Annotated in this window: 810 protein-coding genes, 13 tRNA genes, 34 pseudogenes and 5 riboswitches (1 of these 862 running past the window's edge); of the genes and pseudogenes, 472 read left to right on the top strand and 385 right to left on the bottom strand. The window is 66.5% G+C overall.

The annotated features are described in order from the left end of the window. Window positions 1–2: 2 nt before the first annotated feature. Window positions 3–761 (top strand): annotated as a pseudogene (gene add, locus I3K84_RS00005) (adenosine deaminase); the annotation flags it as partial. A gap of 123 nt (window positions 762–884) precedes the next feature. Further along, complete coding sequence (locus I3K84_RS00010) at window positions 885–3,329, top strand: penicillin acylase family protein (RefSeq protein WP_196995266.1); 2,445 nt, start codon at window positions 885–887, stop codon at window positions 3,327–3,329. A 98-nt stretch (window positions 3,330–3,427) separates the two neighbouring features. Here I3K84_RS00010 and kynA read toward each other — a convergent pair whose 3' ends face one another. The 3 genes from kynA to kynB all read right to left on the bottom strand — a co-directional run bounded on the left by kynA (window position 3,428) and on the right by kynB (window position 6,358). Continuing rightward, entirely contained in the window at window positions 3,428–4,297 is an 870-nt protein-coding gene (gene kynA, locus I3K84_RS00015) for a tryptophan 2,3-dioxygenase (protein WP_196995267.1), read from the bottom strand. Between the two features lie 2 nt (window positions 4,298–4,299). After that, complete coding sequence (gene kynU, locus I3K84_RS00020; RefSeq protein WP_196995268.1) at window positions 4,300–5,613, bottom strand: kynureninase; 1,314 nt, start codon at window positions 5,611–5,613, stop codon at window positions 4,300–4,302. Between the two features lie 73 nt (window positions 5,614–5,686). After that, window positions 5,687–6,358 (bottom strand): arylformamidase, encoded by a 672-nt coding sequence (gene kynB / locus I3K84_RS00025; protein WP_370567760.1) that lies wholly within the window; start codon window positions 6,356–6,358, stop codon window positions 5,687–5,689. Window positions 6,359–6,452: 94 nt separating this feature from the next. Between kynB and I3K84_RS00030 the strand changes: the two genes are divergently transcribed. Continuing rightward, the gene (locus tag I3K84_RS00030; RefSeq protein WP_015913819.1) at window positions 6,453–6,920 is read left to right on the top strand and encodes an Lrp/AsnC family transcriptional regulator; all 468 of its coding nucleotides are present in this window, start codon (window positions 6,453–6,455) and stop codon (window positions 6,918–6,920) included. Window positions 6,921–6,938: 18 nt separating this feature from the next. Here the strand turns inward: I3K84_RS00030 and I3K84_RS00035 are convergent, their stop codons facing one another. Further along, window positions 6,939–7,265 carry a YkgJ family cysteine cluster protein gene (locus tag I3K84_RS00035; RefSeq protein ID WP_123675997.1) on the bottom strand — a complete coding sequence of 109 codons (327 nt, stop codon included), beginning with the start codon at window positions 7,263–7,265 and terminating at the stop codon, window positions 6,939–6,941. Between the two features lie 117 nt (window positions 7,266–7,382). On the opposite strand from I3K84_RS00035, the gene I3K84_RS00040 reads away from it, so the two are divergent. From I3K84_RS00040 to I3K84_RS00050, 3 genes are read left to right on the top strand one after another with little or no spacing between them, the layout of a single operon-like run. Beyond that, window positions 7,383–7,676 (top strand): FeoA family protein, encoded by a 294-nt coding sequence (locus tag I3K84_RS00040; RefSeq protein WP_015913817.1) that lies wholly within the window; start codon window positions 7,383–7,385, stop codon window positions 7,674–7,676. After that, a complete protein-coding gene (locus I3K84_RS00045; protein WP_196995269.1) occupies window positions 7,673–9,574 on the top strand; it encodes a ferrous iron transporter B in 1,902 nt (633 codons plus the stop codon). The genes I3K84_RS00040 and I3K84_RS00045 overlap by 4 nt, the downstream gene beginning before the upstream one ends. Window positions 9,575–9,598: 24 nt before the next feature. Then, window positions 9,599–9,796 (top strand): hypothetical protein, encoded by a 198-nt coding sequence (locus tag I3K84_RS00050; RefSeq protein ID WP_011806146.1) that lies wholly within the window; start codon window positions 9,599–9,601, stop codon window positions 9,794–9,796. Between the two features lie 130 nt (window positions 9,797–9,926). Here the strand turns inward: I3K84_RS00050 and I3K84_RS00055 are convergent, their stop codons facing one another. From I3K84_RS00055 to I3K84_RS00070, 4 genes are all read right to left on the bottom strand, one after another. Then, complete coding sequence (locus I3K84_RS00055) at window positions 9,927–10,271, bottom strand: YkgJ family cysteine cluster protein (protein WP_011806145.1); 345 nt, start codon at window positions 10,269–10,271, stop codon at window positions 9,927–9,929. Window positions 10,272–10,414: 143 nt separating this feature from the next. Next, window positions 10,415–10,588, bottom strand: coding sequence for a hypothetical protein (locus I3K84_RS00060; RefSeq protein ID WP_172734563.1), 174 nt, complete (start codon window positions 10,586–10,588; stop codon window positions 10,415–10,417). A 20-nt stretch (window positions 10,589–10,608) separates the two neighbouring features. Beyond that, the gene (gene argF, locus I3K84_RS00065; protein WP_011806144.1) at window positions 10,609–11,526 is read right to left on the bottom strand and encodes an ornithine carbamoyltransferase; all 918 of its coding nucleotides are present in this window, start codon (window positions 11,524–11,526) and stop codon (window positions 10,609–10,611) included. Window positions 11,527–11,542: 16 nt separating this feature from the next. Further along, on the bottom strand, window positions 11,543–12,739 hold the full coding sequence (locus I3K84_RS00070) for an aspartate aminotransferase family protein (RefSeq protein ID WP_011806143.1): 1,197 nt from the start codon (window positions 12,737–12,739) through the stop codon (window positions 11,543–11,545). 234 nt (window positions 12,740–12,973) lie between these two features. Here I3K84_RS00070 and I3K84_RS00075 point away from each other — a divergent pair, with 234 nt between their 5' ends. Continuing rightward, a complete protein-coding gene (locus I3K84_RS00075) occupies window positions 12,974–13,288 on the top strand; it encodes a DUF3579 domain-containing protein (protein ID WP_011806142.1) in 315 nt (104 codons plus the stop codon). A gap of 179 nt (window positions 13,289–13,467) precedes the next feature. Here the strand turns inward: I3K84_RS00075 and rpsT are convergent, their stop codons facing one another. Then, complete coding sequence (gene rpsT / locus I3K84_RS00080; protein WP_011806141.1) at window positions 13,468–13,770, bottom strand: 30S ribosomal protein S20; 303 nt, start codon at window positions 13,768–13,770, stop codon at window positions 13,468–13,470. A 104-nt stretch (window positions 13,771–13,874) separates the two neighbouring features. Here rpsT and murJ point away from each other — a divergent pair, with 104 nt between their 5' ends. From murJ to ppk2, 3 genes are all read left to right on the top strand, one after another. Then, complete coding sequence (gene murJ, locus I3K84_RS00085) at window positions 13,875–15,440, top strand: murein biosynthesis integral membrane protein MurJ (RefSeq protein WP_047350742.1); 1,566 nt, start codon at window positions 13,875–13,877, stop codon at window positions 15,438–15,440. A gap of 13 nt (window positions 15,441–15,453) precedes the next feature. Then, complete coding sequence (locus tag I3K84_RS00090; RefSeq protein WP_196995270.1) at window positions 15,454–16,302, top strand: SirB1 family protein; 849 nt, start codon at window positions 15,454–15,456, stop codon at window positions 16,300–16,302. Window positions 16,303–16,409: 107 nt separating this feature from the next. Next, a complete protein-coding gene (gene ppk2 / locus I3K84_RS00095) occupies window positions 16,410–17,324 on the top strand; it encodes a polyphosphate kinase 2 (RefSeq protein WP_011806138.1) in 915 nt (304 codons plus the stop codon). Between the two features lie 88 nt (window positions 17,325–17,412). Here the strand turns inward: ppk2 and I3K84_RS00100 are convergent, their stop codons facing one another. The 3 genes from I3K84_RS00100 to purM form a co-directional block, all read right to left on the bottom strand. Further along, complete coding sequence (locus I3K84_RS00100) at window positions 17,413–17,805, bottom strand: universal stress protein (protein ID WP_011806137.1); 393 nt, start codon at window positions 17,803–17,805, stop codon at window positions 17,413–17,415. A 223-nt stretch (window positions 17,806–18,028) separates the two neighbouring features. Next, window positions 18,029–19,108: an AI-2E family transporter gene (locus I3K84_RS00105; RefSeq protein ID WP_011806136.1), complete on the bottom strand. Its 1,080-nt coding sequence runs from the start codon at window positions 19,106–19,108 to the stop codon at window positions 18,029–18,031. 18 nt (window positions 19,109–19,126) lie between these two features. Beyond that, window positions 19,127–20,176 carry a phosphoribosylformylglycinamidine cyclo-ligase gene (gene purM, locus I3K84_RS00110; RefSeq protein WP_196995271.1) on the bottom strand — a complete coding sequence of 350 codons (1,050 nt, stop codon included), beginning with the start codon at window positions 20,174–20,176 and terminating at the stop codon, window positions 19,127–19,129. A 336-nt stretch (window positions 20,177–20,512) separates the two neighbouring features. Between purM and hda the strand changes: the two genes are divergently transcribed. From hda to folK, 4 genes are read left to right on the top strand one after another with little or no spacing between them, the layout of a single operon-like run. After that, window positions 20,513–21,205, top strand: coding sequence for a DnaA regulatory inactivator Hda (gene hda / locus I3K84_RS00115; RefSeq protein ID WP_011806134.1), 693 nt, complete (start codon window positions 20,513–20,515; stop codon window positions 21,203–21,205). A 50-nt stretch (window positions 21,206–21,255) separates the two neighbouring features. Further along, window positions 21,256–21,957, top strand: coding sequence for an HAD family phosphatase (locus I3K84_RS00120; protein WP_196995272.1), 702 nt, complete (start codon window positions 21,256–21,258; stop codon window positions 21,955–21,957). Continuing rightward, on the top strand, window positions 21,954–23,549 hold the full coding sequence (gene pcnB / locus I3K84_RS00125) for a polynucleotide adenylyltransferase PcnB (protein WP_103738815.1): 1,596 nt from the start codon (window positions 21,954–21,956) through the stop codon (window positions 23,547–23,549). The genes I3K84_RS00120 and pcnB overlap by 4 nt, the downstream gene beginning before the upstream one ends. After that, the gene (gene folK, locus I3K84_RS00130) at window positions 23,546–24,064 is read left to right on the top strand and encodes a 2-amino-4-hydroxy-6-hydroxymethyldihydropteridine diphosphokinase (RefSeq protein WP_047350729.1); all 519 of its coding nucleotides are present in this window, start codon (window positions 23,546–23,548) and stop codon (window positions 24,062–24,064) included. The genes pcnB and folK overlap by 4 nt, the downstream gene beginning before the upstream one ends. A gap of 264 nt (window positions 24,065–24,328) precedes the next feature. On the opposite strand, the gene I3K84_RS00135 is transcribed toward folK, so the two are convergent. Next, the gene (locus tag I3K84_RS00135; protein ID WP_196995273.1) at window positions 24,329–25,300 is read right to left on the bottom strand and encodes a tripartite tricarboxylate transporter substrate binding protein; all 972 of its coding nucleotides are present in this window, start codon (window positions 25,298–25,300) and stop codon (window positions 24,329–24,331) included. 132 nt (window positions 25,301–25,432) lie between these two features. On the opposite strand from I3K84_RS00135, the gene I3K84_RS00140 reads away from it, so the two are divergent. Beyond that, window positions 25,433–25,783 carry a four-helix bundle copper-binding protein gene (locus I3K84_RS00140; RefSeq protein ID WP_103738818.1) on the top strand — a complete coding sequence of 117 codons (351 nt, stop codon included), beginning with the start codon at window positions 25,433–25,435 and terminating at the stop codon, window positions 25,781–25,783. A gap of 186 nt (window positions 25,784–25,969) precedes the next feature. Here the strand turns inward: I3K84_RS00140 and I3K84_RS00145 are convergent, their stop codons facing one another. Beyond that, window positions 25,970–27,022, bottom strand: a complete 1,053-nt coding sequence (locus tag I3K84_RS00145) for a CDP-6-deoxy-delta-3,4-glucoseen reductase (protein WP_196995274.1) — start codon at window positions 27,020–27,022, stop codon at window positions 25,970–25,972. A gap of 45 nt (window positions 27,023–27,067) precedes the next feature. Here I3K84_RS00145 and I3K84_RS00150 point away from each other — a divergent pair, with 45 nt between their 5' ends. Continuing rightward, entirely contained in the window at window positions 27,068–28,024 is a 957-nt protein-coding gene (locus I3K84_RS00150; RefSeq protein ID WP_011806127.1) for an SDR family oxidoreductase, read from the top strand. Here I3K84_RS00150 and I3K84_RS00155 read toward each other — a convergent pair. The 6 genes and pseudogenes from I3K84_RS00155 to I3K84_RS00180 form a co-directional block, all read right to left on the bottom strand. Further along, a complete protein-coding gene (locus I3K84_RS00155; protein WP_196995275.1) occupies window positions 28,021–28,668 on the bottom strand; it encodes a DUF4124 domain-containing protein in 648 nt (215 codons plus the stop codon). The genes I3K84_RS00150 and I3K84_RS00155 overlap by 4 nt on opposite strands. A 9-nt stretch (window positions 28,669–28,677) precedes the next feature. Further along, window positions 28,678–29,277: a hypothetical protein gene (locus I3K84_RS00160; RefSeq protein WP_196995276.1), complete on the bottom strand. Its 600-nt coding sequence runs from the start codon at window positions 29,275–29,277 to the stop codon at window positions 28,678–28,680. 118 nt (window positions 29,278–29,395) lie between these two features. Next, window positions 29,396–30,178: pseudogene (locus I3K84_RS00165) on the bottom strand (methyl-accepting chemotaxis protein); the annotation flags it as partial. 1 nt (window position 30,179) lies between these two features. Further along, complete coding sequence (locus tag I3K84_RS00170) at window positions 30,180–31,148, bottom strand: tripartite tricarboxylate transporter substrate binding protein BugE (RefSeq protein WP_015913802.1); 969 nt, start codon at window positions 31,146–31,148, stop codon at window positions 30,180–30,182. Window positions 31,149–31,238: 90 nt separating this feature from the next. Next, a complete protein-coding gene (locus tag I3K84_RS00175) occupies window positions 31,239–32,495 on the bottom strand; it encodes a CaiB/BaiF CoA-transferase family protein (RefSeq protein WP_011806123.1) in 1,257 nt (418 codons plus the stop codon). A gap of 152 nt (window positions 32,496–32,647) precedes the next feature. Further along, complete coding sequence (locus I3K84_RS00180; RefSeq protein WP_047350724.1) at window positions 32,648–33,844, bottom strand: acyl-CoA dehydrogenase; 1,197 nt, start codon at window positions 33,842–33,844, stop codon at window positions 32,648–32,650. Between the two features lie 164 nt (window positions 33,845–34,008). Between I3K84_RS00180 and I3K84_RS00185 the strand changes: the two genes are divergently transcribed. After that, the gene (locus I3K84_RS00185; protein WP_196995277.1) at window positions 34,009–34,962 is read left to right on the top strand and encodes a LysR substrate-binding domain-containing protein; all 954 of its coding nucleotides are present in this window, start codon (window positions 34,009–34,011) and stop codon (window positions 34,960–34,962) included. A 21-nt stretch (window positions 34,963–34,983) separates the two neighbouring features. Here the strand turns inward: I3K84_RS00185 and I3K84_RS00190 are convergent, their stop codons facing one another. Together I3K84_RS00190 and I3K84_RS00195 are read right to left on the bottom strand one after the other, a co-directional pair. Further along, window positions 34,984–35,709: an LrgB family protein gene (locus tag I3K84_RS00190; RefSeq protein ID WP_123676006.1), complete on the bottom strand. Its 726-nt coding sequence runs from the start codon at window positions 35,707–35,709 to the stop codon at window positions 34,984–34,986. Continuing rightward, a complete protein-coding gene (locus I3K84_RS00195) occupies window positions 35,706–36,080 on the bottom strand; it encodes a CidA/LrgA family protein (protein ID WP_011806119.1) in 375 nt (124 codons plus the stop codon). Before I3K84_RS00195 ends, I3K84_RS00190 begins: the two co-directional genes overlap by 4 nt. A gap of 225 nt (window positions 36,081–36,305) precedes the next feature. Between I3K84_RS00195 and I3K84_RS00200 the strand changes: the two genes are divergently transcribed. Then, the gene (locus I3K84_RS00200; protein WP_015913796.1) at window positions 36,306–36,533 is read left to right on the top strand and encodes a hypothetical protein; all 228 of its coding nucleotides are present in this window, start codon (window positions 36,306–36,308) and stop codon (window positions 36,531–36,533) included. A 991-nt stretch (window positions 36,534–37,524) separates the two neighbouring features. On the opposite strand, the gene I3K84_RS00205 is transcribed toward I3K84_RS00200, so the two are convergent. Together I3K84_RS00205 and I3K84_RS00210 are read right to left on the bottom strand one after the other, a co-directional pair. Continuing rightward, window positions 37,525–38,133 (bottom strand): lipocalin family protein, encoded by a 609-nt coding sequence (locus I3K84_RS00205; protein WP_196995278.1) that lies wholly within the window; start codon window positions 38,131–38,133, stop codon window positions 37,525–37,527. A 25-nt stretch (window positions 38,134–38,158) separates the two neighbouring features. Then, on the bottom strand, window positions 38,159–39,109 hold the full coding sequence (locus I3K84_RS00210; RefSeq protein ID WP_196995279.1) for a cobalamin-dependent protein: 951 nt from the start codon (window positions 39,107–39,109) through the stop codon (window positions 38,159–38,161). 127 nt (window positions 39,110–39,236) lie between these two features. On the opposite strand from I3K84_RS00210, the pseudogene I3K84_RS00215 reads away from it, so the two are divergent. The 4 genes and pseudogenes from I3K84_RS00215 to I3K84_RS00230 all read left to right on the top strand — a co-directional run. Then, window positions 39,237–40,190 (top strand): annotated as a pseudogene (locus I3K84_RS00215) (MFS transporter); the annotation flags it as partial. Continuing rightward, a complete protein-coding gene (locus tag I3K84_RS00220) occupies window positions 40,187–40,723 on the top strand; it encodes a DUF3833 domain-containing protein (RefSeq protein WP_196995280.1) in 537 nt (178 codons plus the stop codon). The pseudogene I3K84_RS00215 and the gene I3K84_RS00220, both read left to right, overlap by 4 nt. Before the next feature lie 11 nt (window positions 40,724–40,734). Continuing rightward, complete coding sequence (locus I3K84_RS00225) at window positions 40,735–41,517, top strand: SDR family NAD(P)-dependent oxidoreductase (protein WP_196995281.1); 783 nt, start codon at window positions 40,735–40,737, stop codon at window positions 41,515–41,517. A 3-nt stretch (window positions 41,518–41,520) separates the two neighbouring features. Continuing rightward, window positions 41,521–42,011: pseudogene (locus tag I3K84_RS00230) on the top strand (nuclear transport factor 2 family protein). Window positions 42,012–42,258: 247 nt separating this feature from the next. On the opposite strand, the gene I3K84_RS00235 reads toward I3K84_RS00230, so the two are convergent. The 3 genes from I3K84_RS00235 to I3K84_RS00245 all read right to left on the bottom strand — a co-directional run bounded on the left by I3K84_RS00235 (window position 42,259) and on the right by I3K84_RS00245 (window position 43,143). Then, window positions 42,259–42,567: an RNA-binding protein gene (locus tag I3K84_RS00235; RefSeq protein WP_196995282.1), complete on the bottom strand. Its 309-nt coding sequence runs from the start codon at window positions 42,565–42,567 to the stop codon at window positions 42,259–42,261. A 76-nt stretch (window positions 42,568–42,643) separates the two neighbouring features. Continuing rightward, window positions 42,644–42,904 (bottom strand): translation initiation factor IF-1, encoded by a 261-nt coding sequence (infA, locus tag I3K84_RS00240; RefSeq protein WP_011806104.1) that lies wholly within the window; start codon window positions 42,902–42,904, stop codon window positions 42,644–42,646. 23 nt (window positions 42,905–42,927) lie between these two features. After that, the gene (locus I3K84_RS00245; RefSeq protein ID WP_047350547.1) at window positions 42,928–43,143 is read right to left on the bottom strand and encodes a hypothetical protein; all 216 of its coding nucleotides are present in this window, start codon (window positions 43,141–43,143) and stop codon (window positions 42,928–42,930) included. Between the two features lie 659 nt (window positions 43,144–43,802). On the opposite strand from I3K84_RS00245, the gene I3K84_RS00250 reads away from it, so the two are divergent. The 3 genes from I3K84_RS00250 to I3K84_RS00260 all read left to right on the top strand — a co-directional run bounded on the left by I3K84_RS00250 (window position 43,803) and on the right by I3K84_RS00260 (window position 45,916). Then, the gene (locus tag I3K84_RS00250) at window positions 43,803–45,167 is read left to right on the top strand and encodes a site-specific integrase (RefSeq protein ID WP_013517173.1); all 1,365 of its coding nucleotides are present in this window, start codon (window positions 43,803–43,805) and stop codon (window positions 45,165–45,167) included. 105 nt (window positions 45,168–45,272) lie between these two features. Continuing rightward, entirely contained in the window at window positions 45,273–45,602 is a 330-nt protein-coding gene (locus I3K84_RS00255) for a type II toxin-antitoxin system RelE/ParE family toxin (protein ID WP_013517172.1), read from the top strand. After that, window positions 45,599–45,916 (top strand): DNA-binding protein, encoded by a 318-nt coding sequence (locus I3K84_RS00260; RefSeq protein ID WP_013517171.1) that lies wholly within the window; start codon window positions 45,599–45,601, stop codon window positions 45,914–45,916. Before I3K84_RS00255 ends, I3K84_RS00260 begins: the two co-directional genes overlap by 4 nt. 171 nt (window positions 45,917–46,087) lie before the next feature. Here the strand turns inward: I3K84_RS00260 and I3K84_RS00265 are convergent, their stop codons facing one another. The 3 genes from I3K84_RS00265 to I3K84_RS00275 are packed head-to-tail and all read right to left on the bottom strand — an operon-like array spanning window position 46,088 to window position 47,670. Further along, window positions 46,088–47,116, bottom strand: coding sequence for a reverse transcriptase family protein (locus tag I3K84_RS00265; RefSeq protein ID WP_013517170.1), 1,029 nt, complete (start codon window positions 47,114–47,116; stop codon window positions 46,088–46,090). Then, window positions 47,079–47,387 (bottom strand): helix-turn-helix domain-containing protein, encoded by a 309-nt coding sequence (locus tag I3K84_RS00270; RefSeq protein ID WP_013517169.1) that lies wholly within the window; start codon window positions 47,385–47,387, stop codon window positions 47,079–47,081. Before I3K84_RS00270 ends, I3K84_RS00265 begins: the two co-directional genes overlap by 38 nt. Window positions 47,388–47,436: 49 nt before the next feature. Beyond that, window positions 47,437–47,670, bottom strand: a complete 234-nt coding sequence (locus I3K84_RS00275) for a hypothetical protein (protein ID WP_013517168.1) — start codon at window positions 47,668–47,670, stop codon at window positions 47,437–47,439. Between the two features lie 1,020 nt (window positions 47,671–48,690). On the opposite strand from I3K84_RS00275, the gene I3K84_RS00280 reads away from it, so the two are divergent. From I3K84_RS00280 to I3K84_RS00290, 3 genes are all read left to right on the top strand, one after another. After that, window positions 48,691–49,521 (top strand): DUF932 domain-containing protein, encoded by an 831-nt coding sequence (locus I3K84_RS00280; protein ID WP_187576135.1) that lies wholly within the window; start codon window positions 48,691–48,693, stop codon window positions 49,519–49,521. A gap of 65 nt (window positions 49,522–49,586) precedes the next feature. Beyond that, window positions 49,587–51,473: a ParB/RepB/Spo0J family partition protein gene (locus I3K84_RS00285; RefSeq protein ID WP_231403376.1), complete on the top strand. Its 1,887-nt coding sequence runs from the start codon at window positions 49,587–49,589 to the stop codon at window positions 51,471–51,473. Between the two features lie 92 nt (window positions 51,474–51,565). After that, window positions 51,566–52,258, top strand: coding sequence for a UPF0149 family protein (locus tag I3K84_RS00290; protein ID WP_196995283.1), 693 nt, complete (start codon window positions 51,566–51,568; stop codon window positions 52,256–52,258). A gap of 33 nt (window positions 52,259–52,291) precedes the next feature. On the opposite strand, the gene I3K84_RS00295 is transcribed toward I3K84_RS00290, so the two are convergent. The 3 genes from I3K84_RS00295 to I3K84_RS00305 all read right to left on the bottom strand — a co-directional run bounded on the left by I3K84_RS00295 (window position 52,292) and on the right by I3K84_RS00305 (window position 54,758). Further along, entirely contained in the window at window positions 52,292–53,887 is a 1,596-nt protein-coding gene (locus tag I3K84_RS00295; protein WP_082437602.1) for an IS66 family transposase, read from the bottom strand. 101 nt (window positions 53,888–53,988) lie between these two features. Then, the gene (gene tnpB / locus I3K84_RS00300; protein ID WP_008903079.1) at window positions 53,989–54,339 is read right to left on the bottom strand and encodes an IS66 family insertion sequence element accessory protein TnpB; all 351 of its coding nucleotides are present in this window, start codon (window positions 54,337–54,339) and stop codon (window positions 53,989–53,991) included. Continuing rightward, window positions 54,315–54,758, bottom strand: coding sequence for a transposase (locus I3K84_RS00305; protein ID WP_008903080.1), 444 nt, complete (start codon window positions 54,756–54,758; stop codon window positions 54,315–54,317). Before I3K84_RS00305 ends, tnpB (I3K84_RS00300) begins: the two co-directional genes overlap by 25 nt. Window positions 54,759–54,832: 74 nt before the next feature. Here I3K84_RS00305 and I3K84_RS00310 point away from each other — a divergent pair. Both I3K84_RS00310 and I3K84_RS00315 read left to right on the top strand, forming a co-directional pair. Next, a pseudogene (locus I3K84_RS00310) lies at window positions 54,833–55,078 on the top strand (chromosome partitioning protein ParB); the annotation flags it as partial. 62 nt (window positions 55,079–55,140) lie between these two features. Next, a complete protein-coding gene (locus I3K84_RS00315) occupies window positions 55,141–55,350 on the top strand; it encodes a hypothetical protein (protein ID WP_013517165.1) in 210 nt (69 codons plus the stop codon). A gap of 133 nt (window positions 55,351–55,483) precedes the next feature. Here I3K84_RS00315 and I3K84_RS00320 read toward each other — a convergent pair whose 3' ends face one another. Both I3K84_RS00320 and I3K84_RS00325 read right to left on the bottom strand, forming a co-directional pair. Next, a complete protein-coding gene (locus tag I3K84_RS00320; RefSeq protein WP_041715874.1) occupies window positions 55,484–56,470 on the bottom strand; it encodes a GTP pyrophosphokinase family protein in 987 nt (328 codons plus the stop codon). After that, window positions 56,467–57,564 (bottom strand): nucleoid-associated protein, encoded by a 1,098-nt coding sequence (locus I3K84_RS00325; RefSeq protein ID WP_041715873.1) that lies wholly within the window; start codon window positions 57,562–57,564, stop codon window positions 56,467–56,469. The genes I3K84_RS00320 and I3K84_RS00325 overlap by 4 nt, the downstream gene beginning before the upstream one ends. Window positions 57,565–58,451: 887 nt before the next feature. On the opposite strand from I3K84_RS00325, the gene I3K84_RS00330 reads away from it, so the two are divergent. Then, complete coding sequence (locus I3K84_RS00330; protein ID WP_013517162.1) at window positions 58,452–58,766, top strand: DUF736 domain-containing protein; 315 nt, start codon at window positions 58,452–58,454, stop codon at window positions 58,764–58,766. Between the two features lie 384 nt (window positions 58,767–59,150). Here I3K84_RS00330 and I3K84_RS00335 read toward each other — a convergent pair whose 3' ends face one another. Then, window positions 59,151–59,444 carry a helix-turn-helix domain-containing protein gene (locus I3K84_RS00335; protein WP_013517161.1) on the bottom strand — a complete coding sequence of 98 codons (294 nt, stop codon included), beginning with the start codon at window positions 59,442–59,444 and terminating at the stop codon, window positions 59,151–59,153. A 258-nt stretch (window positions 59,445–59,702) separates the two neighbouring features. On the opposite strand from I3K84_RS00335, the gene I3K84_RS00340 reads away from it, so the two are divergent. The 9 genes from I3K84_RS00340 (at window position 59,703) to I3K84_RS00380 (ending at window position 67,122) form a co-directional block, all read left to right on the top strand. Beyond that, complete coding sequence (locus I3K84_RS00340) at window positions 59,703–60,053, top strand: DUF2958 domain-containing protein (RefSeq protein ID WP_013517160.1); 351 nt, start codon at window positions 59,703–59,705, stop codon at window positions 60,051–60,053. A 328-nt stretch (window positions 60,054–60,381) separates the two neighbouring features. Next, on the top strand, window positions 60,382–61,155 hold the full coding sequence (locus I3K84_RS00345) for a DUF2285 domain-containing protein (RefSeq protein WP_013517159.1): 774 nt from the start codon (window positions 60,382–60,384) through the stop codon (window positions 61,153–61,155). 83 nt (window positions 61,156–61,238) lie between these two features. Next, a complete protein-coding gene (locus I3K84_RS00350) occupies window positions 61,239–61,520 on the top strand; it encodes an AlpA family transcriptional regulator (protein ID WP_003107109.1) in 282 nt (93 codons plus the stop codon). 26 nt (window positions 61,521–61,546) lie between these two features. Beyond that, window positions 61,547–62,380, top strand: a complete 834-nt coding sequence (locus I3K84_RS00355) for a replication initiator protein A (protein ID WP_013517158.1) — start codon at window positions 61,547–61,549, stop codon at window positions 62,378–62,380. A 253-nt stretch (window positions 62,381–62,633) separates the two neighbouring features. After that, the gene (gene parA / locus I3K84_RS00360) at window positions 62,634–63,272 is read left to right on the top strand and encodes a ParA family partition ATPase (RefSeq protein WP_013517157.1); all 639 of its coding nucleotides are present in this window, start codon (window positions 62,634–62,636) and stop codon (window positions 63,270–63,272) included. After that, entirely contained in the window at window positions 63,269–63,553 is a 285-nt protein-coding gene (locus I3K84_RS00365) for a hypothetical protein (RefSeq protein WP_013517156.1), read from the top strand. Before parA (I3K84_RS00360) ends, I3K84_RS00365 begins: the two co-directional genes overlap by 4 nt. Then, complete coding sequence (locus I3K84_RS00370) at window positions 63,550–64,095, top strand: DUF2840 domain-containing protein (RefSeq protein ID WP_013517155.1); 546 nt, start codon at window positions 63,550–63,552, stop codon at window positions 64,093–64,095. Before I3K84_RS00365 ends, I3K84_RS00370 begins: the two co-directional genes overlap by 4 nt. Next, window positions 64,092–64,691, top strand: a complete 600-nt coding sequence (locus tag I3K84_RS00375; protein ID WP_013517154.1) for a S26 family signal peptidase — start codon at window positions 64,092–64,094, stop codon at window positions 64,689–64,691. Before I3K84_RS00370 ends, I3K84_RS00375 begins: the two co-directional genes overlap by 4 nt. Before the next feature lie 448 nt (window positions 64,692–65,139). Continuing rightward, window positions 65,140–67,122: a relaxase/mobilization nuclease and DUF3363 domain-containing protein gene (locus tag I3K84_RS00380; RefSeq protein ID WP_013517152.1), complete on the top strand. Its 1,983-nt coding sequence runs from the start codon at window positions 65,140–65,142 to the stop codon at window positions 67,120–67,122. Here the strand turns inward: I3K84_RS00380 and cadR are convergent, their stop codons facing one another. Continuing rightward, window positions 67,123–67,578 (bottom strand): Cd(II)/Pb(II)-responsive transcriptional regulator, encoded by a 456-nt coding sequence (cadR, locus tag I3K84_RS00385; protein ID WP_013517151.1) that lies wholly within the window; start codon window positions 67,576–67,578, stop codon window positions 67,123–67,125. 103 nt (window positions 67,579–67,681) lie between these two features. Here cadR and I3K84_RS00390 point away from each other — a divergent pair, with 103 nt between their 5' ends. From I3K84_RS00390 to I3K84_RS00400, 3 genes are read left to right on the top strand one after another with little or no spacing between them, the layout of a single operon-like run. After that, window positions 67,682–70,126: a heavy metal translocating P-type ATPase gene (locus I3K84_RS00390; RefSeq protein ID WP_041715872.1), complete on the top strand. Its 2,445-nt coding sequence runs from the start codon at window positions 67,682–67,684 to the stop codon at window positions 70,124–70,126. 22 nt (window positions 70,127–70,148) lie between these two features. Continuing rightward, window positions 70,149–70,439: a zinc ribbon domain-containing protein gene (locus I3K84_RS00395; protein WP_196995284.1), complete on the top strand. Its 291-nt coding sequence runs from the start codon at window positions 70,149–70,151 to the stop codon at window positions 70,437–70,439. Between the two features lie 9 nt (window positions 70,440–70,448). Beyond that, entirely contained in the window at window positions 70,449–71,135 is a 687-nt protein-coding gene (locus I3K84_RS00400; RefSeq protein ID WP_196996045.1) for a transporter, read from the top strand. A gap of 35 nt (window positions 71,136–71,170) precedes the next feature. Here the strand turns inward: I3K84_RS00400 and I3K84_RS00405 are convergent, their stop codons facing one another. Next, window positions 71,171–72,361, bottom strand: a complete 1,191-nt coding sequence (locus I3K84_RS00405) for a heavy metal sensor histidine kinase (RefSeq protein ID WP_196996046.1) — start codon at window positions 72,359–72,361, stop codon at window positions 71,171–71,173. Between the two features lie 128 nt (window positions 72,362–72,489). Continuing rightward, window positions 72,490–73,176: a heavy metal response regulator transcription factor gene (locus tag I3K84_RS00410; protein ID WP_196995285.1), complete on the bottom strand. Its 687-nt coding sequence runs from the start codon at window positions 73,174–73,176 to the stop codon at window positions 72,490–72,492. A 144-nt stretch (window positions 73,177–73,320) separates the two neighbouring features. Here I3K84_RS00410 and I3K84_RS00415 point away from each other — a divergent pair, with 144 nt between their 5' ends. From I3K84_RS00415 to I3K84_RS00520, 22 genes and pseudogenes are all read left to right on the top strand, one after another. Beyond that, window positions 73,321–73,656 carry a DUF4148 domain-containing protein gene (locus tag I3K84_RS00415; RefSeq protein ID WP_059401157.1) on the top strand — a complete coding sequence of 112 codons (336 nt, stop codon included), beginning with the start codon at window positions 73,321–73,323 and terminating at the stop codon, window positions 73,654–73,656. Window positions 73,657–73,860: 204 nt separating this feature from the next. Next, window positions 73,861–74,214, top strand: a complete 354-nt coding sequence (locus tag I3K84_RS00420) for a hypothetical protein (protein WP_059401156.1) — start codon at window positions 73,861–73,863, stop codon at window positions 74,212–74,214. Window positions 74,215–74,380: 166 nt separating this feature from the next. Continuing rightward, the gene (locus I3K84_RS00425) at window positions 74,381–75,697 is read left to right on the top strand and encodes a TolC family protein (RefSeq protein ID WP_196995286.1); all 1,317 of its coding nucleotides are present in this window, start codon (window positions 74,381–74,383) and stop codon (window positions 75,695–75,697) included. Between the two features lie 2 nt (window positions 75,698–75,699). Then, the gene (locus I3K84_RS00430; RefSeq protein WP_304511170.1) at window positions 75,700–77,292 is read left to right on the top strand and encodes an efflux RND transporter periplasmic adaptor subunit; all 1,593 of its coding nucleotides are present in this window, start codon (window positions 75,700–75,702) and stop codon (window positions 77,290–77,292) included. Window positions 77,293–77,308: 16 nt separating this feature from the next. Further along, complete coding sequence (locus I3K84_RS00435) at window positions 77,309–80,497, top strand: CusA/CzcA family heavy metal efflux RND transporter (RefSeq protein ID WP_196995287.1); 3,189 nt, start codon at window positions 77,309–77,311, stop codon at window positions 80,495–80,497. Window positions 80,498–80,566: 69 nt separating this feature from the next. Then, window positions 80,567–81,460: a LysR substrate-binding domain-containing protein gene (locus tag I3K84_RS00440; protein ID WP_013517141.1), complete on the top strand. Its 894-nt coding sequence runs from the start codon at window positions 80,567–80,569 to the stop codon at window positions 81,458–81,460. 35 nt (window positions 81,461–81,495) lie between these two features. After that, complete coding sequence (locus I3K84_RS00445) at window positions 81,496–81,768, top strand: EexN family lipoprotein (RefSeq protein ID WP_009523287.1); 273 nt, start codon at window positions 81,496–81,498, stop codon at window positions 81,766–81,768. Between the two features lie 218 nt (window positions 81,769–81,986). Further along, window positions 81,987–83,987 carry a conjugal transfer protein TraG gene (locus tag I3K84_RS00450; protein WP_041715981.1) on the top strand — a complete coding sequence of 667 codons (2,001 nt, stop codon included), beginning with the start codon at window positions 81,987–81,989 and terminating at the stop codon, window positions 83,985–83,987. Then, a complete protein-coding gene (locus I3K84_RS00455; protein WP_013517139.1) occupies window positions 83,984–84,430 on the top strand; it encodes a CopG family transcriptional regulator in 447 nt (148 codons plus the stop codon). The genes I3K84_RS00450 and I3K84_RS00455 overlap by 4 nt, the downstream gene beginning before the upstream one ends. Further along, window positions 84,427–85,461 (top strand): P-type conjugative transfer ATPase TrbB, encoded by a 1,035-nt coding sequence (trbB, locus tag I3K84_RS00460; protein WP_013517138.1) that lies wholly within the window; start codon window positions 84,427–84,429, stop codon window positions 85,459–85,461. The genes I3K84_RS00455 and trbB (I3K84_RS00460) overlap by 4 nt, the downstream gene beginning before the upstream one ends. After that, window positions 85,458–85,835: a TrbC/VirB2 family protein gene (locus I3K84_RS00465; RefSeq protein WP_013517137.1), complete on the top strand. Its 378-nt coding sequence runs from the start codon at window positions 85,458–85,460 to the stop codon at window positions 85,833–85,835. Before trbB (I3K84_RS00460) ends, I3K84_RS00465 begins: the two co-directional genes overlap by 4 nt. Continuing rightward, window positions 85,832–86,104, top strand: coding sequence for a VirB3 family type IV secretion system protein (locus I3K84_RS00470; protein WP_013517136.1), 273 nt, complete (start codon window positions 85,832–85,834; stop codon window positions 86,102–86,104). The genes I3K84_RS00465 and I3K84_RS00470 overlap by 4 nt, the downstream gene beginning before the upstream one ends. Window positions 86,105–86,113: 9 nt before the next feature. Next, on the top strand, window positions 86,114–88,549 hold the full coding sequence (gene trbE, locus I3K84_RS00475) for a conjugal transfer protein TrbE (RefSeq protein ID WP_059894160.1): 2,436 nt from the start codon (window positions 86,114–86,116) through the stop codon (window positions 88,547–88,549). Next, window positions 88,546–89,271, top strand: coding sequence for a P-type conjugative transfer protein TrbJ (gene trbJ / locus I3K84_RS00480; RefSeq protein WP_013517134.1), 726 nt, complete (start codon window positions 88,546–88,548; stop codon window positions 89,269–89,271). The genes trbE (I3K84_RS00475) and trbJ (I3K84_RS00480) overlap by 4 nt, the downstream gene beginning before the upstream one ends. Window positions 89,272–89,283: 12 nt before the next feature. Further along, the gene (gene trbL / locus I3K84_RS00485) at window positions 89,284–90,618 is read left to right on the top strand and encodes a P-type conjugative transfer protein TrbL (protein ID WP_013517133.1); all 1,335 of its coding nucleotides are present in this window, start codon (window positions 89,284–89,286) and stop codon (window positions 90,616–90,618) included. 18 nt (window positions 90,619–90,636) lie between these two features. Next, on the top strand, window positions 90,637–91,341 hold the full coding sequence (gene trbF / locus I3K84_RS00490) for a conjugal transfer protein TrbF (protein WP_013517132.1): 705 nt from the start codon (window positions 90,637–90,639) through the stop codon (window positions 91,339–91,341). Beyond that, window positions 91,338–92,318 carry a P-type conjugative transfer protein TrbG gene (trbG, locus tag I3K84_RS00495; RefSeq protein ID WP_013517131.1) on the top strand — a complete coding sequence of 327 codons (981 nt, stop codon included), beginning with the start codon at window positions 91,338–91,340 and terminating at the stop codon, window positions 92,316–92,318. Before trbF (I3K84_RS00490) ends, trbG (I3K84_RS00495) begins: the two co-directional genes overlap by 4 nt. Before the next feature lies 1 nt (window position 92,319). Beyond that, a complete protein-coding gene (locus tag I3K84_RS00500) occupies window positions 92,320–93,582 on the top strand; it encodes a TrbI/VirB10 family protein (RefSeq protein WP_013517130.1) in 1,263 nt (420 codons plus the stop codon). Continuing rightward, window positions 93,579–93,822 (top strand): annotated as a pseudogene (locus I3K84_RS00505) (DUF2274 domain-containing protein). The gene I3K84_RS00500 and the pseudogene I3K84_RS00505 overlap by 4 nt, the downstream one beginning before the upstream one ends. Window positions 93,823–94,433: 611 nt before the next feature. Beyond that, window positions 94,434–95,339: a cysteine synthase CysM gene (cysM, locus tag I3K84_RS00510; RefSeq protein WP_047350540.1), complete on the top strand. Its 906-nt coding sequence runs from the start codon at window positions 94,434–94,436 to the stop codon at window positions 95,337–95,339. A 115-nt stretch (window positions 95,340–95,454) separates the two neighbouring features. After that, on the top strand, window positions 95,455–96,018 hold the full coding sequence (locus I3K84_RS00515; protein ID WP_011806051.1) for an NUDIX domain-containing protein: 564 nt from the start codon (window positions 95,455–95,457) through the stop codon (window positions 96,016–96,018). A 5-nt stretch (window positions 96,019–96,023) separates the two neighbouring features. Next, window positions 96,024–96,251 carry a sulfurtransferase TusA family protein gene (locus I3K84_RS00520; RefSeq protein WP_011806050.1) on the top strand — a complete coding sequence of 76 codons (228 nt, stop codon included), beginning with the start codon at window positions 96,024–96,026 and terminating at the stop codon, window positions 96,249–96,251. A gap of 110 nt (window positions 96,252–96,361) precedes the next feature. On the opposite strand, the gene galU is transcribed toward I3K84_RS00520, so the two are convergent. The 7 genes from galU to hemC form a co-directional block, all read right to left on the bottom strand. Beyond that, window positions 96,362–97,249: a UTP--glucose-1-phosphate uridylyltransferase GalU gene (gene galU, locus I3K84_RS00525; protein ID WP_011806049.1), complete on the bottom strand. Its 888-nt coding sequence runs from the start codon at window positions 97,247–97,249 to the stop codon at window positions 96,362–96,364. 78 nt (window positions 97,250–97,327) lie between these two features. Beyond that, window positions 97,328–100,195, bottom strand: a complete 2,868-nt coding sequence (locus tag I3K84_RS00530) for a valine--tRNA ligase (RefSeq protein WP_196995288.1) — start codon at window positions 100,193–100,195, stop codon at window positions 97,328–97,330. A gap of 135 nt (window positions 100,196–100,330) precedes the next feature. Then, window positions 100,331–100,951 carry a VOC family protein gene (locus I3K84_RS00535; RefSeq protein ID WP_011806047.1) on the bottom strand — a complete coding sequence of 207 codons (621 nt, stop codon included), beginning with the start codon at window positions 100,949–100,951 and terminating at the stop codon, window positions 100,331–100,333. A 178-nt stretch (window positions 100,952–101,129) separates the two neighbouring features. Further along, window positions 101,130–102,413, bottom strand: a complete 1,284-nt coding sequence (locus tag I3K84_RS00540) for a heme biosynthesis HemY N-terminal domain-containing protein (protein WP_047350532.1) — start codon at window positions 102,411–102,413, stop codon at window positions 101,130–101,132. Between the two features lie 23 nt (window positions 102,414–102,436). Next, on the bottom strand, window positions 102,437–103,513 hold the full coding sequence (locus I3K84_RS00545; RefSeq protein ID WP_172207465.1) for a uroporphyrinogen-III C-methyltransferase: 1,077 nt from the start codon (window positions 103,511–103,513) through the stop codon (window positions 102,437–102,439). Continuing rightward, window positions 103,503–104,321, bottom strand: coding sequence for a uroporphyrinogen-III synthase (locus tag I3K84_RS00550; protein ID WP_196995289.1), 819 nt, complete (start codon window positions 104,319–104,321; stop codon window positions 103,503–103,505). Before I3K84_RS00550 ends, I3K84_RS00545 begins: the two co-directional genes overlap by 11 nt. Before the next feature lie 2 nt (window positions 104,322–104,323). After that, on the bottom strand, window positions 104,324–105,256 hold the full coding sequence (gene hemC, locus I3K84_RS00555) for a hydroxymethylbilane synthase (RefSeq protein WP_196995290.1): 933 nt from the start codon (window positions 105,254–105,256) through the stop codon (window positions 104,324–104,326). A 124-nt stretch (window positions 105,257–105,380) separates the two neighbouring features. Between hemC and ppc the strand changes: the two genes are divergently transcribed. The 4 genes from ppc (at window position 105,381) to I3K84_RS00575 (ending at window position 111,704) form a co-directional block, all read left to right on the top strand. Further along, window positions 105,381–108,230, top strand: coding sequence for a phosphoenolpyruvate carboxylase (ppc, locus tag I3K84_RS00560; protein ID WP_196995291.1), 2,850 nt, complete (start codon window positions 105,381–105,383; stop codon window positions 108,228–108,230). Between the two features lie 9 nt (window positions 108,231–108,239). Then, entirely contained in the window at window positions 108,240–110,423 is a 2,184-nt protein-coding gene (gene yccS, locus I3K84_RS00565) for a YccS family putative transporter (protein WP_196995292.1), read from the top strand. Window positions 110,424–110,535: 112 nt separating this feature from the next. Beyond that, window positions 110,536–111,135: a hypothetical protein gene (locus I3K84_RS00570; protein ID WP_231403378.1), complete on the top strand. Its 600-nt coding sequence runs from the start codon at window positions 110,536–110,538 to the stop codon at window positions 111,133–111,135. 14 nt (window positions 111,136–111,149) lie between these two features. Beyond that, complete coding sequence (locus I3K84_RS00575; protein WP_231403379.1) at window positions 111,150–111,704, top strand: FlgO family outer membrane protein; 555 nt, start codon at window positions 111,150–111,152, stop codon at window positions 111,702–111,704. A gap of 81 nt (window positions 111,705–111,785) precedes the next feature. On the opposite strand, the gene flhC is transcribed toward I3K84_RS00575, so the two are convergent. From flhC to bfr, 3 genes are all read right to left on the bottom strand, one after another. Beyond that, on the bottom strand, window positions 111,786–112,325 hold the full coding sequence (flhC, locus tag I3K84_RS00580) for a flagellar transcriptional regulator FlhC (protein ID WP_011806038.1): 540 nt from the start codon (window positions 112,323–112,325) through the stop codon (window positions 111,786–111,788). Between the two features lie 41 nt (window positions 112,326–112,366). Beyond that, the gene (gene flhD / locus I3K84_RS00585; protein ID WP_011806037.1) at window positions 112,367–112,696 is read right to left on the bottom strand and encodes a flagellar transcriptional regulator FlhD; all 330 of its coding nucleotides are present in this window, start codon (window positions 112,694–112,696) and stop codon (window positions 112,367–112,369) included. Window positions 112,697–113,000: 304 nt separating this feature from the next. Continuing rightward, window positions 113,001–113,477, bottom strand: coding sequence for a bacterioferritin (bfr, locus tag I3K84_RS00590; RefSeq protein WP_011806036.1), 477 nt, complete (start codon window positions 113,475–113,477; stop codon window positions 113,001–113,003). A gap of 237 nt (window positions 113,478–113,714) precedes the next feature. On the opposite strand from bfr, the gene ahpC reads away from it, so the two are divergent. Together ahpC and ahpF are read left to right on the top strand one after the other, a co-directional pair. Beyond that, entirely contained in the window at window positions 113,715–114,278 is a 564-nt protein-coding gene (ahpC, locus tag I3K84_RS00595) for an alkyl hydroperoxide reductase subunit C (protein WP_047350525.1), read from the top strand. Between the two features lie 105 nt (window positions 114,279–114,383). After that, entirely contained in the window at window positions 114,384–115,940 is a 1,557-nt protein-coding gene (gene ahpF, locus I3K84_RS00600) for an alkyl hydroperoxide reductase subunit F (protein ID WP_103738042.1), read from the top strand. A 100-nt stretch (window positions 115,941–116,040) separates the two neighbouring features. Here the strand turns inward: ahpF and I3K84_RS00605 are convergent, their stop codons facing one another. Continuing rightward, window positions 116,041–116,871, bottom strand: coding sequence for a pyruvate, water dikinase regulatory protein (locus I3K84_RS00605; RefSeq protein WP_011806033.1), 831 nt, complete (start codon window positions 116,869–116,871; stop codon window positions 116,041–116,043). A gap of 223 nt (window positions 116,872–117,094) precedes the next feature. On the opposite strand from I3K84_RS00605, the gene ppsA reads away from it, so the two are divergent. The 4 genes from ppsA to I3K84_RS00625 all read left to right on the top strand — a co-directional run bounded on the left by ppsA (window position 117,095) and on the right by I3K84_RS00625 (window position 122,509). Beyond that, window positions 117,095–119,485, top strand: coding sequence for a phosphoenolpyruvate synthase (ppsA, locus tag I3K84_RS00610; protein ID WP_172207431.1), 2,391 nt, complete (start codon window positions 117,095–117,097; stop codon window positions 119,483–119,485). Window positions 119,486–119,505: 20 nt separating this feature from the next. Continuing rightward, entirely contained in the window at window positions 119,506–119,823 is a 318-nt protein-coding gene (locus tag I3K84_RS00615; RefSeq protein WP_172207429.1) for a DUF4212 domain-containing protein, read from the top strand. Continuing rightward, the gene (locus I3K84_RS00620) at window positions 119,816–121,903 is read left to right on the top strand and encodes a VC_2705 family sodium/solute symporter (RefSeq protein WP_196995294.1); all 2,088 of its coding nucleotides are present in this window, start codon (window positions 119,816–119,818) and stop codon (window positions 121,901–121,903) included. The genes I3K84_RS00615 and I3K84_RS00620 overlap by 8 nt, the downstream gene beginning before the upstream one ends. Before the next feature lie 138 nt (window positions 121,904–122,041). After that, a complete protein-coding gene (locus tag I3K84_RS00625; protein ID WP_041836050.1) occupies window positions 122,042–122,509 on the top strand; it encodes a hypothetical protein in 468 nt (155 codons plus the stop codon). A gap of 114 nt (window positions 122,510–122,623) precedes the next feature. Here the strand turns inward: I3K84_RS00625 and efp are convergent, their stop codons facing one another. The 3 genes from efp to I3K84_RS00640 all read right to left on the bottom strand — a co-directional run bounded on the left by efp (window position 122,624) and on the right by I3K84_RS00640 (window position 125,353). Next, the gene (efp, locus tag I3K84_RS00630) at window positions 122,624–123,178 is read right to left on the bottom strand and encodes an elongation factor P (protein ID WP_011806028.1); all 555 of its coding nucleotides are present in this window, start codon (window positions 123,176–123,178) and stop codon (window positions 122,624–122,626) included. 166 nt (window positions 123,179–123,344) lie between these two features. Then, entirely contained in the window at window positions 123,345–124,457 is a 1,113-nt protein-coding gene (gene earP / locus I3K84_RS00635) for an elongation factor P maturation arginine rhamnosyltransferase EarP (protein WP_196995295.1), read from the bottom strand. After that, window positions 124,454–125,353 (bottom strand): LysR family transcriptional regulator, encoded by a 900-nt coding sequence (locus tag I3K84_RS00640; RefSeq protein WP_196995296.1) that lies wholly within the window; start codon window positions 125,351–125,353, stop codon window positions 124,454–124,456. The genes earP and I3K84_RS00640 overlap by 4 nt, the downstream gene beginning before the upstream one ends. Window positions 125,354–125,473: 120 nt before the next feature. Between I3K84_RS00640 and I3K84_RS00645 the strand changes: the two genes are divergently transcribed. The 5 genes from I3K84_RS00645 (at window position 125,474) to I3K84_RS00665 (ending at window position 130,323) form a co-directional block, all read left to right on the top strand. After that, on the top strand, window positions 125,474–126,694 hold the full coding sequence (locus I3K84_RS00645; protein WP_196995297.1) for a CaiB/BaiF CoA-transferase family protein: 1,221 nt from the start codon (window positions 125,474–125,476) through the stop codon (window positions 126,692–126,694). Next, window positions 126,691–127,665 carry a hydroxymethylglutaryl-CoA lyase gene (locus I3K84_RS00650; RefSeq protein ID WP_047350517.1) on the top strand — a complete coding sequence of 325 codons (975 nt, stop codon included), beginning with the start codon at window positions 126,691–126,693 and terminating at the stop codon, window positions 127,663–127,665. Before I3K84_RS00645 ends, I3K84_RS00650 begins: the two co-directional genes overlap by 4 nt. Before the next feature lie 37 nt (window positions 127,666–127,702). Further along, window positions 127,703–128,704, top strand: a complete 1,002-nt coding sequence (locus I3K84_RS00655) for a tripartite tricarboxylate transporter substrate binding protein (protein ID WP_196995298.1) — start codon at window positions 127,703–127,705, stop codon at window positions 128,702–128,704. Window positions 128,705–128,754: 50 nt separating this feature from the next. Continuing rightward, on the top strand, window positions 128,755–129,741 hold the full coding sequence (locus tag I3K84_RS00660) for a tripartite tricarboxylate transporter substrate binding protein (protein ID WP_041836343.1): 987 nt from the start codon (window positions 128,755–128,757) through the stop codon (window positions 129,739–129,741). 66 nt (window positions 129,742–129,807) lie between these two features. After that, window positions 129,808–130,323, top strand: a complete 516-nt coding sequence (locus tag I3K84_RS00665; RefSeq protein ID WP_047350544.1) for a M48 family metallopeptidase — start codon at window positions 129,808–129,810, stop codon at window positions 130,321–130,323. Between the two features lie 67 nt (window positions 130,324–130,390). On the opposite strand, the gene murI is transcribed toward I3K84_RS00665, so the two are convergent. The 10 genes from murI to I3K84_RS00715 form a co-directional block, all read right to left on the bottom strand. Continuing rightward, complete coding sequence (gene murI / locus I3K84_RS00670; RefSeq protein ID WP_196995299.1) at window positions 130,391–131,266, bottom strand: glutamate racemase; 876 nt, start codon at window positions 131,264–131,266, stop codon at window positions 130,391–130,393. A 371-nt stretch (window positions 131,267–131,637) separates the two neighbouring features. After that, window positions 131,638–132,069, bottom strand: a complete 432-nt coding sequence (locus I3K84_RS00675; protein WP_196995300.1) for a GFA family protein — start codon at window positions 132,067–132,069, stop codon at window positions 131,638–131,640. Between the two features lie 25 nt (window positions 132,070–132,094). Next, window positions 132,095–132,739: a DUF938 domain-containing protein gene (locus I3K84_RS00680; protein ID WP_196995301.1), complete on the bottom strand. Its 645-nt coding sequence runs from the start codon at window positions 132,737–132,739 to the stop codon at window positions 132,095–132,097. Window positions 132,740–132,750: 11 nt separating this feature from the next. Next, window positions 132,751–133,734, bottom strand: coding sequence for a CDF family Co(II)/Ni(II) efflux transporter DmeF (gene dmeF, locus I3K84_RS00685; protein ID WP_196995302.1), 984 nt, complete (start codon window positions 133,732–133,734; stop codon window positions 132,751–132,753). Then, on the bottom strand, window positions 133,731–134,003 hold the full coding sequence (locus I3K84_RS00690) for a metal/formaldehyde-sensitive transcriptional repressor (protein WP_015913751.1): 273 nt from the start codon (window positions 134,001–134,003) through the stop codon (window positions 133,731–133,733). The genes dmeF and I3K84_RS00690 overlap by 4 nt, the downstream gene beginning before the upstream one ends. Before the next feature lie 202 nt (window positions 134,004–134,205). Further along, a complete protein-coding gene (locus I3K84_RS00695; RefSeq protein ID WP_196995303.1) occupies window positions 134,206–135,300 on the bottom strand; it encodes a tartrate dehydrogenase in 1,095 nt (364 codons plus the stop codon). 337 nt (window positions 135,301–135,637) lie between these two features. Further along, the gene (locus tag I3K84_RS00700; protein ID WP_103738030.1) at window positions 135,638–136,099 is read right to left on the bottom strand and encodes a GatB/YqeY domain-containing protein; all 462 of its coding nucleotides are present in this window, start codon (window positions 136,097–136,099) and stop codon (window positions 135,638–135,640) included. A 97-nt stretch (window positions 136,100–136,196) separates the two neighbouring features. Continuing rightward, on the bottom strand, window positions 136,197–136,409 hold the full coding sequence (gene rpsU / locus I3K84_RS00705; RefSeq protein ID WP_007833691.1) for a 30S ribosomal protein S21: 213 nt from the start codon (window positions 136,407–136,409) through the stop codon (window positions 136,197–136,199). Window positions 136,410–136,538: 129 nt separating this feature from the next. Further along, window positions 136,539–136,943 (bottom strand): antibiotic biosynthesis monooxygenase, encoded by a 405-nt coding sequence (locus I3K84_RS00710; RefSeq protein WP_196995304.1) that lies wholly within the window; start codon window positions 136,941–136,943, stop codon window positions 136,539–136,541. Continuing rightward, window positions 136,940–137,293: an NIPSNAP family protein gene (locus tag I3K84_RS00715; RefSeq protein ID WP_196995305.1), complete on the bottom strand. Its 354-nt coding sequence runs from the start codon at window positions 137,291–137,293 to the stop codon at window positions 136,940–136,942. The genes I3K84_RS00710 and I3K84_RS00715 overlap by 4 nt, the downstream gene beginning before the upstream one ends. A gap of 108 nt (window positions 137,294–137,401) precedes the next feature. On the opposite strand from I3K84_RS00715, the gene I3K84_RS00720 reads away from it, so the two are divergent. The 7 genes from I3K84_RS00720 (at window position 137,402) to sufT (ending at window position 144,164) form a co-directional block, all read left to right on the top strand. After that, window positions 137,402–138,121, top strand: a complete 720-nt coding sequence (locus tag I3K84_RS00720; protein ID WP_196995306.1) for a helix-turn-helix transcriptional regulator — start codon at window positions 137,402–137,404, stop codon at window positions 138,119–138,121. A gap of 152 nt (window positions 138,122–138,273) precedes the next feature. Beyond that, entirely contained in the window at window positions 138,274–139,767 is a 1,494-nt protein-coding gene (sufB, locus tag I3K84_RS00725) for a Fe-S cluster assembly protein SufB (protein WP_231403380.1), read from the top strand. Between the two features lie 80 nt (window positions 139,768–139,847). Continuing rightward, window positions 139,848–140,618 (top strand): Fe-S cluster assembly ATPase SufC, encoded by a 771-nt coding sequence (sufC, locus tag I3K84_RS00730; RefSeq protein WP_196995307.1) that lies wholly within the window; start codon window positions 139,848–139,850, stop codon window positions 140,616–140,618. 4 nt (window positions 140,619–140,622) lie between these two features. Next, window positions 140,623–141,870 (top strand): SufD family Fe-S cluster assembly protein, encoded by a 1,248-nt coding sequence (locus I3K84_RS00735; RefSeq protein WP_196995308.1) that lies wholly within the window; start codon window positions 140,623–140,625, stop codon window positions 141,868–141,870. Next, window positions 141,863–143,128, top strand: a complete 1,266-nt coding sequence (locus I3K84_RS00740) for an aminotransferase class V-fold PLP-dependent enzyme (protein WP_196995309.1) — start codon at window positions 141,863–141,865, stop codon at window positions 143,126–143,128. The genes I3K84_RS00735 and I3K84_RS00740 overlap by 8 nt, the downstream gene beginning before the upstream one ends. Beyond that, window positions 143,125–143,610 carry a Fe-S cluster assembly sulfur transfer protein SufU gene (sufU, locus tag I3K84_RS00745; RefSeq protein WP_172207386.1) on the top strand — a complete coding sequence of 162 codons (486 nt, stop codon included), beginning with the start codon at window positions 143,125–143,127 and terminating at the stop codon, window positions 143,608–143,610. The genes I3K84_RS00740 and sufU overlap by 4 nt, the downstream gene beginning before the upstream one ends. Further along, on the top strand, window positions 143,607–144,164 hold the full coding sequence (gene sufT, locus I3K84_RS00750; RefSeq protein WP_015913741.1) for a putative Fe-S cluster assembly protein SufT: 558 nt from the start codon (window positions 143,607–143,609) through the stop codon (window positions 144,162–144,164). The genes sufU and sufT overlap by 4 nt, the downstream gene beginning before the upstream one ends. Window positions 144,165–144,231: 67 nt before the next feature. Here sufT and I3K84_RS00755 read toward each other — a convergent pair whose 3' ends face one another. Further along, window positions 144,232–144,531, bottom strand: coding sequence for a DUF2249 domain-containing protein (locus I3K84_RS00755; protein ID WP_011806004.1), 300 nt, complete (start codon window positions 144,529–144,531; stop codon window positions 144,232–144,234). A 69-nt stretch (window positions 144,532–144,600) separates the two neighbouring features. Beyond that, window positions 144,601–145,806 carry an NnrS family protein gene (locus I3K84_RS00760; protein WP_123676044.1) on the bottom strand — a complete coding sequence of 402 codons (1,206 nt, stop codon included), beginning with the start codon at window positions 145,804–145,806 and terminating at the stop codon, window positions 144,601–144,603. A 171-nt stretch (window positions 145,807–145,977) separates the two neighbouring features. On the opposite strand from I3K84_RS00760, the gene I3K84_RS00765 reads away from it, so the two are divergent. After that, window positions 145,978–147,066 (top strand): IS5-like element ISDisp1 family transposase, encoded by a 1,089-nt coding sequence (locus I3K84_RS00765; protein ID WP_011803559.1) that lies wholly within the window; start codon window positions 145,978–145,980, stop codon window positions 147,064–147,066. A gap of 150 nt (window positions 147,067–147,216) precedes the next feature. Here I3K84_RS00765 and I3K84_RS00770 read toward each other — a convergent pair whose 3' ends face one another. From I3K84_RS00770 to lptF, 5 genes are all read right to left on the bottom strand, one after another. Continuing rightward, on the bottom strand, window positions 147,217–148,368 hold the full coding sequence (locus I3K84_RS00770) for a pyridoxal phosphate-dependent aminotransferase (protein ID WP_196995310.1): 1,152 nt from the start codon (window positions 148,366–148,368) through the stop codon (window positions 147,217–147,219). Window positions 148,369–148,508: 140 nt separating this feature from the next. Continuing rightward, on the bottom strand, window positions 148,509–149,450 hold the full coding sequence (locus I3K84_RS00775; RefSeq protein ID WP_047351197.1) for a CysB family HTH-type transcriptional regulator: 942 nt from the start codon (window positions 149,448–149,450) through the stop codon (window positions 148,509–148,511). 74 nt (window positions 149,451–149,524) lie between these two features. Next, on the bottom strand, window positions 149,525–149,908 hold the full coding sequence (locus tag I3K84_RS00780) for a sirohydrochlorin chelatase (protein WP_011805168.1): 384 nt from the start codon (window positions 149,906–149,908) through the stop codon (window positions 149,525–149,527). Between the two features lie 18 nt (window positions 149,909–149,926). Next, entirely contained in the window at window positions 149,927–151,036 is a 1,110-nt protein-coding gene (gene lptG, locus I3K84_RS00785) for an LPS export ABC transporter permease LptG (RefSeq protein WP_015913265.1), read from the bottom strand. Continuing rightward, the gene (gene lptF / locus I3K84_RS00790; RefSeq protein WP_015913266.1) at window positions 151,033–152,124 is read right to left on the bottom strand and encodes an LPS export ABC transporter permease LptF; all 1,092 of its coding nucleotides are present in this window, start codon (window positions 152,122–152,124) and stop codon (window positions 151,033–151,035) included. The genes lptG and lptF overlap by 4 nt, the downstream gene beginning before the upstream one ends. 23 nt (window positions 152,125–152,147) lie before the next feature. Here lptF and I3K84_RS00795 point away from each other — a divergent pair, with 23 nt between their 5' ends. From I3K84_RS00795 to I3K84_RS00805, 3 genes are read left to right on the top strand one after another with little or no spacing between them, the layout of a single operon-like run. Next, a complete protein-coding gene (locus I3K84_RS00795) occupies window positions 152,148–153,638 on the top strand; it encodes a leucyl aminopeptidase (protein ID WP_103738274.1) in 1,491 nt (496 codons plus the stop codon). 25 nt (window positions 153,639–153,663) lie between these two features. Further along, a complete protein-coding gene (locus I3K84_RS00800; protein WP_196995311.1) occupies window positions 153,664–154,104 on the top strand; it encodes a DNA polymerase III subunit chi in 441 nt (146 codons plus the stop codon). Beyond that, complete coding sequence (locus I3K84_RS00805) at window positions 154,101–154,529, top strand: hypothetical protein (RefSeq protein ID WP_135148542.1); 429 nt, start codon at window positions 154,101–154,103, stop codon at window positions 154,527–154,529. Before I3K84_RS00800 ends, I3K84_RS00805 begins: the two co-directional genes overlap by 4 nt. A gap of 78 nt (window positions 154,530–154,607) precedes the next feature. Here I3K84_RS00805 and I3K84_RS00810 read toward each other — a convergent pair whose 3' ends face one another. After that, window positions 154,608–155,687, bottom strand: coding sequence for an IS630 family transposase (locus tag I3K84_RS00810; protein WP_005801445.1), 1,080 nt, complete (start codon window positions 155,685–155,687; stop codon window positions 154,608–154,610). Between the two features lie 163 nt (window positions 155,688–155,850). On the opposite strand from I3K84_RS00810, the gene I3K84_RS00815 reads away from it, so the two are divergent. After that, entirely contained in the window at window positions 155,851–156,978 is a 1,128-nt protein-coding gene (locus I3K84_RS00815; protein WP_015913269.1) for a branched-chain amino acid ABC transporter substrate-binding protein, read from the top strand. 84 nt (window positions 156,979–157,062) lie between these two features. On the opposite strand, the gene I3K84_RS00820 is transcribed toward I3K84_RS00815, so the two are convergent. Continuing rightward, entirely contained in the window at window positions 157,063–158,070 is a 1,008-nt protein-coding gene (locus I3K84_RS00820) for a D-2-hydroxyacid dehydrogenase family protein (protein ID WP_196995312.1), read from the bottom strand. A 262-nt stretch (window positions 158,071–158,332) separates the two neighbouring features. Here I3K84_RS00820 and I3K84_RS00825 point away from each other — a divergent pair, with 262 nt between their 5' ends. From I3K84_RS00825 to I3K84_RS00835, 3 genes are all read left to right on the top strand, one after another. Then, window positions 158,333–158,845 carry a hypothetical protein gene (locus I3K84_RS00825; RefSeq protein ID WP_049756523.1) on the top strand — a complete coding sequence of 171 codons (513 nt, stop codon included), beginning with the start codon at window positions 158,333–158,335 and terminating at the stop codon, window positions 158,843–158,845. 135 nt (window positions 158,846–158,980) lie between these two features. Then, on the top strand, window positions 158,981–159,733 hold the full coding sequence (locus I3K84_RS00830) for a 2OG-Fe dioxygenase family protein (RefSeq protein ID WP_196995313.1): 753 nt from the start codon (window positions 158,981–158,983) through the stop codon (window positions 159,731–159,733). A 94-nt stretch (window positions 159,734–159,827) separates the two neighbouring features. Beyond that, window positions 159,828–160,268, top strand: coding sequence for a universal stress protein (locus I3K84_RS00835; RefSeq protein WP_011805178.1), 441 nt, complete (start codon window positions 159,828–159,830; stop codon window positions 160,266–160,268). Between the two features lie 95 nt (window positions 160,269–160,363). Here the strand turns inward: I3K84_RS00835 and I3K84_RS00840 are convergent, their stop codons facing one another. From I3K84_RS00840 to I3K84_RS00890, 11 genes and pseudogenes are all read right to left on the bottom strand, one after another. Next, window positions 160,364–161,347: a tripartite tricarboxylate transporter substrate binding protein gene (locus tag I3K84_RS00840; RefSeq protein ID WP_196995314.1), complete on the bottom strand. Its 984-nt coding sequence runs from the start codon at window positions 161,345–161,347 to the stop codon at window positions 160,364–160,366. Between the two features lie 90 nt (window positions 161,348–161,437). Beyond that, a complete protein-coding gene (bktB, locus tag I3K84_RS00845; protein WP_196995315.1) occupies window positions 161,438–162,622 on the bottom strand; it encodes a beta-ketothiolase BktB in 1,185 nt (394 codons plus the stop codon). A gap of 107 nt (window positions 162,623–162,729) precedes the next feature. Continuing rightward, a complete protein-coding gene (locus I3K84_RS00850; RefSeq protein ID WP_196995316.1) occupies window positions 162,730–163,512 on the bottom strand; it encodes an SDR family NAD(P)-dependent oxidoreductase in 783 nt (260 codons plus the stop codon). Window positions 163,513–163,555: 43 nt separating this feature from the next. Further along, entirely contained in the window at window positions 163,556–164,272 is a 717-nt protein-coding gene (locus I3K84_RS00855) for an RluA family pseudouridine synthase (RefSeq protein ID WP_196995317.1), read from the bottom strand. 1 nt (window position 164,273) lies between these two features. Next, a complete protein-coding gene (locus tag I3K84_RS00860; RefSeq protein ID WP_196995318.1) occupies window positions 164,274–166,505 on the bottom strand; it encodes a PAS domain-containing sensor histidine kinase in 2,232 nt (743 codons plus the stop codon). 42 nt (window positions 166,506–166,547) lie between these two features. Next, window positions 166,548–166,946 (bottom strand): FKBP-type peptidyl-prolyl cis-trans isomerase, encoded by a 399-nt coding sequence (locus I3K84_RS00865; RefSeq protein ID WP_196995319.1) that lies wholly within the window; start codon window positions 166,944–166,946, stop codon window positions 166,548–166,550. Window positions 166,947–167,092: 146 nt separating this feature from the next. Continuing rightward, window positions 167,093–167,389 (bottom strand): addiction module antidote protein, encoded by a 297-nt coding sequence (locus I3K84_RS00870; RefSeq protein WP_196995320.1) that lies wholly within the window; start codon window positions 167,387–167,389, stop codon window positions 167,093–167,095. A 92-nt stretch (window positions 167,390–167,481) separates the two neighbouring features. Continuing rightward, window positions 167,482–170,379: an aminomethyl-transferring glycine dehydrogenase gene (gene gcvP, locus I3K84_RS00875; protein WP_196995321.1), complete on the bottom strand. Its 2,898-nt coding sequence runs from the start codon at window positions 170,377–170,379 to the stop codon at window positions 167,482–167,484. Between the two features lie 68 nt (window positions 170,380–170,447). Next, window positions 170,448–170,822, bottom strand: a complete 375-nt coding sequence (gcvH, locus tag I3K84_RS00880; RefSeq protein WP_011805186.1) for a glycine cleavage system protein GcvH — start codon at window positions 170,820–170,822, stop codon at window positions 170,448–170,450. Between the two features lie 103 nt (window positions 170,823–170,925). Continuing rightward, window positions 170,926–172,056, bottom strand: a complete 1,131-nt coding sequence (gene gcvT, locus I3K84_RS00885; protein ID WP_011805187.1) for a glycine cleavage system aminomethyltransferase GcvT — start codon at window positions 172,054–172,056, stop codon at window positions 170,926–170,928. 44 nt (window positions 172,057–172,100) lie between these two features. Beyond that, window positions 172,101–172,215, bottom strand: a riboswitch (glycine riboswitch). 19 nt (window positions 172,216–172,234) lie between these two features. Then, window positions 172,235–172,327, bottom strand: a riboswitch (glycine riboswitch). A 6-nt stretch (window positions 172,328–172,333) separates the two neighbouring features. Then, window positions 172,334–173,233: pseudogene (locus I3K84_RS00890) on the bottom strand (TRAP transporter large permease); the annotation flags it as partial. Window positions 173,234–173,267: 34 nt separating this feature from the next. Between I3K84_RS00890 and I3K84_RS00895 the strand changes: the two are divergent. Then, entirely contained in the window at window positions 173,268–174,386 is a 1,119-nt protein-coding gene (locus I3K84_RS00895; RefSeq protein WP_231403305.1) for an IS630 family transposase, read from the top strand. Here the strand turns inward: I3K84_RS00895 and I3K84_RS00900 are convergent. The 3 genes and pseudogenes from I3K84_RS00900 to I3K84_RS00910 all read right to left on the bottom strand — a co-directional run. Beyond that, a pseudogene (locus tag I3K84_RS00900) lies at window positions 174,382–174,777 on the bottom strand (TRAP transporter large permease subunit); the annotation flags it as partial. The gene I3K84_RS00895 and the pseudogene I3K84_RS00900 sit on opposite strands and share 5 nt — an antisense overlap. A gap of 82 nt (window positions 174,778–174,859) precedes the next feature. Then, window positions 174,860–175,354: a TRAP transporter small permease gene (locus tag I3K84_RS00905; protein ID WP_196995322.1), complete on the bottom strand. Its 495-nt coding sequence runs from the start codon at window positions 175,352–175,354 to the stop codon at window positions 174,860–174,862. A 77-nt stretch (window positions 175,355–175,431) separates the two neighbouring features. Further along, window positions 175,432–176,403, bottom strand: coding sequence for a TRAP transporter substrate-binding protein (locus tag I3K84_RS00910; protein WP_123675804.1), 972 nt, complete (start codon window positions 176,401–176,403; stop codon window positions 175,432–175,434). Between the two features lie 292 nt (window positions 176,404–176,695). Here I3K84_RS00910 and I3K84_RS00915 point away from each other — a divergent pair, with 292 nt between their 5' ends. Continuing rightward, window positions 176,696–177,154: an Lrp/AsnC family transcriptional regulator gene (locus I3K84_RS00915; protein ID WP_041836275.1), complete on the top strand. Its 459-nt coding sequence runs from the start codon at window positions 176,696–176,698 to the stop codon at window positions 177,152–177,154. Between the two features lie 22 nt (window positions 177,155–177,176). Here I3K84_RS00915 and I3K84_RS00920 read toward each other — a convergent pair whose 3' ends face one another. The 3 genes from I3K84_RS00920 to I3K84_RS00930 form a co-directional block, all read right to left on the bottom strand. Beyond that, entirely contained in the window at window positions 177,177–177,740 is a 564-nt protein-coding gene (locus I3K84_RS00920; protein WP_196995323.1) for a TonB-dependent receptor, read from the bottom strand. 161 nt (window positions 177,741–177,901) lie between these two features. Then, a complete protein-coding gene (locus I3K84_RS00925) occupies window positions 177,902–178,990 on the bottom strand; it encodes an IS5-like element ISDisp1 family transposase (protein ID WP_011803559.1) in 1,089 nt (362 codons plus the stop codon). Window positions 178,991–179,020: 30 nt separating this feature from the next. Next, window positions 179,021–180,508, bottom strand: coding sequence for a TonB-dependent receptor domain-containing protein (locus I3K84_RS00930; protein WP_196995324.1), 1,488 nt, complete (start codon window positions 180,506–180,508; stop codon window positions 179,021–179,023). A gap of 23 nt (window positions 180,509–180,531) precedes the next feature. Here I3K84_RS00930 and I3K84_RS00935 point away from each other — a divergent pair, with 23 nt between their 5' ends. Beyond that, window positions 180,532–181,635, top strand: coding sequence for an AraC family transcriptional regulator (locus I3K84_RS00935; RefSeq protein WP_231403381.1), 1,104 nt, complete (start codon window positions 180,532–180,534; stop codon window positions 181,633–181,635). Window positions 181,636–181,725: 90 nt separating this feature from the next. Here the strand turns inward: I3K84_RS00935 and I3K84_RS00940 are convergent, their stop codons facing one another. The 4 genes from I3K84_RS00940 to I3K84_RS00955 all read right to left on the bottom strand — a co-directional run bounded on the left by I3K84_RS00940 (window position 181,726) and on the right by I3K84_RS00955 (window position 186,422). Continuing rightward, window positions 181,726–182,520: an ABC transporter ATP-binding protein gene (locus I3K84_RS00940; protein ID WP_011805195.1), complete on the bottom strand. Its 795-nt coding sequence runs from the start codon at window positions 182,518–182,520 to the stop codon at window positions 181,726–181,728. Between the two features lie 16 nt (window positions 182,521–182,536). Continuing rightward, on the bottom strand, window positions 182,537–183,466 hold the full coding sequence (locus tag I3K84_RS00945) for an ABC transporter permease (RefSeq protein WP_196995325.1): 930 nt from the start codon (window positions 183,464–183,466) through the stop codon (window positions 182,537–182,539). Between the two features lie 62 nt (window positions 183,467–183,528). Next, a complete protein-coding gene (locus tag I3K84_RS00950) occupies window positions 183,529–184,497 on the bottom strand; it encodes an ABC transporter substrate-binding protein (RefSeq protein WP_088886817.1) in 969 nt (322 codons plus the stop codon). A 218-nt stretch (window positions 184,498–184,715) separates the two neighbouring features. Further along, a complete protein-coding gene (locus tag I3K84_RS00955; protein WP_196995326.1) occupies window positions 184,716–186,422 on the bottom strand; it encodes an electron transfer flavoprotein-ubiquinone oxidoreductase in 1,707 nt (568 codons plus the stop codon). Between the two features lie 520 nt (window positions 186,423–186,942). Here I3K84_RS00955 and I3K84_RS22505 point away from each other — a divergent pair. Together I3K84_RS22505 and I3K84_RS22510 are read left to right on the top strand one after the other, a co-directional pair. Next, window positions 186,943–187,707 (top strand): annotated as a pseudogene (locus I3K84_RS22505) (MCP four helix bundle domain-containing protein); the annotation flags it as partial. Next, complete coding sequence (locus I3K84_RS22510; protein WP_370567819.1) at window positions 187,699–188,514, top strand: methyl-accepting chemotaxis protein; 816 nt, start codon at window positions 187,699–187,701, stop codon at window positions 188,512–188,514. The pseudogene I3K84_RS22505 and the gene I3K84_RS22510, both read left to right, overlap by 9 nt. Window positions 188,515–188,582: 68 nt before the next feature. Here the strand turns inward: I3K84_RS22510 and I3K84_RS00965 are convergent, their stop codons facing one another. Both I3K84_RS00965 and I3K84_RS00970 read right to left on the bottom strand, forming a co-directional pair. Continuing rightward, window positions 188,583–189,941, bottom strand: coding sequence for a HAMP domain-containing sensor histidine kinase (locus I3K84_RS00965; RefSeq protein ID WP_196995328.1), 1,359 nt, complete (start codon window positions 189,939–189,941; stop codon window positions 188,583–188,585). Further along, window positions 189,938–190,618, bottom strand: coding sequence for a response regulator transcription factor (locus I3K84_RS00970; protein WP_135149063.1), 681 nt, complete (start codon window positions 190,616–190,618; stop codon window positions 189,938–189,940). Before I3K84_RS00970 ends, I3K84_RS00965 begins: the two co-directional genes overlap by 4 nt. 176 nt (window positions 190,619–190,794) lie before the next feature. Between I3K84_RS00970 and I3K84_RS00975 the strand changes: the two genes are divergently transcribed. Beyond that, window positions 190,795–191,463 carry a phosphatase PAP2 family protein gene (locus I3K84_RS00975; RefSeq protein WP_231403382.1) on the top strand — a complete coding sequence of 223 codons (669 nt, stop codon included), beginning with the start codon at window positions 190,795–190,797 and terminating at the stop codon, window positions 191,461–191,463. A gap of 163 nt (window positions 191,464–191,626) precedes the next feature. Beyond that, complete coding sequence (locus tag I3K84_RS00980; protein WP_196996049.1) at window positions 191,627–193,279, top strand: phosphoethanolamine transferase; 1,653 nt, start codon at window positions 191,627–191,629, stop codon at window positions 193,277–193,279. 63 nt (window positions 193,280–193,342) lie between these two features. Here I3K84_RS00980 and I3K84_RS00985 read toward each other — a convergent pair whose 3' ends face one another. From I3K84_RS00985 to I3K84_RS00995, 3 genes are all read right to left on the bottom strand, one after another. Beyond that, a complete protein-coding gene (locus I3K84_RS00985) occupies window positions 193,343–193,924 on the bottom strand; it encodes a peroxidase-related enzyme (protein ID WP_015913292.1) in 582 nt (193 codons plus the stop codon). Window positions 193,925–193,941: 17 nt separating this feature from the next. Beyond that, complete coding sequence (locus I3K84_RS00990) at window positions 193,942–194,625, bottom strand: tRNA-uridine aminocarboxypropyltransferase (RefSeq protein WP_196995330.1); 684 nt, start codon at window positions 194,623–194,625, stop codon at window positions 193,942–193,944. Window positions 194,626–194,731: 106 nt separating this feature from the next. Next, window positions 194,732–196,183: a catalase gene (locus tag I3K84_RS00995; protein ID WP_015913294.1), complete on the bottom strand. Its 1,452-nt coding sequence runs from the start codon at window positions 196,181–196,183 to the stop codon at window positions 194,732–194,734. Window positions 196,184–196,358: 175 nt separating this feature from the next. On the opposite strand from I3K84_RS00995, the gene I3K84_RS01000 reads away from it, so the two are divergent. Next, window positions 196,359–197,639: an NAD(P)/FAD-dependent oxidoreductase gene (locus I3K84_RS01000; protein WP_015913295.1), complete on the top strand. Its 1,281-nt coding sequence runs from the start codon at window positions 196,359–196,361 to the stop codon at window positions 197,637–197,639. A gap of 119 nt (window positions 197,640–197,758) precedes the next feature. Here I3K84_RS01000 and I3K84_RS01005 read toward each other — a convergent pair whose 3' ends face one another. Continuing rightward, complete coding sequence (locus tag I3K84_RS01005; protein WP_088886809.1) at window positions 197,759–198,304, bottom strand: PAS and helix-turn-helix domain-containing protein; 546 nt, start codon at window positions 198,302–198,304, stop codon at window positions 197,759–197,761. A gap of 82 nt (window positions 198,305–198,386) precedes the next feature. Between I3K84_RS01005 and I3K84_RS01010 the strand changes: the two genes are divergently transcribed. The 3 genes from I3K84_RS01010 (at window position 198,387) to I3K84_RS01020 (ending at window position 201,202) form a co-directional block, all read left to right on the top strand. Beyond that, window positions 198,387–199,094: a CoA transferase subunit A gene (locus I3K84_RS01010; protein WP_011805209.1), complete on the top strand. Its 708-nt coding sequence runs from the start codon at window positions 198,387–198,389 to the stop codon at window positions 199,092–199,094. 3 nt (window positions 199,095–199,097) lie between these two features. Next, the gene (locus I3K84_RS01015) at window positions 199,098–199,736 is read left to right on the top strand and encodes a 3-oxoacid CoA-transferase subunit B (RefSeq protein WP_011805210.1); all 639 of its coding nucleotides are present in this window, start codon (window positions 199,098–199,100) and stop codon (window positions 199,734–199,736) included. Between the two features lie 152 nt (window positions 199,737–199,888). Next, complete coding sequence (locus I3K84_RS01020; RefSeq protein ID WP_196995331.1) at window positions 199,889–201,202, top strand: HD-GYP domain-containing protein; 1,314 nt, start codon at window positions 199,889–199,891, stop codon at window positions 201,200–201,202. Between the two features lie 138 nt (window positions 201,203–201,340). Here I3K84_RS01020 and I3K84_RS01025 read toward each other — a convergent pair whose 3' ends face one another. Then, complete coding sequence (locus I3K84_RS01025; RefSeq protein WP_011805635.1) at window positions 201,341–202,342, bottom strand: IS1595-like element ISCsp2 family transposase; 1,002 nt, start codon at window positions 202,340–202,342, stop codon at window positions 201,341–201,343. A gap of 71 nt (window positions 202,343–202,413) precedes the next feature. Here I3K84_RS01025 and imuA point away from each other — a divergent pair, with 71 nt between their 5' ends. The 3 genes from imuA to I3K84_RS01040 are packed head-to-tail and all read left to right on the top strand — an operon-like array spanning window position 202,414 to window position 207,747. Further along, complete coding sequence (gene imuA, locus I3K84_RS01030) at window positions 202,414–203,181, top strand: translesion DNA synthesis-associated protein ImuA (RefSeq protein ID WP_196995332.1); 768 nt, start codon at window positions 202,414–202,416, stop codon at window positions 203,179–203,181. Beyond that, the gene (locus tag I3K84_RS01035; RefSeq protein ID WP_196995333.1) at window positions 203,147–204,556 is read left to right on the top strand and encodes a DNA polymerase Y family protein; all 1,410 of its coding nucleotides are present in this window, start codon (window positions 203,147–203,149) and stop codon (window positions 204,554–204,556) included. Before imuA ends, I3K84_RS01035 begins: the two co-directional genes overlap by 35 nt. Further along, window positions 204,553–207,747: an error-prone DNA polymerase gene (locus I3K84_RS01040; protein ID WP_196995334.1), complete on the top strand. Its 3,195-nt coding sequence runs from the start codon at window positions 204,553–204,555 to the stop codon at window positions 207,745–207,747. Before I3K84_RS01035 ends, I3K84_RS01040 begins: the two co-directional genes overlap by 4 nt. A gap of 63 nt (window positions 207,748–207,810) precedes the next feature. Here I3K84_RS01040 and I3K84_RS01045 read toward each other — a convergent pair whose 3' ends face one another. The 4 genes from I3K84_RS01045 to I3K84_RS01060 all read right to left on the bottom strand — a co-directional run bounded on the left by I3K84_RS01045 (window position 207,811) and on the right by I3K84_RS01060 (window position 212,016). Continuing rightward, entirely contained in the window at window positions 207,811–209,064 is a 1,254-nt protein-coding gene (locus I3K84_RS01045; RefSeq protein ID WP_196995335.1) for an SEL1-like repeat protein, read from the bottom strand. A gap of 35 nt (window positions 209,065–209,099) precedes the next feature. Beyond that, a complete protein-coding gene (locus I3K84_RS01050) occupies window positions 209,100–210,845 on the bottom strand; it encodes a DUF4384 domain-containing protein (protein ID WP_103738925.1) in 1,746 nt (581 codons plus the stop codon). Between the two features lie 94 nt (window positions 210,846–210,939). After that, window positions 210,940–211,359 carry a hypothetical protein gene (locus I3K84_RS01055; RefSeq protein WP_011805218.1) on the bottom strand — a complete coding sequence of 140 codons (420 nt, stop codon included), beginning with the start codon at window positions 211,357–211,359 and terminating at the stop codon, window positions 210,940–210,942. 66 nt (window positions 211,360–211,425) lie between these two features. Next, window positions 211,426–212,016 (bottom strand): hypothetical protein, encoded by a 591-nt coding sequence (locus I3K84_RS01060; protein ID WP_196995336.1) that lies wholly within the window; start codon window positions 212,014–212,016, stop codon window positions 211,426–211,428. 713 nt (window positions 212,017–212,729) lie between these two features. Between I3K84_RS01060 and I3K84_RS01065 the strand changes: the two genes are divergently transcribed. From I3K84_RS01065 to I3K84_RS01070, 3 genes are all read left to right on the top strand, one after another. Then, entirely contained in the window at window positions 212,730–213,443 is a 714-nt protein-coding gene (locus I3K84_RS01065) for a response regulator transcription factor (RefSeq protein ID WP_162844542.1), read from the top strand. A 63-nt stretch (window positions 213,444–213,506) separates the two neighbouring features. Then, complete coding sequence (locus I3K84_RS22160; RefSeq protein WP_231403383.1) at window positions 213,507–213,659, top strand: hypothetical protein; 153 nt, start codon at window positions 213,507–213,509, stop codon at window positions 213,657–213,659. Next, the gene (locus I3K84_RS01070) at window positions 213,659–214,339 is read left to right on the top strand and encodes a sensor histidine kinase (protein ID WP_231403384.1); all 681 of its coding nucleotides are present in this window, start codon (window positions 213,659–213,661) and stop codon (window positions 214,337–214,339) included. Before I3K84_RS22160 ends, I3K84_RS01070 begins: the two co-directional genes overlap by 1 nt. Window positions 214,340–214,431: 92 nt before the next feature. Here the strand turns inward: I3K84_RS01070 and I3K84_RS01075 are convergent, their stop codons facing one another. Then, a complete protein-coding gene (locus I3K84_RS01075; RefSeq protein ID WP_196995337.1) occupies window positions 214,432–216,717 on the bottom strand; it encodes an AsmA family protein in 2,286 nt (761 codons plus the stop codon). Between the two features lie 241 nt (window positions 216,718–216,958). On the opposite strand from I3K84_RS01075, the gene I3K84_RS01080 reads away from it, so the two are divergent. The 10 genes and pseudogenes from I3K84_RS01080 to I3K84_RS01125 all read left to right on the top strand — a co-directional run bounded on the left by I3K84_RS01080 (window position 216,959) and on the right by I3K84_RS01125 (window position 227,463). Next, a complete protein-coding gene (locus I3K84_RS01080) occupies window positions 216,959–217,189 on the top strand; it encodes a hypothetical protein (RefSeq protein ID WP_041839010.1) in 231 nt (76 codons plus the stop codon). 17 nt (window positions 217,190–217,206) lie between these two features. Then, the gene (locus I3K84_RS01085; RefSeq protein ID WP_015913306.1) at window positions 217,207–217,470 is read left to right on the top strand and encodes a hypothetical protein; all 264 of its coding nucleotides are present in this window, start codon (window positions 217,207–217,209) and stop codon (window positions 217,468–217,470) included. Window positions 217,471–217,592: 122 nt separating this feature from the next. Continuing rightward, window positions 217,593–218,507 carry a pseudouridine synthase gene (locus I3K84_RS01090; protein ID WP_196995338.1) on the top strand — a complete coding sequence of 305 codons (915 nt, stop codon included), beginning with the start codon at window positions 217,593–217,595 and terminating at the stop codon, window positions 218,505–218,507. Window positions 218,508–218,815: 308 nt separating this feature from the next. Then, a complete protein-coding gene (locus I3K84_RS01095) occupies window positions 218,816–219,427 on the top strand; it encodes a type IV toxin-antitoxin system AbiEi family antitoxin domain-containing protein (protein ID WP_034038001.1) in 612 nt (203 codons plus the stop codon). 96 nt (window positions 219,428–219,523) lie between these two features. After that, window positions 219,524–219,871: pseudogene (locus I3K84_RS01100) on the top strand (DUF3375 family protein); the annotation flags it as partial. A gap of 74 nt (window positions 219,872–219,945) precedes the next feature. Beyond that, entirely contained in the window at window positions 219,946–221,025 is a 1,080-nt protein-coding gene (locus tag I3K84_RS01105) for an IS630 family transposase (protein ID WP_005801445.1), read from the top strand. Window positions 221,026–221,047: 22 nt separating this feature from the next. Further along, window positions 221,048–222,181: pseudogene (locus tag I3K84_RS01110) on the top strand (DUF3375 domain-containing protein); the annotation flags it as partial. A 31-nt stretch (window positions 222,182–222,212) separates the two neighbouring features. Then, window positions 222,213–222,887 carry a DUF4194 domain-containing protein gene (locus tag I3K84_RS01115; RefSeq protein WP_034038005.1) on the top strand — a complete coding sequence of 225 codons (675 nt, stop codon included), beginning with the start codon at window positions 222,213–222,215 and terminating at the stop codon, window positions 222,885–222,887. Continuing rightward, entirely contained in the window at window positions 222,884–226,261 is a 3,378-nt protein-coding gene (locus I3K84_RS01120) for an ATP-binding protein (RefSeq protein ID WP_196995339.1), read from the top strand. Before I3K84_RS01115 ends, I3K84_RS01120 begins: the two co-directional genes overlap by 4 nt. Beyond that, on the top strand, window positions 226,258–227,463 hold the full coding sequence (locus I3K84_RS01125; protein WP_034038009.1) for a DUF3322 domain-containing protein: 1,206 nt from the start codon (window positions 226,258–226,260) through the stop codon (window positions 227,461–227,463). Before I3K84_RS01120 ends, I3K84_RS01125 begins: the two co-directional genes overlap by 4 nt. Window positions 227,464–227,484: 21 nt before the next feature. Here the strand turns inward: I3K84_RS01125 and I3K84_RS01130 are convergent, their stop codons facing one another. Together I3K84_RS01130 and I3K84_RS01135 are read right to left on the bottom strand one after the other, a co-directional pair. Then, complete coding sequence (locus tag I3K84_RS01130; protein ID WP_196995340.1) at window positions 227,485–228,729, bottom strand: type II toxin-antitoxin system HipA family toxin; 1,245 nt, start codon at window positions 228,727–228,729, stop codon at window positions 227,485–227,487. Then, window positions 228,729–229,139 carry a helix-turn-helix domain-containing protein gene (locus I3K84_RS01135; RefSeq protein ID WP_196995341.1) on the bottom strand — a complete coding sequence of 137 codons (411 nt, stop codon included), beginning with the start codon at window positions 229,137–229,139 and terminating at the stop codon, window positions 228,729–228,731. The genes I3K84_RS01130 and I3K84_RS01135 overlap by 1 nt, the downstream gene beginning before the upstream one ends. Window positions 229,140–229,846: 707 nt before the next feature. On the opposite strand from I3K84_RS01135, the gene I3K84_RS01140 reads away from it, so the two are divergent. The 12 genes from I3K84_RS01140 to I3K84_RS01195 all read left to right on the top strand — a co-directional run bounded on the left by I3K84_RS01140 (window position 229,847) and on the right by I3K84_RS01195 (window position 240,742). Next, a complete protein-coding gene (locus I3K84_RS01140) occupies window positions 229,847–230,608 on the top strand; it encodes a hypothetical protein (RefSeq protein WP_041104368.1) in 762 nt (253 codons plus the stop codon). 110 nt (window positions 230,609–230,718) lie between these two features. Beyond that, window positions 230,719–230,937 (top strand): AlpA family transcriptional regulator, encoded by a 219-nt coding sequence (locus I3K84_RS01145; RefSeq protein ID WP_041104370.1) that lies wholly within the window; start codon window positions 230,719–230,721, stop codon window positions 230,935–230,937. 41 nt (window positions 230,938–230,978) lie between these two features. Continuing rightward, the gene (locus I3K84_RS01150; RefSeq protein WP_103739045.1) at window positions 230,979–231,845 is read left to right on the top strand and encodes a ParA family protein; all 867 of its coding nucleotides are present in this window, start codon (window positions 230,979–230,981) and stop codon (window positions 231,843–231,845) included. After that, entirely contained in the window at window positions 231,829–232,077 is a 249-nt protein-coding gene (locus I3K84_RS01155; protein ID WP_009618214.1) for a hypothetical protein, read from the top strand. Before I3K84_RS01150 ends, I3K84_RS01155 begins: the two co-directional genes overlap by 17 nt. Then, entirely contained in the window at window positions 232,070–233,713 is a 1,644-nt protein-coding gene (locus I3K84_RS01160; protein ID WP_103739046.1) for a ParB family protein, read from the top strand. The genes I3K84_RS01155 and I3K84_RS01160 overlap by 8 nt, the downstream gene beginning before the upstream one ends. Window positions 233,714–233,732: 19 nt before the next feature. Next, window positions 233,733–234,293 (top strand): DUF2857 domain-containing protein, encoded by a 561-nt coding sequence (locus tag I3K84_RS01165; protein WP_010792177.1) that lies wholly within the window; start codon window positions 233,733–233,735, stop codon window positions 234,291–234,293. A 3-nt stretch (window positions 234,294–234,296) separates the two neighbouring features. After that, the gene (locus I3K84_RS01170; protein WP_034038045.1) at window positions 234,297–235,490 is read left to right on the top strand and encodes an STY4528 family pathogenicity island replication protein; all 1,194 of its coding nucleotides are present in this window, start codon (window positions 234,297–234,299) and stop codon (window positions 235,488–235,490) included. A 238-nt stretch (window positions 235,491–235,728) separates the two neighbouring features. Beyond that, on the top strand, window positions 235,729–236,481 hold the full coding sequence (locus I3K84_RS01175; protein ID WP_161971366.1) for an OST-HTH/LOTUS domain-containing protein: 753 nt from the start codon (window positions 235,729–235,731) through the stop codon (window positions 236,479–236,481). Window positions 236,482–236,670: 189 nt separating this feature from the next. Then, window positions 236,671–237,450, top strand: a complete 780-nt coding sequence (locus I3K84_RS01180) for a PFL_4669 family integrating conjugative element protein (RefSeq protein WP_103739048.1) — start codon at window positions 236,671–236,673, stop codon at window positions 237,448–237,450. Further along, window positions 237,447–237,998 (top strand): DUF3158 family protein, encoded by a 552-nt coding sequence (locus I3K84_RS01185; RefSeq protein WP_009461164.1) that lies wholly within the window; start codon window positions 237,447–237,449, stop codon window positions 237,996–237,998. Before I3K84_RS01180 ends, I3K84_RS01185 begins: the two co-directional genes overlap by 4 nt. Continuing rightward, complete coding sequence (locus tag I3K84_RS01190) at window positions 237,995–238,444, top strand: single-stranded DNA-binding protein (protein ID WP_196995342.1); 450 nt, start codon at window positions 237,995–237,997, stop codon at window positions 238,442–238,444. Before I3K84_RS01185 ends, I3K84_RS01190 begins: the two co-directional genes overlap by 4 nt. A 279-nt stretch (window positions 238,445–238,723) precedes the next feature. Next, window positions 238,724–240,742 (top strand): DNA topoisomerase III, encoded by a 2,019-nt coding sequence (locus I3K84_RS01195; protein ID WP_196995343.1) that lies wholly within the window; start codon window positions 238,724–238,726, stop codon window positions 240,740–240,742. Between the two features lie 494 nt (window positions 240,743–241,236). Here the strand turns inward: I3K84_RS01195 and I3K84_RS01200 are convergent, their stop codons facing one another. Beyond that, window positions 241,237–243,123, bottom strand: coding sequence for a DUF262 domain-containing protein (locus I3K84_RS01200; protein WP_034037947.1), 1,887 nt, complete (start codon window positions 243,121–243,123; stop codon window positions 241,237–241,239). 83 nt (window positions 243,124–243,206) lie between these two features. Continuing rightward, complete coding sequence (locus tag I3K84_RS01205; protein ID WP_034037948.1) at window positions 243,207–243,512, bottom strand: hypothetical protein; 306 nt, start codon at window positions 243,510–243,512, stop codon at window positions 243,207–243,209. Between I3K84_RS01205 and I3K84_RS01210 the strand changes: the two genes are divergently transcribed. Next, window positions 243,511–243,762 carry a hypothetical protein gene (locus I3K84_RS01210; RefSeq protein WP_021205485.1) on the top strand — a complete coding sequence of 84 codons (252 nt, stop codon included), beginning with the start codon at window positions 243,511–243,513 and terminating at the stop codon, window positions 243,760–243,762. The genes I3K84_RS01205 and I3K84_RS01210 overlap by 2 nt on opposite strands. Before the next feature lie 26 nt (window positions 243,763–243,788). After that, on the top strand, window positions 243,789–244,181 hold the full coding sequence (locus I3K84_RS01215; protein ID WP_034037950.1) for a hypothetical protein: 393 nt from the start codon (window positions 243,789–243,791) through the stop codon (window positions 244,179–244,181). Between the two features lie 148 nt (window positions 244,182–244,329). Here the strand turns inward: I3K84_RS01215 and I3K84_RS01220 are convergent, their stop codons facing one another. Beyond that, the gene (locus tag I3K84_RS01220) at window positions 244,330–247,239 is read right to left on the bottom strand and encodes a hypothetical protein (RefSeq protein ID WP_196995344.1); all 2,910 of its coding nucleotides are present in this window, start codon (window positions 247,237–247,239) and stop codon (window positions 244,330–244,332) included. A gap of 185 nt (window positions 247,240–247,424) precedes the next feature. Between I3K84_RS01220 and I3K84_RS01225 the strand changes: the two genes are divergently transcribed. Both I3K84_RS01225 and I3K84_RS01230 read left to right on the top strand, forming a co-directional pair. Then, window positions 247,425–247,820: a transposase gene (locus I3K84_RS01225; protein ID WP_158636385.1), complete on the top strand. Its 396-nt coding sequence runs from the start codon at window positions 247,425–247,427 to the stop codon at window positions 247,818–247,820. Between the two features lie 5 nt (window positions 247,821–247,825). Beyond that, the gene (locus tag I3K84_RS01230) at window positions 247,826–248,878 is read left to right on the top strand and encodes an IS3 family transposase (protein ID WP_231403458.1); all 1,053 of its coding nucleotides are present in this window, start codon (window positions 247,826–247,828) and stop codon (window positions 248,876–248,878) included. A 793-nt stretch (window positions 248,879–249,671) separates the two neighbouring features. On the opposite strand, the gene I3K84_RS01235 is transcribed toward I3K84_RS01230, so the two are convergent. Beyond that, window positions 249,672–250,760, bottom strand: a complete 1,089-nt coding sequence (locus I3K84_RS01235) for an IS5-like element ISDisp1 family transposase (RefSeq protein ID WP_011803559.1) — start codon at window positions 250,758–250,760, stop codon at window positions 249,672–249,674. Between the two features lie 401 nt (window positions 250,761–251,161). Here I3K84_RS01235 and I3K84_RS01240 point away from each other — a divergent pair, with 401 nt between their 5' ends. The 14 genes from I3K84_RS01240 (at window position 251,162) to I3K84_RS01305 (ending at window position 263,694) form a co-directional block, all read left to right on the top strand. Beyond that, a complete protein-coding gene (locus tag I3K84_RS01240; RefSeq protein ID WP_033990362.1) occupies window positions 251,162–251,713 on the top strand; it encodes an STY4534 family ICE replication protein in 552 nt (183 codons plus the stop codon). A 55-nt stretch (window positions 251,714–251,768) separates the two neighbouring features. Next, window positions 251,769–252,380 (top strand): DUF3275 family protein, encoded by a 612-nt coding sequence (locus I3K84_RS01245; protein WP_196996050.1) that lies wholly within the window; start codon window positions 251,769–251,771, stop codon window positions 252,378–252,380. A gap of 89 nt (window positions 252,381–252,469) precedes the next feature. Further along, window positions 252,470–252,835 (top strand): hypothetical protein, encoded by a 366-nt coding sequence (locus I3K84_RS01250; RefSeq protein ID WP_018076219.1) that lies wholly within the window; start codon window positions 252,470–252,472, stop codon window positions 252,833–252,835. 84 nt (window positions 252,836–252,919) lie between these two features. Next, on the top strand, window positions 252,920–253,570 hold the full coding sequence (locus tag I3K84_RS01255; protein WP_196995345.1) for a hypothetical protein: 651 nt from the start codon (window positions 252,920–252,922) through the stop codon (window positions 253,568–253,570). A gap of 65 nt (window positions 253,571–253,635) precedes the next feature. Beyond that, the gene (locus I3K84_RS01260; protein ID WP_196995346.1) at window positions 253,636–254,745 is read left to right on the top strand and encodes a DUF6094 domain-containing protein; all 1,110 of its coding nucleotides are present in this window, start codon (window positions 253,636–253,638) and stop codon (window positions 254,743–254,745) included. 102 nt (window positions 254,746–254,847) lie between these two features. Then, window positions 254,848–255,153: a hypothetical protein gene (locus tag I3K84_RS01265; RefSeq protein WP_034037958.1), complete on the top strand. Its 306-nt coding sequence runs from the start codon at window positions 254,848–254,850 to the stop codon at window positions 255,151–255,153. A gap of 111 nt (window positions 255,154–255,264) precedes the next feature. After that, on the top strand, window positions 255,265–257,538 hold the full coding sequence (locus tag I3K84_RS01270; protein WP_196995347.1) for a helicase-related protein: 2,274 nt from the start codon (window positions 255,265–255,267) through the stop codon (window positions 257,536–257,538). 139 nt (window positions 257,539–257,677) lie between these two features. Then, window positions 257,678–258,262 carry a PilL N-terminal domain-containing protein gene (locus I3K84_RS01275; RefSeq protein WP_196995348.1) on the top strand — a complete coding sequence of 195 codons (585 nt, stop codon included), beginning with the start codon at window positions 257,678–257,680 and terminating at the stop codon, window positions 258,260–258,262. Further along, window positions 258,259–258,906, top strand: a complete 648-nt coding sequence (locus I3K84_RS01280) for a hypothetical protein (protein WP_196995349.1) — start codon at window positions 258,259–258,261, stop codon at window positions 258,904–258,906. Before I3K84_RS01275 ends, I3K84_RS01280 begins: the two co-directional genes overlap by 4 nt. A 71-nt stretch (window positions 258,907–258,977) precedes the next feature. After that, the gene (locus I3K84_RS01285) at window positions 258,978–259,667 is read left to right on the top strand and encodes a TIGR03759 family integrating conjugative element protein (protein ID WP_370567820.1); all 690 of its coding nucleotides are present in this window, start codon (window positions 258,978–258,980) and stop codon (window positions 259,665–259,667) included. Beyond that, a complete protein-coding gene (locus I3K84_RS01290; protein WP_021205469.1) occupies window positions 259,652–260,230 on the top strand; it encodes a transglycosylase SLT domain-containing protein in 579 nt (192 codons plus the stop codon). Before I3K84_RS01285 ends, I3K84_RS01290 begins: the two co-directional genes overlap by 16 nt. After that, window positions 260,227–260,778, top strand: a complete 552-nt coding sequence (locus I3K84_RS01295) for an integrating conjugative element protein (RefSeq protein WP_021205468.1) — start codon at window positions 260,227–260,229, stop codon at window positions 260,776–260,778. Before I3K84_RS01290 ends, I3K84_RS01295 begins: the two co-directional genes overlap by 4 nt. A gap of 10 nt (window positions 260,779–260,788) precedes the next feature. Next, window positions 260,789–262,948, top strand: a complete 2,160-nt coding sequence (gene traD, locus I3K84_RS01300) for a type IV conjugative transfer system coupling protein TraD (protein ID WP_196995350.1) — start codon at window positions 260,789–260,791, stop codon at window positions 262,946–262,948. Then, window positions 262,945–263,694: a TIGR03747 family integrating conjugative element membrane protein gene (locus I3K84_RS01305; RefSeq protein ID WP_196995351.1), complete on the top strand. Its 750-nt coding sequence runs from the start codon at window positions 262,945–262,947 to the stop codon at window positions 263,692–263,694. Before traD ends, I3K84_RS01305 begins: the two co-directional genes overlap by 4 nt. 54 nt (window positions 263,695–263,748) lie before the next feature. On the opposite strand, the gene I3K84_RS01310 is transcribed toward I3K84_RS01305, so the two are convergent. From I3K84_RS01310 to I3K84_RS22400, 4 genes are read right to left on the bottom strand one after another with little or no spacing between them, the layout of a single operon-like run. Next, on the bottom strand, window positions 263,749–265,512 hold the full coding sequence (locus I3K84_RS01310) for an ATP-binding protein (protein ID WP_021205465.1): 1,764 nt from the start codon (window positions 265,510–265,512) through the stop codon (window positions 263,749–263,751). Window positions 265,513–265,547: 35 nt separating this feature from the next. Then, window positions 265,548–268,283, bottom strand: coding sequence for a DEAD/DEAH box helicase (locus tag I3K84_RS01315; RefSeq protein ID WP_196995352.1), 2,736 nt, complete (start codon window positions 268,281–268,283; stop codon window positions 265,548–265,550). Beyond that, the gene (locus I3K84_RS01320; protein WP_164133161.1) at window positions 268,283–270,085 is read right to left on the bottom strand and encodes a site-specific DNA-methyltransferase; all 1,803 of its coding nucleotides are present in this window, start codon (window positions 270,083–270,085) and stop codon (window positions 268,283–268,285) included. The genes I3K84_RS01315 and I3K84_RS01320 overlap by 1 nt, the downstream gene beginning before the upstream one ends. Window positions 270,086–270,095: 10 nt before the next feature. Then, window positions 270,096–270,224 carry a hypothetical protein gene (locus I3K84_RS22400; protein ID WP_255519451.1) on the bottom strand — a complete coding sequence of 43 codons (129 nt, stop codon included), beginning with the start codon at window positions 270,222–270,224 and terminating at the stop codon, window positions 270,096–270,098. A gap of 59 nt (window positions 270,225–270,283) precedes the next feature. Between I3K84_RS22400 and I3K84_RS01325 the strand changes: the two genes are divergently transcribed. Then, entirely contained in the window at window positions 270,284–271,402 is a 1,119-nt protein-coding gene (locus I3K84_RS01325) for an IS630 family transposase (RefSeq protein ID WP_231403305.1), read from the top strand. Here the strand turns inward: I3K84_RS01325 and I3K84_RS01330 are convergent. Further along, window positions 271,394–273,052, bottom strand: coding sequence for an AIPR family protein (locus I3K84_RS01330; protein ID WP_370567764.1), 1,659 nt, complete (start codon window positions 273,050–273,052; stop codon window positions 271,394–271,396). The genes I3K84_RS01325 and I3K84_RS01330 overlap by 9 nt on opposite strands. Before the next feature lies 1 nt (window position 273,053). Next, a complete protein-coding gene (locus I3K84_RS01335) occupies window positions 273,054–275,267 on the bottom strand; it encodes a TrlF family AAA-like ATPase (RefSeq protein ID WP_231403386.1) in 2,214 nt (737 codons plus the stop codon). A gap of 24 nt (window positions 275,268–275,291) precedes the next feature. On the opposite strand from I3K84_RS01335, the gene I3K84_RS01340 reads away from it, so the two are divergent. Beyond that, on the top strand, window positions 275,292–276,380 hold the full coding sequence (locus tag I3K84_RS01340; protein ID WP_011803559.1) for an IS5-like element ISDisp1 family transposase: 1,089 nt from the start codon (window positions 275,292–275,294) through the stop codon (window positions 276,378–276,380). Window positions 276,381–276,547: 167 nt separating this feature from the next. On the opposite strand, the gene I3K84_RS01345 is transcribed toward I3K84_RS01340, so the two are convergent. Continuing rightward, entirely contained in the window at window positions 276,548–277,789 is a 1,242-nt protein-coding gene (locus I3K84_RS01345; RefSeq protein WP_196995353.1) for an NAD(P)/FAD-dependent oxidoreductase, read from the bottom strand. A 70-nt stretch (window positions 277,790–277,859) separates the two neighbouring features. Then, window positions 277,860–279,026: an ABC transporter substrate-binding protein gene (locus tag I3K84_RS01350; RefSeq protein WP_172207382.1), complete on the bottom strand. Its 1,167-nt coding sequence runs from the start codon at window positions 279,024–279,026 to the stop codon at window positions 277,860–277,862. Between the two features lie 194 nt (window positions 279,027–279,220). Here I3K84_RS01350 and I3K84_RS01355 point away from each other — a divergent pair, with 194 nt between their 5' ends. After that, window positions 279,221–279,721 carry an acyl-CoA thioesterase gene (locus I3K84_RS01355; RefSeq protein WP_011806000.1) on the top strand — a complete coding sequence of 167 codons (501 nt, stop codon included), beginning with the start codon at window positions 279,221–279,223 and terminating at the stop codon, window positions 279,719–279,721. A gap of 4 nt (window positions 279,722–279,725) precedes the next feature. Here I3K84_RS01355 and cobA read toward each other — a convergent pair whose 3' ends face one another. The 3 genes from cobA to I3K84_RS01370 form a co-directional block, all read right to left on the bottom strand. Continuing rightward, entirely contained in the window at window positions 279,726–280,535 is an 810-nt protein-coding gene (cobA, locus tag I3K84_RS01360; protein WP_011805999.1) for a uroporphyrinogen-III C-methyltransferase, read from the bottom strand. Beyond that, window positions 280,532–281,461, bottom strand: coding sequence for a DNA-binding protein YbiB (gene ybiB / locus I3K84_RS01365; RefSeq protein ID WP_196995354.1), 930 nt, complete (start codon window positions 281,459–281,461; stop codon window positions 280,532–280,534). Before ybiB ends, cobA begins: the two co-directional genes overlap by 4 nt. Window positions 281,462–281,554: 93 nt before the next feature. Next, on the bottom strand, window positions 281,555–284,419 hold the full coding sequence (locus I3K84_RS01370; protein ID WP_196995355.1) for a nitrate reductase: 2,865 nt from the start codon (window positions 284,417–284,419) through the stop codon (window positions 281,555–281,557). Between the two features lie 333 nt (window positions 284,420–284,752). Here I3K84_RS01370 and I3K84_RS01375 point away from each other — a divergent pair, with 333 nt between their 5' ends. Together I3K84_RS01375 and I3K84_RS01380 are read left to right on the top strand one after the other, a co-directional pair. Beyond that, window positions 284,753–285,841 (top strand): IS5-like element ISDisp1 family transposase, encoded by a 1,089-nt coding sequence (locus I3K84_RS01375; RefSeq protein WP_011803559.1) that lies wholly within the window; start codon window positions 284,753–284,755, stop codon window positions 285,839–285,841. 346 nt (window positions 285,842–286,187) lie between these two features. After that, the gene (locus I3K84_RS01380) at window positions 286,188–287,150 is read left to right on the top strand and encodes an IS110 family transposase (RefSeq protein ID WP_011804582.1); all 963 of its coding nucleotides are present in this window, start codon (window positions 286,188–286,190) and stop codon (window positions 287,148–287,150) included. Between the two features lie 154 nt (window positions 287,151–287,304). Here the strand turns inward: I3K84_RS01380 and nirD are convergent, their stop codons facing one another. The 5 genes from nirD to I3K84_RS01405 all read right to left on the bottom strand — a co-directional run bounded on the left by nirD (window position 287,305) and on the right by I3K84_RS01405 (window position 296,834). Further along, window positions 287,305–287,694: a nitrite reductase small subunit NirD gene (gene nirD, locus I3K84_RS01385; protein ID WP_088886406.1), complete on the bottom strand. Its 390-nt coding sequence runs from the start codon at window positions 287,692–287,694 to the stop codon at window positions 287,305–287,307. A gap of 76 nt (window positions 287,695–287,770) precedes the next feature. Beyond that, a complete protein-coding gene (gene nirB / locus I3K84_RS01390) occupies window positions 287,771–290,236 on the bottom strand; it encodes a nitrite reductase large subunit NirB (protein ID WP_011805995.1) in 2,466 nt (821 codons plus the stop codon). A gap of 488 nt (window positions 290,237–290,724) precedes the next feature. Next, window positions 290,725–292,311, bottom strand: coding sequence for an efflux transporter outer membrane subunit (locus tag I3K84_RS01395; RefSeq protein ID WP_172207355.1), 1,587 nt, complete (start codon window positions 292,309–292,311; stop codon window positions 290,725–290,727). After that, complete coding sequence (locus tag I3K84_RS01400; protein ID WP_196995356.1) at window positions 292,308–295,475, bottom strand: efflux RND transporter permease subunit; 3,168 nt, start codon at window positions 295,473–295,475, stop codon at window positions 292,308–292,310. Before I3K84_RS01400 ends, I3K84_RS01395 begins: the two co-directional genes overlap by 4 nt. A gap of 18 nt (window positions 295,476–295,493) precedes the next feature. Beyond that, a complete protein-coding gene (locus I3K84_RS01405; RefSeq protein ID WP_231403387.1) occupies window positions 295,494–296,834 on the bottom strand; it encodes an efflux RND transporter periplasmic adaptor subunit in 1,341 nt (446 codons plus the stop codon). A 376-nt stretch (window positions 296,835–297,210) separates the two neighbouring features. Here I3K84_RS01405 and I3K84_RS01410 point away from each other — a divergent pair, with 376 nt between their 5' ends. Together I3K84_RS01410 and I3K84_RS01415 are read left to right on the top strand one after the other, a co-directional pair. Next, window positions 297,211–297,879 carry a DUF937 domain-containing protein gene (locus I3K84_RS01410; protein WP_011805991.1) on the top strand — a complete coding sequence of 223 codons (669 nt, stop codon included), beginning with the start codon at window positions 297,211–297,213 and terminating at the stop codon, window positions 297,877–297,879. Window positions 297,880–298,058: 179 nt separating this feature from the next. Then, window positions 298,059–298,496 carry a CBS domain-containing protein gene (locus I3K84_RS01415; RefSeq protein ID WP_011805990.1) on the top strand — a complete coding sequence of 146 codons (438 nt, stop codon included), beginning with the start codon at window positions 298,059–298,061 and terminating at the stop codon, window positions 298,494–298,496. Between the two features lie 176 nt (window positions 298,497–298,672). On the opposite strand, the gene I3K84_RS01420 is transcribed toward I3K84_RS01415, so the two are convergent. The 4 genes from I3K84_RS01420 to I3K84_RS01435 all read right to left on the bottom strand — a co-directional run bounded on the left by I3K84_RS01420 (window position 298,673) and on the right by I3K84_RS01435 (window position 302,645). After that, the gene (locus I3K84_RS01420; protein ID WP_047350493.1) at window positions 298,673–299,476 is read right to left on the bottom strand and encodes an ABC transporter ATP-binding protein; all 804 of its coding nucleotides are present in this window, start codon (window positions 299,474–299,476) and stop codon (window positions 298,673–298,675) included. Continuing rightward, window positions 299,473–300,414 carry a nitrate ABC transporter permease gene (ntrB, locus tag I3K84_RS01425; protein WP_088886412.1) on the bottom strand — a complete coding sequence of 314 codons (942 nt, stop codon included), beginning with the start codon at window positions 300,412–300,414 and terminating at the stop codon, window positions 299,473–299,475. The genes I3K84_RS01420 and ntrB overlap by 4 nt, the downstream gene beginning before the upstream one ends. Window positions 300,415–300,448: 34 nt before the next feature. Then, on the bottom strand, window positions 300,449–301,693 hold the full coding sequence (locus I3K84_RS01430; RefSeq protein ID WP_047350492.1) for a CmpA/NrtA family ABC transporter substrate-binding protein: 1,245 nt from the start codon (window positions 301,691–301,693) through the stop codon (window positions 300,449–300,451). Window positions 301,694–302,024: 331 nt separating this feature from the next. After that, on the bottom strand, window positions 302,025–302,645 hold the full coding sequence (locus I3K84_RS01435; protein ID WP_011805986.1) for an ANTAR domain-containing response regulator: 621 nt from the start codon (window positions 302,643–302,645) through the stop codon (window positions 302,025–302,027). A gap of 142 nt (window positions 302,646–302,787) precedes the next feature. Here I3K84_RS01435 and I3K84_RS01440 point away from each other — a divergent pair. Beyond that, a pseudogene (locus I3K84_RS01440) lies at window positions 302,788–303,966 on the top strand (branched-chain amino acid ABC transporter substrate-binding protein). Between the two features lie 77 nt (window positions 303,967–304,043). Beyond that, on the top strand, window positions 304,044–305,093 hold the full coding sequence (tsaD, locus tag I3K84_RS01445) for a tRNA (adenosine(37)-N6)-threonylcarbamoyltransferase complex transferase subunit TsaD (RefSeq protein WP_103738014.1): 1,050 nt from the start codon (window positions 304,044–304,046) through the stop codon (window positions 305,091–305,093). Window positions 305,094–305,161: 68 nt separating this feature from the next. On the opposite strand, the gene I3K84_RS01450 is transcribed toward tsaD, so the two are convergent. Beyond that, window positions 305,162–306,613, bottom strand: a complete 1,452-nt coding sequence (locus I3K84_RS01450) for an aldehyde dehydrogenase (protein ID WP_196995357.1) — start codon at window positions 306,611–306,613, stop codon at window positions 305,162–305,164. A gap of 158 nt (window positions 306,614–306,771) precedes the next feature. Here I3K84_RS01450 and I3K84_RS01455 point away from each other — a divergent pair, with 158 nt between their 5' ends. The 4 genes from I3K84_RS01455 (at window position 306,772) to I3K84_RS01470 (ending at window position 311,642) form a co-directional block, all read left to right on the top strand. Continuing rightward, entirely contained in the window at window positions 306,772–308,199 is a 1,428-nt protein-coding gene (locus I3K84_RS01455; protein WP_103738012.1) for an efflux transporter outer membrane subunit, read from the top strand. Between the two features lie 70 nt (window positions 308,200–308,269). Further along, complete coding sequence (locus I3K84_RS01460; protein WP_196995358.1) at window positions 308,270–309,670, top strand: efflux RND transporter periplasmic adaptor subunit; 1,401 nt, start codon at window positions 308,270–308,272, stop codon at window positions 309,668–309,670. Continuing rightward, on the top strand, window positions 309,667–310,437 hold the full coding sequence (locus I3K84_RS01465; protein WP_172207317.1) for an ABC transporter ATP-binding protein: 771 nt from the start codon (window positions 309,667–309,669) through the stop codon (window positions 310,435–310,437). Before I3K84_RS01460 ends, I3K84_RS01465 begins: the two co-directional genes overlap by 4 nt. Continuing rightward, on the top strand, window positions 310,437–311,642 hold the full coding sequence (locus I3K84_RS01470; protein ID WP_172209299.1) for an ABC transporter permease: 1,206 nt from the start codon (window positions 310,437–310,439) through the stop codon (window positions 311,640–311,642). Before I3K84_RS01465 ends, I3K84_RS01470 begins: the two co-directional genes overlap by 1 nt. Before the next feature lie 252 nt (window positions 311,643–311,894). On the opposite strand, the gene I3K84_RS01475 is transcribed toward I3K84_RS01470, so the two are convergent. Continuing rightward, window positions 311,895–312,293 (bottom strand): Hsp20/alpha crystallin family protein, encoded by a 399-nt coding sequence (locus tag I3K84_RS01475; protein ID WP_172207315.1) that lies wholly within the window; start codon window positions 312,291–312,293, stop codon window positions 311,895–311,897. A 298-nt stretch (window positions 312,294–312,591) separates the two neighbouring features. Between I3K84_RS01475 and I3K84_RS01480 the strand changes: the two genes are divergently transcribed. Then, window positions 312,592–313,368, top strand: a complete 777-nt coding sequence (locus I3K84_RS01480; protein WP_231403388.1) for a DUF2242 domain-containing protein — start codon at window positions 312,592–312,594, stop codon at window positions 313,366–313,368. A gap of 64 nt (window positions 313,369–313,432) precedes the next feature. Further along, window positions 313,433–314,734, top strand: coding sequence for a branched-chain amino acid ABC transporter substrate-binding protein (locus tag I3K84_RS01485; RefSeq protein WP_196995359.1), 1,302 nt, complete (start codon window positions 313,433–313,435; stop codon window positions 314,732–314,734). Here the strand turns inward: I3K84_RS01485 and I3K84_RS01490 are convergent, their stop codons facing one another. After that, window positions 314,735–315,817, bottom strand: coding sequence for a YeiH family protein (locus I3K84_RS01490; RefSeq protein WP_011805975.1), 1,083 nt, complete (start codon window positions 315,815–315,817; stop codon window positions 314,735–314,737). Between the two features lie 113 nt (window positions 315,818–315,930). Here I3K84_RS01490 and I3K84_RS01495 point away from each other — a divergent pair, with 113 nt between their 5' ends. Next, on the top strand, window positions 315,931–316,845 hold the full coding sequence (locus tag I3K84_RS01495; RefSeq protein WP_011805974.1) for a LysR family transcriptional regulator: 915 nt from the start codon (window positions 315,931–315,933) through the stop codon (window positions 316,843–316,845). 13 nt (window positions 316,846–316,858) lie between these two features. Here the strand turns inward: I3K84_RS01495 and mltB are convergent, their stop codons facing one another. The 4 genes from mltB to I3K84_RS01515 all read right to left on the bottom strand — a co-directional run bounded on the left by mltB (window position 316,859) and on the right by I3K84_RS01515 (window position 322,045). Then, window positions 316,859–317,932, bottom strand: a complete 1,074-nt coding sequence (gene mltB / locus I3K84_RS01500) for a lytic murein transglycosylase B (RefSeq protein WP_011805973.1) — start codon at window positions 317,930–317,932, stop codon at window positions 316,859–316,861. Then, window positions 317,929–319,995, bottom strand: coding sequence for a DUF3488 and transglutaminase-like domain-containing protein (locus I3K84_RS01505; RefSeq protein WP_196995360.1), 2,067 nt, complete (start codon window positions 319,993–319,995; stop codon window positions 317,929–317,931). The genes mltB and I3K84_RS01505 overlap by 4 nt, the downstream gene beginning before the upstream one ends. Window positions 319,996–320,094: 99 nt before the next feature. Further along, window positions 320,095–321,120: a DUF58 domain-containing protein gene (locus tag I3K84_RS01510; RefSeq protein WP_196995361.1), complete on the bottom strand. Its 1,026-nt coding sequence runs from the start codon at window positions 321,118–321,120 to the stop codon at window positions 320,095–320,097. A 4-nt stretch (window positions 321,121–321,124) separates the two neighbouring features. Beyond that, on the bottom strand, window positions 321,125–322,045 hold the full coding sequence (locus tag I3K84_RS01515) for a MoxR family ATPase (protein WP_011805970.1): 921 nt from the start codon (window positions 322,043–322,045) through the stop codon (window positions 321,125–321,127). A gap of 38 nt (window positions 322,046–322,083) precedes the next feature. Between I3K84_RS01515 and I3K84_RS01520 the strand changes: the two genes are divergently transcribed. The 8 genes from I3K84_RS01520 to I3K84_RS01555 all read left to right on the top strand — a co-directional run bounded on the left by I3K84_RS01520 (window position 322,084) and on the right by I3K84_RS01555 (window position 331,334). Continuing rightward, window positions 322,084–323,043: a histone deacetylase family protein gene (locus I3K84_RS01520; protein ID WP_011805969.1), complete on the top strand. Its 960-nt coding sequence runs from the start codon at window positions 322,084–322,086 to the stop codon at window positions 323,041–323,043. 48 nt (window positions 323,044–323,091) lie between these two features. After that, complete coding sequence (locus tag I3K84_RS01525; RefSeq protein ID WP_047350479.1) at window positions 323,092–323,910, top strand: enoyl-CoA hydratase; 819 nt, start codon at window positions 323,092–323,094, stop codon at window positions 323,908–323,910. Between the two features lie 19 nt (window positions 323,911–323,929). Continuing rightward, complete coding sequence (locus I3K84_RS01530; RefSeq protein ID WP_011805967.1) at window positions 323,930–325,213, top strand: mechanosensitive ion channel family protein; 1,284 nt, start codon at window positions 323,930–323,932, stop codon at window positions 325,211–325,213. Between the two features lie 161 nt (window positions 325,214–325,374). Then, entirely contained in the window at window positions 325,375–326,124 is a 750-nt protein-coding gene (locus tag I3K84_RS01535; protein ID WP_011805966.1) for an electron transfer flavoprotein subunit beta/FixA family protein, read from the top strand. Between the two features lie 21 nt (window positions 326,125–326,145). Next, window positions 326,146–327,078: an electron transfer flavoprotein subunit alpha/FixB family protein gene (locus tag I3K84_RS01540; protein WP_015913713.1), complete on the top strand. Its 933-nt coding sequence runs from the start codon at window positions 326,146–326,148 to the stop codon at window positions 327,076–327,078. A gap of 80 nt (window positions 327,079–327,158) precedes the next feature. Next, complete coding sequence (locus tag I3K84_RS01545) at window positions 327,159–328,949, top strand: acyl-CoA dehydrogenase (RefSeq protein ID WP_011805964.1); 1,791 nt, start codon at window positions 327,159–327,161, stop codon at window positions 328,947–328,949. A 78-nt stretch (window positions 328,950–329,027) separates the two neighbouring features. Beyond that, window positions 329,028–329,984, top strand: a complete 957-nt coding sequence (locus I3K84_RS01550; protein WP_011805963.1) for a nitronate monooxygenase family protein — start codon at window positions 329,028–329,030, stop codon at window positions 329,982–329,984. Between the two features lie 186 nt (window positions 329,985–330,170). Continuing rightward, window positions 330,171–331,334, top strand: a complete 1,164-nt coding sequence (locus I3K84_RS01555; RefSeq protein WP_196995362.1) for an acyltransferase — start codon at window positions 330,171–330,173, stop codon at window positions 331,332–331,334. Window positions 331,335–331,390: 56 nt separating this feature from the next. Here the strand turns inward: I3K84_RS01555 and rnk are convergent, their stop codons facing one another. Further along, on the bottom strand, window positions 331,391–331,798 hold the full coding sequence (gene rnk / locus I3K84_RS01560; RefSeq protein WP_015913710.1) for a nucleoside diphosphate kinase regulator: 408 nt from the start codon (window positions 331,796–331,798) through the stop codon (window positions 331,391–331,393). A 307-nt stretch (window positions 331,799–332,105) separates the two neighbouring features. Between rnk and I3K84_RS01565 the strand changes: the two genes are divergently transcribed. The 3 genes from I3K84_RS01565 (at window position 332,106) to I3K84_RS01575 (ending at window position 334,684) form a co-directional block, all read left to right on the top strand. Next, window positions 332,106–333,107 carry an IS1595-like element ISCsp2 family transposase gene (locus I3K84_RS01565; protein ID WP_011805635.1) on the top strand — a complete coding sequence of 334 codons (1,002 nt, stop codon included), beginning with the start codon at window positions 332,106–332,108 and terminating at the stop codon, window positions 333,105–333,107. Between the two features lie 64 nt (window positions 333,108–333,171). Continuing rightward, window positions 333,172–334,329 carry a PA0069 family radical SAM protein gene (locus tag I3K84_RS01570; protein WP_196995363.1) on the top strand — a complete coding sequence of 386 codons (1,158 nt, stop codon included), beginning with the start codon at window positions 333,172–333,174 and terminating at the stop codon, window positions 334,327–334,329. 55 nt (window positions 334,330–334,384) lie between these two features. Beyond that, a complete protein-coding gene (locus I3K84_RS01575) occupies window positions 334,385–334,684 on the top strand; it encodes a putative quinol monooxygenase (RefSeq protein ID WP_196995364.1) in 300 nt (99 codons plus the stop codon). 190 nt (window positions 334,685–334,874) lie between these two features. On the opposite strand, the gene fghA is transcribed toward I3K84_RS01575, so the two are convergent. The 10 genes from fghA to I3K84_RS01625 all read right to left on the bottom strand — a co-directional run bounded on the left by fghA (window position 334,875) and on the right by I3K84_RS01625 (window position 343,563). Further along, window positions 334,875–335,759: an S-formylglutathione hydrolase gene (gene fghA / locus I3K84_RS01580; protein WP_196995365.1), complete on the bottom strand. Its 885-nt coding sequence runs from the start codon at window positions 335,757–335,759 to the stop codon at window positions 334,875–334,877. A 106-nt stretch (window positions 335,760–335,865) separates the two neighbouring features. Beyond that, entirely contained in the window at window positions 335,866–336,981 is a 1,116-nt protein-coding gene (locus I3K84_RS01585; RefSeq protein ID WP_196995366.1) for an S-(hydroxymethyl)glutathione dehydrogenase/class III alcohol dehydrogenase, read from the bottom strand. Window positions 336,982–337,016: 35 nt separating this feature from the next. After that, window positions 337,017–337,283, bottom strand: coding sequence for a metal/formaldehyde-sensitive transcriptional repressor (locus I3K84_RS01590; RefSeq protein WP_015913705.1), 267 nt, complete (start codon window positions 337,281–337,283; stop codon window positions 337,017–337,019). A 314-nt stretch (window positions 337,284–337,597) separates the two neighbouring features. Next, window positions 337,598–338,908, bottom strand: a complete 1,311-nt coding sequence (locus tag I3K84_RS01595; protein ID WP_011805954.1) for a citrate synthase — start codon at window positions 338,906–338,908, stop codon at window positions 337,598–337,600. A gap of 42 nt (window positions 338,909–338,950) precedes the next feature. Then, a complete protein-coding gene (locus I3K84_RS01600; protein WP_011805953.1) occupies window positions 338,951–339,223 on the bottom strand; it encodes a succinate dehydrogenase assembly factor 2 in 273 nt (90 codons plus the stop codon). A 5-nt stretch (window positions 339,224–339,228) separates the two neighbouring features. Beyond that, window positions 339,229–339,933, bottom strand: a complete 705-nt coding sequence (locus I3K84_RS01605; protein ID WP_011805952.1) for a succinate dehydrogenase iron-sulfur subunit — start codon at window positions 339,931–339,933, stop codon at window positions 339,229–339,231. Window positions 339,934–339,963: 30 nt separating this feature from the next. Next, entirely contained in the window at window positions 339,964–341,769 is a 1,806-nt protein-coding gene (gene sdhA / locus I3K84_RS01610) for a succinate dehydrogenase flavoprotein subunit (RefSeq protein WP_011805951.1), read from the bottom strand. A gap of 22 nt (window positions 341,770–341,791) precedes the next feature. Beyond that, window positions 341,792–342,157, bottom strand: a complete 366-nt coding sequence (gene sdhD / locus I3K84_RS01615) for a succinate dehydrogenase, hydrophobic membrane anchor protein (RefSeq protein ID WP_011805950.1) — start codon at window positions 342,155–342,157, stop codon at window positions 341,792–341,794. 43 nt (window positions 342,158–342,200) lie between these two features. Further along, on the bottom strand, window positions 342,201–342,635 hold the full coding sequence (gene sdhC / locus I3K84_RS01620) for a succinate dehydrogenase, cytochrome b556 subunit (protein ID WP_011805949.1): 435 nt from the start codon (window positions 342,633–342,635) through the stop codon (window positions 342,201–342,203). 139 nt (window positions 342,636–342,774) lie between these two features. Beyond that, a complete protein-coding gene (locus I3K84_RS01625) occupies window positions 342,775–343,563 on the bottom strand; it encodes a GntR family transcriptional regulator (protein WP_041836340.1) in 789 nt (262 codons plus the stop codon). Between the two features lie 201 nt (window positions 343,564–343,764). On the opposite strand from I3K84_RS01625, the gene I3K84_RS01630 reads away from it, so the two are divergent. From I3K84_RS01630 to acnB, 5 genes are all read left to right on the top strand, one after another. Then, the gene (locus I3K84_RS01630) at window positions 343,765–344,751 is read left to right on the top strand and encodes a malate dehydrogenase (RefSeq protein WP_041836045.1); all 987 of its coding nucleotides are present in this window, start codon (window positions 343,765–343,767) and stop codon (window positions 344,749–344,751) included. A gap of 12 nt (window positions 344,752–344,763) precedes the next feature. Further along, entirely contained in the window at window positions 344,764–345,540 is a 777-nt protein-coding gene (gene tam / locus I3K84_RS01635) for a trans-aconitate 2-methyltransferase (RefSeq protein ID WP_196995367.1), read from the top strand. Beyond that, window positions 345,537–346,547 (top strand): CoA ester lyase, encoded by a 1,011-nt coding sequence (locus I3K84_RS01640; protein WP_196995368.1) that lies wholly within the window; start codon window positions 345,537–345,539, stop codon window positions 346,545–346,547. The genes tam and I3K84_RS01640 overlap by 4 nt, the downstream gene beginning before the upstream one ends. Before the next feature lie 59 nt (window positions 346,548–346,606). After that, complete coding sequence (locus tag I3K84_RS01645; RefSeq protein WP_011805944.1) at window positions 346,607–347,227, top strand: hypothetical protein; 621 nt, start codon at window positions 346,607–346,609, stop codon at window positions 347,225–347,227. A gap of 114 nt (window positions 347,228–347,341) precedes the next feature. Further along, the gene (gene acnB / locus I3K84_RS01650) at window positions 347,342–349,933 is read left to right on the top strand and encodes a bifunctional aconitate hydratase 2/2-methylisocitrate dehydratase (RefSeq protein ID WP_196995369.1); all 2,592 of its coding nucleotides are present in this window, start codon (window positions 347,342–347,344) and stop codon (window positions 349,931–349,933) included. Between the two features lie 219 nt (window positions 349,934–350,152). On the opposite strand, the pseudogene I3K84_RS01655 reads toward acnB, so the two are convergent. Further along, window positions 350,153–350,972: pseudogene (locus I3K84_RS01655) on the bottom strand (helix-turn-helix domain-containing protein). A 105-nt stretch (window positions 350,973–351,077) separates the two neighbouring features. On the opposite strand from I3K84_RS01655, the gene I3K84_RS01660 reads away from it, so the two are divergent. Further along, window positions 351,078–351,509, top strand: a complete 432-nt coding sequence (locus tag I3K84_RS01660; protein WP_011805941.1) for a hypothetical protein — start codon at window positions 351,078–351,080, stop codon at window positions 351,507–351,509. Window positions 351,510–351,516: 7 nt separating this feature from the next. Here I3K84_RS01660 and I3K84_RS01665 read toward each other — a convergent pair whose 3' ends face one another. The 11 genes from I3K84_RS01665 to cyoA all read right to left on the bottom strand — a co-directional run bounded on the left by I3K84_RS01665 (window position 351,517) and on the right by cyoA (window position 361,857). Then, window positions 351,517–352,401, bottom strand: a complete 885-nt coding sequence (locus I3K84_RS01665) for a plasmid replication/partition related protein (RefSeq protein ID WP_196995370.1) — start codon at window positions 352,399–352,401, stop codon at window positions 351,517–351,519. A 148-nt stretch (window positions 352,402–352,549) separates the two neighbouring features. Beyond that, entirely contained in the window at window positions 352,550–353,926 is a 1,377-nt protein-coding gene (gene yegQ, locus I3K84_RS01670) for a tRNA 5-hydroxyuridine modification protein YegQ (protein ID WP_011805939.1), read from the bottom strand. Window positions 353,927–354,252: 326 nt separating this feature from the next. After that, the gene (locus tag I3K84_RS22515; RefSeq protein WP_370567821.1) at window positions 354,253–354,513 is read right to left on the bottom strand and encodes a glutathione S-transferase C-terminal domain-containing protein; all 261 of its coding nucleotides are present in this window, start codon (window positions 354,511–354,513) and stop codon (window positions 354,253–354,255) included. Next, window positions 354,468–354,896: a glutathione S-transferase family protein gene (locus tag I3K84_RS01675; protein ID WP_231403390.1), complete on the bottom strand. Its 429-nt coding sequence runs from the start codon at window positions 354,894–354,896 to the stop codon at window positions 354,468–354,470. Before I3K84_RS01675 ends, I3K84_RS22515 begins: the two co-directional genes overlap by 46 nt. 111 nt (window positions 354,897–355,007) lie before the next feature. Further along, complete coding sequence (locus tag I3K84_RS01680; RefSeq protein ID WP_011805937.1) at window positions 355,008–355,541, bottom strand: response regulator transcription factor; 534 nt, start codon at window positions 355,539–355,541, stop codon at window positions 355,008–355,010. Next, complete coding sequence (locus I3K84_RS01685; protein WP_196995371.1) at window positions 355,531–356,874, bottom strand: ATP-binding protein; 1,344 nt, start codon at window positions 356,872–356,874, stop codon at window positions 355,531–355,533. The genes I3K84_RS01680 and I3K84_RS01685 overlap by 11 nt, the downstream gene beginning before the upstream one ends. Next, window positions 356,871–357,680 (bottom strand): SURF1 family protein, encoded by an 810-nt coding sequence (locus tag I3K84_RS01690; protein ID WP_196996053.1) that lies wholly within the window; start codon window positions 357,678–357,680, stop codon window positions 356,871–356,873. The genes I3K84_RS01685 and I3K84_RS01690 overlap by 4 nt, the downstream gene beginning before the upstream one ends. 11 nt (window positions 357,681–357,691) lie before the next feature. After that, a complete protein-coding gene (gene cyoD, locus I3K84_RS01695; protein ID WP_103738440.1) occupies window positions 357,692–358,111 on the bottom strand; it encodes a cytochrome o ubiquinol oxidase subunit IV in 420 nt (139 codons plus the stop codon). After that, entirely contained in the window at window positions 358,112–358,747 is a 636-nt protein-coding gene (gene cyoC, locus I3K84_RS01700; protein WP_196995372.1) for a cytochrome o ubiquinol oxidase subunit III, read from the bottom strand. After that, window positions 358,740–360,746 (bottom strand): cytochrome o ubiquinol oxidase subunit I, encoded by a 2,007-nt coding sequence (gene cyoB, locus I3K84_RS01705; protein WP_370567767.1) that lies wholly within the window; start codon window positions 360,744–360,746, stop codon window positions 358,740–358,742. Before cyoB ends, cyoC begins: the two co-directional genes overlap by 8 nt. 61 nt (window positions 360,747–360,807) lie before the next feature. Beyond that, a complete protein-coding gene (gene cyoA, locus I3K84_RS01710) occupies window positions 360,808–361,857 on the bottom strand; it encodes a ubiquinol oxidase subunit II (protein WP_196995373.1) in 1,050 nt (349 codons plus the stop codon). Between the two features lie 311 nt (window positions 361,858–362,168). Between cyoA and I3K84_RS01715 the strand changes: the two genes are divergently transcribed. Further along, window positions 362,169–363,500: an MFS transporter gene (locus I3K84_RS01715; protein WP_196995374.1), complete on the top strand. Its 1,332-nt coding sequence runs from the start codon at window positions 362,169–362,171 to the stop codon at window positions 363,498–363,500. Between the two features lie 122 nt (window positions 363,501–363,622). Here the strand turns inward: I3K84_RS01715 and tolA are convergent, their stop codons facing one another. The 11 genes from tolA to I3K84_RS01770 form a co-directional block, all read right to left on the bottom strand. After that, window positions 363,623–364,591, bottom strand: a complete 969-nt coding sequence (gene tolA / locus I3K84_RS01720; protein WP_196995375.1) for a cell envelope integrity protein TolA — start codon at window positions 364,589–364,591, stop codon at window positions 363,623–363,625. 21 nt (window positions 364,592–364,612) lie between these two features. Continuing rightward, entirely contained in the window at window positions 364,613–365,038 is a 426-nt protein-coding gene (locus I3K84_RS01725) for a biopolymer transporter ExbD (RefSeq protein WP_011805928.1), read from the bottom strand. A 179-nt stretch (window positions 365,039–365,217) separates the two neighbouring features. Then, window positions 365,218–365,919: a protein TolQ gene (gene tolQ / locus I3K84_RS01730; RefSeq protein WP_011805927.1), complete on the bottom strand. Its 702-nt coding sequence runs from the start codon at window positions 365,917–365,919 to the stop codon at window positions 365,218–365,220. Then, complete coding sequence (locus I3K84_RS01735) at window positions 365,916–366,341, bottom strand: YbgC/FadM family acyl-CoA thioesterase (RefSeq protein WP_011805926.1); 426 nt, start codon at window positions 366,339–366,341, stop codon at window positions 365,916–365,918. Before I3K84_RS01735 ends, tolQ begins: the two co-directional genes overlap by 4 nt. Window positions 366,342–366,360: 19 nt before the next feature. Beyond that, window positions 366,361–367,545, bottom strand: a complete 1,185-nt coding sequence (locus I3K84_RS01740; RefSeq protein WP_015913683.1) for a pyridoxal phosphate-dependent aminotransferase — start codon at window positions 367,543–367,545, stop codon at window positions 366,361–366,363. A 93-nt stretch (window positions 367,546–367,638) separates the two neighbouring features. Then, complete coding sequence (nusB, locus tag I3K84_RS01745; RefSeq protein WP_196995376.1) at window positions 367,639–368,172, bottom strand: transcription antitermination factor NusB; 534 nt, start codon at window positions 368,170–368,172, stop codon at window positions 367,639–367,641. Further along, window positions 368,169–368,633, bottom strand: a complete 465-nt coding sequence (gene ribH / locus I3K84_RS01750; RefSeq protein WP_172207267.1) for a 6,7-dimethyl-8-ribityllumazine synthase — start codon at window positions 368,631–368,633, stop codon at window positions 368,169–368,171. Before ribH ends, nusB begins: the two co-directional genes overlap by 4 nt. A 3-nt stretch (window positions 368,634–368,636) precedes the next feature. Continuing rightward, complete coding sequence (ribBA, locus tag I3K84_RS01755) at window positions 368,637–369,758, bottom strand: bifunctional 3,4-dihydroxy-2-butanone-4-phosphate synthase/GTP cyclohydrolase II (protein ID WP_196995377.1); 1,122 nt, start codon at window positions 369,756–369,758, stop codon at window positions 368,637–368,639. A 259-nt stretch (window positions 369,759–370,017) separates the two neighbouring features. Continuing rightward, the gene (locus tag I3K84_RS01760; protein WP_011805921.1) at window positions 370,018–370,311 is read right to left on the bottom strand and encodes a 2Fe-2S iron-sulfur cluster binding domain-containing protein; all 294 of its coding nucleotides are present in this window, start codon (window positions 370,309–370,311) and stop codon (window positions 370,018–370,020) included. A gap of 81 nt (window positions 370,312–370,392) precedes the next feature. After that, entirely contained in the window at window positions 370,393–371,307 is a 915-nt protein-coding gene (locus tag I3K84_RS01765; RefSeq protein ID WP_011805920.1) for an SPFH domain-containing protein, read from the bottom strand. A 78-nt stretch (window positions 371,308–371,385) separates the two neighbouring features. Beyond that, the gene (locus tag I3K84_RS01770; RefSeq protein WP_011805919.1) at window positions 371,386–371,817 is read right to left on the bottom strand and encodes an NfeD family protein; all 432 of its coding nucleotides are present in this window, start codon (window positions 371,815–371,817) and stop codon (window positions 371,386–371,388) included. A gap of 168 nt (window positions 371,818–371,985) precedes the next feature. Here I3K84_RS01770 and I3K84_RS01775 point away from each other — a divergent pair, with 168 nt between their 5' ends. Further along, window positions 371,986–374,355, top strand: a complete 2,370-nt coding sequence (locus I3K84_RS01775) for an arginine/lysine/ornithine decarboxylase (protein ID WP_196995378.1) — start codon at window positions 371,986–371,988, stop codon at window positions 374,353–374,355. A 111-nt stretch (window positions 374,356–374,466) separates the two neighbouring features. On the opposite strand, the gene I3K84_RS01780 is transcribed toward I3K84_RS01775, so the two are convergent. Further along, entirely contained in the window at window positions 374,467–375,447 is a 981-nt protein-coding gene (locus tag I3K84_RS01780; protein ID WP_196995379.1) for a DNA ligase, read from the bottom strand. A gap of 514 nt (window positions 375,448–375,961) precedes the next feature. Here I3K84_RS01780 and I3K84_RS22520 point away from each other — a divergent pair. From I3K84_RS22520 to I3K84_RS01805, 6 genes and pseudogenes are all read left to right on the top strand, one after another. Continuing rightward, window positions 375,962–376,021: pseudogene (locus I3K84_RS22520) on the top strand (hypothetical protein); the annotation flags it as partial. Window positions 376,022–376,156: 135 nt separating this feature from the next. Then, window positions 376,157–376,822: a hypothetical protein gene (locus I3K84_RS01785; RefSeq protein ID WP_196995380.1), complete on the top strand. Its 666-nt coding sequence runs from the start codon at window positions 376,157–376,159 to the stop codon at window positions 376,820–376,822. A 358-nt stretch (window positions 376,823–377,180) separates the two neighbouring features. Further along, window positions 377,181–378,633, top strand: a pseudogene (locus I3K84_RS01790) (IS5 family transposase). 412 nt (window positions 378,634–379,045) lie between these two features. Next, window positions 379,046–379,576: a hypothetical protein gene (locus tag I3K84_RS01795; RefSeq protein WP_196995381.1), complete on the top strand. Its 531-nt coding sequence runs from the start codon at window positions 379,046–379,048 to the stop codon at window positions 379,574–379,576. Window positions 379,577–379,599: 23 nt separating this feature from the next. Continuing rightward, a complete protein-coding gene (locus I3K84_RS01800; RefSeq protein ID WP_196995382.1) occupies window positions 379,600–380,178 on the top strand; it encodes an AAA family ATPase in 579 nt (192 codons plus the stop codon). Window positions 380,179–380,224: 46 nt separating this feature from the next. Continuing rightward, entirely contained in the window at window positions 380,225–381,340 is a 1,116-nt protein-coding gene (locus I3K84_RS01805) for a phage/plasmid replication protein, II/X family (RefSeq protein WP_196995383.1), read from the top strand. 239 nt (window positions 381,341–381,579) lie between these two features. Here the strand turns inward: I3K84_RS01805 and I3K84_RS01810 are convergent, their stop codons facing one another. Further along, on the bottom strand, window positions 381,580–382,560 hold the full coding sequence (locus I3K84_RS01810; RefSeq protein ID WP_196995384.1) for a dienelactone hydrolase family protein: 981 nt from the start codon (window positions 382,558–382,560) through the stop codon (window positions 381,580–381,582). Between the two features lie 62 nt (window positions 382,561–382,622). Then, window positions 382,623–383,459: a dienelactone hydrolase family protein gene (locus I3K84_RS01815; RefSeq protein WP_231403391.1), complete on the bottom strand. Its 837-nt coding sequence runs from the start codon at window positions 383,457–383,459 to the stop codon at window positions 382,623–382,625. 100 nt (window positions 383,460–383,559) lie between these two features. Here I3K84_RS01815 and I3K84_RS01820 point away from each other — a divergent pair, with 100 nt between their 5' ends. The 4 genes from I3K84_RS01820 to I3K84_RS01835 all read left to right on the top strand — a co-directional run bounded on the left by I3K84_RS01820 (window position 383,560) and on the right by I3K84_RS01835 (window position 386,472). Further along, complete coding sequence (locus I3K84_RS01820; RefSeq protein WP_196994976.1) at window positions 383,560–383,958, top strand: hypothetical protein; 399 nt, start codon at window positions 383,560–383,562, stop codon at window positions 383,956–383,958. After that, a complete protein-coding gene (gene tnpB / locus I3K84_RS01825; protein WP_196994975.1) occupies window positions 383,955–384,302 on the top strand; it encodes an IS66 family insertion sequence element accessory protein TnpB in 348 nt (115 codons plus the stop codon). The genes I3K84_RS01820 and tnpB (I3K84_RS01825) overlap by 4 nt, the downstream gene beginning before the upstream one ends. Before the next feature lie 80 nt (window positions 384,303–384,382). Continuing rightward, the gene (locus I3K84_RS01830; protein ID WP_196994974.1) at window positions 384,383–385,948 is read left to right on the top strand and encodes an IS66 family transposase; all 1,566 of its coding nucleotides are present in this window, start codon (window positions 384,383–384,385) and stop codon (window positions 385,946–385,948) included. Beyond that, the gene (locus I3K84_RS01835; RefSeq protein WP_196994973.1) at window positions 385,945–386,472 is read left to right on the top strand and encodes a hypothetical protein; all 528 of its coding nucleotides are present in this window, start codon (window positions 385,945–385,947) and stop codon (window positions 386,470–386,472) included. Before I3K84_RS01830 ends, I3K84_RS01835 begins: the two co-directional genes overlap by 4 nt. Before the next feature lie 126 nt (window positions 386,473–386,598). Here the strand turns inward: I3K84_RS01835 and I3K84_RS01840 are convergent, their stop codons facing one another. Continuing rightward, window positions 386,599–386,811 (bottom strand): hypothetical protein, encoded by a 213-nt coding sequence (locus I3K84_RS01840; protein ID WP_231403392.1) that lies wholly within the window; start codon window positions 386,809–386,811, stop codon window positions 386,599–386,601. A gap of 89 nt (window positions 386,812–386,900) precedes the next feature. On the opposite strand from I3K84_RS01840, the gene I3K84_RS01845 reads away from it, so the two are divergent. Continuing rightward, the gene (locus I3K84_RS01845; protein WP_196995385.1) at window positions 386,901–387,275 is read left to right on the top strand and encodes a helix-turn-helix domain-containing protein; all 375 of its coding nucleotides are present in this window, start codon (window positions 386,901–386,903) and stop codon (window positions 387,273–387,275) included. Window positions 387,276–387,306: 31 nt separating this feature from the next. Here the strand turns inward: I3K84_RS01845 and I3K84_RS22405 are convergent, their stop codons facing one another. From I3K84_RS22405 to I3K84_RS01855, 4 genes are all read right to left on the bottom strand, one after another. Beyond that, the gene (locus tag I3K84_RS22405) at window positions 387,307–387,435 is read right to left on the bottom strand and encodes a hypothetical protein (RefSeq protein WP_255352815.1); all 129 of its coding nucleotides are present in this window, start codon (window positions 387,433–387,435) and stop codon (window positions 387,307–387,309) included. After that, window positions 387,432–388,394, bottom strand: a complete 963-nt coding sequence (locus tag I3K84_RS01850) for an IS5 family transposase (RefSeq protein WP_196995386.1) — start codon at window positions 388,392–388,394, stop codon at window positions 387,432–387,434. The genes I3K84_RS22405 and I3K84_RS01850 overlap by 4 nt, the downstream gene beginning before the upstream one ends. A gap of 143 nt (window positions 388,395–388,537) precedes the next feature. After that, entirely contained in the window at window positions 388,538–388,666 is a 129-nt protein-coding gene (locus I3K84_RS22410) for a hypothetical protein (protein WP_255352815.1), read from the bottom strand. Next, entirely contained in the window at window positions 388,663–389,625 is a 963-nt protein-coding gene (locus I3K84_RS01855) for an IS5 family transposase (RefSeq protein ID WP_196995044.1), read from the bottom strand. Before I3K84_RS01855 ends, I3K84_RS22410 begins: the two co-directional genes overlap by 4 nt. Window positions 389,626–389,849: 224 nt before the next feature. Here I3K84_RS01855 and I3K84_RS01860 point away from each other — a divergent pair, with 224 nt between their 5' ends. Continuing rightward, window positions 389,850–390,998 carry a hypothetical protein gene (locus I3K84_RS01860; protein ID WP_196995387.1) on the top strand — a complete coding sequence of 383 codons (1,149 nt, stop codon included), beginning with the start codon at window positions 389,850–389,852 and terminating at the stop codon, window positions 390,996–390,998. Window positions 390,999–391,283: 285 nt separating this feature from the next. Beyond that, the gene (locus I3K84_RS01865) at window positions 391,284–392,285 is read left to right on the top strand and encodes an IS1595-like element ISCsp2 family transposase (RefSeq protein WP_011805635.1); all 1,002 of its coding nucleotides are present in this window, start codon (window positions 391,284–391,286) and stop codon (window positions 392,283–392,285) included. Between the two features lie 651 nt (window positions 392,286–392,936). Here I3K84_RS01865 and I3K84_RS01870 read toward each other — a convergent pair. From I3K84_RS01870 to I3K84_RS01910, 9 genes are all read right to left on the bottom strand, one after another. After that, a complete protein-coding gene (locus tag I3K84_RS01870; RefSeq protein ID WP_196995388.1) occupies window positions 392,937–393,359 on the bottom strand; it encodes a PIN domain-containing protein in 423 nt (140 codons plus the stop codon). Beyond that, window positions 393,356–393,628 (bottom strand): type II toxin-antitoxin system Phd/YefM family antitoxin, encoded by a 273-nt coding sequence (locus tag I3K84_RS01875; protein ID WP_196995389.1) that lies wholly within the window; start codon window positions 393,626–393,628, stop codon window positions 393,356–393,358. The genes I3K84_RS01870 and I3K84_RS01875 overlap by 4 nt, the downstream gene beginning before the upstream one ends. Window positions 393,629–393,722: 94 nt before the next feature. Next, window positions 393,723–394,856, bottom strand: a complete 1,134-nt coding sequence (locus I3K84_RS01880) for a site-specific integrase (protein WP_196995390.1) — start codon at window positions 394,854–394,856, stop codon at window positions 393,723–393,725. Window positions 394,857–395,017: 161 nt separating this feature from the next. Next, window positions 395,018–395,093, bottom strand: a tRNA-Thr gene (locus tag I3K84_RS01885). An 11-nt stretch (window positions 395,094–395,104) separates the two neighbouring features. After that, complete coding sequence (locus I3K84_RS01890; protein WP_011805916.1) at window positions 395,105–396,124, bottom strand: class 1 fructose-bisphosphatase; 1,020 nt, start codon at window positions 396,122–396,124, stop codon at window positions 395,105–395,107. Window positions 396,125–396,135: 11 nt separating this feature from the next. Next, entirely contained in the window at window positions 396,136–398,844 is a 2,709-nt protein-coding gene (gene pepN / locus I3K84_RS01895) for an aminopeptidase N (protein WP_196996055.1), read from the bottom strand. 48 nt (window positions 398,845–398,892) lie between these two features. Then, window positions 398,893–399,997, bottom strand: a protein-coding gene (gene prfB, locus I3K84_RS01900; RefSeq protein WP_011805914.1) for a peptide chain release factor 2 whose coding sequence is annotated in 2 segments (ribosomal slippage) — window positions 398,893–399,915 and window positions 399,917–399,997 — 1,104 coding nt in all. Because the reading frame shifts where the segments join, the coding sequence is not laid out codon by codon here. A gap of 186 nt (window positions 399,998–400,183) precedes the next feature. Beyond that, window positions 400,184–401,191 (bottom strand): diaminopimelate dehydrogenase, encoded by a 1,008-nt coding sequence (locus I3K84_RS01905; protein WP_196995391.1) that lies wholly within the window; start codon window positions 401,189–401,191, stop codon window positions 400,184–400,186. 208 nt (window positions 401,192–401,399) lie between these two features. Next, window positions 401,400–402,335: an alpha/beta fold hydrolase gene (locus I3K84_RS01910; RefSeq protein WP_196995392.1), complete on the bottom strand. Its 936-nt coding sequence runs from the start codon at window positions 402,333–402,335 to the stop codon at window positions 401,400–401,402. Window positions 402,336–402,463: 128 nt separating this feature from the next. On the opposite strand from I3K84_RS01910, the gene I3K84_RS01915 reads away from it, so the two are divergent. From I3K84_RS01915 to plsY, 3 genes are all read left to right on the top strand, one after another. Beyond that, entirely contained in the window at window positions 402,464–403,525 is a 1,062-nt protein-coding gene (locus I3K84_RS01915) for an aldo/keto reductase (RefSeq protein ID WP_196995393.1), read from the top strand. 65 nt (window positions 403,526–403,590) lie between these two features. Next, entirely contained in the window at window positions 403,591–404,091 is a 501-nt protein-coding gene (gene ybaK, locus I3K84_RS01920) for a Cys-tRNA(Pro) deacylase (RefSeq protein WP_047350456.1), read from the top strand. Window positions 404,092–404,136: 45 nt separating this feature from the next. Continuing rightward, the gene (gene plsY / locus I3K84_RS01925; RefSeq protein WP_041836041.1) at window positions 404,137–404,772 is read left to right on the top strand and encodes a glycerol-3-phosphate 1-O-acyltransferase PlsY; all 636 of its coding nucleotides are present in this window, start codon (window positions 404,137–404,139) and stop codon (window positions 404,770–404,772) included. Window positions 404,773–404,850: 78 nt separating this feature from the next. Here plsY and I3K84_RS01930 read toward each other — a convergent pair whose 3' ends face one another. The 3 genes from I3K84_RS01930 to I3K84_RS01940 are packed head-to-tail and all read right to left on the bottom strand — an operon-like array spanning window position 404,851 to window position 407,021. Further along, the gene (locus I3K84_RS01930) at window positions 404,851–405,852 is read right to left on the bottom strand and encodes an HD-GYP domain-containing protein (RefSeq protein WP_196995394.1); all 1,002 of its coding nucleotides are present in this window, start codon (window positions 405,850–405,852) and stop codon (window positions 404,851–404,853) included. 22 nt (window positions 405,853–405,874) lie between these two features. After that, entirely contained in the window at window positions 405,875–406,519 is a 645-nt protein-coding gene (locus tag I3K84_RS01935) for a TIGR02281 family clan AA aspartic protease (RefSeq protein ID WP_011805907.1), read from the bottom strand. A gap of 16 nt (window positions 406,520–406,535) precedes the next feature. Next, on the bottom strand, window positions 406,536–407,021 hold the full coding sequence (locus I3K84_RS01940) for a YajQ family cyclic di-GMP-binding protein (RefSeq protein WP_047350459.1): 486 nt from the start codon (window positions 407,019–407,021) through the stop codon (window positions 406,536–406,538). Window positions 407,022–407,088: 67 nt separating this feature from the next. Here I3K84_RS01940 and murB point away from each other — a divergent pair, with 67 nt between their 5' ends. Next, complete coding sequence (murB, locus tag I3K84_RS01945) at window positions 407,089–408,165, top strand: UDP-N-acetylmuramate dehydrogenase (protein WP_196995395.1); 1,077 nt, start codon at window positions 407,089–407,091, stop codon at window positions 408,163–408,165. 105 nt (window positions 408,166–408,270) lie between these two features. Here murB and I3K84_RS01950 read toward each other — a convergent pair whose 3' ends face one another. The 3 genes from I3K84_RS01950 to sigJ all read right to left on the bottom strand — a co-directional run bounded on the left by I3K84_RS01950 (window position 408,271) and on the right by sigJ (window position 411,398). Beyond that, window positions 408,271–409,686 (bottom strand): DASS family sodium-coupled anion symporter, encoded by a 1,416-nt coding sequence (locus tag I3K84_RS01950; RefSeq protein ID WP_231403393.1) that lies wholly within the window; start codon window positions 409,684–409,686, stop codon window positions 408,271–408,273. A gap of 310 nt (window positions 409,687–409,996) precedes the next feature. Next, on the bottom strand, window positions 409,997–410,452 hold the full coding sequence (locus I3K84_RS01955; RefSeq protein WP_196995396.1) for a carboxymuconolactone decarboxylase family protein: 456 nt from the start codon (window positions 410,450–410,452) through the stop codon (window positions 409,997–409,999). Window positions 410,453–410,534: 82 nt separating this feature from the next. Further along, entirely contained in the window at window positions 410,535–411,398 is an 864-nt protein-coding gene (sigJ, locus tag I3K84_RS01960) for an RNA polymerase sigma factor SigJ (protein ID WP_196995397.1), read from the bottom strand. Window positions 411,399–411,744: 346 nt separating this feature from the next. Here sigJ and I3K84_RS01965 point away from each other — a divergent pair, with 346 nt between their 5' ends. Both I3K84_RS01965 and queC read left to right on the top strand, forming a co-directional pair. Beyond that, on the top strand, window positions 411,745–412,413 hold the full coding sequence (locus I3K84_RS01965) for a 7-cyano-7-deazaguanine/7-aminomethyl-7-deazaguanine transporter (protein ID WP_015913664.1): 669 nt from the start codon (window positions 411,745–411,747) through the stop codon (window positions 412,411–412,413). Continuing rightward, the gene (queC, locus tag I3K84_RS01970; protein ID WP_088886460.1) at window positions 412,410–413,129 is read left to right on the top strand and encodes a 7-cyano-7-deazaguanine synthase QueC; all 720 of its coding nucleotides are present in this window, start codon (window positions 412,410–412,412) and stop codon (window positions 413,127–413,129) included. The genes I3K84_RS01965 and queC overlap by 4 nt, the downstream gene beginning before the upstream one ends. 89 nt (window positions 413,130–413,218) lie before the next feature. On the opposite strand, the gene argG is transcribed toward queC, so the two are convergent. The 4 genes from argG to I3K84_RS01990 all read right to left on the bottom strand — a co-directional run bounded on the left by argG (window position 413,219) and on the right by I3K84_RS01990 (window position 416,299). After that, window positions 413,219–414,565: an argininosuccinate synthase gene (gene argG, locus I3K84_RS01975; protein WP_196995398.1), complete on the bottom strand. Its 1,347-nt coding sequence runs from the start codon at window positions 414,563–414,565 to the stop codon at window positions 413,219–413,221. A gap of 66 nt (window positions 414,566–414,631) precedes the next feature. Continuing rightward, window positions 414,632–414,949: a pyrimidine/purine nucleoside phosphorylase gene (locus tag I3K84_RS01980; protein WP_011805898.1), complete on the bottom strand. Its 318-nt coding sequence runs from the start codon at window positions 414,947–414,949 to the stop codon at window positions 414,632–414,634. Window positions 414,950–415,118: 169 nt separating this feature from the next. Beyond that, window positions 415,119–415,799 carry a glycine zipper 2TM domain-containing protein gene (locus I3K84_RS01985; protein WP_172207217.1) on the bottom strand — a complete coding sequence of 227 codons (681 nt, stop codon included), beginning with the start codon at window positions 415,797–415,799 and terminating at the stop codon, window positions 415,119–415,121. Window positions 415,800–415,912: 113 nt separating this feature from the next. Then, window positions 415,913–416,299 (bottom strand): ArsC family reductase, encoded by a 387-nt coding sequence (locus tag I3K84_RS01990; RefSeq protein WP_015913663.1) that lies wholly within the window; start codon window positions 416,297–416,299, stop codon window positions 415,913–415,915. Window positions 416,300–416,346: 47 nt separating this feature from the next. Between I3K84_RS01990 and folC the strand changes: the two genes are divergently transcribed. The 13 genes from folC to I3K84_RS02055 all read left to right on the top strand — a co-directional run bounded on the left by folC (window position 416,347) and on the right by I3K84_RS02055 (window position 424,564). After that, a complete protein-coding gene (folC, locus tag I3K84_RS01995) occupies window positions 416,347–417,672 on the top strand; it encodes a bifunctional tetrahydrofolate synthase/dihydrofolate synthase (RefSeq protein WP_172207215.1) in 1,326 nt (441 codons plus the stop codon). Between the two features lie 14 nt (window positions 417,673–417,686). After that, on the top strand, window positions 417,687–418,529 hold the full coding sequence (locus I3K84_RS02000; RefSeq protein ID WP_196995399.1) for an SPOR domain-containing protein: 843 nt from the start codon (window positions 417,687–417,689) through the stop codon (window positions 418,527–418,529). Window positions 418,530–418,569: 40 nt separating this feature from the next. Continuing rightward, entirely contained in the window at window positions 418,570–419,058 is a 489-nt protein-coding gene (locus I3K84_RS02005; protein ID WP_011805893.1) for a CvpA family protein, read from the top strand. Window positions 419,059–419,135: 77 nt separating this feature from the next. Beyond that, on the top strand, window positions 419,136–420,644 hold the full coding sequence (gene purF, locus I3K84_RS02010) for an amidophosphoribosyltransferase (protein WP_011805892.1): 1,509 nt from the start codon (window positions 419,136–419,138) through the stop codon (window positions 420,642–420,644). A 130-nt stretch (window positions 420,645–420,774) separates the two neighbouring features. Further along, window positions 420,775–421,989: an O-succinylhomoserine sulfhydrylase gene (locus tag I3K84_RS02015; protein ID WP_196995400.1), complete on the top strand. Its 1,215-nt coding sequence runs from the start codon at window positions 420,775–420,777 to the stop codon at window positions 421,987–421,989. Next, window positions 421,986–423,395 carry a glutamate--tRNA ligase gene (gltX, locus tag I3K84_RS02020; RefSeq protein WP_047350469.1) on the top strand — a complete coding sequence of 470 codons (1,410 nt, stop codon included), beginning with the start codon at window positions 421,986–421,988 and terminating at the stop codon, window positions 423,393–423,395. The genes I3K84_RS02015 and gltX overlap by 4 nt, the downstream gene beginning before the upstream one ends. Window positions 423,396–423,460: 65 nt before the next feature. Next, window positions 423,461–423,536: transfer RNA gene (locus I3K84_RS02025), tRNA-Ala, on the top strand. Window positions 423,537–423,568: 32 nt separating this feature from the next. Next, window positions 423,569–423,644: transfer RNA gene (locus tag I3K84_RS02030), tRNA-Glu, on the top strand. 46 nt (window positions 423,645–423,690) lie between these two features. Further along, a tRNA-Asp gene (locus I3K84_RS02035) sits at window positions 423,691–423,767 on the top strand. Window positions 423,768–423,771: 4 nt separating this feature from the next. Further along, window positions 423,772–423,847 (top strand) — tRNA-Ala (locus I3K84_RS02040). Window positions 423,848–423,878: 31 nt separating this feature from the next. Then, window positions 423,879–423,954 (top strand) — tRNA-Glu (locus I3K84_RS02045). 57 nt (window positions 423,955–424,011) lie between these two features. Next, window positions 424,012–424,088: transfer RNA gene (locus I3K84_RS02050), tRNA-Asp, on the top strand. Between the two features lie 269 nt (window positions 424,089–424,357). After that, the gene (locus I3K84_RS02055) at window positions 424,358–424,564 is read left to right on the top strand and encodes a hypothetical protein (RefSeq protein WP_172207210.1); all 207 of its coding nucleotides are present in this window, start codon (window positions 424,358–424,360) and stop codon (window positions 424,562–424,564) included. A 101-nt stretch (window positions 424,565–424,665) separates the two neighbouring features. Here the strand turns inward: I3K84_RS02055 and I3K84_RS02060 are convergent, their stop codons facing one another. The 3 genes from I3K84_RS02060 to I3K84_RS02070 form a co-directional block, all read right to left on the bottom strand. Next, window positions 424,666–425,424 carry a 3-hydroxyacyl-CoA dehydrogenase gene (locus I3K84_RS02060; protein WP_015913585.1) on the bottom strand — a complete coding sequence of 253 codons (759 nt, stop codon included), beginning with the start codon at window positions 425,422–425,424 and terminating at the stop codon, window positions 424,666–424,668. A gap of 112 nt (window positions 425,425–425,536) precedes the next feature. Next, on the bottom strand, window positions 425,537–426,586 hold the full coding sequence (locus I3K84_RS02065) for an extracellular solute-binding protein (RefSeq protein ID WP_172207208.1): 1,050 nt from the start codon (window positions 426,584–426,586) through the stop codon (window positions 425,537–425,539). 183 nt (window positions 426,587–426,769) lie between these two features. Further along, complete coding sequence (locus I3K84_RS02070) at window positions 426,770–428,611, bottom strand: glutamine--tRNA ligase/YqeY domain fusion protein (protein WP_011804881.1); 1,842 nt, start codon at window positions 428,609–428,611, stop codon at window positions 426,770–426,772. A gap of 212 nt (window positions 428,612–428,823) precedes the next feature. On the opposite strand from I3K84_RS02070, the gene I3K84_RS02075 reads away from it, so the two are divergent. The 7 genes and pseudogenes from I3K84_RS02075 to I3K84_RS02105 all read left to right on the top strand — a co-directional run bounded on the left by I3K84_RS02075 (window position 428,824) and on the right by I3K84_RS02105 (window position 433,749). Beyond that, entirely contained in the window at window positions 428,824–429,177 is a 354-nt protein-coding gene (locus tag I3K84_RS02075; RefSeq protein WP_011804882.1) for a hypothetical protein, read from the top strand. Between the two features lie 83 nt (window positions 429,178–429,260). Continuing rightward, complete coding sequence (gene aroQ, locus I3K84_RS02080) at window positions 429,261–429,707, top strand: type II 3-dehydroquinate dehydratase (RefSeq protein ID WP_011804883.1); 447 nt, start codon at window positions 429,261–429,263, stop codon at window positions 429,705–429,707. Next, a complete protein-coding gene (locus I3K84_RS02085) occupies window positions 429,701–430,591 on the top strand; it encodes an alpha/beta fold hydrolase (RefSeq protein ID WP_196995401.1) in 891 nt (296 codons plus the stop codon). The genes aroQ and I3K84_RS02085 overlap by 7 nt, the downstream gene beginning before the upstream one ends. A 9-nt stretch (window positions 430,592–430,600) precedes the next feature. After that, a complete protein-coding gene (arfB, locus tag I3K84_RS02090; protein ID WP_011804885.1) occupies window positions 430,601–431,026 on the top strand; it encodes an alternative ribosome rescue aminoacyl-tRNA hydrolase ArfB in 426 nt (141 codons plus the stop codon). A gap of 113 nt (window positions 431,027–431,139) precedes the next feature. Beyond that, window positions 431,140–431,976, top strand: coding sequence for a class III extradiol ring-cleavage dioxygenase (locus I3K84_RS02095; RefSeq protein ID WP_047351431.1), 837 nt, complete (start codon window positions 431,140–431,142; stop codon window positions 431,974–431,976). Window positions 431,977–432,001: 25 nt separating this feature from the next. Next, on the top strand, window positions 432,002–432,667 hold the full coding sequence (locus I3K84_RS02100; protein WP_047351430.1) for an alpha/beta hydrolase: 666 nt from the start codon (window positions 432,002–432,004) through the stop codon (window positions 432,665–432,667). Window positions 432,668–432,821: 154 nt separating this feature from the next. Then, window positions 432,822–433,749 (top strand): annotated as a pseudogene (locus I3K84_RS02105) (DUF3014 domain-containing protein). A gap of 3 nt (window positions 433,750–433,752) precedes the next feature. Here I3K84_RS02105 and I3K84_RS02110 read toward each other — a convergent pair. Continuing rightward, on the bottom strand, window positions 433,753–434,220 hold the full coding sequence (locus tag I3K84_RS02110) for an Lrp/AsnC family transcriptional regulator (RefSeq protein WP_015913577.1): 468 nt from the start codon (window positions 434,218–434,220) through the stop codon (window positions 433,753–433,755). A 101-nt stretch (window positions 434,221–434,321) separates the two neighbouring features. On the opposite strand from I3K84_RS02110, the gene mdeB reads away from it, so the two are divergent. After that, complete coding sequence (gene mdeB / locus I3K84_RS02115; RefSeq protein ID WP_196995402.1) at window positions 434,322–436,994, top strand: alpha-ketoglutarate dehydrogenase; 2,673 nt, start codon at window positions 434,322–434,324, stop codon at window positions 436,992–436,994. 30 nt (window positions 436,995–437,024) lie between these two features. Here mdeB and I3K84_RS02120 read toward each other — a convergent pair whose 3' ends face one another. The 5 genes from I3K84_RS02120 to I3K84_RS02140 all read right to left on the bottom strand — a co-directional run bounded on the left by I3K84_RS02120 (window position 437,025) and on the right by I3K84_RS02140 (window position 440,466). Further along, a complete protein-coding gene (locus tag I3K84_RS02120; protein ID WP_196995403.1) occupies window positions 437,025–437,882 on the bottom strand; it encodes a zinc-dependent peptidase in 858 nt (285 codons plus the stop codon). Between the two features lie 4 nt (window positions 437,883–437,886). Next, window positions 437,887–438,669, bottom strand: a complete 783-nt coding sequence (locus tag I3K84_RS02125) for a UDP-2,3-diacylglucosamine diphosphatase (RefSeq protein WP_172207197.1) — start codon at window positions 438,667–438,669, stop codon at window positions 437,887–437,889. 8 nt (window positions 438,670–438,677) lie between these two features. Then, a complete protein-coding gene (locus I3K84_RS02130) occupies window positions 438,678–439,205 on the bottom strand; it encodes a peptidylprolyl isomerase (protein WP_015913573.1) in 528 nt (175 codons plus the stop codon). An 18-nt stretch (window positions 439,206–439,223) separates the two neighbouring features. After that, on the bottom strand, window positions 439,224–439,811 hold the full coding sequence (locus I3K84_RS02135; RefSeq protein ID WP_103737986.1) for a peptidylprolyl isomerase: 588 nt from the start codon (window positions 439,809–439,811) through the stop codon (window positions 439,224–439,226). 82 nt (window positions 439,812–439,893) lie between these two features. Then, window positions 439,894–440,466 carry a tetratricopeptide repeat protein gene (locus tag I3K84_RS02140; protein WP_196995404.1) on the bottom strand — a complete coding sequence of 191 codons (573 nt, stop codon included), beginning with the start codon at window positions 440,464–440,466 and terminating at the stop codon, window positions 439,894–439,896. 253 nt (window positions 440,467–440,719) lie between these two features. Between I3K84_RS02140 and cysS the strand changes: the two genes are divergently transcribed. The 7 genes and pseudogenes from cysS (at window position 440,720) to I3K84_RS02175 (ending at window position 446,833) form a co-directional block, all read left to right on the top strand. After that, window positions 440,720–442,096: a cysteine--tRNA ligase gene (gene cysS, locus I3K84_RS02145; RefSeq protein WP_047351423.1), complete on the top strand. Its 1,377-nt coding sequence runs from the start codon at window positions 440,720–440,722 to the stop codon at window positions 442,094–442,096. Window positions 442,097–442,141: 45 nt separating this feature from the next. Then, window positions 442,142–442,801 (top strand): DNA-3-methyladenine glycosylase, encoded by a 660-nt coding sequence (locus tag I3K84_RS02150; protein ID WP_103737984.1) that lies wholly within the window; start codon window positions 442,142–442,144, stop codon window positions 442,799–442,801. A 48-nt stretch (window positions 442,802–442,849) separates the two neighbouring features. Beyond that, entirely contained in the window at window positions 442,850–443,827 is a 978-nt protein-coding gene (locus I3K84_RS02155) for an acetyl-CoA carboxylase carboxyltransferase subunit alpha (protein WP_011804898.1), read from the top strand. Window positions 443,828–443,989: 162 nt separating this feature from the next. Further along, a pseudogene (locus I3K84_RS02160) lies at window positions 443,990–444,289 on the top strand (chemotaxis protein); the annotation flags it as partial. 92 nt (window positions 444,290–444,381) lie between these two features. Beyond that, on the top strand, window positions 444,382–445,389 hold the full coding sequence (gene tilS, locus I3K84_RS02165) for a tRNA lysidine(34) synthetase TilS (RefSeq protein WP_123675647.1): 1,008 nt from the start codon (window positions 444,382–444,384) through the stop codon (window positions 445,387–445,389). A gap of 37 nt (window positions 445,390–445,426) precedes the next feature. Then, window positions 445,427–446,695 (top strand): aspartate kinase, encoded by a 1,269-nt coding sequence (locus I3K84_RS02170; protein WP_011804900.1) that lies wholly within the window; start codon window positions 445,427–445,429, stop codon window positions 446,693–446,695. A 45-nt stretch (window positions 446,696–446,740) separates the two neighbouring features. Beyond that, window positions 446,741–446,833: transfer RNA gene (locus tag I3K84_RS02175), tRNA-Ser, on the top strand. Between the two features lie 65 nt (window positions 446,834–446,898). Here I3K84_RS02175 and I3K84_RS02180 read toward each other — a convergent pair. After that, window positions 446,899–447,357, bottom strand: coding sequence for a CopD family protein (locus I3K84_RS02180; protein WP_172207153.1), 459 nt, complete (start codon window positions 447,355–447,357; stop codon window positions 446,899–446,901). A gap of 76 nt (window positions 447,358–447,433) precedes the next feature. Beyond that, the gene (gene metE / locus I3K84_RS02185) at window positions 447,434–449,803 is read right to left on the bottom strand and encodes a 5-methyltetrahydropteroyltriglutamate--homocysteine S-methyltransferase (RefSeq protein ID WP_196995405.1); all 2,370 of its coding nucleotides are present in this window, start codon (window positions 449,801–449,803) and stop codon (window positions 447,434–447,436) included. Window positions 449,804–449,900: 97 nt separating this feature from the next. On the opposite strand from metE, the gene I3K84_RS02190 reads away from it, so the two are divergent. After that, entirely contained in the window at window positions 449,901–450,830 is a 930-nt protein-coding gene (locus I3K84_RS02190; protein WP_196995406.1) for a LysR family transcriptional regulator, read from the top strand. A gap of 46 nt (window positions 450,831–450,876) precedes the next feature. On the opposite strand, the gene I3K84_RS02195 is transcribed toward I3K84_RS02190, so the two are convergent. The 5 genes from I3K84_RS02195 to I3K84_RS02215 all read right to left on the bottom strand — a co-directional run bounded on the left by I3K84_RS02195 (window position 450,877) and on the right by I3K84_RS02215 (window position 457,489). Further along, the gene (locus tag I3K84_RS02195) at window positions 450,877–451,737 is read right to left on the bottom strand and encodes an oxaloacetate decarboxylase (RefSeq protein ID WP_196995407.1); all 861 of its coding nucleotides are present in this window, start codon (window positions 451,735–451,737) and stop codon (window positions 450,877–450,879) included. A gap of 183 nt (window positions 451,738–451,920) precedes the next feature. Then, entirely contained in the window at window positions 451,921–453,123 is a 1,203-nt protein-coding gene (gene prpF, locus I3K84_RS02200; RefSeq protein WP_196995408.1) for a 2-methylaconitate cis-trans isomerase PrpF, read from the bottom strand. A gap of 13 nt (window positions 453,124–453,136) precedes the next feature. After that, window positions 453,137–455,809, bottom strand: a complete 2,673-nt coding sequence (gene acnD, locus I3K84_RS02205; RefSeq protein ID WP_196995409.1) for a Fe/S-dependent 2-methylisocitrate dehydratase AcnD — start codon at window positions 455,807–455,809, stop codon at window positions 453,137–453,139. Window positions 455,810–455,915: 106 nt separating this feature from the next. Then, a complete protein-coding gene (gene prpC / locus I3K84_RS02210) occupies window positions 455,916–457,076 on the bottom strand; it encodes a 2-methylcitrate synthase (protein ID WP_196995410.1) in 1,161 nt (386 codons plus the stop codon). Continuing rightward, complete coding sequence (locus I3K84_RS02215) at window positions 457,073–457,489, bottom strand: acyl-CoA thioesterase (protein ID WP_196995411.1); 417 nt, start codon at window positions 457,487–457,489, stop codon at window positions 457,073–457,075. Before I3K84_RS02215 ends, prpC begins: the two co-directional genes overlap by 4 nt. A gap of 101 nt (window positions 457,490–457,590) precedes the next feature. On the opposite strand from I3K84_RS02215, the gene I3K84_RS02220 reads away from it, so the two are divergent. After that, window positions 457,591–459,063 carry a short-chain fatty acyl-CoA regulator family protein gene (locus I3K84_RS02220; RefSeq protein ID WP_196995412.1) on the top strand — a complete coding sequence of 491 codons (1,473 nt, stop codon included), beginning with the start codon at window positions 457,591–457,593 and terminating at the stop codon, window positions 459,061–459,063. 136 nt (window positions 459,064–459,199) lie between these two features. Further along, entirely contained in the window at window positions 459,200–459,502 is a 303-nt protein-coding gene (locus I3K84_RS02225) for a hypothetical protein (protein ID WP_011804910.1), read from the top strand. 126 nt (window positions 459,503–459,628) lie between these two features. Here I3K84_RS02225 and I3K84_RS02230 read toward each other — a convergent pair whose 3' ends face one another. The 3 genes from I3K84_RS02230 to I3K84_RS02240 form a co-directional block, all read right to left on the bottom strand. Further along, window positions 459,629–460,054, bottom strand: a complete 426-nt coding sequence (locus I3K84_RS02230) for an RNA-binding S4 domain-containing protein (RefSeq protein ID WP_047351412.1) — start codon at window positions 460,052–460,054, stop codon at window positions 459,629–459,631. 40 nt (window positions 460,055–460,094) lie between these two features. Then, complete coding sequence (locus I3K84_RS02235) at window positions 460,095–461,498, bottom strand: sensor histidine kinase (protein ID WP_196995413.1); 1,404 nt, start codon at window positions 461,496–461,498, stop codon at window positions 460,095–460,097. A 172-nt stretch (window positions 461,499–461,670) separates the two neighbouring features. Beyond that, the gene (locus I3K84_RS02240) at window positions 461,671–462,357 is read right to left on the bottom strand and encodes a response regulator (protein WP_196995414.1); all 687 of its coding nucleotides are present in this window, start codon (window positions 462,355–462,357) and stop codon (window positions 461,671–461,673) included. 147 nt (window positions 462,358–462,504) lie between these two features. Between I3K84_RS02240 and I3K84_RS02245 the strand changes: the two genes are divergently transcribed. The 6 genes and pseudogenes from I3K84_RS02245 to I3K84_RS02270 all read left to right on the top strand — a co-directional run bounded on the left by I3K84_RS02245 (window position 462,505) and on the right by I3K84_RS02270 (window position 468,295). After that, a complete protein-coding gene (locus I3K84_RS02245; RefSeq protein ID WP_011804914.1) occupies window positions 462,505–463,464 on the top strand; it encodes a tripartite tricarboxylate transporter substrate binding protein in 960 nt (319 codons plus the stop codon). Window positions 463,465–463,597: 133 nt separating this feature from the next. Then, complete coding sequence (locus I3K84_RS02250; protein ID WP_015913554.1) at window positions 463,598–464,149, top strand: tripartite tricarboxylate transporter TctB family protein; 552 nt, start codon at window positions 463,598–463,600, stop codon at window positions 464,147–464,149. A gap of 90 nt (window positions 464,150–464,239) precedes the next feature. Next, a complete protein-coding gene (locus I3K84_RS02255; RefSeq protein WP_196995415.1) occupies window positions 464,240–465,769 on the top strand; it encodes a tripartite tricarboxylate transporter permease in 1,530 nt (509 codons plus the stop codon). A 227-nt stretch (window positions 465,770–465,996) separates the two neighbouring features. Next, a pseudogene (locus I3K84_RS02260) lies at window positions 465,997–466,251 on the top strand (PAS domain-containing protein); the annotation flags it as partial. Window positions 466,252–466,294: 43 nt separating this feature from the next. Beyond that, complete coding sequence (locus I3K84_RS02265) at window positions 466,295–467,173, top strand: alpha/beta fold hydrolase (protein ID WP_196995416.1); 879 nt, start codon at window positions 466,295–466,297, stop codon at window positions 467,171–467,173. A gap of 162 nt (window positions 467,174–467,335) precedes the next feature. Next, window positions 467,336–468,295, top strand: a complete 960-nt coding sequence (locus I3K84_RS02270) for a rhodanese-like domain-containing protein (protein WP_011804919.1) — start codon at window positions 467,336–467,338, stop codon at window positions 468,293–468,295. 70 nt (window positions 468,296–468,365) lie between these two features. Here the strand turns inward: I3K84_RS02270 and I3K84_RS02275 are convergent, their stop codons facing one another. The 5 genes from I3K84_RS02275 to hemH form a co-directional block, all read right to left on the bottom strand. After that, window positions 468,366–468,533: a hypothetical protein gene (locus I3K84_RS02275; RefSeq protein ID WP_011804920.1), complete on the bottom strand. Its 168-nt coding sequence runs from the start codon at window positions 468,531–468,533 to the stop codon at window positions 468,366–468,368. Window positions 468,534–468,552: 19 nt separating this feature from the next. Next, window positions 468,553–469,650, bottom strand: coding sequence for a YeeE/YedE thiosulfate transporter family protein (locus I3K84_RS02280; protein ID WP_011804921.1), 1,098 nt, complete (start codon window positions 469,648–469,650; stop codon window positions 468,553–468,555). A gap of 107 nt (window positions 469,651–469,757) precedes the next feature. Then, on the bottom strand, window positions 469,758–470,711 hold the full coding sequence (locus I3K84_RS02285) for a sulfurtransferase (protein ID WP_103737973.1): 954 nt from the start codon (window positions 470,709–470,711) through the stop codon (window positions 469,758–469,760). A gap of 136 nt (window positions 470,712–470,847) precedes the next feature. Further along, window positions 470,848–473,301 carry a Lon protease family protein gene (locus I3K84_RS02290; protein WP_196995417.1) on the bottom strand — a complete coding sequence of 818 codons (2,454 nt, stop codon included), beginning with the start codon at window positions 473,299–473,301 and terminating at the stop codon, window positions 470,848–470,850. Then, window positions 473,298–474,356 (bottom strand): ferrochelatase, encoded by a 1,059-nt coding sequence (gene hemH, locus I3K84_RS02295; protein WP_231403394.1) that lies wholly within the window; start codon window positions 474,354–474,356, stop codon window positions 473,298–473,300. The genes I3K84_RS02290 and hemH overlap by 4 nt, the downstream gene beginning before the upstream one ends. 39 nt (window positions 474,357–474,395) lie before the next feature. Between hemH and I3K84_RS02300 the strand changes: the two genes are divergently transcribed. Continuing rightward, complete coding sequence (locus I3K84_RS02300) at window positions 474,396–475,088, top strand: HAD family hydrolase (RefSeq protein ID WP_196995418.1); 693 nt, start codon at window positions 474,396–474,398, stop codon at window positions 475,086–475,088. Window positions 475,089–475,100: 12 nt separating this feature from the next. On the opposite strand, the gene I3K84_RS02305 is transcribed toward I3K84_RS02300, so the two are convergent. The 3 genes from I3K84_RS02305 to I3K84_RS02315 all read right to left on the bottom strand — a co-directional run bounded on the left by I3K84_RS02305 (window position 475,101) and on the right by I3K84_RS02315 (window position 480,321). Continuing rightward, window positions 475,101–477,839, bottom strand: coding sequence for a cation-transporting P-type ATPase (locus tag I3K84_RS02305; RefSeq protein ID WP_196995419.1), 2,739 nt, complete (start codon window positions 477,837–477,839; stop codon window positions 475,101–475,103). Window positions 477,840–478,186: 347 nt separating this feature from the next. Beyond that, window positions 478,187–479,008, bottom strand: a complete 822-nt coding sequence (locus tag I3K84_RS02310; protein WP_196995420.1) for an alpha/beta fold hydrolase — start codon at window positions 479,006–479,008, stop codon at window positions 478,187–478,189. After that, window positions 479,008–480,321 carry an O-acetylhomoserine aminocarboxypropyltransferase gene (locus I3K84_RS02315; protein ID WP_196995421.1) on the bottom strand — a complete coding sequence of 438 codons (1,314 nt, stop codon included), beginning with the start codon at window positions 480,319–480,321 and terminating at the stop codon, window positions 479,008–479,010. Before I3K84_RS02315 ends, I3K84_RS02310 begins: the two co-directional genes overlap by 1 nt. A gap of 98 nt (window positions 480,322–480,419) precedes the next feature. Between I3K84_RS02315 and I3K84_RS02320 the strand changes: the two genes are divergently transcribed. Beyond that, on the top strand, window positions 480,420–480,875 hold the full coding sequence (locus tag I3K84_RS02320; RefSeq protein ID WP_047351400.1) for a CBS domain-containing protein: 456 nt from the start codon (window positions 480,420–480,422) through the stop codon (window positions 480,873–480,875). A 93-nt stretch (window positions 480,876–480,968) separates the two neighbouring features. Further along, a complete protein-coding gene (gene aroC, locus I3K84_RS02325; protein WP_047351399.1) occupies window positions 480,969–482,069 on the top strand; it encodes a chorismate synthase in 1,101 nt (366 codons plus the stop codon). Between the two features lie 76 nt (window positions 482,070–482,145). Here the strand turns inward: aroC and nrdR are convergent, their stop codons facing one another. The 3 genes from nrdR to I3K84_RS02340 all read right to left on the bottom strand — a co-directional run bounded on the left by nrdR (window position 482,146) and on the right by I3K84_RS02340 (window position 484,929). Next, window positions 482,146–482,595 carry a transcriptional regulator NrdR gene (gene nrdR, locus I3K84_RS02330; protein WP_011804930.1) on the bottom strand — a complete coding sequence of 150 codons (450 nt, stop codon included), beginning with the start codon at window positions 482,593–482,595 and terminating at the stop codon, window positions 482,146–482,148. A gap of 12 nt (window positions 482,596–482,607) precedes the next feature. Further along, a complete protein-coding gene (gene glyA / locus I3K84_RS02335) occupies window positions 482,608–483,852 on the bottom strand; it encodes a serine hydroxymethyltransferase (RefSeq protein WP_196995422.1) in 1,245 nt (414 codons plus the stop codon). A 34-nt stretch (window positions 483,853–483,886) separates the two neighbouring features. Next, a riboswitch (ZMP/ZTP riboswitch) is annotated at window positions 483,887–484,046 on the bottom strand. Window positions 484,047–484,089: 43 nt separating this feature from the next. Then, a complete protein-coding gene (locus I3K84_RS02340; RefSeq protein ID WP_011804932.1) occupies window positions 484,090–484,929 on the bottom strand; it encodes a lytic transglycosylase domain-containing protein in 840 nt (279 codons plus the stop codon). Between the two features lie 531 nt (window positions 484,930–485,460). On the opposite strand from I3K84_RS02340, the gene I3K84_RS02345 reads away from it, so the two are divergent. Both I3K84_RS02345 and I3K84_RS02350 read left to right on the top strand, forming a co-directional pair. After that, the gene (locus tag I3K84_RS02345) at window positions 485,461–489,363 is read left to right on the top strand and encodes a DUF748 domain-containing protein (protein ID WP_231403395.1); all 3,903 of its coding nucleotides are present in this window, start codon (window positions 485,461–485,463) and stop codon (window positions 489,361–489,363) included. A gap of 264 nt (window positions 489,364–489,627) precedes the next feature. After that, a complete protein-coding gene (locus tag I3K84_RS02350; RefSeq protein ID WP_231403396.1) occupies window positions 489,628–492,267 on the top strand; it encodes a DUF349 domain-containing protein in 2,640 nt (879 codons plus the stop codon). Window positions 492,268–492,336: 69 nt separating this feature from the next. Here the strand turns inward: I3K84_RS02350 and I3K84_RS02355 are convergent, their stop codons facing one another. Next, window positions 492,337–492,900 carry an Rrf2 family transcriptional regulator gene (locus I3K84_RS02355; RefSeq protein WP_011804935.1) on the bottom strand — a complete coding sequence of 188 codons (564 nt, stop codon included), beginning with the start codon at window positions 492,898–492,900 and terminating at the stop codon, window positions 492,337–492,339. A 722-nt stretch (window positions 492,901–493,622) separates the two neighbouring features. On the opposite strand from I3K84_RS02355, the gene hutG reads away from it, so the two are divergent. Then, window positions 493,623–494,447 (top strand): N-formylglutamate deformylase, encoded by an 825-nt coding sequence (hutG, locus tag I3K84_RS02360; protein ID WP_196996058.1) that lies wholly within the window; start codon window positions 493,623–493,625, stop codon window positions 494,445–494,447. Between the two features lie 308 nt (window positions 494,448–494,755). Here hutG and asd read toward each other — a convergent pair whose 3' ends face one another. Continuing rightward, window positions 494,756–495,607: an archaetidylserine decarboxylase gene (gene asd, locus I3K84_RS02365; protein WP_196995424.1), complete on the bottom strand. Its 852-nt coding sequence runs from the start codon at window positions 495,605–495,607 to the stop codon at window positions 494,756–494,758. Between the two features lie 209 nt (window positions 495,608–495,816). On the opposite strand from asd, the gene I3K84_RS02370 reads away from it, so the two are divergent. The 5 genes from I3K84_RS02370 to I3K84_RS02390 all read left to right on the top strand — a co-directional run bounded on the left by I3K84_RS02370 (window position 495,817) and on the right by I3K84_RS02390 (window position 499,024). Next, window positions 495,817–496,986, top strand: coding sequence for an HPP family protein (locus I3K84_RS02370; protein WP_196995425.1), 1,170 nt, complete (start codon window positions 495,817–495,819; stop codon window positions 496,984–496,986). Window positions 496,987–497,222: 236 nt separating this feature from the next. Next, window positions 497,223–497,489: a translation initiation factor IF-1 gene (gene infA, locus I3K84_RS02375; RefSeq protein ID WP_011804941.1), complete on the top strand. Its 267-nt coding sequence runs from the start codon at window positions 497,223–497,225 to the stop codon at window positions 497,487–497,489. A 63-nt stretch (window positions 497,490–497,552) separates the two neighbouring features. Continuing rightward, window positions 497,553–497,629: transfer RNA gene (locus I3K84_RS02380), tRNA-Pro, on the top strand. Window positions 497,630–497,804: 175 nt separating this feature from the next. After that, complete coding sequence (locus I3K84_RS02385; protein WP_196995426.1) at window positions 497,805–498,107, top strand: hypothetical protein; 303 nt, start codon at window positions 497,805–497,807, stop codon at window positions 498,105–498,107. A gap of 146 nt (window positions 498,108–498,253) precedes the next feature. Further along, on the top strand, window positions 498,254–499,024 hold the full coding sequence (locus I3K84_RS02390) for a heparan-alpha-glucosaminide N-acetyltransferase (protein ID WP_196995427.1): 771 nt from the start codon (window positions 498,254–498,256) through the stop codon (window positions 499,022–499,024). Window positions 499,025–499,073: 49 nt separating this feature from the next. Here the strand turns inward: I3K84_RS02390 and I3K84_RS02395 are convergent, their stop codons facing one another. From I3K84_RS02395 to I3K84_RS02415, 5 genes are all read right to left on the bottom strand, one after another. Next, on the bottom strand, window positions 499,074–499,859 hold the full coding sequence (locus I3K84_RS02395; protein WP_015913520.1) for a peptidylprolyl isomerase: 786 nt from the start codon (window positions 499,857–499,859) through the stop codon (window positions 499,074–499,076). A 67-nt stretch (window positions 499,860–499,926) separates the two neighbouring features. Beyond that, a complete protein-coding gene (locus tag I3K84_RS02400) occupies window positions 499,927–500,205 on the bottom strand; it encodes a BolA family transcriptional regulator (protein ID WP_011804945.1) in 279 nt (92 codons plus the stop codon). Next, the gene (locus I3K84_RS02405; protein WP_011804946.1) at window positions 500,202–500,762 is read right to left on the bottom strand and encodes a septation protein A; all 561 of its coding nucleotides are present in this window, start codon (window positions 500,760–500,762) and stop codon (window positions 500,202–500,204) included. The genes I3K84_RS02400 and I3K84_RS02405 overlap by 4 nt, the downstream gene beginning before the upstream one ends. Continuing rightward, a complete protein-coding gene (gene msrB / locus I3K84_RS02410) occupies window positions 500,759–501,172 on the bottom strand; it encodes a peptide-methionine (R)-S-oxide reductase MsrB (RefSeq protein ID WP_011804947.1) in 414 nt (137 codons plus the stop codon). Before msrB ends, I3K84_RS02405 begins: the two co-directional genes overlap by 4 nt. Next, a complete protein-coding gene (locus I3K84_RS02415) occupies window positions 501,169–502,656 on the bottom strand; it encodes a YdiU family protein (RefSeq protein ID WP_196995428.1) in 1,488 nt (495 codons plus the stop codon). The genes msrB and I3K84_RS02415 overlap by 4 nt, the downstream gene beginning before the upstream one ends. Window positions 502,657–502,828: 172 nt before the next feature. Here I3K84_RS02415 and I3K84_RS02420 point away from each other — a divergent pair. The 11 genes and pseudogenes from I3K84_RS02420 (at window position 502,829) to I3K84_RS02470 (ending at window position 517,292) form a co-directional block, all read left to right on the top strand. Continuing rightward, window positions 502,829–504,465: pseudogene (locus tag I3K84_RS02420) on the top strand (3-(methylthio)propionyl-CoA ligase). A 139-nt stretch (window positions 504,466–504,604) separates the two neighbouring features. Further along, entirely contained in the window at window positions 504,605–505,840 is a 1,236-nt protein-coding gene (locus tag I3K84_RS02425) for a branched-chain amino acid ABC transporter substrate-binding protein (protein WP_088886536.1), read from the top strand. A 75-nt stretch (window positions 505,841–505,915) separates the two neighbouring features. Further along, window positions 505,916–506,869, top strand: a complete 954-nt coding sequence (locus I3K84_RS02430; RefSeq protein ID WP_011804951.1) for a branched-chain amino acid ABC transporter permease — start codon at window positions 505,916–505,918, stop codon at window positions 506,867–506,869. A gap of 6 nt (window positions 506,870–506,875) precedes the next feature. Continuing rightward, a complete protein-coding gene (locus tag I3K84_RS02435) occupies window positions 506,876–508,213 on the top strand; it encodes a branched-chain amino acid ABC transporter permease (protein WP_011804952.1) in 1,338 nt (445 codons plus the stop codon). Then, the gene (locus I3K84_RS02440) at window positions 508,213–508,995 is read left to right on the top strand and encodes an ABC transporter ATP-binding protein (RefSeq protein ID WP_011804953.1); all 783 of its coding nucleotides are present in this window, start codon (window positions 508,213–508,215) and stop codon (window positions 508,993–508,995) included. The genes I3K84_RS02435 and I3K84_RS02440 overlap by 1 nt, the downstream gene beginning before the upstream one ends. A gap of 3 nt (window positions 508,996–508,998) precedes the next feature. Then, window positions 508,999–509,694, top strand: coding sequence for an ABC transporter ATP-binding protein (locus I3K84_RS02445; RefSeq protein WP_015913514.1), 696 nt, complete (start codon window positions 508,999–509,001; stop codon window positions 509,692–509,694). A gap of 192 nt (window positions 509,695–509,886) precedes the next feature. After that, on the top strand, window positions 509,887–511,986 hold the full coding sequence (locus I3K84_RS02450) for a 3-hydroxyacyl-CoA dehydrogenase NAD-binding domain-containing protein (protein ID WP_196995429.1): 2,100 nt from the start codon (window positions 509,887–509,889) through the stop codon (window positions 511,984–511,986). A gap of 45 nt (window positions 511,987–512,031) precedes the next feature. Further along, window positions 512,032–513,207, top strand: coding sequence for an acetyl-CoA C-acyltransferase (locus I3K84_RS02455; protein WP_196995430.1), 1,176 nt, complete (start codon window positions 512,032–512,034; stop codon window positions 513,205–513,207). Between the two features lie 341 nt (window positions 513,208–513,548). After that, window positions 513,549–514,733 carry a GGDEF domain-containing protein gene (locus tag I3K84_RS02460; RefSeq protein WP_196995431.1) on the top strand — a complete coding sequence of 395 codons (1,185 nt, stop codon included), beginning with the start codon at window positions 513,549–513,551 and terminating at the stop codon, window positions 514,731–514,733. A 138-nt stretch (window positions 514,734–514,871) separates the two neighbouring features. Continuing rightward, complete coding sequence (locus I3K84_RS02465; RefSeq protein ID WP_196995432.1) at window positions 514,872–516,731, top strand: acyl-CoA dehydrogenase; 1,860 nt, start codon at window positions 514,872–514,874, stop codon at window positions 516,729–516,731. 60 nt (window positions 516,732–516,791) lie between these two features. Beyond that, the gene (locus I3K84_RS02470) at window positions 516,792–517,292 is read left to right on the top strand and encodes a flavodoxin family protein (protein WP_196995433.1); all 501 of its coding nucleotides are present in this window, start codon (window positions 516,792–516,794) and stop codon (window positions 517,290–517,292) included. Window positions 517,293–517,719: 427 nt separating this feature from the next. On the opposite strand, the gene I3K84_RS02475 is transcribed toward I3K84_RS02470, so the two are convergent. The 7 genes from I3K84_RS02475 to I3K84_RS02505 all read right to left on the bottom strand — a co-directional run bounded on the left by I3K84_RS02475 (window position 517,720) and on the right by I3K84_RS02505 (window position 524,864). After that, a complete protein-coding gene (locus tag I3K84_RS02475; RefSeq protein ID WP_196995434.1) occupies window positions 517,720–519,291 on the bottom strand; it encodes an ABC transporter permease in 1,572 nt (523 codons plus the stop codon). Next, complete coding sequence (locus I3K84_RS02480; protein ID WP_196995435.1) at window positions 519,282–520,115, bottom strand: phosphonate ABC transporter ATP-binding protein; 834 nt, start codon at window positions 520,113–520,115, stop codon at window positions 519,282–519,284. The genes I3K84_RS02475 and I3K84_RS02480 overlap by 10 nt, the downstream gene beginning before the upstream one ends. 121 nt (window positions 520,116–520,236) lie before the next feature. Then, a complete protein-coding gene (locus I3K84_RS02485) occupies window positions 520,237–521,127 on the bottom strand; it encodes a putative selenate ABC transporter substrate-binding protein (protein WP_196995436.1) in 891 nt (296 codons plus the stop codon). Window positions 521,128–521,252: 125 nt separating this feature from the next. Next, the gene (locus tag I3K84_RS02490) at window positions 521,253–522,521 is read right to left on the bottom strand and encodes an MFS transporter (RefSeq protein WP_196995437.1); all 1,269 of its coding nucleotides are present in this window, start codon (window positions 522,519–522,521) and stop codon (window positions 521,253–521,255) included. A 174-nt stretch (window positions 522,522–522,695) separates the two neighbouring features. Beyond that, entirely contained in the window at window positions 522,696–523,829 is a 1,134-nt protein-coding gene (locus tag I3K84_RS02495; RefSeq protein WP_172207097.1) for an ABC transporter substrate-binding protein, read from the bottom strand. Window positions 523,830–524,014: 185 nt separating this feature from the next. Beyond that, complete coding sequence (locus I3K84_RS02500) at window positions 524,015–524,209, bottom strand: hypothetical protein (RefSeq protein ID WP_196995438.1); 195 nt, start codon at window positions 524,207–524,209, stop codon at window positions 524,015–524,017. A gap of 187 nt (window positions 524,210–524,396) precedes the next feature. Continuing rightward, complete coding sequence (locus tag I3K84_RS02505; protein WP_015913504.1) at window positions 524,397–524,864, bottom strand: nucleoside deaminase; 468 nt, start codon at window positions 524,862–524,864, stop codon at window positions 524,397–524,399. A 215-nt stretch (window positions 524,865–525,079) separates the two neighbouring features. On the opposite strand from I3K84_RS02505, the gene I3K84_RS02510 reads away from it, so the two are divergent. The 6 genes from I3K84_RS02510 to I3K84_RS02535 all read left to right on the top strand — a co-directional run bounded on the left by I3K84_RS02510 (window position 525,080) and on the right by I3K84_RS02535 (window position 529,831). After that, on the top strand, window positions 525,080–525,871 hold the full coding sequence (locus tag I3K84_RS02510) for an SDR family oxidoreductase (protein ID WP_011804965.1): 792 nt from the start codon (window positions 525,080–525,082) through the stop codon (window positions 525,869–525,871). Window positions 525,872–525,943: 72 nt separating this feature from the next. After that, window positions 525,944–526,351, top strand: coding sequence for a PaaI family thioesterase (locus tag I3K84_RS02515; RefSeq protein ID WP_015913503.1), 408 nt, complete (start codon window positions 525,944–525,946; stop codon window positions 526,349–526,351). An 87-nt stretch (window positions 526,352–526,438) separates the two neighbouring features. Then, window positions 526,439–527,455: an NADP-dependent oxidoreductase gene (locus I3K84_RS02520; RefSeq protein ID WP_196995439.1), complete on the top strand. Its 1,017-nt coding sequence runs from the start codon at window positions 526,439–526,441 to the stop codon at window positions 527,453–527,455. Next, window positions 527,452–527,916, top strand: coding sequence for a GNAT family N-acetyltransferase (locus tag I3K84_RS02525; RefSeq protein WP_196995440.1), 465 nt, complete (start codon window positions 527,452–527,454; stop codon window positions 527,914–527,916). Before I3K84_RS02520 ends, I3K84_RS02525 begins: the two co-directional genes overlap by 4 nt. Before the next feature lie 48 nt (window positions 527,917–527,964). Further along, window positions 527,965–528,891 carry a glutathione S-transferase family protein gene (locus I3K84_RS02530; RefSeq protein WP_196995441.1) on the top strand — a complete coding sequence of 309 codons (927 nt, stop codon included), beginning with the start codon at window positions 527,965–527,967 and terminating at the stop codon, window positions 528,889–528,891. 34 nt (window positions 528,892–528,925) lie between these two features. Next, on the top strand, window positions 528,926–529,831 hold the full coding sequence (locus tag I3K84_RS02535) for an SDR family oxidoreductase (protein ID WP_088886548.1): 906 nt from the start codon (window positions 528,926–528,928) through the stop codon (window positions 529,829–529,831). Window positions 529,832–529,941: 110 nt separating this feature from the next. On the opposite strand, the gene I3K84_RS02540 is transcribed toward I3K84_RS02535, so the two are convergent. After that, window positions 529,942–530,580 carry a DUF1566 domain-containing protein gene (locus I3K84_RS02540; RefSeq protein WP_047351373.1) on the bottom strand — a complete coding sequence of 213 codons (639 nt, stop codon included), beginning with the start codon at window positions 530,578–530,580 and terminating at the stop codon, window positions 529,942–529,944. 231 nt (window positions 530,581–530,811) lie between these two features. Between I3K84_RS02540 and I3K84_RS02545 the strand changes: the two genes are divergently transcribed. Both I3K84_RS02545 and I3K84_RS02550 read left to right on the top strand, forming a co-directional pair. Beyond that, window positions 530,812–532,050: a multidrug effflux MFS transporter gene (locus I3K84_RS02545; protein WP_196995442.1), complete on the top strand. Its 1,239-nt coding sequence runs from the start codon at window positions 530,812–530,814 to the stop codon at window positions 532,048–532,050. After that, a pseudogene (locus I3K84_RS02550) lies at window positions 532,047–533,458 on the top strand (MFS transporter). The gene I3K84_RS02545 and the pseudogene I3K84_RS02550 overlap by 4 nt, the downstream one beginning before the upstream one ends. 145 nt (window positions 533,459–533,603) lie before the next feature. Here the strand turns inward: I3K84_RS02550 and I3K84_RS02555 are convergent. From I3K84_RS02555 to I3K84_RS02565, 3 genes are read right to left on the bottom strand one after another with little or no spacing between them, the layout of a single operon-like run. Then, entirely contained in the window at window positions 533,604–534,701 is a 1,098-nt protein-coding gene (locus I3K84_RS02555) for a DUF72 domain-containing protein (protein WP_196995443.1), read from the bottom strand. A 3-nt stretch (window positions 534,702–534,704) separates the two neighbouring features. Continuing rightward, complete coding sequence (locus I3K84_RS02560) at window positions 534,705–535,112, bottom strand: hypothetical protein (RefSeq protein ID WP_196995444.1); 408 nt, start codon at window positions 535,110–535,112, stop codon at window positions 534,705–534,707. Beyond that, complete coding sequence (locus tag I3K84_RS02565; RefSeq protein ID WP_231403397.1) at window positions 535,109–536,593, bottom strand: NYN domain-containing protein; 1,485 nt, start codon at window positions 536,591–536,593, stop codon at window positions 535,109–535,111. Before I3K84_RS02565 ends, I3K84_RS02560 begins: the two co-directional genes overlap by 4 nt. Before the next feature lie 90 nt (window positions 536,594–536,683). On the opposite strand from I3K84_RS02565, the gene I3K84_RS02570 reads away from it, so the two are divergent. From I3K84_RS02570 to I3K84_RS02580, 3 genes are all read left to right on the top strand, one after another. After that, on the top strand, window positions 536,684–539,080 hold the full coding sequence (locus I3K84_RS02570; protein WP_196995446.1) for a Tex family protein: 2,397 nt from the start codon (window positions 536,684–536,686) through the stop codon (window positions 539,078–539,080). A gap of 72 nt (window positions 539,081–539,152) precedes the next feature. Next, on the top strand, window positions 539,153–539,977 hold the full coding sequence (locus tag I3K84_RS02575; protein WP_172207080.1) for an HDOD domain-containing protein: 825 nt from the start codon (window positions 539,153–539,155) through the stop codon (window positions 539,975–539,977). A 28-nt stretch (window positions 539,978–540,005) separates the two neighbouring features. Then, window positions 540,006–541,151: a phospholipase gene (locus tag I3K84_RS02580; RefSeq protein WP_196995447.1), complete on the top strand. Its 1,146-nt coding sequence runs from the start codon at window positions 540,006–540,008 to the stop codon at window positions 541,149–541,151. A gap of 30 nt (window positions 541,152–541,181) precedes the next feature. On the opposite strand, the gene I3K84_RS02585 is transcribed toward I3K84_RS02580, so the two are convergent. Both I3K84_RS02585 and I3K84_RS02590 read right to left on the bottom strand, forming a co-directional pair. Beyond that, on the bottom strand, window positions 541,182–542,633 hold the full coding sequence (locus I3K84_RS02585) for a PAS domain-containing protein (protein ID WP_196995448.1): 1,452 nt from the start codon (window positions 542,631–542,633) through the stop codon (window positions 541,182–541,184). A gap of 104 nt (window positions 542,634–542,737) precedes the next feature. Beyond that, entirely contained in the window at window positions 542,738–543,874 is a 1,137-nt protein-coding gene (locus tag I3K84_RS02590; protein ID WP_196995449.1) for an iron-containing alcohol dehydrogenase, read from the bottom strand. A 62-nt stretch (window positions 543,875–543,936) separates the two neighbouring features. Between I3K84_RS02590 and I3K84_RS02595 the strand changes: the two genes are divergently transcribed. The 3 genes from I3K84_RS02595 to I3K84_RS02605 all read left to right on the top strand — a co-directional run bounded on the left by I3K84_RS02595 (window position 543,937) and on the right by I3K84_RS02605 (window position 546,703). Further along, the gene (locus tag I3K84_RS02595; RefSeq protein ID WP_103737939.1) at window positions 543,937–544,812 is read left to right on the top strand and encodes a 2-keto-4-pentenoate hydratase; all 876 of its coding nucleotides are present in this window, start codon (window positions 543,937–543,939) and stop codon (window positions 544,810–544,812) included. A gap of 79 nt (window positions 544,813–544,891) precedes the next feature. Then, the gene (locus I3K84_RS02600; RefSeq protein ID WP_172209278.1) at window positions 544,892–545,818 is read left to right on the top strand and encodes an alpha/beta hydrolase; all 927 of its coding nucleotides are present in this window, start codon (window positions 544,892–544,894) and stop codon (window positions 545,816–545,818) included. A 21-nt stretch (window positions 545,819–545,839) separates the two neighbouring features. Then, window positions 545,840–546,703 (top strand): YbgC/FadM family acyl-CoA thioesterase, encoded by an 864-nt coding sequence (locus I3K84_RS02605; RefSeq protein ID WP_103737937.1) that lies wholly within the window; start codon window positions 545,840–545,842, stop codon window positions 546,701–546,703. Window positions 546,704–546,762: 59 nt separating this feature from the next. Here the strand turns inward: I3K84_RS02605 and I3K84_RS02610 are convergent, their stop codons facing one another. Then, complete coding sequence (locus I3K84_RS02610) at window positions 546,763–547,698, bottom strand: folate-binding protein YgfZ (protein ID WP_172207072.1); 936 nt, start codon at window positions 547,696–547,698, stop codon at window positions 546,763–546,765. Window positions 547,699–547,743: 45 nt separating this feature from the next. On the opposite strand from I3K84_RS02610, the gene mltG reads away from it, so the two are divergent. The 6 genes from mltG (at window position 547,744) to I3K84_RS02640 (ending at window position 552,329) form a co-directional block, all read left to right on the top strand. Beyond that, on the top strand, window positions 547,744–548,745 hold the full coding sequence (gene mltG / locus I3K84_RS02615) for an endolytic transglycosylase MltG (protein WP_231403398.1): 1,002 nt from the start codon (window positions 547,744–547,746) through the stop codon (window positions 548,743–548,745). Then, the gene (gene tmk, locus I3K84_RS02620) at window positions 548,742–549,395 is read left to right on the top strand and encodes a dTMP kinase (protein WP_011804987.1); all 654 of its coding nucleotides are present in this window, start codon (window positions 548,742–548,744) and stop codon (window positions 549,393–549,395) included. Before mltG ends, tmk begins: the two co-directional genes overlap by 4 nt. After that, on the top strand, window positions 549,392–550,387 hold the full coding sequence (locus tag I3K84_RS02625) for a DNA polymerase III subunit delta' (protein ID WP_088886563.1): 996 nt from the start codon (window positions 549,392–549,394) through the stop codon (window positions 550,385–550,387). The genes tmk and I3K84_RS02625 overlap by 4 nt, the downstream gene beginning before the upstream one ends. Window positions 550,388–550,403: 16 nt before the next feature. Next, window positions 550,404–550,763, top strand: a complete 360-nt coding sequence (locus I3K84_RS02630; protein WP_196995451.1) for a PilZ domain-containing protein — start codon at window positions 550,404–550,406, stop codon at window positions 550,761–550,763. Window positions 550,764–550,836: 73 nt separating this feature from the next. Beyond that, window positions 550,837–551,646 carry a TatD family hydrolase gene (locus tag I3K84_RS02635; RefSeq protein WP_135149037.1) on the top strand — a complete coding sequence of 270 codons (810 nt, stop codon included), beginning with the start codon at window positions 550,837–550,839 and terminating at the stop codon, window positions 551,644–551,646. Further along, a complete protein-coding gene (locus tag I3K84_RS02640; RefSeq protein ID WP_196995452.1) occupies window positions 551,643–552,329 on the top strand; it encodes an ankyrin repeat domain-containing protein in 687 nt (228 codons plus the stop codon). The genes I3K84_RS02635 and I3K84_RS02640 overlap by 4 nt, the downstream gene beginning before the upstream one ends. Before the next feature lie 123 nt (window positions 552,330–552,452). Here the strand turns inward: I3K84_RS02640 and msbA are convergent, their stop codons facing one another. Continuing rightward, window positions 552,453–554,237, bottom strand: a complete 1,785-nt coding sequence (gene msbA, locus I3K84_RS02645; RefSeq protein ID WP_196995453.1) for a lipid A export permease/ATP-binding protein MsbA — start codon at window positions 554,235–554,237, stop codon at window positions 552,453–552,455. A 121-nt stretch (window positions 554,238–554,358) separates the two neighbouring features. Between msbA and tolB the strand changes: the two genes are divergently transcribed. The 6 genes and pseudogenes from tolB to I3K84_RS02675 all read left to right on the top strand — a co-directional run. After that, entirely contained in the window at window positions 554,359–555,681 is a 1,323-nt protein-coding gene (gene tolB / locus I3K84_RS02650; protein WP_196995454.1) for a Tol-Pal system beta propeller repeat protein TolB, read from the top strand. Window positions 555,682–555,720: 39 nt separating this feature from the next. Then, window positions 555,721–556,263 (top strand): peptidoglycan-associated lipoprotein Pal, encoded by a 543-nt coding sequence (gene pal, locus I3K84_RS02655; RefSeq protein ID WP_047351353.1) that lies wholly within the window; start codon window positions 555,721–555,723, stop codon window positions 556,261–556,263. Continuing rightward, window positions 556,263–557,048 (top strand): tol-pal system protein YbgF, encoded by a 786-nt coding sequence (gene ybgF, locus I3K84_RS02660; RefSeq protein WP_196996059.1) that lies wholly within the window; start codon window positions 556,263–556,265, stop codon window positions 557,046–557,048. Before pal ends, ybgF begins: the two co-directional genes overlap by 1 nt. Next, window positions 557,045–557,827 carry a ThiF family adenylyltransferase gene (locus I3K84_RS02665; protein WP_172207053.1) on the top strand — a complete coding sequence of 261 codons (783 nt, stop codon included), beginning with the start codon at window positions 557,045–557,047 and terminating at the stop codon, window positions 557,825–557,827. The genes ybgF and I3K84_RS02665 overlap by 4 nt, the downstream gene beginning before the upstream one ends. 48 nt (window positions 557,828–557,875) lie before the next feature. Next, window positions 557,876–557,951: transfer RNA gene (locus tag I3K84_RS02670), tRNA-Lys, on the top strand. A 225-nt stretch (window positions 557,952–558,176) separates the two neighbouring features. Next, window positions 558,177–558,326 (top strand): annotated as a pseudogene (locus I3K84_RS02675) (IS256 family transposase); the annotation flags it as partial. An 18-nt stretch (window positions 558,327–558,344) separates the two neighbouring features. Here I3K84_RS02675 and I3K84_RS02680 read toward each other — a convergent pair. After that, window positions 558,345–559,307, bottom strand: a complete 963-nt coding sequence (locus tag I3K84_RS02680; RefSeq protein WP_011804582.1) for an IS110 family transposase — start codon at window positions 559,305–559,307, stop codon at window positions 558,345–558,347. A gap of 205 nt (window positions 559,308–559,512) precedes the next feature. Between I3K84_RS02680 and I3K84_RS02685 the strand changes: the two are divergent. Both I3K84_RS02685 and I3K84_RS02690 read left to right on the top strand, forming a co-directional pair. Then, window positions 559,513–560,586 (top strand): annotated as a pseudogene (locus I3K84_RS02685) (IS256 family transposase); the annotation flags it as partial. Between the two features lie 979 nt (window positions 560,587–561,565). Then, on the top strand, window positions 561,566–561,718 hold the full coding sequence (locus I3K84_RS02690) for a DUF3096 domain-containing protein (RefSeq protein ID WP_011805007.1): 153 nt from the start codon (window positions 561,566–561,568) through the stop codon (window positions 561,716–561,718). 6 nt (window positions 561,719–561,724) lie between these two features. On the opposite strand, the gene I3K84_RS02695 is transcribed toward I3K84_RS02690, so the two are convergent. Together I3K84_RS02695 and gloB are read right to left on the bottom strand one after the other, a co-directional pair. Next, window positions 561,725–563,239, bottom strand: coding sequence for a transglycosylase SLT domain-containing protein (locus tag I3K84_RS02695; RefSeq protein WP_196995455.1), 1,515 nt, complete (start codon window positions 563,237–563,239; stop codon window positions 561,725–561,727). Next, the gene (gene gloB / locus I3K84_RS02700) at window positions 563,236–564,015 is read right to left on the bottom strand and encodes a hydroxyacylglutathione hydrolase (RefSeq protein ID WP_015913475.1); all 780 of its coding nucleotides are present in this window, start codon (window positions 564,013–564,015) and stop codon (window positions 563,236–563,238) included. Before gloB ends, I3K84_RS02695 begins: the two co-directional genes overlap by 4 nt. Here gloB and I3K84_RS02705 point away from each other — a divergent pair. After that, the gene (locus I3K84_RS02705; protein ID WP_196995456.1) at window positions 564,014–564,793 is read left to right on the top strand and encodes a class I SAM-dependent methyltransferase; all 780 of its coding nucleotides are present in this window, start codon (window positions 564,014–564,016) and stop codon (window positions 564,791–564,793) included. The two genes, gloB and I3K84_RS02705, sit on opposite strands and share 2 nt — an antisense overlap. 38 nt (window positions 564,794–564,831) lie before the next feature. After that, window positions 564,832–565,278: a ribonuclease HI gene (rnhA, locus tag I3K84_RS02710; RefSeq protein ID WP_015913473.1), complete on the top strand. Its 447-nt coding sequence runs from the start codon at window positions 564,832–564,834 to the stop codon at window positions 565,276–565,278. A gap of 26 nt (window positions 565,279–565,304) precedes the next feature. Here the strand turns inward: rnhA and I3K84_RS02715 are convergent, their stop codons facing one another. The 4 genes from I3K84_RS02715 to moaA all read right to left on the bottom strand — a co-directional run bounded on the left by I3K84_RS02715 (window position 565,305) and on the right by moaA (window position 568,939). Continuing rightward, entirely contained in the window at window positions 565,305–565,640 is a 336-nt protein-coding gene (locus tag I3K84_RS02715; protein WP_011805012.1) for a thioredoxin family protein, read from the bottom strand. 82 nt (window positions 565,641–565,722) lie between these two features. After that, a complete protein-coding gene (gene glp / locus I3K84_RS02720) occupies window positions 565,723–567,081 on the bottom strand; it encodes a gephyrin-like molybdotransferase Glp (protein WP_196995457.1) in 1,359 nt (452 codons plus the stop codon). Between the two features lie 26 nt (window positions 567,082–567,107). Further along, a complete protein-coding gene (gene mobA, locus I3K84_RS02725; protein WP_196995458.1) occupies window positions 567,108–567,743 on the bottom strand; it encodes a molybdenum cofactor guanylyltransferase MobA in 636 nt (211 codons plus the stop codon). A gap of 59 nt (window positions 567,744–567,802) precedes the next feature. Then, complete coding sequence (moaA, locus tag I3K84_RS02730) at window positions 567,803–568,939, bottom strand: GTP 3',8-cyclase MoaA (protein ID WP_196995459.1); 1,137 nt, start codon at window positions 568,937–568,939, stop codon at window positions 567,803–567,805. A gap of 199 nt (window positions 568,940–569,138) precedes the next feature. On the opposite strand from moaA, the gene I3K84_RS02735 reads away from it, so the two are divergent. After that, entirely contained in the window at window positions 569,139–569,912 is a 774-nt protein-coding gene (locus I3K84_RS02735) for a type IV pili methyl-accepting chemotaxis transducer N-terminal domain-containing protein (protein WP_231403399.1), read from the top strand. 410 nt (window positions 569,913–570,322) lie between these two features. Here the strand turns inward: I3K84_RS02735 and I3K84_RS02740 are convergent, their stop codons facing one another. From I3K84_RS02740 to I3K84_RS02750, 3 genes are all read right to left on the bottom strand, one after another. Next, complete coding sequence (locus tag I3K84_RS02740) at window positions 570,323–570,883, bottom strand: DUF2889 domain-containing protein (protein WP_196995460.1); 561 nt, start codon at window positions 570,881–570,883, stop codon at window positions 570,323–570,325. A 75-nt stretch (window positions 570,884–570,958) separates the two neighbouring features. Further along, on the bottom strand, window positions 570,959–572,392 hold the full coding sequence (locus I3K84_RS02745) for an aldehyde dehydrogenase family protein (protein WP_015913467.1): 1,434 nt from the start codon (window positions 572,390–572,392) through the stop codon (window positions 570,959–570,961). Window positions 572,393–572,499: 107 nt separating this feature from the next. Further along, a complete protein-coding gene (locus I3K84_RS02750; RefSeq protein ID WP_011805021.1) occupies window positions 572,500–574,584 on the bottom strand; it encodes a sodium-translocating pyrophosphatase in 2,085 nt (694 codons plus the stop codon). A 240-nt stretch (window positions 574,585–574,824) separates the two neighbouring features. Between I3K84_RS02750 and ppa the strand changes: the two genes are divergently transcribed. Together ppa and I3K84_RS02760 are read left to right on the top strand one after the other, a co-directional pair. After that, a complete protein-coding gene (gene ppa, locus I3K84_RS02755; protein ID WP_015913465.1) occupies window positions 574,825–575,355 on the top strand; it encodes an inorganic diphosphatase in 531 nt (176 codons plus the stop codon). A 214-nt stretch (window positions 575,356–575,569) separates the two neighbouring features. Continuing rightward, window positions 575,570–576,076: a chemotaxis protein CheW gene (locus I3K84_RS02760; protein WP_047351342.1), complete on the top strand. Its 507-nt coding sequence runs from the start codon at window positions 575,570–575,572 to the stop codon at window positions 576,074–576,076. A gap of 68 nt (window positions 576,077–576,144) precedes the next feature. Here I3K84_RS02760 and I3K84_RS02765 read toward each other — a convergent pair whose 3' ends face one another. Further along, window positions 576,145–577,365 (bottom strand): GNAT family N-acetyltransferase, encoded by a 1,221-nt coding sequence (locus I3K84_RS02765; RefSeq protein ID WP_196995461.1) that lies wholly within the window; start codon window positions 577,363–577,365, stop codon window positions 576,145–576,147. Between the two features lie 305 nt (window positions 577,366–577,670). On the opposite strand from I3K84_RS02765, the gene I3K84_RS02770 reads away from it, so the two are divergent. Beyond that, window positions 577,671–579,335, top strand: a complete 1,665-nt coding sequence (locus tag I3K84_RS02770; RefSeq protein WP_172207028.1) for an NAD+ synthase — start codon at window positions 577,671–577,673, stop codon at window positions 579,333–579,335. 68 nt (window positions 579,336–579,403) lie between these two features. Continuing rightward, a complete protein-coding gene (locus I3K84_RS02775) occupies window positions 579,404–579,742 on the top strand; it encodes a P-II family nitrogen regulator (RefSeq protein ID WP_196995462.1) in 339 nt (112 codons plus the stop codon). 50 nt (window positions 579,743–579,792) lie between these two features. Here the strand turns inward: I3K84_RS02775 and I3K84_RS02780 are convergent, their stop codons facing one another. The 6 genes from I3K84_RS02780 to I3K84_RS02805 all read right to left on the bottom strand — a co-directional run bounded on the left by I3K84_RS02780 (window position 579,793) and on the right by I3K84_RS02805 (window position 583,333). After that, a complete protein-coding gene (locus tag I3K84_RS02780) occupies window positions 579,793–580,386 on the bottom strand; it encodes a TIGR00730 family Rossman fold protein (RefSeq protein ID WP_047351339.1) in 594 nt (197 codons plus the stop codon). Then, window positions 580,379–580,780, bottom strand: a complete 402-nt coding sequence (locus I3K84_RS02785; RefSeq protein ID WP_011805028.1) for a diacylglycerol kinase — start codon at window positions 580,778–580,780, stop codon at window positions 580,379–580,381. The genes I3K84_RS02780 and I3K84_RS02785 overlap by 8 nt, the downstream gene beginning before the upstream one ends. Window positions 580,781–580,876: 96 nt before the next feature. Further along, window positions 580,877–581,437, bottom strand: coding sequence for an RDD family protein (locus tag I3K84_RS02790; protein WP_172207026.1), 561 nt, complete (start codon window positions 581,435–581,437; stop codon window positions 580,877–580,879). A gap of 30 nt (window positions 581,438–581,467) precedes the next feature. Beyond that, on the bottom strand, window positions 581,468–582,295 hold the full coding sequence (locus I3K84_RS02795) for a DUF3106 domain-containing protein (protein WP_103737732.1): 828 nt from the start codon (window positions 582,293–582,295) through the stop codon (window positions 581,468–581,470). A gap of 13 nt (window positions 582,296–582,308) precedes the next feature. Next, window positions 582,309–582,770 carry a DUF3619 family protein gene (locus I3K84_RS02800; RefSeq protein WP_011805031.1) on the bottom strand — a complete coding sequence of 154 codons (462 nt, stop codon included), beginning with the start codon at window positions 582,768–582,770 and terminating at the stop codon, window positions 582,309–582,311. Then, complete coding sequence (locus I3K84_RS02805) at window positions 582,767–583,333, bottom strand: RNA polymerase sigma factor (RefSeq protein ID WP_011805032.1); 567 nt, start codon at window positions 583,331–583,333, stop codon at window positions 582,767–582,769. The genes I3K84_RS02800 and I3K84_RS02805 overlap by 4 nt, the downstream gene beginning before the upstream one ends. Window positions 583,334–583,607: 274 nt before the next feature. Here I3K84_RS02805 and I3K84_RS02810 point away from each other — a divergent pair, with 274 nt between their 5' ends. The 7 genes from I3K84_RS02810 to I3K84_RS02840 all read left to right on the top strand — a co-directional run bounded on the left by I3K84_RS02810 (window position 583,608) and on the right by I3K84_RS02840 (window position 592,786). Next, window positions 583,608–585,404, top strand: a complete 1,797-nt coding sequence (locus tag I3K84_RS02810) for an acetolactate synthase 3 catalytic subunit (protein WP_015913459.1) — start codon at window positions 583,608–583,610, stop codon at window positions 585,402–585,404. Between the two features lie 140 nt (window positions 585,405–585,544). Next, window positions 585,545–586,036, top strand: a complete 492-nt coding sequence (gene ilvN, locus I3K84_RS02815; protein WP_011805034.1) for an acetolactate synthase small subunit — start codon at window positions 585,545–585,547, stop codon at window positions 586,034–586,036. A gap of 57 nt (window positions 586,037–586,093) precedes the next feature. Beyond that, a complete protein-coding gene (gene ilvC, locus I3K84_RS02820) occupies window positions 586,094–587,110 on the top strand; it encodes a ketol-acid reductoisomerase (protein ID WP_011805035.1) in 1,017 nt (338 codons plus the stop codon). 175 nt (window positions 587,111–587,285) lie between these two features. Then, window positions 587,286–588,119 (top strand): CDP-diacylglycerol--serine O-phosphatidyltransferase, encoded by an 834-nt coding sequence (pssA, locus tag I3K84_RS02825; protein WP_011805036.1) that lies wholly within the window; start codon window positions 587,286–587,288, stop codon window positions 588,117–588,119. Between the two features lie 222 nt (window positions 588,120–588,341). Further along, complete coding sequence (gene leuA / locus I3K84_RS02830) at window positions 588,342–590,015, top strand: 2-isopropylmalate synthase (protein ID WP_196995463.1); 1,674 nt, start codon at window positions 588,342–588,344, stop codon at window positions 590,013–590,015. A gap of 35 nt (window positions 590,016–590,050) precedes the next feature. Further along, window positions 590,051–591,589, top strand: coding sequence for a 2-isopropylmalate synthase (locus I3K84_RS02835; RefSeq protein ID WP_135147787.1), 1,539 nt, complete (start codon window positions 590,051–590,053; stop codon window positions 591,587–591,589). A gap of 114 nt (window positions 591,590–591,703) precedes the next feature. Then, the gene (locus I3K84_RS02840) at window positions 591,704–592,786 is read left to right on the top strand and encodes a serine hydrolase (protein WP_196995464.1); all 1,083 of its coding nucleotides are present in this window, start codon (window positions 591,704–591,706) and stop codon (window positions 592,784–592,786) included. A gap of 71 nt (window positions 592,787–592,857) precedes the next feature. Here I3K84_RS02840 and I3K84_RS02845 read toward each other — a convergent pair whose 3' ends face one another. The 6 genes from I3K84_RS02845 to I3K84_RS02870 all read right to left on the bottom strand — a co-directional run bounded on the left by I3K84_RS02845 (window position 592,858) and on the right by I3K84_RS02870 (window position 599,650). Beyond that, entirely contained in the window at window positions 592,858–593,670 is an 813-nt protein-coding gene (locus I3K84_RS02845; protein ID WP_011805040.1) for an IclR family transcriptional regulator, read from the bottom strand. A gap of 231 nt (window positions 593,671–593,901) precedes the next feature. Then, the gene (locus I3K84_RS02850) at window positions 593,902–595,176 is read right to left on the bottom strand and encodes an acyl-CoA dehydrogenase family protein (protein WP_103737727.1); all 1,275 of its coding nucleotides are present in this window, start codon (window positions 595,174–595,176) and stop codon (window positions 593,902–593,904) included. A gap of 31 nt (window positions 595,177–595,207) precedes the next feature. Then, a complete protein-coding gene (locus tag I3K84_RS02855; RefSeq protein ID WP_088886589.1) occupies window positions 595,208–596,293 on the bottom strand; it encodes a phosphotransferase in 1,086 nt (361 codons plus the stop codon). A 124-nt stretch (window positions 596,294–596,417) separates the two neighbouring features. Next, window positions 596,418–597,137 carry a Crp/Fnr family transcriptional regulator gene (locus I3K84_RS02860; protein WP_047351330.1) on the bottom strand — a complete coding sequence of 240 codons (720 nt, stop codon included), beginning with the start codon at window positions 597,135–597,137 and terminating at the stop codon, window positions 596,418–596,420. 202 nt (window positions 597,138–597,339) lie between these two features. After that, window positions 597,340–598,107: an oxepin-CoA hydrolase, alternative type gene (locus I3K84_RS02865; protein WP_103737725.1), complete on the bottom strand. Its 768-nt coding sequence runs from the start codon at window positions 598,105–598,107 to the stop codon at window positions 597,340–597,342. Between the two features lie 22 nt (window positions 598,108–598,129). After that, window positions 598,130–599,650, bottom strand: a complete 1,521-nt coding sequence (locus tag I3K84_RS02870) for a 3-hydroxyacyl-CoA dehydrogenase (protein ID WP_196995465.1) — start codon at window positions 599,648–599,650, stop codon at window positions 598,130–598,132. 283 nt (window positions 599,651–599,933) lie between these two features. On the opposite strand from I3K84_RS02870, the gene I3K84_RS02875 reads away from it, so the two are divergent. Further along, window positions 599,934–601,778 carry a FimV family protein gene (locus I3K84_RS02875; RefSeq protein ID WP_231403400.1) on the top strand — a complete coding sequence of 615 codons (1,845 nt, stop codon included), beginning with the start codon at window positions 599,934–599,936 and terminating at the stop codon, window positions 601,776–601,778. A 30-nt stretch (window positions 601,779–601,808) separates the two neighbouring features. Here I3K84_RS02875 and I3K84_RS02880 read toward each other — a convergent pair whose 3' ends face one another. From I3K84_RS02880 to I3K84_RS02895, 4 genes are read right to left on the bottom strand one after another with little or no spacing between them, the layout of a single operon-like run. Continuing rightward, entirely contained in the window at window positions 601,809–602,738 is a 930-nt protein-coding gene (locus tag I3K84_RS02880; protein ID WP_196995467.1) for a thiamine phosphate synthase, read from the bottom strand. Between the two features lie 2 nt (window positions 602,739–602,740). Next, window positions 602,741–603,553, bottom strand: coding sequence for a thiazole synthase (locus tag I3K84_RS02885; RefSeq protein ID WP_196995468.1), 813 nt, complete (start codon window positions 603,551–603,553; stop codon window positions 602,741–602,743). A 14-nt stretch (window positions 603,554–603,567) separates the two neighbouring features. Then, on the bottom strand, window positions 603,568–603,765 hold the full coding sequence (gene thiS / locus I3K84_RS02890) for a sulfur carrier protein ThiS (RefSeq protein ID WP_011805049.1): 198 nt from the start codon (window positions 603,763–603,765) through the stop codon (window positions 603,568–603,570). Beyond that, window positions 603,762–604,886 (bottom strand): FAD-dependent oxidoreductase, encoded by a 1,125-nt coding sequence (locus tag I3K84_RS02895; protein ID WP_196995469.1) that lies wholly within the window; start codon window positions 604,884–604,886, stop codon window positions 603,762–603,764. The genes thiS and I3K84_RS02895 overlap by 4 nt, the downstream gene beginning before the upstream one ends. 60 nt (window positions 604,887–604,946) lie before the next feature. Continuing rightward, window positions 604,947–605,069, bottom strand: a riboswitch (TPP riboswitch). Window positions 605,070–605,178: 109 nt separating this feature from the next. Here I3K84_RS02895 and thiD point away from each other — a divergent pair. Beyond that, window positions 605,179–606,030: a bifunctional hydroxymethylpyrimidine kinase/phosphomethylpyrimidine kinase gene (gene thiD, locus I3K84_RS02900; RefSeq protein WP_047351324.1), complete on the top strand. Its 852-nt coding sequence runs from the start codon at window positions 605,179–605,181 to the stop codon at window positions 606,028–606,030. Window positions 606,031–606,096: 66 nt separating this feature from the next. On the opposite strand, the gene I3K84_RS02905 is transcribed toward thiD, so the two are convergent. From I3K84_RS02905 to I3K84_RS02955, 11 genes are all read right to left on the bottom strand, one after another. Beyond that, window positions 606,097–606,495 (bottom strand): SH3 domain-containing protein, encoded by a 399-nt coding sequence (locus I3K84_RS02905; RefSeq protein WP_253940149.1) that lies wholly within the window; start codon window positions 606,493–606,495, stop codon window positions 606,097–606,099. Between the two features lie 336 nt (window positions 606,496–606,831). Further along, the gene (locus I3K84_RS02910) at window positions 606,832–607,896 is read right to left on the bottom strand and encodes an NAD(P)/FAD-dependent oxidoreductase (RefSeq protein ID WP_172207002.1); all 1,065 of its coding nucleotides are present in this window, start codon (window positions 607,894–607,896) and stop codon (window positions 606,832–606,834) included. Window positions 607,897–607,921: 25 nt separating this feature from the next. Further along, window positions 607,922–608,245, bottom strand: a complete 324-nt coding sequence (fdxA, locus tag I3K84_RS02915; RefSeq protein ID WP_011805054.1) for a ferredoxin FdxA — start codon at window positions 608,243–608,245, stop codon at window positions 607,922–607,924. 102 nt (window positions 608,246–608,347) lie between these two features. Then, entirely contained in the window at window positions 608,348–609,736 is a 1,389-nt protein-coding gene (locus tag I3K84_RS02920) for a sulfate adenylyltransferase subunit 1 (protein WP_196995470.1), read from the bottom strand. Then, complete coding sequence (cysD, locus tag I3K84_RS02925) at window positions 609,736–610,668, bottom strand: sulfate adenylyltransferase subunit CysD (RefSeq protein WP_123675757.1); 933 nt, start codon at window positions 610,666–610,668, stop codon at window positions 609,736–609,738. The genes I3K84_RS02920 and cysD overlap by 1 nt, the downstream gene beginning before the upstream one ends. 61 nt (window positions 610,669–610,729) lie before the next feature. Continuing rightward, window positions 610,730–611,371, bottom strand: coding sequence for a phosphoadenosine phosphosulfate reductase family protein (locus tag I3K84_RS02930; RefSeq protein WP_015913441.1), 642 nt, complete (start codon window positions 611,369–611,371; stop codon window positions 610,730–610,732). Further along, on the bottom strand, window positions 611,368–611,763 hold the full coding sequence (locus I3K84_RS02935; protein WP_011805058.1) for a DUF934 domain-containing protein: 396 nt from the start codon (window positions 611,761–611,763) through the stop codon (window positions 611,368–611,370). The genes I3K84_RS02930 and I3K84_RS02935 overlap by 4 nt, the downstream gene beginning before the upstream one ends. 25 nt (window positions 611,764–611,788) lie before the next feature. Further along, window positions 611,789–613,576 carry a nitrite/sulfite reductase gene (locus I3K84_RS02940; RefSeq protein ID WP_172206998.1) on the bottom strand — a complete coding sequence of 596 codons (1,788 nt, stop codon included), beginning with the start codon at window positions 613,574–613,576 and terminating at the stop codon, window positions 611,789–611,791. A gap of 153 nt (window positions 613,577–613,729) precedes the next feature. After that, window positions 613,730–615,649, bottom strand: a complete 1,920-nt coding sequence (gene mnmC, locus I3K84_RS02945) for an FAD-dependent 5-carboxymethylaminomethyl-2-thiouridine(34) oxidoreductase MnmC (RefSeq protein ID WP_196995471.1) — start codon at window positions 615,647–615,649, stop codon at window positions 613,730–613,732. A 36-nt stretch (window positions 615,650–615,685) separates the two neighbouring features. Beyond that, a complete protein-coding gene (locus I3K84_RS02950; RefSeq protein WP_011805061.1) occupies window positions 615,686–616,351 on the bottom strand; it encodes a trimeric intracellular cation channel family protein in 666 nt (221 codons plus the stop codon). 219 nt (window positions 616,352–616,570) lie between these two features. Beyond that, window positions 616,571–616,843: an oxidative damage protection protein gene (locus tag I3K84_RS02955; protein ID WP_011805062.1), complete on the bottom strand. Its 273-nt coding sequence runs from the start codon at window positions 616,841–616,843 to the stop codon at window positions 616,571–616,573. A 138-nt stretch (window positions 616,844–616,981) separates the two neighbouring features. Here I3K84_RS02955 and I3K84_RS02960 point away from each other — a divergent pair, with 138 nt between their 5' ends. The 5 genes and pseudogenes from I3K84_RS02960 to I3K84_RS02980 form a co-directional block, all read left to right on the top strand. Beyond that, window positions 616,982–618,001 (top strand): sulfate ABC transporter substrate-binding protein, encoded by a 1,020-nt coding sequence (locus I3K84_RS02960; RefSeq protein ID WP_041835972.1) that lies wholly within the window; start codon window positions 616,982–616,984, stop codon window positions 617,999–618,001. A 210-nt stretch (window positions 618,002–618,211) separates the two neighbouring features. Beyond that, window positions 618,212–618,901, top strand: coding sequence for a glutathione S-transferase family protein (locus tag I3K84_RS02965; protein ID WP_196995472.1), 690 nt, complete (start codon window positions 618,212–618,214; stop codon window positions 618,899–618,901). 43 nt (window positions 618,902–618,944) lie between these two features. Continuing rightward, window positions 618,945–620,411: a deoxyribodipyrimidine photo-lyase gene (locus tag I3K84_RS02970; protein ID WP_196995473.1), complete on the top strand. Its 1,467-nt coding sequence runs from the start codon at window positions 618,945–618,947 to the stop codon at window positions 620,409–620,411. A 113-nt stretch (window positions 620,412–620,524) separates the two neighbouring features. Continuing rightward, window positions 620,525–620,614, top strand: a tRNA-Ser gene (locus I3K84_RS02975). Window positions 620,615–620,740: 126 nt separating this feature from the next. Next, window positions 620,741–621,128 (top strand): annotated as a pseudogene (locus I3K84_RS02980) (TonB-dependent receptor domain-containing protein); the annotation flags it as partial. 181 nt (window positions 621,129–621,309) lie between these two features. Here I3K84_RS02980 and fabI read toward each other — a convergent pair. Continuing rightward, window positions 621,310–622,110, bottom strand: a complete 801-nt coding sequence (fabI, locus tag I3K84_RS02985; protein WP_047351315.1) for an enoyl-ACP reductase FabI — start codon at window positions 622,108–622,110, stop codon at window positions 621,310–621,312. 89 nt (window positions 622,111–622,199) lie between these two features. Between fabI and I3K84_RS02990 the strand changes: the two genes are divergently transcribed. The 6 genes from I3K84_RS02990 to otnI all read left to right on the top strand — a co-directional run bounded on the left by I3K84_RS02990 (window position 622,200) and on the right by otnI (window position 630,279). Further along, a complete protein-coding gene (locus I3K84_RS02990; protein ID WP_196995474.1) occupies window positions 622,200–624,074 on the top strand; it encodes an extracellular solute-binding protein in 1,875 nt (624 codons plus the stop codon). A 7-nt stretch (window positions 624,075–624,081) separates the two neighbouring features. Further along, window positions 624,082–625,119, top strand: a complete 1,038-nt coding sequence (locus I3K84_RS02995; protein ID WP_196995475.1) for a microcin C ABC transporter permease YejB — start codon at window positions 624,082–624,084, stop codon at window positions 625,117–625,119. 3 nt (window positions 625,120–625,122) lie between these two features. Next, the gene (locus I3K84_RS03000) at window positions 625,123–626,220 is read left to right on the top strand and encodes an ABC transporter permease (protein WP_011805075.1); all 1,098 of its coding nucleotides are present in this window, start codon (window positions 625,123–625,125) and stop codon (window positions 626,218–626,220) included. A gap of 21 nt (window positions 626,221–626,241) precedes the next feature. Beyond that, the gene (locus I3K84_RS03005; protein ID WP_196995476.1) at window positions 626,242–627,879 is read left to right on the top strand and encodes an ABC transporter ATP-binding protein; all 1,638 of its coding nucleotides are present in this window, start codon (window positions 626,242–626,244) and stop codon (window positions 627,877–627,879) included. Window positions 627,880–628,206: 327 nt separating this feature from the next. Beyond that, window positions 628,207–629,373 (top strand): DUF4382 domain-containing protein, encoded by a 1,167-nt coding sequence (locus I3K84_RS03010; protein ID WP_196995477.1) that lies wholly within the window; start codon window positions 628,207–628,209, stop codon window positions 629,371–629,373. A gap of 78 nt (window positions 629,374–629,451) precedes the next feature. Then, on the top strand, window positions 629,452–630,279 hold the full coding sequence (otnI, locus tag I3K84_RS03015; protein ID WP_196995478.1) for a 2-oxo-tetronate isomerase: 828 nt from the start codon (window positions 629,452–629,454) through the stop codon (window positions 630,277–630,279). Window positions 630,280–630,396: 117 nt separating this feature from the next. On the opposite strand, the gene I3K84_RS03020 is transcribed toward otnI, so the two are convergent. Further along, on the bottom strand, window positions 630,397–631,263 hold the full coding sequence (locus I3K84_RS03020) for a universal stress protein (protein WP_196995479.1): 867 nt from the start codon (window positions 631,261–631,263) through the stop codon (window positions 630,397–630,399). A 148-nt stretch (window positions 631,264–631,411) separates the two neighbouring features. Continuing rightward, window positions 631,412–632,344: a LysR family transcriptional regulator gene (locus I3K84_RS03025; protein WP_196995480.1), complete on the bottom strand. Its 933-nt coding sequence runs from the start codon at window positions 632,342–632,344 to the stop codon at window positions 631,412–631,414. A gap of 95 nt (window positions 632,345–632,439) precedes the next feature. On the opposite strand from I3K84_RS03025, the gene I3K84_RS03030 reads away from it, so the two are divergent. Genes I3K84_RS03030 through I3K84_RS03040 form a run of 3 tightly spaced genes read left to right on the top strand, consistent with a single transcriptional unit; the run spans window position 632,440 to window position 635,195 of the window. Continuing rightward, window positions 632,440–633,792 carry an acyclic terpene utilization AtuA family protein gene (locus tag I3K84_RS03030; RefSeq protein WP_196995481.1) on the top strand — a complete coding sequence of 451 codons (1,353 nt, stop codon included), beginning with the start codon at window positions 632,440–632,442 and terminating at the stop codon, window positions 633,790–633,792. A 9-nt stretch (window positions 633,793–633,801) separates the two neighbouring features. Continuing rightward, on the top strand, window positions 633,802–634,164 hold the full coding sequence (locus tag I3K84_RS03035) for a hypothetical protein (protein ID WP_011805082.1): 363 nt from the start codon (window positions 633,802–633,804) through the stop codon (window positions 634,162–634,164). 44 nt (window positions 634,165–634,208) lie between these two features. Continuing rightward, the gene (locus tag I3K84_RS03040; protein WP_196995482.1) at window positions 634,209–635,195 is read left to right on the top strand and encodes a tripartite tricarboxylate transporter substrate binding protein; all 987 of its coding nucleotides are present in this window, start codon (window positions 634,209–634,211) and stop codon (window positions 635,193–635,195) included. Between the two features lie 68 nt (window positions 635,196–635,263). Here I3K84_RS03040 and I3K84_RS03045 read toward each other — a convergent pair whose 3' ends face one another. Beyond that, a complete protein-coding gene (locus I3K84_RS03045; RefSeq protein ID WP_041835977.1) occupies window positions 635,264–636,322 on the bottom strand; it encodes an AI-2E family transporter in 1,059 nt (352 codons plus the stop codon). A gap of 216 nt (window positions 636,323–636,538) precedes the next feature. Here I3K84_RS03045 and I3K84_RS03050 point away from each other — a divergent pair, with 216 nt between their 5' ends. The 5 genes from I3K84_RS03050 (at window position 636,539) to I3K84_RS03070 (ending at window position 644,104) form a co-directional block, all read left to right on the top strand. Then, window positions 636,539–639,415 carry a 2-oxoglutarate dehydrogenase E1 component gene (locus I3K84_RS03050; protein WP_196995483.1) on the top strand — a complete coding sequence of 959 codons (2,877 nt, stop codon included), beginning with the start codon at window positions 636,539–636,541 and terminating at the stop codon, window positions 639,413–639,415. A 60-nt stretch (window positions 639,416–639,475) separates the two neighbouring features. Beyond that, window positions 639,476–640,720: a 2-oxoglutarate dehydrogenase complex dihydrolipoyllysine-residue succinyltransferase gene (odhB, locus tag I3K84_RS03055; RefSeq protein ID WP_196995484.1), complete on the top strand. Its 1,245-nt coding sequence runs from the start codon at window positions 639,476–639,478 to the stop codon at window positions 640,718–640,720. An 89-nt stretch (window positions 640,721–640,809) separates the two neighbouring features. After that, on the top strand, window positions 640,810–642,237 hold the full coding sequence (gene lpdA / locus I3K84_RS03060; protein ID WP_047351225.1) for a dihydrolipoyl dehydrogenase: 1,428 nt from the start codon (window positions 640,810–640,812) through the stop codon (window positions 642,235–642,237). An 83-nt stretch (window positions 642,238–642,320) separates the two neighbouring features. After that, entirely contained in the window at window positions 642,321–643,418 is a 1,098-nt protein-coding gene (zapE, locus tag I3K84_RS03065; RefSeq protein WP_041836257.1) for a cell division protein ZapE, read from the top strand. Next, the gene (locus I3K84_RS03070; protein ID WP_196995485.1) at window positions 643,418–644,104 is read left to right on the top strand and encodes a hypothetical protein; all 687 of its coding nucleotides are present in this window, start codon (window positions 643,418–643,420) and stop codon (window positions 644,102–644,104) included. Before zapE ends, I3K84_RS03070 begins: the two co-directional genes overlap by 1 nt. A 161-nt stretch (window positions 644,105–644,265) precedes the next feature. Here the strand turns inward: I3K84_RS03070 and I3K84_RS03075 are convergent, their stop codons facing one another. Both I3K84_RS03075 and I3K84_RS03080 read right to left on the bottom strand, forming a co-directional pair. Continuing rightward, complete coding sequence (locus I3K84_RS03075) at window positions 644,266–645,354, bottom strand: IS5-like element ISDisp1 family transposase (RefSeq protein WP_011803559.1); 1,089 nt, start codon at window positions 645,352–645,354, stop codon at window positions 644,266–644,268. A 324-nt stretch (window positions 645,355–645,678) separates the two neighbouring features. Next, the gene (locus I3K84_RS03080) at window positions 645,679–647,682 is read right to left on the bottom strand and encodes a U32 family peptidase (protein ID WP_196995486.1); all 2,004 of its coding nucleotides are present in this window, start codon (window positions 647,680–647,682) and stop codon (window positions 645,679–645,681) included. 205 nt (window positions 647,683–647,887) lie between these two features. On the opposite strand from I3K84_RS03080, the gene gltS reads away from it, so the two are divergent. The 7 genes from gltS to I3K84_RS03115 all read left to right on the top strand — a co-directional run bounded on the left by gltS (window position 647,888) and on the right by I3K84_RS03115 (window position 655,753). After that, complete coding sequence (gene gltS / locus I3K84_RS03085) at window positions 647,888–649,102, top strand: sodium/glutamate symporter (protein ID WP_011805491.1); 1,215 nt, start codon at window positions 647,888–647,890, stop codon at window positions 649,100–649,102. A gap of 28 nt (window positions 649,103–649,130) precedes the next feature. Continuing rightward, complete coding sequence (locus tag I3K84_RS03090) at window positions 649,131–649,367, top strand: hypothetical protein (protein WP_011805490.1); 237 nt, start codon at window positions 649,131–649,133, stop codon at window positions 649,365–649,367. A gap of 53 nt (window positions 649,368–649,420) precedes the next feature. After that, window positions 649,421–650,506 carry a tRNA adenosine(34) deaminase TadA gene (gene tadA / locus I3K84_RS03095; RefSeq protein WP_196995487.1) on the top strand — a complete coding sequence of 362 codons (1,086 nt, stop codon included), beginning with the start codon at window positions 649,421–649,423 and terminating at the stop codon, window positions 650,504–650,506. Beyond that, the gene (locus tag I3K84_RS03100; RefSeq protein WP_196995488.1) at window positions 650,499–651,485 is read left to right on the top strand and encodes an LD-carboxypeptidase; all 987 of its coding nucleotides are present in this window, start codon (window positions 650,499–650,501) and stop codon (window positions 651,483–651,485) included. Before tadA ends, I3K84_RS03100 begins: the two co-directional genes overlap by 8 nt. 89 nt (window positions 651,486–651,574) lie before the next feature. Then, a complete protein-coding gene (locus I3K84_RS03105) occupies window positions 651,575–654,085 on the top strand; it encodes a penicillin acylase family protein (protein WP_196995489.1) in 2,511 nt (836 codons plus the stop codon). 361 nt (window positions 654,086–654,446) lie between these two features. Beyond that, window positions 654,447–654,851: an OsmC family protein gene (locus I3K84_RS03110; protein ID WP_196995490.1), complete on the top strand. Its 405-nt coding sequence runs from the start codon at window positions 654,447–654,449 to the stop codon at window positions 654,849–654,851. Further along, window positions 654,848–655,753, top strand: a complete 906-nt coding sequence (locus tag I3K84_RS03115; protein ID WP_196995491.1) for a pirin family protein — start codon at window positions 654,848–654,850, stop codon at window positions 655,751–655,753. Before I3K84_RS03110 ends, I3K84_RS03115 begins: the two co-directional genes overlap by 4 nt. Before the next feature lie 58 nt (window positions 655,754–655,811). Here I3K84_RS03115 and I3K84_RS03120 read toward each other — a convergent pair whose 3' ends face one another. The 3 genes from I3K84_RS03120 to I3K84_RS03130 are packed head-to-tail and all read right to left on the bottom strand — an operon-like array spanning window position 655,812 to window position 659,263. Beyond that, window positions 655,812–656,699 carry a MinD/ParA family protein gene (locus tag I3K84_RS03120; RefSeq protein WP_047350309.1) on the bottom strand — a complete coding sequence of 296 codons (888 nt, stop codon included), beginning with the start codon at window positions 656,697–656,699 and terminating at the stop codon, window positions 655,812–655,814. Between the two features lie 13 nt (window positions 656,700–656,712). Next, window positions 656,713–657,486, bottom strand: a complete 774-nt coding sequence (locus tag I3K84_RS03125) for a GGDEF domain-containing protein (protein ID WP_172206754.1) — start codon at window positions 657,484–657,486, stop codon at window positions 656,713–656,715. Between the two features lie 34 nt (window positions 657,487–657,520). Further along, window positions 657,521–659,263 carry a SulP family inorganic anion transporter gene (locus I3K84_RS03130; RefSeq protein WP_196995492.1) on the bottom strand — a complete coding sequence of 581 codons (1,743 nt, stop codon included), beginning with the start codon at window positions 659,261–659,263 and terminating at the stop codon, window positions 657,521–657,523. 153 nt (window positions 659,264–659,416) lie between these two features. Here I3K84_RS03130 and I3K84_RS03135 point away from each other — a divergent pair, with 153 nt between their 5' ends. The 3 genes from I3K84_RS03135 (at window position 659,417) to I3K84_RS03145 (ending at window position 662,081) form a co-directional block, all read left to right on the top strand. Further along, window positions 659,417–659,869, top strand: a complete 453-nt coding sequence (locus I3K84_RS03135) for a BON domain-containing protein (RefSeq protein ID WP_135147869.1) — start codon at window positions 659,417–659,419, stop codon at window positions 659,867–659,869. 33 nt (window positions 659,870–659,902) lie between these two features. Next, entirely contained in the window at window positions 659,903–661,150 is a 1,248-nt protein-coding gene (locus I3K84_RS03140; RefSeq protein WP_196995493.1) for a PLP-dependent transferase, read from the top strand. Window positions 661,151–661,244: 94 nt separating this feature from the next. After that, window positions 661,245–662,081 carry a DUF2189 domain-containing protein gene (locus tag I3K84_RS03145; RefSeq protein ID WP_196995494.1) on the top strand — a complete coding sequence of 279 codons (837 nt, stop codon included), beginning with the start codon at window positions 661,245–661,247 and terminating at the stop codon, window positions 662,079–662,081. A gap of 15 nt (window positions 662,082–662,096) precedes the next feature. On the opposite strand, the gene I3K84_RS03150 is transcribed toward I3K84_RS03145, so the two are convergent. Continuing rightward, the gene (locus tag I3K84_RS03150; protein WP_011805479.1) at window positions 662,097–662,744 is read right to left on the bottom strand and encodes an arylesterase; all 648 of its coding nucleotides are present in this window, start codon (window positions 662,742–662,744) and stop codon (window positions 662,097–662,099) included. A 24-nt stretch (window positions 662,745–662,768) separates the two neighbouring features. Here I3K84_RS03150 and I3K84_RS03155 point away from each other — a divergent pair, with 24 nt between their 5' ends. Further along, window positions 662,769–663,497, top strand: coding sequence for an ABC transporter ATP-binding protein (locus I3K84_RS03155; protein ID WP_049756481.1), 729 nt, complete (start codon window positions 662,769–662,771; stop codon window positions 663,495–663,497). Window positions 663,498–663,607: 110 nt separating this feature from the next. Here the strand turns inward: I3K84_RS03155 and sstT are convergent, their stop codons facing one another. Continuing rightward, window positions 663,608–664,828, bottom strand: a complete 1,221-nt coding sequence (sstT, locus tag I3K84_RS03160) for a serine/threonine transporter SstT (RefSeq protein WP_196995495.1) — start codon at window positions 664,826–664,828, stop codon at window positions 663,608–663,610. 228 nt (window positions 664,829–665,056) lie between these two features. Between sstT and rlmB the strand changes: the two genes are divergently transcribed. Then, window positions 665,057–665,803: a 23S rRNA (guanosine(2251)-2'-O)-methyltransferase RlmB gene (rlmB, locus tag I3K84_RS03165; protein WP_015913162.1), complete on the top strand. Its 747-nt coding sequence runs from the start codon at window positions 665,057–665,059 to the stop codon at window positions 665,801–665,803. Between the two features lie 20 nt (window positions 665,804–665,823). On the opposite strand, the gene I3K84_RS03170 is transcribed toward rlmB, so the two are convergent. The 4 genes from I3K84_RS03170 to I3K84_RS03185 are packed head-to-tail and all read right to left on the bottom strand — an operon-like array spanning window position 665,824 to window position 667,674. Continuing rightward, on the bottom strand, window positions 665,824–666,309 hold the full coding sequence (locus I3K84_RS03170) for a VOC family protein (RefSeq protein WP_196995496.1): 486 nt from the start codon (window positions 666,307–666,309) through the stop codon (window positions 665,824–665,826). 34 nt (window positions 666,310–666,343) lie between these two features. Next, the gene (locus I3K84_RS03175; RefSeq protein WP_196995497.1) at window positions 666,344–666,790 is read right to left on the bottom strand and encodes an SRPBCC family protein; all 447 of its coding nucleotides are present in this window, start codon (window positions 666,788–666,790) and stop codon (window positions 666,344–666,346) included. A gap of 23 nt (window positions 666,791–666,813) precedes the next feature. Then, window positions 666,814–667,266, bottom strand: coding sequence for a VOC family protein (locus I3K84_RS03180; protein WP_196995498.1), 453 nt, complete (start codon window positions 667,264–667,266; stop codon window positions 666,814–666,816). A 54-nt stretch (window positions 667,267–667,320) separates the two neighbouring features. Continuing rightward, a complete protein-coding gene (locus I3K84_RS03185; protein ID WP_047350318.1) occupies window positions 667,321–667,674 on the bottom strand; it encodes a DUF1428 domain-containing protein in 354 nt (117 codons plus the stop codon). A gap of 88 nt (window positions 667,675–667,762) precedes the next feature. Between I3K84_RS03185 and I3K84_RS03190 the strand changes: the two genes are divergently transcribed. The 3 genes from I3K84_RS03190 (at window position 667,763) to ribB (ending at window position 670,203) form a co-directional block, all read left to right on the top strand. Then, a complete protein-coding gene (locus tag I3K84_RS03190; RefSeq protein WP_088886909.1) occupies window positions 667,763–668,431 on the top strand; it encodes a TetR/AcrR family transcriptional regulator in 669 nt (222 codons plus the stop codon). Beyond that, entirely contained in the window at window positions 668,428–669,210 is a 783-nt protein-coding gene (locus I3K84_RS03195; protein ID WP_231403402.1) for an NAD-dependent protein deacylase, read from the top strand. The genes I3K84_RS03190 and I3K84_RS03195 overlap by 4 nt, the downstream gene beginning before the upstream one ends. Before the next feature lie 3 nt (window positions 669,211–669,213). Beyond that, a riboswitch (FMN riboswitch) is annotated at window positions 669,214–669,403 on the top strand. 128 nt (window positions 669,404–669,531) lie between these two features. Further along, window positions 669,532–670,203 (top strand): 3,4-dihydroxy-2-butanone-4-phosphate synthase, encoded by a 672-nt coding sequence (gene ribB / locus I3K84_RS03200; RefSeq protein ID WP_196995499.1) that lies wholly within the window; start codon window positions 669,532–669,534, stop codon window positions 670,201–670,203. A gap of 7 nt (window positions 670,204–670,210) precedes the next feature. Here ribB and I3K84_RS03205 read toward each other — a convergent pair whose 3' ends face one another. Together I3K84_RS03205 and I3K84_RS03210 are read right to left on the bottom strand one after the other, a co-directional pair. Continuing rightward, the gene (locus I3K84_RS03205; RefSeq protein WP_011805468.1) at window positions 670,211–670,813 is read right to left on the bottom strand and encodes a chromate transporter; all 603 of its coding nucleotides are present in this window, start codon (window positions 670,811–670,813) and stop codon (window positions 670,211–670,213) included. 7 nt (window positions 670,814–670,820) lie between these two features. Continuing rightward, window positions 670,821–671,429: a chromate transporter gene (locus I3K84_RS03210; RefSeq protein ID WP_196996062.1), complete on the bottom strand. Its 609-nt coding sequence runs from the start codon at window positions 671,427–671,429 to the stop codon at window positions 670,821–670,823. 151 nt (window positions 671,430–671,580) lie between these two features. On the opposite strand from I3K84_RS03210, the gene I3K84_RS03215 reads away from it, so the two are divergent. The 3 genes from I3K84_RS03215 to I3K84_RS03225 all read left to right on the top strand — a co-directional run bounded on the left by I3K84_RS03215 (window position 671,581) and on the right by I3K84_RS03225 (window position 673,499). Next, window positions 671,581–672,426, top strand: coding sequence for a fumarylacetoacetate hydrolase family protein (locus tag I3K84_RS03215; RefSeq protein WP_196995500.1), 846 nt, complete (start codon window positions 671,581–671,583; stop codon window positions 672,424–672,426). Between the two features lie 106 nt (window positions 672,427–672,532). Further along, window positions 672,533–672,865, top strand: coding sequence for an SMR family transporter (locus tag I3K84_RS03220; RefSeq protein ID WP_172206760.1), 333 nt, complete (start codon window positions 672,533–672,535; stop codon window positions 672,863–672,865). 70 nt (window positions 672,866–672,935) lie between these two features. Further along, window positions 672,936–673,499 (top strand): ankyrin repeat domain-containing protein, encoded by a 564-nt coding sequence (locus I3K84_RS03225; RefSeq protein ID WP_196995501.1) that lies wholly within the window; start codon window positions 672,936–672,938, stop codon window positions 673,497–673,499. Window positions 673,500–673,619: 120 nt separating this feature from the next. On the opposite strand, the gene I3K84_RS03230 is transcribed toward I3K84_RS03225, so the two are convergent. Continuing rightward, window positions 673,620–674,687, bottom strand: coding sequence for a sodium-dependent bicarbonate transport family permease (locus I3K84_RS03230; RefSeq protein ID WP_196995502.1), 1,068 nt, complete (start codon window positions 674,685–674,687; stop codon window positions 673,620–673,622). A gap of 95 nt (window positions 674,688–674,782) precedes the next feature. Here I3K84_RS03230 and I3K84_RS03235 point away from each other — a divergent pair, with 95 nt between their 5' ends. Next, the gene (locus I3K84_RS03235) at window positions 674,783–675,682 is read left to right on the top strand and encodes a LysR family transcriptional regulator (RefSeq protein ID WP_015913175.1); all 900 of its coding nucleotides are present in this window, start codon (window positions 674,783–674,785) and stop codon (window positions 675,680–675,682) included. A 232-nt stretch (window positions 675,683–675,914) separates the two neighbouring features. On the opposite strand, the gene I3K84_RS03240 is transcribed toward I3K84_RS03235, so the two are convergent. The 3 genes from I3K84_RS03240 to I3K84_RS03250 are packed head-to-tail and all read right to left on the bottom strand — an operon-like array spanning window position 675,915 to window position 678,548. Next, a complete protein-coding gene (locus I3K84_RS03240; RefSeq protein ID WP_196995503.1) occupies window positions 675,915–677,228 on the bottom strand; it encodes a type II toxin-antitoxin system HipA family toxin in 1,314 nt (437 codons plus the stop codon). Window positions 677,229–677,240: 12 nt separating this feature from the next. Further along, the gene (locus tag I3K84_RS03245; RefSeq protein WP_088886901.1) at window positions 677,241–677,543 is read right to left on the bottom strand and encodes a helix-turn-helix transcriptional regulator; all 303 of its coding nucleotides are present in this window, start codon (window positions 677,541–677,543) and stop codon (window positions 677,241–677,243) included. Between the two features lie 48 nt (window positions 677,544–677,591). Continuing rightward, window positions 677,592–678,548, bottom strand: a complete 957-nt coding sequence (locus I3K84_RS03250) for a LysR family transcriptional regulator (protein WP_196995504.1) — start codon at window positions 678,546–678,548, stop codon at window positions 677,592–677,594. Window positions 678,549–678,645: 97 nt separating this feature from the next. On the opposite strand from I3K84_RS03250, the gene I3K84_RS03255 reads away from it, so the two are divergent. The 4 genes from I3K84_RS03255 to I3K84_RS03270 all read left to right on the top strand — a co-directional run bounded on the left by I3K84_RS03255 (window position 678,646) and on the right by I3K84_RS03270 (window position 683,792). After that, window positions 678,646–680,001: a D-serine ammonia-lyase gene (locus I3K84_RS03255; RefSeq protein ID WP_196995505.1), complete on the top strand. Its 1,356-nt coding sequence runs from the start codon at window positions 678,646–678,648 to the stop codon at window positions 679,999–680,001. Window positions 680,002–680,071: 70 nt separating this feature from the next. Beyond that, complete coding sequence (locus I3K84_RS03260) at window positions 680,072–681,049, top strand: tripartite tricarboxylate transporter substrate binding protein (RefSeq protein WP_015913179.1); 978 nt, start codon at window positions 680,072–680,074, stop codon at window positions 681,047–681,049. A 43-nt stretch (window positions 681,050–681,092) separates the two neighbouring features. Next, entirely contained in the window at window positions 681,093–682,643 is a 1,551-nt protein-coding gene (locus tag I3K84_RS03265) for an amidase (RefSeq protein WP_196995506.1), read from the top strand. 21 nt (window positions 682,644–682,664) lie between these two features. After that, window positions 682,665–683,792 (top strand): FAD-binding oxidoreductase, encoded by a 1,128-nt coding sequence (locus I3K84_RS03270; protein WP_172206766.1) that lies wholly within the window; start codon window positions 682,665–682,667, stop codon window positions 683,790–683,792. Between the two features lie 59 nt (window positions 683,793–683,851). Here the strand turns inward: I3K84_RS03270 and I3K84_RS03275 are convergent, their stop codons facing one another. The 3 genes from I3K84_RS03275 to I3K84_RS03285 all read right to left on the bottom strand — a co-directional run bounded on the left by I3K84_RS03275 (window position 683,852) and on the right by I3K84_RS03285 (window position 686,328). Beyond that, window positions 683,852–684,055 carry a YjfB family protein gene (locus I3K84_RS03275; protein WP_047350331.1) on the bottom strand — a complete coding sequence of 68 codons (204 nt, stop codon included), beginning with the start codon at window positions 684,053–684,055 and terminating at the stop codon, window positions 683,852–683,854. A 156-nt stretch (window positions 684,056–684,211) separates the two neighbouring features. Beyond that, a complete protein-coding gene (locus I3K84_RS03280; RefSeq protein ID WP_196995507.1) occupies window positions 684,212–685,624 on the bottom strand; it encodes a dihydrolipoyl dehydrogenase in 1,413 nt (470 codons plus the stop codon). A gap of 110 nt (window positions 685,625–685,734) precedes the next feature. Continuing rightward, entirely contained in the window at window positions 685,735–686,328 is a 594-nt protein-coding gene (locus tag I3K84_RS03285) for a YigZ family protein (RefSeq protein WP_196995508.1), read from the bottom strand. A 114-nt stretch (window positions 686,329–686,442) separates the two neighbouring features. On the opposite strand from I3K84_RS03285, the gene I3K84_RS03290 reads away from it, so the two are divergent. Continuing rightward, window positions 686,443–688,983, top strand: coding sequence for a YgiQ family radical SAM protein (locus tag I3K84_RS03290; protein ID WP_196995509.1), 2,541 nt, complete (start codon window positions 686,443–686,445; stop codon window positions 688,981–688,983). An 18-nt stretch (window positions 688,984–689,001) separates the two neighbouring features. On the opposite strand, the gene I3K84_RS03295 is transcribed toward I3K84_RS03290, so the two are convergent. From I3K84_RS03295 to I3K84_RS03315, 5 genes are all read right to left on the bottom strand, one after another. Further along, window positions 689,002–689,424, bottom strand: coding sequence for a hypothetical protein (locus tag I3K84_RS03295; protein ID WP_088888527.1), 423 nt, complete (start codon window positions 689,422–689,424; stop codon window positions 689,002–689,004). 162 nt (window positions 689,425–689,586) lie between these two features. Next, window positions 689,587–689,943, bottom strand: a complete 357-nt coding sequence (locus I3K84_RS03300; RefSeq protein WP_231403404.1) for a DUF1294 domain-containing protein — start codon at window positions 689,941–689,943, stop codon at window positions 689,587–689,589. A gap of 118 nt (window positions 689,944–690,061) precedes the next feature. Continuing rightward, the gene (locus tag I3K84_RS03305; protein ID WP_047350336.1) at window positions 690,062–690,940 is read right to left on the bottom strand and encodes a CaiB/BaiF CoA-transferase family protein; all 879 of its coding nucleotides are present in this window, start codon (window positions 690,938–690,940) and stop codon (window positions 690,062–690,064) included. A 2-nt stretch (window positions 690,941–690,942) separates the two neighbouring features. Next, on the bottom strand, window positions 690,943–692,712 hold the full coding sequence (locus I3K84_RS03310; protein WP_196995510.1) for a methyl-accepting chemotaxis protein: 1,770 nt from the start codon (window positions 692,710–692,712) through the stop codon (window positions 690,943–690,945). A gap of 155 nt (window positions 692,713–692,867) precedes the next feature. Then, window positions 692,868–694,064, bottom strand: a complete 1,197-nt coding sequence (locus I3K84_RS03315) for an amino acid aminotransferase (protein ID WP_011805379.1) — start codon at window positions 694,062–694,064, stop codon at window positions 692,868–692,870. Between the two features lie 108 nt (window positions 694,065–694,172). Here I3K84_RS03315 and uvrB point away from each other — a divergent pair, with 108 nt between their 5' ends. The 15 genes from uvrB to I3K84_RS03390 all read left to right on the top strand — a co-directional run bounded on the left by uvrB (window position 694,173) and on the right by I3K84_RS03390 (window position 706,366). Next, complete coding sequence (gene uvrB, locus I3K84_RS03320) at window positions 694,173–696,269, top strand: excinuclease ABC subunit UvrB (RefSeq protein ID WP_015913189.1); 2,097 nt, start codon at window positions 694,173–694,175, stop codon at window positions 696,267–696,269. Window positions 696,270–696,504: 235 nt separating this feature from the next. Continuing rightward, a complete protein-coding gene (gene iscR, locus I3K84_RS03325) occupies window positions 696,505–697,041 on the top strand; it encodes a Fe-S cluster assembly transcriptional regulator IscR (protein ID WP_011805376.1) in 537 nt (178 codons plus the stop codon). A gap of 104 nt (window positions 697,042–697,145) precedes the next feature. Further along, on the top strand, window positions 697,146–698,366 hold the full coding sequence (locus I3K84_RS03330) for an IscS subfamily cysteine desulfurase (protein WP_015913190.1): 1,221 nt from the start codon (window positions 697,146–697,148) through the stop codon (window positions 698,364–698,366). 37 nt (window positions 698,367–698,403) lie between these two features. Further along, on the top strand, window positions 698,404–698,805 hold the full coding sequence (iscU, locus tag I3K84_RS03335; protein ID WP_011805374.1) for a Fe-S cluster assembly scaffold IscU: 402 nt from the start codon (window positions 698,404–698,406) through the stop codon (window positions 698,803–698,805). Between the two features lie 5 nt (window positions 698,806–698,810). Further along, complete coding sequence (gene iscA / locus I3K84_RS03340; RefSeq protein WP_011805373.1) at window positions 698,811–699,134, top strand: iron-sulfur cluster assembly protein IscA; 324 nt, start codon at window positions 698,811–698,813, stop codon at window positions 699,132–699,134. Window positions 699,135–699,202: 68 nt separating this feature from the next. Continuing rightward, on the top strand, window positions 699,203–699,721 hold the full coding sequence (hscB, locus tag I3K84_RS03345) for a Fe-S protein assembly co-chaperone HscB (RefSeq protein ID WP_047350340.1): 519 nt from the start codon (window positions 699,203–699,205) through the stop codon (window positions 699,719–699,721). 66 nt (window positions 699,722–699,787) lie between these two features. Continuing rightward, window positions 699,788–701,656, top strand: coding sequence for a Fe-S protein assembly chaperone HscA (gene hscA, locus I3K84_RS03350; RefSeq protein ID WP_196995511.1), 1,869 nt, complete (start codon window positions 699,788–699,790; stop codon window positions 701,654–701,656). 33 nt (window positions 701,657–701,689) lie between these two features. Continuing rightward, complete coding sequence (gene fdx / locus I3K84_RS03355; protein WP_196995512.1) at window positions 701,690–702,028, top strand: ISC system 2Fe-2S type ferredoxin; 339 nt, start codon at window positions 701,690–701,692, stop codon at window positions 702,026–702,028. Further along, window positions 702,028–702,741 (top strand): DNA polymerase III subunit epsilon, encoded by a 714-nt coding sequence (gene dnaQ / locus I3K84_RS03360; protein WP_011805369.1) that lies wholly within the window; start codon window positions 702,028–702,030, stop codon window positions 702,739–702,741. Before fdx ends, dnaQ begins: the two co-directional genes overlap by 1 nt. Window positions 702,742–702,782: 41 nt before the next feature. Further along, window positions 702,783–702,857: transfer RNA gene (locus I3K84_RS03365), tRNA-Val, on the top strand. A gap of 116 nt (window positions 702,858–702,973) precedes the next feature. Beyond that, on the top strand, window positions 702,974–704,011 hold the full coding sequence (locus I3K84_RS03370) for a histone deacetylase family protein (RefSeq protein WP_196995513.1): 1,038 nt from the start codon (window positions 702,974–702,976) through the stop codon (window positions 704,009–704,011). A 17-nt stretch (window positions 704,012–704,028) separates the two neighbouring features. Then, complete coding sequence (locus I3K84_RS03375) at window positions 704,029–705,144, top strand: NAD(P)/FAD-dependent oxidoreductase (RefSeq protein ID WP_196995514.1); 1,116 nt, start codon at window positions 704,029–704,031, stop codon at window positions 705,142–705,144. A gap of 130 nt (window positions 705,145–705,274) precedes the next feature. Continuing rightward, window positions 705,275–705,583, top strand: a complete 309-nt coding sequence (locus I3K84_RS03380) for a DUF883 domain-containing protein (protein WP_015913196.1) — start codon at window positions 705,275–705,277, stop codon at window positions 705,581–705,583. Window positions 705,584–705,650: 67 nt separating this feature from the next. After that, window positions 705,651–706,046, top strand: a complete 396-nt coding sequence (locus I3K84_RS03385) for a phage holin family protein (RefSeq protein ID WP_015913197.1) — start codon at window positions 705,651–705,653, stop codon at window positions 706,044–706,046. After that, window positions 706,043–706,366, top strand: coding sequence for a hypothetical protein (locus tag I3K84_RS03390; RefSeq protein ID WP_196995515.1), 324 nt, complete (start codon window positions 706,043–706,045; stop codon window positions 706,364–706,366). The genes I3K84_RS03385 and I3K84_RS03390 overlap by 4 nt, the downstream gene beginning before the upstream one ends. Window positions 706,367–706,423: 57 nt before the next feature. Here I3K84_RS03390 and I3K84_RS03395 read toward each other — a convergent pair whose 3' ends face one another. Beyond that, window positions 706,424–707,479: a quinone-dependent dihydroorotate dehydrogenase gene (locus I3K84_RS03395; RefSeq protein WP_103738707.1), complete on the bottom strand. Its 1,056-nt coding sequence runs from the start codon at window positions 707,477–707,479 to the stop codon at window positions 706,424–706,426. 35 nt (window positions 707,480–707,514) lie between these two features. On the opposite strand from I3K84_RS03395, the gene rpiA reads away from it, so the two are divergent. After that, on the top strand, window positions 707,515–708,204 hold the full coding sequence (gene rpiA / locus I3K84_RS03400; RefSeq protein ID WP_172206776.1) for a ribose-5-phosphate isomerase RpiA: 690 nt from the start codon (window positions 707,515–707,517) through the stop codon (window positions 708,202–708,204). Between the two features lie 51 nt (window positions 708,205–708,255). Here rpiA and I3K84_RS03405 read toward each other — a convergent pair whose 3' ends face one another. The 5 genes from I3K84_RS03405 to I3K84_RS03425 form a co-directional block, all read right to left on the bottom strand. Next, window positions 708,256–708,912: a glutaredoxin family protein gene (locus I3K84_RS03405; protein WP_196995516.1), complete on the bottom strand. Its 657-nt coding sequence runs from the start codon at window positions 708,910–708,912 to the stop codon at window positions 708,256–708,258. 114 nt (window positions 708,913–709,026) lie between these two features. Continuing rightward, a complete protein-coding gene (locus I3K84_RS03410) occupies window positions 709,027–711,060 on the bottom strand; it encodes a M3 family metallopeptidase (protein ID WP_047350347.1) in 2,034 nt (677 codons plus the stop codon). A gap of 87 nt (window positions 711,061–711,147) precedes the next feature. Continuing rightward, window positions 711,148–711,996 carry a bifunctional methylenetetrahydrofolate dehydrogenase/methenyltetrahydrofolate cyclohydrolase FolD gene (gene folD, locus I3K84_RS03415; RefSeq protein ID WP_172206778.1) on the bottom strand — a complete coding sequence of 283 codons (849 nt, stop codon included), beginning with the start codon at window positions 711,994–711,996 and terminating at the stop codon, window positions 711,148–711,150. Between the two features lie 78 nt (window positions 711,997–712,074). Continuing rightward, window positions 712,075–712,701 carry a response regulator transcription factor gene (locus tag I3K84_RS03420; protein ID WP_011805358.1) on the bottom strand — a complete coding sequence of 209 codons (627 nt, stop codon included), beginning with the start codon at window positions 712,699–712,701 and terminating at the stop codon, window positions 712,075–712,077. Then, window positions 712,698–715,244, bottom strand: a complete 2,547-nt coding sequence (locus tag I3K84_RS03425) for a PAS domain S-box protein (protein WP_015913204.1) — start codon at window positions 715,242–715,244, stop codon at window positions 712,698–712,700. The genes I3K84_RS03420 and I3K84_RS03425 overlap by 4 nt, the downstream gene beginning before the upstream one ends. A gap of 169 nt (window positions 715,245–715,413) precedes the next feature. On the opposite strand from I3K84_RS03425, the gene aceE reads away from it, so the two are divergent. The 3 genes from aceE to lpdA (I3K84_RS03440) are packed head-to-tail and all read left to right on the top strand — an operon-like array spanning window position 715,414 to window position 721,667. Continuing rightward, window positions 715,414–718,110 carry a pyruvate dehydrogenase (acetyl-transferring), homodimeric type gene (gene aceE / locus I3K84_RS03430; RefSeq protein WP_196995517.1) on the top strand — a complete coding sequence of 899 codons (2,697 nt, stop codon included), beginning with the start codon at window positions 715,414–715,416 and terminating at the stop codon, window positions 718,108–718,110. Window positions 718,111–718,129: 19 nt separating this feature from the next. Continuing rightward, a complete protein-coding gene (aceF, locus tag I3K84_RS03435; RefSeq protein ID WP_196995518.1) occupies window positions 718,130–719,791 on the top strand; it encodes a dihydrolipoyllysine-residue acetyltransferase in 1,662 nt (553 codons plus the stop codon). A gap of 16 nt (window positions 719,792–719,807) precedes the next feature. Beyond that, window positions 719,808–721,667 (top strand): dihydrolipoyl dehydrogenase, encoded by a 1,860-nt coding sequence (gene lpdA / locus I3K84_RS03440; RefSeq protein WP_196995519.1) that lies wholly within the window; start codon window positions 719,808–719,810, stop codon window positions 721,665–721,667. A 133-nt stretch (window positions 721,668–721,800) separates the two neighbouring features. Here the strand turns inward: lpdA (I3K84_RS03440) and I3K84_RS03445 are convergent, their stop codons facing one another. Then, a complete protein-coding gene (locus I3K84_RS03445) occupies window positions 721,801–722,115 on the bottom strand; it encodes a DUF2322 family protein (RefSeq protein WP_172206795.1) in 315 nt (104 codons plus the stop codon). A 125-nt stretch (window positions 722,116–722,240) separates the two neighbouring features. On the opposite strand from I3K84_RS03445, the gene I3K84_RS03450 reads away from it, so the two are divergent. Continuing rightward, window positions 722,241–723,200, top strand: coding sequence for a class I SAM-dependent methyltransferase (locus I3K84_RS03450; RefSeq protein WP_196995520.1), 960 nt, complete (start codon window positions 722,241–722,243; stop codon window positions 723,198–723,200). Between the two features lie 63 nt (window positions 723,201–723,263). After that, the gene (locus I3K84_RS03455) at window positions 723,264–724,151 is read left to right on the top strand and encodes an NAD(P)-dependent oxidoreductase (protein WP_088886873.1); all 888 of its coding nucleotides are present in this window, start codon (window positions 723,264–723,266) and stop codon (window positions 724,149–724,151) included. Window positions 724,152–724,239: 88 nt separating this feature from the next. Here I3K84_RS03455 and I3K84_RS03460 read toward each other — a convergent pair whose 3' ends face one another. Further along, window positions 724,240–724,719 (bottom strand): EVE domain-containing protein, encoded by a 480-nt coding sequence (locus I3K84_RS03460; RefSeq protein WP_196995521.1) that lies wholly within the window; start codon window positions 724,717–724,719, stop codon window positions 724,240–724,242. Window positions 724,720–724,852: 133 nt separating this feature from the next. Further along, entirely contained in the window at window positions 724,853–725,434 is a 582-nt protein-coding gene (locus I3K84_RS03465; RefSeq protein ID WP_196995522.1) for a C40 family peptidase, read from the bottom strand. Window positions 725,435–725,737: 303 nt separating this feature from the next. Here I3K84_RS03465 and mdtD point away from each other — a divergent pair, with 303 nt between their 5' ends. Beyond that, window positions 725,738–727,174: a multidrug transporter subunit MdtD gene (mdtD, locus tag I3K84_RS03470; RefSeq protein WP_196995523.1), complete on the top strand. Its 1,437-nt coding sequence runs from the start codon at window positions 725,738–725,740 to the stop codon at window positions 727,172–727,174. Window positions 727,175–727,294: 120 nt separating this feature from the next. On the opposite strand, the gene I3K84_RS03475 is transcribed toward mdtD, so the two are convergent. Further along, on the bottom strand, window positions 727,295–729,163 hold the full coding sequence (locus I3K84_RS03475) for an ABC transporter ATP-binding protein (RefSeq protein ID WP_304511173.1): 1,869 nt from the start codon (window positions 729,161–729,163) through the stop codon (window positions 727,295–727,297). A 172-nt stretch (window positions 729,164–729,335) separates the two neighbouring features. Here I3K84_RS03475 and I3K84_RS03480 point away from each other — a divergent pair. From I3K84_RS03480 to I3K84_RS03520, 9 genes and pseudogenes are all read left to right on the top strand, one after another. Further along, window positions 729,336–732,478, top strand: a pseudogene (locus I3K84_RS03480) (EAL domain-containing protein). A 35-nt stretch (window positions 732,479–732,513) separates the two neighbouring features. Beyond that, the gene (locus I3K84_RS03485) at window positions 732,514–732,846 is read left to right on the top strand and encodes a YnfA family protein (protein WP_123676303.1); all 333 of its coding nucleotides are present in this window, start codon (window positions 732,514–732,516) and stop codon (window positions 732,844–732,846) included. Between the two features lie 174 nt (window positions 732,847–733,020). Continuing rightward, window positions 733,021–736,545, top strand: a complete 3,525-nt coding sequence (gene smc / locus I3K84_RS03490) for a chromosome segregation protein SMC (RefSeq protein ID WP_196995524.1) — start codon at window positions 733,021–733,023, stop codon at window positions 736,543–736,545. Between the two features lie 13 nt (window positions 736,546–736,558). Beyond that, entirely contained in the window at window positions 736,559–737,716 is a 1,158-nt protein-coding gene (locus I3K84_RS03495) for a cell division protein FtsZ (protein ID WP_196995525.1), read from the top strand. Window positions 737,717–737,724: 8 nt separating this feature from the next. Continuing rightward, window positions 737,725–738,099, top strand: coding sequence for a hypothetical protein (locus tag I3K84_RS03500; RefSeq protein WP_196995526.1), 375 nt, complete (start codon window positions 737,725–737,727; stop codon window positions 738,097–738,099). An 11-nt stretch (window positions 738,100–738,110) separates the two neighbouring features. Continuing rightward, window positions 738,111–740,306, top strand: a complete 2,196-nt coding sequence (ligA, locus tag I3K84_RS03505) for an NAD-dependent DNA ligase LigA (RefSeq protein WP_196995527.1) — start codon at window positions 738,111–738,113, stop codon at window positions 740,304–740,306. Next, window positions 740,307–741,257, top strand: a complete 951-nt coding sequence (locus I3K84_RS03510; RefSeq protein ID WP_172206804.1) for a patatin-like phospholipase family protein — start codon at window positions 740,307–740,309, stop codon at window positions 741,255–741,257. Window positions 741,258–741,495: 238 nt separating this feature from the next. Then, a complete protein-coding gene (locus tag I3K84_RS03515) occupies window positions 741,496–744,036 on the top strand; it encodes a penicillin-binding protein 1A (RefSeq protein WP_196995528.1) in 2,541 nt (846 codons plus the stop codon). Window positions 744,037–744,051: 15 nt separating this feature from the next. Then, window positions 744,052–745,254 carry an MFS transporter gene (locus I3K84_RS03520; protein ID WP_196995529.1) on the top strand — a complete coding sequence of 401 codons (1,203 nt, stop codon included), beginning with the start codon at window positions 744,052–744,054 and terminating at the stop codon, window positions 745,252–745,254. Here the strand turns inward: I3K84_RS03520 and I3K84_RS03525 are convergent. After that, entirely contained in the window at window positions 745,247–745,795 is a 549-nt protein-coding gene (locus I3K84_RS03525; protein WP_011805322.1) for an NUDIX hydrolase, read from the bottom strand. The genes I3K84_RS03520 and I3K84_RS03525 overlap by 8 nt on opposite strands. A 70-nt stretch (window positions 745,796–745,865) precedes the next feature. After that, window positions 745,866–746,561 (bottom strand): fumarylacetoacetate hydrolase family protein, encoded by a 696-nt coding sequence (locus tag I3K84_RS03530; protein WP_103738249.1) that lies wholly within the window; start codon window positions 746,559–746,561, stop codon window positions 745,866–745,868. Window positions 746,562–746,679: 118 nt separating this feature from the next. Between I3K84_RS03530 and maiA the strand changes: the two are divergent. Both maiA and pgeF read left to right on the top strand, forming a co-directional pair. Beyond that, window positions 746,680–747,346: pseudogene (maiA, locus tag I3K84_RS03535) on the top strand (maleylacetoacetate isomerase). A 5-nt stretch (window positions 747,347–747,351) separates the two neighbouring features. Next, on the top strand, window positions 747,352–748,203 hold the full coding sequence (gene pgeF / locus I3K84_RS03540) for a peptidoglycan editing factor PgeF (RefSeq protein WP_231403405.1): 852 nt from the start codon (window positions 747,352–747,354) through the stop codon (window positions 748,201–748,203). On the opposite strand, the gene I3K84_RS03545 is transcribed toward pgeF, so the two are convergent. Then, window positions 748,120–748,410: a hypothetical protein gene (locus I3K84_RS03545; RefSeq protein WP_011805318.1), complete on the bottom strand. Its 291-nt coding sequence runs from the start codon at window positions 748,408–748,410 to the stop codon at window positions 748,120–748,122. The genes pgeF and I3K84_RS03545 overlap by 84 nt on opposite strands. 152 nt (window positions 748,411–748,562) lie before the next feature. Here I3K84_RS03545 and I3K84_RS03550 point away from each other — a divergent pair, with 152 nt between their 5' ends. The 3 genes from I3K84_RS03550 (at window position 748,563) to phbB (ending at window position 752,584) form a co-directional block, all read left to right on the top strand. Then, a complete protein-coding gene (locus I3K84_RS03550) occupies window positions 748,563–750,281 on the top strand; it encodes an alpha/beta hydrolase (protein WP_196995530.1) in 1,719 nt (572 codons plus the stop codon). 141 nt (window positions 750,282–750,422) lie between these two features. Continuing rightward, complete coding sequence (locus I3K84_RS03555) at window positions 750,423–751,601, top strand: acetyl-CoA C-acetyltransferase (RefSeq protein WP_196995531.1); 1,179 nt, start codon at window positions 750,423–750,425, stop codon at window positions 751,599–751,601. Window positions 751,602–751,846: 245 nt separating this feature from the next. Then, complete coding sequence (gene phbB, locus I3K84_RS03560) at window positions 751,847–752,584, top strand: acetoacetyl-CoA reductase (RefSeq protein ID WP_015913416.1); 738 nt, start codon at window positions 751,847–751,849, stop codon at window positions 752,582–752,584. Window positions 752,585–753,032: 448 nt separating this feature from the next. Here phbB and I3K84_RS03565 read toward each other — a convergent pair whose 3' ends face one another. Genes I3K84_RS03565 through dapC form a run of 6 tightly spaced genes read right to left on the bottom strand, consistent with a single transcriptional unit; the run spans window position 753,033 to window position 760,450 of the window. After that, window positions 753,033–755,003 (bottom strand): ABC-F family ATP-binding cassette domain-containing protein, encoded by a 1,971-nt coding sequence (locus I3K84_RS03565; RefSeq protein ID WP_135148951.1) that lies wholly within the window; start codon window positions 755,001–755,003, stop codon window positions 753,033–753,035. Between the two features lie 46 nt (window positions 755,004–755,049). Continuing rightward, complete coding sequence (prmB, locus tag I3K84_RS03570; protein WP_196995532.1) at window positions 755,050–755,979, bottom strand: 50S ribosomal protein L3 N(5)-glutamine methyltransferase; 930 nt, start codon at window positions 755,977–755,979, stop codon at window positions 755,050–755,052. Further along, the gene (gene dapE / locus I3K84_RS03575) at window positions 755,976–757,151 is read right to left on the bottom strand and encodes a succinyl-diaminopimelate desuccinylase (RefSeq protein ID WP_011805312.1); all 1,176 of its coding nucleotides are present in this window, start codon (window positions 757,149–757,151) and stop codon (window positions 755,976–755,978) included. The genes prmB and dapE overlap by 4 nt, the downstream gene beginning before the upstream one ends. A 43-nt stretch (window positions 757,152–757,194) precedes the next feature. Continuing rightward, a complete protein-coding gene (locus I3K84_RS03580; RefSeq protein WP_011805311.1) occupies window positions 757,195–758,358 on the bottom strand; it encodes a PilT/PilU family type 4a pilus ATPase in 1,164 nt (387 codons plus the stop codon). A gap of 56 nt (window positions 758,359–758,414) precedes the next feature. Then, window positions 758,415–759,239 carry a 2,3,4,5-tetrahydropyridine-2,6-dicarboxylate N-succinyltransferase gene (gene dapD / locus I3K84_RS03585; RefSeq protein WP_015913412.1) on the bottom strand — a complete coding sequence of 275 codons (825 nt, stop codon included), beginning with the start codon at window positions 759,237–759,239 and terminating at the stop codon, window positions 758,415–758,417. Window positions 759,240–759,247: 8 nt separating this feature from the next. After that, on the bottom strand, window positions 759,248–760,450 hold the full coding sequence (gene dapC / locus I3K84_RS03590; RefSeq protein ID WP_047351478.1) for a succinyldiaminopimelate transaminase: 1,203 nt from the start codon (window positions 760,448–760,450) through the stop codon (window positions 759,248–759,250). 220 nt (window positions 760,451–760,670) lie between these two features. Between dapC and I3K84_RS03595 the strand changes: the two genes are divergently transcribed. Next, window positions 760,671–762,134, top strand: coding sequence for a methyl-accepting chemotaxis protein (locus I3K84_RS03595; protein WP_196995533.1), 1,464 nt, complete (start codon window positions 760,671–760,673; stop codon window positions 762,132–762,134). Window positions 762,135–762,216: 82 nt separating this feature from the next. Here the strand turns inward: I3K84_RS03595 and I3K84_RS03600 are convergent, their stop codons facing one another. The 3 genes from I3K84_RS03600 to I3K84_RS03610 all read right to left on the bottom strand — a co-directional run bounded on the left by I3K84_RS03600 (window position 762,217) and on the right by I3K84_RS03610 (window position 765,411). After that, window positions 762,217–762,855 (bottom strand): RnfABCDGE type electron transport complex subunit B, encoded by a 639-nt coding sequence (locus I3K84_RS03600; protein ID WP_196995534.1) that lies wholly within the window; start codon window positions 762,853–762,855, stop codon window positions 762,217–762,219. An 8-nt stretch (window positions 762,856–762,863) separates the two neighbouring features. Continuing rightward, complete coding sequence (locus tag I3K84_RS03605) at window positions 762,864–764,171, bottom strand: polyhydroxyalkanoate depolymerase (protein WP_196995535.1); 1,308 nt, start codon at window positions 764,169–764,171, stop codon at window positions 762,864–762,866. A gap of 169 nt (window positions 764,172–764,340) precedes the next feature. Then, window positions 764,341–765,411 carry a GTP pyrophosphokinase family protein gene (locus I3K84_RS03610; RefSeq protein WP_172206814.1) on the bottom strand — a complete coding sequence of 357 codons (1,071 nt, stop codon included), beginning with the start codon at window positions 765,409–765,411 and terminating at the stop codon, window positions 764,341–764,343. Between the two features lie 234 nt (window positions 765,412–765,645). On the opposite strand from I3K84_RS03610, the gene I3K84_RS03615 reads away from it, so the two are divergent. Next, a complete protein-coding gene (locus tag I3K84_RS03615; RefSeq protein WP_231403406.1) occupies window positions 765,646–768,066 on the top strand; it encodes an EAL domain-containing protein in 2,421 nt (806 codons plus the stop codon). Here I3K84_RS03615 and I3K84_RS03620 read toward each other — a convergent pair. Further along, a complete protein-coding gene (locus I3K84_RS03620) occupies window positions 768,014–769,132 on the bottom strand; it encodes an IS630 family transposase (RefSeq protein WP_231403305.1) in 1,119 nt (372 codons plus the stop codon). The two genes, I3K84_RS03615 and I3K84_RS03620, sit on opposite strands and share 53 nt — an antisense overlap. A 43-nt stretch (window positions 769,133–769,175) precedes the next feature. Between I3K84_RS03620 and I3K84_RS03625 the strand changes: the two are divergent. Further along, window positions 769,176–769,451, top strand: a pseudogene (locus I3K84_RS03625) (EAL domain-containing protein); the annotation flags it as partial. Here I3K84_RS03625 and dusA read toward each other — a convergent pair. Beyond that, complete coding sequence (dusA, locus tag I3K84_RS03630) at window positions 769,441–770,496, bottom strand: tRNA dihydrouridine(20/20a) synthase DusA (protein WP_196995536.1); 1,056 nt, start codon at window positions 770,494–770,496, stop codon at window positions 769,441–769,443. The pseudogene I3K84_RS03625 and the gene dusA sit on opposite strands and share 11 nt — an antisense overlap. Before the next feature lie 234 nt (window positions 770,497–770,730). Between dusA and I3K84_RS03635 the strand changes: the two genes are divergently transcribed. Then, the gene (locus tag I3K84_RS03635; RefSeq protein WP_041838844.1) at window positions 770,731–771,684 is read left to right on the top strand and encodes an AEC family transporter; all 954 of its coding nucleotides are present in this window, start codon (window positions 770,731–770,733) and stop codon (window positions 771,682–771,684) included. 44 nt (window positions 771,685–771,728) lie between these two features. On the opposite strand, the gene pdxH is transcribed toward I3K84_RS03635, so the two are convergent. The 3 genes from pdxH to I3K84_RS03650 are packed head-to-tail and all read right to left on the bottom strand — an operon-like array spanning window position 771,729 to window position 773,575. Then, entirely contained in the window at window positions 771,729–772,382 is a 654-nt protein-coding gene (gene pdxH, locus I3K84_RS03640; RefSeq protein ID WP_196995537.1) for a pyridoxamine 5'-phosphate oxidase, read from the bottom strand. A 38-nt stretch (window positions 772,383–772,420) separates the two neighbouring features. Further along, entirely contained in the window at window positions 772,421–772,948 is a 528-nt protein-coding gene (locus I3K84_RS03645; RefSeq protein WP_103737688.1) for a superoxide dismutase family protein, read from the bottom strand. 33 nt (window positions 772,949–772,981) lie between these two features. Next, window positions 772,982–773,575 carry a gamma-glutamylcyclotransferase gene (locus I3K84_RS03650; RefSeq protein ID WP_196995538.1) on the bottom strand — a complete coding sequence of 198 codons (594 nt, stop codon included), beginning with the start codon at window positions 773,573–773,575 and terminating at the stop codon, window positions 772,982–772,984. A 62-nt stretch (window positions 773,576–773,637) separates the two neighbouring features. On the opposite strand from I3K84_RS03650, the gene I3K84_RS03655 reads away from it, so the two are divergent. Next, window positions 773,638–774,177: an OmpA family protein gene (locus I3K84_RS03655; RefSeq protein WP_011805298.1), complete on the top strand. Its 540-nt coding sequence runs from the start codon at window positions 773,638–773,640 to the stop codon at window positions 774,175–774,177. Window positions 774,178–774,360: 183 nt separating this feature from the next. Here I3K84_RS03655 and I3K84_RS03660 read toward each other — a convergent pair whose 3' ends face one another. After that, window positions 774,361–775,386 (bottom strand): LacI family DNA-binding transcriptional regulator, encoded by a 1,026-nt coding sequence (locus I3K84_RS03660; RefSeq protein ID WP_196995539.1) that lies wholly within the window; start codon window positions 775,384–775,386, stop codon window positions 774,361–774,363. Window positions 775,387–775,630: 244 nt separating this feature from the next. Here I3K84_RS03660 and I3K84_RS03665 point away from each other — a divergent pair, with 244 nt between their 5' ends. From I3K84_RS03665 to eda, 6 genes are all read left to right on the top strand, one after another. Then, window positions 775,631–776,149 carry a gluconokinase gene (locus I3K84_RS03665; RefSeq protein WP_047351512.1) on the top strand — a complete coding sequence of 173 codons (519 nt, stop codon included), beginning with the start codon at window positions 775,631–775,633 and terminating at the stop codon, window positions 776,147–776,149. After that, on the top strand, window positions 776,146–776,667 hold the full coding sequence (locus I3K84_RS03670; protein WP_123676600.1) for a TRAP transporter small permease: 522 nt from the start codon (window positions 776,146–776,148) through the stop codon (window positions 776,665–776,667). Before I3K84_RS03665 ends, I3K84_RS03670 begins: the two co-directional genes overlap by 4 nt. Before the next feature lie 8 nt (window positions 776,668–776,675). Then, window positions 776,676–777,956, top strand: coding sequence for a TRAP transporter large permease (locus I3K84_RS03675; RefSeq protein ID WP_135149235.1), 1,281 nt, complete (start codon window positions 776,676–776,678; stop codon window positions 777,954–777,956). Window positions 777,957–778,000: 44 nt separating this feature from the next. Further along, window positions 778,001–779,011, top strand: coding sequence for a TRAP transporter substrate-binding protein (locus I3K84_RS03680; protein ID WP_047351486.1), 1,011 nt, complete (start codon window positions 778,001–778,003; stop codon window positions 779,009–779,011). A gap of 156 nt (window positions 779,012–779,167) precedes the next feature. Next, complete coding sequence (gene edd / locus I3K84_RS03685; RefSeq protein ID WP_196995540.1) at window positions 779,168–780,985, top strand: phosphogluconate dehydratase; 1,818 nt, start codon at window positions 779,168–779,170, stop codon at window positions 780,983–780,985. Further along, window positions 780,976–781,623 carry a bifunctional 4-hydroxy-2-oxoglutarate aldolase/2-dehydro-3-deoxy-phosphogluconate aldolase gene (gene eda / locus I3K84_RS03690; RefSeq protein WP_172206819.1) on the top strand — a complete coding sequence of 216 codons (648 nt, stop codon included), beginning with the start codon at window positions 780,976–780,978 and terminating at the stop codon, window positions 781,621–781,623. The genes edd and eda overlap by 10 nt, the downstream gene beginning before the upstream one ends. A gap of 69 nt (window positions 781,624–781,692) precedes the next feature. Here the strand turns inward: eda and gloA are convergent, their stop codons facing one another. The 8 genes from gloA to scpA form a co-directional block, all read right to left on the bottom strand. After that, on the bottom strand, window positions 781,693–782,109 hold the full coding sequence (gene gloA, locus I3K84_RS03695; protein WP_011805290.1) for a lactoylglutathione lyase: 417 nt from the start codon (window positions 782,107–782,109) through the stop codon (window positions 781,693–781,695). A 62-nt stretch (window positions 782,110–782,171) separates the two neighbouring features. Continuing rightward, a complete protein-coding gene (locus I3K84_RS03700) occupies window positions 782,172–782,963 on the bottom strand; it encodes an SDR family NAD(P)-dependent oxidoreductase (protein WP_196995541.1) in 792 nt (263 codons plus the stop codon). Between the two features lie 265 nt (window positions 782,964–783,228). Further along, a complete protein-coding gene (gene bioB / locus I3K84_RS03705) occupies window positions 783,229–784,281 on the bottom strand; it encodes a biotin synthase BioB (RefSeq protein WP_196995542.1) in 1,053 nt (350 codons plus the stop codon). A 365-nt stretch (window positions 784,282–784,646) separates the two neighbouring features. Further along, window positions 784,647–785,108, bottom strand: coding sequence for a VOC family protein (locus tag I3K84_RS03710; RefSeq protein WP_015913377.1), 462 nt, complete (start codon window positions 785,106–785,108; stop codon window positions 784,647–784,649). Between the two features lie 59 nt (window positions 785,109–785,167). Continuing rightward, the gene (locus I3K84_RS03715; RefSeq protein ID WP_196995543.1) at window positions 785,168–787,216 is read right to left on the bottom strand and encodes an acetyl/propionyl/methylcrotonyl-CoA carboxylase subunit alpha; all 2,049 of its coding nucleotides are present in this window, start codon (window positions 787,214–787,216) and stop codon (window positions 785,168–785,170) included. A gap of 241 nt (window positions 787,217–787,457) precedes the next feature. Then, a complete protein-coding gene (locus I3K84_RS03720; protein WP_015913374.1) occupies window positions 787,458–788,990 on the bottom strand; it encodes an acyl-CoA carboxylase subunit beta in 1,533 nt (510 codons plus the stop codon). Between the two features lie 25 nt (window positions 788,991–789,015). Beyond that, window positions 789,016–790,044 (bottom strand): methylmalonyl Co-A mutase-associated GTPase MeaB, encoded by a 1,029-nt coding sequence (gene meaB, locus I3K84_RS03725; protein ID WP_196995544.1) that lies wholly within the window; start codon window positions 790,042–790,044, stop codon window positions 789,016–789,018. Continuing rightward, on the bottom strand, window positions 790,041–792,203 hold the full coding sequence (scpA, locus tag I3K84_RS03730) for a methylmalonyl-CoA mutase (RefSeq protein ID WP_103737675.1): 2,163 nt from the start codon (window positions 792,201–792,203) through the stop codon (window positions 790,041–790,043). Before scpA ends, meaB begins: the two co-directional genes overlap by 4 nt. A 124-nt stretch (window positions 792,204–792,327) precedes the next feature. On the opposite strand from scpA, the gene I3K84_RS03735 reads away from it, so the two are divergent. Beyond that, on the top strand, window positions 792,328–792,963 hold the full coding sequence (locus I3K84_RS03735; protein ID WP_196995545.1) for a GntR family transcriptional regulator: 636 nt from the start codon (window positions 792,328–792,330) through the stop codon (window positions 792,961–792,963). Between the two features lie 168 nt (window positions 792,964–793,131). After that, window positions 793,132–794,961: a long-chain fatty acid--CoA ligase gene (locus I3K84_RS03740; RefSeq protein ID WP_196995546.1), complete on the top strand. Its 1,830-nt coding sequence runs from the start codon at window positions 793,132–793,134 to the stop codon at window positions 794,959–794,961. Here I3K84_RS03740 and I3K84_RS03745 read toward each other — a convergent pair whose 3' ends face one another. Beyond that, on the bottom strand, window positions 794,962–796,131 hold the full coding sequence (locus I3K84_RS03745; protein ID WP_196995547.1) for a saccharopine dehydrogenase NADP-binding domain-containing protein: 1,170 nt from the start codon (window positions 796,129–796,131) through the stop codon (window positions 794,962–794,964). 137 nt (window positions 796,132–796,268) lie between these two features. Between I3K84_RS03745 and I3K84_RS03750 the strand changes: the two genes are divergently transcribed. Beyond that, complete coding sequence (locus I3K84_RS03750; RefSeq protein WP_047351494.1) at window positions 796,269–796,721, top strand: Lrp/AsnC family transcriptional regulator; 453 nt, start codon at window positions 796,269–796,271, stop codon at window positions 796,719–796,721. Window positions 796,722–796,785: 64 nt separating this feature from the next. On the opposite strand, the gene chrA is transcribed toward I3K84_RS03750, so the two are convergent. The 6 genes from chrA to msrA all read right to left on the bottom strand — a co-directional run bounded on the left by chrA (window position 796,786) and on the right by msrA (window position 803,059). Then, entirely contained in the window at window positions 796,786–798,009 is a 1,224-nt protein-coding gene (gene chrA, locus I3K84_RS03755; protein ID WP_172206827.1) for a chromate efflux transporter, read from the bottom strand. Between the two features lie 136 nt (window positions 798,010–798,145). After that, window positions 798,146–799,018 carry a hypothetical protein gene (locus I3K84_RS03760; RefSeq protein ID WP_196995548.1) on the bottom strand — a complete coding sequence of 291 codons (873 nt, stop codon included), beginning with the start codon at window positions 799,016–799,018 and terminating at the stop codon, window positions 798,146–798,148. A 413-nt stretch (window positions 799,019–799,431) separates the two neighbouring features. Next, window positions 799,432–801,513, bottom strand: coding sequence for a TonB-dependent receptor domain-containing protein (locus I3K84_RS03765; RefSeq protein ID WP_196995549.1), 2,082 nt, complete (start codon window positions 801,511–801,513; stop codon window positions 799,432–799,434). 177 nt (window positions 801,514–801,690) lie between these two features. Further along, on the bottom strand, window positions 801,691–802,095 hold the full coding sequence (locus I3K84_RS03770; RefSeq protein WP_196995550.1) for a hypothetical protein: 405 nt from the start codon (window positions 802,093–802,095) through the stop codon (window positions 801,691–801,693). Window positions 802,096–802,120: 25 nt separating this feature from the next. After that, window positions 802,121–802,360 carry a hypothetical protein gene (locus tag I3K84_RS03775; RefSeq protein WP_135147687.1) on the bottom strand — a complete coding sequence of 80 codons (240 nt, stop codon included), beginning with the start codon at window positions 802,358–802,360 and terminating at the stop codon, window positions 802,121–802,123. A 153-nt stretch (window positions 802,361–802,513) separates the two neighbouring features. After that, on the bottom strand, window positions 802,514–803,059 hold the full coding sequence (gene msrA / locus I3K84_RS03780; RefSeq protein ID WP_011805273.1) for a peptide-methionine (S)-S-oxide reductase MsrA: 546 nt from the start codon (window positions 803,057–803,059) through the stop codon (window positions 802,514–802,516). A 129-nt stretch (window positions 803,060–803,188) separates the two neighbouring features. On the opposite strand from msrA, the gene I3K84_RS03785 reads away from it, so the two are divergent. The 4 genes and pseudogenes from I3K84_RS03785 to I3K84_RS03800 all read left to right on the top strand — a co-directional run bounded on the left by I3K84_RS03785 (window position 803,189) and on the right by I3K84_RS03800 (window position 806,390). Then, on the top strand, window positions 803,189–803,851 hold the full coding sequence (locus I3K84_RS03785) for a TetR/AcrR family transcriptional regulator (RefSeq protein ID WP_047351499.1): 663 nt from the start codon (window positions 803,189–803,191) through the stop codon (window positions 803,849–803,851). Window positions 803,852–803,898: 47 nt separating this feature from the next. Then, complete coding sequence (locus I3K84_RS03790) at window positions 803,899–804,609, top strand: protein-L-isoaspartate O-methyltransferase (protein ID WP_196995551.1); 711 nt, start codon at window positions 803,899–803,901, stop codon at window positions 804,607–804,609. 31 nt (window positions 804,610–804,640) lie between these two features. Beyond that, window positions 804,641–804,987: pseudogene (locus tag I3K84_RS03795) on the top strand (rhodanese-like domain-containing protein). Window positions 804,988–805,057: 70 nt separating this feature from the next. Next, window positions 805,058–806,390 (top strand): annotated as a pseudogene (locus I3K84_RS03800) (TolC family outer membrane protein). Window positions 806,391–806,473: 83 nt separating this feature from the next. On the opposite strand, the gene I3K84_RS03805 reads toward I3K84_RS03800, so the two are convergent. The 5 genes from I3K84_RS03805 to I3K84_RS03825 all read right to left on the bottom strand — a co-directional run bounded on the left by I3K84_RS03805 (window position 806,474) and on the right by I3K84_RS03825 (window position 813,061). Then, window positions 806,474–807,055: a dihydrofolate reductase family protein gene (locus I3K84_RS03805; protein WP_196995554.1), complete on the bottom strand. Its 582-nt coding sequence runs from the start codon at window positions 807,053–807,055 to the stop codon at window positions 806,474–806,476. 44 nt (window positions 807,056–807,099) lie between these two features. Beyond that, on the bottom strand, window positions 807,100–807,453 hold the full coding sequence (locus tag I3K84_RS03810; protein ID WP_015913358.1) for a DUF3147 family protein: 354 nt from the start codon (window positions 807,451–807,453) through the stop codon (window positions 807,100–807,102). Between the two features lie 6 nt (window positions 807,454–807,459). Further along, window positions 807,460–810,165 (bottom strand): bifunctional acetate--CoA ligase family protein/GNAT family N-acetyltransferase, encoded by a 2,706-nt coding sequence (locus I3K84_RS03815; RefSeq protein WP_015913357.1) that lies wholly within the window; start codon window positions 810,163–810,165, stop codon window positions 807,460–807,462. Window positions 810,166–810,290: 125 nt separating this feature from the next. Then, window positions 810,291–811,652 carry a 3-deoxy-D-manno-octulosonic acid transferase gene (locus I3K84_RS03820; protein WP_196995555.1) on the bottom strand — a complete coding sequence of 454 codons (1,362 nt, stop codon included), beginning with the start codon at window positions 811,650–811,652 and terminating at the stop codon, window positions 810,291–810,293. Between the two features lie 20 nt (window positions 811,653–811,672). Continuing rightward, window positions 811,673–813,061, bottom strand: a complete 1,389-nt coding sequence (locus I3K84_RS03825) for a phosphomannomutase/phosphoglucomutase (protein WP_196995556.1) — start codon at window positions 813,059–813,061, stop codon at window positions 811,673–811,675. A 196-nt stretch (window positions 813,062–813,257) separates the two neighbouring features. Between I3K84_RS03825 and I3K84_RS03830 the strand changes: the two genes are divergently transcribed. From I3K84_RS03830 to I3K84_RS03855, 6 genes are all read left to right on the top strand, one after another. Then, window positions 813,258–814,811, top strand: coding sequence for a DNA-3-methyladenine glycosylase 2 family protein (locus tag I3K84_RS03830; protein WP_196995557.1), 1,554 nt, complete (start codon window positions 813,258–813,260; stop codon window positions 814,809–814,811). A gap of 60 nt (window positions 814,812–814,871) precedes the next feature. Continuing rightward, window positions 814,872–815,420 (top strand): methylated-DNA--[protein]-cysteine S-methyltransferase, encoded by a 549-nt coding sequence (locus tag I3K84_RS03835; RefSeq protein ID WP_196995558.1) that lies wholly within the window; start codon window positions 814,872–814,874, stop codon window positions 815,418–815,420. Continuing rightward, complete coding sequence (locus tag I3K84_RS03840) at window positions 815,417–816,355, top strand: DMT family transporter (RefSeq protein WP_196995559.1); 939 nt, start codon at window positions 815,417–815,419, stop codon at window positions 816,353–816,355. The genes I3K84_RS03835 and I3K84_RS03840 overlap by 4 nt, the downstream gene beginning before the upstream one ends. Before the next feature lie 225 nt (window positions 816,356–816,580). Continuing rightward, window positions 816,581–816,871, top strand: a complete 291-nt coding sequence (locus tag I3K84_RS03845; RefSeq protein WP_196995560.1) for a hypothetical protein — start codon at window positions 816,581–816,583, stop codon at window positions 816,869–816,871. A 102-nt stretch (window positions 816,872–816,973) separates the two neighbouring features. After that, window positions 816,974–818,092, top strand: coding sequence for an IS630 family transposase (locus I3K84_RS03850; RefSeq protein ID WP_231403305.1), 1,119 nt, complete (start codon window positions 816,974–816,976; stop codon window positions 818,090–818,092). Window positions 818,093–818,194: 102 nt separating this feature from the next. Beyond that, window positions 818,195–821,899, top strand: coding sequence for an EAL domain-containing protein (locus I3K84_RS03855; RefSeq protein WP_231403407.1), 3,705 nt, complete (start codon window positions 818,195–818,197; stop codon window positions 821,897–821,899). 88 nt (window positions 821,900–821,987) lie between these two features. Here the strand turns inward: I3K84_RS03855 and I3K84_RS03860 are convergent, their stop codons facing one another. From I3K84_RS03860 to I3K84_RS03870, 3 genes are all read right to left on the bottom strand, one after another. Beyond that, entirely contained in the window at window positions 821,988–823,883 is a 1,896-nt protein-coding gene (locus tag I3K84_RS03860) for a propionate--CoA ligase (RefSeq protein ID WP_011805259.1), read from the bottom strand. Window positions 823,884–824,116: 233 nt separating this feature from the next. Then, window positions 824,117–824,722, bottom strand: coding sequence for an isochorismatase family protein (locus I3K84_RS03865; RefSeq protein ID WP_196995561.1), 606 nt, complete (start codon window positions 824,720–824,722; stop codon window positions 824,117–824,119). Between the two features lie 164 nt (window positions 824,723–824,886). Continuing rightward, window positions 824,887–826,077, bottom strand: a complete 1,191-nt coding sequence (locus I3K84_RS03870; RefSeq protein WP_370567775.1) for a PQQ-dependent sugar dehydrogenase — start codon at window positions 826,075–826,077, stop codon at window positions 824,887–824,889. A gap of 354 nt (window positions 826,078–826,431) precedes the next feature. Between I3K84_RS03870 and I3K84_RS03875 the strand changes: the two genes are divergently transcribed. After that, a complete protein-coding gene (locus I3K84_RS03875; protein ID WP_011805256.1) occupies window positions 826,432–826,590 on the top strand; it encodes a DUF3309 family protein in 159 nt (52 codons plus the stop codon). A gap of 237 nt (window positions 826,591–826,827) precedes the next feature. Here the strand turns inward: I3K84_RS03875 and I3K84_RS22180 are convergent. Beyond that, window positions 826,828–827,124 (bottom strand): annotated as a pseudogene (locus I3K84_RS22180) (CBS domain-containing protein); the annotation flags it as partial. Window positions 827,125–827,183: 59 nt separating this feature from the next. Here I3K84_RS22180 and I3K84_RS03885 point away from each other — a divergent pair. Next, the gene (locus I3K84_RS03885) at window positions 827,184–827,540 is read left to right on the top strand and encodes a hypothetical protein (protein ID WP_196995562.1); all 357 of its coding nucleotides are present in this window, start codon (window positions 827,184–827,186) and stop codon (window positions 827,538–827,540) included. Between the two features lie 59 nt (window positions 827,541–827,599). On the opposite strand, the gene I3K84_RS03890 is transcribed toward I3K84_RS03885, so the two are convergent. Beyond that, window positions 827,600–828,511: a LysR family transcriptional regulator gene (locus I3K84_RS03890; protein WP_103737656.1), complete on the bottom strand. Its 912-nt coding sequence runs from the start codon at window positions 828,509–828,511 to the stop codon at window positions 827,600–827,602. 156 nt (window positions 828,512–828,667) lie between these two features. Here I3K84_RS03890 and I3K84_RS03895 point away from each other — a divergent pair, with 156 nt between their 5' ends. The 9 genes and pseudogenes from I3K84_RS03895 to I3K84_RS03935 form a co-directional block, all read left to right on the top strand. Further along, window positions 828,668–830,191, top strand: coding sequence for a CoA-acylating methylmalonate-semialdehyde dehydrogenase (locus tag I3K84_RS03895; RefSeq protein WP_196995563.1), 1,524 nt, complete (start codon window positions 828,668–828,670; stop codon window positions 830,189–830,191). 38 nt (window positions 830,192–830,229) lie between these two features. Then, a complete protein-coding gene (locus I3K84_RS03900; protein WP_196995564.1) occupies window positions 830,230–830,658 on the top strand; it encodes a lysozyme inhibitor LprI family protein in 429 nt (142 codons plus the stop codon). A gap of 27 nt (window positions 830,659–830,685) precedes the next feature. Then, the gene (locus tag I3K84_RS03905; RefSeq protein WP_011805250.1) at window positions 830,686–831,852 is read left to right on the top strand and encodes an acyl-CoA dehydrogenase family protein; all 1,167 of its coding nucleotides are present in this window, start codon (window positions 830,686–830,688) and stop codon (window positions 831,850–831,852) included. 69 nt (window positions 831,853–831,921) lie between these two features. Then, window positions 831,922–832,326, top strand: coding sequence for a TfoX/Sxy family protein (locus tag I3K84_RS03910; RefSeq protein WP_196995565.1), 405 nt, complete (start codon window positions 831,922–831,924; stop codon window positions 832,324–832,326). 12 nt (window positions 832,327–832,338) lie between these two features. Further along, window positions 832,339–833,307 (top strand): 3-hydroxyisobutyrate dehydrogenase, encoded by a 969-nt coding sequence (gene mmsB, locus I3K84_RS03915; protein ID WP_255519470.1) that lies wholly within the window; start codon window positions 832,339–832,341, stop codon window positions 833,305–833,307. Window positions 833,308–833,548: 241 nt separating this feature from the next. Continuing rightward, window positions 833,549–834,748 carry a site-specific integrase gene (locus I3K84_RS03920; protein WP_038843585.1) on the top strand — a complete coding sequence of 400 codons (1,200 nt, stop codon included), beginning with the start codon at window positions 833,549–833,551 and terminating at the stop codon, window positions 834,746–834,748. Further along, a pseudogene (locus I3K84_RS03925) lies at window positions 834,745–835,080 on the top strand (DUF1016 N-terminal domain-containing protein); the annotation flags it as partial. The gene I3K84_RS03920 and the pseudogene I3K84_RS03925, both read left to right, overlap by 4 nt. A 49-nt stretch (window positions 835,081–835,129) precedes the next feature. Next, window positions 835,130–836,248, top strand: a complete 1,119-nt coding sequence (locus I3K84_RS03930; protein WP_231403305.1) for an IS630 family transposase — start codon at window positions 835,130–835,132, stop codon at window positions 836,246–836,248. 40 nt (window positions 836,249–836,288) lie between these two features. Continuing rightward, window positions 836,289–837,056 (top strand): annotated as a pseudogene (locus I3K84_RS03935) (YhcG family protein); the annotation flags it as partial. A gap of 70 nt (window positions 837,057–837,126) precedes the next feature. On the opposite strand, the gene I3K84_RS03940 reads toward I3K84_RS03935, so the two are convergent. The 3 genes from I3K84_RS03940 to I3K84_RS03950 all read right to left on the bottom strand — a co-directional run bounded on the left by I3K84_RS03940 (window position 837,127) and on the right by I3K84_RS03950 (window position 840,514). Beyond that, window positions 837,127–837,945, bottom strand: a complete 819-nt coding sequence (locus I3K84_RS03940; protein WP_038843582.1) for a hypothetical protein — start codon at window positions 837,943–837,945, stop codon at window positions 837,127–837,129. A gap of 82 nt (window positions 837,946–838,027) precedes the next feature. Then, complete coding sequence (locus I3K84_RS03945; RefSeq protein ID WP_038843580.1) at window positions 838,028–839,518, bottom strand: hypothetical protein; 1,491 nt, start codon at window positions 839,516–839,518, stop codon at window positions 838,028–838,030. A gap of 300 nt (window positions 839,519–839,818) precedes the next feature. Next, window positions 839,819–840,514, bottom strand: coding sequence for a helix-turn-helix domain-containing protein (locus tag I3K84_RS03950; protein WP_038847181.1), 696 nt, complete (start codon window positions 840,512–840,514; stop codon window positions 839,819–839,821). A gap of 464 nt (window positions 840,515–840,978) precedes the next feature. Between I3K84_RS03950 and I3K84_RS03955 the strand changes: the two genes are divergently transcribed. The 5 genes from I3K84_RS03955 (at window position 840,979) to I3K84_RS03975 (ending at window position 846,243) form a co-directional block, all read left to right on the top strand. Next, complete coding sequence (locus tag I3K84_RS03955; protein WP_038842609.1) at window positions 840,979–841,374, top strand: hypothetical protein; 396 nt, start codon at window positions 840,979–840,981, stop codon at window positions 841,372–841,374. 568 nt (window positions 841,375–841,942) lie between these two features. Further along, window positions 841,943–842,770 carry a DUF932 domain-containing protein gene (locus I3K84_RS03960; RefSeq protein WP_038842604.1) on the top strand — a complete coding sequence of 276 codons (828 nt, stop codon included), beginning with the start codon at window positions 841,943–841,945 and terminating at the stop codon, window positions 842,768–842,770. Window positions 842,771–842,848: 78 nt separating this feature from the next. Continuing rightward, window positions 842,849–844,897, top strand: coding sequence for a ParB/RepB/Spo0J family partition protein (locus I3K84_RS03965; RefSeq protein ID WP_038842600.1), 2,049 nt, complete (start codon window positions 842,849–842,851; stop codon window positions 844,895–844,897). Between the two features lie 62 nt (window positions 844,898–844,959). After that, entirely contained in the window at window positions 844,960–845,169 is a 210-nt protein-coding gene (locus tag I3K84_RS03970; RefSeq protein WP_037039073.1) for a hypothetical protein, read from the top strand. 759 nt (window positions 845,170–845,928) lie between these two features. Next, window positions 845,929–846,243 carry a DUF736 domain-containing protein gene (locus I3K84_RS03975; RefSeq protein ID WP_038842597.1) on the top strand — a complete coding sequence of 105 codons (315 nt, stop codon included), beginning with the start codon at window positions 845,929–845,931 and terminating at the stop codon, window positions 846,241–846,243. 70 nt (window positions 846,244–846,313) lie between these two features. Here the strand turns inward: I3K84_RS03975 and I3K84_RS03980 are convergent, their stop codons facing one another. Then, window positions 846,314–846,607, bottom strand: a complete 294-nt coding sequence (locus I3K84_RS03980; protein ID WP_071542596.1) for a helix-turn-helix domain-containing protein — start codon at window positions 846,605–846,607, stop codon at window positions 846,314–846,316. A 318-nt stretch (window positions 846,608–846,925) separates the two neighbouring features. Here I3K84_RS03980 and I3K84_RS03985 point away from each other — a divergent pair, with 318 nt between their 5' ends. The 4 genes from I3K84_RS03985 to I3K84_RS04000 all read left to right on the top strand — a co-directional run bounded on the left by I3K84_RS03985 (window position 846,926) and on the right by I3K84_RS04000 (window position 849,616). Beyond that, window positions 846,926–847,276: a DUF2958 domain-containing protein gene (locus I3K84_RS03985; RefSeq protein WP_038842591.1), complete on the top strand. Its 351-nt coding sequence runs from the start codon at window positions 846,926–846,928 to the stop codon at window positions 847,274–847,276. Between the two features lie 314 nt (window positions 847,277–847,590). Further along, a complete protein-coding gene (locus I3K84_RS03990) occupies window positions 847,591–848,349 on the top strand; it encodes a DUF2285 domain-containing protein (RefSeq protein ID WP_038842589.1) in 759 nt (252 codons plus the stop codon). Between the two features lie 125 nt (window positions 848,350–848,474). Further along, on the top strand, window positions 848,475–848,756 hold the full coding sequence (locus I3K84_RS03995) for an AlpA family transcriptional regulator (RefSeq protein WP_023087367.1): 282 nt from the start codon (window positions 848,475–848,477) through the stop codon (window positions 848,754–848,756). A gap of 26 nt (window positions 848,757–848,782) precedes the next feature. After that, entirely contained in the window at window positions 848,783–849,616 is an 834-nt protein-coding gene (locus I3K84_RS04000; RefSeq protein ID WP_172901757.1) for a replication initiator protein A, read from the top strand. 332 nt (window positions 849,617–849,948) lie between these two features. Here I3K84_RS04000 and I3K84_RS04005 read toward each other — a convergent pair whose 3' ends face one another. Continuing rightward, window positions 849,949–851,517: an IS1182 family transposase gene (locus tag I3K84_RS04005; RefSeq protein WP_196995261.1), complete on the bottom strand. Its 1,569-nt coding sequence runs from the start codon at window positions 851,515–851,517 to the stop codon at window positions 849,949–849,951. Window positions 851,518–851,684: 167 nt separating this feature from the next. Here I3K84_RS04005 and parA (I3K84_RS04010) point away from each other — a divergent pair, with 167 nt between their 5' ends. From parA (I3K84_RS04010) to I3K84_RS04030, 5 genes are all read left to right on the top strand, one after another. Further along, window positions 851,685–852,323 (top strand): ParA family partition ATPase, encoded by a 639-nt coding sequence (gene parA, locus I3K84_RS04010; protein ID WP_038842583.1) that lies wholly within the window; start codon window positions 851,685–851,687, stop codon window positions 852,321–852,323. Next, a complete protein-coding gene (locus I3K84_RS04015; RefSeq protein WP_071542603.1) occupies window positions 852,320–852,583 on the top strand; it encodes a chromosome partitioning protein ParB in 264 nt (87 codons plus the stop codon). Before parA (I3K84_RS04010) ends, I3K84_RS04015 begins: the two co-directional genes overlap by 4 nt. Next, complete coding sequence (locus I3K84_RS04020) at window positions 852,580–853,110, top strand: DUF2840 domain-containing protein (protein ID WP_038842578.1); 531 nt, start codon at window positions 852,580–852,582, stop codon at window positions 853,108–853,110. The genes I3K84_RS04015 and I3K84_RS04020 overlap by 4 nt, the downstream gene beginning before the upstream one ends. After that, entirely contained in the window at window positions 853,107–853,706 is a 600-nt protein-coding gene (locus I3K84_RS04025) for a S26 family signal peptidase (RefSeq protein ID WP_038842575.1), read from the top strand. The genes I3K84_RS04020 and I3K84_RS04025 overlap by 4 nt, the downstream gene beginning before the upstream one ends. A gap of 448 nt (window positions 853,707–854,154) precedes the next feature. Then, window positions 854,155–856,116 carry a relaxase/mobilization nuclease and DUF3363 domain-containing protein gene (locus tag I3K84_RS04030; protein WP_023124807.1) on the top strand — a complete coding sequence of 654 codons (1,962 nt, stop codon included), beginning with the start codon at window positions 854,155–854,157 and terminating at the stop codon, window positions 856,114–856,116. 50 nt (window positions 856,117–856,166) lie between these two features. Here the strand turns inward: I3K84_RS04030 and I3K84_RS04035 are convergent, their stop codons facing one another. Next, on the bottom strand, window positions 856,167–856,844 hold the full coding sequence (locus tag I3K84_RS04035; RefSeq protein WP_078463495.1) for a TetR/AcrR family transcriptional regulator: 678 nt from the start codon (window positions 856,842–856,844) through the stop codon (window positions 856,167–856,169). Between the two features lie 189 nt (window positions 856,845–857,033). Here I3K84_RS04035 and I3K84_RS04040 point away from each other — a divergent pair, with 189 nt between their 5' ends. From I3K84_RS04040 to I3K84_RS04050, 3 genes are read left to right on the top strand one after another with little or no spacing between them, the layout of a single operon-like run. Then, window positions 857,034–858,521, top strand: a complete 1,488-nt coding sequence (locus I3K84_RS04040) for an efflux transporter outer membrane subunit (protein WP_079752873.1) — start codon at window positions 857,034–857,036, stop codon at window positions 858,519–858,521. An 8-nt stretch (window positions 858,522–858,529) separates the two neighbouring features. After that, on the top strand, window positions 858,530–859,696 hold the full coding sequence (locus I3K84_RS04045) for an HlyD family efflux transporter periplasmic adaptor subunit (protein WP_172901769.1): 1,167 nt from the start codon (window positions 858,530–858,532) through the stop codon (window positions 859,694–859,696). Between the two features lie 4 nt (window positions 859,697–859,700). Next, window positions 859,701–861,233, top strand: a complete 1,533-nt coding sequence (locus I3K84_RS04050; protein ID WP_058173807.1) for a DHA2 family efflux MFS transporter permease subunit — start codon at window positions 859,701–859,703, stop codon at window positions 861,231–861,233. 155 nt (window positions 861,234–861,388) lie between these two features. Here the strand turns inward: I3K84_RS04050 and I3K84_RS04055 are convergent, their stop codons facing one another. Then, window positions 861,389–862,477 carry an IS5-like element ISDisp1 family transposase gene (locus I3K84_RS04055; RefSeq protein WP_011803559.1) on the bottom strand — a complete coding sequence of 363 codons (1,089 nt, stop codon included), beginning with the start codon at window positions 862,475–862,477 and terminating at the stop codon, window positions 861,389–861,391. 116 nt (window positions 862,478–862,593) lie between these two features. Between I3K84_RS04055 and I3K84_RS04060 the strand changes: the two genes are divergently transcribed. From I3K84_RS04060 to I3K84_RS22415, 19 genes are all read left to right on the top strand, one after another. Then, the gene (locus I3K84_RS04060; RefSeq protein WP_049876657.1) at window positions 862,594–863,094 is read left to right on the top strand and encodes a MarR family winged helix-turn-helix transcriptional regulator; all 501 of its coding nucleotides are present in this window, start codon (window positions 862,594–862,596) and stop codon (window positions 863,092–863,094) included. 99 nt (window positions 863,095–863,193) lie between these two features. Beyond that, the gene (locus I3K84_RS04065) at window positions 863,194–864,138 is read left to right on the top strand and encodes a LysR family transcriptional regulator (protein ID WP_023124811.1); all 945 of its coding nucleotides are present in this window, start codon (window positions 863,194–863,196) and stop codon (window positions 864,136–864,138) included. Continuing rightward, window positions 864,135–864,383 carry an EexN family lipoprotein gene (locus tag I3K84_RS04070; protein ID WP_023124812.1) on the top strand — a complete coding sequence of 83 codons (249 nt, stop codon included), beginning with the start codon at window positions 864,135–864,137 and terminating at the stop codon, window positions 864,381–864,383. Before I3K84_RS04065 ends, I3K84_RS04070 begins: the two co-directional genes overlap by 4 nt. A gap of 38 nt (window positions 864,384–864,421) precedes the next feature. After that, the gene (locus tag I3K84_RS04075) at window positions 864,422–865,624 is read left to right on the top strand and encodes a patatin-like phospholipase family protein (RefSeq protein WP_023124813.1); all 1,203 of its coding nucleotides are present in this window, start codon (window positions 864,422–864,424) and stop codon (window positions 865,622–865,624) included. 249 nt (window positions 865,625–865,873) lie between these two features. After that, window positions 865,874–867,877: a conjugal transfer protein TraG gene (locus I3K84_RS04080; RefSeq protein WP_023124814.1), complete on the top strand. Its 2,004-nt coding sequence runs from the start codon at window positions 865,874–865,876 to the stop codon at window positions 867,875–867,877. Further along, window positions 867,874–868,338, top strand: a complete 465-nt coding sequence (locus I3K84_RS04085) for a hypothetical protein (RefSeq protein ID WP_023124815.1) — start codon at window positions 867,874–867,876, stop codon at window positions 868,336–868,338. Before I3K84_RS04080 ends, I3K84_RS04085 begins: the two co-directional genes overlap by 4 nt. Further along, the gene (gene trbB / locus I3K84_RS04090) at window positions 868,335–869,360 is read left to right on the top strand and encodes a P-type conjugative transfer ATPase TrbB (protein ID WP_023124816.1); all 1,026 of its coding nucleotides are present in this window, start codon (window positions 868,335–868,337) and stop codon (window positions 869,358–869,360) included. Before I3K84_RS04085 ends, trbB (I3K84_RS04090) begins: the two co-directional genes overlap by 4 nt. After that, complete coding sequence (locus I3K84_RS04095; protein WP_023124817.1) at window positions 869,357–869,740, top strand: TrbC/VirB2 family protein; 384 nt, start codon at window positions 869,357–869,359, stop codon at window positions 869,738–869,740. Before trbB (I3K84_RS04090) ends, I3K84_RS04095 begins: the two co-directional genes overlap by 4 nt. Further along, window positions 869,737–870,006: a VirB3 family type IV secretion system protein gene (locus I3K84_RS04100; RefSeq protein ID WP_023087386.1), complete on the top strand. Its 270-nt coding sequence runs from the start codon at window positions 869,737–869,739 to the stop codon at window positions 870,004–870,006. The genes I3K84_RS04095 and I3K84_RS04100 overlap by 4 nt, the downstream gene beginning before the upstream one ends. A gap of 15 nt (window positions 870,007–870,021) precedes the next feature. After that, the gene (gene trbE / locus I3K84_RS04105; protein ID WP_023124818.1) at window positions 870,022–872,472 is read left to right on the top strand and encodes a conjugal transfer protein TrbE; all 2,451 of its coding nucleotides are present in this window, start codon (window positions 870,022–870,024) and stop codon (window positions 872,470–872,472) included. Continuing rightward, the gene (gene trbJ, locus I3K84_RS04110; protein ID WP_023087388.1) at window positions 872,469–873,197 is read left to right on the top strand and encodes a P-type conjugative transfer protein TrbJ; all 729 of its coding nucleotides are present in this window, start codon (window positions 872,469–872,471) and stop codon (window positions 873,195–873,197) included. Before trbE (I3K84_RS04105) ends, trbJ (I3K84_RS04110) begins: the two co-directional genes overlap by 4 nt. A gap of 11 nt (window positions 873,198–873,208) precedes the next feature. Next, window positions 873,209–873,502 (top strand): hypothetical protein, encoded by a 294-nt coding sequence (locus I3K84_RS04115; protein ID WP_023124819.1) that lies wholly within the window; start codon window positions 873,209–873,211, stop codon window positions 873,500–873,502. Then, window positions 873,499–874,866, top strand: coding sequence for a P-type conjugative transfer protein TrbL (gene trbL, locus I3K84_RS04120; RefSeq protein ID WP_023124820.1), 1,368 nt, complete (start codon window positions 873,499–873,501; stop codon window positions 874,864–874,866). The genes I3K84_RS04115 and trbL (I3K84_RS04120) overlap by 4 nt, the downstream gene beginning before the upstream one ends. A 12-nt stretch (window positions 874,867–874,878) precedes the next feature. After that, a complete protein-coding gene (gene trbF / locus I3K84_RS04125) occupies window positions 874,879–875,583 on the top strand; it encodes a conjugal transfer protein TrbF (protein ID WP_023087391.1) in 705 nt (234 codons plus the stop codon). Window positions 875,584–875,699: 116 nt separating this feature from the next. After that, a complete protein-coding gene (trbG, locus tag I3K84_RS04130; protein ID WP_087920863.1) occupies window positions 875,700–876,728 on the top strand; it encodes a P-type conjugative transfer protein TrbG in 1,029 nt (342 codons plus the stop codon). A 2-nt stretch (window positions 876,729–876,730) separates the two neighbouring features. Further along, complete coding sequence (locus tag I3K84_RS04135; protein ID WP_038842564.1) at window positions 876,731–878,011, top strand: TrbI/VirB10 family protein; 1,281 nt, start codon at window positions 876,731–876,733, stop codon at window positions 878,009–878,011. Continuing rightward, complete coding sequence (locus I3K84_RS04140) at window positions 878,008–878,256, top strand: DUF2274 domain-containing protein (RefSeq protein ID WP_003160610.1); 249 nt, start codon at window positions 878,008–878,010, stop codon at window positions 878,254–878,256. The genes I3K84_RS04135 and I3K84_RS04140 overlap by 4 nt, the downstream gene beginning before the upstream one ends. 904 nt (window positions 878,257–879,160) lie before the next feature. After that, window positions 879,161–880,123: an IS5 family transposase gene (locus tag I3K84_RS04145; RefSeq protein WP_011806097.1), complete on the top strand. Its 963-nt coding sequence runs from the start codon at window positions 879,161–879,163 to the stop codon at window positions 880,121–880,123. After that, entirely contained in the window at window positions 880,120–880,248 is a 129-nt protein-coding gene (locus I3K84_RS22415; protein WP_255352815.1) for a hypothetical protein, read from the top strand. Before I3K84_RS04145 ends, I3K84_RS22415 begins: the two co-directional genes overlap by 4 nt. 157 nt (window positions 880,249–880,405) lie before the next feature. On the opposite strand, the pseudogene I3K84_RS04150 reads toward I3K84_RS22415, so the two are convergent. Both I3K84_RS04150 and I3K84_RS04155 read right to left on the bottom strand, forming a co-directional pair. Then, window positions 880,406–881,858: pseudogene (locus tag I3K84_RS04150) on the bottom strand (IS5 family transposase). 129 nt (window positions 881,859–881,987) lie between these two features. Continuing rightward, window positions 881,988–882,374, bottom strand: a complete 387-nt coding sequence (locus I3K84_RS04155; protein WP_196995567.1) for a hypothetical protein — start codon at window positions 882,372–882,374, stop codon at window positions 881,988–881,990. Window positions 882,375–882,589: 215 nt separating this feature from the next. Here I3K84_RS04155 and trpB point away from each other — a divergent pair, with 215 nt between their 5' ends. After that, window positions 882,590–883,798 carry a tryptophan synthase subunit beta gene (trpB, locus tag I3K84_RS04160; protein WP_015913327.1) on the top strand — a complete coding sequence of 403 codons (1,209 nt, stop codon included), beginning with the start codon at window positions 882,590–882,592 and terminating at the stop codon, window positions 883,796–883,798. A gap of 67 nt (window positions 883,799–883,865) precedes the next feature. After that, a complete protein-coding gene (locus I3K84_RS04165; RefSeq protein WP_011805244.1) occupies window positions 883,866–884,204 on the top strand; it encodes a YggL family protein in 339 nt (112 codons plus the stop codon). Window positions 884,205–884,489: 285 nt separating this feature from the next. On the opposite strand, the gene I3K84_RS04170 is transcribed toward I3K84_RS04165, so the two are convergent. Both I3K84_RS04170 and I3K84_RS04175 read right to left on the bottom strand, forming a co-directional pair. After that, on the bottom strand, window positions 884,490–885,548 hold the full coding sequence (locus I3K84_RS04170; protein WP_196995568.1) for an SMP-30/gluconolactonase/LRE family protein: 1,059 nt from the start codon (window positions 885,546–885,548) through the stop codon (window positions 884,490–884,492). Window positions 885,549–885,597: 49 nt separating this feature from the next. Continuing rightward, complete coding sequence (locus I3K84_RS04175) at window positions 885,598–886,644, bottom strand: UxaA family hydrolase (protein ID WP_370567825.1); 1,047 nt, start codon at window positions 886,642–886,644, stop codon at window positions 885,598–885,600. Between I3K84_RS04175 and I3K84_RS04180 the strand changes: the two are divergent. The 3 genes and pseudogenes from I3K84_RS04180 to I3K84_RS04190 all read left to right on the top strand — a co-directional run. Beyond that, a pseudogene (locus I3K84_RS04180) lies at window positions 886,525–886,881 on the top strand (VOC family protein); the annotation flags it as partial. The gene I3K84_RS04175 and the pseudogene I3K84_RS04180 overlap by 120 nt on opposite strands. Window positions 886,882–886,931: 50 nt before the next feature. Further along, the gene (aat, locus tag I3K84_RS04185; protein WP_041835987.1) at window positions 886,932–887,684 is read left to right on the top strand and encodes a leucyl/phenylalanyl-tRNA--protein transferase; all 753 of its coding nucleotides are present in this window, start codon (window positions 886,932–886,934) and stop codon (window positions 887,682–887,684) included. Then, a complete protein-coding gene (locus tag I3K84_RS04190) occupies window positions 887,681–888,421 on the top strand; it encodes an arginyltransferase (RefSeq protein WP_196995569.1) in 741 nt (246 codons plus the stop codon). Before aat ends, I3K84_RS04190 begins: the two co-directional genes overlap by 4 nt. Window positions 888,422–888,492: 71 nt before the next feature. Here the strand turns inward: I3K84_RS04190 and I3K84_RS04195 are convergent, their stop codons facing one another. Continuing rightward, window positions 888,493–888,906, bottom strand: a complete 414-nt coding sequence (locus I3K84_RS04195) for a DoxX family protein (RefSeq protein ID WP_088886790.1) — start codon at window positions 888,904–888,906, stop codon at window positions 888,493–888,495. Window positions 888,907–888,942: 36 nt separating this feature from the next. Continuing rightward, window positions 888,943–889,644, bottom strand: a complete 702-nt coding sequence (locus tag I3K84_RS04200) for a pirin family protein (RefSeq protein ID WP_196995570.1) — start codon at window positions 889,642–889,644, stop codon at window positions 888,943–888,945. Window positions 889,645–889,761: 117 nt separating this feature from the next. Here I3K84_RS04200 and I3K84_RS04205 point away from each other — a divergent pair, with 117 nt between their 5' ends. The 6 genes and pseudogenes from I3K84_RS04205 to I3K84_RS04230 all read left to right on the top strand — a co-directional run. Beyond that, on the top strand, window positions 889,762–890,700 hold the full coding sequence (locus I3K84_RS04205) for a LysR family transcriptional regulator (RefSeq protein WP_196995571.1): 939 nt from the start codon (window positions 889,762–889,764) through the stop codon (window positions 890,698–890,700). Window positions 890,701–890,796: 96 nt separating this feature from the next. Next, on the top strand, window positions 890,797–891,900 hold the full coding sequence (locus I3K84_RS04210; protein WP_011805227.1) for an NAD(P)/FAD-dependent oxidoreductase: 1,104 nt from the start codon (window positions 890,797–890,799) through the stop codon (window positions 891,898–891,900). Then, window positions 891,897–892,868, top strand: a complete 972-nt coding sequence (gluQRS, locus tag I3K84_RS04215) for a tRNA glutamyl-Q(34) synthetase GluQRS (protein WP_196995572.1) — start codon at window positions 891,897–891,899, stop codon at window positions 892,866–892,868. The genes I3K84_RS04210 and gluQRS overlap by 4 nt, the downstream gene beginning before the upstream one ends. After that, window positions 892,838–893,620 carry a tRNA (guanosine(46)-N7)-methyltransferase TrmB gene (gene trmB, locus I3K84_RS04220; protein ID WP_196995573.1) on the top strand — a complete coding sequence of 261 codons (783 nt, stop codon included), beginning with the start codon at window positions 892,838–892,840 and terminating at the stop codon, window positions 893,618–893,620. Before gluQRS ends, trmB begins: the two co-directional genes overlap by 31 nt. Before the next feature lie 20 nt (window positions 893,621–893,640). Next, window positions 893,641–893,949: a hypothetical protein gene (locus I3K84_RS22525; protein WP_370567779.1), complete on the top strand. Its 309-nt coding sequence runs from the start codon at window positions 893,641–893,643 to the stop codon at window positions 893,947–893,949. Between the two features lie 142 nt (window positions 893,950–894,091). Next, a pseudogene (locus I3K84_RS04230) lies at window positions 894,092–894,913 on the top strand (GGDEF domain-containing protein); the annotation flags it as partial. Window positions 894,914–895,060: 147 nt separating this feature from the next. Here I3K84_RS04230 and alaS read toward each other — a convergent pair. Then, window positions 895,061–897,685: an alanine--tRNA ligase gene (gene alaS / locus I3K84_RS04235; protein ID WP_196995574.1), complete on the bottom strand. Its 2,625-nt coding sequence runs from the start codon at window positions 897,683–897,685 to the stop codon at window positions 895,061–895,063. Window positions 897,686–897,829: 144 nt separating this feature from the next. Between alaS and I3K84_RS04240 the strand changes: the two genes are divergently transcribed. Together I3K84_RS04240 and I3K84_RS04245 are read left to right on the top strand one after the other, a co-directional pair. Further along, window positions 897,830–899,320, top strand: coding sequence for an NAD-dependent succinate-semialdehyde dehydrogenase (locus tag I3K84_RS04240; RefSeq protein ID WP_196995575.1), 1,491 nt, complete (start codon window positions 897,830–897,832; stop codon window positions 899,318–899,320). A gap of 168 nt (window positions 899,321–899,488) precedes the next feature. Continuing rightward, window positions 899,489–899,561, top strand: a tRNA-Gly gene (locus tag I3K84_RS04245) (it continues 1 nt past the right edge of the window).

Raw genomic sequence — 899,561 nt, forward strand, 5'->3', positions numbered from 1 at the left:
TGGATAACGTAGCGCATGCGGAAATCTTCTTCGACCCGCAGACGCACACCGCGCGGGGCGTGCACATCGAGACCGTGATCAACGGTCTGCACCGTGCCTGCGCGGACGCGCGCAGCAGCCACGGCCTGTCTGCGTCGCTCATCCTGTGCTTTCTGCGGCACCTGAGCGAGGAGGATGCCCTCGCCACGCTGGAGCAGGCCCTGCCGCTGCTGGACCGCATCGTCGGCGTGGGGCTGGACAGTAGCGAGCGAGGCCACCCGCCCGAGAAGTTCGCCCGCGTGTTCGAGCGCTGCCGCGCCCTGGGCCTGCACGTGGTGGCCCATGCGGGTGAAGAGGGTCCGCCGGCCTATATCTGGAGCGCGCTGGACGTGCTGCAGGCCGAGCGCATCGACCACGGCGTGCAGGCCGTTCACGACCCGGCGCTGATGCGCCGACTGGCCGATGAGCGCATACCGCTCACCGTGTGCCCCTTGTCCAACCTGAAGCTGTGCGTGTTCCCGCGCCTGGCCGATCACAACCTGCTGCAGTTGCTGGAGGCGGGGCTGGCGGTGACCGTGAACTCCGACGATCCCGCGTACTTCGGCGGTTACGTCAACGACAACTTCACGCAGCTCTTCGCGGCGGTGCCGGCGCTCACGGCGCGCCATGCCTACCAGTTGGCCTGGAACAGCTTCGAGGCCAGCTTTGCCGCCGAAGCCGACAAGCGCGCATGGCACCACCGGCTCAAGGAGTGCTTCGAGCAGTTCACGGAGAACGACTGAGGTACCGCAGGGCGTGTCGCTCGCGCGCAGCCGGGTGCTAGGCATTCCGCTGCGTTGCGTCTATCCTGCGTTGGCCCGGGCCGGGGGACCGGCAGGGGTGCACCACAACAAAGGAGACAACGCATGCAAGAGAGAGTGACTCGTGCTGCGGCGCCACGCGCGCTGTTGGCGACGGCGGTCCTGGCCCTGCTGGCCGGCTGCGGGGGCAACGACGAAGCGGACGACGCGCCGCTGGCGTACCAGGCGGAGATCCGCCGCACCGCGATGGGCGTGCCGCACATCAAGGCCTCCAACTGGGCCGGCGGGGGCTTCGGTATGGGGTATGTCCAGGCGCAGGACAACCTGTGCACGCTGGCGGATGCGTTCCTCACCTACCGGGGCGAGCGCTCGCGCTACTTTGGCGGCAGCGCACAGCTGGTCTACAACAGCACCATCGGACGCCCGCGCAACATCGACTCGGACTTCTTCCACCGCCATGTGATCTCCGCCGACGTGGTGCAGAAGATGGCCGCGGCGCAGCCCGAGAATCTGCGGCAGATGGTCGAGGGCTTCGTGGCCGGCTACAACCAGTACGTGGACGTTGCCAAGAAAGGGACGGCCCACGCCGCCTGCCGCAGCGAGGCATGGGTGCAGCCCATCACGCAGGAGGACGTCTGGCGCCGCATGTACGCTGCCAACCTGGCGGGGGGGTACAGCAATTTCGTGGAGGCCATCGCCAATGCCGTCGCCCCTGCCGCAGCCAAGGCCGGCGCGGCGCAAGACGCGCAGACCGCCCCGTCCCTGGACCAGCGCCTGACCACACCTCCCGCCCTGCAGGTGGGCGGTGACGCGGGCATCGGCAGCAACATGTATGGCTTTGCGCCGGCGGCCACGGGCGAGTCCAGCGGCGTGATGTTCGGCAACCCCCACTGGTACTGGAAGGGGCCGGACCGGTTCTACCAGGCCCAGGTCACGATCGACAATCAGGTGAACGTCAGCGGCGTCGGATTCCTGGGCGTACCGCTGGTGCTGATCGGCTTCAACGACAACGTCGCCTGGAGCCACACGGTCTCCACGGCGCGGCGCTTTGGCTTCTTCCAGCTGCAGCTGCAGTCGGGCGACCCCACCACCTACCTGCGTGACGGCCAGCCGGTCAAGATGGCGCCGCGCAGCATCACCGTGTCCAGCCGCAATGCCGACGGCACGCTGAACGATGTGACGCGCACGCTGTACACCTCCGAGTACGGGCCGTTGGTCAACCTGGCGGGGCTCAACCCCGCTCTGGCCTGGAGCCAGAGTACGGCCTTCGCCATCCGTGACATCAACGGTGAGAACTTCCGCACCTTCCGCAACTGGATGCGCTGGAACCAGGCGCGTTCGCTGGAAGAGTTCATGGCCATCCAGAAGGAAGAGTCCGCGATTCCATGGGTCAACACGGTGGCCGTGGGGCGTGGCAGCGCGCGGGTCTGGTACGCGGACATCGGCGCGGTGCCCAACGTGTCGCCCGAGCAGGTGGCCGCGTGCACCACGCCGTTCGGCGCGGCCGTGGGTGCGGCGCTGCCCAACGTGCCGTTCTTCGACGGCTCGCGCAGCGCCTGCGACTGGCAGACCGATGCGGACTCCAAGCAAAAGGGCGCCATCGGCCCGTCGCGCATGCCCAGCCTGTTGCGCGAGGACTATGTGGGCAACATGAACGACAGCTACTGGCTGTCCAACGCGAATGCGCCGCTCACGGGATACCCGGCCATCTTCGGTCCCGCGGGCACGGCGGCGTTGACGTTGCGCACGCGCCTGGGCCACACCATGGCCCTGGAGCGGCTGGCCGGCACCGACGGCTACACCGGCAACAAGGCCAGCGCCGCCATCGTGCGCGACATGGTGCTGAACAGCCGCGTGTTCTCGGCCGAGCGGTTCAAGGACGAGATCCTGACGCTGATCTGCACGCCCTCGCAATGGATGGTGAACGGTGCCACGGTGGACGCCACGCAGGCCTGCGCCACGCTGCGTGCGTGGGACAACCGCGGGAACAAGGAGTCCCGGGGCTCCCATTTGTGGGACGAGTTCTGGACCCGCGTGCCCACCACCGGGCTGTACTCGGTGCCCTTTGACGCGGCCGACCCGCTGAATACCCCGCGCGGGATCAATGTGGCGGCCGTGACCGCGCTGCGCCAGGCCATGGCCACGGCCATCAGCCGCGTGGGGCAGAGCGGGTTCGCGCTGGATGCACCGCGCGGCGAAGTGCTGTTTGCCACCAAGGGCGGTGCCAAATTGCCGCTGTACGGCGGCTGTGGCGGCGTGGGCTACTTCACCATCACCTGTTCCGAGAACGACATCACGGCGGGCGGCTACCGCATGGACGGGCAGCCCCATGGCAACTCATACATGCAGGTGGTGAGCTTCCCGTCCAGCGGCGTGCAGGCCCACACCTTCCTGACGTTCTCGCTGTCCGACGACCCGGCATCGCCGCATTTTGGCGACTACACCAAGGCCTACAGCGCCAAGCAGTGGGTGCGCATGCCGTTCTCGGAGTCCGAGATCACGGGCCACCCGGACTACCGGACGACCACCGTCTCCGCCAGCGCCAAGTAACGGCGCGCCGGTGCCATGCGCACCGGCCGGGACGACCCTCCGTGCAAAGGCCCCGCCATGCGGGGCCTTTGTTCATGGAGCGGTGGGGAGGCGGTAGTTCACAGCGCGGTGCGCAGCCGCCAGATCTCGGGGAACAGCACCACGTCCAGCATCTTGCGCAGGTAGCTCACGCCGCCGGTGCCGCCGGTGCCGCGCTTGAAGCCGATTACGCGTTCCACCGTGGTCACGTGGCGAAAGCGCCAGAGGCGGAAGGCATCTTCCAGGTCGGTGAGCTCCTCGCCCAGCTGGTACAGGTCCCAATACCTTTGTGGATCGCGGTACACGGTCAACCAGGCCTGCTCCACGGCTTCGCTGGCCTCGTAGGGCTGGCGCCAGTCGCGCTCGGTATGGCTGGCCGGCACGGGCAGGGCGCGGCGCGCCAGCAGGCGCAGTGCTTCGTCGTAGAGCGAGGGCGCCTCGTAGGCCGCCTGCACCTGGGCCAGGCGCTCGGGGTGGTGGGCATGGGGCTGCAGCATGGCGCGGTTCTTGTTGCCCATGGCGAACTCGATGCACCGGTACTGGTAGCTCTGGAAACCGCTGGACTGGCCCAGGTACGGGCGCATGGCGGTGTACTCGGGCGGCGTCATGGTGGCCAGCACGTCCCAGGCGTGCACCAGCTGCTCGAGGATCTTGGACACGCGCGCCAGCATCTTGAAAGCGGGTGGCAACTCGTCACGCGCGATATGGGCGATGGCCGCGTGCAGCTCATGCAGCATGAGCTTCATCCACAGCTCGCTGGTCTGGTGCTGCACGATGAACAGCATCTCGTCGTGCGCGGGCGACAGGGGCTTTTGCGCGCCCAGCACGCTGTCCAGCTGCAGGTAGTCGCCATAGCTCATGCTGTGGCTGAAGTCGAGCTGTGCGCCCTCCTGGCGCACGATGGCTTCGGTGGCGCCGGAGGATGCGCTGGGGTGGTGGGGGCAGGTCATGGTCAGGTCACGGCGTTGAGGTGGTTGAACTCGGGCTTGCGCCATTCGCCGGATTCCAGCACCTGGCGCAGGTGCTGCACGGCATTCCACACGTCTTCAAATCCGACATGCAGCGGCGTGAAGCCAAAGCGCAGGATGTCCAGGTGCTTGCCGCCGTCACCCTTGCGGAAGTCGCCGACCACGCCGCGCGCGATCAGGGCCTGCACGATGGCGTAGGCCCCGCTGCCGACGCCCTGAACGCCCAGGCCCTCGCCACGTGTCAGGCACACCTGCGAACCGCGCGCCGCATGATCGCGCGGCGTCGCCAGTCCCAGGCCGTGGCCGGCGCAGTGCTCCTCGACCAGCGCGATGAATAGATCGGTCAGTGCGAGCGACTTGGCGCGCAGCGCCGCCATGCCGCCCAGAGGCTCGGCGGCGGTAAAGATGTCCAGCCCGCACTGCAGGGCCGACAGGCTCACGATGGGCTGCGTGCCGCAGAGGTAGCGTGCGATACCCGGTGCGGGCTGGTAGTCGGGCGTGAAGGCGAAGGGCGCGGCATGGCCGAACCAGCCCGACAGCGGCTGCGCAAATGTCGCATCCGGGCGGTCCGCCAGGCGCGGGTGCACCCACACGAAGGCGGGCGCGCCAGGGCCGCCGTTGAGGTACTTGTAGCTGCAGCCCACCGCATAGTCGGCGTTCGCGTCCAGCAGGTGCACGGGCACGGCGCCCGCGCTGTGGCACAGGTCCCAGACGCACAGAATGCCGTGGGCGTGCGCCTGCGCGGTCACGGCGGCCATGTCGTGCATGGCGCCGGTGCGGTAGTTCACGTGGGTGAGCAGCAGGACGGCGACCTGGGGCGTCAGCCGCGTGGCGATTTCCTCGGGCTCCACCAGCACCAACTCCAGTCCGTACTCCTGGCACACGGACTGGGCGATGTACAGGTCGGTGGGGAAGTTGCTGCGCTCGCTGACGAGCTGGGTGCGACCGGGATGGTCCGCGCGGGCCACGCGCGCGGCAGCCGACAGCACCTTGTACAGGTTGACCGAGGTGGTGTCGGTGAACACCACCTGGTCCGGCCCCGCGCCGATCCAGGGAGCGAACTGGTTGCCCAGGCGCTGCGGCAGGCTGACCCAGCCGGCCTTGTTCCACGAGGTGATGAGGTCCTGTCCCCATTCCTGCTGCACTACTTGGGCCACGCGCGCCGGCGTGGCGCGGGGCAGGGCGCCCAGGGAATTGCCGTCCAGGTAGATCACGCCCTCGGGCAGGCTGAAATGGTCGCGCAGGCTGCGCAGCGGGTCCTGCGCATCGCGTGTGCGGCACTCTTGCAAGGTAGTCATGTGGTTTGTGCTATTAATAAAGTAGCTGTTAGCGCTTACTGCATGAGCGTTAGAGGCCAAAACGGCTTAATGTTCATGCGCGCGGCGGCAGCGCACGCAGCACGGCGCGCACGGGCGATGCGTCGGCCGTGGTGAGCTTGAGCGGCAGCGCGATGAGTTCGTAGTCGCCCTCGGGCACATCGTCCAGCACCAGGTTCTCCAGCACGCGCAGGCCGCGCCGGCGGATCACCTGGTGGCTGGGCAGCGGCTTGCTGTCGGCGGGGTCGATGCTGGCGGTGTCGATGCCCACGAGCACTACGCCGGCGTCGGCCAGGCGCTCGATGGTGTCGGGCGCGTAGGCCGTGAGGCCCGCGTCCCAGCGGTCCACGGGCATGCGGGCGTAGGTGCGCACCAGCACCCGCGGCGGCAAAGTGCCCGTCATCGCATGGGCAATGTGGGTCCATTCGATGAGCGGCCCGCAGTCCAGCGCATGCACCACGCGGCAGGGGCCGATGAAGGCTTCCAGCGGCAGGGCGCCGATGGCTGCGCCGTCCGCTGCGTAGTGCAGGGGCGCGTCAGCGTGCGTGCCCACGTGGGGCGAGAGCGTGAGTGCACTCACGTTCACCGGGCAGCCGGGGCCCAGTGTGGCGCTCCACTGCTGCTGGTAGGGTGTATCGCCCGGGAACACCGGGCTACCCGCATGCACGGGGGCAGAGATGTCCCACAGCGCGGGCGATGGCGTGGAGGTGGCGGTCATGCCGCGCATGCTATGCGCGGCGGAGGGGCGGGTAAATGGTTTATCCCTGATGGGTGATTCATTTGGATAATCCATTCTCGCAGAGACATTTTTGGGTTAAATCATGCAAGCCGAGATCGACCGTACCGACCGCCAGCTGCTGCGCGCGCTGCAGGACAACGCCCGCCTGACCTCCGGCGAACTGGCCGAAATGGCGCACCTGTCGCAGTCGCCCTGCTGGCGGCGCGTGAAGCGGCTGGAGGACGCCGGGGTAGTGCGCGGCTACCACGCGCAGCTGGACCGGCGTGCGGTGGGGCTGGGTGTGATGGCTTTCGTGATGGTGGGCATCGACCACCAGACGGAGGCGCTGTCCGTGGCGTTCGAGGAGGCGGTGTGCGCCATTCCCGAAGTGGTGCTGTTCCACGGCATCTCGGGCCCCGCGGACTTCCTGCTGGTGGTCGTGACGACCGACCTGGACGCGTATTCCGAACTGCTGCAGCGGCGCCTGCACCGCCTGCCGGGCGTGCGCCAGGTACAGACCTATTTTTCGCTGCAGGAATTCAAGGGGCGCATCGGCGGGTTGCCCGTGTGAAAGCGGGTCCTGCGGCGTTCAGAGCACCAGCCCGTCCAGTGCCGGCAGATGGTGGCGCTGGCGGGCGCGATTGCAGGCAGCGCTGCCGGCTTCGAATTCGCGGCAGGGCGAGGGGCGCCACTCGTAGATGCCGCAGGCCGCGCGCAGGCCCACTTGGCCCGTGAGGGCCGAGCAGCGCGGCTGCGCATGGTCCGTGCCCCGCATGCGTGCAGTGTGGTCCGTGACCGGCACCACCAGCCCATCGGGAACGCAGCCGCCCAGCTCCTCCGTCTCATGTACCGAGAAGTCCACGCGAAAGCTGGCGCAGCAGGCGCCACAGGTCAGGCAGGGGTGAAGAGTGGTCATGGCGTACGTCGCAGGGGGTGTCATTGTGACGCGCCACAGGTCCTGATGTGCATCAATCCAGCAGCGTGCAGTTCCATTAGAATGAGAATTACTTTTATTCATTGACTGCAATACAACATGCTTCACACGGGGAATGACGCCGCGCAGCCGCGGGGGCTGGACACCTTGCCGCATGGCGTGCCGGCCACGGTTGCCGGGCTGCTGCCGGCGCAGGATGGCCGGTCGCAGGCCATGGTGCTGCGCCTGATGGAGATTGGTTTCCTGCCGGGCGAGCCGGTGCGCGTGATTGCCCGGGGCTTTCCCGCGGCCGACCCCCTGGCCGTTCGCGTGGGCCAGGCCACTTTTGCCCTGCGCCGCCATGAGGCGGCCCTGGTGCAGGTGCGCGTGGATGCGCTGGAGGCCGCGGCATGAGCACGGCGGCATCTCCCCTGCACATCGCGCTGCTGGGCAACCCCAACTGCGGCAAGACGGCGCTGTTCAATGTGCTGACCGGCGCACGCCAGAAGGTGGCCAACTACGCGGGCGTCACCGTGGAGCGCAAGGAAGGCCTGTTCACCACCGCCAGCGGCCGGCGCGTGCGCGTGTTGGACCTGCCCGGCGCCTACAGCCTGCACGCGCAGAGCCTGGACGAGGCCGTCACCCGCGATGTGGTCACCGGCCGCCGCCCAGGAGAGGCCATGCCCGAGCTGCTGGTCTGCGTGACCGATGCCACGCACCTGCGCCTGAACCTGCGCCTGGTGTTGGAGGCGCGCGACCTGGGCCTGCCCATGGTGCTGGTGCTGAACATGAGTGATATGGCGCAGCAGCAGGGCATCCAGATCGACCGCGAAGTCCTGGCGCGCGAACTGGGCCTGCCCGTGGTGACCACCGTGGGCGTGCGCGCCGACGGGGCGCGCGAGCTGCTGCAGTGGCTGGACACGGCCACCCCGCAGGCCGCCCGCGGCGCCGCCGTGGGCACACAGGCGCCACCGCCCGTCAATGCGCTGGAGGAAGACCGCCCGCAGCGCGTGCAGCAATTGCACCAGGAAGTGCGCCGCATCATGGGGCTGGCCGTGCGTGAGCCCGCGCTGCGCCTGCAGCGCGACGACCGTATCGACGCCGTGGTACTGCACCCGCTGTGGGGCACGCTGCTGCTGGCGGTGACGCTGTTCCTGATGTTCCAGGCCGTGTTCAGCTGGGCAGAGGTGCCCATGGGCTGGATCGAAGGCGCCACGGCCGCCGTGGCCGAATGGCTGAACGCCCACATGGCCGAGGGGCCGCTGCGCAGCCTGCTGGCCGACGGCGTGATCGCCGGCGCAGGCGGGGTGCTGGTGTTCCTGCCGCAGATCCTGATCCTGTTCTTCTTCATCCTGGCGCTGGAGGAATCCGGCTACCTGCCGCGCGCGGCCTTCCTGCTGGACCGCGTAATGGGCACCGTCGGCCTGTCGGGACGCTCGTTCATCCCGCTGCTGTCCAGCTTCGCTTGCGCGGTGCCGGGCATCATGGCCACGCGCTCCATTCCGGACTGGCGCGACCGGCTCGTCACCATCCTCATCGCGCCGCTGATGACCTGTTCGGCCCGCCTGCCGGTGTACGCGCTGCTCATCGCGGCCTTCATCCCCGATCGCACGGTGGCGGGGCTGTTCAACCTGCAGGGGCTGGTGCTGTTCGCGCTGTACCTGGGCGGCATCGTGAGCGCCATGGCCGTGGCGGCCGTTGCGCGGCTGGCGCGGCGCGGCGACGGCGCCACGCCGCTGCTGATGGAGCTGCCCGCCTACCGCTGGCCCAGCGTGCGCAACCTGGCGCTGGGGCTGTGGGAGCGCGCGGGCATCTTCCTGCGCCGCGTGGGCGGCATCATCCTGCTGGTCACCATCCTGCTGTGGTTCCTGTCGTCGTACCCCGCGCCGCCGGCGGACGCCACGGGGCCGGCCATCGAATACAGCTTCGCCGGGCGCATCGGCGCCGCGCTGGAGGTGATCTTCGCGCCCATCGGCTTCAATTGGCAGATCAGCATCGCCCTGGTGCCCGGCATGGCCGCGCGCGAGGTGGCGGTGAGCGCCCTGGGCACGGTGTACGCGATTGCCGCTTCGGCCGACGACACGGCCGCGCAGCTCGCGCCCATGCTGGCGGCGCAATGGTCGCTGGCCACGGCGCTGTCGCTGCTGGTGTGGTTCATCTTCGCGCCGCAGTGCGTCTCCACCATCGCCGCCGTGCGCCGCGAGACCAACGGCTGGCGCTGGCCGCTTGTCATGACGGGCTATCTCTTCGCACTGGCCTATGCGGCCAGCTTCATCACCTACCGCGTGGCCCTGGCGCTGGGCGGTGGTTGAAAACCGTCACCAAGGAGCAGAACCATGTGGCAAGACATTCTCACCGCCGTGATCGTGGCCGTGGCCGCCCTGGCGCTGCTGTGGCGCTGGCTGCCACAGCGCTGGCGCGCCCGCGCCGCGCGCGTGCATCCGGCACTGGCGCCCATGGCCAAGACCGGCAGCAGTTGCGGGGGCTGCAATGCCTGCGCCGGAGACCGCTGCGCGCCGGCACGCAAGCCCTGAAGCCGGGATAGCCCCGCCGCGGGCCTAAAAGCATAGCTGCCGGCGCTTTCCAGGCAAAGGTTTCAGTATCGAAACTATCTGAAATCATTGCCTGGCAAGCGCCAGCAGCTCTTCTTTTTGAAGAACCAATTCAAGCGGCCTGCGGCCACTCCTGCGTGTCGCCCAACGGCGGCAGGCCCAGCTTGGCGCGCGTGTCGTGGCAACCGTAGGAGGCGAACGGAAAGTCGCGGCACGGCTGGGGACGTTGGTCGTAGATGCCGCAGCCGATGCAGCCGTTGCCCAGGTCGGCCAGTGCCACGCAGCGCACGGGGTGGCGCTCGGTGCCGTTCATGCGGTAGCGGTTGCCTCCGGCCTCATGGGCCAGGGCGTCGGGCACGCGCCCGCCCATGGACTGCAGTTCATAGACGGAGAACTCCACGCGGTAGTTCTGGCAGCATGCACCGCAGTGCAGGCAGGGGTGGACGGGGACGGACATGCAGGTTCCTCGGGTTCTGGTGCATCGGCAAGGGGCCCCATCCCAGGTGCGACGCGCAGTCGGCACCGGGGATCGCGGGCGATCAGGGGGAGCGATGGGAGGGCGGGCATGCGCTGGGGCGCCTGCCGCGCAGAACCGGGCCGCTAGGTGTGGCCCTGGAGGAACTTCAGGTAGAAGGTATGAATGCGCACCTGCAGCGCATGCACGCGTGCCGCCATGCGCCGGGCGGCCGCGTGCAGTTCAGGCGCCAGCGGGCGCTGGCGGGCGGGGCAGGGTGGATGGCCCGGGCGCGTGGGGTGGAGTTGCGCCAGGGCCATGGGTGGGATGCGGGATGGGTTTAGACGCGGCCGAGCAGCAGGTACTCCATGAGTGCCTTCTGCACGTGCATCCTGTTTTCCGCCTCGTCCCAGACGACGGACTGGGGGCCGTCGATCACGTCGGCCATGACCTCCTCGCCGCGGTGCGCGGGCAGGCAGTGCATGAACAGCGCGTCGGGCTTGGCCACGGCCATCATCTCGGCGTCCACGCACCAGTCGGCAAAGGCCTTGCGGCGCGCTTCGTTCTCGGCCTCGTAGCCCATGCTGGTCCACACGTCGGTGGTCACCAGGTCGGCGCCGCGGCAGGCATCCATGGGATCGGCAAAGACCTTGTAGCAGCCCGCGCGGTGGGGCTTGCCGCCGAAGGCGAGCTTCTCGTCCACCTCGTAGCCGCCGGGGGTGCTCACGTGCACGGTGAAGCCCAGCAGATCGGCCGCCTGCAGCCAGGTGTTGGCCATGTTGTTGCCGTCGCCCACCCAGGCGACGACCTTGCCCGCGATCGAGCCGCGGTGCTCGATGTAGGTGAACAGGTCCGCCATGATCTGGCAAGGATGGAACTCGTTGGTCAGGCCGTTGATGACGGGCACGCGCGAGTATTCTGCGAAGCGCTCGATCTTGTCGTGGCCGAAGGTGCGGATCATCACCAGGTCGGTCATGCGGCTGATGACGCGCGCGCTGTCCTCGATGGGCTCGGCGCGGCCCAACTGGCTGTCGCCCGTGGTCAGGTGCACCACGCTGCCGCCCAGCTGGTACATGCCGGCCTCGAAGCTCACACGCGTGCGGGTGCTGGCCTTCTCGAAGATCATGGCCAGGGTGCGGTCGGCTAGCGGGTGGTACTTCTCGTAGCTCTTGAACTTGCCCTTGATGATGGCGGCGCGCGAGAACAGGTAGTTGTATTCGTCGGCGGTGAAGTCGGTGAATTGCAGGTAGTGCTTCATACGCGGTCGATCTTCTTCATTCAGACAGGAAGGTCTGCACCAGGGGTGTGAGCAGGGCGACGATCTCGTCGGCCTCTGCGCGCGTGAGTGTGAGCGCGGGCACCAGGCGGATCACGCGTTCGGCGGTCACCGACAGCAGCAGGCCGGCCTCGGCCGCGCGATCGATCAGCACGCCGCAGGGGCGGTCCAGCTCCATGCCGATGATCAGGCCCTGGCCGCGGACTTCGTTCACGCCAGCGGTCTCACCCAGTGCGCGCTGCAACTCGGCCTTCAGGTGGGCGCCCACGTCCGCGGCGTTCTGCAGCAGGCCGTCTTCTTCCATGATGCGGATGGTCTCCACACCCGCGCGCATGGCGAGCGGGTTGCCGCCGAAGGTGGAGCCGTGGTTGCCCGGCTTGAGCACCTGCGCGGCGGCGCCGTGCGCCAGCACTGCGCCCACGGGAACGCCCGAGCCCAGGCCCTTGGCCAGCGTCATCACATCCGGGACAATGCCGGCCCACTGGTGGGCAAACCACTTGCCGGTGCGGCCCATGCCGGCCTGCACCTCGTCAAGCATCAGCAGCCAGCCGTTGGCGTCGCACAGTGCGCGCACCTGCTGCAGGTAGTCCGTGCGCATGGGATGCAGGCCACCTTCGCCCTGGATGGGCTCCATCATCACGGCGACGATGTTGGCGTTGCCTTCGGTGGCCTCCTGCAGCGCCTCGATGTCATTCGGCGCCACGCGCAGGAAGCCCTCCAGCAGCGGGCCGAAGCCGTTGCGCACCTTGGGGTTGCCAGTGGCGGTCATGGTGGCGATGGAGCGGCCGTGGAAGGCATGGTCGTAGACCACGATCACGGGTTTTTCGATGCCCTTGTCCACGCCGTACTTGCGCGCGATCTTGATGGCAGCCTCGTTGGCCTCCAGGCCGGTGCTGCAGAAGAATACGTTGGTCATGTGCGCGCGCTCGGTCAGCAGCTGGGCCAGCTTTTCCTGTCCCGGCACATGGTAGTAGTTGGAGGTGTGGATCAGCTTGGCGATCTGGTCCTGCAGCGCCGGCACCAGCTTGGGATGGTTGTGGCCCAGCGTATTCACGGCAATGCCGCCCAGTCCGTCGAGGTACTGCTTGCCGTTCACGTCCCACACACGCACGCCCTGGCCTCGCTCCAGCGCGATGGGTACGCGGCCATAGGTGTTCATCACGTGGGGCGAGGCAGCCTCGACAAATGCGGTCATGCGGACATCTCCTGACAAGAGAGGGAAACGGGGAACAGCCCCAAAAAGGGAAATGCGATTCTAGGGGCTGCCCCCGCGCGCACCATTGAAGATTGCGCATCACAGTCATGCGCTGCGCTTGCGTTCAATGCTGGCAGGCGGTGCTGGGGCATTGGAGGGTAGCTCTTATATAAGAGTTAGAATCCGTGCCACGCCGACGCACAAGGTCGGCGCCCCTTACACGACCCGAACCCGATGGTTGCTCCCTCCTCCAAAGAAGTCTTCATCCAAGGCATTACCCTCGAAGGGAGGACCTTTCGGCCCAGCGACTGGGCCGAGCGCCTGGCGGGGGTCATGAGCCAGTTCCGCCCCGGCGGTGCCGTGCCTGGCAGCCACCTGAACTACTCCCCCTGGTGCATTCCTACCAGCATGAACGGAGTGAAGTGCGTGGTGGTCCACCGCGACCTGCAGGCGCACGAGCCCATGGCGTGGGACTTCGTGCTCAACTTTGCCAGAGACAACAACTTGCAGGTCGTCGAAGCCTGCCTGCTCCCCGATCCCAAGGCCTGACAACACAGGCCTTTTCTTTTGGGTGGGCGTGTGTGCCCCCGAGGTGCTGTGCCGAGCAGCGCCGGGCACAAAAAAAACCGCCTGGAGGCGGTTTCTCTGCTTTGCTGACAGCGCACCCGTTACAAACGGCGGGTGGCGAGCCACCCGGGCTGTTGGCCTGCGCGGGGCAGGCGGTGAATTTAGGCGGCTGCCAGAGCCAAGGCTTTCACCTTGGCGGACAGGCGGCTCTTGTCGCGAGCTGCCTTGTTCTTGTGGAAGATGCCCTTGTCGGCGATGGTGTCCAGCACGGACTGGGCCTTGGCGAACAACTCGGTTGCCTTGGTCTTGTCACCGGCCAGAACAGCCTTCTCGACGTTCTTGACGGCGGTGCGGTACTTGGAGCGCAGCGAGGTGTTGGCTGCGTTCAGCTTGAGGCCTTGGCGGGCGCGCTTGCGGCCCGATGCCAGGCGGGGGTTCTTTTTCTTTGGCTTTCCAGATGCCATGGTATGTGTTCCTTGTGTCTGAGGATGTTGTCAGCAAAGCCGGCCATTATAGCGCAGCCGCCATTTCGGGCGTGGCGCGACGCCAAACGCATACACTTGCGCCGGTGTCCCTGTTCAAAGCCGCTTCCACCGTATCGCTGTTGACCCTGGCCTCCCGCGTGACGGGCCTGGTGCGTGATCTGCTCATGGCCTCGATGTTCGGGGCCAACGTTCTGACAGACGCTTTCAACGTCGCTTTTCGCATTCCCAACCTGTTTCGCCGCTTGTTCGCGGAAGGGGCGTTCAGCCAGGCCTTCGTGCCCGTGCTGGCCGCGCACAAGGCGCAGCATGGCGATGAGGACACCCATGCACTCGTGAACGCCGTGGCCACGGCGCTGTTCTGGGCGCTGCTACTGACCTGCGTGTTGGGGGTGGTAGGAGCGCCGTTGCTCGTGTGGGCGCTGGCCAGCGGGTTGCGCCAGAGTCCGGAGGGGTTCGACGCCGCCGTGTTCATGACGCGCTGGATGTTCCCCTACATTGGATTCATGTCGCTGGTGGCCCTTTCGGCGGGCGTGCTCAACACCTGGAAGCGCTTTGGCGTGCCGGCCGCCACACCCGTGCTGCTGAACCTGTGCATGATCGCGGCCGCTTGGCTGGGCGCGCCACAACTGGCGGCGCGGGGCATAGAGCCCATCTACGCCATGGTGGGCGGGGTGATGGGCGGCGGGGTGCTGCAACTGGCGGTGCAACTGCCCGCATTGCGCCGCCTGGGGCTGCTGCCCCGCATCGGCATGACCTGGGGCAGGGTACGCAGTGCCTGGCAGGACCCAGGCGTGCGCCGCATTCTTACCCTGATGGCGCCGGCGTTGCTGGGCGTGGGGGTGGCGCAGATCTCGCTGATGATCAACACGCAGATCGCGTCCTATCTCACACCGGGCAGCGTGACATGGCTGTTTTATGCCGACCGCCTCATGGAATTTCCCACGGCCCTGCTGGGCGTGGCGCTGGGCGTGGTGCTCACGCCGCAGTTGTCGGCCGCCAAGGCTGCGGGGGATGGTGAACGCTACTCGGCCATGTTGGACTGGGGGCTGCGCATCGTGGTGCTGCTGGCCGTACCCTGCGCCGTGGGACTGCTGACCTTCGCAACGCCGCTGGTGGCCACGCTGTTCCACCATGGTGCGCTGAATGACGGCGACGTGCGGCAGATCTCCGTGGCGCTGGCAGGCTATGGAGCGGGGTTGCTGGGCCTGGTGGCCATCAAGGTGCTGGCGCCGGGTTACTACGCCAGCCAGGACATCCGCACGCCCGTACGCATCGCCATCGTGGTGCTGGTGGCCACGCAGATCATGAATGCCGCGCTGGTGCCCCTGCTGGCGCACGCGGGGCTGGCGCTGTCGATTGGCCTGGGTGCGCTCATCAACGCCCTGTGGCTGCTCACGGGGCTGCTGCGGCGGGGAAGCTTTCGCCCGCGCGAAGGCTGGGGCCGGTTTGCGCTGCAGGTGATTGCCGCCAGTGCGCTGCTGGCCGTGTTCCTGCTCTGGGCCTCCCACCACTTCGACTGGCTGGCGCTGCGGGCGCACAGCCTGCAGCGTGCGGGACTGCTGGCGCTGCTGCTCGCTGCATCGGCCGCGCTGTACTTTGGCGCGCTGTGGGCCTGCGGGCTCAAGCTGCGCCAGCTGTTGCGCCGCTGAAGGGAGAGGGCGCATGGCGTTGAGCTATTCCGTTCCCACGCCGCTGGAGTATTTCGCGTCGCTGGTCCAGGTGCCGCAGGACGGCACCATCGCGTTGCTGGAGTCGGCCGCCTGCATCGCGCAGGACGAATATCCGCGCCTGGATGTGCAGCAGTTCCTGGACGAGATGGACCGCCTGCAGGCGCGGCTGCAGAGGCGCATTGCGCAGGATGCCGAACCGCTGCTGCGGCTCAATCTGCTCAACCAGTTCTTCTTTGGCGAACTAGGCTTTGCGGGCAATCTCAACGACTACTACGCGCCGGGCAACAGCTATTTGCACATCGTGCTGGAGAAGCGGCGCGGCATTCCCATCTCGCTGGCGGTGCTGTGGCTGGAGCTGGCGCAGGGCGTGGGCCTGCGTGCGCACGGGGTGGCCTTTCCCGGGCATTTCCTGGTCAAGGTGCTCATGCCCACGGGCCAGGTCGTGATGGACCCGATGACGGGGCTTTCCCTCTCGCGCGAAGCGCTGGGGGAGCGGCTGGAGCCTTTTCGCCGCGGACACGGACCGCTGGAGGACGAAGCTCCGCTGGGCCTGTATCTGCAGGCCGCCACGGAGCGGGACATTCTTGCGCGCATGCTGCGCAATCTGAAGGAAATCCACCGCGCGCGCCAGGACTGGAGTCGCCTGGTGGCGGTGCAGGACCGGCTCATCGTGTTGCTGCCCGATGCCTGGAGCGAGTGGCGCGACCGCGGCCTGGCGTATGCGGAGAGCGGCGCATCCCTGCAAGCGCTGGAGAACCTGGAGACCTATCTGGCCCATGCTGAGGGTGCCGAAGATGCCCCTGCGATCGCACAGCGCGTGAAAGAACTGCGCCGTTTCTGATCCAGGCCAAGCGTGCCATGTGACAAAAACATGGCAAAAGCGCACCATGTCATGTGCTGGACACGAAGAGTTGTCACCATCTTCTGCCTGCTGAGAAGGTACCAGTCATGCCGCATATATCCGAGATCAATTCCCACGAACTCATGGAACGCATCGCCGACGATCTGGCCGACGGCTATGACGAGGAGTTGGAGCTGGAGATCGAGGACCGCGCCTTCGATGAGCACGGCCTGCAGGCGCCCGTGGACCGGCTGGCACGCCAGCAATATTTCCGGGAGCTGTTCCGCCTGCAGGGCGAGCTGGTCAAGCTGCAGGACTGGGTGCAGCACTCAAGGCAGAAGGTGGTGGTGATCTTCGAGGGGCGCGATGCCGCCGGCAAGGGCGGGGTGATCAAGCGCATTACGCAGCGGTTGAACCCGCGCGTGGTGCGCGTGGCTGCGCTACCTGCGCCCAATGACCGCGAGCGCACGCAGTGGTACTTCCAGCGCTATGTGGCGCACCTGCCCGCGGCAGGCGAGATCGTGCTCTTTGACCGCAGTTGGTACAACCGCGCGGGCGTCGAGAAAGTGATGGGCTTTTGCACGGAGGAGGAGTACGAGGAGTTCTTCCGCAGCGTGCCGGAGTTCGAGAAGATGCTCGTGCGCTCAGGCATCCGGCTCATCAAGTACTGGTTCTCGATCTCCGACGAGGAGCAGCACCTGCGGTTCCTGGGGCGCATCCACGACCCGCTCAAGCAGTGGAAACTGAGCCCCATGGACCTGGAGAGCCGCGTGCGCTGGGAGGAATACACCAAGGCCAAGGAGGCGATGCTGGAGCGCACCCACATCCCCGAGGCCCCCTGGTGGGTGGTGCAGGCGGTGGACAAGAAGAAAGCGCGCCTCAACTGCATCGCCCACTTGCTGGAGCAGCTGCCGTATGCCGATGTGCCGCATACCGAGGTGGTGCTGCCCGACCGCGTGCGCCACCCGGACTACCTGCGCCAGCCCACACCCGGCAGCATGATCGTGCCCGAGCGGTACTGACGATTGACGACTGGGCGGGTGATCCTGTCCACGCCAAGGCAAGCGGAGGCCGGGGGAGCCGAGCACCTTGGGGCGCTCGGACGTGCCTTTAAGCGGCCTTGACGGCCAATACCGGGCAATCGACGTTGAGCAGGATCTCCTGCGCCATGCTGCCCAGCAGCAGCTTGCCGACGGGCGAGCGTTTGCGCAGGCCGATCACCAGCACGGATACCTGCAGCGCCGCGACCATTTCCTCGATCTCCTCGATGGTGCTCTTGCCGCGCACGAACTGCTTGAACTCGGCCTCGATCGGCAGCGTGGCCAGGCGCTCCTCCACACGTTCGGCCTCGTAGCCGTTGACGATGCTGGGGTCTTCCTGGCGCCCGCCGGGGCCGGCGTTGACGACGACCAGGCGTTCATTGCGACGGGTGGCGATTTCGATGCCCTTGTCCAGCGCGGCCCGGCCTTCGGGGCGTGGAACGTAGGCGACGAGAATGGTCATGCAAAGTCTCCCTTATGGCTGTGATGACGATGTGTCTGGCGCACTGCGCGCCAGCCGCCAGAATAGCCCAACATCGCCGGCGTTGGCGAGTGTCAACCCGGGTGCGGGGCGCGCGATGGGGGCCAGGCGCCGCGGCGGACGCGGGAAGAGGTTTTGGGGGTGAAAAAGCCCTGCAGCGCTTGCTGGATAAGCGCTGGCAGCTATGGTTTTTGCGGAGCGGCGGTTATACCAGCCGCGCGGCTTCCAGTTCTTTCTTCAGGTAGGCGTAGAACAGCGGTGCCGCCACCAGCCCCGCAGGGCCGAAGACGGCTTCGGCCACGAACATCACCGACAGCAGCTCCCACACGCCCATGTGGGTGCGCCGCCCGACGACCTTGGCATTGATCACGTACTCGGCCTTGTGGATCAGGATCAGGAAGGCCAGGCAGGCCACGGCCGCAACGGGCGATACCGACAGTCCCACCAGCGTGATGACCGCGTTGCACAGCAGGTTGCCCACGATGGGCACCAGGCCGGCCACGAAGGTCAGGGTGATCAGCGCGGGGGTGTAGGGCAGGTCCAAGTCCCACAGGGGCAGCACCAGCAACAGGAACAGTGCGGTGAGCAGCGTGTTGAAGGCGGCAATCCAGAACTGCGCCGCGACGATCTGACGGAAGGCCTCTCCCATACGCGCGATGCGCAGCACCAGCTCTTGTGCCAAGGGGCCGCGTGAAGCGCCCACGCTGCGTACGGCGGCCAGTGCCCCGATCAGCAGGCCCACATAGGCATACAGCAGGCCCGTGAGCCAGGCGCGCCCCGCCATGGCCAGGGCGCCGGCCTTGGCGGCCAGATAGGCGGCGATGGTGCGCTGGATTTCGGCGGCGCCTTCGGGCAACTGGGCCGCAATGTCGGTGGGCAGCTTCAGCCGCAGTTCCAGCACGGTGCGGGCCAGGAAGTCCAGCAGTTCGCGGTATTGCTGGGGGGCGTCGACGATATAGGTGCGCGAATGCGACAGCGCCAGCGCCAGCAGCAGCAAGGGAGACAGCATGACCAGCGTGGCGGCTGCCGTCTGGCCGCGGGTTGCCATGCTGTTCGCCGTGCGCGACGGGAACCACGCCAAGCGTGGCGCCAGCCAACGCGTGAGCAGAAAACCCAGGCACACGCACAGCAGCCCGGGCAGCAGCCCGCGCAGCATCACCAGCAGCAGCGCGGCGCCCATCAGCACGTAGCTGGCGATCACCACGCCCCGCGTGGCGGGCGCGAATGGCGGCCTCAGGGCGGCAGGCGTGGCGGCGGAGCCTTGCGGCGGCTGACCCGAAGGCATCGTGCCAATCGCGCTGGATCAGCCCACGACGACGGCGGCGCCGTCGCCACGCTCGGCAATGGCACCGATGGCGTACACCGCCTCGCCCAGCGCGCGCAGCGTGGCGGCCGTGGCATCGGCGGCCTCCGCCGGCACGACCACCACCATCCCGATGCCGTTGTTGAACGTGCGGTTCATCTCGATGTCGTCGATGCCGGCGGTCTTTTGCAGCCAGGCGAACAGTTCGGTCTGCGGCCAGCTGCCGGCCTTCAGGTGGGCGGCCGTGCCTTCGGGCAATACCCGCGGAATGTTCTCCAGCAGGCCACCACCGGTGATGTGGGCCAGGGCCTTGATCGGATGCTGTGCCAGCGCGGCCAGCACGTTCTTCACGTACAGGCGCGTGGGCTCCATGACGGCGGCCTTGAAGGATTTCCCGTCCAGCGTGTCGGGCAGCGTGCCGGCGGCCGCAGCGCGCTCGATGCACTTGCGCACCAGCGAAAAACCGTTGGAATGCACGCCGCTGGAGGCCAGGCCCAGCACCACGTCGCCGGGTTTCACCGTCTGGCCGGTGAGGATCTTCGACTTCTCGACCGCGCCCACGGCAAAGCCGGCCAGGTCGTATTCACCGTCGGGGTACATGCCGGGCATCTCGGCCGTCTCGCCGCCGATCAGTGCGCAGCCGCTCAGCTCACAGCCACGGGCGATGCCCCCCACCACTGCGGCGGCGGTGTCCACGTCCAGCTTGCCGCAGGCGAAGTAGTCCAGGAAGAACAGGGGCTCGGCGCCCTGTACCAGCACGTCGTTGACGCTCATGGCCACCAGGTCGATGCCCACGGTGTCGTGCATGTTCCACTCGAACGCCAGCTTGAGCTTGGTGCCCACGCCGTCGGTGCCCGAGACCAGCACCGGCTCCTGGTAGCGCTTGGGCACCTCAAACAGCGCGCCGAAGCCGCCGATGCCCGCCATCACCCCCTCGCGCAGGGTCTTCTTGGCCAGCGGCTTGATGCGCTCGACCAGCGCGTCGCCTGCGTCGATGTCGACGCCGGCGTCTTTGTAGGAGATGGGAGTGGAGGGGGCAGAGGAACTCATGGGATGTGCGTCAGTGCTGAGGGCCGCGGTCGGCGGGCCGGAAAGCGGGGATTTTAAGGGTCCGCCCGGGCGTGCCGCGAATGCCCCCGCGCGGCGGGCTGCGCCGCACGCGGCCCGGGCTCGGGTCGTCTGGGCCATCGACGCACTAAAATCGCGGGTTGCACGCCCTGCGTGCCGCCCGCTTCCCGGGTGCCTCCGTGGTTTCGCGGCGGTGAACCGCGGCGCGTCCCCTACCTTGCCTCCCATGCCATCCACTCCATCCCGTTACGGCCCGGCCACGCTCCGCATTGCGCGCGGAGGCCGGGGCGCGCCGCATTTGCGCGGGTGGCGCTCGCCATGAAGCAGCTGGCCCTGGACATTGGCCTGGTGACCGGCCCCACGCTCGACAACTTCCATGCCGGGCCCAACGCGCAGGCACTGCAGCACCTGCGACTGGCGGTGGCCGGTGGCGCCGCGCCGCGCTCGCCCGTGCCCACCTACCTGTGGGGCGAAACGGGCACCGGCAAGTCGCACCTGCTGCGGGCCACGTACGAGGCGCTGCGCGGGCAGGGCGCCAGCGTGGGCTGGCTCGACGCTTCCGTGGCGCTGCCCTCGGCCTTCGACGAGCGCTGGAGCGCGGTGTTGCTCGACGAGGTACACCTGTACACCACGGCGCAGCAGGCGGCGGCTTTCAACTGGTTCGTCAACGCCATCAACCCCACCGAAGGAGCGCCCCGCTGGGTACTGGCCGCGGGCGACCTGCCGCCGGCCGACCTGCCGCTGCGCGACGACCTGCGCACACGGCTGGGCTGGGGCCACGTGTTCCAGCTCCAGCTGCTGGATGAGCAGGAGCGCCGCGCCGTGCTGCGCCAGCAGGCCGACGCGCGCGGCATCTTCCTGGCCGATGAGGTCATGAACTACATGCTGGGCCGCTTTTCGCGCGACCTGGGCAGCCTCATGCAGCTGCTGGACCGGCTCGACAGCTTTGCGCTGCGCACGCAGCGCGCCGTCACCGTCCCGCTGCTCAAGACCATGCTGGAGACCGAGTAGCGCGCGGCCATCGGTGCAGGGCGCTTTCATCCACCCATTGCAATCAACGCATGACCTTTGATACGCAGGTACAACGCCGCCGACTGGCCCTGTTCGACCTGGACCACACCCTGCTGCCCCTGGATTCCGACTACGAGTGGGGCGAATTCACCATCCGCATCGGCTGGGCCGACCGCGAAGAGTTCGGCCGGCGCAACAAGGCGTTCTACGACGACTACGTCGCCGGGCGGCTGGACGTGCACGACTACGTGCGCTTCGCGACCGACGCCATTCGCCAGCGCGGCGCCGAGGCGGCGGCCCTGGCGCACGCTCAGTTCATGCGCGAGGTGATCCAGCCCGCGCTGCGCGAGGAAGCGCGCGCGCTGGTGCAGCGCCACCGCGACGCGGGCGACGAGGTGCTCATCATCACCGCCACCAACGAGTTCGTCACCCGCCCCATCGCCCTGGCGTTGGGCGTGGATCAGCTGGTCGCCGTGGAGCTGGAGCGCGGCGACGACGGCTGGATCACCGGCGGCATTCGCGGCGTGCCCTCCATGCGCGAGGGCAAGGTGCAGCGCATGGAGCAATGGCTGGCCGAGCGCGGCCTGCGCTGGACGGACGTGGACAGCACGTTCTACAGTGACTCCATGAACGACGTGCCGCTGCTGGAAAAGGTGGATCATCCCGTCGCCACCAACCCCGATCCACGCCTGCGCGCACTGGCTTCCCAGCGCGGCTGGCGCATTCTGGACCTGTTTTCCCCACACCCATGATCAAGACCTTCATCGACAAACTGCTGGGCAAGGGCGCCGCCGGCGCGGGCCGTGGCACACGCGGCCGCTTTGGCAAGCGTGCGGAAGTGCCCGCCGCGGTGCACGGCATCAACCCCGAACTGGTGGACCGCCGCGCCAGCGACGTGGTGCGCACACTCAAGCAGGCGGGCTACGAGGCCTACATCGTCGGCGGCGCGGTGCGCGACCTGCTGCTGGGCCTCAAGCCCAAGGACTTCGACGTGGCCACCAACGCCACGCCCGAGCAGGTCAAGGGCCTGTTCCGGCGCGCCTTCATCATCGGTAAGCGCTTTCGCATCGTGCACGTGGTGCACGGCCGCGGGCGCGAGCATGAGGTGATCGAGGTCTCCACTTTCCGCGCCTACATGGACAACGCGGCAGCCGAGCAGGTGGGGGGCAACGAAAAGACCAGCAAGGCCCAGCTGGCCGGCATGCACCATGCCGTGGACGCCAGCGGCCGCGTGCTGCGCGACAACGTCTGGGGCCCGCAGGACGAGGACGCCACGCGGCGCGACTTCACCGTCAACGCCATGTACTACGACCCAGAGACTGAGGTCGTGGTGGACTTCCACAAGGGCATCGAGGACGCCAAGAAACGCGTGCTGCGCATGATCGGCGACCCGGCCACGCGCTACCGCGAGGACCCCGTGCGCATCATCCGCGCCGTGCGCTTTGCGGCCAAGCTCAGCCCGCTGGGCTTTGCCCTGGAGCCCAAGACCGCCAAGCCCCTGGTGGAGTGCGAGCCGCTGCTGCGGGAGGTGCCGCAAAGCCGCCTGTTCGACGAGATGCTGAAGCTGCTGCAGACCGGCCACGCGCTGGCCTCGATCGCGCAGCTCAAGTCCCTGGGGCTGGCCACGGGCATCTACCCGCTGCTGGACGTGGTGGTGGACCGTTCCAGCCACCCGTTTGTGCAGGCCGCGCTGGCCGACACCGACCGCCGCGTGGGCGAGGGCAAGCCCGTTGCGCCCAGCTTCCTGCTGGCCTGTGTGCTGTGGCAGGACGTGAAGGCCGGCTGGGAGCAGCGCCTGGGGCGCCAGCAGCCCTTCCCGGCGCTGCAGGATGCGATCGACGATGTGTTCGACAAGCGCATCGGCGATGTCTCCGGCCGCGGCAAGCTGGCGGCGGACATGCGCGAGATCTGGGTCATGCAGCCGCGCTTCGAGAAACGCTCGGGCAGCACGCCCTTCGGCATGGTGGCGCACCTGCGTTTTCGCGCGGGCTTCGACTTCCTGCGCCTGCGCGCGGACGTGGGCGAGGTGGAGGAGGCGCTGGCCGAGTGGTGGCAGGAGTTCTCGCTGGCCGACGATGCGCGCCGTGAGGACATGATCGAGCAGGCGCGCGAGGAGCAGCGCGCGCGCCAGCGCAAGGCCCAACCCACGGTACGGCGCGTACCCAAGGCCGCGCCAGTCGCCACGGACGACGCCGAGCCCCCGCGCAGGGCCAGCGATGCCGGTGATTCCCTGGCCGAGCCAGCGGCAGAGGACGCTGCTGCGCCCAAGAAGCGCCGCCGCCGTCGCCGCAAGCCCACGGGCAGCGGTGCATCCGAGGGTGGCGCGCCCGCGGGCGAGGCGTGACCCGGCCTTCCGTGGCGGCCAGCGCCTGGGTGGGCCTGGGAGCTAATCTGGGGGATGCGCGCGGCGCGCTGCGCGACGCGGTGCGGGCGATGGGCGCGTTGCCCGGCACCCAGGTGCGGCAGGTCTCGTCGCTGTACCGCAGCGCGCCGGTGGATGCCGGCGGGCCCGACTATCTCAATGCCGTGGCGCAGTTGCAGACCACCTTGGCGCCACTGGCGCTGCTGCATGCCCTGCAGGCCATCGAGCAGGCCGCGGGGCGCGAGCGCCCCTACCGCAACGCGCCACGCACGCTGGACCTGGATCTGCTGTTGTACGGGGAGGAGCGCCTGGACGGCGCCGAACTCACGCTGCCCCACCCGCGCATGGGCGAGCGGGCCTTCGTGCTCCTTCCTTTGGCGGAACTGGCGCCCGGCCTGGCCCAGACGTGTGGCACAGCCGCCCAGCGCGCCCTGGCCAGCGGCCAGCGCATCGAGCGCCTGGCCGAAGCCACCGAATGGCTGGGCGCAAACTCCTGAATTAATAGCTGCTTGCGCTGGTCGTGCGGACGTTTGAAGGTGAAACCACCTGCAAACCGCCATATGGCAAGCGTGAGGCGCTCTTATTTTTGATGTGAGCGCGCCGCCGGTTGCGAGGCGTCACCGCCGTGGCGGCGGGTGCGGCAGCGCAACAGGGGGGCGCCGTTGGGGCGGCTTGGCCCCAGGCTGACGACGACACGCCCGGACAGTCGCGCCGTGCGCCGCCCGCGGCACTCCGGTGGCACCCGGAATGCCGCGTTCCGGTCAGTCGACCTTGGCGCCGGAGGCCTTCACCACCTGCTGGTACTTGGCGCGCTCGGCGGCCATGAAGGCGTCGAACTGCTCGGGCGTGGTGGCCACGGGCTCGGCCATCAGCGCGGAAAAGCGCGTCTTGGTTTCCGGTGCCTTGAGTGCCTCTGTGAAGGCCTTGTTGAGCTTGGCGATCACGGGCTTGGGCGTGCCGGCCGGTGCCACCAGACCCCACCAGGTGTCGATGGCAAAGCCCTTGAAGGTCTGCGACAGCGGGGGCACGCCGGGCAGCATGGGGCTGGCTTCCAGCGAGGTGACGGCCAGGGCCTTGAGCTTGCCCGACTTGATGTTGGGCGCGGCGGCGGCCAGGTTGTCGATGTTGAAATCCACCTCGCCGGCCAGCAGGGCCAGCTGCGCGGGGCTGGCGCCGCGGTAGGGGATGTGCAGCGCGAAGATGCCGGCCTTCTGCTTGAACATCTCGCCCGCCAGGTGGCCGGCGCTGCCGTTGCCGCCGCTGCCGTAGTTGAGCTTGGCGGGGTTGGCCTTGGCGTAGGCGATCAGGTCCTGCAGGGTGTTGATCTTGAGCTGCTCGGCCCGCGCGGCGTTGACCACCAGCACGTTGGGCACGCGCACCATCTGCGTGATGCCGGCGAAGTCCTTGGCCGCGTCATAGGGCATGCGGTTGTACAGCCAGGGGTTCACGGCGTGCGTGGCCGTGGCGGCGATGCCGATGGTGTGCCCGTCGGGCGCGGACTTGGCGATCAGATCGGCGCCGATGTTGCCGCCCGCACCCGCCTTGTTGTCGACGACCACCACGCCGAGCGTGTCGCGCACGCGCTCGGCCAGCACACGCGCCGTCACGTCCAGCGGGCCGCCGGGCGCGTAGGGCACGACCAGGCGGATCGGCGCGTCCTGCGCGTGGCTCAGGGGGGCTGCGAGTGCCGCGCCAATGGCAGCGGCCGAAAGAAGAAGGTGTCTGCGGTTCATAGGCCTCCATTGTGCAAAAAATGGAAGACGCTTCCGTGGCGCCGCAATGCTGCCCTGTCCTACGAAAAGGCGCGGCGCATCTTTCTACGATGGGCCCGGGCCTTGCCTGCCCCCACCCATGAAAGGACTGACATGCTGGACGCCCCCACCATCCTGGACGAATCACGCTACTCCCACTGCATCGCGGCCTGCAACGCATGCGCTGCCACCTGCGATTTCTGCGCCGCGGCGTGCCTGCGCGAGCCCGACCCGCGCCACATGGCCAAGTGCATCGCGCTGGACATGGACTGCGCCGACATCTGTCGCCTGGCCGCTGCCACTATGGCCCGCGAGAGCCCCCACGTGAACTATGTCTGCGAGCTGTGCGCGCGCATCTGCGAAAGCTGCGCACAGGAATGCATGAGCCACGCGGCGGACCATTGCCAGGACTGCGCGGAAGCCTGCAAGCGCTGCGCCAGCCTGTGCCGCGACATGATCGCTTGAGCGAAGCACGCTCCCTGAGCGGCGGCGCTTACCGCGGCCCTGTCGCCGCCTTCGGAGTGCCGTGCGGCGCGGATGGAGCACGGCTCCCGTGGTCTAGCAGATCCCGTTCGACGACACCTGCTGGCTGGGCACAGCGCCCGTTGCGTGGCGCAGGGTCGTGCGCGGTGCGCCGCGGGGAAGCGCCCGTCAGCCGCCGTGCTTGTCGGCCTCGGACGTGAATGCGTCGGCGTAGAACTCGTCGGGCGGCAGGCCTCGCTCCGCGCTGTAGGCGGCGCGGGCCGAGCCCACCACGATGGGCGCGCCGCAGGCATAGACCTGATAGCCCGAGAGGTCGGCAATGTCCTCCATGACCGCCTGGTGCACGAAGCCCGTGCGGCCAGCCCAGCCGTCCTCGGGCAGGGCGTCGGAGACCACGGGTACGTAGCGCAGGTTTGGCAGCGCGGCCAGGCGCTCGCGGATCCAGCCGTCCATGTACAGGTCCGCCGGGCGGCGCCCGCCCCAGTAGAGCGTTGCCGGGCGCGTGATGCCCTTGTGCTGCATGTGTTCGATCAGCGCCTTGATGGGCGCGAAGCCCGTGCCCGAAGCCAGAAACACCATGGGCTTGTCGGAATCCTCGCGCAGGAAGAAGCTGCCGAAAGGGCCCTCCACGCGCAGGATTTCCTTCTCCTTCATGGCGTTGAACACATGGTCGGTGAAGCGCCCGCCGGGCATGTGGCGGATGTGCAGCTCCACGCCTGGCGCGCCTTCCTGCGTGTGGGGTGCGTTGGCCATGGAGTACGCGCGGCGCGCGCCGTCACGCAGGATGAATTCGATGTACTGGCCCGCGTGGTAGCGGAAAGTGTCGGCCGCGGGCAGTTGCAGGCGCACCTGCATCACATCGTGCGATGCGCGCGTGAGCGCCGCCACGCGCACCGGTAGCTTCTTGATGGGATAGGCGCTCTCGTCGGTCACCTGGCGCGATTCCAGCACCACGTCGGTCAGCGGCTGGGCACAGCAGGTGAGCACGAAGCCGGCTTCTTCCTCCTCGGTGCTCAGCGCCTTCTGTTGGTGCTCGCCGTGCACCACCGAGCCGCTGAGCTTCTTGCACTTGCACGAGCCGCAGGCACCGTCCTTGCAACCGTAGGGCATGCCCACGCCGCCGCGGATGGCCGCGGACAGGATGGTTTCGCCAGCCTGCGCCTCGAAGGCACGGCCACTGGGCTGCACGGTGATCTGGAATGCGGTCTCTGCGCTGGTCATGACAGTGGGTATCCTTGGAGTTGTCTTCAAGCAAACCGACCGATTTTGCCCTCAATCCAAAACCCTCTCGGCGCCCTGCCGGCGCGCTTTCGCCGCCAGCGCGTGCTCATCATTGGCTGCGGCGACGTGGGGCTGCGCGTGGTGCGCAGCCTGAACGGACCCCAGGGCGGGAGTGGCCGCCCGCGCGTGCTTGCGCTCACGTCCTCGCCCACGCGCGTGCCGCAGCTGCGTGGGGCGGGCGTCACGCCGCTGCTGGGCAATCTGGACGATGCGGCCACGCTGGCGCGCCTGGCGGGCGTGGCCACGCGGGTGCTGCATCTGGCGCCGCCACCTGGCGAGCGCGAGGTTGGTCCGCGCTGGTGGCTGGACCCCCGTAGCACGGCGCTGGCGCGTGCGCTGCGCCGGCGCACGCTGCCGCAATCCCTGGTGTATGCCTCCACCAGTGGCGTGTATGGCGACTGCGCGGGGGCATGGGTGCCCGAGTCGCGGCCCGTGGCGCCCGCCACGCCGCGCGCGCAGCGCCGCGTGAATGCCGAGCGCGCCATGCGTCACCTGGGTCGTGCGGGCGTGCCCGTGAGCATTCTGCGCGTGCCCGGCATCTACGCCCCTGACCGTGAGGGCGGCACGCCCGAAGCGCGCCTGCGCCGCGGCACGCCCGTGCTGGCCGAGCCTGACGACGTCTATACCAACCACATCCATGCGGATGACCTGGCGCGGGCCTGCATGCTGGCGCTGTGGCGCGCTCGTGCGCAACGTATCTACAACGTGGCAGACGACAGCCAGCTCAAGATGGGAGACTACTTCGACTTCGCGGCCGACCTCTATGGCTTGCCGCGTCCGCCGCGCGTGCAGCGCAGTACCGCGCAGGAGCAGCTACCGCTGTCGCTGCTGAGTTTCATGGGCGAATCGCGGCGGTTGACCACTACGCGCATGGCGCGCGAACTGCGCCTGCGTTTGCGCTATCCGACCGTGCGCGAAGGGCTGCAGGCACCGCACCCTTAGCGGGGGTAGGTGTTGCCCTGCTTGTCGTAGCAGCGAAACACGTTGCAGTGCGTGATCTCGCGCCGCGGCGGCGGCGCGGGCCGTGGTGGCACCACCACCACCGGTGGGGCGTAGTAGGGCGAGGGATAGACAGTGCGGCTGGAGCGCGCACTTTCCGCGCGTGCGTAGTCCGCCGGACTCAGGCACGCGAGGTCGGCCTGGCGCTGCGCCGCATCCAGCCGCGCCTGCTCGTCGTACATGCCGCGGCCCATGGTGGAGAGCACCTCCTGCAGGTTGCGCCGTGCGCGCTGGCAGTCTACGGATTGCGATGGATCGGCCGGGGTGGCGCGAGGGCGCGCTGCGCGCGTCGCGGGCTCGTCGTCGCGCTGTTGCTGGCGCTCCCATTGCTGTCGCTCCTGCTTGCGCTCCAGGGCTTCGGCGGCTTGCTCGCGCTCCTGCTGGATTTCCTGGGGGGTCTTGCGGGCTTCGACTTCGCGTGCGGACTGGCCGCGGCCGCAGTCGCCATCGGTGTAAGTCACCTTGCCCGTGGCCGGGTCGGTGCAGCGCACCACCTGGGCCATTGACGGCAGGGGCAGACAGGTAACCAGCGTCAGCGCCAGCGCGGCACTGACGGTGCCAAGGGAGCCAGGCAGGGCTCGGGTCATGGGCGGCCTTCAGCGCCAGTCGGGGCGCGGGTTGGGGCGGTCGCCGGGCTGGGGCTGGAATGCCTGGTTGCGTCGCTCCCGCTCGGCTTCGCGCTCCGCGCGGCGGTCACGTTCGAACTGCAGCTGCCGTTCGCGTGCCACGTCGGGGTTGGGGTGGCGCAGCAGTTGGTCTTCCTTACGGCGCTGGTCCCAGTCGCGGCGGCGTTCGGCCTCCCAACGTTCGGCGTCGCGGCGGCGTTCTGCTTCGCGCCGGTCGGCTTCACGGCGGTCCGCATCGCGGCGGCGGTCGGCTTCGCGACGACGGTCCGCCTCACGGCGTTCGCGCTCCTGGGCCTCGCGCCATTGGCGCTCACGCGCTTCCCGCCACTGGCGCTCGCGCCAGGCGTCTTCACGCCAGCCGGAAGGCGGCGGGGGGTAGTCGCGCCAGCCTAACGGCGGGGCGGTATAGATCACGCCGGGCTGCTCGTACACCGTCATGGACGATGGCGCGGGATAGTAGCCGCCCCCATCGTAGTAGGGGTCACCCGGCACAGCGGCGCAGCCGACAGCCAGCGAGGCGAGCACGCCGGCGGTGAGGATGCGCACACAAGTCCAACGCGAACGAGGCATGGAGAGGTCTCCCGGGTAAGCACGCCGGGCGGTCCGGGCCGGCGCTGTGGTGGTAAAGGCGGTGGTCTCGCTGCCACCTCTTGTGTGTCAGACGCGCGTCGGACCATTTTGGTTGACCCTACCGGACCGGCTTTGTCAGGCTTTGCCGCCTCTTCACCATTGTGACCGGGTGTTTCGCCGCCAGCGCAGGGCTTGGCGGCCGCGCGGCGCGCGATGATTCCGCCTGGCGCAAGGGTGCCGACGCTGCCGACCCGTGCTGTTGCGCTGCGGGCACGGAGCCGTCGGCGCGCAGGCGGAACAGGGCCACGGACTGCACCAGTTGCTCGGCCTGCAGCTTCAGGCTGTCGGCGGCGGCTGCGCTTTCCTCCACCAGTGCGGCGTTCTGCTGCGTGGCCTGGTCCATCTGCGCCACGGCATCGCTCACCTGGTGCACCCCGGCGCTTTGCTCCTGGCTGGCGGTGCTGATCTCGGCCACGATGCCGCTCACCCGCTGGATGGCCGTCACCACCTCCGTCATGGTGGCGCCGGCTTGGCCGACCAGTGCGGACCCTTGCTCCGCCCGCTCCACGCTGGTGTGGATCAGTTGCTTGATCTCCTTGGCCGCGGCGGCCGAGCGCTGGGCCAGCGCGCGCACCTCGCCGGCCACCACGGCGAATCCGCGGCCCTGCTCGCCGGCGCGTGCGGCCTCCACCGCGGCGTTCAGCGCCAGGATGTTGGTCTGGAAGGCGATGCCGTCGATGACGCCGATGATGTCCGCGATGCGGTGGCTGCTTTCGTTGATGCCCTGCATGGTGGTGACGACCTGGGTCACCACTTCGCCGCCCTGGCTGGCGACCTGCGAGGCGTTGGCGGCCAGTTGGTTGGCCTGGCGCGCGTTGTCGGCGTTCTGGCGCACGGTGGACTCAGTCCATGGTGAGCTTCTGCTTGTCCACCACGTTTTTGTAAGCCGTGTACTCCGCCTTGATTTCCTGGGCGAACTTCGCCGGCGTGTCGGCCACGATCAGCGAGCCCGTGTCCTCAATGCGCTTGCGCACCGCAGGGTCCTTCAGCACCTTGTGCACTGCGGCGTTGACCTTGTCCACGATGTCCTTGGGCAGACCCTTGGGTCCGATGATGCCGTAATAGGCCATGCGGTTCACGTTGGGCAGGCCCACTTCGGCCAGTGTGGGCACGTCGGGCAGCACGGCCAGGCGCTGCGGGGCGGCCACCACCAGAGCGGTCAGGCGCTTGTCCTTGATGAAGGGCAGGGCGGACGGAAGGTTGTCGAAGATCAGCGGGATCTGGCCGGCGACGGCGTCGTTCAGTGCCGGGCCCGAGCCGCGGTAGGGCACGTGCACCAGCTGGGTGCCGGTCTCCAGCATGAACATTTCCATCATCAGGTGGCCGATGCTGCCGGTGCCGGGCGAGCCGAACGAGTACTTGCCTGGAGTCTTCTTGACTTCGGCCAGGAAGCTCTTGTATTCCTTGCCGACGAACTGCGGGTTGGCCGCAATCACGTTGGGCGTGGCGGCGATGTTCACGACCGGGGTGAAGTCGGTGAACACGTTGTAGGGGATCTTGGGGTTGATGGCCGGGTTGGTGGCCGTGGTGGACACGGTGGCCACGCCCAGGTTGTAGCCGTCCGGCGTGGCGCGCGCGGTTTCGGCGGCACCGATGGCGCCGCCGCCGCCGCCCTTGTTCTCTACCACCACGGGCTGGCCCAGCTCGCGGCCCAGGGGCTCGGCCACCACGCGGGCGATCAGGTCGGTGGTGCCGCCCGCGGCGAAGGGCACCAGCAGGCGGATGGGCTTGTTGGGGTAGCCGGACTGGGCCTGGGCGGCCGTGCCGAGCAGGGCCAGCAGGCCCAGGGTGAGTGCGCTGCGACGAATCATGCTTTTATCTCCTGTTATCGATGTGGTGAAGCAATGGCGTGCCAGTGATGGCGGGAAGGAAGCACCGACGGGGCCGGTGCGGGAAAAGGGTCAGATGGCACCCCCCGCTTTGAGCGCTGCGATGGCCGAAGCATCCAGGCCCAGCTCGCGCAGCACCTCGTCGGTGTGCTGGCCGAGCGCGGGTGGCGCGCGATGGTAGCTGACGGGCGTGCCCGACAGCCGCATGGGGTTGGCCACCGTGGCCATGGGGGCGATGCCGTCGCCGGCGTCGCGGGGCAGCTCCCTGCGGATGCCGCGCGCGCGCACCTGTGGGTCGTCGAAGGCCTGGGCGATGGTGTTGATGGGGCCGCAGGGTACGGCCTTGTCCTCCAGCAGGGCGATCCACTCGGCGGTGCTGCGGGTCTGCAGGACGGGCTCCATCAGCGCCAGCAGCGCAGCGCGGTGCTGCACGCGTGCGGTATTGGTGGCAAAGCGTGCGTCCTGTGCCCATTCGGGGTGGCCGCACGCCTGGCAAAAGCGCGCGAACTGTCCGTCGTTGCCGATGGCCAGCAGCACGTTGCCGTCGCGGCTGCGAAAGTCCTGGTAGGGCGCCAGGCTGGGGTGGATGTTGCCGGCGCGTCCGGGCGCCTGCCCGGTGGCCAGGTAGCCCGCCGCTTGGTTGGCCAGCACGGCCATGCCCACGTCGAGCAAAGCCATGTCGATGTGCTGCCCTTCGCCGGTGCCGTTGCGGGCGTTGTCGCGCGCGTTCAGCGCGGCCAGGATGGCGTTGCTGGCGTACAGGCCGGTGAACACGTCCACCACGGCCACGCCGACCTTCAGAGGCCCGCCGCCGGGCTGCCCGTCGGCATGGCCGGTGATGCTCATCAGGCCGCACATGGCCTGCACCATCAGGTCATAGCCGGCGCGTTCGGCATACGGCCCGTCCTGGCCGAAGCCGGTGATGGAGCAGTAGACCAGGCGCGGGTTCAGCGCCTTCAGGCTGGCGTAGTCCAGCCCGTATTGCGCCAGACCGCCGACCTTGAAATTCTCGACCACCACGTCGGCCTCGGCGGCCATGCGGCGCAGCAGCGCCTGGCCCTCGGGATGGGCCATGTCCACGGTGATGCTGCGCTTGTTGCGGTTGCAGGCGGTGAAGTAGCTGGCCTCGCGCGTGTCGCGGCCAGCGTCGTCCTTCAGGAAGGGTGGCCCCCAGTGGCGCGTGTCGTCACCGGCCTGGGGGCGCTCGACCTTGACCACGTCGGCGCCCAGATCGGCCAGCATCTGGGTGCACCAGGGACCGGCAAGCACGCGCGAAAGATCCAGTACCTTGATACCGTCCAAGGCGCCGCGGGGGGTGGAAGCACTCATGAAATCGCTATTGAAAACGTAGCTGCTTGCGCTTGTTGTGCCAACAATTCAATGATAAAAACCATTGAACTGATTGCAGGGTAAGCGCGAGAAGCTCCTATTTTGAGAGCGCGCGTGACGGGCCTTTGATGCGGCCCGCGCGCCGCGCCGGGTCAGTTGGCGAACGCGGCGATGCCCGTCTGCGCGCGGCCCAGGATGAGCGCGTGCACGTCGTGCGTGCCCTCGTAGGTGTTGACCACCTCCAGGTTCACCAGGTGGCGTGCCACGCCGAACTCGTCGCTGATGCCGTTGCCGCCCATCATGTCGCGCGCCAGGCGGGCGATGTCCAGGGCCTTGCCGCAGTTGTTGCGCTTGATCAGCGAGGTGATCTCGACCACGTTCTGGTGCTCGTCCTTCATGCGGCCCACGCGCAGCGCGGCCTGCAGGCCCAGCGTGATCTCGGTCTGCATGTCGGCCAGCTTTTTCTGCACGAGCTGGTTGGCGGCCAGCGGGCGGCCGAACTGCTTGCGGTCCAGCGTGTACTGGCGCGCGGTGTGCCAGCAGAACTCGGCCGCGCCCATGGCGCCCCAGGCGATGCCGAAGCGTGCGCTGTTCAGGCAGGTGAACGGGCCCTTCAACCCGCGCACTTCGGGGAAGGCGTTCTCCTCGGGCACGAACACGTCGTCCATCACGATCTCACCGGTGATGGAGGCGCGCAGGCCGACCTTGCCGTGGATGGCGGGGGCGGACAGGCCCTTCATGCCCTTGTCCAGGATGAAGCCGCGGATCTGGCCCACGGTGCCGGATGCCTCCACTTCCTTGGCCCAGACGACGAACACGTCGGCCACGGGGCTGTTGGTGATCCACATCTTGTTGCCCTTGAGGCGATAGCCGCCGTCCACCTTGTAGGCGCGCGTGGCCATGCTGCCGGGGTCGGAGCCGTGGTCGGGCTCGGTCAGGCCGAAGCAGCCGATGAACTCGCCGGAGGCCAGCTTGGGCAGGTACTTCTGCTTCTGCGCCTCGGAACCGAACTCGTTGATCGGCACCATCACCAGCGACGACTGCACCGACGCCATGGAGCGATAGCCCGAGTCCACGCGCTCGATCTCGCGCGCCACCAAGCCGTAGCTCACGTAGTTCAGGCCGGCGCCGCCGTATTCGGTGGGGATGGTGGGGCCCAGCAGGCCCAGCTCGCCCATCTCGCGGAAGATGGTCACGTCGGTCTTCTCGTGGCGGAACATGTCCAGCACGCGGGGTGCCAGCTTGTCCTGGCAGTAGGCGCGCGCGGCGTCACGGACGGCGCGCTCGTCTTCGGTGAGCTGCTGGTCGAGTTGGAAGGGGTCGTCCCATTGGAAGGCGGTGCGGGTCATGGTGTCTCCAGTGCTGGAATGCGGGGTGGGTGGTAGGACCCAAGCATGCACAAGGTGCATTGCTTGGTTAACGAAGGTGATCGTATGGCGTCTGAGTAAGTGACGGCAAGCGAGTTATTCGCATCCAGATATTTGATTTAAGAATATCTGGCTAAGATGCTGCAATGCGACGACACCTGCCATCCACCCAGGCGCTGGCCTGCTTCGAAGCCGCTGCGCGGCACGAGAGCTATACCCGGGCCGCGCAGGAGCTGGCGCTGACGCAAAGCGCGGTGTCGCGCCAAATCCTGGCGCTGGAGGAGCAACTGGGCGTGCAACTCTTTCGCCGCACGCGCCACGGGGTGGTGCTCACCCCCGCGGGGCGGCATTACGGGCAGCAGGTGGCGCGCTGGCTGCAGGGGCTGGAGCGCGACACGCTCGACGTCATGGCCCACCAGGGGCATGGCGGCGCCATTTCGCTCGCGGCCGTGGCCACCTTTGCCACGCGCTGGCTGATCCCGCGCCTGCCGCTGCTGGCCGCGCGCCACCCCGAGATCGTGGTGCACATCGAGACGCAGACCCGGCCCTTCTTGTTCACCGATACGGCCTTCGACGCGGCGCTGTACGCGGGCACGCCCGAGCAGGTCGCCAACTGGCCCGGCGTGCAGGCGCAGCTGCTGATGCAGGAAGACGTGGTGCCCGTGTGCAGCCCGCGCCTTCTGGAGACGGCGGCTCAGCAACTGGGCATGCCGCGCGGCACGGGCCGTGCACACCAGGGCCTGCCCCCACCGGCGCTGGCGCGGCTGCCGCTACTGCAGCAAAGCACCCGGCCCTATGGCTGGCGACAGTGGTTCGATGCCATGGGAGTGTCGGATGCGCCGCGCGCGCTGGAAGGGCCGCGCTATGAACTGTTCTCCATGACGGCCGCCGCGGCGGCCCACGGCCTGGGGATTGCGCTGATGCCGCCCATGTTGATCGAGGCCGAGATCGCCCGGGGCGAGCTGGTGGTGGCCTGCCCGCGTCCGTTGCGTGGCGAGCGGGGTTACTACCTCGTGAGCCCCGCGCAGCCCCAGCCGCCGGTGCTGGCCGCGTTCGCTGGCTGGCTGCAGGACATGGCGGTGGCCGGGCCGCTGGCGTAGCCGCTCTTCAGCATCTGTCGATCAGCGTCCACCCATCAACGCGACGCATACCGGCACCAGCACGGCAGTGGCCACACCGTTCAGGCCCATCGCCAGCGCGGCGAAGGCACCGGCCGTGGGATGCACCTGCAGTTCGCGCGCCGTGCCGATGGCATGGGCCGTGAGTCCGATGGCAAAGCCGCGCACGGCCGGGTCGTGCACGCGCAGCAGGCGCAGCAGCGGCCCCGCCAGCACCGCCCCCGCAATGCCCGTGATGGCCACGGCCACCGCTGCCAGCGATGGCGCGCCGCCGATACGCTCCGCCACGGGCAGCGCGATCGGCATGGTGGCGGATTTGGGTGCGAGCGCCATCAGCGTCTCATACGATGCGCCCAGCGCCCAGGCCAGCAGCAGGGCGGAGACGATCGCCACCGTGCAGCCCACGAGCAGCGCCACGCTGATCGGGCGCCAGAGCTGGCGAATGCGCTCGCGCTGCGCGAACAGCGGCACGGCCAACGCCACCGTGGCGGGGCCGATGAGAAAGCTCAGCAGTTGCGTGCCCTCGCGGTAGGTGGCGTAGGGCGTGCCCGTGAGCAACAGCACCGCCACGACGAGCGCCGTCGCCGTCAGTGGTGGGATCAGCAGCGGGTGTGCGCCGCTGCGCCGATACAGCGCCAGCGTCAGCGTGTAGGCCGCCAGCGTCAGCGCCAGCCAGGGCAGGGGCGACGCCGTGAGCCATGCGGCCAGCCCGGGGAGAGACGCGCTCACGGGGCCTGCTCCTGCTCGCGCGGGCGTGCGTCGGCGCTGTCGCGCAGCAGCCAGCGCAGCGTCCAGGCCGTCACCACCAGCGTGATGGCCGCCCCCACGATGCCGGCCACAAGGAACGGCAGCCATTCGCGCGCGATGCGGTCAAAGTGCAGCATGACCCCGGCGATCGCGGGTATGAACAGCAGCATCATGTTCTGCAGCAGGCTGCCCGCGGTGCTCTCCAGCGCCTGCGGGACGCGCCCGTATGCCAGCAGCGCCGCCAGCAGCAGCAACATGCCTGCGAGAGCGCCAGGCAGGGGCAGGCCCAGGAGCTGGACCAGAAGTTCTCCCAGCAACTGGAGGATGAAGAGGGCGGTCAGGGCGTAGAGCATTGAAGGCGGGCAGGGCGGCGCGCAGGCGCAAAAACCATGATCATCCCTGATACCCACCGGCCCGCGCTGGCGCTGGGGTGATGCCGCCTCTTTGCGGGAGGTCGGGGGCTCCGCCGGTTGCGCGCAACGGCCATCCGCAATACCCTGGTGTGCAGCGGTCGCCCGGCGAAGCACCCTCCGGTGCAACGCAACGGTCGCCGCACCATTGCACCAGGAGGACTTGCCATGGCTACCGCCCAGCCCCTGTACCACGCACCCACGTTTGAACCTACCGTGGATGAGATCGCCACGCTGAAGCAGCTCGAAATGGGCCAGGCCCTCAGCGTGCCCGACGCGCTCAAGCACCATCTGTCCGGGCGCCTGCTGGATTGGGCCTATATCGGCAAGACGCCCGGGGGCGAGTTCCACATCACCGACCTGGGCCGCCAGCTCATCAAGCGCCAAAACAACTGAGCCGGGGTCACCGCTGCGGGGCGGATTCGCCTCCGTCCTACACGGCGCCCCGCGCGGGCGAAGGTAACTTACGGCCACCGCGGCAAACACCCGACGGGTGCGCATCGCAGCTTCGCTGCCATGCCCAGGCGGCGCGGGCCGGGCTTCTCGGCTCCCATTGCGGGAGCCCTGGCGCCAGGTCTGGGCCGAACGCTGTGGCCGCATGCATGGCAAGGGTGGCGTTCTCTTATCGCCGCCCGGCGGCATGTGGCTAACACCCGTAAGCTTTGCCCTTTGGCAGCGTCCCGTGCTGGCCAGTCCTCACGGGGCCCCGCGTACTCGATTGCCGAGGCGCGGGCGGCAGGCACATCGTCCTGCCGCTGCCTCTGGCGCGGTATGCCACCGACCCGGAGATGGCTGACATGATTCACCGCACCGCTCTCGCCCACCGCCAACCGGCCGATCCCCCCGTGGAGCCGGATGTGCCCGCACCACCCCCGGAGCCCGCTGACACGCCTCCGCGTCTGGGCTGAATGGCGGTACGTACGGGCGGTACGCGCACTTGCGCGGGTGGCTGTCTTACAAGGCAGGCCCCGCCAGGCGCTTATGGTGGACCGCAACTACCGGAGCGTGACATGCCACCCAAACCCGCCTCAGGCGAAGTACCCCATTCAGCCGTTGTCGTATTCAACTTGCGCGCTCCAAAGGATCGCTTGAGCGCGCCTGGCGAAGGGGCTCCCGCAGCCACCCAAGGTGCCCCCGGAATGGCCGGGCCGTCGGTGGATGCCCCCCAGCCCTCAGCCCCCAGCGCGGCGACACGCCTACCACCCCGGGTCGCGAAGGCATGGGCGCACCTGCCGGGGGCGCGCCCGCGGCGCAGTAGACGATGCGGGCACGCGCATTGCCGCACGACTGACCGGCTACGAACGTGGGTCAAAGAAAGGCGCACGCCACTGAGCGCGTTTTTGATCCCACGTAGGCTTCTTTTCCCGCTGCTCGCTGGTACATGCAGTCAATGGGGCGGGTGCGCAGGATCCTGGCGCTTGTGCGTGACCCAGATGAGAGCGTGCGTATCCACCCCCAGCGCCTGGGCGCGAGCCACGATGGCATCGCGCTGCGCAGCGTCCAGTTGTTTGTCGCGCGCCAGAATCCAGCAGTAGCTGGTATCAGGCCCCAACACCAGCGCCCAGCGGTAGTCAGGGTCAAGCGCCGCGACGTGGTAGCCGCCGTAGAACGGGCCGAAGAAGGACACCTTGAGCGATCCGGTGGTGGGGGCACCCGTGAATAGCGCCTTGCCAACGGCTTCGCGCCATTGGCCCGGTGCGGCGGCAAACCCGCGGTTGACCACGCGCACGCTGCCATCCGCCTGGGGGGTGTAGGTGGCGGACACATCCGTCATGCCGCGCTCGAATGAGTGGTCGAGGCGGGCCAGCTCATGCCAGCGCCCCTGATAGCGCTGTAGATCGAATGGAGTGACCGCTTCTACGCCCGGCGGGGGGCTGGTGTTTGCACAGCCGGCCATTACGGCGACGCCCGCCATCCACAGGGCCCACAGGCCTGCGCGGCAGGACGGGATGAGTGCGCGCCGCACAGAAAATAGAAAAGCCGAGAGCAGGTACATGTGATGTCCTTGACCAAGTGGTGGATCAGTGTGTGTGGCGCCATTGCGCCACCAAGGGTTGAAGCCCCGTCAGGTGCTGGACGGGAGTGATCCCTTCCAGGGGCTTTTGGTACAGAGCCGTGCACGAGCCGCCGACCCACAACGCGGTGGTGGGAGACAACTGGGCCCGCAACTCACGCAGGCTGGCGTGAACGACTGTCCCGTTATGCACATTGCTAAAGCTCAAAGCCACCACATCCGCCCGATGGGCCACGGCGGCTTGGGCCACGTCGCCCACGGGTGTTTGCGTACCCAGCGAAACGCAGGTACAGCCCTCCAGTGCCAGCAGTGCTTCAACCATGAGCAACCCCAGGCTATGCAATTCCTGGGGTAGCGTGGTGAGCAGGACCTTGGGACCTTGCGGTATGGGCAGCGGTGCCAGGGAAGCAATGGCGTTGCGCAAAACCCCGGTGATGACCTCGGTGAAGAGGTGTTCCTCGAAGACCTCGAAGCGCCCTTGCACCCAGGCCTCGCCCACGGCCGTGGTCAGGGGAGCCACCAGGTCGGTGACGAACGGAGCGAACCCCATGCGCAGCTGTGCGTGACTCAGGGCATGCCGCAGGGCTTGCGGATCGTGCGCTCCGATGGCGTCAAGAAGCGGAGTCAGGGTCGCAGGTGAGGAGAACGCCTGAAGATTTGTCTTGGACAAAGATGAACTGGGGGATGAAGGTCTCTGGTTCAGCAAGGACAGCAGTTCTGCACTGTCCAACCCCACCACCTTGCCGGGCCTGGCCCCTGTGTCGAGCAGGCGGCGAATCAGTTTCAGCCGTTGCACCTGCTCGCTCGGATACAGGCGGTCCCCCGCCCCGTCGCGCAAGGGTTGCGGGAAGCCATAGCGTTTTTCCCATACGCGCAAGGTGTCCTTGGCTACGCCGGTTTCGCGCTCCACGGCCGCGATGGGCAAACCTGCGCTCTCGGGATGGTCTGGCGTGCTCATGCGCCAACCTTTATGCGGCGTACAGGCCTCAGGAGGGTATTGAAAGTCATGGACAAACTGTGGGGATTGGTGAAATTGTCTAGGACAAAATTTGTTTTGTCCACTGCATTACGCCCATTGTCTGCGCACAGGGTTGTTGGTGACCTGCCTGGCGCACAGCCAGTTGGTGATTGCGCACCAGGCCTGGGGCGTGCGTCTGGGCGGCGACGCGCTGCAGCGCAGCCGTGTGGTGGCCTGGCGCGAAGGTCCGGGGCTGATCGGCGTGGTCACGGCCAGTGCGTTGTCGGTGGCCTGGGGCGCCGGGCCCATGCTGGTGGTGTTCGCGCTGAGCTTGCTGGCCGGGTGGCTGGCCCTGTGGTGGGCGCCGCGCCCTGCAGCACCTGCGCAACGGGATTTGTCTGCCGCTTTTGCCTGGGCCACGGTCTGACAACCCTTGCGCCAGCCAGCCTTTCGCCGCTTGTTGGCGGTGTTTTTGTGCAACGGCATTGCCAGCGCAGTTCCGGCGGCGTTGATGCTGTTTTTTGCCCGGGACCGGCTGCAGGCCACACAGGCGCAGATTGCCTTGTTTCTGGTGCTGTACTTTGTCAGCGGGGCGCTGTCCATGCCAGGGTGGTTGCGCGCGGTGCGCCGCTGGGCGCTGGAGCGCGCCTGGCTGGGCGGCATGCTGCTGGCGGTGGCCTGTTTTGGCTGGACGACGCTTCTGGGCAGCGGGCAGATTGCGGCCTTTGCGTGGATCTGTGCGTTGTCCGGTATCGCCTTGGGGGCGGATCTGGCCTTGCCCGGGGCTTTGCTGGCGCGCTTGGTGGAACGCCAGGGGGCTCAGGGGCGCAGCGAAGGGGCGTACCTGGGGTGGTGGAACCTGGCCACCAAACTGAATCTGGCCCTGGCCGCAGGCGCGGCGCTGCCGTTGGTGCAGTGGCTCGGCTACAGCCCCGGCATCCAGGACGCCCACGCGCTGCAGCGCCTCGCTTGGGCTTACGCGCTGCTGCCTTGCGCCCTCAAGCTTCTGGCGGCAGGTTTGTTGTACCGCCTGCTGATCCACCCCTCCCCGCCGTTGCATGACCAAGGAGTTTCCCCATGAACACCCGCCGCCACGCCTTGCTGGCCCTGCTCGCGGGCACTGCCGTGTTGACCGGCTGTGCCAGCCCCCAGGTGACCGACTATGCCCAGGAGCGTCCACAGCTGGAGCTGGACCGCTACTTCAACGGCCGCATCCTGGCCCACGGTATTTTTCAGCAGCGAGGCGGCGAGGTGGTACGCCGCTTCACCGTGGTGATGGACTGCCACTGGGAGGGCCATCAAGGCGTGCTGGACGAGGCTTTCACCTATTCGGACGGCAGCACCCAGCGCCGCATCTGGCGCCTGACCAAACATGCCGATGGGCGCTACACCGGGACCGCTGACGATGTGGTAGGTGAGGCCCAGGGCCAGACCGCGGGCAATGCCTTCCGCTGGAACTACACGCTGCGCCTGCCGGTGGACGGCAAGGAGTATGAAGTGCAGTTCGATGACTGGATGTTCCTGGTCGATGACCGAGTCATGCTCAATCGGGCCACGATGCGCAAGTTCGGCCTCACCCTGGGCGAGGTACTGCTGTCGTTCACCAAGACATAAGGAGCCGCACTGTGCCTTTGAATCCTGCCATCACTGACTGGCGCGGCAAGCGCGTGTGGCTGGTGGGCGCCTCCAGCGGTATTGGCCGGGCCGTCGCAGCGCAATTGCACGCACAGGGCGCGCAGGTGATCGTGTCGGCACGCCAGCAGGCGCTGCTGGCGGCGTTTGCGCACGAACACCCTGGCAGCCAAGCAGTGGTGCTGGATGTGACCGATGCCCAGGCGGTCCTGGACGTTGCCGCGCGCCTGCAGACCGAGTCACCACTGGACCTGGTGTGCTACTGCGCCGGCCACTACACCCCCATGCGAGCCGACGCGCTGGCGCTGCCCGAGCTGCTGCGCCACCAGCAGGTCAACCTGACGGGCGCGCTGCATGTGCTCGCCGCCGTGGTGCCAGGCCTGTTGGCTTCGGCCCAGGCCGGGCGTGCGCCCCACCTGAGCCTGGTCGCCAGCGTAGCCGGCTGGCGCGGCCTGCCGCAGAGCCTGGCCTACGGACCGACCAAGGCGGCCCTCATCAACCTGGCCGAGACGCTGTTCCTTGATCTGCGCCCGCAGGGCGTGGGCGGGAGTGTGGTGAACCCCGGCTTTGTCGATACGCCCCTGACGCGCCAGAACGACTTCACCATGCCCGCGCTGCTCACGCCGGAGCAGGCGGCCCAGGCCATGTTGCGTGGTTGGGGGAGGGGCGCGTTTGAACTGCATTTTCCACGCCGCTTCACGCTGTGGCTCAAGCTGCTGCGCGTGCTGCCGTACCGCTGGTACTTTCCGCTGGTCCACCGTATGACCGGGCTGTGACGTATGCACCCACCTATAGACACCCACGCTTGCGTCGCCCGGCTGGTCCAGCTGTACGAGCAGCTAACCCCAGCGCAGTTGCCCCTACTGGAGGACTACTACGCGCTTGACGCACGGTTCAAGGACCCCTTCAATGTGATGTGCACGGCGTGCCCGCCATCCGTGCCATCTTTGCCCACATGTTCGAGAGCCTGGAGCAGCCGCGCTTTATTGTCACCCAGCGGCTGGTGCAGGACGACCGGGCCTTTTTGCAATGGGAGTTCCACTTCCGCCTGAAGCGCTGGCGGGCACAGGTGCCTCAGTGCATCCACGGCGCGACCCTGGTGCATTTTGATGCCCAAGGCCGCGTGACGCTGCACCGCGATTACTGGGACCCGGCTGAAGAGCTGTATGAAAAACTGCCTGTTTTGGGGGCTCTGATGCGCTGGCTGCGCAAGGCTGGCGCGGCACCCCTGCCGCATCCTCATCGCTGTTCACCCCCTAGCGACCGTTAAGGTGGAAAAGGGGAGAGGTTCATGCCGATGAACGTCCATGAAGCCACGATGCTCCCCACCACAAAGACGAACACCCCGACGACTTTCGTCATCGGGGTGTTCGAGGCCAAGAAGGAGATGGGGCGACCATCTCGTCAACGGCATAAGACGCGGCGGAGGGCTCTGCGGGAGGTGGTCAGCGTCCAAAACACGGACTCACACGGGTGGGTCCGGAGCACTCTAAGGCAATTGCCGCGGCAAGGCCCTATCAGTAGCGGCCACCGCGGTAGCCACCACGGTCTGTGCCGCCGCCAAAACTTGGGCGAGCTTCCATGGGACGCGCGACGTTGACCGTCAGTGCACGTCCATCGACAGAACGGCCGTTCAGACCGTTAATGGCATCCTGAGCCTCAGAATCGCTGCCCATTTCTACAAAGCCGAAGCCCTTGGATCGGCCTGTATCGCGCTCCATCATCACCTTGGCGGAGGTGACGGAACCAAATTGGGAAAACTGCTGGTGCAGCGATTCATCACGCACGGAATAGGCCAAGTTGCCCACGTACAGTCGGTTGTTCATGTCAGTGTCTTTCTTTCGGGAAATGAAGGGACGGCTTGTAAGCGCATCCCAGAGGAAATGAGTGGGGGAACCAAAATCAATGGCGCCGGCGCGCTGGAGGGGTGGTGCGCGTGCGGTTCTCGATATGCCGAAATGTCACTCGCCCCTTGTTGAGGTCGTACGGAGACATCTCCAGGGTCACCAGGTCACCGGCCAGAATGCGGATGCGGAACTTACGCATCTTGCCTCCGGTATACGCGATGAGCTGATGCCCGTTGTCAAGCGTGACGCGGTAACGGGCGTCAGGCAGAACTTCATCGACCTTGCCCTGCATTTCAATCAACTCTTCTTTGGCCACGGGTACCTCCGTCAATAGCAGGATCAGCCCAGTTGGTTGTGTAGCACCATGCGACGTCCTTGCGCCATGGCGTACTGGACTGCTTGTGCATCGCAGGGGAAGCTTGGGAGAAAGCGGAAGATGCGGTCGTACATTCCCCGGCGTATGGAAACCGAAGCAGTAACACCGACATTGGTGGTTTTGGTCAGCGGCGTGACAACGTAGTTGCCCACGCGCTCGGCGTTTTGTTTTTCAAGCATTGCAAACAGACAGGATGTAATCGCGAAGGCGACCATCCAGGAGAGAAAAGAGGGGAAAAGACCTGCCGCGCGTCGGCGCAGGAAAGGCGGGGCAGACCCTGTAAGAGGTTGAAGGTCTGCGATGAGCTTGCTGCTTTGAAGAGTGACGGCCGACACTTTTTACAAGAAGTGCGGGCGGAAGGCGCATCAGCCAGGATGCTGTCAGGCAGGCGCTATCGAAGCAAGCAGTGGGTAGCGCGTTGGTGGATTATTACTCACCGAAATGAAAAAAGCAAACTTAATTCTTGAGGATGTGCCCGATACCGACCAGCAGGCGCCTTAGGGCCCCGGATTGCTGCACAGTCCCCCGCACCTTTGCGCACGACGCTATCGAGGGTTTCGGAGGAAAAAGAAAGGCCGCACGTTCTGGGAACTGTGCGGCCTTGTATGTGGTGCCCGGGGCCGGAATCGAACCGGCACGCCTTGCGGCGGGGGATTTTGAGATTGAGTCCCGAGACTAGCATGGAACCACGCTGGAACCCGCAGAGCCTTGCTGCGCTTGGTTTTCCAAGAGGCTAGTCCCGTTTAGCCTTACGCCTAGACCAGACCGATTGCGGCAGACATTCCGATGCCGTGGCTCCTGGCTGGTTCCTGCGTTCGATCCCGAACTAGGAGGCGTCATGGCCAAGATCAAACTCACCAAATCCGCTGTCGATACGGCAGAAGTCACCGGCAAGGACTACGAACTGCGGGACACCATTGTCCCCGGCTTTCTCTGCAAAGTCACCGCCCACGGCCGCAAGGTCTTCATGCTCCAGTACCGCACGAACTGGGGCGAGCGCCGCAAGCCGAAGATCGGCCAGTTCGGCGAACTGACCGTCGAGCAGGCGCGGTCGATCGCACAGGACTGGCTGGCCGACGTGCGCAAGGGCGACGACCCCAGCGCTGCCAAGCTGGCCGCGCGCATGGCCCCTACGGTCAAGGAGTTGTGCGAACAGTTCATCGAGGAATACTCCAGGCCGCGCAACAAGCCCCGGACGGTCGATTCCTACCAGGGCTACATCGACCGCCACATCCTGCCTGCCCTGGGCAAGCTCAAGGTGCCGGACGTAACGCGGGCGCACATCACCACGCTGATGAAGGACAAGGCGAGGATCGGCGTCACGGCCAATCGGGTTCTGGCCTGTCTGCGCAAGATGTTCAACATGGCCGAGGTGTGGGGCTACCGGCCTGACGGCTCCAATCCGTGCCGTCACGTCCCCAAGTACCGCGAGGACGGCGAGACGCGGTACATCAACAACGAGGAACTGGCGCGACTCTATGCGTACCTCGACCGTGCGGATGCCCAGGGGCTGGAGCATCCGACCGTGACACTGGCGGTTCGCCTGCAATTCGAGTTTTCCGCGCGGATGACCGAAATCCGCACGCTCGAATGGGCTTGGGTTGATTTCGAGAATCGCCGAGTCGTCTGGCCTGACAGCAAGACGGGCGATATGTCCAAGCCGATGAGCGAGGCGGCGTACCAGTTGCTGCGCAATGCGCCTCGCATCGACGACTCGCCTTACGTGTGTCCGGCCATCTTCGATGCCAAGAAGCCATTGCCCGACAGCACGTACTACAACGGCTGGAAGCGCATCCTGGGCCGCGCAGAGGTAGCGCATGTCGGGACGCACGGCATCCGCCATCGCGCGGCGACCGACATTGCCAACTCCGGTATTCCCATCAAGGTCGGCATGGCGCTGACTGCGCACAAGACCGTCACGCAGTTCATGGCGTATGTCCATGCAGAGGATGACCCGGTGCGGGCCGCTGCCGAGAAGGTGGCCACCCTGCGCCGGGGCGCCATCGACGGCCAGGCCCAGGCTGCGCCGACACCAACGGCGCCCGCCTCGGTTCTGGCGGTCGCGGATGGCGAAAAGACCCGTACGAGCCAGGGCAACTATCGCCCGTATCGCCATCGCAAGAGTCCAACGCGCGCTGTGCCGCCCGGCACGAAGCGGGCCGGATCGCCGTCAACGAAGGCGCCGGAAACGGCCATCGCGTGAGCTGCGGGGCGTCCAGCCTGTCGCCGCGCTGTTGCGACAGGCCGGGCATCCCGCCCCGCAGTTCCTTTGTCCCTTGACTTGAATTCGTCAATAAACGAAAATACCATGTACCGCATCGAGCACTACCTGACGGTCGACGAGCAGAAGGATGTCTACGACGATTGGCTGCGGCGCTTGCGCGATGCGCAGGCCAAGGTGGCGGTCATCCGGCGCGTGACCCGCGTCGAGCAAGGCAACTTCGGTGATCACAAGTTTTGCCGTGATGGTGTGTGGGAGTTGCGCATCGACGCCGGGCCGGGCTACCGGGTGTACTACGGGCTGGCTGGCCATCGGCTGGTGTTGCTGCTGTGCGGTGGCGACAAGCGCACACAGGATGCGGACATAGCCCGGGCAGTGGCGTATTGGCAGGACTGGCAACAAAGAGGCGACGAATGAGAAGCAGACCCCATGACGATGCGATGGCCGAGTTGTTCCGGGATGACCCGGCGCTCGCACTCGAAGTCATCAACGGCATCCTGGCCGATGGCGACCAGGCCGAGCTGATGGCCGTGCTGCGCCAACTCGCGCAGGCCGTGGGCGGCGTGCAGGCGGTGGCCGAGCAGGCGCACCTGAATCCGACTCAGCTTTACCGCACGCTGTCGCCCAAGGGCAATCCTGCACTCAGCAGCCTGTCGGCCATCCTCAAGGCGATGGGCCTGCGCTTGGCGGTGCAGCCCCTGGCCTTGCCGCCGTCCGCGCACGCGGCTTGATTCCCTGGGGGGGGAGCGCCCGCCGATTCTCGTATGACGGGCTTCCATCGCTGACGCCTTCGGCTTAGCTCGTTGAACTGATCGACTGCGTGTGTTTCTGCGCGGCGTCTTGCTGGGGCAGCGCATTTCCTCTATTGCGACCGCTGCGAAAAATTCGCGCGGCAACCGCCGCTATTCCCAGGGCCGGGCATCCGTGACGAGAGGAACTGTGTCAAGCCTGACCTTCGCAGGTGCCGTTGTGACGGACAAAGCCTCTGGCGACAAATTGTCCCGAACAACTGCAATACGACTCTTGAGCTTTGCTGCTGGCGTCTTGTGAAAGCGCCCAAGTTGACCCACCTGTTGGGCGGCCTTGTTCGCAAGCTCCCGGAGTTCATCCGTGCTCGCGCCGCTCGTGGCGGCGATCTCCAATTGCCGAACTCGCGTCCGAACTTTGGACTGTTTTTTGGGACTCAATGACGGTTTGCGGTTCACAGTCAGCTTCGTCGCGATCATCGGCTGCGAAGCCGAGAAAACCTCATGTTTCTTACGGCTCGCCTTCAAGCCGTGCTGAGCAAGCATTCCATAGACTTGGGCAATGATCCAAGTCTGAGTTTCCTTATCCAAATGTGTCGCTGATGACATTGCCATGTCATCCACATAACGGGAATAGGTGATGCCTCGCTGAGCGAACTTTGCATGTAGCCAGGGCTCGTACCGCCACATCACGAGATTCGCTAAAAATGAACTCGTAATGGCCCCTTGGGGAAGATAGCCATCCTTTGTGGTGAGCCTCGTTAGAAGCTTGGCAACGTCAGGAGAGAATCTGAAGAAGCCACACCACACGTCCTCAACAAAAGCCGCGCTCACAGAAGGGAAGAATCCCTTCACGTCTTCGCAGATCAGTATCTGCTTGCCCTTGTGAATAGATGCGTTTGTGACATAGTCACGTCCCTTCAAGCTACCTTGCAAGTATTCTGGAAAATCCACCTTGGAGAAGACATTGAGCTTTAAACGCTGATGGATCTCTTTGAGCTGCCCCATCGCGTCAAATGTCTGCCTGGTAGATCCCGGCTTTGGCTTCACGGTGCGCCACATGCCATTGGCTCGATCAGCCAGTTCCACCAGTGATTGCGCATCCCAGCGTAGGCCGCGAGCCAGTGCAGCAATGCTCTTGACGGGATTAGACCGATACCTCGGCTTGATCGGGTAGAGGTCCATTCAGAAGCTCCAATGCGGTGATTGCCAGTTGACCAGCAAGGTCTCTATTCAAGTGTCCGAGTTCCCCTTCTTCCGCGCCCAAGAAGAAAAGAATCTCTACCGGCATAACGAGCGCAGCGGCAATCCGTTGCAGAGTGGACAAAGGCGGGTCGCGTCGGCCACGCTCAAGTAGCGAGAGATAGGACACTGAGATACCAGCCCGCTTCGCCAGCGCAGCTTGGGAGAGCTTGCGCTTGGACCGAGCGAGTTGAATAGCCTGTCCGATGTTCATATGTGAATCTCACAAAACTAAGAATGGGCTTGGGGTGCCCATGACGGCCTCACAGCCAGTCTCGGATATTCGTCGCGATACTGACGAATGCCGCGATGACCTGGAGGGTGCGCACCTTCAGCGTTTCCGCATCCGTTGCGCTCTGGAGTTGGTCACAAAGCTGTTCTAGCTTCGAGACTTCACGATCCAGTTCCTTCATAGCACCAGTGTCGAGTTGGCTTCTGCATGCATCGCAAGCCTTCTTCAGGCTATTGATGTGGTTTTCCAAGATTTGCTTGTCCATTTAGGACCTCCTTTACACAAGGCACCATTGCCCTGCTTCCCCCGTTTCAAGGCAGCGCCGTAAAGGAGCCAACTCGACACCAACCAAGCCCACCACAGTTGCACGCTGCTGGCTCAACCTTCCCCCTCGCTGAGCAAGAAGCCGTATGGTCTTCGCACTCTGAGAGTTCTGATCGTCCTGCTGGTCACAGTAAGCTGAGCCAACAGTGCCGCGTTACAAGCCACGCACACTGTCTGCGTAGCGGACTTCATCAACTGAAGCCCTGATCACTGAGCCTTTGCCTTTTCGGGTCGGGAACAACAAATCTTCTGAACCGCAGCAGCACGATCACGTGCCGCCGTTTCGCATTGTACGCACAATTCAGACTGAATTTTGACTGTCAGTACGTCTTATTTGTAACGTTTTGCGTCTTCGCCGTTCCTTGGGGCAAAGAGCTGGGATCGCCAGCATGGACTCCCCGCTCGGGGTAAGGGGGCTGTCTCCCAAGGGGGCGGTGCATGTCGAACACCGAAGTCCGGGCGTCCCCGGCCACCTGGGAGATGGCCGGTCGCGCTGTCGTGCTGCGCATCGAGCCGCCTGCGGCGTCTCGCCCCTGACGGGCTTCCATCGTTCCCTCGCTCCGCTCGGCTGACGCCTCCGGCCCGGCTTCCAGCTTCAGGCCTGCGCGCTTCGCTTGCCGTGCGGTCGGCGTGTGGGGAGGGCCGTTGCCATGTCCAGCCGTCTTCCCTGACTCCATCACCTTGTCCGCGACTGTAGCCCGCGCACGTGTGCCGTCAAGGCGCGCAGGGCCGTGTCCTCGGCTGCGCCTGCGGGCCGCACCAACCCTGCGCTTTTCTCCTTGACGGCCCCCGTCCGCGCGCTCCTGACCGTCGCGGGCGATGAACTCAGGAAAGACGGTGGCAACAGGGCCAACCGGGTTCCTCGTGCCGACCGCACCGAACAGCCGAAAGGCTGGGCTCCGAATCTAGGAATCCGGTGTGCGGTGTGAACAGCAAACCTCTTTTTGTCAGGAGAAAGACCATGCAACTCGCATCCCGTTTCGCTTCCCGCTCCCCCTCGCTGCGCAGCGACTACCCGCTGTCCGATGACCAGATTCACCGTGTAGCGCCGTCCATCTTCGCGGGTGCCCCGCATGAGAGCCGTTCGCAGCGATACGCCTATATCCCCACGGCGGCGGTGCTGACCGAACTTCGCAAGGAGGGGTTTCAGCCCTTCATGGTGACGCAAACCCGCGTGCGCGATGAAGGCAAGCGCGAGCACACGAAACACATGCTGCGCCTGCGCCATGCCAGCCAGATCAACGGCTCGGAAGCCAATGAAATCATCCTGCTGAACTCGCACGATGGCACGAGCAGCTATCAGATGCTGGCGGGCCAGTTCCGCTTTGTTTGCAGCAATGGCCTTGTCTGCGGTGACACCGTGGCCGATGTGCGCGTACCCCATAAGGGCGACGTGGCGGGCCAAGTCATCGAAGGCGCGTTCGAGGTGCTGCGCGGTTTCGAGCGTGTGAAGGAATCCCGCGACCTGATGCGCGGCATCACCTTGGACGATGGCGAGGCCGAAGTCTTCGCACGCGCCGCGCTGGCCCTCAAGTACGACCCCACCGACAACAAGCCCGCGCCCATCACCGAATCGCAAATCCTGATGCCGCGCCGGTTTGAAGACCGCCGCCCTGACCTGTGGAGCGTGTTCAACCGCACGCAGGAGAACTTGACCAAGGGCGGACTGTCCGGGCGCAGCGCCAACGGACGCCGCCAGCAGACCCGCCCTGTGCAGGGCATTGATTCCGATGTGCGCCTCAATCGCGCCCTCTGGATGCTGGCCGATGGCCTGCGCCAGTTGAAAGCCTGAACCGTTCCCCCGCCGGAGGGGCGGTTCCCCTCCATTCCCTTGTTTCACTCGATTGGAGATTCACCATGAACGCCACTACGCAAACCGAAGCCCGCGCCGTCAATGCCGCCGCCGCTGTCCCGCTGGAAGCCGCCGACCCGACCAAGAACCTGATTCTGGTTCCGCTGTCGCGGCTGGTGCTGCGCCCCACGGGCCGCAACGTGCGCAAGACCCCGCGCATGTCCATCCCCGAACTGGCCGCGAGCATCCAGCGCGTGGGCCTGCTGCAAAACCTGATCGTGATCGCATCCGCCGATGGCGAGCATTACGAGGTGGTCGCGGGTGGCCGTCGCCTCGCCGCGTTGAAGCTGCTGGCGAAGAAACACCGTATCGGCAAGGAATGGGAAGTGCCTTGCCTGCTGGTAGCCGATGGCACCGCCCGTACCGCCAGCCTCACCGAGAACGTGCAGCGCGAAGCCATGCACGCGGCAGACCAGTTCGAGGCGTTCGCCGCGCTGGTGGCCGAAGGTCGGCCCATCGAGGACATTGCGGCGGATTTCAGCGTGACGCCGCTGGTGGTGCAGCGCCGCTTGAAGCTGGCGAACGTCTCGCCGCGCCTGATGGCCGACTATCGCGCCGATGCCGTCACACTCGATCAATTGATGGCCCTTGCCATCACCGACGACCACGCCGCGCAGGAAAGCGCGTTCTACGATGCGCCGACTTGGCAGCGGCACCCGTCCAACTTGCGCGAACGCCTCACCGAGCGCGAGATTGACGCGAACCGGCACCCGCTGGTGCGATTCGTGGGACTGGATACCTACGAAGCCGCAGGCGGTGGCGTGCGCCGTGACCTGTTCGCGGAAGGTGACGCGGGCGTGTATCTGATCGATTCCGCGCTGCTGGACAAGCTGGCACAAGACCGGCTGGCGGGCATTGCCGCCGAGGTGAAGGCCGAGGGCTGGGCCTGGGTGGATGCCACGCCGGGCGTGACCCATGCCGACCTGCACGTCTTCCAGCGCGCACCGAGGGAACGGCGCGAGCCGTCCAAGCGCGAGGCGCAGCGCATCGAGCGGCTGCAGGAGAAGATGCGGGCCATCGGTGAAGCCGTGGATGCGGCGATGGATGCCGACGACGAGGATAAGGCCGACGCCTTGCAGGAGGAAGGCGAAGCCCTGGGCGAGCAGTTGCAGGCGCTGGAAGATAGTTTGCAAGGCTACGGCTCGAACGTGAAGGCTGCAGCCGGTGCCATCGTCACCATCGACCGTAATGGCGAGGCCGTCATTCATCGCGGCCTGATGCGCGAGGCTGAGGCCAAGGCATTGCGCACGCTGGAACGGCTGCGGCAAGGTTCCGGCGGCGAGGATGCCGATAACGATGACGAAGGCGAGGACGGAGACGACGACAGTCAGCCCAAGACCGCAGCCATGTCCGACCGGCTGGCGCAACGGTTGAGCGCCCATCGCACCGCCGCGCTGCAAATCGAAGTGGCCCGGCATCCGCAAGCGGCGCTGGCTGCCGTGGTGCATGGCATGGTGCAGACTGTCTTGCAGGGGAGCCATTACGGCCACAATCTGCCGCTGGGCGTGCGCCTCACGGTGCAAGACCGACTGGAAGGCATGGCCCCGGACTGGCCGCAATCGCTTGCCGCCGTGGCGCTGCGCGAACTGCAACAGGTGGCCGGTGAAGGCTTGCCGGAGGACAGCGCCGAACTGTTCGCCGTGCTGCTGGCGAAGCCGCAAGACGAACTGGTGCGGCTGCTGGCCGTGTGCGTGGCTTCCACGGTGGACGTGGTGACGCCACGTGCCACGCCGCACCAGCCCGGCGCAGAACTGGCGCAGGCCGTGGGCCTCGACATGGCCGCATGGTGGCAGCCGACCGCAGAAGGCTACTTCAAGCACGTTTCCAAGGCCGTGATTCGTAAGCGCTCTATTGACCACGCCCTTGCACTCGGGTGCCCGTTGAGGCAATGAATGTTCTCTCGGCGTGGTGCGGTCTGCGACGCGCGAGAATCTGGGTCAACGCCGCATTTCACATTCAGTTGATGACAGACCCATTTGCTCCCTTGTCCGAGGAAGAGTTCGAAGAACTCGACCACTTTCTGCTGTTCGGCGTTGACACGGAAGAAGGCATGACCATGGACATGGTCGATGGGTTCTTGCACGCCATTGCGGTCGGGCCGACGACCGTACATCCCAAGCAATGGCTGCCCAAGATCTGGGGTACCAAGGAGATGATGCCTCCGATGGGTTCCGTCGAAGAGCTGAACCACATGCTGGGCTTGGTCATGCGCCACTTCAACACCATCATTGCCGGCCTGGGGGATGACCCCCGGGAGATCAGCCCGTGCTGGTCAACGATGGCCTACGACGGTGACGAGCGTGAATACGACGACGCAGAATCGTGGGCGTACGGCTTTGTCCAGGGGATGAGGCTTTGCTGGAAGGACTGGCAACCGTTGCTGTCCACTCCCCAAGGGCAAGTTTGGTTCAGACCCATTGCCCTGCTGGGCGAAGACGACTATTGCGTGGATCAGGACGAACTCACCCGAACACCGGCCATGCGATCGGAGCTGGCTCAACAAATCCCGCCGGCTGTTCTGGACATGCACGCTCACTGGCTGCCACTTCGGCTCGCTGTCTATCAGCGGGAGGTGGCCAAGTCGATGCAGCCCAAGGTGGGGCGCAATGATCCGTGCCCTTGTGGGAGCGGGGCGAAGTTCAAGAAGTGCTGTGGTGCTGCGGCCGATTTGCACTGAGCCATCTCGCGCCTCGAACTGTCAGGCGGTGGATCACCGCGCCAGTCGCCAGGGCAGCAAGGCCTCGTAGTCATCGACGGTCCTGGCCCGTGGAAGTGCCACTAGCAGCGAGCGCAGGTACTGGTACCCATCAACGCCGTTGACCTTGCAGGTCTCCAGCAACGAGTACAGGTTGGCGCTCGCGTTGGCGCCGGCCACGGTGTCGGCGAAGAGCCAGTTGCGTCTTCCGATGACAAACGGGCGGATCGAATTCTCGCAGCCGTTGTTGTCTATCGGGTAGTTGCCGCTGGTGACGAAGCGCTCCAGCTTGGCCCACTGCGAGGACAGGTAGTGCAGCGCCTTGCCCAGCAAACTGCCTGGCAGCACCGCATGAACGTTGGCCAGCAGCAAGGCCTGGATCTCTTGCAGCACGGGCACACTGTTGGCTTGGCGGCTATGCAGCAGCGCATTCGCATCCAGCCCTTGCTCTTTGGCCAGGGCCTCCACGCGGTAGAGCTTGCCGATCAGCGCGATGAACCTGGCCGCCAATTGCTCAGCCCCCCGGTTGGCTTTGGGCAAGGCCTGCAGCGCGTCATTGAAGTAACGCCGGCAATGTGCCCAACACCCGATTTGCACGAGCTTGTTCGCCAAGGCGATCTTGTTGTAGACCTCGTAGCCGTCGGTCATCAGCACGCCGCCCTCGCGCGCACCGACGTACAGAAGCTGCGCCGCCTCTGTGCTGCGTGAGGGTGAGTAGGCGAACAGGCGTATGGGCGGACCTGTGCCGCTGGCGCCTGAACCATCGGTCATCTGCGCCCACATGTAGCTCTTGGACTGGGCGCTGCGACCGGCCTCCTTGAGCACCTGAATCTCGGTCTCGTCACCGAAGATCAGCGGGGCGTCCAGCACCCGGTCGCGCAGCAGGTTGATGACGGGCTGCACCGCCTGGCCCACCCGCACCACGCTGGCGGCCATGGTGTTGCGCGAGAGGTCGCGGCCTCCGAAGCGCCCCAGCAAGGCCGCCTGGCGGTACAGCGGCAGGCCGTCCACATACTTGGAAGTGATCACCCAGGCCAGCAGGCCTTCGCTGAACAGCCCCTTGGGGATGACTTGCTCGGGCTTGGCCGCCAGGCGCAGCGTGCCATCGCAGCACGGGCAGGCGTACTTGACCCGCTCGTGGCGGATCACGCGCACTTGTTGCGGAATGATGTCGAGCTGCTCGCTGGCCTCCACGCCAATCTCCCGCAGCACGGCACCGTCGTGAGGACAGACACGCTCGGATTCGGGCAGTTCGTGGCGCACCACCTCGCGCGGCAGGGCTGGGTCCAGCGGCTTGCGCCCGCGCTTGGTCCGTTTGTGAGCGGGAACCTCGACAGTGTTGTCGTCGGCCTCGGTTTCTTCCTGGGCCGGCTGGGTTGCCGAGCCGAGCGCCTCGGCCTCGTTGAAGAACATGTCCTTCTGGTGGCCTGCGCTGGCCTCGCTCTTGGCGGCGAACAACTGGCGCTTGAATTTGTTGAGCTGCTCCTTGAGCAGGTCGCGCTCGGCGCGCGTGATGCGCAGCTCACCAGCGAGTGATTCGCTGGTCTGGGTGGCCTGGGCCAGCGCCTTTTGCAAGGCTGCAAATTCTTCGGCGGTGGGCATGTGAACCATCGCCTGCTTCGATCTGCTTGTCGCTCAGGCGGTTCCTTGTGCTGGGGATTTTGCGGCAAATATTCTCAGCAGTGGCATTGCTCATTTCGGCAGCACCAGCCTCACGCAACGCGCTCGTAGAACCGCTGTGGGTGTCGCTGTGTGACCGCCAGATCAATGCCATCAAGCAACCAGTGCAGTTGTTCCACCGTCAGCGTCGGCACCACCGCCTCGTCCGGCCAGATGAAGCGGTCTTGCTCCAGGCGCTTCATCAACAACCAGAAGCCGTTGCGCTCCCAGACCAGGATCTTCACCCGGTTGCGCTGGCGGTTGCTGAACACATACACCGCCGCCGCGAACGGGTTCATGCCCAGGGCTTGCTCCACCAGGATGGCCAAACCGTTGATGCCCATTCGGAAGTCGATGGCCGGGCGGTGCAGGTACACCGTCAGCGTGTCGTCGAGCCGGAACATGGCAGGCGCCCCAGAAGTTCAAGGACGGGCAGCAACCCACCCGGGTCTGCATCGCTGAGGTCGATCTCCACCCCATTGGGCAGTCGGGCGTGCAGGCGTGTCTTGACCTCAGCGGCGGTGACGGGAGATGCCTCGGGGGCCGCCAGCCGCAACGGCACAAAAGCACTGGTGCTGGCCATGGCCACGGTCGGCAGGTTGGCACGACTTGCCTTCAGGTCCGAGCCCATGCTCTGGGTGATCCAGCGGCGCAGCAAGTTGGCGTTGATGCCGCATTGCAGCGCCATGCGCGCCACCGACACATCCGGCTGCAGGCACGCCCGCACCACCTCGGCCTTGGCCTGCGGGTCGTACACGGCACGTCCATCGTTCTTGCGCCCCGTGACCAGGCGCCTCACCACCTCTGCATCGATCTCTGACATACGTGTCCACCTTGTTCTACATGGACACGTAGCTTCCCCTCTCAGACGCTCTGTGGGAAGACGTAGTTGGCGGATCGCTTACCGTGATTCTGGATGCCGTGGGCGCGTTTGCACCGGAATCCGTCACCCGGCTGGCGAAGCTCAAGAAGGCCGACATTGCCAGCGAAGCCGAGCGACTGGCCGATGGCAAGGGCTGGATGCCTGCGATCTTCAAGGCCACAGGCCCGCAGGATGTGGCGCAGGAAGCAGGCCCGGAGCAGGACGCCCCGGAGGATGCCGAAGCAATGGCGGATGAACCCGCCGAGGCGCTAGCCGCTTGACCCGCGCCGAAGGCGAGCGCCCCGGCCTCGACCGGGGCGCTTCGCTGCAAGGAGAAGCCCCCATGACCCGCATCACCACCAGCCGCCCACGCATGGCGGCGATCTACGCGCCCGGCACGGTACGCGCCCGCCGCTGGCACGGCGCAGGCGACGTGCGCGGCTACCGCCCGCCCTCGGGCTGGTCGGCCCGCGCCGACCTCACCGACATTCACCCCATCACGGGCCGCGCCTTGCCGCGCGCCGTGTGGTGGCTCATCGAGACGAAGGAATAACCGCGATCAGCACCGCGCCCAGGCCGTTCCGCCCTGGGCGTGGTGAAATGCAAAATCCAGGCGCGGCGGTGGCCGCGCCCGGTGTTGAAGGCCAACCTCCGAATCAGAATTGAGCACTGCAACCGTGCGCCCCTTAAAATGCGGCGCCCAAATCACTGAATATTTTGGCCAGATCATCCGAGTCTATAGGCCAATTCTCTCGGGTCTGGGCAGGCATTTTCTCGACGAGGAAGTACGCCAGGAGTACAGCAGGTTGATTGAAGAAATGTCGCTGGCCGTTTTGCTCTTTGATCTTTTCAAAAATGTAGTTCTTGGCCGTCAAGAATTCCTCGATACGAGCACTGGTTTCCTGCGGCAGAAACTCCATGAAGGCATCGACCACAAGCTGATTGGATCGCTCCTGGCCAGGCTCTAGGCCGGTGCCCTTCCTGTAGGTCGTACTTAGGTAGTCCAAGAGTTGCCGCTGTGGCTCGCTGGCGCTGGCGAGATCCTTCATGGCTTGCTCGAAGAATTCGTCTGTAGCTTCGATCAATGCCATGCTCTTGGCAACAGTGCGCTTGATGGAGGGTTTTGCAGTGGTCTTGGGCTTGTAGAGCGTGTCGTGGGTTAGTTCGCTATGAGCATGCTGCAAGAGCGTGCGGATTTGCACTTCACACGCAAGGCCCTCGGGGAGATTCACCCCATCGACGGACAGCTCCGCCTTGGAGCGCAGTACGTAGTGAACCGATTGATAGGAGAACTCCAAGGGCTTGGCCAACCGCTCCTCTTCGTAGTCCTTGTCCTTGGACCATGACCAGAATGCTTCGCACTCACGGCTTTCGATGATCGAGCAGAACGTATTGATGTGCGTGGTCAACAGTACCACGTACCGCATGCCCACCTTGTCAGTAATGTCCTCATACGGATTCTTATAGGGCTTGCTGCGGTACAGGGCCTTGTCAATCAAGCTGGTGTCGCCTTTGAGGCGAGGCACCATGGGAACCTTCAAGAAGTAGTCCAGCGGCGTTGGGGCAATGGCGGATACAAGGCGCCTTTCGATTTCCTGGTCGATGAGCTTGGCCCAAGCTCTGTATAAGGGCTTGTCAGCTTCCCATCGCGCAAGGATTTCTTGTTCGTTCACTCTTGGTCTCGGATGTGGTCGCGCACCGTGATCTTGGTCCACTTGGGCACGTTGCCGTGCTCATCGGCATCACCGTCGATGGACTCGATTCGCACGTAGTTCTCGAATTGATCTGCGGGAGCGGTGAGCTTGATGTCATGCCCGAATGTGAGTTTCCGCAGCCGCAATTGGCTTTGAACCTCAGAGAGATCCTTATGGATGGCCGTATTGGGAAAACTCTTTTGCCCCATATAGGCCGTGTATGCATCTTGCAGAGCTGCGTCTCCCAGATAATTTTGGGAGAACACGTCCACCTGAATCGTGGCGGCCTGATCCGTCTTCAAGTAGGTGGTTAGAGCATTCAAGAGGTCGATTTTTTTCTCCGAATCGACATTGGCATTGCGGATGAAATCTTTGGTCAGTGCGTGGAACTGTTTGGTCTGAAATGCACTGTTGGATGGAAATTCCAACCCCAGAAAAGACTCATAAAAATACTGCGCAGCAGCGAGCTTGTTGCCCTGAGTAATCAGGTCATCAAACAGAAAGGCTCTCCAGCCGGTAGTGGGCTCCTGGGGTGTGGCTGCTGCGGGATCTTGTCGCAGGAAGGCTCCAATCTTGTAGAGCTTGGCCTGGGGTGTGAGGATGAGTTCCTTGATGTATTCCAAGGTCAAATGCCCGCCCGCTTGCCGCTTGGTGAAGCCCCCATGGGGCTCGGCTTTGATGACGCACATGAAGGACTTGGCGGGGTTGCCGCAAGTTCCTTCGATCACCACGACGATGCCGCCAGGGATGGTGCGATTGGCCTGGGCAACCGCCAACTTGCTGGCAATGTTTTGGGAGATGTTTACGAATTGGGCATCGTTGCCCTGCGCCTCGACGATTTCTTTAGCTCTGTGCCAAGTGCTGTCGGCCCCGGACTCTCGGATCGTCATTTCGACACCGTGAGATGATTTCCCGAGAGCATTCGTGATGCGGGCTTGCAAGGCATCCCTCGCGTCTTGAGGGAGCACCAAGAGCTGGTTCCCGTAAGTCGGCTGAACCAAGGCCCTGTCCGCGCCTCGTGCAAAGACTTCGTGGATGATCAGACGGCCAATCGAGAGATTTTCAAAGGACATGAGAGCTGGCTGAAAGTATCTTGATGCAACGAAATTTGCATTAAGGATACAACGATGAACCTATGCAGCGAACTTCTGGGCACTCGGTTCGCTGCACGTTTTCACTGATGTGAGCGTGTCGGCGCGCAGCGCCGCCGGGCTTTCGGGCTGCGCCCCGTGCCGCCTTCGCCGTCACGGCCATTCGGCTTCAATCCCTCACGCCTTCGCGCCTGTGGCGCTGCGCGCTTCGCTTGCCTCCAGAGGAAAGCCCTGCGGGCTATCCCCGCCGCGCGATGCTTGGCGCCCCCCGATGCCGCCGAACCGGCTGCGCCGGATCGGCCCGGCCAGTGCCCCGCCGCGATGGGCGGGGCTTGTGGGGCTACGCCCCGGCTTGCTGCGGCGGGTTGTGCAAAAGCGTGCCGTCCTCGACGCTGGTGATTCGTTGCCTGTACGTCATGAAGGACGGTTCACCGACACACCTCCCGGCCTCGCCTGATGGAGCTTCCACACCACGCCTCAAGCATGTGCCGCGAGCTGCGGCTGGGGCGCTCTGGCCTTGTCGTCGGGGCATTGACCTGGCCCGCGTCAGGGCGCAAGCCAGTGAAGCCGTCACGCGGGGATGCCGAGTCGGCCACGTCTCCATTCGGGAGCGGGCGGCCTGTGCGTCCTTGTCTTGTTGTGAATCCTGGCGGTGGCGCGGCTGCGCCTTGGGCTTCATGGCCGCAACCTTCCAGCGAAAACAATTTCCCCGCCGCTACGCGGCTTCCTCGCGGGACAAATTCTTTTCGCTTCCAGGTTCTCCACTGCGTTCCGACCGCTGCGCGGTGCGGCCAGCCCATCCCCCGCCGGACGGATCACAACAAGGACGCACTGGCGCGACCTTGTTCAACCCGAAAGGAGAAATCATCATGGCCAACATCGGCACCTTCACCGCAGACAAAGACGGCTTCAACGGCCAGCTCCGCACCCTGACGCTCAACGTCAAGGTCAAGCTGGTTCCCAACGACAAGGGCAACAACGAGAGCGCCCCCGACTTCCGCCTGCAAGCGGCTGGCCACGACATCGGCGCGGCGTGGAAGAAAACCAGCGAGGCCGGACGCCCCTACGTGTCCGTGACCCTGGACGATCCTTCATTCCCGGCAACGGTCTATGCCCGCCTGATCGAGAACGAGGACGGCACGCACGACCTGATCTGGTCGCGCAACAAGCCCAAGGCGGCCTGACGGCCGCCCACCGCGCCCCGCCCATTGCGGCGGGGCGCGGTGCTGCTCATCGCAGCACCGCACGCACGAGGTTCGGCAACGGGTGTCTCTTGGCATGTTCGCCAGGGCCGGTATTCATCGGTCGATGGATGGCTCGCAACCCGTGGCGTAGCAAGCACAGGATGGCGTGTCGGCGCTGCAAGCGCCGCCGGGCTTTCGGGCTGCGCCCCGTGCCGTCAAGCCGTCACGGCCATTCGGCTTCAATCCCTCACGCCTTCGCGCCTGCGGCGCTGCGCGCTGGCGCTTGCACTCCAGGGGAAAGCCCTGCGGGCTATCCCCGCCGCGCGATGCTTGGCGCCCCTCGATGCCGCCGAACCGGCTGCGCCGGATCGGCTCGGCCAGCGCCTACGGCTGGGCCGCTGCTGCGAGCTGGCTTTCAGCCTCGCTCATCAGCACCGCCGTGCTGCATTCGAGCGCGCCGGCGATCTTGAAGATGATCGCCAGCGTGGGCATGTGCTCGCCGCGCTCGACCTTGCCCATGTGCGAACGCTCAATGCCGGCGAGGTGTGCCAGCGACTCCTGCGCGATGCCGCGCTCCGTCCGCAGCGCACGCACCGCCGCGCCGAAGGCTTGCGCCAGCTCGGCATCGTAGGTGGTGGCGCCGGTCGGCCGGCCGCGCTGGATGGATCGCTTCTGCATGGACAGAAGCGTCGATTCGCAGCACAATTAAAACCACGTTATCTTTAACTCATACATGCCTTTGGCCCTTATTCGTGCTTTTACGGAAATCCGCTTCTACGGTTTCCGACAGAGCCGGAAAGCCGCCAACGTGTCTTTGCGGATTTCTACAATGCCGCTTTTGCGCTTTCGTGTTTCAACGGCTTCCGTGGAAATCACATCCGCGCTTCGGCGTGGAAGCGCAAAACCGGCATTCCATGTTGGAACAGGAGCACCACGATGAACGCTCCCCTCGTCACCGATGCGCAGCGCGCCGCGCTGCTGGCGAACGGGCGGCGGGTTGCCGCCGCTGAACCGCACGACCCGTTGCCGGTCGTGCGGCTGTTCACTCCCGACGCGCACGCCATCTGGCTGCTGGCCTCGCTAGATCCTGCCGATGGCGATACGGCGTTCGGCGTCATGGACGTGGGCATCGGTATGCCCGAGCTGGGCCATATCAAGCTGTCCGACCTGACCTCCATCGTCGGCCCGAACAAACAGCCCGTGATGCGGGATTTGTATTTCCAGGCGGTGCACCCGCTGTCGGAATATCTGCGGCTGGCGCAGGAAAACGGTTCTATCGTCGATTGAACGTTCGCGCTCCGACCAAGCCGGGCGCATTCAGACTATTTCGGTCTTATTCCTGGCCCGCAGAGTCTGAATTCGCACTCTTGCATCAAACCGAATATCTGTGACTGAAACAGTCACGATCATTCACGCGGCTTGCGGCACGGTGTTTTGTGCCGCGTGACGTTTGTGGATCAGGCGGCCGTCGCATTCAGACGGATTTCGCAACACGCCGGAGCCTATCGGTCTTGACACCAGCAGTTACAGCTTAACCGGATTTCTACCTGGATTTGATGCTCCCGCATGTTTGACGCCGTGGCGACGTTCCTGCTGTTCGACAGGAGCTTTCGTCATGGTCAGCCCCCACCATTTCGCGCACTGGTATCCCACCGCCGCGTACCTCTACGTCCTGTGGCTGGATACGCTCGCACTGGCCTGGGAATACCTGCGCCGTCATCCTGATTACCGGCTCGACTGGCTGCGCCGCGCGCGACGCCCCGATGCTGCGCATCGTTGGGGCTTGCGCCTGCTGGAAGACCCGGCGCTGGATGCGCGTGACGCGCATCCGGCCTGGCAGCCCGGCCACGCTGCCGTGGTGCAGCTCCACCCCGATGCTGATCCGCCCGTGGATGCCGAATCCTTCGCGTTCTGGCGCATCCCCGGCCATAAGCAACTGCTCCATGACGGCAAACGGCTGGCGCTGATCGCGCACAGCCCAGGCCATTGCCTGCGCTTCGCGCTGGCGCCTGGCCTGGAAGACGGCATGGCTGTCGCCTATGCCGTGCGAACCGACGCCACGGCATCGCCGCGCTATCGCGCTTGCGGCACCACACTGGCGACTCCCGCAGCCGTTGCGTTGCCCAGGCCAGCACCGGTGGCGCTACTGGAACTGCACACCTTGCAGGCGCTCGACGCGACCCTGGCGGGCGCGTCCTTGCGCGAGGTCGGCGAAGGCTTGTTCGGCGTGGATGCCGTGGCCGACTGGTACGCCGACGGCGGCTTGCGCTCCAAGGTGCGCCGCCTGGTGCGGCGTGGCGATGCGCTGATGCGCGGCGGCTATCGCCGCCTAGCACAGCTTCCACCACTTGAGAAGGGTCGTTTTGATGCGGACGCGAAACGACCCTGAGCACGCGGGCCGCGTTTTCTGAGACTGCCTCCATCCGGTTGCGCTGTGTGGCCGGAGCTTTGAAAGCTATGGAGGTTCACACCATGCGTCCCGCTCCCTTGCGGCCTGCCGCCACTGTCTCGACCGCTGCCGCGCAGCCCCAACGCTATCTCACCAACGACGAAGCCGCCGAGTACCTGCGCCTGTCGCCGCGCACGCTGGAAAAGCAGCGCGTGATCGGCGGTGGCCCGCGCTTTCGCAAGTTCGGCCGCCGCGTCATGTACGCCGTGGCTGACCTCGATGCCTGGGCCGCCGACCGCAGCTTCGAGACGACTTCCGATCCCGAATACGCCGAGCACCACTCGGCCGACAGTCGTGCGCGCTGATCGGCGGCGCGTGGGCGGCCTTCGCCATGTCCAAACCCTTGCAGGAACGCGAACAGCTCGACCTGTTCCGCGCGCTGCCGGGCGACATGGCGCCACGCGACAGCCAGGATTTGATGGCCTTTCCGTTCTTCTCGCTGGCGAAGTCGCGGCGCACGGCGCCGATCGACTTCCGCGCGAGCAACGTGACCATCCGCGTGGAAGGCACAGCCGAGCACGGCATCGCCACGATCTGGGATGCCGACATCCTGATCTGGGCCGCCAGCCAGATCGTGGAAGCGCGCGACGCGGGCCTGCGGCCCTCGCGCTTGATGCAGGTACGCCCCTACGAGGTGCTGCGCTTCATCGGGCGCGGTACGTCGCTGCGCGACTACCAGCGCCTCAAGGCCGCGCTCGACCGGCTGCAATCGACCACGGTAGCCACGTCCATCCGCGAGACGACCGGCCGGCGCCTGCACCGCTTCTCGTGGATCAACGAATGGAAGGAACTGGCCGATGCCAGCGGCACGCCGCTGGGCCTCGAATTGATCCTGCCGGACTGGTTCTATGCGGGCGTGCTGGATGCCGCCCTGGTGCTGACCATCGACCCGGCGTATTTCCGGCTGACCGGCGGCATCGAGCGGTGGCTGTACCGCTTGGTGCGCAAGCACGGCGGCCGACAGCCGGGCGGCTGGCAATTCGACTTCCAGCACCTGTACCGCAAATCGGGCAGCGTGGCGCGCTACTACGACTTCGCCGCCGACCTGCGGGCGCTGGTGGCGCGGCAAGCCTTGCCGGGCTACCTGTTGGGCATCGAGCACGTATCCGGGATTTCCTCGCCGCTGCTGACGTTCCGGCCCGTGCCGCAGACGGCACGGGGATAACTTCGGGAGAGTCTGTGGATGGACTCGTGCTATCAGGCAACAGAGGTATCGTGCTATCAGGCAACGAATCCTCGTGCTATCAGGCAACAAAATCGTCCGCAAACCCGCGCCAGCATTGGGTTTGCGCGCCCTCTAACTTCCCTAACTTAAATTCTCTAACTTTTAGTAGAAGCGCCGCGCCACAGTGGACAACCGCCACGCGGCACGAAAAGCAGCAGCAACAGCCCGGCTTTCCAACACGGAGGGCCGCGCCATGATCGTCGCTCTGCTCAACCAGAAAGGCGGCGTGGGCAAGACCACGCTCGCCACCCACATCGCCGGCGAGCTGGCGATGCGCGGGCAGCACGTCGTACTGCTGGACGCCGATCCACAAGGCTCATCGCTGGACTGGACGCAGCGCAGAAGCCAGCAAGGCTTGCCACGGCTGTTCAGCGCCGTAGGCCTCGCACGCGAAACACTGCATCAGGAAGCGCCAGAACTCGCCAGGCGGGCCGATCACGTCGTCATCGACGGCCCGCCGCGCATCGCCGCCTTGGCGCGCTCCGCGCTGCTGGCGGCCGAGCGCGTGTTGATCCCCGTGCAGCCCAGCCCCTACGACCTGTGGGCCAGCGCCGAGATGGTGGCGCTGATCCGTGAGGCGCAGGTGTTCCGGCCTGCGCTGCGCGCGGCCTTCGTCATCAACCGGCGCGTCAGCACCACCGTGATCGGGCGCGAAGCGCGCCAGGCGCTAGCCGACCAACCGCTTCCTGCGCTGCGTGCGGAAGTGCATCAGCGCATCGTGTTCGCCGACAGCGTGGCCGCTGGCCGGCTTGCACGCGAGACGGCGCCGGACAGCGCCGCCGCCCGCGAAATCACCGCACTGGTGGACGAACTGCTGCGGTGGACGCCATGACCGCGAAGCCGCCACCGAACGGCAAGCGCACGGCAAAGCGCGTCAGCATCGGCGCGCGTCCACCCGCGAATCCGCACGCCGAGGCGTGGATTCGCCAGGGCGATGCCGATGCGCTGGGCAAGGGCGACCTCTACACGGCTCGCTTGACCCTCGACATCACGCCCGCGATGCGGGCGCGCATCAAGGTTTCGGCCTTCACGCAAGGCGTGACCGTCGCCGACCTGCTGCGCGGCCTGCTGGAGCGGGAGTTTCCAGAGCACCGCAGGGAGAACACCCCATGACTGCATCCGTTTCGTCTGCCGCCGCGCCTGTTGCCTGCGCGGCCACGGCTGCGCTCGCAGCACCTTCCGGCCAGCCCGCCAGCGCGCCGCTGACGCGCGTGGCGCTGGCCTACATCGAACCGCGCTTCAAGCTCTACCTGCGCTTCGGCGAACCTGCGCGCACGCTCCAGCTCGACCGCTGGCGGCGCTGCGCGGTGTTCCTGCCGGGCGCCATGCTCTGCCGCATCCGCTGGCAGGCCAACGACTACGGCACGATCCGCTGGCAGCTCATGGTGATGCAGGCTTGCACGCCGCTCGATGCGGCGCAGCGCATCCCCGGCGTGCAGCCGGGCGCGCGCCTGCTGCTACACGCCGAGGGCGAGAACCAGGTGCGCGCCGTGCTGGAGCGCATCGACGCCATCGAGGCGCTGGGCATCGCGCCTAACGGCGCCTCGCCCGCGTACTGGCGCACGCTCGCCAACCGGCTCGCTGCGCGCCTGCCGCTGCCCGAATACACCGCCGAGCGACATGCTGCCTGGCTCACCGGGAGGGCGCTGTCATGACGTTTCCATCCGCCGTTGCCGGTGCAGCGGGCATTCCGCCGCGTCCTCGCTCGCGCCTGCGCGCTCGTATCGTGCTGGCGGGCCTGTCCGCCTGCGGCCTCGCTGCGCTGGCCTGGGCGTCCTTCGTGCAGCCGATGCCGCGCCTGATCTACAACCCGTCCGACAGTGTGGCGGTCGGCTGGTATCGCGTCGATCCGCTGGGCCACGATACCGGCTCGCTGCCACGTCCTCTGTCCGTGGGCAGCATCGTCCTGACCACGCTGCCGCCAGACGCCGCCGCGCTGGCCGCGCAGCGTGGCTACCTACCGGCGCGCGTGCCGCTGCTCAAGCGCGTGGGCGCCGTCGCGCCGCAGGAGGTGTGCATCACTGGCCGCGTCGTCCGCATCGACGGCGTGCCTTCGGCCGCCGTGCTGCCTGCCGACCGCTGGGGCCGGCCGCTGCCATCTTGGCAGCAGTGCCGTCACCTAGAACCCGGCGAACTGTTCCTGCTCAGTGTGACCAACCCGGCGTCGTTCGACAGCCGGTATTTCGGGCCGGTCAGCACATCCGCCGTGATCGGCGTCGCGCATCCGGTCTGGCTGGAGTCCCGCCCATGATGGCCGCCGACTCGCTGCACGTCGCCGTGCATCTTGTCGTGCCATCGGGCGTGTCGTGCTGCTGGCCGTCGCCGTGTCGTAGCGCGTGCAGTGCGAGCGCATCCGCGCCGCACTTCGCGCTGCCTTCGGCGCAGCCATCCAACGTGCAGGCGTCTTGCCTCGAACGCGCCCGGTCTGTGGCCGTGTTCGCGTTCGCCGGCGCGCTGGCTGCTCGCGCAGCAGCGCCGCCGGGCCGCCGCTGCCCGGAGCGCCAGCGAGGGGCAAAGGCGGAAGGCAAGACAAAAGGGTGCGGCACCTGTCGGCCCGCAAAGCCAGTCTGCACGTGGGGGTGGCGCGGCACGGAGCGGCTTCGCCGCCGTGCCGCGTGGGGCGCGAAGCCCGCGCCAATGCAGGCATGTCCGCGTGCTTCGCACGACCGGACACGCCAGAGCTTGCAGGGAGCGCAGCCATGACCGACCGCCGCGACGATGATTTCCGCATCCGCCCCAGTGCCCCGAAGAACCGGGGCCAGGGCTTCGTCTCCAAGGTGCTCAAGCAGGCAGGCAAGGCCAGCAGCGGCAAGTCCTCGGTGCGCCGTCCTGGCGCCAGCGGCAGCGGACAGCGCGCCGGCCAGCGGCCCGGCTCGCGCCTGGGACGCGGCCACACGGCAGCGCGCTTCGCGGGGGCGAAGCTCACGCCCATGTCGCGGCGCGTGGCCATCAAGACGCTGCTGGTCAATCAGCAGCGGGCCAGCCCGCAGTCGCTCGCCAAGCACCTGCGCTACATCGAGCGCGACGGCGTGGGCCGCGATGGCGAGCCGGGCCAAGCCTACGGGCCGCAGACCGATACCGCCGACCTCGACGCCTTCAAGGAACGCTGCGCCGATGACCGGCATCATTTCCGCTTCATCCTCTCGCCCGAGGATGGCGCCGAGCTGGAAGACCTGCGCACCTACACGCGGCACCTGATGGGCCGCATGGAAGCTGACTTGGGTACGCGGCTGGAATGGGTGGCGGTCGATCACTGGAACACCGACAACCCACACACGCACATCGTCGTGCGCGGGCGCGACGACACCGGCAAAGACCTCATCATCGCCGGCGACTACATCGCCGACGGCTTCCGCCATCGCGCCGCCGAACTGGCGACCGAATGGCTGGGGCCGCGCACCGAGCTGGAGATCCAGCAGACCTTGCGGCGCGAGGTGGATCAGGAGCGGTGGACGAACCTGGATCGCACGCTCAAGCGCGAGCTGGGCGACGATGGCCTGGTGCATGTCGAACGGCTCAACGAGTCGAGGTTGCAACGCCAGTGCCTGCTGCTGATCGGCCGCCTGCAACGCTTGCAGCGCCTGGGCCTGGCCGACGAGACGCAGCCCGGAACCTGGGCCATTCATGCCGATGCCGAAAAGACCCTGCGCGCCCTGGGCGAGCGCGGCGACATCATCCGCACCATGCAGCGGGCCATGCGGGGCGAGCCGCGCGAGCTGGCGGTATTCGAGCCTGGCGACGATGGTCGCACCATTGTCGGCCGCGTGGCCGCGAAGGGGCTGGCCGACGAGCTGCGCGACCGGGGCTATCTGGTCATCGACGGCGTGGACGGCAAGGCCCACTACGTCGCGCTCAACGCCCGCGACGAGCTGGCGAACTATCCGGCCGGCGCCGTGGTGGAGGTGAAGGGATCGGCCGACGTGCGCGCGGCCGACAAGAACATCGCCGCACTGGCGAGCGATGGCCTGTACCGCACCGACCACCACCTTGCCATCGCGCAGGGTCAGGCCGCGCCGGGCCGTGATCCACAGGAAGTCGTCGCGGCCCACGTCCGCCGGCTCGAAGCTCTGCGCCGGACTGGCATCGTGGAGCGCGTGGCCGAGGGGCTATGGAAGGTGCCGGACGACCTGCCCGAGCAGGGCCGCCAGTACGACGCGCAGCGCCTGGGCGGCGTAGCCGTGGAGCTGAAATCGCACCTGCCCATCGAGCGGCAGGCGCGCGTGATCGGGGTCACCTGGCTCGACCAGCAACTGATCGGCGGCGGCTCGGGCCTGGGCGACCTGGGCTTTGGCGGCGAGGCCAAGCAGGCAATGCAGCAGCGCGCCGACTTCCTGGCGGAACAGGGACTGGCCGAGCGGCGCGGGCAGCGCGTGATCCTCGCGCGCAACCTACTGGGCACACTACGCGATCGGGAACTGGCACAGGCCGCCAAAGACATTGCGGCCGACACCGGCCTGGAGCATCGCCCGGTGGCCGACGGGCAGCGCGTGGCCGGTATCTACCGGCGCAGCGTCATGCTCGCCAGCGGTCGGTACGCGATGCTGGACGACGGCATGGGCTTCAGCTTGGTGCCGTGGAAGCCAGTGATCGAGCAGCGACTGGGGCAGCAGCTTGCGGCGACGGTGCGTGGCGGAGCGGCCTCATGGGAAATCGGGCGTCGGCTTGGAGTTTCTTTGAGCTAGTCACTTGAGGCTATGTGCCCCATGAACATGACCCCTGCGCGTTGCTGGCTCGTGCACCTGGCGCGATGCTGAGGACAGTTCGGTCAAGATGCCGCACTGGCTGGCCTGCTGGGATTCCCGGCAGCTTTCCCGCAAGGTCTTGAGCTGTCGTTCCAACGCTTTCAATTCCTTGATGCGGGTAGCCACATGGTCGATGTGCTCGTCGAGCAGGTCATTCACCTGGGCGCAGTTCTCGTGCGGAGCATCCTTGAAGCGCAATAGAACCCGGATTTCATCCAGTGTCATGTCCAAACCCCGGCAGTGCCGGATGAAGGACAGTCGGTCAACGTGTTCTTCTGCGTACATGCGGTAGTTGCCATCTGTACGGGCCGTTTCTGGTAGCAAGCCTTCACGCTCGTAGTACCGGATCGTCTCTACCTGGGTATGTGCGGCCTTAGCCAGTTCGCCGATTTTCATAGCTTCATCTTGAGCGGTCGCGAGTTTTTCTCCAAGGCTCATTGTAGGCGCTTGACTCTGTAGTGGGTATAGGGTTTCCAATTTGCCTGAAAAGGAGAATTTCATGAACCCTGCCCACCAACGCCAACACGCCGACGCTGCTTGCTGCGGGAGTAGCTGTGCAACAGTGCCTGCGGTGCCCGAGCCAACACCGTCTGATCCAACGACTGTCGAGCCGCAGCGCTTTCGCATAGCAAACATGGACTGCGCCTCGGAGGAGTCGGAAATCCGCCGGGCGCTGGAAGGCATGGCGGGGATTCGCGGCCTGCGATTCAACCTAGGGGATCGAGAGCTTGCCATTGCCGCCGATGACCACGCGCTGCCCCAAGCCCTGGAAGCGATCCGCAAAGCGGGTTTCAAGCCAGAACCCCTCGGCGCGAAGAATGCCCAGCGCTTCCGCATTGCAAACATGGACTGTGCCTCGGAGGAGTCGGAAATCCGCCGGGCGTTGGACGGCATGGCGGGAATTCGTAGCCTGCAATTCAATCTGGGCGACCGCGAGCTGGCCATTGCCGCCGATGATCCTGTCTTGCAGCAGGCGGTGGACGCGATCCGCAAGGCAGGCTTCAAGCCGGAACCTCTTGGCGATACCGGGTCGTCGGCTGCTGCCGCTGCGGTTGCCTCGCCAACGGGCTTCTGGACGACCTGGGGCAAGTCGCTGGGCGCCTTGGGGCTCGCCGTGGCGGCCGAAGGCTTGGCATTCGCCTTCCCAGACAGCGTGCCAGTCAAGGCGCTGGGAATGGCACTGGCTGCGGCGGCCATCGCGCTGTCGGGTTTCTCGGTTTACGGCAAGGGACTGGCCGCGCTGCGACAGGGCCGCTTGAACATCAATGCCCTGATGACCGTGGCCGTGACCGGCGCTTTTCTGATCGGCCAGTGGCCCGAAGCGGCGATGGTGATGGCCTTGTATGCCATTGCGGAAGCCATCGAGGCGCGCGCCGTGGATCGGGCGCGCGGTGCCATCAAGAGCTTGCTGGCGCTCGCGCCGGAGCAGGCCGAAGTGCGTCAAGACGACGGCAGTTGGGCACGCATCGGCGTCAAGGAAGTCACTGTGGGCGCGACGGTGCGTATTCGCCCCGGCGAGCGCCTTCCTCTGGATGGCATCGTGACCTTGGGCCAGAGCGCCATTGACCAATCCCCCGTGACCGGCGAAAGCCTGCCGGTGGACAAGAGCCCTGGCGATGAAGTCTTCGCCGGCACCATCAATCAGGCTGCGGCGCTGGAAATCCGTGTTACGGCGCCTGCTTCCGACAGCACGCTGGCGCGCATCATCCACGCCGTTGAGCAGGCCCAGTCCTCCCGCGCCCCCACCCAGCGTTTCGTGGATCGCTTTGCCGCCATCTACACGCCTGCGGTGTTTGTCCTGGCCGTTGCCGTTGCGCTGTTGGCTCCGTGGCTCATGGGGCTGACCTGGATGCAGGCCGCCTATAAGGCTCTGGTGCTGCTGGTCATTGCCTGCCCCTGCGCCTTGGTGATTTCCACGCCCGTCACCGTCGTCAGCGGTTTGGCCGCCGGGGCGCGGCGGGGCATCCTGATCAAAGGCGGTGTGTACCTGGAAGAGGCGCGCAAGATCAAGGCCGTGGCGCTGGACAAGACCGGCACCATCACCGAAGGCAAGCCCAAGCTGGTGGCCTTCGAGCCCGTGGACGCAGGACTCGGTCAGCAAGTCCTGGAGGGGCTGGCCAAGAGCCTCGCGGCGCGGTCGGATCACCCGGTGTCCAAAGCCATCGCGGACGGCGTGTCATCCGCCGCGCAAGAGGTGGACGAATTTCAGGCCGTTGCCGGGCGCGGCGTGCAGGGGGTGATCGACGGCCATACCTATGTGCTGGCCAACCACCGCTGGATCGAAGAGCGCGGGCAATGCTCGGCTGAACTCGAAGCCCGCCTCGCAGTGCATGAACAAGCGGGCCGTACCGTCACGCTGCTGGCCAGCAGCGAACGGGTCATGGCCATCTGCGCGGTGGCTGACACGATCAAACCCTCGTCGGCGCAGGCCGTGGCCGACCTGAAGGCGCTGGGTGTGACGCCGGTGATGCTGACGGGGGACAACCTAGCGACGGCGCAAACCGTCGGCGCCCAGGCGGGCATCGCCGAGGTGCGCGGCAACCTGCTGCCCGAAGACAAGCTGCGCGCCATCGGCGAGCTTCAGCAGCGCCTGGGCGTCACGGCGATGACCGGCGACGGCATCAACGATGCCCCCGCGCTGGCGAAGGCTGACATCGGCTTCGCTATGGGCGGCGCGGGCACCCACACGGCGATGGAAGCCGCCGACGTGGTGGTCATGAACGACGACCTGCGCCGCCTGCCCGAAACGATCCGGCTATCCAAGCGCACCCACGCCGTGCTGTGGCAGAACATCGCGCTCGCGCTGGGCATCAAGTTGGTGTTCTTGCTGCTGGCCATCTTCGACGATGCCTCCATGTGGATGGCCGTGTTCGCCGACATGGGGGCGAGCCTGCTGGTGGTCTTCAACGGGCTGAGGCTGCTCAGGCAGCGGGCGGGTCAGTAAAACTGAATATGGAGTGTTGAAAATGGGAATTCTGGATCGAATTTTTGGCGGGCATGGCGGGGGGCATGGCAGTTCCCACGGGCATGGCAATAGCCGCGGCCACGGTAGCCCCAGCAGCCACGACTGGGGGCACAATCCAGCGCCTTCGGTCAGTGGCATCACCTGCCCGCAATGCAAAGCGATCAATCCGAACGGCGCTCGCTTTTGCGGCCAGTGCGGGACATCGCTGGTGCCAGCTTCATGTGCGAAGTGCAGTAGCGTCATTCCGACCGGCGCGAAATTCTGTGCTCAGTGTGGCAACGCGGTGATCTGAGTCATGGCGATCTCGGCCTGGATGTACACCTTGATCCCGGCAGCGGCCGCCATCATCGGCGCCGCAGTCGCGGTGAGCGCGCGCCCTGGGCCAACGCTGGTCAGCGCAATTCAGCACTTCGCCGCTGGGGTCGTGTTCGCAGCGGCGGCCGGCGAAATCCTGCCCGACATCATGCACAGGGGATCGCCTTGGGCAACGCTGATCGGCGGCGGAATCGGTGTCGCCACCATGCTGCTGGTGAAGCATTTGGAGGCGTTGGCGAAAGGGCCAGCCGGTCTCCTGACCGTGATCGGCATCGACATCCTGATTGATGGCTTGGTGCTTGGTATCGGGTTTGCGGCTGGCCCAAAGGTCGGCTTGCTTCTGACCATCGCCCTGACCATCGAGGTTCTGTTCCTGGGATTGACGGTGGCGACGGAACTCGGCGAGAGCGTTCGTTCTCGTGCCAAGGTCATTTCGATCACGTCCGCGCTCGTGCTCCTGCTGCCGATCGGAGCCTTGCTCGGAGCGCCGGTGGCGCTGCTGCCCAGCCCTCTTCTGACCGGCTTCTTCGCGTTTGGTCTGATTGCGTTGCTCTACCTCGTGACCGAAGAACTGCTGATCGAAGCACACGAAACGCCAGATCGCCCCTGGGTGACGGCGATGTTCTTTGTCGGCTTTCTGGCGCTTCTCCTGCTGGAAGAAGTAATTGGCTAGTGGAGCCAGTCTGTTGGTGGTGCCCGATCCGTTGACTATTGCGCGCGCGGGGTGGGCACCATGAGCCCGATAGACGTGATGCCGTCGCTCGAATCGACCATCGTCCGCCCTCCGTGCATGCGGGCGATGGCAGCCACGATGGCCAAGCCCAGTCCATGATTACGGGCGGCATCCGACCGCGCTGCATCTGCCCGGTAGAAGCGGTTGAACAGATTGGGCAAATGCTCGGCTGAAATCGTCTGCCCCTCGTTCACCACCCGCAGGGCGATCTCGCCGTCCAGCCGGTCGATTTGCACGACAACGGTGCTGTGCGGATGCGCGTGCCGGGTTGCGTTGCCGATCAGGTTGGACAATGCGCGCTGCAATAGGCGCACGTCGGCCAAGCCAGTGGCATCACCATTGATACGAACTTTCAGCCCGGCTTCCTCAATGGCTGCCTCGTGCAATTCCACCACCGCGCGCGCAACGCCTGCCATGCTGGCGACGTGCTCGCGGCGGGCCTCAGCCCCCCGGTCGGCTTGCGACAGAAAGAGCATGTCCTGCACGATCATCGACATGCGCTGGAGATCTTCGAGGTGCGAGCCCAACACATCTCGCAACGTGTCGGCATCGCGTGCTTTGCGCAAAGCAACTTCAGTGCCCCCCATCAACGTCGCCAACGGCGTGAACAGTTCATGCGCAACGTCAGCGTTGAAGGCATCCAGTTGTTCGTAGGCTTTGTGCAGACGCTTCAGCAACTCGTTGACGTGGGCCACCAGCGGAGCCAGTTCGTCGGGTTGAGCGGAGCCATCCAGAAGCCGGTGCAGAGTATCGGCCTCCAGTGCCTGGATCTGAGCCGAGAGGTCGCGCACGGGACGCAGCCCGATTTGCACCAGCGTAAATCCGCCAGCAGCAATCACCACTGCGCCAGCGAGTGCGGCGGCGACGAGCGTGCGGGCTAGGCGTTCTAGCACACGATCGTCCTCGCTGACATCAAGACTCAGCACCGCCTGGATGGGGGGGATGCCGGTCGTAGCCTCGAATCGCATGTCGATCACGCGGTGATGCACTGGAATGCCGGCGCTGGCATAGATGACGCTGCCGTCGGCACGGGTCAGGATCAATTTCATGTCCTGTCGGCCGACCATGCCATCGTCGAGCTTGTGTGCGAGCGTGCCGCTGTCTAACTCTGCTGCCTCGGCAATAAGATGGTTCACCTGGGTCTGCTGTTGCCGCAGCGTGTCCATCTGCCGCTCCTTGAAGCTCAGCGCGGTGACGGTGTAAATGCCCAGGCAGGTTAAGGCCAGCCCGACCAGGGTGAGAAGTGCGAGCCAACGGGCAAGCCGCCGTCCCAGCGATCCGGCACGCCTGGGTCTCACGACTGCCGATCTTCGAGTACGTAGCCCATGCCACGGACGGTGTGCAGCAGTGGGCGCTCGAAGGGCAGGTCGAGCTTGCTCCGAAGGCGACGCACAGCGACGTCGATCACGTTGGTACCGTGATCGAAGTTCACGTCCCATACTTGCTCCGCGATTTCGGTACGTGACAGAACCTCGCCCTTGCGGCGCAAGAGCAGCGTCAGCAGTTGGAACTCCTTTGCGGACAGATCGATGCGCTGGCCGGCCCGAGTAGCGCGCCGCCTCGCCAGGTCCATATGCAAGTCCCCCAGGCACAGCACCAGCGCATCAGGCGCGGGCGCAGTACCGGCGGTGCGGCGCAGCAGCACCTCGATGCGTGCCACCAGTTCGGAAAAGGCGAACGGCTTAACGAGGTAGTCGTCCGCTCCTGCCTTCAGCCCGCGTACGCGATCCTCGATGCGATGGCGGGCCGTCAACATGATCACCGGCGTCTGCTTGCTCTGCCGCAGTGCAGCCAGCAAGCCGAAGCCATCGATGCCCGGCAGCATGGTGTCGAGAACGATCAGGTCGTAGTGGCCGTCAGAGGCCATGTGGAGGCCATCGATGCCGTTGGCAGCCACATCGATCACATAGCCTTCTTCAGAGAGTCCCTTGCGAAGATAGTCCGCGAGCTTGGCTTCGTCTTCCACGATCAGCAGCTTCATGCGCAGCGTTCCTGCTGCGGTCTCTCGCAACCTGTCCAAATTGTCATCTGCACGTTTTACTCCCGTTCGGTGCCGGTTCTTACATTGTGCTCATGCCTTCGGGCATATCGATTTTCTGCAAATCACACTGGAAAGGACCATGCAATGAAACTGACCCATCTTGTCGCCATGAAAGCCATTATCCTGGCCACGGCACTGCCCATGGCGGCCCAGGCCGATTCGCTCTGGCACCCCGCGTCCAATGAGCAGGGCTTCACGTATCACCCCGATCATTTCAAGAGTACCAAGACCCGTGCCCAGGTGCTGGCCGAGGTCGAGGCAGCCCGCAAGGACGGTACGCTCACGCTGATGCAACGTGGACTGCCGGTGCCCATCAAGAGTTCCGCAGCACCGAAGACGCGCCAACAGGTTGTCGATGAGATGCGCAGCGAATCACCAGAAGCGCGGCGTGCGCGGCTCGAAATGTATTCCGGCGGTTGACACTGCTGCCAATACCCTGCGCTGCCGTGCCCCTCGTGTCGCTTCGTTGCGTCAAGCGACCACAGCTATTCGAATATAGAAGCGGTCCTTATTTCATTCTGGATGAACCCGCGAGGAGGCACGCTACGCGCAGAGGACTCTGAAACAAACCCAAGCAGCGAGGAATGGCGGATTGAAGCCTGTAGCTGCTACACTGCTACACCTATGCGCAAATGGCTGGCTATCGTCTTGCTGGTGTTCTTGCCGCTCCAATTCAGTTGGGCGGCTGTGGCCAGTTATTGCCAGCATGAAACCGGGGCTGCGGCCAAGCACTTCGGCCACCATGCGCACCAGCACAAGGCGGCCGACGGCAAGGACGCCAGCCCTGATCCGGCCAAGACCCTGGGCGGCGATCCTGATTGCCCGTCCTGTCATGCCGGGTGCTTCTCGGTCTTGTCAGGGGATGTCAAGCTGGCGTCGTCGATCAGCCCGTCCCTGGATACGGCGTACCACCCGGAGAGCCTTGCCGCGCCTCCACCCGAACGTTTAGAGCGCCCTCGGTGGCGTGCCCTCGCCTGATCGGCGGGGAGCGCGTTCCTTTCTCTTCGTCCTCACCCCTGCCGTCGCGCATGGCGCGCTACGGTATCCAGCCGGCTTCGTGCGGCTGATGTGACGACGTTGCTGGCGATCATCTGGATCGCCCCCCGCCGATTCCCTCGTGTATTTCAAGTCACTGGAGAATCGGATGTTGAAGGGTATTCACAATCACAACGCAAGGGCAACGGCGGCAGGCTTGCTCCTTGCGTTCACGGCAGGGCTGGCTTTCGCCCAGCCGCTGCCAGCGCTGCCGGGCAATGCCCAAAGCGGGGCGCAGACTGAAGCAACGGCTCCACTGAGCCTGCAAAAAGCCATCGCGCTGGCTTTGGAAGCCAATCTTGACCTGACCGTCGCTCAGCGGGAAGTCGAGGCCGTGCAAGGCCAGGTGCTTCAGGCGCAAGCGCGCCGCAACCCCGAACTGGCGTATGCGCTTGAAGACCAGCGCACGCAAACCCGCACCCAAAGCGCTCAGATCAACCTGCCCATCGAATTGGGCGGCAAGCGCGCTGCCCGCATCACGGCGGCAGAGCGTGGGCGTGACGTTGCGGTCGAGGAGTTGAACGCGCGTCGCGTCGAAATTCGCGCCGCCGTGGTCGCCGCCTTCTTCGATGCGCTGGCAGCCCAGGATCGCACGGCCTTGGCCCAGGACAGCGTTGACTTGGCCAGGAAAGCGACGGACGCCGTTGCCAAGCGCGTGATGGCGGGCAAGGTCTCTCCGGTCGAGGAAACCAAGGCCCGGGTGGCCGAGGCCGGCGTGCGGGTTGAACTGGCGCAGGCCCAAAGCGAACAGCGCAGCGCCCGCGCACGGCTGGCCAGCTTGCTGGGGGCCAGCCCGCCACAGTTCACCCAGGTGTCGGGCAGTGTGGATGATCTCCCGGTCGTCCCTTCGCTGGATGACATCCAGCAGCGCCTGTCGGCCTCGTCGGCATTGCGCCGGGCGCAGTTGGAAGTTGAACGCCGCAGGTCATTGGCTGACGTGGAGCGGAGCAAGCAAACGCCAGATGTCACGGTCAGCCTGGGCGTGAAGCGCCCGAACGAGCTTGCGCGCAATCAGTTGATGCTCGGCGTTTCCGTGCCGCTGCCTTTGTTTGACCGCAATCAGGGCAACTTGCTGGAAGCGTTGAAGCGTGAAGACAAGGCGCGGGACGAACTCCAGGCGTTGAACCTGCGCCTGAGCACGGAAGTGCTGCAAGCCCGCGAACGGCTGACGTTGGTTCGCGGCGAGATCGACGTGTTGCAGCGCGAGGTACTGCCTGGGGCCAAGAGCGCCTATGACGCGGCCACCGTGGGTTTTGGCTACGGAAAGTTCAATTTCCTGGAAGTGCTGGACGCACAGCGCACCTACTTCGCCGCCCAATCCCAATACCTCAAGGCACTGGCCGAAGCGCATCGCGCGGCGGCGGACATGGATCGCGTGATCGGCGCATCCGAACCCACGACCACCCCGCCCGCGAACAAGGAATGAACATGAAATTCGACACGAACAAACTGAACGTCGGCAAGAAGCAATGGATTGCCATCGCCGTGATCGCCGTTGTGGGCGTTGGACTGGGCGGCGCCATCCTCGGCGGCAAGACGGGCAAGAGCGCCGAAGGCGAGGGCCACAGCAGCCACGTTGAAGCCAAGGCCCACAGCGATGGTGAGCATCATGGCAAGACAAGCGATGCGCAGCACGAGGACGACAAGGGCCATGCGGATGGCGAGCACCATGAAGGGCCGGGCAAGGGGCCGCATGGCGGCAAGCTGTTCAATGAAGGGGATTTCGGATTGGAGGCATTGCTCGCCGAAGACGGCGGCGAGCCGCGCCTACGCATCTGGCTGTACGACAAGGGCAAGGCGCTGGCCGCCAGCGCCGCCAAGGTCAGCGCCACCGTTTCGCGTTTGACCGGCGAGAAGCAGGCGCTCAATTTCGCGCCCGACAAAGACAGTCTGCTGAGTCGCGAGACCGTGCCGGAGCCCCATGCGTTCGAGATCAACATCGTGGCACAAACGGCCAATGCGCCTTTCAGGTTCAGCTTCAGCCAGGAAGAGGGGAAAGTCGAACTCAGCGATGCGCAAATCAAGGCGGCATCCATCGGCATCGACACCGCAGGGGCTGCAAGCATCAAGTCTGCCCTGCAATTGCCGGGCGAGATCCGCCTGAACGAAGACCGCACCTCGCATGTCGTCCCGCGCATGGCGGGCGTGGTCGAGAGCGTGCAGGCCAGCTTGGGACAAACGGTCAAGAAGGGACAGGTGCTGGCGGTCATAACCAGCCCGACCGCCTCCGAGCAGCGCAGCGAATTGCAGACGGCGCAAAAGCGGCTGGCTTTGGCCAAGACCACCTTCGAGCGCGAGAAGCGGCTGTGGGAACAGAAGATTTCCGCCGAGCAGGATTACCTGCAAGCCGGGCAGGCATTGAACGAGGCGCAGGTCGCCGTGGCCAACGCGCAGCAGAAGCTGTCTGCCGTGGGCCTGGCCCCAGGGTCTTCGGGCGGGCTGAACCGCCTGGAGTTGCGCGCACCCTTCGATGGCGTGGTGATTGAAAAGCACCTCAGCCAGGGCGAAGCCGTCAAGGAAGACGCTGCCGTGTTCACTGTGTCTGACCTGGGCCAGGTCTGGGCGGAAATCAACGTGCCTGCCAAGGATTTGCCGCTCGTCCGAGTGGGCGAAAAAGTCAACATCAAGGCCACGGCCTTCGATGCCAGCGCGCAAGGCACCATCACTTTCGTGGGCGCGTTGATCGGCGAGCAGACCCGCACGGCCAAGGCCCGCGTGGTCTTGGCCAATCCGCAGGGCGCGTGGCGTCCCGGCCTGTTCGTCAATGTGGAAGTGACCGCATCCGAGGCCAACGTGCCCGTCACTGTGGCCAGCGATGCGATACAGAGCGTGGGCGACAAGCCCGTCGTCTTCGTCAAGGTGAATGACGGCTTCGTGGCCCAGCCCGTGCAGTTGGGCCGCAGCGACGGCAAGCGCGTCGAGGTGCTGCAAGGGCTCCAAGCCGGGGCAGCGTATGCGGCGGCAGGCAGTTTCGTCGTGAAGTCCGAACTCGGCAAAGCCTCTGCCGAACACACCCATTGATGCCGGAGCCACGTCCATGTTTGAAAAACTTATTCGCGCGGCCATCGAGCACCGATGGCTGGTGCTGCTGGCCGCCATCGGCATGGCCGCCATTGGCGTATTCAGCTATCAGAAGCTGCCCATCGACGCCGTTCCGGACATCACCAACGTCCAGGTGCAGATCAATACGCAGGCGCCGGGCTATTCGCCGCTGGAGGTCGAGCAACGGGTGACGTACCCGATTGAAACGGTGATGGCGGGCCTGCCCAACCTGGAGCAGACCCGCTCCCTGTCGCGCTATGGTCTGTCGCAAGTGACGGTGATCTTCAAGGACGGCACCGACATCTACTTCGCGCGCCAGTTGGTCAATGAGCGCATCCAGGAGGCACGCGACAAACTGCCCGCCGGCATCACGCCTGCACTGGGGCCGATTTCCACCGGCCTGGGCGAAATTTACCTGTGGACGGTCGAGGCCAAGGACGGTGCGAAGAAGCCCAACGGCACACCCTACACGGCCACCGACCTGCGCGAGATCCAGGACTGGATCATCAAGCCGCAGTTGCGCAACGTGCCCGGCGTGACGGAAATCAACTCGATCGGCGGCTATGCCAAGGAATACCAGATCGCGCCTATCCCCGCGCGTCTGGCTTCGTTGGGCGTCACCCTGCAAGACATCGTGACGGCGCTGGACCGCAACAACGGCAACGTGGGCGCGGGCTACATCGAAAAGCGCGGCGAGCAGTATCTGATCCGGGCGCCTGGGCAGGTCAAGACGCTGGAGGACATCGGCAACGTCATCCTCAGCAGCGCGGGCGGGGTGCCCATCCGCGTGCGCGACGTGGCGGACGTTGGGATGGGGCGCGAACTGCGCACCGGTGCCGCCACGGACAACGGCCGTGAAGTGGTGCTGGGCACGGTCTTCATGCTCATCGGCCAGAACAGTCGCACGGTGTCGCAGGCCGTGGACAAGAAAATGGTGGAGATCAACCGCAGCCTGCCCGAGGGCGTGCACGCGGTGACGGTCTACGACCGCACCGTGCTGGTGGACAAGGCCATCGCCACGGTGAAGAAGAACCTGCTGGAAGGCGCGATCCTGGTGATCGTCATCCTGTTTCTGTTCCTGGGCAACATCCGTGCGGCCATCATCACGGCGACGGTGATTCCCTTGTCGATGCTGTTCACCTTCACGGGCATGGTGCATTACAAGGTGAGCGCCAACCTGATGAGCCTGGGGGCGCTGGATTTCGGCATCATCATCGACGGGGCGGTGGTGATCGTCGAGAACTGCGTGCGCCGTCTGGCCCATGCGCAGGCGCACTTTGGCAGGCCCTTGACGCGGGCGGAACGCTTTCACGAGGTGTTCCTGGCATCCAAGGAATCGCGCCGCGCGCTGCTGTTCGGGCAGCTCATCATCATGGTGGTGTACCTGCCCATCTTTGCCCTGACGGGTGTGGAAGGGAAGATGTTCCACCCGATGGCGTTCACCGTGGTGGCCGCGCTGGTGGGGGCCATGATCCTGTCGGTGACTTTCATTCCGGCGGCGGTCGCCCTGTTCATCGGCCATCGGGTCAGCGAGACGGAAAACTTCTTGGTGGTGCAAGCCAAGCGCTGGTACGGCCCGTTGCTGGATCGCGTGATGGCGGCCAAGGCCGTGGTGTTGGCGGCAGCCGCCGTGGCGATTGTGCTGTGCGGCCTGATTGCCACCCGCATGGGCAGCGAGTTCGTGCCCAGCCTGAACGAGGGCGACTTCGCCATCCAGGCCCTGCGCATTCCGGGTACCAGCCTGACGCAATCGGTGGCGATGCAGCAGCAACTGGAAGCGACGCTGAAGGCCAAATTCCCTGAGATCGACCGCGTTTTTGCGCGCACCGGCACGGCGGAAATCGCCTCCGACCCGATGCCGCCGAACATTTCCGACGGCTACATCATGCTCAAGCCCCTGTCCGAGTGGCCCGAGCCGCGCAAGTCACGCGACGAATTGCTGGCGGCCATTCAGGAGACCGTGGGCAAGGTGCCGGGGAACAACTATGAGTTCTCGCAGCCGATCCAGTTGCGCTTCAACGAACTCATCTCGGGAGTGCGCAGTGATGTGGCAGTGAAGATTTTTGGCGACGACATGGATGTCTTGAACAAGACGGGTGAGGAAGTCTCATCCATGTTGCAGAAGATTCCTGGCGCGTCCGAGGTCAAGGTGGAGCAGACCACCGGCTTGCCGATGCTGACCGTGAACATCGACCGCCAGAAAGCCGCACGCTACGGGCTGAACGTAGCCGACATCCAGGACGTGGTGGCCACGGCCATCGGCGGGCGCGAGGCCGGCACCTTGTTTGAAGGCGACCGCCGTTTCGACATCCTGGTTCGCCTGCCGGAATCGTTGCGCAACGACCTGGAAAGCATGAAGCGCCTGCCGATTCCGCTGCCGCGCGCAACGGGTGGCACCGGCAGTGCCGAAGGACGGACGAACTTCATCCAACTGGCCGAGGTGGCGAGCTTTGAACTGGCACCCGGCCCCAACCAGGTCAGCCGGGAAAACGGCAAGCGCCGCATCGTGGTCAGCGCCAACGTGCGCGGTCGTGACGTGGGCTCCTTCGTGGCCGACGCCGAGGCCGCGCTGGCGCAGGTCAAGATTCCCACGGGCTATTGGACGAGTTGGGGTGGCACGTTCGAGAACCTGCAATCAGCCACGCAGCGCTTGCAAATCGTCGTGCCGGTGTCGCTGCTGCTGGTCTTCGTGCTGCTGTTCGCCATGTTCGGCAACGTCAAGGACGGCTTGCTGGTCTTCACCGGCATTCCGTTCGCGCTGACCGGCGGCATCCTGGCGCTGTGGCTGCGCGACATTCCCCTGTCGATCTCCGCCGCCGTCGGCTTCATCGCGCTGTCGGGCGTCGCCGTGCTCAATGGCCTGGTGATGATTTCCTACATCCGCAGCCTGCGTGAGGCTGGAACGCCGCTGGACGAAGCCATCCGCGAGGGCGCGCTGACGCGCTTGCGGCCGGTGCTGATGACGGCCCTGGTGGCATCGCTGGGTTTTATCCCGATGGCCATTGCTACGGGCACCGGCGCGGAAGTACAGCGGCCGTTGGCCACCGTGGTGATTGGCGGCATCTTGTCTTCCACCATGCTGACGCTGCTGGTGTTGCCGATCCTGTACCGGCTGGCCCATCGCCCGGATGAGCAGGAAGAGGATGTCACGGCAGAGCCAGCACATGAGGGCGTAACCGCTTGAAAGGACAAACGATGAACGCCGTTACGGCACCACGACAGACTCCTTCAAGCTTTACAGGGACATCGACTCATGGAATTGCGTCACCTCCGGTACTTTCTGGCCGTTGCCGAAGAGCTTCACTTCGCCCGCGCTGCGGAGCGGTTGCATATCGAACAGTCACCACTGTCGCGCGCCATCAGGGAATTGGAAGAGGAATTGGGCGCGCAACTGTTCGTGCGTACCAGCCGCAGCACGCGCCTGACGCTGGCGGGCAAGCTGCTGATGGAGAACGCGCCTCGCGTGCTGCTGGCGCTGGACCAGGCGCGTGAGAGCGTGAAGGCGGCAGCCAATGGCTTTCACGGCCGGTTGCGCGTGGCGCTGTCCGACGGCATCACCCCCTCGCGCCTGCCGGCGCTGCTGGCGCGCTGCCGCGAGGAAGACCCGGAGATCGAGATCCGCCTGTTCGAGGTGCCGCTGGCCCAGCAACTCAGCGGCCTGCGTGACGATCTATACGACGCGGGCTTCTCGATGGCCGACGAGGTGGGCGACGGCATCATCATCGAACCCGCCTGGGAGGACGAGCTGATGGTGGCCATGCCCGCGCGCCATGAACTACTGGCCCACAGGCGGGTGCCGCTGGATGAAGTGCTGCAACATCCCCTGGTGTTGGGCGACCCGGCAGTTTGCGAAGGCCATGCCAAGCAGATCGACCGCATCCTGCGCAAGCAGGACCGAGAGCCCTTGATCGAACAGTACGTCGCCACGTTCGACGTGATGATGACTTTCGTGTCGGCCGGCCTGGCGCTGGGGCTCGCAGGCGCCGCGCACATCGCTTCCAGCCGCGAGCCGGGCGTGGTAGGCCGACCGCTCGCGGGAAAGTCGCCCATGCTCACTACCTATCTGCTGCGCCGCGACGCCGAGCCGTCGCAGGCGCTGGCCCGCTTTATCGAGCGGGTCGAAGCCCTGGGACCGGGAGACGCTTAGCCATTGGCCCCGTTTCACTTCGGAGGATTCAAGCCATGAACCTATCCAAGATCATCGCTATGTCGTCGCTAGCAGTTCTGCTGGTCGCCTGCGGCAAGTCTGAGCCGTCCAAGCCCGCCGCCGTGCCCAGCGTGGAGGAACTGGCTGCTGACCCCGTGCGTTTGCGAGAACTGCGCCAGCAGTGCAAGACGGATCGTCCGACGATGGGCGACGTGCTGTGCAACCGAGTGGCCGAGGCGACGAACCGGCGTTTCCTGGGTGACGGCAAGGTGCCTTATACGCCGCCGAAGGAACCGCCGAAGTTCTGATGGTCGGTTTGCCGCAACGCACCTGCGCGTGCCTGCGCCTTTTTGCGCGCTGCGCAGCAGCGCGCCCGTTGTGGCGGTCTTTCGCCCCAGTTCTTCCCTGCCGGAAACCATGCTTTTTGCGGCATCAACCTGCCGATAACGGTCTTTGACCGGCACGCCCAGCGGCACTGATCCTCACGAGGGCGGCACATGCCTGTGCCGCGATCGGAGGCTGGATGATGCAGGGAACGAACGTGCTGTTCGGTCAGATTGCCGTGGTGTTCGGCATCGTGATCGCTGGGGTGTGGAGCGCCACGCAATGGACAGCCGCCGCCCTGGGCTATCAGCTACGCCTTGGCTCGCCCTGGTTCGATTTCTTCGGTACGCCGGTCTATCACCCGTGGCGGCTGTTCGAGTGGTGGTTCGTCTTCGATGCCTATGCGCCGCGCGTGTTCGACACCGGCGGCGCCATCGCAGGCGGCAGCGGATTGCTGGCGGTGGTGGTCGCCATCGGCATGTCGATCTGGCGCTCGCGGCAATCGCGCCTGGTCACGACCTACGGCTCGGCCCGCTGGGCGAACGCGGATGACATTCGCAAGGCCGGCCTCACGCAGCCGACCGGCGTGTTCCTCGGCCAGCACGACCACCAGTACCTGCGCCATGAAGGCCCGGAACACATCCTGACCTTCGCGCCCACGCGCTCGGGCAAGGGCGTGGGCCTCGTGGTGCCGACGCTGCTTTCCTGGCCAGCTTCGGCCGTCATCCACGACATCAAAGGCGAGAACTGGCAGATCACCGCCGGTTGGCGCTCGCGCTTTTCGCATTGCTTGCTGTTCAACCCGACGGATAGCCAGTCAGCGGCCTACAACCCGCTGCTGGAAGTGCGGCGCGGCGTGCATGAAGTCCGCGACGTGCAGAACATCGCCGACATTCTGGTCGATCCCGAAGGGGCGTTAGAGAAACGCAATCATTGGGAGAAGACCAGCCATGCGCTGCTGGTCGGCGCGATTCTGCACGTGCTCTATGCCGGCGAGGACAAGACGCTGTGCGGCGTCGCCAACTTCCTGTCTGACCCGGCTTGCCCGTTCGAGCTGACGCTGCACCGGATGATGACGACCCTGCACCTGGGCGATCGCTCGCACCCGGTGGTGGCGTCGGCCGCGCGCGAAGTGCTCAACAAATCGGACAACGAGCGTTCCGGCGTGTTGAGCACCGCCATGTCGTTCCTCGGCCTGTACCGTGACCCCACGGTGGCCGAAGTCACATCGCGCTGCGACTGGCGCATCGCCGACCTGATCGCGGCCGAGCATCCGGTGTCGCTGTACCTGGTGGTGCCGCCTTCGGACATTTCGCGCACGAAGCCGCTCATTCGCCTGATCCTCAACCAGATCGGCCGGCGCCTCACCGAATCGCTCGATGGCTCCGATGGCATCGAGCGCCGTCACAAGCTGCTGCTGATGCTCGATGAGTTTCCGGCGCTGGGGCGCCTGGACTTCTTCGAGACGGCGCTGGCCTTCATGGCGGGCTACGGCATCCGCAGCTTTCTCATCGCGCAGTCGCTCAACCAGATCGACAAGGCGTATGGGCAGAACCATTCCATCCTCGACAACTGCCATGTGCGCGTGACGTTCGCCACGAACGACGAGCGCACCGCCAAGCGGATCTCCGAGACGCTGGGTACGGCCACCGAGCTGCGCGCCCAGCGCAACTACGCGGGCCACCGGCTTGCGCCGTGGCTGGGCCACCTGATGGTGTCGCGCCAGGAAACCGCGCGTCCGCTGCTGACGCCGGGTGAAGTCATGCAGCTTCCGCCCGACGAGGCCGTGGTGATGGTGTCCAGCGTGGCACCGATCAAGGCGAAGAAGCTGCGCTACTACGCGGACGCCAATTTCAAGCGCCGCGTGCTGCCGCCGCCTGTGCTTGCAGGCGGTCAGTACGCCGACGCGCCGCCGCTACGCCCGGACGACTGGAGCGGGCTGGCGATCCCCGCCGTGCCCGCCGCACCGGCCACGGCATCCGCCGATGGCCTGGGTTCCACGGATGAAGGCGGCCCGCGCCGTCAGCCTGAACTCTCCGAAACCGTCGCCTACGACCCCGAGCTGGCCGCGCCCGCAGCCGACCTCGGGTTGCTCGATGACGACGACGACTTGCCGCTTCCCCTTCCGCGCCAGCTTGATCCGGCCATGCAGCGCACGGCCCGGCTGGCTTCCCTCGACCCTGACGACGGAATCGACCTATGACCCAACACCGCCTCAACGTGTTCATCCAGCCTGAGCATGGCAAGCGGCTCGACGAACTGGCCGCCAAGAAAGGCGTATCCAAGTCCAGCATCGTCGCTGCCGCCTTGGCATCGTGGCTGTCGCCCGATGCCGCCGACCAGCGCGAAGCAGCAATTGCCAAGCGCCTGGATCGCTTGTCACGGCACGCCGAGCGCATGGAGCGCGACCTGAACATCCAGATCGAGACGCTGGCACTGTTCATCCGCTACTTCCTCACGGTGAGCACGCCCGTGCCCGAAGCGCATCAGGACGCAGCGCGCGCCCAGGGCAAGGCGCGCTTCGAGCAGTTCGTCGAACAACTCGGGCGGCATTTGCTGCGCGGTCGCAGTCTGGTGCGGGACGTGGTGGAAGAACTGCATCCAGACCCGGCACGCATGGACGACGCGCAGGAGCGCGCGTCATGAGCGCCGTTCCTTCCTTCACCGCCGTTTCCCTGGATCGCCGCATCCAGATGCTGCGCACGGCAATGGGGCCGCTGATCGCCGCCGCGCTGGAAGACCCCGACGTAGTGGAAGTCATGCTGAACCCGGATCGAACCTTGTGGATCGACCGGCTTTCGTCGGGTCGCGCACCGATGGGTGTGGAGCTGTCCGAGGCGGACGGTGAACGCATCATCCGCCTCGTCGCGGCCCACGTCGGCGCCGAGGTGCATCGCGGTCAGCCGCTCCTGACGGCGGAGCTGCCCGAGACGGGCGAGCGCTTCGAGGGCATCTTGCCGCCCGCCGCACCGGGGCCGGCCTTCGCCTTGCGCAAGCGCGCCTTTGGCGTGATCCCGCTGTCGCGCTACATCGAGGACGGAATGATGACCGCCGCGCAGGCGGGTCTGCTGGTGCGCGCCGTGCGCGAGCGCCAAAACATCCTGATCGCAGGTGGGACGAGCACCGGCAAGACCACCTTGGCCAATGCGCTACTGGCGGAGATCGCCGCCACGGGCGACCGCGTGCTGGTGCTCGAAGACACTGTGGAGCTGCAATGCGCGGCCCGCGACCATGTGCCGCTGCGCACACGCCAGGGCGTCGTGTCCATGACCGAGTTGGTGCGTTCGTCCATGCGCCTGCGCCCGGATCGCGTGGTCGTCGGCGAGGTACGCGGCGCCGAAGCGCTGGATCTCATCAAGGTGTGGGGTACAGGCCATCCGGGCGGCATTGCCACGATCCATGCCGGCTCCGCGCTGGGCGCGCTGCTGCGTTTGGAGCAACTGATCCTCGAAGTGGCGGTGAACCCGCCCCGTGCGTTGATCGCGGAAGCGGTCAATGTGGTCATCCACATCGCTGGGCGCGGGCGCAAGCGCCGCATCGAGAGCATCGCCCGCGTCATCGGCTTCGATGGCGTGGGCTACCACCTGGCGGATGCGCTTGAGGCTCCATTCCCGGAGCTGCTGCCGCAGTCCGACCTTTCCTCCCCGTCCCCTGACCACTCTGGAGAACTTCCATGACGCACGTTGATGCTTTCCGTATTTCCGCAAATCCGCTTCCTCGGCCCGCACGGCTGCATGGCTTGGCTCGCCCGGCCATTCAGGGCTTGATGCTCGCTGCCTTCATGCTGCTGCTCGCAGGTACTGCGCAGGCCGCCGGTTCTTCGATGCCCTGGGAAGGACCGCTGCAATCTATCCTCGAATCCATCCAGGGGCCGGTGGCGCGCATCGTCGCAGTCATCATCATCATCGCCACGGGCTTGGCGCTGGCCTTCGGCGATACCTCGGGCGGCTTCCGCAAGCTGATCCAGATCGTGTTTGGCCTGTCCATCGCGTTCGCCGCTTCGAGCTTCTTCCTGTCGTTCTTCAGCTTCTCCGGTGGGGCCGTCGTATGAACGGCCCGCACGATGGAATGCCCGGCTTCGAGGTGCCGCTACATCGGTCTCTGACCGAGCCGATCCTGATGGGCGGCGCTCCGCGCACCGTGGCCATCACCAACGGCACGCTGGCCGCCGCCGTGGGCCTGGGCCTGCAACTGTGGATTCCCGGCGTGGTGCTGTGGATCGCCGGCCATTCGCTGGCGGTGTGGGGTGCCCGAGTCGATCCGCAGTTCATGGCCGTGTTCGCGCGGCACATCAAGCACCGGCCGCTGCTGGACGTGTGAGGGAATGCCATGCTGAACCTTGCCGAATACCGCCAGCGGCCCGCGCTGCTGGCCGACTGGCTGCCTTGGGCTGGACTGGTTGCGCCGGGCGTCGTCCTGAACAAGGACGGCAGTTTCCAGCGCACGGCGCGCTTTCGTGGCCCCGACCTCGATAGCGCAACGCAGGGCGAGCTGATCGCCACGGCTGCGCGGTTGAACAACGCGCTGCGCCGGCTCGGTTCGGGCTGGGCGCTGTTCATCGAGGCCGAGCGCCGCGCCGCCGCCGACTATCCGCACTCGGAGTTTCCCGAGCCGCTTTCGTGGCTGGTGGACGAGGAACGCCGCGCTACGTTCGAGGACTCGGGCAACCACTTCGAGAGCGGCTACCACCTGACGCTGGTGTACCTGCCGCCCGAGGAATCGCGCGCCCGCGCGGCGGGGATGCTGTACGAGAACCGGCCCACCGAAGGCGTGGACTGGCGCGAGCGCCTGACGGCCTTCGTGGCGGAAACCGATCGCGTCTTCGACCTGCTCGATGGCGTGATGCCGGAAATCGCCTGGCTCGATGACGGCCAGACGCTGACCTATCTGCACTCGACCATCTCCACGCGGCGCTACCGCGTCAGCGTGCCCGAAGTGCCATTCCACATCGACGCGCTGCTGACGGATTCCGCACTGGTTGGCGGCCTGGCGCCCATGCTGGGCGACCAGCACCTGCGCGTGGTGTCGGTGCGGGGCTTCCCGACCTCGACCTGGCCGGGGATTCTGGACGACCTCACCCGCCTCGGCTTTGGCTATCGCTGGTCAACCCGGTTCCTCTGCATGGACAAAGCCGATGCGGAAAAGGAACTTTCCCGCCTGCGCCGCCAATGGTTCGCCAAGCGCAAGAACGTCATCGCGCTGCTGCGCGAAACCATCTTCCAGCAGGAAACCCCGCTGGTTGATACCGACGCCAGCAACAAATCGGCCGATGCAGACGCAGCGTTGCAGGAGCTGGGCAGCGACCAGGTGGCCTTCGGGTATGTCACCACCACGGTGACGGTGCTCGACGCCGACCCGGCAAAGGCCGACGAGAAGCTGCGCATGGTGGAACGGGTGATTCAAGGGCGTGGGTTCGTGACGATCCCCGAGACCTTGAACGCGGTGGAGGCGTGGCTGTCGTCGATTCCCGGCCACGCCTACGCGAACGTCCGCCAGCCCATCGTCTCCACGCTGAACTTGGCGCACCTGATGCCGGTGTCCGCCGTATGGGCCGGGCCGGAGAAAAACTCCCACCTCGACGGCCCGCCGCTGATCGTGACCCGCACCGAAGGCGCGACGCCATTCCGGCTGGTCACGCACATCGGCGACGTGGGCCACACGCTGGTGGCCGGGCCGACCGGCATGGGCAAGTCCGTCCTGCTCGCTACGCTGGCGATGCAGTTTCGGCGTTATCGCGGCTCACGCATCTTCGCCTTCGACATGGGGCGCTCGATGCGCGCCACGATCCTGGGCCTGGCCGGCGAGCACTACGACCTCGGGATGGATGGCGAGATTGCTTTCCAGCCGCTGGCCCGCATCGACCGTGAGGGCTACCGCACCTGGGCGGCCGAATGGATCGAAGGGCGCTTGCGGCACGAAGGTGTCGCGGTCGGCCCCGACGAGAAGGTTGCCATCTGGTCGGCGCTCGGCAGTCTCGCTGGTGCGCCCGTGGAGCAGCGCACGATGACGGGTCTGTCGGTGCTGCTGCAATCGAACTCGCTGCGGCAGGCGCTCGCGCCCTATGTGTTGGGTGGCGCGCACGGCAAGCTGCTGGACGCCGACCATGATCGGCTGGGCATGGCCGACGTGCAGTGCTTCGAGATGGAGGAGCTGATGCACAGCAAGGCCGCCGTCATGGCCGTGCTGCATTACCTCTTTGCGCGCTTCGATGAACGCTTTGACGGTGCGCCCACGCTGCTGATCCTCGATGAAGCGTGGCTGTTCCTCGATGACCCGGTGTTTGCGGCGCGCATTCGCCAGTGGCTCAAGACGCTGCGCAAGAAGAACGTCAGCGTCATCTTCGCCACGCAGAGCCTGGCCGACATCAAGGATTCGAGCATCGCGCCCGCGATCATCGAAAGCTGCGCGAGCCGCATCTTTCTGCCGAACCCGCAGGCGACCGAGCCGCAAATCCGAGCTATCTACGAAGGCTTCGGCCTCAACAGCCGCCAGATCGAGATCGTCGCTACCGGGCAGCCCAAGCGCGACTACTACTACCAATCCCGCCTCGGAAACCGCCTGTTCGACCTCGACTTGGGGCCGGCGGCGCTCGCCTTCGCGGGTGCGTCCACACCGCAAGACCAGCGCGACATCGACGCGGTGCTCGCCGCTTCATCCGCTGTCACCCCGTTTGCAGCCGCGTGGCTGCGCCATCGCGGCCTGCATTGGGCCGCCGACCTGCTTTCCACGTTCCCGTCCACCCACCTCCAGGAGAACCCATCATGAAAAGGCGTCTACTCGCCGCCGCCGTCGCGGCCATGCTTTGCACCGCCACTGCCCATGCGCAATGGGTCGTGATCGACCCTACGAACCTGATCCAGAACACGCTGACGGCCATCCAGACGCTGGAGCAGATCTACAACCAGATCAAGCAGCTTGAGAACGAGGCGCAGATGCTGCGTAACCAGGCGCGCAACCTGGCCAGCCTGCCGTCCAGCGTGGTCGGCCAGTTACGCGCCAACCTGGCGACCACCCAGCGGCTGATCGCCCAGGCCCGAGGCCTGGCTTATGACGTGACGAATCTGGATCGGGAGTTCCAGCGCCTGTATCCAGAGCAATACGCCGCCACGGTGAGCGGCAACCAGATGTACCGCGACGCGCAGGAACGCTGGAAGAACACGCTCAATGGCTTGCAGACCACCATGCAGATGCAGGCCCAGGCATCGCAGAACCTGAGCGATGACGAAAGCGTGCTGGCCGACCTCGTGGGCAAGAGCCAATCGGCCGTGGGTGCTTTGCAGGCCATGCAAGCCACCAACCAGCTTCTGGCCTTGCAGGCCAAGCAGTCCATCCAGACACAGCGCCTGAACATCACTCAGGATCGTGCCGCTTCGCTAGAGCTGGCGCGGCAGGCCGCCGCTGTGGAGCGGGGCCGCGAGGTGAACCGGCGCTTCTTGGGTGGAGGCACGCCGTACACGCCTCAGACCGTCGATTTTTATAGCCGCTGACGGGGTCGGGCCATGAACGACGTTTCGGTCATCGACCGTTTCCTCGATGTTTTCTCGCGCTACATCGACTCGGGGTTTGGGCTGTTGCACGGCGAGGTGGCGTTCCTCACGGCCACGCTGATCGTCATCGACATGACGCTCGCCGGGCTGTTCTGGGCAATGGGCCATGCCTCCGGCCAGGGCGAGGACGTGATCTCCAAATTGCTCCGCAAGGTGCTTTATGTCGGTGCCTTCGCCTACATCATCGGCAACTTCAACATGCTCGCCAGCGCGGTGTTCCGCTCGTTCGCGGGCCTGGGCCTGACGGCCAGCGGCTCGACCTTGAGCTTGGGCAACTTCTTGCAGCCGGGACGGCTCGCCAAGGTGGGCATCGACGCCGGGGCGCCCATTCTTGAGCAGATCAAGGAGATGGCGGGCTTCCCCGAGGTGTTCATCCACATCATGCCCATCGTCGTGCTGTTCTTCGCATGGATGGTGGTCATCGTCAGCTTCTTCGTGCTGGCGGTGCAGCTCTTCGTCACGCTGATCGAGTTCAAGCTGACCACGCTCGCGGGCTTCGTGCTGGTGCCGTTCGCCCTCTGGAACAAGACAGCGTTCCTGGCCGAGAAGGTCTTGGGCAACGTGGTGTCGTCGGGCATCAAGGTGCTGGTGCTTGCCGTGATCGTGGGCATCGGCTCAGGGCTGTTCTCCGAGTTCAACATACCGGCCGGCTCGGAGCCGTCGATCGACCGGGCATTGGTCATCATGCTGGCCTCGCTCGCGATGCTGGCCCTGGGCATCTTTGGGCCGGGCATCGCGACGGGCTTGGTATCGGGTGGGCCGCAGCTTGGCGCAGGCGCGATGGCTGGTGCCGCCATCGGCGCAGCCGGAACCGCTGTGGCGGTCGGTGCCGCGGCTGCGGGCGTCGGTAGTGCCGTGACGGCCGGAGCGCGCATGGCCCCCGCAGCCGCCCGCTCGATGACATCAACCGCCAGCATTGCCAGGTCGGCATATCAGGCGGGCTCCGCTTCGGCCGGTGGCGGCCTCAAGGGTGCCGCCGCTGGCGTAGGCAATGTCGCCAAGACTGGCGCGCGGGCGGCCGGGCAGAAGGTTGCCGACGGGGCGCGCTCGATGAAAGAGCGCATGGCGGCGGCTTTTGGGCCTGACGACGCGCAGGCATCCAGCGCTGCATCCGCCGGGCCTGACGCTGCTGGTTCATCTCCGCCCGTCGAGCAACCCGCCTGGGCCAAGCGCCTGCATCGCAGGCAGCAACTCACCCACGCCGCGACGACAGCCGCCCACACGCTGCGCGGGGGCGACGGCGGCAGCTCCAGCCAGGGGCCGAGCCTGCGCGATTCCGATTCCTGATCCTCAAGGAGAACACCCATGCAATTCAAACGACCGCAGGTGCGCTACGCCGACACGCCGCAGCCTGCCACCCCGTACCAGTCCGCCGCACAGGTGTGGGACGAGCGCATCGGCTCGACCCGCGTGCAGGCGAAGAACTGGCGTTTCATGGCCTTCGGCTGCCTCACCTTGGCCGTGCTGATGGCGGGCGGGCTGGTTTGGCGTTCCGCGCAGTCCATCGTGACGCCCTACGTCATCGAGGTGGACAACGCGGGCCAGGTGCGCGCCGTGGGCGAAGCCGCCGCGCCCTACAAGCCCAGTGATGCCCAGGTGGCCTATCACCTGGGCCGCTTCATCGGCCTGGTGCGCTCGCTGTCCATCGACCCCATCGTGGTGCGGCAGAACTGGCTGGATGCCTATGACTACACCACCGACAAAGGCGCCGTGGTGCTCAACGAGTACGCCCGCGTGAACGATCCGTTCGCGCGCATCGGCAAGGAGTCGGTGACGGTGCAGATCACCAGCGTGACCCGCGCCAGCGACACGTCTTTCAACGTGCGCTGGACGGAGACGCGCTTCGTGAACGGTGCGCTGGATCGCACTGAACGCTGGAACGCGGTGGTTTCCATCGTGCAGCAGACGCCGCGCACCGAGCAGCGTGTGCGCAAGAACCCCCTGGGCATCTACGTCAACGGGCTGTCGTGGAGCCGCGAACTGGAAGGAAACGAAGGAGCAAAACCATGAATGATCTTTTCCGTAAATCCGTCTTGCCGGTGATCCTGCTTGCCCTGTCGGCCTGCGCCACGCAGGGCAAGCCGCCGCCGTCCATCTCGCTCGATGAGCCGGTGCAGGCGCAGCCGCTACCGGAGCCGCCTGCGCCGGTGGAGGTGGTGGCCATGCCGCAAGTGCTGCCGATGCCGGCTCAGATGAAGCCTGTGCCGGATGCCAAGCCCGCCGCAGAACCCGCCGATGAAACCGTGCGCGTGTCCCGCGCCAATGCCGAAGCGCGCATTGCGCCGACGCGCGAGGGCTACGTCAACGCAATCCAGGTGTGGCCCTTCACGGACGGCGCGCTATATCAGGTCTATGCGGCCGTGGGCCGCGTGACGGTGATCGCGCTCCAGCCGGGCGAGGAACTGGTGACTGTCGCTGCTGGCGACACGGTGCGCTGGATCGTGGGCGACACGTCCAGCGGCAGCGGCGACGCCTTGCGCGTCAATGTGATGGTCAAGCCGATCCGCTCGGGCCTCAAGACCAATCTGGTCATCACGACCAGCCGGCGCACGTACCTGATTGAGCTGACTTCGACCGAGAAGACGTGGATGGCGTCGGTGTCCTGGGAGTATCCGAAAGACAAGATGCTGGCCTTGCAGCGCCAGGCGCAGGCGGCCAGCGCCGCCGCGCCGGTCGATAGCGGGCTATCGCTGGAGAAGATCCGTTTCCGCTACGCGGTCAGTGGCAGCAACCCGCCGTGGAAACCGCTGCGCGCCTTCGATGATGGCGAGAAGGTCTATATCCAGTTCCCGCCGGGCATCGCCCAGGGCGAGTTGCCACCGCTGTTCGTCATCGGCGCGCAAGGTGACGGGCAACTGGTGAACTACCGTTTCCGCTCGCCGTACTACATCGTGGATCGCCTGTTCGGCGCGGCCGAACTGCGCCTGGGCGGGGACAAGGGCGACGTGGTGCGGATTGAGCGCACGGACGGCACAAGGAGGAATTGACATGAGCCAGGACGATTCCCCTGACCTTGCACCGCAGGCGGGCAAGGTCGTGCCCGAGGCGGTGGCGCTGCGCGCCCAGCCGCGCCCGGTCACACGCCTGAACCGGCGCACGCTAGTCATGCTCACCGGCGGCCTGTCGGTCGCCGTGCTCGGGGCTACGATCTGGTCATTGCAGCCGCACCGGCGCGCGGGTGAGCAGACCGAGCTGTACAACGTCGATCGCGTGTCGAAGTCCGAAGGGCTGGATGGCTTGCCTTCGGATTACTCCAAGCTGCCGAAGGTGCCGGAACTGGGGCCGCCGCTGCCGGGCGACCTTGGCCCGGCCATCGTGAAGTCGCAGCAGCCCGTGGCGCCCACCTACGCGCCGCCGGGCCACGACCCGGAGGATGCACGGCGCAAGGAAGCTGAAGCGGCAGCAGCTTCCTCGGTGTTCTTCCGCTCGGGCACGCCTGGCAAGACCGCCGCGCCAGCGACTGCGCAAGTCGCTGCGGCTGGCCAAGCATCGGCCTTGGCGGGCTTCGACCCGCTGGCCGCCGGGCCAGCCTCGACGGCGGCTCAGCCTGCCGACCCGACCGCTGTGCAAAACCGGCAAGACCAAAAAGAGGCGTTCCTGAAGGGCGGCTCTACGGAGACCCGCAATTCCGGGAATCTGAAAATGCCGTCCTCGCCGTATCAGGTGATGGCCGGGACGGTGATCGCCGGCGCGCTGGTGACGGGCATCAAGTCGGACTTGCCGGGCGACGTGATCGCCACGGTGACGGAGCCGGTCTACGACACGGCCACGGGCAAGTTCCTTTTGATCCCGCAGGGGTCGCGCATCCTGGGCAAGTACAACAGCCAGGTCAGCTATGGGCAGAGCCGGGTTCAGGTGGTGTGGAACCGGATCATCCTGCCGGACACGTCCTCGCTGACGCTGGACAACCTCGTGGGTACCGATCCGGCCGGCTATTCCGGCCTGGAAGACGGTGTGGACTACCACTGGAGCCGCATCGTCGCCGGTGCTGCGCTGACGACGATGCTGGGCGTGGGCGCCGAGCTGGCCGCGCCGGAGAACCGGCAGGATGGCAATCGCATCGTAATCGCCGGGCGCGACAGCGCGCAGGACAGCATCAACCAGGTTGGCCAGGAAATGACCCGACGCAACATGAACATCCAGCCAACGCTGACTGAACGGCCCGGCCTGCCGGTGCGGATCATCGCTAACCGCGATCTGGTGTTGCGTCCGTACCAGCCGATGTTCTTCCAGCGTGGAGCCATTCGATGAGCACGACCAAGAAGCTGCGGCTCGGGCCGCTGCCCAAGACCGAGAGCGTCAAGCTGACCTTTGCGTGCCCGGTTAGCCTGAAAGCTGACCTACGACCGCTACGCCGCGCTGCACGCGCAGGCGTATGGCGAGACGGTCGATGTTATGACGCTGATCCCGCACATGCTGGAAGCCTTCATGGCGGGGGATAGGGCGTTCAGGCGCAGGCAGGCCAAGAACGAAAAAGCCGCCCCTGCGTGAACAGGGGCGGCTTTCGAATTGGTGCCCGAGGCCGGAATCGAACCGGCACGCCTTGCGGCGGGGGATTTTCTTCCCACTTCGGCTTTCGCCGCCGCCGTCTCCGAAGAAACGACGTTCGTGGGCTGGAGCACGCCTTCACCATAGCCTTTCGGCTTTAGGTGCCCGCCGTCTGCTCTCTACACCTTCCGAGGAACCTTTCGGCTCCAGGGCTTGGCTCGGTATTAGCTCGGACTGATCGTCCAGGGCCTTCGCCGAGTTTGACGGGCTTCACCTCGGGGGTTTCCCTCCGAGGGCTCAAATTTGGTCTGAGTCCCCTGCGTCTACCAATTTCACCACTCGGGCATGACGCACGATGCTACTTCAACTATCTACTCCTCACTGGGAGCCAGCTTGCATCGTCCTGGCTCCTAGCTGACTCCTGGCTCGAAATGCAGGCATCTCGATCAAGAGGCGATTTATCACTCAATCCCTTGTCCCATGCGGCTTGGCAGGCAGTGGCCTCAAGCAAGAACTACGTAGAAGTCCCTATTTTTGAGTCCCCTGCGTCTACCAATTTCACCACCCGGGCAGGCGCGAAAGCGAAGTCGCAAATTATGGCACAGTAACGCGGTATGAAGACCTACCCCACCATTGAAGACGCGATCGGACACACGCCGCTGGTCGCACTGCAGCGCATCGGTGCACAGGACAACGCGGCACGCGGCAATGTCATTCTGGGCAAGCTGGAAGGCAATAACCCGGCGGGTTCGGTGAAGGATAGGCCGGCACTGTCGATGATCCGCCGGGCCGAAGAGCGCGGCGAGATCAAACCCGGCGATACGCTGATCGAGGCGACGTCGGGCAACACCGGCATTGCCCTGGCGATGGCTGCGGCCATCAAGGGCTACCGCATGGTGCTGATCATGCCGGAGGATCTGTCCGTGGAGCGCGCGCAGACCATGAAGGCCTTCGGCGCGGAACTGGTTCTCACGCCCAAAAGCGGGGGGATGGAATACGCGCGGGATCTGGCCGACCAGATGGTGGCGCAGGGCAAGGGCGTGGTGCTGGACCAGTTTGCCAACCCGGACAACCCCCGCATCCACTACGAGACCACCGGCCCCGAACTGTGGGAGCAGACCGAGGGGCGCATTACCCATTTCGTGAGCGCCATGGGCACCACGGGCACCATCACCGGCGTCGCGCGCTTTCTGCGCGAGAAGAACCCCGCGGTGCGCATCGTGGGTGCGCAGCCGCAGGAAGGCTCGCGTATCCCGGGCATTCGCAAGTGGCCCGAGGAATACCTGCCCAAGATCTACGAGCCCCAGTTGGTGGACGAATTGGTGCTGGTGAGCCAGGACGATGCCGAGGACATGGCACGGCGCCTGGCGCGCGAAGAGGGCATCTTTGCCGGCATCTCCGCAGCCGGCGCCTGCTGGGTGGCGCAGCAGATCGCGCAGCGCGAGGAAAACGCCACCATCGTTTTCGTGGTGTGCGACCGGGGCGACCGCTACCTCTCCACCGGCGTCTTCCCGGCGTGAACGTGAAGATCACAGTGGGCATCAATAAGGCCGCTGGCGCCCGGTAGTCAAGCGCGAGCAGCTATCAATTACGGAGCGCTGTGACGGCCATGGCGCATGCTGGAGGAGCATCGCTATGTCGTACGAAACCCGCTATTGCACCCACTGCGCCACGGCGCTGGCGCCCATCGTGGTCATTGAGGACAGCGGCGAGAAGGAACGCCTGCGCTGCCCCGCCTGCGGCTGGACGCACTGGAACAACCCGACGCCCGTGCTGGCGGCCATCGTGGAGGTGGACGGCCGCGTGCTGCTGGCGCGCAATGCACTGTGGCCACCCAAGATGTTCGCGCTGATCACGGGTTTCATGGAGGCTGGCGAGACGCCCGAGGACGGCATTGCCCGCGAAGTCAAGGAAGAAACCAACCTGGACGCGCGCAGTGTGCAGCTGGTGGGCGTGTATGAGTTCATGCGCATGAACCAGGTCATCATCGCCTACCATGTACGGGCCGAAGGCGAGGTGCGCCTGTCGCCGGAGCTGCTGGAGCACCGCTTTTATGAGCCAGACCAGCTCAAGTGCTGGCCCGCGGGCACAGGCTATGCGCTGGCCGACTGGCTGCGCTCGCGCGGCCACGAGCCGGTGTTCTTCACCGCCGAGGAAAATGCAGAGCGCCGCCGCGGACTGGACGCGCCGAAGGACTGAGAAAAATGGACATCCACAAGGAAATCGACACCCGGGGCCTGAACTGCCCCCTGCCCATCCTCAAGGCCAAGAAGGCCTTGGCCGACATGGCGAGCGGCCAGCTGCTCAAGGTGGTGGCGACCGACAGCGGCTCGCTGCGCGACTTCCAGGCGTTTGCCCGGCAGACCGGCAACGAGCTGGTCGAACAACAGACCGTGGGCGAAGAATTCATCCACGTGCTGCGCCGTCGCTGAGTGATTAATGGCTAAATAGCCGTCCAGCGCTTGTTGGGTAAGCGCTGGTAGCTATCAAAACAGGAATCCCATGCCCGGGCGGCGGGCAGGGGCACCGTCCCGGCGGTGCGTTACAGCGCCAGGGATTGGAGGTATTCGCGGAACTGTGGGCCCACCTGCGGGTGCTGCAGTGCCAGTTCGACCGTGGCCTCCAAAAAACCTTCCTTGCTGCCGCAGTCGTACCGTTTGCCGGCGTACTGGTAGGCATACACCGTCTCGTGCTGCATCAGGCGCGCGATCGCATCGGTGAGCTGGATCTCGCCGCCCACGCCCTGCGGCTGGTTGCGGATCTCTTCGAAGATGCGCGGCGTGAGCACATAGCGGCCGGCCACGCCCATGCGCGACGGTGCCTTTTCGGGTGCGGGCTTCTCCACGATCTCGTCGACGCGGATCAGCGCGCCGCCGGCGCTCTCGCCCTTGACGATGCCGTAGCGCTTGGTGTGCTCCAGCGGGACTTCCTGCACGGCCAGCAGCGAGCGCCCCTGCTTGGCGAAAGCGGCCGTCATCTGCGCCATCACGCCGGGGCCGCCGGGCTCGCCGGTCATCAGGTCGTCGGCCAGGATGACGGCAAAGGGCTCGTTGCCCACCAGGGGCTCGGCGCACAGCACGGCATGGCCCAGGCCCAGCGAGCGTGGCTGGCGCACAAACAGGCAGTTCATGTCGTCGGGCGCGATGCTGCGCACCAGCGCGAGCATCTCGCGCTTGCCGGCGTTCTCCAGCTCGTTCTCCAGTTCGTACGCGGTATCGAAATGGTCCTCGATCGCGCGCTTGCTGCGGCCGGTGACGAACACCATGTCGCGGATGCCGGCCTCGTAGGCCTCCTCGACCGCGTACTGGATCAGGGGCTTGTCCACCACCGGCAGCATCTCCTTGGGCGATGCCTTGGTGGCGGGCAGGAAGCGGGTGCCGAGCCCCGCGACGGGAAAGACGGCCTTGCGGACACGGGTGGGTGCGTTCAAGTCGGGTGCCTCACGAAAAAGGGTGCCGGGTAAAAACAAGGGCGCCTGCAGCGCCCTTGTCCGGTGATCGGGCTGATCTTAGCCCAGGCGCGCGAGCTGCTCCTGGATGCGCGCCAGCGTGGCCCCGAAGTCGGCCACGCGCTTCTTTTCCTGCTCGATCACGGCCGGCGGGGCCTTGGCCACGAAAGCCTCGTTGCCCAGTTTGCCGTTGGCCTTGGCGATTTCGCCGGACAGGCGCGCGGCCTCCTTGGACAGGCGGGCCTTTTCAGCAGCGATGTCGATCTCCACGAACAGCGCCAGGCGGGCGTCGCCCACCACGGCCACGGGCGCGCTTTGCGCGGCCTGGGCCCAGGCGGCCTCGTCGTCGAACACCTTCACCTCGCTGAGCTTGGCCAGGTTCTGCAGCACCGGGGCGATGTCGCGCATGAAGTCCGCGTCGCCCGCCACCAGCAGCGGCAGGCGCTGTGCGGGCGACACGCCCATCTCGCCGCGCAGCGTGCGGCAGGCGTCCACCACCTGCTTGATGCGCGCCACGTAGGCGATGGAGCCCTCGTCGATTTTCTCGGGCTGGGACTGCGGATAGGCGGCGATGGCAATGGAGTCGCCCTTCAGGCCCGCCAGCGGGGCCACTACCTGCCACAGCGCTTCGGTGACAAAGGGGATGACGGGGTGCGCCAGGCGCAGGATGGCCTCCAGCACGCGGATCAGCGTGCGGCGCGTGGCGCGCTGCTGCGCCTCGTTGCCAGTCTGGATCTGCACTTTGGCGATTTCCAGGTACCAGTCGCAGAACTCGTTCCAGACGAAGTCGTAGAGGGTGTTGGCCACGTTGTCCAAGCGGAACTCGGCGAAGCCCTTGGCCACTTCGGCCTCGACCTGTTGCAGCTGCGAGACGATCCAGCGGTCGGCCTGGCTGAAGCGCAGGTAGCTTTCAGTGCAGCCCTGCGCGGTGTCCATGCCGCAGTCGTAGCCCTCGCAGTTCATCAGCACGAAGCGGCTGGCGTTCCACAGCTTGTTGCAGAAGTTGCGGTAGCCCTCGCAGCGCTTGCTGTCGAAGTTGATGCTGCGGCCCAGCGACGCCAGCGCGGCGAAGGTGAAGCGCAGCGCGTCGGCGCCATAGGCGGGAATGCCCTCGGGGAATTCCTTTTGTGTGTTCTGGCGCACCTTGGGCGCGGTCTCGGGGCGGCGCAGGCCCTGGGTGCGTTTGTCCAGCAGCGGCTCCAGCGCAATGCCGTCGATCAGGTCCACCGGGTCGAGCACGTTGCCCTCGGACTTGCTCATCTTCTTGCCCTGTGCGTCCAGCACCAGGCCGTGGATGTAGACATGCTTGAACGGCACGCGCCCGGTGAAGTGCGTGGTCATCATGATCATCCGGGCGACCCAGAAGAAGATGATGTCGTAGCCCGTGACCAGCACGCTGCTGGGCAGGTACAGGTTGTAGTCGTCGGTGGCAGCGTCGGTCTGGTTTGGCCAGCCCATGGTGCTGAAGGGCACCAGGGCGCTGGAGTACCAGGTGTCGAGCACGTCGGCATCGCGGGTCAGCGTCTTGCCGGGGGCCTGGGCCTGGGCCTCTTGCTCGTTGCGGGCCACGTACACATTGCCGTCCTCGTCGTACCAGGCGGGGATCTGGTGGCCCCACCACAGCTGGCGGCTGATGCACCAGTCCTGGATGTTGTTCATCCACTGGTTGTAGGTGTTGACCCAGTTCTCGGGCACGAACTGCACCTGGCCGCTGGCCACGGCGTCGATGGCCTTTTGCGCGATGCTCTTGCCGGTGGCGTCGCCCGTGCCTTCTTGGGCCACCTTGTTCATGGCCACGAACCACTGGTCGGTCAGCATGGGCTCGATCACCTGGCCGGTGCGGGTGCAAATGGGCACCATCAGCTTGTGCTTCTTGGTCTCGACCAGCAGGCCCTGGGCCTCCAGGTCGGCCACGATGGCCTTGCGCGCCACGAAGCGGTCCATGCCCTGGTACTTGGCGGGGGCGTTCTCGTTCACCGTGGCCTGCAGGGTGAGCACGCAAATCATGGGCAGCTTGTGGCGCTGGCCCACCTGGTAGTCGTTGTTGTCGTGCGCGGGCGTGACCTTGACCACGCCGGTGCCGAACTCCTTGTCCACGTAGGCGTCGGCAATCACCGGGATCTCGCGGTCGCACAGCGGCAGCTTGACCATCTTGCCGATCAGGTGCGCGTAGCGCTCATCCTCGGGGTGGACCATCACGGCCACGTCGCCCAGCATGGTCTCGGGGCGGGTGGTGGCCACCACCAGCTGGCCGCTGCCGTCGGCCAGGGGGTAGGCGATGTGCCACAGCGAGCCGTCTTTTTCCTCGTTCTCCACTTCCAGGTCCGACACGGCGGACTGCAGTTTGGGGTCCCAGTTCACCAGGCGCTTGCCGCGGTAGATCAGGCCCTGCTGGTAGAGCTTCACGAAGGTGTCGGTCACCACCTTGGAGAGCTTTTCGTCCATGGTGAAGTACTCGCGGCTCCAGTCCACGCTGTCGCCCAGGCGGCGCATCTGGGTGGTGATGGTGTTGCCGCTCTTTTCCTTCCACTCCCACACCTTCTTCACGAAGTCGGGGCGGCCCAGGTCATGGCGGCTCACGCCTTGCTCTTGCAGCTGGCGCTCGACGACGATTTGTGTGGCAATGCCCGCGTGGTCGGTGCCCGGCACCCAGACGGTGTTGTGCCCCAACATGCGGTGGTAGCGCGTCAGGCTGTCCATGATGGTCTGGTTGAACGCATGGCCCATGTGCAGCGTGCCCGTCACGTTGGGCGGAGGCAGCTGGATGGCGAACGCCGGCTGCCCGGCCTGCGCCGCGCCCGTGCCGCGGTAGCCTGCCACGCCGTAGCCGCGCTTTTCCCATTCGGGGCCCCAGTGGGCCTCCAGGGCGGCGGGCTCAAAGGACTTGGAGAGGCTGTTCAGGCCGGGTTGTTCGATCGTGTCGCTCATGGCAATGAAAAACGGCATCCCGTGGGATGCCGCCTGGGCAGTGGTTCGGAGGATGGGGGCATTTTATTCGGTTACCGCCATGCTTCCATACTGATAGCTGCTTGCGCTTGCTGGATAAGCGCTGGAGGCGCTTTTTTACTCAGACCCTGTGGTGGGCACGAATTCGGGGCGGTCGTTGGTCTGGGGTTTGAGCGGCGCGCTGGCATGGCCGCCGGCGCGTTCCTTGCGCCATTGCTCTTTGCGCGCCGTCCACTCGGCCAGCCGGGCGTGGGCGGTGGTGCTTTCGCGTTGCATCTGCGCGGTGTCGGCCAGTTGGGCCGACAGTTCCAGCCGGATGCCGTTGGGGTCGAAGAAGTAGATGCTCTTGAAGATGTGGTGGTCGGTCACTCCGAGCACCTGCACACCGTGTGCCTGCAGACGGGTTTTGGTGTCCTCCAGCTCTTGCACGGTGTTCACGCGGAAGGCGATGTGGTTGACCCACGGGGGGGTGTTGGGCGAGGGCTCGGGCTTCACGTCGTCGCCCAGGTCGAAGAACGCGATGAACGAGCCGTCCTGCAGCCGGAAGAAGAAGTGGGTGTAGGGGCAGTACTCGCCCGTGCTGGGCACGTAGTCGCTCTGGATGATGTGGTACAGCGGCAGGCCCAGGATGTCCTCGTAGAAGTGGCGCGTCTCCTCCGCGTCGCGCGCCTTGTAGGCGTAGTGGTGCAGCTGCTGGATGGCGGCGGGGGGCGGGAGGGTGTCGTGGGGAGCAGTCATGGCGTTGTCTCCGGGATAGGGCGCCAGGGCGCATGCTGATATGAAGAAGTGCGTGAAATTCTACTGTTCGTAATTGATTTGCGTTAAGTGAATCTGAAAAACCGCTGTCCAGCAGGCATGGCGCAGCCGCCGCGGCAAAGGCGGCCGGTGGCTTCAAACGGGAAAGGGGGAGTGGTGCTCAGGCGTTCGCCTGGGCGGCTTTCTTCCAGGCATCCGCGGCGGCCTCTGCGTCGCCGCGCTGCTCGGCCAGCTCGGCAAGATGGCGCCAAGCGCTGGCGCGCAGCGACGCATCGGGAAGCTGCTGAGCGGCCTGGGTGAAGAGTTGCTGGGCCTTGCCCCACAGGTTGCGCTGCAGGCAGGCCTTGGCCGACAGGTATTGCAGACGCGCGTTGCGCGGAGCCGCCTGCTGGGCGGACTCGATGCGCGCCAGCCAGTTGGCATCCAGCGCCTGCAGGCTGCCCTCGAGCGCGCGCACCAGCTTGAGCACCTGGGCATCGGGCAGCGGGGGCTGAGCGGGGTCCGTCATGCGTTCCCACACCGGCAGAAGCCATGCGCGCACCTGCATCGCATCGCCGCCCAACTGGCCCAGGCGCTGCGCCGCATGCACGGCAATCTCGGGCATGGCGCGCTCATGGGGCTCCAGCCCCAGCCAGATGCGCTGCAACTGGGCCGGGTCGTAGGCGCCGTTGATCAGTTCCATTGCCAGGCCGCGCACGATGCTCTCGGCGGCGGCCGGCGAAAAGGCGTGGTGCTTGCCCAGCAGACGGGCGGTTTCCAGCGCCTGCTCGGTCTGGTGCGACAGGCGCGATGCCTTGAGTTTGGCGCGCAGTGCCAGCGTGCGGCGCGCCGTGCCGGCCGGCAGGACGGAAAGGCGCTCCAGCGCGGTGGTGGCGTCGCGCTCGTCCAGCGACCAGCGTGCAGCGCGCAGCTGCGCGCCCTCGCGCAATTCCTGCTCGATGGCGACCGCACGATCGGGAATGTTGTCCAGCGCCTGCTGCAAGTGTGCTTCCCGCGTGGCACGGTCCTGCAGCGCATGCGAGCTTTCCGCGGCCACCATGTGGGCCAGCGTGCGCAGCCGACGGCCATGGGGCAGGGCTTCCTTGGCGTCTTCGAGGGCGCGCTCCTGCGCGATCGCGGATTCCGCGGATTTGCGGGCGCGCAGGAAGCGCCCTCCCAGCATCTGCGACAGCGCATCCAGCAGCGCACCGTGCATGGCACGCTCCTTTTGCAGCAGGCGCCAGCGGCGCGCCTGCATGGGTAGCTCCAGCAGCGCCGCCAGGGCACGCAGCGCCGCGTACAGCAGCGTGAAGCCGCCGAACAGCAGCATCAGCACCATGTTGAGGGACAGGTCGATGCGGTAGGGCGGCCAGAACAGCGTGACCGTGCCCTGGTTGTTGCCCGCAAACAGGGCGACGGCAACGGCCACACCGAACAGGGCCAGGAACCAGAGTGCTGCGCGCATGGGCAGAGTGTCCTAGGGGCGGGTCAACGGCCGGCCGCGGCCGTGGCCAGCGCGGCGAAGGTGTCCTCCAGCGCGGGCATTTCGACGGTCTTCATGTGCGCCTGCAGCTGCTGCAGGGCCGCGGTGGCGTTCTGCGTGCGGCGCGAGGCAGGATCGAAGTACTTGCCCAGCGCGCTGTAGGCGCCGGCCAGGTCGGCGCGCGCCGAATCCATGCGACGCGCCAGCAGGCCCAGCCGTGCATTGAGCAGCTTGAGCTTGAGGTTCTCGCGCAGGAAGAAGGCCTGGTCGGGGGCGAGCAGGATTGCGTCGGGATGGTCGATGCGGCTCACGCGCACCAGGCCGCGCACCTCGTCGCGCACGCCTTCCCAGGTGCGGTGCAGCGTGGCTTGCCAGCGCGGCTGGCTGGCGGTGCTCGCGGCGGGGGCGGGCGCCGTCGCCTCGCCCGCCGGGCGGCGCATGCTGGCTGCCTGGGCCACGCTGCCCAGCAGGGGCAGCTCGTCCACCTGGAGCACCAGGTCGTCCAGGCGGCCGAGCAGACCCGCAGTGTCGATGACGTTGGCGCGCTCCAGGCGCTCCAGGTCATGGCCCATGGCGCGCAGCACGGGCGCCAGGCGCGGCTGCGATGCGCGCTCCACGCGCTGGCTCGCGCTCTTGAGCGCGGCCACCAGGGGCTGCAGGCTGCCCGTGAGTTGGGCCTGCTGCTGCGCCAGGCGGATGGCGGCTTCCACGTCCACCACCAGGTTCTCGTCGCGCGTGCGCGAGAGGCTTTGCATGAGTTCTTCCAGCTGGCTGCGCTGCAGCGCGACTTCGCTCACGCGGGCTTCTGCCACGGCCAGGCGCGTGGAGGTCTCGCGCGCCAGCTCCTGCGCTTGCTGGGCCATGGTGCGCGCCTCGATGGCCTGGGCGCCGGAGTCGGCCGACTGGCGTGCCAACTGCTCCTGGATGGACGACAGCCGCTGCCACAGCATCACCGAACTGGCCAGCGCGGCAATGGCGATGGCGCTCAGCGCGAACAGGGTCGCGCGGCCGCCGTGGGCCGCGGCGGGCCGGGGAGCGGCGGGCGCCGGTGCGGGCAGCCCGGATGAGGACTCATTGCTCATAAAGCGATTCTATCGAGGCTGCCACTTCATCGAACGCCGGACGGCATTCGTGCACGCTGCCAAAGCCGGCCGCACGTGCGGCCTGCGCGATACGCGGGTGGGTGGTCAGGGCGCGGGCCATGCCCCAGTGTTGCGCGGGCAACACAGCACGCAGGTTGGCGATGGCCTCGGAACTGCTCAGCAGCCAGACCGAGCCGTCGCTGGCGGCTGCTTGCGCCAGCACCAGTTGCTGGGCGTCGAGGCAGGGTGCGCCGCGCTCGTACGCGGCGACGAAGTCCACCGCGCCACCCGCAGCGGCGATCTGCCGGGCCAGCCATTCGCGCCCGTTGCCGCCCTCGGCCGTGGGGGCGTTGGCTCCACGCACGATGAGCACGCGGTCGCCCGGGCCGATCTGCGGCGCGACCACCTGCCACAGGGCTTCGGAGTCAAACTGCGCGGCGTCGGCGCCGGGAGCGTCAATGCGCTCGGGCGCAACCCCGGCCTGCACGAGTGCCGCCACGGTACCGGGGCCGGGAGCCCATACTCTCGTTTTGGTAGCTGCTAACGCTTGTCCAGAAAGCGCTAGAGGCATATTTGATTCAAGGAAATACTGCGCCGCGTTGCCGCTCACGAACATCACCGCGCAGTAGCGGTCCACGCATGCGCGGGCCTGTTGCAGTTCCTCGCGCAGAGCCGGGTTGGTCACCGGGCCGATGGCGATGAGTGGCAGCGCCAGCGCGGCGATGCCGCGCGCCTGCAGATCGGCGGCCCACTGCGTGGCCTCGCGCGCGGGGCGCGTGACGATGGCCCGGGGCGGCGGCACGGGCAAGGTCAGAGCGCTCCCACCGCGCCCGCAGTGCGCAGCTGTGCGGCGACGGCCAGTCCCAGCGCGTCGGCCTGCTCCAGCGTATGCACGGGGGCCACGCCCTCGGCGCGTACCAGCGGCACCCGGGCCGCGACGTCGCCCCAGGCGGCGCGCAGCGAGAGCGTGTCGCCGTCCCACTGGCCATGCGCGGCCAGCGGCATGGAGCAGCTCCCCCCCATGGCGCGGCTTACGGCACGCTCGGCCGTCACCGTGAGCCAGGTGCGCTCATGGGCCAGCGGCGCCAGCGCCTCACGCAGGTCGTGGCGGTCGCCGCGGATCTCGATGCCCAACGCGCCCTGGCCAGCGGCGGGCAGCATCTGCTCGGGCGTGAACACGGCGCGGATGCGTTCGTGCAGGCCCAAGCGCTTCAGGCCTGCGGCCGCGAGCACGATGGCCGCGTACTGGCCCTCGTCCAGCTTGCGCAAGCGCGTCTGCACGTTGCCGCGCAGCGGCTCGATCTGCAGGTCGGGGCGCAGCGCTTGCAGCAGCACCTGGCGGCGCAGGCTGGACGTGCCCACCACCGCCCCGTGGGGCAGCTCGTCCAGCGATGCGTAGCCGGGCGACACGAAGGCGTCGCGCGGGTCCTCGCGCTCCATCACACAGGCCAGGGCGAAGCCCTGGGGCAGCTCCATGGGAACGTCCTTGAGCGAATGCACCGCGATGTCGGCGCGGCCTTCCTCCAGCGCCACTTCCAGCTCCTTAACGAACAGGCCCTTGCCGCCCACCTTGGACAGCGTGCGGTCCAGGATCTGGTCGCCGCGCGTGGTCATGCCCAGCAGCGCCACGGCGTGGCCGCGCGCGCGCAGCAAGGACTGCACATGCTCGGCCTGCCAGAGCGCGAGTTGGCTTTCGCGCGTGGCGATCACGATGGAAGGAAGCGAGGGGGAGGGAGTGGTCATTGCGGCGTCTGTCTCGGCCCCCGCAGGCACGGCGGCGGGGCAGCGGGGAATGCTAGCATGCTGCGCTGCAACAGCCGCGCCATTCCATCAACCATCCCATCGGCGCGCCAGGAGACCTTTGCGCATGACCGCCCCCGCCCGCAAGACCGACGCCGCCGCGGCGCCGGCGCCCGCCCGCAAGACCGACAAGGACCTGCCGCTGATCCAGGACATCCGCCTGCTGGGGCGCATCCTGGGCGACGTGATCCGCGAGCAGGAGGGCGTGGCCGCCTATGACCTGGTGGAGCAGGTCCGCAAACTGTCAGTGGCCTTCCGGCGCGACGCGGATCACGAGGCCGACAAGGCGCTGAAGAAGCTGCTCAAGGGCCTGACGGGCGACCAGACGGTGAGCGTGATCCGCGCCTTCACGTACTTCAGCCATCTGGCCAACCTGGCCGAGGACCGCCACCACATCCGCCGCCGCGCCGTGCACGAGCGCGCGGGCAGCGCGCAGGAGGGCAGCATCGAGGTGGCGCTGGCGCGCCTGCGCTGGGCCGGCATCGCGCCGCGCACCGTGGCGCAGACGCTGGCCACCAGCTATGTGGCGCCGGTGCTCACGGCCCACCCGACCGAGGTGCAGCGCAAGAGCATCCTGGACGCGGAGCGGGAGATCGCCCTGCTGCTCTCCCAGCGCGACGATATCCAGGCGCGCGCCCAGCTCTACAACAGCGCGAAGGACACGCTCACCCCGCGCGAGCTGGCCGCCAACGAGGCGCAGCTGCGCGCGCGCGTGGCCCAGCTGTGGCAGACGCGGCTGCTGCGCTACTCCAAGCTCACCGTGGCCGACGAGATCGAGAACGCCCTTTCGTACTACGAATACACCTTCCTGCACGAGATCCCCAAGATCTATGCCGAGCTGGAGCGCGAGCTGGGCGGCAGCCACCCCGTGGCGAGCTTCCTGCGCATGGGCCAGTGGATCGGCGGCGACCGCGACGGCAACCCCAACGTGAGCGCCGACACGCTGGCCCTGGCCCTGCGCCGCCAGGCCGAGGTGGCACTGCGCCACTACCTGACCGAGGTGCATCACCTGGGGCGCGAGCTGTCGCTCTCCAGCAACCTGGTGCAGGTCTCGGCCGAGATGCTGCAGCTCGCCGCACGCTCGCCCGACACCAGCGAGCACCGCCGCGACGAACCCTACCGCCGCGCACTCACGGGCGTGTACGCGCGCCTGGCCGCCACGCTCAGGGATTTGACGGGCGGCGAGGCTGCACGCCATGCCGTAGCCCCACAGAATGCGTACGCCAGCGCGGGCGACTTCCTGGCCGATCTGCGCGTGATCGAGGCTTCGCTGCGCTCGCACCGCGGTGTGGCCCTGGTGGGCGAACGCCTGCGCCCGCTGATGCGCGCAGTGGAAGTGTTCGGTTTCCACCTGGCCACGGTGGATCTGCGCCAAAGCTCCGACCAGCACGAGCGCGTGGTGGCCGAACTGCTGGCCACCGCCCGGGTGGAGTCCGACTACGAGGCCCTGCCCGAGCCCGCGCGCCGCGCGCTGCTGCTGCGCCTGCTGTGTGACGCACGGCCCCTGCGCGTGGTGGGGGCGCCGTATTCCGAGCACACGACGGGCGAGGTCGCCATCTTCGAGACCGCGCGCCAGATGCGCGAGCGCTATGGCGACGACGCCATCCGCCACTACATCATCAGCCACACCGAGACGGTGAGCGACCTGCTGGAGGTGCTGCTGCTGCAAAAGGAGGTGGGCCTGCTGCAAGGCACGCTGGACACGGGCGCCAGGGCGGACCTGATCGTGGTGCCGCTGTTCGAGACGATCGAGGACCTGCGCAATGCCGCGCCCATCATGCGCGAGTTCTACGCGATCCCTGGCATCGCGCAGTTGGTGCGCGCCAGCGGGGCCGAGCAGGACATCATGCTCGGCTACAGCGACAGCAACAAGGACGGCGGCATTTTCACCAGCAACTGGGAGCTGTACCGCGCCGAGATCGCGCTGGTGGCGCTGTTCGACGAGATGAACGCCGCCCAGGCGGGCGCGCCCATCCAGCTGCGCATGTTCCACGGTCGTGGCGGCACGGTGGGGCGTGGCGGCGGGCCCAGCTACCAGGCCATCCTGGCGCAGCCGCCCGGCACCGTGCGCGGGCAGATCCGCCTGACCGAGCAGGGCGAGGTGATCGCCTCCAAGTACGCCAACCCCGAGATCGGCCGGCGCAATCTGGAGACCCTGGTGGCCGCCACGCTGGAAGCCACGCTGCTGCAACCCACCAAGTCCGCCACCAAGGCTTTCCTGGAAGCGGCCGAGCAGCTCTCGCAGGCCAGCATGGAGGCTTACCGCGCGCTGGTGTACGAGACACCGGGCTTCACCGATTACTTCTTCAATTCCACGCCGATCCGCGAGATTGCCGAGCTCAACATCGGCTCGCGCCCGGCCAGCCGCAAGGCCAGCCAGCAGATCGAGGATCTGCGCGCCATTCCTTGGGGCTTCAGCTGGGGCCAGTGCCGCCTCACGCTGCCGGGATGGTTTGGCTTCGGCGCGGCGGTGGATGCCTTCACGCATGCACCGGGCAAGGACCCCAAGGCCCAGCTGGCGCTGTTGCAGAAGATGTACCGGCAGTGGCCGTTTTTTCGCACGCTGCTGTCCAACATGGACATGGTGCTGGCCAAGAGCGACCTGGCGCTGGCCTCGCGCTACAGCGAGCTGGTGGCCGATGCGCGCCTGCGCAAGAAGGTGTTCGGTGTGATCGAGGCCGAATGGCAGCGCACGGCCGACGCGCTCACGCGCATCACGGGGGAAAAGCAGCGCCTGGCGGCCAACACGGCGCTGGCGCGCTCCATACGGCACCGCTTCCCCTACATCGACCCGCTGCACCACCTGCAGGTGGAGCTGGTGCGCCGCTGGCGCGCGGGTCAGGGCGACGAGCGCGTGCAGACCGGCATTCACATCTCCATCAACGGCATTGCCGCGGGGCTGCGCAACACGGGCTGAGGTACGGGCGTGGTAGACGGCATCACGGCGCAGTGGCTGCAACGCCTGGGCGCGCAGGTCGCCTGGGCTTACGGCCTGCGCGTGCTGCTCGCGCTGGGCGGCGCCATGGCCTGGAGCTGGGGCACGCACCAGGTGGACCTGGTGGTGCCGCTGTTCCTGGGCGTGCTCGCGTCTGCGCTGGCCGAGACGGATGACAGCTGGCGCGGCCGCCTGAAGGCGCTGGTGGTCACACTGGCGTGCTTCGCGCTGGTGGCCTTCCCGGTGGCGGCGCTCGTGGACCAGCCGCTGTGGTTCCTGGTGGTGCTGCTGGCGTGCAGCTTCGTCTTCACATTGCTGGGCGCGGTCGGCGGGCGCTACCGCGCGATCGCTTCGGCCACGGTGATCCTGGCGCTGTATGCGGCCCTCAGCGTGCCCCAGGGTGCGGGCGACACGCAGCCCTGGTGGCGCATGCCTGCGCTGCTGCTGGCGGGCGCGGGGTGGTACGGACTGTTGTCGCTGGCGTGGTGTGTGCTCACGCCGTTGTTGCCCCTGCGGCATGGCATGGCTGCGCTGTACGAGGAGCTGGGCGCCTACCTGCGGCTCAAGGCCAGCGTCTTCGAGCCTGTGCGCGGCGTGGATGTGCAGCAAAGGCGGCTGGCGCTGGCACAGACCAATGCGCGCGTGGTGGCGGCGCTCAACAGCGCCAAGGAAAGCCTGTTCAGCCGCATGGACGCGCATCCGCCCCAGGGCCGGCTGCTGCAACTGCTCAACCTGTATTTCATCGCCCAGGATATTCACGAGCGCGCGAGCTCCTCACACTACCACTACAACGAATGGGCGGACGTGCTCTTTCACAGCGATGTGCTGTACCGCTGCCAGCGCGTCCTCACGCTGCAGGGCATGGCCTGCACGCAACTGGGTGAAGCACTGCGCCGGCGCCGCCCGCTGGTACGCGATGCGGGGCATGCGCAGGCACTGGCAGACCTGCATGATTCCATCACTTACCTGGAGCGCCAGGGCCAGAGCGCCTGGCAGCGCCCGCTGCGCTCGCTGCGCGCGCTGGCGCGCAACCTCAGCACGCTGGACGCGCAACTCACCACTGCCACGCTGCCCATGCAAAACGCGGTGCTGGGGGACATCGCATTGTTCGACCGCACGCCGCGCTCGCTGGCCGATGCGTGGGGCCGCGTGCGTGCGCAGCTGCATGCGCGCTCGGTGCTGTTTCGGCATGCGGTGCGCCTCACGCTGGCGTTGGCCGCGGGGTATGCCGCCATGCAGCTCACGGACCCGCGGCATGGCTACTGGATCCTGCTGACCACGCTGTTCGTCTGCCAGCCGACCTATGGGGCCACCGTGTCCCGCGTGGCGCGGCGCGTGCTGGGCACCGCGCTGGGGCTGGTGGCGGGCTGGGCGTTGCTGGAGCTGTTCCCCAGCCCGACCCTGCAGGCGCTCTTGGCCGTGGCGGCGGGGGTGCTGTTCTTCCTTACGCGCACCCAGCGCTACCTGCTGGCCACGGCGGCCATCACGCTGATGGTGCTGCTGTGCTTCAACCAGACCACGGGCGAAGGCTACACGCTCATCCTGCCGCGCCTGCTGGATACGGTGATCGGCAGTCTCATCGCGGCGGCCGCCATGTTTCTGGTATTGCCTGACTGGCAGGGCAAGCGCCTGGGTGCCGTTGCGGCCGAGGCGCTGGAGGCCCATGCGCTGTACCTGCGCGAGATCATGTCGCAGTACGCCACGGGCAAGGACGACGACCTGGACTACCGCCTGGCGCGCCGCGTGGCGCACAACGCCGATGCGGCCCTGTCCGCCGCCCTGTCGCACATGCTGCTGGAGCCGCGCTGGGTGCGCCGCCACGCGCGCGTGGGACTGCAGTTGCTGGTGCTCTCGCATACGCTGTTGAGCTATCTGTCGGCCTTGGGTGCGCACCGCGGTCTGCCGGCCGACGTGGCGGCCGATTCGTTGGCAGAGCGCGCCGCCCGTGAGGCCGCGAACCAGATCGAGCAGATGGCCCAGGCGCTGCGCGGGCGGCATGCGCTGGCGCAGGAGGATGGCGCTGCCGAGGGGTTGGCGCTGGCGCTGGAGCAGGCGGCCGATGCCTCCGGCGACGGCCTGTCGCTCGTGCAGGCCCAGTTGGCGCTGGTGTGCCGGCAGGTGGCGCCGCTGCGGGCCGCGGTGCGCTCGCTTGCCGGGCAGGGCGCGGCGGCCTGAGGCTGATCTGGCCCGCAAAGCCCGTCTTGTTCCACCCTTGGCGCGCAGGCGCACCGGCTAGCATGGCCGATCGTCACGCAATACATATTCTTCGATCATGAGAAACCGGGTTTTGGCCTTCTGCGTCCTGGCCGGGCTGGCGGCCGGCTGCGCGCCCCTGCCAACGGCGCTGCACGGCGCGACGCCGGAGGGGGCGCACGCGCCCACGGAGCAACAGGCGGTGAACGCAGTCCGCCAATGGGACGTGCTGGCTGCCGACGTGGCGGCGCGTGTGGCCGACCGGCTGCGTGCGTGGCCCGCAGGGCAGCACCCGATCCATGTGGAGATGGCCCCCCAGGCCTCCGACTTTCAGCGCGGCTTTCGCGAGTTGCTGGTCACGCATTTGGTGGAGCGGGGCATCGCCGTAACCACCGAACCCGCAGCCCTGCGGTTGTGGGCCAGCACCCAGCTGGTGCAGCACCACGCGGGTGCGGCGTCCGCGGCGCCGTTGCAGCGCCTGGCCGAAGGTGTGTACGTGCGGCGCAATGCAACGCATGCGGACGCGAGTGTGCCGATGCGCACCGAGGTGCTGGTCGTCACGTCGCTGGAAAGCGAGGGCCGGGTGCTGGTGCGCACATCTGACGTGTACACGATCGCGCAGCCGGACGCACCGCTGTACCAGCGCCCCGCTGCGGCGCCGGGGCCCCTCACGACCTGGCGGGTCGTGCCATGAAGGAGGGAGACCGCATGACGCAACGCATTGGAATACAGCGGCGCGTGCTGCTGGCAGCGGTGCTGACCGCCAGCGCATTGGCCCTGCCGGGCTGCGCACGCTACTACTACGGCGCTGCGGCCAGCAGCGACCCCGTGGACCTGATGGCCAGCAACCACGGCGCCGCGGATGCGCTGTTGCTGCAAGTGCCGCTGGACCCCGGCACCCCTGTGCTGGTGGGAACGGTGGTGCAGTTGGACCGGTTGGATGAATCTTCGCGCCTGGGGCGCTTGGTGACCGAGCAACTGGCGGGCCGGCTGGCCCAGCGCGGCTTGCGCGTGACCGAGTTGCGCATGCGCGAGACCCTGGCGATGCGTCCCGGACAGGGCGAGCTGCTGCTGTCGCGGAACGCACAGGAGGTGGCGCGCGCCCAGGCGGCCCAGGCCGTGCTGGTGGGCACCTACGCGGTGGCGTCGCAGGCGGTTTACGTGAGCCTGAAGCTGGTGGGCGCGGGCAACGCGGTGCTGGCGGCGCACGACTATGCACTGCCCATGGATGCCAACGTGCGCGGTCTGCTGGCGGGCCGGTAGCCCATTGCCGCGCCGTTATGCTATTTATTTAATAGCTGTTAGCGCCTGATGGGTAAGCGCTAGAAGCCATTTTGACTTGAATTAGTGCAGCGTGAGTGCGCCGGCGCTCTTGCTCTTGCCGGCACGTGCGGGCGGGTTGCACAGGCCGCAGGTGTAGTGGCGGTTCTCGTACAGCTCGGTGACGAATTGGCCGCCGCACTGCGAGCACTTGGTGCGCGTGAGCATGCCGGCATCCACGAACTTCACCAGCCGCCAGGCGCGCGTGAAGGACAGCAGCGGGTCGATCTGCGCCGCGGCCACCTGCTCGTTGTAGAGGCGATAGGCCTTGGTGAGCAGCTCCACCGCGTCCAGGCTCACGCCCTTGGACAGGTATTCGTAGATGTTCAGGAACAGCGAGCTGTGGATGTTCTCCTGCCAGGTGAGGAACCAATCCGTGGAGAAGGGCAGCTGTCCCTTGGACGGCGACTTGCCCGCGATCTCCTTGTACAGGCGGATCAGGCGTTCGTACGACAGCGTGGTCTCGGACTCCAGCACCTGCATGCGGGCTCCCATCTCGATCAGCATGGCGGCGCGTTCGATTTGCTTGGATTCGTTGAGAACGCTCTTGGCGGGTGCGGACATGGCAGGCTTTCGGAGGAAGAGGAGAACGCTGGCGTGGGACTTCAGAGCACTTCGGAGACGCGGCTGGCCATCAGGATGTTGGCGTGCAGCGTGTTGGTGGCTTCGCTGGCGGCTTTGCGCGGCGTGTTGTGGCTGGTCAGCAGGCTCCACACCAGTTCGTCGTCCACGCGGAAGCTGCACAGCAGCGTGTTGCGCGAGGCCAGCTTGAGCACCTGTGCGGCGGACAGCGATGCCAGAATGTCGGCCGCTTCTTCGTTCAGCCCCAGACGGAAAACGGCTTCGGCCTTGTCTTGGCGGATCAGGGTCTGCGCCAGCATCAGGTAAGTGAGGTTGGCTTCGCGGATTTCGGCGAGCAGTTGTTCGGAGGTCATGGGGCAATCCTTTCCAAGAGGGGATCACTGCGTTGCATAACGTTGCATGTGTTGCGTGATCCGATGAAATGGATTGTGAAACCGGGGCAAAAAGAAATTAAGTCGGGGTTCGGCGCTGCGTGGCGTCTGGCGGATGAGCAGCCTTTGTAGGAATTTGCCTTACAGCGGCGTCGGCGTGTGGCGCGTGTTTGCGGTGGTGGTTTCGCCGATACAGGCATGAAAAAACGGGCCGCAGCCCGTTGGATGGAGTGCACGCGGTCGTGCGCAGGGTGGAAGGCACCGTGTCAGGCGCCTGGCGCCTGGCTCAGTCGGCGTCGCCCATCTGGGACTGCAGGTAGTTCTGCAGCCCGACCTTGGCGACCAGTTCGATCTGGGTTTCCAGAAAATCGATGTGCTCTTCGGTGTCTTCGAGGATGTCTTCCAGCAGTTCGCGCGAGACATAGTCGCGTACGGACTCGCAGTAGGCAATGCCTTCCTTGATGGTGGCCTGCGCTCCGCGCTCGGCGCGCAAATCGCATTCCAGGATCTCGGGTACGTCTTCGCCCACCTGCAGCTTGGCCAGGTCCTGCAGGTTGGGCAGGCCGTCCAGCATGAAGATGCGGTCCATCAGCCGGTCGGCGTGCTTCATCTCGCCGATGGACTCGTCGTATTCCTTCTTGGCCAGCTTGTCGAAGCCCCAGTGCTTGAGCATGCGGTAGTGCAGGAAGTACTGGTTGATGGCCGTGAGCTCATTCTTCAGCTGGGCCTGCAGGTGTGCGATGACTTGCGCGTCGCCTTTCATGGGGCTTCTCCTTTCAGTCAGAAAGGGGCATTGTCATGACCCTGGCACCAGGGGGCAAGACAATGCCCCTGCATGCAGGCTTTGCCTGCGTGTGATGCTGAGTCGTGTTCTCGAATGGAATGAGCCGATAGTCAATATCAATTCAATTGATGTGTTCAATTTATTGGATTTATCATTCGATCCGGCCTAGACTTCAGTCTTGTTCTAGCCCATCAACCTAAGTAAGAGGAAACAGCAATGTCCGTGCTTAACACCACTATCAAGCCTTTCAAGGCGCAAGCCTTCAAGAACGGCAAGTTTATCGAAGTGACCGAGAAGGACGTCCTGGGCAAGTGGGCCGTGTTCTTCTTCTACCCGGCCGACTTCACCTTCGTGTGTCCCACCGAGCTGGGCGACGTGGCCGACCACTACGACGAGCTGCAGAAGCTGGGTGTTGAGGTGTACTCCGTGTCCACCGACACGCACTTCGTGCACAAGGCATGGCATGACGCCTCCGACACGATCCGCAAGATCAAGTACACCATGCTGGGCGACCCCACCTGGCAGATCAGCCAGAACTTCGACTGCCTGCGCGAAGGCCAGGGCCTGGCAGACCGCGCCACGTTCATCGTGGACCCCCAGGGCGTGATCCAGGCGATGGAAATCACCGCCGAAGGCATCGGCCGCAACGCCGCCGATCTGCTGCGCAAGGTCAAGGCTGCCCAATACGTGGCCAGCCACCCCGGTGAAGTGTGCCCCGCCAAGTGGGAAGAGGGCGCCAAGACGCTGGCTCCTTCGCTGGACCTGGTCGGCAAGATCTAAGCTGGCACCAGCCGCGTTCAGCCGCCGCGGCGGCTGACCAAGACGCCCGGGTGCCAGGCGCCCGGGTTTTTTTTGCCCATAACTAGATTGATTAGGAGTAACCCTATGCTCGACGCCAACCTCCAAGCCCAATTGAAAGCCTATCTGGAGCGCCTGCAGCGCCCGGTGGAGCTGGTCGCCACGCTGGACGATGGCGCCACTTCCCAAGAGCTGCGGGAGCTGCTCCAGGAGATCCGCTCCCTCTCCGACAAGATCACCGTGGTCGAGAAGAACGACGCGCCCGTGCGCAAGCCGTCCTTCCTGATCACCAACCCCGGCGTGGACACCGGCGTGCGTTTCGCGGGCGTCCCCCTGGGCCATGAGTTCACCTCGCTGGTGCTGGCGCTGCTGCAGGTGGGCGGCCATCCCTCCAAGGAATCAGCGGACCTGCTGGAGCAGGTGAAGAACCTGGACGGCGATTTCCATTTCGAGACCTACTACTCGCTGTCCTGCCACAACTGCCCCGACGTGGTCCAGGCCCTGAACCTGATGAGCGTGCTCAACCCGCGCATCACGCACACGGCCATCGACGGCGCCGTGTTCCAGGACGAGATCAAGGAACGCCAAATCATGGGCGTGCCCACGGTGTTCCTGAACGGCAAGAATTTCGGCCAGGGCCGCATGGAGCTGGCGGAGATCGTCGCCAAGATCGACAGCGGCGCCCATGCCCGCGTGGCCGCCAAGCTCAATGCCATGGAGCCGTTCGACGTGCTGGTGGTCGGCGGTGGTCCCGCCGGTGCCGCGGCCGCCGTGTATGCGGCGCGCAAGGGCATTCGTACCGGCGTGGTGGCCGAGCGTTTCGGCGGCCAGGTGCTGGATACGGTGGACATCGAGAACTACATCTCGGTGAGCAAGACCGAGGGCCCGAAGTTCGCCATCGCGCTGGAGCAGCACGTGAACGACTACGACGTCGAGGTGATGAACCTGCAGCGCGCCAAGGCCCTCAAGCCCGCCGCAACCGAAGGCGGCCTGGTGGAAATCGAACTCGAAAACGGCGCAACGCTCAAGAGCAAGACCGTGATCCTGTCGACCGGCGCGCGTTGGCGCAACATGAACGTGCCGGGCGAGGAGCAGTACCGCACCAAGGGCGTGACGTACTGCCCGCACTGCGACGGCCCGCTGTTCAAGGGCAAGGACGTGGCGGTCATCGGCGGCGGCAACTCGGGCGTGGAGGCCGCGATCGACCTGGCCGGCATCGTCAAGAGCGTGACGGTGCTGGAGTTCGCCAGCGATTTGAAGGCCGATGGCGTGCTGCAGAAAAAGCTGCGCAGCCTGCCCAACGTGACGGTCATCCTGAACGCCCAGACCACGGAAGTGAATGGCGACGGCAGCAAGGTCACCGGCCTGACCTACAAGGACCGCACGACGGACGAGGCCAAGACCGTGGCGGTCGAGGGCATCTTCGTGCAGATCGGTCTGTTGCCCAACACCGACTGGCTCAAGGGCACGGTGGACCTGACGCGCTTTGGCGAGATCATCATCGACGCCCGGGGCCACACCAACGTGCCGGGCGTGTTCGCCGCGGGAGACTGCACCAACGTGCCGTACAAGCAGATCATCATCGCCGCAGGGGCGGGCGCGACGGCGGCCTTGTCGGCCTTCGACCACCTGATTCGCCACTGATATCTAAGCCAAATTGGCCTTTAGCGCTTACCGGTCAAGCGCTGATAGCTATCAAAAACAAAGCGCCTTTCGGGGCGTTTTTGTTTTGATGCAGGGGCGGTCAGTACTGCAGCCGTTCCGGCCGCACCTCCTGCAGGATGGTGGTCGCGATCTCCTCGATGCTCTTGGTGGTGGTGGACAGCCAGCGAATGCCCGAGCGGCGCATCATCGCCTCGGCCTCGGCCACCTCGTTGCGGCAGTTCACCAGATCGGCGTACCGGGAGCCGGGGCGCCGCTCATTGCGGATCTGCGACAGCCGTTGCGGGTCGATCGTCAGGCCGAAGATCTTCTTGCGGTGCGGCACCAGTGCGGGCGGCAGTTGGCGGCGCTCGAAGTCCTCGGGGATCAGTGGATAGTTGGCCACTTTCAGGCCGCACTGCATGGCCAGGTACAGGCTCGTGGGCGTCTTGCCGCTGCGCGACACGCCGATCAGGATCACGTCCGCACCCGACAGGTCGCGGTGGCTTTGGCCGTCGTCGTGGTCCAGGCTGAAGTTGATGGCTTCGATGCGGTCGCTGTATTCCTTGGACACGCTGATGTCCGAGAAACGCCCCACGCGGTGGTGTGACTTCACGCCCAGCTCGGACTCCAGCGGGCGGATGAAGGTGCCGAACATGTCCAGCAGCATGCCCCTGCAGCCGTCCTCGATGATCTTGAGCACGCTCATGTTCACCAGCGTGGTGAACACGATGGGCTTCTTGCCCTCCAGCTCGGCCGTGTGGTTGATCTGGCGCACCACCTGGTGCGCCTTGTCCTCGGTATCGATGAAGGGCAGGCGCACGTGGCGCGGGCGGATGTCGAACTGCGCCAGGATGGCATTGCCGAAGGTCTCGGCCGTGATGCCGGTGCCGTCGGAGATATAGAACACGGTGCGCGTGTGCGTGGCAAGCATGGGAAAGGAAGAGCGGGAAGGAGAGCGTGGTGATGCGATGGCGCGTGCGCTGCGGCGGGCAGCCCGCCTACAATGGCGCCCATTATTCCCAATTTCTCCCCATGCACCGCGCCGGCCCACAACCACAACAGCAAAGCCGTGGCCGCTGCATGAGCGACGACTGCCCGCCTTCCCTTGACGCGACGGTGGGCGCAGACCGGTTTTTAAACTCTGGAGCTTTCCCATGTCTGCACGTTTCGAGGCGACCGCCCTGGTCGTACCGTTTGAGAACCTGAGAATGAGCGACGTCGAGGTCGTTGGCGGCAAGAACGCCTCCCTCGGCGAGATGATCTCCCAACTGCCCCAGGGGGTGCGCGTGCCCACGGGCTTCGCCACCACCGCGCATGCGTTCCGCGAGTTCCTCAAGTACGAAGGCCTGCACGACCGCATCAGCCAGCGCCTGGCCGCGCTGGACGTGGACGACGTGCGCGCGCTGGCCGAGGCCGGCGCCGAGATTCGCGGCTGGGTGGAAAGCCAGCCGTTCCCCGCCGACCTGGAAAAGGCCGTGCGCGAGGCATTTGCCGCGCTGTCGGCGGGTAACGACCAGGCCAGCTTCGCCGTGCGCTCCTCCGCCACGGCCGAGGACTTGCCCGATGCCTCCTTTGCCGGTCAGCAGGAGACCTTCCTGAACGTGGTGGGCATCGAAGCCGTGCTGCACAAGATGAAGGAAGTGTTCGCGTCGCTGTACAACGACCGCGCCATCTCCTACCGCGTGCACAAGGGTTTTGCCCATGACGTGGTGGCCCTGTCGGCGGGCGTGCAGCGCATGGTGCGCTCCGACCTGGGCGCGGCCGGGGTGATGTTCACCATCGACACGGAAAGCGGCTTCGAGGACGTGGTGTTCATTACCTCCAGCTACGGCCTGGGCGAAACCGTGGTGCAGGGCGCCGTGAACCCCGACGAGTTCTACGTGCACAAGCCCATGCTCCAGGCCGGCAAGCAGGCCGTGATCCGCCGCAACCTGGGCTCCAAGCTGATCCAGATGGTGTTCTCCACGGCGCAGGAAAAGGCCGCCAGCGGCAAGCTGGTGAAGACCACCGAGGTGGCAACCGAGCTGCGCAATCGCTACTCGCTGACCGACGACGAGATCGAGCAACTGGCCCACTACGCGCTGGTGATCGAGCAGCACTACGGCCGCCCCATGGACATCGAGTGGGGCAAGGACGGCACTGATGGCCAGCTCTACATCCTCCAGGCGCGCCCTGAGACGGTGAAGAGCCAGGCCAAGGGCCAGGCCGAGCAGCGCTTCAAGCTCAAGGGCCACGGCCCGGTGCTGGCCGAAGGCCGCGCCATCGGCCAGAAGATCGGCACCGGCCCGGTGCGACTGGTCAACGACATCGCCGAGATGGACAAGGTGCAGCCCGGCGACGTGCTGGTCACCGACATGACCGACCCCAACTGGGAGCCGGTGATGAAGCGCGCCAGCGCCATCGTGACCAACCGGGGCGGGCGCACCTGCCACGCGGCCATCATTGCGCGCGAGCTGGGCATTCCGGCCGTGGTGGGCTGCGGCCACGCCACCGACGTGCTCAAGGACGGCACGCTGGTCACCGTGAGCTGCGCTGAGGGCGACACCGGCCGTATCTACGACGGCCTGCTCGAGACCGAGGTGACCGAGGTGCAGCGCGGCGAGATGCCGCCCATCTCCACCAAGATCATGATGAACGTGGGCAATCCGCAGCTGGCCTTCGACTTCGCCCAATTGCCCAACGAAGGCGTGGGCTTGGCGCGCCTGGAGTTCATCATCAACAACAACATTGGCGTGCACCCGAAGGCCATCCTGGACTACCCCGCCGTGGATGCCGACCTGAAGAAGGCCGTGGAGAGCGTGGCGCGCGGCCATGCCAGCCCGCGCGCGTTCTACGTGGACAAGGTGGCCGAGGGCGTGGCGACCATCGCCGCCGCGTTCTGGCCCAAGCCCGTCATCGTGCGCCTGTCGGATTTCAAGTCCAACGAGTACCGCAAGCTCATCGGCGGCAGCCGCTACGAACCCGAGGAAGAGAACCCCATGCTGGGCTTCCGTGGCGCAGCGCGCTACGTGAGCCAGGACTTCGGCGAGGCCTTCGCCATGGAGTGCGAGGCCATCAAGCGCGTGCGCAACGACATGGGCCTGACCAACGTGCAGGTCATGGTGCCCTTCGTGCGTACGCTGGGCCAGGCCGAGCGCGTCACCAAGCTGTTGGCACAGCACGGCCTGCAGCGCGGCGAGAACGAGCTCAAGCTCATCATGATGTGCGAGATCCCGAGCAACGCGATATTGGCCGAGCGCTTCCTGGAGTACTTCGACGGCTTCTCCATCGGCTCCAACGACCTGACCCAGCTCACCCTGGGCCTGGACCGCGACTCGGGCCTGGAACTGCTGGCCGCCGACTTTGACGAGCGTGACCCGGCCGTGGAAGCGCTGATCCACCTGGCCATCAAGGCGTGCCGCGCGCAGGGCAAGTACATCGGTATCTGCGGGCAGGGCCCCAGCGACCATCCCGACTTTGCCCAGTGGCTGGCGCGCGAGGGCATCACGTCGATCTCGCTGAACCCTGACAGCGTGATCGATACCTGGCAGCAACTGGCGCGCTGACCGCGCCGCAGCCGCAGGCCATGCCCCACCGCCGGTCGCTCACGCAGGAAGAGATCGAGGGGGCGCCCTTTGCCCCCGACCTGCACGATGCACGCCACCTGTGGCTAAAGGCGGGCCTGCTGCTCATGTGGGTGCTGGTGTCGTTCGGCACCGGCTACTTCGCGCGCGACCTGCAATTCCTGGTGGGTCCATGGCCGTTGAGCTACTGGATTGCCTCCCAGGGGGCAGTCCTGATGTTCATTGGCATCGTCTGCGTTTACTGTGCCGCCATGAGCTACTTCGAACGGCAGGACATGGCGGCGCAGCGCGACGCTGCCACAGCCCCACCCCATGATTGAACGCGGCGGCGAGGGGCGCAGCTACATGGCGCGCCTGAACCGCATCGTGGCGCTGTACATCGCGGGGCTGCTGGGGTTCGTGGCCCTGATGGCCTGGGCCGAGCAGCGCGGGCTGTCGCGCCAGTGGATTGGCCCCATCTTCCTGTTTCTCACCGTGATGGCCTACGCCGCCATCGGCGTGTACGGCCGCACCACGGATGCGGACGAATACTACGTGGCGGGCCGCCGCATTCCGCCGTTCTACAACGGCATGGCCGCCGCCGCGGACTGGATGAGCGCGGCCTCGTTCATCAGCCTGTCGGGCGCGCTGTATCTGCAGGGCTTCTCGGGCACGCCGGAGCAGCCGGGCGGGCTGGCCTATCTGTTGGGCTGGACGGGCGGCTTCGTGCTCGTGGCCATGCTCATCGCGCCGCACCTGCGGGCGATGAACCTCTACACCGTTCCGGACTTCTTCCAGGTGCGTTTTGGCGGGCGCTGGCCACGCATCATCGCGGCCCTGTCGGCCGTGCTGTGCTCTTTCACCTACGTGGTGGCGCAGATCTACGGCGTGGGGCTGATCGCCTCGCGCCTGACCGGGGTGCAGTTCGAGATCGGCATCATGCTCGGCCTGGGCGGCGTGCTGCTGTGCTCGTTCCTGGGAGGGATGCGCGCCATCACCTGGACGCAGGTGGCGCAGTACATCGTCATCCTGCTGGCGTTCCTGATCCCGGTGTCGTGGCTGGCGTACAAGCAGCTCGGCAACCCCGTTGCACCTGTGGTGGCGGGAGCACAGATCGGCAAGATCGCCACGCTGGAGGGCGGGCTGCTGGCTTCCGAGGTCGAGCAAGACGTGGTCGCGGCCTACCTGCAGCGCGCCGAGGATTACAAGGCGCGGCTGGCCGACGTGCCCGCCGCACTCGCGCGGGAGCGCGAAGCGGCGCGCGAGCGCATCCAGCGCCTGCGCGCCCAGAACGCCGACGTGGGGCTGATCGTGGCCGCCAGCCGGGATTTGGCCTCCATGCCGCGCGACGAGGCTGCCGCGCGCGATCGCTGGACGCGCGAGATGCGCGACAACTATGAGCGTGCCCGCGCCATGGGCGGCCTGCCGCGCCACAGCCAGGCGTTTGCGGGCGATCCGCAGGGCACCCCGCAGGAGCGCCAGACCTTCGACGATGCGCGCCGCAACTTCCTGGCGCTGATGTTCTGCCTGATGGTGGGAACGGCCGGCCTGCCGCACCTGCTGACGCGCTACTACACGGTGCCCTCGGTGGCGGGCGCGCGCGCGTCGGTCGCGTGGTCGCTGTTCTTCATCGCACTGCTGTACCTGAGTGCGCCGGCGCTCGCCGTGCTGGTGAAGTTCGAGGTCATGAACAACCTTGTGGGCAGCAGCTTCGACCAACTGCCCAACTGGATGGCGCAATGGGCGCGTGTGGACGCCTCGCTGCTGTCCGTGGAGGACGTGAACGGCGACGGCATCGTGCAGTTCGGCGAAATCCGCTTCGGGGCCGACCTCATCATGCTGGCCACGCCCGAGATCGGCGGGCTCCCCTACGTGATCTCCGGCCTGGTGGCCGCGGGCGGGCTGGCCGCTGCGCTGTCCACTGCCGATGGCCTGCTGCTCACCATCAGCAACGCGCTGGTGCGCGACCTGTACCACCAGGAAACGCGCCGCAAGGCGTCGCCCGAGCAGCGGGTGATCCTGACCAAGTTCACGCTGCTCTCCGTGGGGCTGTCTGCGGCGTTCGTGGCTGCGCTCAAGCCGTCGGAAATCCTGCCCATGGTGTCGGCGTCGTTTTCCATCGCTGCATCGGCCTTCGTGCCCGCGATGGTGCTGGGCATCTTCTGGCGCGGTACTACGCGCCAGGGCGCGGTGGCCGGCATGCTCGCCGGCCTGTCCGTCACGGTGTATTACCTGTTGGCGCAGGTGGACAGCGTGCGCGAATGGGTGCCTTCCGCGCTGCTCGTCGATGGCCTGTGGTTCGGCATCCATCCGATTTCGGCCGGGGTCTTCGGCGTGCCGGTGGGCCTGGCTGTGGCGTGGAGCGTCAGCCTGGCCACGCGGCCGGGCCACGTGCGGCCGGTGCCCGCGGACGGGCTGTAGCGCGCCGCGCCCCGCGGCTGAGCGCCCACGGGCGACCTGCGGTTTGACCTCATTCACAAATGGTCACATTCGTGCGACGCTGGGCTCGTGCGGCGTTCCATGCCGCTTTTCCATCACGTACCAAGCGAAGAGGTGGGCATGATTCTCGTGAAGACACCGGCTGGGCAACTGGCGCTGAAGGATCGCCAGGGTGCGCTGTCGCCGCGCCAGCGCTCAGCCTTCATCCTGTTCGACGGCAAGCGCACCCTGGACCAGGTGCTGACGGCCACGGCGGCCATGGGCATCTCGCGCGAGGACGTGCAGCTCATGATCGACCAGGGGTTGCTGGAGAGCGGACCGGGAGCGCCGGCACCCGCGGCCACAGCGCCGGCGGACGGCGCCGAGGTGCAGGTCGATGGCACGGGGCGCACGCAGCGCGAGCGCTATCAGGCCGCCTACCCGATCGCCACCGAACTTACCGCCAGCCTTGGGCTGAAGGGCTTCCGCCTGAATCTGGCGGTCGAGGGGGCTGCAGGGTATGAGGATCTGGCGGCGCTGGCTCCCAAGATCCGCGAGGCCGTGGGAGACGCCAAGTACACCAGGCTGGAGAGGGCGTTGTTCGCGTGAATGCGGCGCTGGGCGTGGCCCCTGCCGGACCCACCCAGTCCTCAATAAAAAAGGGAGCGTGCATGACACGCTCCCCTTGCATGAACAGCGTCCGCAGCCGGACGCAAGGTGTTCTTAGACGCGCTTGCGGTATTCGCCCGTGCGCGTGTCGATCTCGATCTTGTCGCCCTGGTCCACGAACAGCGGCACGGCCACTTCGAAGCCGGTGGCGATCTTCGCGGGCTTGAGCACCTTGCCGGACGTATCGCCCTTCACGGCGGGTTCGGTCCAGGTGATCTCGCGCTCCACGCTGGTGGGCAGTTCCACGGAGATGGCCTTGCCGTCGTAGAACACCACTTCGGCGGCCATGCCGTCTTCGAGGTAGCTGATGGCATCGCCCATGTTGGAGGCTTCCACTTCGTACTGGTTGTACTCGGCGTCCATCCACACGTACATCGGGTCGGCGAAGTAGGAGTAGGTGCACTCCTTCTTGTCCAGGATCACGTTGTCGATCTTGTCGTCGGCCTTGAAGACGACTTCGGTGCCCATGTTGGACAGGAGCGCCTTCAGCTTCATGCGCACGGTAGCGGCGCCGCGGCCGCCGCGGGCGTATTCGGTCTTCAGCACGATCATGGGGTCTTTGCCCTGCATGATCACGTTGCCGGCGCGGATTTCTTGAGCGATTTTCATGGCTTGCTTGGGAAGGAAAGGTTGACCGCTCCACAAGTCGGGGCGGGCGGGCGTGGCCCAGGCGTTTGCGTGAACTGGGCCGCCTTCCACCCCGGCGCATGTTCCGCGGCGGGGGCGCCGGCTGGGCACGCGAGTGCCGCCTTCGAATGGCGCAAAACCAGGGATTCTAGCTTTTCTCCGCCACAAACCCTAGTAGTAAGGTCAATAAATCCTGCTGTGCCAGCAGCCGCGCACGCGCGGACTGTATACATGCGCGCCATTCGCCCAGGGTGGCCGCGTCCAGCGGCGGCAACTCGCTGCGGGTCTCCAGACCGTTCCAGAGGGCCGACCAGCGCCGCAGCGACGCTGGTGCGTGCAGCCAGTCCAGGAAGGCCAGTAGCTTGGCGTGGTGCGCATCGTCGTGCTGCGGATAGATCTGCCACACGAACGGCTGGCCCGCCCACAGGGCGCGCACCAGCGAGTCCTCGCCGCGCACGAAGTTCAGGTCGCAGGCCCAGAGCATTTCGTCAAAGGCCGGCTGAGGGCAGGGTGGCAGATATGAAATTGATAGCTGCTCGCGCTTGCTGTATGAGCCTTGGAGGCTTTTTTGACTCTCAAACTGCTGCAGCCATTGGCGCACGGCCGCCGTGGCACGTCCGGGCGTGACCAGCAGCCGCACGTCGCTGCGCGGCTGCCATTGCGCCAGCAGCTGGGGCAGGGCGGGTGGTTCGTAGCAGAACAGCGAGATGGCGACTTCATCTGCCCCGATGCCGTGGCCGGCGCGCCAGGCGGTGCGGTCGAACGCGGCCTGGCGCGCCAGCAGGTCTGGCTCACGCAGCAGGCCGCCCGTGCGCTCGGTGAAGCCGGGGTAGTAGAACCAGCGTGTCAGGCCTGCCCCCGGGCCGCTCATGAGCGGAGACGGCAGCCGGTGGCAGCGTTCCACATAGGCCTCGGCCGACAGGTACTCCAGGTTGATCCATAAGGGTTTTGGGCCTGTAGCGTTTGTGTGGTGAGCGATGGCAGCTATGAATTGCGGAGCAATCTCGCAGCCGAAGGCCTCCACCACCACGTCGCCAGGCCCGTCTGCGGGCGCCTGCGTGGGCCAGGGCAGCACCTGTACGCCAGGTGCGCCCTGCGGCGCCATCCAGGCCAGAGCGCTGGCGTCATCCACCCACAGGCGAACGCGGTGGCCGCGGCTGCCCAGATCGGCCGCCAGGCGCCAGCACACGCCGATGTCGCCAAAGTTGTCGATCACCTGGCAAAAGATGTCCCAGCGCAGGTGGGCGGAGGCCTTCATCATGGCGCCTCCTGGGCGCCGGCGCGCAGGTGGTCCACCAGCAAGCGTGCGACGCTGGACAGCGACTCCTCCGAGCGCACGCACAGCGACAGCCGCCGCCGTGCCCAGGGCTCATCCAGCGTGATGGCGCGCAGGGCCAGTGTGCCGCGGTAGATCTGGGCGCTGCCGCGCGGCAGCACGGCCACGCCCAGGCCGGCGGACACCATCAGGCACAGGGCGTCGTAGCTCGTGACCTGAATGCGCAGCTTGAGCGGCATCTCCTGCTCGGCCGCGGCGCGTGTGAGCAGGTTGTTGATGGCGCTGCCCGGATGCATACCCACGAAGTCGCAGGCCAGGGCGTCTGCCAGGCGCACGCTGCGGCGGCGCGCCAGCGCATGGCCTGCGGGGACGATGAGGATCAGCTCGTCCTCGCGGTAGGGCAGCAGGCTCACGCGCTCGCCATAACTGCCGTGGTTGAGGATGCCCACGTCGGCTGCGTTCTCGGCCACCGATTGCGCCACGGCGGTGCTGATCTGCTCCTGCAGCCGCACATCGACCTGCGGGTGCGCGGCCATGAAGCGCTGCAGTTCGCCCGGCAGGAACTGCGTGATGGCCGAGATGTTGGCCACTACGCGCACGTGGCCGCGCACGCCGGCGCGAAAGTCCTGCATCTGCGTGGCGATGCCGTCCAGGTCGTTGAGCACGCCGCGCGCCAGGTGCAGCAGGGCGTAGGCCGCGGCCGTGGGCTCGGTGCCGCGGTTGCTGCGGGTGAACAGCTCCACGCGCAGCGCGTCCTCCAGCTCGGCCAGGCGGCGGCTGGCGGCGGAGGGTGCGATGTGTTCGCGTGCGGCGGCGCGGGCGATGGCGTTTTCCTCCATCACCGCGACGAACAGGCGCAGGGAGACCGGGTCGAGCTTCATGGGCGGCGATGGTACTGCGGCGGCGGCGGGCCATGCCGGTTTGCGATGGCAGCTTCGCGCTTGAGCGTTTTGCGGCCCGGCCGGGGCGCCGCATCATGCCGCCTGGATTGCAGGAGACATATGACCCCCAAGTACAACACCGCTGCCCCCACGCCCGCGGCACTGGCCGGCGTGCGCGTGATCGAAATGGGCCAGCTCATCGCCGGGCCGTTCTGCGGCAAGACATTGGGCGAGTTCGGCGCCGATGTGGTGAAGATCGAGGCCGTGGGCGCGGGCGACCCCCTGCGCAACTGGCGCCTCATCAAGGAGGGAACCTCCGTGTGGTGGCAGGTGCAGTCGCGCAACAAGAAGTCGGTGGCGTTGGACCTGCGCCAGGCCGAGGCGCAGGACATTGCGCGCCGCCTGATTGCCGAAGCCGACGTGCTCATCGAGAACTTCCGTCCCGGCACGCTGGAGGGCTGGGGCCTGTCGCCCGAGGCGCTGCACGCCCTCAACCCGGGCCTGGTCATCCTGCGCATCTCGGGCTACGGGCAGACCGGCCCCTATCGCGACCTGCCGGGCTTCGGCGTGATCGGCGAGGCCATGGGCGGCCTGCGCCACCTCACGGCCGAGCCGGGCCGCGTGCCGGTGCGCGTGGGCGTGTCGATCGGCGACACGCTGGCCGCGCTGCACGGCGCCATCGGCGTGATGATGGCGCTGTACCACCGCAAGGTGAACGGCGGCGCAGGCCAGGTGATCGACGTGGCGCTGCATGAGGCGGTGTTCAACTGCATGGAAAGCCTGATCCCCGAGTACAGCGCCTTTGGCGCCGTGCGCGAGGCCGCGGGCAGCGCACTGCCGGGCATCGCGCCGAGCAACGCCTACCCCTGCCAGGACGGCTGGGTGCTGGTGGCCGGCAATGGCGACAGCATCTTCAAGCGCCTGATGGCCACCATCGGCCGCCAGGATCTGGCCGATGACCCGCAGCTGGCCGACAACGCCGGCCGCGTGGCGCGCGTGGCCGAGATCGACGCGGCCATTGGCCGCTGGACCACCGAGCGCACCGTGGCGCAGGTGATGGAGCTGCTGGCCGCGGCGCGCGTGCCCGCGGGCAAGGTCTATACCGCCAAGGACATCGCCGAGGACCCGCACTACCAGGCGCGCGACATGCTGCTCACGCAGCGCACGCGCGACGGCTACGAGCTGCAGGTGCCGGGCATCGTGCCCAAGCTCTCGGCCACGCCGGGCACCATCCGTACCAGCGCGCCGCGCCTGGGGGACGACACCGATGCCGTGCTGGCCGAGGCGGGGCTGACGGCCGAGCAGATCGCGCTGCTGCGCAGCAAGGGAGTGATCCAATGACGACCAGCGTGTGGAACGGCGCCGGGCGGCGCATCGAGCTGTGTGACGTGGGCCTGCGCGACGGCCTGCAGATGGAGGCGCAGTTCGTGCCGACCGAGGACAAGATCGCGCTCGTGAATGCACTGTCCCACGCGGGCCTGTCCAAGATCGAGGTGACCTCGTTCACCTCGCCCACGGCCATCCCCGCGCTGCGCGACGCCGAGGTGGTGATGCGCGAGATCGAGCGCCGCCCCGGCGTGACCTACACCGCGCTCGTGCCCAACGCGCGCGGCGCGGAACGCGCCATCGAGTCGCGCACCGACGAGCTGAACCTGGTCATGTCCGTCAGCGAGACGCACAACCTCGCCAACCTGCGCATGACGCGCGCGCAGTCGTTCGCGGCACTGGCACAGGTGATCACCATGGCGCAGGCGGCGCAGGTGCCGGTGAACGTGTCGCTGTCGTGCGTGTTCGGTTGCCCCATGGAGGGCGACGTGGCGCTGGACGCCGTATGGGACCATGTGCAGCGCTTCGCCGACCTGGGCGTTGCGGGCATCACGCTGTGCGACACCACGGGCATGGCCTTTCCCACGCAGGTGGGGCAGGTGGTGGCCGCTGCGCGCGCGCGCTGGCCGGGCATGGCCTTCACGCTGCACTTCCACAACACGCGCGGCATGGGCCTGGCCAATGTGCTGGCGGCCATCGATGCGGGGGCGCAGCGCTTTGACGCATCGCTGGGCGGCCTGGGCGGCTGTCCCTATGCGCCGGGTGCCACGGGCAATGTATGCACCGAAGAAGTGGTGCATGCGCTGCAGCTCATGGGTTACGACACGGGCATTGATCTGCCGGCGCTGATTGCCACTGCGGCCCGCCTGCCCGCGCTGATCGGCCACGAGGTGCCCAGCCAGATCGTGAAGGCGGGGTGCCGGCTGGACCTGCATCCGGTGCCGGCCGGCTTCGACGCAATCCGCGAGCGCGCGCTGGCGCGGTAGCTTTCACCGCACATCCATAACGACAGGAGACAACCCCATGCCTTTGACCACTGCATCCCACGGCCGCAGGGCCGCGCTGGCCTTTGGGGCCGCTGTGGGCGCACTGCTGTGCACCGCGCCCCTGGGCGCCGCCGCGCAGGACAAGTACCCCTCCAAGCCCATCACCCTGGTGGTGCCGCAGGCCGCGGGCGGCGCCAACGACGCGATTGCGCGCGTGCTGGCGCAGCGCCTGGGCGAGCAGATGGGCCAGAGCGTGGTGGTGGACAACCGCCCCGGCGCGGGCGGCACGCTGGCCACGGCGGCCCTGGCGCGCTCCAAGCACGATGGCTACACGCTGCTGGTCACGGCCGACAGCGCGCACGTGATCGGCCCGGCGCTCTACAAGAACCCGGGGTTCGACGCCGTCAAGGATTTTGAGCCCGTGGCGCCCGTCGCCACCGCCGGCTATGTGCTGGTGGCGCATCCTTCGTTTCCGGGCAACAACGTGGCGGACCTGATCCGGCTGGCCAAGGCCAGCCCCGGCAAGTACGCCATCGCCTCGGCTGGCAACGGCACGCTCAACCACCTGATCGGTGAGCTGCTGCAAAAGGCCGCGGGCATCCAGCTGCAGCACATTCCCTACAAGGGCTCGGCGGCGGCCGCCACCGACGTGGCGGGCGGGCAGGTGCCGCTGTCCGTGCAGAGCCTGCCCTCGTCGATCGCCTTCATCAAGGCGGGCAAGCTCAAGGTGTTGGGCGTGGTGAACGAAAAGCGCGTCGCCGCGCTGCCCGACGTGCCCACCATCGGCGAGACGCTCAAGGGCTTCGCCCAGGCACCGTGGTACGCCATGTTCGCCCCGGCGGGCACGCCCGCGCCCATCGTCGAGCGGCTGCAGGCCGAAGTGGCACGCGCGCTGGACCACAAGGATGTGGTGGACAAGCTCGCCGTCGTGGGCTGCGAGCCGTTCAAGGGCACGTCTGCCCAGCTAGGTGCGCTGGTGCAGTCCGACCTGCCCAAGTGGGCGCGCGTGGTCAAGGACACCGGCGCCACCGTGGACTGATTCTTCCATCCCGATTTCGCACAACTTTCAACAAGGAGACACGACCCATGATGACCACGCGCATCACACGCAAACATTTCGGCGCACTGGCGCTGGCCGCTTTGGCGCCGCTGGCGCTGTCCACGGCCTGGGCGCAGGGCGGCTACCCGTCGCGCACGGTGACCTTCGTCGTGCCGGCCGCCGCCGGCGGCACCACCGACATCTCGGCCCGCATGGCCGCGCAGGCGCTGGCGCCGGTGCTGGGCCAGTCGGTGGTGGTGGACAACAAGGGTGGCGGCAACGGCGCCATCGCGGCCAACATCGTCAAGCGCGCCGAGCCCGATGGCTACACGCTGCTCATGCAGTACTCGGGCTACCACGTGATCTCGCCCCATCTCACCAAGGCACCGCAGTGGGATCAGAAGGATTTTCAGCCCATCGCCAACGTGATCTCGGCGCCGCAGATCATCGTGGTGCGCGACGGCCTGCCGGTGAAGACCCTGGCCGAGCTGGTGGCCTACGCCAAGGCCAACCCCGGCAAGCTCAACTACGCCTCGTCGGGCAACGGCTCGCTGCAGCACGTGACCGGCGCCATGCTGGAGCAGCAGGGCGGCATCAAGATGGTGCACGTGCCCTACAAGGGCACGGGCCCCGCGCTGCAGGACCTGCTGGGCGGCCAGGTGGACTTGACCTTCGGCACCGCTCCGCCGTTCATGCCCCACATCCAGTCCGGCAAGCTGCGCGTGCTGGCCGTCACGGGTAAGGAGCGCCTGGCCAGCCTGCCCGACGCCCCCACCACGGCCGAGGCCGGCTACCCGGGCGTGAACGCCACCTCGTGGTTCGCGCTATTTGCGCCCGCAGGCGTGCCCAAGCCGGTCATCGACAAGCTGGCCGCCGACATGAAGAAGGTGGTGGAAGACCCGGCCTTCCGCAAGAAGGCGCAGGAACAGGGTGCCGCGGCCGACTACCAGGGCCCGCAGCAGCTGGGCGAGCGCGTGAAGAGCGACTTCGCCAACTGGGCGGGCGTGATCAAGAGCTCCAAGATCGAGGCGGAATAAATCCGCCCTACACTGGGCGCCCTTTGGAATGCGGCGGCACGCCCGGTGCCGCTGCCCGGCGCCCTGATGACAGCCCCTCTCGATCTGCCCTACCTGCGGGCCTACGCGCCCGCGCTGCAGGCCCAGGCCCATGCGCTGCTGGCGCAGGGCCAGCTGGGCGCGCTGCTGCAGCGCAAGTACCCCGAGGGGCACGCGGTGCGCAGCGACAAGGCGCTGTACGACTACGCCCAGGAATTCAAGGCGCGCCACCTGCGCAACGCGGGCACGGTGAACAAGGTGCTGTTCGACAGCAAGATCCACGTGGTGCGCCATGCGCTGGGGCTGCACACCCACCGCACGCGGGTGCAGGGCGGGCGGCTGGCGGCGCGGCATGAGATCCGCGTGGCCGCGCTGTTCAAGCAAACGCCCGACGAGTTCCTGCGCATGATCGTCGTGCACGAGCTGGCCCACCTGCGCGAGAAAGACCATGGCAAGGCCTTCTACCAGCTGTGCACCCACATGGAGCCGCAGTACCACCAGTTCGAGTTCGACCTGCGCCTGTACCTCACGCACCTGGACGCGGGCGGTGAGCTGCTGTGGTGAAATGCTATTGAAAAAATAGCTGCCAGCGCTTGATAGATAAGCGGTGCAGCCCGTTTTGGCTTAAATCTCAGTCGATCTGCAGCGCCGTGCAGTACTGCGCGGGCAACTGTAGCCAGCGTTCGGCTGCCGACTGCAGCGCGGCCAACTGGCCGGTGGTGTAGAGCTGGATATGCCCCGGCGCGGCGGGCGCGCCATCCACCGCGTGCTCGGGTGCGAGGGCGTGGGTCTGGTCGAGGATGCGCCGGGTCTGGCGCGCCACGGGCGCACCTGTGTCAATGATCTGCACATCCGGCCCCACCAGGGCGCGCAGCATGTCCTTGGCGAACACGTAGTGGGTGCAGCCCAGCACCAGCGTGTCGATCTCGCCCGTTTTCAAGCCAAACGTGCCCAGCGCACCCGTGTACTGGACGCAAAGCGCTTCTATTTTTGCCATGGGTGCGGCGGCGGGCAGCGGCTCCTCGGTGCTTTGCTCGATGGCGCGCGCCAGGCCGTCGCAAGGCTGCACCGAAAAGCGCGTGCCGGCCGAATGCCCATCGCGCAGGCGCTGAAAGCGCGCGCTGCCCACCGTGCCGCGCGTGGCCAGCACGCCCACGTGGTGCGTCTGGCTGCTGGCGGCGGCGGGCTTGAGCGCCGGCTCCACCCCGATGGCGGGCAGGTCGGGCAGGGCGGCGCGCAGTTGTTCCACCGCGGCGGCGGTGGCCGTGTTGCAGGCCACCACCAGCGCCTTGATGCCGTGGTGTTCGCGCAGCCAGCGGGCGATGGCCAGCGTGCGCTGCTGCACGAAGGCGTCGCCCTTGGCGTCCCCATAGGGAGCGTTGCCGCTGTCGGCCAGGTAGACGAAATGCTCGTGCGGCAGTTCGTGGCGCAGCGCCTGCAGCACGCTCAGGCCGCCAATGCCGCTGTCGAACACACCAATGGGACGGGCGGCAAGGGGCGATGTCATGGAAGGCGTGGCAAGAAATCGGGGGAAGGGCACCGCCAGGAGGGGCCGGCGCCGCACGGGCCTCCAGTATGCCCGTGCGGCGGCCGGGCTGCAGGGGTGCGCTCTAGGGCCTGTTCACACTATTTTTGCCAGTGCGAATGGCGTGAAAACCGCGCCAACCTAGGCGCGTGACGACGCCAAGGCCGGGGCCTTGGCTAGGAGGGCAACGACGCGTGGCGCGGTTCTCACTCCGTTCCCTCCGGGTTGCGATCAAAAAGGGCCATTCGCGGCGTTGCCAAGCCTCGCTGGGGTAGCACCCCAGCTTCGTTTGGCGCCTTGCGCCTGGCTCTTTTTGATCGCAACGCATCTGGCAAAAATAGTGTGAACAGGCCCTAGGCCGCGCCGGGCAGTACGTACCCCTGCGGGTGCTGGGGTAGATCGTCCTGGAGGGGCCACCAGCTGCAGCGCGAGGCCACATGCATGTGGAATGCCGGCGCCGCGGCCACGGGCTCGTCCAGCAGGCCTGCGCGGATGCGCACCACGCCGGGCAGACTGTCGCGCTCGCTGAATACCGGCGAGCCGCAGATGCCGCAGAACACGCGCCGCTTGCCGGGGGAGGACTCGAAGCGCCGCAGCAGGTCCTGGCCGGCCTGGAACTGCAGCCGATCCACGTTCACCGGCAGGTTGGCAGCAAACGCGCTGCCCTGCGCGCGGCGGCACTGCGCGCAGTGGCAGATCTGGATCGGGGCCAGCGGCCCGCGGATCGTGAAGCGCACGCCCTGGCAGAGGCAGGCGCCGTGGTGCAGCGGCTCGGATGGGTTCATGGCAGACGGCGAGGGGATGTTGGCGTCACTCTACGGCAGGCTCCGCCGGGGCGGCCGTGCGGTGAAACACCAGCAGCCGGTTGTTCGCAGGCATGGCGTGGTCGTGCGCGAGCGCGAGGCCGTGCTGTGCCGCTAGCGCCACGATGTCCTCGAAGTGGCGGATGCCGCTGTGCGGGTCGCGCTGGTGCAGCCAGGCATCAAAGGCGCGGTTGCTGTCACTGGTGTAGGTTCCGCCGTAGTTGAAGGGGCCGTACAGCGCCAGCACGCCGCCGCCAGGCAGGTGGGCACCGGCCAGCGCGAACAGCCGCTGCACCAGCGGCCAGGCCACGATGTGCGCGGTGTTGCTGCTGAATACCGCGTCGAACGGCCCGCTGTCAGGCTCGCCCTGCGGCCAATCGCTGTGCGCCAGGTCCAGCAGCAGCGGCGGGCGCAGGTTGGGGGCCGGGTGCTGCGCATGCCAGGCGCGTATGCCCGCGTGGTTGTCCGCCAGGTCGCTGGTCTGCCACACCAAGTGGGGCAGGCGCGGCGCGAAATACACGCTGTGCTGGCCCGTGCCCGAACCCACCTCCAGCACATGGCGCCGGTCGGCAAAGGCTTGCTGCAGCACGGCGAAGATGGGCGCCTGGTTGTTTTCGCAGGCCTGGGAAAACGGCAGGGGAGGGTGACTCATGGCATGTGTGCTCAAAGCGCCTGTACTTCCACGGTGACGTGCGACAGCTCGTGCACCGGCAGCAGCAGGGCCTTGTAGTGTTGCGCGGGCTGCGGCGTGGCCGAGGCGACGGAGATGATGGCAGCAAAATGGCCCGGGCCGACCTGCCAGACGTGCAGGTCTTTCAGCGTGTCGCCCGTGGCGGCGAGGATGTCCTCGATCTCCTGGCGGACCTGCGGCCCTTCCGCCGGCGCATCCAGCAGCACGCTGCCGGCGTCACGGATCAACCCCCAGGACCAGCGGGCGATCACCAGCGCGCCCACCACGCCCATGGCCGGGTCGGCCCAGAGCCAGCCGTAGCTGCGCCCCACGAGCAGCGCCGCGATGGCCAGCACGGAGGTCAGCGCGTCGGCCAGCACATGCAGGTACGCCGCGCGCAGGTTGTTGTCGTGGCCATGGTGGCCGTGATCGTGGTCGTGGTCGGCGTGGTGATGGTCGTGCCCGTGATCGTGGCCATGGTGGTGGTGCCCATGTCCGCCATGCAGCAGCCGGGCGGACACCAGGTTCACCACCAGGCCGATCACCGCCACGGCGATCGCCTGCTCGAAGCGGATGGGCACGGGGTCGGTCAGCCGCAGGAAGCTCTCCCACGCGATGAGCAGCGCCACGATGGCTAGCACCACGGCGCTGGCGAAGCCGGCCAGGTCGCCCATCTTGCCGGTGCCGAACGAGAAGCGTGGGTTGGCCGCATGGCGGCGTGCATACCCATAGGCCAGCGCCGTGATCAGCATGGCACCGGCGTGCGTGGACATGTGCCACCCGTCGGCCACCAGGGCCATCGAACCGTACAGCTTGCCCGCCAGGATCTCGGCGACCATCATGCTGGCCGTCAGCGCGATCACGAGCCACACGCGCCGCTCGTTGCGCTGGTGCTCTGCGCCCAGGAAGACGTGGTGATGGTCGGCGGGGAAGGGTGCGGGCGCCGCGCCCGCGGTGTGCAGGGTGGAGGAAGTCATTTCAGGTACGAGCGCAGGATGTCCATCATTTCTTCGCCGCCGGTGCGGCGCTCGGCATCGGTGCCGGCGTCCACCACATGAGCCTGCAGGTGGCCCAGCATGACTTCGGTGGTCAGACCATTCATGGCGCCGCGTGCCGAAGCGAGCTGCCGCAGCACTTCCGCGCACGCGGCGTCACCCTCCAGGGCGCGCTCGATGCCCTCCATCTGGCCCTTGATGCGCCGCACGCGTGCGATCAGCTTGTCTTTTTGCCCGTGGGTGTGGGACATGGAATGACTCGAAAATATAGTGTGGGGGGCTATACTAACCCGGCCGTGCGGACCGCGGCGGGAATGCGGCCATCGCGCGCAGCGGGCGCTTGCGCAATATGTTGCAGAAATTGGCTACAGCGCTTGATGGACAAGCGCTGCATGCTATTTAATCAATAGCGTAAGTCCGTTGACGGAAACATGCTGCGCCCTGCGGGCGGGGTTACCCGTGCGCGATGCGCGCGGCGATGGCCTCGCCCACTTGCGTGGTGCTTGCCGCACCGCCCAGGTCTGGCGTGCGCGGGCCGCTTTTGATGATCTCTTCGATGGCCGCAACGATGGCATCGTGGGCCTGCCGCCCCGCGCCTTGGCCGTGGGTCAGGAAGTCCAGCATCAGCGCACCGGACCAGATCATGGCGATCGGGTTGGCGATGTTCTGGCCGTAGATGTCGGGCGCCGAGCCGTGCACGGGCTCGAACAGGCTGGGGAACGTGCGGTCGGGGTTCAGGTTGGCCGATGGCGCCAGGCCGATGGTGCCGGTGGTGGCGGGCCCCAGGTCGGAGAGGATGTCGCCGAACAGGTTGGTGGCGGCCACCACGTCGAAGCGCCCCGGCTGCAGCACGAAGCGCGCGGTGAGGATGTCGATGTGCTGCTTGTCCAGCGTGACTTCGGGGTAGCCCTTGGCGACATCGTCGGCGCGCTGGTCCCACCAGGGCATGCTGATGGCGATGCCGTTGCTTTTGGTGGCCAGCGTCACGTGCTTGCGCGGGCGGCTTTGCGCCAGGTCGAAGGCGAACTTCAGCAGGCGGTTGGCGCCGTGGCGCGAGTAGACCGACTCCTGGATCACGATCTCGCGGTCCGTTCCCTCGTACATGATGCCGCCCAGCGACGTGTATTCGCCCTCGGTGTTCTCGCGCACCACGAGGTAGTCGATATCGCCGGGCTTGCGGCCGGCCAGCGGGCAGGGCACGCCCTCGAACAGGCGCACGGGGCGCAGGTTGATGTACTGGTCGAACTCGCGGCGGAACTTCAGCAGCGAACCCCACAGCGAGATGTGATCGGGTACGGTCGCCGGCCAGCCTACGGCGCCGAAGAAGATGGCGTCCATGCCCGACAGCTGCGACTTCCAGTCGTCGGGCATCATCTGGCCGTGCCGGGCGTAATACTCGCAATGCGCCCAGTCGAAGGTGTGCAGTTCCAGGTTCAGACCGAAGCGCCGGGCGGCGGCCTGCACGGCGCGCAGGCCTTCGGGCATGACTTCCTTGCCGATGCCGTCTCCGGCGATCACGGCGATCTTGTGGGTGCGTTGCTGCTGCATGGGTGGCTTTTCAAACGATGTAAGCCCGCCATTGTTCACCGAGGAGAGTGTCCGTTCAATGTGCGCGCCCGTGTCTGCGTCTTTCGTGACGTTGGCAGGACGTTTGCCGCTGCGCACGGAATGGCGGGGGGACGCCCAGTACGGGGGCCGCGCCCCGCGCAGCCCAGCGGTCTGCCAGCAGCCAGGTCTGTGGGTGTCCGAGCGGCTGTTGAGCGGGGCGTGTGCGGCGCAGCAAAAACGATAGCTACCAGCGCTTGCCAGCGAATGAACTCAATGCCAAATGGGTCTGTGATCGAGACACATCAAGCGCGAGCAGCTATGAATAGCATAGTGGCAATTAACTGCTCAGCGCGGCCTTCACGGCGGCCGACACCTGGCCCATGTCGGCCTTGCCGGCCAGGCGGGTCTTGACCACCCCCATCACCTTGCCCATGTCGCCGGGGCCCACCGTCTTGCCCAGTTCTGCGCCGACTTCGGCCACGATGGCCTTCACTGCGGTAGCCACTTCGTCGGCCGACATGCGTTCGGGCAGGTAGGCCTGCAGCACGGCCATTTCGGCCTTTTCCTTGTCGGCCAGGTCCTGGCGGCCCGCGCCCTCGAAGGCGGTGATGCTGTCCTTGCGCTGCTTGATCAGCTTGTCCACGATGGCCACGATGGCCGCGTCATCCAGCGTGATGCGCTCGTCCACTTCCTTTTGCTTCATGGCGGCCTGCAGCAGGCGGATGGTGCCCAGGCGCTCGCTGTCCTTGGCGCGCATGGCGGTTTTCATGTCTTCGGTGATCTGGTCCTTGAGGCTCATGGTGTTTCTCCAGTCAAACGGTGTAGAAAACAAAAAACCCGCGCTTGGCGTCCCTAGCGCGGGTTTTGTGGCGTCTGGTATCAACGCCGGGCTGTGCTTAGTACAGCTTCTTGGGCAGCTGCATGCTGCGCACGCGCTTGTAGTGGCGCTTCACGGCGGCAGCCTTCTTGCGCTTGCGCTCGGCGGTGGGCTTCTCGTAGAACTCACGGGCGCGCAGGTCGGTCAGCAGACCCAGCTTTTCGATGGTGCGCTTGAAGCGGCGCAGGGCCACGTCAAAGGGTTCGTTTTCTTTTACACGAATGGTCGTCATTAGCTAATGTTTTCCAATAGGTGCCGCTAGCGGGTTTTCGGGAAGATCGGGCCCAAAAGCCATATACGGCGGTTTTCCCCGTCTGTAACTAGTATCCGGCCGACGGGGTCATGCCAGCAGAGCCGAGCATTATAACGGCTCTGCGCTGCCGGGCAAGCGGCTGTCCGGCGCGGGGTTGGGCACAGTCCGCGGCGCATGGCAGGCACGTGAGTCGGCGGGTGCCTGGTCACGTGCATGCAGGCCGTAGTCGCGCTGCACGGTGGCCACGCGCAGCCGGTAGTCGGCAAACACGCCTGCGCGGCCCGTCGCCTGGGCCTGGCGGTGCTGCGGCAACGCGCGCCAGCGGGCCACGGCCTCTTCGTCGCGCCAGAAGCTCAGCGACAGCAGCTTGCCGGGCGTGGACAGGCTCTCGAAGCGCTCCACGGAAATGAAGCCGTCGATGGCCTGCAGCGCGGCGCGCAGGTCCGCCGCCAGGTCCAGGTAGGCCTGGCGGCCGTTGCTGCTCGGCTGCACTTCAAAGATGACGGCGATCATGGCTGGGCCTGCGTGGTGGTGGGCAATGCGGGGCGCGCGAGGGTGCCCGCCACCGCCTCGGTGAAGCTGCGTTCCTCGCGCAGGATGAAGCGCTGGCGCTGCGCCATCTCGAAGTTGGCGCGGCCCTCGGGGTCGGCCTTGAGCCGGGCGCGGTAGGCCTCGTAGTCGGCCAGGCTGGCGAAGGCGATCAGGCCCCAGGCCTCGTAATTGGTGCCCTCGCTGGGCAGAAAGTAGCCCAGCAGGTGGCCGCCGCAGCGCGGGATGATGCGCCCCCAGGCTTCGGCATAGGCGCGGAAGGCCTCGCGCTGGAAAGGGTCGATCTCGTAGCGGATGAAACAGGTGATGGGCATGGCGTGCTCCTGTGGTGGGTGGATGCGTCCATGGTGCCGGCCGTCGCACGGCCGATGTTTCGTCCTGGAGCGAAGCGTGCGCCGGGCTGGCTGCGGCACACTGCGCGCATGAACACCAACCAGATTGCGCATGTCGCGGCCCTGGTGGGCGAGCCGGCACGCACCGCCATGCTGGTCGCGCTGATGGACGGTCGCGCCCTCACGGCACGTGAATTGGCCGAGGCTGGGCGCGTGTCTGCCGCCACGGCCAGCCGCCACCTGAGCCTGTTGGTGGAGGCCGGGCTGCTGGTGCTGGAACGCCAGGGGCGCCATCGGTACCACCGCCTGGCTTCGCCCGAGGTGGCGCATTTGCTGGAAGGGCTGATGCAGCTGGCCGTGCGGCAGGCGACGGTGTCGCGGCCCGTGGTCGTGGGCCCGCGCGACGCGGCGCTGCGCCAGGCGCGTACCTGCTATGACCATATTGCCGGCCGCCTGGGCGTGGCCATCGCCGCGCACCTGTTGGAGGAGGGCGCCATCGTCTTCGATGACGATGCGGGTGGGCGGGTGACCGGCCGGGCGCAGGCTGTGCTGGCACCGCTGGGGCTGGCCGCGCAGGACGCACTGGCCGCAGGCGCCGCGCGGCGACCGCCATGCCGGCCCTGTCTGGACTGGAGCGAGCGCCGTCCCCACATGGCCGGGCGTCTGGGTGCGCTGCTGTGCGTGCATTGCCTGGAGCGCGGCTGGTTGCGGCGCGCGCAGGCATCGCGCGCGCTGGAGATCACGCCGCCCGGCGTGGTGGCGCTGCGCAACTGGCTGGGCGTGGTGCGCTGGGGCGAGGTGACCGGCTGACTCGGGTGATGCGCTGGCCTGACGGCAAGCCGCTGCCCGCCCGAAGCGGCGAGCCGGTAAACCCCTGATGCGGGTGCAGGGACCGCATGCGGGTTTGGCGGATTTTTAAAAGATTCATAACATATGAATATTAAAAACTCCGCCCCACGGTCATGTCCTCACAACCCGCCATCCTCGACGCGCCCGTCGCCGGTCGCGAGGCGTCGCAGGCGCCCGCACTGGAGCAGGCGCTGCAGCGTCCGTACCAGCATGGTTTCGTCACCGACGTCGAGTCCGATTCCCTGCCGCCGGGCCTGGACGAGGACACCATCCGCGCCATCTCGCGCAAGAAGCGCGAGCCGCAGTTTTTGCTGGACTGGCGGCTGGCGGCGTTTGAGCGCTGGCGTGCGATGGAGCTGCCCGACTGGGCGCACCTGAAGATCGAGCCCATCGATTTTCAGGCGCTGAGCTACTACTCGGCACCCAAGTCGCTCAAGAACGCACCCAAGAGCCTGGACGAGGTGGACCCGAAACTGCTGGAGACCTACGAGAAGCTCAACGTGCCGCTGCACGAGCGCGCCCGCCTGGCCGGCGTGGCGGTGGATGCGGTGTTCGACTCGGTCTCGGTGGGCACCACCTTCCGCGAGCAGTTGGCCGAAGTGGGTGTGATCTTCTGCTCGTTCTCGCATGCGGTGCAGAACCATCCGGATCTGGTCGAGAAATACCTGGGGACCGTGGTGCCGCAGGGCGACAACTTCTACGCCGCGCTGAACTCGGCGGTGTTTTCCGATGGCTCCTTTGTCTACATTCCCAAGGGTGTGAAGTGCCCCATGGAGCTGTCGTCCTACTTCCGCATCAACGCGCAGAACACGGGGCAGTTCGAGCGCACGCTGATCATTGCCGAGGAGGGTAGTTCGGTCAGCTATCTGGAGGGCTGCACCGCCCCGCAGCGCGACGAGAACCAGTTGCACGCCGCCGTGGTGGAGTTGATCGCGCACGACGACGCGTTCATCAAATACTCCACGGTGCAGAACTGGTACCCCGGCGACGAGAACGGCGTGGGCGGCATCTACAACTTCGTGACCAAGCGCGGCCTGGCGGCCGGCAGGCGCTCGCGCATCGCCTGGACGCAGATCGAGACCGGCTCGGCCATCACCTGGAAGTACCCCAGCGTGGTGCTGCGCGGCGACGAATCGAACGGCGAGTTCCACTCCATCGCCGTGTCCAACCACTTCCAGCAGGCGGATACCGGCACCAAGATGATCCACCTGGGCAAGAACACCACCAGCCGCATCGTCTCCAAGGGCATCAGCGCGGGCCACGCGCACAACAGCTACCGCGGCCTGGTGCGCGTGAACCCCGGCGCCGCCGGCGCGCGCAACCACACGCAGTGCGACTCGCTGCTCATCGGGCCCGACTGCGGCGCCCACACCTTCCCTTACGTGGACACCGCGCGCAGCGATGCCGTGCTGGAGCACGAGGCCACCACCACGCGCATTTCGGAGGAGCGCCTGTTCTATTGCCAGCAGCGCGGCATCGACCCGCAGGAGGCCACGGCCCTCATCGTCGGCGGCTTTTGCCAGGCGGTGCTGGAAGAGTTGCCCATGGAATTCGCGCTGGAAGCCAAGGCGCTGCTTGCCGTGTCGCTGGAAGGCGCGGTGGGCTGAGATCACAAGATTTGAATAAAAACGGCATCCAGCCCTTATCCATCCAGCGCGAATAGCTATCAAATTAATAGGAAACCCCCATGACCTCCACCACTCCTTTGCTGCAAGTGCGCGACCTGCGTGTGCGCGTTGGCGAGCGCACCGTGCTGCAATCGGTCTCGCTGGACGTACCCGCCGGCGCGCTCGTCGTGCTGATGGGCGCCAACGGCAGCGGCAAGAGCACGCTGGGCATGGCGCTGGCCGGCCACCCGAGTTACCAGGTGCAGGACGGCCAGGCGCTGCTGGACGGGCAGGACCTGCTGCAGCTGCCGGCGCATGAGCGCGCCCGCGCGGGGCTGTTCGTGTCCTTCCAGTCGCCGCCCGATGTGCCCGGCGTGAAGAACAATCTGTTCATCCGCACAGCGCTGAATGCCGTGCACGAGGCGCGCGGCCAGCAGCCGCTGGACGCGTTCGACTTCCTGGCCAGCGCCAAGCAGACCGCCCAGGAACTGGGGTTGCCACAGGCCATGCTGGGCCGCCCGGTGAACGAAGGTTTTTCCGGCGGCGAGCGCAAGCGCAACGAACTGCTGCAACTGGCGCTGCTGCAACCGCGCCTGGCGCTGCTGGACGAAATCGACTCGGGCATGGACGTGGACGGCGTGCGCGCCGTGGTCGCGTTGGTGCAGAAACTGCGCGAACAGGGCACGGCCTTCATCGTCGTATCGCACTACCTGCACCTGATCGAGCAGCTGCAGCCCGACACCGTGCTGCGCCTGGACCAGGGCCGTATCGCCGAGACGGGCGACGTGGAACTGGCGCGGCGCATCGCCCGTACGGGCTTTGCGCACCAACCGGCCACGGCGGAGGCATGACACCATGAACAGCGCACAAGCCGACATGCACGCCGCGCGCGAGCGCCTGCAGACGCAGGGCTGGATTGCCCGGCGCAGCGAAGCCTTTCACCACCTGCCCCCGCCCGCGCTGCAGGACTGGCTGGGAACGCAGGCCGGGGTCGTCGATGAGGCCTCGTTGCCCGCGGGTGCGGGCTGGACGCTGCGCCTGCCCCACGCACAGGCGGCCACCAGCGTCCAGGCGCGTTGGCTGGATGCCCTGGACCCGGCGCAGCGCGCCGAGTTGATGGCAGGGCTGCCGTCGCCAGAGTCCGGCAGTGGGGATGGGGCTGCTGCCCCCTTCACCTGGGCGCACCGCGCCCTGTGCCGCCGGGGCCTGCGCCTGCGCGTGGCCGCCACGCCGGGCCGTGAGCGCGAGCCCGTGCGCCTGGAGCTGCACCACCAGCCCGGCGCCGCGGCCGAGGCGCCCTTGCTGGTGCTGGACGTGGAAGCCGGCGTGCAGTGCGTTCTGATCGAAACCCATGAGCGGCCTGCCGCAGACGGTCTGTCGGCCGTGGCGCAAAACCTGCACGCCCACATCCGTCTGGCGCAGGGGGCACGGCTACAGCACCTGCGCGTCGCTGCGCCGTTGGCCGACGACCGCGTGGCGCACCACCTGCAGGTCCATGTGGCGTCAGGTGCCGCTTATGCCCAGGCGCTGGTTGCCACGGGCGCCAGCTACCACCTGCAACGCAGCCACATCACGCTGCAGGGCGCGGGCGCCAGCGCGCGGCAGGCCGCGTTGCTGCTGTTGGCGGACGGCAAGCTGGACCAGCAGACGTACACCGACCTGCAAGCTGCACAGGCCGTGAGCCAGGTCGAGACCCTGGCCCTGGCCCAGGGCCGCGCCCACGCGGTGGCGAATGCCTATACGCGCATCGCGCCCGGCAGCGACGGGGCCGATGTGCGCCAGCGCCTGGCCGGCGTGCCGCTGGCGGGCCAGCCACGTTTGATCCTGCGCCCGCACCTGGAGATCCTGCACGACAACGTGCAGGCCGCGCACGGCGCTACCTGGGGCGCGTTGCCCGAGGATGCGCTGTTCTACGCCCGCCAGCGCGGGTTGGATGACGCGGCTGCGCGCGCGCTCATCATCGAAGGCATGGCCCAAGCGTTGCTTGATCGATGCCTGGGGGCCGAGGGGGACGGCATGCTGGCGCAGTGGCTGCAGAGCGGCTGGCTGGCCGGTGCGATCGCCCGGCTGCAGCCCACAGCCGAGGAGGCACACCATGGGTAAACCACATCCTTTGTTGCACACCGGTGGCCTGCCGGTGCAGGCACTGCGCGCGCAGTTTCCGGTGCTGGCGCAGCGCATCCACGGCCAGCCGCTGGCCTATCTGGACAACGCCGCCACCACGCAGATGCCGCTGGCGGTGCAGGAAGCCATGCAGCGCTTCGAACGCCATGACCGCGCCAACATTCACCGCGGCGTGCACACGCTGAGCCAGCGCGCCACCGACGCCTTTGAAGAGGCGCGTGCCACGCTCAAGCGCTTCATCGGCGCGGGCACGCAGCATGAACTGGTCTTCACCAGCGGCACGACCGAGGCGCTGAACCTCGTGGCCCAAGGGTTGTGGGCCGCCGGGCCGGGCAAGGCCTGGCTGCGCCCCGGCGACCGCATCATCGTGAGCGGGCTGGAGCACCATGCCAACCTGGTGCCCTGGCAGCAGGCCGCGCGCATGAGCGGGGCGGAACTGGTCGTTCTCAAACCCGACGCGCAGGGGCGCGTGCATGAGGCCGATCTGACGCCATTGCTCACACCCAACACCCGCGTGCTGGCACTCACGGCGTGCGCCAATGCCACGGGCGAGCGTCCTCCGTATGAGGCACTGCTGGCCATGGCACGCGCGGCCGGCGCCCTCACGGTGCTGGATGCCGCGCAGGCGGTGGGCCATGCCATGCCCGCTCTGGCGGAGCTGGAGGCGGACTTCATGGCCTTCTCCGGCCACAAGATGTACGGGCCCATGGGCACCGGCGCACTGGCCGGCCGGCGCGACGCGCTGGAGCGGTTGTACCCGCTGCGCCTGGGTGGCGACATGGTGGAGTGGGTGAGCTACACCGCTGCGGGCTATGCGGCGCTGCCCGCGCGGCTGGAAGGCGGCACGCCCAACGTGGCCGGGGCCGTGGGCCTGGCGGCGGCGGCGCGCTTCATCGATGGTATTGGCCGAGAGGCCATTGACCTGCACGTGCAGGCCCTGCGCGCGCAGGCGCTGGCGGGCTTGTCGGCACTGGAGGGGGTGACGGTGCTCGCCCCGCATGCCACGCAGGCGTCGCTGGTGTCGTTCGTGGCGCGCGACGTGCACCCGCACGACATCGGCACGCTGCTGGACGAGCGCGGCATCGCCGTGCGCACGGGCCACCACTGCGCACAGCCGCTGCAGGAGCACCTGGGGATGGGGCCGACCACGCGCGCATCGTTCGCGCTGTACAACAGCCATGAGGAGGTCGAGCGCTTGATCGCCGGCGTGGCACAGGCGCTGGAGGTCATGCGATGACTGGATTCACCGGCAACGCCGAGAACGAGCTGTACCAGGAAGTGGTGTTGGAGCACAAGCGCGCACCGCGCAACTTCGGCCATCTGCCGCAGCCTACGCACCAGGCGCAGGGCACCAACCCGTCGTGTGGCGACCGCATTGCCGTGGAACTGCAGCTGCAGGAAGGGCGCGTGCAGGACATCCGCTTCACCGGCCAGGGCTGCGCGATCTGCATGGCCTCCACCTCGATGATGACCGAGGCCGTGAAGGGCAAGGAGGTTGCCGCCGCGCAGGCGCTGCAGCAGCACTTTCGTGCGGTGCTGACGGGGGAAGAAGCCCCTGAGGATGCCCCGCTGGGCAAGCTGGTCAGCCTGGCCGGCGTGCGCCAGTACCCCAGCCGCATCAAGTGCGCCCTGCTGGGCTGGCATGCGCTGATGCATGCGATTGCCGACAACGGCAACGGCAACGGCCAGAGCGTAAGTACTGAGGAGGAGCCCGCATGACCTACCGCCGCCATCGCGAGGATGTGCTGGTGCGCCGCAACGTGACCGTGGAGGCGATTCCCAGCGGCGAGCCGATCGAACTGGAGGCCGGGCAACTGGCGCAGATCACGCAGGCGCTGGGTTCTTCCTTCACGCTGCTGGTCGAAGGCCAGCTCATGCGGCTGAAGGGTGTGGATGCCGACGCCATCGGCAAGACGCCGCCCGAGACTATCACTGCGCCCGCGGACCTGCCCATCGAGGAACTGGAGCCGCTGGTGTGGGAGACGCTGCGCACCTGCTACGACCCGGAGATCCCGGTGAACATCGTGGACCTGGGCCTGGTGTACCGGCTGGCTTTCGAGCCCTTGCCCGACGATGCCCACAAGGTGCGCGCGCTGGTGGACATGACGCTCACCGCCCCCGGCTGCGGCATGGGCGAAGCGATTGCCGACGAGGTGTGCGACAAGCTGCTGGCCCTGCCGCGCGTGGGCGAGATCACGGTGAATCTGGTGTTTGACCCGCCCTGGGACCGCTCCATGATGAGCGAGGAGGCGCAGCTGGCGCTGGGGCTGTGAAGCAGGGACGATCAAAAAGGGGCAGGTGATACCTGCCCCTTTTGCTTTGGTTGAGTGGCTTCGCCGATCAGCCGCAGCAGGCACCGCCCGAGCAGCAGGAGTCTTCAGCCTCTGCGGCAGCCTGGGTCTTGGATGCCAGCTTGGTGATTTCGATCTGCCACTGTCGGGGGCCTGCCTCCAGGTACGCCCACTGGAACTGGCCGGGTGCGCGGCCTTCCAGTTGCATGCGCAGCGGCACGGGGTCGTGGTCGTTCACGATCTGCAGCGACTCGCCCGCGCCCAGCGCGTCCAGGCGGCCAAAGATTTGCGCATGGCGCTCATAAGGAGCGATGGTGCGTACGTCGATCACGGAAACGGTGTTGCTCATGGTTCAACCTTTCGGGTGTGTGTAAAAAAAGGGGGGAGGGAGCTTGCAGTTGTGAGGCATGGGCCGGCATCAGCCGTCCTTGCCGTCCAGACGGGTGCGCATCAGCCAGGGTGTGTAGATCACGAGGTAGATCGCGAAGGCGATGGCCCACAGGCAGGCGGCGCCTTCCAGCGCATAGGCGTACCACGCGGGTTGCACGGCGGGCACCAGCACGCGCAGCACGGCGGCCAGCATCACCAGGGCATAGGCCACCACTTCGCCGCGCGAGGGCTGCAGCGGCCGGCCCGTATGGCCGCGCGCGGTGCGCGTGACCATGCCGATGATCAGCCCGCCGATCACGCCCACGGCAAAGGCATGCACGGCCAGCGACGGCACGACCCAGCCCAGTTGCGCCAGCGCCAGCAGCACGAAGCCCAGGGGCAGCCATGCGTACGAAGCGTGCAGGATCCAGAGGATGGGGCGCTTGAACGTGACCTGCGGATGCCACTTCCACAGCCGCACCGCATGCATCACACCCGCCGCGAGGCTGGCCACCAGCACCACCGGCGCGGGCGCTGCGAACACCCACAGCGCCAGCGCCACGGCCGTGACGGCCAGCAGCGACAGCTCGAACTTGCGCGGCATGTTGATGACCAGGCCGGGCGTCACGTTGCGCGTGAACATGGGCACCACGCGGCCGGTGATCACGCTCACCACCATGAGGATCAGCGCCAGCTCGGCATACAGCGCGCTCACGGCCGGCACCGCCACGATGCCCAGCACCGAAAGATGGAACACCAGGTTGGCCGCAGCCATCAGCAGCAGCAGGCAGATCAGCGGAATGTTGCGCTTGTTGCCGGCCTTGATCAGCACGCGCAGCAGCACGGCGGCCACGGCCGGCAGCAGCAGCATGTCCAGCGTGGCATAGACGGCGTAGGGCGCCACCAGCGAAGCCAGCCGCGCGGCCAGCCACAGCAGGGCCAGCGCGCCCAGCAGCGGACCGCGGGCCGTCTCCAGGCCGGTCCAGGCCTTGACGGCGGTGAGCAGAAAGCCCACCACCACGCCTGCGGCGAAGCCGAACAGCATCTCGTGCGCGTGCCACAGCAAAGGTGACATCGGCAACGGCACCTGGATGCGGCCCAGAAAGATCGCTATCCACAGCGGCACCGCCAGACAGGCCAGCAGGGCCGTGCCCAGGTAGAAGGGCCGAAACCCCAGTCGCAGCAAAGGCCAGCCGTGCAGCGGAGCGGCGGACTGGGCCGGGCGGGAGGCGGAGACGAGCGGGGGCAGGGACATGGCGGGCCTTTGGCAGGGCGGTTTTCTTAAGATTCATTTTACATGAATATTAAAAATCGGCCAGAAATTCGCGCGCAGACGGCCCCTAGCAGGCCGTTGAAAAATCCCCCGCCGACGCCCGCGTTGGCCGCTACGATCTGAAGCCATCGGTGAACGACCCAGACGAGGACGATGAGAGGCAGTCAAGATTTCCAGGGGGCGATGTTCAGCTACATCAGCCTTGAAGAGCGCGTGCCGCAGGCACACCCGCTGCGCAAGTTGCGCGCGGTGGTTGATGCGCTGCTGGCAACCATGAACCGCGAGTTCGAAGCGGTGTACGCCCGCCGTGGCCGCCCATCGGTGCCACCGGAGATGCTGCTCAAGGCCTTGCTGCTGCAGATCCTGTTCTCCATCCGCAGCGAGCGCCAGTTGGTCGAAGCGATCAACTACAACCTGCTGTACCGCTGGTTCGTGGGCCTGAACATCGAAGACAAGGTCTGGGACCACTCCACTTTCAGCGCCAACCGCGAACGTCTGTTCAACGAAGACCTCGCCCGCGCCTTCTTCGAGCGCGTCAAGCTCAGTGCCCAGTGGGGCAAGCTCGCCAGCGACGAGCACTTCAGCGTGGACGGCACGCTCATTGACGCCTGGGCCTCGCACAAGAGCTTCAAGCGCAAAGACGACGACAGCGGCACGCCGCCTGGGCGCAACCCCGAGGTGGACTTCAAGGGGCAGGAGCGCTGCAACGACACCCACGAGAGCACCACGGACGCCGATGCCCGGCTGTTCAAGAAGAGCCAGGGCGACAAATCCCGCCTGTGCCACATGGGGCACATCCTCATGGAGAACCGCAACGGGCTGATCGTGGATGTCGAGATCACCCACGCCAGCGGCACGGCCGAGCGCGAGGCGGCGCTGGCCATGTTGGAGCGTCGGGGCAACAGGAACAAACGGGCCACGGTCGGTGCCGACAAGGGCTACGACAGCAAGGCCTTCATCAAAGGCTGCAGAAAGCTCAAAGTCACGCCCCACGTGGCGGCCAAGGACAAACACTCGGCGGTGGATGCGCGAGTGACACGGCACGAGGGCTACAAGACCAGCCTGAAGGTGCGCAAGCGCATCGAAGAGGCCTTTGGCTGGATCAAGACCGTCGGTGGTCTGGCAAAGACCAAGCTGATCGGTCAGGCCAAGCTCACGGGCCAGGCGCTGCTGTGCTTTGCCACCTACAACCTTGTGCGAATGGGCAGCATCGGCGGCTGGTGGGACGCGCATCATGCGTGAGCCCAGGGATACGTGCGCCCGAAATGGGCGGGAGGGCCTGCAAACCGGCCAGATGGGCCGTTGCAATCGCTGCGCAGACGCGTCTGGGCAGCTCGTGTCTTCGCACTCAGCGTCCCTGATGCGTTCGAAAAGCACTTTTTCAACGGCCTGTTAAAGCGTGCGCAGGCGTTCGATGGCCGCACGCAGCGTTTCGTCCTTCTTGGCGAAGCAAAAGCGCACCACGCGCTGGTCGAAGCCGTCGCCATAGAAAGCCGACAGGGGAATGGCGGCCACGCCGATCTCGCGCGTGAGCCACTGGCAGAAGTCCGCTTCGTTCAGGTCGCTCACGGCCGAGATGTCCACGCACTGGAAGTAGCTGCCGGTGCTGGGCAGCAGCTTGAGTCGCGAGCCCTCCAGCCCCTGGCGGAACAGGTCGCGCTTGGCCTGGTAGAAGGCCGGCAGCTGCAGGTAAGGCGCGGGGTTCTGCAAATAGTCCGCGAGGCCGTACTGCATGGGTGTGTTCACGGTGAACACATTGAACTGGTGCACCTTGCGGAACTCCGCCGTCATGGCGGCGGGGGCAGCCACCGTGCCCACCTTCCAACCCGTGACGTGGAAGGTCTTGCCGAAGCTGGAGACGATGAAGGCGCGTTCCGCGAGGCCCGCGAAGCGCGCGGCGCTCTGGTGCTCGGCGCCGTCGAAGACCATGTGCTCGTACACCTCGTCGCTGATCAGGAGCACGTCCGTGGGGGCCAGCAGTTCCTCCAGCGTGCGCATGTCGTCGGCCGTCCACACGGTGGCGCTGGGGTTGTGTGGCGTGTTGATGATCAAGAGGCGCGTGCGCGGCGTGATGGCCGCCGCGATCTTGGCAAAGTCAGGGCGGAAGCTGCCCGGCGTGAGCGGCACCCGGACCACGACGCCGCCGGCCAGCGCGATGTTGGGCACGTAGCTGTCGTAGCAGGGCTCCAGCACGATCACCTCGTCGCCTGGCTGCACGCAGGCGAGGATGGCGGTGAGAATGGCTTGGGTCGCCCCGGCCGTGATGGTGATTTCGGCGTTGGGGCAATACGGGCGAGCGTGAAGCGCTTCAATTTTTGAAGCAACGGCCTGTCGCAGCGCGGGCACGCCGGCCATGGGAGGGTACTGGTTGTGGCCGGCCTGCATGGCGCGCGTGACGGCGTCGACCAGCTGCGGGTCGCAGTGGAAGTCAGGAAAGCCCTGGCCGAGGTTCACGGCCTGGTGTTCGGCCGCCAGCGCGGACATCACGGTGAAGATGGTGGTGCCCACGTTGGGCAGGCGGCTGGGAAAGTGGGGCGTGGTCATTGGGTGTCACTCATTCAAAACTGGCGCAACGCGTGGCGTTCCGACGGCCGCATGCTTTGCAAACACGGGTCTTGGGGCGGGCTTGCCCAGGCCGCTGGCGTCGTCCCCATGCGGGAAGCCTCAAAGCGGCTCAGGGCGCATCACAACTCATAGTCGTTGACGTGCCCGGTCATGGCGCGGGCAATCAGGTCGCGGCTCAGGCGGTCGCTCAGCAGCTCGGCGAACTTGTAGACGAAGTTGCGCAGGTAGGCGCCGCGCTTGAAAGCCACGCGCGCCACGCTCTGACCGAACAGATGGCCGACGGGGCGCACGACGAGGTCGCCCAGTGGGTCGTCGCGCATGGCCATCTCCGCCACGATGCCGATGCCCAGCCCCAGGCGCACATAGGTCTTGATCACGTCGGAGTCGATGGCCTCCAGCACGATGCGCGGCTGCAGCTTGCGGGTGGCGAAGGCCTGGTCGATCTTGCCGCGCCCGGTGAATGAGGGGTGGTAGGTGATGAGCGACTCGTGCGCGATGTCCTCCAGTCCCACGCGCTCCTTTTGCGCCAGCGGATGGCTGGGGGGCAGCACCAGGACGTGCTGCCACTCGTAGCAGGGCAGGGTGACGAGGTCGGGATACTCCGCCAGCGACTCCGTGGCCATGCCGATCTCGGCCACTTCGTCGATCACCATGCGCGCCACCTCGTGAGGCGTGGCCTGGTGCAGGCTGATGTTGACCTTGGGATACGCCTCGCGCAGCTTGGCCACCGGTACGGGCAGCACATAACGCGCCTGGGTGTGGGTGGTGGCAATGGCGAGGGTGCCGCTGTCCTGGGCGCTGTACTGCTCGCCGATGCGTTTGAGGTTGCCCACCTCGCGCATGATGAGTTCGATGCTCTTGAGCACGTGCTGGCCGGGCTCGGTCACGCGCTTGAGCCGCTTGCCGTGGCGCGCGAAGATGTCCACGCCCAACTCGTCCTCCAGCTCAATGATCGCCTTGGATACCCCCGGCTGCGAGGTGTGCAGTGCCTTGGCGGCCTCGGTGAGGTTGAGGTTGCGGCGCGCCGCCTCTTGAACGAAGCGAAACTGGTGCAGATTCATATTGAAATGCGGCTAAGAAGTCGCATCATTATGCTGCATCAATCTAACGGCGGGCGCGAAAGGTGCAGATATCGTTACGGCACCAATACTTCGGCGGCAATGCGCGCCATCAGGGCCGTCATGCGTTCGTCCTCGCCGATGGGAGGGCTGAGGTGCAGGCGCATCTGTGGAAACGCCTGGGACAGCTCCTCGACCATGCGGGGGAGATCTTCGCGCGCATGCCGCCCGGTGCCGAGAAACATGGGCACGATGCCCACCTGGGTGATGCCCTGCGCCGCCATCGCGGCAACCGTTGAAGGCAGGTCGGGCGCGCACAGCTCCAGGTAGGCGCAGCGCACTTCCAGCGCGGGCTGCTCGGCGCGCATGCGCGCGAGCACCGCCTCCATGGGCAGGCGCCACAGGGGGTCGCGGGAGCCGTGTGCGAACAGCACGATGCCGTTGGTACTAGGGTTCGTCATGGGTCTACTGCGGTGGGTCTAGCGCCTCAATACCAGCCATCCAAACGCTGCCAGTGAAAGCACGGAATAGATCAGGCCCGGCGCGGCCGCGGTCAGCCAAGGCGACCAGTTCTGCAGATTGCCCGCGAAGCCGAACACATTGTTCAGCAGGAAGAAGCTGATGCCCGCCATCACCCCGCCGAACACATAGCCCGCAATGCCCCCCGAGCGGAAATGCAGGTAGGCGAAGGGCAGGGAGAGCACTACCATCACCAGGCAGCTCAAGGGGTAGAAGACCTTGCGCCAGAACTCGATCTCGTAGCGCTGTGCCGACTGGCCGTTGGCCTCCAGGTGGCGTACGAAGCGGAACAGTTCGATCGTCGCCATCTTGTCCGGCTTGAGCAGCGACGCGGCCACCATGTCGGGGCTGATGCGTGTGGGCCAACGCAACGTGGGCTCTTGCAGGCGCGACACGCGCATGCCGCCATCGGCCTCGGCCTCAAAAAGGGTGCGCTCGACCTGCTGCAGATTCCACGCATCGCGGGCGTCGTCGAAGGTGGCCTGTTCCGCCTGGATGGTAGCGGCGACGCGTCCGCGCGCATCGAACTCGAACACCCGCACGCCGCGCATGGCGCCATTGGGGTCCACGGCACGCACATTCACAGCGATCGAATGGTCGCCCTGGCGCTCCTTCAGCCATGCGCCCGTGGCGCCAGTGCTGATCTGGCCCAGCCGGCGGGCTTTCACGAGAGAGGCCGCTTTTTCGCTCGCCGGGGCAATGTAGTCCCCGACGATGACTGTGACCATGACGAACGCGCAGCCGAGCATCAGCAGCGTGCTCAGCGCCCGCCAGGGACCCAGCCCACTGGTGCGCATGATGGTGAACTCCGAACTCTGCGCCAGCCGTGCCATCACGAAGATGGTGCCGATCAGCACGGTGATGGGCAGCAGTTCGTAGAGGTGCTGCGGCAGGCTCAGCGCCACGAACAGCAGCGCGTGCGAGAGCTGGTAGCCATTGGCGCCCGCGCGGCCCACCCAGCGTAGCTCGTCCACCATGTCGAAGAAGAAGAACAGCGCGAGGAAGGCGAGGGTGACGAAGGCCACACCCACGACGACTTCGCGGTAGATGAAGCGGCGGATGGTTTTCATGCCGTCCTCCTGCCCAGGAGGCTGCGCAGCGACCAGTGGTTGTGGCGCGCGGCCAGCAGCAGCAGGCCCAGGGCCAGGGTACCGCCGTGCAGCATCAGCATGAACGGTAGCAAGCCCAGCCGACCCACGCCGATCCATGTCTGTCCAACGGTCATGAGGTTGTAGTACACGACAAAGGCGAACAGTGCGAACACCAGGCTGGTGCTGCGCCCCGCCCGCGGGTTGACGACGGCCACCGCCAGGCCCAGGACGACGAAGTTCAACGCGGCCAGCGCCATGCCGATGCGCCAGCCCAGTTCCGCCTGGTGGCGCGGCTGCGGGTCGCTAACCAGCTCCCAGGTGTCGCGGGTCTTGATGGAGGCCGCCTCGGGGTCGTTCTGCGATCCGCCACCCACAAGCGTGCCGTACTCGGCAAATTCACTGACGCGCAGGCCCGGCTTGTCCCGCAGCGTCTCCAGCCGCTGCCCGTTGCTCAACAGCGCCATGCGTTCGCCGTTGCGGATCTCCAGGCGAGCGCTTTGCGCGGAGGTGACGGTTTCGCGGTTGGGTTCGTTGGTGGCAATGAAAACGTTGCTGGCCGAGTTGGCATCCGGTGCGTCCTTGTCAATGAAGAACACGCGTGAGCCATTGGAGGATTCCTGGAATTCCCCGGGCGCGATACGGTCCACGTCGCTGCGCTGCTCGTATTGCGTCTTGAGCTCCTGGATCTGCCGGTTGGCCCAGGGCCAGACCACGAGCGACAGCGCGGCGATGGTCAGCATGACGGGCCAAGAAAACCGGAACAGCGGTGCCAGCAGGCTCATCAGTCCGCGCCCTGCCGAAAACCAGATGACCATCTCGCTGTCGCGGTACATGCGCGACAGCGCCCCCACCACCGTGACGAACAGGCTCAGGCTGAGGATGGTGGGCAGTTGTCCCAGCACCGTGAAACCCATGACCAGCATCACGTCGGAAGGGTTCACGCTGCCCCGGGATGCCTGGCCCAGCGTACGGATCAGCATCATGGTCATCACGACGGTGACCAGAACCACCAGGGTCGCGCCGAAGGTGCGGGCCAGCTCCTTGCGAATGGATGAATCGAATAACATTGGCTCGAAGGAAAACGCTGATTATGAACTTCGAACTGAAGACGCTTTCGCTGGCTGCCTCTGCTGCGCACAAATGCGACCTGCTGGTGGTGTTGGTGCCTGAAGGCTTCCTGCCGGGCAGCGACGTTCTGTCGACCATGGTTGCGCATGCGCTCAAGCAAGGCGATCTGGAGGTGAAGCCGGGCAAGCTCCTGCAGTGCTACGCCCCCGCCGGTGTTGCGGCGCGTCGGGTTGTGCTGCTGGGGTGCGGTGCGGCCGATGCACATGCGGTGCGCCAGGCCATGCAAGCCTTATCCCCCTCGTTCAAGTTGCCGTCGGTCAAGCGCGTGGCGCTGGTGTTTGGAACCTCGGCCCAGCGGGGCGTCATCGGCGCTGCGGTGCGTGCGGTGGCCGATGGGAGCTATGTCTATACGGCCACCAAAACCAAGGCTGAGCCGCGTGCCTTGCTGCGTGTCACCCTGGGCGTGCCCGATGCGGGTGCAGCGCAGCCGGAATTCGCCACGGCCACGGCCGTGGCGGCCGGTGTAGAGTTTGCGCGCGAATGGGCCAACCGCCCTGCCAACCATGCGACCCCTACGCTGGTGGCCAATGCCGCCAAGACGCTTGCGAAATACCCCAGCGTCCAGTGCCAGGTGCTGGGCCCTGCCGAGGTGGCCAAGCTGGGCATGGGGGCGTTTCTGGCGGTGGCTCAAGGATCCGATCAGCCGCTTCGCCTGGTGGAATTGCGCTACAACGGCGCGGCCCGCACGCAGGCTCCCGTGGTGCTGGTGGGCAAGGGTATTACGTTCGACACCGGGGGAATCTCGCTGAAGCCCGCGGCGGAGATGGACGAGATGAAGTTCGATATGGGCGGGGCGGCGAGCGTCCTGGGCGTGTTCCGGGCGCTGGCGGAACTCCGGCCGGCGATCAACGTGGTGGGGCTCATTCCCGCGTGCGAAAACATGCCCGATGGTAAAGCGGTCAAGCCGGGCGATGTCGTGACGAGCATGAGCGGCCAGACCATCGAAATCCTCAACACAGACGCAGAAGGGCGTTTGGTCCTGTGCGACGCGCTGACCTACGCGGCACGCTTCAAGCCAGCCGCCGTGGTGGACATTGCCACATTGACAGGCGCTTGTGTGGTGGCGCTTGGTGGCCTGCGCAGCGGACTGTTTGCCTCCGATGACCTGTTGGCGGCACAGCTCCTATCGGCAGGCGATGCCGCGCTCGACCCCTGCTGGCGTATGCCCTTGGATGACGAGTACGCAGAAGGGCTCAAGAGCAATTTTGCCGACATGGCCAATGTGGCAGGCCGGGCCGGTGGTTCGATCACCGCCGCGAAGTTCCTGCAGCGCTTCGTCGGGGACACGCCGTGGGCACACCTGGACATTGCAGGGACGGCTTGGAAGGGCGGCGCCGCCAAGGGCGCCACCGGCCGGCCTGTGGGACTGCTGGTGCACTATCTGCTGGAGCGGGCGACAGTGAGTACCGTGAAACCCAAGCAAAAGACGCGCAGTCGCAAGTCGGTGGCTTGAGGGCCATGTCATTGAAGGTGCCCGCATGACACAGGTGGCATTCCACTTCAATGCACCCGACAAACTGGCGTATGTCTGTCGCCTGGTGCGAAAAGCCACCCGGCAGGATGCGCGGGTGACGGTCACGGGTGATGCAGACACCTTGCTGCGGCTGGATCGCCAGCTCTGGGCGTTGGCGCCTTCGGATTTCGTCGGCCATTGCCTGGGAGACGCCGACGAGGAAATTCTGCGTGCCTCTCCCACCGTGTTGGTGCAAGACCCTCGTACCAGTCCGAATCGGGACGTGCTGGTCAACCTGGGAAATGTCTTGCCCGACGGATTTGCGCAGTACGCTCGGGTCGTGGAGGTGGTCAGCCAGGCGGATGAGGATGATCGTAAGCGCGCGCGGGAGCGCTGGCGCGGCTATGCCGCGCTGGGGTATGACATCGTTCGCCACGATCTGGTACTCAAGGAAAGCGCGGGATGACAACACCCACCAAGAAACCTCCCAGATTCGTGCCCACGCTCACCGACGTGGTGCAGATGCCCGAAGCCGAAGGGAGCTCGGCGCGTCCGTCGCCTCCGGTGACACGACCTGCGACCACCGCTGCGTCGCTCTCTGTGCCTTTGCCAGCGGCTCCGCATTCACCACCGCCCCTCGCAGCTCCCGCGCCGGTTGCGCCGCTGCCTGCAGGGCTGCCCTACGGGTTTGAGGAGTACGTGGTGCATCGCGTGATGCAGCGCGTGGACGTCGTGCTGGACCAACGTTTGCGCGAGGCGATCGCAGTGGTGGTACAGGAGCAGACACGGTCCATGGTGCCTCGTCTGCGAGAGGAAGTGGAATCGGTAGTGCGGCAGGCCGTCTACGAAGCCGTGGCCGAGGAACTGGCAGGCGAGCGCAGCGGCCATTGATGCTGCGTCAGGGTATTTCCCTGTGTCGTTTCGCAGAACCTCCTTGTGTTCCCTAGTGTGGTGTCTCAAAAGTAATCATCAAATAATGGTACTCGCTGCCCGCGCCACAGATGCCAAGATGGTGTCCGCACTTTTATGCCACACGAACGGCTTGGGATCCTCGTTGTGACGATCAATGTATTCCCGTATGGATTGCTCCAGCTGAGCAACGCTGGTGTGGGCGCTGCGCTTGATCCACTGCTCGCTGATCTGGCTAAAGAAACGCTCGACCAGATTGAGCCAGGACGCTGAGGTGGGCGTGAAGTGAACGTGGTAGCGAGGATGGGCTGCTAGCCAGGCCCGCACTGCCTGCGTCTTGTGCGTGCCGTAGTTGTCCATGATCAGGTGGATGTCTTGTTCGCCAGGCACCGCTGCATCGATGGCTTTGAGGAACTGCAGGAATTCCACACTGCGGTGACGGCGCTTGAGCTGTCCTATGACTTTGCCAGTGGCCACATCCAGCGCTGCAAACAGCGACGTTGTGCCATGGCGCTTGTAATCGTGCGTGCGCGTGCTGGGTTTGCCAAACGTCAGTGGTAACCCTGGTTGGGTGCGATCCAGAGCCTGGATCTGGCTCTTCTCGTCCACGCACAGCACCAAGGCGCGATCGGGTGGTGCCATATACAGCCCCACCACATCCCGTACCTTGTCCACGAAATGGGGATCCGTCGATAGCTTGAAGGTTTCTTGCAGGTGCGGCTTCAGCCCAAAGGCATGCCAGATGCGCTGCACCGTCGCGGGCGATACGCCAGCGTGCCGACTCATCTGGCGCACGCTCCAGTGCGTGGCGTTGTCAGGCTTGCTCTGGCGAACCTTGTCCACAATGAGCTGAACCTGCTCGTCGCCCACACTGCGCGGGCGGCCAGCGCGCGGGGCATCGGTCAAACCCGCCAGACGATACGCCCGGTAGCGCCGCCGCCACTTGGAGACAGTTTGCACCGTCGTGCCCAAGCGTTGGGCAATCATGGTGCCCGACTCCCCATCTGCGCAGCCCAGCACGATTCGCATGCGCAGCTTCTCGTCCTCGGGCGCTTTGCGTACGCGCAGTCGCGCATGCAGCTCTGCGCGCTCGGCATCGGTGATCTGCAGCTTCGTGGCGGGGCGTCCAGGGTGGGCCATCAGCGTAGTCTCCTATAAGGAAGCTGATTCGACCAACACCGGTCAAAATAGTTCTATCTATTTTTGAGACACCACACTAGTGATATGGAACATAAATTGCGATATGTTTCTCCGCGTTGGTTCACAACAATATTTCCAGCGCTTTTCTTAATTGGAGATCCATATGCAACTGAAGTTGAAAATGACCGTGGCTGCTGCGATCGCAGCGGTTGCCGGTGTGGCCGCTGCTCAAGAGGTGGTGAAGATTGGTCACGTGGCACCGGTCTCCGGCGCCCAGGCGCACTACGGCAAGGACAACGAAAACGGCGCTCGCATGGCCATTGAAGAGCTGAACGCCCAGGGCGTCACGATCGGTGGCAAGAAGGTGAAGCTGGAATTGGTGGCGGAGGACGATGCCGCTGATCCCAAGCAAGGCACGGCGGCCGCACAGAAGTTGTGCGATGCGAAGGTCGCGGGGGTGGTCGGGCACCTGAACTCGGGCACGACGATCCCTGCCTCCAAGGTCTACAACGACTGCGGGATCCCCCACGTCACTGGCGCCGCAACCAACCCCAACCTGACGCGCCCCGGCTACAAAACCACCTTCCGCATCATTGCGAACGACAACGCTCTGGGTGCTGGACTGGCAGCTTACGCGGCGGAAACCCTGAAGCTGAAGACCGTGGCCATCGTGGATGACCGCACCGCTTATGGCCAGGGCGTTGCCAACGTGTTTAAGCGCGTGGCAGCCGAGAAAGGCATGAAGGTTGTGGACGAACAGTTCACCACGGACAAGGCGACGGACTTCATGGCCATTCTGACGGCCATCAAGGCCAAGAACCCCGATGCGATCTTCTTCGGCGGCATGGATCCTCAGGCGGGTCCCATGTTGCGCCAGATGGAGCAACTGGGTTTGGCCAACACGAAGTATTTCGGTGGGGATGGCGTATGCACCACGGAAATTGCCAAGCTGGCGGCAGGCGCCAAGACGCTGGCTAACGTGATTTGCGCAGAGGGTGGCGCATCCCTGGCCAAGATGCCTGGCGGCACGGCCTGGAAGGCCAAATACGACGCCAAGTACCCCAACCAGTTCCAGGTCTACAGCCCGTACACCTATGACGCGACCATGCTGCTGGTGGACGCTATGAAGCGCGCCGGCTCCTGGGACCCGAAGGTGTATATCCCCGAGTTGCTCAAGTCCAACTACAAGGGCGTGACCGCGAACATTGCGTTTGAACCCAATGGCGAAATGAAGAACCCGGCCATTACGCTGTACACCTACAAGGAAGGCAAGAAGACGCCGTTGAACTGATCGACCTGTTCCGCCTCGCCTTGAGTGCGGATCTCGTAAAAAAGGGCTCCTTGGGGAGCCCTTTCTCTTGATATCAGCAACCGTTCAGCGTCGGACCTGCAGCGCGCCGGGGTTGACGATATTCGAGGGCGTGCCTTTGATGTAGTTCACCACATTGTCAAAGGCGGCTCCGAAATAGAGCTCGTAACTGTCTTGTTCGACGTAGCCGATGTGCGGTGTACAAATACAGTTCTCAAGCCGCAACAGTGCGTGGCCTTGCAAAATGGGCTCGCTTTCAAATACATCCACAGCAGCCATGCCCGGGCGGCCTCTGTTCAATGCTGCGATCAGGGCGTCAGGCTCGATGAGCTCGGCACGTGACGTATTGACGAGAAGGGACGTCGGCCGCATGCACGACAGGTCCTCTAGTGTGATCATGCCCTGCGTTTCCTCGGTCAAACGCACATGCAGTGAAACCACATCGCATTGGGAGAAAAACTCTGCCCGTGTGGCCGCTACCTGCAGGCCGTCGCTCAGTGCCTGGACCCGTGAGGCTTCCCGCCCCCACACGCGCACGTTCATCCCAAAAGCGCGCCCATAACCTGCCACGATCTGCCCGATCCTGCCGTAGCCCCAGATGCCCAGCGTCTTGCCACGCAGGACATTGCCCAACCCGAAGTTAGGCGGCATGGATGCGGCACGCAGGCCCGACTGTTGCCATGCGCCGTGCTTGAGGTTGGCGATGTACTGGGGAAGACGGCGCATGGCGGCCATGATGAGAGCCCATGTGAGTTCCGCTGGCGCAACGGGGGAACTCACGCCTTCAGCGACGGCGATTCCCCGCTCGGTGCAGGCAGCAAGGTCAATGTGCGCGCCCACGCGGCCGGTCTGGGCAATCAGCTTCAGGCGCGGCAGCTTGTCCACCAGTTGGCGCGTGATCTGCGTGCGATCGCGGATCAGCACGATGATATCTGCGTCCCGCAAGCGCACCGATAGCTGCCCCAACCCCTTGACGGTGTTCGTGTAGACCTTTGCGGAGTAGGGGTCCAACCGTGCCGCGCAATGCAGCTTGCGCACGGCGTCCTGGTAATCGTCGAGTATTACGATGTTCATCTTGTCCACTTACTGCGCACACAGTGGCGCAGCTTTGTTTCTCTGCAATGGTTCCAACGGAGCGCATTGCCGGTCTCAATGGATCATTGTCGCTGATAAGAAAACCTGTGCAGCGTAGTTCCACCGACAAGCACCAGGCGCATTACCGTGGCGAATACGCTATTGCTTACATTTTTCAGAGAGTATCTGCGCCTTTTTCCCATTTGTGCAGTTACAAATAGCCGTGCATTCCACCAGTTTGTTTTCGGCATCAGCAATCACCATGAAAAACCGCGAGCCTCACTCCCTCTCCTCAACCCTCCAACTGGCCCGCGGTTTGGCTATGGCCTTGGCCGTGGCAGCCTCCGCCGGTGGCGTGGCAGCCCAGACCTACATCAACGCCACGGTGGGCGGGCAAATCGCTCCCGGCGTCTACGGCCGCGTGGATATCGGCAACAGCGCGCCTGCGCTGCTGTACCCGCAGCCGGTGGTGATCGCACCTCCCGCGGTGTATGTTCCCCGTTCGCCCATCTATATGTATGTGCCGCCGGGCCATGCCAAGAACTGGTCCAAGCACTGCGCGCGCTACTCTGCTTGCGGTCAACCCGTGTATTTCGTGAAGGAACCCCCGCGCCGGCCCGGCAAATTCCGCGATGACCGCGACCGGTTCGATGGCCGTTCGTTTGACGATGGCCGCGGCCACTGGAACGGCCGCGACCGGGACGATGACCATCGCGGCCGTGGGAATGGAAAAGGCAACGGCAACGGCCGAGGCCACGGGCGCGGTGATCGCTGAGGCAGGCCTGAAGCCTGGCATCTGATGGCCGCAGCACGATGAGGGTTCAGGCTTTTCAAGGGAGGCATTTCCCACCCGAAGTTTTCGCGCCAACACTGCGTGTGCTCGGCGGTGTTGCCTTAAGCTTGTGTGCCTATGGCACATGTGACGTTCTCCCCTCCCTATACACCGCCCTCACAGGTCGTCGCGCAGTTGCGTGACCGGGGTTATGCGGTGCTGCAACCCCGGGACACAGCGACATGGGTGGGATGTGCCTTGAACGATTTGCAGGCCCTGGCGGCCGACTGGTCGGATCTGCCCCCGGATGACTACCTCAAGGACGGAGGCCGGTACCGCAGGCGGCGCCACTCCTGCTTCATTGTCGAGGGACCCGCCGTGAACCAGGCACCGCACCGCGCGCACTGGCAGCCGGTGGAGTACAACGCGCTGCACGGAGGGCTGCAGCGCTGGTTTGCGCCCATGCGTGACGAAACGGTGGCTCGACCGGTGTGGCGGCAACTCATGCAGGCGGCTGCGGGCCTCTCGCAAGCGATGTGCGGGCAACCGTCTCAACCCTGCTACATCGAAGCACATCAGTTCCGCATTGACACCGAGGGCGGCATCGGCCGTCCGACACCCGAAGGCGCGCACCGCGACGGCGTGGACCTGGTGGCGGTGTTCCTGGTAAGCCGCCAGGGCATCAAGGGTGGAGAGACCCGCATCTTCGAAGCCACGGGCCCGAATGGACAGCGGTTTACCTTGAGCGAGCCCTGGTCCGTCATGCTGCTGGACGATGCGCGCATGATCCATGAAACCACACCCATCCAGCCCACCGAAGATGGCGGCTGGCGCGATACCCTGGTGGTTACCTGCCGGGGCGGTGGCTTTCAAGGGGATGCGTCCCAATAATTGATGCGAATCAAGCCTTGAAGGCCGCGTACGCATCACACTCGTTGTTGTTGCGGGCCTTCCAGGCCTGCCACCCTAACCAAAAGGAGGTTCCATGTTCAAGCACATTCTGATTCCCGTCGATGGCTCTGAGACGTCCATGAAGGCCGTGGCCAAGGCGGCAGCGCTGGCCAAGACCTTCGGCAGCGCCGTGACGGCGCTGTACGTGATCGACCCTTATCCCTTCACGGGGGTGGGCGCCGATTTCGCCTACGGCCAGGCCCAATACCTCAGTGCCGCGACGGCCGAGGCAAACACGGCCCTGGACGCCGCCAAGGCCGCTGTCACCCAGGCAGGGGTCGCCAACGTCAACACCATGGTAGGCGAGGGGCATGCGATCCACGACGGCATCCAGCGCGCCGTCGAGAGCACGGGCGCGGACCTCATCGTGATGGGATCGCACGGTCGCCGCGGGCTGGAAAAATTGGTGTTGGGCAGCGTCACACAGCGCGTGCTGGGCGTGGCCCACGTGCCGGTGCTGGTCGTGCGGGATTGATCCGGGGCGTACGTCGCCACACATGAAAACGGCTCGCAACGCGAGCCGTTGTCTTTTCGCGCCCCGGTCACGGAACGGGACGCCGCGAGCACGGGTTACTCAATCCGTGCACCCGAGGCTTCCACGATACCCTTCCACTGCCCGTATTCGTTTTTGAGCAGGGTCGAGAACTGTTCCGGCGACATGGCCTGCGGCTCTGCGCCTTGCGCTTGGATGGCAGCCTTCATGTCCGCGGTGGCGAGCAGTTTGTTGACTTCCGCGTTGAGCGTGTTCACCACGGCTGGCGGCGTGCCTGCCGGCGCCAGCACGCCGTACCAGGTGCTCACGTCAAAGCCCTTGAAGCCGGACTCGGCCACCGTGGGCACGTCGGGCAGCGACGAACTGCGCTTGGCGGACGTAACCGCCAGCGGGCGCAGCTTGCCGGCCTTGATCTGCCCCATGGCCGAGGGCAGTGACGACACCAGCAGATCCACATTGCCGGCCAGCGCGTCCATCAGCGCCGGGTTGGAGCCCTTGTAGGGCACATGGCTGAGCTTGATGCCGGCGGCTTTTTCGAACAGGTCGGCGGCCAGGTGGATGGATGTGCCGTTGCCTGGCGAGCCATAGGTGATGGTGCCGGGCGCGGCCTTGGCTGCGGTCACCACATCGTCCAGCGACTTGAAGCGCGAGTTGGCGCTGGTGGCGATCAGCACGGGCGTGTAGGCCACATGGGCCACGGCCACCAGGTCTTTGGTGGGGTTCCAGGTCAGGTTTTTGTAGAGCCAGGGGCCGATGACCAGGTTGTCTTTCTGGCCCATGACGATGTCATAGCCTGTGGGCGCTGCCTTCACGGCCTCGGTGATGCCGATGGTGCCGCCGGCACCGGGCTTGTTGTCGGCCACCACGGTCCACTGCTTGGTTTCGGTGAGTTTGTTGGCAACCAGGCGCGCCAGGATGTCGGTGCCGCCACCCGGCGGGAAGGGCACGATCATGCGGATGGGCTTGCTGGGGTAGTTTGCTGCGCTGCCTTGGGCCAGCGCAGAGGCGGCGCCCAGCGCGCAGGCGAGAGCGGCAAAAGAGAGGATGTGTCGGCGAAGCATGGTGGGTGTCAGTCAGAAAAACCGGGACGATGAAGAAAAGCAGTAGCCGCTGCGCCTTTGCTGTTGGCAACGGCGCAGCGGCGTTGCCAATTACATGCGCTCAAAAATGGCGGCAATGCCCTGGCCGCCGCCAATGCACATGGTCACCAGCGCGTAGCGGCCCTGGATGCGCTGCAATTCGTGCAGCGCCTTCACGGTAATGACGGCGCCAGTGGCGCCAATCGGGTGGCCCAGCGAGATGCCCGAGCCATTGGGGTTGACCTTGGCCGGGTCCAGGCCCAGGTCATGCGAGACGGCGCAGGCCTGCGCGGCAAAGGCCTCATTGGCCTCGATCACGTCCAGGTCGTTCACCGTCAGGCCGGCCTTTTTCAGGGCCAGCTGCGTGGCGGGCACGGGGCCGATGCCCATGTACTTGGGGTCCACGCCAGCATGGGCGTAGGCCACCAGGCGTGCCAGGGGCTTGGCACCGCGGGCCTGGGCGGTGGCGGCATCCATCAGCACCACGGCGGCGGCAGCGTCGTTGATGCCCGAGGCATTGCCCGCGGTGACCGTGCCGTTTTCCTTGACGAAAACAGGCTTGAGCTTGGTCATGTCCTCCAGCGTGCAGCCTGCGCGGAAGTGCTCGTCGGTGACGTACTGCACTTCGCCCTTCTTGCTCTTGAGGGTGACCGGCACGATCTGGTCCTTGAAGTAACCGGCGGCCGTGGCGCGCTCGGCGCGGTTGTGGCTTTCAACGGCCAGCTTGTCCTGGACTTCACGGGTGATGCCCCATTTGGCGGCGATGTTCTCGGCCGTTACGCCCATGTGGATGGTCTGGAAGGGGTCGTGCAGGGCGCCGACCATCATGTCGATCATCTTGAAGTCGCCCATGCGCGCGCCCCAGCGGCTGGCCAGGCTGGCATAGGGGGCGCGGCTCATGTTCTCGGCACCGGCACCGATGGCGATGTCGGCATCGCCCAGCTGGATGGTCTGCGCGGCCGACACGATGGCCTGCAGGCCCGAGCCGCACAGGCGGTTGACGTTGAACGCGGGCGTGCCTTCGGCGCAGCCGCCGTTGATGGCCGCCACGCGCGACAGGTACATGTCCTTGGGCTCGGTGTTGACCACATGGCCGAACACCACATGACCCACGTCCTTGCCCTCCACGCTGGCACGGGCCAGCGACTCGCGCACCACCGTGGCGCCCAGCTCGGTGGGGGGCACATCCTTGAGGCTGCCGCCAAAGGTGCCAATGGCGGTGCGCACGGCGCTCACTACAACGACTTCACGGGTCATGGATATCTCCTGCTCTGGTTGATTAAGAGTCAAATAAGGCTCTGGCCCGCTATGAGTAAGCGCTGCCAGCTATTAAATACATAGTGATTCAGGCCACGTATGGCGTGTCAGGCATCGCGCACATCGGCCACGGGGTTGGTGCCAAAGTCTGCGCGTTGCAGCCATGCCAGCACGCGGGCGGCCGCGGCGGCAGGCGAGGTGAGCATGCCGCCCGTCTTGAGTGCGGCAAAGTTCTGCACATCCGGAAAGTCGGCAGGGTTGGCGCCGCGCAACTGGACTTGCATGTCGGTGTCGATCACACCGGGAGCCAGCGAGCATACCTTGGCGCCGTGGGGTTTGGCGGCCTCGTCCAGCGCCACGCAACGGGTGAAGTGGTCCATGCCGGCCTTGGCCGCGCAGTAGCCAGCCTGCGAAGCCAGGGCGCGCCGGCCCAATCCCGAAGAAATGTTGAGCACTTTGCGTGCCACCGGGCGGACGGATGTGCTCCAGCCTTCGGTGGCGCCCAGAAAGGCGGCCGTCAGCAGCATGGGCGCCTCCAGCCCCACGCGCAGGGCGTTGGCCAGGTCGGTCATGTCCTCGGCGCTGGTGCAGGCCGATAGCGGCGCGATGCGCGGGATCACCCCGGCGTTGTTGATCAGCGTGGCGCTGGCGTAGCGCCTCGCAGGCTGTGTGGCCAGCCACTGTTGCAGTTGCTGCGCCGCCTGCGCTGCGTTGGACAAATCCACCGTCCACTGCTCCAGCATGGCGCCGGTGGGTACGGCGTCGGCCAGTTGCGGCTGGGCATGGCGCGCCAGGCAGATCAGGGTGTTGCCGGGCTGCAGCAACTGCTGGGCCATGGCCAGGCCCATGCCGCGCGATGCGCCGGTGAGGATGAAGAGGTGCTGCGTCATGCGGGCGATGGTAACGGCCAGTGGCTCGTACCGGTTCACGCGCTTAAAACGGCGGCTCGGACGTGTAGGCGCACCAGCCGCCATGCAGCGGATGCGCAAACGCCAGCGCGCAGGCGTGCAGCAGCAGGCGCGGCGCGCGGGCCTGGGTGGCGGCGTCGGCGTACAGCCTGTCGCCCAAAATGGGATGGCCCAGCGCTGCCAGGTGCACGCGCAGCTGGTGGGTGCGGCCGGTGACGGGCTCCAGCTCCAGGCGCGTGGTGCCCTGCAGGGTGTCGTGCGTCAGCACGCGCCAGCGCGTGAGGCTGGGCTTGCCGCTGCCGGCATCCACCACGCGCAGCGGGCGGCGCTCCCAGTCGGCGGCGATGGGCAAGGCGATTTCGCCCCAGACGCCATCCCCTGCCAGTGCCTCACCACCGGCGGGCGGTGGCAACAGGCCCGCCACCACGGCCTGGTAGCGCTTGTGCACCTGCCGCTGCGCAAAGGCATGGCTGAGTGCGCGCTGCGCCGGCGCGCCCCGGGCCATCAGCACCAGGCCTGATGTGGGCTGGTCCAGCCGGTGCACGATCAGCGCATCAGCCCACAGCGCCTGGGCCCGTGTGCTTAAAGAATCTTGCTTGTCGGGGCCACGGCCCGGCACGCACAGCAGGCCCGCGGGTTTGTCCAGCACCAGCACCGTGTCGTCGGCGTGCACGCAAGGCACGGCGCCCGGCGCCAGTGGCGGGGCAGCGGGCGTTTGTTCAACAGGTGGTGCTGCAGGCATGTCAGCCTTCATTGGCCAGCCGGTCCACGGTGGCGCACAGCTCCTCCACATCGTTGGGTTTGTGGATCAGCGCGCGGGCGCCTTCGGCCAGCGCAGCCTGCTCGATCTCTGCGGTGATGTAGCCCGATGCCAGCGCCACCGGCAGGTCGTGCCGAATGGCGCGCGCGGCGCGCACCAGGTCCAGGCCCGAATAGCCGGGCATGTTGTAGTCGGTCACCAGCAGGTCGTAGCTGCCGGGGTCGGCGCGCAGCGCATCGGTGGCCTTGTGCGGGTCGGTAAAGCCGCTGACCTGGTAGCCCCTGCGCCGTAGCAGGCGCTGCACCAGAAACACCAGGGCCTCGTCGTCATCGACATACATCACATGGCGCTGACGGCCGCCCGCTGGTGCGCCGGCAGAAGGGGCAGCGGCCTGGGCAGTCGGCACGCCCACGGCGGGTGCCGCAGCCGCCTTGGTCTCGGCGCCGTGTTGCGCCTTTGGTGTGGCGGGCGCGGCTGCGGCGTCGGGCGCGGCGGGGAAGTACAGCGTGAACTCGCTGCCTTGCCCCGGCGTGCTGCGCACGTCGATACCGCCGCCATGCGTGCGCATCACGCCATGCACCACCGCCAGGCCCAGGCCCGTGCCCTGGCCCACGGGCTTGGTGGTGAAAAACGGCTCGAAGATGCGCGGCAGTGTGGCCGGGTCCATACCGGGCCCGTTGTCGCTGACGCGCAGTGCCACATAGTCGCCAGCCGTCAGGCCCAGGCTTTCGCGCAGGTGCTGGTCGGGCTGCACCAGCCGGGCCTCCACGCGGATCTGGCCGCGCCGCTCGCCAATCGCGTGCACCGCGTTGGTGCACAGGTTGAGCAGCGCTTGCTCTACCTGGGTGGCATTGGCCAGCACCGGGGGCAGGCCGGGGGGCAGGTGCACCGATAGTTCGATCTCTGGCGGCAGCGTGACGCGCAGCAGCCGCTCGGTGTCGTGCACCACCTCAGCCAGAGTGACGGCGGTGCGGTTGGGCGCCTCGTTACGGCTGAAGGTCAGAATCTGGCGCACCGGATCGCGTGCGCGGCGCCCGGCCTTGTCGATCTCCACCAGGCTTTCGTGCACCGGCGAGCCGGGCGGGCAGTCGGCCTTTGCCAGCTCGACATTGCCCAGGATGGCATGCAGGATGTTGTTGAAGTCGTGCGCAATGCCGCCGGCCATGGTGCCCACGGCCTGCATCTTGTGCGACTCGCGCAGCTGCCCCTCCAGCACGCTGCGGCGGGCTTCTTCGCGCTTGCGGGCCGTGAGGTCGCGGGCAAAGACGGTGGTGGTCTCACCGTCGGCATGGCGCTCAAAAGACACGCTGATTTCTACCGCCAGCTCGCGGCCGGAAGCGGTGCGCGCCGTCATCTCGCCCAGCGCGGCCTGGGTGGTGAGCTGCGCAAAGGCCATGACCTGCTGCGCAGTCGGCAAAAAACGGCTCAGGGGACTGCCCAGCGCATCCCGGGTGGCGCACTGGAACAGCATGGCCGCCGTGGGGTTGAAGACGGTGATGCGCTCGTGCTGATCCACGCAGATGATGGCGTCCAGCGACGAGTTGATCACCGCCTCCAGCCGCAGCTCGCTGGCGTGCAGCTGCGCGTTGCGCTCTTGCAGCTCTTGGGCGCTGCGCTGCAGGGCCAGGCGCTCGGCCAGCAGCGGGCCCTGGTCGATCACCGCGCACAAAAACTGCGTGACCGGCGCAGCGCCATCGGCGTGCGACTCGATGCGCGCAATGTGCAGGTCACCATGGATGAGCCGCTGCGCGTCAACGCAAAACACCACCTCGGTGGCCTCGGCCGTGCCTTGCTGCCGTGCGGCGTCAAACGCGGCGCGCACGCGGTCCACATGGGCGGGGCTGATGAAGGGCGTCAAAGAGGTCAGCGGCCGGTCATCCTCGTGGGGCTGAAAAGAGCGGTGCGCCATCGAGTTGGCCTGCACCACCATGTCGTGCTCATCCAGCACCATCAGCGCCAGCGGCACATTGGAAAACAGCGCCTCAAAGCGCTCGGAAGCGCTTTCGGCCGCCGCCTGGCTGTAGCGCAGCACCTTGTTTTGCGCCTCCAGCTCGGCCTGCGACGCGCGCAGCTCGGCAATCAGCGTGGCCACATCGCCGCTGGCGCGCTCGGCGCTGCGGCGCTCTGGCAGCCCGGGTGGCGGCAACGGCGGCTGAGGCGTGTCGGGCGCTGCCGCCTCGCTGCGCATCAGAAAAGACAGGTCGGGGTGGCTCATTGCGGCGGATGCGGCTGGGGCAGCGCAGACAACTTGGCTGGGTTAGCGCACCGACAGCAGCTCGATCTCGAAGCTCAACGTCGCGTTGGGCGGAATCACACCGCCCGCACCACGCACGCCGTAGGCAATCGCAGGCGGGCAGGTCAGCCTGGCCTTACCGCCCGGCTTCATGCGCTGCACGCCTTCGGTCCAGCAGGGGATGACACGGTTGAGCGGAAACTCGGTGGCCTCGCCGCGCTTGTAGGAGCTGTCGAACTCCTTGCCATCCAAAAAGGTGCCGCGGTAGTGCACCTTGACGGTGTCGGTGGCTTTGGGAGAGGCGCCAGTGCCTTCCTTGAGCGATTCATAGACCAGGCCGCTGGCGGTGGTGATGGCCGCGGTCTGGGCCAGGGCAACGGGAGCGAGGGCGAGCGAGGCAAGCAGGGAGAAAAGAAGGCGCATGGGGTGGGTAGGCAGAAACAACAAAGGCCCGATGGTAGGGCCTTTGGGGTGGGGATTGGTAGGCCTAACAGGCTGCTGAAATATCGGTTTGCCCATCGACTTGCCGGGCCTTTGGGTTGATGAATTGCGGGGTTGGAAACGCACCGTTACCGGGTCAGTGGTTGCGGCACCAGTTTCAAACCCAGCGCCTGCATTACCTTGACGATGGTGGCATAACTCGGGTTGCCAGTGGCGCAAAGGGAGCGGTAGAGCGCCTCGCGCGCCAGGCCGGTATCGCGTGCCAGTTGCGTCATGCCACGGGCGCGGGCCACGTCGCCCAAGGCCGCTGCCAGCAGCGTGGGGTCGTTGTCTTCCAACACCACGGCCAGGTATTCGGCAATTTTTTCTTCGCTGTCGAGGTAATCAGCAACGTCGAAAGTTTTCAGGTCGGCAATTTTGGTCATGGGTCAAAAGCAAATTTAGAGCAAAAAAGGCCCATCATCGGGCCTTATGTTTGCACAGGGCAGCGCCTTTCAGGCGCTGCATCATGCGCTCGTTACGCCTCCCAGTCCCCCACCGGAATACAACTGCAAAACAGGTTGCGGTCGCCATACACGTTGTCCACGCGGCCCACGGGGCTCCAGTATTTGTTTTGGCGCAGAGCGGGCAGCGGGTAGGCGGCTACTTCGCGCGGGTAGGGGCGGGTCCATTCATTGCCCAACAGGCACTTGGCCGTGTGCGGCGCGTTCTTCAGCGGGTTGTTGTCCTGCGGCCAGGTGCCGTTTTCGATCTGGCGGATTTCCTCGCGGATGGCGATCATCGCGTCGATGAAGCGGTCGATCTCGAACAGCGTTTCGCTTTCGGAGGGCTCCACCATCAGGGTGTTGGGCACGGGGAAGCTCAGCGTGGGCGCGTGGAAGCCGTAGTCGATCAGGCGCTTGGCCACGTCTTCGGCCATCACGCCGCTGGTGTCTTTCAGCTGGCGCAGATCCAGGATGCATTCGTGCGCGACATGGCCGTTGGCGGAGGCGTACAGCGTGGGGTAGTGGTCTTTCAGGCGGGCGCTGATGTAGTTGGCGCTCAGGATGGCGGCCTCGGTGGCAGCTTGCAGGCCCTGGGCGCCCATCATGCGGATGTACATCCAGCTGATGGGCAAAACGGCTGCATTGCCCAGCGGGGCTGCGCTGACTGCTCCTGTTTTAGAAGCGTTTCCGCCCGTGGCATGGCCGGGCAGGTAGGGCACCAAGTCTTGCACCACGCACACGGGGCCCACGCCGGGGCCGCCGCCGCCGTGCGGGATGCAGAAGGTTTTGTGCAGGTTCAGGTGGCTTACGTCGCCGCCAAACTCGCCCGGTGCGGCCACGCCGACCAGGGCGTTCATGTTGGCGCCGTCCACATAGACGCGGCCGCCGTGGCGGTGCACCAGCTCGCACAGCTCTTTGATCTGGGTCTCGAACACGCCGTGCGTGCTGGGGTAGGTAATCATCACGCAGGCCAGGTTGGCGCTGTGCTGCTCGCACTTGGCCTGCAGGTCGGCCATGTCCACGTTGCCGTTGTCGTCGCATTGGGTGACGACCACCTGCATGCCCACCATTTGCGCGCTGGCGGGGTTGGTGCCGTGGGCGCTGCTGGGGATCAGGCAGATGGTGCGGTGGGCGTTGCCTTGGGCGGCGTGGTAGGCCTTGATGGCCAGCAGGCCCGCGTATTCGCCCTGGCTGCCCGCGTTGGGCTGCAGGCTGACGCCCGCATAGCCCGTGGCCTGGCACAGCCAGGCGCGCAGTTGTTCGTCCAGCAGGCGATAGCCCTGCAACTGGTCAGCGGGGGCAAAGGGGTGCACCTGCGCAAACTCGGGCCAGGTGATGGGGATCATCTCGCTGGTGGCGTTGAGCTTCATGGTGCAGCTGCCCAGCGGGATCATGGTGCGGTCCAGCGCCAGGTCTTTGTCGGACAGCTGGCGGATGTAGCGCAGCATGCCGGTCTCGGAGTGGTGGGTGTTGAACACAGGGTGTGTCAAAAAGGCGCTGGTGCGCGCCAGTGCATCAGGGAACAAAGCCGGCGCGCCGGCGGCGTCCATGGCCTCGATGGTGGGCAGCGGCTGGCCGTCTTGCGCAAAGATCTTCCACAGCAGCTCGATGTCGGCGCGGGTGGTGGTCTCGTCCAGCGAGATGCACAGGTAGTCATTCCAGGCTTTTCGCAGGTTTGCGCCCATCTGGACTGCGCGAGCAGCTATTGAATCCGTAGCATCCTTGGTGTGCAGGCTGAGTGTGTCGAAGGCCGAGCCATGGTGGCGGCTGGTGAACCCCAGCTGCGCCAGGCCGCGGCTCAGGATGGCGGTGAAGCGCGCCACGCGGCGGGCGATGCGCGTGAGGCCCTCGGGGCCGTGGTACACGGCGTACATGCTGGCGATCACGGCCGGCAGCACCTGGGCCGTGCAGATGTTGCTCGTGGCCTTCTCGCGGCGGATGTGCTGCTCGCGCGTTTGCAGCGCCAGGCGGTAGGCGGGCTTGCCGTGCACGTCCACGCTCACGCCCACCAGGCGGCCGGGCAGGCTGCGCTTGAATTCGTCGCGGCAGGCCATGAAGGCGGCGTGCGGTCCGCCGGCGCCCATGGGCATGCCAAAGCGCTGGGTGGAGCCCACCACGATGTCGGCGTCCCACTCGCCGGGGGCCTTGAGCAGCGTGAGCGCCAGCAGGTCGGTAACGAAGATGGCGGCGGCCTGTTTGGCGTGGATGGCGTCCACGTCGGCCTGCCAGTCCTGCACCCAGCCGCTGCTGGCAGGGTACTGGATGAGGGCGGCGAAGAAGTCGCCGGCCAGGGCCGCCTGCCATTCCTCCTGGGAATTGGCCACCACCACGGTGATGCCGATGGGGGCGGCGCGGGTCTGGATGACTTCGATGGTCTGCGGGTGCGCATCGCCTGCCACGATGAAGACGTCGCTCTTGGACTTGACCGAGCGCTTGGCCAGCGTCATGGCCTCGGCGGCAGCGGTGGCCTCGTCTAGCATGGAGGCGTTGGCGATGGGCATGGCCGTGAGGTCGCACACCATGGTCTGGAAGTTGAGCAGCGCCTCCATGCGGCCCTGGGAGATCTCGGCCTGGTAGGGCGTGTAGGCCGTGTACCAGGCAGGGTTTTCCAGCACGTTGCGCAGGATGACGCCCGGCGTGTGCGTGCCGTAGTAGCCCTGGCCGATGAAGCTCTTGAGAATGCGGTTCTTCGACGCAATGGCCTGGAGTTCAGCCAGCGCTGCGGCCTCGGTGGCCGGCGCGGGCAGGTCCATGGGGCGCTGGCGCGCGATGGAGCGCGGCACGATGGAATCAATGAGCGCGCGGCGCGAAGCCTCGCCGATCACCGACAGCATGTGTGCTTCGTCGGCGGCGTCGATGCCAATGTGGCGGGGCAGGAATTCAGCGGCGTTTTCAAGCGCCGCCAGGGGCAGGGGGGAGGGCATCTGCATGGCGAGGGACCAGTCTCAAGAGCGATGGGGCGGTGCGGCGGCGCCGTGTGCACGGCGCCGCGGGTGCATCAGGCGTTCTGGGCGAAGGCGGTATAGGCCGTTTCGTCCATCAGGCCGGCGAGCTGGCCGGCGTCGCTGAGCTTGACCTTGAAGAACCAGCCGGCGCCCAGCGGGTCGGAGTTGGCCAGGGACGGGTCGGCGCGCAAGGCCTCGTTGACCTCGACGATTTCGCCGGACACGGGCATGTAGACATCGGCAGCGGCCTTGACGGACTCGACCACACCGGCCACGTCGCCCTGGGCAAAGGTGGTGCCCACCGCGGGCAGGTCCACGAACACCACATCGCCCAACGCATCCTGCGCGTGGACGGTGATGCCGACGACGGCCGCGGCCGGGTCGGCTGCGTTGATCCATTCATGGTCTTTGGAAAACTGAATGCTCATGGGGGGCTCCGGGAAGAAGAAGTGGAAGGAAAAGGTTTGAGAGTGGTCAGCCCGCACTGTAGCCGGGCTGACCTGGGCGCGGTGGCAGTTCGCCGTGGTGAATTCAGCCGCGGTAGTAGCGTGTGGGAACAAAGGGCGTGGCAGCCACTTCCATGGGCACGGCCTTGCCGCGCACCATGGCGTTCACACGGGTGCCGGGGGCGGCATGGGCGGGCATTACGTAGGCCAGGGCGATGGGCTTGTCGGCAGTGGGGGCCAGCAGGCCGCTGGTGACTTCGCCGATGCGCTCGCCCGACTCGTTTTGCAACTCGGTGTGCTCACGCACGGGCACGCGCTCCAGCGCCACCAGGGCCACGCGCTTGCGCGTGAGGGTGGCCGGGCTGTCGATCTGGGCCAGCACCTTGTCGGCACCGGGAAAACCGCCAGCGCGCGCGCCGCCTGTACGGCGCACCTTCTGGATGGCCCAGTTCAGGCCGGCTTCGGGCGGGGTGGTGGTGGTGTCGATGTCGTTGCCATACAGGCACAAGCCGGCTTCCAAACGCAGCGAGTTGCGTGCGCCCAGGCCGATGGGCTTGACCTCGGGCTGGGCCAGCAGCGTGCGCGCCAGGGCCTCGGCCTGCGTGGCGGGCACCGAGATCTCGAAGCCGTCCTCGCCGGTGTAGCCGCTGCGCGTCACGAAGCACTGCGCCCCGGCGATGTCGAAATGCCCGCCGGTCATGAACACCAGTTTGTCCACGCCTGGTGCCAGACGCGCGAGCACCGCAGCCGCCTGTGGGCCCTGCAGCGCGAGCAGGGCCTGGTCGGGCATGGGAATCACCTGGCAGCGTTGGCCGATGCGCGCCTGGATGTGGGCAATGTCGCCCACCTTGCAGGCGCCGTTGACGATCACGAAGAGCTCGTCCTGCGCCATGCGGAAGAACATGAGGTCGTCGATGATGCCGCCCTCGTCATTGAGGAGCAGGCCGTAGCGCTGCTTGCCCACGGGCAGGTCGACCACGTCCACGGGCATCAGCGTCTCGAACGCGGCAGCGGCGTCAGGGCCGACCAGCTTGAGCTGCCCCATGTGCGACACGTCAAACAGGCCGGCCGCCGTGCGCGTGTGGTGGTGCTCGGCCATCAGGCCCATGGGGTATTGCACGGGCATGGAGTAGCCGGCGAAGGGCACCATGCGGGCGCCCAGTTCGATGTGCAGGGCGTTGAGGGGAGTGGTGAGCAGGTCGGACATGGCGGACATGGCAATGGGCGAAGGCAAATGGTGGAGCGATCTCTCGATCGCCGATTTGCCCCGCTGTCCGCTTTACCTGAGAGATTCACCCCGCCTGCATGGCATGTCACGGGGCTTGCTCCTTCGGTGGGCCGCATGCTGCTGCGGCCTCTCTCCAGCAAGGGAAACACCCGCATCCCTGCGGGCGTGTCGCCAGTCCTTTTGCCTGAGCGTTCGGCTGCTGCCTGCGCCTTCGGCGGCCCGGCCCTGAGGGGCGCGGACTCTCTCCTGACGGGACGGATTCTATCTATTTTGCGTACACGAGATCACGCAGGGCCAATGAAAGCGATGGCACGTAGGTGATGACCAGGAGGCACAGCAGGACCACGCCCACGAACGGCAGCAGGTGGGCGACGATGCGATCCAGAGAGATGCGCGCCACCGTGCACGCCGCGAACAGGTTCACGCCGAAGGGTGGCGTGATCATGCCGAGCGCCAGGTTCACCACCATGATCAGCCCGAAGTGCACCGGGTCCACGCCGAAGTGCTGGGCCACCGGCGCCAGGATCGGCGCCAGCACGATGATGGCGGCGCTGGTCTCGATGAACATGCCGATCACGAACAGCGCGGCATTCACGCCCAGCAGGAACAGCGCGGGCGACTGCAGCACCTCCTGCAGCCAGCGGCCGATGGCGTCCGGCACGCCAGCGCGCGTGATGAGGAAGGCAAACAGGCCCGCATTGGCAATGATGAACATGATCACCGCCGACGAGATGGCCGACTTGCGCAGGATGGCGAACAGGTCCGCGACGCGGATCTCGCGGTAGATCAGCATGCCCACCACCAGCGCGTAGAACACGGCCACGGCAGAGGCCTCGGTGGGCGTGAACACGCCGCCGTAGATGCCGCCCAGGATGATGACTGGCATCAGCAGTGCCCAGCCCGCCTGCATCAGCGCGCGGCCGAAGGGCATGCGCCCGTCGCCGTCATGCTTGCCCCAGCCCTTGTACTTGCAATACACCCAGACGAACAGCATCAGCGCACCGCTGATCAGGATGCCGGGGCCGAAGCCGGCAATGAACAGCTCGCCAATCGACACCTCGGCCGCCACACCGTACAGGATCATGGGGATGGACGGCGGGATGATCACACCCAGCTCGGCACTGGTGGCTTGCAGCGCGGCCGCGTAGCTAGTGTAGTGTTTGATTCTTAATGAAACTTAATTGAGCAACCACGCTCCAATGCTCTACTACGGTTTGCATTGGAGTGAAAAATTGCGAGTTGCCCCGACGATTGTGTTGACGGATGAAGAGGAAAGCGAGCTGAGCCGGCTGGCGCGCTCCAAGCGCACCAGCGTCAGATTGGCCCAGCGCGCCCAGATCGTGCTGCTGGCCGCGCAGGGGCTGCAAAACAAGGATATTGCCGAGCAGCTTGGCATTGGGCGCGTGCAGGTGGCGCGCTGGCGTGAACGCTACCTGCAATTGGGGCTGCAAGGTATCGAGCGCGACTTGCCGCGCGGCGCACCGCCGGTGAAGGTGGATGTGGCCAAGCTTGTGAAGCTAACCACACAGACCAAGCCCGAGGCGGCCACGCACTGGAGCACGCGCACGATGGCCGCTGAGTTGGGCGTCAGCGCCAGCACCGTGATGCGCCATTGGCAGGCCCACGGTCTCAAGCCTCACATCGTGCGCGGCTTCAAGGTCTCGCGCGATCCGCAGTTCGTGCAAAAGCTCGAAGACATCGTGGGGCTTTACATGTCGCCGCCCGAGCATGCGCTGGTGCTGTGCTGCGACGAAAAGAGCCAGGTGCAGGCGCTGGACCGAACGCAGCCCGGGCTGCCGCTCAAGAAGGGGCGCGCGGCCACCATGACGCACGACTACAAGCGCAACGGCACAACCACCTTGTTCGCTGCGCTCAACGTGCTCAACGGTCAGGTCATCGGCCAGTGCCAGCAGCGCCACACCCACATCGAGTGGCTGAAGTTCCTGCGTCAAATCAATCGGGAGACGCCCAAGGACAAGACGCTGCATCTGATCGCCGACAACTACGCCACGCACAAGCATCCAGCTGTGCAGGAGTGGCTGGCCAAGCACCCCAGATTCAACATGCACTTCACGCCGACCTCGGCATCGTGGCTGAACATGGTCGAGCGCTTCTTTCGCGACATCTCCGAGAACCGGCTACGCCGCGGGGTGTTCACCAGCGTGCCCGAACTCGTCTCGGCCATCGATGAGTACATCGCGCATCACAACACCAACCCCAAGCCGTTCATCTGGACCAAGAACGCTCGCGACATCCTGCAAAAGGTCATCCGCGCCAATAGCCGATTAAGTTCCAAACAGAATGCAACACTACACTAGTGGGGTAGCCATGCTTGATGAGCGCAGGAATCAGGATGGCGCCGATGGCGAACGTGGTCGCCACCGATGACCCTGAGACGGCCGCGAAGATCATGCAGGTGAGCACGCAGGTCATGGGCAGGCCGCCCTGCACGCCGCCCACGATGCTCTTGGCAAACTCCACGAGCCGTCGCGAGATGCCGCCGGTCTCCATGAGGTTGCCCGCCAGGATGAAGAACGGAATGGCTGCGAGCGGAAACTTGTTGATGGAGGCGAACATCTCCTTCACGGAGATCAGCATGTTGGCGTTCGCCACCTGGATGCCCAGGATGGAGGCCAGCCCGATGGAGACGGCCACGGAGATGGTGAGCGCGAAGCACAGCACCATGGTGGAGATCATGACAGTGGTCATAGGGCCCCCACGCGCGTCATTTCATGTACCCGCGGCCCCCCGAGGGGGTCGCTCGCTTGCTTGAGGCGGCTCTGCGCGGCGCTCATTGGGCAGTCTCCAGTTCATGGCGCTGCGGGTCGATCAGATTGCCCACGATGCCGAGGATGCTGAACAGCCCACCCACGGGCATGGCCAGATAGGCCCAGAACATCGAAACCGACTCCAGCCCTGCCATCGACTGCACGCCGCCGCGGCGCGCGTAGTCCCACCCCCACCAGATGATCACGGCCATGAGCGCCAGCGCTGCCAGGCACACCACCCAGTCCAGCACACGGCGCAGCGGGCGCGGGCTCCAGCGGTAGAGCACGTCGACGCTGACCATGGCGCCCTGCCGGAATGCCATGGGAATCGCCAGAAACACCATCCAGATCAGGCTGAAGCGGATCAGCACCTCGGTCCACTCGGCCGGCTCTTCGAAAACGAAACGCATCAGGATCTGGAACACGCCGAGCGCCGAGGCCAGCGCCAGCATGGCGCAGGCGCCCCACATGGCGACGGCGGTGCTCCAGCGCTCGCAGGAGAGGAAGAAGGTTTTCATGCGCACTCACGAAAATATGAATAAAAACGCCCGTGGCGCATGATCCACGGGCGGTAGCAGCTACTGAAAAGTGAGCGTCACTTGTAGTTGCGGATCTTGTCGAGGTTGGCCTTGCCGAACTCTTTCTCGAACTGCGCGTTCACGGGCGCGAGCGCGGCGACAAACTTGGACTTGTCCAGATCGTCGATCACCGTCATGCCCTTGGCGCGCAGGTCGGCCACGCCCTTGGCGTCGTCCTCGTCCACGCGGGCGCGGTTGGCCTTGGTGCCCTCCTTGGCGGCGTCGATGAAGGCCTGCTTGTCCGCAGGGGAGAGCTTGTCGAACACCGCCTTGTTCATCACGAAGAGGCAGGGCGAGTACACGTGACCCGTCAGCGAGAGGTGCTTTTGTACCTGGTCGAACTTGGCCGAGATGATGACGGGCAGGGGGTTTTCCTGGCCGTCCACCGTGCCTTGTTGCAGGGCAGTGAACACTTCGGGGAAGGCCATGGGCGTGGTGATGATGCCGAAACCCTTGTATGCGGCGATGTGCACCGGGTTCTCCATGGTGCGCATCTTCAGGCCCTTCAAGTCCTCGGGCGTCTTCACGTCGCGCTTGCTGTTGGTCATGTGGCGAAAGCCATTCTCCGCCCAGGCCAGCGCCTTGAAGCCCTTGGCATCGAACTTGGTCAGCAGGTCCTGGCCGATCGGGCCGTCGAGCACGGCGCGGGCGTGGGCCTTGTCACGGAACAGGAAGGGCACGTCCAGGATCTTGGTCTCGGGCACGAAGTTGGGCACCGGACCGGTGGAGCTGAAGGCCAACTCCTGCGTGCCCAACTGCACCGCCTCGATGGATTCGCGCTCGCCGCCCAGCGCGCCGTTGTAGAAGGTCTGCACCTTGTAGCGCCCGCCGGTACGCTTTTCGACCTCCTTGGCAAACGTGTCGATGGCGACGCCCTGGTGGGAGTTCTGTGCCGTCGAGATGCTGATGCGCATTGTGGTTTGTGCCAAGGCCGTTGCGGCCATGCCCAGTGCCAAGCCCAGGCCCAGCGCAAGTTTGGTCAGCTGCATGTTGTCTCCTGTGAATCTGCGGGTGCTGCCGAAAATTATGGCAATGCAACATGACGCAGGTCATAGGGGTTTGCGCGGGGACTTGAGAAGGCCGCCTTGGCCCGTCTTGCCAAGTCCCCGCCCAGCGGTAACCGGGCGGGGTCTCGTCAATGTCGTGCGCTCCGGTAAGAGCGCCTTGATGGAGAAGAAGTATGCGCCGCGGGTTGTGGATGAATTTGCTGAATTTCTCTATAAAAACCTACATTGAAGAAAAATTTTCTGCAGTATCTAGGTTTAACGAATAATGCAGCACATGGATCGCCTAGACAGAAAAATTCTCTCCGTCCTGCAAGGCAATGCACGCGCCAGCCTGCAAGAGATCGGCGCCGCCGTCGGCCTGAGCCCCTCGCCGTGCTGGGGCCGCATCAAGAAGATGGAGGAGGCCGGCGTGATCGAAGGCTATACCGTGCGCCTGAACCCGCTGGCGCTGGACCTGGGCGACACGGTGCTGGTGCAGGTGACGCTGGACAGCCATTCGGACAACACGCTGGAAAAGTTCGGCGAGATGCTTGCCAGTATCCCGGAAGTGGTGGAGGCGCACCTGGTCTCTGGCGACTACGATTACCTGCTGCGCGTGGTGGTCAAAGACACGCGCGACTACGAGCGCCTGCTGCGCGAGAAGCTTTACAGGATCAAGGGTATACGCCACAGCCGCTCGAGCTTCGTGTTGCGCACGCTCAAGAAGGCGGACCTGCCCCTGTTCCCGGGTTAACACTTCTCGCGGCGATTGGCCGTCAGAACTTCCACGTCACGTCCAGGCGTACGTTGCGGCCCGGCTCGGCGAAGCCCCGGCCACTGATGGCGCCAGCGGTACTCACGTAGTAGGCGTAGCTACCCTGGTCGTAGTAGAACTTGTTGAGCAGGTTGCGCGCGCCGAAGGTCACGCGCACGCGGTCGTTGCCGTAGGGCTGCCAGTTGACGTAGATGTCGTGCACGCCGAAGCCGGGCTTGCGCTTGGTGGCGGTGCGGCCTTCGGAGATCAGGTATTCGGTGGAGGTCTTGGACTCCACGAAGCGCCCGAACCATTCCAGGTCCAGGTTCCACGCGGGGATGCGGTAGCCCAGGTTCAGGTTCCAGCTGCGGCCCGTGGACACGCCCAGCCCGTAGGCTTCATCGCCCAGGTCGTAGCCATTGAGCTGGGGCTTGGCGCTGGCCACAGCAAGACCGCTGCGCCACACGCTGCGATTCCATGCCACACCGACCTCGTAGCCTGAGGACTTCATCGTACCTACGTTGGCCACGGCCCAGGTTGCGCCGGTGGTGGTGGAGATGAAGTTGCGGATCTGCTGGCGGAACACGGTGGCTTTAGCAGGCCGTTGAAAAAGTGCTTTTCGAACGCATCAGGGACGCTGAGTGCGAAGACACGAGCTGCCCAGACGCGTCTGCGCAGCGATTGCAACGGCCCATCTGGCCGGTTTGCAGGCCCTCCCGCCCATTTCGGGCGCACGTATCCCTGGGCTCACGCATGATGCGCGTCCCACCAGCCGCCGATGCTGCCCATTCGCACAAGGTTGTAGGTGGCAAAGCACAGCAGCGCCTGGCCCGTGAGCTTGGCCTGACCGATCAGCTTGGTCTTTGCCAGACCACCGACGGTCTTGATCCAGCCAAAGGCCTCTTCGATGCGCTTGCGCACCTTCAGGCTGGTCTTGTAGCCCTCGTGCCGTGTCACTCGCGCATCCACCGCCGAGTGTTTGTCCTTGGCCGCCACGTGGGGCGTGACTTTGAGCTTTCTGCAGCCTTTGATGAAGGCCTTGCTGTCGTAGCCCTTGTCGGCACCGACCGTGGCCCGTTTGTTCCTGTTGCCCCGACGCTCCAACATGGCCAGCGCCGCCTCGCGCTCGGCCGTGCCGCTGGCGTGGGTGATCTCGACATCCACGATCAGCCCGTTGCGGTTCTCCATGAGGATGTGCCCCATGTGGCACAGGCGGGATTTGTCGCCCTGGCTCTTCTTGAACAGCCGGGCATCGGCGTCCGTGGTGCTCTCGTGGGTGTCGTTGCAGCGCTCCTGCCCCTTGAAGTCCACCTCGGGGTTGCGCCCAGGCGGCGTGCCGCTGTCGTCGTCTTTGCGCTTGAAGCTCTTGTGCGAGGCCCAGGCGTCAATGAGCGTGCCGTCCACGCTGAAGTGCTCGTCGCTGGCGAGCTTGCCCCACTGGGCACTGAGCTTGACGCGCTCGAAGAAGGCGCGGGCGAGGTCTTCGTTGAACAGACGTTCGCGGTTGGCGCTGAAAGTGGAGTGGTCCCAGACCTTGTCTTCGATGTTCAGGCCCACGAACCAGCGGTACAGCAGGTTGTAGTTGATCGCTTCGACCAACTGGCGCTCGCTGCGGATGGAGAACAGGATCTGCAGCAGCAAGGCCTTGAGCAGCATCTCCGGTGGCACCGATGGGCGGCCACGGCGGGCGTACACCGCTTCGAACTCGCGGTTCATGGTTGCCAGCAGCGCATCAACCACCGCGCGCAACTTGCGCAGCGGGTGTGCCTGCGGCACGCGCTCTTCAAGGCTGATGTAGCTGAACATCGCCCCCTGGAAATCTTGACTGCCTCTCATCGTCCTCGTCTGGGTCGTTCACCGATGGCTTCAGATCGTAGCGGCCAACGCGGGCGTCGGCGGGGGATTTTTCAACGGCCTGTTAGCGCTCCACGGGCCCTCGTTGTAGTTCACGCCCAGCTCGACGTTGCGGGCCTTTTCTGGCTGCAGTCCGGGGTCGTTCCGCCAGCGGGTGTTGTCCACATAGAACGCCTCCTTGAGTCCCGCGCCGCGCAGGGCGGTGCCTGCGGACGCGCGCACGCTCAGCGCGTCGGTCGCCATCCAGGTCAGAGACATGTTGGGGCTCAAGCCGCGGCTGGAGATACGCTGCGCGTGGTTGTCGGTGTAGCCGTACCAGTCGTAGCGCGCGCCCGCCCCCAGGAGGAACTGGTCGCCCAGTGGGACGCTGCCTTCGGCGAACAGTCCCTTCACGCTGCTTTCTTCGCGCCCGTTGCTGGTGGATGCGGCGGGCGGGCGGGCATGGACGGCGTTCATCTCGAAGCGATGGATGTTCAGTCCGTAGCGCACGGTGGCGTCCGCCACGCGGGTGGCGGCTTTCAGGTTCAGCCCGCTGGAGGCGATCTCTTCGCCGAACTGATGACCCAGCGGCTTGTTGAACTGCGGCTGCGCGGCCGTCGTGATGCGCGTGACCTTCATCGTGTCGGAGAACAGTCCTAACTCCATGGCCGGAAGGGTGCGCGTGCCGTCATAGCGGTAGGTGACGGTGAGCGTGTCACGCGTGGTCTTCTGGGGCATGAGCGAATTTCCCTGGCCCTGCCAGAAGTTGGGGCGCAGGTAGCGCGAACCCTCGTCCTGCACGGCCTGATAGCCCAGCGTGAGGCGGTGGCCGGCGGCGATGCGCCAGTTGAGCTTGCCCAGCCCGCTGCTTTGCTTGGAGCCGCTGTGCGTCTGCCGGATGCCGTCGCCCGCCTGGTAATCATCGTTGTCGTCACGGTTGGCGGACACCAGAAAGTCCACGCTCTCGCCCGCCAGGCCGTACAGCGCCGCGCCCCAGCGGTGCCCGTCGTTGGATGCCACGCCGCCGCGCACGCTGGCGCCAAAGGTCTGGCCGTCGCGCAGAAGCTGCCGGCCATCCTTGGTGGTCATGCGGATGGAGCCTGCCAGGGCCCCCGGCCCGGCACTCGCGGGTGTGGCTCCGCGGTCAATCTCCACGCTGTGGATGAGTTCCGGGTCGATCAGCAGGCGGGACTGGTGGTGGAACGCCCGGCCGCTCTGCGCCGCGCCGTCCAGCGTGGTGTTGAGCATGGAATCCTCCACGCCCCGGATGTAGAGTTTTTGTGCGATGGCCGCACCGCCACCCACCGACACGGCGGGCTCGTCGCGCAGCATCTCACCCAGGCTGCGCGCCGCGTGGGTCTGCACAGCTTCGCTGGTGACGGTGGTGGTCACGTCGGACACGAGTTTTTCCTGCACGCTGACAGTGGCGAGTGTGGGCTCCTGCGCCAGCGCGAGAGAGGCCGAGAACAGGCCGGGCAGGGCTAGAAGCAAGGGGTGGGGGCAAGGGTGTTTCACGAACATGGAAGAGGGAGCGCCTGGTAGGTATGGCGAGACCGCTGAAATTGAGAATGGTTATCAACTGGCGTGTAGTATCGGGACAGCTCCGTTCTTCTTCTTTTGCGCTGACAGGGAATATGTTTGCCGCGACAAAAACCTTTGCCTCGATCGTGAATCGCCGGCAGGCCGAGCCCCAGGCGGGGGAAATGACGGCCCTGCTGCTGGACCGTCTGGCGCACGGTGGGGCTTTGAGCGGGCCCGAGCAGGCCGTCGGCGGTTCCGTGTTCAACGGCACGCTGTCCCTGGCCGAACTGCGCGACGGGTTCTTCCTGCACCGCACGGACATCGCGTACCTGCGTGGCTTGACCAGCCGCTTCCCGCTGACCAAGAGCGGGATCAAGATCGTGCTCAAGCTGCAGGGCGGCGGCAGGCTGCGCATCGGCCCCCTGGTCCTGCCGGTGGAGGTGCCCCCAGGCGGGGGTGCCCGGGCGGCGGTGGTGGCACTGCGCGGGCCGGCGCCGTACGAGCACCGCTGCCGCGCGCCGTCGCGCGAGCGCATGCTGGTTCTCACGCTGGCGCCGCACTGGCTGGACAAGGCGGGGCTGGGCCACCTGAATGCGCTGCCCCACCTGACCATGACGGCGTGGGCGCCTTCGCCCAGGGCGGTGTGCGTTGCCGAGCAGTTGTTGGCAGAGGGCCAGGTGCAGTACGGGCCGCTCAGGGGGCTGCAGCAGGAGTGCCTTACGCTCGAACTGGTCATCGAGGCGCTGGCGCAGTGGGTCGCGCCCGCCAATTCCGCCGCCGCATGCGAGGCAGCCGGATTGCGGCCAACCGCGTACCAGAGGGCATGCCATCTGCGCGACTGGCTCGACAGCGGCGCCGCTGACTCCCTCACCATGGGCGCAATCGCGCGGCACATGGGCTGCAACGCCAGCACCCTGCAAACGCAGTTCCGCCAGGCATTCGGCAAGCCCATCTTCGAACACTTGCGCGAAGGCCGCTTGCGCAGGGCGGCCGATGCCATCACGGCACAGGGCATCACCGTGGCGCAGGCGGCGGACTTGGCGGGCTATCGCAGCCCTGCGAATTTCTCCACCGCCTTTCGCAGGCTCTACGGCTTTTCGCCCAAAAATCTCCGCGCGAAGCGCTGACTACCGCGCGGCGCACGCTTCCCGTATTTGAAGCGAAATTGCCCTCTAGCGCTTTCCTGAAAAGCGCTAGCAGCTATTAATAGAGAAGCATCAGCCGAGCAGCAGCGCGTCGTCGGCCAGCTTCTCGCCGCGCACCTTCTCGAACATCTGCAGCAGGTCGGGCACGTCCATACGCGCGCGTTCGTCGCCCGAGACGTCCAGCACCACCTGCCCCTGGTGCAGCATGACGGTGCGCTGGCCTACGTCCAGCGCCTGGCGCATGCTGTGCGTGACCATCATGGTGGTGAGCTGGTTCTCGGCCACGATGCGGGCCGTGAGCTGCAGCACGAAATCGGCCGTGCGTGGGTCCAGCGCGGCGGTGTGCTCGTCCAGCAGCAGGATGCGCGAGGGCTGCAACGCCGCCATGAGCAGGCTCACGGCCTGGCGCTGGCCGCCCGACAGCAGACCGATGCGGTCGGTGAGGCGGTTCTCCAGGCCCAGGCCCAGCGTGGCCAGGCGTTCGCGGAACATGGCGCGTTCAGACTGCTTGACGGCGCCGCGCAGGCCGCGACGCGTGCCGCGCTGCTGGGCCAGGGCCATGTTCTCCTCGATGGTGAGGTCTTCGCAGGTGCCGGCCATAGGGTCCTGGAACACGCGCGCCACGCGGCGGGCGCGCTCCCACACGGGCTGGCGCGTCACGTCCTGGTTGTCGATGGCGATACGGCCGGTGTCCACCGACAGGTCGCCCGAGATGGCATTCAGGAAGGTAGATTTGCCTGCCCCGTTGGAGCCGATGACGGTGACGAACTGGCCCGCCGGGATGTCCAGCGACATGCCGCGCAGCGCGCGCGTTTCGATGGGCGTGCCGGGGTTGAAGGTGATGAAGAGGTCTTGTGCGCTCAGCATGGGGAGAGCCTTCCTTTCAGCGGCCGCGTGCGGCCAGCTTGCGCTTGAGCTGCGGGATGACGAGCGCAATGGTCACGAGCACGGCGGTCACCAGGTTGAGGTCCTGGGCCTTCAGGCCGATGAAGTCGCTGTTGAGCGCCAGCGCGATAAAAAAGCGGTACACGATGGCGCCGATGATCACGGCCAGCGTGGCCAGCACCAGGCGGCGCGAGGGCAGGATGCTCTCGCCCACGATCACGGCGGCCAGGCCGATGACGATGGTGCCGATGCCCATGGAAATGTCCGAGCCGCCCTGCGTCTGCGCGAACAGCGCGCCCGCCAGTGCCACCAGCGCGTTGGATACGGCCATGCCCAGCAGCACCATGGCGCCGGTGTTGATGCCCTGCGCGCGGGCCATGCGCGCGTTGGAGCCGGTGGCTCGGATGGCCAGGCCGCGCTCGGTGGCGAAGAACCAGTCCATGAACAGCTTGGCCGCGATCACGATCACCAGCAGGATCATCGGGCGCGACCAATAGTCGTCCAGGCCCGGCGGCTGGAGCAAGGTGAACAGCGTCTCGTCGTTGATCAGCGGCACGTTGGGGCCGCCCATGATGCGCAGGTTGATGGAGTACAGCGCGATCATCATCAGAATGGACGCCAGCAGGTCCATGATCTTCAGGCGCACGTTCAGCCAGCCCGTGACCAGGCCGGCAACAGCCCCTGCAGCGGTGGCGGCCACCGTGGCCACGTAGGGGTTATGGCCGGTGGAAATGAGGATGGCGCAGACCGCGCCGCCCAGCGGGAAGCTGCCGTCCACCGTCAGGTCGGGAAAGCGCAGCAGCCGGAACGAGATGAAGACGCCCAGCGCGACCAGGCTGAAGATCAGGCCGATCTCGACGGCACCCAGCAGGGAAAGAGTGACATGGACAGTGGCGGATAGAAAACAAAGCAGGAGCCATGGCGCCATGGCTCCTGCGTGGGGTGCCAGTGGCCCGGGCTGCCGCGGCGGCCCGGCCTTGGCGCGAAGGTTTATTGGACCACTTGCGTGGCGGATTTCACCAGCGCGTCGGAGAGCTTCACGCCCTGCTTCTCGGCGGCGCCGGGGTTCACGAACAGTTCCATCTTGGTGCTGACTTCGGGCTTGATGTCGCCCGGCTTTTCGCCCTTGAGCAGGCGCACCACCATGCGGCCGGTCTGTTCGCCCAGGTCGCGGTAGTTGATGCCCAGGGCGGCGATGGCGCCGCGCTTGACGCTGTCGGTGTCGGATGCCACCAGCGGCACCTTGGCCTCCTGGCCGACCTTCACCAGCGACTCGTAGGCCGAGACGACGTTGTTGTCGGTGTTGGTGTAGATCACGTCCACCTTGCCCACCAGGCTGCGCGCGGCGCTGCTCACATCCACCGAGCGCGGGGCAGAAGCCTCCACCAGCGTCATGCCCATCTTGGGCAACAGTTGCTTGAGTTCCTTGACCACGACGACGGAGTTGGCCTCGCCCGGGTTGTAGACCATGCCCACGCGCTTGGCGCCGGGCACGACCTGCTTGACCAGGTCCATCTGCTTGTCCAGCGCCAGCATGTCGGATACGCCGGTCACGTTGGTCTTGGAGGGTTCCCAGTTCTTCACCAGCTTGGCGGCCACGGGATCCGTCACGGCAGAGAACACCACAGGCACGGTCTTGGTGGCAGCCACTACGGCCTGGGCAGAGGGCGTGGCGATGGCGACGATGGCGTCAGGCTTGTCACCCACGAACTTGCGCGCGATCTGCGCGGCGGTGCCCGTGTTGCCCTGGGCGCTCTGGTATTGCCACTTGAGGTTTTTGCCCTCTTCAAAGCCGGCAGCCTGCAACTGGGCCTTCACGCCGTCGCGGATCGAGTCCAGGGCGGGGTGCTCCACGATGGCGGTCACGGCAACGGACTTTTGCTGCGCATGCGCCACGGGCGCGAGGGCGGCTGCGGCCAGGGCGATAGCGCCCAGGGGCGCCCAAGACAAACTCTTCATAACGGTTCACTCTCCAATTGAACGTGCGGTGTTTTCCTGTGTTTGTAGTACCAGGCCGGCGCAGGAACCACGCGCGGCCTTGTGGGGAGTCTACCGTTTGCCTGCCGTCCGTGGACGGAACGGGCGCTGCAGCATTTTGGGGTCAAAAGTGCCTCTACGGCTTTTCAGTCAAGCGCTAACAGCTATTAAAAATATAGCATTGCGCAGCAGCCCCTTGGTTACATGCCCGAATAGTTCGGACCACCGCCGCCTTCCGGCGTGACCCAGACGATGTTCTGCGTCGGGTCCTTGATGTCGCAGGTCTTGCAGTGCACGCAGTTCTGGGCGTTGATCTGCAGGCGTTGTGCGCTGCCGCCCTTGGCTTCGTCCGGCACGAACTCATACACGCCGGCCGGGCAGTAGCGCGCCTCGGGGCCGGCGTACTTGGCCAGGTTCACATTCACCGGCACGCTGGCGTCCTTGAGCGTCAGATGCGCGGGCTGGTCCTCGGCGTGGTTGGTGTTGCTGATGAACACGCTGGACAGGCGGTCGAAGGTCAGCTTGCCGTCCGGCTTGGGATACACGATGGGCTTGCACTCGGCCGCGGGCTTCAGGTAAGCGTGGTCAGGCTTGTCGCGGTGCAGCGTCCATGGAATGTGGCCCTTGAGCACGAACTGCTCGATGCCGTTCATCACCGTGGCCGTGACCAGGCCCTTCTTGAACCAGGCCTTGAAGTTGCGTGCCTTGTTCAGTTCGGTGTAGAGCCAGCTGCCCTCGAAGGCCTTGGGATAGGCAGAGAGCTCATCGTGCTGGCGACCGCTTTGAATGGCGTCATATGCCGCCTCTGCGGCCAGCATGCCGGTCTTGATGGCGGCATGGCTGCCCTTGATGCGACTCACGTTCAGGAAGCCCGCCTCGCAGCCCACCAGCGCGCCGCCCGGGAAGACGAACTTGGGCAGGCTCATCAGGCCGCCGGCCGTGATGGCGCGTGCGCCGTAGCCCAGGCGCTTGGCGGGCTTGATGCCCCTGGCCTCGTCGCCCTCCAGGTACCAGCGGATGTTGGGGTGGGTCTTCCAGCGCTGGAATTCCTCGAACGGGCTCAGGTAGGGGTTGCTGTAGTCCAGGCCGGTGATGAAGCCCAGCGTGACCTTGTTGTCCTCCAGGTGGTAGAGGAAGGCGCCACCGTAGGTGCTGTTGTCCATGGGCCAGCCGGCGGTGTGCAGCACGAAGCCGGGCTGGTGGCGCTGGGGGTCGATCTCCCACAACTCCTTGATGCCGATGCCGTAGGTCTGGGGGTCGCTCTCCGCATCCAGCTTGTAGCGGGCGATGATCTGCTTGCCCAGGTGACCACGCGCACCCTCGGCAAAGATGGTGTACTTGGCATGCAATTCCATGCCCAGCTGGAATTCGCTCGTGGGCTTGCCGTCCTTGCCCACCCCCATGTTGCCAGTGGCCACGCCCTTGACGGAGCCGTCTTCGTTGTAGAGCACTTCAGCGGCGGCAAAGCCGGGGAAAATCTCCACGCCCAGTCCTTCCGCCTGTTCGGCCAGCCAGCGCACCACGTTGCCCAGGCTGACGATGTAATTGCCGTGGTTCTGAAAGCACTGAGGCAGCAGGAAATTGGGCGTGCGCAGGGAGGACTTCTCGCCCAGGAACACCATGGCGTCGTCGGTCACGGGCTGGTTCAGCGGCGCGCCCTTGGCCTTCCAGTCGGGGATCAGTTCGGTCAATGCCTTCGGGTCCATGATGGCGCCGGACAGGATGTGCGCGCCCGGCTCGGAGCCTTTTTCGAGCACGACGACAGAAACGTCCTGGCCCTTCTCGGCCGCCAGTTGCTTCAGGCGGATGGCGGTGGCAAGCCCGCCGGGGCCGCAGCCGACGATCACCACGTCATATTCCATGGCTTCCCGGGGACCGTAGGTGCTCAGAATTTCGTCGTTCGTCATGGGTGTCTCTTCTGCTTCGATAGTGGAAAAAGGCAGGGTGCCGGCCTGGGGAGCGATGGCCCTGTGTGGTGACCGATTGTATTCAGGCCGTCGCACAGGAATCGCACGGTCGTTCACTTCTCGCGATGCCGTCCAGACACTTCATTTTGTGCAGTGCACAAGCGCAAACGGGGCGTTCGCGTACCTTCGCTTTCTGGGGGAGCGAACTGAAAAACGGCAAGCGATGCCCGCTTTTTCGAATCCCGCATTCCGTAATTTGGCAGCACTTTCGTTATGTGAAAGTGAAGGCCACGGCAAAACCCGAGTCTGGGACCGCGACGGCCAGCGCTGTGGTGTGGCAACCTGGCGAAAATTGGACTGGACACTAGGGTAAACACTTAGCTCGAGCAGGGGCATTCTGCGGGAGATGCTTGTTACCAGCCACTTCCAAATAAAGTCACACTTATTTACATTTGGCGGTTTTTCCTTCTCGTGCTTGCTTCACGGACGGTAAGTCAGCCGTTCACGTTCCGAGGTACACATGGAAAACTTTCGTGTCGGCACCCGCCTGACGGCTGGGTTTGGCCTGCTCATCCTGTTTGCGGTGCTCATGCTCACAGTGGGGGTGTGGCAGTTGCAGGGAGTGGCCGGGAGCACGCGGCAAATCCTCTCCGTGCCGCTCCAGAAGGAACGGCTGGTGACCGACTGGTACGGAGTGATTCGCGCCAGCATCCAGCGTGCCACTGCTGTCGCGCGCAGCAGCGACGACTCGCTGACGGAGTTGTTCGCTGCAGAAAACGCCGCGTCGAGCAAGGAAACCAACGAACGGCAGGCCCAGTTCGTCAAGCTCATTTCCGGCAGCGAAGAGCAAGCCCTCTTTGACACTCTCAGCGGACACCGTCAGGCATACATCCAGGCCCGTGACGCCATCATCGCCGCCAAGAAGGGCGGGCAGGCAGAGCAGGTGACCACCTTGTTCGAGCGCCAGTTCGTTCCTGCCTCCCGTGGCTATCTGGAAAGCCTGGCGGCGCTGCGCGACTTCCAGCGGGCCAGTATCGATCGCACCGGGCAAGACATCGACAGCAGCGCTACCGCAAGCTCCTGGCTGATGGGCGGCATCGGGCTGGTGGTCCTGGTGGCGGGCATCGGTGTGGCCTGGATTCTTACCCACAGCATCACCGCGCCGTTGGCCCGCGCTGTCCAAGCAACGCAGGTGGTCGCCGCAGGAGACCTCACGCATGCCGTGCACTCCAGCGGCCGGGACGAAGGTGCCCAGCTGTTGCAAGCGCTGCAAGCCATGACCGACCGTTTGCGTACCATCGTGGGCGAAGTGCGCCAGGGCGCCGACAGCATCGCGGGCGCGTCGGCAGAGATTGCCGCAGGCAACCTGGACCTGTCCCGGCGCACGGAACAGCAAGCCAGTTCGCTGGAGGAAACGGCAGCTTCCCTGGAAGAGCTGACGTCGACGGTGCGTCAGAACGCCGACAACGCCCATCAAGCCAACCAACTGGCGCGCACGGCGGCAGAGCAGGCCCAGCAGGGCGGCCAGGTGATGGACGATGTGATGCAGACCATGCGCGCCATCGACGCGTCGTCGCGCAAGATCGTGGACATCATTGGCGTGATCGACTCCATTGCCTTCCAGACCAACATCCTTGCGCTCAACGCGGCGGTCGAAGCGGCACGGGCCGGCGAGCAAGGGCGGGGGTTTGCCGTGGTGGCCTCCGAGGTGCGCTCGTTGGCCGGCCGTTCGTCCGAAGCGGCGAAGGAGATCAAGGACTTGATCGGGCGTTCGGTCGATACCGTCGAGGCGGGTAACCAACTCGTGGCGAAGGCCGGCACATCCATCCAGGACATCATTCGCAGCGTTGACCAGGTGAGCGCGCTGGTGGGCGAAATCAGTGCGGCAAGCCGTGAACAGAGCTCGGGCATCGAGCAGGTGAATATCGCGGTGGCGCACATGGACCAGGCGACGCAGCAGAATGCCGCGCTCGTCGAAGAGGCCACCGCTGCGACGCAATCGCTGCAGGGCCAGGCGGCGCAAGTGGCCCAGGCCGTAGGGGTCTTTCGCGTTGATTCCTCGGCAGTCGCGTTGCCGGCACCGCAGGCCTGATCCTGGATACCACCGCACACCCCGCCGGGCCCCCGGGGCCTGGCGCTGGCGTAAGGGCAACGGCTGGCTTACCTGGGCGTCAGCAACAGCCGCGCCTCGAACCCGCCAGCCTCGCCAGCCAGGGGTGACGTGAGTTGTAGCTGGGCATCGTGCTTGGCCGCAATGGTCGCGACGATGGACAGACCCAGTCCATACCCCGTGCGGTCCGCGCTCTGGCGCACATGGCGCTGCTGCAGGGTCTGCAGGCGGTCGCTGCTCACACCCGGGCCGTGGTCGCGCACGGCGATGGCGCAGCCAGGGCCCACGATGAGTTCCACCGCGCTGTCACCGGCATAGCTCAGTGCGTTCTCCAGCAGGTTGCGCAGGGCAATGGCCAGGGCGTCGAAGTCGCCCCGCGCCACGGGCGCAGGCCCTTCGTAGGCGGTCACCAGGTCCAGCCGGTCGGCGGCGCGATCATCCTGCCAAAACTCCTGCGCCACCGTGGTGGCCAGTTGGGCCAGGTCCACGGGCTCCCGGGTATAGGGAGCACTGGACTCGGCGCGCGACAGCTGCAGCAGCTTTTCGGTGCGGCGGCTCAGCGTTTGCAGCGCGGCGATGGCGGCCTGCACATCGTCACGGTGCAGGCCATGTTCCAGCGCGGTCTGTAACCGCAGACGGGCCGCGGTGAGCGGCGTGCGCAGTTCGTGCGCGGCGTTGGCGGCCAGGGCGCGCTCCACGTCCAACGCGCGGGACAGGCGGTCCAGCAACCGGTTTACATGGTCTTCCACGCTGCGCAGTTCACGCGGCAGGCCGGGCAGGGCGATCGGGGTGAGCTGCTGCCCGTCGCGCAGGCTGATCTCGTGCGTGAGAGCGTCCAGCACCTGCAATTCGCGCCGTGCGATGCGCCGCAGCAGCAGCGCCAGCAGGGGCAGCATGGCCACCATGACGATGCCCAGGCCGACCAGGGTGCGGTTCACCGCCTCGCGCCGCTCGTGCAGCGGGTCGGCCACCTGCATGAAGAGGGGGCGAGTGGGGTGCGACAGGGTGTAGACACGCCATCCGTGCGTGTTCGCGAAGCCCGGCGCCAGCGGTACGTCGAACTGCTCGGGCTGGGCCTCGGCCGACCGCGCCAGCACGCGCGTGTCGGGCGCGACGATCTGGTAGAGCAGGTCGGCATCGGCAAACGATCCCGGAGAGGGCAGGACCAGCGGCCCCTCGGTCGCGTCGCGCGGGCCGGCCGCGTCCAGGTGGTCCAGGGCAATATCGAAGAAACGGTGTGAGACCTCGACCAATTCGCTGTCGAAGTTGTAACTGATTTCGCGGTCCGTGTACCACACCACGCCCAGCACGCACAGCAGCCACACGCCGCCCACCCAGAGGATCAGGCTGCGCGTCAGTCGCCCCGCAAGGGTCTGCGTGCGCAATGGTCCGCGCAGGTGCGCCCTCATGCCGTTGCGCCTTCGTCAGGACGGTGCACGAGGCGGTAGCCCAACCCGCGCAGGGTCTCGATGTGTTCGCGCCCCAGCTTGCGCCGCAGCCGGCTGATGAACACCTCCAGCGTGTTGCTGTCGGCCTCGTCGTCAAAGCCATACAGCGCGTCCTGCAGGCTTTCGCGCGTGTGGATGCGCTCGGGGCGGGTTGCCATCACGCGCAGCAGCGCCCATTCCTTCTGCGTGAGCGCGATCGGCACCCCGGCGCGGCGCACCTGCTCACGCGACAGGTCGATCTGCAGGTCGCCCAGCGCCAATACCGGTACATAGGCGGCGTTGCGGCGGCGTTCCACCGCGCGCAGGCGGGCCAGCAGTTCACCGGGGTCGTAGGGCTTGACGAGGTAGTCGTCCGCTCCCGCGTCCAGGCCGGCGATGCGGTCGCTGACCTGGTCGCGCGCCGTCAGCACGATGACGATGGGCCGGTCCTTGAGGGCACGGATCTGCGGCAGCAGGCTCAGGCCATCCCCGTCGGCCAGGTGCAGGTCCAGCAGTACCGCGGCGTACTGGGCCGCGCGCAGGGCGGTGCCGGCCTGCGCCAGGCTGGGAACGGCATCGACCACGAAGGCCTTGGCGCGCAGATAGCCGCACACGGCCTCGGACAGGGCTTCGTCGTCTTCTACCAGCAGCACGCGCATGCAAATTTCTCTAAGGTGGGTGAGGCCGAAAGTGTAGGGCGCTGTGCGGGCGGTCTGGTGTTCATGGTGCATTCAGGCCGCGGGCGTAGCCTGACGGGGTGCCGTTTTCTGCCCATGGCGGTGTTGTGCCGCCATTCCTTGCCATGCCCTTCTGGAATTTGCGCCGCCTTTATGCGGTGACGTTGTTGCTTTTCCTGTTGCTCGTCTTGTGGGACGCTTCGGGCCTGGATCTGCCATTGGCCCGCCTGTTTGGGGGGGCGCAGGGCTTTGCCTGGCGTGACCACCACACCTTTGCCCTGCTGACGCATGAGGGTCCGCGCTATGCCAGCGGTGCGCTGCTGGCCGCACTGGCGGTGGGGGTGTGGCGGCCCTGGGGATTCCTGCGCGTCATGGCGCCGGCGCAGCGCGCGCAACTGGTGCTGTCCGTCATCGGTGCAATGCTGGCGGTTTCGGTGTTCAAGCGCCTGAACACCACCAGCTGTCCCTGGGATCTGGCCGAGTTCGGCGGGGTGGCGCAGTACATCTCGCACTGGGTGTGGGGCGTGCGCGACCTGGGGCCGGGGCACTGCTTCCCTGCAGGGCATGCCTCGGCCGCGTTTGGTTTTGTAGCGGGCTGGTTCGTACTGCGCCGCGCGGCGCCGAACGTGGCGCGCCTCTGGCTGCCCGGCGCTCTGATGGCTGGGCTGGCACTGGGCTGGGCCCAGCAGATGCGCGGTGCACATTTCATGAGCCACACTCTGTGGTCCGCCTGGTCCTGCTGGACCGTGGGCCTTGCGTGGGAAAGTCTGGCGCAGCTGCACGTGCGCCTGGGAGTAGCGGCAGATACAAAGCTGAACGAAGCCTGAGCGGCGTCTTCAGCTTGGCTTCAGTGGCAGGTTCCACGATGGCGGCATGTCTTCGCGCGCCTCCATTGCCTCTGCCTCCTCGGCCTCCGTGCCGCTTGTGTCATCTTCCAGCCCTGCCGACGAAGGCCTCTTGCGTGGTGCGTTGCGCCGGCTGGATGGCTGGATGACCACCCCGCTGTCGGCGCAGCAGGTGGTGGTGCGCCTGTCGCTGTACCTGGTACTGGCGGCCAACTGGCCGCTGTGGCTGCAGATCACGCGCATTGGCGGCGCGCCCAGCCTGTACCTGCGTTCAGCGGCTGCCTTGGCCGTGCTGACGGCGTGCGGCACGGTGGCCATCCTGGCATTCACCGCCTGGACGCGCGGCATGAAGCTGCTGTGGTGGCTGGTGGTCATGGTGGCCGCGCTGTCGCAGTACTACATGCTGACCTACAGCGTGGTCATGGACCCCAGCATGGCCGCCAACGTGCTGCAGACGGATGCGCGCGAGGTGGCCGATCTGCTGAGCCTGCGCATGCTGGCTGCGGTGCTGGCCGTCGCGGCGCTTCCCTCCTGGTGGTTGCTGCGTGTGCGTATTCCCGCCATGCGGCCGCTGCGCCAGGTGGGCCGCAACCTGGCGCTGCTGGTGCTGGCGCTGGGCCTGGCCGCCGGCACGGTGGCGGCCATGTCGCGGGACCTAGCGCCGCTGATGCGCAACCACCCGCACCTGCGCTACCTGATGAACCCCTTGGCCAGCCTGTACTCCACCTCCGTGTCGGCACTGCGACCGGTGTTCGCGCGCAGCCGCACGCTGGTGCCGATGACCCAGGGCGCCGCGCTGGGCGCCAGCTATGCGGCCGGGGCGCGGCCCACGCTGTTCGTGCTGGTGGTGGGCGAGACGGCGCGCGCGGACCATTTCGGCATCAACGGCTATGGCCGCGACACCACGCCGGAACTGACCAAACGCAACGTGATGAGCTGGCGCGAGGTGCGCTCGTGCGGCACCAGCACGCTGGCGTCGCTGCCTTGCATGTTCTCGCCACTGGGCAAGAGTGCATTCGAGTCGCGTGACAACGACTACGAGAACCTGCTGGACGTGGCGCAGGCCGCGGGTATGGGCGTGCTGTGGCTGGACAACCAGTCCGGCTGCAAGGGCGTGTGCGACCGCGTGCCGCACGCATCGGCCGCCGAAGGCCTGGATGCCGAGGCGCGCAAGCAGTTGTGCGATGGCGGAGAATGCCGCGACGAGGCCATGCTGCACAACCTGGATGCGCGCCTGGCCGCCTTGCCTGCGGCGCAGCGCGAGCGCGGCGTGCTGCTGGTGCTGCACCAGATGGGCAGCCATGGGCCGGCCTACTACAAGCGCTCGGCCGATGCAGGCAAGCGCTTCATGCCCGAATGCCGCACGGAAGTGCTGGCCGACTGCACCCACGGCGAACTGGTGAACGCCTACGACAACTCCATCGCCGCAACGGACGCCTTCCTGGGCAAGACCATCGACTGGCTGCGTGGCCAGAGCGCCAAGTACGACACGGCTCTGCTGTACCTGAGCGACCATGGCGAGTCGCTGGGCGAGTACGGGTTGTTCCTGCACGGCATGCCCTACGGCGTGGCGCCCGACATGCAAAAGCACGTGCCCATGGTGGCGTGGATGGACACCTCCTTCCTGCGCCGTGGCGGGCTGTCGGCCGACTGCCTGCGTGCCAGCGGCGATGCGCCGTTGACGCACGACAACCTCTACCACACCGTGCTGGGCCTGCTGGACGTGCAGTCGCCTTCCTACCAGCGCCCGCTGGATGCCTTCAGCGGCTGCCGGAGCACCGTATTGGCATCCAAATAAAAACAGCAGCCAGCGCTTATCTATAAAGCGCGAGCAGCTATTGTTTTAAGAGCATCTTGGCGCTCAGGCCTTCTTCTCGCGCGGCAGGCGGCCCATCAGGTAGAACTCGGGATTGGGCTGCATGCCGGCAAAGCTGGCCATGCGGTTGGACAGGCCGAAGAACGCGGTGATGGCGGCGATGTCCCAGATGTCCTCATCGTCAAAGCCGTGGGGGTACAGCGCCTCGAAGTCGGCGTCCTCGATCTCGTGCGCGCGCTGGCAGACCTTCATGGCGAAGTCGAGCATGGCCTTCTGGCGCGGCGGAATGTCGGCCTTGCGGTGGTTCACCGCTACCTGGTCGGCCACCAGCGGCTTCTTCTCGTAGATGCGCAGGATGGCCCCGTGTGCCACCACGCAGTACAGGCACTGGTTGGCGGCGCTGGTGGTGGTGACGATCATCTCGCGCTCGCCCTTGGTGAGGCTGCCTTCTTCCTTCAGCATCAGCGCATCGTGGTAGGCGAAGAACGCGCGCCATTCGGCCGGGCGGCGGGCGAACGCCAGGAACACGTTGGGGATGAACCCGGCCTTTTCCTGCACCTCCAGGATGCGGGCGCGGATGTCCTCGGGCAATGTGTTCAGGTCGGGGAAGGGATAGCGCTCGGCCATGGGTGTCTCCTGATTTTTTATGAAAGGTCTGGTCCGAGCATAGCCGAGCGTGCTGCACCTTCGCGCGAGCACAGCAGCGCCATCAATGCGTCCATGGCCTGACCCAGTGCGGCGATGTGCGGGTTGGCGGGTTCCAGTTGCTGCAGTGCGCACTGCGCGGCCTCCAGCGTGCTGAGCTGGTGCGGCGCGTGCGCCTTGCGCACGGCGTAACGCGTGGGCGGTACCTGCTGCAGGGCCAGGCGCGGCAGGGCCTGCAACGCAGGGTTGGCCCACAGCATCCTGCGGCTCTTGCGCCAGGTACCGTCCAGCACCACCAGGCGCAGCCGTTCGGGCGCTGCCAGCCAGTCGGTCGACAGCGGCGGTGCGGGCAGCATGGGGTGCTGCGGGTCGGGCGGCGTGGGCGGGTACAACAGCACTGCGCGGCGCGGTGCCTGCCGGTCGCCATCAACCCAGGGGGCGTTGATTTCCTGCGCCAAGGCAGCGTCGCCGAACGTTTCGCCCACCACGATGCGGCTGCCCGTCAGGCACAGGTGCAGCAGCCGTGCCGTGCCCTTGGCCTGGTGCTGCTCCAGCGGGTGCATGAGGATCAGTACTTGCACTTGGTGCGCCACGGGCCGCACGGCGGCGCAGATGCAGGCTGCGGCGGGGCGCTGGCAGCGGGGGCATACGGGCCGGCGGGGCAGGTGGGTGCAGGAGGGCATCGGGGTTGTCAAAAACAGAAGCGCCCAGCGCTTGTCGGGTAAGGGCTGGGCGGTATTTTGATGCCAGGCCCGGGTGCGGGCCTGGGCAGGGCGGCGGCGGTGCTTATTACAGCGTGCCGGCGCGCACGGCTTCCAGGGCAGCCTTCACGCCGGCGCCGTAGGCCGGGTCGGCCTGGGTGCAGTGCGCGATGTGGCGGTCAATGATGTGCTGCGACACGCCGTTGATGTTGCGCGCGGTGTTCTCGCACAGCAGGCGCTGCTTCTCCGGCGTCATCAGGCGGAACAGGTCGCCGGGCTGGGTGAAGTAGTCATCGTCGTCCTCGCGGTAGTTCCAGCGGCTGGCGTCGCCGTAGAGCTTTTCCACCGGTTCGGCGTACGCGGGCTGCTCCTGCCACGCACCCTGGGTGTTGGGTTCGTACGCAATGGTGCGGCCGGCATTGCCGTCCACACGCATGGCGCCGTCGCGGTGGTAGATGTTGACCGGGCAGCGCGCGGCGTTCACCGGGATCTGGTGGTGGTTCACACCCAGGCGGTAGCGCGCGGCGTCGGCGTACGAGAACAGGCGCGACTGCAGCATGCGGTCGGGCGACGGGCCGATGCCGGGCACCAGGTTGCTGGGCGCGAACGAGGCCTGCTCCACGTCGGCGTAGTAGTTGTCGGGGTTGCGGTTCAGCTCCATCACGCCGACTTCGATCAGCGGGAAGTCCTTCTTGCTCCACACCTTGGTCAGGTCGAAGGGGTGGAAGCGGTAGGTCTGCGCCTCTTCCTCGGTCATGATCTGCACGCACAGCTTCCACTTCGGAAAGTCGCCGCGGTCGATGGCTTGCAGCAGGTCGCGCTGGCTGCTTTCGCGGTCATGGGCGACCACGGCGGCGGCTTCCTGGTCGGACAGGTTCTCGATGCCCTGCTGGCAGACCCAGTGGAACTTCACGTAGTGGCGCTCGCCCGCGTGGTTAATGAGGCTGTAGGTGTGCGAGCCGAAGCCGTGCATGTGGCGGTAGCCGCGCGGAATGCCGCGGTCGCTCATCACGATGGTGATCTGGTGCAGCGCCTCAGGCAGGCCGGTCCAGAAGTCCCAGTTGCTCTCGGCGCTGCGCATGTTGGTGTAGGGGTCGCGCTTGACGGCCTTGTTCAGGTCGGGGAACTTGAGAGGGTCGCGGAAGAAGAAGACCGGCGTGTTGTTGCCCACCAGATCCCAGTTGCCTTCCTCGGTGTACATCTTCACGGCGAAGCCGCGGATGTCACGCTCGGCGTCGGCCGCGCCGCGCTCACCGGCCACGGTGGAAAAGCGCGCGAACAACTCGGTCTGCTTGCCGATCGCCGAGAACACCTTGGCGCGGGTGTAGCGGGTGATGTCGCCCGTCACGGTGAAGGTGCCGAAGGCGCCCGAGCCCTTGGCGTGCATGCGCCGCTCGGGGATCACCTCGCGGTGGAAGTGGGCGAGCTTTTCCAGGTGCCACAGGTCTTGCAGGAGCATGGGGCCGCGCGGGCCGGCGGTCAGGGAATCCTGGTTATTGGCCACGGGTGCGCCGGCGGCGGTAGTGAGGCGATGGGTCATGGGAGAGCTCCTTTCTGGACTGCTACAGGGTTAAATAGATACGAACTATTTGTTTTGAAGAATTATTGTTCTAATCTATTTAAAGGGCAAGCCAAAACCCATTGAATTTCCGCAACGCGGCAATAGGCGCAGGCTTGCCTACACTGTAGAGCGGTAACCTGGAAGAAGGTTTGACATGCATTACGACATCGTGATCGTGGGGGGTGGGGCCGGCGGCCTGGAACTGGCTGCGCGCCTGGGCCGCGCGCTGGGGCCGCGCCAAGGGCGTGAGCGGGTGCTGCTGGTGGACCGCTTTGCGTTCCACATCTGGAAGCCCACGCTGCACGAAGTCGCGGCCGGGACGCTAGACGCCCATCAGGAGGGTCTGTCGTACCCCGTGCTCGCACGGCGCAACCATTTCAGCTTCACCATGGGCGAACTGGCCGGGCTGGACGCCGCGCGCAAGACCATCGCCCTGGCCCCTCAGCGCAATGCACATGGCGAGGAGGTGGTGCCCGCGCGCACGCTGAGCTTCACGCGTTTGGTGCTGGCGCTGGGCAGCGGCTCCAACGCCTTTGGCACGCCGGGCATCGAACACGCCTATCTGCTGGAAAACGTGCGCGATGCGCAGCGCTTTCATGCCGACTGGCTGAGCGCCTGCGCGCGGGCATCGTTCACGGACAAGCGCGCCCTGTCCATCGCCATCGTGGGCGCGGGCGCCACGGGGGTGGAGCTGTCCGCCGAGCTGCTGGAAGCCCATGCCGAACTGCTGGAGAGCCTGGGCAGCAGCCAGCGTTTTCGGCTGGACGTGACGCTGGTGGAGGCGGGCGACCGCATTCTGGGCGGCCTGCCCGAGCGCATCTCTGCCCAGGCCGCCGTGGCCCTGCGCCGCAAGCAGGTGCGGGTGATGACGGGCACACGTGTGCTGGAGCTGCGCCCGGGCGTGCTGGTCACCTCGGCCGGAGAGATCGCGGCCGAGATGATGGTCTGGGCCGCGGGCATCAAGGCCGCGGACGCCAACGCCGCGCTGGGCCTGGAAGTGAACCGGCTCAACCAGTTCGTGGTGGACGAGCGGCTGCGCACCTCGGCCCCTGACGTGCTGGCCCTGGGCGACTGCGCGGCCTGCGTGTGGGAGGGCGGGCGCATGGTGCCGGCACGCGCGCAGGCCGCGCACCAGCAGGCCGACTACCTGGCGCGCGTGCTGCTGGCGCTGCTGCGCGAGCGCGAGGTGACGCAGCCCTTCGTCTACCGCGACTTCGGCTCACTCGTGTCGCTGGGCGAGAACAAGGGCGTGGGCAACCTGATGGGCGGCCTGGCGGGGCGCAACTTCTTCGTGGAAGGGCTGATCGCCAAGTGGATGTACATGTCGCTGCACCTGATGCACCACCGCGCCATCCTGGGCCTGGGCAAGACGGCGGTGCTGGCGCTGGCGCGGCTGCTGCAGCAACGCGTGTCGGGGCGGCTCAAACTGCACTGACCGGCGCGACGGCGGCTTCAAAAACCATAGCTGGCAGCGCTTGCTGCGATTGGATTTCAGGCAATAAACGCCTTGAACTGCTTGATTAGCAAGCGCCAACAGCTCACTTTTTTGATGACTTATCCCGCCAACAGCTTCTGCACCAGGTCCGCGGCCGTGGACGCGCCGTACTTGCGCATGAGCCGCGCGCGGTAGATCTCCACCGTGCGGTGGCTGATGTCCAGCGCGCGGCCGATCTCCTTGGAGGTCATGCCGTCCAGCAGCCGCGCGGCCACCTCGCGTTCGCGCGCCGTCAGCTCGGCGCGCACGGGGCGCTGCGCGCTCAGGTCCTCGAAGCTCCAGATGCCCGAGGCGTGCGGATCGTTGCGATCCAGCGCGCGACCGGACACGTGGCACCAGAAGGTTTCGCCGTTGGCGCGCTTCATGATGCGGTTGTCGGCATAGTGGCCGCGTGCGTTCAGGATGGGCGCCATGCGTGCGCCCAGCCGCTCATATTCGTCCGGGCTGGGGTAGAGGATCTGGAACGACTGGCCGATGAGCAGTTCGCGCGAGGCGCCGAACATCTCGCACACATGTCGGTTGCAATCCACCATGGTGCGGTTGCGCGAAATCACCAGGCCCACGGGTGCCATCTCGAAGGCCAAGCGGTAGTCGGCAACATTCATAGTGGTGCAAGTCTTTAGGGAAAACTACTTAAAAAACTACGTAGTATCGTAGCGTATCCACCCAGCAAACCAGGAGACTGTAGTGAACAAGCTTTACCCCTCGGCGGCCGAAGCGCTCAAGGGCGTCGTGGCCGATGGCCAGCTGATGGCCGTTGGCGGTTTCGGCCTGTGCGGCATTCCAGAGGCCTTGATCGATGCGCTGCAGGCCAGCGGCGTGAAGGACCTCACGGTGATTTCCAACAACGCGGGCGTTGACGGCTTCGGCCTGGGCAAGCTGCTGGAGACGCGCCAGATCAAGAAGATGATCAGCTCCTACGTGGGCGAGAACAAGGAATTCGAGCGCCAGTACCTCGCGGGCGAGCTGGAGCTGGAGTTCACCCCGCAGGGCACGCTGGCCGAGAAGCTGCGCGCCGGCGGCGCGGGCATCCCGGCCTTCTTCACCAAAACCGGCGTGGGCACCATCGTGGCCGAGGGCAAGGAGCTGCGCGAGTTCGACGGCGAGACCTACGTGATGGAGCGCTCGCTGGTGCCGCAGGTTTCGCTGGTCAAGGCGCAGCGGGCCGACAAGTCGGGCAATCTGCAGTTCCGCCTGACGGCACGCAACTTCAACCCGGCCGCCGCCATGGCGGGCAAGCTGTGCATCGTCGAGGTGGAGGAGGTGGTGGAGACGGGCGCCCTGGACCCCGACCAGATCCACCTGCCCGGCATCTACGTGCACCGCATCGTGCACAACCCGAACCCCGAGAAGCGCATCGAGAAGCGCACCATCACCGAGAAAGCAGGAGCCTGAACCATGCCGTGGACCCAAGACCAGATGGCGGCCCGCGCCGCGCAAGAACTCGAAGACGGCTTCTACGTCAACTTAGGGATAGGCATTCCCACGCTGGTGGCCAACTTCACCGGCGATAAAGAGGTGTGGCTGCAGTCGGAGAACGGCATGCTGGGCATCGGTGCCTTTCCCACCGAGGACAAGGTGGATGCCGACCTCATCAACGCCGGCAAGCAGACCGTCACCACCATCCCCGGTTCGTCCATCTTCAGTTCGGACCAGTCGTTCGCGATGATCCGCGGCGGCAAGATCAACCTGTCCATCCTGGGCGCCATGCAGGTCAGCGAGAAGGGCGACCTGGCCAACTGGATGATCCCCGGCAAGATGGTCAAGGGCATGGGCGGCGCCATGGACCTGGTGGCCGGTGTCAAGCGCGTGATCGTGCTCATGGAGCATGTGGCGCGCAAGAAGGACGGCACCACCGACCTGAAGATCCTGCCGGCCTGCACGCTGCCGCTGACGGGCGTGGGCGTGGTGGACCGCATCATCACCGACCTGGGCGTGATGGACGTCACCCCCGAAGGCCTGAAGCTGGTGGAGTTGGCGCCGGGCGTGAGCTTCGAGGACATCCAGTCCAAGACCGGCGTGCCGCTGCTGCGCTGAAGGCAGGCACCCGCCAGGCCGCCATGCGCATGCACGGCGGGGGCGCGGGGCCAAAACTACGGGCCGGGTGGGATCACCCGGCTTTTTTGTCTTTTTGCGCAAGGCAAAGCGCCGTATAGTGCGCGTGACATTTTTTAACATTTCGTCTGCGCATGAACGCACCCGACCTCAGCCCCGCGGCTTTTGCCGACGGAGACAGCCATTACCTGCGTGCCATCACCGACATGGCCGATCGCCGCACCGTGGTCACGCAGGAAGCGCTCTACACCGATCGGGGCATCAAGCTGGTGGACAAGGGCGCGCGCGTGGACAGCCGGCTCTACGACCGCTTGGTCAAGCACAAGCTGCGCGGCAGCATCGACGAGCATCTGGCCATGGACGACATGGTCAGCGTGCAGTCCATCGTGCAGCTGGCCGCGTCGCAGTGCGAGCACGACACGCTGGCCTATCTGCTGGTGCACACGCTGGAGGGCATGACCGCCGAGAAGCTGCTCGCGCCCGTGCGCGCCTTGCTGCTGCCGCCGTCGCTGGCCTTCAAGCTCACCGTCATGCGCGAGCAGCATCCAGCGCTGTTCGAGCACAGCGTGCGCATGATGCTGGCGGCCGTGTACCTGGGCATCAAGAGCGGCTGGAGCGACCGCGAATGCGTGCCTCTGGCGACGGCGGCGCTGCTGCACGACATCGGCGTGCTGCACATGGACCCCGTCTGGCACGACCCGGCCAACAAGATGACGGCCGTCGGGCGCCAGCAGCTCATGGCGCACCCCATCACGGCCATGTTGATCATCCGGGGGCAGAACATGTTCCCGCGCGTGGTGGAGCAGGCCGTGCTGGAACACCATGAATGCATGGATGGCAGCGGTTATCCGCGCGGCCTGCAGGGGGACCAGATCTCGCTCATGGGGCAGATCCTGATGGTGGCCGAGGTGGTGGCCGCCTTCTTCGAGAAATACGCCAACGAGGCTGCGGCCCAGCGCCTGTCGCTCACGCTGCGCCTGAACCACCGCAAGTTCCCCGCAGCGCTCATCGCCTGTCTGCTGCCCGTGCTGCAGATCCGCGCCGTGCAAACCGATGTACAGGTCACGCCGGCAGATGTGGAGCGGCTGATTGAGCAGTTGTCCACGGCCTTCGGCGACTGGGACACCCGCCGTGCCGGGCTGCCGCCAGAGGCTGCGGAATCCGAGGCCTGCGCCTTCGTGGAGCAGCGGCTTTCCGCGCTGCAAAAAACCCTGTTCGAGGCCGGCTCCCATCCCCAGCAGCAGGCCGAGGCCCTGCAGTACCTGCAGGGCGATGAACAAGGCCTGGCCGAACTGGCCCTGCTGGGGCGGGAAGCCCTGTGGCAGCTGCAGGGCATCGTGGATGCCACCCACAGCCGCTGGCTCACGCTGGAGCACAGCCCGCAGGCGGGCGACCAGGCGGTCGTGCAGTGGCGCGATGCCTGCGCGGTGCGCTTGGCGCAGCGCTGAGATTCGCTCCCTGACGCACCGCCGGATCAGACGCTAGGCCCTGACGCCGGCCGGGTTGGAGCCGCCAATCGCCGATGATTACTGTATATTTAAAAGGGGTATCTATTTAGCTCCAGCAGCCCCATTGATACTGTGATTTCATCCAGCAATGGTATCCGATTGGCTCTCCCCGGTGTTCTTGCTCACGACATCCCCATACGTCACTGGCGGCGTAACCACCGCTTGCTGCAGCAAGCGGTAAAACAGCATCCCGCGTGAGCTGGATGTGCGCCGGTTGAAACGGAACACGAATTCATCGAGATAGGCGTCCAGGTGGTCTGGCTGTACAGAGCCATGATGTGTTCCCAGCACCCAGCGCTGTACCAGTGAGGCGACCCGGTGCACTCCCGCCATGGAGACATGGGCAGGTACGCCTGAGCCGAGCATGACGGTGCGCTGGTGGGTGTAACCCAGTTCTCCCAGAGCGCGGTATGCCGCCGAACCATCCGTGCGTACCTGGGCTCCAGGCTCGACCACCTCCTGCACAAAGGGGATTACGTGGGTGGCGGCGTCTCGGTCAATGCGGCGTAACCGGATGCGCCCAAACCCCTTGGGCTCCACGATCTCCACCGCCATGACCATCAACACTTTGGTGGTGCTGCTCTTGCGCCCTGCAGGGGTGGCGGGATTCTTGCGATCCGTGATGGACAGGTACGTTTCATCCACCTCCACAAGCCCCTTGAGCTTGTCCCGGCCCGGGCGGACCATGGCACGTCGAAACCGGTGCAGCATGGTCCAGGCGGTCTGGTAGCTCCCCAAACCCAATACGCGCTGCAGCCCCAGGGCGCTCACGCCTTGTTTCTGATTGGTCAGGTACCAAGCTGCAGCCAGCCAGACACGCAGCGGTGTGCGCGTCTTGTCAAAGATGGTTCCAGATGTCACTGTGCCTTGGTACTGGCATGAGCGGCACATCAGGCGGGTGCGGCTGGCGCGGTACACATCGCCAGCGTTGCCGCAACGCGGGCAGACGAAGCCTTGGGGCCACCGAAGCTTCTCCAGGAACGCCTGGCAAGCCTCTTCGGTGGCAAACCAGTCAAGAAATTCGTTCCAGGTGCGGGGGTAGTCCCCTCCAGGAGTTGGCGTTAGCATCTGGGTTTCCATCCAGCTATTCTCACGTCACTGGAGCTAAATAGATACCCCTTATATTTGAACAGTATTCATCGGCGGTTCGCATGGCGGCTTTTCTTTCCTCTTCCCTGAACGCGCTGCCCGGCGTCTGGCAGGGCGATGCCTGGGCGCACGCGTCGCAGCCGGCGCTGGCCACGGGTCATGCGCCGCTGGATGCGCAACTGCCCGGTGGGGGGTGGCCGTTGGGGTGCATGAGCGAGTTGCTGCTGCCTCCCCAGGCCCATCCCGAGTGGGCCCTGGTGATGCCGGCCCTGGCCGCGCACCTGGCGCAAGGCCCGGGACGCGCGGTACTGGTCACGCCGCCGCTGGAGCCCTTCCTGCCGGCGCTGCAACCCCTGGGGCTTGCCGCCGACCGGCTGTGCTGCATTCACCCGCCCAGCCCGCGTGCGGACATGGCCGCGGCATGGGCCTGCGAACAGGCGCTGCGTTGCCGCGACGTGCGCGCCGTGCTGGCCTGGCTGCCGCAGGTGCCTGCCGCCGTGCTGCGGCGGCTGCAGCTGGCGGCTGCGCAGCACCGACAGCTGCTGTGGGTGATGCGTCCCGAGCGCTCGCGCGCGCAGGCATCGCCCGCGCCGCTGCGCCTGTGGCTGCAACCGCAGGGCGAGGAGCTGCACGTCCATGTCGTCAAGCGGCGCGGCCCGCCGCTGGCGCAGCCCGTGGCACTGCCCGCACGCCCGCCGGTACTGGCCGCGGCGCTGCAGGCACAGGCCCAATGGCGCCGCCAGGTGCAGGCGGCCGCCTGGGGCATGGGGGGCCGCACACCGCAGGAGGTGGAGGATGCATTGGCTTGCCTGGCACTTGCCACCCATTGAGGCCACGACCGGGCCCGCCACCGGGTCCGTGATCGGCCTGCCGCCTGCCGCGCAGGGCTGGTGGGCGCTGCGCTTCACGCCGCGCGTGGCCCTTGTGGACGAGGCGCTGCTGCTGGAGGTGAGCGGTACCGAACGCCTGTGGGGCGGGCGCGCCGCTCTGCAAAGCCTGCTGCGTGACCACGCGCCCCCCGGGCCCGAAACCCTGGAGGGCGGACCTCTCTGGGCCAGTGCGCCCACGGCGCTGCAGGCCCTGGCCCTGCTGCGCCTGCAGCGCCAGGGCCGGCCCGTGCCGCGGCGGCTGCCGCACGATCTGCCGGTTGCCACCCTCTCGGCGCTGCGCCCGCATGCCCAGGCGCTGCAGCAGCTGGGCTGCCGCACCTGGGGCGCCGTGCGTGCGCTGCCGCGCGCCGGGGTGGCGCGGCGCTTCGGCGCCGAACCCCTGGCGGCGCTGGACCGTGCCTGGGGCGACGCACCGCATGGCCTGGACTGGATCACGCTGCCCGAGCAGTTCGCGCTGGAGCTGGAACTGCCCGCGCTGGCCGAATCGGCCCCCGCGCTGCTGTGGGCCGGCCAGCGCCTGCTGGATGCACTGCAGGGCTGGCTGCGCGCGCGCCACCAGGGCGTGCAGGCGCTGGAGCTGGCCTGGCGCCATGACCTGCGCCGTATCGACGGCGTGGACCTGCCCCCCTGGCAGAGCCTCACGCTGCGCACGGCCGAACCGCTGCAGGGCATGGCGCACCTGCGCCGCCTGCTGGCCGAGCGCCTGGCGCACCAGCGCCTGGCCGCGCCCGTGAGCCGGCTGGCGCTGCGCAGCCTGCAAACCGCGCCCATGCCACAGGCCAGCGCGGACCTGCTGCCGCCCCAGCCAGGCGACGCGGGGGCGGGGCAGGGCGAGCCCTGGCACCAGTTCGTCGAGCGCCTCTCGGCCCGCCTGGGCGCGGACAGCCTGCGGGTGCCGCGGTCCCAGGCAGACCACCGTCCCGAATGCATGCAACAGTGGCAACCGGCCTTGGCGGCCCGCGCCGCGCCGCCGGCGCCCGCACAGGACTGCACCCTTGCGCCCTTGCTTCCGCCCTGGCTCGTGAGGCCTCCGCGGCCGCTGGCCCTGCGCGGCAGCCGGCCTTGCCTGCACGGCCAGCCGCTGCGCTTGCTGGACGGACCGCAGCGCGTGGAAACCGGCTGGTGGGAGGCCGCAGCGGACCTGAACGACGACGAGAGCGATGTGCAAGGCAATGCACACAATGGCGCGCAGGACGGTGGCTCGGCCCTGGTGCGGCGCGACTATTTCGTTGCCCACAACCCGGCGGCGGGCACCGTCTGGATCTTCCGCGACCGGGCGACGGGCGGCTGGTTCTTGCAGGGGGTGTACGGATGATGCTGCCCGCCTACGCAGAGCTGCACGCGCTGAGCAACTTCAGCTTTCAGCGCGGCGCCTCGCACCCGCAGGAACTGGTGCAGCGCGCGCACAAACTGGGCTACAGCGCCCTGGCGCTGACCGACGAATGCTCCGTCGCCGGCGTGGTGCGCGCCCATGGCGCGGCGCAGGCGCTGGGCCTGCCGCTCATCGTGGGCAGCGAGTTCTGCTGGGGCGACGTGCGCATCGTGGCGCTGGCGCGCGACGTGCAAGGCTGGGGCGACCTGTGCGAATTCATTACCGCCGCGCGCCAGCGTGCCGGCAAGGGCGGCTACCGCGTGGATGCTCAGTCGCCCTGGGCGCTGCTGCAGGGCTGCGAGGTGCTGCTGGCGCTCCGTCGTGAGGCGTTTGTGGATGCTTCTGATTTAATAGCTGTCAGCGCTTGTCTAGAAAGCGTTAGAGGCCTATTTGGCTCTAACTGCTGGCTGGCGGTAGAGCTGCACACCGCACCGGACGACGGTCTGTGGCTGCGCACGCTCACGCAGGCCGGCGCGCAGCTGGGCCTGCCGTTGGTGGCCGCGGGTGACGTGCACATGCACTCGCGCGCGGCCAAGCCGCTGCAGGACGTACTGACCGCCGTGCGCCTGGGCCGCAGCGTGGCCGCGTGCGGCTTCGCGCTGCAGCCGCATGCCGAAAAGCGCCTGCGCCCACGCAGCCGACTGGCGGGCCTGTACCCACCCGCGCTGCTGGCGGCCACGCTGCAGGTGGCGGCGCGCTGCACCTTCAGCCTGAACGAGATCAAGTACCGCTACCCGCTGGAGACCGTGCAGCCCGGCATGACGGCAAGCCAGACGCTGGCCTGCCTCACCTGGGAGGGCGCGCGTGTCCGTTACCCCGATGGCGTGCCAGAAGCGGTGGCGACGCAGGTCGAGAAGGAGTTGGCGCTGATCGCCGAGTGCGGGTACGAGATGTACTTCCTCACGGTGCACGACATCGTGCGCTATGCGCGCAGCCAGGACATCCTGTGCCAGGGGCGGGGCTCGGCGGCCAACTCGGCGGTGTGTTATTGCCTGGGCATCACGGCGGTGGACCCGCAGAAGACGCGCCTGCTGTTCGAGCGTTTCATCAGCCGCGAACGCAGCGAGCCGCCCGACATCGACGTGGACTTCGAGCACGACCGGCGCGAGACCGTCATCCAGTACATCTACGACAAGTACGGGCGCGATCGCTCCGCGATCGCCGCGGTGGTCATCAGCTACCGCACGCGCAGCGCCCTGCGCGACGTGGGCAAGGCCCTGGGCGTGGCGCCGGCGCTGGTGGATGCGTTCGCCAAGGAACACCACTGGTTCGACGACGTGCTGGCCACGGAGCACCTGCTGGCGCTGGCCGAGCGCCTGGGCGAGCCGCTGGGCGCGCACACGGCCGCGCTGTGGCTGCAGCTGGCGCGCCAGTTGCGCGGCTTTCCGCGCCACCTGAGCCAGCACGTGGGCGGCTTCGTGCTCACCGAGGGCAAGCTCACGCGCCTGGTGCCCGTGGAGCCGGCCGCCATGGACGGGCGCTCCATCATCCAGTGGGACAAGGACGATCTGGACGCCATGGGCCTCTTGAAGGTGGACGTGCTGGCGCTGGGCATGCTCAGCGCGCTGCGCCGCTGCCTGGAAATGCGTGCCGCGCTGCGGGGCGAATCATGGGACCTGGCCGACATCCCGCCCGAAGACCCGGCCACCTACGACATGGTCTGCCGCGCTGACACCGTGGGCGTGTTCCAGATCGAGAGCCGCGCGCAGATGAGCATGCTGCCGCGCCTGCAGCCGCGCGAGTTCTACGACCTGGTGGTGCAGGTGGCGATCGTGCGGCCCGGGCCCATCCAGGGCGGCATGGTGCACCCCTACCTGCAGGCGCGCGAGCGCCGGCGCCAGTGGCAGCGCAGGCAGCGCACGAAGCGCGAGGAGCCGTTCCCCATTGAATACCCGAGGCTCGGCAACGCCCTGCGGCGCACGCTGGGCGTGCCCATCTTCCAGGAACAGGTGATGCAGATCGCCATCGACGGCGCGGGCTTCAGCGCGGGCCAGGCCGACGAGCTGCGCCGCTCCATGGCCGCCTGGCGGCGCAAGGGCGAGGTGCACCGCTTCGAGAAGCCCTTCAAGGACGGTCTGTTGGCGAACGGCTACCCGCCGGAATTTGCCGACCGGCTGTTCCAGCAGATCCTGGGCTTTGGCGAATACGGCTTTCCCGAAAGCCATGCCTACAGCTTTGCGCTGCTGGCCTACGCCAGCAGCTGGCTCAAGCGGCACGAGCCTGCGTGCTTCCTGGCCGCGCTGCTCAATGCGCAGCCGCTGGGCTTTTACACACCGGCGCAACTGGTGCAGGACGCGCGCCGCCATGGCGTGCGCGTGCTGCCCATCGACGTGGCGACGAGCGACGTGGACTGCACACTGGAGGAGCCCCTGGCACCCGTTGCCGGCGTGTCCTTGGCGCAGCCGGCCGTGCGCCTGGGCCTGCGGCTGGTGGCGGGGCTGGGCGCGGCGGCGGCCGAGCGGCTGGTGCAGGCGCGCGGCAGCGGCCCCTTTGTCAACAGCGAAGACCTGGCCCTGCGCGCGCGGCTGGACCGGCAGGATCTGCAGGCCCTGGCCGCGGCTGATGCGCTGCGCGCGCTGGCGGGCCACCGGCGCCAGCAGATGTGGGACGCCGCGGCCCAGCTGCGCGCTCCGCCGCTGCTGCAGGACGCGCCCGTGCATGAGGCCGCCCTGCAGTTGCCCGCCGCACCAGAGGGCGAAGACATCTTGTGGGACTACGCCGCCACGGGCCTGACGCTGCGGCGCCACCCCCTGGCGCTGCTGCGCGAGAAGCTGCAGCGCTGGCGGCTGGCCACGGCGCAGCAGTTGCAATCGGCGCCCCATGGGCGGCGCGTGCGTGCCTGCGGCATCGTCACCGTGCGCCAGCGGCCGGGCTCAGCCAACGGCACGATGTTCGTCACGCTGGAGGACGAGACCGGCTCGGTCAATGTGATCGTGTGGCCCGCGCGGCTGGAGCGCTGGCGCAGCGCGCTGCTGCGCTCGCGCCTGCTGGCGGTGGAGGGCGTGTGGCAGTGTGCCCGCGCACCGGGCGCGGACACGGCCGTGCGCCACCTGGTGGGCGAGCGGTTCAAGGACCTCACGCCGCTGCTGGGCCGCCTGGCGCAGGCGCTGGACGGCAGCCGCGACTTCCATTGAGTTTCAAGAGAAATAAGGCTCTGGCGCTTATGTGACAAGCGCTGACAGCTATCAAAACGATAGTCAGCATGGCCCCACGGGCCGGCCCGAGCGCCATTCCTGTGGAATCAGCGCGTACAGCGGCGTGGGGTCGCGCACGAACAGCTGCGGTGTGGGCGGCGGCTGCAGGGTGAGCACCGAACCCTCGGGCGACAGCTCCATGGTGGAGAGCTGGCGCATCCAGGCCACATCGATCGTGCCGTCGGGCGCGGGGCGCGAGTAGATCAGCTCCAGCATGCGCTTGGCGGGTCGGCTGCCGCTGGCGGCGGCGATCTGGTACAGGCGGATGGCTTCGGTGTAATTGGACGGCACGCCGTCGCCGCGGTGGTAGCGGCGCGCCTGCGCCAGCCATTCGTCGGCCGTGTGCGGGGCGGGCTGTGCGCTGATGGTCTGCTCCATGCGGCTGGCCAGCAGCCGGGCATTGGAGGCTGCCGCGGGCGAGCGCGGCGCCGCCGCGCGGAACTGTGCCAGCGCATCGGGCAAGCGCGCCGCGGCGATCTGGCGCAGGCCCAGTTCGTTGAGCGCCTGGGCACTGCCGGCCTGGGCGGCGCGCTGCAGCAGGGCTGCGTGTCCGTTCTCCTGCGGGGGCGCATCCGGCGCGCGCGGTGCGGCGGCGGGAGGCGGCAGCGGGGCCAGGCGCTCCTGCGCCCACCATTCCAGCAGCAGCGCCAGCGGCGCGTCCACCGCACGCAACTGGGCGATCCACGGGCGCGCGGCCGCAGGTTGCGGCGGGCCCACGCAGCCATCGATCTCGCACCAGGCCAGGCCGGCGCTGGCGTAGGGCTCACCCAGCGCGCGGGCGCGCTCGAACCAGTACCGCGCCTGCGTGCGGTCCAGGGGCACGCGCTCGCCGTGCAGGTACAGCAGGCCCAGGACCCAGGCGCTGCGCGCGGCGGCCTTTTCCGCTGCGCTGCCCTTGCGCGCTGGCGCCAGCGCCGTGGCGCGCAACCGGCGCAACTGCGCCAGGGTGGCCTCGTCCTCGGGCTGGGGCAGGCGCAGCGGTTCGGCCTGGGGTTGGCCGGAGGGCTGGATGCGCGGCACGCTGGAGGAGCCGGATGGCTCGATCAGCGGGGCCGCGGGCTGCACCGCCGGCGGCGTGAAGTCGCCGCCGCCCTGGCTGGGCTGGATGGCGGGCTGCGGCAGCGCTTCGATGCGCGCTTGGGCCGGAGCCAGCAGCGTGCACGCCAGGAGCAGCACGACCGGCAGGGCCAGTCGTCTGCCGCCGGGCGGCAGGGCGGCACCGGCCCGGGGCGCGAAAGGGCGGAGCAGGGGCGTCATGGCGGCGTCCTGGCGAGGTGGGGCGGGCCGCGCCCTCAGCGCTTGGCGGGCTGCGGGGCGGCAGGTGCGGCCGCCGCGGGCTGGGTTTTCTTGGGCTGGGTCTTCCAGTACACCTCGGACTTCACGTAGCCACTGGTGCCCACGCCCTGCTGGAAGGCCTTGTCGATGTCCTCGATGGTGCGGTAGCCGGGAATGTTGACCAGCCCTGCGCCTTGCAGTGGCGCGGGCAGCCGGGGCAGCACGTCGGTTTCGGCGGCAAAGCAGGCCACGCGCTCGGTGCCAGGGCGGCTCGCGTCCATGATGAAGGCCGGGTTGGGCACCAGCCAGTCGGGCAGTCGCAGCGCCTGGTTCGCCGCCACCAGCGAATGCGGCGTGACCTGGTTGGGCGTGAGTCGCATGACGTTGCCCGAGGGGTCGGCAAAGTAGCAGTACATGTGTGAGGTGCGCGACACGGTGGCCGACACGAACACCTGCTCGCCGACTTCGAAAGTGGGTTCCATGCCCGGAGGCAGCGCATTCTCGATCTGCATGTCGATGCGCCGTGGCGGGGGCGTGGTGGAGGTGAGCACGAGGCCCGAGGTGCGCACGGGCGTGGAATCCCCTTTGTTCTCGGCCATGCTGCCGGTGGGGCCCGACGGGCCCCAGCCCACCCGTTGCAGGGAGCCATCGGGTGCCAACGTCACGAAGTGGCGCATCGCGCGCTCGTAGGTGGAGAAGTCCAGCACGCCGGTGGGCACCAGCAGGCTGTCGATCTGGAACTGCGTGAGCGCGGTGCGCAGCGCGGGCGAGTCCAGCGCCAGCAGGTCGGTGCCCGCCTGCAGGTAGCCCTGGGCGATCAGCGAGTTCTGCACCAGCGTGGCCTGGCCTACGCCGCCGCTTTCGTCGAACCAGTCGCGCATCTGGCGCTGAAAGTCGGGATGCGTTTGTTCCAGCGTCAGGCACTGCCAGTAGGGCACGCGTGCCCACTTGCCCACCAGCTCGATGGTGGCCAGGTCAATCAGCGTGCGCATGGCGCCGCCGGCGCCCAGCGCGTAGTCGCGCCCCACGTTGAAGTTGACGCCGTAGCTGCCGATGCGCCCGGCCACGTCCAGGCCCTGGCTGCCGCTGCCGATGACCACCTCATTGGCCGAGTCCAGTCCGGGAATCAGCGTGCGCGTGCGAAAGTCCCCCAGGTGCATCTCCAGGCCGATCACGGTGGCCGAGCGGTTGCGGCTGTAGCCTGTGTCCAGGCGGCTGGCGGAGGTGCCGGCGTCGAAGCGGTTGGTGGCCACGTTCTGGTCCACGAACGCAATGGCACCCGACACGTACAGCGCGGGGCGCTGCAGTTGCATGAGGTTGTTGTTGAGCAAGATGGTGGTGAGGTTCTGCACCGTATCCTGGCGCACGATGTCCACCTCATAGTCCACGTAGCGGAAGGCGTTGGACAGCCGCGACATCTGCGACAGAGAGGTGATGATCATGTCCTTGGCAGCAACGGGCACGCGGCTGGAATAATCGATGACCTGCTTGCTGGTGATGAGCGTGGTGGGCACCTGCGCGGCGCGCAGCATGTGGTCCATGCACATCAGCGAATCCGAGAAGCTGGAGACCGAGCGCGTCGGGCGCACGACGGGGCGGTCCGTCGTATAAGCCGCCTGCTGCAGCGATGCGTCCTTGCGGGGGTCCAGCGGCGTTGTGCAGGCACTGAGCAGTAGAGCGCCCGCCAGCATCAGCCAGGCAGCGCCACGGCGTGGGGCGCCGTTGCGGCCAGGACCGCGGGGAAGTGTGGTTGCGGTGTTCATGGCAAAGCCCTCTCGTCTTCGCGTTATCCAACCCTCTGGCGCGGCCGAGCAGGCGCGCGGCGCATGCCCGGCCGCGCCCGCACGCTGGTGGCCGTCACCAGCAGATATTGACCAGATCCCCTCGCAGCACCACCACCTGGTCGGCGCCGGGCTTGCCGGTGCCACCCGAGGCCGCGGTGCCGAAGTTGCTGCCCACGGATTGCGAGCACACGACCTTGGAGCCTTGCGTGTTCACCGCGTTGACGACGTCCTTTTCGGTCACGATGCCCGTGGTGTCGCCAGAGAACGCCTTGGCCACGTAACGGGTCAGGCGCGCCTGCTGCCAGGCGGGCAGGCCGGTGTCGTGGTTGATGTAGCCGGAGCGCGGCGCAGAAGGCAACGGCTGCATCTGCACATTGACCTTCTTGTCCAGCACCACCGGGTCTTCTCCCGGCGCGGCCCAGGCGGGTGCCGCGGCGCAGAGGGCCAGGGCTGCCGTGGCGGGCGCCAGGAAGCGTGTTGCGCGACTGAGCATGGCGAATCTCCTCAAGCAACCTGCACAAAAAGCGCCAGGCCTACAGTAGGCCCGGCGCTCGCGGACTCACCAGTTGGGGCGATAGCAGTTGCCGCCGGGGCAGGGATCCTCGGCGCAAGCGTCATTGGAGGAGATGTTCTGCACCGCGAACGAGTGCGAGCCCTTGGCCTGGTTGACTGCGCTGCCACCGATGAAATTGGCCGTCTGGGTAGAAGCTGCCGCTACCACCACATGCCCGTAGTTGGAGGCGACGTTCTGGGTGGCATGCGCATCGCTGCCATCGGCCAGGTTGCTCAGCACGGCACCCAGGCTGTTCACCGTCTGGGTGGAGGCAGCGCGGATTTCCACCTTGCCGTTGTTGCTGGCGAGGTTCTGGCGGGCAAGGGCGTCTTCACCCTTGGCTTCGTTGGTCACGGCACCCAGGCCCAAATTGGCGGTCTGTGTAGACGAGCCCCCAGCAAAGACCTGCACGGGGCCGGCGTTGGAGGCAATGTTTTGCAATGCCTCGTTGCGTGCGCCGGACGTATTGGAGATGGCGGTGCCAACCGAGTTGGTCATTTGCACGGACGGCCCATTCAGGGTGATGGTGCTGGGCGGTTGCACTGCCATGGCAGCAGTCGCGACGGCACTCAACGCAAAAAATGCAAGAACTTTCATGACTGTCTCTCCTATAACGTGTCAAAAAGACCGCGCCCTCCGGTGGCTTGGGTTATGACCGGTGTCACGGCTACATCGACAAGAAGAAAGACCGCACCCGACCCGAGGAGGAATGCCGGAGGCCGCCCGTCTTTTTGTCTGGCTCCAGTTTCCGCAGGGGGGCCTCCGGCATCCATCTCCCATCGCGGGTAGCCGAAGAAGGGGGCGTCTCTGACAGCACTGGAAATGCGTGCGTCAGAGAGGAAAGAGGGCCAAGAGAGGCGCTGAAAAGGTCCGGCGCGGCGGTGTTTCCCAGGTAGTGTCATTCGGTAACAACCGAATCGCTGCGGATGGGATGTGTTTATTGCCAGTGGAGGTCAGACCGGGCGGGACTGCAAAAACGGCTGGCAAAGCCTGCATATTCTTTCGAAGGGAAAATTTCCCATTAATGCGTTTGAATGAGATTTATCCCTTATCTGTGTTAGTTTCAAAATGTGAGTCAGGTAACTCACGAAGAAATTACGAATATCTCCGGATGTTTCGGTGTAATTTGTTTTCCTGTGAGGAAAGCACCCAAAGCGTTGGGATGATCTTTCCGTGGTTACGGTGTGCAAACGCTGAGGGGCCGCCAACAGGCGCCCCCGTCTGGAGACTTCTTTATGCTGCCCGTCAACGATCCTCCTGGTGCAATGGCCGCTCCGCGGGGGACGTCTGTCACCCCAGGCCAATTCGCCATGCACCAGAATCCGCCCTCCATCTGGCCGGACTTTCTGGCGGGGCAACTGGAAAAGCCCGTGCGCGTTTTGCTGGTGGATGACGATGCGCACATGCGGCGCGTCATCGCGCAAGAGCTGATGAGCGACCAGCGTACGCTGCTGGTAGCGCAGGCCACCAGCGTGCGCGAGGGCCGCAAGGCCATCAAGCAGCATGAGTTCGATGTGATGCTCGTGGACCTGAACCTCGGTGATGGCGAGGGCTTCATGCTGATCGACTACATGAAGTCGGTGCGCCCCACGGCCGAGGCCATCGTCATCTCCATCATGCAGAACGATGAGCAGGTGCTGCACGCCTTTGAACTGGGTGCCACGGGCTATCTCGTCAAGAACTCATGGTTCGGCAGCTATCCCCAGGCGGTACTGCAGGTAGCCAACGGCGGTGCTTCCATCACCCCCAACCTTGCGCGTCGCCTGCTGCAGCGGTTTGACCCGAGCGGCGCCGCGGCCCCGCACGCCCAGCGGCGCGTGGAGCAGGAAACCGAGCGCCTGTCCCAGCGCGAGAAAGAAGTGCTGCGCATGGTGGCCAGCGGTTACACCAGCGCCGAGATCGGCAACCGGCTGTTCATCAGCAGCCTGACCGTGAACACGCACATCAAGAACATCTACCGCAAGCTGCAGGTGCGCACGCGGGCGCAGGCCGTGCGCTTCGCGTCACTGCGCGGGCTGTTCTGAAAGAAGAGCCGCCTGGGCGCACAAACGTCCGTCGCACCTGCCGCAGGGATGAGGGAGATTTCCATGTTTCGCACCCGTCCGCCGGCCTTTGCAATCGCCTGCGTTGCTGTCTGGTTGCTTGCCATGTCCGTCGATACCCTGCTGCTGGTCTCTGCGGAGCAACTGAGTCTGCAGGCGCAGTTGCGCTGGAAGCTGCTGGGCCTGGGGCCCTGGTAGTGCTGGGCATCTTGCTGATCGTGCAGTTGCCGCGCGCACTGCAGTGGCGCCCACGGCGCAGCATCCGGCCCAGCCCTGATGTGAAGCGCGAGCGCGAACGCATTGCACGCAACCTGCACGACCAGGTGGGGTCCCAGCTCGTCAACGCCATCGCCCTGGTGGACGAGCGGGACCCCGAACACGGGACGCTGATGCAGTCGCTGGAGTTGTGCCTGCTCGACCTGCGCCTCTTGGTGGATTCGATGGACGGCGAGGACGATTCCCTGGCGGACCGGCTCGCGCGGCTGCGCCACCGCATCCAGCCTGCGCTGGACCGGCGCGGCATCGCGCTGCACTGGGAGATTGCGCCACACGATGAACTGGCCCTGCCAGAAGGCAAGGTGGCGCGGGAGATAGCCGCCATCGTCCAGGAAGCCGTGAGCAATGTGCTGCAGCATGCGGACGCCACGGCGCTCGTGATCCGCCTGCACTCCGTGCAAACGCTGCAGGGCAGGGCGTGGCAGTTGCAGGTGGCGGACAACGGCGCAGGGCTGCCGAGCGGCGAGCCCGCGTGCCACAGTCTGGGACGCGGCATTGACAGCATGCGCTCGCGTGCGGCGGCGGTGGCGGGCTGGCTGGAGCTGCTGCCGCAAGAAGGCCGTGGTCTGTGTGTGCAACTCACGGTTCCGGCCGTGCAGTGAACACGACCAGTGCGTGCCACCCAGGCCGCACACCAAGAAAACTATTAAAACAATAGCTGCTAGCGCTTTATTGGAGCGCCTTGCAGGCTGCTTTAACGTTGAGCGCGCGAGGCGGGCTTGGCCGGCGCAGATGCCGGTGCCGCGCCGGCCTTGGCCAAAAGTGCAGCGCAGTGCGCGTCGTCCTCGGCGGCGGGCACGGTAATCGGCAGCAGTGCCAGCGCCGCGGGCGCCGTAAGGGCGGCGGCCACCGCCGCCCCCGCGCGCAGCAGCAGCGGCCCGGGTTCTACCCCCACCTGCGGATCAGCGAAGGTGCCGCGCACATACAACGGCGTGCGCAGTGAGAAGAATTTCCACTTCAGCGAATCGGGCGTGATGCGCAGGTTGAGCAGTTCGTCGCCGAGGTCCACCGTGCCCTTGGCTTCGACGATGGCCTCCTCGGTGTTGAGCTTGACGGTGCGCGTGCTGGCCACGCCACCTTGTACGTCCAGGTTGGCCACGGCGCAGCGCAGCTTGACCTCCTTGTCGTCGCCGAACAGTTTGGAGACGATGACGCTTCCCAGGTTGAGCGCCGCCAGATCCAGCAATTCCTTGCTCAGCGTGCCGTCGCGGATGTACAGCCGCACTTCGCCCCCGCTGGTGGCCAGCATGCGCGCCACCGACTGCCCCTGGCCGGTCAGCGCCAGAGCGCCGTCCAGCCGCCCCAGGCTCTTTTGCATGCGCTCCACCTTGGGAAAGAGGGCCGACAGCTGCAGGCCCTGGACCGAGCCCTGCAACTGCACCTGCAGCGGATCGGTGCGGCTGTCCAGCAGCACGTTGGAGTCGATGCGGCCGTGGGCCACGCCAAAGCGCAGCGGTGTCAGGCGCAGCTGGCGGTCTTCCAGCACCGCGCGCACGCTCAGGTTGTCCAGTGGCAGGCTGTCGGGGCGCACCACCTTCTGCCCGGCAAATGCCAGGTCCAGGTCCATGGCGCCCCAGCGGTCGGTGGCGAAGCGGGCATCGGGCAGCACCTTGCCGGGGCGGCGCGAGGTGCCTTTCTCCTGTGCGCGCACGCCGCTGGGCGCGCCCAGGACCGGGCCCAGATCCGCCAGGCGCAGTTGCTTGGACGTCATATGGCCCTGCAGCTTGGGACGGGGCTCGCCGCCTGTGTAGGTCAGGCTGCCGTGCAGGTCGCTGCTGCCCACGGTGCCGTTGAAGTCGCGGTATTCCCACACCGCTTTGGCCGGTGCCAGGTTGCCGAGCAGGCGCCCCTCGACCTGGAACGGCGGCGTGTTGGGCAGCACCAGGCCGGTCAGTTCATACAGGTCCGCCATGCTGGGCGCCTTCACGAACACCTGCAGATCCATGCCCGAAAGCGCGGCGGGATTGTTGAGCACGCCTTCCACCCGTGTCTGCACGCTGCCCGAGCGCGCGGAAAAGCGCAGCGGATACCGCGCGGCCTGCTGGCGCAGCGACAGCACCGGTCCTGCCAGTCCTTCTCCGGTGATGCGCGCCTTGCGGTAGGTGCCCTGCAGCGCGATCTTCATGCCGTACTTGCCTTCGGCCTGCGGTGCACCAGTGGGCAGGGTGTCGATGCGGGCGCGCAGCGCCAAATCCTTCAGGCCGTCGGCATAGCCCAACCAGCCGTCGCGCACGACGAGCTGGTTCAAGCGCAGATCCCAAGGGTTGTCCTCGGCAGTGCTCTCTCGGGCATGGGAGCGTGTGAAGGTCCAGTTGTTGCGCCCGTCCTGCCGGCGCGCCAGCACGATGTCGGGCGCAGTCAGTACGACCGTGTCGAGCAGCAGCGTGCGGGACAGCAGCGGCAGCAGGCGCAATGTGGCGCTGGCGCTGGCGATGGTGCCCATGCCCGTGAGTGGGCGTGCCGGAGCATTCGCTTGGGTATCCCCCACCTTCAGCGCGACGGCGCGCGCGGCGTCGGCCGCCGCCGAACCCACGGACGCGGGCGCTGCCGCAGCCGTGGGTGCGTCGGCATCACCTGCGGGCGCAGCTGGCTCGGGGCGCGGGGGAAGGGCGGGCAGTTGGTCCGTGCCTTTGCCCGGTGCTTCCGGCACCTCAAAGCCCTCCGGATTGCTCAGGGAGAGCTGCTGGGCACGCACGGTCACACCGGGTACCCAACGGCGCCAGCCTTCTTCCAGCGGTTGGGGCCAGTGCCACTCCGCCGACAGATCGCCATCAATGGAGAAGGTGCGCCCCGTGGCCTCGCTCACCTTGTCGTTCACCCAGGGTTTGGCGCGGTTCCAGTCCCAATTCACCAGCACCACGATGAACAGCGCCAGGCCCGCCACCACTGCGCCTAACGTGCCCAGCGTCCAGCGCAGCACGCGCTGGCGCGTGGAACGGCGGGGGAGGGAGGCGGCGGTGGGCGTGTTCTCAGGGGGCATGGCAAAGGCGCCGCAAGCTGGCCAAACGGGTGTGCCTTGCCTCAGGGCGCGGAGTGGTGTTTGAAGCCATGCTAGTGCGAACATCCTCGCGCTGGGCCGTGCGTACGGCGATTGCCGGGCTTGTCCTACAGCCCACCCATAGGACGCCGCCGGGGCGTGCATGCGCCTTTGGCCTACGTTGAACCACAGCTGTTGCTTCAAGAATGGTGCCATTGCATTCACTTACACCAAGGCGCCCCTCATGCAAACGACCGACGCACTCACCCAGGAAACGATCTTCGGCGTGGCCGACAGCGTGACCTATTCCGGCATGCTGTGCCTGGCGCCGGATGGCCGCCGCTACTTTTACGCCCATGCCCAGGTGGATGGACGCACGCTGCCCCTACCGCATGACCACTGGACCTCGCGCGATGCCGCGGTGCGCGGCCTGGCGGCCATCGCATCGGGCGAGAGCAAGCCCGCGGTCGCATGACACCGGAGCCCACCGCGATGGATGCAACGCCTGCGCTGCCCCAGGTCCTGGAAGAGGGTTATCGCGGCTTCCTGATCCGCATTCCTATTCCTGAGGCCACGCCTGCCGCTGCCGGCACGCCGGTCCAGGTCAGCGTGGCGGCCATCTCGCAACACGCGATAGCCCATATGGACGCCATACGGTGGGCGCCCGTGGAAGGATCGGAGGGAGACCTGCACACACTCGCACGGATCAAGCAAGCCATCGACGAGGCGTTGGACGGCGTGGATCGCGCGTCGTGATCGTCGGTTTGCAACCCAAGACAAAATAGCCTCTAGCGCTTTACCATCAAGCGCTAATAGCTATCAAAACAATAGTATTGTTGCATGGAGCGGGAGCCTGGGGCCCCTACAATCGCGGCCCCATGCACAACAGCCACGATCCCCGGGTCCTGCCCATGCGCGACGGCGTCAACCCCAGTTGCGTGGTTCTGCCCTCGGCGGGGCAGGGGCTTCTGGTGGACTTCCTCGCACAGCGCCTGCCCGCCGTGTCGCGCGAGGACTGGCTGCGCCGCCTGCGCGCGAACGAAGTGGTGGACGAGTTCGGCACGGCCGCCACGGAGTGCAGCCCGTTCACGCCGGGCGTACGCTACTACTACTACCGCGAACTGCCGCCCGAGCCCGAGTTGCCGTTCTACGAAACCGTGCTCTACCAGGATGCGCACATCCTTGTGGCCGACAAACCCCACTTCCTGCCCGTGGTGCCCGCGGGCCGCTATCTTCAGCAAACCCTGCTGGTGCGCTTGAAGCGCCGGCTGGGCCTGAGCGAGTTGTCCCCCGTGCACCGCATCGACCGCGACACGGCGGGCCTGGTGCTGTTTTCCGTGCAGCGGGCAACGCGCGGCACCTACCAGGCCCTCTTTCGCGACAGACGGGTGCACAAGGTCTATGAGGCCGTTGCACCGTGGCGTGCCGACCTGCCGCTGCCGTGCATCCATGAAAGCCGGCTGGAGGAAAGCGGCCATTTTTTTCGCATGCACGAGGTGCCCGGCACGCCCAACGCGCGCACGCACATCGACGTGTTGGAGGTTGCGTCACCCTGGGCGCGCTACCGCCTGGAGCCCATCACCGGAAAGCGCCACCAGTTGCGCGTGCACATGGCCGCGCTGGGCCTGCCGCTGCGCGGCGATGCGTTCTACCCGGAGGTGAACGACCCGCCGGAAGGGGACTATTCCAACCCGCTGCAACTGCTGGCGCGCACGCTTGCCTTTACCGATCCCCTCAGCGGAGAGGCGCGGCGGTTTGACAGTCGGCTGAAACTGCGCCCGCTGACGGATTAGTGTGTGGAAAAGTGGGGGAGGGGAGAGCAGCCGGAAGGCCGCGTTGCAGCACGCCTTGCCGGAATGCTGGAGCGGGTGATGGGAACATCACGCCGCACTCAAATCATTGATTGATAACGGGTTTATTCCGTTGGCGCTACGGAATCAGGCCAGATTATGTACCGGACGTACCGCGTCGGCAACCAGATCCTATCCGCATTTGTCTGCTGACATTCACGGTCAGTCATCAACGCGCGCTCCATGCAGACGTGTTTCATTCTATCGTTTGATGTATAAGATCAACGAAATCAAGGAACATCTTTGGGGCAATGGAAAGATCCTCACATGCCCAGCGCGCTCTTGCCCTGCTCCACAAGCAGGGCTTCCTGCGCACCCGCGACTTGGACACCATCGGCGCGCCGCGGGTGGTGCTGACACGTCTGTCCACTTCCGGGCAGTTGGAGCGTGTCGGGCGCGGCCTCTACCGTTTGCCAGGCAACCCCATCTCCGAGAAGGAGGACCTCGCCTCGATTGCAGTCAAGGTTCCCAAAGCCGTGTTCTGCTTGCTGACGGCACTCCAGTTCCACGAACTGACCACGCAACTGCCTCGCCAGGTTTGGATTGCCATGCCTCGTGGCAGCCACACCCCACGTATCGAGCACCCACCGATCAAGATGGTGCAGATGGCGGGTGATGCCTATGCCTTGGGCATTGATGAGCACGAACGCGATGGCGCCAGACTGCGGATCTACAGTGCCGCAAAAACCGTGGCGGACTGCTTCAAGCACCGCAACCAGATCGGCCTGGACGTGGCCATTGAGGCGCTGAAGGCTGCCTGGAAGACACGCAAGGCTTCAGCCGATGACCTATGGCGCCATGCCAAGGTCTGCCGGGTCGCAAATGTAATGCGTCCCTACCTGGAGGCGGTTTCGCATGAGTGACCACGCCGCCTTGATTCGCGCTTTCCGGGCAAGCCGATCCGTGCATTCGGATCGAGACGTCGTTGTCAGCGAACGGCTCGAATAAGGCAGCCCATCATGGCACTCGACCACCTCACACTCACCACATACCGCGATCGGCATCCTGCATGGCGATTGCTGGCCTCGCCACATGCGCCATTGGTAGCAAGCTTCCTGTACCGGGTGTTCGTTGCACCGAACGTGCGGCTGACGAGCGAAGCGGATCTGGCCGAAATGCTGGAAGACGAGCTGTTTGCGCTGCGCGAACAACTCGGTGTCGAGGTGTATCCGAAAACCGCAACCGAATATCTGAATGACTGGTGCGCGCCGGACAAGGGCTGGCTGCGCAAGTTCTACAAACCCGGCACCGACGAGGCCCAGTTCGATCTCACCCCTGCCACGGAAAAGGCCATCGCCTGGCTAGTGTGGTGTCTCAAAAATAGATAGAACTATTTTGACCGGTGTTGGTCGAATCAGCTTCCTTATAGGAGACTACGCTGATGGCCCACCCTGGACGCCCCGCCACGAAGCTGCAGATCACCGATGCCGAGCGCGCAGAGCTGCATGCGCGACTGCGCGTACGCAAAGCGCCCGAGGACGAGAAGCTGCGCATGCGAATCGTGCTGGGCTGCGCAGATGGGGAGTCGGGCACCATGATTGCCCAACGCTTGGGCACGACGGTGCAAACTGTCTCCAAGTGGCGGCGGCGCTACCGGGCGTATCGTCTGGCGGGTTTGACCGATGCCCCGCGCGCTGGCCGCCCGCGCAGTGTGGGCGACGAGCAGGTTCAGCTCATTGTGGACAAGGTTCGCCAGAGCAAGCCTGACAACGCCACGCACTGGAGCGTGCGCCAGATGAGTCGGCACGCTGGCGTATCGCCCGCGACGGTGCAGCGCATCTGGCATGCCTTTGGGCTGAAGCCGCACCTGCAAGAAACCTTCAAGCTATCGACGGATCCCCATTTCGTGGACAAGGTACGGGATGTGGTGGGGCTGTATATGGCACCACCCGATCGCGCCTTGGTGCTGTGCGTGGACGAGAAGAGCCAGATCCAGGCTCTGGATCGCACCCAACCAGGGTTACCACTGACGTTTGGCAAACCCAGCACGCGCACGCACGATTACAAGCGCCATGGCACAACGTCGCTGTTTGCAGCGCTGGATGTGGCCACTGGCAAAGTCATAGGACAGCTCAAGCGCCGTCACCGCAGTGTGGAATTCCTGCAGTTCCTCAAAGCCATCGATGCAGCGGTGCCTGGCGAACAAGACATCCACCTGATCATGGACAACTACGGCACGCACAAGACGCAGGCAGTGCGGGCCTGGCTAGCAGCCCATCCTCGCTACCACGTTCACTTCACGCCCACCTCAGCGTCCTGGCTCAATCTGGTCGAGCGTTTCTTTAGCCAGATCAGCGAGCAGTGGATCAAGCGCAGCGCCCACACCAGCGTTGCTCAGCTGGAGCAATCCATACGGGAATACATTGATCGTCACAACGAGGATCCCAAGCCGTTCGTGTGGCATAAAAGTGCGGACACCATCTTGGCATCTGTGGCGCGGGCAGCGAGTACCATTATTTGATGATTACTTTTGAGACACCACACTAGTGTCGCTGACCGAACGGCCTTTCGTCGGTACCGAATCGCGCCTGCTGACCTTGTTTGCGCTGCTGGAGCAGATCAGCACCGGAAGCGAGGCTGATCCAGCCAGGCGCCTGGAGGAACTGCGTCGCAAGCGGAACGAGATCGATGCCGAGATCGGCCGCGTCCTGTCCGGTGATGTACCGCTCATGGATGACACGGGCATCAAGGATCGTTTTCTGCAGTTCCAGCAGTTGGCGCGCGAGCTATTGAGCGATTTCCGCCAGGTGGAACACAACTTCCGCCAGCTCGACCGCAGCGTCCGCGAGAAGATCGCGTTGTGGGACGGCAGCAAGGGGGCTTTACTCGACGAAGTCATGGGCGAGCGCGACGCCATCGGGGATTCCGACCAGGGGCGCAGCTTCCGTGCATTCTGGGATTTCCTGATGTCCAGCCGTCGCCAGGAAGAACTGTCCACACGGCTCGACCAGATCCTCGACCTGCCCGCCGTGGCTGCGCTCAAGCCGGAGCCGCGCACCCGCCGGGTGCACCACGATTGGCTGGAAGCGGGCGAACATACCCAACGCATGGTGGCGCAGTTGTCGCAACAACTGCGCCGCTTCCTGGATGACCGGGCCTTCCAGGAAAACCGTCGCATCCTCGAACTGTTGCGCAACATCGAGACCAAGGCGCTGGCCTTGCGCGACATGCCACCGACCGGCGAAGTGATGCTCCTCGACGAGATGGGCGCGGACATCGCCTTGCCGCAGGAACGCCCCCTGTTTGCGCTCCATGCCAAGCCACGCCTAGCGGAACTGATACTTGAATCCGGCGAAGACGACGACATCGACACCACACGCCTGTTCGACCAGCACGTGGTGGACAAGACCCGCCTGCGTGAGGCCCTGCGGCAGGCATTGCGCCAGCAGTCGCAGATCAGCTTGCGCGCGCTGCTGGAGACGCAGCCGCTGCAACAGGGATTGGCCGAACTGGTCACCTGGCTGGAACTGGCCCACGCAGGCAGCCGCGGGCTGGATGGCCTCAGAGCCACGGTGGATGACGATGTGCAGGAGATCATCGAATGGGCCGTGCAGGACGCGCCTGGCTCAACGGTACGACGGCGGGCGCGAATGCCCCGCGTGATTTTTACGCGTTGAATGCAAGCTGCGACGGATAGAGCGGAGACCCATGAACGATATGCACCAGGATGATCCAGAAGGCGGCATTGAGTCGCGCCCGCCCGTTGTAGCGGAACTCTCGCAACTGATGGTGCATTTGCTCAAGGGCGTGTTGTACCGTCAGGACGACGAGCGCCTATGGGCCAGCCTGTTGAGCCTGCAAGCGCGGGTGCGGGAGCAGGCGGCGGTGTTGTTGCTGGATCTGGTACTGGACGAAGCCGAGGGGTACGCCTTCTTCAAAAGCCAGCCGGAGCCGGAGCATGCTGACGCCACACCTCGTCCGCCACGCCTGATCGCGCGACGGCCGCTGTCCTACCCGGTCAGCCTGATGCTGGCCTTGCTGCGCAAGCGCATGGCCGAAGCCGACGCCAGCGGCGGCGATACCCGGCTGGTGCTGTCACGCGAGGAGATCGCCGAATTGATGCGCGTATTCCTGCCGGACGGCACCAACGAGGCGCGCCTTATCGACCAAGTGGATTCGACCATCACCAAGGTGGTGGAACTGGGTTATCTGCGCAAGCTCAAGCCCGCTGCCGGCGCAGCTCAGCAGGCACCTCGCTACGAGGTGGGGCGCATCCTCAAGGCGTTCGTCGATGCACAGTGGCTGGCCGACTTCGATGCGCGCCTGGAGGGCTATCGCACCGCATTGTCACGTACCGATCGCGACAAGGATGCCGGCCGATGAACAATTTTTCGCCACAGGAGCTCGATTTCGTGGCCGACGACAGCCGCGTCGGCTTTCGCCTGCAGCGGCTGGAAGTTCTGAACTGGGGCACATTCGACCGGCGCGTCTGGCGCTATGAACTCGATGGGCGTAACGGCCTGCTCACTGGCGACATCGGTTCGGGCAAATCCACCCTGGTCGATGCCGTCACCACGCTGCTGGTGCCAGCGCAACGCATCGCCTACAACAAGGCCGCGGGCGCCGAGACGCGTGAGCGATCACTGCGGTCCTACGTGCTGGGCCATTACAAGAGCGAGCGCGTTGAGACCACCGGCAGCGCCCGCCCGGTGGCGTTACGCGACACCACCAGCTACAGCGTGATTCTGGGTGTCTTCCGTAACGAAGGCTACGGCCAGGCGATCACACTGGCGCAAGTATTCTGGTTTCGCGAACCACAGGGCCAGCCCGCGCGCTTGTTCGTGACTGTAGAGCGGGAACTGTCCATCACCGAGCACTTTTCCGGATTCGGCAGCGACATCAACGGCCTGCGCAAGAAGTTACGCGCGATGGGCTGCGAACTGAACGACAGCTTCCCGCCCTACGGCGCCTGGTTCCGCCGCCGCTTCGGCATCGAGCACGAGCAGGCGCTGGAACTGTTCCATCAGACGGTTTCCATGAAATCGGTTGGCAATCTGACCGATTTCGTGCGCAGCCACATGCTCGAACCGTTCGACGTGGGGGGGCGCATCGAGGCACTGCTCGGCCACTTCGATGACCTCGACCGCGCCCACCAGTCGGTACTCAAGGCAAAGCGCCAGATCGAGTTGTTGACTCCGCTGGTGGAGGATGGCCGTCGCCACGGGCAAATAGCCGCCGAGATCCAGGCATTGCGCGAAGGACGCGATGCACTACGCCCGTACTTCGCCGGCTTGAAGGCAGCACTGCTGGAGAGGCGCCTGGAATTGTTGACCCAGGATGCGACCCGCTGGGATGCCCGCATCAAGCAACTGGGAGAGCAACGAGACAACGCCCGAATCGAGCAGGGGAAGCTCGAAGGCGCACTGCGCGAGAACGGCGGCGACCGACTGCAACAACTCGCTGTCGCCATTCAGCAGCAGGAGGCAGAGAAACAGCAACGGCAGGAGAAAGCGGACGCCTACACCACGCTATTGACGCGCATTGGAGAAGCAGCGCCGGGAGACGAAGCTGCTTTCATGACACAAAGATCCACCATCGGAGAACACGCCGAAGCGCTGCGCACAAGCATTGCGGACCACGATACGCAGATCAATGAAGACGGATATGCGCTGCGGCGGGGTCAGGAAGAACACAAAGCGCTCAGCGACGAGATCGACAGCCTTGCGCGTCGAAAAAGCAATATCGATGCGGCCCAGGTACGCATCCGCGCCGCATTGTGCGCCGCCTTGTCCATCGCCGAGGAAGACCTGCCCTTTGCCGGTGAACTGATCCAGGTGCGTGAGGACGAGCGCGACTGGGAGGGCGCGGCCGAACGCCTGCTGCATGGCTTCGGCCTGTCCCTGCTGGTGCCGGATGCGCACTACAAGGACGTGGCCGATTGGGTGGAACGCCAGCACCTGGGCACGCGGCTGGTGTACTTCCACGTTCGTGCGCGCAAGCCCACCCAGGCCATCAGCCTGCATCCCCAATCGCTGGTGCGCAAGCTGCTCATCAAGCCCGACACGCCGCACTACGACTGGCTGGAACGCGAACTGCACCACCGCTTCGACCTGGCCTGTTGCGACAGCACGGAGCAGTTCCGCCGCGAGACCCGCGCCATCACGCGCGCTGGACAGATCAAGGACCCGAGCGGACGCCACGAAAAGGACGACCGCCGCCGCATCGACGACCGCAGTCGCTACGTGCTGGGCTGGAGCAACGCCGACAAGCTGCGCACCTTGCGTGACGAACGCGAGGGCCTGGAGCAGCGACTGGGCGACATTGGTCTGCGCATTGCCAACACACAGCGATTGCGCGGGCAATGCCAGGCGCAACTGGAGGCCTTGGCCAAACTCGAAGTCTTCACCCGCTACAGCGAGATCGACTGGCAGGCACCGGCGCGCGAGATTGCCCGGCTGACCGATGAACGCGACCGCCTCAAGGAGGCCTCCGATACCCTGCGGGAACTGGAAAGCCAATTGGCGCAGGTCGTTGAGCGCCTGAAGGAGATCGAAGGCGATCTTGGCGAGGCACAAGGCAAACGCGGAGAAACCCGCAGCAAGCACGAAACTGCCCAGGCACAGTATGCGCAGGCTCTCGAAATCCAAGCGCAAGCCGCACTCGACGATGTGTTGCTGCAATCTCTAGAAGGCTGGCGCGCCGAAGTCCTGGGCGACCACCAGCTCTCGGTGGAATCCTGCGACAACCGCGAACAGGACGTGCGCAACGGCTTGCAGGCGCGCATCGATGCCGAAGACAAGCGTCTCTCGCGCCTGACCGAACGCATCATCAACGCCATGCGCGGTTTCAAGGAGGCCTTCAAGGCAGAGACCGCCGAGATCGACATAAGCCTGGCCGCGCTGCCCGAGTTCGAGCGATTGATGAAGGATTTGCAGCACGACGACCTGCCGCGCTTCGAAGCGCGTTTCAAGGAGTTGCTCAACGTCAATACCATCAACGAGATCGCCAATTTCAACGCCCAGCTCGCGCGCGAGCGGGAAACGATCAAGGAGCGGGTCGATGTCATCAACCAATCCTTGCAGGTGATCGACTACAACCCCGGGCGCTACATCCGGCTGCTGGCGCAGCCCAGCCCCGATGCGGAGATCCGCGACTTCCTGCAGGATCTACGTGCCTGCACCGAAGGCGCGCTGAGCGGCTCGGAAGACGAACAGTATTCGGAGACCAAGTTCCTGCAGGTCAAGGCCATCATCGACCGCTTCCGGGGGCGTGAGGGCCTGGCCGAGATCGACCGGCGCTGGATGCAGAAGGTGACCGACGTGCGCAACGGCTTCCTGTTTTCCGCCAGCGAGCGCTGGCGCGAAGACGATGCCGAACATGAGCACTACTCCGACTCCGGCGGCAAATCCGGCGGGCAGAAGGAAAAGCTGGCCTATACCGTGCTGGCCGCCAGCCTGGCCTACCAGTTCGGCCTGGAATGGGGTGCGGTGCGCTCGCGCTCATTCCGTTTTGTCGTGATCGACGAAGCCTTCGGGCGCGGCTCGGACGAATCGGCCCAGTATGGGCTGGAACTGTTCCGCCAGCTCAACCTGCAACTGCTGATCATTACGCCGCTGCAAAAGATCCACATCATTGAGCCCTACGTGTCCAGCGTCGGCTTCGTGCACAACGAGGGCGGCCGTGAGTCGCGGCTGCGCAACCTGAGCATCGAAGAGTACCGGGCACAGAAGGCTGCTGCCACGGGAGGCGCTGTATGACATGGAGCCAGCCCGCCGACCTTCGTGCGCAGGTCGAGCGGCTGTGGCGGCGCGGCGAGTTGCTGCGTGCCGTGGTCGGCGACGGCACGCTGGGCTGGCCGTTGCGGCTGTCGCTAAAGTCGCCGTCCACCGCCGACCTCAGCAACCGTTTCGATGCCGTGCGCGGCTGGGTGCGCGACATCAGCGCCACGCCATGCGTGCGCATTGAATGGCGCGAGTGGACGCACCGGGTGCAGGGCCGGCAGCGCCTGCCGGACACGCTCTGGATCGATACGCTGGAAGACGCGCTGGCGATGATCGGCAAGACAGGCGATGCCCACCGGTTCCAGGCGCTCTGGCAGCACACTGCCGAAGCGCAACCCGCCCTGCTGCCGTGGCTGCACAGATCGCCGCTGCAGACCTTGGCGCTGGCCGAACACTGGCCACGCCTGCTGGCCGTGGTGGCCTGGGTGCAAGCCCATCCGCGCCCCGGCGTCTATCTTCGGCAGGTCGACGCGCCGGGCGTGGACAGCAAGTTTATCGAAGCCCATCGCGGTACGCTGGCTCAGTGGCTGGATCTGGCTTTGCCGCCGGAAGCCATCGACCACGCTGCGGCCGGGATGGCGGGGTTTGCCCGTCGCTACGGCTTTCTCGGCAAGCCCGTCCGCATCCGCCTGCGCTTGCTCGATCCGCAACTGCCCCAGCTTCCCGGCTGCACGGGACTGACCGACATCACCCTGGATGAGGACAGCTTCGCCACGCTCACCTTGCCTGCGCAGCGTGTTTTCATCACCGAAAACGAGGTGAACTTCCTGGCATTCCCACCGGTCTCCAGTGCCATCGTCGTGTTCGGTGCCGGCTATGGCTGGGGAGCGCTCGCCCGAGCCAACTGGCTGCATCGCGCCTCTCTGCACTATTGGGGAGACATCGATACCCATGGCTTTGCCATTCTGGACAGCCTGCGAAAGTATTTCCCGCTAGCCGCTTCGTTCCTCATGGACCGCTCTACCCTGATGGCCCACGCACCTCAATGGGGTGAGGAGCCCCTCGACAAACGCCATACGCTGCCCTTGTCCCGACTGATCGATGAGGAAGCCGCTCTCTACGACGACTTGCGTAATGACCGAATCCGGCCACAGCTGCGGCTGGAACAGGAACGCATCGGCTATCGCTCGCTATGCGCGGCGTTGGCGACAACAGTTCAAGATGATTCTCGGCCGTAGCGGTATGTCCTGCCGATGTCGTCAGGGCGTGGTCGATTCGACGAACGCCGGCTCGAAATCCAGCAGGTCGGTGCCGCGCATGCCCAATCCCCGGGCCAATGCACGCCAGCCCGCCACGGCCTGGGCCACTTCGCTCCAGATCGCCTGCGCTTGCGCAGCATCCAGCCGGAAATACGACGCGGCGGCCATCAGCATGTCATGGCTGTCGATGACGCCAGTATCCTCGGTCAACCACGTCTTGCTCTCCCGGCGGTCGCCCGGCATCGGGTTCAGGTCGAAGGCCGGCGACAGGCGCCAGCCGCGCTGGCGTGCGTCGTACAGGAATCCTGTGTTGCGCAGGTGGTCGTCGGTGTTGCAGATCAGGAAGTTGAAGACCAGCCGCCGCCACAGCTCATGGATGTCGGCGATCGGATCGGCGCCCGACTGGAGCAGCACATCCACCAGTTCGGTGTAGGCATGCGTCGCATCGCGGCCATCGGACTGGAGCATCGTCGCAGCCGACACGTAAGGGATGCGGCCTCCATCGTCGGTGCGATCGAAACGCCGGATGATGGCGACCGCCTTGCCGCCGATCATTTCCACGCGGGCCGGCGCCGCGCGAATGCCGGCCCTGGCCGCCAGTTGCATGGCCAGCACTTCGCCGCGGATCACGTCGCGCCGGTCCGCCTGACTGGGAAACTTGCCCACCGCCAGCCGGCCGTCGTTATCCCGCACCGTGGATTTGGGCCTGGCGCCGCCCAGCGACGTGCCTTGCCCGAGCAGGTAACGCAGGTCCTGCGCGCTCTCCGTGCCGTCCTCCAGGGCGCGCGTCGCCTGCAGCACCTTGTCCAGTTCCACCAGTGGCGGCACATGCCGGTGGGGTCCGCCGGCGCGCAGGTAGACGCCGGCCTGCGGATCGAACAAACGCAGCGCGCCGACACGCGCCTCGTCGTCCACCCACATCACGAAGTCCACGGGGTCCAATGCGGGCGTATCGCGGTCTTCCTGCCGCAGCCTGGCATGGGCGCGCCGGATCACGCGCTCGCCCCAGGCGTCGGGCGCGGTGTCCTCCAGCGCGAGGAAGAACACCTGCCGGGGATGCTGCACGCCGGCCACCGGCTGGAGATCGGGCGACAGCGTGAAGAAACGGGCATCCCGCAGCCAGCCTTCGTCGTAGCTGAACGCGCTGCGCCGGCCGCTGCCAAGATGCAGGCGCCCCACGACCAAGCCACTCGCCCCCAGGTGGACTTCGAGATCCGAACGTCGCGTGGGCCGAGGCGTTGCCATCAGAAGCCCTCCAGGTCATCGGCAGGCGCGGGCGCATCGCCTTTGTCGACGACGGGCGCTGCCTGCCGCTTCCTGCCGGCAGAGGTGCGTACCCGCTGCGGCAGTTGCTCCCGCACCAGTTCCATGCCGAGCGCATCGTTCTCCAGGGTCATCGCCTGGGCCAGGTCATCGAGCCGGCCCAGCACATGCAGCGCGCGGAGGAAGGTGTGCAGCGCGGTGCCGGGATAGCCATCTTCCATGCGCCTGACGGTGCTCAGGGACGTGCCGATGCGCTGAGCAAGGTCTTCCTGGCTCAGGCGGCGCATGCGCCGCGCCGCCGAGATGTCCTGCCCCAGGCGGCGCAGCGCACGCGCGACGGGCTGCGGCATCGCCACCAGCGCACCAGAGCGCTTTTGCTCGGAAGAAGACATCTCTAGGGCCTCAAATATGAGTTTATTTTCCAAGTAAACGTTCATATTTGAATGCAAAAATGGAAGGCAGTCAACCCAACAATGCCTGCCCCTTGCAGTTCTGGTGACCGCGCCGCGCCATTGCTAGCGGTCCTGTTCGTGAGAGGTATCACCGGGCTACCAACTCCCGATGAAATCCGGCAGGTGATCTCACCTCGTCACCGCTCGATTGTTCGCAGGAGCCACCAAACGGCTCCTGCGCACGAGTGAGAGAAGCGGGGCGTCATGCTTTGTCGATCTGGAGGCAGACCTCTCGCGTCTTGCCCGAAACCTCGCCGCACCCCGTTGAGGCGGCATCGCCACACCTGTTTCCGCCCGCACTGCGTCTGCTGATAGACCGTCGCTGTCTTGCACGCCGGTAACGCCCAGGCTCGAATGCAAGAAGACCGAATCCGTCTTTCGCCACGATGGCGTCTGTAGCAAAACCTCGTTATCGAGCCATCCTGCCATGGGCAGTCAACCCATTGAAGCATACCGCCACGCAGAGGCTCGGTACTGGTGGACAAGCGCCATATCGACAGGCGGCTGCTCTGGTGAACATCCGTCATTCCGGCCTTTCCCACAAGCCAAGCCGCCACCGTCTCGCGCCGTGAAGGCGCGTCCCGGCAGCGATTCCAATCAACGAGGGAAACAGATGTCCTGAATCCGGGTACCAGCAGGGAGCAGCCATGCGAAAGCCACCTTCATCCGGCCCCCAAGCCAAGGTCTTCTACCGTCCGATCGAGGCGGCCATCCAGTGGGCGGGGCTGTCGCGTTTCGAGCGCCGCATCCTCGATGTCGCCAAGGGGATGAACCGCTTGCCGGAGCACCCCGAACTGGCGCGCTGGCCACAGCTTCGCCTGAACGCGGAACGGATCTACGACGCACTGTTGCATCTCGACCTTCCCTACGGCAAGGATGGCATCACGAGCAACGACCCCGCCTTGCTCGATGACCCCGGCCTCACGATCCGCCACGTCGATCTGAAGGCCTGGATGATCCGCTTCTATCCCGACCAGCGACCGGCCTTCCTGTTCGATGCCTTCGAGCGTCACCTGCATCCGGCCGTCAGTGTCGAAGCCGTGCAGGCACTGGTCATGGATCGCGAGGCGCTCAAGCTCCAGCTTGCCGACAGGGTGCAAGCCTGGGATGCGCTCTATGCCCAGTTCCAGACGCTCAGCCAGGAGCACCAGGCGCGCACGGAGCGCGAGAAGCGGTCCGGGATGCCGGGCGCCCGCAGTGAGTCCACCTACCTGAACATCGTTGGCGGTCTTCTGACCCTGCTGCTGGGCAAGTCGCCCAATGGCGTTCCCTATTCGTCCTTCGAGACGCTGGAATCGGTCATCAGTGCGCTGGTTGCCCACTACGGCGACAAGTCTGGGATCAGCGAGCGAACGCTGTGGGCGAAGTTCTCGGCAGCCAAGCGTCATCTCGCCACCCAGGACCGCTGACTGCAAGTGCAGACGGCGCGCCTGCACTTGCGGTGACTGCGCGGGAACCGCGCTATTGAATACGAGGCACTTCCATCACCGCCGCTACACAGCGCCAAGGAGTGTCCCTCGTGACTGCCCAGACCATCGCCACCGCGACGCCGAACGAACACCGCATCCTGCGCCGCGCGGAAGTCGAGGCCAAGACCGGCTTCAAACGCGCCCACATCTACAACCTGATCAAGGTGGGCAAGTTTCCCAAGCCCCTGCGCCTCGGGGTACGCGCCATCGGCTGGGATTCGGTGGAGATCGATCAGTGGATCACCGATCGACTCAGGGAACGGGCGTGAGCCCGCGCTGCGCCGGAATCCCTTCCACGAGGAGTCGCGCCATGCAGGTGGTATCCATCATTTCGACCAAGGGTGGCGTCGGCAAGACGACCACCGCGGCGAACCTGGGCGGCTTCATCGCCGATGCGGGACTGCGCGTGCTGCTGCTGGACCTGGACGTACAACCCACCTTGTCGAGCTACTTCACGCTCGGCACGCATGCGCCTGCCGGCATCTACGAGATGCTGGCCTTCAACGAGCAGCGTATCGAGCAATTGGCTTCGCAGACCGCTGTGGCGGGTCTCGACCTGGTGGTGTCGAATGACCACCGCGGCGAACTGAACACACTGCTGCTGCACGCACCCGACGGTCGGCTACGCCTGCGTCACCTGCTTCCCGCGCTGGCGTCGCACTATGACCTGCTGCTGATCGATACCCAGGGAGCGCGCAGTGTGCTGCTGGAGATGGCGGTACTGGCCTCCAGCCTGGCGCTGTCACCGGTGACGCCGGAAATCCTGGCGGCGCGCGAGCTGAGGCGCGGCACGCTGCAACTGATCGAGGACATCGCTCCGTATCGGCACTTCGGCATCGAGCCACCGCCACTGCGCTTGCTCATCAACCGTGTGCATCCGGTTTCGTCGAACGCCCGACTGATCCAGCAGGCCCTGCGACAAGTGTTCCAGGCGCACGCTGGCATACAGGTCCTGAACACCGACGTCCCGGCCATCGAAGCCTACCCACGTGCCGCAACACGGGGACTGCCAGTGCATCGCGTCGAGTACCGGCAGCCGGTGGGCCGCACTGCACCTGCGGCGTTGGAGACGATGCGTGCGCTGGCTGGCGAGCTGTTCCCGGCATGGCGGGAGCGCTTTGCGTGCGTTACCGGCAGAGGCCGCGCAGGGGGAGCCAGTCATGGCGAACGCGCATGAACTGGCCCGCGGCCATGCGCGACTGCGTGCGCTGATCGAGTTCGCGCTGGGCGAAGGTTGGCACGTGAAACGCACGCGCGGCGGGCACCTGATGTTCACCAAGCCCGGCTGCGCCGCGATCTATACCAGCTCGACTGCGAGCGATCACCGCGCTAGTCGAAACGCACGCGCGCAGCTTCGCCGCGCCGATCGACAGGCACTGACGGCATCTCGGGAGAGCAGCGATGGCTGATCCGACGCCGCAGGACATGGCCGCCAAGCTGCTGGCCAAGGGCTTCGAACGCAACGGTCCTTCGGCCGCGGCGTTGACCGACCCCATCGCCGACACACCGATGGTGGTGACGCTGGACGAGCTGCGTCCCTATGAACATGACCCACGCGTGACGCGCAACCCGGCCTATGAGGAAATCAAAACCTCTATCCGCGAGCGCGGGCTGGACGCACCGCCCGCGATCACGCGCCGGCCGGGCGAGGCGCACTACATCATCAGGAACGGTGGTAATACGCGGCTCGCCATCCTGCGCGAATTGTGGAGCGAGACCAAGGAGGAACGCTTCTTCCGCATTGCGTGCCTGTTCCGCCCGTGGCCGGCGCGCGGCGAAATCGTGGCGCTGACCGGGCATCTGGCCGAGAACGAGCTGCGCGGCGGGCTGACCTTCATCGAGCGGGCCTTGGGCATCGAGAAGGCGCGCGAGTTCTACGAGCAGGAAAGCGGCCAGGCGCTGTCGCAGAGCGAACTCGCGCGGCGGCTGACTGCCGACGGCTATCCGGTGCCGCAGTCACACATCAGCCGCATGAACGATGCGGTGCGCTATCTGCTGCCGGCGATCCCGACGCTGTTGTACGGCGGATTGGGCCGGCATCAGGTGGACCGGCTCGCAGTGCTGCGCAAGGCGTGCGAGCGCACCTGGGAGCGGCGTGCGCTGGGCCGGCCGCTGACCGTGGACTTCGCTTCGCTGTTTCAGGATGTGCTGTCGCAGTTCGACACGCGGCCGGAGGGCTTCTCGCCCCAGCGCGTGCAGGACGAACTGGTGGGTCAGATGGCCGAGCTGCTGGAAGCGGACTACGACACGCTGGCATTGGAGGTCGATGACAGCGAAAGCCGTCAGCGAGCATTGACCAGCGAGCCGGCCGCGCCGAACCCGGCAACGCCTGTCGCACCTGCGGCGCCAGCCATCACGCCGCAACTGCCGCCCGCGGCGCCAACGCCACGGGACACCTCGCCCGTCGCGCCACCGGCAGAGACACCCTCGGCACCACCTGCCGCTGCACCAAACGCCCGGGACGGGCAGCGCGACGAGCGCCTGCAGGGGCACATCGTGACGCCGGCCCCGACCACCGAGCGCCTGCAGTCCATCCAGCGGATGGTCGCGGATCAGCTCGGCGACAAGCTACCCGACTTTGAGGCAGATGCGCTGCGTGCGATCCCGGTGCAGGTTGGCGGGCTCTTTCCCATCTCGGATGTCTGGTACATCGAGCCGGGCCTGGACGTGCCGGATCGCCTGCGCGTGCATATCGCGCAGTTCGCTCGCGAGATCGCGGGGGAAGCGGCGGTGGCCGACCACATCGAAGCCAGCGATGGCGGCATCGGCTTCGTCTGCGTGACGCCGGCCGTGGGCCAGGCGAAGGCGCTGCCGGCGTTCGCGCGTGCGATGCTGACCCTGCTGCACGCGCTGAGCACCGCGCCGGCACCCGCGACCGGGCTGGACAGCGCGCGGCTGGCCGATGACCTTGGGCCGCTGCTGCATGGTCACGGCGGCTTGGTCACGCGCCTGAGCGATGCCGGGCTGGTGAAGCTGTTCCGTCTGCTGCGCCTGGCGCGCCGGTTGCTGGACCTGCAAGCCGGCGAAGCGGGCCAGGCATCCTGAGCGCGCAGGAGGCTCCCGCATGTCGGCACCGCACCCGCTCAACCAGGCCGTGATCGCCCAGGCGCTGCATGACCTGCGCAACGGGCAGTTGCGCCGCTGCAAGGCGATGGGCTTCGGCGAGGAGGAGCTGGATGCGCTAAAGCACCCCGAACTCGTGAGCATGCTGGTGAATGCCACGGTGTCGTGGTGCTCGGTGTCGGTGAACCGGGAAGTGTTGAAGCGGCTGCTGAGCCAGGTGCACGACGTGGAGCGGGAGATCGCCACGGTGGACCGCATGCTGCGCCTGGGAGCGAGCACGGAGATGGTCAGCAAGTTCTACGGCCTCACGCATCAAGAAGTGGCGCTGCGCCGCGACATCCTCGGACTGCCCAAGCGCAAGGGCCGGCATCCGGTGCTCGACGAGGCGCAGGACGTGGCCCTGTGGGAACGCTGGAAGGCCGGCATCACGGAGCGGCACATCGCACTGAACGACGACATGGCGATGCTGGCGCTGACCATGGACCTGGCCGAGGCCATGACCCTGCCCATGTCGGTGATCTGGTCGGCGATACGGAACTGGGTCGACCAGGGGCTGGTGTAGGTCATGATGACGGGCGACGCTCCAAGGCGTGATGGCCCGGTTGCGCTGTCGGCGTTGTTCGACGAGGCACTGCGGCACCTTGAGCCGAAGGAACCGGCGCAGGGCATGGCGGCGAGCCAGGACGGCTTTCTCTACAGCGGCAACCGGCACGAGAGCGTGCCGCGCGCGCTGTTCCTCGACCGGCGCCTGACGCCGCTGGAGCGCAATGCCTGGCAGGTGTTCCGCCTGCAGCTCAACGACGACGGCGTGACCGCCTTTCCCACCTACGACCAACTCCGCCCCTATCTGGCGTCCATGCCCTGTGCGGCGCAAGCCTCGCACGAGACCGTGGCGCGCGCCTTGACGCTGCTGCGGCTGACGCGCTGGCTCAGCCTGGTGCGGCGGCGGCGCGATCCCAAGACCGGCCGCATCCAGGGGAACCTCTACGTGCTGCACGACGAACCGCTGTCGCCCTTCGAGGCGATGCAGCTCGACCCCGACTATCTGGGCCTGGTGAGCCAAGCGCTCGCGCACGCGGCGAAGGCGGTGCAGGTCGTGGGCATGAACACGCTGCGGGAGATCGCTGAAGACCCGCTGCTCAGCGGGCGCACACTGCCGACCCGCTTGCAGGTGCTCGCGCAGCGCATGGTGCGGCATGGCTGGACGACGCCAGGTTATCCACAGGAGGGTGCGGACCACGAATCCGAAGAAGGCCAGGAAGCCCTGCTTCGGAATGGCGCACGCCCGTCTTCGGAATCCGAAGCAGGGCCGAAACCCGCGCCGGACGGCTCTCTTCGGATTCCGAAGGAGGACCGTACAGTACGTAATGATCGTACAAATGAAGTACGTACAGTACCGCGCGCGAGGGCCTTGCAGAACCTGCGGCTGCCGGAGCGTTTCCTGCGCTTGAAGGACGAACAGCAGGCCGGCGCGCTGGTGGCGCTGCAGCAGGTGGACGAAGCGCAGCGGCAGGCCGTGCTCGACGAGTGGGAGGCACGCTGCCGCAACAGCGCTGTGCGCAATCCGGCCGGATATCTGTTCGGCATCATCCAGAAAGCACTGCGCGGGGAGTTCAAGGCCTGGGCCGGAGAAAGTGCATCGGCACCGCCAGCGCCCCCGCCACCTGCGCCATCGTCACCGCCGGCATCCCGTGCGGCCGACCCCGAGGTGGCACGTGCCTACCTGGCGCAGCTCCGAGAAGCCTTGCGTGATCGCTGATGTTGACTATCCCCAGGGGATAGCTGGAACAGACATCTTTCCGCAGCGCGCGATTGTCGCCCGCCGAATGACAGGCGAAACTGTCGCCTTTGAATCAGACGCGGACTGCCACGCACGAGCCCGGCCGACGACGGACATGACGACTTCCCCAGCCACAAACGCACTGCAACCACTACAGCGAGACGTTCAGCGCTTGCTGGGCAGATGCCTGTTGCGCCTTCAACAATACGAGCGCCTCATGAAAGCCATCGTGGCCCACCACGAGATTTCAGGCCCGGCGCATTCGCTGGAGGCCATTCGCGCAGCGCGGATTGAAGATGCGGCGACCAAGACCCTGGGCACGTTGGTCGGACAACTGTTTGGTTCGTATGTCGTCACCGATAGAAATAGCGGCGAGGAGCGCGACGACGATCTTCCCGGCGACGTGATTTCCTTTCGCACGCGCGTGCAACTGAGCCTGTCTGCGCAGGACTACGCGAAAACCCAGGCCGACCTCAAAGACCTGGTATCGCTGCGCAACACCCTGGTGCACCACTTCATCGACCAGCACGATCTATGGACCGTGGACGGGTGTCGCGCTGCACAGGACGAACTCGGTTCCGCCTACACGCGCATCGATCAACACTTTGAGCAGCTGCGCGGCTGGGCCGAGCACATGGATCAGGCGCGGCGCCTGGCAGCGGAGTTCGTCCAGTCGGATGTGTTCCACGACCTGGTGGTCAATGGCATCGCGCCGGACGGCACGGTGGACTGGCCGGCCGCCGGCATCGTTCGCGCGCTGCGCGAGGCCGCCGCGCAGTTGGCCGTCGAGGGCTGGACACCGATTGCCGCCGCTGGCCGGTGGATCGCGGACCAGCATCCCGAGCAGCTTCCAGCCAAGTACGGCTGCAGCAGTTGGCGGCAGGTGGTGCACGAGTGCCGCCTGTTCGAGCTTCGCTACCGTGAGGTGGAGGGGCAACGGGCCGCCTGGTACAGACCTCGCGAGGCATAGGCCCACAACGCGGCCCCAAGTTCGCGCGAGTCGCGAACAAGTCCGCCGCGCTATCCCCAGGGGATAGGCAGCACCCACAGCCTTCCGCGCGGAACAAACCGGGCGCGCATGGGCTGCGGTTTGTTGACTGACGGTCTTCCGGCTGGTGCCGATGCTGGCGACTCGTTCCCTTACCGCGAGTCGTCACTCATGGCCAATGAACCCCTGCAATTGAATCTCGGGGCGCTGCGTAGCGCGATGTCGCTGACGCTGCACACGCACCACGCCTCCCGCATCTGGCATGGCCGCGCACCGTCAGAAGGACGCGCCGGCATCATCGGCCTCAACGGCTTCATCAGCGTGATGAACAAGATGAAGCGCGGCGCCGAGCAAGACGACCCGTACTCGGACTGGTGGATGCTTCGGGTCGAAGACAAGCTCGCCGACACCAAGACCCGCCTGCAGACCCTGCGCGAACAGGTGGTCCAGGCCCTCGCCGATGTACCTGCGGCGTTGTCGCTGGGCGAGAACATGAACGTGCAGCCGGTCAAGCTGCCGCTGTTCGTCAATGCGCAGCTCGGTTTCATGGCGGTGTACCTGCTGGCCGATTACGACGACCTGGCGCGAAAGCTGATCCTCGCCCACCACACCGCGCTGATCGACCGCAGCACCTTGGAGCGCTGGCTCAACGATGGCGCGCACGCGCTGCGCAGCCTGTTCTCGCTGGCCCAACAGTATCGCTACTCGGGCACGACGCGCGACGACTTCGCGGCAAAGAATGCCGCGGCGCATGCGGCGCTGGAAAAGTTTGGCGAGCTGCCGCAGGACGTGCTGGAAGGCACGCGCCGTTCGCGCTTTGCACCACCCATCGCGCGCCGCACAGGCAAGCCAGGCACACCGGCTGCTGCACCGGCCGCTGATGCTGCTGCTCCGGCCACCAAGGATCGCGCAGCCGATGCCGCGTTGGATGATGAGGATGCCAGCACATGACGGCATCGACCCCGGCCAGCCGACCAGTACGCTTCACGTCGCTGGAACAGGCGGACTTCCAACGTCTGGAACACGCCGGCTACCTAAAAGGCCTTTTACAGCCCTTTAAAGGTAAGGGAAGTCTGGAGACTTGGGCCAACCAGTGCATGGCGCTGCGCGACGACTTGATCGCCCTGGCGCAGCGGCGCGTGCTGCAACAGGCACGGGCCTATCCCTTCTCGCTGCTCGATGTCCAGTTGGCCCAGCAGACCACTGGCGCAGGCACGACTTTCCTGCGTTGGCGCAACCACGATCGTTCCTTGATGGGCGTGGCGCTGTGGGAGTCGCTGCTCGACCGCCCGGCGACGCCGGCCTCGCTGATCGACGACCTGTACGCGATGGAACTGCAACGCATCGCGCTGAACATGCAGATCAGCCTCCTTCACACGCTGGGCCGCCAAGCCCAGGAGTGCGCCAGCAAGGCCGCGCAGGCCGAAGCGGCTTACCTGCGGCGTGCCCACGGGCACGCCGCGTCCGTTCCATCCACCACCCCCAAGGAATCACCATGAGCACGCACTTCGTCGGCGAGGGCAACATCGGTTCTGCGCCGGCCTACCGCGAATTCGCCAACGGCAACGACGATCCGCGCCGGCTGCTGCGCCTGAACGTCTATTTCGACAACCCGATCCCGAAGAAGGACGGCGAGTTCGAGGACCGCGGCGGCTTCTGGGCGCCCGTGGAACTGTGGCACCGCGACGCCGGCCACTGGAAAGACCTGTACCAGAAGGGCATGCGCGTTCTGGTGGAAGGCCGCACGGTGAAGGACGAATGGGAGGACGCTGACGACAATGAGCGCACGACCTTCAAGATCGAGGCCCGCCGCATTGGCATCTTGCCGTACCGCATCCAGGCCGTGACCCTCAGCGCCAGGACGCTGGAACCCGAGGCCGCAGTACCGCCGGCGAAGGAAACCAAGGGGACGAAGGCGCCGAAGGAAACCAAGGCCAAGGGCTGATTCCCCGCAGGGGGCGGCTGTAGCAAACGTCAGACGCCCGCCATGCACCAGCTATCCCCAGGGGATAGCGCCAGGGTGGTCCACCGGGTTCCAGCCGTCCTTCCGAAACGACGCCCCCGTTGCGCCAGCCGTTGCGGTTGCGCGCATGCTGCTGCGGCAACGCATCGCCTGCCGATCACAAAGCGGTGTCCGCGCCAATCGGCTTCCTTGCTGCCGGCATCCGCTGGCCCGGCCAAGCTGGGGCCATCCGATGAACCGTACACTTTTCGAGGAGGCTTCATGCGCGTGTTCCTGTGCGAGAAGCCGTCCCAGGGCAAGGACATCGCTCGTGTGCTGGGCGCCGGCCAACGCGGCAACGGCTGCTACAACGGTGCGGGTGTCGTCGTGACCTGGTGCATCGGTCATCTGGTCGAGGCAGTTCCGCCCGAAGGCTACGGCGAGCAGTACAAGCGCTGGGCCATCGAGCAACTGCCCATTCTTCCCGAGCGCTGGCGTGTCGAGCCCAAGGCGGCGACCGCGGCGCAGTTCAACGTCGTGCAGCAGCTCGTCGCCAAGGCGGGCGAGCTGGTGATCGCGACCGACGCCGACCGCGAAGGCGAAATGATCGCCCGCGAAATCATCGATCTGTGTGGTTACCGCGGACCGATCCAGCGGCTGTGGCTTTCGGCGCTCAACGATGCATCGATCCGCAAGGCCCTGAGCACGCTCAAGCCGTCCGCCGAGACGATGCCGCTGTACTTCTCCGCGCTCGCCCGATCGCGTGCCGACTGGCTGATCGGGATGAACTTGAGCCGCCTGTTCACGTTGCTCGGGCGCCAGGCCGGCTACAACGGCGTGCTATCGGTCGGGCGCGTGCAGACGCCGACGCTCAAGCTGGTCGTGGACCGTGATCGCGAGATCGCGCGCTTCGTCTCGGTGCCGTTCTGGGCCATCGAGGTCGCACTGTCGCATGCAGGCCAGACCTTTGTCGCAAGCTGGACACCGCCGCAGGGTAGCACCGACGAAGCCGGCCGTTGCCTGCAGCAGCCTCTGGCGCAGCAGGCGGCGGAACGCCTGCGCGCGGCCGGCACCGCCCAGGTGCTGTCGGTGGAGACCGAGCGCGTGCGCGAAGGCCCGCCGCTGCCGTTCGACCTCGGCACCTTGCAGGAAGTGTGTTCCAAGCAGTTGGGCCTCGACGTGCAGGAGACGCTGGACATTGCCCAGGCGCTGTACGAGACGCACAAGGCGACGACGTATCCGCGCTCGGATTCGGGCTACCTGCCCGAGAGCATGCTGGCCGAGGTGCCGGCCGTGCTCGACAGCCTGGTCAAGACCGATTCCAGCCTGCGGCCGTTGATCGACCGCCTGGACCGCCAGCAGCGTTCGCGAGCGTGGAACGACGGCAAGGTCACGGCGCATCACGGCATCATCCCCACGCTGGAGCCAGCCAACCTCTCGGCGATGACCGACAAGGAGTTGGCCGTCTACCGGCTGATCCGCGCCCACTACCTCGCGCAGTTCCTGCCGCATCACGAGTTTGACCGGACGGTGGCGCAGCTCACGTTCGGCGGGCAGTCGCTGGTGGCGGTCGGCAAGCAGATCGCGACGGCCGGATGGCGCCAGGTGCTGGCGGCGCCGGCCCTTGACGACACGGACGGAGAGGATGCACGGCGCGGCCAAGTATTGCCAGCGTTGAAGGCTGGCGATGCCTGTCAGGTCGGCGAGGTCGAGCTGAAGGCATTGAAGACGCTGCCGCCCAAGCCCTACACGCAGGGCGAGCTGGTCAAGGCCATGAAGGGCGTCGCCAAGCTCGTGACTGACCCGCGCCTGAAGCAGAAGCTGAAGGACACCACGGGCATCGGCACCGAGGCCACGCGCGCCAACATCATCAGCGGGCTGCTGGCCCGCGGCTGTCTCTTGAAGAAAGGCCGCGCCATCCGCGCATCGGATGCGGCCTTCACGTTGATCGACGCCGTGCCGGCGGCCATCGCCGACCCGGGGACCACGGCGGTGTGGGAGCAGGCACTGGACATGATCGAGGCCGGCCAGATGACGTTGGACACCTTCATCGCCAAGCAATCGAGCTGGGTCGCCCAGCTCGTGCAGCAGTACCGCAGCGCCACGCTCGCCATCAAGCTGCCGCCCGCGCCGAACTGCCCGCAATGCGGCGCCCCGATGCGCCAGCGTAGCGGCAAGAGCGGCGCGTTCTGGTCGTGCAGCCGCTACCCGGACTGCAAGGGCACGCAGCCGGTCGAAGGTGCCGCGGCAGGCAAGCGCGGCGCATCCAGCCCGCGGCGTCGGCGCCCCAAGGCGAACTGACGCCCAAGTCTCCCTCTGCCACGCTGGCTGCTGCCGACGGCGGGGCAAACCTCCCGCGCCCCGCGGGACTCCCCAGCGCGCGTTCCCTTCTGCAACGGTGTGCGCGTCCTGCTCAGGCCAATCATGGCTTGCAGGGCGAGAAGGTCATTGCTCCATCGAATCGCGCTCGCCGCGATTCCGCTGATCGAAGTGCTTCCGTCCATCCGCGAGCGGTCTCCTGACGCCTTGGCCCGCAAGGCTGCGAGGTGCCAGGAGACCGCTTGCGGTCGACGGTATTCGGTGCCGGTGCCCGCCGGCGGAACAACGGGTTCCCTTTGTGTGTGGATACACGCCAGAGGATGCCGGCCCCAGCCACGAAACGGGCCGGGTGAGATTGCTGACGCAGCGAATGGCTTTGACGACGGCCTAAGGTGCTCAAGCAAGCCACGGGTGGTGCGTTTGTCTTTGGCTGGAGACCAGCTGTCCCCAGCCTTCCTTATTGTCTTTTGCTTGGTTTATGAATCGGGGCCGGCCCACAAAGTTCGAGCAACTTCAAACAGCATTTCACCCCGCTTGAGAATTGCATCCTCATCCCATTGATCTCGTTGCATCAACTCGCGATTGAGCTGCAGGTTTGAGTGGTTGAACAAAGCTTGGCGCTTTTGCGCATACGCATGGTTCTGAAGCGCACGATTCACGCCATAGTGGACGAGCGTAAGATTTCCCAAGCGCGGTACCGCGGACTCTCGCGCAAGAATCAATTTCGATCGCTCATCAAGGTTATCCGGGGCATATTGAAGGATACGAGCCTGGGATACATCGTTGGCCGTCGCATGTGTATCGTCTGGAAGCTGCCAGTACGTATGCCATGTCTGGGGCAAGATGTGGTCAATATCCAGCGTATCCAAAGCCAACGGGACACGCTCCTCGCTCTTTTCAGAGCGCATGGCCGTTTCCAGACGGTGGAAGATTGCTCGCAACTTTCCCGCATCGAGCCTTCCCGGGTAGACATCACCATTCAGCCAATGGCGACGGAATTCTTCATCGCGTGGCCAGCGGGATATTTCCCCCGTCCCCTCCGCCAATGTGGCACGGAATGCAGTTGCACTTAGTTCGCCTGATTGGAGTTTCTTTAATTGCTGAGCGAAGACCTTGTTGTAGTTCTTGCGAGTGAGCCCACATATAGCCCGGCGCACCAGGTAGGACTCGACGCAATCGAATATCTCGCACTGCTCGTCCACGGACAGAGAGGACGCGGCCACTCTCAGGGCTAGAGCATGCACAGGTGATGCATCCCACACGCCGATGCGACGACCAAATACACCGATAGGTAAATCGCCGGTACCTGTGACCAAGGCACGGTAATGTTCGGCGTGCCTGTTGAGCATGCCTAACTGTGCATCCGCATCACGCAATGTCGCTGAGTTGTCAACGAAGCGCCGATATCCAGCATATAGGCGGCCAATATCTATCTCGTCACCGGTTTCCGCCTGAACGGCGGTCTGCACGAACCACTCCAATCTCGGGCGGCTTAGACGTCCCCTCGACTGCGACTCAGACCATAGCGGAGACTCAAATTGGCACCACAGATTGGCGTAGAGATCATCTGCGTTGGTACCGGCACGCATGAAGATGAAATTGCGAATCAGATCGGTGGCATGCAACTCGGCGCCATGCCCGTTGAGGGTCTCGAAAATGACCTGGGCGTCGTCCTCTTCGCCGAGGGAGATGCACACGATGGAAAGATCGGTCAGAGTGGCTGTTGCCAGTGCCATCGCGATTGCTTCGATCGCTTGATCTTTATGCTCATTTGCCCATTCAACCATCGCTCCGCGAAAGAAAACGATTGCCTCTAAGGCGGGCGGATGATCAACACCGATTTTTCGAAGGTTTCCGGTCTGCGTGAAGCTCGCTGGAAAACGCTCACGAAGTTCCTCCAGCGAAGTGGCAGTCATCGCCCGAACATATGGCTCCCGATCTCGAAAAGTCGGCCACAACTTGAAGGCTTCGACCTCGCGGTCCTCCATCGTCTCCGGGTTTCCGTTGCGCAAGCACGCTTCTATGATCGGCTGGAACGTCGGTTGCCCCCACTCTCGTAGAGCGAGGGTTAGTGCAGTCAGCACATACTGCATCGTCGTCAGTCGCTGCTGACCGTCGATGATGTGGTGACGTTCCACGCCTAACAATCCGGTTTTTTTCTGCGGCTCCAGCACGACGGCACCCATGAAATGAGGTACGGCCTTGTCGCCTAACAAGCGCGCTTCTGCTTTGTCTCGAATATCTTCCCAGAGTCGTCCCCATTGGTCATCCCGATTCCACACGTAGGGCCGTTGGTAAAAAGGCACTCGATACTGGCGTCGATCCTGGTAGATCTGCTGAATGGTGAATGTGCGTGAATCCACGGGGCAATCCCTCCTACCTATCCGATAACACGCTCGCGCACCTCTCTCCACCGTCGAAAGTACTGCAAGCACAACTATCTAGCTTAGCCCGTTTCTTCGTACTGAAGAACCTGGGCGAAGCACAGTACGGATTTCAGCGCGACGTCACCAGACTGATTCTTGATGCTGTGTTCATGCGTCGCTGATTTTTTCAGCACCATGCCCTGGCAGCCCCGGTCTTCAAGGCTGCAACGCACCTCGACGCGTTGACCGATCCAGTCCGCCTCGCACCGACCACCGCGGACGCGCGTCGCCACGACGCCGGTGTTTTCGATGTTCAACCCTTCGGGACGCATCCGCTCCCGACAGGGCGTGGTGCTCCCGGTCTTCAACCACCAGGAGAAACCCATGTCCCTTTCGTTCGCATCGGCACCTTTGAGTGCTGAACATGCCCGCGCCGAATCCATCGGCTACCAGGCCCTGGCCTACGTCGGCAAGCGCCTGCCCCTGCAGGTGCTGTGCAGCGCGGCCGGCCATTACATCGGCACCGCCGATGCGGACGGTCCCGTCTCGCGCGAGTCGGTCAGCTACTTCCGCTCGCACCACGCCGCCGAGCACGCCCTGCAAACGGGCCGCTGGCAGCAGCGCCTCAACCCGTGATGTCCAACCACCAGGAACCCCCCGTCATGAACCGTGCTCTGCCTCAAGAGGTACTTGATCAGATCGAGCTGGAACACCAGCACTTCGCCGCCGCACCCCAAGCCTTCTTCGAGGCGTGGAAGCGCGGCGTCAACATCGCCGGTGCCGAATGGTTCGGCGACGGCACACGCGAAGGCCTGCAGCGTGCCACCACCAAATGGGATCTGCGTCCGAACCTGCTGATGCTCAACGACGCCCTCGGCGTCCTGAGCAGCGGCCAGCGGATGTTCCTGTCCGCGATGGTCAGCTTCTACAACGCCCGCGAGGGCGGCGCGATGCTCAAGCGTTGCGGCTTCGAGGGGCTGTCCGACCTCGGCGGTCTCGACCTAGAGCGGCGCAAGGTCATCGCCGACCTGATGCTGCACTACAGCGGCTGGTGAGCCGGGCCTGGCAAGCCACCGCCCGTTCCTCCCATCCCATGAGGGACATGCGTCACCACTCGGGGCCATGTCCCTCCTTCTTTTCGCTGGAGCGGCCATGACCGGAATCTTCCAAGCCACTGACCTTCACCGGCGCCGGCTCACGTCATCACTGATCGGCGTTCACGATCAATGCTGGCGCCCCCACCGCCGCACGCTGGCCTTCCTGCCGCATGTCGATCACAAAGAAAATGACTGTGACATCGTCTCCATTCCTGCGATAACTTCCCCTGACAGCACCGGGCATTTCCCCTTTGGCGGGTATCGCCGATTGGCATTGATACGTTGTGCCCGGAGGTGGCCGCTTTGCCACCTCCTCGACTGCAGCACGCATCTCAGAGACATCCTTGTGGTCGCTGTAGGTGACATGGAAGAGAACGTCAGCTGAAGAGTACGCGAACAATTTATGAAAATGCCTTGCAATCTCCACGTTTGTTGGTGATGACGCTTTCAGCGCTTCGAAAACAGTGAGATCAGCGCCGTTCCGGCGTATCACCAAGTCGCGCTCACCGGCATTTCCTTTCGTCGTTTTTCCGCCAGGGGCCTGTTCGTGTGCCTGCCAGCCCAAGCTCCCTTCGAGCCGCGCCTCGACGAGTGCTGCGATGATCCCGTTGAAGTCGTCTTCATGAAATTTGTTCCTGTCGAGTTTCAGGAAAGACAACATTCGTTGAAATGCAGCCAACGCATCCTGAAAGGCCGCTATCAGCAGCCTCTCCAGCGCCCTGTGAGGCCCCAAAAGCACCTCTGCCTGCTCCGAAGCGGGGAGTTTCAGGAACCTAAACAGGGTCGCCTGCATCTCGACCGTCGCTTCCTGCTTGAAAATAACGAGGGGAGGCGCGCCGAAACCAGCCGAATGATCGATATGGTTCTTGGCAGCGACGAGCAATGGCGCATCACGATAGCGTTCCTCGACTGACTGAATCAACGCACGGGCACGATCCGACTCGCCAAGCCTCGCGCTGGCCACCGCCTCGAATGCCGTGCTCTCGGCGGTGCGCTCCGCAGACGCAAGTTCCTTGAGGCGATTCATGGCCTCCCTGGGGCGCCCAACGGCCAGCAGCATGGCTGCGCAATTTGGCACATGGATGGCGCGGGACATGTCGCTGAGTCCCTTGATAGAAGGAATGGCCCGGTCAGCCTCATCGATTGCGAGGCGGGCCATCTCAGCATCCTCCCCGACCACGACACGAAACAGGTTCTCCCCGAGGAGCTTGACCACACGTGCGGCGAGCAGGTTGATCGCGTATGCAGGCAACGGGTGCTGCCGATACAGGCTGTGAAAAATCCCTGCAGCTTTCAAGGCTTCGGGTGGCTCGTTCTTGAGGCACACCAGCGCGCGGAAGAAATCCAGTGTTCTCTGCGCCTCGGCCTGGTGTTCCGGCCGCAGACCGTCTGGAATCTTGGCTGATGCAACCGCATCAAACGTGCCGCTCAGGTAGTGAATCTGCAATTGCTGATTCAGGGTCTGCACGGCCAACGCGGGAAGATTTCTTCCACGTTGCGCTTCTTGGGCCTCTCGCAGATATGCACTGGCAAGCTCAGGAAGCCCTGCATCCAGAAGCGCTTGCCCGCGCTCCGACGCTTGTGTGACGAACGCTGCACGGCTAGCTTCGTCGGGTGTCAATACCCGCAACCGGGCAACAATGCGCTCTCGGTACACCGCCGGCACACGGGGCAACAACATGGCCAGTATCAGAGGATCCTCGACCAGCAGGAGCGCCTGTACGAGGCGCTCTTGTTGAGCAGGGACCTCCAGCCTGTTCACGGCCTCGATCAAATCTGACTCCAGGCGCGGCCCTTGCCGACCTCGGACCTGGTTGTCCATCTGGAATGTGAAGGCGTCGACCCGGCCCCTGTCCGGGCGATTACTCGCCCCAGCCTGGATCGCCAAAGCCAATGCTTCGACGAGGTCGCCAGGTACACTTTCGGGGTAGCCCACCACCGCACGGCTCAGCATTCGTATCTGCTCACGCATGGACAAACCCAGACCCACGACATCGTCCGGTCGACGAGCCAGTTCGACCTGCAAGTCGAGGGGATAGAAGATCCTGGGTTGGAGGTGGCCGTGATCCATTGCCAGTCGGGCCAGCGCGGCCGCGCCCGTAACGTCTACCCATCGTGTATCGGCCCGTTCCTTTGCATGGAATGCCTTTCGATAAGCAGAAGCCACGGTCTCCGCTTCTGCAGGAGGCAACGACTCACCCACCACGGCAACGGCCTTCAGCATGACCGCAAACTCCAGGGAGGTGGCATGGGCGCTTGCCATTTCTATAAGTGACTGGCGAACTTGCCGCTTGATATCCACGGGCAGTCCACGCAGGTGGTCTAGGCCAATGGGTAGCAAAGGCACGCCATCACTCCCCCCGCAATCGTGCTCCTGCATCACGATCAGCAAGCGTGCGGATTCAGCCGGAGCTGCGTCGCCCTGAACAAAGTGATACCGGAGAACCTCCAGGCAGTCCGCCAACAATGACGCTTGCACCGAGTCGGCAGCCTCATTGCGATAGTCCCGGTCGATCTGGAACTGCACATGCCATGTAGCGACCAGGTGGCAGACCAGACCCGCTGCAGGCGGACAGAAAATGAGGTCGGCAAGGACCTGCGGCGCTTGTAGGCAGCAGTTAATCAGCACGTCGCAAAGTTCAGGATGGCACATCGCCAGCGCGACCAGTTCCTGCGTCATCTTGGAAGGGACCGGTCCAGCCTCGACATGCGCCAGCTCAAGCACCAGTACTCTCATGAGTGCGCAGAGCGCATGCGCCTCATAGAGGTCGGTCCCGTAGTGAGAGCGCGTACGAGCGAGGACGCGTCCCAGCAGATCAGGCTTCACTTCGATAGGTACCAGCTCTTGCATGTCCCCGGAGGCCCGCAGGCTTTCGGCAACGGACACGTGGTCCCATGTGGGGAGATTGGCATTGCGTAGGGCTTGAAGTGAAGCCTCCCTGAACCGCTGTGCATCCTGCTCAGACCAAACGGCATAAGGAATCAGGGGGACCAAATCGAGCACTTCCCAGCGCATGGCCCACGTTGCGAGATCGACTGGTGGCTGGTCATCCCAAAGTCGCGCCGCAATCCAGGTCGGCGTCTGGACGGGCGGCTTGTGCCCCGATTCGGCTCCAGCGACCCCTACGTGTCAACATGCGACCCAACAGCTACCCTCGTTTTTTATCTATAACAAATGGGCTCCGCTGCTGGAGTACACCGATGTCCCCTGATTCACCCACCACGGCCGAGATTGCTCCCGATCCGCAACTGGAAAAGCGGACACGGCGCCGCTTCAGTGCGCCTGAGAAGTTGCGCCTTCTGGCCCAAGCCGACGCCCTTGCTCACGGCGAGCAGGGGGCCTGGCTGCGCCGCAATGGCCTCTATGCCGCCCAGCTTTCTGCTTGGCGCAAGCAGCAGACCGAGCATGGTTTGGAGGGTTTGCAGTCGCAAGCACCCGGGCGCAAGGCGGCCGATCCGCGTGAGCGCCGGATCGAGCAGCTGCAGCGCGAGAACAGCCGCCTGCAGCGGCGGGCCGAGGTGGCTGAACAGCTGGTTGAACTCCAAAAAAAAGTCTTCCAACTGGTCGAGAAGGCCCAGCAGGAGAACCGCTCTTGAGCGTGATGGCAGCAGCTCCCGCGGGACTGAGCAAGGGGCGTATCTGTCAGGCGCTGGGCCAGCCGCGACATCGCTGCTATCCCGATCGCCGACGACGCAAGGCCACGGCACCGGCGCGTGCACCGGCACGCCGACTGACCGCCGAACAGGACCAGGCGGTTCTCGCCGCCCTGCATGACGAACGCTTCATCGACGCCAGCCCGCGCCAGGTCCATGCGCAGTTGCTCAGCGACGGCATCGTGCTGGCCTCGGTGTCGACCTTCTATCGCCGCCTGCGTGCGCTGGGCCAAAGCACGGCGCGGCGCCTGCAGCGTCCACCCCAGCGCCACGCCCGGCCCCAGCTGACCGCCACCGCACCGCAACAGGTGTGGACCTGGGACATCACCAAGCTGCCGACCTTCTCGCGGGGCGTCTATCTCAACCTCTACCTCATCCTGGACCTGTACAGCCGCTACGTGGTGGGCTGGATGATCAGCACCAAGGAAAACGCCGGTCTGGCCAAGCACCTGTTCACACGCACACTGACCGCCCACGCCATCGCGCGTGAGTCACTCGTCGTGCACCAGGATCGCGGCTCACCGATGACCGCCCACAGCTTCACCGAGCTGCTCGGCGCGATGGGCGTGGCGCGTAGCTACTCGCGCCCGCGCGTGAGCAACGACAACCCCTTCAGCGAAAGCCACTTCAAGACCCTCAAGTACACCGCCGACTACCCCGGTCGTTTCGAGGACGCCGAGCAGGCGCGCCAGTGGGTACGCCGGTTCGTCACTCACTATAACGATCGTCCGCACGAAGGGTTGGCGCTGTTCACACCTGCCGACCTCTTCCATGACCGCGTGCCCACCGTTGCCGCCGTCCGCCAGCAGGCGCTCACCGAGCACTACACACGCCACCCCGAGCGCTACGTCAAAGGCGCGCCCACCGTCGCCCTGCCGCCCGCCGCCGTGCACATCAACCCCGACCTCGCCATGCATGCCTCGCAACTGCTGGCTACCTCCGGCGCACTGACCATCGTCCCCACCCCGGTCGACACCGGGCTACCCGAAGTTGTTACATAGAAATCTCGCAACGAGTGTTGGGAAAGTGTTGACACGTTCCGGACGAGGTAGTCTTCAAAGGTACTTGCACTGACATGTGCGCCTGGCTGCGCGATTTGATATTTCACGTCGCTAAGCCAGTAGACAAAAGACCGTAGCGCCTCTGCATACGGCACATCGCGCCGAAGGTAATAGTCTCTCAACGCAACGGCAGGAACTACCCGTCCCTGGATGAGCCGAAACCATCCCCTCGCCAGCGCTTGGTCGAAGTCCGGCAGCTCAGCTCCCACCTCCAAGCGAATGCGCATGTACTCCTGCCGTGCCGTCGCTTCATCATCGTTTCTGCTCGAAGTCGTATCCAGCAAAAGCTTGAGCAGATCCACGTCGCCAGGCGCTTCCTGTTCGTCGGACATCAAGCCCATATGAGGACGGCGCATCGAAGGCAATGCAGCGAGTCTTGCGCGTAGCACAGCTCGTGCATGGAAGGATGAGTAGCGCAGGCTTGGAATTCGATTCATTGCTCACGGGTTCTTTGGGCTCTTACCTGTCGGTCGGGAAGGGGCAAAGTACGACTGCATGAATTTGACCACGGCCACCAAGCCTGAGCCAATGTGATTCTCGGTAGCGCACTTAAGGACGATTCCTCGACCGTGCAAGCCTTTACCAGGCCGTTGAAAAAGTGCTTTTCGAACGCATCAGGGACGCTGAGTGCGAAGACACGAGCTGCCCAGACGCGTCTGCGCAGCGATTGCAACGGCCCATCTGGCCGGTTTGCAGGCCCTCCCGCCCATTTCGGGCGCACGTATCCCTGGGCTCACGCATGATGCGCGTCCCACCAGCCGCCGATGCTGCCCATTCGCACAAGGTTGTAGGTGGCAAAGCACAGCAGCGCCTGGCCCGTGAGCTTGGCCTGACCGATCAGCTTGGTCTTTGCCAGACCACCGACGGTCTTGATCCAGCCAAAGGCCTCTTCGATGCGCTTGCGCACCTTCAGGCTGGTCTTGTAGCCCTCGTGCCGTGTCACTCGCGCATCCACCGCCGAGTGTTTGTCCTTGGCCGCCACGTGGGGCGTGACTTTGAGCTTTCTGCAGCCTTTGATGAAGGCCTTGCTGTCGTAGCCCTTGTCGGCACCGACCGTGGCCCGTTTGTTCCTGTTGCCCCGACGCTCCAACATGGCCAGCGCCGCCTCGCGCTCGGCCGTGCCGCTGGCGTGGGTGATCTCGACATCCACGATCAGCCCGTTGCGGTTCTCCATGAGGATGTGCCCCATGTGGCACAGGCGGGATTTGTCGCCCTGGCTCTTCTTGAACAGCCGGGCATCGGCGTCCGTGGTGCTCTCGTGGGTGTCGTTGCAGCGCTCCTGCCCCTTGAAGTCCACCTCGGGGTTGCGCCCAGGCGGCGTGCCGCTGTCGTCGTCTTTGCGCTTGAAGCTCTTGTGCGAGGCCCAGGCGTCAATGAGCGTGCCGTCCACGCTGAAGTGCTCGTCGCTGGCGAGCTTGCCCCACTGGGCACTGAGCTTGACGCGCTCGAAGAAGGCGCGGGCGAGGTCTTCGTTGAACAGACGTTCGCGGTTGGCGCTGAAAGTGGAGTGGTCCCAGACCTTGTCTTCGATGTTCAGGCCCACGAACCAGCGGTACAGCAGGTTGTAGTTGATCGCTTCGACCAACTGGCGCTCGCTGCGGATGGAGAACAGGATCTGCAGCAGCAAGGCCTTGAGCAGCATCTCCGGTGGCACCGATGGGCGGCCACGGCGGGCGTACACCGCTTCGAACTCGCGGTTCATGGTTGCCAGCAGCGCATCAACCACCGCGCGCAACTTGCGCAGCGGGTGTGCCTGCGGCACGCGCTCTTCAAGGCTGATGTAGCTGAACATCGCCCCCTGGAAATCTTGACTGCCTCTCATCGTCCTCGTCTGGGTCGTTCACCGATGGCTTCAGATCGTAGCGGCCAACGCGGGCGTCGGCGGGGGATTTTTCAACGGCCTGTTACAGGGGCCTTCTTTGAGAATGCGGGCAGTTAGGGGTACCAATTTTCGCTAACGCTTGCGCCGCCCCGGCGCCACGCTTCCGGCCATGTTCCGCTGACGTCCGTCAGCGACATGCCCAGGCAGCCACGATCTTCAAGGCTGCGACGCGGTTCCGACCGCGTTGATCACCCCAGTTCGCACCGGCATCCATGCGCGAACGGCCATCGGTTCTCGATGGCGATGCCACCAAGCTGTTCCATCAACCCACGCGGGGGTTCCACACCTTCCCCGCCTTGGGTCGGGTGTGTCTCCGCCTCATTGTTCCCAGGAGATTCACCATGACCACTTCCAACGAAAAGTCCTACTTCGATCTGCACATCACCGGCCTCGGGTATCTCAATCGCATCCGCGAAGTGAAGCCCAAGAAAGGCGATGCGTTCCTGGCCTGCGACATCGCGGCTCTGAACGGTCCCAGCGATGACGTTTCGTATGTGCGTTTCGACACGCGCGTATCGGGATCGGAAGCGCAGCACCTGGTGCGCCGCTGCATTCAGGCGGTCGACGCCGAGAAGAAGGTGATGATCGGCTTCCGCATGGGCGACCTGTGGACCGACACCTTCACCTACTCCAAGGGCAAGCGTGCCGGCGAGCAGGGTGTGAGCCTCAAGGCCCGCCTGCTGTTCGTCAGTTGGATCAAGGTCGACGGCAAGCTCGTCTACAAGGCCGAACCCAAGCCGACCGAGACCGACGAGCGCGAGCCGGAAGTCCCTGTGACGTCCGACGCGCCCGCTGCGCAGCAAGCCTCGGCACCGGAGCCTTCCAAGCCCGTCGCCGATGCTGCCGACGACGCTGCCGATGCCCCCGCATTGGCCGTTGCCGAGTCGTTCTGATCCGCAAGGCCTCATCCCCGGGGCCTTGTCTTCTCTTCGTCAGCAGGAGACCTTCATGATCACCATCCCCGGCCAACTGGCCATCAAGACCATCCACGGCCGCAACGGCGATTTCAACGTCGGCCGCCTGGCGACCTCCATCGGCGAGTTCGTCGTGAAGAACGCCGAACTCGATCAGTACCGCGAGGGCAAGTACGACGGTGATTTCGTCATCGTCGAGATTCGCCCCTCCACGTACAACGCCAACGGCCGCATGGTCATCGAGATCCGCGCCCATCTGGGCGGGATGACGCTGTCCAACATCGACGCCCTGAGCCGCGACGAGGCCCGCCGGCTGAGTCCGCAGGAAGTCGATCCGATCGACGAGGAGGCGCAGACGCCCGCGCCGGCATTGCCCCCGGCCAAGCCGAAGGCGAAGCCGCGCAGTCCGCGCGATCCCCTGGTCGATACCACGCCGTTCGGCAGCGAACCGGCTCCCGTGTCCGCTGCGGCCTCGGCCGAGGCAGACGACGCGGCGCTGTTCGGTGCCTTGTGGCCCCTGGGCGAGACCGTGAAGCTCGATGCGACCGTGGATCGTCGTGTGCTGCGTCAGCAGCGCGACCGTCTCGACAAGCTGGGCTACGAGTTCGCTCCGTTGTCCCAGGACTGGCACCTCAAGACTGCCTGATCCATCCGCCGCCTTGCGCGGCATTCCGCCACCCGCCGGGGTTCTCCCCCGACGGGGAGGGCTCCGGCCATTTCTTCAAGGAGACCTTCATGGGCTGGACCTTCGTTCGTCAGACGCGCGATCAGTTGATCCGCGAGCTGATCGCTCCGCAGGCGTCCGAACGCGCTTGCTGCGAAGTCATCGACCACACGCTGGACGGCGACGTTCTGTGGACCGTGGTTCGCGTCACCGCCAGGCAGGCGGGCGTCATGGGCCTCGCGGCCGGTGAGTCCGTCTGCTACATCGGCTGCCATCTGCTGGAAAGTTCGGGCGGCGATTGGGGCTACAAGTCCCTCGATGAGTCCGTGCATCCGTACTACTACTCGTGCCCGCTGCGCTATCTCGACATGGCGCCGGTGCAAAGCCCCGAGTGGCGCGAGCGGGTTCACCGCTTCCACGCGGGACGCGCTGTCTAGGGGCACGCATCTTCCTTCACCCAACCGGGGCGAGCACGGCCCCGCGGGCTGTGGTTGCTCCTTCTTTTCCAAGAGGACATCACCATGCCTGCACCTTCTTCCGCGAAACCGCTGTACCGCATCGACGAATGCCCCGACCTCATGGCCGACGCTTGCGTCGGTGACGAGCAGGGCAATCTCGTCTTTCTCTCGATCTGGGCGCGCGACACCGCCGTTCAGGAGTTCCTCGCCCGCCTGACCCTCGGCCGGGATGAACAGGGGCTGGACCAGTTCCACGTCATCACCGAGCAGGGCGCATCCATCCCGGTCTTCGTCGGCAACGTCGAGAACCTGGAAAAGCGCATCACCCGTGCCTATCGGCGAACGCTGTTCGGTTCGCTGACGAATGTGTGGCTGTTCGATCGTCGCTGCGTGAAGCCAGACAAGGCCAACGCCAGCGCGCTGGCGCTTCTGCCCAGGGATTCCGCTCACCGGCTCGACCGGCTGTGGACGCTGGTGCAGGACACCTGCCCGCTGCCACTGCTCGACCACTGGCGCGACACCGTGCTGGCGCTGTTGCAGACACGGCGGATGCTGACCGGTCTTCCCTTGGCCCTCGGGCCGCTGGAAGGCCATCGGCTGGCCCTCGATGTCCCGGCGCTGACGAAGGCATTGGGCGAGCTGATCCGCAACGGCACCCTCGGCGCCACGCAGTACGAACTGGCCACGAACGCACCGCTTCGGCGTGTGGCGTGAGCCATCCCCACGGGCATGCGCGCCGCGCCTGCCCGCCTTCCCTCATCCATCACCAGGAGAAATCCATGGCACTCATGTTTCCGCGCCTGGCGCGCAATTTCATCCGTAACGGCTACTTCCCCACCGACGAGCCGACGCTGGAGCGGGCCTTGTCCGCACTGGCGCCGTCTCCCGGCGCCATGTCCATCCTCGATCCCTGCGCCGGCGAAGGCGTGGCGATCGCCGAAGCCGCCCACGCCCTCGGGCGCGAGCAGGTCAAGGCCTTCGCCGTCGAGTACGACGCCGAGCGTGCCCGCCACGCACGGCAACTGGTCGATCACTGCATCCACGGTGACCTGATGGACACGCTGATCTCGCGCCAGTCCTTCGGGCTGCTGTGGCTGAACCCGCCGTATGGCGACCTGAGCAAGGACGTGAACGGCAACATCGGCTATCAGGGCCAGGGCCGTGCACGGCTGGAAAAGCTGTTCTATCAGCGGGCGCTGCCGCTGCTGCAGTACGGCGGCGTGCTGATCTTCATCGTGCCGTCCTACGTGCTCGACGCCGAACTGGTCGGATGGCTGACGCGCCACTTCGCCGACCTGCGCATCTACCGTGCGGTGGAAACGCAGTTCAAGCAGGTGGTGATCTTCGGTCGCAAGATTCGTCAACGCGACCAGGCGTCGGAGTCGGTCAAAGCCGTGCGCGGTCTGCTGCTGCAGATCGGACAGGGTGACGCCGAAGCCGAGGAACTGCCGCTCGAATGGCCGTTCCTGCCGTACACCGTCCCTGCCAGCCCGGCCGAGCCGGAGCACTTCTATCGCGTGACGATGGAGCCCGAGCAGTTCGCCGATGAAGTCGGCCGGCTGCAAGGACTCTGGCCGGCGCTCGATACCCACCTGGGCGCCGCGCAGCAATCGCTGCGTCCGCCCGCGCGGGCCTTGTCGCACTGGCATCTCGCCCTGGCCTTGGCCGCAGGCGCGATCTCCGGCGTGGTGACGTCCAAGAGCGGGCGCGTGCTCGTCGTCAAAGGTGATACCCACAAGGAGAAGACGCTCCAGACGGAATACACCGAGCGCGACGACGGCTCCGTGGCCGAGACGCGCATCCTCACCGACAAGTTCGTGCCGGTCATTCGTGCATGGGACTTGACGCTGGGCTCGCCCACGTGGGGCGAAGTGCTGACCATCCGCTGATCGCTGTTCCCTGACGCTTCGCCGTCGCTTTCATCCACCCACCGGGGTCACGTTGCCCCGATGGGGGTGCCGTGGCCCCTTCTTCCATAAGGAGAAACCACCATGGCACTCGCAATCCTCAACCTCGCGTCACAAGCACGCTTTTCGCCCGGGCAGGTGGTCATGACCGCCGGCGTCGATGAGCTGGTCCGACAGGGCCGGCTCGACCCCACGCCGTACCTGCGCCGCCATCTTCATGGCGATTGGGGCGACCTGGACGACAGCGATCGACGGCAGAACGATGCCGCGCTGAAGTCCGGCGAGGATCGCCTGTTCTCGTCCTACCAGGTCACGCGCGACCTGAAGCTCTGGATCATCACAGAGTGGGATCGCAGCGTCACCACGCTGCTGCTGCCCAGCGAATACTGATCCGCATCCAGCGGCACCTACGGTCTTCTTTGCCGCGTCTTTTTTCCCACCCAGGGGCATGTCACCGCCCCGTGGGGGAGGTCCATGCCCCATCTTCTTTGGAGCATCACCATGTCCCTCGATCTCGAAACCGTTCCCGAAACCGCTGTGCAGGGCGACCTGCTCGAAGCGGCCGCTTCACCCCTCACGCTCAGCCTGCAGGACTTCGTGTCCGAGTTCGGCGACGAGCTGCTCGACTCGCTCAACCGCGCCAATCCTCCGGTCTACACCGGCCAGGTGCGGGTGCATCGGCAACTGATCCTCGCCGCGCTCAAGCGCAAGCTGTTCCCGGCGCAAGCCGATGTGGTCCACGCCGTCACCGAGCTGTTGGTCGATCGCGGCGAACGCGCCGCGATCGTCAATGGCGAGATGGGTTGCGGCAAGACGACCGTTGGCATCGCCACGGCCGCCGTGCTCAACGCCGAAGGCTACCGCCGCACCCTGGTGCTCTCGCCACCCCATCTGGTCTACAAGTGGCGGCGCGAGATCCAGGAGACGGTGGCCGGTGCCAAGGTCTGGGTGCTCAACGGCCCGGACACGCTGGTCAAGCTGCTGAAACTGCGCGAGCAGTTGGGCGTGCCGGCGCAGGGCCAGGAGTTCTTCGTCTTGGGCCGCGTACGGATGCGGATGGGGTTTCACTGGAAGCCTGTCATCGTTAGGCGGCGCACCCCTCACGGCGACGTCGGGGCCTGCCCGGATTGCGGGCATGTGATCACCGACCTCGACGGCGAGCCGATCAACCCGGTCGAGCTGGAAGCCGAGGAGTATCGCCGCAAGTGCAGTCACTGCCGTGCACCGCTGTGGACGCTGATCCGACCGAGAGGCCTGTCCGCCAGCGACCAGTCCTCGACCGTGCTCAAGGCACTGAAGCGTATTCCAACCATCGGGGACGTCACCGCGCAGAAGCTGATGCAGAAGTTCGGCGACGCCTTCCTCGCGTCGATGCTCGGGGACAACATCCACGAGTTCATCAACCTGATGGACGACCGCGGCGAGCTGGTCTTCTCGGACCGGCAAGCCCATCGCATGGAACGCGCGATGGCCAACATGGAGTTCGGCTTCGGCGAGGGCGGCTACCAGCCGTCCGAGTTCATCAAGAGGCAGCTTCCCCAAGGCACGTTCGACCTGCTCATCGCCGACGAGGCGCACGAGTACAAGAACGGCGGCTCCGCTCAGGGCCAGGCCATGGGCGTGTTGGCGGCCAAGGCGCGCAAGACGCTGCTGCTCACCGGCACGCTGATGGGCGGCTACGGCGACGACCTGTTCCACCTGCTGTTCCGAGCCCTGCCGGGGCGGATGATCGAAGACGGCTACCGGCCGACGAAGAGCGGCAGCATGACCTCGGCCGCGATGGCGTTCATGCGCGATCACGGTGTCTTGAAGGACATCTACTCCGAGAGCACCGGCACGGCGCACAAGACGGCCAAGGGCACCAAGGTATCGGTGCGCACGGTCAAGGCGCCGGGCTTCGGTCCGAAGGGCGTGCTGCGTTGCGTCCTGCCGTTCACCGTCTTCCTCAAGTTGAAGGACATCGGTGGCAACGTGCTGCCGCCCTACGACGAGGAGTTCCGCGAAGTCGCCATGGACACGGCGCAAGCCGCGGCCTACCGCGATCTGGCGGGGCGGCTGACCCAGGAGCTGAAGCAGGCCCTGGCGAAGCGCGACACGACGCTGCTCGGTGTGGTCCTCAACGTGCTGCTGGCCTGGCCGGACTGCTGCTTCCGGTCGGAAACGGTGGTGCATCCGCGCACGCGCAACACCTTGGCGTTCGTACCGGCTCAGTTCAACGAACTGGAGGTGATGCCCAAGGAACGCGAGCTGATCGAGATCTGCCGGCAGGAGAAGGCGGAAGGTCGCAAGACCCTGGTCTATTCGGTCTACACCGGCACGCGCGACACCACGTCGCGCCTGAAGGTGCTGCTGGAGCAGGAAGGCTTCAAGGTGGCGGTACTGCGCGCGAGCGTGGATGCCTCCCGCCGCGAGGACTGGATCGCCGAGCAGTTGGACCGTGGCATCGACGTGCTCATCACCAATCCCGAGCTGGTGAAAACCGGCCTGGACCTGCTGGAGTTCCCGACCATCGTGTTCCTCCAGAGCGGGTACAACGTGTATTCGCTGCAGCAGGCCGCCCGGCGCTCCTGGCGCATCGGCCAGAAGCAGCCGGTGCGCGTGATCTACCTCGGCTACGCCAACTCCTCGCAGATGACCTGCCTGGGGTTGATGGCCCGGAAGATCATGGTGTCGCAAAGCACGTCGGGCGACGTGCCGGAGTCCGGGCTCGATGTCCTGAACCAAGACGGTGATTCCGTCGAGGTGGCATTGGCACGACAACTCGTGGCGGCATGATCCATGCGTTGCATGCCGGCGGCCCTATGGTCGCCGGCATTTTTCCTGGCAAATCGGGAGCCGACGGATTCGCTTTGTTTGCTGTGACAAAGGGCCGGCGCGGCGATGGTGATGGCTCGTTGTTTCAGGACACCGATCCATGCGCCCATCCCGCCAGCCCTTCCGTATTGCCGGACGCAGCCATCTGATCCGTTTGCCCGGCTTGCTCCTGGCCGCCATGGCCAGCGGCTGCGCGATGACGAACGCCGTGCCACCGACGCCCGTATCCAAAGTCACCGACATCGCGCCCGAAGCCGTGATGGAGTTCGTGCCGGTGACGCGGTATGGCCGCTACACCCTGGTCGAACTCGCGCCCACAGCGGCCCAGCACGACCTGTTGCTGCAGGTGGTGGATGTGGAGATCCCCGGCACGCTGGGCGCCACCGTCGGGGATGCCCTCCGGCACCTCGTTCTGCGTTCCGGCTACCGGCTGTGCGATGAGCAGTCCGCCGATCTGTTGGCCTTGCCGCTGCCGGCGGCTCACTACCGGCTCGGCCCGGTCCTGCTGCGCGATGCGCTCTTGACCCTGGCCGGCCCCGTCTGGGATCTGCAGGTCGACGACGGTGAGCGGAAGGTGTGCTTCATCCGCAGCCTCAGGGAGGCTCATACGCCGCACGAGCCCAAGCCACCGGAAATCAACCGTTCGGCGGAGAGCCCTCCGCTGATCCGGGAGGTTTCGCCATGACCATCCGGGACTCGGCGACGGGCCAGCGCACGACGCTGCTGCGGGTCGCGGCCGCAACCTGGTTGTTGCTCGTCAGCGCGGTGGTGCTGGTGGATCACATGGCCTTGTCCGGGCTGGCGGAACAGACCCAGGCCTTCGCGCCCACCGCGCAGGTGTCCCTGCTCGAATCCCGACTGGACGGCCTCTCGCATCGGATCGAACAACGCCACACTCAGCCCGCCGCCTTGCCGCAGGCGCGCTACGAGCAGGACACCGCGGCGTTGGACCAACGGCTGGCGGCGATCGAGCTGGCGCAGGCCCATCACGCCGCGACCGATGCGCTGCACGCATTGGAAACCCGCGTCACGCGACTGGAAGCCCGCCCGGTCTCGCGCCAGCCCAAGCTGCCCGCACCACGGCCATCCCAACCTGTGGCGGCCCAACCCAAGCCTGTTGAGCCTTCATTCCGCCTGATCGGAGTGGAACTGCGTGCGGGAGAACACTTCGTGTCGGTGATGCCTGCCGATGGCACCGGGCTGGCCGATGTCCGCCTGCTGCGCGCCGGAGAGTCGGAGGGTGGCTGGCGACTGGACGGGATCGAGCGCGATGGCGCCGTCTTCCGGCAGGGAGACGAGATCCGCAGGCTGCCCATCCCGCCCCGATAAGGAGGCCCACACCGATGGTCCCGCGCCACTTGACCCCGCCATTGCTGGTTGCATTGCTGGCCGCCTCCGCCATGCAGGCGGCGCTCGCGCAGCCCACCGGCGCAACCACCGCGGCCAGGACGGCGCCGAGCCGTGAAGTGCCTGCGGCCATCGCTCGCAGTGACGAACAGCGGGCGAAGGACTGGGGGCTGAGCACGGATGAATGGACGCGCTATCGCGAGTTGATGCAGGGGCCGCTGGGCGTCTACTCGCCCAGCCTCGACCCGCTCACCGCCCTCGGCATCGAAGCACGTTCCGACGAGGAGCGCCGCCGCTACGCGGAATTGCAGGTTCGGGCCGAAGCCCGGCGGGTCGAGAAGACGCTGGCCTACCAGCGTGCCTACGACGCCGCCTGGCAACGGATCGCGCCGGGCATGGCGAGGGTCAACCTACCCGGGGCCAAGCCGACCGGCGCGAGCACCGCCATCGCATCAGGCACCGACCGAACCGCCATCTTCGTGAAGGACGGCTGTACCGCCTGCGACCAGGCCGTGCAGCGGCTGCAGACGTCGGGCGTCGAGTTCGATGTCTATGTCGTCGGCAGTCGCGCCGACGACGCGCGCATCCGTGAATGGGCACGCCGGGCCCGTATCGACCCGGCGAAGGTGCGCGCCCGGCACATCACCCTCAACCACGACGGTGGCCGCTGGCTGTCCCTCGGCCTGCAGGGCGAACTGCCCGCCGTCGTACGCCAGGTCGGCGGCCAATGGCAGCGACAGTAGGCCTCGCGCGTCTCGCGCTCCTGCTGCTGGCTTGCTGGGCGCTCGGCCAGGCGAAGGCCGAGGAGGTCCCGCCGCCGGCCTACCAGTTCGCGGCACAGCGCGCGGGCATCCCGGCAGCGGTGCTATACGCCGTGGCCTTGCAGGAGAGTGGCGCCCGGTACCACGGCCGCCTCGTGCCCTGGCCCTGGACGCTCAACGTGGCCGGGGCATCGCGTCGATTCGCCACCCGCACCGAGGCCTGCGCCGGCCTGCACCAGGCATTGCGCGACGTGCCGCGCACCCGCATCGACGCCGGCCTGGGCCAGATCAACCTGGGCTACCAGCGCCACCGCTACGACCACCCCTGCGAACTGCTCGATCCCTATCAGAACCTGGCGCTGGCCGCGCAGATCCTGCGCGAGCAGCACGCGCCGGGCCAGGACTGGCTGATCACGATCGGCCGCTACCACCGTCCCGCTGGTGGCGCACCCGCTGCGCGCTACCGACAGAGTGTTGGCCGCCACTTGGCCCGCGTACTGGGCGAGCCAGCGCGGGGCGCGGATACCCGGAGAACCCTGCCATGAAGCCTCGAATCTTCCGTCCGGCTACGCGGTGGCTGATCGGCTTGCTGCCGCTCGTGTCCGTGCCAGCCGCTTTCGCACAATCGCCGCCCTTGATCGTCGTCGAGGATCACGGCGGTGCCTCCGCGCTGCCTTACTACCAAGCCCTGGACCTGCAACCGCGCACCGGAAGCAGGCCATCACCCAGGATCGAGATGCCACGCCTGCCCGAAGGGCCTTCTGGCGAGGCGGCCATGCTGCCAGTGCGTTCGGCCCATTTGGCCCCTGGCGATGTGGCTCCCCGGGCGATCCAGGCGCCGGGGCTCACGCCGATGTTCCTGGTTGGTGATGACCAGCGCTCCCATGCCTGGCTGCGCCAGCGTGCCCCGGCGCTGCGCGAGCTCGGGGCCGTGGGGTTGGTGGTCCAGGTCGAGTCACCGCAGGCACTTGCGGCACTGCGTGCCCTGGCGCCCGGGCTGATGCTGGCGCCGGCGTCCGGGGACGAACTGGCCGGGCGCCTGGGGCTGCGCCACTACCCGGTGCTGGTGACCGCCACCGGCATCGAACAGTGAGGAAGGCCCGATGGCCCAGCCGCACGCCGTCGAAGTCCTGCTGCGGCCAGCGGTGGAGCTATACACCGTTGCCGTATGCGCAGGCGCCGCGGTGGTGTGCGTGGTGGCACCGTGGTCGCTCGCGCTGAATCCGGTACTCGGCCTCGGCAGCGGGCTGGCCTTCCTGGCCTTCGGCGCGGTCCGCCTGCGCGACGCCTGGGCCATCCTGCGCTACCGCCGCCACATCCGTCGTCTGCCACGCTACGTGATGACGAGCCGTGACGTGCCGGTGAGCCAGTACCGCCTGTTCGTTGGGCGTGGCTTCCGCTGGGAGCAACGACACACCCATCGGCTGACGCAGACCTACAAGCCCGAGTTCCAGCGCTACGCCGAACCGACGACGTTCTACCGCCTGGCGCGCCGCCTGGAGGAGCGGCTGGAGTTCGCGCCGCCGCCGCTGCCTAGGCTGGCGCGGGCATTGGCCTGGGACAGCCCGCTCAACCCCGTCCGGCCGTTGCCGCCAGTGGGTGGCATGCCGCGCCTGCATGGCATAGAGCCGCACGAAACCGACGTCACCCTGCCGCTGGGCGAGCGTGTGGGCCACACCCTGGTGCTCGGTACCACGCGCGTGGGCAAGACGCGCCTGGCCGAACTGTTCATCACCCAGGACATCCGTCGCAAGATCCAGGGCGAGCATGAGGTGGTGATCGTCTTCGATCCCAAGGGCGATGCCGACCTGCTCAAGCGCATGTATGTCGAGGCCAGGCGCGCCGGACGCGAGGGTGAGATGTACGTCTTCCACCTGGGCTGGCCCGACATCTCGGCACGCTACAACGCCGTGGGCCGGTTCGGGCGCATCTCGGAAGTCGCCACCCGCATCGCGGGGCAGCTTTCCGGCGAAGGCAACAGCGCCGCGTTCCGAGAGTTCGCCTGGCGCTTCGTCAACATCATCGCGCGCGCCCTGGTGGAACTGGGGCAGCGCCCGGACTACCTGCTGATCCAGCGCCACGTCGTCAACATCGACGCGCTGTTCATCGAGTACGCCCAGCACTTCTTTGCCCGAACCGAGCCCAAGGCCTGGGAGGTGATCGTCCAGCTCGAAGGACGCCTCAACGACAAGACCATCCCGCGCCATATGGTCGGGCGAGAGAAGCGGGTGGTGGCACTGGAGCAGTACCTGTCGCAGACGCGAACCTATGACGCGGTGCTCGACGGCCTGCGCTCTGCGGTGCGCTACGACCGCACTTACTTCGACAAGATCGTCGCTTCGCTGTTACCGCTGCTGGAGAAGCTCACCACCGGCAAGATTGCGCAACTGCTCGCCCCGAACTATTCCGACCTGTCCGACCCGCGCCCGATCTTCGACTGGATGCAGATCATCAGGAAGCGGGCCGTGGTCTATGTGGGTCTGGATGCGCTGTCCGACGCCGAAGTGGCGGCGGCCGTCGGCAACAGCATGTTCAGCGATCTGGTGTCGGTGGCGGGGCACATCTACAAGCACGGCATCGACGACGGCTTGCCGGGGGCATCGGCCAATGCCAAGGTCGCCATCAACGTTCATGCGGATGAGTTCAACGAACTGATGGGCGATGAGTTCATTCCGCTCATCAACAAGGGTGGCGGTGCAGGCATGCAGGTCACGGCCTATACGCAGACGCTCTCGGACATCGAGGCGCGCATCGGCAATCGCGCCAAGGCCGGCCAGGTCATCGGCAACTTCAACAACCTGTTCATGCTGCGGGTGCGCGAGACCGCCACCGCCGAACTGCTGACACGGCAACTGCCGAAGGTGGAGGTCTACACCACCACCCTGGTCAGCGGCGCCACCGACAGTTCCGACATCCACGGCCCGACCGACTTCACCAGCAACGCGCAGGACCGCATCAGCACGTCGAGCGTGCCGCTCATCGAGCCTGCGCACGTGGTCGGCCTGCCCAAGGGGCAGTGCTTCGCCCTCATCGAAGGCGGTAACCTGTGGAAGGTCCGCATGCCGTTGCCAGCGCCCGATCCGGACGAAGCCATGCCCCGGGACCTGCAACAACTGGCCGGCTACATGCGCCAGCACTACGCCGAGGCGGGCGAATGGTGGGAGGGCAACGGGCTGCTCCGGTTGCACGACGACGACGCGTTGCCAGCGGATCTGGCCGAGGAAGTGAAAGAAGGCACGCCGGATGAAGAGGCGCCATCGTGAAAGAGCCCGCCGCGACCGCCGAGCGACAGCAGGCACGCCAACGCGGATTGGTCGCCAGCGTGGTCACGCTGCCATGGCGCCTGTTCGGCGTGCTGGTCGCCTCGCTGCTGCTGTCCATCGTCATCGAATGCGTTGGTATGCACCTGTTCTGGCCAGACCAGGGCTGGCGCCACGCGCAGGGCATGCTCGACTACGAGCTGAACCAGCTCTCCACCCATTTCACCCGGAGCGCCGTCGTGCAGGAGCCGGGACGCACCGCGCGCTGGCTGGTGGAGGGCACCTACGAGTGGGTTTTCGTGAAGACGGGCTTGCTGGACTGGACGCGCGACGCCTCGGCGCAGGCCAGCGCACCCAGCCGAGGCGCGCACCGAGACTTCCGCCATTACCTGGCCCAGGTCTATGTCTGGACCAAGGGCTATCTGATTGCTGCCGGCTTCACCGTTCTGACGTTCATCGTCCGCCTGCTGGTCTTGGTGCTGACACTGCCCCTGTTCCTGCTCGCGGCCTTCGTCGGCCTGGTCGACGGACTCGTTCGCCGCGACATCCGCAAGTTCGGCGCCGGGCGGGAATCGGGCTTCGTCTACCACCGGGCGAAGGCGGCCTTGATGCCGCTGGCGGTGCTGCCGTGGGTGACCTACTTGGCGTTGCCGGTGTCATTGCACCCGTTGGTGATCCTGCTGCCGAGCGCGGCGATGCTCGGGGTTGCAACCAATATTGCGGCCAGTAGTTTCAAGAAGTACCTGTGATCTGTGCGCCGCTACGATGGAATATGCTTCGTCGAGTTCATCGAGACATGGGGATCAGTTTGAACATGTCTCCGCTGTACGTAGCAGCCACTCAATCTGCCGCCGAGCGGTGGAGATGACCTGACTAAAAATCCGAGCCTCGACATTTGGCTCACGATTGTCCGTCGGAAAATCCGAAGAGCGACTGCCGCCGACGAGCAGAACCTGAATCGGAGAACCCAGATACTTCGCCAGCTCGTGCCGGTAACCAATCGCCTGCACATAATCTTCGTGCTTCAGCGCGTGGCTCGGCCGCTTAAACTCGATCAGCAGGTACTGTCCACCGAGGTTCTCGTTGAGAAGCAGGTCGGGGCGTTTGTCGGCCTTGTCACCTGTGTAGGTCTTGCCGAGGACATCTTCCACTTGTCGCCGCAACGTACTGTTTGAGCTGAATAGCGAGTATTCGGCGCCAAATACCCACAAGTTTCGCTCCAGTGCCTTGTGCAAGACGGCTTCCGTCGTGGCGGCATCACGGGCAAGGCCGTCCAGTTGATCAAGGAAAACCTGACGAGCCGTCGCTTGCTGTACGAGGAATGCCATCTCCGCCAAGCCAAATTCATCCAGGCGCTCAGCTACCCCTGCGACATCGCCCGGCGTTGCCTCCGCGATATGCTCCAGAAGAATACGGTAGTCGGAACGCTCCATCGCTTCCAACAGCACGTTTACCACCGGTTCGACTTTGCTCTCCGGCTCACCGTAATACTTGTCGAGAATCTTCTTGATCGCACGATCGGCAAATGCACGTTTGTGCTCTGGCAGAGCCGACAAGCGCGTGAGGATCGCTCTCTGCAGGCGAGCCTGCGCCAACTGAATTTCGCGCCGGTACTGCTGCTCATAGGCTTCTCGCAAGATAGGCTGGACGTAGCCTTCAACTTCTTTCAGAAGCTCGCTGTTCTCGACCGCCGCATCCCAGCCCGCCGTGATGTGGTCGCGCAGTCCATCTGCTTCGATCTCGCCGTAGAGCTTTCGCAGCAGCTTGGATGGAAAGTCATCTCGTTGATCCAGGCCGAAGAACCCAGGCCGTCCAACGGCCTTGCCATCCACACGCAAAGTGATACCTGGCTGACGCAACCCGGACTTGCCGTCGCTGATAGAGAAACGCAGCTTTACCTTGCCGGCACCTGGGAGTTCCTCTTCCTGCTCCGAGTAGCTACCGGATACATCATCGACGTCGAGCCGCTTGCCGTCGATCGTGATGGCAAAGTCATCCTGTCGCCCGTAGTCCTGCAAAAGGATCTGGCGCAGCCGATTGGCATCCGGATAAGCCAGGCCCTGATGCAGATCGCTCAGCGTAATGGTCGTGCCATGCAGTTCCGGCCCACAAGGATCGCTCTGCAGGCCAATATTCAACTGTTCAATGTCTTCGACTTGGGATAGATCATCCAGCCGCAAGGTGATACGGCACAACCGACCACGGGCCCGGGTTTCAAGCGTCATCACCGCTGCGGCCATGAGCCCGGCGAACTTGCCGATGCCCTTACGCCCCTTGACCAAACGGTTCTTTCCGGCCGTACGCTCCCCGCGTCGGGAGCGCCGATCAGATGCGATCGACAGATAGTGGCGGCGCAGCTCTTCCTCGGTCATGCCAGTGCCGTCATCCTGGATGACGAGAGGGTCTCCACTCAGAGGTTTCGGGAGGAGGATCGTTACCTGCTCTGCGTCGGCATCCCATGCGTTGTCCACGAGTTCCTTCAACGCTCGCTCGGACGAGGGATATTCCTGACTCAACAATGTGGCGAGGCGGGAATCTACCTGGAAGCGCAGATGAGCACGACTCATATCGGAATCTCCGTGGGTGAGCGACGGTAGCTGGACTACGCATTGACCTCGTAGCGTAGGTAATCCGCGAGCCGTTTCGACTCGTTGATATCGTCGTGGGGCACCAGCAGGTACTTCCAGGGTTTGGTGCCTACGCTCGCCGCGTGATCGGACGCGTGCTTGCACCAGCGCATGGCGGCAGTGGCCTTGGCCTGAACCTCCTGGGTGTTGATGTCGGCGCGTGCCTTGGTCTCCACCATGAAGATGGTCGCGTCCGTCTCGGCCACGAAGTCGGGGATGTACTCCGGCTGCTCGGTGCCAAGCTTGTAGTAGATCTGGAACTGCCCCTTCGCAGGCTTGAACCACTTCGTCGCGTCGCGCTCCAGGATGATGGCGAAGCGCCGTTCGGTATCCGAGTCGAACTTCTGCAGCGGGTACAGGCAACGCGCGAAGCCGCCGAATAGCATCTGCTTGATGCGACTGGTCTCAGTCACGGTCTCCCGGAAGTGGTGAGCCGTTTGGCCCGCCGTGGCAGTGTAGTTGCACGGCTTGAGTTCGGTGAAGCCGCGACTGACCTGCACCTCGTACTCCGTCGCCTCTTCCCAGAAGTGGGCCATCATCTGCGCGTGGATTTCCCGCGCGATGAGGCGGCGGTCACGATCGAGGACATTGATGGCTTCATCCTCGGACAGATAGCCGCGCAGGTGCTGCACCATCTGGCCTGCGAGGTCGTAGAGCAGATCGGCGTGGGTGAAGTAGTCGATGTCGTCGAAGTCCACCAGCGCGTGGACGATGTAGTCCTCTGGGCGCTGCTCCTTGAGCCCGACCTCGGCGGCAAGGGTGAACTGCTCGTTGGTGCGCAGCATCTGCCCGACGATCTCGCGCTCACCCGGCTGGAGATGGAGCTGGCTCACATCCAGCTTGAAGGCGTGGAAGCCCGTTGTGACTTCGCCAGTCGGCACCACCGCGATGCGCGGGATGTCGATGGTCTGCTGCACCACGATCTCGGTGGTCTTTGCCACCACGGCGGACAAATCAAGAGCGGAGGCCGATGCATCCACGCCCGCCAGCAATTCGCCTTGCAGGGGCTTCAACCGTTCCGCCACCTCTGCGAGGATTTCCTTCTGCACTTCGGGTTTCAGCAGCGCGCTGCTGGTGGGCACCAGATCGCGCTTGACCTCGTACTTGCCGATGACGTCCATGACCACGCGCGCGGCCTGCTTCTCCGCCTCCGTGCTGAACACCGGTTGGGGCACGGAGACTTTCGCTCCACTGTCAGTGGCTGAAGCCCCCGTGACCACGACCGGGGCTTCCGTCAGACCGAGGCGCGCCGCTGCCCCGGACTGGACCTGCACGCTGACCTTCTTATCGTCGGTGCTCGGCGCATCGAGGATGACCTGCCTCAGGCGAATCGGCGAGTCGCCGCGGTTGGCTTCGTCAATGATCTCCTGGAACTTGTCGTGTGCGACGATGTTCAAGCGATCCACCGCCGCGACGCCCGTGCGCTTGCCGTAGGGCAGACGCAGGCCACGTCCGATGGATTGTTCGATCAACGTGCGGGCATTGGCGGCGCGCAGCGGCACGATGGTGTAGAGGTTGGTCACGTCCCAACCCTCTTTGAGCATGTTGACGTGAATCACGATCTCGGTCGGTTCGTCCACGCTCTCCACGGCCAACAGGCGGGTGATCATCTCTTCTTCTTCCGCGCCGGTACGGCTGGAATCGACCTGAATCACCTTGCCCTGATAGCGCCCCTCATAGAAGGCTTCCGACTCCAGCAGCGCCAAGAGTTGCCCCGCGTGCGTGGTATCGCGAGCGATGACGAGCATGAAGGGCTTGACCGGCTTGACGCCGTTCTCGCGGGCATAGGTGAGCAGCTCGACCTTGGTCGTCTCGTGCAGGCGCACACCGTCTTCCAGCTTGGTCTTCTCGATCTCCTCGGGCGTGTGCGCCTTGGCGTCGAAGTTGCGCTGGGTGACCACGGCAGGCTCTTTGACGAAGCCGTCCTCCATCGCCCGCGCCAGCGGATAGTCCATCACCACGTTCTTGAATGGTACCGGCCCCTTAGTAGATTCGACGAATGGCGTCGCAGTCACCTCCAGGCCAAACAGCGGCCTCAGTTCATTGATGGAACGCACACCCGCGCTGGCGCGGTAACGATGCGATTCGTCCATCAGCAGCACGAGGTCGGGCAGGTTGGCGAGATGGTTGAAGTAGCTGTCGCCCAGCACTTCCTTCATCCGCTTAATGCGCGGCTCCTTGCCGCCGCGCACCTCGGAGTTGATTTTGGAGATGTTGAAGATGTTGATGCGCACGTCGTGGGCGAAGCCCTGTGGCTGATCATCCACCGCCGCGCCGGTCTGGTCGTAGTTGTCGCCGGTGATGATCAGCGGCGGTTGCTGCGCGAACTCGGCAATCCCCTTGAACACGTACTTCGGCGTGTTGCGCGTGAAGTCCGTGATGAGTTTGTTGTAGATCGTCAGGTTGGGCGCGAGCACAAAGAAGTTGTTGATGCCGTGGGCCAGATGCAGGTAGGCGATGAAGGCTCCCATGAGGCGCGTCTTGCCCACGCCTGTTGCCAGCGCAAAGCACAGTGACGGAAATTCGCGCTCGAAGTCCTCCAGCGTGCAGAACTCGGCCTTCAACGTGGAAAGAATCGCCGAGACATCCCGCTCGTGGCCCAAAAGTTCGGGCGCTGCGTCGAGCGCGCTAACCAGCTTGACGAGAGATTCTGCCTGGGGCGGACGAAGAGACAGACGACCGGTGACGGCGTGCAGGACGCGGGCGTTCATTATTCGTTCTCCCCAAATAGGCCGCCTTGTCCCGCGTTGGCGAGGGCGGCTTTTCTGCTCTTGGTGTTCTTGGCGGTATTACCAGGGGCCACAGACTCGGCTTTCTCCATCTCCGCCATCGGCAAGTTACTCACATTCAGGCTGTAGTCATCGCGGCCCCAATGGCAGCGGGCCAGCACCATCTTCGGGATCTTCTTCAGCGTCAGGTTCGGCCAGCGCTCCGCCGCACTGGCCGCCGTGACGCCGTGGAAAGCGGCGCAGCACACCAGCAGGCTTTGCTCCGCGCCGACTTCATCAGACAGCGCCTGCAACTGCTCCGCAGACAGGTTCTGCGTAGTGACATAAATGAAATCGCGCTCGCTGGAATGGCCGTGCTGCCACCAGCGCGTCTCCGAGGGCGCGTAGGTGAAGCCTTCCAGCTTGGCCAACGCTTCGGCCAACTGCGCAGCGTTGTATTCGGGATTGATCACCAGGTTGCCCCAGCGATCGTTGACGATCAGACTGGGCGCGAGGCGGTAGTAGCGGAAGCCGCCGCCGCCTTGCCAACCAACTGCCTTTGATATTCCCGACTGATCTTCACCATCAATGACAGCTTTGAGTCGAGGAATGATATGAGTGTGGCAATGCTCCCCAAGCTCAACCATGATCCAGCGGCGACCCATCTTGTGTGCAACAGCTCCGGTAGTTCCGGAGCCGGCAAATGAGTCAAGAACAATGTCCCCAATGGTCGTGGAGAGTTCAAGACATCTCTTGATTAGCGCCTCGGGTTTCTTTCCATTCGGGAACGAAACACCACCCTCGTTATGCAAGTTGTTCGATAGCAAGTCATCCCAAAGATTCGTTAGAGGTGAGGCGGTCGTTGATTTACCGTCAATGACGCGAGTCTTAGCTTTGTAGAAGACTAGCTGCTCGCCCCCGAGGAAGTAGTAGTCATCCTTGTCCTCTCGCACAGATCGGTACACCTTGGTGCGGTCAGCGGTTGAACGAGCAAGGGCATCTCTCGCCGACTCATTGACATCCTTGGGAGCAACCCGTGCGGTACGAACAACTCGATGGGCGTTGGTCACGACAAAATCGGACAACTTGGCTTCTAGCTTATCTGCGAATTTCGCCTTGGCGTCATCCCACGATTGAAGTTTGTTGCTTCGAAGGAATGCCTCACGAAGCCCGATAAGGCACCAGTCTTGGAAATCGTCCTCATAGTTCTCGATGAACTTGGAGTACCTGTCATCGCGAGGCCCGGGAACATAGACTCTGTTCGGAGACCAGACATCCTTATTCTTCGCGTAGTACAGAATGTAGTTATTTGTCGTGACAAGCCCTGGATTGACGGCTTTCGGCCCTGAGGCCGAACTCTGCTTGAAGGTCACTACCCCGATGCGATTACGCCGACCGAAAACTTCGTCAAGCAATGCGATCAGGTAGCCAAGCTCGTTGTCGTCGATGTGCACGAACAGCGTTCCGTCATCGGACAGTAATCGCCGAAGCGACTCAGCGCGATCACGAATGAGCCCAAGCCAAATGGAGTGCTCGTATCCATCATCGTAGTGCTCAAACGCCTGTTGCGTATTAAAGGGCGGGTCGATGTAGATGCACTTCACCTTGCCGGAGAACTCCTGCTCCAGCGCCTTGAGCGCCAGCAGGTTGTCACCGAAGATCAGCCGGCTGTCGAAGATGTCGTTGTCGGAAACACGATGTTTGGCGTGATAGGACTTTTCAGGATCTTCAAGCAGGATGCGCGGCTCCAGTTTGGGCCGCTTCTCCTTACCGATCCAGGTGAGTTCTAGTTTTTGCTTGCTCATGGCACTGCTCTCAGAGTTGTGGCGCGCGGCTCGACAAGTAGTCGATCAGGCGCTTGCGGGGATACGCGTCCGCTGCATTTTGAATATGGCGTAGTGGTGCTATGGCCGGATCGGCGGCCAGCGCGAAATGTGTTTCCATCAGGTCGGCTAGTGTAGTGTTTGATTCTTAATGAAACTTAATTGAGCAACCACGCTCCAATGCTCTACTACGGTTTGCATTGGAGTGAAAAATTGCGAGTTGCCCCGACGATTGTGTTGACGGATGAAGAGGAAAGCGAGCTGAGCCGGCTGGCGCGCTCCAAGCGCACCAGCGTCAGATTGGCCCAGCGCGCCCAGATCGTGCTGCTGGCCGCGCAGGGGCTGCAAAACAAGGATATTGCCGAGCAGCTTGGCATTGGGCGCGTGCAGGTGGCGCGCTGGCGTGAACGCTACCTGCAATTGGGGCTGCAAGGTATCGAGCGCGACTTGCCGCGCGGCGCACCGCCGGTGAAGGTGGATGTGGCCAAGCTTGTGAAGCTAACCACACAGACCAAGCCCGAGGCGGCCACGCACTGGAGCACGCGCACGATGGCCGCTGAGTTGGGCGTCAGCGCCAGCACCGTGATGCGCCATTGGCAGGCCCACGGTCTCAAGCCTCACATCGTGCGCGGCTTCAAGGTCTCGCGCGATCCGCAGTTCGTGCAAAAGCTCGAAGACATCGTGGGGCTTTACATGTCGCCGCCCGAGCATGCGCTGGTGCTGTGCTGCGACGAAAAGAGCCAGGTGCAGGCGCTGGACCGAACGCAGCCCGGGCTGCCGCTCAAGAAGGGGCGCGCGGCCACCATGACGCACGACTACAAGCGCAACGGCACAACCACCTTGTTCGCTGCGCTCAACGTGCTCAACGGTCAGGTCATCGGCCAGTGCCAGCAGCGCCACACCCACATCGAGTGGCTGAAGTTCCTGCGTCAAATCAATCGGGAGACGCCCAAGGACAAGACGCTGCATCTGATCGCCGACAACTACGCCACGCACAAGCATCCAGCTGTGCAGGAGTGGCTGGCCAAGCACCCCAGATTCAACATGCACTTCACGCCGACCTCGGCATCGTGGCTGAACATGGTCGAGCGCTTCTTTCGCGACATCTCCGAGAACCGGCTACGCCGCGGGGTGTTCACCAGCGTGCCCGAACTCGTCTCGGCCATCGATGAGTACATCGCGCATCACAACACCAACCCCAAGCCGTTCATCTGGACCAAGAACGCTCGCGACATCCTGCAAAAGGTCATCCGCGCCAATAGCCGATTAAGTTCCAAACAGAATGCAACACTACACTAGGAAGGCTGTGACGTTGCCCTGATTGCGGAAGTAAGCCAACGGCCCCTCAAGAATGAGCCGTTGCTCGCCGAGATCGAAAGTCTGCTGTCGGAGTTGATCGAGCGGCTGGCTGATCAACGCGGGAATCGTCGCGGGGTCAATGACGGCTGCTGCGCGAATGCGGTTGCGCAGGCGCTTCATCATGACTGTCGTGATCAAGTGAATGCCATGTCGATAGATCAGGCGTTCTTGACTGCGCGCAGGGGCGTTCCGTTCGTAATCCACCACGAGGGTGCGAATCGCGCGGTGGTACAGGACGGCGTTGACCAACAACGCCCCCGATAGGCCGGCGGTGAACAGCCCTTGGTATTCGACGGAGTCGGGATTTGCGAGTCGCGCCGGTTCGGTCTTGAGCCAAACAGCGTAGCGTGGGTCGTTCTGTTGCAAGGCTAGCGCCCGCAGCGCCTCGTCGAGCGTGATGGCCCCAGCACCGGTTGCGAGGGCCTCGGGGCGATAGTGGTAATCGAAGCCCAGGTGGCCAATCTCCTGCCGCAGCCGCTCCTGGTTCTCGTCAAGCGACGCGAAGTTCGCGGCTTGAACCGGGTTCTGGTGGTTGCGAGCCTTGGTCACGCTCTTCCCAAACTGGCCGTCTGCCGATGCCTTGATCAACGTGAGCATCACCTTGGCGTCATCGATGCTCCTGCCCGGATGCTGCCTCACGAACTCAGCAGCCGACGCCACGGTCTGCGCGCCGTTGATGATGGACAGGCCCCGCACCTTGAACTTCTTGATGCCGTTCTTGTTGGCCTTGGGTTCGATCAGGTCGCAGACGGCAGTGACGCCGTTATTCAAATAGAAGAAGTCTGCGGGACAGTCATGCAAGGTCGTCTTGATGGCCTTGTTGACATCGGATTTGCTGCTGCCTAGGAAGTAACGGATGTTGCGCTCATACAGGGCTTTTCCGTGCGTCTGGTGCAGAACCACCAAATCTGCCAGCCGCGCTATTCCGTAGTACGTTGTCCGCGGCATCTCAACTTTCGCATGCTTTTGCAACGCGACATCCGCATGCACGGGCTGGTAGGCCTGCTCCGCCAGCAGGTCGCGGGTAATCTCGACTGCCGTGTAGTACCCCACCTGCTTGTCCAAGCGCTCTTCATCAAAGTCTTCGTCATCAAGCAGCGCCTGCAAGGCATCGCGTGCCGTTTGCGACACACCATCGCCGGTGTAAGGCACGACCAGCTTGATATGGCAGCACGTATCGAGTGCGCCCTCGATATCGGCCTTCCGATTCTGGACGTTGCCGTTGAACGCGGTGAAGTCCTGTTTGAGCAACAGGCGAATGCCCTCGCAGAACGGCAGTGCATCCTCCTGCTTGAATTGCTCAGATTCCTTCAGCTTGGTTTGCAGAAGGTACAGCGTCTCCGATGGCGCGTGATAGTGGATCGCATCGATGCCCTTGTCGTTGAAGTCGTCAACGACCGAAGCGGCGGCCGCCTGCGGCGTGATGTCGAGCAGCTTGTGCAGGGCGAAGGCACTGAAGGCTCGTGAGAGTTGCTTTGCCGCCTGATCGGTAGGATTGGCGTTGCCGAGCAACGGGGGCAGGAACGGCACGAAGCGGGCGGCGAGCGCCTGCTTCAGGATGGTCATGTACTGAGGTTCGAGCGCTGCCATGTCAATGGTATTTCCCGTATCGGTTCTCGAATGCGGGCTTCGTACCTTCCAGTATGGTCACGACGACTTCGTTCAACCCTGTGTTCTCGATGGCTCCCGATTCATAGCTGATGGTGGAGTCCAACGCTCGGTCGAACCTCGCATGGATGATCTGCTCTGCATCGCAAACAACCGCCAGGTTGGGGTTGTGCGTAACCATGATGATCTGCCTCTGCTTTTTGGCTTCGGAGAGAACGGGAACGAGCAGACGGAACACCGTCTCGTTGTCAAGATTCTCTTCCGGCTGATCGAGAATGATGGGGGTCTTTCCCTTGTCCACCAGCAAGTAGAAGATCAGCAGAAGCGCGCCACGTTGGCCAGGAGACAGTTGCTCGATCTGCGTGTCCTGGAAGAGCAGCGAGTACCGGGGCTCAAGGAAGTTCAAGCCAAAGATGAGGTCATAGACAGCCGTGGCAGGCTGCCCCTTCTTCAGCAAGCTGAATATTCCGGCATCTGAACCGGAGGCCTTTGCAGCTGCCAACACCTTTTCCTGCAAGGAAGCAATGAAGGCTAGCGCCCCATCCTTAGTGTTCAGGTCATGGCCATCGAACAATCTTCTGATGGTCGCCAGGGCTTCGTCCTGCCCGCGAAAGTCACCCGAGGTTTGCTTGATCAGAGCAAACAATTGGTCGGCGATAGCATCAGCGGATGCCGCCAGCGTTGCCTGAAACTGCAGCCTGTAGTCCTCGCGTATCAGGACGTTCTTCTGAATCAGGTCCTGCACCGGCTTGAACAATTCCGCGCGCGCACGCCGCTGTGCATCAAGAGTGTCGAAGATTTCCCCGGACAGCTGCAAACGCCTCGCTTCCAAAGCCTTGAGCTGCTGCGGAAGTTCCTTGATCTGCTCAATCCTGGTTTCCAATCCGACCTTGGTCTCAGGCTCGGTGATTGAGCCGATGAGTTCGTCACGCTTTGCGTTCCATTCCGCAAGCTGGCGCTGATAGGCTTCATACTGCTGTTGCGGAGCGTTCAACTTTGCAGTGAGACCTTGCTGAGTTGCGGTGACGGCATTGAGGGCTTCCGCCAGCTTTTCGGCCTCGTTTTTTATCTCGCTTTGCTTCGTTGCCAACTCGGTCGATTTTTGGTCCAGAACGGCGGTCTTGATTTCGATGGCAGCGAGATCGGTCCAGGCGAAACCGAGAAGTTTGACATCGTCGGAGACGGCCTTTTCGGCTTGATCGAAAGATCGCTGAAGCAACCTCAACTGCTCGCGAATATTCCCTATGGCCTTTTGGCGTTTGGCCAGTTCCGTGGTCTCGCCAGTAATCTTTTGGCTGCGCTTTCTGGCGGCTTCGGCCTGTTGAGTTGCTGCAGCCAAGCCTTCAGCCGCTTGCTTCTGCGCGGGGCTCATTGCTTCGGTCGGCGCAGCGACCTCCGCAGGCTTCAGCTTGTCGTGTTCCTCGATCTGCTTTCCCTTCAGCAAAAGCAGATCGGTGAGTTTCTTCAACTCAATGGGTTGAAGCTGCTCCTCGATGCGAACGATGTCTGCGTTGGTCGATGCCAGCTCCTTACGGTACTCACCCAATCGATTCCTGAGCGATTGCTCCTGCTGTTCGGTCAACTGATCAAAGTCGAGTGCGCCAAGCCGCATTTCTTCGCTCGCATGGGAGAAGATCACTGCCCTCAGCTCTTTCTCAAATGCGTTCGACTTGCCCGATACGTGCTCATTGCAAAGCTCTTCGAAGTAGCCCTGCGGGATGTAGCGAACAAGCTCCGCCTTTTCCTCTGATGGCGATTCATTCAACGGCCGGGACTCGGTGCTTTCGTCTCGCCAGGTCAGCGTTCCGGTGAAGTGCCGTGCGGGCTCGCCGGTCTTGCCCCAAAAGCGATCCTTCTTCAAAAAGCTGAAGTGCTTGGATTGCTTGGAGTTGCCGAGTGTCGCGATGACATCCGCCAAAGCGCTCTTGCCGCTTCCCTTGTTCCCAATGACGGCGACAAGATCGGGATTCAGCGGGATGTCACAGCCGTGCAGCCACCGCCCGACGCCAGCCTTGTCCACTGTTTTGCTAATCTCGATAGATTCAATGTAGAAGGTCTTGTTGGAGTCGACTTCTTGAACCTTGGGCGGCGTGTCGCCAATGAAGGAGCGTTTTGCCGGTTCAAGAATAGCTTGCTTAACAGGCCGTTGAAAAATCCCCCGCCGACGCCCGCGTTGGCCGCTACGATCTGAAGCCATCGGTGAACGACCCAGACGAGGACGATGAGAGGCAGTCAAGATTTCCAGGGGGCGATGTTCAGCTACATCAGCCTTGAAGAGCGCGTGCCGCAGGCACACCCGCTGCGCAAGTTGCGCGCGGTGGTTGATGCGCTGCTGGCAACCATGAACCGCGAGTTCGAAGCGGTGTACGCCCGCCGTGGCCGCCCATCGGTGCCACCGGAGATGCTGCTCAAGGCCTTGCTGCTGCAGATCCTGTTCTCCATCCGCAGCGAGCGCCAGTTGGTCGAAGCGATCAACTACAACCTGCTGTACCGCTGGTTCGTGGGCCTGAACATCGAAGACAAGGTCTGGGACCACTCCACTTTCAGCGCCAACCGCGAACGTCTGTTCAACGAAGACCTCGCCCGCGCCTTCTTCGAGCGCGTCAAGCTCAGTGCCCAGTGGGGCAAGCTCGCCAGCGACGAGCACTTCAGCGTGGACGGCACGCTCATTGACGCCTGGGCCTCGCACAAGAGCTTCAAGCGCAAAGACGACGACAGCGGCACGCCGCCTGGGCGCAACCCCGAGGTGGACTTCAAGGGGCAGGAGCGCTGCAACGACACCCACGAGAGCACCACGGACGCCGATGCCCGGCTGTTCAAGAAGAGCCAGGGCGACAAATCCCGCCTGTGCCACATGGGGCACATCCTCATGGAGAACCGCAACGGGCTGATCGTGGATGTCGAGATCACCCACGCCAGCGGCACGGCCGAGCGCGAGGCGGCGCTGGCCATGTTGGAGCGTCGGGGCAACAGGAACAAACGGGCCACGGTCGGTGCCGACAAGGGCTACGACAGCAAGGCCTTCATCAAAGGCTGCAGAAAGCTCAAAGTCACGCCCCACGTGGCGGCCAAGGACAAACACTCGGCGGTGGATGCGCGAGTGACACGGCACGAGGGCTACAAGACCAGCCTGAAGGTGCGCAAGCGCATCGAAGAGGCCTTTGGCTGGATCAAGACCGTCGGTGGTCTGGCAAAGACCAAGCTGATCGGTCAGGCCAAGCTCACGGGCCAGGCGCTGCTGTGCTTTGCCACCTACAACCTTGTGCGAATGGGCAGCATCGGCGGCTGGTGGGACGCGCATCATGCGTGAGCCCAGGGATACGTGCGCCCGAAATGGGCGGGAGGGCCTGCAAACCGGCCAGATGGGCCGTTGCAATCGCTGCGCAGACGCGTCTGGGCAGCTCGTGTCTTCGCACTCAGCGTCCCTGATGCGTTCGAAAAGCACTTTTTCAACGGCCTGCTAGAGACGGAGGGCGTTCAGTGGAGCGGGAGGGCCTGGGCGCAGGCGTGGGCGCTGGCCCAGGCCCATTGGAAGTTGTAGCCGCCCAGCCAGCCGGTGATGTCTACCACCTCGCCGATAAAGTACAGGCCCGGCTGGGCCTTGCATTCCATGGTCTGTTGCGACAGGGCGCGCGTGTCCACGCCTCCCAGCGTCACCTCGGCCTTCTTGTAGCCTTCGGTGCCCGTGGGGGTGAGCTCCCAGCGCGCCAGCCGCTCGGCCAACCGCGCCAGGGCCTTGTCCGCGGCTTCGTTGATGGGGCGCTGCCAGTCCACGATCTGGCTGGCCCAGGCGTCGGCCAGACGGCTGGGCACGAGCGCGGCGAGTTCGTTGGCGATCAGCTTGCGCGAGCGCACCTTGGCTTGGGCCAGTGCGGCCGGCAGGTCCACGCCCGGTGCGAGGTTGATGGCCAGCGGCGTGCCCGGCTGCCAATAGCTGGAGATCTGCAGCACGGCCGGGCCCGACAGCCCGCGGTGCGTGAACAGCAGGTCTTCCACGAAGGCCATGCGTTCCTTCTTGGCGCCGGTGCTGATCTCCACCGGCAGTGCCAGCCCGGCAAGCTGTGCGTAGGGCGCCCAGGCCTGGCCGTCGAAGGTCAGCGGCACCAGGCCGGGGCGTTGCGCCACCAGCGGCAGTCCGAACTGCTGTGCCAGCCGGTAGCCGAAGTCCGTGGCACCGATCTTGGGGATGGACAGCCCGCCCGTCGCCACCACCAGGCTGCGCGCCTGCACCGGGCCGCGATCGGTATCAATTTGATAGCTGCCAGCGCTTGTGCCGCCTGCCTCATCGGCCAAAAAGACAACATTCTTGACGCCGCAGGGCTGCCAGCGCTCCACGCGCCCCTGGGCGCATTCGGCCAGCAGCATGGCGATGATGTCCTCGGCCGAGCGGTCGGCAAACAGCTGGCCCTTGTGCTTCTCGTGGTAGGCGATGCCGTGGCGCTCCACCAGCGCGATGAAGTCCGCCGGCGTGTAGCGCGACAGCGCGGAGCGGCAGAACTGCGCGTTCTGCCCCACGAAGTGCTTGTGCGGCGCGCGCACGTCCAGGTCGCGGTTGGTGAAGTTGCAGCGCCCACCGCCCGAGATGCGGACCTTCTCGGCCACTTTGTCGGCATGGTCGACGAGCAGCACCTTGAGCCCGCGCTGGCCCGCCTGGGCGGCGCAGAACAGACCGGCGGCGCCGGCGCCGATGATGACGGCATCAAAGAAGGGTGAGGACACGGGCAGCAACCTGGCGGGCAAAGCCGCCGATTGTCGCGTACGGGCTCCGAGGCCGTGCAGTGCAGGCAGTTCAGTGCATGTAGTTGCCGTCGGGCCCGATCACGGCAATGTCCACGTAGCTGGAGCCATTGCGGTTCTGCGCACTGTACTGGTAGGTGTAGCCGCCCAGGTCCACCTTGTGCAGCCCTTCCAGGGTCGCGGCCAGCGACGCGCCCGTCACCGAAGGCCCCGCGGCGCGCAGGCCTTCAATGAGGATGCGCGCGTCCAGGTAGCCCCTGAAGCGGTCGTAGTCCACGGGGTGGCCGTGGCGCTTCATGGACGCCTGGAACTCGCGTGCCACGGCGGTGGTCAGCCGCGTGGGCGGCGGCGTGGTGCGCGCCACGGCCAGCCCGCGCGCGTCACTGCCCAGCGCGCGGATGACCTGCGCACCCGCGCCCAGCGACAGCGTGTACACCGGCACGCCCAGGTGCGCCTTGTTGGCGCGCACGTAGGCCACCACGGGCGGGCCCGCGGCAATCATCACCACGGCTTGCGGCCGCAGGGCCGCCAGGGCCTTGGCGGCGGCCTCGGCGTCCTGGCCGCTGCTGTGCATGGCATGGGCGCCCACGAAGGTGCCGCCCTCGGCCGTGATGGCCTTCTCGACCAGGGGCAGGGCGAGCTTGCCGAAGTCGTTGTTCTCGTAGGCGACGCCGATGCGCGTGGTCTGAATGGCCACGAGGTTGCGCACGATCTTCACCAGCTCGTCCGCGTAGCTGGCGCTGGTGGTGAACAGGTAGGGGCTGCGCGCGCCGTGCACTGCGGGGCTGCCGGTGTAGACGGCCACCAGCGGCGTGCGCGCCTGCGCCAGGTAGGGCAGCAGCGCCAGCACCTGCGAGGTGCCGGCCTGGCCGAACAGCGCGATCACGCCGCTGTCCTGCACGAGTCTGCGCGCGTTGTCCAGGGCAAGCGCAGCGTCGAACTTGTCGTCCAGGGACACGAGCTGCACCTTGCGCCCTGTGACGCCGCCGGCCTCGTTGAAGTCCGCCAGGGCGGCTTCCTGCCCCTCGTGCACCGGCGTGAGGAACGGCGCCATGGGGCCCGACAGTGCCGAGGAGCGCCCGATGAGGATGGCTGCCTTGGCGTCTGCCGAGCGCTGCTGGGCCAGCGCCGGCCACGCGAGCGCACAGGCACTCGCGCACAGCGACTGCAGCAGCCGCCTGCGCGGCGCACAAGGGTGGACGATGAACGGCGTGGTCATGGGAGCTCCCTGCTTTTTGTATTGGGCTGGCGCTGCACCGCCATGGGCAGCGCAGGGGCCATGCTAGGAACGCCGGCGTACGCGCCCACTGGGGGAAACCAAGAAACCGTGACGCGGGTGTGACACGGGGCGTGGCGGGTGAAGGCACGTGCTCCGGCCTCGCACGGTCGGCGTAAACACGCTCTAATACCGCCATGCACCTTCCCGCGCACCAACTCAGCATGACCGTGCTCATGTCGCCCGACATGGCCAACTTCTCCGGCAACGTCCACGGCGGCGCCATCCTCAAGCTGCTGGACCAGGTGGCCTATGCCTGCGCCAGCCGCTATTCGGGCAGCTACGTGGTCACGCTGAGCGTGGACCAGGTGATGTTCCTGCAGCCCATCCACGTGGGCGAACTGGTGACCTTCCTGGCCAGCGTCAACCATACTGGCACGTCGTCCATGGAGATCGGCATCAAGGTGGTGGCCGAGAACATCCGCACCCAGGTGGTGCGGCATGTGAACAGCTGTTTCTTCTCGATGGTGGCAGTGGACGATGCGGGCAAACCCACCCCCGTGCCGCCGCTGGCCCCCACCAGCTACGACGAGCGCCGCCGCTGGGAGGCCGCGCTGCTGCGCAAGGCCCTGCGCAAGGAACAGGCCGAGCGCTTCGCGCAGATCCGCCAGGCGGCGCAGGCCAGCGCCGCCGGCTGAGCGGTCACACCGCCCGGCTGCGCGTGCCTGCTACCGGGGCTGCATCTTCGCCGTGCGCCACGGCCTGGATGCCGCGCACCACGTCGCCGATCACGATCACCGAGGGGCTGGCCAGCCCCTCGCGGGTGATGGTGGACTGCAACTGGCCCAGCGTGGTCACCGCGTGGCGCTGCTGCGGCAGGCTCACATGCTGGATCACCACCGCCGGCGTGTGCGCAGGCAGGCCGGTGAGCAGTTCCTCCTGGATGTGGGCGCAGCCGGTCACGCCCATGTAGATCACCAGGGTCAGGCGTGCATCGCGCGCGGTGGCGGCCAGCTGGCGCCAGTCGGTGCCTTGGTTCCCAGGCTTGTTGTGGCCCGTGATGAAGACCACGCCGTGCGCATGTTCGCGGTGGGTGAGCGGCGCGCCCAGCTGCGTCATGCCCGCCAGGCCGGCGGTGATGCCATTGACCACCTGCACCGGCACGCCCGCCGCGCGCAGGTGCTCCACTTCTTCGCCGCCCCGCCCAAAGATGAACGGGTCGCCGCCCTTCAGGCGCACCACGGTCTCGCCCTCCTGCACGGCGGTGAGCATGAGCTTTTCGATGAACGCCTGGGGCGTGCTCTTGCAGCCGCCGCGCTTGCCCACATGCACGACGCGGGCGCCGGGGCGGGCCAGCGCGACGATGGCGTCGCTCACCAGGTCGTCCACCAGCAGCACGGTGGCGGCCTGGATGGCCTTCACCGCCTTGAGGGTGAGCAGCTCGGGGTCGCCGGGGCCGGCGCCCACCAGGGTGCAGCTGCCTGCATGGGCTGGAAGAGAAGGTGTGGTCATGACGAGGCCTGTGCAGTGATTTGACGGCTCAAGTGCAAGATATGTTCCACCTGCTGGCGCAGGGCAGGGGGCACGGGCGCGTCGCCCGCCAGCACGCGCCGGGTATAGGCGGCGGTGGTGGCCACGTCGATCTCGGTCGGCAGGCCGGGCACTTCGGCGGCCGTGCCGGGCTGCTGGTCTTGCAGCAGTTGGTGCGTGCCGCCAATGAAGGCGTCGTAGCGCGGCGTGCGGCGCGGGTCGGCCGCCACCTCGCCCTCCAGCCCGCGCGACAGCAACGCGTGCGCGCCCAGCGTGGCAAAGGTGCCGCTCAGGATGTCGAAATATTCGGGGTGGGTGAAGCTGCTCACCACCAGCGCCGGGCCGGCGCAGGGGTTCATCAGCTTGGCCACGCTGTGCCCCGGTGTGCGCAGGCCGATCACCTCGCGCACCGCCAGCAGGCGCGCCAGCCCGGGCAGCAGCACCGCGGTGCCGATGTGCGCCACGCTGCCGGGTGCTATGGATCGAGGAGCTGTTAGCGCAGGTATATCCAGCGCTTCAAGCACATCTGATGCCAGAACGCGGCGCGCCTCGGTGCGCATGCCGTGCAGCAGCACGGGCAAGCCTTCGCGCGCCAGCAGCAGAGCCAGCAGCGGCGTGAGCACGGGCAGCTTGCGCGCGCCGTTGTAGCTGGGCAGCACGATGAGCGGCTGCCCGTTCGCACAGGCCGGTATGGCGGCCATGCGCGCATGCACCGCGTCCAGCAGGCCGCTCATTTCCTCGGCGGTCTCGCCCTTGATGCGCATGGCCACGCAGAAGGCGCCGATCTCCAGATCGGTCACCCGGCCGTCGAGCACTTGCCCGAACAGGTCGGCGGCTTGCGCGCGGTCCAGCGCCTTGGCGCCGCGTGCGCCGCGGCCGATTTCCTTGATGTAGTGGCTGATGCCCATGGGGTATTGGCTGGCGGGTGGGACGAGTGGTGTCCATTCTGCGGCATGTCTGATAACCGCCTGTTATATGCGTGCGGCGGATTGCGTGCCGCGTCACGCTGCCTGCACCGCAGTGGTGCCTATGCCCGCGACCGCCGCCTGCACCATGCGCTTGAGCTCGGGCACGCAGGAGCCGCATTGCGTGCCGCAGCGCAGCGCGCCCTGCAACTGCGCCAGGCGCTCGGCCGGGCTGCCCTGGCACTGGCCCAGGCGCTCGGTGATGTCGGTATCGGTCACGTTCAGGCAGACGCACACCCGCTTGCCGCGTGCGGCCACGGCCACGGCCACGGGCGGCTGTTGGGTGGGCAGCAGCAGCAACCGGCCATAGGTCTGCACGGGCAGTTCTTCCTGCAGCAGCGTGCGCAGCCAGCCGCCAGCGCTGCCATTGCCGGCCAGCAGCAGTGCGTCCAAAGTGGTGCGGCCGTCGGCCTGGCGCTGCAGGCGCGCGGCGCGGTGCTGGGCGCGGCGGCGGTCGGCATAGCGCAGCGTGCCAGGCCCGTCCAGGTGCAGCAGGTGCTCGATGCGCGCGAGCAGGGCTGGTGGCGGCGCCTCGTGCGCGGCACCGCGCAGCAGAACACCCGTGCGCGGGGGCCCTGCGGCCGGCGCGGCGCCGCTGAAGGGCACACAGTGGGCGAAGGGCAGTTCGGGCATCAGCGCGGCCAGGGCCTCGCGCGCGGCCAGGGCTTCATCTTCGGGCAGCCAGGCCATGGCCAGCAGCGTCCAGGGCAGCTCGGCCTTGAGCACCTTCACCGCCGCGTGCTTGAGCTCCGGCTGTTTGGAGCCAGGGCAGAAGGCCGGCGTGGTGAGCGCGTTCACGCCCGCCAGTGGTCGGCCCATGCTGGAGCGCCCGCCCAGGTATTCGCCGCCCCAGTGCATGGCCATGAAGACCTGCCCCGGTGCCAGTGTGTCGTCGGCCTGCACGGGCGCGATGATGGAGCCGCGCGCGCTGGTCACATGCGCCAGGTCGCCAGCGGCCAGCTGCAGGCGCTGCAGGTCCTGCGGGTGCATCTGCAGCGCGGGCTCGGACGCGTGGCCGAACAGCCGCCCCAGCGTGCCGGTGCGGCTCATGCCGTGCCACTGGTCGCGCAGGCGTCCCGTGGTCAGGCTGAACGGGTAGCGCGCGCTGGGCGGCTCGGCCAGGGGCTGCCAGGCTGCGGGGACGAAGCGCGCACGCCCGTCGGGTGTGGGAAAGACGCCGTCCGCATACAGGCGCGCGCGGCCCGCGCGGGCGCCGCTCGGGTAGGGCCACTGCTGCGGCCCGTCTGCCTCCAGCGCGGCCCAGGTCAGGCCGGTGATGTCCAGGTCGCGCCCGCGCGTGGTCTCGCGGTGTTCGTTCCAAATGGCTTCGGCACAGGCCTGCGCCGTGTCCCCGGCGTAGGGGAACAGCGTGGGCTGGCCGGGGCGCAGGTGCCTCTCCAGCCGCTGCGCCAGCGCGAGCGCGATCTGCCAGTCGTGCCGCGCGCCGCCGGGTGCGGCCACTGCCGCGCGCACGCGGCTGATGCGGCGCTCGCTGTTGGTGACGGTGCCGGTCTTCTCGCCCCAGGTGGTAGCAGGCAGCAGCAGGTCGGCGTACTGCGCGGTGGCGGTGGTGGCGAAGGCCTCCTGCACCACCACAAACTCGGCGCGCTGCAGGGCGCGGCGCACGGTGGTCTGGTCGGGCAGGCTCTGCGCGGGGTTGGTGCAGGCGATCCACAGCGCCTTGATCTCGCCGTCGGCCGCGGCCTGGAACATCTCCACCGCCGTCTTGCCGGGCCGCGCGGGCACCGACTCCAGGCCCCACAGCCGGGCCACTTCGGCGCGGTGGTCGGGGTTGGCCATGTCGCGGTGCGCGGGCAGCAGGTTGGCCAGGCCCCCCACCTCGCGTCCGCCCATGGCGTTGGGCTGGCCCGTCAGGCTGAAGGGGCCGGCGCCCGGTTGGCCGATCTGCCCGCAGGCCAGGTGCAGGTGGATCAGCGCGGCGTTCTTGGCCGTGCCGCTGGTGCTCTGGTTGAGGCCTTGGCAGTACAGGCTCAGCGTGGGCCGGCGTGGCCCACCCTCCGCCATGCTCTCCACGCCAGCGAACCAGCGCGCTGCGGTGGCAATGTCCTGCGGCGGCAGGCCGCAGACGGCAGCAGCGCGCTCGGGCGTGCAGTCCTGCACCACGGCCTGCAGATCGGCAAAGCCGCTGGTGTGGCGCGCGATGTAGCCCTGGTCCACCCAGCCCTCGCGCAGCATCACGTGCAGCATGGCGTTGAACAGCATCACGTCGCTGCCCGGCAGCAGGGGCAGGAACAGATCGGCCATGGCCGCAGTGTCGGTGCGGCGCGGATCGGCCACGATGATCTTCATGGCCGGGTTGGCGGCGCGCGCGTCCTCGATGCGGCGAAACACGATGGGGTGCGCCCAGGCCGTGTTGCTGCCGGCGATGAACAGGCACTGCGCGTGGCCCAGGTCGTCGTAGCAGGCGGGCGGCGCGTCGGCGCCCAGCGTGGCCTTGTAGCCGGCCACGGCGCTGCTCATGCACAGGCGCGAGTTGGTGTCGATGTTGTTGGTGCCGATCAGGCCCTTGGCCAGCTTGTTGAAGACGTAGTAGTCCTCGGTGAGCAACTGGCCACTCAGGTAGAAGCCCACCGCGTCGGGGCCGTGGCGGTCGATGGTGGCGGCGAAGCGCTGCGCCGCGGTGTCGAGAGCCGCGTCCCAGTCGATGGGGTGCGCTGCCTGGCCGCGCTGCGGGCGCAGCTGGGGTTGCAGCAGCCGGGTCTGCAGTGTGATGGGCCGGCTGGCGGTGAGGTGCAGGGTGCTTCCCTTGGTGCACAGGCGGCCGAAGTTGGCGGGGTGGTGGGGGTCGCCGCGCACGCCGGTGATGGTGTCGCCGTCGGACTGGATGATCACGCCGCAGCCTACGCCGCAGTAGGGGCAGGTGGAGGGGGTTTCTTTCATGGCGTGGTTTCTTGGGGTTTTGGGGCTTTAAGGCTTGATAGGCGGGCGCGGGTAGCTATATTTTTTTGATGTCGCTGGCCGGGATGTGCGCCCGGCGGCGCACCTACCTTTCTTTGCTTCGTCAAAGAAAGGTAGGCCAAAGAAAGACGACCCTACAGGCTGCGTCCCTCCGCTTCGCTGCGGGCAACCTGCGGTGCTCGCGTCCAGCGGGGTCTCGCTCGAACTCGCGCCTTTGGCGCTTGTATCTTTAACAGGCCGTTGAAAAATCCCCCGCCGACGCCCGCGTTGGCCGCTACGATCTGAAGCCATCGGTGAACGACCCAGACGAGGACGATGAGAGGCAGTCAAGATTTCCAGGGGGCGATGTTCAGCTACATCAGCCTTGAAGAGCGCGTGCCGCAGGCACACCCGCTGCGCAAGTTGCGCGCGGTGGTTGATGCGCTGCTGGCAACCATGAACCGCGAGTTCGAAGCGGTGTACGCCCGCCGTGGCCGCCCATCGGTGCCACCGGAGATGCTGCTCAAGGCCTTGCTGCTGCAGATCCTGTTCTCCATCCGCAGCGAGCGCCAGTTGGTCGAAGCGATCAACTACAACCTGCTGTACCGCTGGTTCGTGGGCCTGAACATCGAAGACAAGGTCTGGGACCACTCCACTTTCAGCGCCAACCGCGAACGTCTGTTCAACGAAGACCTCGCCCGCGCCTTCTTCGAGCGCGTCAAGCTCAGTGCCCAGTGGGGCAAGCTCGCCAGCGACGAGCACTTCAGCGTGGACGGCACGCTCATTGACGCCTGGGCCTCGCACAAGAGCTTCAAGCGCAAAGACGACGACAGCGGCACGCCGCCTGGGCGCAACCCCGAGGTGGACTTCAAGGGGCAGGAGCGCTGCAACGACACCCACGAGAGCACCACGGACGCCGATGCCCGGCTGTTCAAGAAGAGCCAGGGCGACAAATCCCGCCTGTGCCACATGGGGCACATCCTCATGGAGAACCGCAACGGGCTGATCGTGGATGTCGAGATCACCCACGCCAGCGGCACGGCCGAGCGCGAGGCGGCGCTGGCCATGTTGGAGCGTCGGGGCAACAGGAACAAACGGGCCACGGTCGGTGCCGACAAGGGCTACGACAGCAAGGCCTTCATCAAAGGCTGCAGAAAGCTCAAAGTCACGCCCCACGTGGCGGCCAAGGACAAACACTCGGCGGTGGATGCGCGAGTGACACGGCACGAGGGCTACAAGACCAGCCTGAAGGTGCGCAAGCGCATCGAAGAGGCCTTTGGCTGGATCAAGACCGTCGGTGGTCTGGCAAAGACCAAGCTGATCGGTCAGGCCAAGCTCACGGGCCAGGCGCTGCTGTGCTTTGCCACCTACAACCTTGTGCGAATGGGCAGCATCGGCGGCTGGTGGGACGCGCATCATGCGTGAGCCCAGGGATACGTGCGCCCGAAATGGGCGGGAGGGCCTGCAAACCGGCCAGATGGGCCGTTGCAATCGCTGCGCAGACGCGTCTGGGCAGCTCGTGTCTTCGCACTCAGCGTCCCTGATGCGTTCGAAAAGCACTTTTTCAACGGCCTGTTAAACCAGACCAGCGCGGTAGAGTCTGAACGCCGTTGAGGCGGCCAGACCGGCCCGTGCAGTTTGGTAGGCGCTGGGGTGATAGAGCCCGTGACTGAGTACAGAACGCATGGCCGCCGCGCTGGTCTTCGTGAAGCCCGAACGGTTACGCGCGCCTTGATTGAGCGCGCATGCACAAGCAAGGGATCTGAAGATCATGTCTGTTACCTCAGTGACGGTGGGCATCGACGTGGCCAAGGCGCACGTGGATGTCTGTGTGCTGGGTGCCAAGAGCAGCGCCCAGCGGTTTGACAACGATGCCGAAGGCCACTCGGCGCTGGCGGCTGCCCTGCAGCCCCTGGACGTGGGTCTGGTGGTGATGGAGGCCACCGGCGGCTACGAGGCCGCGTTAGCGTGTGCCCTGCAGGCCACAGGCCTGCCCGTGGCGGTCATCAACCCGCGCCAGGCGCGCGACTTCGCCAAATCCATGGGACGCCTGGCCAAGACCGACGCGGTGGATGCGCGCACGCTGGCCGAGCTGGCAGCGGTGCTGCTGCGCCGCGACGATCTGCAGCGCTTCTTGCGCCCCCTGGCCGATGAGCGCCAGCAGTGGCTCGCGGCCCTGGTCACGCGCAGGCGCCAGTTGCTGACCATGCTCCATTCGGAGCGCCAACGGCTGCAGATCACGCCCAAGAAGCTGCACGCCAGCATCGAGGCCATCGAGGCGGCGATCAAGGCGCAGCTCGATGAGATCGAAGAGCAGATGGTCACGCATGTGCGCGAGCACTTTGGGGAGCTCGACACGCTGCTGCAGTCGGCTGCGGGAGTCGGCCCGGTGGCCAGTGCCACGATGATTGCCGAGCTGCCAGAGCTGGGCCGGCTGAACCGGCGCGAGATCGCTGCATTGGTGGGCGTGGCGCCCATGGCCAATGACTCCGGCGGCAGCAAGGGCAGGCGGCGCGTACAAGGCGGGCGCTTCGAGATCCGCCGCGTGCTGTACATGGCAACGCTCACGGCCACCCGCTACAACCCGGCCATCAAGGCCTTCTACGAGCGTCTGAAGGCCGCTGGCAAGTTGCCCAAGGTCGCCCTGGTCGCTTGCATGCGCAAGTTGCTCACCACGCTCAACGCCATGGTGCGCACTGGAAAACCTTGGGACAAGTCGCTTCATTGCGCTTGACTTCGAAGACGGTTACTCAAACAATCGCGAGCCCTGATCCGCTGGCCGCTGCGCTCCTCGGCGCATCCTGAAGGGAACCCGGAAACCGGACAGCCCATTCGGGCCATCGCTGCGCTCGGCCTGGCCTTGCGCGGCGCGTTGCGCCTGCGCGGGGTCATGGTGGGTTTGCCTTGCAGCGCAGCGCGGGGCCGGCCACCGGGCGTTGCAGGTCCAGGGCGTGGTGGGCCAGCTCCTGGGCGTCCAGGTAGACGGTGCCCGCTTCCACCTTGACCTGAAAGCGCGGCGTGCAGCCTTCGTCGGGGGCGGCGGCCTGGCCGTCGCACAGGCCGATGGTCCAGTTGTGCAGCGGGCAGGCCACGCTGTTGCCGAAGACGATGCCCTGGCTCAAGGGGCCGCCCTTGTGGGGGCAGCGGTCGAGCAGGGCGAACACGCCGCCGGCGTCGTTGCGGAAGACGGCCACGTCCATGCCGTGCGGGCGGGCCACGCGGCGCGCGCCGAGCACGGGGATGTCGTCCAGGGAGCAGATCGGGGTCCAGGTGGTCATAGCTATTCCTTTAGGAGCTGTTGGCGCTTGCTGGCAGGGCGTGACAGGCACTTTTGGCTGAAACTCATGCCAACGTTCATGCGGGGATCGGCGTGATCGGGATGAACTGGCGCCGGTCCACCGCTGCCGGCTCGAACTCGAACCACGGGTCGGGCTCGCCCGCCAGCGCGTCCTGCAGCTCGCGCCACAGCGCCTGGCGGCCGGGGGCATCTTGGAGTACGCGGCGCTTGACGTAGTCCAGTCCCACGCGGGCGACGAAGTGCACCGTGCGCTCCAGGTACCAGCCCTCCAGGCGGTACAGCTGCATGAAAGCGCCCGTGTACTCCAGCACCTCCTCGGCGGTCTTGAGCTTGGTAAAGAACTGCGCCACCTCGGTCTTGATGCCGCCGTTGCCGGCCACGTACATCTCCCAGCCCGAGTCCACGCCGATGATCCCCACGTCCTTGATCCCGCTCTCGGCGCAGTTGCGCGGGCAGCCGCTGACGGCGAACTTGACCTTGTGCGGCGCGTACATGCCCACGAAGGCGTGCTCCAGGTCCTTGCCGAGCTGCGTGCTGTCCTGCGTGCCCATGCGGCACCACTCGCTGCCCACGCAGGTCTTCACGGTGCGCAGCGCCTTGGCGTAGGCGTGGCCGCAGGGCATGCCGATGTCGCGCCAGACGTTGACCAGGTCTTCCTTTTTCACGCCCAGCAGGTCGATGCGCTGGCCGCCCGTGACCTTCACCGTGGGGATCTGGTACTTGTCCACCACGTCGGCGATGCGGCGCAGTTCGGCGGCACTGGTCTCGCCGCCCCACATGCGCGGCACCACGCTGTAGGTGCCGTCCTTCTGGATGTTGGCGTGGCTGCGCTCGTTGATGAAGCGGCTTTGCGGGTCGTCCCGCGCCTCCTTGGGCCAAGTGCTGATGAGGTAGTAGTTCACGGCCGGGCGGCAGGTGGCGCAGCCGTTGGGCGTCTTCCACTCCAGGAAGCGAAACACGCCGTCCACGGTCAGCAGCCGGTGTGTGCGGATGGCTTCGCGCACGGCCTGGTGGCCGTGGTCGGTGCAGGCGCACACGGGCTTGGTCTTGGGCGTGGCGGAATAGTCGCCGCCCGCAGTGGCCATGAGGATCTGCTCCACCAGCCCGGTGCACGAGCCGCAGCTGGCGCTGGCCTTGGTGTGCTTGCGCACCTCGTCCAGCGTGAACAGGCCCTTGTCCTTGATCGCCTTGCAGATCTGGCCCTTGGTCACGCCGTTGCAGCCGCAGACCTCGTCGCTGTCGGCCATGGCGGCGGCCTTGTTCTGGCCCTGATGGCCCGCGTCGCCCAGGTGCGATTCGCCGAACATGAGCCGGTCGCGGATGTCGGCCACGCTGCGGCCGTCGCGCAGCAGCTTGAAGTACCAGCTGCCGTCCACCGTGTCGCCATAGAGGCAGGCGCCCACGAGCCGGTCGTCCTTGAGCACCAGCTTCTTGTACACACCGCCGCCCTCGGCATGCGGGTCGCTGAGCACGATCTCCTCCGTGCCCTCGCCGCCCTGGAAGTCGCCGGCGGAAAACAGGTCGATGCCCGTGACCTTGAGCTTGGTGGAGGTGAGCGAGCCCTGGTAGCGCCCGATACCCCATTCCGCCAGGTGGTTGGCCAGCACCTTGCCCTGCTCGAACAGCGGCGCCACCAGCCCGTAGGCGATGCCGCGGTGCGCCGCGCATTCGCCCACGGCGTAGATGCGCGGGTCGGTCACGGTCTGCAGCGTGTCGCTGACGACGATGCCGCGGTTGACGTGCAGGTGCATCTGCTCGGCCAGGGCCGTGTTGGGGCGGATGCCCACGGCCATCACCACGAGCTGGGCGGGCACCTCGCTGCCGTCCTTGAAGCGCACCGCGGCCACGCGGCCGTCGCCGCCGGCTACCAGTTCCTGCGTCTGCGCCTGCATCAGGAACTGCATGCCGCGCTCGGCCAGCGACTGCTGCAGCAGCTTGCCCGCCACGTCGTCAAGCTGGCGCTCCATGAGCCATTCGCCCGCATGCACCACGGTGACCTGCATGCCGCGCTTCATGAGGCCGTTGGCCGCCTCCAGGCCCAGCAGGCCGCCGCCGATCACCACGGCGTGCTTGTAGCTGGCGGCAGCGTCGATCATGGCCTGCGTGTCCGCGATGTCGCGGTAGGCCAGCACGCCGGGCAGCTCACGGCCCGGAATGGGCAGCATGAACGGGTTGGAGCCCGTGGCGAGGATCAGCCGGTCGTAGGGGGCCTCGACGGTGCGGCCGTCCTGCGCCACGCCATGCACGGTGCGCCGCGTGCGGTCCACGTGGGTCACGGTGCACCCCGCGTGCAGCGTGATGTGGTGGTCCGCATACCAGGACCAGTCGTTGAGGACGATCTCCTCCAGCGTCTGCTCGCCCGCCAGCACGGGCGACAGCAGGATGCGGTTGTAGTTGGGGTGCGGCTCGGCGCCGAACACCGTGATGTCGTAGAGGTCGGGCGCGATCTTGAGCAGCTCTTCCAGCGCGCGCACGCCTGCCATGCCATTGCCCACCATCACCAGCCTGGATTGCTTCACCATCGTCTCCCCGGCGGGAATGCCCCGCGCAGCCACATCAACAAAAAAGGCGTCCGCACGCCGCACCGGGCAGGGGCCTGGTTGCGGGTGGGGACGCCTTCGTCCCGCGAGCCCTGCCTCCGCCGTTGGAGAGGGCACGCGCTGCGGCCTACCGTGGCCGCGCTGGCTTCAATGCAATGGGCGTGCCAGGGTGCGGCGGGGTGAGAGGTGTGCGCTCATGGGTTGGGATGAATAGTCCGCTATCGCTTGATGGACAAGTGCGAGCAGCTATGGTTTTAGGAGCAATCGCGCGCTTGGGCGGGCGTGGCGGGCTGCGCACCGCCGTGGTGCAAGTGGCGGCGCGATGGTGCGAGCGCTGGCGTCCTGATTGCGCCCGGACCTCGTAGGGGATGTTGTGCCGGTGGCACGGCCCCTGCGTGCGCGCCCGATGCACCGCAATTGAACAAGAACAGCGTCCAGCGCTTGCCCCTCAAGCGCTGCCAGCGATGGAATCAGGAGCCGCCTGCCGGCGGTGGTGTTGGGTCCGTCCAGGCGCCGCCCAGCACCTTGTAGAGCGTCACGCGGTTGACCTGCTCGGCCAATTGCAGCGTGATCTGCGCCTGCTGTGCGGCATACAGCGTGCGCTGCGCGTCCAGCACGGCGAGGTAGTTGTCCGCACCGAGGCGAAAGCGTGCGTCCGACAGCTGCAGCGTGCGCTGTGTGGCCTGCACCAGCGAGCCTTGCGCCTGCAGGCGCTCGGTGAGCGTGGCGCGCTCGGCCAGCGCGTCGGCCACCTCGCGGAAGGCGGTCTGGATGGCCTTCTCGTACTGGGCCACGGCGGTGTCGCGCGTCACCTCGGCCACGCGCAGGTTGGCCTGGTTGCGGCCGGCGTCGAAGATCGGCAGGCGGATCTGCGGCGCGAACGCCCAGGTGCCGTTGCCGCCCTCGAACAGGCCCGACAGCGCATTGCTGGCCGTGCCCACCGAGGCCGTGAGCGTGATCGACGGAAAGAACGCCGCGCGGGCCGCGCCGATATTGGCCGTGGCGCCCTGCAGTGCATGCTCGGCCGCGCGCACGTCGGGGCGGCGCAGCAGCACGCTGGACGGAACGTCTGCAGGCACGGCCAGCAGCGCCGTTGCGGGCGCCGCGGGATCGGCCAGCGCGGGGACGGGGGACCGGGGGGCAGGACTGTTCGCAGTACCGGTGCCGGGAGAGGGCTGGGTTGCAGCCGTGGCCGGGCCCGCCATGGCCGTGACCGGCATGGCCGTTTCCACGGTGGCCACGCTGGCGGGCAACAACGCTGGGGGCACGGGCGATCCCACCAGCAGGGCCAGGGCGTTGCGGCTGCGCGCCAGCTGCGAGACGAAGGCGGCCGCATCCACGCGTGCGGTGTCGGCCGCCGACTGGGCCTGCGCCAGCACCAGGCCCGAGCTGGCGCCCAGTTCATGGCTGCGCTGCGTGAGCTCCAGGGCCTGCTGGCGCGTGCGCAGGGTCTCGCGCGCCAGTTGCAGGCGGCGCGCGTCGGCGTCCAGCGTGAGCCAGGCGCCGATCACCTCGGCCACCAGGCTGAGCTGCACGCTGCGGCGGTTCTCCGCCACGCGCAGGAACTCCTGCAGCGCGGCATCGTTCAGGTTGCGCACGCGGCCGAAGAAGTCGATCTCGTAGCTGCTGAAGCCCAGTGTGGCGCTGTACTGGCTGGTGGTGTTGGAGCGGCCCGCGGCGGTCAGGTCGTCAGCGGTGCGGCTGCGGTTGCCCGCGCCGGCCGCGTTCACCGTGGGAAAGCGGTCGGCCTGCACCACGCCGTACTGCGCGCGGGCCTTGTCGATGGCCAGTACCGCCACGCGCAGGTCGCGGTTGTTCGCCAGGGCCTGTTCCACCACCGTGCGCAGGCGGGCGTCCTGCACGAAGTCTTGCCAGGCCATGGGGCCGCCGTCCGGCAGCGCCACGGCGCCGGCGGTCGGTGGCTGGGGCAGGGGCGATGCCACCGTGTCCGGCACGGGCAGCGGCGGCGCTTCGTAGCGTGGCGCCAGGTTGCAGCCGGCCAGCAGGGCGCAGGCCAGGGCGGCGGTCACAGGCGTGAAGGGATGGGGGCGCGTCATGCGGCACTCTCCGGATGGATGGGGGCAGGCTGGGCCGCGTCTTCCTGGCGCGAGCGGCTCTTGAACCAGCTGCGGATCAGCAGGAAAAACACCGGCACCATGAAGATGCCCAGCACCGTGGAGGCCACGGTGCCGCCCAGCACGGCCGTGCCGATGGCATTGCGCCCGCCTGCGCCGGCGCCCGTGCCCAGGGCCAGCGGCACCACGCCGAAGCCAAAGGCCAGCGAGGTCATGAGGATGGGGCGCAGGCGCATGCGCACGGCTTCCAGCGTGGCATCCAGCAGCTTGCGGCCCTGTTCCTGCAACTGCACGGCAAACTCGACGATCAGGATGGCGTTCTTGGAGGCCAGGCCCACCGTGGTGATCAGGCCGACCTGGAAGTACACGTCGTTGGCCAGACCCCGCGTCCAGGTCGCCAGCAGAGCGCCCAGCACGCCCAGCGGCACGGCCAGCATCACCGACAGGGGCACGGTCCAGCTCTCGTACAGCGCGGCCAGGCACAGGAACACGAACAGGATCGAGATGGCGTACAGCAGCGGCGCCTGCGCGCCGGATTGGCGCTCCTGCAGCGAGGCGCCCGTCCATTCGTACGCAATGCCGGGCGGCAGGCCCTTCAGGATGTCCTCCACGATTTTCATGGCCACGCCCGAGCTGACGCCCGGCGCGGCGCTGCCCACCATCTCATAGGCGGGCGCGCCGTTGTAGCGCATGAGCTGCGGCGAGCCATAAGCCCAGTGGGCCTTGGAGAAGGCGCCGAACGGCACCATCTCGCCGTTCTTGTTGCGCACGGTCCACTTGCCGATGTCCTGCGGCAGCATGCGGTGCGGCGCGTCGCCCTGGATGTAGACGCGCTTGACGCGGCCGTTGTTCAGAAAGTCGTTCACGTAGGTGCCGCCCATACCGCTGGAGAGCACGCTGTTGATGGCGTCGTAGCTCAGGCCCAGCGCGGCGGCCTTGCGGTCGTCGATGTCCAGGCGCAGCTCGGTGGCGTCGTCCAGGTTGGTGGTGCGCAGGTTGGTCAGCTCGGGGTGCTTGCGCGCCTCGGCCAGGAACCGGTCCTTGGCGGCCAGCAGCGCCTCGTGCCCCAGGCCGTTGATGTCCTTGAGCATGAAGTTGAAGCCCGCGTTGGAGCCCAGGCCGCGCACGGCCGGCGGCTGCGACACGAAGATGCGCGCGTCGCGGATCTTGGCCAGCTCCTGGGTGGCGCGGTGGGCGATGGCCGCCGCGGACTGGCTGGCCTGCGGCCGCTGGTCCCAGGGCTTGAGGCGGATGAATGCGCGCGCCGAGCTCTGGTCGCCGTTCAGGCCTGAGACCTGGTTGAAGCTGATGACCTCGGGCACGTCCTTGAAGTACAGATTCACCTGGTCCAGCACGTCCTGCAGTCGCGCGTCGGTGGCTCCAGCGGGCAGGTTGACGTTGGCCAGGATGTAGCCCTGGTCTTCATCGGGCAGGAAGGCCGTCGGCACGCGGCCGATGATCCACCACACGGCCAGGCAGATGGCGGCAAAGATCAGCAGCATGCGCTTGGCGCGGTGCAGCATCCAGCGCACGCCGCGCTGGTAGCGCAGCGTGTTGGTCTCGAAGTGGCGGTTGAACCAGAGGAAGAAGCGGTCGTTCAGCCCCAGCAGGCCGCGGCGCACCTGCGGGTCCTTGCCCAGGTGGGCGGACGGCTTGAGGATGCTGGCGCACAGCGCCGGCGTGAGCGTGAGCGCCACCAGCACCGACAGCGCCATCGCCGCCACGATGGTGATGGAGAACTGCCGGTAGATCACCCCCGTGGAGCCGCCGAAGAACGCCATCGGCACGAACACCGCCGACAGCGTGAGGCCGATGCCCACCAGCGCGGGCGTGATCTCGCGCATCGAGTGGCGCGTGGCCTCTTTGGGCGAGAGTCCCGACTCGTGCATCACGCGCTCAACGTTCTCCACCACCACGATGGCATCGTCCACCAGCAGGCCGATGGCCAGCACCAGCGCGAACATGGTCAGCGTGTTGATCGAGTAACCCGCCGCAGCCAGCACGCCGAAGGTGCCCAGCAGCACCACTGGCACGGCGATCGCAGGGATCAGCGTGGCGCGGAAGTTCTGCAGGAAGATGAACATCACGATCACCACCAGCACCATGGCCTCGCCCAGCGCGGTGGCCACTTCGCGGATCGAGGCGCGCACGAAGGGCGTGGAGTCGGAGCTGACGAAATAGTCGATCTGGTTGGGAAAGTAGGGCTTGAGCTCCGCCAGCTTGGCGGCCACGGCGTCCGACACCGCCATGGCGTTGGCGCCGTCGGCCAGCACGATGCCCATGCCCGCGCCCGGGCGGCCGTTGAGCTTGGCCTTGACCGACAGGTTATCGGGGCCCAGTTCCACGCGCGCGACGTCCTTCACCGTGACCACCGAACCGTCGGTGGCGGTCTTGAGCACGATGTCCTCGAACTCCTGCACCGTCTGCAGCTTGGTGCGCGCGGTGATGGTGGCGTTGAGCTGCTGGTCGGGCACGGCGGGCAGCGCGCCGAGCTGGCCCGCCGAGACCTGTGCGTTCTGCGCGTTCAGCGCGCTGATCAGGTCCGACGGCATGAGCTGGAATTTCTCCATCTTGGCCGGGTCCATCCACAGGCGCATGGCGTAGAAGGTGCCGAACACGCGAATGTCGCCCACACCGTCCAGGCGGCCGATCACGTCCACGAGGTTGGAGTTCAGGTAGTCCCCGATGTCCACCGCGCTCATGTTCGGGTCGCCCGAGAAGAAGCTGTAGGTGACCAGGTAGTCCTGCCCGCCCTTGTTGACGAACACGCCCCGGCTCTTCACGGCATCGGGCAGGCGGTTCATGGCCGACTGCAGCTTGTTCTGCACCTGCACCTGGGCCACGTCGATGTTGGTGCCCGGCGCAAACGTGAGGGTGGTGGCCGAGCGGCCCGACGCATCCGACGTCGAGCCCATGTAGATCATGTTGTCGATGCCCTTGAGCTGCTGCTCGATGATCTGCGTGACCGAGTTTTCCACGGTCTCGGCCGAAGCGCCCGTGTACTGCGCGGAGATGGTCACGCGCGGCGGTGCGATGTCGGGGTACTGCTCCAGCGGCAGCGTGAAGATCGCCAGGCCGCCCGCCAGCATGATGATGATGGACAGCACCCACGCGAAGATGGGGCGGTTGATGAAGAACTGGGCCATGTGCGCCTGACCTCGTGCTCAGCGGGATGCGCCGGGGCGGGCGGTGATGTCCACGCTCTGGCCCGCCGCGGGGGGGGCGCTGGCGGCGGGTGCTGGCGCCGCGGCGGCCGGGCCGTTCTTGGTGTTCAGGTCCACCACCTGGGGCGCCACCTTGTCGCCGGGCTTGATGCGCTGAAAGCCATCCACCACCAGGCGCTCGCCGGGTTGCAGGCCGCTGTCCACCAGCCAGCGGTTGCCCAAGGCGCGCGCCAGTTCCACGGGGCGCTTCTCGACCACGTTGTCGGCGTTGACCACCAGCACGCTGGCGCGGCCCGTCAGGTCGCGGTTCACGGACTGCTGCGGGATCAGCAGCGCGTCGCTGGCCAGGCCCGTGGGCAGCAGCGCCTGCACGTACATGCCGGGCATGAGCACGCCGTCGGGGTTGGGCACCACGGCGCGCAGCGTCACCGTGCCCGTGGTGTCGTTGACGATCACGCCCGCAAACTGCAGCCGGCCTTCGTGCGGGTAGTCGCTGCCGTCGTCCAGCCGGATGCGCACGCGCATCTGGTTGCCGTCCACCTTCTGGTAGCGGCCGGCCTCCCAGTCGCGCTTGAGCTGTACCAGCTCGGTGCTGGACTGGGTGAAGTCCACGTACATCGGGTCCATCTGCACGATGGTGGTGAGCGCATTGGCCTGGTTGGCTGTCACCAGCGCGCCAGGGGTGACGCTGGACAGGCTGATGCGTCCGGCGATGGGCGCCTCGATGCGGCTGTAGCGCAGGTTGATGCGCGCCGTCTCCAGGTTGGCGCGGGCCACGCCCACGTCGGCGCGGGCCTGCGCGGCCGCGGCCTGGCTCTCGTCATAGGCCTGGCGGCTGATGGCGTCGATCTTGACCAGTTCGGCATTGCGGCGCGCATTGGCCTCCTGCGTGCGCGCCGTGGCCTCGGCGCGGGCCAGGGTGGCCTCGGCGCTGGCCTCGGTGGCGCGCAGCGGGCGGTCGTCGATCTGGTACAGCGGCTGGCCCTTGCGCACCAGCGCACCCTCGGTGAACAGGCGCTGCTGCACGATGCCCGAGACCTGGGGGCGCACCTCGGCGGTCAGGTAGGCGCGGGTGCGGCCGGGCAAGGTGGCGTCCAGTTGCTGCGCGCGCGTTTGCAGGGTGACCACGCCCACGGCGGCGGGGCCCTGTGGCTCGGTGGCTGGCGCGTCCTTGCCGCCACAGGCCGCCAGGCCCAGCGCCAGGGCCAGGCCAGCCAGCCGCTGCGCGAGCGCGCCGTGACGGGCCGCAGTGGTGCACGAGGGGGAAAAAGCGGGTGAAGCGGAAAGACGGGCGGCGCGGGCGGGGCGCTCAATGGGCGCGGGTGTCGTCGCGTGGATCATGGGGCGAAGGCGCAAGGTCTGGAAAGGGTGGCGCAGAGCAGGAAAGCGGGGCCTGGAAGGGCGTCGCAGGGCGCTCCGCTCTGCAGGCACGCGTTGCACTTTCGCACATTGACGGCAAGGCTGCCGTGGTAGCGGCGATTCTTCATGCTTCTTTACAAGGCATTGTCAAAGGGCATCGCGCGCCGCAGAGCCCCCGCCGGCAGGGCGTGGGGGGCGGCTGTTGGCGCTTTAAATCGGCGCTTTGGGCTTGTGTGTTCAGCGTTTGTAGCTATGTAAATGATAGCTACCGACATGCAGCGAAGCCGTGCAGCGCCTACCATGTACGCCTGACGCGGCTGCCGTGGCCGCGCATCACCGTCTGAAGGAGTTGCCTGCCATGAACACTTCCACTTCCGCATCGACCCCGCTGCTGACCCAGCAGCTTTTGCAGCACCTGCAGGGGGCGCCGCTGCAGCAGATGGCCCAGCGCCTTGGCACCGACATCGCCCAGACGCAAAGCGCCGTGGAGATGGCCCTGCCGCTGCTGCTGGGTGCCCTGGGGCGCAACGCCGAGGGGCCGCAGGGTGCGCAGTCGCTGATGGGGGCGCTGCAGCGCGATCACATGGACGCCGCGGCACCTGCGGCGCAGGGCATCGGCGGCCTGGACCTGGGCGGGCTGCTGGGGTCGGTGCTGGGCGGCGGCATGGCCGGCGGCGCCGGGCAGGGCGGCGATGCGGGCGCCATCCTGGGCCATATCTTCGGCGGTGGCCGCGAGAGGGCCGAAGCCGGCCTGGGCCAGGCCAGCGGATTGGGTGCGAACGCCGGCCAACTGCTGCAGATGCTGGCGCCCATCGTCATGGCGTTCCTGGCGCAACGGGTGCGCAGCGACGGGCTGGACGCGGGTGGCCTGGGGCAGGTGCTGGGCCAGGAGCGCGCCCAGGTGCAGCGCACGGGCGCGCCCGGCGGCGATCTGCTGGGCAGCCTGCTGGACCAGGACGGCGACGGCCAGGTGGGCCTGGGCGACCTGTTCAAGATCGGCGGCAGCCTGCTGGGTGGGCGGCGCTGAGCGCAGCGGCTCAGGCCGCGCCTGCAGCTTCCAAAAGCATAGCTGCACTCGCCCGGCCCGTGGGCGCTGCGACCACCTGGTTGCAACAAATTTTGAACCCGGTTGCGCGCCCGCCCTGGTTCGGCGGACACTGTGGGCGCGTGTTCGGTTTCGTTCCATCCACAGCCAGGGAGGCAGCCATGACGACTGTTGCAGAAATCCTCAGAACCAAAGCCGATGGGCAGGTCCATGCCGTCGAACCTTCGGACACCGTGCTCACCGCGCTGCGGCGCATGGCCGACAAGGGCATCGGTGCGCTGCTGGTGATGGAAGGCGATCAGATCGCGGGCATCTTCACCGAGCGCGACTACGCCCGCAAGATGGTGCTGTTGGGCCGCTCCTCGGGCGACACCCCGGTGAGCGAGGTGATGACGCGCGCGGTGCGCTTCGTGCGGCCCGCGCAGAGCGCCGAGCAGTGCATGGCGCTGATGACAGAAAACCGGCTGCGGCACCTTCCGGTGGTGGAGGGCGGGCGCGTGGTGGGGCTGGTGTCCATCGGCGACCTGGTCAAGAGCGTGATTTCGGAGCAGCAGTTCATCATCGAGCAGATGGAGCTTTACATCACGGGGGTGCGGTGACGGTGTTCCGGGCGGGCCTGTGCCGAGCGGGGCGCGGGCTCTGTGAAGCCCTGCGGTGTGAGTTTCTTCGTCGCTGGCCGGGACTCGCCCCGGCCAGCGGCATGAAACCCAAGGGCAAATGATCAAAAACAATAGCTGCCAGCGCTTACCCAGCAAGCGCTAGAGCCCAAAAACCCTCAAGCCGCTCTCTCCACGTGCCCCTGCCGCGTGTAGAGAAAGTCGATCACCGCCTTGCGGCACTGCAGGTACCGCGCATCCTCCGCCAGCGCCACCCGGTTGCGCGGGCGTGCAATGCCCACGTCCAGCACCTCGCCAATGGTGGCGGCGGGGCCGTTGGTGAGCATCACGATGCGGTCGGACAGCAGCACGGCCTCGTCCACGTCGTGCGTGACCATGACCACGGTGCTGCGCGTGCGCGCCACGATCTCCAGCAGCTCGTCCTGCAGCCGTGCACGCGTGAGCGCGTCCAGCGCGCCGAAGGGCTCGTCCATCAGCAGCACCTGGGGCTCCATCGACAGCGCGCGTGCGATGCCCACGCGCTGCTTCATGCCGCCCGATATCTCGCCGGGGCGCTTGTGCGCGGCATGGGCCAGGCCCACCAGTTCCAGCGCGGCGTGGGTGCGCTCCTTCAGCCGGGCCTTGGACTCGCGCGCGCCGAACACGCGTTCCACGGCCAGGTGCACGTTGCCTTCGCAGGTCAGCCAGGGCAGCAGCGAGTGGTTTTGGAACACCACCGCGCGCTCGGGACCGGGGCCCTTGATCTCGCGCCCGGCGCAGATCAGCGCGCCGGCGGTGGGCGTGGTCAGGCCCGCGATCAGGTTCAGCAGCGTGCTCTTGCCGCAGCCCGAGTGGCCGATCAGTGCCACGAATTCGCCCCGGGCGATGGCCAGGTCGATGCCGCGCAGCGCGGGAAACATGCCCTTGGCGGTGCGGAAGGTCTGCTCGACCCCCTGGATCTGCAGGAATTTTGCGTCGCTCATGATTGCACCTCCTCGAACGTGAAGGCCGTGGCCAGCCGGACCAGCGCCCATTCCAGCAGCAGGCCCACGCCGCCGATGACGAAGATGGCCACCAGGATGTTGGTGACGTTCAGGTTGTTCCACTCGTCCCACACCCAAAAGCCAATGCCCACGCCGCCGGTGAGCATCTCGGCCGCCACGATCACCAGCCAGGCCGTGCCCACGGCCAGGCGCACGCCGGTCAGCATGTAGGGCAGCACCGCCGGGAACAGGATGGTGGTGGCGATCTTCCATTCGCTCAGGTTGAGCACGCGCGCCACGTTCATGTAGTCCTGCGGCACGCGTTGCACACCCACGGCGGTGTTGATGACCATGGGCCAGATGGAGCAGATGAAGATCGTCCAGATGGCGGCCGGGTTGGCGCCCTTGAACACCAGCAGGCCGATGGGCAGCCACGCCAGCGGCGAGACGGGCCGCAGCAGGCTGATGACCGGGTTGCACATGCGCGAGAGGAACGCGAAGCGCCCGATCACGAAGCCCGCCGGTATGCCCACCAGCGCGGCCAGGCCGAAGCCCACGGCCACGCGCTGCAGGCTGGCCAGCACGTTCCAGCCCACGCCCTGGTCGTTGGGGCCGTTGCGGTAGAACGGGTCGCTGAAGATCTCCACCGCCTGCGCCCAGGTCTGCAGCGGGCCAGGAATGCTCTGGCCCGTGGTGGCCGAGACCACGGCCCACAGGCCCAGCAGCAGGCCCACGCCGCACAGCGGCGGCAGCACGGCCAGCCAGAGGGCGTTCCAACGCTGGCGCGCGTCGCTGCGCGGGGGTGGGCTGGCAGGCCCTGAGGCTTTTGGGCCTGCAGCGCTTGTGGGATAAGCGCTGGCAGCTATCGGTTTGGAAGCATCGGACGCGCCGGCCGGCGCTTGCGGCTCCAGCGGGCTGTGAAAGACGGCACTGACCATGGTTTCTCCTGGTGGGGGTGGGGCGATCGGGGCGTCAGGCCTTGAGCTTGAAACCGTCGGCGTACTTCGCGGGGTCCTTGCCGTCCCAGACCACGCCATCCACCAGCTTGTGGCTGCGCATGTCGCTTGCGGGCAGGGGGGTCTTCGCGGCCGTGGCGGCTTGGCGGTACACGTCGGTGCGGTTGATGGCCTTGGCCACGCCCAGGTAGTCCGGGTGGTCCTTGAGCAGGCCCCAGCGCTTGTGCTGGGTCAGGAACCACATGCCGTCGGACAGGTAGGGGAAGTTCACCGCGCCGCCGCCATAGAACTTCATGTGGTCGGGGTCGTCCCAGGTCTTGCCCAGGCCGTCCTGGTAGCGCCCCAGGATGCGCTGGTTGATGGCGTCCACGCTGGTGTTCACATAGGCCTTGCCGGCGATGGTCTCGGCCATCTGGTTCTTGTGGGCCAGGCTTTCGTCGATCCAGCGGCTGGCCTCCAGGATGGCGGCCGTCACGGCGCGCGCGGTGTTGGGGTACTTCTGCACGAAGTCGGCGGTGGTGCCCAGCACCTTTTCGGGGTGGTCCTTCCAGATCGCCTGCGTGGTGGTGGCGGTGATGCCGATGCCGTCCATGATGGCGCGGTGGTTCCAGGGCTCGCCCACGCAGAAGCCGTCCATGTTGCCCACGCGCATGTTGGCCACCATCTGCGGGGGCGGCACGGTGATGACCTTGGCGTCCTTCAGGGGGTGGATGCCGTGCGCGGCCAGCCAGTAGTACAGCCACATCGCATGCGTGCCGGTGGGGAAGGTCTGCGCAAAGGTGTACTCGCGCCGTTCCTTGGCCATCAGCTGGGCCAGGCTTGCGCCGTTGACGGCCCCCTTGTCGGCCAGCTTGCGCGACAGCGTGATGGCCTGGCCGTTGTGGTTGAGCGTCATCAGCACGGCCATGTCCTTCTTGGGGCCGCCCACGCCCAGATGCACGCCGTAGACCAGGCCGTAGAGCACATGGGCGAAGTCCAGCTCGCCGTTGACCAGCTTGTCGCGCACGCCGGCCCAGCTGGCCTCCTTGGTGGGGATGATCTTCACGCCGTACTTCTGGTCGATGCCCAGCACCGATGCCATGACCACGCTGGCGCAGTCGGTGAGGGGGATGAAGCCGATGCGCACCTCTTTCTTCTCGGGGGCGTCCGAGCCCTGGGCGTGCACCAGGGCACGCAGCGCGGGGCTCACGCCCACGGCGCCCACGGTGGCCGCCTGCAGCACGGTGCGTCGGGGGATTCGGGTGTGGAGCAGATCGGTCATGCAAGAGTCCTTTGGGGTCGTCAAAAAAGCAGTGCAGCAACGGAAAAAGGCGTCCTCACGCCGCGCGGCCGGCGCATGTGCGCTGTCCGAGCGGGTGGGGACGCCTTTGTCCTGGGAGCCCGGCCCTTCCGCCGTTGGAAGGGCCTGGTGCGTGACCAGCGGTGGTCACCGGGCCTGTTGCAAGCGGTGTGCCATCTTTGGGGTTGCTTTTATTTTGATAGCTGTTTGCGCTTGATGGTCGGGCGTTTCAGGCCTTTTTTGTTTGAAAGCCTCATCCCTGTGTGGCGCGGCATCGGATGCACCGCATTTGTGCAATGCACAAACCAGCGCATCAACCCAGCAAATCGGCCGCGTCCAGCATGCGCTGCGCCACCTCGGCCAGGCGCAGGCCGCGGTCCATGGCGGCGCGGCGCAGCCGCTCGTAGGCCTGCTGCTCGGTCAGGCCCTGGCGCTGCATCAGCAGGCCCTTGGCGCGGTCGATGGTCTTGCGCTCGTGCAGGGCGGTGCGTGCCTGCGCCAGTTCGGTGCGCAGCGCCTGTTCGTGGGCAAAGCGGGCCAGCGCCACCTCCAGGATGGGGCGGATGCGCTGCGGCGCCAGGCCCGCGACGATGTAGGCCGTCACGCCCGCGGCCAGCGCGTCCTTCACGTGGCGCGTGTCCTCGTCGTTGGTAAACATGACGATGGGGCGGGGCGCCTCGCGCGTGGCCATCACCACATGCTCCAGCGCGTCGCGGGCCTCGCTTTCGGCGTCCACGATCACCAGGTCGGGCTGCAACTGGGCCAGGCGCTCGCCCAGGAACATGTCGCCCGGCAGCGTAGCCACGAGGTTGAAGCCGTTCTCCAGCAGCCCGATGCGCAGCGCGCGCGAACGCTCGGCCTGCAGCGCCGCGTGCGCGTCGCCGTCGGCCGCCAGGTCCGGCGCCACCACCACGATCCGCAGTTGTTCAGTCATGCCGCAGGCGCCAGCAAGAAATACGCCACACCCGCCCCGATGCGTTGTGGAAGATTGCCGAAACGCACCGGTTGGGGCCGCGGGCAATTCCCCTGGCGCGGGCGGCATCCTTTCGCGAACATCCTGTCACATATCCACATGAATGAGAGAGGAGTCGACTGTGCAGCAGGGAATCAAACGACGCGGTTTTTCCGCCAGCCTGGGGCTGGCGGCGTTGGGAGTGGGCGGGTGGATCACGGGATGCAGCAAGGTGCCGGACACCATCAAGATCGGTGTGGCGCAGCCCTTGTCCGGCCCCTTGGCGGGTCTGGGGCAGGACCTGCTCAATGGCGTGAAGCTGGCGGTGGACGAGATCAACCGATCCGGCCTGAACGTGGACGGCAAGCGCGTGACGCTGTAGGTGGTGGCGCAGGACGACCGCGCGGACGCCGCTTCGGGCAAGGCGGCTGCGCAGCAGCTGCTGGAATCGGGCGTGGTGGCCGTCATCGGGCACTTGAACTCGGGCGTGAGCCTGGAGACCGCGCCCATCTATGCCGCCAAGGAGGTGCCGCAGCTCATCATCTCCACCAACCCGCGCATCACGCAGCTGGGGCTGGCCACCACCTTCCGCATCGTCGCCAACGACAACCTGCAGGCGCGCGCCATCGGCGCGTTCGCGGCCGCGCAGCTCAACGCCGATGCCTACGCGGTGGTCGACGACGGCTCGCCCTACGGCAAGGGACTGGCCGAGGGCGCGGCCGCGCAGTTGCTGGCGGCCAAGAAGCACATCGCCGTGCGCCAGAGCTTCGACGACAAGACCGTGGCCTTTGCCGAACTGGCGGCCCGGCTCAAGGAGGCGCAGGTGCGCGTCATCGTCTGCATGCTCAACGACTTCCAGGCGCTGGCGCTGCTGCAGGAACTGCAGAAGCTGGGCCACAGCCGTGTGGCGCTGCTGGGCGGCGACCTGGTGAAGACGGCCGACATGGCCAAGGGCATGGGCGTGATCGACGGGATCTACGCCACCTCGCCGGTGCTGGACGTGGCCGAATTCACCACCGGCCGCCAGTTCCTGGAGAAGTACATCGCCGCCTTCCAGAAGCCCCCGGCCTATGGCGGCCACTACACCTACGACGCCGTGTACGTGGTCAGCGAGGCGATCAAGAAGGCCGGCTCCGCCGCGCCCGCCGACATCACACGCGCGCTGCGCGGCATCAACGGCTACGCCCCCGTCACCGGCACCATGGCCTGGGACGGTCAGGGCGAGCTGCGCTATGGCGCCGTGGGCGTGTACGAGCTGCGCAAGGGCCAGTGGGAGCTGCGCATGCGCTCCGACCGCTGGTAGCCGCCGTCCGGGTATGCGCGGGCGTGCGATTGCCCCCGGTCCGGCGGGCGCGGGGGGCGGCCACTACACTCGCGGGCATGAGTCAGCTGATCCTCGGTATCGAATCTTCCTGTGACGAAACCGGCGTGGCCCTGGTGCGCGCCGGCGAGGGCGGCGCCGTGCCCGTGTTGCTGGCGCATGCGCTGCACAGCCAGATCGACATGCACCAGGCCTATGGCGGCGTGGTGCCCGAGCTGGCCAGCCGCGACCACATCCGCCGCGTGCTGCCGCTGACCCGCGAGGTGCTGCGCGAATCGGGCGAGCGCCTGGAGGATGTGGACGTGGTGGCCTACACGCGCGGGCCGGGCCTGGCGGGTGCGCTGCTGGTGGGCGCGGGCGTGGCCTGCGCGCTGGGCGCAGCGCTGGACAAGCCCGTGCTGGGCGTGCACCACCTCGAAGGCCACCTGCTATCACCGTTCCTGAGCAGCGACCCACCCGAATTCCCGTTCGTCGCGCTGCTGGTGTCGGGCGGGCACACGCAGCTCATGCGCGTGGAGGGCGTGGGGCGCTACGAGATCCTGGGCGAGACCATCGACGACGCGGCGGGCGAGGCCTTCGACAAGTCGGCCAAGCTCATGGGCCTGGGCTATCCCGGAGGGCCGGCGCTGTCGCGCCTGGCCGAGCAGGGCAGCGCCACCGCGTTCAAACTGCCGCGCCCGCTACTGCACAGCGGCGACCTGGACTTCTCGTTCGCAGGCCTGAAGACCGCCGTGCTGACCCAGGCCAAGAAGCTGGGCGACGAACTGTCCGCGCGCAAGGCCGACCTGGCCGCGAGCACCGAGGCCGCCATCGTGGAGGTGCTGGTCAAGAAGACGCTGGCCGCCCTTCAGAAAACAGGGCTCCAGCGCGTGGTGGTGGCCGGCGGCGTGGGCGCCAACCGGCATCTGCGCGCGCAACTCAACGCGGCCTGCGCGCGAGCCAAGGTGCGTGTGCACTACCCCGAGTTGCACCTGTGTACCGACAACGGCGCCATGATCGCCATGGCCGCGGCCATGCGCCTGCAGGCCGGGCAGCAGCAGCCCAACCGCGATTACGCCTTCGACGTGAAGCCGCGCTGGCCGCTGGACGCCATCACGCTCGCGGCCTGAAGATATGGGTCAAAATAGGCTCCAGCGCTTGTCTATCAAGCGCTGGTAGCTCACATTTTGGTAGCAAGCTAGAACGGGTAGTGGCGCGGCGCGGTCTGCACCGTGATCCAGCGCAGTTCCGTGAACTCGCGCACGCCCGCCATGCCGCCAAAGCGCCCCCAGCCCGACTGCTTCACGCCGCCAAAGGGCATCTGCGGCTCGTCGTGCACCGTGGGGCCGTTCACATGGCAGATGCCGGACTCGATGCGTGCGGCCACGTTCCAGGCGCGCGCCACGTCGCGCCCGAACACGGCGGCCGACAGGCCGTAGGTGGTGTCGTTCGCGGTGGCGATGGCTTGCTCCACGCCGCGCACCCGCACGATCGCCTTGACCGGGGCAAAGGTCTCCTCGTGGTAGATGCGCATGGCGGGCGTCACCCGGTCCAGCAGCGTGGCGGGCATCAGCGGGGTGTCGCTTTTGCCGCCGCACACCAGCGTCGCGCCCTGTGCCAGCGCGTCGTCGATCAGCGCGTTGCAGCGCTGCACGGTGGCCATGTCCACCACCGGGCCCAGCACCACCGGGCCCTGGCGCGGGTCGCCCAGCGGCAGGGCACGGGCGCGTTCGGCCAGTTGGTGCACGAACGCATCGGCCACAGCCTCGTCCACCACCAGGCGCTCCGTGGACATGCAGATCTGCCCCGAATTGGCGAACGCGCCAAACACGGCGGCGTTCACGGCGGCATCCACGTCGGCATCGTCCAGCACCACCAAGGGGGCCTTGCCGCCCAGCTCCAGCACCACGGGCTTGAGGTGGCGCGCGCAGGTTTGCGCCACCAGCCGCCCTACCTTGGTGGAGCCCGTGAAGTTCACGCGGCGCACGGCTGGGTGGGCCACCATGGCCTCCACCACGTCGGCCGCATCGCCGGGCGCATGGGTGATGAAGTTCACCACGCCCGCGGGCAGGCCGGCGTCGTGCAGCGCCTCGGCAATGAGGCGGTGGGTGGCCGGACAGGTTTCCGAGCCCTTGAACACCACCGTGTTGCCGCAGGCCAGCGGCGTGGCAATGGCGCGCACCCCCAGGATGACCGGCGCATTCCACGGCGCCATGCCCAGCACCACGCCGGCGGGCTGGCGCACGCCCATGGCCAGGCTGCCCGGCATGTCGGACGGGATCACCTCGCCGGCGATCTGCGTGGTGAGGGCGGCGGCCTCTTGCAGCAGGTTGGCGGCCAGGTGCACGTTGAAGCCGGCCCAGGCGGCAGAGGCGCCGGTCTCGGCCGCCATGGTGGCGGCGAAGGCATCGGCGCGCGCCGTGAGGGCCTGCGCGGCGCGCTGCAGCAGGTCGCGCCGCGCGGCGGGGCCCAGCGCGGCCCACGCGGGAAAGGCCTGGGCGGCCGCGTGCACGGCGGCCACGGCGTCTTCGGGGGTGGCCGCAGCGGCCGTGGTGGCAATGCGGCCATCCAGCGGGTTGCGGCGCTCGAAGGTGGCGCCGCCCGAGGCGGGCCGCGGCGCGCCGTCGATCAGCAGGGGAAGAGGGGGCATGGGAACTCCTTTGCGAGGGGCGGCCACGGCGGCGAGGCCACCCGGGCGTGTGGCACGCAAGGGTAGCAGCGTGCCACGCCACGGGTTCTCCGGTTTTCTTTACAAAAGTTCATCTGCCGCAGGTGGCGCTGACAAGGAGCGCTGTAACAATTGCCCTCATGTTTGCCGCAGCGCTTCCTTCTCGCTCCCGCCGTCGCCCGCGCGCTTCGGCGCCACTGGCCTTGCTGGCCGCCCTGGTGCTGGCCGGTTGCGCCACGCGGCCGCCTCCCGCGCTGGAGGGGGCGGTGGCCACTCCCGCCGCCTGGGCCGGCCAGGGGGCAGTGCAGGGCGGCGCGGCCGCGACCCCGCAAGACCTGGCCCAGTGGTGGCGGCAGCTGGGCGATGCGCAGCTCACCGGCCTGGTGGAACGCGCGCTGCAGTCGCACACCAGCATGCGCAGCGCACGCGCCGCCGTGGAGCAGGCGCGTGCCCAGCGCGACGTGCAGGCCGCCGGCCTGCTGCCTTCCGTGAACGCATCGGGCTCCGCCCAGCGCAGCCGCAGCAATGGCAGCACCGGCAACACTTTCCAGGCGGGACTGGACGCGAGCTGGGAGCCCGACCTGTTTGGCCGCCTGTCCAGCGGGGTGCGCGCCAGCGAGGCCGACCTGCTGGCCGCCGAGGAAGGCGTGGCTGCCGCCCAGGTGGCATTGGCCGCAGAGGTGGCGGTGAACTACATCAGCCTGCGCAGCCAGCAGCAGCGCCTGCAGATTGCCCAGCAGAACCTGGCGGCGCAGAGCGAAACCGCGCAGATCGTCCAATGGCGTGTGCAGGCGGGGCTGGCCAGTTCGCTGGCGGCCGAGCAGGCCCGCGCCGCCGTGGAGCAGACCGCCGCCCAGGTGCCCACGCTGCAGGCGGGCATCGCGCAGGCGCGGCATGCGCTGGCGGTGCTCACCGGCCAGCCGCCCGCGGCGCTGGACGCTGCCCTGGCCGCGCCCGCGCCCGTGCCCCAACCGCCGGCGGACCTGGCGCTGGCCTTCCCCGCAGACACGCTGCGCCAGCGCCCCGACGTGCGCCAGGCCGAGCAGCGCGTGCGCGCCGCCTGGGAGCGCGTCGCCCAGGCCGAGGCGCAGCGCATGCCCAGCCTGCGCATCAGCGGAACGCTGGGCCTGCGCGCCCTCACGCTGGGCGCGCTCACGGGTGGGGGCGCCACGGTGGCGTCGCTGCTGTCCAGCGTGTCGCTGCCGGTGTTTGATGGCGGGGCGCTGCGTGCCCAGGTGCGCGCGCAGGAGGCTGCGCTGCAGCAGGCGCAGGTGGGCTACGAGGAATCGGTGCTCGGCGCGCTCAAGGATGTGGAAGATGCGCTCGTCGCGCTGCAGGGCGACCGTGACCGACTGCAGCGCCTGTCCGCCGCGGCCGAGGCTGCGGGCAACGCGGCGCTGCTGGCGCAGAACCAGTATGCGAGCGGGCTGGTGGACTTCCAGACCGTGCTGGACACCCAACGCACGCTGCTGTCCGCGCAGGACAGCGTGGCCAGCACGGCCGCCAGCGTGAGTACCGACCATGTGCGCCTGTACAAGGCGCTGGGAGGCGGCTGGCCCGCACCCTGAGCGGCCCCCCAAAAAACCTGCTGAATGACCCGGCGCTGCCGCCGACGCGGCGCCTTCCCAGGCAAGAACCATGACCGACCAAGAATCTCCAAGCTCTTCCAGCGCCCCCGCTTCCCATGCCGCCGCGGCGGCCCCGCAGCGCCTGCAGGCCCTGCTGGGCGACGGCCTGCATCGGCGCTGGTGGCAGAGCATTACCCTGTGGCTGGCCGTGCTGGTGCTGGCCGCCGCTGCCGGCGGCTGGTGGTACTGGCAGGACCGCCAGCGCGCCCAGGCGGCGCCGCGCTATGTCACGCAGGAGGTGCAGCGGGGGCAGATCACGCTCACCGTGGCGGCCAACGGCACGCTGCAGCCCACGCGGTCGGTGAACATCGGCAGTGAACTCTCGGGCACCGTGCGCCGCGTGCTGGTGGACGTGAACGACCAGGTCAAGAAGGGCCAGGTGCTGGTGGAGCTGGACACCACCAAGCTCGACTCGCAGGTGCTGCGCTCGCGCGCTTCGGTCGCGTCGGCGCAGGCGCGCCTGGCACAGGCGCAGGCCACCATGCAGGAGGCGCGCGCCAGCCTGTCGCGCCTGGAGGAGGTGGCACGCCTGTCCGGCGGCAAGGTGCCTTCGGCGGCCGAGCTGGACACCGGCCGCGCCGCCTACGAGCGCGCCCAGGCCGACGAGGCCGCTGCGCGCGCCAGCGTGCAGGATGCGCGCGCGGCGCTGGCCACCGACGAGACCAACGTCACCAAGGCCTCCATCCGATCGCCGATCGACGGGGTGGTGCTCTCGCGCGCGGTGGAGCCGGGCAATGCCGTGGCCGCGTCGCTGCAGGCGGTGACGCTGCTCACCCTGGCAGAGGACCTGACCAAGCTGCGCCTGGAGGTCAACGTGGACGAGGCCGACGTGGGCTCGGTGCGCCCGGGCCAGAAGGCCACCTTCACCGTGAGCGCCTACCCCTCGCGGCGCTACCCGGCGCGCACCACGCGCGTGGCCTTCGGCTCCACCAAGACCGACAACGTGGTCACCTACATCACCTACCTGGAGGTGGACAACGGCGATCTGAGCCTGCGCCCCGGCATGACGGCCGCGGCCACCATCACCTCCACCGAGCGCAATGACGTGCTTACCGTGCCCAACACGGCCCTGCGCTTCAAGCCCGCGAGCGCGGCGGGGGACACCCCCCAGGCAGGCCGGCCCGGTGCACAGGGCAGCTCTGGCGCAAGCGCGGGCGGCAGCGGCGGCATCATGTCCCAGCTGATGCCGCGCATGCCGCGCCCCTCGGGCCAGCGGCGCAGCGCGGGCGCGGACGGCAGCCGCGGCGACGGCCCCCAGCGCCAGGTGTGGGTGCTGCAGGACGGCGCGCCCAAGCCCGTGCGCGTGAAGACCGGCATCAGCGACGGCCGCGTCACCGAGGTGGAGAGCGACGAGCTGCAGCCGGGCATGCAGGTCATCACCGACCAGCTTGCGAGCGGGGCGAAGCCATGATGGCGCCCGCCGATGCGCAGCCGCTGATCCGCCTGCGCGGCATCACCAAGGTGTACGGCGAGGGCGCGCTGGCCTTCCAGGCGCTCAAGGGCGTGGACCTGGACATCGACAGCGGCGACTTCGTGGCCATCATGGGCCCCAGCGGCTCGGGCAAATCCACGGCCATGAACGTGCTGGGCTGCCTGGACCGGCCCACCGCGGGCACCTACCTGTTTCGCGGGCTGCCGGTGCACTCGCTGTCGCGCGACGACCGTGCGCGGCTGCGGCGGCGCTTCCTGGGCTTCGTGTTCCAGGGCTTCAACCTGCTGGCGCGTACCTCGGCGCAGGAGAACGTGGAGCTGCCGCTGCTGTACCGCGGCGAGAGCACGGCCGCGCGCCATGCGGCTGCGGCCCGCGCCCTGGACGCCGTGGGCCTCAAGGGCTGGGAGCACCACACACCGGCCGAGCTGTCCGGCGGCCAACAGCAGCGCGTGGCGATTGCGCGCGCCATCGTCACCGAGCCTACGGTGCTGCTGGCCGACGAGCCCACCGGCAACCTGGACACGCAGCGCAGCCGCGAGATCATGGAACTGCTGTGGCGCCTGAACACCGAGCAGGGCATCACCGTGCTCATGGTCACACACGAGCCCGACATGGCGCAGTACGCACGGCGCATCGTGCGCTTCGTGGACGGGCGCATCGAAAGCGACGAGCGCAATCCGCACCCGCATGCGCAGGTGTCCCGGGAAGCGCCTGCAAGTGCAGGCACGGGGGAGGTGGCGCCATGATGCTGCTCAACTCTCTGCTGCAGGCGCTGCGCTCGATACGGCGCAACCTGATGCGGTCCTTTCTCACCGTGCTGGGCATCGTGATCGGCGTGAGCGCGGTGATCACCATGGTCACGCTGGGCAACGGCGCCACGCTGGCGGTGCAGGCGCAGATCTCCAGCCTGGGCACCAACTTGCTGCAGGTGCGGCCCGGCCAGCGCATGGGGCCGGGCGGCAGCGGCGGCGCGCCGTGGTTCAAAGAGGCGGACGCGCAGGCCATAGGCCAGCAAATTGGCGGCATCCTGGCCGTTGCCCCTGAAGCCCGCACCAGCGCCACCGCAGTGGCCAATGGCCGCAACTGGGCCACCAGCGTGCTGGGCAGCACCAACGAATGGCTGCAGACCGGCAACTGGACGCTGGAAAGCGGGCGCGAATTCACCTCCGACGAGCTGCGCGTGGGCGCTGCCGTGTGCCTGATCGGCCAGACGGTGCGGCGGGAGCTGTTCGCCGGCGGCGATGCGCTGGGTGAGCGCGTGCGCGTGCGCCAGTTTTCGTGCGAGGTGGTGGGCGTGCTGGCCTCCAAGGGGCAAGGCGCCTTCGGCAACGACCAGGACGATCTGGTGCTGCTGCCGCTCAAGACGCTGCAGCGCCGCGTGACGGGCTCCACGCGCGTGCCGACGCTGCTGGTGTCCATGAAGGATGGCAGCGACCCCGAGCGCGTGAAGGCCAGCCTGACCGAGTTGCTGCGCGAACGCCGCAAGCTGGCCGACACCGACGATGACAACTTCAACGTGCTGGACACCAAGCAACTGGCCGACACCTTCTCGGGCACCACGCGCGTGATGACCACGCTGCTGGGCGCGGTGGCGGCCGTGAGCCTGCTGGTGGGCGGCATTGGCATCATGAACATCATGCTGGTGAGCGTGACCGAGCGCACGCGGGAGATCGGCCTGCGCCTGGCCATCGGCGCGCTGGAGCGCGAGGTGCTGATGCAGTTCCTCATCGAGGCCGTGGTGCTGGCTGCTTTGGGCGGCCTCATCGGCATCGTGCTGGCCACGGGCGCGTCGATTGCGCTGGCGCAGGTGATGGGCATCCCCTACGTGTTCCACGCGGGCGTGAACCTGCTGTCGTTCGTGTTCTCGGCGGGCATCGGGGTGCTGTTCGGCTACTTCCCGGCCCGCCGCGCCGCGCGGCTGGACCCCATCGAGGCGCTGCGCCACGAGTGAGGCGCTGCGATGGGGCAGCACCCGGCCGCGGCGTTCGATGCGGACAGGCGCCGGACTGGACAAGCCGGGACAAGGCCCCACATGCGTCGAACGCGGACGGTTTAGTCGGAGTCTCGCTGTGGTGTGCCCTGGAAGAGGATCAGGTTAAAAATGGGCGGTAGCGCCCATCCGGCAAGCGGCAGTAGCTAGATAAAACATAGCAAATGGGCGGCCGCCCGGCCGCCCTGGAATCAGGCGACGCTCTGCGTCTTGTCAGTCGATGGCCAGTCGAACGGCGCTGCTCTGCGGCGGCTTCTTGGCCAGCACCAGGGTGAGCACGCCATGTTCCAGTCGCGCCGTGCTGGCCTGCGGGTCGATGTCCTGCGCCAACTCCCATGCACGCTGCACGCGCCGGGGCGCACCTTCGGCGCTGGCGACGCGCACTTGGTTGCCTTCGATCGTGACCGCGAGTTGCTCGCGCGACAGACCTGGCACGTCCAGCTGCACGGTGATGGCCTTGTCGTCCTGCTGCACGTTCACGCCAGTGGCGCGTGCATCGTGCGGCGCGGCGGCGGGGGCAGTGAGCGTGTGGTGCAGGAAGCGTTGCAGGGCGGCGTCTCCCACGCGCGGTGCGACATAGGTGGCGTGGCGGATCACGGGGGCGAAAATCATGTCGGAGGCTCCTGGGTCAGACGCGGCACGGGTCGGCCGCATGGACCGCACATGTGTTTGCGTGCGGTGTTTTTCAAGAGTGCCCCACCGCGCGGATGGAACGTCGCCTTGCAATGGGTTACAACGAGCGCGCGCGGGAGGGACATCGCTCAGGCTTCACAATGCGGCCCTGCTGCGGATTTTTCTAGCTGATGCCCGTGTCTCGATTCCCACGCCTTTCCCCTTCGCTTCCCTGGGCTGCCGGCTGGGCCTGGTGGCCTGCGCCCTGCTGGCTGGCTGTGCCCACATTCCCGACACCATGCCCGGCCTGGACCGCAACCTGCAGTTCTCGCCCAACGACTTCGATACCGCCGGCATGCACACGCGCCACATGGCGGCGCCGCAGGCCAGCACCTGCGAGGCGGCCCGGCGGGCGCTGCTGAGCCAGGGCTACATGGTGCACGTGGCCTCCAGCGACACGGTGGCGGGCCGCAAGTACTACCAGCCCCACACCGACGTGCACTACGTCGTGGAGATGCGCGTGGTCTGCGCATCCGAAGGGCAGGGCGACGAGCGTACGTCGGCCTTTGCCAGCGCGCTGCAGGACCGCTACGTGATCAAGAAGATCAACAACTCGGCGTCGCTTGGCGTCGGTGGCATCGGCTCGGTGTCGCTGCCCGTCACGGCGATCGACGACACGCTGGTGAAGGTGGGCAGCGAGACCATCGCCGATCCGCAGTTCTACGAGCGGTTTTTCCAGCTCTTCGAGCAGTTCGTGCGCGCGGCGCCCGTGGTGCCGGCCGCGCCGACGGTGGCGGCCAAGCCAGCCCTGCACGAGCGCGAAGCCGTCCCGCACGCTGCGGTCGCCGCGACCGTTGCGGCGCAGCCGCCTGCCGCTGCTGCTGCAGCCGCCACCGCCAGCCCGGCTGCAGAGTCCAGCACCCCTGCGCCCATGGTTCCCGCCGGGGAGCAGCCGCGCACGCAGGCGTCCGCGCAAGCGCCTCAGCCAGCGCCAGAATCGCAGCCGGCCGGCGCATCCGACGGCGCACCTGACGGCGCGGCGCCGCCGGGCATCCAGCAGCTCATGGCCCAGTGAATTCCATTCTTCGTGAGCCAGCGCGCCGCTGCGCTGCCATCTTTTCCTGCTTGTGCCCGTTGCCATGATGATCCTGCCCCGCCGCCATGTTCTACGCGCCTGTGCGTTGGCTCTGTCCTCCCTGCTGGGCGTTGCGGCGCCGCTGGCCGGTGCGGCGGCGCCGCCCCAGGGCGCGCCGATCCGCGTGGCGCTGATCGAGAGCCTGTCCGGCAGCTTTGCCAATACCGGCGAGGCGGTGTTCCGCAACATCGCCTGGGCCATGGAACGTGTGAACGCGCGCGGCGGCGTGGCACTGCCCCCTGCGGCGGGCGGGGCGCGGCCGCTGATGCTGGTGCGCTACGACAGCAAGGGCACCAACGAAGAGGCGCTGTCCGCGCTGCGCTCCGCCATTGACGGCGGCGCGCGTTTCGTCATGCAGGGCAACTCATCGGCCACGGCCACTGCGCTCATCGACGCGATCAACAAGCACAACCAGCGCGAGCCCGGCAAGCGTGTGGTGTTCCTGAACTATTCGGCCGTGGACCCCGCCCTCACGAACGAGAAGTGCAGCTTCTGGCACTTTCGCTTCGACGCGCATGCCGACATGCGCATGGCAGCGCTCATGGAGGTGGTCCGAGAGGACAAGGCCCTGCAGCGCGCCTACCTCATCGGGCAGGACTACAGCTTCGGCCAGGCCGTGCTGCGCGAAGCCCGGCGCCAGCTGGCCGCGCAGCGGCCCGATGTCGCCATCGTCGGCGACGAGCTGCACGCCGTGGGCCGCGTGAAGGACTTCGCGCCCTACGCCGTGAAGATCAAGGCCAGCGGCGCGCAAGCCGTCATCACGGGCAATTGGGGTAATGACCTCACGCTGCTGGTCAAGGCTGCGCGGGAGGTGGGCTACGACGGCATGTTCTATACCTTCTACGGCAACGCGCTCGGCGCGCCCGCGGCCCTGGGCGATGCGGGCGTGGGCAAGGTGGTGGCCGTGGCCGACTGGCTGCCCAATCTGCCCACGCAGGGCAGCGAGACCTTCTACCGTGCCTTCCGCGAGCGCTTTCCCAGCCCGCAGGACGACTATGTGCACATGCGCATGCAGCTCATGGTCGAAGCGCTTGCGCAGGCCCTGCAGCAGGCGGGCAGTGACGATCCGTTGGCCGTGGCGCGCGCGCTGGAGCATGCCAGTGTGCGCCTGTACGGCCAGGCAGGCGCCATGCGCGCGCAAGACCATCAGTTCCAACAATCGCTGGTCATAGGCGTCATGGACCGCCAGGGCGCGCCGGGTGTGAAGTTCGATGTGGAGGGTTCAGGCTACGGCTTTCGCGTGGTACGGCAGATCGCGGCGGACAAGGCGCAAATGCCCAGCACCTGCCAGATGCAGCGGCTTTGATCACAGCCACGCGGGTAGATAACGGCTCAGCAGCAACCCCGCAACCAGCAGCCAGGCAAACAGTGCAGCGGCCAGCAGCAGTGGCTTGAGGCCCGCGGCGCGCACGGCATGCACATGCGTGGTGAGCCCCAGGGCCGCCATGGCCACGGCCAGCAGCAGGTCGTCGAGTCGCACACCGGCCTGTACCAATGCCGGAGGCAGCATGTCCAGCGAGTTCACGCCTGCCATGGCTACGAAGCCCAGCGCAAACCACGGGATGGTGATGGCGCCCGGGCTGCCTGTCTCCCCCCGGCTCGCGTCCGAAGCCTGTTGAGCACGCAACAGGAGGAATGACAGGATGAGCAGGAAGGGCGCCAGCATCATCACGCGCACCATCTTCGCGATAACGGCGGTGCTGGCGGCATGGGAGCTGATGGCTGTGCCGGCGGCCACCACCTGAGCCACCTCATGTACTGTGGCGCCCACATACAGGCCGTACTGCTGCGCATCCATGCCGATCCAGCCCCCGGCGGCGTTCCACCGGTAGAGCGCGGGATACAGGAACATGCCCACCGTGCCGAACACCACAACGGTGGCCACAGCCACGGCAACATCCTGGGGGCGTCCCCTGGCCACGGGGGCTGTGGCCAGCACCGCCGCCGCACCGCAAATGGAGCTGCCTGCACCGATGAGCAGCGTGGTGCGCCGGTCCAGCCCCAGCACCCGCTGGCCCAGCCAGCAGGCCAGCCCAAAGGTGCTGGCCAGCGCCAGGGCGTCGACGGCAACGCCACCCCAGCCCATGTGGGCGATGTCCTGGAAGGTCAGACGCAGGCCGTACAACACGATGCCTGTGCGCAGCAGCTGCTGTTTGGCCAAGCCCACGCCGGGCGCACAGGTCTGTGCCAGGCGTGGGTATAGGGTGTTGCCTAGCAGCAGCCCGAACACGATCGCGAGCGTCAGGGTACTCAGGCCATGCCCTACAAAAAACGGTTGACCGGCCAGGTGCAGCGCGCCCGCCGCGATGGCGCCGCTCAGCAGCAGCCCTGGCAGCCAGCGGACTGGCTCGGTAGTGAAGGAGGCGAGGGTAAGCGGAGCAAGGGGCATGACAGCGGCCGCTGGTAAAAGGTCCTTACGGCAGGCGCCCACTTTAGAAATATTAGTTATATTTGTATAACAAATACTTTTTGTAAAATCTACCTGGAAAACTGGTTCGTCTTATGCTGCATATCACCTTGCGCCAGCTCGAGATATTCAGCGCCGTGGCGCAAAGCGGCTCCACGGTGGCTGCGGCACACGTGGTGGCGCTGTCGCAGTCGGCCACCAGCGCGGCGCTGCAGCAGCTGGAGCATTGCCTGGGCGCGCCGCTGTTTGAGCGCGCGGGCCGCAGCCTGGTGCTCAACGATGCGGGACGTGCACTGCTGCCGCAGGCGCTGGAGCTGTTGGCGCAGGCGCACACCATCGAGCAGGCCTTTGGCGCGCAGAGTGCGGTCCTGCCGGTACGCCTGCGCGTGGCGGCCAGCACCACCATCGGCAGCTATGCGCTGCCCCGCGTACTGGCCGCCTTTGCGCGCAGCCACCCACAGGTGAGCGTGGACCTGCAGATCGGCAACACGCGCGAGGTGGCACACGCCGTGCAGGCGCTGGAGGCCGACCTGGGGCTGATCGAGGGCGCCAGCCACTGGCCGGGGCTGCAGGTCCAGCCTTGGCAGCGTGACGAGCTGGTCATCGTCTCCGCACCACACGACCCGTTGGTGAAGGCAGCTCAAGCCCGGCCGCTGGGCGCGGCCGCATTACGCAGTGCGCGCTGGCTGCTGCGCGAGCAGGGGTCAGGTACGCGCGAGATGGTGGAGCACGCTTTGCTGCCGCGTCTGCACCAGCTGCCCTCAGCCGCTACGCTAGGCAGTTCTGAGGCGATCGCGCGCTGCGTGGCCCAAGGGCTGGGCATCAGCTGCCTGTCGCGCGTGTTGGTGCAGCCGCTGCTTGATGCCGGCGAACTGGTGCTGCTGTCTACCCTGCTGCCGCGCATGTGGCGCCATTTTTCGCTGCTCCAGCGCGCGGGGCATAGGCAATCGCCCACGCTGGCAGCCTTCGTGCAGACTTGCCAGGCGCATGCCCGAGGGACGCCCGCATGAGACGGGTGCGCCGCTACCGTGGCGTGGCACGCGCCGTTGCGATTTCACGGCCCAGCTCAATCACCGCCATGGCGTAGTAGCTCGACCAGTTGTAGCGCGTGATCGCATAGAAGTTCTCGGTGCCGGCCACGTAGCTGGGCGCCTCAGCGCCATTCTGCAGTTCCACCAGCGCTAATGGACCCGTGTGCTGCGCGCCTTCGCTCTGCACGTGCGCCCCTTGGGCCGCCATGCTGGCGACGCTGAAAGTGGGCAGGATGTCCGGCGCCAGCAGCGCGTCCAACTGCAGCGTGGCCGCGTCGAACGCCACTGCGTAGTGCGTGGGCATGCCGCTCTGCCAGCCGTGGCCCACGAAGTAGTTGGCCACGGAGCCGATGGCGTCCTGCGCGCTGCGCCACAGGTCGATGCGGCCGTCGCCGTCGAAATCCACCGCGTAGCGCGACCAGCTCGACGGCATGAACTGCCCCAGACCCATGGCGCCCGCGTAGCTGCCGCGCGGGGTGTGCGGGTCGATGCCCGTGCGGTCCATGAGGGTCAGAAACTGCTCCAGCTCGCGCTGGAAGAACGCGCGCCGCTCGGCCGCGCGCGGGTGTGCGTCGGGAAAGTCGAAGGCCAGCGTGGCCAGCGCGTCGATCACCCGCAGGTTGCCCATGTGCTGGCCGTAGAGTGTCTCCACGCCGATGATGCCCACGATGATCTCGGCGGGCACGCCGTATTGCGTTTCAGCGCGTGCCAGCGCTTCGGCGTTGTCCTGCCAGAAGCGCAGGCCCGCGCGGATGCGCGTGGGCTCCACGAAGCGCGCACGGTAGGCCGCCCAGTTCTTGGGCGTACCCCGCGCGGGCGGCAGCACCAGGCGCGGCACCTGGGGCAGCAGCCGCGCTTGCCCGATCGCCTGGCGCACCCATTCGCGGTCCAGCCCGCGCCGCTCTGCCAGATCGTCGGCGAACTGCATGGCCTGCGCACGTTGCGCATAGTGGTAGGTGGCCGCGGTCTTGGTGGCTGTCTTTTTAGAATGATTTTGGGCTAAAGCGCTTATGGGTAAAGCGCTGACAGCTATGAAAAATGTAGCTTTTGCAAGGGTGCGGATCATGGGGCAGAGGGGCGTGGATTCTGCGCGGTGGGCCAGGGCAGGCGGCGCAATTCGCGCTGCAGGTCGGCCAGCAGGGCGCGGGGTTCGGGGGCGTAGCGGGCCTGCTCCACGCGCAGCAGCCACTGCGCGGCGGCTTCGGCGGGGGCGCCCAGTTCGGCGCGCGCACGCGCGGCCATGGTGCGTGGCGGCAGGTGGGGTGGCAGCGGCAGGCCGGCGCGTGCCAGTCGCTGGCGGGCCTGCAGCAGCAGGCGCTGCCAGGGGTCCTGGCGGCTGCGCTCCCACAGGGTCCAGCCTGCGCCCGTGGCGGCGGCCAGCGCGGCCAGCAGGCCCAGCAGGCGCACCAGGTCCTGCCAACTGGGCGACTGCAAGCCCAGCGACTTGAGCAAATCGAGCTGGCGCCCCTGGGTGTAGTTCAGCACCCATTGGTTCCAGCCGTTGTTCACGGCCTCCCACACCGACCGCAGACGGCGTACCAGCGAAGGGTTGACGACGGCATCCATCGCGGTGCCCAACACGCCGCGTGGCGCCTGCAATCGCTGGAACTGGCCGATGCGCCCCGGCGACACGGCCCCCGTGGGGTCCACGCGCACCCAGCCGCGGCCCTCCAGCCAGACCTCGGCCCAGGCGTGTGCGTCGCTCTGGCGCACAGTCCAGTAGCCGTCGATGTCGTTCATCTGACCACCCTGGTAACCGGTGACGATGCGCGATGGCACGTCCAGCGCGCGCATCAGCACCACGAAGGCCGAGGCGATGTGCTCGCAAAAGCCTTCCTTGCGGTCGAACCAGAACTCGTCGGCGGTGTGCTCGCCGTACACGCCGGGCTCCAGCGTGTAGGTGTAGCCGCCCGTGCGCAGCCGTGCCAGCGCGGCGTCGATGTAGGCCTGTGCCCCGCTGGCGGCCACGCGCGCCGCGATCGCGGGGTCGGCCTGCATCTGTTCGGCCAGGGCCAGGGTGCGGGGGTTCATCTCCGCGGGCAGTTCCACGTAGCCGTTCAGCAGGGAGGTGCGCCGCGTGGGGCCGTGGGTGAAGCGCAGGTGGCTTTCGGCGCGGTAGCGCAGCACGCTGGAAATGGGCCGGCTGGCGGACCATAGCAGTTCGGGCGACATCATCGCGCCAGTGCCCTGTGGGAGTTCGGGCCGCTCCTGCACGGCGTCCAGCGTCAGCAGCCAGGGGCGGCGGCTGGGCTCCAGCGTGACCTCGTAGCGCACGGACTCACCCTGCATTTGCAGGTTGGCCGGCGTGGGGTAGGCCCAGGTGATGCCGCGCGCCTCGGGCTGCGACAGCGCATACCAGTCACGCCCGTTGAAGGCCGTGAGCACCGGGCCGCGAAAGTACAGGCTGCTTTGCGGCGGTGGGGCTCCGCCCGGCGTGTCAAAGCGCACGCGCAGCGCCACGCTGTCGTCCAGCACCAGCGACGCCATGCTGCCGATGGACATCTCCCCCGACAGGCCGCTGCGCCCCGAGCGCGCATCGTCCGGCACGCCCCACAGCGGTGCCATGCGCGGAAACAGCAGGAACAGCGCCACCATGATGGGCGCGCCCAGCAGCGCCATGCGCGCGGCGGTGCGCATGGAGGCCGCCAGCGGCGGCCGCCCCACCGGCATGTGGGCGTTGACCAGCGCGGTGAGCAGCCCGAGCAGCGCCACCAGCAGGGCGGCGGCCGTGGGCAGCGACTGCGAGAAGAAGAAGTTGGCCAGCAGCGTAAAGAAGCCGAGGAAGAACACCACCATGGCATCGCGCCGCGCGCGCAGCTCCAGCGTCTTGAGTGCCAGCAGCACCACGATCAGCGTCACGCCCGCGTCGCGCCCGACGATGGTGCGGTGCGACAGCAGCGTGAGCGCCACGGCCGCCGCAAGCAGTGCGCCAATCACCCAGCGCCCCGGCAGGGCACGCGCGCCCACGGCCAGCCAGCCGCGCCAAGCCAGCAGCGCTGCGGTCAGCGCGCTGGTCCACAGCGGCAGGTACGCGGCCAGCGGCGCCACGCAACAGGCCACCACCGCCAGCAGGAACAGGGTGTCGCGCGCTTCGCGCGGCAGGTGCGAAAGCCGCTGGGCCAGATTCACGTCGAGGCTCCCGCGCGTCGATAGGGGCTGCTATTGAATGAATAGCTGGTCGCGCTTATTGGTAGAGGGCTAGGTGCTTTTTTCATGTCAAAAACAGAATCAGCACAGCGCCAGTGCCTCCAGGCAGCGGTGGCGGTGTGCGGCGCCGCTGTCCGGTGCAATCTGCTGGCCGGGCAGGCGCAGGCCGTATTCCACGCCCAGCCGGTCGGCCTGCAGCACCCAGGCCGTGAGGCGCGAGACGCGGGCCTCCGGGTCCTGCAGGCCGGTGGCAGCGCCGTCCAGCCAGAGTTCGTGGTGCTGCGCCTGCTGGGTGTCGCGGCTCACCAGGTCGTCGGTGCCGGTGGCAAGCGACTTGGCGGCCTTCTTCCAGACCACCAGCTTGAGCGGGTCACCCCGCCGGTACGCGCGCACGCCATCGAATTCCCCGATGCCGCGCGCCGGTGCCTGGCCGCCGCTGCCCGAGCGTGGCTCGCCGGCGGGCAGCGCAGGGGCGCCCACCTCCGGGCGCGGGTAGACCAGCAGCTGCGCGGCGGGCTGCCACAGCGTCCACACGCGGAACGTGCCCAGCGGGTAGCGCGTTTCCGCCATCAGCACGGGCACGTCCTGCAGCCCGCGCCGCACGGGCTGGAACGCCACCCGCACGGTGGCGGAGCCTTCGGCGGGCACGTCGGTCCAGGCCCATTCCGCGGCCTGGCCGCCGCGCACCGCCAACGCGATGCCGTGGCGCGTGGCGCGCCGCGGGTTGTGCAGCTGTACCTGCAGCAGCGCGCCAGCACCGAGGAACTGCGGCTGCGGCGGCACCAGGTGCAGCGTGAGTCCGCGCAGTGTGGCGTGGCACAGGTGCACGCCCACCACCACGCTGCCGGCGAGCAGGAAGGTGAGCAGGTAGCCCAGGTTGAGCTGGAAGTTGATGGACGCCACCAGCAGCACCAGCAGCGTGAGGGCCAGCATCCATCCCGCGCCTGTAGGCAGGATGTAGATGTTGCCCTGCGTGAGCGTGAGCGTGTCGGTGCGCCGCAGGCGTGCCAGCCACCAGCGCTGCCAGCGCGCGGCCACGGCACGCCAGGGCATCTGCCGCGGGGCCGTGGCACCGGGCGGTGCGGCCTGCTCGAATGCTGCGGGCATGGCGTCAGGGCAGGGGGACGGACTCGACCATGGCGCGCACCTGCTCCACGGCGCCGCGGCCGGCGTCGCCCACCGGCACCAGGCGGTGGGCAATGGTCTGCGGCAGGATGGCCTGCACATCGTCCGGCGCCACGTAGTCGCGCCCCTCGATGAGCGCCTGGGCCTTGGCCGCCCGCATCAGCGCGATGCCCGCGCGCGGCGACAGGCCCTGGAGGAACCAGCGGCCCGAGCGCGTGGCGGCGATGAGATCCTGCACATAGTTGAGCAGTGGCTCGGCCGTGTGCACGGCCAGCACCTGGTGCTGCAGCGCGGCCAGATCGTCCAGCGACAGCAGCGGCAGCAGGCCGTCCAGCATGTCGCGGCGGTCGCTGCCGGCCAGCAGCAGGCGCTCGGCGCCACGGTCGGGATAGCCCAGCGAGATGCGCATGAGGAAGCGGTCGAGCTGGCTCTCGGGCAATGCGAAGGTGCCCAGCTGGTCGTGCGGGTTCTGCGTGGCGATCACGAAGAACGGGTGGGGCAGGGCGCGCGTCTCGCCTTCCACCGACACCTGCTTTTCCTCCATGGCCTCCAGCAGCGCGCTCTGCGTCTTGGGGCTGGCGCGGTTGATCTCGTCGGCCAGCAGCACCTGGGCGAACACCGGCCCGGGGTGGAACACGAAGGCCTCCTTGCCACGCTCGTACACCGACACGCCGGTGAGGTCGCTGGGCATCAGGTCGGCCGTGAACTGCACACGCGCGAACTGCAGGCCGAAGGTGCGTGCCAGCGCATGGGCCAGCGTGGTCTTGCCAACGCCCGGTACGTCCTCGATGAGCAGGTGCCCGCCGGCCAGCAGGCAGGCCACGCAGTCCTGTACCTGCGCGGTTTTGCCCACGATCACCGTGTTAAGCTGATCCAAAAGCGACTTGATCTTCTGCTGTGCATGCATGGCGTGACGTTATCCGAAAACGATTGAGACACCGGGGAATGACTGTGAGCAAGACGGGCTATTACACCCACCGTGACTGCTGGAAGCACGAGATGGGCCCAGGACACCCCGAATGCCCGGCGCGGCTGGACGCCATCGAGGATCGGCTGCTGGTGACCGGCGTGGCCGATGCCTTGCAGCATTGTGAGGTACCGCTGGCCTCACTGGCCGACATCGAGCTGGCCCACGACCGCATGCACATGGCTGCGCTGCGCGGCCTGTCCGACCGTCTGATCGAGGAAGAGGCCGCGGGCGGACCGCCCTATGTGCAGGTGGACACGGACACCTCGATGAACCGCCACACCTGGACGGCCGCGCTGCGCGCCGCGGGCGCCGCACTGGCCGCCACCGACGCGGTGATGGCCGGAGAGATCGAGAACGCCTTTTGCAGCGTGCGACCGCCGGGCCACCACGCCACGCGCACCAAGGCCATGGGCTTTTGCTTCTTCAACAACGTGGCCATCGCCGCCAAGTACGCGCTGCAGCGCTACAACTTGAAGCGCGTAGCGGTGGTGGACTTCGATGTGCACCACGGCAACGGCACGGAAGACATCCTGGCCGGCGACCCGCGCGCGCTCATGGTGAGCATCTTCCAGCATCCGTTCTACCCGTACTGCGGGGACCAGGAGCCCGCGTCCAACATGCTCAACGTGCCCGTTCCCGCCTACACCAAGGGCATGGAGGTGCGCGATATCGTGGACATGGTCTGGATGCCGCGGCTGGAATCGTTCAAGCCCGAGATGATTTTCGTGAGTGCGGGCTTTGACGCGCACCGCGAGGACGACATGGGCCAGCTCGGCCTCAACGAGCAGGACTACGCCTGGATCACCATGCGCGTCAAGGATGTGGCCCGGCGCTTTGCCCGCGGCCGCATCGTGTCGTGCCTTGAGGGCGGCTACATGATGGGGCCGCTGGCGCGCAGCGTGGAAGCCCATGTGCGCGTGTTGGCAGACCTTTGATTCTTCCCCGCGCGCGCCGCGCGGTATTCGTACTCAGGAGACTTCGCCATGACTTCCTCCCCCTCCACGGCGGCCGGTGGCGGCCCACTGCGTGTGCAGCGCGACGATCGCGGCGTAGTCACCCTCACGCTGGATGACGCGCCGCGCTTCAACGCCCTCGGCCACGAGATGCTGGCAGCACTGCAGCAGGCACTGGACGATGTTGCGCGCGACGACAGCGTGCGCGTGGTGGTGCTCGCCGCGGCTGGCAAGGCCTTCTGTGCGGGCCACAACCTTAAGGATATGGCGGCCAACCCGGACTTGGCGTGGTACCAGCGCCTGTTCGCCCAGTGCAGCCGCATGATGCTGAGCATTCACAAGCTGCCCGTACCGGTGATTGCGCGTGTGCACGGCATGGCCACGGCGGCGGGCTGTCAGTTGGTGGCCCAGTGCGACCTGGCCGTTGCCAGCGAAAACGCGACCTTTGCGACCAGTGGCATCCACTATGGCCTGTTCTGCGCCACGCCCAGCGTGCCATTGGTGCGCAACGTACCGGCCAAGCGGGCCATGGAGATGCTGCTCACCGGGGACTTCATTGACGCGCGCACCGCGTTGGACCAGGGGCTGGTCAACCGCGTGGTGGCGCCCGAGTCGCTGGACGCCGAGGTGGAGTCGCTGGTGCAGTCCATTCTGCAGAAACCCCGTGTGGCCGTGGCCATGGGCAAGGCGCTGGTGTACCAGCAACGCGAACTGGGCCTGGACGCGGCGTACCAACTGGCGGGCCAGACCATGGCCACCAACATGATGGACGACGCCGCGCAAGAAGGTGCGCGCGCCTTTGCAGAGAAGCGTCAGCCGGCCTGGAAGCCGGCTGCTGATAAGGCCTGAGCCGAGGAGCGCCGCGCTGATGGAATGGTGGGAACGGCTGGCGGCCGACTTCCGGCTGTCCAGCCTGTGGCTGGAACTGGCGGTGCTGACCGGTAGCGTGGCACTTGCTTATGTGCTGAGCCGGCGGGCCGGTCGAGGACAGCCGCCGGAGTCGGTCTGGTTCGGCCGCCGCATCGTGGACGGGTTGATGTTTCCAGCGGTGGTGCTGGCACTGGTGTATGCGGCGCGCGTGGTGGTGGAGCATTACCAGGCGGTTTTCCTGCTGCGCCTGGCGGTGCCGGTGTTCACGTCACTGGTGCTGATCCGCTTCGTGGCACGCGTGCTGGCCATGGCGTTTCCGCGTTCAGGGCTGATGCGCCTGATGGAGCGCGTGCTCTCCTGGCTGGCCTGGGGCGTGGCCGCCTTGTGGATCGCCGGGCTGCTGCCGCGCGTGCTGCAGGAACTGGACGACATCCGCATCGCGTTCGGCAAGTCCAGCGTCAGCCTGCTGGCGCTGCTGCAAGGCGGTCTGTCCGCGGTCCTGGTGCTGGTGGCTGCGCTGTGGGCGGCGTCGACTTTCGAGCGGCGCGTGCTCGACCATGCGGTGGCCGACCTGTCCATGCGCAAGGTGGCGGTGAATGCCACGCGGGCGCTGCTGCTGTTCGTGGGGTTGCTGCTGGCGCTGGCCGCTGTGGGGGTGGACCTCACCGCGCTGTCGGTTCTGGGCGGTGCGCTGGGCGTGGGCCTGGGCTTTGGCCTGCAGAAGCTGGCGGCCAATTACGTCAGCGGCTTCGTGATTCTGCTGGAACGCTCGCTGCGCATTGGGGACAACGTGCGCGTGGATGGTTTCGAGGGCCGCATCACGGACATCAAGACGCGCTACACGTTGATCCGCGCGGGCAACGGGCGCGAGTCCATCGTGCCCAACGAAAGCCTGATCACCCAGCGCGTGGAAAACCTGACCGCGTCCGACCGCAAATTCAACCTCACGACCAATATCACCGTCGCCTACGGCAGCGATGCCGCAAAGGTGCAGCAGATCCTGTGTGCTGCGGCGAGTGCGCAAGCGCGCGTGCTGGGCGACCCGGCGCCCGTAGCCTTCTTGCTCGATTTCATGCCCGACGGGCTGGTGTTCAACCTCAATTACTGGATCAATGATCCGGCTGCCGGTACTGCCAGCGTGCGGTCTGCGGTGAACCTCGCGGTGCTGGAAGGCTTGCGTACAGCGGGTATCGAAATCGCACAGCCGCAGCGCGTGGTGCATGTCGTGGCTTCGACGCCGGGGCAGGATGGAGTCGCGCCGGCGGCATTGCCACCGGCGTAGGCCTCGACCTGCCATGAATGCACTGGCATAATCGTCAAAAAGCACGATCGTTCGTTTTTGCCTTGTGCACCATGTTTCCGTGACGGAAATGCTGCGGTGCGCAATAGAATGGACCGGTTTACGTAAACGTCAAGCAATCAACTATTGAAGGAGCCGCAGCAATGAAGGTTTTGGTCCCCGTCAAGCGCGTGGTGGACTACAACGTGAAGGTCCGGGTGAAGTCGGACGGCACGGGCGTAGACATCGCGAACGTGAAGATGAGCATGAACCCCTTTGACGAAATCGCCGTGGAAGAGGCGGTGCGGCTCAAAGAAAAAGGCGTGGCCACGGAAGTGATCGCGGTGAGCTGCGGCGTGGCGCAATGCCAGGAAACGCTGCGCACGGCGATGGCCATTGGCGCCGACCGCGGCATCCTGGTGGAAACCGATGCCGAGCTGCAACCCCTGGCCGTGGCCAAGCTGCTCAAGGCCCTGGTGGACAAAGAGCAACCGGGCCTGATCATCCTGGGCAAGCAAGCCATCGACGACGACGCCAACCAGACCGGCCAGATGCTGGCGGCCCTGGCCGACCTGCCCCAGGCCACCTTCGCCAGCAAGGTCGAAGTGGCCGGCGACAAGGTCAGCGTCACACGCGAAGTCGACGGCGGCCTGGAAACCCTGCAACTGACCACCCCGGCCGTCATCACCACCGACCTGCGCCTGAACGAGCCGCGCTACGTCACGCTGCCCAACATCATGAAGGCCAAGAAAAAGCCGCTGGACACCATCAAGCCCGAAGACCTCGGCGTGGACGTGGCCCCGCGCCTCAAGACCCTCAAGGTGGCCGAACCCCCGAAGCGCGGCGCTGGCGTGAAAGTGCCCGACGTCGCCACGCTGGTGGACAAGCTCAAGAACGAAGCCAAGGTCATCTAAAGGCAGGACAGGAGAAACAACATGACCGTACTCGTCATTGCAGAACACGACAACGCCAGCCTCAAGGCCGCCACCCTGAACACCGTCACCGCCGCACTCGCCTGCGGGGGCGACGTGCACGTGCTCGTAGCCGGTGAAGGCGCGCAGGCCGCCGCCCAGGCCGCCTCCCAAATCGCCGGCGTCGCCAAAGTCCTGCACGCCGACGGCGCCAGCCTGAAGGACGGCCTGGCCGAGAACCTGGCCGCCCAGGTGCTGCAGATTGCCGGCAACTACAGCCACATCCTGTTCCCGGCCACCGCCAGCGGCAAGAACGTCGCCCCGCGCGTGGCCGCCAAGCTGGACGTGGCGCAGATCAGCGACATCACCAAAGTGATCTCCGCCGACACCTTCGAGCGCCCCATCTACGCGGGCAACGCCATCGCCACCGTGCAAAGCGCGGACAGCGTCAAGGTCATCACCGTGCGCGGCACCGGCTTTGACGCGGCGCCTGCCACGGGCGGCAGCGCCGCGGTGGAAACCACCGCCGCCGTGGCCGATGCCGGCAAGAGCAGCTTTGCCGGACGCGAAGTCACCAAGAGCGACCGCCCCGAGCTCACCGCCGCCAAGATCATCGTCTCGGGCGGCCGGGCGCTGGGCAGCAGCGAGAAGTTCAACGAAGTCATGACCCCGCTGGCGGACAAGCTGGGCGCGGCCATTGGCGCCAGCCGCGCAGCGGTGGACGCGGGCTACGCCCCGAACGACCTGCAGGTGGGGCAAACGGGCAAGATCGTTGCGCCGCAGCTGTACATCGCGGCGGGGATCTCGGGGGCGATCCAGCACCTGGCAGGGATGAAGGACAGCAAGGTGATCGTGGCGATCAACAAGGACCCGGAGGCGCCGATCTTTGCGGTGGCCGACTACGGGCTGGAGGCCGATCTGTTCCAGGCCGTGCCGGAACTGGTGAAGGCCCTGTAAGCCGCTGCGCCGGCAAAAAGGCATCGCTTGCGATGCCTTTTTTTTGATCACATTCGTACCGTTTTGAGTTGGAGACACCCATGAGTTACACCGCCCCCGTCAAGGACATGCTGTTCGCCATCGAGCACTTGGCACGCATCGACCAGGTCGCGCAGATTCCCGGTTTCGAGGACGCTGGTCTGGACACGGCAGCTGCCGTGCTGGAAGAATGCGCGAAGTTCAACGAGGGCGTGGTGGCTCCGCTCAATGTGGTTGGCGACGAGAAACCCTCCTGGTTCAAGGATGGTGCCGTGACCACCACGCCGGGCTTCAAGGAGGCCTTCAGCCAGTTCGCCGAAGGCGGCTGGCAGGGCTTGCAGCACCCTGCCGACTTCGGCGGCCAGGGCCTGCCCAAGACCATCGGTGCGGCCTGCGTGGAAATGCTCAACAGCGCCAACCTGAGCTTTGCGCTGTGCCCGCTGCTGACCGATGGTGCCATCGAGGCGCTGCTCACGGCCGGCAGCGACGAACTCAAGGCCACCTACCTGGAAAAGCTGGTCACGGGCGAGTGGACCGGCACCATGAACCTGACCGAGCCGCAGGCAGGCTCCGACCTGGCGCTGGTGCGCACCAAGGCCGATCCCCAGCCCGACGGTACGTACAAGGTCTTCGGCACCAAGATCTTCATCACCTATGGCGAGCACGACATGGCGGAGAACATCGTGCACCTGGTGCTGGCGCGCGTGGCGGGTGCGCCCGAGGGCGTGAAGGGCATCAGCCTGTTCGTGGTGCCCAAGTTCCTGGTGAACCAGGATGGCAGCCTGGGCGCGCGCAACGACGTGCATTGCGTGTCCATCGAACACAAGATGGGCATCAAGGCGTCGCCCACGGCCGTGCTGCAGTACGGTGATAACGGGGGCGCCATCGGCTACCTCGTGGGTGAGGAAAACCGCGGCCTCGAATACATGTTCATCATGATGAACGCCGCGCGCTACGCCGTTGGCGTGCAGGGCATCGCGGTGGCCGAGCGCGCCTACCAGAAGGCCGTGCAGTATGCGCGCGACCGTGTGCAAAGCCGCCCCGTAGATGGCAGCGTGGCCGGCAGCGCCGCCATCATCCACCACCCCGACGTGCGCCGCATGCTGATGACCATGCGCGCGTACACCGAGGGTTGCCGCGCCATGGCCACCACGGCTGCTGCGGCCTACGACGCCGCGCACCACCATCCCGATGCCGAGGTGCGCAAGCAGAACGCGGTGTTCTATGAATTCATGGTGCCACTGGTCAAGGGCTACAGCACCGAAATGAGCCTGGAAGTGGCCAGCCTGGGCGTGCAGGTACACGGCGGCATGGGCTTCATCGAGGAAACGGGCGCTGCGCAGTACTACCGCGACGCGAAGATCCTCACCATCTACGAAGGCACGACCGCCATCCAGGCCAACGACCTGGTGGGCCGCAAGACGGCGCGCGACGGCGGCCAGACGGCCAAGGCGATTGCCGCGCAGATAGAGGCCACCGAGGGCGAGTTGCGCGCCAGCGGCACGGCCGACGCTCAAGCAGTGGCCCAGCGCTTGGCTGCCGCACGCCAGGCATTCCTGGAGGTGGTGGATTTCATCGCCGGTGGCGCCAAGGCCCACCCCAACGACGTGTATGCGGGCAGCGTGCCCTACCTGATGCTGGCCGGCAATCTGGTGGCGGGCTGGCAGTTGGCGCGCGCGTTGCTGGTGGCGCAGGAGCTGTCCGCCAAGGGACAGGACGTGGCCTTCATGCAGGCCAAGATCGCCACGGCGCGCTTCTATGCCGACCACCTGCTGACCAAGGCGCCGGGCCAGCGCGACGCAATCGTGCACGGCGCGGCCAGCGTCACGGCTCTGCCGCTGGAAGCATTCTGAAAATTGCTTCTGTTTTGATAGCTGCTAGCGCTTACGGGTAAAGCGCTACAGCCCATTTTTATTATGGAGACCGTCCGAATGTCCAAACTGCCCCCAGCGTTGCAGAAACCCTCGCTGCCCGTCATCGGCTCGCCGCTGTTCATCATCAGCAACCCTCAGCTCGTGATCGAGCAGTGCAAGGCCGGCATCGTGGGCTCCATGCCTGCGCTCAACGCACGGCCGGCGGAGCAACTCGACGACTGGCTCGCCGAGATCACCGAGACGCTGGCGGCGTGGGACAAGGCGCATCCCGAGTCGCCCTCCGCTCCGTTCGCCATCAACCAGATCGTGCACAAGAGCAACGACCGGCTGGAGCACGACATGCAGGTCTGCGCCAAGTACAAGGTGCCGATCGTCATCACCAGCCTGGGCGCGCGCGAGGACGTGAACCAGGCCGTGCACAGCTGGGGCGGCATCGTGCTGCACGACATCATCAACAACAAGTTCGCGCACAAGGCCATCGAAAAGGGGGCCGACGGCCTCATCGCCGTGGCGGCGGGCGCGGGGGGCCACGCAGGGGTGAAGAGCCCGTTTGCGCTGATCCAGGAAATCCGCCAATGGTTTGACGGTCCGCTCGCGCTGTCGGGCTCCATCGCCTCGGGCGGCGCCATCCTGGCCGCGCAGGCCATGGGCGCGGACTTCGCCTATATCGGCTCGGCCTTCATCGCCACGCACGAGGCGCGCGCCATCGATGCGTACAAGCAGGCCATCGTCGAGGGCAACTCCGACGACATCGTCTACAGCAATCTGTTCACGGGTGTGCACGGCAACTACCTGGCGCCGTCGATCCGCGCGGCAGGCCTGGACCCCGACAACCTACCGGAGTCCGATCCGAGCAAGATGAACTTCGGTGGCGACGCCAAGAAGGCATGGAAGGACATCTGGGGCTGCGGCCAGGGCATCGGCAGCATCACCGAGGTCACTTCGACGGCTGAACTCGTCGCGCGCCTGCGCCGCGAATACCAGCAAGCGCGCGAGCGCCTGGCCCTGGGCTGATGCCCGCGCGGGGCTGCCACGTAGCCCCGTTGGCCCAACGGCGCCCCAGGGGCGCCGTTTTTGTTGATGCGCGTGCGCTGTGTAGCGGTCAGCAGCATCAGCGCAAAAGGCGCAAAATCTCGGGCTTGCCCGATTACCGTGAACCCCCGTCGCAGGCTTGTTGCCGGCACGGGGTTCCTGTTTTGAATGTCCCAGCACACCCCGTCTCATGCCTCCCGCAGTGCGTTGATCGACTGCACCAAAGGCCTGGCCTGCGCCGCCATCGTCTGGCACCACCTGGCGTTCTACGGGCCCATGTCCGACGTGGCGCGCCAAGCGGTTCCGGGATTGATCGACTGGCTCTACGAATACGCGCGCATGGCGGTGCAGGTGTTTCTGGTGCTGGGGGGATTCCTGGCAGCGGCCAGTCTGGCGCCGCAGGGGCTGGCGCGCTTTACCGACCCTGCCCAGCGCATCGCACGGCGCTTCGTGCGCCTGGTGGTGCCCTACGCGGTGGCGCTGGTGATCGCCATCGTCGTGCAGGCGGCCGTGCAACCGTGGTTCGACCACGCCTCGGTGTCCGACGTGCCGGACCTGGGCCAGTTGCTTGCGCATGCGTTGCTGCTGCAAAGCGTGCTGGACGAGGAGTCGCTGTCGGCCGGCGTGTGGTACGTGGCCATCGACTTTCAGCTGTTCGCCCTCACCACGCTGGTCCTGGCTGGCGTATCACGCGCGGCGGTGGCGCTGCGCGCGCGTGGTATGTCCCGCTACTGGCCCTGGGCCCTGAGCGGCGCGCAGGTACTCGTGGCGACGGGCGTCGCCGCCTCGCTGCTGTACTTCAACCGCGACGCCAATTGGGACGTCTGGGCGGTGTATTTCTTCGGCGCCTATGGCCTTGGCATGCTGGCCTACTGGGCCGTGCAGTCGCCCCGCGCGCTGGGAGCCTGGAGCTGGGCGCTGCTGATCGCGGCGCTGGTGGTGGCTGCGCTGGCACTGGAGTGGCGCCCCCGCATTGCGCTGGCCGGCGTGACTGCGCTGCTGCTGGTGGTGGCCATGCGCAGCCTGGCCATGCAGCGCTGGCAAGGCTGGGCACCGCTCAGCCGGCTGGGGCAGATCTCGTATTCGGTATTCCTCGTGCACTTTGCGGTGTGCGTGCTCGTCAACGCGGTGGAAAGCTACTTCTGGCCGCAGTCAGTAGCCGCGGCGATGGCGGGCATGGGCATCGCTTTCGTGCTGTCGATCGCCGCGGGACACCTGCTGTACGAGCGTGTGGAGCGCCACGTTCCCACATGGCAATCTGCGCTGCGCTGGCAGGCCGGACTCGTGGGAACCGGCCTGCTGACCACCGCGCTCATGGCAGGCCTGCGCTGACGAAAAAAAAGGCAGCCAGTCATGGCTGCCTCGGGTCTTGGGTGGTGCGATCGCGCTCAGCGATGCAGTTCACCCGCGTTCTCGGGTTGGAAATCAATGGCGTCCACGCGCACGGTGACCTGGCCGGTGGGACTGGGCATCTGGAATTCGTCGCCCACGCCCAGGCCCAGCAGTGCGATGCCGACGGGTGCGAACACCGACACCTTGTCGCCCGAGCCGTCCATCTCCTTCGGGTAGACCAGCGTCAGCGTGTTCGTCTTGCCGGTTTCCAGCAGCGTGAAGCGCACGGTGGAATTCATGGTCACCACGTTGGGGGGCATGTCCTTGGGATCGAACACGTCGGCGCGGTCCAGCTCGGCCTCCAGTGCCTCGCGGCCAGGAAAGGGCGCGGTTTGTTTTTCCAGCAGGGCTTCGATGCGCTCCAGGTCCAGGGACGACAGGATGATGTGGGGCTTGCGCTGCATGGTGTGATTCCCTTGTAAACGATAGTGAAAGCGCGTCTGCCGGGCAGCCGCGCTCAAACGGACAAAAGCCCGGGCAACGGGGTTGTCCGGGCCGAGGCATGTTCTCAAAAAAAGCACCAATTTGGTGCGGAAGTGGTGGATTGTGCGGCCTGGTGCCGCGTTTGCCAAGCGATCTCACACGCGCGCAGTGCGAATTGCGCTGCGCTTGCAGCCCTCCGGCAAATGGCGTAGGCCTTTGGATATTGCCAGAATAACTGTTTATTCATAAGGGGTATCTATTTAGCTCCAGTGACGTGAGAATAGCTGGATGGAAACCCAGATGCTAACGCCAACTCCTGGAGGGGACTACCCCCGCACCTGGAACGAATTTCTTGACTGGTTTGCCACCGAAGAGGCTTGCCAGGCGTTCCTGGAGAAGCTTCGGTGGCCCCAAGGCTTCGTCTGCCCGCGTTGCGGCAACGCTGGCGATGTGTACCGCGCCAGCCGCACCCGCCTGATGTGCCGCTCATGCCAGTACCAAGGCACAGTGACATCTGGAACCATCTTTGACAAGACGCGCACACCGCTGCGTGTCTGGCTGGCTGCAGCTTGGTACCTGACCAATCAGAAACAAGGCGTGAGCGCCCTGGGGCTGCAGCGCGTATTGGGTTTGGGGAGCTACCAGACCGCCTGGACCATGCTGCACCGGTTTCGACGTGCCATGGTCCGCCCGGGCCGGGACAAGCTCAAGGGGCTTGTGGAGGTGGATGAAACGTACCTGTCCATCACGGATCGCAAGAATCCCGCCACCCCTGCAGGGCGCAAGAGCAGCACCACCAAAGTGTTGATGGTCATGGCGGTGGAGATCGTGGAGCCCAAGGGGTTTGGGCGCATCCGGTTACGCCGCATTGACCGAGACGCCGCCACCCACGTAATCCCCTTTGTGCAGGAGGTGGTCGAGCCTGGAGCCCAGGTACGCACGGATGGTTCGGCGGCATACCGCGCTCTGGGAGAACTGGGTTACACCCACCAGCGCACCGTCATGCTCGGCTCAGGCGTACCTGCCCATGTCTCCATGGCGGGAGTGCACCGGGTCGCCTCACTGGTACAGCGCTGGGTGCTGGGAACACATCATGGCTCTGTACAGCCAGACCACCTGGACGCCTATCTCGATGAATTCGTGTTCCGTTTCAACCGGCGCACATCCAGCTCACGCGGGATGCTGTTTTACCGCTTGCTGCAGCAAGCGGTGGTTACGCCGCCAGTGACGTATGGGGATGTCGTGAGCAAGAACACCGGGGAGAGCCAATCGGATACCATTGCTGGATGAAATCACAGTATCAATGGGGCTGCTGGAGCTAAATAGATACCCCTTTTATTCATACAGTTATTCAATGCATTCCGAAGACGACCCCGCACCTTCCCCGTCTCCTGTCGTATGGGCGCCCGTGCAGCCGCTCAAGGGGCGGGGTACGGCCACGCGTATGGCCCACCGCTTTATGCGCGATGTGCGCGAGGCGTTTGACGACGGCTGGGGCGGGCCGGCGGAGGGTGTGACGGGCGACGAAAGTGCCGCGCCCGCCGCGCCGCTGACCCAGGTGATCTGGGAAGACGCGCGCAGCGCGCTGTGCGGCAATGATTCGCCCGACATTTTCTTCGAGCAATCGGTGAACCCTTACCGCGGCTGCGAGCATGGCTGTGTGTACTGCTACGCACGGCCCACGCACAGCTACCTCAACCTGTCGCCGGGGCTGGACTTCGAGACCCGCATCATCGCCAAGCGCAATATCGCCGAGGTGCTGCGGGACGAGTTGGCGCGCGCCAGCCATCGGCCTTCGGTGGTCAACATCGGCTCCGCCACCGACTGCTACCAGCCGGTGGAGCGTGAGCTGCGCCTCACGCGCGCGCTGATCGAGGTGATGCGCGATGCGCGACACCCGTTCTCGCTGATCACCAAGAGCAGCGGCGTGGAACGTGACCTGGACCTGCTGGCTCCGCTGGCGCACAGCCGGCTGGCGGCGGCCTACGTGACCATCACCACGCTGGATGCGCGCCTGGCCCGCGTGCTGGAGCCGCGCGCGGCCGCGCCGCACCGGCGGCTGCGCACCATCCGCGCGCTGGCCGAAGCCGGCGTGCCCGTCGGCGTGAGCGTGGCGCCGCAGATTCCTTTCATCACGGAGGACATGGAGCAGGTGCTGGCCGCTGCGCGCGATGCGGGCGCCACCTCGGCCTTCTACACGGTGATCCGCCTGCCGTGGGAACTCAATGCCCTGATGCGCGAGTGGCTGCAACTGCACTACCCGCAGCGTGCCGAACGCGTGCTGGCGCGCATTCAGGATCTGCACGGCATCGACGCAACCGCGCGTATCGCGGGCAAGAGCTACGACAGCAGCCACGCCACGCGCATGAAGGGCTCGGGCCTGTGGGCCGACCTGCTGCGCCAGCGCTTCGAGAAGACCTGTGCGCGCCTGGGCCTGAACCGCCAGCGCACGGAACTGGACCTGTCGCAGTACCGCCCGGCGCTGGCGCGCGGGCAGGGCGTGCTGTTCTGAGCGCGGTGCGCGCCGCGGCTAGCATGGGCGCTTTGCTGTGGGGAGGGAGTGCTGAATGCTGTTGATCGTAGGAACCATTCGCCTGCCGGCGGACGGGCTGGCCGCCGCGCTGCCGGCCATGCGGGCGATGGTGCAGGCCTCACGGGCCGAACCGGGCTGCATCGAATATGCGTATGCGCAGGATGTGCTGGACGCCGGGCTGATCCACGTGCATGAGCTGTGGCACAGCCAGGACGACCTGGACCGGCACTTCGCCAGTGCCCACATTGCGCAGTGGCGCGCTCTGTGGTCGGCGCTGGGCATCGGCGGGCGTGACCTGCGCGCTTACGCGGTGGGTGCGCCCCGCCCAGTGTGAGCGGTTTGGCGGGCGCCGGGTGTCAGACGGCGCATGACCTCGGGCGGCTCGGGTCACCGCGAAAGGGCGGCAGAAACGCGGCCAATCGCGGCCAGTCGCGGCGCAAGGCGCACCCCTCGTGCGGGCTGTAGCGGGCATCCGCAACGGCGCGCGGACAGGTGGGGCTGAACGAGAGAGCCGGGCGGTTCGTTCACACTGCCTCAGGCGCGCCCAACTGCTGCGCGTGGTGGCGCAGGTGGTCGTCGATGAAGCTCTGGATGAAGTAGTAGCCGTGGTCATAGCCCGCGTGGCGGCGCAGCGTGAGCGGCTGGCCGATGGCGCTGCAGGCCGCCTCGAACAGGTGCGGGTGCAATTGATCGGCCAGGAATTTGTCGTCCAGCCCCTGGTCGATGAGGATGCCGCCGGGGTAGGGCGCGAGGGGCTGGTTCTCCATGAGCACGGTGGCGTCGTGCTCTCCCCAGGAGGAGCGGTCCGGGCCCAGGTAGCCGGTGAATGCCTTCTCGCCCCAGGGGCAGCGCGTGGGGGCGCAGATGGGTGCGAAGGCCGACAGGCTCTTGAACCGGCCCGGGTGGCGCAGTGCCAGCGTCAGCGCGCCATGGCCGCCCATGCTGTGGCCAAACAGGCCCAGCCGGGCACCGTCGATGGGCAGGGCGTTGGTGACAAGCGGCAGCAGTTCTTCCAGCAGGTAGCTTTCCATGCGCCAGTGCGTGGACCAGGGGGGTTGCGTGGCGTCCAAATAGAAGCCCGCGCCCACGCCGAAGTCCCAGGCGTCGGCCTCGCCCGCCACGCCCGCGCCGCGCGGGCTGGTGTCGGGGGTGATGAGGGCCAGGCCCAGCTCTGCCGCCAGGCGCTGGGCGCCGGCCTTGGTGGGGAAGGTCTCCTCGGTGCAGGTCAGGCCCGCAAGGTAGAGCAGCGCGGGGACCTTTCCATCCGCACTCTCGGCTGCCAGCGCACGGGGCGGCAGGTAGACGGCGAAGCGCATCGGCAGACCCACTGCGTGCGATGCATGGCGGTAAAAGCGTTGCTCGCCGCCAAAGCAGGCGTGGGCCGAGAGTTGTTCCAGGGTGTCGGACATGGGCGTGTTGCTCCTTTTTAAGTAGCTGCTGGCGCTTGGTATGGGCGGGATTCAGTAATAAAAGTACTGGAATCCCTTGCGCATCAAGCGCCAAGCGCTCCTGTTTTTATGCAGCGTAGTTCACCACCGAGCGGATCGACTTGCCCTCGTGCATCAGGTCGAACGCCTGATTGATGTCCGTGAGGCCCATGGTGTGGGTGACGAACGGGGCGAGCTGGATCTTGCCGGCCATGGCGTCCTCCACCATGCCGGGCAGTTCGCTGCGGCCCTTGACGCCGCCGAAGGCCGTGCCCAGCCACTTGCGGCCCGTGACGAGCTGGAACGGGCGGGTGCTGATCTCCTGCCCCGCACCGGCCACGCCGATGATCACGCTCTGACCCCAGCCGCGGTGTGCGCATTCCAGCGCCGCACGCATCACGTTGACGTTGCCAATGCACTCGAAGCTGTGGTCCACACCCCAGCCAGTCATCTCCACGATCACCTGCTGGATGGGCTTGTCGAAGTCCTTGGGGTTCACGCAGTCGGTGGCGCCGAAGGTGCGTGCCAGGTCGAACTTGCCCGGGTTGGTGTCGATGGCGATGATGCGGCCCGCGCCGGCCAGTCGGGCGCCCTGGATCACCGCCAGGCCGATGCCGCCCAGGCCGAACACGGCCACGCTGTCGCCCGGCTGCACCTTGGCGGTATTCTTGACCGCGCCCAGCCCGGTGGTCACGCCGCAGCCCAGCAGGCAGACCTGCTCGGGGTTGGCATCGGGGTGAACCTTGGCCAGCGACACCTCGGCCACCACGGTGTATTCGCTGAACGTGGAGCAGCCCATGTAGTGGTACACGGGCTGGCCGTTGTACGAGAAGCGCGTGGTGCCGTCGGGCATTACGCCCTTGCCCTGCGTGGCGCGCACGGCCACGCACAGGTTGGTCTTGCCGCTCTTGCAGAACAGGCATTCGCCGCATTCGGCGGTGTACAGCGGAATCACATGGTCGCCCGGCTTGACGCTGGTGACGCCTTCGCCCACCTCCACCACGACGCCCGCGCCCTCATGGCCCAGCACGGCGGGGAAGATGCCCTCGGGGTCGTCGCCGCTGAGCGTGAAGGCATCGGTGTGGCATACGCCGGTGTGGGTGATCTTGACCAGTACTTCGCCCTTGCGGGGCGGGGCCACGTCGAGTTCGACGATCTGCAGGGGTTCACCAGCTTTGAAGGCGACGGCGGCACGGGATTTCATGGGAGGGCTCCTTGTGGTGAAAGGGTGGGGGAACGTTACTTCAGGTACGAGCGCAGCAGGGCCAGCGTCTCGTCCACGGCCTCGGGCGAGGGGGCGGGCTCTTGCGCCAGGGTTTCGCGCACATGGCTGTCCAGCATGTCGGCCATCAGCCCATGCACGGCGCCGCGCAGGGCGGCCAGTTGCTGCAGGATGGGCGCGCAGTCGCTGCCCGCCTGGACGGCGCGCTCCAGCGCCTCGGCCTGGCCGCGGATGCGGCGCAGGCGTGTGATGGCGCGTTGCTTGTCTTCGGCGGTATGGGGCATGGCGGTTGGATGGGCGGGCGTTGTGCCGGGACGTGTTGCTATGTGTCTTGTACTAGGGGGAAGTATAAATCGATGGCGCTTTAGGATAAAGCGCTGGCGGGTATTAAATACCTATTACTGGGAGGGGGTATAGGTGGATGCGCCCGATCGGCGTGTCGCGCGGGCATTGGCGGCGCAGCGGTTGACCGCGGGCTGCAGCACGCTTCCCGTTGTGCGCAGCAAAAAGGCCCGGACGCAAAAAAGCCCGCAGGCAACAGGTGCGTGCGGGCTGAGGGCGGGGCACGCCTGCCTTCGCGGCAGGCGGCGCTGCTTGATCAGCGCTTGTTGAGGGCTGGAACGTCGCGGCGCTCGGCGCCCACGAACAGCTGGCGGGGGCGGCCGATCTTGTACTCGGGGTCGCCGATCATCTCGTTGAGCTGGGCGATCCAGCCCACGGTACGGGCCAGCGCGAAGATGCCGGTGAACAGGTTGACCGGGATGCCGATCGCGCGCTGCACGATGCCGGAGTAGAAGTCCACGTTCGGGTAGAGCTTGCGCTGCACGAAGTAGTCGTCCTCCAGGGCGATCTTCTCCAGCTGCTTGGCCAGGGCGAACAGCGGGTCCTTTTCCAGGCCCAGCTCGGCCAGCACTTCGTTGCAGGTTTCCTGCATCAGCTTGGCGCGGGGGTCGTAGTTCTTGTACACGCGGTGGCCAAAGCCCATCAGCTTCACGCCGGAGGACTTGTCCTTGACCTTCTCCATGAACTCGCCCACCTTGGACACGCCGCCCATGGCCTGGATTTCTTCCAGCATGTTCAGGCAGGCCTCGTTGGCGCCGCCGTGGGCAGGGCCCCACAGGCATGCCACGCCGGCAGCGATGGCGGCGAACGGGTTGGTGCCCGAGGAGCCGCACAGGCGCACCGTGGAGGTGGAGGCGTTCTGCTCGTGGTCGGCGTGCAGGATGAAGATGCGGTCCATCGCGCGTTCGATCACGGGGTTGACCTTGTAGTCCTCGCAGGGCGTGCCGAACATCATGCGCAGGAAGTTGCCTGCGTACGAGAGGTCGTTGCGGGGGTACATGTAGGGCTCGCCCTTGCCGTACTTGTACGCCATGGCCACCAGCGTGGGCATCTTGGCGATCAGGCGAATGGCGGAGATCTCGCGGTGCTCGGGGTTATTGATGTCCGTGCTGTCGTGGTAGAAGGCCGACAGCGCGCCCACCAGGCCGGTCAGCACGGCCATGGGGTGTGCGTCGCGGCGGAAACCGCGCAGGAAGAACTGCATCTGCTCGTTGACCATGGTGTGCTTGGTCACGCGGTCGTTGAACGTGGCCTTCTGCGCGGCGTTGGGCAGCTCGCCATTCAGCAGCAGGTAGCAGGTTTCGAGGTAGTCGCACTGGGTGGCGAGCTGCTCGATGGGGTAGCCGCGGTACAGCAGCTCGCCCTTGTCGCCGTCGATGTAGGTGATGGACGACTGGCAGGAGGCCGTGGAAAGGAAACCGGGGTCATAGGTGAACATGCCCGTTTGCGCGTACAGCTTGCGGATGTCGACCACGTCCGGGCCGATGCTGCCTTGGTACACGGGGAGTTCCACGCTCGGGCTGCCGTTGCTGAACGATAGCGTCGCTTTGTTGTCTGCCAGTTTCATTTCCAGTTTCCTTCTGTTGTTTGCCTTGCACGGGGCTGGGGCTTAAGCGCGGTTGCGCAACTGCTCCAGCACTTCCTTGACTTCGTCCTTAGCGACTTCGCCCGTGGGTTCCTTGCGGCGCAGCAGCAGGTCCAGCAGGTCGTTGTCCGACAAGTCCATCAGTAGCGTGAGTCCTCGCGCCTGACGGATCGTCAGGCAGGAGCCGTGGGTTTCGAAGAACCGCTCGAGAAACAGGTCGTTCTCCACCAGCCCGCGGCGGCAGCGCCACCGCAGGATGGCCACTTCGCGTTCGTCCAGCAGCGCTTCGTCAGCCATGGTTCTCAGATGGCACGGCGTGCCATCAATTCCTTGATCTTGCCAATCGCGCGCGTGGGGTTCAGGTGCTTGGGGCACACGTCCACGCAGTTCATGATGGTATGGCAGCGGAACAGGCGGTAGGGGTCTTCCAGGTTGTCCAGGCGCTCGCCCGTGGCCGTGTCGCGGCTGTCCGCGATGAAGCGGTAGGCCTGCAGCAGGCCGGCGGGACCCACGAACTTGTCGGGGTTCCACCAGAACGAGGGGCAGCTCGTGGAGCAGCTGGCGCACAGAATGCACTCGTACAGGCCGTTGAGCTCTTCACGCTCTTCGGGCGACTGCAGGCGCTCCTTGGTGGGCGACGCGTAGATGTCGCTTTGCAGGTAGGGCTTGATCGAGTGGTACTGCTTGAAAAACTGCGTCATGTCCACGATCAGGTCGCGGATCACCGGCAGGCCGGGCAGGGGCTTCAAGACGATGTCGCCCGAGAGGGTCTTCATGTTCGTCAGGCAGGCCAGGCCGTTCTTGCCGTTGATGTTCATGGCGTCGGAGCCGCACACGCCTTCGCGGCAGGAGCGGCGGAACGACAGCGTGGGATCCTGTGCCTTGAGCTTGAGCAATGCATCCAGCAGCATGCGTTCGTGGCCGTCGAGCTCGACCTCCACGGTCTGCATGTAGGGCTTGGCGTCCTTGTCCGGGTCGTAGCGGTAGATCTTGAAAGTGCGTTTCATGGGTTGTTTCTCTCGTGGGCAGCGGCTGTCTTAGAACGTGCGGACCTTCGGAGGAATGCTGTCCACCGTCAGGGGCTTCATGTTCACGGGCTTGTAGCTCAGGCTGTTGCTGGCGCTGTGCCACAGCGTGTGCTTGAGCCACTCCTTGTCATTGCGGCCCAACGGGAAGTCGGGATGGTCGGCAGGATGCTCGTAGTCGTCCACGGTGTGTGCGCCACGGCACTCCTGGCGGGCCGCGGCCGAGGTCATCGTGGCCTGGGCGACCTCGATCAGGTTGTCCACTTCCAGCGCTTCCATGCGTGCGGTGTTCCAGACCTTGGACTTGTCCTTCAGGGTCACGGTGCCCACGCGCTCGCGGATGGCGTTGATCTTGACCACGCCTTCGTCCATGCCCTTTTGCGTGCGGAACACGCCGGCGTGCTGCTGCATGGTCTGGCGGATGTCGTTGGCCAGGTCCTGGGCGTAGACGCCGTCCTTGGATTCTTCCAACTGGTTCAGGCGCGCCAGGGTGCGGTCGCTGCCATCGGCCGGCACGGCCTTGTGCTCGCCGTAGCCCCCAACGAATTGCACGATGTGCTTGCCGGCCGACTTGCCGAACACCAGCAGGTCGAGCAGCGAGTTCGTGCCCAGGCGGTTGGCGCCGTGTACCGACACCGCGGCGCATTCGCCGACGGCGTACAGGCCATTGACCACGTTGTTCTTCTCGCCGTCCCAGGTGACCACCTGGCCGTGGATATTGGTCGGAATGCCGCCCATCTGGTAGTGGATGGTGGGCACGACGGGGATCGGTTCCTTGGTGATGTCCACGTTGGCGAAGTTGTGGCCGATCTCTTCCACAGACGGCAGGCGCTTGCGGATGGTGTCAGCGCCCAGGTGGTCGAGCTTCATCAGGATGTAGTCCTTGTTGGGACCGCAGCCACGGCCTTCCTTGATCTCCTGGTCCATCGAGCGGGACACGAAGTCGCGCGGTGCCAGGTCCTTCAAGGTGGGCGCGTAACGCTCCATGAAACGCTCACCATTGCTGTTCAGCAGGATGGCGCCTTCGCCGCGGCAGCCTTCGGTCAGCAGCACGCCCGCGCCGGCCACGCCGGTGGGGTGGAACTGCCAGAACTCCAGGTCCTGCAGCGGGATGCCCGCGCGTGCGGCCATGCCCAGGCCGTCGCCGGTGTTGATGAAGGCGTTGGTCGATGCCGCAAAGATGCGGCCAGCGCCGCCTGTGGCCAGCAGCACGGCCTTGGCGTGCAGTTCGTACAGGTCGCCGGTTTCCAGTTCCAGCGCGGTTACGCCGACCACGTCGCCCTCAGCGTCGCGGATCAGGTCCAGCGCCATCCATTCCACGAAGAAGTTGGTCTTGGATTCGACGTTCTTCTGGTACAGCGTGTGCAGCATGGCGTGGCCGGTACGGTCGGCCGCGGCGCAGGCGCGCTGCACGGGCTTCTCACCGTAGTTGGCCGTGTGGCCGCCAAAGGGGCGCTGGTAGATGGTGCCGTCGGGGTTGCGGTCGAACGGCATGCCGAAATGCTCGAGCTCGATCACCACCTTGGGTGCTTCGCGGCACATGAACTCGACGGCGTCCTGGTCGGACAGCCAGTCGCCGCCCTTGATGGTGTCGTAGAAATGGTAGTGCCAGTTGTCTTCGCTCATGTTGCCCAGCGATGCGGACACGCCGCCTTGCGCTGCCACGGTGTGCGAGCGGGTGGGGAAGACCTTGGACAGGCAGGCCACGTTCAGGCCCGCGCGCGACAGTTCCAGCGAGGCGCGCATGCCGGAGCCGCCGGCCCCCACGATGACCACGTCGAACTTGCGCTTGGTGATGTTGGCTTTGGTGTAGCTCATTGTTTTCTTTCAATCGCGGGAATCAGAGACGCCACAGAGTCTGGAAGCCCCAGCCGGCGCAGGCCACCAGCCAGACGATGGTGAAGACCTGCAGCAGCAGGCGCAGCCCGGCGGACTTCACGTAGTCCATCCACACGTCGCGCACGCCGACCCAGACGTGCCAGACCAGGGCCACGATGACGGAGAACGTGAGCACCTTCATCCACTGGGTCGAGAAAATGCCGGCCCAGCGGTCGTAGCCGATGGGGCCCTTGCTGAAGATCACCTGCGCCAGCAGTGCGATGGTGAACAGGGCCATGAGGGCGGCGGTCACGCGCTGGGCCAGCCAGTCGCGGATGCCGTAGTGGGCACCGACCACGGTGCGCTTGGAGCCGTAATTCACGGACATGGGGAGTTCCTTATCGTGGGTGGGGAGAGCGATCCGCGCGGGATCAGTACAGGCCGAACAGCTTGGCGCCCAGCACCAGCGTGAGGCCGATGCTCAGCACCAGCGTCACGATGGCGGAGCTCTTGCCGAACTCCTTGCTGACGGCCTCGTGGCTCACGTCCATCCACAGGTGGCGCAGGCCGGCGATGAAGTGGTGCAGGTAGGCCCAGATCAGGGCCAGCGCCACCAGCTTGACGAACCAGCCCGGCACGAAACCCAGGCCCGCGGTGAACGCGGAGGTGAAGCGGCCGAACGAAATCTCCGAGGACACCGAGGTGTCGAACATCCACAGCACGAAGGGCAGCAGCAGGAACATGATCATGCCGCTCGCGCGATGCAGGATGGAGACCCAGCCCGCGGCCGGCAGGCGGTAGGTCCTCACGTCGTTGAAGATGTTGATGTTGCGGTATTCGGGCCGTTTCTTGGCGAGCTCTGTCATGGCGGGTGCTTTCGTGGATGTAACTGCGTTGTAATCGCGCTGAAGGCAGACAACCCAAAATTCTATTGCAATGCAACACCAGGGGGCTGCGGAGACTGCGTATTCTCCCCGCGGGCGTTTGCATGCGGGCTGCGGTGGATCAGCTCAGTTCGTTGTGGTAGTGGTGGGTATCGGTCCGGTACAGGCCTCGACGTAACTCCATGGGAACATCGTTATATGTGTAAGCAAGCCGCTCCACGCTGAGCAGCGGGGTGCCGGGGGGGACGCCCAGCCCTTCGGCCTGGGCGGCGTCCGGCAGCACGGCGCGCAGCTTCTCCTCGGCGCGCACCATGCGCACGCCGAAGTCCAGCTCGAACATGGCATAGGTGGGGCCCTGGTAGCCGGCCATCTGCTCGGCGGTCAGGCCTTTGAACGCCTGGCCGGGCAGCCAGATGTCCTCCAGGATGGTGGGCACGCCCACAAACGACAGGATGCGCTTGACCTGCACCACCACATCTCCGGTCCGCAGCGCCAGCGTGCGTGCGATCTCCGCACTGGCGCGCATGCGCCGGCACTCCAGGATGGTGCGCTGCGCCGGGCCTTCCACGCGGGCGTCTCCCGTGTCAGGCAGCAGTTTCAGGAAGCGGTACTGCACCTGCCGCTCTGCGTGGGTGGCCACGAAGGTGCCTTTGCCCTGGCGGCGCATCACGAGGTTTTCGGCTGCCAGCTCGTCGATGGCCTTGCGCACCGTGCCCTGGCTCACGCGAAAGCGCGCAGCCAGTTCCATTTCGCTGGGGATGGCTTCACCGGGCTTCCATTCACCATGCTGCAGGCTGTGCAGGATGAGCCCCTTGATCTGCTGGTACAGGGGGCTGAATGCGGGAGTCGATGCCCCCGCACCCGCGCCTGGGGGCGTGCCTTCTGAGGTCGGAGGGGGCGAGGAGGACATGGTGGGCTGTGCCGGGGGGCGGAGCATGCCGCTGAATTGAGGGCGATCATATCTTATATAAGACATAAGACAAATTGACCCTGCGCAGTAATCGGCGGTAAACTCCTGGGCTGTTCTGCGGGGCACGGGCTGCTGATGACTGGCGCTGGTGCGACCTTGCACCAACACCACCTCCCTCACACCTCTTTCTGGAGTTTTCGCATGAGCAAGAAACCCGTTCGTGTCGCCGTGACCGGCGCTGCAGGCCAAATCGGTTACGCGCTGCTGTTCCGCATCGCTTCCGGCGAAATGCTGGGCAAGGACCAGCCCGTCATCCTGCAACTGCTGGAAATTCCCGACGAGAAGGCCCAGAACGCGCTCAAGGGCGTGATCATGGAATTGGAGGACTGCGCGTTCCCGCTGTTGGCCGGCATCGAAGCCCACTCGGACCCCATGACCGCCTTCAAGGATACCGACTACGCCCTGCTGGTCGGCGCCCGTCCGCGCGGCCCCGGCATGGAGCGTGCCGACCTGCTGGCTGCCAATGCCCAGATCTTCACGGCCCAGGGCAAGGCCCTGAACGCCGTGGCCTCGCGCAACGTGAAGGTGCTGGTGGTGGGCAACCCCGCCAATACCAACGCCTACATCGCCATGAAGTCGGCCCCCGACCTGCCGGCCAAGAACTTCACGGCCATGCTGCGCCTGGATCACAACCGTGCAGCTTCCCAACTGGCGGCCAAGGGTGGCTTCAAGGTGGGCGACATCAAGAAGCTAACGGTGTGGGGCAACCATTCGCCCACGATGTACGCCGACTACCGTTTCGCCACGGTGGACGGCAAGTCCGTGAAGGACGCCATCAACGACCCTGCCTGGTACAAGGATGTGTTCCTGCCCACCGTCGGCAAGCGCGGCGCAGCCATCATCGCCGCTCGTGGCCTGTCCTCGGCTGCGTCTGCCGCCAACGCCGCCATTGACCACATGCGCGATTGGGCCCTGGGCTCCAAGGGCGAGTGGGTGACGATGGGTGTGCCCTCCAACGGCGAATACGGCATTCCCGCCGGTATCGTGTTCGGCTTCCCGGTCACCACCGAGAACGGCGAGTACAAGATCGTCGAAGGCTTGCCCATCGACGCTTTCTCGCAAGAGTGCATCGACAAGACTCTGGCCGAGCTGCAAGGTGAGCAGGACGGCGTCAAGCACCTGCTGTAATCGCGCATCTCCATGCACGACTGGGATCCCGCGCTCTACCAGCGCTTCGAGAGCGAGCACACACGCCCGGCTGTCGAGTTGCTGGCGCGGGTCTCCCATCCCGCACCCCGCCACATCGTGGACTTGGGCTGCGGGAATGGCAATTCCACGCAATTGCTGCTGGAGCGGTTCCCGCAGTCGCAACTCATCGGTCTGGACAACTCCGAAGCGATGCTGGCCAGTGCGCGCAAGCGTTTGCCCGGTGTGCCCTTCGTGCAGGCCGACATTGCCGACTGGGCGCCCACCGTGGCGCCCGATTTGATTTTTGCCAACGCCTCCCTGCAGTGGGTGGCAGGGCATGCCGGGCTGTTCGCCCGGTTGATGCGCTGCCTGGCACCCGGCGGTGTCCTGGCGGTGCAGATGCCCGACAACCTGGACCAGCCGTCGCACCAGCTCATGCGCGAGCTGGCGAGCCAGTCTGCGTGGCGTGATCAGCTGGCGCATGCCGCGGACCAGCGCGCGGCACTGTTGTCGGTGGAGGCTTATTACGACCTTCTCGCGCCCATGGCCTGCCGGGTCGATATCTGGCACACCGCGTACCGCCATGTCATGCCTTCGGTCCAGGCTATCGTTGAGTGGCTGGAGTCCACAGGCCTGAAACCCTTCCTTGATCCGCTCCCCGCCGTGTTGCGGGATGCGTATCTTCAGGCCTACACGCAGCGCATTGGCGAGGCCTATACCGAGCGCGCGGACGGCCATCGGCTGTTCGCCTTTCCCCGTTTGTTCATTGTTGCCCAGCGTGCCCCATGACCTCGTCCGCTGCCCATCCCGCTGAAGTCCTGCTGGGCGCTCAGGCGGGCGCCCATGCGATCCCCGTGTGCGACCACTACAGCGGCGTGGAAGTGCGCATGCGCAAGAGCCTGCAACTGCAGCAGGAGCTGCTTGCCGAGTTTGGCCATTGCGTGTTTGACGTGACGCTCGACTGCGAGGACGGCGCGCCCGTGGGGCAGGAGCGCGAGCACGCCATGCTGGTGGCACGCCTGGCGCGCGAAGCCGGAGCCGGCGCGCGCGTGGCGGCACGTGTGCACACGGTCGACCACCCCGCCTTCGCGCAGGACATGGCCATCATCGCCGGTGAGGCGGGGCAACACCTGTGCCACATCATGCTGCCCAAGGTGGAAACCGTGGACGACGTGCTCGCAGCCGAGCGAGCGCTGGAGGCCGCAGGCGCCAGCCATCTGCCGCTGCACGCCCTTATCGAGTCCCCCGCTGCCGTGCACCGGGCCTTCGAGATCGCCGCGCACCCGCGCATCCAGAGCCTGAGCTTCGGCCTGATGGACTTCGTTTCCGCCCATGGCGGTGCGATTCCCGCCTCGGGCATGACGTCCACCGGGCAGTTCGAGCATCCGCTCGTCGTGCGTGCCAAGCTGGAGATCTCCGCCGCCTGCCATGCCAATGGCAAGGTGCCATCGCACTGCGTGGTTACTGAATTCAGCGATCCCGACGCCATGCAGGCCGCGGCCGGCAGGGCTGCGCGCCAGTTCGGCTACACGCGCATGTGGAGCATCCACCCCGCGCAGATCCGGCCCATCCTGGCGGCTTTCGCACCGGAAGGTGCGGAAATCGCGCGGGCCAGCCGCATCATTTCTGCCGCCATCCAGGCTGACTGGGCTCCCATCAGCGAGGAGGGCGTACTGCACGACCGCGCAAGCTACCGCTATTTCTGGCAGGTGCTCGAGCGTGCACACCAGACCGGCCGCATGCTGCCCGCCGAGGCGCAGGGCTGGTTTGCCAAGGCTGAGACCACGTCCACCTGATACGGGTATTCTTGTCGCCCCATCTGCCTTCCATTCATTCTTTCCCCGCAGGAGTCACCATGAAGACCCTCATCGCTTCCGCATTGATACTGTTGGCGCCCGCCCTCACCACGGCGCAGACGGCGACCAAGCCCGCCGCCCCCGCCGAGGCCAAGAAGAGCAGCGCCAAGCCTGCGGCGAAGAGCACCTCCGCCAAGGCGACCAAGCCCAAGGCCGAGAAGAAGAGCGACACCGTCGCCAAGGCATCGCCCACCAGCAGCCGCACGCGCCTGCACAGCGGTGCCGTGCAGGTGGCGTCGGGCCTGGCTGCGGCCGAGGCGGCGCTCACTCCCGAAGAACTGCAGATCGCCGAGCGCGTGTACACGGGCCGCATGGCGTGCGAACTGGGCGCGTTCGTGAGCATCGAGGCCGATACGCAGTCGCCCGGGCGCTTCCATGTGGAAGGCAAGGGCTTCAAGTACCACATGGCCCCGGTGGCCACCACCACCGGCGCGGTGCGCCTGGAAGACCAGCGCGCGGGCGCCGTGTGGGTGCAGATCGCCAACAAATCCATGCTCATGAACCAGAAGCTGGGCCAGCGCATGGCTGACGAATGCATGAGCCCGCAGCAGGTGGTGGTGGCCGAGGCCATCAAGAAGAACCCGCCGCAAAGCCTGCTGGACAACCCGGCCGCCAAGTAAACCTAGAGCCGCCTGCCGGCGGGGCCACGCAGTGCACGCCTGCCGTGTGCGCCAGTGTGGCCGGCCGGTTGTCGCCCCACTTTGAAAACCTAGACTATCCCGGAGAAAGAATACATGTTGAAAGCCTACCGCGACCATGTGGCCGAGCGCGCTGCATTGGGCATCCCGCCGCTGCCGCTCGATGCCAAGCAGACGGCCGAACTGATCGAGCTGATCAAGAACCCGCCCGCTGGCGAGGAGGCTTTCCTGGTGGACCTGCTGACCCACCGCGTGCCGCCGGGGGTGGACGACGCAGCCAAGGTCAAGGCGTCCTTCCTCGCGGCCGTCGCCCATGGCGACATCACGGTCGGCCTGATTTCCAAGGCCAAGGCCACCGAGCTGTTGGGCACCATGGTGGGTGGCTACAACGTGCACCCTCTGATCGAGCTGCTGGACGACGCCGAAGTCGCTTCCGTGGCTGCCGAAGCGCTGAAGAAGACGCTGCTGATGTTCGACTTCTTCAACGACGTGGCCGCCAAGGCCAAGGCCGGCAACGCCAAGGCCCAGGAGGTCATGCAAAGCTGGGCCAATGCCGAGTGGTTCACCAGCCGCCCCAAGGTCGAGCAAAAGATCACCGTCACCGTGTTCAAGGTGCCCGGCGAGACCAACACCGACGACCTGTCGCCCGCACCCGATGCCTGGAGCCGCCCCGACATTCCGCTGCACTACCTGGCCATGCTCAAGAACACGCGTCCTGACGCGGCGTTCAAGCCCGAGGAAGACGGCAAGCGCGGCCCGATGCAGTTCATCGAGGACCTGAAGAAGAAGGGCCATCTGGTCGCCTACGTGGGTGACGTGGTGGGTACCGGCTCGTCGCGCAAGTCCGCCACCAACTCCATCATCTGGGGCACGGGCGTGGACATTCCCTTCGTGCCCAACAAGCGCTTTGGTGGCGTGACGCTGGGCGGCAAGATCGCTCCCATCTTCTTCAACACGCAGGAAGACTCTGGCGCTCTGCCGATCGAAGTGGACGTTTCCAAGCTGGAGATGGGCGACGTGATCGATGTGCTGCCCTACGACGGCAAGATCGTGAAGAACGGCGAGACCGTGGCCGAGTTTGCGCTCAAGTCCGACGTGTTGCTGGACGAAGTGCAGGCCGGTGGCCGTATCAACCTGATCATTGGCCGCTCGCTCACCGCCAAGGCGCGCGAGGCCCTGGGCTTGCCCGCATCGACCGTGTTCCGCCTGCCCAAGGCGCCGGCTGAATCCAAGGCCGGCTTCACGCTGGCGCAGAAGATGGTCGGCCGTGCCTGCGGCCTGCCCGAAGGCCAGGGTATCCGTCCCGGCACGTATTGCGAGCCGAAGATGACCACCGTGGGTTCGCAGGACACCACCGGCCCGATGACGCGCGATGAGCTGAAGGATCTGGCCTGCCTGGGCTTCTCGGCCGACCTCGTGATGCAGTCCTTCTGCCACACCGCTGCGTACCCGAAGCCGGTGGACGTGAAGACCCACCGCGAACTACCAGCCTTCATCAGCAGCCGCGGCGGCGTGTCCCTGCGCCCCGGCGACGGCGTGATCCACAGCTGGCTCAACCGCCTGCTGCTGCCCGACACAGTGGGCACCGGCGGTGACTCGCACACCCGCTTCCCCATCGGCATCTCCTTCCCCGCAGGCTCCGGCCTCGTGGCTTTCGGCGCTGCCACCGGCGTGATGCCGCTGGACATGCCCGAGTCGGTGCTGGTGCGCTTCAAGGGTGAGATGCAGCCCGGCGTGACGCTGCGCGACCTGGTGCACGCGATCCCGCTGTACGCCATCAAGGCGGGCCTGCTGACCGTGGCCAAGGCCGGCAAGAAGAACATCTTCTCGGGCAAGATCCTCGAAATCGAGGGCCTGCCGGACCTGAAGGTGGAGCAAGCCTTCGAGCTGTCCGACGCCTCGGCCGAGCGTTCCGCCGCCGGCTGCACGATCAAGCTCAACCCCGAGCCGATCGCTGAGTACCTGCGCTCCAACGTCGTGCTCATGAAGAACATGATCGCCGATGGCTACCAGGACGCGAAGACGCTGCAGCGCCGCATCGAGAAGGTCGAAGCCTGGCTGGCCAACCCGAATCTGCTCGAAGCCGACAAGGACGCCGAGTACGCCGCCGTGATCGAGATCGATCTGGCCGACATCAAGGAGCCCATCGTTTGCTGCCCGAACGACCCGGACGATGCCAAGTTCCTGTCCGAAGTGGCTGGCACCAAGATCGACGAAGCCTTCATCGGCTCGTGCATGACCAACATCGGTCACTTCCGCGCCGCAGCCAAGCTGCTGGGCGGCCAGCGCGACATTCCCGTCAAGCTGTGGGTGGCACCGCCCACCAAGATGGACCAGAGCGAGCTGATCAAGGAAGGCCACTACGCCGCCTTCGGCACGGCTGGTGCGCGTACCGAAATGCCCGGCTGCTCGCTGTGCATGGGCAACCAGGCCCAAGTGCGTGAAGGTGCGACGGTGATCTCTACCTCCACCCGCAACTTCCCCAACCGCCTGGGCAAGAACACCAACGTGTTCCTGGGCTCGGCCGAGCTGGCCGCCATCGCCTCGCGCCTGGGCAAGCTGCCCACGAAGGAGGAATACCTCCAGGAAATGGGCGTGATCGATGCCGACAAGGCCAGCGTGTACCGCTACATGAACTTCGACCAGATCGAGGAATATGCAGAGGTCGCCAAGGGCGTGACGGCCTGATCGCCGGCTGAGGCCCGGGCCGCGGCGCGGCCCCTCCCGTCAACCCCCGCAGGGCGCATGCCTGGCGGGGGTTTTCTTTTGCTCATTAATTAATAGCTGCTGGCGCTTGCTGGTGCTGCGTTAGCGGCCATTTTCACTTAAATGCTCGCGCCGCGTGTGCCGCGCGTCGGGGGATGTCGCACGCCGAGACCGTGGTCACGACCCGGGAGACGGTGCCGTTCAGGCCGCGGCCAGCGCGCGCAGTGCGGCGGCGCTGGCGTCGTCGGCGGGGAAGAACGTTTCCAGCGCCAGCTCCTGCAGCGTCACGTCGACGGGCGAGCCGAACACCGTGGTGGTGCTCACCAGCTGGAGCGTGCCGGCCGGCGTGCGGAACTCGAACGGCATGAGCACGCCCAGGTGCTCGCCCGGCAGCGGCGGGCTGGCAGGCGGCAAAGGGTAGGCCTGCAGTTCCTGCAGCAGGGCGGCCAGCACCGGGTCGCTGCTCTCGTGGATCTGCTGGCGCAACCGCTCCAGCAGGTGCGCGCGCCATTGCGCCAGGTTGGCGATGCGCGGTGCCAGGCCCCCCGGGTGCAGGCTGAGGCGCAGCACGTTCACGGGCGGCTGCAGCAGCTCGGCGTCCACGCCGGACAGCAGCAGGGGCACGATGCGGTTGGCCATGAGCAGGTTCCAGTGCCGGTCCATCGCCAGCGCCGGCCAGGGTTCGTGGCAGTCCAGGATGCGCTGCACCGCCGCGCGCGCGCGTCGGCCATCTCGGGCGCATCGAGCGGGCGTTCGCGGTACATCGGGGCATAGCCCGCGGCCACCAGCAGCGCGTTGCGCTCGCGCAGGGGCACGTCCAGGCGATGGGCCAGGCGCGCAGCACCATGTCGCGGCTGGGGCTGGCGCGGCCCGTTTCCACGCAGCTCAGGTGGCGCGTAGACACCTCGGCCGCGTGCGCCAGGTCCAGTTGGCTCAAGCGCCGGCGCTGGCGCCAGTGGCGCAGGCGTTCTCCAAAAGGCGCGGGTGTCGATAGGGCGGGAGCGTGGTGCATGGCCTGCATGGTAGGGTCGGCCGCGCGGCGTGGGCATGACCTGCCAGGTCATGGACGCGCAGCCGCCGCGTGCCGACGATGCAGGCCATGTTCAACCCCTCAGGAGATCACACCATGGCCTTCATCGATGCTTTCACGTCCCCCGGCGGCCTGCGCCGCGTGCTCTGGGCCGATGCCGCCGCAGGCGCCGGCATGGCGGCGCTGCACCTGGCGGCGGCAGCCCCGCTGGCTGAATGGCTGGGCATGTCGCCACGGTTGCTGTTGGCCAGCGGCTGGCTGCTGCTGCCTTTCGTGCTGCTGGCCGGGTCGCTGGCCCTGCGGCGCGAGGCAGCCGGCGGCGCGCTGGCGCTGCTGGTGGCGGGCAATTTCCTGTGGGTGCTGGCCAGCGCAGTGGTGCTGTGGGGCACGACGTGGGTGACCGGCGGCTGGGGCCAGGCCTATGTGGCCGTGCAGGCGGTGGCCGTGCTGGCCCTGGCGGAACTGCAGTGGATGGCGCTGCGCCGCGCACGCGTGGCGGTGCAGGGCGTGCGCGCGGCAGTCTCCTGACGGGCGCTCAGCCCTGCTCGGCCAGCAGGTCTTGCAGGGCCTTGACCTGTTGGCGCAGGCGCTCGTTTTCGGCCTCCAGTTCCGCCACGCGCTGCTGTAGCTTGGTGGCGTCGGGGGCGGCCGTCGATTCCGGCCCGGCGGTGCCGTCGGCCTCCGTTGCGGCGGCATCGGCCTTTGGTTTTTTCTTGCTGTTGCGCACGCGCTTGGCGGCCTGCTTGAGTTCCTGTGCGCCGCCGGCCGCGGCGCTCTTTTGCTCGTCCACCGGCAGGGTGGCCACCACGGCTGCGGCGTTCAAGGACAGTTCGCCCGACTTGACGGCGGCCACCACTTCCGGCGCTGCGTTCTGGTGGATGGTCTCGATGGCCTTGACCTGGGCGGCCGTCAGGCGGGCGGCGCGGGCCAGGGCCTCGCGCGTGTCCAGCGCGTCTTCGGGCACCTTGGGCACGCTGGCCAGTGCCTGGGCGACGACCGGGTCGGTGTCACCCTCCCAGGGGGCCTGCTCGGGTGCCTGGGCGGCCTCGGCCTTGGCAGCCACCACGGCGGCAGCGGCTGCGGCGCGGCGCTCGGCAATGATCTCGCGCTTGCGCAGTGCCAGCACGCCGCGCTGGAACTCCGACACGCTGCGCCGCCCCAGGTGCTGGTCGATCATCCACAGGTGCACGTCCTCCATGTTCTGAAAGCGGGTGTTCTGCACCGTCTGGAAGGGCAGGCCGTGCTTGTGGCAGATGCCGAAGCGGTTGTGGCCGTCCACGAGGATGTTGCCCCACAGCACCAGCGCGTCGCGGCAGCCCTCTGCGAGGATGCTGCGCTCCAGCGCGTCGTGCTCTTCGGGCGTGAGCGGGTCGATGTAGGCCTTGAGTTCGGGCAGGACGACGATGTCTTCAGGATTCATGGGTTCTTGGTATGGGGCGGGGCAAGAAATGGGCAAAGGCCCCGCCGGGGCCTTTGCAAAAAGAGGAGCTGCTCGCGCTTGATGGCTGGGCATTTCGGTATCAAATCTACCTGAAACGCCCTGTGGACGGGCGCTGCCAGCTATGGTTTCAGGAAGGCTGCAGCAATCGCGCGATGAGCGCGCCTTCCACCGGGCCGTCGATCGGAATGCGCACACGCAGCGGATTGCCCGGCGCCACCTGCACGCTTTCGCCGTCCAGTTTGAACATCTGCGTGAGCTGCACCGTGCGGTTGCCGCTGGGGTGGATCACCTCCAGCGTGTCGCCCACGGCGAAGCGGTTCATGGTCTCGACCTCGGCCATGCCGTCGGCGTAGCCGCGCACCTGGCCGACGAAGTGCGCGCGCTGCAGCACGCTGTTGCCGGTCTCGTAGTTCTGGTAGTCGTTGGCCGGGCGGCGCTCCAGCAGGCCGCCGGTGTAGCCGCGGTTGGCCAGGCCTTCCAGCTCGGTGATCAGGTGCGGGTTGAACGGGCGGCCCGCCACCGCGTCGTCGATCGCGCGGCGGTACACCTGGGCGGTACGCGCCACGTAGTACAGGCTCTTGGTACGGCCCTCGATCTTGAGCGAATCCACGCCGATCTTCACCAGGCGCTCCACATGCTCCACGGCGCGCAGGTCCTTGGAGTTCATGATGTAGGTGCCGTGCTCATCCTCCATGATGGGCATCAGTTCGCCGGGGCGGCCGATCTCCTCGATCAGGTAGACCTGGTCGGCCTTGGGATGGCGCTGGCCGCTGCCGCAGGTGCTGGTGAACTGGCTGTCGGCTTCCTCGCGCGCCTGTTCGAAGTTGAAACCCTGCTCCATGGACGTGGCCAGCGCTTCGCCGGTGTTGGGGTCCACCGCCGCGTCGTGGGTCTTGTATTCCCAGCGGCAGGCGTTGGTGCAGGTGCCCTGGTTGGGGTCGCGCCGGTTGAAGTAGCCGCTGAGCAGGCAGCGGCCCGAGTAGGCAATGCACAGCGCGCCGTGCACGAAGACCTCGATCTCCATGTCAGGGCATTCCTGGCGGATCTTCTCGATCTCGTCCAGGCTCAGTTCGCGCGAGAGGATGATGCGCGACACGCCCGCCTTCTGCCAGAACTTCACCGTGGCGTAGTTGGTGGTGTTGGCCTGCACCGAGAGGTGGATCTCGGTCTCGGGCCACTTTTCCTTGACCATCATGATCAGGCCGGGGTCGGCCATGATGAAGGCGTCGGGCTTGCACTCGATGACGGGCTCGATGTCGCGCAGGTAGGTGCGCACCTTGTCGTTGTGCGCGATCAGGTTGCTGGTGACGAAGAACTTCTTGCCCCGCGCGTGCGCCTCCTGGATGCCCTGGGCGATCTGCTCCAGGCGGAACTCGTTGTTGCGCGCACGCAGGCTGTAGCGCGGCTGGCCGGCGTAGATGGCGTCGGCGCCGAAGTCGTACGCCGCACGCATCTTGTCGAGCGAGCCGGCGGGCAGCAGCAGTTCGGGGGCTTTGAGGGTCATAGCCTGTAATTTTCGCTGATGTGCGGGGTGAGGGTGGGGCGCGTGGGTAATGACCGGGATGGGGTCTTTGGGGCGGTTGCTTTGCGTTGTCGGCGGTGGCAGCTGGGAGGATTAGGAGGGGTGTGTGACGTAGGGTTGCGAGGCTGGGGCGATAGCGGACTGCTCGCTGGTGGCGGAGTTTGGCACCCAGCGGCTTGTGCCGGACGCGAATCCGACGCGACGAACCTTTGCTCAACGCCGCGTGCGCCCGGCTTTCCCTTGGATATTGGAGCCATGAACAGGTATATCCAAGACGAGGGCCTGTTCACATTCCGTGCCAACAGGCCCTAGCTTCGTGGCATCGCCTCGAGATCGCTCGGGGCGGCGGCACGGAAGGCGGGCAGCGCTTCACAGTGTTCGGCCAGTGAGATCAGCGCGGCGTGGGCAGACGGTGACAGCACTTCATCCATCCGGTCCTGCATGTACCAGATCAGCGTGGTGATCATGACATCGGCATGGGTGAGTGCCGCCCCGCAGGCATAAGGTGTGGCAAGGCGTTTGGTCAGTTCGTCGAGACCAGCGCGTGCCTGGCCAAGGCAGCGATCCAGCCAGACGGCGCTGCGGTGTTCGGGGGGTGAAAGTGCCTCTCGTACACCACAGCCGCGACCTTTTCGAGGGTGCCTTGCGCCAGTGCCGTCATCTGGAGAACGCGCCGGCGTTGAGTGCCGGAGCGGGGGATCAGCGCCGCGTCGCCTGCCTGCTCATCGAGATGATCCAGGATGGATGCGCTGTCGATCAGCACTTCGCCATCGTCGAGGACGAGGGCCGGGATGCGGGTCAGCGGGCTGATCCTCCCGATTGCTGCCGCATCGCCAAAGATGGATCGCGTATCGCGGGTGAAGGGGATGCCGTAGTGATGCAGCGCGATGGCGACACGGCGCGTGACGGGGCTGTCATATTGACCGACGAGGATCATGGGCAGGTCTTCCATCTCAAACAACGCGCTTCAAGCATCCTGAATGTATACGGCGACAGCCTCCCCATCAGCCGCCCTTCGTACAGGCAGGCTCAGGCCGATGACAGCCCATGCGCGCTCAATGCGCTAAACCCGCCGCTTATCCAGCTTGCGCGTGAGCGTGCGGCGGTGCATTCCTAGCCGCCGTGCGGCTTCGGAGATGTTGAAGCCGGTCTCGGCCAGCACTTCGTGGATGCGCTCCCACTCCAGCGTCTTGATGGAGCTGGCGCGGTTGGTCAGTTCGACGTCGGCATTGCCTTCGGTAAGGCCGAAGGCGGCCTCGATATCGTCGGTGTTCGATGGCTTGGCCAGGTAGTGGCAGGCACCCAGCTTTACGGCCTCGACGGCGGTGGCAATGCTGGCGTAGCCCGTGAGCACGACGATGAGCATGTCCGGGTTGGCCGCGTGCAGCGCCCGCACGCAGGCCAGGCCCGTGGCCTCGCCCTTGAGCTTGAGGTCCACGACGGCATAGTCGGGCGTGTGCCCGGCCAGCAGTGCTTCGGCCTGTGCCAGGCTGTCGGCGTGCAGCACGCGGTAGCCGCGCCGCTCGAACGAACGGGCCAGCGTGCGCGCGAAGGCCTCGTCGTCTTCCACAATGAGCAGCAAGCGTTCAGCGTCCATGGTGCGTGGGTGTCTCCTGCAACGCAATCGCGGCCAGCGGCAGCGTGATCGTGACCTGGGCGCCGCCGCCCGGAAGGTTGCGTGCCTGCACGGTGCCCCCCAGGGTGCGCGCCACGTTCATTGCCAGGAACAGGCCCAGCCCGCCGCCGGGGCGGCCCTTGCTGGACTGGTAGGGCTTGCCGAACTGCGACAGCATGGCCGGCGCGAAGCCGGGGCCATCATCGGTGACGGTAATGCGCAGCAGGTCTTGATCACGCTCGGCCACCAGGCCGACCCGGTGGGGCGATGCGTCGCGGGCATTGTCCAACACATTGAAAACCATTTGCTGCAGCGTGACATCGGACACCATAGGGGTGTCCTGGCCGAAGCGGTTGTCATAGGTGAACTCGTCAACCGAGCGCGTGGCCTGCCACTCGCTGGCGAGTGAGTCCAGGAATTGACACACGGTGGTCTGCGCCGATGCCTCGCCGCGCGTCTCGCCGGCGGACATCAGGATGCCGCTGACGATGGTCTTGCAGCGCTGCACCTGCGCCTGCATCTCGGCCACGTCTTCCTGCAGCGCGGGGTTGGCGGCCAATGCAGGATCACGCTTCCAGTCCCCCAGGATCACCGCCATGGTGGCCAGCGGCGTGCCCAGCTCATGGGCAGCGCCTGAAGCCAGCAGACCCATGCGCACCACGTGCTCTTCCTCGGCGGCGCGTTGGCGTATGGCGGCCAGACGCGCGTCCCGCTGGCGCAGGTTCTGGCCGATGCGGCTGATGAAGATCACCACCAGCGCCGCGTTGAGCATGAAGCACACCAGCAGGCCCAGCACGTAGGGACTGCCCAGCCCGCGCGCGAAGTCGGGCGCCAGCTGCAATGGCACGCTGTAATGCGCCAGCAGCGCAAAGCAGGCTGCGGTGACGAGCACCATGGTCCAGATGTAGGCGCTGCGCAGCAGCGCCGCGCCCAGCGCCACCTGCAGCAGGTACAAGAAGACGAATGGGTTGCGGATGCCCCCGCTCAGATACAGCTGCACGGTGAGCACGGCCACGTCCACCAACAGCGCCAGAAACAGCTCCACATTGCGCACGCCGCGGCCGGTGCGCCAGCGCACGAAGCTCACCGCGTTGTAGAGCACCAGGCAACCCACCACCATGAGCATCTCGCGCAGGGGCAGGGGAAGCTGCAGCACGTAGTGCGCCACCTCGATGGTGAACACCTGGCCCACCACGGCGATCCAGCGCAACTGGATGAGCTGGTGCAGGTTTTTCAGCCCGGCCGCGGCATCGGCCGAGCGTGCCTTCAGGGCGGGCGGGGAGGCGGAGGGGGTGGAGGTGGCGGATGCGGTCATCGGGAGCGCAAGGTGGCACGCAGGCGAAGCTCGTAGCGTGCCACATACGCAGCCGCTGCCGCCACCATGGCGGCCAGCCCGAACCAGGTGATGGCATACACCAGGTGGCTGTTGTGGAAGCGAACCACCGTCAGTCCCGGGCGGGGCCAGGGACCGGCGGTGGTGGAAGTCTCGGCATCCATCGGCGCTGGGGCGTTCGCGTCGGGAATGCCCGCGTCGATGAAAAACGGGGCCGCGGCGTCCAGGCCCTGGGCCTGGGCGATGGCCGCCACGTCGCGCGAATGCCAGCGCTGCGCCCCGGGGTCGTTGCGGCGCAGGAAGCCGCCTCCGGGCTCGCTCATGCGCAACAGGCCCTGCAGCTGTACGGTTTCGCCTTCCTGCATGCCGGGGCCGCCAGCGGCCCACTGGGCGCGCTGCGCCTGGGGGATGAAGCCGCGGTTGACGAGCACCTGGCCGCCGCCGTCCAGCTGCAGCGGGGTCATGACCCAGAAACCCGCGCCGAGCGCCGTGGCGGCCTGGGTCAATACGGTTTTGCTGGCCAGCCAGCGACCCTCAGCCTGCACAGGCTGGTATTCAAAGCCAGCCGCATCCACGCCAGGCCACTGCGCGCGCGCGGGCAGCGGCACGGGCGCGGCATGCAGACGCTGCTCTACGCGTTCCATCAGGGCCAGCTTCCAGGTGCGCCGCTCCACCTGCCACCAGCCGAGGGCACAGAACACAACGAACAGGGCGATGCCCGCCAGAGCGAGCACCGCCATCGTCAGGTTGGAGTGCGCGCGGGTGCGCTGCGGCTCCGGGGCGTGCATGGTCGGAGCGGTCAAGGCGCCTTCGGTTGGTGTGCCTCGCTGCCCTGGTGCTGTGCGGCCATGGGGTTGGCGTGCGCGGGCATCATGTTGGCGTTCATGTGGAACATGACCCACAACGTGCCGATGATGGTCACTGCCAGGAACACGATGGTGAAGATGGTGGACAGCATCGTCCAGCCGCCCTGGATCTTGCCGTTCATGTGCAGGAAGTACACCATGTGCACCACCACCTGGACCATGGCGAAGATGCCCAGCACCAGCACGGCGGTGGTGCGGCTCTGGATCACGTCGGCCATGACCAGCCAGAACGGGATCACGGTGAGGATCACGGCGAGGATGAAGCCCTTGACGTAGTCCCCCTTGGTGACGTGCAGGTCGTCATGGTCGTGGCCATGGTCGTCGTGGCCGGCGTGAATTTCGTGTGCGCTCATTTACAGCACCCCCATCAGGTACACAAAGGTGAAGACGCCGATCCAGACCACGTCCAGAAAGTGCCAGAACATGGACAGGCAGTTCAGGCGGCGCTTGTTTTCATGGATCAGCCCGTGCTTGCTGATCTGGATCATCAGCGTGACCAGCCAGATCAGGCCGAAGGTCACGTGCAGGCCGTGCGTGCCCACCAGCGTGAAGAAGGCCGACAGGAACGCGCTGCGCTGGGGTGTCGCGCCCTGGTGGATCAGGTGTGCGAACTCATACAGCTCCACGCCCAGGAAGGCCAGGCCCAGCAGGCCGGTGACGGCCAGCCAGGTCAGCGTGCCGCGCACGTTGCCTGCCTGCTTTTGCAGCATGGCAAAGCCGAAGGTGATGGACGACGTCAGCAGGAAGGCCGTGTTGATGGCCACCAGCTTCAGGTCGAACAGCTCGGCGCCCGTGGGGCCCGCCGCATAGCTGCGGCCCAGCACGCCGTAGGTGGCGAACAGCGCTGCGAAGATGAGACAGTCGCTCATCAGGTAGAGCCAGAAGCCCAGGGACGTGCCGTTCTCGGGGTGGGGCTCATGCGCGAGGTGGTACTCGCGCGGTGCCAGGGCGGCGGCGCCGCCCGCGTGCAAGGTGGTGGTATCAGACATGGGCTGCGGCAAGCTGCTGGGTGCGTGCGTCTTCCGTGGCGGCCACTTCGGCTGCCGGAATGTAGTAGTCACGCTTGTAGTTGAAGGTGTGGATGATCGAGGCCAGCACGGTCGCGGCGAACGAGGCGATCGCCAGCGGCCACATGTGCCAGATCATGGCGAAGCCGAACACGGTGGACAGCGCGGCGATCACCACGCCGGCACCCGTGTTGGCGGGCATGTGGATCGGCTGGAAGCCGGTCAGCGGGCGCTTGTAGCCGTGCTTCTTCATGTCCCACCAGGCGTCGATCTCGTGCGCCACGGGCGTGAAGGCGAAGTTGTACTGCGGCGGGGGCGAGGAGGTGGCCCACTCCAGCGTGCGGCCGTCCCAGGGGTCGCCGGTCACGTCGCGCAACTGGTCGCGCTTGAGGTAGCTCACGAACAGCTGGATGAAGAAGCAGGCGATGCCCGCCGCGATCAGGCATACGCCCACCGCGGAGATGATGAACCAGATGTGCAGCGAGGCGTCTTCCACATGGTTGACGCGGCGCGTGATGCCCATCAGGCCCAGGATGTACAGCGGCGTGAACGTGACCCAGAAGCCAGTCAGCCAGAACCAGAACGATGCCTTGCCCCAGGACTCGATCAGGCGGAAACCGAAGGCCTTGGGGAACCAGAAGTTGATGGCAGCGAACACGGCGAACACCACGCCGCCGATGATCACGTTGTGGAAGTGCGCGACCAGGAACAGGCTGTTGTGCAGCACGAAGTCGGCCGGGGGCACGGCCAGCAGCACGCCGGTCATGCCGCCGATGGCGAAGGTGCACATGAAGCCTACCGTCCACAGCATGGGCACGCTGAAGCGGATGCGGCCCTTGTACATGGTGAACAGCCAGTTGAAGATCTTGGCGCCCGTCGGGATCGAGATGATCATCGTCGTGATGCCGAAGAAGGTGTTCACTGTGGCGCCCGAGCCCATGGTGAAGAAGTGGTGCAGCCACACCAGGTACGACAGGATGGTGATACACACCGTGGCGTAGACCATCGAGGTGTAGCCGAACAGGCGCTTGCGCGAGAACGTGGCGACGACCTCGGAGAACACGCCGAACGCGGGCAGGATCAGGATGTAGACCTCGGGGTGGCCCCAGATCCAGATCAGGTTCACGTACAGCATGGAGTTGCCCCCCAGGTCGTTCGTGAAGAAGTTGGTGCCGATATAGCGGTCCAGCGACATCAGCACCAGCGCGGCCGTCAGCACGGGGAACGAGGCGACGATCAGCGCGTTGGTGCACAGCGCGGTCCAGGTGAACACGGGCATCTTCATCAGGTTCATGCCCGGCGCGCGCATCTTGATGATGGTGACGATCAGGTTGATGCCCGACAAGGTGGTGCCCACCCCCGCAATCTGCAGGCCCCAGATGTAATAGTCGAGACCCACGCCAGGGTCCTGCGCCCCGAGGTTGGACAGCGCCAGCCAGCCAGAGGTGGAGAACTCGCCCAGGAACAGCGAGATCATCACCAGCACGGCGCCGCCGGTGGTCATCCAGAAGCTGAAGTTGTTCAGGAAGGGAAACGACACGTCGCGCGCGCCGATCTGCAGCGGCACGAGGTAGTTCATCAGGCCCGTGACGAAGGGCATGGCCACGAAGAAGATCATGACCACGCCGTGGGCCGTGAAGATCTGGTCGTAGTGGTGCGGCGGCAGGTAGCCCATGCTCTCGCCCACAGCCATGGCCTGCTGCAGGCGCATCATCACCGCGTCGGCGAAGCCGCGCAGGAACATGACCAGGCCCAGGATCATGTACATGATGCCGATCTTCTTGTGGTCGATGGAGCAGATCCAGTCACGCCACAGCGGGCCCCACAGGCGGAACTTGGTGAGGCCGGCCAGCATCACGATGCCACCCAGGACCACCGCGATGAAGGTCCACAGCACGATGGGCTCGTGCGCCATCGGGATCGAGTCCCAGGTGATGCGGCCCAACAGCCAGTGGGCTGGGGTAGTTTGTTCAGACAACATATCGAATCTCTTGGCTAATGGGCCCGGCGCCGGCTTGGCGCCCGCGTCGGGTCCGTCAAATTCACTGTTGGGTGGGGGCCTCGGGGAGGGCTAAGCCCGGCTGCAGCGCGGCCAGGATCTGTGGCGCGTTGCCGGCGGTGCATACGTCCTGCGGCAGCGTTAGACCGTTGGCTTTGACGAAGGCTTCGCCGCCGAGCGCGTCGATAGCCATCATGTCGTGCATGCACATCTGCCCGTCTTCCACGCAGCGGTTGAGCACCTTGCCGTACAAGCCCGTTTCCACGGTAGAAAAGCGCTGCACGGGGTCGCGCTGGCTGGGCTTGGCCAGTTGCAGGTAGGTGGTCTTGTCCAGGGGCTTGCCTTCGGTCTTGGCCTTGTCCACCCACTGGGCGAACTCGGCATCGCTCAGGCCGTGGAACTTGAAGGTCATGCCGGAGAAGCCGGGGCCGCTGTAGTGCGAGGCAAGGCCATGGAACACGCCGGGCTTGTTGATGATGGCGTTCAGCTCGGTCTGCATGCCAGGCATGGCGTAGATCATGCCGGCCAGGTCGGGCACGTAGAACGCGTTCATGGTGGATGTGGCGGTGAGCTTGAACAGGATCGGGCGGTCCACAGGCGCGGCCACCTCGTTCACCGTGGCAATGCCCTGCTCGGGGTAGAAGAACAGCCACTTCCAGTCCATGGCCACCACCTGCACTTCCAGCGGTTTGACGTCGGCGGCCAGCGCGCGCTGGGCGTCGATGCGGTCCAGGGGGCGGTAGGGGTCCAGCTTGTGGGTAGCGATCCAGGTCAGCGCGCCCAGGGCAATGATGATCATCAGCGGCACGCTCCAGATCACCAGCTCCAGCGAGGTGGAGTGGTGCCAGTCGGGGTCGTACTCGACGTCGGTGTTGCCCTGGCGGTACTTCCAGGCGAACAGCAGCGTCAGCAGGATCACCGGCACGATGACGATCAGCATCAGCACCGTGGCAGTCACCACCAGGTTGCCCTGCTGGGCAGCGATATCACCCGCCGGGTTCAATACAACGGCCTTGCTGCAACCAGCCAGGCTGGCTGCGGCCAAAGCCGCGGCGAGCCAGGTGGGCCCGCGGAGTTTCTTCAATTGGAGCATTGCTAGGCGTGTCAAAAAGCGTGCACGGCCTTGCGTCGCGCGGGCGGGCGCGGCGCTAGGTGTAAACGCGAATTACTGGACGGAGACGAATGTAATACGCCTAGCGCATTTGTCGATTGGACATTTTGTCCAGGGTCAAGCTTATGGCGTGATGGCAGGCCGTATGCGGCCTGCGGGCGCGACCATGGCGGCGCGGATGGCCGACTGGGCGTGAGGGTTTTCCCGCGCGGGACGTCAGTGTAAGCGTACTTGTTGACCGCGGGGCTTGCGTGTAGAACGGAGCTGTGTCTGCAAAGCCAAGGAGTACGGTCATGAGTAGCGGTTCCGTCGCATACCCCGTTTACGGCCCCGAGAGCGCGGCATCGCTGTCGCGCGCGCACACCGACGAAGACGTCACCCCGGGCGAGATCGCCGTGGGCGTGATCATCGGGCGCGCGTCGGAGTATTTCGACTTCTTCGTATTCGGGATCGCCTGCGTGCTGGTCTTCCCGTCGCTGTTGTTCCCCTTCATGTCGCGGCTGGACGGCACGCTCATGGCCTTTGCCATCTTTGCCATCGCCTTCATCGCCCGGCCGCTGGGCACCGCCATCTCCATGGCCGTGCAGCGGCGCTGGGGGCGCGGCACCAAGCTGACGCTGGCGCTGTTCCTGCTGGGCGGCTGTACGGTGAGCATGGCTTTCCTGCCCAGCTACCAGGTGGCGGGGCTGGCAGCCGCTGGGGCGCTGGCGGTGCTGCGCTTCGGCCAGGGGCTGGCGCTGGGCGGCTCCTGGGACGGGCTGCCGTCGCTGCTGGCGATGGCCGCACCGCCGGAGCGCCGGGGCTGGTATTCCATGGTGGGGCAACTGGGCGCGCCCGTGGGGTTTGCATTGGCCGCCGGGTTGTTTGCCTACCTGTACGGCAGCCTCTCCAGCGAAGAATTCCTGGCCTGGGGCTGGCGCTACCCGTTCTGCGTGGCCTTTGCGATCAACGTGGTGGCGCTGTTTGCGCGGCTGCGCCTGGTGGTGGGGCAGTCCTATGCCGAATTGCTGCAAGAGAAGGAACTGGAGCCCGTGGGCGTGGCCCGCGTGATGCGCGAAGAGGGGAGCAATGTGGTGCTGGGCGCCTTTGCGGCACTGGCCAGCTTCGCACTCTTTCACGTGGTGACGGTGTTCCCGCTGTCGTGGTTCGCCCTGTTCTCCGACCGCTCCATGGCCGAGGTGCTGTGCGTGCAGATCGCCGGCGCATTCCTGGCCATCGGCGCGGTGGCGGCGTCGGGGCGGTTGGCCGACCGCATGGGCCGGCGCAACCTGCTGGGCTCCATGGCCGTGCTGATTGGCCTGTTCAGCCTGGCCACGCCCTGGCTGCTGGGCGGTGGCGCGGTGGGCGGCACGGTGTTCCTGCTGCTGGGCTTCGTGCTGCTGGGCCTGTCGTACGGCCAGGCATCGGGCACGGTGACGGCCAACTTCTCCACCCTGCACCGCTACACCGGGGCGGCACTGTCGTCCGACCTGGCCTGGCTGATCGGCGCGGCCTTCGCGCCGTTGGTGGCTCTGGGGTTGTCGGCACGTTTCGGGCTGGGGGCGGTGACGCTGTATCTGCTGTCGGGCGTGGTCTGCACACTCGGCGCGTTGCGTATCAATCGCCTCATCGAGCAGCGCAGCTGAGTTCGATTGGCTGTCGGTTGTTCTCGAAAATGATAGCTGCCGGCGCTTGACTCAAATAGGTTTCACAGTGTTTTCAATTTGAAACCATTGAGGGACAAGCGCAGGCAGCTCTCTTTTTTGCTTCAGTCGCGCGGGCGGAAGCCGATCACCAGGGACGACGGCACGCGGCCGTCCACGTCGCGCGGCAGGGTTTCCGTGCGGTGCAGCGCACGAATCACCGCGTCGTCCCACGCCTTGTTGCCGCTGGACTGGGTGATGCGCGCGCCGACGATGGTGCCGTCCGGAGCGGCGCGCACCTCGACCTCGGCGCGCGGGTTGCCCGAGATGGTGTCGGGATAGACGATGTTGGGGCGTACCTTGGCGGCCACCTTGCCACCGTAGCTGCCCGAGGGGCCGGAGCTGCGCTGCGCGGTGCCCGTGGCGGTCTCGCCGCCCGTGCCAGCCAGTTGCTGCATGCGGCGGATGTTTGCTTCTTGCCGCTCTCTAGCCTCTTTGGCTTCACGGGCTTCCTCGGCCTTGCGGCGCTTGTCCTCGGCCAGCTTCTTCTGTTTGTCCTGCTCGGCCTTGGCGGCCTTCTCCTTCTCGGCCTTTTCGCGCTCGGCTTTCTCGCGCTCGGCCTTCTGCTGCGCCAGTAGGCGTTCCTTCTTTTCCTGCTCCAGCCGCTCGCGGCGCTCTTCTTCCTTGCGCTCGCGTTCGCGCTTCTCGCGCTCTAGTTGCTGTTCGCGCTTTTTCTTTTCTTCTTCCAGGCGCTTCTTCTGCTGCTGCAGGGCGATGTCGGCCTCGCGCGTGTCGGCTTGCTCCGGACGCGGTGGTGGCGGTGGAGGCGGCGGTGCGGGCGCGGGCTCAGGTGCGGGGGTAGGGGCCGGAGCAGGGGGTGGGGGCGGCTCCACGGCGCGCGGCGCCGCTTGCTGGGGGACGGCGGACCAGAGTTCGGCCTCTACCGCCGGTTGGTCGGAACTGCTCTTCCAGTTCACGCCCCAGGTCAGCGCGCCGATCAGCGCGGCATGGGCGAGTACCGCCAGGGCGATGGCCCGCATGCGTCCGGGCGGGCGGGGCGGGGCAAACTGGTCGCGGTCGTTCGTGGCGTGCATTAGATCGTGTGAAAGTTCTCGTCAGCCGCCGCTCTTCACCGCCAGGGCGACGCGTGCCACGCCCGCCTGTTGCAGCGCAGACATGGCCTTCATCACCGCGTCGTACGACACGTTCTTGTCGGCGCTGATGAGCACGGGTGTGTCCTCTGGCTGGTCCTTGAGCCAGTTCTTGGCAGTGGCGCCCAGGTTCTGCAGCGGCACGGTGCGTTCGTTGCCGTCGGCCTTGAAGCGGATGCTGCCATCCTTGTCGACGATGACGTCCGCGCGCGTCTTGGGCACCTTGGCGCCTTTGCCCACGGAAGGCACGTTCACCGAACTGGGCGTGAGCATGGGCGCGGTCACCATGAAGATGATGAGCAGCACCAGCATCACGTCGATGAACGGCACCATGTTGATTTCGTTCATGGAGCGGCGGCGGGTGCCGCTGCGTGAGGCCATGGCAGGCATTTCAGTTCTCCATTGCGCTGAGTAGTGCGCGCTGTGGATAAAACGGACGTGTCCGATGCCAGCAGACGCCGCGCAAGGGCCGTCCCGCCGCGCTGAGCAATCGATCCCCTTTCCCGCAGTGGGTAGCGCTGCGAGAGAAGGGGGAAGCCGCGCAGCGGCTCAGGGGGATGTCCTTCATCTCAATGCCCCGAGGGGGACGCGGGGTGTGCGCCCAGGTTGCGCTGCAGGATGTTGGAGAACTCCTCGATGAAGGTCTCCTGGTGCGTCGCCACGCGGTCGATGTCGCGTGCGAAGCGGTTGTACGCAATCACGGCGGGAATGGCGGCGAACAGGCCGATGGCGGTGGCCACCAGCGCTTCGGCGATGCCGGGCGCCACCGTGGCGAGCGTCACCTGCTCCATGCCGGCGAAACCGGTGAAGGCGTGCATGATCCCCCAGACGGTGCCGAACAGGCCCACATAGGGCGACACCGAGGCCACCGAGCCAAGGAACGAGAGGCTGGACTCGATCACGTCCATCTCGCGCTGGAAGCTCGCGCGCATGGCGCGGCGCGCGCCGTCCAGCAGTGTGCCGGGGTCGCTGATGCGGCGTTCCCGCAGCTTTTGGTATTCGCGCATGCCGCTGGCGAAGATGCGCTCCATCGGGCCCGCGCTCTTGGCGTTGTGCGTGGCGCTGGCGTACAGGTCATTCAGGCTGGTGCCCGACCAGAAGTCGCGCTCAAAGTCTTCGTTCAGAGCCTTCACGCGCTTGAGCGCGAACAGCTTGCGGAAGATGGCGGCCCAGCTGGCCACGGAAACCGCGAGCAGCAGCAGCATCACCAGCTGCACCACCCAGCTGGCATTGAGCACCAGGCTCAAGATGGACATGTCTTGGGAATTCATGATGAGGAGAGTCGTTCCAAAAGGGACCCCGGAATGCGTGCAGGGCGCATGGTGGCGGCATCCACCCAGCCAATGCGGATGGTGCCTTCGCACAGCAGTGCGGGGGGAGAGTCGGGGATCATCTGCTCTGGTTTCAAGAGCGCCTGCTGCTCGATTGTGAGCGAAGCGCGGCCCCCTTCGCGCAGGCTGGCGGTAACAATCAGTTCATCGTCCAGGCGGGCGGGGCGCAGGTAGCGCAGGCGTGCGTCGGTTACGACAAACATGCCGCCCGTGAGTTCCCGCAATCGTTGCTGGCCCAGGTCCCGCGAGCGCAGCCACTCGGTGCGCGCGCGCTCGAAGAACTTGAGATAGTTGGCATAGAACACGATGCCGCCGGCATCGGTGTCTTCCCAGTAAATGCGAACGGGCCACTCGAAAGCCATGCTGGCACGCCTGGAGGGGTCAGCCGATCAGGCGCTGCAGGCGCGCCACCGCTTCCTGCAACTGCGCCATGGAGTTGGCCGTGGAAAAGCGCACGAAGCGTTGGGTGTCGGCCGTGCCGAAGTCGCGCCCCGGCGTGATGGCCAGGTGGGCACGGCGCATCAGCTCGTAGGCGAAGTCCCAGCTGCCGGCGACGCCCAGGCGCTCGGCGGCCTGCGTGCAGTCGGCCCAGGCGTAGAAGGCGCCATCGGGCTGCACCGGCACCGTGAGGCCCAGTGCATCGAGTGCGGGGATGAAGTAGTCTCGCCGCGCCTTGAACTCTGCGCGGCGGCGTTCGTACTCGGCGATGCTGTCCGGCTCGAAGCAGGCCAGCGCCGCATGCTGCGACACCGTGCTGGCGCAGATGAACAGGTTCTGCGCCAGACGCTCCACCACGGGCACCATGGCCTCGGGCACCACCATCCAGCCCAGGCGCCAGCCGGTCATGTTGAAGTACTTGCTGAAGCTGTTGATGCTGATGATGTCCTCGCCCAGCGCCAGCGCCGTCTGGCCGAAGGCGTCGTCATAGGACAGGCCGAGGTAGATCTCGTCGATGATCGTGAGCCCACCCTTGCCGCGCACCACATCGTGGATGCGGCGCAGTTCGTCCGGCGCAATCGAGGTGCCCGTGGGGTTGGAGGGCGATGCCAGCAGCACGCCGCGTGTCTTGGTACCCCATGCGGCCTCGACCTTGGCGGCGCTGAGCTGGAAGCGCTCCTCGGCCGTGGTGGGGATCAGCACCGCTTTGCCTTCCGCCGCGCTCACGAAGTGGCGGTTGCAGGGGTAGCTGGGGTCGGGCATCAGGATCTCGTCGCCCGCGTCGATCAGCGCCAGGCAGGCCAGCTGCAGCGCGGCCGATGCGCCGGCCGTGACCACGATGCGCCGCGCCGGCACATCGACGCCAAAGCGCTCGGCATACCAGCCGCTGATGCGCTCGCGCAGCGCCTCCAGGCCCAGGGCGTTGGTGTACTGCGTGACGCCGCTGCGCACCGCGCGGTCGGCCGCCTCCACCACCAGCGGGGGCGCGGTGAAGTCGGGCTCGCCGATGTTCAGGAAGATCATCGGCTCGCGGGTGCCGGCGACCTCGCGCGCCAGGGCCTGGGCGGCCTTGGCCACTTCCATCACGTAAAAGGGTTCGATGCGCTCGGCGCGGGTGGAAAACTTCATGGCGATGCAACGTGCAGGCACCCGCCGGCTGAGGCCAGCGGCGGGTGCGCTGAGGGAACGAACAATGCGAAGAGGCGCAAGAGGGCGGGGCCTTCAGCCGCGGGCGGCGGCCTTGTCGGCCGCGACCTCGGTGGCGCGCAATTGCGGCGCCAGGCCGTTGAGCACGCCGTTGACGTACTTGTGGCCGTCGGTGCCGCCGAACTCCTTGGCCAGCTCGATGCACTCGTTGATGACCACGCGCCAGGGCACGTCCTGGCAATGTTGGAATTCGTATACGCCGATCCACATCACCGCATGCTCGATGGGCGAGATCTCGCTCATCTTGCGGTCCAGCTGGGGCGCGATCAGCTCGTCCATGTACTGGGCGGTGGTGATGCAGCCGTGCAGGAGCGCGTCGTAGTGCGCCGCGTCGGCCTTGTGAAAGCCCGACAGGTCGCGCGTGAACACGTCGATGGCGGTGGCGTCGTTGCCTCCCACCAGGTGCTGGTAGAGCGCCTGCAGGGCGAATTCGCGCGCGCGGCTACGGCCCGACTTGGAGCCGGCCTTGCGCGCGCCGGTGCCGGTGGTGCCGGTGCGCGGCTGGCGCGGCGGCCGCGCGGATGGCGTGGGGTGGGCGGAATCGGTCACGACAGCTCCTCCAGCAAGTTGGCCATTTCCACGGCCACGCGGGCCGCGTCCACGCCCTTTTCTGTCTGGCGGGCGAGGGCCTGTTCCAGGTTTTCGGTGGTGATGATGGCGTTGGCGATCGGCACCTGGTAGTCCAGGGCCAGGCGGGTCACGCCCGCGCCGGATTCGTTGGCCACCAGCTCGAAGTGGTAGGTCTCGCCGCGGATGATGCAGCCCAGCGCGATCAGCGCGTCGTACTCGTCGCGCTCGGCCAGGGCCTGCAGCGCCACGGGCACTTCCAGCGCGCCGGGCACCAGCACATGGCGGATGTGCTTTTCCTGCACGCCCAGGCGCAGCAGCTCTGCACGGCAGGCCGCGGCGAGGGTGTTGGTGATGCTCTCGTTGAAGCGGGCCTGCACGATGCCGATGTGCAGCTTCTTGCCATCGAGCTTGTCCGCGGTTCCTTTGTCTGCGCCAAACATGTCTTATTCCTTGGGGATGTAGCCGGTGATTTCGAGTCCATAGCCCACCATGCTGGGCATGCGGCGCGGCTGGCCCATGAGCTGCATCTTGGCCACGCCCACTTCGCGCAGGATCTGGGCGCCCACGCCGTAGGTGCGCAGGTCCATGCGACCGCGCTCGGGCGCCTGGGCGGCGCGGGCCGTGCCTTCGAACTGCTCCAGCAGTTGCTCGGCACTCTCGCCGCAGTTCAGCAGCACGGCCACGCCCTGGCCGTGGTGGTGGATGTATTGCAGGCTGGCGTCCAGGCTCCACGAGTGCATGCTGCGGCCCACTTCCAGCAGGTCCAGCACCGACAAGGGCTCATGCACGCGCACGGGCACGCTCTCTGCTGCGTCCCACTGGCCCTTGACCAGGGCCAGGTGCACGGCCTGGCTCGGCTCGTCGCGGAAGGCGTGCATGGTGAACTCGCCGAACGCCGTGGTGATCTGGCGCGAAGCCACCTTGCGCACCAGCGACTCGGTGCGGCTGCGGTATTCGATCAGGTCGGCGATCGTGCCGATCTTGATGCCGTGCTCGGCCGCAAACAGCTGCAGGTCCGGCAGGCGGGCCATGGTGCCGTCGTCCTTCATCACCTCGCAGATCACGGCGGAGGGGCTGCAGCCGGCCATGGCGGCCAGGTCGCAGCCGGCCTCGGTGTGGCCGGCGCGCATGAGCACGCCGCCATCCACCGCCTGCAGCGGGAAGATGTGGCCGGGCTGCACCAGGTCGGCAGCCTGGGCGTTGGCGGCCACGGCGGCCTGCACGGTGCGCGCGCGGTCGGCAGCGCTGATGCCGGTGGTCACGCCCTCGGCCGCCTCGATGGAGACGGTGAAGGCGGTGCCCATCTTGGTGCCGTTGCGCGCCACCATGGGCGGCAGGCGCAGGCGCTCGCAGCGTTCGCGCGTGAGGGTCAGGCAGATCAGGCCGCGGCCGAAGCGCGCCATGAAGTTGATGGCCTCGGGCGTGACATGGTCCGCGGCGATCACGAGGTCGCCTTCGTTCTCGCGGTCTTCCTCATCGACGAGGATCACGATGCGGCCGGCGCGCAACTCGGCCACGATGTCCTGGACGGGCGAGATGGGCGCGGGCGTGAGGGGGGTGGTCATGCAGGGCTTTCGGATGGGCCATGCGGGCCGGGGCGGTGTGCGTTCCCCGGCGGGCGGGCAACGGGCGTGCCCCCAAAGAACGGCGATGCGGCCCCTGCCGCACGGAGGAGGGACGCGCGGTCCCGAAGCGGCCAATTCTAGTCGCGCCGCCGGGCCGTTGTCCGCGCGCCGCCGCGGTAAGTCTGCCGCAGGTGGGGGCAAGCGGGCCGCAGGTTGCGCTGCCTCAACCGTACCGGTGCGCGGAGCGCGGCACAGGGGCTCAGATGGCGGGGGCCTCCAGCTTCACGTCGCTCACGGGATAGGCCACGCAGGGCAGCACGCAGCCCTCGGCCTTTTCTTCTGCCGTCAGGCCCGGCCAGTCGATGGCGTAGCGCACCTCGCCCTCCGCCAGCACGCCGATGCAGGTGCGGCAGGTGCCGTTGCGGCAGGAGCTGGGCCAGTCGATACCGCCTTGCTCCAGCGACAGCAGCAGCGGCTGCTCGGGCCAGGCATCGCACTGGGTGCCGTCGTCGCCCACGCGGGCCGTGAAGAAGGGGGCTACGGGGGAATTCATGCGAAGTTCTAAGCAAAAAGTGGCTCCAGCGCTTGTGGGGTGAGCGCTGGTAGCTATAAGAAAAAGAGCGAAAGCGTTGGGTCAGCTGCGCTGCTGCGTCTGGATCATCTTCATGGCCGAGCTGACGAGAGCGGATACCTCGGTCATGTTGCTGGGCACGATGAGCGTGGTGGTGGCGTCCGCGGCCACCTTGCCATACGCCTCCACGGCCTTTTCGGCGACCTTGAGCTGCACGGCCTGCTCGCCGCCCGGCTGGCGGATGGCGGCGGCAATGCGCTCGATGGCCTGGGCGGTGGCGTCGGCCACGGCGGTGATGGCGGCGGCCTCGCCCTGGGCGTTGTTGATGGCGGCTTGCTTTTCACCCTCGGAGCGGGCGATGAAGGCCTCACGCTCGCCGGTGGCGATGTTGATCTGTTCCTGGCGGCGGCCTTCCGAAGCGGCAATCAGCGCGCGCTTTTCACGCTCGGCGGTGATCTGGGCCTGCATGGCGCGCAGGATCTCGGCGGGCGGCGTCAGGTCCTTGATCTCGTAGCGCAGCACCTTCACGCCCCAGTTCAGCGCCGCTTCGTCGATGGCCTGCACCACCTGGGCGTTGATCATGTCACGCTCTTCGAACGTTTTGTCCAGCTCCAGCTTGCCGATCACGCTGCGCAGCGTGGTCTGGGCCAGCTGCGAGATGGCGGTGATGTAGTTGGACGAACCGTAGCTGGCGCGCATGGGGTCGGTCACCTGGAAGTACAGGATGCCATCCACCTGCAGCTGGGTGTTGTCCTTGGTGATGCAGACCTGGCTGGGCACGTCCAGGGGGATTTCCTTCAGGCTGTGCTTGTAGGCGATGCGGTCGACGAACGGGATGATGAACTTCGGCCCCGGCGTGAGCGTGCCGGCGTACTTGCCCAGGCGCTCCTTCACCCAGGCATGCTGCTGCGGCACGATCTTGACGGCGCGCGCGATGAAGATCACCGCGATGACGAAGAGGATGATGGCGATTTCCATGAGGTTTTTCTTTCTGTGCCGCGTGCGGCGGTGAAGGGCAGGGCGGATGGTAGCGAGGCCGCCCCCGGTTCCGGATGACTACAGCGGATCCACCAGCAGGCGGTTGCCCACCAGTTCGGCCACGCGGTGCGGGCCAGTGGCGGGCGTGATGCCCGGGCGGTGGATGGCGGTCCAGCTCGCGCCGCGGTACTTCACGACGGCCGTGCCGTCGGGCTGCCAGGCGTCGATGAACACCGTCTCGCCCACGTCCAGGTTCACGCTGCGGTCGGCCCGCGCGGATGGCTCGCCCGGCCGGCTGCGGCGCTTGACGTAGGCCCCCAGCACGGTGCCGGCCCCGACCAGTGCGCTCACCAGGATCTGCGCCGTGTTGCCCAGGCCCGCGTGGGCCGCGAGTGCGCCGGCCGCCAGGCCCACGGCCAGCATCAGCAGGTAAAAGGTGCCGGTGAGCAGCTCGGCCACCACGGCCACCCCGGCCATGAGCCACCAGAGCGTGGATGCGTCCAGATTCATGTGTTTTCTCCTTCCCTCTCTGTCGGGTGCGCGCCGGCGGGCGGCGCGGTGTTGTTTCCAGGTCGATGGATTCTGGGCGAAATGCTGCGGTGTTCATAGGGATAGCACGCATATTCCTTACACTGCGCGCCTCTTTCGTTTTTTTGGCCCGGTCATCGGAGGCAGCGCATGAAATTTCGCTTTCCCATCGTCATCATCGACGAGGACTATCGTTCAGAGAACACCTCCGGCCTGGGGATCCGGGCGCTGGCGCAGGCCATCGAGGCGGAAGGGTTCGAGGTCCTGGGCGTGACCAGCTACGGCGACCTGTCGCAGTTCGCCCAGCAGCAAAGCCGCGCCAGCGCGTTCATCCTGTCGATCGACGACGAGGAATTCACGCTGGGCACGGGCCAGGATCCCATCGTGCACAGCCTGCGCACCTTCATCGAAGAGGTACGCCGCAAGAACGCCGACGTGCCGATCTACGTGCACGGCGAGACCAAGACCGCGCGCCACCTGCCCAACGACATCCTGCGCGAGCTGCACGGCTTCATCCACATGTTCGAGGACACGCCCGAGTTCGTGGCCAAGCACATCATCCGCGAGGCCAAGAGCTACCTGGAGGGCGTGCAGCCGCCATTCTTCAAGGCGCTGCTGGACTACGCGGAAGACGGCTCCTACAGCTGGCACTGCCCGGGCCACTCGGGCGGCGTGGCGTTCCTCAAGAGCCCCGTGGGCCAGATGTACCACCAGTTCTATGGTGAGAACATGCTGCGCGCGGACGTCTGCAATGCCGTGGAAGAACTGGGCCAACTGCTGGACCACAACGGCGCCATCGGCGAGAGCGAGCGCAATGCCGCGCGCATCTTCAACGCCGACCACTGCTTCTTCGTGACCAACGGCACGTCCACCTCCAACAAGATGGTGTGGCACCACACCGTGGCGCCGGGCGACGTGGTGGTGGTGGACCGCAACTGCCACAAGTCCATCCTGCACAGCATCATCATGACCGGGGCGATCCCCGTGTTCCTGAAACCCACGCGCAACCACTTCGGCATCATCGGGCCCATTCCGCAAAGCGAATTCGAGCCCGCGACCATCCAGGCGAAGATCAAGGCCAACCCGCTGCTCAAGGGCGTGGACGCCAAGAAGGTCAAGCCGCGTGTGTTGACTCTCACGCAGTCCACCTACGACGGCGTGCTCTACAACACCGAGACCATCAAGGGCATGCTGGACGGCTACGTCGAGAACCTGCACTTCGACGAGGCCTGGCTGCCCCACGCGGCCTTCCACCCGTTCTACGGCAGCTACCACGCCATGGGCAAGAAGCGCGCGCGGCCCAAGCAGTCGGTGGTGTACGCCACGCAGTCCATCCACAAGCTGCTGGCCGGCATCAGCCAGGCCAGCCATGTGCTGGTGCAGGACAGCCAAACGACCAAGCTGGACCGCCACCTGTTCAACGAGGCGTACCTGATGCACACCTCGACCAGCCCGCAGTACAGCATCATCGCCAGCTGCGACGTGGCTGCAGCCATGATGGAGCCGCCCGGCGGCACCGCCCTGGTGGAGGAAAGCCTGGTCGAAGCCCTGGACTTTCGCCGCGCCATGCGCAAGGTGGAGGACGAGTTCGGCAAGGACGACTGGTGGTTCAAGGTCTGGGGCCCCGACAAGCTCGCCGACGAGGGTGTGGGCCGCGCAGACGACTGGATCATCCGCGGCGACGCCAAGGGCAAGAAGAACGGCGCGAGCAAGTGGCATGGCTTCGGCGCGCTGGCCGACGGCTTCAACATGCTGGACCCGATCAAGTCCACCATCGTCACGCCCGGCCTGAACCTGGACGGTAAGTTCGACAAGACCGGCATTCCGGCCAGCATCGTCACCAAATACCTGTCCGAGCACGGCGTGGTGGTGGAGAAGACGGGCCTGTACTCGTTCTTCATCATGTTCACCATCGGCATCACCAAGGGCCGCTGGAACACGCTGCTGGCCGCGCTGCAGCAGTTCAAGGACGACTACGAGAAGAACCAGCCCATGTGGCGCATCCTTCCCGAGTTCTGCCAGCAGCACAAGCGCTACGAGCGCATGGGCCTGAAGGACCTGTGCCAGCACGTGCACCAGCTGTACGCCAAGTACGACATCGCCCGCCTGACGACCGAGATGTACCTCTCGGACCTCACGCCCGCCATGAAGCCCAGCGACGCCTACGCCCACATTGCGCAGCGCAAGACCGAGCGCGTGGAGATCGACCAACTGGAAGGCCGCATCACCACCAGCCTGATCACGCCGTACCCGCCGGGCATTCCGCTGCTGATTCCCGGCGAGGTGTTCAACAAGAAGATCGTGGACTACCTCAAGTTCTCGCGCGAGTTCTCCAAGCTCTGCCCGGGCTTCGAGACCGACATCCACGGCCTTGTGGAGATCGAGGACGACAACGGCAACGTGCGTTATTACGCCGACTGCGTGGCGCAGGGCACGGGCGGCAGCCGCAAGCCCCGCGCCAACGACCCTGAGTCGCTGGTGCAGGTGGGCAGCGACGGCCCGTTTGGCCGCACCATCTGAAGTGCCGGCAGCGCCTCTCGCAGGAGGGGCGGGCTAAAAAGGGGCGGGCGACCGCCCCTTTTTGCTTTTGTTTTGATAGCTGGCAGCGCTTGCTGGGTGTGCGCTAGGACCTCATTTGCCTCTGTTTCTTGCTGGGCCGGGCTCCAGACTGGCCTGCCCGCCGGCAGCGGCTGCGTTGGCCGCAGAGGGCGCGTCGGCGCGCACTCGCCAGAAGCGCGCAAACCGCGGCAAGCCGCTTGCGTGGGTGCCGTTGAAGCGGTAGGTCACCACGGTGCCCACCGGCGGTGGATTGCGCCGCACCGCATCCGGCAGCCCGCTGCCCAAGCGCAGGCGCCGGCCGTCGGGCAGCGCCACCATCAGCGCGCCGGTCTGGCCCGCGTATTTGCCGCGTCCGGGCACGTGCCCTACCACCACGGCCTCCGCATCATCGAACGTCTTGAGCTTGAGCAGATCGTCGCTGCGCCCGCCACGGTAGGGCGCGTCGTCCCGGCGCAGCATCAGTCCCTCGGCGCCGGCCTTCTCCAGCCGGTGCAACTGCCCCATCAGTTCCGTGTGGCTGGACACCCGCCATTGCGCGGCAGGCTGGACCCACGGCTGGCCCAGATGGGCCACGGTGCGGCGCAGCAGGGGCAGGCGCTCGCCGAAACCGCCCGGCGCGCGCGGCAGGTCGAACACCATGTATCGCAGCGCGCGCCACCGGGCATCGTCGGGCGTGGCCTGCGCCACGGTCGCCTGCGCGGCGGCAAACTGGCCGCGGCCGGCCCACAGTTCGCCATCCATCGGTACCGGCGGCCAGCCGGTGGTGAACCACGCTGGCGCCCGGATGGGCAGGCCCTGCCGGCTGATCAGTTGCTGACCGGTCCAGAGGGCGCGCACACCGTCGTATTTTTCGCTCACCCAATAGTCCGCGACCACCACGCCCGGGTGGTAATGCTGCGCCAGCGTGGGCGAGGGCGCCGCCGGGTCCGCGGAGGAGGGCGACTCCAGGGCAGCAGCCGGCTGCGCGTTTGCTGCTCCTACACAAGCAGCTATGGCCAGCACCCAGGCCCGGCGCCGGAGGGCCAACAGTGCGAAGTGCGTTGCAGGGAGCATGGCAGGGTCCGGGTTCAGGGACTCTGGATTGTCGGTGCTGGAAGCAATATGCAAAAAAGATAGCGGCCCGCGCTTGCTGGATGGTCGCTAGAGGTCGAAGGGGTCTTTACGGTGCGGCGGGTGGATGGCAGAGAAGCCGCAACGCATGGTTCAAAGCTCCCGAGAGCGCCGGACTTCCCATGCATTCCGCCAAAGCAAAAGCCCCTGACTCTTGCGAATCAGGGGCTTTCATTGTGGTGCCGGAGACATGAATCGAACACGCGACCTTCTCATTACGAACTCCGGCACTAACTGTCTCCAATTGCTGCCAATTGCTGTCTTCACTCTAGACGACGTGATTTTAACAGCCCGCAACAAGCGGGATTAATGCCGAAATTTGGCAGCAACTGTGACATAGCTGTGACGCGGAGGGCGCGCCTGACTGGGCATCAATGGACATTGATGCGGACTCTTTCTTCATGGGCAAATTTGGGTAACGATGCTCACAATTGAAGCATTCCACATGAGGCAACGCATGGCCAGTAGACCCAAAAAATTGCCAAAAAACTCCAGAGACCTGTCACCTCGTCAGTGGGCATGGGAGTTCCTACGGTTCAACCCGGCGTATCGCGCGGCGTACTCCGAATGGATGAGTCTTCCTTTGTCTGTGCGAGACCTGAAGAGGATCGGTGGGGGAATGCCTTTGTTGGCATGCCCACCGGAAACATCCATGTCACTATTCTTTTCTCAGCCTGCGGCATTAAACGGCGAAACCGTAGCAGATTGGATTATCAGGACCGAAGAGAGTAGGCGTGAGCGCTGGTCTATCGGCCACGCGCCCTCCGTCACTCCGCAAGCGCGGTTTGGGATCAGTAAGTGGATTGACCCTGAAACAACCCCGTTGCCTAATGCTGATGAGAATATATTCGGTAGATTGACGGTAGATATTTTTGCCGATTTAAATGATCGAGAACATCCGCGTCATAAGCCTTTGGCTATTACTGTCGCTGATATTAAAAAATCTGAGGTAGTGGTAAAAATAGATGTTTTGCATCCCCTGGGATTTTTGAACGAATCTATTCGTCAAATTGTTTTGAAGCAGAGAGAGCTACTTCAGAAAATTGGCATTTCATCCTTGCATTTATATGAGGGTGCAAAATCGTTTAATCCAGCTGGTGTGTATGAGTCCTACGTAAAAATTCTTCAAAGAATCAACAATGGTGAGTCAAAGAGTGAAATTATTTACGTCACTCCAGATGGAGAGCACGTTGATTCAGATCACTCATATGCGGTCCGTACCAAAAAGCAGTACCCAGTGGCGTTAGCTCTTAGAGATGAGGGTTATAGGCACATCGCGTACTACGAAGATTTCATTGGGCAGCTGAGGGGTGTGTAGGGTAGGAAAATCTAAAAGAGCATCCTTTCCCTTAGAGAAATTGGCAGTTTTGGGCATCATTGCCAAAGGTTGAGCAGATCCTCTCAACCACTACCGATGTATCTAAGGAGTAATATGAATTCACCTCTCTCACCTGGTGAAAGTGCGTTTGTCAGATTTTTGTCGAAGAAGACGTTGAAGAGCGTTTCGTCCAAGTTTGAAAAAGAAATATTGACGGAATCTCGCTGCGGCTCTGAAGTAGTCGCCCCTGATTTATTCGTAAGCCATTGATTTTGCTGGATATTTTCTTCATTCCGGCGTATAATTTCTCCCGTTCTGATAGCGCATCCGCCTTGATTTCTGGGAGTTTCGTGCCGTGATGTTCACCTGCCCCGCCACCGACGATTTCTTCCGCTCGCGCATCGACCAGATGATCGATCTGCGCCATCCGCTGGCGGTGCTGTCTTCGCGCATGCCCTGGCAGGAGATCGAGGCGCGGGTGGCCCACCTGCTGGTGCGCAAGGCCCACGCCGGGCAGGCCATGCCCGATCTGGATTTGTTCGGCGAGAAGCCCCAGCGCCAGGCTGCGGCCAGCAAGGCCGGGCGCCCGCGCGTGGCGCTGCGCATCATGGTCTCGCTGCTGTACCTCAAGCACGCGTTCAACGAATCCGATGAGGGCGTGGTGGCCCGCTGGGCCGACACCCCGCGCTGGCAGTTCTTCTCGGGCTGCGCGTACTACGAAGACCGCCAGCCCTGCGACGCCACCACCCTGGTCAAGTTCCGTCAGTTGCTGGGCGAAGAAGGCGTGGAAGAGCTGCTGGCGCAGACCATCAACGTGGCCGTTGAACTCAAGCTGATCAAGCCGCAGGAGCTCTCTCGCGTGATCGTGGACAGCACGGTGCAGCACAAGGCGATTGCGCACCCCACCGACAGCCGCCTGCTGGAGACAGCCAGGGTCAAGCTGGTCGAAGCAGCCAAGGGTGCCGGCATCGACTTGAAGCAGACCTTTGCCAAGGAAGGCAAGGAGCTGGGCCGCAAGGCCGGGCGCTATGCCCACGCGCGCCAGTTCAAGCGCATGCGCCGCGCCATCAAGCGCCAGCGCACCATCGTCGGGCGGCTGCAGCGCGAGATCGAGAGGAAGATCGCCACTGGGGCCAGCGCCATCGGGCAAGCCGTGCGCCAAGCGCTCGCCCAGACATTGAGCAAGGCCGCGCGCATCGTGGCCCAGAGCGGCCAGCGCAAGGCGGTGGATGGACAGCCCAAGCTGTACGCCTGGCATGCCCCGGAGGTGGACTGCATCAGCAAAGGCAAGGCCAAGCAGCCCTACGAGTTCGGCGTGAAGGTGGGCATTGCCAGCACGCTCAAAGGCAACCTGATCGTGGGCGCCCGGGCCTTCCACGGCAACCCGTACGATGGTCACACCCTCACAGAGCAACTGGAGCAGGCCACGATCCTGATGCAGGACAGCGATGCAAAACCAGCGACAGCGTTCGTTGATCTGGGCTACCGGGGGGTGGATGCGGACAACCCGGATGTGCACATCGTGCACCGGGGCAAGGCCAAGCGGATCAGTGAGCAGGAAAGAAAGCTGCTCAGGCGGCGCCAGGCTATTGAACCCATCATCGGGCACCTCAAGGCCGATCACCGCATGGGTCGCTGCCACCTCAAGGGCGAACAGGGCGACCGCCTGCACGCGGTGCTGTGCGCGGCCGGCTACAACATCAAGTGGCTGCTGCGCATGATCGTCAAGAAGGGGGTGGCCTTCTTGCAGGTGGTTTTTTTGTGCCTGCTGCAAGCCAGCACACAGGAGCGTTCTTGGCTGGCCGCTGTGATGGACATGCGCTCTTGGGCTGCTGATGCCCGATCAACCCTGTGCACAGCCCTGGCCAACCGGCTGACCTTGGGGGCTGGCAGGCTCTCCCAGGCTTGAAATGAATATTTCAGGGCCGACGAAGTAAAAAAGTGGCTCTCAGTTCAGCAGTTTTCTGTGAAACATCCTGCCTTCACTGAAAATTCTCTGCGTGCATTGATATTTGCCTCCAAGCCTCGTTTGCGTGCGCGTGGCAAGGGTGGAAATGACGTTATTCCAGGCAATGGTCTCGCTAACGCAATTCGCAAAGTAGGCCGTCGAGTCCTGATCGACGAGATTGCTTTCATGGAGTGGGTTGACTCTCGTCCCACTGTCAAATAAATCACTGGTATTCATATCTATTTGATCCATGCTACGCATGGACTGGAGAAGTCATGTCTGAAATTAATGGAAATTCCGAAAAACATCTTGCATCAATCGACGGTTTGCAAGTCTGCATCACACCTTCTATAACTGCTGATCAATTGGAACGTGTGGACCTGCAGCCTTTCGCAGCAGATAAAACGCTGTCGATTCACAAGTTCTTGAAGCTGTCCGTAGAACAAGCCGAATTCCGCGCGAGCTTCCAGATCATCGACTTGAAACAGGTCTACATCAGCGCTGACGCCAAGGCCGCTCTTCGCCGTTGTTACCTGACAGAAGCGTTTTTGTTGGACAAATTCGGGGCTCACTACGCCAAAACCTTGCTCACTGTGGGCACGCGCGGCAAGCTGAAGGGAGTGACGTATTTGAATCCTGAAGCGAACGTCTACCGCCACGACACCGACAACGGACTTGAGATCATCGTTTCGGGTGTTAGTGGCGAGCGCGAAGGCAAGACTGTCCGTGAGGTCCACATCACATGCGGCCCGCGCACCACGCAGTCCGAACTGACCTCTTCGGCTGAAGTTGCACCGTCGCTGTAAATACCGATCACCAGAAAAATTCCATGACCGCAACAGCGGTCATGCCCTCGAAAGAAATTATGAAAACTACCTCCCAATCTGCGAAGGTGGCGCGTCCCGGCACGCCGATGCCGGAACCGAACCAAAGCAAGCCATTCCGCCCTCGCAGTGAGATGCGCTTGATCTCCGCCGCCAAGTTTGTGCACCTCGAAGTGCCCCGCCGCAAGAATCACTGGGGTCGTCTCATCCAGTCCAACCAGACCGGCATGCTGTTCGGCCCCCGTGGTCGCGGTAAGACCTGGGTGGCGATGAGTCTGGCCATCTGCATCAGCGCTTGCATCTCCTTCCTGGGCCGCAAAGCTCGTCGTGCACGTCGAGTGATCTACCTCGACGGCGAGATGGACCTCTTCACCCTGCGCCAGCGCATTCTGTCGCTGTGCCGCAGCTTCAATGTGGACCCTCCGGGCAATCTGAAGCTCTTCACGCCTGAAGCCTTCACCGATCTGCTGCCTTCCATCAACACGGTCGAAGGTCAGCGTGCGCGACCACATCAACGCAGTGACACACGGTGGCATTGGCTAAGTAGAGCTATGGAGATGACTATCACTATTGGACAGGTGTGAACTTTATTGCTCAGAAATGAGAGTGAAAGCACGCCACAACAACACCATGATTGACTATTTCGACATAACCATAAATGGCGATGACTTTCCAGAAATTGGAAAAGCCGTCATGACACGTCACCCCGGCGGAGCCAAAACCAAGTCGTTCACTGAAGTCAAAGTATGCGCAGGCAAAGATGCTCCGCACTTTTCTGCGCGTGTAGAGAACGGTGCAGAACGCATGCGGTTTTCTGGCTCGCCAGCGCTGTGGCTGCAAGGGCACAACGGCATGGGTTCCAACGACTTTACGGGGCTGGTCAAAGCTTCCGTACTGTTGGTGTTTGAGACCCTGAAACTGGCATGTCCTGCATCCGTTATTGAGGCTCTTAACACCGGCAACTATGCCGTCGATGAAGTGCATGTAGCAGAGCACTACAGAATGCCGGAGGGCATGATTCACCGGCTTTGCGACAACATCCGCCGCTATGCCGATCCAGCTCTTGAGGCAACGCCTATCCGGCCTGGAATCGGTGTCCGGCTCCACCCGAACTCGCGTGATCGCCAGATTCTCATCTACAACAAGCACCACTACTTTTTAGATGGCCTGATAAAGCACAAACGCAAGCTATTGGGCCGCATGCCAATGGACTTTGATCGCGTTGGAACAAACCTGTATTTCGACCATATGCTTGAGCAGTTTCTTGCGGAAGGTGCGCGAATCGAGGCCCGGCTCAAGCGCTGTCTCAAGAACAAGAACCGCCTTTTCAATCATGGCTCACTCTGGCATCCGGAGACCGCTCGCTCGCTACATCTTGAGACGGTCCAGGCAATCCCTTTACAAGATTTGCCGCCTTTGGACAAGCGGGAGCTTTTGCTACAGACTGCCAAACTAGAACATCGCACTTTGATCGCATTGTGGCTTGACGGTCGCCGCCCCATGGACTTCTGCAAAAGCCCATCCACTTACTATCGCCGCCGCCAGGAGGTACTCCAGCAGTACGGCATTGATCTGTCGGTTTCTGCCCTGCGAGACGACGCTATCAACTGGGCTTCGATAACCAATCCAGCAAGCATCATGGAGCCACCAGACTGGGCGGTGGAGAGCGGTTTTGTGTATGAGCCGAGCCGCTGGATTGGCTGGCGCGATGCCACGCAAAACGAGCGTGCATGGCTTCGTGCGTAAGTAGCTGGCTGGTGGTTACGGTGCTTGAAACCACCAGCTTTTCTTGCAAAAAAGCGCTTTTTGCTGCTGTCTTCTGTTCGCCACCCCCCAAGCTGGAAATCCAACTCATTGCTTCAGCATGAGTCCGGCGAAATGGCCTCGCTTGCTAATTCGATTCCGAAGTTACCTGTGCAACAGCCTGCGCACAGAAAGCTACGCGGCTGCAGCCAGCACCCGCAGAGTTTGTTGGGTGGTGTACTTCATTGAATGCCCTTCAGAAATTCCATCGTGTCCCTGACGGCTTCAGCCTGAATCGCTTTCGCATCACCCCCGCCGCGCGATCCCGGCACCATCGCTTGGCACTCGTTGACAGCCAGTCCGAACTCCGCGCCAGTCGTCATGGGCCGCTTTTTCTTGAAGTCGTACACGTTGTTGCCCAGGCCGCTACCGGCCTTCATGGTCATATACAACTCCATGTCGCAGTTCTTGGCGCTGGTGGTGCGCGGATTCACGCGATATGTGAAGTTCAGTGTGTCGAAGGCATGGCGTGCGCCCTTGAACTCCTTGTAGCGAATGTTGTTGCCCTTGGCGATTAGTTCGTCGTACCAACGGCGGCACACCGCCACGTCCTGGGCTTCTTCCAACTCACGGTCGGCCAACAATACCAAGATGGGCGCGGTTGTCTTCTCGCGGTCATCAGAGCGGTATCGGATATTGCAGTTGCCGGGGTAGAACACCACATGCCCCGCGAACTTCACGGTGCTGGTATTGACCGGGTCTGACCACGTGGGCCACGCGGTATCGAATGCGGTGCTGCCGCCCCGAGAAAAGCCGATGTTGAAGATGCGCGCCGCATCAATCTGTGGATGGGTCACCAGCATCCGCAATGCGTTCATGGTGTCTGCCACGTGGGCGGGGTACGGAACCAGTTCTTGGTTGGAATTGGTCTCCACCACACCCCGAGGCTTATAGCTGTCGGCGATCAGCACCGCATAGCCTGCGGCATTTAGCTCCTTGGCCCACACGTCATAGAGATTGCTCTCGACACCGCCGCTGCCGTGGCTAAGCACCACCGCTGGCACCTTGGTGTCTTTGGGAATGCTCTTCGGCATCAGTAGCTCAGCGGGAATAGTCGCCACGGTAGTGCCTGCAAGCAATTGCCGCGCATAGAGATGCCGGTTGGGCGGAGTGATGGACTCGTATTCAAACCGGCCCGTCTGGCCAGCGCTGAGGTCTTTCAAGGACCCTGCAGGGCTCAACATCGGGAGCACAGCCGCAGCCAGCGCAAGTAAAAGACGGCGGCTCATTTGGCTGCTTTCAAGAAGGCCAGCACGTCTTGAACAGCTTGCTCTCGGGCCTTATCGTTGCTTTCCACGGTGACCCAGGACGTCTGCCTGCACTTTGGTACGTAGGCGTTCCATTCCGCGTTATCGGTGAAGGTCTTGCCCGAATATTTGTCGTGAGCTGGACCCCAACTGCGGTCGTTTGCGCCGTAGGGCATTCGTACGTCCATGGAGCAGAGATTGAAGTTACCTTCGTTGTACTTCTTCCATGGCTGGTTGAGCCGGTCAAATACGTGCGTCGCACCCGGATAAATCTTGTAGCTCACCGGATTGCCTGCTGCGGCGTACTCATCTGCCAACTCCATGCACGGCTTAGGCAAGGTCATGTCGTCTTTTTCACCAAGAATCATGAGCAGGGGGGCAGGTAGCTTGCTGTGGTGATCCACCCGGTAGCGCATATTGCAGCCGGGGTAGACCGCCACGCTGCCGGCCCATTTCACGTTGGCGGGAACCACATGCTGCTGGTACGTCGGCCATGCAGCATCCAGTAAGGCTTGCCCGCCACGCGACCAACCCATGTGAAAGATACGGTTGCTGTCGATCTGGGGATGGGTCGCCAGCAGCTTGAGCGCATATAGGGCATCCGCAGTGTTGGCAACCGTGTTCCAAGTCAATTGCTTGGTGGGGCCGGTCACGCGGTCCTCGCCACGCGGCTTGAAGCTGTCCACTACGAACACTGCATACCCCGCGTTGTTCAGTGCTTTGGCCCACACATCGAAGTACAGGCTACTCACACCCTCACTGCCGTGCGAGAACACCACCGCTGGCACTTTGCCGCGGCTCGCTTGGGTTGGCATCAATAGATCGCCATAAACGTATCTGTCCGCTCTTCCCCGTTCTTGCTGAACTCGTAGCCACCAGGCATCGTCGAGCCTTCCATCCAACAGGAGAACGACGATGCAGCAAGATCTTCCGGCAGCTGGTGACTCGCCCCGCGGCGACGCTGTCGAATCCGGCCAGGTTCGCGACGGCGCCGAGCGCGACGACGCCTTCTGGCTCGCACACGAGGATCGCCGTCTCAGTCAAGGCATGAGCGTGCGGCAGTATTGCCACGACAACGCCCTGGCTCTGTCCACCTACCGCTATCGCCTGGCCAAGCATCGCCGCTCCATCGGCACCATGCCGGCCGCGGCCGAGGCCGCGAAGGGCTCCGCCTCCTTCATCGCGATCGGCTCGCAAAGCGTGCCGTCGATTGCAAGCGACGTGGAGATCGCTCTGTGCGGGGGCATCACGCTGCGTCTGGCGGGTGCGAGCGCCGAGCGTGTGCTTGCCCGGGTGCTGGAGCGACTGGCGTGATCCTGTCCTCGGCGATCCGCGCCTACGTCTACGCCGAAGCCGTGGACATGCGCAAGTCGATCGATGCGCTCGGCCAGATCGTCGCGATGAGCATGGGCTTGAACCCGTTGTCGGGACACGTGTTCGTGTTCATCGCGCGCCGGCGCGACAAGGCCAAGCTGCTGGTGTGGGACCGTCACGGATTCTGGGTTCTGTACAAGCGCCTGGAGCGCGGCCGCTTCGCCGATCCGGCGCGCTTGGCGGGCAACGGCATCGCCATGAGCGAGCTGGTGGCCTGGCTCGACGGCATCGACCTCAGTCGCGTGAAGCGCCTGCCGGCGGTCACAGCATCGATGGTTGCATAGTAGATCGAGCGCGATGGTGTCTAGCAATTCTCGATTCTCCGAATGGCCATGCCGCGAAGTGCATGGGAAGATCATTGCCCATGTCCACCGCCTACCTCGATCGCGCCCAGTTGCCCGACGCGGTGGAGCCTTTGAAGGACCTGGTGGTGCAGCTCGCGCAGCAGCTGCAGGCGGTGCGCGAGCAGGCCGATGCCCAGATGGCCAATCTCGCCCAGCAGCTCGCTGCCTTGCGCCACCGGATGTTCGGCCGCAGCAGCGAGGTGCTGCATGTGGGCCAGACCGAACTGTGGGTCGACACGGTCGAACTGCCCGTGCCGCCCGAGACGCGCGAGCGCGTGGGCGAGCACCATCGCCGCCGCCGTGGACGCCCCGCGATCGATCCGAGCCTGCCGCGGGTGCGCGTCGAGCACGATCTGAGCGAGCAGGAGAAGGCCCAGTTCACCCGGGTCCAGCGCATCGGCGAGGAGGTCAGCGAGACGATCGAATACACGCCAGCCAAGCTGCTGGTGCTGCAGCACGCGCGGCTGAAGTACCGCTGCGAGGACGACCAGGGCAGCAGCACCGTGCGCACCGCCAGCGCCATCACCTCGCCGCTGCCCCGCAGCAATGCCGGGCCGGGCCTGCTGGCACACGTGCTGGTGGCCAAGTACCTCGATCACAACCCGCTGGCGCGCCAGGAGCGTGGCTTTGCGCGCCTGGGCTTTGCCGCCCCGCGGCAGACGCTGTGCGACTGGACGCTGGACGGCTGCGAATTGCTGGCCCGCCTGATGCCGCCGCTAAAGGCACACGTGCTGGCCAGCCCGGTGATCCTCACGGACGACACCACCCTGGCGATGCAGGCCGCACGCGGCAGCGGCGCCGGCAAGACCATCACGGCGCGGCTGTGGTGCTACCTGGCCGGCGGGCACAAACGCGATGCAGCAGGCCAGTGGCAGCCGGTGGCGCCAGCGGCGCTGTACGACTTCACCACCGACCGCTCCGGCGCGCACCCTCGGCGCATGCTCGCCGGCTGGAAGGGGTGGCTGCAGGCCGACGACTACGCCGGGTATCACAGCCTCTTCAAAGGTGGCGACGTCATCCACTCGGCATGCTGGGCCCATGCCCGCAGACGGTACATGGAGGTGGTCAAGACCGCACCGCCCGGCGCGCCGCCTGGCGTGGCCCATGAGGCCCTGCGCTTCATCGGGGAGATGTATCACATCGAGCGGGAGATCGCCGAATCCGACCCTGATCAGAAGCGGTTGCAGCGTCAGCGTCGCAGTCGCCCGCTGCTGGCCGACTTCCACCAGTGGCTGCTGGGGCACGTCGCAGCATTGCTGCCGCAATCGGCGCTTGGCAAGGCGGTGGCCTACACCCTGAGCAACTGGCCCGCGCTGACGGCGTTCCTCGATGAGGGGATGCTGGCGGTGGACAACAATGCCAGCGAGCGGGCGATGCGGCCGATCGCCCTGTCGCGAAAGAACTGGCTCTTCGCGGGCAGCGAACGCGGCGGCCACGCCGCGGCGGTGGCCCTCAGCCTGATCGAGACGGCCAAACTCAATGGCGTGGAGCCGTACGCGTACCTGAAGGACGTGTTCAGCCGCATCAACGACTGCCGCCTCAGCCAGCTGGAACAACTGCTGCCGATGCACTGGAAGCCGGCATGATGATCGAGGACCAGGAGCGTCGGCTGCTCGATGCTCTCGGGCAGGCCAGCAGCCTGCAGCTGTACCGCCTGCAGGCCATCCTGCAGCGGATGATCACCGATCCGAAACGGGTGATCGAGATCCGCCGACAACTTCACCTGGGGCAGACGGTGCGCTACTTCGAGCTGGAGAGCGGGCAGATGCGGCCGGCGCGGGTGGTCGAGATGAAGGACAAGGAGATCCTGGTGCAAGACCAGGCCACGCTGCGGCATTGGCGACTGGCCTATGCGGCGGTGGAACCGCCCGCCTGCGCAGAGACCGACATCACGCAAGGCGCCACGGCGACCATGCCGCCGCCGGCCGCGCCCAAGCCAAGTCGCGACGACTTCCAGCGCGGGCAGAAGGTGTCCTTTGAAGATAAGCACCTGCGCGCTCAAGTCGGGGTCATCACCCGGATCAACCAGCGCACCGCCAGCATCGACACGGGCGACGGTGGGCTGTGGAAAGTTTCCTTCGCGCTGCTGCGTCACGTCGTGGACGTGTGACCACGGGCGCCGGAGCGGCGGCCGGTGCCAAGGTAGCCCTGTCTGCATCGAAAAACCCCCTGTCCATTCAGGAGGTGACGATGCCTGGCCGCGAGCCGGTCAGCAAGTACGGGGTTGGGCGGACACTTACCCATAAACCGTAACTTCAGGACCCAGCCGACCACGGATCAGTGCCCAGCGGTGGTCGGGCGTGGAAGAAGTGAACTCGATGCGGCCGGATTGACCGCCACTGAGGTCTAACAGCGGCGCTGCTGTAGCGCTTTCCACGAAACAGGAGCTAAAAGCAGAACACACAAACGCGATGTAGCCGCAAGCAGCGTTTTGCAATTTTTTTGCCATCTCCGTCCTCTTATCTGAATTTGAAAGTCTCTCACAATGAAGAATTTACTCTGTCGTATTTAAGTCGTCATTGAGGCATTTTTGCCTCAATGGAATCCACGCCAGCCACCGCCAAGAAGAAGGTCGCAGCCGACCGTCATCCGCTGGCCGTGGCTTTTGGTGAGTACCTGAAGAGCGTGCGTAAGGAAAGTGACAAGTCTCAGGCTGAATTGGCCTTCGATGCGGCCATGGATCGCACTTATGTGTCACTCTTGGAGAGAGGTCTCTCTGCGCCTTCACTGCTGGTTCTGGACTCGCTGGCGAAGGCACTTGGCATGACTATGACCGACTTGATGGCTGGCTTTGAGGCACAGCTGCCAAAGAGCCTTCGCCGCACGTCTGTGAAGCGCCGGGTCAATGAGGCGTCACTCGCCAAAACCGGAGCAGATCGGCCGCAGGGTACACGTCGATCACCGCTGCGTTAAGGATGCCCTGAATAACTCGAATGCGTAAGTGCTACAAGGTCACCGGTTTCAGATAGTGCGATGGATGGCGTTTAGCCTGGGTCTTCGCACCACTTTCCACGCCCTTGCGGGCCATCTGCACCGCCTTTGCGGCCATTTGCCTGATTTCAGGGGCACTCATCCCTGCGCCTCCAGCAATTGATGGCGCACCATCCAAAGATTGGACAGCGCAAACAGCGTCTTGAGCTGCAACGTGTTCTTCTTCAATCCCCGGTAGCGCACCTTGGTGTATCCAAACTGTCGTTTGATCACCCTGAAGGGATGCTCCACCTTGGCACGGATGCTCGCCTTGATCTTCTCCACTTGGTCTATCAGCGCGTCAACGGGGTTGTTCTCTTTGTCCAGCGCTCTGCGTTTGCCTGGGCGCATCGCGATGTGCCACCGCACTGCCTCCTTGGCATCCGGGCGCTTGTCGATACCTTGGTAGCCCGCATCACCAAACCCGTCTGTCTCCTGCCCGTGCAGCAAGCTGTTGCCCTCTACAACGTCGGCCACGTTACCCGAGGTGCCTATGACGGTATGCACGAGTCCCGAGTCCGCATCCACGCCAATATGTGCCTTCATGCCAAAGTGCCATTCGTTGCCCTTTTGGCTCGAATGCATCTCTGGATCGCGCTTTCTGTCCTTGTTCTTGGTAGAGCTAGGCGCTGCGATCAGTGTGGCATCGACCGCAGTGCCTGCCTTGAGCAGCAAGCCCTGGGCTGCCAGAAGCTCGTTGACAGTGGCCAGAATCTGCTCGGCCAGCTTGTGTTTCTCCAGCCGATGACGAAACCTCAGGATGGTGCTCTCGTCAGGCACCCTCCCATGGACATCAAGACCTGCAAACTCCCGGTAGATCGGGGTGTCAAAGAAGGCCTCTTCCATCGCCAGATCTGACAGGGTGAACCACTGCTGCATGCAGTGGATGCGCAGCATGGTCTCCAGGGCAAAGGGTGGGCGGCCGTTCTTGCCTTCGGGGTAATAGGGCGCAATGAGTTCGACCAGAGCAGCCCAGGGAACCACCAAATCCATCTGGATCAGCAGTTCTTGCTTGCGGGTCTTTTTGGTGCTCAGTTTCAGGTCAAGGCTGCTTTGCTTCATGGGCGGGGAGGATGCCATGACTTCCTGGCTTCTAGCAGACTGCGTTCGGGGTTTTGCAGGATTTCCTTAGATGTTCAGATCGCGACTCTAAAACACGATCCCAAGCCGTTAGGGATGCCCTGAATAACTCGAATGCGTAAGTGCTACAAGGTCACCGGTTTCAGATAGTGCGATGGATGGCGTTTAGCCTGGGTCTTCGCACCACTTTCCACGCCCTTGCGGGCCATCTGCACCGCCTTTGCGGCCATTTGCCTGATTTCAGGGGCACTCATCCCTGCGCCTCCAGCAATTGATGGCGCACCATCCAAAGATTGGACAGCGCAAACAGCGTCTTGAGCTGCAACGTGTTCTTCTTCAATCCCCGGTAGCGCACCTTGGTGTATCCAAACTGTCGTTTGATCACCCTGAAGGGATGCTCCACCTTGGCACGGATGCTCGCCTTGATCTTCTCCACTTGGTCTATCAGCGCGTCAACGGGGTTGTTCTCTTTGTCCAGCGCTCTGCGTTTGCCTGGGCGCATCGCGATGTGCCACCGCACTGCCTCCTTGGCATCCGGGCGCTTGTCGATACCTTGGTAGCCCGCATCACCAAACCCGTCTGTCTCCTGCCCGTGCAGCAAGCTGTTGCCCTCTACAACGTCGGCCACGTTACCCGAGGTGCCTATGACGGTATGCACGAGTCCCGAGTCCGCATCCACGCCAATATGTGCCTTCATGCCAAAGTGCCATTCGTTGCCCTTTTGGCTCGAATGCATCTCTGGATCGCGCTTTCTGTCCTTGTTCTTGGTAGAGCTAGGCGCTGCGATCAGTGTGGCATCGACCGCAGTGCCTGCCTTGAGCAGCAAGCCCTGGGCTGCCAGAAGCTCGTTGACAGTGGCCAGAATCTGCTCGGCCAGCTTGTGTTTCTCCAGCCGATGACGAAACCTCAGGATGGTGCTCTCGTCAGGCACCCTCCCATGGACATCAAGACCTGCAAACTCCCGGTAGATCGGGGTGTCAAAGAAGGCCTCTTCCATCGCCAGATCTGACAGGGTGAACCACTGCTGCATGCAGTGGATGCGCAGCATGGTCTCCAGGGCAAAGGGTGGGCGGCCGTTCTTGCCTTCTGGGTAATACGGCGTGATGAGCTCGACCAACGCAGCCCAGGGAACCACCAAATCCATCTGGATCAGCAGTTCTTGCTTGCGGGTCTTTTTGGTGCTCAGTTTCAGGTCAAGGCTGCTTTGCTTCATGGGCGGGGAGGATGCCATGACTTCCTGGCTTCTAGCAGACTGCGTTCGGGGTTTTGCAGGATTTCCTTAGCTGAACTCGTGCAAGTCTCGCAGTCCTTCTCCGATTTCGTAGAGAGAGCCATGAAGAAGGCGCAATTTGAGCGGCAACGCACGCCTAACATTTTTGTTGAGCAACTTGAGGCACTTTGCGGCCTCAACCAGAACCATTAATTAGGAGGAAAGGCATGCCGCTTGGACTGCTCCATCAGGTCGGACATAACGCGAACTGGAACATTGAGTCTTTTCTTAGCGAGCGGTGCGGAGACGGACTTGTACTGAGCCCACTTCACCAAGCGCTGCCGACAATCGAAAAGCTCGCTCCTGCGACGCGGGCCGCGTCGCTTTTCGACCCTCAGTTCTATCTGCCGAATTCCCGCAAGCGAAAGCTGCTGTCTTATCCTTTTTTTCCTGAGCAGGCATCAGGGGGCTTTCAAACCGGGACATTTGCTGAACACTCGTCCCAAGTCGCGCAGGCCTGTGTGGATTTCCAGATCGACCAGGGCTTTCGCAAGATCGTAGTTCCGACCCGCTTCCTGAAGGAGATGTATCCCGAGTACTTTCAGATGCAAGAGGAGTTCTCGGTTAACCCATTTCTTGCCGTTGCTGGCAACAGACCGCTATGCCTGTCGCTCGCTGTCAAGGCAAGCATGATTAGGCATGCCAGCTGGCGTAGGATGCTCCTTGATTGGATTACTCATTTCCACCAAGTGGACGAGCTCTATCTCATGTATGAGTTTGAGCGAGACACCAAACAGGTACAAGACGCTGACTTTTTGAGGGAGACCTTGCGGTTTTTCAGGGAGGTGATGGGGACCGGACTACAACTGACGATTGGCTACACGAACACAGAAGGCCTGCTTTACTCTGCCATCGGTGATCCCAACATCACGATGGGCGCATTTGAGAACACGCGCATCTTCTCGGAAGACAAGTTTGTTGAATCCGACGGTGCTGTACGAGGGCCCAAAGCGCGTATATATCTGGCTGGACTTTTGAACTGGGTTCAGTTTGAAGATGCCCAACGCATTCGGACACTAGCGCCGGAAATATGGCGACAGGTATATCACCCCACTGAGTGGGCTGAGAACGCGCTATCACAGGCGGTGGAGCCTACGTTTAACCAACCTGCGCTTTACAAGCACTATTTCCTCAACATGCAGGCTCACGTTAACGAGTTGCGTGCGATGAGCTTGGATGAACGACGGTCAATGCTCAAACGTCGGGTAGCTCATGCACAGCGGATGTATCAGGCGTTAGAGTCTCGCCTTCCGCTTGAACGACATGGGAGAAACGGCCACCTTGCCTCATGGGCGGAAGCCCTAGAAACGTTCTAGTAAAGGCCGCTTTGCCACTACCCGGGCAGCCAACACTGCCTGAGCCTGCCATCTTTTGGCGATGCTCATTGGGCCTCCGAAGACAGCGGCTGAGTGGATGTAGAGTCCAGCTTGGCAGTCAACGGACGCCAAACCTACACCGAGAGACTTGAACCTGCCAATCTGGGCTAGTGCAGGCCGCACATACGCGTGATCGAGAACAACCCAGGATTCATCCGCAAACTGCAAATTCCTGTATGCCTGTAAGGGGTATCTATTTAGCTCCAGTGACGTGAGAATAGCTGGATGGAAACCCAGATGCTAACGCCAACTCCTGGAGGGGACTACCCCCGCACCTGGAACGAATTTCTTGACTGGTTTGCCACCGAAGAGGCTTGCCAGGCGTTCCTGGAGAAGCTTCGGTGGCCCCAAGGCTTCGTCTGCCCGCGTTGCGGCAACGCTGGCGATGTGTACCGCGCCAGCCGCACCCGCCTGATGTGCCGCTCATGCCAGTACCAAGGCACAGTGACATCTGGAACCATCTTTGACAAGACGCGCACACCGCTGCGTGTCTGGCTGGCTGCAGCTTGGTACCTGACCAATCAGAAACAAGGCGTGAGCGCCCTGGGGCTGCAGCGCGTATTGGGTTTGGGGAGCTACCAGACCGCCTGGACCATGCTGCACCGGTTTCGACGTGCCATGGTCCGCCCGGGCCGGGACAAGCTCAAGGGGCTTGTGGAGGTGGATGAAACGTACCTGTCCATCACGGATCGCAAGAATCCCGCCACCCCTGCAGGGCGCAAGAGCAGCACCACCAAAGTGTTGATGGTCATGGCGGTGGAGATCGTGGAGCCCAAGGGGTTTGGGCGCATCCGGTTACGCCGCATTGACCGAGACGCCGCCACCCACGTAATCCCCTTTGTGCAGGAGGTGGTCGAGCCTGGAGCCCAGGTACGCACGGATGGTTCGGCGGCATACCGCGCTCTGGGAGAACTGGGTTACACCCACCAGCGCACCGTCATGCTCGGCTCAGGCGTACCTGCCCATGTCTCCATGGCGGGAGTGCACCGGGTCGCCTCACTGGTACAGCGCTGGGTGCTGGGAACACATCATGGCTCTGTACAGCCAGACCACCTGGACGCCTATCTCGATGAATTCGTGTTCCGTTTCAACCGGCGCACATCCAGCTCACGCGGGATGCTGTTTTACCGCTTGCTGCAGCAAGCGGTGGTTACGCCGCCAGTGACGTATGGGGATGTCGTGAGCAAGAACACCGGGGAGAGCCAATCGGATACCATTGCTGGATGAAATCACAGTATCAATGGGGCTGCTGGAGCTAAATAGATACCCCTTATGCCTGTACAAGCACGCGTTTCCACTCGCTGAGCTTGGCCTCAACCGCAATCACCCTTTCAAACGGGAGGGTAGATACTGTTGAAATAGAAAACTCCTTAGCAGACCCACATGCAAGGCCAGCAGAGGACAGCTGAGCAAGAACGCGTTGCGCCCCGCCGTCAGATGTGCCTAACGCGCTTGCCAGAGCTGCTCTGGTACTGATCGTTGATCCAACACCATGGCTCAGCAGCACAGCAAGGCGCGGATTGACGCTTGATAGCGCTCTGAGCGCACCCGTGGTCCTTGCAGCTCTCTTTGCAAGTACGAGGTCGGCGATGCCCACACCTGCGTCTAGCTCCAACTCGACTCGATAGTCACGACGCTGCGCACGCCGAGTGCACGCCACAATGGCTTTTACTAACTGTTCTTCTGTGTCGAATCCGACGTTCTTCAAACTGCATACCTCTTGTCATTGGGTCTTGTCTCGATCACAAACTGGGGCTGGGGAGCCAGACTGGCCCAGAACTATAGCGAGGGCACCCTCGCCTCGTGAGCGTACATGACCGATTGCGACAAGCCATTTTCTGGAATCCGGCAAGAGTCAACGATAGTCGACCGTCCCCATCACCCGCCTAGATACAGCGCAATTCGGTCGGTAGTCCAAGTTGCCACACCAGTGCCGAAAAAGTCTGCATCCTCAGTCCAAACCGGGCAACCAAGCACCATCGCGCACGCCAGCACCGGCCAGTCATCGGCATCCCGCATCTCAATCCTGCGCAATGCCTGCTGCTGGAGACCTCCGTAAACCTCCATATCCATGGGGTGGACGATGCGCTCCAATGCATCGAGCACCAGCATGGCAGGGATGGGATCAACGCTGCGTTTTGTCAGCAGTGCAGGCAAGTATTTCCGTGCATCCGCATACGCCACATCAGGGGCGAAGAACTTGACGGTGGCTGCGTGCGCTTGGATCAATTCACGGACACGTTTGCCCAGCACCGCGCGAATCAGGATGTTGGCATCCAGAACGATGGCCGCGCTGCTCATTTGGCACTGGCAGCGGTAGTGCTCTTCTTGCGGGCTTTCTTGAAGTCAGCAACGATGTCCTCTACATCCACACCTTGCGCAGACAACAGCTTATCGAGCGACTGGCTAGCTTTCTTCAAGGCCACCAAATCCGCCTCAGCCTGGCCGTGCACGGGGATGAAGTAGCCGACCGTCTGGCCGTGACGAGTCACAGCAACAGGGCTGCTGGCCGCGATGTACTCAGCCAAGTCCGCTCGGAACTCGCGGATTCCTACCTTCGTGGCTTCCATAGCCGAACTCCTTGTTTGTGAATCAGTGTGTACACATTTTAATCAATGCGAAGAAGGCTGTCAAAGTGCGCGGGATGGCGTGATGTGGATGGGCTCAGTCTTCGCTGGCTTGGTTGGCAGGGGAGGGCTCATTTGCGGTTCCAAACTTCTTTGCGTTCATGCTCCGGACTACTTCGTCAATGTGAGACGTGGCCAAGTGGGAGTACCGCTCCGTCATCTTGGTGGTCTGGTGGCCAAGCACCTTGCTGATAGATAGAAGGCTGGCGCCATTCATTGCCAGGTAACTCGCCGTCGTGTGCCGGAGATCGTGGAAGCGAAATTCTTCAATGCCAGCGGTCTTTAGTGCAGCACCCCATGGTTTGCGAAGATCGACGGGTATGTCGGCGTTCACGGAGCTTGGAAAAATTAGCCCGGTAGCCACTTTGACTTCCCGGCTTTGAATCACCTTCGCGCGACGTTCTTCCAGCAATTCCAGCGCTAGGGACGTGAGCAACACTGACCGTGCCTTGTCATTCTTGGTTTTGGTCAGATGTACGCGGGTGAAGCTCTGGTCTGGGGCTGTGTGAATGTCTTGCCAGCGCATGCCCATGATCTCGCCTTTGCGCATGCCGGTCGAGATCGCCAACACCACTACCAAGTACAGATCGGGGTTCGCTGAATTTTTGCAGGCATCGAGCAAAGACTCGCGCTCTGCGTCGGTCAGATACCGTGTGCGCTCGTTATTGACTTTCGGCCGCTGCACGTTTTCAACAGGCGAAGACTCGCACCAGTTCCACTGCTTGCGCGCCACGGTGAAGGCATGCGAAAGCGCCATCATGTACCGTAGGACGGTCGCTGGGGCAGGGGGCTTCCCAAGCCGTGTCTTCGACTTTTTGAACTTGTCGATGCTCCGTGTCACAAGATCGGTTGTGACTTCGGATAGGGCGTAGTGACCAAGCTCGTCAATCCACCACGCGATGTGCGTCTTGTGGTCTTTGCCGCCGTTGGCTTTGTCGGTCAGCACGTTGTCGCGATAGCGCTCCAGCATCTCGCGCACGGTGTGCTTGCTGGCAGAGTTTTTCCGGATGGTCATGCCAGTGCGGATTTCGGTTTCCGTCTGGATGGCCCATTGCTTGGCGTCGGTCTTTCGTAAGAAAGTTTTCGACTGCGGCGGATAGCCTTGAATACGGACCTGAGCTTGGTAGCTCACCTTGCCGTTTTGGTCTTTGCGTTCACGGATTGCAGCCATGTTGTGTTTTGTGTACGGTCAGCGAAATGTGACGGCACAAAACTGGCTGGAGAGAGATGGCACTGTTGTGCAGTGCTGCCAAATTGTGCCGTCTACTGTGACTTGAGTGTGACAGGAGACGGCACTTGGAACAATAACGACTTGTAAGTCGTTGATTTTATTGGTGCCGGAGAGATGAATCGAACACCCGACCTTCTCATTACGAATGAGCTGCTCTACCGACTGAGCTACTCCGGCGAAGACTCACATTATATACCGGAGTGGTAACTTGTCACGCGATCGACCTCATTCTTTGAGCCCAGGATCACGCTCACGCGTTCGTGCAACTGGGCGGGCTGGATGTCCAGGATGCGCTGGCGGCCGTTGGTGGCGGCGCCGCCGGCCTGCTCGACCAGCCAGCCCATGGGGTTGGCCTCATACATCAGGCGCAGCTTGCCGGGCTTGTTTGGCTCGCGCTTGTCCCAGGGGTACATGAAGATGCCGCCGCGCATCAGGATGCGGTGCACGTCGGCGACCATGCTGGCGATCCAGCGCATGTTGAAGTCCTTGCCGCGCGGGCCTTCCTTGCCCTGCAGGCATTCGTCGATGTAGCGGCGCACGGGCGCATCCCAGTGGCGCATGTTGCTCATGTTGATCGCGAATTCCTTGGTGTCCTCGGGAATACGGATGTTCTCGCGCGTGAGCACGAAGGAGCCCTGTTCGCGGTCCAGCGTGAACATGGCCACGCCGTCGCCCACGGTGAGTACCAGCGTGGTCTGCGGACCATAGATGCAGTAGCCCGCGGCGACCTGCTGGTGGCCGGGCTGCAAGAAGTCGGCTTCGGTGACGGGTTCGTCGGTGGTGGGATCGTCATGGTGCTTGTGCAGCACCGAGAAAATGGTGCCAATGCTCACGTTGACGTCGATGTTGGACGAACCGTCCAGGGGGTCGAACATCAGCAGGTGCTCGCCCTGGGGAAAGCGGTTGGGCACCACATAGATCCCATCCATTTCCTCGGACGCCATCGCAGCCAGATGCCCGCCCCATTCGTTGGCTTCGATCAACACCTCGTTGGCAATGATGTCCAGCTTCTTTTGAACCTCACCCTGAACGTTCTCGGTTCCGGCGGTGCCCATCACGTCGCCGAGATCGCCCTTGTTCACGGCGAAGCTGATGCGCTTGCAGGCGCGCGCAACCACCTCCACCAGCAGGCGCAGCTGCGGGGGGATGCGGCCATGGACGCGCTGCTGCTCGACAAGGTAGCGGGTGAGGCTGATACGTTCGGTCATGGAGGCCTTTCTTAATCGGCAAGGGCGCGGGTGACGACTTCGCGCACGTCGTTGGAGAGGTCGGTCTTGGCGGCCACGCGGGAGATGGCTTCGTGGGCGGCCGTGCGGTAAGGCTCGGCGAGCTTCTTCCAGCGGTCCAGCGCGCGCGCCAGGCGGGCGGCCACCTGGGGGTTGAGACTGTCCAGCTCCAGCACGCGGTCGGCCCAGAAGACGTAGCCGGCGGCGTCGGTGCGGTGAAAGCCCCCGGGGTTGCCATTGCAGTAACTGAAGATCACGCTGCGCGCGCGGTTGGGGTTCTTGATGTGGAAGTCCGGGTGCTTCATGAGCTGGCGCACGGCCGGCAGCACCTGGCCGCCGCGGTCGGGCGCGCCCGCCTGCAGCGCGAACCACTTGTCCAGCACCAAGGCGTCGTCCTTGAACAGCGCATGAAAGCGCGCCAGCGCGGGCGCCGCCAACTCGTGGCCGCTGCCGACCAGCGCCGCCAGCGCGTTGAAGCGGTCGGTCATGTTGCCCGCGTCCTTGAAGCGCTGGTAGGTCTTGCCGGGCCACACGATGTCGCCGCTGGAACGCGCGGCCAGGCACAGCATGCCCAGGGCCAGGCCGGCCAGGGCGCGGCGGCCCGCCGACACGGCATCCGGGCGGTAGCCGCCCGTGGCGTGGTGCTCCTCCCAGGCCCAGACCCAGTCGTCACGCAGCGCCAGGGCCAGCTGCTCGCGCAGCGCCTCGCGCACGGCATGCACGCGCTGCGGGTCCACCGTGTCCAGCTGCTCGGCGATGTAGCCCTCGGACGGCAGGGTCAGTACCAGTTCCTTGAAGGCCGCGTCCAGCGTGGGGTGGCGCAGTACGTCGCGCATGGCCTGCACCAGCGGCTGGGGCAGGAGGTTCTGGCCGATCTGGCCGTTTACGCCCGCCAGCAAAGCGCCATCAGCTATCGCATTGATAGCGATGCGCAGCATCAGGCGCTGGCCGGCTTCCCAGCGGTTGAAGGCATCGCTGTCGTGCGCCAGCAGGGTGAGCAGCTCGGCGTCGCTGTATTCGCAGTCCAGGACCACCGGTGCGCTGAAGGAGCGCAGCAGCGAGGGCACGGGCGGCACGTCCACCCCTGTGAAGGTGAGCGTCATCTCGCCCTCGGTCAGCACGACGGTGCGCTCCGGAGCGCCCGCCGCGGCTTCGCCGTCCAGCTGCAGTGCCAGGGCGCGGCCGTCGGTGCCCACCAGGCCCAGCGTCACGGGGATCACAAAGGGCAGCTTGTCGGGCTGGCCCGGCGTGGCGGGGCAGCTTTGGGACAGCGTGAGCGTGTAGCGGCGTGCGTCGCCGTCGTACTGGCCAACGGCCTTCACGCGCGGCGTGCCTGCCTGGGAGTACCAGCGCTTGAATTGCTCCAGGTGCTGGGCCAGCGGGCTGCCAGGGTTGGCGTCGGCCATGGCCTGGGCGAAGTCGTCGCAGGTCACGGCCTGGCCGTCGTGGCGTTCGAAGTAGAGCTTCATGCCGTGCGCGAAGCCTTCGCGGCCCACGAGGTTGTGCTGCATGCGCACCACCTCGGCACCCTTTTCGTAGATGGTGACGGTGTAGAAGTTGTTGATCTCGACATAGCTGTCGGGCCGCACGGGGTGGGCCATGGGGCCCGCATCCTCGGGGAACTGCACGGTGCGCAGCACGCGCACGTCCTCGATGCGCTTGACGGCGCGCGCGGACGGGCTGCCCGCCATGTCCATGCTGAATTCCTGGTCGCGAAAGACGGTGAGGCCTTCCTTGAGCGACAGCTGGAACCAGTCGCGGCAGGTGACGCGGTTGCCTGTCCAGTTGTGGAAGTACTCGTGGCCCACCACGGACTCGATGTTGGCGAAGTCCACGTCCGTCGCCGTGGCCTGGCTGGCCAGAACGTACTTCGTGTTGAAGATGTTCAGGCCCTTGTTTTCCATGGCGCCCATGTTGAAGTCGCTGGTGGCGACGATCATGAAGCGGTCCAGGTCCAGGCTCAGGCCGAAGCGCGCCTCATCCCACGCGATGCTGGCCATGAGGGAGTTCATGGCGTGCTCGGTCTTCTCCAGGTCGCCTGGGCGCACGTACACCTGCAGCAGATGCTCGCGCCCCGCGCGGCTCTTGATCTTCTGCTCGCGCGCGACCAGCTTGCCGGCCACCAGGGCGAACAGGTAGCTGGGCTTCTTGTGCGGGTCCACCCACTTGGCGAAGTGGCGGCCGTCTTCCAGCTCGCCGCTGTCCACCAGGTTGCCGTTGGACAGCAGCACGGGGTAGTCGGCCTTGCTGGCGCGCAGCAGCACGCTGTAGCTGGCCATGACGTCGGGGCGGTCCAGGAAGTAGGTGATGCGCCGAAAGCCCTCGGCCTCGCACTGCGTGAAGAAGGTGCCCTGGCTCACGTACAGGCCCGACAGCTGGGTGTTCTTGGCGGGTGCGCAGGTGGTGAAAATCTCCAGCTCGAAGGGCTCGGTGCCCTCCGGCAGGTTTTCCAGCACCAGCTGGCCGCCGTCCAGCTTGAACGAGGTGCCGGCGCCGTTGACCATCACGCGCGCCAGGTTCAGCTCGTCGCCATCCAGGCGCAGCGGCTGCGCGGGTACGTCGGCATTGCGGCGCACGCGCAGGCGGCTCAGCACGCGGGTCTTGGCCGGGTCCAGGTCAAAGGTGAGATCCACCGTGTCGATCCAGTACGCGGGGGCCGCGTAGTCGGCACGGTGGATGGCGATGGCTTGTCCTTCTCTCATCATGGCGATGGGCTTTCCAATCTGTGCGGGCGCGTTTGCACGCCCTGTTTAGACACCCTGCTTGAGCGAGGCTTCGATGAACACGTCCAGGTCGCCGTCCAGCACCTTCTGCGTGGCGGAGACTTCGACGTTGGTGCGCAGGTCCTTGATGCGGCTGTTGTCCAGCACGTAGCTGCGGATCTGGTGGCCCCAGCCCACGTCGGTCTTGGTGTCTTCCAGCTTCTGCTGCTCTTCCATGCGCTTGCGCATTTCGAAGTCATACAGGCGCGAGCGCAGGCGCTGCCAGGCCACGTCGCGGTTGCTGTGCTGGCTGCGGCCATCCTGGCACTGCACCACGATCCCCGTGGGGATGTGTGTCAGACGGACGGCCGAATCGGTCTTGTTGATGTGCTGGCCGCCCGCGCCCGAGGCACGGTAGGTGTCGGTGCGCACGTCGGACGGGTTGATGTTGATCTCGATGGAGTCATCGATCTCGGGGTAGACGAACAGCGAGGCGAACGATGTGTGGCGCCCGCCCGACGAGTCGAACGGCGACTTGCGCACCAGGCGGTGCACGCCGGTCTCGGTGCGCAGCAGGCCGTAGGCGTACTCGCCCTCGATCTTGATCGTGGCGCTCTTGATGCCGGCCACGTCCCCCGGGGTTTCTTCTTCCACCGTGGCCTTGAAGCCCTTGCGCTCGGCGTACTTCAGGTACTGGCGCAGCAGCATGCTGGCCCAGTCGCAGGCCTCGGTGCCGCCGGCGCCGGCCTGGATGTCCACGAAGCAGTTCAGCGGGTCGGCCTCATTGCTGAACATGCGGCGGAATTCCAGCTCCTCGATGAGCGGGCGCAGCTTCTCGGCCTCGGCTTCGATGGTCGTCAGGCCGGCCTCGTCGCCTTCTTCCTTGCTCATTTCGTAGAGCTCGGCGTTGTCGGCCAGCTCGGTGGTGAGCTTTTGCAGCGTCAGCACCACGGCGTCGAGCGACTTCTTTTCCTTGCCGAGCTCCTGGGCCTTCTTGGGGTCGTTCCAGACAGCCGGGTCTTCTAGCGATGCGTTGACCGTGCGCAGGCGTTCGAACTTGGCATCGTAGTCAAAGATACCTCCGTAGCTCTTGGGTCCGCTCGGTCAGGTCTTCGAGGGTGGTGCCGATGAGGTTGATGCGTTCTGCTTCCATGGTGCGGGTGTCCTGGTGGTGTCTTGTGAATAACGCGCGATTTTCTCATGGCGGGCTGATGCCCCCGCTAACGCACCCTGCAGCGCCGGGAACCGGCTGGGGTTATATGCGGTTGCTATATTTATGATAGCTATCTGCGCTTGATGGGTGGGCGCTAAAGGCTGTTTTGCCTGATGCCCGCGGGGCTTACAGGAACTGCTCGCGCAGTTCCGCCGCACTCTTGGCCGACAGCAGGGCGGGCGCCACGTCCAGCACGGTCTTGCAACCGAACTGACCCGCCGCGTGCATGCGGTGCACCGCGCGTGCATAGGCCACCAGCACGCTGGCGGTGAACTCGGGGTTGCTGTCCAGCTGCAGTCGGTATTCGATGACTTGCTTGCTGGGCGCCGAGGTGTTGCCGCTGCGGATCACGAACCCGCCGTGCGGCATGGCGCCATGGTCGCGCGCCAGTTCCTCGGCGCTGATGAACTGCACCGTGGTGTCGTACTGGTCAAAGTAGTGCGGCATGCCGACGATGGCCCGGCGCACCGCGTCAGCGTCGGCACCGTCCTGCAGCACCACGAAGCACTCGCGCCGGTGCTTTTCGCGTGTGGACAGCTCGGGCCGCACGCCGCTGCGCACCTTGTCCACTGCCTCGGGCACGGGGATGGTGTACTGCACGCCACCCGCCACGCCGGGCACGCGGCGCACCGCGTCGGAGTGGCCCTGGCTCAGGCCCTTGCCCCAAAAAGTGTAGGTGGCCCCGTCGGGCAGCAGGGCCTCGCCCATCACGCGGTTGATGGAGAACAGGCCCGGGTCCCAGCCGGCCGAGATCAGTGCGGTGGTCTGGCCAGCCTGGGCCGCGGCGTCCACGGCGGCGAAATGCCCGGGGATGCGCGCATGGGTGTCGAAGCTGTCCACCAGATTGAAATGCGCGGCCAGCTCGGGGCTTTGCCAGGGCAGGTCATCCTTGGAACCACCGCACAGCACCAGCACATCGATAGCGCCCTTGTGGCGCAACAGGCTGTCCATGCCGTGCACCGGAACGCTTGCGCCCAGCGGCTGGAGCTGCGCGGGGTCGCGGCGCGTGAAGATGCCGGCGATCGCCATGTCGGGGTTCTTGGTGATTGCGGCCTCGACGCCGCGCCCCAGATTGCCGTAGCCGACGATGCCGATGCGGGTGGCGGGAGGGTGGGCGTCGCGGTTCTGGTCCATGCGGTGGGGCTACCTTTCGAGGGTTGACAACAAAGCGGCAAAGCGCGGTTGCCCGATTGTCGGCCACGGGCGGCAGCGCCTGCCACGACACCGCGCTGCGCGGCGGGGATATCTGCAGTGGGGCCGCCGCGTGGGCAGCGGCCGCGCCCGTTGCACGACGCTCAGGCGAGCGTGGGCAGCGCGAGCGCCGCGTGCGCAAGGCGTCGACTCAGGCTGCGGGCGCCGGCCCGGCCACGAACGCCTCGATCAGCGCTGCCACGGCCTGCGGCTGGTCGTGGTGCAGCATGTGGCCTGCGTTCTCGACGACGGCATGCCGCACGTCGCGCACCTGGGTCAGGCGCTGGTGGTATTCCTGCAGCGTGTAGCGGCCCTTCCACCACTGGCCCAGGCTGTCGTCGCTGGCATGCACCGAGAGCACCGGCGCAGTGATGGCCTGGTACAGCGCCAGCACCTCGTCTACCCGGTACAGCTGCGGGTTCACGATCTTGTGCGCCGCGTCGCCCTGGATGAGCCAGCGGCCCTGGGCATCTTGCGCCGCCCAATGGCGGGCGAGCCATGCGGCCTTGTCGGAGGGCAGGCGCGGGTTGGTCTTCATCAGCCGCAGGGCCACTCCGTCGGCGCTGTCGTAGTGCTTCAGGGCCAGGTCGCCGCGCTCGAATTGGCGGATCTCGTCCATCCACTGCGCCAGCCGCTGGGGGGCCTGCGCCGGCTGGGTGGCGGGCAGGCCGAAGCCCTCCAGGTTCACCAGGCGGCGGATGCGCGATGGCCGCGCGCCGGCATACAGCATGGCCACGTTGCCGCCCATGCTGTGGCCCACCAGGTCCACCGGCTGCTCGCCGGCATAGTGGTCCAGCAGCTGGTCCAGGTCGGCCAGGTAGTCCACGAAGTGGTAGCCGTCGCTCGGTGCGGGCATGCGCGTGTGGCCGAAGCCGCGCCAGTCCGGCGCGATGATCTGGCGGCCCGCGGCAAAGGCGGCGCTGAAGGCGTCCACCACGAACTGGTAGGACGCGCCCACGTCCATCCAGCCATGCAGCAGCACGAGGGGCGGCGCATCGGCGGGGCGCTCGCCCCAGACCCGCACGTGGTAGTGCAGCGTGCGAACGGGAACGGTCTCGGTGCGGCAAGGGCGTTGGGCTTGGTACATGGGTGGGATTATTTCGCGGTGAACCGTCCGCGGCGCGTCGTGGCCGCGACAACGCGGCGGAGTGGGTGCGGCCTGCGCGATGTGACGCGAATCCGTAAACTCGGGCGCAACTGTCTTTCGGAGCCTGCATGCATACCCTTCCCCTTGGCCACAGCGACCTGCACGTCACGCCGATCTGCCTGGGCACCATGACCTTTGGCGAACAAGTGGCGGAGCCGGCGGCGCACGCCATCCTCGACCGCGCGCTGGAGCGCGGCGTGAACTTCATCGACACGGCCGAGATGTATGCCGTGCCCGCGCGCGAGGCCACCTGTGGTGCCACCGAATCTATCATCGGCCGCTGGTTTGCCAGCCGCCCGGGCATGCGGGGCAAGGTGGTGCTGGCCACCAAGGTGGCGGGCCCGTCGCGCGGCATGCCGTGGATCCGCAAGGGCCAGGGCATGACGGCGGCGGACATCGTCGCCTCGTGTGAGGGCAGCCTGCGCCGGCTGCAGACCGACGTGATCGACCTGTACCAGATCCACTGGCCCGAGCGGCACGTGCCCGCGTTCGGCACGCTGTACTACGACCCGTCCAAGGAAGTCAGCACCACGCCCATCCACGACCAGTTGGAGGCACTGGCCGGCTTGGTGCGTGCGGGCAAGGTGCGCTATGTCGGCCTGTCCAATGAGACGCCCTACGGCGTGCACGAGTTCGTGCGCCTGGCGGAGCAGCACGGGCTGCCGCGCGTGGTGTTGGTCCAGAACCCGTACTGCCTGCTCAACCGCAGCTGGGAAAACGCCATGGACGAGACGTGCCACCGCCTGGGCGTGTCGCTGCTTGCGTATTCGCCGCTGGCGTTCGGCCTGCTCACCGGCAAGTTCGACCAGTACGCGCCCACCGACGCGGGTGCGCCGCAACAGGCGCGCATCGCGCGCTATGAGTCGGTGCGCAAGCAGCGCTGGGGCCGTCCCGAGGCGCTGGCTGCGGCGCGCCGCTACAACCAGCTCGCGCGTGACCACGGCCTGTCGCCCACGCAGATGGCGCTGGCCTTCTGCTACCACCAATGGCGCGTGAGCAGCACCATCATCGGCGTGACATCCCTTGCGCAACTGGACGAAGACCTGGATGCGTGGGACACCCGCTTGTCGCCCGAACTGCTGGCTGCCATCGATGCGGTGCGCTGGGAGATGCGCGATCCGGCGCAATGAGTTTTAGATCGAATCGGCCTGTAACGCTTGACTGGTAAGCGCGGGCAGCTATTGTTTTTGAGTTTATGGCCAAGAAGGACAAGACCGCCCACGTGAGCGAAACCCCTGCCACGCAACTGCTGCGCGCGCACAAGGTCGCCTTCACGGAGCACCCGTACGACTACGTGGAGCATGGCGGCACCGAGGAGTCGGCGCGCCAGCTGGGATTGGACGAACACGTGGTGGTCAAGACGCTGGTGATGCAGGACCAGGACGCCAAGCCGTTGATCGTACTCATGCACGGCGACTGCAAGGTGTCCACCAAGAACCTTGCGCGCCAGATCGGCGCCAAGAGCGTGGAGCCCTGCAAGCCCGAGGTGGCCAACCGCCACAGCGGCTACCTGGTGGGCGGCACTTCGCCGTTCGGCACGCGCAAGCAGATGCCGGTGTTCATCGAGGAGAGCATCCTGCAGCTGCCGCGCATCGCCATCAACGGCGGGCGCCGCGGCTTCCTGGTGCAGCTGGACCCGCAGGTCTGCGTGCAGCTGCTGGGTGCGCGGCCGGTGCAGTGCGCGCTGGCAGAATAGGGCGGTTTTGCTTTTGTCATTCACCTTCCCTGAGCGCCCCTTGTCGTGAGCACTGTCCTTTTGCCTCTTGCCGCTGCCGTGGCCGCCTACCTGCTGGGCTCCCTGTCGTTTGCCGTCATCGTCAGCCGCGTGATGGGGCTGTCCGACCCGCGCACCTACGGCAGCAAGAACCCCGGCGCCACCAACGTGCTGCGCTCGGGCTCCAAGGCGGCGGCTGCCGTCACGCTGCTGTTCGATGCGCTCAAGGGCTGGCTGCCCGTGGTGCTGGTGCGCTGGTTCGGCGCGCCCTACGGGCTGGAGGAGGGCACGATGGCGCTGGTCGGCCTGGCGGCGTTCCTCGGCCACCTGTGGCCGGTGTTCTTCCGCTTTGAAGGCGGCAAGGGCGTGGCCACGGCGCTGGGAGTGCTCATGGGCATCAGCGGCTGGCTGGGGCTGGCCACGCTGCTCACCTGGGTGATCATTGCGTTCTTCTTCCGCTACTCGTCGCTGGCCTCGCTGGTGGCCGCGGTGTTCGCGCCGTTCTTCTACGTGCTGGGCGGTGGCGTGGCCTGGTACACCGATGCGCGCGTGGGCGTGGCCATCGCCGTGATGTCGGGCCTGCTGGCCTGGCGCCACAAGGAAAACATCCAGCGCCTGCTGCAGGGCAAGGAATCGCGCCTGGGCTCCAAGAAGAAAGCCTAAAAGCCGGACACGCGCCTGTCCGCACCCGGCAGGCGGCACGCAGTGCCATGTGTTTCCTGATGCTGCAGGCCCGGTTTTTCAGCGGGACAGGGTCTGTGTGCGCTGGGCAGCATAAAGCCCCAGGCGCACCATGGTGCGGTTATGCAGTTCCACCGTCACCGCCGACCGCGCCAGCGCCGACTGGATGCGCGGCTGTCCGCGCACCGTGTGGTAGAGCGCGGGCGAGGCCAGCGGCTCGCCCTTGGCATCCAGCACGCTGGCCACCAGCGGGAAGTTCGCCCGCTCGCTGCGGCGCAGCACGACGGCCGTCTCGCCATTGTCCAGGCGTACGAACGTGCCCGGCGGGCACAGGCCCACGGTGCGCACCAGCATGAGGCTGGCTTCGTCGCGCGCGTCGCTGTCCTGGCCCACGATGGCGCGCACCGAATCGGTGGCGCTGCGGCCGGCGCGGGACTTGCGCGGGCTGATCAGGGCCGCGTAGCGGTCGATGGTGCTCAGGATGCGCGTGAGCCGCTCCCGTACGGGCAGGCTCGCCAGGGGGACGGCCGCGTCGGACGAGGGCGCATGGTGCGTCGCCACGATCTCCAGCCACAGGTCGTTGGTGACCTGCAGATCTTCCAGCATGTCCAGTCCAAGCCGAGGGTGGCTGGCCACGACCTGCTGCTGCTCGGCCGTGAGCGGCTCGCGCTGCACCGCCAGCGCATCCTGCAGCGCCGTCATGCCGACGTTCATGGTGAACGCCGCGCGCACCAAGCTGTCGCGCTCCTGCGGCGGCAACTGCAACTCCTGCGCCAGGATGTGGCACAGCGTGCCGCACACCAGCGCATGCGATGCGCTGTAGCCCACGGTGGAGGTGGCGGCGAGCTGGAACATGAGGTACAGCGCGGCGTCGATGTCGTGCGCCACCAGGTCCTGAAGCCAGCGGTCGCACTGGCGCACCTTGGCCACGAAGTCGCGCGCCTGCCGTGGCCGCGCGAGCAGCGCCGACAGGGCGGACTCCAGGTCGGACCACTGGCCCAGCAGGTCTTCGTAGTCGCTGCCCGACGGATCGGTGCCACTGGGTTGGGGCTGTGCGGACATGGGGGCCTGAGGGCGACGCGCGTCAGCGGCGGCGTTGCAGCACCATCTCGTCGCCGCTGCGGTTCATGTGGAATTCGCGCAGGAAGCTGTTGCCCAGCAGCACATAGGGCATGGCCTCCGCGGTGACGATGGCGTCCACGCTGCGCAGTTCCACATCGCCCACCCGCACGGACTCCAGCCGCATGCGCCAGCCCTGCGCCGTGCCGTTGGCGGTGTTCATCATCACGGGCTGGCCCTGTTCGAACTTCAGGCCCATGCGCTGCGCGTCGGGCCGGCCGATGGCCACGGTGGTGGCGCCCGTGTCCACCATGTACTGCATCACGCGACCGTTGATGAAGCCGCTGTTGATGAAATGCCCACGCGCGTCGGCCTTGAGCACGATACGCTGGCCGGCCGCGCTGCCGCCAATGCTCACGGGCGACTCGCCCAGCTGGATCGCGCGCTGCGCGCCCGCGACCTCCAGCACCACGCCGTCGCGGCCCACCGAGACCACGCGCACGCCCATGTGGGAGCCGCCCGGTGCCACGCTGCGCGGCGCGCTGCCGTCCACCACCAGCAGGGCCTTGCCGCCCAGGATGCCGGCCAGCGCCACGCTTTGCGCGTAGGCGGCGGGCAGGCCGGTGGCTGCCAGCAGGGCAGCGGCCAGGCGCAGGGTCAGGCGGTGCATGGGCGGCGGGCGGTCATCAGTCGCGGAAGTTGTCGAACGTCAGCGGCAGGTCGGCGATGTCCTTGCGGATCAGCGCCATGGCGGCCTGCAGGTCGTCGCGCTTGGCGCCGGTGACGCGCACCTTGTCTTCCTGGATGGCCGCCTGCAGCTTGAGCTTGCTGTCCTTGATCAGGCGCTGGATCTTCTTGGCCTGCTCGCTGTCAATGCCGTTCTTGACCTTCACCACCTGCTTGAGCTTGTCGCCGCCGATCTTCTGGGGCTTTTGCACGTCCAGGAAGCGCACGTCCACGTTGCGCTTGGTGAGCTTGTTGCGCAGGATGTCCTCGACCTGTTGCAGCTGGAAGTCGGCGTCGCCGTACAGCGTGATTTCCTTGTCTTTCAGCTCGACGGCGGCAGAGGTGCCCTTGAAGTCAAAGCGCGTGCCGATCTCCTTGGCGGTGTTCTCCACGGCGTTTTTCACTTCGACGAAGTTGGCTTCACAGACGGTATCAAAAGAAGGCATGGCATCACTCGCGGCTAACTCGGTACAAACCCGCGCCCGCCTGGGGGCGGGTGCGACAATCCGGTCGATGTTAGTCGAGAAAAATGTTCCCCTGCAGACTTACAACACCTTCGGCATCGCCGCGCGTGCGCACACCCTGGTGCGCGTGCGCTCGGCCAAGGACGTGCATGACCTGCTGGGCGACCACCGCTTGAAGCGCCAGCCGGTGTTCGTGCTGGGGGGCGGCAGCAACATCGTGCTGACCGGCGACGTCAAGCCCCTCGTGCTGAAGATGGAGATCAAGGGCCTGCGCCTGCTGGAAGAGACCGACAAGGCCTGGATCGTGGAGGCCGGCGCGGGCGAGGTCTGGCACGAGGCCGTGGCCTGGACGCTGGCCCAGGGCTACCCCGGCCTGGAGAACCTGGCGCTGATTCCCGGCACCGTGGGCGCGGCGCCCGTGCAGAACATCGGCGCCTACGGCGTGGAACTGCAGGACCGCTTTCATTCCCTGGTGGCCATCGACCTGGCCACGGGCCGCCCCTTCACGCTGGACGCAGCCCAGTGCGCCTTCGGCTACCGCGACTCGGTGTTCAAGCATGCCGCGCCCCAGGCGCCCCACGAGGGTGGGGGGCTGCACCGCGGCATGGGGCTGGCCGGGCGCGCGGTCATCACCCATGTGCGCTTTCTGCTGCGCAAGGACTGGGCGCCTGAGCTGGGCTACCTGGACCTGGAGCGCAAGCGCCAGGAGGCGGGCGTGGACCGGCCCACGGCGCAGCAGATCTTTGACTGGGTGTGCGAGATCCGCCGTGCCAAGCTGCCCGACCCGGCCGTGATCGGCAACGCCGGCAGCTTCTTCAAGAACCCCACGGTCACGCCCGAGCAGTGCCAGGACATCATCGCGCGCGACCCGAAGATCGTGCACTACCCCATGCCCGACGGCACCATCAAGCTGGCGGCGGGCTGGCTCATCGACGCCTGCGGTTGGAAGGGCAAGACGGTGGGCAAGGCCGGCGTGTACGACAAGCAGGCGCTGGTGCTGGTCAACCGCGGCACGCCCGACGACAGCGTGACCGGCGGCGAGGTGATGACGCTGGCGCGCGCCATCCAGACCAGCGTGTACGAGCGCTTCGGCATCCGGCTGGAGCCGGAGCCGGTGGTGGTCTAGCAGGCGGTAGCTGCTAACCTTTTGATAGCTGCTACCGCTTATCAGTAAAAGGCTACAGGCCAAAAATGCCTGTAATCGCATGGGCCACCGGCCGGCGATGGGGCCTCAGCGCGCCGGCAGGGTCATGTAGCCCATCCAGGGCCAGTAGGTCAGCGCAAACACCACCAGCAGCGCGATGGCCACGGCGGTGAGCACCAGGCCCGTGCGCACATAGTCCTTGATGTCGAAGGTGTCGGTGCCGTAGGCCAGCATGCCCTGGGGCGAGTTCACCGGCAGGATGAAGCCGATGCTGACCACGAACTGCAGCAGCATGGTCATGCCGATGGGGTTGATGCCCGGCGTCTGCACCGCCTGCAGCACGCTGATGATGATCGGGATCATGGTGGAGGCCAGGCCTGTGGCGCTGGCAAAACCCAGGTGGATCACGATCAGGAACAGGGCCAGCAGCATGAAGATGGCAAATGCCGTGGCGTTGGCCAGGCCCAGGTTGTCCACGATCAGGCGGGCCAGCCAGGGCGCGGCCTCGGTCTTGAGCAGGGCCGCACCCATGGCGATGCCCACGGCGAACAGCAGCACCGTGCCCCAGGGAAAGCCCCTTTGCGACTCCTTCCAGCCCATCACGCCCAGGCGCGGCAGCAGCATCAGTGCGATGGCCACGATGGTGGAGGTGGTGGTGTCCACGTCGTGCAGCACGCCCTCGGTCGCCCAGAAGCCCAGCAGCACCAGCGTGATGCCCAGCAGCTTCCACTGGTTGGCGGTCATGGCGCCCAGTTCTGCCAACTGGCGCTGGATGGCCTCGCGCCCACCGACGATATGGTCCATCTCGGGCTTGAGCATGCGCGTCATGATGAAGTACAGCGCGATGGTCAGCACGACGGAGTACGGCGCCCCGGCCACGAACCACTGGCCCCAGGTAATCGTCTGGCCAAACTGCTTCTCGATGAAGCCGATGGCCACCATGTTCTGCGCGGCGGCGGTCTTGATGCCGATGTTCCACACGCTGGCGGTCTGCGCGGCGGTGATCACCACCAGCGCCGCGAACTTGCTGCGCCGCTGCGCCCCGAAGGCCGACAGGAAGCCCAGCATGATCGGCATCAGGCAGGCCACGCGCGCCGTGGCGCTGGGCACGATGAACGACAGCAGAAAGCCCACCAGGATCGCGCCCATCGCCACGTGGTTGGCGCGCGCGGGCACGTACGAGAGCACCTGCAGCGCGATGCGCTTGTCCAACTGCGTGGCCGTCATGGCCGCGGCGATGAAGCAAGCCGCCGCCACCAGCACCACGGCGCTGTTGCTGAAGCCCCCCGGGGCATAGGGCAGCGCGGCGCGCGTGCCCATCATGGCGCCTGCCGCCTCCTTGCCTGGCACGGGGCTGATGGCCAGCAGGACGATCATCAGCGCGCCGATAACGACGGCGCTCACCGCATAGTCCAGCGCCTCGGTCATCCACAGGATCACCGCGAACGCGAGGACGGCCAGCATCATCTGCCCGGCCTGCGGCAGGCCCGGCAGGGCGGGCATGAACGCGATGGCCAGCAGCACCGCGATGGCGGCCCATAGACCTATGCGCTGCGTGAACGTGAAGCCCCCAGCAGCGGGTGCAGGAGCGGGGGGGATGAGGCCGGGGACGATGGCATGGCAGCTTCCTTTCTCTTTGTTAGGCCCCGGCCGGGCCGAGGCTCGCGGTCATTGTGCGCCGCTGTTGCCAGGCTGCTGATGACAGTTCGCGGGTCTGTGGCGGAAGCATGACATGCGTCAAGATTTTCGGGTCCTTAGGCGGCGGCGCCCCCATGCTTGCCCTGGCGCGTTGTCAGGGTTTCCGCTCGCATGCTCAGGCTGGCGTGTGGATCCCGGGCGGGGTGCGAAAGGCGACGCTGAGCCGGTTCCACCCGTTGATCGCGACGATGGCCATCGACAGCTCCACGATCTCCGCTTCGCTGAACTGCGCGCGCACCTCGTCGTACACGGCGTCGGACACCTGCGACTGCTCCAGGCGCGTGAGGGCCTCGGTCCAGGCCAGTGCGGCACATTCGCGCGCATCGAACACGCCGCTCTCGCGCCAGGCGCTGAGCAGGTGCAGCCGCCGGTCGCTTTCGCCATGCTCGCGCGCCTCGCGGGCGTGCATGTCGATGCAGAACGCGCAGCCATTGATTTGCGAGGCGCGCATCTTCACCAGCTCGTGCAACTGCACGGGTAGTTGCCCCGCATCGACGTGCTTTTGTAGGCCGTACATGGCGGCATAGCTTGCGGCGTGGCGAGGGAGGTTGATGCGGGGGGCTGAGGACATGGAAGGCTCCTTGCAGGGGGGTGAGAAAAAAGGGGTGAACGCGGCGCCGCCGCGCAGACGGTGCCGGGCGAAGCGCGCAGGCCTACAGGCCGCGCAGCTTGTCGGGGTTGAGGACGGAATACACCGCGTGGATGTGTACGCCGTCGGTCTCGAAGGCCATGACGGCGCGCACGCCGCCCGCGTCGCGCAGCAGCAGCCCGGGGCCGCCGTTGACGTCCATCGCCTCCATGGTCTGGTGGCTCAGGTAGAGGCGCCACACCGACGCGGCCAGGCGTGCGATCGCACGCGGCCCGTGCAGCAGCTTGGCGGCGGCGCGCACCTTGCCGCCGCCGTCGGCGGTCCACTGCGCATCCTCGGCGAACAGCGCCAGCAGCGCCGCATGGTCCTGCGTGCGCATGGCCTGCACGAAGCGCTCCACCAGCGCACGCGACGCCTCGGGTGTGGCCGTGAAGCGCGCCCTGCGCTGGCGCACCTGGGTGCGTGCGCGGTGCACCAGCTGGCGGCAGGCGGCCTCGCTCTTGCCCAGCATGCTCGCCACCTCGGGGTAGTCGCTGTCGAACACGTCGTGCAGCAGGAAGGCGGCGCGCTCGTCGGGCGTCAGGCGCTCCAGCACCACGAGCAGCGCCACGGACAGGTCGCTGGCCAGTTCGGCGCGTGCATCGGCGGCCGGGGCGCTGTCGCCGGGGATCCACGGTTCCGGCAGCCAGGGGCCGTCATAGGCCGTGCGTTCTATGCGCGCGGCGCGCAGCCGGTCCACGCACAGCCGGGTGACGGTGGTGATCCGCCAGGCCTCGGCCGTCTGCACGCGCTCCAGGGCCGTCGCCTGCCAACGCAGCCAGGCGTCCTGCAGCACGTCCTCGGCATCGGGGCGGCTACCCAGCATGCGGTAGGCCACGCCCGCCAGGCGTGGGCGGTGCTGCTGAAAGGCGGCGAGGTGCTGGTCCATGGCGAGTGAGGTTGTCGCGTTCATGCCCCTAAGACGTGCGGCGCATGCATTGTGTGACGGGTGCCTTGAAAAAAATACGCGGCGCAACCCTGTGCGCGGGTGGGATGCGCAAATGTGCCTACAATCGCGCCCCGGCTCTGTTGCCACCATGGGTTCCCTCGCCCCCATCCAGGAACCTCCGCAACACCTGTAGTGCCGCACGCATCTGTGGGCTTGACGGCCTGCGTCGATGCAAATCCTCGGGGTGGCCCTGCCACCGCTGTGGTTTGCGCTTCGCGTCCCATCCCGATTCGCAGCGTGCTGATCCCTACAGGTATTGCAGAGGTCCCATCCAAAAAGGACTGCCATGACCTCGCTGAAGGCACCATCGCGCGTGCCGTTGTACCTCTCCCTCCTGGTGGCGTTCCATATCGCCATCGTCATCGCCAGCAACTACCTGGTGCAACTGCCCATCAATTTGCTGGGCTTTCACAGCACCTGGGGGGCGTTCAGCTTCCCGTTCATCTTTCTGGCCACCGACCTGACGGTGCGGCTCATCGGCAAGGCCGAGGCGCGCCGCGTCATCACCCGCGCCATGCTGCCGGCGCTGGTGGCGTCGTATGTGGTGGGCGTGCTGTTCCACGAAGGCCGCTTCAACGGCTGGGCGGCGCTGGGTGACTTCAACACCTTCGTGTTCCGCATCGCCTTTGCCAGCTTTGCCGCCTACGTGCTGGGGCAACTGCTGGACATCCAGGTGTTCGACCGTATCCGCCAGAGCAGCCGCTCGTGGTGGCTGGCGCCCGCGGCGGCGTCGGTGTTCGGCCAGGCGCTGGATACGGCGGCGTTCTTCTCCATCGCCTTCTGGCGCAGCCCCGACGCATTTATGGCCGCCCACTGGGGCGAAATCGCCGTGGTGGACTATGTCATCAAGCTGGCCGTGAGCCTGTTGTTCTTCGTGCCGGCCTACGGAGTGGCGCTGGCCGCCATCGTGCGCAGCATGCGCGAGGGCGCGGCCCCGCTCGCGACCGCGCCATGAGCCGCCTGCCGCAGCGGCGCGCGCTGGTGCTGCTGTCGGGCGGGCAGGACTCCGCGACCTGCCTGGCCTGGGCGCTGGCGCGCTATGGGCATGTGGAAACCCTGGGCTTTGACTACGGGCAGCGCCACCGCGTCGAGCTGGACTGCCGGCAGCGGCTGATCGACGGTGTGCGCGCCCTGCCGTGGCCGGGACAGTTGGGGCCGGACCACATGCTGACGGTGGACGTGCTCGCGCAGCTGGGCGGCAGCGCCATGACCGAAGACGTGGCCATCGCCATGCAGGCGGACGGTTTGCCCAACACCTTTGTGCCGGGGCGCAACCTGCTGTTCTTCACCCTGGCGGCGGCGCTGGCCTATCGGCGCGGGCTGGATGTGCTGGTGGGCGGCATGTCCGAGACCGACTATTCCGGCTACCCCGACTGCCGCGACAGCACGCTGAAGGCGCTGCAGGTGGCGCTGAGTCTGGGCGTGGACCGCCCGCTGACGCTGGAAACTCCGCTGATGTGGCGCAGCAAGGCCGACACCTGGGCCCTGGCGCAGCGGCTGGGCGGCGACGCCCTGGTCGAACTGATCCGGTGTGAGTCACACACCTGCTACCTGGGCCAGCGCGGCGACCTGCACGCCTGGGGCCACGGCTGCGGCGGCTGCCCCGCCTGCGAACTGCGCGCACAGGGGTGGGAGCAGTGGACCGCGCAGCGCTCTTTGAACGGCGCATAAAAAAACACCCGGCATGCCTGCCGGGTGGTTGCTTCTATTTTTATAGCTGCTAGCGCCCGTCCATCAAGCGCTAGAGGCCTGTTTGATACTTATTTTTTCTTCGCGCCGCCGTCTTCCAGCTGCGCCAGCGCGGCATTGCCGCCCAGCGACAGCAGGCCGGCGCGCGCATACACGCCCAGCTTGCCGCGCGTGTCGGAGATGTCCAGGTTGCGCATGGTCAATTGGCCGATGCGGTCCAGCGGGCTGAACGGCGCGTCTTCCACCTTTTCCATCGACAGGCGCTCGGGCGCGTAGGTCAGGTTGGGCGACTCGGTGTTCAGGATGGAGTAGTCGTTGCCGCGACGCAACTCGAGCGTCACCGTGCCGGTCACGGCGCGCGCCACCCAGCGCTGGGCCGTCTCGCGCAGCATGATGGCCTGGGGGTCGAACCAGCGGCCCTGGTACAGCAGGCGGCCGAGCTTCAGGCCGTTCAGGCGGTACTGCTCGATGGTGTCTTCGTTGTGGATGCCGGTGACCAGGCGCTCGTAGGCGATGTGCAGCAGCGCCATGCCGGGGGCTTCGTAGATGCCGCGGCTCTTGGCCTCGATGATGCGGTTCTCGATCTGGTCGCTCATGCCCAGGCCGTGGCGGCCGCCGATGCGGTTGGCCTCCAGGAACAGCTCCACGGGGTCGGCGATCTCCTTGCCGTTGAGCGCCACGGGCTGGCCTTCGTCAAAGGTCACCGAGACCTCCTCGGCTGGCACCTTGACCTCGGGCTTCCAGAACGCCACGCCCATGATGGGGTTGACGATGCGGATGCCGCTGCTGAGGAACTCCAGGTCCTTCGCTTCGTGCGTGGCGCCCAGCATGTTGCTGTCGGTGCTGTACGCCTTTTCGGCGCTCATCTTGTAGCCGAAGCCTTCCTTGGTCATGAAGGCCGACATCTCGGCGCGCCCGCCCAGCTCGTCGATGAACTTCTGGTCCAGCCAGGGCTTGTAGATCTTCAGCGCGGGGTTGGTGAGCAGGCCGTAGCGGTAGAAGCGCTCGATGTCGTTGCCCTTGAAGGTGGAGCCGTCGCCCCAGATGTGGACGTCGTCTTCCTTCATCGCGGCCACCAGCATGGTGCCCGTCACGGCGCGGCCCAGCGGCGTGGTGTTGAAATAGGTGATGCCACCGGTGCTGATGTGGAAAGCTCCGGCCTGGATGGCGGCAATGCCCTCGTGCGCCAGCTGCGTGCGGCAGTCGATCAGGCGGGCCTTCTCGGCGCCGTATTCCATGGCCTTGCGGGGGATCTCGTCGTAGTCGGCTTCGTCAGGCTGGCCCAGGTTGGCGGTGTAGGCGTAGGGCAGGGCGCCCTTGTTCTTCATCCAGCGCAGCGCGGCGCTGGTGTCGAGGCCGCCCGAGAAGGCGATGCCGACCTTCTGGCCGACGGGGAGGTGTTGCAGGATGGTTGCCATGGGATTCTCTTGAAAATTGATAGCTGCCCGCGCTTGTGTGGTAAGCGTTGGAGGCTTAAAACATGCTCAGCCGTAGTGGCAGATGTAGTGGAAGGCCTCGGTCACGCGGATGTTGAATTTGGAATTGCCCGGCACGCTGAACTTCTCGCCCGCGCCCACCTTGACCCAGGCGTCGGTGCCGTCCAGCTGGTATTCGCAGGATCCGCCCACGCATTCCATGATCTCGGGTGCGCCCGTGCCGAACGTTAACGTGGCCGGCAGCACCACACCCACCGACTTCTTCGTGCCATCGGGGTACGTGAGGTTGTGGCTCACGCACTTGCCGTCAAAGTACACATTGGCCTGGGTGGTGACGGAAACACCGTCGATTTTTTCGGTGGTCATGGATGGGGACGCAGAGGATGGGACAAACCATCGATTCTAGAGCCTGCGCGTGCCGGCGCGCCCCGTGCGGGCGCGGGGCGACGTTGGCCCCGCAGCAACGAAAAAGGGCTCCGAAGAGCCCTCTGGCATGTGCCGTCTGCGTGCTGGCCGCCAGGCCGTGGCGCTCTGCTCAGCGCCAGTAACGGTCGTGGTAGCGGGGCGGGCGGTAGGGATGGCCATAGTTGTCGCGGTATTCGATCACGGTGACGGGCGGCTCCACGATGTAGGCCGGCGGGCCCGGCTGGGTGGACACCACCACGCCCGGCTGGGCATAGCCGCCGGAATAGGTGGGAGAGTAGGTGGGGGCGTAGGTGGGCGGGTATCCGGCGGGAGCGCGCGACACTCCCGGCACCGTCGGCTGCACGGTGAGTGGAATCCACGCGCCTGGGTCCGTCTGCGTGCGCGTGTTGTAGTGCCGGCCGGCGTATTCGTAGACCACGTCGTAGCCGACGATCTGGTTGTCGTAGTAGGTTTCGGTCGTGCAGCGCTGCACATTCTGGTAGCCGGGGCGACCGCCCTCGATCTGGTTGCCCAGCACCGCGCCACCAATCACACCCAGGGCCGTGGCCGCGGCGCGGCCGCTGCCGCCGCCAATGGCGTTGCCCGCGGCGCCGCCGGCAATCGCGCCCAGCACCGCGCCCGCGCCGGAGGTGGGGCGGGCGCCGCTGTAGATGGTTTCGTTGCCGCAGACCTGCTGCGGAATCGCGATCTGCTCGGTGATGGGCGTGGCCGACAGCACGCGGCCCTGTTCCTGTGCCTGGGCGGCCAGCGCGGCCGTGGCCAGGGTCGCGAGGACAAAAATCTTGTTCATGGGCAAAAAGCTCCTTTCGGTCGGCCTACAACGCGCCGAACCTGCGGGAAGTTTCAGCCCGGCGCGTCAACACACCCGCGCCGACCCGTAAATCTGCGTAAAGATGTGTTGCCTCATGCCTTGGAGTGGCTGGCCGCGCGTGCGTTCCATGCCTCGGGGCTGAAGCCCACCGTCACGTCACCCGCGGGGCTGCCCTGCCACTCGACCACGGGCCGCTTGATGACCGAGGGCTGCTCGCACATCAGCGTGGCCGCGCTGGGGGCGTCCGTCACGCCGGCCTGCACGGTCGCGTCCAGCTTGCGCCAGGTCGTGCCCTGGCGGTTGAGCAGCTTCTCCCAGCCCACGGCAGCCATCCACGCGGGCAGGCGCTCTGCGGGCACGCCTTGCTTCTTGAAGTCGTGGAACTGGTAGGCCAAGCCTTGCTCCTGCAGCCAGGCGCGGGCCTTCTTGACGGTGTCGCAGTTGGGAATGCCGTAGACGATGATCGTGGGGGTACTCATGGCCCGGGATCATCGCGCAAGCCCGGCTCGGCGACAATTCACGGGCTATGCACATTCCTCCGCAGACACTGGAAGGCTGGCTTCGCCACTGCGAGCAGCTGCACCCCAAGAACATCGACATGGGCCTGGAGCGCGTGGGCGAGGTGGCGCGCCGCCTGGGGCTGCGCTTCAACTGCCCCGTGATCACCGTGGCGGGCACCAACGGCAAGGGCTCGACCTGCGCCATGCTGGAGGCCGTGGCCCTGCAGGCTGGCTACCGTACGGGGGTCTATACATCGCCCCATCTGGTGCATTTTGAGGAGCGTTGCCGCATCCGTGGCGAGATCGTCGATGCCGCGTCGTTGGTGGCCAGCTTCGAGACGGTGGAGCGGGCGCGCACGCAGAACGGCAACGAGGTCATGCTGACCTACTTCGAATTCACCACGCTCGCCATCCTGCGGCACATGAGCCTGTCGCTGCTGGACGTGGCCATCCTGGAGGTGGGGCTGGGCGGGCGGCTGGATGCCACCAACATCATCGACGCCGACTGCGCGGTGATCACCAGCGTGGACATCGACCATGTGGAGTTCCTCGGGCCTGACCGCGAGACCATCGGCCGCGAGAAGGCCGGCATCATGCGCACCGGCCGCCCCGTGGTGGTGAGCGACCCCATGCCGCCGCAGAGCGTGATCGACCATGCGCGCGAGATCGGCGCCGACCTGTGGCGCTTCGGGCAGGACTTCAATTTCTCGGGGGACAAGCAGCAGTGGGCCTGGGCCGGGCGCGGGCGCCGCTATGCCGGCCTGGCGTATCCGGCGCTGCGGGGCGCCAACCAACTGGTCAATGCCTCGGGCGCACTCGCTGCGCTGGAGGCAGTGCGTGAACGCCTGCCCATCAATGCGCAGGCGGTGCGCGCCGGCCTGGCGCTGGTGGAACTGCCGGGGCGCTTCCAGATCGTGCCGGGCCAGCCCACGCTGGTGCTGGACGTGGCGCACAACCCGCACTCGGTGGCGGCGCTCACGGCCAATCTGGACGCCATGGGCTACTTCCCGACCACGCACGCGGTGTTTGGCGCCATGGCCGACAAGGATCTGGCGCCCATGCTGGCCAAGGTCGGGCCGGTGATCGACCGCTGGTATTTCACCGACCTGCCCACGCCGCGCGCCGAGACGGCCGCCAGCCTGCAGCAGAAATGGAATGCGCTGCAGATGGTGGCCGGAGGGCGCCGTGAGGTCGCCACCAGCCTGCACGCCAACCCCGAGGAGGCGCTGCGCGCGGCCGTGGAGGCCGCGGACCCCGCTGATAGAATTGTGGTCTTTGGCTCGTTCTACACGGTGGGTGGCGTGCTCCAGCATGGGGTGCCGCGCCTGCAGGCCAAGCATCTGGGCGCATAACGAGTCCGCACTCCATGGCATTTTTCAAGTTTCGTTGGCCTGGCCGGCAGGAGCCGTCGGGCGACACCAACAAACCCGCCAAGCGCTCACGCACTCCGCAGGCCGAGAGCATCGAGGAAATGCGCCGACGCGCGCGCCACCGCCTGCTGGGCGCGGCAGTACTGGTGCTGGTGGGCGTGGTGGGCTTCCCCCTGCTGTTCGACACCCAGCCGCGGCCGGTCCCGGTGAATGTGGCGATGGACATTCCCGATCGCCACAAGGTGGCTCCGCTGGTGGTGCCGCAGCAAGAGGCCAACACCCCCCGCGCCGCGGAGCCGGCGACTTCCGGCCTGGATGCGGGCGAGGAAGTGGTGGCGTCCCGCCCACGCAGTGCGCCAGCGGCCTCGCAGCCCACTGCGCGCGTCGAGCCCAAAGTGCCGGCTAAGGCGGAAACCCCGGCGGAATCCAAGCCCGAGCCCAAACCGGAGCCCAAGCCCGCGCCCAAGGCAGAGGCCAAACCGGAATCCAAACCAGAACCCCGGCCCGATCCCAAGCCTGCGCGCCAGGACGATGCCGCGCGCGCCCGCGCACTGCTCGAAGGCCGCAACCCGCAGCCCAGCGCCGCGCCGGTCGCTGCGCGCGAGGAGCAGGGCCGCTTCATCGTGCAGGTAGGCGCCTTCGCGGACGCCGACAAGGCGCGCGAGGTGCGTGATCGGTTGGAGCGCTCTGGCCTCAAGACCTATACCCAGGTGGTGGACACCAAGGATGGCAAGCGCACGCGCGTGCGAGTGGGTCCATTCACCAGCCGTGCGGACGCCGACAAGGCAGCCGGCCGCGTCAAGGGCGCGGGGCTGTCCGCGTCGGTGTTGGCGCTGTAGGCCGGCTGGCGGCGCGGGACGGCGGTTTCAAAGGTTGCGCATGGCGGCGCTGGACTGGATCTTCCTGGTGGTGCTGTGCGCGTCGCTGCTGATCGGTGCGTGGCGCGGGCTGGTATTCGAGTTGCTGTCGCTGGCCGGCTGGGTGGTGGCGTTCTTTGCCGCGCAATGGTTCGCGGACGATATGGGCGCGCTGCTGCCCATGGGGCAGGCGGATGCCACCTGGCGCCATGTGGCGGGCTTCGCGGTGGTGTTCGTCGGTGCGGTGTTTGCGTGTGGGCTGGTGGCGTGGCTGCTCAAGAAACTGGTCGAGGCGGTGGGCCTGCGGCCCGCGGACCGGGCGCTAGGGGCACTGTTTGGCGTGCTGCGCGGCCTGGTGCTGCTGCTGGCCGTGGTGCTGGTGGCCGGCTGGACGCCGATGCAGGATGCGCCGTGGTGGAAGGAATCGCAAGCCGCCCCCCTGTTGCAGGGAGCGCTCAAGGGGTTGAGGCCCGCGCTGCCGGATGAACTGGGCCGCCATCTGCCTTCCTAGCGGGCCTGGCGGCGCGGCCGCGGTGAGTGATGTGTGTGATCGGCGGGAAACCCCGCCGCCAAAACTGGAACGAAACTATGTGTGGAATTGTCGGCGTGGTCAGCACGGCCCCCGTGAATCAGCTGATCTATGACGCCTTGCTGCTGCTGCAGCACCGGGGACAGGACGCCGCGGGCATCGTCACGCAGGAAGGGCGCAAGTTCTTCATGCACAAGGCCAAGGGCATGGTGCGCGACGTGTTTCGCACGCGCAACATGCGCGCACTGCCCGGCACCATCGGCCTGGGGCAGGTGCGCTATCCCACGGCGGGCAATGCCTCCAGCGAGGAGGAGGCCCAGCCGTTCTACGTGAACGCGCCGTTCGGCATCGTGATGGTGCACAACGGCAACCTCACCAACGCCAAGCAGCTGCGCGGCGAACTGGCCGACACCGACCACCGCCACACCAACACCGAGAGCGACTCCGAAGTGCTGCTCAATGTGCTGGCGCATGAGCTGGCGCGCGCCACCAGCGGCGCGCCGCTGCAGTCCGAGGACGTATTCAAGGCCGTGCGCGCGGTGCACAAGCGCGTCAAGGGCTCCTACGCCGTGATCGCGCTGATCGCCGGCTATGGCCTGCTGGCGTTCCGCGACCCGTTCGGCATCCGCCCGCTGTGCATGGGCCGCGGCGCGGACGGCACCGTGATGCTGGCGAGCGAATCCGTGGCGCTGGAGGGCACGACCCAGGTGCTGGACCGTGACGTCGCGCCCGGCGAGGCCGTGTTCGTGCACGCCGACGGCCGCGTGGAAACCCAGCAGTGCGCCGAGAACCCGCACCTCAACCCCTGCGTGTTCGAGTACGTGTATTTGGCGCGTCCCGACTCGGTGATGGACGGCATCTCGGTCTACCAGGCGCGACTGAACATGGGCGAGACGCTGGCCAAGCGCGTGATCTCCACCGTGCCTCCCAGCGAGATCGACGCCATCATCCCCATCCCCGAATCCAGCCGCCCCAGCGCCATGCAGCTCGCGCAGCTGCTGGGCATTCCGTACCGCGAGGGCTTCGTCAAGAACCGCTACGTGGGCCGCACCTTCATCATGCCGGGGCAGGGCGTGCGCAAGAAGTCGGTGCGCCAGAAGCTCAACGCTATCGGCAGCGAGTTCAAGGGCCGCAAGGTGCTGCTGGTAGACGACTCCATCGTGCGCGGCACCACCTCCAAGGAGATCGTGCAGATGGCGCGCGACGCCGGCGCGGTGAAGGTCTACCTGGCTTCTGCCGCGCCGCCGGTGCGCCACCCCAATGTCTATGGCATCGACATGCCCACGCGCTCCGAGCTGGTCGCGCACGGCCGCACGGTGGAGGAGATCCGCCAGCTGATCGGCGCCGATGCGCTGATCTACCAAGACGTGGAGGCCATGAAGCAGGCCGTGGGCAAGATCAACCGCAAGGTGGAGGGGTTCGAGGCCTCGTGCTTCGACGGCGTGTACATCACCGGCGACATCTCCGACGAGGAAGTGACCGCGCTCAACGAGGGCCGCAACCGGGGTGGTGAAGAGGAGCAGGAAGACACCTCCCGGCTGTCCCTGCCCAACGCCCAGGAGGCGTGAGTACACTCGCGCTCATCAAAAAGATGAGCGCCTTGCGCTTGTTGGTACTGGGTTTCAGGGTAAAAAATGCCTGAAGTCCAGGTACAGCAAGCGCTATCAGCTCCTATTTTTTAGAACAAGGACCGCCACCGTGACCGATCAACCCCTGCCCGAGGGGCTGCGCCCCGAGACCCTCGCCGTTCGCGAGGCCGTCGCGCGCAGCCAGTGGGGCGAGCACAGCGAGGCGCTGTACATGACCAGCAGCTTCGTGCAGAGCGACTGCGAAAGCGCCGCACGCCGCTTCGCCAACGAAGAGCCGGGCTACACCTACACCCGCACCGCCAACCCCACGGTCAGCAGCTTCGAGCGCCGCCTGGCGGCCATGGAGGGCACGGAATGCGCGGTGGCCACCAGCACCGGCATGTCGGCCATCCTGCTGATGGCGCTTACCGTGCTCAAGAGCGGCGACCACGTGGTGGCCTCGCAGTCCATGTTCGGCTCCACGCTCAAGCTGCTCGGGTCGGAGCTGGCGCGCTTCGGCGTAGAGACGACCTTTGTCTCGCAGACCGACCTGCAGTCGTGGGAGACGGCCATCCGCCCGAACACCCGCTTGCTGTTTGCCGAGACACCGACCAACCCGCTGGGCGATCTGTGCGACATCGCCGCACTGGCGCAGATCGCGCATGCGCGCGGCCTGCTGTTGGCGGTGGACAACAGCTTCTGCTCGCCCGCGCTGCAGCGCCCGGCGCAATTGGGCGCTGACCTGGTGGTCTACTCGGGCACCAAACTGCTGGACGGCCAGGGCCGCGTGATGGCGGGCGCCGTGTGCGGCACCACCGCGCTGGTGGACAAGGTCATGGGCACCTTCATGCGCAGCGCGGGGCTGAACCTGTCGCCGTTCAATGCATGGGTCGTGCTCAAGGGGCTGGAGACGCTGTCGCTGCGCGTGCGCGCGCAAAGCGCCGCGGCTTTGGAACTGGCGACCTGGCTGGCCACACATCCCAAGGTGGCGCGCGTGCACTATTCGGGCCTGGCCAGCCATCCGCAGCATGCATTGGCCATGCGCCAGCAGGGCGGCATGGGCGGCCCGGTGCTGGCGTTCGACGTGGTGGGGCAAGGCGCGGCGCAGCTGCGCGCGAATGCCTTCCACGTCATCGACAGCACGCGCGTGTGCTCCATCACCGCCAACCTGGGCGACGTGAAGACCACCATCACCCATCCGGCCAGCACCTCGCACGGGCGCCTCACGGAAGAGCAGCGCCAGGCGGCCGGCATCGGTCAGGGGCTGATCCGCGTCTCCGTAGGCCTGGAACATATCGACGATCTGAAGACCGACCTCTGCCGAGGCCTGGACACCCTGCCATGACACAACAACAAGTACGCACCCGTTTCGCCCCGTCGCCCACGGGCTTCATCCACCTGGGCAACATCCGCTCCGCGCTCTATCCCTGGGCCTTCGCACGTGCCAACGACGGCGTGTTCATCCTGCGCATTGAGGACACTGATCTGGAGCGTTCCACCCAGGCCTCGGTCGACGTCATCCTGGAGGGCATGTCCTGGCTGCAGCTCGACCATGACGAGGGCCCGTACTACCAGATGCAGCGCATGGAGCGCTACAAGGAAGTCCTGGCCCAACTGCAGGCTGCAGGCCATGTCTATCCCTGCTACATGAGCGTGGAAGAGCTCGATGCCTTGCGTGAACGCCAGATGGCCGCGAAGGAAAAGCCCCGCTATGACGGCACTTGGCGCCCCGAGCCCGGCAAGGTGCTGCCGCCCGTGCCGGAAGGCGTGAAGCCTGTGCTGCGCTTCAAGACGCCCCAGGGCGGTGTGGTTGGCTGGGACGACAAGTGCAAGGGTCGCATCGAGTTCCAGAACAGCGAGCTGGACGACCTGGTCATCGCGCGCCCGGACGGCACGCCCACCTACAACTTCTGCGTTTGCGTGGACGACATGGACATGCGCATCACCCACGTGATTCGCGGAGACGACCATGTGAACAACACACCGCGCCAGATCCACATCTTCGAGGCCCTGGGCGCCACGGTGCCCGTGTTCGCTCATCTGCCCACCGTGCTCAACGAGCAGGGTGAGAAGATGAGCAAGCGCAACGGTGCCAAGGCCGTGACGCAGTACCGCGACGAGGGCTACCTGCCCGACGCCATGGTCAACTACCTGGCGCGCCTGGGCTGGAGCCATGGCGATGACGAGATCTTCAGCCGCGCGCAATTCCTGGAATGGTTCAACCTGGATCACCTGGGCCGCAGCGCCGGCCAGTTCGACGAGGCCAAGTTGCGCTGGGTGAACGCACAGCATCTCAAGGCCATGGAAGATGCACAGTTGGCAGCACTCGTCCGGCCCTTCGTCGTGCAGGCGGGTGTTCCAGAGGCGCAGTTGGATGCTGATGACCGCTTGCCGCGCATCTGTGCGCTGTTCAAAGACCGCTGCGAAACGCTGGTGGACCTGGCACGCTGGGCGCGCGTGTTCTATGTGGACGCCATCGAGCCCGATGCAGACGACTTCGCGAAGCACGTGACTGAAACCGCCACACCGGCGCTCGACGCATTTGCCGCCGCCATGGAGACCGTGGCGTGGAACAAGGACGCGATCAACGCTGCGATCAAGGATGTCCTCAAGCAGCTGGGTTTGAAGATGCCGCAACTCGCCATGCCCGTGCGGGTGCTGACCATGGGTACCGCGCATACGCCGTCGGTGGATGCCGTGCTGGAGCTGCTGGGTCGCGAAAAAATCCTCGCGCGATTGAAAAGTCGTTAAAAACCTGTCTATAATTCAAGGCTCAGGTGATGACGACAGATAAGAAATTAAATGTCGAAGTCAAAGGGGGTATAGCTCAGCTGGGAGAGCGCTTGCATGGCATGCAAGAGGTCAGCGGTTCGATCCCGCTTACCTCCACCACCTGATGATTTGAACGGAAGTTCTTAGGTTTTGACCCTATCGTCTAGAGGCCTAGGACATCACCCTTTCACGGTGAGTACCGGGGTTCGAATCCCCGTAGGGTCGCCAAGTTTGGCTGCACTTGATTCGCAAGAATGCAAGCAGCTACCGACGCGGAGTGGTAGTTCAGTCGGTTAGAATACCGGCCTGTCACGCCGGGGGTCGCGGGTTCGAGTCCCGTCCACTCCGCCATCTTGGGGGTATAGCTCAGCTGGGAGAGCACTTGCATGGCATGCAAGAGGTCAGCGGTTCGATCCCGCTTACCTCCACCAAGATTTGTTGGTTTGCAAGTTTCTAGGTTTTGACCCTATCGTCTAGAGGCCTAGGACATCACCCTTTCACGGTGAGTACCGGGGTTCGAATCCCCGTAGGGTCGCCAAGTTTTGTGGCACTTGGCTCGGTTGCATTAGCAATAGGGCAAAAGTCACACCGACGCGGAGTGGTAGTTCAGTCGGTTAGAATACCGGCCTGTCACGCCGGGGGTCGCGGGTTCGAGTCCCGTCCACTCCGCCAATATCAAAAAAGCCGCTGCAAATAATTTTGCAGTGGCTTTTTTTCTGTGTTTTCAGAATTTATTGCGACAGCCAAGCAGCTATGCGGACATAGGGCGTCGCTCCGCTACGTGGCTGAATGTTTATGGATCCCTTCCCGGCATGCCCCATTGGGCTACTGAAAATCTGTCCATTCGCATCAATAAATGCGCTAAACCCTACGTTATTTGCACGTACTAGCGGTTTTTGTGCTTCGGCCGCGCGCACGCCGCTTTGCCAGGACACACGCTCGTGATCGTGCAACCCGATGATGATGGGCGCCGCGCGATCCTGAACCATGAACTGGACAAGGAGCGCGACGCCTTGCGGCGCCTGCAGACGCAGGAGGGGGCGGGCGGTGCGGATGCGCAGTTGGCGGTGAACCGCCACCAGAGCAACATCCGCGCCTTGGAGATTGAACTGCAGCGCTTGCCTGCGTCCGTGCGCCGCCAGCCCTAACCGCAGTTACTCACCGACTGCGTCCGCGTTGGTTTCGTTAGGAAAATATACGGAATCGGGCTCGAGCCCAATACAGACAAGCGCAAGGCGCTATCAAAAAATCACTTCGGTGCAAGGCGGATCGCGCCATCCAGACGAATCACTTCGCCATTGAGCATGTCGTTCTCGAAGATGTGGCGCACCAGCTTGGCGTAATCCTGCGGGGTGCCGAGGCGGCTGGGGAATGGGACGCCGGCGGCCAGCGCGTCCTGTACCTCCTGGGGCATGCCGAACAGCATGGGGGTGCCGAAGATGCCGGGGGCAATGGTCATGTTGCGGATGCCGTTGCGTGCCAGGTCGCGGGCGATGGGCAGTGTCATGCCCACGATTCCGCCCTTGGAAGCAGAGTACGCCGCCTGCCCGATCTGCCCGTCATAGGCCGCCACACTGGCGGTGGAGATCATCACCCCGCGCTCGCCGGTGGCTTCGGGTTCGTTCTTGCACATGGCCTCGGCGGCCAGGCGGATCATGTTGAAGCTGCCGATCAGGTTCACCGTGATGGTCTTGGTGAACGAAGCCAGCGCATGCGCGCCGTTCTTGCCAACGGTCTTTTCCGCAGGGGCGATGCCGGCGCAGTTCACCAGGCCCATGAGCTTGCCCATCGATACCGCTGCGGCCACCACGGCTTGGCCATCGGCCTCGCTGCTCACGTCGCAGCGCACGAAGCGCCCGCCGATCTCGCGCGCGACGGCTTCGCCCTTGTCGGCCTGCATGTCGGCAATCACCACCAAGCCGCCCGCTGAAGCCAGCATGCGTGCCGTGCCTTCACCCAGGCCTGACGCGCCGCCGGTGACGATGAACACCTTGCCCTTGATTTCCATGGTCTGTCTCCAAAGTTACGTTAACGTAAACGTTAATTATCACCGAGCGATCCGGCACTCCTAGAAAAGCAACAGCCCGGCAGGGCCGGGCTGTGCGCAAGGGGCAGAGGGCTTACCGGAAACCGACGCGGTCCAGCATCTGCTGTACCTTGACGGTGTTGGCGCCGACCGCGCCAATGGGGATGGTTTCACTCTTGAACGGTTGGCCGCCCGTCATGGCCTTGAGGGCCGGGTTGCCCGGATCCACGCCTTTGGCGGCGGGCCATTCGTTGTTGCCGTTGGCAAAGTAGTTCTGAGCCTCAGGGCTGGCCAGGTATTCCAGGAACTTGATGGCGTTGGCCTGGTTCTTGGTGTGGCGGGCCACTGCGCCGCCTGCGATGTTCATGTGCGTGCCCCACGATTGCTGGTTGGGGAACACCACCGCCACCTTGTCCACCACGGCCTTGTCCTCGGGCTTGTCCGAGCGCATCAGGCGGGCGAGGTAATAGCTGTTGGTCACGGCGATATCGCATTCGCCTGCTGCGACGGCCTTGATTTGATCGGTGTCGCCCCCCTTGGGCGCGCGGGCGAGGTTGTTCACCACGCCCTTGAGCCATGCTTCGGCTTTCTGTTCACCCACGTGTTCCATCACGGCGCCGAACAGGCTCAGGTTGTAGGGGTGCGAGCCGGAACGGATGCAGACCTTGCCTTTGTTTTTGGGGTCGCCCAACTCTTCGTAGGTGTCCACATCGTCCTTGTTGACCTTGGTCTTGTTGTAGACAACCACACGCGCCCGCGTGGACAGGCCAAACCAGGGAATACCACCGTCGGCGACCGGTGTTGCGCGCAGGTTCGCGGGAATGGCGTCCTCCAGCACCTTCGAGCGCACGGGCAGGAACAGGCCGTCGGCCTCGCCACGGTAGAGGCGGGCGGCGTCCACCAGGAGGATCACGTCGGCAGGGGATGCGGCTCCTTCTGCCTTGAGACGGGCCATGATCCCGGCATCATCAGAATCCACGCGATTGATCTTGATGCCCGTGGCCTTGGTAAAGCCGCTGTACAGCGCTTCATCGGTGGCGTAGTGGCGGGCGGAATACAGGTTGACCACCTGGTCCTGCGCACTTGCGGCGCCTGCAGCGGCCAGAACACATGCAACAACCAAGGATTTCATAGGCATGGACATGAGGCTCAAGTCTTTCTCGGCAATAAGGTGGTGGGATGATAAAGCAAACGAGAATCGTTATTAAAAATCCATCTTTGCGCCGGGAGAATTTCCGTCGTGCACCCTCAGTAATGCGCAGGCGTTCGGTTTGAGACGAAAAAAATGCCCGCGGACGCGGGCATTTGCTTGTCGAGCAGCGGCTGGCTATTTCGCCCAACTGTCCTTCAGTCCGGTGATCTTGTTGAACACCGGGCGGCTGGCGCTGTGGTCCACCCGGTCGGCCACGAAGTAACCGAAGCGCTCGAACTGGAACTTATCGTCGGGCTGGGCGGCCGCCAGTGATGGCTCCACATAGGCAGTCACCACCTTCAGGCTGTCGGGATTGAGCAGGGCCAGAAAGTCTTTGCCACCCGCGTCGGGTTGGGCGTCGGTGAACAGGCGGTCGTAGAGGCGCACCTCGGCCTGCACGCCGTCCTGCACCCCCACCCAGGTGATGGCGGCTTTTACCTTCACGCTATCGGCGCCGGGCGTGCCGCTCTTGGTGTCGGGCACCACGGTGGCGAGCACGCGGGTGACGTGGCCGCCCGCATCTTTCTCGCAGCCGGTGCATTCGATGACGTAGCCGCCCTTCAGGCGCACGGTGTTGCCTGGAAGCATTTGCCCGTCCGCCCCGAGCCGGGGAGGATAAAGACGCTTGTAGCCCTTGGGTGGCACTTCGGCGAAGTCTTCGCGTTCGATCCAGACCTCGCGGCCCAGGGTGAAGTGGCGCTCGGGAACAGCCTGGCCTTCGTGCGCGTGCGGCAGGGCGGGTAGGCTGCAGGCCTCGACGTGGCCGTCGCTGCCGAAGACTTCGGCCCAGTTGGTCAGCGTGAGCGGGAGCGGGTCGAGCACGGCCATGGCGCGGTGTGCCTTGGATTCCAGGTCCTCGCGTAGGCAACCCTCCAGCGTGCCGTAGTCGATCCAGCTGTAGTCCTTGGTCACGCCAATGCGCTCGCAGAACATCTGGATGGAGGCCGGCGTATAGCCGCGCCGGCGCAGGCCCACGATGGTGGGCATGCGCGGATCGTCCCAGCCGCTCACGATGCCGCTGTCCACCAGGTGCTTGAGCTTGCGCTTGCTGGTGATGACGTAGGTGAGGTTCAGACGCGCGAACTCATACTGGCGCGGCTGGGGGCGGGCGATCAGGCCGCCTTCCCCCAGACGGTCCAGCAGCCAGTCGTAGAAGGGGCGCTGGTCCTCGAACTCCAGCGTACAGATGCTGTGGGTGATGCACTCCAGCGCATCCTCGATCGGGTGCGCGAAGGTGTACATGGGGTAGATGCACCATTGGTTGCCGGTGTTGTGGTGCTCGGCGTGCTTGATGCGGTAGATGGCCGGGTCGCGCAGGTTGATGTTGGGGTGCCCCATGTCGATCCTGGCGCGCAGCACGGCGGCGCCATCGGGGAGCTTGCCGTCACGCATCTCGCGAAAGCGCGCCAGGTTCTCCGCAGGGGTACGGTTGCGATAGGGGCTGTCTACCCCGGGCTTGCCGAAGTCGCCGCGGTTGGCGCGCATCTCTTCGGGCGTTTGCTCGTCCACGTAGGCGTTGCCGGTCTCGATCAGGTACTCGGCCGCGCGGTACATGAAGCCAAAGTAATTGCTGGCGTAGTACAGGTTCTCGTGGCCGTCGGGGTCTTTCCAGTCGAAGCCCAGCCAGCGCACGGCATCGATGATGCTGTCTACGTACTCCTGATCTTCCTTCTCGGGGTTGGTGTCGTCAAAGCGCAGGTGGCAGACGCCGCCGTAGTCGCGCGCCAGGCCGAAATTCAGGCAGATGCTCTTGGCATGGCCCACGTGCAAGTAGCCGTTGGGTTCAGGCGGAAAGCGCGTGCGGATCTTGGCAGGGTCAACCGCTGCGGCGGCGTGGTGGGCTGCGTCGCCTGGGCTGCCCGCCCAGTGTTTTTGGGCATGCACACCGTGCGACAGGTCGGATTCGATGATCTGGCGCAGGAAGTTGCTGGGTTTTGCGGCTTCCGCAGAAGTGTCGTGATGGACGGGGGTGCTCATGCGGGGGATTTTAGGCGGCATAGATGCGTACTACCGGCGCGAGCGCTTGTTGAGCGGCCGCTGCGGTTACGCATGGAAACGGCGCGGGGTACGTTCGGAAACAACCTGAACATCTGTTCATGCCATCCTTTCACGGTGCTGGCGCGTTAGACGTCCAAACGCCTTGTGTTCAAGCGCCCGGGTGCCGCGGCACCCCTATATAGGAGATTTTCATGATCCAACATCGCTCTTGGTTTGCCGCCGCCGCCTCGGCCGGCGTGGCGCTGGCCCTGTTGGTGGGCACAGGCACCGCCCAGGCACGCAGCGACGTGTACTGGTCTGTCGGCGTGGGCGTGCCCGGCGCCGTCGTGGGGGTGGGCAACGCCGCTCCTGTGTATTACTCGCCTCCCCCCGTGTATTACGCCCCGCCGCCCGTGGTGTACGCACCGCCCGTATACAGGGCTCCTCGCCCGGTCTATTACGCGCCACCCGTGGTCGTGGCACCGCCCGTGGGGTATTACCGCGGATACGGGCACGGGTACCGCCACGGCCATCGGCACCATCGCGGCCATCGCGATTGGCGCTGACACGGACACGCCAGTCGGAGTGCTGGCCGCGATAATGCGCATTCGCGGGTCCGTTGCGGCGGGTAGAACCGCGCTAGCACTCCATGACGAAAACCGTTTACGTTCTCAACGGCCCCAATCTCAACCTGCTGGGCACGCGCGAGCCGCAGGTGTATGGCTCCCAGACTCTGGCGGATGTCGAGCAGCTGTGCACGGCCGCATGTGCACGCCACGGGTTGGCGCTGGTATTTCGCCAGAGCAACCATGAAGGCGCTCTGGTGGACTGGATCCACGAGGCCGGCCGGCTGCATGCGGCGGGCCAATTGGCCGGCGTCGTGCTCAATGCTGCCGCCTACACCCATACCAGCGTGGCACTCCTGGATGCCGTGAAGGGCACGGGAGTGCCCGTGGTAGAGCTGCACATCAGCAACGTGCATGCGCGCGAGAGCTTTCGCCACCACTCCTATCTGGCCGGCGCGGCCCGCGCGGTGATGTGCGGGTTTGGGGTGCAGGGCTACGCCCTTGCCATTGACGGGCTGGCCCAATGGTGAGGGAGCCATCGCTCGCCACGCTGCCCTTGCCTCCTGAAGTCACTGCGTTGCAGCAACGCGCACGGCGCGAGTCCACCCCCTGCGGTACCGGCGACATCGTCTGGCATGTCTGGGGGGCATCCCAGGATGGTGCGCTGCCTCTGGTACTGCTGCATGGCGGCAGCGGCAGCTGGACGCATTGGGTGCGCAACATCCACGATCTGGAGGACAGTGGTCGCGAGGTCTGGGTCCCCGATCTGCCGGGATTCGGAGATTCGGCCGCACCACCCGTGGGGGGCGATGCGGACGCCCTGGTGGAGCCGCTGGCCGAAGGCCTGCGTACGCTGTTCGGGCCACGGCCGTGTGACCTGGTGGGATTTTCCTTTGGTGGATTGACGGCGGGCCTGCTGCTCGCAGCCCACCCCGAACTGGCCCGCCAGCTCGTATTGGTAGGAGCCCCGGCGATGGGGGTGGTGCCCCAACGGCAATTCGAGCTCAAGGCCTGGCGCCACCTGCCGCAGGAGGGGCAGATTGCGGCGCACCGCTACAACCTGGCGGCGCTGATGCTCCAGGACACTTCGCTCATCGACGGTTTGGGCGGCCTGGCGTTGAACACGCACGTGGCCAATGTAGTGCGCGACCGCATGCCCCGCCGCCGCCTGGCGCATACCGATGCGTTGGCGCGCGCTCTGCCGCTGGTGCCGTGCCCCGTGCATGCGATCTATGGCCGCAGCGACGCTCTGTACAAGGAGTGGATTGGTGCATTGGAGGGCGCTTACGCGGCGGCGGCACCGGACTTTCGCGGCATGGCGCTGATCGAGGAAGCCGGCCACTGGGTGCAGTTTGAGCGCCCGCAGCGCTTCCTGCAGGCGCTGGACGACGCCCTGCGCGCCGGGGCCGCCTGACGGACGGGCATGGCCTCCGGCAATCCTTCTTCCGGCGTGCGCGTGGACCCGGCCGAGGTCGAACTTACCGCCATGCGCGCCCAGGGGGCGGGCGGGCAGAACGTGAACAAGGTGTCCAGTGCCGTGCACCTGCGCTTCGACATCGCGGCCTCTTCATTGCCTGAAGATGTGAAACAGCGCCTGCTGGCCCTGCGCGACAGCCGCATCACTCAGCAGGGGGTATTGGTCATCAAGGCACAGCAATACCGCACCCAGGAGGCCAACCGCCTGGATGCGTTGGCGCGCCTGCAGGCGCTGGTGGACAGCGTGGCGCGGCCGCCGCGCGTGCGACGTGCCACGCGGCCCACGCTGGGATCGCAGCAGCGGCGGCTGGAGTCCAAAAGCCGGCGCGGAGGTGTCAAGGCATTGCGCGGGCGGCCCCATCTGGGAGAGTGACGCTGCTTTCACATCGCATTGGTGTGATGGATGGGACGCTGTGATGGGGTCTATGGCGCTTGGCATCAAGCGTGTCGCTCCCACATGATTGCAACCTGGACTGAGGTTTTGCCATGAACACCCCCCATACCCCTTCTGTCACCTCTTCGACGACCGCTGCCGCGCTGCCCGTGCTGTTCGTCTCGCACGGCGCGCCGCTGTTTGCGCTGGAGCCCGGCAGTACCGGCCCGGCGCTCACCCGCTGGGGCGCTGAACTGAAGGCGCAGTACCCCCGATTGCGCGGCGTGGTCATCATGTCGCCGCACTGGGTGGCGCGCGGCGCCACCGTCATGACCGGGGCGCAGCCCGAGACCTGGCACGACTTCGGCGGTTTTCCTCGTCCGCTCTATGCGCTCCAGTACCCGGCTGCCGGAGCACCCGCCCTGGCACAGGAGGTGTTGGCCCTGCTGGAGCAGGCTGGCATCGACGCGCGGGGCGACGCGGCGCGCCCCTTCGACCATGGCGCCTGGGTGCCGCTGATGCATCTGTTCCCGCAGGCCGACGTGCCCGTGGTGCAGGTCGCGCTGCCCGTGGGTGCCGGTCCGGCAGAGGTGTATGCGATGGGTGCGGCGCTGCGCGGCCTGCGTGAGCAGGGCGTGCTGGTCGTGGGCTCCGGCAGCATGACGCACAACCTGGCCGAGTTCTTTGGCGGCGCCGACCAGCCCGCGCCCTATGTGGTGGAATTCAGCCGCTGGATCGAGGCGCAACTGGAGCAGGGCGACACCGCGGCCCTGCTGGACTACCGCGCCCGTGCGCCGCATGCCCGGCGTGCGCATCCCACGGAAGACCACTTCCTGCCCATCTTCTTTGCGCTGGGCGCTGCCGGCGAAGGCGCCGAGGCGCACTATCTGAGCCGCGAAGTCATGCATGGCATGCTGGCCATGGACGCCTTCGCGCTGCAGGCTGCCTGACACTTCCCCCATCACGACGTTGCCCATGCTCGACCTACCCCTTTCCTTCCTTCACCGCCCCGCGACGCCCGGCTCCGAGCCGTGGCTGCTGGTGCTCATGCACGGCGTGGGCAGCAACGAACAGGACCTGTTCGGCCTGGCCCCGCATGTACCCCCGCAATACCACGTGCTGAGCCTGCGCGCACCGTACCGCATGGGGCCGACGGCCAATGCCTGGTTCGAATTCACCGTGGCGGCGGATGGCGCGCGCAGCATCAACGAGCCGCAGGAGGCCGCCAGCCGCGCGCTGGTGGCGCAGACCGTGGACGCCGCGGCGCGCCAGCTGGGTATTCCCGCCGCACGCGTGGTGGCGGGCGGCTTCAGCCAGGGCGGCATCATGGCGCTGACCCTGCTGCTCACGCGGCCTGAACTGCTGCACGGCGCGATGGTCTGGCACAGCCGGCTGCTGCCGCAGGCGCTGCCCCATGCGGCGCAGCCGGCCGCGCTGGCGGGGCGCCAGCTCTGGGTGAGCCATGGCGTGCAGGACAACGTCATTCCGCTGGCCAGTGCCCAGGCCATACGCGACCATGTCCGGACGCTGCCGCTGGCGCTGAGCTACCGCGAGTACCCGGGCATGCACGAAATCCGCCCGGAGGAACTGCGCGATTCCATGGCCTGGCTGCACGGCCTGGCCGCAGGCGCCGCCGGTTGACCCCGGTGGTAAGCCTCGTAACCTCTGGTGGTTTAACGTGGTTTTATATGAAACAGGGCTGTAGCATAGGCGGGTCAAGCGCTAATAGCTATCAATATTGAAGCAAAGGTACCCCTTGCACGGTGCGAGGGGGCCTCGTGGAGAAAGGACCGCCATGCCTGTACGAGACCCCGCCGAATTCCATCCCCGGCAGGAGTCCTCGGTCTCTGTCTGGACCGTCATTGCCCTGGTGGCGATCGCCGCCGCGGGCGCCGCCTGGTGGTTCGGGTGGCGCCACACCCAGGCCCCCGAACCTGCGCCCGCGGCCCCCGCCGTCGAGGCCACCCCCCGCCGCCGCGCCGCAGGTACCCGCGTCCGGCCCGCAGAACCCGGTGGAAGTGCTGGAACCCCCGGCCGACGCGCTGCCCGCGCTGGCCGATTCCGACGCCTACGTGGCCCGCGCGCTGGCGGAACTGCTGGGGCCGCAGGCGGCGGCGCTGCTGCAGCCCGAGGGGCTGGTGCGCCGCATGGTGGCGACCATCGACAACTTGGCACGCGCCCAGGCACCCTCGCGCATGTGGCCCGTGCAGCCCACGCCCGGCCGTTTCACGGTGGAAGGGGCGCAGGATGCGCCTGCGCAGGCCATCGCACCGGCCAACGCGGCGCGTTACCAAGCCTTCGTCACGCTGGCCGAAGCCGTGCCCGTGGACGCCGCGGTGAAGCTCTATGCCCGCATGTATCCGCTGTTCCAGGCGGCCTATGAAGAACTGGGCTTTCCCGGGCGCTACTTCAACGACCGCCTGGTGGCGGTACTCGACCACCTGCGCGCCGCGCCCGAGCCCGCGGGGCCCTTGCAGGTGCGCCTGGTGCCCGTGGTGGGCGAGGTGCCCTCCACCCGGCCTTGGGTGCGCTACGAATTCGTGGACCCCCAACTGCAGGCACTCTCCAGCGGTCAGAAGATGCTGGTGCGCATGGGCCCTGAGAATGCGCGCCGCCTGAAGGCCGTGCTGGCCGAGCTGCGCCGCCGCGTGGCCACTGGAGACATGGCGGCGGGCAACGTCGCGCGCATACCGGCGCAGGCGACGCCGCCTGCCAGCCGCTGACCGCTACGGCGTTGGCAGAGGCAACGCCGTCTTGTAGCGCACCTGCTTGAGCGTGAAGCTGGTGCGGATCTTCTCGATGCCCGGGATGGGCGTGAGCTGCTCGAGAATGAAACGTTCCAGCGCCGCGATGTCGGGCAGCGCCACGCGGATCAGGTAGTCGCTGTCGCCCGTCATCAGGTAGCACTCCATCACCTGATCATGCTCGGCGATGCGCTGTTCGAAGGCCGAGAGCGCTTCCTTGCTCTGGCTTTTCAGGCTGATGTTGATGAACACATTGAGCCCCAGCCCCAGCGCCGTGGCATTGGCCAGCGCCACATACCGGCTGATGACGCCAGCGGCCTCCAGCGCCTTGACCCGGGCCAGGCAGGGCGAAGCCGACAGGTGCACGCGCCGCGCCAGCTCCACATTGGACAGCGCGCCATCGGCCTGCAATTCGGCCAGGATGCGCAAATCGGTAGCGTCAAGCTTCATATGCTGAAAATCATTCCGTGAACGGCATATTGTGCCGATGAAGGGTGAAACATCGTGTGAATCGGCATCCTATTTCGGTATGCGGGGCCTACAGTGGCGCGATGAACGCCCCCACGCCCCTCGCAACACTGGCTACCCTCGCTGCCGCGGCCAGCCCCGATACCGACCCCCAGGAAACCGCCGAATGGCGTGACGCCCTGCAGGCCCTGGTGGCCACGGCAGGGCCTGAGCGCGCGCGCTTTCTGCTGGACGAGCTGAACCGGCTGGCCGGCCAATTGCGCGTGGACTGGCGCCCCGGCTTGAATACGCCCTACGTGAACACCGTGTCCGTGCAGGAGCAGGGGGTGTTCCCCGGCGACCTGGCGATCGAGGAGCGTCTGGCGTCCATCATGCGCTGGAACGCGCTGGCCATGGTGGTGCGCGCCAACCAGGCCTATGGTGAACTTGGCGGCCACATTGCCAGCTACGCCAGTGCGGCCGACCTGTTCGAGAGCGGCTTCAACCACTTCTTCCGCGCCCGCGAGGGTCTGGGCGAAGGCCAGCACCGGGGCGACCTGGTGTTTTTCCAGCCGCACAGCGCGCCCGGCGTGTACGCGCGCGCCTTCCTTGAAGGGCGTTTGAGCGAGCGGGACCTGATGCACTACCGCCAGGAGATCACCGCCCCGGCGCAAGGCGCGCGTGGCCTCTCCAGCTACCCGCATCCCTGGCTCATGCCGGACTTCTGGCAGTTCCCCACCGGCTCCATGGGCATCGGCCCCATCAGCAGCATCTACCACGCGCGCTTCATGCGCTACCTCACGCATCGCAACCTGCTGGATTGCTCCGCACGCAAGGTGTGGGGCGTGTTCGGCGACGGCGAGATGGACGAACCCGAATCCATGAGCGCCCTCACGCTCGCCGCGCGCGAGGGGCTGGACAACCTCGTCTGGGTCGTCAACTGCAACCTGCAGCGCCTGGACGGCCCAGTGCGCGGCAACGGCCGCATCATCGACGAGCTGGAGCGCCTGTTCGCTGGCGCGGGCTGGAACGTGGTCAAGCTCGTCTGGGGCAGCGACTGGGACGGCCTGTTCGCCCGCGACCTCACGGGCGCGCTGGTGCGCACGCTGGAAGGGACGGTCGATGGCCAGATGCAGACCTTTGCCGCCAAGGATGGGCGCTACAACCGCGACCACTTCTTCGGCCAGACCCCCGAACTGGCCGCGCTGGCGCAAGGCATGACCGACGAGCAGATCGACCGCTTGAAGCGCGGCGGGCATGACCTGGTGAAGATCCACGCGGCCTATGCTGCCGCCGCGCGCCACCGCGGCCAACCCACGGTGATCCTCGCCCACACCAAGAAGGGCTACGGCATGGGCCAGGCCGGCCAGGGCAAGATGACCACGCACAGCCAGAAGAAGCTCGACGACGCCGACCTCATCGAATTCCGCAACCGCTTCAACCTGCCCTTGAGCGACGCTCAGGCCACGGGCCTGGCGTTCTACAAGCCGGGGGACGACAGCCCCGAGATGCAGTACCTGCGCCGCCAACGCCAGGCCCTGGGCGGCTACCTGCCCCGGCGCGAAACGGTGTGCGACGTGCTGCCCGTGCCGCCCCTCGCCAGCTATGCGCAGTTTGCGCTGGCGGCCGATGGCAAGGAAATGAGCACCACCATGGCCTTCGTGCGCATGCTCGGTACGCTGCTCAAGGACGTCACGCTCGGCCCGCGCATCGTCCCCATCGTGGCCGACGAGGCACGCACCTTCGGCATGGCCAACCTGTTCAAGCAGGTGGGCATCTACAGCAGCGTGGGCCAGCGCTACGCGCCCGAGGACATCGGCTCGGTGCTTTCGTACCGCGAGGCGCTGGATGGGCAGATCCTGGAGGAAGGCATCAGCGAGGCCGGTGCCATCGCCAGCTGGACGGCCGCCGCCACCAGCTACAGCGTGCACGGCCTGGCCATGCTGCCGTTCTACATCTACTACTCGATGTTCGGCTTTCAGCGCGTGGGCGACGCCATCTGGGCCGCCGCCGATCAGCGCGCCCGCGGCTTCCTGCTGGGCGCCACCTCGGGCCGCACCACGCTGGGCGGCGAGGGCCTGCAGCACCAGGACGGCTCCAGCCACCTCGTGGCCGCCACCATCCCCAACTGCAAGGCCTACGACCCGGCCTTCGCGGGCGAGTTGGCCGTGATCGTGGACGCCGGCATGCGCGAGATGGTCGCCGAGCAGCGCGACGTTTTCTATTACGTCACGCTCATGAACGAAAACTATGCCCAGCCGGACCTGCCGGCCGAGGCCCATGCAGGGGTGCTGCGTGGATGCTATTTATTTAATAGCTATCAACGCTTGCTGGATGAGCGCAATGGCTCAATTTCATCTCAAAAAAACGTGACCCTGCTGGGCTCCGGCGCCATCCTCACCGAGGTCATAAAGGCGGCGCAACGGCTGGCCGATGAGGGCATCGCGGCCACCGTGGTCAGCGTGACGAGCTGGAGCGAGCTGGCGCGCGACGGCATGGCCTGTGAGGCCGGGCGTGACAGGGGGGATGCAGGCGATGCCAAGCCCTGGCTTACGCAGGTACTGGAGGGAACGAGCGGCCCGGTCATTGCCGCCACGGACTATGTGCGGGCCGTGCCCGAATCGGTGCGCGCCTATGTGCCCGCGGGGCGCCGCTACCGCGCGCTGGGCACGGATGGCTTTGGCCGCAGCGACACGCGGGCGGCGCTGCGTGCGTACTTTGGGGTCGATGCCGCCAGCATTGCGCAGGCGGCGCGGGCCGTGCTGACGGGCGGTTGAGGGGCGGTTGAGGGGCGGGACGAAGCCGCCTCAGCCGGACAGGGGCCGGCCGAAGAACGCATCCAGCACGGGCAGCAGGGTGGGGAATTCCTGCCCGAAACGTTCACGGTGCACGAAGTACGCCTCGCAGGCCACGGCGAAGAACTCCGCGGGCGCGGTGGCGCCGTACGCATCCAGCCACGGCCATGCGCCGCCGAAACGCTCGGCGATGATGACCTGCTCGCGGAACTGCTCGTACGCGGGCTCCCAGGCGTCGCGCCAGGCCGCGTGCGCGGCGCGCGCGCCCCGCGTGCCCATGAATCCCGGAGGCAAAGGCGGGCAGCCGTCGGCCGGGCCGTTGCGCATGTCGATCTTGTGCACAAACTCGTGGATCACCACGCTGGTGGCGACCGGCTGCCCGTCCGGTCCGCCCTGGCCGGCCCCGTCCACGGCGGGCCAGCTCAGCATGACGGGGCCGCGCTCCATGGCTTCGCCCAACAGCACCTCGTCGTAGTGGTGCACCACGCCGGCGGCATCCACGGCCTGGCGGCGCGCCACGGCCTCGGCCGGATGCACCACGATACCCACGAAGTCGTCGTACCAGGCCAGCGCACGCTCGGGAGCGCCCCAGTGCAGCAGCGGCAGGCAGGCCTGGGCCGCAATCGAGACCGCCATGGCATCGGTCACCACCAGCCCATGGGCGCCGGTGAACTCCTTGCGGTCCAGGAACAGCGCACTCAGGGCGCGCAGCTTGCCTTGGTCATGCAGTGGCAGCGCCTGCAGGAATGGGTAGCGCCGCAGGGTCTGCAACCACAGTTGCGCGGAGATGTCGGGGAGGGGGGCCACGGTGGCGCGTACGCGCAGGGCCAGTTGGCGAAGGAAGTGCAGGGGTGCGCGGGTACGTGCCATGCCGCTACGTGGGGACGAGCGGCAGGCGCTGCAAGCCCTCGGCCGTCAGGCGCAGCACGCCGGCGCGCGGCGGGTGGGCGTCCAGGTCCCAGTCCGTGAGCACGTGGCGCGCCAGGCCGGGGGCCAGTACATGGTCCGCAGGCAGATGGGTGTGGCCGTGGATGAGCGCCTGGGCCCCCGCGGCGCGCAGCCACTCGATGGCGGCCGGGCTGTCCACATCGGCATAGACCGCGGCGCCGGCCTGCTTGCGCGCCTCGCTCTCGCTGCGGGCGCTGCGGCCCTGTGCGCGGCGCTCGTGCAGCGGGCGCGCCAGCAACTGGGCCTGCCATTGCGGGTTGCGTGCCAGGATGCGAAAGCGCTGGTATTCCACATCGTTCAGGCACAGCGCATCGCCATGCGACAGCAGCCAGCGTCGGCCAGCGAACGTGAGCACCGTGGGATCGGCCAGCACGGGTATACCCGTGTGGCGCGTGAAGCCCTCACCCACGAGGAAGTCGCGGTTGCCGTGCATGAAATATAGCGGCCTCGCGTGCGTGGCCTGGGCGAGCAGGGCGCAGCAGGCGCCTTCGAAGCTGCCCGGCTCGTCGATGGCGTCGTCGCCCACCCAGACCTCGAACAGGTCGCCCAGCAGGAACACCGCGTCGGCGGGCGTGCTGTGCAGGTACTGCCGCAAGGTCTGCACCGTGGAGGGCTGGGCTGGCTCCAGGTGCAGGTCGGAGATGAAGTCCACCGTGCGCCACGCGGCTGGCGCGGCCAGCTCGTCCATCGGCGGCACGGATGGTGTCATCGCAGGGCTTACAGCGCCACAGCCTTGTCGATCACCACGGCGTCGAAGGGCACGTCGTCGTGGAAGCCCTTGCGCGTGGTGCGCACCTTCTTGATGGCGTCGACCACGTCCTCGCCCTTGACCACCTTGCCGAACACGGCGTAGCCCCAGCCCTGTGGTGTGGGGGAGGTGTGGTTCAGGAAGGCGTTATCCACCACGTTGATGAAGAACTGTGCCGTGGCGCTGTGCGGGTCGCCGGTGCGGGCCATGGCGATGGTGTACTTGTCGTTCTTCAGGCCGTTGGCGGCCTCGTTCTCGATGGGCGCATCGGTCGGCTTTTGCTTCATATCGGCCGTGAAGCCGCCGCCCTGGGCCATGAAGTTCTTGATCACGCGGTGAAAGATCGTGCCGTCGTAGAAGCCCTTGTTCACGTAGTTCAGGAAGTTGGCGGTGGACTTGGGGGCGTTCACGGCGTCCAGTTCCAGCGTGATGACGCCTTGGGTGGCCGTCTCGGCAACGTTGATGGTGACGTGCAGTTCGACTTGTGGGTTGCTCATGGCGGGTGTCCTTTCAGGTTACTTGACCAGGGTTGCGGATTGGATGACCACGGGGGTCGTGGGCACGTTCTGGTGCATGCCGCGGTTGCCGGTGGCCACGGCCTTGATCTTGTCCACCACCTCGGTACCGCTCACCACCTTGCCGAACACGGCGTAGCCGTGGCCGTCGGGTTGGGGCGCGTTGAGCATGGCGTTGTTCGCCACGTTGATGAAGAACTGGCTGGTCGCCGAATTGGGGTTGGCCGTGCGGGCCATGGCGATCGTGTACTTGTCGTTCTTCAGCCCGGTGGTGGCTTCCAGCGGGATCGGGGCCTTGGTGGGCTTTTGCTGCATGTCGGCCGTGAAGCCGCCACCCTGGATCATGAAGCCATCGATCACGCGGTGAAAGACCGTGCCGTCATAGTGTTTGTCGGCCACGTAGGCCAGGAAGTTCTCCACCGTCTTGGGCGCCTTGGCCGGATCCAGTTGCACCACGATGTCACCCAGGCTGGTGGCGAGCTTGACCTGGGGTGCTGCGGCACCGGCGGTCTGGGCATTTGCTACTGTAACAATAGCTGCTAGCGCACATCCAGCAAGCGTTTGCGTGATATTTCTTCTGGAAATCATGGTTGCTCCTTGATCGAAAGGGTTAGGGGGCCCGCGGCGCCCGGCTATGCGGGGTCGGGGCCGGCGCGCAAGACGGCGCACCTCAGCGGCTGGCCGGGGTGGCGGCCTGGGGTGCGGCGGGCTTCGATTCGGTGGCGAACAGCTCGCGCAGCAGCTTGAGCTTGGGCGCCACCGAGGCGGCCGTGGCACGGTCCAGCTGTTGCGCGCGCAGATACGACTGGCTGGCCAGCTTGGCGTGGATGTCGCCCAGGTTCTCGTGGGCGGTGGCGTAGTCGGGCTTGGTGCGGATCGCCGTCTCCAGCGCTGCGCGGGCTTTTTCCAGTTGGTTCTGGCTGGCGTAGAGCACGGCCAGGTTGTTGTAGGGCTCGGGCAGCTCGGGGTAGTCCTCGGTCAGCTGCACGAAGGCATCGATGGCTTCGGCAGGCTTGCCGGAATCGGCCAGCGCCACGGCGCGCAGGAAGCGCAACTGCGGATCGCGCGGGGTGGCGGCCAGGCGCTGGTCCAGCTTCACGATGGCTTCGGCTGGCTTGCCCAGCTGGAGCAGGCGGGAAATGTCGGCGTACTCGTCCGCCTGGGCCCATGAAGCTGCGAGCAGGGCCACAGTGGCGGCAAGCAGATGCAGGCAGCGGAGGGCGGGTCGGCGTGCAGGAGTCATGGAGGAGGGGCTGGAGAGACGGAGCAGCGCGGTCGGGCCGCGGTGCGGGCTTATACTGCGGCCGATTGTAGCGGAGGGGTTTTGTCATGCCGGTACGCTGTTGCCGCTCCTGATGGCGGGCCCGCCGCCCTTGCGGCAGACCGCCTGCACGCCCCGCGGCACCGCCCATCGCGCGCACTCGCTCTGAGTCGCGCGCCGCACCGGGCGCGCACCGTACCCATCCGCCCCCACCGATTCCCTGGACCCGTCATCCATGAGCTTGCGTATCTACAACACGCTGTCGCGTGCATTGGAGGAGTTTTCCCCGCTCGAACCCGGCCATGTGCGCATGTACGTGTGCGGCATGACCGTGTACGACCTGTGCCACCTGGGCCACGCGCGCTCCATGATCGCCTTTGACGTAGTGCAGCGCTGGCTGCGCGCATCCGGCCTGGCGGTGACCTACGTGCGCAACATCACCGACATCGACGACAAGATCATCAAGCGCGCGGTGGAGAACGGCGAGACCATTCGCAGCCTGACCGACCGCATGATCGACGCGCTGCACCAGGACGCCGACGCGCTGGGCATTGAGCGTCCCACGCACGAGCCCCGCGCCACCGCCTATGTGCCGCAGATGCTGGACATGATCGGCACGCTCCAGGGCAAGGGCCTGGCCTACCAGGCGGGCAACGGCGACGTGAACTATGCGGTGCGCAAGTTCCCCGGCTACGGCAAGCTGTCGGGCAAGTCGCTGGACGAGCTGAATGCCGGCGAGCGTGTGGCCGTGCAGGACGGCAAGCACGACCCGCTGGACTTCGTGCTGTGGAAGTCCGCCAAGCCCGAGGAGCCAGCCGATGTGAAGTGGCGCAGCCCCTTCGGCGAGGGGCGCCCGGGCTGGCATATCGAATGCTCCGCCATGGGCTGCGCGCTGCTGGGCGAGAGCTTCGACATCCACGGCGGTGGCGCCGATCTGCAGTTTCCGCACCACGAGAACGAGATCGCCCAGAGCGAGGGCGCCACGGGCAAACCGTTCGCGCGGCTGTGGATGCACAACGGCTTCATCAACGTGGACAACGAGAAGATGTCCAAGAGCCTGGGCAACTTCTTCACCATCCGCGACGTGCTCAAGGAATACGACGCGGAGACTGTGCGCTTCTTCGTGGTCCGCAGCCACTACCGCAGCCCGCTGAACTACAGCAACGTGCACCTGGACGATGCGCGTGCCGCGCTCAAGCGCCTGTACACCGCGCTGAGCCTGGTGGCACCGGCCCCGGTCGAGGTGGACTGGGCCGAAGGCTACGCCGCCCGCTTCAAGGCGGCCATGGACGAGGACTTCGGCACCCCCGAAGCGGTGGCCGTGCTGTTCGACCTGGCCGGTGAGGTGAACCGTAGCAAGTCGCCCGCCGCGGCGGGCTTGCTGAAGGCGCTGGGCGGCCACCTGGGGCTGCTGCAGGCGGATCCGCAGGACTTTTTGAAGGCGGGCGCCGGACTGGACGAGGCGGCCATCCAGGCGCAGATCGCCGCGCGCGCCGCCGCCAAGGCAGCCAAGAACTTCGCCGAGGCCGACCGCATCCGCAATGATCTGCTGGCGCAGGGTATCGTGCTCAAGGACTCCGCCTCGGGCACGACCTGGGAGGCGGCTCAGTAAATGGGTTTCGATTCAAATTGGCATGTAGGGCTTGTGGGGTAAGCGGTGGCAGCTACTAAAAAAATAGCGGATGCACCTCCGTCCCTCACGCGCCCCAGCTATTGGGAAGAGGCCTGCCGGCATCTGACCAAGAAGGACCGCGTGATGCGTCGCCTGATTCCCCAGGTAGGCAACGTGGCTCTGAGCCAGCGCGGCGACGCCTTCACCACGCTGGCGCGCTCCATCGTGGGCCAGCAGGTGTCGGTGGCGTCGGCGCAGCGCGTGTGGGACCAGTTCGCCGCCCTGTCGCGCAGCATGACGCCGCGCAGCGTGCTCAAGCTCAAGGTGGACGACATGCGTGCGGCCGGCCTGTCGGCCCGCAAGGTGGAGTACCTGGTGGACCTGGCGCTGCACTTCGACAGTGGCCGGCTGCACGTGAAGCAGTGGGACCAGATGGACGACCAGGCCATCGTTGCCGAGCTGGTGGCGATCCGCGGCATCAGCCGCTGGACGGCGGATATGTTCCTCATCTTCCATCTGGCGCGGCCGAACGTGCTGCCGCTGGACGATGCCACGCTGATCCAGGGCATCAGCCAGCATTATTTTTCGGGCGACCCGGTCAGCCGCAGCGATGCGCGTGAAGTGGCTGATGCGTGGAAACCCTGGTGCAGCGTGGCGAGTTGGTATATTTGGCGGTCGCTCGCCCCCCTGCCGGTGGACTACTGAACAACGCAGGGCGGCCGGTACCGGGCACTGCCCCGAGGAGAAAACAAGTTGGCGAAAAAGACCTTTCTGGACTTCGAGCAGCCCATTGGCGAGCTGGAATCCAAAATCGAAGAACTGCGCTATGTGCAGAACGAGAGCGCGGTGGACATCTCCGAGGAGATTGACCAGCTCAGCAAGAAGAGCCTGCAGCTCACCAAGGACATCTACAGTGACCTGACCCCCTGGCAGATCACGAAGATCGCCCGCCATCCGGAGCGCCCGTACACCATGGACTACGTGCGCGAGATCTTCACGGATTTCGTGGAAATGCACGGCGACCGGCACTTCGCGGACGACCAGTCCATCGTGGGGGGCCTCGCGCGCTTCAACGGTCACGCCTGCATGGTGCTGGGCCACCAGAAGGGCCGCGACACCAAGGAGCGCACCGCGCGCAACTTCGGCATGAGCCGGCCCGAGGGCTACCGCAAGGCCCTGCGCCTGATGAAGACGGCCGAGAAGTTCAAGCTGCCCGTGTTCACTTTCGTCGATACGCCCGGTGCGTACCCCGGCATCGACGCCGAGGAGCGCGGCCAGTCCGAAGCCATCGGCCGCAACATCTACGAGATGGCCCAGCTGGAAGTGCCGATCATCACCACGGTGATCGGCGAAGGCGGATCCGGCGGCGCGCTGGCCATCAGCGTGGCCGACCAGGTCATCATGCTGCAGTACTCGATTTACTCGGTCATCAGCCCCGAGGGCTGCGCGTCCATCCTCTGGAAGACCAGCGACCGCGCGCAGGACGCCGCCGAGGCCATGGGCATCACGGCGCACCGCCTGAAGGCCCTGGGTCTGGTGGACAAGATCGTGAACGAGCCCGTGGGGGGCGCGCACCGCGACCACAAGCAGATGGCCGCCTTCCTCAAGCGTGCCCTGGGCGATGCCTACCGCCAGCTGTCGGACCTCAAGCCCAAGGAACTGCAGGACCGCCGCTACGAGCGCCTGCAGAGCTACGGCCGCTTCACGGACACCAAGGCGGACAGCCGCTAAGGCGAGGCGCACGCGCAGTCAGCGACGCGCCGATCCTTGAAAAAGGTGGGGGAATCCCCGCCTTTTTTTGTGACTTACTTGTATCAAAACGTATTATCTTTCCTCGTGCGGACGCGCATCGCTGCAGGAAGAAGGGTTACGTATGTCTCTGTGGAAGTCTCTCACGATGCGGGCACCACCATGGCGGACATCGTGCAGTCGGTGCAGCGCGTCACGGACATCATGGCCGAGATCACCGCTTCCACAAACGAGCAAAGCACCAGCATTGGCGAGGTAGGCCAGGCCGTGGCGCAGTTGGATCAGATGACCCAGCAGAACGCCGCACTGGTGGAAGAAAGCGCCGCAGCGGCGGCCAGCCTCAAAGACCAGTCCGTACGCCTGTCCGACGTGGTGGGTACCTTCCGGCTGCACGACGAGGCCGCAAGCGCCGGTCGGTCGGCGCCGCTGGCACTGCAGCGCTAGCGTGGCGGGGGGGCGCTGGCGCGCGCCGATAATCGGGCCGTCATGCCTGCCCATACGCCACCGCGCCCGCACTGCCGCCGCAGGAGGGACGCTTGACCCAGTCGTTCGACGCCGCAGTCGCGGCCTTCCGGCCCCGTCTGCCCCTGGCCGTGGCCCTCAGCGGCGGCGCAGATTCGACGGCACTGCTGTTGGCCTGCGCAGCGCGCTGGCCGGGGCAGGTGGTGGCTTTCCACGTGCACCATGGGCTGCAGGCGGCGGCCGACGGGTTTGAGCAGCATTGCGTGGCCTTGTGTGAGCGGCTGGGCATACCGCTGTGGGTGCGCCGCGTGGATGCGCGCCACGCCGCCGGACAAAGCCCTGAAGACGCGGCGCGCCAGGCGCGTTACAAGGCTTTTGAGGCGTTGTCGCTTGACTGTCAATCGCTAGTAGCTATAAAAACAATAGCGTTGGCGCAGCATGCGGACGACCAGGTCGAGACATTGCTGCTCGCCCTATCGCGGGGCGCGGGCGTAGCCGGGCTTGCCGCCATGCCGGCGCAGTGGCAGCGCGCGGGCATGGACTGGTGCAGGCCGCTGCTGCGCGTGGCAGGCGCCGACGTGCGCGCCTGGCTGGTCGCGCGTGGCGAACGCTGGGTGGAAGACCCGACCAACGCCGACGAGCGCTTCACGCGCAACCGCATCCGCCGCCAGTTGCTGCCGGCGCTGCAGCAGGCGTTCCCGCAGTTTCGTGACACCTTTGCGCGCAGTTGCGAACACGCGGCGCAGGCCAGCGAGCTGCTGCAGGAACTGGCCGCCGCCGATGCAGCGGCCATCGGCCAGCCGCCCCGCATCGCGGCGCTGCGTGCGTTGGGAAGGGCGCGCCAGGCGAACGTGCTGCGCCACTGGCTGCGTGTGCACCACGCCACCACGCCTACAGCCGCACAGCTGAACGAATTGCTGGACCAGTTGGCCGCATGTGCCACGCGCGGGCACCGCATTCACCTGAAGGTGGGCGAGGGCTATGTGGTCCGCGAGGCGGAGGTGCTCGGTTGGTACAATCAACAGGTTTTGGTCCCCATTTCCGCACGGGACGGCGGCGCGCCAGAACAGCTTTTGCAATAGCGCCGCGCATCTGCGTCCCTGCCATTCCAGAAATTCCATGGCACTGATCGTTCATAAATACGGCGGCACCTCGATGGGCTCCACCGAGCGCATCCGCAATGTCGCCAAGCGCGTGGCCAAGTGGGCGCGGGCCGGCCACCAGATGGTGGTGGTACCCAGCGCCATGAGTGGCGAGACCAACCGCCTGCTGGGCCTGGCCAAGGAGCTCACGCCCTCGCGCATTACCTCCGCCTACCACCGCGAGCTCGACATGCTGGCCGCCACGGGTGAGCAGGCCTCGTCGGCCCTGCTGGCCATCGCGCTGCAGGCCGAAGGCATGGAGTCGGTGAGCTACGCCGGCTGGCAGGTGCCCGTGCGCACCGACAGCAGCTACACCAAGGCGCGCATCGAGTCCATCGACGACAAGCGCGTGCGCGCCGACCTGGACGCGGGCAAGGTCGTCATCGTCACGGGCTTCCAGGGCATCGACGAGGGCGGCAACATCACCACGCTGGGCCGCGGCGGCTCCGACACCTCGGCCGTCGCCATTGCCGCCGCGATGAAGGCGCACGAATGCCTGATCTACACCGACGTGGATGGCGTGTACACCACCGACCCGCGCGTGGTGCCCGAGGCGCGGCGCCTGACGACGCTGAGCTTCGAGGAAATGCTGGAGATGGCCAGCCTGGGCAGCAAGGTGCTGCAGATCCGTTCGGTGGAATTTGCCGGCAAGTACAAGGTGCCGCTGCGCGTGCTCTCCAGCTTCACGTCCTGGGACATCGACATCAACGAGGAAGCCAAGTCCGGCACCCTGATCACCTTTGAGGAAGACGAACAAATGGAAAAAGCCGTCGTATCCGGCATCGCTTTCACCCGCGACGAAGCCAAGATCTCCGTGATCGGCGTGCCCGACACCCCCGGTATCGCCTACCAGATCCTGGGCGCGGTGGCTGATGCCAACATCGATGTGGATGTCATCATCCAGAACATGGGCAAGGAAGGGAAGACCGACTTCAGCTTCACGGTGAATCGGAATGACTACCAACGCACCATCGATCTGTTGAAAGACAAGGTGCTGCCCCAACTGGGCGCCGAGGAAATCGTGGGCGATGCCAAGATCGCCAAGGTCAGCATCGTTGGCATCGGCATGCGCAGCCATGTGGGCGTGGCCAGCAAGATGTTCCGCGCGCTGAGCGAAGAGGGCATCAACATCAAGATGATCTCCACGTCGGAAATCAAGACCTCCGTGGTGATCGACGAGAAGTACGTGGAATTGGCCGTGCGTACGCTGCACAAGGCGTTCGAGCTGGACCAGGCTGCCGCCTGAAGTTTCGCCGAAATGGCCTTGAAATGAGGCTACAATAGCGGGATTGGAAACGTGACCGAGTGGCCGAAGGTGCTCCCCTGCTAAGGGAGTATGGGGTGTAGAGCCTCATCGAGGGTTCGAATCCCTCCGTTTCCGCCAAATAAAAAACGCGCCTTCACGGCGCGTTTTTTTATGCCGGCGGCGATGTGGTGCCGCCGCGCGTCTCACATCAGCAGCGTCAGCACCACAATCACTACGCCGATGAGCAGGTTCACGCCAACCCAGGTGCGGATGCTTGCCAGCGCCAGGCCGCCTGCCGGCCAGTCGGAGGCGGCGACGGCCTGCTCCAGGCGGCTGAGCAGCGCGAAGTAGATGTGGGCGAAGATGCCCATCATCACGATGCCGAGGGTCGCCATGATGGTCCAGTCCAGCGGCATCGAGAAGGCGCCGCCCGCGCCGATGCTCACCGCGCCGATCATGCCCAGTCCGCTCGTCAGCACGGCCACGATGGCGATGGCGACCGCGCCCAGGAAGCGCTGCAGCACGCCGTGCATCAGCGCCACGCGCTGCGGCGGCTCCAGCATCTGTACGGCGGGGCGCAGGAAGAAATGGGCGAAGACCATGCCGCCGATCCAGACGATGATCGACAGCACGTGGGTGAGCTTGAGGGCGTTATAGAGCATGGCGGCGCATTGTGCCGCCATGCCAGCCGATGCGGGTCATGCACTGACGCGGCGCAGGGTTGATGGTTGCCCGCCGTCAAGCGGAGGCCATGGCGGAGCGCAATGCCCGCGCGGCCTGCACCATGTGGCGCAGCGCGGCCTCGGTCTCGGGCCAGTTGCGGGTCTTGAGGCCGCAGTCAGGATTGACCCAGAGGTTGCGTGCGGGCACCACCTCGGCCGCCTTGCGCAGCAGGCGCGCCATCTCCTGCGGGCCGGGTATGCGTGGTGAATGGATGTCGTAGACGCCGGGGCCGATCTCGTTGGGGTATTTGAAACTGCCGAAGCCACGCAGCAGTTCCATGTCGGAGCGGCTGGTCTCGATGGTGATGACGTCGGCGTCCATGGCGGCGATCTCGGGCAGGATGTCGTTGAACTCGCTGTAGCACATGTGGGTGTGGATCTGCGTCGTGTCCTGCACGCCGCAGGCGCTGATGCGGAAGGCCCGCGTGGCCCAGTCCAGGTACGGTTTCCAGCCTGTGCGGCGCAACGGCAGGCCTTCGCGGATGGCGGGCTCGTCAATCTGCACGATGGCGATCCCGGCGGCCTCCAGATCCACCACCTCGTCCCGAATGGCCCAGGCAATCTGCTCGCAGGTGCGGCTGCGCGGCTGGTCGTCGCGCACGAAGGACCACTGCAGGATGGTCACCGGCCCCGTGAGCATGCCTTTCAGGGGTTTGTCCGTGAGGCTTTGGGCGTAGACGGTCCAGTCGACCGTCATGGCATGCGGGCGGGCCACGTCGCCGTAAAGCACAGGGGGCTTGACGCAGCGCGAGCCGTAGCTCTGCACCCAGCCATTGGCCGTGAAGGCGAAGCCGTCCAGCTGCTCGCCGAAGTACTCCACCATGTCGTTACGCTCGGCCTCGCCGTGCACCAGCACGTCCAGGCCCAGTTCCTCCTGCTTGCGCACGGCGTGTTCGATCTCGGCGCGCATCTGTGCCTGGTATTCGGCCTCACCCAGTACACCACGGCGGTGGGCTGCACGTGCGGCGCGGATGGCCGGGGTCTGCGGGAAGGATCCGATGGTGGTGGTGGGCAGCGGCGGCAGACGCAGGCGCGCGCGCTGCGCCTGCTGGCGAGTGGGGAAGGGCGAGCGGCGCCGGTCGCAGCCCTCGGGTGCCGCCTCCAGGCGGGCGGCCACGGCGGGGCGGTGCACGCGCGGGCTGGCACGGCGGCTGGCGATGGCGGCGCGCGCGGCGGCCAGGCGCGGGTCGCTGCCGGCCACGCGGCCGTCCAGCAGGCCGGCGATCAGGGCCACCTCGTCCAGCTTCTCGGTGGCGAAGGCGAGCCAGCCGCGCAGCTCGGGGTCCAGCGCATCCTCGCCCGCCAGGCTGACGGGCACATGCAGCAGCGAGCACGAGGGCGCCACCCACAGCGGTCCGGTGTGTTTGGCGGCCACGGGGCGCAGCAGGGCCAGGGCCGCGTCGGGGTCGGTACGCCAGATGTTGCGACCGTCCACCACGCCCACCGACAGCACCTTGTAGGCCGGCAACCAGTCGGCCACGCCCGTCAGCTCCTGCGGGGCGCGCACGGCGTCCACGTGCAGGCCGGCCACGGGCAACTGGCAGGCCAGGCGCAGATGGTTCTCCAGGGGCGAGAAGTAGGTGGCCAGCAGCACCTGTGGGCCGGCCTTGCCGAGCTGCCAGTACGCGGACTCGAAGGCCTGCGTCCAGCTGGCAGGCAGGTCCAGGCCCAGGATGGGCTCGTCGATCTGCACCCACTCCACGCCCTCGGCCTTCAGGCGCGCGAGTATCTGCGCGTACACGGGCAGCAGGCGGTCCAGCAGGTCCAACCGGTCGAATGGGGCTTCGCCTTTCTCCTTGGACAGCCAGAGGAAAGTGAGCGGCCCCACAAGCTGCGCCTTTACGCGGTGGCCCAGCGCCTGGGCTTCGGCCACTTCGGCGAACAGGCGCTCGCTGCCCAGGCGGAACGCAGTGTCGGCGTGCAGTTCGGGCACGAGGTAGTGGTAGTTGGTGTCGAACCACTTCGTCATCTCCAGCGCGGGCTGGCCTTCGCCGGGATGCGGCGCGTGCGCACAGCCTGCGCCGCAGGTGCCACCGGGGGCGTGGTCGCCATGGCCCGACAGCGTCTGCACGCCCCGCGCCATGGCGAAGTAGCGTGCCAGCTCCGGCGTGCCGGGGGTGAAGCCAAACCGCGGGCTTTCGCAACCCAGCAGTTGGATGTGGTGGGCCATGTGGTCGTAGTAGGCGAAGTCGCCCACGGTCGCGAAGGCCAGGCCTGCGTCGCGCTGGGCCTGCCAGTGGCGTGCGCGCAGTTGGGCGCCCACGGCTTCGAGCGCGGCGGCGTCGATCTCGCCGCGCCAATGGCGCTCCAGCGCCAGTTTCAGTTCGCGCTGCGCGCCCATGCGGGGAAAGCCCAGCGTATGGGTGAGGATGGGGGAAGCGGCCATGGTGCGGAAGTCCTTGTGCAAGAGAAAACCGCGATGGTCGGCCAAGTGTGTTTATGATTCAAACGAAAGTTTTGTCTTTTCAACTTGAATAGTTTTAATGATGCAATCCATCCTGGAGATCCGCCATCTGCGCACGCTGCAGGCCCTGCGTGACAGCGGCAGCCTGGTGCGGGCGGCGCAGCTGCTCAACCTCACGCAATCGGCGCTGTCGCACCAGATCAAGCTGCTGGAGGACCGCTACGGCACGCCGCTGTTCGAGCGCAAGTCCGTGCCGCCGCAGTTCAGCGCCACCGGCGCGCGGCTGCTGCAACTGGCCGATGCCGTGCTGCCGCAGGTGGAAACGGCTGAGCGTGACGTGGCGCGCCTGTCCCAAGGGCAGGGCGGGCAGATGCGCATCGCCGTGGAGTGCCATACCTGTTTCGACTGGCTGATGCCCGCCATGGACGCCTTCCGCGCACGCTGGCCCGAGGTGGAACTGGACATCGTGAGCGGCTTCCACGCCGACCCCGTGGGCCTGCTGCACCAGGGCCGGGCGGACCTGGCCATCGTCTCCGAGCTGGACGCCGGGGAGGCGGGCGCCGTGGACTACCACCCCCTGTTCGGCTTCGAGATCCGCGCGTTGCTGGCCCACGGCCACCCATTGCTGGACAAGCCCTTTCTGAAGGCGCAGGACTTCGCGGACCAGACCCTCATCACCTATCCGGTACCCGACGAGATGCTGGACCTCGTGCGCCAGGTGCTGGAGCCCGCCGGCGTGCGACCGCCCCGGCGCACCACCGAGCTGACGGTGGCCATGCTGCAGCTCGTGGCCAGCGGCCGGGGCGTGGCTGCCCTGCCACTGTGGGCGGTGCAAGGCTACCTGGACCGGGGCTACGTGGCCGCGCGCCCCATCGGCGCGCGGGGCCTGCGCGGCGAACTGCACGCGGCCTGCCTGCCGCAGCTCTCGCCCAGGCCCTTCCTGCAGGACTTCGTGCGCGTGACGCGCGAGACGAGTTTCGTCACGCTCAAGGGGGTGGAGTTGCTGTAGTTTTGATAGCTGCTAGCGCTTGTCAGGTAAACGCTAGCGCCTGATTTCATGCGTATTTCTTTTCAAGCGCATCCCAGAACGGCTTGCCCACCAGCCGCTGGCGCTCGGCGAACGGGGCGACCAGCGTGGGGTCTTCGCGCACCTCGCGCGCGTCGCGCAACTGGGCCAGCACTTTTTGCATGCCGGCCACGGCGCCTTGCAGCGCGGCGTTGGCGTACAGCACGAAGCCGTAGCCCAGGCGACCCAGTTCGTCGGCACCCACGATGGGCGTCTTGCCGCCGATCACCATGTTCATGAGCTGGGGCACTTGCAGGCGCTGGGGCAGGGCGCGCACCTCGTCGGCGGTGGCGACGGCCTCGACGAAGAGGATGTCGGCGCCCGCCTCGGCGTACGCCTGCGCGCGCTCCACGGCGGCGTCGAAGCCCTGCACGGCGGCGGCGTCGGTGCGCGCCATGACCAGCAGGCCGTCGCGCCGCGCATCCACAGCGGCGCGGATCTTGCCCACCATCTCGCTGGTCTCGATCACGGCCTTGCCGCTGAAGTGGCCGCAGCGCTTGGGGCTCACCTGGTCTTCGAGCTGGATGCAGTCGGCGCCGGCGCGCTCCAGCGTGCGCACGGCGTGGTAGGTGTTGAGGGCGTTGCCGAAGCCCGTGTCCGCGTCCACGATCAGCGGCAGCTCCACCGCGCCGCGGATGCGGGCCGTGTGGTCGGCGATATCGGTCAGGCCCACGAAGCCCTGGTCGGGCAGGCCGAACCCCATGTTGGTGACGCCTGCGCCGGTGATGTAGAGGGCCTCGTAGCCCAGATCTTCGATGACCTTGGCCGACAGTGCGTTGAACGCGCCCGGCACGATGACGCCGCGCCGGGCTTCGGCCAGGGCCTTGAGTTGTTGCTTGGTGGACTGCATGGCTGTTTCCTTCAGGGAGGGTGCTCTGCGCGCGCATGGAACGCATTGCTGAAATCGGGTGCGCCCCCGGCCGGGGCTAGCGGCCGCGGCGCGGGGGCCTGTGCCGGCCGCGCCGCGCTGCCGCGCTGGCGGCGTCCCCCATGCCGCGCGAAGCGTGGGAGAAGGGGGACATGACGAAGTTGCTCACGGGGTTGGCGGCACTCTCACCCAGCCTTCCATCAGGGTGCGGGCGCTGCGGCTCATGAGGGCCTTGGTGACGCGCCACTGGCCGTTCACCAGCGCGGCCTCGGCCCCCACGCGCAGCGTGCCCGAGGGGTGGCCGAACCGCACCGATCCCGGCACGGCGGTGCGCGGGCCCCCGCTGGCCGCCTGGTGGACCAACGTGCCGGGGACGGCGGCAGCGGCGCCGATGGCCACTGCCGCCGTGCCCATCATGGCGTGGTGCAGCTTGCCCATGGACAGTGCGCGCACCAGCAGGTCGATGTCGGCCGCGCGCACCGCCTTGCCGCTGGAGGCGACGTAGTCCGCCGGCGGCGCGACGAAGGCGAGTTTGGGTGTGTGCTGGCGCGTGGCGGCCTCTGCCACGTCGTGGACCAGGCCCATCTTGACTGCGCCCCAGGCGCGGATGGCCTCGAAGCGGGCCAGGGCCGCGACATCGCCATTGATCGCGTCCTGCAGCTCGGTGCCGGTGCAGCCGACGTCCCTGGCGTTCAGGAAGATGGTCGGGATGCCCGCGTTGATGAGCGTGGCCTGCAAGCGGCCCACGCCTGGCACGTCCAGCGTATCGACCAGCTGGCCGGTGGGGAACAGGGCACTGCCGCCGCCTTCGCCTCCTTCACCGCCATCGGCCGGGTCGAGGAATTCGAGCAACACCTCGGCGGCGGGGAAGGCCACGCCGTCCAGCGCAAAGTCGCCCGTCTCCTGCACCTGGCCACCCGCGATGGGTACGTGGGCGACGATGGTCTTGCCGATGTTGGCCTGCCAGATGCGCACGATGCACACGCCGTCGTGCGGAATGCGCCCGGGCGCGACCAGGCCGCTGGCGATGGCGAACGGCCCCACGGCGGCCGACAGGTTGCCGCAGTTGCCGCTCCAGTCCACGAAGGGGCTGTCGATGGCGACCTGGCCGAACAGATAGTCCACGTCATGTCCGGGCCGGGTGGAGGGCGAGACGATCACCGCCTTGGACGTGGACGAGGTGGCGCCGCCCATGCCGTCGATCTGTTTGCCGTAGGGGTCGGGGCTGCCGATCACGCGCAGCAGCAGCGCGTCGCGCGCTGCGCCGGGCTGCTGCGCCGCCGCGGGCAAATCCTGCAGGCGAAAGAACACGCCTTTGCTGGTGCCGCCGCGCAGGTAGGTGGCGGGGATCCTGATCTGTGGTGCCATGTTTGCTCTTGTTTCAATAGCTGGTTGCGCTTTTCAGACGGGCGCTGGAAGCTGATTGGGCCAGAAAGTCCTGGGCGAAGCGCTGCAGCACGCCCCCCGCTTCGTAGACCGAGACTTCCTCGGCAGTGTCGAGCCGGCAGGTGACGGGCACCTGCTGCGTCTCGCCCTGCGCGCGGCGGATGGCAAGGATGACGGTGGCGCGCGGCGTGAGGGCGCCGGCCACGTCGTAGGTTTCGGTGCCGTCCAACTGCAGCGTGTGGCGGTTGGTGCCGGGCAGGAACTCCAGCGGCAGCACCCCCATGCCGATGAGGTTGGTGCGGTGGATGCGCTCGAAGCCCTCGGCCACCACCGCCTCCACCCCCGCCAGCCGCACGCCCTTGGCGGCCCAGTCGCGGCTCGATCCCTGGCCGTAGTCGGCCCCGGCAATGATGACCAGTGGCTGGCGGCGGTGCAGGTAGGTCTCGATGGCCTCCCACATGCGCGTCACGCGGCCCTCGGGCTCGATGCGGGCGAGCGAGCCCTTTTGCACCTGGCCGTTCACCACCGCCATCTCGTTGACGAGTTGCGGGTTGGCGAACGTGGCGCGCATGGCCGTGAGGTGGTCGCCCCGGTGCGTGGCGTAGGAGTTGAAGTCCTCCTCGGGCACGCCCATGCGGGCCAGGTATTCGCCCGCCGCGCTGGCGGGCAGGATGGCGTTGGACGGCGAGAGGTGATCGGTGGTGATGTTGTCGCCCAGCAGCGCCAGCGGGCGCATGCCCTGGAGGGTGCGCGGGTAGGCGGCCAGCGCGCCCACGCCTTCGGCGTCCCAGTAGGGCGGGCGGCGGATGTAGGTGGACTGCGGGCGCCAGTCGTACTGCGGCGCGGCGCGCTCGCCATCGCCCTTGCGCAGGGCGAACATGGGTTGGTACACGGCGCGGAACTGTGCGGGCTTCACGGCGCTGGCGACGATGGCGTCGATCTCCTCGTCGCTGGGCCACAGGTCGTTCAGGCGGATTTCGCGGCCCTCCACCACGGCCAGCACGTCGCGCTCGATGTCAAAGCGCACCGTGCCCGCGATCGCGTAGGCCACCACCAGCGGCGGCGATGCCAGGAAGGCTTGGCTCGCATAGGGGTGGATGCGCCCGTCGAAGTTGCGGTTGCCCGAGAGCACGGCGGTGGCGTAGAGCTTGCGGTCAAGGATCTCCTGCTGGATGCGCGGGTCCAGCGCGCCGCTCATGCCGTTGCAGGTGGTGCAGGCAAAGCCCACGATGCCAAAGCCCAGCGCCTGCAGATCAGAGAGCAGGCCGGCCTCCTGCAGGTACAGCTCCACCGCCTTGGAGCCGGGCGCGAGCGAGGTCTTGACCCAGGGCTTGCGCCGCAGGCCCAGGCGGCGGGCGTTGCGCGCCAGCAGGCCGGCGGCGATCACGTTGCGCGGGTTGCTGGTGTTGGTGCAACTGGTGATGGCGGCGATGACGACGGCACCGTCGGGCAGCAGGCCCCTGGCTTCCTCGGCGCGGGCCCTCTCCAGCATGCTGGCGTCGGCAATGCCGCGCTCCACCAGCGCGGTGGTGGGCAGGCGCCGGTGCGGGTTGCTGGGACCGGCCATGTTGCGCACCACGCTGGACAGGTCGAAGTGCAGCGTGCGCTCGTACCGCACCTCGCGCAGGGTATCGGCCCACAGACCGGCGGCGCGGGCGTAGGTCTCCACCAGCCGCACCTGGTCTTGCGCGCGGTCCGTCAGGCGCAGGTAATCGGTGGTCTGCGCGTCGATGTAGAACAGCGCGGCGGTGGCGCCGTATTCGGGGCACATGTTGCTGATGGTGGCGCGGTCGCCGATCGAGAGGCTGTCCGCGCCCTCGCCGAAGAATTCCACATAGGCGCCCACCACCTTTTGCTGGCGCAGGAACTCGGTCAGCGCCAGCGCGATGTCGGTCGCGGTAATTCCCGGCTGGCGTTTGCCGCGCAGTTGCACGCCTACGATGTCGGGCAGGCGCATCCAGCTGGCGCGGCCCAGCATCACGGCCTCGGCCTCCAGCCCGCCCACGCCCACGGCGATCACGCCCAGCGCGTCCACATGGGGGGTGTGGCTGTCGGTGCCCACGCAGGTGTCGGGAAAGGCCACGCTGCCCTCTCCATCCTTCTGCACGTACACGACGGGCGACATCTTCTCCAGGTTGATCTGGTGCATGATCCCGTTCCCCGCCGGGATCACGTCCACATTGGCGAAGGCCTTCTTCGTCCACTCGATGAAGTGGAAGCGGTCCTCGTTGCGGCGGTCCTCGATCTCGCGGTTCTTGCGGAAGGCGTCGGGGTCGAAGCCGCCGCACTCCACGGCCAGCGAGTGATCGACGATCAACTGCACCGGCACCACGGGATTGACGGCAGCCGGGTCGCCGCCCTCCTTCGCAATCGCGTCGCGCAGGCCCGCCAGATCGACCAGCGCGGTCTGGCCCAGGATGTCGTGGCACACCACGCGCACGGGATACCAGGGAAAGTCCAGGTCGCGCCGGCGTTCGATCAACTGGCGCAGGTAGTCCGGCAACTGCGCCGGGTCGGCGCGGCGCACCAGGTTCTCGGCGTGCACGCGGGCGGTGTAGGGCAGCGTGGCCCAGGCGCCGGGGCGGAGCTGCTCGACGGCCTCGCGCGCGTCGTAGAACTGCAGCGCCGTGCCGGGCAGGGGTTTGCGGTGGGCGGTGTTCGTGGTCATCGTGGTGCTCTTGTTGTGATAGCTGCTGGCGCTTGCCTGTCAACAGATTTCATGCAAAAAGTGCTGGGAATCCAGTAACGGCAAGCGCTGCCAGCTATGGTTTTTGTCAAACGCGTTCCTCGATGGGCACGAACTTCTGGTCGTCGGGGCCGGTGTAGTGGGCGCTGGGGCGGATGATCTTGTTGTCCGCGCGCTGCTCGATCACGTGCGCCGCCCAGCCGCTGGTGCGGGCGATGACGAACAGCGGCGTGAACATGGCGGTGGGCACCTGCATCATGTGGTAGCTCACGGCGCTGAACCAGTCCAGGTTGGGGAACATCTGCTTTTCCTGCCACATCACGCGCTCCAGCCGCTCGGCGATGTCGTACATCTTGGTCGAGCCGGCGGTATCCGACAGGCGCTTGGCCACGGCCTTGATGACCCCGTTGCGCGGGTCGCTCACGGTGTAGACCGGGTGGCCGAAGCCGATCACCACCTCCTTGGCCTGCACGCGGCGGCGGATGTCGGCCTCGGCCGCGTCGGGCGTGTCGTAGCGCTTCTGGATCTCGAAGGCCACTTCGTTCGCGCCGCCGTGCTTGGGCCCGCGCAGCGCCCCGATGGCGCCGGCGATGCAGGAATACAGGTCGCTGCCCGTGCCGGCGATCACGCGCGCGGCGAAGGTGCTGGCGTTGAACTCGTGCTCGGCGTACAGGTTCAGCGACGTGTGCATGGCGCGCACCCAGCCGTCCGAGGGCTTGTCGCCGTGCAGCAGGTGCAGGAAATGCCCGCCGATGGAGTCGTCCTGTGTCTCCACCGCGATGCGCCGGCCCGAGTTGCTGAAGTGGTACCAGTACAGCAGCATGCTGCCCAGCGATGCCAGCAGCCGGTCCGCGATGTCGCGGCTGCCGGCCAGGTTGTGGTCGTCTTTCTCGGGCAGGGCGCAGCCCAGGGCGGATACGCCGGTGCGCATCACGTCCATGGGGTGGCTGGCCGCGGGCAGTTGCTCCAGAGCGGCCTTCACGCAGCCGGGCAGGCCGCGCAGCGCACGCAGCCGGGCCTTGTAGGCGCGCAGTTCGGCGCGCGTGGGCAGCTTGCCGTGCACCAGCAGGTGGGCGATCTCCTCGAACTCGCAGACCTCGGCGATGTCCAGGATGTCGTAGCCGCGGTAGTGCAGATCGTTGCCGCTCCTGCCCACGGTGCACAGCGCGGTGTTGCCGGCGGCCACGCCCGAGAGGGCGACGGATTTCTTGGCCCGCGGGAGGGCGGTTGCGGTGTCGGTGGTGCTCATGGAGTCTCCTGTCGGAAGGGGTGTGGCGGGGTGTTCAGGTAGGTATGCGCGATGGCCGTGGGCCGCCCGTGGGCGTTCACGGCCACCATCTCGAAGACGCCCTGCAGGGCCAGCTCGTCGGGGCAGCCCGGGGCCTGGGCCAGGCCGTGCACGCACACGGTGAGCGAGCTGCGCCCCACGCGGCTGACCCAGGCGCGCAGCGCCAGCGCCCGCCCCACGGGCACGGGGGCGCAGAACTGCACGCCGGTGACGGCGGCCATCACCACGTCGCAGCCGGCGGCATCGCGCGCGGCCAGGAACGCGGCGCGCGCCATGCGCTCCAGCCCCTGGCCGGCGAACAGCGTGCCGTGGTGGTTGGCATGGGCGGGGAAGACCATGTCGCGGGTTTCGAGGGTGCCTGTGGGGCTTGTCATGCTTCGTAATCTACGCACAATGGATGCCCCCCGTAAGCCCTGAATTGGCGAACGATTGCGAAGGCTTGCGGGGTGTTTTGCAAAGTTTGCGAAAGATTGGAATGAAAAAAACCTTCATGGGTGTGCGCTTGCGCCGCCTGCGCGAGGAGAGGGGCCTGACCCAGGTGGCGCTGGCGCGGGCGCTGGAGATTTCCGCCAGCTACCTGAACCAGATCGAGCAGAACCAGCGCCCGCTGACGGTGCCGGTGCTGCTCAAGATCAACGCCGTGTTCGGCGTGGACGTGCAGCACTTTTCAGAGGGCGACGAGGCGCGCCTGATCGCCGGCCTGCGCGACGTGCTGGCCGACCTGCCGCCCGGCGCGCCGGCCGATGCCGTCTCGCTGGCCGAGGTGCGCGAGCTGGCCGCCAACATGCCCGCCGTGGCGCGCGTGCTGCTGGCGCTGCACCGCGGCCGCGCCGAGGCGCGCGAGCGCCTGGAGGCGCTGGCCGCGCACTATGGCGACGAGCGCGGCGGCGCGGCCAGCACGGCGCAGACCCCGCCCATGGCGTATGAGGAGGTGCGCGACTTCTTCTTCGCGCGCCACAACCACATCGCCGAGCTGGATGACGCTGCCGAGCACCTGGCCGCCCAGTGGCGGCTGGTGCCTGGCGCGGCCGGCGCCGCGCTGCAGGCGCGGCTGGAGCAGGCCCACGGCGTGCGTGTGGCGCTGCTGCAGGGCGGCGACGGCGACGCGGCAGGCGAGGGCGCCGCCGTGCAGCGGCGCTTCGATGCCGCCGCACGCGTGCTGTACCTGTCGTCCACGCTGCAGGGCGCGCAGCGCGCTTTCCAGATGGCGACGCAACTGGCCTTCCTGGAAGTGCCGCACCTGCTGCAGCACAGCGTGCAGGGCGCGGCGCTGTCGGGCGAGGCGGCGCGCACGCTGGCGCGCATCGGCCTGGCCAACTACTTCGCGGGCGCGCTGCTGCTGCCCTACGGCGCCTTCTTGCGGACGGCCGAGGCGCTGCACTACGACATCGAGCGCCTGGGCCAGCACTGGGGCGTGGGCTTCGAGACGGTGTGCCACCGCCTGTCCACCCTGCAGCGCCCCGGCGCGCGCGGCGTGCCGTTCTTCTTCATCCGCGTGGACCGGGCGGGCAACATCAGCAAGCGCCAGTCGGCCACGCACTTTCACTTCAGCAAGATCGGCGGCACCTGCCCGCTGTGGAACGTGTACGAGGCCTTTGCCCAGCCCGGGCGCATCGTGCGGCAGCTGGCGCGCATGCCCGACGGGCGCGTGTACCTGTGGATCGCGCGCACCGTCACGCGCAGCACCGGCGGTTGGGGCGCGCCGGGCAAGACCTTCTCGGTGGCGCTGGGCTGCGACGTGCAGCACGCGGGTCAACTGGTCTACGCGCGCGGGCTGGACCTGGCCGACCCCGAGGCGCCGGTGCCCATCGGCATGGGCTGCAAGGTGTGCGAGCGCACCGCATGCCCGCAGCGCGCGTTTCCGCCGGTGGGCCGGCCGCTGGAGGTGAACGAGGATATGGCGGGCTTTACGCCGTACCGGGTCAGCGGGGCGGCCAAGGGCGCCTGACAGCGCGGGACCAGGCGCCGGCGCAACGCCGTCAGGCCGGCTGTGTCCTACACCGTGATGCGCCCCTGGCGAACCGCCCCGCCGCAGCGGGCGTGTCTACCATGCGTGCATCTTTTTTCGGCAAACGAGGTGGGATGTGAGCCATTGGTACACGCTGCAACTGGGCAACGAGCAACAGGCCTTCGAGCCCCTGCGGCAGATTCAGCAGGTTTTCATGGCAAGGTTCCTCATGGCGCAGCCCGGCACGGGGCGGGCGCTGTTCTCGCACTTCGATGCGGCCGAGGACCGCGTGGTGCTGTTCTTCTCGCCCGCGGCCGCGGACATTGCCGTGCGCTTTCGCGCATCGCCGTGTGACCGGCCCGCGCAGGACCTGGTGCTGCTGGCGGGAGAGGGTGACGCATGGCATGACGCGGCGCAGGATGAACGCCTGGCGGCCTGATCTTTGGGCATAGCGCTTCGGGCATAGCGCGCACGGCCCGTGTGGGCGCGCGCTGTGCTTTCGCGTCGTGGGGCTTTGGCGGCTGGCTGCCACAGGCTGCGGTGCTGTGCCCAAGCCCTGCCCATCTCAGTCGTCGATGGAGGCGCTCCAGCGGTCGTCCCAGTCATGGCGCAGGTGGTCCATGGAGCGGCGGTCGCGCTTGGTGGGGCGGCCCTCGCGCAGCGCGGCGGCCGGCTCGGGCGCCAGGCGGCGCGCTTCGGCGGCCTGGGCGCGCGCGGCGAGGCTCTCGGGCGTTTCCTCATAGAGCTGCTGCGCCACGGGCGCCGGGCCGCGGAAGTTGCTCAAGGCGCGCACTACGACCGTGCGGGCGACCGCGCCCTGGCGCAGCGCGACGGTGTCGCCCGCGCGCAGTTCACGCGCGGCTTTGGCCGCCTGGCCGTTGACGGTTACGCGGCCTTTGCCGATCTCTTCCACGGCGAGGCTGCGGGTCTTGTAAAAGCGCGCGCACCACAGCCATTTGTCCAGGCGCATTGCATCGGGTGGTGTCGTCATCGGCGTGATTTTGCCTGGGGCGGCGTGCGTGAAAAACGGTTCAGGCGTCGGCCAGTGGCAGCCGCACCACGGCGTCCAGGCCCAGCACGCGGCCGTCCGCCTGGCGATTGGCGAGGGTGATGCTGCCGCCCAGCGCGTGCACGATCTCCTGGCAAATCGCCAGGCCCAGGCCCGAACCCGTGCGCACGTCGCCGGCCGAAAACGGTTGGAACAGCCGCGCCGCGAGTTCTTCGTCGATGCCGGGGCCCGCGTCGGCCAGGGTGAGGACGGCCTCACCGTCCTCGCGGTGCAGCGTGACGGCGAGCTCGGTGCCGGGCGGCGCATGGCGTATGGCGTTGTGCAGCAGGTTGCGGCACAGCTCGCGCAGCATCCACTCGTGCGCGTGGATGGGCGCGGCGTCGGTGGTGATGCCGAAGTCCAGGTCGCCCTGTGCGATCAGCGGAGAAAGCTCGAGCGCCATCTCGCGCAGCACTGTGTCCAGCCGCGTCACGGGCACCTCGCCCTGCTGGCGCAGCTGCTCCACTTTGGCCAACGCCAGCATCTGGTTGGCCAATTGCGTGGCGCGGTCCACGGTGTCTCCAATCTCCCGCAGCGCCTGCGTGGGCGGCAGGTCGCCGCGCAGGGCGGACTGCACCTGCGTCTTGAGCACGGCCAGCGGCGTGCGCAACTGGTGCGACGCGTCGCGCACGAAGCGCTGCTGGTGGGCGAGCAGGCGCGACAGGCGCTGCATGACCGCGTTGGTGGCGTCGATCAGCGGCTGCAGCTCGCGCGGCGCGGCGGGGGCGGCAAGGGGGGCCAGGTCGCCTTCGGTACGGGCCTGCAGGTCGCTGCTCAGTTGGCGCACCGGTTGCGTGGCGCGCTGCACCACCAGCACCACGATGCCCGCGATGAGCGCCAGCAGCAGCGCCTGGCGCGCCAGCGTGGTGTGCAGGATCTGCAGGGCCGCCGCTTCGCGCAGCTCCAGTGTTTCCGCCACCTGGATCACGGCCATGCCGCGGCCCTCGCTGCTGGCCACGGGCTGCAGCAGCACGGCCACGCGCACGGGCTGATCGCGAAAACGGTCGTCATAGAAGTCCACGAGCGCCGCATAGGGCGGGCGCTGCGGGATGGTGCCGTGCCAGGCGGGTAGTTCGGCAAAGCCGGAAATCAAGTCGCCGCGCAGGTTGGACACGCGGTAGAACATGCGGCTCTGGTTGTCGGCCTCGAAGGCCTCCAGCGCCGCGTAGGGCACGATGGCGCGCAGCTCGGCCATGTCGTCCCAGCCGCGCACGTCCAGCTGCTCGCTGATGGTCTTGGCCGAAGCCAGCAGCGTGCGGTCATAGGCAGTGTGCAGCGCGGCCAGCGCCTGGCGGTGCAGGCTGTAGGTGTTCACGCCCACGAAGAGCAGCGTGGGCAGCAGGATGCCCACGAGCAATTGGCGGCGCAGCGACTGCGGGCGCGTCATGCCGCCACCCGGCTGCGTTGCGCGTGGTGGGGAGCCTGGCGCACAGGCGCGCCCGCTCCTGTACGGTGGCGGTGGCGCAAACCATGCCAGCGCGCGCCGCGCAGCGGGCCCGGCCGGGCCTGCGGCATCGCCCGCCTGGGGGGGGAAGGCGCGCAGCGACTCACGGGCTGTTTCATGTCTCTGGCTTGAGCAGGTAGCCCAGGCCGCGCAGCGTCATCAGGGCCACGCCGGTGCCTGCGAGTTTTTTGCGCACGCGGTACACCACCACTTCGATGGCCTCGTACTGCACCTCGCTCTGGCCGGGGAAGACCAGTTCATACAGCCGCTCCTTGGCGACTGCGCGCCCCGGCTGGGCCAGCAGGGTGCGCAGCAGCGCCAACTCGCGCGGGGTGAGGTCCATGGGCGCATCGTGCAGATAGATGGCGCCGCTTTCTTTTTCATAGCGCAGGGCGCCCATCACCAGGGCGTTGGAGGCCTGTTTGTCATCTGCCGCATCGCCGCCGCTGCGGCGCAGCAGGGCGCGCAGCCGGGCCTCCAGCTCGTCCAGGTCGAAGGGCTTGGGCAGGTAGTCGTCGGCCCCCGCGTTCAGGCCCAGCACGCGGTCGCCCACGGTGCCGCGCGCGGTCAGCAGCAGCACAGGGGTGCGCAGGCCGCCGGCGCGTGCCTGTTGCAGTACCTGCAGGCCGTCCAGGCCGGGCAGGGTGAGGTCCAGCACCACGGCGTCGGGCGGGCGCGCGCGCCATTCGGCCAGCGCGGCGCGCCCGTCCGCAAGGGCGGTGACAGCCATGCCGCGGCGCGCCAGCGAGCGCTGCAGCGTGGCCTGCATGGTGGCGTCGTCTTCGACGAGAAGCAGTTGCATCCGCGGATTAGAACGCGTTTGCGGCGGGTGGCGGTTGGCGCGCGGATCTCGGTGTTAACCCTGGTGCCGTGGACAGCCGTTTGACAGCTTGCGCGCGCATCATCGCGCCGGTCAGCGTTCCCTTTTTCTAACAAGCAAGGAGACAACATGCGTCGCGATACCTTTCTGAAGTCGCTGGCGGCACTGGCCGCCGCGGGCAGCCTGCCGCTGTCGGCCCAGGCCGCCGTGGCCGTCAAGATGATGCTGCCCGCCAACCCCGGCGGCGGTTGGGACACCACGGGCCGCGCCCTGGGCAAGGCCCTGCAGGATGCGGGCGTGGCCTCCAGCGTGACCTATGACAACAAGGGCGGCGCGGCCGGCGCCATCGGCCTGGCGCAGTTCGTGAACGGCTCCAAGGGCGACCCGAACGCGCTGATGGTGATGGGCGCCGTGATGCTGGGCGGCATCATCACCGGCAAGCCGCCGGTCAACCTGAGCCAGGCCACGCCGATCGCGCGGCTGACCAGCGAATACAACGTCTTCGTGCTGCCCGCCAACTCGCCCTTCAAGAGCATGGCCGAGGTGGTGGCGCAGCTCAAGAAGGACCCCGGCAGCGTGAAATGGGGCGGTGGCTCGCGCGGCTCCACCGAGCACATCGCAGCGGCCATGATCGCCCGTGAAGTGGGGGTGGACCCGGCGCGCATCAACTACGTGGCTTTCCGTGGGGGCGGGGAGGCGACGGCGGCCATCCTGGGCGGCAACGTCACCGTGGGCGGCAGCGGCTACAGCGAGTTCTCCGAGTACATCGCCGCGGGCAAGATGAAGCCCATCGGCGTGACCTCGGGCCAGCGCCTGAAGGGCGTCAACGTGCCCACGCTCAAGGAGCAGGGCATCAACGTCGAGATCGGCAACTGGCGCGGTGTGTACGGCGCGCCCGGCATCACGGCCGAGCAGCGCAAGGCGCTGGTGGCAATGGTGGAGAAGGCCGTCAAGAGCAAGGCGTGGGCCGAGGCGCTGGAGAAGAACGGCTGGACGCCCGCGTGGCTGGCCGGCGACGACTTCGCCAACTTCGTGGACAGCGAGTTCGCCAGCCTGCGCGCCACCATGGTGAAGTCGGGCATGGTCTAAGCCCGGCGGCGCCGCAGTGTGCTGCGGCGCTCCTCTTTTGAGAGCTGTCAGCGCTTGATGGATAAGCGCTAGGGCCGTTTTTTGTTTGAAACCTGCGCCGCCGCGGTGCGGCGCCTTCCCGGAGGCCGCAGCCATGTCTGAGCTTTCCTCTTCCCCTCCCTCCACTCCACCCACAAGCGCCGTGCCTTCACCCGGCTGGCAGGCGGCCGTGGGTGCGGGCGTCATCCTGGTGGCCGCGGCCATGGCCTGGGGCGCGCTGGAGATCCCGGGCAACGCCGGCTATGGCGGCGTGGGCCCCAACTTCCTGCCGTGGGCCTGCGCCCTGGTGTTGGCCGTGTGTGGCGGCTGGCTGATCTGGGAGGCTGCCACGGGCGGCTACCGCCAGGCGGCCGACCCGGGCGGCGCGCCGCGCGCGGCGTGGGGGCCCTTTGCATGGGTGTCGGCGGGGCTTCTGCTGAATGCGGCGCTGATCGTGGAGCTGGGCTTCATCGTGGGCTGCACGCTGTGCTATGCGCTGGCCGTGCAGGGGCTGCGCCGCGCGGGCGGGCAGACGGGCCTGCTGTCGCCGCGCGTGCTGGCCGTGGATGTGGCGACCGGGCTGGCCATCGCCGCGCCGGTGTTCTGGCTGTTCACGCAGTTCCTGGCGATCAACCTGCCGGGCCTGACCGCCACCGGGTGGCTGTAGGCCAGGGCGCGGGAGAGTGCACATGCATGCTGACTTTGGCTGCTTCGATGGCGCCGGCGCAGGCCGCGTTCAAACCGGGGATTGAGTGCTATGGAAATCTTTGACGCATTGCTCGCAGGCTTTGCCACGGCGATCACGCCGGCGAACCTGCTGTGGGCCCTGGTGGGCTGCGCGCTGGGAACGGCCGTGGGTGTGCTGCCGGGCATCGGGCCGGCGGTGGCGGTAGCCATGCTGCTGCCCATCACGGCCAAGGTGGACATGACCGCCTCGATGATCTTCTTCGCGGGCATCTATTACGGCGCCATGTATGGCGGCTCCACGGCGTCCATCCTGCTGAACACGCCGGGCGAGACCGCCAGCATGGTCACGGCCATGGAAGGCAACAAGATGGCCAAGAGCGGGCGCGCGGGCGCGGCGCTGGCCACGTCGGCCATCGGCTCGTTCGTCGCCGGCACCATCGCCACGGTGGTGGTGACGCTGTTCGCGCCGGGCGTGGCCGAGTTCGCGGTCAAGCTCGGCCCGCCCGAGTACTTCATGCTGATGGTGCTGGCCTTCACCACGGTGAGCGCGGTGCTGGGCCAGAGCAGTCTGCGCGGCATGACGGCGCTGTTCCTGGGCCTGGCGCTGGGCTGCGTGGGCATGGACCAGATCTCGGGGGCCGCCCGCTACACCGTGGGCAAGATGGAGCTGCTGGACGGCATCGACATTGTGCTGGTGGCCGTGGGTCTGTTCGCCGTGGCCGAGGTGCTGTATGCGGCGCTGTACGAGGGCCGGGTGGAAGAGTCGCAGAACCAGATGGGTCGTGTGCACATGACGCGGCGCGACTGGCGCCGGTCCATTCCCGCATGGCTGCGCGGTACCGTGATCGGCACGCCCTTCGGCTGCATCCCGGCGGGGGGGACGGAGATTCCCACCTTCTTGAGCTACGCGACCGAAAAGCGTCTGGCCAAGGGCGAGGACAAGGCCGAGTTCGGCACCCGTGGCGCCATCGAGGGGGTTGCGGGCCCCGAGGCGGCCAACAACGCCACGGTGACCGCGGCGCTCATCCCGCTGCTGACACTGGGCATCCCGACCAGCAACACCACGGCCGTGCTGCTGGGGGCCTTCCAGAACTATGGGCTGAACCCCGGCCCGCAGCTGTTCACCACATCGGCCACGCTGGTGTGGGCGCTGATCGCGTCGCTGTACATCGGCAACATCATGCTGCTGGTGCTGAACCTGCCCATGGTGGGGCTGTGGGTGAAGCTGCTGAAGATTCCGCGTCCACAGCTCTACGCCGGCATCCTGATCTTTGCCACGGTGGGCGCCTACGGCATGCGCCAGAGCACGTTCGACCTGTTCCTGCTGTACGGCATCGGCCTGCTGGGCGTGCTGATGCGGCGCTTCGACTTCCCTACGGCGCCCGTGGTGGTGGGCATGATCCTCGGGCCGCTGGCCGAGGCGCAGCTGCGCAACGCGATTTCCATCGGCGAGGGCAGTTGGATGATCTTCCTGCAGCGCCCCATGTCCGTGACGCTGCTGGTGATCGTGCTGGCCGTGCTCATCGTGCCGCGCGTGCTGCGCCGCTGGGCCGAGCGCAACCTGGCCCATGCGCGCCAGAGCGTGGACGATGTGAGTTGATGGAGCGCTGCGCGGCGGCGCTACCCGCGCCGGCGCGCGCGCGGCCCTAGAAAGAGTGCGCCGGGTACCGCCGCGCAAGCGCAGCGCGGCCAGCGCCCGGGGGACGGCCGCCCCCGGGACCTCCCCACCAGAGAGCACGCTTGCACAGGCGCGGAGTATAGCTCTATGTTGAGAATGGTTCTTATTAATTTGCAATGCGCGTCGAACGCCGGCGTTACCATCCGACCATGCCCCTGCATACCGACGCCTCGCCCTTGCCGCTGGATGCGCAGGGCATCCTGGAACTGGCTGCGCGCTCCATGTTCCAGCTCTTTTCCACCATGAGCCAGGGCATGTTCCTCGTGGACCTGAGCGGACGCATCGTGTGGGTCAACGAGGGCTACCGCCGCTTCCTGCCCGACCTGGGCGTGCATTCGGTCCATGACTTCGTGGGCCGCATGGTGGAGGAGGTGATTCCCAACACCCAGATGCGCCAGGGTCTCGCCGCCCGCGGCGATCACACTCTCCCTGCACAAAGGCTGCACCATGTCCTTCGTCTCGCGCTACGTGCGCTGCGCCGGCTATGAAATCCACCTGACCGACTGGGGCGCGCCCGGCGCGCCGGTGGTGGTAGCCTGGCATGGCCTCGCACGCACCGGACGCGACATGGACGAGCTGGCCGCACACCTGGCGGCCCATGGCTGGCGCGTGTTGTGCCCCGACACCCTGGGTCGCGGCCTGAGCCAGTGGAGCCGTGATCCGCAGCGCGAATACACGCTGGCTTTCTATGCACGCGTTGTGGAGGAGCTGCTGGACCAGCTGGGTGTGCAGCGGGTGCAGTGGGTGGGTACGTCGATGGGCGGCGCCATCGGCACCGTGTGTGCCGCCGGCCTGCTGGCGCCGCGCCTGCACGGGCGCATCACGCACCTGGTGCTCAACGACAATGCCCCGCAGCTGGCCGGCCCCGCGCTGGAGCGCATCAAGGCCTATGCGGGCCAGCCGCCCCAGTTCGATACCGTGATGGAGCTGGAGGCCTTCTTTCGCCGCACCTACGCGCCGTTCGGCTGGCTCAGCGATGCGCAGTGGCTGCGCCTTACCGAGACCTCGCTGCGCCGCCTGTCCGATGGGCGCGTGACCCCGCACTACGACCCGGCCATGGTGCAGCAGTTCACGCGGCATGAGAACGACTATCTCGTCTGGCCGCACTACGACCGGCTCGACATTCCCGTGCTGTGCCTGCGCGGGGCCGAGTCCGACCTGGTGCTGCCCGCGGTGGTGCAGGAGATGCAGCGCCGGGGCCCGGGCGCACGCGGCTTGCTGGATGTGGTCGAGGTGCCGGGCTGCGGCCACGCGCCCGCGCTCAACGTGCCGCAGCAACTGGCCTGGGTGCAGCGTTTTTTGCAGGGCCAGCCCGCGCAGGGGTGAAGCGGCGCACGGCTTGCGCGGTGTGCCTGCATTGTTGCCATCCACGCAACGCAGTTTCCTTATTTCAGGTCTCACTCGGCGCAGCCGTTGCAGCTAGCATGTGAGGCTTGCATTGCCTGGGCGTCAGCGGCGACGCCGGCACGGCATGAAGGGAACCGCGACATGGGTTTTCTGGTGGATCTGATTCGCGAATACGGCCTAGGTGTCGTGTTCCTGAACGTGCTGATCGAGCAGCTGGGTGCGCCCATTCCCGCCTATCCAGTGCTGGTGGTCACCGGCGCGGTGGCGGGCGACGACTGGCAGCACGGCGCACGCATCGTGCTGTTGGCCGTGGCGGCCGCGCTCATTGCCGACCTGCTGTGGTACCAGGCCGGCAAATCCTACGGCCATCGTGTGCTGGGGCGCATCTGCCGCATTTCGCTGTCGCCTGATGCCTGCATCCGCCAGACGGAATCGCTCTACGGCCGCTGGGGCCCCAAGTCGCTGCTGATTGCCAAGTTCGTTCCAGGCTTTGCGTCGATCGCCAGCGCGCTTGCGGGTGTGGTGGGCACGCCGCGGTCGGTCTTCGTGCTGTACGACACGCTGGGCGCGTTGATCTGGGTGGGCTCGGCAGTGTTGCTGGGATCGCTGTTCAGCACCACGGTCGAGGACCTGCTGGCCGTGCTCACAGCGCTGGGCCAGGGGGGATTGGTATTGCTGGCGGTGGGCCTGGGCGTGTTCATTCTGCGCAAGTGGTGGCAGCGCCAGCGCACGGTGCGCTCGCTGAAGATGCCTCGCGTGTCGGTGCAAGAGTTGCGCGGCATGCAGGCCCAGGGGGCCATGCCCACGGTGATCGATGTGCGCACGGGTCAGGCCTACAGCGCGGGCCATATTCCCGGCGCCCAGGCGTGGGAGCTGCGCCCCCGGGACGCGGCAGCACCCCATGCCCATCTATTGCCGCACGACGCGCATCCGCACGGCGTGGTCATTTATTGCGACTGCCCGGCAGAGATATCGGCCGCCCGGCTGGCGCGCCAGCTACAGCGCGCAGGCTTTCCCAACGTGCGCCCGCTGCTGGGCGGGCTGCAGGCCTGGCAGGACGCAGGGTTCGAAGTGGCCAAGCCGTCTGCCGATACGCCCTGAGACCGCTCGCCGCGCCAAGCAACAAGGCCTCCGTGTGGAGGCCTTGTTGCGTTGTGCGCGGAGAAGGACGTCAGTCCGGCATGGAGCAGTGCCCGCCCGAGGCGGCCTTGCCCGAGCCGGCCGCGATCAGCGGCGCCTCGAAGCGCAGGTCCACCGGGGCGGAGTTGCTGTAGTCCCAGGCCAGGAAGGCGGCGAGCACGGCCCAGAAGGCCAGGCGCAGTGTGGTGTGTCGTGTCATGGCGTTGCGCTCCTCGTGTTCAGAAGCCGAAATGGCGGCGGATGCGCAGGCCGAAGATCGTGCCCGCGAAGGCCAGCGGCACCCAGATCCAGCCGTGGAGGCTGCCCGTGGAGATGCCCGACAGCATGGCGCCGACGTTGCAGCCGAAGGCCAGGCGCGAGCTGTACCCCAGCAGCAGGCCCGCGACCAGGGCCACGGCCCATTGCGTGCCTGTCAGCGCCTTGGCCGTGACCGGCTTGCCGGCCGACACCCACAGAGCGCCCCCGAGGATGCCGATGTTGGTGATGCTGGTCACGTCCAGCAGCACGGTCTCCTGCAGACGGGCGGCATTGCCGGGCTGGCTCCAGAACCAGTTGCCCGCCAGGTCCGCGGCACCGCTGGCCTGGGCGAGTTTTGCCGCCCACAGGCCAAAGCCGTACACCACACCCCAGGGCTGGCCGGCGATCACCAGGTTCAGCGTGGCCAGCAGCGCCAGCAGCACGGCGCCCACGATCCACCTGCGCACCAGCAGCGGCTGGGGTTGCGTGCCTTGCGGTCTCTGGGCACGGCGCGCATACCAGCGCACCGCCACCGCGACCACGGCCAGCACCGCCAGCGTGATCAACAGTGCCTGTTGCCAACCGAAGCGGGTGACCAAACCGACGGGCTGCGCGCGGCCGAGGTCCAGCCAGAAGCCCAGGTGCATCGAGCCCAGGAAACTGCCCAGCGCGAACAGCGGCAGGATCGCCGCGTTCATCGGAATGCCCAGGCCCGCCTTGTACAGCGTGCCGCTGCCGCAGCCGTCGGCAATCTGCATGCACAGCCCGAACACGAAGGCGCCGACCAGCAGGCTCACGCTGGGTGGGCCCAGGGCGGCCGTCAGTTCAGGGAAGTGGCCCAGCAGCGGCATGGCCAGTGCGGCGGCCAGTGCCAGCAGCAGCAGCTGGCCCATGACGCCGCTGGCGTCCTTGTCCTCGATGAGCATGCGCCAGCCGGTGGTGAAGCCAAAGCGCTGGCCGGCCAGCACCGCGCCCAGGCCCAGACCCACGGCGAACAGGGCCGCTTGCCGCACGGACACGGTCCACAGCAGCCAGCCCAAGAAAATGGCCAGCAGGGCCGCAAGAGGGAGTCGTTTCATGGAAGAGGGCCAGAGATTCAAAAAAGTGAGCTGCTAGCGCTTGCCTGGCAAGCGCTAGAGGCCGATTTGACTATGAAGCTGTCAGCTGCCCAGCGCAGTGGGCTGGCTTACTTGAGCTTGCGTTCCCACCACTGCTTGGCGTCGTAGGCCAGGGCCTCGGCGCGGGTGGGCTGGTTCGCCATCAGCGGCGGCTCCTGGGACTGGGTCCAGTCCACCATGGAGCCGGCATACAGCTTCACGCCGGGCAGGCCCGCCACTTCGGACAGGCCGAACCAGTCGGTGGCCGCCCAGTGGCCGGTATTGCAGAACGCGACCATGTCCTGGCCCTGTTCGCGCTTGACCTTGGCGGCGATCTGCCGGGCCGTCGCCGCATCCACGAAGGTGGAGGTGCCGGGAACGAACCACTGGTTGAAGTCCAGCTGCTGTGCGCCCGGCAGGGTGCCAGACACCTTGGCCGCGGGCGCACGCACCTTGCCCTGGTAGAAGGCATCGGGGCGCGAATCCACCAGTGCGGCGTTGCTCAGGCGAATGTGCTGGCCCACGTCCTCGCGCGTGGCCAGCAGGCGGGTGTCCAGCGTGGGCGTGTACTGGCTGGCCGCGACCTGTGGCACCTCGGCCGTCAACGGAAGCTGGGCTTGGCCCCAGGCCTTCATGCCGCCATTGAGGATGGAGAGTTCCTGGAGGCCCAGCAGTTTCAGCGTCCAGTACACGCGCGCCGCAGCGCCGAAATCCGTCGGGTCCGCGCCCGTGGAGACGACCACGGCATGCGTGGTGGGCGTGAGCCCCAGCGACTGCACCAGCGCGGTGAGCCGGGGCAGGTCGGGCAGTTCACCCGGGTTGCTGGCGGGGCCGCGCCACTTGCCGTAGGGGGCATTCACCGCACCCGGAATGTGCTGGGCGCCGTAGCTGGCGGGGTCGCGGATGTCGATCACGCGCGGCGGCGTGGCCTGCGTTGTCTGGGCCTTCAGTTCGGCGGGCGTCAGCAGTGGCTGGGCTGCCCACGCCGCAGGGGCCACATGGGCGGCCGTGGCGAATACCGCGAGGGCGAGCAGTTTTTTCATGGCGATCTCGAAAACAGTCGTTCAGGGAAGGGCGTCATTGTCCCGCGCCCTTGAGCCTCATCAACGACAGAATCGGATTGTTCTTATAGCCAATATGGATAAGCCAGGCCCGGCCCACCGCAACGCCGGGCGGTTTTCAAAGGCTGCCGCCGAGCCTGCGCGGCACGCGCCGCCGCCCCAGCGCCATGGCCTGCCATGCGCGGCGGTAGGCCAGCAGCGTACTTTCGGCGCGCGCCCGCACGCTGCCTTCCCACGGCTCGCCGGCGGTGAGGCCCGCGTGCGTGCCAGTGAGCAGCGCAATGCCCTCGCTGACGTGCTGCGCCGTATAGACGTGAAAGCGCCCCGCCGCGACCGCATCCACCACGGCGGGCGAGAGCATCAGGTGGCGCTGGTTGCGTGCCGGAATCAGCACGCCCTGCGTGCCGGTCAGGCCCGCGTGCGCGCACACGCGGAACCAGCCCTCGATCTTCTCGTTCAGCCCGCCCACGGGCAGCACCTCACCGTGCTGGTTGAGCGCGCCGGTAACCGCGATGTCCTGGCGCAGCGGCAGGCCGGACAGCGACGACAGCAGGGTATACAGCTCGGCGCAGGAGGCCGAGTCGCCCTCAATGCCGCTGTACTCCTGCTCCAGCACGATGGACGCGTTGAGCGCCAGCGGCGCCAGGTGTCCGAACAGCGCGCTGAAATAACTGTGCAGGATGAGCACGCCCTTGTCGTGGATCGGGCCGGACAGCTCGACCTCGCGCTCGATGTTGACCAGGCCTTCTTGGCCCGCATGCGTGCGCGCGGTGATGCGCACCGGAAAGCCGAAGCGGTAGTCGCCCAGGTCGATCTGCGTGAGCGCATTCAACTGGCCGACGCGCGTGCCGTCCAGCGTGATGAGCAACTCGCCCTCGGCAATCGATTCGTGCAATGCCTCCTCGGGGGCGTTGTGGCGCTGGCGCTTGGCGATCAGCGCGGCTTCCACGTCGGCCGCATCGGTCAGCGCCGCGCCGCGTGCCCGCGCCTGGGCCGCGCTTTCGAGCAGCAGGGCTTCCAGCAGGGAAAAGCGCGCGCTCTGGCGCGACTGGTCGTCAGCCTCGCGGTGGGTGAATTCCAGCAGGCGCGCCACGGCCGCGGCGCTGCAGTGCGGCAGGCCGCGGCGGGCGCACGCGCGTGCGATGAACACGGCGCTGGCGTAATGCGTCTGGGCGCTGGCGGTGAAGCGCTCGGCAAAATCCACCTTCACGCGAAAGCGCTGCGCCAGGTCTTCGTCGCCCTCCTGCAGCACGTAATACTCGACGGCGGTGCCGATCAGCACGAGCTTGACGTCCACATCCACGCCCTCGGGCTGCAGCGCCACTGTCGGCCCACCACCGCCATGGCTGGCGGCCGTGTCCTCGACCGCCAGGCGGCTGCAGCGCAGGAAGCGGCGCAGCCGCTCCCACAGCGGCGTATCGCCCAGCAGGTCGCGCAGGAACAGCATCAGGTAGCCGCCGTGCGCACGCAGCAGGCCGCCGGCGTGGATGCTGGAGAAATCGGCATACGGCGCGTCTTCCCCGGATTCGTACTGGATGTGGCCGAACAGGTTGCGCAGCTGCGGGTTGTCTTCGACCACCACTGGCGCGCCCTTCAGGGAAGCGTTGTCCACCGCCAGGTTCACCTGGCACAGCGCCAGCAGGTTGGCCAGTTGGTCGCGGCGCTCCTCTTCCTGCGGATCGTCGGGCTGCTCGCCTTCGTGAGGCACGAAGAGCTCAAGGTCGTCGAGCACCTCGCGCTGCACCTGGTCGAGCCAGCGTCCCAGCTTGACCGCGTCCTTGATCTGCTTGCGCAGGCCCTGGCGGATGTCGTCCAGACCGTGCGTCACCAGCGGGCCGGCGCTCTGGCGCAGAAGCTGCGCCAGCGCATCGTCGCGCGCGCGCTCCAGCGGGCGGGTCTGTTCCAGGAAGCGCACGATCTCCGCACGCAGTTCCTGCTCGGCCAGCTCGATGGCGGCGCGCTCGGGTGCGCCCAGCGCTGCGCCATCGGCCTCCGTCAGCGGCTCGCCGCCCGGGCCCAGCAGGGTGAACACCATCTGCCCTTGTTCACGCGACAGGCGAAACCGCCGTGCACGCGCGAAGTCGGCCAACTGGCTGAAGGCGCGCGCCTCGTCGCTCTGGTAGCGCTTGTGGATACGCTCGCGCTCGTTCTTCACGTCCGGCGCAGCCAGGCGCTTGGGGATCTCCGCCTCCAGCTGGCGGCTCCAGCTCGCCATCTGGTCGCGCAGCTGGCGCCCCTGGCCCGCGGGCAGGCGCAGGGCGCGTGGACGTTCGGGTGCGTCAAAGTCGTGCAGAAAGCACAGGTCCGGCGGCACGGGCCGGCTGGCGGCCGCTTCGTCCATGGCCTGGCGCATCAGGGAGGCACGGCCGCTGCCGACCTCGCCCAGCACGAACAGGTGGTAGTCGGGCTGCTGCATGGTCAGCCCGAACCGGGCCGCATCGAACGCGCGCTGCTGGCCGATCCACGGCAGGGGCTCGGCCACCAGCGCGCGCGTGTCGTCAAAGCCCAGGCTCTCGGGGCGGATGCTCAGGCGCAGCTGGCCGGGTGCGAGTGCCGTGCAGGGCGCGCTCATGGCGGGCTCCAGCCCGCCAGGTGCTGTTGTGCAATGCGGCTCAAGGCGGTGATCCAGGCGGGGTTGTCGTTCAGACAGGGGATGTAGCGGAAGTCCTGGCCGCCTGCGTGCAGGAAGGCCTCGCGTGCCTCCTGGTTGATCTCCTCCAGCGTTTCCAGGCAGTCACTGGTGAAGCCTGGGCACATCACGTCCACGCGGCGCGTGCCGCCCTGTGCCAGCGCCACCAGCGAGGGTTCGGTGTAGGGCTCCAGCCAGCGGGCCTTGCCAAAGCGCGACTGGAAGGTCAGCAGGTACCGGTCTTCGCCCAGCCCCAGCGCCTGCGCGAGCAGCCGGGCCGTGGTGCGGCATTGCTCCGCGTAGGGGTCGCCCAATCGCACATTGCGTTCGGGAATGCCGTGAAAACTCATCACCAGCTTGTCCGCCGGGCCGCCCTCGCGCTGCCAGTGCGCGCGCACCGACTGGGCCAGCGCGGCAATGTAGTCCGGGTGGTCGTGGTAGTCGTTCACGAAGCGCAGCTCGGGAAAGCAACGCGAGCGGCGCACCCACGCGGCCACGTCGTCGAACACGCTGGCGGTGGTCGTGGCCGAGTATTGCGGGTACAGCGGCAGCACCAGCACGCGGCGTACGCCGGCGTCCTGCAGCACCTGCAGCTGCGCACCAATGGCCGGCTGACCGTAGCGCATGGCGGGCAGTACACGCACCGGCTGGCCGGCCTCGCCCAGCCAGCCGCGCAGCATCACCGCCTGCTTGGCCGTCCATACGGCGAGTGGGGAGCCTTCTTCCGTCCAGATGCTGGCGTACTTGGCGGCCGACTTGGCCGGCCGCGTGCGCAGGATGATCCCGTACAGCAGAGGCAGCCACAGCGCCCGCGGAATTTCCACCACCCGCGGGTCGCCCAGGAACTGCGCCAGATAGCGGCGCAGCGCTGGTGCGGTGGGGGCGTCTGGCGTGCCCAGGTTGCTCAGCAGAATGGCGGTGCTTTCGCGTGCTGCGGCGGTCGGGATCGAAGAGGCTGAGGCCGTCTGGGCGGCATGGTGAGAAGGCGAGGCGGGCATGCGGTGATTGTGGCAAATGCCGGGCGGTATGCTCGGGCCATGCTCGATATTTCCCGCATCCGCGCCATCACTCTTGACCTGGATGACACCCTATGGCCTATCTGGCCCACCATTGCACGGGCTGAGGAGGTGCTGATCGAGTGGCTGCTCACGGTGGCGCCCGGCGCCTCGGCGCTGCTGGCGTCGCCCGACACGTCCCGCATGCTCCGTGCGCAGGTGGCGTCCGCCCATGCGCACCTATCGCACGACCTGACGGTGCTGCGCCGCGAGACCATCCGCGCAGCGCTGCGCCAGGCGGGCGAGGACGAGTCGCTCACGGACCAGGGGTTCGACGTGTTCTTCGCCGAGCGCCAGCGGGTGGAGCTGTTCGACGATGCGATAGCGGCGCTGGAATTCCTCTCGGCGCGCCACCCGGTGGTGGCGCTGTCCAATGGCAATGCGGACCTGCAGGCCATCGGCATCGGACGGTACTTTCGCGCCAGCATCAGCGCCCGCGAGTTCGGTATTGCCAAGCCCGACCCCCGCATCTTCCATGAGGCGGCGCGGGTGCTGGACCTGCCGCCCGCGGCCGTGCTGCACATAGGCGACGATGCCACGCTGGATGCGCATGGCGCGCTGGGCGCCGGCATGCAGGCGGCCTGGCTCAATCGGGGCGATGCGGCGTGGCCGCACGCGGTGGCGCCCCCTGCCACCGTGCGCGACCTGGCCGCGCTGTGCCGTCTGCTGGGGTAGGCGTGGTCCGTGTCAGCGATGGGCGCGGCGTGCGCGCCAGCGCCGCAGAGCCGCCTTCTCCAGTTCGGCCAGCGTGAAGACGGCCAGCCCGGCCAGCAGGACGCGCGACCATTCCTGCACAGACAGGTCCGTGGAGCCGAACACGGCCTGCATCCAGGGCAGGTGCACGAAGCCCAGTTGCAGCAGCGCACAGAGGGCGATGGTCAGCGGCACCTTGGGATTGCCCAGCAGGCCCTCGCGCGACAGCACGCTGCGCTCGATGTGCCGGCTGTTGAGCAGGTAGAACATCTCCATCACCACCACCGCGCTGACAGCCATGGTGCGCGCGGTTTCGATCGCAGCGCCGTTGGACAGCTCCCACAGGAACAGCCCGAGCGAAGCCGCCGCCATGCAAACCGCCACCATGAGCACACGCCACGCGAACAGGCCGGACAGCAGCTTTTCCTGCGGAGGCCGGGGAGGGCGGCGCATGACGTCGTCCTCCGCAGGCTCGAATGCCAGCGCCACGCCCAGCGTGCTGGACGTGACCAGATTGATCCACAGCACCTGCGCCGCGGTGAGCGGCAGCAGCAGGCCGAATGCGATGGCGGCAAACACGATCAGCGCCTCGCCCCCGTTGGTGGGCAGCATGAACAGGATGAACTTGCGCACGTTGTCGTAGATGCCCCGGCCCTCGCGCACCGCGTGGCCCAGCGTGGCGAAGTTGTCGTCGGTCAGCACCATGGCGGCCGCGTCCTTGGCGGCCTCGGTACCGTTCCTGCCCATGGCGACTCCCACGTCGGCGCGCTTGAGTGCGGGCGCGTCGTTCACGCCGTCGCCCGTCATGGCCACGACTTCTCCGCGGGACTGCAGGGCTTGCACCAGGCGCAGCTTGTGTTCGGGACTGGCACGGGCGAACACGTCCACGCTGGCCACCACGTCGCGCAAGGCGGCGTCGTCCAGCAGCTCGATCTCGGCGCCCGTGAGTGCGGGGCGGCCCAGGCCGATGCCCAGCTGCGCGCCAATCGCACGTGCGGTTTCGCCGTGGTCGCCGGTGATCATCTTCACGCGTACGCCCGCGGCCTGGCATTCGGCCACCGCGGCCACGGCCTCTGGGCGCGGCGGGTCCATGCTGCCCAGCAGCCCGAGCAGCGTGAAGCCGCCCTCCATGTCGGCGAACTGCAGCGCGTGCTGCTGCGCCGGCACGCGCTTGATGGCGATCGCCAGCACGCGCAGCGCCCGTGCCGCGCAGTCGTTGGCCGCGCGGCGCCAGTAGTCGTGCTGCAGCGGGGCATCGGTGCCCGCGCCATCGGCGGGCCACTGGCGCTGTGCGTTGCACATGTCCAGCACACGCTCGGGCGCTCCTTTCACCAGGATCACCGCATGCCCCGCGTGGTCGTGGTGCAGTGTGGCCATGAAGCGGTGCTCGGACTCGAACGGTATGGCGTCGATGCGCGGCTGGCGCGCATGCAGCGCCGTGGCGTCCAGGCCCGCCTTGAGCGCCAGGGTGACGAGCGCGCCCTCCGTCGGGTCGCCCGTCAGGCTCCAGCCCTGGGGACCGTCGTGCAGCGTGGCGTCGTTGCACAGCAGCGCCACCTGGGCCACGGACTGCAGGGCAGGGTGTTCTTGCGCAGTGATGGGCACGCCACCGATGAGGAAGCCCCCCTGCGGCGCATAGCCGCTGCCGGTCACCTCTATGACATGGTCGGCGGTCACCACGCGCTGCACGGTCATCTCGTTGCAAGTGAGGGTGCCGGTCTTGTCGGAGCAAATCACCGTGACAGCCCCCAGCGTTTCCACCGCCGGCAGGTGGCGGATGATGGCGTTGTGCTGCGCCATGCGCCGCACGCCCATGGCCAGGGTGATGGTCATGATGGCGGGCAGCCCCTCGGGGATGGCCGAGGCCGCCAGCGCCACGGCCATCATGAACATGTCCGCGGGTGCCTGAGCGCGCCAGAGCACGCCGATGGCGAACGTGGCGAGCACGAACAGCCCGATGGCCAGCGCCAGCCAGCGGCTGAACTGCGCGATCTGCCGCAGCAGCGGCGTGGTGCTCGCCTGCACCTGGGCCAATAGCGTGCTGATGCGCCCCAATTCACTGTTCGTGCCCGTGGCCACCACGGTGCCCAAAGCGGTGCCCGCGGCCACCAGCGTGCCGGAGTAGAGCATGCTGCGGCGGTCGCCCAAAGCGGCGTCGGCTGCCACGGTGGCTTCGTGCTTGTCGCAGGGCACGGACTCGCCCGTCAGCACGGCCTCGTCGGCGCGCAGGCTGCGGGCCGTGAGGATGCGCAGGTCCGCGGGCACCTTGTCGCCGGACGCGAGGATGACGATGTCGCCCGGCACGAGCTGGTCGGCGGCCACCAGTTGGCGCTCCCCCCCGCGCAGCACCGTGGCCTGGTGCGAGAGCATGTGGCGTATCGCGTCCAGCGCCGACTCGGCCTTGCCCTCCTGCAAGAAACCGATGATGGCGTTGACGATCACGGCCCCCAATAGCACCCCGGTGTCGATCCAGTGCGCCAGTGCCGCGGTGACCGCTGCGGCAGCGAGCATCACGTAGATCAGCACGTTGTGGAATTGCTGCAGCAGGCGCAGCCAGGCCGGTCGGCGCGGCGGCGCGGGCAGGCGGTTGGGGCCGAAGCGTGCCAGGCGCCGCGCCACCTCGGCATGCGCCAGGCCGTGGCGGTCGTCGGTTTGCAGCCGTCGCAGCGCTTCGCCAGCGGACAGCGCATGCCACGGGGTGCCGCGGGCATCGGTGGATGGGGGCAGGTGCATGCAGGGCGGGCGCCGGACGACGCGACTGGTCGGGTGAACCCAGTCTAGGTCCGCAGGCGCGGACCGTGCCAATGCCCCAGTGCCAGGCCGGGGAAAGTGGCCGCTATTGGCCTTCGATTGCTATTTAAACAATAGCTGACTGCGCTTGCCGCTTGGTCGTTTGATGCTGTTTTTGATATGCATCACGCGGCCAGTAAATGGTCGCCGCAGGCAAGCAGGGGCCAGTGCTTTGGATGTGGCAGGGGAAGTCACATCCCCCTCTGCCGAGGCGGCGGCGCCCGTCATCCATCGGGCAGGGGAGCGCTGCAGGGGATGCCCTGCACCGCCGGCCCTGCCGTGCAACGATCTCAGGCGGAGATGCGTCTTGCCAGGAAGTCGCGGATGGCGAACAGCGTTGCGTCCGGTGCTTCGGTCATCTGGTGGTGGCCCACCGGCAGATGGACGATCTGCACGTCCTTGCCCGCGGATCGCGCGGCCTGGATCAACCCCTGCGCGGCCTTGGGCGCGGTCATTTGGTCTTGCGTGCCCAAGGCAAACAGCACGGGGCACTGCACCGCTGCGATGGCCTGTTCGCCGTTGGCGTAGCTGTCGCACGCCACGAAGCCGCGGTGGAACACATTGACCTGCGGGTTACTGCGCAGCACCTTGCGGCCCAGCGCCATGCCCGCGCCGTACACCCAGAAGCCCGCGCCTGAGGGGGGCGCGAGGGTGCTGCGCGAGAACACGTTGACCATGCGCAGCGCCTGCTCGGGGTCGGTCTGCGATGCCTCGATGAGCGCGGGCGACACCTTCATCGGATAGGCCGTACCCACCAGCACCAGATGGCTCACGCGCCCGCCCAGGCGTGCGGCGGCCTCCAGCGCGATCAACGAGCCCCAGCTATGGCCCACCAGCGCGGCGCGCTGGATGGACAGTGCGTCGAGCAGGGCGCCCACGAAGTCGGCCGCCTGCTCCACGCTTGCAGGGGCATTGCCCGCGCTTTTGCTGTGGCCGGGCAGGTCGACGGCCAGCACGTTCCAGCCATGGTTGGCCATGTAGCGGCTTTGCAGCGCCCAGACGCTGTGGTCGTTGAGCACGCCGTGGATGAACACCACGGTGGGCTTGGCGGCATCGAAGGGCTTGCCGCCGGTGTAGCAGTAGGTCTGTGCGCCGTTGACTTGCACGTACATCACGCACCCGCCTTTCCCGCTGGCTTCTCCGCAGCCTTGAGTGCCCGCTTGAGGTCGTCGATCAGGTCGTCGGCATCTTCCAGTCCGATCGACAGGCGGATCGTGCCCTGGCTGATGCCGCCCGCGGCGAGCGCTTCGTCGCTCATGCGGAAGTGCGTGGTGGAGGCGGGGTGGATCACCAGGCTGCGGCAGTCACCCACATTGGCCAGGTGGCTGAAGAGCTTGAGCGTCTCGATGAACGTCTTGCCCTGCTCGCGGTTGCCCTTGAGGTCGAAGCTGAACACCGAGCCCGCGCCGCGCGGCAGCAGGCGCTGCGCGAGCTGGTGGCTGGGGTGGGACTCGAGCAGCGGGTGGCCCACGCGCTCGACGAATGGGTGGCTGGCCAGGAACTGCACCACCTTCTCGGTATTGCGCATATGGCGTTCCATGCGCAGCGGTAGGGTTTCGATGCCCTGCAGGATCAGCCAGGCGGTGTGCGGGCTCATGCAGGCGCCGAAGTCGCGCAGGCCCTCGCGGCGAGCGCGCAGCAGGAAGGCGCCCACGGTGCTCTCCTCGGTGAACACCATGTTGTGAAAGCCGTCGTAGGGCTGGGTCAGCTCGGGGAAGCGGCCGGAGCCTTCCCAGTCGAAGCTGCCGCCATCGACCACGATGCCGCCGATCACCGTGCCATGGCCTGAGAGGAACTTGGTGGCCGAGTGGTACACCAGGTCCGCGCCATGCTCGAAGGGCTTGATGAGCCACGGCGAGGTGAGGGTGGAGTCCACCAGCAGGGGCACGCCAGCTTCATGCGCAATGTCCGCGACCGTGGGGATGTCCAACACCTCCAGCCCGGGGTTGCCTACGGTTTCGCCAAAGAACAGCTTGGTGTTGGGGCGGATGGCGGCGCGCCAGCCGTCGATGTCGCCGGGCTTCACGAAGGTGGTGTCAATGCCGAAGCGGCGCAGCGTGTAGTGCAGCAGGTTCTGGCTGCCGCCATACAGCGCCGTGCTGGCCACGATGTGGCTGCCTGCGCCCATCAATGTGGCAATCGCCAGGTGCAGCGCGGCCTGCCCGCTGGCCACGGCAATCGCCCCCACGCCGCCCTCCAGCGCTGCCACGCGCTGCTCCAGCACCGCGTTGGTGGGGTTGCTCAGGCGGCTGTACACATGGCCCGGGCGCTCCAGGTTGAACAGGGCCGCCGCATGGTCGCTCGACTCGAAGACGAACGAGGTGCTCAGGTGGATCGGCACGGCGCGCGCACCTGTGGCGGGGTCCGGCTGCGCGCCGGCGTGCAGGGCCAGCGTGTCGAAGCCGGGGTCGGAATATCCGGGCATTCATGTCTCCAAAGTGGTGAATTTGTGCGCCATTGTGGGCTATATTTATTCGCTATCGGGCTGCATGCAGCGCCTGCAGAACCCTTCGGAGACTCCCCATGAAAGTCAGCGACATCCTGCGCCTCAAAGGCAACACCCTCTACACCGTGCATCCCGACGAGCCGCTGGCCCGCGCCGTGGATGCCATGGCCGAGAAGGACATCGGCTCGCTGGTCGTGATGGAACATGGCGACCTGGTGGGCATGCTCACCTTCCGCGAGGTGATCCAGGCGCTGACGAAAAATGGTGGCGGCGTGGGCACCATGCTGGTGCGTACCGCCATGGACGACGCGCCGCTGACCTGCACCCTGGAGACCGACATGGACGAGGTGCGCCGCATGATGCTGGGCCGCCACGCGCGCTACATGCCCGTGATGGACAAGCGCATGCTGATGGGCGTGGTCAGCTTCTACGACGTGGCCAAGGCCGTGGTGGACAGCCAGAATTTCGAGAACAAGCTGCTCAAGGCCTACATCCGCGACTGGCCGCAGGAAGAATCGCGGCCGGCCAACTGATTTGGTGATCAAAATAGCTGCCAGCGCTTGTCAATCAAGCGCTGGCAGCTATTTTTTTGGTAGTAACAGTGGCTCGGGGATAATCGCACCCCTATGAGCGGCAACACACTCGGTACCCTTTTTTGCGTCACCAACTTTGGTGAATCCCATGGCCCCGCCATCGGCTGCGTGATCGACGGCTGCCCGCCCGGCATGGAACTGTCCGAGGCCGACATTCAGGCCGACCTGGACCGCCGCCGCCCCGGCACCAGCCGCCATGTGACGCAGCGCAACGAGCCGGATGCGGTGGAAATCCTCTCGGGCGTATATGAGGGCAAGACCACCGGCACGCCCATCGCGCTGCTGATCCGCAACACCGACCAGCGCAGCAAGGACTACGGCAACATCGCGCAGAGCTTCCGCCCGGGGCATGCCGACTATGCCTACTGGCACAAGTACGGCCTGCGCGACCCGCGCGGCGGCGGCCGTTCGTCTGCGCGCCTCACGGCACCCACCGTAGCCGCCGGCGCGGTGGCCAAGAAATGGCTGGCCGAGAAATACGGCACCCGCTTTCGTGCCTGCATGACCCAACTGGGCGAACTGCCCATCCCGTTCGAGAGCTGGGAGCATGTGCCGCACAACCCCTTCTTCGCACCGGTGGCCGACGTGCAGGCCTACGAGGACTACATGGACGCGCTGCGCAAGTCCGGCGACTCCTGCGGCGCGCGCATTCGTGTGCAAGCTACCGGTGTGCCCGTGGGACTGGGCGAGCCGCTGTACGACAAGCTGGACGCCGACATCGCCCATGTGATGATGGGCCTGAACGCGGTGAAGGGTGTGGAGATCGGTGCCGGCTTTGCCAGCGTGGCCCAGCGCGGCACCACGCACGGCGATTCGCTCACGCCCACGGGCTTCGCCAGCAACAACGCGGGTGGCGTGCTGGGCGGCATCAGCACCGGGCAGGACATCGAGGTGTCGCTGGCCATCAAGCCCACCAGTTCCATCATCAGCCCGCGCGAGTCCATCGACATCCACGGCCAGAGTACCGAGGTGATCACGAAGGGGCGCCACGACCCCTGCGTGGGCATCCGCGCCGCGCCGATCGCCGAGGCGTTGCTTGCATTGGTCATCATGGACCATGCGCTGCGCCACCGTGCGCAATGCGGCGACGTGGTGCAGGCCGTGGCTCCGATTCCGGCAGTCCGCCTGGGGTGATGGTAAAAAACGGCTGTAGCGCCCGCCCAGTGGGCGCTGCCAGCTATCAATAGAAGAGCAATGGGAGAGCTGCGGCTTACTTGCGGACTTCGTCCACCAGCGCACGGAACTCGTCGATGTCCTCAAAGCTGCGGTACACGCTGGCGTAGCGCACATAGGCCACCTTGTCGAGCTTCTTCAGCTCGCGCATGACCAGCTCGCCGATGCGGCTGGACAGAATCTCGCGCTGCCCCAGGTTGAGCAGCTTTTCCTCGATGCGCTCGATGGCCGAGTCGATCTGCACTGTGCTCACCGGGCGCTTGCGCAGCGCCAGCTTGAACGATCCCAGCAGTTTCTCGCGGTCGTATTCGACGCGGCGGCCGTCCTTCTTGACAACCGTGGGGAAGTTGACTTCCGGTCGTTCGTAGGTCGTGAAGCGCTTGTCGCAGGCGCCGCACTGGCGCCTGCGGCGGATGAAGTCCCCGTCCTCGGAGACGCGGGTCTCGACGACCTGGGTCTCCTGATGGCTGCAAAAGGGGCACTTCATCGCGGCGGTCGATCAGCGATAGACCGGGAAGCGGCTGGTCAGCGCGTGCACCTTGGCGCGCACGGCTTCCAGGTTCGCCTCGTCATGCGGATTGTCCAGCACGTCGGCCACCAGGTTGGCCGTGAGGCGCGTTTCCTCTTCCTTGAAACCCCGTGTCGTGATGGCGGGCGTGCCCACGCGAATGCCGCTGGTGACCATCGGCTTTTCGGGATCGCTGGGGATCGCGTTCTTGTTGATCGTGATATGGGCCTTGCCCAGGGCTGCCTCGGCCTCCTTGCCGGTGATGCCCTTGGCGCGAAGGTCCACCAGCATCACGTGGCTTTCGGTGCGACCGCTCACGATGCGCAGTCCGCGCTGGATCAGCGTTTCCGCGAACACCTTGGCGTTCTTGGTCACCTGCTGCTGATACTGCTTGAACTCGGGCGACAGGGCTTCCTTGAAGGCCACGGCCTTGGCGGCGATGACGTGCTCCAGCGGGCCGCCCTGCAGGCCGGGGAAGATGGCGCTGTTGATGGCCTTCTCGTGCTCGGCCTTCATCAGAATGATGCCGCCGCGTGGGCCGCGCAGGCTCTTGTGCGTGGTGGAGGTCACCACGTCCGCAAACGGCACCGGGTTGGGGTACTCGCCCGCGACGACCAGGCCGGCATAGTGGGCAATGTCCACCCAGAAGATGGCGCCGACTTCCTTGGCGATCTTCGCGAAGCGCTCGAAGTCGATGCGCAGGGCGTAGGCGGAGGCGCCGGCGATGATCAGCTTGGGCTTGTGCTCGCGGGCCTTGGCTTCCAGCGCGTCGTAGTCGATCTCTTCCTTGTCGTTCAGTCCGTAGGAGACTACGTTGAACCACTTGCCGCTCATGTTCAGCGGCATGCCGTGCGTGAGGTGGCCGCCCTCGGCCAGGCTCATGCCCAGAATGGTGTCGCCGGGCTTCAGGAAGGCCATCAGCACAGCCTGGTTGGCCTGCGAACCCGAGTTGGGCTGCACATTGGCCGCTTCGGCGCCGAAGAGTTGCTTGATGCGGTCGATGGCCAACTGCTCGATCACGTCCACGTTCTCGCAGCCGCCGTAGTAGCGCTTGCCAGGGTAGCCTTCGGCGTACTTGTTGGTGAGCTGCGAGCCCTGAGCGGCCATCACGGCGGGCGAGGCGTAGTTCTCGCTGGCGATCAGCTCGATGTGCTCTTCCTGGCGGCGGTCTTCGGCCTGGATGGCGGCCCACACCTCGGGATCGGTTTGTTCGACAAGAATATTGCGTTGGTACATGGCAGTCCGATGAACTAAGTGTCCCTTGGCAATCAAGGGCTGCCCAGGCGAACGACGGATCGCTGCGGGGCTGGTGCCTGCCGCGCGGCACGCTCCCCAGTGGTTTGCAGAAAAACGCTGTTTCCTGCCGGTGTCCACGTCAGCGGCGGTGTCCCGGAAGACCTCCGCGCCTATCGCCAGTTGCGTGCCCTGCTAGTGTAGCTGAGCACGCCCTTCATCAATGCCAGAGTAGGCCCTTCAGAGGCCGCTCAGCAGGGCCACCTTCTCGCCAGTGGCAGGGGTTGCAGGTGCGGCTTCCGGTGTGGCAGGAGCCTTGGTGGACAGGAGAGGTGGATTCACGGGGCCGGCGGGAGAAACGCCCGTGCGACCATTGGCGACCTGGCGCAGCCGGAAATGCTCCGCCAGTACCTTGGCGGCGTAGCCCCCGTCGTCAGGCAAGTTGGCTGCGCCGACGTAGTAACGCAGCCCGCCCTCCAGCGAGCCGGCGCGCGCGATGCACTCCTGCAGCACCTTCACGCCGACGCGCAGGTTGGCCACGGGATCGAATGCCGCCAGGTGCCCACCAAAGCCTTCGTACTTGTCGGTATGCACGCGCGTCATCACCTGCATCAAGCCTTGCGCACCTACCGGGCTTTGTGCAAACGGGTTGAAGCTCGATTCCACGGCCATGACGGCCAGGATCAAGGTGGGATCCAGCTTGGTCCGCGCGCCGATTTCATACGCCTCGGTGACCAGTGCCGCCAGCGGTTCGGGCGCCACGCGGTACTTCTTGCTGAGCCAGTAGGCCACGGCAGCCTGTTCCCGCGGCAACTCCTTGGGGTTGAGCGCTACTGCCCGCTCGCTTGCGGCAGGCTCCATAGGGAAGCCCACTACGGCTTCCTGGCGGGCCTGCAGCCAGCCCATGAGTTCTTCTTCTCCTGCCTGGCGCAGGTCCGGGCGTGCCGTAAGTGTGATCACGCCAAAGACGACGCCCAGCCCGAGCAGGGCGAAGCCGCTGTGTGTCACTTCCAGAAAACCGTTGATCACATCGCCCGCAAACGTGCGGACGCCGGCAATCACATTTCCTGACGCTGTCATAGCTTTCCTTTCTAAGTCGGCTCCTGAGCGAAGAGCACTGTCGTGGTTGCTCAGGAGTCCGGTCCTGCCAGACGGTGGGGTCTGGGTGGGTATGCCGTTCAGTCCGTTTAGGCGCGTTAGGCCCAGGGGAATCTGTTGACTGTCGTAGCCGAAATCTGTAGCGGCTAGGGTTTTTACTAGGCCTTGGTTGAGGGCTGGCGGATTCTAGGAGGTCTCCAAATTCAAGGTCAACACTAACATTTGAATTTTTTAGAACAAAAAGTTCTGTTCAATCTGTGGGAAAGCACAGATTTTTCACGCATGTCCTTTTTAAGAAGGGTCTGTGCGCTAGCAATTCGACTGCTTAATGAAACAGTCAATTGCATGAAATTTTTCATTGCTAAAAGCTGTTGGAAGACGCGCTCGGATTTGCTATCTTTGAGGCGCCTGAACGACTCAGGCATCCGCCAAACGGGGCGATCAGCGCGATGAATGGCAGACAGTGCCGCATCACATGAGATCTCCTCCAAGGCAACCCCTGGAGGCAATCCCTTGCCTCCTGCGCTTGAGACGATCCTCTCCCAAGCGCAAAAAGATGGCGAAAGACCGTTGTGTCAGCCGTCAAGCCCGGTGTACGAAGAAGTTCGACACCGGGCTTTCTTTTTTTTTTTGCGTTTTTTTACCTGCCTGCGTCAGCGCGGGAACGGTCCCATTGCGTTGGTAGCTCAACAGAATAGGTGCCGCGTGCTGCAAGCCATCAAGAACAACCCCTGGATTCGTCGATTTGCATGGTTGGTGCTGTGCTGGGGCGGCGCGTGGCTGCTCGGTTGGCTGGTGGTCCCTCCGCTGGCGCAGTCGCAGATTGAAAGGCATGCGAGTGAAGCGCTGGGGCGCAAGCTGACGGTCGAACGGGTGGAGTTTTTGCCCTGGACTTTGGAGGCCACTTTGCACGGCGTAGCCCTGGCGTCAAAGGATGGCAGTTCAGAGCAGGTACGGGTGGGCCGCATCTATATAGACGCTGACTTGCAATCCCTTTGGCGGGGCGCTCCAGTGATCGATGCGCTGCAGGTAGACGACCCGGTAGTTCGTGTCACGCAATTGGCCCCAGGGGTTTATGACGTGGACGACTTGCTCGCGCTCATGGCGGCGAAGCCGCAGGGCGAGAAATCAGCCACGGAGCCGGCACATTTCGCGCTCTTCAATATCGCATTGAAGGGTGGTGTCGTCGAATTCGATGACCGTACGGTGGAGGTGGTGCACACGTTGCGCCGCGTGGAACTGGACGTTCCTTTCCTGAGCAGTTTTTCTGCGGACCGCGAGGTCAAGGTGAGGCCCCGCCTGGCGTTTGAGCTCAACGGCAGCACCTTTGATACCTCAGCGATGGCCACTCCCTTTACGGACACCAGGGAAGCCGAGGTTCGCCTGCATATTGAGAATTTCGACCTGGCCCCCTTCGGTCGCTACCTGCCGCCCAGCGTGCCGGTGCGGCTCAAGGCGGGGCGATTGGACGGGGATGTTCAACTAGGGTTCGAGCAACGGGAGACCCCTCGACTGCTGATTTCCGGGGATGTGCAACTGAGCGGGGTACATGCCACCGATGCGCAGGAGCAGCCTTTGCTGCAATTCGAGGAAATGCGTGCCGTATTCAAGGAGACGGAGCCCCTGCGGCGCAGGATCAACATCGATCTGCTGGAGTGGCGCGGCGCGCGTGCACATGTACGCCGAAACGAGGCGGGTGAAGTAAATCTTGCGGGATTGCCACGGGCCGAGAGGGACGAGCACCCAGCGCCACAGACAAAGGAGTCTGCGGAGCCCTGGCGTGTTTATATCGCCAGGGTGGGTTTGCGGGATGGCTTCATCCAATGGACCGATGCCAGCCTGCCGCGGGGGACCGCCGCGTGGGAGGTGGAAGACCTGCAGGTAGAAGCGTCGTCCATTGCCTTGCCGCTGGAACAGCCCATGCAACTGCGTGCGAGTGCTTCCCTCAGGCAGTCTGCGGCCGCCGGCAGCAGCGAATCCGCGCGATTGGCTGTACTGGGCCAGGTGAGCGCCTCGCAGGCGCAGGCCGCCCTTTCCATCAAGGGCCTGCCGCTGTCCATCGCTGCGCCCTATCTGGCGGGCGTGCTGCAACCCCGCGTGGAAGGTTCCGTGGATGCGGACCTGGGAATAGCACGGCATGGCGATGTCGTGCTGGCGAAGGTGGCTGCGTTGTCCGTGGATAAGTTGGCGCTGCGTTGCGCCTCCAAGGAACAATGCGTTCCACTGCAGAGCGCAGGAATCAAGGACGCGCCTGCGGATTTACTGGCCGCGTGGAGCCGGCTGGAAGCGGGCAATGCCTGGATACGCTGGCCCCAACGCGCCGTATCGGTAGAGCGGATTTCGTTGCAGAGGCCGCGCCTGCTGCTGTCGCGCACTCGCACGGGGGAATGGATGTTTGAACAGTGGGGCGTGTCGCACCCGGGGGTGACGGGGCCCAACGCGGACGCTCCAAAGGCTGCGGGTCTTCCCTGGTCCATGGGGCTGGCTTCCCTGGAGATCGATGGCGCAGCAGTGGCTTTGCGCGACGCGGTAGCGCAGAGCGCCGTAGCGCTGAATGTGTTCGATCTGCAACTGCACGCGCGGGATTTCGCTTATGCGGACGGGCGGGTCACTCCCACGGCATTGCGCCTGGAAGGCCGGGTGGGTGCAGGGAGGACCGAACCCGGGCGATTGCGCTACGAGGGCTCGGTGGCGATGGCGCCCGTTCTGACGGCGCAGGGCAAGGTACACGCCCAACACCTGCCGTTGCACGCGCTGGAGCCCTATGTAGGGCAGCAGCTTAACGTCGACATCCTCCGTGCCGATGGGGGCTTCGACGGAGACGTGCGCTATGTCCAGGGGAATGCCGGCGCCACTGTTTCAGTCAAGGGGGATGTGTCGCTGGACGAGGTGCGCGTGCGCGCCAAGGCTGGCTTGGACATGCCTGAGGAGACGAAGGCCGGCGAGCGGAGCGTAGGTGCGCGGGGCGTAGGCGCGCGGGGCGAGGATCTGCTGCGCTGGAAATCCCTGGCGTTGCGCGGGGTGGCGATGAATTTGCAGCCAGACCAGCCTGTGTCTCTGGATGTGAAGGAAACGGCGCTCAGCGATTTCTTCGCACGGATCATCGTGCAGGAAGACGGCCGCATCAATTTGCAGGATATTCGCAAGGCTTCGGCAGCGGAAGACGCGGTTGCGGCATCGAACGCTGCAGCCGTCGCTCCGGCAGCGGCCCCTTCGGCTCCGCAGATCCGCTTTGGTCCCGTGGCGCTGACCAATGGGTCGGTGCGTTTCACGGATTACTTCATCAAACCCAACTACTCTGCCGACCTGAGTGCGCTCACGGGCGGGTTGAGCGCATTTTCCTCGGTGTCGCCGGAGGCGGGGGCAGCGCCGCAGATGGCCGACCTGGAATTGCGCGGTCGCGCCCAGGGGACGGCGTCACTGGAAGTCACCGGCCGCATCAACCCGCTGGTCAAGCCCCTGGCGCTGGATATTCAGGGGCGCATGCGTGACCTTGAGTTGCCCCCGTTGTCGCCTTACAGCATCAAGTACGCGGGTCATGGGATAGAGAAGGGCAAGCTCAGCATGGACGTGGCGTACAAGATCTTGCCCGATGGGCAGCTCATCGCCACCAACAAGCTGGTATTGAACCAACTGGCGTTTGGGGAACCCGTGGAGGGCGCGTCCGCCAGTCTGCCCGTGCGGCTGGCGACGGCCCTGCTGGCGGACCGCAATGGGATCATCGACGTGGATCTGCCCATCAGCGGCTCCCTCAACGACCCCGAATTCCGTCTGGGAGCGGTCATCCTGAAGGTCATCGGCAACCTCATCATGAAAGCGATCACCGCCCCCTTTTCCCTGTTGGCTGGCGCTTTCAGCGACGCGGGCGAGCAGGGTGCGGTTCTCTTCGCGCTGGGCAGTGCAGAACTGGATGAGAAGGCCCGACAGCAACTGGACAAAATCGCCAACGAACTGAACAACCGCCCCGCACTGAAGGTCACGGTCGTGGGTTGGGCACAGCCCGACGCCGAGCAGCTGGCATGGAAACGCCAGCGCTTGCGAGACATGGCCGAGGCGCAAAAGCGCAGGGCAGCCATCCGTGCGGGTGAACCTGCGGACAGCATCGCACCGCTCACTGAGGAGGAATACCCTGCGCTGCTGAAGGAGTTGTATCGCCGGTCCGACATCCGCAAACCGCGCAACTTCGTCGGTCTGGCGAAGGACGTACCCGTTGCAGAGATGGAGGCCCTGCTGATGCACAACCTGACAGTTCCGGACAACGCCATGGCGGATCTGGCCTTGGCGCGAGGGGTGGCCGTGCGGGACTATCTGGCGCAACAGCAAGTCCCGCTTGAACGTTTGTTCGTAGGCGCAAGCAAGCTGCAGCCGGGGGGGAGGGCGATGCGCCATCGCGGCCGAAGGCAGAGCTTTCTTTGAATGCCCAGTGAGGGGCGCGCGGGATTTTGTAACCTCACAGGGTGCGGCTACCGGTACAGTACCGTTCGAATGCGAGCACGGTTCCCGCGCCATCCCGTCTATCCCTCAGATTCCTGATCTGGCGCAGCGGGAAGGCGGTGTAAAACCGGGCGAAAATAGCCGCTTGTCCGTGAGCGATGCCCACCTACTGCTTGCGCTGTTGGCGCAAGGTGGCTCGCTTGCACCTCAATAAAATCCATGTTCCTTTTTTCTTCACGTAGCAAAATGTCCGACGCATCTGACGCGACCCCGGTCCCTGCCAAAACCAGCGAGCCGCATCCCCTTGATGCGTTGACAGGCGGCGCTTTCTCTGCGGCCACGTCGGGTGAACGCTCGGCACGCATCCGTGAATGGTTGTCCACCCAGCCTGGCGTGGAAAAGCTCCAGGAAGTATTCAAGGAATTGAGTGCGCGGGACAAAGGCGCCGCGCGCGCAGTGCGTGAGCGACTGGACGAGATTCGGCGCGCGGAGGGCCAGGAGGCGATCGCCGCCGAATGGGCAGCCAAGGCCGAAGCGCTGCTCGCAGCCGCCAAGCTCAACATTGCCGACGCGCTCGCCTGGCAGCGCGATGCGGCCAAGGCCGGCGCGCCGCTGTCCCGCGAACCTCTGTCGGTGCTCAAACAGCGTCTGAACGAGCGCGTGAAAACCATCGAAGACCTGCAGCATCGTGTTCAGGTGCAGCGCGAAGCCGCCGTTCTGCTCGCGCAGCGCATCGAAGTGCTCTCCACCAAACCGTGGAAGGATGCGCAGTCTGCGCTGGAACTGCTGAATGCCGATGTCGGCCGCTGGCAGGAGCAGGCCCAGGCACTTGCCGACGACAGTGCCTGGCCCAGCGTAGAGGCGCGCTTTCCCGCCTTGCTCGATGCTTCGCGCACCCAGCTGCTGGTGGTGTGGGAAGCGTTTCAGTCGGCATTGGCGCAGGCTGTCCTTGCGGCAGAAGACCCCTCGGCTCCCCTGCCGCCCGTGCCCGTGTGGTCCGACGAACTGCGCCAGGCGCGCGGGCTACCCCTAGAAGCGGGAGCCGCCGCCAAGACGCCTGCCCCCCGCCCATCCAAGCCGCAGGCGACTCCTGAAATGCGCGAGAAGGCCCTGCAGGCCGTTCAGGAGGCCCTGTCCAAGCTGGAGCAGGAAACCGCACAGGGCCATGGCAAGGCCAGCGCTGGCGCAGCGACTGCGCTGCGCGCCGTGCTTAAGGTGCACGGCAAGTTGATCGATGCCGAACTGGAGCAGAAAGTGCACGCCGCCCTCGTGGCCGCGGGCGAGTTGGAGGGCTGGCAGCGCTGGAGCGCCGACCAGGTGCGCGAGGATCTCGTGGCCCGGGCCGAGGCACTGCTGCGCAGGCCGGAAGGACAGTCCCTCGGCGGGCGCAAGATGCAGGAAACGCTGCGCCAGCTGCGCGAGCAGTGGAAGCAGGCCGACCAGGGGGCGCCGGCCAACCACGCCCTGTGGAAGAAATTCGACGATGCGTGCAATGCCGCGCACAAGGTGGTCGAGGGCTGGCTGGAGAAGGTGCGTGCCGAAGGTGCCGAACACCGTGCGCAGCGGTTGGCGCTGATCGAAGAGGTGAATGCCTGGGCCCAATCGCAAGCCGCTGCCGCTGCGCAGGACTGGAAGTCCTTCAGTCGTGCATTGCACCAGTTTGCCGAGCGTTGGCGCACCGGTGGCCATGTGAGCGAAAAGATGTTCGCTGAACTGCAGCCACTGTGGAAGCAGGCACTGGCGGCTGCCAGCGCTCCGCTGGAGGCTGCGCAGAAGGCCAGCCTGGAGCGCCGCCACGCCATGATCGAGGAGGCAGGCGCCCTGGGTGCGGCCCCAAGTCTGCGCATCGATGCCATCAAGGCCTTGCAGCAGCGTTGGCAGGCCGAGGCGCAGGCGGTGCCGCTGGATCGCAAGCATGAGCAGAAGCTCTGGGACGCGTTCCGCAAGCCCATCGACGAGGCGTTCAACCGCAAGTCGGCCGAACGTGAGCGCAGTGCCTCCGAGTTGAGCGCGCGCGACCGGGCCGTGCTGGAGGCATCCAAGGCGCTGGAGGCCGCCAATGCGTCGGGCGATGCGCAGAAGATCCGCGGTGCCATGGCCGCGCTGGAGCGCGCGCTGAAGGAGCCTGCCGGCGGATCGGGGGATTCCGAGAATTTGGATAAAAAAGCCGATCAAACCATTGATGGTCAAGCGCAAGCAGCTACTGATTCGGTAGCAGATCAAAACGATGCGCCGACTTCCAAACCCGTGCCTGCGGCGCGCCCGGTGGTGGCCGTGCGTGGCGATGACCGGCCGGGGGCGCGCAAGGCGGTGCCCGCGCAGCCCACGGTCGCCGGCCGTGGTGGCGACCGGCGTGACGGCCGCGGCCCACGGGACAGCGGTATGCAGGGGCGGGGGCGGGAGCGCGATGGTGCTGCTGCGCGAGGTCCGCGTCTGGGTGATGCGGCTTTCCGCGCGCAACGCGACGCCATGGAGCATGCGCAGGGCGCGCTGCGCAAGCTGGCGGCACAGGCCCATGGCGAAGCGCTCACGCAGCTGTTGTCGGCCTGGAAAAGCCGCGACGCTGCGCAATTGCCCAGCGTCCAGGAACTGGGCGGCAAGGTGCCCCCCACGGCGCGCACCGCCTGGTCGCAGGCGATTGCGGCACCTGCGGCCGGGGGTGCCCCGGAAGCATTGCTGCGGCTGGAGATCGCGGCGGAGGTCCCGACGCCCGCAGACCAACTGGCCGCACGGCGTGCTCTGCAGCTGCAGTTGCTCACGCGTCGCAACGATCCCTCGCCGGCGCAAACCTGGACGCAGGATGTGGCGCGCGTGCTGGAAGGCGCCAGCGACGAGGCAGGCGCGCGCCGCCTGCAGAGCGCATTGAAGGTCCTGCTCGGCAAATAGTCGGCGGTGTCGTCGCCCAGGGCGGGCATCCGTGTCGTTCCGGAGAAGGACGCTACGGATGCCGGCGCATCAACTCGTCCGGGTGCGCGGAACGGCAAGCCCCAAGGCAAATACGGAGTTCGGCACATCCCCTGACGGTAGCTGGGTTTTCGCTGCCCGTCGGCCTGTGGTGCTGGCGGGCGGGGCCACTACCACGGCTGCAGAATGGTCGGCATGGCAGGCGCTGGCTTCCCGTTGGGTCAGCAGGTCCGCCACCGTAATGGACTGCAGGTATTCCATGACACGCGAGTGAAAGCTGGCCCACAGCTCGGCCGTCATCTCGCCTGGTGCCGATGCGGTGCCGGTGTCCGTGCCCTTGTCATCGGCGCCGCCCATGTATTTTTCGGAGGCGATGACGATATCGGCCACGGAGAGTTCCTGTGGCGGCCGTGTCAGTGTGTACCCTCCGCCGGGCCCGCGAATGCTGTGGACCAGGCCGGCGCGGCGCAGTGCGCTGAAGATGTCTTCGAGATATGACAGGGAAATGCCTTGGCGGGCGCTGATGGAGGGAAGCGCGATCGGCCGGCCGTGGGAGCGCAAGGCCAGATCGGTGACCGCAGTGACGGCGAGTTTGCCTCGGGTGGTCAAACGCATGGTGCTGTTCCTGAGGGTAGGAAAAGGGCCTGAAGCCATCGGTCCGATGGTCAGGAGGGAAAAGAGGAAGGGGGTTGCACGCCGGAGTTGCGCGGCGCACCTGTCTCTCGCGTTCGCAGAACGCGTCCAGGCTGGCGCAACCTGTTAGGCGCGCGTAGTCCGGGACCTGGGAGGTTTAGGCTGCTTTTTCAGCACAGGGGAGAGGGCGGCTCTCTCCCATTGCGCGGGGCAACTGAACAAGCCATGGAGGAGCTTGCCGCGAAAGGCGCGTATGTTCTGATCGTCCGGTAGATCCTGCTGCGCGTCCATCAGGCCGTGCTCGCCTTCGGATAACGCGTCGTTTGCCACGGATGGGTCAGCGGCTATTGCCATTGCGGCCTCGCCTGCTGGTGCCAGCTGCACGGAGGCGACCGCTGGCCGCAGGTGTTCCACGGGTGGCACCTTGCCAAATGCGGAGACACCCACGCTCAGCAGGAAGTGGAGGGTGAAAACCGCAATCAACCATCTCGGCATGGTGGACAAATTATACGGGCGGGTCCTTAAAGCCCTTCGGCAATACATGAGGACAGTGATCTGACTCATTGGCCTTTGGCTACACGCGCGTGTGTCGTTGCCGGTGCGGCAGGTGGGACGGGATCCCTTGAGCCTCAAGATGATGCGCCATACTGCGGCCCAGGTTGCGCACTAACGCCAACTGTTGGTTCGCCCGCTTGTCCATTGCCATGAATGTCGTGCCTTCCGATTGCCCCCCTTTCACCTTCCACAGAGGCACCGCGCCACTGCTGGTTTCCATGCCCCATGTGGGCACCCATGTGCCAGACGCCATCGCAAGGCGCCTCAACCCCGAGGCGCGGAGCGTTCCGGACACCGATTGGCATTTGGAACGGCTCTACGGTTTTGCGAAGTCGATGGGAGCTTCAGTACTGGTCGCCACGCACTCGCGCTATGTGATTGACCTCAATCGCCCTCCTGATGACTCCAGCCTCTACCCAGGCCAGAGCGTCACTGCGCTGTGCCCTGTGGACGCCTTTGACAGCACGCCGTTGTATAGCGGCAGGCCCGTGCCGGACGCAGCCGAGGTCGCCGCGCGGCGCGAGGCATTGTGGGAGCCCTACCATACTCAGTTGCGGGAAGAGTTGAACCGTATGCGCGCCACCCATGGCGTGGCGGTGTTGTGGGATGCGCACTCGATTCGGTCGGTCCTTCCGCGCTTCTTCGACGGCACATTGCCAGACCTGAACCTGGGTACCGCCGGAGGCACGAGCTGCGATGCAGCGCTGGCGCAGGAGCTGTTTGCCATTGCCAAAACGGCACCCGACCACACGGCCGTGCTCAACGGAAGGTTCAAGGGAGGCTACATCACGCGCCGTTACGGCGAGCCTGCGCGCAACATCCACGCGGTCCAACTGGAGATGACACAGTGCAGCTATATGCAGGAGGCACCGCCGTTCAACTACCTGCCAGAGCGCGCCGGGCGCATTCAGCCCACGCTGCAACGCATGGTGGAGGCAGCACTCCGGTTCGCGCAGCAACGGTCATTGCGCTGACGCGCTAAGATGCGCGTATGCAGGTTTCCAGTCCCTCTCTCGTAGCGCAAGATCCGGCCGAGGCGCCGTGGGGATGGTCCAGACAATTCCGCATGCCGGTCTTCAAGCCGGGCACCCGGGTGAGGCGAGCCGGAAGTTGGGAAACTGTCAGCCATGTAGCACTGCGGCGCCAGGATCTGGCTGTGTACCTGGTGGGGCGCGCTGAACCCGTGGACCCCCTGGACCTGGAGCTCGAGCCCACCTTGTTTACCACTGCTCGGGTGCCAGAGAGGCACTGAACAGCGGGTATCAACGCACCAATAGGTGAACTAGATGCCGCAGCGGTGCGCCATGGCTTCACCCAACCGCACGGGCCGCGCTGCTTCCCATCCCGGCATGAACTGCACTGCGCCGCGGGGAAACAGCAGCACGACCGTGGAGCCCAGCAGAAAACGCCCCATTTCATCACCCTGACGAAGCACGACTTCTCGGTCCCGGTAATCCCAGCGGCGCGGTTGGCCGGTACGCGGCGGATTGACCTGGCCGTGCCATACCGTGGCCATGCTGCCGACAATGGTGGCGCCTACCAGCACGAGCGCCATGGGGCCCAGGGGCGTTTCGAACAGGCAGATCACACGTTCGTTGCGCGCAAACAGTCCGGGCACACCGCGTGCGGTGGTCGGGTTCACTGAAAACAATGCCCCAGGCACATGGTCCATACGCACCAGTCGTCCATCGCACGGCATGTGAATGCGGTGGTAGTCGCGTGGACTGAGATAGATGGTGGCGAAGCTGCCATCCTGGAACTGCGCGGCCATTTGGGCGTCGCCGCCAAGCAGAGCCGCGGTGGAGTAGAGGTGGCCTTTGGCTTGAAAGATCTGGTCCTGCTCGATAGGACCGATCTGGCTGACCGCTCCATCCACAGGGCATACCACCGCAGCATCGGCAAGCGGGCGCAGTCCAGGGCGCAACGCACGTGTAAAGAAGTCGTTGAAGGTTGCGTAGCTCGCAATGTCCGGATTGGCCGCCTCGCTCATGTCTACGCCGTAGCGCGCCACAAACCGGCGGATGACCGCGGTGGTCAATTGGCCCGCGCGCGCAGACGCCATACGTCCGGCAAACGAGGTCAGGGCTTGTTTGGGTAACAAGTACTGAGGCAGTACGGCGATACGATCAGACACGTGGCGGTAATCCTGGTGATGGAGTCGGATGATTCTAAGGGGGAGGGTGGATTGCGCCGCAGCCGTGCGTCCCGTGCGTTGTGGATGCCCGTAATGGCGCAAAAAACCATATGCCCTGCAAGTTCAGGGCTTGCCCGGATAATGCGCGGCTTCCTTGAGCAACGGCCGCCGCGCCGATTCTCTGCGCGGCTTGGCGCCTTCTCCCATTCATGTCTGCACCCCCATTCCCTCGCACAGACGCTGCGGTAGAGCCGCCGACGTCAGCCTTACGGCGCGTCGCTGGCTGGCTGCGACTTTTCTGGCCGGCGCCTGCAGGCGTCAATCAGCGCGAACGCTTGCGCATGGTGTCGGGTATCGCGCTTTGCGTGGCCGTGGTGGCGCTGTTTGCGCATTGGTTCGGGGCTGGCCTGCCGGTCCCGTGGATGGTGGCCTCGCTGGGCTCCAGCGCGGTACTCATCATTGCGATGCCGTCCAGCCCCCTCGCCCAGCCGTGGCCAGTGCTGGCGGGCAGCGTGCTGTCGTACATGGTAGGCGTTGCCTGCGCCACGCTGGTTCCCCACGTCCCTCTGGCCTGCGGCGCAGCCGTGGGACTGGCCGTGGCGGTCATGCTGGCATTGCGCTGCCTGCACCCCCCAGGCGGGGCGATGGCCTTGTTCGCTGTGCTCAATCCGCAGGACGGCGCGGCTTTTGCGGTATTTCCGGTGCTGCTCAATATGCTGGCGCTGGTGTTGATGGGGATGGCCTTCAATCACTTGACCGGGCGCAGCTATCCGCATGCACAAAGAGCGCGGGGGGCCGCGCATAAGGGATCTGGCGCTTTCATCTCGGCCGACTTGGATGCCGCCTTATCGCACTACAGCCAAGTGCTGGATGTCAGTCGCGCCGACCTGGAGGGGCTTTTGCACTTGGCTGGCAAAGCCGCCTTCCAGCGCACGCTTGGCGAGCTGCGATGCGGCGAGATCATGTCATCACCGGTGCATGCGGTGGTTGCCGAGACGCCCCTCAAGGATGCCTGGGCGCTCATGCGCAAGCACGCCGTCAAGGCGTTGCCGGTAGTGGACGGGGCGCGCAGGGTGGTCGGCATCGTCACGGTGGCAGACTTCATGCGTCTGGCCAATCTGGACATGCATGAAGGCATGGGCCAGCGTCTACGCTCGCTCATCATGGGGCGGCCCAAACGTCCCGAGCAAGTACAAGGCCTGATGTCGTCTCCCGTGCAGCAGGTGCTGTCTGAACAGCATGTGATGGATCTGGTGCCTCTGTTCTCCGAGGCGGGGCACCACCACATTCCGGTGGTGAACGATGCGCAGGAACTGGTTGGCATCATCACGCAGACGGACCTCGTGAAGACCTTGGCTGCCGCGGTTGCCCGGCCATAGGCCCGGCTTCGACATCGCAGTACAATTCCGCCGCTTATGTACAGTGCTTCGCCTGTCCATTGAAGCCGTTTCCCCGGCCTTACGGCCTCCTGCGCCTTTGGTGCAGCAACTCACCTGCCTGCATTGCACCTTGCTTCGAGCCCCTCAAGGGCCGATGCGGCCCTTGGGTTAGTGGACGCATCGGCTTTTTCCAGGCGCCGCCATAGATAATTGTTATCAAGAAACTGACCACACACATGGCCAAAGAAGAACTGATTGAAATGCAGGGTAGCGTGACCGAAGTCCTGCCGGATTCGCGCTTTCGCGTGACGCTGGACAACGGCCACCAACTCATCGCCTATACCGGCGGCAAGATGCGCAAGCACCATATCCGCATCCTGGCCGGCGACAAGGTGTCGCTGGAGATGTCGCCCTACGACCTGACCAAGGGCCGTATCACTTTCCGCCACCTTGCAGGGCGCGGCCCTGGGCCGGGCACCGGCTCGTCATCTGGCAATCGCTGAGTGTGACAAATACCGCCGATTTTTGGCGGTGAACAGAATCTGGCAGGTTAGAATGCCAGCTGTCGGAGCGTAGCGCAGCCTGGTAGCGCATCTGCTTTGGGAGCAGAGGGTCGCGAGTTCGAATCCCGCCGCTCCGACCAATTGAATCAAGGGGTTAGGTCTATTGACCTAACCCCTTTTGTCTTTGATTTTGCGGGCTGCCATGTTCGCTGGTCAACGGTGACAGACAATTCCCGCTGGGCTCCTCCGACACCGTCTTACATCAGTGCCGTCCCTGTCTTCCTAGGATGATTTTTTCATTGCAGGAGCAGAAGCATGTCTGAAGAAGCAGTATTTGGCACGGCGCCTCTTTCCGAAAGGCTGGCGGCAGACCAGAAACAACGCGCACGCGACCGTGGACATTTCAACAACTACGGTATGCGGGACGACTCCACGGACGAGCCTATCGTGGATGGTGAAAATGCGGCGGACGGCGGCCAGGCGCGACGCTTTGGAGCGGGTGGCGATGAGTCTACCTATGCAAACCGGCACGGCCGATTCCAGGAAGCAGGGCAGCCCAGCGCCGGGGAGCCTGCTATGAATTTGGTGAACGAGCCAACGTCTGCAAAGAAACCTTAATGCGGCGGCATCGCCCTGATACGCACCCCATAATTTAGCGCTCCCTCTGGTTGCTGGGTTGTCCTGATCGGGCGAGTACTGGAGAGGGGGATCATTGAAGGCTGGCTTGAAGCGCCAGCCTTTTTCCTGGACTTGTGGGACGCGTTTTGTTGACGATCGCTCAAAAAACTGCCGAGAGACGCCATGACCGACTGGACGCATTGCGCGGGTTCGCCATGGTATGGATGACGGCCTTCCATTTCTGCTTCGACCTCAGCCATTTTGGCTACTGGCCCCAGGACTTCCGGGCAGATCCCTTGTGGACTGTGCAGCGAACCCTCATCGTCAGTCTGTTCCTGGGATGTGCGGGGCTGGGACAAGCCGTGGCTTGGCAACGTCAGGTTGGGTGGGCGCGTTTCGCCCGGCGCTGGAGCCAGATCACGGCCTGTGCATTGCTGGTAACGTTTGGCTCTTTTCTGATGTTCCCGCGCAGCTTCATTTACTTTGGTGTGCTGCATGGCATGGCAGTGATGCTCGTCATCACGCGGCTGACGGCAGGGTGGGGCAGGTGGCTGTGGTTGGCCGGGCTGCTGGCACTGGTGTCGCCTTGGGTCGCAGGCTGGGCGCTGCAGGGGCCTCTTTCAGAATGGGCGCCGCTATTCAATGGGCGGGGCCTCAACTGGTTGGGCTGGATTTCGCGAAAGCCCTTTACCGAGGACTATGTGCCGCTCTTTCCGTGGCTGGGCGTTATGTGGTGGGGGACGGCGGCGGGGCAGTGGCTCGTTGTGCGTTCGGACGGCTGGCTGTCCCGCCCGTTGCCGCGTGTGGTAGCGCCCCTGGCTGGTTTGGGACGCTATAGCCTCAGCTATTACATGCTGCACCAGCCGGTTCTGATCGTAGGACTGTTGCTGGCTGGCTGGCTGGTGGGACGGGCATAAAAAACGCGGCCCGAAGGCCGCGTTGTCGTGCGCGAGGCGCCTGTAGCGGTTACTCCACCTTGGCCTTGGCGCGCAGGTCTTCCTGGAACTTCGCCAGTTTCTGCTGCTGCAGTTGCTGGGCGATCTGGGGCTTGACCTCTTCCAGCTTCGGCAGCTGGGCTTCGCGCACATCGTCCAGGCGGATGACGTGCCAGCCGAACTGGCTCTTCACGGGGGTCTGGGTCATCTTGCCTTTCTCCAGCTTCACCAGCGCTTCCGTGAACTCAGCCACGTAGCTGCTCGGGCTGGCCCAGTCCAGGTCGCCACCGCGGGCGCCGGATCCGGGGTCCTTGGATTGCTTCTTCGCGATGTCCTCGAACTTGCCACCCTTCTTGATGGAAGCAATGATGGCCTTGGCCTCGTCTTCCTTTTCGACCAGGATGTGGCTGGCCTTGTATTCCTTGCCAGCGTTGGCGGCCACGAACTTGTCGTACTCGGCCTGGATCTCGGCATCGGTCACGGCGTTGTTCTTCTGGAAATCCACGAACAGTTCACGGATCAGAATGGTCTGGCGTGCCAACTCCATCTGGGCCTTGTAATCGGCAGAGCCTTCCAGGCCGCGCTTTTGCGCTTCCTGCATGAAGATCTCGCGGGCGATCACTTCTTCCTTGATCTGGTTTTCCAGTTCGGGCGTGACCGGGCGGCCCGAACGCTCCACCTGCTGCTTCAGGACTTCGGCACGTTCCTTGGGAACCGCCTTGCCATTAACGATGGCGAGGTTTTGCGCGGCAACGGGCAATGCCATCGTGCCCAGCACGGCTGCGGCCACGAGGCCGGACAAGAGCTTTTTCTTCATTGAGAATCCACTGATTGGGAAATAGGCTGCAGACGACTGGCTGCAACGCCCTTGGATCGGGGTTGTTTCAGAGAGTTTCAATGGCAATGGCGTGGGCGCCTTGGTCAATGAAAATCTGCAGCGCATCATACACAAGGCGATGCTGTGCAACCTTGCGCTTGCCTGTAAATAACGGTGACGCGATGCGCACGCGGAAATGGGTGCCAAACCCGGTTCCATTGGCGCCGGCATGGCCTTCGTGCTGCCAGCTTTCGTCCACCACTTCCAGATGGGTGGGCGATAGTGCGGCGCGCAGGCGTTCGGCCATGGCCTCTGCCGTGATAGCGATGGAGGGCGTGGTGTTCATGGTTGCAGGTCCTTGGGCGCGGCATCGCCCTCATCCTTGACGTGGCGGCTCAGGTACAGCGCCTGGGCAATGACGAAGGCGAACATCAGGCCGATGCCTCCGAACAGTTTGAAGTTCACCCAGGTGTCGGTGTCGAAGTTGTAGGCCACCCACAGATTGAGTACACCCATGGTGGCGAAAAAGCCCGTCCAGCCCCAGTTCAGGTTGCGCCACACGGGCGCGGGCAGATCGATCTGAGCGCCCATGAGTGACTGGATGAAGTTTTTGCGGAACACCAACTGGCCGACGAGCAAGGTGCCGCCCATGAGCCAGTAGAGCACGGTGGGCTTCCATTTGATGAAGGTTTCGCTGTGTGCCAGCAGGGTGGCGCCGCCGAACAGCACGATGACGCCCAGGCTCAGCCATTGCAGGGGTTCGACCTTGCCGTGCTTGAGGCGGATGTAGCCGATCTGCACGACGGTGGCGGCAATCGCCACGGCCGTGGCCACGTAGATGCCCCAGACCTTGAATGCGGCGAAGAACAGGATGATCGGAAAGAAGTCGATGAGCAGTTTCATGGCGCCGGGGGTTCAAAATCGAGCGAGGCGGAGTTCATGCAATAGCGCAGACCCGAAGGAGCCGGGCCGTCGGGGAAGACATGGCCCAGGTGGGCCCCGCATTGTGCACACACGGTCTCGGTGCGCACCATGCCGTGGCTGCGGTCCTCGATCTCCCGAATGGCACCGGGCACGGCAAGCGAGAAGCTGGGCCAGCCGCAGCCCGCGTCGAACTTGGTGTCGGAGTCGAACAGCTTGGCACCGCAGCAGACGCAGTGGTAACTGCCGTCGGCCCAGTGGCCTTCGTACTTGCCGCTGAAGGGCCGCTCGGTGGCCGCGTGACGCGTGACCTGGTAAGCCGCGGGCTCGGCGCCCTTGGCCTGCAGCAGCGCCTGCCATTCGTCTTCGGTTTTCTGGATGGGGTAGGTCATGAGGAACAGCTGATGGAGATGGAGGACGCCCAGTCGGGCGGAAAGCCGGCGTAGGCCTCGTGCCCCGGGTGGTCGTCGAAGGGGCGCGCCAGCAACCTTTGCAATATTTGGAGTTCGGAGAAGTCCCCGAGTTTCGCGGCGCGAATCGCCTGTTCGCCCAGGTGGTTGCGCAGCACGAAGCGTGGATTGGTTTTATGCATCAAATCGGCTGCTAGCGCCCATCCATCAAGCGCTAATAGCTCCTTATATTGTAGCAACCAGGCGTCCAGAGCTGCACGGTCCAGGAACAGATCGCGCACGGGTTCGAAATCCTCCGTGGCTACTGCACCGGACAGCCGGCGCCAGAAGATGGGGTAGTCCACGCGGTCGGCGGCCAGCAGGCGCAACAGGCCATCGACCCATGCGGCGTCGCCTTCGCGCGCCTGCTGCAGGCCGAGCTTGGCGCGTATGCGCGCCAGGAACTGCCGGCCAAAGCTGCCTTCGTACGACTGCAGCGCGGCGCGCGCCGTGTCCACCTCGCCGATCAGCGGCAGCAGCGCCTGGGCCAGACACAACAGGTTCCAGTACGCCACGCTGGGCTGGCGGTCGAAGGCGTAGCGGCCGCGCACATCGCTGTGATTGCAGATGTGTCCGGGGTCGAAAGCATCCAGAAACTGGAAAGGCCCGTAGTCCATCGTGAGGCCCAGGATGCTCATGTTGTCGGTGTTCATGACGCCATGGCAAAAACCCACGGCCTGCCATTGCGCCAGCAGTGCAGCGGTGCGCTCGCTCACGGCATGCAGCAGTGCGGCGTAGGCGTTGCCTTCCCATTCCTGCGAGCGGCGGCAGTCGGGGTAGTAGCGGTCGATCACGTAGTCGGCCAGGGCGCGCAGCTCGGCTTCCTGGCCGCGCGCCGCGAAGTGCTCGAAGTGGCCGAAACGGATGAAGCTGGGCGCTACGCGCGTGACCACGGCGGCGGTTTCCACCTCCTCGCGCTGCACGGGCGCGGGCGAACCGGTCACGCACAGCGCGCGCGTGGTCGGTATGCCCAGCGCATGCATGGCCTCGCTGCACAGGAATTCGCGGATCGACGATCGCAGCACGGCGCGGCCGTCGCCCATGCGCGAATAGGGCGTGCGCCCGCTACCCTTGAGCTGCACCTCTTGGCCTGTGGCGGTTTCGCCCAGCAGGATGGCACGGCCATCGCCCAACTGGCCGGCCCACACGCCGAACTGGTGGCCGCTGTACACGCTGGCCAGCGGCTGGCTGCCGGGCAGCAGGGCGTTGCCTGTGAAGGCCTGCAGTGCGTCGTCGCGCTGCTGCCAGGCTTCGGGCAGGCCCAGCAAGGCGCCTACCTCGGCGCTGGTGCCCACCCAGTGAGGCTGGGGCAGGGGAGTGGGGCGCAGCGGCGTGAAGAAGGCCGAGCCCAGCGCGGCGAAGCCCGGCTGCCAGGCGGGCACCAGTGGCGCGACCGGGGTAGCGTCAGGGGTGGGGGCAAACGTCATGCGGGGATTGTCCCCCGGGCCCCTATGCCCCGCCCTGGGCCAAGGCCTTGTGCGCGGGGGCCGGCGCGAACGTGGGATTTCTCCGGATGGCTCCGTGGCTGGAAAGCCCCATGTTCCCCGCTACGATGGCGCAGTCTTCGTACACCCACAATTCATTACCAAAGGAGCATCCATGCTGGGCCTGATGCAGAGCCAACCTCTCTTGATTTCCTCGTTGATCTCGTTCGCCGAGCGTCACCATGGCGACGGGGAAATCGTCTCGCGCCGCGTGGAGGGGGACATCCATCGCTACACCTATCGCGACCTGGCCCGGCGTTCGCGCCAACTGGCCAATGCCCTGGATGGGCTGGGCCTGCAGTTCAGCGACCGCGTGGCCTCGCTCGCCTGGAATGGCTACCGCCACATGGAGATGTACTTCGGCGTGAGCGGCTCGGGCCGCGTGCTGCACACCATCAACCCGCGCCTGCACCCTGACCAGATCGCCTGGATCGTGAACCATGCCGAGGACCAGGTGCTGTGCTTCGACATGACCTTCCTGCCGCTGGTGCAGGCCGTGCATGCCAAGTGCCCCACGGTCAAGAAATGGGTGGCGCTGTGCGACAGCGACAAGCTGCCTGCGGACTCGGGCATCCCCGGCCTTACCAGCTATGAAGACTGGATCGGCGGCGCGTCGGCCGAATACCAGTGGCCCACGTTCGACGAGAACTCCGCCTCCAGCATGTGCTACACCAGCGGCACCACGGGCAACCCCAAGGCGGCGCTGTACAGCCACCGCTCCACCACGCTGCATGCCTATGCCGCTGCGCTGCCCGATGTGATGAACCTCTCGGCGCGCGACGCAGTGCTGCCCGTGGTGCCGATGTTCCACGTCAACGCCTGGGGTATCCCGTACTCGGCGGCCCTCACGGGCTGCAAGGTGGTATTCCCCGGCCCCGCGCTGGACGGCAAGTCGGTCCATGACCTTATCGAGGCCGAAGGCGTGACCTTTGCCGCGGGCGTGCCCACCGTGTGGCAGATGCTGCTCAACCATGTGAAGTCCGCGGGCCTGAAGTTCAGCACCCTGCGCCGCACGGTCATCGGCGGGTCGGCCTGCCCGCCCGCCATGATCACGGCCTTCCAGGACGAGTACGGCGTGTCCGTGCTGCACGCCTGGGGCATGACCGAGATGAGCCCGCTGGGCACGCTGTGCACGCTCAAGAACAAGCACCTGCAGATGGGCAAGGACGAGCAGATGCACATCCTGCAAAAGCAGGGCCGTGCCATCTATGGTGTGGACATGAAGATCGTCGGCGCCGATGGCCAGGAGCAGCCCTGGGACGGCAGAGCTATGGCGATCTGCTGGTGCGCGGCCCCTGGATCCTGGACACCTACTACAAGGGTGAGAGCCCGCTCATAAGGGATGAGCAGGGGCGTGGCTGGTTTCCCACGGGGGATGTGGCCACCATCGACCCGGATGGCTTCATGCAGATCACCGACCGCAGCAAGGACGTGATCAAGTCCGGCGGCGAGTGGATCAGCTCCATCGACATCGAGAACATCGCCATGGCGCACCCTGCCGTGGCGATGGCTGCCTGCATCGGCATGCCGCACCCCAAGTGGGATGAACGCCCGATCGTCGTGGTGGCCCTGCGTCCGGGTGCCCAGGTCACGCGCGAGGAACTGCTCAAGTTCTACGAGGGCAAGACCGCCAAGTGGCAGATCCCCGATGACGTGGTGTTCGTCGATGCGATCCCGCTGGGCGCCACCGGCAAGATGCTCAAGACCCGCCTGCGCGAGCAATTGGCGGGCTACCAGTTGCCCGGCCTGTGAGCGCGCCCCGGCCGGTGCGCAAGGGACTGTTCCTGCGCGCCGGTCACATGGGTGATAGCTGCTAGGGGCAATCCCTGAACGGCGCCTCGTTGCATCCCTTGTACGCTGCGGCGTATTCATTCTCACAAGGAGACGAGGCATGAAGTTCGCTATCAAAATGGTAGCTGCTAGCGCAATCTTTGCATGTGCTGGTGGCGCATTCGCCCAAAAAGGGGAAACCGTCAAGATCGCCTGGCTCGATCCGCTGTCGGGCCTCATGGCCGCGGTGGGCACCAACCAGCTCAAGAGCTTCCAGTTCATCTCCGAGGAGTTCAACAAGAAGAACGCGTCGGGCGTGAAGTTCGAGATCATCGGCATCGACAACAAGCTCAGCCCGCAGGAGACTACCAGCGCACTGCGCTCCGCCATGGACCAGGGCGCGCGCTACGTGGTGCAGGGCAATGGTTCGGGCCCGGCGCTGGCCATCATCGACGCACTGGAAAAGCACAACGCGCGCAATCCGGGCAAGGAAGTCGTCTACCTGAACTACGCGGCGGTGGACCCTGACCTCACCAACAGCAAGTGCAGCTACTGGCACTTCCGCCTGGATGCCGACACCTCCATGAAGATGGAGGCCATGACCACCTTCATCAAGGACCATCCTGAGGTCCAGAAGGTGTACCTGATCAACCAGAACTATTCGCACGGACATCAGGTCTCCAAGTACGCGAAGGAGAACCTCAAGCGCAAGCGCCCTGACGTGCAGATCGTGGGCGACGACCTGCATCCGCTGGCGCAGGTGCGCGACTTCGCGCCCTACATCGCCAAGATCAAGCAGTCGGGTGCGGACACGGTGATCACGGGCAACTGGGGCTCCGACCTCGCGCTGCTCATCAAGGCCGCCAACGATGCAGGCCTGAACAACGTGAACTTCTACACCTATTACGGCGGCGTGACAGGCAGCCCCACAGCCATGGGCGCAGGTGCCGCGGGCCGGGTGTACATGGTGTCGTACAACCACTTGAACCTGCCGGGCGAGATCGGTCGCATCGTGGGCGACTACAAGAAGAAGTTCAACGACGACATGTACACCGGCGCCGTGTACCACGCCTTCTCCATGCTGGATTCCGCCTTCGTGAAGGCCAAGTCCACCGATCCCGTGAAGGTGGCTGCTGCGATGGAAGGCATGAAGTTCAACAGCTTCAACGGCGAAGTGGAGATGCGCAAGTCCGACCACCAGTTGCAGCAGGGCCTGTTCGTGACCCGCTGGGAAAAGGCGGGCGACAAGTATCCCCGCGATGCCGAGAACACCGGCTACACCTTCGTGCCGGTGAAGTACTACGAGCCCTATGTGGCCAGCACGCCCACGTCGTGCCAGATGAAGCGGCCTTCCTGATGTAGTTCCTGGTGGGACGACCTTTGGGGCCCGAGTCTCCTCGGGCCTTTTTTTCACCTGCTGCGCGGTCTTGCGATGAATCTTGAGTTTTTCGTGATCTCCCTGCTCAACGGCGTCAGCTACGGTCTGCTGCTGTTCATGCTGAGTTCGGGGCTGACGCTGATCTTCAGCATGATGGGCGTGCTCAACTTCGCGCACACCAGTTTCTACATGCTGGGCGCGTACTTTGCGTACACCTTGTCGGGTGCCATCGGCTTCTGGCCCGCGCTGGTGGTGGCACCGCTGCTGGTGGGGGCGCTGGGCGCGGTCTTCGAGCGCTATGCGCTGCGCCGCGTGCACAAGTTCGGCCATGTGCCCGAGCTGCTGGTCACCTTTGGCCTGTCGTACCTGATCCTGGAGGTGGTGCAGCTGGTGTGGGGGCGCTCCACCGTGCCCTATGGCCTGCCTGCGCAACTGCAGGGGCCGCTCTTCACCCTGTACGGCACGCAGTTTCCCAAGTCGCGCTCCTTCGTCATGCTGGTGGCGGTGCTGATGCTGCTGTCGGTCTGGCTGCTGCTCACGCGCACCCGCATCGGTTTGGTGATCCAGGCGGCGCTCAAGCATCCGCACATGGTGGAGGCCCTGGGCCACAACGTGCCGCGCGTGTTCATGCTGGTGTTTGGCGGCGGCTGCGCGCTGGCGGGGCTGGCCGGCGTGATCGGCGGCAATACCTACGTGACCGAGCCGGCCATGGCGGCCTCGGTGGGCTCCATCATCTTCGTGGTGGTGGTGGTCGGGGGCATGGGGTCGCTGGCGGGGGCGTTCCTGGCGTCACTCATCATCGGACTGGTGCAGACCTTTGCGGTGGCGCTGGACTATTCGCTGGTGCATGCCTTCGCCCGCCTGGGCGTCCAGGTCACCGAACAGACCTTTGGCTACCCGCTATTCAAGCTCACCATCTCGCAGGTGGCGCCGATCCTGCCGTACCTGTTCCTCGTTCTGATCCTGATCTTCCGGCCCAAGGGCCTGCTGGGCACGCGGGAGGATTGAAAGGCCATGCACACCACTTCCTCTGCACCTTCGACCGCGGCCGCCGGGGGCGCCGTGCGGTACTACCGCTTCAAGCCCTTGAATGTGGGGCGCATCGTCATCTGGAGCCTGTTTGCCCTGGCGCTCGTCGTGGCGCCCCAACTGTTCACCAGCAGCCTGGCGCTGACGATGCTGTCGCAGATCGGCTACGCGATCATCATCTGCCTGTCGTACAACATCCTGCTGGGGCAGGGCGGCATGCTGAGCTTCGGCCACGCCGTGTACACCGGCCTGGGCTCGTTCCTGGCGGTGCACGCCATCAACATGGCCAGCGACGGGCGACTGCCCATCCCGCTGGTGCTGATGCCGCTGGTGGGAGGGCTGGCGGGCATGTTCTTCGCCGTGCTGCTGGGCTATGTCACCACCAAGAAGTCCGGCACCACCTTCGCGATGATCACACTGGGCATCGGCGAACTCGTGGCCTCCATGGCGCTGATGTTCCCCGAGTTCTTCGGGGGCGAAGGCGGCATCACCACGGACCGCGTGTACGGCCGGCCGGTACTGGGCATCACGTTCGGCCCGGCGATCCAGGTGTACTACCTGATCGCGGCGTACTGCTTCGTGTGCACGGCCGCCATGTTTGCCTTCACGGGCACGCCGCTGGGGCGCATCCTCAACGCCGTGCGCGACAACCCCGAGCGTGTGGAGTTCATCGGCTACAACACGCAGCGCGTGCGCTACTTCGCCTTCATCATCGCCGGGTTCTTCGCGGGCATCGGCGGGGCGCTGGCGGCCATCAACTTCGAGATCGTCACGGCCGCCGACAGCGTGAGCGTGGTGCGCTCGGGCAGCTACCTGCTGTTCACCTTCCTGGGCGGGGCCACGTTCTTCTTCGGCCCCATCATCGGCGCTGTGCTGCTGGTGCTGGCGTCGGTGCTGCTGTCCGAGCTGTCCAAGGCCTGGCTGCTGTACCTGGGCCTGGTGTTCCTTTTCATGGTCATGTATGCGCCCGGCGGCATTGCCAGCCTGATCATGATGAATCTGCGCCTGGCCAAGTACGGCAAGCTGCGCGGCATCATCAGCGCCTACCTGGCGCTGGGCGGCACGGCGCTGGTTGCGGTGCTGGGGGCTGCAGCGATGATCGAAATGACTTATCACCTGCAGCTGAACGAGGCGCTGGGGCCGCAGCTGGAGTTTCTGGGTGCGACGCTGAACGCCAAGAGCGTGGCGAGCTGGTTCGGCGCCGGCTTCGTGTTGGTGACCGGCGTGGGGCTGTTCGAACTCTGTCGAAGGCAGTTCATGCGGCAGTGGGGCGCGATCCAGGAAGAGATCGAGCACGAGATCAAGCGTGGGGAGGCAGGCTGATGGCGGACCAGGCAACCTATGCGCTGGAGCTGCGCGACCTGCGCAAGAGCTTCGGCAAGACCGAGATCATCCGCGGCGCCAACCTGGCGGTACGGCCCGGCGAACGCGTGGCCGTCATCGGACCCAACGGCGCGGGCAAGTCCACGCTGTTCAATCTCGTCAGCGGGCGGTTCGCGCCCACCAGCGGAGAAGTGCTGCTGCACGGCGCGCGCATCGACGGCAAGCAGCCCTTCGAGATCAACCGCATGGGGCTGTCGCGCAGCTTCCAGATCACCAACATCTTTCCCAAGCTCAGCGTGTTCGAGAACCTGCGCTGCGGCGTGCTGTGGAGCCTGGGGTACCGCTATGCGTTCTGGCGCTTCCTGTCCAGGTTGCAGGATGCCAACGACCGGGCCACGCAGCTCATGGAGATGATCAAGCTGGACAAGAAGCGCGACACCCTGGCCATGAACCTGACCTATGCCGAGCAGCGCGCTCTGGAGATCGGCATCACCATTGCCGGCGGCGCCAGCGTGATCCTGCTGGATGAGCCCACTGCGGGCATGAGCAAGAGCGAGACCACGCGCTTCATCCACCTCATCAAGGAGGTCACGCAGGGCCGCACCCTGCTGACCGTGGAGCACGACATGGGCGTGGTCTTCGGCCTGGCCGACAAGATCGCCGTGGTGGTGTATGGCGAGGTGATCGCCTTCGACACGCCCGAGAACGTGCGCGCCAACCCGCGCGTGCAGGAAGCCTACCTGGGCTCCGTCATTGCCGCGCAGCAGGCCGGGGGACATTGAGACATGCTGAAAGTCGAGAACCTGCACGCCTACTACGGCAAGAGCCATGTGCTGCACGGCGTGGGATTTGACGTGCAGCCGGGCGAGATCGTCGCGCTGCTGGGCCGCAACGGCTCCGGCCGCTCCACCGCGGCCAAGGCCGTGATGGGCCTGGTGGACTGGCAGGGCACGCTGCAGTGGAAGGGCCAGGACCTCAATGGCAGGAAGGCCTACGAGATCGCCCATCTGGGCATCGGCTACGTGCCCGAAAGCCGCGACGTGTTTCCCAACCTCACCGTGCACCAGAACCTGCTGCTGGGCCAGAAGGGCAGTGGCAGGGATAGCCGCTGGAGCTTTGACGACATGTACGAGATGTTCCCGCGCCTGAAGGAGCGCCGCAACATCGAGGCGGGCGTCATGTCCGGCGGCGAGCAGCAGATGCTGACCCTGTGCCGCACGCTCATGGGCGACCCGGACCTCATCATCATCGACGAGCCCACCGAGGGGCTGGCGCCCAAAATCGTCGAACTGGTGGGCGAGTACCTCACGCGGCTCAAGCAGCGGGGCATCTCCGTGCTGCTCATCGAGCAGAAGCTCACCATCGCCATGACCATCTCCGACCGCGCGCTGGTCATGGGGCACGGCAGCATCGTCTTTCAGGGCACGCCCGACGAGCTGCGTGCCAACAGCTATGTACGCAAGGAGTGGCTGGAGGTTTGAGGGCTTGGTTGGCCTTTAGCCCATTGTGGATGAGCGCTGTCAGCTATCAAAAGGATAGTTAGATGTCGGTGTGCGCTGCACGCTTGTCCCGGCTGAGACAAAAAACTGCGACCCCTGCCTCTAGACTTGCGTGCTAAAAACGCACGAGCGTACTTTTCTTTCATCCACCCGAGATTCAAGAGGAACGACAGCATGACGGCTGAATACCAGGTCCACGGCGACGTGGCCGTGATCACCCTCAACAACCCGCCCGTCAACGGGCTTGGCCTGGCCACGCGCCAGGGCATCGTCGATGGCCTCGATCGCGCCCAGGCCGACGCGGCCGTCAAGGCCATCGTCATCACCGGCGCGGGCGGCGCCTTCTCGGGCGGCGCCGACATCAAGGAGTTCGGCACCGACAAGTCGCTGCAGGAGCCCAATCTGCACTCCGTCATCAACGCTGTCGAGAACTGCACCAAGCCCGTGGTGGCTGCCATCCACACCGTCTGCATGGGCGGCGGGCTGGAGCTGGCCCTGGGCTGCCACTACCGTGTGGCCGCGCCCGGCTGCAACGTGGCGCTGCCCGAGGTGAAGCTGGGCATCCTGCCCGGCGCGGGTGGCACGCAGCGCCTGCCGCGCGTGGTGGGTGTGGAGGCAGCGCTGAACATGATCGTCAGCGGCGAGCCGGTCAAGAGCGAGATGATCGGCGCCGTGCCCGGCCAGAAGCTGTTCGACAAGATGGCCGCGTCGCCCGAATCGCTGGCCGAGGAAGCGCTGGCCTTCGCCCGAAGCGTGGCGGACGTGCGCCCGCTGCCGCTGGTACGCAACCTGCCGTGCAAGCACCCCGAGGGCGATGCGTACTTCCAGTTCGCGCGCAACATGGTCAAGGGCATGGCCAAGAACTTCCCCGCGCCCGCCAAGTGCGTGGACGCCGTGGAGGCGGCCACCAAGCGCAAGTTTGCCGACGGCCTGGCGTACGAGCGCGAGCTGTTCATCAACCTGATGTGGACGCCCGAGTCGCGCGCGCTGCGCCACCTGTTCTTTGCGGAGCGTGCCGCGAGCAAGATCCCCGACGTCCCGTCCGAGACTCCCAAGCGGGACATCAAGAAGGTCGGCGTGATCGGCGCGGGCACCATGGGTGGCGGCATCAGCATGAACTTCCTGAACGCGGGCATCCCCGTGACCATCCTGGAGATGAAGCAGGAGGCGCTGGACCGCGGCATCGGCACGATCCAGAAGAATTACGAAGCCCAGGTCAAGAAGGGCAAGCTCAAGGAAGACAAGTACCAGCAACGCATGGCCCTGCTGTCCACTACGCTGAACTATGCCGACCTGAAGGACTGCGACCTGATCATCGAGGCCGTGTTCGAGGAACTGGGCGTGAAGGAAGCCGTGTTCAAGCAGCTCGACGCCGTGGCCAAGCCCGGCGCCATCCTGGCGTCCAACACTTCCACGCTGGACGTGGACAAGATCGCCGCCTTCACCCAGCGTCCGCAGGACGTGGTGGGCATGCACTTCTTCAGTCCCGCCAACGTGATGAAGCTGCTGGAAGTGGTGCGCGGCAAGGCCACGGCCAAGGACGTGCTGGCCACCGTGATGGCCCTGGCCAAGAAGATCAAGAAGACGGCCGTGGTCTCCGGCGTGTGCGACGGTTTCATCGGCAACCGCATGATCGAGCGCTACAGCCAGCAGGCCGGCTTCCTGCTGGACGAAGGCTGCACGCCCGAGCAGGTGGACAAGGCCATCGAGAAGTTCGGCTTCGCCATGGGCCCGTTCCGCATGGGCGACCTGGCCGGCAACGACATCGGCTGGGCCATCCGCAAGCGCCGCGCCGTCGAGCAGCCCGACATGAAGTACAGCAAGACGGCCGACCTGCTGTGCGAGATGGGACGCTTCGGCCAGAAGACCGGGGCGGGCTGGTACGACTACCAGGCTGGCAAGCGTGACGCGATTCCCAGCGACGTGGTGAACCAGATGATCGAGGAGCACCGCAAGGCCCTGGGCATCACGCCGCGCAAGGTGAGCGACGAGGAGATCGTGCAGCGCCTGGTCTATGCGCTGGTCAACGAGGGCGCCAAGATCCTGGAAGAGGGCATCGCCAGCAAGTCGAGCGACATCGACATGGTGTACCTGACCGGCTACGGCTTCCCCATCCACCGCGGCGGTCCCATGCACTACGCCAGCGAAGTGGGCCTGTTCAACGTGGTGCAGTCCATGAAGCGCTTTGCCCGCAACCCGCTGGATGACGCACGCGCCTGGGAGCCCGCGCCGCTGCTGGCCCGGCTGGCCGCCGAAGGCAAGGCCTTTGCCTGAGCGCCCGTTCGTCCGCCTGAAGCACGCAGAACAAGGAATATTGCAATGACCTCCGCAGTGATCGTTTCCACCGCCCGCACGCCGCTCGCCAAGAGCTGGAAGGGCTCGTTCAACATGACCCACGGCGCCACGCTGGGCGGCCACGCCGTGCAGCACGCCGTGCAGCGCGCGGGCATTGACCCCGCCGCCGTCGATGATGTCATCATGGGCTGCGCCAATCCCGAAGGCGCCACCGGCATGAACATTGCGCGCCAGATCGCGCTCAAGGCTGGCCTGCCCGTCACCACATCGGGCATGACCATCAACCGCTTCTGCTCCTCGGGCCTGCAGACCATCGCCACCGCCGCGCAGCGCATCATCGCAGGCGAGGGCGAGGTGTATGTGGCCGGCGGCGTGGAAAGCATCTCGTGCGTGCAGCAGGAGATGAACCTGCACATGATCCAGGACCTGGCCCTGGCCAAGCAAAAGCCCGAAATCTACTGGAGCATGCTGCAGACCGCCGAGCAGGTGGCCAAGCGCTACCACATCGGCCGCGACGCAATGGACGAGTACGGCGCCGCCAGCCAGCAAAAGGCCTGCGCCGCCCAGGCAGCCGGCCTGTTCGACGCCGAGATCGCGCCCATCACCGTCACCGCGGGCATCGCGGACAAGACGCAGGGCCTGATCACCAAGCAGGTCACCGTGAGCCGCGACGAGGGCACACGCGAGGGCACCACCAAGGAAGGTATCAGCGGTATCCGCCCGGCCATGCCTGGCGGGCTGATCTCGGCGGGCAACGCCAGCCAGTTCTCGGACGGCGCGGGCGCCTGCGTGGTGGTGGGCGAGGACTACGCTGCTCGCAACAACCTCCAGCCGCTGGGCCGCTTCCTGGGCTTTGCCGTGGCTGGTTGCGAGCCTGACGAAATGGGCATCGGCCCCGTGTTCGCCGTACCGAAGGTGCTCAAAAAACTGGGCCTGACGGTGCAGGACATCGACCTGTGGGAGCTGAACGAAGCCTTCGCCGTGCAGGTGCTGTACTGCCGCGACAAGCTGGGCATTCCCGCCGACCGCCTGAACGTGAACGGCGGCGCCATCGCTCTGGGCCACCCCTACGGTGTTTCGGGCCAACGCCTCACGGGCCACGCCCTCATCGAAGGCAAGCGCCGCGGTGCCAAGCGCGTGTGCGTGACCATGTGCATTGGTGGCGGTATGGGCGCGGCGGGCGTGTTTGAAGTGCTGTAAGCGCTGATCCGCTTTCGGACTGAAACAACAAGCGCCCCGCGCAGACGATGTGGTCTGCGCGGGGCGCTTGCTTTTATTTTGATAGCTGTCTGCGCTTGCTGCATGGGCGGTAGCAGGAGAAACGAGCGATATTTTTGTGACACGGGTTCCTGTACAGGGAGCGACGCAGCGAGCCAGCCGCTGGAGGGGGCTGCAAGCGTCCTGAAGTTCCGCCCAGCAGGCGGCTGCGTGTGCGGACGATTAAACTCCTCTGAATTACTGGTTGTTACAACAATCCCTGCCCGTCGTCCTGGCTTGGACGACTCGCCCTAGGGTCGGCCAAGTCCCCTTTGAATATCCCCATGGTCGCAAGCGTTCTCGTTGGCATGCTCTGCGCGCATCTGCTGTGCTTTGCGGTGATGTTCTTGCTGATCAGCAAACGGCTGCATGGGCAAAAAATGGGGATGGATCTTTTCGCGCTCGGCAACTTTCTACTGGGCTCCGCCTATGTGCTGCAGCTGCTGGAGGGCGGCCCCGCCTGGAGTCCGATGAGTGTGGTGAACCACACGCTGACGCTGGCCTCCCCGGTGGTTTACTGGCTCGGAGCCATGCGTTTCTTTGGGCACGCCGTCCCCTTGCTGTCTCCACTTCTCGTATTTGGGGCGCTCTACAGCCTTGCGCAGGTACTGGTGCAATGGAGCGTGGGGCCGGTGGCACGCTACGCCATGCTTTCAGGGGGATCGGCACTCCTGTTTTTTGTGATGGCCCTGACGGTGATCTACGGCGCTCGCACATTTGCCAAGGATCTGTATGGCGAGATGGTCTTTTTTGCCGCGCTGATCAGCGGCCTATGCGTACTTAACGCGCTCAAGTTCATGAAGCTTCTGGATGGCGGCCTGGATGCATTGCAGATGGACCGCCAGTTCCAGCTGGTGTTCTACATCTACATGTCATTCCTGGCCACGGTGCTGCCGCCATCGATCGTCTGGCTGGTTCTGCGCCGCTTGACCGATCAGTTGCGCCATATCGCTGCGCGCGACCCGATGACGCAGTTGCTCAATCGGCGAGGTCTCACCGAGGCGCTGCAGCTGTCTTTCAACCAGCGCCGGGCGGAGCATGCGCACTTGCTCGTTGTCGACGTTGACCACTTCAAGCGGATCAACGACACCTACGGCCACCACGCCGGAGACACCGTCCTGTGCCGCGTTGCGGAGATACTCCAGGCCACGGCGCGCCGTGGCGATTTGGTAAGCCGTCTGGGCGGGGAAGAGTTCGCGGTGATCTGCCTGAACACCGACTTTCCCGGGGCCATGCACATGGCGGAGCGATTGCGTGCAGCCATCGAGACGCAAACCATCGACATTGCAGAGGGCGGTCATCCGCTGCAGTGCACGGTCACGGTCGGGGTTTCACAGGGCTTTGCAGATGCACACGCCTTGGAGGCAGCCCTGCAACAGGCCGACGCGGCTCTTTACCGTGGCAAAGCCGCGGGACGCAACCGCGTCGAAACGGCCGGGCCGTCAATGGCCACCCCTTCGTACGCCTGAATGACGGGCAATACCGAGACGCCCAGACGGTGATTTGGCCAAAGCCCCGGTGTTCCAGCGCGCGATCCAATGGACCCCCGCGGTGCGCGTCACCCAGCGGACAGGCTTCATCGGCCCGTCCCTTCCATAATTTCGCGCATGACCACCTCCCTGCGCTCCACGCTCGACTTCCTGCTCTACGACTGGCTCCAGGCTGAATCGCTCAATGCGCGCGAGCGCTTTGCGGACCACTCGCGCGAGACGTTTGACGCTGTGCTGGACACCTGCGAGCGCATCGCGCGCGAGAAGTACGCGCCGTTCAACCGCACGGTGGATACGCAGGAGCCCCAGTTCGACGGTGAGCGCGTCATCCTGCCCCAATGCACGCACGACGCACGCCAGGCGTTTGCCGACAGCGGCATGCTCAGCGCGGCGCAGGACTACGCGCTGGGCGGCATGCAACTGCCGTATGTCGTGGAGTCGGCGGCCAACAGTTTCTTTGGCTGCGCGTCGATCAGCATTGGCTCCAACCTGCTGACCACGGGCAACGCCAACGCCATCCTGGTGCACGGCACGCCCCTGCAGCAGCAGGTGTTTGCCGCCAACGAATTCAACGGCCGCTGGGCGGGCACCATGTGCCTTTCGGAGCCTCAGGCGGGGTCCAGCTTGAGCGACATCACCACGCGCGCCGAGCCCGACGGCGCAGACTTCGAGGTCGACCCGCTGGGCCCGCGCTACCGCCTGCGTGGCAACAAGATGTGGATCAGCTCCGGCGACCATGAGCTGACCGAGAACATCGTGCACCTGGTGCTCGCCAAGATCCCCGGGCCGGATGGCAAGCTGGTGCCGGGGGTGAAGGGCATTTCGCTCTTCATCGTGCCCAAGAAGCTGGTGGATACAGATGGCAATCTGACCGGCGAGCGCAACGACGTGGCGCTGGCCGGACTGAACCACAAGCTGGGCTGGCGCGGCACCACCAACACGCTGCTGAATTTTGGCGAGGGCAGGTACCCCGTGCGCGGCGGCGCCGGCGCCATCGGCTACCTCGTGGGGCGGCCAGGCGAGGGCCTGAAGTGCATGTTCCACATGATGAACGAGGCACGCATCGCCATCGGCATGGCGGCAACCACGCTGGGCCTGGCAGGCTACTACGCCAGCCTGGACTACGCCAGGACGCGGCTGCAAGGGCGCCCGGTACAGGGCAGCACCAGCGCCGCCGGCAGTGCCGGCAAGGACGCCAGCCAGCCGCCGGTGCCGCTGATCCGGCACGCGGACATCAAGCGCATGCTGCTTGCGCAAAAGAGCTACTGCGAGGGCGCGCTGGCGCTCAACCTGTACTGCGCGCGGCTGGTGGACGAGGGCCGCACGGGCGAGCCGCAGGCGGCGCAGGACGCGAGGCTGCTGCTGGAGGTGCTGACCCCCATCGCCAAGAGCTGGCCCAGCGAGTTCTGCCTGGAGGCCAACAGCCTGGCGATCCAGATCCACGGCGGCTACGGCTACACGCGCGACTTCCCCGTGGAGCAGTACTGGCGCGACAACCGCCTGAACATGATCCACGAGGGCACGCACGGCATCCAGGCCGCCGACCTGCTGGGCCGCAAGGTGGTGATGCAGGGCGGCGCAGGCCTGCAGCTGCTGGCGCGCACCATTGGCGCCACCATTGCCCAGGCGCGCAAGCATCCGGAACTCGCCGCCTGGGCGGACCAGCTGGCCCAGGCCCTGCAGGACGTGGGCGAAGCCACGCAGGCCGCCTGGGCCACCGGCAACCCTACCGAGGCGTTGGCCAACGCCGTGCCCTACATGCAGGCCTTCGGCCACACCGTGCTGGCCTGGGTGTGGCTGGACGTGGCGTGCAGCGTGCTCGCACGGGATGCTACTCTTTCAATAGCTGCTAACGCTGGAAGGATGGGCGCTGCACGCTATTTTTACCACTATGAATTGCCGCGCATCGGTGCCTGGCTGCAGGTGGTGCGCCAGCGGGACCTGACCTGCGCGGCACTGGATGAAGACGCGTTCTGACGCCACGCGCTCTCCGCAGGGTGGTGGTCGCCCGCATGGGCAACGGTCTATGCTTGCCGCATGGATGCGCCCCAGACCCTGCTGATCGTCTACCACTCGCTGACCGGCGGCACGCGCCAGATGGCCGAGGCCGCGCGCGCCGGCGCCGCGGCCGAGCCCGCCGTGTCGGTGCGCCTGCTCCACGCGGCGCAGGCGGGGCCGGACGATGTGCTGGCCGCGCAGGGCTACTTGTTCGCCACGCCGGAAAACCTGGCGGCCATCAGCGGCCAGCTCAAGGACTTCTTCGATCGCTGCTACTACCCGGTGCTGGACCGCGTCAATGGCCGGCCCTACGCCAGCCTGGTCTGCGCCGGCAGCGACGGCCAGAACGCCGCACGCCAGATCGCCCGCATCGCCACGGGCTGGCGGCTGAAGGCCGTGGCCGAGCCGCTGATCGTCTGCACCCACGCCCAGACGCCCGAGGCGATCCTGGCCCCCAAGCAGATCGGCGCGGCGGACCTGGAGCGCTGCCGTGCGCTGGGCGAGGCGCTGGCCACCGGGCTCGCGCTGGGGGTGTTCTAGTGCTGCGACCCGAAAGTGTCGGGACATGAAAGCGCGCCTTCGCCCGCGAGGCGGCGTTGCCCATCCTCGCAATGGCCACGGACGCTGCTGCGGTTCGCGCCTGGCCCTTGGGGCGAAGCCATCGATCGCCTTTTGTTACTCCACTCCCCGGTTGCGGTACTAGGGCCTGTTCACACTATTTTTGCCAGTGCGAATGGCGTGAAAACCGCGCCAATCTAGGCGCGTGACGACGCCAAGGCCGGGGCCTTGGCTAGGAGGGCAACGACGCGTGGCGCGGTTTTCACTCCGTTCCCTCCGGGTTGCGATCAAAAAGGGCCATTCGCGGCGTTGCCAAGCCTCGCTGGGGTAGCACCCCAGCTTCGTTTGGCGCCTTGCGCCTGGCCCTTTTTGATCGCAACGCATCTGGCAAAAATAGTGTGAACAGGCCCTAGGCCCTGCCCATCCAGCGGCGCAGCGCCGCGCTGGCCCAGTCCACCGCAACCGATAGCGCCAGCATCGCCAGGATCACCGTGCCCGCCTGCGCATGGTGGAACAGCGACAGCTCCACGTACAGCAGTTGCCCCAGGCCGCCCGCGCCCACGAAGCCGAGGATGGCGGCCATGCGGATGTTCATCTCCCAGCGGTACAGCGTGTACGCCACCAATTGCGGCGCCGCCCCGGGCAGCGTGCCATACAGGAACGCCATGGCGCCGCCGCTGCCGGCCTGGCGCAGCGCACGCGCGGCCGTGGCCGGGGTGTTCTGCAGCGCCTCGGCATACAGCCGGCCCAGCACGCCCGTGGTGTGCAGGGCCAGGGCCAGGGCGCCGGCAAACGGCCCCAGGCCCACGGCCAGGGCGGTGAGCGTGGCCCATACCAGTTCGGGCACCGAGCGCAGCAGGTTCAGCAGCAGGTTCCAGCCCGCGCGCCGGCGCGGCAGGGCCATCAGCAGGGCCAGCAGGGCGGCCAGCAGCGTGCCCACGATGGAGATGGCCAGCGTCTCCCACACGCCGCGCGCCACCTGCCGCAGCCAGGTGCTGCCCAGCTCGGGTGGGAAGAAGCCGCCGGCAAACTCCGCCATGCTGCGCGCCGCCTCGGCGGTGAAGAGCGCGGGCAGGTCCATGTCCAGCAGCCACAGGCTGGCGGCCAGGGCGGCCAGCACCGTCGCGGTCAACGCGCCGCTGCGCCAGCCCAGCGGTGCGCCGCGTGCCGCGGGGGGCGCATCCAGCGCGCGGCGCAGCCCGCCCGACAGCGCATCGGCCGCCAGCACCAGCAGCATGAAGGTCACAAGGATGGTGCACGCCTCGCCGCCGTTGAGCATCTTCATGGCCTGGTCCATGAGCTGGCCCAGCCCGCCCGCGCCCACGAAGCCCATCACCACCGAGGCGCGCACCGCGCATTCCCAGCGGTACACGGTGTAAGAGTTGAGTTCGCGCGCCGCCTGCGGCAGCAGGCCGTAGAGCAGGGCGATGGGCCGGCGCGCCCCACTGCGCGCCAGCGCCTGGGCGGGTGCGGCGGGCACGGATTCAAGGATCTCGGCGTACACCTTGCCCAGCATGCCGCCGTAGGCCAGCCCCAGCGCCAGCACGCCGGCCGTCGGCCCCAGGCCGAACACGCGCACGAACACCAGCGCCCACACCAGCTCGGGAATGCCGCGCAGCACCGTGAGCACGCCGCGCGCTGCCGGGTTCAGCCGGGGGCGTTCGCGTGCGGCGTTGCTGGCCCAGTAGGCCAACGGCACCGCCAGCACGAAGGCCAATGCCAGCCCCGCAGTGGCAATCGCCAGCGTTTCCAGGGTGGCGCGCGCCAGCAGGGCCAGGAAGTCGGCCCCCGTTTCAGGCGGCAGAAACTGGCGCAGGAACCCGCCCAGCACGCGCAGGTTCTCGGGCGCCAGCAGAGCGGCCAGGTCAAAGCCCGACGCCTGCAACAGCGGCCACAGCAGCACCACGGCCAGCAGCGCGCCGCCCAGCCGACCGCGTGCGGCCGGGTCGCGCAGGTGCGGGGCGGGGTGCGTCAACGGCATGAAGCGTAGCTACTGGTGGTCGGGGGCTGCGTGGGCGTTTCATCCGGCGCGAGCGCGCCGTCGCCGGGCGGGGCGTACAGCGCCTGCAGCAGATCGGGCGTGACCCCGCCGGCCGGCAGGTCGAAGGCGATGCGCCCCTCGCGCAGGCCCACCACGCGCGCAAAGCAGGCCAGCGCCAGGTCCACCGCGTGCAGGCTGGCGACCAGCGTGGCGCCACGTGCGGCCGCGTCCTGCACCAGCAGCTGCACGGTGGCCAGCGCCAGCGTGGGGTCGAGGGCAGAGACGGGCTCGTCGGCCAGCAGCAGCGCTGGCTGCTGGTACAGCACGCGGGCAATGCCCACGCGCTGCAGCTGCCCGCCCGAGAGCTGGTCGCAGCGCGCGAACAGCTTGTCCTGCAACTGCACGCGCTGCAGCGCGGCGTGCGCACCCGGCAGGTCGGCCGGGTACAGCAGCGAGGCCAGCGCCTTCCATGCGGGCCATTGGCCCAGGCGCCCGGCCAGCACGGCGGTCACCACGCGCTGGCGCGGTGGCAGGGGCGGGGCCTGGTGCACGGTGCCGATGCGCGCGCGCAGCGCACGCGGCGGAGGCCACGAAGCATGGGGCGTGTCGGGCGACGACGCGCCCAGGGCGGAGCCCAGCACGTGCACGCGGCCGGCGCTGGCGGGCAGGGCTGTGCCCAGCAGGTTCAGCAGGGTGGTCTTGCCCGCCCCCGAGGGGCCGATCAGCGCCAGGCTTTCGCCCTGGCGCGCGGCCAGGGTGATGCCGCGCAGCGCCACATGGCCGCCGGGGTGGCATAGATCCACGCCGTCCAGCTCGAAGCTCATGGTTGCTGTTGTTTCAATAGCTGCTAGCGCTTATCCAGAAAGCGCCAGGGGCTGATTTGATCAAAAACGCCAATGGCGCACGCGCGGGCTATCTGGGCCAGGCCCGCGCGCGCCAGCGCGCTTACTTCAGCAGGCCGGCCGTCTTGGCGGCGTCTTCGATGCCGTCGTAGTTGCGCGGCTCGGTGGCGATGAAGCGCGAGGCGCGCTGCAGTTCCAGGATGGCCTTGTGCTCGGGCTTGGCCGGGTCGAGCGCCAGGAAGGCGGCCTTGATCTTCTGCACCGCGGCGGGATCGAGATCGCCGCGCACGGTCCAGTTGTAGTCGAAGTAGGGTGGGGTGGTGGCGAACACCCGTACCTTGGACGGGTCCACCTTCTTGGTCTCGACCAGCTTGTCCCAGACGGAGGCGTTGAGCACGCCGGCCTGCGCCTTGCCGGCGGCCACGAAGGCGACGGTAGCGTCATGGGCACCGGAATAGGCCACGGTCTTGAAGTCCCGCTCGGGCTGGACGCCGGCCTGCTGCAGGAAGTAGCGCGGCATCAGGCTGCCCGAGGTGGACGAGGGAGCGCCAAAGGCAAAGGTCTTGCCCTTGAGGTCGGCCAGGCCCTGGATGGCGGGGTCGGCGGTGATGAAGCGCGAGGTAAAGCGTGCGTCCTCCTCCCGCTGCACCAGCGGAATGGCCGTACCACCCGTGCGGATGCGCGCCTGCACGTAGGTGAAGCCGCCCAGCCAGGCCAGGTCCAGCTTGCGCGTGGCCAGGGATTCGACCACGGCGGCGTAGTCGGTTACCGGGGTGAACACCACCTTCATGCCGGTGGCCTGCGACAGGTATTCGCCCAGCGGCTTGAACTTGCGTTGCAGTTCGGTAGGCGCTTCGTCGGGGATGGCGGATACGCGCAGCACCTGCGGCTCGGCGGCCTGGGTGGAAAGGAAGGGAGAGAAGCTGGCGACAGCGGCGGCGGCTGCGGCAAAGCGGCGCAGCGCCGCACGGCGTGCGGTCGTTGAAGAGGTCATGGCGGTGCGGGAAAGTTGAATCGAGCGCGCTGCAAGCCAAGGGCCTGCGGGGTGTGCGCGAGGGCCGCCATTGTCGCCCAAGGTGGCGCCGGCTGCCCGGGGGGCGCGCGGCCGGCGGTGAACGCTCAGCCCGCCGCCTGGGGCGTGGGCAGCGCCGGGGGGCGCCGCCCCGGCAGCAGCAGCGCCACCCCCGCGGCCACCATCAGCAGCGCGCCCGACAGGCCGAAGGCGATCCAGTGCGTGCCGAAATGCTCATAGCCCCAGCCGCCCAGCCAGGCGCTGATCATGGCCCCCACCTGATGCCCCAGGTAGGCCCAGCCGTAGAGCACGCCCACCAGCCGCACGCCGAACATGTCGGCCAGGATGGCGGACGACAGCGCGATGCTGCCCGCCCAGGCAATGCCGCCGATCACCGAGGTGCCGTACAGCTCCAGGGTATTGCCCGCCAGCAGCAGCGCGAAGAACCCCACGCCGCGCACGCAATAGATGGCGGCCAGCAGCTTGCGCCGCGGCAGCCGGTCGGCCAGGCGCCCCAGCACCATGGTGCTGGGAATGGCCACCAGCCCGATCAGGCCGATGCCGAAGGCGCTGGTGGTGGCGTCAAAGCCATGGTCCATCAGCATGGGCATGCCGTGCGTGCCCAGCAGGTTCATGCTGAAGCCGCAGGCGAACAGGCCCAGCGTGATCTTGAGGAAGGTGCCGGTGCGCATGGCCTGCAGCACCGTGTAGTGCTGCCCTGCGGGAGCCATCGGGTTCGCCGCACGAATGGGGCTTCCGGGCGGCGGGGCATCGCCATCGGCAGGCGCCTCGTCGCGGATCACCCACAACGCCGTGGGCACGGTGATGGCGGTGAACAGCGCGGCAAAGCCCAGCAGCGTGGCCTGCCAGCTCAGATGCTGCAGCGCCATGCCCAGCGCGGGCGTCATGATGGCGATGCCGGCCATGGAGCCCGTGGACAAGAAGAACAGCGCCATGCCCCGGCGGCGGTTGAACCAGCGGCTGATGACCGGCGTGAGCGCCACCGGGCTGGTGAATCCCGCGCCCACGGACATGAGGATGCCGAAGCTCAGCAGCAGCCCCAGCGGCGTGCGCGTGTTCACTGCCCAGAGTGTCGACACCACCAGCAGGACCGTGCCCGCCAGCAGCACGAAGCGCGTGCCCCGGCGCGCCACCAGCCAGCCCGCCAGCGGCATGGCCGCGCCGTAGCACAGCATGCCCACGGCGACGATGGACGACAGCAGGCTGCGCGAAAAGCCCAGGTCCTCGGCCATGGGCAGGAACAGCGGGCCCAGCCCCAGGCGCAGGCCCACGGTGAGGGCGGTGAGCACGGTGGCCGCGGCCACGATGTTCCAGCCGAAGTACCAGCGGGCCGGTAAGGAATCTTGAGAGGACATGGGGGCGACGGGCGTGGGGCCGGGTGAATGCGACCCTTGGTTGTAACGGCTGTCGTGGGCCGTGTGCGCCGGCTGCGGCCGGCGGCGCATCGCGATTGGCGATGGGGGCTGCCGCGGCGCGCGAGGGGCGGTGACCCGGTGGCCCGGTGGCCCCGCGGCGCGGCAGCGACGGCGTCAGCGGCGGAACAGTCCGTCCGCGTCGATGATGGACAGCTCCACGTAGCTCAGGCCCGTGCGGTCGCCGGGGCCGTAGCCCAGCTCCAGCCCGCCCAGGTCGTAGTGGCTCATGCTGCCCAGCGCGGTGACGATCTTCTCGCGCGTGGGCTTGGGGCCGGCGCGGCGCAGGCCTTCCACCAGCACCTTGGCGGAGGTGAAGCCTTCCATCACCGAGGGCGACAGCGTCAGGTTGCCCTTGGCCTTGGCCAGAGCGGCGGCCTCGCGGTTGATGGCGTAGCCCATGGAGCGCACGTTGGGGAACACCTGCGTGACGATCACGCCGCGCACCGAGTCGCCCAGCTGGGCGACGAAGCCGCGGGATGCGTTGTTCGACACCGTGACCACCTGCATGGACGAGCCGGCCTTGCGCAGCGCTTTCACGCCGTCGCTCACCGCCACGCTGGAGCCGATCCAGATGACCGCCTGGGCCTGCGCCTGGATGAGCTGCGGCACGATGGTGGCGTAGTCCGGCTTGGCGCGGTCGGCCTTGATCACGGCCACGGGCTTGCTGCCCACGTTGGCAAAGCCCTTCTGGGCACCGGCCAGGCAGTCCTCGCCAAAGCTGTCGTCCACGTGCACCACGGCGATGCGCTGGACCATGATGGTGTGCAGGTGCTCCACGGCCTTCTCGGTCTCGGCCTGGTAGCTGGAGCGCACGTTGAACACCAGCGGGTTGGCGGGCTTGTGGAAGGTCATCGCACCCGTGGAGGGTGCCACCAGCGCCACGCCGTGCTTGGCCAGGTGCGGCAGGATGGCTTCGGTGTGCGGCGTGGCGCGGCTCATGAACAGCGCGGCCACGTTGTCGTCTTCGATCAGGCGGCGCGCGTTCTCGCCGGCGAGCTTGGGCTCGAACTTGTCGTCCAGCGTGATCAGCTTGATGCGCTCGCCATGCACGCCGCCCTTGGCATTGACGTGGTCCAGATACAGGTGCACGCCCGCGAGGGTCTCGCCCACGCTGGCGGCCACCGGGCCGCTGACGGCCGTGGTCTGCCCGATCAGGATGTCGGCCGAGGCGGCGCCGCCGCTCAGGGCGCCCGCCAGCAGGCAGGCGGCTTGCCAGGCGCGCAGGCGCCCATGGGGTTTCTGGTTCATGGTTCCTCCCTGTGCCCGCGTTGCACCAAGTGGGTGCATGGGCTGTGGTTTTGCACTGGTAGCGGGTAGCTGCAGTCCCTCAAAAGGTGCATATTGTGACCGCGATGTGGCACGGCCGGCGTACGTGGTGCGCGTGCCGCACCAGAAAGGTCACATACCGGAACGCACATTCCCGCATCACGCACCTACCGTTGTCGAGCCAGCCCGGCCGCCGATGCTGCCAGCCGCACGGCGCGATAACCTGCGGCGGTGGCCAGGTGCAATGGGCGCGCCTGCACGGCGGCGCGCGCAGCCCGGCGACGCATGCCGGCGCGCCGGTGGCCGTGGCCGTGGCCGTGGCGCGCGCGCCCAGGCGCCGTAGCGCTGCGGGGGCCAGCCATGCCCCGCGCCCATCAGCGCCATGGGCCGCAGGGTGGGACATGCAGGCGCCGAGAACCCCCATGCCGGCCCGGCGATCCCATGGCCGTGGGGAAGGGGCCCCGCTTCAGCGTGGCCAGCGCCACCGTCGCCAGACATTCCTATACGCAGGGGCCGGCACCGGCCCCTGCGGCGCTGTGGTCGGGGGCGTCAGGGGCCGTCCGTGGGCCAGGGCGCGTCGCCGTAGAGCTGCTCCACGCCGATGCCCGTGGCCAGGCGTTGCAGCGGCAGGGGCGGCGGGTCCAGCGGCAGCCGCAGGCGCTGGTAGGCGCCTTCGCTGGACAGGCCGTAGGGCGCGGCGTCGCGGTTGTCGAAGGCGTAGAACACCCTGTCCGCGCCGGCCATGACCAGCGCCGCCAGGCACATGGGGCAGGGGTGGCCGCTGGCGTAGACCGTGCAGCCCGCCAGGCTGGGGTTCGCCCGCTGGCGTGTTGCGGCGCGCAGGGCCTGCATCTCGGCGTGGGTACTGGGGTCGTGGCTGTGCACAATGTCGTTCACGCCGGTGGCGATCACCTCGCCGCCGCGCGCGATCACCGCGCCGAAGGGCCGGCCCCCGCGGGCCCGGTTGTCATGGGCCAGGTGCACGGCCCGGCGCAGCAGGGCGGTATCGGTGGACATGGGAACTCCTGAAAAATGAGCGGCCCCCGCTTTCCCCGCGGGCGCCGCGGCCGGATTGTCCTTTGGACACAAAAACCCTGCCGATGAATCACGCATGTGACATGTGTGGCGCGGGCCGCTCGCCACAATAGCCGCTCAAAATCCTGCCGCCGCGCCTGCGTTGCCCACTGTGGGCGATGGCACGGCGTACCACAGACTCTTGGGGAGACACCTTCATGGCCCGTACCGCGCAACAACTCTTCGACCTCTCGGGCAAGACTGCCCTCGTCACCGGCGGCTCGCGCGGCTTGGGGCTGCAGATGGCGCACGCACTGGGCGAGGCGGGCGCGCGCATCATGCTCAGCTCGCGCAAGGCCGAAGACCTGGAGCAGGCCGCCGCCGAGTTGCAGGCCGCCGGCATCGACGCGCGCTGGGTCGCCGCCGACTGCGCGCGCGAGGAAGACATCCACCGGCTGGCCAGCGAGACGCTGCAGCGCATGGGCGACGTGGACATCCTGATCAACAACGCCGGCGCGAGCTGGGGCGCGCCGGCCGAGGACCACCCCGTGGCCGCATGGGACAAGGTCATGAACCTGAACGTGCGCGGCTACTTCCTGCTGTCGCAGGCGATCGGCAAGCACAGCATGATCCCGCGCAAGAGCGGCCGCATCATCAACGTGGCATCCATCGCGGGGCTGGCGGGCAACCCGATCGAGATGAAGACCATTGCCTACAACACCTCCAAGGGTGCGGTGATCAACTTCACGCGCGCGCTGGCCTGCGAGTGGGGCGTGCACGGCATCGGCGTGAACGCGATCTGCCCGGGTTTCTTCAAGACCAAGATGGCCACCGTGCTCATCGAGACGCTGGGCGAGGAAAAGATGGCCGCGCACGCGCCGCTGCGCCGCCTGGGCGACGACGAAGACCTCAAGGGCATCACGCTGCTGTACGCCAGCGAGGCGGGCAAGCACATCACCGGCCAGTGGCTGGCCGTGGACGGGGGCGTGAGCGCGGTCATCGGCGGCTGACGGCAAGGGCGAACCACCGCGCCAGGGGCACTATCCTTGCGGTCTTTTTTTACCTTGAGCAAGGAGCTTCCCGTGCTGGATTTTGGTGCCGACATTCCCTTCGTCAAAGAGCTGGGCTTCACCCTGCATCACATGCAGGGCGGAACGTCCGAACTGCACTTTGAGGCGCGGCCCGAGCACATGAATTCCTACGCCGTCACCCATGGCGGCGCCACCATGACGCTGCTGGACGTGACCCTGGCCACGGCCGCGCGCAGCGATACGCCGGACATGGGCGTGGTCACCATCGAGATGAAGACCAGCTTCATGCACCCGGCGCGCGGCCCGCTGGTGGCCAAGGGGCGGCTGCTGCACCGCACGCGCTCGCTGGCCTTCGTCGAAGGGGCGGTGTACGACGCCGAAGGGCGCGTTTGCAGCCATGCCACGGGCACTTTCAAATACGTGCCCAAGGCCGTGCCCGGCGGCGTGTCTACCGACTGAGTTTTAAATGAAAAGTGGCTCTAGCGCTTATGTATCAAGCGCTAGAAGCTATTGAAACAATAGCAAAATTTAACCTGGAGATTTCGCATGCCCCGCAACCAACAGATCCTCCTCGACAACCGCCCCCAGGGTGAAGCCACGGTGGGCAACTTCCGCCTGGTCACCACCGATACGCCTGCACTGCAGGACGGCCAGGTGCTGGTGCGCCACCATTACCTGAGCCTGGACCCCTACATGCGCGGGCGCATGAACGACAGCAAGAGCTACGCCGCCAGCCAGCCGCTGGGCGAGGTGATGATCGGCGGGACGGTGGGCGAGGTCGTCGAGAGCCGCCATCCGGCCTATGCCGTGGGCGACAAGGTGGTCGGCATGGGCGGCTGGCAGGAGTACAGCGTGGCCGACGGCAACACGCCCGGCATGCTGCGCAAGGTCGATACCACCCACGTGCCGCTGTCGGCCTACCTGGGGGCCGTGGGCATGCCCGGCGTGACCGCCTGGTACGGCCTGGTGAAGATCATCGCCCCGAAGGCGGGCGAGACCGTGGTGGTGAGCGCCGCCAGCGGCGCCGTGGGCAGTGCCTTCGGCGCGCTGGCCAAGGCGCGCGGCTGCCGCGTGGTGGGCATTGCCGGCGGCCCGGACAAATGCCGCTATGTGACTGAAGAGCTGGGCTTTGACGCCTGCATCGACCACCGTGCGAACGGCGATTTGAAGAGCATGGCCCGCGCGCTCAAGGAAGCCTGCCCGGACGGCATCGACGGCTACTTCGAGAACGTGGGCGGCTACATCCTGGACGCCGTTCTGCTGCGCGCCAACGCGTTCGCCCGCGTGGCCATGTGCGGCATGATCGCCGGCTACGACGGCCAGCCTCTGCCGCTGCAGAACCCGGCGCTCATTCTCATCAACCGCATGAGGGTCGAGGGCTTCATCGTCAGCGAACACATGGAGGTCTGGCCCGAGGCGCTCAAGGAGCTGGGCGGCCTGGTGGCCAGCGGCAAGCTGCGCCCGCGCGAGACCATCGCCCAGGGCCTGGCCGCGGCGCCCGAGGCGTTCCTGGGCCTGCTCAAGGGCAAGAACTTCGGCAAGCAACTGGTGAAGCTGGTTTGACGGTGCAGTGGAGCTGGGCACGGTTTGACGACCTGGGCGTGCACGCGCTGCACGATGCGCTGGCCCTGCGCTGCCGGGTGTTCATCCTGGAGCAGGGCCCCTACCAGGACCCGGACGGTGCGGACAAGCACGCCTGGCACCTGCTGGGCCGCGCGCAGCCGCAGGGGCCGCTGCTGGCCACGCTGCGCGTGGTGGACCCCGGCGTGAACTACGCCGAGCCCTCGATCGGCCGCGTGGTCTGCGCGCCCGAGGCGCGCGGCAGCGGCCTGGGCCGCGCGCTGGTGGCTGAAGGGCTGGCGCAGTGCCAGCGGGTATGGCCGGGGCGCGCGGTGCGCATCAGCGCGCAGGCGCACCTGCAGCGCTTGTATGGCAGCCTGGGGTTTGCTACGGTGTCCGATCCCTATCTGGAAGACGACATCCCGCATGTCCAGATGCTGTGGAGCCCGCCGCCACAGGCCTGAAAGGGCGCAAGGCAGGGGCCGTCTTTCGCACCGCACCGGAGAGCGCGCATGACCGAACTCATCCTGCACCACTATCCCGCCTCGCCGTTCGCACACAAGGTGCGCTGCGTGCTCGGCTTCAAGCAACTGGCGTGGAAGTCGGTGATCGTGCCCAGCGTCATGCCCAAACCCGACGTGGTGGCGCTCACCGGCGGCTACCGGCGCATGCCCTTCCTGCAGATCGGGGCTGACATTTATTGCGACACGGCGCTGATCTGCGATGTGCTGGAGCATCTGCAGCCCGAGCCCGTGCTGTACCCGCCGCACCTCAAAGGCGTCTCGCGCGTGTTCGCCCAGTGGGCGGACATGGTGCTGTTCGGGGCCGCCATGGCTTACTGCCTGCAGCCGCGCGGCGCACAGGCGCTGTTCGCCGGCCTGCCCGATGGTGCGGCCGAGGCCTTTCGCAACGACCGCCGCGCCATGGGCACGGCGCGCACCCACCCGGCGGACGCCACGGCGGCCTACCGCTCGTACCTGCGGCGCATCGCCAACATGGTGGAAGAGCACGACTTTCTCTTCGGCGCCGAGCCCTGCGTGGCCGACTTTGCCGCGTACCACCCGCTGTGGTTCACGCGCGAATGCGTGCCGGTGATGGCCGACATTCTCTCGGCCACGCCGGCGGTGCTGGAGTGGATGGATCGCATGGCCGCGCAGGGCCAGGGCCGCGCGGAGAAGTTCAGCGCCCAGGACGCCGTCACCGTTGCCGCAGGCGCGCTACCCCAGCCGCTGCCCGCCGAGGCCTTCCAGGACGAGCATGGCATCCCCCTGGGCAGCCGCGTGACGATCACCGCCGAGAGCTTTGGGCCCGAGCCCACCGAAGGCACGCTGATCGCTGCCACGCGCACGCGCTACACGCTGGCGCGCACCGATCCGCGCGCGGGCGACGTGCATGTGCACTTCCCACGCGTGGGCTATGTGCTGCGCCGCGCCGCATGAGATTTCCATTCATAGACCGCAGGAGACACACAGCATGATCGACAACTTCGCCGGCAAGACCGCCGTGCTCACGGGGGCGGGCTCGGGCTTTGGCCTGGAGTGCGCCCGCATCGGCGCGCGCCTGGGCATGAACCTGGTCCTGGTGGACGTGCAGCAGGACGCGCTGGAGCGCGCCGCCGTGGAGCTGGCCGCCGCTGGCGCCCCCGTGCTGGCGCGCCGGGTGGACGTGTCCAGCGCCGCGCAGATGGAGCAGCTGGCGCAGGACGTGGTGCAGCACTTCGGCGCGCCGCACCTGGTGTTCAACAACGCGGGCGTGGGATCGGGCGGGCTGGTGTGGGAGAACTCGGCCCGCGACTGGGAATGGGTGCTGGGCGTGAACCTCATGGGCGTGGTGCACGGCGTGCGCCTGTTCACCCCGCTGATGCTGCAGGCCGCCAAGGACGACCCCGCCTGGCGCGGGCACATCGTCAACACCGCCAGCATGGCCGGCCTGCTGGCCCCGCCCAACATGGGCATCTACAACGTCAGCAAGCACGCCGTGGTGGCACTGAGCGAGACGCTGTACCAGGATCTGGCGCTGGTCACCGACCAGGTGGGCGCCAGCGTGCTGTGTCCGTATTTCGTGCCCACGGGCATCAGCCAGAGCGAGCGCAACCGCCCGCAGGTGCTGGCGGACGAGCGGCCCACCAAGAGCCAGCTCATCGGCCAGGCCATGATCGGCAAGGCCGTCACCAGCGGCAAGGTGACGGCCGCCGAGGTGGCGCAGAAGGTCTTCGACGCCGTGGCGGCGGGGCAGTTCTACATCTACAGCCACCCGCAGGCGCTGGGGGCCGTGCGCACGCGCATGGAAGACGTGGTGCAGGCTCGCAACCCCACCGACCCGTTCGCGGACAAACCCGAGCTGGGAGCGCAACTGCGGGCGGCGTTGCGCGCGCAGTGACCGGATTTTGAATCGAAATGGCTTCTGGCGCTTGCTGGATAAGCGCTAGCAGCTATTGAAAATGTAGCGTTTGCGCGTCCACCCAGGTGCAGGGTGCGCAGAGCACCCGCTCAGGGCGCCGGGCGCACCAGCCGTATGGGCAGGCGCGTGCTGCGGCCCACGTCGCCGCGGGCCTCGCCGCTGGTCATGTCCACGGCCCAGCCCTGCTGCACCGACAGGCTGCTCTCGCCCGCGCCGCCGCGCGCCACATTGCCGTAGGCGTAGGGGTTCACGCTGAGGGTGTTGACGCTGGCGGTGCCGGTCCAGTGCCATTCCAGCGGTGCATTGGGAAAGAGTTGGGGGTCGACCGAGGGCGGCTGCGCGTTGCGGTTGACCAGTCGGCGCAGCTCGGGCACGCGCGGCAGGCGCCAGCGCACGCCCTCGTCCTTCCAGCGCTGGCGCACCAGCGCCTGGGCCTCGCCGTAGGTGTAGCGCAGGGCCACGCCGGTGCAGGTGGCGCCTGTCCATTGCATGCCCTGCGCGCAGCGCGGCCAGGCCAGCCGCGCCTGCGTATCGATCACCAGCGCGCCGTCGGGCGACGGCACCAGCACCGGCTGGGCGGGCGCGACCGGAACGGGCGGGGCGTCGTCGGCCTCGTCCTCACGGTCCGTGGCGGCGAGGGCGGGCGCGGCCAGGAGCAGGGCGCCAGCGCACAGGGCCAGGGTGGCGGCCCAGCCGCGCAGGGCGGGGGCGATCGGGGGCAGGGGCATGCGGTGTCTCCGGACGAGGCAGTACAGGACGGCAGGAACAGTGCGGCCGAGCCGCGCACGCGATTGTCGGGCGGCGGCAGGGCCAGGCGACCCGTGAACAGCGGGCAGGAAGGGCGGCTTTTGCGGCCATCGAACGCACGCGGGTGCCGGCCGCGGCGCTGCATGGGAGGCGATGTGGGCCTTCGCGCAGCGCGCCAGCACGATCCGGCCAGTGTGGCGACAATCGCCCGAATGCCCTTTTCCCCGTTCTTCCGCATGGCCCTGATCCTGGGCCTGCTCTCGGCCATCGGCCCATTTGCCATCGACATGTACCTGCCGGCGCTGCCGGCCATCGGCGCGGCGCTGCGGGCCGACGTGGGGGCGGTGCAGTGGAGCCTGACGGCCTTCTTCCTCGCACTGGGCGTGGGCCAGTTGGTCTACGGCCCGGTGTCCGACATGGTCGGGCGCAGGCCGCCGCTGTTCTTCGGGCTGGGCCTGTTCACGCTGGCCAGCGTGGGCTGCGCGCTGGCGACCGACGTGCACACGCTCGTGCTGCTGCGCTTTGTGCAGGGGCTGGGCGCGGCGGCGGGCATGGTGATTCCGCGCGCGGTGGTGCGCGACCTGCACACGGGCACCGAGGCGGCCCGGCTCATGTCGCTGCTGATGCTGGTGTTCAGCGTGTCGCCCTTGTTGGCGCCATTGGTGGGCAGCGGCGTGATCGCGCTGGCCGGCTGGCGCGGCGTGTTCTGGGTGGTCGCGGTGGCGGCGCTGGCCGGGCTGGTGTTGGTCCAGCGGGCGCTGCACGAGACACGGCCCGCCGGCCAGCGGGTGCGCAGCTCTGTGGGCAACGCGGCCGCGGCCTACACGACGCTGCTGCGCGACTGGCACTACCTGGGGCTGGTGGGCATCGGCGGCTGCTCCATGGCGGGTTTCTTCGTTTATCTGTCGGGCTCGCCTTTCGTGCTGATCAACCACTACGGGTTGTCGCCGGTGCAGTACAGCGTGGCGTTTTCGGTCAACGCGGCGGCCTTCTTCGCCAGCGCGCAGCTCACGGCGCGGCTGGGGCGGCGCTACGGCATGGCGCCGGTGGTGAAGGCGGCCGCCAGCGGCGCGGGCGCGGTCATCCTGGCCCTGCTGGCGCATTACCTGCTGGGCGGCGACCGGCTGGCCGTGCTGCTGGTGCTGTACTTCGTCGCCAGTGCGCTGATGGGGCTGGTGATCCCCACCACCTCCGTGCTGGCGCTGGAGGAGCACGGCACCATTGCGGGGACGGCGTCCGCCCTCATGGGCACGCTGCAGATGCTGATCGGCACCCTCGCCATGGCGGCGGTGGGCCTGTTTGCCAGCGACGCGCCCCTGCCCATGGTGGTGGGCATGGCCACAGGGGCGCTGACGGGGGTGGCGCTGACCTGGATCACGCTGGGGCCGGCGGGCGCGCAGCGCATCGCGCACGGCGCCGCGAAAGACATCGCCCCGGAGCGCCGGCCATGAGCGGCTTACCCGTGGGTGCGCCGCCCCTGGCCGACGGCCTGCCGCAGCCCGCACGCCGCCAGGCGATGCTGGTCATCGTTCTCGGGCTCACGCTGGCGGTGCTCGACAGCAGCATCGTCAACCTGGCGCTGCCCGACATCGCACGCCAGTTGCAGTCGGGCGCGGCGCAGAGCGTGTGGGTGGTCAACGCCTACCAGCTCGCCACGCTGGTCGTGCTGCTGCCGCTGGCCGCGCTGGGCGAGCGCGTGGGCTATCGGCGCGTGTACTTGGTGGGCATGGCGCTGTTCGCGCTGGCGTCGGTGGGCGCCATGCTGGCGGCCAGCATGCCCGCCTTGATTGCCGCGCGGGCGTTGCAGGGCCTGGGCGCCGCGGGCGTGATGGCCGTGAACGCGGCGCTGGTGCGCCTGATCTATCCGCGCGCACAGCTGGGCCACGGCATGGCCATCAATTCGCTGGTGGTGGCCACCGCGTCCATGGCGGGGCCGTCGGTGGCGGCGGCCATCCTGTCGGTGGCGTCGTGGCCCTGGCTGTTTGCCATGAACCTGCCCTTGGGCGTCGGAGTCTGGTGGCTGGGGCGGCGCGCGCTGCCGGCCAATCCTCCATCCGCCAACCGTGCGCCGCGCTTTTCCGCCATCGACGTGCTACTCAACGGCGCCATGTTCACGCTGCTGTTCCTCGGCGGGGAGCAACTGGGCGTGCGCAGCGCGGCGCAGGGCAGGGCGGCAGCGCGGCCACGGGTGCGATCCTGCTGGCCGCGGGCGTGGCCGTGGGGGCGGTGTTCCTGTGGCGCCAGCGCGGCCTGGCGGCGCCGCTGTTTCCGGTGGACCTGCTGCGCATTCCGGTGTTCGCCCTGTCGATGGGCTCGTCCGTGGGGGCGTTCTGCGCGCAGATGCTGGGCTTTCTGTCGCTGCCCTTCCTGCTGTTGGAGGCGCAGGGCCGCACCCACCTGGAGGCCGGGCTGCTCATCACGGCCTGGCCCCTGGCCACCGCCGCGGTGGCGCCGCTGGCGGGCCGGTTGATTGGCCGCTACCCGGACGGCCTGCTCGGCGGCATTGGCATGGCGGTGTTTGCTGCCGGCCTGGTCTCGCTGGGCCTGATGCCCGCGCAGCCCGCGGACTGGAACGTGGCCTGGCGCATGGCGCTGTGCGGTGCCGGCTTTGCGCTGTTCCAGTCGCCCAACAACCACACCATCGTCACCTCGGCCCCGCTGCACCGCAGCGGCGCGGCCAGCGGCATGCTGGGCACCGCGCGCCTGACGGGCCAGACACTGGGCGCCGTGTCGCTCGCGGCCATCTTCGCCCTGCGGCCGGGGCACGATGGAAGCGCGGAGTCGCTGGCACTGCTGGTGGCAGGGGCGTGCGCGGTGGTGGCGGGGGTGTGCAGCTCGCTGCGGGTGAGGCAGCGGTAACAGAGGCAGAGCCGTGGCGCTTGTGCGCCCCATCTGGGCGGTGTTCTTGGCCTCCCTTTGGCGCAAGAAGAACGTCGTGCGGGCGCGCAGTCCGTGATCGTCATATCGTCAGAAAAGATAGCTGCCAGCGCATGCCAGATAAGCGTTAGAGATGTTTTTGATCATAAAAAACCACCTGTTCCGCCAGCCGCTGCACTGTCAGCGGCGCACAGCCTTCCGCGTGGTTGCTGATGGTCACGAAGGCGTTTTGGCCCCGTCCGCAGATGCCCGCCACCGTGCGCGCCAGCAGCGCCAGGTTGTCGGGATCGGGGTCGTGAATGCGGTCGTAGGGCGCGTAGCCTTTTTCAGCGGCTTCATACCCCTGCGGGCCGTGCACGGGGTTCAGGTTCCACCGGCAGACCAGTGGGCCGGGCCAGAGCAGGCGCAGCAGCGGTAGTTGCTCGGCCAGGGGCGACAGGCGCGCGTGCAGGCCCAGGCAGTAGGTGGCACCGCTGCTGCGCAGTACGTCGGCGAAGTGGGGCAGGTGCGCGGGCGCCAGCCATTCGGGGTCGCGCACCTCGACGGCCAGCACGGCGTCGGGCGCCGCGGGGCGCAGCGCCGGTTGGGCCTGCAAGAGCGTGCGCAGTCGCTCCAACACCTCGGGCAGGCGGTCCAGCAGGTTCCAGGGCAGCGGGCTCAGCTGGAACACCAGCGCGCCGGTGCGCTGGCCCAGCCCCTCCAGTGCGGGCGCCACGAACTCCTGGGCGGTCAACTGCGCATCCAGGAAGGCCGGGTTGGGCTCGCGTCCACGGCCGTCCTCGCTGCGCACCAGCGCGTCGGTGACCAGGCTGGGCGCCTTGACCACGAAGCGGAAGTCCGCCGGCACCTGGGCCGCGTAGCGCGCATAGTCGCTGGCCGTGAGCGGGCGGTAGAAGCTCCGGTCGATGCTCACGGTGCGCATCAGCGGATGCTGGGCCAGCACGGGCAGGCCTTTGCGGGCCAGCAGCTGTTCGGAATGCACACCCTCCCACACCAGGCCCTGCCAGCCAGGGTAGCTCCAGGAGGATGTGCCCAGGCGCAGCGTGGGCGGCAGCCGGTTGGCGAGTGCGCGCAGATCGTCGCCCCAGGCGGCGGGATGCACGCCGGTGCGGCGGGTGGGCGCCTTTTCCCGTGGGCGGGCGGGGGTGTCTTCCGGTGGTCGTGGCGGTGCTGAGGGCGATGCTGAGGGCGATGGCGGCGCACCGCCAAACAGATCGTCCTGCATGGATCACAGGCCCTCGAACAGGCCGCCCGCGTTGAGCAGGGCGTAGACGATCTCGGGGTGCCGGTCCATGCTTTTCTTGATGGCCGCAGGGATGGCCTGGCGCGTCTTGCGGCACAGGCCCGGCTGGTCCTGGACCAGCACGGTGATGCCGCGCAGGCTGCGTACCTCGTAGGGGCTGGTGCCGATGGTCAGGCGCACGCCGAGTTGCTCGAACAGGCGCTGCTCCATGTGGCGCAGGTCGGCCAGGCTGGTGAGGCTCTCCAGGCGCTGCACGAGGCGCTTTTCCTCCTCGCGCGTGAGGCGCAGGATACGCACATCACCGCCGGGCGTGCGCATCAGCGCGTCGCGCTCGCACACGCAGGCGCCGGGCGGGCATTCGGTGCGGAGTGGGAAGGGAGGGGCGGGAGTCACTGCGGTGATGCGCCACGCGTGGCCCAGTCACGCAATTGCTCTTTCTGTGCGTCGTCCAGGGTCAGCTGCTCGGTCTGGCACAGATCGAGAATGCTGTTCACGAACCGTGTGCCCAGCGCATGCGCATCATTAGTGTGTTCTCCGAACATGTGGCCTCCGAGCAAGATGCCCTTGAGCACGAAGCTCACTGTGCTGCGGTTGATGGGCAGTCCAGCATCTCGGCAGCGGTCGCGCACACGCTTGCCGGTTTCGGTGAGGGAAAAGGGGTGGTGGGTGGCGTCGGCGGCAATCTGGGCCAGCAGGGCCTGGAAGGCGGGCGGTGGCAGAAGCGGCATGCCGGTGGCGGCGTTGACCTGCCTCAGCAGTGGCAATAGATCGCCATCGCGGCCCCACTCCACCAGCCCATTGTTCTGTTGTTGCGGGTGCAGAACGTGGCCGCCGCCATTGGTCCAGTCGACACGCAATGGTGCCAGCGAGAGCGCCTCCAGCAGCTTGCGAAACGATCCCTTGCCGCACCAGTCGGATGCAGCCACTCCATACTGGCCGATGATCGCCTGGGCCAGCCGCCCGCAGGGCACGGGCGCCTTCGCCTTGACCACTTCGGCGCGCACCAGTTGGGCGATGGCGGCCAGGGTGTTTTGGTCCGGGACGGGTAGGGCGCCCGTGGGTACAGAAGGGGTGTGGCGTGCGGGGTCGAGCACCACGCCTGATTCCCAGTCCACAACGAGTGGGGCCAGGCGCAGTGAATCCACCAGCTTACGAAAACTGCCCAGCCCAGCCCAGGTGACAGCATCCAGCCCGACCACTTGGATTGGCGCCTTGCTGGCCAGCCATGGCAGGGCGACAGGCCTGTCCGAATGGGCCACGGACTGGCTGATGAAACGGGCCGCAGCCTGGATGAGGCTGGCCTGCGATGGAGCGGGTGACATGGGTGGCGCTGATACGGCGGCGGGTGTTTCGGTCTCCTCGCGGCGCAGCGCTTCGCGCAAAAAGGCATCTTGGTCGATCAGCAGGTCAGCACTGGCCTGGTATGCCGCCGAGGGAAATCCGATTGCCAGCACAGTCGTGCGCCTGTCCCAGCGGCGCAGCTTGCGCAGCACGGGCGTGAAGTCGGCGTCCGCTGACAGCACGATGAACTCGTCGTAGTGCACCTGGTGCTGCAGCAGATCCACGATATCCAGCACCATGTGGATGTCGGTGCTGGTCTTGCCGCCGCTGGTCATTGCGGGGCAGTCGATGATCTCAAAGCCGGCGCGGTTGAACGCGGGGCGAAAACGTTGGTACACCTGCGGGTTCAAGTAGCAGCGGCGCACCAGCAGGCGCCGCGCGCCTGCTGTTGCGTGTGGTGGAGGCTCTAGCGATTGGGCAATCCAGTGCATCCATGACTGTGGTTGGGAGGCGAAATGGTCGGCCGCTATGGGATCCAGCCGGCGCAGGCCGGAGAAAACATTGTCGAAATCGACGAACAGGGCGCTTTTCATGCGTGGGACAACGAGTTGGACGCGGCCATTTTGGCCCATGGCCCTGTGGCAAACTGCGCGCTTCGTGTTTTGACCCGTCTCAGAAGGCACATGCAGCAGATCGTTCGGCAGTTGGCCGCAGAAATCAAAGTCACCGAATCCCAGGTCCGCGCAGCGGTGGAGTTGCTCGATGGCGGGGCCACCGTGCCCTTCATCGCACGCTACCGCAAGGAGGTGACCGGCGGCCTGGACGATGTGCAGCTGCGCGAGCTCGAAGCGCGCCTGGCCTACCTGCGCGAACTGGAAGACCGCCGCGTGGCCGTGCTGAAAAGCATCGACGAGCAGGGCAAGCTGACCGACGCATTGCGCGCTGCCATTGCTGCTGCTCCAACGAAGCAGGAGTTGGAAGACATCTACCTGCCCTTCAAGCAAAAGCGCCGCACCAAGGGCCAGATTGCCAAGGAGTTCGGCATCGAGCCGCTGGCCGACAAGCTGCTGGCCGACCCCACGCTGGACCCGCACGCCGAGGCCCAGGCCTTCTGCCAGCCCGCCACCACGCTCGATGACGGCAAGCCGGGGCCCGACTTCTCGACCACCTTCGCCGTGCTCGACGGCGTGCGCGACATCCTGTCCGAGCGCTGGGCTGAGGACGCCGTGCTGGTGCAGTCGCTGCGCGAATGGCTGTGGGCCGAGGGGCTCTTGCGCAGTAAGAAGGTGGAGGGCAAGAACGAGAATGACCCCGAGGTCGCCAAGTTCCGCGACTACTTTGAGTACGACGAACCGATTGGCCGCGTGCCCTCGCACCGCGCGCTGGCGGTGTTCCGCGGCCGCGCGCTGGAGATTCTGGAGGCCAAGCTGGTGCTGCCTGAGCCGCAGGTGAATTCCACGTTCAAGCCCGAGCCGGGCCAGCCCAGCATTGCCGAGGGCAAGATCGCCCTGCACCTGGGCTGGAGCCACCAGGGCCGCAAGAGCGACGACCTGCTGCGCAAGTGCGTGGCCTGGACCTGGCGCGTGAAGCTCAGCCTGTCCACCGAGCGCGACCTGTTCTCGCGCCTGCGCGAGGAGGCCGAGAAGGTGGCCATCAAGGTGTTTGCCGACAACCTGCGCGACCTGCTGCTGGCCGCGCCCGCCGGCCCGCGCGCCGTGATGGGGCTGGACCCCGGCATCCGCACTGGCGTGAAGGTGGCCGTGGTGGACCGCACCGGCAAGCTGGTGGAGACCGCCACCGTCTACCCGCACGAGCCGCGCCGCGACTGGGACGGCAGCCTGGCCACGCTGGGCCGCCTGTGCATGAAGCACGGCGTGCAGCTCATCGCCATTGGCAACGGCACCGCCAGCCGCGAAACCGACAAGCTGGCGGCCGAGTTGATTAAATTAATGCAAAAACAGGCCGTAGACCAGGCGGGGCAAGCGCTGCCAGCTATTGAAAAGATAGTGGTGAGCGAGGCTGGCGCCTCGGTGTATTCGGCCAGCGAGTACGCCAGCCAGGAAATGCCCGACGTGGACGTGAGCCTGCGCGGCGCCGCCAGCATTGCGCGCCGCCTGCAGGACCCGCTGGCCGAGCTGGTGAAGATCGAGCCCAAGAGCATCGGCGTGGGCCAGTACCAGCACGACGTGAACCAGAGCGAGCTGGCGCGCACGCTGGACGCCGTGGTCGAGGACTGCGTGAACTCCGTGGGCGTCGACCTGAACACCGCCAGCGCGCCGCTGCTGGCGCGCGTGTCGGGCCTGTCGGGCAGCGTGGCCAAGGCCGTGGTGCGCTGGCGCGAGCAGCACGGCGCCTTCAGGAACCGCAAGCAGCTCATGGAAGTCAGCGGCCTGGGCGCCAAGACCTTTGAGCAGGCGGCGGGCTTCTTGCGCATCCGCGATGGCGACAACCCGCTGGACATGACCGGCGTGCACCCCGAGACCTACCCCGTGGTCGAGCAGATCATGGAAAAGACCGGTAAGCCGGTGGCCGAGCTCATGGGCCGCGCCGAGATGCTCAAGACGCTCAAGCCCGAGCTGTTCGCCAACGAGAAGTTCGGCGTGATCACCGTGCGCGACATCCTGGGCGAACTGGAAAAGCCCGGCCGCGATCCGCGCCCGGACTTCAAGGTGGCGCGCTTCAACGAGGGCGTGGAAGACATTGCCGACCTGCGCGAGGGCATGGTGCTGGAGGGCACGGTGAGCAACGTGGCCCAGTTCGGCGCCTTCATCGACCTGGGCGTGCACCAGGACGGACTGGTGCACGTGAGCCAGCTCAGCCACAAGTTCGTTCAGGATGCGCGCGAGGTGGTCAAGACCGGCGACATCGTCAAAGTGAAGGTGCTGGAGGTGGATGCGGCGCGCAAGCGCATCAGCCTCAGCATGAAGCTGGACGCCGCACCCGCGCGCCGCGACGGCCCGCGCGACAACCGCTTCGAGGGCGCGGGCCGTGGCTACGCCGCGCCGCGCCGCGCGGCCGAGCCGGCGCAGCCCTCGGCCATGGCCTCGGCCTTCGCCAAGCTGCAGCAGGGCAAGCGCTGAAGCGCTGCCCGTAAACAACCGTAAGAGTTGCATGGATAATGGCCCGACTTTCCTGTCTGGGCGATCCGATCCATGGAGTTGAACGCACTGCTGGCGCAGCCCATCACGCTGCCCAGCCTGCCACGCGCGGTGGCGCTGCTGATGAACGAGCTGAGCGCGGTCGAGCCCAACCTGCGGCGCCTGAACCAGCTCTTCGGCACCGACCCTGCACTGGCCGCACGCCTGCTGGAAGAGGCGAACACGCCTCCATTCGCCGCGCAGCGCCAGATCGGCGGTATTCCTGAGGCGCTGGCGCTTCTGGGGGTGTCCCAACTGCGCGCGCTGGTGGCGTCCGCGCCGCTGGGGACCACGTCGCGCTCGGTGCCGGGTATGAACCTGCAGCACTTCTGGCGCTACAGCCTGCACACGGCCAAAGTGGCACGCGCGCTCGCCGGGCTCGTGCACCACAACCAGATCGCCGCCTACACGGCCGGCCTGCTGCACGGGGTGGGCGAGCTGGCCATGCACCTGGCCGACGCGGGCCGCATGCAGACCCTCAACAGCCTGGTGGGCCCGCTGGACCTGCGCCGCGCCCGGCTGGAGCAGCACCTGTGCGGCTACTGCTACGCCCATGTGAGCGCGGGGCTGGCCTGGCGCTGGCAGTTGCCCGAGACCGTGGTGGACGCGCTGCGCCACCACCATGCGCCGTTCGACAACGATGTGTACGAGCCGCTGGCGGGCGTGCTGCACCTGGCCGCGTGGCGCGCCCGCGCGCGCGAGGCAGGGCTGGATGCGCGCGACCTGGCGGGGTCTTTCCCCGGCGAAGTCGGCATCCCGCTGGGGTTGGACATCGACATGGTGCTGCAGCAGGACCCGATTGACTGGAAGGTCCGCCCCGACGCGGGCGATTACGTGTGAGCCGGCGCATGCGTGAGGCGGGGGCGTGATGAAGGCGCTGTGCATCCATGCCGGTCCGCAGGCGCTGCGGCACATCGGGCGCCATGGCCTGGCGCCGAGCGACGTGGCCGTGATTCCCGCGGCCGCGGGCGGCCCGAAGGGACTCATCCTCGGCCCGCTGGACCGGTTTGTCTTTGGTGAATGGCTGGCGCAGTCGGCGCAGCCGGTGGACCTGGTGGGCGCCTCCATCGGCGCGTGGCGCATGGCCACGGCGTGCCTGGATAACAGCCTGCCGGCCTTCGAACGGTTGGAGCACGACTACATCCACCAGGAGTACGAGCTGCCCCCCGGCGCGCGCCGCCCCACGGCGGACGCGGTGAGCGCGCAGTTCGGCCAGAACCTGCAGGCCTTTTTTGGCGGCCGTGTGGACACGGTGCTGGGCCATGCGCGCTACCGGTTGCACATCATCGCCGCGCGCGGGCGCCACCTGCTGGCGCGCGAGCACCGCTGGGCCACGCCGCTGGGCTACCTGGGCGCTTTCGCCAGCAATGCGCTGCACCGCCGCGCGCTGGCGCTGTGGCTGGACCGCGTGGTGTTCTCCACCGCTGCGCCGGGCGCGCTGCCGTTTGACGTGCGCGACTTCCGCACCCACCAGGTGGCCTTGACCCCGCAGAACTTCATGCCCGCGCTGCAGGCCAGTTGTTCCATTCCCTTCGTGCTGCGCGCCGTGCACGACATCGCCGGCGCACCGCGCGGCGCCTACTGGGACGGGGGCATCACCGACTACCACCTGCACCTGCGTTATCAGGCGCCAATTGCTATTAAAAATATAGCTGATACCGCTTTACCCGCGGGTGTTGCAGGCCAAAACGGCTTGGAAAGTGCGCCGGGGATCGTGCTGTACCCGCACTTCCAGCACCGCGTGGTACCCGGCTGGCTGGACAAGGGGTTGCCCTGGCGCCACCGCGCCACGCCAGCGCTGGACCGCATGGTGCTGCTGTCGCCCCATCCCGACTGGGTGCGCAGCCTGCCCGGCGGCAAACTGCCGGACCGCACCGATTTCACCCGCTACGGCACCGACACGGCCGCGCGCGCCCGTGCCTGGAGCACCGCAGCGGCGGCGGCGCAGCAGCTGGCGGACGAGTGGGCGCAGTGGCTGCGGCGGCCCGATCCCGCCCGCGTCCAGCCGCTGTGAGCGTGTCCGCCGCGGCGTGCCGCGGCAACGTCACCGGGGGCGAAAGACCAGCACGTGGCCCACGGCGGTGCCGTCGGGCGCGTGCACGGCCGCCACGGAGTAGTCCACCGTGCGCGGCGCACCCGAATGGCAGGCGAGGATCGCGGTGGCCGCGGCGCCCGCGCCATGCGCAGCATGCCCCTGCGCTGCCGCGGCGGGGAGCACGGAGTGCGGTGGCTCCAGGCGAAAGACCTCATCGACGTGGCGGCCGACCGTCTGCCCCTGCGCGAGCCCGATGACCCGCTGGGCCGCGCCGTTGATCGTGCGCACGAGGCCCTGCGCGTCGATGGTGATGACGCCATCGGCCACGGCGTCCAGCGCGGCCTCCGCACACGCACGGTCGGCGCGCTCTGCCTGCAGTGCCTGGGTGTGCTCCGTCATGTCCACCAGCACGCCGATGGTGCCGGCGGGTACGCCGTCGGGCGCGGTGAAGGTGGCGTGGTAGCAGGCCATCTCGTGCGGCACGCCCTGCAGGGGGCGGACGGTGGCCTGCCATCCCGAGGGCCGGTCGGACAGCCGCTGGGCCAGGACGATGGAGGAGTCCACGCCGTCGGCCCAGAGCTGGTCCAGCGTGCCCGCGACGGTGGAAGGGCGGGAGGCATTGAGCAGTTCGCGCCAGGCTTTGTTGGTCTCCAGGTGCGCGCCATCCGCGCCCAGCACGAACAAAGGCAGGGGCAGGGCGTTCACCAGCTGGCGGCGAAAGTGCAGCTGCTCGTTCTGCTGCCGCTGGGTTTCCTGCAGGGACAGCACCAAGGACTGGACCTTGCCCGCCATGTCGTTGAAGGTGTCGGCGATTTCGCGCGCCTCCAGCGTGCCCGTGCGGTGTATGCGCGCGTCCAGGTGGCCTTGCTTGAAGCGCTCCGCCGCGTGCCGCATGCGGTCCAGCATGCGGTCGTTCGCGCGCAGGATCAGGGTCAGCAGGAGCAGGATGGTGAAGATGTTCAGCGCCGTGATGCGCAACTGTGTGGCCATAGCGCTCCAGGCGCGGTCCACGTAGTGCTGGGGCCACAGCGCCAGCGCCAGCTGCCCCGTGCGGCCGTCCGCCAGCCGGTGCGCCACCGTGTGGCGCGGCGTGGGCAGGTCCAGCAGCTGCACGAACCACGGCGGCGCCTTGGTGGGCGGCATCGCGTTGCGCAGGTCGACGGCCGGGCGGAAGGGCAGTTCCCAGCGGATGGACTGGATCGGTGCGTCCGCGACCTGCGCGGCCTGGCGCAGGCGCTCCTGCGCTGCGGCATTGCCGGCAGGCTCGTCCAGCACCTGTAGCACGGCGTACGAGGCTGCCTGCAGCTCCGCGCGCATGCGCAGCTGCGCCTCCTCACGCTCGGCGCCCACCAGCGCGTGGTAGCGCACCAGCGTGACCGCCACCATGATCAGCACAATGGGAACGTACAGGCGCGGGTAGGTGCCTTGCGTCAGCCATTTGGAAAGCGGGTGTGTGCGCATGCGGTACGCGGCCCCGCCGAACGGGCGGAATGCGTGTTAATAAATGTTAAGCGCACCAGTGTAGCGAGGCCGCCGGACGCCTGCTCGGCGGACGCTGCCGCGGGTCAGAGCGACTCGATCAGCATCTCCCGGTAGTCATCTGGCGTGGCCAGGCGGGGATTGGTCTTGTGGCAGTGGTCGGCCAGGGCGCCCTTGATCACGTCGTCGAACACCGCCTCGGTCACGCCCATGGCGGCCAGCCCCGTGGGCAGGCCCAGGCGTGCGCTCATGTCGCGGATGGCATCGGGGATGTCGCTGGCAGAGGCCAGGCCCATGGCATGGGCCATGCGCTCCAGGCGGCGCTCCTTGCGCACCGATTCGGCTTGCGCGTTGAAACGCACCACGGCGGGCAGGAACACGGCGTTCAGCGTGCCGTGGTGCAGGCGCGGGTTCAGCCCGCCCAGGCTGTGGCTCAGGGAGTGCACGCAGCCCAGGCCCTTCTGGAAAGCCATGGCGCCCTGCATGCTGGCGCTCATCATGGCCAGGCGCGCGTCGCGGTCCTGGCCGTCGCGCGTGGCGGTCTCGATATGGTGCCAGCCGCGCTCCAGACCATCGAGCGCAATACCGTCCGCCGGCGGGTTGAACGCGGCAGACATAAAGGTCTCCATGCAGTGCGCGATGGCGTCCATGCCCGTGGCGGCCGTCAGCAGGGGCGGCAGGCCCAGTGTGAGGCCGGGGTCGCAGATGGCGGCCTTGGGCACCAGGTGCCAGGAGTGAAAGCCCAGCTTGCGGTGGTCATCCACGATGATGATGGCGCCGCGCGCCACCTCGCTGCCCGTGCCGCTGGTGGTGGGCACGGCGATCAGCGGCGCGGCGCGCTCGGTGATGCGCGGCGAGCCCCCCTCGATGGTGGCGTAGTGCGTGAGCGGGCCGTCGTGCGTGGCGGCGATGGCAATGCCCTTGGCGCAGTCGATGGCGCTGCCACCGCCCACGGCGATCAGGCCGTCGCAGCCCTGGGCCTTGTAGATTTCCACGGCCGCGCGCACGGCCGCCTCGGTGGGGTTGGAGGGCGTCTGGTCGAACACGGCGACGTTCAGGCCGGGCAGGGCGTCCAGCGCCTGCTGCAGCACGCCGGCGGCCTTCACGCCGGGGTCGGTGACCACCAGGGGGCGGGTGATGCCGATGCGCTCGCATTCTGCTTTGAGCAGGCGCACGGCGCCGAATTCGAACTGGATCTGGGTGACGTAGTAGATGAAAGCCATGGTGTGCGAAAGAGAGGGAGTGCCAGTAGGATCGCCCGACACACTACAACCAGGAGACACGCATGACCATGAAGCAAACCCTCATCGCCCTGGGCGCGGGGGTCGCCTTGGCGACCGGCCTGGGCGCCCAGGCCGAGTGCCTCAGCGACGCTGCGGTGGGGGCGATGGCCTCGCACTACGCCGCCAAGACCCCCGCGCCCAACTTCCCGGCACTGTCAGACGCCGACGGCGCCTGCACCCGCGCCAAGTTCAATGCGCTGCTGGGCGCCCGCCTGGGCAAGGTGGTGGGCTACAAGGCCGGCCTCACCAACCCCGCGGTGCAAAAGCGCTTCAACACCGACAAGCCGGTGTGGGGCAAGCTGTACGAGGGCATGGTGCGCCCCGGCGGCAGCACCGTGCCCGCCGCGTTTGGGGCGCGCCCGCTGTACGAGGCCGACCTGCTGGTGCGCGTGAAGGATGCGGCCATCAACCACGCGCGTACGCCGGAGGAGGTGCTGCAGCACATCGACCAGGTGATCCCCTTCATCGAGCTGCCCGACCTGGTGGTGCAGGCGCCGCCCCAACTCAACGGCGCCGGCGTGGGCGCGATCAACGTGGGCGCGCGCCTGGGCATCGCCGGGCAGCCTATCGCCGTGCCGGCGACGCGCGGCGAGCGCTATGCGCTGCTGGACGCGCTGGAGCGCATGACCGTGCAGCTCACGGACCATTCCGGCGCGCTGCTCGCCAGCGGCAAGGGCAGCGATATCCTCGGGCATCCGCTCAACGCCGTGGTCTGGCTGGCCCAGGCGCTGCAGCAGGAGGAGATCACGCTGCAGCCCGGCGACCTGGTGAGCCTGGGGTCGTTTTCTCCGCTGCTGCCCCCGCGCGCCGGCCTGAGCGTCACGGCAACCTATCTGGGCCTGCCCGGCGCGCAGCCGGTGCAGGTGCACTTCCAATAACCCAAGGACTTTTCCGTTGACGACGCCCGGTTCCGCTTCCCATGTGCCTTCCCCCCACCACGCGCGGCTCACGCCGCAGATGCGCAACGTCATCGACGGCATGGCGCGCGCCGGGCGCCCCCCACTGCACACCCTGAGCCCTGCACAGGCCCGCGCTGCCTATGAACTGGGTGCCGGGGTGCTGGAGCTGCCCAAGGCGGCCTTGCCGCGCGTGGAAGACCTGCGCATCCCCGCACGCGACGGCACCCCGCTGCCCGCGCGCCTGTATGCACCCACGGCCTCTGACGCGCAGGCGCTGCCGTTGCTGCTGTACCTGCACGGTGGCGGCTTCACCATCGGCAGCATTGCCACCCACGACGTGCTGTGCCGCGAGTTGGCGCGGCTGGCCGGCTGCATGGTGGTGTCGCTGGAATACCGGCTCGCGCCCGAGCATCCGTTCCCCACGGCCAGCGACGATGCGTGGGACGCGCTGGCCTGGCTGGCGCAGCACGCCACCACGCTGGGCGCCGACCCGTCGCGCCTGGCGGTGGGCGGCGACAGCGCAGGCGGCACGTTGGCCGCGGTGTGCGCTCTTCAGGCGCGCGATGCCGGGCTGCCCCTGGCGCTGCAGTTGCTCATCTACCCCGGCACCACGGCGCACCAGGACACGCCCTCGCACACCGAGTTCGCGCACGGCCTGGTGCTCGAACGCGCGGCCATTGGCTGGTTTTTCGACCAGTACATCCCCAGCCGCGCCGAGCGCGAGGACTGGCGCTTCGCCCCCTTGCTCGCGCCCGACGCCGAGGGCGTGGCGCCGGCCTGGATCGGTCTGGCCGAGTACGACCCGCTGGTGGACGAGGGCGTGGAGTACGCGGACAAGCTGCGTGCCGCGGGCGTTCCGGTGCAGCTCGAGATCTACCGCGGCGTGACGCACGAATTCATCAAGATGGGTCGCGCCCTTCCCGAGGCGCGCCAGGCCCATGCCGATGCTGCCGCCGCGCTGCGCAGCGCCTTTCAACTCGACTGATCCCTTCGACGGAAACACGCCATGCAACGCTCTGACTTTCGCTGTTTTCACCGCCTGCGCGTGCGCTGGTCAGAGGTGGACATCCAGAAGATCGTCTTCAATGCCCACTACCTCACCTACGCTGATTGCGCCATGACCGAATACTGGCGCGCGCTGGCGTTGCCGTACGAAACCGGCATGCAGGCGCTGGGCGGCGAGGTGTACCTCAAGAAAGCCAGCGTCGAGTACCACGCCTCCGCCCGGCTCGACGACCTGCTGGACGTGGGCATGCGCTGCGCGCGCGTGGGCACCACGTCGCTGGTGTTCGAGGCCAGCATGTTCGCTGGCGATCGGCTGCTGGTGACCGTGGAACTGGTCTATGTGTTTGCCGACCCCGCCACGCAGACCAAGCGCGCCGTGCCGCCCGCGCTGCGCGCGATGATCGAGCACTTCGAGGCCGGCGGCGAGATGGTGGAGCTGCGCATGGGCGACTGGGCCACGCTGGGGCGCGACGCCACGGCGCTGCGCACGGCGGTGTTCGTGCAGGAGCAGGGGATTGCGCCCGAGATCGAGCTGGACGCGCTGGACGCCACCGCCGTGCACGCCGTCGCCTACAACCGCCTGGGTCTGCCCGTGGCGACGGGCCGACTGCTGCAGGATGCGCCGGGCGAGGCGCGCATTGGCCGTATGGCAGTGGACCGCGTGTTGCGCGGCCAGCGTTGGGGCCGCATGGTGCTGGACGCATTGGTGCAGGCGGCGCGCGCGCGCGGCGACGCGCAGGTCACGCTGCATGCCCAGTGCAGCGCCGAGGCGTTCTACCGCCGCGCAGGTTTTGAGGCCGTAGGCCAACCGTATGAGGAGGCGGGCATTGCCCACATCACCATGCGGCGCAGTCTGCAGGGCTGACTGCTTCTTTATTGATAGCTGCTAGCGCTTGTCAAATAAGCGCTAGCGCCTGTTTTTGCTTAAATGTCTTCCAGCAGCGCGTAGGGCAGCGGCAGCAGCGTGAGCGCCACGCCATCCGCTGCGCCCACCTGCAGGGCACCGCTGGTGGCTGCGATCTGCAGCGACACCAGCGCATCCACGCCGCCGGTGGGTGCGGCCGCAACCTGCACCACCGTGCCCACGGGCTGTTCGGCGTCACCGTCGGCAAACACTTCAGCACCCACGGCCACGGCCGACGGAGCGTGCGCCAGGTAAGTGCGCCGCTTGAGCGTGCCGCGGAACTGGCTGCGCGCCACGACCTCCTGGCCGGGGTAGCAGCCCTTCTTGAAGTTCACGCCGCCCACGGACTCATAGTTCAGCATCTGCGGCACGAAGGCCTCGACCACGGGCGCGGTCAGGGTGGCGATACCGCTGCGCACCTCGCTCCACAGCCACAGCGCTTCGGTCAGGGCTGCGCCGGCGGGCGCAGCGCTGCCAGCGGGCGCTACCCACAGCGCGCGCGGCTGCCCTTCGGCGGGGTAGAGCTGCACCACGCTGGCATCCCCCACATCGGCCTTGGCCCAGGGCTCGCCAGCGGGTAGCACGGCGCGGGCGGCGTCGCCCAGCAGGCCGTACAGCGCAAAGTCGCCGGTGGCATCGGTCAGCTTGGCCTTGGCGCGCATCACGAACATCGACAGGCGCTTGAGCGCGGGCGCCAGCAGGTCGCGGGCGCAGACCAGTAGTACCTCGGCCTCGCTGCGCTTGAAGGCGATGAAGCTGGCCTGCATGCGGCCTTTGACGGTCAGGAACGCCGCCAGGCGGGCGTGGTGCAGATCCAGCAGCGCGAAGTCCTGCGTCAGCTGGCCGTGCAGGAACTTGGCGGCGTCTTCACCGGCCACGCGGATCACGCCAAGGTGGGACAGGGGGACTACGCCGTCCGCAGGCAGGGACGGGGGCACTGGCATGGAGTCGGTCATGGCTGAATTATGATGCCCGGCTTCTTTCATACAGGCTGCAGGGTTGTGCGTCGTTTCCTCGCATTGGTGTTGCTCATCGTGATCGCCGTGGGCGCTGTGGCCGCCTGGTGGCTGCAGGCGCCGTTGCCGGTGCGCGCGGACGTGCCCGCCGGCCAGCCGCTGGAGCTGGAGATCGAGTCTGGCACCACGCCACGCAGCGTGGCCCGCGCGGTGGTGCGGTCGGGCATGGCCACGGATGCAGACGTGCTGTTCCTGTGGTTCCGGTTGTCGGGCAAGGACCGCGAGATCAAGGCCGGCAACTACGAGATTCCCCAGGGCACCAGCCCCTACGCGCTGCTGCAGAAGCTGGTGCGCGGCGAGGAGGCATTGCGCGCCGTCACGCTGGTGGAAGGCTGGACCTTTCGCCAGGTGCGCCAGGCGCTGGCGCGGGCCGAGCAGCTCAAGCCCGACACCCAGGGCCTGAGCGACGCGGACATCATGGAGCGCCTGGGCCGCGCGGGCGTGCCGGCGGAGGGGCGCTTCTTTCCCGACACCTACACCTATGCCAAGGGCAGCAGCGACATTGCCGTGCTGCGTCGCGCGCTGCACGCCATGGACCGGCGCCTGGACGCGGCCTGGGCGCAGCGCGCGCCGGACACGCCGCTCCAATCCGCCGACCAGGCGCTGATCCTGGCGAGCATCGTCGAGAAGGAAACCGGCCGCGCCGAAGACCGCGCGCAGATCGCCGGCGTGTTCAGCAACCGCCTGCGCGTGGGCATGCTGCTGCAGACCGACCCCACGGTGATCTACGGCCTGGGTGAGAAGTTCGACGGCAATCTGCGCCGCCGTGACCTGACCGCCGACACCCCCTACAACACCTACACACGTGCGGGCCTGCCGCCCACGCCGATTGCCATGCCCGGCAAGGCGGCGCTGTTGGCCGCGGTGCAGCCCGCGCCCACCAAGGCGCTGTACTTCGTGGCGCGCGGCGACGGTTCCAGCCACTTCAGCAGCACGCTCCAAGACCACAACCGTGCGGTGAACCGCTACCAACGCGGCCAGAAATGACCAACGGCGCATTCATCACCTTCGAGGGCATCGACGGCGCGGGCAAGTCCTCGCACATCGACGCGTTGGCCCAGGCGCTGCGCGCTGCGGGGCATACCGTGGCCCTGACGCGCGAGCCCGGCGGCACACCGCTGGCCGAGAAGCTGCGCGAGATGCTGCTGCACGACAGCATGGACGCGCTGACCGAAGCGCTGCTGGTGTTCGCCGCGCGGCGCGACCATCTGCGCTGCGTGATCGAGCCGGCGCTGGCACGCGGCGAAGTGGTGTTGTGCGATCGCTTCACCGATGCCACCTTTGCCTACCAGGGCGCAGGGCGCGGCTTCGATCTGGAGGTGCTATCGTATATGGAGCGCCTTGCGCAGACTGGTGTTGGTCTGCAGCCCGATTTGATGCGAAATCCGGACCTCACGCTGTGGTTCGACGTACCACCTGAGGTGGCCGCGCAGCGCTTGTCCGCCGCGCGCGCGCCCGACCGCTTCGAGTCGCAGCCCGTGGAGTTCTTCACCCGCGTGGCGCGCGGCTATGCCGACCGCGCCGCGGGAGCGCCACAGCGCTTTGCGCGAATCGACTCGTCGCAGCCGCGCGAGCAGGTTGCCGCGCAGCTGCGTGCCGTAGTGGCCGCACGCGGCTGGCTGGCGCAGACGCCATGAGTGCGGTCGCCCCCTGGATCGCCGCGCAGCGCCAGGCGCTGCTGGCCCAGCGCGGCCACGCGTGGCTGCTGCAGGGCCCGTCCGGCCTGGGCCAGTACACGCTGGCGCTGGAGCTGGTGCGCGCCTGGCTGTGCGATGCGCCCACCGCGCACGGCGCCTGCGGCCAGTGCGCCAGCTGCCATGGCATCGATGTGCATACGCATGCCGACCTGTGCGTGCTCATGCCCGAAACGCAGGCGCTGGCCCTGGGCTGGCCGCTGCCCGAGAAGGCGCAGGCCGAGATCGAGGACAAGAAGCGCAAGGCCAGCCGCGAGATCCGCGTCGAGGCCATGCGCGACGCGGTGGAGTTCGCTCAGCGCACCAGCGGGCGCGGCCGCGGAAAGGCCGTGCTGGTCTACCCGGCAGAGCAGATGAACCATGTGACGGCCAACGCGCTGCTCAAGACACTGGAGGAGCCTCCGGGCGACGTGCGCTTTGTGCTGGCCACCGAGGCCGCGCACGAACTGCTGCCCACCATCCGCAGCCGCTGCCTGGGGCACACCCTGCAGTGGCCCGATCCGGCCCAAAGCCAGCAATGGCTGGTAGAGCAGGGCGTGCCCGCGGACGCGGCCGAGGCCCTGCTGCGCGCCGCCGGCGGCCGGCCTGACGACGCACTGGCCCTGGCGCGTGCGGGCCGAAGCCCGCAGACCTGGGCGCTGCTGCCCAAGGCCGTGGCGCGCGGCGACGTGTCGGCGCTGGCCGGGCTGGAACCCGCACAGGCCGTAGATGCCTTGCAAAAGCTCTGCCACGATCTGCTGGCGCAACGCGTGGGTGCACAGCCGCGCTATTTCTCGCCCGCCGACTTGCCCGCGCCGCCCGGCGTGGGGCCGCTCACGCGCTGGTCGCGCGCCCTCGCCAAGGAGGCGCGCACGGCCGAGCACCCCTTCAACGCCGGCCTGATGCTGGAGTCGCTTGTGGCGCAGGCGCGCCACACACTAAACTCGCGCCATTGAAAGCCTTCTACGACCTATGAGCAGTCCCTCCACAGCGCCGCGCCCCAGCGTCATGCAGCTGAACATCAAGGAAAAGGCCGCGCTGTACGCGGCCTATATCCCGTTCTTTGAAGAGGGCGGCATCTTCGTGCCCACGGCGCGCGAATACAAGCTCGGCGATGATGTGTACGTGCTGCTCACGCTGCCCGACGACCCGCAGCGCTACCCCGTGGCCGGCCGCGTGGCCTGGGTGACACCCGCGCGCGTCGCGGGCAACCGCACGCAGGGCGTGGGCATCCAGTTCCCCAAGGACGAGAAGTCGCGCCAGCTCAAGCACAAGATCGAGGAAGTGCTGGGCACGGCCCTGGCGTCTGAACGGCCTACGCAGACCATCTAAGGGCAACCCTTCGCGGGCCCCGCAGGATGCCGACCGCGCCCGCCGGTCGGCATTTTTGTTTTTCGAGACCACCATGTTTGTCGATTCCCACTGCCACCTGAACTTTCCCGAACTCATCAGCCAGTTGCCGCAGATCCGCCAGGCCATGGCCGAGGCGCAGGTGGACCGCGCGCTGTGCATCTGCACCACGATGGAGGAGTTCTCCGCCGTGCACGCGCTGGCGACCGGCCATGACAACTTCTGGGCCACGGTCGGCGTGCACCCGGACAACGAAGGCGTGGCCGAGCCCTCCGTGCAGGACCTGCTGGAGCGCGCAGCGCTGCCGCGCGTGGTGGCCATCGGGGAGACGGGGCTGGACTACTACGGCATGGACGACCGCAAGGGCGGCCGCAGCATCGCCGACCTGGAGTGGCAGCGCGAGCGCTTTCGCACGCACATCCGCGCTGCGCGCGCGGCGGCCAAGCCGCTGGTGATCCACACGCGCAGCGCTTCGCAGGACACCCTGGCCATCCTGCGCGAAGAGGGCGAGGACGGTGCGGGCAACCGTGCGGGCGGCGTGTTCCACTGCTTCACCGAAACCGCCGAGGTGGCCCGCGCGGCGCTGGACCTGGGCTACTACATCTCGTTCTCGGGCATCGTCACGTTCAAGAACGCGCAGGACCTGCGCGACGTGGCCGCCTTTGTGCCCATGGACCGCCTGCTCATCGAGACCGACAGCCCGTATCTGGCGCCGGTGCCTTACCGGGGCAAGACCAACAACCCGTCTTACGTGCCCTACGTCGCCCAGCAGCTGGCACAGGTGAAGGGGCTGAGCGTCCAGCAGGTGGCCGAGGCAACCAGCCGTAACTTCGAGCAACTTTTCTTGAGCAAGGAGGCAGTATGAAGAGCCTGTTGCAGCGTCGCAGCGCCCTGGCGTGGCTCGCCGTGGTTGCCGCCGGCACCGTGGGGCCGGCACATGCCGGCGCGTACGACGATTTCCTGCGTGCCATCGCGCGCGACGATGCCGCCACGGTGGCTTCGCTGCTGCGCCGCGGGTTTGACCCCAACGCGCGCGATCCCAAGGGGCAGCCCGCGCTGATCCTGGCCCTGCGCGAGGAAGCGCGGCAGGTGGCCGAGGTGCTGATCGCCGCCAAGGGGCTGAAGGTGGAGGAGCGCAATGCCAAGGACGAAAGCGCGCTGATGATGGCCGCGTTGCGCGGCAATCTGCCCGCTGCGCGCGGCCTGATCGCGCGCGAGGCGGACGTCAACAAGACCGGCTGGGCGCCGCTGCACTATGCCGCCGCGAGCACCACGGCCGATGCCGCGGCCATGGTGGCGCTGTTGCTGGAGCATCACGCCTACATCGACGCCGCATCGCCCAACGGCACCACGCCGCTGATGATGGCCGTGCGCTACGGCACGGCGGATGCGGCGCGCCTGCTGATCAGCGAGGGGGCCGATCCATCGCTGAAGAACCAACTAGGCCTGTCGGCCGTGGATTTCGCCATGCGCGCCGACCGGCAGGACATGGTGCAACTGGTGGCCGAGGCCGTACGCCGCCGCCAGCCGGACCGCGGGAAATGGTAGCCCCCTGGGCGCGTACGCTATGAATAACGGAGCTGCTGGCGCTTGTCAGCTGGCAGTTGTAGACCAAAAGAGTGCCGAATCGCTTACAGGGTAAGCGCAAGCAGCTATTGTTTTTGGTAGGCGTCACGCGCCGCCATGTGCGCGCAGGCGCGCGTACAGGCCGCCCCGGGTCAGCAGCTCCGCGTGGGGGCCCTGCTCGACGATGCGCCCTTGCTCCATGACCACCACGCGGTCCGCGTGTTCGATGGTGGAGAGGCGGTGGGCAATCACCAGCGTGGTGCGCCCTTGCATGAGACGCTGCAGGGCCTGCTGTACCAGGCGTTCGGATTCGGTATCCAGTGCCGAGGTGGCCTCGTCGAGGATGAGCACCGGAGCGTCGCGGTAGAGCGCCCGCGCGATGGCCAGCCGCTGCCGCTGTCCGCCCGACAGCTGCGTCGCGTTGTGTCCCACCACGGTGTGCATACCCTGCGGGAGGCTGGCCACGTACTCGGCGAGGTTCGCTGCGTCCAGACAGTGCTGCACACGTTGCTCGTCCACGGCAGCGCCCAGCGCCACGTTGGCGGCGACGCTGTCGTTGAACATCACCACGTCCTGGCTCACCATCGCAAATTGCGCGCGCAGGCTGGGCAACGCCCACTGGTCGGTCGCCACGCCGTCCAGTAGCACCTGACCGCTGCTGGGGCTGAGAAAGCGCGGCAGCAGGTTCACCAGCGTGGTCTTGCCGGCACCGGAGGGGCCGACGAACGCCACCACTTCGCCCGGGCGGATGTCCAGGTTCACGGCGTCCAGTGCGGGCGCCTGGTCGGGCCGGAAGGACACGGTCACGTTGCGCAGGGCAATTGCCCCCTGGGCGCGCTGCGCGGTGTGCGTGCCGCCTGTCTCGGCCGGCGCCTCGTGCAGCAGGGCCAGGCCCCGCTCCAGCGCCGCCACGCCGCGCGTGATGGGGTTGGCGATGTCGGCCATGCGGCGGATGGGCGCTATCAACATCAGCATCGCCGCGATGAACGAGGCGAAACCGCCCACGGTCACGTCCTTGGCACCGTTGCCATGGCTTTGCCACAGGGCGATGCAGATCACGGTGGACAGCGCGCCCGCGGACAGCAGCTGCGTGGTGGGCGTCATGGCGGCCGAGGCGATCGTGGATTTGATGGCCAGGCGGCGCAGGCGCTGGCTCAGCGTGTCAAAGCGCGCGGCCTGCTCGGCCTGGGCGCCGTGCAGGCGTACCACACGGTGGGCCAGTACGTTCTCTTCGACCACATAGGCCAGGTCGTCGGTGGCCTGCTGGCTGCTTTTAGTGATCTTGTACAGGCGCCGCGAGAGCGTCTTCATCACCCAGGCCACCCCCGGCACCAGCACGGCCACGATCAGCGTGAGTTGCCAGTTCAGGTAGATGAGATAACCCAGCAGGGCGACCAGCGTGAAACCGTCGCGCGACAGGCCCAGCAGCGCCTGGACCAGCGAGGTGAACCCGGTCTGCACCTCATACACCACGGTGTTGGACAGTGCGCTGGCCGACTGGCGATGGAAAAGCCCCATGTCCGCTGCCAGCAGCCGCTCGAACAGCGCCGTGCGCAGGCGCAGCATGCCCTCGTTGGCGATGCGCGTGAGGGCATACTGTCCCGTGAACTGGGCCAGCCCACGCACCAGGAAGACGCCGATGATGGCCACGGGAACCATCCACAGCTCCAGCGATCCTTCTGTAAAGCCCTGGTCCAGCAATGGTTTGAGAAGCGCGGGAATCAATGGCTCGGTAGCGGCCGCGACGATCGTCGCCAACACCGCCATGGTCCATGCCAGCCGCTGGTGGCCGAAGTACGGATGGAGCCTGCGCAACCGCTCCCACAGCGAAAGAGACTGCGGAGCTTGCTGCAAAGTGGTCTTTGGCGCGCTATGATTCGAATCTTGCATGAGGGGCGGATTCTACGTTTCGGCTATTGCAGACCGGCACAGTTTGTCACATGGCACGCTACGCTATGTGTAACATGCGAGGCTCTGTTTGCCGGCATTTGACGGTTATTCGATGGTTCCAATGACTATTGACCGCATCCCCAATACCCCTTCCTTCCGCACGGCTCTGCCGCAGCTTTCGCGGCGCCACGCCATTGCAGCCTTGGCTGCCAGTTCCCCCCTTTCAGCGCTTGCGCAGTTCCGTGTGGAAATCACGGGCGTAGGCCTGACGCAACTACCCATTGCGATTGCACCGTTTCGTGGCGAACCGCAGTCGCCGCAGAAAATATCCGCCATCGTCCAGGCTGACCTGGAGCGCAGCGGGCGCTTTTTGGGCGTGGACGCGTCGGGTGTCGCGCTGGATGAATCATCCCGTCCCGATCTGTCCCTGTGGCGTCAGCGCAAGGCCGACGCACTCACCTCCGGCAGCATCACGCGCTTGGCCGACGGCCGTTTCGACGTGCGATTCCGCTTGTGGGACGTGGTCAAGGCGCAAGACCTGGGCGGGCAGAGCTTCGTGGTCACGCAGGCCGACCTGCGTCTGGTGGCGCACCGCATTGCCGACTTCGTCTACGAAAAACTCACGGGCGAGCGCGGTATCTTCTCCACGCGCATTGCGTATGTGACCAAAGCCGGCTCGCGCTACAGCCTTTGGGTGGCCGATGCGGACGGCGAGAACGCGCAGTCAGCGCTTTCCAGTCCTGAGCCGATCATTTCTCCCGCATGGGCGCCCACCGGGACCCAGCTGGCTTACGTATCGTTCGAGTCGCGCAAGCCGGTGGTGTACGTGCATGACGTGGCCACAGGCCGCCGCCGTTTGATCGCCAATTTCCGTGGCTCCAACAGTGCCCCTGCTTGGTCGCCCGATGGCCGTACCTTGGCCGTGACCCTCAGCCGCGACGGGGGCTCGCAGCTCTACACCATCGACGCTAACGGCGGTGAGCCGCGCCGCCTGATGCAAAGCAGCGGCATCGACACGGAGCCCGTGTTCTCCAGCGACGGCCGCAGCATCTACTTCGTCAGCGACCGTGGAGGTTCGCCCCAGGTGTACCGCGTGGCAGCCAGCGGGGGAGGCGCGGAGCGCGTGACGTTCAACGGGTCCTACAACATTTCACCCAGCATCAGTCCCGATGGTCAGTGGTTGGCCTACATTTCCCGCGTGGGCGGCGCCTATAAGCTGCACGTGATGGATTTGAAGTCGGGCAGCGTGACGGCGGTGACCGACACCTCCGCCGATGAAAATCCCAGCTTTGCTCCCAATAGCCGCCTGATCGTCTACGCCACGCAGCAGCAGGGTCGCGAAGCCCTGATGACCACCACGCTGGACGGCAAAATCAAAGCGCGTCTGGCGGGGCAGGGTGGAGATATCCGCGAGCCCGACTGGGGCCCGTTCCAGAACAAATAAGTTTCCGTTTTTCGAACAACTGCTCTTCAGGAGTTTTTAATGAACCGTTTCCCCTTCAAGCGCGTGTCTCTGGCGCTCTCCATCGTCGCCCTCATGGCAGGCTGCAGCTCCGGCGTCAAGCTGGACGATGTGCCGGTCGAAGACCGCGGCGCTACGTCCACCGCACCGGGCGCCAACTCGGGAAGCACGGGCCAAAGCGGCGTGGCTCCTGTGGACTTGTCCCAGTCAGGGCGCGACGCCGAGGGTCCCGTTGGCGTGGCGCGCGTCATTTACTTCGACTTTGACAGCTTCATCGTCAAGCCTGAGTTCCAGTCCGTGTTGGAGGCCCATGCTCGCTTCATGAAGGCGTCTTCCGCCCGCAAGGTCGTGCTGGAGGGCCATACCGATGAGCGCGGTGGCCGCGAGTACAACCTGGCGCTGGGCCAGAAGCGCGCGGAAGCCGTGCGCCGCTCGTTGGGGCTGCTGGGCGTGCCGGACGCGCAGGTGGAGGCGGTGAGCTTTGGCAAGGAAAAGCCGGCGGTGCAGGGCCACACGGAAGACGCGCACTCGCAAAACCGCCGCGTTGAGCTGTCGTACCGTTGATGCCGCGCATGTCCTTGCTCCTGCGCCCGCGGGCGCTGGGCGCGGCGGCGCTGGCCGCCGCTGCCTGCTGGTCGACCCCCAGCTATGCATTGTTCGAGGACAGCGAGGCGCGCCGCGCCATCCTTGAGATGCGCCAGCGTGTCGATGCATTGACGCAGGCCAGCCAGCGTGCGGGTGAACGGTCCGGTGATGAGGTCTCGCAACTGCGGCGCAGCCTGCTCGACCTACAGATGCAGATCGAGGCATTGCGCACCGAACAGGCGACACTGCGTGGTCAGAACGAGCAGCTATTGCGCGATGTCGCAGAGTTGCAGCGCCGCCAGAAGGACATGGCGCAGGGTGTCGATGAGCGGTTGCGCCAGTTTGAGCCCGCGACGGTGACGCTGGACGGGCGCGAATTCCGGGCTGATCCTGCAGAGAAGCGTGATTTCGAGGCGGCCTTGGCGCTCTTCCGTGCAGGTAAGTTTGGTGAAGCGTCCAACGCTTTCAGCAGCTTCGTGCGCCAGTATCCACAGTCCGGTTATGTACCGTCTGCCCGTTTTTGGCTGGGCAACGGACAGTACGCCACGCGTGATTACAAAGAGGCCATCAACAACTTCAAGGCTCTGTTGTCGGCGGCGCCAGACCATGCGCGCGCTCCCGAGGCGGCCCTCTCGATCGCCAATTGCCAGATCGAATTGAAAGATACGCGGGCTGCGCGCAAGACCCTGGAGGACTTGCTGCGCGTTTATCCGCAGTCGGAAGCAGCAGCCGCTGCGAAGGAACGACTGGCGCGCCTGAAGTGATCACATCCGTTGACGACACGCCAGACTTGGAGCGGCGCTTCGCAGGGCTGGAACGCCTGTTCGGGCAGGAGGGCGCCGCACGCATTCGGTGCGCGCATGTTGCTGTGGTCGGAATTGGCGGCGTGGGTTCTTGGACAGCAGAAGCACTCGCGCGCAGCGGCGTCGGAGCGCTCACGCTGATTGACCTGGACCATGTGGCCGAGTCGAACGTCAATCGGCAAATTCACGCTCTGACCACGACCATTGGCCAAGCCAAGGTACGCGCCATGGCCGAGCGCATTGCCCTGATCAATCCGGCATGTCGGGTGAACTGCGTTGAAGAGTTCGTGGATGCACGGAACTGGCCCACTCTGTTGCCATCTTCGGTGGATGCACTGGTGGATGCATGCGACCAGGTAAACGCCAAGGCCGTAATGGCAGCTTGGGCCGTCTCCACACGGCTGCCTTTCGTCACGGTAGGTGCTGCCGGGGGCAAGCGTCACGCATATAAAGTCGAGGTAGAAGATTTGGCGTTTACCACGCACGATCCTCTACTGGCCCAGCTGCGCTATCGCTTGCGCAGGAACCACGGTGCGGCCCGAGAAGGCCGCAAAATCGGCGTCACCTGCGTCTATAGCAAGGAAGCGGTATCAAAGCCACACGCGTCTTGCGGCGTCGGTGAAGGCGACGGATCCCTGAATTGCCATGGTTATGGCTCATCGGTCGCCGTCACGGCCACATTTGGTCACTGTGCAGCGGGATGGATTCTCGACAAGTTGGCGGAAAGGTCGAAGACCTGAAAACCACGCTATAATCTTTAGCTTTGCTACCGAGAGGTGGCAAAGGTTGGGACGTTAGCTCAGTTGGTAGAGCAGCGGACTTTTAATCCGTTGGTCACAAGTTCGAATCTTGTACGTCCTACCAAGAACCCATAAGGAAACCCTGCTATCTGATTGATAGTGGGGTTTTTCTTTTTCTGTCGCTTGTAGGCAATCTGTAGGCAATTTGCCCGAATGCACCCCCAGTCCCAGACAAATGAAAAGCCCCACGCGGGGGCTCTTTAGGGTCTGACAAAACAGGGAGGGTGTGCAGAATTTTGTGTAAACGGACAATCCACCGCCGGCGTAAGCCGGCCTGTCCGTAAGCACAATGAACACCAAGAAACACGACGTACCCGAAGAACTGCTGTCTGGCCTGCTGGCCAACTACAAGAAGCCCGAAGACCTCATCGGCGAGAACGGTCTGCTCAAGCAACTTACCAAGCTGCTGGTCGAGCGAGCCCTGGACGCTGAGCTGACTGAGTAACCGTCTTCGAAGTCAAGCGCAATGAAGCGACTTGTCCCAAGGTTTTCCAGTGCGCACCATGGCGTTGAGCGTGGTGAGCAACTTGCGCATGCAAGCGACCAGGGCGACCTTGGGCAACTTGCCAGCGGCCTTCAGACGCTCGTAGAAGGCCTTGATGGCCGGGTTGTAGCGGGTGGCCGTGAGCGTTGCCATGTACAGCACGCGGCGGATCTCGAAGCGCCCGCCTTGTACGCGCCGCCTGCCCTTGCTGCCGCCGGAGTCATTGGCCATGGGCGCCACGCCCACCAATGCAGCGATCTCGCGCCGGTTCAGCCGGCCCAGCTCTGGCAGCTCGGCAATCATCGTGGCACTGGCCACCGGGCCGACTCCCGCAGCCGACTGCAGCAGCGTGTCTAGCTCCCCAAAGTGCTCGCGCACATGCGTGACCATCTGCTCTTCGATCTCATCGAGCTGCGCCTTGATCGCCGCCTCGATGGCCTCGATGCTGGCGTGCAGCTTCTTGGGCGTGATCTGCAGCCGTTGGCGCTCCGAATGGAGCATGGTCAGCAACTGGCGCCTGCGCGTGACCAGGGCCGCGAGCCACTGCTGGCGCTCATCGGCCAGGGGGCGCAAGAAGCGCTGCAGATCGTCGCGGCGCAGCAGCACCGCTGCCAGCTCGGCCAGCGTGCGCGCATCCACCGCGTCGGTCTTGGCCAGGCGTCCCATGGATTTGGCGAAGTCGCGCGCCTGGCGCGGGTTGATGACCGCCACGGGCAGGCCTGTGGCCTGCAGGGCACACGCTAACGCGGCCTCGTAGCCGCCGGTGGCCTCCATCACCACCAGACCCACGTCCAGGGGCTGCAGGGCAGCCGCCAGCGCCGAGTGGCCTTCGGCATCGTTGTCAAACCGCTGGGCGCTGCTCTTGGCACCCAGCACACAGACATCCACGTGCGCCTTGGCCACGTCGATGCCCACCGTCACTGAGGTAACAGACATGATCTTCAGATCCCTTGCTTGTGCATGCGCGCTCAATCAAGGCGCGCGTAACCGTTCGGGCTTCACGAAGACCAGCGCGGCGGCCATGCGTTCTGTACTCAGTCACGGGCTCTATCACCCCAGCGCCTACCAAACTGCACGGGCCGGTCTGGCCGCCTCAACGGCGTTCAGACTCTACCGCGCTGGTCTGGTTTAAAGATACAAGCACCTGGGCCATGAACGCAACGAGGCGGTGGCCAACCCCGCTGGCAACACCCGCAACGGCAAGAGCAAGAAGACCCTCAAGGGCGAGTTCGGCGAATTGCCCATCGAAGTGCCACGCGACCGCCATGGCAGCTTCGAGCCTCAGCTCATCCCCAAGCACCAGACCCGCTGGGCCGGCTTCGACGACAAAATCATCTCGCTGTACGCCCGTGGCATGACGGTGCGCGAGATACAGGCCCACCTCGAAGAGATGTACGGCACCGAGGTCTCACCCAGCCTGATTTCCTCGGTGACAGATGCCGTGGCCGACGAGGTCAAGGCCTGGCAGGCCCGACCGCTGGAGCCGATTTATCCCATCGTCTATCTGGACTGCATCCATGTGAAGGTGCGCGAGGGCGCGGTGCGGGTCAAGGCGGTGTACCTGGCCATCGGCATCACCATGACGGGCGACAAGGAGGTGCTGGGCCTGTGGCTGGCCCAGACCGAGGGCGCCAAGTTCTGGCTGCAGGTGGTCACCGAGTTGCGCAACCGGGGCGTGCAGGACATCTTCATCGCCTGCGTCGATGGGCTCAAGGGCTTCCCTGACGCCATTGAGGCCGTCTTTCCCAAGGCGGTGGTGCAACTATGCATCGTTCACATGGTGCGCCACAGCCTGAACTACGTCTCATGGAAGCGCCGCAAAGAGGTGGCTGCCGACCTGCGCCGCATCTACACGGCCGCCACCGCCGAGGAGGCCGAGCTGATGCTCGGGGAATTCGAGGAGCGCTGGGATGCCGAGTACCTGCCCATTGGCCAGTCCTGGCGCAGGAACTGGAGCCGACTCATCCCGTTCTTTGACTACCCGCCGGAAATCCGCAAGGTCATCTACACCACCAATGCCATCGAGTCGGTGAACATGAGCCTGAGGAAGCTGACCAAGAACCGGGGCTCGTTCCCCAGCGACGAGGCGCTGACCAAGCTGTTCTACCTGGCGCTGCGCAACATCAGCCAGAAGTGGACCATGCCCATCCGGGATTGGAAGGCCGCGCTGACCCGCTTTACCATTCAGTTCGGAGACCGCATCTCCGTCAACTGAAGTCCGAACCGTTTACACAAAAATTCGGACACGCCCTGTCCCACAGGAAGGCTTGAGACTTGCCGGGCGGGCAGGCGAAATCAGCTACCCGGCCAGCAGTCAAACGTACCCGGCTTTTCTGTCCACTCATGGCACCACCTGAAATCTGTAGGCAATCTGTAGGCAAACTCGTGAAATATGCCCATGTGTAAATCAACAGTGTTGAGCCTTGTTTAACTCATAAGTTGTTGATTTATATTGATTGTATCTACAGCATTCAACGCTGGCAAATATTGGTTTTCGTGGACTTTTAATCCGTTGGTCACAAGTTCGAATCTTGTACGTCCTACCAAGTTTCAAAGGCTCTGTAGCGATACAGGGCCTTTTTTGTTTTTGCTTGGCCAATTGTGAGGGTAGGGGTGCGCCAACGTTTTGCCCCCCCAATAGCTCCGTGATCAGCATAGAAGGCACCCATGACCTGACTGCTTACCTTTGTCGCTGTGCTAGCGATGAGTGGTACAGCGTCGTATTACTCCACCGTACGAGTTTCAATCAGTCCGGGAACAATGGGGCGCTTCTAAAATGCCTCGACGTTCATCCACATTTCCAGCCATGAAGACTCTGCTTGCCATTGCGGTTGCTGCATTCACGCTTTCCGGTTGCGCGGTCTATCACGACCATTACGACAACCGTGGAGCGGGTCCCAAGAGCCACCCGCACGGGTGCCCTCCCGGTCAGGCGAAAAAAGGCAACTGCTGACGTGACGCCGCGCTTCGCGCCGTATCGGACCTTTTTTGGGAAAGCTCGGTGTGGCGCAAGAGAGGGCAAAAATGCAGGCCCCCGGCCCTCTGCGGCAGATTACGGCGTGCCCAGGCGTTGGTTCGGTCGGTCAGGGCGCGCCAAGTGCGCCTTGCGCCCCGGGATCACCGCTAAAGTAATGGGCTAGGCGGCGCGCACAGCGCGAGTGCTTTCCTTCCTCCCGCATCCCGGCAAAGTTCCCATGACACTTCACCTCAGCATTGGCCCCCTGGTTTCCCTCATCGCAGGCATCCTGATTCTGATCATGCCCAAACTGCTCAACGTGATCGTTGCGCTGTACCTGATCGTGATGGGCATCCTCGGCCTGTTGGGTATGCACACGCTGCGTTTCTAGCCGGGCTTACCGTTTGCGTTTCGACGGTGTGCCGCCCTTGCGTGCGGGCGCACCGGCCTTTGCCGAGCGGACTGTCGCCCGGCTGATGGGTTGTTTCGCGCTGGTGCGCGCCAGCGAGGTCGCGGCAAGCCGCACGGGCAGGTACATCACGACCTGTTCTCCGGGCTTGAACTTGCTGGAGGTCTTCACGTCGTTCCAGTCGGCAACGTCTGCGGTGCTGACCTTGTAGCGCCGTGCGATGCTGGCTACGGTGTCGCGCTTGCCCGCGCGCACCGTGGTGCGCCGCGTCACGATTTCGGGGGTGAAGCTGACTTGGCCGTTGTCGGCCAGATGGCCCGGGACGTCTGCGCGCATGGTGGCCGCGCGGGGCACCATGAGGGCCGAGCCGGCCTTGATCATCATGCGTGGCGGAATGCCATTCACCTGACGCAAATCGTTTTCGCTCATGCCCGTGCGTTGCGCCGCGGTGGAGACGCTCATCGTGTTGGGCACCGTCCATACCGTCCAGCTGGCGTATTGGCCTTCGGTGTAGGCCTCCAGGTTCTTGCGGAACACCTGGGCGTTGTCCCAGGGCAGCAGGATCTGCGGCATGCCCGCCGCAAGGATCACGGGCTTGTGCAGCGACGGGTTCAGGGCGCGGAAATCCTCGATGCGTACGCCGGCGAGACTGGCTACCAGGGTGACGTCCATGTCGCGCGTGATCTCCACGCTCTGAAAGTACGGATGGTTCTCGATCAACGGCAGCTCGGTGCTGAACTTGTCGGGATTGGCCACGATGTTCTTCACGGCCTGCAGCTTGGGCACGTACATGCGGGTTTCGGCGGGCATCGTCAGCTCGGTGTAGCGCGTGCCCAGACCCTGTTTCTCGTTGCGCGCGATCGCGCGGGCCACGCTACCTTCCCCCCAGTTGTAGGCGGCCAGGGCCAGATGCCAGTCGCCGAACATGCCGTAGAGCTTCTGCAGGTAGTCCAGTGCCGCGCGCGTGGACGCCAGCACATCGCGCCGGTCGTCGCGGAAGGCGTTCTGCTTCAAGTCGAAGTAGGTTCCCGTGGCCGGCATGAACTGCCACATGCCCGCGGCCTTGGCGCTGGACACTGCCTGGGGGTTGAAGGCGCTCTCGATGTAGGGCAGCAGCGCCAGTTCTGTGGGCATGCCCCGGCGTTCCAGCTCTTCGACGATATGGAACAGGTACTTGCTGGAACGCTCGGTCATGCGCTGCATGTAGTCGGGGCGCGTGGCATACCACTGTTCCCGGTCGCGTACCAGATCGGTGTCCAGGTCGGGCATGGAAAAGCCGCGCCGGATGCGGTCCCACAGATCGGCTGGCGCGCTGACGCCAGCCACTGTGTGGCCGCTGGCGGCGCTCGCCGTGATGGGCTGCAATGGTCCCGACGGATACAGCGGCGTATGGCTGGCAGTAGTGGGGTCGGTGGGGGATGCGGCGTTGTCCGTAGGGGCAGTGGTCGCGCAACCGGTCAACCACAGCAGGCTTGCCAGCCCCAGGATGTGCAGAAGTCTCATCGAAATTCGTTTTTCCATTGGCGCAGCGCGGCCAGTACGGCTGCGGGTTCGCGCGGGTCTATGAGGGCGTCGAAGCCGTGTGCGGCTTGGGCTACCGTAGCAACGCGCGTGCGCAGAAAAGGGTTGATGTCGCGCTCGATGGCAATGCGCGACGGCAGTGTGGGCTGATCCGCGCGGCGCCGGGACTCGCATTCGGTGATGTACTGGAGTAGCGCAGCGTTATGGGGTTCCACCGCGCGGGCGAACTTCAGGTTGGACAGCGTGTATTCATGGGCGCAGCATACGCGGGTGTTGCCGGGCAATGCAGCCAGCGTATCCAGCGAGGCCTGCATTTGCGTGGGCGTGCCTTCAAACAAGCGCCCGCATCCACCTGAGAACAGCGTGTCCCCGCACAACAGCAGGGGCTCGCCTTCCATGTCCGCACAGTAGTAGGCGATATGCCCCGCCGTATGCCCCGGCACGTCCAGCACGGAAAACGTGAGGCCTAGCACCTGAAGAGTGTCGCCGCCCGACAGGCGGATGAGGGGCTCGGGCATGGGCTCCGTGGCAGGGCCATACACGGTTGCGCCCGTGGCTTCGCGCAGGGCGTTCACCCCGCCCACGTGGTCGCCATGGTGGTGCGTGACTAGAATCGCTTCCAATGGCAGCCCCATGCTGCGCAGCGCCTGCAACACGGGTTCTGCATCGCCGGGATCCACAACGACCGCACGCTGCGCGTCGTACAACATCCAGATGTAGTTGTCGGCGAAGGCGGGCAATGGCAGCAAGTTCTTCATGACCGGCGAAATTATAGGTTTGCACCACTGGTTCGATACTGCCCCTGGCCGCTACCTGCTGGCCTGGGAGCAGGAGCGTTACGACGAGCTGGTGGCGGACATCTTCGGCTACCACGCGCTGCAGCTGGGCATGCCGGGTCTGCAGGCATTGCGCAGCAACCGCATGCCGCACCGCTGGCTGGCCGTGATGCCGCCGGAGTTGCTGCTAGAGCGTAGCGATGCGCAGGAGCCACCGGCGCTGCTGGCGGATGCGGTCGCGCTTCCGTTTGCCGAGGCCAGCCTGGACCTGCTGGCGCTGCCCCACACCCTGGAGCTGAGCGTGGACCCGCACACGGCGCTGCGCGAGGTGCACCGCGTGCTGGTGCCTGAGGGCAAGGTGGTCATCAGCGGACTCAACCCGCTCAGTCTGTGGGGGGTACGGCAGCGGCGATCGCGCCTGTACCAGCGCTGTGGCGCAGGGGGGCGGCTGTTCCTGCCGGACGTGGGGGAGTTCATTTCACCCGGGCGCCTGCGCGACTGGCTGCGCCTGCTTGGCTTTGAGCTGGAATCCATGAGCTTCGGCTGCTACCGGCCCGCCGTGGCCGGCGACCGCTGGCTGCAGCGCTACGGCTGGATGGACGCGCTGGGCGCGCGCTGGTGGCCGATCTTCGGGGCCGCGTATGTGATCGTCGCCGTCAAGCGCGTGCAGGGCATGCGCCTGCTGGAGCCTTCGTGGCGCAAGGCGCCGCAGGCGGCTGCCGCGCAGGTGCAGGTAGCGCGGCGCCATGGCCCGGGCTGAGGCGACGGGCCATTTTCTTTATTTCTGGGAGCTATTTTTTGAATCAGGTGGTGATCTATACCGACGGTGCGTGCAAGGGCAATCCGGGCCCCGGCGGTTGGGGGGCAGTGCTGCGTTCAGGCACGCTGGAGAAAGAGCTGTTCGGTGGCGAACTGGGAACGACCAACAACCGCATGGAACTGATGGCCGTGATCCAGGCGCTGGGCGCGCTCAAGCGCCCCTGCCAGGTGGCGTTGTACCTGGACAGCCAGTACGTCCGCCAGGGCATCACCGAATGGATCCACGGCTGGAAGAAAAAGGGCTGGCGCACGGCGGCCGGCCAGCCCGTGAAGAACGTGGAGCTGTGGCAGCGCCTGGACGAGCTGGCGCACCAAGCGGGCCACCGCATCGAATGGCACTGGGTGCGTGGCCATGCAGGCGACCCTGGCAACGAGCGCGCCGACATGCTGGCCAACAAGGGTGTGGAGCAGGCGCTGGGCCGCTGAGACCGGGTTCCGGGCCTTGCGGGTGATCAGCCGGTGGTGGCGGTGATGCCCTGCACCGCTTCATGGATGCTCTGAGCCGTCTGCGGGCGCACCAGCCGTGCCGTTTCTCGCCCGTCGCGCAGGAACACGAGCGTAGGCCAGAGTTTCACGCCAAAACTGCGGCCCAGGCGCTGGCCGGGGCCGTCCTCCACCTTGACGTGGCGCACATCGTCCCGGTCTTCGAGGGCCTGCTCGATGAGCGGCTGGGCGCGCTGGCAGTGGCCGCACCAGGGCGTACCGAACTCCAGCACGGTGGGGCCCAGCCACTGGTCCACCGTTTCACGCGAAGGCGGCTGAGCGAGATGGGTGGCGGCAAACGGCATGGCGGCTCCTGCAAGGATGGCGATGGGGGCAGGGTAGGGCTGCGGCGCACGCGGCCAAGCCGGCCGCCGCTGCGCGGGCGTGTCAGATCACGCCGTCAAACATCATCACATCGACCATGTCGCCAGGGGCCACGTTGCCTTGGCCGTGGTGCAGCACGATGAGGCCGTTGGCTTGCACCATGGAACTGAGCACCCCTGAGCCCTGGTTGCCCGTGGTGCGCACCTGCAACGTGCCGTCCGCGGCCGTGGTGACCAGGCCGCGCTGGTATTCGGTGCGGCCGGGTTTCTTGCGCATGGCCTCGGTGCTGATGGCGCGCAGCAGTGGCGGTGCGCTGCGCGTGCAGCCCATCATGCGCAGCAGCGCGGGGCGGACGAAAGCCAAGAAGGTGACCATCACCGCCACCGGATTGCCCGGCAGGCCGAACAGCACGCTGCTGCCGTCTGCACTCTGAATGCTTCCATCTTGATAGCTGCTAACGCTTGATGGACGAGCGTTAGGATCGGATTTGGCTTGTAATTCGGGCCGAAGGCGGCCCACCGCCATCGGCCGGCCCGGGCGCATGGCGATGCGCCAGAACGCCACGTCGCCGAGCTGCTTCATCATGGTGCGCGTGTGGTCGGCCTCGCCGACGCTCACCCCGCCGCTGGTAATGATGGCGTCGGCCTCGGCGGCGGCACGGCGGAAGGCAGCTTCCAGCAGTGTGGGCTCGTCGCGCACCACACCCAGGTCGATTACCTGGACGCCCAGACGTGTCAGCAGGCCAAAGACCGTGTAGCGGTTGCTGTCGTACACCGCGCCCTCGCGCGGTGGCTCGCCCAGGCTGAGGATCTCGTCGCCCGTGGAGAAATAGGCCACGCGCACCCGGCGGTACACCGTCACCGTTTTTAGACCCAAACTGGCCACCAGGCCAATAGCAGCAGGCGCTAGCAGCTCTCCTTTTGATAGCGCTACGCGGCCTTGCATGAGGTCTTCCCCCAGCAGGCGGCGGTTGTCGCCCCGGCGCAGCACGTCGGGTGCGATGCGGATGTGGCCGTCGGGCTCGGCAGTGGTGAACTCCTGCGGCACCACGGTGTCCAGCCCTGCCGGCATGATGGCGCCGGTCATGATCTTCACGCACTCGCCTGCGGCCACGGTGCCGGTCCAGGCGGCGCCGGCAAAGGCTGTGGAGCCCACCGGGCGCAGCACCAGCGGTTGGCCGGGCTGCAGTTGGGCGCCGTCGAAGGCGTAGCCGTCCATGGCCGAGTTGTCGTGCGGCGGCACGCTGACGGGCGAGACCACGTCCCGCGCCAGCACGCGGCCCAGGGCGTCGAAGATGCCGACTTCTTCGGTGCGGGTGACGGGCGCGACCAGGCGCTCCAGGAAGGTGTTCACATCGGCGGCGCGCAGCGCCTGCGGGTCGTAGCCCTGCAACTCGGCGGCGATCTGGTCAATGGTTTTCATGCGGTATGGGCAAGGAGGGTTGCAGCTCAGCGGTGGCCCAGGCCTTCCAGGGCGTGCAGCTCGGCCAGGGTGTTGGCGTTGTAGAAAGCATGCGGGTCGTCTCCCGGCTGGTCGAACGGAACCACGGCGCAGGCGTGCTGTTCGGTCCAGCGGTCGATCTTGCGCCCGCCGCCCTGCGTGAAGCGCACCAGGCTCTCCAGCAGCGTCACGCGCAGCAGGCAAAACACCGGCTGGGTGCGCACGCGCACGGTGCCATCGCGCTCGTCGGCCTCGGGTGCCGCTGCCATGGCAATGTCGGCGCCCTCGCGCATGGCGCCCTGGGCCAGGCGTGCGGCAAGGTCTGGCGGGAACAGCGGTGTGTCGCAGGGCACGGTGAGCAGCCAAGGGGTCTCGCAGCGCTCCAGCCCTGTGAGAAAGCCCGCCAGCGGGCCGGCGTAGTCGGCAAGGCCATCGGGCCACACGGGCACTCCGAATGATTCATAGGCCGCCAGGTTGCGGTTGGCGTTGATCATCACGTCGCCCACCTGCGGCTGCAGCCGCATCAGCGTGTGCAGCGCCAGCGGCAGGCCGCGGAAGTTCTGCAGGCCTTTGTCCACCCCGCCCATGCGGGAGCCGCGGCCGCCGGCGAGGATGAGGCCTGTGATGTCGTGGGTGTCGATCATGGGAAAGAAGAAGGGTGGTGAACGGCGCGCCGGGGCCGGTCCCGCGGCGCGGCGGCGGCTCAGCCGCCGATGTAGCTCATCTCGATGCGCCGCTGGCCGCTGCCCGTCTCGGGCGGCAGGCTGGCACGCAGCTCGGAATAGCGGTCGCCGCGCCCCTGCCAGATGTGGGCGATGGCGGCGCTGATCTGCGCGTCGCTGGCATTGCCGCGCAGCAGGCTGCGCAGGTCCCAGCCTTGCGAGGCAAACAGGCACAGGTACAGCCGACCCTCCATGGACAGGCGCGCGCGGTTGCAGTCGCCGCAGAAGGCCTGCGTGACGCTGCTGATCACGCCCACTTCGCCCAAGCGCGGGTCGTGGCGACCGTCGGGGCCGGCGTAGCCCCAACGCTTGGCGGTCTCGCCGGCGGACTGCGCGGCCAGCGGCACCAGCGGCAGCTCGGCCTGCAGCTGCGCGATGACCTCGGCGGAGGGCAGCACCTCATCCATGCGCCAGCCGTTGGTGGCGCCCACGTCCATGTATTCGATGAAGCGCAGCGTGATGCCGGTGCCGCGAAAGTGGCGCGCCATCGCCGGGATCTCGTGGTCGTTGGTGCCGCGCTTGACCACCATGTTGACCTTGATGTGCTCCAGGCCCGCCGCCTGCGCGGCCTCGATACCGGCGAGTACGTCGGCCACCGGAAAGTCCACGTCGTTCATGCGGCGGAACACGTCGTCCTGCAGGCTGTCCAGGCTCACGGTGACGCGCCGCAGGCCCGCGGCCTTGAGGGCGCGCGCCTTGCGCGCCAGCAGCGATCCATTGGTGGTCAGCGTGAGGTCGGGCACTCGGCCCTCCAGCGTGCGCAGTTCCGCCAACTGGGCAACCAGGTTCTCCAGGTCCTTGCGCAGCAGCGGCTCGCCGCCGGTGAGGCGGATCTTGCGCACGCCATGCGCCATGAACAGGCGCGCCAGCCGCGTGATCTCTTCAAAGCTCAGCAGGTCGCTGTGCGGCAGGTAGCGGTAGTGCTTGTCGAACACTTCCTTGGGCATGCAGTAGCCGCAGCGGAAGTTGCAGCGGTCCGTCACGCTGATGCGCAGGTCGCGCAAGGGACGGGAGAGCGTGTCCTGCAGCAGTCCGGTAGCGGGTGCCGCGGCCAGGAGCGCGGGGGGCTGCAGCACCTTGCTGCGCTGATCCACGAGGGGAATGACACGTTCAGCCATGGCGAAATTGTGCCCCATCGGCGTCGTAGGGGTATGGCGGCTGCCCGCTAAATTGATGTTGATCAATCTGCTGTCACGATGGCGACATGAAGTGCCTTTGACCAGTGTCATAGGGGGCGCGGGAGGGCGATTTGAGAATACGGCGCATGCAGAACCAACGCCCACCGTCGCCACCTGCCGGCGCGGCCGCCGCACCGCTGTGCGCGCGCTGGCCACCGTGTTGCTGGTGCCGGCCCTGCCGCTGTCGGCCCAGGCGCGCATGGCCCTGGCCACGGCCATCAACCGCACGGCGCGCTTTCGGGCGCTGTCCCAGCGCACCGCCAAGGTCTACGGCCAGCTGTACCTGAACGTGGGTGCCGCGCGCGCCCGCGATGCGCTGGAACACACCCGCCGGCAGGTGCATTCCGGCTTTGAGGACATGGACCGCCAGAGCTGGCCGCCCGAGGTGGCGCGGCTGCTGGCGGACGTGCGCCGCAACGCGGACCGCCTGGACGCGCTCACGGCCCAGGCGCCGACGAAGGAGGGCTTTCAGGCCGTGTCGGCCCAGGCCGACCAGATGCTGGCTGCCGCCAACACCACCACCGAGGCCCTCGAGCGGCTGGCCCAGGCGCCCACGGCACGCCTGGTCAATACCGCCGGGCGCCAGCGCATGCTGTCGCAGCGCCTGGCCAAGAACTATGAGCTGTTGGCCGCCGGCCTTGACAGCCGCACGGTGCGCGAGCAGATGACGGGCGACGCCGATGAGTTCCAGCGCGCCCTCGCGCAGTTGAACAAGGCGCCCATCTCCACCCCGGCCATCCGCTCGGCACTGGAACTGGGCCAGGCGCAGTGGGTGTTTTTCGAGGCCGCCCTCAAGCGCCAGCCAGACCCGCGCGGCCTGGAAAACGTGGCCACCACCAGCGAGCGCCTGCTGGAGGTTACGGACAGCTTGACTTCGCTGTACGAGGTGGCCCTGCAGGACGTGCTGGGCTGACCCCCTGCGGCCACAAGAGCAACTGCGTGTCTCATCGGCGCGGCGCCCGGCTGCGCCGCCTTTCCCGGGGGGGAAGGCCGACGTGGCTGGGCTGGTTGCCCTGCGGGGCAGCAGCTGTGGCGCGCGGGACACGGCCCTGGCTCGACCGCCCAGCCGCGCGCCCCCGGCGGATGTGCCACGCCACTCTCCACTCTCTCTACTAACCAGGGGCTGGCTAACCAGGGGTTGGCGCAGGCCGTCCGTCGGGCCGAGCCGTTCAAGCGCTATTCATCCTCCGCGAGTGGCCAGATGGTGAACCTGAGCTGGGCGCCAGCACATGCGGTCGATCTCAATCAGGTCTATAGGTAAAAATTGCCTCTAGCGCCCATGCAGCAAGCGCAGACAGCTATTGAATCGGGAGCGGTTGCCGATCAGGCTGCCTTCGGCGTGCGCGGCGCGCGGCCGTAGAACTGCGGGTAGTGCTCCTTCACGCCCTGACCGCTGAAGTCCCAACCCGTGCACTGGCCCAAGTGGCGCGGCGGCTCGTCGCCTTCGTTCTGGAATGCGGCGTGAATCGTCTGGAACGTGGCCGTGGCCAGGTTGAACAGCAGTTCCCGCAGATGGGTGCAACCGGCCACGCCGCCCAGGTGGGTCTGGATGGACTGGCGCCAGCCGCGCGCCATGCTGCAGCCCACCATCGCCTGCAGGGCGCGCTGCGCTTGTGTGCAGCCCGCCAGGGGGTGGGCATCCATGGCGGACTCGATGGCGCGCACCACCAGGTCGCGGTCCACGGTGACGCGCAGCCACAGGTGGTGGATGGGTTCGCCGGCGCGGCGCACGCCGTCCGGGTAGCGCAGCGACGGCAGGTCCTGCGGCTTGCTGTCGTACAGCTCGCCCTCGATGTCCCAGAGCCCGTCCTCGCGCTCGTAACCCTGGTAGGTGACGCGTCGGACATGGCGGGCAGTGCGGGGGGCAGGGGATGACAGAGGCATGGGGTGGAGATGGGAAACGTATCTGCGGGCAAGCGAGCACTGGCGGGGCACCGCAGGGCACGCGGCTCGCAGGGATCAGCCGTGGCGGATGGCCACGGTCTTGAGGGTGGTGAAGCCGTAGAGCGCCTCGAAACCCTTCTCGCGTCCGTGTCCGCTGGACTTCACGCCGCCAAACGGCAATTCGACGCCGCCGGCTGCGCCGTAGTTGTTGATGAACACCTGGCCGCTGGCGATGCGCCGCGCCATGCGGAACTGGCGCGCGCCATCGCGCGTCCACACGCCCGCCACCAGGCCAAAGGGCGTGCCGTTGGCGAGCTCCACGGCGTGGTCTTCGTCGTCGAAGGGCATGGCGGCCAGCACGGGGCCGAAGATTTCCTCCTGCGCCAGGCGGTGCTGCGCCGGTACGTCGCGCAGCAGGGTGGGGGCCTGGTAGAAGCCCGTGTCGGGCGCTTCGTCCACCACGGTGCCCTGCGCGGCCAGGGGAATGCCAGCCACCTGCGCATCGGACAGGTAATCCCACACGCGCTGCTGCTGGCTCTGGCGGATCAGCGGCCCCAGGTCCAGGTCCATGGCGGCGGGGCCCACGCGCAGCGCCTCGAAGGCCTTTGACAGGCGCTCCAGCAGCGGTTCGTAGATCAGGGAATCGATCAGCACGCGCGAGCCGGCCGAGCAGGTTTGCCCAGCGTTCTGCACGATGGCGTTCACGAGCACGGGCACGGCGGCGTCCAGGTCGGCGTCGGCAAAGACGATCTGCGGGCTCTTGCCGCCCAGCTCCAGCGTGACCGGGCAGTGGCGCTCTGCGGCGGCCTGCTGGATCAGCGTGCCCACCTTGGGGCTGCCGGTGAAGCTGATGTGCTGGATGCCGGGGTGGCGCGCCAGCGCGTCGCCGACCTCGTGGCCGTAGCCGGTCACGATGTTCAGCGCGCCGGCAGGGAAACCCACCTCGACCGCCAACTGGGCCACGCGCAGCAGGGACAGGCAGGCGTCCTCGGCCGGCTTGACCACGCACACGTTGCCGGCCGCCAGTGCGGCGCCCACGCAGCGCCCGAAGATCTGCATGGGGTAGTTCCAGGGCACGATGTGGCCGGTCACGCCATGCGGCTCGCGCCAGGTCAACACGCTGAAGCCGTCGGGGTAGGGAATGGTCTCGCCGTGCAGCTTGTCGCAGGCGCCTGCGTAGAACTCGAAGTAGCGCGCCAGGGCGTGTGCGTCGGCCCGTGCCTGCCGGGTGGGCTTGCCGCAGTCGCGTTGCTCGATGGCGGCCAACTCCTCGGCATGCTCGGTGATCTTGGCCGACAGCCGCATCAGCAGCCTGCCACGCTCGGCCGGGGCCAGCTTGCGCCACACGCTGTGGTAGCACTGCTGCGCCGCATGCACGGCGGCATCGATGTCCTCTGCCGTGCCGCGCTGGATTTCGTCGTACGGCTGGCCGTCGGAGGGGTCGATCACGGCAATGGTGCGGCCCGAAGTCGAGGCCACGCCGGCGTTGGCGATGTGGTGGAGCTGCATGGGCCTGATTGTGCGGCAGGCGTGCGCAGCGTGCTGGGCTACGAGCCGGAATGCCGTCCAGCGCCCAAGGGACGGGCGCTGGCAGCTTCTCTTTTGATAGTGCCGGGTCAGCCGGCGTGGAACTTCACCACCAGCGGCACGATGAGCAGCGCCACGATGTTGATGATCTTGATGAGCGGGTTGACCGCCGGGCCGGCGGTGTCCTTGTAGGGGTCTCCCACGGTGTCGCCGGTGACGGCGGCCTTGTGCGCGTCGCTGCCCTTGCCGCCGTGGTGACCGTCCTCGATGAACTTTTTTGCGTTGTCCCAGGCGCCGCCGCCGGTGCACATACTGATGGCCACGAACAGGCCCGTGACGATGGTGCCCATGAGCAGCCCGCCCAGCGCCTTCGGCCCCAGCGCCAGGCCCACGATGATGGGCACGGCCACGGGCAGCAGGCTGGGGATGATCATCTCCTTGATGGCGGCGCTGGTCAGCATGTCCACCGCGCGGCCGTACTCGGGCTTGGCCGTGCCTTCCATGATGCCTGGGATCTCGCTGAACTGGCGGCGCACCTCCACCACTACGCTGCCGGCGGCGCGGCCCACGGCCTCCATGGCCATGGCGGCGAACAGGTAGGGAATGAGCCCGCCGATGAACAGGCCCACGATGACCATCGGGTCGCTCAGGTCGAAGCGGATCGCCTGGCCGAAGCTCTCCAGCTTGTGCGTGTAGTCGGCGAACAGCACCAGTGCTGCCAGGCCCGCCGAGCCGATGGCGTAGCCCTTGGTCACGGCCTTGGTGGTGTTGCCCACGGCGTCCAGCGGGTCGGTGATGTCGCGCACGCTGCTGGGCAGCTCGGCCATCTCGGCAATGCCGCCAGCGTTGTCGGTGATGGGGCCGTAGGCGTCCAGCGCCACCACGATGCCCGCCATGCTGAGCATGGACATGGCGGCCACGGCCACGCCGTACAGGCCCGCCAGCGTGTACGACACGATGATGGCCGCACACACGAAGATCACCGGCCAGGCCGTGGAGCGCATGGACACGCCCAGACCCGCAATGATGTTGGTGCCATGCCCCGTGGTGGACGCCTGCGCGATGTGGCGCACCGGGGAATACTGCGTGCCGGTGTAGAACTCCGTGATCCACACCAGTGCCGCCGTCAGCACCAGGCCGGTGGCGCAGGCGCCGAACAGTCGCATCTGCGCGCCCGTGCCGCCCAGCGCGTTGTCGGGGATGACCCAGGCCGTGACGAACCAGAACGCGACGAGCGACAGCACGCCCGCGATGGCCAGCCCCCGGTACAGCGCGGGCATCACGTTGCGCATGCCCGGGCCGGCCTGCACGAAGAAGCAGCCGATGATGGAGGCGATGATGGAGACGGCCCCCAGCGCCAGCGGGTAGGTCACGGCCGCGACGGGCGCAGCACCCACCAGCAGTGCGCCCAGCACCATGGTGGCGATGAGGGTGACGGCATAGGTCTCGAACAGGTCGGCCGCCATACCGGCGCAGTCGCCCACGTTGTCGCCCACGTTGTCGGCGATCACGGCGGGGTTGCGGGGGTCGTCCTCGGGGATGCCGGCCTCCACCTTGCCGACCAGGTCCGCGCCCACGTCGGCACCCTTGGTGAAGATGCCCCCGCCCAGGCGGGCAAAGATGGAAATCAGCGACGAGCCGAACGCAAAGCCGATCAGCGGGTTGAGCAGCGCTGGCAGGCTGGCCGTGGGGGTGAGCCGGCCATTGCCAACCAAGAACCACGCGAAGGCGGTCACGCCCAGCAGGCCCAGGCCCACCACCAGCATGCCCGTGATGGCCCCGCCGCGGAAGGCAACCTGCAGCGCCGGGCCCATGCCCTGCGTGGCGGCCTGGGCCGTGCGCACGTTGGCGCGCACCGAGACGTTCATGCCGATGAAGCCGCAGGCGCCGGAGAGTACCGCGCCGATGACGAAGCCCACGGCGGTGGTGCCGTCCAGGAACGCCGCAATGAGGATGGCCAGCACGATGCCGACGAAGGCGATGGTCTTGTATTGCCGTGCGAGGTAGGCCGCCGCGCCCATCTGGATGGCGCCGGCGATCTCCTGCATGCGGGCGTTGCCCGCGTCCTTGGAAAGGATCCAGCTGCGTGCCCACAGTCCGTAGGCCACAGCAATCAGTCCGCAAACCAGAGCCAGGATGAGAGGGGCAGTCAGCGCCGAGGTGGAACCAGCCATTCGTTATCTCCATCGGTTGTCAGTTGCACGGAGGGGGAAGCGCAACGCATGGGGGAAGTGCTTCCGCTGCGTTGCTTCCTCGTGCCCCGGCGGCGGGAGACGATTGGCCAACGCAGCCATTTAACGCGAAACCCCCGGTGCAAGCAAGCTGCAAGGGGCGTGCGCCTAAAATCACGGACCGCCTTGCGCACCGCCCCCGGGGCGAAGGCCGTGTCATTCCAACCACTCAACCCCCAAACCATGTCGCTGAACAACGTCAAGCCCGGCAAGAACATTCCCGAAACCTTCAATGTGGTGATCGAGATCCCGGCGGAATCCGATCCCATCAAGTACGAAGTGGACAAGGAGTCGGGTGCCGTCTTCGTGGACCGTTTCCTGACCACGGCCATGTACTACCCCTGCAACTACGGCTACGTGCCCCAGACCCTGTCGGGCGACGGCGACCCGGTGGACGTGTTGGTGATCACCCCGTACCCGCTGCACCCCGGCGTGGTGGTGCCCTGCCGCGCGCTGGGCATCCTGAAGATGGAAGACGAGGCCGGCGTGGACGGCAAGGTGCTGGCCGTGCCCACCACCAAGATCCTCAAGATGTACGAGCCCTGGAAGACCGTGGAGGATGTGAACCCCATGCGCCTGAAGGCCATCAGCCATTTCTTCGAGCACTACAAGGACCTGGAAGAAGGCAAGTGGGTCAAGGTGCTGGGCTGGGAAGGCATCGACGCCGCCCACAAGGAAATCCTGGACGGCGTGGAAAACTACAAGAAAGCCTGATGGTGGCGGGGTGCGGCCCGCATCGCGCCCACTGCCTCATCCAGCCCGCTGGCACATGCCCACGGGCTTTTTTCTTGCAGGGATTTCGGTTTCTGGCAAAATTGTCAGAATAAGTAACCGATGACTGCTATGCTGCCAGGGCGTGCGCGACGCTGGTGTGGCCGGCGGTGCCCGACCTGCGCGCAAGCGCGAGAACATTTCCCTAGGAGTTGCCATGTCGTCTTCCATCGCCCAGCGTCCTTCGTACGGCAACGCCAACGCCAGCGGTGCCGCGGAATACCTGACCTTCCGCCTGGGTGAGGAGGAGTACGGCATCGACATCCTGCGCGTGCAGGAAATCCGCTCCTACGAGCAACCCACCCGCATGGCGCACGCGCCGGAGTTCATCAAGGGCGTGATCGATCTGCGCGGCGTGATCGTGCCGATCGTCGACCTGCGCCTGAAGCTGCAATGCGCCAGCGCCGACTACACCGACTTCACCGTGGTCATCATCCTCAACGTGGGTGGCACGGTGTTGGGCGCTGTGGTGGATGCCGTGGCCGACGTGGTGGCTCTGCCGGCCGATGCCATCAAGCCTGCACCGCAGTTCCAGGGGCAGGTGGATTCGTCCTTTGTGCGTGGCATCGCGACCGTGGGCGAGCGCATGCTGATCGTGGTGGACATCGAATCGCTGCTCAGCAGTTCTGAGATGGGATTGGTGCAGTCGGTCGCGACGGCCTGAGGGCCTTCTCGCTGTATCTCTGCCAAGCGCGCCCATGGGCGCGCTTTTTCATGGCCGCGTCCAGCCCGTCAGCCTGCCCGACGGAAGGGGTTGCGCGCGTGCAGATCCTCCAGGTACTGCTCCACGCCTTCGCCTTCACGCGCCAGGAACCGGTCCACGGCTTCGGCAAACGCCGGGTGCGCCAGCCAGTGGGCGCTCTGCGCGCGCACGGGCAGGAGGGCGCGGGCCATCTTGTGTTCGCCTTGCGCACCGCCTTCGAAACGGTGCACGCCCTGCGCGATGCACCACTCGATGGGCTGGTAGTAGCAGGCCTCGAAATGCAGGCAGTCCACCCGTTCTAGCGCACCCCAGTAGCGGCCATAGGCCACGGATTGCATGTCATTTGGGGTGTTAACGCAGTTGGGATAAGCGCCAACAGCTATCAAACTGGTAGCAATGGGGCGGCCTGCGCGCTCCGCCACGAAAAGCACCCAGGCCTCGGGCATGTGCTGGTGCATGGCGTGGAAGAAGGCCCGCGTCAGGTAGGGCGGATTGCCGTGCTCCAGGTAGGTGCGCTCGTAGCAGCGGTAGAAGAAGTCCCAGTCTGCTGTGGTGATCTGCGTGCCCCGCAGCACGCGAAAGCACACCCCCGCCTGGGCCACGCGCCGGCGCTCCTGGCGGATCTTCTTGCGCTTGTCCTGGTTCAGGGAGGCGAGGAAGCCCTCGAAATCCGCGAACCTTGCACCGTCCATGGGCCGCCGGTTGTGCCAGTGGAACTGCACGGTGCTGCGCAGCAGCATCCCCGCCTGGTGCGCTGCAGCCAGATCCTGCTGCGCGCCGAACAGCAGGTGCAGGGACGACAGCCCCGCCTGCTCCGCCCAGTCCAGCACGGCACGCAGCAGGGCATCCCGCCCGGCATCGTCGCAGGCCATCAGCCGGGTGCCGGGCACCGGCGTGAACGGCACGGCGGCCACGGCCTTGGGGTAGTACGCCAGCCCGTGGCGGGCGTAGGCATCGGCCCAGGCCCAATCGAACACGTACTCACCGTACGAGTGCGCCTTGGCGTACACGATGCAGGCGGCCTGCAGGTCCGTGCCCGCCCACAGGGTGAACACGACGGGCGTCCAGCCCCGGGCGGGCGTGGCGCTGCCGCTGTCTTCGAGCGCGCACAGGTAGGCATGGCGCAGGAAGGGCGTGGGGTGGGGCTGGAGCGCCAGCAGTGCGTCCCATGCATCGGCGCCCACGCGATGGATCGAGTCGTGCAGGTGCAATGCGTAAGCAGGCGTGCTGGCAGGGCAGGGTGTGGTCATGCAGTGGGCGGTGCCGCAATCAGGGCAGAGCGCATCATCTCCCCAAAGCCCGGACCGCGTGGCCGTGGGGATTTCTCCGCGGTGGCGCAGCCTGCTTAAAAATGAGGCGGTGCAGGGGCGGGCGTTATGAATCAACCACTTAAGCCGCATGTGCCCGCCTCGCCCGCAGCTTATCCACAGGTCTGTCCCTGGCCTGTGGGGACAAGCGTGCAGCCGGGGCGTGCCGCAGGGGCAAGGCGCGGCTCGGGGCGGCGCCAGAGCCCGGGTGACATAATCGTCCGAGACCAACCCGCCCCGCTATTCCCATGCCGTTCGTCATCAGCATCGCCCAACTCAACTTCGTGGTGGGCGACGTGCCGGGCAATGCCCAGAAGATTCTTGCGGCCGCGCGCGATGCCCATGCTGCCGGCGCCCGGCTGCTCCTCACGCCCGAGCTGGCGCTGTGCGGCTACGCGGCCGAGGATCTGTACCTGCGGCCAGCCTTCGTGCAGGCGTGCGAGCAGGCACTGGAAGGGTTGGCGGCCGCTACGGCGGATTGGCCGGGGCTGACGGTGGTCGTGGGGCACCCGCGGCGCGTGGCGCACGGGGTGGGCGAGGGGGGGCGCGGCCTGTGCCACAACGCGGCCAGCGTGCTGCGCGCGGGGCGCATCGAGCACACCTACGCCAAGCAGTACCTGCCCAACTACGAAGTCTTCGACGAACGCCGCTATTTCGTCCCCGGGGATGAGAACTGCGTGTTCGAGGTCGATGGCGTGCGCATGGGCCTGCTGATCTGCGAGGACGCGTGGTACCCCGGGCCGGCGCGCAGCGCGCGGGAGGCGGGCGCGCAGGTGCTGGTCACGCTCAATGCGTCGCCCTACCACCTGGGCAAGGCTGTCGAGCGCGAACAGGTGATGCGCGAGCGCGTGCTGGAAACCGGCCTGCCCCTGGTCTATGCGCACTTGGTCGGCGGCCAGGACGAGGTGGTTTTCGAGGGCCGGTCCTTCGCGCTGAATGCCGATGGCAACGTGGCGGCTCGTGCGCCAGGATTTGAAGAAAAAACGCTGCTGATCAAGGTGCAGCAAGCGCAAGCAGCTATTGTTTTGGAAGCGCCAGTGGCGCCACACGAGGGCTGGGAGGCGGAGCTGTGGTCCGCGCTGGTGCTGGGCGTGCGCGACTACGTGGGCAAGAACGGCTTCCCCGGCGTGCTGCTGGGCCTGTCGGGGGGCATGGACTCGGCGCTGGTGCTGGCTATTGCCGTGGACGCGCTGGGCGCCGACAAGGTGCGCACAGTGATGATGCCCTCGCCCTACACGGCCGACATCAGCTGGATCGATGCCCGCGACATGGCCGCCCGGCTGGGGGTGCGCTATGACGAAATCGCCATCGCCCCGCAGTTCGAGGCTTTCAAGACTGCGCTGGCGCCGCAGTTCGCCGGCCTGCCCGAGGACACGACGGAAGAGAATCTGCAAGCGCGCATCCGCGGCATGCTGCTGATGGCGCTGTCGAACAAGTTCGGCAGCCTGGTGCTGACCACGGGCAACAAGAGCGAGCTGGCCACGGGCTACTGCACGCTTTACGGCGACATGGCCGGCGGCTTTGCCGTGATCAAGGACGTGGTCAAGACGCGCGTGTTCGCCCTGGCCCGCTGGCGCAACGCCAATGACCCGTATGGCACCGGCGCGAATCCCATTCCCGAGCGCATCATCACCCGTCCGCCCAGTGCCGAACTGCGTCCCGACCAGAAAGACCAGGACAGTCTGCCGCCCTACGAGGTACTGGACGCCATCGTCGAGCGCTACATGGAAAATGACGAGCCTCTGGAAGACATCGTGCGCGCCGGCTTTGAACGTGCCGATGTCGAACGTGTGACCCGGCTCATCAAGCTCAACGAATACAAGCGCCGCCAGGCGCCTGTGGGCGTGCGCGTCACGCGCCGCAGCTTCGGCAAGGACTGGCGCTACCCCATCACCAACCGATTCAGGGCCTGAGCCCCCTGTGGCGGCCGCTGGGTCGCCGTGCCGTGCCCGCCGTTTTCTAGATATTTGAGGAGTTCCCCATGCAAATGATCACCGCCGTCATCAAGCCCTTCAAACTGGAGGAAGTCCGCGAGGCCTTGGCCGAATGCGGGGTGACGGGGCTGACGGTGACCGAGGTGAAGGGCTTCGGCCGGCAAAAGGGCCACACCGAGCTGTACCGTGGTGCCGAGTACGTGGTGGACTTCCTGCCCAAGGTCAAGATCGAGGTGGTGGTGCGCACCGCAGACGTGGACCGCTGCGTAGACGCGATCGTGGGCGCGGCGCGCACCGGCAAGATCGGCGACGGCAAGATTTTCGTCACCGCCGTGGAGCGCGTGGTGCGCATCCGCACCGGCGACCTGGACGACGCCGCGGTGTAACGAACGGCACGTCTGCCAATCCCGCGCACGCCAGCGCGGTGGGACAGCCGTCAGATCACGCTGCGCAGGGGGATGGCGCTGGCATTCGCGCCTGCGTCCTGCACCAACGCGGTGAGCAGGGCATCGGGCTCCGTACCCACGCGGATCAGGCCCATCTGCCATTCCCCCATGAGCCCGCCATGTACCGCATGCTGCAGGAAGCCCAGCATGCCGCCGTAGTAGCCGTCGGTGTCCAACAGGCCGATGGGCTTGTCGTGGTAGCCCAGCTGGCGCCAAGTCCAGACTTCGAACAGCTCTTCCAGTGTGCCGATGCCGCCCGGCAGGGCGACGAAGGCATCGCTGCGCTCGGCCATCATGGCCTTGCGCTCGTGCATGGTCTGCACGATGTGCAGCTCATCGCAGAAGTGGTTGGCCAGTTCCTTGTCCACGAGAGCCTGCGGAATGATGCCCACGACCCGGCCGCCTGCCACGCGCGTGGCCTCCGCCACCATGCCCATGAGGCCGCTGCGGCCGCCGCCGTAGACCAGCTGGCCGCCGTGGCGGCCTATCCAGTGGCCCACGGCCGTGGCCGCTTCTGTGAACAAGGGGTTGTTGCCCGGGCGAGAGCCCAGGTACACGCAGATCGAAAAAGCGACATCAGCCATGTAGGAACCTTTGGTAGAGCGCGGCCGCCCACACGGCTGCGCACAGCAGCAGGCTGAGCAGCACCGCTGCGCTGCCCAAGTCCTTGGCGCGCTTGGACAGCGGATGCAGTTCATGCCCGACGCGATCGATGGCGGCCTCGATGCCGGAGTTGAGCAACTCGGTGATCAGCACCAACACCACCACCGCCGCCAGTACAGCGGTCTGCATCCAGTCCCGACCGACGTAAAAGGACGAAGGCAGCAGCAGGGCTGCCAGGCACACCTCCTGGCGAAACGCCTTTTCTTCCCAGCCTGCCCGCAGGCCCGTCAGGGAGTAACCCGTGGCATGCCACAGCCGGCGCAAGCCGGTGCGTTGCTTGTGGGGGTGTGGTGCGGAGGAGGTGGGATCAGGCATTCGGACGGTGATTGTCGCGCTATGGGAAGGCGAACTGCAGGGGTTGTGCGCATAGCTTGCGCGTCAGATGCACACGTGCGTGGCCCAGTCCGCCCCTCAACCCTTGCGGCGGGGCGGCACTTCGTAATGCACCAGGCGGGTACCGGCGAGTGCGTCGTGCCAGAACTGGCGTTGCGGGTGAAATCGGCTGAGCAGGGCCCATACCGCGACCCAGCCCGCCACGATGACGGTCGCTTCGCCCGCAGACAGTTGAAAGGGTGCGATCACCGCCAATGGGGGCAGGAACCACAGCCAGCACAACAAGTAGCGCAGCAGCGCCCGTGGTTGCGAGAGGGAGCGCCCCTGCCGATCTTCCACCCGGATGTGCCAGGTCTTCATGGCAAGCGTGTGTCCCTGGGACCAGAACCAGACGAAGTAGATGCCGAACACCACGAACAGAAAGGCCTGCAGCGCGTGGCGGTTGTCCAGCCCATGCCGCGTCTGTGTCAGGGTGCCGAACAGGTAGCCCGCGATGAACACCACCCCGAACATCAACATGCCCTCATACAACCAGCAGGCCATGCGGCGCCGCAGTGGAGGGGCGATCGCGCGGGATGCCGCCGGGGCGGCAGCGTCGGAAGGGTGGGGGGTCTGCGGATTGGCGCGCGAGGCAGTCATGCGGGACGGCGAACGGAGGTCATGCACCGATCATTGCGGCGGATGCAGGGGGGTCAGGTCCACTGGCGGTTCCGGAGCGGGTTCGGGGACCGAGGCGGGCGCAAGGGGGGGGAGCGGCGCAGGCAGTGCGGACGGGATCGTGACCGGCGATGTTTGCACGACCACGGGGGGCGGCACCGGCAAGGCCTGGGGCGAATGGAATTCCGCTGGCGGCTGGATTTTCGGAGGGTTGGGGACGGCCGGTGGCGCATTGGTGGCTGCAGGGACGCGGGCCAGCTTCTTGGGGGACACCGGGCGTACCGTGGTGGCTGCGCCGGTCGGCCGCGGCGCCGCCTTGGCCGCCAGGCGCTTCTTCTCTTCCGCACTCAGCGCCTGGTATGCCTCCCATCGGGCACGCCGGCTGTCGGCCGGGAGCCTGCTGGCGGCGGCATAGTTCAGTCGCGCCTGGCTGCGCTGCTGAGTGCTGAGGCTGGCCCAATCGGTAATGCGTGCGAGCATCTTCGCCTGCTCGTCCTCAGAGAGTGCGTGAAAGCCCGCCGCCAGGTTGAGCCAGTTGCGCTTTTGCCCTTCGCTGAGCACGCTCCAGCGGTCTGCAAGGGGGTAGAGCGCTTCTTTCTGAGGAGTGCTCAGTTCTGTCCAGCGGGGGCCGGCCTCGGCTTGCGGAGCCTGCCGGGGCTCGCTGTAGATTTTGTGCCTGCCATCTCCCAGCGCCTCGGCCGGGACAGGGGTACTGGGCGCCACCCGCACATAGGCAGCCATCCACCACCCCGTCGTCGCCAGCGCACCCAGCAAGACAAAAGCCAGCAAGAATGCTGCTGGCAGGTGGGAGCGTGGGGCGTGCGGGGACGGCTCGTGCATGCAGGCAGTGATCTTATTGCGTCGTATTGGCTGTCTTGAGGTATTGCAGGAAGCCGGGGTCAGCATAGGCCGACGGGGGAAGATCGTCGGTCAGAAGCGCAGCGTCGACTTCGGCGATTTCGGTGGCCACCGTCTCGTCCTGCGCCATATTGATGAAGACCAGCCCCACCACCAGCGCCGTCAGCGGCACGGCGGATACCAGGGCGCGCCACCAGTTGCCACCTTCGCTGCCCCAGCCGCTGAGCGTGGCAGTGGAGCCTTGCGAAGACACGTGCGTGGCCGCGGCTGTCTGACGGGCAGACTGTACGGCGGGGCGCTTGCGCTGCGCCAACGCCTGCATGCGGGCGGCGCGCAGGCGCTCGGTGATGTCGTAGGGAAGGCTGGCATTGCCTTCGCTCAGGCGCGCCGTAAGGCGGCGGGCGAACGCATCCGCGGCCTGGGTGATTTCCGGCGGGTATTCTGGAGGGCGGTTCATAGCACGATTCCTTTGGCCTTCAGTGCCTTGCTGAGGGTTTGGATGGCCCGAAAGCAGTGTGTCTTGACGCTGCCTTCGGAGCAACCCATGGCGGCTGCGGTTTCTGCGACATCCATTTCCTCCCAGTAACGCATCAAAAATGCCTCCCGTTGACGCGGGGGCAGTTCTTGGATCTCGGCATCGATATCGCGCAGTACCTGTGCGCGACGCACGGAATCCTCAGCACTCTGTGCCATTTCGCCATTGGCAGCGGCGTGTACCTCGAGAAAATCAAAATCTGAACCATCGTCCGACGGGCCCTCGAAGTCGCTCAGGCTGGAAAAAAGCGCATTGCGCGTCTTCTGTCGCCGGAACCAATCCAGCATGCAGTTGGTGAGGATGCGCTGGAAGAGCATGGGCAGCTCGGCCGGCGGCTTGTCGCCATAGTGCTCGGCCAGCTTGAGCATGCTGTCCTGAACGATGTCCAACGCGGCTTCCTCATTGCGCACATGGTAAAGCGTGCGCTTGAAAGCACGCTTGTCCACGCTTTTGAGGAAGTCGGAGAGCTCTTGTTCAGTAGCCAAAGGCAAAAACCCAAGGAGGGCGAAAGCGGAGTGCGTGCGGCAAGCTGCGAAAGGCGGATTATCGCATTGCCGCGTATTTTTTATGCCGTGCTGCGCCAACTGCATGTGTGCAGTGCAATAATGTGTACTGCAATTCAAAAAGGCAAACGGGTCCCGGTCCGGCGCAACACTCCTGGCGCCCATGGCCGAGGCCTCAAGTCCCAAGTCGGCTTCACAAGAGTTCGTACAAGGGGCACCCAAGGTTTTTCGTTAGAGAAATTCGCAAAGGTTGATCATGGAAATCTCCAAGGCCGAACTCACGTCGGCGGCTGCGGCCTCTCGCGGCGGCAACTCCTCATCCTCTCCCGGCGCCCAGGACCTCATGGGGTCCGAGATCCTTGTCAAGGCTCTGCAGGCCGAGAATGTCCAGTACATCTGGGGCTACCCCGGCGGCGCCGTGCTGTACATCTACGACGCGCTGTACAAGCAGGACACCATTCAGCACGTGCTGGTGCGCCACGAACAGGCGGCGGTGCACGCGGCCGACGGTTATGCCCGCGCGACGGGCGAGGTCGGGGTGGCGCTGGTGACTTCCGGTCCCGGATTGACGAATGCCGTGACGGGCATCGCCACGGCGTATATGGATTCGATCCCCATGGTGATCATCTCCGGCCAGGTGCCCACACCCGCGATCGGGCTGGATGCCTTCCAGGAGTGCGACACCGTGGGCATCACGCGCCCCATCGTCAAGCACAACTTCCTGGTCAAAGATGTGCGCGACCTGGCGGTGACGCTCAAAAAAGCCTTCCATATCGCGCGCACCGGCCGTCCCGGCCCCGTGGTGGTGGATATCCCGAAGGATGTGTCGTTCAAGAAGACCGCTTTCCATGGTTATCCGCAGAGCGTGGAAATGCGCTCTTACAACCCCGTCAAGAAGGGGCATGGCGGCCAGATCCGCAAGGCGCTGCAACTGCTGCTGGCCGCGAAACGACCTTATATCTACACCGGCGGCGGCGTGCTGCTGGGCAATGCGGTGCCCGAGCTGCGCACGCTGGTCGACATGCTGGGCTATCCGGTCACCCACACGCTGATGGGTCTGGGTGCCTACCCGGCCACCGACCGCAAATTCCTGGGCATGCTGGGCATGCACGGCACGATCGAGGCCAACAATGCCATGCAGAACTGCGACGTGCTGCTGGCCGTGGGTGCGCGCTTTGATGACCGCGTGATCGGCAATCCCAAGCATTTCGCGCAGAACGAGCGCAAGATCATCCATATCGATATCGACCCGTCGAGCATTTCCAAGCGCGTGAAGGTGGACATTCCGATCGTGGGCGATGTCAAGGACGTGCTGACCGAGCTGATCTCTATGATCCGCGAGACCACGACACGCCCCGACGCTGGTGCGCTGTCGGCGTGGTGGGAGCAGATCGAGAACTGGCGCGGCCGCGACTGCCTGAAGTACGACCGCGGGAACACCGAGGTGATCAAGCCGCAGTACGTGATCGAGACGCTGTGGAATATGACCCGTGATGCGGACGCCTACGTCACCTCCGATGTGGGCCAGCATCAGATGTGGGCCGCCCAGTTCTACAAGTTCGACGAGCCGCGCCGCTGGATCAACTCCGGCGGCCTGGGCACCATGGGCGTGGGCATTCCCTATGCCATGGGCATCAAGCTGGCCAAGCCCGAGTCTGAGGTGTTCTGCGTGACGGGCGAAGGCTCGGTGCAGATGAACATCCAGGAGCTCTCCACCTGCCTGCAGTACAACACCCCCATCAAGGTGCTGTCGCTCAACAACCGCTACCTGGGCATGGTGCGCCAGTGGCAAGAAATTGAGTACTCCGGCCGCTACAGCCACAGCTACATGGATGCGCTGCCCAACTTCGTGAAGCTGGCCGAGGCCTATGGCCACGTGGGCATGCTCATCGAGCGCCCGCAGGACGTGGAGCCGGCGCTGCGCGAAGCGCGCAAGCTCAAGGACCGCACGGTGTTCCTGGACTTCCGGACCGACCCCACCGAGAACGTGTTCCCGATGGTGCAGGCTGGCAAGGGCATCACCGAGATGCTGCTGGGGTCGGAAGACCTTTAAGCATCAAAAAGGCCTGTAACGCTTGCCTGGCAAGCGCTGGTAGCTATTTATTTAATACCGTTTTCTGACGAATCTATTGTCTGCCAAGCCTGGCGCTTACCGGCGCCAGGGGAGGGCAGCGAGAAGAGGAAGCTCATCCCATGAAACACATCATCGCCGTCCTGCTGGAGAACGAACCGGGTGCGCTGTCGCGCGTCGTTGGCCTGTTTTCCGCGCGGGGCTACAACATCGAATCGCTGACCGTGGCGCCCACCGAGGACGCGTCCCTGTCGCGCATGACCATCCAGACCCATGGATCGGAAGACGTGATCGAGCAGATCACCAAGCACCTGAACCGCCTCATCGAGGTGGTCAAGGTGGTTGACCTGACCGAAGGCGCCTACACCGAGCGCGAACTCATGATGGTGAAGGTGCGCGCCGTGGGCAAGGAGCGCGAAGAGATGAAGCGCATGGCCGACATCTTTCGCGGACGCATCATCGACGTGACCGAAAAGAGCTACACGATCGAGCTGACCGGCGACCAGTCCAAGAACGACGCTTTCCTGCAGGCCATCGACCGTACCGCCATTTTGGAGACGGTGCGCACGGGCGCCAGCGGCATCGGCCGTGGCGAACGCATCCTGCGTGTGTAAGTACGACAATCCCCCCGTTTTCCTTTCCCCCTGAACAGAATCCCAACCGGAGCGACCATGAAAGTTTTCTACGACAAAGACTGTGATCTGAGCCTCATCAAGGGCAAGACCGTGGCCATCATCGGCTATGGCAGCCAAGGCCACGCCCATGCCCAAAACCTCAACGACAGCGGCGTGAAGGTCGTGGTCGGCCTGCGCAAGGGCGGCGCTTCGTGGGACAAGGTCGGCAAGGCCGGCCTGACGGTCAAGGAAGTGAACGACGCCGTGAAGGAAGCCGACGTCGTCATGATCCTGCTGCCCGACGAGCAGATCGCCGAGGTCTACAAGAACAACGTCGAGCCCCACATCAAGCAGGGCGCCTCGCTGGCCTTTGCCCACGGCTTCAACGTGCACTACAACCAGGTCGTGCCCCGCGCCGATCTGGACGTGTGGATGGTGGCGCCCAAGGCCCCCGGCCACACCGTGCGCAACACCTACACCCAGGGCGGCGGCGTGCCCCACCTGGTGGCCGTGCACCAGGACAAGTCCGGCAAGGCGCGTGACCTGGCGCTGTCCTACGCCATGGCCAATGGCGGCGGCAAGGCCGGCATCATCGAGACCAACTTCAAGGAAGAGACCGAGACCGACCTGTTCGGCGAGCAGGCCGTGCTGTGCGGTGGCGCTGTCGAGCTGATCAAGATGGGCTACGAGACGCTGGTGGAAGCCGGCTACGCCCCCGAGATGGCCTACTTCGAGTGCCTGCACGAGCTCAAGCTCATCGTGGACCTGATCTACGAAGGCGGCATCGCCAACATGAACTACTCGATCTCGAACAACGCCGAGTTCGGCGAGTACGTGACCGGCCCTGAAGTGATCAACGAGCAGTCGCGCGCCGCCATGCGCAATGCCCTGAAGCGCATCCAGAACGGCGACTACGCCAAGATGTTCATCCAGGAAGGCCGCCTGAACTACCCGAGCATGACGGCCCGCCGCCGCAACACCGCCGACCACAGCATCGAAGTGGTGGGTGCCCAGCTGCGTGCGATGATGCCCTGGATCGCCAAGAACAAGCTGGTGGACCAGACGCGCAACTGATGCGTGAGCGCGGCCGGGCCGCGCTGGCGTCTTTCCCCAAGGCCACCCCGGTGGCCTTTTTTGCGTGCGGGGCAGCGGCTACACTGCGTCCTTTTCCGCACGCGTGTGCGGAACAAAAATACTATTGATTTAATAGCTGTTGGCGCTTGCTGGATGGGCGCTGGAGGTCGATTGAATGCATGATGGCAACGACGCCGCCGAAAACACGGGCGTGATGGTGCGCAAGCGCCGCAAGGGCATCTACATCCTGCCCAACCTGTTCACGCTGGCAGCGTTGTTTGGCGGGTTCTACGCCATTGTCATGGCCATGAATGGCCGCTTCGACTATGCGGCGGTGGGAGTGTTCTGCGCCATGGTGCTGGACAGCCTGGATGGCCGCGTGGCGCGCATGACCAACACGCAAAGCGCGTTCGGCGAGCAGATGGATTCGCTGTCGGACATGGTGTCCTTCGGCGTGGCGCCTGCACTGATCGCCTACGAGTGGGCCCTCAGCGGCCTGGGGCGCTGGGGCTGGATCGCGGCCTTCGTCTACTGTTCATGCGCTGCCCTGCGGCTGGCGCGCTTCAACGTCAACACCGGCACCGTGGACAAGCGCTGGTTCCAGGGGCTTCCATCTCCGGCCGCGGCGGCGCTGGTGACGGGCTTTATCTGGCTGCTGTCCGACGCGGGTGTGCAGCGTGGGCAGGACGGCCTGCTGACCTGGAGCCAGCTCACCTGGGTGATGTTCGGGCTGACGCTGTACGCCGGGCTCACCATGGTGACCAATGCGCCGTTCTATAGCTTCAAGGACCTGCACCTCAAGCGCAGCGTGCCCTTCACGGCCATCGTGCTCATCGTGCTGGGGATCGCCATCATCAACATCCATGCGCCCACGGTGCTGTTCAGCATTTTCGTGGCTTATGGATTGAGCGGCTACGGCGTGTATGCATGGCGGCGTGCCAAGGGGTATCGGGCCAGCGTGATCAGCACCTCCAAGGACGAGCCCGAGGAGCGCGGGTTGCACGAGTAGCCCTGCGTGTCGCCGTGTGTTTTTTTGTGCTAGAGTCGTTCGCATGCATTTCCTGTCGCTAGCACTGCTACTGAACTTGTCCCTCGGGCAGGCATAGTAGCGCGCGCGTACACACCTACTTCCCACGGCCCGTGAGCACCAGCGACGGGCCGTTTTTGTTTTTCCGGGGTCGCTGGAGCACAGGTCAGACACCTACCTTGTTCCACGAAAGAGAGAATTCCGATGCTGCAGAACCCCGCCGCCAAATACCGTCCCTTTGCCCCCGTGCGCTTGACGGACCGCACCTGGCCCGACGCGGTGATCGACCGCGCGCCCATCTGGTGCAGTGTGGACCTGCGCGACGGCAACCAGGCGTTGATCGAGCCCATGGATATCGCGCGCAAGATGCGCATGTTCGAGCAACTGGTGAAGATCGGATTCAAGGAGATCGAGGTGGGCTTCCCGTCGGCCTCCCAGGTCGAGTTCGACTTCGTGCGCAAGCTCATCGAGGAAGATCGCATTCCTGACGACGTGACCATTCAGGTGCTGACCCAGGCGCGCGACCATCTGATCCGTCGCACGTTTGAGGCTTTGGAAGGCGCGCCCCGCGCCATCGTCCACCTCTATAACGCCACCGCGCCTGTGATGCGCCGCGTGGTGCTGGACATGAGCGAGGAGGAAATCGTGGAGCTGGCGCGTGGCAACGCGCAGATGTTCAAGGACATCGCTGCCCAGTACCCCCTTACCGACTGGACGTTCCAGTATTCGCCTGAGATGTACTCGGACACCGAACTGGAGTTTTCCAAGCGTGTGATCGATGCGGTGACCGACGTGTGGCAGCCGACACCCCAGAAGAAGTGCATCATCAATCTGCCGACCACGGTGGAGCACTCCACGCCGAACATCTTCGCGGACATGGTCGAGTGGACGCACCGCCACATCCAGCGCCGCGACTGCGTGGTGCTGTCGGTGCACCCGCACAACGACCGCGGCACCGGCACGGCAACGGCGGAGCTGGCCTTGATGGCGGGCGCCGACCGCCTGGAGGGCTGCCTCTTCGGCAACGGCGAACGTACGGGTAACCTGGACGTGGTGAACGTGGCCCTCAACATGTACACGCAAGGCGTGCATCCGGGGCTGGACTTTTCGGACATCGACGGCATCCGCAGCACCGTGGAGTACTGCAACCAGTTACCCGTGCACCCGCGCCATCCGTACGTGGGCGATCTGGTCTATACCTCGTTCTCCGGTTCGCATCAGGACGCCATCAAGAAAGCATTTGCCGCCCGGCGCGTGGGCGACATCTGGGAGATGCCCTACCTGCCGATCGATCCCAAGGATCTGGGGCGCAGTTATGAAGCCATCATTCGCGTCAACAGCCAGTCCGGCAAGGGCGGCATCGCGTATCTGTTGGAGAGTGAATACGGCGTGCAACTGCCGCGGCGCTTGCAGATCGAGTTCAGCCAGGCAGTGCAGCGCGAAATGGACACCAGCGGCAAGGAGCTCACGGCCGCCGACCTGTGGAGTTTGTTCGAGCGCGAATACCGGCTGGACGAGGCAGCAACGCCGGTATACCGTATGGAAGGCGAAAACGGCACGGTTGCATTGCGCGGACAACTGCCCTGGCAAGGCCAGACGCTGCAGATTGAAGGCGAAGGCACAGGCCCGATCGACGCTTTCGTGCAGGCCGTGGCCGCTGCGCTGGACTGCGATGTGCGCGTGCTGGACTACAACGAACATGCCATCAGCGAGGGCGCCCACGCCAAGGCCGTGGCCTATGTCGAGATGCGCATCGATGATCGCCACACCGTATATGGGGTGGGCATGGATGCCAATATCGTGTCAGCCTCGATCCGTGCCATTCTTTCGGGGCTGCAGCGTGCTCCGCAAGTCCAAGCCCAGGTGATGGTTGCCTGATTCCCTATCCCCACAACGACCTCAAGAGACGATCCATGACCGACAAGCTCATCATTTTCGACACCACCTTGCGCGACGGCGAGCAGTCGCCGGGAGCTTCCATGACGCGCGATGAAAAGCTGCGCATTGCCCGTCAACTGGAGCGGCTGCGTGTGGATGTGATCGAGGCGGGTTTTGCCGCCAGTTCCAACGGCGACTTCGAATCGGTGCAGGCCATTGCGCGCGCAGTGAAGGACTCCACGGTCTGCTCGCTGGCACGTGCCAACGACCGGGACATCGCACGTGCTGCCGAGGCGCTCAAAGAAGCGAGCCGCGCGCGCATCCACACATTCATCGCCACCAGCGCGCTGCACATGGAAAAGAAGCTGCGCATGACGCCCGAGCAGGTGCTGGAGCAAGCCAGGCAGGCGGTGCGTTTTGCACGCAACCTGGTGGAGGACATCGAATTCAGCCCCGAGGATGGCTACCGCAGCGATCCGGACTTCCTGTGCCGCGTGATCGAGACGGTGATCGCGGAGGGCGCCACCACCATCAACGTGCCCGACACCGTGGGTTACGCCATTCCCGAGCTGTACGGCAACTTCATCAAGAACCTTCGCGAGCGCATTCCCAACAGTGACAAGGCCATCTGGTCCGTGCACTGCCACAACGATCTGGGCATGGCGGTCGCCAACTCGCTGGCGGGTGTGAAGATCGGCGGGGCACGCCAGGTGGAGTGCACCATCAACGGCCTGGGCGAGCGTGCGGGCAACTGTTCGCTGGAGGAGGTGGTGATGGCCGTGAAGACGCGGCGCGACTACTTCGGCCTGGACGTCGGCATCGATACCCAGCACATCGTGGCCGCCAGCCGCATGGTCAGCCAGACCACCGGCTTTGTGGTGCAGCCCAACAAGGCCGTGGTGGGCGCCAATGCGTTCGCCCACGCCTCGGGCATCCACCAGGACGGCGTGCTCAAGGCGCGCGACACGTACGAGATCATGCGCGCCGAGGACGTGGGCTGGAGCGCCAACAAGATCGTGCTGGGCAAACTCAGCGGCCGCAATGCGTTCAAGCAACGTCTGCAGGAACTGGGCGTCCAGTTGGAGAGCGAAGGCGAAATCAACGTGGCGTTTGCCAAATTCAAGGAACTCGCCGACCGCAAGAGCGAGATTTTTGACGAGGACATCCTGGCACTCGTGAGCGACGAAAGCGTGACCAGCGAGAAGGAGCAGTTCGGCTTCGTGTCCCTGGCGCAGCACAGCGAAACGGGCGAGCGGCCCGAGGCGACCATCGTGTTCACCGTGGACGGCAAGGAAGTCCGCAGCTCCTCGGAGGGCAACGGCCCGGTCGATGCCTCGATGAAGGCCATCGAGGCGCATGTGCGCAGCGGTGCCGAGATGGTGCTGTACTCGGTGAATGCCATCAGTGGCTCCACCGAAAGCCAGGGCGAAGTCACCGTGCGGTTGCAGAGCGCCGGCCGCGTGGTGAATGGCGTAGGGGCCGACCCCGACATCGTGGTGGCATCGGCCAAAGCCTACCTCAGTGCCCTGAATAAATTACAAAGTAAAGCTGAGCGCGTGGCAGCACAGGGCTGATACCGCGTCCTATAATTCAGGCACTTTCTAAAAGAGTCGCGCAAGGTATTGATCTTGCGCGACTTTTTTTGATTTTGTACACTGCCACACAGTTTTTGCTGCTTGGAGCATTTGATGCATATGCGCGCTCGCATCGTCTCCCGTATCTCTCAGGGATTGGCCCTTCTGGTGATGGGCATCGCACTGGCCTCGCCCGGCGTGCATGCGGCCGAACGCAAGAAGGCGGTGGCAAAAAAAGCCGCGTCCACCGCGGTTGCCAAACGCACCCCCGCTAAATCGTCGGCCAAGGCGCCCCGCCGGACCGTGGCCGTGAAGGCGGCGCGCGCGTCTGCGGTGAGTGCCCGTGCGCCCGTGCGTGTAGCGGCGGAGCCCGCGCGCCTCTCGTTCGGGCAGTTGGCAGGGCTGCACGATGTGAGCGATCCGCTGGACCTGAAGTCGAGCGTGGCACTGGTGATCGATCAGGACACGAAGGAAGTTCTCCTCAGCAAGAATGACCATGCCGTGCTGCCCATCGCTTCGTTGACCAAGCTGATGACCGGCTTGCTCGTTTCCGAGGCGCACTTGCCCATGGACGAGCTCATCACGATCACGCAGGACGACGTGGATACGGAAAAGGGCAGCGGCTCGCGGCTTGCGGTGGGAACGACACTCTCGCGCGGTGAACTGCTGCACCTGGCCCTCATGTCCAGTGAGAACCGCGCCGCCCATGCGCTGGGACGCACCTTCCCGGGCGGGCTGGATACGTTCGTGGCGCGCATGAATGCCAAGGCGAAGCTGCTGGGCATGGCGGATACGCGCTTTGTCGAGCCCACCGGCCTGTCCAGCCGCAACCAGTCCAGCGCGCACGACCTGGCGACGCTCGTGAATGTGGCGCATGGAGACGCATTGCTGCGTGAACTCTCCACGTCTCCAAGCCACGAGGTCGCCGTTGGCCGGCGCACCCTGCAATACAACAACACCAACCGGCTGGTGAAGAGCCCTTCGTGGGATATCGGCCTGCAGAAGACCGGCTACATCTCGGAAGCGGGGCGCTGCCTGGTGATGCAGGCGGAGGTGGCGGGCCGCAAGTTGATCATGGTGTTCCTCGATTCGGCAGGAAAGTTCAGCCGTCTGGGCGACGCAGAGCGCGTGCGCTCCTGGGTCGAGAAGACTCACCCCAGCGCCGGCGCCATCCTGCACGCAGGAACCAACGGTTAGCCGCGGCTGACTGCGGCCGCGGGTCGCATGCGTCTTGCGGCCCACCCGCCAAACGGCTGGCGTCAGGCCATTCAGGTCTTGAGCGGGCCGTCCAGCGCCGTGCGCTGCCCAGCCGTATAACCCAGCGCCTGGGAAATTTCATCGGCGGTGGACTGGAGCTTGGGCAGCCATCCGTCATCCAGTCGGTCAGCGGGCGCGGAAATTGACAGGCCTGCCACGAGCTGGCCCTGGTCGTCAAAGACCCCCGCCGCGATGCAGCGCACCCCGAGTTCCAACTCCTCGTTGTCCCGCGCAATGCCGTATTGGCGCGCCTTGCCCAGTTCACGTTCCAGGATGGGCAACTGGGTGATGCTGTTGCGCGTGTGCCCTGGCAGGCCGGTACGCGTGGCGTACGCGCGCACGCGCTGCGGATCGTCGGCCGCAAGGAAGAGCTTGCCTGTAGAGGTGAGGTGCAGGGGGGCGTGGCCGCCAATGGCGCGCACCACCTGCATGCCCGAACGCTCGCTGTAAGCGCGTTCCACGTACACGATCTCGTCCCCCTGGCGCACGCTGAGGTTCACCGGCTGCTGGATCTGCTTGTGCAATTGCCGCATGGGTGCCATCGCGGCGTCGCGCACGCTCAGGCGTCCCTTCACCAGATTGCCCAGCTCCAACAGGCGCATGCCCAGGCGGTAGCTGCCCGACTCAGGACGGTCCACGAAACGGCCGATGGTCAGGTCATTGAGGATACGGTGGGTGGTGGACGGATGCAGGCCCGTCTTCTCGCTGATCTCCTTCAGCGAGATGGCTTCCTCGCGCGAAGCGAGTACGTCAATCAACTGGAACATGCGCTCCAGCACCTGGACACTGGGCTTGGCGGGCGCGTCCGGCGAGTGTTTCTTCATGAGGCAGGGCAGAACCAAGGAACCGGTGATTTTATCTTGTGAAATGCCGCGCTGCTTTTACGCACTGGCTGTCCGGCCGGTCCGTGCCTTCCTCCGTGCGGCGCCAGGCCTCGTGCAGGGAGCTGCAGCGAAGACTTGAACGCAGGCTGATAAAAACTTGCGGCCTAGCCACCCCAATGGGTAGGCCAGGCCGGGACGAATCTTCAACTGCGGAGCAAGGTCCCGCTGCGCTCAAGCGCCGCGGGTGACCGGTTGGGCCGCACCGCGACCGTAGGTGCCGTACTTGCCTAGTTCCCATTTGGCAATGGCGTTGCGGTGCACCTCATCCGGGCCGTCGGCGAAGCGCAGGGTGCGCGCGTTGGCATAGGCGTAGGCCAGCGGGAAATCGTCGCTCACGCCGCCGCCGCCATGCACCTGCATGGCCCAGTCGATCACCTGGCAGGCCATGCTGGGGGCGACGACCTTGATCATGGCGATCTCGGTCTTGGCGACCTTATTGCCCACGGTGTCCATCATCCAGGCGGCCTTGAGCGTGAGCAGGCGCGCCATGTCGATCTTGCAGCGGGCTTCGGCAATGCGTTCCTGGGTCACGCTCTGTTGTGCCAGCGTCTTGCCGAAGGCCACCCGGTTGCTGGCGCGGCGGCACATCAGTTCCAGCGCGCGCTCGGCCTGGCCGATCAGGCGCATGCAGTGGTGGATGCGCCCGGGGCCCAGGCGTCCCTGGGCGATCTCGAACCCACGGCCTTCGCCCAGCAGGATGTTGTCCACCGGTACGCGCACGTTCTCGAAGAGGACTTCGGCGTGGCCGTGCGGCGCATCGTCATAACCGAACACGTTGAGTGCACGCACCACCGTGATGCCTGGCGTATCGGCTGGCACCACGATCATGCTTTGTTGCGAGTGCTTGGGCGCCTCGGGGTCGGTCTTGCCCATGGTGATGAACACCTTGCAGCGCGGGTCGTTGGCGCCGCTGGTCCACCACTTGCGCCCATTGATCACGTAATGGTCGCCCTGGCGCTCGATGCGCGTTTCGATGTTGGTGGCGTCGCTGGAGGCGACATCGGGCTCGGTCATGGCAAAGGCCGAGCGCATGCGCCCTTCCAGCAGCGGCTTGAGCCACTGGGCCTTGATGGCCTCGGACCCATAACGCGCGATGGTCTCCATGTTGCCCGTGTCGGGGGCCGAGCAGTTGAACACTTCGCTGGACCACAGCACGCGGCCCATGATCTCCGCCAGCGGCGCGTACTCGGCGTTGGTCAACCCGGCGCCTTCGTAGCCCGATGCTTGGGCGGTGTCCACCGGCAGGAACAGGTTCCACAGCCCCGCGGCCTGCGCCTTGGGTTTCAGGTTTTCGATGGTTTGCAGTGGTGTCCAGCGCCTGCCCGCGGCGGTGTTGGCCGCCATCTCCTCGGCATAGGCCTTCTCGGCGGGGTAGATGTGGTCGTCCATGAACTGGATCAGGCGCGCCTGCAGTTCCTTGGTCTTGGGCGAGTAATCGAAGTCCATGGGGTGCTTTCTCGTCAGTGGGGAAGGGGGATCAACTCTTTTGCGCGAAGGACCACGCCAGCTGCGCCATGGGCCGTGCGGTGGCGCCAGCGGCTTTTGCCTGTGCGCTGGCGGCCGTGCCGGCCTCCACGCGCTTGGCAATGCCTTGCAGGATGGCGGCGATGCGGAACATGTTGTAGGCCAGGTAGAAGTTCCAGTCCCGGTGCAGCGCATCCACGTCGGTGATGCCGGTGCGTTCGCAGTAGCGCTGGATGTAGTCGCGCTCGCACGGGATGCCCAGCGCCGCCAGGTCCAGCCCGCCGATGCCCCGGCTCAGCGATGCGGGGATGTGCCAGCTCATGCAGTGGTAGGCAAAGTCCGCGAGCGGATGGCCCAGGGTGGACAGCTCCCAGTCCAGCACCGCGATCACACGTGGCTCGGTGGGGTGGAACACGAGGTTGTCCAGCCGATAGTCGCCATGCACGATGGACACGCGGGTTGCGTCGCGCGCGCTGTCGGGCATGTGCGCGGGCAGCCATTGCATCAGCGCGTCCATCTCGGCGATGGGCTGGGTGACCGAGGCGGTGTACTGCTTGCTCCAGCGCGAGATCTGGCGTTCGAAGTAATTGCCCGGCTTGCCGTAGTCCGCCAGGCCGCGCGCCGTGAAGTCCACCCGGTGCAGGGCGGCGATCACGCGGTTCATCTCGTCGTAGATCGTCGCGCGTTCGGCCGGCTGCATGCCGGGCAGCGACTGGTCCCACAGCACGCGGCCCTGCATGAACTCCATCAGATAAAACGCGCGCCCGATGACGGACTCGTCCTCGCACAGCGCAATCATGCGCGGCACGGGCACGTCGGTGCCGGCGAGCCCGCGCATGACCGCGTATTCGCGCTCGATGGCGTGTGCCGACGGCAGCAGCTTGGCCACCGGGCCGGGCTTGGCGCGCATCACATAGCTGCGCGTGGGGGTCACGAGCTTATAGGTGGGGTTGGACTGGCCGCCTTTGAACATCTCCACCGTGAGCGGTCCGGCAAACCCTTCCACATGCTGCGACAGCCAGGCAGTGAGCGCGTTGGTGTCGAAGGCATGCTGCTCGGAGACGGGGCGTGTGCCGATGAAGTGCTCGAAGTTGCTCATGGGGATGGAGGGTTCTTTCAAAAAAGTGAGCTGCTTGCGCTTGTCAGCTATGGAATCCAAAGGCTTTTCACATGGAAACCATTGCGGGACAAGCGCTGGAAGCTATGGTTTTTGTAAACCTGGCTCATTGGTTGGCTTCGGAGATGCGCATCAGCGCATCCCGGTCGCGTATCACGAGGCCGCCGGGCTCGATGCGGATGGCGTCCTCGCGCTCCATGGCCTTTAGCTCCTGGTTCACGCGCTGGCGTGACGCGCCCAGCAACTGCGCCAGTTCTTCCTGGGCCAGTTGCAGGCTGATGCGCACTTCGTTGCCGTCGGACAGGCTGGGCACGCCATAGCTGCGCACCAGGTGCAGCAACTGCTTGGCCAGCCGCGAGCGCAGGGGCAGGGTGTTGAGGTCTTCCACCAGCCCGAACAGCTGCCGGATGCGCCGCGCATGCAGCCGCAGCATGGCCTCGTAGAGTTCCGAGTGCTGTGCAAGGATCTTCTTGAAGTCGGCCCGCGCCACGCACAGGATGGTGGTGTCGCCATGGGCGTAGGCATCGTGCGTGCGCCGGTCCCCGTCGAAGATCGCCACGTCGCCGAACCAGATGCCCGGCTCCACATAGGTCAGCGTGATCTGCTTGCCGGAGATCGAGGTGGAGCTCACGCGCACGGCGCCGCGTGCGCAGGCAATCCATTCCTCGGGCGGGTCGCCGCGTGCTGCGATGAGTGCGCCATCCTTGAAGCGTTTGACGTAGGAACATCGCAGTATGTCGTGGCGCAAAGAAGGGGAGAGGGAAGAAAACCAGCGACCTGAGTTGATCGCCTCGCGTTCATCGATGGTAAGAATCGGATCGTCCATGGTCTGTCGTTTGCGTGACTGGGTTGCAGTCCATTGTCGCGTGAGGGACCGGGGCGCGGGGAGCGGGCTGTCACATGGGCGTCCGCGGGCGCGCGCGTGCAGGCGCCGCTGCCGCGGAGCCAGCAATGCCATGGATGGGTTTGAATGAGACAAGCCGCCGGCGCTTGACCGTCAAGCGTTAGCAGCTATAAAAATAGTAGCTTTAAGCGCGTGGGTCGGCAGAAGCCGCCCGGGTTTCGCCCGCCGGGGCATGCTGGAGGTTGCGCACGAAGTGGCTGCGTTCCAGCGCGAGCTGTTCGGTGAGGCTGTGGTGTCGCGCCTCACTCACCAGTTCCTTGATGCTCGCCAGCGCATGGGGCGGGCCATCGTTCAGGCGCTGGGCCAGCGCCAGCGCCTCATGCAGGGCGCGGCCGGGATCGGCCAGCCGGTTGACCATGCCCAGGGACTGCAGTCGTGCGGCGTCGATGCGGTCCCCGCACATCAGGATCTCATGCGCCAGCGCGCGGGGCAGCATTTGCGCCAGGCTCCAGCTGGCACCGCCATCGGGCGACAGGCCCGCGTGAACATGGTTCATGGCAAACACCGCGTTGCGCGCGGCCACCATCAGGTCGCATGCCAGCGCGAGTGAAAACCCCGCGCCCTTGGCTTCGCCCTCCACGGCGGCGATCACGGGCTTGGGATGGGTGCGTATCGCCTCGATCCAGTGGTGCAGCAGATCCAGGCCATGCACCTGCGCTGGCGCGCTCTGATGCCGCAACGCCTGCAGCCGCTGGGGGCTGCTGCCGGCGCTGAACAGGCCGTCCGCGCCCGTGATGACCACGCAGCGCACGTCGGGATTGCGCTCCGCCACGTTCAGGGCTTCGATGCCCGCCGCGCAGATGGCCGGCTCCAGGGCATTGCGCAGTTCGGGGTGGCGAAGGGTCAGGACCAGGGTCTGGCCCTGGCTGGTGCTTTGCAGTTCGGCGGGCATGGCGGCGCGGGTGGTTGCAGGGTCAGGGCTCTTCGTGCGTCAGGCTCAGGCCGATGGCGCCGCGCCGGCGCAGCCAGGGGCTGGGGCGGTAGCGCGGGTCGCCGTACACGGTCTGCATGTTGAAGAGCACTTCCAGGATGTTGGTGGGGCCCCAGCGGTCGCCCATGGCCAGCGGGCCCAGCGGGTAGCCCAGGCCCAGGGTCACGGCGGTCTCCAGGTCCTTGGGGCTGCAGATGCGCTGCTGGCAGATGTCCGCGGCGATGTTGACGATGCTGGCCACGACGCGCTGTGTGACGAAGCCGCCGCTGTCGCGGATCACGCTCACTGGCTTGCCGTCGCGCGCGAACAGCGCGTGGGCGGCGTCGCGCATGTCTTCGCGCGTGGCGGGGTTGGTCGCCAGCACGCGCCGGCGGGTGGCCGCGTCGTCGATCAGCATGTCGATGCCGATGGTGCGCGCGGGGTCCAGGCGCTCCACCACGGCCACGGTGGTCACGTCAAAGCCGAGTGGCGCGACCAGCGTGAGCGCCTGGGCCGAGGGCGAGGTGCCCGTCTCGATCGTTGCCCCCAGGTCCTTGAGCAACTGGTACAGCTCGGCGCGGCGGGCGGCGCGCATGGAGACCCAGACCGGCGGCAGGCCCGATACCTCGGGCACCGGCGGCTCGGCCGGAAGCTCGGGCGCACCGTCCACGTAGCGGTAAAAGCCCTCGCCGGACTTGCGGCCCAGCAGGCCGCCGCTCAAGCGCTGCGCCGTGATCACGCTGGGGCGAAAGCGCGGCTCGTCGTAGTACTGGCGGTAGATCGACTCCATGACCGGGTGCGACACATCGAGCGCGGTGAGGTCCAGCAACTCGAAGGGGCCGAGCTTGAAGCCCACCTGGTCGCGCAGGATGCGGTCCACGGTGGCGAAATCGGCCACGCCCTCGCTCACGATGCGCAGCGCCTCGGTGCCATAGCCCCGCCCTGCGTGGTTGACGATGAAGCCCGGCGTGTCCTGCGCCATCACCGGGGTGTGGCCCATGGCGCGCGCATAGCCGGCCAGGCGGGTGCAGACATGGGGGTCCGTGCGCAGGCCGGCCACGACCTCGACCACCTTCATCAGCGGCACCGGGTTGAAGAAGTGAAAGCCTGCCATGCGCTGCGGCCGCTGCAGCGGTGCGGCCACGGCGGTGATGGACAGCGATGACGTGTTGCTGGCCAGCACGGCTTCGGGCGAGACGATGGCTTCGAGCTGTTTGAGCAGTTCCTGCTTGGCATCCAGTCGCTCGACGATGGCTTCCACCACCAATTCGCAAGCCGCGAAGTCGTGCAGCGACGTGACGGGAACCAGCCGCTGCTCCAGAGCCGGCAACAGGCTCTCGTCCAGCCGACCCTTGTCCACCAGACGCTGCCACTGCTGGTGGATGTGGGTGCGGGCGGCGTCGGCGGCGCCGCCATGGGTGTCGTAGAGGTAGACCGTGCTGCCTGCCTGGGCGGCGATCTGCGCGATGCCGCGGCCCATGGCGCCAGTGCCCACGATGCCGATTGAAGTGAAGACCGTTTGCATGGCGGCAATTATCTAGCGCTATCGGATGCGGCAGGGTTATGGCAAAATTTATAAACAAATTGAAACCACTGTGTTTATGCGTAACCTACTTGTCGGCGCCTGGGTCTATGCCGCAGCGTTTGGGGTCAGCGCGCTTTCGCTTGGCGGCAGCCACGGCACAGTGGTTCTGGGGTCCACGATCGATCTCACCTTTGAGGTACGGCCTGATCCCGGCAAGACCGTCGCGTCTTCCTGCCTCGGGGCGCGGCTGGTCTTAGGCGCAACCACTGTCCCCGAAACGCGCGTGCATGTCACTCCCCTGGAAGGAGGCGCCATTCCGATGGTGCGCGTGCAGGCGCTCATTCCCGTGGATGAGCCGGTGCTGACTGCCACGCTCACCGCCGGCTGCGAAGGGCGTGTGTCGCGCACCTACACGTTCTTGGCAGACCCGCCCGGCACTGCACCCCCAGCGGCACGGCAGCCCATCGATCTGTCGCGCCTGGCGGTGCCCGCACCACGCGCTGCGCCGCAGGTGCGGAGTGCATTGGGCGGCGAGGGGGAGGGCGCACGCACGGTCCAGCGGCCTGGTGCGCAGCCGCGTGTTCCCGCGGCGTCCACGCATGCCCCGGCCGAGCGGGCGGCACGCCCATCGCGGGCAGCTAAGACCGCCACGACGCTGCGCACCAGCGCCAAAGCCTCGCCGCCCGCGGCTGCGGCGGCTCCCTCCCGCCTGGTAATGGAACCCCTGGATTTGGGTCCTGACAATGCGTCCGCGCTGCAGCTCACGCGCGAGCCGCCCCAGATGTCGCCGCGCCCCAGCGAGGCCTTGCGTGCGGAGTCGGCCGCGTGGTGGCAGGCGCTGGACATTTCGACGGCCCAAACACAGCGGTTTGAAGAGCGGCTCAAGAGGCTCGAGGCTGATGCGGCCGCGCAGGGCCAGCTGGTGGAGCGCGAGCGCGCAACGGCGGCTGAGCTGCGCGAGCGCCTGGCGCAGGTGGAGTCGCAGGGGTTCCCCGCGACCGTGGTGTACATGCTCGCGGGGCTGCTGGTGCTGGCGCTGGCCTGCATTGCCTGGCTGCTGCGCCGCACGCGGCGCGAGGCGCTGCAGGCATGGCGTGACTCGGTGGCACTCAGCGGTGGCCTGCGGGACGGGGCCGTGGCCGCGGAAGGCCCTGACGGCAAGCTCCGGCTGCAGGTGGAGCCGGATGCGCGCGATGTCTGGCAGCCGACAGCGCGACCGCCGCAAGGGCCGGACAGTGGGCCGCCTCCGCTCAAGCCTACCGCCGCGCCAGTGAGTGCACCCGCGGCGGCTCCAGGCCCCGCGGTGGCGGCGCCGGCTGTGGAGCCCTTGCAGGCAAGGGCCCAGTCCGGTGTGCAGCCCGAGTCGCTGTTCGATCTGCAACAGCAGGCCGAATTTTTCACCTCGGTGGGCGAGCACGAGCAGGCCATCCATGTGCTGCGCCAATACATCGCGCAGCATGGCGAAGACTCGCCGCTGGCGCATCTCGAACTGCTGCGGCTGTACCACCAACTGGGGCGAACCGACAGCTTCGACGGCCTGCGCGCGCAGGTCGAGGAGCGGTTCAACGTACGCGTGCCTCCATTTGCGCAGTTCCAGCAACTGGGCCGGAGCCTGGAAGAGCATCCCGAGGCGCTGGCACGGGTCGAGGCGGCATGGTCCTCGCCCGAGGTGCTGGCCGTGCTGGAGGGCCTCTTATTTCACCGGGGACAGACGCAGGGCGAGGGGCCCTTCGACCTGGCGGCGCTGGACGATCTGCTGCTGCTGCTGTCCATCGCCCAGACCACGCCCGCACATTTGCGCGGTGCGCCGCCGCCCCGCGCGCGCACCACCCCGCGTGCAACGCCAGCGCTCCACCCGATGGGCGCGCAGGATGGGACGGGCCGGTCGCTGGACTCGATGGCGGCCGGCCTGGCGCTGCTGCCGGTGGATGACGGCTCGCCAGCATCCACTTGCGCCGCCGCGGTGGACGTGGACGTGTCCGGGCCGCCTCACATCACCCTCAGCGATCTGCCGCCCGTGCCCGTCACCCCGGCGCCCGCGCAAGGGCAGGCCGTGGGTTTTGGCATGGAAAACGACAAGCTGGAGTTGCGCTTCGAACTGGAGCAGTCGCAAAAGAACCGCTTCTGAAGCGCGAACGCCCCCCGTGCGCGGACGGGGCTATCGCCTGCCGGCGTCCATGGCCCGCATGAGCTGCGCCGCAGCGGCTTCCGGCTGATCGGCCGCCACCACGGCGCGCACCACGGCAATCGACCCCACTCCGGTGGCCAGCACTTGCGGGAACTGGGCCAGGCCAATGCCGCCGATGGCAACCAGCGGATAGCCGCGCATCAGCCGGGCATAGCCCGCCAGCCGCGCCACGCCCTGGGGCACTGTGGCCATTTTTTTGAGCGTGGTGGGGAACACCGCGCCCATGGCGATGTAGCTGGGGCTGGCCGCGTCGGCGCGCACCATCTCGGCGTAGCCATGCGTGCTCACGCCCAGGCGCACCCCGGACTCGCGCAGCGTGCGCAGCTCTTCGGGGCTCAGCGCATCCAGATCCTCCTGGCCCAGGTGCACGCCATAAGCTCCGGCCGCGATGGCCTGGCGCCAATGGTCGTTGATGAACAGCAGCGAAGCGGTGCCTTGCACGGCCTGCACTGCGGCGCGTACCTCGCGCGTGATGGCCGCAGGGTCGTCACTTTTGAAGCGCAGCTGCACCGTCGGCACGCCGGCCTGCGCCATGCGGCCCACCCATTGGGCATCGGGCAATACGGCGTAGAGACCCAGGTTCTGTGGGCAGGCTGCAAAGGGGTGCGCATGGGGGCGCGGCTGCAGTCCGAAGTCTGCGGGCTCGTCGGGCCACTGCGCCGGGTCGAAGCGGCCGGTGCGCCGCGTCTGCGCAGCCCAGGCGCGGGCCAGGCAGTCTGCGTCATGGGCGATGAAACCCAGGGCGCTGCAGGCCGCAAGGGCTGCGCGGTACACGGGGCCTTCCACGGTTGTCGCCGGCATCGGCTGCGGCGGGAAGTCCGCAAACGCCGACGCATGGTGCTGGCGGATGGCTTGCTCCATGGCGGCTGCAGAAGGCAATGGCGCGGCGGCTTGCGGCATGCTCAGTCCTGCGCGTGGTGCCAGAACGGCGTGCCCAGCACGGGCGTGCTGGGTTGCGCCGCCTCCTGCGGTGTCATCGCGCCGGCCATGCGGGCGGCGCGGCCTGCGGCCACGGCATCGGCAAAGGCACCGGCCATTTGCACGGGGTCGGTCGCCAGGGCCACGGCCGTGTTGAGCAGTACGCCGTCGTAACCCCATTCCATCACCTGGCAGGCGTGGGACGGCAGGCCGAGGCCGGCGTCCACGAGCAGCGGCACGTCCAGGCGCTCGCGCAGCAGCTGCAGGCCATAGGGGTTCACCGGGCCGCGGCCCGTGCCGATGGGCGCCGCCCACGGCATGACGGCCTGGCAGCCCACGTCCACCAGGCGCTGGCACAGCACCAGGTCTTCAGTGCAGTAGGGCAGCACGTAGAAGCCTTCGCGGACCAGTTGCTCGGCTGCCTGCACCAGGTTCAGCGTATCGGGCTGCAGCGTATAGTCGTCGCCGATCAGTTCCAGCTTGATCCAGGGGGTGTCGAAGACTTCACGCGCCATATGGGCGGTGGTGATGGCTTCCTGCAGGCTATGGCAGCCGGCGGTGTTGGGTAGCACTGGCACCTGCAGGCGCTTGAGCAGTTCCCAGAAGCTGCTGCCGGATTCGGCCGGGTTGCTGCCCTGGCGGCGCAGCGATGCGGTGAGCATCGCGGGCCGCGCGCGCTGCACGGCGGCCTCCAGCACGGCGGGAGACGGGTAGCGTGCGGTGCCCAGCAGCAGGCGGCTCTGGAACGCCTGGCCGTAGAGCACCAGCGTGTCGGGGGAAGAGGTAGGACTGTTCATGGGTGAAAAAAGGCTCAACCGCCGGTGACCGGCGCAATGATTTCGATCTGGTCGCCGGACTGCAGGGCGTGCGCGGCATAGCGGGCACTGGGCACGAACTGCAGGTTCACGGCCACGGCAAACGGGGGCTGGGGTGCCAGGTGGGCCACGGCGTCGGCGACGGTGGCGCCATCGGGCAGTTGCACGGCGTTTTGGTTGATGAATACGTTCATGTGTGCAGCGCAGCTTCGCGGTCGAGCTGCAGCGAGAGGTCGAATTCAGGGGCGAGCTCGGATTGTCCCGTGTTCAGCACCTGCATGACCACATCGAGCATGGCCGGCGCGATCATGAAGCCGTGGCGGTACAAACCGTTGACCTCCAGCACGCGATCCTGCACTACGCGCACGGCGGGCAGGTTGTCGGGCAGGGTGGGGCGGCAGTGGGTGGAGATCTCCAGGATACGCGCCTCGGCAAAGCCCGGGTGTACGGCGTAGGCGGCGCTCAGCAGCTCCAGCGTGGAGCGCACGCTGGCGGGCGACATGTCGTCGGATTCGATCTCGGTGGCGCCGATGACGAACAGGTGGTTCTCCTTCGGTGCGATGTAGATCGGGTAGCGGGGATGCACGATGCGCGTGGGGCGCTGCAGCGTCACGTCGGGCGCGTGCAGGCGTACCACCTCGCCGCGCAGCCCGCGCAGTTGCGGCCATTGCGCACGCGCGCCCAGGCCCCGGCAGTCCAGCACCCAGTCGGGCTGGCCGGCCTGGCCGGGAGTGAAGTCGGCCGGCTGGCGCGCGCTGCCCCAATGCGTGACCACGCCCAACTGGTCCATGGTGGCGGCCAGCGCGGCCAGGGCCTGGCGGTTGTCCAACTGGCCCTCGCCGGGCAGGTACAGGCCCTGGTGGAAGCGCTGTGCGGCCGTGGGTTCCAGGGCGGCCACGCCGGCGCTGTCCAGCGCCTGCATGCGCGGCAGCCCGGGCACCAGGCCTTGCGTCTGCTCGAACTTCAGGCGCATGCGCGCGGCTTCGGGCGCGTCCTGGCGGTGCCACAGGATCAGCGTGCCGTCATGTTGGAAGTACACCGGAGCGGCCAGCGGTGCCAGCAGCTCGGGCCAGCGCGCCAGCGAGTGCACGCCCATGCGCACCACGCCGGGCTCGGCCACGATGGATTCGGCCAGGGGGGCCACCATGGCGGCGGCCACGTAGGCTGCGGCGCCTTCGGCGACACGGGTGCCGGCCTCGTGCACCTCAACGGCGTGGCCCTGGCGGGCGAGTTCGACGGCCAGCAGGCGGCCCATGAGGCCCGCGCCCAGGATGGTGACGCGGGAGGAGGAGCGAAGGGTGGGGAAAGTGTGCATCGTGTCCGTGATGAAAGGCCAGGCCAAACAACCAAAGGACAAAACGGGAGCGCGCGGCGCGCCGATGCTGTTGAAACTCCCCACGCCAGCATGACCTGGATCGGGTGCTTAGGGTATTTCTCAGTCGCCTGCCGCTTTCGTCAACACGTTCTTAGTGCGGCGGGGACACCCCTGTTTCGTCCGTGGCCGGCATTACAGCACAGGGGTGGTGCCCCTGTTGTTGACGTGGCGCAGGCTCTGGCGTTGCCGCGGCTGCGTTGAATGCGCTGCGGCTTGGCCGATAATTTTTGCCATGAACCAAGAGACACAGACGCCCGGCGGTGGCCGGCGCTATGCGCGCGTGTTGACCATCGCGGGCTCCGACAGCGGCGGCGGCGCGGGCATACAGGCCGACCTGAAGACCTTCAGCGCCCTGGGCTGCTACGGCATGACCGCGATCACCGCCATCACCGCGCAGAACACGCGCGGCGTGACGGGCATCCACGGCATTCCGCCCGAGATGCTGCGCGCACAGATCGACGCCGTGGTCGAGGACATCGGCGTGGATGCGGTGAAGATCGGCATGCTGCATTCGCCCGAGGTGGTGCAGGTGGTGGCCGACGCGATTCTTCGCCATGGCTTGCCCAACGTGGTGCTGGACCCGGTGATGGTCGCCACCAGCGGCGACCGGCTGATTGCCGAGGAGACCGTGGGCACGCTGGTGCGCGCGCTGTTCCCGCTGGCCGCCGTGGTCACCCCCAACCTGGACGAGGCCGGCTGGCTGCTGGGCCGCGCCATTGCCGACGAAAGCGCGCTGGACGCGGCCGCCACCGACTTGCTGGCGCTGGGCGCGCGCGCGGTGCTGCTCAAGGGCGGGCATCTGCCGGGCGACCGGGTGGTGGATGTGCTGGCCCTGCCTGGCGACGAGCGCCACCGCCTGGAAGCTGCGCGCATCGTCACGCACAACGGCCACGGCACAGGCTGCACCTTGTCGTCGGCGATCGCTGCGCACCTCGCATTGGGCCAGCCGCTGGCGCAGGCGGTGCGGTTGGCCCGCCAGTACATTCTGGGCGCGATCGCTGCGGGGGCCGATGTGCGCACCGGCCACGGCCACGGGCCGCTCAACCATGGCTATGCGCCGGTGGCGCAGCGTGTGATCGAGTAACGGGCGGCTGAGGGAGCGCCGGGCACCGCGCGCGCACAGGCCCACACCGCCGCGGCACCCGAAATATCACCAGCCCCAGGTCAGGCGCCGGGCCACCCAGCCCTTTTGCCCGTCTTCGCGCTGCACCCGGGCCCAGCTGCCCGACTGGCCCAGGCTGCGCACCACCTCATGCTGCTGCAGCTTGCCCACGGTCTTGTGCTGCTGGCCGGGGCCGGCGCGCAGGTTGGCGACGCGTGCCGTCACCACGCGGTGCGGCGTCTTGCTGGTCAGCGGCGCGTACACCCAGCCGAGCGGCTCCTCGAAGTCCCGCACTTGGAGCCACCGGCCCTTGCGCTGCTGCACCTGCAGCGGATAGCCCCGGCCCAGCTCCCACAGCGTCGCCGAGCGGGTGCTGGGCTTCTCGCGTACGTTGACCGCATTGCCCTTGATGCTGACGAAATCGCGCGCCTGCACGCCGGCGGGCATGAGCAGGGGCAGGGCCAGCGTGGCGGCGGCCAGGGCTTTGGACAGGATGCGATGCGGCAGGGGCAGTGCGAAGGGCACGGGGTGATCTCCTTGGAGTTGGAACTGAGGGATGACAACCCCCAGGTGGAGGGCCGCCCGCGTGCGAAGTTCCGGCCGTTTCAGGCGCGAACCGATGGCCGAAACGTCAATTGCTATGAAAAATATAGCTGCCAGCGCACTATACAAGCCATTCTGAGACAGTTTTCTATTTGGAAACAAGGCAGAACGCGCGCTGCAAGCTCCTGCTTCAATAGCGCCCCGCGCATGCCGCAGGGCGCGCCGCGCCGTCGCCGCAGGTCAGCGGGCCGGGGCGACCCCCAGCCGGGCCTGCAGCCGTTCGCTGCTGGTGGTGTATTCCAGGGGCAGCTTGTGGCCCGCCTGCCGTTCAGCCTCGGCGAAGGCGGCGAGGGTGGCTTCGTGGAAGCCGCACAGGATCAGCTTGCGCTTGCCGGGGTAGGTGGTGATGTCGCCGACGGCGTAGATGCCGGGGACGCTGGTGGCGAAAGTGGCCGTGTCCACGGTCAGCTGCTTGCGGTCCATCGCCAGGCCCCAGTCGGCAATGGGCCCCAGGCGGGGAGAGATGCCCAGGTAGGCCAGCAACAGGTCCAGCGGCTGGCGCTGTGGCTCGCCTTGCGGGTCCAGCAGGGCCAGCGCCTGCAGGGTGCCGTCGGGCGCGGTCTCCACGCCCGTGATCTGGCCGATCACGACCTGGATGCGGCCCGCCTCGCGCAGTGCCTGCAGTTGCGCCAGCAGCGCGGGCGCGGCCTGGAAGGCATCGCGCCGGTGCAGCAGCAGCACCTGCGCGGCAGCGTCCACGCAGTCCAGCGCCGCCTGCACGGCCGCCTCGTCGCCGCCATGTACCACCACGCGCTTGCCGGTCGCGGCACGGGTGGCCGTGGCGGCGTCAGGGTGGTAGAGCAACTGGCCGGGGGCCAGCGCCTCCACCCCCTCGGCCTTGATGGCGCGCGGCACGAAGGCGCCCACGCCCGCGGCAATGAAGATGCTGCGCGCCAGCAGCGCGGTGCCGGCGGTGGTGGTGAGCAGAATACGTCCGTCGGCCTGCGCGGCCAGCGCGTGGACCTGCTGGCCCAGGTGCAGCGTGGGGGCGAAAGGGGCGATCTGCCGCTGCAGCAGTTCCACGAGCCCCAGGCCCGTGCACACCGGGATGCCGGGAATGTCGTAGATGGGTTTGTCGGGATACAGCTCGGCGCACTGGCCACCCACAAGGGGCAGCGCATCAACCAGGTGCGCCGCGATGCCCTGCAGCCCGAGCTGGAAGACCTGGAACAGCCCCACCGGCCCGGCGCCGATCACCACGGCGTCCGCGGCCTGGGGCGTCGGGCTGCTGGGGGATGGGTGCATGCGGGGCGTGGCGGGAGCGCGGGAGTCAGCGCTCCAGCTGGTCCAGCTTGCCGGGCTTGCCGTTCCAGTCGTCAGCGTCGGGCAGCGCTGCCTTGCGCTTGGTGATGCTCTTGAACTTGGGCGTCAGCTCGGCGTTGATCTTGATGAAGGCCAGCTGGTCGCTGGGCAGGTCTTCCTCGGCAAAGATGGCGTTGGCCGGGCATTCAGGGATGCACACGGCGCAGTCGATGCACTCGTCGGGGTCGATCACGAGGAAGTTGGGGCCTTCGCGGAAGCAGTCCACGGGGCACACATCCACGCAATCGGTGTATTTGCACTTGATGCAGTTTTCGGTGACGACGTGAGTCATGAGTAGTTGTGTTCTGGTATGGGGTTAGCCCGCGATTTTAGGCCGACCGCCGCCTCAGCAGGCCAGCCAACCATGCCTGAGGCGCGGAAACCTTAACGTTGATCAAGCTTTTGGGGCCGGTGCGTTCACCAGCACGGCGCCCGCCGTCTTGTGGCTGGCGGTGTCGACCAGGATGAGCGAACCGAGCACGCGGCTGCGCGCGAACGGCGCCGCGGGCAGGGGTTCCTGCAGCAGCAGCTCCACATGGCCGATGGCATTGGGCTCCAGCTGGGTGGCGTCTTCCTCGGCCAGGGTGTTGATGTCCAGACGGTGGACCACGCGGCGCACCTTGACCTTGACCCAGCGGTGGCCGTGCAGCGCCCAGTACACGCGGCCCGCCAGCAGCGGCTCGTCGTCCATCCACGCGACGGTGGCGGTGATCTCGCGCTGGCCGGGCCATGCGGGCACGGCGGCGGGGGTGTCGAAGTCGTCCTCGGCCGCGGCAGCGGGTGCGGGCGCAGCCACGATCCAGTCGCCGCGCGAGACGTCCACCTCGCGGTCGAGGGTGATGCCCGCGCTCTGGCCCGCGGCCACGCCGGTGGCGCGGCGCGCATGGTCCAAGACCTGCGCCACCTGCGCCAGCTGTCCGCTGGGGAAGATGGCGACCTGCGCACCCGGCTGCACGCGGCCCGTGCCCACCCGGCCCCAGAACACGCGGCGCCCCTGCGAGGTGTCGGACGAGGAAGAAAATTTCTCCACCCACTGCACCGGGAAGGCCAGGGGCAGGCCGGCGTCGGGCGGGGTGTTGGGCAGCCGCTCCAGGATCTGCAGCAGGCTCGGGCCCGCGTAGTCGCACCAGCCGGGCTTGGCCTCTACCACGTTCCAGCCCTTGAGCGCCGACACCGGCACCACGCCCGCCACCGCGATGCCCGCGTGCCGGGCGAACTGCTCCAGCGCGGCACGGATGTGACGGTAGGCGAGCTGTGGGTCGGCCACGGCGTCGAGCTTGTTCACGGCAAACACCAGCGAATGCACACGCAGCAGGTGCACCAGCAGGCTGTGGCGGCGCGTTTGCGGCAGCAGCGTGAGTTGCGGGTTCTGCCAATCAAGCTTGGTGGCGTCCACCAGCACCACGGCGGCGTCGGCCTGGGAGGCGGCGGTGACCATGTTGCGCGTGTACTGCTCGTGGCCGGGCGCGTCGCCGATGATGAACTTGCGCGCCTCGGTGGCGAAGTAGCGGTAGGCCACGTCGATGGTGATGCCCTGCTCGCGCTCGGCACTGAGGCCGTCGGTCAGCAGCGCCAGGTCGGTCTCTCCGCCGCGCTGCACGCCGGCCAGGTGGTCCTGCAGCACGGCGCGGCTGTCCACCAGCAGGCGGCCGATCAGCGTGCTCTTGCCATCGTCCACGCTGCCGCAGGTGATGAAGCGCAGCGCGGAAATGTGATCATTTGTGCCGCTAGCGCTTTCTGGTTGTGCGCTGGAAGCTATTGAATTGATAGTGGCGGTGGTCATCAGAAATACCCGTCTTTCTTGCGCTTTTCCATCGAGGCGTCGCTGGTCTTGTCGTCCATGCGCGTGGCGCCGCGCTCGCTGACCTCGGCGGCCAGGGTCTCGATCACGATTTCGCCTGCCGTGGCGGCCAGGCTTTCTACCGGGCAGGTGCAGGTGATGTCGCCCACGGTGCGAAAGCGCACGGTGCGCGTCTGCACCGCTTCGCCGTCCTTCGGGGGCGTGAGCGGCGTGACGGGCACCAGCAGGCCGCGGCGCTCCACCACTTCGCGCGGGTGGGCGTAGTACAGCGATGGCAGGGCGACCTGCTCGCGCTCGATGTACTGCCACACGTCCAGCTCGGTCCAGTTGCTGATGGGGAACACGCGGAAATGCTCGCCGGGGGCCAGGCGGGTGTTGAACAGCGTCCACAGTTCGGGGCGCTGCGCCTTGGGCTGCCACTGGCCGAAGCTGTCGCGGTGGCTGAAGATGCGCTCCTTGGCGCGCGCCTTCTCCTCGTCCCGGCGCGCACCGCCGATCAAGGCGTCGAAACGGAACTCCTCAATCGCTTCGAGCAGCGTGACGGACTGGTGCACGTTGCGCGATTCGCCGGGGTGGGCCAGGCGCACGGTGCCGCGCGCCATCGAATCCTCGACGCTGCGCACGATGAGTTCGGCGCCCAGTTCCTTTGCGCGGAAGTCGCGGAAGTCGGTCACCTCGGGGAAGTTGTGCCCCGTGTCGATCATCAGCAGCGGGTAGGGAATGCGGCCCGCGCCGAAGGCCTTCTCTGCGCACTTGAGCATGACCAGCGAGTCCTTGCCGCCCGAGAACAGCAGGGCGGGGCGCTCGAAGGCCGCGGCCACCTCGCGCAGGATGAAGATGGTTTCTTCTTCCAGCGCGTCCAGGTGGCGGTTGCTGAGCTGGTTGAGCACTTGGGAGTCAACACGGGCGTTCATTCGATGTTCCAGTCAAATCTGGCTCCAGCGCTTGTGGGGCAAGCGCAGGCAGCTATCGTTTTTAGTGGGCCAGGTGCAGGCCGCATTCGCGGTTGTCTTCGCCCTTGGTGGGGTCCACGTAGTCAAAGTTGTTGGGCAGGCCGTGCTGCTGGCAGTACTCGTGCAGCTGTTTGGACGACCAGTGCAATAGCGGCGCGACCTTGATCAGGCCGTCGGGGTTGATGCTCACGGGCTCCATCTGCGCGCGCACGGCGGTGTCGGTCGCGCGCAGCGCGGTGAACCACACCCGGGGTGCCGTTTCGCGCAGGGCGCGGGCGAAGGGTTCGAGCTTCACCTCTTCGGTGAACGCGGCGTGGCGCGGGTCGTCCAGTGCGGGCGTCGGGCCTTCGACGGCCTCGCGGTGGGCGCGCGAGCGGCGCGGCAGGTAGATCTTCAGGTTGAGCCCGAGCTGCTTCGTCACCGCGTCGGCAAAGCGGTAGGTGGCCTCGGTGTTGTAGCCGTTGTCCATCCAGACCACGGGCACGCCCGGCTGCACGCGGGTGACCAGGTGCAGGATCACGGCCTCGAACGGGCGGAAGTTGGTGGTGACGATGGGCGTCTGGCCCAGGCCCAGCGCCCAGGCCACCAGGGCGGCGGCATCGTGGCCGTGCTCGGCGTTGACGCGGGCGAGTTCGGCGGCGCTGACTGCCGTGGCGGTGCTCATGCGGCCTCCCGGGCGAACAGCGGGCGCGGCTCCAGCACGTCGCCCTGGTAGAAGGCGGCATAGCGCGCGAACTGGCGTTCGGCCGCGGCCGGGTCCACGCCGGGCGCCAGCACCGCGCTGCTGAAGCCGCTGCGGTGCATGTGCACCAGCTGGTCGATCAGCACGTCGCCCGTGGCGCGGATATCGCCCGCAAAGCGGTAGCGGCGGCGCAGCAGCAGCGCCTGGCTGTAGGCGCGGCCGTCGGTGAACTTGGGGAACTGCAGCTCGATGCGCTGCACGCCCTCCAGCGCGCCTTCGGCGGCCAGCGCGGCCAGGTCGGCATCGTTGGCGATCTGCAGGGTTTTGAGGTCGTCAGCGCCCAGGGATAAAGCGCCAGCAGCTATGATTTTCATAGTATTCAAGGTCTTTTGAGTGGGGTCAGGCCACGGCCTCTTCAGCCGCCTTGGGGTGGCGCGCACCATTGGCGGCGGCCTTGAAGGGGTCCTGGCCCACGCGGCGCAGGGTGTCGATGAACAGCTCGTTGCCCTTGCGCAGCGCGCGGTAGGTGTCCAGCAGCGCCTCGATCACGTCGGGCACTTCGGCGGCCGAGAACGACGGGCCGACCACCTTGCCGCCGATGGCCGGGCCGGACAGCTGCGTGCCGTCGGAGCCGCCCAGCGTGATCTGGTACCACTCCTTGCCGTCCTTGTCCACGCCCAGGATGCCGATGTGGCCGCTGTGGTGGTGGCCGCAGCTGTTGATGCAGCCGCTCATGTGCAGGTCGATGGGGCCGATGTCGAACAGCTCGTCCAGGTCCTGGTAGCGCTCGGTGATGGCCGCGGCGATGGGCAGCGAACGCGCGTTGGCCAGCGAGCAGAAGTCGCCGCCCGGGCAGGCGATCATGTCCGTCAGCAGGCCGATGTTGGGCTGCGCCAGGCCCAGCTTGCGCGCGGCCTCGTACAGCGCGGGCAGGTCGGCTTCGTGCACCCAGGGCAGCAGCAGGTTCTGCTCGTGCGTCAGGCGCGCCTCGCCGGCGCTGAACTGGTCGGCCAGTTGGGCCAGGGCGTCCAGCGTGTCGCCGTCGGCGTCGCCGGGCGCAAAGCCCACGCGCTTGAACGACAGTGTCACCGCCTTCAGGCCGGTCATGCGGTGGCCGCGCACGTTCTGCTGCAGCCAGCGCTGGTACAGCTGGCCGGAGGTGTTCACGCCATGCGGGCGGCCGGCAGGCCGCAGCGGTGGCACGACGAAATGGCCGGTCACGCGGTCCAGCTCGGCCTGGGTGATGGTGTGGGGGGCGCCGTCCTGCTCCAGGATGGCGCGGTATTCGGCCTCCACCGCGTCGATGAACTGCTGGCCTTCGCTCTTGACCAGGATCTTGATGCGCGCCTTCCACTTGTTGTCGCGGCGGCCGTAGCTGTTGTACACACGCACGATGGCTTCGATGTAGTTCAGCAGCTGGTCCCACGGCAGAAATTCACGCACCACGGTGCCGATGACGGGCGTGCGCCCCATGCCGCCGCCCACCTTGACGGCAAAGCCCACCTCGCCAGCCGCGTTCTTCAGCGCTTGCAGGCCGATGTCATACCAGCCGGTGGCGGCACGGTCTTCCGCGGCGCCGTTGAAGGCGATCTTGAACTTGCGCGGCAGGTAGGTGAACTCGGGGTGCAGCGAACTCCACTGGCGCGTGATCTCGGCGAACGGCCGGGTGTCCACGATCTCGTCCTCGGCGATGCCGGCGTAGGCTTCGCAAGTGATGTTGCGGATGTCGTTGCCGCTGGTCTGGATGCCGTGCATGTGCACGCTGGCCAGCAGGTCCATCACGTCGGCCGCGCGGGTGATGGGAATCCAGTTGAACTGCACGTTGGTGCGCGTGGTGAAGTGGCCGTAGCCGTAGCGCAGCGGGGGCGCGGCCAGTGTCAGGCCCGGCTGGGCGGCCTGCAGCTGGTCCTGCGTGGCCTGGGCATGGGCCAGCAGCTCGGGCGTGGGGCGGTCGTATTCGCGGGCGATGTGGGCCAGCATGCGCAGCTGGGCGCTGTTGATGTCGCCATAGGGCACGGCGATGCGGGCCATGGGCGCGTAGCGCTGGATGTACCAGCCGTTTTGCAGGCGCAGGGGCAGCAGTTGCTCGTCGGTCAACTCGCCGCGCTGCCAGCGTTCGAGCTGATCGCGGAATTGCTGGGCGCGCAGGTGGACGAACTGGCGGTCGAATTCGGTGTACTGGTACATGGCAGGGCCGTGGGCGTTTCAACACAGGTGCCGCCGGGCCCCGAATGGCGCCCGCAGCATCGATGGGCGCACTTTAAAAGTCTGTCTTATAAAGACAAACTATTTTTTAATGCTTCATATATTCCGTTATTTGTATATGAAATGCATGTCGGTTCACTGTGGCTCATACCCTAGCCAGCGCTCGCTGCTCAACGCGCGCGCCAGAGGGGCGTCCAGCGGCAGGGGCTCACTGTGCAGCCGCGCGGCGATCAGTTCGCCGCACAGCAATGACAGCGTGAGCCCGCGCGCGCCCATGGCAGTGCACAGCCACAGGCCGGGCTGGCGCACCGGGTCCACCGGCCCCACGATGGGACGGCGGTCCAGCGCGCCGCAGCGCACGGCCGCCCAGGTGCGCACGGGGCCGTCCGGCGCGGTGGCGGCCTGGGTGAAGGCGGCGTCCATGGCAGCGCCCAGGGGGGGCAGCAGCGCGTGCAGTTTGGCCTGATTGGTGGCCAAGCCTTTGGCTTGGTCGTCAGGGCTGGGGGGCAGGGCGGTCTTCAGGCGCTCGAACGTGGAGCCCAGCACCCAGCCTGCGCCACCCTGCAGCGGCACACGGGGCACCAGGTTGCCGTTGCCATTGAGCGGCTGGGGCGGCCACGGGGCGCCGGCGGGGGCCTGGGCATGCAGGCCCCAGGCCAACTGGCCGCGCAACGGGTTCATGGGCCAATGCGCGTGCGTGAGCGGGCCGGTGTGGTGCCCGGCGCAGACCACGGCAAGTTCCGCCTCGGCCAGTACGTGCCCTTCGGCGTCCAGTGCCTGCCAGAGGGGCTGGCCGTCGACGGTGGTGCGGCGCAACTCCGCCACCGCCGCGCTGCCGTGCCAGCGGATGGCCGGGTCGTTCAGCAGGTGGGCGATGAGCTGGGGCGGGCGCACCCAGCCTGCGTGCTCGTGCCAGCAGGCCACCGTGTCTGCCGATAAGCCGTTGGCCTGCAGTTGTGCGGGTGTTGCGGGGCGACTCCAGTCCAGGCCAGGCCCGTCGCTCCAGGCCAATCCGGTGGTGCCGTCCACACGGTGCTCCAGCGTGCCGCACGCGCTCCAGTCGGTGCCGCGCGTCTCGGTTGGAAGCTGCGCCAGCGTATTCAGCGTGGTGCGTACCCCCGCGCGCGACAGGCGCGAGATCAGGTTGTCGTCCTGCGAGACATTGGGCGCGAACACCCCCGCCGGCAGGCCGGATGCACCGGCGGCAGGGTGATCGGCCCGGTCCAGCACCTGGACCTGCCAGCCACGGTGCGCCAGGCTGGCCGCCACGGCGGCGCCCGCCAGTCCTGCGCCCACCACCAGGCAGCGGGCCGGGGCGGCCACCGTGGCGTCTGGCAGCACGGGCTGGCCGGCGCGTGGCTCCCAGCGGGGCGCGTAGGTGGCCTGCAGGTTGTCGCGCTTGGGGCGGACACCCGGCACCTTCTGCACCTCGAAGCCGCACTGCACCAGCCCGTCCCGCACGCCGCGCGCCACCGTCCACGTCGCCAGGCGGGTGCCGCGGCGGCAGCAGCGCGCCACGGCCTTGAGGGTGTGGATGTCCCACATTTGCGGGTTGTGCTGGGGGTCGAAGCCGTCCAGGTACACCGAATCCGCCGTGGGCTGCTGCTGCCTCAGCAGGGCTTGCGCGTCACCGATGTACAGCGTGAGCAGCACCTGCCCGCCGTCGAACGAGAGCCGGTGCACGCCCGGCAGCAAGCCCCAGTACTGCGCCGCCAACTGCTGGGCCAGCGATTGCAGTGTGGAATCGATGGGCGTGGCGCGCAGCACATCGGCCGCGCTCACGGGCCAGGCCTCGCAGGAAACGAAGTGCAGCCGCTGTGGCCGGTGGGGGTCGGCGCGCCACGCGGCCCAGGTCACGAGGAAGTTCAGGCCCAGGCCGAAGCCGGTTTCCAGCACCCGCCACTGCGGCTGGTTCTGCCAGGCCTGGGGCAGGCCGCAGCCGGCGAGAAATGTGCCGCGGGCTTGTTCCAGGCCGCCGTGCTCGCTGTGGTACCGGTCTGAGAAGCGCGGGCTGTAGGGCGTGCCGTCTTCCAGCCATTCAATCGGTTCGGACATGGTGTCGGGAGGCGCGAAAAGATTACAGAAACAGTGTCATTCCCAGCGCTGCTGGTACGAGAACACCGGCAGGCGCCAGTGGTAGTGCAGTGCCAGCAGCCGCAGCGCCAGGCCGGCGGCGAAGCACACCAAAGTGCTGAGGTTGTTTTCCACTTCCATCGTGCGCAGTCCCAGGAACAGCAGGCACACGGCCAGGGACACGCTGGCGTACAGCTCGCGCCGAAAGACCACGGGCACCTGGTTGCACAGCACGTCGCGCAGGATGCCGCCGCTGATGCCCGTGAGCATGCCGGACATCACCACCACCACGGGCGGGTAGCCCAGTTCCAGGGCCACGTTGCATCCGATCAGCGAGAACGCGATCAGCCCCATGGCGTCCAGCAGCAGGAACACGCGCTTGATCCGGTGCAGGTAGCGCGCCACCACCGTCGTCAGCAGGCCTGCGGAGATCACCAGGTACACGTATTCCGGGTGCTGTGTCCAGCCGATCGGGTAGTGGCCCAGCACCATGTCACGGATGGTGCCGCCGCCCAGCGCGGTCACAAAGGCGATCACGCTGACACCGAAGATGTCCATGTTGCGCCGGCCTGCGGCCAGCGCGCCAGACATGGCCTCGGCCGTGATGGCCACAAGGTAGATCACCAGCAGGGTGGTGAACTGTGAGAACTGGAACGAGTCCAGCAATGACACCGACGGCAACATGAAATCTCCTCAGGGAGCCGGGCCTGGGTCGCCTGCCAGGCGCAGTGGGCTACAACGGCAACGCCCCCGCCACAGTGATGCGACGGGGGCGACTGCAAAGAGGCGCTGCTTTGGCGCAGCGCTGCGTCATGCGCCGGGCGGGACGCAGCCAGCCTCAGCGTCTGCGCCGCGCCAAAGAAGTGGCTTTAGCGAAACCGCTTCTTGCAGCGCTGCACTGCGTTACGCGCTGGGCGGCACATAACCCGCCGCAGCGTCTGCGCCGCTGCCGAAGAAGTGGTTTTCCATCTGGCGGGCGAGGTATTGGCGGGCGCGCGCGTCGGCCAGGTTCAGGCGGTTCTCGTTGACCAGCATGGTCTGGTGCTTGATCCAGTCGGCCCAGGCTTGCTTGCTCACGTTGTCATAGATGCGTTTGCCCAGATCGCCGGGGTAGGGCGCAAAGTCGAGGCCTTCGGCTTCCTTGCCGAGCTTGATGCAGTGGACGGTACGTGCCATGGAGCGATTCCTTGCTGAAACTTCAGACGTCAATGGAATAACGAACTGAAATCTTATTGGTTTGGATTTTGAAGGGCGACTTCCAGAATGCCTTGCATCGGTGAACCGCACCGACGCACCCTGCAACGAAAGCCCTTCATGAACAATCGCCGCGACTTTATCAAGTTTCCCCTGGCCACCGCCCTGACGGCGGTCATGTCCCTGACGTCTTTGCCGTCGTTTGCGCAGCCCGCCCAGTTCCTCAACGTGTCCTACGACCCCACGCGTGAACTCTATGTGGCCTACAACCAGGCCTTCGCGCGCCACTGGAAGGCCAAGACGGGGCAGGAAGTGCAGTTCAAACAGTCGCACGGCGGCTCGGGCAAGCAGGCGCGTTCGATCATCGATGGCATCGACGCCGACGTGGCTACGCTGGCCCTGGGCGGAGACGTGGATGCGCTGGCCCAGCACGGCCTGCTGGCGCCCGCTTGGCAAAAGCGCCTCCCGCACAACTCGGCGCCCTATACCTCCACCATCGTGTTTCTGGTGAAGAAGGGCAACCCCAAGGGCGTGAAGGATTGGGATGACTTGGTCAAGCCCGGCGTGCAAGTCATCACACCCAACCCCAAGACCAGCGGCGGGGCGCGCTGGAACTATCTTGCTGCCTGGGAATTCGCCAAGCGCAAGTACGGCAGCGACACTCAAGCCAAGGATTTCGTGTCCAAGCTCTACAAGAACGTGCCGGTACTCGACACGGGTGCGCGCGGCTCGACCATCACCTTCGTGCAGCGCGGTGTGGGCGACGTGCTGCTGGCCTGGGAGAACGAGGCGTTTCTTGCGCTCAAGGAGTTCGGCAAGGACAAGTTCGAGATCGTAGTGCCATCGCTGTCCATCCTGGCCGAACCCACGGTGGCGGTGGTGGACAAGGTGGTGGACAAGAAGGGCACGCGCGCGCTGGCGGAGGAGTACCTTTCCTACCTCTATTCCGACGAGGGGCAGGACATTGCTGGAAAGAACTTCTACCGTCCAACCAGCGAGAAGGCCAAGGCCCAGTACGACAAGCAATTCCCCAAGCTCACACTGGCCACCATCGACCAGGCTTTCGGTGGCTGGGCCAAGGCCAATCGGGAGCATTTTGCGGACGGCGCGCTGTTTGACCAGATCTACAGCCGGCGTTGATCCGTCTTTGGATGAAAATCGGCGCTAAGCGTTGATGAGTAAGTGCTGTAAGCTATCAAAAATATAGCTTCCAAAGCGCCCCGCGCTCCTTTGCCGAAGGGAGGGACGTGGGTCCGGGCCTTGGCGCGAGGGAAAGCCCACCCATGGCGGGGCACGCCGTGCCGCGGCAGGCACCAACCCTTCGTGCGCGACTGCACTACCATGCCGCCCATGCTGACCGTTCACCACCTGGAAACCTCGCGCTCCCAGCGCATTCTGTGGCTGCTGGAAGAACTGGGCGTGCCCTACGACATCCGCCGTTACTCGCGTGACCCCGTGACCAAGCTGGCGCCACCAGAGCTCAAGCGGGTGCACCCGCTGGGCAAGTCGCCCGTCATCACCGATGGCGACATGGTAGTGGCCGAATCTGGCGCCATCATCGAATATCTGGCCGAGCGCTACGGTGCACAGGCGCCGGCGGATCTGGCCCATCTGGAACCCGCGCGCGGCACGGCAGAACATCGCCAGTGCAGGTTCTGGATGCATTACGCCGAGGGGTCCCTGATGAACTGGCTGGTGATGAAGCTGGTGTTCGACACCATTGCGCGCCAGCCCATGCCGTTTTTTGTGCGCCCCATCGCGCGCACCCTGTGCGCCAAAGTGCAGCAAAGACTCATCGGCCCGAACGTGCAAACCGCGCTGGCTTTCATGGACGCGCACCTGGCACAGCACGACTGGTTCGCCGGGGGCCACCTGACCATGGCCGACTTTCAGATGAGCTTTGCCGTGGAGGCGGCCCTCGCGCGCGGGGGCGACGAAACGGCCTGGCCGCACCTGGTGTCCTACCGCCAGCGTATGCGGGCGCGTCCGGCCTACCAGCGGGCGCTGGAGCAGGGCGGCCCCGTGGTGATGCAGGCCTGAGGGGCACTGCCGCGCCGTCAGCCAGACCAGTCCTTCCCGTCCCATGCCAGCCAGCGCCCTTGTGTGGCTGCGGCGCGATCTGCGCTGCCATGACCACGCCGCCCTGTACCACGCACTGCGCCGTTTCGAGCGCGTGTACTGCGTCTTCGTCTTTGACACCGACATCCTCGATGCGCTGCCGACCCGGTGCGATCGGCGGGTGGAGTTCATTCACGCCAGCGTGTGCGCATTGGATGAGGACCTGCGCGCGCTGGCGGCGCGCAGTGGCGCCCCCGGTGGCGGCCTGATCGTGCGCCACGGTACGGCGGTGCAGTGCATCGTGCAATTGGCCCGCAGCCTGGGCGTGCGCGAAGTGCTGGCCAATCGCGACTACGAACCTGCAGCCCTGGCCCGCGACCGACGTGTGGCAGACGGCCTGGCGGCGTGTGGCATCGCGTTCAGCGACTACAAGGACCAGGTGCTGCTGGAGCAGGGCGAGGTGCTGAACCAGCAGGGCCAGCCCTACAGCGTCTTCACGCCATACAAACGCACTTGGCTGCAGAAGCTGGATGCCTTCCAGACCAAGCCTTATCCCGTGGAGCGCCACGCTCAGCACCTGGCCGTGCCCCCTGCGGGGGAGCGGCTGCCCACGCTGGCGGATCTGGGCTTCGTGCCCACCAACCTGGCTGACTTGCAGCTGCCTGTGGGCTCGCGCGGCGCGCAGCAGTTGCTGCAGGATTTTCTGCCGCGCATGGCGGCTTACAAGCTGGCGCGCGACTTTCCTGGGCGCAAAGGCGTGTCCTACCTGTCGGTGCATCTGCGCTTTGGCACCGTGTCCATCCGCCAGCTGGCCTCACTGGCCGCGCGACAGGCCGCGCAAGGCTGCGAAGGCGCGCAGACCTGGCTGTCCGAACTGGCGTGGCGCGACTTCTATTTCATGATTCTGTGGCACCACCCGCACGTGGTCACCCAGGCATTTCGCCCCGAGTACGACCGCGTCCAGTGGGATGACGTGCCTGAGTACTGGCAGGCATGGTGCGCAGCGCGCACTGGCTATCCGTTGGTCGACGCCGCCATGCGCCAACTGCTGCAGACTGGCTACATGCACAACCGGCTGCGCATGGTGGTGGCGAGCTTCTTGACCAAGGATTTGGGTATCGATTGGCGCCGTGGCGAGCGCTTCTTTGCCCAGCACCTGAACGACTACGACCTGGCTGCCAACAATGGCGGCTGGCAATGGGCGGCGTCAACCGGCTGCGACGCTCAGCCCTGGTTTCGCATCTTCAACCCGGTGGCGCAGTCGCAGAAGTTTGACCCCGATGGCAGGTTCATCCGCCGCTATCTCCCGGAGCTGGCGTGTGTTCCTGATAAGCACCTCCATTTCCCTGCAGGCATGAAGCCGCTGGAATTGCAGGCCTGTGGGTTGCGTTTAGGCATCGACTATCCGCTGCCGATAGTGGACCACGCCAGAGCACGGGAGCGTACTCTGATGCGGTTCCATTTCTTGGGTCGCGGGCGAGAGGCATCCTGAAAGGCGGGGAACCGGGATGTTCCATCTTGAAACCCGTGAGGAAGCATGTTTTTTCAAGGGAACAGTCAGATCTTTGAAAAAGTGTCTGTGCAGCATCTATAATGGAGGGCTCCGGAGAGGTGGATGAGCGGTTTAAGTCGCACGCCTGGAAAGCGTGTGTGGGCTAATCCCCACCGCGGGTTCGAATCCCGCCCTCTCCGCCAGGCGTTCCAAGGGTTAGCAGGTACTCATCTGCTAACCCTTTTTCGTTGCGATTCCTCTAAGAACGAGGCCCGCAGCAGAGGCAGCCCCCCGCAAACCATATAAGGTTGGCGTGTGAACCAAGCTGGGCCGGTTATGCCTTCCTGGATGGCGAGATGACCGCCTCGCCTGCGACGGATGCGGGCCAGCCTGTGCAGGGCAAGCGGCCCACGCTGACTCCCCGGCACAGCGCGAACCTGTGGGTGACCAAGGCACTGGGGCACGGCTTTGGCCTGGGCGGCGGCCTGAACTATGTGGGAGCGCGGTTCGCCAACCCCGGCAACACGGTTACCTTGCCTGGCTACACCACGGTGGATGCCATGGCCTAACTACCGCCAGGGCGCCTGGGATGTGCAACTCAAGCTGAGCAATCTGTTTCGACCACCGCTATATCGTGGCGGGCATGGCAGTTCGCCGAACCTGAACCTGGCGGGTGCCCCGCGTTCGGCGCAGCTGGTGGCACGCTACCGATTCTGAGATTCAGGCCTCGGGGCATGCCGCAGGAGTCTTGGCGCGCCGACAAAGGCTCGATCATGGGCAACCAGCCGTCCTGAAAGTCCGCGCACAGTGACCGAAACGAACAACGGGCCTTACAGGCCCGTTGGTTCTTCAAGCAAGGGCGGTGTGGCGCACCCACCCCGCAGTCATTTCCGCAGGCTCACACCTGGTCTGCCGAAAGCCCGGCGGTTTGGCTGAAGCCGCCGTCCACATAGGTGATCTCGGCGGTCACGCCGCTGGCCAGGTCGGACAGCAGGAACGCGGCCACGTTGCCCACGTCTTCGATCGTCACGTTGCGACGCAGCGGGGCGGCGTCAGCCACGCGGCCCAGCAGCTTGCCGAAGTCCTTGATGCCGCTGGCGGCAAGGGTCTTGATGGGGCCCGCGCTGATGCCGTTGGCACGGATGCAGCGGCCGTCTTCAGTGCGGCCCACGGCTTCGGCCAGGTAGCGCACGCTGGCTTCCAGGCTCGCCTTGGCCAAGCCCATGGTGTTGTAGTTGGGGATGGAGCGCAGGGCGCCCAGGTACGACAGCGTCAGGAGCGCCGACTTGTCGTTCAGGTAGGGCAGGGCCGCCTTGGCCATGGCCGGGAAGCTGTAGGCGCTGATTTCGTGGGCCACCTTGAAGGCTTCGCGAGAGAGGCCTTCCAGGAAGTTGCCGGCGATGGCCTCGCGCGGAGCAAAGCCGATGGAGTGCACGAAGCCGTCGAACTTGCCCCAGGCGGCGCCGATGTCGGCAAACAATTTGTCGATCTGCGCGTCGTCGGCCACGTCGCAGTCAAAGACCAGCTTGGAGTCGAATTCGGCGGCGAACTCGGTGATGCGGTCCTTGAAGCGCTCGCCCACGTAGCTGAAGGCCAGTTCCGCGCCTTGTTGGTGGCAGGCCCTGGCGATGCCGTACGCGATCGAGCGATTGGACAGCACGCCCGTGATGAGCAGCTTCTTGCCGGCGAGAAAACCCATTGTTGTTCTCCTGAAATGCGATGTGCGAAGGGAAATGGCAAGCGTGGCGCGGGGGCTTGCGGGCCGCTTGCGTGGTGCAGAATTGTCGCATGCGGTTCTGGCGTATCTGTTTATTGATCGGTTGGCTGGGAGGGAGCAGCGTGGCGGGCGGGACGGCCTGGGCCGCGCATGCCTACGCGATGTGGGGGGCGCCCGCGCTGGCGGCCGACTTCGCGCACTTCCCCTACGTCAACCCACAGGCGCCCAAGGGCGGCGAACTGCGCCTGGTGAGCAATCTGCGCACCTCCACCTTCGACAAGTACAACCCATTCACGATCCGCGGCAACGCGCCGGCCTACCTGTCGGCGCTGATGTTCGACTCGCTGCTCACCGGCTCGCTGGACGAAACGGCCACCGGCTATGGACTGCTGGCCGAGGATGTGGCGGTGGCGCCGGATGGCCTGTCAGCCACCTTCAGGCTGCGGCCCGAGGCGCGCTTTCACAACGGCAAGCCGGTGCTGGCCCAGGATGTAAAGCACAGTTTCGACACCCTGATGGGCCCTTACACCTCACCGGGCTACAAAACGCTCCTGATCGAGGTGGCCGGTGTGGATGTGCTGGACGACCGCACCGTGCGCTACCGCTTCAAGGCGCCCAACCGCGAACTGCCGCTCACCGTCGGGGGGCTACCCGTGTTCAGCCGCGACTGGGGACTGGGCGCCGACGGCAAGCCCAAGCCCTTCGACCAGGTGGTGATGGACATCCCCATCGGCAGCGGACCGTACAAGATTGGGCCTGTCAACTTCGGCAAGGACATCACCTATGTGCGTGACCCCCAGTATTGGGCGCGCGACCTGCCCGTGCGCAAGGGGACGGCCAACTTTGACCGTGTGCTGGTCAAGATCTACAAGGACAACACTGCGCGGCTGGAGGCGCTGAAGGCCGGCGAGTTCGATCTGATGCGGTTTTTCAGTGCGGGCGACTGGGCGCGGCGGGTCAACGGCCGCAAGTTCGACACGGGTGAGCTGGTCAAGGGCGAGTTCGCCAACAAGCTGCCCTCGGGCTTCCAGAGCTACGTATTGAACACGCGCCGCCCGCTGCTGCAGGACCGCCGCGTGCGAGAGGCCCTGGGGCTGGCGTTCGACTTTGAGTGGATGAGCCGCCAGCTTTTCTATGGTGCCTATCAGCGCGTGCGCGGCATTTTCGGCAACACCATGTGCGAGACCCACGGCATGCCCACGCCGCAGGAGCTGGCGCTGCTGGAGCCCTGGCGCAAGGATCTGCCCCCCGCGGTCTTCGGCACCATGTTCGAGCCGCCCACCACCGACGGCGCCACCACGCTGCGCGACAACCTGCGCCGCGCACAGGCGCTGCTCCAGGAGGCAGGCTGGCAGGTGCAGGATGGCGTGCTGCGCAACGCCAGCGGCCAGGCCATGGTGCTGGAATACATGGACAGCAGCGAAGGCGGCGTGCGCACGTTGTCCTCGTGGATGCGCAACCTGCAAAAGCTCGGCATCACGCTCAAGTTCCGCTCGGTGGACTTCGCGCTGTACCAGCAGCGCCTGCAGAAGTTCGACTTCGACATCACCACCATTGCCTACCAGGGCACCAACAACCCGGGGCAGGAGTTTGCCGACCTGTTCGGCAGCGCGGCGGCAGACCAGGAAGACTCGGGCAATTTCCCCGGCGTAAAGAGCCCGGCCGTGGACGCAATGATCCGTGCCATGGTCTCCGCCAAGACGCAGGAACAGATGTTGCCCGCGTGCCATGCGCTGGACCGCATCATTGCGCACGGCCACTACCTCATCCCGCAGTGGTCCGCGGGCACCCATCGCATGGTCTACAACGCCTGGCGCCTGGACCGGCCCGAAGTGGTGCCGCCGTATTCGACCGGAGAGATGTGGGCGGTGGATACGTGGTGGGCCCGTTCGCCTGCGCTGACCGCCGAGACTGCGCCCAAGGCCGCGACGCCGCGCAAGGACTGAAACCGCCATGTTCGCCTACATCCTCAAGCGCATCCTGCTCATGCTGCCCACGCTGTTGGGCGTGTTGCTGTTGACCTTTGTCGTGATCCAGTTCGTGCCGGGCGGTCCGGTGGAGCAGTACCTGGCCGAGGCCAAGGCCGGCGCTGCCGGCATGGGCGGGGGCGGCGAGGGCGGCGGCATGGCCTATCGCGGCGCGCAGGGCGTGGACCCGAAGCGGCTGGAGCAGATCAAGCAGCTCTATGGCTTTGACAAGCCGGCGCACGAGCGCTTCTTTCAGATGCTGGGCCAGTTCGCGCGCTTCGACCTGGGGCGCAGCTTCTTTCAGAACAAGGACGTGTGGCAACTCGTGAAGGAGAAGCTGCCCGTGTCCGTCAGCCTGGGGTTGTGGACCTTCTTCATCAGCTACCTCGTGGCGGTGCCGCTGGGCGTGGCCAAGGCGGTGCGCGCCGGCTCGCGCTTTGACTTCGTCACCACGCTCATCATCCTGGTGGGCTACGCGATCCCGGGTTTCGTGCTCGGCGTGGCGCTGCTGGTGATCTTTGGCGGGCAATTGCAGTGGTTCCCGCTGCGCGGGCTGACCTCGGCCAACTGGGACGAACTGGGCCTGTGGGCCAAGGTGACGGATTACCTGTGGCATATCGCGCTGCCCGTCACGGCCATGGTGGCCGGCAGCTTTGCGGTGACGGCGATGCTGACCAAGAACGCTTTTCTGGAAGAGATCCGCAAGCAATATGTGCTCACCGCGCGTGCCAAGGGACTGACAGACCGGCAGGTGCTCTACAAGCACGTGTTTCGCAATGCGCTGATTCCCATCATCACGGGCTTCCCATCCGCCTTCATCGGCGCGTTCTTCGCGGGCTCGCTGCTCATCGAGACGCTGTTCTCGCTCGACGGCCTGGGCCTGCTGTCCTATGAGAGCGTGATCCGCCGCGACTACCCCGTGGTGTTGGGCACGCTGTACCTGTTCACGCTGATCGGGCTGGTGACCAAGCTCATCAGCGACCTGTGCTACGTGTGGGTGGATCCCCGCGTCAAGTTTGATTGAAATATGGCTCCAACGCCCGACCACCAAGCGCTAGCAGCTATTGATTCGGTAGCTAATGGGGCGCCAGCTGCGCCCGTTGCCGCCTCGGCGTCACCCAGCCGGCGCGCCTGGCAGCGCTTTCGTGCCAACCGCCTGGGGTTCTGGAGCCTGCTGGTGTTCTGCGCGCTGGTCGTGGTCAGCCTGGGGGCAGAACTGGTCAGCAACGACCGGCCCCTGGTCGTGCGCTATGAGGGTCAGACGTATTTCCCGTTGTTCAACGATTACCCCGAGACGACTTTCGGCGGTGACTTCCAGACGCCCACCGACTACCTCGACCCCTTCATTCGCGAGCGACTGTCGCAGGGGGATAACTGGGCGCTGTACACGCTCAACCGCTACGGGCCAAACACGCTGAACTACTTCGCGAAGGAGCCCAACCCCTCGGGCCCGTCGCGCGACAACTGGCTGGGCACGGATGACCGCGGGCGTGACCTGCTGGCGCAACTGATCTACGGCTTTCGCGTGAGCGTGTTGTTCGGCATTGCCCTCACCGTGGTGGGCGTGGCGCTGGGCGTGGCGGCGGGGGCGGTACAGGGCTTCTTTGGCGGCAAGACCGACCTGGCTTTCCAGCGCTTCATCGAGATTTGGGGCTCCATGCCCGAGCTGTACCTGCTCATCATCTTCAGCGCCGTGTTCGCGCCCAGCATCGGGCTGCTGCTGGTATTGCTCAGCCTGTTCGGCTGGATGGGGCTGTCGGACTATGTGCGCGCCGAATTCCTGCGCAACCGGCAACTGGACTATGTGAAGGCCGCGCGGGCGCTGGGCGTGTCCAACGGCCAGATCATCCGCCGCCACATCCTGCCCAATAGCATGACGCCGGTGGTGACCTTTCTGCCGTTTCGCATGGGTGCGGCGATCCTGGCGCTGACGTCGCTGGACTTCCTGGGCCTGGGCGTGCCGCCCGGCACCCCCAGCCTGGGCGAGCTGCTGTCGCAGGGCAAGAACAATATCGACGCGTGGTGGATCTCCATCTTCACCTTCGGGGTGCTGGTCACCACGCTGCTGCTGCTCACCTTCATGGGCGATGCGCTGCGCGACGCGCTGGACCCCCGCAAGAACTGAGGCATCGTGAACCCTTCTGCCATGCGCGCTGCGCCCCCCCTGTCTCCCTCGTCCGCGCCGCTGCTGCAGGTGCGGGACCTGCGGGTGCGCTTCGGCGCCAAGCAGGTGGTGCATGGCGTGAGCTTCGACATGGCCCCGGGCGAAAAGCTCGCGCTGGTGGGTGAATCCGGCTCGGGCAAGACAGTGACCGCGCTGGCGCTGCTGCGCCTGACGGGCGATGCGCAATTGGAGGGGAGCGCGCTGATGCACGGGCGTGATCTGCTCCAACTGCCTGAGCGCGAACTGCGCGGCGTGCGCGGCGGCGATATCGCCATGGTGTTCCAGGAGCCCATGACGGCGCTGAACCCGCTGATGACGATTGGCGACCAGGTGGCCGAGGTCTTGGTGCTAAAACAGGCACTGAGCAAGGCGCAGAGCGCGCAAGCAGCTATCGAACTGCTAGCGAGTACCGGCATCCCCGAGCCGGCGCGGCGCGCGGGCAGTTTTCCGCACCAGCTTTCGGGTGGGCAGCGCCAGCGCGCCATGATCGCCATGGCCCTGGCCAGTCGACCGAAGCTGCTGTTGGCCGACGAGCCCACCACCGCGCTGGACGTGACGCTGCGCGGCCAGATCCTGGACCTGCTGTCCGACCTGCAGCGCCAGACGGGCATGGCCGTGCTGCTCATCACGCACGACCTGCTGCTGGTGCGCCGCTTTGCCGATCGCGTGGCCGTCATGGAGCAGGGCACCGTGGTGGAGCAGGGTACCGTCGCCCAGGTGTTCGACGCACCGCAGCATGCCTACACGCGCAAGCTGATTGGCAGTACGCCGCGGCGGGACGTGGTGGAAGGCGGTGCCGACGGCGACGCCGTGCCCGCCGCGCAGGCAAGCGGCCTGCGCGTGGCCTACCCCGTGCCGGTGCCGGGCATCCGCGGCTGGTTTGCCAAAGGCGAATTCGTGGCCGTGAAGGATGCGGGCTTTCGCATTGCGCGGGCGCGCACGCTGGGGGTCGTGGGCGAATCGGGCTCGGGCAAGTCGACGCTGGCCCAGGCGCTGCTGGGCCTGCTGCCGTCGCGGGGCGAGCTGCAGGTGGCCGGCCAGGCCTGGCAGCAGCCCGCCCACCGCAACACCGCGCACAACCAGCAGCTGCGCCGGCAGGTGCAGGTGGTGTTCCAGGACCCGTTCTCGTCCCTGTCGCCGCGCATGACCGTGGAGGAGATCGTGGGCGAGGGCCTGCGCGTGCACATGCCTGCGCTGGACGTGGCTGCGCGCCGCACGCGCCTGGCCGCCATGTTGGCCGAGGTGGGCCTGACGGACGCGCAATTCCCCGGCCTGCTGGCGCGCTACCCGCATGAGTTCTCGGGCGGCCAGCGCCAGCGCCTGGCCATTGCGCGCGCGCTCATCGTCGAGCCGCAGGTGCTGGTGCTGGACGAGCCCACCAGCGCGCTGGACGTCACCATCCAGCAGCAGGTGCTGAGCCTGCTGCAGCGCCTGCAGAAGGAGCGGGCGCTGTCGTACCTGCTCATCACGCACGACGTGGCGGTGGTGCGCGCCATGGCGCATGAGGTCATCGTCATGAAGGACGGCGAGGTGGTGGAAAGCGGCAGCGTGCACCAGGTGCTGGATGCCCCGCGCCACGCCTACACGCAACGGCTGGTGCAGGCCGCGCAGCCGGTCTGACCTGCCCGGCGGCGGGTCGCGCAGCAGGGTGTGCGGGGCCGTGGGCGACTACCGCGTTTGGTGTAGGACACGGGCGCGATCTGCTTGCATGTCCGTTGGCCGGTTGCTCTGCTATTCATAGCGTTGAATTTCGATTTCATCTGCCTGTCCGGTGTTTTACAGCGCAGAAGTCGGCTCCCGCTTTTCTGGCGATTTCATACATCAGGCAACACCTGACATTTGGCTGCCAGGTGCCGCGGGGTGCCGTTCTCACAATGCGCCCCGGGGCGGTAGGCTGGTCTGACGGCACCTTCCTCGGCAAGAAAAACCCCGGAGGCGATGAACATCATGCGCACGAAAACCCTCTCCTGTTGCAAGTATCTGGCTGGCGCCACCGCGCTGGCCGTCCTGGTCGCCTGTGGCGGCGGCGGTGGTGATGGCGGTGACGGTAGCGGCACCGGCACGCTGAAGCTGGCGCTGACCGATGCCCCCAGTTGCGGCTATGACGCGGTGAACGTCACCGTGCAGAAAATACGCGTGCACCAAAGCGCTACGGCGGCGGATGACGCTTCCGGCTGGCATGAGCTCACGCTGAACCCCGCGCGCCGCGTGGACCTGCTGTCGCTGACCAACGGCGTGCTGGAGGAACTGGGCGAGCTGCCGCTGCCCACGGGCAAATACACCCAGATGCGTCTGGTGCTGGCGGGCAATGGCGGAGCGGCCCCCTTCGCCAACTCCGTCGTGCCCACAGGGTCGGGCGAAGTAGCGCTGACCACGCCCAGCGGCCAGCAAAGTGGCGTGAAGATGAACGTGAACATCGACATCGCCGCCAACCAGATGGCGGACTTCGTGCTCGACTTCGACGCCTGCAAGTCCGTCGTCACGGCCGGCGCATCGGGCCGCTACCTGCTCAAGCCGGTGGTGGCGGTGATTCCGCGCCTGGTCTCTGGTGTGCAGGGCTTCGTCGAACCCGTTGCTGGCGCCACGGTGACGCTGCAGTCCCAGGGTGAGGTGGTGCGCGCCACCGTGCCGGACGCTTCGGGCCGCTACCTGCTGCGGCCGGTGGTGCCGGGCAGCTACACGCTGGTGCTGACGGCACCCGGCCGCACCACGGCCGTGGTGACCCAGGTGCCGGTGCAGTCCGAGCTGGTCACCTCCGTCGGCACGTCCACCCAGGCCGTGGCGCTGCCGGCATCGCCCGTTGCCACCGTGAACGGCATCACTTCGGTGGATGCCTGGGTGCGGGCCCTGCAGCCGCTGGCAGCCGCTGGCACGGTGGAAGTGTCGGCCAAGCCCGTGGATGGCGTGACCGGCGCCTACAGCTTCACGCTGCCCACGGCCGCCCCGCTGGTGGCGCCGTATGCCGCGGCGCCCACTCCGCTGGTGTTCACGGCCGATGCCGGCGCCGCAGGGCGCTACACCATCCAGGCGCGTCTGGCGGGGCAGGCCGACAAGCAGCAGGCCTTGACCCTGGGCGCGGGAACGACCCAGACGGTGAACTTCACGTTCCCCTGACGCCCGCCACGCGTTCCTAGAATGAAGGGCGCCAGTCCGCGACTGGCGCCCTTTTTTTATACGAACGCCCTTCCTGTCATGCCCCGCCTCGCTGCCAACCTCTCCATGCTCTACGCCGAGCATGCCTTCCTGGACCGCTTTGCCGCTGCCGCGCGCGACGGCTTCCGGGGGGTGGAATACCTCTTTCCCTACGACCATCCTGCAGAGCAGATCGCACAGCGCCTGGCCGAACTTGGACTGACGCAGGTACTGTTCAATGCCCCGCCGGGGGACTGGGCGGCGGGCGAGCGCGGTCTGGCCTGTCTGCCGGGGCGCGAGGCGCAATTCCAGGAGGGGCTGCAACAGGCGCTGCACTATGCGCAGCTGCTGCGCTGCGAGCGCCTGCACGTGATGGCTGGCGTGGTGCCGCCCGGGCTGGCGCACGCCGACGCACGCGCCTGCTACCTGCGCAACCTGCGCTGGGCCGCCGGCCAGGCCGGGCGCCAGGGCGTGCGGCTGATGATCGAGCCCATCAACGGGCGCGACATGCCCGGCTACTTCCTGCAGCGCCAGCAGGACGCCCATGCCGTGCTGCAGGAACTGGGCGCTTCCAACGTGCAGGTGCAGTTCGACCTGTACCACTGCCAGATCATGGAGGGCGACTTGGCCACGAAGATCCGCCACTACCTGCCCACGGGGCGGGTGGGGCATTTCCAGATCGCCGGCGCACCCGCGCGGCACGAGCCCGACCAGGGAGAGCTGCAGGTCGACTACCTGCTGGGCGTGATCGACGAGGTGGCGGCCACCTGCGGCTTCGACGGCTGGGTGGGCTGTGAATACCGTCCGGCGAGCGCGGGCCCGGGCGGCACCTCGCAGGGGCTGGCCTGGGCGCGGCGCTGGGGTGTCGTGCCGCGCGGCGCGGATTGAGGGCGTTCGCCCCGGCGCGGGGCGGGGGCTAGCGTAGGGACGTCACAGTTCAGATAAAAAAGGCCTGCAGCGCTTATGCAGTAAGCGCTAGCAGCTATTGAATCGATAGTGAACCCGTCAGCGCAGCACCAGCACCGGCACGCTGCACAGCCGCAGCAGTGCAGTGGTGGTGCTGCCGACGATGAGCTGGCGGATGCGCGAGTGCCCGTAGGCGCCCAGCACCAGCAGTACGTTGCCGTGCGACTGCAGCAGGGCCGGCAGCGCCTCCTCCGGCACGCCCGGCACGATCTGCGTGGTGATGTCGAAGCCTGCGGCCTCCAGGTGTGACTGGGCGCTTTGCAGCGCTTCCAGCATCTCCAGCGTGGGCTCGCCGGCCAGGGCCAACAGGCCGGGCATGCCGCGCAGCAGCGGGCTGCGGCCCACGGCCTGTACGGCACGGCGCGCGGTGGCGCTGCCGTCAAAGGCCACGACGAAGCCCGCCGGCGCCACGAACTCCGGCATGGTCACCACCATCACCGGCTGGCGCACGTTGCGCACCACGCCTTCCACACGGTAGTCCAGCCGCAGCTTGCGCGCGGCGGTGGCGCGGTGCTGGCGCCCCAGCACGAACAGGCGCGCGCTGGGTTCGTGCTCCAGCAGCACGTCGGTCAACTCGCCCTGGCGCAGCAGCGCCTGCAGCGATGGCACGCGGGCGGCATCCACGCGCGCCTGGGCCTCGGCCAGCATGCGGCGCGCGGCCTCCTGAGCGACGTGGCTGCGCTCTTCATCGAGGGTATTCAGGCGCTGCAGCAGCAGGTCCTGCGCGCCCATGCCGATGACGCCGCTGTAGTCGCCCACGGGCGGCATAGGTTCAGGCCGCTCCAGTGCGTGCAGCAGCGCCAGGGGGGCCTGCAGGCGCTGCGCGGCCCACAGGGCCCCGTCCACCACGGCGTGGGTGGTGGCCAGCCCGTCGATGCAGGCATACACGGTGTCGTGGGTGTTCATGGCTTCCTCCTGCGCACGCATGTGATGGCCCGAGTGTGGCATCGCAGAGCGTGCAGTGCCACCGGGGGTGCCCCGCAGGCCGTGGGCGCGGGTGAACGCAAATTTCAGGGAAATCTGGCTCCAGCGCTTATCCATCAAGCGCTGCCAGCTATTGTTTTGATGGCATTTCGGCATGCATCGGCCGCTGCTGCATCACCCGTGCGTACAGCGCCTGCGCGGCCACCGACAGGCCCCGGTCGCGCCGGCGCACCAGGTAGATCTGCCGCGTGAGCCCGGGCAGGGCCAGCGGCCGGGTGGCCAGGCCCTCCTGCTGGAAGTGGAACAGCGTGAGCGTGGGCACCACGCTGATGCCCAGCCCGGCCCGCACCATGCCCATGACGGTGGCCAACTGCTCCACCTCCATCAGCGTGCGCATGGCATGGGGATGGAAGGCCGCCTCCAGGTACTGGCGCACGCTGCTGTGCCGCGCGAGATGGATGAATGGCCACTCGGCCAGGGCGCGCCATTGCGCGGCGGCGCTGCGCCGGCCGGCGGGCAAGGGCTGCCGGGCGAGCGGATGGTCCGCGCGGCAGACCAGGTGAAAGCCGTCCTCGCAGAAGGGCTCGGCCTGCAGCTCGGGCGTGTCCGCGCGGATGGCGGCCAGCGCGAAGTCGGCCTTGCCCGTGGCCACGCGCTCGATGCAAGGCTCGGACAGCACGTCGGCAATGTCCAGTTCCACGCCCGGGTGCTGTGCGCGAAAGCCGGCCAGCACACCCGGCAGCCACCCCGCGGCCAGCGAGGGCAGCAGCGCGACGGACACGCGCCCGCGCCGCAGCAGTGCGGCGTCGCGCAGCGTGGCCAGCGCGGCATCCACCTCGGCGCGAATGCGCAGCGCCGACGCATGGAAGTTCTCGCCCTCGGCCGTCAGGCTCACATGGCGCGTGCTGCGGTCGAACAGGCGCAGACCCAGGTCGTCCTCCAGCGCGCGGATGAGCGCGCTGAAGGCCGGCTGCGACAAGTGGCACTGCGCCGCGGCGCGCGTGAAGTTGCGCTGCGCCGCCAGGGCAAGGAAGGCGTCGACCTGCCGTGTGGAGATATTCATTTGATATCCAGATGAATTGATCTTGACAATCTATTTCACAGAATAACCTGCCGTGCCTACAGTGCGCCCTGGAGACATTCCCAAGGACCCCTGCAATGGCGAACCCCTTACCCCTGCTCATCGGCTGTGCGGCCGGCTTCTCGGGCGACCGCCTGGATGCTGCCGCACCCGTGGTGCAGGCGCTGGTGGACAGCGGCCGGCCCGGCGTGCTGATCTTCGAGACCCTGGCCGAGCGCACGCTGGCGCTGGCCCAACTGGCGCGCCGCGCCAATCCCGATGCGGGCTACGAGCCGCTGCTGGATGAGCTGCTGCGGCCGGTGCTCGCGCAATGCCTTGAACACGGCGTGCGCATCGTGAGCAACTTTGGCGCGGCCAATCCGCTGGGCGCTGCGCTGCGTATCCAGCAACTGGCGGCCGAGCTGGGCGCGCGCCGCCCGCGCGTGGCGGTGGTGCACGGCGACGACCTGAGCGGCGCACAGCACCGCGCTGTGCTGGAGCGGGCGTTGGGCCCGTCCATGCCCGCGCAGCCCATCGTGAGCGCCAATGCCTACATTGGCGCGGAACCCATCGCCCAGGCGCTGCGCGCGGGGGCCGACATCGTGGTCTGCGGCCGCGTGGCCGACCCTGCGCTGGTGCTGGGCCCGGCGCTGGCGCATTACGGCTGGTGCATGGACGACTGGGACCGCCTGGCGCGCGCCACCATGGCGGGCCACCTGCTGGAATGCGGCGCGCAGGTCACGGGCGGCTACTTTGCCGACCCGGGCTACAAGGACGTGCCGGGCCTGGCCCGGCTGGGCTACCCGATCGCCGAGATCGACGCCGACGGCCATTGCACCCTCACCAAGCCGCCGGGCACGGGGGGGCGCGTGGACGAGCGCACGGTCAAGGAGCAGCTGCTGTATGAACTGCACGACCCCGCCGCCTACCTGACGCCCGACGTGGTGGCCGACATCACCCAGGCGAGCGTGGCGCAGATCGGCAGCGACCGCGTGCACCTGCAGGGCGTGCGCGGCCATGCGCGGCCGCCGTCGCTGAAGGTGAATGTGTGCTTCGAGTCCGGCTGGTTTGCCGAGGGCGAGATTTCGTATGCCGGCGCGCGCGCCGAGGAGCGCGCCCGCCTGGCGGGCGACGTGCTGCGCGAGCGGCTTGCGAGCGTGGCACCGCTGCGCGTGGACCTGATCGGCGTGGCCAGCGTTTGGGGTGACGACGCAGGGCGGTGGCTGGCGGCGCAGGCAAGCCAGGGCGCGCAGGACGTACGCCTGCGCGTGGCGCTGCAGCACCGCGACCATGCCAGCGCGCAGCGCCTGGTGCGCGAGGTGACGGCGCTGTACTGCTGCGGCCCGGCGGGGGGCGGCGGTGTGCGCACGGCCATGCGCCCGCGCCTGGGCACCGTTTCCTGCCTCGTGCCGCGCGAGGCGGTCAATCCTGGCTACACGCTGCTGGACTGAAGGACCACGATGAACCCTACCGATCTCACGGTTCCCCTGTATCGCCTGGCGCACGGCCGCACGGGTGACAAGGGCGACCGCTCCAACATCAGCGTGATCGCCTGGCACCCGGCCCTGTGGGACGTGCTGGTGCAGCAGGTTACCGAGGAGGCCGTGGCGCGCCAGTTCGCGGCGCGCGGGCCCACGCGCGTCACGCGCTATCTGTTGCCCCAACTGCAGGCGATGAATTTCGTGCTGGATGGCGTGCTGGACGGCGGCGTGAACGACGCGCTCAACCTCGACAGCCATGGCAAGGCGCTGTCCTTTCTGTTGCTGGACCTGCCGGTGCGGATGCCGGCGGCGCTTGTACATCACCTGGCCGGAGCGCATTGACGCGCGCCGGCGGCATTTTTCATCACCACAACCAAGGAGACACCATGAACCCGTTCCCGCATCGCCGCCGTGTACTGGCTGCCTCCGCTGCGGCCGTCCTGTGTGCCGCGGCCGGCGCCGCCAACGCACAGGCTCCCGCCTATCCTGCCAAGCCCGTCACTTTCGTCGTGCCGTTTGCGGCCGGCAGTGCCACCGACCAACTGGCGCGGGCACTGGGCCAGGCCGTGAGCACCGATGCGCGGCAACCCGTGGTCGTGGAGAACAAGGCCGGCGCCAGCGGCATGATCGCCGCGCAGTCCGTCGCCAAGGCACCGGCGGATGGGTACACGGTACTCATCACCACCAACACCACGCATGCCGCGAACGAACACCTGTACAAGAAGCTGCCCTACGACCCGGTGAAGGACTTCGCTCCCGTCACCGGCCTGGGCAAGGGCGGCCAGGTGCTGGTGGTGAACGCGGGCGCTCCCTACAAGAACGTGGGCGACCTGCTGGCCGCCGCCCGCAAGAACCCCGGCAAGCTGAGCTTTGGCAGCGGCAGTTCTTCCAGCCGCATGGCCGGCGAGATGCTCAAGCAACTGGCGGGGGTGGACATCCTGCATGTGCCGTACAAGAGCAACCCGTTGGCCATCACCGATCTGCTCGGCGGGCAGATCGACCTGATGATCACCGACACGTCCACCGGCGTTCCTCAGGTCAAGGCGGGAAAGCTGCGCGCGCTGGGGTACTCCACGCAAACGCGCAGCACGCAGCTGCCCGAGGTGCCCACGCTGGATGAGGCCGGCGTGAAGGGCTATGACATGGGCTACTGGTTTGCGGCCTACGTGCCCGCCGGCACGCCCGAGCCCGTGGTGGCGCGGCTGAACGCGCTGCTGGCGCAGGCGACGAGGAGCCAGGCCGCCCAGTCGTTCTTCGAGACCGCAGGCTCCGAGGCCTGGACCACCACGCCCGAAGAGCTGGCGCGCTTTCAGGCCGCCGAGACCCAGAAGTGGGGCAGGGTGATCAAGGCCGCCGGTATTGAGGCGGAATAAGTGCGCCGGCGGGGTTGAAGGCGTTTTGGCCTTCAACGCCCGCCCATTAAGCGCTAGCAGCTATTATTTTAGGAGCGTTCTGCGCCGTCGTGCGGCGCGAACAGGTCCCAGGTGGCGATGAACAGTGCGGCGATCATCGGGCCGATCACAAAGCCCGTGAGCCCGAACAACGCCATGCCGCCCAAGGTGGAGATCAGCACCACGTAGTCGGGCAGCTTGGTGTCCTTGCCGACCAGTACCGGGCGCAGTACGTTGTCCACCAGCCCGATGACGAATACGCCATAGGCGGTGAGGATCACGGCCTGCCCCGGCGCGCCGGTCGCCAGGAAGTAGATCGCCACGGGCCCCCAGATCAGGCTGGCGCCCACGGCGGGCAGCAGCGACAGGAACGCCATCAGCACGCCCCACATCACCGGCCCCTGGATGTTCAACAGCCAGAAGATCAGGCCACCCAGGGCGCCCTGGGCCGCAGCCACCACGATGTTGCCCTTCACGGTGGCGCGGATCACGGTGGTGAACTTGATGGCCAACTGCTCCTTGTGCCGCGCATCCAGGGGGATGGCCTCGCGGATGCGCGCCGCCAGCCGCGCGCCGTCGCGCAGCAGGAAGAACAACAGGTAGAGCATGACGCCGAAGCTCACCACGAACTGCAGCGTGTTCTGGCCCACGTCCAGCGCCTTGGTGGCCAGGAACTGGCTGGCCTGGGCGCCGATCGTGGTCAGGCGGGCTTGCAGCTCCGCGCGGGTGGTGAGGTGAAAGCGGTCCAGCAGCTCCAGCATCCAAGGGGGCAGTGCGGCCAGCACCTGCTGCAGGTAGGCGCCGAAGTTCAGCTGCCCCGAGCGGGCGCGCTCGTAGGCCACGCTGGCCTCCTGCACCAGCGAAGCGCCGATCAGCGTGACCGGCAGGATCACGATCACCAGGCACACGCCCAGGGTGGCAAGCGCGGCCAGGTTGCGCCTGCGCGGCATGCGCCGCTGCAGCCGCCGGTGCAGCGGCGTGAACAGGATGGCGAGCACCACACCCCAGAAGATGGCGCCGTTGAGTGGCCAGAGGATGGCGCCAAAGGCCAGCGTCACGACGGTGAGCAGGAGCAGCAGGGTGCGGGACTGGAGCGTGGGCGGGTTCATGGGGGCGGTGGAAGGAACGAAGCCCAAAATGTAAGCCACACACACGCCTGTCTTGATACACCGCTCGCCGCGCGCCTCGGCGTTCAATGGCACAATAGCGGCCGCAAACGAGGCCCTTCCCCTGCCACAGTCGCATCCGCCAACCGGTTCAGCCGTGACGCGGAAGGTTTGTTAACCAGCTAACGCTTCCTTCAGGGAAGTGGAGGTCAGCGGAATATGAGCGATCCGACATCCGTCTACCAAGCCTACCAAGGCAACACCTATCTTTTCGGCGGCAACGCGCCCTACGTCGAAGAGATGTATGAGAACTACCTTGCCAACCCTGGCAGCGTGCCAGACTCCTGGCGCGAATACTTTGACGCACTGCAACATGTGCCCGCGGTAGACGGCAGCAATGCCAAGGACGTTCCCCACCTGCCCGTTATCAACGCCTTTGCCGAGCGTGCCAAGGCCGGCGGCACCAAGGTCGTGGTGGCCAGCGCCGACGCCGAGATGGGCCGCAAGCGCACCGCCGTCCAGCAACTGATCGCCGCGTACCGCAACGTGGGCCAGCGCTGGGCCGACCTGGACCCCCTCAAGCGCACCGAGCGCCCCCAGATTCCCGAACTGGAGCCTTCGTTCTACGGCTTCAGCGATGCCGACCAGGAAACGGTGTTCGACGCGAGCAACACCTTCTTCGGCAAGGACAAGATGCCCCTGCGCGAGCTGCTGAACGCGCTGCGCGAGACCTACTGCGGCACCATCGGCGTGGAGTACATGTACGCCACCGACCAGGTGCAAAAGCGCTGGTGGCAGCAAAAGCTGGAAAGCATCCGCAGCAAGCCCAACTTCTCTGCCGACAAGAAAAAGCGCATCCTGGAGCGCCTGACGGCCGCCGAAGGCCTGGAACGCTACCTGCACACCAAGTATGTGGGCCAGAAGCGCTTCTCGCTTGAGGGGGGCGAGTCCTTCATTGCCGCCATGGACGAGTTGATCAACTCCGCAGGCGCGAAGGGCGTGCAGGAAGTGGTGATCGGCATGGCCCACCGCGGCCGCCTGAACGTGCTGGTCAACACCCTGGGCAAGATGCCCAAGGACCTGTTCGCCGAGTTCGAGCACACCGCCCCCGAGGACCTGCCCGCCGGTGACGTGAAGTACCACCAGGGCTTTTCCTCCGACGTCTCCACGACCGGCGGCCCGGTGCATCTGTCGCTGGCCTTCAACCCCTCGCACCTGGAAATCGTGAACCCCGTGGTCGAGGGCTCGGTGCGCTCGCGCATGGACCGCCGCGGCGACCACGCGGGCAAGCAGGTGCTGCCCGTGCTGGTGCACGGCGATGCGGCCTTCGCCGGCCAGGGCGTGAACCAGGAAACCCTGGCGCTGTCGGAAACCCGCGGCTACACCACGGGCGGCACGGTGCACCTGGTCATCAACAACCAGATCGGCTTCACCACCTCCGACCCGCGCGACCTGCGCTCCACGCTGTACTGCACCGATATCGTGAAGATGATCGAGTCGCCCGTGCTGCACGTGAACGGCGACGATCCGGAAGCCGTGTGCCTGGCGGTGCAGCTGGCGCTGGAGTTCCGCATGGAATTCTCCAAGGACGTGGTGGTGGACATCGTGTGCTACCGCAAGCTCGGCCACAACGAGCAGGACACGCCGGCGCTGACGCAGCCGCTGATGTACAAGAAAATCTCCCAGCACCCGGGCACGCGCAAGCTCTACGCCGACAAGCTGGCGGCTCAGGGTCTGGGCGAGACGCTGGGCGACGACATGGCCAAGGCCTATCGCGCCGCGCTGGAGGAGGGCAAGCACACGGTCGATCCGGTGCTCACCAACTTCAAGAGCAAGTACGCCGTGGACTGGAGCCCCTTCCTGGGCAAGAGCTGGACCGACGCCGGCGACACCGCCATTCCGCTGGCCGAGTGGAAGCGCCTGGCCGAGCGCATCACCACCATACCCCCGACGGTGACGCCGCACCAGCTGGTCAAGAAGGTGCTGGACGACCGCGCCGCCATGGGCCGTGGCGAGATCAACGTGGACTGGGGCATGGGCGAGCACATGGCCTTCGCATCGCTGGTGGCCTCGGGCTACCCGGTGCGCCTGTCGGGCGAGGACAGCGGCCGCGGCACGTTCACGCACCGCCACGCCGTCATCCACGACCAAAAGCGCGAGAAGTGGGACGAAGGCACCTACGTGCCGCTGCAGAACGTCGCCGAGAACCAGGCTCCGTTCACTGTCATCGACTCCATCCTGTCCGAGGAGGCCGTGCTGGCCTTCGAATACGGCTACGCCTCTAACGACCCCAACACCCTGGTGATCTGGGAAGCGCAGTTCGGTGACTTCGCCAACGGCGCGCAGGTGGTGATCGACCAGTTCATCGCCTCGGGTGAGGTGAAGTGGGGCCGCGTGAACGGCATCACGCTGATGCTGCCGCACGGCTACGAAGGCCAGGGCCCGGAGCACAGCTCGGCGCGCCTGGAGCGCTTCATGCAGCTGGCCGCCGAGGCCAACATGCAGATCGTGCAGCCCACCACGGCCAGCCAGATCTTCCACGTGCTGCGCCGCCAGATGGTGCGCCCGCTGCGCAAGCCGCTGGTCATCATGACCCCGAAGTCGCTGCTGCGCAACAAGGACGCGACCTCGGTGCTGTCGGAGTTCACCGAAGGCAGCTTCCAGACCCTGCTGGGCGAGAAGGACGAGGCCGTCGCGCAGAACGCCGCCAAGGTCAAGCGCGTGATCGCCTGCTCCGGCAAGGTGTACTACGACCTGGTCAAGAAGCGCGCGGAGAAGGAAGCCACCGACGTGGCCATCATCCGCGTCGAGCAGCTCTACCCGTTCCCGCACAAGGCCTTCGCCGCCGAGCTCAAGAAGTACCCGAATGCCACCGACATCGTGTGGTGCCAGGACGAACCGCAGAACCAGGGCGCCTGGTTCTTCATCCAGCACAACATCCACGAGAACATGCTCGATGGCCAGAAGCTGGGCTATGCCGGCCGCGCCGCCTCCGCGTCGCCCGCCGTGGGCTACGCGCACCTGCACCAGGAGCAGCAAAAGGCGCTGGTCGAGGCCGCGTTCGCCAAGCTCAAGGGTTTTGTCCTGACCAAGTAAGGCCGAGAACCCCCGCTACTGAAGTACAGACAAAACCCTCTTTTGGAAAGCATTCGAAACATGTCCATCGTTGAAGTCAAGGTCCCCCAGCTGTCCGAATCCGTGGCCGAAGCCACGATGCTGCAATGGAAGAAGAAGGCCGGGGAGGCCGTCGCCCAGGACGAGATCCTGATCGAGATCGAAACCGACAAGGTGGTGCTGGAAGTGCCCGCGCCTGCGGCCGGCGTGCTCGCCGAGATCGTCGTGGGCGATGGCGGCACGGTGACCTCCGATCAGGTCATCGCCAAGATCGACACCGAAGGCAAGGCCGCGGCGCCGGCAGCCGCCGCTGCCGCACCGGCGGCCACGGCCTCCGCGCCGGCACCGGCCGCGGGTGGCAGCAAGGGCGACGTGGCCATGCCCGCAGCCGCCAAGCTGCTGGCCGAGAACAACCTGTCGGCCTCGCAGGTGCAGGGCAGCGGCCGCGATGGCCGCGTGACCAAGGGCGACGTGCTGTCGGCCGTGGCCGGCGGGGTGAAGTCCACCGCGGCCGTCATCCCCACCGGCGTGCCCACCAAGGCCCTGCCGCAGGTGGCCGCGCCCGCGTCCAAGGAAGAGCTGGGCGAGCGCCCCGAGCAGCGCGTGCCCATGACCCGCCTGCGCGCGCGCATCGCCGAGCGCCTGCTGCAATCGCAGTCCACCAACGCCATCCTCACCACGTTCAACGAAGTGAACATGGCGCCGGTGATGGACCTGCGCAAGAAGTTCCAGGACGCATTCACCAAGGAGCACGGTGTGAAGCTGGGCTTCATGTCCTTCTTCGTGAAGGCAGCGGTGCATGCCCTCAAGAAGTACCCGGTGCTCAACGCCTCGGTGGACGGCAACGACATCGTCTACCACGGCTACTTCGACATCGGTATCGCCGTGGGCTCGCCGCGCGGCCTGGTGGTGCCCATCCTGCGCAACGCAGACCAGATGAGCTTTGCCGACATCGAAAAGAAGATCGCCGAATTCGGCAAGAAGGCGGCCGACGGCAAGCTGGGCATCGAAGAGATGACCGGTGGCACGTTCTCCATCTCCAACGGCGGCACCTTCGGCTCGATGATGTCCACCCCCATCATCAACCCGCCGCAGTCGGCCATCCTGGGCGTGCACGCCACCAAGGACCGCGCCGTGGTCGAAAACGGCCAGGTCGTGGTGCGTCCGATGAACTACCTGGCCATGTCTTATGACCACCGCATCATCGACGGCCGAGAAGCCGTGCTGGGCCTCGTGGCCATGAAGGACGCGCTGGAAGACCCGTCGCGCCTGTTGTTCGACCTGTAATTCCCACAGGGTTCGACGCATACGAAAACCCACCCCCGGCCCGGTCCAGCGGTGGGTTTTTTCTCATCACCAGATACTGTTTTTGAACCATGAGCAAGCAATTTGACGTCATCGTGATCGGCGCAGGCCCTGGCGGCTACATCGCCGCCATCCGCGCCGCCCAGTTGGGCATGAATGTGGCCTGTATCGACGAGTGGAAGAACGCCGCTGGCGGCGCCGCGCCCGGCGGTACCTGCACCAACGTGGGCTGCATTCCCTCCAAGGCGCTGCTGCAGTCGTCCGAGCATTTCGAACATGCCAACCTGCACTTTGCCGACCACGGCATCACCGCCACGGGCGTGAGGATGGACGTGGCCAAGATGATTGCCCGCAAGGACAACGTCGTGAAGCAGAACAACGACGGCATCCTGTACCTGTTCAAGAAGAACAAGGTGACCTTCTTCCACGGCCGCGGCTCCTTCGTGAAGGCGGTGGACGGCGGCTATGAAATCAAGGTCACCGGCAAGGCCGAAGAAACGCTGACCGCCAAGCAGGTCATCGTGGCCACCGGATCCAACGCACGTGCGCTGCCCGGTGCGGCCTTCGACGAAGAGCAGATCCTGTCCAACGACGGCGCGCTCGCCATCGGCAGCGTGCCGAAGAAGCTGGGCGTGATCGGCTCCGGCGTGATCGGCCTGGAAATGGGCAGCGTGTGGCGCCGCCTGGGTGCCGACGTGACCATTCTGGAAGGCCAGCCCACGTTCCTGGGCGCGGTGGACGAGCAGATCGCCAAGGAGGCCAAAAAGGCCTTTGACAAGCAAGGCCTGAAGATCGAACTGGGCGTGAAGATTGGCGAAGTCAAGGCTGGCAAGAAGGGCGTGAGCATCGCCTACACCACCGCCAAGGGCGAGGCCCAGGTGTTGGAAGTGGACAAGCTGATCGTCTCCATCGGCCGCGTGCCCAACACCACCGGCCTGAACGCCGAAGGGGTGGGCCTGAAGCTGGATGAGCGCGGCGCCGTTGTGGTTGATGGCGAGTGCAAGACCAACCTGCCCGGCGTGTGGGCGGTGGGCGACGTGGTGCGCGGCCCCATGCTGGCGCACAAGGCCGAGGAAGAGGGCGTGGCCGTGGCCGAGCGCATGGCTGGCCAGCACGGCCATGTCAACTTCAACACCATCCCCTGGGTCATCTACACCAGCCCCGAGATCGCCTGGGTCGGACGCACCGAGCAGCAGCTCAAGGCCGACGGCGTGAAGTACAAGGCGGGCACCTTCCCGTTCCTGGCCAATGGCCGAGCGCGCGCACTGGGCGACACCACCGGCATGGTGAAGTTCCTGGCCGACGCCGCCACGGACGAAATCCTGGGCGTGCACATCGTCGGTCCGATGGCTTCCGAACTGATCGCCGAAGCCGTGGTCGCCATGGAGTTCAAGGCATCGAGCGAAGACATTGCGCGCATCTGCCATGCCCACCCCTCGCTGTCCGAAGCCACTAAGGAAGCGGCGCTGGCCGTGGACAAGCGCACCCTCAATTTCTGATAATTTGAGGCAAAAATAGCTGCCAGCGCTTGTGTGACAAGCGCTGGCAGCTATTGTTTTTGAAGCATAGGGATAACATGCGGGTGAACGTCAGGCAGGCGTACGAGGCCGAGCTGGCCGCCAAGGGCTTCAAGAGCGATCCGGCCCAGTTGCGGGCCGTGGATGCGCTGGAGCGTTGTGCCCAGGAATGGGGAGCGTACAAGCAGCGCCGCTCCAACACGCTGAAGAAGCTTATCAACCGGCCCCAGGTGCCGCGGGGCGTGTACATGTACGGCGGTGTGGGGCGGGGTAAGAGCTTCCTCATGGACTGCTTCTTCAACGCCGTACCCATCAAGCGCAAGGTGCGTCTGCACTTTCACGAATTCATGCGCGAAGTGCACCGTGAGCTGGCTGGCCTGCAGGGGACGCAGAACCCCCTGGATGTGCTGGGAGCACGCATCGCCAAGCGCTATAAGCTGATCTGTTTTGATGAGTTCCACGTCGCGGACATCACCGATGCGATGATCCTGCACCGCCTGCTGGCGGCGCTGTTCGACAACGACGTGGGCTTTGTCACCACTTCCAACTTCAAGCCCGACGAACTGTACCCCGGCGGCCTGCACCGCGACCGCATCCTGCCCGCCATCGACCTGCTCAACGAGCGCATGGAGGTGGTGAACGTGGACAACGGCACGGACTATCGGCGCCGTGCGCTGGAGCTGGTCGAGCTCTACCACACGCCCCTGGGCCCCGCGGCGGACGCGGCCATGCAGCACGCCTTCGAGCAGTTGGCCGAAGTGCGTGACGAAGACCCGGTGCTGCACATCGAGGCGCGCGAGATCAAGGCCATCCGCCGTGCGGGCGGCGTGGTGTGGTTCGACTTCCGCGAGCTGTGCATGGGCCCCCGGTCGCAGAACGACTATCTGGAAATCGCCTCGCAGTTCCACACGGTGCTGCTGTCCAACGTGCCCTACATGCCTGTCAGCATGGCGTCGCCCGCGCGCCGGTTTACCTGGCTGGTGGACGTGCTCTACGATAGGCGCGTGAAACTCGTCGTCTCCGCCGCCGTGCCGCCCGAGCAGCTCTATACGGAAGGCCCCCTGGCGCATGAATTTCCACGCACCATTTCGCGCCTCAACGAGATGCAATCCAAGGAATTCCTGGCGCTTGAGCGGCGCGTCGTCGATACCGGACTGACCTGATGCCTGCACTGCCTTCCCGCTTTCTTGCCGCAGCCCTCCTGTGCATGGGTGGGGCAGCGCTGCCTCCCCTGGCGGCGTGGGCTGCCGACGCTCCTGTGACCGATGCAGCGCAGGCGCAGCGGCAGCGCCGGACCCAGCGTGAGCACATCCAGGCGCAGCGCCGGGAGATCGAGGCGCAGCGTGAGCGCGGCGAGGCGGCTTGCTACCAGCAATTTGCCGTGGAGGATTGCCTGCGCAGGGTGCGTGTACAGGCACGTGAGGCCGACAACGTGCTGCACCGCCAGGAAGTGCAGATCAACGATGCGGAGCGCCGGGAGAAGGCGGGGCAACGCCTGCAAGCAATCGAGGAGCGCAAGCAGGAGCAACGCCAGAAACTGGAAGCCGGGGAGCGTCCCGCCCCGATGCGGGTGGCGCCTCGCAACGCGCCGCAGAAGCCCCGCGAGCAGGAGGCGCGCGACCGTGCGCAGCAGCAGAGCCGCCGCGCAGCCGAGCATTCGGCCGATGTGCAACGCCGTGAGCAAACGCAGCCCCAGCGCATCCAGGATTCCCGCGCCCGCTACGAGGCCAAGCAGCAGAAAGCGCGTGAGCGCCGCGAACGCCTTGAGCGCCAGCAAGCCGAGGCGGCCGGCCGCAAGCCGTCGCCGGCATTGGCGCCGCCGGCCCCGGCCGCGGGCAGCGACCGTTGAGTGCCCTTTAGCAGGCCGTTGAAAAAGTGCTTTTCGAACGCATCAGGGACGCTGAGTGCGAAGACACGAGCTGCCCAGACGCGTCTGCGCAGCGATTGCAACGGCCCATCTGGCCGGTTTGCAGGCCCTCCCGCCCATTTCGGGCGCACGTATCCCTGGGCTCACGCATGATGCGCGTCCCACCAGCCGCCGATGCTGCCCATTCGCACAAGGTTGTAGGTGGCAAAGCACAGCAGCGCCTGGCCCGTGAGCTTGGCCTGACCGATCAGCTTGGTCTTTGCCAGACCACCGACGGTCTTGATCCAGCCAAAGGCCTCTTCGATGCGCTTGCGCACCTTCAGGCTGGTCTTGTAGCCCTCGTGCCGTGTCACTCGCGCATCCACCGCCGAGTGTTTGTCCTTGGCCGCCACGTGGGGCGTGACTTTGAGCTTTCTGCAGCCTTTGATGAAGGCCTTGCTGTCGTAGCCCTTGTCGGCACCGACCGTGGCCCGTTTGTTCCTGTTGCCCCGACGCTCCAACATGGCCAGCGCCGCCTCGCGCTCGGCCGTGCCGCTGGCGTGGGTGATCTCGACATCCACGATCAGCCCGTTGCGGTTCTCCATGAGGATGTGCCCCATGTGGCACAGGCGGGATTTGTCGCCCTGGCTCTTCTTGAACAGCCGGGCATCGGCGTCCGTGGTGCTCTCGTGGGTGTCGTTGCAGCGCTCCTGCCCCTTGAAGTCCACCTCGGGGTTGCGCCCAGGCGGCGTGCCGCTGTCGTCGTCTTTGCGCTTGAAGCTCTTGTGCGAGGCCCAGGCGTCAATGAGCGTGCCGTCCACGCTGAAGTGCTCGTCGCTGGCGAGCTTGCCCCACTGGGCACTGAGCTTGACGCGCTCGAAGAAGGCGCGGGCGAGGTCTTCGTTGAACAGACGTTCGCGGTTGGCGCTGAAAGTGGAGTGGTCCCAGACCTTGTCTTCGATGTTCAGGCCCACGAACCAGCGGTACAGCAGGTTGTAGTTGATCGCTTCGACCAACTGGCGCTCGCTGCGGATGGAGAACAGGATCTGCAGCAGCAAGGCCTTGAGCAGCATCTCCGGTGGCACCGATGGGCGGCCACGGCGGGCGTACACCGCTTCGAACTCGCGGTTCATGGTTGCCAGCAGCGCATCAACCACCGCGCGCAACTTGCGCAGCGGGTGTGCCTGCGGCACGCGCTCTTCAAGGCTGATGTAGCTGAACATCGCCCCCTGGAAATCTTGACTGCCTCTCATCGTCCTCGTCTGGGTCGTTCACCGATGGCTTCAGATCGTAGCGGCCAACGCGGGCGTCGGCGGGGGATTTTTCAACGGCCTGCTAGTGCGAGCCCTGGGCGCCCTGGGGCGGAGATAGCCGCGCGATTATGGCGGTCCACCCTCCACAGGCCAACGATGCATTGGCAATGTCGATATGCGCCCGCGCGGCGTCGGGCGGGCGGCGCGCCACGTTATCCCCGCAGCCTGTGGGCTGTGCTGTGGAAAACCCCGTGGGCAACTGCGCGAAGCCGCGCCAGTCATGGCCTGGCACGCGATGCCCATGTTTTGGGCAGCAGGCCAGGATCAGGCGGAGGTGGGCGCCGGTCGCGTGCGGTAGAACTGCAGGGGCTGGGCCTGCATGTCCTTGAGGTGCTGGTTCATCACCGACTTCTTCATCTTGCCCACCACGTGCATCTCGCAGGGCTTGCAGTCAAAGCGCAGGGTGAGCTTTTCCTTGCCGTTGATGAGCTGCAGCGGCTCGGCCTTGATGGTGCCCTTCACGCCGATCACACCCTTGGCCTGCTTGGGGCACAGGCTCATGGAGAAGCGCACGTAGTGCTTGGTGATCATCAGGCTGACTTCACCTTCTTCCTCTTTCGATTCGTACGCGGCGTCGATCACCTTCACGCCATGCTTCACGTAGAAGTCGTGCGCCTTGTGGTTGAACACATTGGCCAGGTAGGTCAGCGTGTCTTCGGGGAAGGGCACGGGTGGCTGCACCGGCACGGCGCGCGGCAGGCGCACGAAGCCGGCGGTGCGCGCGTCCTCCAGCGCGACCACGGCGTCACGGCGCAACTGGTTCAGTGCCGATGCGGGCACGAACCACGGCTGCGAGAGCTGCAGCGCCATGGCGTGCACGGCGAAGCGGGTGGCGCCAAAGCGCCCGAGCTGATCGCGCAGCGTGGCCTCGGCCTTGACCGCATCGGTGGCTGGCTGGTGGGGCTGGATGACCGACGCACTGCCCACGAAGCCGTCTTCGTCGGTGAGCGTGAGCGCAAAGCCGTCGGCGGTCTCGGCCAGATGGGCCCACAGGCCGATGCGACGGTCGCTGGATTTCTTCTCCAGCGTGCGCACCCAGTCCATGTCGCGGTTGCGGTTGATCTCCAGGCCCTTGCGCAGGTCCTTGAACTCGGTGATCTCGTTCTTGGGGAACACGCGCCAGATGCCCTTCTTGGGCGCCACGCATTCGGCGCGGTTGATGTGCACGCCCACCAGTTCCTTTTGCAGGTCGTAGTAGCACAGGCCGTCGCCGTTGTGCAGTGCGGTGGCTTTGTCGCTCACCTCCAGCTCGAACCAGTTGTCGCCGATCTGCGTCACCCAGGCGATGGCGCGGCCCGGCGTCTTCGGGGTGTCGAAGGCGCCGATGTCCTCCTTGCGGCCGTTGACGAAGTAGTCGGTGAACTCGCGGTTGAAGTTCTGGTCGGGATCGGGCTCGAACGTGAAGGTGGTGCGGCCGCTGGACGAGCGCGCCAGCGGCTCGCCCGTGAACTCGCGCTCCTCGATGATTTCGTCCAGCAGCTTGCGGTAGTGGGCGGTGATGTTCTTCACGTAACCCATGTCCTTGTAGCGGCCCTCGATCTTGAAGCTGCGCACGCCGGCGTCGATCAGCGCGCGCAGGTTGTCGCTCTGGTTGTTGTCCTTCATCGACAGCACGTGCTTCTCGTGCGCGATGATGCGGCCGGCGCCGTCCAGCACCTCGTAGGGCAGGCGGCAGGCCTGGTTGCAGTCGCCCCGGTTGGCGCTGCGCCCGGTGTGGGCATGGCTGATGAAGCACTGCCCCGAATAGGCCACGCACAGCGCGCCGTGCACGAAGAATTCAATGGTGGTGCGGCTGGGGTCGGTGGCTTCGCGAATGGCCTGGATCTGCTGCAGATCCAGCTCGCGCGCAATCACGATCTGCGACAGGCCTGCGTCCTGCAGAAAGCGCGCCTTCTCGGGCGTGCGGATATCGGTCTGCGTGCTGGCGTGCAGCTGAATCGGCGGCAGGTCCAGCTCCAGCAGGCCCATGTCCTGGATGATGAGCGCGTCAGCGCCGGCCTCGTACACCTGCCAGGCCATCTGGCGGGCACCCTCCAGCTCGTCGTCGCGCAGAATGGTGTTCAGCGTGATGAAGATGCGGCTGTTGAAACGGTGCGCATGCTGGATGAGCCGCTCCAGGTCGCGGATGTCGTTGCCCGCCGTGGCCCGCGCGCCAAAGGCGGGGCCGCCGATGTAGACGGCGTCGGCGCCGTGGTTCACGGCCTCGATGCCGATGTCGGCGTCGCGCGCGGGGGAGAGCAGTTCGAGCTGGTGGGGCAGGAGGGACATAGGGCGTGAATTATCCCGGTCTGCGCCCGGCCGTGCCGGGGCGGGGGTACCCGGCGGCAGGTACGTGTCTGGCAAAATTGCGGGTTTTCCCGGATGGTTCATGGACAGGGCGCTTAGCGCGCGTGTGGTTTGTGCGCCTGCCGCTTCCACCGCCAGCGGCACGGCTGGGTTGCGTCCGCCGGCGTGGTTCTTCCTTTGAGATCACATGGATATACAGTTCAGCACCTACTACACCCTGATCTTCGCGGCCATCGTGCTGCTGGTGGGCAAGTTCCTCGTGCAGCGCATCCGCTGGCTGCGCGAATTCAACATTCCGGAACCCGTGGCGGGCGGCCTGGTGGCGGCGCTCATCTCCTGGGGGCTGAACGCCGCGTTCGACGTGCGTGCGTCGTTCGACACCGGCCTGCAGACCGCCTTCATGCTGGTGTTCTTCTCCTCCATTGGGCTGAGCGCCAACTTCCTCAAGCTGCGCGAGGGCGGCATGGGGCTGATCGTCTTCCTGCTGGTCGTGGTGGTGTTCATCGGCGTGCAGAACAGCGTGGGCGTGGCGCTGGCCACCGCGCTGGGGCTGGACCCGCTGATCGGCCTGATCGCGGGCTCCATCACTCTGGTGGGCGGGCACGGCACGGCCGGGGCCTGGGGCTCGGTGCTGGAAAACGACCATGGCATCCCTGGCGCCATCACCTTGGGCATTGCCTGTGCCACCTTCGGCCTGGTCATCGGCGGGCTGATCGGCGGGCCGCTGGCCAAATGGCTGATCCAGCGCCACGGGCTGAAGCACCCGCAGGGCACGGGCGATGCCGGCGCGCTGGAGGCGGGCACGCCCAACTTCGAGTTCCCGCACAAGACGCGCCTGATCACCGCGGACGCGGCCATCGAGACCATGGCCCTGTTTGCCGGCTGCCTGGCCTTTGCCGAGTTCATGAGCCAGTTGACGAAGGGCACGGCGCTGCAACTGCCCACCTTCGTGTGGGCGCTGGGCGGGGGCGTGCTGATCCGCAACGTGCTGGACTACGTCTTCAACTTCGAGGTGTTCGACCGCGCCATCGACGTGTTCGGCAACACCGGGCTGTCTGTCTACCTGGCGATCGCGCTGCTGTCGCTCAAGCTGTGGGAGCTGGCCGGGCTGGCGGGTCCGCTGGTCATCATCCTGGGCGTGCAGACGCTGGTCATGGCGGCCTACGCGGGCTTCGTCACCTTCCGCCTGATGGGAAGCAACTACGATGCGGCCGTTCTCTGTGCGGGGCATTGCGGCTTCGGCATGGGCGCCACGCCCACGGCGGTGGCCAACATGCAGGCCATTACCAACCAGTACGGCGCGTCGCACAAGGCTTTCCTGATCGTGCCCATGGTGGGCGCGTTCTTCATCGACCTGGTCAATGCCGTGGCCATCCAGGTCTTCATCAACGTGTTCGGCTAAGCGCCCACCACGGCGCGGAGGGCAGGCGGTGCGTACAGGATTCGGACTGATCGGGCTGCTGCTGGCCCTGGCCCTCGTGGCCGTGCTGGTCAAGAAGCAGATGGGCGCCACGCGCGTCGCCGTGCCGCCCGCTGTGCAGGGGCTGCCGGCGCCGGCGGAGGGCGCCGCCTCCACGGTGCGCGCGCAAAGCCAGCAGGTGCAGCAGCAGGTGAAGCAGCAGATGGACGCACTGGTGCAGCAGCCACGCACCCTGCCCGAAGATTGATGGCCAAAATGGACTCTAGCGCTTATCCGTCAAGCGCAAGCAGCTATTGAAAGATGAGCGAATCCGACGACGCCCACTGGATGCGCGAGGCCATCGCCCAGGCGCACGCCGCGCAGCAGGCGGGCGAGGTGCCCGTGGGCGCCGTGCTGGTGCGCGATGGGCAGGTGATCGCCACCGGGCGCAATGCCCCCATCGCCGGGCACGACCCCACGGCGCATGCCGAGATGGCCGCGCTGCGCGCCGGCGCGGCGCAGCTCTCCAACTACCGGCTCGACGGCTGCACGCTCTACGTCACGCTGGAGCCGTGCGCCATGTGCAGCGGCGCCATGCTGCACGCGCGCCTGCCGCGCGTGGTCTACGGCGCGGCGGACGCCAAGACCGGCGCGGCGGGCTCGGTGGTCAACCTGTTCGCCGAGCCGCGTCTCAACCACCAGACCGCAGTGCAAGGCGGCGTGCTGGCCGATGAATGCGGTGCACTGCTGAGCGACTTCTTCCGCGACCGCCGCCGCTTCCAGCGGGCGCAGCAACTGGCCGCCCACCCGCTGCGCCAGGACGCGCTGCGCACGCCCGACGCCGCCTTCGCCCATCTGGGCGGCCCCGCGCCGCATTACGTGAGCGATCTGCCCGCGTTGGCCGGCCTGCGCCTGCACTACCTGGACGAAGGCCCGCGCGACGCCGCCCGCACCTGGCTGCTGCTGCATGCCAGCCCTGGCTGGAGCCATGGCTGGCAGCCCATGCTGGCGGCCTTCGCGCAGGCCGGCCACCGCGTGGTAGCGCCGGACCTGATCGGCTTCGGCCGCAGCGACAAACCCAAGAAAGAAGCCGCCCACCGCCTCGACTGGCATCGACAGGTGCTGGCCGAGCTGGTGCAGCGCCTGGCCCTGCGCGGCGTGGTGCAGGTGGCGCAGCCCGGTGCGCCGCTGCTGCCCGATGCGGCGTCGGCGCCCCTGGTGCGCGTGCTGCATGTGCGGGGGGGGGCGCCCTGCGATGCCGCGCCGTTCCCCGATGCCGGCCATCGCGCCGGGCCGCGCGCCTTTGCCCGTTTTGCCGATGCCGATGCCGCGCCGCTCCTCACCGTGCCGGACGCCAGCGCCGCCTCGGCGCTGCGCGCTATGGAATACTTCACCCGCTATGCCTAACCACCCCCACGACTGCGGCCACGATCACTGCGATCACCCTCACGGCCCCCGGCACATCTACATCTACTCCCCTTCCGGCGCGGTGCGCGACAAGGCCGCGTTCAAGCGCGGCATTGCCCGCCTGCAGGCCATGGGCCACGAGGTGGAGGTGGACCCGGACGCGCTCGCGTCCCACACGCGGTTTGCCGGCGACGACGCCACGCGCCTGGCCGCCATCCACCGCGCGGCCGCCAGCGGCGCCGACGTGGCGTTGATCAGCCGCGGCGGCTACGGTCTCACGCGCATCCTGCCGGGCATCCAGTACAAGGCCGTGGCCAAGGCGGTGGAGCGCGGAACCCAGTTCGTGGGCGTGAGCGACTTCACGGCCTTCCAGTCCGCGCTGCTGGCCAAGACCGGCGCCACCACCTGGGCCGGCCCGGCGCTGGTGGGAGACCTGGGCGTGCCGGGCGAGCCCGACGACATCATGCTGGCCTGCCTGGACGATCTGCTCACCGGCCACGGCGAGGGCAGCGGCTGGCGCATGAACGCCGAGAAACCCCGCGCCGACGGCCAGCCCGCCGTGCGCGACATCTACGTGAAGAAGGCCACCCTGTGGGGCGGCAACCTGGCCGTGCTGTGCTCGCTGGTGGGCACGCCGTATTTCCCGCAGGTCAAGGGCGGCGTGCTGTTCCTGGAGGACGTGGGCGAGCACCCTTACCGCGTCGAACGCCTGCTCACCCAGCTGCTGCACGCCGGCGTGCTGGCCCAGCAAAAGGCCGTGGTGCTGGGCCAGTTCAATGAATACAAGCTCACGCCGCACGACAAGGGCTTCAAGCTGCAGAGCGTGTTGGACTGGCTGCGCACGCAGATCAAGGCGCCCGTGCTCACCAACCTGCCGTTCGGCCATGTGCCCACCAAGGTGCTGCTGCCCGTGGGCGCGGAGGTGTCGCTGTCGGTCGAAGGGCGCGACGCGCTCATCTACTGGGGCCATGCCCACTGAGATGCTATTGATTTAAGAGCTGCCAGCGCTTGAAGGGTGGGCGCGATGGCAGGTTTTGGCTTGAAACGCCGCGACGGCGGGGAGGCGGCATGGGCAGATCGCAACGCATCGGCGCGGGCGCCGTGGTGGCGCTGGTGGCAGCGCTGCTGCTGGCCGGCAGCGTGGCCGCGGTGTATGCGCTGCGCAGCTTCCCGCAACTGGACGGGGCGCTGCGCTCCGCCGGGCTGCAGCACGCCGTGGCGGTGCGCCGCGACGAAGCCGACGTGACGCACATCGAGGCGCAGACCCCCTGGGACGCGTGGTTTGCCATGGGCTACGTGCATGCGCAGGAGCGCACCTGGCAACTGGAGTTCAACCGCCGGCTGATGCACGGCGAGCTGTCCGAGATCCTCGGCCCCGCCACGCTGGATACCGACAAGCTCATGCGCATGCTGGACATCATGGGTGCGGCGCGCCGCCAGTACGCCGCGCTGCCCGCGTTCGCGCGCGAGGCGCTGCAGGCCTACAGCCGGGGCATCCAGTCCTTCCACGCGGCGCGGACCCAGGCGCTGCCGCCGGAGTTTTTGCTGCTGGGTGCGCGGCCTGGCGGTGCGCAGGGTGTGGCCTGGGCGCCCGAGGACAGTGTGGCCTGGGCGCTGATGATGGCGCTGGACCTGGGCGGCAACTGGGGCAACGAGTTCGCGCGCCTGTCGCTGGCGGCCACGCTGCCCACCGAGCGGCAGTGGCAGCTCATGCCGCCCTATCCTGGCGAGGCGCCCGCGACGGCGGTGGACCTGCAGGCGCTGTACCGGTCGCTGGGCGTGTACCGCACGCCGCAGGCGGCTGCACCGGCCCCTCAGGCCGATGCCGAGCCCGCAGGCGAAGGCGCGGCGCAGACGCTGCAGGCCTGGTCGCAAGACTTTGTGGCGGGCCTGGGCACGCCCGGCGGGCGCGGCAGCAACAACTGGGTGCTGGACGGCACGCGCACGGCCAGCGGCCGGCCGCTGCTGGCCAACGACCCGCACCTGGGCCTGGGCGCGCCGGCGCTGTGGTACTTCGCGCACCTGAAGGCGCCGCAGGGCAGGGCGTCCGACGGCACGCCCGTCGCGGCCATTGACGTGATCGGCGCCACCTTGCCGGGCCTGCCCTTCGTGGTGCTGGGCCGCACGGCCGAGGTGGCCTGGGGCTTCACCAACACCGCGCCCGATGTGCAGGACCTGTACATCGAGGCCATCCACCCCGACGACCCCACGCGCTACCGCACGCCCGAGGGTTGGCAGGGCTTCGAGCAGCGTGAGCACGTGATCCGCGTGAAGGGCCGCCCTGATGTGCGCCACACCGTGCGCAGCACGCGCCATGGGCCGGTGATCAGCGATGCGCAGCCCGCGCTGCACGGCAGCGTGCTGGACCTGCGCCGGCATGTGATCGCGCTGCGCTGGAGCGCACTGGATGCCGACAATTACACCGTGCTGGCGGGCCTGCTGAGCAACCAGGCGCGCTCGGTGGAGGAGCTCTTCGCAGGCATGGCGCACTACCACTCGCCCATGCAGAGCGTGGTGGCGGCGGACGTGCATGGCGCGATCCGCTTCCAGGCCTTTGGGCGCGTGCCCCTGCGTGCGGCCGACAACGACCTGCGCGGCGTGGCCCCCGCGCCGGGCTGGGAGGCGCGCTACGACTGGCAGGGCTGGCTGCCCCTGGCGCAGGCGCCGCAGGACGACGGCGGCGCGCGCGGCTGGGTCGCCACGGCCAACCAGCGCATCACGGCGCCGGGCTATCCGCACTTCCTGACGCAGGACTGGGCCTTGCCCTACCGCTACCAGCGCATAGAGCAGCAGCTGGAGGCACGGCGCCTGCACGACCTGCCGTCCCTGCGCGCGCTGCAGGGCGACACGGTGTCCTCCGCCGCGCTGCGCCTGTTGCCCCATTTGCTGGCGGCTCCGGTTTCGCAGCCGCTGGCGCGGCAGGCCCAGGCGCTGCTGCGCGGCTTTGACGGCGACATGCGCGCCGACCGCGCGGCGCCGCTCATCCTGTCGGTGTGGGCCGACGAGCTCACGCGCGCACTGGTCGTGCCCCGCGTGGGTGAGGAGCGCTTTGCCGCCACCTACGGCCGGCGGGACTTCCGTGCGGGCCTGGAAGGCATGCTGGAGCGCGGCGACACCTGGTGGTGCGCGCCCCACGGCTGCGCCGCCCATGCCGGCGCGGCGCTGGAGCGCACCGTGCAGCGCCTGGCCGCGCGCTATGGCAACCAGCCCGAGCGCTGGGCGTGGGGCGCGGCGCATCCGGCGCTTTCCGTGCACAAGCCGCTGGGCAGCGTGCCCGTGCTGTCGCGCTGGTTCAACGTGGGCGTGCCCTCGGGGGGCGATGCGTACAGCGTCAACGTGGGCCAGTACAACGCTGCGCAGCCCGTGGAGCCCTTCGCCAGCCGGCACGCGGCCTCGCTGCGCGCGCTGTACGACCTGCAGGACCCGGAGCGTTCGCTGTTCATTTACCAGACGGGTCAGAGCGGGCTGGTGTTCTCGCCGCGCTACGCCGACATGGCCCAGGCCTGGGCCGGCGGCGGCTACCGCCCCCTGCAGCGCCAGCCGCGCCGCTACGTGCACCAGTTGCAGCTGCGCCCCTAGGGCCTGTTCACACTATTTTTGCCAGTGCGAATGGCGTGAAAACCGCGCCAATCTAGGCGCGTGACGACGCCAAGGCCGGGGCCTTGGCTAGGAGGGCAACGACGAATGGCGCGGTTTTCACTCCGTTCCCTCCGGGTTGCGATCAAAAAGGGCCATTCGCGGCGTTGCCAAGCCTCGCTGGGGTAGCACCCCAGCTTCGTTTGGCGCCTTGCGCCTGGCCCTTTTTGATCGCAACGCATCTGGCAAAAATAGTGTGAACAGGCCCTAGACACCGGGCGGGCGCACGCCGCGGTGCCGCTTGTCACGCTTGTCACGCCTCTCGCATTACAGTGGCACGGACAACCCTGAAGGAGAGCCGTCCATGACCATCCAGTTGCAGCGCATCAAGGGCACCCCCATGGCCCAGCGCCTCACCATCCGCAGCCACGAATGGGCGGTGGACGGCACGGCCGCCGAAGGCGGCGACGACACCGGCCCCAACCCGCACGACCTGTACGACGCCGCGCTGGGCGGCTGCAAGGCGCTCACGCTGCTGTGGTACGCGCGGCGCAAGGGCTGGGACGTGCAGGACGTGCGCACCGTGGTGGAGCGTGATGCCTCGCAGGAGCGCAGCGGTACCTATCGCCTGGCCACACGGCTGCAAGTGCAGGGCGACGTGAGCGATGCGCAGATCGCCGAGCTGCAGGCCGCGATCGGCAAATGCCCCGTGCACAAGCTCATGACCCAGGTGACCACCGAGATCACCACCGTGGTGGAGCGCGCATGAGCGCCGACGCCATTCCTGCGCAGGGCCCTCTGCGCCTGAGCGGGCACTTCAAGGACCTGGGCGGCGGCTTCACCGTGCGCCGCCTGCTGCCGGCGCTGCAGCGCCGGTCGGTGGGGCCCTTCGTGTTCTTCGACCACTTCGGCCCCGCGACGGTGGCGCCTGCATCCGCCTACGACGTGCGGCCCCACCCGCACATCGGGCTGGCCACGGTCACCTACCTGATCGAGGGCGCGATCCTGCACCGCGACAGTGTGGGTTCGCTGCAGCAGATCGAGCCCGGCGCCATCAACTGGATGACGGCGGGGCGCGGCATCGTGCATTCCGAGCGGCGCCCGCCCGCGCTGGCGCACAGCACTTATGTGAACCACGGCATCCAGCTCTGGGCGGCGCTGCCGCAGGCGCATGAGGAAGCGGCGCCGCATTTCGCCCATACCCCTGCGGACCAGATCCCGGCCTACCAGCATGGCGGCGCAGCGGTGCGGGTGCTGATCGGCGCGGCCTTCGGCTGCCAGTCGCCCGTGGCCACGTTTGCGCCCACGCTGCTGCTGGATGTGCAGCTGGAGCCGGGTTCTGCGCTGGACCTGCCCGCGCTCGCCGACGAGATGGCGCTCTACACCGTGAGCGAGGGGCTGTGGCTGGACGCCGGGGCGTTGCCCGCGCAGACGCTGGCGCTACTGGAGCCCGGCCGCTCCACCAGCGTGCGCGCGGGTAAGTCGGGGGCGCGGTGTGTGGTGATCGGCGGCGCCGCGCTGGACGGCCCGCGCCATATCTGGTGGAACTTCGTTTCCAGCCGCAAGGAGCGCATCGTGCAGGCCGCCGATGACTGGGAGCGCGACGCCATGGGCCACATCCCGGGCGAGAGCGAACGCATTCCCCTGCCGCCGCGGAGGTTCCTGGGGTAAGTTGTTGAGAGAAAAATTGGCTGTAGCGCTTGTTGGGTAAGCGCTAGCAGCTATTTTTTCAGGAGCGATTTGCGCCCGGTCCTTCGGGGGATGGCGTGAGCATCGTGGACTCCACCTTGTTCGCCAACTGGGCCACGGCCAGCGCGGCGGGGCAGCCGGGCATCTGCAGCATCAGCAACTGGCGGCGCATCACGGCGTCGCGCACCGAGGTGTCGGCGGGAATGTCCCCCACGTGGATCAGCCGCATGGGGCGGCCGGTGTCGGTGGTCACGAAGCGGTCCAGCACCTGCTGCAACTGCCCGGTGATGGCGCGTCCGTCCCCCGGACGTGCGGCCTGGTTCACCACCATGCGCACGTGCTGGCGCTTTTGCTGGGTGGCCAGCACCTTGATGGCGGCGTAGGCGTCGGTGAGCGACGTGGGCTCGGGCGTCGCGACGATGAGCACCTCGTGCGCCAGCGAGACGGAAAACAGCACCACGTCGGAGATGCCCGCGCCGGTGTCCAGCAGCACCACGTCAAAGCGGGGTGCCAGCGTGTGGATGACGTTGAGGAATTCGTTGCGCACCTCGGGCGTGAGGCGCGAGTACTCGACCATGCCGGAGCCGGCCAGCAGGACCGAAAAGCCGCCGGGCGCCTTGATCACGGCGTCTTCCAATTGGGCCTTGCCGGTAAAGACGTCGTGCAGCGTGACCTTGGGGGGCAGGTTCAGCACCACGTCCAGGTTGGCCAGGCCCAGGTCGGCGTCCAGCACCAGCACGCGGTGCCCGCGGCGGGTGAGGGCGGCCGCCAGATTGGCGGACACGAAGGTCTTGCCCACGCCGCCCTTGCCGCTGGTGATGGCGATGATGCGTGCGTTGGCAGGTGTGGTGGAGGGCACGGAAGCAGAAGCCGGCGCAGCGGCGCCGGCCGGTGGAGTCGTCGGGTTGGGGGACAGCGCGTCGTTCATCACTACTGGGCTTTCAATAGGCGCTGCCTGTGGATGGATCCAAAGGCGGGGGCAGCTCGCCACATCCCGACGGAGTGTATAGCGGGCCGAACAGCAGACTCTTTTCTTCCGCAGTGACCGTGCTGTCGGGTTGTTCTTCGATGCTGATGCAGTTGCGGCCGCCGAGCTTGGCCTTGTACAGCTCGGCATCGGCCCGGTCGGCCCACAGGGCGGTGGTGCTGCGGATCCATTGCAGCGCGAAGGCGCCGCCGATGCTCACGGTGACGTTCAACGTGAGCGATGGCGAGATGCGCACGGGCGTGGCTTCGATCGCGAGGCGCACGCGTTCGGCGATCACCCGGCCAAAGCCGAACTGGCAGGCGGGCAGCACGATGGCGAATTCCTCGCCGCCGTACCGGGCCACGGTGTCCATGGGGCGTACGCAGCTCTCCAGCGTACGCGCGACGGACTGCAGCACGATGTCGCCGGCCAGGTGGCCATGGCGGTCGTTGACCTGCTTGAAATGGTCGATGTCCAGCATCAGCAGCAGCGCGGCTTCGCCCGAGCGCGCGACCCGGTCGATCTCGCGCTCCAGCACCGCACGCACGTGGCGGCGGTTGGCCAGCCCGGTGAGCGGGTCCTTTAGCGAGAGTTCGCACAGGCCGTCAATGAGGTTCTGCAGGTACAGCAGCGGCGTCTGGCCCTGCAGGGACACTTCGGAACCCAAGGACTGCGCCACCAGGGCATGGGCCGTGGCCAGACGCAGGTCGCGCAGAGAGACGGAAGCGGGGGACGCGGTGTTTGTCACAACCAGAAACAAATATCTATCGGCAGTGTAGCAGCTATAGCTTCGGTAGCGGCTGAGCTGGGCCACTTGTGTCGGACTGCGGGGCCGAGGCAGGCTTCCCGGCGTCGGGAGGAGCCAGCCTCTGCAGTGCCGCGATGGCCTCGGCGTCGGTGCGGTACAGCGCGAAGTTGGGTCCCGGCGCCAGCGCGCCTGCATTGTCCAGCGTGTGCTGTACCGGTAGCTTGATGCCGGTCACATGCAGCGTGCCGCCGTGGCTTTGCAGCAGCGCGCGCAGGCGGATGAAGGCCTCCACGCCCGTCACGTCGATGCGGTTGATGGGCAGCGCGAACAGGCACAGGTGGCGGATGGACGGGCGCTGGGCCAGCTCGTCGGTCACGCGGCGCTCCAGCGCATTGGCGGAGGCGAAGTCCAGCTCGGCATCCATGCGCAGGGCCAGCAGCTCTGGCGCCAGCGGGGGCAGCTGCCACAGGTGGCGGTCGCGCAGGCTGCCGTCGGGGTGCAGGCCCACCTCGATGATGCGCGGGTGCAGCCGCTGGTAGAGAAAGTGGCTCAGGTTCATCAGCAGGCCCACCAGCACGCCCCAGTACATGCGCGGTGCCGTGGCCAGCGTGAGGCCGAAGGTGACGAGGCCGATGGCCGTCTCCACGCGCGAGACGCGCCACAGGCGGAACATGCCGGCGGGCTTGATGAGGCTGGTGACCGCTGTCACCACCACGGCGGCCAGCACCGGCTGTGGTACGTGGTACAGGGCCGGCGTGAGCCACAGCAGCGTTGCCAGCACCAGCACCAGCGCGAACAGCGTCGCCCAGCCGCTCTTGGCGCCTGCATACAGGTTGATGGCGGAGCGCGAGAACGACGCGCTGGTGGCAAAGCTGCCGCACAGGCCCGAACTGATCTTGGCCATGCCATGGGCGATCAGGTCCTGGTTCTCGTTCCAGCGGGTGCCGCCCTGGTGGTGCTCCACCTTGGCGCTGGAGGCGGTCTCCAGGAAGCTGACCAGCGTGACGACCATCACCGGCATCACCAGCGCGCCCATTTCTTCCCACGAGAGCCATCCCGGCCAGTACAGCGTCGGCAGGCCGGAGGGCAAGTGGCCGATCACGGCGCCGTCGGCATCGGCATAGCCCATGGCCCAGCTGATGAGCGCCGCCAGCGCGATCACCACGATGGCGGCCGGGAAGCTGGAGCGCCAGCGCCGCGCCAGCACCAGGCAGCCCAGGCTGCCCAGGCCGAACGCCAGCGCGCGCAGATCGAAGTGGTGCAGCGACGGGCTGACCGCCAGTGCGCTCCAGCTGGTGCGAAGGCCCAACAGGTCGGGCAGTTGCGAGGCCAGGATCAGCAACGCCGCAGCCTGCGTGAAGCCGCCCAGCACCGGTGAAGTTACCAGGTTGAGCAGCCAGCCGAAACGCACCACGCCCAGCAGCAGCTGCAGCAGGCCCGACAGCAGGGCCATCCACACCGCCAGCGTGACCCAATGGGCGCTGCCGGGCTCGGCCAGCCCGGTGATCGACGCGCCGATGAGCAGGCTGGTGAGCGCCGTGGGCCCGACGCCGAGGCGGGTGGATGAGCTCCACAGCACGGCCACCAGTGCCGGCACCAGCGATGCGTAGATCCCCGTCACCAGCGGCATGCCGGCCAGCGCGGCGTACGCCACGCCCTGCGGCACCAGCATCAGCCCGACGGTCATGCCGGCCCAGAACTCGCCCTGCAGCAGCGCGGATGTCGGGCGGGGCCAGGAGAGAAAGGGAAACCAGCGATGCAGCAAGGATGAGGACATGGGCCGATTGTCCAGGCTTGCGTCGGCACGTGCCTGAGAGCCGCTGTTGCCTGAGAGCCGCTGTTGTCCTACTGCGGTTTCGGCCCTGTCCGACCGGCTCGGCAGCCAGTGCTTTCTACAGTGGACCCCGTACCCACTGGAAGGAGATATGCCATGACAACCCCTCTTTTTCGAGCGTCGCGCTGGACCACTTTCGCCGCTGCCGCTGCCCTGGCCGCCGGGCTGAGTGCTTGCAACAAGGCCGAGGAACCCACGGCCGGTCAACGCCTGGATTCCGCCATCAACAAGACCGAACAGGCGGCCCAGGATGCCAAGCAAAAAATGGAATCCGCGGCGCAGGAAGCCGGGCAGGCTTCACGCAACGCCACGGCCGACGCAGCCGCCCTAATGGACGATGCCGGCATCACCGCCAAGGTGAACGCGGGCCTGGCGCAAGACCCGGACCTCAGCGCCATCAAGATCGACGTGGACACCCGCGCGGGCGTCGTCACGCTCAATGGCCCCGTGAAAAGCGAGCAGGCCCGTGACCGCGCCAGCCAGATCGCGCAGGCCGTACCGGGCGTGACCTCGGTGGTCAACAACCTCACCATCTCCAGCGGCGGCTGAGCCTGGGCGGGGGACAGGCTCTACCATCGGCGCATGAAGCAGCCCTCCACACCCGACCTGTCCACCCGCCTCATTCACCACGAGTACACACCGCCGCAGGGTTTCCATGCCCCGCAGCCAGCGGTGCACAAGGCGTCCACCGTCATCTTCCCCAACGTCGCCGCGATGCGCGCGCGCGAGTGGAAGGACAAGAGCAGCTACACCTACGGGCTGCACGGCACGCCCACGACCTACCAGCTGGAAGAGCGCCTGGCCACGCTGGAAGGCGGGTTGCAGTGTCTGCTGGTGCCCAGCGGATTGGCCGCCATTTCCACCGTATCGCTGGCGCTGCTGCGCCAGGGCGACGAGGTGCTGATCCCGGACAACGCCTATGGTCCCAACAAGGCACTGGCCGAGGTAGAGCTGCGCCACTACGGCATCCGCCACCGTATCTATGACCCCTTGGACCCGGCGGACCTCGCATCCAAGATCACCGACGCCACGCGGCTGGTGTGGCTGGAGGCGCCGGGTTCCGTCACGTTGGAGTTCCCCGACCTGGTGGAGCAGGTGCGCATCTGCCGCGCACGCGCCGTGGCCACGGTGCTGGACAACACCTGGGGCGCGGGCCTGGCTTTCGCACCCTTCGACCTGCTGGGCCGTGGCGCGGGTGCCGAGGGCGCGCTGGGCGTGGACGTATCCGTGCATGCGCTCACCAAGTACCCCAGCGGCGGGGGCGATGTGCTGATGGGCAGCATCACCACCCGCGACGAAGGCTTGCATCTGCGCATCAAGCTCACGCATATGCGGCTCGGGCTCGGAGTGGGGGCGAACGACGTGGAAGCGGTCTTGCGGGCGCTGCCCAGCATGGCGCTGCGCTACCACGCGCACGATGCGGCCGCGCGCGACCTGGCGCAGTGGATGGGCTTGCAGCCCGCGGTGGCCCAGGTGCTGCACCCGGCGCTGCCCGGATCGCCCGGCCATGCGCAGTGGAAGGCGCTGTGCGGCGCAGCCAATGGCGGGCAGGGCGCTGCCGCCGGCCTGTTCAGCGTGGTCATTGACGCACGCCACAGCCAGGCGCAGGTGGATGCCTTTTGCGACGGCCTGCGCCTGTTCAAGCTGGGCTACAGCTGGGGCGGACCGATGAGCCTGGTGGTGCCCTACGACCTGCCCAGTATGCGCACGGGCGCCACCGCGCATCTGCGGCCCGGCACCGTGGTGCGCTTCTCCGTGGGGCTGGAGGCCGTGGACGACCTGCGTGCCGACCTGGCGCAGGCGATGCACCAGGCCTTTGGAGCTGCCTGATGCGTTGGCGGCTGGCGCGGCGAGGGTGGTAGTTTCCTTGATGGTGGTCAGGCAGTCAGGTGGTTAAGGTGGCAGCAACGCCACTGCCGCAGCGATGCCGACCGCCATGTCTGATTCTTCCGCGCCAGTCACCTCCGCGCCGGTGTCCGCACCGGTGACTCTCAACCCCTTGCGCTGGCCGGACCCGCTGCGTTGGCTCGTGCTGGGGGCGCGCGACATGATGGCCGCGCCCGGCGTGGCGCTGTTCTACGGTACGTGGTTCTGGGGCATGGCACTCCTGCTGGGCTGGGTGTTCCAGGCGCGGCCGGAATACACCATGTCGTTTGCCAGCGGCTGCCTGCTGGTGGGCCCCTTCCTGGCCATGGGGCTGTACGACACCAGCCGCCGGCGCGAACAGGGATTGGCACCCGATCTGGGTGAATCGCTGACCTGTTGGGACCGCCACCTGGGCAGCATGGGCATGCTGGTACTCGTACTTGTGGTGCTGGAACTGCTGTGGGGCCGCGCGTCGCTCGTGGTGTTTGCCGTGTTCTTCAACACCGGCATGCCGTCCACCACGGGGGTGGTGCAGGCGGTGTTCAACCCGGCCAACTGGCAGTTCGTCGCCGTGTACCTGTTGGTAGGCAGTGTGTTCGCGGCCCTGGTGTTCTCCAGCATGGTGGTGTCCATTCCGATGATTCTGGACCGCGACACCGATGCGCTCACGGCCGGCATTGCGAGCATGCGGGTGGTGGTGGAAAACCCCGGCGTGATGCTGCTGTGGGGCCTGCTCATCACGGCGCTGGTGGCGTTGTCGCTGTTCGCCTGGGGCGCGGGCTTGCTGGTGGTGGGGCCGGTGCTGGGGCATGCCAGTTGGCATGCCTACCGCGCGGCGGTGGCGGCGCCCACTGCGCCCCTTGCGCCCGCGCAGGCGCCGCAGAGCGCCGGCTGATTCTTTGACGATGGTTTACAGCAACGCGCGCAGCGCGGGCCACACGTTGTCCAGCATGCGCGGGTGCGCCTGGGCCGTGGGGTGGATGCGGTCGGGCTGGAACAGCGCCGTGGGATCGGGCCCATCGGCCACGCCCTTGAGCAAGAAGGGCACGAGCGCTGCCTTGCGCTCCTGGGCCACGTTCTCGAAGACCTCGGCGAACTGCCGGGTGTAATTGGCACCGTAGTTAGGCGGCACCTGCACACCCACCAGCAGCACGCGCGCGCCCGCGGCCTGGGCCTGTTCGGTCATCCACGCCAGGTTGCCCTGGGTGCTGGCCAGCGGCAGGCCGCGCAAGGCGTCGTTGCCGCCGAGTTCGATCACCACATGCGTGGGCCGGTGCTGCTGGAGCAGTGCGGCCAGCCGCGCACGGCCGCCGGCGGTGGTGTCGCCGCTCACGCTGGCGTTGACCACCGTGGCGGGGATCTTCTCCTGCGCTAGCCGCTTGTCCAGCAGCGCCACCCAGCCGGTGCCGCGCGGCAGGCCATATTCGGCGCTGAGCGAGTCGCCCACCACCAGGATCACGGGGGCGCGGGTGGGCTTCTTGCCACCGGACTGCGCAAGGGCGGGCGCCGCGCCCCACAGGGCCAGTGCGCCCGCCACGATAAAGTCACGCCGAACCATATGCTTCACTGCCGAGAACCTTTCATGTCCGAAACCTCCGCCGCCGCGGCCCCTGCCGCCTCCAACGACCGCATGCCGCCCGAATCCATCATCGCGGTGGAGCATGTGTCCAAGTCCGTCACGGACTCCACGGGTACGCTGGAGATTTTGCGGGATATCGATTTCCGCCTGGCGCCGCGGGAGACTGCGGCCATCGTGGGCGCCTCGGGATCGGGCAAGAGCACGCTGCTGTCCATCATCGCCGGGCTGGACACGCCCACGCGCGGCACGGTGCGCCTGGGCGGGCAGGACCTGTTCGCACTGGACGAGGACGACCGCGCCGCACTGCGCGCCCGGCAGGTGGGCTTCGTGTTCCAGAGCTTTCAGCTCATGGGCAACCTCACGGCGCTGGAGAACGTGATGCTGCCGCTCGAGTTGGCGGGCATTCGCGATGCACGCCGCCGCGCGACCGACATGCTGGAGCGCGTTGGCCTGGGCCAGCGCCTGACGCACTATCCCAAGGTGCTGTCGGGCGGCGAGCAGCAGCGCGTGGCGCTGGCACGCGCCTTCGTGGTGGAGCCCGCCGTGCTGCTGGCCGACGAGCCCACGGGCAGCCTGGACTTCGCCACGGGAGAGACCATCATGGAACTGATGCTGGCCCTCAACCGCGAGCAGGGCACCACGCTGGTGCTGGTCACGCACGACCGCGGCATTGCCGCGCGCTGCGACCGGCGCATCACCATTGAGGCCGGACGGCTGGTCGATAACTCCTGAAAGAATAGCTGCCAGCGCTTGATGCTAGCTGGTTTTCAATGAATTTCATATTGAAACCCTTGCATAGCATGCGCTGACAGCTCTCGTATCGATAGCGGGCCGGTGGTGAATCAGACCTGCGCCTTGCGCTCCTGTGCCAGGCAGGCGGCGGCGGTGAAGATCACGTCGGTGGAGGAATTCAGCGCCGTCTCGGCCGAATCCTGCAGGATGCCAATGATGAAGCCGATGGCCACCACCTGCATCGCCACGTCGTTGCCGATGCCGAACAGGCTGCACGCCAGCGGAATCAGGAGCAGCGAGCCGCCGGCCACGCCCGATGCGCCGCAGGCGCACAGCGACGCAACCACGCACAGCAGCAGCGCGGTAGGCAGATCCACCTGGATGCCCAGGGTGTTGGCCGCGGCGAGCGACAGCACGCTGATGGTGATGGCCGCGCCGGCCATGTTGATGGTGGCGCCCAGCGGAATGGCAATGCTGTAGGTGTCCTCGTTCAGGCGCAGGCGCTTGGCCAGGGCCAGGTTGATCGGGATGTTGGCGGCAGAGCTGCGCGTGAAGAACGCCGTCACGCCGCTCTCGCGCAGGCACATCAACACCAGCGGATAGGGGTTGCGGCGGATCGCCACGTACACGATCAGCGGGTTGACCACCAGCGCCACGAACAGCATGCAGCCCAGCAGCACGGCCAGCAGTTGGGCATATCCCCACAGCGCCTGCGCGCCGGCTTCCGCAAAGGTGCTGGCCACCAGGCCCAGGATACCCAGAGGCGCCAGGCGGATCACCAGCTGGATCACCTGCGTCACGGCCGTGGCGCCGTCCTGCAGCATGGCGCGCGTGCCCGCGCTGGCGTGGCGCAGCGCCAGGCCCAGCGCAATGGCCCAGGCCAGGATGCCGATGTAGTTGGCCTCCAGCAGCGCCTTGACCGGGTTTTCGACCACGCTCTTGAGCACGTTCATCAGCACCTCGGACACCGACCCCGGCCCCGCGGCGGCCTGTGCGGGCGCCTGCAGCGTGAGCGTGCTGGGAAACCACATGCTGGCCACCACACCCACGGTGGCCGCGGCCAGCGTGCCCACCGCGTACAGCACCAGCACCGGGCGGATGTGCGTCGTCTCGCCCGGCGTGTGGTTGCTGATGGCGGCCATCACCAGCACGAACACCAGCACCGGCGCCACTGCCTTCAGGGCCGAGATGAACAACGCGCCCAGAATGGACAGGTGGGGCGTGGCGGCGGGCCATACAGCCGCCAGCACAATGCCGACGACCAGCGCGATGGCGATCTGGGTGACCAGGCTCGTGCGCTGCACCCAGCGCAACAGGGGAGAGAGGATCATGATCTGAACAGAAGGAGGGCCTGAGCCGCTGCGCAGGCCGCGCAGCGCGGCGCCTTGTGGCAGGCGCGGCCGCCACAGGGACGGCCATGAAGGCGGTCAGGCAAGCGGCGCCGCTTGTGGCAGCGGCCCGTTTGTCAAGGGAAGAAACGCGGATTTTAGCGACTGCCCGGCGGTGGCCTGCGCCGCGCCACGGTGCCAGTGGGGTCGCCGGCGGGATAATCGCCACCCATGTCCTCCCCCAAAGTCCTCTTCGGCTTTCACGCCGTGGGCGTGCGCCTGAAGACCGCGCCGCAAAGCATCATCGAGATCTATTACGAGCCCACGCGCCGCGACGCGCGCATGCGCCAGTTCCTGGAGCGCGCACGCGAGGCGGGGGCGCGCCTGATCGAGGCCGATGGCCTGCGCCTGGCCAAGCTGGCCGGCAGCCATGGCCACCAGGGCGTGGCGGCGCGGGTCGAGGCCGTGGCGCAAGTGCGCACGCTGGACGAATTGCTGGACGAGCTGGAGGCCCGCGGCGTGAAGAACCCGCTGCTGCTGGTGCTGGACGGCGTGACCGACCCGCACAACCTGGGCGCCTGCCTGCGCGTGGCCGATGGCGCGGGCGCGCATGCGGTGATCGCCCCCAAGGACCATGCGGTGGGCATCAACGCCACCGTGGCCAAGGTGGCCAGCGGCGCGGCCGAGACGGTGCCGTACTTCATGGTCACGAACCTGGCGCGCACGCTGAACGAGCTCAAGGAGCGCAACATCTGGGTCATCGGCACCAGTGGCGATGCCGACAAGACGCTGTATCAAGTAGACCTGAAAGGCCCGGTCGCCCTGGTGCTGGGCGCCGAGGGCCCGGGCATGCGCCAACTCACGCGCAAGACCTGCGACGAACTGGTGGGCATCCCCATGCAGGGCGCTGTCGAGAGCCTGAACGTGTCGGTGGCCAGCGCGGTGTGCCTGTACGAGGCGCTGCGCCAGCGCGCCTGAACGCGGAAGGCGCCCGGCCCCTAGCCGCGGCGCGCCGCCTCGATGGCGGCAATGTCGATCTTGCGCATCTGCATCATCGCGTCGAACGCGCGCTTGGCTGCGGCGCGGTCGGGGTCGGTCACCGCGCGGGTCAAGGCCACGGGTGTGATCTGCCAGGACAGGCCCCATCGGTCCTTGCACCAGCCGCAGTCGCTTTCCTGGCCGCCGTTGTTCACGATGGCATTCCAGTAGCGGTCGGTTTCTGCCTGGTCGGCGGTCGCCACCTGGAACGAGAAAGCCTCGCTGTGCTTGAAGGCCGGGCCGCCATTGAGCCCCAGGCAGGGGATGCCCAGCACCGTGAACTCGACCATCAGCACATCGCCCTCTTGGCCTGACGGAAAGTCCCCCGGCGCGCGGTGCAGCGCGCTCACGGATGAGTCGGGAAAGGTTTTCGCGTAGAACCGCGCGGCTTCTTCGGCAGTGCCGTCGAACCACAGGCAGATGGTGTTTTTGGCGGGTTGCGTCATGGGGTGCTCCTGCTGAGTCGGGACTGCTGGGCCTTTAACCCGGGATGTCGGGCTCCACCAGCGCGGCCAGCTGGGTGAGAGATTCCTGCCAGCCCAGGTAGCACATTTCCAGCGGAATGGCCTGCGGAATGCCGGCCTGGGTGATGCTCAGCTCAGTGCCGCAGCTCACGGGCGTGAGCCGGACGGTGACCTCCAGCGTGCCGGGCAGGTTCGGGTCGTCGAACCGGTCGGTGTAGCGAATGAGCTCCCCCGGCACCAGCTCCAGGTATTCGCCGCCGAAGGCGTGCGACTGGCCCGAGCCGAAGTTGTGGAACGACATGCGGAAGGTACCTCCCACGCGGGCGTCGAGTTCTTGCACCCTGCAGGTAAACCCGTGGGGCGGCAGCCATTTGGCCATGGCGTCGCCCTCCAGGAAGGCGCGATACAGCTTGTGCGGCGTGGTGCGCAGCACCCGGTGCAAACGAACGGTGCGGTCGGACATACGGCCTCCTTGGGTGTGGGGCATCAGGCCTGTGCCGTCACGTTGACCATCCACGGCGTGCCGAAGCGGTCGCGCGCCATGCCGAAGCCGGGTGACCAGAAGGTCGCGGCAAATGGCATGACGGTCTCGCCGCCGGCGCTGAGCGCATCGAACAGGCGGCGCCCCTCGGCCGCGTCGGCGGCCTGGATCGACACCCACAGGCCCTGCGGCAGTTGGTAGCCGCCACCACAGGCATTCGGGTCCTGCCCGGGAATGGCCGGCATGGCGTCCGATCCCATCAACGACTGGTCCTTGATCTGCAGCTGCACATGCATGATGCGGCTCTTGGCTGCCTCGGGCAGCGGGGGCATGTTTTCGGAGGGAGGTATCTCCCCAAAGGTGTTCTGGTGGACGATGGTGCCGCCGAACAGCTTGGCGTAGAAGGCAAAGGCCTCGGCACAGTTGCCGTCGAAGTTGAGGTAGGGCGTGAACTGCATGGTGTCTCCCTGGGGTGGTTTGAGGGGAGTAGAAGGGGAAGAGGTGCGCGCCGTTTACGCGTGGACCAGCACGCGAAACCCGCCATAAATCACACGCTGGCCGTCGAAAAGCATGTCCTTGGGGCAGAGCGGGTCGTCCATGACGGCCTGCATGCCGGCATCGCGCACCGCGCGCGAGGGCCACACGACCCAGGAAAAGACCACGGTCTCGTCGTCCTTGCGCTGCACGGCCAGGGGCATGGAGGTGAGCTTGCCCTCGGGCACGTCGTCGCCCCAGCATTCCACGATCTCCAGGGCGCCGTGCTTCTTGAAGATCTGCGCGGCCTCGCTGGCGTGCTGGCGAAAGGTTTCCTTGTTGGCAGTGGGGACGGCAAGCACGAAGCCGTCGATGTAGCTGTCGGGTTCCATGGCGCAACTCCTTTGTGGACAATGTACACTTGCAGTGTATCCGGGCCTTGCGGATAAATGTGGACGGTGTATCTGTAAAAACTCGTAAATGCCGAATGAAGACCTGAGCCCCGCGCGTGCCACGTACCGCCATGGGGATTTGAAGCGCGCGCTGCTGGACGCCGGTGTGGCGCTGGCGCGCGAAGGCGGCCCTGCCGCGGTGGTGCTGCGCGAAGCCACGCGCCGTGCCGGTGTCGTGCCCAATGCGGCGTACCGGCACTTCCAGAACCACCAGGCGCTGCTGGAAGCCGTGCGCGCGGTGGCACTTTCGGAACTGGCGCGCGCGATCGAGGCCGAGATCCATGCCACGCGCCGGCTGCGCGATCCGCGCCAGCGTGCACGCGCCGCGTTCCGCGGCGTGGGCCTGGGCTATCTGCGCTTTGCGCGGCACGAGCCGGGCCTGTTCCGCACCGCTTTCGTGGCGCGGCCCTTTGATGTGGACGAGCGCGCGCCGGACGATGGTGCGGCGCGCGGGGCCAGCGGCATGGATCCGTTCGAACTGCTGGGGCACACGCTGGACGGCATGGTGCAGGCCGGTCTGCTGCCACCCGCACGCCGCCCGGGCGCCGAGTTCATGGCCTGGTCCGCCGTGCATGGCATGGCGATGCTGATGCTGGACGGCCCCTTGCGCGGCCTGGACGAGGCCGGCTGCCAGGCGCTGGCCGAGCGACTGGTCGCCATGGTCGAGCAGGGCCTGTTGGCCGAGGCCGCGGCATGACGGACGATGCCGGAACGTCCGGCCCCTGCACCCCGCTGGACGAGGTGCGGGCGTGGGTGCGCGATGCGCGCCGCATCGCGGTGCTCACAGGCGCAGGCATCAGCGCCGAGTCGGGCGTCCCCACGTTCCGGGATGCGCAGACGGGCTATTGGGCGCAGTTCAACCCCATGGAGATGGCCAGCGAGACCGGCTTCAGGGCCCAGCCCGCGCGGGTGTGGGACTGGTACGCCCACCGCCGCGGCTTGCTCGCGGGCGTGCAGCCCAACGCGGGCCACCGGGCGCTGGCGGCGTTTGCGCAGCACGGGCGCGGGCGGCTGACGCTCATCACCCAGAACGTGGACGGCCTGCACCAGCGCGCCGGCAGCCCGGATGTGCTGTGCCTGCATGGTGACCTGACGGCCGACCGCTGGCTCGACCGTCCGCGGGCCTGCTGTGATCTGGCCCACGCCGCGCCCGGCCACCCGCCGCGCTGTCCCACCTGCGGCAACCTGGTACGCCCTGGCGTGGTCTGGTTCGGCGAGGCCTTGCCGCTGCCGGTGCTGGCCGCGGCGCAGCAGGCGGCGCAGTCCTGCGAGCTGATGCTGGTGGTGGGCACCGCGGGCGCCGTGTACCCGGCCGCAGGGCTGGCGCACCAGGCGCGCCATGCCGGTGCGCGCGTGGTGGTGGTCAACACCGCGGCCAGCGAGCTGGACGGTATCGCCCACGCCGTGCTGCGCGGCCCGGCGGCGCGGCTGTTGCCGTTGCTGCTGGACGGGCCGCCGATGGTTGAGGCGCCATAATCGGCAGGTCTTCAGGGCGGGGTGGAATTCCCCACCGGCGGTAGGCGGCGCATGGAGGTTTTCTTGCACCGCGAGCCCGCGAGCGCCCCGGTTGCCATCAGTGCAACCGGGGGTCAGCAGACCCGGTGCGGGGCGGCGCAGGCCACTCCCAGTCCGGGGCCGACGGTCATAGTCCGGATGAAAGAAGACGTGCCGCGACCGGGGCCCAGTGCCCTGGGCGCGGCCGTGTGCTTCGCGCGTGCCGGGGCCCGGGCCCATGGCGCGCGTGGGTGCTTCTTGCATGCCTTGAGGCGTTTCTTCATTTCAACAGAGGAGCGTTTCATGTCTTTTCCCGCCACTTTCTTGTCCGCCCCTGGCGATCTCCCACGGGAGGTCACGCTCGCGCCCATGCCAGCGGTGATCGCCGCGATCGCGGCCGGCCGCCCGGTGCTGGTGCTCGATGACGCCGACCGCGAAAACGAAGCCGACCTGGTCTGCGCTGCCGCCAACATGACCGAGGCCACCATGGCACTCATGATCCGTGAGGGCAGCGGCATCGTTTGCCTGTGCCTGACGTCCGCGCATGCCAAGGCGCTGGGGCTGCGGCCCATGGTGGAGGTGAACCGCTCGGCGTTCTCCACCGCGTTCACCCAGTCCATCGAGGCCGCGCATGGCGTGAGTACCGGCGTGTCGGCGGCCGACCGCCTGCAGACCGTGCGATGCGCCCTGCGCATTCCGGCGCCGGGGTGCGCGCCCGAGGTCGTAAGCCCGGGCCACGTGTTCCCACTGGTGGCACGCGCGGGCGGGGTGCTGGAGCGTGACGGCCATACCGAGTCGGCCGTGGACCTGGCCGTGCTGGCCGGCCTGCCGCCTGCGGGCGTGCTGTGCGAGCTCATGAACCCCGACGGCAGCATGGCGCGCGGCGCACAGGTGGCCCGCTTTGCCCGTGCGCATGGCTTGCTGTGCACCACGGTGCGGGCGCTGGCGGACTACCGTCGCGCGCGCCAGCCCTGACACCGCGCTAGACCCAGCCGAACGCGCCCAGCAACGCCCCCGCGCCCAGCAGCCATAGCAGGTGGATGCGCGTGCGCCACACCAGCAGGGTGGTGGCCGCGCTCAGCAGCCACAGTGGCCAGTCTTGCGCGGGCTCGCCATGGGCGCTGCCCAGCACCCAGGCCGTGGCCAGCAGCAGGCCGATCACCAGTGGTGCCATGCCTTGCTTGAAGGCGCGCACCGAGCGGCGCTCGCGGTTGCGGTGTGCCCAGCGCGTGGCGGCCCAGGTCAGCAGGCTGCTGGGCAGCAGCACCCCCAGCATGCAGACCGCCACGCCCACCGCGCCGAAGGCCCAGGCCGCATGCGTGCCGGTGCCGGCCGCGTTCAGGCCCACGTTCCAGCCCAGCAGGGCGATGAACAGTACGTTGGGCCCGGGAGCCGACTGTGCGATGACGATGGAGGTGTTGAACTGCACCTCGGTCAGCCAACCCTGGCGCTCCACCAGGAAGCGGTGCATGTCCGGTGCGGTGGCGATGGCGCCGCCCACGGCCAGCAGCGACAGCGACAGGTAGTACAGGAACAGGTTCAGCCAGTCCAGCGGCTGCAGGTGCAAGGTCAGCGGTGCGGCCATGGCTGCGTCAGTGCCCCGCGGGAGCGAGCTTGCGCCAGGTGAGGGCGCAGGCCGCGCCGCCCACCACGGGCAGCACCCAGGCCAGCGGCAGGCGCAGCACGCTCATGGCGACGAAGGTGGCGGCCGCGATCGCGCCGCAGGCCCAGGGCCCCAGCGGGTGCTTGCGCAGCGATGCGGCCAGGCGGCAGCCCACGCCCGCCACCAGGCCTGCGGCCACGGCGCCCATGCCGCGCAGAGCGCCGGCCACCATGGGCTGGTCGGCAAAGCCGGCGTAGACCACGGCCAGCACCACCACCAGCAGCATGGGCAGCAACAGCATGCCCGCCACGGCCACCAGCGCGCCGCGCAGGCCGAAGTAGCGGTCGCCCACCATGATGGACAGGTTCACCACATTCGGGCCCGGCAGGATCTGCGCGGCGGCCCAGTCCTCGACGAACTGCTCGTTGCTCATCCAGCGGCGGCGTTCCACCAGCTCGCGCTGCACCACGGCCAGCACGCCGCCAAAGCCCTGCAGCGCCAGCCAGGTGAAGGCCCAGAACAGCTCCCGCAGGCTGTGCGGGCGTGGATGGTCGTCCTCGGCGGTTCTGGCGGGCGATTCAGGGGTGTGGGGGTGCATGGCGGGGCGGCGAAGCTGCGCATCGTACGCGTGCCGCGCGGCGGCCGTGCCGGCCTCGCCATCGCCAAACGCGATGCGGCCATCAGTCGATGCGATGGATGAACGGGATGGCGTGCATAAGATCGTCCCGATCAAACCCACGGAGACACCCATGAAACTCGTCCGCCACGGACACCCCGGCGCGGAGCGCGCCGGCCTGATCGACGCCCAGGGCGTGCTGCGCGACCTGTCCATGCTGCTGCCGGACATCGGCCCCACGCAGTTGGCGCCACGCACGTTGGCCGCGCTGGCCGCCATCGACGCCGCGCGCCTGCCCGCGGTGGTACCCGGCACACGCCTGGGCTGCCCCGTGGGCGGTGTCGGCAAGATCGTCTGCGTGGGCCTGAACTACGCCGACCATGCGGCCGAGGCCGGCCTTCCCGCGCCCGCCGAACCCGTGCTGTTCATGAAGGCGACCAGCGCGCTCAGCGGCCCCACGGACGCCGTGCGCATCCCGCCCGGCGCGCTCAAGACCGACTGGGAGGTGGAGCTGGGCATCGTCATCGGCACGCGCATGCAGCAGGTGGCCGAGGCCGATGCGCTGGCCCATGTGGCGGGCTACGTGCTGGCCAACGACGTGTCCGAGCGCAGCTACCAGATGGAGCGTGGCGGGCAGTGGGACAAAGGCAAGGGCTGCGACACCTTCGCACCCGTGGGCCCCTGGCTGGTGACCACCGACGAGATTCCCGACCCGCACGCCATCGGGCTGTGGCTGGAGGTGAACGGCCAGCGCATGCAGGACGGCCACACGCGCAACTTCATCTTCGGCGTGCCCCGTGTGCTGGCCTACATCAGCCAGTTCATGACGCTGGAGCCGGGCGATCTGGTGCTCACCGGCACGCCCGCCGGCGTGGGCCTGGGACAGAAGCCCACGCCGCGCTTCTTGCGCGCGGGCGACGTGATGCGGCTGGGCGCGACGGGGCTGGGCGAGCAGCGGCTGGTCTGCACGGGCGGGTAGGGTGTAGCCTGGGAATTTCAAGCCAAATATGCCTGGAGCGCTTTCCCATCAAGCGCGAGCAGCTATCATTTTGATAAACTCTCGCACGCACCGCACTTTCTTACCCATGCATCCGTACCTTCTGCTCGGCATCTCCATCATGGCGGAGGTGGTGGCCACCTCGGCGCTCAAGTCCTCGCAGGGGCTCACGCGGCTGGGGCCCAGCGCGCTGGCGGTGCTGGGCTACTGCGTGGCGTTCTACCTCGTCTCCAAGGTGATGAACCACATGGCCACGGGCGTGGTGTACGCCGTGTGGTCGGGGCTGGGCATCGTGCTGATCTCGCTGGTCGGCTGGCTGCTCTATGGGCAGAAGCTGGACCTGCCGGCCGTCGTCGGCATGGCCATGATCGTGGGCGGCGTGCTGGTGATCCAGCTGCTCTCCAAGGTCACGGGGCATTGACCCGTGCGGCCTGTCAAGCTATCGAAGCCATAGCGCAAATGCGCGGCGGGGCAGGGTGCCGGTTCCTACAATGGCTCACACCTTGACGCTGGAGAACCCCATGACCGCCACGCCCGAACGCCCCGCCCTGGATGAAGCCACCCTGGCCTTTGCCGAGAAGGTGTTCGACGCCGCGCGCCAGGGCGACGCCGCGCGTCTGGCGCTGTGGCTGGACAACGGCCTGCCGCCGGACCTGCGCAATGCCCAGGGCGACAGCCTGCTGATGCTGGCCAGCTACCACGGCCATGCCGAGGCCGCGCGGCTGTTGCTGGCGCGCGGAGCTGACGCGGGGCTGGTGAACGGCCGCGGTCAGACGCCGCTGGCCGGCGCCGCCTTCAAGGGCGACGTGGACATGGTGCGCCTGCTGCTGGACGGTGGTGCGGCCGTGGACGGGCCTTCGCCCGATGGCCGTACGCCGCTGATGTTCGCCGCCCTGTTCAACCACCCGGCCGTGGTCGAGCTGCTGCTGTCACGCGGCGCCAACCCGCGCGCGGCCGACCTGCAAGGCAACACCGCCCTGGGCTGCGCCCTCGCGATGAAAGCCGACGCGGCAGCCGCCCTGCTGCGCTCGGCAGGGGCCGAAAATTCTGAGTGAAAAGACGAGCTGGCGCGGGTTGGATAAGCGGTTGAAGCTACTTTATTGATAGCAAAATGGGTGGCATATGCCCGGCAGCGGATGCCACCGCCGGGGCAATGCGCTTTGGTGCCCAAGCCGTTAACCACCCCACAACTGCAACACCACCTGCGTATACAGCGGGATGCCCAGCAGGATGTTGAGCGGAAACGTCACGCCCAGCGACAGGCTGACGTACAGCGAAGGATCTGCCTCGGGTATCGCATAGCGCACCACGGCGGGCACGGCGATGTACGACGCACTGGCGGCCAGCACCATCAGCAGCACGGCGTCGCCCGCGGGCACCTGGGCGAGCCACGCCAGGCCGACCGCCACGCTGGCATGCACCAGCGGACCCCACACTGCGTAGGCCAACAGCCAGGGCGACTGTTTGCGCACGGCGGGCAGATTGCGCGCGGCAGACAGGCCCATGTCCAGCAGGAACAGGCAGAGCATGCCCTTGAACAGGTCACCCGAAAACGGCTGCATGGCGGCCTTGCCTGCGTCGCCCGTGACGAGGCCGATGAGCATGGCGCCCAGCAACAGCAATTGGGTGCCATCGGTGAACGATTCGCGCAGGATCTTCCCCACCGACAAGGCCGGACCGGCCTTGCCCGCTGGGGTGGGGCCCGCGGCACCCAGCCCGCCGGGGCCGGCCAGGGCCGCGGCGCCTGAAGGAGAAACGGCCATCACGGGCGCAGCATGGGCTGCGGGCACCGCCTGGCGCTGGCGCAGCGCATTGGCCAGCATCACGGCCAGGAGGATGGCGGGCGACTCCATCAGCGCCATGGCCGCTGCCATGTAGCCGCCGTAGGAGATGGATTGCGATTCCAGGTACTGCGTGGCGGTCACGAATGTCACCGCGCTGACCGATCCGTACGTGGCCGCCACGGCCGCCGCGTTGAAGCCCGACAGTACCCGCCGCAGCAGCGCGTAACCCACCAGGGGCACCACCACGGCCAGCAGCACCGCCAGTCCTAGGCTGCTGGCCACGCTGGCCGTGAAGCCCGAGGCCGCCAGCGCAAAGCCGCCCTTCAGGCCCAGCGCCGTCAGCAGGTAAATCGACAAGAACTTCGAGATGGCCGCAGGCATCTCCAGGTTGGACCGCACCAGGCCCGCAAACGCGCCCAGTGCAAAAAAAAGGACCGCAGGGTCCAGCAAACTTTGCATTCTTCAACTCCACATGGGTGATGGGAGGCGATGCTAGAGGGGGTCGTTGGCAAAGTAAAATCGATTCGAATGCGGTTATCTATAGATAAAAGTCTATGAATATCACTTTTCGCCAACTGCGCCTGTTTCTTGCGCTGGCCGAGACGGGCAGCGTGAGCGCCGCCGCGAAGCTCATGCACGTGACCCAGCCCACGGCTTCGATGCAGTTGCGCGAGGTAGCGCAAGCGGTGGGCGTGCCGCTGTACGAGGTGGTGTCGCGCCGCGTGTACCTGACCGAGGCGGGCCAGGCCCTGGCCCGCACGGCCCGCGCGATCGCCAGCGAGTGGGATGCGTTTGAACAGGGCATTTCGGGCGCCAAGGGCCTGACCAGCGGCCGGCTCAAGGTGGCGGTGGTGAGCACCGCCAAGTACTTCGTTCCCCGCCTGTTGGGCAGCTTTTGCAAGCTGCACCCCCAGATCGACATTTCGCTGGAAGTGCTCAACCGCGACCATGTCATCACCCGTCTGCGTGCCAACCAGGACGACCTTTACGTGATGTCCATGCCGCCGGGCGATCTGCCGCTGGAGGACCACGTGCTCATGCCCAACCCGCTGGTGGTCATCGCTCCCGCGGGGCACCGGCTGGCCGCCAAGAAACGGGTGGCCTTGCCGCAGTTGCAGAGCGAGCGGTTCATCCTGCGCGAGAAAGGCTCAGGCACACGAATGGCGACGGACGCCCATCTGCGCCAGTTGGGCTTTGCGCCCGCTGCGGTACTGGAGCTGGGCAGCAACGAGGCCATCAAGGAGTCGGTGCAAGGGCAACTGGGCGTTTCCATCGTTTCGCGGCACGCGCTGGGTCCGCACCTCGATGGCCTGGCCATTCTGAACGTGCAGGGTTTTCCCATCCAATCGCAGTGGCACCTGGTCTGGCCCAAGGGCAAGCGGCTGTCGCCCATTGCCGAAGTGTTTCGCGGGCATTTGATGGATGAGGCTGCTGGATGGATGCAGAGCCGCTGAGGGCTGCGGCGGCGCGCGGCTTATCCCTTGGCCAATGAAGGCGCGGTCGCCGCCGCCTCATGGCTGTGACTGACGATGGTGGCCAGACTCGGGGCAGGCACCGGTTTGCACGTCCATCTAGGCAGCACCCTGTGGCAAAGGCTGTCGGGCACCGAGCTGCTGCGGGGCGTGGCCCCACAGGCTTTTCACCGACGGGGGCGGCTGCCGCACCCGGCTGGACCGGGCCCGACTGTTATGGGTGCGTGAGTGCGACGCCACCCGCCAGCCGCGCCTGCACGGTGCGCTGCAGCGTGGAGGGGGCGTCAGCCAGCAGTGCGGGCCAGTCGGCCTGCGCGCGGCGTACCAGGTCCCGCAGCAGTGCCAGGTGGCGCGGTATGCGCAACAGGCCGGCGGTCTTGATGAGGGCCTGCAGTGCGTCCCAGTCCAGCGCGCGCATGCTGCGGTCGATGGCGCGATTCACCGCGTACTGGTGCTCGGTCGCTCCCTCGAAGAACGCAGCCACGCACACCGGGTCGTACAGCGGCGCCAGGCGCGGCGTGTGCCCGTCGGGGTAGACCAGTGCCCAGTTCTTCAGGTGAGCGTCGGTGTTGCCCATGAGGATGAACGCCACCATGCGCGCCAGGAACTCGCGGGTGTCCTGCACCGGCTGGTCGCTCAGGCGATCGACCACGCGCAGCATGGTGGCCCAGTCCTGCAACAGGCCCTTGCCGTACTTCTGGCGCGGCGCGTAGCCCAGGGCCTGGTTGAACTCCTCCATGTGCACGCGGGTGCCGTCGGCCAGATGGTCGAAGCGTTGCACGGCCAGGATGTCGTCGAACGGCACGGCCTCGGGCAGCTCGGCCTCGGCGCGGGTGATGATGCGCGCCTGGGCGCAATGCAGGCCCAGGCTACCGGCCAGCTGGTAGCAGGTGAACTCGTTGGCCACCAGGTCCGGGTGGGCGGTGGTGGGCAGCTTGAGGATCACGCTGCCGGCGGCGCCGCGGCGCTTGACGAGGTAGCGGCGCCCGTCCTGCACGGCGCTGAACTTGGTGACCACACCGGGCAGTGAGGCGGCGTCTTCCACCGGGTATTCGACAAACCCGGGCTCCAGCACGTCCAGGCCCTGCGTGGTGTGCCAGTAGCGCACCACGTCGGGCACGCCCTCTTGGGCGGGCACGGGTTCGCCCTCCAGCGCGCCCATCAGGTCGTGGCCGGCGGCGGCCAGCAGCTCGAATTCGTCGTCGGGCGCGCAGCCGCGTTCGCGCGCCAGGCGGTCGCGGTTGTGGCCCTCGGGCAGCAGGTTCTGGAAGTACGCCGGCCAACGTCCGTCGGTGCGCACCAAGCGGGCGTCACGCGCCGAGCGCAGGATCTGCTGCGTGTCCGCCTCGTTCGCGCCGCGGTAGCTCAGCGACAGGGTGGGGCGCTGCGGGTCGGCGATGTAGTCCTCATCGAAGGACACGCGCAGGATGTCGCCGTACTGGGACAGGTAGCCGATGCCGCGCCGCCCGCCCCCCTGCGCTGCAGGGCGGTGCAGGTACAGGCGCAGGTAGCGGATGGCGGTGCTCATCGTGCGTCTTGATCAGCGACCCAGGCTCTCCACCACCGAGGGGGGGGCGTCCGCTCCCGAGGGCTGGCCCAGGAACTTGCCTCCCGACTGGATGAAGGCCTGCAGCGCGGGGCTCAACTCGGCCGGCACGGCGATCAGCTCCATGCCGAGCACGCGGGCCATCTCGGCCAGGGTGGAAAAGCGCGGGTCCACGTCCCCCGTCTCGGTGCGCTGCACGGCCATGCGCGACAGGCCGGCTTGCGCGGCCAGGTCGGCCTGTGTGATGCGCCGGGCTTTGCGCACTTCTGCCAATGTGGTGATCAACGAATGCGTCATGCCATCGTTTATACGCTTTTTCATTAAAAAGCGCTTTTTAAGTTTCTTTTATCCAGCGGGACACGGCAGCAGAGCCCCGCGCAACTCCGCAAAGTGCTGCGCCTGCAGCGCCAGCCATTCCTTGACCAGCAGCATCGGCGGGCTGGGATGCGCCGTGGTGACGAAAGAGTACGACGCCCGCGAGCGCACGCTGCACCCGAATAGCGGCACCAGCCGCCCGTGCCGTACGTCTTCCAGCACGAGGGCCGCGCGCCCCATGGCAATGCCTTGGCCCGCCAGGGCGGCGCTCAGCGCCAATTGCGACAGGTTGAACTGCTGCCCGGCGCCCCAGTCGGGCGGCGCTGTGTCCGTGCAGGCGCACCAGTGTTGCCATTCCTCGAATGGGTCGGCACCCTCCCAGGCACTGCTGTCGTACAGCAGCCATTCACCGCGCAATTGCGAGGTTGACTGCAGGTCAGGATGGGCGGCCAGGAAGGCGGGGCTGGCCACGGGAATCAGCCACTCATCCAGGAACACGCTGGCGCGCAGGTCGGTATAGCCGCCCAGGTCGAAGCGCACTGCCGCCTCGACCCCGTCGCGCACCATGCGGGTGCGGTCCAGCCGGTGGAACTCGCCAAACACGCGCAGGCCCACGTCCGGGTGCTCGCGAAAGAATTCTCCCAGCCGCGGCGTAAGCCACTGCATGGCAAACGAGGGCGAGCAGCTCAGCGTGGCCACGGGCGTATCGCCGGTCACACGCATCTGCGACAGGGCGTCCTCGATGGCGCCGAAGCTCTCGCGCAGCACCACGGCCAGCCATTTGCCCTCGGGCGTGGGCATGAGGGTGCGGGGCGTGCGCACGAAGAGGGGGCGCCCCAGCCAGGTTTCCAGTTGCTTGACTTGCTGGCTCACCGCGCCCTGGGTAATGCACAACTCCGCCGCCGCGCGCGTGAAGCTGCCGTGGCGTGCGGCCGCTTCAAAGCAGCGCAGCCAGGCGAGCAGGGAAGGGAAAAGCCGTGAATTCATTATTCAAACTAATGCCATCGTCAATATAAATGCGTTGTACCGGTGCCGGGGCATGCCAAGAATGCCGTCTATCCCCACCTTCCACCGACCGCAGCCCATGCCCTCCGTTGTTTCCACACAGGATTGCTTGCAGGACGACGCCCCGGCCGCACAGCTGCGCCGCGCCGAGCCCTGCCTATGGCTCAACCCGCACAGGCAGCCCATACCCGCCGCACGGCAGGCCGTGGCCGGTGATGGCATTAGTCTGGATGATACAAAGGAGGCGGCGGCACGCTTCGCGCGCTTTGCGCCGCTGCTGGAGGGCGTGTTCCCCGAGTTGCAGGCGACGGGTGGCGTGATCGAGTCGCCCCTGTTACCCGCATCCAGCCTGCATGCCGCGGCGGGGCTCGTCGCGGGCCAGGGCGCGCTGTGGATCAAGGCGGACCACCGGTTGCCCGTGGCCGGGTCCATCAAGGCACGCGGAGGCATCCATGAAGTGCTGGAGCTGGCCGAGCGCCTGGCACTGCAGCACGGCCTGCTGACGCCGCGGTCCGGTGCCGACGACTACCGCGCCCTGGCAAACCCCGCTGCGCGCGCCGTGTTTGCGCGCCACACCGTGGCCGTCGGCTCCACGGGCAACCTGGGCCTGAGCATCGGTGTGGCGGCATCGGCGCTGGGCTTTCGCGCCGTGGTGCACATGTCGGCCGATGCCAAGGAATGGAAGAAACAACGCCTGCGCCAACGCGGCGTGCAGGTGGTGGAGCACGCGGGTGACTACGAGGGCGCCGTGGCCGCGGGGCGTGCGCAGGCGGCGCAGGACCCGTTCAGCCATTTCGTGGACGACGAACGCTCGCTGTCGCTGCTGCTGGGCTACAGCGCCGCGGCGCTGCACCTGCGCCAGCAGTTGCAGGACGCGGGCATCGCCGTGGACGCGCAGCACCCCCTGTTCGTCTACCTGCCCTGCGGGGTGGGCGGGGCGCCGGCAGGCATTACCTTCGGCCTGCGGCAGGTGCTGGGGGCGCATGTGCACTGCTTCTTCGCGGAGCCCGTGCAGTCGCCGTGTTTCATGGTGCAAATGATGGCCGGACAGGGCGCACACCCCTCGGTGTACGACTGGGGCCTCACCAACCGGACGGAAGCCGACGGCCTGGCCGTGCCACGCGCGTCCCTGCCCGCGGCCGAGCTGATGGAGCCGCTGCTGTCGGGCTGCTTCACCGTGTGCGACGACACCCTGTTTCGCCAACTGGTACAGGTGCTGGATGCCACGGGCGAGCGCATCGAGCCGTCCGCGGCGGCGGGCCTGAGCGGCCCCGGTTTCCTGACGGGCACCGAGACGGGCCGCACCTGGCTGCACGCGCAAGGGCTGTGGCCCCACCTGGCGCAGGCCACGCACCTGGTGTGGACCACCGGCGGGCTGTACGTGCCGCCCGAGGCCTACGCGCGCTTCGAGGAACGTGGCCGGGCCCTGGGTTGACGCGCCTTCGCCGAGTCCTGGCCCCACGAAAGGATCTGTTTTTTTGACTGGCTTGACTGGAGAGAACGCCATGAACCGCAAGACGATGTTGTCCATGCTGGCCTGCGCCCTGGGTGCCGCCGCTTTCGCCCCCGCGCATGCGCAGGAGGCGTTTCCCTCCCGGCCCATCACGCTGGTGATTCCGTTCCCCGCGGGTGGAGCCACCGACGTGCTGGGCCGCTTGATCGGCAAGAAGCTGGGCGACAAGCTGGGGCAAAGCGTGGTCATCGACAACCGCGCCGGCGCGGGCACGGTGATCGGCGCGAGCTACGTGGCCAAGGCCGCGCCGGACGGCTACACGCTGCTGCTGAGCTCAGGCACCACCTTCACGGTGAACCCGGCGGTGCGGCCCCGGCTGCCGTATGACCCCGTCAAGAGCTTCGATCCCATCGGCATCACCGGGCGCACGGGGCTGATCCTGCTGGCCAGCAAGAGCGTGCCGGTCAACGACGTGAAGCAGTTCGTCAGCGCCGTGAAGGCCGCGCCCGACAAGTATTCCTATGGCTCCTTCGGTGCGGGCACGACCTCGCAGTTCGCGGGCGAGATGTTCTTTCATGCCGCGGGCCTGAAGATCCAGCACGTGCCCTACAAAGGCAGCGCGCCGGCCATGGTGGACCTGATCGGCGGGCAGATTCCGTTCACCGTGGACACGGTGTCGGCCGCGCTGCCCCAGCTCAAGGAGGGCAAGGTCAAGGCGATTGCCGTCACCACCGAGAAGCGCTCGACCCTGCTGCCCCAGGTACCCTCGCTGGCCGAGAGCGGTTACCCCGGCCTGAACATGGACACCTGGCTGGCCCTGGTGGCGCCCGCAGGCCTGCCTGCCGCGGTAAAGACGCGGCTGGAAAAGACGCTGGCCGAGGTCGTGGCCGACCCGGACACGCGCGAGCGCCTGCTCGCGCTGGGCTTCGAGCCGGCATTCGCCTCGTCGGCCGAGCTGGCCGCCCTGATCGAGCGGGAGCTGCCGCTGATGCGTGCCATCGCCCAGCGCGCGGGCATCACCGCCGACTGAGGCGCGGCTCATCCACAATGGCCCCTGGACCTTCTTCACGACCATGACCGCTGATCCCACGCTGGTGGAACTGTCCGCCAATGAACTGCGCCACCGCATCGGCACGGGCGAGATCTCGCCCGTCGAGCTGCTGCAAGCCTGCATCGACCGTATCGAGGCGGTGAACCCCTATGTGAACGCCGTCACCGCCACCTGCTACGACCGCGCCCGCGCCGAGGCGCAGGCCGCCGAGCGGGCGGTACGCGCCGGCGAGCCCCTCGGCCTGCTGCACGGGCTGCCCATGGGCGTGAAGGATCTGGAGGCCACCGCCGGCCTGCTGACCACCTACGGCTCGCCCATCTACCGCGAGAACATCCCTGCGCAGGACAACGTGCTGGTGGCGCGCCTGCGCGCGGCCGGCGCCATCGTCACGGGCAAGACCAATATTCCCGAGATGGGCGCGGGCGCCAATTCGCGCAACGTGGTCTGGGGCGCTACGGGTAACCCGTTCGATCCGCGCCTGAACGCGGGCGGCTCGTCCGGCGGGTCGGCCGCGGCGCTGGCCTGCGACATGCTGCCCGTGTGCACGGGCTCGGACACGGGCGGCTCGCTGCGCATCCCCGCGGCCAAGTGCGGCGTGGTGGGCTTTCGGCCGTCGCCCGGCGTGGTGCCCAGCTCGCGCAAGCTGTTGGGCTGGACGCCGATCTCCGTGGTCGGCCCCATGGGCCGCACGATGGCCGAGGCCTGCCTGCAGCTGGCCGCATCGGCCGGCCTGTCGGCGGGCGACCCGCTCACCTACCCGCTGGACCCCCACAGCTTCCTGCACCTGGAGCCGGCCGACCTGGGCGGCCTGCGCGTGGGCTACACCGAAGACTTCGGCGCCTGCGCGGTGGACGACGGCATCCGCGCCGTGTTCCGCGCCAAGATCGGCGCCATGCGCCACCTGTTCCGCTCCTGCGAGGAAGTCCGGCTGGACCTGGGCGACGTGCACCGCTGCTTCGACGTGCTGCGGGCCGAGAGCTTCGTGGCCGGCATGCGCGAGGCCTACGAGCGCGACCCCGCCAGCCTGGGGCCCAACACGCGCGCCAACTACGAGATGGGTGCGGCCATGTCGCTGCTGGACAGCGCCTGGGCACAGGCCGAGCAGACGCGCATCCTGGCGCGCTTCCAGGAGGCGTTTGCCAACTTCGACGTGATCCTGGCACCCACCACGCCGGTCTCGCCCTTCCCGTGGACCGCGCTGTACGCGAGTCACATCAACGGTGAACCCCAGGCCAACTACTACCGCTGGCTGGCACTGACCTATGTGACCACGCTGACCACGCACCCCGCGCTCAGCGTGCCCTGCGGGCGCGACACGGCCGGCATGCCGTTCGGCCTGCAGGTGGTGGGGCGCTTTCGCGACGACCATCGCCTGCTGTCCATCGGCCTGGGGCTGGAGCAGGCCTTCGCCCGCATCGATGGCCTGCAGCGCCCGCGGCCCGACCTGGCCCGGCTGGGGCCGGTGCAACCCGCGCTCACCTCCATCGTCACCCACGCGCCGGACCCCGATGACGCGCGCGGCGTGCCGCGGCTGGGCGCACGCGGTGCCGCGGCGCAGGCATCGGCGGTCTGACAGTGATTGGCGAGGGAACCCATGCAACCCTATGACTTCGTGATCATCGGCGCGGGCATTGCCGGCGCCTCCGCCGGTTGGGAACTGGCCGCGCACCGCCGCGTGCTGCTGCTGGAGCGGGAGGCCCAGCCCGGCTACCACACCACCGGCCGGTCGGCTGCGCTGTACTCGGCCACCTATGGCACGCCCAACATCTGCGCACTCACACGGGCCAGCCGCGCGTTCTACGATGCGCCGCCGCCCGAATTCGGCAGCGCCCCCATCCTCACGCCGCGCGGCGTGGTGTACCTGGCGGGGCCCGACCAGCTCGACCTGCTGGAGGCCGCCTACGCCGAGGCGCTGCCGCGCAACCCGCAGGTGCGCCGCCTGACGCGCGAGGAGCTGCTGGAGCAGGCCCCGTGCCTGCGCCCCCAGGCCGTGGCCGCGGGCATGAGCGAGCCCGGCGCCGCCGACATCGACGTGCATGCGCTGCACCAGGGCTACCTGCGCGGCTTGCGCCAGCGTGGTGGCGAGATCCGCACCCATGCCGAGGTGACGGCCCTGCAACGGGGCGAGGAGGGCTGGCACATCACCCTGGCCGATGGCGAGGTGCTGCACGCGCGCGCCGTGGTCAATGCCGCAGGCGCCTGGGCCGACGTGGTGGCAGCCCAGGCGGGCGTGCCGCCCATCGGGCTGGAGCCGCGGCGGCGCACGGCCTTCACCTTCCCCGTGCCGGCCGGCATGCAAGCGGCCCACTGGCCAGCCGTCATCGGCATTGCGGAGGACTACTATTTCAAGCCCGACGCGGGGCAGATGCTGGGCTCCCCCGCCAATGCCGACGCCGTGGCGCCGCACGACGTGGTGCCTGAGGAACTGGACGTGGCCATGGGCATCCACCGCATCGAGCAGGTGACGTGCTTTCAGATCCGCCGCCCCTCGCACACCTGGGCGGGGTTGCGCTCGTTCGTGGCCGATGGCGACCTGGTCATTGGCTGGGACAACCATGTGCCCGGCTTCTTCTGGCTGGCCGCGCAAGGCGGCTATGGCATCCAGAGCGCGGCGGGCGCGGCGCTGCTGACGCGGCAGTTGGCACTGGGCGAGCCGCTGGCCCCCGAGCTGGCGCGCGAGGGTGTGGACGTGGCGGGCCTGTCGCCTGCGCGGCTGCGCTGAGCAAGGCCAGGGCTGAAGCCGGCCTGAGCCGGCGAAAAAAAGCCAGCGCGCCGTGCGCGTCAGGCGTAGGTGTTGAGCTGCGTGCCCAGCGGGCCTTCGGTCGCCAGCGGCGGCTGGGGCAGGGCGGCGAGCAGGGTGGCGGCGGCCGTTTCCTGCGTATCCAGGGCCTTCTTCAGCACGGTGACCTGGACGGCATCGGCCGTCTCGCGGCTGGCGAGGGCGCTGGCGGTGCTGACGATGGATTGGGTGAGGGCGACGTCCATGGCGATCTCCGGTGTACCTCTTGTTATCGGTCAGTTCACCGCGGATTCAAGGGTGCTTCTATAAACATAGCTGTTGGCGCTTGATACGTAAGAATTTCAAGCTGTTTTGGTGCTGAAAATCCATCCTGGCAAGCGCAGCCAGCTATTGTTTTTGTATCAGTCCAGCGCGCTCGCGCCGTAGGCCTCGCAGGCGGCGAGGTCGGAATCGCTGGCCTTGGGCAGGCGCGAGGCCGCGTCGCGCAGCGCCGTGCGCAGGCCTTCCTCCAGCACCGGATGGTAGAAGGGCATGCGCAGCAGGTCGTGCACCGTCAGCCGCTGCTCGACGGCCAGCGCCAGCAGGTGGGCCATGTGTTCGCCCGCAGGCGCGCACAGCTCGGCGCCCAGCAGACGGCCGCTGCCGTGCTCGGCGTACACGTTCAGGCGCCCGTGGTTGCACTGCGCCACGCGCGCGCGGCCCTGGCGCGCAAAGTCCACCGTGCCCCCCACCCATTGCCCCTCGGGCAGATCGGCATGGCGCTGTCCCACCACGGCGGCATGGGGCTGGCTGAAAGTGATGGCCAGCGGCGTGCGCCGGGCGAAGCCGCGCGGCGTAGGCGCCAGGGCGTTCAACCCCGCAATGTGGCCCTCGTCCGCGGCTTCATGCAGCAGGGGGCGGTCGCCATCGGCATCGCCCGCGATGAAGACGGGCAGATCGCCCACCTGCAGGGTGCACGGATCGATGGGCGGGCGGCCCTTGTCGTCCAGCGCCACGCCCAGCGTGTCCAGCCCCAGGTGCTCCAGATTCGGGCGCCGGCCCATGGCGGCCACCACCTGGTCCACCACCACGGTCGCGCTGCCGTTGGTGACCTGTATGCCGCCGGCCACCTCGCGCAGCTCGGCCTTGTCGCCCACGTTGACGATGAATTCGTCCTTCAGCCGCGCCAGCAGCGCGTCGTTGATGGCGGGGTCGCTCAGGCCGGCCACGGTGTTGCCCGTGGCGAAGGCAATCACTTCCACCCCCAGCCGCGCGAGCGCCTGCGCGATTTCCACCCCCAGCGGCCCCAGCCCGATGACGGCCACGCGCGGGCCGAGCGTGGGCTGCTCGAACAGCGTGTCGGTGGTCAGGATGCGGTTACCAAAAGCCAGCCAGTCCTCCGGCACGATGGGGCGCGAGCCCGTGGCGATGATGATGCGCCGCGCGGTGTACACCTGGCCGTTCACTTCCACGCGCTGCGCGTCCAGCAGCCGGGCGTGGCCGCTGATGGCGCGCTCGCCCGCGTCGGTGGCGGCCAGCGTGCCGGCCACGAAGTCATCGCGCAGCGCGCGCACGCGGCGCAGCACGGCGGGCAGGTCCACCCGCAGCGCATCCGCGCCCTCGATGCCGAAGGTGTGCAGTGCGCGCCGCGCATGGTAGGCGTTGGCGGCCTCGATGAGCATCTTGGACGGCATGCACCCCACGCGCGCGCAGGTGGTGCCCCAGGGGCCGTCGTTCACGATGCGCCAGTGGTCGGTGCGTTTGCGCACCTCGCGCAGCGCCGCCAGTCCGGCGGACCCGGCGCCCAGGATGATCACGTCCAGCGGCTGGCTCATGGAGGGGGTTCCTTGTCAATGCGGGCCGCCAGTGTCGCCGCGCGCGCCGGCGCAGCATGTAGGCGCGCAGGCATTGTTGGGCTTGCGCGGGCGCGGCCCGCCCCCGGTCTTCAGTCCGTGGATTCGCCCCAGGCCACGCGGCCCTGGCCTGCTTCGTTCACCTGGTGGACGAAGGCCTCGGCCTCGGCCTCGGGCAGGCGCAGTTGCAGCGTGACCAGCGTGGCATGCTGCACCTGCAGCAGCTGCACGCCAGCACCGTCGATCATGCGGCGCAGCAGTCCTTCCAGGGCGTAGGGCACGCTGCATTCCAGGGTGCGCATGCGCTGCAGCGGCACCTTGTCGGCCTGCAGCAGCGCCTGGGCCACGGTATCGGTATAGGCGCGCACCAGGCCACCCGCGCCCAGCTTCACCCCGCCGAAATAGCGCACCACGGTGGCCAGCACGCCCTCCAGGTCCTGGTGGCGCAGCACATCCAGCATGGGCCGCCCGGCGGTGCCGCTGGGCTCGCCGTTGTCCACTGCGGCGGACTGGCCGCCCGCCAGCAGCGCCCAGCACACATGGGCCGCGCCCGGGTGTTCGCGCCACAGCGCATCCACCACGGCCTGCGCGCTCGCGCGGTCGGCCATGGGCTGCACGCAGCCGATGAAGCGGCTTTTCTTGATGATGAGTTCGCTGTGAACGGGGGCGCTGAGGGTGTAGGGCATGGGGGCGGCCGAGCTTACCCCATGGGCCGACGGCGGCAAGGGCCATGCGGGGGCGGTTAGGCGCAAACGGGGCATGGCTTCTAAAATGCCCGGCCCCCACCTGCAGGCCCGCCCATGAACGCCCCGATCGATGTCTCCTTCTTCCCGCGCAACGCCAAGCCGTTGACCAGCTACCGCCCGTATTGGGCCAAGCGCTTTGGCGTGGCGCCGTACCTGCCCATGAGCCGGGCCGAGATGGAGCAGTTGGGCTGGGACAGCTGCGACGTGGTGCTGGTCACGGGCGATGCCTATGTGGACCACCCGAGCTTCGGCATGGCGGTGATCGGGCGGGTGCTGGAGGCGCAGGGCTTTCGTGTGGGGATCATTGCGCAGCCGGACTGGCAGAGCGCCGACGCGTTCAAGGTGCTGGGCAAGCCCAACCTGTTCTGGGGCGTGACCGCGGGCAACATGGATTCGATGATCAACCGCTACACGGCGGACCGCAAGATCCGCAGCGACGACGCCTACACGCCCGGCGACGTGGGCGGCAAGCGGCCCGACCGCGCCGCTGTGGTGTACAGCCAGCGCTGCCGCGAGGCGTACAAGGACGTGCCCATCGTGCTGGGCGGCATCGAAGGCTCCCTGCGCCGCATTGCCCACTATGACTACTGGAGCGACAAGGTGCGCCGCTCCATCGTGGTGGACAGCAAGTGCGACATCCTGCTGTTCGGCAACGCCGAGCGTGCCCTGGTCGAAGTGGCCCACCGCATCGCGCGGCGCGACCCGGTGGAGACCATCACCGACGTGCGCGGCACGGCCTTCGTGCGGCGCGCGTCCGAGACCGGCTGGTTCGAGATCGACTCCACCGAGGTGGACGAGCCCGGCCGCGTGGATGAGCTGATCAATCCCTACATGACCACCAGCGAGCAGGCTGCGGCCCAGGGCCAGGCGTGTTCGCAGGAAGATGCTGCAAATTCAATAGCTGCCAGCGCTGACCCACAAAGCGCTGCAGGCCAAAAACCCTTGCAGACCGTGCAGATCGTGCCCAACCCGGCGCTGCCCTCCAAGGGGCGCAGCGGTCGGGCGCTGCCGCCGCGCGAGCGCACCGTGATCCGCCTGCCCAGCTATGAGCAGGTGAAGGCCGACCCGGTGCTCTACGCCCACGCCAACCGCGTGCTGCACCTGGAGACCAACCCCGGCAACGCCCGCGCGCTGGTGCAGGCGCATGGCGAGGGCGCGACGGCGCGCGACGTGTGGCTGAACCCGCCGCCCGTCCCGCTCACCACGGCCGAGATGGACTGGGTGTTCGGCCTGCCGTATGCGCGCAACCCGCATCCGCAGTACCTGGACGCGCAGGGCAGCTACGAGGGGCCCACCAAGATCCCGGCATGGGAGATGATCCGCGCGTCGATCAACATCATGCGCGGCTGCTTTGGCGGCTGCACCTTCTGCTCCATCACCGAGCACGAGGGACGCATCATCCAGAGCCGCTCGGAGGATTCCATCATTGCCGAGGTGGAGGACATCCGGGACAAGGTCAAGGGCTTCACCGGCACCATCTCCGACCTGGGCGGCCCCACGGCCAACATGTACCGCCTGGGCTGCAAGAGCCCAGAGATCGAGGCCGCCTGCCGCAAGCCCAGCTGCGTGTTTCCCGGCATCTGCCAGAACCTGCACACGGACCATGCGCCGCTGGTCAACATCTACCGCCGCGCGCGCAAGCTGCCGGGCATCAAGAAGATCCTCATCGGCTCCGGCCTGCGCTACGACCTGGCGGTGAAGTCCCCCGAATACGTGAAGGAACTGGTGCAGCACCACGTGGGCGGGTACCTCAAGATCGCGCCCGAGCACACCGAGGCGGGGCCGCTGTCCAAGATGATGAAGCCAGGCATCGGCAACTATGACCGCTTCAAGCAGATGTTCGAGCAGTACACCGAAGAGGCGGGCAAGAAACAGTTCCTGATCCCGTACTTCATCGCCGCCCACCCCGGCACCACCGACGAGGACATGCTGAACCTGGCCATCTGGCTCAAGAAGAACGGCTTTCGCGCCGACCAGGTGCAGGCCTTCTACCCCAGCCCCATGGCCAGCGCCACGGCCATGTACCACTCGGGCCGCAACCCGCTCACGCGCGTGCGACGGCAGATGCGCGACGTGGCCGAGGAGCAGGTGGACGTGGTGCGTGGCGAAAAGCGCCGCCGCCTGCACAAGGCCTTCCTGCGCTACCACGACCCCAACAACTGGCCGCTGCTGCGCGAGGCGCTGAAAAGCATGGGCCGGGCCGACCTGATCGGTAACGGCAAGCACCACCTGATCCCCACCTTCCAGCCGCTGGTCGACGGCAGCTACCAGAGCGCCCGCAAGAAGAACAGCACCGGGCCCAAGGGTGGCGGGGCCGGCGTGGGCTACACCATCAACAAGGACGGCAAGGCCGTGGCGCTGCGCCGCCGCCCGCAGGAGCTGGAGGAGCCGCAGGGAGACGTGCGTTTTCGTAGCAGTGCGCCGCAGCCGGGCCGCATGCTCACGCAGAACACCGGCCTGCCGCCACGTGCCGGCACCGGTGCCCGCACTGGCAGCCGTGGCAATGCCGGCGGCAACGCTGCGGGCGCCGCGGGGCGTCGCCAGGGCGGGGCCGGCACCCCGGCGTCGGGTAAGGGTACGGGCCGGCGGCGCTGACGGGGCGGCACCCGGCCGTCAGCGCGCGGGACCGGCGGGGGCGGACACCAGCTCCTCAATGACCAGGCGGCGGTAGTAGAACGCCGCCAGCGGGCCCAGCGGCTGCAGCAGGTCGCGCAGCGTCTCCGGAGCGTCGGAATCCGCAGCACGCAGCAACAGGCCGTGGGCGCCGTCGCTGGCCAGTTGCGCGATGCGGCGCACGATCACGCCCTCCGCACCGACCGAGGGCAGGGGTGCATCGGCATTGCCCAGCGTGCGCACCACATGTTCCAGGATCATCGGCGGCGTGGCGTGCGCCACGTCATCGCGACCCTGGGCCTGCAGCGCCTGGCCTGCGGAGCGCGCCGCCTCCTCGTTCGCAAACAGCGCGAACACATGGCCCGTGGGGTAGAAAGTCCCGGTCGCCGTGGTCATGCTCGGGTCGAGGGCGAAAGGCTTCATGGCGTCGTTCTCCAATGCGGCAAAAAACTGGACCCATTGGAGGCGCAGCAGCGTCGCCTGGCTGTCGGGCGATGGAAGGCCGCGCTGTCGGACGTGGCCGCAGGGCATGCCGCATATCCCGATAAAAACCGGCCCTGCCGCAATGCTGGTAAGCGCGAGCAGCTATAAAAAAGAAAGCACTTCGCGCAGCGTCTGCGGCCGCAGCGTCCACACCGCCAGTGCGGCGCAGTTCAACACCACCGTGCCCCAATACACCGCGCGGAAGTCCTGTTTACGCGATTTATGGCGCAGCCACTGCTGGGCCCACCATGCGGCAGGCCAGCCGCCCAGCAGGGCGAGCAGGTGCAGGTGGCTCTCCCGGGTGCGCCAGGCGCCGCGCTGGGCAGCGCTTTTGTCGAGGACATAGGCGAAAAAAGTCACCAGATTGAGTCCCGCTACGGCCACCAGCAGCCACAGTGGCAGGCGCTGTGCCCAGGCACCCCAGGCGAGCAGGGCCAGCCAGCCCAGCATCAGCAGCATGGCCAGGCGGGCGCCCGCAGGGGACGTGTTCTGCTGGCGCGCAGACCGGGGCCGCACCTGCGTGGTGCGCGGGTTTTTGTCGCCATCCCTGCGCCGCTCAGTGCCTTGCATGGCCAGTTCAGCGCAGGGTGTGCAGCGGAATGTCGCGCGACTGCGCCAGCGCGGTCAGTTCGTCACGGGTATGCCCCAGGAGGAAGCGGGCGATGGCTGCGTGGGTGGCCTGGTCGCGCATGTGCTCCATGTCGCCCCGGGCCGCGAGGCCTGCGGCCTCGCACAGGCGCGTGGCAAAGTGCGGCTCGAGAGCAGCCACGGCCACACGACCGTCGGCGCAAGGGTAGACGCGGTAGCCCGCGTGGGCACCGCCCACATCGCCCTGCGGTGTGGTCAGGCCCCAGTGCAGGGGCATCGCCAGCCACTGCGCGGCCTCGGCCAGTCCCACCTCGATGCAGACCCCCGTGCCCTGCTGCGCGCGTGCCAGCAGGGCCTGCAGAACGGCCTCGCTGGCCATGAGGGCACCAGCCATGTCGGCAAACAGCGTGGGGGGCACCTGCAGGCTGGCCAGCAGCCCGGTCTCGGCCTCGTAAGTGAGATCGTGGCCCGGTTCCTCGGCGCGCTCGCCCAGGGCGCCGACGATGCGCACCAGCGACAGGCGCGGGTAGCGCGCCTGCAGCGCCTCCCAGCCCAACCCGATTTTGGTCAGCGCCGAGGGGCGAAAGGATGTGATCAGCACGTCGGTGTGCGCCAGTTCGGCATGCAGCGCGGCCTGGCCTTCGTCTGTCTTGAGGTGGGCATGCAGCACGCGCACGCCCTGGTGCAGTTCACCGTAGGCAGCCGGGCTGTAGATGCCCATGGGGTCGGCGCTGGGCTGGCCCGGGGCCGGGGGCGGTTCAAGCTTGGTGCACTGTGCACCCATTTGGGCGCAGCGCAACAGGGCCGCAGGGCCCGGCAGGTTGAGTGCCAGGCTGAGGACGCGGGTATGCGCAAGCGGTGCGTTCATGCTCAGAAGGACTCCCATTCATCGTCCTTGCCCGCGCTGGCGGGTGGCGCCTTGGGCGTGCTGGGCGGAAGTGCGGCCACCGCCTTGGCTTTGGCGGGGGCGGGCGCGCGTTTGGCTGCGGGTGCCGCCGTGCGCAGAGCGGGGCGGGGGGCTGGTGCGGGCATGGGCGCCGGGGCCTGTGCTGCGGGAGCCTGCGGGGCTGCCGGGCGCACGGGCGTGTTGCCGCCCTGCGCACCGAGCTTGAAGACGGCCACGGTGTTGACCAGATCGGCCGCCTGGCTGCGCAGGCTGCTGGCCGCGGCGGCCATTTCCTCGACCAGTGCTGCGTTCTGCTGCGTGACCTGATCCATCTGTGTCACGGCTTCGCCGACCTGCGTCACGGCGGCGCTCTGCTCGCTGCTGGCCGCGCTGATCTCGCCCACGATGTCGGTCACGCGGCGAATGGAGCCCACCACCTCCTGCATGGTGGTGCCCGCCTGATCCACCAGGGCGCTGCCGGCCTCGACACGGTTGACGCTGTCGGTGATGAGGCTCTTGATTTCCTTGGCCGCTTCGGCGCTGCGCCCGGCCAGGCTGCGCACCTCGCTGGCCACCACGGCAAAGCCCCGGCCCTGCTCGCCGGCCCGGGCGGCTTCCACGGCCGCATTGAGGGCCAGGATGTTGGTCTGGAAGGCGATGCCATCAATGACGCTGATGATGTCGGCAATCCGCTTGCTGCTGTCGTTGATGCCCTTCATGGTGTCCACCACCTGGGCCACGACCTGCCCACCCTGAACAGCCACGATGCTGGCACTTTGGGCCAACTGGTTGGCCGCACGCGCGTTGTCGGCGTTCTGGCGCACGGTGGAGCCCAGTTGCTCCATGCTGGCGGCGGTTTCTTCCAGTGCGCTGGCCTGGCTTTCGGTGCGGCCCGACAGGTCCTGATTGCCCTGGGCAATTTCGGCACTGGCCATCGCCACAGATTCGGAACCGCTGCGTACCCGCTGCACGACATGTGCCAGCGATTCCTGCATGGCAGCGAGCGAGCGCAAGAGCAGCGATATTTCGTCCTTGCCATGGACTGGGATGCTGCGGCTCAGGTCACCATGGGCAACGGCGTCGGCGGCTTCCACGGCTTCTTTCAGGGAGCGGGTGATGTTGCGCATCACGGCCAGCCCAAAAAGCACACCAAAGGCGATCCCGAGGACAATGGAGCCGATCGAGAGAGCGCGCAGCGTGTTGTAGCGGCTGGTGGCGGCATTGAACTCGGCTTTGGTTTCATTCAGCTGCAGATCGACCAGGGCCTGTATGCCTTCCCGCAGGGGGGCATAGCCCGGGCGCACCATGGTGTCGTTGAGGCTTTTGCCTTTGTCAAAATCACCCGCCTGCAACGCGGCGACTGCAGGTTTGAGGGCTTCATTCACAAATCTGGTGTGGTCGGCCTCGAACTTGTTGGCCAGCACCTTCTCGGCGGCAGTCATGCTGGTGGCAGCGTACGCTACCCAGATCTTGCTGGTTTCCGCCAGGCTTCGGTCGATTTCTGTAGCAGTGCGTGTGACTTCTTCGGGTGTGAAGTTGGCAAGGGCGCTGGTCAGCGCCAGACGGTTTTCCAGCAGGTTGGACTGGATTTGCGACAGCTGACCCAGGGGCACGGCACGGTCTTCGTACACGGTGCGCAGGCCTTCTTTGGTCTGGTCTGTGCCATAGAGGCCTATGCCTCCCACGATGAGCTGCAGGACGGACATCAGTCCGATGAGGAACACAAGGCGGGTCGAGATCTTGAAGTGATTCATGATGTGCAGTGGCGGGTGTCTATGGATTTGTTCAGATGCGCAGGGCGTCCGAATTATGCAAGGCTTTGTAACGAAGTGTGAGATCCGTGCGAGATGGCTTCGGATATGCCAAAAAAAAACCGCCCGGGAGGGCGGTTTTTTTGTGCACGTGATACTTACATCACCTTGGCAATGGCCTGGCAGACGTAGTCGATGTTCTTGCTGTTCAGCGCGGCCACGCACATGCGGCCGGTGTCGGTGCCGTACACGCCGAACTCATTGCGCAGGCGCACCATCTGGTCTTTGGACAGGCCGGAGTAGCTGAACATGCCGATCTGCGTGGTGATGAAGCCCATGTCCTGCTTCACACCGGCGGCCTTCAGGCCGTCCACCAGCTTCTGGCGCATTTCCTTGATGCGCACGCGCATTTCGCCCAGCTCCTTTTCCCACAGGGCACGCAGCTCGGGGTTGTTCAGTACCGCCGCCACCACGGCGCCGCCGTGCGTGGGCGGGTTGCTGTAGTTGGTGCGGATCACGATCTTGAGCTGCGAGAGCACGCGCGCGGCCTCGTCCTTGTCGTTGGCCACTACGGACAGCGCGCCCACGCGCTCGCCGTACAGGCTGAAGCTCTTGGAGAACGAGGTGGACACGAAGATGTTCAGGCCGGCCGCGACGAACTTGCCGATCACGGCGCCGTCCTCGGCAATACCGTGGCCGAAGCCCTGGTAGGCCATGTCGAGGAAGGCCACCAGGCCCTTGGCCTTCACGGCGGCGATCACCTGCTCCCACTGCGCGGCGGTGATGTCGTAGCCCGTGGGGTTGTGGCAGCAGGCATGCAGCACCACGATGGTGCCGGGCGCGGCGGCGTTCAGGTCGGCCAGCATGCCGTCGAAGTCCACCTTGCGGTTGGCGGCGTCGTAGTAGCGGTAGCTGCCCACCTCGAAGCCGGCATTGGTGAAGATGGCGCGGTGGTTTTCCCAGCTCGGGTCGGAGATCAGCACCTTCGCGTTCGGGCTGATCTTCTTGAGGAAGTCTGCGCCGATCTTCAGGCCGCCCGTGCCGCCAATGGCCTGCACCGTGGCCACGCGGCCGGCCTTGACGACGTCGGACTCCGCGCCGAACACCAGGGCCTTGACCGCGTTGTCATAGGCGGCGATGCCGTCGATGGGCAGGTAGCCGCGCGCAGCGGGCTTGTCCATCATGGCCTTTTCGGCTGCCTGCACGCACTGCAGCAGGGGCAGCTTGCCGTTGTCGTCGAAGTACACGCCCACGCCCAGGTTGACCTTGGCTGGATTGGGGTCGGCGGCGTATTGTTCGTTGAGACCCAGGATCGGGTCGCGGGGAGCCATTTCGACGGCGGTGAACAGAGACATGAAAAGTCCTTGAGGGGATGGAAATCTGACGACGGGACCTCACCTACGGTAGGCTTTCGGTCCACTCTTGATTTTAACGGCCGCCTCCGCGCGCCGTTTACCTCCGCCATGCATGAAGTCACCTCTGAGCCGGCCGCTGGCGCGGCGGACGGGCAGTTCGTCCAGTTTCCAGGTTCGCCCTTTTCGTTGTACCAGCCATACCCGCCCGCCGGTGATCAGCCCGAGGCCATCGCCAAGCTGGTGGAGGGCGTGCAGGACGGCGAGGTGTTCCAGACCCTGCTGGGGGTGACGGGCTCGGGCAAGACCTTCACCATGGCGAACGTGATCGCCCGCCTGGGACGGCCGGCCATCATCTTCGCGCCCAACAAGACGCTGGCCGCACAGCTGTACAGCGAGTTCCGCGAGTTCTTCCCCAAGAACGCCGTGGAGTACTTCGTGAGCTATTACGACTACTACCAGCCCGAGGCCTACGTGCCTCAGCGCGACCTGTTCATCGAGAAGGACAGCGCTATCAACGAGCACATCGAGCAGATGCGCCTGTCGTGCACCAAGAGCTTGCTGGAGCGGCGCGATGTGGTCATCGTGGCCACGGTGTCGGCCATCTACGGCATTGGCGAGCCCGAGAGCTACCACCGCATGATCATGACGCTGCGCGTGGGTGACCAGCTGAGCCAGCGTGACGCGATCGCGCAGCTGATCCGCATGCAGTACCAGCGCAACGAGCAGGACTTCAGCCGGGGCAAGTTCCGTGTGCGTGGCGACACCATCGATGTATTCCCTGCCGAGCATTCCGAGCTGGCGGTGCGCATCGAACTGTTCGACGACGAGGTGGAAAGCCTGCAGCTGTTCGACCCGCTCACGGGGCGTATCCAGCAAAAAATCCCGCGCTTCACGGTGTACCCCAGCAGCCATTACGTGACGCCGCGCGACAAGGTGCTGGCGGCCGTGGAGACCATCAAGCAGGAACTGGACGAGCGGCTCAAGTTCTTCGTGGCCGAGGGCAAGTTGGTGGAGGCGCAACGGCTGGAGCAGCGCACGCGCTTCGACCTGGAAATGCTCAGCGAAGTGGGGCATTGCAAGGGCATCGAGAACTACACGCGCCACCTGTCGGGTTCTGCGCCTGGCGAGCCGCCGAGCACGCTGACCGACTACCTCCCGCCCGATGCGCTGATGTTCCTGGATGAGAGCCACCAGATGATCGGGCAACTCAACGCCATGTACAACGGCGACCGCGCGCGCAAAACCACGCTGGTCGAGTACGGCTTTCGCCTGCCGTCGGCATTGGACAACCGGCCGCTCAAGTTCGAGGAGTTCGAGCAGCGCATGCGGCAGGTGGTGTTTGTATCGGCCACTCCGGCTGATTACGAGAAGGAGCACTCGGGCCAGGTGGTGGACCAGGTGGTGCGGCCCACCGGCTTGGTGGACCCGGAGGTGGAGGTGCGTCCCGCTACCCATCAGGTGGATGACGTGCTGCAGGAAATACGCATTTGCACGCAAAAGAATCAACGCGTACTCATTACGACGCTGACGAAGCGCATGGCGGAGCAACTGACCGATTACCTGAGCGACAACGGGGTCAAGGTGCGCTATCTGCACTCCGATATCGACACTGTGGAGCGCGTGGAAATCATTCGCGACCTGCGCCTGGGAGCCTTCGATGTCCTGGTGGGGATCAACCTGCTGCGTGAGGGGCTGGACATTCCTGAGGTCTCCCTGGTGGCCATCCTGGATGCCGACAAGGAGGGTTTCCTGCGCGCCGAACGCAGCCTGATCCAGACCATCGGCCGGGCGGCGCGCAACCTGCACGGCAAGGCCATCCTGTATGCCGACCGGATCACCGACTCAATGCGCAAGGCGATCAGCGAAACGGAACGCCGCCGCGCCAAACAGATCGCATACAACGAGGCCCGGGGTATTACGCCGCGCAGCATCGTCAAGCAGGTGCGAGACCTGATTGACGGCGTTTATAGCGAGAAGGCCGGCCAGGAAGCCCAGCGACTCCGCGAAGATGCGGCGCGGCAGGCCGAATTGGAGGAGATGTCCGAAAAGGACATTGCCCGCGAAATCAAGCGGCTGGAAAAGCTCATGCTGGAACACGCCCGCAACCTGGAGTTTGAGCAGGCTGCTCGGGTGCGCGATCAATTGACCCGTCTCAAGGACCGGGTGTTTGGAGCGCATGGCGGCGACCAAATCCCTGCCGCATGACCAGGCTTTGCGACCCTGCAGGAGAAAACGCGACTGTTTAGTCTAGTTACCCGACAAAATTAATAGGGATTTGTGCTATACTTGTCTCAAATACTCAAGAAAGAGCCCCACAACAAACAAGGGCCTTGGAGGCTGCAACCGTAGCGCTTCAGGGAAAGGGTGGAGACGGTGCCCGGTTGGCTATACGCATGCCGCGGCGTTTCTATAACGATCAAGCCTAGACAAGGAGCTTGCGATGCGTCTCACAACCAAAGGCCGTTTTGCGGTCACCGCCATGATCGATCTGGCCCTGCGCCAGAACAACGGGCCCGTCACCTTGGCGGCCATCAGCCAGCGCCAACAAATTTCGCTGTCCTATCTGGAACAATTGTTCGGAAAGCTGCGCCGCCACGAACTGGTGGAATCCACGCGCGGCCCTGGCGGCGGTTATACGCTCGCCCGCAAGGCGGGCGATATTACCGTGGCAGACATCATCGTCTCCGTGGACGAGCCCATTGATGCCACGCAGTGCGGTGGCAAGGAAAACTGCCTGGGCGAGGCGGGCCGTTGCATGACGCACGAGCTGTGGGCCTCTCTGAACCAGCGCATGGTGGAATTCCTGGATTCCGTCACGTTGCAGAAATTGGTGGACGACCAGCTCGCCAAGGGCGTGCAAATCGAAGACAAGCCGGTCACGCGCCGCGCGATCTCCACCACGCCGGTGGTCAAACCAATCCGTGTGAACGCACCCAATTCGGTGTTTGCCCTCGGCAACGCGTTCGCCAAATCTTGAGCTGCAGGCTGACCTGCGCCGGCCACGGGCTGCGCGCGGGGCGGGCTCGCCACGTCGACCCTATTGCTTTCTGATGCCAGCCAGAACCTTTCACTGAGCCAGCCATGGACATGACTCCGCATTTCCCTATCTATCTTGACTACGGCGCCACGACCCCCGTGGACGGCCGGGTCGTCGACGCGATGATTCCCTGGTTGCGCGAACACTTCGGCAACCCGGCGTCGCGCAGCCACGCCTGGGGCTGGGAGGCCGAAGAGGCCGTGGAGCAAGCCCGCGGCCATGTGGCCGATCTGATCGGCGCCGACCCGCGCGAGATCGTGTGGACCTCGGGCGCCACTGAATCCAACAACCTCGCCATCAAGGGCGCTGCCCATTTCTACCAAGGCAAGGGCAAGCATCTCATCACCGTGAAGACGGAGCACAAGGCCGTCCTTGACGTGATGCGTGAACTGGAGCGCCAAGGCTTTGAGGTGACCTACCTCGATGTGCAGGAGAACGGCCTGCTTGACATCGAGAAGTTCAAGGCCGCCATCCGCCCTGACACGATCCTGGCCAGTGTCATGTTCGTGAACAACGAAATCGGCGTGATCCAGGACATTCCCCAGCTGGGTGCACTTTGCCGCGAGAAGGGCATCATTTTTCATGTGGATGCCGCGCAGGCCACCGGCAAGGTCGAAATCGACCTGAACCAATTGCCCGTGGATTTGATGAGCCTGGCTTCGCACAAGACTTACGGACCCAAGGGCATCGGAGCCCTCTACGTGCGCCGCAAGCCGCGCGTGCGCCTGGAAGCGCAGATGCATGGTGGCGGCCACGAGCGCGGCATGCGTTCAGGGACGTTGCCCACCCACCAGATTGTGGGCATGGGCGAGGCTTTCCGCCTGGCCAAGCTGGAAATGGCCCAGGATTTGGGCAAGGTCCAAGCGCTGCAAAAGCGTCTGCTGGACGGTCTGAAGGATGTGGAGCAGGTCTTTATCAACGGCGACCTGGAGCGGCGCGTACCCCACAACCTGAACATGAGCTTCAACTTCGTGGAAGGCGAATCCCTGATCATGGGCATTAAGGGACTGGCGGTGTCTTCCGGGTCGGCTTGCACTTCGGCGAGCTTGGAACCCAGCTATGTGCTGCGCGCCCTGGGCCGCAGCGATGAGCTGGCACACAGCAGCCTGCGCATGACCATTGGCCGCTTCACGACGGAAGAAGAAATTGACTACGCGATCAGCACCATCCGGCACAACGTCGCCAAGCTGCGTGAGTTGAGCCCCCTCTGGGAGATGTACCAGGATGGGGTGGACCTGAGCACCATCCAATGGGCGGCTCACTGACCACACGCGGAACGACGGAATACAGGAGAAACACACCATGGCTTACTCGGACAAAGTGATTGACCATTACGAGAACCCCCGCAATGTGGGTTCCTTCGACAAGGGTGACGACTCGGTGGGCACCGGCATGGTCGGTGCGCCGGCTTGCGGCGACGTGATGAAGCTGCAGATCAAGGTGAACCCCGATACGGGCGTGATTGAGGATGCGCGCTTCAAGACCTACGGCTGCGGCTCCGCCATTGCGTCCTCGTCGCTGGTGACGGAATGGGTCAAGGGCAAGACGCTGGATGAGGCTGCCTCGCTCAAGAACAGCCAGATCGCCGAAGAGCTGGCGCTGCCGCCGGTGAAGATCCACTGCTCCATCCTGGCGGAAGACGCCATCAAGGCCGCCGTCAACGATTACAAGGCCAAGCACGGAGCGGCTGTCGAGGCCGCCTGAAGACCATGGCGATCACGCTGACCGAAGCTGCCGCGCGCCATGTGACGCGCTACCTCGCCCGGCGGGGAAAGGGTGTGGGCGTGCGCCTGGGTGTCAAGACCACCGGATGCTCAGGCCTGGCTTACAAGCTTGAATATGTCGATGAGCAGGCACCCGAAGACGTTGTGTTTGAAAATCACGGCGTCAAGGTGCTGATCGATCCCAAGAGCCTTGCTTATATCGACGGGACCGAGTTGGATTTTGTGCGCGAGGGCCTCAATGAAGGCTTTCGCTTCAATAACCCGAATGAGCGCGACCGCTGTGGTTGTGGAGAGAGCTTCCGCGTGTGAGCACGCCGTAGGCCGCTTATTGCACAGGACCGCCATCGCCCGCCGCGCTGGCGGTTTTTTTTATTGCCATGAACCTCCAATCCGACGATTTCGAACTTTTTGGCGTGCCACGCCGCTTTGCGCAGGACCGCGACGCTCTGGACGCGCGGTGGAAGGACCTGCAGCGCGAAGCCCATCCCGACCGGTTTGCGGCGCAGGGCGCCGCCGCCCAGCGTGTGGCGATGCAATGGTCGGTGCGCATCAACGAGGCATACCAACGCCTGAAGGACCCTTTGAAGCGGGCGGCTTACCTTTGCGAACTGGGCGGCTCGCCCATCCGCGCCGAGGACAACACCGCCATGCCCGCGGCCTTCCTGATGCAGCAGATGGAGTGGCGCGAAGCCCTGGATGAGGCCCGCAGTGCTGCGGAGCTTGACGCGCTGGACGACACCACTCATAAGGCGCGGCAAGTGGCGTTGGCCCGTTGTGCGGAACTGCTGGACCAGCAGCAGGACTATGCCGGCGCAGCCCGCGAGGTCAGAGCCCTCATGTTCATTGCGCGATTTGCGCACGACATCGATTTGCGCCGAGAGCAACTGGGACAATAGGCGCTTTATTCGGTCACTCCTGCCTGGGCAAGCGCTCGCGGGCCCCGGCTTTTCCACACTCATTTCATGGCGCTTCTGCAGATTTCTGAACCAGGGCAATCGCCCGATCCTCACCAGCGGCGCGTTGCCATCGGCATTGATCTGGGCACCACGCATTCGTTGGTGGCGGCGGTGCGCAACGGGGTCGCCGAGTGCTTGCCCGATGCGCAGGGCAGGGTGCTTTTGCCTTCCGTGGTTCGCTACCTGGGCGGGGGCGGGCGGCAGATCGGCTACGAGGCCGCTGCAGCGCAGATGCAGGACCCGGCCAACACGGTGTCGTCCGTCAAGCGATTCATGGGCCGGGGCCTGGGCGACATCACGGGGCGCGAGAAGCTGCCCTACGACTTCATTGCAGCGGCCGACAGTGGCGGAATGCTCTCGTTGTCCACCGCGGCAGGCGTGAAATCGCCGGTGGAAGTCAGTGCCGAGATCCTCGCCACGCTGCGCTACCGCGCCGAAGACAGCTTTGACAGTGACCTTTACGGCGCCGTGATCACGGTGCCCGCATATTTCGACGACGCGCAGCGCCAGGCGACCAAGGATGCCGCCCATCTCGCGGGTCTGAATCTGCTGCGCCTGATCAACGAGCCGACGGCCGCCGCGATTGCCTACGGGCTGGACAACGCAGCCGAAGGCGTCTATGCCGTGTACGACCTGGGCGGTGGCACGTTCGATATCTCCGTGTTGCGCCTGGCGCAAGGGGTGTTCGAAGTCATTGCCACCGGGGGGGACTCGGCCCTGGGTGGTGACGATTACGACGCGGCCCTGGCCGAGTGGGTGATGCAGCAGACAGGTGTTCGGGCGAGTACGCCCGAAGACAAGACGGCGGTGCGCTTGGCCGCGCGCGCCTGCAAGGAAGCGCTGACTGCTACTGATAATGTAGCTTTTACCGCAGATGTGGCGGGCGCTACAGTGCAATTTGATGTAAAGCGTGAAGATTTTGCGGCAGTGACAGCGGATCTCACCCAGCGCTCCCTGGCGGCGGTGCGCCGCACCCTGCGCGATGCGCAGATCGAGCGCGACGAGGTCAAGGGCGTGGTGCTGGTCGGCGGCTCCACGCGCATGCCGGTCGTGCGCGCCGCGGTGGCCGAATTCTTCGGCCGTGAACCGCTGACCAACCTCAACCCGGACGAAGTGGTCGCCATCGGCGCGGCCATCCAGGCCAACCAACTGGCCGGCAACGATGCGGCCGGCGATCTGCTGCTGCTGGACGTGATTCCGCTGTCGCTGGGCATCGAAACCATGGGTGGGCTGGTCGAACGCATCATCGGCCGCAACGAGACTATTCCCACGGCCAAGGCGCAGGACTTCACCACCTACAAAGACGGCCAAACCGCTCTTGCCATCCACGTGGTGCAGGGCGAGCGCGACCTGGTGCAGGACTGCCGCAGCCTAGCGCGCTTTGAGCTGCGGGGCATTCCCCCCATGGCAGCGGGCGCGGCGCGCATCCGCGTCACGTTCACGGTCGATGCAGATGGTCTGCTCAGCGTGGCTGCGCGCGAGCAGGCCAGCGGTGTGGAGGCGCGTATTGACGTCAAGCCATCCTACGGGCTCAGCGACGAGCAGATCGCGCGCATGCTGCAAGAGGGCTTTGCGACCGCGCAGCAGGACATGCAGACGCGCGCATTGGTTGAAGCCCGTGTGGATGCCGACCGCCTGCTGATCGCCACGCAGAGCGCACTGGACGTGGACGGCGATGTACTAACGACCGCGGAGCGCACGGCGATCGACGACCTGATGCATGCACTGCGCGCCACGCTGGAGACCAGCACCGACGCGGCGGCTGTCGAGGCCGCAGCGCAGGCCCTGGCCAAGGGCACCGAGGCATTTGCCGCGCAGCGCATGAACCGCGGTATCCGCCAAGCCCTGGCAGGCAAGAACGTCAGCGCCCTCTGAGCGCACAAACCTCATCCATTGATTCCAACACCCATGCCCGTCATCAAGATCCTGCCTCATCACGAATACTGTCCCGAGGGCGCGGAAATCACTGCGCCGACCGGCACCTCGATCTGCGAGGCATTGCTGGACAACGGCATCAAGATCGAGCACGCCTGCGATATGAGCTGCGCCTGCACGACCTGCCATGTGGTCGTGCGCAAAGGATTCGAATCGCTCAATGACGCGGAGGAGGAGGAGGAAGACCTGCTGGACCGCGCGTGGGGCCTGGAGCCGCAATCGCGCCTGTCCTGCCAGGCCATCCTGGCGCAGAGCGATGTGACGGTGGAGATTCCCAAGTACTCGATCAACCACGCCAAGGAGAACCACTGATGTCCCGGCAGATTGTTCTGGACACGGAGACCACCGGCCTGTCGGCGGAAGGGGGTGACCGCATCATCGAGCTGGGCTGCGTGGAACTCGTCAACCGCAAGCTCACCGGCAACAATCTGCATCTGTACCTGAACCCCGAGCGCGACAGCCATGAGGACGCGCTGAAGGTGCACGGCATCAGCAATGAATTCCTGCGCGACAAGCCCAAGTTTGCCGAGCGGGTGCAAGACATCCTGCAATATCTGCAGGGCGCGGAACTCATCATCCACAACGCGAGCTTCGACGTGGGCTTCCTGGACAAGGAGCTGGAACTGGTCGGCCTGGCGCCGCTGTCCGCGCATGTCGGGGGCGTGATCGACACCCTGGCCATGGCCAAGGAGATGTTCCCGGGCAAGCGCAACTCGCTGGACTCGCTGTGCGACCGGCTGGGCGTGGACAATTCCAGTCGTACGCTGCACGGCGCCTTGCTGGACGCGGAGTTGCTGGCGGATGTCTACATCAACATGACCCGCGGGCAGGATGCCCTGCTGATCATGGATGAGGCCACCGCCGGGGCAGGAGGCACCACCGTGGCCGCGGTAGATCTGAGCCGCATTGCACTGACGGTGCTGACCGCCAGTGCGCAGGAGCTTGCCGAGCATGAGGAAGTACTCGTGCAGATCGACAAGTCCAGCAGCGGTAAAACAATTTGGCGGACTTTGTCTGAGGCGTGAGAAAGCTATGCCATAATCGCGGGCTGTCGCAGCAACGACACGGGTGATTAGCTCAGCGGTAGAGCACTGCCTTCACACGGCAGGGGTCACATGTTCGATCCATGTATCACCCACCAATCCGAACCCCTTGCAGCCGGTATGGCCGCAAGGGGTTTTTTCTTGGCGCAGAGGTCGTGGGGGACTGCCGGCGTCGATGACAATCCGGCAGTCGCGATTGACTTGGCCGCCGTCGATGATCACCTTCCATAACCCGCTGCAACACACCCACGCTCCCGAGCACGAATTTTTCCGCGGCGAGCGTGTACCGTGTTTCGAGAACCCGACGCGAGCGGCCTATGTGGAAGCCGCTTTGACTGCGCGGGGTCATGTACTGCACCCTCCGGATGTGGATTGCGCTGAGATCCTGGCAAAGATCCATGCGCCGCGCTACCTGGCTTTTCTGGCTTCGGCGTGGCAGCAGTGGCTGTCGCTGGGTGAAGGGCAGGACCGTGTGCAGCCGTTTCCGTCGGTATGGCCGGTACGCACATTGCGCTCGGATGTAGAGCCCGACAATTTCATTGCCAAGCTGGGGCTGTACTCCATGGACAACGGCTCGCCGCTTGCAGCGGGCACCTGGACGGCAGCCAAAGCAGGCGCCGACGCGGCGGCCAGTGCCGCGGCGCGCCTGGCGGCTGGCGAGCGCGCCGCGTTCTGCAGCACACGCCCGCCGGGGCACCATGCAGGCCCCGATTTCATGGGCGGGTACTGCTTCTTGAACAACGCGGCCGTGGCGGCCCAATGGCTGCGCGACCACGGCGCAGCCCGTGTGGCCGTGTTGGACGTGGATTACCACCACGGCAATGGCACGCAGAGCATCTTCTATGACCGTGCGGACGTGCTCTTCGTCAGCATCCATGGCGATCCCCGCACCGAATACCCCTTCTATCTGGGACATGCCGATGAAACCGGCGCAGGCCTCGGTACGGGCGGCAACCTGAACCTGCCTCTGCCGGCCGGCACCGATGCTGCCACTTGGTTTGCGGCCCTGGAGCAGGCCTGCGCGCGCATCGCCGCTTTTGGAGCGGATGCCCTGGTGGTCTCGCTGGGACTGGATACCTATGAGGGCGATCCGATCTCGCGCTTTCGGCTGGCGACGACAGATTTTCTGCGGCTGGGTGCGCGGCTGCGTGGTGTGGGACTGCCCACTGTGCTGGTGCTGGAAGGCGGCTACGCAGCGGCGGAGCTGGGAACGAATGCGGTGAATGTGCTCGAGGGTTTCGAGCAGGCATGACAACGGAGGCATGAGCGATGAGTGAGATGGTCGATTGCGTCGTGGTGGGCGCGGGGGTGGTGGGGCTGGCGGTGGCGCGCGCATTGGCGCTGCAAGGGCGCGAGGTCTGGCTGCTGGAGGCGGCCAATGCCATTGGCACCGAGACGAGTTCGCGCAACAGCGAGGTGATCCACGCCGGCATCTATTACCCGCAGGGTTCGCTCAAGGCGCGCTTGTGCGTACAAGGCAAGGCCATGCTGTACGACTACTGCAGCGAGCGCGGCGTGCCTCACAGTCGCTGCGGCAAGCTCATCGTCGCCACGTCGACCGAACAGCAGAACGCGCTGACGGGCATCAGAGCGCGCGCGCAGGCCAATGGCGTGGATGATCTGCAATGGCTCTCGCGGGAGGAAGCACGTGCGCTGGAGCCCGAACTGGAATGTGTGGCAGCGTTGCTCTCGCCCAGTACCGGCATCGTGGACAGCCATGCCCTCATGCTGGCGTTGCTGGGCGACCTGGAGAACGCGGGTGGTGTTCTGGCATTGAATTCGCCTCTGGCCAAGGCCCATTGCACGTCACAAGCTATCCATTTGGAAGCAATGGATGGCACGTGCATCAGTGCGCGCACCGTGGTCAACGCGGCCGGTTTGCATGCGCCAGTCCTCGCGCGCCAGTTCGAGGGGTTGTCCGCGGTGCATGTACCGCAGGCGGCCTATGCCAAAGGCAACTATTTCACGTTGTCCGGCCGCGCACCCTTCAGCCATCTCATCTATCCCGTCCCGGAGGCGGCGGGGCTGGGCGTGCACCTGACGCTCGACCTGGGGGGGCAGGCCAAGTTCGGCCCCGACGTGCAATGGGTGGAAGGCCCCGAGGACCTGGTGGTGGATGCGAGCCGCTCCGAGGCCTTTTACGCCGAGGTGCGCAAGTACTGGCCTGGCCTGCGCGACGGCGCACTGGCGGCGGGCTACGCCGGCATACGCCCGAAGATCCACGGCCCCCATGAGCCCGCGGCGGACTTCCTGATCCAGGGGCCGCGCGATCACGGAGTCTCGGGGCTGGTCAACCTGTTTGGCATCGAATCACCTGGGTTGACCAGCGCGTTGGCAATCGGTGCGCACGTGGCCGGTCTGCTGCACCAAGACGCCGTGTCTTGATGCAACGCGGTCATTTTGTGATAGCGGCCATGCCCTGCGGCGCGAGCACTGGGCTAAGATGAGATACCCGCCTACATGGTTTGCCATGCACGGCGTATTACCGTTGTTTCCTGCTATGAAAGGCTCGCGTATGACCACCGTATCCGAAACCATTTCCTCCACCCAGGCAGAACTCGAAAAGCTGGTGGGCGACCTGCGCGGTCTGCTGGCCAGCAAGGATCTGGACGGTATCCCCGAGATCAAGCAACTGCGCCAGCGCCTGGATGACGGCATCCATTCGGTGCGCGATTCCGCCGTGCGTGCCGCTCAGGAGGCAGCCCTGCAGGCCAAAGATGCCGCGCGCGCCGCCGACCGTTATGCCCACGATGAGCCCTGGCGCGTTGCCGGCGCTGCGCTGGCCGTAGGGGCGCTGGTGGGCTTCATGCTGGCCCGCCGCTGACCGGTAGCGCAATGGCAGGGCGAATCGTCAACGCTGCGGCGCGCTCCAGCGCCTGGGAGGGGCTTGCATGAACTGGTTGTCCCTGCTCGGCCTGGAAGGCTGGGTTGCACGCTGGCGGGCCGCCATCATCGAAGGCGCGATCGCGGCGGAAGACCGTATCGAACTCGCACGGCTCGAATGGGCCGACCAGAAGCGCCGCATGGCCCAGCTGGTGGTGCTGCTGGTTCTCTTCGGGTGCGTGGCCGTGATCGCCCTGCTGCTGTTGTCACTGGCTGTGCTGGTCCAGTTCTGGGATTCACCGCAGCGCGTGCTGGTGGCATGGTTGCTGGCAGGCGGCTGGTTGCTGGCCTGGGTGGCAGTGGCGGTGGCCCTGGTGTCCATCGGCCGACAGGCGGGTAATGCCTTTGCCCTTACGCGGCGGGAGTTGCAGCAGGATTGGCGCACCATCAAGGAGCAGTTATGAGCCCCTCTTCCCTGGACTCTGGGCAGCCGGCGCGCGTGCCCACCCCGCAGCAGCAGAAGGTGCTGGACCGCATTCTGGTGCAGCGCGAGCGGCTGCGTGCTCGGCGCGCGGCCCTGCGCCAGGCGCGCGCCGTGGCCGCAGGCGCGGAAGTTCGGGTGGAACCCGATGCGCCGCTGGCGGCACGGCTGGTGGCGTTTGCGCGCCTGCATCCCGTTGCGGTGGCAGCGGTGGCGGGCGCTGCGGTGCTGGCGGGGCCTCAACGGCTGGTGCGCTGGGCCACCCTGGTGATGCCGCTGGTCATGCGCATGCGGCGCGGCTAAGGCCTTGTTCCACAGTCTCTATCAGGCCGCATCGCGGCCTTTTTTCTCGGTCCGTTTTTAACGCAGATCGCGGATCGCCTTGGCCGCACGGCCCACGAGGGCAGGGCCTTCATAGATCAGGCCGGTGTAGATCTGCACGACATCGGCGCCTGCGCGGATTTTGCTCACAGCATCTTCGGCGCTGAGAATGCCGCCCACACCGATGATCGGGAAAGCCGGGCCCAGCGCGGCACGCAACTGGCGGATCACGGCGTTGCTGGCTTCCAGCACGGGTGCACCGCTCAGGCCTCCAGTCTCGCCGGCATGGCGCAGGCCCTGCACGGCGTCCCGGCGGATGGTGGTGTTGGTGGCAACCACGCCATCCATGCCGTGGCGCTGAAGTGTGGTGGCAATCACGGCCACTTGGGCCTCGTCCAAATCCGGCGCAATTTTCACGAAGATGGGCACGCGGCGGCCCTGGGCGGCGGCGAGCTGTTCGCGGTGCTCGGCAATGGCGCCCAGCAGGCCGTCAAGCGCCGCATCGCTCTGCAGAGCGCGCAGGTTCTGCGTGTTGGGCGAACTGATATTCACCGTAACGTAGTCGGCATGCGGGTACACGCCCTCCAGGCAGGTGAGGTAGTCGCGCGTGGCGTCTTCGATGGGCGTGGTGGCGTTCTTGCCGATGTTCAGACCCAGCAGCAGTTTGCTCTGGCCGCGGCCCTGTGTGCGGACCTGCGAGCGCTGCACGTTGGCCACGAAGGCATCCAGCCCTTCATTGTTGAAGCCCAGGCGATTGATGAGCGCACGCGCCTCGGGCAGGCGGAACATGCGCGGCTTGGGGTTGCCGGGCTGCGCACGGGGCGTGACGGTGCCAACCTCCACGAAGCCGAAGCCCATGGCGGCCAGCGCGTCGATACAGCGGGCGTTCTTGTCGAGCCCCGCCGCGAGGCCCACGCGGTTGGGGAAGCGCAGGCCTGCCAGTTCGATGGGGTCGCTCACGGTTTCGTTGCACCAGGCCCATTGCAGCGGCGTGCGCTGGCCGCGCGCCAGCATGTCCATGGTGAGTTCGTGGGCGGCTTCGGCGTCCATGCCGAAGAGAAAGGAGCGGGCGAGGGCGTAGGGCAGCAGAGACATGGGGATAATTCAATGATCTTTCCGGATTTTCCCCCATGACTGCACCCACATCCCTTTCCCAAGACGAACTCAAGACCCTGGTCGGCCAAGCTGCACTGCAATATGTGGTGCCGGGCGAACTGCTGGGCGTGGGGACCGGCTCTACCGTCAACAAGTTCATTGACGCGCTGGCATCTATCAAGGACACCATCCGCGGCGCGGTTTCCAGCTCCGAAGCCAGCACGGCGCGGCTGAAGGCGCTGGGCATCCCCGTGCTGGACGCCAACGACGTGCGCTCGCTGTCGGTGTACATCGATGGCGCCGACGAGATCGACGGCAACGGCTACATGGTCAAGGGCGGAGGGGCGGCCCTCACGCGCGAGAAGATCGTCGCCGCGCTGGCACGGCGCTTTGTGTGCATAGCGGACGAGTCCAAGCTGGTGACCGTGCTGGGCGCGTTCCCGCTGCCGGTGGAGGTCATTCCGATGGCCGCCGCGTACATCGCGCGGCGCTTCGAGTCGCTGGGGGGGCAGGCGACGCTGCGTCTCAAGGATGGCCAACCGCTCGTGACCGACAACGGCCAACACATACTGGATGTGCGCGGCCTCACCATCAGCGATCCGCTGGCGTTCGAGACCGAGGTGAATCAATGGCCGGGGGTGGTGACGGTGGGCGTGTTTGCGCTGCAGAAGGCCAACGTCTGCCTGCTGGGCACGGCACAGGGCGTGCGTACGCTGTCCCTGTAAGACGGTGGACGGCAGTGGCGCGGCAATGCCGCGCCGAGCATCCCCTCGCTTTTAGAAAATGATGCCGGCCGGATTGGAGGGAGACGGCCCCGTGGGCGCTGCCGGTGGCGCTGAGGGGCGTCGTGCGGGAGCAGCGGACGCCTTGTCCGCAGCCGGTGCTGCAGGCTGCCCAGGCACCGCAACGAGCGGGGCTGCCGCAGGGCGGCGGTAGTTCGGCGGCAATTGCGACTGCTTGGGGTAGCCGGCGGCGTCCAGGTACTGCGTCCACTCGGTGTCGGAAAAGCCCCGCAGCTGCTGTGCGCCAATGGTGCCGAAGGGCAGGCTGGATTCACCGCTCATGCGCTTGAGCGCGTCGATGTCCTCGTTGGTGCTGACGGTGCGCTCGGTGAAAGGAATGCCACGGTTGATCAGCAGATTGCGCGCGCTGTTGCAGGGCACACAGTCGCTGCTGGTGTACAGCGTCACGGGAAAGCGCGTGGCCACCTGGCGCAGAGCGTAGGGCAGGGCCTCGGCGCCGCCGCCGCCGCTGCGTGGTCCGGCGCCGACCGCTGTGCCCTCGGCGTTTGCGGCAGGAGCGCGGTCGGAGAAGGTCACCTTGCCATCCGGCCCGACGATGCGGTACACCTGCTGGGCCAGCGCGGCCGTGGACAGCAGGGCGGCCGTGGTGCATGTGGTGGCCAACACGGCAGCGTTGCGAATGATGGACATGGGTTCCTCTCCTCTTGGTTTCTTAAAAATAATAGCTGGTCGCGCTTGCTGCAAGCCATTTTTCAGTAGAAAGCAGGCGCAAACGCCCGGCAGACAAGCGCGAACCGCTCACTTTTATGCTGCCATGCCCTGGTGGCGCAGCAGCGCGTCCAGTGTGGGTTCGCGGCCGCGGAAGGCCTTGAAGGAGTCCATGGCGGGGCGGCTGCCGCCCGCTTCCAGGATGGCCTGGCGGTAGCGCCGGCCGGTCTCCGCGCTGGGCTCCCCGCCCGCGCCGGCAGTTTCCTCGAACGCGGCATACGCGTCGGCGCTGAGTACCTCGGCCCACTTGTAGCTGTAATACCCCGCCGCGTAGCCGCCCGCGAAGATATGGCTGAACGTGTGGGCCGAGCGGCTGAAGGCGGGAGGCTTGAGCACGGCCACTTCGTCGCGCACGCGGTCCAGCAGCGCCAGCACGTCGCCTTGGGGGTCGTGCTCGGTGTGCAGCAGCATGTCGAACAACGCAAACTCGATCTGGCGCAGCGTGGCCATGCCGGCCTGGAAGTTCTTGGCCGCGATCATCTTGTCGTACAGCGGGCGCGGCAGCGGCTCGCCCGTGTCCACATGGGCGGTCATGTGGCGCAGCACTTCCCATTCCCAGCAGAAGTTCTCCATGAACTGGCTGGGCAGTTCCACGGCGTCCCATTCCACGCCGCTGATGCCTGACACGTCGCGCTCGTTCACCTGGGTGAGCATGTGGTGCAGGCCATGGCCGAATTCATGGAACAGGGTGATCACGTCGTCGTGCGTGAGCAGGGGTGGGCGGCCGTCCACCCCGTCGGCGAAGTTGCACACCAGATGCGCCACCGGTGTCTGCAGCAGGCCCGTGTCCGGGCGCAGCCAGCGGGCGCGCGCATCGTCCATCCAGGCCCCGCCGCGCTTGCCCTGGCGGGCAGGCTGGTCCAGGTAGAACTGACCCACCAGCTCGCCGCCGCGCTCGATGCGGTAGAACTCCACGGCGCTGTTCCATACGGGCGCGACGTCGCGGCGGATGGCCACCTCGAACAGCGTCTCGACGATCTTGAACAGCCCGGCCAGCACCTTGGGCGCCGTGAAGTACTGCTTGACCTCCTGCTCACTGAAGGCGTAGCGCGCTTCCTTGAGTTTCTCGGAGATGTAGGGCCAGTCCCAGGACTGGGGGTTGGCCAGGCCCAAATGCTCAGCGGCAAAGGCGCGCAGGTCGGCTACGTCCTTCTCCGCAAAGGGCCGGGCGCGGTGCGCCAGGTCCCGCAGGAAGTGGATGACTTGTTCGGGCGACTGCGCCATCTTGGGCACCAGCGACACCTGGCCGAAATTGCCATACCCCAGCAGCTGCGCCTCTTCCTTGCGCAGCGCGAGGATCTCGGCCATCACGGCGGTGTTGTCGAAACGCGCGGCGTCGCCGCTGGCCTGGTCCGATGCGCGTGTGACGTAGGCGTGGTAGAGCTTCTCGCGCAGGGCACTGCTGGTGGCGAACTGCATCACCGGCAGGTAGCACGGCATCTTCAGCGTGAGCTTGTAACCGTCCTTGCCCTCGGCCTGGGCCGCGGCGCGGGCGGCGTTCTGCACGTCGGCCGGCACGCCGTCCAGCTCCTCGGCCGTGGCGTAGTAGGCGTAGGCGTCGGTGGCGTCCAGCGCGTTCTCGCTGAACTTTTGCTGCAACTCGGCCTGGCGTTCCTGGATGGCGGCAAAGCGCTCCTTGGCTGCGCCCTGCAGCTCGGCGCCCGACAGCACGAAGTTGCGGATCGCATTGCTGTGCGCCTGCCGCTGTTCCGGGTTGAGCGTGGCGGGGTCGATCGCCTTGTATTTGGCGTACAGGCGCTCGTCGGCGCCCAGGCGGGTCCAGAACTCGGTGACCTTGGGCAGCGCCTCGTTGTAGGCGGCGCGCAGCTCGGGCGTGTCCGCCACGCTGTTGAGGTGGCTGACGGCGCCCCATGCGCGGCCCAGTTCCTCGGTGGCGACATCCAGTACCTGCGCAATCGCATCCCAGCGGGCCGGGAAGTCCGGCTGGGTGACGGTTTCCAGTGCGCCGTCTGCGCGTTGCAGCAGCACATCCACCGCAGGGGCTACGTCGGCGGGGGTGATGCGGTCGAAGGGAATGTGGCCCGAGAAGTCGAGGAGGGGATTGCTCATGCTGGCTTAGATGGCGTTGCCGTGAGTGGGTTCAAGCCGTTGGCGCAAACGCGCGCCCACCGGCACTCGGGTCAGGGGTGCCTCGCGTCAGAGGCGCTCAGCCGCTTCCAGGGTGTTCACCAGGAGCATGGTAATTGTCATCGGGCCCACGCCGCCGGGCACTGGCGTGATGTAACCCGCCACCTGCTTGACGCCCTCGAAGTCCACGTCGCCGCAGAGCTTGCCTTCGTCATTGCGGTTCATGCCCACGTCGATCACCACGGCGCCGGGTTTGACCATGTCGGCCGTGAGCACGTTGCGCTTGCCCACGGCAGCCACCACCACATCGGCCTGGCGCGTCATGGCGGCAAGATCCGCCGTGCCGCTGTGGCAGACCGTGACGGTGGCGTTGGCTGCCAGCAGCATCATGGCCATGGGTTTTCCCACGATGTTGGAGCGACCGATGACCACGGCGTGCTTGCCGCGCAGGTCCTTCATACCGATGGATTCGAGCATCTTCATGCAGCCGTAAGGCGTGCAGGCCTTGAAGCCCACCTCGCCCACCATCAGTGCCCCGGCGCTGGCGACGTGAAAGCCGTCCACGTCCTTGAGGGGCGAGATCGCTTCGATGACCTTGTGGTCGTCGATGTGCTTGGGCAGCGGCAGTTGCACCAGGATGCCGTGGATGCTGGGGTCGTTGTTCAGCGCCTGCACGCGCGCCAGCAGCTGTTCTTCGGTCATGCTGGCGTCGTACTTTTCCAGCACCGAGTGAAAGCCCACGTCCTCGCAAGCCTTGACCTTGTTGCGCACGTAGACCTGGCTGGCAGGGTTGTCGCCCACCAGCACCACTGCGAGGCCAGGGCTGATGCCGCGGTCTTTCAGCGCGGCCGTGCGCGCGGCGACTTCAGTGCGCAGTTGGCGGGAGAGGGCGTTGCCGTCGATCAGTTGGGCTGTCATTGATGAATCCACGATACAAATGAAAAAGCTGCCTGGCGCTTGTCTGGTATGCGCAGGCAGCTATTAAAAACGGAGCAATTAGGCCTTGGCGCTACCTGGCCCCAGGGCAATCTTGAGCAGGTCGGCCACGGTGTTGGCGTTGAGCTTTTCCATGATGTTGGCGCGGTGCGCCTCCACCGTCTTGATGCTGATGCCCAGGTCGTCGGCGATCTGCTTGTTCAGGCGGCCGGCAACGATGCGTTCCAGCACCTGCGCCTCGCGGCTGGTGAGCTTGGACAGCAGCGCGTCGCGGCTGGCGGCCTGCTGGTAGTCGGCAAAGGCTTCGCGTGCATGGTCCAGCATGCGCTCAACCAGGCCCAGCAACTCTTCTTCGTTGAAGGGTTTCTGGATGAAGTCCAGCGCGCCTTTCTTCATGGTGTTCACGGCCATGGGGACGTCGCCGTGACCGGTGATGAAGACGATGGGCAGGGGTGACTTGCGTTCGACCAGGCGGTCCTGCAGCTCCAGGCCCGTCATGCCGCCCATGCGGATGTCCACGATCAGGCAGGCGACTTCGCGCGGGTCATAGCGTGCGAGGAACGATTCCGCCGAATCAAAGCAGCGTACACGGTAGTCCTTGCCCTCCAGCAGCCACTGGAGCGAGTCGCGGACGGCTTCGTCGTCGTCGACGACATAGACGGTGCCTTTTTTCGGAATCAAACTCATGCAATAGTCCTTGGGGTTGACGTTGCTGCGGAATTGATAGTGGCATCCGCAGCAGTGGCGAGCGGAAGCCAGAAGGAGAACCGGCAGCCGGTGACCTCCGATCCATTGTAGAGGTTCTCCGCGTGCATCCGGCCCTGGTGCGACTCGACGATGCTGCGGCACAGGTTCAGGCCCATGCCCATGCCTTCGCTCTTGGTGGAGAAGAATGCCTCGAACAGGTGCGCCAGCACTTCCGGGGCCAGGCCCTTGCCCGTGTCCTGCACCGAAAACTCGATCACCCCGCGGCCATCCACATGGCGCGGCACCACGCGCAGCTCCACGCTGCGTCCGGATGGGGGGCGGTGGGCCTGGGCGATGGACTCGGCGCCGTTCTTCATCAGGTTGATGAGCACCTGCTCGATCAGGATCGTGTCGGCCATCACCTGGGGCAGCCGGGCGGCGACGTAGTGCGTCAGGTGGACGTTGTGGCGCCGCAGCTCGATGTCGGCCAGTTCCACCGCTTCGCTCACCATCTCGTGCACGTCGGCCAGCGTGCGGTTGGGTTCGCTTTTTTTCACGAAGGCGCGGATGCGCTGGATGATCTGGCCGGCGCGCTGCGCCTGGTGGGCGGTCTTTTGCAGCGCCGTGAGCAGTGCCTCCTCGCTGATCTGGCCGCCCTGGATGCGCGAGACCATGCCGCTGCAATAGTTGCTGATGGCGGTGAGCGGCTGGTTGAGTTCGTGGGCTACGCTGGAGGCCATCTCGCCCATGGTGATGAGGCGGCTGACCGACTGGGCGCGTTCGGCCTGGCGCGCGGCCTGCTCCTCGGCCTGGCGGCGCGGCGTGATGTCGGTGGCAATGACCATTTGCGCCAACCGGCCGTCCACCCAGTTCAGGTAGCGCGAGCGCACCTCCAGCCACTTGCCCAGATCGGGCAGGTAGATCTCGGCGTTCTCCGAACGGGCGCTGGTCAGCGAGTCGGTGGGCAGGCCCATCAGGCCATCTTCGTCGTCCATGCCGCCGGAACTGTAGGAGGTGGGCAGCACGCCTGCCTGCGCCACCAGTTGCAGGTGGCCGCTGGTCTGCGAGCCGAACCATTGGCGGTACAGGCGGTTGGCAAACAGCAGCTCCTCGCTCCCCAGCGGCGCCACGGAGACGGAGGCGTCCAGCGCCTCCAGCACGATGGTGAAGCGCTCATGCGAGGCGGTGAGTTGCTCGCGCACGCGGTTGGGCTCGGTGATATCGGTCATCGAGGTCATCCAGCCCGTTTGGTGACCGCGTGCGTCGATCAGCGGCGAGACGTACAGGCGCGCATCGAACAGCGTGCCGCTCTTGCGCCGCACGCGTACCTGGAATCCACCGGGCACGGTCTTGCCCGAGAGTTCGTCGCGCAGATTGGCGTGCAGCGACTCATATTCGCCCTCGGGCCAGTAGCTGTAGGGCGGGGTCTGCCCGACCAGCTCGGCCTCGGTCCAGCCTGTCATCTGGCAGAACGCGGCGTTCACATAGGTGATGCGGCCCTCCAGGTCCAGCGCGCGCATGCCGGTGAGGATGGAGTTCTCCATCGCCCGGCGGAAGTTGGTTTCTGCCACCAGTGCTTCCTGGGCCTGCAGCCGCCTGCGCGTGTGCCGCCAGGTGGCGATGAGCATCCATGCCGTCATCACGCTGAGCGTGCCCACGAGCCAGAACAGCCCGCTGCCCACCACGCCCAGCGACGTACGGTACGCCTGCGCCCGCATCACGAGGCCGTTGCCCACCGGGGAGACCGGGATCTCGTACTGGTTGGCCTTGGTGGTCCAGGGCAGCAGTGCATTGGTGCGCGGGGGCAGGGGCGTGCCCGCCAAGGTGCGGCCATTGCCGTCCAGCAACGTGACGGCGTAGCGCGCCAGCACCTCCGTGGGAGTGCCGTAGCGCAGCAGGCTGTCGATGGAGTATTCCGCCAGCACCACGCCGCCGAACTTGCCCTGGGGCGACAGGGGCACCTGCAGTTGCAGCAGGGGCGCGCTCTCGCCCTCGGTGGCCGTGGGTTGCGAATACAGCGGCTGTTGCAGGTCGCGGACGGCGTTAAAGAGGTTGGTGGTCTCGCCGGGCTTGAGCACCTCCCCGCCCACGCGCAGCTGGCTGCTGGTCACGGCAGGCGCGGCGTGGCTGGCGCGGATGCGCCGGCGCTCGTCGATCCAGGTGATGGCCTGCAGCTCGGGGTACTGGCTGATGAGCGGCTCGGCGCGGCTGCCGAAGTCCGCGCGCTCCACATCCTGGTTGGATAGATCGCGCGCGATGCGCATGATCTGCTCTTGCCGCTCCAGCAAGCGCAAACGCACGCGCTGCTGGGCGTATTCCACGTCGCGCCTGAGGGCTTCCTTCTCGCGTTCCACCTCTTCCGTGCGCAAATACCAGAACGAGGCCACGATGGCAGCGAGGAACATCAGCACCGATGCCACGGGCGCCAGCGCCGCGAACCGGTCCTGGCGCGTGGGCGAGAGGCTGCGCCACCAGGCACGCCACCAGCGCGCCGGGGTTTTAACGGCAGACACGGTGGAAGAGGGCGCGACAGGGGACTCCATGGGCGCGGAGTTTAAAGGCTTCGCGGGAGCGATTTCATCTGAAGAAATAATGTGCAATCGCAGCAATTTTTCATATTAAGAGATGAAAAAGCATCATTTGAAATGATGAAAATTTGTGCGAAACTCGCGCCCGTATTACCGTTATTGCCACTGAATCAAGGAGACAGGTATGTCTGATCCGACCAAAGTCCTGACCGCTACCGACATCGACCAACAGGAAACCCGCGAATGGCTGGACGCGCTGTCGGCAGTGATCGACAAGGAGGGGCCGGAGCGTGCCCACTTCCTGCTGGAGCAATTGCTGGAGCAGGCCCGCCAGAGCAGTATTGACCTGCCGTTCTCCGCCAATACGGGATACGTGAACACCATCGAGCCGGACCAGGAGGCCCGCTGCCCCGGCAATATCGCCATCGAGAAGCGCCTGCGCGCCTACATGCGCTGGAATGCCATGGCCATGGTGGTGCGCGCCAACCGCCTGCATCCGCATGACGGCGGCGACCTGGGCGGCCACATCGGCTCCTTCGCTTCGCTGGCCTCCATGTGGGGCGCGGGCTTCAACCATTTCTGGCATGCCGAGAGCGAGAGCCACGGCGGCGATTGCATCTATTTCCAGGGCCACAGCGCGCCCGGCATCTACGCCCGCGCCTACCTGGAAGGCCGCATCACCGAGGACCAACTCGAAAACTTCCGCCAGGAAGTGGGCGGCAAGGGCCTGTCCAGCTACCCGCACCCCAAGCTGATGCCGGGCTTCTGGCAGTTCCCCACGGTGTCCATGGGCCTGGGGCCGATGATGGCCATCTACCAGGCGCGCTTTCTCAAGTACCTGCACGCGCGCGGCATCGCCAACACCGAGAACCGCAAGGTCTGGATCTTCCTGGGCGACGGCGAGATGGACGAGCCGGAGAGCCTGGGCGCCATCGGGCTGGCGGCGCGCGAAGGGCTCGACAACCTGATCTTCGTCATCAACTGCAACCTGCAGCGCCTGGATGGCCCGGTGCGTGGCAACGGCAAGATCATCCAGGAACTGGAGGGTGCCTTCCGCGGCTCGGGCTGGAACGTCATCAAGCTGATCTGGGGCAAGGGCTGGGACGAACTGCTGGCGCGCGACAAGAGCGGCAAGCTCAAGCAGCTGATGATGGAGACGCTGGACGGCGACTACCAGACCTACCGCGTCATGGACGGCGCGTATATCCGCAAGCATTTCTTCGGCAGGTACCCCGAGACGGCCAAGCTCGTGGAGCACCTGAGCGACGACGAGATCTGGGAACTGCGCCGCGGCGGCCACGACCCCGAGAAGGTGTACGCCGCCTTCCATGCGGCCAATGAACACCAGGGTCAGCCCACGGTGTTGCTGGTCAAGACCGTCAAGGGTTACGGCATGGGCAAGGCCGGTGAGGGCAAGAACACCGTGCACCAGACCAAGAAGCTGTCGGACGAGGACATCAAGTACATCCGCGACCGCTTCAACATCCCGATCCCCGACAGCGAGCTGGACAAGCTGCCCTACTACAAGCCGGCCGACGACACGCCGGAAATGAAGTACCTGCACGAGCGTCGCAAGGCCCTGGGCGGCTACCTGCCGCAGCGTCGCACGCACGCCGACGAGAGTTTCACCGTGCCGGCGCTGGAGACGTTCAAGGCCGTGCTGGAGCCCACCGCCGAGGGCCGCGAGATCTCCACCACCCAGGCCTACGTGCGCTTTCTCACGCAACTGCTGCGCGACAAGGCCCTGGGTCCGCGCGTGGTGCCCATCCTGGTGGATGAGGCGCGTACCTTCGGCATGGAGGGATTGTTCCGCCAGATTGGCATCTACAACCCCAAGGGCCAGCTCTACACCCCGGTCGACCGCGACCAGGTGATGTACTACAAGGAAGACAAGGCCGGTCAGATTCTTCAGGAGGGCATCAACGAGGCGGGCGGCATGTGCTCGTGGATCGCTGCGGCGACGTCGTATTCGACGAACAACCGCATCATGATCCCGTTCTACGTGTACTACTCGATGTTCGGCTTCCAGCGCTTTGGCGATTTCGCCTGGGCCGCGGGCGACATGCAGGCGCGCGGCTTCATCCTGGGGGGCACGTCGGGCCGCACCACGCTCAACGGCGAAGGCCTGCAGCACGAGGACGGCCACAGCCACATCCTGGCCAACACCATTCCCAACTGCGTGAGCTACGACCCGACCTTCGCGCACGAGGTGGCGGTCATCATGCAGGACGGCCTGAAGCGCATGGTGGAGAAGCAGGAAAACGTCTACTACTACATCACGCTGCTCAATGAGAACTACGCCATGCCGGGCCTGCAGCCGGGCACGGAAGAGCAGATCATCAAGGGCATGTACCTGTGCAAGGCCGGAGCGGACGGCGACAAGCGCGTGCAGCTGCTGGGCTCGGGCTCGATCCTGCGCGAATCGATCGAGGCGCAGAAGCTGCTCGCCGCCGACTGGGGCGTGCAAGCCGACGTGTGGAGCTGCACCAGCTTCAACGAGCTGACCCGCGAGGGCCAGGACGTGGCGCGCTGGAACCTGCTGCATCCGCTGGAGACACCGCGCGTGTCCTTCGTGGCGCAGCAGCTGGGCGGCCGCCCGGGCCCCGTGGTGGCGTCCACCGACTACATGAAGAACTACGCCGAGCAGATCCGCGCCTTCATTCCCGATGGGCGCTCCTACACCGTGCTGGGTACCGACGGCTTTGGCCGCAGCGACTTCCGCTACCGCCTGCGCGAGCACTTCGAGGTCAACTGCCACTACATCACCGTGGCCGCGCTCAGCGCCTTGGCCGACGAGGGCAAGCTGCCCAAGGCGAAGGTGGCCGAGGCGATTGCCAAGTACGGCATCCAGACCGAGAAGATCAACCCCTTGCACGCCTGATGGCCCGGGAGACAAGACAATGGCATTGGTAAACATCCAGGTTCCCGACATCGGCGACTTCGACGAAGTCGGCGTGATCGAGCTGCTGGTCAAGGTGGGCGACACGGTGAAGGCGGAGCAGTCGCTGATCACCGTGGAGTCCGACAAGGCCTCAATGGAAATCCCGTCGAGCCACGCGGGTGTGGTCAAGGAACTCAAGGTCCAGCTGGGCGACAAGGTCAAGCAAGGCAGCGTGATCGCCGTGCTGGAGGCCGCGGGCGAAGCCGCTGCTTCTGATGAAAAACCGGCTCCAGCGCCCGCCGCACAAGCGCCGGCAGCTATCGAAATGCAAGCACCGGTCGCGCCTGCTGCACCCGCCGCCCCTGCTGCGGGTGGTGGCGCGGTTGAGGTGCGTGTGCCCGACATCGGTGACTTCAAGGACGTCGCCGTGATCGAGTTGCTGGTCCAGCCCGGCGATGCGGTCAAGGTGGAGCAGTCGCTGTTCACCGTGGAGTCCGACAAGGCCTCGATGGAGATCCCTTCGCCCGCCGCCGGCGTGCTCAAGGAGCTCAAGGTCAAGATCGGCGACAAGATCAATGTGGGCGACCTCGTGGCGGTGCTTGAAGGTGCCGCCGCCCCGGCGCAGGCTTCTACACCAGCGGCCGCTGCCGCGCCCGTGGCGGCTCAGGCCTCCGCGCCCGCGCCCGCACCAGCTGCGGCAACGGCAACGGCGCCCGTGCCGGCCCACCAGCCCTCGACGCCCACGCCGGGCCTGCCGCACGCCAGCCCCTCGGTGCGCAAGTTCGCCCGCGAACTGGGTGTGCCGCTGGCGGAGGTCAAGGGCACGGGCATCAAGGGCCGCATCACGCAGGAGGACGTGGCGGCCTTCACGCGCCAGGTGATGAGCGGTGCGCTGCAGACCCAGGCACAGGGCAGCAAGGCGCCCGCTGCGGGTGGCTCAGGGGTGAGCCTGGACCTGCTGCCGTGGCCCAAGGTGGACTTTGCCAAGTTCGGCCCCGTTGAGCGCAAGGAGCTGTCGCGCATCAAGAAGATCAGCGGCGCCAACCTGTCGCGCAACTGGGTGATGATTCCCCACGTCACCAACAACGACGAGGCCGACATCACCGAGCTGGAAGCCTTCCGCGTCTCCACCAACAAGGAGAACGAGAAGAGCGGCGTCAAGGTCACCATGCTGGCCTTCGTCATCAAGGCCGTGGTCGCGGCGCTGAAGAAGTTCCCCGAGTTCAACGCCAGCCTGGACGGCGACGCCCTGGTCTACAAGCAGTACTTCCACATCGGCTTTGCGGCCGACACGCCCAACGGCCTGGTGGTGCCCGTGCTGAAAGATGCCGACAAGAAGGGCATCCTGCAAATCAGCGCCGAGATGGCCGAGCTGGCCAAGAAGGCCCGCGACGGCAAGCTGGGTGCGGCCGACATGCAGGGCGGCAGCATGTCGATCAGCTCGCTGGGCGGCATTGGCGGCACGCATTTCACCCCCATCATCAATGCGCCCGAGGTGGCCATCCTCGGTCTGTCCAAGAGCCAGATGAAGCCCGTGTGGGACGGCCAGCAGTTCGTGCCGCGCCTCACGCTGCCGCTGAGCCTGTCGTACGACCACCGCGTGATCGACGGCGCCTCTGCCGCGCGCTTCAACGCCTACCTGGGCCAGGTGTTGGCGGACTACCGCCGCATCCTGCTGTAAGGACGGAGCACAACATATGGCAATCATCGACATCAAGGTGCCCGACATCGGCGACTTCGCCGAGGTGGGCGTGATCGAAGTGCTGGTGCAGCCGGGCGACACCATCCGGGCCGAGCAGAGCCTGGTCACCGTGGAGTCCGACAAGGCCTCCATGGAGATTCCCAGCAGCCACGCCGGCGTGGTCAAGGAGCTCAAGGTCAAGCTGGGCGACAAGGTGGCCGAGGGTTCCGTGCTGCTGACGCTGGAAGTGGCGCAGGGAGCGGCGGCGCCGGCTGCGGCCCCTGCCGCGGCGAGCACGCCCAGCGCGCCGCCATCTGAGTCAAAACCGGCTCCAGCGCACGCTGCTCAAGCGCCAGCAGCTCCTAAAACCGAAGCGGCCAGCTTCGGCGGCAGTGCCGACGTGGAGTGCGATGTGCTGGTGCTGGGTGGCGGCCCCGGCGGTTACAGCGCCGCCTTCCGCGCCGCCGACCTGGGCCTGAACGTGGTGCTGGTCGAGCGCTACGCCACCCTGGGCGGCGTGTGCCTGAACGTGGGCTGCATTCCCTCCAAGGCGCTGCTGCACGTGGCCGCGGTGATGGACGAGGTGAGCCACCTGAAGAGCGCCGGCATCGACTTCGGCGCGCCGCAGGTCCACATCGACACCCTGCGCGGCCACAAGGAAAAGGTCATCGGCAAGCTGACCGGCGGGCTGGCGCAGATGGCCAAGATGCGCAAGGTGACCGTGCTGCGCGGCTACGGCCACTTCGTCGGCGCCAACCACCTGGAGGTGGAGGAAACCACCGGCACCAGCCAGGACAAGACCGGCGCCAAGAAGGTGGTGGCGTTCAAGCGCGCCATCATCGCCGCCGGCAGCCAGGCCGTGCGCCTGCCGTTCATGCCCGACGATCCGCGCGTGGTGGATTCCACCGGTGCGCTGGCGCTCAAGGACGTGCCCAAACGCATGCTGATCCTGGGCGGCGGCATCATCGGCCTGGAAATGGGCACGGTGTACAGCACGCTGGGCGCGCGCCTGGACGTGGTGGAGATGCTGGACGGTCTGATGCAGGGCGCTGACCGCGACCTGGTCAAGGTATGGCAGAAGATGAACCAGCACCGTTTCGACAACGTGATGCTGAATACCAAGACCGTGGCCGCCGAGGCCACGCCCGAAGGTATCAAGGTGAGCTTCGCGCCCGCCAAGGACGGCGTCACGGTGCCCGAGCCCCAGGTGTACGACCTGGTGCTGCAGGCCGTGGGCCGCACCCCCAACGGCAAGAAGATCGCCGCCGAGAAGGCCGGCGTCGCCGTGACGGACCGCGGCTTCATCAACGTCGACATCCAGATGCGCACCAACGTGCCGCACATCTTCGCCATCGGCGACATCGTGGGCCAGCCCATGCTTGCGCACAAGGCGGTGCACGAGGCGCACGTGGCGGCCGAGGTCATCGCCGGCGAACTGCAGGGCAACAAGGAACTGGCAAGCGCCGCCTTCAACGCCCGCGTGATCCCGAGCGTGGCCTATACCGACCCCGAAGTGGCCTGGGTGGGCCTGACCGAGGATCAGGCCAAGGCGCAGGGCATCAAGGTCAAGAAAGGCCTGTTCCCCTGGGCGGCCAGCGGCCGCGCCATCGCCAACGGCCGTGACGAGGGCTTTACCAAGCTGCTGTTCGACGACAGCCCCGAGGCGCACGGCCACGGCCGCATCCTGGGCGGCGGCATCGTTGGCACGCACGCCGGCGACATGATCGGCGAGATCGCCCTGGCCATCGAGATGGGCGCCGACGCGGTGGACATCGGCAAGACCATCCACCCGCACCCCACGCTGGGCGAGAGCATCGGCATGGCGGCGGAGATTGCCCACGGCAGTTGCACGGACGTGCCGCCGCAGCGCAGGTAAAGGCCGCGGCCGTAGCAAAAAAGCAGCCTCTGGCTGCTTTTTTTATGCTTTTGATAGCGCCTAGCGCTTGCTGTGCAAGGGCTGGAGGCGTTTTTGAGTATGAGGTGCTGGGTTGGCGAGTGTGCGTGGCAGCTCAGGCCTGCACCAGTGCCACGCGGTAGCCCTGGCCCGTGGCGATCACCTGCAGCAGCCGGTCGATGTTGGGATGGCTGCCGGGATGCTGGCGGGCATCGGCGGTGTGTTCGGCGAACAGTTCCAGGCCTTCCTGCGCCGCGGCGACGGTGATGCCGCCGTGCTTGGCGGCCAGCGCGGCGTACACGGTCAGCGAGCCCGTCTTGCCCGGCTGGTTGGGAATGGTGGCCACCACCTGGCCGGCGTCGTCCAGCAGTTGCAGGGCGGCCAGGTGGGCAATGGAGGGCAATTGGCGCAGGTTGTCAGCGAAGGTCATGCGAAAGCCTTGAACGGAGCGGATGAAACCGTGACGATAACGTAAAAACCATAGCTGTTAGCGCTGGCACAATCTGCGTTAGAGGGCATTTTGATGCCTGTTTTTCTTTGCGCCCGACCCCACTCATGCAAGCCCTGCTCGACGCCATCGCCACCCTCACTCCGCCCGTTGAGGCCTGCCGCATCTTCCATGGGCGTGGAGGGCGGTTTCCCGGCAGCGAGCAGTGGACGCTGGATGCCTATCCGCCCGTGCTGGTGCTCACCAGCTTCGCCCCGGTGACGGACGAAGCACTCGCCACCATCGACGGCGCCCTGCGCGCACGCTGGCAGCAGGTGGCGCCAGGGCAGCCGCTGAACTGGGTGTTCCAGCACCGCGGCGAGGCGCTGCGCATCGAGGGCCGCAGCGATACGCGGCTGATGGCGGGCGAGGTGCCCGAGCCGCATGTGGTCACCGAGGATGGCGCACGCCTGCGCGTCCAGGTGCTGCGCGGGCAGAACCACGGGTTGTTTCTGGACATGGCCGAAGGGCGTCGCTGGGTGCGCGCGCATGTGGCGAACCACCGCGCACGCACCGGGCGCGGCGCTCGGGTGCTCAACCTGTTCGCCTATACCTGTGCGTTTTCGGTTGCCGCGCTGCAGGTGGGCGCGGCGGAGGTGGTGAATGTGGACATGAGCCGGGGTGCCATAGCCACCGGGCAGCAGAACCACCAGCTCAACGGGTTGGGCGCCGGTGCCCGCTTTCTGGCGCATGACATCTTCAGCTCGTGGGGCAAGATCACGCGCAGCGGGCCGTACGACCTGGTGATCGTGGATCCGCCGTCCTACCAGAAGGGCAGCTTCGTCGCGACCAAGGACTATGCGCGGCTCATGCGTCGCCTGCCGGAACTGCTGATGCCGGGCGGCCACGCCCTGCTGTGCCTGAACGCGCCGGAGCTGGGGATGGAGTTTCTCTGCGAGCAGATGCGATCCCAGGCGCCTTCGCTGGCGTTCGTGGAACGCGTTCCCAACCCGGCGGCGTTCGCCGATGTGGACGAGGAGCGGTCGCTGAAGGTACTGGTTTTCCGGGATACGGCGGCGGTGGGTTGAAGGGGCTCCGCGCGCCACAATGCGGTGGACACCGCTTCCCACCCACCGGTTGAAACGCAGCACATGAACACCCCTCGCATCGGACTGATCGGCGTAGGCCTGATGGGCCACGGCATTGCCATGAATATCGCCCGCAAGGGCTATGCGCTGACGGTGCTGGAGCACCCTGGCAACCAGCCCCTGGATGCATTGCGCGCCCAGGGCGTGGCCAGCGCCGCGTCGGTGCATGAACTGATGCGACAGGTGCAGGTGCTCATCCTGTGCGTGACGGGATCGCCCCAGGTAGAGGCGGTGCTGCTGGGCGAGGAGGGCGCCCTGGCCGCCCTGCAGCCCGGCACCGTGGTGATCGACTGCTCCACGGCCATTCCTTCGTCCACCGAATCCGTCGCCCGCGCCGTGGCGGCGGCCGGAGGGCGGTTCCTGGATGCGCCGATGACCCGCACCCCCAAGGAGGCCGCCGAGGGCCGGCTGAACCTGCTGGTGGGCGGCGAGGCCGCGCTGCTCGACGAAGTGCGCCCGGTGCTGCAGTGCTTTGCCGAGAACATCACGCATACCGGTGCCGTGGGCAGTGGCCACCGCATGAAGCTGCTGCACAACTATGTGTCGCTGGGCAGCGTGGCGCTGATCGCGGAGGCTGCCGCCTGCGCGCTGGCGGCCGACGTGGCACCGCAGGTGTTCCTGGATGTTCTCGCCAAGGGCGGCGGCGGCGGCGTGGCGCTGGAGCGCCTGCGGCCCTACCTGCTGCAGCAGGACCCCTCCGGGCTGCGCTTCTTCATGTCCAACGCGCTCAAGGACATGGGCTACTACACCGCCATGGCGCACGACGGCGGCGCGGCCGATGGCATTGCCCAGGCCGTGCACGACACCTTTGCCGCCGCCGTTGCCGAGGGTGGGCCGCAGGCGCTGGTGCCGGAGCTGGTAGCGCTGCTGCGCGCCAAGGGGACGGGTTGATGAAGGTTGGACTTCTGGCGGGGATTCCGTCTTCCCGCCTCCAGTCCTCCCGCCTGTTGAGGCGTGGCGGGGACACCCGCGCGGCCCGCTAGTCTGCCGCGAGCACCTGCGTGATGAAGGTCCACTCCTGGGGCTGCAGCGGCGTGATCGACAACCGGTTGCCTCGCTGCAGTACGCGCATCGACGCCAACTCGGGATGGGCGCGCAGTTCCGCCAGGCCAATGAGCCGTGTCTTGCGCACGGCTTGCACGTCCCGCAGCAGCCACCGGGGTTTCTCAAGGGGTGACTTGGGGTCGTAGTAAGGGGATTCAGGGTCGAACTGTGTGGGGTCGGGGCGTACGCCCGAGGCTATGCGTGCAACGCCGGCGATACCGGGTGCAGGGCAGCTTGAGTGGTAGAAGAGCACGCCATCCCCCACCTGCATCTCGTCGCGCATGAAGTTGCGCGCCTGGTAATTGCGCACGCCGGTCCAGGGCACGGTGGCGCCCGGAGCGCCCAATGCATCGTCAATGGAGCACTCGTCGGGCTCCGATTTCATGAGCCAAAAGCGCGTAGTGGGTGTGGTCATGGCTGGAAGGACTCAGGACACCTGTGTGGCTTGCACACCGTCACCCCCTGTGCAGGCACTGAAAACGCTGGCCCGTGCGTGGCTACTTACCGCAATTACTAGAGCAGTGCCGGACAGGGTGCCGGCCCCGGTCTCAGTTGGCGGCCGGAGAGCGCGCGGAAATGGCCATGGCGGCGGCGTCTTCGTCCGTGGTCACGCGCCGTGCACCGTTGAAGCGCCGCTGCCAGTAGGAAGCGCCCATGTCTTCCACGCGCACCTGCGCACCGGAGCGCGGGGCATGGATGAACTTGCCGTCACCCACGTAGATGCCTACGTGGCTGAACGCGCGGCGCATGGTGTTGAAGAACACCAGGTCGCCGGGCTGCAGGTCTTTTTTGTCGATGACTTCGGTGGCGGCGGCCTGCTCGTTGGCGCGGCGTGGAAGCACCATGCCCTTGGCCTGTTCATAGATGGCGCGCACGAAGCCGCTGCAATCAAAACCCGTCTCGGCACTGCTGCCACCCCGGCGGTATGGCACGCCGATGAAGCCCATGGCGGTGGAAATCAGGGAGGAGGTGCGGTCTGCCACGTTGTGCTGAACGTCCTGCAACTGGACGAGCAGGCTGCGGTCAATGCTGGCTGCAGGGGTGGCGGCTGCCCGCTCTACCTCGGGGGAGGGAGCGGCGTAGGCATTCGAGCAAAGCAGCAGCAGCAGCAGGCACAACCGACGAAACATGGGGCGCGAGGGTACCACGGCATGGCGGGAAATCTGCCGACAACTGATAGTAAATAGTTGATTTACGTGGATTTTCATGAACGTGCCCGCGGCGATAGGCAACGTCTTGCTGGGTTTTGCCCGGTGATGGGGTGCACTGCCTTTCGCATGCCGGTCACTCACCATCTCGGGAAAGTGCTTCTACTTTGATAGCGGTTCATGTTTGGTGAACAGGGCCCAACATCGTTTTGACGGATATGACCAGCGCATTAGTCCGCAAACGGGCCCCAATGGCACACTTTGGCCTTCTTTTCTGAGCCCGCCATGGGCGATTTCATGACGCGTGGACCTGTTTCCCCCACTTCGCGCCAGCCGCTGCTGTGGGTGGTCGCGCTGGGCTTCTTCATGCAGACGCTGGACGCCACCATCGTCAACACGGCCTTGCCGGCCATGGCGCGCGACCTGGGCGAGAGCCCGCTGCAGATGCACTCGGTGATCGTGGCGTATTCGCTGGCCATGGCGGTGCTGATTCCGGCGTCGGGCTGGCTGGCGGACCGTTTCGGCACGCGGCGGGTGTTCATGTCTGCGATCGCGTTGTTCGTGCTCGGCTCGGTGTTGTGCGCGCTGTCGTCCACGCTGCCGCTGCTGGTGGGCGCGCGCGTGGTCCAGGGGCTGGGCGGTGCGCTGCTGCTGCCCGTGGGGCGGCTGGCGGTGCTGCGGGCATTTCCGCGCGACGAGTTCATCCGCGCCATGAGCTTCGTGGCGATTCCCGGGCTGGTGGGGCCGCTGATCGGGCCGACCCTGGGCGGCTGGATGGTGGAGTACGCCTCGTGGCATTGGATCTTCTGGGTCAATGTGCCCGTGGGGCTGGTGGGCTTGATGGCCGCGCGGCGCTTCATGGCGGCGGGAGAGGTGCTGGCCGTGCGTGGGTTCGACGCCATGGGCTATGGCCTGCTGGCCTTTGGCATGGCGGCCGTGTCGCTGGCGGTGGAGGGCATGGCCGGCGGCGGTGCGCGCAGCGCGTCGTCGCTGGTGATGATGATCTTTGGCCTGGCCAGCCTGGCGGCCTACTGGCTGCATGCGCTGCGCAGCGATGCGCCGCTGTTTGTGCCGGGGTTGTTTACGGTGCGCACGCTGCGTGTGGGGCTGCTGGGCAACCTGTTTTCGCGGCTGGGCAGCTCGTGCATGCCCTTCATGATCCCGCTGGTGCTGCAGGTCAGCCTGGGCTACGCACCTATGCAGGCGGGCATGATGATGCTGCCCACGGTGCTGGGCAGCATGGCCGTGAAACCTGCGGTCACCTTCATGGTGCGGCGCTGGGGCTATCGCGAGGTGCTGGTGGTCAATACCTGCGCGCTGGCGTTGCTCATCGCCAGCTTCTGCCTGATCACGCCCGGCCAGCCCCCGTGGCTGCTGATGGTGCAGCTGGCGGCGTTTGGCGGCGTGAACTCCATGCAGTTCTCGGCCATGAACACGGTCACGCTCAAGGACCTGGACACGGGTCATGCCAGCAGCGGCAACAGCCTGCTGTCCATGGTGCAGATGCTGGCCATGGGCATGGGGGTGGCGGCTGCCGGGGCGGTGCTGGCGAGCTTCCAGGGCTACTTTGGCGCCGCAGATGCGCAGGACACGCTCCACGCGTTCCGCGCCACGTTTGCCTGCATGGGTGTGCTGACGCTGGCGGCCACGGCGCTGTTCCTGCAGTTGCCGCCGCACGAGCCGCCGCGCCCCCATCCCCTGGGCCCCGAGGAGCAGAGCTGAACCGGGACTCGTCGGTCTCTTGTGCTATTGTTATAAGAGCTGTTGGCGCTTGCCAGTATTGCCTCGGAGGCCTATTTCTGTCTTGATTGCCATGATCGTGCGCGGCCGATCCTGTATCGCTCAGGCCTCGTCCGGGTCCTGTCCCATGAAGCCGCCACTCTGGTGCGTCCACAGCCGCGCATAGACACCCCCTTGCGCCAGCAGCTGTGCGTGCGTGCCTTCCTCGACGATGCGGCCGGCGTCCAGCACGATGAGCCGGTCCATGGCGGCGATGGTGGACAGGCGGTGCGCGATGGCGATCACCGTCTTGCCCTGCATCAGTCCGTCCAGGCTCTGCTGGATGGCGGCCTCCACCTCGGAGTCCAGCGCGCTGGTGGCCTCGTCCAGCAGCAGGATCGGGGCGTCCTTGAGCATCACGCGCGCGATCGCCACGCGCTGGCGCTGCCCGCCCGAGAGCTTGACGCCGCGCTCGCCCACCTGGGCGTCGTAGCCGCGGCGGCCCTGCAGGTCGGTCAGCTCGTCGATGAATTGCGCGGCCTTGGCGCGTTCGGCAGCCAGGCGCATGTCTTCCTCGGAGGCATCGGGGCGGCCGTACAGGATGTTGTCGCGCATCGATCGGTGCAGCAGCGAAGTGTCCTGCGTGACCATGCCGATCGCTTGGCGCAGGCTGTCCTGCGTGACGTGGGCGATGTCCTGCCCGTCCACCAGAATGCGTCCGCCCTGCACGTCATGAAAGCGCAGCAGCAGGTTGACCAGCGTGGACTTGCCCGCGCCGGAGCGGCCGATCAGCCCGATGCGCTCGCCTGGGCGGATGGTGAGGTTCAGCCCGTCGATCACTGCCGCGCCGTCGCGGTAGCCGAAGCGCACGTTCTCAAACTGCACCTCGCCACGCGTGACCTGCAGCGGGCGGGCATCGGGCGCATCCACCACCGTGCGCGGGCGGGTGAGGGTGTTGATGCCGTCCTGGATGGTGCCCACGCTCTCGAACAGCGTGGTCATCTCCCACATCACCCAGTGGGCGTGGCCCGAAACGCGCAGTGCCATGGCGGTCACCGCGGCCACCGCGCCGGCGCCTACCTCGCCCCGTGACCACAGCCATAGCGCCGTGCCGCAGGCACCGAGGATCATGCCCACCACCAGGGCGTGGTTCACGATCTCGAAGCGGCTGACCAGCCGCATCTGTGCGTAGCCCGTGGTCTTGAACGCGTCCATCGCCGCGCGGGCAAACTCGGCCTCGCGCCGCGTGTGCGAGAACAGCTTCACCGTGGCGATGTTGGTGTAAGCGTCCGTCACGCGGCCGGTCATGACGGAGCGCGCGTCGGCCTGGGCCTTGCTCACCTGGCCCAGGCGTGGCACGAAGTACCAGCACGCGGCCGCGTAGCACAGCGCCCACGCAAGAAAGGGCAGCAGCAGCCGCCATTCAAAGCCGCCCGCCAGTGCCAGGATGGTGACCAGGTAGACGCCCATGCCGATCACCACGTCGCAGGTGGTAAAGATCATGTCGCGCACGGCCAACGCGGTCTGCATGATCTTGGTGGTGATGCGGCCCGCGAACTCGTCCGCATAGAACGCCATGCTTTGGCCCAGCATCAGCCGGTGGAAGTTCCAACGCAGGCGCAGCGGGAAGTTGATGGCCAGCACCTGGTGGCGCACGGTGGTCTGCAGCGCCACTATGCCAATGCTGGCGACCAGCACCGCAGCCACCCCGGCGAGCAGCGTGCCGCGCTCGGCCCAGAAGCGCTCGGGCGCAGTGGCGGCGATCCAGTCCACCACCCGCCCCAGCACGGCAAACAGCAGCGCCTCGTAGATGGCCACCACGGCAGACAGGGCGGCCATGGCCCCGACATAGCCGCGCAGGCCGCGCGTGCTGGCCCACACGAAGGCGAGGAACCCGGCGGGCGGCACGGTCGGCTCGGCCGCAGGGTACGGGGGGACACGATTTTCGAACAACCGAAACAACACGATGGCGGACACTCCTGATGCGGCCATGGTACGGGCCGGCGGCTGGCGACGCCGGCGTGGGGAATTGCGCAGGCGCCGCAGCGGCGCGGTCGCAGCAGACGTTGGCGGTGTCTGTTGCCCCCGCACGGGTAAATGCCGCTATGCTCTGCGGCGCGGCGGCTGCCTATCAGCCGTTGTCCTCCTTGTCCATCTGCCCCGCATGCCGACATCCCACGCACAGCGCTCGTTCCCCTGGCACTGGCTCCCCGGAGCGGCCGTGGCGTTGGCCGTTGCGCGGCAAGCTACGCGCTGTACCACCAGCAGCAGTCCTCCATGCAGGCCATCGCGCGGGTGCGTTTCGAGCAGGAGGCCCGGCTGTTTGCCGAGACGCTGCAGCGGCGCATGGAGTCCCACGCGGTTTTGCTGCAGGGCATGCGCGGCCTGCTGACGGTGAATCCGCAGCTGCGGCGCGCCGACTTCGAGCGCGTGGCGCGTGAGCTGGATCTGCAGCATTACCACCCCGGCGTGAAGAACATCAACTTCACGCGGTACGTGCCCGGCCCCCGGCGGGCGGCCTTCGAAGAGCAGGCGCGCTCCGACCCGCATCTGGACGGCGACCTGCCGCGGGATTTCGCCATCCATCCGCAGGCCGTATTGCCCGACTATTTCGTGGTGGACTACCTCTGGCCCCAGGGGGGCAACAGCGGCTTGCAAGGGTTGGAGATCCATTCCCAGCCAGCGAACCTCGAAGCCATGCGCCGTGCGCGCGACACCGGCGGGCTGGTCGCCTCCGCGCCGTTCGAGCTGCACCAGGAAACCGAGCACCGCACGGGCGTCATCATCCGCATGCCGGTGTTTGCCGAGCCGGCGGCCGGACAGGCGGGGCCGGCGCGCTTTCTGGGGGCGGTGGGCGTGAGCCTGCGCATCTACGACATCGTGCATGCCGTGCGCACCGCGGGCAACATGCAGGGCCTGGCGCTGCGCATGGCGGACGTGGGCCCCTTCAACAGCGAGGTGCCTGCTCCGCCGCAATCCCTCTTTGAATCGGAGACGCACGTCGGCACCTCTGCCATGGAATATGAGCAAAGCGTGCGCGTGGGCGGAAGGCGCTGGAGCCTGCAGTTTCAGCCCGTCGTTCCGTTCCTCTCGCCGCAGGAGTCGCGCCTGCCCTGGCTGCTGGGCTCGGGTGGTCTGGTGGTGACCGCACTGCTCACCGCGCTGGTATCGATGCTGGTGCTGCGGCGGTCGCAGGCACTGGACCATGCCAAGGAGACCGATACGGCCTTGCGCGAAAGCGAGGCGCGCCTGCGCGCCGTGTTCAACCAGGCCGCGGTGGGCATCGCCCAGACCGACTCGCGCACCGGCCGCCTGGTGCGCATGAACCAGAAGTTCTGCGACCTGCTGGGCTACAGCGCGCAGGAACTGCAGCAGATGCGCTTTCAGGACTTCAGCGAGCCCAGCGACCTGGCCGCGGACCTGGAGCAATTGCAGCGGATGTTGGCCGGTGAGCTGAGCGAATACCGCATGGAAAAGCGCTACCGCCGCAAGGACGGCAGCGAGGTGTGGGTGGACCTCATGGTCTCCCCGCTGCGCCTGGAAGGCCAGCCCGAACACCACCTTGCGGTGGTGCAGGACATCAGCAAGCGCAAGCATATGGAGCAGGTGCTGCGCCAGAGTGAGGAGCACCTGCGCAACATCCTGAACCACATGCCCGTGGGCGTGAACCAGGTGCAGGACGGCAAGATCGTGTTCCGCAACGACCGGCATGTCCAGATCTGCGGCTACGACATACGCGAGGCGCCCGACGTGGACACCTGGTGGCGCCTGGTAATGCCCGACGCACACCAACGCGAGCATGCGCGTGAGGCATGGCTCGCTGCGTGCACGGCGGCGCTGAAGAACCCCGACGGTGCCATCCGTACCGTGGAATGCGTGATCACCGCGAAGTCGGGCGTGTGCCGCGCGGTCGAGCTGTCCGGCATGATCCTGGGCGACTCGCACATCGTCACCATGGTGGACCAGAGCCAGCGCAAGGCGGCCGAGGAAGAGGTGCGCTACCTGGCCTACAACGATCCGCTCACCGGCCTGCCCAACCGCCGCCTGCTGCTGGACCGCCTGGAGCAGGCGCTGGCCATGAGCGCCCGCCATCAGCTGTGCGGCGCGGTGATGATGCTGGACCTGGACAACTTCAAGACCATCAACGAGACACAAGGCCCCGACATGGGTGACCGCCTGCTGCGCGAGGTGGCCCGGCGGCTGCGCGACTGCGTGCCCGAGGACGAAACCCTGGCGCGCCACGGCGGCGACGAGTTCGTCGTGGTGCTCAAGGACCTGGGCGCCGACCCGCAGGAGGCCGCCAACCGCGCCGAGGAAATGGGCCAGACGATCCTGGCGGCCATTCGCGCGCCCTTCGACATCGACGGTCAGCAGCACCACACGGCGCTCAGCGTGGGCATCGCCATCTTCCGCGGGGTGCGCGAATCGGCGGACGAGCTGCTCAAGCGCAGCGACCTTGCCATGTACGAGGCCAAGGCCGCCGGGCGCGATACGCTGCGCTTTTTTGATCCACAGATGCAGGCTGCCGTGTCCGAACGCGCGGCGCTGGAGGCGGACCTGCGCGCCGGACTGGATGCGGGACAGTTAGAACTGTTCTACCAGCCCAAGGTGGACCAGGGCCGCATCACGGGCGCCGAGGCGCTGGTACGCTGGCGCCACCCGGACAGGGGCTTCATCTCGCCAGCGGAATTCATTCCCTTGGCGGAAGAAAGCGGACTGATCCTGCGCGTGGGCGAGTGGGTGATGCGCAGCGCCTGCGCACAGCTGGCGCAGTGGAGCGCGCACCCGGTGCTGGGTGAGCTCACCGTCGCGGTGAACGTGAGCCCGCGCCAGTTCCACGAGGGTAGCTTCGTGCCCCAGGTGCTGGAGGCGCTGGCCGCCTCGGGCGCCGACGCGCGCCGCCTGCGGCTGGAACTGACCGAGGGCATGCTGCTGCAGGACGTGGAGGACACCATCGCCAAGATGGTGCAGTTGCGTGGCTACGGCGTGGGCTTCTCGCTGGACGACTTCGGCACGGGCTACTCGTCGCTGGCCTACCTCAAGCGCCTGCCACTGCACGAGCTGAAGATCGACAAGAGCTTCGTGCGCGACGTGCTCACCGACCCCAACGATGCCGTGATTGCACGCACGATCGTCGCCCTGGGCACCAGCCTGGGCCTGCGGGTGGTGGCCGAGGGCGTTGAGACCGAGGCGCAGCGCGCCTTTCTGGAGCGCAACGGCTGCCATGCCTGGCAGGGCTATCTGCTCAGCCCACCGCTGCAGGCCGCGGCGTTCGAGGCCTTGGTGCTGAAGCGGGCCGGCGTCTGATCGCTGCGGCCTTCTTTTTCATCACGCATTCACGCATGCTGCCCGTCAAGACCCTGGCCCTGTTCCTGCTCACTGCCGTGGCGGAAATTGTCGGTTGCTATCTGCCCTGGTTGTGGTTGCGCCAGGGGCGCAGCGCCTGGCTGCTGGTGCCGGCGGCCGCCAGCCTGGCGCTGTTTGCCTGGCTGCTCACGCTGCATCCGGCGGCCACTGGGCGTGTGTACGCAGCCTACGGCGGCGTGTATGTGGCCGTGGCGCTGGTCTGGCTGTGGACGGTGGACGGCGTGCGCCCCGGCCCATGGGACTGGCTGGGCGTGGCCGTCACGCTGTGCGGCATGGCCATCATTGCCTTCGCCCCGCGTGGGGGCTGAGCTGCCGTAGGATGCTCTCGTAAGAATAGCTGCTGGCGCTTGCTGGGTAAGCGCTGGAGGTCATTTTTGCTTGCAATCGAAGGATGCCCGGCTGGGCATGCTGCCGACACGAGCGCCACGGTATGATTCCGGTCTTTCCTGCACCTGCGAACCGCCCTGTCCAACGCCTGACCCGTGCGTCTTAACTCGATCAAACTCGCCGGCTTCAAGTCGTTTGCCGAGCCCACCAACTTCATGCTGCCGGGGCAACTCGTGGGCGTGGTGGGCCCCAACGGATGCGGCAAGTCCAACATCATGGACGCCGTGCGCTGGGTGTTGGGCGAGAGCAAGGCCAGCGAGTTGCGCGGCGAGAGCATGCAGGACGTGATCTTCAACGGCACCACCAGCCGCAAGCCGGCCAGCCGTTCCAGCGTGGAGCTGACGTTCGACAACAGCGACCACCGCGCGGGCGGGCAGTGGAACCAGTTCACCGAGATTGCCGTCAAGCGCGTACTCACGCGCGACGGCACCAGCAGCTACTTCATCAACAACCAGCCGGTGCGTCGCCGCGACGTGCAGGACGTGTTCCTGGGCACGGGCCTGGGCCCGCGCGCCTACGCCATCATCGGCCAGGGCACGATCAGCCGCATCATCGAAAGTCGCCCCGAGGAACTGCGCCTGTTCCTTGAAGAAGCCGCGGGCGTGTCCAAGTACAAGGAGCGCCGGCGCGAGACCGAGAACCGCCTGTCCGACACGCGGGAGAACCTCACGCGGGTGGAGGACATCCTGCGCGAACTCAATGCCAACCTCGACAAGCTGGAAAAGCAGGCCGAGGTGGCCGCGCGCTACAACGCGCTGCAGCAGGACGTGACCCTCAAGCAGCACCAGCTGTGGTTCCTGAAGCGCGCCGAGGCGGAAAGCGAACAGGCCCGCGTGCGCACCGAGGGCCTGGCCGCCGTGAACGACCTGGAGTCGCGCATGGCCGACTTGCGCCATGTGGAGGCCGACCTGGAGACCATCCGCCAGGCGCACTACGAGGCGGGCGACAAGGTCAACCAGGCACAGGGGCGCCTCTATGAGGCCACGGCCGAGGTCGGCAAGCTGGAAGCCGAGATCCGCTACGTGGTCGAGGGCCGCCAGCGCGTCGAGCAGCGCCTGGTGCAACTGGCCGAGCAGATCGCCCAGTGGTCCGCGCGCAAGGAAGAGGCTGAAGCCGAAGTCGAGGGCATCGAAGGCGCCGGCATGAATGCCGAGGAGCAGGCCGAGGTCCTGGCCGCACAGGTCGAGGAGCAGGCGACACGCCTGCCCGAGCTGGAAGACGCCCTGCGCCAGAGCCAGCAGCGCAGCGACGAGCAGCGCGCCGCCGTGGCGCAGGTGCAGCAGCAGATCCAGGTGCTGGCGGCCGAGCAGCGCAGCCTGGACGAGCAAAGCCGCCAGTTGGAGGCGCGCCTGGAGCGCCTGCGCACCGACCGCAATGCCCTGGCTGCGCCCGACGAGGCGCGCCTGGCCAACCTGCGCCAGCAGTTGCAGCAGGCCGAGGAAGGCGCCGAGATGGCCGAGGCGCGCCTGGCCGAGCTGCAGGACAGCGTGCCCCAGCTCGACGAGGACCGCCGCGCGCGCCAGCAGGTCGTGAACCAGGAAACGGCCCGGCAGGCCGACCTGTCCGCGCGGCTGGAAGCGCTCAAGGCCTTGCAGGAAAAGGTCAAGGTATCGGCCAAGCTCCAGCCCTGGCTGGCCAAGCACGGGTTGGAAGGGCTGCAGGGACTGTGGAGCCGCATCCACATCGAACCCGGCTGGGAGAACGCGCTGGAGGCCGCGCTGCGCGAGCGCCTGGCCGCGCTGCCCGTGGGCCGGCTGGACATGGTGCGCGGCTTCCTGGGCGCGGGCGGGCAGGACGCGCCTCCGGCGCGGCTGGCTTTCTACAGCGCGCCGTCTGCGCCCGCGCCCGAAACCCCCGCTGGTTCATCACGCTTGTCGGATCTGCTGCGCGTGCACGACGCCGGGCTGCACGCCGTGCTCGTGGACTGGCTGCAGGGCTGCTACACCGCGCAGACACTGGACGATGCGCTGAACCGCCGTGCGCAGTTGCAGCCGGGCGAGGCCATCTATGTGGCAGCCGGCCATGCCGTGTGCGCGCACAGCGTGAGTTTTTATGCGCAGGACTCCGAGCAGTCCGGCCTGCTGGCCCGGGCGCAGGAGATCGAACACCTGGAGAAGGAGCTGCGTGCCCAGGCATTGATCGCCGAGGAGGCGCGCGCGGCGCTGGTACGTGCCGAGAGCCTGTACGCCGACGCGGCGCAGCGCCTGGTGGCCGCGCGCCGCGAGGCCAGCGAGGCCCAAGGCCGCGCGCACGAGCTGCAGGTTGAGACCCTGCGCCTGTCGCAACTGGCCGAGCAGACCCGGGCGCGCAGCGAGCAGATTGGCGCCGATCTGTCCGAGGTCGAGGCGCAGTTGGGCGACCTGCAGGAGCGCCGCGTCACCGCGGAGGCGCGTTTTGAAGAACTGGACATGCAACTGGCCGACAGCCAGGAGCGCCATGCGCAGCTGGGCGACCGTGTGATCGAGGCCGAGCGCCGCCTGGCCGAATGCCGTGAGCAGCAGCGCGCGCTGGAGCGCCAGGCACAGGAGGCGCAGTTCGCCCAGCGCAGCCTGCAGGCCCGCCGTGCCGAGCTGGCGCGCACCATCGACACCGCGGCCACGCAGGCACGCGCGTTGCACGATGAGCGCCAGCGCGCGCAGGACGAGCTTTCGCGCCTGTCCGATGCCGCCGCCCAGGGCGGCCTGCAGCAGGCGCTGGACCTGAAGATCGAGCGCGAAAAAGACCTGGCCGCCCAGCGCAGCCAGTACGACGACCTGACGGCGCGGCTGCGCGCCAGCGACGAACTGCGCATGCAGAACGAGCGCACGCTGGAGCCCCTGCGCGCACGCATCACGGAGTTCCAGCTCAAGGAGCAGGCGGCGCGCCTGGGCCTGGAGCAGTACAGCACGCTGCTGGCGGACGCGCAGGCCGACCTGGCGGCGGTGGAGCGCTCCATCCAGGACGGTGGCGTGCGCATGGCGGGGTTGCAGGGCGAGATCGACCGCCTGCACCGCGAGATCACGGCGCTGGGCGCGGTGAACCTGGCCGCGCTGGAGGAGTTGCAGCTCGCGCGCGAGCGCAAGGGCTTCCTGGACGCGCAGACCGAAGACCTGACGCTGGCCATGACCACGCTGGAGGACGCCATCCGCAAGATCGACGGCGAGACGCGCACCCTGCTGTCGGGCACCTTCGAGACCGTCAACGGGCACTTCGGCCGCATGTTCCCCGAACTGTTCGGCGGCGGCCAGGCCAAGCTCATCATGACGGGTGACGAGATCCTCGACTCCGGCGTGCAGGTCATGGCCCAGCCGCCGGGCAAGAAGAACCAGACCATCCACCTGCTGTCGGGCGGCGAGAAAGCACTCACCGCGATCGCGCTGGTGTTCGCCATCTTCCAGCTCAACCCCGCTCCGTTCTGCCTGCTGGACGAAGTGGACGCGCCGCTGGATGATGCCAACACTGAGCGGTATGCCAAGCTGGTGTCCAGCATGTCCAAGGGAACGCAGTTCCTCTTCATCAGCCACAACAAGATCGCCATGGAGATGGCCGAGCAACTGATCGGCGTCACCATGCAGGAGCAGGGCGTGTCGCGCATCGTGGCCGTGGACATGGAGTCCGCGCTGTCCATGGCCGAGGCCTGACCCCGTATTCACCATGAGCAACTTCCAACTTGGTCTCATCATCGCCGGCGCGCTCGTGCTGATCGTCGTCGTCGCCTACAACGCCTGGACAACCCACCGCAACGCGCCCAAGCGCCCGCGGCCGGCCGAGGCCGATCCCGCGCAGGAGCCGGTGGCGCGCCATGAGCCCGCCTTTGATGGCGCGGTCCTTACCGGCGCGGGGCTTACCGGCGCGGTGCTTACCGGCGCGGGGCTCACCGGCGCGGGGCTTGCCGGGAGCGGCGCCGAAGGCGAGGCCGAGCCCGGCTTTGACGGCCACGCCGTGGATCTGCGTGATGCGCTGGACCTGCCCGTGCCCACGGCCGAGCGCCGCGGCGGCCTGGATCCGCTGATCGACGCCATCGCCCCCATCGTGGCCGAGCAGCAGGTTTCGGGCGATGCGGCCCTGGCCGCGCTGCCGCCCACGCGCCGCGCGGGCAGCAAGCCGTTCGCGGTAGAGGGCTTCAACGACGCCGCGCAGCAGTGGGAAACCCCCCAGCCCGGCCAGCGCTACCTGCAGTTCCAGGCGGGCGTGCAACTGGCCAACCGCCTGGGTGCGCTCAACGAGATCGAGTTCTCCGAATTCGTCATGAAGGCCCAGGGCTTCGCCGACGCGATCAATGCCGCACCCGACTTTCCCGACATGCTGCACGAGGTGGCCCGCGCGCGCGAGCTGGACCAGTTCGCCAGCGAGCACGATGCGCAGCTCACCTTCGTGCTGCGGGCGCGCCACGCGGCCTGGAGCCCCGGCTACGTGCAGCAGAACGCCGCACGCCTGGGTCTCGTCGCCGGCGCCATTCCGGGCCGGCTGGTGCTGCCGGCGCAGGGGCCGGGCCTGCCGCCCGTGCTCACGCTGACCTATGACGCGCAGGCCGCCATGTCCGACGACCCCGAGCAGTCCGCCGTGCGGGACATCGTGCTGAGCCTGGACGTGGCCCAGGTCCACCGCTCGCAGCAGCCGTTCGCGCGCCTGCGCGAGGTGGCGGCCGCGCTCGGTGAGGCCATGGACGGGGTGCTGTGCGACCAGAACGGTACGCCGCTGCCTGCCATGACCATGGAGCCCATCGCCGCCGATCTTGAGCAGCTGTACGACAAGCTGGACAGCCGCGAACTCTCGGCCGGCTCCGCGCTGGCGCGGCGCCTGTTCAGCTAGGAACCGGCATGATCGACCTGCGCGCCCATGATGTGCGCTCTTTCCTCCCGGTCCAGGACTTCGCGCTGTCCAAGGCGTTCTACGCGGCCCTGGGCTGCACCCTGGAATGGTCGGACGAAGACTTGGCCCTGTTCCACCTGGGCGGGGCACGGTTCTACCTGCAGCGCTACTACGTGAAGGAATGGGCGGACAACTGCATGCTGCACATTTCCGTGCAAGACGCGGCCCAGTGCTTTGCAGACGTTTCGCAGCTCATCGGCACGGGCCGCTTTCCTGGGGCCCGCGTGTCCGCGCCGAAGCAGGAACCATACGGCGCGTGCGTGACCTACGTCTGGGACCCGTCGGGCGTGCTGCTGCACCTCGCCCAATGGGACCGGGCCTGACCCTTTCCGGCATGACTGAACAATCCGACCTTTTTCCGGCTCCCGCGCCCAAGGGGTCTGCGCTGGTAGCTACAAAAATCAAAGCGCTGCGCGAGCAGCTGAACCGCTGGGCGCACGAGTACTACGTCCAGGACACGCCGAGCGTGCCCGATGCCGAGTATGACCGCGCGTTCCAGCAGTTGCAGGCGCTGGAGGGCGCTTACCCCGACCTGGTGACGCCCGACTCGCCCACGCAGCGCGTGCTGGGCGCGGTGCTGGACGGGCTGACACCGGTGCGCCACCGCGTGCCCATGCTCAGCATCCGTACCGAAACCGACACCGCGGCCAGCGGCGCCCAAGCCTTCGACGCGCGCGTGCGCCGTGAACTGAAGCTGCCGCCCGATGCGCCGCCGGTGGAATACGTGGCCGAACCCAAGTTCGACGGCCTGGCGATGAGCCTGCGCTACGAGGGCGGGCGCCTGGTGCAGGCCGCCACGCGCGGTGACGGCGAGGTGGGCGAGGATGTGACGCACAACGTGCGCACCATCCGCCAGATCCCCCTGAGCCTGCCCGCCGGCGTGCCGCCGGTGCTGGAGGTGCGCGGGGAGGTCTACATGCGCCGCGCGGACTTCAATGCACTCAACGAACGCCAGCGCGAGAAGGGCGACAAGACCTTCGTCAACCCGCGCAACGCCGCCGCCGGCGCGGTGCGCCAGTTGGACTCAGGCATCACGGCGCAGCGGCCGCTGTCGTTCTTCGCCTACGGCCTGGGCGAGGTCACGCCCGCTGCCGAGGGCGGGCCCGACTTCGGCACGCACTTCGGCATGCTGCAGCAGCTCAAGGAATGGGGCTTTCCGGTCGCAGCCCAGGTACAGATTGCGCAAGGCGCTTCTGAACTCATAGCGTTCCATCAGCGTGTGGGGGCCGAACGGGACGCGCTGCCCTACGACATCGACGGCGTGGTCTACAAGGTCAACAGCCTGGCACTGCAGCGCCAGCTGGGCTTTGTGACGCGCGAGCCGCGCTGGGCCGTGGCTCACAAATACCCGGCCCAGGAGATGGTCACGCGCGTGGAAGGCATCGACGTGCAGGTGGGCCGCACGGGCAAGCTGACGCCCGTGGCGCGACTCGCGCCGGTGTTCGTGGGCGGCGTCACGGTGACCAATGCCACGCTGCACAACCTGTTCGAGCTGCGCCGCAAGAAAGTGCGCGTGGGCGACCAGGTGATCGTGCGCCGCGCGGGCGACGTGATTCCCGAGGTGGTGGGCGTGGTGCCGGCGGGCGCAGGCCTGGCAGTGCTGGCGGGCTCCGACGCGCTGGTGGACGCCGCCAGCAGCGCGGACGGCACCGCACCCGCGCAGCCGCTGGCGGGGCCGCGCCAGCCCTACGTGCCCAACTTCCGCATGCCGCGCCAGTGCCCCATCTGCGGCAGCGCCGTGGTGCGCGAGCCGGGCGAGGTCAACCACCGCTGCTCCGGCGGGCTGTTCTGCCCCGCGCAGCGCAAACAGGCGGTGCTGCACTTCGCCCAGCGCCGCGCCATGGACATCGAGGGCCTGGGCGAGAAGCTGGTGGACCAGCTCGTCGAGGGCCACGTGATCCGCACGCTGCCCGACCTGTACCGGCTCGGGCTGTCCAGCCTTGCGCAGCTCGACCGCATGGCCGAGAAGTCCGCGCAGAACGTGCTGGATGCGCTCGACAAATCCAAGCGCACCACGCTGGCGCGCTTTCTCTTCGGCCTGGGCATCCGCCATGTGGGCGAGGCCACGGCCAAGGACCTGGCGCGCCACTTCGGCCAGTTGGACGCCATCATGGATGCGGGCGTGGAGCAGTTGCTGCAGGTGAACGACGTGGGGCCCGTGGTGGCCGAGGCCATCCACACCTTCTTCGCGCAACCCCACAACCGCGAGGTGGTCGAGCAACTGCGGGCCTGCGGCGTCACCTGGGACGAGAGCGAGCCCGCTGCCGCCGCCACGCTGCCCCTGGCGGGCATGACCGTGGTGCTGACCGGCACGCTGCCCACCCTGGGCCGCGACGCGGCCAAGGACCTGCTGGAGTCCGCCGGTGCCAAGGTGGCAGGTTCGGTCAGCAAGAAGACGCACTACGTGGTGGCCGGCGCCGACGCGGGCAGCAAGCTCGCCAAGGCGCAGGAGCTGGGCATCCCCGTGCTGGACGAGGACGGGTTGCATGCGTTGCTGCGGGGCACACCGCCCAACGCAGGTGGGGCCTAGATGGCACTGACCCGCCGCGCCCCACGGCTGGGCCTTGCGCTGGGCAGCGGCTCGGCGCGCGGCTGGGCGCACATCGGCGTGCTGCAGGCGCTGCGGGAGGAGGGCGTGCGCCTGGACGTGATCTGCGGCTCCTCCATCGGTGCGCTGGTGGGCGCGGCCTACGCGGGGGGCGAACTGGAGCGCTTTGCCGACTGGGTGCAGGGCCTGGGCCTGCGCGATGTGTTCGGCTTCATGGACTTCAATCTGTCGGGCGGCATGCTCAAGGGCGAAAAGCTCATCGCCTTCTGGCGCCGCAACTTCGCCGATTTCGACATCGACGCGTCGCCGCTGCCCTTCGGCGCGGTGGCGACCGACCTGCACTCGGGTGCCGAAGTCTGGCTGCGCCACGGCTCCATCGCCGACGCGGTGCGCGCTTCCATCGCGCTGCCGGGCCTGTTCACCCCCGTGAACCACACCGACGGGCGGCTGCTGGTGGATGGCGGACTCGTCAACCCCGTGCCCGCATCGCTGGCCCGTGCCATGGGTGCGGACATCGTCATCGCCGTGGACCTGAATTCCGACATCCTGCACCGCCACATGCATCCGCTGGCGGTGGTGCGCGAGCCGCAGGCCTCCGTGCCCACGGATGCGGCGCCGGTCCCCGGGCCGGAGCCGGTACCCGAACCGCTGGTCAGCGCCGACTGGATGCGCCGCCTGAAGTTCTGGGCGCCCGCCAGCGGCGAGGCGCCGCCTCCCAAGCCATCGGCGCTGGACGTGATCATGACCAGCGTGAACATCATGCAGATGCGCATCACCCGCAGCCGCATGGCGGGTGACCCGCCCGAGGTGGTGATCGCCCCGCGCCTGGCGCATTTGGGCCTGCTGGACTTTCACCGTGCCAGCGACGCCATTGCCGAGGGCCGGCGCGCCGCCCATGCCAGCCTGCCGCAGTTGCGCCAGTTCATGGGCTGACGCGGTGGCACGGGCCACCGGGCGGTCAGTGGCATCTGTACAGCGGCCCAGCCTTGCGCGGGATTGGCGGTATAAAGCAGGCCCGGCCCGTCGCCAGGCGCCGCGGCTGGTGCGGCGACCGGCGCGTGTTCTGCCTGCCGCGCATGGCCGGGCACCCCTGTCTACGCATTGCTTCTGAATTCATAGCTGCTAGCGCTTGCTGATCAAGCGCTACAGGCCATTTTTGCCCATAAATTACATGGATTTTTCCACGACCCTGCGAGCCCGCTGGGCCCGCCTGCGGCCCGCGCTGGCGCAACTGTTGCATCGGCCCGAGCGCTGGCTGTCCGCGCATGGCCTGGTGTGGCTGCTGGCGGCGCTGGCGTTGGCCGGCGTGCTGTATGTGCTGGCGCTGATCCCGTTCACGCCGGGGATCAGCGACATCCGCAAGGCCAAGAGCGACCAGCCTGCGCAACTGGTGTCTGCCGACGGGCGGCTGCTCGCCGAGTACCGGTGGGTGAACCGCGAATGGGTGCCGCTGGAGACCATCGCCAAGCCCGTGGTCGATGCGCTCATCGCCACCGAGGACCACCGTTTCTACGACCACTTCGGCCTGGACTGGCGGCGCACGCTGTCGGCCGTTGTGCGCACCGTGGGCGGTGACAAGCAGGGCGGCTCCACCATCACCCAGCAGCTTGCGCGCAATCTCTACCCCGAGGACATCGGCCGCGCGCCCACGCTCACGCGCAAGATCAAGGAGGCGATCACCGCGCTGAAGATCGAGTGGCTGTACTCCAAGGACGAGATCCTGGAGACCTACCTGAACACCGTGCCCTTCCTCTACAACGCCTACGGCATCGAGATGGCGGCGCGCACGTACTTCGACAAGTCGGCCGACAAGCTCAACGTGCTGGAAAGCGCCACGCTGATCGGCATGCTCAAGGGCACGGCCTACTACAACCCGGTGCTCAACCCCGAGCGCGCGCAGGCCCGGCGCAACACCGTGCTGGCGCAAATGGCCAAGCGCGGCAAGCTCTCGCAGGCGGAATACGAGCGACTGATCAAGCGCCCGCTGCGCATCCGCTTCGAGCGGCAGGCCGAGGTGGCGGGACTTGCCCCGCACCTGGCGCAGCAGCTGCGCCGCCAGCTCATCGACTGGGCCGACCGCAACGGCTACAGCCTGTATTCCGATGGGCTGGTGATCCGCACCACCATCGACGGGCGGCTGCAGGAGATGGCCAACCGGGCCGTGCAGCAGCAGGGCCGGGCGCTGCAGGGCGTGGCCGACGGTGCGTGGGCGCCGCGCAGCGCCTGGGGCCCCAAGAGCGCGCTGGTGCAACAGCTGGTGCGCGAGTCGCCCCAGTACGAAAAGGCGGTGGCCGCGGGTGCCGCACCCGAGGAGGCACTGCGCGAGCTGCTGGACGACGGCAGCTTCCTGCGCACGCTGCGCCAGTCCAAGACCCGCGTGCAGGCCGGCTTCATGGCCATGGACCCGCGCAGCGGTGCGGTGCTGGCCTGGGTGGGCAGCCGCGACTACGCGACCGATCCGTTCGACCACGTGCAGGCTGCGCGCCGCCAGCCGGGCTCCACCTTCAAGCCCTTCGTGTACGGCGCGGCCTTCGCGATGGGACTGCAGCCGACCGACACGCTGCTGGACACCGCGGTGGAGATCCCCCTGGGTGGCAAGCGGGTCTGGCGCCCCACGGACGGCCGCACGCCGCCCAGCGAGGAGCCCATGACGCTGCGCGACGGGCTGGCGTACTCCAAGAACACCATCACCGCACAGCTCATGCAGAAGGTGGGGCCGGCGCGCGTGGTGCAACTGGCCCGCGCCATGGGCGTGCGCGAGTCCGAACTGGAGGCCGTGCCCGCGCTGGCGCTGGGCACGAGCTCGGTCACGCTCAAGGAGATGGTCGCCGCCTACGGCACCATCGCCAACGGCGGGCGTTACCTGGCACCCCGGGTCATCACGCGCATCGAAGACAAGGACGGCAAGCTGCTGGAGGAATTCAAGCCTGCATCGCCCGAGCGCGCGCTGGACGTCACCGCCGCGCAGCAGCTGCGCGACGCGCTGCGGGGCGTGGTGGACAAAGGCACGGGCGCGGCCATCCGCAGCCGCTACGGCATCACGGCGGACGTGGCGGGCAAGACCGGCACCACGCAGGACAACACCGACGGCTGGTTCATCCTGATGCATCCGCAGCTCGTCGCGGGGGCCTGGGCGGGCTTCAACGACGGGCGCATCACCCTGCGCAGCGACTACTGGGGGCAGGGCGCGCACAGCGCGCTGCCTATGGTGGGCGACGTGTTCCGCCAGGCCCTGCGCGCCAAGGTCATCGACGCGCGCGAGCGCTTCGTGGATGAGGAGGAAAGCTCCTGGATCGGCTCGGCCGCGGGCACGCTGCGCAACTGGGTCTATGACCTGTTCGGCCGACCCACGGGTGAGCAGGCCGGCCCGGCGGGCGCTCCGGCGCCGCAGCCCGAACTGCCGCAGACGCCGGCGCCGGCCGGCAGCGCCCCGCCGCCGGAAGAGCGCCCCGAGATCACGGATGCGCCCCTCGTGCCGCTGCAGGAGGTCACGCCCCGCCCCGCGCCGGCCGAGCCGCCGGTGTGGGTGACCGAGCCGGATGCACCGTTGCCGGTTCCGCCAGCCGCTGCTCCGGCGGCGCCCCCGGCGCCACCCGGTGCCGGCCCCACCGTGCCGCAGGTCGTTCCTGGCGTGGTGGTCGATCCCGTGCAGCGTGGCGTGGTCGTCCCCCGGCCGCAGGACAACGCGCCGTTCTTCGTCGAAACCCGCTGACCACGGCCCTTTGGCATGCAGACGCCGCTCCAACCCTCGCCAGCGCGCATCCCCGCCGCCGTATGGGCGCTGGGCCTGGTGAGCATGCTGATGGACATCTCGTCCGAGATGATCCACAGCCTGTTGCCGATGTTCATGGTGGGCGCGCTGGGCATGTCGGCCTTCGCGGTGGGCCTCATCGAAGGTCTGGCAGAAGCCACGGCGCTGATCGTCAAGGTGTTCTCGGGCACGCTCAGCGACTATCTTGGCAGGCGCAAGGGGCTGGCGTTGCTGGGCTATGGGCTGGGGGCGGTCACCAAGCCGCTCTTCGCGCTGGCTTCGGGCGCCGGCTTGATCGTGACGGCGCGCCTGATCGATCGTGTGGGCAAAGGCATCCGCGGCGCACCGCGCGATGCGCTGGTGGCCGACGTGACCCCGCCGGAGATTCGCGGTGCCGCGTTCGGCCTGCGCCAGTCACTGGACACGGTGGGCGCCTTCGTCGGGCCGCTGCTGGCCGTGGGCCTGATGCTGTTGTGGGCCAACGACTTTCGCGCCGTGTTCTGGGTGGCGGTGGTGCCGGGCGTGCTGTCGGTGGCCATGCTGGCCTGGGGCGTGCGCGAGCCTGCGTCCCAAGGGGGCGTGCGCCGCACCAACCCCATCCGGCGCGAGAACATCCGCCGCCTGGGGCCCGCCTATTGGTGGGTGGTGGCCGTGGGTGCGGTGTTCACGCTGGCACGTTTCAGCGAAGCCTTCCTGGTGCTGCGCGCCCAGAACATCGGCATACCCATGGCACTCGTGCCCCTGGTGATGGTGGCCATGAACCTGGTGTATGCGGCGGCGGCCTATCCATTTGGCAAGCTGTCGGACCGCGTGAGCCACACGCGGCTGCTGGCCTGGGGCCTGGTGGTGCTGATTCTGTCGGACGTGCTGCTCGCAACGGCCCAGCACTGGACCCTGGTGATTGCCGGCGTGGCCGTGTGGGGCATTCACATGGGCATGACGCAGGGCCTGCTGTCGGCCATGGTGGCGGATGCAACTCCGGCCGACCTGCGCGGCACGGCCTATGGCGTGTTCCACCTGGCCAGTGGTTTGGCCATGCTGGTGGCCAGCGCGGTGGCTGGGTTGCTCTGGGATGCCGTGGGGCCGGCGGCCACGTTCTGGGCGGGCGGTGTGTTTGCGGCGCTGTGCCTTGCGGGTCTCGGTTGGCGCAGCGCAGGGGCTGGCCGCTTGCTCAGGTGATGTCGATGCAGTGCATGCCGAAGTGCCCCGCGCGACGGTCGGCAAAGAACTGCTCCAGCGTGTGCTTGACGGTGCGAAACGCGATCTCGTCCCAGGGGATCTCGTCCTCGGTGAACAGGCGTGCCTCGATGGTCTCGTGGCCGGGGTCGAAGCGGTCGCTGAGCAGCGTGGCCAGGTAAAAAAGGTGCACCTGACCCGCCTGCGGCACGTTCAGCAGCGAAAACAGCGGGCCCATCTGGATTTGCGCGCCCGCTTCCTCGTCGGTTTCGCGCGCGGCGCCCTCGACGGTGGTCTCGTCCAGTTCCATGAAGCCGGCCGGCAGGGTCCACTTGCCCCGGCGCGGCTCGATGTTGCGCTTGCACAGCAGCACGTGGTCCCCCAGTACCGGCACCGTTCCCACCACCATCAGCGGGTTTTCGTAGTGGATTACGTTGCAACTGGGGCAGACGGCGCGCTCGCGCGTGTCACCGTCGTCGGGCACGCGGTAGGCCACGGCCGTTCCGCAGGCGCGGCAATGCTTGATGGGGCGGCGGAAGTTCATCGGTATATGAATAAAAAACGGCTGCAGCGCTTATGGGGAAAGCGCTAGCAGCTATTTTTATGATAGTGAATCAGGCCACGGCCACGCGCAGCGTGCCCAGGCCGTCGATGCCGCCTTCCAGCACGTCGCCGCGCACCACCGCGCCCACCCCCTCGGGGGTGCCGGTGAAGATCAGGTCGCCGGGCTGCAGCTCCCACGCGGCGGACAGGTGTTCGATGGTCTCGGCGATGTTCCAGATCAGCTGGCCCACGCTGCTGCGCTGGCGGTCCGTGCCGTTGACCTGCAGCCAGATGGCTGCTTGCTGCACGTCGCCCGCCTGCGCCGCGGGCGTGATCGGGCCGATGGGCGCGCTGGCCTCGAAGCCCTTGCCGATGCACCAGGGGCGGCCCTGCTTCTTCATCTCGCCCTGCAGGTCGCGACGCGTCATGTCCAGGCCCACGGCGTAACCCCAGATGTGCGACAGCGCGTCGGCCGCGGCGATGTGCTTGCCGCCCTTGCCGATGGCCACCACCAGCTCGATCTCGTGGTGCAGGTCCTTGGTCAGCGTGGGGTAGGGCATCTGGCCGGTCTCGCCCGGGTTCACGGGCAGCACGGCGTCGGCGGGCTTCATGAAGAAGAACGGCGGCTCGCGGCCGGTGAAGCCCATTTCCTTGGCATGCTCGGCATAGTTGCGGCCCACGCAGTAGATGCGGTGCACGGGAAAGCGCTGGGCAGAGCCCACGACGGGCACGCTGGCCTGCGGTGCGGGAGGGATCACATAGCTCATGGTTCTCTCGGTGGTAGCGGCGGTGTGAAGGGATGAAGCAGTGTGCCACGGCGCGGCGCCGCGCAGGGGTGGGGGCCCGCATTACGCCCGGCGCCGGCTTGGCTTATGCTGCGGCCGCATGAAGCTCTACAACTACTTCCGCTCCTCGGCATCGTTTCGCGTGCGCATCGCGCTGGAAGTCAAGGGCCTGTCCTATGACTACCTGCCGGTCCACCTGGTCAAGGCCGAGCATTTGGCGCCCGGCTATGCCGACCGCGTGGGTGACGCGCTGGTGCCGGCGTTGCAGACCGATGACGGCCACCTGCTCACGCAGTCGATGGCGATCATCGAATATCTGGACGAGACCCACCGCGAGCCTGCGCTGCTGCCCGGCGACGCGCTGGCGCGCGCGCGTGCGGGCGCTGGCGCAGATGGTGGCCTGCGAGATCCACCCCCTGAACAACCTGCGTGTGCTCAAGTACCTCAAGCACCAGCTGCAGGTGGAAGACGCCGCCAAGGACGCCTGGTACCGCCACTGGGTGCGCAAGGGCCTGGAGGCGTTCGAGCGGCAGCTGGTGCTGCTGGACGGCGAACGCCAGGCCGCCGGGCTGGCACCCTCGCGCCTGTGCTGGGGCGATACGCCCACGCTGGCCGACTGCTGCCTGGTGCCGCAGATCTTCAACGGCCGGCGCTTCCATGTGGACATGGACGGCCTGCCGCGCACGATGGCCGCGTTCGACGCATGCATGGCGCTGCCGGCCTTCCAGCGCGCGCAGCCGTCTGCCTGCTCGGACCACGAGGCCTGAAGCCCGTGGCACAGACCGCTCCCTCCGCAGTGCCGCACGACTGGCTGGTTCCGGACTGGCCCGTACCCGCCCGGGTACGTGCGCTGTGCACCACGCGCAACGGCGGCGTGAGCGCGCCGCCCTGGGACAGCTTCAACCTGGGCCGCTTCGTGGGCGACGACCCCGCCGCCGTGCAGGCCAACTGGGCTGCGCTGCAGGATGCGCTGGGTGCTGGCGGCTCCGCGGTACGGGCGGTGTACCTGCGCCAGGTGCATGGCACGGCAGTGCAGCCGCTGGACGCGCACACGCCCGACGGGCTGGACGCCGATGGCTGCACCACGCAGGCCGCAGGCGTGGCCTGCATCGTGATGGCGGCGGATTGTCTGCCGGTACTGTTCACCAACCGCGCGGGTACGCGCGTGGCCGCGGCGCATGCGGGCTGGCGCGGTCTGGCCGCGGGGGTGTTGGAATCGACCTTGGAGTGTTTCAGGCCCGTAGCGCAGGCAGAGCAAGCGCGGGCAGCTATTGAAAACGGAGCGACGGCGGATGCGGATGACGTAATGGCCTGGCTGGGACCCTGCATCGGCCCCGAGGCCTTCGAGGTGGGCGCGGAGGTGCGCGAGGTCTTCTGTGCGCAGGATCCGCGGGCGGCCGCGTACTTCCGCCCGCATGCCAGCGATGGCAAGTGGCTGGCGGACCTGGCCGGGCTGGCACGCCACCGCCTGCGCGCCTGCGGTGTTACGGCGCTGTACGGCAACGACAGCACCAGCGCCTGGTGCACGGTGGCCAATCCGTTACGGTTCTTTTCGCACCGGCGGGACACCTCCCGGCTTGGCAGCAGCGGGCGCATGGCCGCCTGCATCTGGCTGGCCGCCTGAGGCGGCTTCCACCTCGGCCTGCTGCCGGGCGCGCAGCGCGCGCTTTCGCCCGGGCGTGCCCAGGATGTAGAGCACGATGGACATGGGCAGCAGCCCGTACAGCACGAAGGTGACGCTGGCGCCCAGCGCCGTGCCGTTGGCGGACGTGGCCTCGGCCAAGGCCATCAACACGGTGACATACAGCCATGCGATAACCACCAGGTACATGATCGATTCCGAAAGGCAAAGCGGCGATTGTGGCCGGCTTGCCACGGCGGCGGAAACCCAAAGCCCTGCGAATGCGCTGCAGTTTTCCGAGGCACTGCCTGCTGGGCAACAATGACACATGGGGCCCGCGCCTGGGCCGCGATGGAGGCTGCATGAGCACGAATTTCGACGCCAGCTGGGCCGACAGCGCCCGGCAGTTTCAGCAGATGGTGGGCGAGGGCTGGAGTCAGATGCTGCAGGTCCTGCAGCCCAAGGAAATGGGCGCCGCGCTGTCCATGCCAGCTGCCGGCCCGGTGAGCTTCGCGCCCGACAAGCTGGCTGCGGTGCAGCAGCGGTACCTGCAAGAGGTGCAGGCGCTGTGGAGCCACGCGCTGCATCACGACGATGCACCCCTCAGCAACGACCGCCGGTTCGCGGGCGAGAATTGGGCGCACAACCCGTTGTCGGCGTTCTCGGTCGCGGCCTACCAGTTGCAGGCGCACGCGCTCATGGGACTGGTCGACGCGGTGCAGGCCGACGACAAGACCCGCGCACGCATCCGCTTCAGCGTGGAGCAATGGCTGGCCGCCATGGCGCCCAGCAACTTCCTGGTGTTCAACGCGGATGCGCAGCAAAAGGCCCTGGAAACGCACGGCGAGAGCATCGCCAAGGGCGTGGCCAACCTGCTGCACGACTTGGGCCAGGGGCATATCTCGATGACCGACGAGAGCCGCTTCGAAGTGGGTCGCAACGTGGCCACCACCGAGGGTGCCGTGGTGTTCGAGAACGAGCTGTTCCAGCTGCTGGAATACAAGCCGCTCACCGCCAAGGTGTACGAGCGGCCCCTGCTCATGGTGCCTCCGTGCATCAACAAGTACTACATCCTGGACCTGCAGCCCGACAACTCGCTGATCCGCCATGCCGTGGCCCAGGGCCACCGCACCTTCGTGGTGAGCTGGCGCAACCCCGATGCATCGCTGGCGCACAAGACCTGGGACGACTACATCGACGAGGCCGTGCTCACGGCCATCGCCACCGTGCAGCAGATCGCTGGCGCCAAGCAGATCAACGCCCTGGGCTTTTGCGTGGGCGGCACCATGCTGGCCACGGCGCTCGCGGTGCTGGCGGCGCGCGGCGAGGAGCCTGTGGCCAGCTGCACTTTCCTGACCACGCTGATCGATTTTGCCGACACCGGCATCCTCGATGTGTTCATCGACGAAGGCTTCGTGCGCATGCGCGAACTGCAGATGGGGCAGGGCGGGCTCATGAAGGGCCAGGACCTGGCATCCACCTTCAGCTTTCTGCGCCCGAACGATCTGGTGTGGAACTACGTGGTGGGCAACTACCTCAAGGGCGAGACGCCTCCGCCCTTCGACCTGCTGTACTGGAACAGCGACAGCACCAACCTGCCGGGGCCGTACTACGCCTGGTACCTGCGCAACTTCTACCTGGAGAACAACCTTATCCGGCCGGGGCGGCTCACCGTGTGCGGCGAGTCACTCGACCTGACCCAGGTCCAACTGCCTGTGTACATCTACGGCTCGCGCGAGGATCACATCGTGCCGATCGGCGCGGCCTACGCCTCCACGCAGGTATTGCCGGGGGACAAGCGTTTCGTGATGGGCGCGTCGGGCCATATCGCGGGGGTCATCAACCCGCCCGCCAAGAAAAAGCGCAGCCACTGGCTGCGCGAGGATGGGCAACTGCCCGCCACGCTGGATGCGTGGCTGGCTGGGGCCACCGAACTGCCCGGCAGTTGGTGGGACGACTGGTGCGCATGGCTGCACGGCCACGCCGGTCGGCAGATCGCCGCACCCAAGGCCTATGGAAAGGCGCCGAAGTTCAAGGCCATCGAACCCGCGCCAGGGCGCTACGTGCAGCAAAAGGCCTGAGGCCGGCGCCGCACGCTCCCGGGGCGGCGTTGCGGCGGGCTGCGGGGTGACTACGCAATAGTCCTGACACCGGGCCGACAGACAATGGCTACTGGCCTGCGGCCGTGCAGCCGGCAGGTGCCACTCCCGAAAGGACACACCATGGAAGACATCGTCATCGTTTCCGCCGTGCGCACGCCCGTGGGCAAGTTTGGCGGCGCACTGGCCAAGACCCCCGCGACCGATCTGGGCGCCATCGTCATCCGCGAGGCGCTGGCACGCGCCCGCGTCGCTCCCGATCAGGTGGGCGAGGTCATCATGGGCCAGGTGCTTGCGGCCGGCTGCGGCCAGAACCCGGCCCGCCAGGCCATGATGAAGGCGGGGCTGGCCCAGGAGACGCCCGCGCTCACCATCAACGCCGTGTGCGGCTCGGGTCTCAAGGCCGTGATGCTGGCCGCCCAGGCCGTGGCGACGGGCGACAGCGAGATCGTCGTGGCTGGCGGCCAGGAGAACATGAGCCTGGCACCGCACGTGCTCAATGGCTCGCGCGAAGGCCAGCGCATGGGCGACTGGAAGCTGGTCGACACCATGATCGTCGACGGCCTGTGGGACGTGTACAACCAGTACCACATGGGCATCACGGCCGAGAACGTGGCCAGGCAGCACGGCATCACGCGCGAGATGCAGGATGCGCTGGCCCTGGCCAGCCAGCAAAAGGCCGCCGCCGCCCAGGACGCAGGGCGCTTCACGGACGAGATCGTGCCGGTGACACTTGCGCAGAAGAAGGGCGACCCCGTCATATTCGCGGCAGACGAATATCTCAACCGCAAAACCAGTGCCGAAGCTCTGGCTGGCCTGCGCCCCGCCTTCGACAAGGCCGGCTCGGTCACGGCGGGCAATGCCTCGGGCATCAATGACGGTGCGGCCGCCGTGGTGGTGATGAGTGCCACCAAGGCTGCGGCCCTGGGCCTGCAACCGCTGGCCCGCATTGCGGCCTACGGCACCAGTGGACTGGACCCCGCCACCATGGGCATGGGCCCGGTGCCTGCATCCCGCAAGGCACTGCAGCGCGCGGGCTGGAGCGTGGGCGATGTGGACCTGTTCGAACTCAACGAGGCCTTCGCTGCCCAGGCGTGCGCGGTGAACAAGGAGCTCGGCATCGATCCCGCCAAGGTCAACGTGAATGGCGGTGCCATCGCCATCGGTCACCCCATCGGTGCCTCGGGCTGCCGCGTGTTGGTGACCCTGCTGCACGAAATGCAGCGCCGCGATGCCAGGAAGGGCCTGGCCGCCCTGTGCATTGGTGGAGGCATGGGCGTGTCCATGGCGCTGGAGCGTTGAAGGCGCGGCACCCTTTGGGACGGGTGCCCTGCATGCAAAAAGGCCGCACGGGGAAGCCCGTACGGCCTTTTTTGTCGGCGCAGGCGGCAACGGCTGGCTACGGAGTGCAAAAACGCGATGATGCCCGGTTTTTTGCGCCGCAACAATAATGCTGGGGCGCAGTGTTTTCCTCCTCGGTATTGTCGTAATTCTTGGGTAGAGTGGTCACTGATCTGATTCACTTTTGACACATCCAAGGAGCACACATGAGCCAGAAAGTTGCGTACGTCACCGGGGGTATGGGGGGCATCGGCACGGCCATCTGTCAGCGTCTGCACCGGGACGGGTTCAAGGTCATCGCCGGGTGCGGCCCCACGCGCGACTACAACAAGTGGCTGGGCGAGCAAAAGGCGCTGGGCTATACGTTTTACGCGTCGGTCGGGAACGTGGGCAACTGGGAGTCCACGGTGGAAGCCTTCACCCAGGCCAAGGCCGAGCATGGCAGCGTGGATGTGTTGGTGAACAACGCCGGCATCACGCGCGACCGCATGTTCCTCAAGATGTCGCGCGAGGACTGGGACGCTGTCATCGAAACCAACCTCAACAGCATGTTCAACGTGACCAAGCAGGTCGTTGCAGACATGGTGGACAAGGGCTGGGGCCGCATCATCAACATCAGCAGCGTGAACGGCGAGAAAGGCCAGGCCGGCCAGACCAACTACTCGGCGGCGAAGGCGGGCATGCACGGTTTTTCGATGGCGCTGGCGCAGGAGCTGGCCACCAAGGGCGTGACGGTGAATACCGTGAGCCCCGGCTATATCGGCACCGACATGGTCAAGGCGATCCGCCCAGATGTGCTGGAAAAGATCGTCGCCACTGTGCCCGTGAAGCGCTTGGGCGAACCCAGCGAGATCGCGTCCATCATTTCGTGGCTGGCCTCCGAAGAGGGCGGCTATGCCACCGGGGCGGATTTCTCGGTCAACGGCGGCCTGCACATGGGCTGACCTAGCGGCAGCTGGAAAAGGCTGCCTTGAAATGCAAAAGGAACGTGGCAGCACGTTCCTTTTTTGTCTCCACCCTGAAGTGGGCGGTGTGAATCGGGGCCGGTAGCTCCCGGCGGGCCCTGGCAGTGGCTTGGAATTGCGCAGTGCGGCGATTCCTCCAACGAACGGCCTTCAGAACAGGCCGAGTGGACGCTTACAGGCGGGCCGGGGCGCGCTTGCGGTCACGTTCGTCTTCGGGCCAGGCAGAGAGGATTGCAGTCATGGTCATAGGGAAAACTCCTTAGATGTACCCACAACGCGGCCCCCTGGGAGGGCGTTGACAGTGCGCTGCAAAAAAATGCAACCCCGGGATATCCCCGGAATTTACTCCTGAAAAAGGAGCTGTCTGCGCTTTATGCGTAAGGCTTGGAGGCTGTTTTTATACATATACCAAAAATACCTGTAGCCCTTAGCGCGCCAGTTCCTCCAGCGCTGAGGAAACATCCAGCCACTTTTCCTCAAGGGCTGTCACCTCTTCGGTGCAGTCCTTGAGCCTCCGTCCGCATTCCGCGATCTCCGCGGGGGGCAACGGCTGCATGAGCCGTTCTTCCAACTGCGCTTTTTCCCGGTTCAGGGCTTCCAGGCGCTGGTCGATTTTTTCCAGCTCTCGCTTGAGGGGGCGGGTTTTCTCGGCCAGTTGTTGGCGGGCCTGGGCTTCCTGGCGGCGCTGTTCGCGGGCGTCGCGCAGGGGAGGGGCGGCAGTGGCGGTTGGGGACGCGGCCTCGGCAACGACCACCTGCTCGGCTGCGCGGGCCAGTTCGCGCAGGCGTTTGGACTCCTCAAGCAGGTAGCGCTGGTAATCGTCCAGATCGCCGTCGAAGGGCGCCACGGCACCCCGGCCCACCAGCCAGAACTCATCGCACACGGCGCGCAGCAGCGCCCGGTCGTGGCTGACCAGCATCACCGTGCCCTCGAACTCGTTGAGCGCCATGGACAACGCCTCACGCGTGGCCAGGTCCAGGTGATTGGTGGGCTCGTCCAGCAGCAACAGGTTGGGACGCTGCCAGACGATCATGGCCAGTACCAGGCGGGCCTTCTCCCCGCCGCTCATGGTGCCCACGGCCTGGTGCACCATGTCGCCGCTGAAGTTGAAGCTGCCCAGGAAGTTGCGCAGGTCCTGCTCGCGGCTGGGTTCCTGGGCCTGGGCACCCAGTTCGCGCGCCAGGCGCACCATGTGCTCCAGCGGGTTATCGCCGGGGCGCAGCACGTCCAGCTCCTGCTGCGCGAAGTAGCCGATCGACAGGCCCTTGCCCTCGGTCAGGGTGCCGGAGAGCGGCGCCATGGTGCGGGCGATGGTCTTGACCAGCGTGGACTTGCCCTGGCCGTTGGCGCCCAAAATGCCGATGCGCTGGCCGGCCAGTACCGAGCGGTTCACGTGGCGCAGGATGGTGGTCTCGCTGCCATCCTCGGCGCGATAACCGAAGGACGCGTCGGTGATGGCCAGCATCGGGTTGGGCAGGTTGGCCGGCTCCTTGAACTCGAAGGTGAAGTCGGCCGAGGCCAGCACGGGGGCGATCTTCTCCATGCGCTCCAGCGCCTTCACGCGGCTTTGTGCCTGCTTGGCCTTGGTGGCCTTGGCCTTGAACCGATCGATGAATTTCTGCAGGTGCGCGATTTTGTCCTGCTGGCGCTCGTAGGCCGACTGCTGCAGTTCCAGCTGCTGGGCGCGCAGCTCCTCGAACTTGCTGTAGTTGCCGCCGTAGCGGGTCAGGCGCGCGTTATCGATGTGCAGCGTGACCTGGGTCACGGCGTCGAGGAATTCGCGGTCGTGGCTGATGACGACCAAGGTACCGTTGTAGCGCTGCAGCCACGCTTCCAGCCATACCAGCGCGTCCAGGTCCAAGTGGTTGGTGGGCTCGTCCAGCAGCAGCAGGTCGCTGGGGCACATCAGCGCGCGCGCCAGTTGCAGGCGCATGCGCCAGCCGCCGGAGAAGCTGTTGACCGGGCGCTCCAGTTCCGCCACCTGAAAGCCCAGACCCAGGATGAGCGCCTGCGCGCGCGCGGTGGCGTCGTGCGCACCGGCGTCTGCCAGGTCGGAATGCGCCTGGGCGATGGCCATGCCATCCCCCGCCTGCTCGGCCGTGTGCAGCGCCTGGCGCAGCTCCGACAAACGGGTGTCGCCCTCCAGTACGAAGGCGGTGGCAGACTCGTCCGTCTCTGGCATGTTCTGCGCCACCTGGGCCATGCGCCAGGCCGCGGGCAGGAAGAAGTCACCGCCGTCTTCGTGCAGCGAACCATTGAGCAGCGCAAACAGCGTGGACTTGCCAGCGCCGTTACGCCCGACCAGGCCGACATGCTCCCCGGGGTTGATGGTGACGGAGACGCCGTCGAGCAATACCTTGGCGCTGCGGCGCAGCGTGACGTTCTTCAGGGTGATCATGGGTCAAAACCAATGGACGGGGCGGGGGCCGGACGGGCCGGCGCCGTCACTTTGCGGAAGCGAGTGGGAGCAGGGCCTGGCGCGTGAGCAGCAGCACCTGGTCGCTGCCGGCGCTGGTCTCCAGCCAGAACACGGGCAGGTCGGGAAAGGCGGCCTCGAAGTGTTCGCGTTCGTTGCCGATCTCCAGCACCAGCACGGCGTCTTCGCTCATGCGCGCCGGGGCGTCGGCCAACAGCTGGCGAATGAAGTCCATGCCGTCGCTGCCGCCGCGCATATTGCCGGACAGGGCCAGCTCGGGCTCGGCCCGGTATTCGGGCGGCAGCTGGGCCATGCTGGCGGCGTTGACGTAGGGCGGGTTGCACAGGATCAGGTCCCAGGGGCCGGGCAGGGCGGCCAGGCCGTCGGACTCGACCAGCGTGATGCGCTCCTGCAGCCCGTGCCGCTCCACGTTGATGCGGGCTACGGCCAACGCGTCGGGCGAGAGGTCGGCGCCCGTCACCTGCACGTCGGGATACGCCATGGCGGCCAGCACGGCCAGGCTGCCGTTGCCGGTGCACAGGTCGAGCACGTGGCGCGTCTGGTCGCTGAGCCAGTCGTCGATGCTGCCGTCGGCCAGCAGTTCGGCAATGAAGCTGCGCGGCACGATGGCGCGCTCATCCACGTAGAACGGCACGCCCTGCAACCAGGCCTCGCGCGTGAGGTAGGCAGCCGGTTTGCGCGTGGCGATGCGTTCTTCAAAAAGCGTAGCTACCATCGCTTGATGGGCGGGCGTTACGGGCCGATTTGCCACTGAACCTTCAGCACCCTCGTCGAGCACGCTGTCCAGCGGCAGCCCCAGGCGCCACAGCACCAGCCAGGCGGCCTCGTCCTGTGCGTTGGCGGTGCCGTGGCCGAAGGCCACGCCGGCCTGTGTGAGGCGCGCTGCGCCGCTGGCGACCAGCGCCCCGATGGTGTCGCCCTGGACTGCCGCGGTCATGCACCCGCCAGTGCGTTGAGGTGCTCGAGCGTGCGGCGGTAGATGTTCTTGAGCGGCTCGATGTCGACCAAGCGCACGTTCTCGTCGATCTTGTGGATGCTGGCGTTGGGCGGGCCCAGCTCGATCACCTGGGGGCAAATCTGGGCAATGAAGCGCCCGTCGCTGGTGCCGCCGGTGGTGGACAGCTCGGTTTCCAACCCGGTCTCGGCGCGGATGGCTTGCTGCACCGCCTGCACCAGTTCGCCCGGCGTGGTCAGGAAGGGCTGGCCGCCCAGCGTCCAGGTCAGGTCGTATTCCAGTCCGTGGCGGTCCAGTACCGCATGCACGCGCTGCTGCAGCCCTTCGGCGGTCGATTCGGTGCTGAAGCGGAAGTTGAAGTCGATCACCACCTGGCCGGGGATCACGTTGGTCGCACCGGTGCCGCCGTGGATGTTGCTCATCTGCCAGCTGGTCGGCGGAAAGAAGGCGTTGCCCATATCCCACACGGTGGCGGCGAGCTCGGTGAGCGCGGGCACGGCCTGGTGGATGGGGTTGCGCGCCAGCTGCGGGTAGGCGATGTGGCCCTGCACCCCCCGCACGGTGAGCCGCCCGGACAGCGTGCCGCGGCGGCCGTTCTTGATCATGTCGCCGGTCTGCTCGACCGAGGTAGGCTCGCCCACGATGCACCAGTCCAGCCGCTCCCCGCGCGCGCGCAACTGCTCAATGACCACCTTGGTGCCGTCCACCGAGGGGCCTTCCTCGTCGCTGGTCAGCAGCAGCGCGATATCCAGGCGCGGGTCGGGCGTGGCGGCCAGGAACTCCTCGACCGCGACGACGAATGCGGCGATCGAGGCCTTCATGTCACTCGCGCCGCGGCCGTACAGGCGGCCGTCCCGGTGTGTGGGGGTGAACGGCGGGCTGCTCCACTGCTCCACGGGGCCCGTGGGCACCACGTCGGTGTGGCCGGCGAATACTACTGTTTTGGTAGCTGCTTGCGCTTGTCCAGAGAGCGCTGCACTGCGTTTTGACCACAAATTGCTGACGCGGAAGTTCTCGGGCCCGCTGTCCAGTCGCTCGCAGGCAAAGCCCAAGGGAGCGAGGCGCCGGGCCAGCAGGTCCAGGCAGCCCGCGTCGTCGGGCGTGACGGAGGGGCGGGCGATGAGCTGTTCGGTCAGTAGCAGGGTGGGGGACATGGGTACAGGCGGCGCACTGCCGTGCAGCGGCCGCGAAACGGGCTCAGGCGGGCTTGACGTCCAGCACGATCTCGGTGAACGAGGGGGCATCGTCCTCGGACTGCTGGCCGGCGTCGTTGACGGCGCGCGCCGACTTCGCGGCAGCCGAGAAGTCGTTTTGCAGGCGCCACATGAGGTTGGTGGGGGAATCGGCGTAGGCCAGGCCTTCCTTGCGGTCGATCTTGCCCTCCAGGATCAGGTGGGCCAGCGCTTCCTCGAAGGTCTGCGAGCCTTCGGCCATGGATTTTTCCATGGCCTCGCGGATCCCCGAGAAGTCGCCCTTTTCCACCAGCTCAGCCACCAGCTTGGTGTTGAGCATGACCTCCGCCGCGGGCACGCGCTCGCCGGTCGTGGTGCGTACCAGGCGCTGCGAGATGATGGCCTTGAGCGCGGACGCCAGGTCGCCCAGCATCGTGGGGCGCACCTCCACGGGATAGAACGACAGGATGCGGTTGAGGGCGTGGTAGCTGTTGTTGCCGTGCAGCGTGGCCAGGCACAGGTGGCCCGACTGGGCGTAGGCGATGGCGGCGGACATGGTCTCGCGGTCGCGGATTTCGCCGATCAGGATCACGTCGGGCGCCTGTCGTAGCGCGTTCTTGAGCGCGGTCTGCAGCGACTGGGTGTCGCTGCCGATCTCCCGCTGGTTGACGATGGACTTCTTGTTCTTGAACTGGTATTCGACCGGGTCCTCCACCGTGAGGATGTGGCCGGTCATGGACTCGTTGCGCGCGTCCAGCATCGCCGCCAGCGTCGTGCTCTTGCCCGAGCCCGTGGCGCCCACGAGCAGGATCAGGCCGCGCTTTTCCATGATCAGCTCGCTGAGCACCGGCGGCAGGTGCAGCGTGGACAACTGCGGGATGTTCTGCGTGATGAAGCGGATCACCACCGCATAGGTGCCGCGCTGGCGCATCGCGCTGACGCGAAAGCGCCCCACGCCGGTGAGCGGCACACCCATGTTGAGCTCACCGGTCTCTTCCAGCTCTTCGATGCGGTCGGGGGGGACGATCTCGGACAGCAGGTTCTTGGGCGCGTCGGGCGGCAGGATCTGGCTGTTGATCGGCACGCATTCGCCGTTGATCTTGATCAGCGCCGGTGCGTTGGCCGACAGGTAGACATCGGATGCCTTCTTGTCGGCCATCAGGCGCAGAATCCGCTCCATCGTGCTCATGCTGGTTCCCTCTCAGTGCTGGTTATGTATGCGTGCAGTGCCGGTGCGGCGTAGCTTCAGTCGCGCAGCAGGTCGTTCAGGCTGGTGGTGGAGCGGGTCTTGGCGTCCACCTTCTTGACGATGATGGCCGCGTACATGCTGTAGCGGCCGCCGTCCTTGGGTAGGTTGCCGCTGACCACCACCGAGCCAGCGGGCACGCGGCCGTAGGTGGTCTCGCCCGTGGTGCGGTCGTAGATCGGCGTGCTCTGACCGATGTACACGCCCATGCTGATGACCGAGTTCTCTTCGACGATCACGCCCTCGACGACTTCGGAGCGCGCGCCGATGAAGCAGTTGTCCTCGATGATGGTCGGGTTGGCCTGCAGGGGCTCGAGCACGCCGCCCAGCCCCACGCCGCCGGACAGGTGCACGTTCTTTCCGACCTGCGCGCACGAGCCCACGGTGGCCCAGGTGTCCACCATGGTGCCTTCGTCCACATAGGCGCCGATGTTCACGTAGCTGGGCATCAGGATCGCGCCCTTGGCGATGAAGCTGCCGCGGCGCGCCACGGCCGGCGGCACCACGCGCACGCCGGTGGCGGCCATCTCGTCGGCGGACAGGTGGGCGAACTTGGTGGGCACCTTGTCGAAGAAGCCCAGGTCGCCGGCCTTCATGAGCTCGTTGTCCTTCAGGCGGAACGACAGCAGCACGGCCTTCTTGATCCACTGGTGCACGGTCCACTGGCCCACGCCCTCGCGCGTGGCCACGCGCAGCCTGCCGTTGTTGAGTTCGGCGATCACATGCTCGACGGCATCCACCACTTCCTTGGGCGCGGCGGAGGGCGAGAGGCTGGCGCGGTTGTCCCAGGCGTTGTCGATCAGGGTCTGCAATTGTTGGGTCATGGATGGAATCACGTACGGGATTGGATGAATTGCACGATGCGCGAGGCCGCTTCGGCGCATTCCGCGGTCTCGGCCACAAGGGCCATGCGCAAGCGCTGGGCGCCGGGGTTGGCGCCACCGGAATCGCGGGCGAGATAGCTGCCCGGCAATACCGTGACATTGTATTGAGCCAGCAGGGCCTGGGCGAACTCCGCATCGCTCATGCCCAGGGCGTCGGGCACCTTGGCCCAGAGGTAGAAACCCGCGTCGGGCAGGCGCACGTCCATCACCTCGGCGAGCATGGGCGTGACCTGGGCGAACTTCTGGCGGTAAAGGGCACGGTTTTCTTCCACGTGCACCTCATCGTTCCAGGCAGCCACGCTGGCGGCCTGCACGGCGGGCCCCATGGCACTGCCGTGGTAGGTGCGGTACAGCAAAAACGCCTTGATGAGTGCCGCGTCGCCCGCCACGAAGCCGCTGCGCAGGCCCGGCACGTTGCTGCGCTTGGACAGGCTGGTGAAGGCGATCAGGTTGCGGTAGTCGCTGCGTCCGAGCTTGGCTGCAGCCTCCATGCCGCCCAATGGTGGCTCGTCGCGGAAGTAGATTTCGCTGTAGCACTCGTCCGAGGCGATCACGAAACCGTAACGGTCGCTCAGCGCGAAGAGCTTCTCCCACTCGGGCAGGGGCATCACGGCGCCCGTGGGGTTGCCGGGCGAGCACACGAAGAGCAGTTGCGTGCGCTGCCATACCTCCTCGGGCACGCTGTCCCAGTCCACGGCAAAGTTGCGGGCTGGATCGCTCGGGGCGTAGTACGGCGTGGCGCCGGCCAGCAGCGTGGCGCCTTCATAGATTTGGTAGAACGGGTTGGGGCACACCACGGTGGCGCCTGCGCGGGTGGGGTCCACCACGGTTTGCGCGAATGCGAACAACGCCTCGCGCGAACCGTTCACCGGCAGCACCTGCGTGGCGGGGTTGACGGGAATATGGTAGCGCCGCTGCATCCAGCCGGCACAGGCTTCGCGCAGGCTGGGGTCACCGGCGGTGGAGGGGTAGCTGGCCAGGCCTGCCAGGTTGGCGGCCAGGGCCTCCTGGATGAACGGCGGCGTTGCATGGCGTGGCTCGCCGATGCCCAGGCTGATGGCGCGGTGAGCGGCCGAGGGTGTCACCCCCGCAAAAAGCTGTCGCAGCCGCTCGAACGGATAGGGCTGCAGTAGGGAGAGCAGGGGATTCATAGGGGGGCGATTATCAGGGATGCGGCCGGGCGCCACAGGGCGCGGCCCCGCCACCCGTTCCCAAAAACAACTACAGGGTTTGATCGCTCTACACAGCCGTCAAATTTGGTTACAAACGGCATCAATTCATCAGTGCGACGCGCCAGGGCGCACATTTCAGCCATCGAGGGGGACAAAAGCGATGACGGTTTCATTCATTCTGCGACCTGGCGTAGGGCTCATGCGGCGCCTGCGTTTCTCGGCCAAGCTGGCCCTGTTGGGAGGCGTGGCCGTGTTGGCACTGCTGGCCGTCGCGGGGGCGCAGGGGTGGGGGCCGCGCGCCACGTGGGCCGTGTGTGGCGTGGCGGTGCTGGCCACCGCCTATCTGGCCACGGCTTTCCAGGCCAGTGTGGCGGGCGACGTGCGGCGGCTGGGCGGCGTAATGGAGCGCGCGGCGCAGGGCGACCTGTGCAGCCGGGCCGAAGTGCGCGGCCGCGATGAACTGGCGCACATGGGCGAGCAACTCAACCGCATGGTGTACACGCTCTCGTCGATGGTGGCCGACATCCGCAGCAACGCGGCGCTGGTGGCGCACGCGGGTCAAAGCCTGGCGGCGGACAACCGCGAACTGGCCGACCGGACCGAACAACAGGCCGCCAGCCTGGAGCAGACCGCGGCCAGCGTGGAGGAGCTGTCTTCCGCCGTGAACAACAACGCGCAGGCGGCTAGCGTGGCCGATCAGCGCGCCGGCGAGGTGCGCCAAGCCGCTGAGGCGGGCACCCAGGCGATGGCGCGGGCGGTGGAGGCGGTGCAGGGCATCCAGAACGATGCCCGTCGCATGGGCGAGATCATCCAGGTGATCGACGGCATCGCCTTCCAAACCAACATCCTGGCGCTGAATGCCGCCGTGGAAGCGGCACGCGCGGGCGAGCAGGGCCGGGGTTTTGCGGTGGTGGCAGCCGAGGTGCGCACGCTGGCGGGCCGCTCGGCCGAGGCGGCGCGCGAGATCCGCGACCTCATTGGCACGTCCGTGCGGCAGGTGGAGGGCAGCGCGGGGCTGATCCGCACCGCCGGTGAGGGCATTGCGGCCATGGCGCAAGGCATCCGTGGCGTGGCCGGGCATGTGAGCGAAATCTCCCACTCGGTCAATGAACAGGGCACGGGTCTGCGCGAGATCAGCACCGCGGTGCAGCAACTGGACCAGATCACGCAGCGCAATGCCCAGATGGTGAGCGATGCCCTGCGCGAGGCGCAGGCGCTGGAGAGCCGGGCGTCCACCCTGTCCCGGGCGGTGCTGGCGTTTCGTCTGCAGCAGGGTACGGCCGAGGAGGCCGTGGCCCTGGTGCAGCGCGCCGCCGCCGTGCAGCGCGGCCTGCCGCGCGACGCCTTTCTGCGCACGTTGACCGACCCTGCACAGCCCTACCACGACCGCGACATGTACGTGTTTGCGCTCGATGCGGGCGGCACCTACCTGGCCTTCGGGGGCAATCCCGCCAAAGTGGGAACGCGGGTGCAGGACATTCCCGGTATTGCCGGGGATGCGCTGGTCAGCGCCATCGTGGCCCAGGCCGAACGCGCGCCGGGCTGGGTGGAATACGACATCACCAATCCGGCCACGGGCGCGGTGCAAACCAAGATGTCCTACGTGCAGCGCGCGGGAGATGTCTATCTGGGCTGTGGCGTCTACAAGTCGCTCGCGGCCTGATGCGGCAGGCCTGTCGCCGTATCGCCCCGTATTGCCATAGCCCGCTGCGGTCGTGAGCGGTAGGGCTGCCGGCGCAGCGGCGTCAGCCGCGGTCGGCGCGCTGCGCGCGGGCGCGCGCCAGTGCCGCGGCAATGGCTGCGCGCTTGGGATCGGGCGCGTTGTCCGGCGCCGGAGGAACGGGTTCGGGGGCGGTGGCCTGCGCCTCCTCGCGCTGCAGCCGCTCTTGCCGCGCCTGGTAGCGCACGCGCGCCTGCTCGGCCTGCGGGGCTGACCATGCGGCCCAGCCAGTGGCCTGGCCGCTGGCATTTTCCATGCGGATGCAATCCACCGGGCACGCGGGCAGGCACAGTTCGCAGCCCGTGCAGTGTGGCGCGATCACGGTGTGCATGCGCTTGTTGATGCCCAGGATGGCGTCTGTGGGGCAGGCCTTGAGGCACAGCGTGCAGCCGATGCACCAGTTCTCGTCGATCACCGCCACGGCGCGCGGGACCTCCGTTCCATGGGCCGCGCTCAGCGGCAGCTCGGGCCGGCCAGTGATGGCGGCCAGGCGTGCAATGCCCTGGGCCCCGCCGGGCGGGCACTGGTTGATCTCGGCCTCGCCCCGAGCGATGGCACCGGCATAGGACTGGCAGTCAGGGTAGCCGCAGCGCGTGCACTGGGTCTGGGGCAGGGCCGCGTCAATGCGCTCGACGAGCGCCTGCTGCGCTGCGGGGGAGGTCATGGCCGGCGTCAGGCGGCGCTGCGTGCGCGGCGGGGGCGTGACGTGGGCTGGGCGGACTGGTTGGCACGGATGAAGTCGCGCACCTGCGGGTAGACCAGCTCGCGCCAGCGGCGGCCGCTGAAAATGCCGTAGTGGCCCGCGCCCTTCACCTCAAGGTGGTTGCGCCGGTCCGCGGCGATGCCGGTGCACAGATCATGCGCCGCCTCGGTCTGGCCGGAGCCGGAGATGTCGTCGAGCTCGCCTTCGATGGTCAGCAGCGCGGTCTGGGTGATGTCCTGGGGGCGCACGCGCTCCACCGCTCCGTCCGGCGAGCGCACGTCCCAGGTGCCGTTGACCAGGCTGTAGTCCTGGAAGACGGTCTTGATGGTCTCCAGGTAATAGTCGGCATCCATGTCGAGCACCGCGTTGTACTCGTCGTAGAACTTGCGGTGGGCCTCGGCGCTGGCGTCATCGCCCTTGATGAGGTTCTTGAAGTAATCGTAGTGGCTGCTGGCGTGCCGGTCCGGGTTCATGGCCACGAAGCCCATGTGCTGCAGAAAGCCCGGGTACACGCGGCGGCCGGCGCCGGGGAATTTGCTGGGTACGCGGTAGATGACGTTGTTCTCGAACCACTCCAAGCTGTGTTGGGTGGCCAGGTTGTTCACCGCCGTGGGTGAGCGGCGCGCATCGATGGGGCCGCCCATCATGGTCATGGACAGTGGCGTGGTCTCACCGCGGCTGGCCATCAGCGAGACGGCGGCCAGTACCGGCACGGTGGGCTGGCAGACGCTCATCACATGGCAGTTGCCGTATTGGCCCTGCAGGTAGCGGATGAACTCCTGCACGTAGTTCACATAGTCGTCCAGGTGGAACTCGCCCTCCTGCAGCGGCACCATGCGCGCGTTCTTCCAGTCGGTGATGTAGACCTTGTGGCTCTCCAGCATGGAGCGTACGGTGTCGCGCAGCAGCGTGGCGTAGTGGCCCGACAACGGCGCCACGATCAGCACCACGGGCTGGCCCTTGAGCTTGAGCAAGGTGGCCGGGTCGTCCGAAAACCGCTTGAAGCGGCGCAGTTCGCAGAAAGGCTTGTCGACGTCCACGCGCTCATGGATGGCCACGCTCACGCCATCCACGTCCACGGTGCTGATGCCGAACTCGGGTTTCTCGTAGTCCTTGCACAGGCGGTACAGCAGTTCATAGCCCGCCGAGATGCGATGGGCCAGTTGCGTCTCGCTGAACGGCCACAGCGGGTTGCTGTAGAACTTGGCGGCGGCCTGCGCCAGGTCGGCGAAGGGCTCCATGAGGGAGCGCTGGGTCTCGTAGAGGGTGTACAGCATGGGGCAGGACCAAGTTATGTTGCAGTGCAATATATCAGCAGTTGCATTTGCTTGCGTGTCGTGCAACTACGCATTCAGTGTCCCGCGCGCGACATTGGCGGGCGGGCTTGATGCAATGCTTTTGATAGCTGTCAGCGCTTGATGGACAAGCGCTGGAGGTCGATTTGACTTATATCAGGGTGGGATTTTCCTGCAACCACGCTTCGAAGGCTTCGCGCGAGCTGTTGCGCAGCGCGCGGCGAAACGCCTGCCGGTCGCCCAGGTACAGGCAGTGGCGGATCACGGTGAAGGGGTTGAAGCTGCCCTCGGGGTTCTGCGCCTCGTAGAACTGCTTGTAGCGCTTGACGGTGGCAATCGTTTCACGCATCAGCGTGTTGAAGCGGGCACGCGTGATGCCCGGTGACCATGCGCGCATGTCGTCCACGAACAGGTCCACCTTCTGCGCGTCGAACTCCACGTCTTTGAAGAAATGGCGGGCAATCTTCAGGAACGTGAAGGCGTTGAGCTCGCTGCCGGGCGCCGGCGTTCGGCTGGCTTCGGTCTCGGCCTCGGTGGTCTCGTCGGGTGCGTAGAGCAGTTCGGCATCGGTGGCATCGCGGATCTGGCGGAACTCGCGGTCCGCCAGTTCGAACAGGGCGGACAGCACGTTGATGCGGCGCTTGAGTTCGGCCGGAATCGACTTCTTGTACTTGATCTTGTGGTCCAGCACGCTCCACGCGTCCTGGATGATGGTGCGCACCTGTAGCTCGAACGGCTGCGCCGCGTAGGCGGCGTTCTCGGGCAGGGCGGCCTGCACGGCGTTGAGCCGCAGGTCCAGGTGCAGGCCCTTGTAGCCGAAAGAGGCCTCGGTGCCCTCCAGGGCGCTGACCTTGTCGGTCACGTCGATCACGTCGAAGTGCGACTGGACGATCTGCGCCACCTTCTCCAGCTCGTCCTCGTACAGGCAGACCACGCGCACGCCGATCAGGTCGGTGATGTAGGGGCGGATTTCATAGGGTGCCCCGCTTTCCTCCAGCGCCGCGCGGTACTTGCGCGAAAACTTGCGCAGGCATTCATCGCGGTCCTTCACGCGCCCTTCGATCTTGGCGATGTCGATGTGGCGCGCCTGCGACAGCAGCGACTGCAGCAGCGCCATGTAAAACGCGCAGGCGTGGTCCAGCGCCGGGCGCTCCTGCGCATAGAACGCGTGGAACGCGGACTCCTCAGGGGTGAGATGGGTCGTGGGTGAGGGGAGGGGCACGGCAGACGCAGGGGTCAAGGGACAGCCACGGATGGTAAGGCAGGGAAAGGCCTGCGGCGGCCCTCGGCGGGGTAGGACAAGGCCGCGTCCCACAGACGGGCCGCGCTGCGCACGGCAATCTGGCGCTTCCCTATTGTGTTGCGGCGGTCGCTATGCGACGCTTGGAAACGCATGAATAAAGAGGTGGCTGCCCCGAGGGGGTTCGCACAGCACTGGGCCCCATGGCATCCGGGCATGATTGCAGCAGTGGTGCTTTCACTGCTGCTGCTCGCCGTCACCTATTTGGTCTGGCAGGGTGTGGAGCGCGCACGGGACGAGCGCCGGCTGCAGGCTTTCGCCTTGTCCGTGGACCGCGTGGTTTCCAACCTGTCGGACCGCATCGCCGCCTACGAAATGGTGTTGCGTGGCGTCAAGGGCTACTACGAAGGCTCCGACAGCATCGACCAGCAGGAATTCCAGGCCTATGTGGAGGCCTTGCACCTGCCGCAGACGCGCCCGGGCCTGCAGGGCGTGGCGCTGCTGTCGCGCGTCGCGGAATCCACCGGGGCGCGCACGGGGCAGGCGTTGATCACGCACATCGCACCCCAAACGCCGGAAAACCAGCAGGAATTGGGACAGGATGCCATGCTGCAGCCGGCGCGGCGCGAGGCGCTGCTGCGCGCGCGCGACTCCGGGACGCTGGCGCTGTCGGGCCCGCTGGGCAGCCGCGAAGGAGATGCCGGCAGCTCCCTGGTCATGTACCTGCCGCTGTATGCCAGACACGCTGCCGTGGACACTCTGGCCCAGCGCCGCCAGAACATTGCAGGCTGGGTGGCCGCGCCATTTCGCATGGACGACGTAATCCAGGGCCTGGCGCGCGAGCTGGACAGCGACCTTGCGCTGGCCATCCACGACGGCCCCTCGGTGGCGGGTGGGGTGCTGGTGTTTGCGTCGCGCACGGACTATGCATCCCACGCGGTCAATGGCGGGCTGGAGGCCGTGCGCAGCTACGACGTAGGCGGCAGGCGCTGGACGCTGGTGCTGTACCCGCTGCCCTCATTCGAGCAGCGCTTCGAAGGATCCACACACCATCTGGTTGCCCTGCTGGGCGCCGCCTTCAGCCTGCTGGCGGGATGGTTCGTGGGGCAGCAGGTGAACGCGCGACAGCGGGCCATGGCGCTGGCCCGCGAGATGACGCGCGAGTTGCGCCGCACGCGCGATGAGCTGGAAGCCACACTCAATGCCGTGCCCGATCTACTGTTCGAGGTGGACGCACAGGGAGGCATCCACCACTACCGGTCCGCCCGCGCGGACCTGATCGGCACGCGCGCCCAGGCGCTGGTGGGGCGCACGCTGGGGGATGTGTTGCCGCCCGCTGCCGCCGCCGAATGCATGGCTGCGCTGGACGAGGCGGCCGAGTACGGTTATTCCGAAGGGCGGCAGTACAGCCTGGACATCGGGGGCAGCCAGCATTGGTTCGAGCTATCCGTGGCCTGCAAGCAGGGCGGTGCGCCGCAGACCGGGGGCGGCCCGGGCCAGCGCCACTTCATCGCGCTGTCGCGCGACGTCACGCGGCGCCACGAGGCCGAGGCCGCCATGTACCGGCTCGCGTATTTCGACGCGCTCACCGGCCTGCCCAACCGCCGCCTGCTGCTGCAGCGCTTGCAGGATGCACTGGTCACGGCCCAGCAGCAGGGGGGCATGGGCGCGCTGTTCTACATCGACCTGGACAACTTCAAGGAAATCAACGACGCGCGCGGCCACGGTGTGGGCGACGGGCTGCTGGTGCAGGTCGCCGCGCGCCTGCAGGACGCGGCCGGGCCGCAGGAGACCGTGGCACGGCTGGGGAGCGACGAATTCGTCATGCTGGTGCCGCGGCTGGGCGACACCCCCTCCGTTGCGCGTGAGCAGGCCTGCCGGCGCGCCCAGCAGCTGCGCGAATGCCTGGATGCGCCCTATGACCTGGGCGGGGTGCACTACGGCAGTACCGGCAGCATCGGCGTGACGCTGTTTCCCAAGAACGGTGAGGCCGTGGAAGACCTGCTGCGCGAGGCCGACACGGCCATGTTCTGTGCCAAGGACCGGGGGCGCAACCAGGTGTGCTTCTTTGAGCAGGACATGCACGCCGCAGCGCAGGAGCGCCTGGCGCTGCTGCAGGACCTCAAGAGCGCGGTCGACAACGACGCGCTGCTGACCTATGCGCAGCCGCAGGTGGATGCCGCCGGCCAGCTCATCGGCGCGGAGCTGCTGCTGCGCTGGCCGCATCCGCAGCGCGGCTTCGTGCCGCCGGCGCAGTTCATCCCGGTGGCGGAACAGGCGGGGTTGATCGTGCGCATGGGTGCGCGTGTCATCCAGCAGGCCTGCGCCACGCTGGCCGAACTGCACCAGCAGGGCCGGGCGCTGTCGATCTCGGTCAATGTCAGCCCCCGCCAGTTCCGCCAGGCGGACTTCGTGGAGCAGGTGCGCGCGGCGCTGCACAGCACGGGCGCGCCCGCGGCGCTGCTCACGCTGGAGGTCACGGAAAGCCTGCTGGTGGAGAACTGGCAGGACACCGCCCGGCGCATGCACGAGCTGGTGGCGCTGGGCGTGCGCTTTTCCATCGATGACTTCGGCACCGGCTACTCTAGTGTAGTGTTGCATTCTGTTTGGAACTTAATCGGCTATTGGCGCGGATGACCTTTTGCAGGATGTCGCGAGCGTTCTTGGTCCAGATGAACGGCTTGGGGTTGGTGTTGTGATGCGCGATGTACTCATCGATGGCCGAGACGAGTTCGGGCACGCTGGTGAACACCCCGCGGCGTAGCCGGTTCTCGGAGATGTCGCGAAAGAAGCGCTCGACCATGTTCAGCCACGATGCCGAGGTCGGCGTGAAGTGCATGTTGAATCTGGGGTGCTTGGCCAGCCACTCCTGCACAGCTGGATGCTTGTGCGTGGCGTAGTTGTCGGCGATCAGATGCAGCGTCTTGTCCTTGGGCGTCTCCCGATTGATTTGACGCAGGAACTTCAGCCACTCGATGTGGGTGTGGCGCTGCTGGCACTGGCCGATGACCTGACCGTTGAGCACGTTGAGCGCAGCGAACAAGGTGGTTGTGCCGTTGCGCTTGTAGTCGTGCGTCATGGTGGCCGCGCGCCCCTTCTTGAGCGGCAGCCCGGGCTGCGTTCGGTCCAGCGCCTGCACCTGGCTCTTTTCGTCGCAGCACAGCACCAGCGCATGCTCGGGCGGCGACATGTAAAGCCCCACGATGTCTTCGAGCTTTTGCACGAACTGCGGATCGCGCGAGACCTTGAAGCCGCGCACGATGTGAGGCTTGAGACCGTGGGCCTGCCAATGGCGCATCACGGTGCTGGCGCTGACGCCCAACTCAGCGGCCATCGTGCGCGTGCTCCAGTGCGTGGCCGCCTCGGGCTTGGTCTGTGTGGTTAGCTTCACAAGCTTGGCCACATCCACCTTCACCGGCGGTGCGCCGCGCGGCAAGTCGCGCTCGATACCTTGCAGCCCCAATTGCAGGTAGCGTTCACGCCAGCGCGCCACCTGCACGCGCCCAATGCCAAGCTGCTCGGCAATATCCTTGTTTTGCAGCCCCTGCGCGGCCAGCAGCACGATCTGGGCGCGCTGGGCCAATCTGACGCTGGTGCGCTTGGAGCGCGCCAGCCGGCTCAGCTCGCTTTCCTCTTCATCCGTCAACACAATCGTCGGGGCAACTCGCAATTTTTCACTCCAATGCAAACCGTAGTAGAGCATTGGAGCGTGGTTGCTCAATTAAGTTTCATTAAGAATCAAACACTACACTAGCCTGGCGTATCTGAAGCGCCTGCCGCTGTACGAACTCAAGATCGACCGCAGCTTCGTGCAGGACGCGCCCTCCGACGCGAACGACGCGGCGATCGTGCAGGCCATTCTTTCCGTCGCACGCCACTTGCGCCTGCGCGTGGTGGCCGAGGGGGTGGAGACGCGGCAGCAGGCGGACTTCCTCATCGCTCACCACTGCCATGGCCTGCAGGGCTATCTGTTCGGGCTGCCGCAGCCGCTGCGGGACTGGCTGGCGGGCCTCAAAGGCTGAGCGGCTCCGTTGGCAGGGCGACTGCTTGCACGGCGCTTGCGCGCAGTGCATCGGGCGCGGTGGCGCCCGGCTTGGTGCGCGCCAGGGCCATCACTTCGCGCGCGGGCAGGTGTTTCAAGCGGTGGTCGCTCCACACCTGGCGCCAGCGTCGCGCGCCGGGCAGGCCGTTGCGCAGGCCCAGCATGTGGCGCGCCACCGCATACCAGTGCGTGCCGTGCGCGGTGGCTTCGCGCTCCATGTAGGCCACCATGTCTTCCTCGACCTGCTCGCGCGTGAGCGCGGCGGGCGCGGCGCCAAAGAACTGCTCGTCCCAGCGCGCCAGCCACCAGGGGTTGTGGTAGGCCTCGCGGCCCACCATCACGCCATCCACCCGAGCCAATTCCTGCAGCACCGCGGCGTCGGTCTGAAAGCCCCCGTTGATGGCGATGGTCAGTTGCGGGAAGTCGGCTTTCAGCCGGGCCGCGACGTCGTAGCGCAGCGGGGGAATCTCGCGGTTCTCTTTGGGCGACAGGCCCTTCAGCCACGCATTGCGCGCATGCACGATGAACACGCGGCAGCCCGCGTCGGCCACCACGCCCACGAAGTCGCGCACGAAACCGTAGTCTTCGTTCTGGTCGATCCCGATGCGGTGCTTGACGGTGACCGGGACCTGAACCACGTCCACCATGGCTTTCACGCAGTCGGCGACCAGTTGCGGCTCGTTCATCAGGCAGGCGCCGAAAGCGCCGCGCTGCACACGCTCGCTGGGGCAGCCGCAGTTGAGATTGATCTCGTCATAGCCCCACTGCTCGCCCAGACGGGCGCAGTGCGCCAGGTCGGCCGGCTCGCTGCCGCCCAACTGCAGCGCCACGGGGTGCTCGGCCGCGTCAAAGCGCAGATGGCGCTGCACGTCGCCGTGCGCCAGCGCACCGGTGGTCACCATCTCGGTGTAGAGCAGCGTGTGGCGCGACAGCAGGCGGTGCAGGTAGCGGCAGTGCCTGTCGGTCCAGTCCATCATCGGCGCAACGGACATACGCCAGGGACTGTGGGCGATGGAGGAGGGCATAGCGTGCACGGTGAAGGACGGGGCGGTCTGGGGGACAAGGGAGCGGGGCGGGGGCCAGTATTGTCCCAGGTCCGGCGCTGCGCCACAGTTGCAAGGGATTTAGGGCGTTTTCGGCCTCCAGCGCTTGTCCATCAAGCGCTGGCAGCTATTAATTCATGAGTGCAAGCGCGCCGCATCCCCAGGCCCTACACTTGCCGCCCGGCGCCGCGCCGGCACTTCGACCCTCTGCCCACCTTGCTGTCCTCGATCCTCGTTCCCCTGGTTCCCGTCATTCTGTGCATCGGCATCGGCTACCTCACCGCCCGCGTGGGCTGGGTGCGCGCCACGGCGGTGCCAGATCTGTCCAATATCGTGTTCTTGGTGCTCACGCCCGCGCTGCTGTTTCGCACCATGGGCAATGTGCGGCTCCAAGAGCTGGACTTTCAGCCCGTGCTGCTGTACTTCAGCGCGGCGGCGCTGCTGTTCGGGCTGACGCTGGCGTTCAGCCGGTTCTCCACGGCCGCGGCGGCGCGGGCGCTGGCGCACACCTTCAGCAACCTGGTGATGATCGGCGCGCCGCTCATGGGCCTGGTGTATGGGCCGCAGGGCCTGGTGACGCTGTTCACGCTGGTGTCCCTGCATTCGCTGGTGCTGCTGACGGCGGCCACCATGGTGTTCGAGCTGGCCGAGGCGCGCGAGCAGCAGCGCACCGGCAGCGCCGCGCCGCGCCCCATGGCGCACACCGTGTGGCAGGCCGTGCGCAACAGCATCGTGCACCCGGTGCCGCTGCCCATCCTGGCGGGCCTGCTGTTCGCGCAGACGGGCTGGAAGCTGCCCGAGATGCTGGACCGCCCGCTGCAGGTGCTGGCGGCGGCGCTGGGGCCCATGGCGCTGCTGCTGGTGGGTATTGCGCTGGCGCACACACGCATTGGCAACCACTGGCGCGGCGCGTTGCGGGTGGCGGTGATCAAGAACCTGGCGCTGCCCGCCACGCTGGGGACGCTGGCGTGGGCGCTGGGGCTGTCAGGCCCGGCGATCGCGGTGATGTTCACCGCCGCGGCCATGCCGGTGGGCGCGAATGTGCTGTTGTTCACGCAGCGCTATGGCGTGATGCAGGAGGAGGTGTCCTCGGCCATCGCGCTGTCCACCGCGCTGGCGCTGATCACGCTGCCGGTGGTGCTGGTGTTGGCGCAGTTCTTCATGCATTGAACATGCGTTGAAGACGCGCGTGGAGCAGGGCGTCTTCCGGGCGCTTACGGCGCCAGCCGCTCGCGCTCCCACGTGCCGTCCTCCAGGCGGTAGCGCAACCGGTCGTGCAGGCGGCTCTTGCGGCCCTGCCAGAACTCCCACTGATCCGGCCGCAGGCGAAAGCCCCCCCAGTGCGGCGGGCGGGGCGGCTTGAGCAGGAACTGCGCGCCATACTTGGCGGCGTTGGCCACCAGCACGCCGCGGCTGGCGATGACCTGGCTTTGCGGGCTGGCCCAGGCGCCGATGCGCGAGTCCAGCGGGCGGCTGTGGAAATAGGTGTCGCTTTCCTCGTCGCTCACCTTTTCCACGACGCCCTCGATGCGCACCACGCGCTCCAGCTCCACCCAGTGGAATTGCAGCGCGGCATAGGGGTTGCCGGCCAGCTGGCGGCCCTTGCGGCTGTCGTAGTTGGTGTACCAGACGATGCCCTGCGCGTCATACCCCTTGATGAGCACCACGCGGGTGCTGGGACGCAGGTCGCTGCCCACGGTGGCCACGGTCATGGCGTTGGGCTCGGGCACCTGGGCAGCGATGGCTTCGCGCAGCCATTGGTCGAACTGCTGCAAGGGATCGGCATGGGAGGCGTCCTCGCTGAGCTCGGCGCGCTCGTAGCTCTTGCGCAGGTCGGCGATGGAGGAGGAAAGAGGGCTGTGGCTCATGCGGGGATTGTGCCCGCAGGGCGCCCAGCCCTGCACGATCAGCGACCGGCGATCACCGCGCACGCCAGGCGCGCGCCCGCGTTGCCGGTAGGTTGGGTGACGTAGTCGTCGGGGTTGGCATGCACGATCAGGCCGCGACCCACGATGTCGGTGGCGCCGGAGCCCACGCGAATGCTGCGCGACTCGAAGTTGAAGGTGGCCACGCCGTTGCCGTCCGCGCGCAGGCTGGGCAGGTCGCCGGTGTGGTGCGGTCCCTTGCCGTGTTGGCCGTGCGGTGTGCCCGTGGGATTGAAGTGGCCGCCCGCGCTGTTGCCGTCCCCGCTGGAGCAGTCGCCTTTCTCATGGATGTGAAAGCCGTGCTCCGCCCCCGGCTTGAGCCCGCTGACCGTGCCGCTGACGCGCACCGCATCACCGCTCTGCACGAAGCGCACCGTGCCCTGGGTGCTGTTGCCGCGCGTAGGCTCCAGCCGTGCGGTGGCCGAGGGCGCGCTGGACATGGATGCGCAGCCGGCGAGTGCGACGGCAGCCGCCAGGGCCGCGCCCGTGGGGAGGTAGCGAAGGGACATGCGATTTCTCCAGGAGGGTTGAAAACCGCCAAACTAACGCGGTTCGCGCGCCAACGCAATCAGACGCGAGAGCGCTCGGTCGTGGATGCCCATGCGTTGCAGCTCGGCGTGCGTGGCCTCGGCGTAGTCGCGCGTGGTGCCGTAGGTGCCGCTGGCCTGCGCGAAGATGCGGCGGTATTCCTCGTCCGCCAGCACGCCCGTGTGGCTGGGGCTCTTGCGCGACAGCGTGAACGCCAGCGCGCGCACCGCACCCTGGGGCGTGCGGCAGTTGAGCCAGCGCGGGTCGTATACGCCCAGGACCATCTCGCGCTGCCAAAGGTTGACCATGACCTGGCGCGCGTGGCTGTGGTCCACGCGGAACACCATGCCGCGGCAACTGCCGCCCGACAGCATGCCGAACACCAGGCCCGGGCATTCGGGCGTGCCGCGATTCACGCGGCTCCACATCTTCAAAGCCCGGTGCCAGCCGTGCACCGTGGCCGCGCGCCGCTCGGCGTAGGCAAAGTCGGGCCGCCAGATCAGCGAGCCATAGCCAAAGATCCACAGGTCGTCGCGCCCGCCCCATTCATGCAGCGCGCGGTCGAGCATGGGGGCGGGGTCACGCAGGGGAGCGGCAAGCGGCGGCATGGCGAGACTCTACAATCGATGGGTTTTGTCCAACGCACCGATTATTCACGGGAGTTCTCAACATGTCCTTCAACAGCTCCGACGACGACAGCCAGCAACGCTTCGCACTCGGGTTCCTCTTCGCGCTGATCGCGCTGGTGGTCTCCACCGTCGTGGGCGTGGTGGTCTACAAGCGTGGCATTGCCCACGCCCACAAGGCGCCGGCCGCCGCCGTGGCCCCTGCGGCTGAGGCAGCCGCGCCCGGCGTGGTGATCATGATCACCGAGGACGCCGCCAGCGTGGTGGTGGAGGGCGGTGTGGTGAAGTTCTTCTTCGCCACCGGCAAGGCCGAGCTGGCCCCGGGCGCCAACGAAGCGCTGGGCGACGTGGTCAAGGGCGTGGTGGACGGCGGCAAGACCGCGGTGGTGTCGGGCTTCCATGACGCCACGGGCGACGCGGCCGTGAACGCCGAGCTGGCCAAGCAGCGCGCGCTGGCCGTGCGCGACGCCCTGAAGGCCCTGGGTGTGGCCGAAGAGAAGGTGGAGCTGAAGAAGCCCGAAGCCACGCAGGGCAGCGGCAGCAATGCCGAGGCGCGCCGCGTGGAGGTGATTCTGGCTCCCTGAGCCTGGATGCGCCAAGCCTGCGAAAGCCCGGTAATGCCGGGCTTTTTTGTGTCTGGCGTGCTACATGTTCAATAGCTGGTCGCGCTTGTTTGAAGAAGGATTCAGGTACTTTTTTGCCTTGAGTGCTTGATTTGCAAGCGCGAACAGCTACCAAAGCTGTAGCGCACTGCGCTGCATCCTTGTTCACGTACTCTCGCGCACGATCAGCTCGTAGTCCAGCTGCACGCACTGCGGCTGCGCCAGCGTGCCGCGCATCAGGCCCAGCAGCATGTCGGCGCCGGCGCGGCCGACTTCGCTGCGCGGTGTGCGGATGGTGGTCAGCGGCGGCACCATCTGCGCGCTGCCGGCCAAGTCGTTGAATCCCGCGACGGCGATGCGCCCCGGCACGTCGATGCGCATGCGGTTGGCCGCCAGCAGCCCGCCCTGGGCAATGTCGTCGTTGCAAAAGAAAATGGCGTCCACGTCGGGCATGCGTTGCACCAGGTCCTCGAACAGCCGAGCGCCCAGGGCGATGGAAGAGCGCTCGGGGCTTAGCAACTCCAGGCGCGGGTTGTACAGGCCCGCTTCGCGCAGGGTGCGCCGGTACCCTTCAGCACGCTGCAGCACGCGCGGGTCCAGTTGCGCGGCGCAAAAGGCGATGCGCTTACGCCCGCGTTCCAGGAGGTGGCGCGTGATGGTGGCGCCCGCGTCCTGCTGCGAAAAGCCCACGCAGGCCACACCAGGCGCGGCGCTGGTCTCCATGAGGTGCACGCACGGCACGCCGCTGTGCACGATGAGCTGGCGTGCGGCCTCGCTGCGGTCGAACCCCGTCACCAGCAGGCCGGCGGGGCGGTGGGGCAGGTAGGTGCGCAGCAGCAACTCTTCCTCGGCGCTGTCGTAGTGGGTCACGCCGATGAGCGGCTGAAAGCCCTTGGGGAACAGCGTGCGGTGCACCGCCTCCAGCAGATCCACGAACAGCGCGTTGGACAGCAGCGGCACCAGCACCAGCACCTGCGTGCTGCGCTGCGACGCCAGCGCGCGCGCGGCCGGGTCGGGTACGTAGCCCAGCCGATCGGCCGCCTCGCGTACGCGTTCGGCCAACGCAGGGTCCACGGTGCGTTCGCCGCGCAGGGCACGCGACACGGTGATGGGACTTACGCCGGCGGCGCCAGCCACGTCGTTCAGGGTGATGCGGCCGCTGGAGCGGCGCGGTCGTCGGTTGGCGGTCAAGGGTTATTCCTAGGAATTCTGGCCAAAATTGTCCCTTAAGATAGCGCTATCTTTCATGGGGTTTTCGCGGGTTTGTGGGGAGGAGTAGCTTCTCCCCATGCGATGCAGCGAAATTTCCCCATGAGAAGCCGCGGCGTGAAGCCGTGAACTTCGGGTGAACGGCTTGCGTCCTGGGATGCAGCCGTTTTTTTGAATCTTTAGAGATAGCGCTATCTTGACCTGTGACATCGATGCCATCGTGGTGATGGGCGTTTCCGGCTGCGGCAAGTCCAGCGTGGGCGAGGCCTGCGCAAAAACGCTGGGCTGGGTGCTGCATGAGGGCGATGCCCACCATGCTCCCGAGAGCATTGCCAAAATGCGCGCCGGCGTGCCCTTGACCGATGCCGACCGCGCGGGCTGGCTGGACCGGTTGGCCGCATTGCTGGCGGCGCCTGCGGGCACGGCGGGCGTAGTGCTGACCTGCTCGGCGCTGCGCCGCAAATACCGCGACCGCCTGCGTGCGGGCAACCCGCGCGTGGGATTCGTGTTTCTGGCGCTGGACTATGAGCAGGCATTGCAGCGCGTGCAGACGCGCGCGGGGCATTTCTTTTCGCCCGCTCTGGTGGCCGATCAGTTCGCCACGCTGGAGTCGCCCGAGGGCGAGCCGCGCGTGTTGACGCTGGATGCCACACGCCCCGTGGACGAGCTGGCCCGGTCCGTCGTCCAATGGCTGCGCGGCAACGCAGCTGCTTCCCTTTCGTCGTCTTCCGGAGACAGTGCATGAGCGCTTCTTCCCCCTCCCCGCAGGAACGGCCGCGCAAGCCCCTGGTGCAGCGCCTGGCCGAGCATTTCATGGTGCTCGCACTGGCCGGCATGGTCGTGGCCGTGTTCGTCAACGTGGTATTGCGCTACGTGTTCTCCACGAGCATCGTCTCGTACGAGGAGATCTCGCGCCTGCTGTTCGTGTGGCTGGTGGCGGTGGGCACCATCGTCGCGGCCTTTGAGGGCAAGCACCTGGGCTTCGACATGCTCACTTCGCGCCTGAAGGGCCGCTCGCGCAAGCTGCTGTTCTGGGCCAGCCAGGCTCTGGTGGCGGGCGGCATGCTGCTGCTGCTCAAGGGTTCGTGGGAACAGGTGATCGCCGGCATGGACAGCTACAGCACCGTGCTGGGTTATCCGCTGGCGCTGGGCGCCGCGGCGACGCTGGTACTGGCCGTGGGCCTGCTGGTGGGCGTGGTGGTGGATCTGCGCCGCGGCGAGCCGTTGCCGCATGGCAGCGACGCGGAAACGTCGGTGGAGTAGGGCGCACCATGATCGTTACCGCCATCTTTCTTTTGGTGCTCATCGGCGGCATGGTGATCGGCATGCCCATCGCCCACGCCCTGGTGCTGACGGGTGTCGCCCTGATGTGGCACCTGGACTTCTTCGATTCGCAGCTGCTGGCGCAAAACCTGCAGGCCGGCTTTGACAACTTTCCGCTGCTGGCCGTGCCGTTCTTCATCCTGGCGGGCGAGCTGATGAACGCGGGCGGCCTGTCGCGGCGCATCATCGACCTGGCGCGCGCCTTCGTGGGGCATATCCGCGGCGGGCTGGGCTTCGTGGTGATTGGCGCGGCCGTGCTGTTGGCGTCCATGAGCGGCTCGGCCATTGCCGACACGGCGGCGCTGGCCACCATCCTGCTGCCGATGATGCGCGAGCAGAAATACCCGATGAGCTACAGCGCGGGCCTGCTGGCGTCCGGCGGCATCATCGCGCCGATCATCCCGCCGTCCATGCCGTTCGTGATCTACGGGGTGACGACGAATACCTCGATCAGCAAGCTGTTCCTCTCGGGCGTGGCACCGGGCCTGATGATGGGCATCTTCCTGATTGGCGCCTGGGCCTGGATTGCGCGCCGCCACGACCTGCCCTCGATGGAGCGTGTGGCGTGGGGCCCGCGCATGAAGGCGCTGACCAAGAGCTTCTGGGCCATGATGATGCCGGTCATCATCCTGGGCGGCCTGCGCGGCGGCATTTTCACGCCCACCGAGGCCGCCGTGGTCGCCGCCGTGTATGCGCTGCTGGTGTCCATGTTCGTGTACCGCGAACTGAACTGGTCGCAGCTGTACGACGTGTTCCTGGCCGCGGGCAAGACCACGGCGGTGGTCATGTTCCTGTGCGGCGCCGCCACCGTCACGGCCTACATGATCACCCTGGCCGACCTGCCCAACATGCTGGCCGACAGCTTCGCCGGCGTGATGGGCAATCCCGTGCTGTTCATGGCGCTGATGATGACCTTCCTGTTGGTGGTGGGCACGGCCATGGACCTCACGCCCACCATCCTGATCTTCGGCCCCGTCTGCGCGCCGCTGGCCGCCAAGGCGGGCATCGACCCCGTGTACTTCGGCTTCATGTTCATCTATGTGGGCTGCATCGGCCTGATCACGCCGCCCGTGGGCACGGTGCAGAACGTGGTGGCGGGTGTGGGCCGGCTGCGCATGGAGACCGTGATCCGCGGCACCACGCCGTTCCTGGCCGTGTATGTGCTGCTGGCGGTCCTGTTCACGCTGTTCCCGGCCCTCATCACCGCGCCGCTGCGCTGGATGCACTGAGCTTTTCATCCCTTTTCACCCTGACTGTCCAAAGGAGACTTCCCATGCGTATCCGCTTTGCTCTTGCCGGCCTCGTGGCCGCACTCGTTGCCACCGGCGCTGCACAGGCGCAGGACTTCAAGCCGCGCATCGTGCGTTTCGGCTATGGCCTGGTGGACAACTCCAACCAGGGCCGCGCGGCTCGCATGTTTGCGCAAGAAGTGGAAAAGGCCACCGGCGGCAAGATGAAGGTGCGTGCCATTGGCAACGCCTCGCTGGGCTCCGACACGCAGATGCAGCAGGCGCTGATCGGCGGCGCGCAGGAGATGATGGTGGGCTCCACCGCCACCCTAGTGGGCCTGGTGCCGGAGATGGCCGTGTGGGACACGCCGTTCCTCTTCAGCAACGCCAAGGAAGCCGATGTGGTGCTGGACGGCCCCGTGGGCGACAAGATCAAGGCCAAGCTGGAAGCCAAGGGTATGGTGGGCCTGGTGTACTGGGAGAACGGTTTCCGTAACCTCACCAACAGCAAGCGCCCCGTCGCCAAGCTGGAAGACCTGAACGACATCAAGCTGCGCGTGATGCAGAACAACGTGTTCCTCGACAGCTTCAAGGCCCTGGGCGCCAACGCCGTGCCGCTGCCGTTCTCCGAGCTGTTCACCGCGTTGGAAACGCGCGCCGTGGACGGTCAGGAGAACCCCTACAACACCATCGTCTCCAGCAAGTTCTACGAGGTGCAGAAGTACCTCACGGTGACCAACCACGTGTACAGCCCCTGGATCGTCACGGTGAGCAAGAAATGGTGGGACGGCCTGTCCGCAGCCGAGAAGAAGGTGCTGCAGGACGCCGCCATCAAGAGCCGCGATTTCGAGCGCAAGGACACGCGTGAAGAGGCCGCCAAGGCCCTGGCCGACCTGAAGGGCAAGGGCATGCAGGTTAACGAGCTGTCGGCCGCCGAGGCCAACCGCATGCGCGAGAAGCTGGTCAGCGTGAACGCGGGCATCGCCAAGTCGGTGGGCCAGCAGACCTGGGACGAGGTGAACGCCGCCGTCCAGCAGGCGCGCAACGCCAAGTAAGCGCAGGGTGGGGCAGGCGGCGGCGCCTGCCCTCGGTTCCCTGCCATGTGCCCTCGGCCTACACCTGTGTCGCCCACTGGCGCGTAGGATCCGGGGCAATGCTTGCCCGCAGTCGTTTTCTGCAACCCTCCCACAGCCGCCCTCGCGCCACCCAGCATGCCCCTGCACGACACCGTCCACACCGTCACCGAGCGCATCCGCCAGCGCAGCGCCCCTACGCGCGGCGCCTATCTGCAGCAGCTTGAGTTCCAGGCGCGCCGCGACCGCGGTGCAGACCGCCTGGGTTGCGCCAATGTGGCCCACGCCTTCGCCGGCATGCCTGGCAACGACAAGCTGCGTGTGGTGGTCCAGAAGGCACCCAACATCGGCATCGTCACGGCGTACAACGACATGCTGTCGGCCCATGCGCCGCTGCAGCATTACCCGGACCTGATCAAGGACGAGGTGCGCAAGCGCGGAGCCACGGCCCAGGTGGCGGGCGGCGTACCCGCCATGTGCGATGGCGTGACGCAGGGCACACCCGGCATGGAGTTAAGCCTGTTCAGCCGCGACGTGATCGCCATGGCCACGGCCGTGGCGCTGAGCCACGACGTGTTCGATGGCGCGCTCATGCTCGGTGTGTGCGACAAGATCGTGCCTGGCCTGCTGGTGGGGGCGCTGCAGTTCGGCCATCTGCCCACGGTGTTCGTGCCGGCGGGGCCGATGACTTCGGGCCTGTCCAACAGCGCCAAGGCCAAGGTGCGCGAGCAGGCCGCGCAAGGCCTGGTGGGCCGCGGTGAACTGCTGGAGGCCGAGATGGCCGCTTACCACTCGCCGGGCACGTGCACCTTCTACGGCACGGCCAACAGCAATCAGATGATGCTGGAGGCCATGGGCCTGCATGTGCCGGGCACGGCCTTCGTGAACCCGGGTCAGGCGCTGCGCCAGGAACTTACGCGTGAGGCCGCACGCACGGTGCTGGGCGACAAGGGGGCGTCATGCCCACCTATCGGGCGCGTGGTAGACGAGCGCGCTATCGTCAACGCCATGGTGACGCTGCTGGCCACGGGAGGATCCACCAACCACCTGATCCACTGGGTGGCCGTGGCGCGCGCGGCGGGCCTCGTGATCGACTGGGACGACTTTTCCGCCCTGTCCGCCGTCGTGCCGTTGCTGGCGCGCGTGTACCCCAACGGCAGCGCGGACGTGAACCAATTCCAGGCCGCCGGCGGCCCCGGCTATGTGATCCGCGAGCTGCTCGATGCCGGGCTGATGCATGAGGACGTGCTCACCGTTCGCCCTGGAGGTATCCGCGAATACACGCGCGAGCCGCAGGGAACCGCCGATCAGCAACTGCACTGGGCCGACATCGGCGCCTCGCGTGACGACAGCGTGCTGCGCCCTGCGGCCGACCCTTTCAGCGCCACGGGCGGCCTCAAGCTGCTGTCGGGCAACCTGGGGCGCAGCGTGATCAAGGTCTCTGCCGTGCCGCCCGACCGGCATGTGGTGCAGGCGCCTGCACGCGTGTTTGCCTCGCAGGGCGAACTGCTACACGCCTTTCAGGCCGGCGAACTGGACCGCGACGTGGTCTGCGTGGTGCGCTGGCAGGGCCCCCAGGCCAATGGCATGCCAGAACTGCACAAGCTCACCCCGCCGCTGGCCGTCCTGCAGGGCAAGGGTTACAAGGTGGCGCTGGTCACCGACGGCCGCATGAGCGGCGCCTCGGGCAAGGTGCCTGCGGCCATCCACGCATCGCCCGAGGCGCATGCCGGCGGCCCGCTGGCGCTGGTGCGCGACGGTGACGTCATCCGGCTGGATGCCGTGGCGGGCACGCTCGATGTGCTGGTCGATGCGGCCGAATGGCAGGCGCGCACGCCTGCCACCGTGCCGCCCGGCTTGCTGCAGGACAACGCACGCGGTTGGGGGCGCGAACTGTTCGCCGGCATGCGGCGCAATGCGCTCAGCGCGGAAGAGGGGGCCTGTACATGGCTGTGACGCAACACACCATCACGGCGCTCGATGTGATGCGCGATGCGCCCGTGATCCCGGTCATCGTTCTGCACGACGTGCGGCATGCCGTGCCGATGGCGCGCGCGCTGGTCGCCGGTGGTATCCGCATGCTGGAGGTGACGTTGCGCACGCCGCAAGCCCTCGAATGCATGCGGGCCATCGCCGCGGAGGTGCCCGATGCCGTGGTCGGCGCAGGCACCGTACGCACCAGTGCTGATGCGGCTGCTGCCGCGCGCGCCGGGGCGCGGTTTGCCGTCAGTCCGGGTTTTACGCCCGCCGTAGGCCGCGCCTGCCGCGATGCGGGCTTGCCGCTGCTGCCGGGCGTGGACACGGGCAGCGAGATCATGACGGCGCAGGAAGAGGGCTTCTCTGCGCTCAAGTTCTTCCCTGCGGTGCAGGCGGGCGGTACGGCCATGCTGAAAGCGTGGCAGGGGCCGTTTGGCGACGTGGCGTTCTGTCCGACGGGCGGAATCCAGCCCGGCAATGCGGCGGAGTTTCTGGCGCTCAAGAACGTGGCCTGCGTGGGCGGGTCGTGGCTGGTGCCCGCGGATGCGCTGGAGCAGGGCGACTGGTCCCGCATCACCCGTCTAGCGCGCGAAGCCAGCGCGTTGCAGCGGGTTTGATGAATACAAGTAAAAATGGGCTGTAGCGCTTTGTGGATAAGCGCTAGCAGCTATTAAATAAGGAGCAAACTAGCGCAGACCGGTGCCTGCGCCGGCATCGCTCTTGCGCTCGATCAATTCAATCTTGTAGCCGTCAGGATCGGTCACAAAGGCGATCACCGTGGTGCCACCCTTGACCGGCCCGGCCTCGCGTGTCACGGTGCCGCCGGCGGCCTTGATCTTCTCGCAGGCGGCGTAGGCGTCGGGCACGCCCAGGGCAATGTGGCCGTAGGCTGTGCCCATCTCATAGCTTTCCACCCCCCAGTTGTACGTCAGCTCGATCTCGGCCTGGCCGGGGTTGCCGCCCTCGAAGCCCAGGAAGGCCAGAGAGTATTTGTATTCAGGGTTTTCGGAGGTGCGCAGCAACTGCATGCCCAGCACCTGGGTGTAGAAATCGATGGAGCGCTGGAGATTGCCAACGCGCAGCATGGTGTGCAGAAGTCTCATGGCATGGATTGTGCCGTCAACCCAAAGACCCTGCGGCCTGTTGCGCAGAGTGATGGGCTGGGCTAGACCGGCACGGTGTAGTTGAGCGTCATGCGGCCGCCGTCCACGGTGACGATCTCGCCGGTCACATAACTGGCGGCGTCGCTGGCGAGCCATGCCACCACATCAGCGACCTCCGAAGGCTCACCCAGGCGCTTCATCGGCGTGCGGCTCAGGATCTTGAGCCGGGCCTCGTCGCTCGTCAGCACGGCCTTTGCGGCGAGTTCCGTGGCAATGGTGCCGGGCGCCACCGCGTTCACGCGGATGCCACGGTCCGCCAGCGCCAGCGCCATCACGCGGGTGAGCTGATTGATGCCACCCTTGCTCACGTTGTAGCTGGCGATGTTCGGAATGGCCAAAACGCCGTTGACGGAACTCATGTTCACGATGCTGCCGCCGCCCGAGCGCACCATTTCGCGTGCCACGGCCTGGCCCATGAGAAAGGCACCCTTGAGGTTCACGCGCAGTACCGCGTCGAAGTCTTCCTCGGTCACCTCCAGAAAGTCCGCAGCGCGGAAGATGCCCGCGTTGTTGACCAATACGTCGATGCGCCCGTGCAGCGCCATGGTTTGACCTACCATGGCATCCACTTCGGACTTGTTGCCTACATCGCAATGAATGTAGGCGGCTTGCGGCACCGCATCGGCAAGAGCACGTCCGCGGGCATCATCCATGTCTGCGATCACCACCTTGGCACCGTCGCGCGCCAGCCTGCGCACGCAGGCCTCGCCAATGCCCTGGGCACCGCCCGTGACAATACACACGCGACCGTGATGGCCGAAGGAGATAGTTGACGTGGTGAGTGTTTGGGACATGCCAGCCATCGTAGTCAATTGAAAAGGGCTGGTCACTGAACGTTTACGCGGAGGGTGGGATCGTTCCCTGAGCTGGGCGCGGATGTCGGGGTCGTAGTGCCTCAGGTCCAGCCGCTAGTGTACTAGATACGATGTATATTATGTTAAATAATTGAACTGACTAATCCTGCCGCTTACTCGATGGCGTACCGAAAACCGTACCCGGCTCTGGTGACACCCCGATTATTCAGGGCGCGCATCCTCTGTACAAAACAGCGCATGCAGATTAAGCACCGCAAGCAGTTTCTGTGGTGGTTTGGTTGGGCGTACCCTTCAACCCCAGTTTGGCCAGCAGTTGGGTGTCGGCCTCTACATCCGGGTTACCCGTCACGAGCAGCTTGTCGCCATAGAAGATGGAATTGGCACCCGCCAAGAAGCACAAAGCCTGCACCGCGTCGCCAAGCTGCTGGCGGCCGGCGGACAGGCGTACGCGAGCCTTGGGCATGGTGATGCGGGCCACCGCGATCACGCGCACGAAGTCCAGCGGGTCTACCGGCTCGCTGTCGGCCAACGGTGTTCCGGGAACGCGCACCAGGCTGTTGATGGGCACCGACTCCGGATACGGGTTTAGGTTGGCCAACTGCGCGATGAGACCCGCGCGGTGCACCGGCGCTTCGCCCATGCCAACGATGCCGCCGCAGCACACGTTGATGCCTGCGTCGCGCACATGGCGCAGCGTATCCAGCCGGTCCTGGTACTGGCGCGTGCTGACCACGTCGCTGTAGTACTCGGGGGCCGTGTCCAGGTTGTGGTTGTAGTAGTCCAGTCCCGCATCCTTCAGCGCCTGGGCCTGGTGCGACTGCAACATGCCCAGCGTGGCGCAGGTCTGCAAGCCTAGGTCTTTCACGGCGGTGATCAGCTCGCTTATCTTTTCGATGTCGCGGTCCTTCGGAGCTCGCCAGGCGGCGCCCATGCAAAAGCGCGTCGCGCCGGCGTCCTTGGCGGCTTGCGCTGCCTGGGTTACCTCCTGGACGTTCATGAGTTTTTCGGCCTTCACGCCGGTATCGAACTCCGCCGACTGGGGGCAGTAGCCGCAGTTTTCCGGACAGCCGCCTGTTTTCACGGACAGCAGCGTGGCCAATTCGATGTCGCCCTGGGGCCAATGTGCGCGGTGCGTGGCCTGCGCGCGCCAGAGCAGTTCCATGAATGGAAGATCGAGGAGCTCCTGTACCGCTTGAATGCTCCAGCCCTCCCCTCGCTGCGTCGCAACACTCTCGGCAACGCGAGGATGAAACTGCAGGGTCTGGGTTGTATGCGGGGCTGTTGTGGCTGAGGTCATCAAATTTCTCCGGTTCTGCGGTCGCCACTGCTGGGCGCTGCTCCTGATTGTGTAAAGGCTTGAGTGGTCTGTGAAGCCTTCGCGTTCAAAAAAGCAGGATGGAAAAAGATGCTCCTAAAAGAGGCGTATTTGCGTTATTTTTAATGCATCTTGAATGCATATAAGTGAAAAAACGGGAATGAAGATGGAGGAAGCAAGTCGTGTTGTTCATCTGCCATCAAATCTCCTGTAATGCCACTTAATTACCAGAAACATCCTGCTGTTTTTGCTGAAGATGCGGCATGACCATAAAAAAAGCCCTGGTCGCATGGACCAGGGCTCTCTTGTTTTTCAGCAGTCAGGTGCTTCGTCGAAGCTTGTCCTTTTCAACCCAACGCCGCGATCACCTCGGGCGGCGCCTGCACCAGTTCGATCAGGACACCCTCCCCGGCGATCGGGAACTCGTCATTGCTCTTGGGATGCAGGAAGGTGATGTCGTAGCCCGCCGCGCCTTTGCGGATGCCCCCGGGCGCAAAGCGCACACCCTGTGCGGTCAGCCATTCCACCGCCTTGGGCAGGTCATCGATCCACAGGCCGATGTGGTTCAGCGGCGTGGCGTGCACGGCAGGCTTTTTCTCGATGTCCAGGGGCTGCATGATGTCCACCTCCACCTTGAAGGCGCCCTGCCCCATGGCAAGGATATCCTCGTCCACGTTCTCTCGCTCGCTCTGGAAGGTACCCGTCTGCGTGAGGCCGAGCATGTCCACCCACAAGGTCTTCATGCGCTGCTTGTCGGTGCCGCCGATGGCCACCTGCTGAATGCCCAGCACTTTGAAGGGGCGTGTCATCCGTTTACTCCTTTATTGATAGCTGCTAGCGCTTGCAGGGCAAGCATTAGATGCTGTTTTCATTGAAATTCCAGGATGACCTGATCCACCGCCAGTGATTCGCCCTTGCCCGCGACGATCTTGCCCACCACGCCGTCCTGCGCCGCGAAGAGGATGTTCTCCATCTTCATGGCCTCGATCACGGCCAGCTTCTCGCCGGCCTGCACCTTCTGGCCCGGCTGCACCGCGATGTCCACCAGCAGGCCCGGCATGGGCGACAGCAGGAACTTGGACAGGTCCGGTGGCGCCTTGAAGGGCATGAGCTGGTGCAACCTTGCGCCCAGCGGCGACAGCACCAGCGCGTCGATCTGCGTACCGTTGTGGCTGATGCGCAGCGCCAGCGGGTTCTTGGCCGTACCGCGCTCCACCTGCGCCGTGAAGCCCTTGCCGTTGCACTGGCCCTGCACGCGGATGTCGCCCAGGCCGGCCGTACTGCTGATGCGGTAGGTGGTGCTGCCGATGGTCACGGCGCTGGAGCGGCTCTCTGGCTCGTAGTCGGTGACCGTCACTTCATGGTGGATGTTGTTGCCCTGTGCGCCCAGCACCACCACGGTGAACTGCGCGCCCACCTGCACCTCATGACCCGTGAGCTGGCCGCTGATGCCCGATGCACGCGCGCGGTAGCGGCGGTTCATGTACGCCGCCAGCGCCACCAGGAACAGCGGATCGTCGTGCGGCACGTCTTCGGCGGCGAAGCCCTTGCCGTAGTGCTCCGCAATGAAGCCGGTGTTGAACTGGCCGGCCACGAATTTCGGGTGCGCCAGCAGCGCCGCCTGGAAAGGGATGTTGCTGCTGATGCCGCGGATCACGAAGCCGTTGAGCGCAGCGCGCATCTTCTCGATGGCGTCGTTGCGGTCCTGGCCGTGCACGATCAGCTTGGCGATCATCGAGTCGTAGTACATCGGGATCTCACCGCCTTCGAACACACCCGTGTCCACGCGCACGCCATACTTCTTGGTCGTGTCGCCCTGGAACATGGACTCTTCCGGCGCCTGGAAACGCACCAGCCGTCCGGTGGAGGGCAGGAAGTTGCGGAACGGGTCCTCGGCGTTGATGCGGCACTCGATGGCCCAGCCGTCGCGCTTCACGTCTTCCTGGCGGATGGCGAGCTTTTCGCCGGCGGCCACGCGGATCATGAGTTCCACCAGATCCAGACCGGTGATGCACTCGGTCACCGGGTGCTCCACCTGCAGGCGGGTGTTCATCTCCAGGAAGTAGAAGTCCTGGTCCTTGCCGACCACGAACTCCACCGTGCCGGCGCTTTGGTAGCCCACGGCCTTGGCCAGGGCAACGGCCTGCTCGCCCATGGCCTTGCGGGTGGCGTCGCTGATGAAGGGGGATGGCGCCTCCTCGATCACCTTCTGATGGCGGCGCTGGATGGAGCACTCGCGCTCGTTCAGGTAGATCACGTTGCCGTGGCTGTCGCCCAGGATCTGGATCTCGATGTGGCGCGGCTCCTGCACAAACTTCTCGATGAAGATGCGGTCGTCGCCAAAACTGTTGCGGGCTTCGTTCTGGCAGCTGGCAAAGCCTTCAAACGCTTCCTTGTCGTTGTAGGCCACACGCAGGCCCTTGCCACCGCCGCCGGCCGATGCCTTGATCATCACCGGGTAGCCGATGCCCTTGGCGATCTCCACCGCGGCCTCGGGCCCGGCGATGGGGTCGTTGTATCCGAGGATGGTGTTCACGCCCGCCTGGTTGGCCAGCTTCTTGGACGCGATCTTGTCGCCCATGGCGGCGATCGCCGCATGCTTGGGGCCAATGAAGACGATGCCCTCCTCCTCCACCCGCTTGGCGAAGGCTTCGTTCTCGGACAGGAAGCCGTAGCCCGGATGCACCGCCTGCGCGCCGGTCTGCTTGCAGGCAGCAATGATCTTGTCGGCCAGCAGATACGACTCGCGGCTGGGCGCAGCGCCGATGTGCACGGCCTCGTCGGCCAGCTTGACATGGCGCGCGTCCTTGTCGGCGTCGGAGTAGACGGCCACGGTGGCAATGCCCATCTTGCGGGCGGTTGCGATGACGCGGCAGGCGATTTCGCCACGGTTGGCGATCAGGATTTTGGTGAACATTCTCACAACCCGTTTTCTTGAATGATTTGCTTCAGTTGCTGAAGGGCTTCAGGACTGAATCGAAGACTTTGACTCTTTTCCCAGGGAGAGCGCGCCCGGCAGAACCGTATGTGTCTAGCTGCAAGCACTTCCCATCGTCTGTGATGACTACGGTGTAAGTGCATTCAACTGTCGAGTGCTTTGCGACCGACTGCAGTGGCTGCGCTTTGATATTTGCGATCAGCGCCATGCCAACTCTCCTTTACAGCGGAATGTTCCCGTGCTTGCGCCACGGGTTATCAAGCTGCTTGTTCTTGAGCATGGCCAGGCTGCGGCAGATGCGCTTGCGTGTCTCATGCGGCAGGATCACGTCGTCGATGAAGCCGCGTGCGCCGGCGACGAACGGGTTGGCAAAGCGCGCCTTGTACTCAGCCTCGCGGGCGGCCAGCTTGGCGGGGTCGTTCTTGTCCTCGCGGAAGATGATCTCCACCGCGCCCTTGGCGCCCATCACGGCGATCTCGGCGTTCGGCCAGGCCAGGTTCACGTCGCCGCGCAGGTGTTTGGAGCTCATCACGTCGTACGCGCCGCCGTAGGCCTTGCGCGTGATGACGGTGATCTTCGGCACCGTGCATTCGGCGTACGCGTAGAGCAGCTTGGCGCCGTGCTTGATGATGCCGCCGTATTCCTGGCTGGTGCCTGGCATGAAACCGGGCACGTCCACGAAGGTGATGACGGGGATGTTGAACGCATCGCAGAAGCGCACGAAGCGCGCGGCCTTAATGGAGCTCTTGATGTCCAGGCAACCCGCCAGTACCAGCGGCTGGTTGGCCACGATGCCCACGGTCTGCCCTTCCATGCGCGCGAAGCCAATGAGAATGTTCTTGGCGTAGTCGGGCTGCAGCTCAAAGAAGTCACCGTCGTCCACCGTCTTGACGATCAGCTCCTTCATGTCATACGGCTTGTTGGGGTTGTCGGGCACCAGCGTGTCCAGCGACAGGTCGGCGCGATCGGCCGGGTCGTTGCTCGGGCGCACGGGCGCCTTTTCCTTGTTGTTGAGCGGCAGGTAGTTGTACAGGCGGCGCAGCATCATCAGCGCCTCCACGTCGTTCTCGAAGGCCATGTCGGCCACGCCGCTCTTGGTGGTGTGCGTGATGGCGCCGCCCAGTTCTTCGGCCGTGACCTCTTCGTGCGTGACGGTCTTCACGACCTCGGGGCCGGTCACGAACATGTACGAGCTGTCCTTGACCATGAAGATGAAGTCGGTCATGGCCGGGCTGTATACCGCTCCGCCCGCGCAGGGGCCCATGATCATGCTGATCTGCGGGATCACGCCGGACGCCAGCACATTCTTCTGGAACACGTCGGCGTAGCCACCCAGGGAAGCCACGCCCTCTTGGATGCGCGCGCCGCCCGAGTCGTTCAGGCCGATCACCGGCGCACCGACCTTCATGGCCTGGTCCATGACCTTGCAGATCTTCTCGGCGTGGGTCTCGGACAGCGCGCCGCCGAACACCGTGAAGTCCTGGCTGAACACGAACACCAGGCGGCCGTTGATCATGCCGTAGCCGGTGACCACGCCGTCACCGGGGATCTTGGTGTTCTCCATGCCGAAGTCCGTGCAGCGGTGCTCCACGAACATGTCCCATTCCTCGAAGGTGCCGTCGTCCAGCAGCAGCTCGATGCGCTCGCGCGCGGTGAGCTTGCCCTTCTTGTGCTGGGCGTCGATGCGCTTCTGGCCACCGCCCAGGCGGGCGAGTTCGCGCTTTTTCTCCAGTTGATCCAGGATGTCTTGCATGGTCGCTCTTTCAGTGAAGTGCTATTTAAATAGTAGCTTGCAGCGCTTGTCCAGATTGCGCTGCGAGCAGATTTCGTGCTGCAGTGGAGGCCGCTACGCGTCCCGCGGCCACGTCCTGCTGCAGGCGGGGCAGCAACTCGCGCACCTGCGGGTGCTGGCGGAAGGCCTGCTTCAAGCCCGCGTCGATGCGCTCCCACATCCACGCCAGGGATTGCCGCTCGCGCCGCGCGGCCAGGCGGCCGTTGGCCGTCTGCAGGCGGTGGAACTCCTGCACCGCGGCCCAGAAGCGATCCACCCCCTCGCCTTTCAGCGCGCTGAGCGTGATGACCTTCGGCGTCCACAGGGATTCGTCGTGGTGCGCATGCTCGGGGTTGCCATGCATGGACAGCAGGCGCAGGCTGGAAGTGATCTGCGCCTGCGCGCGTGTGGCGGCGTGCGGGTCGATGTCGGCCTTGTTGATGACCACCAGGTCTGCCAGCTCCATCACGCCCTTCTTGATGGCCTGCAGGTCGTCGCCCGCGTTGGGCAACTGCAGCACGCAGAACATGTCGGTCATGCCCTGCACGGCGATCTCGCTCTGGCCCACGCCCACGGTCTCGATGATGACCACGTCATAGCCCGCAGCCTCGCACACCAGCATGGCCTCGCGCGTCTTCTCGGCCACGCCGCCCAGCGTGCCGCTGGACGGGCTGGGGCGGATGTAGGCATCGGGTTGGACCGACAGGTGCTCCATGCGCGTCTTGTCACCGAGGATGGAGCCGCCCGAGACGGTGGATGACGGGTCGATGGCCAGCACCGCCACCTTCAGGCCTTGTGCGATCAGGTGCAGGCCCAAGGCTTCGATGAAGGTGCTCTTGCCCACGCCAGGCACGCCGCTGATGCCGAGGCGAAACGCCCGGCCCGTGTGCGGCAGCAGCGCGGTGAGCAGTTCGTCGCCCTGCGTGCGATGGTCGGCCCGCGTGGATTCCAGCAGCGTGATGGCCTTGGCCATGGCGCGGCGCCGCACGGCGGGCGTGCCGTGCAGGATGCCTTCTTGCAGCTGCTGGGGGGTCACTGCGCCTGCGCCTTCTTGATTTGCTCCAGCACGTCCTTGGCGCTGGCCGGGATCGGCGTGCCGGGGCCATAGACGCCCTTGACGCCTGCACCGTAGAGGAAGTCGTAGTCCTGCGCGGGCACCACGCCGCCCACGAAGACGATGATGTCGTCGGCGCCCTGCTTTTTCAGTTCTTCGATGATGGCGGGCACCAGCGTCTTGTGGCCCGCGGCCAGGGTGGAGACGCCCACCGCGTGCACGTCGTTCTCGATGGCCTGGCGCGCGCACTCCTCGGGGGTCTGGAACAGCGGGCCCATGTCGACATCGAACCCCAGGTCGGCAAAGGCCGTGGCCACCACCTTGGCACCGCGGTCGTGGCCGTCTTGGCCGAGCTTCGCGATCATCACGCGCGGGCGGCGACCGAGCTGTTCGGCTGCCTGATCGATTTCACCCTTGAGCTTTTCCCAGCCTTCGGCCGAGTCGTAGGCAGCAGCGTACACACCGGTCACCTTTTGCGTATCGGCGCGGTGGCGCCCGAAGATTTTTTCCAGCGCGTCGGACACCTCGCCCACCGTGGCGCGTGCGCGAATCGCCTGGATCGACAGATCCAGCAGGTTGCCCTGGCCGCTTGCTGCTGCAGAAGTAAGAGCAGCCAGCGCTTGTTGGACCTGGGTTTGATCGCGTTTTGTCTTGATGGCGTTGAGGCGCGCGATCTGGTTCTCGCGCACCTTGACGTTGTCCACCTCCAGGATGTCGACCGGGTCTTCCTTGGCCAGCTTGTACTTGTTCACGCCAACGATGACTTCCTTGCCCGAGTCGATGCGTGCCTGCTTCTCAGCGGCTGCGGCTTCGATCTTGAGCTTGGCCCAGCCGCTGTCCACAGCGGCCGTCATGCCGCCCATGGCCTCGACTTCCTCGATGATCTTCCAGGCAGCGTCCGCCATGTCCTGGGTGAGCTTCTCCATCATGTAGGAGCCGGCCCAGGGGTCGATCACGTTGGTGATGTGGGTCTCTTCCTGGATGATGAGCTGCGTGTTGCGCGCAATGCGTGCGCTGAATTCGGTGGGCAGCGCGATGGCTTCGTCCAGCGCGTTGGTGTGCAGGCTTTGCGTGCCGCCGAACACGGCCGCCATGGCCTCGATGGTGGTGCGCACCACGTTGTTGTACGGGTCCTGCGCGGTGAGCGACCACCCCGAAGTCTGGCAGTGGGTGCGCAGCATCAGGCTCTTGGGGTTTTTGGCGTTGAACCCTTTCATGATGCGGCACCACAGCAGGCGCGCGGCGCGCATCTTGGCGATCTCCAGGTAGAAGTTCATGCCGATCGCCCAGAAGAACGACAGGCGCCCGGCAAAATCGTCCACGTCCATGCCCTTGGCGATGGCCGTCTTCACGTATTCCTTGCCGTCGGCCAGGGTGAAGGCCAGTTCCAGCGCCTGGTTGGCGCCGGCTTCCTGCATGTGGTAGCCCGAGATCGAGATCGAGTTGAACTTGGGCATGTTCTTGCTCGTGTACTCGATGATGTCGCCGATGATGCGCATCGACGGCTTGGGCGGATAGATGTAGGTGTTGCGGACCATGAACTCCTTGAGGATGTCGTTCTGGATGGTCCCGGCCAGCTTGTCCTGGCTCACGCCCTGCTCCTCCGCTGCCACCACGTAGCCCGCCAGCACCGGCAGCACGGCGCCGTTCATGGTCATGGAAACAGACACCTTGTCCAGCGGAATGCCGTCGAACAGGATCTTCATGTCCTCCACGCTGTCGATGGCGACGCCCGCCTTGCCCACGTCGCCCGTCACGCGCGGGTGGTCGCTGTCGTAGCCGCGGTGCGTGGCCAGGTCAAAGGCCACCGACACACCCTGCCCGCCCGCGGCCAGCGCTTTGCGGTAGAAGGCGTTGGATTCTTCGGCCGTGGAAAAGCCCGCGTACTGGCGGATGGTCCAGGGGCGCACGGCGTACATGGTGGCTTGCGGGCCGCGCAGGTAGGGCTCGAAGCCCGGCAGCGTGTTGGCGTAGGGCAGGTCCTGCGTGTCTTGCGCCGTGTACAGGGGCTTCACGCTGATGCCGTCGGGCGTCACCCAGTTCAGGGCATTCACGTCGCCGCCGGGCGCGGACTTGGCCGCGGCCTTGGCCCAGGCGGCAAGGTCGGCGGACTGGAAGATGGGATCAGGATGGCTGCTCATGGCGGGGGCGCTTTCGCAAAGATGGCAAAGAGATGTGGTTATGCGTGCTGCGTTTTCGCAATTTTGCGGAGTTTACCTGATCTGTAATTATTAATTCTTAGTTTTTTTCAGGTACAGTCCGCCCATGTCAGCCGTCACCCTCACTCCCCGCGCACTCTATGAACAAGTGGCGGAGCAACTGCGCCAGCGCATCTTCCGGCGCGAGCTGGAGCCTGGCAGCTGGATCGACGAGCTGAAGATTGCCGAGGAGCTCGGCATCAGCCGCACGCCTTTGCGCGAAGCACTCAAAGTGCTGGCGGCGGAAGGCCTGGTCACCATGAAGGTGCGCCGCGGCGCCTACGTGACCGAGATGTCCGACAAGGACCTGCACGATGTCTACCACCTGCTCAGCCTGCTGGAGAGCGACGCCGCAGGCGTGGTGGCCGCCCGTGCCACGCCGGAGCAACTGCGCGAACTGGAGCAGCTGCATGCCGACCTGGCCGCCGCCGTGCAGGACCGCGACCGCTTCTTCACCATCAATGAGCGCATCCACATGCGCCTGCTGGAGATGGCCGACAACCGCTGGCGCAGCCAGATGGTGGCCGACCTGCGCAAGGTCATGAAGCTCAACCGTCACAACTCGCTGCTCAAGCAGGGACGCATCGAGGATTCGCTGGCCGAGCACGAAACCATCCTGGCCGCGCTGCGCGCGCGCGACCCGCAGGCCACCGTGGCCGCCATGTCCGCGCATTTCGCGCATGGGCTGGAGGCAGCGGGCTGACCGGGCCCGCCCCCCATCCGCCGTTCTTTTTTCCGTCGCGCGAGCGACAAGTTTGCGAACGATCGTGCTAAAACGCGCGTGCCCGGCCTATGATTCCGCTTTTTGCTCGGCGGCTTGGCTCCGCAATGGCGCCCAGCCCTGCCGGCACGCACTGCACGTATTGCACGCATGAATTCCCCCACCCCTGACCTGCGCGGCGTGCAGACGCTGCCCGAACTGCTGGCGTTCCGCGCCGCCCTCACTCCCCACAGCGAGGCCTACCGTGCCTGCGACCCCGGCACCGGCCAGTGGATCAGCCTGACCTGGGCACAGACCCAGGAGCGCGTGCAGCAGTGCAGCCGCGCCATTGCCGCATCGGGCCTGCCACAGGGGGCGCGCATCGCCATCCTGCTGCCCAACGGGCTGGATGCCATGAGCATCGACCAGGCTGTGATGGCCACGGGCTGTGTGCCCGTGCCTCTGCATGCCATCGACAATCCGGGCAGCATTGCCTACATCCTGGCGGATGCCGAGGTGTCGCTGCTCGTCGTGGAAGAGCCAGAGCAATGGCGGCGCATCCGCGACGTGGGCATGCCGCTGCCGCACCTGATGGGCGTGGTGACGACCAACGCCAGCACCGGCCTGCCCACCGCCGCCGAGCAGGACGTACCGGTCGCACCGCTGGCTGCCTGGCTGCAGCATGCCGCGGCAGATACGCCGCTGCCCTCGCCGCCCGGCCCTGAGGATCTGGCGGCGATCGTCTACACCAGCGGCACTACCGGCAAGCCCAAGGGGGTGATGCTCAGCCATGCCAACGTGGTGGCCGACGTGAAGGCGGTGCTGGAGCGCATCGCCCCCACGCCACAGGATGTGTTCCTGTCCTTCCTGCCGCTGTCGCACACCTTCGAGCGCACGGGCGGCTACTACCTGCCCATGGCCTCGGGCAGTTGCGTGGTCTATGCGCGCTCGGTGGCGCAACTGGCGGAGGATTTGAAGAATGTGCGCCCCACGGTGCTGGTGTCGGTGCCGCGCATTTATGAACGCGTGCATGCCAAGCTCATCGAGACGCTGTCGCCCTCGCCCTTGAAGATGCAGCTGTTCCAGGCCGCGCAGGCCGTGGGCTGGAAGCGGTTTTGCGCCGCGCAGCGCCTGCCAGCACCCCAGGACGACGGCGCGGGCGGCTGGATGCGCGCCCTGCCCTGGCCGCTGTTGCGTGCCCTGGTGGCCAAGCCGCTGCTGGCGCAGTTCGGTGGCCGCGTGCGCGTGGCCGTGAGCGGGGGCGCGCCGCTGTCGCCCACCATCGCGCACTGCTTCCTGGGCCTGGGCCTGCAACTGGTGCAGGGTTACGGCATGACCGAAACCTCGCCCGTGGTCAGCGTGAACACGCTGGAGGACAACGACCCGTCCACCGTCGGCCGCGCCTTGCCGGGCGTGGAGGTGCGCATCGGCGAGAACCGCGAACTGCAGGTGCGCGGCCCCATCGTCATGAAGGGCTACTGGAAGCGCCCCGAGGATACGGCCCGCACCGTCTCCGCCGACGGCTGGCTGGGCACAGGCGACCAGGCCGAGATCGTCGGCGGCCGCATCCGCATCCTGGGGCGCATCAAGGAAATCATCGTCACCTCCACGGGCGAGAAGGTGCCGCCGGCCGACCTGGAGCTGGCCATCACCGCCGATGCGCTGTTCGAGCAGGCCTTTGTGGTGGGCGAGCAGCGCCCCTTCATCGCCTGCGTGGCCGTGGTGCATGCCGAAGAGTGGCGCCAACTGGCCGGGCGACTGGGACTGGACGCCAACGACCCTGCCAGCCTTGCGCACCCCAGCGCCCAACGAGCGGCACTGGCGCGCATCGAGAAGCTGGCGGCCGGCTTCCCGCGCTATGCGGTGCCGCGCGCCGTGCATCTGGTGCGCGAGCCATGGACGATCGAGAACGCGTTCATGACACCCACGCTCAAGCTCAAGCGCACCAACCTCATGGCGCACTACGCGGCCGCCATCGAGGCCATGTACCAAAAGCGCTGATCAGGCCCCCACCGCTTGCAATGACCGCGCAAGCGGGGCCTGGGGGGACCCGGCGTCCCCCACGCTTCCCGGCACGCGGTAGATGCGCCCGAACCGATTGGCCAGGAAGTCCTCCAGCGCGATCTGCTCTTGCCCGATGAAACCGGCCTGCGGAAGCTGGCCCGCGATGACCAGGTCCAGCGCCGCGCAGATGCCCGCGGCCGTGGTGCGTTGGATGGCGCTGAGCATCTGCCCGCGCACCGATGCGCCCAGGATGTGGGCGGCATAGCTTTCCTGCACCAACCGGCCGCCTCGCTGGCCGCGCGCGCTGGCGAGGATCACGATCACGTCTTGCTGCGTGGTCGGGACGGCGCCGTCCAGCAACTCCTTGAGCAGGTCGCGCCGGTCGCGCAGGCGCAGCTCGTGCAGCAGCAGCTGCAGGATGGCATGGTGGCCGGGGTAGCGCACCGACTTGTAGTCGAGCTGCCGCACGCGCCCCTCCCAGGTCTGGGGCAACGTGCCCAGGCCGCCCGAGGTATTGAAGGCCTCGTATTCCACGCCGTCGATCAGCAGCGTTTCCAACCCGTCGAGCGCAGGCACGCTGGTGCGCCGGCCCTGCACGATGGCGTCGCACGGGTTGCAGTATTCGTTGATCAGGCCCTCGGTGCTCCAGGTCATGGCATAACGCAGGGCGCCCTGGGGGTAGCGCGGCAGCGCCCCCACGCGCAGTTGCAGCCCTTCCACGCGGTCCAGGCGCTGCGCCAGGGCGTTGCCCACCACGCCGATGAAGCCGGGCGCCAGCCCGCACTGCGGCATGAACGCGCTGCGCGCGCCTTCGGCCAGCGCCTGGATGGCACGGGTGCTGGCCACGTCCTCCGTCAGGTCGAAGTAGTGCACGCCATGGCGTGCACACAGCGTGGCCACCGGCACGGCCTGGTGGAACGGCAGTGCGTTCAGCACCGCATGGTGCCCGGCAATGGCAGCCTCCAGCATGGCGTCGCCCGTCACCTGCAAGGGGGCGGCGCTGTGGACCTGCAGGCGCTTCAGTGCGGCGGCGTCGCGGTCGGCCACGGTGAGCGTGTAGCTGCCCGCGTCCTCCAATAGGAGCGCAATGGCACGGCCGATATGGCCCGCGCCCAGGATCAGTACGCGGTGCGGGTGGGAAGCATTGACGGGATGCAGGCGGGTCATGGCGGTCTCCTTGCGTTGTCGTTCGGTAGAGCCATGCTAGGCCGGATCGTTGTCAGTGTGTAGCATTACAAATGTCGATAAAAGCATCAACGATCGTCATATCGACGGCATTGCACGACTTATCGGCAGCATTGGAGATGCCCGTGGAACTGGACGCACTGGACCAACAACTGCTCAGCCTGCTGCAGGCCAACGCGCGCGAGGGCACGGCCGAGCTGGCGCGCCGCCTGGGCCTGGCGCGCACCACGGTGGTGGCGCGCATCGCGCGGCTGGAGCGTGAAGGGGTGGTCGCCGGCTACGGCGTGCGCCTGGGCCAGCGGCTGGCAGGCAGCGCCGTGCGCGCGTGGTGCGCACTGCGCGTGCTGCCCAAGGCCGGGCCGGCGGTGCTGCAAATGCTGCAGGCCCTGCCCCAGGTGGAAGAGGTTTCGGCGGTGAGCGGGCCCTTCGACTACCTGGTGTTCCTGCGCTGCACCAGCCACGAGCAGCTCGACGGCCTGCTGGACCGCATCGGCCAGCTGGACGGCGTGCAGAACACGCAGACCAGCATCGTGCTCAGCCGCAAGATCGACCGCCGCAGCGTGGGCGGTTGATGCTCTATTAATGAGAGCTGCTAGCGCTTGATGGATAAGCGCTGAGGCCGTTTTCCTTCCGTCATCAGCCCAGCAGCCAACCTGCTGCGCCGCACAACGGCACCACCAGCCACGGCGGCACGCGCGCCCATACCAGCGCGGCAAAGGCCGCCAGTGCCAACGCCAGGTCGGCTGGCGCATGGATGGCGCTGGTCCACACCGGGTGGTACAGCGCCGCCAGCAGCAGGCCCACCACGGCGGCATTCACGCCCGCCAAGGCCGCCCGGGCACGTGCGTTGTGCCGCAGCCGATCCCAGAACGGTAGCGCGCCCGCCACCAGCAGGAATGCTGGCACGAAGATCGCCACCAGGCATACGGCCGCGCCCAGCCAGCCGCCCGCGCCGTGGCCTGCCGCAGCGCCCAGAAAGGCCGCAAAGGTGAACAGCGGCCCCGGCACCGCCTGCGCCAATCCATAGCCCGCCAGGAAATCGTCGGCCGCCACCCAGCCGGTGGCCACCACTTCGGCCTGCAGCAGCGGCAGCACGACGTGGCCGCCGCCGAACACCAGGGCGCCGGCGCGGTAGAACGCATCGGCCAGCACCAGCCATCCTTGAGGCCAGGCGCGCGCAGCCAGCGGCAGCAGCACCAGCAGCGCCGCACATGCGGCCAGCAGCAGCGCTCCGGTACGCGGTCGCACCCCGGCCGCCAGCCCGCCCTGCGATGGTGGAGCCGGCATGGCGCCCGCGCGCCCCCACAGGGCCAAGCCGGCCAGCGCCGCCACCAGCATGGCGCCCACCTGCCCCACCACGCCCGGCCACAGCAGCGCAAGCGCACAGGCCAGCGCCATCAGCAGCAGCCGTGTGGGCCCGCGGCACAGGCTGCGCGCCATGCCCCACACGGCTTGCGCCACCACGGCCACGGCCGCCACCTTCAGGCCGTGCAGCACGCCCGCGGGCATGAGGCCCTGCCCCGCCACCAGGCCCAGGCCCAGCAGCGCCATCACCAGCGCGGATGGCAGCGTGAAACCCAGCCAGGCCGCCAGTGCGCCGCCCCACCCCGCTTGGCGCAGGCCCAGCGCCAGACCCACCTGGCTGCTGGCGGGGCCGGGCAGGAACTGGCACAGCGCCACCAGGTCGGCATAGGCGTCTTCCGTCAGCCAACGGCGGCGCGCGACGAATTCCTCGCGGAAGTAGCCCAGATGGGCCACCGGCCCGCCGAACGACGTCAGGCCCAGGCGCAGGAAGATGAGGAACACCCGCCGGGCGCTGGCGTGGTGGCGGGTGGCGGCGAAAGGAGAAATGGGTGGCATGCAGCGGGCGCGAAACCCCGAGTATCGCTATTGCGCGTGGCGCGCGGATGACTGGCGCCGCGTGCCAGCAGCGGAGCGCGGCGCGTGCGCGCGCAAGCAGACCTCCTGATCCTTGCGGCCGCAGCCGCTGTGGGCATCAGATGGCGCAGGGCCCCATCCACACCCCGCTGCGCAGGCCGGCCGGCGGCTGCTGCGCCCAGACCTGGGCACACACCTCCCAGGCGGGCTCCTGCACGTTCAGGCCCGCGAAAATGCCGTAGCCTTCGCCCGCGCGGATGTCCTCACCCGCGCTCAGGCTCTCGCCGGCCTTGATGGCGCCCTGCGTGTGGATGCACTCGCCCGCCTTGATGCCCCAGCCGGCCTCCAGGTGCGTCAGGCCGCTGATGGCTCCGCCGACCACGATGCCCTGCCCCGCGCGCAGGCTGCCTTCTCCGCTCACATGCCCGCCCACGCGCAGGCTTTTGCCGCAGTCGATGCCGCCGTACACCAGCAGGTCCTGCCCCACGAAGGCGCTGGCGCCCACGCTGAGCGCGCCGTGGCAGACCACGTCCCACGCCGCGCGCAGGTCGCCGCCGCAGTGCAGCGATTCCTGCACCTGCACGCCCCAGTCGGTGCGCAGATCGCCGCCGCAGTGCAGCCGTCCATCGCTGTGGATGTGCGCGCCGGCGCGGATGTCCTCGCCCGCCACGATGGCCCTGCCGACGCGGATGCCGCCCCCCGCATGGAGGGAGCGGCCGACGTGGATCACGCCGTCCACCTCGATGCCGCCGCGCACCTGCACGGTGCCCGCGAACACCAGGGCCTCCGCCTCCAGGCTGTCCAGGTGCAGCACTGCGTTCGAGGGGCCGAACTGGCCCAGCAGCCACAGCGCGTCGTCCACGCGGCCGGCGGCCACCAGCTGGTCCAGCGCCTGCTGGTAGCCCACACCGTCCTCGACATGGCGCACGAACCAGCGAAAGCCGTTGGCGCAGGGGCTCTTGGCCCGGAGAAACTGCTTGGTGAATTCCATGCGACGCTCCAATCCTTGCAAGGCGCCCGTGCGGTGCTGCTGCGGGGGCCTGGGGTGACCCGGCGGACGAAGGGCCCGCGCGAGCGGGCGTGGGAAGGCGTTGTCCACCGTTGCGCAGGGCGGGTGCCCGGCGATGGTGGTTCTGCGCGTTGGAAAGAGGAAGGGTGCTTTATCGCCGGGCGGAGGAATGTGCGACCGGCTGGTATGGCCAAAGCACACGCGCCACCACGCCCACGCGGTTGCGCGCAAGGGTGCGGCGGACGTGTGTGGTCGGGACCATGGGCGCGCATGCTAGCAGTGCGCAGTCCGGGGGACAACCTTGTCGCACGGCGGCGCGCGGTCTTTGGCGCACCGCCGTGCGTGCTGCGCGGCGGATGTGCATGCGCACCCGCCGCGGGCCGGGGATGGCGGTGTCAGAACGACACGCGCACGCCCACCGTCACGTTGCGCCCTGCCAGCGGGGCAGCGTCCTTGATGAACGAGGTGTGGGCATGGGCCAGGCGGTCCGTGAGGTTGCGCGCCTTCAGGTACACCTGCCATGGCGTGCCACTGCCCGTGCGGCCGTTGTAGGCCAGGCCGAGGTTCAGCATGCCGTAGCCAGGCGTGGCGGTCTCGAACGCGGCCACGCGGTTTTGCCGCGCCACCTGCACCCATTCCACCGCGCCGTCCCAGTCGCGCCAATTGGCATCCAGGCGCAGGCCCACGCGTGCGGGGGCGATGCGCGGCAACCGCTCGCCACCGTCCAGGCGGGCACGCACGCTGTCGCCGAACAGGGTGACCCCCAGGCGCTGCGTGATGCGCTGGCGCACCCGGCCCTCCATGCCGGTAAAGGTGGCGCCCGCCTGGCTGTACTGCAGCAGCTGCAGGCCGTCCAGTTCGTCGAGCGTGCGGCCGTAGATGTAGTTGCGGATGCGGTTGTGGAACACGCTCACGTCAAACGTGGTGTCCCCGCTGGTCTTGCGCAGGCTCAGGTCGATGTTGCGCGAGGTTTCCGCACGCAGACTGGCGTCGCCACGCTCGTAGGTGGACGTGGCCATGTGCAGGCCGCGTGCGTACAGCTCCTCGGCGGTGGGCGCACGGTGGGCGCGGGTGATGCTCGCACCCGCGGCGTAGCCAGGCGCAAAGCGCCACACCGCGCCCAGCGATGCGGAGGTGCCGTGGTGGCGCCGCTCTACACCGCTGTCCTGCGCTTCGGCGCTTTGGCGGTCGTGACGCAGCGCGGTCTCGATGCGCCAGTCGCCATGCCAGTCGCCCAGGCGGTATTCCTCCAGCAGAAACACGCCCCATTGGCGCGTGAGGGTGGGTTGCACGTAGGCCTCTTCTCCCGCGGCGCTGAACTTGCGCTGCCCGGTCTGCAGGCCCAGCACGCCGCGCCAGCCAGCCACGGGCGCGTGCTGCAGCTCCACGCGCAGGTCGTGGGCCTTGTTCTTGAAGGTGGTGGCGACGGTGCCCTCCTCCACCTCGTCGTGTACGTAGTCGGTCACGCCCGCGCGCAGGCGCAGGGCGGAGAAGCCGGTGAACGGGTCGCGCAGCTCACCGCGGATGTCCACGCGCTCGCTGCGCAGGTCCACCACAGGAACGGCTTCGTGACCGTGGTCGTGGTCATGCCCGTCGTCATCGTGGTCGTGCTCGTCATGGCTGCCGCAGTGCAGGTGGTTGCCATGGGTGTGGCAGCCTTCGAAACTGTGGCTGTGGCCCGGCAGGCCGTATTTGGCGTTCTGGCGTGTGAAGGCCAGGCCCAGGTAGCCGCGGCTGCCAACCCAGGACAGCCCCACGCTGCCGGTACCCGTGCGGTTGAAGCTGCCGGGCACGCGGCGCCCCTCGGCCCAGCCGCTGCCCACGCGGTAGTCGTCGGCGTCTCGACCGGCGGCCTCCACGTGCACGGCCAGGTTGCCCGCGCCGCCGGTCAGCGCGACAGCGCCGGCCTTTTCGCGGGCCGCACTGCCGGCGCGCAGCTCGGCGCTGCCTTCGTAGCCCTTGTCGGGCACGGCCGTGGGCACCTTGCCGTCCAGCACGTTGACCACGCCGCCCACGGCGCCGCCGCCGTAGACCAGTGCCGACGGCCCGCGCAGCACTTCGACCTGCGTGGCCAGCAGCGGCTCGGCCGCCACGGCGTGGTCCGGGCTGACGGTGGAGGCGTCGTGCAGTTCGGACCCGTCAGAGAGCACGCGCACGCGCGGACCGTCCATGCCGCGGATCACGGGGCGGCTGGCGCCCGCGCCGAAATGGCTGCCGGTGATGCCCGGCTCACCGTCCAGGGTCTCGCCCAGCGTGGCCTCGCGCTGGCGCACGAGGGCGTCGCCCTCCAGCACAGACACGGGCTGCGTCATTTCGGACACGCCCAGCTGCAAACCGCTGGAGGACACGGTGACCTCGGGCAGGCGGGCATCCGCCTGCGCCCACGCGGGTGCTGCGCTGGTCAGGCACAGCAGCGCGGCCCAGGCCAGCGGGTGCATTGCGCCCGGCATGCGGGCGAAAGGGGTGAAGGAGTTCATTACAACGATTTCCGTCAAAAGGCGGCAGGCGCGCGCGAACGCTCGGGCCGCACGCGGCCGCGCTTGAAAATTGATTCAAAACTGCCTCTAGCGCTTATGTATCAAGCGCGAGCAGCTATAAAAAGAGGAGTGTTTGCGACGCCGACACGCAAAGGCGGCGGCGCGAGGCGGGGAGCCTCAGGCGCTCAGGGGCGGAGCGCGGGCATGGAAAGGCGCCGCCCGGCCCGCGCGCGGCACCGGCGCGGGGGACCTGACAGGGGGCAGCTGCGGCTGTGCCTGGACCTGCGCGGGGGCCTGGCCCAGCGCGGCGCCCACCAGCGTCTGCTCGTCCAGCACCTGGCAGTCCGCGGCGCCGTGCCCGGCAAACAGCGCATGCAGGGTGTCCAGGGCCTGTTGCCCGGCGCTTGCCGCATCCCGTGCATGCCCGTCGTCGTGCAAGGCATGCGCCAGCCCTTGCCCCGCGGGCAGGTGCAACACCTGGTGCATGCGTCCGAGTGCGGGCGCGAGCACCAGCGCCAGCAGCAGCCAGGCCAGGGCCAGGCGGCGGCGCAGTTGCGGCAAGAGCGCGGGTGTCAGGGACATGCGGGCTGGGTGAAAGGTGCAGTCGTCAGTGGGCGTGCTTCATGCCGCAGTACTTGCCGATCGCCAGGTTCTTGCAGGCGGCCTGCAATTCCTTGCGGCAGGTTTCTTCGCCCTTGCCGGATTCCAGGCACTTGGCAGCGGCCTCGTGCGCCGCGGCCATGGCGCGGTGGCGCTCGATGTCGACCTTGGTCTGCTGCGCGGTGTGCTCCTGCGCGTGCGCGACGGCGGCGCAGGCCAGCAGCAGGGTGGCGAGCCAGGGTTTCATGGGTTGCTTCCTCCAAAGTAACACCGCGCTGCTGTTGCGGCGCGGGCCCGGGAGGATAGCGCAGGAACCCGCGGGGATTCCCAAAAGGCTGCGCGGATGCGCCGCTTTGGGAAGGCGGTGGACCCGCTGGCGGCGACCTGGGCCTCGCAGCGGTCAGGCGCCGGGCTTGAGGTGCCGTGCGAAGGTCTTGCGGAACTTCTCCACCTTCGGCCCCACGACGAAGGCGCAATAGCCCTGGTTGGGGTGGTTGCGGTAGTAGTCCTGGTGGTAGTCCTCCGCGGGCCAGTAGTTCACCAGGGGGGCCACCTCGGTCACCACGGGCGCGCCAAAGAGCTTGTCCTGCCCCATCTGGCGCAACAGCTCTTCGGCCACGTCCTGGTGTGCGGGGTCGGTGAAGTAGATGGCGCTGCGGTACTGCGTGCCCACGTCGTTGCCCTGGCGGTTGAGGGTGGTGGGGTCGTGCGTGGCGAAGAAGATCTCCAGAATCTCGCGCACGCCGATCTGCGCGGGGTCGAACGTCACGCGCACCACCTCGGCGTGGCCGGTCGTGCCGCTGCACACCTGCTCGTAGGTGGGCTCGGCTACGTCGCCATTGGCATAGCCGCTTTGCACGTCGGTCACGCCGCGCACGCGGTCGAACACGGCTTCGGTGCACCAGAAGCACCCGCCGCCGAGGGTGATGGACTGCAGATCGGACATGGGATTGCGCCTCGTGAAGGGATGAAAGCCTCATCATAGAAATGAAGCGAAGGCGCCGTCCCGCGTCTGCCCTTGCGTTGACGGGGGCAAGGCGGGTTGTTATATTACTAACCAGTCAGTTAGTAATTTATGATCTCCCTCCCCCCAGTCCCCGAATCGTCCGAACCCCCGCGCCGCGGCCGCCGCAAGGAAGCCCGGCCCGGTGAATTGATGGACGCTGCCCTGGACCTGTTCGTGGAAAAAGGGTTTGCCGCCACCCGGGTGGACGAGGTCGCCGCGCGCGCGGGCGTGTCCAAGGGCACGCTGTTCCTCTACTTCCCCAGCAAGGAAGACCTTTTCAAGGCCGTGGTGCGCAAGAACATTGCGGGCCGCTTCCCTGAATGGGACCTGGAGATGGAAACCTTCGAGGGCACGAGCAGCGAACTGGTGCAGTACTGCTTTCAGACGTGGTGGGAGCGCGTGGGCTCCACCAAGGCATCGGGCCTGGGCAAGCTCATGCTGAGCGAGGCCAACAACTTCCCGGAGATCGCTGAGTTCTACCGCCGGGAGGTCGTGGAACCCGGCCACCGCCTGATCCGCCGCATCCTGCAGCGCGGCATGGACCGTGGCGAGTTCCGCCCGCTGGATCTGGACCATGCCGTCTACCTGGTGCTGGCGCCCTTGATGTTCCTGATGTTCTCGCAGCCTTCGCTGTCGCTGTGCATCCCGAACCCCGACACATTCTCCGCGCAGGAGTACATCCGCCTGCAGGCCGAGAACGTCTTGCAGGGGCTGTGCGTGCGGCCGACCTAGAATCAGGGGTTTGTCTGAACCACAGTGACCCGCCTCCGGAGTACCCCATGAACATGCCTCTGAACACGTCCGCTGACATTTGCGATCCTACCGAGCAGGCCCGCTACAACATGGTCGAGCAGCAGATCCGCCCGTGGAACGTGCTGGACGAGGCGGTGCTGGAGCTGCTGGCCACCGTGCGCCGCGAAGAGTTCGTGCCTCCGGCCTACCAGGGTGCCGCCTTCATCGACACGCAGATCCCGCTGAACCCCTCGGTGGAAGAAGCCGAGCGCCTGGGCCAGGTGATGCTGGCGCCGCGCGTGGATGCGCGCATGTTGCAGGATCTGCAGGTGCAATCCACCGACCGCGTGCTGGAGATCGGCGCGGGCTCGGGCTACATGGCCGCGCTGCTGGCCGCGCGCGCCGAGCGCGTGGTGTCGCTGGAGATCGTTCCCGAGCTGGCCGAGTTCGCCCGCGAGAACCTGCGCAGTGCCGGCGTGGACAACGCCGAGGTGCGCCAGTCCGACGGCGCGCTGGACCCCATCCCCGATGGTCCGTTCGATGTGATCGTGCTCAGCGGCTCGGTGGCCGAGATTCCCCAGCGCCTGCTGGGCCTGCTGCGCGACGGCGGCCGCCTGGGCGCCTTCGTGGGCCACATGCCGATGATGCGCGCCACGTTCGTGCGCCGCCAAGGTGACCGGTACGAGACCACTCAACCCTGGGATGTGGTGGTGCCGCGCCTGCGCCACTTCCCGGAGCCGACCCGCTTCAAGTTCTGACACCCCTTCAGCGTCCTTCAGGAACCTTTGCATGATCGACCACGTGCGCCCTGCCCAACTGCCCAACTGGCCGACTGGCTGACCGCTAACGCCGGCAGCCGCCCGCTGGTGCTGGACGTGCGTGAGCCGTGGGAGCTGCAGACCGCCAGCGTGACGCCCCAGGGGTTTGAGCTCGTGGCCATCCCCATGGGGGAGCTGGCCGCACGGCTGGATGAACTGGACCCCGCCCGCCCTGTGGCCTGCTTGTGCCACCACGGCATGCGCAGCCTGCGGGTGGCGGGCTTCCTGGCGCACCAGGGCTTCGACCAGGTGGCCAATATCACGGGCGGCATCGAGGCCTGGTCGCATGAGCGCGACCCGGCGGTGCCCCGGTATTGAGCCACCACGGACGTCGCCCGGCGTGCTGCAGCCTTCCCATTGATCACCGCAGACCTTCCTGAAGAACGCCATGACATCACTGCAACGGTTGCTCTCCGTTTCCCTGGCCGTGGGCGCCTGCGCGCTGGGCGCCCTGCCCGCGCAGGCGCAGAGCCTGTCCACGCTGGTGGAATGGGCGCGCAGCTATGACGCCCCGTGGCAGGCAGTTGCAGGCCGCCGACAGCCGTGCCGAGCAGGCGCGCGCAGGACTGCTGCCCAGCGCCGCGCTGAATGGGGGCGTGACCTACGCCCGCACCGACCTGACCCGTGGCCCCCTGCCCCCGCTGGACCTGCACGCCCCTACCCAGACCGTGGGCGTGGTGGCCTCGCAGCCGCTGTACCGGCCGGCCAACCGCATCGGCTTCGAGCAGGGGCAGCGCGGGATCGACATTGCCCGCGCGCAGCGTGACGCGGCCGAGCAGGACCTGCTGGTGCGCGTGAGCCAGGCGTATTTCGATGTGCTGGCCGCCCAGGACACCCTGACCTTCGTGCAGGCCCAAAAGGTTGCCGTGGCCGAACAACTGGCCGCGGCCAAGCGCAATTTCGAGGTCGGCACCGCCACGGTGACCGACGAGCGCGAGGCCCAGGCGCGGCACGACCTGGTGTCGGCCCAGGAGATCGCGGCCGAGAACGACCTGCACGTCAAGCGCCTGGCACTGGAGCAGACCGTGGGCCGCTCGGGCCTGACCCCGCTGCCCCTGGCCCAGCCGGTGCAGCTGCCCGCGGTGCAGCCGGCCGATGTGAACAGCTGGGTGCACGTCGCGGAAGATCAGCAACCCCAGGTGCGCCAGGCGGCCATTGCGCTGGACGTGGCGCGCCTGGAGACCGCCAAGGCCGAGACTGGCCACCTGCCCACGGTGGACCTGCAGGCGGGCTACAGCGTGCAGCGCACGCCCAATGGAACCGTCACCATGCCGGGCGTGCACTCCCGGGCCAACGTCGCCAGCGTGGGGGTGGCGCTCAACCTGCCGCTGTTCGCGGGCTTCGCGGTGCAAAACCGGGTGAAGGAAACCCTGTCGCTGGAAGACAAGGCGCGCGCCGACTTGGACAATGCGCGCCGCAGCGTGGCCCAGGCCACGCGCGCCGCGTTCTTCGGCGTGCAGTCGGGCCAGAGCCAGGTGCGGGCGCTGCAGGCGGCCGAGGCGTCCACCCAGAGCGCGCTGGAAGCCAACCAGCTGGGCTACGAGGTGGGCGTGCGCATCAACATCGACGTGCTCAACGCCCAGAGCCAGCTCTACCAGACCAAGCGCGACCTGGCCGTGGCGCGCTACAACGTGCTCATGGGCACGCTGCGACTCAAGCAGGCCGCCGGCACCTTGTCCATGGACGACGTGGTGGCGGTGGACAGCCTGCTGAGTCGCTGACACCCTGCGATACCCACCGCTATTGCTATATAAACAATAGCTGCTTGCGCTTGGTGGATAAGCGCTAGAGGTCTAAAAGACCATCATTCCCGGTCAAGGCCCGCCGCGTCACCCGTCCGGTCCACGGCATAACGCAGCTCCACCATGCCCGTCCCCAGGGGCTGTGCGTCAAGCAGACGCAACGCGGTGCCGGGCAGCCGGCGCGGAAACAGCGGCTTGCCCCGTCCCAGCGTGACCGAGCCCACCTGCAGGATCAGCTCGTCCAGCAAGCCAGCGTCGTAGAACTGGCCGGCAAGGTCCCCGCCGCCTACTATCCAGAGGTTCTTCGTCCCCGCCGCCAAGCGCATGGCCGCGTGCACCGGCCGCACGTCGCCCTGCACGAAGCGGATGTCCGCCCCGTCGATGCCCGGCAGGCGGCGCGAGGAGAAAACCCAGGCGGGCTGCGTGTAGGGCCAGGCGGAGCCCGTTTCGGCGCGCACGGCGTCCGCGTTGCGCAGCATCCATTCGTAGGTGGATGACCCCATGGCCAGGGCACCCACCTGCGCGATGAAGGCGGGATAGCTGGATTCCTCCAGGCTGCCCAGGGTGAAAAGCCAATCCAGCGAGTCGTCTTCCGTGGCGAGGAAGCCGTCCAGGCTGGTGGCGGTGAAATACTGGGTTTTCATGGACGGTTTATAGCGCGTGGGCCGCCCCGCAAAGCTCTGCAGGGTCAGGGCAGCAACTCGACGCCCAGCGGCCGCACGGCGAGCGCGAACAGGCCGAAGCAGACCACGGTGATGGCTGCGCTGGCCAGCAGGGTCAGGCCGAACCCGATGCGCGGCAGCAGCCAGGGGAAGGCCAGGAACATGGGCAGCGTGGGCACCACGTACCAGAACGTGTACCAGGCGTGGTTGGCGATCTTTTCCTGCGGCTGCTTTTCCACGTACAGCCAGACCAGCGCGAGGAACGTCACCAGCGGCAGCGCCGCCAGCAATGCGCCCAGCCTGTCGCTGCGCTTGGCTGCTTCGGACACGGCGACCACCACCGCCGCGGTGATCAGGTATTTGGTGACGAGCCAGCCCATCGGTTTTTACAGTTGGTGCACCACCAGGCGGAACTCTGGGTCGTCCTCGAAGGTGCGCACCTCGAAGCCCAGGCGCCGCATCAGCTTGAGCATGGTCGGGTTGTTGGCCAGCACCAGGCCCTGGATCTCGGCCAGGCCGCGATCGCGCGCCACGTCCATGATGCTGAGCATCAGGCGCGAGCCCAACCCTTTGCCGGCGAAGTCGTCGGCCACCAGCAACGCGAACTCGCAGCTCGTCTGGTCGGGGTTGGTCACGTAGCGCGACACGCCCACGATGCGCTCCTTGTGGCTCACCTCGCCCTCCTCGTCCACCACGCGCTCGCGGTGCACGGCCACCAGGGCCATTTCGCGGTCGTAGTCGATGAGGGTGAAGCGCGCCAGCATCGAAGGCGGCAGCTCGGCCAACTGCGACACGAAGCGGAAGTAGCGGCTCTCGGGCGACAGTTCCTTGACCAGGCGCTGCACCATCTGCGCATCGTCCGGGCGGATCGGTCGCACCAGATACTCACCCCCGCCGCGCAGCGGCCACACCGCTTCATAGCGCGCCGGGTACGGCAGGATGGAGAGGTGGCCGTAGTGCCCGTAGCCGGCCACCTCGCCGCGCGAGCCGCCCTGGGCGGTTTCATGGATGACGATGCGCGCGTCCACGGCCACGGCGCCCTGCTCGTCCACGATCAGGGGGTTGATGTCCATCTCGCGCAGCTGGGGCAGCGCGCAGACCATCTCGGACACGCGCAGCAGCACCTGCTCCAGCCCTTCCAGGTCCACGGCGGTGGCGCCGCGCCATTCGCCCAGCGTCTCGGCCACGCGCGAGCGGTCGATGAGCCGCCGCGCCAGGAACTGGTTGAGCGGCGGCAACTCCATCGCCCGGTCGTTGATGAGCTCGATCATCGTGCCACCGGCGCCAAAGGTGATCACCGGGCCGAAGGGCTCGTCGCTGACCAGGCCGATGCAGGTCTCGCGCCCGCGGCGCCCGCGTGCCATCTTCTGCACCGTTACGCCGTTGATGCGCGCGCCGGGCTGTACCCGCGCCACACGCTGCACCATGTCGGTGTAGGCATCGCGCGCGGCCGATCCGTTGTGCACATTCAGCGCCACGCCGCCCACGTCGGACTTGTGCGCGATGTCGGGCGAATCGATCTTGAGCGCCACGGGGAAGCCGAGCTGCGTGGCGATCATCATCGCCTCGTGGCTGCTGCGCGCCAGCAGCGTCTTGGTCACCGGGATGTGGAAGGCCGCCAGCAGCGTCTTGGACTCCATCTCGGTCAGCACGTTGCGCCGCTCGGCCAGCACGCTCTCGATCACCAGGCGCGCGCCCTCGATGTCGGGCTTGGACAGCGTCGTGAGCGGCGGCGGTGTCTGCTGCAAAAGCTGCTGGTTCTGGTAGAACGAGGCGATGTTGCCGAAGGCGCCCACCGCGGCCTCGGGCGTTCGGAAGGTGGGAATCTGCGCGGCCCGCAGGATGCGGCGCGCCGGCACCACCGAGGCGTCGCCCATCCAGCACGACAGCAAGGGCTTGGAGGCCAGGCGCTTGGCATCGGCCAGCACGGTGGCCACGGCTTCGGCGTCGGCGCCGGCCTTGGGCGAGAAGATGGCCAGCAGGCCATCGATCTGCTTGTCACGGAACGCCGCCTCCAGCGCCAGGCGATAGTGCTCCGGCCCCGCTTCTTCCGACAGATCAATCAGGTCGGCCAGCGAGGCCAGCGGCGGCAGCTTGGGCGCCAACGCAGCGCAGGTCTCGGGCGAAAAGCGGCCCAGGTCCAGGCCGATCTCGTTCTCCCAATCGGCCGCCAGTACGCCGGGGCCGCCGCCGTTGGTGATGATCGCCAGGCGCTTGCCCACGGGGCGGTAGCGCGAGGCCAGGCACTTCGCGGCCGAGAACAGCTCCACGAACGAGCGCACGCGCACGGCGCCCGCGCGGCGCAGCGCGGCGTCGAACACATCGTCGCTGCCAACGATGGCGGCGCTGTGCGTCTGCGCTGCCTCGTTGCCTGCAGGCTTGCGCCCCGCCTTGAGCACCACCACGGGCTTGGCATAGGCCGCCGATCGCAGGGCGCTCATGAAGCGGCGCGCATTCTGGATGCCTTCCATGTAGACCACGATGCTCTGCGTGCGCGCATCGTTGGCCAGGAAGTCCAGCGCCTCGCTCAGCCCCACGTCGGTGTGCGGGCCCAGCGAAATCACGCTGGAAAAGCCCACCGCGTTGTTGCTGGCCCAATCCAGGATGGACGAGGTGAGCGCGCCCGACTGACACACCAGGGCCAGCGACCCCTCGCGCGCCAGCGGCCCCGCGGCGCTGGCGTTCAATTGCAGCGACGGCCGCTGCATGCCCAGCGAATTGGGCCCCAGCAGGTGGATGCCCTCGCGACGCGCGATCTTGCGCAGCTGCTCCGCCAGTTGCGCATCCACGCCGTTGGACAGCACCAGTGCCGAGCGGCAGTTGATGCGCCCCGCTACCTCCAGCGCGGCGGGAAGGTCCTGCGGCGGCTGGGCGATGATGGCCAGGTCCGCACGCGTCTGCGCCAGGTCGGCCAGCGTGCCGCTGGTATGGATGTCCAGGTAGGTGAGCGTGCCCGTGAAGCGCTGGGCGGCCAGCGCCTCGCGCAGCACCTTGGCCTGGGGCGTGTGCGTATCGGGCGCATCGGCGTTGCCGGCCAGCACGACGATGGAGCTGGGCGTGAACAGGGGCGTGAGGTAGTGCTTGTCCATCATGATGGAGCGATTCTCTGCCATCCCGGCATTGCTTGGCGAGACAGGCAACGCCAGCGGCTTGCGCTGTGTCAGCGCCCTCGCAGTCGTGGTTGCAGTCGTGGTTGCAGGAAACGCGGGCGGGCCGCTCAGTCGGGACGGTCGTCCACGGCCTCGCGCAGGCGCTGCAGGACGGCCAGGGCCGTGTCTAGGGCCGCGCCGCGGTGCTCCTCGGTGAATGCCACGCAGCGCTCGGACAGCGCCCTCCGCCGCTGCGGGTCCTGCGCCAGGGCGGCCGCGGCGGCCACGCCCTCGGCCATGTCGGCCACGCGCAGCGCGGCGCCGGCGTCGATGGCCAGGCGCGCCGCCTCGGCAAAGTTGAAGGTGTGCGGGCCCATGACCACGGGGCAGCCGCCTGCCGTGGCCTCGATGAGGTTCTGCCCGCCCAGCGGCGCAAAGCTGCCTCCCAGCAGCGCCACGTGGGCCAGACCGTAATACAGCGCCATCTCGCCCAGCGAGTCGCCCAGCCACACATCGGCGCTGTCCGGCTGCGCGGTCCACTGGCTGCGCCGCGACACGCGCAGGCCGGCGGCCTCGCACAGGCGCTGCACCTCGTCAAAACGCTGGGGGTGGCGCGGGACCACCAACCACTGCACGGATTGATTCACTCCTGAATCAATAGCTGCTGGCGCTTGATTGGCGGGCGTTATAGGCGTTTTTTGCTTCAAAACCTCCAGCCACATGGCCTCTTCGCCCTCGCGGCTGCTGGCCAGCAGCACCACCGGTCGGGCGCTGGCGGCGCGCCACGCGCGGCCCTGCGCCTGCAGGGTGGGTGACGGCACCACGTCGAACTTCAGGTTGCCGAAGACTCCCGCCACCTGCGCGCCCACGTCGCGCAGCCGGGAGGCGTCATCCTCGGTCTGCGCCCACACGGCCGACAGGCCGGCGTAGGCCGGGCGCGACAGCCAGCCCAGCCGGCGCGCGCCGGCGCGCGACTTTTCGTTGAGCCGCGCGTTGGCCAGCACCAGCGGGATGCGCCGCCGGCGGCAGGCCGCGACGAGGTTGGGCCAGATCTCCGTCTCCATGAGGATGCCGATGGACGGGCGGAACTGCCGCAGAAAGCGCCGCACGGCCCCGGGCGTGTCCCAGGGCTGCCACACCTGCACGTCGCCGGGCAGCAGCAGCTTTTCGCCCTCGGCCCGGCCCGTGGCCGTGCCGTGGGTGAGCAGCAGGCGCATGCCGGGCAGCAGCGGGCGCAGTTCCTTCAGCAGGATGGCCGCCGCGCGTGTCTCCCCCAGGGAGACGGCGTGGATCCAGATGAACTGCTCGTCGGCCTCGGTCTCCGATGACGGCGACAGGCTGTCCATGGGCGGCGGGTAGTGGCCGAAGCGCTCGGGCACGGCCACGGCGTAGCCGGGCTCGGTGAGCGCACGGCGGCGCAGCTTGCGCAGCAGCAGCGGCGTGGCCAGCCACACGGCCAGGCTGTAGAGCCACAGGATGAGCTGGTGCATGCCGCCCGCGCTGCCCGCAATCAGTGCGCGGCGCCGCCCACCTGGGCGCCGGGCTTCACGCGTTCCAGCAGCGCCAGCATGGCGGCTTCGATGCGCTGCAGCGCGGCGTCGGTGTGGCCCTCGAAGCGCAGCACCAGCACCGGCGTGGTGTTGCTGGCGCGGATCAGGCCAAAGCCATCGGGCCAGTCCACGCGCAGGCCGTCGATGGTGCTGATGCGGGCCGGCGCCCCAAACGCGTCGGCTGCCAGCGCCTGCAACTCGGCCGTCAGGCGATGGGGCTCGCCCTCCTCGCAATGCACGTTGAGTTCGGGCGTGGAATGGCTCGTGGGCAGGGCGTTCAGCACGGCGCTGGGGTCTGCATGGCGGCTCAGGATTTCCAGCAGGCGGCAGCCTGCATACGTGCCGTCGTCAAAACCGAACCAGCGTTCCTTGATGAAGATGTGGCCGCTCATCTCGCCGCCCAGGGGCGCGTCCAGCTCTTTCATGCGTGCCTTGATGAGCGAATGGCCGGTCTTGTACATCTGCGGCTGGCCGCCCGCGGCCTCGATGGCGGGCGCCAGGCGCTGCGTGCACTTCACGTCGAACAGGATGGGTGCACCCGGCACGCGCGAGAGCACATCCTGGGCGAACAGCATCATCTGCCGGTCGGGGAAGATGTTCTGACCGTCCTTGGTCACGATGCCCAGGCGGTCGCCGTCGCCGTCGAAGGCCAGGCCCAGTTCGGCGTCGCTGCTCTTCAAGGCCTCGATCACGTCGCGCAGGTTGTCGGGCTTGCTGGGGTCGGGGTGGTGGTTGGGGAAGTTGCCGTCCACCTCCGAAAACAGCTCAATCACCTCACAGCCCAGTGCACGGAAGATGCCGGGCGCCGACGCGCCGGCGATGCCGTTGCCGCTGTCCACCACGATCTTCATGGGCCGCGCGAGCTTCACGTCGCCCACGATGCGTTGCACGTAGGCGGGCAGCACGTCCTCATGGCGCACGTGGCCGCCTTCGCGCAGCTGCCAGCTCTGCTGCTCCATGGTGCGGCGTAACTGCTGGATTTCCTCGCCGTAGATCGCGCGACCGGCCAGCACCATCTTGAAGCCGTTGTAGTCCTTGGGGTTGTGGCTGCCCGTGACCTGGATGCCGCTGGCGCACAGCGTGCTGGCCGCGAAGTACAGCAGGGGCGTGGTGCTCATGCCGATGTCGATGACCTCGACGCCCGCGTCTACCAGGCCCTGGATCAGCGCGGCCGAGAGTGCCGGGCCCGACAGGCGCCCGTCGCGTCCCACGGCCACCGTACGCTCGCCCTGCGCGAGTGCGGCGGTGCCAAAGGCCCGGCCGAGGGCGCGGGCCACGTCGTCGTTGAGCGTGCTGGGCACGATGCCGCGGATGTCGTAGGCCTTGAAGATCGCGGGGGAAAGCTGCACAGGGGATTCCTTGGAGATAAGGGGCTGGACCGGGAGGTCCGCCGTCCAGGCAAGGCCGGCAGGAAGGCCGGCAGAGAGGCCGGAATTGTAGGCCCGGTCCAGGCGCGCCCCTGTCAGCCGGGGGCCTAACTGAGGCCGGCCAGGCGCATGTCCGAAAACGGCCAGTAGAACGGCTGCGCGTGCCTATCATGGCCCCATGCCCGACGTTCTTCATTCCCCTGCTCCACCCGCCAGCGCCGCCTCTGCGGCGGACGACGACGAGGCCCGCTACCTGGCCCTGCGGGCCCGGGATGCGCGGTTTGACGGACGGTTCTTCACCGGCGTGACCTCCACCGGCATCTACTGCCGTCCCGTCTGTGCCGTGCGCACGCCCCGGCGCGAAAACTGCCGTTTTTTTACGCTGGCGGCGCAGGCCGAGAGTGCCGGCTTTCGCCCCTGCCTGCGCTGCCGGCCCGAGCTGGCGCCGCAGGCGCTGGCCTGGTCGGTGCAGGACGCATCGGGCATCCTCGTGCGCCAGGCGCTGCGGATGCTGGATGCGCCGCAGTCCTGGGGCGCGTGCGAAGGCGGCGCCGTGGTGGCGCAGCTGGCCGCGCGCCTGGGCGTGAGCGACCGGCACCTGCGCCGCATCTTCGAGGCCGCGCTGGGCATCTCGCCGTTGCAGTACCTGCAGACGCGCCGGCTGCTGGCGGCCAAGCAGTTGCTGACCGATACCGATCTGCCCGTCACCCAGGTGGCGCTGGCCAGCGGCTTTGCCAGCGTGCGCCGCTTCAACGCGGCGTTCAATACCCACTACGGACTCAATCCCACCCAGTTGCGCCGGCAAGGCGCCGCACCCGATGGGGTACAGGCAGGCGCCCGTGCGGTGCGTCTGGGCCTGCGCCCGCCCTACGACACGGCCGCGCTGATGGGCTTTCTGGCGGCGCGGCAGATTCACGGCATGGAGAGCATCCGCACCGGGCCGGGGGTGCAGGTTCTGCGCAGAACGGTGCGGCTGGCAAGCGCGGGCACCGTTTTCACCGGCTGGCTGGAAGCCGGCTTCGATGACGGGCGCCCCCAGCTGTGGCTGCGCGTCAGCGACGGCCTGCAGCCCGTGCTGCCGCAGCTCATCGCGCGGGTGCGCGCATTGTTCGACCTGGACGCGGACCCGCAGGCCATCAACGCGGTGCTGCACCCCTCCTTCCCGGAGGGCGACGGCCTGCGTGTGCCGGGCGCGTTCGACGGCTTCGAGCTGGCGGTGCGCGCCGTGCTGGGCCAGCAGATCACGGTGGCCGCCGCGCGCACGCTGGCGCAGCGGCTGCTGGAACGCTTTGGCGAGCCCATCGCCACGCCGTGGCCAGACCTGCATCGGCTGTTTCCCACACCGGCCGCTCTGGCCGCGGCGCAAGGTGACGCACTGGGCAGCCTGGGCATCGTGCGCCAGCGGCAGGCCGCCATCGTGGCGCTTGCGCAGGCCGTGGACGCGGGCACGCTGCTGCTGGATGCCAGCGCCGACGTACCCGCCACGCTGGACGCGCTGCGTGCCCTGCCCGGTATTGGCGACTGGACGGCGCAGTACATCGCCATGCGCGCCCTGCGCTGGCCCGACGCCTTTCCGGCCGGAGACGTGGCGCTGCACAAGGCGCTGGGCGTGCAGGGCCAGCCGCAACCCGCGCGCGCCGCCACCGAAGCAGCCCGCGCCTGGCGCCCCTGGCGCAGCTATGGCGTGCTGCGCGCGTGGAGTGGTTTGGCTCTGGTGCTATCAGACCAATAGCTGCCGGCGCTGGGTGCGCCTGCGCAAAAGGCAAATTTCGCGTTTAATGAAGGATTCACCATGCAATACCCCCGCGACACCGTGCAAAGCCGCATCGCAACGGCCCTGGGCGACGTGCGCCTGGCCGCCAGCGCGAAAGGCCTGGTCGGGCTCTGGTTCGACGGCCAGCGCCACCAGCCCGCGCAACTGGATGCCGCGCCCGCGTGGCCCACAGACGATGCGCATCCCGTGCTGCGCGCGGCGGCCCAGCAACTGCAGCAGTTTCTGCGGGGCGAACGCACGCGGTTCGATCTGCCGCTGGACCTGTCGGGCGGCACACCCTTCCAGGAGGCCGTGTGGCAGGCGTTGCTGGCCGTTCCGCATGGCGCCACCACCAGCTATGGCGCGCTGGCACGCCAGATCGGCCGGCCTACCGCGGTGCGTGCCGTGGGCGCAGCCGTGGGGCGCAACCCCCTCAGCGTCGTCGTGCCCTGCCACCGCGCCGTCGGCAGTGCGGGCGCCCTCACCGGCTACGCGGGGGGACTGCCGCGCAAGAAGGCGCTGCTGGCGCTGGAGTCGGACCCGCAAGCCCGCGCCGTTCCCTTCACCCCTCTATTGAATTTCGCATGACAGCACCACACACGAGCGCTGAGGCCCTCTCCCCCCACGCGCCCGCCTGGGTGGGCGAGTTCGTGTTGCTGTCCAGCTTGTGGGGGGCGTCGTTCCTCTTCATGCGCCTGGGCGCGGCCGAGTTCGGCCCGCTGCCCATGGCCGGGCTGCGCGTGCTGATGGCGGCCCTGTTCCTCTGGCCCTTCCTGCTGCACCGGGGCGAATGGCCCGCGCTGCGGCGCCACTGGCGGCCCGTGCTGTTCGCCGGGCTCATCAACTCGGCGATCCCGTTCGCGCTGTTCGCCTGGGCGGTGATGCACATCGCCACCGGGCTGACATCGATTCTTAATGCCACGGTGCCGCTGTTCGGCGCGCTGGTGGCCTGGCTGTGGCTGGGCGACCGCATCAGCCGGCTGCGCTGGGCGGGGCTGGCGCTGGGCTTCGTCGGCGTGGCGCTGCTGGCCTGGCGCGCACCGGCTGGCGTGGGCGCCAGCGGCAGCCAGGCGGGCTGGGCCATTGCGGCGTGCCTGCTGGCGTCCACCTGCTATGCCGTGGCCGCCAGTTACGCACGGCGCTACCTGGTGGGCATTCCGCCACTGGCCACGGCCACGGGCAGCCAGGTGGGCGCGGCGCTCGGGCTGGCTCTGCCCATGTGGTGGGCCTGGCCCGCGCAGACGCCGAGCCTGCGCGCCTGGGCGGCCATCGCCGCCATTGCCGTGCTGTGCACGGGCATAGCGTACATCCTCTACTTTCGCCTGATTGCCAATGCCGGCCCCAGCCGGGCGCTGGCCGTGACTTTCCTGGCGCCCGTGTTCGCAGTGTTCTACGGCGCGGTGTTTCTGGGCGAAGCGGTGACGCCGTGGATGCTGGGCTGCGGCGTGATCATTGCGTGCGGCACGGCGCTCTCCACGGGGTTGGTGGGCGGCGCGGTGCGGCCGGGTACAAAGGCGCCCTGACGCGCCGCGGCAGGGTTTCACCCGACGCCCGCGGGTCCGCTGCGCGACGCACGGCACGCACATGGACCGCCGGGCGCAATACACTCTGAAACGTGTCGCCTTGCGCCTTCGCCGTATTCCCTGCCGTTGCACGCATCCCCGGGCCGCGGCCCGCGGGCGCTGCGCCATTGCGCCAGGATGGCGGGGACCGCGGGGGCAACCAGCGCGCGGATGCACAGGAGGGATATGCCCACTGAGGTGTTCCTCTCCGGCATCGTGCACCTGCTGCTGATCGCCGGGGCGACCGCGCTGCCGCAATCCGTCCTGCTGCAACCCTCGCGCGGCGTGCGCATCGCGCTGGGCCTGGTGGCCGGGGCGGCGTCGACGCTGGTGGCCCTGCAGGGCATGCCGCTAGGGCCTGTTCACACTATTTTTGCCAGATGCGTTGCGATCAAAAAGGGCCAGGCGCAAGGCGCCAAACGAAGCTGGGGTGCTACCCCAGCGAGGCTTGGCAACGCCGCGAATGGCCCTTTTTGATCGCAACCCGGAGGGAACGGAGTGAAAACCGCGCCATTCGTCGTTGCCCTCCTAGTGTAGTGTTTGATTCTTAATGAAACTTAATTGAGCAACCACGCTCCAATGCTCTACTACGGTTTGCATTGGAGTGAAAAATTGCGAGTTGCCCCGACGATTGTGTTGACGGATGAAGAGGAAAGCGAGCTGAGCCGGCTGGCGCGCTCCAAGCGCACCAGCGTCAGATTGGCCCAGCGCGCCCAGATCGTGCTGCTGGCCGCGCAGGGGCTGCAAAACAAGGATATTGCCGAGCAGCTTGGCATTGGGCGCGTGCAGGTGGCGCGCTGGCGTGAACGCTACCTGCAATTGGGGCTGCAAGGTATCGAGCGCGACTTGCCGCGCGGCGCACCGCCGGTGAAGGTGGATGTGGCCAAGCTTGTGAAGCTAACCACACAGACCAAGCCCGAGGCGGCCACGCACTGGAGCACGCGCACGATGGCCGCTGAGTTGGGCGTCAGCGCCAGCACCGTGATGCGCCATTGGCAGGCCCACGGTCTCAAGCCTCACATCGTGCGCGGCTTCAAGGTCTCGCGCGATCCGCAGTTCGTGCAAAAGCTCGAAGACATCGTGGGGCTTTACATGTCGCCGCCCGAGCATGCGCTGGTGCTGTGCTGCGACGAAAAGAGCCAGGTGCAGGCGCTGGACCGAACGCAGCCCGGGCTGCCGCTCAAGAAGGGGCGCGCGGCCACCATGACGCACGACTACAAGCGCAACGGCACAACCACCTTGTTCGCTGCGCTCAACGTGCTCAACGGTCAGGTCATCGGCCAGTGCCAGCAGCGCCACACCCACATCGAGTGGCTGAAGTTCCTGCGTCAAATCAATCGGGAGACGCCCAAGGACAAGACGCTGCATCTGATCGCCGACAACTACGCCACGCACAAGCATCCAGCTGTGCAGGAGTGGCTGGCCAAGCACCCCAGATTCAACATGCACTTCACGCCGACCTCGGCATCGTGGCTGAACATGGTCGAGCGCTTCTTTCGCGACATCTCCGAGAACCGGCTACGCCGCGGGGTGTTCACCAGCGTGCCCGAACTCGTCTCGGCCATCGATGAGTACATCGCGCATCACAACACCAACCCCAAGCCGTTCATCTGGACCAAGAACGCTCGCGACATCCTGCAAAAGGTCATCCGCGCCAATAGCCGATTAAGTTCCAAACAGAATGCAACACTACACTAGCCAAGGCCCCGGCCTTGGCGTCGTCACGCGCCTAGATTGGCGCGGTTTTCACGCCATTCGCACTGGCAAAAATAGTGTGAACAGGCCCTAGACGCGCCCGGAGTGGCGTACATCCACCCGCCCATCATCGTTTCGGCCGCGTTCCTGTTCGGGCCGTTGTGCGGTGGCGTGGCCGCAGTGGCTGCGCTGGCCAGCGGCTGGCTGGACGCGCCGGCCCACTGGGGTGCCATGATCAGCCTGTCCGCGGCCTGTTGGCTGATGGGCTGCCTGGCGTGGCAGCTGGGGCGCGCGACACGCTTGACGGCGATATCGCTGGTGGTCGCGCTCACCGTGCTGGTGCCGCCCGCGCTGCTGCCCTGGACCGAGACGGCCAGCGCCCTCGCCGCGCAGGGGGGATCGGCCCCGTGGCAGGGCATTCCCTGGCGCTACGCCTTCGGCGTGGTGGCGCTGTGCGGCGCCGTTGAGCTGCTGCGTGCGCGGGCCCGGTCGCTGCAGACGCTGGGACAGCACGAGGACGAGCTGCTGCGCGTGCTCAAGGCCTCCGGCGGCGGGCGCTGGGAATGGGATCTGCGCAACAGCCGCTTTACCTACCACGGGCGCTTTTACCGGGCTTTCGGCCTGGCCAACAGTCCCGACGACGAGGACTTCACACCGCTGCGCGCCTTCGATGTGCGCGAGTCATGGCAACGCTGGAACGCCCGGCGCCACCCCGACGACCGCGAGCGCCTGGGCGCGTACCTGCAGCGCGTGCAGGACGGACTGGAAGAGAGCTTCCATGCCGAGTCGCGCATGCGCGATGACGAGGGCCACTGGCGCTGGGTGGTCTCGCGCGGGCACGCGGTGGAGCGCGACTCCGCCGGACGCGTGCTGCGCATGGCCGGCATTGACCTGGACATCACCGAGCACCACGAGATGCGCGACGCGCTGCGCGTGTCCGAAGCCAAATACACCACCGTCTACCAGACTCTGCCCGACGCCGCGGGCATCACCCGCCTGTCCGACGGGTGCTACCTGGACGTGAACCCTGCGTTCGAGCGGTTGCTGGGCAAGCCGCGCGACCAGATTTTGGGACGTTCGTCCATGGAACTGGGCGTGTGGGGCGACACGCAGGAGCGCGCCCGCCTCACCGAGGCGCTGCGCAACCAGGGCGAGGTCCGCGGCCTGCCGATGACGGCGCTGCGCGACGGCGCCGAAGTGCCGGGCCTCATGTCGGGACGGGTGTCGCGCATTGAGGGCGAGGACTGCCTGGTCTTCGTGTTCCACGACATGACGCAGGAGCGCCGTGTGCGCGATGAATTGCTCGCCGCCAACCGCCTGCTGCGCCAGGCGGGCTGGATGGCGCGGCTGGGCGTGTGGGAGGAAGAGCCGGGCAAGGGCATCACCTATTGGTCCGACGTGTGCTTCGACATCCACGGGCTGGACCCGGGCACGCCGCTGCCGCGCGACTATGTGCAGCAGTTCGTCGCACCCGCCTGGCGGGAAGCCATGCACGCAGCCCTGCGCGACTGCCTGCGCAAGCGCACTGTGTGGAGCCAGGAAATCGAGATCGTGCGCGCCGATGGGCGCCTGGTCTGGGTGCGCGTGCGCGGGGAGCCCATCATCGAGGGCGACCGCGTGGTGCGCGTGCGCGGCATCCTGCAGGACATCGACGAGCCGCGCCGCGCGGCGCAGCGGCTGCGTTCTTCCGAAGAACGGCTGGCGCGCATCTTCCAGCTGCTGCCCTACCCGCTGGGGTTCTCGCGCCGCGAGGACGGCACCTACCTCGACGTGAATCCGGCGTGGGAGCAGGCCCTGGGCTACACCCGCCAGGAAGCCGTGGGGCGCACGGTGGTGGAACTGGGCATCTACTCCGCCCCCACCCGCGCGACGCTGCTGGAGGCGGCGACGGCCGAAGGGCAGCTTGTGGGCTACGAGCTGGAACTGACCACGCGCGGCGGCGACAAGCGCACCGTGCTGCAGTCCATGAGCCCCATCGAAGTGAACGGCGAGGCCTGCTGGCTGTTCGGCCTGCACGACATCACCGAGCGCAAGCAGACCGAACAGCGCGTACGCGAGCGCGAGGAACTGCTGTCGCTCACCATCGAGGCGGCGGCGCTGGGCCTGTGGGACTGGAACCTGCCCAGCTGCGAAGTCACGGGCGACGCGCGCTGGCGCGCCATGTACGGGCTGGCGCCCGTGGAGCCCGGGGCCAGCGCTGCAGTGCACTGGGCGTCGGGTATCACGCCGGAAGACATCGACGTGGTTACCCAGGAGCTGCGGCGCCACCTGCAGGAGCCGCACAAGCCGTTCGACGTGACCTGCGAGGTGCTTGCTCCCCAGGGCGACGGCCGCTGGATCCGCAGCGTGGGCAAGGTGGTGGCGTACGACGCCGCCGGGCAGCCCGCGCGCATGGTGGGCATGTCCATCGACGTGAGCAGCCAGCGCCAGCAGGAGCGGCAACTGGAGCGCATGGCCCATTACGACGCACTCACCGGCCTGCCCAACCGGGTGATGCTGGAGCGGCGGCTGCGCGCAGGCATGGAGCACAGCCGTGCGCGCGGCCAGCAATTGGGCGTGGCCTACCTGGACCTGGACGGCTTCAAGCCCGTCAACGAGCGCCTGGGCCACGCGGCGGGCGACCGGCTGCTGGTGGTGGTGGCCGAGCGGCTCAAGCGCGCCCTGCGCCTGAGCGACTCAGTGGCGCGGCTGGGCGGGGACGAGTTCGTGATCCTGCTGTCGGGCTTGGCCCATGCCGAGGAATGCGAGCGGCGCCTGCATACGGTGATGGAGAGCGTCGCGGCCCCCTACACGCTGGACGGCGAGCGCGTGCTGGTCACCGCCAGCATCGGCTACACCCTCTACCCCGACGATGAGGCCGACGCCGACACCCTGCTGCGCCATGCCGACCAGGCCATGTATGCGGCCAAGCAGGCGGGGCGCAACCGCTTCCATGGCTTTGACGCCGCCCAGGAGCGCGCCCGGCAACTGCGGCGCGAGCAGTGCGGCGAACTGCTGCGCGCGCTGCAGCGTGGCGAACTGACACTGTTCCTGCAGCCCAAAGTGGACATGCGGCTGGGCACCGTGGTGGGGGCCGAGGCCCTGGCCCGCTGGCAGCACCCCGAGCGCGGCCTGCTGTCGCCCGTGCATTTCCTGCACCTCATCGAAGGGCATGCCGAGCTGCAGATGCGTTTTGGCGAATGGGTGGTGGACACCGCGCTGCAGCAGATCGCCCGCCTGATGGCGCAGGGTCTGGAACTGCCCGTCAGCATCAACATCACGCCCGAGCACCTGCACCGCCGGGGCTTTGCGGACTGGATGGCGTTGCGACTGGCGCAGCACCCCGCGGTGCCGGCGCGGCTGCTGGCCATCGAGCTCACCGAAAGCGCCGCGCTCTACGACATCGACCACGTGGCGCGGGAGCTGACCAGACTGCGCGCGCTGGGCATGCAGATCTCGTTCGACGACTTCGGCACGGGCTACTCGTCGCTGGCGTACCTGCGCCGCCTGCCCATGGACCACCTCAAGCTGGACCGCAGCTTCGTCGCCGGCATGCTGGGCGATGCGGGCGACCGGGCCATCGTGCAGGGCGTGATCGGCCTGGCGCATTCCTTTGGCTGCGGCATCGTGGCCGAAGGGGTGGAAACGGTGGAGCAAGGCCTGGCAGTGCTGCAGATGGGCTGCCACCACGCGCAGGGCTACTGCATCGCCATGCCCATGCCCGTGGAGCAGTTCATGGACTGGGCGAAGGCCTGGCAGGCCCCCGCACCATGGCGCGCCACAAGCCAGGCCGCCGCGCCCGTACCACCGGCGGCGGCGATAGCCGCTTGATGGCGTATCGAATCAAGCAATAAAAAAGCTTCCAGCGCCCGTCCAACAAGCGCTGAAAGCTATCAAATCGAGAGCAAATTCCCGCGCGTCAGCCCAGCAGTTCCTTGATCTGCTGCAGTGCCACGGGGTCTTCCATGGTGGTCAGGTCGCCCGTGTCGCGGCGCTCGGCCACGGCCTGCAGGGCGCGGCGCAGCAGCTTGCCGCTGCGGGTCTTGGGCAGCATCGTCACGAACAGCACGCGCGCCGGGCGGGCCACGGCGCCCAGTTGGGTATCGACCTGCTTCATCACCTCGCCTTCCAGCTTCAGGCGCGCGGCCTCGTCGGTGAGGCCCGAGGCATCGCGCGGCACCGCGAAGGCCATCGCGACCTGGCCTTTCAGCGCGTCGGCCACGCCCACCACGGCCACCTCGGCCACATTGGGGTGGCCGGCGATGCATTCCTCGATCTCGCGCGTGCCCAGGCGGTGGCCGGCCACGTTGATCACGTCGTCGGTGCGGCCCAGGATGAAGTAGTAGCCGTCGGCATCGCGGATGCCCCAGTCAAACGTGCTGTAGACCAGCCGGCCGGGAATGCTCTTCCAGTAGGTGTTGACGAAGCGATCATCGTTGCGCCACACGGTCTGCAGGCAGCCAGGGGGCAGCGGCCCCTCGATGGCCACCACGCCCTTCTGGTTGGGCTGGGTCAGCTCCTCGCCCGTGGCCTCGTCGATCAGCTGGACGTTGTAGCCGTACACGGCCTTGCCCGGGCTGCCGAAGCGCGAGGTTTGCTTCTGCACGCCGTTGCACAGCGTGAGGATGGGCCAGCCGGTCTCGGTCTGCCAGTAGTTGTCGATGATGGGCACCTGCAGCGCGTCGCTGATCCACTGCGCCGTGGGCTCGTCCAGGGGCTCGCCCGCCAGCCACAGCGCCTTCAGGCTGCGGATGTCGTATTTCTTCAGGTAGGCCGGGTCTTGCTTCTTGAGCACGCGCACCGCCGTGGGGGCCGAGAACATGTGCGTGACCCGGTATTTCTCGACGATGCTCCACCAGATGCCCGCGTCGGGCCGCACCGGCAGGCCTTCGTACAGGATGGTGGTCATGCCGGCAATCAGCGGGCCGTAGATGATGTAGCTGTGGCCCACCACCCAGCCGATGTCGCTGGTGCAGAAATAGGTGTCGCCCGGCTGTGCCTCGAAGATGTGGCGCATGCTGGACGCCAGCGCCACGGTGTAGCCGCCCGTGTCGCGCTGCACGCCCTTGGGCTTGCCGGTGGTGCCGCTGGTGTACAGGGTGTAGCTGGGCTGCGTGGCGTCCACCCAGATGCAGGGCACCTGCGCATCCATGTGCCGCGCGCGCAGTGCCGCCCAGTCGTGGTCGCGGCCCGCGCGCATGGCGGCGGGCGCGAGGCCCCGGTCCACCAGCAGCACGGCCGCGGGCTTGTGGGCCGACAGTTCGATGGCCTCGTCCAGCAGCGGCTTGTAGGGCACCACCTTGCCGCCGCGCGAGCCCGCATCGGCGCTCACGATCACCGTGGGCTCGGCGTCCTCGATGCGCGAAGCCAGCGACGACGACGCGAACCCACCGAACACCACCGAATGGATGGCCCCGATGCGTGCGCACGCCAGCATGGCGAACGCCGCCTCGGCAATCATGGGCATGTAGATCAGCACGCGGTCGCCCTGGCGCACGCCCAGCGTCTGCAGGCTGGCGGCCATGCGCTGCACTTCCTGGTGCAGCTCGGCGTAGGTGTAGGCGCGCTCGGTATTGGTTTCGGTGGAGATGGCCACCAGCGCGTTTTGCAGCGGGCGCTCGGCCAGGTGGCGGTCCACCGCGTTGTGGCACAGGTTGGTGGTGCCGCCCACGAACCACTTGGCGAACGGCGGGTTGCTCCAGTCGCAGATCTGCTGCGGCGGCTGCTGCCAGTCGATCAGGCGAGCCTGCTCGGCCCAGAAGGCGTCGCGCTCGTCGATGGAGCGGCGGTAGAAGTCGGCATAGTCGGCGGCCATGGTGCTGTCTCCTTGGAATCCTCCGCGTCGACGTGGCGCGGGTCGGTGGTTATCCAAAATTCATAATTATTCATGCCGCGCTTGCGGGAAGCTGACGCGGTCGCAGACGCGGTCGCCGACGCGGTCCCAGACACGGTCCTTGACGCGGCGCTCGCCGCACCCCTCTGCGCCCAGCCCACCTTTGCGCTTCACTATTCATAGCTGTTAGCGCTTGTTGGGTGTGCCCGAGAGGCCTATTTGACCAAGGCCAGCATCTCCTTGAATGCCGGGTGCTCGCAGCTGCGCAGCCACTCGAAGGCCACCATCTCGGTGGTTACCAGCTCGGCGCCGGCGCCGGCCAGTCGGTCGAAGGCGGCGTCGCGGTTGCGCTCCGTGCGCGAGCTGCAGGCGTCCGTCACCACCCATACCTCGAACTCATCCTCCAGCAGGTCGAGCGCCGTCTGCAGCAGGCAGACATGGGCCTCGCAGCCGGCCACCACGATGCTGGCGCGCTCCGGCGCCTGGGGCTCGCGGCCCTTTTGCAGGTGCTTGGGCAGGCTGCGCGCATTGCCGCCCTGGGCCTTGGCGGGCGGGCGCAGCCACTCGCCCAGGCCCTCCTCGGTGGCGCTGAAGTGCATCTTGGACAAGGTGCGCTGGCACAGCGCGCGCAACGCGGCGTCGTTGGGCCCCAGGCGCGAAGGGTTCTGCTCCGTGCCCCACACCGGCACGTCCATCAGCCTGGCAATCTGCGCCAGCCTGCGCGCGTTGGCCAGTACGGCTTCTGCCTCGAAGATGGCGGGCATCAGGCGTTCCTGGTAATCCACGAGAACGAGTTGGGATTCGGAGGCGTCAAGCAGCATGGCGGTCATCGTTGTTCAGTCGGGCGGTCATTGTCGCAGGCGCTACGGGTAGCAGCGGGGCAACGGCGCGCAAGTTCCCCGTGCGCCGCATGTCCCGATTCGGGCAAGGGGACGCCCCCCTCGCAGCCGGTCCCGCACTGTGGCGCGTCCTCGCGCAGGCGTGTTCAAGGTTGCCTCAGGCGCAGCAACTGCCCGTCCGGGCTGTCGGTGAGCAAGTACAACCAACCGTCCGGCCCCTGGCGCACGTCACGGATGCGCGCGCCCAGGCCGTCCAGCAGGTACTCGTCGCGCACCACCTGCGCGCCCTGCAGCTCCAGCCGGTGCAGCCGTGCGAACTTGAGAGAACCCACGAACAGGCTCCCCTTCCAGGCCGTGCCGTACCGGTCGCTGGTGAGAAAGGCCATCCCCGACGGCGCGATCGACGGCACCCAGTAATGCAGCGGCTGCTCCATGCCGTCCTTGGCCGTGCCCTCGCCGATCTTGCCGCCGCCATAGTTTTCGCCATAGGTGATCACCGGCCAGCCGTAGTTGCGGCCTGCTTCGGGGCGGTTGATCTCGTCGCCCCCTTGCGCGCCGTGCTCATGGATCCACAGCCGACCGTCTGGCCCCCAGGCCGCTCCCTGCGGGTTGCGGTGGCCCCAGCTCCAGATCTCCGGCAGCGCGCCCGCGCGGCCCGCCAGCGGGTTGCCGGGCGCCGCGCCGCCCGTGGGCGCTATGCGCACGACCTTGCCCAGGTGGTTGTCCAGGCGCTGGGCGTCCTCCTTGCGGCCGTAGCGCTCGCCCAGCGTGAGAAACAGATGGCCGTCCGGCGCCTGCACGATGCGGCAGCCAAAGTGCAACTGGCTCGCCACCTTGGGACGCTGGCTGAAGAGCACTTTCATGTCCTGCAGCGCCGCCGCGTCCGGCGCCAGCGTGGCGCTGGCCAGGGCCGTGCTGTTGCCGCCGCCCTTCGGTGCGGGTTCGGAGTAGCAAAAGAAGATGCGCCGGTTGCGAGTGAAGTCCGCATCGGTGATCACATCCAGCAGGCCGCCCTGCCCGCCCGCTGCCACTTGCGGCAACCCGGCCAGCGGCGGCCCCAGGCGCCCGTCGGCCTCCACCACGCGCAGGCGGCCGGGCCGCTCGGTGACGAGGAAGCGCCCGCCCGGCAAGAAGGCCAGACCCCACGGATGGCTCAGGCCCGAAGCCACTACCTCCGCCGACGCCTCACCGCGCGCGGGCACGGGGTGTACGGGTGCGACCTCCTGGGAAAGCGCCTCGCCGCCCGCCAGCATGGCGGCGGCGGTCAATGCTATGTTAATAATAGCTGATAGCGCTCTTCCGGTATGGCTTGCAGGCACTTTTGACACAGAGTTCATGGGAAGGATTCCTGGGATCAACCGTGGGTGCTGTCATGGTGCTGCGCCAGCGGGCTCTGCATGCGGCACGCGAGGCTACGCGGAGGGCCATGGCGCCGCGTTGACACCATGGCATGTGCATTGTGCGCGGCCGGGCCGCACAGGCAAACCCATCCTTCAGCGAACCTGCACGCGGCGGCCCGCGCAGCCGGCAGCGAAGCGCCGGCCACTGTCCAGGCAAGAGCGGGGCCTTGGCCTACAGCCCGCTCGGCATGCTGCCTGACCACGCCATGCACCGCCTGCCTAGCTGCGGGCGCCTCCAGCGCCCGCACGATGAGGCCACGCGATGCCCGCGTTGCCAACGAAAGGAAAACCATGTCGATTTCCCTCCTGCTGCTCATCATCCTGGTGCTGATCCTGATCGGCGTGCTGCCGACCTGGGGGTACAGCCGTTCCTGGGGCTACGGTCCGGGCGGTGGTGTCGGGCTGGTGGTGGTGATCGTGCTCATCCTGCTGCTGATGGGGCGCATATAAAAAAACGGGGGGCCTGCGCCCCGCTGTGGCGAGGGGCAGCAGTGCGTGCAGCCGTGTGTCGTCACGAGGTCTGGCCGCCGCCTGCGGCGCCACTGGCGGCCGATTGGCTGCGCCGGTCGGCTCTGAAGGACTGGAGATGTCGCGGATCGCCGTGCCGGACTGGCGCTCGTCCACGTTGGTGGCCACGTCGCCCAGCGACACGATACCCACCAGCCGCTGGTCACGATCCACCGCGGGCAGCCGGCGCACCTGCATGTCGCGCATGGACGCGATGGCTTCGTCCACGGGCTGGTCTTCGTAGCAGTAGTACACCTCGCGGAACATGACCTCGTTCAGGCGCGAGTGGGTGCGCTCTTCGGCCAGGCCGCGCAGCACCATGTCGCGGTCCGTCACCATGCCCACCAGGCGCTCGCCATTGCACACCGGCAAGGCTCCCACATTCAACTCGCGCATGGCCTGCGCGGCGGTGGTCAGGGTGTCGTCGGGTGCCATGGTGCGGATCCCGCGGGTCATCACATCAGAAACGTTCTGCATAGCTCACTCCATTCATGAAAGACAAGGGTCAGGCGCGATCGCGCAGGACTTGAACACCCGTGGGCCAGAGCGGCTACGGGGGGTACGGTTCGCAGGGGTACGGCTCCCAAGGCCAAGGTTATGAAGGCCATCGCGACGCGGACTTTGGTTCGCAGTACTCCGGCACCGGCGGAGAGCAGCGCGGGCGCTTTCAGAACGACCCCGACTACCACCAGTGGCGCCAGGACCAATTGCGCCAGTTGGATGACGACTACGACTCCTGGCGCAAGGAGCGCTATGAGAGGTTTGCCGATGACTTCAACACCTGGCGCACCTCGCGCGGCGGCAGCGGGCAAAAGAGCAGCAGCAGCAACAGCGCTACCTCATCCAGCCAGGGCACGTCGGGCAAGAACAAAGAACAGGTTGATCCTCGCTGATCCCCTGGTCCGCAAGGCCCCCGCATGCGGGGGCCTTTTTCTGTATGCCGCAGCGTGCCCTAGCCTGCCGCCGGTTTACCTGGGACCAGCGATGCCGCCTCGCGCTGGCCCACGTCTTTCAGGAAGGCCCACACCGCCTGCATGCGCGCCAGGTGCTTGGCCTCGGCCGGCATGCTCATCCAGAAGGTGCGTGTGAACTCGGCCTCGTGGGGCAGCACGCGCGCAAGTACAGGGTCACGGTCGGCCAGGAACGCGGGCAGCACGGCCAGGCCCGCGCCGGCGCGCACGGCCTCGTACTGCGCGGTGATGCTGGTGCTGCGCAGCGCAAAACGCTCGGGCGGGTAGAGCTGGTCGATGAACTGCAGCTCTTTCGTGAACAGCAAGTCGTCCACGTAGCTGATGAAGGCGTGGTGGCGCAGGTCTTCACGCTTGGCCACCAGCGGTCTGCGCGCCAGGTACTCGCGCTGCCCGTAGAGACGCAGGGTGTAGTCGGCGAGTTTGGTGACGATCACCGAGCCGCGCTTGGGCCGCTCTAACGAAATCACGATGTCCGCCTCGCGCCGGCTCAGGTGCAGCATGCGCGGCAGAGCCAGCAGGTCGATGGACAAGTGCGGGTGCTTCTGTGTGAGCCGCGCCAGATGCGGCGCCAGCACCACCGTGCCAAAACCCTCGGTGGCACCCACGCGCACCAGTCCGGAGGGGCCCGCGCCCGGGGAGTTGGCGGGCGATGCGCGCTCCACCCCCAGCACGGCGGCCTCCATGGCCTCGACGGCGGGCAGCAGGTGGCGGCCGGTTTCCGTCAGCCGGTGTCCCGCCGCCTCGCGGGCGAACAGCGGCGCACCCATCTGTTTTTCCAGCGCCTGGATGCGCCGCGCCACTGTCGTGTGTTCCACACCGGTGCGGCGCGCGGCCCCTGCCAGCGTGCCGGTGCGCGCCAGCTCAAGGAAGTAGCGCAAATTGTCCCAATCCATGCGGCTCCTCTGCGGTGATGTGCAAATTTGCAAAGCCAAGGTGCGTGATTGTCTATTGCCTACGCAATTTCGCACAACTACGATGCAGCCCATGCCAAGTCGGCACTTGCCGTGCCGGCTCCATTGCAGACCACCCCAGGACCCCAGGAGACAACCATGGACGCATCCACCTCCCAGGCCGTGAAGGCCCCCACCGTCAAGCTGCTGATCGGCGGCCAGTTCGTCGAGTCCAAGACCACCCAGTGGCGCGACGTGGTGAACCCCGCCACGCAGCAAGTGCTGGCGCGCGTGCCCTTTGCCACGCCCGACGAGATCAACGCCGCCGTGGCCTCCGCCAAGGAAGCCTTCAAGACCTGGAAGAAGACCCCCATCGGCACGCGCGCACGCATCTTCCTGAAGCTGCAGCAGCTCATCCGCGAGAACATGAAGGAACTGGCCGCCCTGCTGACGGCCGAGCAAGGCAAGACCCTGCCCGACGCCGAAGGCGACGTGTTCCGCGGCCTCGAAGTGGTGGAGCATGCCGCCAACATCGGCACGCTGCAGCTGGGCGAGCTGGCCAACAACGTGGCCAACGGCGTGGACACCTACACCCTCATGCAGCCGCTGGGCGTGTGCGCCGGCATCACGCCGTTCAACTTCCCCGCCATGATCCCGCTGTGGATGTTCCCCATGGCCATTGCCACGGGCAACACCTTCGTGCTCAAGCCCTCCGAGCAGGACCCCATGGTCACCATGCGCCTGTGCGAGCTGGCACTGGAAGCCGGCGTGCCCCCCGGCGTGCTGAACGTGATCCACGGCGGTGAAGACGCGGTGAACGCCATCTGCGACCACCCCGACATCAAGGCCATCAGCTTCGTGGGCTCCACCAAGGTGGGCACCCATGTGTACAACCGCGCCAGCCTCAACGGCAAGCGCGTGCAATGCATGATGGGTGCGAAGAACCACGCCATCGTCATGCCTGACGCCAACAAGGAGCAGACGCTGAACGCCCTGGCCGGCGCCGCCTTCGGTGCGGCCGGCCAGCGCTGCATGGCCCTGTCGGTCGCCGTGCTGGTGGGCGAGGCGCGCAACTGGATCCCCGAGCTGGTCGAGAAGGCCAAGACGCTGAAGGTGTCCGCCGGCACCGAGCCCGGCACCGACGTGGGCCCGCTGGTGAGCTGCGCCGCGCTGTCGCGCGTCGAGGGCCTGATCGAGCGCGGCATTGCCGACGGTGCCACGCTGGAACTGGACGGCCGCAAGCCCCAGGTGGCGGGCTACGAGAAGGGCAACTTCGTCGGCCCCACGATCTTCAGCGGCGTGAAGCCCGGCATGAGCATTTATGACCAGGAAATCTTCGGCCCCGTGCTGTGCCTGGCCGGCGCCGAGGACATCGACGAGGCCATCGAGTTCATCAACGCCAACCCCAACGGCAACGGCACGGCCATCTTCACGCAGTCCGGCGCTGCCGCGCGCAAGTTCCAGGAAGACATCGACGTGGGCCAGGTGGGTATCAACGTGCCGATCCCCGTGCCCGTGCCGCTGTTCTCCTTCACAGGCAGCCGCGCTTCCAAGCTGGGCGACCTGGGCCCCTACGGCAAGCAGGTGGTGCTGTTCTACACGCAGACCAAGACCGTCACGGCGCGCTGGTTTGACGACTCGACCACCAGCCACGGCGTGAACACCACCATCAGCCTGAAGTAAGCGGCGCCGCGCGGGACGCGCATGGTGAAATCGACGGCATGACCCGATGCTTGAGACCCCATGCCGCCCGCCTGCGCGTTCTGACCGTTGCCGCGGCCCTGCTGGCTGCCACGCAGGCACAGGCGCAGGCCGGCGCTGCCTGCCGCCCCGGCGGCACGGTGGATGAGACCAACGCCTGCGCCGTGCAGCGCTACCAGGAGGCGGACACCGCCACTCAGATTCTGTATGGCGATGTGATGCGTGCCCTGTCGGCCCATGAACGCCCTGCCCTGCGCCAGGACCACGCCGCCTGGCAGCGCACGCGCGCCGCGCAGTGCAAGCAGGCGCAGCGCGCGGCGGAGTCCCGCCCCGAATGGCCGCGGCTGTACCACGACTGCCTGACGGTCCATACCCAGGCGCGGCGCGACGCCCTGATGCACTGGCTGCACCATGGCGAGGCGCCGCAGCCCACGACGAACAAGCCATAAGACACATAAGAGAAGGAGACACCCGCCATGGACTTTGAACTCAGCGAAGACCAGCGCGCCTTTGCCGACACCGCGCGCCAGTTCGCCCAGGCGGAGCTGGCGCCCCACGCCGCCGAGTGGGATGCGCAGGGCATCTTCCCCCGCGAGGCTATTTGCCGTGCGGGCGAGCTGGGTTTTTGCGGCCTGTACGCACCCGAGAGCGCCGGTGGCCTGGCCCTGCCGCGCCTGGACGCCACGCTGGTGTTCGAGGAACTGGCGGCCGTGGACCCCAGCACCACCGCCTTCATCACCATCCACAACATGGCCACCTGGATGCTGGGCACCTGGGCCACGGATGCCGTGCGCGCCGAATGGGGCGAGGCACTCGCCAGCGGGCAAAAGCTCGCCAGCTACTGCCTGACCGAACCCGGCGCGGGTTCTGACGCCGCCTCCATCAAGACGCGCGCGGAGCTGGTCGGCAACGAGTACGTCATCAACGGCAGCAAGGCCTTCATCAGCGGTGCGGGCAGCACCGATGTGCTGGTGCTCATGGCACGCACGGGCGACGCGCAATCCGGCGCCGGCGGCATCAGCGCCTTTGCCGTGCCCGCGAACCTGCCCGGCATCCACTACGGCAAGAAGGAAGAAAAGATGGGCTGGAACAGCCAGCCCACGCGCCAGATCAGCTTTGACAACGTGCGCATCCCCGCCAACCACCTGCTGGGCCAGGAGGGCGAAGGCTTCAAGATCGCCATGAAGGGGCTGGACGGCGGGCGCATCAACATCGCCACCTGCTCGGTTGGCGCCGCGCAAGGCGCACTGCAGCACGCCCAGCGCTACATGCAAGACCGCAAGCAGTTCGGCAAGCCGATCGCCAGCTTTCAGGCGCTGCAATTCAAGCTGGCCGACATGGCCACCGAGCTGGTGGCTGCGCGCCAGATGGTGCGGCTGGCCGCCAGCAAACTTGACGCCGGCGCACGCGACGCCTCCACCTACTGCGCCATGGCCAAGCGCTTTGCCACCGACGTGGGCTTCAACGTGGTGAACGAGGCGCTGCAACTGCACGGTGGCTACGGCTACATCCGCGAATACCCGCTGGAGCGCCTGCTGCGCGACGCGCGCGTGCACCAGATTCTGGAAGGCACCAACGAGATCATGCGCGTCATCATCGGCCGGCGCATGCTGGACGGCGACGCGCCGGAGGTGATCCGTTGATATTCAAAAATTATAGCTGCTCGCGCTGGATGGATAAGCGCTAGAGGCCTATTTAACTCCAAACCTACCATGCCTGCCCGCCCCCTGTCCGACGAAGCGCTGCACCTGATCGCCGCCGTGCGCGACGCACTGGGCGAGCGGCTGAACGCGCAGGTGGAGGTAGAGGAGCGCACGCTCTTCGGCTGCCACGCCTTCATGGTGGACGGCAAACTCTGCCTGGGCGTGAAAGGCGAAGAGCTGTTGGTGCGCCTGCCGCCGCAGCAGCACGACGCAACCGCCGAAACCCCCGGCGTGCGCGAGCTGGACCCGCGCGGCGGCATGGCCGGCTACTTCTGGCTGGAGCCCGCTGCCTACGCCACGCGCGCCCAGTGGGAGCACTGGATTGACACCGCCCTCGCCTTCAACCCGCTTGCCAAGGCCTCGCCCCGGCGGGCGAAGGCGGCCACAAGCCGCAGCAAGGGCATGCGATCATGATTTCAGGCATTTTTGCCCTGTAACGCGCACCCATCAAGCGCTGGCAGCTATCAAAACCATAGTTCCCATCACACACCACAGGAGACAACCACCATGCAAATCGCATTCATCGGGCTGGGCAACATGGGCGCGCCCATGGCCATCAACCTGCACAAGGCCGGCCACAGCGTGAAGGCCTTCGACCTGAGCGCTGACGCGCTTGCCAAGGTCCGGGCCGAAGGCCTGCAGGTCGCCACCAGCGCGCAAGACGCCGTGCAGGGCGCCGAGGCCGTCGTCACCATGCTGCCCGCCAGCCAACACGTGGAAGGCCTGTTCCTGGGCAACGGCAACCTGCTGGCCAGCATCGCCAAGGGCACGCTGGTGATCGACAGCTCAACAATAGCCGCCGCCACCAGCCAGAAGGTCGCCAAGGCCGCTGAAGCCCTGGGCATCGACTTCATCGACGCACCCGTATCGGGTGGCACGGGCGGCGCCATCGCCGGCACCCTCACCTTCATGGTGGGCGGCACCGACGCGCAACTGCAGCGCGCACGTCCCCTGCTGGAAAAAATGGGCGCCAACATCTTCCACGCCGGCGCCGTGGGCGCGGGCCAGACGGCCAAGATCTGCAACAACATGCTGCTGGGCATCCTGATGGTGGGCACCAGCGAAGCCATCGCGCTGGGCGTCGCCAACGGCTTGGACCCCAAGGTACTGAGCGAAATCATGCGCCGCAGTTCCGGCGGCAACTGGGCGCTGGAAAAGTACAACCCCTTCCCCGGCGTGCACGAGAACGCCCCCGCCAGCAAGGGCTACGCGGGAGGCTTCGGCACCGACCTGATGCTGAAAGATTTGGGCCTGGCCCAGGAAAACGCCATCGCCACCAAGGCCAGCACCCCGCTGGGCGGCATGGCGCGCGCAATCTACGCGGCGCACAGCATTGCGGGGCACGGGGGGGAGGATTTCTCCAGCGTGATCAAGATGGTGCAAAAGAAGGGCTGAAGCAGGCTTTCCGGCATGCCTTCTGCAAAAAGGCGCTGTGACTTGCGTTGCAGCGCCTTTTTTTATTTCAGCATGACTCCAGCACCGAACTTCGCTGGACTACGCCACAGCTCGTTGTGGCAGGTTTATCAAGAGCTTACGCGAGTTCATCCTATGCCGGTGCTTTCTCAAACTTGACCCGGCTTCCAACCGCTTGGCTCCTGACAGGCTCCTGGAAACGGGTCTTTCCAAGGAGTCAGCTATGGCCAAGATCAAGCTCACCAAGTCCGCAGTCGATGCGGCAAAACCCGAAGCGCAAGCCATCGAGCTGCGCGACACCCTCGTTCCCGGCTTCCTGTGCAAGATTACACCGGCCGGTCGCAAGGTCTTCATGCTCCAGTACCGCACGAATGCCGGCGAGCGGCGCAAGCCGGCGTTGGGCATGTACGGAGAACTGACCGTCGAACAAGCCCGCTCGCTGGCGCAGAACTGGCTGGCCGAGGTTCGCCGGGGCGGTGATCCCGGCGCTGCCAAAGCCGAGGCGCGCAAAGCACCCACCGTTGAAGAGTTGTGCAAGAAGTTCATGGAGGACTACTCCAAGAAGCGCAACAAGCCCAGCACCCGCGTCGGCTATCAAGGCGTCATCAACCGCAACATCATTCCGCTCCTGGGGCGCAGGAAGGTTCAGGACGTGAAGCGGCCCGACATCGCGGGGCTGATGGAAAAGCTCTCGTACAAGCCGACCGAAGCGAACAAGGTCTTCAGCGTCTTGCGCAAGATGTTCAACCTGGCCGAAGTGTGGGGCTTCCGCCCGGACGGCACCAATCCTTGCCGTCATGTCCCGATGTTCCCTGCCGGTAAGTCAACCCACCTCATCAGCGACGAGGACATGGGCAAGCTGTTCCGGCAGCTCGACAAGATCGAGGCCGAAGGGTCGGAGAACTACGTCATCCCTCTGGCGATCCGCCTGCAATTCGAGTTCGCTGGCCGCCGCTCCGAAATCGTCACGCTCGAATGGGAATGGGTCGATCTGGAAAACCGTCGCGTCGTCTGGCCCGACAGCAAGACCGGCGGCATGTCCAAGCCCATGAGCGAGGAAGCCTACCGGCTGCTCTCGATGGCGCCGCGCGAAGAAGGCGCTCGCTACGTGCTGCCGTCGCCACGCCATCCGGGGCAACACCTGACCACGGGCGAGTATTACGGCGGATGGTGCCGCGCGCTCAAGGCGGCGGGCGCGACGCACGTGGGTACGCACGGCATCCGCCATCGCTCGGCGACCGACATTGCCAACTCGGGTATCCCGGTGAAGGTCGGCATGGCACTGACGGCGCACAAGACCGTGGTGATGTTCATGCGCTACGTCCACACCGAGGATGATCCGGTGCGCAAGGCGGCCGAGCTGGTGGCGAACCGGCGCAAGACGATTACCGGCGCCTCGTGCTCTACGGAGGTGGCGGCATGACCAAGAAGACACTCGCGGCGGTGGGGAAAACCCCCGCCGCCATACCGGCCGGCTATGCCGGCATCCACAGCGGCATCGTCGAACTGCTCGATGCCGCGCGGCACGCGGCGGCGCGCAGCGTCAATGCGCTGATGACGGCGAGCTATTGGGAAATCGGCCGCCGCATCGTCGAAGCCGAGCAACAGGGCAAGCGGCGCGCCGGTTACGGCGAACAGTTGATTGAGCGGCTGTCTGCTGACTTGACCGCGCAGTTCGGGCGCGGATTCAGCCGCCCGAACTTGCAGCAGATGCGGTCGTTCTTCCTAACCTGGCCAATTCGCCAGACAGTGTCTAGTGTAGTGTTTGATTCTTAATGAAACTTAATTGAGCAACCACGCTCCAATGCTCTACTACGGTTTGCATTGGAGTGAAAAATTGCGAGTTGCCCCGACGATTGTGTTGACGGATGAAGAGGAAAGCGAGCTGAGCCGGCTGGCGCGCTCCAAGCGCACCAGCGTCAGATTGGCCCAGCGCGCCCAGATCGTGCTGCTGGCCGCGCAGGGGCTGCAAAACAAGGATATTGCCGAGCAGCTTGGCATTGGGCGCGTGCAGGTGGCGCGCTGGCGTGAACGCTACCTGCAATTGGGGCTGCAAGGTATCGAGCGCGACTTGCCGCGCGGCGCACCGCCGGTGAAGGTGGATGTGGCCAAGCTTGTGAAGCTAACCACACAGACCAAGCCCGAGGCGGCCACGCACTGGAGCACGCGCACGATGGCCGCTGAGTTGGGCGTCAGCGCCAGCACCGTGATGCGCCATTGGCAGGCCCACGGTCTCAAGCCTCACATCGTGCGCGGCTTCAAGGTCTCGCGCGATCCGCAGTTCGTGCAAAAGCTCGAAGACATCGTGGGGCTTTACATGTCGCCGCCCGAGCATGCGCTGGTGCTGTGCTGCGACGAAAAGAGCCAGGTGCAGGCGCTGGACCGAACGCAGCCCGGGCTGCCGCTCAAGAAGGGGCGCGCGGCCACCATGACGCACGACTACAAGCGCAACGGCACAACCACCTTGTTCGCTGCGCTCAACGTGCTCAACGGTCAGGTCATCGGCCAGTGCCAGCAGCGCCACACCCACATCGAGTGGCTGAAGTTCCTGCGTCAAATCAATCGGGAGACGCCCAAGGACAAGACGCTGCATCTGATCGCCGACAACTACGCCACGCACAAGCATCCAGCTGTGCAGGAGTGGCTGGCCAAGCACCCCAGATTCAACATGCACTTCACGCCGACCTCGGCATCGTGGCTGAACATGGTCGAGCGCTTCTTTCGCGACATCTCCGAGAACCGGCTACGCCGCGGGGTGTTCACCAGCGTGCCCGAACTCGTCTCGGCCATCGATGAGTACATCGCGCATCACAACACCAACCCCAAGCCGTTCATCTGGACCAAGAACGCTCGCGACATCCTGCAAAAGGTCATCCGCGCCAATAGCCGATTAAGTTCCAAACAGAATGCAACACTACACTAGCGAATCTTCCCCGGTGCCGATGGCGCCGGCGCGACCCTGGCGACTCGACGAGCTGGCGCAGGTCTTCACGCTGCCGTGGTCGGCCTACGTGCGGTTGCTGTCGGTCAAGGACGCCCACGCCCGCCAGTTCTATGAAGCCGAGGCGCTGCGCGGTGGCTGGAGCGTGCGTCAGCTCGACCGGCAGATCGGCAGTCAGTTCTACGAACGCACGGCGCTGTCGAAGAACAAGACGGCGATGCTGGTCAAAGGCGCCGTGCCGAAGCCGGAAGATGTCGTCACGCCCGACGACGCGATCAAAGACCCGTATGTGCTGGAGTTTCTGGACCTCAAGGACGAGTATTCGGAGTCCGATCTTGAACAGGCCCTGATTCATCGGCTGCAAGACTTCCTGCTCGAACTCGGCGAGGGCTTCGCGTTCGTTGGGCGACAGCGGCGGTTGCGCATCGACCAGGCCTGGTATCGGGTCGATCTGCTGTTCTTCCATCGGCGTTTGCGCTGCCTCGTCATCATCGACTTGAAGCTCGGTGCCTTGACGCATGCCGACGTGGGCCAGATGCACTTGTACTGCAACTATGCGAAGGAGCACTGGACGTTTCAGGGCGAGAATCCGCCCGTGGGTCTGATCCTGTGCGCGGACAAGGGCCATGCTTTGGCGCGGTATGCACTGGAAGGATTGCCCAGCAAGGTCATGGCAGCAAACTATCGAACCGTGTTGCCGGATGCCGAACTGTTGCAAAAGGAATTGGAGAACACGCGGCGTCTGCTGGAATCTCGCACGGCAATTCATCCCAAAACTCGCCAGCGATAAATGTGCGTCTTGGCGCCCCGCGCTTCTTGTCGAATCGCGGCCATCCGCGGGTTGTTGAGAGGGCTGCGGTTCAGCGACCGTTGTTAAGGCGGCGAAGCAACGTCCGGCCAGTGATAAGTCCAAGGTGCAGTCGGAACGTACTGTGATCTTCGTCCGAGAGGCCGGGGTGCGAGCCATCGGTATGCAGCATCTTGAACAAGCCGTTCAAATAGTTCTTTCCATCGTTGGTCCATTCATTCCTGCTGCTCGACAGGAAACCGCGCTCCGCCAGCCAGGCGCGGCGGTTCTCGCTCGAAGCCAGCTCGGCAGACTTCTGCGGATCAATGTGCGAGGCGATGTCGCTGAGCAAGCCTTCCAGAAACGTGCGTATCTGGCTGTTCGCCGCTGCCCAGTCGCCGCGCGTGTGCGCGTCGATGGCTTGGTCTAAGTGCCCCAGCGGCACGTTGAATCCGAACTGCTTCAGCAATTGGTGAACTTCGTCATCGGCCGCAGGAAGATCCACTTCGCCAGGCAGCGCTGCGCGCAGCAATGGCGTTCGTGCGTCCCCATCCCAGGAGACAACGTAGCCGTCGAGCGCCAACCCCCGAAGAAAACGCTCCTGCTCGGCCTTCGCGTACTGTGGCACGGTCATTCCAACCCCTTCGCGTACCGCAGCTTCGGCCAGAGTCACAGGCCCGTCCAAGGTGCTGACGATCTGCGTCGCGCGTTGGTTGACAATGCGCGCCAGCAAAGCACTCTTCGCGGTCACGCTCTTTGCCGTTCCTTGGGGGATTTCATCGTCCAGCCCCAGCCGCACCGCGAGTTGATCGAACTTCGCCTGCGTCAGCATTTGCCCGAGAAATTCGACCGCGGCGACAATGGTGGGGCGAGTAAATGGATGGGCCTTCATTGTTGTCTACGTCCTTTGTTGTTGTGGGGCCGTCCAGCGGCTTGCAACGCCGCTGTCGGCCCCTTGTCATTTCTGCTACGCGCTACACCTGTGCCGCTTTGCGTGAGGCCAAGTAGTCGTCCACGTTGTGGCGACGCAGGGCCTTCTTGACTTGCGCGGGTGTCACTTTTCGGGCGACCAACAATGCGTCCAACTGCTCCTGCCACCGCACAGCGCGATGTGCCTCCATGTGTTCCGCCAGCCTGTCGATGTCATCATCCGTAGGTGCCGGTGACGCACCGCCGACAAAGGCATCGCAGATCGTCACTGTCTCCGCTTTGGCCGGCACGTCGGCGGCGCACAGGACAGCCGTGACGACATCGAGCGCATTGGGCTTGTCGATCTGAGCCGGCAGGCTGCTCATCCAGGCGCCAGCAACTTCGGTCGAGAAGGAGCGAATCAAGAAGCACACCTCATGCGCATGCCGAGCGATTGCTTCGCCGGCACCGTGGTGGGAGGACTCGATCACCATGCGGCGGTAGCCATGCGCATAGGCACTCTCGATGGAAGGGAAGACTGGAAGCCCCTCGAAATGCGGCGACAACGGGGTATCGTCTTTGCCGTAGCCAGGGCGGAACGTCGGCTGTATGCGAACGGCTGGTCCCGCGTGTTCGGTCAGCGGCAACACCGCTTCGACCAGCGCCTTGCGCTGTGTATCGCCAGGCGTGATGCCGAGCACGATGATCCCATAGGGGCGCTTTGTCACCGCCAGTCGCAGTGCATCTTCGAGCACTTGCGGCAAACGCTGGGTGGTCGTGAAGTGCTGCGCTGCCGGCGCCGCGCGGCGCTGAACGAACGGCTGCACCACTTGGAGATCGCCCGACTCGGTAACAATGCCGAGCACGTCAACGGGTTCGCTGTCGAGACCTTCATCGTCGGGCCGCAGCAGCAGGTCGATGTCGCTGTGCAGATTCTCGGGCAGCGGCGTCTCCGCCAGGACAACGACGCGCAGTGAGGACGAGTGGGCGAGATTGGCGGCGGTGTTCAGGCGGTCCTTGTTGTCGCTCCAGGATTCCTGCGTCAGCGGCACGGGGCCGACTACGACTAGCGTGCCGCTGGGCAGTCGATCCATGCCGCGCGAGAACAGACCGTGCTCGCCCAGGTCGATGGCAGCGTCCGAAGAACGGCCGGCGTCCTCTGCGTAGAGCAGCGCGCCGTCGGTGGCGGCTTCGTACTTGGCGATGGCCGCGTCGATGGCCTCCTGCGAAGTCGTCACATACACGCCGGGCACGGGACCATCGGGCCAGACCTTCAGGACGTTGGCGCTCATCGGATCCAGCGCCCGGTGCAGTTCATCGACCGGCAGGATCAGCGCATGCAGTTTCCCGATGCGTTTGACGAGTCGGTCGGCCGAGTGGCTGTCCCATTGCGCAGCAGATACCCGTGCAGGGAAGGCGTTGACTTCGGGCCAGTTGCGCAGGCCGGGGATGGCTGCGATCAGATCGAGCGTCTGGCCGTGTTTGAGGGTGAGGTTGTGGCGTTCGAGGTAGGCGCGCAAGCGCTCCGCGAACACCTTGAGCTGTTGGGTGTCCATATTGATCTCCGTCGGGCGTCGAGCCGGTGCACGCTTTGCGGGCCGCCCAAGGGATCAAACATGGATTGGGTGAGGCTCTGAATGCTCCGTCTTCGTCGTACCCCGAAGGGCGCGTGCGGCAGGTGACGGCAACCACCTCAGACGATACCACGTGATGCTGCTGTCGCCAATCATTGCGTCCCGGCGTGCCGCCGTCGGGCTCGCAGACCGTGCCCCGGAGCTTCGCGCGGAATCGCGGCTATCCGGCTTTGATCCCTGACGCCTCCAGCCCTTGAGGGCCTGCGCGCTGCGCTTGCCCAGCTACAGACGGATGCCGGCAGATTTTGGCGTTGCAAACTGCTCGGGTTCCTTGCCGAGCGGAAAGCCGACCACATACAGCACCGTGGCGGCCATCGGCTTGCTGTCCGGGTCTGATCCCCACTTCACTTGTACCTTGCGCGTGGCGTAGCGCAGTGAGACACCGAGCGCCTGGAGCGCGTCGATGTGGGATTGCATCTCGTCGTACACGTCGAACTTCTGTGTTTCGTTGTAGACATCGGCGCAGTCCCGGTACTCACGGAAGTAATCCACCAGCATGGCGAATGCCTCGTCCGCTTCGCGGGTCAGCTCGAAGGCTGGCTCTGACAAGTCCATCGTGCAGGACTCGGCCAACCTGGCCAACTGCTTGCCGGTCGTCAGCGGGATGGCCGTCAGGGTAACGTGCTCCCGGTCGAACTTCTCTTTCGCCGCTTTGAATTCCTCGTCCGTCGGGATAGTGAACGGTTTGTTGAGAGCGTCGATGTCCTCGAACTCGAACGCGTTGGCAAGGGCGCGGCGCGTATCAAGACTAGCGGACAAACCTTGTTCGACTCGCTGGATCGTCCGCACGTTGAGGCCGGAAATGGCGGCCAGTTGCTCCTGTGACCATTGCCGCATCTCACGGAACAGCTTGATGCAAGCGGCCAGTTCGGCCGGCGTCAGCAGACGGGTTTGTTGGGCAGATTCTGTAGCGTTCATGGGTGGCTCCATCGTTGTCAGTAGACATGGTGAAGTATGGGGAGCCAGGAACAACGGCAACACGACAGCAACCCGACAGTCGGCCGACAGATCACAACTATAAATGTCGCTTGTGGTTCTCTCCAAAGGATATTCAAGGGGCGAATCATTGCGTCCCGGCGTGCCGCCGTCGGGCTCGCGGGCTGCGCCCCGCGCTTCGTGCCGAATCGCGGCCATCCGGCTTTGATCCCTGACGCCTCCGGCCCTTGAGGGCCTGCGCGCTCCGCTTGCCTGTCCGTGCCCTCGTGGCGGTGGATGGGCGGTCTTGCTGTTCCCTTCACCGTACCACGGCGTTCGCGCCGTCAAGGGCTGCGCGTGCCTTGCACGCTTGCGGCCGCGGCCGTCTGCGACCCCTGACTGCTTGCGCTGCGCCGTGCTGGCGCCGGTTCCGGGCAATTCCGCCCGAGCAACCGGAGATCGTCATCATGAACGACAAATCGCATGTTTCGCTGGAACGCCGTGTCTGCCTGGTCTGCGGCACTCCTTTTGATACCGGCAGCATCCTGCTCGACAAGCACCTGCGCGCGAGCATGGAGCGCTACACGACGACGGGCTGGGGCCTGTGCGCCGAACACCAGAAGCTGTTCGACGAGGGCTTCGTCGCGCTGGTCGAATGCGACCCTGAGCGCAGCGGCAAGCCGTCGGGCGCGGATCGCTTGAAGCCGAGTGAGGCGTATCGCACGGGCCGCCTGGCGCACCTGAAACGCAAAACCTTCGCCGCCATGTTCAATGTGCAGCTCGCGGCCGATCAGGTTTGCGTCTTCGTCGAACCCGGCATCATCGAGCGCATTCAGGCGATGGTGTCGCCGGCGTCGAGTTGATCGCTCGATGTAAATCTCAAAGCGTCGCTTCCGCCGATCGCGGGGGCGGCGCTTTTTTTCTGCTGCGCCTGGTGTCGTGTTCTTCGGCCCTCGCGGGCCTGCGCGCTGCGCTTGCACTCCAGGGGAACGGCTTGCAGCCGATCCCCGCCGCGCGTGGCTTGGCGCCCCTGAAAGGCTGCCGAACAGGTTGCACCTGATCGGCCTTCGCGCCTGCGGCGCTGCGCGCTTCACTTGCGTGGGATCTGCGCCAACGCTGTGGCCGTTGCCTTGTCCAGCCGTCTCCCCTGACTTCATCACCTTTCCGCGACCGTAGCCCGCGCCCGTGTGCCGTCAAGGCGCGCCGGGCCGTGTCCTCGCTGCGCTGCGGGCCGCACCAACCCGTCGCTTGTTTCCTTGACCGCACCCGTTCGCGCGCTCCTGACCGTCGCGGGCGATGAACTCAGGAAAGACGGTGGCAACGAGGCCGGCCCAGGTCTCCGCGCCGACCCACCGGAGAAGCCGAAAGGCGGGCTCCGAATCTAGGAATCCGGTGGGGCCTTCAACAGCAACTTTGTCAGGAGTAACCACCATGCAACTCGCATCCCGTTTCGCTTCCCGCTCCCCCATGCTGCGCGCCGATCATCCCTTGTCGGATGACCAGATACACCGCGTGGCCCCCTCCATCTTTGCCGAGGACAAGCACGACAGCCGTTCCGCGCGGTACAGCTACATCCCCACCGCCGCCGTGCTGACCGAGCTTCGCAAGGAAGGTTTTCAACCCTTCATGGTCTGCCAGACCCGCGTGCGCGACGAAGGCAAGCGCGCGCACACGAAACACATGATCCGGCTGCGCCATGCCAGCCAGATCGACGGCAGCACCGCCAACGAAATCATTCTGCTGAACTCGCACGACGGCACCAGCAGCTACCAGATGCTGGCGGGCATGTTCCGCTTCGTGTGCTGCAACGGCTTGGTCTGCGGCGACACCGTGGCGGACGTGCGCGTGCACCACAAAGGCGACGTAGCCGGGCACGTCATCGAAGGCGCGTATGAAGTCTTGCACGGCTTCGAGCGTGCGCAAGCCTCCCGCGATGCCATGCAGGCCATCACGCTGGACAACGGCGAGGCCGAAGTCTTCGCCCGCGCCGCGCTCGCCCTCAAGTACGACGACCCGGACAAGCCCGCGCCGATCACGGAAAGCCAAGTGCTGGCCCCGCGCCGGTTCGATGACCGCCGCCCCGATCTGTGGAGCGTGTTCAACCGAACGCAAGAGAACTTGACGCAAGGCGGACTGATGGGCCGCAGCGCCAACGGACGCCGCCAGCGCACGCGCCCCGTGCAGGGCATCGACCAGAACGTGCGCCTGAACCGCGCCCTGTGGCTGCTGGCCGATGGCATGCGCCAGTTGAAAGCCTGAACCCCCACGCGGCAGGGGCAGGCAGCAGCCCTTGCCGCTTCTCTCGCTGCTGCATCCCAACCGCTAGGAGTTATCACCATGAACGCCGTTACCCAAACCGAAGCCCGTGCCGTCGAAGCCGCCGCGCCGCTGGAAGTGGCCGACCCGACCAAGAACCTGATTCTGGTTCCGCTCTCGCAGTTGCTGCCGCGCCGCTCCAAACGCAACGCGCGGACGACCTCGCGCATGTCCATCCCCGAACTGGCCGCGAGCATCGCCCGCATCGGCCTGCTGCAAAATCTCGTCGTGATCCTTGCCGCCGATGGCGAGCAATACGAAGTGGTGGCCGGCGACCGCCGACTGACCGCGTTGAAGCTGTTGGCGAAGAAGAAGCGCATCGCCGCCGACTTTGAGGTGCCTTGCCTGCTGGTGCCCGACGCTTCGGCCCGTACCGTCAGCCTCGCGGAAAACCTGCTGCGCGAGCAGATGCACCCGGCCGACCAGTTCGAGGCGTTCGCCGCACTGGTCAAGGAAGGCCGTCCCATCGAAGACATTGCTGCCGACTTCGGCGTGTCCCCGCTGGTGGTGCAGCGCCGCTTGAAGCTGGCCAACGTCTCGCCGCGCCTGCTGGCCGACTACCGGGCCGGAGCCGTCACGCTGGAACAGTTGATGGCCCTGACCATCACCGACGACCACGCTGCGCAGGAAGCCGCGTTCTATGGAGCGCCCGAATGGCAGCGTGGCGCATCCGCGCTGCGCGAACGCCTGACCGAGCGCGAAATCGACGCCACGCATCCGCTGGTGCGCTTCGCCGGGCTGGACACCTACACGGCGGCGGGCGGCGGCATCCGCCGCGACCTGTTCGCGGAAGGCGATGCCGGAACCTACCTGACCGACGCCGCGCTGCTGGAAACGCTGGTGCGCGGCAAGCTGGATGCGCTGGCCGGGGACGTGCGCACCGAGGGTTGGGCGTGGGTCGAAGCCGTGACGCACATGAGCTACGCCGAGCGGCAGGCGTTCCAGAACGCGCCGCGCCAGCGCCGCGAACCGAGCGCCCGCGAAGCCCGCCGCATCGCCGCGCTGCAAACCCGCCTCGACAAGATCGACGCCGAACTGGAAGAAGCCTACGACGCCGAGGACGAGGACAAGACCGAGGCGCTGGAACCGCGCCGCGAACAGGTCGCCGGAGAACTGCAAACCGTGGAGGAAACCTTGCAGGGCTACGCCCCGGACGTGCGCGCCGTGGCCGGTGCCATCGTCACGCTCGACCGCAGCGGCGCAGCCGTGATTCATCGCGGGCTGCTGCGCGAAGCCGAAGCCAAGGCGCTGCGCACGCTGGAACGCTTGCGGCAGGGTTTCGGCGGCGCGGAAGGCGAAGCCGGGAACGACGACGAAGGCGAGGACGCCGAGCAGCCCAAAGCCGCGAGCCTGTCCGACCGGCTGGCGCAGCGGTTGAGCGCACACCGCACCGCCGCGCTGCAAATCGAAGTCGCCCGGCATCCGCAAGTCGCGCTGGCCGCACTGGTGCATGGCATGGTGCAGACCATCTTGCAGGACAGCCACTACGGCCACGACTTGCCGCTAGGCGTGAGCATGAAAGTGCAAGACCGGCTGGAAGGCATGGCCCCCGACTGGCCCGAGTCACCCGCTGCCGTGGCCCTGCGCGAATTGCAGCAGGTCGCGGGCGAAGCGCTGCCGCAGGACAGCGCCGAACTGTTCGCCGTGCTGCTGGCGAAGCCGCAAGACGAACTGGTGCGGCTGCTGGCCGTGTGCGTGGCTTCCACGGTGGACGTGGTGACGCCTCGCGCCACGCAGCACCAGCCCGGCGCGGAACTGGCGCAGGCCGTGGGACTGGACATGGCGGCATGGTGGCAGCCCACCGCAGACGGGTATTTCCAGCATGTGCCGAAGGCCGCGATTCTGGAAGCCGTGGGCGAGTTCGCACCGTCGCACGCTACTCGACTGGCGAAGTTGAAGAAGGCGGACATTGCCAGCGAAGCCGAACGGCTGGCGGACGGCACCGGCTGGATGCCTGCCATCTTCAAGACCGAAAGCCCGGAAGCTGCGCCGCAGGAAACGCAGGCGCAGGATGCCCCGGAGGATGCCGAGGCAATGGCGGATGAACCCGCCGAGGCACTGGCCGCTTGACCCGCGCCGAAGGCAAGCGCCCCGGCCTCGACCGGGGCGCTTCGCTTGAAGGAGAAGCCCCCATGACCCGCACCACCACCAGCCGCCCGCGCATGGCGGCGACCTATGCGCCCGGCACGGTACGCGCTCGCCGCTGGCACGGCGAAGGCGACGTGCGCGGCTACCGCCCCCCCCCCGGCTGGACAGCCTGCGCCGACCTGACCGACTTGCATCCCATCACAGGCCACGCCTTGCCGCGTGCCGTGTGGTGGATCATCGAAACCAAGGAATAACGAGCAGCACCGGCCCCAAGCCGTTCCGCCTTGGGGCCGGTGGTCGAAAATCCGGGCGCGGCGGTGGCCGCGCCCGGTTCCAGCGTCCAAAGCAAAATCGCCACGTCGCCGCCTTCGACCAGGCGGCGACGTGGCGGACGTGCAAGTGCCTTGCACGCGGTACGGCGATCGGTGCCCGCTGGCGCGGGCAAGGTTTCGATGGCGCCCCGCCGCAATGGGCGGGGCTTGTGGGGCTACGCCCCGGCTTGCTGCGGCAGGTTGTGCCAAAACGTGTCGTCCTCGACGCTGGCGGTTCGCGCCTGTACGTCACGAAGGACGGTTCACCGACACGCCACCCGGCCTCGCTATGGAGCATCCACGCCACGCCTCAAGCCCGTCGTCGCAATCTGCGGCAAGGAGCGTTCTCGCTCGTCGTTGGGGTGTTGGCCTTGCCCGCGTCAGGGCGCAAGCCGGTGAAGCCGTCACGCGGGGATGCCGAGTCGGCCACGTCTCCATTCGGGAGCGGGCGGCCCGTGCGTCCTTGGCTTGTCGTGAATCCTGGCGAGGGAACGGCTGCGCCTTGGGCTTCATGGCCGCAACCTTCCAGCGAAAACAATTTCCCCGCCGCTGCGCGGCTTCCTCGCGGGACAAATTCTTTTCGCTTCCAGGTTCTCCACGGTGTTGCGACCGCTGCGCGGTGCGGCCAGCCCATCCCCCGCCGGCCGGATCACAACAAGGACGCACTGGCGCGACCTTGTTCAACCCGAAAGGAGAAACATCATGGCTAACATCGGCACCTTCACCGCAGAGAAAGACGGCTTCACCGGCCAGCTCCGCACCCTGACCCTGAACGTCAAGGTCAAGCTGATTCCCAACGACAAGGGCGACACCGAGAACGCCCCCGACTTCCGCCTTCAGGCGGCCGGCAATGACTTCGGCGCGGCGTGGAAGAAGACCAGCGAGGCCGGGCGGGATTACCTGTCCGTGACCCTCGACGATCCTTCGTTCCCGGCGACGGTCTATGCCCGCCTGATCGAGAACGAGAACGGCACGCACGACCTGATCTGGTCGCGCAGCAAGCCCAAGGCGGCCTGACGGCCACCCGCCGCGCCCCGCCCATCGCGGCGGGGCGCCGTGCTGCTGGCGCAGCACGGCACGCACGCGCCTACGGCGTGTCGCGTTTCTTCAACACCGCCTCAAGCTCCTGGCGCACCTGCGCCAGAAGCTGATCGGCCTTGCGCGTGCTGTCGCCGGCATAGGCCAGCGTCAGCAACGTGAGCGGATGCACGTCCATGACCTCGCACAGCTCGGTCAGCTTGTGTACGGTCGGACTTTTCTGGTCGCGCTCCAGCGAACTCATGTAGGTACGGCTGGACACGTCGGAGAACGCTTCCTGGCTCAAGCCGCGCGCTTTCCTGACCGTCCGTATCGCCGTCGCCAATGAGTGCTTCGCCGCCACCTATGGTTTCCCCTGAAAAACCAAGATGACAGCCCATTGCGCCCTATAGGGCTACAATCTATAGTGTTCATTTGGCGTTGTTGTTTTCCTTCTTCGTGACTTTACGGAAATCCGTATCGACGGATTCCGTCAGAACCAGGGAGCCGCCTTCGTGCTTTTCCTGATCTGCGCAATGCCGCTTCTGTGTTTCCGAGCATGTCCGGATTCAGTCGCTTGCGACTTCGTGTTTTCGCATGAAAGCACGCATTCGCTTCGACGCTTACGCGCCTTGGTGGCAAAGCGTATTCATGCATTTTCGGCTTCGTGGGATTTCAACCCGTGAACCAGCCACTTCTTACCACCGAACAACGTACGCAACTGCTCGCGGCCGGGAAGGCGCGCGCGGCCGGCCATAGCATCGACCCGTTGCCTGTCGTGCGGCTGTTCACGCCGGACGCGCACGCGACCTGGCTGCTGGTTGCGCTCGATCCCGCCGATGGTGATACCGCCTGGGGCTTGATCGACCTCGGCATCGGAATGCCGACGCTGGGGACGGTCAAGCTGTCCGATCTGGCTGGCATCGTCGGGCCGCGTCAGCGGCCCATCCGGCGCGACCTGTATTTCCGCGCCACCCGGCCGCTATCGGAGTACGTGCAACTCGCGCAGCGCGACGGCTCCATCCCGGATTGACCGGGGCGTATTGTGTCTTTCTCGATCTCGTGTAAGACGGCTTCGGTCTGAATGAGAACTCTTGCACCAGGCGAGTGCGAGCTTGACCGAAAGAGACATGATGTACGGCGCAGCTTGCGGCAGGGTATCCGATGCTGCGCGCCGTTCCCGAGCTGCGCAACCGTCGCACTAGGACGATCCATGCAAGGCTTCGGAGCCAATCGGTCTTGACTACTTGCCAGCTTATTCCTCTTCGATGACGAAATGCCGATGATGCCGTAGCCCCTGCATTTCAATGTCCGTGGCGACGCTCCTGCCAACAGGGAGGTCGCATCATGGCCGATCGAAGCGTCGATTCTTGGTATCCCACCGCTGCGTATCTCTATTCGTTGCACCTGGACGGTCCCGCACTCGCCTGGGAGTATCTGCGCCGCCATCCCAACTACCGGCGCGACTGGCTGCGCCGTCGCCAGCAGCCGGAGGCCGCGCACGCCTGGGGGCTGCGCCTGCTGGAAGACCCGACGCTGGATGCGCGTGACGCGCATCCAGCCTGGTTCCCTGACCATGCCGCCGTGCTCCAGCTCTACCCTGATGCCGACCCACCGCTGCAAGCACACGCCTTCGAGTTCTGGTGCATCCCCGGTCACAAACACCTGGTTCACGACGGCAAGCGCCTCTTACTGACGGCGCGCTGGCCCGGCTGCTGCGTGAGGCTCGCACTGGCGCCGGGCTTGGTCGACGGTCTTGCCTACGTCTATGCCGTTCGCGCGGGCGCCGTGCCTTGCGCAAGCCATCGCACGATAACGGCCGAGTTGGACAAGCTGGCGACGCTGAATGCGACGGCCGCGCCTGCGGCAGCGGCCCGTGCGCGGCCCACACCCGCCGCGCTGCTGGAACTGCACACCTTGCAGGCGCTCGACGCGACCCTCGCGGGCGCGTCCTTGCGCGAAATCGCCGAAGGGCTGTTCGGCACCGAAGCCGTGGCCGCCGGTTGGTATGCCGACGGTGGCCTGCGCTCGCGCGTGCGCCGCCTCGTGCGGCGCGGCCAAACGCTGATGCGCGGCGGCTACCGCCGCCTTGCACAGCTCGATTGACCTGCACAGGGTCGTTTTGCCTGCACCGCAAAACGACCCTCTGCGCAACGCATCGCTATCTTGAGACTGACTCCATCCGGCTGCGCTCGTGCTGCCGGCGTCCTTGCCAGATGGAGGTTCATCCGATGCGTCCCGCTCCCTTGCGGCCTGCCGCCGCACCCGCCACCACGCTTGCACAACCCCAACGCTATCTCACCAACGACGAAGCCGCCGAGTACCTGCGGCTTTCGCCGCGTACGCTCGAAAAGCAGCGCGTGATCGGCAATGGGCCGAAGTTTCGCAAGTTCGGCCGCCGCGTCATGTACGCGGTGGCCGACCTCGATGCCTGGGCCGACCAGCGCAGCTACGAAACCACGTCCGATCCCGAATACGCCGAGCATCACTCGGCCGACAGCCGTGCGCGCTGATTGGTGGCTCGCCGGTGGCCGTCGCTATGTCCAGCCCATCGCGGGAGCGGGAACAGCTCGACCTGTTCCGCGCCTTGCCGGGCGACATGGTGCCGCGCGATGCCCAGGACTTGATGGCGTATCCGTTCTTCTCTCTGGCGAAGTCGCGGCGCACGGCGCCGATCGACTTCCGCAGCGGCAACGTCACGATCCGCGTAGAGGGCACGCAGGAGCACGGCATAGCGACCATTTGGGACGCGGACGTGCTGATTTGGGCGGCTTCGCAGATCGTGGAAGCACGCGACGCGGGCTTGCGCCCGTCGCGGCTGATGCAGGCCACGCCCTACGAGATCCTGCGCTTCATCGGACGCGGAGTATCGCTGCGCGACTACCAGCGCCTCAAGGCCGCGCTCGACCGGCTGCAATCGACCACGGTGGCGACTTCCATCCGCGAGATGACCGGGCGGCGGCTGCATCGCTTCTCGTGGATCAACGAATGGAAGGAACTGGCCGACGCCCACGGCACGCCGCTGGGCATCGAGCTGATCCTGCCGGACTGGTTCTATGCCGGCGTGCTCGACGCCGCCCTGGTGCTGACCATCGACCCGGCGTATTTCCGGCTCACCGGCGGCATCGAGCGATGGCTGTACCGCCTGGTGCGCAAGCACGGCGGCAAGCAGCCTGGGGGCTGGCAATTCGACTTCCGGCACTTGCACCGCAAGTCAGGCAGCACGGCGAAGCCCTACGACTTCGCCTGCGACCTGCGCGCGCTGGTCGCGCGGCAGTCGTTGCCCGGCTATGTGCTGGGCATCGAGCGGATGCTCGACACAAACGAGGAACTATTGACGTTCCGGCCAGTGCCGTCCACGGCACGGGGATAACTCGGGGACAACGTGTGGACGGCCTCGTGCTATCAGGCGTGCTGGGTATCGTGCTATCGGGCGTGTCCCTATCGTGCTATCAGGCGTGCGAAATCGCTGGAAAGCCAATACTGGCGCGGGTTTCGTCATCCTCTAACTTCCCTAACTTAAAAGCTCTAACGAGGTTGTTAAATAACCCCGCCGGTGATCGAAGAGATAGCAACCGGCATGCCCATGAGTTCGAGCTTGCTGGAGCATATCTGCAAACCAGTGCTCAGCACAAAAAAGCTTCGCAGCGCAAGACAGCGCAGGCACAACGCGAATGCACGAGGGATGTCGCGCAAGAAAGGCCTTCAGGCCTTTTTCCAGCCACTGGCGGCGAGCTTCTCGATGTTGTGGACCATGCAGTACAGATGCCACTGCGTGTTGACCTTGTCGCGGCCACGCAGATTGAAGCGCGAGAAGCCCTTGTTGTGCCGCAGATTGGCGAACACCGGCTCCACCGTGCCGATGCGCCGGCTGTACAGGGCCCTGCCACCCGGCGTGTCGATAGCTTGACGCATGAGATCGATGGCGCGCACTTGATTGGCCTTGTCCTTCTTGGCAGCTATCCGGCGGGTGGTCTCTCGACTGACTCTGATGGAGCGCGGTGTGGTTTGACCAGGGTCTCGCAGGCACAACGAGCGGAGCTCGCAAGCTGCACAGTCCGTCATGTCAGCCTTGAAGAACCGATGGCTTTTCCCCTCGCCGTAGCGATAGACGCGCCCCGTGCCCACAAGCTTCTTTCCGGCGGGGCAGATGCAGATGCGTGGATTCTTCAACTGGAAGTCGCTCACATCAAAGCGCTTTGGAACTGGGCCAGCCCCGGGGGCCATCTTGTTGTGCAGCGTTGGAGTGGCGGGCTTGAAACGTCCTTGGCCGGCCAGCCTCTCGTCGCGCTTGCGCATCTGCTTGTCGGCAATCAGGGCGGCAATGTTCAGCCGTGCCAACTCATTGACGTTGTCTTTGCTGTGGTAGCCCGCATCGGCCACGATCACGGTGTCTGGCTGCAGATAGGTACTGGTCTGCTCGATCATGGGCAGCAGCATGTCGTGCTCGGAGACCGAGCCCACGACATTGGCCGCGAGGATCACCTGGTGCTGCGCATCGACGGCCGCTTGTGCGGCATAGCCCTGGATGACGCCTTTGCCGGTGGCCATCTTGCCGCTGTCCGGGTCGGTGACGTTGGTCTTGATCTCGGTGCCCTTGCGATTGGGCATCTCCGAAGAGACTGCGACGAATTCCCGGGTGCGCGCGGCCTCCTGGCGCAGAGCATTCACGCGTGCCTGACGGCGAGCATCCATCTGATCTTCCGGCGCGCAAAAGTCTTGACCACGGTGCATCTCGACGATCTTGTCGGCGGCACGTTCGAGACGCCGCGCACGCTGAAGCAGCTCCTCGAAGGTTCCGCTGCGCTCCTTGCTGGCGTTGCTGGGCAGCTTCACACCGTCGATGGCGAAGAGATCGCCACCGATCAGGCCTTGTGCGTCGCAGGTCATCAGTACCTGGGCAAACAAGGACTTGATCTGCTCTCCCATGCCGCTGACGAACTTGGCGATGTGCGCGTGGCTGGGCTGGCTGTTGCCGCTCAGGGCAATGAACTGGACGTTGTGCAGGCAGGCCCGCGCGATGGCCCGGCTGGAGATCATGCCCTGGCTGTAGGCGTACAGCACGATCTTGAGCATCACGCGCGGGTCATACGCGCTGGCGCCCACCTCGTCGTTGCGAAACCGGGCATCCAGCTCGGACAGATCGAGTTCGTGCTCGACCAGGTAGTCCAGCGCGAAGGCGAAGCTGCCGGGAACGATCTGCTCGGAAAGGATCACCGGCAGGAACAGGCCATTGCGATCTTGGGGTTTGTAGCGGGCCATGGCGTGCTGCATGTAGGGGGCTCCAAACACAACGGCCTGCGGCTCCCATGGGCTGACGGGCACGAGAGTTTTTTTACAGCCTCAACTATTGATAGGAGCGCGCCGTTTCGGTGGATAACCGCGAGACGGCACCACACGCAACAGCCAAAGCCCGGCTTTCCAACATGGAGGGCCGCGCCATGATCGTCGCGGTGCTCAACCAGAAAGGCGGCGTCGGCAAGACCACGCTCGCCACGCATGTCGCCGGCGAACTGGCGATGCGCGGGCAGTCGGTCATCCTGCTCGATGCCGACCCACAAGGCTCGGCGCTGGACTGGACGCAGCGCAGAAGCCAGCAGGGCTTGCCACGGCTGTTCAGCGCCGTGGGCCTCGCCCGCGAGACGCTGCACCAGGAAGCACAGGAGCTGGCCCGTCGCGCCGATCACGTCGTCATCGACGGCCCGCCGCGCATCGCCGCGTTGGCGCGCTCCGCGCTGCTGGCGGCCGAGCGCGTGCTGATTCCCGTGCAGCCCAGCCCCTACGACTTGTGGGCCTCGGCGGAGATGGTGGCGCTGATCCGCGAGGCGCAGGTATTCCGACCTGAGTTGCGCGCGGCCTTCGTCGTCAACCGGCGCGTCAGTACCACCATCATCGGCCGCGAGGCGCGCGGCGCGCTCGCCGAGCAGCCGCTGCCGGCGCTGCGCTCGGAAGTGCATCAGCGCATCGTGTTCGCCGACAGCGTGGCCGCTGGCCGGCTCGCACGCGAAACGGCACCCGACAGCGCCGCCGCACGCGAGATCGCCGCGCTGACCGACGAGCTGCTGCGGTGGCCGACATGAGCCAGCGCAACGGCAAACGTGTCGGTATCGGCACACGTCCGCCGGCGAACCCGCACGCCGAGGCGTGGGTTCGCCAAGGCGATGCCGACGGCATCCAGAAAGGCGACCTCTACACCGCGCGCCTGACCCTCGACGTGACGCCCGCGATGCGGGCGCGCATCAAGGTATCGGCGTTCACGCAAGGCGTGACCGTCGCCGAACTGCTGCGCGCACTGCTGGAACGCGAGTTTCCCTCGAACCGCCCGGAGAACCTGCCATGAGCACATCCGCTCTGGCGGCCACGGCTGCGCCGCCATCGTTTGCAGTGCTCGCCGGCCGCGCCGGAAACGCGCCTATGACGCGCGTTTCGCTCGCCTACGTTGAGCAGCGCATCGACCTGTATCTGCGCTTCGGCGAGCCGGCGCGCATCATCCGGCTTGACCGCTGGCGGCGCGTCGCGGTGTTCCTGCCGGGCGCGTTGTTCTGCCGCATCCGCTGGCACGCCAACGACTACGGCACGATCCGCTGGCAGCTCATGGTGATGCAGGCTTGCACGCCGCTGGACGCGGCGCAGCGCATCCCCGGCGTGCTGCCGGGTGCGCGCCTGCTGTTGCACGCCGAAGGCGAACCCGCCGTGCGCGCCGTGCTGGCCCAGCTCGACGCCATCGAAGCACAAAGCATCGCGCCTGCCGACGTGTCGCCCGCGTACTGGCGCACGCTCGGCAACCGGCTCGCTGCACGCTTGCCGCTGCCCGCGTACACCGCCGAGCGGCACGCCGCCTGGCTGGCCGGGAGGGCGCTGCCATGACGAGCCTTTGCCCATCTGCCAACACCAGCGGAACGGCGCCGCTTCCTCGCTCGCGCAGGCGCGCTCGAATCGTCGTGACGACACTGGCCGCCTGCGGCTTCGCTGCGCTGGCCTGGGCGTCCTTCGTATCGCCGCTGCCGCGCCTGACCTACAACCCGTCCGACAGCGTGGCGGTCGGCTGGTATCGCGTCGATCCTCTCGACCACCGGGCCGGCTCGCTGCCACGTCCGTTGTCCGTGGACAGCATCGTGCTCGTCCCGCTGCCCGCGGAGGCCGCCGTGCTGGCTGCGCAACGCGGCTACCTGCCGATGCGCGTGCCGCTGCTCAAGCGCATCGGCGCCATCGCGCCGCAGGAGGTGTGTATCGCGGGCGGCATCGTCCGCATCGACGGCGTGCCTTCGGCCGCCGTGCTGCGTGCCGACCGGCTGGGCCGTCCGCTGCCATCCTTGCAGCTTTGCCGCCGCCTCGCACCGGGTGAGCTGTTCCTGTTGAGCGTGACCAATCCGGCGTCGTTCGACAGCCGGTATTTCGGCCCGGTTGCTGTATCCACCGTGCTCGGTGTTGCGCGTCCGGTCTGGCTGGAGACACGCCGATGATGGCCGCCGATTCGCTGCATGGAGTTGTGCGTTCGATCGTGCCATCCGGCATGTCGTCCTGCTGGTTGTCGCCGTGTCGTCGCGCGTGTCGTGCGAGCGCATCCGCGCCGCACGTCGCGCAACATCCGGCGACGTTTTCCCCCGTGCAGGCATCTTGCCTTGAACGCGCCCGGCCGGTGGCCGTGGCCTCGTTCCCAGGCGTGCTGGCTGCGAGCAGCGCAGCACCGCCGGGCCGCCGATGCCCGGAGCGACAGCGAGGGGCAGAGGCGGAAGGCAAGATAAAAGGTCGCGGCACATGGCCGCTTGAAAACCTTGTCTGCACGTGGGGGGAGCGCGGCACGCGCCACGGGGCGGCAGCGTGCCGCGAAGGTGCGCAATGCCGCATCGGCATTGGCGAAGTCGCGTGCTTCGTCCGCTGGACTGCGCTGGTCTTGGACGGAGCGACGCCATGAGCCAGCGCGACGATGACCGATTCCGCGTCCGGCCTGGCGCTCCGAAACAGCGCGGCGATGCCTTCGTCAACAAGGTGCTGCGGCAGGCCAACAAAGCCGGCACGAAGCTCGGCAAGGTGGCAGGCAAGGTCGGCCAGCGACCCGGTTCCCGGCTAGGCCGCGGGCATGTCGCGGCGCGCTTCGCTGGCCGGGGACTTGGGGCCAACGCCCGGCGCGTGACGATCAAGGCGCGACTGGTGAATCTGGCGCAGGCTGGGCCGCGCTCGACCGCCGCGCACCTGCGCTACATCGAGCGCGAAGGCGTCGATCGCCAGGGCGGGCCGGGCCACGCCTACGGGCCGGCGACCGACGACGCCGACCTCGAAGCGTTCAAGGAGCGCGGCGCTGACGACCGGCACCAGTTCCGTTTCATCGTCTCGCCGGAGGATGCCGAACAACTCGACGACCTGCGCACTTACACCCGGCACCTGATGGCGCGCATGGAGGCCGACCTCGGCACGCCGCTGGAATGGGTCGCCGTCGATCATTGGAATACCGACAACCCGCACACGCACGTCGTCCTACGCGGCAAGGATGACACCGGCAAAGACCTCATCATTTCCCGCGACTACATCGCCGAGGGGATGCGCCGGCGTGCGTCGGAACTAGCGACCGAATGGCTGGGGCCGCGCACCGAGCTGGAGATGCAGCGCGCCATGCAGCGCGAAGTCGATCAGGAGCGGTGGACGGGCCTGGATCGCACCTTGCAGCGCGAGGCCGCCGACGATGGCTTGGTGCGCGTCGAACGCTTCGCCGAACCCGGGTTGCAACGCCAGCGGCAAGTGCTGATCGGCCGCCTGCAACACCTACAACGCATGGGATTGGCGTCCGAACCGCACCCCGGTACGTGGGCCGTCCATGCCGACGCCGAGCCAACCTTGCGGGCAATGGGCGAGCGCGGCGACATCATCCGCACGATGCAACGGGCGATGAGCGGCAAGCAGCGCGAACTGGCCGTGTTCCAGGCCGGCGAGGGTGGCCGCGCCGTCATCGGTCGCGTCGTCGGCAAGGGGCTGGCCGACGAGCTGTACGACAAGGGCTATCTGATCGTCGATGGCGCGGACGGCAAGGCGCACTACGTCACGCTGCCGCCGCGTGCCGAGCTAGAGCAGTACCCGACCGGGGCCGTGGTGGAGGTGAAAGGCACGGCCGACGTGCGCGCCGCCGACCGGAACATCGCCGCGCTGGCCGCCGATGGCGTGTACCGCACCGATCATCACCTTGCGCTCGCCCAAGGTCAGGCCATGAACGAACGCGATCCGCGCGAGGTAGTGGCCGCCCATGTACGCCGGCTCGAAGCCCTGCGCCGCGCTGGCATCGTGGAGCGCGAGGCTGAAGGCGTCTGGCGCGTGCCCGCCGACCTGGCCGAGCGAGGCCGCCAGTACGACGCGCAGCGCCTCGGTGGTGGTGTGGCGGTCGAGCTGAAATCGCACCTGCCCATCGAGCGGCAGGCCCGCGTGATCGGCGCCACCTGGCTCGACCAGCAGTTGATCGGCGGCGGCAAGGGCCTGGGCGACCTGGGCTTTGGAGCCGAGGTCAAGGATGCGCTACGTCAACGCGCCGACTTCCTGGCCGAACAGGGACTGGCCGAGCATCGCGGGCAGCGCGTCGTCCTCGCGCGCAATCTGCTGGGGACGCTGCGCGGGCGTGAATTGGCGAAGGCCGCGCAGGACATCGCCGCCGAAACCGGCCTGGAGCATCGGCCGGTGGCCGACGGGCGGCGCGTGACTGGTATCTACCGGCGTTCCGTCATGCTCGCCAGCGGGCGCTACGCGATGCTCGACGACGGCATGGGGTTCTCGCTGGTGCCGTGGAAGCCGGTGATCGAGCAACGGCTGGGGCGGCAACTGGCCGTGACGGTACGAGGAGCCTCAACATCGTGGGAGCTGGGGCGACCACGCGGCCCCGCTATTGGCTGATTGAACGCTACCGCATGGAACGAGAGGCATCGCTTACGCGAAGACTGCACTCAGCCATTATTCTTCTGAAAGGCGCGAAGAAAAGTAGTGACGGCATCTTTCGCCCACCGATCCCGTTGGGCAGCGGACGCCGGAGCATCAGGGTGCATTACACACTGCATCTGGGCCTCACCACGCACCATGTTCACAAACAATGAGGCCGCGGAGTCGAATCCGATACTTCCAAGATCCAATTCTCCCTTCGAGGCAGCGACTTCCAAGGTCTCCGCAACGATGTTGTTTATGGCGGCAGGGCCGGCCAGATAGAAGCGCCTCCCAAGCTCGGGAAACCTCGGCGCTTCGGCCGCAATCATGCGGTATAGCGCCAACCCGTCGCGCGACAGCACAATCTCCAAGTAGGCGAGCGCCATCGCGTTCAGAATATCGGCAAGCCGTTCTTCTGGAAACTTGGGCTTTCGAACGGCTCTAAGAAACCGCTCACATTCGGCCTCGACGACGGCCACGAACAAAGCTTCCTTGTTCGGGTAGTGCGAATACACCGTCGATTTCGATACGCCGGCGGCCTGCTGAATCATGTCGGTCGTCGCAGCGCTAAAGCCGTTTGCCAAGAAGACAGTCCTTGCGCCGGCAAGGACAAGGCGTGCTTTTTCTGATTGCACTGCGCCCCCAGCGGACGAGGGATGCTTGGAAGGCGTGCTCGCCTTCGAGCGCGCTGACGAAGTGGTCATGTGTTCGGTCCACCGCTGCGGAAAGTAAAGCCGCACGATAGCACATAAGCGGTCCAAGTCAAACCGATCGGTACTGTATTGTCTTTCCACAACATGTTGACATTGCTGTATTTCCTGTTTGACTTCCGCTCTTGACTAAACCGAACCGATCGGTTTAGCATGGCGCCATGCCAAGTCACGGGTGCCTCCATGTCAAGCCCATCGCTCCAATATTCATCCTTCGTCGATAAGTCCTCTGCCGCATGGCGCAAAACCGCTGCGGTAGCGATTTGCTGCGCAGTACTGGCGTCATGCGCCTCCATCCCGGACCTGGGGCCGATGGAAAAGCCCGCATCAATGGACGGGCTTGCGGCCGACAAGAGCCTTGGGGCGCCTGTCGGTGAATGGCCGACGCAGGCGTGGTGGAAGTCCTTTGGCGATCCACAACTTGACCAATTGATGGACGAAGCGCTGGCTAGCTCGCCGTCGATGGCGCAAGCGCAGGCTCGCCTCAATGCCGCTATTGCGCGATCGAAAGGTGCGCGCGCAGCGCTGTTTCCCTCTGTCTCACTGGACGCATCCGCCAGCGAGCAGAAGCTGACGTACAACAGCATCTTCCCAAAGGATGTCGTTCCCAAGGGATGGAACGACTATGGCGCGGCTTCTCTGAATTTCGGATGGGAACTCGACTTTTGGGGAAAGAACCGGTCCGCGCTGGATGCGGCCACATCCGAGGCGCTGGCGGTGCAAGCCGATGCCGCCGCAGCCCGCGTCCTGCTGACGACGGAGCTTGCAAGCCGCTATGTCCAACTCAATGGCTTGCATGTACAGCGCGATTTGGCGAGCGACACGCTCAGAAATCGTGAGGACTCCGAGCGCATGGCGATGCGCCGCGTTGACCAGGGCCTCGATACACAGACAACACTGGAACAGGCACATGCGAGGGCCAAGCTGGCACGGGCTGACTTGGCCGACGTGGAAGAGCGGATAGAACTGGCTCGCAATGGGATCGCGGCTCTGCTGGGGCGTGGACCGGATCGTGGTCTGAATATCCACGAGACGCATCTTTCGCCGAGCCTGTCCCTGGCGCTTCCGGAAACACTGAAGAGCGATCTGATCGGGCGCAAGCCCGAAATCGTGGCAGCGCGATGGCGCGTGGAGTCGGCCGCCAAGCGTATCGGCGTTGCAAAGGCAGGCTTCTATCCCAGCGTCAATCTGGTCGCCCTGGTTGGCTACGAGTCGCTGGGCCTGAACCGCCTGTTCGATTCGGGTTCCGACGCGGGCCGTGCCGGAGTCGCCATCCATCTGCCCATTTTCGAGGGTGGAAGGCTCCGAGCGAACTACAGCCGAGCCTGGGCCGAATACGAGTTCGCAGTAGCCAGCTACAACGATGCGCTGGTCCAAGCATTGAGAGAAACCGCGGACGCGGTGAGGAGCTTGCAAGCGCTTCCGATCCGCCTCGAAGCAACGGAGTCGGCGGTCGTCAGCAGCGACAAAGCCTACCAACTCGCCAAGCGCCGCTACGAGGGCGGCTTATCCAACTATCAAACCGTGCTAACGACGGAGGATGCCGCGCTCAATGCGCGGATGGCCGTCAATGCCCTGTGGGTGCGCGGCCTATCCCTCGACATTGCGCTGACAAAGGCCCTTGGCGGCGGCTTTTCCGATTCCTCAATGAATGAACAGGTGACCCGATGAGTGCTCCGATGCCCCCTGACCCTCAAGATTCTTCCACAACGCCGGAGGCTTCACAAAAGCGGGCGAAGCGCAAACGTCTCGTTTTAATTGCGACGGTTGGTTTGGTCGCCATCGGTGTTCTCTACGGTGCGTGGGCGCTTCTGTTCGCAGGCAAATCCGTCACCACGGATAACGCCTACACGGCAGCGGAAGTGGCCCAAATCACACCACTCGTTGCCGGCCCTGTAAAGGAAGTCAAGGTCAGTGACACGCAGGCCGTCAAGGCTGGCGACGTGTTGGTAATTCTGGACGATACCGACGCCAAGATTGCTGTCGCGCAGGCCGAGGCGGATTTGGCGCGTACTCAGCGCCAAGTACGGCAACTGCTGGGAAATGACGAGAGCCTTGCGGGACAAGTGGCCCTGCGTGCTGCCGAAATCGCCACCGCTCGCAGTGACCTGACCCGTGTAACTGCCGCCTATGAAAAAGCGGTCATCGACGAGCGCCGTAGGCAGAACCTGGTTGAAGAAGGCGCTGTCTCGAAAGAGGAGCTGACGAATGCGCAGACGCAGTTGCGCGAGGCGCGCGCTGCGCTGGAGCAGGCTCAAGCCCGAGTTCGCGCTGCCGAGGCCGCAAAGGAAGCTGCAAGCGGCGCCCGGACGGCCAACTCGGCGCTGATCGTAGATAGCACGGTCGATGACAACCCCGCCGTACTCGCGGCGAAGGCGCGGCTTGACCAGGCGCGCGTGAATCTTGAACGGACGGTGCTGCGTGCGCCCTTCGATGGCGTCATCGCGCAGCGTTCGGTGGAGATTGGGCAACAGGTTCAGACTGGCGTGCGGCTGATGACCGTGGTGCCGATCGACCGCATCTATGTCGATGCGAACTTCAAGGAAGGCCAGTTGCAGAAGGTCCGTCCCGGGCAGCACGTGGAACTGACCTCGGACCTCTACGGCAGCGATGTCGTTTATACGGGCCGTGTCGAAGGCTTCGCTGGAGGATCAGGGTCTGCCTTCGCAGCGATTCCCGCGCAGAACGCCACGGGCAACTGGATCAAGGTGGTCCAGCGGCTGCCCGTCAGGATTTGGATTGATCCCGAGCAGTTGAAGCAGCATCCGCTGCGGGTCGGTCTGTCAATGGAGGCTACCGTCGATCTGCGCGACCACGGTGAGTCCCAGCCGGTTGCGACGAGGTAGTGACATGACTTCCTCGGAACACAAGCCGCTTTCCGGGATGGATCTGGTCATCGCGGCAATCATCCTGTCTCTGGCGAATTTCATGGTGGTGCTCGATACCACCATCGCCAACGTGGCCATGCCCACGATCTCGGGGTCGATGGGTGTCTCGACGAGCCAGGGCACTTGGATCATCACGTCCTATGCTGTTGCGGAGGCCATCACCATCCCCCTGACCGGCTGGCTCGTTCGCCAGGTCGGCGAAGTACGGTTGTTCATGATCTGCGTCGTGGCATTCGTACTGTTCTCCGTGTGCTGCGGCCTGTCATGGTCTCTGGAAAGCCTCGTCTTCTTTCGCGTGTTGCAGGGGTTGGCCGGTGGACCGCTGATTCCGTTGTCATCGACGTTGATGCTGGCGGTGTTCCCCAAGAACAAGTCAAACATCGCGCTCTCGTTGTGGGGAATGATGACGGTCGTGGCCCCGATCTTCGGCCCAATCCTGGGCGGGATCATTTCGGATAACTGGCACTGGGGCTGGGTATTTCACATCAACTTCGGGTTCGGCATCTTGGTCATGCTGGGCGCCATGAAAGTGCTTCGGGGCCGGGACGAACCCACGGAGCGTTCCCGCATCGACGGAATCGGTCTGGCGCTTCTGGTGGTTTTTGTCACCAGTTTCCAGATCATGATCGACAAGGGCCGCGAGCTGGATTGGTTCGCTTCGCCGCTAGTGGTCACGTGCGCCATCGTTGCAGCCGTTTCGCTGATCTATCTGATTATTTGGGAACTCACCGACTCCGATCCCGTGATCGACCTGAGCGTCTTCCGCTCGCGCAACTGGCTGGTTTCCTCAATCACGCTGAGCCTGATGTTCGGCATCTTTTTCGGCAACATCGTGCTGACGCCTCTGTGGCTCCAGCAACAGATGGGCTACACGGCGACATGGGCCGGCTTCGCTACCGCGCCGATGGGCATTCTCGCGGTGGCGACTTCACCGATCGTCGGTCGTCTCCTGCCGAAGGTTGACCCTCGTTGGATCGTCACCTACGGCATGGGTATCTTGGCCGTCTCGTTCTTCATGCGGGCGCATCTGACGACCCAAGCCGACTTCATGTCGGTGGCCATCGCGATGTTTGTCCTCGGCGCAGGCATTCCCGCATGCATGATTACGCTGACCTCGTTGGGTGTTTCCGACCTGCCGCCCGAGCGCATTGCGAATGGAGCCGGCCTGCAAAACTTCCTGCGCGTGCTCTCGATGGCGCTCGGATCGTCCCTGACCCAAACCTATTGGGAGCATATGTCGAAGGCAAGCCGGTCCGAGCTTGTCTCAATCATCAACCCGAATGCAGGGCATGAAATCGCTTCCGCGGCGGTTCGCGCCGGAATACCGCCATCGAGTTCTACAGCATTTTTCTCGCGCCTGGTCGATGGTCAGGCTGTGATGCTGGCTACGAACGATTTTTATGCGCTGGCTACCGTGCTGATGATCCTCTCGATCGGCGCTATCTGGCTGGTTAAGCGGCCGAAGGGGCCACTCCAGAAAGTCACGGGGCATTGATCTAACAGGCCGTTGAAAAAGTGCTTTTCGAACGCATCAGGGACGCTGAGTGCGAAGACACGAGCTGCCCAGACGCGTCTGCGCAGCGATTGCAACGGCCCATCTGGCCGGTTTGCAGGCCCTCCCGCCCATTTCGGGCGCACGTATCCCTGGGCTCACGCATGATGCGCGTCCCACCAGCCGCCGATGCTGCCCATTCGCACAAGGTTGTAGGTGGCAAAGCACAGCAGCGCCTGGCCCGTGAGCTTGGCCTGACCGATCAGCTTGGTCTTTGCCAGACCACCGACGGTCTTGATCCAGCCAAAGGCCTCTTCGATGCGCTTGCGCACCTTCAGGCTGGTCTTGTAGCCCTCGTGCCGTGTCACTCGCGCATCCACCGCCGAGTGTTTGTCCTTGGCCGCCACGTGGGGCGTGACTTTGAGCTTTCTGCAGCCTTTGATGAAGGCCTTGCTGTCGTAGCCCTTGTCGGCACCGACCGTGGCCCGTTTGTTCCTGTTGCCCCGACGCTCCAACATGGCCAGCGCCGCCTCGCGCTCGGCCGTGCCGCTGGCGTGGGTGATCTCGACATCCACGATCAGCCCGTTGCGGTTCTCCATGAGGATGTGCCCCATGTGGCACAGGCGGGATTTGTCGCCCTGGCTCTTCTTGAACAGCCGGGCATCGGCGTCCGTGGTGCTCTCGTGGGTGTCGTTGCAGCGCTCCTGCCCCTTGAAGTCCACCTCGGGGTTGCGCCCAGGCGGCGTGCCGCTGTCGTCGTCTTTGCGCTTGAAGCTCTTGTGCGAGGCCCAGGCGTCAATGAGCGTGCCGTCCACGCTGAAGTGCTCGTCGCTGGCGAGCTTGCCCCACTGGGCACTGAGCTTGACGCGCTCGAAGAAGGCGCGGGCGAGGTCTTCGTTGAACAGACGTTCGCGGTTGGCGCTGAAAGTGGAGTGGTCCCAGACCTTGTCTTCGATGTTCAGGCCCACGAACCAGCGGTACAGCAGGTTGTAGTTGATCGCTTCGACCAACTGGCGCTCGCTGCGGATGGAGAACAGGATCTGCAGCAGCAAGGCCTTGAGCAGCATCTCCGGTGGCACCGATGGGCGGCCACGGCGGGCGTACACCGCTTCGAACTCGCGGTTCATGGTTGCCAGCAGCGCATCAACCACCGCGCGCAACTTGCGCAGCGGGTGTGCCTGCGGCACGCGCTCTTCAAGGCTGATGTAGCTGAACATCGCCCCCTGGAAATCTTGACTGCCTCTCATCGTCCTCGTCTGGGTCGTTCACCGATGGCTTCAGATCGTAGCGGCCAACGCGGGCGTCGGCGGGGGATTTTTCAACGGCCTGCTAAGGAGCGTGAATACTGCCGACGGGGTGTGACATGCAATTGATATATGCAAGAGAAAGCAACGCCGATGTGCCACATGGCCTCATTCATCTGATGAGTCGGACCAACATGGCGATTTGGCAGCTCATCACTCAGAGAACGTCTTCGCTGGGCGGCCTTACAGGCATGCAGGCGAGCGTGCTGCTGCTGTTGGCGTGCCGCCAAAGCATGACCTCCGTTGACCTTGCGCGTGAGTACAAGCTCTACCCGAGTGGCATTACGCGACTGATAGATCGTCTGGTTAGTCGAGGGTTGATTCAGAGAGTTCCTTGCGAGCGTGATCGCAGAGTGACGTATCTCCTCGCAACACGCGATGGCAAGGAAACGGCTTCGCAACTGCCGTCGGTCTTTGACGGCGCTTACGCCATCCTCTTCGATGGAATGAATGAGAAGGATATTGATGCTCTCAAGCGATGCTTGAGGCACATGCTTCTAAACGCCCGCGCAGCGGAAGAACTGAGCAACTCACCTGTAAATCAGAGCTTTCTAACTTAACCGAGGTTCTACTGCCGACAGCTTTCGTGGCCTGCGACAAGAATGGGAACCGTGCAAATTGCACCGGCAAGGCGCGAGCGGTCCGCTTAGGAGACTGCGATGGAAATACGCCATCTTCGCTGCTTTATTGCAGTCGCCGAGGAATTGCATTTTGCTCGCGCTGCTGAGCGGCTGCACATTGAGCAGTCTCCCCTATCGCGCGCGATCAAAGAGCTGGAAGAAGACTTGGGTGCACAGCTTTTCGTGCGCAATACACGCAGCACCCGACTGACTCGCGCAGGCCAGCTATTTCTGGAACACGTGCCGCGCGTCTTCACGGCTTTGCAGCAGGCGCGCGACAGCGTGAAGGCGGCTGCCAACGGTTTTCATAACCAGTTGCGCGTTGCGCTATCGGATGGCATCCCGCCTTCACGCTTCTCAACCTTTCTAGCATTGTGTCGCGAAGAAGAACCGGAAATCGAGATACGTCTATCCGAAGTTTCGCTGGCCCAGCAGATCAAAGGGCTGCACGACGACCTTTACGACGTGGGGTTTGCTCGGTCGGATGAAGTTGGCGACGGCATCGTCGCCGAAGCTGTCTGGAGCGATCCCTTGATGGTGGCGGTGCCCTCTCGGCACCCGCTGTTGACGTACAAGCGCATCCCACTGGAGGAAGTGCTACGCCATCCGCTGGTGCTTGGCGATCCCCATGCGTGCGAAGGATATACGCGGCAGATTGAAAGGGTGCTGCGTAGGGTCGATCAAGAGCCGTTGATCGCCGAACGGGTGGCCTCCGTTGATTTGATGATGGCGATGGTGGCAGCAGGTTTCGCCCTTGGGCTGGCCGGAGCCTCGCAGATTGCCGCCAGCCGTGAACAGGGTGTGGTCGCGCGGCCTCTGGCTGGCCGCACACCCATGCTCACTACTTACCTGCTGCGCCGGGGCAACGAGCCTTCGGAAGTGTTGGCTCGTTTCATCGAGAGAACAAGCACCCTTGAACCATCCGCGACGAAGAAGCCGACCGTACTACCCGACCTTGATGCTTCGGAGGAAATCGAGCCATGAACAAGATTGTGCTGATTCTGCTTGCTGCGATGCTGACCGCCTGCGGCAAATCCGAACCCACCGAAACGGTAGAGGCACTTGCCGCCAATCCCCAACGATTGAAGGAACTGCGGCAACAGTGCAAGACGGATCGCGCCAAGCTGGGCGACGAACTCTGCAATCGTGTGGCTGAGGCGACGAATCGACGGTTCTTTGGCGATGGGAAGGCGCCCTATACCCCACCGAAAGAGCAGCCGAAGTTTTGATCGGGCCATCACCTACCTAATGATCAAGCGAGCCCGCGATGCCACACACTAGGCCGGCCATTAGTGCTGCAAAGACGGCTCTCGTGCTGTCCGGTGGCGGTGCGCGCGCCGCCTACCAGGTCGGTGTGCTTCAGGCTTTGGTGACGTTGCGCCGTGAACACCTGGGCGAAGGGGCGCCCAACCCCTTCGGTATCCTATGCGGCACCTCGGCAGGCGCAATCAACGCCGCCGCTTTAGCCTGTCGCGCAGACTCCTTTGACGCTGGCGTGGAGGCCATCGCCGCAGTTTGGCGCAACTTCAATGCTGGTCAGGTGTATCGCACCGACGCGCTTGGTATCGCTCGCAGCGGCGCACAGTGGCTGAGCGCGATCTCGGTAGGCTGGATGTTGGCACGCTGGCGCAAAGAAGGACCGCATTCACTACTGGACAATGGACCACTAGCCGAACTGCTGCGACATTGGGCGCCTTTGGAACTGCTGCCGCACATGCTGGCCCAGCGCCATCTGCGTGCGCTGGCGATCGGCGCGTCCAGTTACACCAGCGGCGAGCACTTCACCTTCTTTGAGTCCATCGGCGATATGACGGGCTACGAACGCTCGCAGCGGCTGGCCGTGCCCATGCGGCTGGGATTGGCACACCTGCTCGCTTCGGCGGCTATCCCATTCGTGTTCCCGGCACAACGCATCGAACATATGGAGCATGCCGGCTGGTACGGCGACGGCTCGATGCGGCAGACCGCGCCGATCTCTCCGGCCATCCACCTGGGCGCGCAACGTATGCTCATCGTCGGCGTTGGTCGGATGCACGAACCTCGCGGGCGACTCGTGCGTAACGGCGGCTACCCGACACTGGCCCAAGTCGGAGGACACGTGCTGTCGAACATATTTCTCGACGCGCTCACGGTGGACATCGAGCGTATGGAGCGCGTCAACCGTACCCTTGGAATGATGACGCTGGGCCAGCGCCTCGCCACCTCACTACGTCCGGTGAAGGCGCTGGTGATTGCGCCGAGCGAGCGCATCGACGACATCGCGGCACGCCACCAAAAGCACCTACCGCGGGCCGTGCGCGCCCTGTTGCGCGGCGTCGGCTCGTCCAGCGCGAGCGGCGACCTGAGCGGCGCCGCCCTGGTCAGCTATCTGCTGTTCGAGGCTCCATTCACCCAGGAGGTAATGGCGCTGGGTGAGCGCGACACGCTGGCGCAACGGCAGGCAGTCTGCGAATTTTTCGGGTGGCTCTGAGGGGATGGGTGCTGCACTTCGACTTTCAGGGTGCAAGCATTCGCATGCGCCGCGCGTATATCGCTCGACACGCCATAACCCGCCGTCGTAGGCGGCGTTTTCCGTACATTCGCCCGTGCATGAAATCTTGCTTTTTCCGCGATATTCCTGCCGATAACGGTCTTTGACCAACCCTTGACCTGACTCCGATCCTTATGCGTGCGGCACGCTTTTGTGCCGCGTGACAACGAGGAGAAAGCGGAGGCCGGGATGCAAGGTCAAGGTGTGCTGTTCGGGCAAATCGGTGTCGTGTTCGGCATCGTAATTGCCGGCGTGTGGAGCGCCACGCAGTGGACAGCCGCCGCCCTGGGCTATCAAGTACGCCTTGGCTCGCCCTGGTTCGACTTACTCGGCACGCCGGTCTATCACCCTTGGCGCTTGTTCGAGTGGTGGTTCTCATTCGACGCCTACGCACCGCGCATCTTTGACACCGGCGGCGCAATCGCTGGCGGCAGCGGCCTGGTGGCCGTGCTGGTCGCTATTGCCATGTCCGTATGGCGCTCGCGGCAATCGAAGCTGGTCACGACCTATGGCTCTGCACGCTGGGCCGAAGCCGCAGACATTCGCAAGGCCGGCCTGGACAAGCCTGCCGGCGTGTTTCTCGGCCTGCATCGTGGCCTATACCTGCGGCATGAAGGCCCGGAACACGTCCTGACCTTCGCGCCGACGCGCTCCGGCAAAGGCGTCGGCCTGGTAGTGCCCACGCTGTTGAGCTGGCCAGCGTCTGCCGTCATCCACGACATCAAGGGCGAGAACTGGCAGATCACGGCCGGCTGGCGTTCGCGCTTCTCGCACTGCCTGCTGTTCAACCCGACCGATCCGAAGTCGGCCGCGTACAACCCACTGCTGGAAGTCCGGCGCGGCGCGCATGAAGTGCGCGACGTACAGAACATCGCGGACATTCTCGTTGATCCCGAAGGTGCGCTCGAACGCCGCAACCACTGGGAGAAGACTTCGCACGCGCTGCTGGTCGGCGCCATCCTGCATGTGCTCTATGCGGGCGAGGACAAGACGCTGCGCGGCGTCGCCAACTTCCTGTCCGATCCCGCGTGCCCGTTTGAGTTGACGCTGCACCGGATGATGACCACGCGGCACCTGGGCGACGTGCCGCATCCCGTCGTCGCATCGGCTGCGCGCGAGGTGCTCAACAAGTCGGACAACGAGCGATCGGGCGTGCTGTCCACCGCCATGTCGTTCCTCGGCCTGTACCGCGATCCGACGGTGGCCGAAGTCACGTCGCGTTGCGATTGGCGCATCGCCGACCTGATCGCGTCCGAACATCCAGTCTCGCTGTACCTCGTCGTGCCGCCTTCGGACATCAGCCGCACCAAGCCGCTGGTGCGCTTGATCCTCAACCAGATCGGCCGGCGCCTAACCGAATCGCTCGACGGCAGCGATGGCATCGCGCGTCGGCACAAATTGCTGCTGATGCTCGACGAGTTCCCTGCGCTGGGCCGCCTCGACTTCTTCGAGACGGCCTTGGCGTTCATGGCCGGCTACGGCATCCGCAGCTTCCTCATCGCGCAGTCGCTCAACCAGATCGACAAAGCCTACGGCCAGAACCATTCCATCCTCGACAACTGCCATGTGCGCGTGACGTTCGCCACCAACGACGAACGCACCGCCAAACGCATCTCCGAAACGCTCGGTACGGCCACCGAGCTGCGTGCGCAGCGCAATTACGCCGGCCACCGGCTCGCACCGTGGCTGGGGCACCTGATGGTGTCGCGCCAGGAAACCGCGCGCCCACTGTTGACGCCCGGTGAAGTGATGCAGCTCCCGCCCGACGATGCCGTGGTGATGGTGTCCAGCGTCGCACCGATCAAGGCGAAGAAGTTGCGCTATTACGCCGACGCCAATTTCAAGCGCCGCGTGCTTCCGCCGCCCGCGCTCGCGGCCGGACGCTACGCCGATGCGCCGCCGGTTCGGCCCGACGACTGGAGCGGGCTGGCTATTCCTGCTGTGCCGGTCGCGCCTGCCGCCGGCCTGGCGGACGACGACACCGGCGCCGCTGCCGACGACGGCGGGCCGCGCCGGCAGCCAGAGCTATCCGAAATCGCCGAATACAGCCCCGAACAGCAGCCGGCCGACAACGACCTGGCGTTGCTCGATGACGACGACCTGCCGTTGCCGCTTCCCCGTCAGCTCGACCCGGCCATGCAGCGCACGGCCCGGCTGGCGTCCCTCGACCAACAAGACGGGATCGAGCTATGAGCCAGTACCGCCTCAACCTGTTCATTCCGCACGAGCATGCAAAACGCCTCGACGAGCTGGCCACCAAGAAAGGCGTCTCGAAGTCCAGCATCGTCGCGGCGGCGCTCGCATCGTGGCTGTCACCCGATGCAGGCGACCAGCGCGAGGCAGCCATCGCCAAGCGGCTCGATCGGTTGTCGCGCCAGTTCGAGCGGCTGGAGCGCGACCAGAACATCGAGATCGAGACGCTGGCGCTGTTCGTTCGCTACTACCTCACAGTCAGCACGCCGGTTCCCGAGGCGCATCAGGAAGCCGCACGCGCGCAGGGCAAGGCACGTTTCGAGCAGTTCGTCGAACAGCTCGGCCGCCACCTGATGCGCGGGCGCAGCCTTGTACGCGACGTGGTGGAAGAACTGAACCCCGATGCCGCCCGGCTCGATGACGCGGCGGCGCTGGCGGCGGCCGAGGAGTGTGGGTCATGAGCGCCGTGCCGCAATCCTTCGCCACTACATCGCTCGACCGGCGCATCCGCATGTTGCGCACGGCGATGGGGCCGCTGATCGCCGCCGCGCTGGAAGACCCGGACGTGGTGGAAATCATGCTGAACCCCGACCGCACGCTATGGGTCGATCGCCTGTCGTCGGGTCGTGCCCCGATGGGCGCCGAGCTGTCCGAGGCAGACGGCGAACGCATCATCCGCCTGGTCGCGGCCCACGTCGGCGCGGAAGTGCATCGCGGTCAGCCGCTGTTGACCGCCGAGCTGCCGGAAACCGGCGAACGCTTCGAGGGCATTCTGCCGCCGGCCGCTCCTGGCCCAGCCTTTGCGCTGCGCAAGCGCGCGGTCGGCGTCATTCCGCTGGAACGCTACGTCACCGACGGAATGATGACTGCTGAGCAGGCTGCGTTCCTGCGTGACGCGGTACGCGAGCGGCAGAACATTCTCATCGCCGGCGGCACCAGCACCGGCAAGACGACCTTGGCAAATGCCTTGCTCGCCGAGATCGCTGCCACCGGCGACCGCGTGCTGGTGCTCGAAGACACCATCGAACTGCAATGCGCGGCGCGCGACCACGTACCGCTGCGCACGCGCGCCGGCGTCGTGTCGATGACCGAGCTGGTGCGCGCCACGATGCGCCTGCGCCCCGACCGCGTGATCGTCGGCGAGGTACGCGGCGGCGAGGCGCTGGATCTCATCAAGGTGTGGGGCACCGGCCATCCCGGCGGCATCGCCACGATCCACGCCGGTTCCGCGCTTGGGGCATTGCTGCGCCTGGAGCAACTGATTCTCGAAGTGGCCGTGAACCCGCCGCGGGCGCTCGTCGCCGAGGCGGTCAATGTCGTCATCCACATCGCCGGCCGTGGCCGGCGCCGTCGTATCGAGAGCATCGCCCGCGTCTTTGGCTTCGACGGCGTGGGCTATCGCCTGGCAGATGCGCTGGAGCAGCCGCTTCCAGAAGTGCCGCTTTCTTCCCCGTCCCCTAACCACCTTGGAGAACTGCCATGACGCAGACGCACGCCCATGCTTTCCGCTTTTCCGTAAATCCGGTTTCCATCCCCGCACGCCTGCGCCGCCTGGTCGGGCCGGCGCACCACGGCCTGTTGTCGGCGACCGTCATGCTGGCGACCGCCGGCACGGCACAAGCCGCCGGTTCCTCGATGCCCTGGGAAGGGCCGCTGCAATCCATCCTCGAATCTATCCAAGGGCCAGTCGCGCGCATCGTCGCGGTCATCATCATCATCGCCACCGGCCTCGCGCTTGCGTTCGGTGACACCAGCGGCGGCTTCCGCAAGCTGATCCAGATCGTGTTCGGTCTGTCCATTGCGTTCGCGGCATCGAGCTTCTTCCTGTCGTTCTTCAGTTTCTCCGGCGGGGCCGTCGTATGAGCACGGCCACCGACCTGCCTGGCTTCGAGGTGCCTCTGCATCGCTCGCTGACCGAGCCGATCCTGCTGGGCGGTGCGCCGCGCACCGTGGCGATCGCCAACGGGACGCTGGCCGCGGCCGTGGGCTTGGGCCTGCAGCTCTGGATTCCCGGTGTCGTGCTCTGGATCGTCGGCCATTCGCTGGCGGTGTGGGGTGCGCGCGTCGATCCGCAGTTCATGCAGGTGTTCGCCAAGCACCTCAAGCACAAGCCGCTGCTGGACGTGTGACGGGAGGACGCCGCAGTGCTCAACCTCGCCGAATACCGCCAGCGCCCGGCCTTGCTCGCCGACTGGCTGCCGTGGGCCGGCCTAGTCGCGCCGGGTGTCGTCTTGAACAAGGACGGCAGTTTTCAACGTACGGCGCGGTTCCGTGGACCTGACTTGGAAAGCGCAACGCAAGGCGAACTGATCGCCAAGACTGCGCGCCTAAACAACGCACTGCGCCGCCTCGGTGCCGGCTGGGCGCTGTTCGTCGAAGCCGAGCGCCGGCCGGCGGCGGACTATCCGCACTCGGACTTTCCCGAACCGCTGTCGTGGCTGGTGGACGAGGAACGGCGCGCGACCTTCGAGGAATCCGGCAACCATTTCGAGAGCGGCTATCACTTCACGCTGCAATACCTGCCGCCGGAGGAATCCCGCGCCCGCGCGGCCAAGCTGCTCTACGAGAACACGCCGACCGCCGGCGTGGACTGGCGTGAACACTTGACCGCGTTCGTCGCCGAAACCGAACGCATCTTCGACCTTCTCGATGGCGTGATGCCGGAGATTGCGTGGCTGGACGACAGCCAGACGCTGACCTACCTGCACGCGACCGTCTCGACGCGGCGCTATCGCATCGGTGTTCCCGAGGTGCCTTTCCATCTGGACGCGCTACTGGCCGATTCGGCACTGGTCGGTGGCTTGGCGCCCACGCTGGGCGACCAGCACCTGCGCGTGGTGTCGGTGCGCGGCTTTCCGACCTCGACCTGGCCGGGCTTGCTGGACGACCTCAACCGCCTGGGCTTTGCCTACCGCTGGAGCACGCGCTTCCTCTGCATGGACAAAGCCGAGGCGGAAAAGGAACTGGGCCGCCTGCGCCGCCAGTGGTTTGCGAAAAGGAAGAACGTCGTCGCGCTGCTGCGCGAGACGATCTTCCAGCAGGAAAGCCCGCTGGTCGATACCGACGCCAGCAACAAGGCCGCCGATGCCGACGCGGCCTTGCAGGAATTGGGCAGCGATCAAGTCGCGTTCGGCTATCTCACCGCCACGGTGACGGTGCTCGACGCCGACCCGGCCGTGGCCGACGAGAAGCTGCGCATGGTGGAGCGCGTCATCCAAGGGCGCGGGTTCGTCACCATCCCCGAAACCCTCAACGCCGTGGATGCGTGGCTATCGTCCATCCCTGGCAACGCCTATGCGAACGTGCGCCAGCCCATCGTCTCGACGCTGAACCTGGCGCACATGATGCCGCTGTCGGCAGTATGGGCCGGGCCGGAGAAGAATGACCATCTGGACGGCCCGCCGCTGATCGTCACCCGCACCGATGGCGCGACGCCGTTCCGGCTGTCGCTGCACATCGGCGACGTGGGGCACACGCTGGTCGCCGGCCCGACCGGCATGGGCAAGTCGGTCTTGCTGGCGACGCTGGCCTTGCAGTTCCGCCGCTATTTCGGTTCGCGGATCTTGTCGTTCGATATGGGCCGCTCGATGCGCGCCACCATCCTGGGCCTGGGCGGCGAGCACTACGACCTGGGCGCCGATGGTGGCATCGCGTTCCAGCCGCTCGCCCGCATCGACCATGAGGGCTACCGCTCCTGGGCCGCCGAATGGGTGGAAGGTCGCCTGCTGCATGAAGGCGTGACCGTCGGCCCGGACGAGAAGGTGGCCATCTGGTCGGCGCTGGGCAGCCTCGCCGGTGCGCCGCAGGAACAGCGCACGATGACCGGGCTTTCCGTGCTGCTGCAATCGAACGCGCTGCGCCAAGCACTCGCGCCTTATGTCCTGGGCGGCGCGCACGGAAAGCTGCTGGACGCCGACCACGATAGGCTTGGCATGGCCGGCGTGCAGGGCTTCGAGATGGAAGAACTGATGCACAGCCCCGCCGCCGTGCAAGCGGTATTGCGCTACCTGTTCGCCCGCTTCGACGAGCGTTTCGACGGTGCACCAACGCTGCTTATTCTCGATGAAGCGTGGCTGTTCCTCGATGAACCGTCTTTCGCGGCCCGCATCCGGCAATGGCTCAAGACGCTCAGAAAAAAGAACGTCAGCGTCGTCTTCGCCACGCAATCGCTGGCCGACATCAAGGATTCGACCATCGCGCCAGCGATCATCGAAAGCTGCGCGAGCAGGATTTTCTTGCCTAACCCGCAGGCCACCGAGCCGCAGATTCGCTCGATCTACGAGGGCTTCGGCCTCAACAGCCGGCAAATCGAGATCGTCGCCATCGCGCAGCCCAAGCGCGACTACTACTACCAATCGCGCCTCGGCAATCGCCTGTTCGACCTCGACCTAGGGCCGGCCGCGCTCGCGTTCGCGGGCGCATCCACACCGCAAGACCAACGCGACATCGACCGCGTGCTGACGCAGGCCGGCGCACCCGGCTTCGCCGGCGCGTGGCTGCGCCATCGCGGCCTCGATTGGGCCGCCGACCTGCTGCCGTCCGCACCATCTGCCGCGTCCTTCCTCGCTCCCCAACCACAGGAGATTTCGCAATGAAGATTCGCCTTCTTTCCCTCGCCATCGCTGCGTTGATCGGTGTCACGTCCACCGCGCAGGCGCAATGGGTCGTCGTCGATCCAACCAACCTCGTGCAGAACACGCTGACCGCGGTTCGCACGCTGGAGCAGATCAACAACCAGATTCAGCAACTCCAGAACGAAGCGCAGATGCTCATCAACCAGGGGCGTAACCTGGCGAGCCTGCCGTTCAATGTGGTCAACCGGCTGCGCTCAACGCTGGCGACCACCCAGCAACTCATCGCGCAGGCGCAAGGGCTGGCGTTCCAGGTGCAGAGCATGGACCAGCAGTTCGCGCGCCTGTACCCGGAGCAGTACGCCGCGACCGTGAGCGGCAACCAGATGTACCAAGATGCCCACCAGCGTTGGCAGAACACGCTCGAAGGCTTGCAGACCGCGATGCGGATGCAGGCGCAGGTGTCGCAGAACGTGACCGAGGACGAGGGCGTGCTGACCGATCTGGTCGGCCAGAGCCAGTCGGCCACGGGCGCCTTGCAGGCCATGCAGGCGACCAATCAGCTTTTGGCCTTGCAGGCCAAGCAGTCCATTCAGGCGCAGCAGCTCCAGCTCACGCAGGGGCGCGCGGTGTCGCTGGAACTGGCGCGTCAGGCCGCCGCCGTCGAACGTGGCCGTGAGGTGACGCGACGCTTTCTCGGCACCGGCACGGCGTACACGCCGCAGTCGGTCAACTTCTACGGCAACTGACGGGCACGGCCATGAAGCACGCGCCCGTCCTGTTTGCCTTCGTGTGCCTGCTGGCGGGTTGCGACCGGCGGCAGGCGCTGTCGGTCGATGCACTGGCCGCCAATCCGACACGGCTGCACGCGCTGCGTGCGCAGTGCCGGCATGGCGAACATGACGGCGCGTTCTGCGCACAGGTCGCCCAAGCCGACCTACGCCGTCTCCTCTCCGGCCAAGCCGGCCCGGACGAATATCAGACGCTCGCCGATCTGCCGCCGATCCCGGCCAGCTTCGACGGCCCCGACGCGCCGCTGGAGGAACGGCCATGAACGACGTTTCGATCATCGACCACTTCCTCAACGTCTTTTCCGCCTACATCGACTCCGGCTTTGGCTTGCTGCGGGGCGAGGTCGCGTTCCTGACCGCAACGCTGGTGGCGATCGACATGACGCTCGCCGGCCTCTATTGGGCGCTCGGCCACGCTACCGGCCAAGGCGAGGACGTGATGGCGAAGCTCATTCGCAAGGTGCTCTACGTCGGCGCCTTCGCCTACATCATCGGCAACTTCAACATGCTGGCGAGCATCGTGTTTCGCTCATTCGCCGGCCTGGGCCTGACGGCCACCGGCTCGACCTTGAGCATGGAGACGTTCCTTCAACCGGGGCATCTCGCCAAGACCGGCATCGACGCCGCCGCGCCGATCCTTGACCAAATTAGTGAGATGGCCGGCTTCCCCGAGGTGTTCATCAATCTGACGCCCATCGTTGTGATGTTCCTCGCCTGGCTGGTGGTCATCCTCTGTTTCTTCGTGCTGGCGGTGCAGCTTTTCATCACGCTGATCGAGTTCAAGTTGACCACGCTCGCCGGCTTTGTGCTTGTGCCGTTTGCGCTTTGGAACAAGACCGCGTTCCTCGCCGAAAAGGTGCTTGGCAACGTGGTGTCGTCCGGTATCAAGGTGTTGGTGCTGGCCGTCATTGTCGGCATCAGTACGGGCTTGTTCGCCGAGTTCCAGGTCACGCCCGATGAACCTTCCATCGATCATGCGCTGGTCGTGATGCTGGCCTCGCTCGCCATGCTCGCGCTCGGCATCTACGGGCCGGGCATCGCCACGGGCCTTGTGTCCGGCTCGCCGCAGCTCGGGGCCGGCGCGATGGCTGGTGCGGCGCTAGGCGCGGCGGGAACAGCCGTCGCTGTCGGCGCTGCCGCTACCGGCGTTGGCGGTGCTGTTGCTGCTGGTGCTCGCATGGCGCCGGCCGCCGCCAGCGCCATCGGCAGCGGCGCCCGTGCCGCTGCTTCGACCGCGACCGGCGCGCGGTCGGCGTTCCAAGCCGGTTCCGCCGCCGCCGGCGGCGGCGCGAAAGGCGCAATGGCTGGCCTGGGCAATGTTGCTAAGACCGGCGCGCAAGCAGTCGGCCAGAAGGCCACCGCGGGGGTGCGCTCAGTTGGGCAGCGCGCAGCCGCCGCGTTTCGCTCGGACGGCGCGGGCGCCGCCGCATCCGGTGCCAGCGCATCCGGTCAGGCCGCGAGCGAAGCACAAGCCAACACTGCCGAGCAGTCGCAGCCCGCCTGGGCCAAGCGGCTGCACCGCCGTCAACAGATCGCCCATGCGGCGACCACTGCCGCGCACACACTGCGCGGCGGGGACGGCGGTGGCTCGGCGCAAGGCCCAAGCCTGGGCAATTCCGATTCTTGAGTAGAACGAGCCATGCGATTCAAGCGACCGCAGGTGCGCTACGCCGATACACCGCAGCCTGCCACCCCGTATCAAGCCGCCGCGCAGGTGTGGGACGAGCGTATCGGCTCGGGCCGCGTGCAGGCGAAGAACTGGCGACTGATGGCCTTCGGCTGCCTCGTGCTCGCCCTGCTGATGGCAGGCGGCCTAGTCTGGCGCTCGGCGCAGTCCATCGTCACGCCCTACGTGGTGGAGGTGGACAAGACCGGCCAGATTCGCGCCGTCGGCGAAGCCGCCACGCCATACCGACCGGCGGATGCGCAGATCGCCTACCACCTCGCGCACTTCATCACGCTGGTTCGCTCGCTCTCCATCGACCCGATCGTCGTGCGACAGAACTGGCTCGACGCCTACGACTACACCACCGACCGCGGCGCGGCTGTGCTCAACGATTACGCCAGCAAGAACGACCCGTTCGCCCGCGTCGGCAAAGAATCCGTGACGGTGCAGATCACCAGCGTCACGCGCGCCAGCGATTCGTCATTCAACGTGCGCTGGACGGAACAGCGATTCATCAATGGCGCACCGGCCGGCACCGAACGCTGGAACGCCGTGCTTTCCATCGTCCTGCAAACCCCGCGCACCGAGCAGCGCCTGCGCAAGAACCCGCTGGGCATCTACGTCAACGGGCTGTCGTGGAGCCGCGAACTGGATGCGTCCGAAGGAGCCAAACCATGAAATCACTGCAAACCCGTCTTCTGCTATTACCCCAGCCCGGCAGTATCGAAAGAAAAACCCGTGTTGGGCGCAGCCAACCAGAAAACGAATACCGCCGGCGTTTGAACGATGGGCTGATGCTGGCTTTCCCGCTGTTTTCGCCGCGCTTCGGACTGGATCGCCAAGTCCTCTACACGGTCAGCTTGTTGACCTTGGTGGCTGCGCTCGCTGGCTGCGCCTCGCAAGGCAAGCCGCCGCCACGCATCTCGCTCGATGAGCCGGTGCAGGCGCAGCCGCTACCGGAACCGCCCAAGCCTGTCGAAGTAGTGACGGTGCCGAAGGTGTTGCCGCTGCCAGCGCAGATGAAGCCACTGCCGGAAGCGGACGAGGCCAAGCCCGCACCGGAACCGGCCGACGAAATTGTGCGCGTGTCGCGCGCCAACGCCGAGGCGCGCATCGCGCCAACGCGCGAGGGCTACGTCAATGCGATTCAGGTCTGGCCCTTCACCGACGGCGCGCTATACCAAGTCTATGCCGCGCCGGGGCGCGTCACCGTGATTTCGCTCCAGCCCGGTGAGGAGCTGGTAACGGTCGCCGCCGGCGATACCGTGCGCTGGATCGTCGGCGACACATCCAGCGGCGCCGGCAACGATCTGCGCGTGAACGTGCTGGTGAAGCCCATCCGCTCCGGCCTTAAAACGAACGTGGTCATCACCACCAGCCGGCGCACCTACCTGATCGAGCTGACCTCGACCGACAAGGCGTGGATGGCGTCGGTGTCCTGGGAGTACCCCAAGGACCAGATGCTCGCGTTGCGGCGTCAGGATCAAGCCGCGCAAGCGGCCGCGCCGGTCGATACCGGCTTGTCGCTGGAAAAGATCCGCTTCCGCTACGCGATCAGCGGCAGCAATCCACCGTGGAAGCCGTTGCGCGCCTTCGATGACGGCGAGAAGGTCTATATCCAGTTTCCACCGGGCATCGCCCAAGGCGAACTGCCGCCACTGTTCGTCATCGGCGCGCAGGGCGACGGGCAACTCGTGAACTACCGCTTCCGCTCGCCGTACTACATCGTGGATCGGCTGTTCGGCGCGGCCGAACTGCGTCTCGGCGGAGACAAGGGCGACATGGTGCGCATCGAGCGTACGGATGGCACGCGGGGGAACTGACCATGAGCCACGACGGAATCCCGGACGTGCCGATTCCTGATGCCACGCCGAAGGTCGCGCCGGAGAATGTGGCGCTGCGGGCGCAGCCGCGCCCGGTGACACGTCTCAATCGGCGCACGCTGGCGCTGCTGACTGGCGGCCTCGGCGTCGCGGTGCTGGGCGCAACGATGTGGTCATTGCAGCCGACGCACCGGCGCGGCGGCAACGAGCCGGCCGAGCTTTACAACGTGGATCGCGTGTCGAAGTCCGAAGGACTCGACCAGCTTCCCGCCGACTACTCGAAGCTGCCGCCGAAGGTGCCAGAGTTGGGGCCGCCGCTGCCGGGCGATCTGGGGCCGGCTATCGTGAACTCGCAGCAGCCAGCGGTGGCCCGCTACACGCCGCCCGGCCAGGATGCGGCGGCAGCCGAGCGTGACGCGAGGCGCAAGGAAGCTGAAGCGGCAGCGGGATCGTCGGTGTTCTTCCGCTCCAGCAACCAGCGTGCCGCTGCTGCGCCCGCGCAAGTGGCGGCTGCCGGCCCGTCATCTGGCTTGGCCGGCTTCGACCCGCAGGCCGCTGGGCCGGCCTCGACGGCGGCGCAGCCTGCCGACCCGACCACAGTGCAGAACCGGCAAGACCAGAAAGAGGCGTTCCAGAAAGCCGGAACCACGGAAACCCGTAATTCCGGCAACCTGCAAATGCCAACCTCGCCGTATCAGGTGATGACCGGGACGGTGATCGCGGCGGCGCTGGTGACGGGCATCAAGTCCGATCTACCGGGGGACGTGATCGGCACGGTGACGGAGCCGGTGTACGACACCGCGACCGGCCGCTATCTGCTGATCCCGCAGGGCTCGCGCATCTTCGGCAAATACAACAGCCAGGTCGCCTACGGGCAGAGCCGTGTGCAAGTGGTGTGGAACCGCATCATCCTGCCGGACACGTCCTCGCTCACGCTGGACAACCTGGCTGGCACCGATCCGGCCGGCTACGCCGGCCTGGAGGATGGCGTCGATTGGCATTGGGATCGCGTCTTCGCCGGTGCGGCGCTGACGACGCTGCTGGGCGTCGGCGCCGAACTGGCCGCGCCGGAGAACCGTAACGGCGATCGCGTCATCATCGCCGGCCGCGACAGCCTGCAGGACAGCGTGAATCAGGTCGGGCAGGAGATGACCCGGCGCAACCTCAACATCCAGCCCACTTTGACCGAGCGGCCGGGCCTGCCGGTGCGCATCATCGTCAACCGCGACCTAGTGCTGCGGCCCTACCAGCCGCTGTTCTTCAATCGGGGAGCTTCGCAATGAGTACGACCAAGAAGCTGCGGCTCGGGCCGCTGCCCAAGACCGAGAGCATCAAGCTGACCTTCGCCTGTCCAGCCGGCCTCAAGGCCGACCTCGACCGCTATGCGGTGCTGCACGCGCAGACCTACGGCGAAACGGTCGATGCAACGACGCTGATCCCGCACATGCTGGAGGCATTCATCGCCGGGGATCGGGGATTCAGGAAGGGAGCGGCGGTCGCCAAGGCTTCGCCGCCGAAACCGCCCTGATGCTGCGGACGAGTCCGCTAGCATCCCAATGACGGAAGCGCAGCCCACGGGCTGCGCTTCGCTTTTGAGGGCGTCTTGCGATAAGTTGGGGCTATGATGACGACGCGACCTTGCCCGCTACGACGCCCCTGCGTTTACTACCGCGAAGCGCCTATGCGGCACCTAGCTCGATAAGCAGCAAGAGCACATGGCGGTCGAAATCTGGCCTAACCTCTTGCCCCCATAAGACCTTCCGCACCGCTGCATGCCCGCACTAAGGGCTTGACAGCGGACATTTTTTATTTTGAGCAGAGTGCCTTGCTGCGATCTCAAACTAGGCAGGTAGTAGGCAGGTGCTCATTCATCTATGGCCTCTTTCGACCCAGAGCAGTCGGTCAGTGCACAGCCACAACGCTGTCGCCTGACGGTGTACGGCATCATGGCGTGGCCCAGAACCGTGCGCAAAGCTATAGTGTTCGGAACGAATTTGCCCACGGACCCAATCCAGCAACCGTGTGGCGCGCGACACAGGAGTGGCGGTGAGTTTCATGGCTGAATTTAGTATGCTTTTTTATACAGCACGCGTGCCACAAATCTAGGCTACAAGCCCCTTGCAGCGTTTTCTGCGTGCCAGTTTAGACCGCAAACGCCAGATATAGCCTGCGTTTAGTCATGGTCTTGTATTGAGCTAAATCCCTACTAGTGCACGCCAGCATGGAACCCATACAACAACAGATTTCTGCGTAAGGTTACAAATGAGCAACACACTAAACATCACATTCGGGGATCGCGTCGCTGAAAACGAGTTCAACGATCTATCCGCATATTTCATCAAAACAGAACATTGGGAAAAGGTTAGGGAAATCCTGCAAAACCCCGAACGCAGTCTGCTAGAAGCCAGGAAGTCATGGCATCCTCCCCGCCCATGAAGCAAAGCAGCCTTGACCTGAAACTGAGCACCAAAAAGACCCGCAAGCAAGAACTGCTGATCCAGATGGATTTGGTGGTTCCCTGGGCTGCTCTGGTCGAACTCATTGCGCCCTATTACCCCGAAGGCAAGAACGGCCGCCCACCCTTTGCCCTGGAGACCATGCTGCGCATCCACTGCATGCAGCAGTGGTTCACCCTGTCAGATCTGGCGATGGAAGAGGCCTTCTTTGACACCCCGATCTACCGGGAGTTTGCAAGTCTTGATGCCCATGGGAGGGTGCCTGACGAGAGCACCATCCTGAGGTTTCGTCATCGGCTGGAGAAACACAAGCTGGCCGAGCAGATTCTGGCCACTGTCAACGAGCTTCTGGCAGCCCAGGGCTTGCTGCTCAAGGCAGGCACTGCGGTCGATGCCACACTGATCGCAGCGCCTAGCTCTACCAAGAACAAGGACAGAAAGCGCGATCCAGAGATGCATTCGAGCCAAAAGGGCAACGAATGGCACTTTGGCATGAAGGCCCATATCGGCGTGGATGCGGACTCGGGACTCGTGCATACCGTCATAGGCACCTCGGGTAACGTGGCCGACGTTGTAGAGGGCAACAGCTTGCTGCACGGGCAGGAGACAGACGGGTTTGGTGATGCGGGCTACCAAGGTATCGACAAGCGCCCGGATGCCAAGGAGGCAGTGCGGTGGCACATCGCGATGCGCCCAGGCAAACGCAGAGCGCTGGACAAAGAGAACAACCCCGTTGACGCGCTGATAGACCAAGTGGAGAAGATCAAGGCGAGCATCCGTGCCAAGGTGGAGCATCCCTTCAGGGTGATCAAACGACAGTTTGGATACACCAAGGTGCGCTACCGGGGATTGAAGAAGAACACGTTGCAGCTCAAGACGCTGTTTGCGCTGTCCAATCTTTGGATGGTGCGCCATCAATTGCTGGAGGCGCAGGGATGAGTGCCCCTGAAATCAGGCAAATGGCCGCAAAGGCGGTGCAGATGGCCCGCAAGGGCGTGGAAAGTGGTGCGAAGACCCAGGCTAAACGCCATCCATCGCACTATCTGAAACCGGTGACCTTGTAGCACTTACGCATTCGAGTTATTCAGGGCATCCTTAGATAGTCGGCCCTGAAATATTCATTTCAAGCCTGGGAGAGCCTGCCAGCCCCCAAGGTCAGCCGGTTGGCCAGGGCTGTGCACAGGGTTGATCGGGCATCAGCAGCCCAAGAGCGCATGTCCATCACAGCGGCCAGCCAAGAACGCTCCTGTGTGCTGGCTTGCAGCAGGCACAAAAAAACCACCTGCAAGAAGGCCACCCCCTTCTTGACGATCATGCGCAGCAGCCACTTGATGTTGTAGCCGGCCGCGCACAGCACCGCGTGCAGGCGGTCGCCCTGTTCGCCCTTGAGGTGGCAGCGACCCATGCGGTGATCGGCCTTGAGGTGCCCGATGATGGGTTCAATAGCCTGGCGCCGCCTGAGCAGCTTTCTTTCCTGCTCACTGATCCGCTTGGCCTTGCCCCGGTGCACGATGTGCACATCCGGGTTGTCCGCATCCACCCCCCGGTAGCCCAGATCAACGAACGCTGTCGCTGGTTTTGCATCGCTGTCCTGCATCAGGATCGTGGCCTGCTCCAGTTGCTCTGTGAGGGTGTGACCATCGTACGGGTTGCCGTGGAAGGCCCGGGCGCCCACGATCAGGTTGCCTTTGAGCGTGCTGGCAATGCCCACCTTCACGCCGAACTCGTAGGGCTGCTTGGCCTTGCCTTTGCTGATGCAGTCCACCTCCGGGGCATGCCAGGCGTACAGCTTGGGCTGTCCATCCACCGCCTTGCGCTGGCCGCTCTGGGCCACGATGCGCGCGGCCTTGCTCAATGTCTGGGCGAGCGCTTGGCGCACGGCTTGCCCGATGGCGCTGGCCCCAGTGGCGATCTTCCTCTCGATCTCGCGCTGCAGCCGCCCGACGATGGTGCGCTGGCGCTTGATGGCGCGGCGCATGCGCTTGAACTGGCGCGCGTGGGCATAGCGCCCGGCCTTGCGGCCCAGCTCCTTGCCTTCCTTGGCAAAGGTCTGCTTCAAGTCGATGCCGGCACCCTTGGCTGCTTCGACCAGCTTGACCCTGGCTGTCTCCAGCAGGCGGCTGTCGGTGGGGTGCGCAATCGCCTTGTGCTGCACCGTGCTGTCCACGATCACGCGAGAGAGCTCCTGCGGCTTGATCAGCTTGAGTTCAACGGCCACGTTGATGGTCTGCGCCAGCAGCTCTTCCACGCCTTCTTCGCCCAGCAACTGACGGAACTTGACCAGGGTGGTGGCGTCGCAGGGCTGGCGGTCTTCGTAGTACGCGCAGCCCGAGAAGAACTGCCAGCGCGGGGTGTCGGCCCAGCGGGCCACCACGCCCTCATCGGATTCGTTGAACGCGTGCTTGAGGTACAGCAGCGAGACCATGATGCGCAGCGCCACGCGCGGGCGCCCGGCCTTGCTGGCCGCAGCCTGGCGCTGGGGCTTCTCGCCGAACAAATCCAGATCGGGCATGGCCTGCCCGGCGTGGGCCTTGCGCACCAGCAGGTGGGCCACCCGCGCCTCGATCTCCTGCCAGGGCATGCGCGAAGACAGCACCGCCAGCGGATGGCGCAGATCGATCATCTGGTCGATGCGCGAGCGGAAGAAATCGTCGGTGGCGGGGCAGGTGAACATCACGGCACGAAACTCCCAGAAATCAAGGCGGATGCGCTATCAGAACGGGAGAAATTATACGCCGGAATGAAGAAAATATCCAGCAAAATCAATGGCTTACGAATAAATCAGGGGCGACTAGATAGAAATTCAACCTATCGCCATCCACTCTTGCACGCAATGGTGGGCCAGCGCCGTCACCCAGCAGGGCTCCGCCGGTACGAAGGCCATCCCGTACCGCGGGCTGACCAGAAACCCGGCGCGGTCGAATGCCCGGTCATCGCTCGATTGCACAAACGCGGCCAGGTCACGGAACGGCACGGCCACGGTGCCCAGGTGCAGCGCCTCCGCGCGGGCAGTCACCTCTTCCAGGCGGCCACTGTCCTGAAAGCGGTAGACCACGTCGCCATAGTCCAGCGCGGTCAGGCCAACGTTGTTGCGCGACTCGCTGCGTGGCTGGCCGTGGGCGCGGATGATGTCGCCGCGCGTGGCGGTAAGGGGTACGCCATTCACGCTTTCGTAGGGTTGCAGGTGCATGGTCGATTCTGTGGCGGCGCGGCGGCGCGCGGCAACCGGGGGCGTGTATCGAACCGTGAGGCGCAACGCGCGCGTATATTGCCCCGTATTGCCGTTGGCGGGCCGTAAGCACCCCGCAATGGTTCAGCATGAAAATGCCGCCCAGCGCCCGTCTGAAAAGCGCGGGCAGCTATCAAAACCGAAGTTCTTTCAACCACCCTCCTCCTTTGACTGCGATGACAGCCTCCACCGACTTCGCCCCCATGCCCGATGCCGCCGGCTTCTTTGGCCCCTACGGCGGGCAGCTTGTGCCGCCGCACCTGAAAGCCGCCATGGACGACATCGCCGCGGCCTATGCCGAGATCACGCAGCGCAAGGACTTCCAGGACGAGCTGGCACAGCTGTTTGCCGATTACGTGGGCCGGCCCAGCCCGATCTTTCATGCCAAGCGGCTTTCGGGCCTGCTGGGCGGCGCGCAGATCCACCTCAAGCGCGAGGACCTGAACCACACCGGCGCGCACAAGATCAACCACTGCCTGGGCGAGGCGCTGCTGGCCAAGTTCATGGGCAAGAAGAAGGTGATCGCCGAGACGGGCGCTGGCCAGCACGGCGTGGCGCTGGCCACGGCCTGTGCGCTGGTGGGCATTCCGTGCGAGATCCACATGGGCCAGGTGGACATCGAGAAGGAGCACCCCAACGTCACCAAGATGCGCATCCTGGGCTGCAAGCTGGTGGCAGTGACGCGCGGCGCGGCCACGCTGAAGGAGGCGGTGGACAGCGCCTTCGAGGAGTACCTGACCAACCCCACCGACTACCTGTACGCCATCGGCTCGGTGGTGGGGCCGCACCCGTTCCCGATGATGGTCCGCGACTTCCAGAGCATCATCGGCCGCGAGGCGCGCGAGCAGTTCCAGGCCAGACACGGCCGCCTGCCCGACTACGTGACCGCCTGCGTGGGCGGCGGCAGCAATGCCATGGGCATGTTCACCGCCTTCCTGGGCGATACCGACGTGAAGCTGGTGGGCGTGGAGCCCTCGGGCGAAGGCACCGACAAGCCCGGCCGGCACGCGGCCACGCTGAGCATGGGCCAGCCCGGTGAGATCCACGGCATGAAGTGCTATGTGCTGGAGGATGCGCCGGGCGTGCCCGCCGCCGTGCACAGCATTGCCTCGGGCCTGGACTACCCCGGCGTGGGCCCGCAGCACAGCTATCTGAAGGACATTGGCCGCGTGCAGTACGAAGCCGTGACCGACAAGGAATGCCTGGACGCGTTCATGCAGCTGTCGCGCGTGGAAGGGATCATCCCCGCGCTGGAGAGCGCCCATGCCGTGGCCTGGGCCATCCGCGTGGCGCCCACGCTGCCCCAGGACCAGCACATCCTGGTCAACCTGTCGGGCCGCGGCGACAAGGATGCGGATTACGTCGCCAAGGTGCTGGGGCTTTGACGGGCGGGCGCGGCGCGTGTTCTGCCATCATGGCGCCCTTGATTCACTGAACTGAGAGAACCTGACCATGGCACTGCCACCCAACAAGCAACGCAGCCGCCGCCTTCGCAAGAAGATGCGCGTGGCCGAGTTTCAGGAATTCGGCTTCGAGTACGAGCTGAAGGTCAAGCAGGAGCTGACGCCCGAGCAAGAGGAGGCGCTGATGGACCGCTTCGTGCGGGACCTGCTGGTGCCCCGCAATCTGGCGGCCGCCGGCTGGGTGCGCGAAGGCTTCGTGACGGCCTTCGTGCGCGGCTCCGCCACCGAGGACGACCGCCAAGCCACGCAGGCCTGGCTGGCTGCACAGCCCGAGGTGGCCGAGGCCACCGTGAGCGAGCTGAAGGACGCCTGGTACGTGCAAGACTGAGCCGCGCACCACAGGTTAGCCGCGCAGCGCTGGGCTGGCGTCAGCCAGTAGGTTTTAAGCCTTTTTGGCCTCTAGCCTTTGACCAACAAGCGCAAGCAGCTATCAAAACAGAAGCGAAACAGCCGCCAACCCCCACGGGGGTGGCGGCTGTTGCCGTTGATGCGGTGCGTTTGTGCGAACGGGGCGGTTGGCTCAACCTTCCGTGATCCCTGCGGCCCTGATGACCTGGGCCGCACGGGGCGGCCCCTGCCCTGTGGCGGGCGCCCGCCACGGGGACCTTCGCACTCAGACAGCGCCGCGCGCCTCCACATAAAGCGCGTAGATCGAATGGCTGCTGGCCATGAACAGGCGGTTGTTCTTGGCACCCCCAAAACACAGGTTGGCACAACGCTCAGGCAGCCGGATGTGACCAATGGCTTTGCCTTCGGGGTTGAAGACCATCACGCCATCCAGGTCCGCCGGGTTGGCGCCCACGGCGCCGTTGCTGCCCCACCCGCACCAGAGGTTGCCGAACTCGTCGCACTTGATGCCGTCCAGGGCACCCGGGCCGCCCGCGTCGATGTGCAGACGCTTGCCGGACAGCCGCCCGCCCGGGCCCACGTCGTAGGCCCACACCACGCGATGCGGCTGGTGGCGGCCCTCGACGATGTAGAGCACCTTCTCATCGGGCGAAAAGCACAGGCCATTGGCACCCGCCAGGTCGCCCAGTACCTGGCTGACCTTTGCGCCGCCCGGGTCGATGCGGTAGACGCCGTGCGGCAGCTCTGGCGCGGCCTTATCGCCCTCCCAATGACCGGCGATGCCGAACGGCGGGTCGGTGAACCAGACCGCGCCGTCCTTGCTGCAAATGATGTCGTTGGGTGAGTTGAAGCGCTTGCCGTTGTAGCCATCGGCCAGCACGGTGATGCTTCCGTCGTACTCGGTGCGCGTGATACGGCGCGTCAGGTGCTCGCAGGTCAGCAGCCGGCCCTGGCGGTCGCGCGCGAGGCCGTTGGAAAAGTTGGCGGGCTGGCGGAATACGCCCCACGCACCGGTGGCCTCATCCCAGCGCATGATGCGGTTGTTCGGAATGTCGGATACCAGCAGGTAGCGCCCGTCTCCGAACCACACGGGCCCTTCGGCCCAACGCATGCCGGTGGCAATCTGCTCCACGCTGCTGCTGTAGATGCGGTACTTGGCGAACTGCGGGTCCAGCACCTGCACCGATGGGTCGGGGTAACGCTGCTGGGGCTTGAATTCAAAACTCTGCGCCGTGGCAGCACCTGCGGCCGTTGCGGCCACCGCGCCGGCCAGGAAATGGCGCCGCGTGGCAACGCTGGGCGCCGCATTCTTCTCGTGAGGCATTTCGGGATCTCCGTTGTGGGTTGTGCCCGGGTTGGGTCGAACAAGCAGGTCAGGTCACCGGCGCTGGGTTGAACAGCACGAGCTGGTTGGCCAGCTTCCAGTGCTCGGCCCAGTGCTCGGCCCAGGTCTTTTTGCGGCCGCTGGCCACGTCGAGCATGAGGTGGAACAACTCCCAGCCCACGTCTTCGATGGTGGCCTGCCCGTCTGCGATGCGGCCGGCGTTCACATCCATCAGGTCGTGCCAACGCCGGGCCAAATCGCTGCGCGTGGCCACCTTGATCACCGGCACCTGCGCAAGCCCATAAGGCGTGCCGCGCCCCGTGGTGAACACGTGCAGGTTCATGCCCGCCGCCAGTTGCAGCGTGCCGCAGATGAAGTCGCTGGCGGGGGTAGCCGCGTAGAGCAAACCTTTTTGCACCGCCTTTTCGCCCGGAGCCACTACGCCGGCGATGGGCGCGCTACCGCTCTTGACGATGGAGCCCATGGCCTTCTCGACGATGTTCGACAGGCCCCCCTTCTTGTTGCCCGGCGTGGTGTTGGCACTGCGGTCCACGCGGCCGCGTGCCAGGTAGGCGTCGTACCAGGCCATCTGATCGATCAGGGCCTGCGCCACCTCGGGCGTGGCCGCACGTGCGGTGAGCTGGTCGATGCCGTCACGCACCTCGGTCACCTCGCTGAACATCACCGTGGCGCCGGCGCGCACCAGCAAATCGGTGCAAAAGCCCACGGCCGGGTTGGCGGTCACGCCGCTGAAGGCATCGCTGCCGCCGCATTGCACGCCCACCACCAGTTCGCTGGCTGGTACCGTCTCGCGCCGACGTGCGTTCAGGCGCTTCAGGTGCTCGTCGGCCTGGCGCAAGATGGAGTCGACCATGGACATAAAGCCCACATGGGCTTCGTCCTGCAGACACACCACGTCCAGCGGTGCCTCCTGCAGGGTACGCTGGTCCACCAGAGCAATGGCGCCAGGCGGCATGAGGCGCTCGGGCTGCAGCTTCTCGCAGCCCAGGCTGACCACCATCACCTCGCCGCCGAAGTTGGGGTTGAGGCTGATGTTGCGCAGCGTGCGGATGGGTACCGCCGCCCCGCCGCCAATGGCCACCTCACGGGGCGGCACCACCTCGCCTTCCAGGCGAAGGACCGCGAGATGGTGGATGCCTTCCACCGCGCGGCGCTGGCGCATGGCGGGCGCGACAACGGCGCCCCGGGCGAGCGGTCCTACCACCCGGGCTACTACGCCGCCTTTGCGCTGGACCTGGACGGCAACAACATCGAGGCGGTATTCCATGGCGCACACCAGCGCAGCGCGTCCTCCGTCCTGATCACGTTCTGAGCACGCGGGCGGGCGACAATCGCGCTCCACGCGCGCCCTTGATTGCCTGCATGACCACATCGCTTCCCTGGCTGGAACCCGACGATCCTTTTCCACCCACCGACGGTGCCTGGGGCACGGACTCTCCCGCGCCCGGCCTGCTGGCCGCGGGCGGCACGCTGGGGGTGCCCCGCCTGGTGCAGGCCTATGCCCAGGGTGTCTTTCCGTGGTTCAGCACCGGCCAGCCCATCCTGTGGTGGAGCCCGGACCCGCGCATGGTGCTGCATGTGCAGGAATTCCGCCTGCATCGATCGCTGCGCCGCGTGCTGCAGCGCTTTCGCGCCACGCCCGGTTGCGAGGTGCGCATCGACAGCGACTTTTCCGCCGTGATCCACGCCTGCGCCAACAAGCCGCGGGCCGGGCAGTCCGGCACCTGGATCGTGCCCTCCATGGTTGCCGCGTATGAGGCGCTGCATGCTGCTGGCCATGCCCATAGCGTGGAAACCTGGGTGAACGGGCAACTGGTGGGGGGGCTTTATTGCGTGGCGCTAGGACGGGCCGTGTTTGGCGAATCGATGTTCGCGCACGCGACCGATGCTTCCAAGATCGCCCTGGCGGCGCTGGTATGCCTGTGCCGGCGCGAGGGGGTCCGGTTGATCGACTGCCAGCAGAACACGGGCCATCTGGCCTCGCTGGGCGCCCGGGAGATGGAACGTTCGCAGTTTCTGAATCACGTGGCGCGAGCGCGGCAAGACCCTGCCTGCACCTGGAAATTCGAGCCCGTATACTGGACCGAGCTTTTGCCCAACCCCTCAGCGGCGTGACCCAACTCAACGATCTTCCGCTGCAAAGCCTGCAGTTCTACGCCACGGCACCCTACCCGTGCAGCTACCTGCCCGAGCGGCAGGCGCGCTCGCAGGTGGCGACGCCCAGTCACCTGATTCAGAACGATGTGTATTCGGGCCTCGTGGCGCGGGGCTTTCGGCGCAGCGGCATGTTCACCTACCGCCCCTACTGCGACGGCTGCCAGGCCTGCACCCCGCTGCGCGTGGTGGTTGATCCATTCAAGCCCGACCGCAGCCAGCGCCGTGCCTGGAAGCGCCACGCCGGCCTGCAGGCGCGGGTACTGCGCCTGTGCTACCTGCCCGAGCATTACCAGCTATACCTGCGCTACCAGAACGCACGCCACGCCGGGGGTGGCATGGACCAGGACAGCATCGACCAGTACACGCAGTTCCTGCTGCAAAGCCGGGTCAATTCGCGGCTGGTGGAGTTCCGTGAGACCGGGGCCGACGGCCAGCCGGGGACACTGAAGATGGTGTCCATCCTGGACGTGCTGGAGGACGGCCTCTCCGCCGTCTACACCTTTTATGAGCCCGAGCCGGGCGCAAGCTACGGCACCTACAACGTGCTGTGGCAGGTACAGCAGGCGCGCACGCTGGGCCTGCCGCATGTCTACCTGGGTTACTGGATCGAGCAGAGCCCGAAGATGAACTACAAGGCGCGCTTCATGCCGCATGAGCTGCGCATCGACGGCCGTTGGCAGCGTTCCAAAAGTTGATGGGCCTTGCAGGTCATATCGACCTCCAAGGCCCATTCATCAAGCGCAAGCAGCTTCTTTTTTAATAGCAATCAGCGCCCGGACCGTGCACCGTCTACGCTCCATGCCCCGGCACCGAAGGCGGCGAATGCCAGCAGGCCGCCCGTCACGGCAACGTTCTTGAAGAACAACAGCTGCTGCATCATCTGCTGGTCCGCCGGCAGAGCCCAGTAGGCGTGGAAGAAGAAACTGGCCGCCAGCGTGAACACGGCCAGCGCCAGCGCAGCGATGCGTGTTCCGAATCCGAAGAGCAGTGCCAGGCCGCCCAGTAGTTCAATCAACAGACCGACGGCAACGGCCACGGTGGGCATGGGCATGCCCACGGACGTGGCGTAGCCCACGGTGCCGGCAAAGCCGCTGATCTTGCCGAACCCCGCAGGGATGAACAACAGGGCGATGAGGATGCGGCCCACCAGGGCCAGAGGGTTTTGCAGGGTAGCAAACATGGCGGAACTCCTAGGGTTGAAGTGGATGGGCAGACTTCACGCGGCGAGATCAAAAACCAGAACTTCGGCATCGCTTCCCCCGGACAGGGTCACGCTGCTTTCGTTATCCAGCAGGGCCGCGTCGCCCCCGCTCAGATGCTGTCCGTTGACCTGCAGCGTACCGCGGATCAGGTGAACGTAGGCTTTGCGCCCTGCGGCAATGGGCAGTTGCGCCGCCTCAGCACCGTCGAACAGGCCCGCGTACAGCGTGGCGTCGGCATGGATCGTGACCGAGCCTTGCGCGCCGTCGGGCGAGGCCACGCGACGCAACTGGCCGCGCTTGTCGGCATCGGGAAAGCGCTTTTGCTCATAGCTCGGCGCGATGCCGCGCACATTGGGCTCGATCCAGATCTGCAGAAAGTGCGTCTGCTGGCCCTCGGCGTGGTTGAACTCGCTGTGCATCACACCCGTGCCGGCGCTCATGCGCTGCACGTCGCCGGGCGGAATGCCCTTGACGTTGCCCATGCTGTCCTGGTGCGCCAGTTCGCCAGACAGCACGTAGCTGATGATCTCCATGTCGCGGTGGCCATGGGTGCCGAAGCCCGTGCCCGGCGCGATGCGGTCCTCGTTGATGACGCGCAGGTTGCCCCAGCCCATGTGGCGCGGGTCGTAGTAGCCCGCGAACGAGAAGCTGTGGTACGAATTGAGCCAGCCGTGGTCTGCGTGGCCGCGATCTTGCGATTTGCGAAGGGTCAGCATGGGGTCGCTCCTGGAAATGCGTTGCGTTGGAGAGAACTGTAGGTGGCGCAGCGCCCTTGCAGGGACAGCGGGCTTGAAGGCATCATTCAAACTCATTGAACGAATAAGCCGTCGATCATGCAAAACACCCGCGATGCCCTGACCCCCGAAAACTTGGCCGTGCTGCAGAGCATTGCGGAGACGGGCAGCTTTGCCGCAGCGGCACGCCAGCTCGGCGTGGTGCCCAGCGCACTGACCTACCGTGTGCGCCAGATCGAGGATGCGCTGGACGTGCTGCTGTTCGACCGCAGCGCCCGCCACGCACGGCCCACCGATGCCGGCATGGAGCTGCTGCGCGAAGGCAAGCGCTTGCTGGAAGACGTGGACGCCATCGCCAACCGCGTGCGCCGCGTGGCCACGGGCTGGGAGCCGCAGCTCACGCTGTCGGTGGACGGCGTCATCTCGCCCACCACCATGCTGGAGCTGGTGGAGGCGTTCTACGCCCTCGGTCCACCCACGCGCGTGAAGTGGCGCGACGGCATCCTCGGCGGCACGGCCGAAGCGCTGACGTCGGGCCAAGCAGACCTGGCCATCGGCGTGGCCGTGGGCGCCTCCAACGTCGCCGGGCTGCAATCCGCCCCGCTGGGCGAGGTGCGTTTCATCTTCGTCGTGGCGCCCCATCACCCACTGGCCAAGGTGCCCGAGCCCATCAGCGACACCACGCTGCGCGAACACCGCGCGATCGCCGTGGCCGACTCGGCACGGCGCAGCAACGTGACCATGGGCATCCTCGCGGGGCAGGACGTCCTCACCGTGGACAACATGCGCGCCAAGATCCACGCACAGTTGCGCGGCCTGGGCGGGGGCTTTCTGCCCGAGCCCATGGTGCGTCCGTACCTCGAAGCCGGCCATCTGGTCGAGCGGCAGGTGGCGCGCCCCGCGCGCAACGTGCGTCTGAGCTACCAATGGGGTGGCCCCGGGCACGCTGCGCCGGGCCGCGCGCTGCAGTGGTGGCTGTCGCAACTGCAAAGTGACGCCACACGCCGTGCGCTGCTGGAAAACCACCACCAGTTCTGAATGCGTGGGCCGCGCGGCGCGTGTAGAGTCAACACTAGCGCTGCGCTAATTACCAGCACTGCACCAGCCCATTTCCGACGTCATCGAAGGCCTGCCATGACCCGCTTTTCCTCCCGCTCCAGCGATCGACTGAAACAAGGCCAGCAGGTCGCGCCCCTGGGCGCCGCGCGGCGCTTTGCCGTGGTGGGTGCCGGCATGGCCGGCGTGGCCTGCGCCCGCACCCTGGCCCAGGCGGGCCACATGGTCACCGTCTTCGAGAAGGCGCCGCAGCCCGGCGGGCGCACGGCGGCGCTGGCGTCGCCCTTTGGCAGTTTTGATTCGGGCGCGCAGTACTTCACGGTGCGCGACGCACGCTTTCAGCGGGCGCTGGACACCGTTTCCGGCCTGTGCCGCGCCTGGAGTGCCACCACCATCCGCGTGCTGGACGCCGCCGGGCGCGTCGCCACCGCCGCGCCACCGCCCGGTGAAGCGCACTGGGTGGCCGCCCCCGCCATGGATGCGCTGGTCCAGGCCTGGGCGGCACCACTGGCGCGCGAAGGCCACCTGCACACGCGCACGGCCGTCACGCGCATCGAGCGCGACGCCATGCGGCCCACGGCCTGGCAGCTGCGCACCGAGACGCTGGATGGGGGATCGCAGGTGTATGCGGGTTTCGATGGCGTGGTACTGGCCCAGCCCGCACCGCTGTCGCGGGCGCTGCTGCAGCAGTCCGGCGTTTCCACGCCGTGGGACGATGCCCTGGCCGGCGTGGACATCGCGCCCTGCTGGACCTTGATGCTGGCCTTTGCGCAGGCCGTGCGCCCCGGGCTGACCACGCTCGGTCCGCAGTGGAACGCCGCACGCAGTACGCACCACCGCATTGCCTGGCTGGCCCGAGAGTCCAGCAAGCCCGGCCGGACACAGATCGAGCGCTGGACGGTGCAGGCCAGTCCCGCCTGGTCGCTGGAGCACCTGAACGACGAGGCCCCCCGCGTGCAGGCCAAGCTCATCAAGGCGTTTGCCGAAGTCACCGGCATACGCGCCACGCCCACGCATGCCGAGATGCGGCGCTGGCGCCACGCGCAGACGCAAAAGCCCTTGGGCCAGAGCTTTCTGTGGGACGCCTCCCTGGGCCTGGGCGTTTGCGGCGATTGGTGCCTGGGGCACCGGCTGGAAGACGCTTTCGTCTCGGGCCTGGAGCTCGCGCTCACCGCTGCATGACAGCGGCCGCGGGCTACGTCGGCCGCTTTGCCCCCTCCCCGACCGGCCCGCTGCACGCGGGCTCGCTCGTCGCCGCCCTGGCCAGCTGGCTGGACGCGCGCGCGGCCCTTGGAGGACGCGGCGGGCGCTGGCTGGTGCGCATCGAAGACGTGGACCCGCCGCGCTGCGTGCCCGGCGCCGACGAGCGCATTCTGGCGCAGCTGGCCCGCTGCGGCCTGCTGCCCGACGAGCAGCCGCTGTACCAATCCACCCGCGGCCCCCGCTACCAGCAGGCGCTGGATGGGCTGCTCCACGCCGGCCTGGCCTACCCATGCGCATGCACGCGCCGCGACATCGAAGCCGCCTTGCAGGCGCAGGGCCTGGTGCATGAACGCCATGTGGAACGCCCCTACCCTGGCACCTGCCGCCACGGCCTGGGTGGACGCACGCCGCGCGCCTGGCGCTTCCATACCCAGCGGTATCAATCAAAAATGCCTCCAGCGCCCATCCAGCAAGCGCAAACAGCTATTTATTCAATAGCAATTTCCGGCGTCTCCTGGACCGATCGGCGCCTGGGCCCGCAGTTTCAGGATGTGGCGCGGCAAGTGGGCGACTTTGTGCTGCGGCGTGCAGATGGCCTGTGGGCCTACCAGCTTGCGGTCGTGGTCGACGACGCCGACCAGGGCGTCACCCATGTGGTACGCGGCGAAGACCTGGCCGACAACACGCCGCGCCAGATCCTGCTGCAGTCCGCATTGGGCGTGCCCACGCCGCAGTACCTGCATACGCCCCTGGTACGTGCGGCGGATGGCGAGAAGCTCTCCAAACAACATGGCGCTCCCCCCATCGACGACAGCCAGCCGCTGCAGGCTTTGACAAATGCAGCCCAGGTACTGGGATTGCCGTCACCTACAGGCATAGCAGGCATCCCCGATGCGCTCGCATTCTGGGTCAAGGCATGGCCTGGAACCTACAATTCGCCGCTGTGACTCAAACGCTTTCTTCGCAAGACCCGCAGGCCCCCGCGGCCCCCCCCATGCCCGGTGCCGCTGGCAGCGCCCCGGCAGACGTCGCCCATCCCAAGGGCATCAAAAGCTATGTGCGCCGCGCCGGCCGCACCACCACCGGCCAGGCCAAGGCGCTGGAAGAGCTGGGCCCGCGCTACGTGCTGGACTATGCGCCCGCCCTGCTGGACGCCACTGCGGCCTTCGGCCGCAGCGCGCCGCTGGTGCTGGAGATCGGCTTCGGCATGGGCGAGGCCACGGCACACATCGCGCGCGTGCGCCCGCAAGACAACTTTCTGTGCTGCGAGGTGCATGAACCCGGCGTGGGCGCGCTGCTCAAGCGCATCGGCGAGCAGGACATCCACAACATCCGCATCCTGCAGCACGACGCTGTCGAGGTGCTGGAGCACATGCTGGCGCCCGGAGCGCTCGACGGCGTGCATATCTTCTTTCCCGACCCCTGGCACAAGAAGCGCCACAACAAGCGCCGCCTGATCCAGCCGCCGCTGGTGGCACAGCTGGCGGCACGCCTGAAGCCGGGGGGCTACATCCACTGTGCGACCGACTGGCAGCCGTATGCGGAGCAGATGCTGGAGGTGTTGTCGGCCGAACCCTTGCTGTCCAACACCGCCGAGGGCTATGCTCCGCAGCCGGACTACCGCCCCCTGACCAAGTTCGAGAACCGCGGCATGCGGCTCGGCCATGGCGTGTGGGACCTGGTGTTCACGCGCCGCTGAGCGTCTATTCCCGTTTCCCGATGAAGCCCATCCTCCAGAACCTGGCCGAAATGACCGCCCACCGGGACCACTTGCGCCTGGAGGTCTCGGTGCTGTCCACGCTGCTCAAGCTGGGCCATATCGTGCAGGTGCGGGCGCTGGAGCTGTTCACGCAGGACGAAGTCCTGATGCTGCGCCCGCGCAGCTGGAGCCACGAAGGGCAGTTAGGGCCTGTTCACACTATTTTTGCCAGATGCGTTGCGATCAAAAAGGGCCAGGCGCAAGGCGCCAAACGAAGCTGGGGTGCTACCCCAGCGAGGCTTGGCAACGCCGCGAATGGCCCTTTTTGATCGCAACCCGGAGGGAACGGAGTGAAAACCGCGCCATTCGTCGTTGCCCTCCTAGCCAAGGCCCCGGCCTTGGCGTCGTCACGCGCCTAGATTGGCGCGGTTTTCACGCCATTCGCACTGGCAAAAATAGTGTGAACAGGCCCTAGTCTCCAGTGAGTACGACGCTGCTTCAGATCCCCAGCGCATTCCGCTGGCGCAAGAGCCTGAACTGGCCCACTGCATCGCCACCCAGGGCGAGAGCGCCGCGCGTGCCTCCGAGCAGCGCCACACGCTCTGGCTGCCCATGTGGCTGGGCGGGCGCCCCACGGCGTGCCTGGAAATCACCCAGTCCCGCCGCTTCACGCGGCACCAGCGCGACGTGATCATGGGCGTGTTTCTGGTCTACCAAAACTACCAGAGCCTGCTGGATTACAGCGAGCGGGACGCGCTCACCGGGCTGCTGAACCGCAAGACCTTCGAGGAGCAGTTCTCACGACAGACCGGCGCACCCGCCAGCCCAGGCGAGGGCGAAGACACTGTGCGCCAATGGCTGGCGGTGATCGACATCGACCATTTCAAGTCGGTCAATGACCGCTTTGGACACCTCTATGGCGATGAGGTGCTGATCCTGGTGGCCAACCGCCTGCGCACCCTGTTCCAGAGCCAGGACAGCATCTTCCGCTTCGGCGGAGAGGAGTTCGTGGTGCTGCTGCGTTCCCTCACGCTGGCGCAGGCGCGCCAGGCGCTGGAGCGGTTGCGCGCGGCCGTGCAGACGCATGTGTTCCCGCAGATCGGACACATCACCGTGAGCATCGGCTTCGCGGCCACGCAACAGGGCTCGCCGGTGGAGATCCTGGGGCGCGCGGACCAGGCGCTCTACTATGCCAAGGAACATGGACGCAACCAGGTCTGCTTCTATGAAGATCTGGTCAACAGTGGCGCCTTGCAGATCAAGGTGGCGCACGACGAAGTGGAGCTGTTCTAGCCCATTTGCCGGCAGACGGTGCTGCGCCTGCCGTCTTTTGCCTAGCCCCGTGGGTCAGGTGTAACCGCGGCGCAGGCCACCACCGCCCACGCGGGTGCAACATGTCCGCAATTGCGCCCGGCCCCCGTCTGGGGGCCCAGGCCGCCGTCAGATGCGCTCGCCCACCCAGCCCTGCACGGCTGCCAGCGCCTGCGGCAGCGCCGCCGCGTTGGTGCCGCCGGCCATGGCCATGTCGGGTTTTCCGCCCCCTTTGCCACCCACTTGGGCCGCCACGAAGTTCACCAGATCCCCGGCCTTGACACGGCCGATGCTGTCGGCCGTCACGCCAGCCGCCAGCTGCACCTTGTCGCCATCGACGGCCGCCAGCACGATGGCCGCCGTCTTGAGCTTGTCCTTGAGCTTGTCCATGGTCTCGCGCAGGGTCTTGGCGTCCGCGCCTTCCAGCCGGGCCGCCAGCACCTTGATGCCCTTGACGTCCACGGCCTGGCCGGCCAGCTCGTCGCCCTGGCTGGAAGCCAGCTTGCCCTTGAGTGCAGCCAGTTCCTTCTCGAGCGTCTTGATCTGATCGAGCGCACCGCCAATGCGGGCGTTCAGCTCCGCAGGGGGCGCCTTCAGGGCGGCTGCAGCCTGGTCCACCGTGGACTCCAGAGACTGCAGGTAGGCCAGCGCGTTCTCGCCGGTCACCGCCTCGATGCGGCGCACGCCCGCGGCCACGCCGCCCTCAGCCACCACCTTGAACAGGCCGATGTCGCCCGTGCGGCGCACGTGCGTGCCGCCGCACAGCTCGCGGCTGGTGCCGATGTCCAGCACACGCACGGTCTCGCCGTACTTCTCGCCGAACAACATCATGGCGCCCGTTTTCTGCGCGCTTTCGATGTCCATCAGGCGCGCGTTGGTGTCGGTATTGGCCAGCACCTCGGCATTCACCAGGCGTTCGATCTCGCGAATCTGCGCGGCCGTCAGGGGCGCGTTGTGCGCGAAGTCAAAGCGCGTGCGCTCGGCGTTCACCAGGCTGCCCTTTTGCTGCACATGGTCGCCTAGCACCTCGCGCAGCGCCTTGTGCATGAGGTGGGTGACCGAGTGGTTGCGCATGGTGGCCGCGCGCAGTTGCAGGTCCACTTGCGCCTGCACCGTGTCGCCCACATTCAGCGTGCCGGCTTCCAGGATGCCGTGGTGGCCGTAGACGTCGGCCTTGATCTTCTGCGTGTCGGCCACGGTGAAGCACGCCGAGCCAGCGCCGATGGTGCCTTGGTCGCCCACCTGGCCGCCGCTTTCGGCATAGAACGGCGTGCGGTCCAGCACCACCACGCCGCTCTGGCCCGCGTGCAGGGCTGCGGTGCTGGTGCCGTCCACGTACAGCGCGACGATCTTGGCACTTTCGGCCAGTTGCTCGTAACCCGTGAACTGGTTGGCCGCGCCGGTGTATTCCAGCGCGCGGTCCATCTTGAACTTGCCTGCGGCGCGGGCAGTGCTCTTCTGGTGTTCCATGGCGGTGGCAAAGCCCGCTTCGTCCACGTTGACGCCCCGTTCGCGGCACACGTCATTCGTCAGGTCCAGCGGGAAGCCATAGGTGTCGTGCAGCTTGAACGCCACGTCGCCCGGCAGCGTCTTGGCGCCGCCAGCCAAAGCGCTGTCCAGAATCTCCATGCCGTGCGCCAGGGTCTCGAAGAAGCGTTCCTCTTCCACCCGCAGCACATCCGTGATGCGCGCCTGTTGCTCGCGGATCTTGGGGTAGGCATCGCCCATCTGCTGCACCAGGTCTTGCACCAGCTTGTGGAAGAACGGCGTCTTGCGACCCAGCTTGTAGCCGTGGCGAATGGCGCGGCGCACGATGCGGCGCTGCACGTAGCCGCGGCCCTCGTTGCTGGGGATGACACCGTCGGCGACCAGGAAGGCGGTGGCGCGGATGTGGTCGGCGATGACCTTGAGCGACGGGTTGGTCAGGTCGCTTGTGCCTGTTTCGCGCGCCGCGGCCTTGATCAGCGCGTCGAACAAGTCGATCTCGTAGTTGCTGTGCACGTGCTGCAGGATGGCGGCCAGGCGCTCCAGGCCCATGCCGGTGTCCACGCAGGGTGCGGGCAGCGGCTTGACGTTGCCTTGCTCGTCCATGTCGAACTGCATGAACACGTTGTTCCAGATTTCGATGAAGCGGTCGCCGTCCTCATCCGGGCTGCCGGGGGGGCCGCCGGCAATGTGCTCGCCGTGGTCGTAGAAGATCTCCGAGCACGGGCCGCAGGGGCCGGTGTCGGCCATCATCCAGAAGTTGTCGCTCTTGTAGCGGCCGCCCTTGTTGTCACCGATGCGGATCACACGCTCGGGCGGCAGGCCGATTTCTTTGGTCCAGATGTCGTAGGCCTCGTCGTCCTCGGCGTAGACCGTGGCCAGCAAGCGCTCGGGAGGCAGCTTGTAGACCTCGGTCAGCAGCTCCCAGGCCCACTTGAGCGACTCGCGCTTGAAGTAGTCGCCAAAGCTCCAGTTGCCCAGCATCTCGAAGAACGTGTGGTGGCGCGCGGTGTAGCCCACGTTCTCCAGGTCGTTGTGCTTGCCGCCGGCGCGCAGGCAGGTCTGCACCGATGTGGCGCGCACATAGGGGCGCTTGTCCGTACCCAGGAACACATCCTTGAACTGCACCATGCCCGAGTTGGTGAACATCAGCGTGGGGTCGTTGCCCGGCACCAGCGGACTGGACGCCACCACGGTATGCCCCTTGGCGGCGAAGAAGTCCAGGAAGGTCTTGCGAATGTCTGCAACGGAGAAAGTCGGTGTGCTCATGGTGTGTATGGGGTTCGTGGGCGGGTATGGCAGCGCAAGGCATCCCGTCGTGACCAACCTGCCATTATAGATTTCACCCTTGCGCACGCACGGCGCTATCCTGCCCCTTTGCCTTGCCCGCCGCGGCCTTCCAGGAGCCACCCCATGGACATGAAGACATCACCCCTTTCCCTGCTCAAGGATCCGAGCCTGCTCAAGACCGACGCCCTGCTGGGAGGCCAGTGGTTCGCAGGCGGCGCACGCTTTGCCGTGCACGACCCGGCCACGGGCCTGAAGTTGGCCGATGTGGCCAACCTGGGGGCCAAGGAAGCCGAGCTGGCCATCGCCGCCGCCAACGAAGCATGGCCCGCATGGAAGGCCAAGACCGCCAAGGAGCGCAGCACCATCCTGCGCCAGTGGTTTGACCTGCTCATGCAGCACCAGGACGACCTGGGCCGGCTCATGACGGCAGAACAAGGCAAGCCACTGCCCGAGGCCAAGGGCGAGGTGGCCTATGGCGCAAGCTTCGTCGAGTGGTTTGCCGAGGAGGCCAAGCGCGTGAACGGCGAGACCCTGCCGCAGTTCGACAACAACCGCCGCCTTTTGGTGCTCAAGCAGCCCATCGGCGTGTGCGCGGCGATCACACCGTGGAACTTCCCCTTGGCGATGATCACGCGCAAGGTGGCGCCGGCGCTCGCGGCGGGCTGTCCGGTGGTCATCAAGCCGGCCGAGCTCCCCCCCCTCACCGCCCTCGCCGCGGCCGAGCTGGCGTTGCGCGCGGGCATTCCCGCAGGCGTGCTGAGCGTGCTGACGGCCGATGCGGAGAACTCCATCGCCATCGGCAAGGTGCTGTGCGCAAGCGACGTCGTGCGCCACCTGTCGTTCACCGGCTCGACGGAGGTCGGGCGCATCCTCATGGCCCAGTGCGCGCCCACGGTGAAGAAGCTGAGCCTGGAGCTGGGCGGCAATGCGCCGTTCATCGTGTTCGACGATGCCGACCTCGACTCCGCCGTGGAAGGCGCCTTTGCCAGCAAATACCGCAATGCCGGGCAGACCTGCGTGTGCACCAACCGCTTCTACGTGCAGGCGGGGGTGTACGACGCCTTCGTCGCCAAGTTTGCCGCTCGCGTAAAAACCGCAAAGGTCGGCAATGGCTTCGAGGACGGCGTGAACCAGGGCCCGCTGATCGAACCCGCCGCGGTGGACAAGGTACAGCGCCACCTGGACGACGCCATCGCCAAGGGCGCCAGCGTCGTGACGGGCGGAAAGCACCTGGCGGAACTGGGCGCGGGCCAGTTCTTTGAGCCCACGGTGCTGGCCAACGCCACCGCTGGAATGCTGTGCGCGCGCGAGGAAACCTTCGGCCCGCTGGCGCCGGTCTTCAGGTTCGAGACCGAGCAGGAAGCCATCGCTGCCGCCAACGCCACCGAGTTCGGCCTGGCCAGCTACTTCTACAGCCGCGACGTGGGCCGCATCTTCCGAGTGGGCGAGGCGCTGGAATATGGCATGGTGGGTGTGAACGTCGGCATTCTCGCGACCGAGCATGTGCCCTTCGGCGGCGTCAAGCAGTCGGGCCTGGGGCGCGAGGGCTCCCACTACGGCATGGACGACTATGTGGAGATCAAATACCTCTGCGTGGGCGATATCCAGAAGTAGAGAGCACTTTTGCTTCTTTTTTCGTAGCTGCCAGCGCTTGCTCCTATTGCCCGATGGCCAGAAATGTCCACGAACCTATGCACCGGCAGGACAGGCTGGTCGTCGGCCGGCGCAGAACGCACGGTTGCCCGGAAAGCACGCGGCAGTGCGCTAGAATCCACCGACTTCGCGGGCGTCGTTCAATGGTAGGACCTGAGCTTCCCAAGCTCAAGACGTGGGTTCGATTCCCATCGCCCGCTCC

Origin of the sequence: Diaphorobacter sp. JS3051, assembly GCF_015832135.1 — a bacterium.
Taxonomy (GTDB): Bacteria; Pseudomonadota; Gammaproteobacteria; order Burkholderiales; family Burkholderiaceae_C; genus Diaphorobacter; species Diaphorobacter nitroreducens.

Coding starts and splice junctions, on each gene's coding strand:
- I3K84_RS01270 (WP_196995347.1), top strand. CDS start 255,265: ATGTCCCTCGATCTCGAAACCGTTCCCGAAACCGCTGTGCAGGGCGAC.
- nirB (WP_011805995.1), bottom strand. CDS start 290,236: ATGGTGAAGCAATCCAGGCTGGTGATGGTGGGCAATGGCATGGCAGGC.
- I3K84_RS01715 (WP_196995374.1), top strand. CDS start 362,169: ATGAGTAGCGGTTCCGTCGCATACCCCGTTTACGGCCCCGAGAGCGCG.
- I3K84_RS03310 (WP_196995510.1), bottom strand. CDS start 692,712: ATGAATCACTTCAAGATCTCGACCCGCCTTGTGTTCCTCATCGGACTG.
- I3K84_RS01950 (WP_231403393.1), bottom strand. CDS start 409,686: ATGCCCGCCCTGCCGGGCCTGCCGCAGGCCGGGCAGATGATGCTGGCC.
- ppa (WP_015913465.1), top strand. CDS start 574,825: ATGTCGCTGAACAACGTCAAGCCCGGCAAGAACATTCCCGAAACCTTC.
- trbJ (WP_013517134.1), top strand. CDS start 88,546: ATGAAAAGGCGTCTACTCGCCGCCGCCGTCGCGGCCATGCTTTGCACC.
- trbG (WP_087920863.1), top strand. CDS start 875,700: ATGCTGGCTTTCCCGCTGTTTTCGCCGCGCTTCGGACTGGATCGCCAA.
- I3K84_RS02810 (WP_015913459.1), top strand. CDS start 583,608: ATGGAAATCTCCAAGGCCGAACTCACGTCGGCGGCTGCGGCCTCTCGC.
- I3K84_RS03715 (WP_196995543.1), bottom strand. CDS start 787,216: ATGTTCACCAAAATCCTGATCGCCAACCGTGGCGAAATCGCCTGCCGC.
- I3K84_RS01640 (WP_196995368.1), top strand. CDS start 345,537: ATGACCTCGTCCGCTGCCCATCCCGCTGAAGTCCTGCTGGGCGCTCAG.
- I3K84_RS01890 (WP_011805916.1), bottom strand. CDS start 396,124: ATGACCGAACGTATCAGCCTCACCCGCTACCTTGTCGAGCAGCAGCGC.
- I3K84_RS01155 (WP_009618214.1), top strand. CDS start 231,829: ATGGCGAACGCGCATGAACTGGCCCGCGGCCATGCGCGACTGCGTGCG.
- murI (WP_196995299.1), bottom strand. CDS start 131,266: ATGACATCGCCCCTTGCCGCCCGTCCCATTGGTGTGTTCGACAGCGGC.
- gloA (WP_011805290.1), bottom strand. CDS start 782,109: ATGAGACTTCTGCACACCATGCTGCGCGTTGGCAATCTCCAGCGCTCC.
- I3K84_RS00275 (WP_013517168.1), bottom strand. CDS start 47,670: ATGGACAAGCAAATCTTGGAAAACCACATCAATAGCCTGAAGAAGGCT.
- I3K84_RS03670 (WP_123676600.1), top strand. CDS start 776,146: ATGAGCGCTTCTTCCCCCTCCCCGCAGGAACGGCCGCGCAAGCCCCTG.
- I3K84_RS00945 (WP_196995325.1), bottom strand. CDS start 183,466: ATGGCGCCATGGCTCCTGCTTTGTTTTCTATCCGCCACTGTCCATGTC.
- I3K84_RS03565 (WP_135148951.1), bottom strand. CDS start 755,003: ATGATCACCCTGAAGAACGTCACGCTGCGCCGCAGCGCCAAGGTATTG.
- I3K84_RS02250 (WP_015913554.1), top strand. CDS start 463,598: ATGTCTGAGCTTTCCTCTTCCCCTCCCTCCACTCCACCCACAAGCGCC.
- I3K84_RS03195 (WP_231403402.1), top strand. CDS start 668,428: ATGACGGACGATGCCGGAACGTCCGGCCCCTGCACCCCGCTGGACGAG.
- I3K84_RS02600 (WP_172209278.1), top strand. CDS start 544,892: ATGCGCAACGTCATCGACGGCATGGCGCGCGCCGGGCGCCCCCCACTG.
- I3K84_RS03890 (WP_103737656.1), bottom strand. CDS start 828,511: ATGGATTGGGACAATTTGCGCTACTTCCTTGAGCTGGCGCGCACCGGC.
- I3K84_RS01770 (WP_011805919.1), bottom strand. CDS start 371,817: ATGAATCTGGACGCATCCACGCTCTGGTGGCTCATGGCCGGGGTGGCC.
- I3K84_RS01060 (WP_196995336.1), bottom strand. CDS start 212,016: ATGAAAGTTCTTGCATTTTTTGCGTTGAGTGCCGTCGCGACTGCTGCC.
- I3K84_RS00465 (WP_013517137.1), top strand. CDS start 85,458: ATGACGCACGTTGATGCTTTCCGTATTTCCGCAAATCCGCTTCCTCGG.
- kynU (WP_196995268.1), bottom strand. CDS start 5,613: ATGACTACCTTGCAAGAGTGCCGCACACGCGATGCGCAGGACCCGCTG.
- ligA (WP_196995527.1), top strand. CDS start 738,111: ATGACTGAACAATCCGACCTTTTTCCGGCTCCCGCGCCCAAGGGGTCT.
- I3K84_RS00650 (WP_047350517.1), top strand. CDS start 126,691: ATGACGACCAGCGTGTGGAACGGCGCCGGGCGGCGCATCGAGCTGTGT.
- I3K84_RS04200 (WP_196995570.1), bottom strand. CDS start 889,644: ATGCTGACCCTTCGCAAATCGCAAGATCGCGGCCACGCAGACCACGGC.
- I3K84_RS00965 (WP_196995328.1), bottom strand. CDS start 189,941: ATGAGGGCGCACCTGCGCGGACCATTGCGCACGCAGACCCTTGCGGGG.
- I3K84_RS02640 (WP_196995452.1), top strand. CDS start 551,643: ATGAAGAGCCTGTTGCAGCGTCGCAGCGCCCTGGCGTGGCTCGCCGTG.
- I3K84_RS02070 (WP_011804881.1), bottom strand. CDS start 428,611: ATGAGCACCCCCGTCCATCACGACACTTCTGCGGAAGCCGCAAAACCC.
- I3K84_RS02370 (WP_196995425.1), top strand. CDS start 495,817: ATGTCTGCACCCCCATTCCCTCGCACAGACGCTGCGGTAGAGCCGCCG.
- sufU (WP_172207386.1), top strand. CDS start 143,125: ATGACTGGATTCACCGGCAACGCCGAGAACGAGCTGTACCAGGAAGTG.
- I3K84_RS00390 (WP_041715872.1), top strand. CDS start 67,682: ATGAACCCTGCCCACCAACGCCAACACGCCGACGCTGCTTGCTGCGGG.
- I3K84_RS02775 (WP_196995462.1), top strand. CDS start 579,404: ATGCAAATGATCACCGCCGTCATCAAGCCCTTCAAACTGGAGGAAGTC.
- I3K84_RS01355 (WP_011806000.1), top strand. CDS start 279,221: ATGCACCTTCCCGCGCACCAACTCAGCATGACCGTGCTCATGTCGCCC.
- I3K84_RS01255 (WP_196995345.1), top strand. CDS start 252,920: ATGCCTGCACCTTCTTCCGCGAAACCGCTGTACCGCATCGACGAATGC.
- I3K84_RS00325 (WP_041715873.1), bottom strand. CDS start 57,564: ATGTCCTTTGAAAATCTCTCGATTGGCCGTCTGATCATCCACGAAGTC.
- I3K84_RS00355 (WP_013517158.1), top strand. CDS start 61,547: ATGTCCAAACCCTTGCAGGAACGCGAACAGCTCGACCTGTTCCGCGCG.
- I3K84_RS01455 (WP_103738012.1), top strand. CDS start 306,772: ATGTTTGCCGCAGCGCTTCCTTCTCGCTCCCGCCGTCGCCCGCGCGCT.
- I3K84_RS01395 (WP_172207355.1), bottom strand. CDS start 292,311: ATGACGCGCCCCCATCCCTTCACGCCTGTGACCGCCGCCCTGGCCTGC.
- I3K84_RS00100 (WP_011806137.1), bottom strand. CDS start 17,805: ATGACCATTCTCGTCGCCTACGTTCCACGCCCCGAAGGCCGGGCCGCG.
- cysS (WP_047351423.1), top strand. CDS start 440,720: ATGAGCTTGCGTATCTACAACACGCTGTCGCGTGCATTGGAGGAGTTT.
- I3K84_RS01210 (WP_021205485.1), top strand. CDS start 243,511: ATGTCCCTTTCGTTCGCATCGGCACCTTTGAGTGCTGAACATGCCCGC.
- I3K84_RS01380 (WP_011804582.1), top strand. CDS start 286,188: ATGTCTGTTACCTCAGTGACGGTGGGCATCGACGTGGCCAAGGCGCAC.
- I3K84_RS03605 (WP_196995535.1), bottom strand. CDS start 764,171: ATGCTGTACACCCTCTACGAGACCCAGCGCTCCCTCATGGAGCCCTTC.
- trbL (WP_013517133.1), top strand. CDS start 89,284: ATGAACGACGTTTCGGTCATCGACCGTTTCCTCGATGTTTTCTCGCGC.
- I3K84_RS00210 (WP_196995279.1), bottom strand. CDS start 39,109: ATGAGCACGCCAGACCATCCCGAGAGCGCAGGTTTGCCCATCGCGGCC.
- I3K84_RS00135 (WP_196995273.1), bottom strand. CDS start 25,300: ATGAACCGCAGACACCTTCTTCTTTCGGCCGCTGCCATTGGCGCGGCA.
- glp (WP_196995457.1), bottom strand. CDS start 567,081: ATGAAAACCATTGACCAGATCGCCGCCGAGTTGCAGGGCTACGACCCG.
- I3K84_RS01690 (WP_196996053.1), bottom strand. CDS start 357,680: ATGCACGCCCCGGAGCCGCAGCGCACCCGCGCGCACTCCAACCTGACG.
- tnpB (WP_008903079.1), bottom strand. CDS start 54,339: ATGTTCCGGCTCGACGACACGCTGACGGTGTACCTGCACCGCCCGGCC.
- I3K84_RS00825 (WP_049756523.1), top strand. CDS start 158,333: ATGAAAAACCGCGAGCCTCACTCCCTCTCCTCAACCCTCCAACTGGCC.
- I3K84_RS01555 (WP_196995362.1), top strand. CDS start 330,171: ATGTCCCAGCACACCCCGTCTCATGCCTCCCGCAGTGCGTTGATCGAC.
- sdhC (WP_011805949.1), bottom strand. CDS start 342,635: ATGACAGAGCTCGCCAAGAAACGGCCCGAATACCGCAACATCAACATC.
- I3K84_RS02500 (WP_196995438.1), bottom strand. CDS start 524,209: ATGGCTGGCCCCCGCAGCGCTACGGCGCCTGGGCGCGCGCGCCACGGC.
- I3K84_RS00405 (WP_196996046.1), bottom strand. CDS start 72,361: ATGGACACGCTGCGGCAACAGCAGACCCAGGTGAACCATCTTATTGCC.
- mdtD (WP_196995523.1), top strand. CDS start 725,738: ATGGGCGATTTCATGACGCGTGGACCTGTTTCCCCCACTTCGCGCCAG.
- I3K84_RS01850 (WP_196995386.1), bottom strand. CDS start 388,394: ATGAAGCAAAGCAGCCTTGACCTGAAACTGAGCACCAAAAAGACCCGC.
- I3K84_RS01235 (WP_011803559.1), bottom strand. CDS start 250,760: ATGAGAGGCAGTCAAGATTTCCAGGGGGCGATGTTCAGCTACATCAGC.
- I3K84_RS03280 (WP_196995507.1), bottom strand. CDS start 685,624: ATGAGCCAGCCGCTGGACGTGATCATCCTGGGCGCCGGGTCCGCCGGA.
- I3K84_RS03240 (WP_196995503.1), bottom strand. CDS start 677,228: ATGAGCACCGCCATCCGCTACCTGCGCCTGTACCTGCACCGCCCTGCA.
- I3K84_RS04050 (WP_058173807.1), top strand. CDS start 859,701: ATGACTTCCTCGGAACACAAGCCGCTTTCCGGGATGGATCTGGTCATC.
- I3K84_RS01485 (WP_196995359.1), top strand. CDS start 313,433: ATGATGATCCTGCCCCGCCGCCATGTTCTACGCGCCTGTGCGTTGGCT.
- I3K84_RS02570 (WP_196995446.1), top strand. CDS start 536,684: ATGCAGCAGATCGTTCGGCAGTTGGCCGCAGAAATCAAAGTCACCGAA.
- I3K84_RS00410 (WP_196995285.1), bottom strand. CDS start 73,176: ATGAAGCTGCTGATCGTGGAAGACGAAGCCAAGCTCGCGGACTATCTT.
- I3K84_RS02835 (WP_135147787.1), top strand. CDS start 590,051: ATGACCGACAAGCTCATCATTTTCGACACCACCTTGCGCGACGGCGAG.
- I3K84_RS00605 (WP_011806033.1), bottom strand. CDS start 116,871: ATGCTTGCCACGCACACGCGCACCGTGTTCTATATCTCCGACGGCACC.
- scpA (WP_103737675.1), bottom strand. CDS start 792,203: ATGAGCAGCCATCCTGATCCCATCTTCCAGTCCGCCGACCTTGCCGCC.
- hscB (WP_047350340.1), top strand. CDS start 699,203: ATGAACCTCCAATCCGACGATTTCGAACTTTTTGGCGTGCCACGCCGC.
- aceF (WP_196995518.1), top strand. CDS start 718,130: ATGGCATTGGTAAACATCCAGGTTCCCGACATCGGCGACTTCGACGAA.
- I3K84_RS03805 (WP_196995554.1), bottom strand. CDS start 807,055: ATGAAAACCCAGTATTTCACCGCCACCAGCCTGGACGGCTTCCTCGCC.
- I3K84_RS02910 (WP_172207002.1), bottom strand. CDS start 607,896: ATGCACCCATCCCCCAGCAGCCCGACGCCCCAGGCCGCGGACGCCGTG.
- I3K84_RS03510 (WP_172206804.1), top strand. CDS start 740,307: ATGGCACTGACCCGCCGCGCCCCACGGCTGGGCCTTGCGCTGGGCAGC.
- argG (WP_196995398.1), bottom strand. CDS start 414,565: ATGGCAACCATCCTGCAACACCTCCCCGTCGGCCAGAAGGTCGGCATC.
- I3K84_RS22415 (WP_255352815.1), top strand. CDS start 880,120: ATGAGTGCCCCTGAAATCAGGCAAATGGCCGCAAAGGCGGTGCAGATG.
- I3K84_RS00445 (WP_009523287.1), top strand. CDS start 81,496: ATGAACCTATCCAAGATCATCGCTATGTCGTCGCTAGCAGTTCTGCTG.
- I3K84_RS00050 (WP_011806146.1), top strand. CDS start 9,599: ATGTGGCAAGACATTCTCACCGCCGTGATCGTGGCCGTGGCCGCCCTG.
- I3K84_RS03455 (WP_088886873.1), top strand. CDS start 723,264: ATGAACACCCCTCGCATCGGACTGATCGGCGTAGGCCTGATGGGCCAC.
- I3K84_RS02110 (WP_015913577.1), bottom strand. CDS start 434,220: ATGAAGCTTGACGCTACCGATTTGCGCATCCTGGCCGAATTGCAGGCC.
- I3K84_RS01520 (WP_011805969.1), top strand. CDS start 322,084: ATGACTGTGAGCAAGACGGGCTATTACACCCACCGTGACTGCTGGAAG.
- I3K84_RS03180 (WP_196995498.1), bottom strand. CDS start 667,266: ATGCAGTTCACGCCCTACCTCAACTTCGACGGCAACTGTGCCGAGGCC.
- I3K84_RS00455 (WP_013517139.1), top strand. CDS start 83,984: ATGACCCAACACCGCCTCAACGTGTTCATCCAGCCTGAGCATGGCAAG.
- pdxH (WP_196995537.1), bottom strand. CDS start 772,382: ATGAGCCACAGCCCTCTTTCCTCCTCCATCGCCGACCTGCGCAAGAGC.
- I3K84_RS01940 (WP_047350459.1), bottom strand. CDS start 407,021: ATGCCTTCTTTTGATACCGTCTGTGAAGCCAACTTCGTCGAAGTGAAA.
- I3K84_RS01400 (WP_196995356.1), bottom strand. CDS start 295,475: ATGGCCCAGTTCTTCATCAACCGCCCCATCTTCGCGTGGGTGCTGTCC.
- rpiA (WP_172206776.1), top strand. CDS start 707,515: ATGACTGCACCCACATCCCTTTCCCAAGACGAACTCAAGACCCTGGTC.
- I3K84_RS00370 (WP_013517155.1), top strand. CDS start 63,550: ATGACTGCATCCGTTTCGTCTGCCGCCGCGCCTGTTGCCTGCGCGGCC.
- I3K84_RS02400 (WP_011804945.1), bottom strand. CDS start 500,205: ATGAACACCACGCCCTCCATCGCTATCACGGCAGAGGCCATGGCCGAA.
- I3K84_RS01575 (WP_196995364.1), top strand. CDS start 334,385: ATGCTGTTGATCGTAGGAACCATTCGCCTGCCGGCGGACGGGCTGGCC.
- I3K84_RS03620 (WP_231403305.1), bottom strand. CDS start 769,132: ATGCTCTACTACGGTTTGCATTGGAGTGAAAAATTGCGAGTTGCCCCG.
- I3K84_RS02490 (WP_196995437.1), bottom strand. CDS start 522,521: ATGTCCTCTCAAGATTCCTTACCGGCCCGCTGGTACTTCGGCTGGAAC.
- I3K84_RS01005 (WP_088886809.1), bottom strand. CDS start 198,304: ATGAATGTTGCCGACTACCGCTTGGCCTTCGAGATGGCACCCGTGGGC.
- ybiB (WP_196995354.1), bottom strand. CDS start 281,461: ATGGGCATCAGCCACTACATCAAGGAAATCGGCCGCGGCGCACGCGGC.
- folC (WP_172207215.1), top strand. CDS start 416,347: ATGCACATTCCTCCGCAGACACTGGAAGGCTGGCTTCGCCACTGCGAG.
- I3K84_RS01985 (WP_172207217.1), bottom strand. CDS start 415,799: ATGAACAAGATTTTTGTCCTCGCGACCCTGGCCACGGCCGCGCTGGCC.
- I3K84_RS03295 (WP_088888527.1), bottom strand. CDS start 689,424: ATGAAGCCTTTCGCCCTCGACCCGAGCATGACCACGGCGACCGGGACT.
- rpsT (WP_011806141.1), bottom strand. CDS start 13,770: ATGGCATCTGGAAAGCCAAAGAAAAAGAACCCCCGCCTGGCATCGGGC.
- I3K84_RS03475 (WP_304511173.1), bottom strand. CDS start 729,163: ATGGCCGCATCAGGAGTGTCCGCCATCGTGTTGTTTCGGTTGTTCGAA.
- I3K84_RS03600 (WP_196995534.1), bottom strand. CDS start 762,855: ATGACCTCCCCCGCAGCGCAGCAGGCGCTCGTCGAGCGCATTGACGCG.
- I3K84_RS00940 (WP_011805195.1), bottom strand. CDS start 182,520: ATGCTGAGCGCACAAGACCTCTTCATCACCTTCAACCCCGGCACGCCC.
- I3K84_RS02130 (WP_015913573.1), bottom strand. CDS start 439,205: ATGAGCAACCCACAAGTCGAACTGCACGTCACCATCAACGTTGCCGAG.
- I3K84_RS02760 (WP_047351342.1), top strand. CDS start 575,570: ATGTCGTCTTCCATCGCCCAGCGTCCTTCGTACGGCAACGCCAACGCC.
- I3K84_RS04170 (WP_196995568.1), bottom strand. CDS start 885,548: ATGCCTCACGAGAAGAATGCGGCGCCCAGCGTTGCCACGCGGCGCCAT.
- I3K84_RS03495 (WP_196995525.1), top strand. CDS start 736,559: ATGAGCAACTTCCAACTTGGTCTCATCATCGCCGGCGCGCTCGTGCTG.
- I3K84_RS02585 (WP_196995448.1), bottom strand. CDS start 542,633: ATGCGCACACACCCGCTTTCCAAATGGCTGACGCAAGGCACCTACCCG.
- I3K84_RS03220 (WP_172206760.1), top strand. CDS start 672,533: ATGCATCCGTACCTTCTGCTCGGCATCTCCATCATGGCGGAGGTGGTG.
- I3K84_RS02425 (WP_088886536.1), top strand. CDS start 504,605: ATGAAGTTCGCTATCAAAATGGTAGCTGCTAGCGCAATCTTTGCATGT.
- dapD (WP_015913412.1), bottom strand. CDS start 759,239: ATGACCCAACAATTGCAGACCCTGATCGACAACGCCTGGGACAACCGC.
- purF (WP_011805892.1), top strand. CDS start 419,136: ATGTGTGGAATTGTCGGCGTGGTCAGCACGGCCCCCGTGAATCAGCTG.
- trbF (WP_023087391.1), top strand. CDS start 874,879: ATGCGATTCAAGCGACCGCAGGTGCGCTACGCCGATACACCGCAGCCT.
- I3K84_RS03135 (WP_135147869.1), top strand. CDS start 659,417: ATGACAACCCCTCTTTTTCGAGCGTCGCGCTGGACCACTTTCGCCGCT.
- I3K84_RS02195 (WP_196995407.1), bottom strand. CDS start 451,737: ATGCAGTCCACCAAGCAACAACTCAAGGCCCTGGCCGAAGCCCGGCGC.
- I3K84_RS00915 (WP_041836275.1), top strand. CDS start 176,696: ATGGATCGCCTAGACAGAAAAATTCTCTCCGTCCTGCAAGGCAATGCA.
- I3K84_RS02065 (WP_172207208.1), bottom strand. CDS start 426,586: ATGTCCATGCCTATGAAATCCTTGGTTGTTGCATGTGTTCTGGCCGCT.
- I3K84_RS00250 (WP_013517173.1), top strand. CDS start 43,803: ATGGCCAAGATCAAACTCACCAAATCCGCTGTCGATACGGCAGAAGTC.
- ppk2 (WP_011806138.1), top strand. CDS start 16,410: ATGCCGCATATATCCGAGATCAATTCCCACGAACTCATGGAACGCATC.
- I3K84_RS03545 (WP_011805318.1), bottom strand. CDS start 748,410: ATGTACCTGGTGGTTATCGCATGGCTGTATGTCACCGTGTTGATGGCC.
- aroC (WP_047351399.1), top strand. CDS start 480,969: ATGAGCGGCAACACACTCGGTACCCTTTTTTGCGTCACCAACTTTGGT.
- I3K84_RS01815 (WP_231403391.1), bottom strand. CDS start 383,459: ATGCCAACCCAAGCGAGCCGCGGCAAAGTGCCAGCGGTGGTGTTCTCG.
- I3K84_RS03020 (WP_196995479.1), bottom strand. CDS start 631,263: ATGAACACCCACGACACCGTGTATGCCTGCATCGACGGGCTGGCCACC.
- I3K84_RS00160 (WP_196995276.1), bottom strand. CDS start 29,277: ATGCCTCGTTCGCGTTGGACTTGTGTGCGCATCCTCACCGCCGGCGTG.
- I3K84_RS01930 (WP_196995394.1), bottom strand. CDS start 405,852: ATGTCCGCACAGCCCCAACCCAGTGGCACCGATCCGTCGGGCAGCGAC.
- I3K84_RS02230 (WP_047351412.1), bottom strand. CDS start 460,054: ATGACGACACCACCCGATGCAATGCGCCTGGACAAATGGCTGTGGTGC.
- I3K84_RS00695 (WP_196995303.1), bottom strand. CDS start 135,300: ATGCAGCAGCAACGCACCCACAAGATCGCCGTGATCGCCGGAGACGGC.
- I3K84_RS02530 (WP_196995441.1), top strand. CDS start 527,965: ATGACCGAACTCATCCTGCACCACTATCCCGCCTCGCCGTTCGCACAC.
- I3K84_RS02590 (WP_196995449.1), bottom strand. CDS start 543,874: ATGGCTTTCATCTACTACGTCACCCAGATCCAGTTCGAATTCGGCGCC.
- pcnB (WP_103738815.1), top strand. CDS start 21,954: ATGATCAAGACCTTCATCGACAAACTGCTGGGCAAGGGCGCCGCCGGC.
- uvrB (WP_015913189.1), top strand. CDS start 694,173: ATGCATGAAGTCACCTCTGAGCCGGCCGCTGGCGCGGCGGACGGGCAG.
- I3K84_RS01435 (WP_011805986.1), bottom strand. CDS start 302,645: ATGACTGAACAACTGCGGATCGTGGTGGTGGCGCCGGACCTGGCGGCC.
- I3K84_RS02215 (WP_196995411.1), bottom strand. CDS start 457,489: ATGACAAGCCCCACAGGCACCCTCGAAACCCGCGACATGGTCTTCCCC.
- I3K84_RS01075 (WP_196995337.1), bottom strand. CDS start 216,717: ATGCCCCCTGAGAACACGCCCACCGCCGCCTCCCTCCCCCGCCGTTCC.
- I3K84_RS02885 (WP_196995468.1), bottom strand. CDS start 603,553: ATGAACAGTCCTACCTCTTCCCCCGACACGCTGGTGCTCTACGGCCAG.
- I3K84_RS00970 (WP_135149063.1), bottom strand. CDS start 190,618: ATGCGCGTGCTGCTGGTAGAAGACGACGAAGCCCTGTCCGAGGCCGTG.
- I3K84_RS02995 (WP_196995475.1), top strand. CDS start 624,082: ATGTTCGCCTACATCCTCAAGCGCATCCTGCTCATGCTGCCCACGCTG.
- I3K84_RS03735 (WP_196995545.1), top strand. CDS start 792,328: ATGTCAGCCGTCACCCTCACTCCCCGCGCACTCTATGAACAAGTGGCG.
- I3K84_RS02960 (WP_041835972.1), top strand. CDS start 616,982: ATGAACAATCGCCGCGACTTTATCAAGTTTCCCCTGGCCACCGCCCTG.
- I3K84_RS22400 (WP_255519451.1), bottom strand. CDS start 270,224: ATGGAAACACATTTCGCGCTGGCCGCCGATCCGGCCATAGCACCACTA.
- I3K84_RS03465 (WP_196995522.1), bottom strand. CDS start 725,434: ATGTTTCGTCGGTTGTGCCTGCTGCTGCTGCTGCTTTGCTCGAATGCC.
- I3K84_RS00295 (WP_082437602.1), bottom strand. CDS start 53,887: ATGGTTCACATGCCCACCGCCGAAGAATTTGCAGCCTTGCAAAAGGCG.
- I3K84_RS03845 (WP_196995560.1), top strand. CDS start 816,581: ATGCCCACTGAGGTGTTCCTCTCCGGCATCGTGCACCTGCTGCTGATC.
- I3K84_RS00470 (WP_013517136.1), top strand. CDS start 85,832: ATGAACGGCCCGCACGATGGAATGCCCGGCTTCGAGGTGCCGCTACAT.
- I3K84_RS02450 (WP_196995429.1), top strand. CDS start 509,887: ATGACGGCTGAATACCAGGTCCACGGCGACGTGGCCGTGATCACCCTC.
- I3K84_RS03485 (WP_123676303.1), top strand. CDS start 732,514: ATGCTGCCCGTCAAGACCCTGGCCCTGTTCCTGCTCACTGCCGTGGCG.
- cysM (WP_047350540.1), top strand. CDS start 94,434: ATGAAGACCTACCCCACCATTGAAGACGCGATCGGACACACGCCGCTG.
- I3K84_RS03970 (WP_037039073.1), top strand. CDS start 844,960: ATGACCCGCACCACCACCAGCCGCCCGCGCATGGCGGCGACCTATGCG.
- I3K84_RS00895 (WP_231403305.1), top strand. CDS start 173,268: ATGCTCTACTACGGTTTGCATTGGAGTGAAAAATTGCGAGTTGCCCCG.
- I3K84_RS00540 (WP_047350532.1), bottom strand. CDS start 102,413: ATGCGCGCAGCACTCTGGTTCCTGGCCCTGTTCGGTGTGGCCGTTGCC.
- I3K84_RS03225 (WP_196995501.1), top strand. CDS start 672,936: ATGGCTCACACCTTGACGCTGGAGAACCCCATGACCGCCACGCCCGAA.
- I3K84_RS00140 (WP_103738818.1), top strand. CDS start 25,433: ATGCTGGACGCCCCCACCATCCTGGACGAATCACGCTACTCCCACTGC.
- I3K84_RS00800 (WP_196995311.1), top strand. CDS start 153,664: ATGACACAGGTGGCATTCCACTTCAATGCACCCGACAAACTGGCGTAT.
- pssA (WP_011805036.1), top strand. CDS start 587,286: ATGCATGATGGCAACGACGCCGCCGAAAACACGGGCGTGATGGTGCGC.
- ybgF (WP_196996059.1), top strand. CDS start 556,263: ATGCCGCGCATGTCCTTGCTCCTGCGCCCGCGGGCGCTGGGCGCGGCG.
- I3K84_RS03010 (WP_196995477.1), top strand. CDS start 628,207: ATGCGCACGAAAACCCTCTCCTGTTGCAAGTATCTGGCTGGCGCCACC.
- I3K84_RS04055 (WP_011803559.1), bottom strand. CDS start 862,477: ATGAGAGGCAGTCAAGATTTCCAGGGGGCGATGTTCAGCTACATCAGC.
- I3K84_RS01725 (WP_011805928.1), bottom strand. CDS start 365,038: ATGCCTGCCATGGCCTCACGCAGCGGCACCCGCCGCCGCTCCATGAAC.
- I3K84_RS04205 (WP_196995571.1), top strand. CDS start 889,762: ATGCAAAACACCCGCGATGCCCTGACCCCCGAAAACTTGGCCGTGCTG.
- I3K84_RS02290 (WP_196995417.1), bottom strand. CDS start 473,301: ATGAGCGCGCCCTGCACGGCACTCGCACCCGGCCAGCTGCGCCTGAGC.
- I3K84_RS02575 (WP_172207080.1), top strand. CDS start 539,153: ATGGAGTTGAACGCACTGCTGGCGCAGCCCATCACGCTGCCCAGCCTG.
- I3K84_RS03645 (WP_103737688.1), bottom strand. CDS start 772,948: ATGTCCCTTCGCTACCTCCCCACGGGCGCGGCCCTGGCGGCTGCCGTC.
- tolQ (WP_011805927.1), bottom strand. CDS start 365,919: ATGAATTCCCAAGACATGTCCATCTTGAGCCTGGTGCTCAATGCCAGC.
- I3K84_RS03070 (WP_196995485.1), top strand. CDS start 643,418: ATGCCTGCACTGCCTTCCCGCTTTCTTGCCGCAGCCCTCCTGTGCATG.
- I3K84_RS00835 (WP_011805178.1), top strand. CDS start 159,828: ATGTTCAAGCACATTCTGATTCCCGTCGATGGCTCTGAGACGTCCATG.
- earP (WP_196995295.1), bottom strand. CDS start 124,457: ATGATGAAGGCCTCCGCCCACCTGCGCTGGGACATCTTTTGCCAGGTG.
- I3K84_RS00070 (WP_011806143.1), bottom strand. CDS start 12,739: ATGACCGCATTTGTCGAGGCTGCCTCGCCCCACGTGATGAACACCTAT.
- I3K84_RS01820 (WP_196994976.1), top strand. CDS start 383,560: ATGCAGCAAGATCTTCCGGCAGCTGGTGACTCGCCCCGCGGCGACGCT.
- I3K84_RS03740 (WP_196995546.1), top strand. CDS start 793,132: ATGAATTCCCCCACCCCTGACCTGCGCGGCGTGCAGACGCTGCCCGAA.
- I3K84_RS03960 (WP_038842604.1), top strand. CDS start 841,943: ATGCAACTCGCATCCCGTTTCGCTTCCCGCTCCCCCATGCTGCGCGCC.
- thiD (WP_047351324.1), top strand. CDS start 605,179: ATGAACCAAGAGACACAGACGCCCGGCGGTGGCCGGCGCTATGCGCGC.
- I3K84_RS02340 (WP_011804932.1), bottom strand. CDS start 484,929: ATGACAGCGTCAGGAAATGTGATTGCCGGCGTCCGCACGTTTGCGGGC.
- I3K84_RS02255 (WP_196995415.1), top strand. CDS start 464,240: ATGGAAATCTTTGACGCATTGCTCGCAGGCTTTGCCACGGCGATCACG.
- I3K84_RS03445 (WP_172206795.1), bottom strand. CDS start 722,115: ATGACCTTCGCTGACAACCTGCGCCAATTGCCCTCCATTGCCCACCTG.
- I3K84_RS01765 (WP_011805920.1), bottom strand. CDS start 371,307: ATGGAAATCGCCATCATCCTCTTCGTCATCGCGGTGATCTTCATCGCG.
- I3K84_RS02245 (WP_011804914.1), top strand. CDS start 462,505: ATGCGTCGCGATACCTTTCTGAAGTCGCTGGCGGCACTGGCCGCCGCG.
- I3K84_RS02140 (WP_196995404.1), bottom strand. CDS start 440,466: ATGACTCCTGCACGCCGACCCGCCCTCCGCTGCCTGCATCTGCTTGCC.
- I3K84_RS01540 (WP_015913713.1), top strand. CDS start 326,146: ATGACCGTACTCGTCATTGCAGAACACGACAACGCCAGCCTCAAGGCC.
- I3K84_RS02100 (WP_047351430.1), top strand. CDS start 432,002: ATGCTCGACCTACCCCTTTCCTTCCTTCACCGCCCCGCGACGCCCGGC.
- I3K84_RS02095 (WP_047351431.1), top strand. CDS start 431,140: ATGAACACCCCCCATACCCCTTCTGTCACCTCTTCGACGACCGCTGCC.
- I3K84_RS03140 (WP_196995493.1), top strand. CDS start 659,903: ATGAAGCAGCCCTCCACACCCGACCTGTCCACCCGCCTCATTCACCAC.
- rnk (WP_015913710.1), bottom strand. CDS start 331,798: ATGCAGCGCAAGCCCCACATCATCCTGTCGTCCCTGGACCTGGAGCGC.
- I3K84_RS00645 (WP_196995297.1), top strand. CDS start 125,474: ATGACCCCCAAGTACAACACCGCTGCCCCCACGCCCGCGGCACTGGCC.
- aat (WP_041835987.1), top strand. CDS start 886,932: ATGACCACATCGCTTCCCTGGCTGGAACCCGACGATCCTTTTCCACCC.
- I3K84_RS01785 (WP_196995380.1), top strand. CDS start 376,157: ATGTCACTATTCTTTTCTCAGCCTGCGGCATTAAACGGCGAAACCGTA.
- thiS (WP_011805049.1), bottom strand. CDS start 603,765: ATGAACGTATTCATCAACCAAAACGCCGTGCAACTGCCCGATGGCGCC.
- cyoA (WP_196995373.1), bottom strand. CDS start 361,857: ATGCTCCAATTGAAGAAACTCCGCGGGCCCACCTGGCTCGCCGCGGCT.
- I3K84_RS01150 (WP_103739045.1), top strand. CDS start 230,979: ATGCAGGTGGTATCCATCATTTCGACCAAGGGTGGCGTCGGCAAGACG.
- I3K84_RS01600 (WP_011805953.1), bottom strand. CDS start 339,223: ATGGCTGACGAAGCGCTGCTGGACGAACGCGAAGTGGCCATCCTGCGG.
- I3K84_RS03525 (WP_011805322.1), bottom strand. CDS start 745,795: ATGAACTTCCGCCGCCCCATCAAGCATTGCCGCGCCTGCGGAACGGCC.
- rpsU (WP_007833691.1), bottom strand. CDS start 136,409: ATGACGACCATTCGTGTAAAAGAAAACGAACCCTTTGACGTGGCCCTG.
- I3K84_RS01000 (WP_015913295.1), top strand. CDS start 196,359: ATGCATTACGACATCGTGATCGTGGGGGGTGGGGCCGGCGGCCTGGAA.
- I3K84_RS01370 (WP_196995355.1), bottom strand. CDS start 284,419: ATGAAAGAAACCCCCTCCACCTGCCCCTACTGCGGCGTAGGCTGCGGC.
- I3K84_RS02595 (WP_103737939.1), top strand. CDS start 543,937: ATGACCATGAAGCAAACCCTCATCGCCCTGGGCGCGGGGGTCGCCTTG.
- I3K84_RS00655 (WP_196995298.1), top strand. CDS start 127,703: ATGCCTTTGACCACTGCATCCCACGGCCGCAGGGCCGCGCTGGCCTTT.
- I3K84_RS00035 (WP_123675997.1), bottom strand. CDS start 7,265: ATGACCACTCTTCACCCCTGCCTGACCTGTGGCGCCTGCTGCGCCAGC.
- I3K84_RS01830 (WP_196994974.1), top strand. CDS start 384,383: ATGTCCACCGCCTACCTCGATCGCGCCCAGTTGCCCGACGCGGTGGAG.
- I3K84_RS02565 (WP_231403397.1), bottom strand. CDS start 536,593: ATGAAAAGCGCCCTGTTCGTCGATTTCGACAATGTTTTCTCCGGCCTG.
- I3K84_RS01340 (WP_011803559.1), top strand. CDS start 275,292: ATGAGAGGCAGTCAAGATTTCCAGGGGGCGATGTTCAGCTACATCAGC.
- I3K84_RS02930 (WP_015913441.1), bottom strand. CDS start 611,371: ATGAGCACCGCCACGGCAGTCAGCGCCGCCGAACTCGCCCGCGTCAAC.
- trmB (WP_196995573.1), top strand. CDS start 892,838: ATGGCCTGGAACCTACAATTCGCCGCTGTGACTCAAACGCTTTCTTCG.
- I3K84_RS01165 (WP_010792177.1), top strand. CDS start 233,733: ATGTCGGCACCGCACCCGCTCAACCAGGCCGTGATCGCCCAGGCGCTG.
- I3K84_RS01845 (WP_196995385.1), top strand. CDS start 386,901: ATGGAATCCACGCCAGCCACCGCCAAGAAGAAGGTCGCAGCCGACCGT.
- msrA (WP_011805273.1), bottom strand. CDS start 803,059: ATGTCCGATCTGCAGTCCATCACCCTCGGCGGCGGGTGCTTCTGGTGC.
- I3K84_RS01055 (WP_011805218.1), bottom strand. CDS start 211,359: ATGCTCAGTCGCGCAACACGCTTCCTGGCGCCCGCCACGGCAGCCCTG.
- I3K84_RS00205 (WP_196995278.1), bottom strand. CDS start 38,133: ATGTACCTGCTCTCGGCTTTTCTATTTTCTGTGCGGCGCGCACTCATC.
- I3K84_RS02355 (WP_011804935.1), bottom strand. CDS start 492,900: ATGCGTTTGACCACCCGAGGCAAACTCGCCGTCACTGCGGTCACCGAT.
- I3K84_RS03050 (WP_196995483.1), top strand. CDS start 636,539: ATGAGCGATCCGACATCCGTCTACCAAGCCTACCAAGGCAACACCTAT.
- I3K84_RS03850 (WP_231403305.1), top strand. CDS start 816,974: ATGCTCTACTACGGTTTGCATTGGAGTGAAAAATTGCGAGTTGCCCCG.
- I3K84_RS01230 (WP_231403458.1), top strand. CDS start 247,826: ATGGCAGCAGCTCCCGCGGGACTGAGCAAGGGGCGTATCTGTCAGGCG.
- I3K84_RS03595 (WP_196995533.1), top strand. CDS start 760,671: ATGCGGCGCCTGCGTTTCTCGGCCAAGCTGGCCCTGTTGGGAGGCGTG.
- I3K84_RS01160 (WP_103739046.1), top strand. CDS start 232,070: ATGGCTGATCCGACGCCGCAGGACATGGCCGCCAAGCTGCTGGCCAAG.
- I3K84_RS03155 (WP_049756481.1), top strand. CDS start 662,769: ATGTCCGAAACCTCCGCCGCCGCGGCCCCTGCCGCCTCCAACGACCGC.
- I3K84_RS01265 (WP_034037958.1), top strand. CDS start 254,848: ATGGCACTCGCAATCCTCAACCTCGCGTCACAAGCACGCTTTTCGCCC.
- I3K84_RS04100 (WP_023087386.1), top strand. CDS start 869,737: ATGAGCACGGCCACCGACCTGCCTGGCTTCGAGGTGCCTCTGCATCGC.
- I3K84_RS02310 (WP_196995420.1), bottom strand. CDS start 479,008: ATGTACGTGCAAGTCAACGGCGCACAGACCTACTGCTACACCGGCGGC.
- I3K84_RS01915 (WP_196995393.1), top strand. CDS start 402,464: ATGCATACCCTTCCCCTTGGCCACAGCGACCTGCACGTCACGCCGATC.
- arfB (WP_011804885.1), top strand. CDS start 430,601: ATGGCCTCCGGCAATCCTTCTTCCGGCGTGCGCGTGGACCCGGCCGAG.
- I3K84_RS00075 (WP_011806142.1), top strand. CDS start 12,974: ATGGTTGCTCCCTCCTCCAAAGAAGTCTTCATCCAAGGCATTACCCTC.
- gcvT (WP_011805187.1), bottom strand. CDS start 172,056: ATGTCCGCCATGTCCGACCTGCTCACCACTCCCCTCAACGCCCTGCAC.
- I3K84_RS02580 (WP_196995447.1), top strand. CDS start 540,006: ATGAAGGCGCTGTGCATCCATGCCGGTCCGCAGGCGCTGCGGCACATC.
- msbA (WP_196995453.1), bottom strand. CDS start 554,237: ATGCAAGATTCGAATCATAGCGCGCCAAAGACCACTTTGCAGCAAGCT.
- fdx (WP_196995512.1), top strand. CDS start 701,690: ATGCCCGTCATCAAGATCCTGCCTCATCACGAATACTGTCCCGAGGGC.
- I3K84_RS03175 (WP_196995497.1), bottom strand. CDS start 666,790: ATGTCCGACCGCACCGTTCGTTTGCACCGGGTGCTGCGCACCACGCCG.
- I3K84_RS01905 (WP_196995391.1), bottom strand. CDS start 401,191: ATGGACCAGAACCGCGACGCCCACCCTCCCGCCACCCGCATCGGCATC.
- I3K84_RS01095 (WP_034038001.1), top strand. CDS start 218,816: ATGGAAAGATCCTCACATGCCCAGCGCGCTCTTGCCCTGCTCCACAAG.
- I3K84_RS02445 (WP_015913514.1), top strand. CDS start 508,999: ATGCTGAAAGTCGAGAACCTGCACGCCTACTACGGCAAGAGCCATGTG.
- trbJ (WP_023087388.1), top strand. CDS start 872,469: ATGAAGATTCGCCTTCTTTCCCTCGCCATCGCTGCGTTGATCGGTGTC.
- I3K84_RS03040 (WP_196995482.1), top strand. CDS start 634,209: ATGAACCCGTTCCCGCATCGCCGCCGTGTACTGGCTGCCTCCGCTGCG.
- ilvN (WP_011805034.1), top strand. CDS start 585,545: ATGAAACACATCATCGCCGTCCTGCTGGAGAACGAACCGGGTGCGCTG.
- ribBA (WP_196995377.1), bottom strand. CDS start 369,758: ATGACCACCCCCCTCACGCCCGCGCCCATCTCGCCCGTCCAGGACATC.
- I3K84_RS04140 (WP_003160610.1), top strand. CDS start 878,008: ATGAGTACGACCAAGAAGCTGCGGCTCGGGCCGCTGCCCAAGACCGAG.
- I3K84_RS02265 (WP_196995416.1), top strand. CDS start 466,295: ATGTCCTTCGTCTCGCGCTACGTGCGCTGCGCCGGCTATGAAATCCAC.
- I3K84_RS03650 (WP_196995538.1), bottom strand. CDS start 773,575: ATGCCGCCGCTTGCCGCTCCCCTGCGTGACCCCGCCCCCATGCTCGAC.
- dapC (WP_047351478.1), bottom strand. CDS start 760,450: ATGAATCCCCTGCTCTCCCTACTGCAGCCCTATCCGTTCGAGCGGCTG.
- I3K84_RS03130 (WP_196995492.1), bottom strand. CDS start 659,263: ATGTCCTCATCCTTGCTGCATCGCTGGTTTCCCTTTCTCTCCTGGCCC.
- alaS (WP_196995574.1), bottom strand. CDS start 897,685: ATGAGCACACCGACTTTCTCCGTTGCAGACATTCGCAAGACCTTCCTG.
- I3K84_RS01015 (WP_011805210.1), top strand. CDS start 199,098: ATGCCGTGGACCCAAGACCAGATGGCGGCCCGCGCCGCGCAAGAACTC.
- I3K84_RS00680 (WP_196995301.1), bottom strand. CDS start 132,739: ATGAGTCACCCTCCCCTGCCGTTTTCCCAGGCCTGCGAAAACAACCAG.
- I3K84_RS02790 (WP_172207026.1), bottom strand. CDS start 581,437: ATGACTGCCTCGCGCGCCAATCCGCAGACCCCCCACCCTTCCGACGCT.
- I3K84_RS03655 (WP_011805298.1), top strand. CDS start 773,638: ATGTCCTTCAACAGCTCCGACGACGACAGCCAGCAACGCTTCGCACTC.
- I3K84_RS02440 (WP_011804953.1), top strand. CDS start 508,213: ATGGCGGACCAGGCAACCTATGCGCTGGAGCTGCGCGACCTGCGCAAG.
- I3K84_RS01510 (WP_196995361.1), bottom strand. CDS start 321,120: ATGCCCGCAGCATTCGAGCAGGCCGCACCGCCCGGTGCCACGGCCCCG.
- I3K84_RS02540 (WP_047351373.1), bottom strand. CDS start 530,580: ATGCCCCTGCCCCCGATCGCCCCCGCCCTGCGCGGCTGGGCCGCCACC.
- I3K84_RS03235 (WP_015913175.1), top strand. CDS start 674,783: ATGAATATCACTTTTCGCCAACTGCGCCTGTTTCTTGCGCTGGCCGAG.
- tam (WP_196995367.1), top strand. CDS start 344,764: ATGCACGACTGGGATCCCGCGCTCTACCAGCGCTTCGAGAGCGAGCAC.
- I3K84_RS02060 (WP_015913585.1), bottom strand. CDS start 425,424: ATGGAAATCAAGGGCAAGGTGTTCATCGTCACCGGCGGCGCGTCAGGC.
- I3K84_RS02690 (WP_011805007.1), top strand. CDS start 561,566: ATGACACTTCACCTCAGCATTGGCCCCCTGGTTTCCCTCATCGCAGGC.
- I3K84_RS00805 (WP_135148542.1), top strand. CDS start 154,101: ATGACAACACCCACCAAGAAACCTCCCAGATTCGTGCCCACGCTCACC.
- moaA (WP_196995459.1), bottom strand. CDS start 568,939: ATGGCTGAACGTGTCATTCCCCTCGTGGATCAGCGCAGCAAGGTGCTG.
- I3K84_RS22405 (WP_255352815.1), bottom strand. CDS start 387,435: ATGAGTGCCCCTGAAATCAGGCAAATGGCCGCAAAGGCGGTGCAGATG.
- I3K84_RS00810 (WP_005801445.1), bottom strand. CDS start 155,687: ATGGCCCACCCTGGACGCCCCGCCACGAAGCTGCAGATCACCGATGCC.
- I3K84_RS00040 (WP_015913817.1), top strand. CDS start 7,383: ATGCTTCACACGGGGAATGACGCCGCGCAGCCGCGGGGGCTGGACACC.
- trbF (WP_013517132.1), top strand. CDS start 90,637: ATGCAATTCAAACGACCGCAGGTGCGCTACGCCGACACGCCGCAGCCT.
- I3K84_RS04135 (WP_038842564.1), top strand. CDS start 876,731: ATGAGCCACGACGGAATCCCGGACGTGCCGATTCCTGATGCCACGCCG.
- I3K84_RS03895 (WP_196995563.1), top strand. CDS start 828,668: ATGGACGCATCCACCTCCCAGGCCGTGAAGGCCCCCACCGTCAAGCTG.
- I3K84_RS03865 (WP_196995561.1), bottom strand. CDS start 824,722: ATGCTGCTTGACGCCTCCGAATCCCAACTCGTTCTCGTGGATTACCAG.
- I3K84_RS03770 (WP_196995550.1), bottom strand. CDS start 802,095: ATGTCCCTGACACCCGCGCTCTTGCCGCAACTGCGCCGCCGCCTGGCC.
- I3K84_RS03420 (WP_011805358.1), bottom strand. CDS start 712,701: ATGAGTTTGATTCCGAAAAAAGGCACCGTCTATGTCGTCGACGACGAC.
- I3K84_RS01280 (WP_196995349.1), top strand. CDS start 258,259: ATGACCATCCGGGACTCGGCGACGGGCCAGCGCACGACGCTGCTGCGG.
- I3K84_RS01645 (WP_011805944.1), top strand. CDS start 346,607: ATGAAGACCCTCATCGCTTCCGCATTGATACTGTTGGCGCCCGCCCTC.
- I3K84_RS03975 (WP_038842597.1), top strand. CDS start 845,929: ATGGCTAACATCGGCACCTTCACCGCAGAGAAAGACGGCTTCACCGGC.
- I3K84_RS02275 (WP_011804920.1), bottom strand. CDS start 468,533: ATGACACGACACACCACACTGCGCCTGGCCTTCTGGGCCGTGCTCGCC.
- sufC (WP_196995307.1), top strand. CDS start 139,848: ATGACCTCCACCACTCCTTTGCTGCAAGTGCGCGACCTGCGTGTGCGC.
- I3K84_RS03230 (WP_196995502.1), bottom strand. CDS start 674,687: ATGCAAAGTTTGCTGGACCCTGCGGTCCTTTTTTTTGCACTGGGCGCG.
- iscA (WP_011805373.1), top strand. CDS start 698,811: ATGGCGATCACGCTGACCGAAGCTGCCGCGCGCCATGTGACGCGCTAC.
- I3K84_RS04045 (WP_172901769.1), top strand. CDS start 858,530: ATGCCCCCTGACCCTCAAGATTCTTCCACAACGCCGGAGGCTTCACAA.
- sdhA (WP_011805951.1), bottom strand. CDS start 341,769: ATGAGCTACACCAAAGCCAACATCACCAAGCGCAAGTTCGACGTGGTC.
- I3K84_RS01875 (WP_196995389.1), bottom strand. CDS start 393,628: ATGGAAGCCACGAAGGTAGGAATCCGCGAGTTCCGAGCGGACTTGGCT.
- ybaK (WP_047350456.1), top strand. CDS start 403,591: ATGGCCAAGAAGGACAAGACCGCCCACGTGAGCGAAACCCCTGCCACG.
- I3K84_RS01515 (WP_011805970.1), bottom strand. CDS start 322,045: ATGCATGCACAGCAGAAGATCAAGTCGCTTTTGGATCAGCTTAACACG.
- I3K84_RS01130 (WP_196995340.1), bottom strand. CDS start 228,729: ATGGCAACGCCTCGGCCCACGCGACGTTCGGATCTCGAAGTCCACCTG.
- I3K84_RS00760 (WP_123676044.1), bottom strand. CDS start 145,806: ATGTCCCTGCCCCCGCTCGTCTCCGCCTCCCGCCCGGCCCAGTCCGCC.
- I3K84_RS04095 (WP_023124817.1), top strand. CDS start 869,357: ATGACGCAGACGCACGCCCATGCTTTCCGCTTTTCCGTAAATCCGGTT.
- I3K84_RS02435 (WP_011804952.1), top strand. CDS start 506,876: ATGCACACCACTTCCTCTGCACCTTCGACCGCGGCCGCCGGGGGCGCC.
- I3K84_RS00660 (WP_041836343.1), top strand. CDS start 128,755: ATGACCACGCGCATCACACGCAAACATTTCGGCGCACTGGCGCTGGCC.
- trbL (WP_023124820.1), top strand. CDS start 873,499: ATGAACGACGTTTCGATCATCGACCACTTCCTCAACGTCTTTTCCGCC.
- lpdA (WP_047351225.1), top strand. CDS start 640,810: ATGAGCAAGCAATTTGACGTCATCGTGATCGGCGCAGGCCCTGGCGGC.
- I3K84_RS01045 (WP_196995335.1), bottom strand. CDS start 209,064: ATGACGCCCCTGCTCCGCCCTTTCGCGCCCCGGGCCGGTGCCGCCCTG.
- I3K84_RS00855 (WP_196995317.1), bottom strand. CDS start 164,272: ATGCCTGCAGCACCACCTGTTGAACAAACGCCCGCTGCCCCGCCACTG.
- I3K84_RS00450 (WP_041715981.1), top strand. CDS start 81,987: ATGCAGGGAACGAACGTGCTGTTCGGTCAGATTGCCGTGGTGTTCGGC.
- I3K84_RS01665 (WP_196995370.1), bottom strand. CDS start 352,401: ATGAATCCTGAAGACATCGTCGTCCTGCCCGAACTCAAGGCCTACATC.
- parA (WP_038842583.1), top strand. CDS start 851,685: ATGATCGTCGCGGTGCTCAACCAGAAAGGCGGCGTCGGCAAGACCACG.
- I3K84_RS00345 (WP_013517159.1), top strand. CDS start 60,382: ATGGTCAGCCCCCACCATTTCGCGCACTGGTATCCCACCGCCGCGTAC.
- hemC (WP_196995290.1), bottom strand. CDS start 105,256: ATGACCACTCCCTCCCCCTCGCTTCCTTCCATCGTGATCGCCACGCGC.
- sigJ (WP_196995397.1), bottom strand. CDS start 411,398: ATGGACCAGCACCTCGCCGCCTTTCAGCAGCACCGCCCACGCCTGGCG.
- I3K84_RS00640 (WP_196995296.1), bottom strand. CDS start 125,353: ATGAAGCTCGACCCGGTCTCCCTGCGCCTGTTCGTCGCGGTGATGGAG.
- nrdR (WP_011804930.1), bottom strand. CDS start 482,595: ATGAAGTGCCCCTTTTGCAGCCATCAGGAGACCCAGGTCGTCGAGACC.
- I3K84_RS01990 (WP_015913663.1), bottom strand. CDS start 416,299: ATGAGTACCCCCACGATCATCGTCTACGGCATTCCCAACTGCGACACC.
- I3K84_RS02315 (WP_196995421.1), bottom strand. CDS start 480,321: ATGCCCGGATATTCCGACCCCGGCTTCGACACGCTGGCCCTGCACGCC.
- cobA (WP_011805999.1), bottom strand. CDS start 280,535: ATGACCACACCTTCTCTTCCAGCCCATGCAGGCAGCTGCACCCTGGTG.
- I3K84_RS01550 (WP_011805963.1), top strand. CDS start 329,028: ATGTCCAAACTGCCCCCAGCGTTGCAGAAACCCTCGCTGCCCGTCATC.
- I3K84_RS02955 (WP_011805062.1), bottom strand. CDS start 616,843: ATGGCACGTACCGTCCACTGCATCAAGCTCGGCAAGGAAGCCGAAGGC.
- I3K84_RS00860 (WP_196995318.1), bottom strand. CDS start 166,505: ATGAGCCACCCCGACCTGTCTTTTCTGATGCGCAGCGAGGCGGCAGCG.
- I3K84_RS01410 (WP_011805991.1), top strand. CDS start 297,211: ATGAACACTTCCACTTCCGCATCGACCCCGCTGCTGACCCAGCAGCTT.
- I3K84_RS03305 (WP_047350336.1), bottom strand. CDS start 690,940: ATGAACGCACCGCTTGCGCATACCCGCGTCCTCAGCCTGGCACTCAAC.
- I3K84_RS03615 (WP_231403406.1), top strand. CDS start 765,646: ATGATTGCAGCAGTGGTGCTTTCACTGCTGCTGCTCGCCGTCACCTAT.
- I3K84_RS00795 (WP_103738274.1), top strand. CDS start 152,148: ATGAACTTCGAACTGAAGACGCTTTCGCTGGCTGCCTCTGCTGCGCAC.
- I3K84_RS03750 (WP_047351494.1), top strand. CDS start 796,269: ATGCCCGTGGAACTGGACGCACTGGACCAACAACTGCTCAGCCTGCTG.
- I3K84_RS03190 (WP_088886909.1), top strand. CDS start 667,763: ATGCCGAATGAAGACCTGAGCCCCGCGCGTGCCACGTACCGCCATGGG.
- I3K84_RS22410 (WP_255352815.1), bottom strand. CDS start 388,666: ATGAGTGCCCCTGAAATCAGGCAAATGGCCGCAAAGGCGGTGCAGATG.
- I3K84_RS00285 (WP_231403376.1), top strand. CDS start 49,587: ATGAACGCCACTACGCAAACCGAAGCCCGCGCCGTCAATGCCGCCGCC.
- odhB (WP_196995484.1), top strand. CDS start 639,476: ATGTCCATCGTTGAAGTCAAGGTCCCCCAGCTGTCCGAATCCGTGGCC.
- I3K84_RS03860 (WP_011805259.1), bottom strand. CDS start 823,883: ATGGCCGCCGACTATGCCGACTTCTACCGCCGCTCCATCGACGAGCGC.
- I3K84_RS02475 (WP_196995434.1), bottom strand. CDS start 519,291: ATGCCGTTGACGCACCCCGCCCCGCACCTGCGCGACCCGGCCGCACGC.
- I3K84_RS03385 (WP_015913197.1), top strand. CDS start 705,651: ATGAACTGGTTGTCCCTGCTCGGCCTGGAAGGCTGGGTTGCACGCTGG.
- trpB (WP_015913327.1), top strand. CDS start 882,590: ATGACAGCCTCCACCGACTTCGCCCCCATGCCCGATGCCGCCGGCTTC.
- I3K84_RS00145 (WP_196995274.1), bottom strand. CDS start 27,022: ATGACCAGCGCAGAGACCGCATTCCAGATCACCGTGCAGCCCAGTGGC.
- I3K84_RS03875 (WP_011805256.1), top strand. CDS start 826,432: ATGTCGATTTCCCTCCTGCTGCTCATCATCCTGGTGCTGATCCTGATC.
- tolB (WP_196995454.1), top strand. CDS start 554,359: ATGACTATTGACCGCATCCCCAATACCCCTTCCTTCCGCACGGCTCTG.
- I3K84_RS02125 (WP_172207197.1), bottom strand. CDS start 438,669: ATGACACCATCCGTGCCGCCGATGGACGAGCTGGCCGCGCCAGCCGCG.
- I3K84_RS03550 (WP_196995530.1), top strand. CDS start 748,563: ATGAGCACGAATTTCGACGCCAGCTGGGCCGACAGCGCCCGGCAGTTT.
- sdhD (WP_011805950.1), bottom strand. CDS start 342,157: ATGTCCGTGAATTACGGCTCCAAGCGCACCGTGGTCGGTGCCCACTAC.
- gluQRS (WP_196995572.1), top strand. CDS start 891,897: ATGACAGCGGCCGCGGGCTACGTCGGCCGCTTTGCCCCCTCCCCGACC.
- I3K84_RS03210 (WP_196996062.1), bottom strand. CDS start 671,429: ATGCACCCCCACACCCCTGAATCGCCCGCCAGAACCGCCGAGGACGAC.
- I3K84_RS03100 (WP_196995488.1), top strand. CDS start 650,499: ATGCCTAACCACCCCCACGACTGCGGCCACGATCACTGCGATCACCCT.
- I3K84_RS00530 (WP_196995288.1), bottom strand. CDS start 100,195: ATGAGCGACACGATCGAACAACCCGGCCTGAACAGCCTCTCCAAGTCC.
- I3K84_RS03775 (WP_135147687.1), bottom strand. CDS start 802,360: ATGAAACCCTGGCTCGCCACCCTGCTGCTGGCCTGCGCCGCCGTCGCG.
- I3K84_RS03185 (WP_047350318.1), bottom strand. CDS start 667,674: ATGGAACCCGACAGCTACATCGACGGCTTCGTGCTTGCCGTCCCCACT.
- I3K84_RS01315 (WP_196995352.1), bottom strand. CDS start 268,283: ATGAACGCCCGCGTCCTGCACGCCGTCACCGGTCGTCTGTCTCTTCGT.
- I3K84_RS00690 (WP_015913751.1), bottom strand. CDS start 134,003: ATGTCCCACACCCACGGGCAAAAAGACAAGCTGATCGCACGCGTGCGG.
- gcvP (WP_196995321.1), bottom strand. CDS start 170,379: ATGCAGATGCCCTCCCCCCTGCCCCTGGCGGCGCTTGAAAACGCCGCT.
- argF (WP_011806144.1), bottom strand. CDS start 11,526: ATGAAGCACTACCTGCAATTCACCGACTTCACCGCCGACGAATACAAC.
- I3K84_RS00955 (WP_196995326.1), bottom strand. CDS start 186,422: ATGACGAACGACGAAATTCTGAGCACCTACGGTCCCCGGGAAGCCATG.
- I3K84_RS00985 (WP_015913292.1), bottom strand. CDS start 193,924: ATGGCCGAGCGCTATCCCTTCCCCGACCTGAACACATTGCCCGAGGAC.
- I3K84_RS03270 (WP_172206766.1), top strand. CDS start 682,665: ATGCAACCCTATGACTTCGTGATCATCGGCGCGGGCATTGCCGGCGCC.
- I3K84_RS02610 (WP_172207072.1), bottom strand. CDS start 547,698: ATGACCGACTCCATGCCAGTGCCCCCGTCCCTGCCTGCGGACGGCGTA.
- I3K84_RS01240 (WP_033990362.1), top strand. CDS start 251,162: ATGACCACTTCCAACGAAAAGTCCTACTTCGATCTGCACATCACCGGC.
- I3K84_RS03285 (WP_196995508.1), bottom strand. CDS start 686,328: ATGCCCTACACCCTCAGCGCCCCCGTTCACAGCGAACTCATCATCAAG.
- tsaD (WP_103738014.1), top strand. CDS start 304,044: ATGAGTCAGCTGATCCTCGGTATCGAATCTTCCTGTGACGAAACCGGC.
- cadR (WP_013517151.1), bottom strand. CDS start 67,578: ATGAAAATCGGCGAACTGGCTAAGGCCGCACATACCCAGGTAGAGACG.
- I3K84_RS03940 (WP_038843582.1), bottom strand. CDS start 837,945: ATGAAGGCCCATCCATTTACTCGCCCCACCATTGTCGCCGCGGTCGAA.
- I3K84_RS04155 (WP_196995567.1), bottom strand. CDS start 882,374: ATGCACCTGCAACCCTACGAAAGCGTGAATGGCGTACCCCTTACCGCC.
- I3K84_RS03290 (WP_196995509.1), top strand. CDS start 686,443: ATGAACGCCCCGATCGATGTCTCCTTCTTCCCGCGCAACGCCAAGCCG.
- murB (WP_196995395.1), top strand. CDS start 407,089: ATGTTAGTCGAGAAAAATGTTCCCCTGCAGACTTACAACACCTTCGGC.
- I3K84_RS01980 (WP_011805898.1), bottom strand. CDS start 414,949: ATGACCACCGAAAAAATCGACGGTGTTTCCGTCACCACCCAGGCCAAT.
- lptG (WP_015913265.1), bottom strand. CDS start 151,036: ATGAAAACCATCCGCCGCTTCATCTACCGCGAAGTCGTCGTGGGTGTG.
- I3K84_RS01475 (WP_172207315.1), bottom strand. CDS start 312,293: ATGATTTTCGCCCCCGTGATCCGCCACGCCACCTATGTCGCACCGCGC.
- I3K84_RS02135 (WP_103737986.1), bottom strand. CDS start 439,811: ATGATTTCCAGAAGAAATATCACGCAAACGCTTGCTGGATGTGCGCTA.
- pepN (WP_196996055.1), bottom strand. CDS start 398,844: ATGAGAGAAGGACAAGCCATCGCCATCCACCGTGCCGACTACGCGGCC.
- I3K84_RS03410 (WP_047350347.1), bottom strand. CDS start 711,060: ATGAGCAATCCCCTCCTCGACTTCTCGGGCCACATTCCCTTCGACCGC.
- cyoD (WP_103738440.1), bottom strand. CDS start 358,111: ATGAGCGCACACGAAATTCACGCCGGCCACGACGACCATGGCCACGAC.
- I3K84_RS00740 (WP_196995309.1), top strand. CDS start 141,863: ATGGGTAAACCACATCCTTTGTTGCACACCGGTGGCCTGCCGGTGCAG.
- I3K84_RS03765 (WP_196995549.1), bottom strand. CDS start 801,513: ATGAACTCCTTCACCCCTTTCGCCCGCATGCCGGGCGCAATGCACCCG.
- I3K84_RS00315 (WP_013517165.1), top strand. CDS start 55,141: ATGACCCGCATCACCACCAGCCGCCCACGCATGGCGGCGATCTACGCG.
- I3K84_RS04195 (WP_088886790.1), bottom strand. CDS start 888,906: ATGTTTGCTACCCTGCAAAACCCTCTGGCCCTGGTGGGCCGCATCCTC.
- I3K84_RS01140 (WP_041104368.1), top strand. CDS start 229,847: ATGCGAAAGCCACCTTCATCCGGCCCCCAAGCCAAGGTCTTCTACCGT.
- folD (WP_172206778.1), bottom strand. CDS start 711,996: ATGACAGCCCAACTGATCGACGGCAACGCCCTCTCCCGCCAACTGCGC.
- I3K84_RS03045 (WP_041835977.1), bottom strand. CDS start 636,322: ATGAACCCGCCCACGCTCCAGTCCCGCACCCTGCTGCTCCTGCTCACC.
- queC (WP_088886460.1), top strand. CDS start 412,410: ATGAGCCGCCTGCCGCAGCGGCGCGCGCTGGTGCTGCTGTCGGGCGGG.
- I3K84_RS02535 (WP_088886548.1), top strand. CDS start 528,926: ATGATCGACAACTTCGCCGGCAAGACCGCCGTGCTCACGGGGGCGGGC.
- I3K84_RS00515 (WP_011806051.1), top strand. CDS start 95,455: ATGTCGTACGAAACCCGCTATTGCACCCACTGCGCCACGGCGCTGGCG.
- I3K84_RS00865 (WP_196995319.1), bottom strand. CDS start 166,946: ATGCGCCTTCTTTTCTCCCTGCTTGCCTCGCTCGCCCTCGCTCCCGTT.
- I3K84_RS00420 (WP_059401156.1), top strand. CDS start 73,861: ATGCGCAAATGGCTGGCTATCGTCTTGCTGGTGTTCTTGCCGCTCCAA.
- I3K84_RS02635 (WP_135149037.1), top strand. CDS start 550,837: ATGTTTGTCGATTCCCACTGCCACCTGAACTTTCCCGAACTCATCAGC.
- trbG (WP_013517131.1), top strand. CDS start 91,338: ATGAATGATCTTTTCCGTAAATCCGTCTTGCCGGTGATCCTGCTTGCC.
- I3K84_RS01840 (WP_231403392.1), bottom strand. CDS start 386,811: ATGGCAAAAAAATTGCAAAACGCTGCTTGCGGCTACATCGCGTTTGTG.
- I3K84_RS01545 (WP_011805964.1), top strand. CDS start 327,159: ATGAGTTACACCGCCCCCGTCAAGGACATGCTGTTCGCCATCGAGCAC.
- I3K84_RS04070 (WP_023124812.1), top strand. CDS start 864,135: ATGAACAAGATTGTGCTGATTCTGCTTGCTGCGATGCTGACCGCCTGC.
- I3K84_RS00380 (WP_013517152.1), top strand. CDS start 65,140: ATGACCGACCGCCGCGACGATGATTTCCGCATCCGCCCCAGTGCCCCG.
- I3K84_RS02935 (WP_011805058.1), bottom strand. CDS start 611,763: ATGAAAATCATAGCTGCTGGCGCTTTATCCCTGGGCGCTGACGACCTC.
- I3K84_RS02485 (WP_196995436.1), bottom strand. CDS start 521,127: ATGACCTCTTCAACGACCGCACGCCGTGCGGCGCTGCGCCGCTTTGCC.
- I3K84_RS00770 (WP_196995310.1), bottom strand. CDS start 148,368: ATGACCACGCCCCACTTTCCCAGCCGCCTGCCCAACGTGGGCACCACC.
- I3K84_RS02845 (WP_011805040.1), bottom strand. CDS start 593,670: ATGAAGAAACACTCGCCGGACGCGCCCGCCAAGCCCAGTGTCCAGGTG.
- fabI (WP_047351315.1), bottom strand. CDS start 622,110: ATGGGTTTTCTCGCCGGCAAGAAGCTGCTCATCACGGGCGTGCTGTCC.
- eda (WP_172206819.1), top strand. CDS start 780,976: ATGGCTGTGACGCAACACACCATCACGGCGCTCGATGTGATGCGCGAT.
- I3K84_RS01465 (WP_172207317.1), top strand. CDS start 309,667: ATGATGGCGCCCGCCGATGCGCAGCCGCTGATCCGCCTGCGCGGCATC.
- I3K84_RS00340 (WP_013517160.1), top strand. CDS start 59,703: ATGAACGCTCCCCTCGTCACCGATGCGCAGCGCGCCGCGCTGCTGGCG.
- I3K84_RS03110 (WP_196995490.1), top strand. CDS start 654,447: ATGACCATCCAGTTGCAGCGCATCAAGGGCACCCCCATGGCCCAGCGC.
- I3K84_RS01190 (WP_196995342.1), top strand. CDS start 237,995: ATGAGCACGCACTTCGTCGGCGAGGGCAACATCGGTTCTGCGCCGGCC.
- bioB (WP_196995542.1), bottom strand. CDS start 784,281: ATGACCTCAGCCACAACAGCCCCGCATACAACCCAGACCCTGCAGTTT.
- I3K84_RS00710 (WP_196995304.1), bottom strand. CDS start 136,943: ATGATCGCCGTCATCTTTGAAGTGCAGCCGAGCAGCAACGGCCGCCAG.
- mnmC (WP_196995471.1), bottom strand. CDS start 615,649: ATGTCCGAACCGATTGAATGGCTGGAAGACGGCACGCCCTACAGCCCG.
- I3K84_RS00925 (WP_011803559.1), bottom strand. CDS start 178,990: ATGAGAGGCAGTCAAGATTTCCAGGGGGCGATGTTCAGCTACATCAGC.
- prmB (WP_196995532.1), bottom strand. CDS start 755,979: ATGACCGCGGCAGTCCAGGGCGACACCATCGGGGCGCTGGTCGCCAGC.
- I3K84_RS00195 (WP_011806119.1), bottom strand. CDS start 36,080: ATGCTCTACGCCCTGACCGCCCTCTTCATCCTCCAGTTGCTGGGAGAA.
- I3K84_RS02395 (WP_015913520.1), bottom strand. CDS start 499,859: ATGAAGAAAAAGCTCTTGTCCGGCCTCGTGGCCGCAGCCGTGCTGGGC.
- I3K84_RS01105 (WP_005801445.1), top strand. CDS start 219,946: ATGGCCCACCCTGGACGCCCCGCCACGAAGCTGCAGATCACCGATGCC.
- I3K84_RS03815 (WP_015913357.1), bottom strand. CDS start 810,165: ATGATGGACAAGCACTACCTCACGCCCCTGTTCACGCCCAGCTCCATC.
- I3K84_RS01420 (WP_047350493.1), bottom strand. CDS start 299,476: ATGAGCGACGCAAAATTCCTGCAGATCCAGGGGGTCGAGCAGACCTTC.
- I3K84_RS01530 (WP_011805967.1), top strand. CDS start 323,930: ATGGAATGGTGGGAACGGCTGGCGGCCGACTTCCGGCTGTCCAGCCTG.
- I3K84_RS00615 (WP_172207429.1), top strand. CDS start 119,506: ATGCCCCACCGCCGGTCGCTCACGCAGGAAGAGATCGAGGGGGCGCCC.
- I3K84_RS00430 (WP_304511170.1), top strand. CDS start 75,700: ATGAAATTCGACACGAACAAACTGAACGTCGGCAAGAAGCAATGGATT.
- I3K84_RS01910 (WP_196995392.1), bottom strand. CDS start 402,335: ATGTACCAAGCCCAACGCCCTTGCCGCACCGAGACCGTTCCCGTTCGC.
- I3K84_RS01225 (WP_158636385.1), top strand. CDS start 247,425: ATGTCCCCTGATTCACCCACCACGGCCGAGATTGCTCCCGATCCGCAA.
- I3K84_RS01780 (WP_196995379.1), bottom strand. CDS start 375,447: ATGCTCCCTGCAACGCACTTCGCACTGTTGGCCCTCCGGCGCCGGGCC.
- I3K84_RS00055 (WP_011806145.1), bottom strand. CDS start 10,271: ATGTCCGTCCCCGTCCACCCCTGCCTGCACTGCGGTGCATGCTGCCAG.
- I3K84_RS01585 (WP_196995366.1), bottom strand. CDS start 336,981: ATGAAATCCCGTGCCGCCGTCGCCTTCAAAGCTGGTGAACCCCTGCAG.
- I3K84_RS00820 (WP_196995312.1), bottom strand. CDS start 158,070: ATGAACATCGTAATACTCGACGATTACCAGGACGCCGTGCGCAAGCTG.
- I3K84_RS03245 (WP_088886901.1), bottom strand. CDS start 677,543: ATGACGCATTCGTTGATCACCACATTGGCAGAAGTGCGCAAAGCCCGG.
- I3K84_RS02300 (WP_196995418.1), top strand. CDS start 474,396: ATGCTCGATATTTCCCGCATCCGCGCCATCACTCTTGACCTGGATGAC.
- I3K84_RS01220 (WP_196995344.1), bottom strand. CDS start 247,239: ATGCGCTGGGAAGTGCTCGATTTGGTCCCCCTGATTCCTTATGCCGTT.
- tmk (WP_011804987.1), top strand. CDS start 548,742: ATGACCAACGGCGCATTCATCACCTTCGAGGGCATCGACGGCGCGGGC.
- I3K84_RS03000 (WP_011805075.1), top strand. CDS start 625,123: ATGGCTCCAACGCCCGACCACCAAGCGCTAGCAGCTATTGATTCGGTA.
- flhD (WP_011806037.1), bottom strand. CDS start 112,696: ATGACCTCCGAACAACTGCTCGCCGAAATCCGCGAAGCCAACCTCACT.
- I3K84_RS01320 (WP_164133161.1), bottom strand. CDS start 270,085: ATGAGCAAGCAAAAACTAGAACTCACCTGGATCGGTAAGGAGAAGCGG.
- I3K84_RS03170 (WP_196995496.1), bottom strand. CDS start 666,309: ATGACGCAACCCGCCAAAAACACCATCTGCCTGTGGTTCGACGGCACT.
- I3K84_RS04000 (WP_172901757.1), top strand. CDS start 848,783: ATGTCCAGCCCATCGCGGGAGCGGGAACAGCTCGACCTGTTCCGCGCC.
- I3K84_RS01460 (WP_196995358.1), top strand. CDS start 308,270: ATGACCGACCAAGAATCTCCAAGCTCTTCCAGCGCCCCCGCTTCCCAT.
- I3K84_RS02270 (WP_011804919.1), top strand. CDS start 467,336: ATGGGTTTTCTGGTGGATCTGATTCGCGAATACGGCCTAGGTGTCGTG.
- I3K84_RS02320 (WP_047351400.1), top strand. CDS start 480,420: ATGAAAGTCAGCGACATCCTGCGCCTCAAAGGCAACACCCTCTACACC.
- I3K84_RS04240 (WP_196995575.1), top strand. CDS start 897,830: ATGGACATGAAGACATCACCCCTTTCCCTGCTCAAGGATCCGAGCCTG.
- I3K84_RS00765 (WP_011803559.1), top strand. CDS start 145,978: ATGAGAGGCAGTCAAGATTTCCAGGGGGCGATGTTCAGCTACATCAGC.
- prpF (WP_196995408.1), bottom strand. CDS start 453,123: ATGGCACCACAGATCAGGATCCCCGCCACCTACCTGCGCGGCGGCACC.
- I3K84_RS00780 (WP_011805168.1), bottom strand. CDS start 149,908: ATGACGAACCCTAGTACCAACGGCATCGTGCTGTTCGCACACGGCTCC.
- I3K84_RS02740 (WP_196995460.1), bottom strand. CDS start 570,883: ATGCCTCTGTCATCCCCTGCCCCCCGCACTGCCCGCCATGTCCGACGC.
- pal (WP_047351353.1), top strand. CDS start 555,721: ATGAACCGTTTCCCCTTCAAGCGCGTGTCTCTGGCGCTCTCCATCGTC.
- I3K84_RS01085 (WP_015913306.1), top strand. CDS start 217,207: ATGGATGCAACGCCTGCGCTGCCCCAGGTCCTGGAAGAGGGTTATCGC.
- I3K84_RS01375 (WP_011803559.1), top strand. CDS start 284,753: ATGAGAGGCAGTCAAGATTTCCAGGGGGCGATGTTCAGCTACATCAGC.
- I3K84_RS00435 (WP_196995287.1), top strand. CDS start 77,309: ATGTTTGAAAAACTTATTCGCGCGGCCATCGAGCACCGATGGCTGGTG.
- I3K84_RS01115 (WP_034038005.1), top strand. CDS start 222,213: ATGAACGATATGCACCAGGATGATCCAGAAGGCGGCATTGAGTCGCGC.
- I3K84_RS00335 (WP_013517161.1), bottom strand. CDS start 59,444: ATGCAGAAGCGATCCATCCAGCGCGGCCGGCCGACCGGCGCCACCACC.
- I3K84_RS03900 (WP_196995564.1), top strand. CDS start 830,230: ATGACCCGATGCTTGAGACCCCATGCCGCCCGCCTGCGCGTTCTGACC.
- imuA (WP_196995332.1), top strand. CDS start 202,414: ATGGCGGCTTTTCTTTCCTCTTCCCTGAACGCGCTGCCCGGCGTCTGG.
- I3K84_RS03380 (WP_015913196.1), top strand. CDS start 705,275: ATGACCACCGTATCCGAAACCATTTCCTCCACCCAGGCAGAACTCGAA.
- purM (WP_196995271.1), bottom strand. CDS start 20,176: ATGAGTTCCTCTGCCCCCTCCACTCCCATCTCCTACAAAGACGCCGGC.
- I3K84_RS03300 (WP_231403404.1), bottom strand. CDS start 689,943: ATGCTGCTGATGCTGGGCTGGCTGGCCCTGCTCGCCTGGGGTGCCTGG.
- parA (WP_013517157.1), top strand. CDS start 62,634: ATGATCGTCGCTCTGCTCAACCAGAAAGGCGGCGTGGGCAAGACCACG.
- I3K84_RS02240 (WP_196995414.1), bottom strand. CDS start 462,357: ATGCAACTGCTTCTCGTCGAAGACGACGCCACCATGCAGGCCACGCTG.
- I3K84_RS02795 (WP_103737732.1), bottom strand. CDS start 582,295: ATGCACGAGCCGTCCCCGCACGCCCCACGCTCCCACCTGCCAGCAGCA.
- I3K84_RS02235 (WP_196995413.1), bottom strand. CDS start 461,498: ATGACGCGCCCGCAGTCGCTGCGCCGCCAATTGCTCGTGGGCATCCTG.
- I3K84_RS00235 (WP_196995282.1), bottom strand. CDS start 42,567: ATGAACAACCGACTGTACGTGGGCAACTTGGCCTATTCCGTGCGTGAT.
- I3K84_RS00305 (WP_008903080.1), bottom strand. CDS start 54,758: ATGTCAGAGATCGATGCAGAGGTGGTGAGGCGCCTGGTCACGGGGCGC.
- I3K84_RS01090 (WP_196995338.1), top strand. CDS start 217,593: ATGCACAACAGCCACGATCCCCGGGTCCTGCCCATGCGCGACGGCGTC.
- I3K84_RS03675 (WP_135149235.1), top strand. CDS start 776,676: ATGATCGTTACCGCCATCTTTCTTTTGGTGCTCATCGGCGGCATGGTG.
- cyoC (WP_196995372.1), bottom strand. CDS start 358,747: ATGTCTGATACCACCACCTTGCACGCGGGCGGCGCCGCCGCCCTGGCA.
- I3K84_RS01685 (WP_196995371.1), bottom strand. CDS start 356,874: ATGACCGCATCCGCCACCTCCACCCCCTCCGCCTCCCCGCCCGCCCTG.
- I3K84_RS03905 (WP_011805250.1), top strand. CDS start 830,686: ATGGACTTTGAACTCAGCGAAGACCAGCGCGCCTTTGCCGACACCGCG.
- I3K84_RS02305 (WP_196995419.1), bottom strand. CDS start 477,839: ATGCACCTGCCCCCATCCACCGATGCCCGCGGCACCCCGTGGCATGCG.
- I3K84_RS02785 (WP_011805028.1), bottom strand. CDS start 580,780: ATGCCTGATCCCACCTCCTCCGCACCACACCCCCACAAGCAACGCACC.
- I3K84_RS01260 (WP_196995346.1), top strand. CDS start 253,636: ATGGCACTCATGTTTCCGCGCCTGGCGCGCAATTTCATCCGTAACGGC.
- I3K84_RS02850 (WP_103737727.1), bottom strand. CDS start 595,176: ATGGACTTCGATTACTCGCCCAAGACCAAGGAACTGCAGGCGCGCCTG.
- I3K84_RS03700 (WP_196995541.1), bottom strand. CDS start 782,963: ATGTCCCAAACACTCACCACGTCAACTATCTCCTTCGGCCATCACGGT.
- I3K84_RS00270 (WP_013517169.1), bottom strand. CDS start 47,387: ATGAACATCGGACAGGCTATTCAACTCGCTCGGTCCAAGCGCAAGCTC.
- I3K84_RS00260 (WP_013517171.1), top strand. CDS start 45,599: ATGAGAAGCAGACCCCATGACGATGCGATGGCCGAGTTGTTCCGGGAT.
- I3K84_RS02770 (WP_172207028.1), top strand. CDS start 577,671: ATGCCGTTCGTCATCAGCATCGCCCAACTCAACTTCGTGGTGGGCGAC.
- I3K84_RS03720 (WP_015913374.1), bottom strand. CDS start 788,990: ATGCAAGACATCCTGGATCAACTGGAGAAAAAGCGCGAACTCGCCCGC.
- I3K84_RS00045 (WP_196995269.1), top strand. CDS start 7,673: ATGAGCACGGCGGCATCTCCCCTGCACATCGCGCTGCTGGGCAACCCC.
- I3K84_RS01285 (WP_370567820.1), top strand. CDS start 258,978: ATGCAGGCGGCGCTCGCGCAGCCCACCGGCGCAACCACCGCGGCCAGG.
- I3K84_RS03035 (WP_011805082.1), top strand. CDS start 633,802: ATGAACCCTACCGATCTCACGGTTCCCCTGTATCGCCTGGCGCACGGC.
- aceE (WP_196995517.1), top strand. CDS start 715,414: ATGTCTGATCCGACCAAAGTCCTGACCGCTACCGACATCGACCAACAG.
- I3K84_RS03790 (WP_196995551.1), top strand. CDS start 803,899: ATGAACATGCCTCTGAACACGTCCGCTGACATTTGCGATCCTACCGAG.
- I3K84_RS00200 (WP_015913796.1), top strand. CDS start 36,306: ATGGCTACCGCCCAGCCCCTGTACCACGCACCCACGTTTGAACCTACC.
- I3K84_RS04020 (WP_038842578.1), top strand. CDS start 852,580: ATGAGCACATCCGCTCTGGCGGCCACGGCTGCGCCGCCATCGTTTGCA.
- I3K84_RS00870 (WP_196995320.1), bottom strand. CDS start 167,389: ATGACCAAAATTGCCGACCTGAAAACTTTCGACGTTGCTGATTACCTC.
- I3K84_RS04025 (WP_038842575.1), top strand. CDS start 853,107: ATGACGAGCCTTTGCCCATCTGCCAACACCAGCGGAACGGCGCCGCTT.
- nirD (WP_088886406.1), bottom strand. CDS start 287,694: ATGACCACCTGGACCCCGATCTGCTCCCTGGACGACATCCCCGTGCTC.
- I3K84_RS02555 (WP_196995443.1), bottom strand. CDS start 534,701: ATGCAGGACGATCTGTTTGGCGGTGCGCCGCCATCGCCCTCAGCATCG.
- I3K84_RS01800 (WP_196995382.1), top strand. CDS start 379,600: ATGACCGCAACAGCGGTCATGCCCTCGAAAGAAATTATGAAAACTACC.
- I3K84_RS00700 (WP_103738030.1), bottom strand. CDS start 136,099: ATGAGCCTCAAGGACCAGATCACCGAAGACATGAAAACCGCCATGCGC.
- I3K84_RS03390 (WP_196995515.1), top strand. CDS start 706,043: ATGAGCCCCTCTTCCCTGGACTCTGGGCAGCCGGCGCGCGTGCCCACC.
- iscU (WP_011805374.1), top strand. CDS start 698,404: ATGGCTTACTCGGACAAAGTGATTGACCATTACGAGAACCCCCGCAAT.
- I3K84_RS01450 (WP_196995357.1), bottom strand. CDS start 306,613: ATGCCCCCTCTTCCCCTGCTGATCGACGGCGCGCCGCGGCCCGCCTCG.
- I3K84_RS02990 (WP_196995474.1), top strand. CDS start 622,200: ATGCGGTTCTGGCGTATCTGTTTATTGATCGGTTGGCTGGGAGGGAGC.
- I3K84_RS02715 (WP_011805012.1), bottom strand. CDS start 565,640: ATGCCGTTTGCCGCCACCCATCTCGCTCAGCCGCCTTCGCGTGAAACG.
- chrA (WP_172206827.1), bottom strand. CDS start 798,009: ATGCCACCCATTTCTCCTTTCGCCGCCACCCGCCACCACGCCAGCGCC.
- I3K84_RS01170 (WP_034038045.1), top strand. CDS start 234,297: ATGATGACGGGCGACGCTCCAAGGCGTGATGGCCCGGTTGCGCTGTCG.
- I3K84_RS01020 (WP_196995331.1), top strand. CDS start 199,889: ATGAACGCACCCGACCTCAGCCCCGCGGCTTTTGCCGACGGAGACAGC.
- I3K84_RS01415 (WP_011805990.1), top strand. CDS start 298,059: ATGACGACTGTTGCAGAAATCCTCAGAACCAAAGCCGATGGGCAGGTC.
- I3K84_RS01965 (WP_015913664.1), top strand. CDS start 411,745: ATGACCTCGCTGAAGGCACCATCGCGCGTGCCGTTGTACCTCTCCCTC.
- fdxA (WP_011805054.1), bottom strand. CDS start 608,245: ATGACTCACGTCGTCACCGAAAACTGCATCAAGTGCAAATACACCGAT.
- lptF (WP_015913266.1), bottom strand. CDS start 152,124: ATGTTATTCGATTCATCCATTCGCAAGGAGCTGGCCCGCACCTTCGGC.
- I3K84_RS00575 (WP_231403379.1), top strand. CDS start 111,150: ATGACGCAACGCATTGGAATACAGCGGCGCGTGCTGCTGGCAGCGGTG.
- I3K84_RS03205 (WP_011805468.1), bottom strand. CDS start 670,813: ATGGCCGCACCGCTGACCTTGCACCTGCAGCCGCTGGACTGGCTGAAC.
- I3K84_RS22510 (WP_370567819.1), top strand. CDS start 187,699: ATGACCGACCGTTTGCGTACCATCGTGGGCGAAGTGCGCCAGGGCGCC.
- I3K84_RS01735 (WP_011805926.1), bottom strand. CDS start 366,341: ATGGCTTTCGAGTGGCCCGTTCGCATTTACTGGGAAGACACCGATGCC.
- I3K84_RS02180 (WP_172207153.1), bottom strand. CDS start 447,357: ATGCTCTATAACGCCCTCAAGCTCACCCACGTGCTGTCGATCATCGTC.
- I3K84_RS01430 (WP_047350492.1), bottom strand. CDS start 301,693: ATGACCGATCTGCTCCACACCCGAATCCCCCGACGCACCGTGCTGCAG.
- I3K84_RS03760 (WP_196995548.1), bottom strand. CDS start 799,018: ATGGAATTCACCAAGCAGTTTCTCCGGGCCAAGAGCCCCTGCGCCAAC.
- I3K84_RS02895 (WP_196995469.1), bottom strand. CDS start 604,886: ATGCACACTTTCCCCACCCTTCGCTCCTCCTCCCGCGTCACCATCCTG.
- I3K84_RS01605 (WP_011805952.1), bottom strand. CDS start 339,933: ATGAAACGCACTTTCAAGATCTACCGCTACGACCCGGACAAGGACGCC.
- I3K84_RS02870 (WP_196995465.1), bottom strand. CDS start 599,650: ATGCAAACGGTCTTCACTTCAATCGGCATCGTGGGCACTGGCGCCATG.
- I3K84_RS03255 (WP_196995505.1), top strand. CDS start 678,646: ATGCCCTCCGTTGTTTCCACACAGGATTGCTTGCAGGACGACGCCCCG.
- I3K84_RS00425 (WP_196995286.1), top strand. CDS start 74,381: ATGTTGAAGGGTATTCACAATCACAACGCAAGGGCAACGGCGGCAGGC.
- hda (WP_011806134.1), top strand. CDS start 20,513: ATGAAGCAGCTGGCCCTGGACATTGGCCTGGTGACCGGCCCCACGCTC.
- I3K84_RS01955 (WP_196995396.1), bottom strand. CDS start 410,452: ATGTCCTCAGCCCCCCGCATCAACCTCCCTCGCCACGCCGCAAGCTAT.
- I3K84_RS02120 (WP_196995403.1), bottom strand. CDS start 437,882: ATGGCACGTACCCGCGCACCCCTGCACTTCCTTCGCCAACTGGCCCTG.
- I3K84_RS01760 (WP_011805921.1), bottom strand. CDS start 370,311: ATGAATTCCCCCGTAGCCCCCTTCTTCACGGCCCGCGTGGGCGACGAC.
- acnD (WP_196995409.1), bottom strand. CDS start 455,809: ATGACCACGAACACCGCCCACCGCAAACCCCTGCCCGGCACGGCGCTG.
- I3K84_RS22525 (WP_370567779.1), top strand. CDS start 893,641: ATGAAGCCCATCCTCCAGAACCTGGCCGAAATGACCGCCCACCGGGAC.
- I3K84_RS02695 (WP_196995455.1), bottom strand. CDS start 563,239: ATGAGACTTCTGCACATCCTGGGGCTGGCAAGCCTGCTGTGGTTGACC.
- ppsA (WP_172207431.1), top strand. CDS start 117,095: ATGTCTGCACGTTTCGAGGCGACCGCCCTGGTCGTACCGTTTGAGAAC.
- cysD (WP_123675757.1), bottom strand. CDS start 610,668: ATGAACGCCCGTGTTGACTCCCAAGTGCTCAACCAGCTCAGCAACCGC.
- I3K84_RS01480 (WP_231403388.1), top strand. CDS start 312,592: ATGCCCGGCCTGGACCGCAACCTGCAGTTCTCGCCCAACGACTTCGAT.
- sufT (WP_015913741.1), top strand. CDS start 143,607: ATGACCTACCGCCGCCATCGCGAGGATGTGCTGGTGCGCCGCAACGTG.
- I3K84_RS01025 (WP_011805635.1), bottom strand. CDS start 202,342: ATGGAAACCCAGATGCTAACGCCAACTCCTGGAGGGGACTACCCCCGC.
- I3K84_RS02545 (WP_196995442.1), top strand. CDS start 530,812: ATGCCCTTTTCCCCGTTCTTCCGCATGGCCCTGATCCTGGGCCTGCTC.
- I3K84_RS00365 (WP_013517156.1), top strand. CDS start 63,269: ATGACCGCGAAGCCGCCACCGAACGGCAAGCGCACGGCAAAGCGCGTC.
- I3K84_RS02605 (WP_103737937.1), top strand. CDS start 545,840: ATGCAACGCTCTGACTTTCGCTGTTTTCACCGCCTGCGCGTGCGCTGG.
- I3K84_RS03965 (WP_038842600.1), top strand. CDS start 842,849: ATGAACGCCGTTACCCAAACCGAAGCCCGTGCCGTCGAAGCCGCCGCG.
- hemH (WP_231403394.1), bottom strand. CDS start 474,356: ATGCCCGCCTCGCCTTCTCACCATGCCGCCCAGACGGCCTCAGCCTCT.
- I3K84_RS02455 (WP_196995430.1), top strand. CDS start 512,032: ATGACCTCCGCAGTGATCGTTTCCACCGCCCGCACGCCGCTCGCCAAG.
- I3K84_RS01525 (WP_047350479.1), top strand. CDS start 323,092: ATGACTTCCTCCCCCTCCACGGCGGCCGGTGGCGGCCCACTGCGTGTG.
- I3K84_RS01180 (WP_103739048.1), top strand. CDS start 236,671: ATGGCCAATGAACCCCTGCAATTGAATCTCGGGGCGCTGCGTAGCGCG.
- I3K84_RS03025 (WP_196995480.1), bottom strand. CDS start 632,344: ATGAATATCTCCACACGGCAGGTCGACGCCTTCCTTGCCCTGGCGGCG.
- I3K84_RS04080 (WP_023124814.1), top strand. CDS start 865,874: ATGCAAGGTCAAGGTGTGCTGTTCGGGCAAATCGGTGTCGTGTTCGGC.
- cyoB (WP_370567767.1), bottom strand. CDS start 360,746: ATGTTGTCTGAACAAACTACCCCAGCCCACTGGCTGTTGGGCCGCATC.
- I3K84_RS04115 (WP_023124819.1), top strand. CDS start 873,209: ATGAAGCACGCGCCCGTCCTGTTTGCCTTCGTGTGCCTGCTGGCGGGT.
- I3K84_RS01935 (WP_011805907.1), bottom strand. CDS start 406,519: ATGCACCGCCTGACCCTGCGCCTGGCCGCTGCCCTGCTGGCAGCCACC.
- I3K84_RS00375 (WP_013517154.1), top strand. CDS start 64,092: ATGACGTTTCCATCCGCCGTTGCCGGTGCAGCGGGCATTCCGCCGCGT.
- hscA (WP_196995511.1), top strand. CDS start 699,788: ATGGCGCTTCTGCAGATTTCTGAACCAGGGCAATCGCCCGATCCTCAC.
- I3K84_RS02505 (WP_015913504.1), bottom strand. CDS start 524,864: ATGTCCACCGATACCGCCCTGCTGCGCCGGGCCGTGCACCTGGCCCAT.
- ahpC (WP_047350525.1), top strand. CDS start 113,715: ATGTCCGTGCTTAACACCACTATCAAGCCTTTCAAGGCGCAAGCCTTC.
- I3K84_RS00755 (WP_011806004.1), bottom strand. CDS start 144,531: ATGAGCAACACCGTTTCCGTGATCGACGTACGCACCATCGCTCCTTAT.
- I3K84_RS01660 (WP_011805941.1), top strand. CDS start 351,078: ATGGCCTTCATCGATGCTTTCACGTCCCCCGGCGGCCTGCGCCGCGTG.
- I3K84_RS03810 (WP_015913358.1), bottom strand. CDS start 807,453: ATGGGCTGGCTCGTCACCAAATACCTGATCACCGCGGCGGTGGTGGTC.
- I3K84_RS04030 (WP_023124807.1), top strand. CDS start 854,155: ATGAGCCAGCGCGACGATGACCGATTCCGCGTCCGGCCTGGCGCTCCG.
- gltS (WP_011805491.1), top strand. CDS start 647,888: ATGGATATACAGTTCAGCACCTACTACACCCTGATCTTCGCGGCCATC.
- I3K84_RS03105 (WP_196995489.1), top strand. CDS start 651,575: ATGGGCAGATCGCAACGCATCGGCGCGGGCGCCGTGGTGGCGCTGGTG.
- I3K84_RS03460 (WP_196995521.1), bottom strand. CDS start 724,719: ATGACCACACCCACTACGCGCTTTTGGCTCATGAAATCGGAGCCCGAC.
- I3K84_RS03265 (WP_196995506.1), top strand. CDS start 681,093: ATGACCGCTGATCCCACGCTGGTGGAACTGTCCGCCAATGAACTGCGC.
- infA (WP_011804941.1), top strand. CDS start 497,223: ATGGCCAAAGAAGAACTGATTGAAATGCAGGGTAGCGTGACCGAAGTC.
- I3K84_RS04210 (WP_011805227.1), top strand. CDS start 890,797: ATGACCCGCTTTTCCTCCCGCTCCAGCGATCGACTGAAACAAGGCCAG.
- I3K84_RS03080 (WP_196995486.1), bottom strand. CDS start 647,682: ATGTCCCTCCTGCCCCACCAGCTCGAACTGCTCTCCCCCGCGCGCGAC.
- I3K84_RS02630 (WP_196995451.1), top strand. CDS start 550,404: ATGAGCAGTCCCTCCACAGCGCCGCGCCCCAGCGTCATGCAGCTGAAC.
- gltX (WP_047350469.1), top strand. CDS start 421,986: ATGACACAACAACAAGTACGCACCCGTTTCGCCCCGTCGCCCACGGGC.
- I3K84_RS00265 (WP_013517170.1), bottom strand. CDS start 47,116: ATGGACCTCTACCCGATCAAGCCGAGGTATCGGTCTAATCCCGTCAAG.
- I3K84_RS00090 (WP_196995270.1), top strand. CDS start 15,454: ATGGCGTTGAGCTATTCCGTTCCCACGCCGCTGGAGTATTTCGCGTCG.
- I3K84_RS04040 (WP_079752873.1), top strand. CDS start 857,034: ATGTCAAGCCCATCGCTCCAATATTCATCCTTCGTCGATAAGTCCTCT.
- I3K84_RS00980 (WP_196996049.1), top strand. CDS start 191,627: ATGACCACCCCGCTGTCGGCGCAGCAGGTGGTGGTGCGCCTGTCGCTG.
- I3K84_RS00675 (WP_196995300.1), bottom strand. CDS start 132,069: ATGAACCCATCCGAGCCGCTGCACCACGGCGCCTGCCTCTGCCAGGGC.
- iscR (WP_011805376.1), top strand. CDS start 696,505: ATGCGTCTCACAACCAAAGGCCGTTTTGCGGTCACCGCCATGATCGAT.
- I3K84_RS00105 (WP_011806136.1), bottom strand. CDS start 19,108: ATGCCTTCGGGTCAGCCGCCGCAAGGCTCCGCCGCCACGCCTGCCGCC.
- ntrB (WP_088886412.1), bottom strand. CDS start 300,414: ATGGTCAGTGCCGTCTTTCACAGCCCGCTGGAGCCGCAAGCGCCGGCC.
- I3K84_RS01135 (WP_196995341.1), bottom strand. CDS start 229,139: ATGTCTTCTTCCGAGCAAAAGCGCTCTGGTGCGCTGGTGGCGATGCCG.
- I3K84_RS01470 (WP_172209299.1), top strand. CDS start 310,437: ATGCTGCTCAACTCTCTGCTGCAGGCGCTGCGCTCGATACGGCGCAAC.
- I3K84_RS00500 (WP_013517130.1), top strand. CDS start 92,320: ATGAGCCAGGACGATTCCCCTGACCTTGCACCGCAGGCGGGCAAGGTC.
- I3K84_RS03835 (WP_196995558.1), top strand. CDS start 814,872: ATGCAATACCCCCGCGACACCGTGCAAAGCCGCATCGCAACGGCCCTG.
- dmeF (WP_196995302.1), bottom strand. CDS start 133,734: ATGACTTCCTCCACCCTGCACACCGCGGGCGCGGCGCCCGCACCCTTC.
- I3K84_RS03115 (WP_196995491.1), top strand. CDS start 654,848: ATGAGCGCCGACGCCATTCCTGCGCAGGGCCCTCTGCGCCTGAGCGGG.
- I3K84_RS00415 (WP_059401157.1), top strand. CDS start 73,321: ATGAAACTGACCCATCTTGTCGCCATGAAAGCCATTATCCTGGCCACG.
- ppc (WP_196995291.1), top strand. CDS start 105,381: ATGACCGCCCCCGCCCGCAAGACCGACGCCGCCGCGGCGCCGGCGCCC.
- kynB (WP_370567760.1), bottom strand. CDS start 6,358: ATGCGCGGCATGACCGCCACCTCCACGCCATCGCCCGCGCTGTGGGAC.
- I3K84_RS02800 (WP_011805031.1), bottom strand. CDS start 582,770: ATGAACCGCCCTCCAGAATACCCGCCGGAAATCACCCAGGCCGCGGAT.
- I3K84_RS02170 (WP_011804900.1), top strand. CDS start 445,427: ATGGCACTGATCGTTCATAAATACGGCGGCACCTCGATGGGCTCCACC.
- I3K84_RS04015 (WP_071542603.1), top strand. CDS start 852,320: ATGAGCCAGCGCAACGGCAAACGTGTCGGTATCGGCACACGTCCGCCG.
- I3K84_RS00625 (WP_041836050.1), top strand. CDS start 122,042: ATGATTCTCGTGAAGACACCGGCTGGGCAACTGGCGCTGAAGGATCGC.
- I3K84_RS01495 (WP_011805974.1), top strand. CDS start 315,931: ATGCTGCATATCACCTTGCGCCAGCTCGAGATATTCAGCGCCGTGGCG.
- I3K84_RS04065 (WP_023124811.1), top strand. CDS start 863,194: ATGGAAATACGCCATCTTCGCTGCTTTATTGCAGTCGCCGAGGAATTG.
- I3K84_RS01675 (WP_231403390.1), bottom strand. CDS start 354,896: ATGGAAGACCTGCCCATGATCCTCGTCGGTCAATATGACAGCCCCGTC.
- prpC (WP_196995410.1), bottom strand. CDS start 457,076: ATGAGCACCACCGACACCGCAACCGCCCTCCCGCGGGCCAAGAAATCC.
- otnI (WP_196995478.1), top strand. CDS start 629,452: ATGCCCCGCCTCGCTGCCAACCTCTCCATGCTCTACGCCGAGCATGCC.
- I3K84_RS01775 (WP_196995378.1), top strand. CDS start 371,986: ATGAAATTTCGCTTTCCCATCGTCATCATCGACGAGGACTATCGTTCA.
- ahpF (WP_103738042.1), top strand. CDS start 114,384: ATGCTCGACGCCAACCTCCAAGCCCAATTGAAAGCCTATCTGGAGCGC.
- I3K84_RS04035 (WP_078463495.1), bottom strand. CDS start 856,844: ATGACCACTTCGTCAGCGCGCTCGAAGGCGAGCACGCCTTCCAAGCAT.
- I3K84_RS03405 (WP_196995516.1), bottom strand. CDS start 708,912: ATGTCCATCATTCGCAACGCTGCCGTGTTGGCCACCACATGCACCACG.
- I3K84_RS03945 (WP_038843580.1), bottom strand. CDS start 839,518: ATGGACACCCAACAGCTCAAGGTGTTCGCGGAGCGCTTGCGCGCCTAC.
- I3K84_RS03580 (WP_011805311.1), bottom strand. CDS start 758,358: ATGAGCACGATGGAGCGGATTCTGCGCCTGATGGCCGACAAGAAGGCA.
- I3K84_RS03150 (WP_011805479.1), bottom strand. CDS start 662,744: ATGGTTCGGCGTGACTTTATCGTGGCGGGCGCACTGGCCCTGTGGGGC.
- I3K84_RS01595 (WP_011805954.1), bottom strand. CDS start 338,908: ATGAAACTGGCAGACAACAAAGCGACGCTATCGTTCAGCAACGGCAGC.
- I3K84_RS01065 (WP_162844542.1), top strand. CDS start 212,730: ATGCACCAGAATCCGCCCTCCATCTGGCCGGACTTTCTGGCGGGGCAA.
- I3K84_RS02765 (WP_196995461.1), bottom strand. CDS start 577,365: ATGACCACACCCTGCCCTGCCAGCACGCCTGCTTACGCATTGCACCTG.
- I3K84_RS02285 (WP_103737973.1), bottom strand. CDS start 470,711: ATGAAAAAACTGCTCGCCCTCGCGGTATTCGCCACGGCCGCCCATGTG.
- lpdA (WP_196995519.1), top strand. CDS start 719,808: ATGGCAATCATCGACATCAAGGTGCCCGACATCGGCGACTTCGCCGAG.
- I3K84_RS00185 (WP_196995277.1), top strand. CDS start 34,009: ATGCGACGACACCTGCCATCCACCCAGGCGCTGGCCTGCTTCGAAGCC.
- tadA (WP_196995487.1), top strand. CDS start 649,421: ATGAGCGAATCCGACGACGCCCACTGGATGCGCGAGGCCATCGCCCAG.
- mltB (WP_011805973.1), bottom strand. CDS start 317,932: ATGATCCGCACCCTTGCAAAAGCTACATTTTTCATAGCTGTCAGCGCT.
- I3K84_RS02460 (WP_196995431.1), top strand. CDS start 513,549: ATGGTCGCAAGCGTTCTCGTTGGCATGCTCTGCGCGCATCTGCTGTGC.
- I3K84_RS01125 (WP_034038009.1), top strand. CDS start 226,258: ATGACATGGAGCCAGCCCGCCGACCTTCGTGCGCAGGTCGAGCGGCTG.
- I3K84_RS01565 (WP_011805635.1), top strand. CDS start 332,106: ATGGAAACCCAGATGCTAACGCCAACTCCTGGAGGGGACTACCCCCGC.
- rlmB (WP_015913162.1), top strand. CDS start 665,057: ATGTCCTCCCCCAAAGTCCTCTTCGGCTTTCACGCCGTGGGCGTGCGC.
- I3K84_RS03820 (WP_196995555.1), bottom strand. CDS start 811,652: ATGCACCAGCTCATCCTGTGGCTCTACAGCCTGGCCGTGTGGCTGGCC.
- I3K84_RS00350 (WP_003107109.1), top strand. CDS start 61,239: ATGCGTCCCGCTCCCTTGCGGCCTGCCGCCACTGTCTCGACCGCTGCC.
- I3K84_RS01535 (WP_011805966.1), top strand. CDS start 325,375: ATGAAGGTTTTGGTCCCCGTCAAGCGCGTGGTGGACTACAACGTGAAG.
- I3K84_RS01325 (WP_231403305.1), top strand. CDS start 270,284: ATGCTCTACTACGGTTTGCATTGGAGTGAAAAATTGCGAGTTGCCCCG.
- I3K84_RS03710 (WP_015913377.1), bottom strand. CDS start 785,108: ATGACACGCCCCTTCAAAGTGCTGGGCATTCAGCAGGTGGCCATCGGC.
- traD (WP_196995350.1), top strand. CDS start 260,789: ATGGCCCAGCCGCACGCCGTCGAAGTCCTGCTGCGGCCAGCGGTGGAG.
- yegQ (WP_011805939.1), bottom strand. CDS start 353,926: ATGACCCTCAAAGCCCCCGAACTGCTGCTGCCCGCCGGCTCGCTCGAC.
- I3K84_RS01680 (WP_011805937.1), bottom strand. CDS start 355,541: ATGGACGCTGAACGCTTGCTGCTCATTGTGGAAGACGACGAGGCCTTC.
- I3K84_RS03370 (WP_196995513.1), top strand. CDS start 702,974: ATGATCACCTTCCATAACCCGCTGCAACACACCCACGCTCCCGAGCAC.
- I3K84_RS03665 (WP_047351512.1), top strand. CDS start 775,631: ATGGGCGTTTCCGGCTGCGGCAAGTCCAGCGTGGGCGAGGCCTGCGCA.
- I3K84_RS02415 (WP_196995428.1), bottom strand. CDS start 502,656: ATGACGTTTGCCCCCACCCCTGACGCTACCCCGGTCGCGCCACTGGTG.
- I3K84_RS02465 (WP_196995432.1), top strand. CDS start 514,872: ATGACCACCTCCCTGCGCTCCACGCTCGACTTCCTGCTCTACGACTGG.
- I3K84_RS02075 (WP_011804882.1), top strand. CDS start 428,824: ATGATCCAACATCGCTCTTGGTTTGCCGCCGCCGCCTCGGCCGGCGTG.
- I3K84_RS01865 (WP_011805635.1), top strand. CDS start 391,284: ATGGAAACCCAGATGCTAACGCCAACTCCTGGAGGGGACTACCCCCGC.
- I3K84_RS03910 (WP_196995565.1), top strand. CDS start 831,922: ATGCCTGCCCGCCCCCTGTCCGACGAAGCGCTGCACCTGATCGCCGCC.
- I3K84_RS01335 (WP_231403386.1), bottom strand. CDS start 275,267: ATGGCTTCAGATCGTAGCGGCCAACGCGGGCGTCGGCGGGGGATTTTT.
- I3K84_RS00175 (WP_011806123.1), bottom strand. CDS start 32,495: ATGAGTGCTTCCACCCCCCGCGGCGCCTTGGACGGTATCAAGGTACTG.
- I3K84_RS00910 (WP_123675804.1), bottom strand. CDS start 176,403: ATGCAGCTGACCAAACTTGCGCTGGGCCTGGGCTTGGCACTGGGCATG.
- ribH (WP_172207267.1), bottom strand. CDS start 368,633: ATGTTTGGCGCAGACAAAGGAACCGCGGACAAGCTCGATGGCAAGAAG.
- I3K84_RS03530 (WP_103738249.1), bottom strand. CDS start 746,561: ATGAGCTATGTGATCCCTCCCGCACCGCAGGCCAGCGTGCCCGTCGTG.
- I3K84_RS01215 (WP_034037950.1), top strand. CDS start 243,789: ATGAACCGTGCTCTGCCTCAAGAGGTACTTGATCAGATCGAGCTGGAA.
- I3K84_RS01570 (WP_196995363.1), top strand. CDS start 333,172: ATGCATTCCGAAGACGACCCCGCACCTTCCCCGTCTCCTGTCGTATGG.
- I3K84_RS01275 (WP_196995348.1), top strand. CDS start 257,678: ATGCGCCCATCCCGCCAGCCCTTCCGTATTGCCGGACGCAGCCATCTG.
- I3K84_RS02430 (WP_011804951.1), top strand. CDS start 505,916: ATGAATCTTGAGTTTTTCGTGATCTCCCTGCTCAACGGCGTCAGCTAC.
- I3K84_RS00120 (WP_196995272.1), top strand. CDS start 21,256: ATGACCTTTGATACGCAGGTACAACGCCGCCGACTGGCCCTGTTCGAC.
- I3K84_RS00620 (WP_196995294.1), top strand. CDS start 119,816: ATGATTGAACGCGGCGGCGAGGGGCGCAGCTACATGGCGCGCCTGAAC.
- I3K84_RS03785 (WP_047351499.1), top strand. CDS start 803,189: ATGATCTCCCTCCCCCCAGTCCCCGAATCGTCCGAACCCCCGCGCCGC.
- I3K84_RS03745 (WP_196995547.1), bottom strand. CDS start 796,131: ATGACCCGCCTGCATCCCGTCAATGCTTCCCACCCGCACCGCGTACTG.
- I3K84_RS00010 (WP_196995266.1), top strand. CDS start 885: ATGCAAGAGAGAGTGACTCGTGCTGCGGCGCCACGCGCGCTGTTGGCG.
- I3K84_RS02520 (WP_196995439.1), top strand. CDS start 526,439: ATGCCCCGCAACCAACAGATCCTCCTCGACAACCGCCCCCAGGGTGAA.
- I3K84_RS03315 (WP_011805379.1), bottom strand. CDS start 694,064: ATGTCTCTGTTCACCGCCGTCGAAATGGCTCCCCGCGACCCGATCCTG.
- I3K84_RS03555 (WP_196995531.1), top strand. CDS start 750,423: ATGGAAGACATCGTCATCGTTTCCGCCGTGCGCACGCCCGTGGGCAAG.
- I3K84_RS03005 (WP_196995476.1), top strand. CDS start 626,242: ATGCGCGCTGCGCCCCCCCTGTCTCCCTCGTCCGCGCCGCTGCTGCAG.
- efp (WP_011806028.1), bottom strand. CDS start 123,178: ATGAAAATCGCTCAAGAAATCCGCGCCGGCAACGTGATCATGCAGGGC.
- I3K84_RS00935 (WP_231403381.1), top strand. CDS start 180,532: ATGGCGAGACCGCTGAAATTGAGAATGGTTATCAACTGGCGTGTAGTA.
- I3K84_RS00990 (WP_196995330.1), bottom strand. CDS start 194,625: ATGCCCTCCTGCACCCACCTGCCCCGCCGGCCCGTATGCCCCCGCTGC.
- dnaQ (WP_011805369.1), top strand. CDS start 702,028: ATGTCCCGGCAGATTGTTCTGGACACGGAGACCACCGGCCTGTCGGCG.
- mdeB (WP_196995402.1), top strand. CDS start 434,322: ATGAACGCCCCCACGCCCCTCGCAACACTGGCTACCCTCGCTGCCGCG.
- I3K84_RS00720 (WP_196995306.1), top strand. CDS start 137,402: ATGAACACCAACCAGATTGCGCATGTCGCGGCCCTGGTGGGCGAGCCG.
- I3K84_RS02840 (WP_196995464.1), top strand. CDS start 591,704: ATGCATATGCGCGCTCGCATCGTCTCCCGTATCTCTCAGGGATTGGCC.
- tolA (WP_196995375.1), bottom strand. CDS start 364,591: ATGCACGCCACGAACGACCGCGACCAGTTTGCCCCGCCCCGCCCGCCC.
- I3K84_RS01880 (WP_196995390.1), bottom strand. CDS start 394,856: ATGGCTGCAATCCGTGAACGCAAAGACCAAAACGGCAAGGTGAGCTAC.
- I3K84_RS02745 (WP_015913467.1), bottom strand. CDS start 572,392: ATGCAGCTCCACCACATCGCCAACGCCGGCGTGGCCTCGACTTCGGGC.
- I3K84_RS00665 (WP_047350544.1), top strand. CDS start 129,808: ATGACAGCCCCTCTCGATCTGCCCTACCTGCGGGCCTACGCGCCCGCG.
- I3K84_RS03120 (WP_047350309.1), bottom strand. CDS start 656,699: ATGAACGACGCGCTGTCCCCCAACCCGACGACTCCACCGGCCGGCGCC.
- flhC (WP_011806038.1), bottom strand. CDS start 112,325: ATGTCCGCACCCGCCAAGAGCGTTCTCAACGAATCCAAGCAAATCGAA.
- I3K84_RS04060 (WP_049876657.1), top strand. CDS start 862,594: ATGCAATTGATATATGCAAGAGAAAGCAACGCCGATGTGCCACATGGC.
- I3K84_RS00330 (WP_013517162.1), top strand. CDS start 58,452: ATGGCCAACATCGGCACCTTCACCGCAGACAAAGACGGCTTCAACGGC.
- acnB (WP_196995369.1), top strand. CDS start 347,342: ATGTTGAAAGCCTACCGCGACCATGTGGCCGAGCGCGCTGCATTGGGC.
- I3K84_RS02220 (WP_196995412.1), top strand. CDS start 457,591: ATGAAAAAAACCTTCATGGGTGTGCGCTTGCGCCGCCTGCGCGAGGAG.
- I3K84_RS02860 (WP_047351330.1), bottom strand. CDS start 597,137: ATGGACGATCCGATTCTTACCATCGATGAACGCGAGGCGATCAACTCA.
- I3K84_RS00715 (WP_196995305.1), bottom strand. CDS start 137,293: ATGCCCATCACCTGTTTCATCCGCTACGAGATCGACCCTTTCCAGCGC.
- I3K84_RS02280 (WP_011804921.1), bottom strand. CDS start 469,650: ATGAAACGACTCCCTCTTGCGGCCCTGCTGGCCATTTTCTTGGGCTGG.
- I3K84_RS01805 (WP_196995383.1), top strand. CDS start 380,225: ATGATTGACTATTTCGACATAACCATAAATGGCGATGACTTTCCAGAA.
- I3K84_RS01185 (WP_009461164.1), top strand. CDS start 237,447: ATGACGGCATCGACCCCGGCCAGCCGACCAGTACGCTTCACGTCGCTG.
- I3K84_RS01195 (WP_196995343.1), top strand. CDS start 238,724: ATGCGCGTGTTCCTGTGCGAGAAGCCGTCCCAGGGCAAGGACATCGCT.
- I3K84_RS01120 (WP_196995339.1), top strand. CDS start 222,884: ATGAACAATTTTTCGCCACAGGAGCTCGATTTCGTGGCCGACGACAGC.
- I3K84_RS04075 (WP_023124813.1), top strand. CDS start 864,422: ATGCCACACACTAGGCCGGCCATTAGTGCTGCAAAGACGGCTCTCGTG.
- I3K84_RS02405 (WP_011804946.1), bottom strand. CDS start 500,762: ATGAAACTGCTCATCGACTTCTTTCCGATCATCCTGTTCTTCGCCGCA.
- gcvH (WP_011805186.1), bottom strand. CDS start 170,822: ATGAGCATTCAGTTTTCCAAAGACCATGAATGGATCAACGCAGCCGAC.
- leuA (WP_196995463.1), top strand. CDS start 588,342: ATGCTGCAGAACCCCGCCGCCAAATACCGTCCCTTTGCCCCCGTGCGC.
- I3K84_RS02000 (WP_196995399.1), top strand. CDS start 417,687: ATGGCATTTTTCAAGTTTCGTTGGCCTGGCCGGCAGGAGCCGTCGGGC.
- I3K84_RS01870 (WP_196995388.1), bottom strand. CDS start 393,359: ATGAGCAGCGCGGCCATCGTTCTGGATGCCAACATCCTGATTCGCGCG.
- I3K84_RS00030 (WP_015913819.1), top strand. CDS start 6,453: ATGCAAGCCGAGATCGACCGTACCGACCGCCAGCTGCTGCGCGCGCTG.
- gloB (WP_015913475.1), bottom strand. CDS start 564,015: ATGAAGAACTTGCTGCCATTGCCCGCCTTCGCCGACAACTACATCTGG.
- I3K84_RS01795 (WP_196995381.1), top strand. CDS start 379,046: ATGTCTGAAATTAATGGAAATTCCGAAAAACATCTTGCATCAATCGAC.
- I3K84_RS00155 (WP_196995275.1), bottom strand. CDS start 28,668: ATGACCCGAGCCCTGCCTGGCTCCCTTGGCACCGTCAGTGCCGCGCTG.
- I3K84_RS03075 (WP_011803559.1), bottom strand. CDS start 645,354: ATGAGAGGCAGTCAAGATTTCCAGGGGGCGATGTTCAGCTACATCAGC.
- dusA (WP_196995536.1), bottom strand. CDS start 770,496: ATGCCCTCCTCCATCGCCCACAGTCCCTGGCGTATGTCCGTTGCGCCG.
- trbB (WP_013517138.1), top strand. CDS start 84,427: ATGAGCGCCGTTCCTTCCTTCACCGCCGTTTCCCTGGATCGCCGCATC.
- hutG (WP_196996058.1), top strand. CDS start 493,623: ATGAATGTCGTGCCTTCCGATTGCCCCCCTTTCACCTTCCACAGAGGC.
- I3K84_RS02085 (WP_196995401.1), top strand. CDS start 429,701: ATGGTGAGGGAGCCATCGCTCGCCACGCTGCCCTTGCCTCCTGAAGTC.
- I3K84_RS03830 (WP_196995557.1), top strand. CDS start 813,258: ATGCCCGACGTTCTTCATTCCCCTGCTCCACCCGCCAGCGCCGCCTCT.
- I3K84_RS01250 (WP_018076219.1), top strand. CDS start 252,470: ATGGGCTGGACCTTCGTTCGTCAGACGCGCGATCAGTTGATCCGCGAG.
- I3K84_RS00995 (WP_015913294.1), bottom strand. CDS start 196,183: ATGACCCATCGCCTCACTACCGCCGCCGGCGCACCCGTGGCCAATAAC.
- I3K84_RS03145 (WP_196995494.1), top strand. CDS start 661,245: ATGCCGACCGCCATGTCTGATTCTTCCGCGCCAGTCACCTCCGCGCCG.
- I3K84_RS02970 (WP_196995473.1), top strand. CDS start 618,945: ATGCCAGCCAGCGCCCTTGTGTGGCTGCGGCGCGATCTGCGCTGCCAT.
- I3K84_RS00180 (WP_047350724.1), bottom strand. CDS start 33,844: ATGACCCGCACCGCCTTCCAATGGGACGACCCCTTCCAACTCGACCAG.
- I3K84_RS00775 (WP_047351197.1), bottom strand. CDS start 149,450: ATGAATCTGCACCAGTTTCGCTTCGTTCAAGAGGCGGCGCGCCGCAAC.
- I3K84_RS03840 (WP_196995559.1), top strand. CDS start 815,417: ATGACAGCACCACACACGAGCGCTGAGGCCCTCTCCCCCCACGCGCCC.
- I3K84_RS03955 (WP_038842609.1), top strand. CDS start 840,979: ATGAACGACAAATCGCATGTTTCGCTGGAACGCCGTGTCTGCCTGGTC.
- I3K84_RS00545 (WP_172207465.1), bottom strand. CDS start 103,513: ATGAGCAATGAGTCCTCATCCGGGCTGCCCGCACCGGCGCCCGCCGCT.
- I3K84_RS02950 (WP_011805061.1), bottom strand. CDS start 616,351: ATGTTGCCGTCGGTGTCATTGCTGGACTCGTTCCAGTTCTCACAGTTC.
- I3K84_RS02625 (WP_088886563.1), top strand. CDS start 549,392: ATGAGTGCGGTCGCCCCCTGGATCGCCGCGCAGCGCCAGGCGCTGCTG.
- I3K84_RS03450 (WP_196995520.1), top strand. CDS start 722,241: ATGCAAGCCCTGCTCGACGCCATCGCCACCCTCACTCCGCCCGTTGAG.
- I3K84_RS01835 (WP_196994973.1), top strand. CDS start 385,945: ATGATGATCGAGGACCAGGAGCGTCGGCTGCTCGATGCTCTCGGGCAG.
- I3K84_RS01630 (WP_041836045.1), top strand. CDS start 343,765: ATGAGCAAGAAACCCGTTCGTGTCGCCGTGACCGGCGCTGCAGGCCAA.
- mobA (WP_196995458.1), bottom strand. CDS start 567,743: ATGATCGACACCCACGACATCACAGGCCTCATCCTCGCCGGCGGCCGC.
- kynA (WP_196995267.1), bottom strand. CDS start 4,297: ATGACCTGCCCCCACCACCCCAGCGCATCCTCCGGCGCCACCGAAGCC.
- I3K84_RS03275 (WP_047350331.1), bottom strand. CDS start 684,055: ATGGACGTCGCCCTCACCCAATCCATCGTCAGCACCGCCAGCGCCCTC.
- I3K84_RS04085 (WP_023124815.1), top strand. CDS start 867,874: ATGAGCCAGTACCGCCTCAACCTGTTCATTCCGCACGAGCATGCAAAA.
- I3K84_RS00255 (WP_013517172.1), top strand. CDS start 45,273: ATGTACCGCATCGAGCACTACCTGACGGTCGACGAGCAGAAGGATGTC.
- trbB (WP_023124816.1), top strand. CDS start 868,335: ATGAGCGCCGTGCCGCAATCCTTCGCCACTACATCGCTCGACCGGCGC.
- I3K84_RS00520 (WP_011806050.1), top strand. CDS start 96,024: ATGGACATCCACAAGGAAATCGACACCCGGGGCCTGAACTGCCCCCTG.
- I3K84_RS02865 (WP_103737725.1), bottom strand. CDS start 598,107: ATGCCCGCCGAACTGCAAAGCACCAGCCAGGGCCAGACCCTGGTCCTG.
- I3K84_RS02510 (WP_011804965.1), top strand. CDS start 525,080: ATGGCCCGTACCGCGCAACAACTCTTCGACCTCTCGGGCAAGACTGCC.
- I3K84_RS04145 (WP_011806097.1), top strand. CDS start 879,161: ATGAAGCAAAGCAGCCTTGACCTGAAACTGAGCACCAAAAAGACCCGC.
- I3K84_RS01040 (WP_196995334.1), top strand. CDS start 204,553: ATGATGCTGCCCGCCTACGCAGAGCTGCACGCGCTGAGCAACTTCAGC.
- I3K84_RS02705 (WP_196995456.1), top strand. CDS start 564,014: ATGACCGGCGAAATTATAGGTTTGCACCACTGGTTCGATACTGCCCCT.
- I3K84_RS02680 (WP_011804582.1), bottom strand. CDS start 559,307: ATGTCTGTTACCTCAGTGACGGTGGGCATCGACGTGGCCAAGGCGCAC.
- I3K84_RS03375 (WP_196995514.1), top strand. CDS start 704,029: ATGAGTGAGATGGTCGATTGCGTCGTGGTGGGCGCGGGGGTGGTGGGG.
- I3K84_RS03030 (WP_196995481.1), top strand. CDS start 632,440: ATGGCGAACCCCTTACCCCTGCTCATCGGCTGTGCGGCCGGCTTCTCG.
- I3K84_RS03330 (WP_015913190.1), top strand. CDS start 697,146: ATGGACATGACTCCGCATTTCCCTATCTATCTTGACTACGGCGCCACG.
- phbB (WP_015913416.1), top strand. CDS start 751,847: ATGAGCCAGAAAGTTGCGTACGTCACCGGGGGTATGGGGGGCATCGGC.
- glyA (WP_196995422.1), bottom strand. CDS start 483,852: ATGTACCAACGCAATATTCTTGTCGAACAAACCGATCCCGAGGTGTGG.
- I3K84_RS03920 (WP_038843585.1), top strand. CDS start 833,549: ATGGCCAAGATCAAGCTCACCAAGTCCGCAGTCGATGCGGCAAAACCC.
- sstT (WP_196995495.1), bottom strand. CDS start 664,828: ATGATCCTCTCTCCCCTGTTGCGCTGGGTGCAGCGCACGAGCCTGGTC.
- I3K84_RS02780 (WP_047351339.1), bottom strand. CDS start 580,386: ATGGCTGATGTCGCTTTTTCGATCTGCGTGTACCTGGGCTCTCGCCCG.
- I3K84_RS00815 (WP_015913269.1), top strand. CDS start 155,851: ATGCAACTGAAGTTGAAAATGACCGTGGCTGCTGCGATCGCAGCGGTT.
- sufB (WP_231403380.1), top strand. CDS start 138,274: ATGTCCTCACAACCCGCCATCCTCGACGCGCCCGTCGCCGGTCGCGAG.
- I3K84_RS01175 (WP_161971366.1), top strand. CDS start 235,729: ATGAAAGCCATCGTGGCCCACCACGAGATTTCAGGCCCGGCGCATTCG.
- I3K84_RS03250 (WP_196995504.1), bottom strand. CDS start 678,548: ATGAATTCACGGCTTTTCCCTTCCCTGCTCGCCTGGCTGCGCTGCTTT.
- ilvC (WP_011805035.1), top strand. CDS start 586,094: ATGAAAGTTTTCTACGACAAAGACTGTGATCTGAGCCTCATCAAGGGC.
- I3K84_RS00440 (WP_013517141.1), top strand. CDS start 80,567: ATGGAATTGCGTCACCTCCGGTACTTTCTGGCCGTTGCCGAAGAGCTT.
- I3K84_RS03515 (WP_196995528.1), top strand. CDS start 741,496: ATGGATTTTTCCACGACCCTGCGAGCCCGCTGGGCCCGCCTGCGGCCC.
- I3K84_RS02385 (WP_196995426.1), top strand. CDS start 497,805: ATGTCTGAAGAAGCAGTATTTGGCACGGCGCCTCTTTCCGAAAGGCTG.
- trbE (WP_059894160.1), top strand. CDS start 86,114: ATGCTGAACCTTGCCGAATACCGCCAGCGGCCCGCGCTGCTGGCCGAC.
- I3K84_RS02350 (WP_231403396.1), top strand. CDS start 489,628: ATGTCCGACGCATCTGACGCGACCCCGGTCCCTGCCAAAACCAGCGAG.
- I3K84_RS03995 (WP_023087367.1), top strand. CDS start 848,475: ATGCGTCCCGCTCCCTTGCGGCCTGCCGCCGCACCCGCCACCACGCTT.
- I3K84_RS01490 (WP_011805975.1), bottom strand. CDS start 315,817: ATGCCCCTTGCTCCGCTTACCCTCGCCTCCTTCACTACCGAGCCAGTC.
- I3K84_RS00220 (WP_196995280.1), top strand. CDS start 40,187: ATGAACACCCGCCGCCACGCCTTGCTGGCCCTGCTCGCGGGCACTGCC.
- I3K84_RS02940 (WP_172206998.1), bottom strand. CDS start 613,576: ATGTACCAGTACACCGAATTCGACCGCCAGTTCGTCCACCTGCGCGCC.
- I3K84_RS02905 (WP_253940149.1), bottom strand. CDS start 606,495: ATGCCCGCCGGCGTGCAGGCGCGCGATTTCGTCAGCATCAAGGGCAAT.
- ribB (WP_196995499.1), top strand. CDS start 669,532: ATGTCTTTTCCCGCCACTTTCTTGTCCGCCCCTGGCGATCTCCCACGG.
- I3K84_RS22160 (WP_231403383.1), top strand. CDS start 213,507: ATGTTTCGCACCCGTCCGCCGGCCTTTGCAATCGCCTGCGTTGCTGTC.
- msrB (WP_011804947.1), bottom strand. CDS start 501,172: ATGACCTACCCCATCCAGAAAACCGAAGACGAATGGCAGGCGCTGCTG.
- I3K84_RS03520 (WP_196995529.1), top strand. CDS start 744,052: ATGCAGACGCCGCTCCAACCCTCGCCAGCGCGCATCCCCGCCGCCGTA.
- I3K84_RS01625 (WP_041836340.1), bottom strand. CDS start 343,563: ATGTCCTCCTCGCCCCCTCCGACCTCAGAAGGCACGCCCCCAGGCGCG.
- I3K84_RS02190 (WP_196995406.1), top strand. CDS start 449,901: ATGATGCAATCCATCCTGGAGATCCGCCATCTGCGCACGCTGCAGGCC.
- I3K84_RS01080 (WP_041839010.1), top strand. CDS start 216,959: ATGCAAACGACCGACGCACTCACCCAGGAAACGATCTTCGGCGTGGCC.
- I3K84_RS02855 (WP_088886589.1), bottom strand. CDS start 596,293: ATGAGCAACTTCGAGCACTTCATCGGCACACGCCCCGTCTCCGAGCAG.
- I3K84_RS00905 (WP_196995322.1), bottom strand. CDS start 175,354: ATGAAAACCTTCTTCCTCTCCTGCGAGCGCTGGAGCACCGCCGTCGCC.
- I3K84_RS00280 (WP_187576135.1), top strand. CDS start 48,691: ATGCAACTCGCATCCCGTTTCGCTTCCCGCTCCCCCTCGCTGCGCAGC.
- dapE (WP_011805312.1), bottom strand. CDS start 757,151: ATGTCCCCCACCCTGCTACTGACCGAACAGCTCATCGCCCGCCCCTCC.
- I3K84_RS00840 (WP_196995314.1), bottom strand. CDS start 161,347: ATGCTTCGCCGACACATCCTCTCTTTTGCCGCTCTCGCCTGCGCGCTG.
- fghA (WP_196995365.1), bottom strand. CDS start 335,759: ATGTCCGACACCCTGGAACAACTCTCGGCCCACGCCTGCTTTGGCGGC.
- I3K84_RS02470 (WP_196995433.1), top strand. CDS start 516,792: ATGGATGCGCCCCAGACCCTGCTGATCGTCTACCACTCGCTGACCGGC.
- I3K84_RS01050 (WP_103738925.1), bottom strand. CDS start 210,845: ATGAACACCGCAACCACACTTCCCCGCGGTCCTGGCCGCAACGGCGCC.
- I3K84_RS01740 (WP_015913683.1), bottom strand. CDS start 367,545: ATGAAGTTTTCCACCCGCGCCGAGCGCATCGAACCCTTTTACGTGATG.
- I3K84_RS03680 (WP_047351486.1), top strand. CDS start 778,001: ATGCGTATCCGCTTTGCTCTTGCCGGCCTCGTGGCCGCACTCGTTGCC.
- I3K84_RS00830 (WP_196995313.1), top strand. CDS start 158,981: ATGGCACATGTGACGTTCTCCCCTCCCTATACACCGCCCTCACAGGTC.
- I3K84_RS00950 (WP_088886817.1), bottom strand. CDS start 184,497: ATGAAGAGTTTGTCTTGGGCGCCCCTGGGCGCTATCGCCCTGGCCGCA.
- edd (WP_196995540.1), top strand. CDS start 779,168: ATGCCCCTGCACGACACCGTCCACACCGTCACCGAGCGCATCCGCCAG.
- I3K84_RS00535 (WP_011806047.1), bottom strand. CDS start 100,951: ATGACTGCTCCCCACGACACCCTCCCGCCCCCCGCCGCCATCCAGCAG.
- I3K84_RS01205 (WP_034037948.1), bottom strand. CDS start 243,512: ATGGGTTTCTCCTGGTGGTTGAAGACCGGGAGCACCACGCCCTGTCGG.
- bfr (WP_011806036.1), bottom strand. CDS start 113,477: ATGAAAGGCGACGCGCAAGTCATCGCACACCTGCAGGCCCAGCTGAAG.
- I3K84_RS03500 (WP_196995526.1), top strand. CDS start 737,725: ATGATCGACCTGCGCGCCCATGATGTGCGCTCTTTCCTCCCGGTCCAG.
- I3K84_RS00850 (WP_196995316.1), bottom strand. CDS start 163,512: ATGACGCAGCACCTCTTCATCCTCACCGGCGCATCGCGCGGCATGGGC.
- I3K84_RS03930 (WP_231403305.1), top strand. CDS start 835,130: ATGCTCTACTACGGTTTGCATTGGAGTGAAAAATTGCGAGTTGCCCCG.
- I3K84_RS00930 (WP_196995324.1), bottom strand. CDS start 180,508: ATGTTCGTGAAACACCCTTGCCCCCACCCCTTGCTTCTAGCCCTGCCC.
- I3K84_RS01310 (WP_021205465.1), bottom strand. CDS start 265,512: ATGAGTCGTGCTCATCTGCGCTTCCAGGTAGATTCCCGCCTCGCCACA.
- aroQ (WP_011804883.1), top strand. CDS start 429,261: ATGACGAAAACCGTTTACGTTCTCAACGGCCCCAATCTCAACCTGCTG.
- bktB (WP_196995315.1), bottom strand. CDS start 162,622: ATGACCCGTGAAGTCGTTGTAGTGAGCGCCGTGCGCACCGCCATTGGC.
- I3K84_RS01330 (WP_370567764.1), bottom strand. CDS start 273,052: ATGGCAGCGCTCGAACCTCAGTACATGACCATCCTGAAGCAGGCGCTC.
- I3K84_RS02750 (WP_011805021.1), bottom strand. CDS start 574,584: ATGGCTGGTTCCACCTCGGCGCTGACTGCCCCTCTCATCCTGGCTCTG.
- I3K84_RS02495 (WP_172207097.1), bottom strand. CDS start 523,829: ATGAACCAGAAACCCCATGGGCGCCTGCGCGCCTGGCAAGCCGCCTGC.
- I3K84_RS01350 (WP_172207382.1), bottom strand. CDS start 279,026: ATGACCACGCCGTTCATCGTCCACCCTTGTGCGCCGCGCAGGCGGCTG.
- I3K84_RS02005 (WP_011805893.1), top strand. CDS start 418,570: ATGGCGGCGCTGGACTGGATCTTCCTGGTGGTGCTGTGCGCGTCGCTG.
- I3K84_RS04005 (WP_196995261.1), bottom strand. CDS start 851,517: ATGCAGCACGCCATGGCCCGCTACAAACCCCAAGATCGCAATGGCCTG.
- I3K84_RS00245 (WP_047350547.1), bottom strand. CDS start 43,143: ATGCTTGAAAAACAAAACGCCGAGCGCGTGGGCAACTACGTTGTCACG.
- I3K84_RS03950 (WP_038847181.1), bottom strand. CDS start 840,514: ATGAACGCTACAGAATCTGCCCAACAAACCCGTCTGCTGACGCCGGCC.
- I3K84_RS03870 (WP_370567775.1), bottom strand. CDS start 826,077: ATGAACTCTGTGTCAAAAGTGCCTGCAAGCCATACCGGAAGAGCGCTA.
- I3K84_RS01860 (WP_196995387.1), top strand. CDS start 389,850: ATGCCGCTTGGACTGCTCCATCAGGTCGGACATAACGCGAACTGGAAC.
- I3K84_RS03425 (WP_015913204.1), bottom strand. CDS start 715,244: ATGGAGTCCCCTGTCGCGCCCTCTTCCACCGTGTCTGCCGTTAAAACC.
- I3K84_RS01405 (WP_231403387.1), bottom strand. CDS start 296,834: ATGATCCACGCGACGACACCCGCGCCCATTGAGCGCCCCGCCCGCGCC.
- metE (WP_196995405.1), bottom strand. CDS start 449,803: ATGGCCGCTTCCCCCATCCTCACCCATACGCTGGGCTTTCCCCGCATG.
- I3K84_RS03395 (WP_103738707.1), bottom strand. CDS start 707,479: ATGTCTCTGCTGCCCTACGCCCTCGCCCGCTCCTTTCTCTTCGGCATG.
- I3K84_RS01590 (WP_015913705.1), bottom strand. CDS start 337,283: ATGCCCCATACCGCCGAAGACAAGCAACGCGCCATCACACGCCTGCGC.
- I3K84_RS00395 (WP_196995284.1), top strand. CDS start 70,149: ATGGGAATTCTGGATCGAATTTTTGGCGGGCATGGCGGGGGGCATGGC.
- I3K84_RS01855 (WP_196995044.1), bottom strand. CDS start 389,625: ATGAAGCAAAGCAGCCTTGACCTGAAACTGAGCACCAAAAAGACCCGC.
- I3K84_RS03260 (WP_015913179.1), top strand. CDS start 680,072: ATGAACCGCAAGACGATGTTGTCCATGCTGGCCTGCGCCCTGGGTGCC.
- I3K84_RS01295 (WP_021205468.1), top strand. CDS start 260,227: ATGAAGCCTCGAATCTTCCGTCCGGCTACGCGGTGGCTGATCGGCTTG.
- I3K84_RS00170 (WP_015913802.1), bottom strand. CDS start 31,148: ATGATTCGTCGCAGCGCACTCACCCTGGGCCTGCTGGCCCTGCTCGGC.
- I3K84_RS03990 (WP_038842589.1), top strand. CDS start 847,591: ATGGCCGATCGAAGCGTCGATTCTTGGTATCCCACCGCTGCGTATCTC.
- I3K84_RS00060 (WP_172734563.1), bottom strand. CDS start 10,588: ATGGCCCTGGCGCAACTCCACCCCACGCGCCCGGGCCATCCACCCTGC.
- I3K84_RS04165 (WP_011805244.1), top strand. CDS start 883,866: ATGGCACTGCCACCCAACAAGCAACGCAGCCGCCGCCTTCGCAAGAAG.
- I3K84_RS01290 (WP_021205469.1), top strand. CDS start 259,652: ATGGCAGCGACAGTAGGCCTCGCGCGTCTCGCGCTCCTGCTGCTGGCT.
- I3K84_RS02480 (WP_196995435.1), bottom strand. CDS start 520,115: ATGAGCTTCGAGCTGGACGGCGTGGATCTATGCCACCCCGGCGGCCAT.
- I3K84_RS01035 (WP_196995333.1), top strand. CDS start 203,147: ATGCATTGGCTTGCCTGGCACTTGCCACCCATTGAGGCCACGACCGGG.
- I3K84_RS00735 (WP_196995308.1), top strand. CDS start 140,623: ATGAACAGCGCACAAGCCGACATGCACGCCGCGCGCGAGCGCCTGCAG.
- I3K84_RS01245 (WP_196996050.1), top strand. CDS start 251,769: ATGATCACCATCCCCGGCCAACTGGCCATCAAGACCATCCACGGCCGC.
- I3K84_RS02965 (WP_196995472.1), top strand. CDS start 618,212: ATGCTGACCGTTCACCACCTGGAAACCTCGCGCTCCCAGCGCATTCTG.
- I3K84_RS02880 (WP_196995467.1), bottom strand. CDS start 602,738: ATGCCGCAAGCCGCCGCGCCATTGCCTTCTGCAGCCGCCATGGAGCAA.
- I3K84_RS02920 (WP_196995470.1), bottom strand. CDS start 609,736: ATGACCACCGCCACTATCAATTCAATAGCTTCCAGCGCACAACCAGAA.
- I3K84_RS03215 (WP_196995500.1), top strand. CDS start 671,581: ATGAAACTCGTCCGCCACGGACACCCCGGCGCGGAGCGCGCCGGCCTG.